This window comes from Variovorax sp. V15 (genome assembly GCF_041154425.1).
Lineage (GTDB): Bacteria > Pseudomonadota > Gammaproteobacteria > Burkholderiales > Burkholderiaceae_C > Variovorax > Variovorax guangxiensis.
This window is the reverse complement of record NZ_AP028659.1, coordinates 785,198-1,681,956: the sequence shown is the minus strand read 5'-3', so window position 1 is coordinate 1,681,956 and position 896,759 is coordinate 785,198. Positions and strand designations below refer to the sequence as shown.

The window sequence follows — 896,759 nt, the reverse complement described above, 5'->3', positions numbered from 1 at the left end:
AGGACGGACGGCAGGGCTGCTGCCTGCCGATCGTCGGCTCAGGAGCCGGATCTGAGCTCGAGCACGTAGCCCTTGCCTCGCACCGTGTGCAGCAGCTTCACGTCGAAGGGCGCATCGACCTTGTTGCGCAGGCGCAGTATGGCCACATTGATCGCATTGGTGGCGGGATCGAACTCCGTGCCCCAGACTTCGCGGGCGAGCGTTTCGCGCGACATCACGCGCCCTTGATTGCGAAGCAGCGCAAGCAACAGCACGAACTCCATCCTGGTCAGTCCGAGGTCCTTGCCGTCGCGGGAGCACGTCGCATCTCGCTCGTTGATTTCCAGATCATCCAGCCAAAGTATCGGCTGAGGACGTGCAACGCTGTTGCGCGCCAATGCCCTGATGCGCGCCAGCAGCTGGGGCATCGTGAAAGGCTTGACCAGATAGTCGCTCGCGCCAAGTTCCAGCCCCGCCAGGCGCAAGGCGACGCTGTCGCGCTCGGTAAGAACAAGCAGCGGCGCATTCGTCTTTCGCCGGATCGATCGCACGGCGCTGAGTCCTGCGGCGCCGAGCTGCATGGAGTTCAGCAGAACCAGTGAATAGTCCCGTGCGAGCGCGGGAGTCTCCATCGCATTGGTGCCACGTGCCGTATCGATCAGCAGCCCCCGCTGCTGCAACGCTTCATTCATCGAATCGCAAAAGCTGGAGCGATGATCGACGAGCAATATCCGGGTGGCATCGATATCTTCGGCGAGCCCCTTAACTCGACCTTTCGAAGCCCCGAGGAATGAACCACCCGATTCGTTCTCGAGCGAAAGTTGGGAATCCAGCAGCCGCACAGTTTCTCCTTCCAAGGCGCCAAGATGGAACTACCGTGCCGTTATATGTTTGCTGCAAATCATTGATCTAATTCATTACTTAGGGAGATGGCTGGTCTTTTCATCTTCCTGCTTGTGGAGCGTTCGATTTCTTCCTCGTCGAGGGGATCCAGGCTGAGCGCAGCCTGACACGGATCGACTTGACAGTGGAAATATCGTTACCGCATGAAATTCATTCCGGCGCTGTCATCGGCGGTTCTCGAGAGCCCGTTGGGTCGTTCCCTGTGCCACGTGCACATCACCGGGAATATCGAATGAGAAAAGCATCTTCTCTGCCCGCCTTTCAACTCGCCGGAATTCTGATGGTGAGCCTGATCGCAGGCTGTGTCGTTCAACCACCGGCCACGGCAGTCCGCACCGTCGTGCAACCCGCGCATGTCGCCGTCGCCGCGCCACCGGTCGTGAGCGTGTACGTCGATCCGCCGCTGTATCAGCCTCCTGCCATCGCGGTGGCATGGGCTCCGCCGCCGATGCTCGTGGAAGTGCCGCCACCCTCGCCATTCGTGGGCGCCGTGTGGACCGGCGGCTACTGGACATGGCACGGCAACTGGGTGTGGGCCGCGGGCCGCTGGTCCGCGCCTCCACAGCCGGGCTATGCATGGGTGCAACCCTATTACGAGCATCGCGACAACGTGGTGGTCTTCGTCGCCGGCCATTGGTCGCCGCCGGGCGTTGCATTCGTGCCGCCGCCATTGGGCCTGAGCCTCGCGGTGTCGATCGCGGCGGCAGGCGTGGTGGCGGGGATCGCTCCGATCGGGCCGCCTGGCGTGTTCGTTCCCGCGCCTCCCGGTTCGCGGCCCGGCCTGATCGTGCCCGCGCCGATCGGTACGCCGCCGGCGGTGGTCGTCAGTGCGCCGCCCGTCACCAACGTCGGCATGCGCGTGCAGAACACCACGATCAACAACGTGACGAACAACACGACCTTCAACAACATCACCAACGTCACGAACATCACCAACAACAACCAGACAGTGAAAGTGGTGGCGCCAGCCAGCGCGACTGCGAGTGGACGGCCGTTCGAAGCTGCGATACCGGCAAGCGCCCACCTTGCCGCCGCGCTCCCGCCCGTCGTGCATTCGATGGCGCCCGTTCCGGCGAGCCCGAAGCCGATCGCCGCGCTGCCGGCCGACCGCCAGCCGCCACCCGCGGCACGGCCGGCAGAGGCTGTGCGCCCTACGGCTCCCGGCACTCCTGCCGCACAGCAGACTGCCGCGGCTCGCCCGCCTTCGCAGCCGCCCTCCGCGCCTCGGGCACGCCCCGAGCCGCTCGTGTCCGAAGCGCCCGCCAGGAGGCCCGAGGCAGCGATGGCCTCGCCGACACCGGCGCAGGCTCACGCGGAGATGTCCCAGCAACCGAAGCCGGCCGCCGTGGAGCCGCAGGCCCGTATCGCGCCCGGCGAAGATCCTCGAATGGCGCATGAAGGGCGTCCGGCAATCGCCGCGCGCGAGGGAGCCGAGCAGAAGATCCAGCGTCCGCCAAGACCCGCGCCAGCTCCTGTACCGAGGCCGCGCCCGCCCGCGCCGCCACATGGGCACCCCGAGCATCCCCCGGCTCCCCATGAACGCGGCGCTCCCCCGCACAAGAAAGAGCACGGCCAGTAAGGTCGTCGCACGCCTCACGCCGCCGCGTCGGGCGATACCGGCCGCGTAGCGGTGCACCTCACGGGTGCACCGCTACGCGGCCGCGCCCCATCCCGAGGCATCCGGCCCGGTCCGCACCCGACGCCAACGCAAGACCTCAGGGATTACACCGATATATGAGTTCTCCAATGAGCTTGATTGCGCCCATTTTTTGTATACAAATAACGCATCCGAAAAACCGGCGCGAAATTTGCGTCAAAACAGGTCCTGATCCACCCACTCGCACGAGGAAGAAGACCATGAGCACAGTCGTCAGCCAGGCCCCCGCGGGGGCGAGCGAAGCCGGCATTGCGCCGCACGCGGAATCCAACGCCATCATCAAGCCCGGCTACCACCCGCGCCTGACCAACGAAGACCTCGCTCCGCTGAAGAAGCAGACCTGGGGCCAATACAACATCTTTGCCTTCTGGATGTCCGACGTGCACAGCGTGGGCGGCTACATCACCGCGGGCAGCCTGTTCGCGCTGGGCCTGTCGAGCTGGCAGGTGCTGGTGTCCCTGCTGGTGGGCATCGTGATCGTGCAGATCTTCTGCAACCTCGTGGCCAAGCCCAGCCAGGTGACGGGCGTGCCTTACCCCGTGGTGTGCCGCGCGCCCTTCGGCGTGCTGGGCGCGAACATCCCGGCCATCATCCGCGGACTGATCGCGGTGGCCTGGTACGGCGTGCAGACCTATCTCGCCTCGGCGGCCTTCATGGTGCTCGCATTGCACATGGCGCCGGGCCTGGCGCCTTACGCCGAGGTCACCAGGTACGGCTTCGCGGGCCTGTCCGCCCTGGGCTGGGTCGCCTTCATGGTCATGTGGGTCCTGCAGGCCTTCGTGTTCTGGCACGGCATGGACGCGATCCGCAAGTTCATCGACTGGGCCGGTCCCGCCGTGTACGTGGTCATGGCCATCCTGTGCGGCTGGCTGGTGTGGAAGGCCGGCTGGAGCAAGATCGACCTGAACCTGGGCGGCATCAAGTTCCAGGGCTGGGACGCGCTGCCCGTGATGCTCTCGGCCATTGCACTCGTGGTGAGCTACTTCAGCGGCCCGATGCTCAACTTCGGCGACTTCTCGCGCTACGGCAAGAGCTTCGAGGCGGTGAAGAAGGGCAACTTCTGGGGCCTGCCGGTGAACTTCGTGTTCTTCTCGCTGCTGACGGTCATCACCACCGCGGCCACGCTGCCGGTGTTCGGCGAGCTCATCACCGACCCCGTGCACACCGTGGGCAAGATCGACAGCACCACCGCCGTGGTGCTGGGCGCGCTGACCTTCATGATCGCCACCATCGGCATCAACATCGTCGCCAACTTCGTCTCGCCGGCCTTCGACTTCTCCAACGTGGCGCCGCAGCACATCAGCTGGCGCACGGGCGGCATGATCGCCGCGGTGGGCTCGGTGTTCCTCACGCCGTGGAACCTCTACAACAGCCCCGAAGTCATCCACTACACGCTCGACGTCCTCGGCTCTTTCATCGGCCCGCTGTTCGGCATCCTCATTGCCGATTACTACATCGTGCGCAGGCAGCGCATCGACGTGGACGCGCTCTACAGCATGAGCCCCAAGGGCGAGTACTGGTACAGCGGCGGCTACAACCCGAAGGCGATCCAGGCGCTGGTGCCGGCGGCCATCGTGCCCATTCTTTGCGTGATGGTGCCGACGCTGCGCGGCGCCGCCAACTATGCGTGGTTCATCGGCATGGGCCTGGGCTTCATCATCTATGCCGTGCTGAACCGCAGCGACAAGACTTGAATCATCGGTTAGTCAGTTAGACAGAAAGAAAGGGACCGCGCCGTGCGCATCAAGATCATCAATCCGAACACCACCTGGAGCATGACCGAGAAGATCGGTGCCTGCGCCCGGGCCGTGGCGCAGGCCGGCACCGAGATCGTCGCAGTGAGCCCGGCCATGGGGCCGGTGTCCATCGAAAGCCACTACGACGAGGCTCTGGCCGTTCCGGGCCTGTTGCAGGAAATCGCGGCGGGCGAGCGCGACAGCATCGACGGCTACGTGATCGCCTGCTTCGGCGACCCCGGCCTGAAGGCCGCGCGCGAGCTGGCGCGCGGTCCCGTGGTGGGCATCGCCGAGGCGGCGATGCACCTGGCCAGCATGATCGGCAGCCGCTTCAGCGTGGTGACCACGCTGGGCCGCACCATCGGGCAGGCCTGGCACCTGGCCGAGATCTACGGCATGGAGCGCTTCTGCGCCAACGTGCGCGCCTGCGAGCTGCCGGTGCTCGAACTGGAGGAGCCCGGCTCGCGGGCCCGCGAGCGCATCGTCGACGAGTGCCGCCGCGCGCTGGAAGAAGACGGCACCGACTGCATCGTGCTCGGCTGCGCCGGCATGACCGATCTGTGCGAGCACGTCGAGGGCGTGCTGGGCGTGCCGGTGATCGACGGCGTGGCCGCCGGCACCAAGCTCATCGAGTCTCTCGTGACGCTGAAGCTGCGCACCAGCAAGCGCGGAGAGCTCGCAAAGCCCCTGCCGAAGCCCATCATCGGTGCGCTCGAAAGCTTCACTCTCTCGCGCTAGGCCACAATCCGCGCATGCCCCGCGCCAGTTCCAAACCTTCCGTTCCCCCCGCTGCCGCCGTTCCGGACGAGAACGGCTCAGCCGTGACCGACAAGAACAGCTCCATCGAGAGCATCGCGAACGACATCGCCACCGCGATCGTCGAGAAGCGGCTGCCGCCCGGCACCTGGCTGCGCGAGGAAGCGCTGGGCCGCGTGTATTCGGTGAGCCGCACCAAGGTGCGCGCCGCCCTGCTGATGCTGTCGAAGGACAAGCTCATCGAGATGATTCCCGACAAGGGCGCCTTCGTGAGCCAGCCCTCGGTGGAGGAGGCTCGCGAGGTCTTCGCCGTGCGGCGCATCCTCGAGAGCGAGGTGGTGCGCCTCTTCATCGCATGTGCCAAGGCGCGTGACTACCAGGCGCTGGAGCAGCACATCAAGTTCGAGCGCACCGCCCTGCGCCAGACAACCACCATGGGCACCGTGCGCGAGAAACTGCTGGGCGATTTCCACGTGGCGCTGGCCGAAGCCACCGGCAACCGCACGCTGGCCGAGCTGGTGCGCGAACTGGTGGCGCGCAGCTCGCTGATCGCGATGCTGTACCACTCGTCGAACGACCCGCATTGCTCATCGGACGAGCACGCCGAGTTCCTGCGGCTGTGCCGCAAGGGCGGCGTGGAAGCCGCCGTGAAGAGCATGACCGAGCACCTGGAGCGCATCGAGGCCAGCCTCGAGCTCGGCACCGAAAAGCCCGACCGGCAGCTCGACCTGGTCAAGGCCCTGCTGGCCTGACCCGGCATGCGGAAGAACCTCGGCCTCGCGCTGCGACAGATGCGGCTGCTGCGTGGCATCAAGCAGACGCACTTCGCGCAGTTGATGGGCGTGAACCAGGCGACGGTGTCGCGCTGGGAGCGCGGGCAGCTCGCGCTCTCGCCGGCACAGCAAGCCATGGCGCACAGGCTGCTCGCGGCGTCCTGCGACTCGGCGCAGGACGCGGCGCTGAAGCGGCTGGTCGAATCGTCCACGCGCAAGGTGCACCTGGTCTGCGACCGCACGCACCGGCTGCTGGCCGCATCGCCTTCGCGGCAGGCCGAATGGCGCGCCGACGCCAGCGAGTTCATGGGCCGTTCGCTGATCGGCTTTGCCTCCAAAGAGATACTGGAAGCCGAAGCCACGCTCGAAGAGCTGGGCTGGCATGCGGGCGAGCTGTCGTCGCTCGAAGTCGCGACCGGGGCGAACACCGACCGGATCGTTCCGATCCTGCCTGGGCGCGTGCTGTGGGAGCGCATCGCGCTTTCCGACGGACGCGCGGGGCGCATCGTCACCACCATCGCCTGACCACGTCGCCGGCGGGGCGGCCCGTGCTCCTGTCATATAAATGCGGCATGCTGTAGCCCAAAAGGGCTACTCGCTGTTCTTCTGCGCGAGGGCCGCCGACGAACAATCTCCACAGCATGCTCCGGCCATCCCTGTCCAGCGCCAAGCCGCATCCTGCGATCACTGCGTTCTTCCAGCCGATCGTGGATCTGCGCCAGGGAACGATCTTCGGCCACGAGGCCCTGATACGCGGCGGTGCCGGCATCGCGCTACCCAGCCCCGAGGCAATGCTCGCGCTGGCCGCGGCGGAGTCGAGGCTGACCGGCTTCGAGCTTCACTGCGTGGAAGCGGTGCTCGCGCAATGGGGCCGCCTGAGCAAGCCGGGCCGGCTCTTCGTGAACATGAGCGCCGATACGCTGATCGAGGCCATGAACGCCGCGGGGGGCACATGCTGGCTAGAGCGCATGCTGGCGAACTACAACATCGCGGTGCGCGACGTGACGGTGGAGCTCACCGAGCAATGCGCCGCGGGCGATGCCGAGGCGCTGCGCCAGGCAGTCAAGGCGCTGCATGCGCTGGGCGCGCGCATCGCGCTCGACGACTTCGGCGAGGGCCATTCCAACCTGCGGCGCTGGAAGGAACTACAGCCCGACTTCGTCAAGATCGACAAGCTGCTTGCCCAGGACATCGCCAACTGCCCGCAAAACGTGGCGCTGGTGCGCGCCATCGCCGGCCTGGGCAATGCGATGGGAAGCGAACTCATCGCCGAGGGCGTGGAGAACGCCAAGGACCTGCGCGTACTGCGCGACCTGGGCATCGCGCTCGGCCAGGGCTACCTTTTGGGCCCGCCTGCGCCGGAGCTGCTGCCGGCGCTGCCCGAGGCCGTGGCGGCCACCATCGGCGATTCCCGCATCGCGGTGATGCCGCATGCGGCGCAAGCCTCGCAACCCAGCGTGCTGCGCGGCCTCTCGGTGATCCAGGCGCCCGCGCTGAGCCCGCAGACGCCGGTCGACGAGGTCGCGGCGGCCTTCCAGAAGCATCCGGCGCTGCATGCACTGGCCGTGGTCGACGATGAAACGCCCGTGGCGCTGATCAACCGCCAGTCGTTCATGAACGACTACGCGCGGCTGTACTTCCGCGAGGTGCACGGCCGCCGCCCCTGCCTGGCCTATGGCAGCAATACGCCGCTGGTCGTGGAACGCGAGGAGAACGTCGAGAGCCTGCTCGGCATCCTGATGTCGGAAGACCAGCGCTACCTGAGCGAAGGCTTCATCGTGACGGAGCAGAAGCGCTATGCGGGGCTGGGCACGGGCGACCAGCTGGTGCGCGCGGTCACCGAGGCGCGCATCGAGGCGGCGCGGCACGCCAACCCACTGACCTCGCTGCCGGGCAACATCCCCATCAACATCCACATCGCGCGGCTGCTCGACAGCGGCGCCGACTTCGCGGCCTGCTATGCCGATCTGAACAGCTTCAAGGTGTTCAACGACCACTACGGCTACTGGCGCGGCGACGAGATGATCCTGCTGCTCGCGCGGCTGGCGACGCAGCATGCGGATGCGCATCGCGACTTCGTCGGCCACATCGGCGGCGACGATTTCCTGGTGCTGTTCCAGAGCCCCGACTGGCACCGGCGCTGCGCCGGGCTGATCGCCGAGTTCAACCGGCAGGCACCCGGCCTCTACGACGAAGCCGATCGGCAGTCCGGCGGCATCGAGGGCGAGGACCGGCATGGCGTGGTCCGCTTCACGCCATTCGCCACGCTGGCGATAGGCGCGGTGCGCATTCCGCCGGGCATGTTCCGGCACGCCGAGGACGTGGCGAGCGAAGCGGCCATCGCGAAGCACGACGCCAAGCAGGCAGCCTCCGGGCTCACGGTGCGGGAAGCAAGGCCACGCGCCTGAATCGCGCATAACTTATGCGTGGACGGTCCATGCGGCCGCGGCTAGTCTTGCGGCCATGACCATCCTCATCACCGGCAGCGCCGGCCACCTCGGCGAGGCCCTGATGCGCACGCTGCGCGCAAGCTCGCAGGCCGCGCGCGGCATCGACATCGCTTCCTCCGGGTTCACCGACCGCACCGGCTCCATCGTCGACCGCGCCTTCGTGCGCGGCTGCATGAAGGGCGTGCGCACCGTCATCCACGCGGCCACGCTGCACAAGCCGCATGTGGCAACGCACAGCCTGCAGGAGTTCGTCGACACCAACATCACGGGCACGCTGGTGCTGCTCGAGGAGGCTATGGCGGCGGGCGTCGGATCCTTCGTGTTCACGAGCACGACCAGCACCTTCGGCTACGCGCTCACGCCTGCAGAGGGCATGCCGGCTGCGTGGATCACCGAGGACGTGACGCCTGTTCCGAAGAACATCTACGGCGTGACCAAGACATCGGCCGAGAGCCTGTGCGAGCTGTTTCATCGCAAGCAACAGCTGCCAGTGGTGGTGCTCAAGACTTCGCGCTTCTTCCCCGAGGAAGACGACGATGCCGCGGCGCGCAGCCTGCACTCGCTGGACAACGCGCAGGCCAACGAGCTGCTGCATCGCCGCGCCGATATCGAGGACGTGGTGCAGGCGCATCTTCTTGCGGCCCGGCACGCACCGCGCATCGGCTTCGGCCGCTACATCATCTCGGCCACCACGCCCTTCGCGCGCGACGACCTGCAGATGCTGCGGGAGAACGCGGCCGCCGTACTGCGCCGACTCTTCCCCGAGGCGGAGGCGCTCTACGCGAAGCAGGGATGGACGCTGCCAAGGCAGCTCGATCGCGTCTACGTGAACGAACTCGCGCGGCGCGACCTCGGATGGCAGCCGCGCCACGACTTCGCTCATGTGCTGCGCAGCCTGCGCGAGGGCCGCGATTTCCGCAGCCAGCTCGCGCGCAAAGTGGGCAGCAAGGGCTATCACGCCGAGGCTTTCGACGACGGCCCCTACCCCGTCGCATAGAGAAAAACGACCGGGGCAAGGCCCCGGACCGGATACGGGTTTTCCTGAATCCGGATTGTTGCATAAGTTGTATACAGTTTGGCGTACACAAACAGGTGTGCGCATGCCGAGCCGTGTCGCCCGCCTCTCCTCGATCAATCCCTCTCTCGCCGCAGCAGGAGACACACGATGACGGCCGACAGCACCCCCTCAACAGTCCATCCCGTGGATCAGCGGCTGCCCACCGGCAAGCTCGCCGCCCTCGGCCTTCAGCACGTGCTGGTGATGTATGCGGGCGCCGTCGCGGTGCCGCTGATCGTCGGCCGCGCGCTCAAGCTCAGCCCCGACGAGGTTGCACTGCTGATCTCCGCCGACCTGTTCTGCTGCGGCATCGCCACGCTGATCCAGGCGCTGGGCGCCACGCAGTTCTTCGGCATCAAGCTGCCGGTGATGATGGGCGTGACCTTCGCCTCCGTCGCGCCCATGGTGGCCATCGCCAACGCCAACCCCGGCCAGAACGGCGCGCAGCTGCTGTTCGGCGCCATCATCGGCGCGGGCGTGGTGTCGATACTGATCGCGCCGCTGGTCAGCCGCATGCTGCGCTTCTTTCCGCCGGTGGTCACCGGCACCATCATCGCGGTCATCGGCATCAGCCTGATGCGCGTGGGCATCAACTGGATCTTCGGCAACCCCGTGGGCCCGACCGCGCCCGCGCTGGTCGACCCGGTCTATGCGAAGTGGCTCGCCGAGGTGACCTCGCCCGGCAGTTCCATTCCCGCCGTGCCCAAGGGCTTCGCGATCCTGCCGACGGTGCCCAATCCCAAGTACGCGGACCTCTCGGGCTTCGGCGTGGCCGCGCTGGTGCTGGTGTCGATCCTGCTGATCGTGAAGTACGCCAAGGGTTTCGTCGCCAACATCTCGGTGCTGCTGGGCATCGTGATCGGCGCCGTCGTGGCCTCGCTCACCGGCCTCATGACCTACGAGAAGGTGGGCAAGGCCGCGTGGGTCGACATCGTGCTGCCCTTCCACTTCGGCATGCCGCAGTTCGATCCGATCCTGATCCTCACCATGACACTGATCATGATCGTCGTGATGATCGAATCGACAGGCATGTTCCTCGCACTCGGCGAAATGACCGAGCGCAAGATCAGCCAGAAGGATCTGGCGCGCGGCCTGCGCACCGACGGCCTGGGCACGCTGATCGGCGGCGTCTTCAACACCTTCCCCTACACCAGCTTCTCGCAGAACGTGGGCCTGGTTGCCGTCACCGGCATCAAGAGCCGTTATGTGTGCGTGGCCGGCGGCATCATCCTGATCGTGCTGGGCCTGCTGCCGAAGATGGCGGCGCTGGTCGAATCGCTGCCCACCGTGGTACTCGGCGGCGCGGGCCTCGTGATGTTCGGCATGGTGGCCGCCACCGGCATCCGCATCCTCTCGGGCGTGGACTTCAGGAACAACCGCCACAACGCGATGATCGTCGCGGTCTCGCTGGGCATCGGCATGATTCCGCTGATCGCGCCCAACTTCAAGCAATGGATGCCGCACGCCATCCACTCGCTGATCGAGTCGGGCATTTTGCTGGCGTCGATCGCGGCGGTGCTGCTGAACCTGTTCCTCAACGGCGCGAAGCACGATGAGAGCGCCGTGATCGCCGCGGCGAAGCAGGCCGAAGCCCACTGATCGCCGCCAGCGCTCAGATCATCGCCAGGGGCATCTTGCGCTTCGGCGGCGGATGCAGGCGATCCAGTTCGGCCAGGGTCGCCGCATCGAGCTTCAATTCGGCAGCGGCCAGGTTCTCCTTCAGGTGGGTGCTGCGTACCGCCTTCGGAATCGCAGCCACACCGGGCCGAGCGATCACGGCGGCCAATGCGAGTTGCGCTGCCGTCACGCCCAGTCGCTCGGCCAGTTCCACCAGCCCATCGTCCTCGGCCAGCGCGCCCTGGTCGATGGGGCTGTAGGCCATCAAGGGCATGCCGCGCTCGCGCTGCCAAGGCAGCAGGCCGAACTCGGGCCCTCGTTCGCCCAGCGACAGGTAGACCTGGTTGGCCGCACAAGCCGGGCCGTCGCCACCGGCTGCCTCCTCCAGTTCCTCCATGTCGTCGATGTCGAAATTGCTCACGCCCCAGTGCGCGATGCGGCCATCGTCGACCAGCGAATGCATCGCCGCCACCGTCTCGCGCAGCGGATGGTTGCCTCGCCAGTGCAGCAGGTAGAGATCGAGGGCGTCGAGCCCGAGCCGCTTCAGGCTGCGTTCGCAGGCATCTCGCGTGCCGCGTCGGCTGGCGTTGTGCGGATAGACCTTGCTGACGATGAAGAGCTCTTCGCGCCGCACGTCGTTCGCACGCAGGGCCTCGGCGATGGCCTGACCCAGCACGGTCTCGGCGCCGCCCTCGCCGTACATCTCGGCGGTGTCGATCAGGCGATAGCCGAGCACGATGGCTTCGCGCACGGCCTTGACCTCGTCGGCACGGCGTTTCGCGTCTTCGCCCATGCGCCATGTGCCCAGGCCCAGGACCGGCATCTCGCCGCCGGTGGGGAGTTGAAGTGTTCGCATCGGCCCATCCTAAGAGGGATGCGCCCGCTTGTCAGCCAGCCGACAGCGGCAGCCACACGGTCGCGCGCAGGCCACGACCGCCCTCCCCGTCGGACAGCTCGATGCGCCCGCCATGCTTCTCAAGCACCGACCTGACGATGGCCAGCCCCAGTCCGCTGCCCGACTGCGTCTGGTCCGGATTGCGGAAGAAGCGGTCGAACACGCGCTCGCGCAGCGCGGGCGGAATGCCCGGGCCCTGGTCCGTCACGCGCAGCACCGCATCCGATGACTCGCGCCCGACGCGCACCGTGACAGCGCCGCCATCGGGGCTGTACTTGATGGCGTTCTCCACCAGGTTGCTCACCATCGAGATCAGGCTCTCCCTCTCGCCGTGCACCGGCACCGGTTCGGGTACTTCAGAGGCGAACTCCAGCGCGATGCCGCGCGCCCGCGCCAGTGCCTCGACGAGCGGAATGCGGTCGCGCACCAGCGCATCGAAGGCCAGCGTCGCGGGCAAGGCGTCCAGCGGCATCTCGTCGCTTCGCATCAGTTGCCGCAGCTGGCCCACCAGCCGTGCCGCGCGGTCGTTGCTTCGCAGCAGGTTGGCCATGAGCTCGCGTTGCCCGGGGTCGGAGGTCCGGGCCTTCAGCGCCTCGACGTTCACGCGCATCGCATCGAGCGGGGTGCGCAGCTCGTTGGCCGCGTCGGCGATCAGGCCGCGCTCGCGCGATGCGCGGTCGCGCACGCTGCGCAGCAGTCCGTTGATGCCGCTCACCAGTGGCTGCAGTTCCTTGTGCGGCGGCTCGAAGGTCAGCGGCGAAAGATCGGCCGGGCCGCGCTCGGCCGTCTCCTTCGTCACCTGCCGCCACGGCCGCAGCGCAAGCATCACCGAGAGCCAGGCCGGGAAGACGACGAACGGCAGGCTGATGGCCAGCGGCAGCAGGTAGTAGCTGCGGTGTTCGATGGTGAAGTTCAGGCGCAGCACGTCGGGCTCCGCCAGCAGTACGCGCGTGTCCAGCAGCGGCGAAGTCATCGAGCGGGCGCGCCACACGCGATCGCCGGCGCGCACCTGCTCCACCCGCCCGGGCATCTGCGTGTGCATGAGCGGCGCACTCGGCGCGGAGTTGTAGATGAGCCGACCCTGCTGCCACACCTGCAGCACGGGCGCCCGATCCTGATCGGATTTGAAGTCGCTCGAAGTCTCCTGCAGCGCCATGTCGAAGGCCTTGAGGGTCTGCTGCTGACGCGCGGGATCGAAGGCCAGGTTCTGCGCGCAGGCCATGATGCTTTCGAAGACCTTGTCGTAGCGCACCAGCTCGGGCAGGCGGTTCGAGTCATACAGGAAGAGCGCCAGCGTGGCGCACCACAGCAGCCCCGCCACCGTGATCTGCGCGAACAGCAGGCGCCGCACCAGCGAGGGCTGGAGCCACCGTCGGATGCGGCGTGCGACCGCCTTCGCGGTAACGGACAAGAAATTCATGGGTCTCCTGGCGAGCGGTCTCTGCGGAGCGCCTCGCGAGCGCGCGGAGTATCGGGCAGGGCCGCGCGGGCTGCTTCAGAAAGCCTTCATGTAGGAGGCTCGAGGGCTTTCATGCGAGAGTCATCGGGAGCTTTCGCCTTCTAATTATTCGAATTCGAAGTCGGTTCCGTGACACACGATTTCTTCATTGTCATAGGGAAACGCATCGACGCAGCCTTCTTATTTTGTCAAGGCGAACTGGGTGCGAACCCCCTGCGCAGGCCCGTTTCTCGCTTCTAGAATTTTTTCGAAAGCCCGCGTCACGAGCGCCGGTGCCCCCGAACGAAACGAACTTTGAACAGGTTGAGTCAATGCAGAAAAAGCACAGGATTGCAGTCATTCCCGGAGACGGCATCGGCGTCGAGGTCATGCCCGAAGGGCTGCGCGTTCTCGACGCGGTCGGTCGCCGCTTCGGCATCGATTTCTCCTACGACCATTTCGACTGGGGTTCCGACCACTACGTGCGCACCGGCCTGATGATGCCGGCCGACTGGGCCGACAAGATCCAGGGCCACGACGCCATCTACTTCGGCGCCGTGGGCGCGCCCGACAAGGTGCCCGACCACATCGCCGTGTGGGGCCTGCTCATCAAGATCCGCCGCGACTTCGACCAGTACGTCAACCTGCGTCCGGTGCGCCTGATGCCCGGCGTGCCCGGCCCGCTGGCGCACCGCAAGCCCGGCGACATCGACTTCCTGGTGGTGCGCGAGAACACCGAGGGCGAATACACCTCCGTGGGCGGCCGCCTGTTCGAGGGCACGCCTCGCGAAATGGCAATCCAGGAAGCCGTGTTCACCCGCACCGGCGTGGACCGCATCATCGACTACGCATTCACGCTCGCCAACCGCCGCAAGCGCAAGAGCCTGACGGCCGCCACCAAGTCGAACGGCATCTCCATCACCATGCCCTACTGGGACGAGCGCCTGGCCGAGATCGCCAAGCGCTACCCCGACGTGGCGACGAACAAGTTCCACATCGACATCCTGTGCGCGCACTTCGTGCAGCACCCCGACTGGTTCGACGTGGTCGTGGCCTCCAACCTCTTCGGCGACATCCTGTCCGACCTGGGCCCGGCCTGCACCGGCACCATCGGCATCGCGCCGTCGGCCAACCTCAACCCCGAACGCAAGTTCCCGTCGCTCTTCGAACCGGTGCACGGCTCCGCACCCGACATCGCGGGCAAGGGCATCGCCAACCCGATCGGCCAGATCTGGTCGGCCGCGCTGATGCTCGATCACCTCGGCGGCGACGATCCCGTCTATGCACAGGCTTCGGCCGCCGTGCTCTCCGCCATCGAGACCGTGCTCAGCGAAGGCCCCCGCACCCGCGACATGGGCGGCACCGCGAACACCGTGGACGTGGGCCGCGCCATCGCCAAATGCATCTCGGCAGCATGACGCCCTGCCTCCCCAGTAGCGACCTGAGAGGCTGAGATGGGCCTGTTCCTGCTGAAGCGCACGCTGACGCTGATCGGCACCCTGATCGGCGCCTCGGTCATCGTCTTCCTCGTGCTCGAGATCCTGCCCGGCAACGCCGCGCAGATGCTCATGGGCCCCGACGCCTCGCCCGAGGCCGTGGCCGCCCTGGCCACCAAGCTCGGCCTCGATCAGCCCGCCTGGACGCGCTACTGGCACTGGATCGGCGGCCTACTCACCGGCAACCTCGGCGACAGCTACGCCTACAGCTCGCCCGTGCTCGACCTCATCCTCGAACGCCTCGCGCTGACGGTACCCCTGGCCGTGCTCGCCATGGCGCTCACCGTCGTGATCGCCCTGCTCGTGGGCGTCACCGCCGCGGCCCGCCACAACAAGCTCGGCGACGTCGGCCTCATGGGCATGGCCCAGGTCGGCATCGCCATTCCGAACTTCTGGTTCGCCATCCTGCTGATCCTGGTGTTCTCGGTGCAGCTGCAGTGGTTCTCCGCTGGCGGCTTCGAAGGATGGGGCGAAGGCATCTTTGCGGGCATCAAGTCGCTGCTGCTGCCAGCCCTTTCGCTGGCTGTGGTGCAAGCGGCGATCCTCGCACGCATCACGCGCTCGGCAGTGCTGGAAGTGATGCGCGAAGACTTCGTTCGCACCGCACGCGCCAAGGGCGTCTCTCAGCGCATGGTGCTTTGGACCCACGTGCTGCGCAACGCGATGATCCCCGTCATCACGGTCATGGGCATGCAGTTCTCGGAGCTCTTGGCCGGCACCATCGTGGTGGAGAACGTGTTCTATCTTCCCGGCCTGGGCCGGCTGATCTTCCAGGCCATCAGCAACCGCGACCTGATCGTGGTGCGCAACTGCGTGATGCTGCTGGCGGCCATGGTGGTCATCGTGAACTTCGTGGTCGACGTGCTCTATGCCGTCATCGACCCGCGCATCAAGGCCAGCGACATATGAGCGCCGTCAATCCAACCTCCGCCGCGCTGCCCGCCGCCCCCTCCGGCGTGGCACTGAAGGCCCCCGGCTTCTGGCGCCGCGCACTGCGGCATCGCAGCTTCTGCATCGGGGGTGTGCTGGCCGCACTGCTGGTGCTCGCCGCGTTGATCTCCTATGTGTGGACGCCCTACTCGCCCTACGGCATGGACATGGCGAACAAGCTGCAGGCGCCGTCCGGTTCGCACTGGCTCGGCACCGATGCGTTCGGCCGCGACGTGGCCTCGCTGCTACTCGTCGGCGCGCGCGCATCCATCCTGGTCGGTGTGATCGCGGTGGGCATCGGCCTCGTAGTCGGCACGGCACTCGGCCTGCTCGCGGCCGCCAAGCGCGGTTGGGTCGAAGAGGCGGTGATGCGGCTGTCCGACTTCACGCTGGCGTTTCCCGCCATTCTCTCGGCCATCATGATGACGGCCGTGTTCGGCGCAGGCATCGTGAATGCCATCGTGGCCATCGGCATCTACAACATCCCGACCTTCGCGCGCATCACGCGTGCATCGGCCAACGCGATCTGGTCGCGCGAGTACGTCGCCGCCGCGCGCGCCTGCGGCAAGGGCAGCTTCGCGATCACGATGCAGCACGTGCTGCCGAACATCTCGGCCGTGCTGATCGTCCAGATCACCATTCGCTTCGCCATCGCCATCCTCGCGGAAGCCGCCCTCTCCTACCTGGGCCTGGGCACGCAGCCGCCGCAACCCTCGTGGGGCCGCATGCTCAGCGAAGCCCAGACCCTCATGTTCCAGCAGCCGCTGCTGGCCGTCTTCCCGGGCATGGCGATCGCGCTCGCGGTGCTCGGCCTGAACATGCTCGGCGACGGCCTGCGCGACCTGCTCGATCCTCGTCTTGCGCGTGCACGGTGAAGAGGTGGTCGATGAACGAGCACTTCAAATGCGGGTACCAGTACGCAGAGGGCGCGAAGGTTTCGCGAAGGTCGCAAAAGAAATCCATAAACAATTTTCCCGATTCCCTTCTGCGACTTCTGCGTAGCTTTTGTCTTCCTTCTGCGTTCGGCCGCCCGATCCCGATCCACTGACCATGCCACTCCTCGAAGTCAACAACCTCCAGATCGGCCTGCAGACCCAACGCGGGCCGGCGCAGGCCGTGCGCGGCATTTCCTTCTCGCTGGAGCGCGGCGAAACGCTGGGCATCGTCGGCGAATCCGGTTGCGGCAAGTCGATCACCGTGATGTCGCTGATGGGCCTGCTGCCCTCCACCGCCAAGGTGTCGGGCAGCATCAAGCTCGACGGGCAGGAGCTCGTCGGGCTGCCCGAAAAGAAGATGTGCGAGATCCGCGGCAACCGCATCGGCATGATCTTCCAGGAGCCGATGACGGCGCTGAACCCGGTGCACACCATCGCACGCCAGGTCGGCGAGCCGCTGCGGCTGCATCGCGGCCTGACCAAGGAGCAGGCCCGCAAGGAAGCGCTGAACCTGCTCGACCGCGTGGGCATTCCTGACGCGGCCTCGCGGCTCGATGCGTACCCGCATCAGTTCTCCGGCGGCCAGCGCCAGCGCATCGGCATCGCAATGGCGCTCGCCTGCGGCCCCGACCTGCTGGTTGCCGACGAACCGACGACCGCGCTCGACGTGACCATCCAGAAGCAGGTGCTCGACCTGATCCAGGGCCTGGTCAAGGAAATGGGCATGGCGCTGATCCTGATCTCGCACGACCTCGGCGTGATCTCCAACAGCGTGAAGCGCATGCTCGTGATGTACGGCGGCAGCGCGGTGGAAAGCGGCCCGACCGACGCGGTGTTCGCCGGACGCGCCCATCCCTACACCCGCGGCCTGTTCGCGGCGCGCCCCGCCCTCGGCGCGGTGCGCGCGGGCCGGCTGCCGACCATCCGCGGCAGCGTGCCGGAGCTGGTCGACATGCCGCGCGGCTGCGCCTTCGCCGGCCGCTGCGCCCACACCATCGACCTGTGCCAGAGCACGCGCCCGCGCGAGACGCTGCTGCCCAACAACCACGTGGTGCGCTGCCTGCGGCTCGGAGAAATCGCCGCATCCACCGCCAGGACCGCCATCGCATGAGCCAGCCCGCTGCTAACGCCCGCCAGCCCCTGCTGGCAGTGAACAACCTCTATCGCCACTACGCGCTCCCGCGCGAAAAGCTCTTCGGCCCACCGCCGAGCGTGAAGGCGCTCAACGGCGTGAGCTTCGAAGTGCAGGCCGGCCAGAGCGTGGGCATCGTCGGCGAATCGGGCTCGGGCAAGTCGACCATCGCGCGTCTCGTGATGGCGCTCGATACGCCCACTTCCGGCACCGTTTCCCTCGAAGGCCGCAATCTGCACGCGCTCTCGAAGGAAGAGCTGCGCGTCGCACGCCGCGACTTCCAGATGGTGTTCCAGGACCCGTACGGCTCGCTCGATCCGCGCCAGACGGTCGCGCGCATCGTCGCAGAGCCGCTCGAAGCGCTCGCTGCCACCACGCGTGCAGAGCAGCGCGAACGCGCCGCCGAAACACTCGCCGCCGTGGGCCTGCGCACCACCGACATGGACAAGTACCCGCACGAGTTCTCGGGCGGACAGCGCCAGCGCATCGCCATCGCACGCGCCCTCATCACGCGCCCCAAGCTCATCGTGGCCGACGAACCCGTGAGCGCGCTCGACGTGTCGGTGCAGGCCCAGGTGCTCAACCTCATGCAGGACCTGCAGCAGCAGTTCGGCATCAGCTACCTGCTCATCAGCCACGACCTCGCGGTGGTCAACCACCTTTGCGATGAGGTCTGCGTGGTCTTCAAGGGCCGGATCGTCGAACGCGGCCGCCCGGCCGACCTGTTCGAGCACGCGCAGCACGAGTACACGCGCACCCTGCTTTCCGCCGTCCTGCACACGCCGTCGCGCTAGCCGGGACGAGCCCTCTTTCCCCTCCCTTTCACCCTCACCTCCAGGAACTATCGAATGTTGAAGCGACGCACACTCATGACTTCCGCCATGGCCGCGGCGATCCCGGGTGTCTTCCTGCCCCAGGCCCGCGCGCAGGCCGGCAAGAACACGCTGACGATCGGCATGCCACTCGAACCGCCGGGCCTGGACCCGACCAGCGGAGCCGCATCGGCCATCGCGGAGATCACGCAGTACAACATCTTCGAGACGCTCACCAAGGTGAATGCCGACGGCAGCGTCACGCCGATGCTGTCGGAGAGCTGGTCGTCGTCGCCCGACATGAAGACCTTCGTCTTCAAGCTGCGCAAGGGCGTGCGCTTCGAGAACGGCCAGCCCTTCAACGCGCACACGGTGAAGTTCTCCTTCGACCGCGCGGGCAGTGCCAAGAGCACCAACAAGGACAAGCGCTTCTTCAGCGAGATCGGCACCGTGGTGCTCGACGAGTACACGGTGGGCGTCAACAGCACGCTGTCGAACCCCGACCTGCCCTTCATGCTCGGCCAGTCGACCGCCTGCATCGTGGAGCCCAAGAGCGCCGAGACCAACGCCACCGCCCCCGTGGGCACCGGCCCCTACAAGCTGAGCGTCTGGCAGCGCGGCGCCTCGTGCACGCTGGTGAAGTCGCCCACCTATCGCGACCCGAACCTCGCGAAGACCGAGAAGTTCGTCTTCCGCTTCATGTCGGACACGGCCGCGCAGACCGCCGCGCTGCTGTCGAACGACATCGATATCTTCCCGCGCGCGGGCACGCGCTCGGTGAGCCAGTTCAAGGGTAACTCGCGTTTCCAGGTGATCGAGGTGGGCACGCGCGGCAAGGTGATCCTGACCATCAACAACCGCAAGAAACCGCTGGACGACGTGCGCGTGCGCCGTGCGATCCTGGCGGCCATCGACCGCAACGCGATCATCCAGGGCGCGGCCGACGGCTTCGGCAGGCCCATCGGCAGCCACTACGCGCTGGGCGCGCCGGGCTTCATCGACACCACCGCGATGAACCCGTTCGACGTGGAGAAGGCGAAGAAGCTGCTGGCCGAGGCTGGCGTGAAGACGCCGCTGGAACTGCGCCTGCAGCTGCCCCCGCCCTCCTACGCCCGCCAGGGCGGCGAGGTGATCGCCGCGCAGCTCGCGCAGATCGGCATCAACGTGAAGATCCAGAACGTCGAATGGGCGCAGTGGCTCAGCGGCACCTTCGGCGGCGCGCACGACTTCGACCTGACCATGGTCGCGCACGTGGAGCCCTTCGACCTGGTGAAGTACACCGAGCCCGACTACTACTGGGGCTACGACTCGAAGAAGTTCCGCGACCTGTTCGTCACCATCCAGAACGAAGAGAACAAGAAGCGCCGCGCCGACCTGCTGGCCGACGCCCAGCGCATGCTTGCGACCGATGCGGTCAACGGCTTCCTCTACCAGGCGGTGTTTCCGACCATCGCGCGCAAGGAAGTGAAGGGCCTGTGGCCGAGCATGCCGATCGTGGTGAACGACCTGGCCGCGATCTCGTGGGGCTGATGCGATGAGCACATCGACATCGAAGCCGCTTTATGCCCTGGGCGTGCAGGAGCTGCATGCCGCCTACGCGGCCAAGGAACTCTCGCCGGTGGAAGTGGCGCGCTCGGTGAACGAGCGCATCGCGGCCTACGAGCCCGAGCTGCACGCCACCTGGCTCTTCCGCCCCGAGCTGGCGCTGGAGCAGGCCCGCGCCTCCGAAGCCCGCTGGCTGGCCGGCAAGCCGCTGGGCACGCTCGACGGCGTGCCCGTGACCATCAAGGACAACCTCGCGACCAAGGGCGATGCGATGCCGCTGGGCACCGCCGCCTACGAGCTGGTGCCGATGACGTACGACTCGCCGCCCGCCGCGCGCCTGAAGGAAGATGGCGCCGTGCTGGTCGCCAAGACCACCATGCCCGACCTGGGCATGCTGTCGTCGGGACTGTCGAGCTTTCATGAACTCTCGCGCAACCCGTGGGACCTGTCGCGCACGCCCGGCGGCTCGAGCGCGGGCGCCGGCGCCGCAGCCGCTGCAGGTTATGGCCCGCTGCACGTGGGCACCGACATCGGTGGCTCGCTGCGCCTGCCGGCGAGCTGGTGCGGCATCTACACGCTCAAGCCCAGCTTCGGCCGCATTCCGCTGAGCTCGCCCTACATGGGCCGCTGCGCCGGCCCGATGACGCGCACCGTGGCCGACTCGGCGCTGATGATGGCCTCGGTCGCGCAGCCCGACGACCGCGACTACTCCGAGCTGCCGCCCCCCGTCATCGACTGGACGGCCTTCGAGGTCGACCCGTCGTTCATCAAGGGCAAGCGCGTGGCGCTGCACATGGACGCGGGCTGCGGCCTGCCGCTCGATCCGCAGATCGCCGAGGCCGTGCGCCGCGCGGCGAAGCGCATCGAGGCGGCTGGTGCGGTGGTGGAAGAAATCCCGCCCTTCATGACACCGAAGATGCTGCAGGGCATGGACCACTTCTGGCGCATGCGCTCGTGCATCGACATCCAGGCGATGGCGCCCGAAGTGCGCGCGAAGATCCTGCCGTACATCCGCGAATGGGCCGAGAGCGCGGCCGGCTTCTCGGGGGCGCACATCTTCGACGCCTACAGCCAATTCATCGCCGCGCGGGCGGCGGCCATTGCGGCCACCAAGGCCTACGACTTCGTGATCTCGCCGGTGTCGCCCAACATGCCCGCGCCGGCCGACCACGCATCGCCCACCAACGACCCGATGCTGCCGCTGGAGCACATCGGCTTCACGGTGCCCTACAACATGTCGGAGCAGCCCGCTGCCTCGATCAACTGCGGCTACTCGGCCGAGGGCCTGCCGATTGGCCTGCAGATTGCCGGCCGCCGCTTCGACGACCTCGGCGTGCTGCAGTTCAGCTGCGCCTTCGAGCAGATCCGCGAACCGCAGAAACCCTGGCCGGAACCCAACACGTCCCGCTGACCGGTCTTCAGGAGACAAGACATCATGAACGCAGCAGCCCACTACATCGACGGACGCCACGTGCAGTCCGAAGGCAACGCCACCATCGACGTGATCGACCCGAGCGATGGCAGCAAGTTCGGCGAGATCGCGCGCGGCACCGCCGCCGACGTGGACACCGCCGTGCGCGCCGCACGCCAGGCCATGGGCGAGAACTTCGACGGCCCCTGGGGCGGCATGACCGCGCTGCAGCGCGGCCGCCTGCTCGCCAAGCTCGGCGCCGCCGTCCTGGAGCATCACGAGGAACTGGCCCAGCTCGAGGCGCGCGACACCGGCAAGGCGCTGCGCGTGGCGCGCAACGACGCCACCGCGCTGGCCCGCTACATGGAGTACTACGCCGGCGCCTGCGACAAGCTGCACGGCGACACCCTGCCCTACGAGCGCGGCTACACCGTGCTGACCGTGCGCGTGCCGCACGGCGTGACGGGCCACATCATTCCCTGGAACTACCCGATGCAGATCGCGGGCCGCAGCGTGGGCGCCTCGCTCGCGGCGGGCAACGCCTGCGTGGTGAAGCCGGCGGAGGACGCGAGCCTGTCGCTGCTGCGCCTGGCCGAGATCGCGACCGACGTGGGCTTTCCGGCCGGCGCGCTCAACGTGGTGACCGGCTACGGCAAGGAAGCCGGCGCTGCGCTGTGCGCACACCCCGGCATCGACCACATCTCGTTCACCGGCTCGACCATGACCGGCCGCAGCGTGGGCCTGGCCGCTGCCGAGCGCCATTGCCCGGTGACGCTGGAGCTGGGCGGCAAGTCGCCGCAGATCGTGTTCGCGGATGCCGACCTCGACGCGGCGGAGCCGGTGCTGCTCAACGCCATCATCCAGAACGCCGGCCAGACCTGCTCGGCGGGCAGCCGTGTGCTGGTGGAACAGTCGGTCTACGAAGAAGTGGTGCAGCGCCTCGCCAGGCGCTTCTCAGCAGTGCGCGCGGGCACGCCCGCCGAAGACCTGGACATGGGCCCGCTCATCAACGAAAAGCAGTTCCGCCAGGTGCGAGACATGGTCGCGACCGCCGAGGCCGCCGGCCTGAAGGTGGCGGCGCGCGGCACCGTGTCGCCCAACGCATCTTCCACCGGCTACTACCAGGAAGCTGTGCTCTTCCGCGACGTGCCGCACGAGAGCGACATCGCGCAGCGCGAGATCTTCGGCCCGGTGCTGGCCCTGACGCCTTTCGCCGACGAGGCCGAGGCGGTGCGCCTGGCCAACGGCACGGACTTCGGGCTGGTGGCCGGCGTGTGGACCCGCGACGGCGCGCGCCAGCTGCGCATGGCGCACAAGCTGCACTGCGGCCAGGTCTTCGTCAACAATTACGGTGCGGCGGGTGGTGTAGAACTGCCATTCGGCGGCGTGAAATCAAGCGGCTTCGGCCGCGAGAAGGGCTTCGAGGCCCTGCTCGGTTTCACGACCCTCAAGACCATCGCCATCAAGCACGGATGAAGACAACACATGACAAGCACTGAACAGCAGCAAGCGCCGCGCAAGGTCGGCCTCGTCGGCGTGGGCCTGATGGGCCACGGCATCGCCAGTAACATCGTCAAGCACGGCCATCAGCTGACCGTGCTGGAGCACGCGGGCAACCAGCCCATCGACGGCCTGCTGAAGGCCGGCGCCACTTCGGTGAAGGACGTGGCCACGCTGGCCGCGCAGGTCGACGTGCTGATCCTGTGCGTGACCGGCACGCCGCAGGTCGAGGCCGTGATGCTGGGCGACAACGGCGCGCTCACCACGCTGCGCCCCGGCACCGTGGTCATCGACTGCTCCACCGCAGTGCCCGCCTCCACCGCCAAGGTGGCTGAAGCCGTGAGCGCCAAGGGCGGCAAGTTCATCGACGCGCCCATGACCCGCACCGCGAAGGAAGCCGCCGAAGGCCGGCTGAACCTGCTGGTGGGCGGCGACGAGCAAGTGCTGGCCTCGTGCCTGCCGGTTTTGCGCTGCTTCGCCGAGAACATCACACACGTGGGCGGCATCGGTGCCGGCCACGCGATGAAGCTGCTGCACAACTTCGTGTCGCTGGGCACAGTGGCGCTGCTGTGCGAGGCCGCGGCCTGCGCCGAACGCGCCGGCGTGAAGCCCGACGTGTTCGTCGACGTGCTCGCCAAGGGTGGCGGCAACGGCGTGGCACTGGAACGCGTCAAGCCCAAGCTGCTGACCGGCAGCACCGATTCGCTGAAGTTCTCGATGGCGAATGCGAAGAAGGACCTGGGGTACTACAACGACATGGCCCAGCAGTCGTCTTCGAGCCATGGCATTGCGCAGGCTGTGGATGCGCTGCTGACGCATGGGGTCGAGAAGTTCGGTGGGGACCGGATGGTGCTTGATCTGGTCGAGGCGCTGCGCTGAATATTTGATCGTTCCTGCCCTGTGCGATGCCGATTCATTCGGGGTTCATGCACAGGGCACCGGACAGGCATTGCTCCGAAGGATCGATCTCGGCCACGGTCGACATGGGCATGACTGCGTTCAATGCCCGCTCCAGACTGGTTTCAGCCAGTCGACACGGCCCGCTGAATGACTGCCATGCGCCGCGATCGAGCCATCCGGCGGCGCGTCGAGCCGCTTCACTGCCGTAGCGTGGAAGACGGATCTGCGCCTCTCAATCGGCACTCGCTCAGATTTCCGTCTGCTCCGAGATCTCCAGGGCGTCATCCACATCGATGCCCAGGTATCTGACGGTCGACTCGAGCTTGGAGTGGCCGAGCAGCAGCTGCACCGCGCGGAGGTTCCTCGTTCGCCGGTAGATCAGCGCCGCCTTCGTCCGTCGCATCGAGTGCGTTCCGTAGTCGGCAGGATCTAACCCAAGTTCTCTGACCCAGCCCCCAAGAATCCGGGCGTACTGCCGGGTGCCGAGGTGCGGCGAGTCGTGCATTCGGCTCGGGAACAGGAAGTCGTCCGATCGCAGTCCGGTGCGCCGGATCCAGGCCTGCACGGCCTCGCGGGTTCCAGGCGTCAGCTCGAACTGCACCGGACGCTGCGTCTTGTGCTGCATCACCGTTGCCCGTGGGGCAACTTGCTCTCCGTGGCAGACGTCCCTGACTTTCAGGCTGACAAGGTCGCAGCCTCGCAGCTTACTGTCCAAGCCCAAATTGAAGAGAGCGAGTTCGCGCACTCGACCCTGCAGTTGCAGCCGCACCCGCAGCGCCCAAATGTCCTTGAGCTTGAAAGGCGCCTTCTGGCCGACGATCTTGCCCTTGTTCCAGGGCCCACGACAGGTTCCAGTGTCTGCTGATCCCATGATGGTCTCCCATCGAGTTGAGGGAATGTGAGCATGCGCGCGCCGTGTGCAGTTGTCCTTGATGCAGCACTTGCGTTCCATGGGTTAGGCATCAGCTTTCGCGGCTATGCCTGAACTGCGGCAAGGGGCACAATTGGCCATGACCAGTCGTTGGTACCGCAAGGGAAAATCAATCAGACAGCGGACGTTCAAGCCCTGCGACTACGGTTATCAAATGAGTTCCGACAGCAAACGCAACGTTGCCAACATAATCATTCTTCTGGGCCTGGTCCCCGCCGTGTTGTGGCTAGGGCTTTTCGCGATCAGTAGAGCACTGACCCCGTGGGCGGCCGGCGGCATCATTTGGCTCGGGGTTCCTCTGTGTTTTCTGAGCCTCCTGATTGCCGGCAGTGCGTGGGTATGGGCGCGCGATCTTGCAAAATCCAATCCTGAAGAATGGCGAGGTGCCCACCGTATCCCTGGATGGATCGCGACCGGTGTCGGTGGCCTTGCAGTCGGCGCGGTGTTCGCCATCAACATCCAAAGTTCTAGGACGCCAGACGAACCTCCGTCTCGATCAGTCCAGTTGTCGGCGGAGGAAAGTGCAGAGATCGAACGGCAGGCGAAATCAATGATTGAACAGCTGACCGGCAAACCTCAATCGCCGGCCTCACCCGCTCGCTAGTGGCGAATGCGGCCAAGTGCGGACTTCCGACTATTAACGCAATTGCGATGCCTCGATCACTTTCTGCAGCACGCGAGCGCGAGTTTCAAGAACTCTATGCTTTCGTCGACTTCTACTCCACGCAGGTCATGAAGCCTCTCGCAAATTCGCCGAAGATGGCAGACGTTTGCGTCAACATCATCGAGCAGCATGGAAGGTCGAAAGCGCTTGAAGGCTTGCGCATGGCGATCAATGACATTCTCGAGGAACTAAGCTGCATTCCTTCGGCGCAAGTCGAGTCTCTCGACGAAGCCTTTCTTAGAGCGGGGTTGGCCTCTTTGTCAGAGCTTCGGCGTAGGTACTCTTCTTCATTCAAACGAATCGTCAAGCGCGGCCGCATCCAAGATGACACCGAGTACTACTTGTTGAAGGGCGTGGTAGTTGACCAGAGCAACGACATAGACGCTACCGAGCGGGCTTTGCTTCAGCGGTTGCTAGATGCCTACGAGCATGCGGTCGCTCCAAAGTCTTAGCGGTTCAACGTCGGCAATGGAGGACCCCCAGGGTCCAGAACCAGACATTCCCATGCAGCAGACCAACGCAGTTGTCGAACTCGATGCTCTTTTGACGAAGTCCGATCCGGACTCAATGGATTGGTGTGAGTACGCCTATGAAGACGGCGAAGAGCTTCTCTCTAGGCTGAACGCAGAAGACCGCGCAGTCTTGTTCCACTCTGCAAAGACGAAGCCAGCTAGCTGGCGCGGATGCTTGGTCAGCATCCTTCATCCATCTAAGGCCGACGAGGGTGAAGTGCTGATCGGCGCTCTTTCGGACGTGGACGACAACGTTGTTGGCGAAGCGCTAGACAGGATCTATTTTTTCTGTGGCTTTAACTGCTCCGCCAAGAAGGGCGTGTTTGAAGACGCGCGAATTCGAGTCGCGCTTTTTTGGGATAGGGTCAGATTGGACCAGAGCGTCGTGGAGCGGATTGAGCAGATCTCTCAAAAGAACTCCTACCTTGCTGCCTATTGGAATGTGTTCTCGAAGGCCACAGGCGCACGTGAACCGCGTCCGTAGATGCCAGCGGCGAATGACTGCTCTGGAGCAGGGCGAGAGACGGCAGTGGGCCCGAACGAGACATTCGCTGACTCCCAAAGAGGTCAGTCCTGTTTCCCCCTAAGGTCTGAGGCCCGTGGTCGCTGGATGATCGTTTTCGGCGCGGCCATCCGTTGCAGGATGAAGCACGGCTGCTCCTGCAGCGCATAGAACTCTTCGGTCCATGGCGCGGCCCCGAGCCTTCCGAGAAGATTCGCCATCAGTGATTCGTTGAGACGGTCGCTTTTGCGCCGAGCCAAATATGAGCTGGCATCTTCTGCAGGCAACGGGGAGCCGATTTCTCCAAAGAGCCACTTGCGGTCATTCTGAACTGCATAAACCGACCGTTCGACCACGGTTGCTTCTTCCAAGCTTCGATATGTGAATGTTGCGCCGGGCTGCGTTGTCGTTATCGAATCGTGCGCGTTCCAATGGACAGTGGTCAGGCCATGATTGGCAGTGATGCAATAGCAAAGCGAGTCGTAGCCGTCGCAAAGGAGGCTGTTATTCCAGAGGACGGTCCAATCGGAATGTGTCGGCAAGAGCAGGAAGTAAGTCGGCACATTTGCAAATTCTGTGGCCGCTCCAAATGCCGCATCCAAATTGGCATATCGGGACCAGGACTTCGACAAGGCCTCAGCACCAACGAAGCGAGTTACCTCGGCCTCGACTGCTACTGCCACTTGAGGAACTGTCCCTCGCACCAGGTCCAATGATTGAGTGGTCGGCCACCATCGTTCAAGAGATTCACTACGCAGCATAGTCTCTAATGCAGATATCAAGGGCCGTTATCGGCAGAACACCGCCGTTTTCGGGTGCCGAAACTTTGTTCACGCAGTGTTGAACGCGTACTGCTCAGCAACTGAAACGGGCCGCCTCGAACTGGTCTGTGTCGAACCTTCCTTGGTGCTCAAGAACGGGTAGAAGTTGAAGCATTGGTCCCCTGGCAGTCGCCGTACGTCTTCCTCCCAGCCGGTCCAGCGCATTCCATCGTAGAAAGTGCGCAACCGATCCGTGAATGCCCATTGTGTGAAAGCAGAGTGACTGAACCCAAGACTTTCCCATGTCAGCGTGTCTGGAGCGAGATAGTGCACGGCGCCTCTATCGTCGCCGAGCGCACCCCCATTGATAGCGAAGAAGCCGCCAACCGCATCGTCGGCCACAAGGCAGAACCCGTTCGACCGCCCGGCATTCCATGCGCCGATGTTGCGGGTCAACTTGGGATGCCCGGACCCGAGCATTCTGAGCCAGCCACCGTCCACCAGAACGCCACCGGTTCCATAGGCCAGCGCTCCAAGGACCGATCGAGTCGTCACTTGCAGTTCGATGAGGACGTCGCCCCGGCTGGAAGACGGAGGCAATATTTCAACCGAGAGGGCGGCTGCTCTCGCCCAATGCTCAACCTGCGGCAGGGCTGGTTCCTGGGTGTCCAGCAATTCGTCTAGTGAACGCAAGGCTCCTCCTCAAAGTCCGGTTTTGGCCGGATTTTGCCCGTCACGTGGATGCTTCAGGCATCGACCTTCATTTAGATGCAAGTTTCCGAATGGCTGACAAGCAGGCCTCGTATGTAACAGCCCGACAGTCGACAGCCTGCTGAACTATCCATGTGATGAAATCATCATTGACCTGATCGATGCCGTCGGGGAGGCGTTCCCCGGCTCTTCTATAGGCCATCCAAGCGATGTAGCAAACCGAGCCGCCGACGGCCTCAATCGCAGTGTTCGTACCGCTAAGCTCGTGATCAAGATAGGCGTACAGACCTTCATCGTTAGCGTTCATGAGCTGTTCGTTCAGGTGATCGCCCGTAATTGGACTACCCGCTTCCCAAGCCTGAAGCGTCGCGACAGCCTGGCTAATCTCAACACGCTGAGCCTCTTCAGGTGCAAGGACATCTCGGACCTGAATTGCAATCCAGATGCAAAACGAAGCCTTGCTACTTTCGTCCAGAGCAGCAAATGACTGTGCCAGTTGTTCAATGTGTGGCGATTGCATGCTGCACGTCGCTCTCCGGGAGAAGTTGTAGAGGGTCCGTGAAAGTCCGGCTCCGGCCGACTGTAGCCGAGGCGAGGCTGACGCCCCGGGCCCCTTGCGGCAATCAATTGCAGCCACCGTAAATGACCGCTACATCGGATAGGAAGATGCCGTCTTCGCGGGAGACTTGCCTTCATTGAGTCGCCCAGGGAAGACCTCGACCACCCAGTCGATGAAGACCCGCAGTCGATGGGTGACATGCCGGGTCTGCGGGTAGACGACGTGGAAAGGATATGGCGCCGGTCGCCAGGGCTTCAGGATCTCCACCAGCGATTCGTCGCGCAGCGACGAGTCGGCCGCATAGGTGAATGTCTGCACGATCCCCAGGCCTGCGACGCACGCGGCCAGATGTGCGTTGCTTTCGTTGACGCCCATGCGATGCTCGACCTTGATCTCAATCTTCTCGCCGTCGCGCTCGAATCGAAACGGCATGGCCCGGCCCGTCTGGCTGGACACGTAGCTCACCAGCCGGTGGCCGTTTTTCAGCTCGTCGGGGTATGCCGGCGTGCCGAACTGCTTGAGATAGTTTCGCGTGGCGCAGGTGATGAGCGCCGCGTTGCCCAGGTGCCGGGCCACGAGCGATGAACTGTCCAGCGGACCGCCGCGTATCACGCAGTCGACGTTGTCGCCGATCAGGTCCACCGGGCGGTCGGACACGCCCAGGTCGATGCGGATGTCCGGGTAGTGCGCCATGAAGTCCGGCAGCAGCGGAATGAGCACGTCACGCGCGGTGGAGCCGCCGACGTCGATGCGCAGATGTCCGCGCGGCCTGCCGCGTGCGAGATTGAACGAGGCATCGATGTCTTCAAGATCGCGCAGGATGCGCGTGCACTTGGCGTGGTAGTCCTGGCCTTCCGGCGTCACCGTCACGCGCCGGGTCGTGCGCTGCAGGAGCGACACCCCAAGATGGGCTTCCAGCTCTCGCACCAGCTTGCTCACCGTGGCGATGGGCATGTCGAGCGAATCGGCCGCGCGGGTGAACCCGCCGGCTTCCACCACGCGGGCGAAGGCGCGCATCGCCAGCAGTTGGTCCATGGGCATTCCTTGCTGCAGAACAAGCCCTTGATTATCCATATGCGTGGATAGTCATTCCATTCATCTCTCTTTTTCGTTCAATAAGCGAGACCTACATTTGCTCCATGCCTCCAACAAGGCGTCGCTGCATAAGTGCAGCGGACTGCCGCGAGGCATCGATCCATCCTCATCCATTCACGAAACGGAGCACACCATGAACAAGCAACTCGAAGGCAAGATCGCCCTGGTCACCGGCGGCAGCAGCGGCATCGGCCTCGGTGCCGCGAAGGAACTCGCGGCGCAGGGCGCGCGCGTCTTCATCACAGGCCGTCGCCAGCAGGAGCTGGACGCGGCGGTCGCGCAGATCGGCTCTTCCGCCACGGCGCTGCGCGCCGACGCATCGGTGCTGTCGGACCTCGATGCCGTCTACGCTCACATCGCGAAGACGGCCGGCCGGCTGGACATCCTGTTCGCCAACGCTGGCGGCGGCGACATGATGCCGCTGGGCGCCATCACCGAAGAGCACTTCGACCGCATCTTCGGCACCAACGTGCGCGGCGTGCTGTTCACGGTGCAGAAGGCGCTGCCCCTGCTGAGCAACGGGGCCTCGGTGATCCTCACCTCGTCCACCACCTCCATCCAGGGCACGGCCAGTTTCAGCGTCTACAGCGCGAGCAAGGCGGCGGTGCGCAACTTCGCGCGCTCCTGGGCCCTGGACCTCAAGGACCGCGGCATCCGCGTGAACGCCGTGAGCCCCGGCCCGATCCGCACGCCCGGCCTGGGCGACCTCGTGCCCGAGGAAGCGCGCCAGGGGCTCTTCGACCACCTGGCATCGCAGGTACCTCTGGGCCGGCTGGGCGAGCCCGGCGAGATCGGCAAGGCCGTGGCCTTCCTCGCGTCCGACGCCGCCAGCTTCGTCAATGGCATCGAGCTCTTCGTCGACGGCGGCATGGCCCAAGTCTGAACTTCCCACGCATCCAGAGGAAATTGCAAATGACCAAACTGACCACCGCGACCGATCTGCTCAACGCCTATCTGGACAGCGTCTCGAATCCCACGGCAGCCGGTGCACTCTTTGCGGAAGATGGCATCCTGGAACTTCCAACCATCAATGCGCGAGCCCAGGGGCCGGCCGCTGTTGCCAATTTGCTGACGGGGTTGCTGAAGAAAGTTCCGGACTTCGCTTTTCAAAAGCCTACGTTCTGGATCCAGACGCCCGATCGAGTGTTTGCCGAGTACAGGGTCGAGGCACTGGTTCCGGACACCGGCAAGATCTACCGGCAAGTCTACGCGGGAGTTCTGATCGCAGAGGACGGTCGAATCAAGCTGTTGCGGGAGGCTCTTGATACGGCCGAGGCGACTCGCGCGTTCAAGAAGGACTGAGTTCGACCTGCCCCTTCCGACGTACCAATGTTGAGTTGGCGAGTCCAAGGTTGTGGAGACTACTTGATCTCCGGTGATTGCCTTGCATCGCCAGCGCGCTGGCGATGCAAGGCGGCGAACCTGCAGCCCGCAGACCAGCTCCTACCCGCCAGCCTCAGGCGCCCCACGCCGCGCCTTCTCGTTCACCTGAAACAACTCCCCAGCCTTGCGAGCCATCTCGGCCGCAAGCCAGAGCAGGTTGTTCAATTGCCGAGGCCCATCACCGCTGCACCAGTCGATCTCTTCACCGTGGCAGACCCACAGCAGGGCTTCGAGTTGAGTGAGGGTGTTTTCAAGAAGATCCGCCGGGTCTTGGGCGGCTTCTACGGAAGCGACCGGCGTAGTTGGCCGGGCTATAGTCTTGGTAGCCATTTTTGTGCGTTTCCTTCCAAGGTGGTTGCACGAACTTGGTTAGACGGCTGGGGTGCTGGTAACACCCTGGCCGTCGCCTTTTGATACCTCGCATCTGCATCGCTGCTTTCGCACCGACGACCTGCCGCGAGGCAAGCAGCCTTCGAACATCTGGTGGTAGCTTGGTGTGTTGCGCCTTTCTTCTCCCCTTGGCGGGGTATCGAGTGACAGGGGCATTCACTCTAGAGAAGAACACGGCAAGCGGCCGTTCCGCACAGCACGAAGTCGCAGAGACTGCCAACAAATGCAGCTTCCGCAATGCGCTGTGCGCAGACCCCGCGGGCCTCTCACCGAGTCAACCCCGTCGGCGTGAGGGTCGCCCTGAACAAGCAGCGCATCGATTGGTTCGAGCTTGCTTGAACCGTTTTCGGCCGGATCGAGGCGTTGCGCTGAACGCCCCTTCCCGATCTCTTTGCTGCATGCGGCGCGCCCTTGTACGGGCGCCCCGCAGCGTTCAGTTCACCGTGTGCGAGCCCAGGCCCGCGGAGGTGTCGATGGGAAAACTGTCCCATTGCGTCGCCGTATCGAAAGCAATGCCCGGGTTGGGATCGCCCGATTTGATGGTGGGCTTGCGGCGCAACGTCTGGTTCAGCGTGCTGGCGCCGTTGGCGCTCTTCCACTCGGTTCCGGGGTCGAACCCGACCTGGCCGATGCGGTCGATGACCGTACCCGATTTCTCCAGCGTCAGGGCATCGTCGCCGTTGAAGTTGGCGACGCCGCTGTCGAACGTGCCGGCTGGCTTGAAGGCGGCGGTAGCACCGGAGTTCGCCAGCACGATCGTGCCGCCAGGCGGCAGGGAGCCGCTCAGCGCCTGCGTGCTCGTAGCCGCAGTCGCGCCGTTCGAATACAGCTTGACGGCATAGAGGCTCAGGTCGATCGCCGAAGCCGTCGGGTTGTAGAGCTCGATCGCCTTGTTGTTCGACGAACCTTCCACGTACTCGCTGAAGAACAGATCGGGCGGGCCGGGCGGCAGCACCACGACAGTGGTGGTGACATTCACATTGCCCGTCTTCGTCGCGGTCTGGCTGGCGGAGTTGGTGAGCGTGACCATCACGCTGAAGGTGCCGGGGGCCGCGTAGGTGTGCGTGACGGCGCCGGTGCCCGCTGCCGTGGTGGCGGCGGTGCCGTCACCCCAGTCGACCGTCAGCGACGTCAGGGTGGTCGCACCACCAGGCGTGGCTTCGGTGATGTCCATGCTGTAGGTCTCGCCGGTCTTCGCCGAAGCCGGAATCGACGCGCTGACGATGGGCTCGACCACGGCGGCATCGGCCGCGAGGTTCAAGCCCACCAGCACCGGGTCATGGTCCGACGCGCGGAACGGCGTGGGCGCGTAGCGGTCGTCGGTGGTGAAGTCGGTGTTGTAGTCGAGCGCGGTCGGTTCGTCGGAGTTGATGTGCCACACGTTCACGCCGTTGACCTGCGTCGCCAGCGAGGCCGATACGTAGGCATGGTCGAGCGCGCCGGTCTCGCCGCCGAACACGTAGGTGTAGCGGTCGGCCGCGGGCATGCGCTTGAGCAGGCTCTCGTTGCCCGCGGCCTCGAGTTGCTTGGTCGGGTCTTCGAGCAGGTAGCTGTTGAAGTCGCCCATCATCAGCACATCGGTCTCGCCGGTCGTGCCCATGGCCTTGAGCTTGCCGACAAAGCTGTTCAGTGCCTGCGCCTGTTTGACGCGCGCGAGGTTCCAGCAGCCCTGGCCCTGGTCGACGTCGCCCGTGGTCGGGCAGCTGCCCTTGCTCTTCAGGTGATTGACCACGAACCAGAAGCCGCCGTTGTTGCCGACCACGCTGAAGCGCTGGGCCAGCGGCGGGCGGCCGCTGGCGGCGGTGTAGTCGGCCAGGTCGGCGCCGGTCGGCAGCACGGCGTTGCCGACGCGCTGCACCTTCGCGGGCTTGTAGAGGATGTCGACCTTGATGGCGTCGGTGCCGAACACACCGCTGTTGACCGCCGCATAGGTGTTCGCGCCGACCTTGGCGTTGAGGGCGGCCAGCAGGTCGTTCGTCGCGACGTCGGTGTTCTGGATCTCCATCAGGCCGATCACGTCGGCGTCGAGCCCCGCGATGGCCGCCACGATCTTGGCCTGCTGCCGCTTGAACTCGTTCAGGTTGTTCGCGCCGCGGCAGTCCGTCGCTACGCCTGTGCCGAGCAGGCAGACCTGGCCGGTCTGGCCTGCAGAGTTCGTGCCGTCCTGGAAGGTGGTGAAGTAGTTGAGCACGTTGAGGCTGGCCACCTTCAGCGAACCGCCGACCACCGGCGCCGTGGGCTGGCGCGGGTTGGCCTGCGCGAACACCGGCGCCACCGTCGGCTGGATGCGGTAGGCGCCGAAGTTGTGGCTCAGGATGCCGGTGATCTTCTGCGTGGTGTCGCCCATGCGGCGGGTGCCCTCGGTGCCGGCCGCGCTCAGGTACGGAATGGGGTTCGGGTTGGACACCGACGAGCCGTCGTCCAGCATGATGCGCGAGAGCAGGTTCTGCGCATGCGTCGCCGTCGCGTTGCCGTTGGTCGGGTTGAACTGGCGCCCGTTCAGCGACAGCACCATCTGGCCGTAGCGGCCCAGCTCGAAGAGCTCTGTCACCGCCAGGGGCTGCGCGATCTCGACCAGCATGCCCTCGTAGCGCTCCAGCGTGGATTCGTCGGCCACCGGCAGCGTGATCTGCGTGGGCTTGACGACCACGCCGCTGCCGCAGACGCTGATGGCCAGCGCAGTGGCGCCAGTTCCGACGATCTCGGTGATGCTGTCAGGCTTCGCGCCGGCACCGGCTGTCTGGCCGAACTCGGTCACCTCGCCGGTGACCTGCACGAAGTCGCCGACGGCCACGCGGGTGCTGCCGCTCGGCGCGTAGACGAAGACGCCTTCGGAGGTCAGCGGATCGGCATCGGGCACGAGTTGCTGTACGAAGAATCCGTTCAGCTTCACCGAGGCGGAGCCGGTGTTCTGGAAATCGCCCACCACCACGCCGCGCACGGTCACGGCCTGGTTCGCCATGGGGCTGATGTGACCCGTGCCTTGCACGGACGAGATGGCCGTCAGCGGTGCGCCGGCCGGAACGGCTGCCGCGCATGTGGGCGGCGGCACCTCGGGTGTGGCGTTGTCAGGCTGCGTGGCTGGTGGCTGCGTCGCCGGAGGCGGCGTGTTGCCGGAGGGCGAGCCGCCGGACGATGGGGGAATCAGTGGAAAGGAAGCGCCGCCACCACCGCCACCGCCGCCGCCGCCGCAGGCGGTCAGCGCGATGGCAAGAGCAGTCAGCGCCAGTGTCCTGAATGGCCACGCGGGCCTCGATCCTCGTCCTCGATGCGTCATTTGGGGTCTCTCTTGTTGTGGGGGCCGGCAAGCGAACCGCGGCCGTTTTTATGGTTCTTGTGTGTAACCCCCGAGACACCCCCAGGCAGCCCTGGGTGATGGGGCGCCGGGCTGGCCGCCAGCGCCAAGCCGAATCCCGCCTGTGTCCTGTCCTGCTTGTGTCAAGCATGAATATCGCAAGCCTCGCGGCATGTTTCCCAGGAGGAGATGGCGCGAGGTCCCGCCGGAACATGCACCGAGGTCGAGCGCCTCTGCGCGTCTCTTGTGAAGTCGCCTGTGCGGATATCAGCCGGCGGCAATGGCTTTTGCCAATGGCGCCCATTGCGCCGCAAAGGCCTCCGCGCGCAGCGCCGGCTCGAAACTTTGCACCGAGACGGTGACCACGCGCTCGATCACGAAGGCGTCCTTCTCCATCATGGCTTCGAGTTCATCGGAGCCGGCGCAATGGGCCAGCATCACCCCACCCGTGCCGTCCGCGAGTGGTCCTGCGGCGAGGATGTGTCCCGACTTGGTGAACCTGCCCAGCCATTGCTTGTGGGCGTCCAGATGCCCGTTGACTTCCTCGATGGGGCGCGCGTAGTTCAGCGTTACGACGTAAAGCATGGTTTTCCTCGGATGTTGAATGAAACGTGTGTTTGGGGCGACGCGCCTTCAGTCGCGCAGAGCCGCGTCGACCACCCGCAGCACGCCGGCCCGTGCGTCTTCCATGGCACGCGCCCGGATATCCGGGCCCCTGGACATGCTCTCGGCCCGCAGGTAATGCACGTCGGTGATGCCGATGAATCCGAAGGCCGCCTTGAGATAGGTCTCCTGGAAGTCGAGCGCGGCCATGGGCCCCGCGGTGTAGACGCCGCCGCGCGTGGAAGCGACGATCACGCGCTTGCCGCCGGCCAGGCCGACGGGACCGGCGGGCGTGTACTTGAAGGTCTTGCCGGGTTGCATGACGCGATCGATCCAGGCCTTCAACTGGGTCGCAACGGAGAAGTTGTACATGGGCGCGCCGACGACGATGACGTCGCTGCCCTGGAGTTCTTGAACCAGTGCGTTGGAGCGGGCATGTTCACGCGCCACGTGGGCGTCGTCCGAAGCGATGGACAGGTCGCGGAATCCGGAAGCGATGGGGCCGTCGAGATGAGGAATGGCGTCCAGCACGAGGTCGCGGTAGACGACGTTGGCGTCCGGGTTGTGCGTGCGGATCGCCGACACGATGGAAGCACTGAGGGCGCGTGAACCGGAGGCATCGCCGAGGATGCTGGAATCGAGATGAAGGACTTGCATGATGTGGGAGTGTCGAGAGGAGCCATGAAGATAGGCGCAGCCTCCTCGCGGCACCAGACGGCACAATCGCAACTCTTCGTTCTGGCCCTCAGGACAATCAATGCAGCAGCCCGCACCCGCACAGTCCCCAGACCTCGCCATGCGCGGGAACTCGCCCGTGGACCTGAATGATTTCGCCCTCTTCGTGGCGGTCGTGTCGCACGGCAGCTTCTCGGCCGCCGGGCGTGCAATGAGCATGCCGAAGTCGCGCATCAGCCGACGCATCGCCGATCTCGAGAAGCGGCTCGGCGTTCGGCTTCTGCAGCGCTCCACGCGTGCGATGCATGTGACCGAGGTCGGCGCTGCGTTCCTTCAGCACTGCGAGGCCATGACCCATGCCGCCCGTGCCGCCATGGAAGTGGCCGAGCATGCGAACGCCCGGCCGGCCGGGCGGTTGCGCGTTAGCTGCCCAGTGGGGATCGCGCATCTCTTTCTCGCCCCTGTGATCCCCAAGTTCCTTGACCGGTACCCCGACGTTCGCCTCGATCTGGAGCTGACCAACCGAAGGGTCGACGTCGTCGCTGAAGGATTCGATGTGGCGGTGCGAGTGCGGACCGTCGTCGACGATTCCCAACTGATCGTGCGCAACTTCGGCCTGAGTCAGCAGGTGCTGGTGGCCAGCCCAGGCTTCGTCGCGGCGCACGGCCCGTTCGGAACCGTGGCCTCGCTACAGGGCCAGGTCGGCATCGGGCTCGGCGTGACCCTGGGCGAGCGTCCGGCTTGGCGGGTCACCGGTCCGCAAGGCGTCGATGAGGCCATCGAGTACGTGCCGATGCTCGCGACCGACGATGTCCACCTGATCTGGCAGACCGTGCTCGCGGGCGTAGGCATCGCGAAGCTTCCCTTCAACCTGTGTGCGGAGTCGATCGAGAAGGGGGAACTGAAAATCCTGCTGCCCGACCACACGCTCGCGCCGCACCAACTGCATGCCGTGTTTCCATCACGGCGCGGCCTGGTGCCTGCGGTTCGGGCACTGATCGACGTGTTGAGCCTGGAGCTCACTCAGGCGATGACGGAGGCCAACCGCCGCTTTTCAGTGCTGCTCGAAGCCGCCCAGCGCGATTGACGCTGCGCAATCGGCGCGCGGCTGCTAGGGTGTCGTGGCCGCCGCTTCGGCTGCGCGTTCGATGAACGCGGCAACTTCCTTCGGGTGAGAAACGAGCGACATGTGGCTCGAGCGAAGCGCGATGCTCTTCGCGCCGATGTTCTGCACGGTCCAGCGCTGCACGCGCGGTGCCAGTGCGTTGTCGTTCTCGGTGACGAGGTACCAGCTGGGCTTGTCGTGCCAGGCTGCGTGGGTCACTTTTTCTTCGAACGCGCGCGCCGCCATCGGCTGTTGCGCCGCGGCCAGCAGTTGCACCTTCGCCAGCGGCACGTCGCCGGCCATCACCTTGCCGAAGGCACCCGCATCGTCGAGCCACACGAGGCCGTTGGCGTCGGGCTGCATGCCGTCCATAGGCGCCTTCTGTCGGGTCAAAAGCTCGGCCACGGACTCGTTGGAGTCGGGCACGAGCGCGGAGAGGTAGACCAAGCCCTTCACATTGGGTGCATTGCCGGCTTCGGTGATGACGGCGCCCGCCCAGGAGTGCCCCACCAGCAGCACCGAATCTCCCTTGCGTTCCAGCACGCGGCGAGTGGCAGCCACATCGTCGGCCAGGCCCGTCAGCGGGTTCTGCACGGCTGTGACGTTGTAGCCCTTGCGCTGCAGGAGTGCGGTGACCTCGGACCACGAGGAGCCATCGGCGAAGGCGCCGTGGACCAGCACGATGTCTTTCACGACGCGCGGCCCGGCTGGGCCGGCCGTGGCGAGGGCTGCGAACAGCGACAACGCAGCAAAGGCGACAGACAGTTTCATCAAGCGCTTCATACCTTGAATCCTCGAAGAGGAACGGGAAATCGAAAAGGCTCCTTGCGGAAGCGGACGGTGCCATCGGGTTACCCCTATCCAGCGGCACGCCGGATGCAAATACATTTTACTGAAAATACGTAATGTAAATACATGCACAGACCTTCCGTACCCCGTCGCACGCATGCCGAACGCAGCGCCGCCACAAGAAAACACCTGATCGCCACGGCCATCGATGTGATCCAGACCCGAAGCCTGGAGGACATGTCGATCCACGAACTGGCCAGGACCGCCGGCATGACTTCCGGTGCGGTCCAGCATCACTTCGAATCGAAGGCGGTGCTGATGATGCAGGTGCTCGGCGAGCTCATCCAGTCGGGTGTGGATGCGGGCGAACTCTGGCCTGCGGAAACCTTGCCGCTGCACGAGCGCGCGTCGGCTTTCGTCAACGCGGCCTGGCAGTTGATCTACGCGCAGCCTCGCTTCGTCGCAGCCTGGAACATCTACCTCGGCACGCGCAATCAACCCGAAGTCCTCGCGCAAATTGCCAGTCTTCGGATCGAACTCGGCGAACAAATGGAAGCGGGATTCTTCGGCGCCTTCCCGGAACTCGAGAACGCCGCCGATCGGCACGCAGTCGTAGGGCTTGTCTTCTCCGCGCTGCGGGGCCTGGGCCTCCTGCAGCTCTTTCCCTCTACCGCCGAGGAAGTGCGCTCGGAGCGATCGCAAGCGCAACTCGCGTGCCTTGCGGATCTGATCGTCGCGCACTGCGAAGCGGCCGCGGCGCCTCGCAAGCCCAGGAAGCCTTCGCGCGCCCCGTCGGCACGCAGCTAGGCCCGGGCGAACACCTATTTTCCAGGAGACAAGATGAACCCTATCCACACGCCCAGGCTGCTGCTCGCGATCCTCATCTCTTCATGCGCCGCAGCCAGTTGGGCGGATGCTGCGGTGTACCCAGCCAAGCCAATTCAACTGATCGCGCAACAACCGCCGGGCAGCGCATCGGACTCGATGACGCGCGTCTGGGCCGACTGCATCGCACGCGAACTCGCGCACCCGGTGATCGTGCAGAACAAGCCAGGTGCCAATGGCTTGCTGGCCATCAACAACCTCAAGGGGCAGTCGCCCGACGGCTACACGCTGATGAGCATCGGCATGTCCCAGATGAGCATCACGCCCTACACCTACAAGCAGCGCCCCTACGATCCGGCGACCGACTTCGAGGGCATCGCGATCCTGGGCACCTCGCCGCTCGTGCTCACGGTGCCCGCGGGCGAAGGCATCGCGCGGCTGGCTGACCTGGAGAAGCTGGCGAAGACCACGCCCGGCGGCATCAACTTCGGGTCTCCCGGCAAGGGAAGCCCGGCACACTTGCTGACCACGGCGCTGCTGGACAAGGTTGGCGTGCCAGGCACGCACGTGCCCTTCGTCGGCGAGGGCGCGGGGCTCACCGGGCTGATCGGCAAGCAGATCCAGGCCATGACGCTCGTGATCGGCACGGCGGCGCAGCAGGTGAAGGCCGGCAAGCTCGTGGCACTGGCGGTCTTCGACAGCCAGCGATCGAAGCTGCTGCCTGACGTGCCCACGATTGCCGAATTGGTTCCGGCCGCGGCAGATCTTGCGAGGCCTTCCTGGATTGCGGTGGTGGGCAAGGCGGGGCTGCCACAGCCGGTCGCGGCCAAGCTCAACGTAGCAACGGAGCAATGCCGCACCAACGAACAGTACAAGGCACGCATGGAAGCCATGAACGTCACGCTCATTGCTTCCGCGCCCGCGGATGTGCGCAGCTGGGCCGCTCGCGATGCCGCGGTGTGGCGCCCATTGATCGACAGGCTGGGCCTGGCCACCGAATGAACGCGAAGCACGCACCCGAGGTGCGCCTGGCCCATGGCGGCGGGCTCAGGGGTGCATGGCTCGACGGCGTGCGTGTCTTCAAAGGCGTGCGCTATGCGCAGCCGCCCTTCGGCGCGCTGCGATTCGAGGCCCCGGTGCCCGTGCCTGCGTGGGCAGGCGTGCGCGATGCCTCCTCGTTCGGCCCGGTCGCCTTCCAATGGCCGCGCGACCCGCAGGCGCAGGACGACCCGCGCGGCGGCGAAGACGCGCTGCGGCTGAACATCTGGGCGCCGGATGCGCCGCCCGGCGCCCATCTGCCGGTGATGGTCTGGGTCCATGGCGGTGGGTTCTTCCGCGGCGGCGCGAGCGATCCGCTGTACGACGGCGCCTCGTTCGCAAGGCAGGGCGTGGTGTTCGTCTCCATCCAGTACCGGCTTGGCGTGGACGGCTTCGCACACCTTCCTTCGGCGCCGGACAACCGCGGGTTGCTCGACCAGCTCGCGGCGCTGCAGTGGGTCCAGGCCTTCATCTCCGCTTGGGGCGGCGACCCCGAAAGGGTCACCGTGTTCGGCCAATCCGCGGGGGCCGGTGCCCTGGCTTGCCTGATGGGCATGCCCGCTTCGCGCGGCCTCTTTCACCGCGCAATCCTTCAGAGCCCGAGCATCGCTTGTCAGAGCGTGGACGAAGCCATCGTGGCTTTCCGGGCGATCGCGTCGGTGGCCGGCATCGAGCCGACGCGATTGGCCATGGCCGCGGCGCCCATCACCGTTCTTCTGCAAGCGGTGCATGCACTGGCGAGCGACCCGCGCCTGCGAAAAGCGCACGGCATGAGCGCCCGCAACCTCTTCCCGTTGCGCCCTGTCGTCGACGGGCGGATCCTGCGGACAGAGCCCCTGCAGGCGATGGCGGATGAATGGACGGCCGCACCGAGGCGCTTGCAGATCCTGGTGGGCAGCAATGCGCAAGAGATGCGCCTGTACTACGTGCCGACGGACGCGCTCTCCCGCCTGACCGCCACGGACCTCGAGGACTTCGTTCGCGAAGCCGGCCTGCCGATGCCCGCCGGCCAGGAAAGCCCCGGCGCCGCGCTGTGCGCGTTGCAGTCCGAGTACTTCTACAGCACCCCTGCCCGGCGGATCGCCGAGCTGGCCGACGCGCACCTCGGACCGGCGTACCGGTATCTCTTTTCCTGGCGCTCGCCGCAATGCGGCGGCCGGTTGGGCGCCGCGCATGGTGTCGAATTGCCATTCGTCTTCGCAAACCTGCATACCCCCATGGGCCGCGAGTTTGCGGGAGCCGCGGCGCCCGGTGAGCTGGCGCGCGAGATGCACGAAGCCTGGGCGCGGTTCGCAAAAGAAGGTGATCCGGGCTGGCCCGCGCACACATCCGCGCGCCCCTGGACCAGGACCTTCGACGGACCTTCGAGAAAGCTCGCTTCGGCGCATTCGCAGCCAATGTCTCCCATCGAAAGTCGAGAAGCAGTTTTCATGTCCAGGCAAAACACAGCACTGTCAGTTGAAGAAGTCCGCGAGGCGCTGGTCGGGGTTCTGGGCGAATCCCGGGTCCTGCAGGACCCGGGTCGCCTGGAGGCGCATTCAGGCGATTGGAGCGAGGCCAAGCGCGTGCGCCCATCGCTCGTCATCTGTCCACGGACGCCGCAGGAAGTGGCCAGTGCGCTCGCTGTCTGCTCGCGCCTGGGGCAGCAGGTGGTGGTGCAGGGTGGCCTCACCGGCCTGGCCGGAGGCGCGACGCCGTGCAACGGCGAGATAGCGCTCTCGCTGGCCAGGCTCAACGCCGTGGAGGACCTCGACGAGGTCGCTGGGACCGTGCGGGTGCAGGCCGGCGTGGTGCTCGAAGAACTCCAGCAGTGGGTCGAAAAGCGGGACTGGACTTTTCCGCTGGACCTCGGTGCCCGTGGCTCCTGCCATGTCGGCGGCAACGCAGCCACGAACGCGGGCGGCAACCGCGTCATCCGCTTCGGCACGATGCGTGAACGGGTCCTCGGCCTGGAGGTCGCGCTGCCCGACGGCCGGCTTCTGTCGATGCTCAACCGGGTGACGAAGAACACGACTGGCATCGACCTGAAGCATCTTTTCATCGGGTCTGAAGGCACGCTGGGGGTCATCACCCGGTTGGACCTGAAGCTGTCGCCCAAGCCGACATCGTCGAGCACCGCCCTTTGCGCGCTGCCGTCATTCGAGGCAGCAACGCAGCTCGTGAGAGACCTGCAGCGGGCCTTGCCGGCGCTGTCGGCGTTCGAGGTGATGTGGAGCGACTATCTGGCTGCCGCGACGCAGATCACTTCGCTGCGGCGTCCGTTCGAGGAAGACCATCCGGTGTACGTGCTGATCGAGACCCTCGGGGCCGACGACCTTGCCGATCGGGAGGCGCTTGAGCGAGCCTTGGGGCAGGCACTCGATTCAGGCCTGGTCGCCGACGTGATCGTGGCCCAGTCCGTGGAGGATTCAAGGCGCCTCTGGACGTACCGTGAAGCCGTTGGTGAACTCCTCGGTGCATTGAAACCCTTTGCCGCCTTCGACGTGGGCATTCCGATGTCTCGCATGCAGGAGTTCGTCGAGCAGGTCGGACGGGATCTCAGGCAGCTCTTTCCGGACCAGAAGCATCTCTTCTTCGGTCACATCGGCGATGGCAACCTGCACGTGCTGTCCGGTCCGCACAGTGCCAACGGCAGCCTGCACGAGATCGAGAAGATGGTGTATCTCGCCACGGAACGGGCGGGCGGCTGCATCTCGGCGGAACACGGCATCGGCGTGGTCAAGAAGGAGTTCCTGCCCCACAGCCGTACCGGCGAGGAGCTCGACGCGATGCGCAGCCTCAAGCTGCTTTTTGACCCGGCGAACATACTCAACGCAGGGCGCGTCTTCGATGCCGCCTGAGGCCCCATGAAACCCGACCCGAGACACATATGACGAGAGAAAATCATCCAAACCGCTGGCTCGGCGTAGCTGGCCTTGTTGCCTGCTCTGCGCTGCTTGCTGCGTGCGGCGCAGGCCGCTGGAGCGGCAAGGCCGTCAACCTGGCCGTACCGGACAAGACCTCGCTCGCTCGGGCTTGCGCCGGCATGGCCGGCAAAACGGTGTCGCCGGGGCAGATCGCGCTGACGAGCGGCAAGGCAACTGTGTCTTCGGCCATGCTCGTACCCGCCGTCACTACCGCGCCAGCTTTCGCCGAATATTGCAGGGTGCAGGGCACGATCGCTCCCCTTACGCCGGGTGCTGATCCGATACGCTTCCAGCTCAACCTGCCGACCACATGGAACGAAAAGGCCGTCATGGTGGGAGGTGGCGGTTTCAACGGCACGGTCATCGATGCCGTCGCCGCGCTTCGCGACGCGGCACCGGGTCAAGCGCAGCCGATCACCCAGGGTTTCGCGACCTTCGGCACCGACTCTGGCCACGACGGAACGACTTACAACGCTACCGATCCAGCCAGGTTTGCGTTGAACGACGAGATGTTCCTGAACTTCGCGCATCAGTCATACAAGAAGGTCAAGGACGTCGCGCACGTGTTGATGCAGCAGTACTACCTGCGCACGCCGTCCAAACAGTACTTCTACGGCGGCTCCGAGGGCGGGCGCGAGGGCCTCACCATGGCGCAGCGCTACCCGCAAGATTTCGACGGCATCGTTTCCGTCGTGCCCGTGATCAGCTGGACGGGACTCTTCAACGGATTCATCAGCTACCAGTTGCCGCAGTTCTCCGGCGGGGCAATCAACGCCAGCAAGGTGCGCCTGCTCGCCAACTATGTGAACACCACATGCGACGCGCTGGACAACAGCGCAGATGGCGTGGTGAGCAACTATCTCGCCTGTCCGTCTCGCATCGACCTGCAGCGCCTGCGCTGCCCTGGCGGCGGCGACACGGGCGACACCTGCCTGTCCGACGCGCAACTCGCTGTACTCAAGGCGTCGTACGGACCGACAGTCCTGCCTTTCCCGCTCGCCAACGGTCTCACTACCTACCCGGGCCGCCTGTACGGCGGCGAGATCCAACTCGGCGGGGAAGGCGTGGGTCGATGGGTGACGACAGGCCTCGTTCCCAATCTGCCGCCGACTTCGGCAGACGCTCGCGGTGTGATCTACGGCAGCAGCTACGCTCGCTATGTGATCGCGAAGAACGCCGCCTTCGACATCCGCACATGGAACGCCTCGAACTTCCAGGCGCGCATCCAGAAGGTGTCGGCGCTGATGGACTCGACCGATCCCGATCTTTCGGCCTTCCGCGCGCGGGGCGGCAAGCTCATCATCCGCGAGAACTCGGGCGACTGGGCGCAGAGCCCGATGGCCGGCATCCAGTACTACCAGAGCGTCGTCGACAAGCTCACGCAGCCGGTCGTCGACGAGTTCGTGCGCCTCTACGTTTCACCCGCATCGAATCATGGCGGTACGGCGGCAAGCCTCACGACAGGCGCCGAAATTCCCACCAATCACGATTTGCTCACGACGCTGGATAAATGGGTGACGAGTGGCAGCGCGCCGGCCGATGCACTCGTGCAGGTGCGCAACTCGCCCTCCGCCCCCTTCAGCACTCTCGCGACGCGCCCCATGTGCCGCTATCCGAACTACCCGGCGTACGTGTCGGGCGACGTGACGAAGGCTGAAAGCTATCGTTGTGTTGCGTCGTTGCCCTGACTTGCCGGGCGTCTGCGCAATCACATCTATCGCAGGCTGCCGAAGAGTGCGATTCAACCGAACCGCCCTCCATCACAAAGGCCGAAGACCGGGGGACATTCGCGCAGCAAGGCACCCCGTCGGCGTGAGCCTCGCCCTGAACGAACCCGGACCCGAGCCTCAGGACATCCCGCGCGCCAGCAGATGGTCGACAAGCCTGCGCTGCGGAAAGCTCAGCGCCTCCTGCCGGGTGCACAGGTACATCCGCCGGGAGGCCCACGCGTCGGTGAGATTGATGAAGCGCAGCTTCATCTCCTTGCGATAGGCCACCGCAGCGCCTTCGGGCAGGATGCCGACGCCCATGCCCGCTTCGATCATCCGGCACACGGCCTCGAAGCTCTTCACCCGCACGCGCAGGCGCAGCACCTTGCGCGCGCTCATCGCGGCGTCTTCCATGGTGCGGGAGATGGCGGAGTCGTCTTCCAGGCCGACGAAGTCGTAGTCGAGCAGCTCCTCGAACGACACCTCGCGCCCGCGCCACGGGTGCTTCTGCCGCACGATGGCCACGAGCCTGTCCGTGCGGTACGGAATGAAGTGCAGCGCCGGGTCTGCGGCCTCGCTGGTGATGACGCCGACGTCGGCCTGCCGGTCGCGAATCGCCTGCACGATGTAGACGCTGCGGTGCTCTTCCACGCTCACGCGGATCTCGGGGTAGCGCTGGCGGAAGCTCGCCACGTCGTCGGGCAGGAACTGGCCCATGGCCGATGCGTTGGCATGCAGCCGCACGCGGCCGGTGGCGCCCTGCGCGTAGTCCGACAGGTCGGCGCGCATGCGGTCGACGTCGCGCAATATCTGCCGCGCATGCATGGCGAGCGACTCGCCGGCGCCGGTGGGCGTCACGCCCTTCGAGGTGCGGTTGAGCAGCACCACGCCCAGCTGCTCTTCGAGGATGGCAAGCCGGCGGCTGGCGGCCGACAGCACCATGTGGCTCTCGGCGGCGGCCTTCGACAGGCTGCCGTGCTCAATGGCGCGAAGGAAGAGCGCCAGCGAATCGAGGTCGGGTCTCATGGTGTGTGGGTCGGGTCTGCGAGGCCGACATTGTCGGGCCGGCGGGGTCCGGGGCTCCGGCCGAAATACTTTCGGCGGATTGCGCCCGCAAAAGACAGATCTTCCGGAATTGGTTGCTCTTTGCTAAAACGAAGAAGCACTTTCCGTGGACAAGGCGGAAGAATCGTTGCTGCCCCGGCGTCTACCCCGCCGGGGCGTTCCGCGAGCCGGCCCTCTACCGGGGCCATGCCCGCATTCCGACGAGTCCTACCCGGAGTCTTTTTCAGTCATGGCATCCCACGAACTGGCCAGCGTTGCGCTGGACGACAAATACACGGCCACCGAAGGCCGGATCTACCTCAGCGGCATCCAGGCACTGGTGCGCCTCATGCTCGTGCAGAAATGGCGCGACCAGAAGGCCGGGCTGAACACGGCGGGCTTCGTCTCGGGCTACCGCGGCTCGCCGCTCGGCGGCCTGGACGAGGCGCTGTGGAAGGCGCAGCCCCAACTCGAAGCCAGCGCGGTGAAGTTCCTGCCCGGCGTGAACGAGGAACTCGCCGCCACCGCCGTGTGGGGCACCCAGCAGGTGCACCTGACGGGCGAGTCCGCCGTCGATGGCGTCTTCGCGATGTGGTACGGCAAGGCCCCGGGCGTGGACCGCTGCGGCGACGTGTTCAAGCACATGAGCCACGCGGGCACCTCGCCCCATGGCGGCGTGCTGCTGGTGGCGGGCGACGACCATGGCGCGTCTTCGTCCACGCTGCCCAACCAGAGCGACCACCTGTTCGCCGCGTCGATGATCCCGATGCTCTACCCGCAGAGCGTGGAGGAGTACATCGAGCTCGGCCTGCATGGCTTCGCGATGTCGCGCTTCGCGGGGCTGCCGGTGGGCTTCAAGGCGCTGGCCGACACGGTGGAGTCTTCAGGCTCCATTCCGGCCGGCGTGCTCGACGTGCACACCCAGCTGCCTTCGGACTTCGTCTTCCCGCCCGGCGGCGTGCATGCGCGCCTGTCGACCGACACGCTCGGCGTGCAGGCGCGCAAGCAGGAAGCGCTGATGCAGGACTACAAGATCTACGCCGCCATCGCCTATGCGCGCGCCAACCGGCTCAACCGCGTGACCATCGATTCGCCCAAGGCACGCCTGGGCATCGTAGCCTCGGGCAAGTCGTACCGCGACGTGCTCGAGGCGCTGGAAGAACTGGGCATCGATGCCGACGAGGCTGCGCGTATCGGCATCCGGCTCTTCAAGGTGTCGATGCCGTGGCCGCTGGAGCCCGATTCGATCCGCGAGTTCGCCGATGGCCTCGAAGAAATTCTTGTGGTCGAGGAGAAGCGCCAGATCGTCGAATACCAGCTCAAGGAGCATCTCTACAACTGGCGCGAGGACGTGCGCCCGCGCGTCATCGGCAAGTTCGACGAGCAGGGCGAATGGGGCGCGCATCCGCGCGGCAAGTGGCTGTTGCCGGCCACGGCCGATTTCTCGGTGGCGCAGATCGCGCGCGTCGTCGCGGGGCGCGTGGCGCGCTTTCACACCAGCGACCGCATCCGCATGCGGCTGGCGATCCTCGACGCGAAGGACGTGGTGCTGGGCAAGGCCGTGGCCACGCCCTCGCGGCCGGCCTGGTACTGCTCGGGCTGCCCGCACAACACCTCGACCAAGGTGCCCGAAGGCAGCCTCGCGCTCGCGGGCATCGGCTGCCACGTGATGGCCACCGCCATCTACCCCGAGCACAACCGCACGACCACGCACATGGGCGGCGAAGGCGCGCCGTGGCTGGGGCAGGCGTGGTTCTCCAGGCGCAGGCACGTGTTCGCGAACCTGGGCGACGGCACCTACTACCACTCGGGCTCGCTCGCCATCCGCGCGGCCGTGGCGGCGGGCGTGAACATCACCTACAAGATCCTCTACAACGACGCGGTGGCGATGACCGGCGGCCAGCCGGTGGACGGGCCCATCACCGTGCCGCGCATCGCGCACCAGATGGCGGCCGAGGGCGTGAAGCGCCTTGCGCTCGTGGCCGAAGACCCGTCGCGCTGGTCCGACCGCAGCGTGCTGCCGCCGGAGCGCGAGGGCTTCATGCTCACCGTGCACCACCGCGACAGCATGGACGCGGTGCAGCGCGAGCTGCGCGAGTTCGAGGGCGTCTCGGTGCTGATCTACGACCAGGTATGCGCCGCCGAGAAGCGCCGCCGCCGCAAGAAGGGCGAGTTCCCGCAGGCCGCGCGCCGGGTGTTCATCAACGACGCGGTCTGCGAGGGCTGCGGCGACTGCGGCGAGCAGTCGAACTGCACCGCCCTGCTGCCGAAGCAGACCGAGCTGGGCCTGAAGCGCGCGGTGGACCAGAGCGCCTGCAACGCCGACGAGTCGTGCATCAAGGGCTTCTGCCCCAGCTTCGTGACGGTCGAAGGCGTGAAGCCGCGCAAGCAGGCACCGATCGCCGCGAAGGCTGCAGCCGAAGAGGCGCCGCTGCCCGAGCCGAAGCAGCCCGCGCTCGAAGGCATGCACAACATCCTGATCACCGGCATCGGCGGCACGGGCGTCATCACCATAGGCGCGCTGATCGGCATGGCCGCGCACCTCGAAGGCAAGGGCGTGAGCGTGCTCGACATGACGGGCATGTCTCAGAAGAACGGCTCGGTCACCTCGCACGTGCGCATCGCGCGCGACGCGGCGCAGCTGAAGGCGCAGCGCATTCCCACCGGCGAGGCCGACCTGATCCTGGGATGCGACATGCTCACGGCCGGCGCGCCCGACGCCATCGCGCGCATGCGGCCGGGGCGTACCTATGCGCTGGTCAACACCTTCGAGCAGCCGACCGGGCATTTCGCGCAGCAGCCCGACTGGCAGTTCCCGGCGGCGCAGGTGCGCGCGCTCATCGAGGAATCGGTGGAGAGCCGCGCCGACTTCATCGACGCGACGCAACTGGCCACGCGGCTCATGGGCGACGCGATCGCGGCCAACCTGTTCCTGCTGGGCTTCGCCTTCCAGAAGGGCCATGTGCCGCTGTCGGCCGCGGCGCTGGACAAGGCCATCGAGATCAACGGCGTGGCGGTGAAGGCGAACCAGGCCGCATTCCGCTGGGGCCGCAAGGCTGCGCTCGACCTCGCGGCGGTGACGCGAGAAGCTTCGCCGCAGAAGGTCGTCGCGCTGCAGCGGCCGCAGAGCCTGGAGGCGCTGGTCAGGAGCCGCGCCGAGTTCCTCGTGTCGTACCAGAACGCCGCGTACGCGCAGCGCTACGCGGAGCTGGTGGAACGCGTGCGTGCGCTCGAAGAGCGCGAGCGCGGCAGCAACCAGCTGGCGAAGGCTGTCGCATCGGGCCTCTTCAAGCTCATGGCCTACAAGGACGAGTACGAGGTCGCGCGCCTCTACACCGACCGGCGCTTCATGGAAAAGCTGGGCGAGCAGTTCGAGGGCAAGCCGGTGCTGCGCTTCCATCTCGCGCCGCCGGTGCTCGGCCGCCGCGATGCCGAGGGCCGCGCGATGAAGACCAGCTTCGGGCCTTGGGTGATGGGTGCCTTCCGCGTCCTCGCGAGCCTTCGCGGCCTGCGCGGCACGGCCTTCGACCTGTTCGGCCGCACCGCCGAGCGGCGCATGGAGCGGCAGCTCATCGAGGACTACCGTGCAATGGTCGAGGACGTGCTCGCGCGCTTCGATGCCATCGACTTCGATACCGCCCTGTCGCTCGCACGGCTGCCCGAGCAGATCCGCGGTTTCGGGCATGTGAAGGAGGAAAGCGTGGTGTCGGCGCGAGTGCGGTGGGATGCGCTCGCAAGGCAGCTCGACGCGCGCCCGGCCGGGCAGGCCACGCAGCGGGCCGGCACGCGGGAGCAGCCGGTGGCGGCATGACGGAAGGCGGGCGGCAGAGCCTGCCCGGGAGGATCAGGGCAAAATCCTCCCGCCGCCGGTCGGCCCCGCCCCCATGCCGCCCACCATGTCCACCCCCGCCCCCGATCCGACGCATACGGCGTCGGCGACCGCCCAGGCCCGCCCTCGCCGGCGGCATCGCAGCACGATCGCCTGGATGGCCGCGTGCACGCTGGCCCTGCTGCTGATCGGCCTCGCGGGCCAATGGGCGGCGAACCGCGAAGCGAGCTTCCAGGCCGACTCGATCCGCCGCGCCATGGAAGTGCACGTGCTCGGCCTGCGCGACGCCGCCGGCAAGTACAGCTACCTGCCCTTCACCGCGGGCCTGCATCCCGACGTGCTGGCCGCGCTGGCCCGCCCCAACGACATTGCCGCCAAGCAGCGCGCCAATCTCTACATCGAGCGGGTGAACCGGCAGGCCGGTTCCGACGTGCTCTACCTGATCGACATGCAGGGCCTCACGCTGGCGGCCAGCAACTGGAACACGCCTCAGAGCTTCGTCGGCCAGTCGTATGCCAACCGCCCCTACTTCATCGACGCCCGCGCGGGGCGCAACGGCCTTTTCTATGGCGTGGGCCAGACCACCGGCGAGCCGGGGCTCTTCATCTCCTCGCCGGTGCGCGGCGAAGGCGGAGAGATCCGGGGCGTGGTGACGGTCAAGGTCAGCCTGCGCCAGGTGCAGGAAACCTGGACCTTCGTGCGCGACCCCATCCTGCTGACCGACGCTCGCGGCGTCGTGTTCCTGAGCTCGGTACCGTCGTGGATGTACCGGTCATCGCGCCCGCTGCAGGCCACCGAGCTTGAAGGCATGCGTCGCGACCAGCAGTACGGCACGCGCACCAGCTTCACGGCACTGCCGTGGAGGGTGGAACGCGAGGAAGGCCAGCTCGGCTACCTGGTGCGCACCGATATCGGTGGCCGGCCGCGCGAGTACCTCGCGGTGGACGAGCGCCTGCCCGACCTCGGCTGGACGCTGACAGTGATGACCGACCACGCGGAAGTCTCCAATGCCCGCGAGCGCGCCTGGATGCTGGGCCTGCTGTGCGCCGTCGTGCTGCTGCTGGCCGGCCTCTACTGGCAGCTGCGCGAACGCCGCTTCGCCGAGCAGCGCGACGCGCGCCGCGTGCTGGAGCTGCGCGTGCGCGAGCGCACCCACGACCTCGACGAGGCCCATGCCTTCCGCAAGGCGATGGAAGACTCTCTGCTGGTGGGCATGCGCGCCCGCGACCTCGAAGGCCGCATCATCTACGTGAACCCGGCCTTCTGCGAAATGACCGGCTATGGCGCCGACGAGCTGCTGGGCAAGCTGCCGCCCTACCCCTACTGGCACCCGAACGACGTGACGCAGCACTGGCGCCACTACGACGCGATGATGAGCGGCCAGCCCGTGCGCTCCGGCTTCGAGTCGCGCCTGCGGCACCGCGACGGGCACGAGGTCATCACCATGGTCTACACCGCCGCGCTGATCGATGCCGACGGCAAGCACGCCGGCTGGATGAGTTCGGTGGTGGACATCACCGAACAGAAGCGCGCCGAGCTGCGCCAGCGCCAGAACGACGAGCAGTTGCAGCACGCCCAGCGCCTGGCGAGCCTGGGCGAGATGGCCTCCACGCTGGCCCACGAACTCAACCAGCCGCTGATGGCGCTGAGCAACTTCGCCAGCGCCGCCAAGGCCTTCGCCGAGCAGGGCAACCAGCAATTGCTGGTGAGCAGCCTGGACGAGGCCGTGATGCAGGCGCAGCGCAGCGCCGAGATCGTGCGGCGCATCCGCGGCTTCGTGCGCCAGCGCACCGTGGGCACGGAAGACTGCTCGGTGGCAGCGCTGGCCGGCAACGCCATCGCGCTACTGCAGGGCGAGATCCGCATGCGCCAGGCGCGCGCCGAGCTTCGCATTCCGCCCGGACTGCCCGAGGTGCGCGGCGACCGCGTGCTGCTCGAGCAGGTGCTGCTCAACCTGCTGTCGAACAGCCTGCACGCCATGCAGGCCGTACCGCCCGAGCAGCGGCTGGTGGAGATCGAGGCGGGGCTCAAGGAAGGACGCATGCACATCCACGTGGCCGACCGCGGCCCGGGCATCGACGCCGCCGTGGCCGAGCAGGTGTTCTCGCCCTTCTTCACCACCAAGACCGGCGGGCTGGGGCTGGGCCTGAACATCTGCCGCACCATCGTCGAGGCGCACAGGGGCCGCCTCACCTTTGCCGACCGTCCGGGCGGTGGCACAGTCTTCACCCTCGAGCTGGAAATATCGCCACCGACATGACCCACAACAGCGCCGCTCCCGCCAACAACCTGTGCATCGTGGACGACGACGAGGCCGTGCGCCGCTCGCTCGGCCTGCTGCTGCTGTCGCGCGGCTACGCGGTGCAGACCTTCGCCTCGGGCGAAGCCTTCCTCGAAGGCACCGACCTGCAGCGCGCCGGCTGCGTGATCATGGACCTGCGCATGGAAGGCATGAGCGGCCTGCAGGTGTTCGACACGCTGCGCACGCAGGACAGCCCGCTCGTGGTCATCTTCCTCTCGGGCCACGGCGACATTCCCATGGCCGTGGAGGCCGTTCAGAACGGCGCCTTCGGCTGGCTCGAGAAACCCTGCAACGACGAGCGCCTGCTCGACACCATCGCCCGCGCCCTGCAACAGGCCGGCGAGATCGCCACCCGCCGCCAGGCCCGCCAGGCCGCGCAGGCGCTGTGGGACAAGCTCACCCCGCGCGAGATGCAGGTCGCCCGGCTGGTCGCCGAGGGCAAGCCCAACAAGCAGATCGCGCAGGAACTCGCCCCGCTGGAGCAGCGCACGGTGGAAACGCACCGGGCGCACGTGTTCGCGAAGCTGGGGCTGGCGAACAGCCATCAGCTGGATCGGTTCCTGCGGGAACACTCGCTGTAGCTCGCCGGGCACCGGCCACCGCCGACGGCGCACGCCCGTCGCGGCCCCAATCTAGGTATTTACCCTTGCGTACCGATACGTAGACGGCCAACGGCCGGTTACGGACGACAGCGCTGCCGCGGCCGGACAGACTCGCCGCAACGGCCCCCGCGTGCCTTTTCTTCTTAACGCCGCGGGCCGCAGCCAGAGACAAGGACCCCTTTCATGACCGCCATCGCAAGCGCGGCCGCCGGCGCTTCCAGCCCCGACGCGGCACCCGCCACCGCCAACAACCACACGCCCTACACCTTCGAGGAAAAGCGCAAGCGCATCTTCGCCATCTTCGCCGCCTCGTCCGGCAACCTGGTGGAGTGGTTCGACTTCTACGTCTACGCCTTCTGCGCCATCTATTTCGCGCCAGCTTTCTTCCCCAAGTCCGACCCCACGGTGCAGCTGCTGAACACCGCCGGCGTGTTCGCCGCCGGCTTCCTGATGCGCCCGATCGGCGGCTGGCTGTTCGGCCGCATCGCCGACCGCAAGGGCCGCAAGACTTCGATGGTGACCTCTGTGGTCATGATGTGCGTGGGTTCGCTGGTCATCGCCTGCCTGCCCACCTATGCGCAGATCGGCGCGGCCGCTCCGGCGCTGCTGCTGCTCGCGCGGCTGCTGCAGGGCCTGTCGGTGGGTGGCGAATACGGCACCACCGCCACCTACATGAGCGAAGTGGCGATGCGCGGCCAGCGCGGTTTCTTCTCCTCGTTCCAGTACGTCACGCTGATCGGCGGCCAGCTGCTCGCGGTGGTGGTCGTGGTGGTGCTGCAGCAGGTGCTCGACGAAGCCGAGCTCAAGGCCTGGGGCTGGCGGATTCCCTTCGTGCTCGGCGCCGTGGCGGCCGTTGTGGCGCTCATGCTGCGCCGCACGCTGACCGAGACGGCCAGCAACAAGACCCGCGCCGCCAAGGGCGCGGGCACGATGCGCGAGCTCTTCACCCATCACAAGCGCGCCTTCTTCGTGGTGCTCGGCTACACGGCCGGCGGCTCGCTGATCTTCTACACCTTCACCACGTACATGCAGAAGTACCTGGTGAACTCCGCCGGCATGTCGATCAAGACCGCCAGCAACGTGATGACGGCCTGCCTGTTCATCTACATGTGCATGCAGCCGCTGTTCGGCGCACTGTCGGACCGCATCGGCCGCCGCAGCAACATGCTGCTGTTCGGCGCCCTGGGCGCGCTGATGACGGTGCCCGTGCTGAGCAACCTGCAGAACGTCGGCAGCCCGCTGGTGGCAGGTGCGCTCATCACCCTCGCGCTGGCGGTGGTGAGCTTCTACACCTCGATCAGCGGCATCGTGAAGGCGGAGATGTTCCCGCCCGAGATCCGCGCGCTGGGCGTTGGCCTCTCCTACGCGGTGGGCAACGCGATCTTCGGCGGCAGCGCCGAGTACGTGGCGCTGGGCCTGAAGTCGATCGGGCACGAGTCCTACTTCTACTGGTACGTGACGGCAATGATGGTCGTGGCCTTCACCGTGAGCCTTCTGCTGCCGAAGCAGGCGAGCTACCTGCATCACGACAAGTAAGCAGGCGCTACCGCAATGAAGTTCCGGGAGGCCCGCGCCTCCCTCAAAAAAACGCGGGCCCCTGGGAAAGCTTTTCGAGTCAGCGAGCCGCAAGAAAGCATGAGGGTACGAACATGGCGAGACGGATGGTCCACAACGCAAGCATCACCTTGAAGCTGCCGCGCGACATGGAAACCGGCGCAAGGGTCACGGCCCTTCGGGCCGCCGGTGTCCCGGTCGACGCGGAAGGCAACGCACAGCAGGGATTTCTCTTCGTGCGCTCGGGTGATGGCTACAAGAGTCAGGTCAGCATCTTCAGATGGTTTCCCGACGAGGTGAGCCCCATCACCCGCGGTGCTTCCGGCGCCGCGGAGCCCTCGGCCCGCGAGCATCGCCCCGCAGCACCGCCGGACGACACGCTCGACCACTGGCTGGCCCAGATCCTCACCGCGCCCATCCCCGGCACCGACAGCGCGCTGCAGTGCGAGCCCGAGGCCTTGCCGGCCACCGCGGCTGCGATTGCATCTGCACCTGCACCTGCACCTGCACCTGCGACCGCAACTGCGGCAACGGCAGGCTGAAGCTCGCGGCCGGCGCCGGCCGGCTGCCTCAACCCGCGCCCCGCTGCGCCAGCGCGACCGCGTCGGCGCCCGCCGGAAATCGCAGTTGCCCCGTCGCATCGTTCGCCGCGCGCCAGACCGCCTCGGCGACATCCAACTCCTTCGTCAGTTGCGTGGCCTGCGCCAGCGTACCGAAGATCGACCGAGCAAGGGGCGCATACGGCTCGGTGATCAGGCCCTGCATCCGCTCGCCACCGTTCTCGGTGAATCGCGTCGTGGGCGCGTAGCCGGGTTCGACGAGCTTCGCGGCGACATCGAATGCCCTCAGTTCGTGAGCGAGCGAGGCCGTGAAGCCCTCGATCGCCGTCTTGCTGGCGGTGTAGACCGCAACCAGGGGCATGGGCGCAAGGGTCGCGCTCGAAGTCACGTTGACGATCATGCCCCCGCGGCGCTCGCGGAACGCGGGCAGCACGGCCTGCGTCATGGCCATCACGCCGAAGGTGTTGGTCTCGAAGAGCTCGCGCGTCGTCGCCATCGGTGTGGCCTCGAAGGCACCGAACAGGCCGATGCCGGCGTTGTTGACGAGCACGTCGACAGGGCCTGCCGCGTCCAGCGCGGCGACGATGCTCTCGGGCCGCGTCACGTCGAGCGCAAGCACGCGCATGCGCGGGGAGTCTTCGAAAAGTCCGTCTTGCGGCTTGCGCATGGTCGCGACGACGCTCCAGCCTTGAGCATGGAAATGGCGCGCAGTGGCAAGGCCGTAGCCAGACGAACAGCCGGTGATCAGAACAGTCTTCATGGTGGTCCTCTGAGTGGGTAAGTGAACGAGCGGTTGGAAGGAACTCGTACGATAGGCTCGACCTACCGGACTATCTACAATCATCAGTCCATCATTTGTTTGCGAAAGTCCATCCATGGCCGTCGACCCGCTGTCGCAGGTGATCGCGCTGCTCAAGCCCCGGGCAGTGTTCTCGAAGGTGATCAGCGGCGCCGGACGCTGGGGCGTGCGCTACACACAGTTCGGCCTGCCGAGCTTCTGCGCACTGCTCGAAGGCAGTTGCCTGCTGTCGGTCGATGGAGCGGAAACGCTGACGCTCACCGCGGGAGACTTCGTGCTGCTGCCCACCACGCCCGGCTTCACGATGACGAGCCTGGAGCCCGGCACGCCGGTGCCCATCGACGCGCGCAAGGCGGCCATGGACACGAGCGGCAGCGAAATACGCCACGGCGCGCGCGGCGGCCGGCCCGAGGTGCGGATGCTGGGCGGCTACTTCGAGTTCGACTCGCCCGATTCGGCGATGCTGGTGTCGCTGCTTCCCGCCGTGCTGCATGTGCGGGGCTCGCAGAAGCTGCCGCTGCTGACCCAGATGGTGCGCGAGGAATCGCTGGACCGTCGGCCGGGCCGCGAGCTGGTGCTCACCCGGCTCGTGGAAGTGCTGCTGGTGGAATCCCTGCGCACCACCTCCGGCGAAGAGGCACCGCCCGGCCTGCTGCGAGGCCTGGCGGACAAGCGGCTCGCGGCCGCGTTCCGCCACATGCATGGCGACCCCGCCCGCGGCTGGACGGTGGAACAGTTGGCGCGCAAGAGCGCGCTATCGCGCTCCGCCTTCTTCGACCGCTTCAGCCGCGCGGTCGGCATGCCGCCGATGGAATACCTGCTCTCATGGCGCATGGCCCTCGCCAAGCAGCTTCTGCGCCGCGAAGAGCTGGCGATCGCGGAAGTGGCCGAGCGGGTGGGCTACGGTTCGGCCAGCACCTTCAGCACGGCGTTCAGCCGGCATGTGGGGCAGCCGCCGGGGAAGTTCGCGCGCATGCACTGACGGTGCGCGCGAACGGGGCCGCCTCAAAGCAGTTCGCCGCGTTACCCAGGCGGGCAACGCGGCGAACAGGTCTCTCATTGCTTGCCGCCGAAGCGGCCGGCAGGCGTGTCTATTCCTCCATCGCCGACACGGGTTGCGGCGGCAGGGCCGCGCCCTTGTTCTTGCGCACCTTGATCAGGAACGAAGCCACCTGCCACACGATGAACACGCCGACCAGGCTCAGCAGCGTGGCGCTGATCGGGCGCGTGGCGAAGATGCCGAAGCTGCCGCGGCTCAGCAGCATGGCGCGGCGGAAGTTCTCCTCCAGCATCGGCCCGAGGATGAAGCCCAGCATCAGCGGCGCGGCGTCGAGCTCCAGCCGCATGAACATGTAGCCCATGAAGCCGAAGGCGGCGGTGATGAAGATGTCCTCCAGGCTGTTGTTCACGCTGTAGGTGCCGATGCAGCAGAAGAACAGGATCGACGGGAACAGCACCGCGTACGGGATCTTGAACACCGACAGCCAGTAGCGCACCAGCGGCACGTTCAGCACCAGCAGGAACACGTTGCCGATCCACATGCTGGCCACCAGGCCCCAGAAGAGTTCGGGGTGGCTGCCGATCATGTTCGGGCCGGGCTGGATGCCCTTGATGATGAAGGCGGCCAGCATCAGCGCCATGACGGCGTTCTCGGGAATGCCTATGCTCATCAGCGGAATGAAGCTGGTGCGCGCGGCGGCTTCGTCGGCAGCGGCCTGGCCGGCCACGCCTTCGATGCAGCCGGTGCCGATCTCGTGCTTGTACTTGCTGACCTTCTTGTCGATCGCGTAGGCGGCGAACTGGGCGATGGTCGGGCCGCCGCCGGGCAGGATGCCCAGGAAGGAGCCGACCGCGCTGCCGCGCAGGGCGCTCGGAATGATCCGCTTGAACTCGGCCCAGGTCGGGATCAGGTTGATCTTGCCGTTGAAGGGCGAGCGTTCCTCGCGCGAGTCGAGGTTCTTGGTGATCTCGGCAATGCCGAAGCAGCCCAGCGCGATGCTCACGATGCCGACGCCGTCGACCAGGAACGGCAGGTCGAGCGTGAAGCGCTGCATGCCGCTGTTCACGTCGGTGCCGATGGTGCCGAGCAGCACGCCGATCATGCACATCGCCAGGCCGTTCAGCAGGCTGCCGGTGGTCACGAAGCTCACGCACACGAAGCCCACGAGCATCATCGCGACGTAGTCGGCGGGCCCGAACAGGAAGGCCACTTCACCGAGCACGGGCGCGAGGAACGACAGCACCAGGATGGCGACCGTGCCGCCGATGAAGCTGGAGAAGCCCGCGGTGAAGAGCGCGAGGCCCGTCTGGCCCTTGAGCGTCATCGCATAGCCGTCGATGCAGGCCACGATGCTGCTCGCATGCGGGATCTTCATCGTGATGGCGCTGACGCTGTCGCCGTACTGCGCGCCGTAGTAGATGCCGGCCAGCATGATGAGCGCGCCGGTGGTGGGAATGGAATACGTCAGCGGCAGCAGCAGGCTGATGGTGGCCAGCGGGCCAAGGCCTGGCAGCAGGCCGACGAGCGTGCCCACCGTGCAGCCGATGGCGCAGAACAGCAGGTTCTGCATGGTCAGGGCATGCGAGAACCCGAACGCGAGGTTGTTGAGGACTTCCATGATGCTCGTTCCTTCCTCAGTACAGCGGAAGGTTCAGGCCGAGCAGCTTCTGCAGGGCCAGCGCCATGACGACCAGCCCGGCGGAGATCTTCACGTTGCGCACGACCGAGTAGGACGACGCGGCGAAGCCCGAGCAGAAGACCATGAAGATGATCCCGGCGATCATGTTCACGTACATGGAGATCACCGCCAGGCCGCAGAGGCTGCCCAGGATCAGCGAGATGTTCTTGAAGTTGAACTCCAGCGCCACGCGCTCCACGAAGAACGACCGGATCACAGTGGAAACCGCGATCACCAGCAGCATCGCGCTGATCATGGCGGGGAACAAACCGGGGCCGGCACGGCTCAAGTCTCCGATGGGGTAGCGAAGCGAGGTCAGGCCGAAGGCCAGCGCTATCGCCATGAGGAACAAGCCTCTGACAAGGGTTCTGTTTTTCATCTCTTCTTGTGCGATGGGTTTCGAAATCACCGGCACCGGCAAACCGGGGCTGATCGTCTCCATCCGGGCGGAAGTCCGGACCCCTGCATGCTCTGGCGCCAAACTGATTGCAATCTGACCGGACCGTAAGGGGAATTACGTACGGGCCATGCGGCCAGTACTGCCCAGATGCCGCCCGGAGACCGCCCACCTATACTCGCCGCGCCCCAAACAGCACGGCTGGCGCCCTGCCCCGCCCCGCCACACAGACCATGCAGACAGTTCCTTCCCTGACCGACCGCCTCCCCCGCTTCACCGCCGCCCTCGACCGCCACGAAGCCAGGGTCGAGGAACTCGCCCGGCAGGTCGCCCGGATCGAGGACGAAGACGCGGCCGAGGATTTCGGATATGCCTTCTCGGCGGTCCGCCAGGCCCCCGAGACCCCTGACGCCATCGAGCGCCTGGAGGCCCGCATCGGGATGCGCCTGCCCGAGCCGCTGAGGGCGCTCTATGAATCGCTGGGCGCCTTCTCGCTGCTGCCCGAGAACCGCATGCGCCATCTCGACCTGCTCTCCATCGACAGATTGCTCTCCTGGGCCGAGAGCCCGGACGTCGACGACGCCTGGCCCAGCCTCATGGGAGCGCTGTGCACCTTCGGCAGCCGGCGGGAGTTCGGCGGGCTGAAGCCGGCCTCGCAGGAAGCGCTGACGGAGCACTACGTGGTGTTCGGCTGGGCGCACCACCGCTATGAAGACCGCACGCTGCTGGCCTTCGACCGGAACGGCGCCTTCCACAACGTCGTCTACGAGCACGACGCGGGCGAAGAGGACTGGGTGGCGCGCTACCAGCCGCTGTGCCGGAAGGCGCTGGCCGGCATCGACCTGGACGAGATGCTCGCCGCCCATGTCGCGCTGGCGACGCGGCGCATGGAGCACCAGTTCGACGAGGGCGAGTTCCTGGGCTGAAGCGGCCCGCCCGGCGGCCTCAGGTCGGCTCGGTCGCTGTTTCGCCGGCTGCCGCCACCGCAGGCCGCGTGCGTCGCCATGCGACCCGCATGCCCACGCACAGGAACAGTGCGGCAATGAAGAACGGCGCGCCCGGCAGCTGCACCGGTGCGTCCACGCCGATGAAATAGCCGAAGCTGCCGGCGAAGGCCGCGGGCCCGACGATGCCCGCCACCGACACCAGGCTCGTCAGCGCACCCTGGATGCGCCCCTGCTGCGCCGCGTCGACCTGCTGCGTGACCAGCGCCTGCGCTGCTGGCCCCGCGAAGGCCAGCAAGGTGCACAACGGCAGCGCGAGCATGAAGACCGCCACGGCATCGGCCACGCCGCAGATCGCGAAGCCCAGCACGCCGCAACCCAGCCCGAACAGCAGCGCCGCGCGCTCGCCGAAACGCTTCACGCCCGGCCCGATCAGCAGCGCGTTGACCACCACGCTCAGCACGCCCACCAGGCCGAGCACCCACCCCACGGTGTCTTCCTTCCACTGGAAGCGGTAGTCGGCGAAGAGCACGAACACGCTCGGGTACACGTACTGCGCGAGGTTGACCAGGAAGATCACCGCCGCCAGGCCGAACACCTGCGGATAGCGCTTCAGCAGCATCAGCGAGCCGACCGGGTTGGCATGCGACCAGTCGAACTTCAGGCTGCGCCGCTCTGGCGGCAGCGATTCGGGCAGCACGAACCACCCGTAGCAGAAGTTGAGCATCGTGAGGCCGGCCGCGAACCAGAACGGCAGGCGGGCATCGATGTGGCTCAACTGGCCGCCGAGCACCGGACCGAGCACCAGGCCCACGCCGAAGGCCGCGCCCACGATGCCGTAGCTCCTGGCTCTTTCTTCCGGCGCCGTCACGTCGGCGATGTAGGCATTGGCGGTGGTGAGGCTGGCCGAGAACACGCCCGACACCACGCGGCCGATGAAGAGCCACGGTAGGCTGTCGGCAAGGGCCATGAACACGAAGTCGACGGCAAGGCCCAGGCATGACAGCAGGATCACAGGCCGCCGCCCGAAGCGATCGGACAGCGCGCCCAGCACCGGTGAGCACACGAACTGGATCGCCGCGAACGCCGTGCCGAACACCGCGATCCAGTACGCCGCGGTCGCGGCGCTGCCGCCGGCCAGCCGCTCCACCAGATGCGGCAGGCCTGGAAGGATCAGGCCGAACGCGAGGAAGTCGATCAGCACCGTGATGAAAATGAAGGCGAGCGCGGCGCGGCGCACGCGCGGTGCCTGGAGGGTCGGACTCATCGCTGCAACCTCAACCGCTGCGGCTCAGGTACTTGCCCACGCGCGGGCGAACCTCGCGGATGCCACCGAGCCTGCCGAGCAGGCCGTCGATGCAGCCGACCAGCAGCGCGACGCTCTTTCTCAAGCGGTCGCGCTCGAAGATCAGCATGGGCAGGATCTGCTTGAGCGTGTAGACGTTGATGAACAGGATCGCCGGAAAGGCACGCATGTGCGCCAGCGAGAGGTCGAGTGCATTGCGCGAGATGTAGTAGCGCCGCACGGCCGGATAGTTGATGACGTAGATCTTCCAGCCGAACAGCGACTTCGCCTCGAGGTCGCCGATCTGGTGCCGCAGCACCACCTGCGTGTTGAGATAGAGCGGCACCTCGCTGCGCAGGGCGCGCATGCAGTAGTCGGTGTCGACGTGGTCAATCACGTAGCGCTCGTCGAAGCGCCCGACCTTGGCCCAGGCCCCGCGCGAGATCAGAGAGCCCGACGAGATCATGAAGGCGCAGCGCGCCAGCGGCTCGGTGAAGGGCTTGCGCAGGTCGAGCTGGTAGACGCGCCTGCCCTGCAGGCCGAATTGCGGGATCAGCGCGTCGAGGTTGGTGTCGTGGACGAGCGGGCCGATCAGGAAGGCAGCGTCTTGCTTGCCTTCACCGGAAGCCTTTCTCTGTGCCGTCTCCGCCGCCTGGCACATTGCGTCGAAGTAGCCAGCGGGCAGCACCGAATCCTGGTCGAGCAGGAAGAAGAGTTCGACGCGTTGCGCTTCGAGCTCGGTGATGCCGCAGTTGAATGCGCCCGCGATGCCGCCACGGTTGCCGTTGTGGAGCACGGTGATCCCCGCGTCGACGACCAACCGGTGCCACTCGCCCGGCTCCGGCGTGTTGTCGACCACGCACAGACGCGGACACGAGCGCGAAAGCGTATGGAGATTCGTCAGTTGCCCGTCGGTGGGGAAGTACGTGACGACGACGGCACCGAACGAAAAGGACATCGCGGCTTCTCCGGTTGATGGAGCCGGGCGGACGCCCGGACCGGCGCGATTCTAGGTATGGGAATGCGTGCCGACGCCTCATCCGACACGGCGGAATGCGGGTATTGCGAAAGAACAACGCGAGCGGGACTGCGAAAGTTCTAGTCCGCACAAACGACGCGGACTCAGCTGCTTTCCAGGCTCCAGTGCACGCGCGAGAAGTCGCCCAGGGCCAGGTCCTTCTCGTGGATGCTGAAGGTGAAAGTGCCGGCATCCCAGAAGCAGAAGCCGGGCTTGTTGTCCGAATCGAGCGTGAGCAGGTTGATCCACTCCTGCGGCAGGCCGCCCCTTTCGCGCGAGGCCTGCTCCTGCGGGTTCTCGTGCTGTGTGAAGACGTGTGCGTTCATCAGGTGTGCGCCGTTCCTGCGCTCGCCATCGCCGGCGAGTTCGGCTTCGAGCGCCCAATACGCTTCCTGCAGCTTGTCGTCCCTGTCGATCTCGAGCAGCGAGGCGTCTTCACCGCTCAGGCGACCTCCTCCGGCGTTGTAGAGGTTCGGCAGCGACACGGTGGCGTCGATGCGGACCTTGTAGCCTTCATGAGCGTCGCTCACGTCGAAGCCATCGGCGAACTCCGCGCCCTCCGGCCATGCATAGGGCTGCAGCTCGGCGGCAGAAGCATTCGAATGCAGCACGCGCACACCGTCGCCCTCCTCCTGGCCCTCGCCGAAGAAGTAGAGGCGGCCGGTGCGCGGCAGCCACGACTGAAGCCCGGCGATTTCTGCAAGATCGATCTGCGCGTAGAAGCGCCAGAGCTTTCCGTCGGTGGCCGGGTAGTCGATGCCGGGCGGCAGGTCCGGCCTGCCGCCGATGCGCGTGCCGCCCGGGATCGCATAGTTCTCACGCTCCGTGGTGCACAGGCGCAGCGCCTGGCGCGCGTGGCGCCGAAGCGGCCCTTCGTAGGCCTTGAGATCGTGACGTGCCAGCGCATCGCTCAACAGCGCCACATGCCGCGGGCTGTTGCGTGCCATGAAAGCCTCGCGGTCGATCGCGACCTCCACGTCGGGGCGATAGCGGATGTCGCGGAAGAGCGCTTCGTTCTTCCTCTCGATATTGACCTTCGCGATGTTCCGCAGCGAAGCCGGCAGCGACTCGAAGGGATTGCGGTTGATGCTCAGCAGCTGGAGGGCCGGCAGGTGGCCTACCGATTCAGGCAATGTCTTGAGCAGGTTCCCGTCCAGCAGCAGTCGTTGCAGATGCACGAGCTCGCCGATGCTGTCGGGCAATGTCTCGATCTGGCAGTACTGGAGCGAAAGCACTTCCAGCGATTCGAGCGTCCCGAGGTTCTCGGGAAGACGGGCGATATGGCGGCTGCGCAGATGCAGCTCGCGCAGGCGCGTCAGCGTGCAAAGGGATTCGGGCAAGGCCGTGACGGCCTTCTCGGGGTTGCCTGTCCATAGGTCTTCCATCGACAGGAACTCGAGCTGCGTGAAGCGCAGCAGTTCCTCGCGCCACACGGCATCCCAATGGCTGATGATCAACCGCCGCACGCGCTCTGGCGGAGCAGCCATCGCCTCATCGAAGCTGCCGTAGGTGTGCGCGCGCAGTTCCACCTCTCCCGGCGTGCAGTGCCACACCACGTCGACCGCAACGCCCTCTTCGTCCGTCTCGTAGTCGTGCCGCAGCAGGCCGTGCATTTCGATGCGGTCGGGCCGCAGGTCGATCTCGCCGAAGAAGCGCGTGCCGAAGTCGAAGCCCTTCTCCCAGAGATAGAAGCCGTGCGTCGGCTGATCCTTCATGTAGCGCACGCGCCGGTGCGGCGTGTCGTGGTTGTCATGGAAGTGAAAGGTCGAGGAGCGGAACGAAGGAGCAACCTGCCCCGGCGCCGGGTTGTCGGAGCCCTCGGGGTCGAAGGGCGGCGCGTGCAGCGCCTTGTCGAAGGCGACGGGCCGCGCCTTCAGTTCGAAGGACATGCCGCCGTCCTCGAAGACGACCTGGGTATCCGGCGCGAACTCGAATGCGCACTTGCCGATCTGGAACTTGTTGCTGGACATGGGTGAGAGACTTCTTCCGGGGGATGAGCAAGCGAGCCTGGCTGCCGATGGATGGGCGGGCTCAGGGTTCGCCGTAGAACAGCGCCGTCCAATGCTCGCCGTCGAACTCCAGCGCCCCGTGCCAACCGGCAACCAGCATCCTGCGGCCATCCGGCGACACATCGAGCCGCCGCGATGCCAGCGAGCAGCCCTTGGGCATCGGTTGCCGGCGTGCATCCATGGCCAGCACCATCCTGCCGCCCTGGAGCACGTAGCAGCCGCCCGTGCTGCCGGTGCACCAGAGCCGGCCGGCGAACCAGGCGCTGTCGAGAAAGCTTTCGCTGTGCGGCTTCGGAGTCAGGCAACGCCAGCTGTCGTCGCGCCCTTGCCATACGTGGCCGCGCTCGTCGGTGACGTAGGCCGTGCCGTCGGGCGCAACGGCCACAGTCTTCAGATCCAGCGTCGAGGGAAAGGGCAGCTGCCTCCAGCGCCCTTCATGCCGTCGCCAGGCGGCGCCGCGCGAGCCGACCACGTACAGGTCCTGCGCGGACAGGCCGGCAAGATCGTTGAAATCCGAGTTCGACAGGGCCTCGTCAGCAACATCCGGCTCCGTGCTGGCCAGCCCCTCGGGCAGCGGAATCTCCGTGTGCTCGCGCCATTGCCCGGGGCCCAGTCGCTCGTACACCCGGAACGGCGCACCGACCGAGAACACCGTGGTGCCGGCGCGCGCGGTGCGCAGCACGATGCTGTCGTACCTGAGTCCAGAAACGGGATGCGGCTCGCCCGCGCCATGAAACGGAATGCGCGCCTCCTGCCCCTTGTGGACTTTCGGCTTGTAGGCCAGCGTCTCCCGCCCGATGCCCACCGAGACGAACTCCGAATGGTCCGGCGCCCAGGCGCTGGACAGATCGCAGCCCAGCCCCAGCGCATGGGTGGTCAGCGTGAAGAACCGCGTCTCGGCCGGATTCGCCAGCTTGACGGCGAGCAGCCGGACCTTGAACGGCTCGTCATGGTCCTTGTCCTCCTGCTCCTCGAACAGCAGGAAGCCAAGGCGGCCATCCTCGAAGCCGATGGTGCAGTCGCGGATGAAGTAGCCGTCGAAGAAGCGGCGGTAGGTGTCGCGGTCGAAGATCATCGGGCGGAAAAGACCTGGCCTTGCAATACCTTCAACCGCGCCCGCCGCTGCGCACACGCAGCAGGTTGTCGTGTTCGTGCAGTTCGATGAATTCGCCGCTTGCCGCGGCTTCGGGGTAGATGGGCGCTTCGCCCGGCATGAGTGCGGTCATGCGGGCAATGTAGTTGAAGAAGATTGCTTCACGCCGAGAGCCGGCCGGGCTCCTTCATTTTCGGTGGCGGGCTTTCTCTTCCGGCTCGAAGCCCGTCGGAAGCCCCAGCCGCATCGCCAGGTGCGCCGCGTCGTAGGGCGCGCGCACCTTGGTGTCGTTGTCGAAGTAGCAGTACACATCGTGCCGGCCCCGCCGTGCACCGACATCCGAAGCAAGCCTGGCGTCGCCGACCTGGCGGCCCTGGCTCCATGCTTCGATGCGCTCGGCCCAGCGGTCGAGTGCGGCGTCGCCGTAGCCGCTGGCGTAGAGCTCCTTGTCTCCGTGCAGCCGGATGTAGACGAAGTCCGCCGTCATGTCTTCGAGCATCGGCCAGCGGCCCGCGGTGTCGGCCACCACCAGGGCCACGCCGTGCCGGCGCAGCGTGGCGATGAAATCGGGGTCGGCAAAGCTGCGGTTGCGCACTTCGATGGCATGGCGGATGCGAAGGCCGCGCGGGGCCTTCATCGAGGACCGCCCGTTCATGCGCTCGTCGTGCTCGCGCGCCAGCGCCGACGCGGCCTTGGCATCGTGCGGCAGCAGCGAGAGAAAGGCTTCGACGCGCTCGGCGTCGTAGCGCATGCGCGGAGGAAGCTGCCAGAGGATGGGGCCGAGCTTGCGGCCCAGTGCGAGCACGCCCGAGGCGAAGAAGTTGGCGAGCGCCGGGCGCACGTCCTTGAGCTGCAGCATGTGCGTGATGTAGCGCGAGCCCTTGACCGCGAACACGAAGCCGTCGGGCGTCTGGTCGCGCCATGTCTCGTACGACTCGGGGCGCTGCAGCGAATAGAACGATCCGTTGAGTTCGATGCTGGGCAGCATGCGCGAGGCGAAGGCAAGCTCGTTGCGCTGTGCCAGCCCGGCCGGATAGAAGCGGCCCCGCCACGGCGCGTACCGCCAGCCGGAGATTCCGATGCGGATGTCTCCATGCGGCTTTTTCGCCGCTCGCGTGCGCGTTCTTCGGGTGGACGGGGTTGCCAAGTCTGTGCTCCGGTGCCGGTACTCGATCCGGAGTCGATGCTTTTGCGCCGCGATGCGGGCGAATGTGGGAACGGCCGGGCAACCCGTGTAGGTGCGCAGGCATCGCCTGCCTGAATCCGCCCCGCCCTGCCCCGCCGGCCTGGCTTCAGTGCGCGGCGCCAGGCTTCATCTGCATCAGCGGCAGTTGACGTCGTAACCGACGACGTTCGGGAGGCTCTTCTCGCCCGCCGTGGTCACGGTCAGCCGGCCGGCCGGGCCGGAATAGCCGAAGTCGCAATAGGCAAGGCCGGTGCCCGCGCAGGACTCGGCTTCGGCGATGCCGCGCTTGACAAACCCGGCCTGCCGGGACTCGCTGCTGGCCCCGCCACGCACCGGATTCCATCCGCTGGCAGCCAGAACCTTGCGCGCCTTGTCGATCGGCATGCCGTAGACGTTCGGCACCTTGGCGCGGCCCTTGCAGACCGACTCCTCATCGGCCAGCTTGCCCAGGCGCAGGGTGCCGTCGGCCTCGACGCGCAGGTCGCCCACCGGCGAGCCGATGAGGTCGCCGTCCCACACGCGCGCGGAGCCGCCTTCCAGCGCGGTCAGGTTGCCGATGGCGGGGTCTTCGGGCGACTTGCCGTAGGCCAGCGCGACCAGCCTGTCGCCATCGAACACCGCCACGTTGCCCTGGGTGATCGTGCAGGTGCCGCTGGTTCCGGCTTCCATCTGGCCAGCGAAGCTGACGGCGCGATAGGAACCCATCGGCACATCGGCGGTCACCGCCCAGCCCTGCGCAGCCACCAATTTGGCCGCTGGCGACTTCGGCTGGATCACGCGCCATGAGCAGCTATTGCGGTCGTCGGCGCTGCCGCCCGCCTTGGGCAGGCTGGTGATCGCCCGCATGCGGATGTCCTTCAGGTCGGACTGCACGCGCGGCGGCGGTGCGCCCGTTTGGGCCACGGCCGGCAAGCTCGGCGCGAAGCCGAGTGCGAGGGCGGCGGATGCAGCAATGGCGGGGAAGCAGAAGCGGGAAGACATGACGGGGATGGAGAGAAGTGGTGGGAAGGCTTCGAAGCGGCGTTGCCACTCGGGACCGGCCGGGATTATCACGACGAGTCGCGGCATTCGCGCTGCCCCGGACACCGCGTCCGCATGGAAATATCAAATTCAATAAAAAATCAAATTGATTTTCAAGCGTGATCCATATCAAAAATGTGATTACAACTTATATCTAAACGGCTGATTTTTTAAAAATACAACAAAATAATTCAAAGAGTATCTTTGTATTACTATTTTGACATTTGGCTTGATTTAAAATTCAAATCAATTCGACAATTTGACTCCAAAATGAGACATTAAAAGGCGCCTCCTTCAATTCATTCAATAAGATTTGTTTGCAAAAAATAATTTGAAAATTGCACAGGGAGCCCGAACGGTTTTGGCCGTTCAACGACCTTTTGAATGGATGGGACGGGGCTCATGAACAAGACTTATCGTTCGTTGTGGAACGAATCCCTCGGCGCCTGGGTAGCGGCGTCTGAAATCACTTCCGCTGGAGGAAAACGCGGCGGGAGCCGCGTGGATGCAGCGCCCCGCGCGCTCACATTGCTCCGGTCAGGACACTGGCGCGCGGGCGTCGTGAGTGCACTGTTGACCATGGGAGGACTCGGAGGGGCCTCGATGGCGCATGCGCAGTCGGCAATTTGCACCACGGCGCCTTATAACTACTACAGCGGCAGCGCAACCTGCGTGGGGCAGCAGTCTCAAGCAACTGCCGGCGGAGCCACTGCCATAGGTTATGGCGCCAGCAGTACGGGCCTGAATGCCGTGACTCTCGGCTTCGGTGCCATTGCCTCTGCGATCAATTCCCTTTACCTGGGCGCACGTACCGCTGCGGGAACAGGCGCCCTGAGCGAGAGTTCGATCGCAATCGGCACGGACGTGACCGCAAGCGGCAACGCTGCCGTTGCCATCGGCGTGCAGTCTGCCGCAACCGCCCAGACGGCAACAGCCCTCGGTTCCACGGCAAAGGCAAGCGACGAGGCAGCCACTGCCGTAGGGAACGCCGCCCGGGCGCTGGGGAACAGTTCGCTTGCGCTCGGGGCGCAGGCGGTCGCGAGCGGGGCCAGTTCGGTCGCGGTCGGCCAGGGCGCGGGCGCGGGCTCGACGAGCGCCAATACGGGTTCGGCCGCAGTGGGCATTGCCGCGGGAACACTGGTCAGCGGCGCGCAGAACACCGCCATGGGGGGAGGCATCGCGAGCGCGATGCGGGGTGCGGGTTCGGGCGTCACGGGAACGCGCAACATCGCCTTCGGCGCAGGCGACGGTACGGTCGCCTACGATGCCACCTTGAAGGCCTCCGCAGGCAACCTGGTCAGCGGCAACGACAACATCGCCATCGGCACCAATGCGGGGATCGGCGTCGCGGCCAACGCGACGACGTCGATCGGCCTGAACGCGACTGCTTCCGCACAGGACGCCATCGCGCAAGGCACCAGCGCCGGCGCAAGCGGCCGCAACGCCATCGCGATCGGCTTCCAGGCTGTGGCTTCCCAGATAAATTCCATCAACCTTGGCGCACGCACAGTGGCGGGAACGGGTGCCACGGCGGATGCCGCCATCGCCGTCGGCACGGACGTGGAGGCGTCCCAGACACGCGCTGTCGCGATGGGTATCGCAAATCACGCGACCGGCGTCGACTCGGTTTCGATCGGTACCCGAACCAATGCGGGCGCCGACAACGCCACCGCGCTCGGCTCGGGCGGGACCACCGCCGCCACCGCAGTGCGCGCCACTGGCACCGGTTCCGTGGCGGTTGGCGGCAACACGACCGCCGGCGCCAATGCAGCAGGAACCAATGCCATTGCCGTCGGCGGAGAGTCGTCCGCGACCCAGACGGAAGCGATCGCCATCGGCCGCCTGTCCAGCGCCTCGGCCCTTAACACCATCGCGGTCGGCAGCAACACCCGGGCGGATTCGGCCGAAGCGGTTGCAATCGGCACCAACGCCACCGCCACCGGCGGCAAGGCCGTGTCCATCGGCTCCGGCAACACGGCCTATGGCAACGGCGCTGTCGCCATCGGCGATCCGAGTTTTGCGAGCGGCACAGGCGCGTTCGTCGGCGGTGCGGACAACATCGCCAACAGCGACGGCACGGCCTCGGCCACCGCGGCCAACCAGGCCAATGGCGCAGTGGCCATCGGCAACGGCAACAAGGCGATCGGCCAGGGGTCGGTGGCCCTGGGCAACGGCTCCACGGCAGGTGCCGTCGGCAAGGCGGGCAGCGTGGCCATCGGCGATGCGGCGACGGCGGCGGCCAATGCGGGCGACGTCGCACTGGGCTCCGGCTCGGTCACCGCCACGGCGGTGGGAACGCCCAGCGCGACCATCGGCGGCACGGTCTACAACTTCAAAGGCACCACGCCGACGAGCACCGTGAGCGTGGGCAGCGTGGGCGCGGAGCGCACGATCACGAATGTGGCCGCCGGCCGCATCTCCGACACCTCCACCGACGCCATCAACGGCTCGCAGCTGAACGCCACGAACCTGCAGGTCACGAAGAACACGGCCGACATCACCAACATCAACGCCGGCGGGGGCATCAAGTATTTCCACGCCAATTCGACCCAGCCCGACTCGCAGGCGGTGGGAGCGGAATCCGTCGCCATCGGCCCGAACGCCGTGGCCAACAATGCCGGTGCCGTGGCGCTGGGCTCGGGCTCGGTGACCGACGTGGCCGTCGGCACGGCCAACGCGGTGATCGGTGGCACAACCTACAAGTTCGCCGGCACGACGCCGACCAGCACGGTCAGCATCGGTGCCGTCGGCGCGGAGCGCACGATCACCAACGTGGCCGCCGGCCGGCTCTCCGACACCTCGACCGACGCCGTCAACGGCTCCCAGTTGAACGCCACGAACCTGCAGGTCACGAAGAACACGACCGACATCACCAACATCAACGCTGGTGCGGGCATCAAGTACTTCCACGCCAACTCGGTCCTGCCCGACTCCCAGGCGCTGGCGACGGATTCCGTCGCCATCGGGCCGAACGCCGTGGCCAGCAACGCCGGCGCCGTAGCGCTGGGCGCCGGGTCCACCACGGCCGCGGCCGTCGGCACGGCCAGCACGGTGATCAACGGCACGACCTACAACTTCGCCGGCGCCGCGCCGACGAGCACAGTCAGCGTCGGTTCGGTCGGAGCCGAGCGCACGATCACCAACGTGGCAGCCGGCAGGCTCTCGGGCTCGTCGACCGATGCCGTCAACGGTTCGCAGCTTTTCTTCACCAACCAGTCGATCGAGAACCTGAGCAGCACGGTCACGGCCAACAAGATCAGGTACTTCAGCGTCCAGTCCACCGGCGGCGGCAACGAAAACAACAACGGCGCCACGGGTGCCGACGCTGTCGCCGTGGGCAAGGATGCGAGCGCCACCGTCGACAACGGGGTCGCACTAGGCTCGGGCTCCGTTTCCGACCGCACGGTCGCGGGCAGCACCGGCAACATCCCGGCGGGCAGTTCCCTGATCCCGTTCAACACGACCGACCGCACGCTGCTGGGCGCCCTCTCCGTCGGCAGCGCGACCACCTACCGCCAGATCACCAACGTCGCCGACGGCACGCAGGCGCAGGACGCGGTCACGGTGCGCCAGCTCAGCGGCGCGCTGCAGTCCTTCGCGGTCACGCCGATCCAGTACTTCCACGCCAACTCCACGGCGGCCGACTCGCTGGCCATCGGCGCGGAATCCGTCGCGGTCGGCCCGCAGACGGTGGTCAACGGCAACAACGGCGTGGGCATCGGCAACGGTGCCGTGGTGCAGCAGAGCGCGCCCGGCGGCATCGCGATCGGCCAGGGCTCGACCTCGCACCTGGCCGACTCGATCGCGCTGGGCACGCAGTCTTCGGCCGCCGCGGTGCAGGGCGTGGCGCTGGGCGCCGGCACCAGCGTGACGCAGGCCGGCGGCGTGGCGCTGGGCGCGGGCTCGGTGGCTTCGACGGCGGCGGGCGTGGCCGGCTATGTGCCGCCCACCGCGACCGACGCGCAGCGCATCGCCATCGGTGCGACCACGAGCACGCTGGCGGCCGTGTCGGTGGGCAATGCCGCCAGCGGCCAGTTCCGCCAGATCACCGGCGTGGCCGCGGGCACGGCCGACAGCGATGCGGTCAACGTGTCGCAGCTGCGGGGCGTGCAGGGCCAGGTGGCGGTGATCGATCAGTCGACGGTCAAGTACGACACCAACGCCGACGGCACGACCAACTACAACAACGTGACCATGGGCGGCAGCAACGCCACCGGCCCGGTCACGGTGCACAACGTGGCCCCGGGCGTGGCGGGCACCGACGCGGTCAACGTCAATCAGCTCAATGCGACCAGCGCCGGCCTGAACAACCGCATCAACGCCCTGGGCGACCGCCTCGACGGTGTCGAGAAGAACGCCTATGCCGGCGTCGCCGCCGCCATGGCGCTGCAGATGCCCGGCAGCTACGTGCCGGGCAAGACGGTCATGCGCATCGGCGCGGGCTCGTTCAAGGGCCAGAGCGCGGTGGGCGTGAGCTTCCGCCGCACCGCGGAGAACAACGCCTGGAGCATCACCGGCGGCGTGGCCACCAGCCGCGCCGGCGTGGGCGCCACCGTCGGCGCGGAATGGGTCTTCAACTGAAGGGAAAGCGATACAGATGAACCGGACGAACCCCATCATGAACAAGCTCTCCCGCTTCAGGACCCCTTGCGCTGTTTCCGCGCTCTGCATGGCGGCATTGCTGGCCGGCGGCTGCGCCAGCCCGAGCTACACCGTCACGCCCGAGATGCAGGCCCGCGCCGCTTCGGAAAACCCGGCGCCACCGAAGGACGACGAGTTCCCCTCCCCGGACTCGGCCAAGTGGAAGCAGGGTGCGTTCCCCAGCCTCGATGCCCTGCGCACCATGCGCACCGGCATGGGCAAGGACCAGGTCCGCGAACTGCTGGGCTTCCCGCACTTCAGCGAAGGGCTGGGCGGCGTGCGCGAGTGGAACTACATCTTCCACTTCCGCACCGGTGCGGGGCCGGAGTACATCAGCTGCCAGTACATGGTGCGCTTCAACGCGGACGTGCTGACCAACGGCATGTACTGGAAGGGCCCGGGCTGCGCCGACCTGCTGCGTCCGACGCGCGCGGCGGCCACGCCCGTAGCCGCCCGGCCGGCCGCTGCCGCCACGAGGACCACGCTCGGCGCCGACGGCCTGTTCCGCTTCGACGGCCGCTCGCTGTCCGACCTGCTGCCCGAAGGACGGCGCAGGCTCGACGCACTGGCGGGCGACATCAGGGGCAGCGCCGGCCCCGTGGAGTCGATCAGGATCACCGGTCACACCGACCGGCTCGGCACCACCGCATACAACCAGGCACTCTCGCTGGCCCGCGCCGAGACCGTGCGCGACTACCTGGTGCGCTCGGGCGTGCCGGCGCAGGCCATCCAGGTGCAGGGCAAGGGCGAGTCGGAGCCGAAGGTGCAATGCGCGCAGACGGCGAAGCGGGCCGAGCTGATCGACTGCCTCGCGCCGAACCGGCGCGTGGAGATCGAGGTGTTCGTGCGGTGATGACGAGAGCCGGGAACAGCTGGCGCCTCCTCAGGCGCTCCCCCAGCCACCCCCGAGCGCCTTGTAGAGGTTCACGAGGTTCACCGCATCCTTGAGCTGCAGCTCGATCAGCTGCTGCTGCTCGGCGTACAGCTCGCGCTGCGCATCCTGGCTGGAGAAATAGTCCTCCAGGCCGCTGCGGAAGCGGGTGCGCGAGATGCTGGCGACTTTCTCGAGCGACTGCACGCGCAACTGCTGCGCTTCCAGCTGCGGGCGCAGGTGGTCGCCGGCGATCAGGGCGTTGGCGGTCTCGCGGAAGGCCACCTGCGCGGCCGATTCGTACGAGGCCATCGCGGCCGCGAGCTTCTCTTCGTTGCTCGTGACGTTGGCCGAGCGGCGCCCCCAGTCGAACAGCGGCAGCGACACGCCCAGCACGCCGGCCCAGCTCCTGTTGCCGCTGCTCAGCAGCGTCGAGAACTCGTTGCTGACGCCGCCCGCCAGCGCGGTCAGCGAGATGGTCGGCAGCATGGCCGCCTTGGCGGCGCCGATGCCCGAGTTGGCGGCCTCGACGCGGGCGCGGGCGGCCAGCAGGTCGGGCCGGCGCTGCAGCAGGCTGGAGGGCAGCCCCGCCGCCACCGACTGGGTGGAGCGCTCGGGCCAGGGCCGCGCGGAGCCGGTGTCCGGCGGCACGGGCTGGCCCACCAGCACGTTCAGCCCCTGCAGGTCCTGCGCGACGCGCATGCGGTATTCCTCCTGCCGCACGCGGGCGTTCTGCAGCAGCGACTGCGCGCGGTACACGTCGAGCTGCGCGGCGCCGCCCACGGCCTTGGCGCGGCCGATCATGTCCGCGTTGGCCGAGAGCGAAGCCGCGTTGGTGTCGGCCAGCGCGAGCAGCGCACGATCGGCCCGCAGCGTGAGGTACGCGTTGGCCACCTCGCCCACCAGGTTCATGCGGGCCGCCGCGTAGTCCTTGTCGCCGGCCTCGGCCAGGGAGCCGCTTTGCTGCGCCGTGCTCTGCTGGCGGCCGAAGAAGTCGAGCTCGTAAGACATCACGCCGGCCTGGACATCGAAGCTGTTCGACACCCGCCCGTCCGACGGAATGTTGCCCACCGGGCTGAGCGAGCCCTGCGGCGTGGTCTTCGCGCGCTGCGCGTTGCCGGACAGCCCCAGCTCCGGAAACAGCGAGGCGCGGCTTCCCGCGTAGACCGCTCGCGCTTCGCGCGCACGCGCCGCATACACGCGCAGGTCGCGGTTCTGGCGCAGGGCGGTGTCGATCAGGCCTCGCAGCTCGTCGTCCTGCACGAAGCCGCGCCAGTCGGCGGGCTCCGCCGAGGGCACGGTGGCGCCGGCGGGCCAGCTCGACGGCACCGTCAGGTCGGGCTGCTTGAGCGGCGGCGTGAGGTTGCAGCCGCTCGTCACCAGCAGCACGCACACCGCCAGCACGAGGAGCGAAAGCCGCAGGAACATGCGCACGACGCCGGCTCCCGGCGAGCCGAAGCCCGCGCTCGCAAGCAGCGCCGAGGCCGCGCCCCAGGGCCGCACCTGCACCGCGACGTGGCTCGGCGGCACGTTGAAGACATGGCTCACCAGCTGCTCGCGCTGCGCCTCGGTGGCGGCGAAGCGCAACTCCGCGCTGGCGCGCTTGCGGCGGTCGATGAAGGCCGGCAGCCAGCCCACCGGGTCGACAAAGACCTCCAGCGGCTGGCCCACGCGCAGGCGCTTGAGCAGCGCGCCGCCTTCGATCAGGGCGCCGTCCGCGGCGATGTTGACGAAGCGCGACTCGCCCTCGCCCGCCGCCGTTCGCACCCGCGTCGCGACGCGCCACGGGAATCGCTCCTCGCCATCGGGCCTCGGCAGGTCCACGCAGGCGATGAGCGCGCCGAGGCACAGGACGAGCGCGATGCCGGTCCACACCAGGTTGAGCTGGTCGCCCGGCGCGAGCGCCGGCCCGGTCATGATGGCCGTCGCACCGCCCAGCTGCAGCGCGACGAGCAGCCCGCCGAACACGGCGACCAGTTTCCAGTGCACCACCGTCTTCGATCGGTCCAGCCCCTTGGCAGTCACCTTGAACGGATGGCCGAAGGGCTTGAGCATCGCGGCGAGCAGCGTGCCCGTGACGGCCATGGCCGCGACGAGCTGGCTCACCTCGCTGAACACCGGCAGGCAGCGCCGCTGGCTGATCCAGTAGCTGTACGCCCAGAACATCATGAGCGGCGGCAGCCCGTAGGCGGCGAAGGCCTGCGGCGTCGCATGGAAGGCCGACACGTCGGCATACCAGTACAGCGCGGGCGCCAGCATGATCAGCGCCATGAAGGGCTTGCCCAGCCAGTGCAGCAGCCCGTGCAGGAAGTGCAGCCGCGCCGAGAGGCTGTATCCCTTGCCGCGCAGCGGCCCGTTCGGCAGCAGCGCGAGCTGCACCGTGCCCAGGCACCAGCGGCTGCGCTGGTTGATGTAGTCGACGATGCTCTCGGCGGACAGCCCGTTCGACAGCCGCTCGCCCAGCCAGCGCGTGACGTGGCCGCGGCGCAGCAGCAGGTAGGTGGTGTGGATGTCCTCGCACACGCTGCCCACCGGGAAGCCGCCCGCGGCCGTGATCAGGTCGCGGCGCACGATGAACGAAGTACCCACGCAGAAGGCGGAGTCGACCGCATCCTTCGCGGGCTGCAGCACGTCGAAGAAGACGCGCTGCTCGTCGACCCAGCTGTCGGTGGCGCGCAGGTTGTGCTGGATGGGGTCGGCGTTGTAATAGAACTGCGGCGTCTGCACCAGCCCGACCTTCGGGTCGTCGAAGAGCCCGAGCATGCGCCAGGCGATCTGGCGGCGAGGCGCGAAGTCGGCGTCGAGCACCAGGATGAAGGGCGCGTTGGTCGTCTGCGCAGACAGCCGCAGGCCGTTGTTGAGGTTGCCCGCCTTGGCGTGGCTGTTGTCGGGCCGGCGCGCGTAGTTCACGCCCCTGCGCGCGCAGTAGTCGCGCAGCCAGTCGCGCCGGGTGTCGTCGAGCACCCAGACCTGCAGGCGCGGGTAGTCGATGGCCTGCGCGGCGATGATGGTCTTCTCGAGCACGGCCAGTTCCTCGTTGTACGTGCAGATGAACACGTCCAGCGCCGGCACATCCGCGCCGCGCGCGCGCAGCGCGGCCTCGCCCAGATCGGCGAGCCGCCGGTTGTCGCGGCGCCGCACCAGCATGTGGATGGACATCAGCGTGTAGACCACGGCCGTCATCTCGAAGAACAGGAACACCCAGGCAAACAGGGTCTCGAAGCCGAGGTCCGAGGGCGGCATGGTGGCCGTCACGCGCCATACGGCATAGCGCATGAGCAGCAGCGCGGTCAGCGCCCCGAACACGGCGCGGTGGCCCGTGCGCTCGACACGGCCCCACGTCATCAGGAGCAGCGCGAGCCCCGCCACGAGGGCGTTGAGCTGGAACTCCGGCGTGGCGATCAGGTGGGACATGATGGAATGGCTCCTGCTGCGGCGGTCTTGCCGGTGAATGGGTTGAAGCCGTTGGCGGCCAGCGCGATCCACGCGGTGGCGCCCAGGTGCGGCCAGTGGTAGTAGAAGAAGTCGGCGCCTGGCGAATCGGGCCCGATGGCCAGCCCCGTGGAGATGCGCGCGCTGGGCGTGGCGTAGTACAGGCCGTTGTCCGCGCGCTGCGATGCGAGCAGCCGCCACAGCGCCTCGGGCGCCGAGCCCTTGCGGGCCACCAGCGTCGCGGCGAACTGCGCGCTGCCTTCGGTCCAGATGCCGTCGGGATCGCGCGAGAAACCGTAGCCCTCGCCGGAGCTGTGGTGCTTCTGCGCCCAGTCGAGCGCGCCCGTCCAGGCGCAGGAGCGGTCGGTCGCCGCCAGCAGCGGCCAGAGCTGCGCGTCCAGGCCCGAGCTTTCGGTGGAGATGGTCGCGCCGTCTTCCTTGGTCCCGATGTTGAAGCGCTGCTCCGACGGGTTCCACATGCGGCCGACGAAATCGAGCGCGGTGCGCGCCTGGCGGCGCATGGCCTCGCCCTGCCCACCCGCCTCACCCGATCGCGCAGCCCACGCGGCGGCCACCGCGATGTCGATGTTGTGCTCGGTCGACTTCCAGGTCTGCGCACGCTGCGCGTTGTCCCAGCCGTACCAGCCGCCGTTGTAGCCGTCGGGGTCGTTCTTCGCGCGCGTGCGCTGCTCGATCCAGCCGAGCAGCCTGCGCGCGCCCGCCGAATAGGCCGGCGTCGGCTCGGCCTGCGACAGGTTCAGCAGCAGCAGCGCGGCCCAGGCCACGTTGCCGGTGGCGGTGCTCACCTGGTAGGCGTCGGCGATCCACTGCTTGCGGCCCTCGTCCCAGCGGCCGGGCAGCGCGGCCTTGTCCTCGGTCATCGGGCCTGCGCGGTAGGCGTTGCGCACGCGGCCGTCGGCGGCGTTGGGGTCGCGTTCGATGGCGCGCACGACGGCGTCGCCGATGCGCCTGGCGGAAGCCGCGTCGCCGCATGCGAGCAGCGCGATGCCGGCCAGTGCGTTGTCGTAGGTGTAGGCCGCGTTCGCCAGCGCCGGCTCCAGCGGCGCAGAGCCGCGGTCGTTGCCGGCAACGCGGTAGCTCGCAAGGAAGAGCGGGCCGCTGGTGGTGCTCTTCTGTGCGTCCTTGACCGCCTGGCGCAGGCCCTCGCAGCTTTGCTGCGCGAGGCGCTGCTGAGTCGATGTCGCTGCGGGCTGCTGGGCAAAGGCTGCCGCGGGCAAGGCAACCATGCAAAGCGCCAGGGCACGCAGCATCGGGATCGCTCGCATGGCTCGTCCCCTCGATCCCGGCTCAGGAGCGCAGGCTCGCCGCGACCACCTTGCCAGGAGCGCACAGGCTGCTTCCCTCGGTGGCCTTCTGCGCCGCGTTGCCCTCGAAGTCCGCGACGGCGTAGATGGAGCCCTGTTCGGCGAAGGGGAAGGGCACGCTGTAGGTGCTCTGCAGCGCATCGGACGCCACCGGCAGCAGCTGCTGCACGCGCGCCGGCATTGCTGGGCCGTTCTGGTCGAGCTTCACGTCGAGCATCGAGCCGATGCTCAGCCGCTTCGCCACCCGCGCGGGAAACACCGCCACCACGCCCAGACGCCGGCAGTCGGTGACGCGCACCAGCGAAGCCCCGGCGGTGACGTAGGCGCCTTCGGGCGCCAGCACGGTATGGACCTGGCCCGGCTGGCTCGCCTTGACTTCATAGGCCGAGAGCTTCTCCACCCGCTGGCGCTCCTCGTTCTCCAATGCCGTCACCTGCTTGAGCTGCGAGAGGATGGCCGTGCCGTCCTGCTTTGCGCGATTCACGCTGTTGCGCAGCACCTCGCGCCGGCTCTCCAGCGTCTGGAAGATGCTGTTGCCGCCGGTGCCCACGAAGGCGCCCTGCCCCGCGCTGGCCACCGTCTGCGCCTGGCCGGCGAAGGCCTGCTCGGCCACCGACGCATTGGCGCGCGCCGTGTTCAGCTGCGCCTCGGCCGCGTTCATCACCTGCTCGCTGATCGCGCCCTGTTCGAGCAGCGCCTTGTTGACCCGGACCTTGTTCTCCTGCTCCTCGACCACGCTGTGCGCGACGTCGCGCTGGCGCTGCGCGATCTGCCATGAGTCCCAAGCCTGCGCCAGCGAAGCCTCGCGGTGCACGTTGGCCTCGTGCCCGACGAACTTCAGCTCCTGGCTGTCGGCCTTGAAGTGGTTGCCCAGCTGCGCGAGCTGGCTCTGCAGCGCGAGGCGCTGCGAACTCAGCGTGGTGAGGATCTCCTGGTTGATGGTCGGGTTGCGCACCGTTGCCACCACGGTGCCCGGCTCGACCGTGTCGCGCGCATGCACCACCATCTGCGTGACCACGCCGTTGATCGGCGAGGTGATGAGCCCCACGGGCGCCTGCAGCACCGCCCGGGTGGCCTGGGAGGACAGCAACGGCTGCACCAGCGTCGAGACCATCAGCCAAAGCACGAACGCCAGCAGGCCATAAGCCGCGAGCTTGGGCACGAAGGCGCCGCGCTGCCGGAACCGGCCGCGCGGACCGGAAGGCGGACGCACCGCCGCACGGGCCGCGCCCCTCGGGCGCCGGGAAGGAAGAACTGAACGGAGTTTCGAAACACGCATGACCACCCCTTGGCGACGAACGTGCGCAAGGGTCGGAACTCCGGCGCGCGTCCACTGGTTGAAGAGACTCAGGCACCGCGTTCGCGAACATCCCGGGTATTTCCGCCGTCCGCGTGCTTGCTGCAGTGCAATATCAAGGTAAGGCGGAACCCCCGTTTTTGGCTGCATCGGAGCGAAACAGAGTGTGCAAAGTTCACATTTGGGCCACAGCACGGTCGGGCGAAAGTCCTACATCGCCACGGCATGAGGGTCACGCGGCGACGAGGTGGCGCAGCCGTTAGGCAAGGCCGAAGCCGGCACTGGGCGTCAGAGGGAAGCGCGGAAATCGCGACGCCGATGCACCGCGATGCGGGCGCGAAGGGCGAGGTCGCGGCGGCCGGATATTCGGTAACGTTACTGACGGATCCGTCCAAACATGAACGGCTCCTGACGCACTCGCTGCTCCCGAATCGCTCGGCGCGAAGTGAATTCGTCCGACATGAGTGCACACGCCAGAGGCACAGATTGGTTTTCTTTCTGGAGGCCGCCATGTCCGGACCAGACCTGAAGAAACTCATCGTCCTCGCCGCAGCCTGCCTGGCTGCGGTTCACGCAACGGCGCAGCAGGCGCCGCTTCCAGTGCCGGCGGAAATCGATGCGACCAAGCCCAAGGGCGACGGCAACGCGAACAAGCCTGCCGAGGCAGCAAGGCAGGAGGCCATCCGCCGGGCGGCCATCAAGAAGTGCGACGACCTCAGGAGCGCGGCAGAGCGATCCGCCTGCGCGGCGCAGGCCGACGCTGACAAGGCCAGGGGCGGCGCGAACAGCGATGCGTCCCTTCCCGACAAACCCGCCGCGCCGGTCGTCGCGCCGAACGGCCAGGCACCAGACAGGAACAGCAAATGAGCAAATCCCCCGGTCACCGGAAACATCCCGGCCACCAGGTCCGTGAAACGCGGCTGCAGCAACCCGTGGAAGTCGAGGCCGAAGGCGTTGTCATCGCCACGTCCAACAATGTCGTGAGGGTCGACGAAGACCACGCTCCCGCCCGCTACTACTTCCCGCGCTCCGACGTGCGGATGGAGAAGCTGGCGCGTTCGCAGACCACCACCGAGTGCCCGTTCAAGGGAACGGCGCACTACTACAGCCTGAATCTCGGCGAGAGACGGCTGGAGGACGCGGTATGGAGCTACGAAGACCCGTACGACGAGCATCAGGGCCTGAAGGCGCGGCTCGCGTTCTACGACGACAAGTTCCCCGAGATCCACGTGCGGGTCGGGTCCGGCGCATGAGCGCCCCCTGCACGTCCAGAACTAGAACTTCGTCGCAGCTCTCGGCCGCTGCTCCTCGTCGGCGCTGCTTTCGTCGTCGGCTGTCACGATCCGCAGCCGCGCCTGCTCGTGCCGCAGCGAGAGTTCGCTGCGCCGCTCCTGCGACGGCTCGTCGTCCGCTGCCCCATCGTCGTCGTCGAAGTCGATCAGGAACTGCGATTCCTCGAAGGTGAGGCCGTGGAGCACTTCCTGGCTCCTGGCGTTGATGGCCAGGAGGCCATCCGCCAGCAGGCGGGCGCGCCGCTCGCTCGAAATCCGGAGCATCTGCATGGGGGTCCTTTCCTGGTCCCGGGTTTTTCCCCTGTCCGGATGTTGAACGGCGCACGAGCGCAGCCGGTCGGAAGGCGCAGCGCATCGGCGTGAGAACAGTCCGTCACCGCATCGCGCGTCAGCATGCACTGACGGGCGCATCGCCCAGCGTCCTATCGACGCATCCTCGGTGCTTTCTAGTCTGGATTTCATGCGCCGGACAACCCGAACCGGGTGAACCAGCTATCCGATCCTTTTCCGATCCTTTTCCCGGTTCCATCCTGTGTGCAACGAGCGCCGGCGTTCCAAGGAGATGGACATGACCAAACTCATCTACAGCTGCATTGCCGCATCCTGCCTCACGGCGCTTTCGGCCCATGCGCAGATGAACGCACCCACGGCACCCGCGCCCGATCCGGCAGTCGCCGAACTCAAGGCCGGCCGCGACAAGATCGCAGCCGACTACAAGGCCGACCGCGCAGCCTGCGATGCCATGAAGGACAACGCAAAGGACGTCTGCGTGGAAGAAGCCAAGGGCAAGGAAAAGATCGCCAAGGCCGAACTCGACCAGAAGGTCAGGCCCAGCGACAGCGGCGCCCGCAAGGTGGCCGAGGCCAAGGTCGAGGTGGCCTACAGCATCGCCAAGGAAAAGTGCGACGACCAGAAGGGCGACGCCAAGTCCGCGTGCATGAAGCAGGCCAAGGCCGACGAGGACAAGGGCAAGGCCGAAGTCAAGGCCATGAAGAAGTAGGCCCGCAGCGCAGCGACAGCAGTTCCGCCGGGCATGAAGGAAGAACAGCGGCCGCAGGGTGCCGAACGCGAAGAGCGCCGCGTCTTCGCGTGGGGCATCGTGGCGGCGGTGATCGCGCTGTTGGGCGCGCTTGCCTACTTCCACGTGCTCCAGAAGCGCTTCGAGGTTCCGGTGGAACTGCCGGCCACGCCCACTGCGCCGACCGCGCCGGGCGAACCGGCTCCCGGAACTCCCCGGAGCAGATAGCCCGGTTTCTCCAGCAGCCAGCTTGCCGGCGGCGAGCCATGGCTGCCCATTTCAGAAAAGGATTTCCAGATGCGAAAGATCAACGATGTGATGACCCGCGACGTCGAGGTCATCAGCCCCGATGCGACCATCGCCGAAGCAGCGAAGCGCATGCGCGACGGCGACTTCGGGATGATGCCGGTGGGCGAGAACGACCGCATGGTCGGCGCGATCTCCGACCGCGACATCGCCATCCGCGGCGTGGCCGAGGGCCATGACGGCAACACCAAGGTGCGCGACGTGATGTCCGACGGCATCCGCTGGGCCTACGAGGACGACGCGGTCGACCACGCGGCGCAGATCATGGCCGAGCACCAGATCAGACGCCTTCCGATCGTCGACCGGGACAAGCGGCTCGTCGGCATCCTCGCGCTCGCCGACGTGGCGGTGAAGGAGCGCAAGACCAAGCCGGCCACCGAAGCGCTCTGCGGCATTTCGCAGCCGGTGCCGGCCTGAGTGCCGCGGTCCGGTTCCAGGCTGGCTTCGATGACTTCCCTGACAACGAAGTCCATGCTGGTGGCCGGCGCCCTGATGCTGTGCGCCGGACCGGCCGCCGCGCAGCCCGCGGCAGGGCAGCGGCCGCCGGCCGGCACCGGCGAAGCTCAGCCCGGCGCAGACCCGGCAATCATCGTGAAGCCGCCCGGCAATGGCGATCCGCGGCTGGTGAAGCCCGCTCCGCCGCACAGAGACCGGGGCCTGATCGAGAAGCCGCCCGCGGATGCCGTGCCGGGCGAGCGCGATCGCACCAAGCCCCGCGCCGGCCCTCCCCCGCGGTCACGCGCGGACCGCCCATGCAAGGGGTCCACCGAGGATTGCAGGCGGTGAAGCAAGTCACGTCCACAGGAGCTCCCGCAGATGAAGTTCAAGATTCTCAACAAGCAGCCCGAGCGGACCATCGCCCTCGTGTTCGAAAAGGGCGACGACGTCATCCCCATCCTCGAAAGATTCGCGAAAGAGCACGCACTGACCGCCAGCCGCTTCAGCGCCATCGGCGCGCTGCGGTCCGCCGAGCTCGGGTATTTCGACTGGGAGCGCAAGGACTACGAGCGCATTCCGGTCGATGAACAGGTCGAGGTGCTTTCGCTCAACGGCGACATCGCGCTGGATGGCGACCGGCCCAAGGTGCACGCGCATGCGGTGCTGGGGCGGCGCGGCGGCAGCACCATCGGCGGCCACGTGCTGCAGGCCACGGTGCAGCCCACGCTGGAGGTGCTGCTTGTCGAATCGCCAGGCTACCTGCGCAAGACCTGCGACCGCGAAACGGGGCTGGCGCTGATCGACGTCGACGCCTGAGCGGCGTCATTCGCCCCCGTCCTTCGCCTCGTCCTTCGCCTCGTCTTTCGGTTTCTTCGCCCGGATGTCCTCGGTCCACGCCGCCACGTCCTCCTGCGTCATGCCGCTGGCCGGGGTGAGGCGCATGTCTACATAGCCCATCTGGCGCACGTCGGGCAGGTACTGCTCGCGCGAGAGCAAGGTGCCGGCGCAGACGTGGTCTTCCGGATGCGGCGCCTCGCGCATCTCGTCGGCGAGGCGGCCGATCAGGCGGGCGACCAGCCATGCGGGAATGCGGTGGCGCTCGCCGGGATAGATGTAGCCGAACAGCGTCACGTGGGCCATCAGCACCCGCCAGTGCACGCCGAAGCGCTCCAGCAGGCCGGCCCAGTCGAGACGCTCCGCGCACGCGAGCATCAGGTGGGCGATGTCGCCTCCGTCGAAGCGCTCGCGCTCCATGATGAAAGCCTTGGACAGCACGCAGTCCTCGGCATTGGCCACGAGCACCGGCACGCCCAGGACCTCGGCACTGCAGTTGCCCCTGAACCAGCGCTCGTCCACCGGGAACAGGCCGTTGCCCGAATTGAAGATCAGGTCGATGAACTCGCGGCCGTCGTGCACCTTGGCCAGCCAGTGCGGGTGGCGCATCTCGGCGCGCCAGCCGTACTTCTGCAGCAATAGCTGCGCGATGCGCTCATAGTCCTCGCGCCGGATGAAGAGGTCCAGATCCTTGGTCGGGCGGCGGATGCCCGTGTAGCAGGCCTGGGCGAAAGTGCCGCCCACCAGAAAGGGAATTCCGGCGCTGGCAAGCGCGCGCAAGGTCCGCCGGTAGAAGTCGGCCACGCGGGGATCGACCTCGTCCTCGAGCGAAGGTGCGAGAGCGGGAGCAGCAACTGCTGCCGCGGCAACTGCAACGGCCGGATGATCCATGTCGGGCAGCGTAGGTACCGCGAGCGAACCCGGGCCCGGCGCGAACGGCCCCATCGAACGTCGGCGGGCACCTACAGGCGCAGCGGGATGGGGCCGATGAGCATCCATCGCGTGCTGGCGCAGGCTGGCATCGCCATGGCTCATCCCAAGTCTTCTTCTCACGTCCGCTTCGCCGCGGTGGGCGATCTCCATGTTCATCGCGACTCTGCAGGCTCGCTGCACGGCTTCTTCGCGCAGGCCGCCGACGAGGCCGACGCGCTGCTTCTGTGCGGTGACCTCACCGACTATGGCACCGCGGAGGAAGCCAGGATCCTCGCCGCGGAACTGAGCGGCGTGTCCGTTCCCATCGTCGCCGTGCTGGGCAACCACGATTTCGAATCCGGTACACCCGGGCAGGTGGTGGAGGTGCTGGCCCAGGCCGGCGTGCGCGTGCTCGACGGTTCCATCTGCGAGATCGAGGGAGTGGGCATCGCCGGAGTCAAGGGCTTCGGCGGCGGCTTCGGGCGCGGCTCGCTCGGCGCCTGGGGCGAGCCGGCGATCAAGCTCTTCGTGCAGGAAGCGCTGAACGAAGCGATGAAGCTCGAGTCGGCGCTCGCCAAGTTGCGCACCCGGCGCCGCATCGCGCTGCTGCATTACTCGCCCATCGTCGGCACGGTGCAGGGCGAGCCGGCGGAGATCTTTCCTTTTCTCGGCAGCAGCCGGCTCGAGGAGCCGCTGCTGCGCTATCCGATGGATGCCGTGTTCCACGGCCACGCGCACCGCGGCACGCTGCAGGCGCTCACCATCAACGACGTGCCGGTCTACAACGTGGCGAGGCCGCTGTTGCTGCGCAGCCGGCCGGGCGAGCCGCCATATTTTCTGTACGAGCTGCCGCGCGAGGCAGCCGAAGAAGCGGCACCGCCCCCCGCCGCCTGACCTGGCGTTCAACAACGGGCGCGGCTGCCGGCCATGTCCCCGCCGGCCAGCCTGTCCCGTGCCCGGGAATACCCTCTGACGCCCTCCTTGCCACCTTGCCTACATTTCTTGCATGCAAGAAATGGCATTGCTTGCATGCAAAAACCAGGCAAGACAAACAGCAGGTAGACAGACAGGAGACACCCCATGCCCCGCTTCGCCAAGTCGCTTTTCGGTCAGGTGGTCATCGCGCTGGTGCTCGGCGTGCTCGCGGGGCTGCTGGCTCCCGAGTACGCCGTCAAGCTCAAGCCGCTCGGTGACGGTTTCATCAAGCTGATCAAGATGATCATCCCGGTGCTGGTGTTCTGCGTGGTGGTGCATGGCATCGCCGGCGCGGGAGATCTCAAGCGCGTGGGCCGGGTGGGCGTGAAGTCGCTCATCTACTTCGAGGTGCTGACGACCATCGCGCTGGCCATGGGCCTGGTGCTGGCCTTCGTGTTCCAGCCGGGCACGGGCATGAACGTCGACCCGTCGAAGCTCGACCCGGCCGCGATGAGCGCCTATGCCTCGAACGCCGACAAGCTCACGAGCGGCGGCACGGTCGAGTTCCTGATGAAGCTCATCCCGACGACGGTGGTGAACGCCTTCGCCACCGGCGACGTGCTGCAGGTGCTGCTGTTCGCGGTGCTCTTCGGCTGCGCGCTCACGCTGCTGGGCGATCGCGGCAAGCCGGTGGCGGCGGTGATCGACGCAACGTCGCTGGTGCTCTTCAAGATCATGGGCATCATCATCAAGCTGGCGCCGCTGGGCGTGCTGGGCGCCATCGCGTTCACGGTGGGCCAATACGGCATCGGCTCGCTCAAGCAGCTGGGCATGCTGGTGGCGCTCTTCTACGGCGCGGTGCTGGTCTTCGTGTTCGTGGTGCTCGGGCTGGTGATGCGCATGTCGGGCTTCAGCCTGATCAAGCTGCTGCGCTACCTGCGCGAGGAACTCACCATCGTCTTCGCCACCACCTCTTCCGACAGCGTGCTGCCGCAGGTCATGGCCAAGCTGCGCCGCATGGGCATCCGCGATTCGACGGTGGGCCTGGTGATTCCCACGGGCTACTCGTTCAACCTCGACGCCTTCTCGATCTACATCACGCTGGCGGCCGTGTTCATCGCACAGGCCACCAACACGCCGATCTCGATGGCCGACCTGCTGACCATTTTGGCAATCGCGCTGGTCACCTCCAAGGGCGCCCACGGCGTGCCCGGCTCGGCCATCGTGGTGCTCGCGGCCACGCTACACGCGATTCCGGCGATTCCCGCCATCGGGCTGGTGCTGGTGCTGTCGGTCGACTGGTTCATGGGCATCGCCCGCGCGCTGGGCAACCTGATCGGCAACTGCGTGGCGACCGTCGCCATCGCCGCCTGGGAAGGCGACATCGACCGCGAACGCGCCCATGCGGTGCTCGACGGCAACTATTCGCCCGACGACGAGCCGCTGGCCGAAGCCGAATCCGGGGCCAGGCCCGTGGTAAACACCGCAGCACACTAATTGATAGAGAAAGAAGCCGGACCATCAACATGCCCGCCCCCGACGTCAGCCCCACCGTCATCGCCGAGCGCGTCGTCGAGGCCATCCTCGCGCAGAAGCTCGCGCCGGGCGAACGGCTGGGCGAGCAGGCGCTGGCGGAGAACTTCTCGGTAAGCCGCACCATGGTGCGCGAGGCGCTGATGCAGCTGCAGGCACGCGGTTTCGTCGAAGTGCAGTCGCGCCGCGGCTGGTATGTGGTGGAGCCCTCGGCCGAGGAAGCGCGCGACGCCTTCTCGGCCCGGCGCATCGTCGAGGCCGGCATCCTCGAGGCCAGCGAAGGCCGGCCGCTAGCGAAGGTGATCCGCAAGCTGCGCGACCACATCGCCGACGAACAGCGCGCCATCGAGGGCGCCGACGCCGCCACCCGCGCTTTCCTGCTGGCCGACTTCCACGTCTGCCTGGCCGAGCAGATGGGGCATCAGTTGCTGGTGGATGTGCTGCGCGACCTGACGGCACGCACCACGCTGGCGGCCACGCTCTATCAGTCGAAACATGAGGCCGGGCAATCTTGCGCGGAGCATGGCGCGATCGTCGCGGCGCTGGAGGCCGGGGACACGGCCGGGGCGCGGAGGCTGATGCTGGAGCACATCGGGAATGTCGAGCGGGCGCTGGAGGTGGATGCGGCGGCGGAGCCGGATGCGACGAGCAGGTTGAGGGCTACGCTGGCGCCGGTGGCGTTGCCGCGGGCGCGGCGGTGAGTGCCCAGGGGCACGTGCACTGGGACCGCGAGTGCGGCCGGCAACATCACTGTTCCGAGGTCGACCGAGCAATGCGCCCGGAGTGATCCGTCAGTTCCCGGGAGTGGACCACCCAGAGCTCGCCTCAAACCTCACTTCGCGACTCGTCTTACCTAAAGCCCCGAATTTCCCCGAACAGGCCACGCGTCGCCAGGATCCGAGAGCTTTTGCGGTGCACCCTTAGTTGTTACTGCACTGGGAGACACGGATCTCTTCCTTACGCAATCACGCGAACGCTCGGCTCTTCGTCGCGGATTTGCTTGTGTCGTAGCTGGATGCATACCTCACTGATCGCCAGCTTTTTACACCTTAATTCGAAAAGCCTCCTTCAAACTTACTTCATCATGTAAATCCCCATCCTCGTAGCACCTTGCCACTCCACCTTTTAGGGAATTCATCATTAGGTCATGCAGGCCTAAAGCTTTGGAATTCACCTCCATCCACATGGACAAATCGCCCTCCAAAATCAATCTAGCATCATATTCAGCATGGGACTGTAGCAGTTGGTCTTTTAAAAAAAATTTCCTGCTCATTGCCCTCAACAAAAGAGCCGCTTGATTTCAATGACCCTATAACGCTTTGCATCAGAGACGGATCATCAAACACCAACCTATATTCATAGCTCATGATCCAAACACCCTTCCGCAAACAAATGAAAAATCAATGAAATTAAAAATTCCGATATGCATTTCCCTGAGGTCCGGTGAAAAAATTCCTCTATCATTTAATTGATTTCCTACCAGAGATCAAACTCATCTAGATCATCATCACTCATGGCCAGAAGAAAGTAATCCAGTTCACGGATGTAGCGAGGGAAGACTTTCTTTTTCATCAGGGGTCGAGTTCCGGGTACGCAGTGATTATTCTTTGAGAGCCTCTAACCACAGTTGCGTATCTGGTGGTTTCTGGGCACCCGCTCATGAGCGGCCCGTTCTCAATCACTTACGAAACAACTTAACCCTTTCTTGATTGATCGCGATCACATCAACGTGGTTTTCGTACGAGAAGTTCGCTATCGAATCCTGAAGGTGCACGTGCTCAATGTCATTGACATCCATCTCGTAAGCGGAATTGATCAGAAAAACCCCAAGCGCCCGGATAACTTCCGCTCTCGCAAGAATTGATATCTCGTCTAGCTTCTGCGATTTATCGCTCCCCTCAAGCGTTCCAAAAATCTTCAGATCGCCAAGTTCGGTCATAGGTCAAATCCTTTGTCACGCAAATAGTCTCTCTCTGTCCGCGTAAGCCCGGAAACATCCCCGCGTGAACCGTGACTTTGAGTGCCGTCTTTATTCACGACAACCTCTTGTTTTCGGGACTTACATTGGCAATGAGCGTGAACTTGCTGGTTGGTGTTTTCCACATGGGGTGGGTCGATTCTTATCCGGCCATTGCCAACAGTAGCCCACTGTCCCGACCGAGCCAAGCCAAGCGGGTCAGTCCACTCGATCGCGTTAGGCGCGTATTGGTAGACGTTGATGCCACCAGCTAGCCTGATCGGGTCTTTCGATACGAATCGCCCGATGGTCGGATCGTAGTACCGATACCGGGTGTAATGCAGCCCCGTCTCTTCATCCCAATACTGCCCCTGGAACCGAATCGGATTCCGAAACCCCGCGTTCCTCCCCGCCTCACTGATCGCCTGCCTCGCCTCCCCCCAAGCCTTGTAGCTCGCCGACCACGCCACGCGCCCCTCATGATCCGTCAGCTCCTGCGGCGTGCCCAGATGGTCGCACTGGTAGAAGGCGATTTCCTCTTTGCTGAACGGCGCAGGTGTTCGGCTCTGCTCCCCGTTCCATAGCGGGTCCAGCTCGATGTCGTAGCGCCCGCCGTTGTCGGCCATCAGTGCCTTCACATCCGTAGTCCGGCTCAACACGACGGCCTGGGTCTGCCGGATCTGCACCAGCGGCACGAACGAGCCGGGTTCATGTATGTAGTGAACGCTGTCGCCAAGCCAGCCACCCTCCTGCCAGCCCTCGATGCTCTGCGTGCTCTCGAACGCCAGCGTGTCCCCGTCCCATCCGAACAAGGTACAGGCATGCCTCGTGCGCTTGGCGATGCGCCGGCCCAGGGGGTCGTAGCTGAAGCTCGTGGTTTCGCCGAAAGTCTCGGCGCTGCGCATGCGGTTGTAGCCGTCCCAGGTGAACACCGTTTTTTCGCCGTTGCGGCTGCGCTCGATGAGGTTGCCGCGCTCGTCCCACTTGTAGCGGGTGCCGGCGTAATCCTTGAGCAGGTTGTCCATCAGCTTGCCGGCCAAGCTGAGGCCGTCCCCGCCCGCGCGAACGGCGGCTCGATTGGTGATGCGGCCTGTCGGCTGCACCGTGCCTTCCGCTTCTGAAGAAGGGTTGCCGATGTTCCCCGCCGGATCGAACGCGAAGGTCTCCCGTCCCAGTCGGCTGTTGGCTTCGAGCAGGCGGCCTACCGGGTCATAGCGATAGCTGAGGTTGCCGCGCCGGCTGTCGCCGATGGCGGTCAGCTGGCCGGCCTTGTCGTATTGGTAGCTGCGGCGAATGCCGGTGGCTCCGAGGGCGCCGCGCCTGGTCTGGGAGATCTGCTGCTCCAGCAATCGACCGGCCGGGTCGTAGTTCTGTTTCTGTATGAGCCCGTTGCCCTGCTCGCGCGCAATCTCTCGGTGCAGGTCGTCGCGCTCGAAGCCCAGAATGTCTTGCCCGTCGATGAGCAATCCGTGCACGTGGCCCGAGCCATAGGTGAGCCATCGGGTCACGTGACCATCGGGGCGAATGGTCGCAACGCGCTGGTTGAGTTCGTCGTAGCCGTGCTGCCAGACTGCGGTGAGAGCGCCCTCCACATAGTGCTGATGCTCGCGCGTCAGGTTACCCGCGGGGTCGTAGAACCATTGCAGCCTGGCGTCGCTGTTGCCGGCTTCGACCAACCGGCCGTTCCGGTCGTAGGCGAAGCTCTCGGCAACACCGCCGGCCCTGCGCTCGGTCAGGCGGCCGATGGCGTCGAATTGCAGCATCGTGGTGCGATCGCCCTCGACCGCTTCCGCCAGCACTCCCGTGGAGTCTTCATAACGGTACCGTGTGGTCTTGCGGTCGAAGCCCACTTCTTCCAGCAGACGGCCCACGGGGTCATACCGGAAGTCGTAACGGCTGCCGTTCTCGTTGTGCAGTTCGCTCAAGCGTCCGAGCAGGTCCCAGCGGTACTTGAGCGTATGCCCCGCCGCGTCGATGCGCCGGGACACGAGGCCGGAGCGCGTGTAGCCATAGCTCGTCCTGCGCCCCAGCGCATCGGTGTGCGCCAGCAGGCGCCCTTCTGCGTCATGGACGAAGTACTCGCTGGTGTTGTCCGGCAGGATGATCTCCTCGAGCCGGCCCGTTCTGTTGGCGTTCGCTGCGGCGGCAGCCTTCCCTCGTTCGTTCGCGCCCGTGTAGCGATACCGCGTGCTCTGCCCCATGGCATCGGTCGCCTTGACCAGGCGTCCCTGCTCGTCGTATTCCCACCGCGTGGTCTTGCCCGAGCAATCGGTGTGGCTGGCAAGCTGGCCCGCCGGCGTGTAGGTCAGCGTCTTGACGCCGCCCTTCGCATCGGTGATTCGCACGGGCCGGCCGGCCTGGTCGTAGGCGTATGCGGTCTTGTGCCCCAGCGGGTCGATCTCTTCGACGAGGTTGCCGTCGGCGTCGTAGTCGCGCTTCCAGACACCGCCCTCGGCGTCGCGCAGGCCCGTCACGCGTCCGCGCTTGTCGTGCGCGAAGTGCACCTGGCTGCCGTCGGCCCGCGTGTGGGTCCGCAGGTTGCCGTCGGCGTCGTAGCTGAAGTCGTCGGTGCTGCCGTCGGTGTGGACATGGCGCGTGATGTTCTTCGCCTCATCGCGAAAGAACCACTCCTGGCGCTTGTCGGGATGGATGATCCGGTAGGTGTAGCCGAGGATGTCGTAGTAGTACCAGGTCTCACCGCCGAGCGCATCGGTTGCATAGGTCAGGCGGATGTTCCTGTCCCACTCAAGCCTGAGGGCGAAGCTCCCGTCATCGCTCCACTCGCGAACCGCCCTGGCATCGACGCCGGTGCCGTCGTACTCGAGGTTGATGCCCCGGCCCGTGCGGTCGGTGTACCGGGTCACGAGATGGCGGCTGTAGCTGTAGTTCCATGTTTCACCGTTTTCGTCCTGGGCCGCGACGAGGTCGCCTTCGGCGCCGTGCACATAGCCCGCGAGTTGTCGCACGACCTGGCCGCCCTTGATCTCCCACAGGCTGGCGATCAATCCGCTTTTCGCATCGGGGCGAGTGCCCACATGGGCCACGGTGACGTCACCCTGCTTGCTGACGATGTCGCTCAAGACCTGTTCGCCGGTGGCTGCGATCACATGGTCGTAGCGCAGGCCGATGCTGGCCTCCTTGCCGGCGTGCAGCGCGACAAGCCGGAAGTGCTGTCTGCCTTGCGTAGCGACCTTGCGGGCGGCGGTCTCCACCAGCTCGTAGACCTCGCGCCAGTCGCCGGATTCGCCGCTCGATACGGGCTTGCCGAAATCCAGGGCCAACAGCCTCTCGCTCAGCCGCGTGAGCGTCACTTCTTCGATGGCATCGCGGTAGCTCCGGCCCACGGCCAGCAGCGGATAGGCATGGCTGCGGCCGTCCGCGCCGTGATAGACCAGGCTGGGCTCGCCGGCCCGCGGGCCCTGCGTCGGTGTGGCGATGTCCACGCGCGTGCTGTAGGGCGTGAGCCATCTCGCGCCAAGGGTGCCCTCGTCGAAAGCGCCAAGGTTGCTGCGATAGGTGCGCGCCCAGGTGATGGGCAACGGCGCAACCAGTGTGAAGTCGACGTGGGTGAAGCTTTCGCAGCCGGTAGCCAGGCTGATGGCGAACCTGCTTGCCGAAGGGACCGTTGCGCCCGAAAGGGGGCAGTTCTTGCAGCCGGGGTCGCCGTGGGCCGGCGCCTGTACACGCACGTGCTCGACCCGGGTACCGGGCCTGCTCTTGGTTGCTTCGGCACCTGCACCTGGCGACACGATGGCCGCGCGCAGGCTCTTCTTCTGCGCCATGGCCGACAGCAGCTGGCGCAGCAGCCACATGATGCTGCCCTGCAGTTCCTGGTTGGCGAGGTCGGTCAGTTGCCTGCGGAAGTCCGCCTTCAAGGCAACCAGGCTCTCGATCACCTCGTTGACCCTGGCCCTGACGCTTTCGGGCAGGTAGGCTGCGGCCTTCCTTGCGGCGTAGTTGGCGGCGCGCCTGGCCGTGCCCTCGGAGTACTTCACCGCGCGGCGCCACATGCCGCTCCACGTGCTTTGGGTCCTGGGGTCGTAGTCGTTGGTTTCGGGGGCACCCGGCCTGGCGACGGTGAAGAGGTCCTGCCCGCCGAGCACGCGCTGAAGGATGCCGATCAGGTTGTCCAGGATGCTGTCGGAGAGCCTCGCGCAATCTTCCAGAATGCCCGAGAGCCTTGCGATGGCGCCGTCGATGAAGGTCTCCAGCTCACCGACGATGGATGCATTCAGGTGCCCCACCAGCATGGTGACGATGGTCTGGCCGAGATTCCTGGCCCCGTGCAGGAGTTCCTGCCTGACGAGGTGCAGCGTGGGCCGCAGGCTCATGCGCGCCGCGGCCATGGTGGGCGGCGCTGGAATCAGGCCGATGAGATTGATGCCGAGGCTCGCCCAGTTCAGGAACCTCGTGACGGCATCGGTGGACTTCTTGTCGAGGATGGTGACGATGTCGAGAAACACATCCACCAGCGCCATGATGTTGCCCACGATGGGGATGCTGCCCAGCACCGTGGTCAGCCGGTCGAGCGTGACATAGCCGCCGGTGAAGGACCGCAGCCATTCGTCCACCGCCTTGCTCGCGGCGGCGATGTCTTCCTTGGCGATGGTGTTCAGCGGGGCGACGGCCGTCTGGGGCTCGCGCTCGGCGATAGATGTCGGTGCGGGCTGGCCTTGATGTGTGCCCGATGGTGGCCGCTGCGGCGTGCCTGGTCCCATAGTCCAGTCTCCCTGACTGCGTCTGTTTGTTTCGTGAAGATCAATTGGGAAAGAAAAGAGGCTCGGCCGCGCAATCGGGCTGCCGGCTTGCAGAGTTACGGCGCCTCTGCCGACGGGTTCTGAATCCGGACGTGCAGGACCATTGCCGAACCAATGCCTGCAGACACGACAGGAATCCCGGAGCAATTCGTGACGCACGAATTGCAATTGCAAATTGAGCTCACGCTCACCTCCCTCTTTTATTTCTTGCAGAAAATCCTAGGACGCAAGCCGATGCGAATGCGGGCATCTGAAATAAACGAGCGGGCTTTGGTGCGATTTGTCTCGATATTCCCAAGGCAGGAAAGCAGATCCTCGATCGCTCGAGCGAGCCGAAGCCGGCAAATGGGTTCTGCTGTCGCTGCGCTCGGCTACAGTCCGAGACACTTATGAACTCACCCCAACTCCAGCGCGGCGTGTTCCTCGCCCTTCTCGCCGCCGTGACCGTCGCCTTCCTCTGGGTGCTGATGCCGTTCTTCGGCGCGGTGCTGTGGGGCGTGGCGCTGGCGATCCTGTTCACGCCGCTCTACAAGCGGCTGCTGAAGACGATGCGCGGCAAACCCAATGCGGCGGCGCTGTCGACGCTGGCGATCTGCCTGTTCATCGTGATCCTGCCGCTGGCCATGGTGGGGGTGTCGCTGGTGCAGGAGATCGCGCTGGTCACACAGAGCATCCGCTCGGGCCAGATCAACTTCGCGGCCTACTTCCAGCAGATCCTCGACGCCTCGCCGCAGTGGCTGCTGAACCTGGTGGAGCGCTTCAACCTGGGCGACATGGCGGCATGGCAGGCACGCATCTCGGCGGCCGCCGGGCAGGCCAGCCAGATCATCGCGAGCCAGGCACTGGCCATCGGCCAGAACACTTTCGACTTCATCGTCAGCTTCTTCGTGATGCTGTACCTGCTGTACTTCCTGGTGCGCGACGGCTCCGACCTTTCCAAGCGGATGCGCGACGCGCTGCCGCTGGCCAAGCCCCACACGCACTACCTGCTGAACAAGTTCACCACCGTGATCCGCGCCACGGTCAAGGGCAACGTGGCCGTGGCGGTCGCCCAGGGCGCGCTGGGCGGGCTGGCCTTCTGGTTCCTCGGCGTGCAGGGCGCACTGCTGTGGGCGGTGCTGATGGCATTTCTCTCGCTGCTGCCGGCCGTGGGCGCGGCGCTGATCTGGGGGCCGGTGGCCATCTACTTCCTGGCCACGGGGCATTTCTGGCAAGGCGGCGTGCTGATCTTCGTGGGCGTGTTCGTCATCGGCCTGGTCGACAACATCCTGCGTCCCGTGCTGGTGGGCAAGGACACGCAGATGCCCGACTACATCGTGCTGATGTCGACCATCGGCGGCATGGCGATCTTCGGCATCAACGGCTTCGTGATCGGGCCGGTGATCGCGGCGCTGTTCATGGCGGCATGGAGCCTCTTTGCCGACTCCGGCCATGTGGGCCCAGGGCACGAGCAGGCCGAGGACGCACAGCCCAGACAAGTCGCCAAGGACGAAAAAGCCGGCTGAAGCCGGCGCCGTCCGCTCCCCGCCGCGCGCATTTCGCGCGCGCAATCCCGCATTCCGTCGCATGAGGCTGGGCGCCGCGCCCGGCCTGCGGGATCGTCGGGCCTCCAACAACCAACGAGGCCCGTCATGCAACTCCGCCCTCCCCCGTTCCGCCCCGCCGTGCGCGCCCTGTGCGCGGCCGCGATCCTCGCGCCCCTGGGCGCCCTCGCCGCCGACCTGAGCCTGAGCGTCGCCGACGGCCCGGCCGCGGACGCCACGCTCTACGTCGCGGTGTACGGCGACGCCGCCAGCTACACCGACGGCAAGCCCGTGGCCTCGCAGACCGCGCCGATGCGCGAGGGCAAGGCCCGCCTGCTGTTCACCGGCCTGGCGCCCGGGCGCTACGCGCTGCGCGTGTTCGCCGACGAGAACGGCAACGGCAAGCTCGACACCAACCTCATGGGCATGCCCATCGAGCGCTACGGCTTCTCGAACGACGCCAAGGGCAACCGCGCGGCGCCCGGCTTCGACGCGGCGGCGATCAGCGTCGACGCCGACATGCAGACCGTCATCCACCTGCACTGAGAAGAAAAGGAGAGCCGCCATGGAACGACGCGAACTCCTTCGCCTGCTGGCTTCGGCCGGCGCCCTGCCCTTGCTGGCACCGCTGGCGCGCGCGGCCGGCACCACCGACGACTGGCAGGCCCAGTTCGAAGCCTCCAGCGCCCCCTGGAAGACCGGCTTCGCCACGCCGCCGAACGACTTCCCGCTCACCCGCGCCACGGTGCGCGGCCGCTTTCCCGACGCCGTCGCCGGCACGCTGTTCCGCATCGGCCCGGCCGGCCATGACCTGGGCGGCGAGCGCTACCACCACTGGTTCGACGGCGACGGCATGGTGCACCGCTTCGTGATCGAGGGCACCGACGTGCGGCACCAGGGCCGCTACGTCGCCACGCCCAAGCGCGTGGCCGAGACGAAAGCGGGCCGCCGCCTGTTCGAGGCCTTCGGCACCACGCCGCCGGGCGTCGAGCCGCCGACCTCGGCCGACAGCATCAACGTCGCCAACACCAGCGTGCTGCCGATGGGCGGCGAGGTGCTGGCGCTGTGGGAAGGCGGCTCGGCCACGCGCATCGACGCGAGCACGCTCGACACGCTGGGCGTGAAGACCTGGCGCGCCGACCTCGCGGGCATGCCGTTCTCGGCCCATCCCAAGATCGATCCGGACGGCACTGTGTGGAATTTCGGCGTGAGCTCCGGCCAGGGCCTGCTGGCGCTGTACGAGATCGCGCCCGAAGGCACGCTGCGTCGCGCTGCTGTGGTGCCGGTGGCCGACATGCCGATGGTCCACGACTTCGCCGTGACAGAGCGGCACCTGGTGTTCCTGCTGCCGCCGCTGGTCTACGAAGGCAAGCGCAAGGAAGCCGGCGCCACCTTCCTGGATGCGCACGTCTGGCGGCCCGAGCTCGGCATGCGCGCGCTGGTGGTCGACAAGCAGAACTGGGAGCGCCGCCAGATGCTCGCGCTGCCGGCCGGCTTCCTGTTCCACGTCGGCAACGCCTGGGAGGAAGACACGCCGCGCGGCACGCAAATCCACATCGACTACGTGCGCTCGGACAACGCCGACTCGGTGTTCATCAGCAACCGCGAAGTGATGCGTGCCCGCCGCGTGAAGACCACCGAGCCGCACCTGACGGTCGCCACGCTGAACCTCGCTTCCGGCCGGGCCACGCAGACTGCGCTCGCCCAGGAGGCGGAGTTTCCGCGCATCGATCCGCGCCGCGTGGGCATGCGTCATCGGCAGGTGGTGCACGCCACGCAGATCCGGCGCGACCTGCCGGGCTTCGGCGCGGTCGCACGCACCGACGTCGAGACCGGCCGCAGCCAGCGCTTCGTCTACGGCCAGCAGACGATGGTGGAGGAGCACGTCTTCGTGCCCGACGGCGCGAAGCCCGGATGGGTGCTGGGCACGGTGCTGGACTTCGGGCGGCAGCAAACGCTGCTCTCGTGCTTCCCGGCCGACAACCTCGCGGCGGGGCCGGTCGCGCAGGCCACGCTGCCCTACGCCCTGCCGCTGGGCCTTCACGGCGCCTTCGTGCCGGCCTGAGGCCGCGGTGGGAGGACTGTGCTCAGGCCTCCCACCAGCCTTCGTCGAAGCGCCCCTGCAAGAAGGCCACGAAGCCCGACACCTTGCCCGGCACCAGCTTGGGCGACGGAAAGACGGCGTGGATCTCCTGCTCGGGCAGTGCGTGGTCGCCCAGCACCTCGCGCACCTTGCCGGCCGACAGCGAATCGCTGGCCACGTAGCGCGGCATGAGCGCGATGCCTAGGCCGTCGCGCGCCGCCGCCAGCACGGCAGAGAGATTGTTCGAGCGGAACCGGCCCGACACTGGCACCGTGACCGGCTCGCCGCGCGGCGTGTGCATGCGCCAGAACTCGTCGCCCACCACGCTGCTGTAGATCAGCGCCACGTGCGCGCTCAGGTCCTGCGCGCGTTTCGGCGTGCCGTGCTTCTTCAGGTAGGCGGGCGAGGCGACCATGACCCACGGATTGGCACCCAGGTAGCGCGCGCCCAGTGACGAATCGGCCAGCTTGCCCATGCGGATGGCCACGTCGATGCCCTGCGCGATGAGGTCGACGTAGCGATCCTCGAAGCTCAGGTCGAGCTGCACCTGCGGATGCCGGCTCATGTATTCGAGCGCCAGTGGCACCACCACGCGCCGCCCGAAGGCCACCGATGTGCCCACGCGCAGCAGGCCCTGCGCCTGGGTCTGCCGCAGCTGCACGATGCTGTCGGCCTCCTCGGCCTCGCGCACGATGGTCTTGCACTTCTCGTAGTAGAGCGCGCCCGGCTCGGTGAGGCTCACGCCGCGCGTGTTGCGGTTGAGAAGGCGCACCTTCAGCCGCTCCTCGGTGGCGGCGATCTGCTTGGTTACCGTGGGCTGCGTGGTGTTGAACTCGCGCGCGGCCTTCGAGAAGCTGCCCGTCTCGACCACGCGCACGAACATTTCCATTGCCAGCAATCTGTCCATGGGCCGGATGGTAGTCACTTATTCCAGCCTGGAATAGGTTTTATGGTCCGCAGCCGTCTTCTTGGAATCCGCCCGGATTTCTACAGTGAGCCCATCCCAAAGGAGACTCAGATGGCAAAGATGACAGCGGTCCAGGCCGCGGTTCTGGTGATGGAAAAGGAAGGCGTGACGCAGGCCTTCGGTGTGCCGGGCGCGGCGATCAACCCGATGTATTCGGCGCTGCGCCAGCGCGGCAGCATCGCGCACATCCTGGCGCGCCACGTGGAAGGCGCCTCGCACATGGCCGAGGGCTACACCCGCGCTGTGGCCGGCAACATCGGCGTGTGCATCGGCACCTCGGGCCCGGCGGGCACCGACATGATCACGGGCCTGTACTCGGCCTGGGCCGATTCGATTCCCATCCTGTGCATCACCGGCCAGGCGCCGCGCGCGCGGCTCTACAAGGAAGACTTCCAGGCGGTGGACATCGAGTCGATCTCCAAGCCCGTCACCAAGTGGTCGGTCACGGTGCGCGAGCCGGGCCAGGTGCCGCAGGTGTTCCAGCAGGCCTTCCACCTGATGCGCTCGGGCCGCCCGGGCCCGGTGCTGATCGACCTGCCCTTCGACGTGCAGATGGCGCAGATCGAGTTCGACATCGACAGCTACGAGCCCCTGAAGCCCTACAAGCCGGCCGCCACGCGCGCCCAGATCGAGAAGGCCATCGGCATGCTCAACGCGGCCGAGCGCCCGCTGATCGTGGCCGGCGGCGGCGTCATCAACGCCGACGCATCCGACCTGCTGGTGCGCTTTGCCGAAGCCACCGGCGTGCCGGTGATCCCCACGCTCATGGGCTGGGGCTCCATTCCGGACAACCACCCGCTCATGGCCGGCATGTGCGGCCTGCAGACCAGCCACCGCTACGGCAACGCCACGATGCTGGCCAGCGACTTCGTGCTGGGCATCGGCAACCGCTGGGCGAACCGCCACACCGGCTCCGTCGACGTCTACACCAAGGGCCGCACCTTCGTGCACGTGGACATCGAGCCCACCCAGATCGGCCGCGTGTTCACGCCCGACTTCGGCATCGTGTCCGACGCCAGGGCCGCGCTGGAGCTCTTCGTCGAGGTGGCCGAAGAGATGAAGGCCGCGGGCCGCCTCACCGATCGCCGCGACTGGGCCAAGGCATGCATCGAGCGCAAGAAGACGATGCTGCGCAAGACCAACTTCGACGAAGTGCCGATGAAGCCGCAGCGCGTGTACCAGTGCATGAACAACAACTTCAGCACCGATACCTGCTACGTGAGCACCATCGGTCTCTCGCAGATCGCAGCCGCGCAGTTCCTGCACGTGTACAACCCGCGCCACTGGATCAACTGCGGACAGGCCGGTCCGCTGGGCTGGACCATTCCCGCCGCGCTGGGCGTGCGTGCCGCCGATCCCACGCGCAAGATCGTCGCGCTGTCGGGCGACTACGACTTCCAGTTCATGATCGAGGAGCTGGCCGTGGGCGCGCAGTTCAAGCTGCCGTACATCCACATCGTGGTCAACAACTCCTACCTCGGCCTGATCCGCCAGGCGCAGCGCGGCTTCGAGATGGACTACTGCGTGCAGCTCGCGTTCGACAACATCAACGCGGCGCCCGACGCGGGCATCGAGAGCAGCTACGGCGTCGACCACATGAAGGTGGTCGAGGGCCTGGGCTGCAAGGCGATCCGCGTGAACCGGCAGGAAGAGATCGCGCCGGCCATCCGCCGCGCCGAGGCCCTGATGGCCGAGTTCAGCGTGCCGGTGGTGATCGAGGTGATGCTGGAGCGCGTGACCAACATCGCGATGGGCACCGAGATCGACAACATCACCGAGTTCGAGCCGCTGGCCGAGACCCCGGCCGACGCGCCGACGGCTGTTGCGGCGCTGCTGGACTGATCAAGGACCGCTGAATACGGGCAGCCGAACGCAGAAGGAATACAAAAAACTACGCAGAAGTCGCAGAAGAAAACTTCTTTGGTTCTCCTTCTGCGACCTCTGCGAAACCTTCGCGACTTCTGCGTTCGGTTCCCGATCCCTCATGAACGACTGAAAGACCCGACATGCCCAAGTTCGCAGCCAACCTCACGATGCTCTTCACCGAGCTGCCCTTCATGCAGCGCTTCGAGGCCGCCGCCAAGGCCGGCTTCAAGGGGGTGGAGTACCTCTTCCCCTATCCCTTCGAGAAGAAGGAACTCGCCGCCGCCCTGCGCGCCAACGGCCTGGAGCAGGTGCTGCACAACCTGCCGGCCGGCGACTGGGACAAGAGCGAGCGCGGCATCGCCTGCCATCCCGACCGCACGGGCGAGTTCGCCGAAGGCATCGGCGTGGCGATCGACTACGCGACCGCCCTGGGTTGCCCGCAGGTCAACTGCCTCGTGGGCAAGGTGCCTGCCGGCGTCGACAGGGATGCGGCGCACAAGACCGTGGTCGCCAACCTGCGCCTCGCCGCGCGCGAGCTCGAAGCGGCGGGCCTGCGCCTGCTGATCGAGCCCATCAACACCTTCGACATCCCGGGCTTCTTCCTCACGCGCACCGACCAGGCGCTGGCGCTGATCGACGAGGTCGGCTCGGCCAACCTGCGGGTGCAGTACGACATCTACCACGCGCAGCGCATGGAAGGCGAGCTGGGCAACACGCTCTCGAAGAACCTGGCGCGCATCGGCCACATCCAGCTGGCCGACAACCCGGGGCGCGGCGAGCCGGGCACGGGCGAGATCAACTACCCGTGGCTGTTCGGGCACATCGACGCGCTGGGCTACGACGGCTGGATCGGCTGCGAGTACAAGCCCCGCGCCACTACGGTCGAGGGCCTCGGATGGTGCCACGCGCTCACGCAGCAGCAATGAAATGAATGACTGACATCGGACAAGGAACAAGAGACATGACGACCCAGCAACAGAAGATCGGATTCATCGGCCTCGGCATCATGGGCGCGCCCATGGCGGGCCACCTGCTCGAGGCGGGCTACCAGCTCTTCGTGAACACGCACGGCAACACGCCCGAGCCCTTCGTGTCGAAGGCCACCATCTGCGCCTCGGCGGCCGAGGTGACGCGCCAGTCCGACGTGGTCTTCATCATGGTGCCGGACACGCCCGACGTGGAGAAGGTGCTCTTCGGCGCACCCGGCGCCGAGGGCGTGGCCGACGGCCTGAAGGGCTCCAGCGGCAAGATCGTGGTGGACTGCAGCTCCATCGACCCGATCGCCACCAAGGACTTCGCGCGCCGCATCACCGCGCTGGGCGCCGGCTACATCGACGCACCGGTCTCCGGCGGCGAGGTGGGCGCCAAGGCCGCGAGCCTCACGATCATGTGCGGCGGCGACGAAGGCACCTTCGGGCGCGTGAAGCCGCTGCTCGACAAGATGGGCAAGAACGTCACGCTCGTGGGCGGCGCCGGCGACGGCCAGGTCTGCAAGGTGGCCAACCAGATCATCGTGGCGCTGAACATCGCGGCCGTGGGCGAGGCGTTGGTGTTCGCATCGAAGGCGGGCGCCGATCCGGCCAAGGTGCGCCAGGCGCTGATGGGCGGCTTCGCGAGCTCGCGCATCCTCGAAGTGCACGGCGAACGCATGATCAAGCGCACCTTCGCGCCGGGCTTTCGCATCGGGCTGCACCAGAAGGACCTGAACCTCGCGATGCAGAGCGCCCGTTCATTGGGCGTCTCGCTGCCGCAGACGGCCGGCGCGGCGCAGCTCATGAATGCCTGCGCGGCACTGGGCTACGGCCAGCTCGACCACTCGGCGCTGGTGCGCGCGCTGGAGGCGCTGGCGCAGCACACAGTCACGCCTGATTGAGGTTCTTCGAAAGCAGACTTCCGAACGCAGAAGAAATACAAAAGCTACGCAGAAGTCGCAGAAGTCGCAGAAGTCGCAGAAGTCGCAGAAGTCGCAGAAGAAACCATGAAAACCTTTTTTGGTTTTCCTTCTGCGACTTTCGCGAAACCTTCGCGACCTCTGCGTTCGGCTGTCCGCTTTACTTCAACGCTTCCAGCGATTCCTTCAGGTTGCGGCGGCGCCAGGCCCAGGTCTTCACGGCCTGCGGCAGGATGCCCAGGCACGACGCGTAATAAGTCACCTTGAAGCCCCAGAAGCGCGGGCCGATGGGCGTGTTGCGGAACAGGTCGCCCGCCAGGATGGACAGCAGCGCCTCCTGCATGCGCCAGATGTTGCGTGGGGCCATGAACAGGCGCCGGATGGCCGGCGAGGTGATGCGGTAGATGAACCACGAGAACATCTTCGGTCCGTGCTTCATCACCTTCTCGTAGTGCCTGAAGGCCTTCTCGGCTTCCTTCGCCTCGCCCTTGAGCCAGAGGTCGGCGCAGGTGGCGGCCTCGAAGCCGCTGTTCATCGCCAGGTACACGCCCGAGGAGAACATCGGGTCGACGAAGGCATAGGCGTCGCCCACCATCATGAAGCGGTCGCCGCGGCAGAACTTGGAGTCGTAGGCGTAGTTGCCGGTGGAGGTGGCGCCTTCCATCAACGTGGCGTTCTTCAGCCGCGCGGCCAGCTTGGGCGCGAGCGCGATGGTTTCCATCAGGAACTCCTCGAGCGAGCCCTTGCGGCGCTTGAAGTAGGCGGGAGAAGCCACCGCGCCGACGCTCACCGTGCCGTCCTTCAGCGGGATGTACCAGAACCAGCCGTGGTCGAACCAGAACAGCGTGATGTTGCCCTCGAAGCGGCCCGGCCGCCGCTCGGCATTGGCGAAGTGGCCGAACAGCGCCGCGCTGGCGTGCTTGCGGTTGCGCCGCTTGGCGTCGAACTGGTTCGACAGCAGGGTGTCGCGCCCGCTGGCGTCGATCACGAAGCGCGGGCGCCAGGTGGTCTCGGTGCCATCGTCGGCCTTGACCTTCACCAGCGGCCTGTTGTCGGGCGTCCCTTTGCCGGCATCCATGTCCACGCCGGTGACGCGCTGTCCCTCGAAAGTGCGCGCGCCGCGGCTGCCGGCGTGGCGGAACAGCAGTTCGTCGAACTCGGAGCGGCGCACGTGCACCGCATAGGGAAAGCTCTTGTCCATCGCCTCGGCGAAGTGGAACTGGCTGGAGTGGTCGTGCCAGGGCGAGACGAACTCGGCACCGTGCTTGCGGATGCCGATGGCCTCGACCTCGGTGCGCACGCCGAGGCGGTCGAACAGCGGCATGTTCATCGGCAGCAGCGATTCGCCGATGTGGAAGCGCGGATGCTGCGCCTTCTCGATCAGCACCACGTCGTGCCCTTTGTCCGCGAGCAGCGCGGCCACCGTGGAGCCCGATGGGCCGCCTCCGATGACGACGACGTCGGGATCGTTGCTGTTGAAAGGTCCGGATGCCATGCGAGTTGCCCCTCTTTTCGCGGTGTTTTCGTTGTCGGCGATACCCCCGGCTCGATGTCCGGCTGGACGGCCGGTCTGTTAACCAGTTGGTAACGATCGGCAGTTTAGCGAACCCCAGAGCCCCCTCCCATCCGCCGGAACCCCGCCTTATCGAGCGGAAGCTATGGGTCCAGGCGTTTTCGGCATTTCCCCAGTAATAGGAGGCCCTGCTTTTGCGGTAGCCTCATTGCCCGTCAGAAACAAGGAGACTTTCATGGCTGCACCCCTTTCCCCCGCAGAAGAAGCACTTCGCGAGGCAGCGCGCGAATACCACCGCTCGCCCGTCAAGGGCAAGATCTCGATCACCCCGACCAAGCCCCTGCTGAACCAGCGCGACCTGTCGCTGGCCTATTCGCCCGGCGTGGCCTATCCCTGTCTCGACATCGCTGCCGACCCGGCAACCGCCTCCGAATACACCGCCCGCGGCAACCTCGTGGGCGTGGTCACCAATGGCACCGCCGTGCTGGGCCTGGGCGACATCGGCCCGCTGGCCGCCAAGCCCGTGATGGAAGGCAAGGGCTGCCTGTTCAAGAAATTCGCCGGCATCGACGTGTTCGACATCGAGCTGGCAGAGCGCGACCCCGACAAGCTGGTCGACATCATCGCGGCGCTGGAGCCGACGCTGGGCGGCATCAACCTGGAAGACATCAAGGCGCCCGAGTGCTTCTACATCGAGAAGAAGCTGCGCGAGCGCATGAACATCCCGGTGTTCCACGACGACCAGCACGGCACGGCCATCATCTCGGCCGCCGCCCTGCTCAACGGCCTGGAGCTGGTGGGCAAGAAGATCGAGGAAGTGAAGATCGCCGTCTCGGGCGCGGGCGCAGCCGCCATCGCCTGCCTGGACGTGATGGTCGGCCTGGGCGCCAAGCCCGCCAACATCCACGCCTGCGACTCCAAGGGCCTGATCTACATGGGCCGCGCGGGCGGCTTCGACGAATCCAAGGCACGCTACGCCCAGAAAGACACCGGCGCCCGCACCCTGGCCGACGTGGTGAAGGACGCCGATGTGTTCCTGGGCTGCTCGGCCCCGGGCGTGATGACCGCCGAGATGGTCAAGACCATGGCCAGCCAGCCCATCATCCTGGCGCTGGCCAACCCCGAGCCCGAGATCCGCCCCGAGCTCGCCAAGGCCGTGCGGCCGGACTGCATCATCGCCACCGGCCGTTCGGACTACCCGAACCAGGTCAACAACGTGCTGTGCTTCCCGTACATCTTCCGCGGCGCGCTCGACTGCGGCGCCAGCAAGATCACCGAAGAGATGAAGCTGGCCTGCGTGCGCGAGATCGCCGAGCTCACCAAGGCCGACATCAGCGAAGAGGTGGCCACCGCCTACGCCGGCCAGGAACTCTCCTTCGGCCCCGACTACATCATTCCCAAGCCCTTCGACTCGCGCCTGATCCTGCGCATCGCGCCGGCCGTGGCCAAGGCAGCGGCCGCCTCGGGCGTGGCCACGCGCCCGATCGAGGACATGGACGCCTACCGCCAGCACCTGACGCGCTTCGTCTACCAGACGGGCATGTTCATGCGCCCGGTGTTCAGCGCCGCGAAGATCGCCAGCGCCAAGCGCGTGGCGTACGCCGAGGGCGAGGACGAGCGCGTGCTGCGCGCCGCGCAGTGGGCCGTCGACGAAGGCCTGGCCAAGCCGATCCTGGTGGGCCGCCCCGCCGTGATCGACGCGCGCATCAAGAAGGCCGGCCTGCACATCCGCGCGGGCGTCGACTTCGAGATCGTCAATCCCGAGGACGATCCGCGCTTCCGCACCTACTGGGAGAGCTTCCACAAGATCATGGGCCGCCGCGGCGTGACGCCGGAGGCCGCCAAGACCATGGTGCGCCGCTCGAACACCACCATTGCCGCGCTCATGATGCACCTGGGCGACGCCGATGCCATGATCTGCGGCCTGGTCGGGCGCTTCGACGTGCACCTGGAGCACATCCGCAACCTGATCGGCCTGAAGCGCGGCGCGCCGGGCTTCGCGACGCTGAACGCGCTCACGCTCGACAAGCGCACGGTGTTCATCACCGACACCAACGTGAACGAAGACCCCAGCGCCGAGCTGCTCGCCAGCATCGCGGTGATGGCCGCCGAGGAAGTGCGCCGCTTCGGCCTGCCGCCGAAGGTGGCCTTCCTGTCGCACTCGAACTACGGCACCTCCAGCCGCTCGTCGGCCCGCAAGATGCGGCTGGCGCGAGACCTGTTCGCGCAGATGGCGCCCGACATCGAATGCGACGGCGAGATGCACGGCGACGCGGCGCTGTCGGAGGAAATCCGCCGCACCGCGCTGCCCGAGACCACGCTCAGCGGCGAGGCCAACCTGCTGGTGTGCCCGAACCTCGACTCGGCCCACATCCTCTACAACGTGCTGAAGATGACCGGCGCCAACGGCATCACCGTGGGCCCGGTGCTGCTGGGCGCCGCGAGTTCGGCGCACGTGCTCACGCCTTCGTCGACGGTGCGCCGCATCATCAACATGACTGCGCTGGCGGTGGCGAAGGTCACGGTCGACAAGTAAGAAGCGGGAAAGAAGCGGGCCTGGCGCCCGCTTTGAGTGCTCGAAACGCGGCCTCGGCCGCGTTTTTGCATTGACGGGGTGCAGATCACGCCCTCGGCGCACTACTTCGATTCGCGAGGAAGGGTTCGCACCAATCACGTGCGGGCACCGTTTTTGCTTGAATGCAGAAGCATTCAATCCCCTTTCATCCAACGGATCGATCTCCGCATGAACAAGCGCCAACTGCTCCAGTCCTTCCTCGCCGCCTCGGCCATCAGCTTCGGCCTCGCACCGGCCTTTGCGCAGAGCCCGACGCCGATCAAGTTCCAGCTCGACTGGCGCTTCGAGGGACCGGCGGCGCTGTTCCTCCACCCGGCCGCCAAGGGCTACTTCAAGGCCGCGGGCCTCGACGTGACCATCGACGCGGGCAACGGCTCCGGCGGCACGGTCACGCGCGTGGCCTCGGGCGCCTACGACATGGGCTTCGCCGACCTTGCGGCGCTGATGGAGTTCCACGCCAACAATCCCGACAGCCCCAACAAGCCGGTCGCGGTGATGATGGTCTACAACAACACGCCGGCCTCGGTCATGACGCTCAAGAAGAGCGGCATCACCAAGCCTTCGGACCTCACGGGCAAGAAGCTCGGCGCGCCGGTGTTCGACGCGGGCCGCCGCGCCTTCCCGATCTTCGCCAAGGCCAACAACATCGGCACGGTCAACTGGACCGCCATGGACCCGACGCTGCGCGAGACCATGCTGATGCGCGGCGACATCGACGCCATCACCGGCTTCACCTTCACCTCGCTGCTCAACCTGGAAGCGCGCGGCGCCAAGACGGCCGACGTGGTGATCCTTCCCTACCCCGACTACGGCGTGAAGCTGTACGGCAACGTCATCATCGCCTCGCCCAAGCTCATCAAGGAGAACCCGGCGGCGGTGAAGAAATTCCTCTCGGCCTTCGCCAAGGGCGCGAAGGAAGTGATCGCCAATCCGGCCGTGGCCATCGAGTCGGTGAAGGCGCGCGACGGCATCATCGACAGCAAGCTCGAGACGCGCCGCCTGCAGCTGGCCATCGACACCGTCATCAACAGCGCCGATGCGCGCGCCGAGGGCTTCGGCGCGGTCAACGCGGGCCGCATGTCGCTGATGGCCTCGCAGGTTTCGGACGCCTTCAACACCAAGACGCGCGTGAGCCCCGACGCGGTGTGGACCGCAGCACTGCTGCCGCCCGCGGCCGAACTGAACATCCTGAAGAAGTGATGGCAGCCGCATCGCAGGACGCGGCCGCAGCCCCCTTCGTCGCTCCCTTCGTCGACTTCCAGGACGTCTGGCTCGCCTACAACGAGGAGCTGCTGCGCGCCAACCACTTCGCGGTCGAGGCCATCGACCTGAAGGTGAAGCGCGGCGAGTTCATCGCCATCGTCGGGCCCTCGGGCTGCGGCAAGTCGACCTTCATGAAGCTCACCACGGGGCTGAAGATGCCGTCGATGGGCAAGATCCGCATCGACGGCCAGCCGGTGACCGGGCCGCTGAAGATCTCGGGCATGGCCTTCCAGGCGCCCTCGCTGCTGCCCTGGCGCACCACGGTCGACAACGTGCTGCTGCCGCTGGAGATCGTCGAGCCCTACCGCTCCAGCTTCAAGGCGAAGCGCAAGGAATACGAGGAACGCGCCCGCCGCCTGCTGCAGAAGGTGGGCCTCGGCGGCTATGAGGACAAGTTCCCGTGGCAGCTCTCGGGCGGCATGCAGCAGCGCGCGAGCATCTGCCGCGCGCTCATCCACGAGCCCAAGATGCTGCTGCTCGACGAGCCCTTCGGCGCGCTCGACGCGTTCACGCGCGAGGAGCTGTGGTGCATCCTGCGCGACCTCTGGACCGAGCAGCAGTTCAACGTGATCCTGGTGACGCACGACCTGCGCGAATCGGTGTTCCTCGCCGACACGGTATACGTGATGAGCAAGAGCCCTGGCCGCTTCGTCGTGAAGCGCGAGATCGACCTGCCGCGTCCGCGCGAGCTCGAACTCACCTACACCAAGGAGTTCACCGACATCGTGCTGGAGCTGCGCGGCCACATCGGCGCCATCCGCAACACCGGCGCGAGCGCAGCACAGTCCGCCGCGGCGGTGTCTCACTGAGGGCGCGCACATGAAGAACACCAAGCAAATCGAACGCTGGTCGCCCTGGCTGCTGCTCGTGGCGGTGATCCTGCTGTGGCAGGTGATCTGCTCGGCCTTCGAGGTTTCGGACTTCATCTTCCCGAGCCCGTGGCGCATCTGGAACCAGTTCTGGGAATTCAAGGAAGTCATCGCGGGCCACGCGTGGCGCACCTTCTGGGTCACGATGGCGGGCTTCGGCCTCGCAATCGTGGTGGGCGTGCTGCTGGGCTTCGTCATCGGCAGTTCGCGCATCGCGTACGCGGCGATCTACCCGCTCATGACGGCCTTCAACGCGCTGCCCAAGGCGGCCTTCGTGCCGATTTTGGTGGTGTGGTTCGGCATCGGCATCGGGCCGGCGATCCTCACGGCATTCCTGATCAGCTTCTTCCCGATCATGGTCAACATCGCGACCGGCCTCGCCACGCTCGAACCCGAGCTCGAAGACGTGCTGCGCGTGCTCGGCGCCAGGCGCTGGGACGTGCTCATGAAGATCGGCCTGCCGCGCTCCATGCCCTACTTCTTCGGCTCGCTCAAGGTGGCGATCACGCTGGCGTTCGTGGGCACCACGGTCAGCGAGATGACGGCTGCCAACGAAGGCATCGGCTACCTGCTGATCTCTGCAGGCTCTGCCATGCAGATGGGGCTGGCGTTCGCGGGGCTGATGGTGGTGGGGGCGATGGCGATGCTGATGTACGAACTCTTCAGCGTGGTCGAGAAGCACACGACGGGGTGGGCGCATCGGGGGTCGCAGAACCAGTAGGCCTGTCGTCGTTGCCGCTGCGGCAGAATCCAGCCCTCAGCGGAGCTCTTCTTCCGCGAGAGCTCCAAGAGCAATGGATCACGCCCTCAGCTCACCCCTTCTGACCAACGAAGACCTGCGCCAGATCGCACGCTGGGCCGCCGATTGCGCAGAGCGGGCGCTGCCGGTGTTCGAGGCGAGATCACCCGACGATGCAAGGCCGCGCGAGGCCATCGTGGCCGCGCGCGCCTTCGCAGCCAGCGGAACACGCACTGCGAATCTTCGCAAAGTCGCTTGGGCTGCCTTGAAAGCTGCAGGGGAAGTGGACGATCCGGCAGCAGTGGCCGCGGCTCGGGCGGCATCAGCCGCCGCCGCATCCGCCTACACCCATCCGATCGCGACGCCTCACCAGGTCAATCACATCCTGAGCCCTGCTGCCTACAGTGCATGCGCGATTGCGCTTGGTGCGGCTGACGAGACTGCCGCCGCCGAAGCGGAAATCCGATGGGCGCTCGAACGGGCATCGCCCACGGTTCGTCAGGTGGTGCAGCGAATGCCCGCGCGCGTTGCAGGCAAGAGCCGGATGAGCGCGCTGCTCCATCGGCTCGATATGAGCCTGCGAGGCTGACGGGCGCTCGGCGCCTCAGCCGAGCAGCAACGAGGCCTCGTCCCGCCAGTAAGCCACCGCGGCGAGCCACCCTTCCCACACACAACCGTTGCAGCCCCGCCCGCAGCAGGTAGTCGGCTCCGGCGGTGGCGCGCGCATCGCGAGCCCTTCCGCATCGAGCTGCGCGCGGACGCGATCGATCAGCGCCTGTGCGCTGGCGAGGTCGATCGGGGGAAGAAGGTCTTGGTCGGCAAGAGGCATGGCGGCAGGCCCCATTGTCAGTGCTTCAGAAGCCCTTCAGCCGTCATGCCGCAGGCGATCACAGAATCGCGCGATGGCTTCTTCCGCCCCCCTTCCTCGCATGACGCATGTGGACCTGCTGCGCGGATTGCTCGCGATCTTCGTGGTGCTGCTGCACGCCAACCTGCGCATTCCCTTCGCCCCCCCGGAGCTGAGCCAGTGGATGGGCTCCAGGGCCGGCGGCATCCTGTTTCGCAGCGGCTACTACGCGGTGATCGTGTTCTTCGTGGTCTCGGGCTACCTGATCACGAGCGCATCGATACGGCGCTGGGGCGATCTGTCACGCGTGCGGCCCGCGGCGTTCTGCCACCTTCGCGCGGCGCGCATCCTGCCGCCGCTGTTGCTGTTGCTCGCGGTGCTGTCGGTGCTGCACATCGCGAGCAGCGCATGGTTCGCGCTCGACACATCCAAGGTCTCGCTGTGGCGGGCACTGCTGGCGGCGCTGGGGCTGCACATCAACTGGCTGGAGGCGCAGGTCGGCTACCTGCCGGGGCCGTGGGGCGTGCTGTGGTCGCTGTCGGTGGAGGAGGTCTTCTATCTCTGCTTTCCGCTGGTGTGCGTGCTGTGCGGCAGCGAGCGGCGGCTGGCACTGCTGCTGATCGTGCCCATCGTGCTCGGGCCGCTGGCGCGCAGCGTCTTCAGCGACAACGAGCTTTGGCAGGACCATTCGTACCTCTCGGGCATGGACGGCATCGCCTTCGGCTGCCTCGCCGCCCTGCTCGCGCATCGCGTGCCGCGCGTACCGACCGCGGCTGCGCGGCGTGCAGTGCTGCTTGTGGGCATGACGCTGGGCGTGACGGTCTTCTGCTTCCGCAAAGAGGTCTACCAGCTGGGCTTCACGCGCTTCGGGCTGCAGGTGACGCTGCTCGAGCTGGGCGTCGCGCTGATGCTGGCCGCGGCGCACTGGCGTCCCTGGGCATGGTGCGCCAGTGCCGCTGTTGCTCCGCTGAGTTGGTTCGGGCGCAACAGCTACGAGGTCTATCTGAGCCACATGTTCGTGGTGATTCCCGGCGCATGGCTCTTCCAGTGGCTGGGTGCGTCGCCCTCGTGGATTCCGGTGTGGTTCGTCGCGGTGGTCGCAGCCTCGGGCCTGCTGGGACATCTCGTCGCCCGGTGCTTCTCGGAACCCTGCAACCGCGCGCTCAGAGGTCGAGGTTCAGCTCCAGCCGCATCTTCGCTCCACCCGATTCGCTGGACCCGATCGTGAGCTGCCCGCCGTGCAGGCGCGCGACCTCGGCCACCAGATGCAGGCCCAGCCCCGCGCCACGCCCGCGCGGCACCAGCCGGTGAAATGGCGCCACCACGCGCTCGCGATCGGCCTCGGGAATGCCGGGGCCGGAGTCGAGCACCTCGAAGCCCGAGGGCTCCCACAGCCGTACCTGGATGTCGCAGCCCTGTCCGCCATGCTCGATGGCGTTCTGGATCAGGTTGCTCAGCGCGCGCTCCAGCGAGGGCGCGTCGCCGCGCACCCACAGTGGCTTCGGCGCTTCCACCGACAGCGTGCAGCGGTTCATGATGGCCAGCGGCGCGATGTCGCCCGCCACGCGTTCGCACAGCGCCTTCAGGTCGACCTGCTGGCGGTCTTGCACCGCGACGTGGTCCAGTCGCTGCAGGTCGAGCAACTGCTCGGCCAGCGTCGCGAGCCGCGCCGAGGCCTGCAGGAGCTTAACCTTGAGCGGGCCGTCCTGCAGGCCTTCGAGATGGATCTGCAGCGTGGTGATGGGCGTGCGCAGCTCGTGCGCGGCGTCGGCCAGGAAGCGCTCCTGCCGGTCGTAGCCTTCGTTGAGCCGGTCGAAGGCGCGGTTCACGGCGTTGACCAGCGGGCGGATCTCGCTCGCCACATTGGCCAGCGGCAGCCGCGTGGTGCGTTCGTGCACGTCGATGCTCTCGGCATGCTCGGCCGTGGCCACCACGCCCTTGAGGCCGCGCTTCACGACGAAGGGCGTGGCCAGGATCACGCCGAGGCAGGTCACCAGCGCCATCGGCGCCACCAGGAAAAGGAAGGCGATGGCGGTGCCCTTGAGCGTGTTCTTCACGGTCAGGGGGCTGCCCGTCTGCGTCATCACAGCCACCAGGCCCGCGCGCGTTTCCACGCGATCGAAACGAGCCTTGGGCCGGGTGTTGTCGCTCTCGGGGTTGATGGCCATGCGCTCCATGCCGTCGAGCGAATCGAAGAGCCTGGCGTAGCTGGGCGGCACGTCGCCGTTGCGCAACTCCGCGCCATGGCTGTCACGCGCGATGAACCAGAAAGGAGGATCGGCCTCCCGCAGGCGCTGAACCTCCGGCGTGGGCTCGATCGCCAGTTTTCCGTCGGAGCCGCGCACCAGCGCGCGCTGGATGGCCGTGATGGTCTCCTGCCCGGTCTCGTCGACCACGCGGCCCAGCACCCAGGCCAGGCCGAGAAAGCCGCCCATCACCAGCGTGCCGACCACCACCTGCAGCAGGATCAGGCTCCAGATGAGCTGCCAGCGCAGCGAGAGCAGGCCTTGTCTCATGCGACCGTCATGCCGCCGGGCGGGCCGCGCAGATCAGGTAGCCCACGCCGCGGATGGCATGGATCTCGACCTGCGCGCCGGCCTTGTCGAGCTTGGAGCGCAGGCGAGACACGTGCGTGTCGAGCGCGTTCGACTGGATGTCGTCCGCATGGCCGTACACGCGGTCCTGCATGGCCTCGCGCAGCACGGTACGGCCACGGTGCTCCAGCAGCGCTTCCAGCACCAGCAGCTCACGGCGCGGCAGGGTGAGGCACTCTTCGCCGACATGGGCCTGCCGCGTGTGATGGTCGAAGCGCAGCTGCCCCAGCGTCATGACGAGGTTCGCACGCACCGCAGGGCGCCGCGCCAGCGCACGCACGCGCGCCATGAGCTCGTCCATGGAGAAGGGCTTGGCGAGATAGTCGTCCGCGCCGCCGTCGAGGCTCAGCACGCGCTCCGCCACATCGGTCATGGCTGTGAGTACCAGCACGGCGGCGGGAATGTCGTTCTGGCGCAGGAAGGCCACCAGCGAGAGGCCGTCGCCGTCGGGCAGGCCGCGGTCGAGCACGATCACGTCGTGCTGCGCTGACAGCGCCGCGTCTTCGGCTTCGCGCAGCGAGCCCGCCACGTCGACCACCGCCTGGTTCTGCCGCAGCGCCGAGGCCAGGGCTTGAGCCAGATCGACTTCGTCTTCGACGAGCAGGATTCGCATGGGAGTACGTAGAAAAGGGAGACCAGTGAGAGGCCTGGCAGAGGCCAGGGCCGGCCATTCTAGGAGAGGCCTTTTCTGCAACCGGCGCAATGTTCACGCAATGCAGTTGCATAAGCTGCAACGCCGATGACCCGTCGCGCCGCGCCCTCCTCACCCTTCCCCTCCTCGTGTCCGACACCCTGGTACGGGGCAGTGGGCCGTCGCATCGCCACGCACTGGGTGGCGAAGATGATCGGCACCACGGCGGGCATCACGGGCTTCTTCGCCCTCTACTTCTGGGTGATGCACAACCCGCCGACGCCGCCCACCGTGATGCCGCTCACCGCGCTCGACCACTGGGTGGGCGTGAGCGACGAGGCGATGCTCCTGTACGGCTCGCTGTGGTTCTACATCTCGCTGCCGTCCGCCTTCGCCAAGGACTGGGCCGAGTTGCGCGCCTGTGCGCGCGATGCCGCACTGATGGCGGGCATGGGCCTGGTGGTCTTCTGGTTCTTTCCGACGACGGTGCCGGCATTCGCGGTCGACTGGGCTCAATACCCGTCGCTGATGTTCCTCAAGAACGCCGACGCGGGCGGCAATGCCTTCCCGTCGTTGCACGTGGCCTTCGCCGTGTTCACCGCGGTGCTGCTGCAGCGTCAGCTTCGCGAGGTGCGCGCGCCGGCCTGGGTGCGCGTGCTCAATGTGCTGTGGGCCCTGGGAATCGTCTATTCGACACTGGCGACGCGCCAGCATGTGCTGCTCGACGTGCTCGGCGGCACGCTGCTGGCGGCCGTCGTGAGCCGGGCAGGCACCGCGCGCGCCCGGCTGGCATGGAACGAGGCCTGAGCCCTTACCAGAAGATCCAGAGCGCCAGGCCGCCGAAGATGGCCCACTTCACGAGGTAGTACACCCGCTTGTCCCAGGCCTTCAGGCGCTTGCCGACCACGCGGATCTGGTAGATGTACTTGAACGCGCGGTTGATGCCGCCGGTCTTGTCGCCGGCATCGTTGGGCGATGCGGCCGCGGCCAGGAGGTTCTTCGCGAACCAGCGGTTCACCGCGCTGGCCCAGCGGTACTTCAGCGGGCGCTCGATGTCGCAGAACAGGATCACGCGGTCGTGGTCGGTCGTGTTCTCGGCGTAGTGGATGTAGGTCTCGTCGAACACCACGGCCTCGCCGTCGCGCCAGTGGTAGCGCTGGCCGTCCACGTCGATGTAGCAGCCCTCGACGCCCGGCGTCCAGAGGCCCAGGTGGTAGCGCAGCGAACCGGCGAAGGGATCGCGGTGGCGCACGAGGCGGCTGCCCGGGGGCAGCTCGGCGAACATGGCGGCCTTGATGGTGCCGATGCCCTTCAGCAGCTCGGTGGTGCGCGGGCACAGCACGGCGGCCGAGGGGTGCGCATCGTCGTACCACTTCAGGTAGAAGCGCTTCCAGCCGCTCTTGAAGAAGGAGTTGAAGCCCACGTCGTTGAACTGGCTCGACGCCTTGATGCTGCCGCCGTTGCGCATGGCCAGCGCCTCCTCGCGGATCACTTCCCAGTTTTCCTCGAGCACGCGCATCTCGGGGAACTCGGCAGGCGACAGGTAGGGCGTACCCGGCACCTTCGAGAAAAGGTACATGAAGACGTTCAGCGGCGCCAGGAAGGTCGAGTGATCAGAGAGCTGCCTGAAGAAACGATGCCGTACCTGGCCGCGGAAATGAACGTAGAGCGCGCTGAGCGCGAAGATGGCAAGAATGACCCACTTCATGGGAAAGTGTCCTGTAAACAGCGCCGGGTAGTGTAATTCCTCGCCCCAATTCGGGGCTGACCACGCCCTTTATGCCCTTCGGCCCCTTTCGGCCATGCACCGGGGAAGGTTTCAGCTGCACAGCATGGGTTGCGGCGCATCGGCGGTAGCCAGCGGCAGGCGCACGGTGGCCAGCAGGCCGCCGCTCGCGGTTTCGCCCAGCGCCACCTCGCCGCCGTGCCGGTCGACCACCGACTTGACGATGGCCAGCCCCAGCCCGCTGCCGCTCTGGCTCTGGTCGGGGTTGCGGAAGAAACGGTCGAACACCCGCTCGCGCAGCGCGGCCGGCACGCCGGGGCCCTGGTCCGCCACCGTCAGCAGGGCCTGCTCGCCATCGCGCGACACATGCACGACCACCGTACCGTCGGGCGGGCTGTACTTGATGGCGTTGTTGATGAGGTTGTCGATCATCGAAACCAGGCTTTCGCGCTCGCCGAGCACCGGCACGCGGTCTTCGCAGACCAGCTCGAGCTCGATGTTGCGCGAGCTGGCCAGGCTCTCGATCATGGCCAGCCGGTCCTGCACCAGCGCGTCGAGCGACAGCATCACGGGCAGGGTGTTGTCCGAGACCGCGTCGCTGCGCATCAGCTGCAGCAGCTGCCCCACAAGGCGCGCCGCGCGGTCGTTGCTGCGCAGCAGGTTGCCCATGAGCTCGCGCTGGTGCTCGTCGGTGCTCTGCTCCTTCAGTGCCTCCACGTTCACGCGCATCGCGGCCAGCGGCGTCCGCAGCTCGTGCGCGGCGTCTGCGATCAGGCTGCGCTCGCGCGATGTGCTGTCGCGCACCCGCTGCAGCAGGCTGTTGATGCTCTGCACCAGCGGCTGCAGTTCCTTGTGCGGTGGGGTGTACGACAGCGGCGTGAGGTCGGCCGGCCCGCGCTCGGCGGTCTCCTGGCTCACGCGGCGCCAGGGCCGCAGCGCGAGGCGCACCGAAAGCCACGCGGGAAACACCAGGAAAGGCAGGCTGATGACCAGCGGCAGCAGGTAGTAGCCGCGATACATCACGGTGACGGTGAGCCGCCAGACGCTGGGCTCCGCCAGCATCACGCGGATGTCGGAGTCGGGCGAGGCGATCGTGCGCGCGCGCCATTCGCGGTTGCCCGCCTTCACGGTCTCGATGAGGTTCGGCGCGGTGTTGAGGATGACGGGCACGGCCGCCGTCGAGCGGTAGACCAGCCTGTCGCCCTGCCACACCTGCATGACTGGCGAGGTGTCGGAGGCCGCGTCGCCGTCGCCGATGGTTTCGAGCAGCGCGGCGTCGAAGGCGGCGAGCGTCTCCTGCTGCTTGTCGGGCCGGTCGGCGGTGTTCTTCGCGATGGAAATCACCGTCTGGAAGATCTTCTCGAACTTCAGCAGCTCGGGGTCTTCGTAGGAGTCGTACAGCAGAAGCGCGATGGCCATGGTCCACAGCAGGGCGACCACGCCCATCTGCGCAAGCAGCAGGCGCCGCATCAGGGAAGGTTGTTTCCAGTTCTTCCAGCGCTGCGCCAGCGCCTGAATCATTTCTGCGTGCTCCGCGCCAGCGATTGCACGTCGATCACGTAGCCGATGCCACGCACCGTGCGGATGTAGCCCTGGCCGATCTTCTTGCGCAGGTTGGAGATGTGCACCTCGAGCGAATTGCTGCCGTTGGCCTGGCCACCGGGCAGCACCTGCTCTTCCATCACGCGGCGCGTGACCACGCGGCCGGTGCGCTTGAGCAAGAGCGCCAGCAGGTCGAACTCGCAGCGCGAGAGCTCGACCGGCTCCCCATCGACGATCACGCCGCGCGTGGGCTCGTGCAGCGCCAGGCCGCGCATGCGGATGGTCTCGTCGTTGAAGCCGTAGCTGCGGCGCGCGAGCGCACGAACGCGCGACAGCAGCTCTGCCAGCGCGAAGGGCTTGACCAGGTAGTCGTCGGCGCCGTCGTCCAGGCTGCGCAGCCGGTCGTTGAGCGCGTCGCGCGCGCTGAGCACCAGCACCGGCAATATCTGGCGGTCGCGGCGCAGGCGGAACAGCAGGTCGAGCCCGTCGCCGTCGGGCAGGCCGAGGTCGAGCAGCACCATGTCGAAAGTGCCGCCCTCGAGCGTGCGCAGGGCGTCGTCGAGCCTGCGGACCCACACCACATCCATGCCTTGATTGGCCAGCGCGATGCGCACGCCATTGCCGAGGTCAAGGTCGTCCTCAACAAGCAAGAGATTCATGAGCCTCCACGTGAACTGAACACTCCGCTTCCGGAATGTGGCGGAAGTATCTGCCAGGCGCCAAGGCGGTACTTCAGGAAATCTTCATGAATGCCGAAGCAGGTCTTCAGGTGCGGCCGGGACACTGGAGCCATCCCCTGCACACGGAAACGGAACACCCAAGTGAATCGATTGCCCTCCCTGCCGGCACGTACTGTCCGAGCGGACCGCTACCGCCCACGGCGCCGTGACGTGCTCCATGCCATTGGCCTGACCGGCCTTGCGAGTCTCGCGGCCTGCGGTGGCGGCGGGCATGGTCATGGCGGCATCGGGGTTGGCGGCGTCGGCACCGGCGGTGGCGGCAAGCCCACGGTCATCGACCGCCGGGTAAAGGTGTCGGCCACACCCGAAGTTTCGCTGCAGGTGCGCGACTGGCAGCCGCCCGGCAGCAGCACAGGGCCTGTCATCGTGCTGCTGGCAGGACTCGGCGGCAATGCGCGCTACTTCGACAGTCTCGCTCCCGCGCTGGCCGCCAGGTCGCGCGTGATCGCGATCAGCCGGCGCGGCTACGGTCTTTCGAACAAGCCGATGCCGGTGAAGACCGCCACGCAGTTCTATGAGGTGGATACGCTGGTTGCCGACCTGAAGGCAGTGCTGGATGCTCTGGGCGTGCAGCGCGTGGTACTGGGAGGCCACTCGATTGCGGGCAACGAACTCACCCGCTTCGCGGGCCTTTACCCCGGCCGGACGCAGGGCCTGATCTATCTCGACACAACCTTCGACTACACCGTCGAAGGCGACAGCGGCGGAGAAAAGATTCCAGAGAACCCGCTGCTCGACGAGCCCAGGCCGACGCTGAAAGACGGCCGCTCGCTGCAGGCTGCCATTGCCTTCTTCCGGCGCAACTCGAAGAACTGGTGGCCTCCGCTGGAGGCGAACCTGCGCGATGCGGTCGACATCCATGGCGATGGCAGCGTGAGCCTCAACACCCCTGATGAAGTGGAGACCGCCATGCACGCTGCTTCCCGTTCCTATTCGCCCGACTACAAGGCCGTACGCGCGCCCTCGCTTGTCGTGACTGCCCTGCCTTCCGACAACCGCGACATGTTCCCATGGCTGGAATTGCCGCTGGATGCGAAGACGCAGAAAGACGCTGCCGACCACCTGCGCATCTTTCGCCGCGCGTCCATCACGAATTCGAACCAGCTCGTGGCAGCGCTCGACACGCCCAATCGCCTGACCCTGGACCACGCCAACCACGGCGACTTCATCATGGAGCGCGAAGCCGAAGTGCTGCGTGCGATCCAGTTCATGACATGGGCCTGAGCTATGCCTGCACGCCCTTCACGCGCAGCAGCTTGATCAGCGCCGCGAGTTCCTCGCCACCCAGGCCTGCCTCGTCCGCTCGCCGGAAGATGCCCGCCGCGAAGGCCGGAAACTCGGTATCGATGCCCGAGGTTTGCGCCGTTTCCAATATGCGTTTCGTCGCCTCGACCGAGATGCGTATCGGGCTCTGCGAGATGGCGAAGTCGCCCGACTGGATGACGGAGCCTTCGTGCTGAAGAAAGCCGGCGAAGGTCGGCATGATGCCCGCGACGATGCGGCCGTATTCGGCCACGTCGAAGCCTTCGTGCTCGGCGATGCGCGCACCGTGGATGAAGCCGAGCATCGTGCCGTAGATGGTGGAGAGCGTGGCGAGGTCCATGGCGGCCGCCGCGCTCGCGGCCTCGCCGAGGTAGACGATGCCGCCGGCCAGCGCCTCCAGCCACGGCCGCGCCTCGTCGTACGCGGAGCGCGCGCCCGATACCAGCAACGGCGTGTCGGGCTGGCCCATCTGGTCGGGCGCGGCCTGGATGGCGCCTTCGACGTACGCGGCACCGTGCGTGTGCGCCCAGGCTTGCGCGTCGCGCGCGTCCTGCGGGCTGCCGGTGGTCAGCTGCACAAGCAGGCGGCCGTCCATGGCGGCGGCCACGCCGTCCATCGCGAGGATGGCCTCGGCGGCGCGGTAGTCGTAGACGCACATCACGACCACACGCGCAGCGCGCACGGCCTCGCTCGCGCTGCGCGCCAGCACCGCGCCCTTGGCGACCAGCGCGCCGGCCTTGTCGGCGCTTCGGTTCCACACCGTGACCTTGTAGCCCTGGTCCAGGTAGATCTGCGCGATGGCTGCGCCCATGGCGCCCAGGCCCAGGACGCTGACTTCCTTGATGTCGCTGCTCTTGCTGCTCATGACGATTCGCTTGATGGTTGTGAAGATGGACGCATCGTAGAAATTGAGCTCCGATATGGTCAAGTACCTACAATTAAGTGAGGTACTTACCAAAATGTATGTATTACCTACTGATGGGGATGAAGATGAAATCCAGGAAACCCTACAACTGCGGCATCGGCCCGGCCTTCGACGTCATCGGCGGCAAGTGGAAGGCGGTGATCCTGTGGGAGTTGCATGTGCAGCCCCTGCGCTTCGGCGAGCTGAAGCGGGCGCTGCCCGACATCAGCGAGAAGATGCTGATCCAGCAGCTGCGCGAGATGGAGACCGACGGCATCGTCCACCGCGAGGTATTTCACGAAGTGCCGCCGCGCGTGGAGTACTCGGAAACGAAGCTGGGCGCCACGCTCAATGCCGCGCTCGCCCCGCTGGCCGACTGGGGTGACCGCTATGCCAAGCGCGTGGAAGCCGCGCGCACGCGGGCCGAGGCGGCAAAGTGACGACGACACGGGCGAAGACCGCGGCCGCGCTGCTTTCGCTTTGCGCGGCCCTGCTTGCTTCGCCGGGCATGGCACAGACGGCGTGCGCGCCCTCGCCCTCCTGGCTGGGTCGCCGATGCGCTCCGCGCCCGAAGCGGCCACAGCGGCGGCATCGAGGGCTTCACGAGCATCGTGGCCTGTGGGCGCGCTGCTGCGCGCGGTGCGCACCTATCGCGCGCTGCAGTGACCGGAAGGAGCGGTTTCAGTCCGCCCAGCCGGTCTCGATCTCGGTCTTCACCTCGGTCATGAGCTTGTGCACCGGGCACTTGCCGGCCACGCGCAGCAGTTCGTCGCGCTGCGCCTCGCTGAGGTTGCCGCTCAGGCGCAGGCCCGACTTGAGGCGGTAGACGCCCTTGCGCTCCTCGCTGTCGTCGCGATCGACCACCACTTCGATGTCTTCCACCGGAATGCCCTTGCGGCGCGCGTAGATCAGCACGGTGAGCGCCTTGCAGGCCGCAAGCGATGCGTCGTACAGGTCGTGCGGCTCCGGGCCGGCGTCGCTGCCGCCGCCTGCGGGCGAAGCATCGACCGGGATCTCGTGGTTGCGGATCTTCAGGATGTGGCGCGTGCCGGTGATGCCATCGCGGCGGATCGAGATGCTCATGGGTGTGTCCTCGGGGAGTGTGTTGGGGTAAGGGGAGAAAGCGTCTTCACGTACAGGATGGTCGTGAAACCGCTGTGCCATTCGAGATCGGGGTAACGGTCGGCTTCGCGGTAGCCGAGCGCGAGATAGAAGCCCTGGCTCTGCGTGTTGAAGGTGTCGGTCTCCAGGCGCGCCAGCGCCACGCCTTCGGTGCGCATGCCGTCCTCGGCGAAGGCCATCAGGGCCCGGGCGATGCCCTTGCGCTGGTGTGCGGCCGGCACATGCAGGGCATGCACGAAATCGTGCTCCCAGTGCACCATGCCCACCACCTCGCCGTCGATCTCGGCCACGAAGAAGGCCGGGCCCTTCTCGTCGATGTAGCCCACGGGCGCGCCGCTGTCGCGGTAGGCCTTCGCGGCCTCGGGCGTGAGCTGCGGCAGCCAGGTGCCGGCGAAGGTGTCGTCGAGGATGGCCTTCACCGCGTCGAAGTCGTCGAGGCGCCAGGGCCGGATGGTGACGTCCGGAACGTCGTTGTTCGTGCTCATTGGTTCGGCGATTCAGCGGTTATCAGCGGTCCACGGCCAGCATCAGCGTTTCCTTGATTTCCTCCATCACCACGTAGCTGTGCGACTCTGCAGCCACCGGCAGCTTCTTGAGGATGTCGCCCAGCAGGTGCCGGTATTCGCTCATGCCGCTCAGCCGCGCCTTCACGAGGTAGTCGAAGCTGCCCGACACCAGGTGGCATTCGAGCACCTCGGGCATGTGCAGCAGCTCCTTGCGGACCTTGTCGAACACGTCGCCCGACTTGGCCGAGAGCTTGATTTCCACGAACACAAGCAGCGTGCGGCCCAGCGCCTCGGGCGACACGTGGGCGTGATAGCCGGTGATGACGCCGTCGCGCTCCATGCGCTTCACGCGCTCGGCGCAGGGCGAGGCCGACAGGCCGATGCGCTCGGCCAGTTCGGTCATCGACATGCGCCCCTGGCGCTGCAGGACGTCGAGGATCTTGCGGTCTATGCGGTCGAGTTCGGGCATTTCACTCCGGGGGCGGCCTTGGAAGGTTCGCGGCAGTGTATTCCACTGCCGAATCGAGTAAATCAGTGGAATCCACTGCCTTGAGGACTTTAGATTCCATTCATTCCATTTGAATCGGCGAATACACCATGAAAGTCATCGTTCTCGGCGGCGGCGTGATCGGCACCACCACGGCCTACTACCTCGCCCGCTCGGGTGCCGAAGTCACCCTGCTCGACCGGCAGGCCGGCCCCGCCGAGGAAACCAGCTTCGGCAACGCCGGCCAGGTGTCTCCCGGCTACTCCACGCCGTGGGCCGCACCGGGCATTCCGCTGAAGGCGATCAAGTGGATGTTCAAGAAGCACGCGCCGCTGTCGATCCGCCCCGACGGCACGCTGTTTCAGCTGCGCTGGATGGCCGCCATGCTGCGCAACTGCTCGCCCGAGGCCTACGCGGTGAACAAGGAGCGCATGATGCGCGTGGCCGAATACAGCCGCGGCTGCCTGCAGCAGCTGCGCGCCGACACCGGCCTGCAGTACGAGCAGCGCACCGGCGGCACGCTGCAACTCTTCCGCACGCAGGCCCAGCTCGACGCGGTGCAGCGCGACATCGCGGTGCTCGAGGAATGCGGCGTTCCCTATGAACTGCTCGACCGCGACGCGCTCGCCCGTGTCGAGCCCGCGCTGGCCGGTGCGCGCGACCGGCTCACCGGCGGCCTGCGGCTGCCCAACGACGAAACCGGCGACTGCCACCTCTTCACCCGCGGCCTTGCCGAGATCGCACGCGGCCTGGGCGTGGACTTCCGCTTCGGCCAGACCATCGCCGCGCTCGAAACCGACGGCGGCCGCATCACCGGCGTGCGCACCACCGCCGGCAAGATCCTCACGGCCGACCGCTATGTGATGGCCTTCGGCAGCTACTCGCGCGCCGCCATCGCCTCGCTGGGCCTGGACATTCCGGTGTACCCGGTCAAGGGCTACTCGCTCACGGTACCGCTCGTCGACGAATCGCTCGCGCCGCAATCGACCGTGCTCGACGAGACCTACAAGGTGGCCGTCACGCGCTTCGACAACCGCATCCGCGTGGGCGGCATGGCCGAACTCGGCGGCTTCGACCTGCGCCTGAACCCTGCCCGCCGCGCCACGCTGGAGAAGGTCGTCACCGACCTGTTCCCGGGCGGCGACGTGCCGAACGCCACCTTCTGGACTGGCCTGCGCCCGATGACGCCCGACAGCACGCCCATCGTCGGCGGCACGCGCTACGCGAACCTGTTCCTCAACACCGGCCACGGCACCCTGGGCTGGACCATGGCCTGCGGCTCGGGCAAGCTCATCTCCGACATGGTGATGGGCCAGCGCCCCGAGATCCGCACCGATGGCCTGGCGATGGATCGCTACGAATCGGGCTCGTCGCGCGTCCAGCAACCGCGCCCTGCTTCAGTCACTGCCTGAGGAGGCGGGGCCAGAACGCAGAAGTCGCGAAAACCACGCAGAAATCGCAGAAGGAAAGCAATAATTCTTTTGATCCCTTCTGCGACTTCTGCGTAACTTTTGTCTTTCTTCTGCGTTCGGATCCCGAATTCAAGCAGCCTTCGCAATGGGAATCACGGCGTTCTCGTCCATCCCGCGATAGACCTCCGCCTCCCCGTGCTTCGCAAGCAGCTGCATCAGGTGCTTGCGGATCAGCATCCCGGGCCGGTCCGACTCCATCGAATACTCCACGCCGCGCCGGCGCGTGTCGACCAGCGCGTCGGGATCGGTCGATTCGAGGATGTCCTTGTCCTCGCGCGTGATCACCTCGTCGAAGTCGATCAGCATCTGCGCGGTGCAATCGGCCTCCGTGTCGTTGCGGAACAGCCACTGGCACAGCTGCATGCGGCCGTCGTCGATGGGCGTGAAGCAGTTGATGATGATGTGGCGCACGCCGCTCGGGTACTCGATGTCGAGCCGGCGCGAGAACGGCAGGAAGTACGCGTTGCGCATGTGGCGCGTGGTGATGGAGTCGGTCACGCCGCTGATCGCATGGAACTTCACCGGGTTGGTCGCCTCGATGATCGTCTCGGCGTAGAAGCCCGAGTCGTTCTCCACCAGCTCGTACTTGCTCGGCTTCGGGCTCGCGGCCACGCCGAAGGTGGCGCGGTGCACGAAGCTGAAGTGCGAATTGTCGAAGGAGTTCTCCAGCGCGCGCATCGGGCTGGTCTGCCACTCTTCGTAGAACTGGAAGATGGTGCGGTAGCCCGGGTCGTCGAACTCCGGAATCGAGGGGATGTCGGCGATGGGCTCTTCAAGAGCTACCCACGCGTAGCCGTAGCGGGCTGAGCAGCGGTAGGCCGTGGTGCGGTACTCGGGCGAGATCCTGCGGTCGGCCTCGTACTGCGGAATGCGGATGACCTGGCCGCTGCGGTCGTAAGTCCAGCCGTGGTAGCCGCACTGGATCGCGCCGGTGCCGCAGGCCTGGCCTTCGCCGTCCACGCACCAGCCCTTGGAGAGCCTCGCGGTGCGGTGGCAGCAGCGGTCGCGCAAGGCGGCGGGCTGGCCGTCGGCATCGATGAAGAGGACGATGTCTTCGCCCAGCAGCCTGAAGGGCTTCGGGCCGTTGGCGAGTTCGGTGAGCGGCATGACGGCATGCCAGAACTTGCGGAAGACGGGTTGACGGGTGACGAGCATGCGCGGACTCCTTCTGTGGTCGTGTGGGGACGAACTGAAAGAGCAATTTCCTGCCTGGACCCGGCGATGCCGGCGGCTGAACGCTTCTACTCTGCGCAAGCTGCCTTGCAAGTTGCGCGCCCGGATTGTGCGCGCGGCCGGCCACGCCACCAAGCCCCGGGCCCAATCCCGAGCAAAAGCCCTTGGCATGCCTCGTGCATCACCGCCCGCAAGAGTAGAAGCGTTCAGCAGCGCACGCACCACGACTGTGCGCCCGCCCGGAAATTGCTCTTGAAACGCCCGCCGCCTTTCTTCCTTCACCGGGAAAGGGCGACCGGATTCAAGACACGAAGCTTCCGAGGCCCCACATGCAACGTCGATCCTTCCTCGCGGCCACTACCGCAACCATCGCAGCCATCGCCGCCCCCGCCGTGCTTGCGCAGAACGGCAAGCTCACCCCGCTCAAGTTCACGCTCGACTTCCGCATCAACGGGCAGACCGCGCCCTTCTTCCTCGCGCTGGCCAAGGGCTACTACAAGGACGAAGGGCTGGACGTGAGCATCGACACCGGCGCCGGTTCGGTCGCCTCCATCACGCGCATCGCCAGCGGCGTCTACCAGCTGGGGCTGGGCGACATCAGCTCGCTGGTCGAGTTCAACGCGCAGAACCCCGGCACGCCGATGGTGCAGGCCGTCTACCAGTACTACAACCGCGCACCGTTCGCGATCATCGGCCGCAAGGACCGCGGCGTGACCGGCGACTTCAGGAGCCTCGCGGGCAAGAAGGTCGCGGCCGCCGCCGTCGAATCGACCCGCCGCGCCTGGCCGCTGGTGGCGCGCAGGCAGGGCATGCGCGCCGACGCCTTCCAGTGGCAGACCACCGACTTCAGCGCGCGCGACAACGTCATGGTGCGCGGCGACGTCGATGCCGCCACCTACTTCCACGACTCGGCCGTCTCGCTCTTCGCGCGCATGAAGCCCGAGGAACTCTCGGTGCTCAAGTACGCCGACGCGGGCGTGAACCTGTACGGCAACGCCATCCTCGCGGGCAGCAACCTCATCGCGCAGAACCCGAAGGTGGTGGCCGCCTTCCTGCGCGCGAGCAATCGCGCCATCGTCGAGACCTTCGCCAACCCGGCGCCCAGCATCGCCGCGATGCGGCAGCGCGAGCCCATCCTCGATGAGAAAATCGAACTCGAGCGCTGGGGCATCACCGCGCAGTACGTCGGCGCACCCGACACGCAGGGCCATGGCCTCGGCGACATCAGGAAGCTCACGCTGGAACAGCAGGTCGACGAGGTGGCCGAAGTCTTCGGCCTGAAGGTCAAGCCCGCGTCCGACGCCATCTTCAACACTTCGATGCTCCCATCGCGCAGCGAACGCACTCTTCCGAAATCCTCCAAGGCATGAACGATTCCATCGACAGCAACAGCATCGGCACCTTCTATCCGCCAGAGACCGCCCTCGACGAACGCGACGGCCGCTACCTGCGCAAGGCCATCGTGTGGTCGCACGCGGCGCGCCGCAGGGGCAACCGGCCCTTCGGCTGCGTGATCGTCTCGGCCGCCGGCGAAGTGCTCTCCGAGGCCGGCAACAGCAACACCGAGACCGGCGACTGCACCGCCCACGCCGAGGTCAACGCGCTGCGCGCGCTGGCCGGGCGCGGGCTCTCTCGCGAGGAACTGGCCGGCGCCACGCTCTACGCCTCGGGCGAGCCCTGCGTGATGTGCGCGGGCGCGATCTTCTGGTCGAACATCGGCCGCGTGGTGTTCGGCATCGACGCCGAGCGGCTGCGCGTGTTCCGCGGCGAGCGGCAGGACCAGCGCGACGCGGAGCTGTCGTGCCGCGATGTGTTCCGCGCCTCGCCGCATCCCATCGAGTGCATAGGCCCGGCTCTCATCGATGAAGCCAGCGCCGCGCACGACGGCGCCTGGAAATAGGACTCGCCCCCAGGCTGCGCGCACTTCGTGTCGCTTCGCCAACCCCCTTCCGGGGGCAACACCTGCGGCCCGGCAAAGCCGGTTCCGCGGTGTTCCACGAAAAATCCGCTCGGCTGGCACGCTCTAGACTCTCTCAATGCCCTGGCACGCCCGTCTCCATCTCTCCTACCAGCAGGAATCCGCCCGCACCGTCGCCCGCTTCCGCCATGACGGCCCGCTGCGCATCCTGCAGAGCCTTTATCCCGAGGGCGATGCCGTCTGCCACAACGTGCTGGTGCATCCGCCGGGCGGGCTGGTGGGCGGTGACACGCTCGACATCGACATCGAGGTCGCCGACGGCAGCCACGGGCTCATCACCACGCCCGGCGCCTCGCGCTTCTACCGCTCCGAGGGCGAGCTCGCGCTGCAGCGCACCCGCATCCGCCTTGCGGCAGGCGCGCGGCTCGAATGGCTGCCGCTCGAAGCCATCTGCTACAGCGGCTGCCAGGCCGAGAACCGGCTCGGCATAGAGGTCGAGCCCGGCGCCGAGCTGATCGGCTGGGACGTGACCGCGCTGGGCCTGCCCAACGCCGGCCAGCCCTTCGAGCGAGGCACCTATCTGCAGCACATCGAGGTGCCCGGCATCTGGCTGGAGCGCGGACGCATCGACGCGGCCGACCACCGGCTGCTGCAGAGCCCCATCGGCCTGGGCGGCCACCGCTGCATGGCGTCGCTCTTCTTCGTGGCGGGCTCGCCGGTGGCGCGCGTCCGGCGCGATGCCCTGCTCGCGCATGCGCGCACGCTGCTCGAGGCGAGCCCCCTGGCCGAGAGCGCCGGTGCCACCAGTCCGCATGCCGAGGTGGTGGTGCTGCGCGTGCTGGCGCCCGTGGTCGAGCCTGCGATGCAGCTGCTGCGGCAGGTCTGGCAGGCCTGGCGTGGCGAGCTGTGGCAGCTGCCTGCGGCCACGCCGCGCATCTGGTCGACCTGAAGCGGTTTCTCTGCGCGCACTGGCCACCAGGGCCGAATCTGTAGGCGCCGTCTGACGGACAGCCGCCGCGCAAAGGCGCACTCTGCCCCTTTGCCCAGCGGATGACGAGGATCGGCCATGTCCACTGACGACACCCCGGACGCCAGCGCAGACACCAGCACGCAGCTTCACCGCCGCCTGGCGCGGTTCAACGCCGTGCGGCTGAGGCCCGGCATTCCTTCGCCGTGGTGGAAGGACGAGCTCGCCGACGAGCACGCCTGCCGCCTGCTGGAAGGCGAGCACCTCGAAGCGCTGCGTGCCACCGTGCAGACGGCGGCATCGGCTTCCACCGGCAACGCGGCCCACTTCGTCGCCTGGTTCGAGTCGCTGGAGCAGAACGGGCCGGGCCAGCACCATCCGCTCTTCGACTGGCTGGCCGGCGAAGCCACGCTGGCGCAGATGCGATGGTTCCTCACGCAGGAGGCCGCGGGCGAAGCGGGCTTCGAGGACCTGCTGGCCTGCACGCAGGTCAAGCTGCCGCCGCAGCCCAAGCTGGAGTGCGCGCGCAATTTCTGGGACGAGATGGGGCACGGCAAGCAAAGCGCCATGCACAGCCAGATGCTGGAGCAGATGGTGCGCGAACTCGACCTGCATCCGGCCATCGACACCACCGTGTGGGAGTCGCTGGCGCTCGCCAACACCATGGTCGCGCTGGCGACCACCCGGCGCTACGCCTACCACTCCATCGGCGCGCTCGGCGTCATCGAGCTCACGGCCCCGGGGCGCGTGAAGCTGGTGGCCGCCGGCATGCGCCGCCTGGGCCTGAGCGGCCGCGCACGCGCCTATTTCGACCTGCACGCGGCGCTCGACGTGTCGCACTCGCGCGCATGGCTGCGCGAGGTGATCCGGCCGCTGGTCGAGGCCGATCCGTACTGCGGGCAGTTCATCGCCGAAGGCGCGCTGATGCGGCTGGCCTGCGGGGAGCGCTGCTTCGAGCGCTACAGCGCCGAACTGCGAGTGGCCGAGGAGCTGGCCGCATGATGAACGCGGCCGATGTGCTGCGGCAGGTGGCTGGCACAGGCTATCGCTTCACCACCGTCACGCCGCTCACCCACCAGCGCGTGCTCGCCCGGCGCGGGCGCGAGCCGGGCGCCACGCTGCGCGACATCTTCGGCTGGAACCTGTCGTTCGAGCCCCGCACGGTGCCGCCGGAACTGCTGGCCGCCATGGAGCATGCCGGCATCGTGCGTCGCACCGGTTCGCTGCTGCGCAGCACGGTGCGCATCGCCAGCCTGGGGGACGACCTGTTCCTTCACTCGGCCTACCCCACGGTCGAGGAAAACGCCGTGTTCTTCGGCCCCGACACCAGCCGCTTCGCGCGCTTCATCCGGCATGCGCTGGACCGGCATCAGGCGCAACGCAAGCCGCTGCGCGTGCTCGACGTGGGCTGCGGCAGCGGCGCGGGCGGCATCGCGGTGGCGCGCGCGCTGGCGGCCACGGGCACGCCCGCGACGATCGTGATGAACGACATCAACCCGCTCGCGCTGCAGTACACGGCCGTCAACGCGGAGGCGGCGGGCGTCGAGGTCGCGCTCGCGCAGGGCGATGCACTCTCGGCCGTCAAGGGCGACTTCGACCTCATCGTGTCGAACCCGCCCTACCTCGACGACGCCGCCCAGCGCGCCTACCGCCACGGCGGCGCGCGGCTCGGGCGGGCATTGAGCGCGCGCATCGCGGCCGAGTCGCTGAAGCGGCTGGCACCGGGCGGGCAGCTGCTGCTCTACACCGGCGTGGCGATGGTCGACGGCGAAGACCCCTTCCTCGCCGAGATACAGCCGCTGCTGGCGGCGCCCGCCTTCGAGTGGTCGTACGCCGAGATCGACCCCGACGTGTTCGGCGAGGAGCTGGAGCGGCCGGTGTACGCGCACATCGACCGCATCGCCGCCGTGGGCCTCGTCGCCACGCGCAGGCCGGAGGCCGGGTGATGGCCGCGGAACTGGAGCTTGGCGGCGCCGAAGCCTCGCGGCTGGCCGTGGTGCGCGAATGCAGCGTGCTGGAGCGCATGCCCAAGTGGCTCATCTGCGTGCCGCTGGTGGTGCAGTGGCTGTGGCTCTCGCTGCGCCATGGCGGCGCCACCGTGCCCTGCGCGGCGAATCCGCACATCACTTCGGGCGGCATGGCGGGCGAAGGCAAGCTCGAATACTTCCGGGGCATGGGGCCGCTGGCGCGCTCGGTCACGGCCGACTACTGCGCGGTGTTCAACGACGACACGGCGACGGAGGATTCGCTGCGGCAAACCATCGCCGCGGAGGGCCTTTGCTTCCCGCTTGTCGCCAAGCCCGACCTCGGCCTGTGCGGCTACGGCGTGCGCCTGCTGCCGGACATGGCTGCCCTGCTGGCGTACCTGGCGGTCTTTCCTCATGGCGAGACGGTCGTGCTGCAGCGCTACCTGCCGCAGGAGGGCGAGGCCGGCATCTTCTACGCGCGCGATCCGGTCACCGGCGAAGGCCGCATCGTCGGGCTGGCGCTGCGCTACTTTCCTCGCGTGACGGGCGACGGCCGCAGCACGGTGGCCCAGCTCGTGGCGGCCGACGTGCGGGCGCGCCGCATCGCGCGCTCGCCGCGACACGAATGCAGCGTACCGTTCGGCAGCGTGCCGGCAGCCGGGCAGCAGGTGCGGCTCGCCACCATCGGCTCCACCCGCGTCGGAGGGCTCTACCGCGACGCCGCGGCGCTCATCACCGCCGAACTGGTGCGCGCCGTCGACGCCGTCGCGCGCGACATGCCCGACTTCCGCTTCGGCCGCTTCGACGTGCGCTACGAGAGCCTGCGCGAACTCGCCGCCGGGCGCGGCTTCACGATCATGGAAGTCAACGGCGCGGGCTCCGAGGCCATCGAGGCCTGGGACCCGGACATCGGCGTGATCCAGGGCTTGCGCATGGTCTTCGCCAAGCAGCGGCTGCTGTTCGCCATTGGCGCGGCGCAGCGCAAGGCCGGCGTGCGGCCCATCGGCCTGCTCGCGCTCGCACGGCTCAACCGGCGGCAGAACCGCCTGGTCGGCCGCTATCCACCCTCCAACTGAGTGGCCACACGCACATGGACATCGCCTCTTCGCAAGCCCGGCCCGACCGTTCGTTCACTTCGCCCGCCGCCATGCCCGCGCTGGAAACCCGCTGGGCCGACTGCGAGGACGATGTGCGCGACGCCCAGCGCCTGCGCTTCCGGGTGTTCGCACTGGAGATGGGCGCGCACCTCACGCCGCCTGAAGGCACCCCGCCCGGCCTCGACGCCGACCGCTTCGACAGCTACTGCGACCACCTGCTGGTGCGCTCGGTCGACCCGGTGAACGGGCCCGGCCCGCTCATCGGCACCTACCGCGTGCTCACACCGGAAGCCGCGCGCCGGGCCGGCGGCTTCTACACCGACACCGAGTTCGACCTCTCCCCGCTCGCCCCGCTGCGCGGCAACGCGCTGGAGCTGGGCCGCTCCTGCGTGGACGCCGACTGGCGCTCGGGCAGCGTCATCATGGCGCTGTGGGCCGCGCTGGGGCAGTACATGGTCGACCACGCGCTCGACACCATGATCGGCTGCGCCAGCATCGGCCTGGACGACCAGGGCGCGAGCGCCGCGCGGCTGTGGCACCGGCTGTGCCGTACCCACCTGGTGGAAGAGCGCTGGCGCGTGGAGCCGCGCATCGCGCTGCCGCTGGACGCCGAGCCCGACAGCGATGCCGACAGCGACACGCCGCCGCCGGCCGCTCCGCCGCTCATCAAGGGCTACCTGCGCTGCGGCGCGCGCCTGCTCGGGCCACCCGCGCTCGACGTCGCCTTCAACACGGCCGACTTGCCGCTGATGCTGCGGGTGGACGACGTGGCACCGCGCTACCGGCAGCATTTCTTCGGCATGGCGAGCTGAATCCGGCCGACGGACAAAGGCGGAAGGAGGCCCAAAGAAGGGCCTGGGCAGCGCTTCGGATACAGTCCCGCACCTACCCGCCTCCAGACCCGACGCCAGAGTGAATCTCCGAAAATCCGCAAACAGCCTGGTTTTCCGTCTGCTCGTCATGGGTCTGGTGATGGCGGTCGTGGGCACCGCCGCCAGCTACATCCAGCTCACCCGCTTCCTGCGCGAGGACCTCACCAGGTCGGTGGCGACGCAGCAGACGGCGCTGGCCACCTACGTGGCCCGCGACGTCGACAACTACCTGGGCGAGCGGCTGTCGTTTCTGGAGCGGCTGGCGGGCGCCGTGCCGCCCGAACTCCTGGCGCAGCCCGGGCAGCTGCGGGCATGGCTCGCCGAACGCAGCACGCTGAGCGCCCTCGTCCCCCTCGGACTGACAGTCGCCGACACCGGCGGCAAGCGGCTCGACGATGCCGGACAGCTGGTCACGGACAGTCCGGAATTCACCGCCGCGCTCGCCGGGCAGCGCGCGGTGGGCCGTCCTCACGCCACGCCCTCGGGGCACTCGGCGCTGCCCATGGCCGTGCCCCTGCGCAACGGCGCCGGCCAGGTTGTCGCGGTGCTGCAGGGCACCGCCGACCTCACGGCCGACGGCCTGCTCGACCATCTGCAGGATGGGCGGGTGGGCCAGTCCGGCGGCATTCTCGTGATCTCGCCACGCGACCGGCTCTTCGTCGCTTCCACGGACGTATCGATGTCCCTCAAGCCCACGCCGCCGGATGGCGTGAACCTGCTGCACGATCGCGCCATGGCGGGCTTTCGCGGCAGCGGGACGACGCGCAACGCCAAGGGCATCGACGAAATCTCCGCCATCGCCTCGGTGCCGACGAGCGGCTGGTTCGTGGTGGCGCGGCTGCCCGTCGCGGAGGCGCTGGCGCCGGTGGGGCGGATGCAGTCCTTCATCCTGGCGCAGCGCGGGCCCGCGGTGTCGGCGGTGCTCATCGTGCTGGGCCTGGTCATGGCCTGGCTGCTGCGACCGCTGTTCCGCGCCGCCGACCAGGCCGACCGCATGACCCGCGGCGAACTCCCGCTCGCGCCGCTGAAGGTGGTGCGCGACGACGAGATCGGCCATCTCACGCAGGCCTTCAACCGCCTGCTGGCCAAGCTGCTCGACAACCAGGAGGCGCTGGAGCGCCTAGCCCACCACGACACGCTCACCGGCCTGCCCAACCGCAAGCTGCTGGACGACCGGCTGCAGCAGGCGCTGGCCCACGCCGGGCGGCAGGGGCACATGGTGGCGGTGCTGTATCTCGACCTCGACGGCTTCAAGAGCCTCAACGACACCTTCGGCCACGAGGCCGGCGACAGGGCCTTGCAGGAAATCGCGCGCCGGCTGCAGGAACTGGTGCGGCAGACGGACACGGTGGCCCGCATCGGCGGCGACGAATTCGTGCTGCTCGCCACCGGCCTCAAGGAGCCCGCCGAACAGGGCGCGCTGGCGCTGGCGCAGCGGTGCATCGACGCGATCACCGAGCCGCTGCCGCAGGAGCAGGCCGGCATGGCGATCGGCGTGTCGATAGGCATCGCGCTGGGCAACGGGAGCGAGGCGCCGCGCGACCTGCTCGCCGCGGCCGACAAGGCCATGTACCGTGCCAAGCAGGGCGGGCGCGGCAGCTATGCGATGACGAGCGCGGCCACCGAGGGTTGATCGAGCTACGCCGGCATGTCCGTGCGCGGCAGCCGCAGCTGCTTCTTCAGCGTCTCGAACACCTGCCGCGTGACCGGGTTCACCACGTGGCTGCGCACGTAGAGGTAGTAGGCCAGGTCGGGCAGCCTCGGCATGCCGTCGCCGGCGCCGAGAACGCGCAAGCCGGCGTCGAGTTGCTCCACGCCGCGCGCCGTCACGCCCAGCCCGGCGCGCAGCGCGGCCTTGATGCCGATCAGGCTCGACGATGTGTAGCGCGGCGTCCAGGCCACGCCCGCGGTGTCGAGCGCCTCGTGGCCGATGCGGCGGAAGATGCTGGGCCCGTCGGCCATGATGAGCGGCACCGGCTTGGCCGGGTCGTGCACGTAGCTTGCGGCGCACAGCCACACGGTGGGCGAGTTGCGCAGCACCACGCCTTCGAACTGCGACTGCGCGTCGGCGCGGTTGGAGATGATCATGTCGACCTCGCCGCTCTTGAGCGAAGTCATCAGGTAGGGGCTGCGGCCGATGTGGATGTCTAGCTGCAGCAGCGGCGATGTGCGCGCCACCTCGGCCAGCAGCAGCGGCAGCATGGTCTCGGCAACGTCGTGCGGCGCGCCGATGCGCAGGTTGCCTTCGAGCTGCCCCTGCCGCAGGCTGCGCAGCGCCTCGTCGTTCAGCGCCAGCATGTGGTGCGCGTAGGTCAGCAGCTTCTCGCCGTGCTCCGTCAGCCGCTTCTGCCGCCCCTGCTTGGCGAAGAGCGGGTGGCCGATCTGCTCCTCTAGCCGCTGCATCTGCTGCGTGATCGCCGACTGCGTGCGCCCCAGGTGCACCGCCGCCGCCGCGAAGCTGTGATGGCTGACGACGGCCGCGAAGGAGCGCAGCAGTTCGAGATCGAGCGTGGGCATGTATTAATTTTATTGAAGTGTTTCCTGCGCCAGCTGGATTGTTGCGTCACGCCCCCGTCACTACAGTGGACGCACATCGAACAGGTAACCCCACTGGAGAAAGACCGAATGAGCAGCACCCCGTCCGAGCAACGCAGCCAGGCCGTCGAGGCGTCCATCGCCACCATGAAGAAGGCCATCGGCGGCGGCGAGCCCACCCGCGAGAAGCTCGCCGTGGTGCTCGACGCGCTGCAGGGCCTGGCCGCGCGCACCGCGTACTGGGGCGCCGCCGACTTTCCGCCGCCCGAGGCCGGCGAGCACCAGGCCCGCTACCTGATCGCCGAAGACGCCGACCAGAGCTACGCGCTCTACCTGAACGTGATGCGCCCGGGCAAGAAGATCGTGCCGCACAACCACACCACCTGGGCCTGCATCGCGGCGGTGGAAGGCACCGAGCACAACCGCGTCTACGAGCGCACCGACGACGGCAGCGTGCCGGGCGTGGGCAAACTCGAGCAGACGGAGCTGGTCGTCGTCGCGCCCGGCAAGGGCATCGCGCTGATGCCCGAGGACATCCACTCGGTGGAGATCCAGGGCGAGCAGGTGATCCGCCACCTGCACATGTACGGCCGCGCACTCGAAACGCTGAACAGCCGCACCGCCTACGACCTGGAAGCGGGCACGTACCAGACCATGGGCATCGGCGTGAAGACGCGCCGTTAGCCGCTCTTCCTTTCACCCTTTCCCGTTCTTCATGCGGGCCGCACTGGCGGCCTCGCAGGACTTCATTCGTCCCAACGACTCGCTCTCATGACTCTCTTCATCGACCCGAAGACCCTCAAATCCTGGCTGCACGACGGCGGCGAGATCGCGCTGCTCGACGTGCGCGAGCACGGCCAGTACGGCGAGGCACACCTGTTCTACGGCATTCCCCTGCCCTTCAGCCGGCTGGAGATCGACGCGCCGCGCCTCGTGCCGCGACGCGGCGTGCGCACGGTGGTCTACGACGAGGGCGACGGCGGCGAGGTCGCCGAGCGCGCCGCGGCACGGCTCGCCGCGCTGGGCTACACCGACGTGCACGTGCTGCAGGGCGGCGCCCGCGCATGGAAGGCCGCGGGCTACGTGCTCTTCGCGGGCGTCAACCTGCCTTCGAAGACCTTCGGCGAACTGGCCGAGGAGGTCTATCACACGCCGCGCGTCAGCGCCGACCAGCTGGCCGACATGCTGGCGCGCAAGGACAAGGTGGTGGTGCTCGACGGCCGCCCCACCGGCGAGTTCCGCAAGATGAACATCCCCGGCGCCACCTGCTGCCCCAACGGCGAGCTCGCCTACCGCGTGCGCCGGCTGGTGCCCGACACCACCACGCCCATCGTCATCAACTGCGCGGGCCGCACGCGCAGCATCATCGGCGCGCAGACGCTCATCAACCTCGGGCTGCCCAACCCGGTGTATGCACTGGAGAACGGCACGCAGGGCTGGTACCTCAACGACCACAAGCTGGAGCACGGCGGCACGCAGCGCTATGCCGACGACAGCGGCAACACCGACCTGCGCCCCGCCGCCAAGGCGCTCGCAGCGCGCTTCGACGTTCCCAGCGTGAACGCGCAGACCGTGCGCCAATGGGCCGACGACGCCAGCCGCAGCCTCTTCCTCTGCGACGTGCGCACGCCGGAGGAATTCGCCGCCGGCACCCTGCCCGGCGCGCAGCACACGCCCGGCGGCCAGCTGATGCAGGCCGGCGACCAGTATTTCGGCGTGCGCGGCGCGCGGCTGGTGCTGTTCGACAGCGACGGCGTTCGCGCGCCCACCATCGCGAGCTGGCTGCGGCAGATGGGGCACGACGCGAGCGTGCTCGAAGGCGGGCTGGCGAGCGGGCTGGCTCTCACGCCGGCTGAGGCGCCTGCCGCACCCGCGCTCGACACCATCGACGCGAAGACGCTCGCAGCGCGCATCGAGCGCAACGACGTGGCCGTGATCGACCTGCGCGGCAGCATGCAGTTTCGCGCCGGCCACATCGCGCAGGCGCGCTGGTCGATCCGCCCGCGCCTCGCCGCCGACCTCAAAGGCGAGCCCCGCCAGCTCGTGCTGGTTGCCGGCGACGCGGCGCTCGCCGCATGGGCAGCCTCCTGCGAACTCGCCGGCGTCTCGCCCGCCCCGCTGCTGCTGTCCGGCGGCATGGCTGCCTGGAGCGCCGCAGGCCTGCCCGTGAAGGCCACGCCCGCGCTGCCCGCCGACGCGGACTGCATCGACTACCTGTTCTTCGTGCACGACCGCCACGACGGCAACAAGGAGGCCGCGCGCCGCTATCTCGCATGGGAGACCGGCCTCGTCGCGCAGCTCGACGCGCAGGAGCGCGCGGCCTTCCGGCTGCCGGGCACCGCATCGCACGCCTGAGCCCTCATTGGTCCCGCTTTCTGTTCGTCCTTGTCAGTTCCTATTCCAGGAGTTCCGTCATGTCGTTCGCCAGCCGCATCCCGCACATCGCCCATATCGCCAGACTTGCCGCCGCAGCCGCCTGGCTCGCGGCGCTCGCACTCCAGCCAGCCACCGCCGAGCCGATGGCGCCGCGCAACGGCTTCCCGTCGCAGCCGGTGAAGTTCATCTCGCCCTTCCCGCCGGGCGGCGGCAACGACGCGACGGCGCGACTGGTCACCACCAAGCTGCCGGAGATCATGGGACAGGCCGCCCTGGTCGACAACCGCGGCGGCGCGGGCGGCAACATCGGCGCCAAGGCAGTGGCCGACGCCAAGCCCGACGGCTACACCGTGCTCACTTCGCAGGTGTCGATCATGGCCGTGAACCCCTCGCTGTATGCCTCGCCGGGCTTCGACCCGATCAAGAACTTCGTGCCCATCACGCAGATCAACGCCGCGCCGCTCGCGCTGGTGGTGGAGGCCAACTCGCCCCTCAAGAGCTTCGCCGACCTCGCCGCCAAGGCCAAGGCAAGCCCCGGCAAAGTGACTTACGCGACGCCGGGCAACGGCACGCTGTCGCACCTGGTGGGCGTGGTGCTCGCCAAGGACAACGGCGTGGAAATGACGCACGTGCCCTACAAGGGCGCCGGGCCGGCACTGACCGACCTGATCGGCGGACAGGTGGACGTGATGGTGACATCCACCGCGTCGGTGGCGGGCATGGTGCAAGGCGGCAAGCTGCGCGTGCTGGCCGTGACCAGCCCGCGCCGCATCGGCGTGTTCGCCAAGGTGCCCACGCTGGAAGAGCTGGGCTATGCCGGCGCGCGCTTCGAGGACTGGTATGGCTTCTTCGCCCCCGCCGGCACGCCGCCGGAGCGCGTGGCCTTCCTCAACGAAGCCATCGTGCGCACCCTGCGCCTGCCCGAGGTGACAAAGCTCGTCACCGACGGCGGCAGCGAAGTGGTGGCCAGCACGCCCGATGCTTTTGCTGCGCAGCTGAAGCAGGACATCGAGCGCTGGTCGCGCATCGTCAAGCTTTCGGGTGCGCGCGCCGACTGATTGAAGCAACATAGCGGCCCCTGCCCCCCTCCCCGCAGAACAAGATGCCCGACTCGCACCACGCTTCCTCCGGCCAGACGCTGGACACCCGCCTCACCCGCACCGGCAAGGCCCCGTCCCATGCCGGAGGCGTGCCCGTCAACACGCCGCTGGTGCGCGCCAGCACCGTGCTCTTCGACAGCGTGGGCGCCATGCGCGACGCTCGCGCTCGGCGCGACGAGGAGCGCATCTTCAGCTACGGCGCGCGCGGCACGCCCACCACCTTCGCGCTGGAAGACGCGGTGAGCGAGCTCGAAGGCGCCTGGCGCACGCGGCTTTTCCCGACCGGCCTCGCGGCCATCGGCATGGTGCTGCTGTCGTACCTGAAGCCGGGCGACCACGTGCTGATGTCCGACAGCGTGTACGAGCCCACGCGCAACCTCGTGCATTCCTTCCTGGAGCCCTACGGCATCCGCAGCACCTTCTTCGCGGCGGACGGCAGCGGCATCGAGGAGCTGTTCGAGCCGAACACGCGGCTGGTGTACGCCGAATGCCCCGGCTCGCTGGTCTACGAGATGTGCGACCTGCCGAAGCTGGCCGAGCTGGCGCATGCACGCGGTGCGCTGCTCGCGGCCGACAACACCTGGGGCTCCGGCGTCCAGTACCGCCCGCTCGCGCTGGGCGCCGACATCTCGACGATGGCCGCAACCAAGTACCTCTCGGGCCACTCCGACGTGATGATGGGCACCGTCGCCACCACGGAGGCCGCATGGCGCCCGCTCAACGAACGCTGCGACGCCTTCGGCATGACCGTGAGCCCCGACGATGCATGGCTGGTGCTGCGCGGCATGCGCACGCTCTCGGCGCGGCTGCAGATGCACGAGCGGCATGCGCTGGAAGTGGCGCACTGGCTGCAGGAGCGGCCCGAAGTGGCGACCGTGTTCTGCCCCGCGCTGCCGCAGCATCCGGGGCACGAGATCTGGAAGCGCGATTGCAGCGGCACGAACGGGCTGCTGTCGATCGAGCTGCAGCCGGGCGTCGGGAACGCGGCAGTCGAGCGTTTCGTCGATGCGCTCAGGCTCTTCGGCCGCGGCTCCTCATGGGGCGGCTACGAGAGCCTCGTCGCCTGGACCAACATGCGTGCCGCGCGCAGCGTGACCGACTGGAGCGGGCGCGGCGCGGTGGTGCGGCTGCACGTCGGGCTGGAGTCACCGCGGGACCTGACGGCGGACCTGGCGAGCGGCTTCGAGGCGATGGCCTCTGCCCGCGGCGCCTGAATGGCTACTGCTTCGCGGCGCCGGCCCGTTCCTCGGGCCAGCGCTGCGGCACGCGGCGCAGGTTCTCGACCGAATACCCCAGCCCTTTGAGGCGCGCCACCGCCGCCTCGTAGGCCGGCTCGGAAATGCTCGGCGTGCGCGCCATGATCCACGCATAGTCGCGCTTGCTGCGGCCGATGATCGTCAGGCCGTAGTCCTTGTCGACGTCGACGATCACGTACTCCGCCTTCACCGGCCACACGAACTGCATGCCCCACACCGCGTTGCCGGTGCCGGGCACCACGCGGCCCACCGGGTTCATGGTCTTGAGCGGGCCGTCGAAGCCGCCTTCGCGGTAGCGGAAGCGGGTGTCGATGCGGCCGTCAGGCTGCAGCGTGTACGACTCCACCGCGTTGAAGGCATCGCGTTCCGGCCGTGTCGGGATGTTGCCGATCACGTACCAGTCGCCCATGAAGCGCTGCAGGTCGACCTGCTTCGCCGTCGGGATGGTGGGCGGCGACACCGCGCACCCGGTAACCAGGAGAATCGCCGCCACGCCTGCCGCGATGAGAAGAGCCGGGCCGGCCAATGGGTGTGTCGGGTATCGCTTCATCTTGCTCGTGCCTCCGATGGAAGAGGCCCAGCCTAGCGACCTCCCCGGCAGGCCTGCGTCGGACGGCGCCTTCGCCCATGATCGGGCGCCCGGCCCTTCAGCCGCAGGCGCGGCGCCCGTCGGGCGAACTGCGCAGGCGGTTCAGGAAGGTCAGCTGCACCTTCGCCGTCTCGCTGCCCTGCACCGCCGCGCGGCGCATCCATTCGCCGGCCTCGCAGCGGTCGGCCTTCACGGCGGTGCCGTAGAGCGCGGGGCCGGTCATCAGCACCATCCCGAGCATCTCCTGCGCCTCGGCGTGGCCGTCCGTGGCGGCATCGCGCAGGTGCTGGAGCATGGCGCGGTAGTCGCGAGCGGCCTGGGCCTCCAGCGCAAGCTGAAAGCGCTGCTCGGCCTGCAGGTCGATGTCCGCGCCCGAAGGACGCGCCGCGCTGATCGCGGCCGCCAGCATCAGCACGCCCGAGAGCACCACACGCAGGCGCAGCGAGAGGCCGGTCATCCGGCCGAGGTCGAGTTGTTCGGTTGGCATCGATGGGCTCCACGGACGTTGTTGTCGTGGAGGCATCGTCGCGCCGCGGCGCCGAACGGAAAAGCAGGAATTCGCGCAGGCGGGCTCAGCCGCAGACTGAGCCCGCAACCGCATCCGGGATCAGAACTTCGCGGTCAGCATCACCTGCAGTTCGCGCCCCGGGCCCGGCATGATCAGGTTGTCCACGCTGCCGTGCGCCGACACGTAGTACTTGCGGTTGGTGATGTTCTTCAGGTTCGCCGAGATCTCGTAGCGCCCGGTCTTGTAGCTCGCGGCCAGGTCGGCCGTGACGTACGAGGGCAGCGTGACGAGGTTACTCAGCGACGCGTAGCGCGAGGCCACGTAGTTGACGCCGCCGCCGGCGCTCAGGCCGTTGCCCAGGTCTTTCATGAGCCACACGAAGGCCGAGTGCCGCGGCGTGAGCGGCGCGATCTTGCCCTGCATCGGCATCGCCGGGCCGATCGGCAACTGCAGCGAGCTCACCGTGGCCAGCGACCTGGTCATGCGCCCGTCGAGATACGCGTAGCCCGCGCTGACGTCCCAGCGGCCCGGCAGCTTGCCGGCCAGCGCCAGCTCCATGCCGTTGGTGCGCTGCGTGCCGACGTTGATCTGCCGCGCGGGGTTGGCCGGGTCGGTGTTCTTGATGCCCGAGCGCTCCAGGTTGAACAGCGCCGCGGTGACATTGAGCGCGCCGTCGAGGAAGTCGAGCTTGGCGCCGATCTCCTTGTTCACCGTGATCTCGGGGTCGTTGGCGGTGTTGCTGGCCGACAGCGCGAAGGTCTCGGCCGAAGGCTGGAACGAGCGGCTGTACGACACGTAGTACGACTGGGTTTCGCTCGGCTGCCAGACCACGCCCGCGCGCGGGCTGAACTTGCGGTCGGTGCGCGACAGCGGCGCGAGCGTGCGCTCGAAGGAGGTGTCCTGCCCGAACACGTCGTAGCGGCCACCCACCAGCGCCTTCCATTGCGGTGCCAGCGTGATCTGGTTCTGCGCATAGAGCGCGGCCGTCTTGAACGTGGAGTTGCTCGGAATCGCGCTGGCGGCCGTGTAGCTCGAAAGCGGCAGCGGCGCCGGCACGGCCACCGGGTTCAGGATGCTCACGCGCTCGTAGCCGGTGGCCGAACTCACCGAGTACAGGCGCTTGTCCTGCTGGCCGAACTCGGCGCCGACCAGCCATTCCTGCCTGAAGCCGCCGAGCTCGTTGCGCCAGGTCAGGTCGGTCTGGTTGAACCAGCCGCTCTCGTCGCGGTCGACGAAGCCGCGCGTGCGGCCGACCGTGAGGCGCACCGGGTCGGTGGTGCCGCTGGGCAGGGTGTTGAAGCGGTCCAGCTTGTAGCTGTAGTAGCGCGTGGTGTTGCGCAGGGTCAGCGCATCGCTGAAGCGGTGGTTGAGCGTGGCGGTGAACGACTGCACCTTGGTCGTGGTGGTGTCGTCGCGCTTCGCGAACGCCGAGCCGTAGTAGGTGCCGATGGGCACGTTCACGGGGCGGCCGTTGAGCGCCGGGATGCCGAAGTCGGTGAGGCGCTGGTCGTGGGCGTTGGTGTACTGCAGCAGCAGGTCTGTCTGCGGGCTGAACTTGATGGCCAGCGAAGGCGCGATGTTGTAGCGGTCGATGAACTGCTGGTCGCGGTAGCTGCCCGACTTCTCTCGCGCCACGTTGAGGCGGAAGGCCATGTTCTCGCCGATGGGCGTGTTGAGGTCTGCGGTGGCGCGCTTGAAGTCGTGCGAGCCCAGGCCGAGCGACACCTCGCCGAAGGGGCGCTCGAAGATCGGCTTCTTGGTCACGCGGTTGACGAGGCCGCCCGACGAGCCGCGGCCGTACAGCACGGCCGCCGGCCCCTTGAGCACTTCGATGCGCTCGGTGTCCGACAGGTCGCGGAAGTACAGCGCGTCGTCGCGCACGCCGTCGACGAACCAGTCGGCAATGGCGGTGAAGCCGCGGATCACCACCTGGTCGCGCTGGCCGTCGCCTGCGTTGAACGACACGCCGGGCGCGTTGCGCAGCGCGTCCTGCATCGAGGTCGCGCCCTGGTCGCGCAGCAGCTGCGCCGGCAGCACGTTGACGGCCTGCGGAATGTCGCGCAGCGGCGCGCTGCCCTTGGTGGCCGTGCTGCCGACGGAAGGCGCGTAGCCGACATCCTGTTCGGAAGTGACGGTCACCTCCTTGAGCGTGGCGTCGGTGCCCTGGGCCTGGGCCGCGCAGTGGGCAGCGGCCAGGGCGGCGACGATCAGGGACGGATTGCGCAGGCGAAGCTGAAGGCGCGGCGCGCGAGAACGGACGGACATGGCAGGAATTCCCTCAAGGCGATTTGTTTTTTGAAATCGCGAAGCGCCACGCCGGCGCCTCCATCGCTTCGACGGAGAAACCGTGTGTGCCCTGCCTTGAACGAATCTGGGTTGGGTGCCCTCGCCGGCCCGCACCGGCGCGGTGGCCGGGGCTTCGGACGAGAGATCGCGTCGCGCGACCCGCGAATTCTAAATAAATGCAACCGCGTTCCGGGCCGGCTCTCCGGCCGCCGCTGCGGCGCTCAGCGCGCGCGGGCCCGCGTCAGCAGGTAGCTCTGGTGCACCACGTTGTCGACGTAGTAAGGCTCGGCGAGCGCATCGAACTCGGCCCGCAGCGCCGCCAGCTTCTGCGGGTCTTCGGCAAGGCCTTCGACCAGCTTGCGCATCGGGCCGACCGAACGCTCCAGGAACAGGCGGAAGTGCCCCAGGCTCAGGGCCGGAAAGTGCATGGTGCCGCGGCCGAAGAACGGCGCGTCGAAGTGCTGGCCCAGGCGCTCCGTGACGATGGCCGGGTTGCCCCATTGAGGTGGCGGCGACGCGCCGGCCGGTGGCGGCGGCGAGTTGCGCCCGATGAAGGCGAACATGCGCCCCACGAAGTGCTCGGGCGGCCAGGTGGCGAAGGCGATGCGCCCGCCGGGCTTCAGCACGCGGCGCATCTCGGCCACGGCCACTTCGGGGCGCGGCGCGAACATGTGGCCGAACTGGCTGAGCACGACGTCGAAGGAGGCGTCGGCATACGGCAGGTTCTCGGCGTCGCCTTCGGTCCAGGCGATGTCGCCGTGCCCGGAGATGCCGGCGTTCTCGCGCGCGGCCTCGATCAGTTCGGGCGTCAGGTCGAGCCCCGTGACGCGTGCGCCGCGGCGCGCCGCCGTGACGGCCACCACGCCGGTGCCGGTGCCCACGTCCAGCACGGTCTCGCCTTGCGCAACCTGCGCGAACCTGACGAGATGCCCGGCCACCGGCGTCGTGAACATGGCGGTCGGCGCGAAGGTCGACCACATCTCGCGCTGCCGGCTCTTGAACTCTGCAAAGGGATCCTGCGACATATCACCCTCCATTCCAGCCACGGGGCTGCGGACATGGAGGGGACTCTAGGCCCGGGGAATGGGCCCGTCCATCCCGCGGGACAGGGCTTCGATCGGAAAGAGCTGTAACGCAATCCCGCGCCAGGCTCAGCAGCAGCGCCCCTTGCCCGCCCCGTAGCGCGCCTCCAGCCGCTCGCGGAAGAAGGCCTCGTAGCTCATCGGCGGCTGGTCGGGATGGGTGGCCGCCATGTGCGTGAGGTAGGCGTCGTAGTCGGGCAGCCCGACCATGAGCCGCAGCGACTGCTTGAGCGAGCGCGCGAAATAGCGCCCGGCTTCCGGCAATGCGAGGCCCATGGCTTCAGTGGGCCGCCGTCGCGGCGGCGGTACCCATCGGCTCGAACGGGGTTTCCTGCGCGGTCGGCCGGTTGGCCGCGCGCGCAGCGATGCAGGCCTTGATGCTGTAGACCAGCACGCTCAGCACCACGAAGATGAAGAGCGCGCACAGCGCGGCGTCGAGGCGGTCGTTGAAGACGATGCGCGACATGGCCTCCGGCGTCTTGGCCGGCGCCACCAGCACGCCGTTGGCGATGCCCTCGGTGTACTTGGCCGCGTGCGAGAGGAATCCGATCTTCGGGTCGGCCGAGAAGATCTTCTGCCAGCCCGCGGTGAGTGTGCACGCCAGCAGCCACGCGGCCGGCGCGATGGCCACCCAGGCATAGCGCTCGCGCTTCATGCGGAAGAGCACCACCACGCCCAGCATCAGCGCGACGGCGGCGAGCATCTGATTGGAGATGCCGAACAGCGGCCACAGCGTGTTGATGCCGCCCAGCGGATCGACCACGCCCTGGTACAGGAAGTAGCCCCAGGCCGCCACGCACAGCGCGGTGGCGACGAGGTTGGCCGGCAGCGAGTCGGTGCGCTTGAGCGCGGGCACGAAGCTGCCCAGCAGGTCCTGCAGCATGAAGCGGCCGGCGCGGGTGCCGGCGTCCACGGCCGTGAGGATGAAGAGCGCCTCGAACAGGATCGCGAAGTGGTACCAGAAGGCCATCATGGCCTGCCCACCGATCGCCTGGTGAAGGATGTGGGCCATGCCCACGGCCAGCGTCGGCGCGCCGCCGGTGCGACCGAGGATGGTGGTCTCGCCCACGTCCCTGGCGGTCTGCAGCAGCATCTCGGGCGTGATCACGAAGCCCCAGCCCGACACCGTGGCCGCCACCTGCTGCGCGGTGGTGCCGACCAGCGCGCCGGGGCTGTTCATCGCGAAGTAGATGCCGGGTTCGATGCACGAGGCTGCCACCAGCGCCATCACCGCGACGAAGGACTCGGCCAGCATGCCGCCGTAGCCGATGAAGCGCGCGTGGCGTTCGTTGTCGAGCATCTTGGGCGTGGTGCCCGAGGAGATGAGCGCGTGGAAGCCGGAGACGGCGCCGCAGGCGATGGTGATGAACAGGAACGGGAACAGGCTGCCCGACCACACCGGGCCGTTGCCCTGCGCGAACTGCGTGACGGCCGGCATCTGCAGCGTGGGCATCACGAACACGATGCCGATGGCCAGCGCGATGATGGTGCCGATCTTCAGAAAGGTCGAGAGGTAGTCGCGCGGCGCGAGCAGCAGCCACACGGGCAGGCTCGCTGCGACGAAGCCGTAGCCCACCAGCATCCAGGTGAGCGCCTTGCCGTCGAAGGTGAAGAGCGGCGCCCAATCGGGGCTCTGGCTCACGGCCTGGCCGCCGAAGATGGCGAGCATCAGCAGCACGAAGCCGATCAGCGACACCTCGCCGATGCGCCCCGGGCGGATGTAGCGCAGGTACACGCCCATGAAGAGCGCCACGGGAATGGTCGCGGCCACCGTGAAGGTGCCCCACGGCGATTCGGCCAGCGCCTTCACCACGATCAGCGCCAGCACCGCCAGGATGATGATCATGATCATGAAGGTGCCGAACAGCGCGATCATGCCGGGCACCGGCCCCATCTCCTGCTTGACGAGGTCGCCCAGCGAGCGGCCGTCGCGCCGCGTGGAGATGAACAGCACGATGAAGTCCTGCACCGCGCCGGCGAACACCACGCCGGCCAGCACCCACAGCAGGCCGGGCAGGTAGCCCATCTGCGCCGCCAGCACCGGCCCCACCAGCGGGCCCGCGCCCGCGATGGCCGCGAAGTGGTGGCCGAACAGCACGTTCTTGTCGGTCGGCACGTAGTCCAGGCCGTCGTTGTGGCGGTGCGCCGGCGTCTTGCGGTTGCCGTCCAGGCCCAGCACCTTGTCGGCGATGAAGAGGCTGTAGTAGCGGTAGGCGATCAGGTAGGTGCAGATCGCGGCGGCCACCACCCAGAGGGCGTTGACGCTTTCGCCGCGGGTCAGGGCCACGGTGGCGAGCGCGAACGCGCCGACCACGGCCACGACCAGCCACACCAGATGGCGGCGGATGCTGTGCATGCGGATGTCTCCTTGAGATTGAACCCGGGGAGTTTTGCCGGGCCCAGGCGCCGACGCATCCGTCGCACCGCGCGGAGCATGCGCGTGGCTTTGCGTAATGGAAAACCCTGGATTCCGCCGTGGCGGACACCGCACACCGGAGCTTCCAGGCCCTTGCATTTCCCTCAGATGTGATAAATTCACATAATTAACAATGTGAAACATTCCTTCCGAGCCACGATGAACCAGCATTCGCAGGCACGCAGACGCAGCAGCGGCTTCACATTGATCGAGGTCATGATCACGGTCGCGATCGTGGCCATCCTGGCTTCGATCGCCCTGCCGAGCTATCAGCAGTACATCATTCGCTCGAAGCGCTCGGCGGCCCAGGCGCAGATGATGGACATCGCCAACCGGCAGCAGCAGTACCTCATCGCCAACCGCATCTACGCCGACAAGGCGGCGCTCACCGCCAGCGGCTACAGCCTGCCGTCGGAGGTTTCGGCGAACTACAGCTACGACGTCACCCTCTCGACCTCCGGCGCGCCGGGCTACACGCTCACCTTCAGACCGACGGGCGCGCAACAGGGCGACGGCGATCTCACCCTCACCAGCGAAGGCGTGAAGTCGCCGTCCGGCAAATGGTGAAAAACCGCCCCCTGCGCCGCCAGCGCGGCACGACGCTGATCGAAGTGCTGGTCACGCTGCTCGTCGTGGCTTTCGGGCTGTTCGGCCTCGTCGGCCTCCAGGCCCGCATGCAGGCCTCCGAGATGGAGTCGTACCAGCGCTCGCAGGCGCTGATCCTGCTGAACGACATGGCCAGCCGCATCGCCATCAACCGCCGCACCGCGGCCAGCTACGTCACCAGCGCACCGCTGGGCGCCGACGCCGCCTGCCCCACCGCCACCGGCACGCGGCAGCAGGTGGACGCCAAGGAGTGGTGCGACGCACTGCAGGGCGCCGCGGAGGTCTCCGGCAGCAGCAAGCTCGGCACCGTGATCGGCGGGCGCGGCTGCGTGGAGGACATGGGCAACAACGAGTACCTGGTCACCGTCGCCTGGCAGGGGCTGGGGCCGATCTCGGCGCCGCCGGCCGGCGTGGCCTGCGGCAAGGGCCAGTACGACAGCGGCACCACGTGTACCGACGACAAGTGCCGCCGCGCCGTGACCACGCTGGTGCGCATCGGATCGCTCTCATGAGCCGCCCGCGCGCCTTGCAGCACGTCCGGCACGCCCAGCGCGGCCTGACGCTGATCGAGCTGATGGTGGCCATCACCATCACGCTCATCGTGGTGGCCGCGCTGCTCGCGCTCTTCCTCAACGTGAACAACTCCCAGCGCGAGCTGGAGCGGGTCAACCGGCAGATAGAAAGCGGCCGCCTCAGCGTCTTCGTGCTCGAGAACGAGCTCTCCCATGCCGGATTCTGGGAGAACTACATGCCCGAGTTCGACGACCTCACCGTCACCGGCGCTCCCACGCACGTGCCCACCGGCGCCCTGCCCGACCCGTGCCTGCCCTACTCCGTCGCGAACTGGACCGACGACTACAAGCGCCAGCTGCTCGACCTGCCGGTGCAGACCTACGACAGCGTCCCCGCCAGCTGTACCGACCTGCTGAAGAACAAGAAGGCCGGCACCGACATCGTCGTGGTGCGCCACGCCGAGACCTGCCTGCCCGGCACGCCCAACTGCGAGGCGGACACCAGCGGCGCGATGTATTTCCAGTCGTCGCTGTGCGGCACGCAGAAGCCCTCCTCGTTCGACCTGTCGACCGCCGGCTTCGGCAACATGTTCCAGAAGGACTGCACCACCCCCTCGCCCAAGCGCAAGCTCGTCGCCGACATCTACTACGTGCGCGACTACGCCGACACCGTGGGCGACGGCATTCCCACGCTGGCGCGCTCGCGCTTCGACTTCGTGGGCGGCACGCTGGCGCAGCAGCCGCCCACGCCGCTGATCGAAGGCGTCGAGGGCTTCCGCGTCGAACTCGGCCTCGACACGCTGAGCAAGACCGGCGCCGCGGTCGACTACACCGCGGCCATCGCCTGGGCCGACCCGGCGAACAAGTCCACGCCGGCCAACCGGGGCGACGGCAGCCCCGACGGCAACTTCGTGCACTGCACCACCAGCCCCGCCTGCACCGCCGACCAGCTCGTCAACGTAGTGGCCGTCAAGCTCTTCGTGCTGGCGCGCAGCTCCGAGGCCTCGCCCGGCCACACCGACACGCGCACCTACCAGCTCGGCGGCGCCACGCTCGGGCCTTTCAACGACCACTACAAGCGCCACGCGTTCTCCACTTCCGTGCGCCTGAGCAACGTCACCGGCCGAAGGGAGACGCCATGAACACCAGCGTGCCGTTCGCCCGCGGCGCCGGCCAGCGCGGCGCGGCCCTGCTCATCGGAATGATCATGCTGCTGCTGATCACCCTGGTGGTCACCGCGGCCTTCAACCTGAGCAACGCCAACCTCAAGGCAGTGGGCAACCTGCAGACGCGCAACGAGGCGGTGGCCGCCGCCAATCGCGCGATCGAGGAAGTCGCCTCCAGCCTGCTCGTGCCCGGCAGCGACGGCAGCCCCACGCTCGCGCCGCCGCAGCAGACCGTGAGCATGGTCGACATCGACAACGACGGCATCACCGACTACAGGGTGGACGTCGCTCCCCCCGTTTGCGTGCGCGCCACCAAGGCACTCGACACCGGCAGCGGCGGCAGCACCGGCCCGGGCGGCGTCACCGGCGGCGCATCGAGCAGCGGCTCGGGGCTCTCGACGCTGCCCGACCAATACAACTCCGTGTGGGACATCAGCACCACGGTCACCGACGCCCGCAACGGCAACGGCGCCACCACCTCCGTGCGCCAGGGCGTGCGCGCCCTGCTCAACAAGGCGCAGTTCGAAGCGTTCTGCGCCTCCTAGGCATGCCAATTCAAGACAACCCGACGACGAACAGGCCCGCACCATGATCCGGAAACTTCTCGCTTCGCTGTGGACGGCCGCCGCGCTCACCGCGTTGACGGCGCTGCCGGCGGGCCCGGCCCACGCCGAGGACATTGACCTCTTCGTGGGCTACAACCCCAGCGCGGCGCAGGCGCCGAACGTGCTGTTCGTGCTGGACAACACGGCCAACTGGAACCAGCCCTTCACCGCCGAGATGACCGCGCTCGCCTCGGCCTTCGAAAGCCTGAAGGCCAACAAGTTCAAGGTCGGCCTGATGATGTTCACCGAGACCGGCCAGGGCAACTCCAACTCCGACGGCGGCTACGTGCGCGCAGCGGTGCGCACGCTGGACGACGGCACCAAGATCAAGTACGGCGCGCTCATCCGCAGCCTCGACAAGCTCGGCGACAAGTCCAACGGCGGCAAGGCCGGCAAGACCATGGCCGAGGTCTACCGCTACCTGGCCAGCGGCACGCCGATCGCGGGCAACGGCAAGGTCAAGGCCGACTACAGCGGCAACACGAGCGGCACGACGGCCTCGAAAGCCATCTACGCGCTCACGCGCAACGCGCTCAGCGGCTTCTCCGCCACCACCTACGTCGGCCCGAGCACCGAGAACTGCACCGGCACCTACGTCATCTACATCAGCAACGGCGCGGCGCAGGACAACACCAGCGACAGCCAGACCTCCAACGCCGCCCTGCGCGCCGCGGGCGGCGACACCACGCAGATCGCCCTGAGCCCCAGCGGCTCGCAGGACAACACGGCCGACGAATGGTCGCGCTTCCTGCAGACCAGCATGGGCGTGAAGGTCTACACCATCGAGGCCGCCAAGGCGACCGGCGGCCAGGGCCCGGGCTGGACCTCGCTGCTCCAGAGCATGGCCACCCAGAGCAAGGGCGAGTACTACGACATCTCGGCCAAGCCCGACCTGGGCAGCGCGCTCGGCGCGGCGCTGGACGACATCTTCAGCAAGATCCAGTCGGTCAACAGCGTGTTCTCCTCGGTCAGCCTGCCGGTGAGCGTGAACACCCAGGGCACCTACCTGAACCAGGTGTTCGTGGGCATGTTCCGCCCCGACCAGGATGCCTTCCCGCGCTGGAACGGCAACCTCAAGCAATACAAGCTCGGGCTGGACAGCAGCAACCAGCTGATCCTGCAGGACGCGGCGGACAACAACGCAGTGAACAACCAGACCGGCTTCGTGGCGCCCTGCGCGCGCAGCTTCTGGACGCCCGCGCCCAGCGATACCGACCTGTACTGGAGCTTCAGGCCCTCCGGCGACTGCCTGGGCAAGGAAGCCGCCGACAGCCCCGACGGCAACGTGGTGGAAAAAGGCGCGCAGGGCTACATGCTGCGGCGCATGGTCGTCGCCAACCGGAACATGAAGACCTGCACGCCGGGCAGCTGCACGGCCCTCACCGCCTTCGCCGACGGCAACTCCGCCATCACCAAGGCCGCGCTGGGCGTCACCGCCGACACCGACCGCACCACGCTCATCAACTGGGCGCGCGGCCTCGACAACAAGGGCGACGAGCGGCCCGACGCGCAGGGCAATCCCGTCACCTCCAACTCGATGCGCCCCTCGGTGCACGGCGACGTGGTGCACTCGCGGCCGGTGGCCATCAACTACGGCACCGACGCCGCGCCGCAGGTGGTGGTGTTCTACGGCGGCAACGACGGCGTGCTGCGCGCCGTCAACGGCAATCGCACCGACGCCATCGGCTCGGCCGCCGCGGGCGACGAGCTCTGGTCCTTCATGCCGCCGGAGTTCTACGGGAGCATCAAGCGGCTGTACGACGACACCACGCGCATCAACTTCCCCGGCCTGCCGGTCACCATCGGTGCGGTGGCGCCCAAGCCCTACGGCATGGACGGCCCCGTCTCGGCCTATCGCCAGGGCAGCACCGCCTGGCTCTACGCGAGCATGCGTCGCGGCGGCCGGCTGATCTACGCCTTCGACGTCTCCTCCGCCACCGCGCCCACGCTGAAGTGGCGCAAGGGCTGCCCCAACCAGGGCGACGACACCGGCTGCGACAGCGGCTTCGAGGGCATCGGCCAGACCTGGTCGGCTCCCAAGGTGATGCGCGCCAGCGGCTACGGCGGCGGCAACAGCCCGCTGCTGATCTTCGGCGGCGGCTACGACAAGTGCGAGGACGTCGACACCAACAGCGCAGTCCAGGCCTGCGGCACCGCCGCCAAGGGCAGCGGCATCTACGTGCTCGACGCCGACACCGGCGCGCGCCTGCAGATGTTCCCTACCGCGCGGCCGGTGGCCGGCGAGGTCACCGTCGTCACCGATTCCCTGGGCATCGCCCGCATCGCCTACGCGGCCGACCTGGGCGGCAACGTCTATCGCATCGCGCTCGGCAGCGGCGCACCTTCGGCCTGGACGATGACGCAGACCGCCTCTCTGGGCTGCGACACGGTGACCACCTGCACGCCCAACCGCAAGTTCATGTTCGCCCCCGACGTGGTGGAGGACAACGGCGCCTTCGTCATCCTGCTCGGCTCGGGCGACCGCGAGAAGCCGCTGCGCTACTACAACGTCGCGCTCGGCGTGGCCAACCGCTTCTACATGCTGGTCGACAAGCCCACCGACAGCACCTGGCTGAGCAGCGAAACCAGCAACTGCGGCGCCGGCAACGGGCTGCTGTGCCAGGCTTCGCTGCTGCCGATCACCGACACCTCCACGCCGACCTCCTCCGACCTTGCCACCAAGAAGGGCTGGTATCTCGCCCTTGCCGCCGGCGAGCAGGTGGTGACCAGTTCGGTCACCGCCTACGGCGTCACCACCTTCAACACCCACACGCCGAGCAACCCGAACACGCAGACTTGCCGCGCCGACCTCGGCACCGCGCGCGTCTACAACGTGTCGTACGTCAATGCCGCGCCCCAGGGGCCCGGCGGCCGCTTCCAGAACGTGGTGGGCGGCGGCCTCGCGCCCTCGCCCGTGGTGGGCCGCGTCCAGCTCGACAACGGCACCATGCGCGACGTGGTGATCGGCGCCAACCCCGACTCATTCCTGAGCCCCAAGGGCACCTCGCCCAAGGCCGCGTTCAAGCAGCCCAAGGGCCGGGTCTACTGGTTCATCCAGAAGTGAGCCCCTGGAGCACCGGCAGCATGCGCAACCGCCCCCGCACCGCCCGCGCGCGTGGCTTCACGCTGATCGAGCTGATGGTCACCGTGGCCGTGCTGGTGGTGCTCGTCGCCATCGCCGTGCCTTCGTTCGATGGCATCCGGCTTTCCATGCGCCTGAGCAACTACGCCACCTCGCTGGTGGCGGGCAGCCAGCTCGCCCGCAGCGAGGCCATCAAGCGCAACGCGCCGGTCACCCTCTGTGCCTCGGCCAACGGCAGCAGCTGCAGCACCAACGGCCAGTGGGAAGCCGGCTGGATCGTGCTCAGCGGCACGCAGGTGCTGCGCGCGGAAAGCGCCGCGGCCACGGGCTACCTGCTGCGGGAAGCGGGCGGCGCGAGCGCCATCGTGTTCCAGGCGACCGGCGTGGGCGCCAGCCAGAGCCGGATCACCATCTGCCGCAGCACCCCGAGCGCCAACCAGTCGCGCGCCGTGAGCATCAGCGCCACCGGGCGCACCAACATCACGAGGTCGAACGACGGTACCTGCACCGCGACCTAGCCGCCCTCCGCATACCCCGGAAAGGCCATCTTCGCGGACGAACGACAATAGCCAGCTGCGAAGGAGCCCGGACGGCGGCCCGGCCCCCTTCTCCATCCTTCCTCTTGTCCCGCACGCACAGAACCAGGAGCAACGACCGCATTCATGGAACACCGGCTGGATTGGGCCCTTGCCGCCTGCGCTCGCATCCTTCGTCCGGTGGTCCGGCTGGCGCTCGCCATGGGCGTCAAGCACCCCCACCTCGAAGAGCTGCTGCGCGACCTGCTCATCGAGGAGGCGCAGCGCTCCTGGCGCCAGCAGGGCGTGAAGCGGCCCAACCTCAGCCAGATCTCGGTCACCACCGGCCTGAACCGCAAGGCCGTCACCGCCAAGGTCCGAGCCACCGTCGATCCCCTGCCCCACACCGAACTCTCGGCCGCCGCCAAGACCTTCACGCTCTGGCTGCAGATGACGGTCGACAACGAGGACCTGCGCCGCATTCCGGTCACCACCGAGGACGAGGCGCCCTCCTTCGAGCGCGTGGCCCGGCTGGCCAGCCGCGGCAACATCCACCATCGCACCATCCTGGATGAGCTGGTGCGCCTGAACATGGTCGCGGAAGGCAACGGCACCGCCGAGCTCATGGCCGACGGCTTCGTGCCGGTCGAAGACCTGCAGTCGATGCTCGCCTTCCTGGGCGACAACGGCCGCGACCACCTGCTGGCCGCCGTCTCCAACACCCTGGGCGAAACGCCCCGAATGTTGGAGCGCTCGGTGTACGCGCGCGGCCTCACGCTGGAAAATTGCGAGAAAATCCAGCTTCTCGCGCGCGAGCGCTGGACCGCCCTGCACCACGAACTGGCCCGCGAGATGACCGAGGCCGTCGATCGCGCGCCCGCCGACAGCAAGGCCCGCATCCGCGTCGGCATCTATACCTATTACGAAGACGACGAAGCCGCGCAGAAGAAGAGCGGGCCGCCCTCACGATGAACACGATCCTGACCCTCCCGCGTTCCTTCCGGCTCGCGCAGCGCCTCCTTCGCGGCCTGCTGCTTGCGGGCGGCATGGCCATGCTTCTTTCTTGCGGAGGCGGAGGCGGCGGCGGTGGCGCAGGCAGCGCGTCCGGCCTGGGCGTTGCAGGCGTATCCGGCTCCGGCACCACCACGGAAACGGGCGGCGGCGGCGGCGGCGGTGGCGGCGACAGCGGCGCCTCCGGCGGGTCCAGCGGCAATGCAGGCAGCGGCGGCGACGGCACCAGCACCGCGGGCAACACCAACGGCGACGGCTCCGGCGTGGGTTCCGGCGGCACCGGCGTGAGCGCGGACGCGGCCGGCATCGGCGCGGCGGACGGCCTGGGCAGCATCATCCTCAACGGCCTGCGCTACAACACCGACAGCGCCGCCTTCAGCCTCGAAGACACCAGCGAACTGCAGATCGGCATGAGCGCGCGCGTCGCCGGCAAGGTCGACACCGACTTCACCAGCGGCGTCGCCACGCAGGTCGTCTCGGCCGCCGAGCTGCGCGGCGCCGTCTCCGCCATCAACCTCGCGGACGGCAGCTTCACCGTCATGGGCAGCCGCGTGACCACCGACACCGCCACCGTCTGGGGCGACGCCGGCGGCCCGGCCGACCTGCGCGACGGCGCGGTGATCCAGGTCTGGGGCCTGCCCGCTTCGCCGGGTATGCTGCGCGCCACGCGCGTGCACATCACGCCCGCCTCCGCCGAGCCGCTGGCGACCGGCACCGTGCAGAACCTCGACCTCGTCGGCCGGCAGTTCACGCTCGGCCTGCTCACCGTCGACTTCGGCCCCGGCGTCGACACCGCCAGCCTGGCCGAAGGCGCCATCGTCCGCGTGCGCGGCACCGTGGCGCCGGTGGCAGGCCGCTTCACCGCCACCACGGTGAAGGGCTGGTACGCCATCCCCACCGCCGACGGCATCGCGCTGCAGCTCGCGGGCGTCGCCACCGACTTCGCCTCGCTCGGCGACTTCCGCGTGCTCGGCAACAAGGTCGACGCGCGCAACGCGCAGATCACCGGCGGCCCGGCCGGTTCCATCGGCAACGGCGTCAAGGTCGAGGTCGACGGTTTCCTCTCGGGGCAGGTGCTGGTGGCCAAGAAGCTGCGCATCCGCTACGTGCCCGGCACGGGCGGGCCGGCGTCCTTCACCGTGATCGGCCCCGTCGCCGGCTACCAGTCGGTTTCCGACTTCATCGTGCGCGGCCAGCACGTGAACGCCGGTGACTCCGCTACCATCTTCGAAAACGGCACCCCCGCGGACCTGGGCAACGGCAAGCGCGTGACAGTCGTCGGAGACCGCGTGGTCGACGGCGTGCTCATCGCCCAGCGCGTCACCTTCGCGCAGCCCTGAGCCGGGCTGGGCCCGGTACACCGGGCGGCGCCGCGCAACACAGGCCACGTCGTCCGCGGCGCGACCGGATCGATCGATCGGAGCCATGGAAACGCCAACCGCCCAAGCGAGCGCATCCCCGACGCCACGCTGCTGCATCGCAGGTGGTGGCCCTGCCGGCATGGTTCTGGGCCTGCTGCTGGCCCGTGCCGGCGTGCCGGTGGTCGTGCTGGAGAAGCATCTCGACTTCCTGCGCGACTTCCGCGGCGACACGGTGCACCCGTCCACGCTCGAAATCCTGCACGAGCTGGGACTGCTCGACGCCTTCCTGCAGCGCCCCCACGACCGCGTGGACGAGCTGCGCGCCAGCTACGAGGGCCGCGCCGTGCCGGTGGCCGACTTCACCCACCTGCCCTCGCACAGCAAGTTTCTCGTGCTGATGCCGCAGTGGGAGTTCCTGGACTTCATGTACGACGAGGCCCGGCGCTACCCGGGCTTCGAGCTGTGGACCGACGCCGAGGCCATCGGCCTGCTGCAGGAAAAAGGCCGCGTCAACGGCGTGAAGGTGCGTCGCGACCGCCGCGCCGGCCAGCCGCGCGAGGTCGAGCTGCATGCCTCGCTCGTGGTGGCCGCCGACGGCCGGCATTCCGCGCTGCGCGACGCGGCGGCGCTGCCGCACATCAGCTACGGCGCCCCCATCGACGTGCTGTGGATGGCCGTTCCGAGGCTGGCCAGCGACCCCGACGCCACCGCGGGCCACATCGCAGGCGGCCACATCCTGGTGACGCTGAACCGTGGCGACTACTGGCAATGCGCCTTCGTCATACCCAAGGGCGGCCACGATGCGCTGCAGGCGCGGGGCATGGCCGCCTTCCACGAAGAAATCGGCCGCATCGCGCCCTTCCTCGCCGAAAGGCTGCCTTCGGCGCTGCCCGACTGGGATTCGGTGAAGCTGCTCGAAGTGACGGTCGACCGGCTCGAAAGCTGGTCGTGCCGTGGCCTGCTGTGCATCGGCGACGCCGCGCATGCGATGTCGCCCGTGGGCGGCGTCGGCATCAACCTCGCCGTGCAGGACGCGGTGGCTGCCGCCAACCTGCTGGCCCCCGCCCTGGCCGGCGAAGCGACCGACAAGGAAATCGACGCCCTGCTGCCCCAGCTGCAGCGCCGCAGGGAGTGGCCGGTGCAAGTCACCCAGGCCGTGCAGCGCTTCATACAGGACCGCGTGCTCATGGCCGTGCTCGACGGCGCGGCTACGGCCAGGCCGGGGCGTCGTCTGCCCTTGCCGCTGCGGCTGCTGGCGCGCTGGCCGCTGCTGCGCCGGCTGCCTGCAAGGGCCGTGGGGCTGGGCGTGCGGCCGGAGCATGTCCGGTCGCCGAATTCGCCGCGCGCGCCTCAATGAAACCGGCAATGAAAAACTGGCATTTCGTTACACAGCCGGCGTCCTGAGCTGCCGTCCGGAGGGGCCCGGACAAAGGGCGCTGTTGTAGACTGCCGGGTTTTTCGAAGAGGCGCGTTCAGGCGGATCCAGGAGGTTATGGGGCAAGTTTTCAAGCGCTCAGGTTTCAACGGCTCGGCGCTCATTCGCTTGCTTTCCCGACTGGCCGAGGCTGACGTCCGCGAACCCGCAAACCCCACCGCCGACCGGCTGAGCCAGTGGTTCGGCTGGACCGACGCCATCTCGCTTTCAGCCGCGCTCGACGGCACGCCCGCAACGGCGCAGACCAGCATTCGCGCTCCCCGCAACACCGAAGAAAGCGAATGCAACCGCGTGAAAAGCGCGCTGGCCAACGCCATCGTCGAAGACAACACCTTCGGCGCCGGCAAGGACGCCACTTCGGACTTCGCCCCCTACCGCCGCCGCTACCTCGCCCGGCAGCAGGCCATGGAAGCCGGCGTGGGCTCGCTGCGCAGCAGGCTGCGCTCGGCCATGGCTGCCAGGTCTCCTGCCATGGCGCGGCTGGCCTCGGTCGACGTGGTGATGGCGCAGGTGCTGGAAGCGCGCGAGCACAGCCTGCTTTCGGCCGTGCCGGGTCTGCTGGAGCGGCATTTCGAGCGACTGCGCAAGGCGAGCGAAGCGCCGGCAGCGGAAGAAGCGCAAACGCCGGACACTGCCGCCCCGCCCTCCGACGCATGGCTGGACGTGTTCCGCAAGGACGCGCAGGACGTGCTGCTCGCCGAACTTGATTTTCGATTCCAACCGGTCGAAGGGCTGCTCGATGCCCTTCGCACCCAGGCCACCAGGACCCCATGACCCGATTCCTTCAATACGCTGTGTTTGCCGCCGGCCTGGCCGTCGTCGGCTGGGTGGGCGCCGGATACATCGGCACCAACACGCTGGCGCTGGCCGTCACCTTGATCGTCGGCGCCTTCTACATCATGGGCGCGCTGGAGCTGCACCGCTTCCAGCAGGCGACCTCCTCGCTGACCGGGGCCGTCTCCGGCCTGTCCGCCCCGCCCGACAACCTGGGCGCGTGGCTCGACCGCCTGCATCCCTCGCTGCGCAACGCTGTGCGCCTGCGCATCGAGGGCGAGCGCGTGGGCCTGCCCGGCCCGGCGCTGACGCCCTACCTCGCCGGCTTCCTGGTGCTGCTGGGCATGCTGGGCACCTTCGTCGGCATGGTGGTCACGCTCCGGGGCACCGGCATCGCGCTCGAAAGCTCGACCGACCTGCAGACCATCCGCGATTCGCTCTCGGCCCCCGTCAAGGGCCTCGGCCTGGCCTTCGGCACCTCGGTGGCCGGCGTGGCCGCATCGGCCATGCTGGGCCTGGCCTCGGCCCTGAGCCGCCGCGAAAGACTGCAGGCCGCGCAACTGCTCGACACGAAGATCGCCACCGTGCTGCGCGTCTTCTCGCAGACGCACCAGCGCGACGAATCCTTCAAGCTGCTGCAGCAGCAGGCCCACGCCATGCCCGAGCTGGTCGGCCAGCTGCAGGCCATGATGCTGACGATGGAACGGCAGAGCCAAGCGCTGAACGAGCGCCTCGTCGCCGGCCAGGACAGCTTCCACAGCAAGGCCGAAGCCGTCTACGGCAACCTCGCCGCTTCCGTCGACCAGTCGCTGAAGCACAGCCTGACCGAGAGCGCGCGCGTCGCGGGCGCGGCGATCCAGCCCGTGGTCGAAGCCACCATGGCCGGCATCGCACGCGAAACCGTCGCGCTGCACGACACCATTTCAAAGACGGTCCAGCAGCAACTCGACGGCCTCTCCGGCCGCTTCGAGGCCACCACCACCCACGTGGCCGACACCTGGAAGAGCGCGCTCGCCGAGCACCAGCGCACCAGCGAAGCGCTGGCCGGCGACATGCGCGGCTCGCACGACCAGTTCGCCCAGAGCTTCGAGCAGCGCTCGACCGCGCTGGTGGACGCCGTGTCCGCCCGCCTCGAAAGCGCCGTCGGCAAGGTCTCCAGCACCTGGGACAGCGCCCTGGCCCGGCATCAGCAGGTCAGCGAGAAGCTCTCCGGCGATGCGCACCAGGCCCTGTCGACCGCTGCGGCCGCCTTCGAACGGCACTCCGCATCGCTGCTTCAATCCGTCGATCAATCGCACGCGAAGTTGCAGGCCGAACTGGCATCGCGCGACGAACAGCGCCTTGCCGCCTGGACCCAATCGCTCACCGCCATGGCCGCATCGCTGCAGCAGGAATGGCAGCAGGCCGGCACGCACAGCGCAGGCCAGCAGCAGCAGCTTCTCGACGCCATGACGCAGACCGCGCGCGACATGACGGCGCAGACCGAAGCGCACGCCAAGAACACCATCGCCGAGATCGCGAAGCTGCTGCATGCCGCATCGGAAGCGCCGCGCGCCGCAGCCGAGATCGTGTCGCAGATGACGCTGCGCGACGAACAGCGCCTCTCGGCCTGGACGCAGTCGCTCGCGGACATGACCGCGTCGCTGCGCCAGGAGTGGCAACAGACCGGCGAGCACAACGCGAGCCAGCAGCAACAGCTGCTCGACACCATGGCGCAGACCGCTCGCGAGATGTCGGCCCAGCACGAAGCGCACGCGAAGAACACCATCGTCGAGATCGCGAAACTGCTGCAGTCCGCGTCGGAAGCGCCGCGCGCCGCGGCCGAGATCGTGTCGCAGATGACTTCACGAGACGAACAGCGCCTCTCGGCCTGGACGCAGTCGCTCACCGACATGGCAACCTCGCTGCGCCAGGAATGGCAACAGGCCGGCGAGCACAGCGCGAGCCAGCAGAAGCAGATGGTCGACACCATGGCGCAGACCGCGCGCGAGATGTCGGCCCAGTCCGAGGCGCATGCGAAGAGCACCGTCGCCGAAATCGCCCAGCTGCTTCAGGCCGCAGCGGAAGCACCGCGCGCCGCGGCCGAAGTGATCACTGAGCTGCGCCAGAAGCTCGCCGACGGCATGGCACGCGACAACGCGATGCTGGAAGAGCGCAGCCGCATCCTCGAAACGCTCTCCACCCTGCTCGACGCGGTGAACCACGCCTCCACCGAACAGCGCACCGCCATCGACACGCTGGTGTCGGCGTCGGCCGAGATGCTGGAGCGCGTGGGCAGCCGCTTCACCGAGCGGGCCGATGCCGAGTCCGAGAAGATGGCCTCCGTTGCCGCGCAGATCACCGGCAGCGCCGTCGAGGTGGCCAGCCTGGGCGAAGCCTTCGGCCTTGCGGTGCAGCTTTTCAGCCAGTCGAACGACAAGCTCGCGGGCCACCTGCAGCGCATCGAAGGCGCGCTGGGCAAGTCCATCGCGCGCAGCGACGAGCAGCTGGCCTACTACGTCGCGCAGGCGCGCGAGGTGATCGACCTGAGCATCATGTCGCAGAAGCAGATCGTCGAAGACATGCAGCAGATCGCCAACCGGCAGCAGCAACTGCAGCATCAGCAAGCGCCCGCGGACAGCGAAGCATGATCCGCGACGACATCGAGGCCGGCTTCGACGAACCGGGCGTGCCCGTGTGGGCCGTGTTCGGCGACCTCATGGCCGGCCTGCTCGGCGCCTTCGTGCTGATACTGGTGTGCGCGATCGGCATGCAGCTCGAACTCGCTTCGAAGCTGGAAACCGAAGTCAAGCAACGGCAGGCCGAAGCCAAGCGCCTGCAGACGCTCGAGCAGGCCCTGGCCGCGCCGCTCGCGGCGGGCCGAGTGACCCTGAACAACGGCCGCATCGGTATCAGCGGCAACGTGCTCTTCGCCTTCAACTCCGCCGAGCTGCAGCCCGAAGGCCGTCAACTGCTCAAGAGCCTTGCGTCCCCGCTGACCAGCTACCTCAAGTCGCGCGACGAGATCCTGATGGTGAGCGGCTTCACCGACGACCGGCAGATGCGCGACAACGCGCGCCAGTTCGCCGACAACTGGGAGCTCTCGGCCCAGCGCGCGCTGACCGTGACGCGCGCGCTGATCGAATCCGGCGTTCCGTCGTCGTCGATCTTCGCGGCTGCGTTCGGCTCCGAGCAGCCCGTTGCGTCGAATGCCGACGCCGACGGCCGGTCGAAGAACCGGCGCGTGGAGATGGCGCCCACGCCGCGCCCCTCCAGCAGCGCGAACGCGAAGCCCCGTGACTGAGGCCGAAGGCAGCGAAGCCGCACGCGACATCGGCGCGATGGTCGCTGCCGCCCTCGCGCGAGGCGAGCAGCGCTTCGACCCCGTGCGCTTCCGCTTCATCGAAGCGATGGCGAAGCGTGCCACCGCTCATGGCGGCGACGCGCGGCGCATGCTGGACGACAAGGTGGCGACGCTTCTTGCGGCCTATGACGAAGATAGGACGAAGGCGCAGCCCACAAGCACCGTGGAGCAGGAAGCCGCTGCAGAACCGAGTCCGTTCGCGGAACTCGCCGAACACATCGCGCGCCATGCACCGATGCCCGGCAATGCCCCGGCTGCACCTGCTGCTGCAGCAAAGGCCGGAGCCGCCACCAAGGCCTCTGCTGCGCCTCCCGCGCCCGAACTCAAATCGATCCGATACTTCCAGAGCACCTGGTCCAAGCTCAGCGCCGACCGGCGCCTGACGCAGTCGCTGTCGAAGGTGCCCGAGAACGCGGGCCCGCTCAACTCGCACCACCTCGTGCACCGTTCGCTCACGCTGATGCACAACCTGTCGCCGGAATACCTCAACCGGTTCATGGCGTATGTCGATGCACTGTCGTGGGTCGATCAGCTGAACGCCGGCAGTGGCGCTGCTGCAGCCGCACCAGCGAGCGCGACAGGCTCACGCGGCGAGCCTGCGAAGAAGAGCAGCAGAAGCAAATCGAGCTAAGGCCTGCGCGCCTGCACCGTCTGGCGCGACCAGTACACGCCGTCGAGCCGATCCAGCCGCACCACGCCGCCCGTCGAAGGCGCATGCACGAAGCGGCCACCGCCCACATAGATGCCCGCATGCGAGGGCGTGGACGAGCCGAAGAGCACGAGATCGCCAGTGCGAAGCTCCGACACCGGCACCGGGCTGCCGAAGCCCGTCATGCGCGCCACGGTTCTGGGCGGCGATTCGCCCACGCTGTTGAGATACACGTAGCCGATGAGGCCGCTGCAGTCGAAGCCGCCGTCTGGCGTGTTGCCGCCATAGCGGTACGGCGTGCCGACAAGGCCCAGTGCGTGGATCGCGATGCTGTTCGATTGCTCGGGCGTCAGCGAGCTGCTGACCGCGGGCCCTGTCGCACCGCCCTGACGTGGCCCCGATGGCCCGGCGCAGCCCACGATGAGAAGACAGAACCCGATGGAAGAGAGAAGACGCAGCAGCCAGCGCTGCAATGCGGAGGAGGAAGAAGAAAAAGAAGTCGGCGTTGTCGGCACAGCAGGCGCGTTGTCGTGCATGTCGGAGGGCTGGGCTTGTGAACGTGCACAAACTCTAGCGCGGAATGCCGCTGCTTTCCTGAAGATGCCGGCCCTCCGCGGCCCGCACTGCTGCGCGGGCGCCACGGAGGGAATGGGGGAAGGAAGACGGAAGGCTTACTCGGCCGCGGGCGCGTTGACAGCGTCCTTCAGCGCCTTGCCGGCGGTGAACTTGGGAGCCTTGCTGGCCTTGATGGTCATCTTCTCGCCCGTCGAGGGGTTGCGCCCTTCACGCTCGGGGCGGCTGGCAACGGCGAAGGTGCCGAAGCCGATCAGTTGCACCGTGTCGCCCTTTGCCAGGGCACGCGACAGGTTGTCGATGGCGGAGTCGAGCGCGCGAGCGGCATCGGCCTTGCTGAGGTTGGTGTCCGTGGCGATGGCGGCGATGAGGTCGGTCTTGTTCAAAACGGATGGTCTTTCTTGCTTGGATCAAACGGTGGAAAAAAACGGTGGCGCGAATGCGCACCGGGCTTGAATGTAATCGCGCTCGCGGGAAGCGATGGAGCGCCGGTGCGTTTCAAAAGTGAAACATCGTGATCGATGCACGGGGGTGGGCGAAACTTCGGCAGCTGCTGGCAAAGCAGACAGCCACCAATTGCCCGTCAGATCTCGCTGCTCTTCTTGCTGCTCTTCTTGCTGCTCTTCTTGCTGCTCTTCTTGCTGCGTCTCCGCCGATACAGCCAGTTGCCGATGAGTCCACCGACGACAACACAAAGGGCCTGCACGAGCAGCGCAATCATGAAGGCATCGGAGAGGTCGTACTCGCTGCGCGCCATGTTCATCTCGTACCAACGGCCCATCGCGACGAGCATGAAATTGGAGACGAGCCCAAGCAGCAATCCACCGCCGGCAATGAAAAGAAATCGAAGCCCTGCGTGCATGGCACGCGCTTGCGTAAACGTCGACACTGAGTTCTCCCTGAAATTGTTGGGGCATTGTTCACTCTTCTGAGGCCTCAATCACAGATCAAGCAGGCTACCCGACTCCCAGGAATTGCCAGTGAAGCATTCAAGGCCGACCGAACACCAGCAGCAGATTGTTCGCAGGCATCACGTACCTCTCCCGCAACACAAGCCCCACCCGCTGCGCCTGCGCAGCCACGTCCTCGATACGCCGTATCCCCCACGCAGCATTGCGCCCACGCAAGTCCTCATCGAACGCCAGATTGCTCGGCGCCGTAGCCACTCCATCCTCGAAGTAAGGCCCATACGTGACCAGCACCCCACCAGGACGCAGATGCCGCGCAGCCCCTTGCATCAGGCCGACGCACGCGGCCCAGGGCGCGATGTGGATCATGTTCGCGCAGTAGATCGCATCGAACTTCTCCCCTCCTTCAGCGAAGGCGAAGCCCTGCGACGGCCATCGGGGTGCAGTCACGTCGAGCAGAAGCGGCGCGCGAAGATTGGGCAACGCGGCTTGCTCGATTCGGGCGGCAATTCCAGGCAATGCGCGCGCATCGGCGTCAGTAGGCTGCCAGGTCCATTTGCTCAACGCCGTGGCGAACCAGACGGCATGCTGGCCGGTGCCGGACGCGATCTCCAGCATGGCGCCCTGCTCGCCGAGGATGCCGCTCAGTGCATCGAGGATGGGCTGCTTGTTGCGTTCGGCGGCGGGGCTGTGGGGAAGGTCTGGCATTTGGGAAGGCACCTGAACGAGGTGGATGGGAGCGAGTACGCCGGAGCGAGCAAGAATATTCGAATGACTGGGGAAGATGCCCGGAAATTCGATGCGGCATATAACAATGCACTCCAGCCGCCCCGCTCCATCGCATCGACGGGCCCCTGCCCGGCGGGCCGTCCATCATCAGCCCGCGCCCATCTTTCACAAGGACCCGACAGACATGACCATCGAAACACAAGACGACGTCATCGCCCTCAAGCGCATCGGCCGCATCGTTTCGCTGACGCTGCAGCGCATGCTCGACGCGGCGGAGCCCGGCATGACCACGCGCGAGCTCGACCTGATCGGCCAGCGGCTGCTGGAGGAGCACTGTGCGCGGTCGGCGCCGAAGCTCACGTACAACTTTCCGGGCTCGACCTGCATCAGCATCAACGAAGAGGCCGCGCACGGCATTCCCGGTGACCGCGTCATTCGCGCCGGCGACGTGCTGAACGTCGACGTGTCGGCCGAGCTCGGCGGCTACTTCGCCGACACCGGCGGAACCACCGTGGTGCCGCCCACCACCCCGCAGAAAACCCGCCTGTGCCACGCCACCCGCACTGCGCTGGCCGAAGCGATGAAGACCGCCAGGGCCGGGCAGCCGATCAACCGTATCGGCGCCGCCATCGAGCGCACCGCAAAGGCCTACGGCTTCAAGATCATCGAGAACCTCGCGAGCCACGGCGTCGGCCGCGCGCTGCACGAGGAGCCCGAGCACATTCCCGGCTACTTCGATCCTTCGGACACGCGCACGCTGCACGAAGGCATGGTCATCACCATCGAGCCCTTCCTGTCGACCAAGAGCCGCATCGTCACCGAGGCTTCCGACGGTTGGACGCTTGCAGGCGTGAACGGCAACCTGTCGGCGCAGTACGAGCACACGATGATCATCACCAAGGGCGCACCCATCGTCGTCACGACGCATTGATTGATCGAAGGGGTGATCGATGGCTCGATCGGCCAGCTCCGAGCTGAAGCCGGCCGAGCCTCTTCAACCGGGCGCTGAAGACAGCGCCCTCGCCTTCCGCCCTGCCCCGCTACCCCGCCGCCACGATCACATGCGCCTGGATCTTGCCGGCCACCGGGCCTTCGCCATGGCGGCTGGCGATGACCTGCGCCGCCCGGTCCGTCGCCGCCTGGAGCGCACTGGCATCGCGCGCCTCGATCTCGTTGCGCAGCGGCGTTCCCTGGCAATAGGCGGTGGCAACGTCGCGCGCCGAGGGTGAGCGGCTCGTCTTCTCGCGCGTCTCGATCTCGATGCTGGTGAAGCCCGCGCGGCTCACGTCGCTGCGGATCAGCGCGATGTCGTGGTAGCCGTGCGGCGTGCGGGCCAGGAAGCGCGGAGGGTCTTGCGGAAAGATCTCCGCGACGGCGCTGGTGACCTCGTCGGCAAAGGCGTTGTCCTCGATGCGGTCCCACACGGTGAACACAAAGCGCCCACCCGGCCTCAGCACGCGGCGCGCCTCGGCATAGCCGGCGGTGCGGTCGGGGAAGAACATCGCGCCGAACTGGCAGAAGACGACATCGAACGAGGCGTCTTCGAACGGCAGCTTGAGCGCGTCGGCCTGCTGCCATTCGATGTCGATGCCGCTGCTGTCGCCCTGACGAGTGGCGGCGTAGTCGAGCATCGGCTGGTTGAGGTCGGTCACCACGTAGCGCGTGCCGGTGCGCAGCCTGGGCGCCAGCGCTCGCGTGACCACGCCGCTGCCGGCAGCTGTCTCGAGCACCGCGCCTGGAGAGAACCCCGCGACCAACTCGGCCGTATCGGCGGCATAGGCCTCGAAGATCAACGGGACCATGAGCGTGTCGTAGAGCTTGGGGATCGAGCCTGCGAATAGCTTGTCGCTTTCGGTCATGGGGTGGCTCCTTGAAAGCTGGGGCTGGACACTGCCCTCGAACGCCCTTGGGTGCCCTGTTCGAGTTACCCCCACAGCTCAGGTGCGAGCCGCACGGCCTCGAAAGGCGCGCCGCCGTATCGGGCATTGGCGGCGCTGCGCCATGGTGGCCCTGTTCGCAGGCCCAGTCAACGCCGCGGCCTGGAGCGCACGCGACGGTGCCCGGCCGCGTGCGCAAGGGCCTCCGTCACTCTTCGATGTTCAGGATCTTGCCCAGGCCGAGGAAGTAGTTTGCAAGGGCCAGCACGGTGGCCGTGACCGCGATGTAGACCACCGACAGCGCCGCCAGCGTCGGGTCGGCGAACTCGCGAACGTAGTTGTACATGGCCACGGGCAGTGTCTGCGTGTCCTGCGTCGTCACGAACAGCGACGCCGTGAACTCGCTGAACGACATGATGGCCGCGAACAGCCAGCCGCCGAAAAGCCCCGGCGCCAGCAGCGGCACCGTCACGGTCAGCAGCACCTTGAGCGGCGATGCGCCCAGGCTGGCCGCGGCCTGCTCCAGGCGCTCGTCCAGGTTCTCCATCGACACGTAGACGCTGCGCATCACGAAGGGCAGAACCAGCATCACATGGCACAGGATGGCAATACCCCAGCCGCGCTGCACCGAGGCCTGCGACACCAGGATCAGCAGCCCCAGCCCCAGCGTGAAGTGCGGCACCACCAGCGGCGAATGCAGGATGGCCAGCAGGGTCTGCTTGCCCTTGAACTCCATCCGCTTCGCTGCGATGGCCAGGCAGGTGCCGATCACCAGCGCCAGGAACGACGACCAGCCGGTGACGACCAGGCTCGCCTTGAAGCCATGCTGGAAGTCCGGGTAGCTGAACACCCGCGCGAACCATTGGAGCGAGTACGACTCGGGCGGGAAGCTGAGGATGGCCTTCTCGTTGAACGCGGCGATGGTGACCACCACCACCGGCAGCAGCACGAAGCCCAGCAGGATGGCGATCAGCAAGGGGCCCGCGATGCGCAGCGGAAGCGGCAGGGCGCTCTTGATCTTCATGATGTCAGTGCCCTCCGACGGCCTTCAGCCGCTTGGTCAGCTGGCCCAGCGCGAGCAGCGCGGCAGCGGTCAGCAGCAGGCCGACCACGCTCAGGCTCGCGGCCAGCGGGAAATTCATCGACGAGAAGCCGAGCTGGTAGACCAGCGTGGACACCGTCGGCACGCGGCCGCCGCCGATCATCTGCGGCGTGGCGAAGGCGCTGAAGGTCCACGCAAAGGCCGTGGTGATGCTCGCCAGGATGCCGGGCATCGACAGCGGCAGCGTGACCGTGAGGAAGGTCTTGACCGGGCCTGCGCCCAGGCTCTGCGCGGCCTTCTCGTAGTCTCGGTCGATGTGGGAGATGGCCGTGGCCAGCATCAGCACCACCACCGGAATGGTCACGTGCACCAGCGCCACGAGCACGCCCAGGTGCGTGAACATGAGCTCCAGCGGCCACTCGATCAGCCCCAGACGGCGCAGCACGCCGTTGATGAAGCCGTTGCTGCCGAGCACCGCGATCCAGGAGTAGGTGCGCACGATCTCGCCCAGGAACAGCGGCGTGATCGACACCACGAGGATGAAGGACTTGAGCGCCCGGTTGCGCACCCGCACCAGCGCATAGGCCAGCGGATAGGCGGCCAGCAGCGAGAACACCGTCGTCTCCACGCTCAGCAGCAGCGTGTTGGCGAAAGCGGAGAGATAGATCGACTTGGTCAGTCCGCTGAAGTTCTCCAGCGTGAGACCGCCCACGTCCAGCGAGCCGGGCACGAAGGCGCGGAAGCTGAACTGCAGCACGGCCAGCAGCGACACGGCAATACCCGCCGCAACAATGACGGCCGGAGACACCAGCCAGGCCCGTAGATCGGAACGCATTCCTGCCCTTCCCAACAACATCAACAACTTCTTCTTCAGATGCTCGACCGTCGCGGGGAGACCGGCGCGGCACTGGCCGCGCGGGTCTCCCCGGCTTGCATGACCCCGCGGGGATCAGTTCATGATGTTCTCGGTGAACCACTTGCGCCATTCGGCGGTCTTCTCGGCGCGCAGCTTGTTGTCGATCACGATGGCCTGGGTGTCCCACTGCTCCTTGGTGGTGAACACGCCGGGCAGCTTGGCGTCCTCGGCCGAGACCTTCGCGTTGGTGACGACCGGGCTGGCCTTCTTGGAGGCGACGATCTTCGACTGCACGTCGGCCGACAGCGCGATGTTCAGGAACTTGTAGGCCAGGTCGGCCTTGGTCGTGCCTTTCATGATGGCCATGGTGTCCACGCCGAGCACGGCACCTTCCTTGGGCATGACGACCTTGATCGGCACGCCCTGGCTGGCCATGTGGTACGCGTTCATCGACAGGATCACCTCCACGGGCGTCTCGCCGGTGGCGATCAGCTGCTGTGCGTTGGCGTCGTTGGTGTAGAAGGCCTTGAAGTTGGGCTTGAGCGCCTTGAGCTTGTCCTGGCCTTTCTCCCAGCTGGCGGCGTCGCCGCCCGAGAGCATGGCCGACACCGCGATGATGTGGCTCGGGTCGAAGTCGGGCGCGCTGAGCTTGCCCTTGAGCGCCGGGTTCCACAGGTCGTTCCAGCTTTCGAGCTTGATGCTGGCGGGCACCAGGTCGGGGCGGTAGCCGATGGAGTAGACGTACGCCCAGCTGCCGATGTGGTACGGGCTGATTTTGGCGCGGTCCACCAGGTTGGCGTAGTTCGGGATCTTGGCGGTGTCGATCTGCTCGAACAGGTTGCTGTTCACATACAGCCAGCCCACGTGCGAGGTCGTGAAGGTGATGTCGCTCTCGGGCTTGGCGGCCAGCTTGGCCTTGTTCAGGCGGTCGATGGTGCCGCCCGTCACGTACTTCACGGGCACACCGGTCTGGCGGGTGAATTCCTTGCCGATGTTGTCGTCGATGAGGTCACGGAAGCTGCCGCCCCAGGTGCTCACCACGAGCGCGTTGTCCTGTGCCCAGGCAGTGGTGCCGCCCAGCACGGCGGAGAGCGCGCACAAAGTCAGAAGCTTGCGAATCATTGATTGAACCTCGATCGTAAAAGTTGAACATCTGCCGGTACTGCGGCTGCAGGTGCCCTGAAACACCTGCAACACCTTCTGCGTGTGCAGCACCTGCATCACGGGGCCGGATCATAGGAATGGCTTACGCCGCGGCCTAATCGCCTTTTACGTACAGGTGGCTCAAATTTTCCGAGGGCCCCGGCGCGCGTGCCGCTCGGAAATTCCTAAACGGTCGCACGGAAAAAACAAATGGCGCCAGCGGCCGGCGCGAACGACCATGCCGGTCCCGGCGCCATCGGCGTCTCTTGCCCCCAGCCCCCTGCAGCGACCATGAAGCACACCCGCATCCGTCCTTTCAACACCAAGGTCACCTACCCGGAACAGAAGCTGGACAACGACCTCTGCCAGGCCGTCGTCGCGCGCGGCCGCACCGTGTTCCTGCGCGGGCAGATCGGCCAGAACCTGGAAACCTCCGAGAGCGTGTGCATCGGTGACGTCGCCGGGCAGGCCGAACAGGCCATGTCCAACATCGCCATGCTGCTGGAGGAAGCCGGCGGCGAGCTGCAGGACATCTGCAAGATCACCATCTACATCATCGACCCGCGCTACCGCGAGGCCGTCTACCTCGTGGTCGGCCGCTGGCTCAAGGGCGTGTTCCCGGTGTCCACGGGCATCGTGGTCTCGGCCCTGGCCCGGCCGGAGTGGCTGGTGGAGATCGACGCCACCGCCGTCATTCCCGACTGAACGCCATGACCTTCTCCATCGTTGCGCGCTGTCCCGCCACCGGCCAGTTCGGTGCGGCCGTGGCCTCTTCTTCGCCTGCCGTGGCGTCGCGCTGCGTGCGCGGCCGCCGGGGCGTGGGCGCCGCCGCCAGCCAGAACATCACCGACCCCGACCTGGGCCCGCTGCTGCTCGACCTGATGGCCGCCGGCAACACGCCCGCGCAGGCCGTGGCGCAGCTGCAGCAGCAACGCCCCTTCATCGACTACCGCCAGCTCATGGCCATCGACGCGCACAACCCGCCGGTGGTGTTCACCGGCGCCAACGCGCTGGGTACCCTGGCAAGCGTGGTGGGCACGCACGCGGCCTGCGCCGGCAACATGCTGCACAGCCGCGAGGTGCCGTCGGCCATGCTGGCGGCCTTCGAGAAAGCCGAGGGCGCGCTGGCGGAGCGACTGATGCAGGCCATGCTCGCCGGCCAGGCGGCCGGCGGCGAGGAAGGCCCCGTGCATTCAGCAGGATTGCTGGTCTACGGCACGCAGAACTGGCCCGTGGTCGACCTGCGGCTGGACTGGGTCGAATCCGACCCCGTGCAGGCGCTGTACGCCACCTGGCAGGTCTACGCGCCGCAGCAGGAGGCCTACATCACGCGGGCGCTGGACCCGCGCGCAGCCCCCAGCTTCGGTGTGCCCGGCAATCTCTGACGCAGGGGTGTCGCTAAACTGGCGCGCTCGCTTTCGCGCCGCGCGTGGCGCGCCTTCCTGTACCGACATGCTCAACCGCGTCTCCCTGCGCCAGATGGAGTACTTCGTCGCGACGGCCAAGCACGGCAGCATCGCCGCGGCCTCCGCGCAGATCCACATCTCCTCCCCTTCGATCTCCGCGGCCATCGCCCACATCGAGAGCGAACTCAACGTCCAGCTGTTCGTGCGCCACCCTTCCAAGGGGCTGGGGCTCACGGCCATCGGCACGCTGGTGCTGAACCAGTGCCAGGACGTGCTCGAACGCTCCTCGCGCCTGTACGAGATCGCCTCCGACACCGGCGACGTGATGCAGGGCCCGCTGCGCGTGGGCAGCTTCCAGTCGCTCACGGCCATGATCGCGCCGGAGGTCATCTTCCGCTTCGCGCGTGCCTTCGAGCGCGTCGAGATGCAGATGGTGGAGGGCGACCAGGAAGTGCTCATGAACAAGCTGCGGTCGCTCGAGATCGACGTGGCCCTCACCTACGACCTGCGCCTGGACGACGACATCGAGTTCGAAAGCCTCGCCACGCTGCCGCCCTACGTGCTGGTGAGCGAACTGCACCCGCTCGCGCAGCAGAAGGCGGTCACCTTCGAGGAGCTCGCCCCGCAGCCCTTCGTGCTGCTCGATCTGCCCATGAGCCGCGACTACTTCACATCGCTGTTCGCCAGCGTCGGCCTCGCGCCCAACATCGTGGCGCGTTCGCGTTCGGAAGAGGTGGTGCGTTCCATGGCCGCCAACGGCATCGGCTATGCGCTGTTCAACGTGCGGCCCAAGTCCAACCTGTCGCTGGACGGCAAGCGCATGGTGCGCGTGCGCCTGGCCGGCAAGAACCGCCCCATGCTCCTGGGGCTGGCCACCTACAAGCCCATGAAGCAGTCGCGGCTGACCCAGGCCTTCATGGACCGATGCCGCGCCTACATCTCCGACCAGTACATCCCGGGCATGAGCGCGGCCAGCTTCTTCGATCCCCATCCCGTGGCGCCGGAAGCGTCCGAGGCGCCACCTGCGCAAAAACCATGACCCCTGAACCTTCCGCCAGCGTCCGTCTGCTGGAGACGCTGATCGCCTTTCCCTCCGTTTCGCTCCACCCCAACGACGGGCTCATCGCCGCGGTGCAGGAAATTTTGTCGGCCGCTGGCATCGCCTCCACGCGCGCGCCGGACCCCGAGGACCCGCGCCGCACCAACCTCTTCGCCTCGGTCGGCCCCGAGGGTGTGCGCGGCGTGCTGCTGTCGGGCCACACCGACGTGGTGCCCGTGGAAGGGCAGCCCTGGACCTCGCCGCCCTTCGAGGCCACGCACAGGGACGGCCGCATCTACGGGCGCGGCGCGGCCGACATGAAGGGCTTCGTCGCCTGCGCGGTCACCGCCATGGTGGCTGCCGCCGAACGGCCGCTGAAAAGGCCGCTGCAGCTGGCGTTGTCCTTCGACGAGGAGATCGGCTGCGTCGGCGTGCGCCACCTGCTGCGCCGGCTCGAAGGCCATCTTCCGGCGCCGTACCTTTGCATCGTCGGCGAGCCCACGCTGATGCGCATCGGCACCGGCCACAAGGGCAAGGCCGCCTACCGCGCGGTCTGCTGCGGCCAGGCCGGGCACTCGGGCCTGGCGCCGCAGTTCGTCAATGCCATCCACATGGCCAGCGACCTCGTGGCCTCGGCGCGCGAGGTGCAGCGCGAGCTGGCCGAGAGCGGCCCACGCGAAGAAGGCTACGGCGTGCCCTACTCCACCGTGCACGTCGGCACCATCCAGGGCGGGCGCGCGCTCAACATCGTGCCCAGCGAGTGCACGCTGAACTTCGAGATCCGCAACGTCGCGCAGGACGAGCCGGCGCAGATCCTCGAACGCATCCTGCAGAACCTGGCCGCACGCGTGAAGCGCGAGGCCCAGCATGCCGACGCACCGCTGCCCGAGGTCACGCTGCAGAACAGCTACCCCAGCCTTTCAACGCCGGAAGACGCGCCCGCCATCGGCCTGCTGCGCGCTCTGCTGCCCGAGGGCACGCCCACCACCAAGGTCGACTACGGCAGCGAGGGCGGCCTGTTCAAGCAGAGCTGGCAGCAGACGCCCGTGCTGGTGTGCGGACCCGGCAGCATCACCGTGGCGCACAAGGCCGACGAATACGTGGAGCTGTCGCAGCTGCAGGCCTGCGACCGCATGCTGGCCGGGCTCGTCGACTTCCTCTGCCACTGACTGGATAGATCAGCCACGCCGCACGATGCTGCGGCCCACGACGCGCTGAATGACAGAGGCCGCCGGATCGCAGGATCCGGCGGCCTTCTCATTGATGCAACATTTGTGCAGCCCGCGCGCTCAGCTCTTTTCGTAGGACATGTAGCCCTGCTGCAAAAGGATGTGGTCGGCGATGTACTTGGCGTCGTGCCACACGCCATAGATGAACGACGAGGCGCGGTTCACCAGGTTCGGCAGCCCCAGGAAGTAGATGCCGCTCTCGGCCGAGATGCCACGCTTGTGATACGGCTCGCCGTTCTCGTGGAAGGCATTGACCTGCAGCCAGCTGTAGTCGAACTTGAAGCCCGTGGCCCACAGCACGGTGGTGATGCCGGCCTCGCGCAGGTCCAGGCTCAGCGTGGGCTCGGTCAGGCATGCGGGGTCGGGCAGCAGCTCCCAGGCCTCGGGCTCGGGCGGAAACGGCAGGCCGTTCTGCTCGATGTACGCGTCGGCTTCGCGCAGCACGTCGAAGTAGGCCTGGTCGCCCTCCGCCACGTTGCGGGCCAGGCCTTCGGCGAAGCGCATCACGCCGTTCTCGTAGGAGTCGGTCAGGCCCACCAGTTCGATGCCCGCATGCGCAAGGCGCCGGAAGTCCACCGTGCGGCCGCCCTCGTAGCCGCTCACGGCAAAGGCCACGTGCTTCTTCTTGGGCTTGATGCGCACCTCGTCCCACAGGCCGAGCGCGCCCAGCCACCAGCAGTAGTCGCGCCCGCGGTAGGAGCGCGGCGGACGGTAATGCTCGCCCACCGAGAGATACACCTTGCGGCCGGCCTGTCGCAGCTCTTCGGCGATCTGCGAGCCCGAAGCGCCCGCCCCCACCACCAGCACCGCACCATCGGCCAGCTGGCCCGGGTTCTTGTATGCCGACGAGTGCAGCTGCGCGACCGGCGCATCGGCCGGCACGATGGCGGGATAGGCCGGTATCTGGAACGGCCCCGTGGCCGCGACCACGTTCATCGCCTCGATCACGCCTTGAGAAGTCGTCACCTTGAAGCCCGGGCGGCCGACATGTCGCTCCACGCGCTCGACCTCCACGCCTGTGCGCACGGGTGCCTTCAGCATGGCCGCATAGTCCTCGAAGTACTGGGCCATGCGCTCCTTGGGCGGAAAGGCTTCGGGCGAGATGCCCTCGAACTTCAGCCCCGGAAAGCGGTCGTGCCAGGCCGGGCCGTTGGCGACCAGCGAATCCCAGCGCTCCGAACGCCAGCGCTCCGCGATGCGATTGCGTTCGAGCACGAGGTGCGAAACACCCATGGTCGCCAGATGCTCGCTCATCGCGATGCCGGCCTGGCCTGCGCCGACCACGAGGGTGTTGATTTTCTCCACTGACTCCACTGACATTTGATGTTCCTCAGGATGATCGCCGCCGGCGCTTTCGGCCGGGCGGGCCGGCACTGCCAAGCACCGATTGGGGGGCGAGTCTGATGAAGGGCACCGCGTTTGAAAATCATGTTTTTCAGACGCAAGGCTTAGGAAAAAGCGAAGCGCGGCCGCCACGCTGCGAAGGCGCTGCGCTCACGCTGTAGAAATCGCCTGTTTCGTTTTTTCCGAGGGGCAGCCTCAATATCTGCAAAGGCCCGATGGCAGCCGATGGGCTTATCGTTTCGGCCATGAATCCTGTCCCTTCCGAGCACGGCCCTGCTGCGGCCAATGCGGCCAACATGGCCAATGTGTCCGACGTGGCCGTCAGCATCGAAGGCGTGGTCAAGAAGTACCACGACCAGACCGTGCTGCGCGATGTCTCGCTGAAGATCCGGCGCGGCGAGTTCCTCACTTTGCTGGGGCCCTCGGGCTGCGGCAAGACCACGCTGCTAAACCTCATCGCAGGCTTTGCCGAAGCCGACAGCGGCGAGGTCTTCATCGAAGGCCGACCCGTCACCAGCGACCCGCCGCACCTGCGCAAGATCGGCCTGGTGTTCCAGAACTACGCGCTGTTCCCGCACATGACGGTGGAGCGCAACATCGGCTACGGCCTGCACATGCAGGGCGTGCCCACGGACGAAGCGGCCAGGCGCATCCGCGAGGCCATGGCCATGGTCAAGCTCGACGGCCTGGGCCACCGCAAGCCGCGCGAACTCTCTGGCGGCCAGCAGCAGCGCGTGGCACTGGCGCGCGCGCTCGTCATCCAGCCCAAGGTGCTGTTGCTCGACGAACCCTTCTCCGCCCTCGACAAGAGCCTGCGCGGCTCCATGCAGGTGGAGATCCGCGAGATCCAGCGCCGCCTGGGCCTGACCACCGTGTTCGTCACGCACGACCAGGGCGAGGCGCTGGCCATGTCCGACCGCATCGCGGTGATGTCGGCGGGCGTGATCCGCCAGATCGCGCCTCCGGCCGAGCTCTACCAGAGCCCGCAGGACCCTTTCGTCGCGTCCTTCCTGGGCGACGTGAACATCCTGCCGGCCCACTACCACGGCAAGGGCGCGGGCGACGTGCAGCTGCGCCTGGGCTCGGGGCTCATCAGCCTCTCGCAGGACCGGCTCGTGCATGCCTCGCACGAGGGCGAGCGGCTCGACGTCTATGTGCGGCCCGAGCACCTGCGACTGGAGAACCTGCACCCGGCCTCGACGCTGAGCGGCACCGTGGTCAACCACGTATTCCAGGGCGACCACATCAACACCTTCGTCGACGTGGACCTGCCGATGACGGCACGCCAGATCGTCACCGTGCGCAGCCCCGGCCTCACGGCCATGCGGCAATGGCCGGTCGGCTCGGTCGCAGGACTGGCGCTGGCTCCTGAAGGCGTGAGCGTCTTCAGCCCGCAGCCATGAGTGCCGTGAGCCCCATGACTGAAGCGGTGACCGAAGCCCTGCCCTCCTCCATGCAGGCCATCATGGCCCGAGAACCGGGCGATGCCGGCGTGCTCGTGTTCGCCGAGCGGCCCGTGCCGCAACCCGGCCCCGGCGAGGTGCTGCTGCGCGTGCTGGCCGCCGGCATCAACCGGCCCGACATCATGCAGCGCCAGGGCATCGCCAGGCCCGCGCCCGGCGTCACCGACGTGCTGGGCCTGGAGGTCTGCGGCGAGGTCGTCGCCTGCGGCCCGGGCGTCGACACCGCGCTGCGCGGCACGCGGCGCATGGCGCTCGTGCCCGGCGGCGGCTATGCGCCCTGGTGCGTGGCCGCGGTGGACCATTCGTTCGCAGTGCCGACGCGGCTGTCCGACGCCGAGGCCGCGGCTCTGCCGGAGGGGCTCTTCACCGTCTGGCACAACCTCTTCGAGCTGGGCCGGCTGGCGATGGGCGAGACCGTGCTGATCCACGGCGCCACGGGCGGCATCGGCTCGCTGGCAGTGCAGATGGCGCATGCGGCCGGCTGCACCGTCATTGCGACCGCGAGCGACGAGGCCCGCTTCGCAGAACTCAAAGCCATGGGCGCCAACCTAGCAGTCTCCTGGCCCACCACCGACTTCGTGCAGGCCTGCCTCGACTTCACCGGCGGGCGCGGCGTGAACGTGGTGCTCGACATCGTCGGCGGCGACTACGTGCGCCGCAACCTGCAGGCCATGGCCTTCGGCGGCCGGCACGTGAGCCTTTCATTCATGCAGGGCTCCGCCGTCACGGTCGAACTGCTCACGCTGATGCAGCGACAGCTGAGCCTGCATTCGTCCACCATGCGCCCGCAGACGCATGCCGAGAAGGCACGCATGGCGCAGGCCATTGCGCGCCATGTGCTGCCGCTGCTCGCCAGCGGACGCATCGCGCCGCGCCTGCACGCGCGGCTGCCGCTGGCACAAGCCGCACAGGCTCATGCACTGCTGGAAAGCGGCCAGGTGTTCGGCAAACTCGTCCTGGAGCCTTGAGCATCATGCGACTGCTCTACGCCCCCACCTCGCCCTTCGTGCGCAAGGTCATGGTCTGCGCCCACCTGAGCGGCCAGGCCGAACGCATCGAGTGGCTCGACAGCGCCGCGCATCCGGTGCGCCGCGACAGCCGCATCGCGGCACACAACCCGCTGGCCAAGGTGCCGACGCTGATCCTGGACGACGGAGAGTCGCTCTACGACAGCCGCGTGATCTGCGAGTACATCGACAGCCTGGGCAGCGCCGGCATCTTTCCGCCAGCCGGACCCTCGCGCTGGAAGGCGCTCACGCGACAGTCCATGGGCGACGGCCTGCTCGACGCCGCGCTGCTTGCGCGCTACGAACTCACCGCACGGCCCACCGAAATGCAGTGGCCCGTCTGGCGCCAGGCGCTGCTGACCAAAGTCACGGCCTGCCTGGGCACCATCGAGACCATCGCGCCGGAGCTGGCAACGGCCGACCCCACCATTGGCGAAGTCGCCGTCGGCTGCGGCCTGGGCTACCTCGACTTCCGTTTTCCTGAACTGGACTGGCGCGCCGGCCATCCCGCCGCAACTCGCTGGTATGCCGAGTTCGCGCAGCTGCCCGCCATGCAGGCCACCCTTCCCCACGAAGCCTGAGAGCAAATCCATGATGAGCAACACCACCACGCTCCCTCCCCTTACGGTCTGGTTCCTCAACGGGCCCAACGCCAACCTCTATGGCCTGGATGCCAACAAGACCTACGGCAGCGACAGCTTTCCGGTGCTGCAGTCGCGCTGCGAGCAGAAGGCCGCGTCGCTGGGCGTGAGCTTGCGCTTTCTGCAGAGCAACCACGAAGGCCGGTTGATCGACTGGATCCAGGAGGCGCGCGGCGTGGCCGACGGCATCGTCATCAACGCGGCCGGCCTCACCTACACCTCCATCGCCATCCTCGATGCACTGCTGGCCTTCCCCGGCAAGATCATCGAAGCCCACATGAGCAACATCTGGAAGCGCGAGCCCTTCCGCCACCACTCCTTCATCTCCAAGGCGGCCCATGGCGTGATCGCGGGCCTGGGCGGCGACGGCTACGAGTTCGCGATCGAGGCCGTGGCCCGGCTGGTTCGCAGCGCCAACGAACAGCAGCAGAAGAGCGCCTGAAGATGGCACAGCAACGCCTCGGCACCCTGGTCTTCTACAGCGACTTCGACGATTTCGGCGCCTGGCAGAAGGCACTGCAGGCGCAGCTGCCCGACCTGCAGGTGGTCCATTCCAGCGCCCTAGAGCGGCCCGAGGACGTGCACTACGCGATGGTCTGGAAGCCGCCCGAGGGCTTCTTCCAGCAGATGCCGAACCTGCGGCTCATCGTCAACCTCGGCGCCGGCGTCGACGCGCTGGTCTCGCGCAGCGACCTGCCGGCGGGCATCCCCATCACGCGCATCACCGATCCGAACATGTCTCGCATGATGGCCGGCTACGTGCTCTTCGCCGTGCTGCGCCATGCGCGCGACATTCCCCACTTCGAGCAGGCCCAACGGCGCGGCGAATGGGCCTACCGCCACCCGCGCTCGCCCGAGGAAATCTCGGTGGCCGTGCTCGGCCTGGGCCACCTCGGCGCCATGGCCGCGACCGAAGTGCAGCGCCAGGGCTTCAGAACGCTGGGCTGGTCACGCAGCCAGCGGTTGATCGAAGGCGTGGAATGCTTCTCGGGTATGGAGACGCTGGACACCGTGCTCGGCCAGGCCGACATCGTCGTGCTGATGCTGCCGCTCACGCCGCAGACCAAAGGCCTTTTCGACCGCGCACGGCTGGAGCGCCTGCGGCCAGGCGCCGCCTTCGTGAACGTGGCCCGCGGGGCGCTGGTCGATCAGGCTGCGCTGACTGCGCTGCTGCAGAGCGGGCATATCGGCAGCGCGACGCTGGATGTGTTCGAGCGTGAGCCGCTGCCTTCCGATGATCCGCTGTGGGGAATGCCTCAGGTGCTGATCACGCCGCATCTGGCTTCGGTTGCGATTCCCTCTTCGTCTGCGCGGCAGATCGCGGCGAATATCTTGCGTGTGGCGGAGGGGGAAGAGCCGATGGATGTGGTTGATCCGGGGCGGGGGTATTGAGGGTTGGGTTGAGAGGGCCGGCGGAGTTGGCGTGCCCTGTTGAACTACGCCGGTCCTTTGCGTCGGGCTGCTGAGTTGCTCGGCTTGGCCAACCTCCAAGCTTTCGCCGTGATGGTTCGCAATCGCCTGTGCCGCGCGGTCTGTGCCAGTGCGAGCGCGTTGGCGTCGCGCAACTCGATCTCAATTGCGCAGCGGCGTTCCTTGGCAACACGCGATAGCGACCTTGCGCACCGAGCGTGAGGAATCGAGCTTCTAGCGCGCTTCGATCTGATTGCTGGCAAACCCAGCGGTCCAAGTCTTCACGGATCAGCACAACGTCGTGATCGCCGTTCGGCGCGCGCACCAAGAAGCGCGGAGGGCCTTGCGGGAAAAGCTTAATCTAGGGTAAGCCGGACAGCTTCAACAGGAACTTAGCCTGAAGATCAGAGACCGCCCACTAGAGCCATGCCCACCCCATACAAGCCCGGCTTATCGACCAGACGACTGGCCCACGGCTCTCCTGTGGCTCCTAGCAGACAGAAGTTCAGCTTAAGCGCCTGCGCCGCCAATGACAGGTAACCCTGCAAGATGCCTGCGTCACGCCAGACTAGGCTGGCCGCATCTTCGTACTTAGCACTAGTCATGGCAGGCTCAGCAACCAGCATGATGAGCGTGCCCTGTTGGCAAGGAACAGCAACGTCAACGTGCTGCCGGACCTCGGCGGGATCGACTGATGAGACGATCCCTACTAGGGCGTGCTGAAAGGGATCATATCGATGCCAACCAGCCAAATCAGGGCTGGAAACAATCAGGTGGACAGGATGAATGGCTCCTGCCGAAGGCGCGGCACGAAACGATATGGGAAAGCCCAGCTCACTGGAACCAACCTCCGTCACGATCTGCACAGCGTAAAGTAGCGACGCCAGGGACTCGCGAGGAAGTGGGCCGAAGGCGCGCTTGGTGCGTCGAGAAGCCAAGACTGTCTTCATATCTACGTCTCCTCCCACGATCGCCCAAGGAAGGGCGACCACACTCGTTTGAGGCCAAACGATGGGCGAGTATGGTCGATAGACATCCTTCGGACGTGGTCGTCCAAGAGCAGGCCAATGTGTTTTAGGCTCGGAGTGCATGGAGCACATCGAGATACTTGTTGCAGCCGCGGCAGCTACCGCAAGCAACATTCGCTACATGACAGCTATGCGCCCAAGCGAGAAAGTGATCCGGAACCTTAGCAACGCGCACTAGTTCCTCCGTGCTATACGTAATTGCTGGTGCCTCGATGCGCAGGCCACCTTCTTGCATCGATACAAGGCGGTCGATGGCTTCAACGAAATTCGGAGTGCCATCCAAGTGAGAAGAGTCAGAGCGAACGGTCCCGATGTAGAGCACCTGTGCGTTCAGCGACATAGCCTTCATGGCTGCAAAAGTAAGCAGCATCTGGTTGCGATAAGGCCACCAGTCGCTCGCAGGTGCGTGCTCGCTAGCCATCTGTCCCGCCATATCGCCGGACCCCAAGCTGCGGCAGTCGATGCGGACCACATGGTGCTCGATATTCAGGCGCTTACAGACTGCAATGGCTGCAGCCACCTCCGCGTCCGCAGGAAGCTGGCCATAATCAATCGTGATTGCGAGGTCCGGACGCTTCCACCAAGCAATACTGAGTGAGTCCATGCCACCCGATAGCAAGAGGGCCGTCCTCATTTCCGAACAGCTTCCCAAACAGTTTCGTAGATTGCGGTCGCGTAATCATTTCGGATGATGCATCCCGATCCCACCATCATGGTGAGGTTGTCGTCCGTCTCATTCTCCGAATACACCACGACCGGCTTATTTAGAGCCTTTGCGTACCCGATCTCATAAACGGTACCGGGGTCCATCCCGTCTACGATGGCAAAGACAACGTCAGCAGCCTTGATGGCTTCCAAGTCGGGCTCAACGACCTCCTCGGCCGTTCCGTGGCCTACATCGTGGACAGGCGAAAAAACTTCCAGACCAAGGCCGCGCAGATCCGCACGTGCCTGTTTGACCATCCAAAGCTGGTTGAGCGTAAAGAAGGGCCCGGCAAGGTAGATATTGGGTTGGTGGCGCCCCTTGATAATAGATTCCTTCACGTTGATTTCCTCAGGCTTGAACTTGGCGAGGATGCTAGGTGAAACGAATTCTTGCGCCTGACAATAGTATGCAGTGGCCCGGGCGGCAAGCTCCACGCATTTAGCCGCAGGTTCTCGCTGGACCAGCCACTGGTATCCAAAGTGGGCGACGAAGTTGTCCCCTGAGCCGATCTTCCACACTTTGCGAGACCGATAAGCAGGTATGCGCATGTCTGTCTTATCCGCTAACACATAAGCTCCAAGAGGTCCCTCTTTGATGACCACTACCCGTGCACCAGTGTCTTGGAGAAGCTTTTTGGCCATTTCATCAGCCGTAGCGGACACGGTCATTCCACTAAGTTGTCTTGCCTCTCGACGATTAAGGATCAGAGCCAATTCTCTAGCTTGGGAACCGTTTGCGACAAAGTGCTGCGTTTCTTCGGCATTCTGAGGGTCGTACACGACCCGGTCTGCTTTAACCACTGCATCGCCTTCGATCATTCCAAACTGCACTACTGCTTCAGCTTCGACATGCAATGACGATTGCTTTGGATAGGCGCCCTCTATACGCGGCGTCTCAAGAGGATGGTGATACTCGAATCGGACTGGATCTTCCATATGCTCCGCATGGAACGTGAAGTTCTCAAGCGCAGCTCGCTCCTCGAGTTCCTGTCTGCCCGCCGGGTCCAAACGGGTATACAGCTTTACCTGCGCGCCCATCTTTGCAATCGCGGACGCGGCACGCCCTCCAGAACCGTAGTACTGCTGCCAGCTCGGATGGAGGCAACGCTCTTCGTAAACCCCGCCGACCACTACAAGTGGGTCAGTCATATATATGCCTCAGCGAATCGGGTTACGCGCCACTTACGCGAAGGCGAACTTGACCGTCATTTTTTGATATGACCAATGCCTTGAATTTGTAGCCCTCAGTCATGCATTGGCGCAAACGTTGAACCGCAGGAGACGCAATACCTCCCGCAATCTGGTCCTTGTACAACACGGCGACAACAGAGGTTGTCCCTATGGATAGCATTTCGATAGGAAGGATGTCTTGCTCTTGGAGCAGAGCAACGACAGCTTCTTTCGGAGAGCTGAGTTGAGCATCAAAAATCAATCTCTCGCAAGGCGTGCTATTGCCGTCAAAGAAGCCGCCACCCCCACCCCCACCGGATCCAGACATGTAACCCTCACTCGATTGCTCGCGTTCATACGCGGATTCGTTATAGTCCGCCATTAGTTATATTCAGTCAAGATCGTTAACGAGGTGCGATTCATTCGTAGCCTGGGAGAAAGTCAGGGCAGAGTCCATCGGCGCTAGGCGCGTAAGAGCAAACGGAGGGGGAATTGTCAGACTTGATATCTCAGTTCGTCGGACGCTACAGGCGCGAGTACGACTATTTCGAATTCGCGGCCAAATTGGTCCATGCGCAATTGGAAAGCGCACTGTCTTCTAGTGGGATCCGCGCGATGGTGACCTATCGGGCCAAGCGACCTGAGCGTTTGGAGGCGAAGCTTCGTCAGCGCAATCAAGCAAAGTCGCCGTACGCGAACGACGAACAGATCTACGACGATATTGTCGATTTGGCTGGTGTTCGCGTCGCGTTGTACTTTCCAGGAAGTGTCGAAGAGGTGGACAAGGCCATTCGTGCGAACTTCGATATGTCCAGCGAAGTCAGGAAGTTCCCGCTCAACGAGGGAAGCAGTCCACGCCCCTTCAACAAGCGGTTTGATGGCTATCGAGCTCAGCACTACCGCATTCGTCTCAGAGAAAGTGATCTTCAAGAGCCTCAGAAGCGGTATGCAAAGGCACTAGTCGAGATTCAAGTTGCATCCGTTTTGATGCACGCTTGGTCTGAAGTCGAACATGACCTGATCTACAAGCCGCTCCAAGGCACATTGTCTGAGGACGAATACGCGATTCTTGATGAACTCAACGGGCTAGTAATGGCAGGCGAGATCGCATTGGAACGCCTGCAGCGAGCGAGTGAAACACGCGTAACTCAGGCAGGAGCCGCTTTCGAGAGTCACTATGACCTTGCCGCCTACCTGCTGAAATCCATGGGGCCCGTTCTCAAGACGGCGGATAACCAATCGGCATTGGGCCACGTAGATTTGCTCTACGAACTCCTAGTTCGATTGAGTCTGAACTCGCAAGACTACATTCAAAGTCTCATAACAAGCCTGCACGCTGACGTCGAGAAGCGCTCCATCGCCGATCAGATCGTCGATTTGGTGCTAGCTGCCGACGAAAATCGATACTCTGTATATGCGGAGATTCGAGGCAAGCGCATCACGGAACTCTCAAATGCTACCGATCGCTCCAAGGAGGTGCTAGCGAGCGGCGTCCTCCACGCCTTCTTGCAGGAATGGATCGAGTTCGAAAAGGTTGCCATTGAACGTGCAGGCTCGTCGGGCACGGGGAAGGAGTCCGGTAGGGTGGCCATCAAACGCTTCCTAAGCGACCAAAACAATAGAGAAATTGAACGCATTTCGGCTTTGCGAAACAAGACAGTACACGGCAGAGGAATGCCAGACTGGGGCGATATCAGGGAGGCCACCAAGTCACTTAAACGCATCGTCCAAGAGTTGCGCTCCAAGGAGCAGCAGCAACCCACTCACGAATCCGATCCCGAGCCGGGAAAATAGCCGCTGCTATGCAGCGAGTTCAATTGCCCCAGCCTTGTTCTCTAGAAGACCGAACGGGACCAAGTCATGGTCCCGTCCGCAACTGCTTTGAGGCCCCTCAGAGCCGTTGATCGCTCGCAATAGTCAGAAGACAAGTCCTCGCCCAGTCTGCGTGATCGGGGTCTGGTGTCATCTCGGGATTGAAGTACCACTCATAGAAGTCAGCGGCTATGGCCGGAAATCGGTCGTAGTCCCATGCCGAGTCGTCCGAATAGATGATTCCGTCAGTCAATTCAGCCAGCGAGGCGGCGATGATTCCGTAGGCGAGATTGATGATTGCAGGCTGGCCAACGCTGCGTCGAAAGGACCAGTAGTGCCCTTTGGCCAAGCAAGATTCGATGCGAGATCGTTCGGTCCTTGCTCGCTCATTCGTTTCGAGCAATTCGCGCCACATCGTCCAGTCAATCTCTTCGACTTTCCTGTAGCTGACGTCGGTCCCACCCAGCACCCCTGGAACATGAAACCAGCCGTACTGGCCTCTTTGCCAGGTCATCTCGTCGTCGGGCGTGATTGGTACCTCCTCGTGGCTTCTGTGATGTCTCACCTCGACTCTCAGTTCAGGACGTACATCAATGCCATGACGGCGGAGTCGCTCCGCAAGTCGCGTCGAAGCCAGTTCGATCAGCTCGCCAAATTTCGGAGTTTCCGCAGTTCCGGAATAGACATCAAACGTGGTCGACATAGATGCCCTCGCGCAGTTGTCTTCCTATCTTCCCCAAGTCCAATTTCATCTCGCTCCTCCGTTCTCCTGAAACAACTCCACAGCCTCCCGCGCCAAATCCGAAGCAATCCAAAGCAGATTCTCCCGATGCGCCTCCCCCGCATCCTGGAACCATCCGTCCCCGGCGCCGTAGAAGCACCAGAGCAGCGAGTTCAGCTGCTCCAGCTTGTTCTCCAGTAGACCGGCCGGGTCCCGTGTCGTGGTGGTCGCGTCCGCAGATGCCGGCTTTCCTGCGCCGGCCATAATTCGTTTAGCCATTTGGTGTGCTCGCTTTCCAAAGTTTGTGCACGTCATGTGGTTAGACGGTCAAGGTGTTCGCGCACCTTGGCCGTCGCCTTTTGCGCCTCACGTTCGCGTCGATGCAAGTCGCACCGACAGCCCGCCGCAAGGCAATGCGGTTTCACTCAAGAGAGGTCTTCGTGTGCTCTGCCCTCCATGCCCACTTGGTGGGTCGTTCAACCACAGGGGCATTCACTGTATAGAAGACCAGGCTGCGCAGAAGTGACTTTCTGCCCAGAACCTGTCGATTCCTTCGCTTGATCGCGAGGCGGCGGCGCCAGTCCACAAAGCGCTGACAGTCGCGGGGTCGATCAGCGAAAAAGAGGCTGCAGAAGCGGCTGCATCAGCTCAGGAATCGCGTCCGAATTCGCGCGCGTGCTCCACCGCGTACTTGATGAGCTCGGCCTGCCCCTCGATGCCCAGGCGGCGCTTGATGCTCTGCCGGTGCGCCTCCACCGTACGCACGCTCAGGCCCAGATCGCGCGCGATCTGCTTGCTCGATTCGCCTCGGCCCAGCGCCGAAAGAATCTCGCTCTCGCGCGGGGTGAGCAGGGGCCTGGGCTCCTGCGTGCGGAAGAGTTTCTTCGACACGGCCGGGCTCAGGAATGTGCCACCGGCCGACACGGCCTCGATGGCCGCGACGATCTCGGCCGCGGGCGCGTCTTTCAGCACGTAGCCGCGCGCGCCCACCTGCAGGGCCTTCTGCACGTACTCGGGGTTGTCGTACATGCTGAGCATCACGATGTGCGGCGCGCCCTGGCGTTGCAGCAGCAGTGCCGCGAGCTCGATGCCGTTCATGTCCTTCATGCCGACGTCCATCAGCATGAGGTCGGGCCTCACGCTTTCCACCAACTCGAGCGCTTCGGCGGCGCTGCCGGCCTCGCCGACGATCTCCAGGTTGGGCATGGAGCCGAGCCTTGCGCGCAGGCCGTCACGCACCAGCGGGTGGTCGTCCACCAGGAAGAGGCGGACCGTTGTCGTTGCGGGTGCCGAAGGGGGCGTCGTGGGCTTGGGTGCGGTCGTCATGCTGCTGCTGTCTGCGCCTTCGCGCTGCGGGCTGGCACTTCGGCTTCGATGGATGTGCGCCCGGCGTTGCTGCACATGGTGAGCCGCCCGCCGATGGCCTCCATGCGCTCGCGCATGTTGCGCAGGCCGATGCCGCGCCGGGGGTCGAGCTGCACGGCCTGAATGTCGAAGCCGGTGCCGTCGTCGCTCACTTCGAGGCGCACGCCTTCTTCTTCGTCGAAGCTCAGCGCAATGTGCACGTGTTGCGCCTTGGCATGCTTGCGCACGTTGGTCAGTGCCTCCTGCGTGAGGCGGAAGAGCGCGGTCTTCACCTCGGGCTGCAGCTCGAAGGACTCGCCGCCCACCATCATCGACGCATCGACGCCGCCGCCCTCTTCCCTGAACTCGTCGACCAACCGCTCCAGCGCGGCGGGCAGGCCCAGGGTGTCGAGCAATGCGGGGCGCAGACGGTGCGATATGCGGCGCACTTCTATCAGCGAATCGTTGAGCCGCTGCAGCGCCTTCGCGAGCGCGGGCGGCGCGGGTTGCTGCTGGCGGTCGAGCGATTCGACGGCCGATTCGATCAGCAGCTTGGCCGACACCAGCGTCTGGCTGGTGCCGTCGTGCAGCTCACGCGCGAGGTGGCCGCGCTCTTCTTCCTGCGACTGCACCACGCGGCGCGCGAGCAGCCGCAGCTTGGCTTCGGCGGTGCGGTGCTCGCTCAAGTTCAACAGGAGGCCCGCGGCACTGACCACGCCCAGGCACAGCGCGGCGATGCCGGCAATCCACAGCAGCGTGGCCGTGACGTTGGCGTTCATCTGCCGGTCGAGGGTGTCCATGGTCGACTGGATGTCGTCGAGGTACAGGCCGGTGCCGACCATCCAGTTCCATCGCGGCAGCGCGGTCACGTAGCCGAGCTTGGGCGCCATCTGCGCGCTCGAAGGCTTGCGCCATTCGTACTCGACGAAGCCGCCGCCTTTTTCCTTCGCGCCCTTGATGAGTTCCTGAATGGTGTAGCGGCCGTGCGAATCGCGCAGCTCCCAGAGGTTCTGCCCCACCAGCTCGGGCTGGCGCGAATGCATGAGGGAGTTGCCCTCCAGGTCGTAGACGAAGAAGTAGCCATCGTCGCCGTAGTTGAGCGCGGCCAGCCGGCGCAGCGCCTCGGCGCGGGTGGCCTCGTCGTCCTGGCCCGACTCGTACAGCGGCAGCAGGTTGCTCACGGCCAGGTCGACGTAGCTGCGCAGCTCGCTGCGGCGCTGGGCCATGTAGCTGTTCTCGATGAGGGCACGCTCGCGCTGGGCGAGGTCATGCTCCTGGTGGCGCACCGCAAGGGCCACCAGCACCAGCGCGATGAGCAGCGGTGCGACGGCGAGCGCAACGATCTTGGTGCGGAGGTTCATCGGGTGGCAAGGCTACCACCGGCGCCTGTGGGGGCAACCAGCAGGCGGCTCGCTGTTCAGAGCTCGGGGTTGGTCAGCGGCAGCAGGCCTCGGTCGGCCAGGGCGTCGAGCAGCGCTTCCTGGTCTGCGCCGCCTTCGAGCAACAGGTCGAGGCGCTTGCCCTGCGGCGGCCGGATGGCGATGAAGCTGAAGTCGTAGCCGATGCCCTTTGCACGGCGGCGGCTGACGCTGGCGTGCTGAAGATCGGCCTGCCAGCTGCCGTCAGTGCTGCGCAGTTGCGTGCCGACGAGTTCGAAGGCGCGCACGCGCGATGGCGCGAAGGTGCTGATCTGCCCCAAGGGAATGAACCACACGAGCCACGCGGCCAGCGGCACGATCACGCACAGCCCCACCAGGGTTTTCAGGAAACCGGCGTCGGAGGCATTGAACAGCAGCGCAATGGCCGCCGCGCCACCCAGCAGGTAGCCCGCCGCGATCCAGGCCAGGAAGCAGCGCCAGCAGAAGACCAGCGCGCGGCTTTGCAGAGCGCCTGTGGCCGGCTGCGTGGGCGCGGCCCGCAGCGAGAGGTAGTGGTTGAGCACGGGCGCCACGTCATCGACGGGGACCGTGAGCAAGAGCTTGCCGAAGGGCCGGGTGTGGACGACGAGGTAGTTGTCGCTGTCGGGAATGCCTTCCAGCGAGAGCACGTCGATCCAGTCGACGTGGCCTAGTCCTTGCACCGAGAGGCCAGCCTCATCGATGTCGACCTGCGCGTTCTCGTTGAAGAGCTTGGGCCGGCGCTTGCCGGGTCTGCGCCAGAGCGTCTCGAGCCAGAGCCACGCGCGCACCACGACCACCAGGCCCACCAGCCACAGCGCGAAAAGCGCGAACCAGGCCAGCAGGTTCAGCGCGCTACTCCAGCCCGTCGCATCGAGGTCGATGAGCCACACGCTCGCCGCGACCAACACCAGCGTGTACGCCAGGCACAGCAGCAGGATGGGCCAGATGCCGGCGGCGTCGGGCTGCGTGACCTGGATACGCCGCGAAAAAACCGGTGGGCTGCTCATCGACCGCGAAGGCTACCTTCCGAGGGCGACGCCTTCCGCGCGCGGGCGGAACTCGGTCGCGTAGTACAGCAGCGCCACCAGCACATACGCGCCGCCCAGCAGGCACAGCCCACTCCATCCGTGGAAGGCATACACCGCGGCTGCAATGCCCGAAGCCACGGCCGCACAGATGAAGATAAAGGTCATGAACAGGCCGTTGAGCCTGCCGCGCAACTCAGGGGCGAGCATGAAGAGGCTGCGGAAGTTGAGCACCTGGCAAAGCTGCACCGCGCCGTCGAGCAGGATGCCCGCCGCGACCAGGCCGGTCAGCGAGTGGTAGTGCATGGCCACCGCGCCCAGCACGAACGAGAACAGCGCCACTGCGATGGCGACGCCGGTGGCCGGGCGAGTCAGCCCGCGGTCGGCCAACCGGCCGGCGATGGGCGCCATCAGCGCACCGGCGGCACCGGCCAGCGCAAAGGCCGCGATGCCGCCCTGCCCCATGCCGAACTCGTGTGCGAGCGCCAGCGGCACGGCCGTCCAGAAGGCCTGGAAACCGGAGAACATCATCCCCTGGTACAGCCCGCGCCGGCGCAGCACGGGCGTGGTCCACACGATGCCCGGCAGCGAGGCCATGGTGCGCGCATACCCCATGGAGGCATGCGGGTGGCGCTGCGGCAGCGCGCGCCACAGCACGGCGATGAGCGTGGCCATGAGCACGGCCGATACCCAGAACACCGCGCGCCAGCCCAGCGCGGAAGCCACCATGCTGGCGAAGGGCCGCGCCAGCATGATCCCGCCCAGCAGGCCGGCCATGATGTTGCCGACCACCTTGCCGCGCGTGGCCTCGGGCGCAAGGTGCGAGGCAAAAGGCAGCAGCACCTGGGCCGCGACCGCGCAGGTGCCAACCACGAAGGAAGCCGCCAGGAAGGTGACGGCCGAGTTCGACAGCGCAATGCCCACCAACCCGATCACCGCGCCGAAGAGCGCGCCCACGATGAGCCGGCGGTTCTCGACCACGTCGGCCAGCGGCACCAGCAGCAGCAGGCCGGCGCCGTAGCCGAGCTGGGTGAGCGTCATGATGAGCCCGGCCAGGCCGGCGTGCAGCTGCAGCGTGTTGGAGATGGGGCCGATGAGCGGCTGGGCGTAGTAGATGTTGGCCACGCACAGGCCGCAGGCGACGGCGAAGACCAGCGTGAGGGCCGGGCTGAGGCCCGGTGCGGCGGGGTGTGCGGAACGAGCGGCGGGCGCCGCGGAGGATGGAGAGGACACGGAGGGATCCCGGTTTGCGAGAGGTCTGCCCTCGGGTTAACCCGAGGGCCGGGCACCATAGCACGCGGGGCGGGTTTCTGCAGGCGCGGGCCTTGGGCCGTAGGCGCGCGGTGATCCCGTCTTGAGCCGGCCCCAGAGTCCATGACGGTGGTGTCCGCCAAGAGTCAGGATTGCATGGAACTCAACGACCCGCGGCCACTGTGCAGCCGCAGTCCCTTGTGCGTTCAGCGCGGGTGGTCCATGGAGCCCGATGAATCCTCGTGGGTGGAGGGCTCGAGCGCAGGCAGCAGGGGCGTCACTATCTCGGTAACCCGCTGGGCGTTGCCGATGCCGATCTCGCGCATCGGGCCGGACAGCCGCGTGTCTGCGGCGGCTGACAACCAGAAGGCGTGCGAGGCACGGAACGCCTGCTCCCACACGTCGGACCTGGCTCCCAGGGATTGGAACGACGGGGTGACCAGCCTCAACTCCGGCTCGATGCCGCCGCCGACGGGCGCATACATCATCGGGAGCATGTCATAGGCCGGAGACACGTCACGGGGCTGGCCGTGCGCATCGGTCATGAGGGAGAGATTTTCGAAATGGCGATCGCCGTTGCCAATCAGCTCCGAGAAGGCTGTCAGGACGAGGACCTTGCGTACGGAATCCGCCCCGAGAATCGCCGCCTCTTCGCATCGCTGAGCGAATGCTGGCCAGTTGTCCCGCATGCCGAACAGCTCGTCGTCGATCGCGCCGGCGGAAATCATGCCGCGTCGTCCAAAGCGGCCCACTCGATCAAAACGCTCGACTTCGAGAAACCCATACCCGTCGCTCTCGAAATAGTGCGCTGACGCGGCCTCGATGCCGGCCTCTTGCAGCGCACGCAACGCCAGCTCCTCCAGGACAAGCATCTCCGATGATCTGGTCCCGACGCGGGCGAACTTCACAATGAGATGGCCGCGCGTTTCGGTTTCGCATGTGAACTTGGGTTGCTCGCCGCCTGCGCTGCTGCCAGCGCCTGTTTGGGTCGTGGAAGTCGCAAGTTGTGGATAGACCCGGGCAATGTCTGCGCTCGCGATCGGCGCGACCTGTCGGGATGCCATGTGCGTGGCGAACGAATTGGCTCCCCACATGAGGGATCCCGGTACGTCCGAGCCCATGGAGCAAAGAAACTTCACGCGGTGATCGTCGGACCAGTCCCGCAAGGATGCAGGCACCCTCAGCTCCGCGGCAACCACCTTTGCGATCCGTGCGCCCAGGTAGCCCGATGGCGCCGCGAACGCCATGGCAGGCGGCAGTCCTTGGTGGAGGCGACTGTCCGGGCCATCCAGGTCAACCCAGGTACCGCCTCCAGAAAGAAAATTGACCTTTCCCAATTCCGTCACCCGGCCCTCTTCGTCCACCCGAAACACCGGTTGAGGCGAAGGAACCGGGTCACTGCGGACAAGCGCGTAGCGTGGGGTTCGCACACCCGGTTCTCTGAAACGGATGACTTCGCGTCCTAATTCCTGAATAGTTCGAGACAGGGTGGGCTGGCTTGTACCGAGAAGCGCCAAAAGATCGTTAGTTGGCCTCGCCCCCTGAGCCAAGGCCTGTCGAACAATGGAGGTACGGTTCATCTAGTTGCCTGCTTCCAGGTTGGTGTGGCGTTGAATGAATTATTGGTTGAATAGTTCAAAGAATTGATGAAATTATGCCTGGATGCGCGTCTTTCAGCTAGGAAACGATGTGTCGTGCGCGTCATCGTCGGCGGGCGCCGAGGAGGAAGGCGCGCGGTGATCCCGTCTTGACGACGGTCCTTCGATCAGCGCACTGCGGTTGGCTGGCAGCGATGCGGCAGTAACTCTCCGACGCGACTGGCCGACCGCAGGGCCTGGCGCCAACGTGAGCGAGACGAACTCGGCTTGCGGATGGCCGGCCTTCGAGGTGATGCCTCTCGCGTCGACCATGCGGCGCCACCTGAGAACGAGGTCGGCGTTGAGGCCATGGGCCAGCGCCACTTGGAGACGTTCAGTCGACCGTGGTCGGCCGGCCCGAGGCCACCCAGGCGTCGAGCCCGCCCGTGAGCGGCAGGGCCCGCCGCGCACCGCGCGCCAGCAGCACGCGCGCGGCCTGCGCGGCCGACACCTCGTTGGGGCAGCTGCAGTACAGCACCACGTCGCGCCCCGCCGCGTGCGACAGGTCGAGGCTGCGCTGTTGCAGCGCCTTGAGGGTGTACGACTGCGCCCCCGGAATGCGGCGCGGGTCGACCTGCACGCCGGCCTTGCCGCGCACGTCGATCACCAGCGGAGGCTCTTCGCCGCTGAGCAGCTCGTGCAGCTCTTCCACCGAGATGCGCGGCATACCCGTGAGCCGCATGAAGGCGCGGCGGCGCCAGTAGCGCACCGCGAGAATCACCGCCAGCAGCACGGCCACCGCCGCCGTGGCGATGCCGCCAGCCTGCGCGAGGATGGCCAGCACTTCCTGGATCTGGTTGCGGAACACCCAGCCCAGCCCGAGGAAGAGCCCCGTCCAGACCAGTGCGGCCCCGACGTCGAAGCCGATGAAGCGCCGCACCGACATGCCCAGCGCCCCTGCCATCGGCGGCGCCACCACCGACACGCCCGGCACGAACTTGGCGGCGACCAGCGAAAGGCCGCCCCAGTCGGAGATGAGGGATTCGCCGCGCCGCACGCACGAATCCGGCGACAGCGAGATGCGGCACAGCAGGCGCATGAAGCGGTAGCCGAAGCGTCGCCCCGCATAGAACCACGCCCCGTCGCCCAGCAGGTTGGCGATGACTGCAGCCACCACCACGCCGGCCACCGAGACGTCGCCCGCGGCCAGCAGCGCGCCCGTGAGCACCAGCACCGCCGCAGCCGGCACGGGCAGCCCGAGGCGCGCGGCAAAACTGGCGGCGAACACCACCAGGATCGCGTTCTGCACGAGCAGGGACATCAGCTGCGCCATGGCTGCCCTTGTGGTCCCGGTGCGGGTGGAAATTGCGGTGGTTGCGTGCTGTTCATGCCGGCAGCGATTCTCCGGCATGGCCCAAGAACGTACCGGGCGCAGGCCAATGGCTGGCGCCTTCAGCCATCGTCAGCCTGCGGCTTTCTCGGGGGAGCGCGCGACGCTGAAGCCGAAGGTATTCCACCCGCCTTCGCTCGATGCGCTGACCTGCCCCCCATGCATGCTCGCCACCGCCTTCACGATGGCCAGCCCCAGCCCATGGCCGTGGTGCTCGCCGCCGTCGTTGCGGGCCTCGTCGACGCGGTAGAACCGGTCGAACAGGTGCTGCAGGTGCTGCGCGTCGATGGGCTCGCCGGGGTTCGACACGGTGATCCAGGTGGCAGCGGTTTCCTCGCGCAGCCTCACGGCGATCTGCGCACCGGGCTTCGAGTGCTCGATGGCGTTCTGCAGCAGGTTCGACATCGCGCGGCGGAAAAGCGCGCTCTCCAGCCGCGCCTCGGCCTGCACGTCGCCCTCGATGACGACCTGCGCACGCGTCTCGTCGAGCACGAACTCGAAGAACTCGATGGTCTTGCGCACTTCCTGCGCCACCGGCGTGAGCACCAGCCCGGTGGCCACCTCGCCGCGATCGGCACGCGCGAGAAAGAGCATGTCGTTGACGATGGAGCGCACCCGCTCCAGGTCTTCGAGGTTGGCCTGCAGCACCTCCTGGAACTCGCCCGCGCTGCGCTGGCGCGAGAGCGCCACCTGCGTGCTGCCGATGAGGTTGGCCAGCGGCGTGCGCAGCTCGTGCGCCACGTCGGCGTTGAAGGCTTCGAGCTGGCCGTAGGCCTCTTCGAGCCGGCTCAGCGCGCCGTTGAATGCTTCGGCCAGCGCCGAGAGTTCGACCGGCAGACGCTCCACCTGCAGCCGCTGCGACAGCGTCTTGGGCCGCAGCGCCTGCGCCTCCCTCGACAGCCGCTCCAGCGGCCGCAGCCCCAGCTGCGCGATCCAGTAGCCTGCCGCGGCCACCACCAGCACCGCGCAAAGCCCGAGCCCGACCAGCGCAGTCAGGAAGTTCTGGCGCGTGCGGGCATAGGGCTCGGTATTGCGCCCGACGATCAGCCGCACGGCGGGACGCTGCTCGAACGGGTCGATGTGCACAGACAGCGTACGGAAGGGCCGCTCCTGCCCCGGCAGCTCGATCACGCTGGTGTGGCCGTTGGCCTGTCGGGTGAGCCCGTCGATCTCGGCCAGGCCCTTGCCGTACTGGAAGCGCGGATCGTCGCTGAGCACCCAGAAGCGCACGCTGCCGTCCTCGGGGGTGAGCGCGTCCATGCGCGCCTGCACGCGCGGCCAGCGCTCGGGGCTGCCGATGGCCTTGATCCAGAACTGCAGGCTCTTGAGGGTGGTGTCGAGCTCCTCGTACTGGTGTCGCTCCAGCTCGCGCGCCAGCACGTTGTGCAGCGCGAAGCCGGCCAGCGCGAAGGTCGCGAGCGCCACCGCCGCGAACATCAGCACCAGCCGCGCGGTGATGGATCGCTTCACGAGGCGGCGCCCTCCCCTGCTCCCTCGCGCAGTTCCATCACGTAGCCCATGCCGCGGATGGTGTGCAGCAGCTTCGGGCTGAAGGGCACGTCGATCTTGTCGCGCAGCCGCTTGATGGCCACCTCGACCACGTTGGTGTTGCTGTCGAAGTTCATGTCCCACACCAGCTCGGCGATGGCGGTCTTCGAAAGGATCTCGCCCTGGCGGCGCGCCAGCACGGCCAGCAGCGCGAACTCCTTGGCGGTGAGGTCGATGCGGGTGCTGCCACGGAATGCCTTGCGCGCCAGCAGATCGATCTGCAGGTCGGCGATGCGCAGCTGCATCGGCTCCTGCTTGCGGCCGCGGCGGTTGAGCGCCTGCAGCCGCGCCAGCAGTTCGAGAAAGGAGAAGGGCTTGACGAGGTAGTCGTCGGCCCCTTCGTGCAGGCCCTTGATGCGGTCTTCCACGCGGTCGCGCGCGGTGAGCATGATGACCGGCGTCTGCTTCACGGCGCGCAGGGCGCGCAACACCGAGAAGCCGTCCTGGCCCGGCAGCATCACGTCGAGCACGATCACGTCGTACTCGTGGGTGAGCGCGAGGTGCTGGCCGTCGATGCCGTTGTGCGCCATGTCGACCGCGCAGCCCTGCTCGGTCAGCCCCTTGGAGAGGTAGTCCGCGGTTCTCAGTTCGTCTTCGACAATCAGGATCTTCATGGCATGGGCTTGCGCTGCGTCAACCGGTGGCGCTCATCCGTGCTGCACCTCGGCGGCTACCTCGGCCTTGCCGGCCTTCCTGGCCTTGCGCGCTTCCTTGCGGCGCATGTACCAGTAGTGAGCGCGGTCGAGGTACAGGTAGACCACCGGGGTCGTGAACAGCGTGAGCGCCTGCGAGAGTATCAGCCCGCCGACCATCGCGTAGCCCAGCGGCCGCCGCAGCTCCGAACCCGAGCCGTGGCCCAGCATCAACGGCAGGCCCGAGAGCAGCGCGCACATGGTGGTCATCATGATCGGGCGGAAGCGCAGCAGGCAGGCCTGGTAGATGGCCTCCTGCGGCGCCATGCCCTGCTCGCGCTCGGCCTTGAGCGCGAAGTCGATCATCATGATGCCGTTCTTCTTCACGATGCCGATGAGCAGGATGATGCCGATCAGCGCGATCACGCTCAGGTCGTAGCCGCCCGCCATCAATATCAGCAGCGCGCCCACGCCGGCCGAGGGCAGCGTCGAGAGAATGGTCAGCGGGTGGATGTAGCTCTCGTAGAGCAGGCCCAGCACGATGTACACCGCCACCAGCGCCGCGGCGATCAGGTAGGGCTGCGAGGCCAGCGAATCCTGGAAGGCCTGCGCCGTGCCCTGGAACGAGCCGGTGAGCGACTGCGGCAGCCCCATGTCGGCCTGCGCCTTGTTGATGGCGTTCACCGCGTCGCCCAGCGCATGGCCCGGCGCGAGGTTGAACGAGATGGTCACGGCCGGGAACTGGCCCTGGTGGCTGATCGAGAGGTAGGCCGTCTTGCTGGTGTCCACCTTCACGAAGGTCGACAGCGGCACCTGCTGGCCGGTGATGGGCGAGTTGAGGTACAGCTTGCTGAAGAGCGCCGGGTCCTGCTGCAGCGCGGGCGTCACCTCCAGCACCACGTGGTAGCTGTTGAGCTGGGTGAAGTATTGCGCGACCTGCCGCTGGCCGATGGCGTCGTACAGCGTGGCGTCGATGGTGGCCGGAGAGATGCCGAAGCTCGACGCGCGGTCGCGGTCGATGGTGAGCACGGCCGAGGCGGCGGCGTTCTGCTGGTCGGTGGCCAGGTCGGTGATCTCGGGCAGCTGCTTGAAGCGCTCCAGCAGCTTGGGCGCCCAGGTGTTGAGCTCGTCGAGGTTGGCGTCGGTCACCGTGTACTGGTACTGCGTGCGCGAGGCCCGGCCGCCCACGCGGATGTCCTGCCCGGCCTGCAGGAACAGGTTCACGCCCTGCACCTTGGCCAGCTGCGGGCGCAGCCGCGCGATGATCTCGTCGGCGCTGGCCGTGCGGCCTTCGTCCTTGGGCTTCAGGCTGATGTAGAAGTTGCCGGTGTTGTAGGTCGACGAACTGCCGTTCATGCCGAAGCCGGTGACGTCCGGGTCCTTGCGCACCACGTCGGCCAGCTCGACCATGCGGGCGTTCATCGACGCGAAGGATGCGTCCTGCGCCGACTCGGCAAAGCCCGAGATGAAGCCCGTGTCCTGCTGCGGGAAGAAGCCCTTGGGAATGAACACGAACAGCACGCCCGTGGCCGCCACCGTGGCGATGAAGGTCATGAGCGTGATGAACTGGTGGTCGAGCACCACGTGCAGCCCGCGCTTGTAGGCGCCGAGCATGGCGTCGAAGCCGCGCTCGAAGAGCTGGTAGAGCCGCCCGTGCTTGCTGCCGTGCTCGTTCTTCAGAAAGCGCGAGCACAGCATGGGCGTGAGCGTGAGCGAGATCACCACGCTCACCACGATGGTGAGCGTGACCGTCACCGCGAACTCGCGGAACAGCCGGCCCACGATGCCGCCCATGAGCAGCAGCGGAATGAACACCGCCACCAGCGACACCGAGATCGAGATGATGGTGAAGCCGATCTCGCCCGCGCCCTTGTACGCGGCCTCGACCGCCGACATGCCTTCTTCGACGTAGCGGTAGATGTTTTCCAGCATGACGATGGCGTCGTCCACCACGAAGCCGACCGCGATGGTCAGCGCCATGAGCGAGAGGTTGTCGAGGCTGTAGCCCAGCAGGTACATCACCGCCACCGTGCCCAGCAGCGCCAGCGGCACCGTCACGCTGGGGATGAGCGTGGCCGGCACGTTGCGCAGGAACACGAAGATCACGGCCACCACCAGCGCGATGGTCAGCAGCAGGGTGAACTCCACGTCCTTCACCGAGGCGCGGATGGTCTGCGTGCGGTCGATGATGGCGTTGACTTCCACCGTCGGCGGAATCGACGCCTTCAGCCTCGGCAACGCGGCGTTGATGCGGTCAACCGTCTCGATGACGTTGGCGCCCGGCTGCTTGGTGATGGCCAGCACGATGGAGCGGCCGTTCTGCACGTTGCTGCCCTCGGGCGCGGCGGCGCCCGCGTAGGCCCAGCCGGCGATCTTGGCGTTCTCGGGGCCGTCCACCGCCACGCCCAGGTCGCTCACGCGGATGGGCGCGCCGTTGCGGTAGGCCAGCACCACGTCGTTCCAGGGCTTGGCCTTCAGCAGCTGGTCGTTCGTGTAGACGGTGAAGCTCTGGTTGGGCCCGTCGATAGTGCCCTTGGGCGCGTTGACGGTGGCCGATGCGAGCACGGTGCGCACGTCTTCCAGGCTCAGGCCCAGCGCGGCGAGCTTGGCGGGGTCGACCTGCACCCGCACCGCCGGCTTCTGCACGCCGCCGATGTTGACCAGGCCCACGCCCGATATCTGCGATATCTGCTGCGCGAGGATGTTGTCGGCGTAGTCGTTCACCTCGGTCAGCGGCAGCGTCTTCGACTGCACCGAAAGAATGAGGATGGGCGCGTCGGCCGGGTTCACCTTGCGGAAGGTGGGCGGGCTCGGCAGGTTGGCGGGCAGCTGGCCGGTCGATGCATTGATGGCCGCCTGCACGTCGAGCGCGGCGGCGTCGATGCTGCGGTCGAGGTCGAACTGCAGCGTGATCTGGGTGGAGCCCAGGCCGCTGGTCGAGGTCATCTGCGAGAGCCCCGCGATCAGCGAGAACTGCCGCTCCAGCGGCTGCGCCACGTTCGACGCCATGGTCTCCGGGCTGGCGCCCGGCAGGTTGGCCGAGACCTGGATGGTCGGAAAGTCGACCTGCGGCAGCGGCGCCACCGGCAGCAGCGGAAACACCGCCGCGCCGACCAGCAGGATGGCCAGTGCCAGCAGCGTGGTGCCGATGGGGCGCTTGATGAATGCGGCGGAGATGCTCAATTGCTGCTCCCGCTGCTGCTGGCGACCTTGGCCGCGTCCTTCACGGCGTCCTTCACTGCATTCTTTGCGGCGGGCGGCGGCTCGACGATGGTGGCGCCGGGCTTGAGCTTGTACTGGCCGTCGACCACCACGCGCTGGCCGGCCTCCAGGCCCTTGTCGATCACGGCCGTGCCGTCGGCGATCTGCACCACGTGCACCGGTACGTTGGCGACCTTGTTCTCTGCATCGACGGCCCAGACGTAGGTGCTGTCCTGGCCGCGCTGCACCGCGGCGGCGGGCAGCGTGAGCGAGTCGGCCCGGCGGTCGAGCTGCAGCCGCACGTTGACGAACTGGCCCGGCCACAGCGTGTGCTGCGGATTGGCGAAGCTGCCCTTGAGCTGCACCGTGCCGCTGGTGGTGTCGATCTGGTTGTTCAGCAATATCAGCTTGCCGGTGCCCAGCATCTGCGTGCCGCTGCGGTCATAGGCCACCACCGAGAGAGGCTGGCTGCTCTGCTGCTGCACGCGGTTGATGTCCTGCACGGCCTCTTCCGGCAGCGTGAACTGCACGGCGATCGGGTCGATCTGGTTGATGACGACCAGGCCGTTGGCATCCGCCGCATGGACGATGTTGCCCGGGTCCACCAGCCGCGCGCCCACCCGACCATTCATGGGCGAGGAAATGCGCGTGAAGCTCAGTTGCACCTCGGCGTACTGCACCTGGGCCGCGTCGTTCTGCACGGCGGCCTCGAGCTGGTTGACGAGGGCCTTCTGCGTGTCGACCTGCTGCTGCGTGGCGGCGTCCTGTGAGAGCAGTGTGGTGTAGCGCTTGAGGTCGGCACGGGCGTTGGCCAGCGTGGCCTGGTCCTTGGCCTTGGCGGCCTGCGCCTGCGCGAGCTGGGCCTGCAGCGTGCGCGGGTCAAGCTGGGCCAGCAGCTGGCCGGCCTTCACGTCCTGCCCCTCCACGAAGCCCACCTTGTCGAGCTGGCCGTCGATGCGCGCCTTGACCGTCACTGTGGCCATCGAGGCGACGGTGCCGATGCCCGAGCGGTAGACCTGCACGGTCTGGGTCGCGACGCGCGCGGTGGTCACCTGCACGGGCGGGCTCTTCGGCGCATCGGGCTTGGCGGCGTTGGCCGCGTGATGGGTGAGCGCCCAGGCGCCGCCGCCGAGCACGAGCACCAGGGTGGCGGTCGCGAGCCAGGTGGAGCGGCGCTGGAACAGGGGGAGCGTGGTGGTTTCTGCGGTCGTCGTCATGGCATCAATTCCCGGAAGTCGTTTCAGCGGCGTTCCAGCCGCCGCCCGTGGCTGCGATCAGCGAGACGCTGGCGGCCAGCTGGCGGCCGAGCACCTGCGCGGCCGTGCGCTGGTTGGTGAGCGAAAGGGTCTGCGCCGTCACCACGCTGAGGTAGGTGGCGGTGCCCGCGCGGTACTGGCTCAGCGCCATGCGCTCGGCGAGCTGGGCGGCGCGCACCGCGTCAGCCTGCAGTGCCGATTCGTTGTCGAGCACGCGCAGGGTGGCGAGGTTGTCTTCCACCTGCTGGAAGCCCGCGAGCACGGTCTGCTTGTATTGCGCGACGGAGGCGTCGTAGGCGGCCACGGCCTGGTCGGTGTGAGCCTTGCGCAGGCCGCCGTCGAACACGGTCTGCGCCAGCGCCGCACCCAGCGACCACACGCGGCTCGGCGTGTTGAACAGATTGCTCAGCGTGGCGGCACTGAAGCCGCCGCTGGCGCTGAGCACGATCTGCGGGTAGTAGGCGGCCTTGGCGACGCCAATGTTGGCGTTGGCGGCCTGCACGCGGCGCTCTGCGCCGGCGATGTCGGGTCGGCGCTCCAGCAGTTCCGAGGGCAGGCCGGCAGGCGTCACGGGCAACTGCAGGCGCAGCGCGGCGGCTGACGAAAGCGATTCGGCGGTCGCCGGGTTCGAAGAGGTCTCGAGCGGCGGCAGCGAGAACGACGCAGGCGCCTGACCGGTCAGCACCGCGATGGCGTGTTCGAGCTGGCTGCGCTGGGCTTCGAGATCGACGGCCTGCGCCTGCGCGGTCTTGAGTTGGCTCTCGGCCAGCGCCACGTCGGAGCGCAGCACGGTGCCGGCCGCGTACTGGTGCTGCGTGAGCTCGAGCGCCTTGGCGTAGGCGGCGGTGGTGCTCGCGTAGAGGTTGCGCTGCAGGTCGATCACGCGCACCTGCAGGTAGTCCTGAGCCAGCGTGGTCTGGATGCTGAGCCGCGCGCCGGCCAGGTCGTCGGCGCTGGCCTGCGCGCCGGCATTGCCGGCCTCGACCGAGCGGCGCACGGCGCCCCAGATGTCGGGCTCCCAGCTCGCGCCGAGGCCCAGGGTGTCGGTGGTGCCGAGCTTGACGGTGCCGGTGCTGTTGGTCTGGGCGCGCGTGGCGCCGGCGTTGAGGCCCACTGTGGGGAAGAAGCCCGCACGCGCCGCGGCGGCCAGCGCCTGCGCCTGGCGGTACTGCGCCTCGGCCACGCGGATGTTCTGGTTGGCCGCGTTGGCCTGCACGATCAGCGCGCTGAGCGTGCTGTCGCCGAATGCGTCCCACCAGGGATGGTCGGCGTCGATGGTCTGCGGGGCGGCGGTCTTCCAGGGGCCGCCGGTTTCCTTGAAGGCGGCGGGCACGTCCAGCTGCGGGCGGACGTAGTCGGGGCCGACGGCGCAGCCCGCGAGGAGCAAGGCGGCCAGCGCGAGGGCTGCGCGCGGGAGATGAGGGGCGTCGGAGAAAACCATGATGAGGGCACTCTAGGCACCCCCATCAAACCCCTCGCTGTCGCTTAACTGACAGTTCTGACAGAAATGGCTCGCCCCCAGGCTGCGCGCACTTCGTGTCGCTACGCCAGCCCCCTTCCGGGGGCAACACCTGCGGCCCGGCAAAGCCGGTTCCGCGGTGTTCCTGGGCTTCCCCCCTCCCCCGCTGGGGGAGGGTCGGCGTGGGGGCACGGCAGCGCTCAAGAAAGCGCGACGATTGTTCGGAGGCCTGCCCCCATCCCGACCATCCCCCAGAGGGGGAAGGAGAAAAACCGCTCAGCGCGGTGCGTCGCCCTTGCGGTACTCGGCGGTCAACTCGTCCAGCTTTTGCTTGAGGGCCGGGTCGAGCTTGTATTCCGCCGCCGCGATGGTCGCGTCGAGCTGATCGGGGCGGCTCGCACCGAGCAGCGGCGCGGTGATGAGCGGGTTGGCCATCACCCAGGCCACGGCCAGCGTGGCCAGCGGCACGCCGGCTTCGTCGGCGAGCTTGTGCAGTTGCGTGACGGTGTTGAAGCTGCGTTCGTTCCAGTAGCGGTCCTGGTACATGCCGCCGGCGGTGCCGAGCGTGAAGCGGGTGTTTTCCTCGGGCTTGCCGCCGGGCTTGTACTTGCCGGTGAGCAGGCCGCCGGCCAGCGGGTTGTAGGGAATCACGCCCAGGCCCTCTTCGCTTGCCAGCGGGAGCAGTTCACGTTCGATCTCGCGGAACAGCAGGCTGTAGCGCGGCTGCACCGACACATAGCGCGTGAGCCGCAGCAGGTCGGACTTGCCCAGCGCTCGGGCCAGGCGGTAGGCCAGGAAGTTGGACACGCCGATGTAGCGCGCGCGGCCCGACTTCACGATGGTGTCGAGCGCCTCCAGGCTCTCTTCGAGCGGCGTCTCGCGGTCGTCCATGTGCAGCTGGTAGAGGTCGACGTGGTCGGTCTTAAGCCGCTTGAGCGAGGCATCGATGGCGTCGAGCAGGTGCTTGCGCGATGCGCCCTGGTCCCAGCTGTTGGGGCCGACCTTGTTGACCGCCTTGGTCGCCAGCACGAAGCGGCGGCGGCCCGCGGGGCCCTGCTTCTCGAGCCAGTTGCCGATGATTTCCTCGGTGCGGCCGGCCGTCTCGATGGTGCCGCCGAGCGGGTAGACGTCGGCGGTGTCGAGGAAGTTGATGCCGCCTTCGGCCGCCTTGTCGAGGATCTGGTGCGACACGGCCTCGTCGGTCTGCAGGCCGAAGGTCATGGTGCCGAGGGCGAGGCGGGAGACGGTGAGGCCGGTGCGGCCGAGACGGGTGGAGGGAATGCTCATGGTGTTCGGTTCTCGCTCTGGAGGGAAGGAGATGAGATGGAAGGAAGGGAGCGGCGGCCATCATAGGCACGGCCGCGCGACCCTGCAGGCGGGCGGGCGTTTCAGCTGGCTCCGGCGTGCACGCCGGGCGCGCCGTGCTCGACTGAGAAGCGCGCCATGGTGCCGACCGGCGAATCGGCCGTCTTCTCGTCTTCCACCGCGCGGAACTCAACCGTGGCGCCGCGCGCATCGAGCGTGGCGAGCGCATAGCCGCGCCTGTCGGCCCGGCCATAGCGCAGCTGCGGATTCTTCGCGAGCATGTTCGCCACGCCGGCGGCGCTCGGCCCTTCGGAGGTGATGGCGCCGCCGACGAACTCGGTCGCGACCAGCGGCCCCTGCTGCGCATCGCCGCGGCGCAGGTCGGCGGCCCAGAAGGCGTGCACGTCGCCGCTGGCGACCAGCGCATTGCCGCCGCGCGCCTTGTGTTCGGCCAGCGCGTCGAGCAGGCGCGCGCGGGCGGCGGCATAGCCGTCCCAGCCGTCCATCCAGTAGCCGTGTTCTGCGCCGCGCTTGCGGTCGGCCTCGGCCAGCAGCGTGGGCTGGGCGAGCACGGTCCAGCGCGCGGGCGGCGCGGCGAGTTCGCGGGCCAGCCAGGCCTCCTGCTGCGCGCCGAAGAAGCTGCGCCCGGGCGCGAGCCGGTCGGCGCAATCGGCCAGCGGCGAGGCGCTGCGACCCGAAAGGCAGGCTTGGTGCGAGCGGTACTGGCGCCCGTCGGTCAGCAGCAGGTCGAGCATGCGGCCGAAACGGTGGCGGCCGTAGATGAGCGCATCGGGGCCGCGCGGGCGCATGCTGGCGGGCACGGGCATGTGCTCGTACCACGCCTGGTAGGCGGCGGCGCGGATCGCGAGGAACTGCGCTGGGTCCGCCGTGCGCGGCGACTCGTCGTTCGTGTAGTCGTTGGCCACTTCGTGGTCGTCCCAGGTCACGAGCCACGGGAAGGCGGCGTGTGCGGCCTGGAGTTGCGCATCGGCCTTGTAGAGCGCGTAGCGGTCGCGGAACTCGCCGAGCTGCGTGGGGATGCCGCCCTCGTGCCGGCGCACCTGGTGCGACTTGCGGGAGCTTTCGTAGATGTAATCGCCCAGGTGCACCACGAAGTCGAGCGGCTGCGCGGCCATATCGCGGTAGGCGGCGTAGTAGCCATGCTCGTAGTGCTGGCAGGAGGCGAAGGCGAAGCGCAGCTGTTGCAGGGCTTCGTCGTTGTCGGCCGGCGTGGTGCGCGTGCGGCCGGCGGGGCTGCGCGCGCCGCCAGCGGTGAAGCGATACCAGTACCAGCGCGCCGGCGGCAGGCCTTGCACCTCGACGTGCACCGAATGCGCGAGCTCCGCTGTCGCGACGGCCCTGCCCTTGGCGACGACGCGCCTGAAGCTCTCGTCGTCGGCGACCTCCCAGTTCACTTCGACAGGCGCATCGCCCATGCCGCCGCCGTGCAGCGGCTGCGGCGCGAGCCGCGTCCAGAGCACGAAGCCGTCGGCACGGGGAGCGCCCGAGGCGACGCCCAGCGTGAACGGATAGTCTGGTGTGGCGCCTGCCGGCTGTGCATGCAGCCTCGGCAAGGGATGGCCGACGAATGCGGCCGCAAGGCCGGCGCCCAGCAGACGCCGGCGCGAGAACGAGGGCAGGAAAGGCCGCGAGCTCATTCTTCGCATGCCAGGGTGATCGGCGAGGTCATCCACGGCAATGTCGTCCGCTTCGCTCGCCCCTGTCAACCGCGGTCCTGCGAAACGGCCGCGGCCCGAAGATCAGCAGGCGACGGCTGCAGGCCGGCGCGCCGCGGCACGCGCGCTCGCCACCGCCCAGCCGAAGATGCCGAGCCCCGCCAGGGCCAGAAGCGCGCCGACCCAGCCGGTGGAGGTCCAGCCCAGGCCTGCCGCGATCGCGACGCCGCCGAGCCATGCGCCCAGCGCGTTGGCCATGTTGAAGGCCGAGTGGTTGAGCGCTGCGGCGAGCGTCTGGGCGTCGCCCGACACGTCCATCAGGCGGATCTGCAACGCCGGGCCGATGGCCACGGTCGAGCCGATGAGGAACACGTTGACGGCGGCCGCGACGACGTTGTGCGCCGCGAAGGTGAACACCGCGAGCACCAGCGCCGCGTAGACCATCACGCCGCCGATGGTGCGCATCACCGACTTGTCGGCCAGCCGCGAGCCCACGAGGTTGCCCACCACCATGCCGAGGCCGAAGAGCGCGAGCACGATGGGCACGCCGCCCACCGGCATGCCGGCCACCTCGATCAGCGTGGGCTTGATGTAGCTGAACACCGAGAACATGCCGCCGAAGCCGATGGCGGCGATGCCGAGCGTGAACCACACCTGCTTGCGCTTGAGTGCGCCGAGTTCGCGCCAGGGGCTGGCGCCGGCGGCGGGCGCCATGTCGGGGATGTCGCGGCGAAGCAGCGCGATGGCCACCAGCGCGATGAGGCCCACGAACACGAAGGCCGCGCGCCAGCCGAAGAACTGGCCCAGCCACGCCGCGATGGGCACGCCCACCAGCGTGGCGCCGGTGAGCCCCAGCATCACGAGCCCCACGGCCCGCGCGCGGCGCCCCGGCGGCGCGAGCGTGGCGGCCACCAGCGCAGCCACGCCGAAGTAGGTGCCGTGCGGCAGCCCCGCCGCGAAGCGCAGCAGGTTCAGCAGCAGGTAGTTGGGAGCGGCGGCGCTGGCGAAGTTGCCCGCCGCGAACACGGCCATGAGCGCGATCAGCAGCGCGCGGCGGCGCCAGCCGGCGGCCAGCACCGCGAGCACCGGCGCGCCGATGACCACGCCGAGCGCATAGGCGCTGATGACGTGGCCGGCCTGCGGGATGCTCACGCCGATGTCGCGTGCGACCTCGGGCAGCAGGCCCATGATGACGAACTCGCCGGTGCCGATGGCGAAGCCGCCGACTCCGAGCGCGAGCACCGCGCGCAGGAAGTTGGCGGGTGCGCCCGAAGGCAGTGTGAATGAAGAAATGTCGGTGGCCGCGCTGTCCTGCGCGGGTGGGGAGGCGTTCAAGGCCAGGCTCCTGGGAGGGGTGCCCGGCGGCAGCGGGCAAGGCGCGATTTTAGGGTAAACCCTGAAACCGCACCGATACGCAGATGCCGAAGACCTTGTACTGGCAGGGCCGCGAGGGCCTCGCTTGTGGACTCAGATGGCCACCAGCTGCCGCACGCCCTGCGCTTCCATGTCCTTGCCGAGGCCGCGCGCAATGACTTCGCCGCGTTCCATCACGAGGTAGTCGTCGGCCAGTTCCTGGGCGAAGTCGTAGTACTGCTCGCACAGCACGATGGCCATGTCGCCCCGGTCGGCCAACATGCGGATGACGCGGCCGATGTCCTTGATGATGCTGGGCTGGATGCCCTCGGTGGGCTCGTCGAGGATCAGCAGGCGCGGCTTGGGCGCCAGCGCCCGGGCGATGGCCAGCTGCTGCTGCTGGCCGCCGGAGAGGTCGCCGCCCCTTCTGTTCATCATCTGCCTGAGCACGGGGAAAAGCTCGTACAGCTCCGCCGGGATGGGCGTGCCGCCGCTCTTGTAGGCCAGGCCCATGCGCAGGTTCTCCTCGACCGTGAGCCGCGCGAAGATCTCGCGGCCCTGCGGCACGAAGCCGATGCCGGCCCTGGCCCGCTCATAGGGCGTGGCCTTGTGGATCGGCTTGCCTTCGAGCTCGATGCTGCCGCTCTTGACGGGCACCAGGCCCATGAGCGACTTCAGCAGCGTGGTCTTGCCCACGCCATTGCGGCCCAGCAGCACGGTGACCTTGCCGAGCTTCGCCTCGAAGCTCACGTCGCGCAGGATGTGGGAGCCGCCGTAGTACTGATGGATGTTCTTGACTGTCAGCATGGTTCGTTCCCCCTCAGCGGCCCAGGTAGACCTCGATCACCCGCTCGTCGGCCTGCACTTCGTCCAGCGTGCCCTGCGCGAGCACGGAGCCGTCGCACAGCACGGTGACGATCTCGGAGATGGTGCGGATGAAGCTCATGTCGTGCTCCACCACCATCAGCGAGTGCTTGCCCTTGAGCGAAAGGAAGAGCTCGGCAGTGCGGGCCGTTTCCTCGTCGGTCATGCCGGCCACGGGCTCGTCGAGCAGCAGCAGCTTCGGGTCCTGCATGAGCAGCATGCCGATTTCCAGCCACTGCTTCTGCCCATGGCTCAGGTTGCCGGCCAGGCGCGAGACGCTGTCGGCGAGGTGGATGGTCTCCAGCACCTCGGCGAGCCGGTCGCTCTGCGCAGAGTCGAGCCTGAAGAGCATCGACGAGCGCACGCCCTTGTCGGTCTTCAGCGCCAGTTCCAGGTTCTCGAACACGGTCAGGTGCTCGAACACCGTCGGCTTCTGGAACTTGCGCCCGATGCCCAGCTGCGCGATTTCCGCCTCGCGGTGGCGCAGCAGGTCGATGGTGCTGCCGAAGAACACGGTGCCCTCGTCGGGCCGGGTCTTGCCGGTGATGATGTCCATCATCGTCGTCTTGCCGGCGCCGTTCGGTCCGATGATGCAGCGCAGCTCGCCCGGCGCGATGTCCAGCGAGAGCTTGTTGATGGCCTTGAAGCCGTCGAAGCTGACGCTGACGTCTTCCAGGTAGAGGATGCGGCCGTGCGTGACGTCGACCTCGCCCGGCGTGACGTGGCGGCCGAAGTCGGCGGCGCGGCCACCCGATTCGGTGCTGCCGCTCACGTAGTGGATGCCGCTTGCTCGCGCGGCGCGCTCGGCGCCTGCTTCCATGAGGTCGGGTGTCATGCGCGCGCTCCCTTCGCATCCACCGGCAGCGAGGCCAGCGCATCGGGCTCGACGCCCTGCTCCGCCGCGACGGCGCGGCGTGCCTCCTGCACCGGTTCGGGCTGCGGCTTCTCTTCTTCCTTCTTCTCCCTGGAAAGCCACTTGCGAACCAGCCCCACGATGCCGTTCGGCAGGAACAGCGTGACAGCAATGAACAACGCCCCCAGGAAGTACAGCCAGTATTCCGGATAGGCCACCGTGAGCCAGCTCTTCGCGCCGTTGACGATGAAAGCGCCGATGATCGGCCCGATCAGCGTGGCGCGACCGCCCACCGCCGCCCAGATGGCGATCTCGATGGAGTTGGCAGCGCTCATCTCGCCCGGGTTGATGATGCCGACCTGCGGCACGTACAGCGCGCCGGCCACGCCGCACATGACGGCCGAGATCACCCAGATCGTGAGCTTGTAGGGCAGCGGGTTGTAGCCCGAGAACATCACGCGCGTCTCGGCGTCGCGGATGGCCTGCAGCACGCGGCCGAACTTGCTGCCGATGAGCCACTTCGCGAACAGGAAGAAGCCCAGCAGCGTGGCGCCGGTGAGCGCGAAGAGCGTCATGCGCATTTCCTGCGTGGCGATCGGGATGCCCAGGATGCGCTTGAAGTCGGTGAAGCCGTTGTTGCCGCCGAAGCCCGTCTCGTTGCGGAAGAACAGCAGCATGGCCGCGAAAGTCATGGCCTGCGTGATGATCGAGAAGTACACGCCCTTGATGCGCGAGCGGAACGCGAAGAAGCCGAACACGAAGGCGATGAGGCCCGGCACCGCGACGATCAGCACCAGCGTGGCGATGAAGCTGTCGCTGAAGGTCCAGTGCCAGGGCAGCGTCTTCCAGTCGAGGAACACCATGAAGTCCGGCAGGTCGCTCTTGTAGTTGCCGTCGCGGCCGATCTGGCGCATGAGGTACATGCCCATCATGTAGCCGCCCAGCGCGAAGAAGAGGCCGTGGCCGAGCGAGAGGATGCCGGTGTAGCCCCAGATCAGGTCCATGGCCAGCGCGCAGATCGCATAGCACATGATCTTGCCGACCAGCGCCACCGCGTAGTCGCTCATGTGCAGCGGGCTATCGGCAGGCACCCACATGTTGAGAACCGGTGCCACCGCGCACACCACGATGAGCGCGACGAAGAAGGCCGTCCAGCCCTTGCCGCTCAAGAGCGGCCCCTTGGTTGGAAGTACGACCTTGCTCATGCCTCTGCGCTCCGGCCTTTCATCGCGAAGATGCCTTGAGGCCGCTTCTGGATGAAGATGATGATGAAAACGAGCACCGCGATCTTCGCGAGCACCGCGCCCGCCCAGCCCTCGATGAACTTGTTGAGAATGCCCAGCCCCAGTGCCGCGTACACGGTGCCCGCGAGCTGGCCCACGCCGCCCATCACGACCACCATGAAGCTGTCGACGATGTAGCTCTGGCCCAGGTCGGGGCCGACGTTGCCGATCTGGCTCAAGGCGCAGCCGGCAAGCCCGGCGATGCCGGAGCCGAGCGCGAAGGCGTAGGTGTCGATGCGCGCGGTGTTCACGCCCATGCACGAGGCGATCGGCCGGTTCTGCGTGACGCCGCGCACGAACAGGCCCAGCCGCGTGCGGCCGATGAGCCAGCCCATGGCCAGCAGCACCAACGCGGCGAAGACGATGATGCAGATGCGGTTCCACGGCAGCGTGACGTTGCTCAGCATGGTGAAGCCGCCGCTCATCCAGCCGGGGTTTTCCACGCCGACGTTCTGCGCGCCGAAGATGGAGCGCACCAGCTGCTGCAGCATCAGGCTGATGCCCCAGGTGGCCAGCAGCGTCTCGAGCGGGCGGCCGTAGAGGAAGCGGATCACGCCGCGCTCGAGCACCGCGCCCACCAGCGCCGATGCCATGAAGGAAACGGGAATGGCGGCCACCAGGTACCAGCCGAACGCGGCCTCGGGCATGTACTTCTGGAAGATGCCCTGCATCACGTAGGTGGCGTAGGCGCCGATCATCATCAGCTCGCCATGAGCCATGTTGATGACGCCCATCAGCCCGTAGGTGATGGCCAGGCCCAGCGCGGCCAGCAGCAGCACCGAGCCCAGGCTGACGCCGCTGAACACGGCGTTGATGCGGTCGCCCCAGACCAGCGCGCCGTCGATGCTGGCGATGGACGCGACGATGGCGGCCTTGACGTCGGCCTCGGTCTCGTCGGCCAGGCGCTGGTTGAGCAGCAGCTTGGTGTCTGGGTTGCGGTTGTTGCCAAGCTCCTTCGCCGCGGCGAGGCGCTTGGCCTTGTCGGCGCTGCCGAGCATGCTGGCGGCGCGCACCAGCTCCAGCTGGGACTTGATCTTGGGGTTGGTCTCGGCGGCCAGCGCCTTCTCGACCATCGGCAGGCGCGACTCGTCGGGCTCCTTGAAGAGCGCCTGCGCGGCCTCGGCGCGCACCGCGTCGTCCTTGCTCGTGAGCTTGAGCGCGGCCTGGGCGGCATCGAGCGCGCCGCGCATGAGGTTGTTGTTGACGACGTCCTCGGCGGTGTCGGGCACCTTCAGCTCGGTGCCGGTGACGGGGTCGTAGCCCTTGTCATCCTTCATCACGAAGACCTTGTCTTCGGTGTACTTGACCGCGTCGTCGGACATGGCCTGGATGAAGGCTGCCGTCTTGTCGTCTGCCGTGAGCACGGCCTTGTTGAGCGCGGCGATGCGGGCTTCGGAATCGCCGGAGGCGATGGCCCGGGCTTCGTCGGCGGTCAGCGCGTGGGCGGCCGATGCCAAGAGGAGCATGGCGGCGAAGGCGCAGTGAAGGGATCGTCGAAGCATCATGAAATTCGTGTTGCTCCCTCTCCCCTGGGGGAGAGGGTTGGGGTGAGGGCCGGAGGCCTTCAAACAAACGCGGCGGCCCAATCGACCGCCGTTGCCCCCACCCCGCCCTCTCCCCGAGGGGAGAGGGAGCGAGGCAAGGGGCTTGTCGATCAATTACATCGACTTGCCAGCGGGGTAATCCGGCTTCTTGTCGTTGCCTTCGATGTACGGGCTCCACGGCTTGGCCTTGACCGGACCCGGCGTCTTCCACACCACGTTGAACTGGCCGTCGGCCTTGATCTCGCCGATGAACACGCTCTTGTGCAGGTGGTGGTTCTTCTCGTCCATCTTCGAGACGATGCCCGAGGGAGCGGTGAAGGTCTGGCCGGCCATGGCGGCGATCACCTTGTCGGTGTCCGTCGACTTGGCCTTCTCGACCGCCTGCTTCCACATGTGGATGCCGATCCAGGTGGCTTCCATCGGGTCGTTGGTGAGCGGCTTGTCCTTGTGGCCGGCGATGTTCTTGGCCTTGGCGTACTCGCTCCACTGCTTGATGAAGGCGGTGTTGGTCGGGTTCTTGATCGACATGAAGTAGTTCCATGCGGCCAGGTGGCCCACCAGCGGCTTGGTATCGACGCCGCGCAGTTCTTCCTCGCCCACCGAGAAGGCGACCACCGGCACGTCCTTGGCCTTCAGGCCGGCGTTGCCCAGTTCCTTGTAGAAGGGCACGTTGGAGTCGCCGTTGATGGTCGAGACCACCGCCGTCTTGCCGCCGGCCGAGAACTTCTTGATGTCGGCCACGATGGTCTGGTAGTCGCTGTGGCCGAAGGGGGTGTACTTCTCGTCGATGTCGGATTCCTTCACGCCCTTGCTCTTCAGGTAGGCGCGCAGGATCTTGTTGGTGGTGCGGGGGTACACGTAGTCGGTGCCCAGCAGCACCCAGCGCTTGGCGCCGCCGCCTTCCTTGCTCATCAGGTAGTCGACGGCCGGAATGGCCTGCTGGTTGGGCGCGGCGCCCGTGTAGAACACGTTCTTGGAGAGCTCTTCACCCTCGTACTGCACGGGGTAGAACAGCAGGCCGTTCATTTCCTCGACCACCGGCAGCACCGACTTGCGCGACACCGAGGTCCAGCAGCCGAAGATGACCGAGACCTTGTCCTGGCCGAGCAGCTGCTTGGTCTTCTCGGCGAACAGCGGCCAGTTGGAGGCCGGGTCGACCACCACGGGCTCGAGCTGCTTGCCCAGCACGCCGCCCTTCTTGTTGATGTCGTCGATCGCCATCAGCACCGTGTCTTTCAGCACGGTCTCCGAGATGGCCATCGTGCCCGACAGCGAGTGCAGCACGCCGACCTTGATGGTGTCGGCGGCGAATGCGGGCGCAGCAGAAATGCTGGCCAGCGCGACGGCGGCGGTGAGCGCCTTGAGGGTGAAACGACGTTGCATGTGGACTCCTGCTCCGGGGTTGGTTGAACCTTTTCGACAGCCTTGGCTGGCGTGGGAGGGAGTCTGCGGAATGCACCACAAAGGGGAAATACGCCGGGTGGCGTACACGGACGTACTCAGGCCGGCGGCGCAGGGTACTTGCGGGCGTTGAGGAGCATCTTGCTGCGCGCCGCCTCAATCACGTCGATGCCGAGCTTGTCGGCGAGCTGCAGCAGGTAGAGGAAGACGTCGGCGACCTCGGTGCCGATCTCTGCGCGCTTGTCGGCCGGCAGGTCGCGGCTCTGGGCCTCGGTGAGCCACTGGAAGTGTTCGAGCAGCTCGGCTGCCTCCACCGAAAGTGCGCAGGCAAGGTTCTTGGGGGAATGGAACTGCTCCCAGTTGCGGGCCTGGGCGAAGTCGCGAAGGGCTTGGATGAGCGATTGCAGATCGGATTCCATGGCACACCTGTCGTTGTGCGGCGAGTGTGGCATGGGCTTCGGGAACAAACCCAATCTGGGCATGCGAATGCCCGGATTGGGCAGGCACTCACGATCGGGCCGGCATTGCCCGGCTTCCGCGCCGATGCAGCACAGCCACCAGCAGCGCCGACACCGTCAGATACAGCAGCGCCACCCCGAAGGCGCTCGCATACGCCCCCGCATCCGGCGCATCGCCGAGCCGCCCGTAGAAAAGAATGCCGATCAGCGCCACGCCCAGCGCGTTGCTCGCCTGCTGCACCATCGAGATCACGCCCGAGGCCACGCCCGCATGCTGCGGCGGCAGGCCGGCCAGCACGGTGGAGACCAGCGGCGCCATCACCATGCCGAGCCCCGCGCCCTCCACCAGAAGCAACGGCACCATGCACGCCACGAGGTGCGAGTGCCCGGGCCAGACGGCCACGTTGACGAACTGCAGCGCATGCCCCGCGGCGAGCACAAGGGCACCGAGCGCGATGGGCGGCTTGCCGCCGAAGCGGCGCGCGAGGCGCGCACCCATCATCGACGTCGCGAAGAAGCCGGCCGCCAGCGCCGTGAAGACGATGCCCGAGCTGAGCGGGTCGAGGGCCAGGCCCTGCTGCAGGTAGAGCGCGAGCACGAAGTAGAGCGAGGCATTGCCCACGTAGAAGGCCAGCGTCGTGAGCAGGCCCATGCCGAAGCGGCCGTTGGCGAGCAGCACCGGAGCTACGAGCGGCGCACCGCCACGCACTGCGAGCCGGCGCTGCTGGTGTGCAAAGGCTGCGAGCAGCGGCAGCGCCGCAGCAAGGCACAGCCAGCTCCAGAGCGGCCAGCCCTGTTCGCGGCCTTCCACCAGCGGCAGCACCACTGCCGCCGAGCCCGCGGCCACGAGCAGCATGCCGGCGAGGTCGAGGCGGCTGTTGCCGCTGTTCGCCAGCGGCGCAATGACGCGCGGTGCAAGCGTCAGCGCCAGCAGGCCGATCGGCACGTTGATGAGAAAGCAGCTGCGCCAGCCAAGACCCGCCAGGTCGGCATGGATCAACAGGCCGCCGACCAGTTGCCCGAGCGTGGCGCCCAGCCCCAGCGTGAGTCCATAGGCCGCGAAGGCGCGCGCCCGGTCTTCCCCGGTGTAGGCCAGGCCGATCATCGCCAGCACCTGCGGCTGCAGCAGCGCGCCGGCCAGTCCCTGCAGCACGCGTGCCGCCACCAGCAGTTCGGCGTTCGGCGCCAGGCCGCAGGCGGCCGAAGCGAGCGTGAACAGCAGCAGGCCCAGCATGAACATGCGACGGCGCCCGAACAGGTCGCCGAGCCGGCCACCGGTGATCAGGCCCGCGGCGGTAGCGAGGCCGTAGCCGGCCACCACCAGCTGCAGGGTGCCCGCGCTTGCCCGCAGTTCGCGCTGCATCGAGGGCAGCGCGACGTTGACGATGAAGAAGTCCAGCACCACGAGGAAGGTGCCGCTGAGCATGACCCACAGGCCCAGCCGGCCGGGACGTGTCGCGTCCGGACTCTGGCTGCCGGTGGAAGAAAGCGATGCTGCCGAAGCGATGTTTGACTGCGTCATGATGGATTCGAGTGTTGGAAGGAAGCGGCGTGAAGGCAATGACCTCGGAGGTCATCGGCCGGGCTCAGGCGGCGGGTGTGGGCAGGATGAACTGGTAGTCCGTGGCGATGCGGCCGTCTTCGGCCAGCACCAGGAACTCCAGCCCGAGCGCGGCCACCGGGCCGCCCGCGGCCGGGACCATGTGCCAATGGAACATCACCGCGTCGTGCAGGAACTGGGCGTCGCCCGCGCGGACGAAGCGAAAGCCGGCGTCGCGCACGTTCTTCTCATGCGAGCCGGTGACGCGCTGCTGCAGCGCCTCGTGGCCCCTGGCCTGCAGCGTGCGCACGTAGTGCTCGCCGTCGGGCACCCAGAGGCCGGCGATGGCGGCGCGCCTCGCCTCGGCATCGGGTTCGTTCCAGACGGCGACGTAGCGGTCGGCGAGTCGGGTGAAGTCGGTGGGATCTGTCCTGGTGTTCATGGCCCTGCTCCTGCTGGTTCCTGAATGAGTGAGGCCGCAGTTTCCGCCGCTACCGATGGACAGTGAATGCCCGGAAGGCCGAAAATCTTGTCCATTCGTCCACCACTGGAGGAGCCTTCGATGGACCCGCTCGACGACATCTTTGCCGCCATGAGAGTGCGCAGCGCCCTGTATGCCCGCCTCGAGGCCGGGGCGCCCTGGGGCGTGAGCCTGGCCGGGGGCGAGAGCGCTCGCTTCGGACTCGTGGTGCGCGGCGGCTGCCTGCTGGAGGTCGAGGGCATGGCGCAGCCGGTGGCACTGGCGGCGGGCGACTGCTATGTGCTGGCGCACGGCACGCCTTACATCCTGCGCGACCATCCGAACACGCCGACCGTGAGCTGCGCTTCCGTCGTGCGCGACCGCATCGGCGGGCTGGTGGAGCTCGGCGGCACGGGCACGGCGGCGTCGGTGATCTGCGGCTGGTTCCACTTCGACCAGCGCGCCGCGCGGCCGCTGCTCGATCTGCTGCCGGTGCTGCTCCACGTGAAGATGGAACAGGCCCGCGCCCTTGCGCTGCAAGGCACGCTGCAACTGCTGGCCATGGAAACCGGCGAGCCGGGCCTGGGGTCGAGCCTGCTCGTGAGCCGGCTGGCCGACATCGTGTTCGTCCAGGCGGTGCGCGCGCACGTCGCGGCCAACGCCGAATCGCAGACGGGGTGGCTGGCCGCTCTGGCCGATGCCCGCATCGGCCCCGCGCTGCGCGCGATGCACAAGGAGATTGCGCACGACTGGACGGTGGAGGCTCTCGCCGCCGTCGCGAACCTCTCGCGCTCGGCCTTCGCACAGCGTTTTCGCGAGCGGGTGGGACAGGCGCCTCTGGAGTACCTCACGCAATGGCGCATGTTCAAGGCCGGCAACATGCTGGGACAAGGCAATGCGGCCCTGGGGGCGATCGCCGCGGCGGTGGGCTACGAGTCGGAGGCGGCGTTCAGCAAGGCCTTCAAGCGCAGCAAGGGGATGGCGCCCAGCGCGTGGCGGGCTGCTGCGCGCGAAGGAGCGGTCGCCGCATAGCCGCCCCTTCCGCTAGACCTTCTTCGGGCCTCCAGCGGCCTTGAACTGCGCGGCGGCAAACGCCCAGGCCATGCGCGTGGCATCGGGCCCCTCGGGGTCGCTGAACAGCAGCTTCGGCGCTCCGCCGCTCCACGAATGGCCGAGCCCCGCGATCTCGCACAGCGTGACGAGCGTGCGCCCCTTGCGCCTGAAGTCGGTCACCCGCATCGCACGGCGCTTGCCGCGCTGCACCTCGCGCGTCAACCCTGGCCGCGCGCCCACGGCGGTCGCCCATACAGCAGCGCTGCTGGCGGCATTGCTCGGCGCGACCACCGCGTCGGCATCGCCGTGCAACACGAGCATCGGCGGCAGGGTGGTGAAGACCGCCGCCGCGCCCATCGCCTTGCCGACGGCCGTGGTGGGCATGGGCGGCACGTGCTCGCCGCGCATCGCGCCCAGGGCGGTGGCAGGCGACTTCGCCGCGCCGGGCGCCACGCCCGAGTGCATGACGACGGCGCGGAAGCGGTTCGGGTAGCGCGTCGCGAGCAGCGCCGCCATGCTCGCGCCGGCGGAAAGGCCGGCCAGCGCCACGCGGTCGCGGTCGACGGAATAGAGCAGGCAGGCCTGGTCGATGGCGGCCATCAGCGTGGCGGCCTCGGCATCGGCCTTGCCGGAGCGGCGCTCGTACCAGTTCCAGCAGCCCTGCGGATGGGCGATCCGGTCCTGTTCGGGGTAGAGCACCAGGAAGCGCTGGCGCACGGCCAGTGCGTTCATGCGGGTACTCGCGGCGAAGTCACGGCCGGTCTGGCCACAGCCGTGCAGCATGACCATGAGCGGCAGGCGCTCGCCCGGCTTCAGTTCGAGACCGGCCGGCCGAAACAGGTGATAGCCGCGCGCGCCGCCCGGCCCGACAGCCACCCCGCTGAGCCAGTCGCCCCTGCCGGGCGGCGGCTTGAGCCGTTTGGCGGTCGCGCGCTGGACCTGTCCCGCAATGCGCTTGCTGTTGCTCAGGGTGGCCTTGGTGAGCGCACGCAGGTTGCGCTCGTAGGCGCGGGCAAAGACTGAAGCTGTGGAACGACGAGCCATGGCGCGCAGTGTGACCGCAAAGCGCCGGCCGGCCTACCCTTGGCCGGCCGCAAGGACCGCGCGTGCCTCAGTAGATTTCAGGAACGATCATGTTCGCCGGCACAGGCTGGCGCAGGTAGTCGGCATGGCGCACGCGCTCGGGCAGCTCGACCGGGGGATGCGGCACTTCCTGGTAAGGCAGCTGGCCCAGTAGATGGCTGATGCAGTTCAGGCGCGCCTTCTTCTTGTCGACCGCCTGCACCACCCACCACGGCGCCTCCGGAATATGCGTGCGCTCCAGCATGATTTCCTTCGCCTTGGTGTATTCCTCCCAGCGGCGGCGGCTCTCGAGGTCCATGGGGCTCAGCTTCCATTGCTTGAGCGGGTCGTGGATGCGGCCCAGGAAGCGCATGTGCTGCTCGTCGTCGGTGATGGAGAACCAGTACTTGATGAGCTTGATGCCCGAGCGCACGAGCATCTTCTCGAACTCGGGCACGGTGCGGAAGAACTCCTCGTACTCGTCGTCGGAGCAGAAGCCCATGACGCGCTCGACGCCGGCGCGGTTGTACCAGCTGCGGTCGAAAAGCACCATCTCGCCGGCCGCCGGCAGGTGCGCCACGTAGCGCTGGAAATACCACTGGGTGCGTTCGCGGTCGTTGGGCGCCGGCAGCGCGGCCACGCGGGCCACGCGCGGGTTCAGCCGCTGGGTGATGCGCTTGATGACGCCGCCCTTGCCCGCCGCGTCGCGGCCTTCGAACAGGATGACGACCTTCTGCTTGCTGTGCTGCACCCAGTCCTGCAGCTTGACCAGCTCGCCCTGCAGGCGGAACAGCTCCTTGAAGTAGGCCTGGCGGGCGGCCTTGTCGGCGGAGGATGCCGCGGTGACCGAAGCGGGGTCGAGGCCGTCGATGTTGCGGTCCTCGATCTCCAGCTCGAGCTCTTCGTCGTAGCTGTCGATCAGGTCGCGGGCGATGCGTTGCATCAGGTCTTCATGGTCGGGAAGTGCGCTCGTCAGCATGGTGGGGCGGCAGGAGAAAGGATTGAAGAGGGAGACGAAAAAGCATGCTGCTCGCCCCAAATGACGACTACGTGACAGTTTTGACGCCGTTGACATGTAGTTGTCATACGCGGCGAACACCATCTGGAGCCATTCCAACATCCCAGAATCCCATGAACACGCTCGCTGCTCCGCATGCCGAGTTGCCGTCGGCGTCCGCCGCGCAACGGCCCAAGCTCGACGCCAAGCCCGGTCCGCTCACGCTGATCACCTTCGTGGGCCTGCTGGCCGCCGGCCTGCTCTTCACGGCCTGGAGCCTGGTCGGCGACGTCACCGCCTCCGGCGCGCCCGTCACCACCTGGGTGCCCTACATACTTCTTGGCGTGGCACTGCTGATCGCACTGGGCTTCGAGTTCGTCAACGGCTTCCACGACACCGCCAACGCGGTCGCGACCGTCATCTACACCCACTCGCTGCCGCCGAACTTCGCGGTGGTCTGGTCGGGCTTCTTCAACTTCCTGGGCGTGATGGTGTCCAGCGGCGCGGTGGCCTTCGGCATCATCGCGCTGCTGCCGGTGGAGCTCATCCTGCAGGTGGGCTCGGGCGCCGGCTTCGCGATGGTGTTCGCGCTGCTGATCGCCGCCATCATCTGGAACCTGGGCACTTGGTGGCTGGGCCTGCCGGCATCGTCGTCGCACACGCTGATCGGCTCGATCATCGGCGTGGGCGTGGCCAACGCACTGATGCATGGGCGCGACGGCACCAGCGGGGTCGACTGGGCGCAGGCCACCAAGGTGGGCTATTCGCTGCTGCTGTCGCCGATGGTCGGCTTCGGCTGCGCCGCCCTGCTGCTGCTGGCGCTGCGCGCCTTCGTGAAGAACCGCGCCCTGTATGAAGAGCCCAAGGGAACCGAGCCGCCGCCGTGGTGGATCCGCGGCCTGCTGATCCTCACCTGCACGGGTGTGTCCTTCGCGCACGGCTCGAACGACGGCCAGAAGGGCATGGGCCTGATCATGCTAATCCTGGTGGGCACGGTGCCGATGGCCTATGCGCTGAACCGCGCGATGCCCGCCGACGAGAACGTCAAGTTCGTGGCCGTGGCCGAGATGGCGCAGAACGCGCTGAACCGCAGCGTGCCGACTTCGCTGCCGGCCATGGCACCCGCTGCCGCGCGCGACACGCTCTCCACCTACGTGCGCACCCGCGAGTTCACGCCGGTCGTGGTGCCGGCCCTGGCCGCGACGGCCGGCAGCATCGGCACCCAGGTGCGCCAGCACGGCTCGCTGGCCGGTGTTCCGGCGGAGGCCGTCGCCAACGTGCGCAACGACATGTACCTGGCCTCGGAGGCCATCCGCCACCTCGACAAGAGCGGCGCGGCCAGGTTCGATGAGGAGACGAAGCTGCGCGTGAACACCTTCCGCCAGGAGCTCGACAGCGCCACGCGCTTCATTCCGCTGTGGGTCAAGGTGGCGGTGGCCATCGCGCTGGGCCTGGGCACGATGATCGGCTGGAAGCGCATCGTGGTCACGGTGGGCGAGAAGATCGGCAAGACGCACCTGAGCTACGCCCAGGGCGCCTCGGCCGAGGTGGTGGCCATGGTCACCATCGGCGCGGCCGACATGTACGGGCTGCCGGTGTCGACCACGCACGTGCTGTCTTCCGGCGTGGCCGGCACCATGACGGCCAGCGGCTCGGGCCTGCAGTTGTCGACGCTGCGCAACCTCGCGCTGGCCTGGGTGCTGACGCTGCCGGTGGCGATGCTGCTGTCGGGCTCGCTCTACTGGCTGTTCACCCGCATCTTCTGAACTCGCGTACTTACCATCTTGTCGGCATTCCATGATCTCGCGGCCCAGTCGTACGGGGGCGACGAAGCCGGGCTGATCTGCGGCTACCTCTTCGACGCCCGCGCGCCCGAACCCGCGCGGGCCATCGACTCCGCGCAGGCCGCCGCGTGGCTGGCCGGGCAGCGCAATATCGAAGCCAGCGAAGCCCGAGCCGGCTGCGAAGGCGAAGACGGGCAGGAAAACCCCGCCTATGTCTGGCTGCATTTCAACCTGAGCCATGCGCACGCCGAGCGCTGGCTGGTGCGGCACGCGAACCTCTCCGACACCTTCTACGAGACGCTGCACGAGGGCCTGCCCTCCACGCGCATCGAGCGCGACGACGATTCGCTGATCGCCGTCATCAACGACGTGCACTTCGAGTTCAGCTTCGAGCCATCGGACATCTCCACGCTGTGGATCAGCGTCGGCCCGCGCCTCGTGGTCACGGCCCGGACCAAGCCGCTGCGCTCGGTCGATGCGCTGCGCACCGCGGTGAAGGCGGGCGACGCGCCGCGCTCGAGCACCGAGCTGCTCGAACACCTGCTGCGCGCGCAGGCCGATGTGCTGGTGAAGATCGTGCGCGGCGTCACCTCGCGCATCGACCGCATCGAGGACGAACTGCTCGCCGGCCGCCTCGACCACAAGCGCGCGCGCCTGGGCGTGCTGCGCCGGCTGCTGGTGCGGCTGCAGCGGCTGCTGGCGCCCGAGCCGGCGGCGCTGTTCCGGCTGCTGCAGGGGCCGCCGGGCTGGATGTCGGAGCCCGACGCGCAGGCGCTGCGCGGCTCGACCGAGGAGTTCTCGGTGGTGCTGCGCGACATGCAGGCGCTGCAGGAGCGCATCAAGCTGCTGCAGGAAGAGATCGCCGCCAACGTCAACGAGGACAACAACCGCAGCCTGTTCGTTCTGACGGTGGTCACGGTGCTTGCGCTGCCGATCAACATCCTGGCCGGCCTGTTCGGCATGAACGTTGGCGGCATCCCGCTGGCGGACCACAAGCACGGCTTCTGGATCGTGGTGGCGATCGTGGCCACCTTCACCGCGGTGGCGGCCTGGGCGGCTTTCCGCAAGCAGCGCTGAGGCGCATGCAGCGGCGCATTAATGCTATTTATTTAATAGCATCTTTTGCAGTATCCACGCGCCCGCAACAGGGTTCCAGACCCCATAGAATGCGGGGGTGTCCTCCATTCTCAATGCCGATCTTCATTGCCACTCCGTGGTCTCCGACGGCACGCTGACGCCCGAAGAACTGGCGGCGCGCGCCGCAGCCAACGGGGTGGAACTCTGGGCCCTCACCGACCATGACGAGATCGGCGGGCAGCACCGCGCAGCGGCCGCGGCCCGTGCCAACGGCATGCGCTACCTCACCGGCACCGAGATTTCCGTGACCTTCGCGGGCGAGACGGTGCACATCGTCGGCCTGGGCTTCGACCCCGACGACGCGGCCATCTCGCAGGGCCTGTACGACACGCGCGGCGGCCGCGGCAAGCGGGCGCAGGAAATGTCCGAGGGGCTGGCCAAGGTCGGCATCCACGGCGCCTATGAAGGCGCGCTCAAGTTCGTCGGCAATCCCGAACTCATCTCGCGCACGCACTTCGCGCGCTTTCTCGTCGAACAGGGCCATTGCCGCGACACGCCCGAGGTGTTCCGCAAGTTCCTCACCGAAGGCAAGCCCGGCTACGTGCCGCACCGCTGGGCCACGCTGAAAGATGCCGTGCACTGGATCACTGCCGCCAAGGGCCTGGCCGTGATCGCCCACCCGGGCCGCTACAAGTTCACGGCCAACGAGGAATACGCGCTGTTCCTCGAATTCAAGGCACATGGCGGCAAGGCGATCGAGGTCGTCACCGGCAGCCACACGCCGGCCGAGTTCGTCGAGTACGCCGACAAGGCGCTCGAGTTCGATTTCGCCGCCTCGCGCGGCAGCGATTTCCACAGCCCCGACGAGAGCCACTGCGATCTCGGCAAGCTGCCGCCCCTGCCCGGCGCGCTCACTCCCGTGTGGGAACTGCTCGGCGACCGTATCCAGCAGTGAGCCCAAGCCCCGGGACCAGCAACGACAACGCGGCGACCGTTGCGCTGGCAGCCGCTCGCGTGGCGCAGCAGCGAAGCCTCGGCAAGGAATCGGAACGCATCCTCGCCGGCATCGGCCTCGTGATACTGGCCGTGGCCTGCTTCGCCACGCTCGACACCGCCACCAAGTACTCCACGCTGGGCGTGCCCATCCTGATGGGCGTGTGGTTCCGCTATGCCTTCCAGGCGGTGGCGACCACGCTGGTGCTGCTGCCGCTGCGCGGCACGGCGCTGTTGCACACGAAGCATCCCCGCTACCAGGCGCTGCGCGGTGCGCTGCTGCTGGCATCGAGCATCTTCGCCTTCCTGAGCCTGCGCTACATGCCGCTGGCGGAGTTCACCTCGATCATGCTGATCGCGCCGCTGGTCATCACGCTGCTGGCGGCCACCACGCTCAAGGAGCACGTCTCGCCGCTGCGCTGGACGCTGGTGGCGGGCGGTTTCATCGGCACGCTGGTCATCCTGCGGCCAGGCGGCGGCGCGTTCAGCTGGGCCGTTCTGCTGCCGCTGGGGCTGGTGCTGAGCAACGCCTGGTTCCAGGTGCTCACGAGCAAGCTGGCGCAGACCGAGAACCCGCTGACCATGCACTTCTACACCGGCTGGGTGGGCACGCTGATCGTCTCGCTCGTCGTGCCCTTCGTGTGGACCTCGCTGCCTTCCTGGGAATGGTGGGCGCTGCTGTGCCTCATGGGCTTCATGGGCACGGTGGGGCACTTCATGCTGATCCTGGCCTACCAGCGCGCGCCGGCGTCCACGCTCACGCCTTATCTCTATGCGCAGATCGCGTTCGCCATGCTTGGCGGCTGGATCGTCTTTTCCCATGTGCCGGACCGCTTCTCGCTCATCGGCATGGCGATGATCGCGGTCTGCGGCGCGGCCGGCGCGTGGCTCACGGTGCGTGAGCGCCGCGTGCCCATCGAACCCGCCGAATCCTGACCAGGAACCTTTCTTCATCATGGCCCAGTACTTCGAAGTCCACCCAGAGAACCCGCAGCAGCGGCTGCTGAAGCAGGCCGTCACGCTGCTGGAGCGCGGCGATATCGTGGCCGTGCCCACCGACTCCAGCTACGCGCTGGCCTGCCACCTCGACGACAAGGACGCGGTCGACCAGCTTCGCCGCATCCGCCAGGTCGACGAGAAGCACCACCTCACGCTGCTGTGCCGAGACCTCAGCGAGCTCGCCAACTACGCGCGCGTCGACAACAAGCAATACCGCCTGCTGAAGGCGGCCACGCCCGGCCCCTACACCTTCCTGCTCGAAGCCACCAAGGAAGTGCCGCGCCGCGTGAGCCACCCGCAGCGCAAGACCATCGGCCTGCGCGTGCCCGACCACAAGGTGCTGCTGGAGCTCCTGTCGCTGCATGGCGCGCCGCTGCTGGCCACCACGCTGATCGCCCCGGGCGAGACCGAGGCGCTGAACGACGCGCAGACCATCCGCGAGCGCTTCGAGAAGCAGATCGCCGCCGTCATCGATGCCGGAGCCTGCCCTTCGCAGCCGACCACGGTGGTCGACCTGACGCCCATGGGCAGCGGCGACGACCCTGTCGTGGTGCGGCAAGGGCGCGGCCAGCTGGCCGTTCTGGGCCTCTGAAATCGGGGCTGACGATATGCCATGTCTGACACAATCCGGCGGTGGATATTTCAAGTCAGATTCAAACCGTCCTGATCCTGGCGCTGCCAGTATTGTTTGCCATCACGGTGCCAGCTGTTGTCCGGGGCCGCGTGGCAAGCCACTTCGGCGATCAGACAGCGGCCATGATGGGCAGGCTCACGCTCAATCCGATCAAGCACATCGATCTCATCGGCACCATCCTGATTCCGCTGGTCCTGTACTTCGCGACCTCGGGTGCATTGCTGTTCGGCTACGCGAAGCCGATTCCGTTCGATCCACGCAATCTGCGCAATCCGAAGAGAGACCTGTTGTGGGTTTCGCTGTCAGCTCCGGCCGCCAACTTTGCGATGGCGTTGGCATGGGCGCTGGCGTTCGTCCTGCTTCGTGCCGCAGGCATCGACGAACCTTTCTTCGTACAGATGGCGCAGGGCGGCGTACTGGTCAACCTCGTGATGTGGGCCTTCAATCTGTTCCCCCTGCCGCCGCTCGATGGCGGTCGCATCCTGATGGGTTTGCTGCCGAATGGACAAATCACGACCTTCCTTGCGCGCATCGAACCCTACGGCTTCTTCATCGTGATGGCACTTGTGCTGGCTGGCGTTCTTGGCAAGCTTTGGCTGCAACCGCTGATGGCCGCAGGCTACGCGATCATCAACACGATCCTTTTCCCGCTCGTAGCTTTGCTGCGTTAAGTTCCCTCTTCGTCCCATGGCTTCGTCTTCCAAAGCTCCCCTGCGCGTCCTGACCGGCATCACGCCGTCGGGCACGCCGCACCTCGGCAACTATGTCGGCTCGATCCGCCACTCGGTGCGGCAAAGCGTCGCGCCCGGCGTGCAGAGCTTCTTCTTCCTGGCCGACTACCACGCGCTCATCAAGGTGCAGGAGCCGGCCCTGATCCAGCGCTCCACCCTCGAGATCGCCGCCAGCTGGCTGGCCTGCGGGCTCGACCCCGAGCGCGTCACCTTCTACCGCCAGTCGGACATCGTCGAGATTCCCGAGCTGACCTGGTTCCTCACCTGCGTGACCGGCAAGGGCGTGCTCAACCGCGCGCATGCCTACAAGGCGCAGCTCGACAAGAACGTGGCCAAGGGCGAGGACCCCGACGCCGACGTGACGGCCGGCCTCTTCATGTACCCGGTGCTCATGGGCGCCGACATCCTGATGTTCAACGCCCACAAGGTGCCCGTGGGCCGCGACCAGGTGCAGCACATCGAGATGGCGCGCGACATGGCGCAGCGCTTCAACCACCTCTACGGCGAGCATTTCACGCTGCCCGAGGCCGAGATCGACGACGCGGTCGCCACCCTGCCCGGCCTCGACGGCCGCAAGATGAGCAAGAGCTACGGCAACACGATCCCGCTGTTCGCGCCGCGCGCGCAGCTGCAAAAGCAGATCTCCAGCATCGTGACCGACTCGCGCGCCCCCGGCGAGCCCAAGGAAACCGAAGGCTCGGCGCTCTTCCAGATCTACCAGGCCTTCGCCAGCGCCGAGGAAACCGAGACGCTGCGCAAGGCGTACGCCGATGGCATCGGCTGGGGCGACGCCAAGCAGATGCTGTTCGAGCGCATCGACCTCGAAGTGGCGCCGCTGCGTGAGCGCTACGAGGCGCTGATGAACGACCCGGCCCAGATCGAGCGCACCCTGCTGCTGGGCGCCGAGAAGGCGCAGGCGCTGTCGAAGCCTTTCATGGCCAGCCTGCGCCACGCGGTCGGCCTGCGCAACCTGGCGGCCGGCAAGGACAAGGGCGTCGCCAAGGCGGCCAAGGTCGCCAAACCCAGTTTCAAGCAGTACCGCGAGAAGGCGGACGGACTTTTCTATTTCAAGCTGTTGGATGCGCGCGGCGAAACCCTGCTGCAAAGCCGTGGATTCGCCTCGCCGCAGGAAGCGGGCCGTACCATCGCAATCCTGCAGGCGCAGCGCGGCGAAGCATTGCCCGCGCTGGCCAGCCAGATGGAGCCCATCGGTACAGAAGGAATACGCGCCGTCGAAGAGGCGCTGGAGGCACTGACGGAAGCGACACCCGGCACAACCAGCGGGAGTTGATCCGGCAACGCCCATCGGCTTATCGGCCGGTGAGCACGACGAGAGAAGACGGTGCGATCACAAAGGAAGAAAACATGAGCATTTATGTCATCGACGACCACCCCCTGATGCGCGACGCGATCGTGATGGTCCTGCGGCGCTTGCGCCCGGCCGAGAACATCGTCGAGCTCGAACGCCTCGACAAGCTCGCAGGCTCCGTGCAGCAGCGTGGTGCGCCTACGCTTTTCTGCCTGGACCTGAAGCTGCCGGACACCAACGGCGTGTCGGGCGTGATCGCGGTCAAGCAGGTCTATCCGAACGTGCCGATCGCCGTGTACTCGGCCGCGCCGTCCGCCGACATGGAAGACGCCTGCATCGAGGCCGGCGCCGACACCTACATCGAGAAGTCGGCCAGCTCCAACGAGCTGGCGGCCGCCCTTCGCGGCCTCCTGATGGCCGGCTCGGAAGACGAAGCCGACGAGATGCCGGCCGCCAACAGCGGCAAGCTCTCCAAGCGCCAGACGCAGCTGATCGCCATGCTCGACAAGGGCATGAGCAACCGCGACATCGCGACCGACCTGGAGATCAGCGAACACACGGTGAAGGTTCACCTGTGGCGCCTGTTCCGCAGGCTGGGCGTGAAGAGCCGCACCCAGGCGCTGCACTACGCGCGCACCAACGGCTTGTTGTCCGGCTAACCCCCAGGCTTCGCGCACTTCGTGTCGCTGCGCCAACCCCCTTGCAGGGGGCAACACCTGAGGACCGGCAAAGCCGGCTCCTCGGTGTTCCCGAATTGAAAAAACCGCGCCTTGCGCGGTTTTTTCTTTGGGGCGGGTCGGCGTGCGTCTCAACCGCCGGAGGCTGTCACCCGCGCCTGCGCCACCGCCTCGTCTGCATCGTGCAGCGCCACGCGGAACACGCTGCCGCTGCCCAGGCGCGAACGCACGCTCACCGGGTGCCCCAGCACATGCGAGAGGCGCGCGACGATGGCGAGGCCCAGGCCGAAGCCGTCCGAAGTGCCGGCGTGGTCGGCGACCTTGTAGAACTCCAGGAATACGTCGCGCAGATGCTCGGGCGCGATGCCGATGCCGGTGTCCCACACCTCCACGCGCAGGCCGTCGCGGGTCTGGCGGGCGGCCAGCAGCACGCCGCCTTCGGTCGTGTACTTGATCGCGTTGGCCAGCAGGTTGCCGATCATGCGGCGCACGCGGATCGGGTCGGTGAGGAAGGAGCCCTCGCACATGTGCACGCGGAAGTCGAGGCCGCGGCTCTCGGCCACGGGGCGGTATTGCAGCTCCAGGTCGTGCAGCAGCTCGGGCACGTCGACCCGCTCGACGTGCAGGCGCACCTGGCCCGAATCGATGCGCGCCAGGTCGAACATCGAATCGAAGAGCGCATTCACCGCGTGCGTGGCGCGCACGATCTTCGGCGCGAGTTCCAGAACCAGTTCGGGCTCATTGCGCAACCAGTCGGCGTACAACGAAAGTGCCAGCACGGGTTGGCGCATGTCGTGCGCGGCGCTGGCGAGGAAGCGGTTCTTCATGGCCACGGCCGATACCGCCGCCTGCCGCTGCTGGGTCAGCGACTTGATGAGGATGTGGTTGTGGAACAGCAGCTCCAGGCTGTTGCGCGCCGTCTCGTGGATGTGCCGCCCGGCCCGCAGCAGCAGGAACCAGTGGAGGATCGGCAAGATCGGCATCAGGTAGCCGTACTGGAACTGCGGATGCTGCAGCGTGATGGACACCAGCCGTATCAGCACCGCGCCCAGCATCGTGATGAACAGCGTGTTGACGTAGCGCTTGAGCAGCGGCGGATGCAGCGCCAGCCCGTTGAGCGGAAAGGTGCCCACGCCGGCCACGATGAGCCAGCTCATGAACTGGTTGACCTGCGGCGTGCGCTCGAAGAAGAGCAGCACCGACAGGCCCCACACCACCGCGCTGGTGCTCCAGACGAAGCCGTAGCGCTCGGTGAACTGCTGCTGGGCGGCCGCGCTGCGCCCGGCATAGCGCAGCGCATAGACACGCGCCCCCCAGGCGCGGCAGGCGGTGGCGATGACGCCGGCCAGGAGCCAGATCAGCAGTTCCCAGCGCGGCACATAGGCCCAGTTCAGGCCGACCATCGCCGGCATCAGCGCGGCGGAGACAAAGTACGAGCCCTTCGCCGAGCGCATCAGGCTGCGGATGAGCTCGCCGCGTACCCACGATTCGGCTTCATCGGCCGAAGCCGGGGCGGGGGTCATGCTGGCGATCGACGCATTGGCCATAAGCCGGCGATCTTAACGGCCCATCCGGCAATGTTTCACCGGGTAACAATCGATCGCCGCCCCCAAAATGCGGGCGATAACCCGGAAGAATTAACCGATGCTCGACAACCTGACTCCCTTCCTCGTCCACTGGGCCATCACCGGCATCTCGCTGTGGGTGGCCAGCCATCTTTTCCGCGGGCTCAAGTTCGACAGCACCGGCGCGCTGGTGGTCTCGGCGCTGCTGCTGGGCCTGGCCAATGCCATCGTCAAGCCGCTGCTGATCGTGCTCACGCTGCCGCTGACGCTGGTGACCTTCGGGCTCTTCCTGCTGGTCATCAACGCGCTGATGATCCTGCTGGTGGCCGCGCTGGTGAAGGGCTTCAGGGTGTCGGGCTTCTGGACCGCGCTCTTCGCGAGCATCTTCATCTCGCTGCTGAGCGTGGTCATAGGATCGTTCGTGACCGGCAGCGACCCCGCCGAGAAGGTGCAGATGCCGCAGAGCGGCAACTGGCTGTGAACGGCCAGGGGCCTGCTCGCAGGCCCTAGGCCAGCACGGCGCCGCCGCGCAGCAGCGCCTCGCGCAGGGCCGGCACGTCGACCGACCGCACCTGCGCGCCCATGGCATCACCGGCAGACCGTGCCGCCATGGCCGCCGCTATGCCCGCGGCATGCCCCACTGCCATCGAGATCGTCATGACCCGGATCGCCGCCAGCGCCTCGTGGCTGGCCGAAATGCCCCGCCCCACGCCCAGCGCGTTGTCGAGCGCGGTCGGAATCAGGCTGCGGTACGGGATCTGGTAGGCGTGGTCGTCGCCCATGGGCACGTAGTGCAGCGAGCCGCCCTTCGCCGGGTGGATGTCGATCGGGTACGCGCCCGCCGCGATGGCGTCGGCGAACTGCACCGGCTCCAGCAGCTCTGCGGCTGTGAGCACATGGTCGCCTTCCACCCGGCGCGTCTCGCGCACGCCCACCTGCGTGGCGAAGGCGCGCAGCCGCCCGTCGCCGCAGCCGGGCACGTGGGCCGCAATGAACTCCGCCGCCTTCCATGCCTGGCGCCGGCCTTCGATCTCGGCGCCGCCGAGCGCCATCGGATCGGTGGCATCGATGGCCAGGCGGCTGATGTTGAACCAGGCATCGTCCGAATGCGGCACGCGGCTCGAATGCAGTGCCGCCCGCGCGAGCCCGCCCTGCGCATAGCCCCTGGCGGCCAGTTCGGCAAGCTCGGCTTTCGAAATCGCGCCGAAGCGCCCGAAATCGATCGGACCGAAGCGGAACATCATCGTGGCCGGCTGCAGCGCCTCGCCGCCGCCCAGTTCGAGGAAGCGCGCGCCCGCCTGCTTCAGCGCATCCATGTCACCCGATGCATCGACCAGCACGCCGGGGCGCAACGACAGCACGCCGCCCTTGGTCAGCACGCGCAGGCCCGTGACGCGACGCGCTTCGCACTGCACGTCGAGCAGGCTCGCGTGCAGCAGCGGCCGCACGCCGGCCTCGGCCACCATGTCGTCGAGCACCAGCTTGAGCACCTCGGGCTCGTACTCGACACGGTCCATGTGATGGCCGGTGGACATCACGAAGCGGTCGTGCTCGCGTGCGCCACCGTAGGCGCGCAGCCGCCGGACCACCTCGTCGGCCAGCCCCGCAACCACCGTTCGGCCGTTGCCGGTCTGCCAGCTGTTGAACTGCGCCACCGCCCCGGCCGTGGCGTTGCCGCCCAGGAAGCCATAGCGCTCGACCAGCACGACCGAAGCGCCCTGCCGCGCCGCCGCCACCGCGGCCATGGTGCCCGCGACGCCGCCGCCGCAAACCACCACGTCGGCCTCGACCGCATGGCTCGTTCCGATGTTCTCGTTGCTCATCCTAGTTCTCGACCTGGATGCCGCGGCTCTTCACAACCTGCCCCCATCGGCTGCCTTCGGCCTTGAGGTACTGCGCGGTGGCCTCGCGGCCACGGATGAAGGTCTCGAGGCTCAGCGCGTCGAAGCGCTTCTTCACCGCATCGGACTGCAGCGCCGAGGCCAGCAGCTTCTCGAGCCTCGCCAGTCCTTCGGCCGGAATGCTGCCCTTGGGCGCCACCAGCGTGGCCCAGCCCTCGACCTCCAGGCTCTGCAGCTTCAGGCTGCGCAGCGTGGGCACGTCGGCCAGTTCCGCCACCGGCTGCGCCGACGACACGGCCAGCGCGCGCAGCCGGCCCGAGCGGATGTGCACGATCACGCTCGGCAAATTCAGGAAGCCCATCGACACCAGCCCCGAGATCAGGTCGGGCATCAGTGCGCTCTCGCCCTTGTAGGGCACGCTGACCAGCGAGGTACCGGTCTCCTGCGCGAAGAGTTCCGCCGTCAGGTGCGCCAGCGTGCCGGTACCGCTGTTGCCCGCGCTGAGCTTGCCCGGCTGCGCCTTGGCAAGCGCCACGAGCTCGGCCAGCGTTTTCGCCTTCGAGTCGGCCGGCACCACCAGCACCAGCGGCTGCCGCGAGACCATGCCGACGGCGTCGAAGTCGCGCGCCACGTCGTAGCTCAGCTTCGGGTTGAGCGAAGGGTTGATCACCATGCTGTTGCTGCCCATCAGCAGCGTATGGCCGTCGCGGCTTTGCAGCGCCGCCATCACGCCGATGGCGCTGCCCGCGCCGGGCTTGTTCTCCACGATCACCGGCTGCCCGAGCTGCGGCGCCAGCACCTCGGCCAGCACGCGCGCCGAGCCGTCGGCACCGCCACCGGGTGCGAAGGGCACGATGATGCGCACCGGCTTCGTGGGCCAGGCGTCGGCGGCATGCGCGCGGCGGCCGAGGGCCGCGGCAAGCGTCGCTGCCGAGATTAGGGAGATCGCATGCCTGCGCGAGATGCCGCGCGCCGCGGCGGTGGCTGTAGCCATGTCCTGTTTGCCTCTTGATCTGGTTGTTCTGGAAAAGAAGCCCGATGCTAGGAAGCGGCCACCCGTCCGGCAAATACCAACATATGGCAACGCCATAACATCGCGTTATCGAATCACGCCGATGGAACGGGCGATGTCATGAACCTCCGACAGATCGAAGTCTTCCGCGCCGTCATGCTGGCCGGCTCCGTCACAGATGCCGCGCGCTCGCTGCACGTCTCGCAGCCGGGCATCAGCCGCATGCTCTCGCACATCGAACTGCAGCTGGGGCTTCGCCTCTTCGAGCGGCGCAAGGGCAGGCTGCTGGCCACGCCCGAGGCGCAGGCGCTCTTCGCCGAGGTCGAGCAGGTGTACCGGGGCGTGGCCCGCATCGACGACTGCGCGCAGGCTTTGAAGGACGGCAAGATGCTCACGTTGCGCGTGCTGTGCAGCCCGAGCACGGGCCTGGACATGGTGCCGCGCGCGCTCACCGCGCTGGGCGAGGAGTTTCCGTCGGCGCGCATCTACTTCGAGGTGCTGCTCGCGAGGGAGATGGTGAAGCGCCTCGCCGCGCACGAGGCCGACGTAGCGATCTCCACGCTGGCCATCGACGACCCGCTGCTCAGCTCACGCCCCATCGGCCAGTGGACGCTGGCCGGCGTGTTTCCGCGCGGCCATGCGCTGGAGGCGCGGCGCACGCTCTCGCCGGCCGACATCCTGAAGGAACGCATGATCTCCTTCAGCCCCGATACGCCGCAGGGCCGCATCATTGCCGACTGGTGCGTGCAGCACCGGCTGGAGCCCGACGCCCGCATCGAGGTGCGTGCCGGCCAGAGCGCATGCGCCATGGCGGCGGCGGGCGCGGGCGTGGCCATCGTCGACGACCTCACCGCGCGCGGCTGCATGACCGACAGGCTCAGCTTCCGGCCGATCCGCAACGCGCCTTCCTTCGACATCTTCGCCGTGACCAACGAGAACTTCGCGGCCTCGCTGCTGGCGAACCGCTTCGTCGCCCACGCCCAGACCGCGCTGCGCCAGCTGAAGAAAGAGCGGGCCTGAGCCCGGGCGCCATCCCATATTTTGCGGAGGGACAGCGCGCGGCCGCTGCCTATGATCCGCCTCACCCCGGCGCCCAGACCGGCGGAACGAGGAGCCCCCATGAAGATCGCCTTCACGTCGTGCATGAACTTCAAGCCCGGCCCCGACGGCTACCAGCGCGTGTGGAACCGCATCGCGCAGGAGCAGCCCGACTACCTGTTCCTCCTGGGCGACCAGATCTACATGGACTTCTTTCCCAAGCTGGGCGAGCCGTCCGGATGGGATGCGGCGAAGTTCGCCGACGTGATGCAGGGCAAGTACGAAGCGCAGTGGAACGTGCCGAACTTCAAGGCCCTGCGCGACGCGCTGCGCCAGAAGCAGGGCAACGGCGGCGGTGTGTACGGCACCTGGGACGACCACGACTTTGCCTGGAACAACGCGCAGGGCTCGGACGTCAGCGCGCCGGTGAAGCAGCAGACCCGCAGGCTCTTCACCCAGTACATGCAGATCGAGCAACTGAAGAACCCGGCGCATCTCGACCCGGCCGTCGACGGCATCTACTACTCGATTCCGCTGATGCACCAGCAGCAGCGCATCGGCAAGGCCATCTTCCTCGACACCCGCTGGTACAGCACCGCCCCCGGCGACTCCAAGCCCCTGCTCGGCCAGAAGCAGCTCGACTACCTGAAGCAGGAACTGGCCGACGAGCAGGGCTACGTGCTGATCTGCGCAGGCATGCCCATTCGCGCGACCGGCAACGGATGGATGCGCTACCGCGACGACTACGCCAGGTTCCGCGCGATCATCCAGGGGCGCAAGTCGATCTTCCTGACCGGCGACATCCACGAGAACGCATTCCTGCCGCCGGCCGGAGAGACGAAGATGTTCGAGGTGGTCTCCTCCGGCGCCTTCGTCACCAAGTACTACCTCACGGGCGAGCGCGAGAACTTCGGCATCCTCGAATACACGCCCGGGAGCACCGACATCAAGCTGTTCGACAAGCGGGGGCTGGAGATGCACAACGTCATCGACAACGCCACCTTCATGCACCAGGAGATCCGCTGAAGGCCTTCCCGCGGGCTGCGGCCTACTTGCCCCAGATCGCCTTGTACTGGTTGCGGTAGCCGTTGTCCGGGTCAAACACGTTCCTCGGCCCGCCGTCCTTGCCGACGTTGCCCACGGTCACCAGGTGCACCTTGGGCACGTAGCCCGACCACTTCTCCTTGGCGAAGGCGCGGTTGAGCTCGTCGACGATCTGCCAGCCCTGCATGTTCAATGGCTCCGGTACCGTGCCGGCCTGGAAGCGCTGCGTGCGGATGCGCTGGTAGGCTGCCTCGGAGCCGTCGCCGGCCGACACAGCCTTGGGCGCGCCGTCGCCCTTCTTGCCCGCGGCCGTGAGCGAGGGGCCCATGAAGTCGAAGTACAGGTCGTTGATGGCCAGCGAGTGCGTCCACTTGTCGCCGAAGCGCTGCAGCAGCGCGGTGGTGAGCTGCGGCATGCGGGTGGAGCTTTCGGCGATGGGGCTGTCCTCGAAGCTCAGCACGGTGCAGCCGCCGCACTTCTTGATGACGGCCTCCATCGCGCGCGCCTTGTACAGCGCGATGGCGTACTGCGAGTCGGTGAAGATCACCACGCCGGCCTTGCCGTTGGAGTCGGCCACCACCCATGAGGCGGCGACGTCGGCCACGTCGTCGGTCACCGTGGTCACGTTGGCGAAGAGGCCCGCCTTGTCGTTCGGGCCGGGCTGCTCGCCCGAGTGCCAGCCGACGAGCGGAATGCCCGACTTGGCGGCACCCGCGAACGCGGCCTTCTGCTCGGTGGTGTCGAAACCGCCGACCACGATGCCCGCCGGCTTCACCGCCAGCGCCTGGTTGAGCGCGGCCGTGCGCCCACTGACCGTGCCCTGCCCGTCGATGACGCGCACCGTCCAGCCGATGGCCCGGCCCGCTTCCTCCACGCCCTTGCTGACGCCGACGATGCCGCCGTTCTTCATGTCGCCCGCGACGAAGACGATGGTCTTGCCTGCCGCCGCCTTCGGGCCGGTGGAGGGACCGTCCCACTTCTCCTTGGTCATGGTCGCGAGCTCGACCTTCTTCTTCGCGGCGTCCAGAAAGTCGTCGGCCATGGCCTTCGGCGCCAGTGCGGCTGCGCACAGCGCCAGCACCGCGGCGGCGACGGTGCGCGCGGGAACGTTCTTCTTCATGCTTGTCTCCAGTCGTCGTAGTGGGCCGTCATTCCGACGGCGTTGAGGGAACCGGTTGCGCGTGATCGAGCTGCCGCTCGGCGATGCGCCGCTTGATCGAGCGGTTGCGCCGCTGCTGCGCCCAGCCCGCGATGCCGATGGACACCAGCAGCGTCAGGCCGTTGAAGAGCGGCTCCACATAAAAGGCACCGCCGAACTGCTGGATGCCCGAGATGCCGATGGCGAGAATCGCCACGCCCACCAGCGTGCCCCACACGTTCACGCGGCCGGGCCGGATGGTGGTGGAGCCGAGAAAGGCGCCCACCAGCGCCGGCAACAAAAACTCGAGCCCCACGCTCGCCTGCCCGATCTGCAGCCGCGAGGCCAGCAGCACGCCAGCAAAGCCCGACAGCAGACCCGAGGCGACGAAGGCGCCCATCACATGCCTGCGCACCGAAATGCCGTTGAGCTGCGCCGCCTTCGGGTTCGCGCCGATCACGTAGAGCGCCCGGCCCAGCGGCGTGAACTCGGTGACCACCCACAGCGTGACACTCACCGCGAGCACGTAGAACGCGCCCACCGGCAGCCCCAGCAGGCTGCCGCCCGCGATGCCCACGAAGCCGTCGGGCAGCTCGCCCACCACCTGCCGCCCGCCGCTGTGCCACATGGCCACCGCGTAGATCACCGTGCCCGTGCCCAGCGTGGCGATGAACGAGTCGATCTGCGCGAGCTCGACCAGCAGCCCGTTGAGCACGCCGAACAGCGCCGCGCACAGCAGCACCACCAGCACCGCCGCCGGCCAAGGCAGGCCCAGCTGCGTCTGCAGGCTGATCGCGAGGATGTGCCACAGCACGATGCCGTAACCCACGGTGAGGTCGATCTTGCCGGTGATCATCGGGATGGTCGCGGCCAGCGCCAGCAGCGCGATCACCGACTTGTCGGCCAGGATCGCGCGCAGGTTGAACAGCGTCGGAAAGGTCTCGGGCAGCAGCACCGAGAACAGCAGCGCGAGCGCCACCGTGAGCACGACGAGGCCGTACACCGGCATCGCGCGCCCGAGGCCCTGCGCGAGGGAGACAGCCTCGCCATCGAGAGACTTGTCAGGCTCCAGCGCCGTGGACTTGATAGAGCTGCTCATGCTGAAACTTCCTCGCGCGTCGCCGCGCCTGCTGCCAATGCCAGGAGTCTTTCGACGGTGATCGCCTCGCCCGTGAGCTCGGCCGCGATCAGCCCGTCGCGGAAGACGAGCACGCGGGTGCACACGGTCGCGATCTCCTCGAAGTCGGTGGAGACGACGACCAGCGCGGTGCCGGCCTCGGCGCGCTCGCGCAGCACGCCGTAGATCTGCCGCTTGGCGCCCACGTCGACGCCCGCGGTGGGCTCCTCGAGCACCACCAGCGGCTTGTCGAGATGGAACCAGCGCGCCAGCACCACCTTCTGCTGGTTGCCGCCCGAGAGCTGCTGCACTTCGGCCGACGGCGCGGGCGGGTTGATGTCGAAGCGGCGGATGAGCGCGAGCGCGCCCTCGGTCTCGCGGCGTGGCCGGTCGAAGGCCAGGCCGCGGTCGCCGTGCAGCGTCGAATTGGGAAACAGGTTCTCCAGCACGCTCATCGAGCCGGCCAGGTTTTCCTCGAGCCGCTCGCCAGCCACATAGGCCACGCCGGCGCGAATCGCATCGGCCGGGCAGGTGAAGTCGCAGGCCTTGCCCAGCAGCTGCATGCGCCCGGCCGAAAGCGGCTCGCGCCCGAAGATCGCGCGGCTGATGGCCTCGTGCCCCGCGCCGCGCAGGCCCACGAGGCCCAGCACCTCGCCGCGATGCACGGCCAGGCTCAGCGGGCCGGCGTTGCCGCTGGCCGCGCCGTCGAGCTTCAGCACGGGCTCGCTTCGCGCAGGCGCCTTCGCCTTCTGCACCGAGGCCGAGAGCGCCTTGCCCACGATCAGCCCCACCAGTTCGCTCTCGCTGGTCTGCGCCGTGGTCTTCACCGCCACCAGCCGGCCGTCGCGCATCACGGCTGCACGGTCGGAAATGGCCATCACCTCGTCGAGCCGGTGCGACACGTACATCATCGCCATGCCCTGGCGGCGCAGTTCGCGCAGCACGCCGAACATGCGCTCCACGTCGCTCATCGGCAGGCTGGCCGAGGGCTCGTCGAGCACCAGCAGCCGCGCCTTCACCTCGAGCGCGCGGCCGATGGCGAGCAGCGACTTCTCGGCGCGCGTGAGCGAGAAGACGCGGCGGCCGGGGTCGATGTCGCAGCCCACGCGCGCCATCACGCGGCGCGCCGTGTCGTTCGCCGCCTTCCAGTCGATGAGGCCAAAGCGGCGCGGGTAGCCGGTGCCCAGGCCCACGTTCTCGGCAACGGTCATCCATTCGACGAGGCCAAGGTCCTGGTGGATGAATGCCACCGGCTGCTCGCGCCGGTCGGCGCGCCGCCACTCGGACTGCGGCCGGCCGTCGAAAAGAATCTCCCCGTCGTCCTCCGTGTGGATGCCCGCGAGCAGCTTGATGAGCGTGGACTTGCCCGCGCCGTTCTCGCCCAGCAGCGCGAGGACTTCTCCGGCACGCACGTCCAGCGTGACCTTGTCGACCGCCTGCGTGCCGCCGAAGCGCTTGCTCACGGCCTGGAACTGCAGCAGCGGCGTGCTCATGCGCGCACCGCCCCGCTCGTGTTCAGCCGGATGCGGTAGAGCGAGGTCGACGCGCACACGAAGAGCTCGTCGCCGTCGGTCCCGCCGAAGCTGAGGTTGCCCACCTTCTCCGGCACCGCGATGCGCGCGAGGCGCGTGCCGTCGGGGTGGTAGACCTGCACGCTGTCGGCGCTGCTGGTGTAGACGAAGCCGTGCACATCGACGCGGAATCCGTCGGCCAGCCCCGGGTTCACCACCGCGAACACGCGAGGGTTCGCGAGGTCCTGCCCGCCGATCACGTCGAACGCCACGATGTGGTGATGCCCCGAGCCGTCGGTGCGCAGCGCGGCCGAGGTGTCGCTCACGTACAGGATGCGCTCGTCGGGTGAGAACGCCAGCCCGTTGGGCTCCTCCACGAAGTCGCTCACCGAGCGAAGTGCGCCGCTCGCCGGGTCGAATCGGAACACGTGGTTGCGGCCCAACTCGCTCTGAGCCCTGTGCCCCTCGCGGTCGGAGACGATGCCGTAGGGCGGATCGGTGAACCAGATGCTGCCGTCGCGCTTCACGACGATGTCGTTGGGCGAGTTGAGCCGGCGGCCCTGGTAGCGGTCGACCACCACCTCGTCGGGCAGCGCCTGCAGGCCTTCGCCGGAACCCGCGAAGCGCGTGCGCACGATGGCGCGCAGCCCGTGCGAGCAATGCAGCAGCGATCCGTCGGCCTCGCGCGTGTGGCCGTTGGTGAACTCCACGCCTTCACGCCACACGCTCATGCCTTCTTCGGCGTGCCAGTGCAGCATGCGGTTGTTGGGAATGTCGCTCCACAGCACCGAGCCGTCCTCGCGCATCCACACCGGCCCTTCGCTCCAGACGGCGCCGGTGCACAGGCGTTCGAGCGGGCCGGCCCCTTGGGCGACGGGAGCGAAACGGGAGTCGAAGACTTCGATGGTCATGGCCACGGCGCTGGTTTCCCTGAACTTGGGATCGCAGTGTGGCACCAAAAAGATACCGGTAACTTAGGCTTTTCCCGTAGGCGCAGAGGCCACAATTTCATTCTGCTTTCACGGGTACGCGCTGTATTCTTTGCGCATCGATTCACGCACTCATACAGTTATCGGTATCTCGCGCCGCACGGCCCTCGTCGCATATCCTCGAACCCGCCTTCCGAGAGAGAAAGAAAGAAGCTCCTTGCCTCCGACCAAAGCCTCCGCCGCCCCTGCTCCCGCCCTCACCCGCCCCGCGACGATGGCCGACGTGGCCGCGCGCGTCGGCGTGTCGAAGATGACGGTTTCGCGCGCGCTCAACCGCAGTGCGAGCAGCGACCGCGTGACCTCCGAGGCGCTGCGCCAGCGCATCCTTCAGGCGTGCGAGGAGATGGGCTACGTCATCGACCAGACGGCGCGCACCTTCTCCAGCAAGCGATCGGGCTTCGTCGCGGTGCTGATCCCGTCGCTCAACAACTCCAACTTCTCGGAAACCGCGCAGGGCATCACAGCCGCCGTGGAAGCGCGCGGGCTGCAGGTGCTGCTGGGCTACACCGACTACCGCGTGGAGACCGAGGAGCGCCTGCTGCGCGCCATGCTCGCGCGCCGGCCCGAGGGCGTGATCCTCACCGGCGGCTCGCACACGCCGGCCGCGCGCGCCATGCTGCAGGCAGCGGGCGTGCCGGTGGTCGAGACCTGGGACCTGCCGGCCACGCCCATCGAGCACACCGTAGGCTTCTCGAACGCCGAGGCCGCCGCCGCGATGGTGCGCCACCTGCACGGCAAGGGCTACCGGCGCATCGCCTTCATCGGCGGCACCTCCAACCGCGACACGCGCGGCGCCGACCGCCAGCGCGGCTACGCCAACGCGATCCGCGAACTGGGCCTGCCCGACGGCCGCGTCATCAGCTTCGGCCAGCCGCCGATCTCGATGGCGCAGGGCGGCGAGGCCGTGGCGCAGCTGATCCGCCAGTGGCCCGACGTCGACGCCGTGATCTGCGTGTCCGACCTCTCTGCCTTCGGCGCACTGATGGAATGCCAGCGCCGCGGCTGGGAAGTGCCCGGCCGCATCGCGATCGCGGGCTTCGGCGACTTCGAGGTCGCACGCGCCTGCCATCCGCGCATCACCACCGTGGCGGTGGATTGCGTGGGCATCGGCAAGGCGGCGGGAGAACTGCTGCTGCGCGTGATCGACGGCACGCGCGAGGGGCATCGGCCGCCGGCGGAGACGGTGCTGATCCCGTTCCGCATCGAGCAGCGCGAGAGTTCCTGAGCCCTCCCCTTCAGGGGTGCCAGGTCGAGACCACCGCAGGCGTCTGCGCCGTGGGCCGGCCCGCGAGCGCATAGGAGAGCTCGTTCGCGGCCTTCATGATCGTCTTCGCATGCCCGATCAGCTTGGCCTTGGGCAACCGGTCCGCGGGGCCGGAGATGCACACCGAGCCCAGCAGCGCCCAGCGCAGCCCGAAGACCGGCGCCGACACCGTCGCCACGTTCTTCTCGCGCTCGCCAATGGAGTAGTGGTAGCCCTTCTTGCGGATGTCCTCGTAGAGCTTTCCGGGCTCGCCCGAGAACGCGAGGATCACGCGGCCCGGTGAGCCAAGGTCCAGGGGCAGCATCGCGCCCATGCGTGCGTGGTGCCGGATGGGCTGCGGTCCTTCCACGCGGGCCAGGCAGGTTCTGGAGTTTCCTTCGCGAACGTAGAACGCGGCGCTCTCGCCCGTTGCCTGCGACAGTGCGAGCAGCATCGGCTCGACCACGCCGTTGGCATCGAAGCTGGCCTGGTAGCGCGCGCCGAGCCAGCCGGCCGCGGGGCCCAGCCGCCAGCCGCCGTCCTCGCGCTGCACCACGTAGCCGGCAAGCGCCAGCGTGCGCAGCAGGCGCAGAGCGGTCGTCTTGTGCATCTGGCTGCGGCGCGTGAGCTCCGCGAGCGAGAGATGCTCGTCCTGCATGCCGAAGGCGTCGAGCAGCTGCAGCGCGCGGGTGACGGCGGTGACACCGCCCGAGGCCTCGGCATCCGCCTCGCGGGGCATCTGGATCACTTCCTTGAGCGCGGATCCAGTCTTCGAATTTCGTTTCACACAGTGGTCCAAGGTCCGTTCAGTGGACCACCATTGTATGGAATGGAACGCAAACCTAAAGTCGCTCCACGCCTCGCAGCACGGCCTGCAGGTGCCCAACGAACGATTCGGAGACAGATCAATGCGTACCTCGAGCCTCGGCTCCACCCCTCGCCGCGCGGCCCTCGGCCTCGCCCTTCTTCTCGCCTCGGGCATGGCGCTGGCGCAGGCCTATCCGGCGCGCCCGATCAAGCTCGTCGTGCCCTTCCCGCCGGGCGGCGGCACGGACATCATTGCCCGCGAAGTGGCGAACAAGGTCGCTACTTCCGAAGGCTGGACCATCGTCATCGACAACAAGCCCGGCTCCGGCGGCAACATCGGCGTCGACGCGGCAGCCAAGGCCAGCCCCGACGGCTACACGCTGGTGCTGGGCCAGACCAGCAACCTCGCGATCAACCCCTCGCTGTACGCCAAGCTGCCCTACGACCCGGTGAAGGATCTCGCGGCGGTGGGCCTCGTCGCATCGGCACCGCTGGTGGTGGTCGTGTCCTCCGCCTCGCCCTACAGGAAGCTCGCCGACGTGGTCGCCGCCGCCAAGGCCAAGCCCACCGCGCTCAACTACGCGAGCTCGGGCAACGGCACCGTGGCGCACCTCGCGACCGAGCAGTTCCAGAAGGTCGCCGGCATCCAGCTCACGCACGTGCCCTACAAGGGCGCATCGCAGGGCCTGACCGATCTCGTCGGCGGGCAGATCCAGATCTACGTGTCGTCGGTGCCGACGCTCATCGCGCAGATCAAGAGCGGACAGCTGCGCGCGCTGGCAGTGACCTCGCTGCAGCGCAACCGCGACCTGCCCGACGTGCCGACCATGGGCGAGGCGGGCTACAAGGACTTCGAGGCCGTCACCTGGTTCGGCGTGGCGGGTCCCGCGGCGATGCCGAAGGACGCGATCGCGAAGCTCAACACCGCGTTCAACAAGGCTCTCGCGACGCCCGACGTGCAGAAGAAGCTCGCGGCGCAGGGCGCAGAGGTGCTGTCCGGCCCGCCCGAGAAGCTCGCCTCGCTGATCCGCACCGACGGCCTGCGCTGGGGCGCGATCGTGAAGGCCTCGGGCATCAGGCTCGACTGACGGCGCGGCGTTTCCCTTTTCTCCTTTTCCTCCCTCCCCGAAAGCACTTTCATGTCATCTCCCCTCCCCGACGTCATCCGCAACTTCGAACGCGTGCCCGCGCACATCGTGGCGCAGGCGGCCGAGTTCCAGCCGGCCATCCTTGCCGATGTGGCCGGCCGTCGCGGCGCGCTGGACGGCCGCATCAAGGCCCTGCGGCCCCGCATGAAGCTGGCGGGCACCGCGCTCACCGTGGAAGTGCGCCCCGGCGACAACCTGATGATCCACGCCGCCATCGCCATGGCGAAGCCCGGCGACGTGCTCGTCATCGACGGCAAGGGCGACCTCAGCTCCGCGCTCATGGGCACGATCATGATGACCGCCTGCAAGAAGGTCGGCATCGCCGGCGTGGTCATCGACGGCGCCTGCCGCGACAGCCTGGAGATCGACGAGATGGACTTTCCGGTCTTCTGCGTGGGCACCAATCCGAACGGGCCGACCAAGAACATCGGCGGGCGCATCGGCCATCCGGTGTCGATCGGCGGCGTGACGGTGCATGCGGGCGACTTCATCGTGGGCGACGCAGACGGCGTGGTCGTGGTGGAGCGCGACAAGATCGAGTCGCTGCTGCCCCACGCGGCGAAGAAGGTGAAGGACGAGGCCGCGCGCATCGCCGCCATCAAGGAAGGCAACACCGCCGCCAAGTGGCTCGACTCCGCACTGCGCGCAGCGGGCGTGCTGAAGGAAGGCGAGACGCTGTGACAGCCATTCTGGTGACGGGCGCCGACCTGGCGCCGCAGGCGGTCGGCCTGCTCGAGGGCTACGAAATCGTCTATGCGGGCAAGACGCCGACCGAAGACGACCTCGTCGCGCTGTGCCGCGCGCACGCCCCTGTGGCCATCATCGTGCGCTACGGCAAGGTGGGTGCGGCCGTCATGGACGCCGCGCCGTCGCTGAAGGTGATCTCCAAGCACGGCAGCGGCACCGACACCATCGACAAGGCGGCGGCGCAGGCACGCGGCATCGAGGTGGTCGCAGCCGTGGGCGCGAACGCGGCGGCAGTGGCCGAGCAGGCGCTCGCGCTGCTGCTGGCCTGCGCGAAGTCGGTGGTGGCGCTGGATGCGCGCATGCACGCCGGCCACTGGGACAAGGCGACGCACAAGAGCCTCGAACTCGGCGGCCGCACCATCGGCCTCGTCGGGCTCGGCGCCATCGGGCTGCGCTTCGCGCGCATGGCCGATGCGCTGGGCATGCGCGTGCTCGGCTTCGACCCTTACGCGAAGAACCTGCCGGCCCATGTGCAGGCCGCCGACCTCGCGACCCTCTGGGCCGAGTCCGACGTCATCTCGCTGCACTGCCCGTTGACCGACGAGAACCGGGGCCTGCTCAATGCGGACACGCTGGCGCGCTGCAAGCGCGGCGTGATCGTCGTCAACACCGCGCGCGGCGGCCTGATCGACGAAGAGGCGCTGCTGGCAGCCTTGCGCTCGGGCCAGGTTTCCATGGCCGGGCTGGACAGCTTCGCCATCGAGCCGATGACCGCCGGCCATCCATTCCAGGGCGAGAAGAACATCGTGCTGAGCCCGCACATCGGCGGCGTGACCAGTGACGCCTACGTGAACATGGGCGTCGGCGCAGCAAAGAACCTGCTGCAGGTTCTCGCGCGCCAGACGGCGGCGAGTTGCTGAGGCAGCATCGCCGCTACCCCGATCCAGACAAGGAGACAAGAGAATGAAGAGCGGCAAGAAGGCCCGCTGGACCGCGCTCGCAATCGGCCTGCCGGTCGCGCTGGCAGTTCAAATGCAGGCGCAGGCCCAGAGCTGGCCTACCAAGCCGGTGCGCGTGCTCGTCGGCTTCTCGGCGGGGGGCCCCACCGACGTGGTGGCGCGCGCCTTCGCCGACTACGCAACGCGCGCGCTGGGCCAGCCATTCGTCGTGGACAACAAACCCGGCGCCAACACCATCCTCGCGGCCGAGGCGGTCGCCGCCGCGCCGGCGGACGGCTACACCCTGCTGCTGGGCGCGACGAACCACACGATGATCCCGGCGCTCTACAGCCAGCGCGTCAAGTTCGACGCCGTGCGCTCCTTCGCGCCGGTGTGTTCGCTGGCCGTGAGCCCCACGGTGCTCGTGGTGGGGCCGTCGATGCCGGCGAAGTCGCTCGGCGCCTTCCTGCAGGCCGTGAAGGCCGAGCCGGGCAAGCGCACATACGCCACGCCGGGCTCCGGCAGCTCCGGCCACTTCGCGAGCGCGCAGTTCACGCAGCTCACGGGCACGTCGATGAACCACACTCCGTACAAGGGCGCGGCGCAGGCCGTCACCGATCTCATCGGAGGGCAGGTCGACAGCTCCTTCGCCACGCTGGGCTCGGTGCTCGCGCAGGTGCACAGCGGCAAGCTGACCGCACTGGCGGTGGCCGCTCCGAAGCGCTCCGCGCTGCTGCCCGGTGTGCCGACCTTCGAGGAGGCTGGCGTCAAGGGCTACACGGCCGACGCCTGGTACGGCCTGCTGGCGCCGGCGAAGACGCCGCCCGAGGTGCTGGCCACGCTGCGCCGCGTGGCGACCGAATTCGCGCAGGCGCCGGCCACGCAGGAAAAGTTGCGCTCGCTGGGCATGGAGGCCCGCAACACCTGCGGCGACGCATTCGCTGCGCAGCTCGCGGGCGAGGTCAGGCTCTATGGCGATCTGGCCCGATCGCTCGACCTCAAGACCGAATGAACGCATACCCGAGGAACACAGAATGAAAACCATCCGACGCATGCTCGCCGCGTGCCTTCTTGTCGCTGGAGCCTCCGCGCAGGCGGCCTTTCCGGAGCGCCCGATCACGCTCGTCGTGCCCTATGCGCCCGGCGGCTCGGCCGACGCGCTCGCGCGCGTGCTGGCCGTGCGCGTGGGCATGAAGCTGGGCACCAGCGTGATCGTCGACAACCGACCCGGCGCCAGCGGCACCATCGGCGCGGGCTTCGCCGCCAAGGCCGCGCCCGACGGCTACACCGTGCTCTACGACGCCACGCCATACTCAATCAACCCGCACCTGTTCGCGCGCATGCCCTATGCCGCCACTGCGCTGCAGCCGCTGGCGCTGGTCGCCCTGGCGCCCAACATCGTGATCGTGCGCGCCGATTCGCCCTTGAAGAGCATCAAGGACCTTGCCGACAAGGCCAAGGCCGAGCCCGGAAAGATCAACTTCGCGTCGGGCGGTAGCGGCACCGTGCAGCGGCTCGCGGCGGAGCTGCTGCGCCAGCGGCTCGGGCTGGACATGGTGCACGTGGGCTACAAGAGCGGCGGCCCCGCCATCACCGACGTGATGGGCGGGCAGGTCGACTTCATGTTCAGCACCATCGCCGCGTCGTATCCGCTCGTGTCCTCCGGCAAGCTGCGTGCGCTGGCGGTGTCCTCGCCACAGCGCTCCGCGCGCCTTCCCGACGTGCCCACCATCGCCGAGACCGTGGCGCCCGGCTATGAGGCCTACGAGTGGAACGGCCTGCTGCTGCCGGCCGGCACGCCGGCGCCCATTGCAGAGAAGCTGCACAAGGCGGTGGTCGAGGCGCTGAAGGAAGACGAAGTGAAAAAGCGCTTCGTGGACGTGGGCGTGCAGCCGGTCGGCTCGACGCCTGCAGAGTTCGCAGACTTCCTGAAGAAGGAAGATGCGAAATGGGCGGACGTGATCCGCAAGGGCAACATCAAGCTCGATTGACCACAGCGCACGAATGAACGCCACCTCCATCGCGCAGCCGGTTCCCCACTCGGTGGGCCTGGATCGCCCCGCGCCCGCGCTGCCCGCGGGCGCGTGCGACAGCCACATGCACATCTTCGATGCGCGCTTCGCCGCGTCGCCGCACTGGAAGCGCCAGCCGCCTCGCGCCGAGGTGGCGGCCTACCGCCTGCTGCAGCAGCGGCTGGGCATCTCGCGCACCGTGGTCGTCAACCCGTCGACCTACGGCACCGACAACGCCTGCACGCTCGATGCGCTCGCGCAGCTGGGCGAACAGGCGCGCGGCGTCGCGGTCGTCGCCGAGGACGTGGCCGACAGCGAACTCGACCGCCTTGCGGCGCAGCGCGTCTGCGGCCTGCGCGTGAATTTCGTGACGCCGCAGTCCTGGGGCACCACCACGCCGCGGATGCTGACGACGCTTGCGCGCAAGGTGGCGCGGCTGGGCTGGCACATCCAGGTCTTCGTGCATCCGGAGCAGCTGGTGGAACTCGAACCCGTGCTGGCTGCCCTGCCGGTGCCGCTGGTCATCGACCACATGGCGCGCATCGATCCGGCCGAAGGTGCCGATGCGGCGGCGTTCACCGTGGCGCGACGGCTGCTCGACGGCGGCAACACATGGATGAAGCTTTCCGGCGTCTACATGCGTTCACGCGACGGCGCACCCGCCTACCGCGATGCCTTCGCGCTGGGCCGCGCGCTGGTCGAGGCCGCGCCCGAGCGGCTGGTGTGGGGCAGCGACTGGCCGCACACGACCGAGACGCCGGGAACGGTGGACGACGCAGCCCTCGCGAACGTGCTCGCCGCATGGTGCGGCGACGAAGCCGTGCGCACGCGCATCCTCGTCGACAACCCGGCGAAGCTCTATGGATTCGCGGCCGCCTGATCCGCGCCGCAAAGGAGACCGACTTGTACTTCCTGCAAGCGCCCCAGGTGCTGGAGCTCCAGACCTTCACCAGCATGCCCGAGCATTTCCGGCGCCGCGAGCCGAGCATCTGGGCCGACGCCAACCGCGGCGGCCAGCCGACCGACTCCTTCCTCGAAGGGCCGGTGTTCGACGACGCCGGCAACCTCTACGTCTCGGACATTCCCTTCGGCCGCATCTTCCGCATCGACGCCTCGGGCGAGTGGACGCTGGTGGCCGAGTACGACGGCGAGCCGAACGGCATGAAGTTCATCGACGCGAACACGCTGCTCGTCACCGACTACAGGAGCGGCCTGATGCGCGTGGACGTGCAAACCGGCAGCGTCACGCCGCACCTGCAGCGGCGCAACACCGAGAGCTTCAAGGGCATGAACGACCTGGTGCTGGACGCCCGGGGCAACGTCTACTTCACCGACCAGGGCCAGAGCGGTCTGCACGACCCGTCGGGGCGCCTGTATCGCCTGCGGCCCGACGGGCAGCTCGACCTGCTGCTGTCGAACGTGCCCAGCCCCAACGGCGTGGCGCTCTCGCCCGACGGCAAGGTGCTCTATCTCGCCGTGACGCGTGGCAACTGCATCTGGCGCGTACCGCTGCTCGCGGACGGCAGCGTCGCCAAGGTGGGGCAGTTCTTCACGTCCCATGGTCCGAGCGGCCCCGACGGGCTCGCCGTCGACGCGCAGGGGCGGCTGCTGGTCGCGAACCCGGGCCTGGGCATCGTGTGGGTGCTCGATGCGCGTGCCGAGCCGGTCATGGTGCTGCGCGGCCCCGTCGGCGCGTCCACCACGAACATCGCCTTCGGCGGGCCGGACAGGTGCACGCTGTTCGTCACCGATTCGACGCACGGCAATGTGTTGAAGGCAGAGCTCGACGCGCCGGGCGTGGAGCTGCATCGATTGGACGACTGAGGGACTGAGCTTCGCTGGGGGCTCGTGCGTGGCGCGAGCACTCGCGAAGGCAGTTGCCGAGTCAGTTTTTCGTCGCGCACCCGCAGGTCATTGCCTTCGGCCCGTCGCGGGTGACGCGGTCCGGGCATGGAACTGGAGCAATACCTCCACGGGATGCCGGAGATGCCAGCCCTCCATTCGCTTGGCCTGGCTGCGACAGGAGTAGCCCGTCGCCAGGAACTCCGTCTTCTGCGTCTCCCCATCCTTCAGTATCGGCTCCCAGGACAGGGAGTAGATCTGGCGGGACATCGCGACGTTCACGCTCTCATGGCCATAGGTCCCCGACATGCCGCAGCAGCCGCTGGCTTGCTGCTGGAGCTTCAAACCGGCGCGGGCGAACACATCGGGCCACAAGGCCGCGGCCGCAGGCGCGTTCGTCCTTTCGGTGCAATGGCCCAGAAGCCGGAAGTCTCCCGCTGCGGGTTGCGGATTCATCCGGGGCAGAACATCGAGCAGCCACTCCTGCGGAAGCTGCACGGCGGGAGGCTTTTCCAGGGCTGGGAGCTTCGCGTATTCCTGTCGATACACGAGCGTCATCGCAGGGTCGAGGCCGACGAGCGGCACGCCGCACGAAGCCAGTTCGTCGAGCATCGCCGCGTTCCTGCGCACTGCACGGCCGAACCCCTTCAAAAAGCCGAGGACGTGAAGCGGCTTGCCGTTCGGCATGAAAGGCGCCAGCCACACCGTGTACCCGAGCCGTGAAGCGAGTTCGATGAATGCCGAGAAAACGTGCGTATCGAAATAGCGCGTAAAGGCATCCTGAACGAGGACGACGGACCGGGCCCGCTGCGCATGCGTCAGAGCCATCAGCGACCGCTCAGTGGCAGTGCGTACGCCCCAGCGACGCAGCGTGGCCCGGAAGTCGAAACGGCTCAGCAGCGGACTGTCGACCATGCCCGCATGGCGTTCGAGCATGCGGCGCAGCAGGCTGGAGGACATCGCCGCGTTGTAGAGCCACGGAACCCGCGCGAAGAACGGCACGCTGAATTCGAGCGAACCGATCAGGTAGTCCTTCATCGGCCGCGGGTAACGGGAGTGATAGAGCTCCAGGAAGCGCGAGCGGAAATCCGGGACGTTGACCTTGACAGGGCACTGCCCCGCGCACGACTTGCAGGCCAGGCAACCGCTCATCGCTTCGTAGACCTCGTGGGAGAAGTCATCGGAAGCACCGTTGCCGGCCACCGCGCGCCCACGGCCGCTCTTCCAGCGCCTGACGAATCCGGCGACGAACGAAGGCTGCTGCGCAGCCACCCCGAGTACATCGACCCCCGCATTGCCCTGCAAACGCAGCCACTCCCGCATCAGGGCCGCACGGCCCTTGGGCGAATGCCTGCGTTCACGCGTGGCCTTCCATGAGGGGCACATCGCATCGTCAGGGTCGAAGTTGTAGCAGGCGCCGTTGCCGTTGCAGCGAAGCGCATTTGCGTGGCTTTGCCAGACGCGTTCGTCGATCTGGCGATCGGCGTCGGCGCGCAAAGGGACCTCGTCGATACGCAGCAACTCTGCAAGCTGGCCCGCGGGAGTGGCGATCTTTCCCGGGTTCAGCTGGTTGTATGGGTCGAACGCAGCCTTGAGTTGCTGCAGTGCCGGATACAACGGACCGAAGAACTTCGGCGCGTACTCGGAACGAACGCCCTTCCCGTGCTCGCCCCACAACACGCCGCCGTATTTCAGCGTCAACTCCGCGACCTCATCGGAGATCGTGCGGATCAACGCCGCGTGGGCCGGGTTTCTCAGATCCAGCGCCGGCCGGACATGAAGCACGCCCGCATCCACATGGCCGAACATGCCATAGCTCAGCCCATGGCCGTCGAGCAGCGCCCTGAACTCTTCGATGTAGTCGGCAAGCTTCTCCGGCGGCACCGCAGTGTCTTCGACGAAAGGCTGAGGCCGGGCCTCGCCCGGCACGTTGCCCAGCAATCCGACGGCGCGCTTGCGCATGGCGTAGACCTTCTCCACGCAAGCCTTCCCCCAAGCGACCGTGTGGCCGATGCGCGCCGCAGTGGCATCGTCCGCAAGATGGCCGACGAAGGCCGCCACGCGCTCGCGCAGTTCCTCCTGCGAGTCTGCGCAGAATTCGACCAGGTTGATGCCACGGGTCGGAAGCCTGTCGCCGTCGACAGGGAAGTACTCCGCCACGTCCTGCCAGACGATGTCGCCCATCGCCAGGCTCAACACCTGTGAATCGACCGTCTCGATCGACAGCGGGCGATGCTGCATCAGGAATCTTGCGTCCCGCAGAGCATCCATGAAGCTGGCGTACCGCACATTGACCAGCACCGAATACCGGGGAATGGGGAGCAGCCCGATCTCGGCCTCGACCACGAATCCCAGCGAACCTTCTGCGCCGCACAGGACGCTGTTGAGGTTGAAGCGATCGCCGGGTTCCCCGAGGTGTGCCAGGTCATAGCCGGTGAGGCAGCGATTCAGCGGAGGAAAGCGCGCGGCGATCAGGTCGGCATGCCGGGTGGCGATCTGGTGTGCGCAGCGCCACACGGCGCCCACTGGCCCGTCTTTCTGCAACTGCACCTCCAGTTCGCCGGCATCGACGGATCTGCTCGAAAAGCGAATGCCGCCCAGCATGACCATGTCGAGTTCCAGTACATGGTCGCGAGTCTTGCCGTAGGTGCAGCTTCCCTGGCCGCTCGCGTCCGTGTTGATCATCCCGCCTATCGTGGCGCGGTTGGAGGTCGACAGCTCCGGGGCGAAGAAGAGTCCATGCTCCTGCAGCGCCGCGTTGAGCTGGTCCTTGACCACGCCCGCCTGCACCCTTGCCACTCGCCGGACGGGATCGATCCAGAGAATCCGGTTGAGATGCCGGGAGAGGTCGACCACGATGCCGTCCGTCAGCGACTGCCCGTTGGTGCCCGTCCCGCCGCCACGCGCGGAAACGACCACCTGCCGATGCTCCGGCGCGGCGAGCAGCTTCGCGAGCGTTTCGACGTCCGCCCCGTCCAGCGGGAAGACCACGGCCTGGGGCAGGCGCTGGTAGATCGAGTTGTCCGTGGCGAGGACGGTGCGGTCGGCGTATCGCGGCGAGATCTCGCCACGGAAGCCTGCCGCGCCCAATGCATGAAGAAAGCGCCGGTAGCCGCCTTGCAGTGCGACGGGGGCTGGAATGATCTCGATCAATTTCGGGGTTCCACGGTTGCGAGGGGCAGTCGGCCGGCCTGCCTGCGCTTGCAAGGCCGCGGCCGGCAAAGCCGCAAGAGCCTGCGCGCACCTGCAGCGCCCGCACGGCCGCTTTCCTTCCAGTAAGTCATGCGCCTTGCGATCCTCGCGCCAGGCGATCCGGTGCCGATCAGTCGGACTTCAGGCGTCCCTGCTTGACCATCTGCGCAGCCAGGGCCGACTCGGCGCTGACCAGCTTCTGCAGCGCAGCGCCTGTGCCTCCGACGGGCTCGCTGCCCAGGTCCTTGATCACGTTGGAAAACTCCGGCTGGGCCACGGCCTTGGTGGCCCAATCCTGCAGGCTGGCGACGCTGGCGGCGGGCGCGCCACGAGGCACGAACAATCCGACGAAGGTGGTTGCGTCGAACACCGGCAGGCCCAGCTGAGCCAGTGTCGGGACATTGGCGAGAAGCCCGCCGCCCTGCGGGCCCAGCACGATGAGGGCACGCAGCGCGCCGCTCTTGATGTGCGGGGTGGAACTCGTGATCTGGTCGACCACGGCGTCGATCTGGCCGCCCATCAGATCGACCAGGGCCGGGCCCGAACCCTTGTAGGGCACGGCATTGACCTGCGCCTTGGCGGAGTCCTCGAACTGGAGCAGCGCCAGGTGGTTGGGAGAGCCGGGGCCTGCGTGGCCGACCGTCACGCTCTGGCTGGCAGCCTTGGCGACCTTGAGGAAGTCCGCAGCGGTCTTGAACCGCGGGTCGTTGGCGCGCACGACCACGACAACGGGCGTGCGGCTGAGCAGAGCGACCGGCGTCAGGCTGTCCGCCTTGTAGGGCACCTTGATGATCTCCGGAAGGGTTCCCAGTTGACCGGGTGTCGCCACCAGCAGCGTGTGCCCGTCGGGCTCGGCTCTCGCAACTGCGCCCGTTCCCACGGCGCCGCCGCCGCCGGCACGGTTGTCGATGATCACGGACTGGCCGACCAGCCTGGTCAGCGGCACGCTCAGCGAGCGCGCGACGATGTCCACGTTCCCTCCCGGTGCGAAGGGAACCACCAGGGTGATCGGCTTCGAAGGAAAGCGATTCTGCGCAATGGCGGGGTGGAGTGCGGCGCAGGCAGCGAGCGATGCGGCACCTTGCAGGAAAGCTCTGCGGCTGCTTTTTTGATTGAACATGAATGTCTCCTTCTTGAAAAATCAGTCGTTCCAATAAAGCCGGGTCGGGTTCTCGACCAGGGCCTTGCGCCTGATTTCCTCGGGAAACCAGTGGGTGACCATGTTTGCCAGCTCGATGCTGGCGATCGACTTCGCGCTGATGCCGGGATGGGGCCAGTCAGAGCCCCAGACGATGCGATCGGGATTCGCGTGCGCCAGGCTGTGCGCTAGCGGCAGCACGGCGGGGTCGACGCCTGAGCCTGTCGCGGATATCCGGTATGCGCCCGAGAACTTGACCCAGGCACATCCCTCCTGAAGTAGGCTTCGAAGGCCCTTGACGCCCCTGCTGTCGATGTCGCCGCAGTTCGATGGATGGCCGAAGTGGTCCACCACGACGCTCATGCCCTTTTCGGTCAGGCGCTGGACGAGGCTGAAATCCGCATCGATGTTCACGAGCAGCTGGATGTGCCACCCAAGCCCCTTCACCCGATCCGCAATGGATTGCAGGCCGGCGGCGGAAACGCCTCCGCTGAACAGCGCATTGCATCTGGCGCCCCTCACTCCGAGTCGATGCAGTTCCTCGATCTCGGCATCCGGCGTGTCTTCGAAGATGACGGCCACGCCGCGCATGCTGCCGGGATCTGCGTCGCCGAGTGTCCGCTTCAGGAGCGAGTGATCGCGGCCGTACACGCTCGGCTGGACAAGAACGCAGCGATCCATGCCCAAGGGCCTATAGGCAGACCAGTACTGTTCGATCGTGGCCGGCGGCGGGGTGTACGAGCGCTCGGCGATGAACGGGAATGCCTCCGGAGATCCGAAAACATGCAAGTGCGTGTCGCATGCCCCCTCAGGAAAGATTCTTTGTTTTTCACCAGGAAGCGCCTGGTGGGCTGCGTCGTGGCGGCCTGTGATTGCCATGGATTCCGAACTGTCTGGTTAAGTGCAGGCCAGATTGTTTTGGCTCGGCCCACAGTCAGTCAAATTCATTACCATCATCATTCAAATGAATGAAATTCAGCTTTCCCCGGACCAGGATCGCGCAGCGATCAACCTTCGCAGGATCGACCTCAACCTCCTGGTGATGTTCGAAGCGCTCGTCGAAGAGCGAAGCGTGAGCAAGGCGGCGGCCAGGCTCAACCTGACCTCTTCAGCCGTGAGCCACGCGTTGCGCCGTCTCAGGGAGCAGTTCAAGGACCCCCTGATGCTGCGAACCGCGCAAGGCATGGTTCCGACCCCCGAGGCCGTTCGCCTCGCGAAGAGTTTCAGAAAGGCCTTCAGCGAAATCGAGAACGCCATCGGGGTTGCCGGGGAGTTCGACCCCGCCACTGCGAGAAGGACTTTTCTGCTGCGCGTGTCCGACTATGTCGGCATCCTCCTGCTGCCGCGCCTGTGCGTCGAACTGCGCACCGTGGCGCCGGGTGTCAGCCTCTCGGTGCAGTCTTTCGAGATGCGCCAGCCGTCGGACCGCGTCGAATACGAAGGCGTGGAGATCAGGCTCTCCGTTTCCCGGGGGCACTCCGTTCTTTCCGCCTCCCGGCGAATACTGGACGACCGATGGATGGTGTTGATGAGGAAAGGCCACCCCGCCGCATCCGCACCGCTGACCCTGGACAAATACCTGGAACTCGGGCACCTGAAGGTCTCGGGGGTCGGCAGCAGCATCCTCGACGAACTGCTCGCCGAGCGCGGGCTGGCACGCCGGGTCATGATCCAGGTGCCCACATGGCAAGGCATGGTGCCGGTGATCGAATCCACCGACCTGATTGCCGCCATGCCGGCTCACTGGATGGGCAGCGTGCTCTCAGGCTCGAACTGCGTCGCCTTTCCGTTCCCGCTGCCCGAGCTCGCGCTTTCCATCGATGCCGTCTGGCATCCCCGCAACGATCACGATCCCGGCCACAAATGGTTCAGGGAGCTGATCCACCAGATCTTTCAGGACGCGCACAAGAAATCGCACGTGCAAGACTGACGGCGATTCGATGAGCCGGGCGACGCCGCTTCAACCGGCGTGATCGAGGCCTTTCCCTCGATGAATCAGGCGGCGACGCCCTCCGCCTGCGCTGCATCCTCCGCGAAGTCGATCAGCACCTTCATCGCCTGCCGCCTGTCGCTCGCCAGCTCGAAGGCCTGGCGCGCCTGCAGCATCGGGAAGGTGTGCGACACCACCGGGGAAAGATCGACGCGCCCTTCGTTGATGAGCTTCACCGCCAGCGCGAACTCGGCATGGAAGCGGAACGAGCCGCAGATGCTGAGCTCCTTCGCCACCACCATGTTCTGCGGAATGCTCACGTCGCCGCCCAGGCCCAGCTGCACGACCACGCCGCGCGGGCGCATCACCTCCAGGCCGTCGCGCAGCGCGCGCTCGTTGCCGGAGCATTCGAGCATCACGTCGAAGGTGCCCTTGTCGGCGGAGTAGCGCGAGACCCAGGTCTTGTCCTGCGCGACGTTGATGGCGTTGTCGGCCCCCATGGCGCGCGCGATGGCCAGCGGCTCGTCGACCACGTCGGTGGCGGTGATCTCGGCCGCGCCGTGCGCGCGCGCCGCCGCGATGGCGAGCACGCCGATGGGCCCGCAGCCGGACACCAGCACGCGCTTGCCCAACAAGGGGCCGGCGCGCGACACGCCGTGCAGCCCCACCGAGAACGGCTCGGCCAGCGCCGCCAGCCGCAGCGGCACGTGGTCGGCCACCTTCACGCATTGCGTGGCCTCGCACAGCAGCATGTTGCGGAATGCGCCCTGCACGTGCGGCGTGCGCATCGCGCTGCCGTAGAAGCGCATGTCCAGGCACTGGTTGGGCAGGCCTTCGAGGCAGAACTTGCAGGCGCCGCAGGGGCGGCTCGGGTTGACGGCGACCTTGTCGCCGATGCGCACGCTCTCGACGCCGGGCGCCACCGCCACCACGGTGCCGGCAACTTCGTGGCCCAGCACCATTGGCTCCTTGATGCGCACGGTGCCGAAGCCGCCGTTGTGGAAGTAGTGCAGGTCGGAGCCGCAGATGCCGCCCATTCCGACCTTCACCAGCACCTGGCCGGGGCCGATCTCGCCGGCGTCCTGCTCGTCCAGGCGCAGGTCGTCGGGGGCGTGGATCACGAGGCACATGCAACGCAGGCGCATGGTTCTTCTTCCTTCTGTCTTTGTCAGGTGTCAGGCAACGGGGGTGATCAGGGGTCGGCCCGCGAAGTGGGCCTCGAGGTTGCGGCGCACCAGCTCGCCCATGGCGCGGCGCGTCGCTTCGGTGCCGCTGCCATGGTGCGGGGTGAGCACCACGTTGTCGAGCGCGGCGAAGCGCGGGTCGATGCGCGGTTCGTTGAGGAACACGTCGAGCGCCGCGCCCGCGATGGCGCGCGTCTCCAGCGCCTGCAGCAGCGCGGCTTCGTCGACGGTGGTGCCGCGCGACACGTTCACCAGCCAGCCCCTGGGGCCCAGCGCCTGCAGCACTTCGCCGTTGACGATGCCGCGCGTGGCCTCGCCGCCGGGGAGGATGACGATGAGCACGTCGCACCACTCGGCCATCGCGCTCAGGCTGGCGAAGTGGCGGTGCGGGCTCTCCGCCTTCGGCGCGCGGCTGAAGTAACCCACCTCCACGTCGAAGCCCGAGAGCCGCCGCGCGATGGTGCCGCCGATGCGGCCGAGGCCCGCGATGCCGATGCGCTGGCCGAAGACGCGCGTGGCCAGCGGCATGCCGCCGTGGGCCCAGGCGCCGCTGCGCACGAACTGGTCGCCTGCCGGAATGCGCCGCTGCACAGCCAGCAGGAGGCCCACGGCAAGATCGGCCACGTCGCCGTTGAGCACGTCGGGCGTGTTGGTCACACGGATGCCGCGCGCGCGGCATGCGGCGAGGTCGATGCCGTCGGTGCCCACGCCGTAGCAGGCAACCAGCTCCAGCTTCGGCAGCGCCGCGATGAGCTCGGTGCTCGCGCCCAGTTCGCCGCGCGTGGCGATCGCGCGGATCTGCGGTGCGTGCTCGGCGATGAAGGCCTGCCGGTCAGGCGCCTCCCAAAGGCGGTGCAGCGTGTAGGCCTCCCGCATCGGCGCCATGTCCCATTCGGGGTAGGTGCCAGGCATCAGCACATGCGGAAGAGCGGCGGTGGTGGTCAAGCTGGTGTCCTTTTGGCTGGCGCACAATGATACCGGTAACTTTAATAGTTTCAGCGGACCGCGCGAACTCAGGGTTTACCCATTGACTGCATCAAAAGATACCGGTAACTTATTTGCCTGTCACGCACCAGGAAACTCCCTTGAAACTGTTCGACCTCTCCGGGCGCACCGCCCTCGTCACCGGCTCCAGCAAGGGCATCGGCTTCGCGCTGGCCGGCGCGCTCGGCAATGCGGGCGCCCGCGTCGTGCTCAATGCGCGCGACCCCGCCCTGCTCGCCGCCGCCCGCGACGCCCTGCGCGCCAGGGGCATCGCGGCCGAAGCAAAGGCTTTCGACGTGACCGACGCCGATGCCGTGGAAGCCGGCGTGGCCGCCATCGAGGCCGAGGTCGGGCCCATCGACATCCTCGTCAACAACGCCGGCATGCAGCATCGCGGGGCCTTCGCCGAGTTCCCGGTGGATGCGTGGCACAAGATCACCACCACCAACATCGACAGCGTGTTCCTGGTGGGCCGCTCGGTCGCGCAGCGCATGATCGAGCGCAAGCGCGGCAAGATCATCAACGTGTGCTCGGTGCAGAGCGAGCTGGGCCGCCCGGGCATCGCGCCCTACGCCGCCACCAAGGGCGCGGTGAAGATGCTCACCAAGGGCATGGCGATCGACCTCGGCAAGCACGGCATCCAGGTCAACGGCCTCGGGCCGGGCTACTTCAAGACCGAGCTCACGCAGGCCCTGGTGGCCGACGAGGCCTTTACCGCGTGGCTCTCGGGCCGCACGCCCGCGGGCCGCTGGGGCGACGTGGAGGAACTCGGCGGCGCGGCCATCTTCCTGGCCTCGGACGCATCGAGCTTCGTCAACGGCCACATCCTGTATGTGGACGGCGGCATCACCGCGAGCCTGTAGCACCGTGCCGCGAACCCACATCGGCCATCCATGAAGGCCTTCGCATGACGAAGACGACCGCCCCGACGACGCGCGTGGCCGTGATCGGCGTCGGCATCATGGGCTCGGCCATCGCGCGCCGTCTGCTCGAATGCGGCCACCGCGTGAGCGTGTTCGACCTCGATGCCGCCAAGGTCGCGGCGCTGGCAGAACACGGCGCGATCGCTGCCGCCACGGCGCGCGAGGCAGCCGGTGCCAGCGACTTCGTCATCACCAGCCTCAACTCGGCCGCGGTGGTGGAGCGCGCCGTCTTCGGCGAGGACGGCATCGCGGCCGCCGTGCCGGCGGATGCGCAGCGGCTGCTGATCGACATGTCGTCCATCGACCCTCCTTCCACGCGCCGGCTCGCGCAGTCGCTGCGCGAGCGCACGGGCATGGGCTTCGTCGATGCGCCGCTCTCGGGCGGCGCGCCCAAGGCGCTGCTCGGCCAGCTCACGGTGATGGCCGGCGGCAGCGCCGAAGACGTGCAGCGCGCACGCGCCGTGATGGACAGCCTGTGCGCCAACTACACCCACATGGGCGAAAGCGGCGCGGGCCAGACCACCAAGCTGGTCAACCAGCTGCTGTGCGCCATCGGCTTCCAGGCTGTTGCCGAAGCGGTGCGGCTGGCCGAGGCCGGCGGCGTCGATGCCTCGAAGCTGCCCGCGGCGCTCTCCGGCGGACGTGCCGACAGCCAGATCCTGCGCGAGTTCGGCCCCAAGATGGCCGCGCGCGACTACTCGCCCACCGGCCGCATCGACAACATGCTCAAGGACCTCGAGGCGGTGCAGGCCTTCTCGCAGGGCCAGCGGCTTCCGCTGCCGCTGGCGGGCGCCGTCTCGGAGCTGCATCGCGCCTTCGTCGCGGCCGGGCTGGGCCCGCACGACACGGCCGAGATGATGCGGCAGTTCAGCGGCTACGAACGCGGCTGAACGGTCCGCCGCCGTCATCGCACAGATTCGACACAGGAAAGAGAGAAGCCATGTTCATCCGCTGCGCGTTCTTCAGGGGCCGGGTCAAGCCCGGCATGGAAGAAGCCTTCGACCGCCACGTGCACGAGAAGCTCGTGCCGCTGTGGACCCGCTTTCCCGGCGCACTCGAGGTGCGCGTGCTGCGCCAGCTGGAAAGCGACGTGAGCGATCCCGAACTGGCGATGGTGCTGTCGATCCGCTACGCGAGCCGCGAGGACATCGCCCGCGCGCTCGAATCGCCCGTGCGCTACGAAAGCCGCGAAGTGTCGAAGAAGCTGTTCGAGATGTTCGACGGCACGGTCTTCCACACCGTGTTCAGCGCCGAGGAGTTCGCGCTCGCGAACGCTTCCTGACGGGCGGCTTCTTAGCTTCCTTCTTCGCTTCCTTGCCCTCTTCCTTTTTCTTCTGCGGCGCCTTGCCATCGAGGTCCGCCAGCTCCCACACGCCGCCGGCCGCCGACACCAGCGCATGCGCGCTGTTGATCAGCCCGATGTGCGAGAAGGCCTGCGGAAAATTGCCCAGCTGCCGCTGAGCCACCGGGTCGTATTCCTCGGCGAAGAGGCCCAGGTCGTTGCCCAGTGCCAGCAGCCGCCTGAAGAGAGCGCGCGCCTTGCGCACCTTGCCCATGGCCACGTACACGTTCGCCAGCCAGAAGCTGCACGCCATGAACGCGCCCTCGCCGCCGCCGAGCCCGTCCACGCCTTTCTCGGTGCGGTAGCGGTACACCAGCCCGTTGAAGACCAGCTCCTTCTCGATGCGCGCGACCGTGCCCTGAACGCGCTCGTCATGGATCGGCAGGAAGCCGATCAGCGGCATCCACAGCAGCGCCGCGTCCACCGTGTCGGCGCCGTAGTACTGCACGAACGAGTTGCTCGACGCGTCGTAGCCACGCGCGCAGACCTCGGCGTGGATCTGGTCGCGCGCCTCGCGCCAGCGTTCGATGGGGCCTTCGAGCCCGTATTCCGTGGCGCTCGCGATCACGCGGTCGAAGGCCAGCCAGCACATGATCTTGGAATGCACGAAGTGGCGGGGCTCGCCGCGCACCTCCCACAGGCTGCAGTCGGGCTCCCGCCAGAGTTCCGTCAGCTGCTTCGCGATGGCGCGCTCCAGCGGCCACAGCTTGTCCATGTCCGACAGGCCGGCCTTGCGCGCCGCATGGAAGGCCGCGATGACCGAGCCGTACACGTCGAGCTGGCGCTGCCCGTGCGCGCCGTTGCCGATGCGCACCGGGCGGCTGTCCTCGTAGCCGCGAAGCCAGCCCAGCTCGAGTTCGGTGAGCGAGCGTTCGCCGTGCAGGCCGTACATCACCTGCAGTTCCTCGGGCGACCCGCCGACCGCACGCATCAGCCACCAGCGCCATGCGCTGGCCTCCTCGACATAGCCCGAGCCGATCAACGCGTAGAGCGTGAGCGCCGCATCGCGCAGCCAGCAGAAGCGGTAGTCCCAGTTGCGCTCGCCGCCGGGCAGCTCGGGCAGCGAGGTGCTCGGCGCGGCGACGATGCCACCGGTCGGCTCGTAGGTCAGCGCCTTGAGCGTGAGCAGCGAGCGCATCATCGGTTCGCGGAATTCGCCGTGGTAGCCGCAGCGATCGGTCCACGCACTCCATTCGGCGACTGTGCGCGCCAGCAGCGCGTTGGCATCGCGCGTCACCGGCGGCTTCAGGTGCGAGGGAAACCAGTCGAGGCTGAACGCGATGGACTGCCCCGCCGACACGGTGAAGTCGGCGAAGCTCGCGAAGTTCTCGTTGACCAGCGGCACGCCGGAGCTGATGCGCACCGAATCCGGCCCAGCCGTGGCGAACACCGCGCCATCGCGCCGCTCCATCCACGGGCACCACTCGCCGTAGTTGAAGCGGATGCGGAACTCGGTGTGCATGCTCACCGTGCCGCGCACGCCCCGCACGATGCGCACCACCTCGTGCGTGCCGTCGAGCGCGGGGCGAGGCATGAAGTCGGTGACGACGGCCACGCCCGTGCCTGTACGAATCGTGGTCTCCAGCACGACGGTGCCGGGAAGGTAGCGCCGCGAGACGCGCGCCTTGCGGTCGCGCGCGCACATGGTCCAGTGGCCGTTGCGCTCGTCGCCCAGCAGACTGGCGAACATCGCGGCCGAGTCGAAGCGCGGCAGGCACAGCCACTCGATGTCGCCGCCCAGATGCACCAGCGCCGCGCTGTGGGTCGAGCCGATGAGCGCGTATTCGCCGATGGGGCGGCTGGCCTGCAGCCTTGAAGAGGGTTGCTTGTTGCGAGTCTTTGGCAAGACTCCGAGTTTTCGTGCCCTGGCGAGCGCCCTGCGCCGGAGGCGAGCGCGCCTGGCTGACGGACAACGCCTATTCAGCGCCTCTTCTAGAGCACATCCTTCAGCTTCGCCCGCAGCCTGCTGATCGCCTGGCTGTGCAGCTGGCACACCCGCGACTGGCTCACTTCGAGGATGGCGCCGATCTCGCGCAGGTTCAGCTCCTCCTCGTAGTAGAGGTTCAGCAGCAGCTGGTCGCGCTCGGGCAGCGCCGAGATGGCGTCCACCAGCTGGTGGCGGAAGCCGCTTTCCAGCAGCTGCTCCAGCGGATCGTCGCTGCTGCGCCGGTCCTTGCGGGCGTCCTGCGAGTGGCTGTCGAGAAAACCGTTGTCGGCGTCGTCCTTGGAGAAGTCTTCCACATACAGCAGCTGGCAGCCCTGGATCTCCTGCAGCAGCGACTGGTAGGCCTCGATGTCCATCTTCAGTTCCCGGGCGATCTCCCCTTCGGTGGGAGCGCGCCCGAGCCTGTGGCCCAGCGCCTGCATCGCCTTCTCGATGCCGCGCGCCGACTGGCGCAGGCCGCGCGAGCCCCAGTCGGCGGCACGCAACTCGTCGAGCATGGCGCCGCGGATGCGCTGGCTCACGAAAGTCTCGAACTGCGCGCCGCGGTTGTCCTGGTAGCGCGCGGATGCGTCAAGCAGGCCGAGCATGCCGGCCTGGATCAGGTCGTCCAGCTCCACGCTGGCCGGCAGCTTCGCCATCATCTGCAGCGCGATGCGGCGCACCAGCGGCTGGTGCTGCGCGAGCAGGTGCGATTTCTCGATGGTTCCTTGTGCGGTGTACATGGCCGTCGTGCGTCCTTCCTTCCTCGGTGCGGAGCCGGCGGCTCAGGCCACGGCCTGCAGCGGGGCTGCCTCGGGCCATGGCCACTGGTCCATCTCGCCCGCGGCGCGGCGGAAGTCGACCGCCGCATGGCTCGCGGGAAAGGCCTCGGCGATGGTCTTCTTCAGCCGCCATGCGTCGGAGACGAGCGGATCGAAGCGCACCCATCCCGCGGCCTGCAGCGACAGCGCGAGGTAGCGGCTGCCGGCGTGGGCGAGGTTGTTCATGATCTGGCGCGCGGCCTGCACGTCGACCACGCCGTTGAGCAGGAAGCGCATCTGCTTCAGGCCGTGGGCGTGATGCAGGCGCTTGATGCCCGCATAGGCCGAGGTGACCGAGGCCGGATGCGGCTGCAGCACCAGCAGCAGGTCGTCCGCGCACTGCGCGAGCGGCGACAGCCGGCCCTCGCCGTCGAAGGCCGCGTCGATGACGACGACGCCGTCGTGCCAGAACCTGCGCGGGTCGGCCGCGCCTTGCGATGTTCCCCTTGCAGCCGCGGGCGGCGCCGGCAGCACATGCACCCCGCAGGCCATGCGCACCTCGGCGCCATCCAGCGTGAGGCGCCCGGCCGCGACGTCGACAAGGCCGCCCAGCGGGTCGATGTCCCAGACCTCGCAGGCCGAGCCCTCGGCGCGGCAATGCTCGTCCAGCAGCAGCACGTTGCGGCCCTGCCCTACCAGCGCCACGGCGAAGTTCATCGCGGCGGTGGTGCCGCCCGCGCCGCGCCCCATGCCGGCCACCGCGAGCACGCGCGCCTGCGTCGGCGCGAGCAGGCGCCGGAGGCCGTCCGCCTGATCCGCAACCAGCTTGTTCATCGCAGCGCCCTCAATCCTGCCGCTCCAGCTTCTGCGGCTTCTCCAGCGCGCGGGGCGACTGCACCGGCGCGGTCGATTCGGTGCCGAGCGCGTCCAGCAGCAGGAAGAGCTTGCCAAAGCCCGCGTACAGCGCGCTGCCGCTCATGGCGCGGCCGTTGCGTGCGGGGCGGCCGGTGAGCTGGCCCATCAGCGCGCGGGCACGGCCGGCCCATTCGCCTTCGGCCTGCAGCAGGCGCCACACGGTGGTGGTCATCTGCCCGGCGATCAGCAGCCGCTTCATGATGTCCGGGTCGCCCAATTCGCCGATGCCGCCCACCAGTTGCACGCCGTCGCGCAGCAGGCGGAAGCAGGGCTCGGCATCCACGGCCCAGCCCAGCCACTGCGCGAGCTGGCGCGCCGAAACCTCTGTACCGACGTTCGACAGCGCATGGCTCAGCGCCAGTACGTTGCCGCTGCGCGCATCGACCACGCGCGTGGCGATGCAGCGCAGCGCCGGCATCTCGTCGCGTGCGATGCCCGCCGCCATCGCGGCGGCATTGAAGCGCAGCACCACGTCGACATGCGCCACGGCGAGCAGCGCCGCCTTGCCGCGGAAGCGCACGGGGCGCTCCTCGGCGAACTCGAAATCCATGCGCGCGAGCGTGTCGGGAGAACCGGTGCGCGAATCGATCACTGCCGTGGAACCCGGCGCGCGCGCCAGCCAGCGCTGGCCCGCGGCCTGCCACTGCACCATGGCCTCGATGCCGGGCAGCCGCGTCAGCAGATGGACCATCGGGCGATGGCCGAAATCCTGCTGGCGCAGCCATGGCACCTGGCGTGCACCGGGCTTGCGCGCGGCGTCCTTGGCGCCGCGCGTGGCCGCCGTCGAAAGCCACTGGTTGGGCGCCGCCATCGGCAGGCCCGTGCGGTCCGACAGCAGCAGGCTGCCATGGCATTCGTAGGCATCGCCGCCTTCGTTCGAGCGCAGGCCGACCTGTCCGCACAGCGCGAGCACGTAGCTCTCGCAGCCTGTGGCCACTTCGCTGCGCGCATGCACCAGCAAGTCCTGCAGCACGGCTTTCTGGCCCGCCTCCTCGTCCGTGGCCTGGCGCCACAGCGTACGTGCGCGCTCGAAGCCGATCTGCGAGCCGGCCAGCGCGCTCGCCGTGGTGGCGAGCTCCTGCGCATCGTGCGCCATCGCGCGGATCAGGTTCTGGTACTTCAGGCGCAGCAGGTCGGTCTCGCCCTGCGCCTTCTGCACCGCCTGCTGCGAGGCGGCGCCCGAAGCGGCGTCTTCCTGCAGGTCGCTCTCGGCAGGCACGAACAGCGGGCTGTGCTGGCGCGGCTGGAACACGCTGTCCACCAGCTGCGCGCGGTCGGCCTGCATCAGGTTCTCGGGCACCTTCTGGCCGCTGGAGATGTAGTGCACCGGCAGGCGGTGGCGGATCACGGTGTCGATCAGCGCGCCCGGGTGCGTGGCCTCGTCCACCTTGGTGAAGATGCAGCCGGCAAGCTCGTTGCCGTGGCGATAGGCGTGCACCACCTCGTTGAGCGTGTCGCCGTGGCTGGTGGCGTTGAGCAGCAGCAGCTTCTTCACCGGCCTCGGGCTCTGGCCCAGCATGGCGATCTGCTCGGGCACGGCGCGGTCGCGCTGGCTCATGCCGACGGTGTCGATCAGCACCATGTGCTTCTCGCGCAGGTCGCGCAGCACCAGGTGCAGGTCGGCGGCGTCCTTCACCGCGTACACCGGCACGTTGAGGATCTGGCCGTAGATGCGCAGCTGCTCGTAGGCGCCGATGCGGTAGCTGTCGGTGGTCACCAGCGCGAGCTTGTCGGCGCCGAAGCGCATCACGCAGCGCGCGGCCAGCTTGGCGGTGGTGGTGGTCTTGCCCACGCCGGTCGGGCCCATCAGCGCGTAGACGCCGCCCTGGGCGAACAGGGCGTCCTCATCTTCGTGCACGGGCACAGCGCGGATGAGCTCCGAGCGCACGTAGGCCATGCCTTCTGCGTAAGTGCGCCCGGTGGGCAGCTTCTCGAGCATGGCCTTGGAAAGCCGCGCGCTGAAGCCCGCGCCCAGCAGCGTGCGCAGCAGGCGGCCGCGCACGGGGTCGCGGCGCTGCCTGTCGTTCCATACCACGCTGGCGAGCTGTTCCTCGATCATGCCGCGCATGGAATGCAGCTCTTCGAGCACCGTGTCGGCGGGGGCCGGGACGGGTGTTGCAATCGGTGCAGCGGCTGCGACGGGCGCAACGGGAGCAGGCACCGGCGGCATCGGCATCGCATGCGCGACCGGCGCCGGCGCAGCAACCGGTGCCGCCACGATCGGTGCAGCCACGGGCTTCGCAGGCGCACTGCCCTGCTGCACCACGCCCTGCACTTCGCCCTCGACCATGGCGACGATCTCCACGCCTTCGGCGGTGACGCGATGCGAGAGCACGATGGCGTCGGCGCCCAGCGCCTCCCTGACCAGTCGCAGGGTTTCGCGGCTGGTGGCCGCGACGAATTTGCGCGCGGTGGCGCGCACGTCTGTCTGTTGGGGGGAATTCAACCTCGTCCTCCGATGGCGGTGGTGACCTTGATGGTTCGGGAATCAGGAATCTCTGCGTGCGACAGCACCTTGAGCTGCGGCAGGCTGCGCCGCAGGAAGCGCGACAGCAGCACGCGCAGCGCGTGCTGCACCACCAGCACGGGCGCGAGGCCCATCTGCTCCTGGCGGGTGATGGCGGCCTGCGCCTGCCGCAGCAGGTTGTCGGCGATGCCGGGCTCGATGCCGCTGCTGTTGGTCAGCGCCTGCTGCAGCACGCCGTCGAGCGAGCCGTCCAGGCCGATGACCTGCATCTCGCTGTCGCCCGGGAACAGCTGCTGCGTGATCGCGCGGCCCAGCGCCAGGCGCGTGAGCGTGGTGAGCTCGGTCGGGTCCTTCACGGTCGGCGCGTGCTCGGCCATCACGTCGAGGATGGTGCGCATGTCCCGGATCGGCACTTCCTCGTCGAGCAGGTTCTGCAGCACCTTGTGCAGCGTGCTGAGCGACAGCACCTTGGGCACCAGGTCTTCCGTGAGCTTGGGCGCGGTCTTGGCGATCTGGTCGAGCAGCTGCTGCACTTCCTGGCGGCCCAGCAACTCGGCGGCATGCGTCTGTATGAGGTGGTTCAGGTGCGTGGCCATCACCGTGCAGGCGTCGACCACCGTGTAGCCGTACACCTGCGCCTGCTGGCGCAGGCTCGCGTCGATCCATGTCGCGGCGAGGCCGAAGGCCGGGTCGCGCGTGGGCGTGCCGGGCAGCGTGCCGCTGACCTGCCCCGGGTTGATGGCCATCCACTGGTTGGGGAAGGCTTCGCCGCGGCCGATCTCCACGTCCTTCAGCGTGATGACGTAAGTGTTGGGCTTGATCTCCAGGTTGTCGCGGATGTGCACCACCGGCACCAGGAAGCCGACTTCCTGCGCGATCTTCTTGCGGATGCTCTTGATGCGGCCCAGCAGCTCGCCCTGCTGCGACTGGTCCACCAGCGGAATGAGCCGGTAGCCGACCTGCATGCCCAGCGGGTCGACCATGGCCACGTCGTCCCAGGTGGCCTCCGCCGTCTCTGCGGAAGACGCGGCGAGGTTCGCGGCCTGCGCGGCGGCCGCCTCCTGCGCGGCCTGCTGCTTCGGCTTGCGCTGCAGCAGCCCGCGGCCCAGCCACACCAGGCCGCCCGCGATCAGCAGGAAGGCCAGGTTCGGCATGCCCGGGATCATGCCCAGCAGCCCGACGATGCCGGCCGTGAGAAACAGCACCTGCGGGTTGGAGAAGAGCTGGCCCGTGAGTTGGCTGCCCACGTCCTCGTCGGTGGTCACGCGCGAGACGATCACGCCCGCGGCGGTGGAGATCACCAGCGCCGGGATCTGCGCCACCAGGCCGTCGCCGATGGCCAGCAGCGTGTAGGTCTTGCCGGCGGTGGAGAAGTCCAGCCCGTGCTGCACCATGCCCACCACCAGGCCGCCGATGATGTTGATGACCATGATGAGCAGGCCCGCGATCGCGTCGCCGCGCACGAACTTGCTGGCACCGTCCATCGAGCCGTAGAAGTCGGCTTCCTGCGCCACCTCGGTGCGGCGCTTGCGGGCCACGTCCTCGCCGATCAGGCCGGCGTTGAGGTCGGCGTCGATGGCCATCTGCTTGCCGGGCATCGCGTCGAGCATGAAGCGCGCGCCCACCTCGGCGATGCGGCCCGCGCCCTTGGTGATCACCATGAAGTTGATGAGCACGAGGATGATGAAGACCATCACGCCCACGGCGAAGTTGCCGCCCACGAGGAAGTGCCCGAAGGCCTCGATCACCTTGCCCGCCGCGTCGGCGCCGGTGTGGCCGTTCATCAGCACCACGCGCGTGGAGGCCACGTTCAGCGACAGGCGCAGCAGCGTGGAGAACAGCAGCACCGCCGGGAAGGCCGCGAAGTCCAGCGCCTTCATTGTGTACATGCTCACCAGCAGCACCATCACCGACATGGCGATGTTGAAGGTGAACAGCAGGTCGAGCAGGAATGGCGGCAGCGGCAGCACCATCATGCTCAGGATCATGATGATGAGGATCGGCCCGGCCAGCCCCTTGAGCTGCGAGCCCGGGAAGAAGCGCGCGGGCAAGCGCATCAGGTTTGTCATCGCGTTCATGCGGCAAGCTCAGCCGCATCGGCGGCGGTGTATTGAAGATCTGCGGGAACCGGCAGGTCGGTGGGCGTGCGCGGCGCTTCGCCGCCTTCGGCCCTCCAGCGCCGAAGCTGGTAGACCCAGGCGAGCACCTCGGCCACGGCGGTGTAGAGGCCTGCCGGAATCTCGTCGCCCAGCTTCGTGTGCCTGTAGAGGGAGCGCGCGAGCGGCGCCGCTTCGAGGATCGCCACCTTGTGCTCCTTCGCCAGTTCGCGGATGCGCGCGGCCACGAGCTCGGTGCCCTTGGCCACCACGCGGGGGGCGCGCATGCCGCCCTCCTGGTACTTGAGCGCCACGGCGAAGTGCGTGGGGTTGGTCAGCACGATGTCTGCCTTGGGCACCTCGGACATCATCCGGCGGCGCGCCATCTGCTGCTGCTGGCGGCGGATCGCGGCCTTGATGTGCGGATCGCCTTCGCTTTCCTTGTGCTCCTGGCGCACGTCCTCGCGCGACATGCGCAGCTTGCGGTAGTAGCTCCAGAGCTGGAAGGGCACGTCGATCAGCGCCACCAGGAACAGCGTCGCGGCGATCAGCACGCAGTGCCTGGCCACCAGCACGACCGCATGCGGCAGCGCGTACTGCGCGGGCTGCGCCATCAGGGCCATCAGGGTGCCGATGTCCCTCGACACCACCCACCAGGCCACGCCGCCGATGAGCGCCGACTTGGCCAGCGCCTTGAGCAGCTCGGCGAGCGACTGCGAGGAGAACATGCGGCCGATGCCGGCCAACGGGTTGAGCTTGCCGAAGTTCGGCGCCACCGACTTGGTGGAGAAGAGCCAGCCGCCGAGCATCATCGGCGCGACCACGGCTGCGACGATCATCATCGCGAACATCGGGCCGATGGCGCCCAGCGCCTGCATCGACATCAGCCCGGTGCGGGCCAGCATGTAGGAAGGGTCGAAGGCTGCCGCGCGGTCGAACTGCAGTCCCATGCGCAGCGCGCCGTTCATGCTGGAGCCGAGCGACTCCGACGCGAGCCACAGGCCGGCACAGGCCGTGCCCAGCATGACGAAGGTGGTGAGCTCGCGGGAACGGGCTACGTTGCCTTCCTCGCGGGCCTTTTCAAGGCGCCGCTCGGAGGCGGGTTCCGTTTTCTCGAGATCGCTTTCCTCAGCCATTCATGCTCCGAACCAGCAGTGGCGAAGTACGCCTTGCTCATGGCCAAATTATTGAATTCGACCCTCCGGAACAATCTGTCGATCAGGGCCCAGATAGCCCTGCAATTCGGACAATAGAAAGGGGCCGGCAGGCCCCCTTGAGATCAGAAGCCGAGGCTCTCCAGCAGGTCGTCGACCTGCGCCTGGTCGGTGACTGCATCGGGGTTGCCGGGCTTGACCTGCGGGCCGTTCTGCAGGCTCTGCACGGCCTCGTGGCGCTTCTCGGGCGCGGAGTTGTCGATCAGCACCTGCAGCAGCTGCGTTTCGACGTCGTTGACCACTTCCATCATCTTCTTGATGACCTGGCCCGTGAGGTCCTGGAAATCCTGCGCCATGAGGATTTCCATGAGCTGCGAGTTGATCGCGCTCGCTCGCTCGGGCACGCCGTCGAGGTAGCCGCGCGTGTCCAGCACGAGTTCGCGCGCGTGGTCGAGCTCGATGGGATTCTTGAACCACTCGTCCCAGCGCTTGCTCAGGCCCTTGGCATCGGTGGACAGCGCTTCCTGCAGCGGCTGGGCCACGTCGATGGCGTTGAGCGCGCGGTGCGCCGCGCGCTCGGTGGTGGCGGCCACGTAGCTCAGGCGGTCGCGCGCATCCGGAATGGCCTGCGCGGCCCTGGCCACCTGCTTGTCGAGGCCCAGCTCGCGCAGGCCTTCGCGCAGCTGGCGCGTGAGCTGGCCGATGCGGCCCAGCAGTTCTTCGGTGGTGTTGGCGGGTTCCGCGACGGCGGCGGCGGCGGTGTTCTGGCTCATGTCAGGCCGCTTCCTTCGCGAGTTTCTCGAAGATCTTGGTGAGCTTTTCTTCGAGCGTTGCGGCGGTGAAGGGCTTCACCACGTAGCCGTTGGCGCCGGCCTGGGCCGCCGCCACGATGTTCTCCTTCTTCGCCTCGGCCGTGACCATCAGCACCGGCAGCTTCTTGAGCTCGGGGTCGGCGCGGATGGTCTGCAGCATGGTCAAGCCGTCCATGTTGGGCATGTTCCAGTCCGACACCACGAAGCCGAAGTTGCCGCCGCGCAGCTTCTCGATGCCGGCGGCGCCGTCCTCGGCTTCGTCCACGTTGTGGAACTCCAGCTCCTTCAGCAGGTTGCGCACGATGCGGCGCATGGTCGGGAAGTCGTCCACAACCAGGATTTTGATGCTCTTGTCGATCACGATATTTCCAACTCCAAGGTCGTTTTCTTTTCTCTCAAACTCGGTTCGTACGTTCACCGAACGTGCGAAGGTGCGCCAGCACGCGGCGGCTGACTTCGGCCAGGGGTGACACGTCGTCCACCGCGCCCAGAGCGATGGCCTCGCGCGGCATGCCGAAGACCACGCAGCTGGCCTCGTCCTGCGCCAGCGTGTGGGCGCCGGCGCGCCGCATGCGCAGCAGGCCCTCGGCACCGTCCTTGCCCATGCCGGTCAGGATGATTCCGATGGCGTTCTTGCCGGCGTGCTTGGCGGCCGAATCGAACAGCACGTCGATGGACGGCCGGTGGCGGTTCACCGGCGGCTCCTGGTCGAGGTGCGCCACGTAGTTGGCGCCGCTGCGCGCGAGCGACAGGTGGTAGCCGCCGGGCGCGATGTAGGCATAGCCCGGCAGCACGCGCTCGCCGTGCTCGGCTTCCTTCACGTTGATGCGGCACAGGCCGTCCAGGCGCTGCGCGAACGAGCGCGTGAAGCCCGCGGGCATGTGCTGCGCGATCATCACGGCCGGCGAGTCGGGCGGCAGCGGCTGCAGCACTTCTCGGATGGCCTCGGTGCCGCCGGTGGAGGCGCCGATGATGATGAGCTTCTCGGTACTCAGCAGCGGGCTGCGCAGCAGCGATTCCTGCGGCGCCTCGCCGCCGGGGCGCGCCGCGGCGGCGTGTCGGGCGGGCAGCAGGCGTGCGCTTGCCGCGGTGCGGATCTTGCCGGCGATCAGTTCGGTGTAGTTGAGAAGGCCGTCGCGCACACCGAGGCGCGGCTTGGTCACGAAGTCGATGGCGCCCAGCTCGAGCGCGCGCAGCGCGATCTCCGAGCCGCGCTCGGTGAGCGAGGAAACCATGACCACCGGCATGGGCCGAAGCCGCATGAGCTTCTCGAGGAATTCGAGCCCGTCCATGCGCGGCATTTCCACATCGAGCGTGAGCACGTCGGGGTTGGTGACCTTGATGAGGTCGCGCGCCACCAGCGGGTCGGCCGCCGTGCCCACCACCGTCATGTCGGGCTGGCTGTTGATGATCTCCGTCATCACGCTGCGGATGAGCGCCGAGTCGTCGACGCACAGCACCTTGATCTTCTTCACGCTCACAGGTTTCCTTTGTTATCGGCAGCCGATGCAGCGCGCGAGCCGGACAGTCTGCGCAGCAGCTCGCCCTCCTCGTGCTGCACCTGGCGCACTTCTGTCTGCGCGCGCAGCTTGCGCACGATGGCCTTTCCCGTCGCCGGCACGAAGCACACGCGGCGCGCATGCGGTCCGCGCAGGTCCTGCGCGGCGACCTCGATGCGCTCGTTGCCCAGGTAGCGCAGCACGAAGTCGGCGTTGCGGTCGCCGATGTTGAGCGTGGTCATGTTCGCCAGCACCGCGCCGCCGCCGAAGACCTTGGCCTTGAGCCGGTCGCGGCGCGCGCCCGCGCGCACCAGCTCACGGATCAGCACGTCCATGGCGTAGGTGCCGTAGCGCATCGATTCGGTGGCGTCGCGCGTGCCGGCCGAGGCGCCGGCTTCGCCGTCGTCGGGCAGCATGAAATGGTTCATGCCGGCCACGCCCGCCTCGCGGTCGTGCAGGCAGGCGGCCACGCAGGAGCCCAGCACCGTGCTGAGCGCGGTGTTGCTCGATGTCACGTAGTACTCGGAGGGCAGCAGCTTCACGGCCATCATCCCGACGTCGCGGTCGAAATAATGATGGCTCGCCACCGAGCCCGGGGCGGCCGCATTCGAGGCCGCGCTCATGAGGAAGCACCCGCGGCACGCGAGCGCGCGAGCTCGTACACGGTCTGGCCCAGCGGGCGGAAGGCCTGGTTGACCAGCGAGGCGTTCTCCGAATGCCCGGCGAACAGCAGGCCGTCGGCCTTGAGCAGCGGCGCGAAGCGGTCGAGCACCTTCTTCTGCGTCGGCTTGTCGAAATAGATCATCACGTTGCGGCAGAAGATCGCGTCCACCGGCTCCTTCACCGCCCAGGCGCTGTCGAGCAGGTTGAGCCGCGAGAACTTCACCATCGCCGCCACCTCGGGCCGCACGCGCACCTTGCCCGCGTTGGAGCCGGTGCCCTTGTTGAAGAAGCGCCGCAGCCGCTCGGGCGCGAGCCTGCGCACCTGCTCCGCGGTGAAGACGCCGGCGGAGGCCTTGGCCAGCACCGCCGTGTCGATGTCGGTGGCGATCACGCGAGAGGCCGCGGCCTTGTCGCCCAGCGCCTCCATCAGCGTGATGGCGATGGAATAGGGCTCCTCGCCCGTCGATGCCGCCGCGCACCACACGGTGACGGGCTGCTTCGCCTTGCGCACGTGCTCGGCCAGCGTCGGGAAGTGATGCGCCTCGCGGAAGAACGAGGTGAGGTTGGTGGTCAGCGAGTTGATGAAGAGCTGCCACTCCTCGCCGTCCTGGCGCTGTTCGAGCCAGTCGAGGTACGAGGCGAAGTCGGGCAGCTGCAGCTCCCTCAGCCGGCGCGAGAGGCGGCTGTAGACCATCTGCCGCTTCTGCTCGCCCAGGGCGATGCCGGCGCGGCGATGGATGAGGGTGCGCACGCGCGAGAAGTCGCTGTCGGTGAAAAGGAACTCGGTGGTCACGGCCAGCCTGGAAGGTTGGCTTTCAATGTACATAGCGGCCACCGTTTCCAATGGACCGATCAGACGCGCAAATGCCCCGCACTTTCGGCACTCCGGCCGCGGCTTGCTTCATTGCTCGCTCGCCGCAGGGCTGGCGCCCTGCGCCCACACCAGCGCGGAGAGCTGGGCGGCATTGACCTGCGCCGGGCTCAGGAACAGCGCCTCCGACAGGCGCGCCGCCTGCCCGTCGTCGAGCTCGCAGCTCTCGGCCAGCGCCACGAAGGGGCCGTAGAGGCCGCCGCGCGAAAGAATGGCCTGCTGCACCGCCTCGGTGAGCTGCACCTTGCGCAGCACGCCTTCCATCGACACGCCCAGCAGTTGGTCGAGCAGCGAGAACATGCCCGCCACGAAAAGGTTGTCGGCCTCGCTGGCAGGCAGCATGCCCTGCCCCACCAGTTCGACGAAGCGCCCGCGCAGGATGGCCTTCTTCATCATGTAGGGCGAGCCCGCCTTGTTGCTGGTGGCCAGCAGCAGCGAGAGCCAGCGGTAAAGCGGCGAGTAGCCGAGCATGGCGACCGCGTGGCGCAGCGAGTGGATCTCCACCGCCATGCCCACCGCGGGCGAGTTGATGTAGCGCAGCAGGCGGTAGGTGAGCGCGGCATCGTGCTTGAGCGCGGCCTCGATGACGCGCAGGTCTTCGTTGCGCTGGAGCATCTGCATCAGCTGCACGATCAGCAGCGACTCGGGCTGCAGCGCGTCTTCGGTCTCGAGCACCGGCGGGTTGCGGAAGGCGCCGTCGATGAACACGTTCACGCGCCGCGACGCACAGGCATCGAACTCGGTCCAGTCTTCCACGCGCGAGGCCACCGGCTCCACCGGCGGGTGGCCCAGCTGGGCGTCCTGGCGCAGGCGCGCGACGGTGTCCACGTCGTTCGCGCCGACTTCGAGGTGGGTGACGATGGAGCGCAGCTCCGGGTCTTCAGGCAGTACGGCGCCTGCGCACTGCATGAAGCCGAAGCCCTGCTCGCGCAGGAACAGCAGGATGGAGCGCAGGTCGGCGTCCATCAGTTCGTCCGCGCGCATGCACAGCACCACCTGCTGCGGCGGCAGCGACTGGAGCTCGCTCTGGAAGAGCGCGTCGACCGTCACGTCGACGAACAGCAGCTGCGATCCCAGCAGCCAGCCTTCGTCGCCAGGGTTGAGGTGCATGGCGAGCGTGTCCATGAGCGCCTTGACGCCCGCTGCGCCGGACGCATCGGAAGCCGCGCCGGCGGCGCGCCAGGCCATGCGATAGCCGATCACGCGCCTCTGCGCGTCGAGCAGCATCGCGTAGGCCAGGTGGCCTTCGCAGCCGGCCTCGGGCTGGGTGGAGGCGCCGGTTTCGGCGCCGGCGCCTTCGGAAGCGCGACGGAAGAAATCAAACCGCATTCAGCTGTCTCCGTCGGATGTCAGAGTGCAATGGCGTCGGTCCTCCGGGCCGCGCCCGCGAGCGCGGCCGCACTCGCGGCCTGCGCGCGCTGGATGCGCGGCATGGCGCCCACGTCGATGATGAAGGCCACGCTGCCGTCGCCGAGGATGGTCGCGGCGGAGATGCCGGGCACCTTGCGGTAGTTGGTCTCGAGGTTCTTCACCACCACCTGGTGCTGTCCGAGCAGCTCGTCCACCAGCAGCGCGAAGCGGCTGTCGTCGGCCTGCACGATCACCAGGATGCCCTGCGTGGGGTGCGTCTGCGCGCCGGCCACGTCGAACACGCGGTGCAGCTCGATGAGCGGCAGGTACTCGCCGCGCACGCGGATCACGTGGCCGTCGGCGGTGATGGAATGCAGGTGCTCCGGCAGCGGCTGCAGCGACTCGATGACGTAGCTCAGCGGCAGGATGTAGGCCTCGCTGCCCACCTTGACCGACATGCCGTTGAGGATGGCCAGCGTCAGCGGCAGCACGATGCGCGTGGTGGTGCCCTGCCCGCCGCGCGAGTGGATCTCGACGTGGCCGCCCATTTCCTGGATGTTGCGCTTGACCACGTCCATGCCCACGCCGCGGCCCGAGATGTCGGTGACCTGCTCGGCGGTGGAGAAACCGGGCGCGAAGATGAGCTGCCACACCTCGTCGTCGGGCATGGTTTCGCTCACCGGAAGGCCCTGCTGCATGGCCTTGGCAAGGATGCGCTCGCGGTTGAGGCCCGCGCCGTCGTCGCTCACCTCGATCACGATGTTGCCGCCGTGGTGCTGCGCCGACAGCAGCAGCTGGCCGGTGGCGTCCTTGCCCTTGGCCAGGCGCACCTCGGGCGTCTCGATGCCGTGGTCGAGGCTGTTGCGCACCAGGTGCGTGAGCGGGTCGACGATGCGCTCGATCAGGCCCTTGTCGAGCTCGGTTTCCTTGCCGTAGGTGTCCAGGCGGACCTGCTTGCCCAGCTTGGCGCTCACGTCGCGGATGACGCGCGGGAAGCGGCTGAACACGTAGTCCATCGGCATCATGCGGATGGACATGACCGATTCCTGCAGGTCGCGTGCGTTGCGCTCCAGGTGGCCCAGGCCGCTGAGGAAGCGCTCGTAGGCCACCGGATCGAGCATGGTCGCGGCCTGCGTGAGCATCGACTGGGTGATGACGAGCTCGCCCACGAGGTTGATGAGCTGGTCGACCTTCTCGACGTCGACGCGGATGGAGCTGGATTCCCTGGCGGCGGCGGACGAAGCGGCTGCCGTGGCGGGCGCCGAGGGTGCGGGAGAAGGCGCGGGCTGCGGTTTCGCGGCTTCCACGATCGCGGCGGGCTCGGGCTCGGGCGCGCGCGCGGGTGCGGCCACCGCTGCCGGAGCTTCGGCAACCGCTTCGTGCGTGATGTCGATCTGCGATTCGTCGATGACGAAGCAGCAGACGGCGACGATGTCGTCTGGCGAGCAGGTGGTTTCGAGCAGCACTGTGAGCTGGTCGTTGCTGCGCGTGCTCGAGAGCACCTTGCCGAGATTGGCCAGCTCGCCGGTCAGCAGCTCGCATTCGCTTTCCGACAGGCGGGCGAAGCGGACGCGCAGCGCGCCGCCGCCCTTGCCGGCGGCGGCATCTGCCGGCGCAGCCACGGGCTCGGAAGCCACCACAGGCGCGGGAGCCGGCGCAGGAGCCGGCGCAGGGGCCGGAGCGGGCGCGGGTGCCGCCGCACTTGCGTCACCGCTTTCGAGCGCGAGTTGCTGAAGCACGCCACAGATGTGCGCGACCATGTCCGGGTCCGGCTCGTTGCCTGCCTGGTAGGCGGTGAGTTGTTCTTGCAAGGCGTCCTTCGTTTCCAGGAATGCATCGATCATCCGGCCGGTCAGACGCAGCTGCCCATGGCGGGCGCGGTCCAAAAGCGACTCGAGAACGTGCGTGGTGTTGGTAAGGGCAGTGAAACCGAAAGTCGCTGCGCCGCCCTTGATGGAGTGCGCCGCGCGGAATATGGCGTTGAGCTGTTCGCTGTCGGGGGCGTCGACATCGAGTTCCAGCAGGAGCTGCTCCATCTCGGCGAGCAGTTCGATGGCTTCGACGAAGAAGGCTTGGGTGAATTGACTGAGGTCCATCTCGTGTCTTTGTGTGTTTCTTGTTGTTGTGCCGTCTGCTGTCGTGCGTCCGTTCAGTCCGCCTTCGCGGCCGCCTTGCCGATGCGCAGCCCGCCGACGGGCTCCGCGCTGTTCTCGCGCTCGATGCGTTCCTGGGTCCGGTGGTTGAGCAGGATGATGCTGATGCGCCGGTTGATCGGGTTGCGCGGATCGGCCTTGTCCAGGTGCATGCTGTCGGCCAGGCCGATCACGCGCAGCACCTTGCCCTCGGCCATGCCGCCGGCCACGAGTTCGCGCCTCGAGGCGTTGGCGCGGTCTGACGACAGCTCCCAGTTGCCGTACGACCGGTCGTTGGTGTAGACGATGGCGTCGGTGTGCCCCGACAGGGTGATCTTGTTGGGCAGGCCGTTGAGCGCCGGCGCAAGCTCGCGCAGGATGGCGCGCATGTGCGGCACCACGCGCGCGCTGGCCAGCTCGAACATCGGGCGGTTCTCGGTGTCGACGATCTGCAGGCGCAGGCCCTCGGTGGTGATGTCGATGAGGATCTGGGAGCGGAACTGCTGGAACACAGGGCTCTTCTCGATCAGCGCGTCGAGATTTCTCTTCATCTCGGCGAGGCGGCTGGCGTCGGCCTCGTCCTCGCTCGCGGTCTCGGTGAGCTTGACCTCGCCCTCCACGTGCACCGGGTCGGCGCCTCCGCCGGGGATCATGCTGGTGCTGAGGCTGGACTTGTCGCCGCCGGTGAGCGCCACGCGCAACGGCATGCGGAAGTGCTCCGCGATGCCTTCGCGCTGCTTGGTGCTGGAGATGGAGAGCAGCCACATCACGAGGAAGAAGGCCATCATGGCCGTCATGAAGTCGGCATAGGCGATCTTCCAGCCGCCGCCGTGCGCGCCCCCGTGCTTGCCCTTGTGGACGTGCTTGAAGATGACTCTTGGCTTGTCGTCGCTCATGATCGCTGGCTGCTCTGTGCTGGCTCGTGCGATGGGCGCGTCAGCGCGCCTTGACTTCGCGGACGCGGTCGTCCAGCTCGGTGAACGAGGGGCGCTCGGTCGAGAACAGCACCTTGCGGCCGAACTCCACCGCGAGCTGAGGCGCGTAGCCGTTGAGGTTGGCCAGCAGCGTGACCTTGGCGCACTGGTAGATCTTCATGCCCTCTTCCACCTTCTGCTCGATCAGCGAGGCCAGCGGCGAGACGAAGCCGTAGGCCAGCAGCACGCCGAGGAAGGTGCCCACCATCGCGTGAGCGATCAGCGCGCCCATTTCGGAGGGCGGCAGGTTGGCGGAGCCCAGTGCGTGCACCACGCCCATCACTGCCGCGACGATGCCCAGCGCGGGCAGCGCGTCGCCCACGCGCGAGAGGCTGTGGCCGGGCACCGCGGCCTCGTGACGGATGGTCTCGATCTCGTGGTCCATCAGCGCCTCGATCTCGTGCGCATCGGTGTTGCCGCTGATGACCAAGCGCAGGTAGTCGCACAGGAAGACGGTGATGCCCTCGTGCGCCATGATGTTCGGATAGCGCGTGAAGATCTCGCTCTGGGACGGGTCTTCCACGTCGGTCTCCAGCTTCATCATTCCTTCCTTGCGGGCCTTGGCGAGCAGCTCGTACAGCAGCGCGAGCAGGTCCATGTAGAGCTGGCGGTTGTGCTTGGAGGTGCGCAGCAGCAGGGGCAGTTCCTTGATGGTGGCCCTGATGGTCTTGCCGTTGTTGCCGGCGATGAAGGCGCCCAGCGCCGAGCCGCCGATCATGAGCAGTTCGACCGGCTGGAACAGGACGCCGAAGTGCCCGCCCATGAGGCCGTAGCCACCGAAGACGGCACCGATCACCACGATGTATCCAACCAGAACCAGCACGCGCTTCCCCTATCGCCCAGCGGGCGTCGAATCAACAAACCCCTGGCGGCCATGGCCGCCGGCGGGGCACTTTTCCTAGACGGCGCCGCCGATGTCCATCACCGGCGCCACCGCGACGAGCCCGCCGCGGCGGCGCTCTGGCGCCTTGGGCTTGCGTGCCTTGCCCGCGCGCGAAGGCGGACGGCACAGCACGCACACGTATCCGTTCTTGTTGTCGTGCGCATGCGCCACGAAATGGCCGCCGCAGCGACAGCAGGTGCTCAGCTGCAGCATGTCGCTGTCGAAGAAGCGGACCATGGTCTCGGCGCGGGTGAAGTCGAGCACCACCTCGCCACCGTTGGCCTCGACCTGCTGCGTGTAGAGGCGGTAGGCCTTGATGAGCGCGGGCAGCTCGTTCTCGTCCGCCTCGTCGAGCATGAACCGGTAGATGTTGTAGAACATCGACGAGTGGATGTTGGCCAGCCACGTCATGTACCAATCGGTGGAGAACGGCAGCAGGCCCTTGGGCGGAGAGACGCCCTTGAGTTCCTTGTAGAGGCGGATCAGGCGCTCGCGGCTCAGCGTGACCGCGGCTTCCAGGAACTGCAGGCGCGCGCCGAGGCCGATCAGCTCGATCGCGAGCTGGACCTGCCGCACCTCGCCCAGGACGCTCTTGCTGGTCACGCCGCGCTCGCTCCGCGCATCTGCGCCTGCGACTGTGCCTGCGCCTGGCGCGCGGCCATCAGGATCGACATATGCGCCTGCTGCAGCGCAGGCTCCTTGCCCTCGCCGACCACCGCGAACATGGGGCGGTCGTCCAGCCGGAAGCTGCACAGCAGGAAGTTGGACGCGGCCAGCTTCACGATCTGGCTGAGCGACATGTTCGCCAGCAGATCGGCCAGCTCACGGCCCACGCCGAGGCGGAACATGGCCTCGGCCCTGTCCTGCTTCACCAGCTTCTGCGCCAGCAGCATATAGGCCAGATTTATCTCGCCGATTTCCCTCGAAATCACGCCGTTGGCGGTGATGTTGACGTTTTCCATGTCTGATCCCATTTCCGATTCAAAGCTCACTTCGTGCTCCTAACAATCGTGTATACATTATATACACAAAGTTTTACATGTTGAAGTGTTTTGTATGACATGAGGGTAAAAAAGGTAGGAGGCATCTGACAAGGCACTCCTCATCTCCCAATGGAGGCCCCGCGTTTACAGGTGTCAGCCGTTTGGGTAACAAATGTTTCAGACGCCACCCAAAAAAGCGCGAATTTATTCGTCAGCAACATCGAATTGATAAACGCTATGGGTTTATTTAGCCTCGATGAAAGACCATTTGAACGAATTTCTCGATTCATGATTTCACATTGGTCCATCTGGTCAATTAGTCGCCTGCGCGACCCTCGAGGCGGCAGATCCACGCCATCACCTCCGCCACGGCGAGGTACAGCTGCGGCGGGACCTGCCTGTCCAGGTCGACCTGCATCAGGAGCTTCACGAGGTCGGCCGACGAGTGCACGTAAAGCCCGTGCTCGCGCGCCTCGCGCATGATCGATTCGGCGACCACGCCATAACCCTTGGCCACGACGACAGGCGCCCGCGTCTTGTCCGCATAGGACAGCGCGACGGCGCTGTTGCGGTTGTCGAGCACCTCGTTCATTGGAATACCTTCGTGCTTCGCACTGCGGTGCGAGCTTGCCTGGGACGGCCCGGCGCGGCGCTCATAGGGCAACCTCCTTTGCGGCGACCAGCACCTGCTGCAGCTGCAGGCCCGCGGCGTCGAAACGCTTCGCGAGCCGGCCGGTGTCGCCGCGCAGGCGCACCATGGTCGAAGCCTCGCGCGCGAACAGATGCGCCTGGACGGCCTGGCCGTCGAGGCTCAGCCGCAAGTCGACCTCGCCAAGCTTCGGCAGCTCCAGCGAGACCGTGGTCGACCAGCGGCGCGCACCCTCTTCCTCGGCTACCGCGCCCTCGCGCGCCTCGGACCGGGCCTGTTGTTCTTCCTCCACAGTCCAGCTCATCGGCACGTCGGGCCAGGCATGGCCGTTCCAGCGGAAGACCGAGCTGGCCAGCAGATCGAGCTGCTGGTGCACCAGCGTGACGGCCTGGGGATGGATCACTTCGCCGCCGCGCGATGCCGGCAGGGCCGTGGCGCTGTCGGCCTGGCGCGCGGATTCGCTGGCGCGGTGCGCGGGCATCGAATCGAAGCCGCCGCCGGGCGATGCGCTCTCGGGTTGCCGATAGGCGGCCTGCACCCGCGCCGCGTCGTTCGCCGCGGCTTGCTGTTCCAGAGTCTGCGGTTTGCCTTGCGAGGAGGAGACACCGGCGTCCTGTGGCTGCCCTGCTGTGGCCGGCGCCTGTGGCGCGGCAACGCCCACCGCGCGGGCGCCGTCGCCCTGCACCGCGGGCACCTGAGCTTGCGCCACGGGCGAAGGCAGCGCATCCGGCGAATCGACGATCGCCGCCGTCGATGCGGCAGCCACCACCTGCGACGCGACCGATGCACCCGCCTGCGTTTTCGCGATCACCGGCACGGCCCACTGCGCCTGGGGCTCCTGCTTCATCTGCGCGAGCGTGCGGCCGCCGGCCGTGAACGACGCCAGGTGCGATTCATAGAAGAGCCCGCTGTCCGACACAGCCTGCGCCAGCGTGCCCGCCAGCGCCGCGGCGTTCACCGGCTGCGCGCGCGAAGGCATCAGCGGCACGGCGCCACGCACCGGCCCCGGTTGCGCCTGCAGGTCGGCCAGCACCGCGCCGATGACGCGCGCCGCCACCGACAGCCGCGTCTCCATCGAAGGCTGGGCGCCGGAGCCGGCATGGGGAGTACCGCCGGCAGCGGCACCCGGGATCTGCCTGTCGAGCGCCGCATTGGAAGGCAGCCTGACATCGTTCTCGACCTTGCCGATCGCCACCGCCGGCCCGGGCGCGCCGATGGTGGTCTCGGGCTTGATGCCGAGCACGTCCAGCCGCGGCGCGAGCCTTGCGGCCAGCAGCGCGTCGAGCAGTCCGGCGAGTCCAGTCATGGTGCGGTTTCTTCAGGTCGTCCGGCAGCCGCGCTCAGTGCGGCGGCCCGTAGGCCCTGCCGAGGTTCTTCTGCTGCGTGAGATATCCCATGCGGCTGATCAGGCTCTCGAGCTGCGGCTTGATGAGCCCCGACACCTCGGCCTGGTCGGAACGTATGCGCTCCAGCAGATCGAGCACATGCTCGACCTGCGTCGCGTCCAGCAGCTCGTGGGGCTCGATGGCCTTCAGGCGCTCCACCATCGCCGAGCAGCGGGCTTCGAGCGCGGGGAGCTGGCCCCACTCCTTGGCGCGCGCCAGCACCAGCATCGATGCGATGCCGGTGGCCAGCTCTTCGTAGCAATGAACGACCTCACTCCGGAATGCCATGTTTTTCTGTTTCTCTTGCGGTTGCATTTCAGCCACGGGCCCGGTCGTCGATCTCCCGCCAGGCGGAAGCGATGTTCTCGAGCAGCCGGTCGGCCTCGTCCAGGGCCAGCACGTCGTTGTGCAGGTTGGCGCGGAACAGCCGCTGCACGATGTAGTCGTACAGCGCCGAAAGGTTGGCCACCAGCTCGGCGCCGGCCTCGCCGGCCGCCTGGGCGTCGAGCCCGGCCTTCAGGCCGTTGTCGACGATGCCGATGGCCTTGGAGATCGCGTTGCCCTTGGCTTCGGTGTCGCCGGCGGCCATGTGGTGGCGCGCCATGCCGATGGCGGTCTTGGCGCCATCGAACAGCATCGTGATGAGCTGGTGCGGCGACGCGCTCATCACGCTGGTCTCGACACCGAGGCGCGCGTAGGCACCGGCACCTGTGCGCATGTTGTGGGGGGTGTACATCGGCTGGTGCTCCAGGTTCCGCGTGCCTTGCGTCCTACTTGGACTGCTTCGACATCGCGTCGAACTGCTGCGTGAGGTAGTTCTTGGTGTTGTTCAGGTTGTTGATCAGCACGTCGAGCTGGTTGAACTGCTTGCGATAGCGGTCGACCGTGGCGTCCACGCGCAGCTGCATCGCGTCGTACTGGGTGTCGAGTTCCTTGATGGTCGCCGTCACGCCGTCGCTGGCCACCTTCAGCGCGCCCTTGGTCACGTCGTCCACCAGCGCGTCGATCTGCTTGCCGTAGCCGGCCTTGCTGCCGGTAGCGCTGGAGAACAGGTTCGCCACGCCCTTGAGGTTGTTGGCCAGCGCCTTGTCCAGCTTGTCGGAGTCGACCGCCAGGGTGCCGTCCTTCTGGAAGGACACGCCGATCTCGGTCAGCACCTTCATGTCGTTCGTGCCGCCGGACTGCGGCGCCACGAGCGCCTGGCGGATGCGCGTCTGCAGGTTGCGCAGCGTGCTGTCGCCCACCAGCGCCGCGGCGGTCTTGGTGTCGGCGTCGTACGCGGTCAGCGTCTTGGCCGTGCTCTGCAGGCTGTTGTAGGCCTTCACGAAGTCGTTGATGGCCGTCTTCACGCCGGCCGTGTTCTCCTTCATGGACAGGCCGGTCTTGCCGGTGCCCACCAGCGTCAGCGTGGCGCCCTGGATGGCTTCCTTCACCGTGTTGGTCGGGCTGGTGACGTCGATGCCGTTGACGTTGAGCTTCGCGTTCTGCGCCGCCGAGGTCTGCTTCAGGCTCTGCGCGCCGGCGGGGTCGTTGTTCAGCAGGCCCTGCAGCGCCGCGTCGCCGTCGACCGCGATGCGCATGCTCGACTTCTCGCCGGTCTGCGTCGAGGTCAGCACCAGGCGGTTGGGCGTGCCGCTGCCGTCGTTCACGATGCTGGCCGTGACGCCCGCGTTCGCGCCGTTGATGGCGTTGCGGATGCCTTCCAGCGTATTGTTGGTCGAGTCGATGGTGATCGACTTGGCGGGCCGGCTCGCGTCGGCGGTGAAGGTGGCGCCGCTGTACTGGCCGGTCGCCGGGTCGAGCGTGCCGCCGGTGATGGCGCCGAAGTCGATGGTGATCTTGCCGGTGCCGATGGCGGCCTTGGCGTCGGCCTGGCCCGCGCTCACCAGCGTCTGCGACTGCGCGATCTGCGACACGTCGATGGTGTAGTTGCCCGCCGCGCTCGTGTCGGTGGCGGTTGCCGACAGGATGCCGCTGACGGTGGGCGTGCCCGTCACGCTCTGGAAGAACGTCGGGTCGCCGAGCTTCTTGGCCGCCGCCTGCAGCGTGGAGAGCGCGCTCTGGATCGTGCCGTAGGCCGACAGCTTGCTCGTGTAGCTCTTGGCCTTGGCCTGCAGCGCCACCATGGGCTGCTTCTCGGCGGTCTCCAGCTGCGTGAGCAGGGAGGCGAGGTCGAGGTTGGCGCCGACGCCGAGACTGCTGATGGTTGCCATGTGGATGCTTTCCTGTTTGTCCTTGATTGAGATTGCCGGTGCCCGCGTGCCGGCCTCAGGCCGCGTGGTCCACCAGCAGTCCGTTGCCGTCGTTCATCAGCTTCGCGATGCGCACGACTTCCTCGTTGGGAATCTGGCGGATGACCTCGCCGCTGGCGCGGTCCACCACCTTGACGATGACCATGTCGGTCTCCTTGTCGACCTCGAACTGCAGGCCGACCTCGCGCAGCGCGAGCGACTCGTTCACCTGGCGCACCGCCTGCTCCACCTGGACCGGCGTCGCGCCCTCCTTCGCGTCGTCCTTCTCGGCCGTGGCGGCGGCGGCAGAGGCCGCGCCCGCGGCGCCGCCGACGAGCAGCTGCGTCCACTGGTTGTCCTTCACGGAGTTCGCCGACACGGGGTTCAACATCATTTCCACCTTGCTGTGCTGGGTTCGCTGTTCTCTGCGGCCTCGCCTGGACCGGCATGGCCGCAGGGAACAGCGCAGGCACTCCCGGATTGCGCCGGGGGCCTGCGTCGGCCGGGTCCCACCCCAGGGGAGGGGCCCGGCTTTCCTCTGACTTCTCAGTACCTTTCGATCAACGCAGGAGCGACAGCACGCCTTGCGTGGTCTGGTTGGCCTGCGACAGCACCGAGGTACCGGCTTGCTGCAGGATCTGGGCGCGCGTCATGTTCGACACTTCGACCGCATAGTCGGCGTCCTGGATGCGCGAGCGCGACGAGGACAGGTTGACGACCGTGGTGCCGAGGTTGGCGATCACCGAGTCGAAACGGTTCTGCACAGCACCCAGGCTGCCGCGCAGCGTATCGACCTTGGCCAGGGCTGCGTCGAGCGCGGCCAGCGGGTTGCTCGTCTTGGTGCCCTTGCTGGTCGTGTCCGTGGTCAGCTTGCCGGCGGAGTTGACGTAGGCCACTGCGCCCACGTCGGCTGCGTACTTGCCCGTGCCGGTCGTCGAGGCAACGGTCACTTCGCCGTTGACTGCGTTGACGTTGTAGCTCGTGGTGTACGACGCGGTCTTGGTCATCTCCTTGTCGTTGTCCATGTACGTGTCGCTGGACTGGCCACCGGCAGCGGCGAAGGTCACGGTCGAGGCGAAGATGCCCGAGCCCAGGTTCACCGTCGAGGCGGCGCCGGCGACGGCGGTCTTCACGTCGTCCTTCGAAACGGTCTTCGTGTAGGTGAAGCCCGAGTTCGCGGCAGCGCCGAAGTCGTAGCTCGTGCCGTTGAGCTTGATGCTCGAGGCGCTGGCGGTGGTGTCGCCGCTGGCGAACAGGCCCGACAGCGTGGCGGCCGGAGGAGCGCCGACGTTGTTGGTCGTCAGGTTGCCGCCCGAGAGGTAGGCTGCCTGGCCGCCGATGGTGATCGCGCCGGCGCTGTCGACTTCGAAGTTGGTGGTGCCGCTGACGCCCGTGAAGGTGCCCGAGAACTTGTTGCCCGCGGTCGGCAGCAGCGTGCCGGCGAAAGCCGTGGTGGGAGCACCGGTGGCGACGGCGACGGTGGTCGTGAAGTTGCCGGCGGCGGCGTCGTACTTGTAGGTGGTCGCACCCACGACAGCCGTGTTGCCGTCCTGCATCGCGTCGACGGCCTGCTCGGCGGTCACCTTGGCGAAGCTGGTGGTCACAACGTAGGGGCCCGTGCCGGTGGCGCCGGCCTTGGTCAGGTCGTTGACGTTGGCCTTGGCGTTGGCCGACACGCCCTTGCCGTTGACGTTGAAGCCGTCCAGGCCCAGGGTCTTGGCGCTGATTTCCTGCAGGTCGATGTCGATGGTCTCGCCATCGTTCGCGCCGACTTGCACGGTCAGCTTGCCGGCGTCTGCCGACAGGACCTTCACGCCGTTGAACTGGGTCTGCTGCGAAACGCGGTTGATTTCGTCCATGCGCTGGCCGATTTCAGCCTGGATGGAGTCCAGGTCGCTGGCCGAGTTCGTGCCCGTGCCGGCCTGCACAGCCAGTTCGCGGATGCGCTGCAGGTTGTTGTTGACTTCGGTCAGGGCGCCTTCCGTCGTCTGGGCGATCGAGATGCCGTCGTTCGCGTTGCGGGTGGCTTGCGTCAGGCCCTTGATGTTGGCCGTGAAGCGGTTGGCGATGGCCTGGCCGGCGGCATCGTCCTTGGCGCTGTTGATGCGCATGCCCGAAGACAGGCGCTCGATGGCGCTGTTCAGCGCCGACTGCGACTTGTTCAGGTTGTTCTGCGTGAGCAGGGAGAGGCTGTTCGTGTTGATGACTTGCGCCATGTTCGACTCCTGATTGATGAAAAAAGGTTGTGGACTCCGGCTTTTGGCCGTAACGCTGGACCCGCTTCCACTTAGAGACTCAAGCCATCGTTGACTTGGTTATCGGCGGGGCCCTGCGAACCTTTAGGGGGCATGCACGAAAAAGTTGCGCGCCCCTCTCCACATCACCCGTTCACCCTTCAAGCCTGCAGGTTCATCACTTCCTGGTAGGCGGTCACGAGCCGGTTTCGAACCTGCAGCCCGGTCTGGAACGCGACGTTCGCCTTCTGCATGTCGACCATCACGTCGTTGAGCGCGACGCCGGGCTTGCCCAGCTCGAAGGACTCGGCCTGCGCATAGGCCTGCTGCTGGGCGCCGCTGATGTTGGCGAGCGAGCGCTTGAGTTCGGCGGCGAAGCCGCCGGCTTCGGCCGGGGCTGCCGTCTGCGGCGCGATGCCCGTCTGGACCGCGGTGGCCCGCATCTGCTGCAGGATCGATTCGATGGCGCTGATGGACATGGTGATCCTCTTCCTCTTGTTTGTCTGAACACTTCTGCGTGACTTGATACGGAGGGACCAGGGCCCTCCGGCTGGCTTGCAGCGTATCAAGGGAAGACCCCGATTCAAGCGCGCAACTAAGGGCGAAAACCCCGGCTGTTCGGCCATTCGAATTCCGGGTGACTGCTGACAATCGTCCGCGAAACGAACAGGCCGCGGACGACATCACCGGCCATCCGGAATGAAATCTCTAAACCGAAATTCCTCTCCCACCATGGCCATGGCCGCGACGAGGGCGCACCCATGAGCACGGCTGCGCCCGCGGACGCGCTGCCCCAGTCCGGCGACGGCCAGCCGGCCCTGCTCGACCGCCTCCGCGCGCAGCCGAGGCTGCCGCTGATCATCGGCGGCGCGGCCCTGGTGGCCGCCGCGGCGGCATTCATGCTGTGGAGCCGCGGCCCCGAATACAAGGTGCTCTACACCAATGTGTCGGACCGCGACGGCGGCGCGATCATCGCGTCGCTGCAGCAGATGAACGTGCCCTACAAGTTCGCCGACGGCGGCGGCGCGATCCTGATCGCGGGCGACAAGGTGGCCGAGACCCGCCTCAAGCTCGCGGCGCAGGGCCTGCCCAAGGCCGGCGGGGTGGGCTTCGAACTGATGGACAACCAGAAGTTCGGCACCAGCCAGTTCGCCGAGCAGGTCAACTACCAGCGCGGGCTCGAAGGCGAGCTCGCGCGCTCCATCGAATCCATCGGCGCCATCGAGTCGGCCCGGGTGCACCTGGCGCTGCCCAAGCCCTCGCTCTTCGTGCGCGAGCAGAAGAAGCCCTCGGCCTCGGTGGTGCTCGCACTGGCGCGCGGACGCAGCATCGACGAAGGCCAGGTCAGCGCCATCGTGCACATGGTGTCCAGCAGCGTGCCCGACCTCGACGCCAAGAGCGTGACCGTGGTCGACCAGCGCGGCAACCTTCTTTCTTCCGCGCGCGGCGCAGACCGCGGGCTGGACGTGAGCCAGCTCAAGTACGCGCAGGAAATCGAGCAGGGCTACATCCGCCGCATCGAGGCGATCCTGCAGCCCATCGTGGGCGCGAACAACGTGCGCGCGCAGGTGGCAGCGGACATCGACTTCTCTGTGGTCGAGCACACCGACGAGAAATACAAGCCCAACCAGGACCCTTCCCAGGCCGCCGTGCGCAGCCAGCAGAGCAGCGAGTCGGCACAGCACGGCGGCGGACAGCCCGGCGGCGTGCCGGGCGCGCTGTCGAACCAGCCGCCGGTGAACCCCGTTGCGCCGATCACCGGCCCGAGGGCACCGAACGCACCCGGAACCCCGCCCGCCCCCGGAACGCCCGGCGCACCGGGTGCCCCCGGCACCGCCACCGCATCGACGACCGCGGCGCCCACCGGCCCGAGCAGCTCGCGCAAGGACACCACCACCAACTACGAGCTCGACCGCACCATCCGCCACGTGCAGCAGGCCGCCGGCGGCGTGAAGCGCCTGTCGGTCGCCGTCGTCGTGAACAACCGCGACGCGGTGGATGCCGCGGGCAAGACCGCCAGCCGCGCGCTGACGCCGGCCGAGCTGGAGCAGATCCGCAACCTCGCGAGGGAAGCCATGGGCTTCAGCCAGGAACGAGGAGACTCGCTCAACGTGGTGAACAGCGCCTTCGCCCGTGACACCGACAACGCTCCCGCGCCCGAGGTGCCGTTCTGGCGCGACCGCGAGAACCTCGACCTCGCCAGGATCGCCGGCCAGTACCTGCTGTACGCGCTGCTCGCGCTCTTCGCCTGGTTCGCCGTGCTGCGCCCGCTGATGCGCAAGCACCTGGCGCCCCCGCCCGCTCCGGCCGCTGCGGAAGCCCCGGCCGTGGTGGCCGCCGCCGCACCGGATGAGAACACGCCCTCCGCCGAGGAAAGCCTGCGCGAACGCGAGGCCAACCGCCGCAAGGCCGACATGGAATACGCCCACCAGACCGCCGACAAGGACCCGAAGGTGGTGGCGGCGCTGATCCAGCACTGGATGAACAACGATGAGTAGCGAACAGGGAACACGCAAGAGCGCCATCCTGCTGATGGCACTGGGCGAAGACCGCGCGGCAGCCGCGCTGCACCAGCTGCCCACCTCCGAGGTGCAGGCGCTGGGGCTCGCGATGTCGAAGCTCACCTCCGTCTCGAAGGAAGAGCTGGCCGAGGTGCTGGCCGAGTTCCGCAACGAGACCGAGCAGCTCTCGGCCCTGCACCTGGGCTCGACCAGCTACATCCGCGCCGTGCTGCGCAAGGCGCTGGGCGAGGACCGCGCCAGCAACCTGCTGGAAGACATCCTGCAGCCCGACGAGCCGCACGGCGGCATCGAGCGGCTCAACGAGCTCGAGGCCGGCGAAGTGGCCGAGCTCATCCGCGACGAGCACCCGCAGATCCTCGCGACGCTGCTCGTGCACCTGGACCGCATGAAGGCCTCTGAGGTGCTCGAGAAGCTGCCCGCGCGCCTGCGCCACGACGTGATCATGCGCGTGGCCACCTTCGGCGGCGTGCAGCCTTCGGCCCTGAACGAACTGACCGACGTGCTCACCGAGATGCTCGCGGGCCAGGGCCTGCGCCGCAGCCGCCTGGGCGGCGTGCGCACCGCGGCCGAGATCGTCAACCTCATGAGCACCAGCGTGGAGGAAGAAGCCATCGCCCACGTGCGCGAGCAGGACGAGGCTCTGGCGCAGCGCATCGTCGACGAAATGTTCGTGTTCGAGAACCTGCTGGGCCTGGAAGACCGCAGCATCCAGCGCCTGCTCAAGGACATCGAGAGCGACTCGCTCATCATCGCCCTCAAGGGCGCGCCGATGGAGCTGCGCGACAAGTTCCTCAACAACATGTCGCAGCGCGCCGCCGAGACGCTGCGCGAGGACATGGAGCTGCGCGGACCTGTGCGCGTGTCGCAGGTCGAAACCGAGCAGAAGGCCATCCTGCAGGTCGCCCGCCGCCTGGCGGAGGCCGGCGAAATCGTGATCGCGACGCCTGGCACCGATGAGTTCGTCTGATTCCAACGGCAACTTCGGCGGCTTCGGCGAATCGCGCGAGCGGCTCGCAGCCATCCACGCCGCCGCACGCCACGCGGCAGGCGGGCCAAGAACCGAGCGCCCCATCGTTCCCGCGCCCGCGCTGTCCGCATGGGAACGCTGGGAGATGGGCACCATCGACGGCAGTCCTCGCACGCCCGCGGCCCGCAAGACGACGGGCGAGCGCAGGAACACCGCGCCGCCAGCGCCGCCGCCTCCTTCCGCACCCAAGATCGACCTCGCCGATCTCGCGCGCATCCGCAAGGAAGCCCGCACCGACGGCGAAGCCGAGGGCCGCGCCGCCGGCCTTGCCGAAGGCCGCAAGGTGGGCCACACCGAGGGCCTGGCCACCGGCCTCGCGGCCGCCAGCGCACACGCCGAACGCCTGCGCGCGCTGGCCCGGTCGCTGCCCGATGCATTGCGCCGCGCCGAGGAAGAGCTATCGCAGGCCGTGATCGCGCTCGCGCTCGACGTGGCCCGCCAGGTGGTGCACCGCACGCTGAAGGCCGAGCCCGAATGGGTGCTGCCCGTGGTGCGCGACCTGCTCAACACCGAACCAGCCTTGCGCGGTGAGCCGCGCCTGCTGCTGCACCCCGACGACGTGGCGCTGGTGCGAAGCAGCCTTGGCGAAGAGATCGAAGCCGCAGGCTGGCAGATGCGCGCCGACGACACCATCACCCGAGGCGGTTGCCGCGTGCAATCAGCCACCGGCGAACTCGACGGCACGCTGGAAACGCGCTGGAAGCGCGTGACGGGCGCCCTCAACGGCGACGCCGACGGCAGGCCCGAAGCCCGGTGACAACCGCCATGCAGGCCACCGCCCCCAACCCCCATCTGCAGTCGGTGCTCGCCGCGCTCGAAAAAGCGCGCGCCAATGTGGCGGGCTGCGAAACCACCATCGCCTCGGGCCGGCTCACGCGCGCCGTGGGACTGGTTCTCGAAGCCGTGGGCCTGCAGCTGCCCGTGGGCAGCGACTGCCTGATCGAGCTGCCGCCGGGCCATGCGCAACGGCACGCCGAGGCCGAAGTGGTCGGCTTCGCGGGCGACCGGCTCTTCCTGATGTCGCAGACCGAAGTGGCGGGCCTGCTGCCCGGCGCGCGCGTGTATGCGCGGCCCGGCGCGCCCGAGCCCGATGCTGCGGGAACCATCGGCGGCGGCAATGCGCACACCAAGCGCCTGCCGGTCGGCGAAGGCATGCTCGGCCGCGTGGTCGACGCGGCCGGTCGTCCGCTCGACGGGCTCGGCCCGCTCGACATGGCCCGCAAGGTGCCGCTGAGCTCGCCGCCCATGAACCCGCTGACGCGCGCGCCCATCGACTCGGTGCTCGACGTGGGCGTGCGCGCCATCAACGGCATGCTCACCGTGGGCCGCGGCCAGCGCATGGGCCTGTTCGCCGGTTCCGGCGTGGGCAAGAGCGTGCTGCTGGGCATGATGGCGCGCTACACCAGCGCCGAGGTCATCGTGGTCGGCCTGATCGGCGAGCGCGGCCGCGAGGTGAAGGACTTCATCGAGAACACGCTGGGCGAAGAGGGCCTGGCACGCGCGGTGGTGGTGGCGGCGCCGGCCGACAACTCGCCGCTGCTGCGCCTGCAGGGCGCGGCCTACGCGACCTGCCTGGCCGAATACTTCCGCGACCGCGGCAAGGACGTGCTGCTCATCATGGACTCGCTCACCCGCTACGCGATGGCGCAGCGCGAGATCGCGCTGGCCGTGGGCGAGCCGCCGGCCACCAAGGGCTATCCGCCATCAGTGTTCGCGAAGCTGCCGGCGCTGGTGGAGCGCGCCGGCAACGGCGAGCGCGACGCCAACGGGCGCGGCGGCTCCATCACCGCCTTCTACACCGTGCTCTCGGAAGGCGACGACCAGCAGGACCCCATCGCCGACTCGGCGCGCGCAATTCTCGACGGCCACGTGGTGCTCTCGCGCACGCTGGCCGAGGCCGGGCACTACCCGGCCATCGACATCGAGGCTTCCATCAGCCGCGCCATGACCGCGCTGATCCCGTCCTCGCAGTTCGACACCGTGCGCCGCTTCAAGCAGATGCTCTCGCGCTACCAGCGCAACCGCGACCTGATCAGCGTGGGCGCCTACGCGCCCGGCCACGACCTGCAGCTGGACCAGGCGATCGCGATGTACCCGCGCATCGAGGGCTTCCTGCAGCAGTCGATGGACGAGCGCACGGACTATGCCGAATCCATCGCCCGCCTGGAAAACCTGTTCGAAGGCGAGCCGCGCACACCCACTCCGCAAAGAAGCAAAAGATGACACGCAAGCTCCCTCTCGGCATGCTGATCGACCTGGCGCACACGCAGACCGACGACGCCGCGCGGCGCCTGGGCGCGCTGCAGAACGCGCACCTGGACGCCAGCCAGAAGCTCGACCTGCTGCTGCAGTACCGGCAGGACTACCACGAGCAACTCGACGCCCTGATGCGCGACGGCCTGCCCTCCTCGCAGTGGCGCAACTACCGCAACTTCCTCGGCACGCTGGACAACGCCATCGAGCAGCAGCGCGCCATTGCCGCGCAGACCGGCACCCGGCTGGACCACGGCCGCAACGACTGGCAGCAGCAGCGCCGACGCCTGAGCTCCTTCGACACGCTGGCCGAGCGCGTGCGCATGCAGGAACTGATGGCCGAGGCCAAGCGCGAGCAGCGCGACAGCGACGAGCGCGCGGCGCGCAAGTTCTTCGACCGCGCCTCGCATCCGACCCTTTGAGAAACAGAAACATCCGCACGCAGGACCCGACATGCCTTCCATGATCATGCCCCCCGTCACGACGAATGCCGCAGCACAGCCCGCGGCCGCGCAGGCCGCCTCGCGCGGGCGCGGCGCGGACGAGGCGCAGGGCCCAAGCTTCGGCGCGGCGCTGGAGCGCTCGCGCGCCAATGGCGGCGGCCAGGCCGGTACGGCGGAGAAGGACGGCAGCACGTCGGACGTGGCCGCCATCGACCGCAAGGCCGCGCGCAAGCCCGGCGCGGATGAGGACACGAAGAAGGAAGACGCTCCGCTCGCCGACCCGAACCTCGCATTCCTCGCGCAGGCGAACTCGCCGCTGCACGCGCTGACGCTCGCGGGCCGGTCGGCGGCGCAGGCGGCGGGCGAAGGCACTGCCGACGGGCTTGCGAAGACGACGCCGGCAGACGCCGCCGCCGACGTGGCTCTCGATCCGGCCCTGCAGGCGCTTTCGGCGAAGACAGCCACCGGCACGGCCGCTGTCGCCGCCGATGCAGCGGACACGGCCGAGGCCGCGAAGGAGGCCGTCGCGCAGAAGCCCGCCGCAGCCGCCGCGCAAGCCGCGCCCCTGCAAGCGGATGCCGCGCCCGCCGGCTCGCTGCACGATGCAGCCCGCGCCGCCATCGCGGCGCAGACCATGGCCGTGGGCTTCGCGAAGCCGGTGTCCGCCCCCGCGAGCCCATCCGTGGGCACCGCAGCGACCGGCCGCGGCCCCGCATCGCGCGCGCCCATCGGCACCACCACCGCCGAGCAGCTCGCGAGCGCGGCGCAACCGGCGGCAACAAACGATGCGCAGGCCGCCAAGGCCGCCGTGGCTGCAAGCCCTGTCGCCGCCACGACCGATGGCGCGGACAGCCAGCCCGCCATCGACCCCGTCGCGCTGCAGCAGCCAGCCGCGGTGACGGCGTCGTCCCCGGAGCGCGCGGGCGACACCGCGGCCGCCGCGCGCGCCCCGGCCCACACCATCGCGCCCGAAGTCGGCAGCGACAAATGGGCGCCGGCCCTGGGCCAGCAACTGCTGCGCATGAGTGCCAGCGGGCACCACACGGCCGAGCTCAGCCTGAACCCGGCCGGCCTCGGCCCGCTGAAGGTCACGCTGTCGATGGGCGACAACCAGGCGCAGGCGATGTTCGTCTCGGCGCACGAGAGCGTGCGCAAGGCCGTCGAGGCCGCGCTGCCGCAGTTGCGCAACTCGCTGTCGGAACAAGGCATCACGCTGGGCCAGACTTCGGTCGGCGCGGAAACGCGCCAGCCCAACGGCAACGACGCCGCCTTCGCGCAGCAACAACAGGGCCAGCAGCAGGGCGCGGCGCGGCAGCAGGCCACGGCCTCCTACCCCGGCGCCGGACGCACGGCGGCCGGTGCACCGGCGGCCGCCGTCGCCGCCACGCGCCCCGCCGCCGCCAACTCGCGCTCCGGCATCGACACCTTCGCCTGAGGCAGCGAAGCACGCAGCAACCCATCTTCACCCCCCGCCCCGCGACGGCGCCCCATGGAAGGCGCCGCGCAATGAACGGATATGAAACGCCTTTGTGCGCTTGTTCGGCCGTTCGTCCGCGAGGGACTTCGAAAAGAATAGACCGGACAAGAAAAACCGCTTCAACATGGCTCCCCCAACATCTGTCGCAAACGCCGCACCGGCCTCCGCCTCGCTGCCCGCCCCGCGCCGCTCATCGAAGCTGCTGATCGGGGTCGTGCTGGCCGTCGGCCTTCTCGCAGCGGCCGGCGCCGCCGCGTACGTCTTCCTGCCGCGCTTCACGGGCGCCGCCTCCACGGAAGCGGCCAAGCCGCCGGTTCCCGAAAAGCCCATCTTCGTGATGCTCGACCCGCTGACGGTGAACCTGCAGGCGGAGGGCCGCAGCCGCTTCCTGCAGATCGGCATGGCGCTGCGCGTGCGCGACGAGCATGCCAAGGCGCAGATCGTCGAGTTCATGCCCGAGCTGCGCAGCCGGCTGCTGGTGCAGCTGTCGAACCGCGCGCCCGAGTCGCTGGTCACGCCGGAGGACAAGGCCAGGCTGGCCGAGGAAATCCGCACCGCGCTGAACGCACCGCTGACGCCGCAGACGCCCGAGCTGGGCATCTCCAGCGTCTCGTTCAACATCTTCGTCGTGCAGTGAGCACCACGTCACCATCCTCCGGACGACAAGCGATCCATGGCGTATGAACAGGTGCTCTCGCAGGACGAGGTCGATGCGCTGCTGCAAGGCGTCACCGGCGACGTCGACCAGGCGCCCCCTCCCCCACCGCCGAAGGACGGGCTGCCCGCCTACGACCTCGGCGCGCCCGACCGCGTGGTGCGCAACCGCATGCACACGCTGGAGGTCATCAACGACCGCTTCGCGCGCGGCCTGCGCAGCGCGCTGCTGAACTTCATGCGGCGCAGCCCCGACATCTCGGTGGGGCCGGTGCAGATCCAGCAGTTCGGCGAGTTCGTGCGGCACCTGCCGGTGCCCGCGAACATCAACATGATCCACATGAAGCCGCTGCGCGGCACCGCCCTCTTCGTGTTCGATCCGAAGCTGGTGTTCCTCGTGGTGGACAACCTCTTCGGCAGCGACGGGCGCTACCACGTGCGCGTGGAAGGCCGCGACTTCACCCGCACCGAGCAGCGCATCATCAAGCGCCTGCTCGACCTGTCGCTGCAGTGCTACGGCGAGGCGTGGCAGCCGGTGTTCCCGCTGGACTTCGACTACGTGCGCGCAGAGATGCACGGCAAGCTCGCCAACATCGTCGCGCCCAACGAGGTGGTGATCAACACCACGCTGCAGATCGAGTTCGGCCCCATCGGCGGCTTCCTGCACGTGTGCCTGCCCTACTCGATGATCGAGCCGATCCGCGACCTGCTGTCCAACCCGATCCAGGACGAGGTCGAGGTCGACAAGCGCTGGGTCACGCAGATGTCGCGCCAGATGCAGTCCGCCGACGTGGAGCTGGTGGCCGACTTCGTGACCATGCCCTCGACCATCGGCGAAGTGATGAAGCTGCGCGCCGGCGACGTGATTCCCATCGAGCTGCCGGAAACGGTCGTCGCCAAGGTGGGCGGCGTGCCGGTGATGGAGTGCGGCTACGGCATCTCCAACGAACGCTATGCACTGCGCGTGCAGAACATGATCACCCATCAAGACAGCGACCTGAAGAACGAACATGACTGACAACACATCCTCCGCCGGCAGCGAAGCGGACGACTGGGCCAGCGCGCTGGCCGAGCAGACCGCCGCCACCTCGGCGGCAGCCGCGCCGGCTCCGGCCGTGGCGCCCGCCACCGCGCAGGTCTTCCAGCAGATCCAGGACGCGCCTGCCGCGTCGCCACTGCCGGCCGGCAGCAACGCCACGGCGGTGGACATCGCGCGCGTGCTCGACGTGCCGGTGCAGCTCACCGCCGAGATCGGCCGCACGCGCATCACCATCAAGAACCTGCTGCAGCTGTCGCAGGGTTCGGTGGTGGAGCTCGACGGACTGGCCGGCCAGCCGCTGGACGTGCTGATCAACGGCTACCTGATCGCGCAGGGCGAGGTGGTGGTGGTGAACGAGAAGTACGGCATCCGCCTGACCGACATCGTCACCCCCTCCGAGCGCATGCAGAAGCTCGCGCGGGCATGAGCCTCCCCACCGTGCCCACGCCCGTCCACGAAGTGGCGCCGGCCGCCGTCGGAGCCTCGGGCCTGCTGCAGGCGGGCTTCGGCATGGCGATGGTGGTGGGCCTGATCTTCCTTTGCGCTTGGCTGGCGCGCCGCTTCGGCCTGCAGCGGCTGGGCGGTGGCCACCTGGTGAAGGTGGTTTCGAGCGCCGCAGTCGGTCAGCGCGAGCGCGTTGTGGTGGTCGAAGTGGCCGACACCTGGCTGGTGCTGGGGGTCACGCCCAGCCAGGTCAATACGCTGCACACGCTGCCGGCGCAGGCCCAGACGCAGACCCAGCAGGCCAGCGCGGCATCGGCATCTACGCCCGCGACTCCCGTCGAACTCTTCGCCCGCAAGCTGCGCGAATCGCTCACCGGCAAGACGCAGCAGCCGCGGCAACACCCCCCCGCCCCATGACCCGCCCCGCATTGCGCCGCGGCCTGCGCGCCGCGCTGCTGCTGCTCGCCGCCGCCCTGGTGCCCGCAGCCGCATGGACCCAGGGCCTGCCCGGCATCACCAGCACGCCCGGCCCCGGCGGCAGCCAGACCTGGTCGCTGAGCGTGCAGACCATGGTGCTGCTGACTTCGCTCACCTTCCTGCCCGCGCTGCTGCTGTCGATGACCAGCTTCACGCGCATCCTCATCGTGCTGGGCCTGCTGCGCACCGCCATCGGCACGCAGACCTCGCCGCCCAACCAGATCCTGGTGGGGCTGTCGCTGTTCCTCACCTTCTTCGTGATGGCGCCGGTACTCGACAAGGCCTACGACGAGGCCTACAAGCCCTTCTCCGAGAACAGGATCAGCGCCGAGAAGGCCATGGAGCGCGGCATCGCCCCCTTCAAGACCTTCATGCTCAAGCAGACCCGCGAGAGCGACCTCGCTCTCTTCGCACGGCTGGCCAAGGTGCCCGAGATGCAGGGCCCCGAAGACGTGCCGCTGCGCATCCTGCTGCCTTCCTTCGTCATCAGCGAGCTGAAGACGGCCTTCCAGATCGGCTTCACCATCTTCATTCCCTTCCTCATCATCGACCTCGTGGTGGCGAGCGTGCTGATGTCCATGGGCATGATGATGGTGCCGCCGGCTTCCATCGCGCTGCCCTTCAAGCTGATGCTCTTCGTGCTGGCCGACGGCTGGCAGTTGCTCATCGGCGCGCTGGCGCAGAGCTTCTACCTCTAGGGCACGACCGGAGATGACACCCGAATCCGTCATGACCATGGGCCACCGGGCCATGGAGATCTCGCTGCTGATCGGCGCGCCGCTGCTGCTGGTGGCGCTGATCATCGGCCTGGTGGTGAGCATCTTCCAGGCCGCCACGCAGATCAACGAGGCCACGCTCTCCTTCATCCCGAAGCTGCTCGCGGTGTTCGCGACGCTGGTGGTCGCGGGCCCGTGGATGCTCGACCGCATGCTGGACTACATGCGCGCGCTGTTCTCGGGCATACCGCAGCTGCTGGCCTGACGGCCCGCCTTCGACGTGACGCCGTCGATCGTCTCCGTCACCTCGGCCCAGCTCGAGGGCTGGATCGTCGCCTTCCTCTGGCCCTTCGTGCGCATGCTGGCGCTCGTGAGCACCGCGCCCGTCTTCGGCGAGCCTTGGGTGCCGCGCCAGGTGAAGGTGGCCATGGCCGCCATGCTGGCCTTCGTGGTCTCGCCCACCATCGGACCGATGCCCGCCGTGCCGGCGGTGTCGGCGGGAGGCATCTGGATCATCCTGCAGCAGGTGCTGATCGGCGCGGCCATGGGCTTCAGCATGCGGCTGGTGTTCGCGGCAGTGCTGGCGGCAGGCGAATACATCGGCCTGCAGATGGGCCTGTCCTTCGCGTCCTTCTTCGATCCGATGAGCCATGGCAGCACCATGGTGGTGGCACGGCTGCTGAACATGTTGGCGATGCTGATCTTCCTGGCGCTCGACGGGCACCTGCTGATGCTCAACGCCCTGGCCGAGAGCTTCCACACCCTGCCCGTGGCCGAGGCGCCGCTGGCTTCCGGTGGCTGGATGTTCCTGGTGCTGGGCGGGGGCGAGATCTTTTCCAGCGGGCTGATGCTGTCGCTGCCGCTCATCACCGCGCTGCTCACGCTGAACCTGGCCATGGGCATTCTGAACCGCGCCTCGCCGCAGTTCAGCATCTTCGCGGTGGGCTTTCCGCTGACGCTGCTGGCGGGCATCTTCATGCTGCAGCTGCTGATGCCGAACCTGGGCGCCTTCCTGGAGCCGCGCTTCGCGCAGGGCATCGCGGGCATGCTGTGGTTCACGCAGGGGCTGCGGCCCTGATCCAAGGCTCCCCCGAATCCCCGGCTTGCAGCGTCGCCTAGGCTTCGTCCGGTCTGTCGACCATGGAACGGATCTCGCGCCTGCGCCACTGCTCCAGGCGCTGGGTATAGCGCGGCGCAATCCGGTCGAAGTTCTCCCAGCCGTCCTGCGTCATTGCTTCGCCCGGCTTGCGCCAGCTGTTGCTGTCGCCGAACACTTCCTCCGTGTCGAACAGCGCCGACGCCTTCTCGGGCTCCATCAGGCGGTTCATGTAGGCGTGGCAGAAGGCCTCATGCTCAGGGCGCACGTCGTTTCGCCACAGCAATCCGCCCAGGCTGGAAGACAGGAAGGCCAGCGGAGACAGCTCCCGCTGGCGCAGCGCATCGAGCTGGCCGGCGGCCAGCCGGTCTTCCCGCAGGATGCCGTTGAGCGCGCACCAGCTCGCGAAGAAGCCTTCTTCCACGGAATGCTCCGGCTTGCTGCCGGGATAGATGGTGGCGTAGGTCTCCTCCTCGTCCACGCCCAGCAGCATGTGCTTGGGCAGGCCATCGGAGTTCATGGAGACCTTCGCCCGCAGGCCCTCCCCGGGAGCCGGCAGCGTGAAGCGCACTTCCTCCACCGCGCCTTCGACCCGCCGCCTGAAGCGCTCGCCCAGCGCCGCGTCGTCCATCTTCCAGTCGAAGCCCGCGGGCAGCGAACCGCGGTAATTCGGATAGATGAAGGCGGCCGACACCCAGGTGACCCACTTGCGGCCGTCCTTGCGCGGCGGGAAATGCGAGCGCGTGGCCAGGTTCATCTCTGCAATGACTTCGATGCCGAGCCTGCGATTGCCGATGTCGCAGCGGTTGCCCGGCGTCGCGTTCTTGAAGGGCTTCTTGCCGAGGGCTTCCGCAAGCCGGATGGCGGCGGGGTCGTCGATGCGTTTGCCGAGGGCGTCGAGCAGCAGAGGGGTCAGGTCTTGCGAAGTGGTCATGCTGGATGGAGTTTCGGCTTCGAATTGGATTGAAGGCGACGCATTATGGAGGCCGCGGCGTGCCTGCCCCGCACCACCGTCGGGGAGTTCAACCCGCGCCGTGCAAGGCGAACCTGTCCTTGCCCATTCGCTTCGCCTCGTACAGCGCAACATCGGCCTCCCGCATCAGCTCCGCCGGAATGCGATGGCCGGCCACGCCGGAGATGCCCACGCTTACAGTGACGAGACGGCCTTCGATGCGGATGCCGCGCACCTGCTCGATGATGCGCGCGGCCATCGACTGCGCATGCGCCGTGCCGCCGCCCGTCAGCACGACGCCGAACTCCTCGCCGCCGAGCCTGCCCAAGGCATGGCCGAGCGCGGCCTCCCTGAGCACGGCCGCGACGCGCTGCAGCGCCAGGTCGCCGGCCGCATGGCCGAAGTCGTCGTTGATCTTCTTGAAGTCGTCCACGTCGATCATCAGGAAGCATCCGTCGCCGAGCCGCCCCTGCTCGTGAAGATGCTGGACGTCGGCCAGGAGCTTGCGGCGGTTGGGCATGCCCGTGAGCACGTCCTTGTAGGCGAGCGCTTCGAGCTCCTGCCGCAGCCTCAGGCTCTCCCGGTGCAGCGTCGCGAAGATGACATTCATCAGCAGCCCCATCGTGATGGTCCCGCAAGGCATCAGCAAGGTCCAGCCGGAATCCAGGCCATGGGGCGTGCCCACCCATTCGCCCCCTCCCATGATCAGCCATGCCCCCGAGCTCGCGAGCGCCGCCAGGCTCAACCGTGAGAAGAGCGGCGCCCCCACCACCGAGACGATCACGCTCATGGAAACCGCCCACACCTCGCGATCGGGGCTGCGGGCCATGAGCATGGAGAAACCCAGGCACAGCAGCCAGACGGAGATGATCGAGAAGAACGAAAGGAACCGGGTCGCGCAGCTGCCGGCGATGGACAGGGCCACGCAGCACGCGAGCAGCGCCAGGTGCCAGCTCACGTACTCGTAGCCCGGGTCCGCGAGCCACCAGGCCGCACCCCAGAACACGAATCCGGTCACCTGGGTGCCCACGGAGATCGGCTTGATGAGCCGGAGAAAGTCTTCCAGCCGGGCCCGCTCGTCGATGGATGGATAGCGAACGATCATGATCGGAGACCTGCAACCTGTGGGTTCACGCCGCTCGAGCGGTCGGTGGGCTGTGGGAGGGCGACTTCCCTCTTTCTTCTCAGACCTGCATGGGCCTCGGGCTCCTGAGCGTTCCGTCCGCGCAGAACGCGCCCTTGCGGCGGGCCATCTGGATCAGTTCGTCCATCGGAACCGCCCTCGAGAAAAGGTAGCCCTGCCCGAAGAGCACCCCCATTTCCAGCAGCAGCGCCGACTGGGCCTCCGTCTCCACGCCCTCGGCGACCAGCGTGGCGTTGTAGCGCGTCGCGCTTTCGAGCGCGAGCGACACGGCCTCGCGCATGCGCGGCTGGTCGATGCGCGAGATCATGCTGTGGTCGATCTTCACCTCCGAGAACGGAATGGTCGCCAGCGTCGTCAGGGCGGAATAGCCGGTTCCGAAGTCGTCCAGGGAAAGGCCCACGCCCGCGCGCTGCAGCACGATGATGTTGGTGCGCACCGTCTCCACGTCGGGCACATGGCCGCTTTCCGTGATCTCGATGGAAAGCAGCCGGGGCGGAACGCTCAGCAGGTCGAGAAACGCCAGCACGCGGTCGCCGAAGCGCGGAAGCGTCAGCGTGGTCGCGGAGATGTTGACCGCCAGGGGTATGGGATAGCCGGCGGCAAGGCATCGCTTGATATCGCGCGCCACCACTTCCAGGGTGCACCACTCGAACTGCGACAGCAGCTGGTGGCGGGTCGCGATCTCTATCACGTAGGGCGGCGGCAGAGGCTGGTTCTTCATCGAATGCGCCCGCAGCAGGGCCTCCGCGCCGCAGACGTGGCGGGTCATCAAATGGAACTTCGGCTGGTACTGCATCGGCGGGTTGGCCGTGCGTATCCAGTCGATCAGCAGGCGCCGCACATCCTCGTCCCGGTCGGACTGCTCCGCGAACGAGGAATGGAAGTAGCGGACCATCTGCTCGTTGCTCTGCAGCGCGAGGCTCAGGTCGCGCAGGATCGCCGAGACATCCACATGCGAGCCCATCCGGACGTTCGAGATGCCGATGCGCAGCTGCAGCTGCATGTAGGCGATGTGGGTGGTGCGAAGCGTCGCCACCACCTCGGCCTGCACCCGTGGCGCCATCTGCTCCTGCTCCATCCATTCGAGCGAGGCGCCCTGCAGCACCACGGTCAGCGAGAGGTCGCTCAACTGGAAGCTCCGCGGATTGAAGGCTTCTAGATTCTGGCCGGCCTGCCCCCGGGTCAGGTTGCTGGAGAGCTGCCCCCAGAAATGATCCGTCCAGTCGTGGCCGAGGGCGCGGACCATGTCCTTGAGATTCGCGACCTGGAAAGTCATCAGCACATGCTGCCGGGAGTCCACCGCGAGCAGCCTGTCGAGGAACTCGCCGAGGGCACGCCGGTTGGGAAGCCCGGTCAGAAGGTTGGTGCGCGACATGGCGAGCTCGCGGGCGCGCGACTCCCGCTCCCTCGCGTCCCTGCGCAGCAGGACCAGCATGCAGCCGATGATCACCAGCGACAGCGCGCACCCGAGGATTCGAAGCGCGAAGACCCGCGCGTTGATCATGGTCGGCACCAGCTCCAGGAGCTGGATCAGTCCCGAGGAGAGCACCGAGAACAGCACCCGCACCAGCCACGCGTTGCGGATGTCGCGCCAGCCGAAGGACGCGATCGGCTTGCGGCCCAGCCGGTGGTGCATCACGATCCCGCCGAGCACCAGCAAGGACATGTCGAGCAGGAAGGCCGGCGCCTGGTGCGTCCCTCCGAAGAGGAGCCTGGCGCCCACGATCAATGTCCAGCCGATCGCGCCTCCGCGCCACCCGCCCAGCAGGCCCGCCATGAAGAGCAGGTCGGAGCCGATGTAAGGCTTGGACGGCAGGTCCAGCAGCTGGAACGCCATCGCGATCAGGACGAACCCGGTGAGGCCCATCGTCCAGCCGTGGAAGCTTGCGCGCGAATGCAGCACCGCGTCGGACGGCTTCGACAGCATCAGCACCAGGCTGAAGATGCCCAGCAGTGCCGCCGACTGCATCAGAAGGATGGGGTAGTTGACCAGCTCAGCCTTCCACGCGGAAAGAACGAATTCCCACACGCTCGTGCTCCCCAGGTTCTCGTATCACGCCGCCCGTGCGCCCACGCGGGCATCCACGGACTCCTTGCGCCTGCGCAGGCAGGCCTGCGAGGCGACTGTCCTTTCTCGCTGTCGACCCTGACGCTCCGGGAGTTCTTGTCTCGTCGGCTCCCGGGCTGATGCCGGCGGCACCGGCCACAGGTTCGGGCTGCGGATTCCGGTTACAGGTAATTGAACAACGAGATGCTGTTCAGCTTGGCGAAGGTCATCTGTGTCGCCTGCAGCGAGGACTGGCGCTGATAGAACTCCGCGATCGCGCTGTACGGGTCGAGGTCCTCGATGGAGGACAGGTACGCCTCCTCCTGCAGCTTGCGCGCCGCGCCGCCCGAATCCAGCGCGTCGATCTCGCTCTGGCGCGAACCCACCGACGACAGCACCGTGAGCACGTTGTCGTGCGCGTTCGTCACCTTCACGTTGGCAGTGGCAAGCGCGTTCTGCAGTTTGGCCTGCGCGGCCGCGCCGCCGCCGGCCAGCGGGGTGCGCAGCGCGGTCACCAGTTCGCCGATGGCGGCGAACACGTCGGTGCCGGCGTTCTGCGCGGTGGATACGTCGAAGCTGTCGCCCGCCGCCGGCGTGCCGGTGAACTTGATCTGCACGCCGCCGAAGGAGATGGGCGTGTCCGGCGTGATCGGGCCGGTGGCCGCGACCACGGGCGGCGTGTCCTTGGTCATCACCGTGTAGTCGGTGGCGCTGAAGGTGATGGTGAAGTCCTTGCCGTAGTTGGGCGCGGTGGCGTTGGTCACGCTCACCGGGCCGAACACGCCGGTGCCGGTGTTGCTCGCGGCGGCCGAGGCCACGTAGCCCGCGCTGCCCTGCACCGACTGGAAGATGGCGCGGCCGTCGTCCGAGGTCGGCATCTGGCGCGCCACGTCGACCTGCATCAGCCGCTGGCCCTGGTCGCCCACGTATTGCACGCCGCCGCCGGCCGCGGTCACGAAGGGCGGCGAGCCGCTCTTGAAGCCCGCGAACAGGTACTGGCCGTTGCCGTCGTCGGTGTTGGCCACGCCCACGAGCTGGTCGTAGGCGCTCTGGATGGCGGTGGCGAGCGATGCGCGGTCGGCATCCGAGATCGTGCCGTTGCCGGCCGCCACGGTGAGCGTCTTGATGTTCTGCAGGATCGAGGTGACCGAGTCGAGCGCGTTCTCCTCGGTCGACAGCGCCAGCGACGCGCGCTGGCGGCTGGTGGCGTACTGCGAGATCTCCGACAGCGACTGGCTGGTGCCCAGCGCGCGCGCCGCGCCCACCGGGTCGTCGCCGGCCGAGAGAAACCTGGAGTTGGTCGCCAGCTGCTGCTGGACCCTGAACAGCTTCTGCTGCTGCTGGCCCATGGCCAGGACGTTCTGCTCGTAGAAGGATTGGGTGCTGATGCGCATCGCTTTGCCTGCCTTGCCTTGAATCTTTGCCTTTGGGGAAGCCGCGGGAATCCGCTATCGGGCTCAGCCCCGGATACCGAGGATGGCGTCGAAGATGGTCGACGCGGTCTGGATCACCTTCGCGTTGGCCTGGTACATCTGCTGGAACATCAGCAGGTTGGCGGTTTCCTCGTCCTGGTTCACGCCAGAGATCGCCTGCTGGCTGGCCTTGATCTGGCTCGTGACGCTGTCCTGCGTGGTGGCCGCCACCTTGATGGCCATCGCGCGGTTGCCCACCTCGCTCACGATCTGCGAGTACGCGCCGTTGAAGGTCGCGGTGCCGTTGGCCATGGTGGTCTTGCGCTGCAGCGCGCCCAGCAGCAGCGCGTTGCTGCCGTCGGACACGCCGCCCGTGTTCTTGCCGATGGTGAAGGTGTCGCCCTGCGAGGGCGCGCCGGTCATGCTGACGGTGACGCCGTCGAAGCTCATCTTCGCGCCGGCGGTGTAGGGCACGGGCGCGCCGGCCGCATAGGTGGTGGTGGAGCCATTGGCCAGCGTGACCGTCACGGCGGAGGTCGCGGGAAAGCCGGTGAGGTTGCCGGTGGTGGCGTCGAAGCTCAGCGTGACCGTGCCGGCCAGCGGCGTGGCGGGATAGCCCGCGTTCACCGTGGCCGCGCCCAGTGCACCGCTGCCCTTGTTGCCGGCGGTGTTGCCGGTGACGATGGGCGAGGCGGCGGCCACCTTGGCGGGGTCGCGTGTCAGCACGTCGAGATCGCGCGCGCCGGTGCGCGTGGGCTGGATCAGGAACGAGTCGCCCGCCTGCGCCGTACCGGTGCCGGCCGAGAGGCTCACGCCGTCGAAGCTGATGGGGAAGGTGGTGAAGCTGCCCATCGAGGTCTTGTCCGAAAGCCGGGTGACCGTGTAGGTGAGCGTGCCCGCCACGTCGGTGACGCTCACGCTGTAGTCGCTGGCCGTGAGCTGCGAGGCATTCGTCAGCGTGGCGTCGAGTTCGAGATTGCCCGCGTTGTTCGCGTTGGAGATCGCGCCCGGCACGGACTGCGTGAAGAAGTCCTTGCCCAGCGCGCCGTTGAGGTCCACGCCCAGCTTGTGCTGCGCGTTCACCGCGTCGGACACCGACATGGCCAGCCGGCCGATCGCGTTCTGCGTGGGAATGAGGGTATCGCTGCGGAAGGACAGCAGGCCGCCGAGCGAACCGCCGGTGATGGCGCCGTCGGGCAGTTCGGCGGTGTTGCCGGCGAAGCCCTGCAGGGCGATGGCCTTGCGCGTCGGGTCGGCGGCGGAGTTCACCGCCGCCATGCTGGCGGCATAGTCGCCGACCACCAGCGACTGGCCGGTGGCGATGAACACGTTGTACTTGCCGTTGTCCTGCTGCAGCACCTTCACGTCCACGATCTGGCTCAGCTGGCTCACCAGCTGGTCGCGCTGGTCGAGCAGGTCGTTGGGCGGCTGGCCGCCGGCCATTGCGCTGATCTGGCTGATCTGCTGGTTGAGGCCGGCGATCTTGCTGGCGTAGGTGTTGATCTGGTCGACGCTGCCCACGATCTGGTCGTTGACCGAGGAGTTCAGGTCCGACAGGTACTGGTCGGTCGCGCGGAACTTGCTGGCCAGCGCCTGCGCCGAGCTGATCATCTGCTGGCGCGCGGCCGGGTCGGCCGGCGTGTTGGCCACGCCCTGGACGCTGGTGAAGAAGCTCTGCATCAGCGGTGCGATGCCCGAGGTCTTGTCGGCCAGCAAGGTGTCGATGCGGTTGATCTGCGTGCTGTTGGCGGCGAGCGCGGCCGAGGCCGACTGCGCCGAGGAGAGCTGCGCCGTGAGGTAGCGGTCGTAGCTGCGCGAGATGGTCGAGACGTTGGCGCCCGAGCCGATGAAGCCAGAGCCGCTGGAGATGGCGCTGCCGGTGGCGATCTCCGCCACTTGGCGGCTGTAGCCCGCGGTGTACACGTTGGCTGTGTTGTGGGCCGTGGTCATCAGCGCGGTTCGGGCGACGCCCAGACCGCTCAGACCCGTGTAGAACAAACTTCCGGACATATGGCTTTACCTGTCGATGAGGTGTGTGTGAGTTGGATTGGCACCGATCGCGTCGGTGCCTCAGCGTCTATATCGGCAACCGCCGCCGAAAGTTGAGGGCCCTGCCGCTCAGAACTCGGTCCAGTCGCCCTTGCCGTCGCCAGCCATGGCCAGCTGCGGCGCACCCGCGGGCTCCTTGCGCGTCGGCAGGGCCTTGGCGGGACGCTTCGGTGCCGGCCTGGCCGGCTTGGGAATCGGCGTGATGCGCGTGAAGCCGGGCCGCACGGTGGCGACGGCGTTGGCGTCGAGCTTGAAGATGCTGACGGCTTGCACGAGACTGCTGGCCTGCTCCTGCAGCGATTGACCCGCTGCGGAGGCTTCTTCCACCAGTGCCGCGTTCTGCTGCGTCACCTGGTCCATCTGCGTGATGGCCTGGTTGATCTGCTCGATGCCCGAGGTCTGCTCCTGGCTCGCTGCAGTGATCTCTCCCATGATGTCGGTCACGCGCTTGACGCTGCCCACGATCTCTTCCATCGTGCGGCCGGCCTCTTCCACCTGCTTGCTGCCTTCCTCGACCTTCTCGACGGAATCGCCGATGAGGGTCTTGATTTCCTTGGCTGCCGCGGCAGAACGTTGTGCAAGGCTGCGAACCTCGGAAGCGACGACAGCGAAGCCACGCCCTTGCTCGCCCGCACGTGCGGCTTCAACGGCAGCGTTCAGCGCCAGGATGTTGGTCTGGAACGCGATGCCGTCGATCACGCCGATGATGTCCACGATCTTCTTGGACGATGCATTGATCGAACCCATGGTGTCGACGACCTGTGAAACGACACTGCCGCCCTTGACCGCGACTTCGGAGGCCGACACAGCGAGCTGGTTCGCCTGACGGGCGTTGTCCGCGTTCTGCTTGACCGTCGAGGTCAGCTCTTCCATCGACGCCGCCGTCTGTTCCAGCGAACTCGCCTGCTGCTCGGTGCGCGAAGACAGGTCCTGGTTGCCCGAAGCGATCTCGCTCGAAGCCGTCGCGATGGTCTCGGTGCCTGTGCGCACCTCGCCCACCACCTTCGCAAGGCTCGCATTCATCTCGCGCAGCGCATGCATCAGCTTGCCCGTCTCATCGCGGCTTTCCACAGTGATGTTCGAGCTCAGGTCGCCCGCGGCGACCGTCTGCGCGACCTCCACGGCGTGTCCCAGCGGGCGCACGATGCCCACCGTCAGGCGCCATGCGAACAGCGCGCCCAGCGCCAGCGCGATCACCGACAGCACCAGCAGCGTCTGCTCGCCGGTCGTGTGATCGGCTTCGATGCCCTTTGCCAACTCGTCGATGCGATCGCGCTGGTAGGCGGCGAGCTTGCCCACGGCCTCCTCGTAGACGGCGAGCGCGGACGCGAACTGCGTGTCCGCCATCACCATGGCCTCCTCGTCCTTGCCTTCGGCCTTGAGCTTGTTGATGTTCCCGATCACCGTCAGCACCACGCTGCGCGGATCGGCGATGGCGGAGTACAGCTTCTTCTCCTCGGGCGAGGTCAGCAGCTCCTCGAGCTTCTTCTGCACCGGGTTGATCTGCGCCGACTTGTCGGCCCGCGCCTTCTCGAAATAGGCGATCGACTTGGGGTCGGTCGCCTTGACCATCGCGAAGGAGTTCGCGACCGCGGGCCCGAGCAGCACGGCCCACTGGTTGGCCAGCCGCTCCTTGACCAGCGCGCGCTGCATCATGTCTTCCGTGGCCTTGCCCACGCTCGCCAGCCGCAGCATGCCAGTGGCCGCGATGACCGCCATCAGGAGCAGAACGGCTGCAAAGCCGAGGCCCAGGCGGGTTCCGATTCTCAGATCCTTCAGGTTCATTTGACTTCCTCTTGCTCTATTCAGAATTCGGTCCAGTCGCCCTTGGCATCGCCGGCCATGGCGAGCTGCGGGGCTGCTGCGGGTTGTTGACGGGTGGGCAGGCCCTTGGCGGGGCGCTTCGATGCAGGCTTGGCGGGTTTGGGAATCGGTGTGATGCGCGTGAAGCCGGGGCGCGCGGTGGCCACCGCGTTCGCGTCGAGCTTGAAGATGCTCACGGACTGGACGAGGCTGCCGGCCTGCTCCTGCAGCGACTGCGCCGCTGCGGAGGCCTCTTCCACCAGTGCCGCGTTCTGCTGCGTGACCTGGTCCATCTGCGTGATCGCCTGGTTGACCTGCTCGATGCCCGAGGTCTGCTCCTGGCTCGCTGCGGTGATCTCGCCCATGATGTCGGTCACGCGCTTGACGCTGCCCACGATCTCTTCCATCGTGCGGCCGGCCTCTTCGACCTGCTTGCTGCCTTCTTCGACCTTCTCGACGGAATCGCCGATGAGGGTTTTGATTTCCTTGGCTGCAGCGGCAGAACGTTGCGCAAGGCTGCGAACCTCCGACGCCACGACGGCGAAGCCGCGGCCCTGCTCACCTGCCCGGGCTGCCTCGACGGCCGCATTGAGCGCCAGGATGTTCGTCTGGAACGCGATGCCGTCGATCACACCGATGATGTCGACGATCTTCCTGGACGAGGCATTGATCGAGCCCATAGTGTCGACCACCTGGGACACGACACTGCCGCCCTTCACCGCCACTTCCGAGGCCGACACAGCCAGCTGATTGGCCTGCCGCGCGTTGTCGGCGTTCTGCTTGACCGTCGAGGTCAGCTCTTCCATCGAGGCTGCCGTCTGTTCGAGCGAACTCGCCTGCTCTTCCGTACGCGACGAAAGATCCTGGTTGCCCGAGGCGATCTGGCTGGATGCCGTCGCGATCGTGTCGGTGCCTGTGCGAACCTCACTCACGATCTTCACGAGGCTGTCGTTCATGCCCTTCAGCGCTTCGAGCAGCTGCCCGGTCTCGTCGGTCGTCCGCGCCTCGATGCGGCTGGTGAGGTCCCCGCCGGCCACCGACTGCGCGACCTTCACCGCCTCCTCCAGCGGACGGGCGACGATGCGCGCGATCCACAGCGCCAGCCCGAGGCCCAGAACCACGGCGCCCAGCAGCAGGCCCAGCACCCAAAGCCTGGCCTGCTGGTGCACGGCGTTGGCGGTCTCGCCAGCGCGGACCGCGCCCGCGAGATTCACCTGCGTCAGCCTGTCGAGCGCGGCATTCATCTCGCGGCTGAGCTGCTGCGACTTGCCGCGGATCATCGCGCTGGCCTGGTCGGTGTCCTGCGTGTGCGAGACGGCGACGATCTTCCGGTGCTCCAGCTCGTATTGCGCAAGAAGCTTCTCGAATGCCGGGAAGATCTCGCGCTCCTCGGGTTCCGATATGAAGCCCGCGTACTCGGCACGCGTCTTCTGCAGCGCGGCCCACGATTCGTCCATCGCCTTCTCGTACGCGGCCATCTCGTTGAACGAACCCGACAGGGCATGCGCCATTTCCTGCGAACGGTAGTTCGCCACCATGCCCTTGAGCTCGAGCAGGGCGCGCGTGGCGGGCAGCCAGTTGGTCGAGAGCTCCGTGGAGGTCTCGTGCACCTTGGAAAGCTGCAGCATCGAGATCACGCCCAGGCAGGCCGTGAGCACGAGGACTGCGACGAACGACACGAGCAGCTTGGTCGCGATCTTGAGGTTGTAGAAAGCTTTGATGATCTTTTCCTTGGAGGCCTGAAGGGCCGATTCGGTGTTCCGGTTCTCTTTGCGGTCCAGGCCCGCGTTCAGAACTCTCGCCAGTCGCCGTCGCCAGCCACGGCCAGCTGCTGCGGGGTCGGCAGCGACGGTTCGACATGGGCCAAGGGTGGCGTTCCGGCTTGCGCCCGGGGCGCGGCATGGCTGCCGCTTGCGTCGAGCTTGAAGATGCTTACCGAGCGCACGAGGTTTCCGGCCTGCTCCTGCAGCGACTGCGCGGCGGCGGAGGCTTCCTCGACCAGCGCGGCGTTCTGCTGAGTGACCTGGTCCATCTGCGTGATGGCCTGGTTGATCTGCTCGATGCCCGAGGTCTGTTCCTGGCTCGCCGCGGTGATCTCGCCCATGATGTCGGTCACGCGCTTGACGCTGCCCACGATCTCTTCCATCGTGCGGCCGGCCTCTTCCACCTGCTTGCTGCCCTCCTCGACCTTCTCCACGGAATCGCCGATGAGGGTCTTGATTTCCTTGGCTGCAGCGGCAGAACGTTGTGCAAGGCTGCGAACCTCGGAAGCGACGACGGCGAAGCCACGGCCTTGCTCGCCCGCACGTGCGGCTTCAACGGCAGCGTTCAGCGCGAGGATGTTGGTCTGGAAGGCGATGCCGTCGATCACGCCGATGATGTCGACGATCTTCTTGGACGAGGCATTGATCGAACCCATGGTGTCGACGACCTGTGAAACGACACTGCCGCCCTTCACCGCCACTTCGGAGGCCGACACCGCGAGCTGGTTCGCCTGCCGCGCGTTGTCCGCGTTCTGCTTGACCGTCGAGGTCAGCTCCTCCATCGACGCCGCCGTCTGCTCCAGCGAACTCGCCTGCTGCTCCGTGCGGGAAGACAGGTCCTGGTTTCCTGCCGCAATCTGCTCCGAAGCCCTGGCGATGGTGTCGCTCGAATCCTTGATCTCCACGACGATCGACGTCAGCTGCGACTGCATCTTGCGGATGGAGTGCAGCAGGCTGCCGTCGTGCGCGGCGTCGGCGCTGACAGCCAGCGACAGGTCGCCGTCGGCGATGCGGCCGACCACGTCGGCGGCGTATTGCGGCTCGCCACCGAGCTGCCGCCCCATCAGGCGCGCCACCAGCACACCCAGCCCGACGCTGGCCACGATGCCGGCCAGCGCCAGACCCAGCATCGTCAGCCTGGAGGCCTTGTAGGTTCCGTCGGCCTGCTCGGCGCGCTCGCGTGCATGGTCCTTGCTGTAGGCGACCATGCGCTGGAGCACCTCTTCCAGGCCGCGCGATTCCTTCAGCAGGCGCGTGCTGTCCTCGCTCACCTGGCTGTCGAACTGGGTGCTGTCCAGCGGCTGCTTCTTCAGCAGCGTCACGAAGTCATTCATGCGCGTCGTCAGCGGCCCGATCAGTCCTTCGAACTGGCCGAACAGCTTCGCGCCTTCTTCGGTCTCGCTGAAGAAGGATTTCACCTCGGCCGCGCGCGCCGTGAGATTCTCGATGGACGCCTTGATCTCGTTCGCGCCCGCATTGCGCTCGCCGAGCGTGCCGGCCGACAGCAGCGTCATCTGCGCGCGGCTGGCATACAGCAGGCGGATGTTGGCTTCCTGTACGCCCTGCAGGGCGCGAAGCTCGTTGGCGTAGAGCGCTTCGGTCGATGCGCTGATGCGCCCCATGTGGAAGATGCCGAGCGCACTCACGGCGGCACCGATTGCCGCGACCACGAGGAAGCTCAGGATCAGCCGGACCGTGACGCGAAGGTTCTGGAACCACTGCATTGTCTTGTTTGCCATCTTCTTCTGCCTCATGCCGCCGGTGCCGAGAACGCCAGCCGATGGGCCGGACCGGCAGCGTTGCTGCCACCAAGGCGGAACACGCCCACCACCTGCGACAGGCTGCCGGCCTGCTCACGCAGCGACTGGGCCGCCGCCGAAGCCTCCTCGACCAGTGCGGCGTTCTGCTGCGTCACCTGGTCCATCTGCGTGATGGCCTGGTTGATCTGCTCGATGCCCGAGGTCTGCTCCTGGCTCGCCGCGGTGATCTCGCCCATGATGTCGGTCACGCGCTTGACGCTGCTCACGATCTCTTCCATCGTGCGGCCGGCCTCTTCCACCTGCTTGCTGCCCTCCTCGACCTTCTCGACGGAATCGCCGATCAGGGTCTTGATTTCCTTGGCTGCTGCGGCGGAGCGCTGGGCCAGGCTGCGCACTTCCGAGGCCACGACTGCGAAGCCTCGGCCTTGCTCGCCGGCGCGCGCAGCCTCGACAGCGGCATTCAGCGCCAGGATGTTGGTCTGGAACGCGATGCCGTCGATCACACCGATGATGTCCACGATCTTCTTGGACGATGCATTGATCGACCCCATCGTGTCGACCACCTGCGAGACAACGCCACCACCCTTGACCGCGACTTCGGAGGCCGACACGGCCAGCTGGTTCGCCTGTCGCGCGTTGTCCGCGTTCTGCTTGACCGTCGAGGTCAGCTCTTCCATCGACGCCGCCGTCTGCTCCAGCGAACTCGCCTGCTGCTCGGTGCGCGAAGACAGGTCCTGGTTGCCCGAAGCGATCTGGCCCGAAGCCGTCGCGATGGTTTCCGTGCCCGAGCGCACCTCGCCCACCACCTTCGCCAGGTTCGTGTTCATCTTCCGAAGCGCTTCCATCAGCTGCCCCGCCTCGTCGCGGCTTCGCACTTCGATGTTCGCGCTCAGGTCGCCCGCGGCCACCGTCTCGGCCACCTGCACGGCCTGCGCCAGCGGGCGCACGATGCTGCGCGAGATGAAGAACGCGAAGACGCCGCCGCTGATCACGACCAGCACGGTCAGCAGCAGCTGCAGGTTGAAGCTGCGGGTGTTGGCCGCGTCGATGGCCTCGCTCATGTCGTCGATGGCCTTGCGCTCCAGCGACAGCAGATCCAGCACGCGGGTCTCATAGGCCTTGGCGGCCGGCTGGAAGATTTCCTTGAAGACGCGCGCTGTCGCCACCGTGTCGCCGCCGGCCTTGGCCTTGCCCACGTCGTCCTTCGCCGTCTGGTACTTCGCCCGCAGTTCGAGGATGGACTTGAGGATCGCTTTTTCCTCCTCCGTCACCAGCAGCTTCTCGACCTTGGCGATGGTCTCGCTGCCCTTCTTCACGCTGTCGGAGATGACGTCGGCGAAGACCACCGGCAGGCTCTCGTCGGTGGTGCGGGCGATCATCGAGGTGCGCGCGATGGCCGAGTAGGTCAGTACGTACCAGTCGGAGATGAGCCGCTCCTTCGCGAGCGGACTGCGCATCATGATCCGCGTGGCTTCCGCGTTGTTGCGCGACGAGACCAGCGCGATGGCGGTCGAGACCACGGTCAGGCCCAGGACGATGGCGAAAGCCAGCGCCAGCCGGTTGCCGATGCGAAGGTTGGAGAGGAAGTTCATGATGCGGACATTCAAGAGTGGAAGGTTGAAAACCGGGCTGACCCTGCAGTGCTCCGGCCGTGGTCCTGGCTCAGGCAGTGGCGGCTGCTTCGACCAGTCCCATCTCCTCACTGGACATGAGCCGGTCGATGTCCACCAGGATCAGCATCCGCTCTTCCAGCGTGCCCAGCCCGATCAGGTAGTCCGCGTCCAGCACCGATCCCATCTCCGGCGCCGGCTTGATCTGCTCTCCCGTCAGCGTGATCACGTCCGACACGCTGTCCACCACCATCCCCACCACACGACCTCCGATGTTCAGCACGATCACCACCGTGAACTGGTCGTACGTCGGCTCGCCCAGCTTGAACTTGATGCGCATGTCGATGATCGGAACGATGATCCCCCGCAGGTTCACCACCCCCTTGATGTACTCCGGCGCGTTCGCGATCCGCGTCACCGCGTCGTACCCGCGCAGCTCCTGCACCTTCTGGATGTCTATGCCGTATTCCTCTTCGCCAAGCTTGAAGGTCACCACCTCCAGGCGGCTCACGCCGTTGGCGGAAGAGCCCGAGGCGGCTTGTTGCATGGGATCTCTTGCCTTGTTCAGCATCTTTTCTTCTCCGGTTTGATTGGGGTTGCGTGGTTCTTCAGGCGGGTTCCGCGACGGCCTCTGCGGCCTCGGCCCTGAAGACGCGCACGGCTTTCACGAGTCCATCGGCCTGTTCCTGCAATGACTGGGCTGCGGCCGAGGCCTCCTCGACCAATGCGGCGTTCTGCTGCGTCACCTGGTCCATCTGCGTGATGGCCTGGTTGATCTGCTCGATGCCCGAGGTCTGCTCCTGGCTCGCCGCGGTGATCTCGCCCATGATGTCGGTCACGCGCTTGACGCTGCCCACGATCTCTTCCATCGTGCGGCCGGCCTCTTCGACCTGCTTGCTGCCTTCCTCGACCTTCTCGACCGAGTCGCCGATCAGGGTCTTGATCTCCTTGGCTGCTGTTGCGGATCTTTGGGCCAGGCTGCGGACTTCCGAAGCGACGACGGCAAAGCCGCGGCCCTGCTCACCGGCTCGGGCCGCTTCAACGGCCGCGTTCAGCGCGAGGATGTTGGTCTGGAACGCGATGCCGTCGATCACACCGATGATGTCCACGATCTTCCTGGACGACGCATTGATCGAACCCATGGTGTCGACGACTTGGGAGACCACACTGCCGCCCTTCACTGCCACTTCAGAGGCCGACACAGCCAGCTGATTGGCCTGCCGTGCGTTGTCCGCGTTCTGCTTGACCGTCGAGGTCAGTTCTTCCATCGAGGCTGCTGTCTGCTCCAGCGAACTCGCCTGCTGCTCCGTACGCGAAGACAGGTCCTGGTTGCCCGAAGCGATCTGGCTCGACGCCGACATCACGCCCGTCACGTTGGCGCCCACGTCCGCGACGATGGCGAACAGGTTCGCGCTCATCTGGTTGAGCGCGCGCAGCAGGCCGGTGATTTCGTCTCCGCGCCGCACGTCGAAGCGCACGAGATCGCCGCCCGCGATGGCACGCGCCACGTGCACCGCCTCGTCGAGCGGCCGGAACACAGTGCGCACCAGGAACTGGCCCAGGCCCAGCCATGCCAGCGCGAAGCCCGCGCCTGCGGCGGCCATGGCGCCCGGCAACCAGCTCTGCGCACCGGCGAAGGCAACCAGTCGCGACGCTTCCATCCAGCCGAAGACGCCCAGCCCCAGCGACAGCAGCGCCCCCATGCCGGTCGCGCCGAAGACGCGCTGGCGCACGGGAATGCGGCGCAGCCGGGCCAGCGGGTCCTTCCAGCCGCGCGAGACCACTTCGCCCTGCAGCAGTTCGATGTCCTTCGCCCGGCCCTCGCGGATGCGCGCATACAGCGCTTCGGCCTCGTCCACTTCGGCGCGCCCCGGCTTGCTGCGCACGGACATGTAGCCCTGCGTACGGCCGTCGCGCCGGATGGGCGTGACGTTGGCGAGCACCCAGTAGAAGTCGCCGTTCTTGCGGCGGTTCTTGATGAGGCCGGTCCAGGGAAGTCCCTGCCCCAGCGTCTGCCACAGGTCGGCAAATGCTTCGGGAGGCACGTCGGGGTGGCGCACGATGTTGTGCGCCTTGCCCATGAGCTCGGCCGCGGTGAAGCCGCTGGCCTCGACGAAAGCGGGGTTGACGTAGGTGATGCGACCCTTCATGTCGGTGCGGGACACCAGGGCGGCGTCCGGCGACAGTTCGTACTCGATGCCGGTGACGGGAAGATTGACGCGCATGGTCCGTTCGTCCTCGCTCAGGCCAAGGCCGGGCGCTGCTGCTGCGCGACCAGGTTCATCTGCACGATCGCCTGATCGATCCACCCGGAGTCCATGGTCAGGGCCATCGGCGTCGGTGCCGCCGCGAAACCCGGGCCGGGCCGAGTGCCGTTTGTCAGATCCTTCAAGCTCATACCTCTTTCTTCCTTCTAGCGTGAGACCGGGCCGCCGCATTCGATGGATGCACCAGCACCGTCGTCCTGTTATCGGCACATGCGCGCCAGAGTTGAGCCCTTTGTTATCAGAAAGTGGTCCATTCGTTAGCGTCGGCGCCGGCCATGGCCAGCTGGCGCACGGGCTCGCAGCCTTTCTCGCTGCCTTCCGGTCCGCGCGCGTAAAGAGCATTCACCGGCTTCGCTACGGGGGTGATGCGGCTGGGACCCGGACGCTGCGCGGCACTGATGCCCGCGCCCTGATCCAGCTTGAAGATGCCCACGGTCTGCACGAGGCTTCCGGCCTGCTCCTGCAGCGACTGCGCGGCGGCGGAGGCTTCCTCGACCAGCGCGGCGTTCTGCTGCGTCACCTGGTCCATCTGCGTGATCGCCTGGTTGATCTGCTCGATGCCCGAGGTCTGCTCCTGGCTCGCCGCCGTGATCTCGCCCATGATGTCCGTCACACGCTTCACGCTGCCGACGATCTCGTCCATCGTGCGGCCGGCTTCTTCCACCTGCCTGCTGCCCTCTTCGACTTTCTCCACCGAGTCGCCGATCAGGGTCTTGATTTCCTTGGCTGCTGCTGCAGAGCGTTGAGCCAGGCTGCGAACCTCCGACGCCACGACGGCGAAGCCGCGGCCCTGCTCACCTGCCCGGGCTGCCTCGACGGCCGCATTGAGCGCCAGGATGTTCGTCTGGAACGCGATGCCGTCGATCACGCCGATGATGTCGACCACCTTCCGGGACGACGCATTGATGGACTCCATGGTGTCCACCACCTGCGACACCACCATGCCGCCCCTGGTCGCGACTTCGGACGCCGAGACCGCCAGCTGGTTTGCCTGCCGCGCGTTGTCCGCGTTCTGCTTGACGGTGGAGGTCAACTGTTCCATCGACGCGGCCGTCTGCTCCAGCGAGCTCGCCTGCTCTTCGGTGCGGGAAGAAAGATCCTGGTTGCCGGACGCGATCTGGCTCGATGCCGTGGCGATCGTGTCCGTGCCGAGGCGGACTTCGCCGACCACCTTGGCAAGGCTCATGTTCATGTGCTTCAGCGCCTGCATCAGCTGGCCGGCCTCGTCGCGGCTTTCAACGCGGATGTCCACGCGCAGGTCGCCGGCAGCCACGGTCTCTGCCACTTCGACTGCATGGCCCAGCGGCCGCACGATGCCCGAGCTCAGGCGCCACGCGAACAGCGCACCCAGCACGACGGCAACGGCAGCCAGCGACAGCAGCATGATCCGGCCTGCGGCATGGTCTTCCGCGATGTCGCGGGCGGCCGCGTCGATCTCGTCATGCTGGTGCTGGTCAAGCCTGTCGACTGCGATGCCATAAGCTGCCAGCGCCTCGGAGAAGGTGGTGTCGACCATCTTCTGCGCTTCTTCGATCCGCCCCCGGTCCTTGAGCGTTGTCAGGTTCGTCACAATCTCGCGCACCCTGGTTCGCGCGACCATGATCTTTTCGTAGAGCTCTTTCTCCTCCGGCGTGCTCAGCCTCGACTGGAACTCTTTCTGGACCGAGGAGATACGCTCCATGCCGGTCGACTGGAGCTTGGCGAAATAGGCTTCGAGCGTGGCATCCGGCGCCTTGATCATGGCAATGGTGGCGACCGAGGTCGACCTGAGATTGCTCTGCCATTCGCCGGCCAGGCGTTCCTTTGCCAGCGCCTGGGTCATCATCTTCTCCGTGGCCTGGCTCACGTTGGCCAGCCTCCATAGCCCGATGCCGGCCATGCAGGCCACAAGCAACAGCATCACCGCAAAGCCCAGCCCCAGGCGTGTGCTGATTCTCAGGTCCTTGAATCTCATACTTCCTCCTCCGATGACAGGGGACGGCACCCATGCTTGCGCGACATGCGCAACACCGTCACCCCGCTATCGGCATCGGAATCTCGGACCTTCAATTTGTTAACTCAGAACTCGGTCCAGTCACCCTTGGCGTCGCCGGTCATGGCGAGTTGCGGGGCGGCCGAGGGCTCCTTGCGCGAGGGCAAGGCCTTGGCGAGACGCTTCGGCGCCGGCCTGGCGGGCTTGGGGATCGGGACGATGTGCGTGAACCCGGGACGCACGGTGGCCACGGCGTTCGCGTCGAGCTTGAAGATGCTCACGGACTTGACGAGGTTGCCCGCCTGCTCCTGCAGCGATTGAGCCGCTGCGGAGGCTTCTTCCACCAGTGCCGCGTTCTGCTGCGTCACCTGGTCCATCTGCGTGATGGCCTGGTTGATCTGCTCGATGCCCGAGGTCTGTTCCTGGCTGGCTGCAGTGATCTCTCCCATGATGTCGGTCACACGCTTCACGCTGCCCACGATCTCTTCCATCGTGCGGCCGGCTTCTTCCACCTGCTTGCTGCCCTCCTCGACCTTCTCCACCGAGTCGCCGATCAGGGTCTTGATTTCCTTGGCTGCCGCGGCAGAACGTTGTGCAAGGCTGCGAACCTCGGAAGCGACGACAGCGAAGCCACGCCCTTGCTCGCCCGCACGTGCGGCTTCAACGGCAGCGTTCAGCGCCAGGATGTTGGTCTGGAAGGCGATGCCGTCGATCACACCGATGATGTCCACGATCTTCTTGGACGATGCATTGATCGAGCCCATGGTGTCGACGACTTGGGAGACCACACTGCCGCCCTTGACCGCGACTTCGGACGCAGACACAGCGAGCTGGTTCGCCTGCCGTGCGTTGTCCGCGTTCTGCTTGACCGTCGAGGTCAGCTCTTCCATCGAGGCTGCCGTCTGTTCGAGCGAACTCGCCTGCTCTTCCGTACGCGACGAAAGATCCTGGTTGCCCGAAGCGATCTGCGCCGAAGCCGTCGCGATCGTGTCGGTGCCCGTGCGGACCTCGCTGACGATCCTGGCGAGGCTTTCGTTCATTTCCCTGAGGGCATGCATCAGCCGGCCGGTCTCGTCCTTCGACGCCACCTCGATGCGCGAGCTGATGTCGCCTGCGGCGACCTTCTCGGCCACCTGCACGGCCTGGCCGATGGGCCGGGTGATGGAACGCGTGATGAGCCATGCGATGCCTGCGCCGATGAGCACGGCGAAGCTGGCCAGCGCCAGCATCAGGTTGCGCGACCACGCATAGCCTTCGCCTGCTTCCTGGTTGGCCTCCATGGAGCGCCGCTCCTGGTGCTCGGCCATCGCCTCGAGTTCCGCGAGCGCGGCCCTCACGGCGGGCTGGAACCTGGAGATGAAGAGCGCTGTCGCCTCTTCGTTCCTGTTCTGCAGCGCCGCCTCGCTGATCTGCGCATTCAGGGGCACGAGCACCGCCACCTTCTCGTCGATGCGCGCGAGCAGCGCCTTGCCCTCCGGCGTGGCGAGCAGCTTGGCCAGCGCGCCCCGGCTTTCGGTGAAGCGCTCGCGCGCAGCGGCGACCTTCTTCGACTCCGCCCGCATGGCCGCGTCGTCGGTCAGGAGAATCATGTTGCCGTCGAGGATCGCAATGTCGCGGATCGCGTCCAGCATCCTGTTCACCAGGACCACCTTGACGTTGTTGCCGGTGACGATGCCGTTGAGCCGCGCCTGGATGTCGGTCATTGCGCTGAGGCCGAGGCCGGCAATGCCTGCCAGCAGCAGAAGGACGGCGGCAAAGCCCGCGCCGAGGCGGGTGCCGATCTTTAGATTGAGAAGCGAATTCATGGGGAAAGGTTTTTTTCGGAAATCTTCGTGTTGACGTGCTCGAGCAGCCGATCCAGCCGGTCGGACACCTTGGCTGCGTCATGGGTGGAACGCGTGACCGATCGCATGACGAGCCAGACGATGGCGACGGCGGTCAACAAGGCCGCCACGCCGAGCACGAACACTGTCTGCTGCGCCCACTCGTAGCCCGCACCGGCCTGGAAGCCGAGACTCAGGGCGATCGCGAGCAGGAGCAGCAGGATGGCGAAGCGCGCGCCGATGCGCAGGGCTCGCCTGGGACTGATACGCGTGCGCATGGGTCTTCAGGCCGGCAGGGCTTCCTCTTGCGCGTCGAGCTTGAAAGTGCTGACCGCGCGCACGAGGCTGTCGGCCTGCTCCTGCAGCGATTGAGCCGCTGCGGAGGCTTCTTCACCAGTGCCGCGTTCTGCTGCGTCACCTGGTCCATCTGCGTGATCGCCTGGTTGATCTGCTCGATGCCCGAGGTCTGCTCCTGGCTCGCCGCGGTGATCTCGCCCATGATGTCGGTCACGCGCTTGACGCTGCCCACGATCTCTTCCATCGTGCGGCCCGCTTCTTCCACTTGCTTGCTGCCTTCTTCGACCTTCTCCACGGAGTCGCCGATGAGGGTCTTGATTTCCTTGGCTGCTGCAGCAGAACGTTGTGCAAGGCTGCGAACCTCGGAAGCCACGACAGCGAAACCCCGGCCTTGCTCACCTGCACGTGCGGCTTCAACGGCAGCGTTCAGCGCCAGGATGTTCGTCTGGAACGCGATGCCGTCGATCACACCGATGATGTCCACGATCTTCCTGGACGAGGCATTGATCGAGCCCATGGTGTCGACGACCTGGGAGACGACACTGCCGCCCTTGACCGCGACTTCGGATGCAGACACGGCCAGCTGGTTCGCCTGCCGCGCGTTGTCCGCGTTCTGCTTGACCGTCGAGGTCAGTTCTTCCATCGACGCCGCCGTCTGCTCCAGCGAGCTCGCCTGCTCTTCCGTACGCGACGAAAGATCCTGATTCCCCGCCGCGATCTGCCGCGAAGCGACCGCGATAGAGTCCGTGGATGCCTTGATGCGCGTCACCAGGTCGGTCAGCGTGTCTTCCATCTCGCCCATGCCGCGCAGCAGCCGGCCGAAGTCGCCGCCACGCTCTGTTTCGAATTCCTGGCTCAGGTCGCCCGAAGCCACGGTCTCGGCGATCAGCAGCGCTTCGCCGATGGGTTGCACGATGCTTCGCGTCAGCAGCCATGCGGTCGCCGTGCCGGCAACCAGTGCCAGACAGGCGAGCACCACGATCCAGCTGCGGCCCGAACGGTACTTCGCGTCGATGGCGGCGGCGGTCCTGTCGATCTCCTGCTGCTGGAGACTCACCATGGCCCGGATGCTCGCGTCGTAGGCGTCCAGCGCGGGCATGAGCTGCGCGTCGGTCAGCCTGGCCGCGTCTTCCTTGCGGCCGTCGGCCTTGAGCTTGAGGATCTGGTTGCGCAGTTCCACGTATTCGCCGCGCTTCTTCTTGATGTCGGCGCTCAGCGCCAGTTCTTCGGGCGAGGCCAGCACGGCTTCGAGCTTCTTCTGCGTCTCGGTGATGACGGCGCTGGTGGCCGAGATGTTCTTCTGCAGATAGGCCTGCACGGCCGGGTCTTCGCTCTTGAGCAGCGAGAAGGTGCGCACGCTGTTGGTGTTGGTGGCCAGCTGCCATGCGGCCGCAAGCCGCTCCTTGGCCAGCGAGGCGCCGGCCATCGCCTGGGTCGCATCACCCACGGCCTGCAGCCGGAGCACGCCGATGCCCGCGATGAGCACCACCAGCGCCAGCACGCATGCGAAGACGACGCCCATGCGCCGTCCGACCGTCCAGTTCTTCATCATGTCCGTGTCTCCTGTCGGAACCTCTGTCTCGTGGTTGTGTGGGTTCGGGCCCGGATCGGACGCTCAGGCGGCCATCTTCTCGACCAGGCCCATCTCCTCGCTGGACATGAGCCGGTCGATGTCCACCAGGATCAGCATCCGCTCCTCCAGCGTGCCCAGCCCGATCAGGTAGTCCGCGTCCAGCACCGATCCCATCTCCGGCGCCGGCTTGATCTGCTCTCCCGTCAGCGTGATCACGTCCGACACGCTGTCCACCACCATCCCCACCACACGACCTCCGATGTTCAGCACGATCACCACCGTGAACTGGTCGTACGTCGGCTCGCCCAGCTTGAACTTGATGCGCATGTCGATGATCGGAACGATGATCCCCCGCAGGTTCACCACCCCCTTGATGTACTCCGGCGCGTTCGCGATCCGCGTCACCGCGTCGTACCCGCGCAGCTCCTGCACCTTCTGGATGTCTATGCCGTATTCCTCTTCGCCAAGCTTGAAGGTCACCACCTCCAGGCGCGTGCCCGCGCCCTGAGGTTGCGGCGCCTGTGCGTGCCGGATTGCGGTTGCTGCTGCGGTCTCTGCCATGGCTTTTCCTTGGTGCGGCGAGCGCTGTGGCGGCTCAGCCGAATTTCTGCATGATGCGAACCAGCTTCTCGCCGTAGCGCGGGTCGGTCGCGTAGCCCGCGCGCTGCAGGCCGTGGGCCGCCTCGTTCGGGTCGTCGGTCGCCAGCACGTTCGCGTAGCGCGGGTTGCGGGTGATGAAGCGTGCGTAGTCGGTGAAGGCTTCCTCGTACGAGCCGTAGGCGCGGAACTTCGCGCGCACCTTCTGCGGCTCGCCGTCGACGTACTCGGTGGTCGTGGTCTCGACCGTCGCGCCTTTCCAGCCGCGGTCTGCCTTGATGCCGAACAGGTTGAAGCTCTGCGTGCCATCGTCGGCGCGGATCTCGCGCTTGCCCCAGCCCGACTCGAGCGCGGCCTGCGCGAGGATCAGCGGCGCGGGCACGCCGCTGGCCGTGCTCGCGGCCTGCGCCGATGCGCCCATGCGGCCCACGAACTCGTCGACCTGCCCCTGCAGCGAACCGGCGCTCGTGCCCTGCGCGCGCCGGTCGCCATTGAACTGGTAGATGCCGAGGTCCGCGGTGCGCGCGGTCGAGGCGACGGGCGCCGAACCGATCGGAATGCCCGCGCGCGCACCCAGGGGAAAACCGGGCGCGAGCGGCTCCAGCTGCATCGGCCTCACGCCGATCTCCGCATCGGCCTGCGCGTCGGGCGGGCCCGACGGCATGCTGCGGCGCAGCTGCGCAAGCATCGCCTCGGCCAGCCCCACGCCGCGCCCCGAGAGGTTCTGCGTGAGCTGCTGGTCGAACATCGACAGGTATACCTTCTGGTCCTGGCTGTCGAAGAGGCCGCTCGACGGCGTCGCCTCGCGCATGCTCTTGAGCACCATGTTCATGAACAGCGCCTCGAACTGCCGCGAGACCTGCTGCAGCCCTTCTTCAGGCGAGCTGCGCACCGTGCGCCGCAAGGCATCGACGCCCTGCACGTCGAGCGCGAAACGCTGATCGAGCGCGCCACTGCGATCGGAAGCCGATACCGTCATCGCCGCTGCCCCGTCAGATGATTTCGAGCTCGGCGCTCAGGGCGCCGGCCGTCTTCATGGCCTGGAGAATGGACACCAGGTCCTGCGGATTCGCGCCCAGGCTGTTGAGCCCCTTGACCACGTCCGACAGCGAGGCTCCGCCGCGCACCATCTGGATCGCGCCGCCGCCCTGGTTGACCGAGATCTGCGAGGTCTGGGCCGCCACGGTGCTGCCGCCGGAGAACGCGCCCGGCTGGCTGATGACCGGCTCGGTGTTGATGACCACCGACAGGTTGCCGTGCGCGATGGCGCAGTCCTTCACGCGGACGGCCTGGTTCATCACCACGGAGCCCGTGCGGGCGTTCACCACCACGCGGGCACCGGCCTGCGTCGGCGTCACCTCGAGATCTTCGAGCCGCGCGAGGAAACCCACACGCTGCTGCGGCTCCGGCGCGCGCACGCGGATGGAGCGCGCATCGATGGCCTCGGCCGTGCCCGAGCCGAACTGCCGGTTGATCGCATCCACCGCGCGCTGCGTGGTGCCGAAGTCGGAGCGGTTCAGCTCGATCGAGAACGTGCCCTCCGCGCCCACGGGCGACTCCACCGTGCGCTCCACCAGCGCTCCGCCGGGAATGCGCCCCGAGCTGAGCTGGTTGACCTGCACCTTGCTGCCGTTGGCCGACGCACCCGCGCCGCCCACCACCATGTTCCCCTGCGCCACGGCATACGTCATGCCGTCCACGCCCTTCAGCGGCGTCATCAGCAGCGTTCCCCCGCGCAGGCTCTTCGCATTGCCCATGGAAGACACCGTCACGTCGATGTTCTGCCCCGGCCGCGCGAACGAAGGCAGCGTGGCCGTGACCATCACCGCCGCCACGTTCTTCAGCTGCATGTTCACGCCCTGCGGAATCGTGATGCCCAGCTGCTGCAGCATGTTGTTCAGGCTCTGCGTGGTGAACGGCGTCTGCATCGTCTGGTCGCCCGTGCCGTCGAGACCCACCATCAGCCCATAGCCGATCAGCGGGTTGTCGCGCACGCCCTGAATGCTCGCCAGCTCCTTGAGCCGCTCCGCATGAGCAGGAACAAACAACAAGCAACCGAGCACCGCCAGCGCCGCGATGCGCAAGCGAGCCCGAAAATTCGCGGGATGCCACGGAACCGGCTTTGCCGGGCCGTAGGCATCGCCCCCTGCAAGGGGGTGGGCGCAGCGACACGGAGTGCGCGAAGCCTGGGGGTGAATCCAGGACCACCGCGGAACCGGCTTTGCCGGGCCGCAGGCATCGCCCCCTGCAAGGGGGTTGGAGAAGCGACACGAAGTGCGCGAAGCCTGGGGGTTTTCCATGTTCAGAACGGCATGACGTTGAGGAAGAAGCGCTGCATCCAGCCCATGTGCTGCGCCTCGTCGATATAGCCCTTGGCCGAGTACTCGATGCGTGCATCGGCCACCAGTGTGGAGGGCACGGTGTTGTTGCCCGAGACGGTGCGCGGGTTCACCACGCCCGAGAAGCGGATGAACTCCGTGCCCTGGTTGATGCCCATCTGCTTCTCGCCGCTGACCAACAGGTTGCCGTTGCTCATCACGTCCGTCACCGTGACCGTGATCACGCCGTTGAAGGTGTTGTTGGCGTTGGCGCCGCCCTTGGCGTTGAGCGAGTTGGTGCCCGAGAGCTTGGCGTCCTGCCCGTCGAGCAGGCCGCCGATGAGCTTGGGAATGACTGCGAACACGCTGGCGGCGCTGCCGGTGCGGCTCGCGTTGGCGCCCGAGTTCTTGGTGGCGTTGACCTTCTCGCTGATGACGATGGTGAGGATGTCGCCGACGTTGCGCGGGCGGCGGTCTTCGAAGAGCGCATTCGCGCCGGGGCCGTCCTGGAAGATCGCGCCGGGCGATCGCCGCGTCTGCACCGCCGCGTAGTTGTCGGAGCGCGCCGTCATCGGCTGGTGCACCAGCGGCTCGCGCGGAACCTGCGCGCAGCCGGTGGCCAGCACGGCGGCGGCGAGCAGCGGCAGCAGCCGCGTCCTCGCGTGGGCCGCACTGCGGCGAAGAAGACGCAACGCCTGCAACATCGTCACCACCATCACGCTCACAGCTGGGCCAGGCGCTGCAGCATCTGGTCCGAGGTCTGGACCGCCTTGCTGTTGATCTCGTACGAGCGCTGGGTGGCGATCATGTTGACCAGCTCTTCCACCACGTTCACGTTGGAGGCCTCGACATAGCCCTGGCTCAGCGTGCCGGCGCCGTCGACGCCGGGGTTCACCTGGTTGGGAGCGCCCGATGCGTCGGTCTCGGCATACAGGTTCTCGCCCAGGCTCTGCAGGCCGGTGGGGTTGACGAAGGTGGCGAGCTGCAGCTGGCCGATCTGAACGGTGTTGGTGCTGCCCGCCTGCACCACCGAGACGATGCCGTCGCGGCCCACGGTGATGCTGGTGGCATTGGCCGGCACGGTGATGGCCGGCTGCACGGGAAAGCCGCTGGCAGTGACCAGCTGGCCGTCGCGGTCGGTCTGGAACGAACCGTCGCGGGTGTACGAGGTGGTGCCGTCGGGCATCAGCACCTGGAAGAAGCCGCCGCCGCTGATGGCCACGTCGGTGGGCTTGTCGGTCTTGGTGAGGTTGCCCTGCGAGTGGATGCGCTCGGTGGCGACCACGTGCACGCCGGTGCCGACCTGCAGGCCCGAGGGCAGGCGCGTCTGGTCCGACGACTGGCCCCCGACCTGGCGCAGGTTCTGGTAGACGAGGTCCTCGAACACGGCGCGGCTGCGCTTGAAGCCGGTGGTGCCGACGTTGGCGAGGTTGTTGGAGACCACGTCGAGCTGCGTCTGCTGCGCGTCGAGGCCGGTCTTGGCGATGTAGAGGGAGCGGATCATTTTTCTGGGAGTCCTGCGGAAGAGGTTGCGAGAAGGAGAGCGCCCGTCAGCCGTAGGCCAGCAGCTTGTTGGCGGACTGCGCGTTGGTGTCGGCCGTCTGCAGCGACTTCATCTGCATCTCGAAGCTGCGTGCGTTGGCGATCATGGCCACCATGGTCTCGACCGGGTTGACGTTGCTGCCTTCCACCACGCCGCTGACCAGCGTGACGGCCTCGTCGGCCTCGGCCGGCGGCTGGCCGGCGCGCATGCGGAACAGGCCGTCCTCGCCGCGCTCCAGTTCGGCGACCGGCGGATTGACCAGCTTCAGGCGGCCGACTTCGGCAATGCCCGTGAGCGTGGTGGAGGCCGCGTCGCGCGCGCCCACCAGGCCGTTGGCGGCGATGCTCACCGTGGAGCCCGGCGGCACTGTCAGCGCGCCGTTGTCGCCCACCACCGGGCGCCCGCCCATGGTGGTGAGCTGGCCGTCGGCGCCGATCTGCAGGTTGCCCACGCGGGTGTAGGCCTCGCCGCCGTCGGGCGTCTGCACCACCAGCCAGCCCTGGCCGCTCACGGCCACGTCGAGCGCACGGCCGGTCTCGGTGAGCGGGCCGTGGGTGAAGTCGGCGCCGGGCGTGGTGGCCGCCACGAAGGCGCGCGTGGGCGCCTCATCGCCGACCACGGGCACCGCGCGGAAGTTGGCGATCTGCGCGCGGAAGCCCGGCGTCGACACGTTCGCCATGTTGTTGGCGACGGCGGCCTGCTGTTCCATGACCTGCTTGGCGCCGCTCATGGCGACGTACAACATGCGATCCACTGGGTGCTCCTGATGTCGGTCTTGCTGAAGCGCCGCCTCAGCGGATGTTCATGAGCGTCTGCATGACCTGGTCCTGCGTCTTCACCGTCTGCGCATTGGCCTGGTAGTTGCGCTGCGCGACGATGAGGTTGACCAGCTCGGAGGTGAGGTCGACGTTGGATGCCTCCAGCGCGCCCGACTGCAGCGAGCCCAGCTTGGTGCCCTCGCCCGGCGTGCCGGTCAGCGGGTTGCCCGAGGCCTGCGTCTCGGCCCACACGTTGTTGCCCTTGGGCTCCAGGCCGTTCGGGTTGGCGAAGGAGGACAGCACGACCTGGCCCAGCAGCTTGGTCTGCTCGTTGGAGAACTTGCCGGTGATGGTGCCGTCGGCGTTGATCGAGAAAGAGGTGAGCTCGCCCGAGCGGTAGCCGTCCTGCGCGAGCTTGCTCATCGCGTTGGCGGCGCCGAACTGCGTGGTGCCCGTGATGTCGAGCGTAGGAGTGAGTGCCGCGGCGCCGTTGGTGAGGTTGAGCGTGCCCAGGCTCAGCTGGCCGCTGGCCGGCGCGGTCATCTTGCCGGCGGAGTCGAAGGTCAGGGTGCCGAGCGCGGCGCCGGCGTTCAGCGCCGCACCGTCGGCCGTGCCGTACACGCTCCAGGTGTTGGCGGGCGTCGCGTTCTTCACGAAGTAGACGGACACGTCATGCGGGTTGCCCAGCGAGTCGTAGATGGGGCCGACGGCGTTCGAGTAGTTGAAGGTGTCGGAATCGGCCGCGTTGAAGGGCGTCTTGGTGGGCGCGGTCTTGCGCGCGTCGAGGTTGAACTCGGCGTCGATCCCGGTCGTGGCCTTGGGCGTCATGGGCGTGGTCGGAATCTGGATGGCCGCCGGCGTGCCGCCGCTGATGCCGCCGTTGGCGTTCGCGCCGAAGCCGGTGAGGCGCAGGCCCGAGGCGTTGACGATGTAGCCGTCCTTGTCGCGCGTGAACTGGCCGTTGCGCGAGTACATGACTTCGCCGGTGGCGCTGGTCAGGCGGAAGAAGCCGTCGCCATTGAGGATGGCCACGTCCAGCGGGCGGCTGCTCGACTGGGTCACGCCCTGCGAGAAGTTCTGCGTCACGCCGGAGACCGAAGCGCCCAGGCCGACGCGCGAGCCGGCGTACACGTCCTGGAAGGTTGCGGCGGCCGACTTGAAGCCGACGGTGCCCGAGTTGGCGATGTTGTTGCCGATGACGTCGAGGTTGGCCGCGGCCACGCCGAGTCCGCTGATGCCCTGGGAAAAAGCCATGATGGTTCCTTGTCTGCCGTTGGATGCGGCGCGTTTGCGTTGGATGCGAAGAGGAAGGGAAAGAAGACGCTCAGAGGAACAGGCGCACGTCGGACAGGCTGATGTTGTTGCCCGTCATCAGTTCGAGCGTGACGCCGGCAGCGCCCTGCTTGACCGCCGCCACCTGCGAGAAAGTGAGCGCCGTGGCCTTCACGGTGGTCCCGCTGTTGCTTGCGTCCACGGTGAAGCGGTAGGCGCCCGCGGGCACCACGGCGCCCGTGTCGTCCTTGCCATCCCAGGTGACGGCGTTGACGCCTTCGGTCATGGAGCCGGCGTTGATGGTGCGCACGACCTTGCCGGTGGAATCGACGATCTTGATGTCGACGTCGGAGGCCGTGCCCGGCAGTTCGACGGCGAAGGCCTGCGACGCGGGCTCCTTGCCTGCCTCGGGCTCCTTGGTGGTGAGCGAATCGCCCGGCGACAGCACGTTGTAGCCGATCAGCGAAGTGGCCTGCAGCAGCTGGTTGGAGCTGGTCTGGTTCACCAGGCCCGAGAGCGTGCTGTTGAGCTTCTCGATGCCGCTGACGGTACTCATCTGCGCCAGCTGCGAGGTGAGCTCGGCGTTCTGCATCGGGTTGAGCGGGTCCTGGTTGTTCAGCTGCGTGACCAGCAGCTTCAGGAAGCGCTGCTCGCTGTCGACGTTGGAGGTGCTGCTGTTGCCGCCAACCGCGGAGGCGGCGTTCTGTCCGGTGATGGACGAGGTATCGGAAATGGCCATGGCGCGTTCGTGCCTGTTCTTTCTTGTGCGTCTTGCGGGACTTGGGGAGTTACTGGCCGAGGGTCAGCGTCTTGACCATCAGCGTCTTGGCGGTGTTGAGCACTTCGACGTTGGCCTGGTAGCTGCGCGAGGCGGAGATCATGTTGGTCATCTCCTCGACCACGTTGACGTTGGGCATCGCCACGTAGCCTTCGGCGTTGGCGTGCGGGCTCTTGGGGTCGAACACGAGCTTCGGCGGGGACGGGTCTTCCACCACGCCGGCCACCTTGACGCCGCCGATATCCCCGGCGCCGTGCGACGAGGGAGCGACCTGGAACACGACCTGCTTCGCGCGGTAGGGCATGCCGTCGGGGCCGGCCACGCTCTCGGCGTTGGCCATGTTGCTCGCGGTCACGTTCATGCGCTGCGACTGCGCGGTCAGGGCCGAGCCGGCCACGTTGAAGATGTTCATGGAGGTGCTGTTGAAGGGCATGGAACGGGCTCTGGCTGCTTACTGCTGCACCGCAGAGAGCAGCGACTTGATCTTCGCGTTGATGACGGTGAGGTTCGATTCGTAGCGCAGCGCGTTGTCGGCGAAGGCGATGCGCTCGACGTCCATCTCGACGGTGTTGCCGTCGAGGCTGGACTGGTTGGGCACGCGGTAGAGCAGGTCCTTGTCGGGCATGGCCTGCGCCTGTCCCGCGAGATGGCGCGACGAGGTGGTGGCCAGCGACATCGACTGCGATGCGCGGCCGCGCTCCACGGCTTCACTCAGGCGTGCGCTGAAGTCGAAGTCGCGCGCCTTGTAGTTGGGCGTGTCCGCATGGGCGATGTTGGCCGCGAGAACCTCCTGGCGTTCCGCGCGGAGGTTGAGGGCTTCGCGGTTGAAGCGAAGCGCCGCATCCAGCTTGTCGAGCATGTTTGTTCCATCCGTTGAGGCGTCGCCAGTGCGCGGGGCGCAGCGACAGATGGAAAGCGAGTCTATGCACGAGCCGCTTTTGCAATCGCCCGAACAAAGGGGGTTTTCGCCTGCTGCTCGCAACTTCGATAGCCGCGCGGATTTCTAGAATTTCCGTGCGGCGGCATGCGTTGCTCCTGTGTGACGCACCGCCGCCGAAGCCACCACCCACACATATCCGATGACCCTTCCAACGCTTGCCGAGCTTCGCGACCACGCACTGCGCACCGTGCTGCCCGCAGCGGCATTGGCGCTGTCGTGCTGCTGCGCGGCCAGCGCAGCAGGCGCAGCCGAAGGCGCTGCTTCCGCCGACGCGGTCATCGAGAAATACCTGCAGGCGCAATCGGCCGGGCTGCCGGGCAAGGTGACGATCAGCCTGGAAGGCCGCGGCACCTCGGCCCTGCCCGCATGCGACGCGCCCGAGGCCTTCCTGCCGCCGGGCGCGAAGCCGTGGGGCCGCGTCTCGGTGGGCGTTCGCTGCCAGGCGCAGCGGCCCTGGACGCGCTTCGTGCAGGCGCACGTGTCGGTGGAAGGCAGCTATTTCGTGGCCGCGCGCGCGATCGACGCGGGCCGGCCGCTGGGCGCGGGCGACGTCGCGGAGCGCACCGGCGACCTCACGCGACTGCCGCGCTCCATCGTCACCAGCGCGGCCGAGCTCGCCGGCGTGGTCACGGCCAACCGCGTGGCGCCCGGCGCGCCGCTGCGCAAGGAGCTGCTGCGCGGCGTCACCGTCATCCAGCAGGGGCAGGCGGTGAAGGTGGTGGCGCAGGGCCAGGGCTTCGTCATCAGCACCGAGGCCAAGGCCATGACCGGAGCGGCTGCAGGCGCCGCGGTACAGGCCAGGACGCTGGACGGCCGGCTGGTCAGCGGCGTGGCGGACGAAGAGGGGCAGATCCGGCTGGCGCAATGACGCGCCGCACAAAAGCCGCCATGCACGCCATTCCTAAAGTTCTTGCGCGGGCTGCCGATATACGGGTCAGCCCCTGAGGAATCACCTTGAAAATCGATCAACCCGCCCCCTCGGCCACGCCCCTTCACCGAACGACGCCAGCCACCGCCGGTACGGCAGGCACGACCGCTTCGGCCGGCGCCGACGCCGCCCAGCGCACCGCGAAGGCGGCGGCACCTGCCCCGTCGGCGCACGTCCACTCGCTGCCCAGCGCCACGGGCGCCGCCAGCGATTTCGACGCGGCCCGCGTGGCGGCGATCCGCGAGGACATCCGCGCGGGGCGCTACCAGATCCGCCCCGAACGCATCGCCGACGGCCTGCTGGCCAGCGTGCGCGACCTGCTCACGCCCGGCGCGCCCGATGCGCCCGCGGGCAACGGTCAGGACGTGAAGAAGGGCGAAGGCGAATGAGAAAGCAGCAGTCCGACCTGCTGGCCCACCTGCGCACCGAGGCCGCCTGCATCGAGGAATTCGTATCGGTGCTCGACCGCGAGGCCGAGGCCATGTCGGGCGGCAGCTTCACCGACCTGGCGGCCATCGCCGCGGAAAAGACCGTGCTGCTGGACCGCATGGCCGAACTCGACGCGCAGCGCGAGGCGCTGCAGGCGGCACTGGGCTTCGGGCCCGGCCGCGAGGGCGCCGATGCGGCCGCCGCCGCTGCCGGCCCGCAGGCGCGGCAGGCCTGGGAGGAACTGCTGGAACTGGCCGGGCAGGCGCGCGGCCACAACCTGCGCAACGGCTCGATGGTCTACGCGCATCTCGATTTCACCCAACAGGCACTGCACTTCCTGCAGGCCAGTGCGCAGCTGTTCTACGGACCGGACGGCGTGCGCAAGACGCAGGCGGGCTCGGGCAACCGCCTCGCGGCGGGCTGAGCGCGTGCGGGCGGCGCTGCTGGTCGCGCTGTGGCTGTGCGCCGCCGCCGGGCACGGCACGGCGGGCGCTGCCGGGGGCGCGGCGATCTCCAACCTGGCGCCGGGCGTGCAGCCGGCAGACGCGGTCAACGTCGGCCAGCTGAGCCGGACGGGCGCGGTGCTGCGCGACGTTGAGCGCGTCGCTTATTCGGGCACCGCCATGGCCGTGGCGATGACGGCCGCCTACGTGCCCGCTCTCCAGCCTGGCGAGAAGACCGTGGGCCTCGCCTTCGGCAGCTACAGGGGCTACACGGCGGTGAGCCTGGGCTTCAGGACTCTTTCGGATGACGGGCGGACTGCCTGGGGCATGACCCTCGCCAGCGCGGGGCGGGACTGGGGATTCAACGCCGGCATCGGCTGGAAGCTGCCACGCGCCGGCGAGCGCTGAACGCGGGCAACCCTCATCACCCACCGCCGCCACCAACACATGGAAGCTTTCGACATGAACAACGATGCTCGCGGCGACGCGCGGCAGGTGGCCATGGTGGGTTGCGACGAAGCCCAGACGCGCGCGTGGGGCCAGAAGCTGCGCCTGATGGGCTGCACGCCGGTTTCATTCGACAACAGCGCCGACTTCCTGCATGCGGCGACGCACGGCACCAACCACTTCGACCTGTTGCTGGTGGTGCTGAAGGACGAAGGCGCGTGGCCGGTGCTGACCTCGATGTGCCAGGCGCTGCGGGTGCCGATCTTCCTGGTCGCCAATGCGCTGCAGCGCGAGCTGCTGGCCGAGGTGCTGTCGGCCGCCGAGCCCGAGTCGAAGGGTCCGGGCATCGATTTCGCGGTGCTGCCGGTCGACGATTTCGAGGTGGAATTGCGCGTTCGCGAGGCGCTGCGGCGCAACGACACGCTGCTGCATCCGCAGGCGACGAGCGCGCTGTTCGGCGACTACCGCTTCATCGGCAACCGCAAGGTGGTGGTGCGCAAGGGCGAGGAAATCCGACTGAAGCCGCGCGAGTTCGAACTGGCGCTGCTGCTGTTCCGCAACGCCGGACAGCTGCTGGAGCGCGATTGGCTGCTGGGTTCGCTGTGGCCGGATTCGCGCGTCGAGCGCAAGAGCCGGGTGCTCGACTGCTGCGTGGCGAACATCCGCCGCAAGCTCTCGCTGCACAAGGCGAACGAGTTCGTGCTGCACTCGGTGTACGGCCGGGGCTACGAGCTGCGGCACGCGGCCGTGCAGCCGATGGCTGGCACCGGGACCGTGGACGACTCGGGCTTTCCGGATACGTCCAACGAGCCGAACTGGCTGGGGGAAGCCGCCCGCGCTTAGCGCAGGCGGCAAGGAAGACGTGACGATCGCCGGCCTCGAGGAACCGCCCGCATCAAGCGGCGCGGGTGCCAGTGGCAACCTCTACCAACGCCAGCGGACCGTCGACTCCAGTATGGACCGGCAAACTTAAGCCGGGCTGAATCGGGCGAGGGCCGGACGCCGCCGGGGCAGGCCAGAATCCTGCGCATGCAATTGCAGATCGATGCGCACCAGGTCCACCTCTGGCACCTGTACGTGCCTGAACAGGACGACCCCGCCGGCGACGCGGCCATCATGGCCCTCCTGACGACCGAGGAGCGGGAGAAGCACGGGCGTTTTCATTTCGCCCGGGACAGGCGCCGCCATCTGATGACACGAGGGCTGATCCGCTCGCTGCTCTCGCGCTACGTTCCCCAGGTCGCTCCAGCGGACTGGCGCTTCGAGAACAACGAATATGGTCGCCCGCGGATCGCCAATGCGCTGCCGCAGGCGCAGCGCATCCGCTTCAACATTTCGCACAGCGCGTCGCTCGTGGTGGCAGCGCTGGCGGTGGAGCGCGAAGTGGGCGTGGACGTCGAGCACACGGCAAGGAACGCGCCGCTGGAGGTCGCCGGGCATTTCTTCTCGGCGAAGGAGGCGCAGGCGCTGCAGCAGCTTCCGGCCGCGCAGCAGCCGTCGCGCTTCTGGGATCTGTGGACGCTCAAGGAAAGCTACATCAAGGCGCGCGGCATGGGCCTTTCGATTCCGCTGGACCGCTTTTCCTTCGACCTGGACGGAAGCGGCAGCCAGGCCATCGGATTCGGGCACGCCCTGGAGGACGACGACGCCACCGGCTGGCAGTTCTGGCGGCTGCAGCCCGACGACGCCCATGCTGTCGCGCTCTGCCTCGAGCGGGCACGCGATGGCCGCGAGGCGCGGATCCTGTGCCTGAAGGCGACGCCGCTGCTCGCGTCGGTGGAGGAATTCCCGGGGACGGTGACGCGCCGATCCGCGGCCGCCTGAAGCCTGCCCGCCGGCTGCTACTGCCGATCCTTGCTCGCCTCGAATTCGGCGCGGTTCCACAAACCGAAATAAAGCACGTCCGACCATTGAAGGCCGGGCGGATGCTTCGTCGCGCCGTTGCGGTGCCGTCGCAGGCATTCCAGGCAGGAGGCCGCTTTCCGAGGTACCCAGGAGCGGTCTTTTGACCCGGGTCAAAAGCTTTGGCGCCAAACAAATTTAATCCTTAAGAATTAACAATTAAGAACTCCTTACCCAACATTACAGAATTACGAGTGAATTGTTCCCAATTGAAACCGTTGCGTCCGCTCCCGTGCCACACTGTGGGGCACTCGGAGCCATCCGGCTTGCACTAGCGACAGGATCGAACCATGTCTTTGTCCATCTGGGCCAGGATTCGCCTGCCGGTTGTGATCTTCATACTCGGCACGGCGCTGTCGATCGCCCTCGGAATTTATGCCCATCAGGAAATCGGGCGCAGCGCGCGGACGCGCTTCGACGCTACCGCCCTCGATCTGGCGCGGAAGGTCGAAAGCCGGTTCGACGACTACATCGCCGTCCTGATCGGCCTGCGCGCGCGCTTCAATACCTCGGAGGGAGTGACCCGCAGCGACTTCCGGGACTACGTCTCGGGCCTGAACCTGCCGAGCGCCTACCCCGGCTTCCAGGCAGTCAACTACGCGCCTCGCGTCATGCCGGAGGACAAGCAGCTCTTCGAGGAGCAGGTTCGCGGCGACGACAGCCTCGACGCGGCCGTCAGCTCCGGCTTCGCCATCAAGCCGGGCGGCACGCGGGATATCTATTACCCGCTGGCCTTCATCGAGCCTCTGGCGGGCAACGAGAAACTGCTGGGCAACGACCTGGGCGCCATGCCCGACCGCGGCGACGCACTCGAACAGGGGCGCGACACCGGCGGGCTCGTCACCTCCGGCCGCAAGATCCGCATCGCGGGCCGCGGCTCGGACGTCGGGCTGGCGATGCGGCTGCCGGTGTACCGCCCGAAGATGCCGGTCGATACGCTGGAGCAGCGGCGCCAGGCCTACATGGGCTCGGTGGGCGCGGGCTTCAGCATCACGGGCATGCTGCGCGACGTGATCAGCATCGAGGCCGCGAAGACGCTGCGCCTGCGCCTGGCCGACGCCGGTCCGGGCCGGGGACCGATCGGAACGCGCATCGAGACCAGGTTCGTGACGCCGATCGCGTTCGGCGACCGGCAGTTGCTGTTCGACAGCGCCGCCCTCGCCAAGCCCGTTGCCGAACCCGCGAACAGCCTGGAGCGCACGCTCGGCTTCGAGCTGGGCGGCCGCTCCTGGGTGGTCGAGGTGAAGCAGGACGAGAGCCAGATCCTCGGCCCGCTGGACAAGACCATACCGTGGCTCGTGTTCGTGGGCGGCCTCGCCACCAGCACGCTGCTGGCCGGCATCATGCTGTCGCTGGCCACCACGGGCAGCCGGGCCCAGGTCCTGGCGGACGAGATGACCAGCCACCTGCGCGCGAGCGAGCGGCAGCTCGAGGACGCGCAGCACCTGGCCAGCCTGGGCAGCTGGACGCTCGACCCCGAAACCGGCGCGCTGCAATGCTCCGAGGAGGCGCGGCGCATCCTGGGCTTTGCCGACGACCCTTTGCCGCTGGACCTGCACGCCCTGCTCTCGCGCGTGCCGAACATGGAGCGCGGCACGGTCGAGCGGCAGATCGCGCTGGCGTCCCAGTCCACCGAGCGCAGCGAGTTCGAGCACAGGCTCTGCCTGCCCGACGGAACCGAACGCTGGCTGCATGTCATCGCGCAATCGGGCGAAGACGCGGGCAGGAGGCTGGTGCGCGGCACGGTGCGCGATGCCACGCGGCCGCGCAAGGATGCGCTGCGCCAGAAGCTCGAATACAAGATCGCGCGCCTGCTGGCCGGTGACGGCAGGACCGAGACGGTGATCGCGCTGGCCCTTGAAGCGATATGCACCGACCTGCGCTGGGACTGCGGCGCGCTGTGGAGCGTCGGCGAGGACGGCCTGGCCCATTGCGCCGTGGCCTGGCATGTGGACAACGACCCGGCGGTGCGGGGCTTCGTCGAGGCCAGCCGCCTGCTCACCTACCGCTCCGGCGAAGGCTCGCTGGGCCGCGCGTGGGGAATCGGCAGCGTCGTGCGCATCGACACGCAGGCATCGCCGAGCCACTTCACCCGCGACGCGATGGCGCGCGAGGCGGGGCTGACCACCGGCCTGGTGGTACCCATGGTCGCGCCCGAGGCGACCACGGCGCTGGAACTCTTCGGCGCCAGTCCGTACGTCGCGGACGCCGAGACGCTGGAGTCGCTGCGCGTCATCGCACTGCAGATCGTCCAGTACCGGCAGCGCAAGCAGGCCGAGAAGACCCTGCGCTTCATGGCCAGCCACGACGAGCTGACGGGGCTGCTCAACCGCTCGGCGCTGCAGCACGAGCTGGCCCGGGCCATCAGGCGCAGCAACCGCCAGCAGAAGCAGTTCGCCGTGATGTTCGTCGACCTGGACCGCTTCAAGCACATCAACGACACGCTCGGCCACGGCGTGGGCGACGAGATGATCAAGACCTGCGGCAAGCGCCTGAGGAAGCTGCTGCACGACAGCGACGTGGTGGCGCGCTTCGGCGGCGACGAATTCGTGCTGCTGATGGAAAACCTCGACAGCGCGAACGACGCCGCGGTCCTGGCCGAGAAGGTGCTGGACCGCTGCGCCGAGCCCTTCATCATCGAGGGCCGCGAGCTGCATGTGAGCGCCAGCGTGGGCGTGAGCATCTACCCGGAGAACGGCGGCGATGCCGAGACACTGCTGAAGAACGCCGACACCGCCATGTACCGCGCCAAGGAAAAGGGCCGCAACACCTACCGCTTCTACGCGGCGAAGATGAACGCACAGAGCACCGAGCAGCTCATGCTGGAAAGCGCCCTGCGCCACGCCCTGGAGCGCGGCGAACTGGAAATGCACTACCAGCCGAAGATGAACCTGCAGACGCAGCGCATCGTCGGCGTGGAGGCGCTGATGCGCTGGCGCCATCCGGTGCTGGGCATGATCCCGCCGGTGCAGTTCATTCCGATCGCCGAGGAGCTCGGCCTGATCGTGTCGATGGGCAAGTGGGCGCTGGAAAGAGCCTGTGCCGACGCGCTCGCATGGCAGAAGCACGGCTTGCCGGAGGTGCTGACCAGCGTCAACCTGTCGCCGCGCCAGTTCGAGAGCCGCACGCTGGTGGCCGACGTCAAGGCCATCCTGGAGTCGTCGGGCCTCGATCCTTCGCTGCTCGAGCTGGAGATCACCGAGAGCGCGATGATGGCGAACCCCGAGCACGCGGCAAAACTGCTGCGGACCATCCGCGACATGGGCGTGGGCCTGGCCATCGACGACTTCGGCACGGGGTACTCGTCGCTGTCGTACCTGAAGCACTTTCCGCTCTCCACGGTCAAGATCGACCGCTCCTTCATCAACGACCTTTCGCAGGACGCGGACGCGCGCGCTCTCATCGACGGAATCATCACGCTGGCCCACGGGCTGCGGATGAAGGTGGTGGCCGAAGGGGTGGAGACGCCCGTCCAGTTCAACTACCTGCACAGCCACGGATGCGACGAAGCCCAGGGCTACTGGCTGTGCAAGCCTGTGCCGGCCGACGAGGCACGCGATTTCATGGCGCGTCACCTGCGCACCCAATTTGCCCCGTCGGCGCTGGCCTGAAGGCCGCGCCTTCGCGGCAATCGTTACCGGGCACGTTCGCTCGGGCTTCCCCGAAACTTCACAGGAGCATTCATGACCGATTCAACCCAGAACAAGCCGCTGGAACAGACGATCGCGGCGATCCACGCGCTCGACCTGACCCCGATCAAGTTCAAGGCCACCCGCAAGGAGGACGGCTACGGCTGGTCGGCAAGCTACGCGGACCAGATGGAAGTGGCCTACAAGCGCTACCTGATCCTGCACGCGAAGCACCCCGAGCTGACCCTCGCGCCCGAACAGGACGTCGACCGCTTCTGGCACATGCACATCCTCGACACGAGGAAATACGCCGCCGATTGCGAAGCCACCTTCGGATATTTCCTGCATCACTTCCCATACCTCGGCCTGCGCGGCGAGGACGACGCGAAGGCGCTGGAGGCGGCCTTCCAGCAGATGCAGCGACTGCTTGCCGAGGAGTTCGGCGAGCCGATGCCGGCGGCTGCGAAGGATTCGGCTGCATGGTGCTCGGCGGAGGGCACCAGGACCTCGGCCGCATGGTGTTCGGCGGAGGCCACCAAGACCTCGGCCGCATGGTGCTCGGCGGAGGGCGCCAAGACATCGGCTGCATGGTGCTCGGCGGAGGGCGCCAAGACCTCGGCTGCATGGTGCTCGGCGGAGGCCGCCAAGACCTCGGCTGCATGGTGCTCGCTCGAAGCGGGCAAGGCTCAGCCTCAGGCCGCGTGGTGCTCGCTCGACAAGGAAGGCGCGGTCGCCACTGCCGCCACCGCCCGCCCTTCGGCGCAGGCCGGCACCGGCGCTGCGGCGAACGGCTGAGACCGGCAGGAGCCGGACTAGCCGCAGTAGGCGCGGACGATCTTGCCGCTGGCCGCGTCCGTCTCGATGGTCACGCGCTCGCGGCGATAGTCCATCGTCACGGGCTGTCCCGGCTGGATCTGGCGCACGATGGACGCGCCTGTCGCCTGCCGGGCATCGGCGTCGCTGATGCGGCTCTTGCCCGTCAGGGCGGCTGCGGCGTCCTGGCGACACGCTGCGGGCGCTGTGGGTGCCGCGGCGGCATCCTTCGCCTGCGGCACCGAGCAGGCGGCGATCGACAGGATCGCCAACGCCGCAGCGGCGCTGGAAATCAACCTGGGATGGAGCTTCATGGCGGATCCTTTCCTGGGAGTACGCAGAGTCTTGCAGGCAGACCGTCGATCCAAAAGAAAACGGCCTGATCCACGTTCTACATGGATCAGGCCGTCATTTTTGGAGGAGAGGGAGGGATTCGAACCCTCGGTACTATCGCTAGTACGCCTGATTTCGAGTCAGGTACATTCGACCACTCTGCCACCTCTCCGGTGCTGTCGAGCCTGCGATTCTAGCAGACAAAAACGGGGCTTTTGAAGCCCTCGCCATCAAGCCTTCAAAACTTCGAGCCCGCCGAGGTACGGACGCAGCGCCGTGGGCACGTTGATCGAGCCGTCTTCGTTCTGGTGGTTCTCGAGCACGGCCACGAGCGTGCGGCCCACTGCCAGGCCCGAGCCGTTGAGGGTGTGCACGAGTTCGTTCTTGCCCTGCGCGTTCTTGAAGCGGGCCTGCAGGCGGCGCGCCTGGAAGGCTTCGCAGTTGGAGACGGAGCTGATCTCACGGTAGGTGTCCTGCGCGGGCAGCCAGACTTCGAGGTCGTAGGTCTTGGTGGAGCCGAAGCCCATGTCGCCGGTGCACAGCAGCACGACGCGATACGGCAGCTCCAGGGCCTGCAGCACGGCTTCGGCGTGGCCGGTCATCTGCTCGAGCGCGTCGTAGCTCTTCTCGGGGTGCACGATCTGCACCATCTCGACCTTGTCGAACTGGTGCTGGCGGATCATGCCGCGCGTGTCGCGGCCTGCGCTGCCCGCTTCGGAGCGGAAGCACGGCGTGTGGGCGGTGAGCTTGATCGGCAACTGCGACTCGGGCACCACCTCGTCGCGCACGAAATTGGTCAGCGGCACTTCGCTGGTCGGGATGAGGTACAGCGCCGAGTGGTCGGGCGCGGGCTCGCCGTCCTGGCCGCCCTTCTTCGCGGCGAACAGGTCGCCCTCGAACTTGGGCAGCTGGCCGGTGCCGCTCAGGGTGGCGGCGTTGACGATGTAGGGCACGTAGCACTCGCTGTAGCCGTGCTTCTCGGTCTGGATGTCGAGCATGAACTGCGCGAGCGCGCGATGCAGGCGGGCGATCGGGCCCTTCATGACAGTGAAGCGCGAGCCAGCGAGCTTGGCGCCCGTCTCGAAATCCAGGCCCAGCGGCGCGCCGAGGTCGACGTGGTCCTTGGGCGCGAAGCCCAGCGGCGTGGCGTTGGCGCCCGCACCGCCCTTCGGAGCCCAGCGGCGCATCTCGACGTTGCCGGTCTCGTCCTCGCCCACCGGCACGCTGGCGTGCGGCAGGTTGGGCACGGCCAGCAGCAGCGCGTGCAGTTCGGGCTGGATCTCGTCGAGGCGCTTGGATTGCGATTCCTGCTCGGCCTTCAGCGCATTCACTTCGGCCATCAGCGCGTCGGTCGATTCGCCCTTGGCCTTGAGCGGGCCGATCTGCTTGTTCAGCGCGTTGCGGCGGGCCTGGATTTCCTCGGTGCGGGTCTGCAGCGTCTTGCGTTCGGCTTCGAGCGCGGTGAATGCCGAAACGTCGAGGTACGGCTGGTTCTTCTTGCGTTTTTCGAGGCCGGCCACTGCGGAGGCCAGGTCTTTGCGGAGCAGGGTGATGTCGAGCATGGGGGGATTTTAGGTGGGCGTACGCTGGCCGAAGGCGGCAGGCTGACGATGCCCGCCGACAGGGTCGGCGTGGCCCGGAGGGTGAACCGCGAGAAGCCGGAAGCCGTCAGGCGACCGTAGCGGGATCGACATTCGCCCCGCAGACGATCAGGCAGACCTTCTCGCCCGCGCGCGGCTTGTAGGCACCGGTCTGCAGCGCCGCCAGCGGCAGCGCGGCGGCGGGTTCCACGGCCAGCTTCAGTTCCTTCCACAGCCACTGCTGGGCAGCGCGGATGGACTCGTCTGACAGCAGCAGCGCATCCTGCACCTGCTGCTGCGTGATTTCCCAGGCGATGGCGCCGATGCGGCGCGCGCCCAGCGAATCGGCCGCGATGCCGCCCACCTCCACGTCGACCGGCTCGCCGGCCTCGCGGGCACGGAACAGCGTAGGCGCCTTCTCGGGCTCGAGCGCGACCACGCGGGAGCGCTTCTCGAACCAGCCGGCCAGGCCGCCGATCAGGCCGCCGCCGCCCACGCTCACGAGCACCGCATCGGGCAGGCCGCCCTGCTGCTCGATCTCGCGGCCCAGCGTGCCGGCGCCGGCCACCACTTCGGGCTGGTCGTAGGCGTGGGTGAGCAAGGCGCCCGATTCCTTCTGGCGTGTCAGGCAGGCGGCCAGCGCGTCGGGGTACAGCTCGCCGACCACCACGACCTCGGCGCCCAGCGCACGCAGCCGCGCGCGCTTGGCTTCGGGCGACACGCCCGGCAGGAACACCTGGCAGGGCACGCCCAGCGCGCGCGCCGCCGCAGCCGTGGCGATGCCCGCATTGCCGCCCGAGGCCACGATCACGCCGCCTGGCGGAATCTCGTTGGCCAGCAGCCGGTTCATCATGCCGCGCGCCTTGAAGCTGCCGCTGACCTGCATGTGCTCCAGCTTGAGCCAGATTTCCGCGCCGCTCGCGTCGATGCCGAAGGCCGAAGCCGGCAGCTTCCACAGCGGGGTCTGGCGCAGGAAGTGGCCGGCACGCTCGGCCAGGCGTTGCGATGCGCTATCTATTTCGGAGCGCCAACCGGCGGTCTGCGTGGTGTTCAAGAGATGTGTCCAGGGGGAGGAATGTCGTCGAGCTTGAGGCCCTTGGGCAGCGGAAACTTGATGGTTTCCTCGATGCCGTCCATCTTGCGCACCGACACCGCGCCGAGGGCGCGCACGCGGTCGATCACCTCGCGCACCAGGACTTCGGGCGCCGAGGCGCCGGCGGTGATGCCGATGCGCGCCTTGCCCTCGAACCACTCGGGCTTGAGCTCGGCGGCCGAATCGACCATGTAGCTCTGGGTGCCCAGGCGCTGCGCCAGTTCGCGCAGCCGGTTGCTGTTGGAACTGGTGGGGCTGCCGACCACGATCACGAGCTCGACCTGCGGGCTCATGATCTTTACCGCGTCCTGGCGGTTCTGCGTGGCGTAGCAGATGTCCTGCTGCTTGGGTTCGCGCACCTTGGGAAAGCGCTCGCGCACGGCGGCGGCGATGTCGGCGGCGTCGTCCACGCTCAGCGTGGTCTGCGTGACCACGGCGAGCCTGTCGGTCTGCGACGGCGAGACCCTGGCGACGTCTTCCACGTCTTCAACCAGATGGATGCCGCTGGAGAGCTGGCCCATCGTGCCCTCGACCTCGGGGTGCCCCTTGTGGCCGATCATGATGAACTCGTAGCCTTCCTTCGCGAGCTTGGCGACCTCGACGTGCACCTTGGTGACCAGCGGGCAGGTGGCGTCGAAGATCGAGAAGCCGCGGTCGCGCGCCTCCTGCTCCACCGCCTTGCTCACGCCGTGCGCGCTGAATACCAGCGTGGCGCCGGGCGGCACGTCGGATAGCTCCTCGATGAAAATCGCGCCCTTGGCCTTGAGCTCGTTCACCACGTAGGTGTTGTGCACGATCTCGTGGCGCACGTAGATCGGCGCTCCGAACTTCGCGATGGCGCGCTCGACGATCTCGATGGCACGGTCCACGCCCGCGCAGAAGCCGCGCGGCTCGGCCAGGATGACTTCGGAGATTCCGGGGTTCATAGCACGCCGATGAGCTTCACTTCGAAGGTCACGGGCTGGCCTGCGAGCGGATGGTTGAAGTCGAAGCGCACCGCGGTGTCGTTCGATTCGATGACCGCGCCCGCGTAGCTGCCCGTGCCGTCGGGCGTGGGGAACTGCACCACGTCGCCCACGGCGTACTGCTCGTCGGGGTCGCCCATCTGTGCGAGCAGCTTCCTGGCCACCCACTGCTGCATGTCGGGATTGCGCTCGCCGAAGGCCTCGCCCGCGGGCAGCTCGAAGGTGGCGTGCGTGCCCTCTTCCAGGCCCATCAGGCGCTGCTCCATGGCGGGAGAAAGCTCGCCGGTGCCCAGCGAAAGCGTGGCGGGCTTGTCGGCGAAGGTGTTGATGATGTCGCCCGCAGGACCGGCCAGCCGGTAGTGCAGGGTGAGAAAGGAGCCGGAATTCACGACTTGGGACATGGTGCAGCGGAGGTGTGCGGAGACAGGGAGGTGTCCCGATAAACTGGCCTCATTTTAAGGACCGGGGCTTCCACCCGGCTCCGCCAAGGTTTCACCCGGGGTTTCATGTCTTTCAAGGATCTCCCTCTCGATGCCCGTCCGCGCGAAAAGCTCATCGCGCGCGGCGCGGCCGCGCTGGCCGACGCCGAACTGCTGGCCCTGCTGCTGCGCACCGGCGTGGCGGGCAAGAACGTGCTGCAACTCGCGCAGCAGCTGCTCGAGCGCTTCGGCGGGCTCTCGGGACTGCTGCACACCGGCGCCGACGACCTCAAATCGGTCAAGGGACTGGGCGGCAGCGCCAAGCGCTCCGAGCTGATCGCGGTGCTCGAGCTGGCGCGCCGCGCCATGGGCGAGAAGCTGCGCGAGCGCGCAGTGTTCGACTCGCCCGACGCGGTCAAGCAGTATCTGCAGCTGCACATCGGCCCGCGCCCCTACGAAGTGTTCGCGGTGGTGTTCCTCGACGTGCAGCACCGCATGCTCGCGCTGGAGGAAATGTTCCGCGGCACGCTCACCCAGACCAGCGTCTACCCGCGCGAAGTGGTCACGCGCGCCATCCACCATCACGCCGCTGCAGTGGTGCTGGCGCACAACCACCCGAGCGGCAGCATCGAGCCCTCGCGCGCCGACGAATCGCTCACGCAGACGCTGCGCGCCGCGCTGGCGCTGGTGGACGTGCGGGTGCTCGACCACATCATCGTGAGCCCCGGGCAGAGTTTCTCCATGGCCGAGAAAGGACTGCTCTGATGCCCGCGCGCGCGCCCTCGATCAAGAACCTCGCCGACCTCAAGCAGGTGCAGCGCGTACTCGCCGAAACCCGCGAGCGCGAAGCCGCCGAGGCCGCGGCCAAGGCGCAGGCCGAGCGCAAGCGCGCGGCCGAGAAAGACCTGTTCACCCGCGCCATCGGCGCCACCGAGCCGCTGCGCCGCAAGGCCGTGGTGCCGCTCGCGCCGGAGCCGCCCGCGCCCATCCCGGTGCAGCACCAGCTCGACGAGCAGCGCGTGCTGCGCGAATCGCTCTCGGACGAGTTCGACGTGACCACGCTGCTCGACGTGGACGACGCCATGAGCTTCCGCCGCCCCGGCATCGGCACCGACGTCACCGCGCGGCTGCGCAAGGGCGACTGGGCCATCCAGGCGCAGGTCGACCTGCACGGCCTGCGCAGCGACGAGGCGCGCGAGACCCTGGGCGGCTTCATCCGCAACGCCTACAAGCAGGGCCTGCGCTGCGTGCGCGTGGTGCACGGCAAGGGCCTGGGCTCGCCGGGCAAGCAGCCGGTGCTCAAGACCAAGACGCAGCGCTGGCTGATCCAGAAGAACGAGGTGATCGCCTTCGTGCAGGCCAAGCCGGCCGAAGGCGGGGCCGGCGCGCTGGTGGTGCTGCTGGCGCCTGCTCGGCGCTGAGCACCTTCTTCAGCTCAGGCCAGCAGGTTCTTCAGCGGCACCGAGGCATCCGCCACCGCCGCCGCATCGGGATTGCGGCCCGCTTCGAGCAGCTTGCGGCTCATCATGTGGTCGACCGGCGCGTTCACCGATTCCACGCACACGAGCTGGCCGTCGACATAGTGGAACAGCGAGAACGCATCGGGCTTCGGGCCCGCGCGGCGCACGCTGCTCAGGCCGGGAGTTCCTTCGGCGGGCATCAGGCCCACCATCTGCAGGCGCATGCCGCCCTGGTCGGACCAGAACCACGCGACCGCGTCGTGCGCGCGTGCCTCGCCGGTGAGCGTGGCAACGGCCGTGCGCGCCTGGTCGTTGGCGTTCTGCACCGATTCGAGCCGCAGCGCGCGGCCCGCGCGGCGATCGGGGAAGCGCGTGCAGTCGCCCACCGCGAGCACGTCGGCCGCGCTGGTCTGCATGTGGCCGTCGACCACGATGCCGTCCGCGCACTCGATGCCGGCTGCCTGCGCGAGCGCGGTCTCCGGCACCGCGCCGATGCCCAGCAGCAGCAGGTCGACAGGCTGCTTCACGCCATTGACCTGCAGCGAAACCAGCCGGTCGCCCTCGACCTCGAAGGCACCGGTCTGCGCGCCGAGCACGATGTCGATGCCCGCCGCGCGATGCGTGGCCAGCACGTGCGCCGAGAGTTCGGGCGACACGGCGCGGCCCAGCAGGCGCGGCGCGCTCTCGATGACCTGCACCGTCTTGCCCAGCGCCTTGGCGGTGGCCGCCACTTCGAGCCCGATGAAGCCGCCGCCGAGCACCGTCACCTTCTCTGCCGCCGCGAGGCGCGTGCGCAGGCGATGCGCCTCGTCGGCCGCGCGCAGGCTGGCGACGTTCTCGAGGCCCGGCTTCAGGTCGGGCATCTGGCGAGCGCGCGTGCCGGTGGCCAGCACCAGCTGTTGCCACGGCAGCACCGCGCCCGAACGCAGCGTGACGGTGTGCGCCTCGCGGTCGATGGCCACGGCCGCATCGCCCAGGTGCAGCGTGATGCCGGCTTCGCGATACCAGTCGGCGGCCTTGTGCGGCTGCGTGGTTTCTTCCGCGCTCTTCAGGAAGGTCTTGGACAGCGGCGGGCGGTGATAGGGCTCGCAGGCCTCCTCGCAGACCAGGTGCACGCGCGCGCCCTGCCCGGCTTCCGCAAGCCCCGCACAGAGCTGGGCCGCGGCGTGGCCGCCGCCGATGATGACGATGGAATTCATGATGGAAGAAGCGTCTTTCGGAAATCGTTGCTCGTGTGTCTGGCCGGCGATCATTCGCCTCTATTGCGCATCCAGTCAGCGGTCTTGAAGAAGGAGTCGCGAAGGCGCGCGCGCAAGTCCTCGGGCACGCCCGTCTCGCCCATCGCCTGGTCCATGCACGCCAGCCACTGGTCGCGTTCCTTGATGCCGATGGTGTGGCCGCCGATGCTTTGCGGCAGGTGGCGCGCGCGCAGCATCGGGTGGCCGAAGCGGTCGGTGTAGTACGAAGGCCCGCCCAGCCAGCCGCAGAGGAACCAGAACAGGCGCTGGCGCGCGTTGTCGAGGCTGGTGCCATGCACCGCGCGCAGCTGCGCGTAGGCGGGCTCGAGGTCCATCAGGTCGTAGAAGCGCTCGACCAGCGCCTCCACTTTCGGTTCGCCGCCGATCCAGTCGAAGGGCGTGCCGGCGGGCGGCTTTTCTTGTATCTGCATGGGCGGGAGTATCCCTTGAGGGGCCTGCTAGAGCTGCACGATGCCCGGAATGCCCACATCGGGGTTCACGTCGGCCTCGTAGTCCACGCCCTCCACCGCGAAGCCGAAGAGCCGCAAAAACTCGGTCTTGTAGCCCGCGAAATCGGTCAGCTCGTAGAGGTTCTCCTTGGTCACCTGCGGCCACAGCTCGAGCACGCGCGACTGCACCTGCGGCGCCAGTTCCTTGTAGTCGGCGCGCAGGCGGCCTTCGGCATCGATGTGCGGCGCGCTGCCGTAGAGGCTCTCGGCGTAGAGCCCTTGCACTTGCTCGATGCAGCCCTCGTGCACGCCCTGCTCCTTCATCACCTTGAACAGCAGCGACAGATACAGCGGCATCATCGGAATGGCCGAGCTGGCCTGCGTGACCACCGCCTTCAGCACCGACACGCGCGCGTCGCCGCCCTTGGCCGCGAGCTGCGCGCGGATGCCCAGCACCTTCTGGTCGAGGTCCTTCTTGGCTTCGCCGATGGAGCCGTTCCAGTAGATGTCGTGCGTGATCTGCTCGCCCAGGTAGGTGAAGGCCGTGGTCTTGGCGCCGTCGGCCAGCACGCCGGCCTGCTGCAGCGCGTCGATCCACATCTGCCAGTCCTCGCCGCCCATCACGGCCACGGTGTTGTCGATTTCCTCCTGCGTGGCGGGCTCGAGCACCGATTCCTTCACGGTCTCGTTGTCGGTGTCGAGGCCGCGCAGGTTCACCGCCTTGCCCACGGGCTTGAGCACCGAGTTGAAGACCTGGCCGGTCTTCGGATGCGTGCGCCGCGGTGCGGCCAGGCTGTAGACGACGAGGTCGACCTGCCCCAGGTCGGCGCGAATGGTATCGATGACCTGCTGCTTCATCGCGTCGGAAAAACCGTCGCCGTTGATGCTCTTCGCATAGAGGCCCTCGGCGTGCGCGGCGCGCTCGAAGGCGGCGGTGTTGTACCAGCCGGGCGAACCGGGCTTGGTCTCGCTACCCGGGCGTTCGAAGAAGACGCCCAGCGTGCCGGCGCCGCAGCCGAAGGCGGCGGTGATGCGCGCGGCGAGGCCGTAGCCGGTCGATGCGCCGATCACCAGCACCTTCTTCGGGCCGTCGATGGCGGGCCTGGCCTTGACGTATTCGATCTGTTGGCGGACGTTGGCTTCGCAGCCGGCGGGATGGGTGGTGACGCAGATGAAGCCGCGCACGCGGGGTTTGATGATCATGAGGATCTCGCTCGAAGAGATGCGGAGGGAGGCGGAGGGAGGCGGAGGAAAGACGCCGGAAGCGCGTTTTTGCGCCGCGAATTTAACCCAGCCCGCAAAAGCGGCCTTCAGCCCGACCATATGCATATGTCGATTGACGATTTAATAATCAGCGGTTTTATTGATATGGTCCTGCCCCTTCCGTTTCCACCAAGGAGAAGAACATGCGCATGAAACTGATTGCAGCCGCGGCCCTCGCCGCCTCCACCTTCCTGTTCGGCACCGTCGCCCATGCCGACCAGCTGGCCGACATCAAGAAAAAGGGCGAGCTGGTCGTCGGCGTGCTCGGCACGGACGAGCCCGCGACCTTCGTCGACCCCAAGACCCGCCAGATCGTCGGTTACGAGGTGGACCTGGTGAACGCCATCGCGAAGAAGATCGGCGTGAAGCCGGTGCTCAAGCAGATCGCGGTGGCCGCGCGCATTCCGGAGCTGCAGCAGGGCCACGTCGACCTGGTGGCCGCCGGCCTCACGCACAACAAGGAGCGCGAGGCGCAGATCGACTTCTCGCTCACCACCTTCGTCACCGGCCAGAAGGCCATCGTGAAGAAGGACAGCGGCATCACCGAGGTGCCGCAGCTCGCCGGCAAGAAGGTGCTAACCATCCGTGGCGGCACGCAGGAGCCCAACATCCGCAAGGCCGTGCCCAACGTCGAGGTCGTGACCTTCGACACCAGCCAGCAGGCCTTCCAGGCCCTGCAGCAGGGCAAGGGCGTGGGCTACGTGGACGACGAGGCCGCGCTGCTGCGCAGCTACGCCAAGCTGGGCCCGCAGAAGGCGCAGTACGTGGTGCTCAAGCAGAACCTGAGCACCGAGGCGCTGGCCATCGGCATCAAGAAGGGCGAGAGCGGCCTGAAGGCGGTGGTGGACGACACGCTGCGCGAGCTCGAGAAGTCGGGCGACGCCGAGAAGATCTTCATCAAGTGGTACGGCCCGAACACGGCTTCGGGCTTCCAGTCGCGCGACTTCAAGCTCGAGAGCGACAAGATCGACTGAGCCTGAATCCCCGGCCTTCGCCCTCGGGGAAGGCCGGAGAGACGACAGGATGAGGCCGGACGACGGGCTCCCGGCTCTTCTTTCCCCGCGGCGGTGATACTGTCGCCCCCCATGCCCCTGTTCGACTATTCCTTGCTGCTGACCGGCAAGTACCACGACATGCTTGTCGCGGGCCTGCTGCTGTCGCTGCAGCTGCTCGCGGCCTCGCTGGCGCTGGCGCTGCCCATCGCGCTGGTGGTGGCGCTGCTGCGGCTGTCGCCCTTCGCGCCGCTGCGCTGGCTCGGCTTCGCGTACGTGGAGTCGATCCGCAACATTCCGCTGCTGGCGCACATGCTCTTCTGGTACTTCGGCGCGCCCGAACTGCTGCCGGAAGACATCAAGCAATGGCTCTACGCAGGGCACATCGAGGCCTACAGCGCCATCATCGCGCTCGCGCTGTACACGGCGGCCTTCATGGCGGAGGACATCCGAAGCGGCATCCGCGCCATTCCCACAGTGCAGTTCGAGGCCGGCCGAGCGATGGGCTTCAGCTACCTCGCCACCATGCGCCGCGTGGTGCTGCCGCAGGCGCTGCGCGTGACCATTCCGCCGCTCATCTCGCAGACGCTGAGCCTGTGGAAGAACACCTCCATCGCCACCGTGATCGGCGTGGCCGAGCTGATGTACCAGGCCGGCCAGGTCGAGAGCGCGACCTTCCGCAGCTTCGAGTCCTTCGCGTTCGCGAGCGCGGCCTACCTGACGGTGTCGCTGGCCATCACCGGACTTGCCACCTGGTACCACCACCGTTACCCGGTGCGGACGATCTGAGGAAAGCGACGGCGCGATGCTTCAGATCATCAACGACTACTGGGTCTACTTTCTCATCGGGCAGTACCCGAACGGCCCGCTCGGCGGGCTGGTGCTCACGCTGCTGCTGGCCTCCTGCGGCCTGGTGCTGGCGCTGCCGCTGGGCATCGTGCTGGGGCTGGCACGGGTGAGCCCGTGGCGCTGGCTGCGCTGGCCGGTCACGGGCTTCGTGTTCGTGGTGCGTGGGCTGCCCCTGCTGATGGTGATCTTCTGGGCCTACTTCTTCCTGCCCAGCGTCACCGGCGTGAAGACCGACCAGTTCACCACCATGCTGATCGCGCTGGTGGTGTTCGACGCCGCCTACCTCGCCGAGATCGTGCGCGCCGGCATCCAGGGCCTGCCGCGCGGGCAGATGGAAACCGCCCGTGCGCTGGGCCTGAGTTATGGCAGCGCGATGCGCCTCGTGGTGCTGCCGCAGGCGCTGCGCAGCATGCTGCCCTCGCTGGTGAACCAGTTCGTCTCGACCATCAAGGAAACCTCGCTGGGCTACATCATCGGGCTGGCCGAGGTGTCGTTCATCGCGACGCAGATCAACACGCAGGTGTTCACCAAGCCCGCGCAGATCTACCTGATCCTGGGCGGGACGTACTTCATTCTCTGCTTCGGCCTCTCGCGCTTCGCCTACTGGCTCGAACGCCGGCTCGCGCGCCGCGGCATCTCCACCGCCGCCACCAAGGTGTCCGCATGATCGAACTCGAAAAAGTCAACAAGTGGTACGGCAGCTACCACGCGCTGGTCGACGTGACCGAAACCATCCACAAGGGCGAGGTGGTCGTGGTGTGCGGGCCCTCGGGCTCGGGCAAGTCGACGCTGATCCGCACCTTCAACCGGCTGGAGCCGATCCAGTCGGGCCGCATCGTGGTGGACGGGCAGGACATCCACGCGCCGGGCCTGGACGTGAACGAATTCCGCTCGCGCATCGGCTTCGTGTTCCAGCAGTTCAACCTGTTCCCGCACCTCACGGTGCTGCAGAACTGCACGATGGCGCCGATGCAGCTGCGCGGCCTCACGCGCAAGCAGGCCGACGAGCGCGCGATGGCGCTGCTGAGCCGCGTCGGCCTGTCGAACAAGGCCAACGCCTGGCCCGGCGAGCTCTCGGGTGGCCAGCAGCAGCGCGTGGCGATCGCCCGCGCGCTCGCGATGCAGCCACCGCTGATGCTGTTCGACGAGCCCACCAGCGCGCTCGACCCCGAGATGGTCGGCGAGGTGCTGCTGGTGATGCGCGACCTCACGCGCGACGGGATGACCATGGTCTGCGTGACGCACGAGATGGGCTTCGCGCGCGAGGTGGCCGACCGCGTGCTCTTCATGGACGAAGGCAAGGTGCTGGAGCGCGCCACACCCGACGACTTCTTCAACCGGCCGCAGCATCCGCGCGCCCAGCAGTTCCTGGCCGACATCCGCTCCCCCTTCGCGAGAGACGCATGACCGACGCAGCCCTTCCCCTCATCGATGTTTCCGCGCTCGTTGCCGGCACCGCCGGGCGCGACGCCGTCGCCGCACAGATCGGCGCCGCCTGCCGCGCCCACGGTTTCTTCTACGTAACCGGCCATGGCGTCGACCCGGCGCTGGTGAAGCGGCTCGAAGAACTCAGCCACCGCTTCTTCGAGCTGCCCGAGGAAACCAAGATGCGCTGGCGCATGGCCCTGGGCGGGCGCGCCTGGCGCGGCTACTTTCCGCTGGGCGGCGAGCTGACCTCGGGCCGGCCCGACTGGAAGGAAGGCCTGTACCTGGGCACGGAGCTGCCCGCCACGCATCCGCTGGTGCAGGCGAAGACGCCGGTGCACGGGCCAAACCTGTTCCCCGAAGTGCCGGGCTTTCGCGAGACCATCCTCGAATACATGGACGCCGTCACGCAGCTGGGCCACCGGCTGATGGAAGGCATCGCGCTGAGCCTGGGCCTCGAGGCGGGCTACTTCGCGAAGCGCTACACGGCCGACCCGCTGATCCTGTTCCGGCTCTTCAACTACCCCTCGCAGCCAGTGCCCGAGGGCCTCGACGTGCAATGGGGCGTGGGCGAGCACACCGACTACGGGCTGCTGACGATCCTGCACCAGGACCACATCGGCGGCCTGGCGGTGCACACGCCCGGCGGCTGGATCGACGCGCCGCCGGTTGCGGGCTCCTTCGTCTGCAACATCGGCGACATGCTCGACCGCATGACCGGCGGGCTCTACAAGTCGACGCCGCACCGGGTGAAGCGCAACACCTCGGGGCATGACCGGCTGTCGTTTCCGCTCTTCTTCGATCCGAACTTCGAGGCCCGGGTGCAGCGCATAGAGGGCCTCGCGGGCGCCGAAGCGCGCGACGACAGCGCCGAGCGCTGGGACCGCGCCAACGTGCACGCCTTCAGCGGGCGCTACGGCGACTACCTGCTGGCAAAGGTGTCGAAGGTTTTTCCGCAGCTGCGCGACGAGGTGCTCTGAGGGGCGGGCGCCGGCAGGAGGCCGGGCTCCTCGAGGAAAACGTCCTCCCAGCGCTCGACCTCGGCATCGGGGTCGGAAATGGGCACGAGCTTGTCGCTGCGGCAGTAGAAGGTCCAGCCCTCGAACAGCACGTCGTAGTAAGTGCCGGGCAGGTAGCGCTCGCTGGGCGCCTCATAGGGCGCGGACACCACCTCCACGATCCGGCCCACGGCACGCTCCGTGAAGGGCGACGCCAGGCAGCTGTCGACCACGTGGCAGAGGGTGCCGATCTTGATCATGCCGTTACATCTTCTGCATGGCCTGTTGCGGAAACCAGCGCGGCAGGTGCGCCAGTGCGTCGTGCAGCGAATCGAGCACGTGGAAGGCCCGCTCGACGATCGATGCGGGCGGATGCTTGAGGTCGGGCACCACCACCACCCGCAGGCCCGCCGCCAGCGCCGCCTTGGCGCCGTTCTCGCTGTCCTCGAAGGCGATGCAGTCGGCGGGGTCCACGCCCAGCCGTTCGGCCGCGAGCAGGTAGAGCGCCGGATCGGGCTTGGCGCGCGCCACTTCGTCGCCGCCCGCGAAGGCCGAGAAGTGGTGCAGCACGTCGAGGCTGCCGAGGCAGGCCTGGATCTGCACGCTGGTCGATGAAGAGGCCACGGCGCAGCGCGTGCCGCGTTCGCGCAGCGCCGCCAGGAATTCAGCCGCGCCGGGCTTGATCGGGAACAGTGGCGTACCGTCGGAGCGCTCCAGCTGCAGGCGCTGTCGCACGAGGCCCACCGCGTGGGTGTAGGCGGCCGGCCCGCCCAGCAGCGAAGCGAGGACGACTTCGGACTCCACCGTGGACAGCCCCACCACCTGCAGGTACTGGCTGTGTGAAAGCTCGATGCCGAGCGTGCGGGCGACGTCGATCCAGGCGGCCATGATGGGGCGCTCCGAATCGATCAGCAGCCCGTCCATGTCGAAGATTGCAGCGGCGAACATCGAGGCATCGTAATGAAAAACGAAAAGGGGCCCGTAAGGCCCCTTTTCGTTGCTGCGCGGAAAGTCTCAGTCCCGCGCCAGCGCCCGGTTCAGGCCCAGCGCCGCCAGCGTGGCGATGGCGCCCGACAGCAGGTAGACGCTGACATAGGCAAGGCCGAAGTGGGCCGAGAGGCCCAGGGCCACCAGCGGAGCGAAGGCCGCGCCGATGAGCCAGGCCACGTCTGCCGTGAGCGCCGCGCCGACGTAGCGGTACTTGGGCGCGAAGTTGGAGGTCACGGCGCCGGCCGCCTGGCCGTACGACAGGCCCAGGATCACGAAGCCCAGCAGGATGAAGATGTCCTGGCCGATGCGGCCGCCGTCGAGCAGCGTGGGGGCGAAGCCGCTGAAGGCGGCGATCACCGCGGCCAGGCCGCCCAGCGTGAAGCGGCGGCCGATGCGGTCGGCCAGCAGGCCCGAGGCCACGATGCCGGCGGCGCCGAAGCCCGCGCCGATCATCTGGATCACCAGGAATTCGGTGACCGACTGGTCGGAATACAGCGTGATCCACGACAGCGGGAACACCGTGATCAGGTGGAAAAGCGCGTAGCTGGCCAGCGCGGCGAAGGCGCCGATCAGGATGTTGCTGCCCTGCGAGCTGACCAGCTCGGTGACGCTGGTGGGTTCGAGCTCGCGCTCTTCGAGCAGGCGCGAGTATTCGTCGGTGGCCACCAGGCGCAGGCGGGCGAAGAGCGCCACCACGTTGATCGCGAAGGCCACGTAGAAGCTGTAGCGCCAGCCCCAGTCGAGGAAGTCTTCCGACGGCAGGCTGGAATACAGGTAGGCGAACAGAGCGCTGGCGATGAAGAAGCCGATGGGCGCGCCCAGCTGGCCCAGCATGGCGTACCAGCCGCGGCGGTTGGCCGGCGCGTTCAGCGCCAGCAGCGACGGCAGGCCGTCCCAGGAGCCGCCCAGCGCCAGGCCCTGGCCGAAGCGGAACACCGACAGCAGCACGATGGCCGTGAAGCCCAGGCTCGCATAGCCCGGCAGGAAGGCGATGCCGGCGGTGGAGGTGCCGAGCACGAAGAGCGCCAGCGTGAGCTTGGCTTCCCGCCCGAAACGTCGCTGGATCATCATCGAGATGACAGTTCCGAACGGACGCGCGATGAAGGCGAAGGAGAAGACCAGGAACGAATAGAGAACACCCTCGAGGTGCTGCTCGAACGGGAAGAAGACCGCCGGGAACACCAGCACCGAGGCGATGCCGTAGACGAAGAAGTCGAAATATTCGGAGGCGCGGCCGATGACCACACCGACCGCGATCTCGCCGGGGGCGATGTGCGAGTGGTCGTCGCCCTGCCGGGCGCCGCCGTGATCGGCCGGGTTCGGCAGCGGCTGTGCGCCTTGCGAAATGATGCTGGACGTCGTCATTGCTTGCTGTAATTCAGGTGTAACGCCGCGGCGCGACACCATAAGACCATGGGAGACCCCAGAGCGTCGCACCGAATCACATTTACCGCCATAGGACAAAACGTCCAATAGGCGAAACCCGTCTTCGGGCGTAGATTGTGGGGTCTTTTTGCGTCGCCCCTGCACCTCTTTTCCCCCGGCATGCACATCCTCAAGAACCTTCGCCGAGCACTCCTGCTGCTCTCCGCCATGCTCCTGGCGGGCTGCAACACGGTGCTGATGAACCCATCCGGCGACATCGCCCACCAGCAGGGACGACTGATCGTCGTCTCCACCGTGCTGATGCTGATCATCATCATTCCGGTGATCGCCCTGACCATCTTCTTTGCCTGGCGCTATCGCCAGTCCAATAAAGAGGCCACCTACAGCCCCGACTGGGACCACTCCACCCAGCTCGAGCTGGCCATCTGGGCAGCACCGCTGCTCATCATCATCGCCCTGGGCGCCATCACCTGGATCAGCACCCACACGCTCGACCCCTACCAGCCGCTGCGCCGCCTCGACGCCCAGCGCGCGATTCCGGCCGAAACCAAGCCGCTGACGGTGGAAGTGGTCGCCCTCGACTGGAAGTGGCTGTTCATCTACCCCGAACAGGGCATCGCCACGGTGAACGAGCTGGCCGCCCCGGTGGACCGCCCGATCAGCTTCAAGATCACGGCCTCCTCGGTCATGAACTCCTTCTTCATCCCCGCGCTGGCCGGCCAGATCTATGCCATGCCGGGCATGGAGACCAAGCTGCACGCCGTCATCAACAAGCCCGGCGAGTTCGAAGGCTTCTCCGCCAACTACAGCGGCGCCGGCTTCTCCGGCATGCGCTTCAAGTTCCACGGGCTGAGCAACGAAGGCTTCGACCAGTGGGTGCAGAAGGTCAAGTCCGGCAAGGACGGCGAACTCTCCCGCGAGCTCTACAAGAAGCTCGAAGTACCCAGCGAGCGCGAGCCCGTGCGCCACTACCCCACCGTTGCATCCGACCTGTACGACGCGATCCTCAACCAGTGCGTGGACCGCAACAAGATGTGCATGAAGGAAATGATGGCCATCGACGCCAGCGGCGGCATGGGCAAGCCCGGCGCCTTCAACGTTGCCACCAAGCAGGCCTGGGACATCGAATCCCTCGATACGCCCAAGCGCAAGTACGTCACCGCGATGTGCACCACCGAAGAATAAGATGTTGCAGAACCTTGACCTGACGAAGCTCGTCTTCGGCCGCCTCTCCTGGGAGGCGATTCCCTTCCACGAGCCCATCCTGCTCGTGACCTTTGCCGGCGTGGTGCTGGGCGGCCTGGCCGTCCTGGGCGCACTGACCTACTTCAAGCTGTGGGGCATGCTGTGGCGCGACTGGATCACCAGCATCGACCACAAGAAGATCGGCATCATGTACATCATCCTGGGCCTGGTGATGCTGCTTCGCGGCTTCGCCGATGCGCTCATGATGCGCGCCCAGCAGGCCATCGCCTTCGGCGACAACGCGGGCTTCCTGCCGCCGCACCACTACGACCAGGTCTTCACCGCCCACGGCGTGATCATGATCTTCTTCGTGGCGATGCCGCTGGTCACGGGCCTCATGAACTTCGTGGTGCCGCTGCAGATCGGCGCGCGCGACGTGGCCTTCCCGTTCCTGAACAACTTCAGCTTCTGGATGACCACCTTCGGCGCCGGCCTGGTGATGGCGTCGCTGTTCGTCGGCGAGTTCGCCAAGACCGGCTGGCTGGCCTATCCGCCGCTGTCGGGCATCCTGTTCAGCCCCGACGTGGGGGTCGATTACTACATATGGTCATTGCAGATAGCGGGGGTGGGCACATTGCTGTCCGGCGTGAACCTGCTGGCCACCATCGTGAAGATGCGCGCGCCCGGCATGACCATGATGAAGATGCCCGTCTTCACCTGGACCGCCCTGTGCACCAACGTGCTGATCGTCGCCGCCTTCCCGGTGCTGACCGCCGTGCTGGCCCTGCTGTCGCTCGACCGCTACGCAGGCACCAACTTCTTCACGAACGACCTCGGCGGCAACGCCATGATGTACGTGAACCTGATCTGGATCTGGGGCCACCCCGAGGTGTACATCCTGATCCTGCCGGCCTTCGGCATCTTCTCGGAAGTGGTCTCCACCTTCTCGGGCAAGCGCCTCTTCGGCTACGCCTCGATGGTGTACGCCACGGTCGTGATCACCATCCTGTCGTACCTCGTCTGGCTGCACCACTTCTTCACCATGGGCTCCGGCGCCAGCGTGAACTCGTTCTTCGGCATCACGACGATGATCATCTCGATCCCGACGGGCGCGAAGATCTTCAACTGGCTCTTCACCATGTACCGCGGCCGCATCCGCTTCGAGCTGCCCATGATGTGGACCATCGGCTTCATGATCACCTTCGTGATCGGCGGCATGACCGGCGTGCTGCTGGCCGTTCCCCCGGCCGACTTCGTGCTGCACAACAGCCTGTTCCTGATCGCCCACTTCCACAACGTGATCATCGGCGGCGTGCTGTTCGGCATGCTGGCGGGCATCACCTACTGGTTCCCGAAGGCCTTCGGCTACAAGCTCGACCCGTTCTGGGGCAAGTGCTCGTTCTGGTTCTGGATCGTCGGCTTCTGGTTCGCCTTCATGCCGCTGTACATCCTGGGCCTGATGGGCGTCACCCGCCGCATGAGCCACTTCCAGGACATGTCGCTGCAGATCTGGTTCCAGGTCGCCGCCTTCGGCGCGGTGCTGATCGCGCTGGGCATCGCCTCGTTCCTGATCCAGCTGGTGGTGAGCTTCATCCGCCGCGACCAGTTGCGCGACACCACGGGCGACCCGTGGAACGGCCGCACGCTGGAATGGGCGACCTCGTCGCCGCCGCCGGCCTACAACTTCGCGTTCACGCCGCGCGTGCACGACAACGACGCCTGGTCCGACATGAAGGCCCGCGGCTACCAGCGTCCGCTGGAAGGCTTCAGCCCGATCCACATGCCCAAGAACACGGCCGCCGGCTTCATCATCGCGGCGCTGAGCGCGGTGTGCGGCTTCGCGCTGATCTGGCAGATGTGGCTGCTGGCCGGCATCGGCTTCGTCGCCATGCTCGCCGCCGTGATCATCCACACCTTCAACTACAAGCGCGACTACTACATCCCCGCGGAAGAAGTCGTCCGTACCGAAGAAGCGCGCACGCGCCTGCTGGCTGCCAATGTCTAACAGTACCGCCCTCCACTCCAGCCACACGAACACCGTGGGCAACGCCGCGAGCGTGCCCACCTTCGAGGTGTTCAACGTCCGCAACGAAGACCACCATCCCGAGAACGGCACGCTGCTGGGCTTCTGGCTCTACCTGATGAGCGACTGCCTCATCTTCGCCTGCCTGTTCGCGGTGTACGGCGTGCTGGGCCGCAGCTACGCGGCCGGCCCTTCGGGCGCCGACCTGTTCGACCTGCCGCTGGTGGCGATCAACACCTCGCTGCTGCTGCTGTCGTCCATCACCTACGGCTTCGCCATGCTGCAGATGCAGCAGCGCCGCATGGGTGGCGTGCTGGTCTGGCTGGCCATCACCGGCCTGCTGGGCGCGGGCTTCATCGGCCTGGAGCTCTACGAGTTCGCGCACCTGATCCACGAAGGCGCGGGCCCGCAGCGCAGCGCCTTCCTGTCCTCGTTCTTCGCGCTGGTGGGCACCCACGGCCTGCACGTGACCTTCGGCATCGTCTGGCTCATCGTGCTGATGATCCAGTTGCCCAAGCACGGCTTCACCGCCGCCAACCGCCGCCGCCTGATGTGCCTGTCGATGTTCTGGCACTTCCTGGACGTGGTCTGGATCGGCGTCTTCACCTTCGTGTATCTGATGGGATCGCTGCAATGAGCGCGCACACCGAAACCGCCGGCCACGGCGCACATGGCCACAACGACCATGGTCATGACCACGGGCACGGCCACGACGACGGCCCGGTGAGCCACAGCACCTTCAAGGGCTACATGACCGGCTTCGTGCTGGCCGTGATCCTCACCGCCATCCCGTTCTGGCTCGTCATGGGCAAGGTCTTCGACAAGCCGGGCACCACCGCCCTCGTCATCCTGGCCTTCGCCGTGGTGCAGATCGTGGTGCACATGGTGTACTTCCTGCACATGGACGCGAAGTCCGAAGGCGGCTGGAACATGCTGGCGCTGATCTTCACGCTCGTGCTCGTGGTCATCACGCTGGCCGGTTCGTTGTGGGTCATGTACCACATGAACACCAACATGATGCCGCACTCGGTGCACGACATGAAGAACATGCCCTGATGGCGGAACAGGCCGTCCGCCAGCGCTCCACCGCCGCACGGGTGGCACTGGCGGTCTGCGCCGTCCTCGCCTTCGCCGGCTTCGTCGCGCTCGGCACCTGGCAGGTCGAGCGCAGGGCCTGGAAGCTGGATCTCATCGCACGCGTCGACCAGCGCGTGCACGCCCCGGCCACCGCGGCCCCCGGGCGGACCGAATGGCCCACGGTCAACGCGGCCAACGACGAATACCGGCATGTCCGCCTTGCCGGCACCTTTCTCCACGACAAAGAGACGCTGGTGCAGGCAAGCACCAGGCTGGGCGCCGGCTTCTGGGTGCTGACCCCGCTGCGCAACAGCGCCGACGGCACCGTGGTGCTGGTCAACCGCGGCTTCGTGCCGCCCGAAGCGCAGAAACGCGAGGCGCGCGCCGCCACCGAGCCCCAGGGCGAAACCACCGTGGCCGGCCTGCTGCGCCTGACCGAACCCAAGGGCGGCTTCCTGCGCAAGAACGATCCGGCCGGCGAGCGCTGGTTCTCGCGCGACGTGCAGGCCATCGCCGCCGCGCGCGGCCTGAACGTGAACGACGTCGCGCCCTACTTCGTCGATGCCGACGCCACGCAAGCACCCGCGACCGCCACCGACACCCCCGCCTGGCCGGCAGCCGGCCTGACGATCATCTCCTTTCCCAACAGCCACCTCGTCTACGCCCTGACCTGGTATGGCCTCGCCCTCATGGTGCTGATCGCGGCCTGGTTCGTGCGGCGCAGCGAAAATGCGGCCCATGCCGACGCCCGCCCCGCCGACCAAGATGCCCGCCGCGACGGCTGAATCCGCCGCTGTGGCGGGCGAGCTGCACCCGCCCCGCGCCGGCGTCGCGAGCCTCGACAACGCCATCGGCCACCAGAACATGCAGCAGCTGATACAGCTGCGCTGGTTCGCGGTGGTCGGACAGGTCGCCACCATCCTCGTGGTGCACTACGGCTTCGAGATCCGGCTGCCGCTGGACCACATGCTGCAGGTGCTGGCCTGCCTCGCGCTCTTCAACATGGTGAGCCTGCTGCGCTCGCGCAGCCACCGGCGCGTGACCAACGGCGAACTGTTCGTCGCGCTGCTGGTCGACGTGGCCACCCTCACCGCGCAGCTCTACCTGAGCGGCGGCGCGACCAACCCCTTCGTCTTCCTCTTCCTGCTCCAGGTGACGCTGGGCGCGGTGCTGCTGAAGGCCTGGTCGACCTGGACCATGGTGGTCATCACCAGCATCTGCTTCGCCGGACTTGCGCTGTTCTCGCGCCCGCTGGCACTGCCGCTGGACCACGACCGGGGCCTGTGGAGCCCCTACATCCAGGGCATGCTGGTGTGCTTCGCGCTGAACGCGGCGCTGCTCGTCATCTTCATCACCCGCATCAGCCGCAACCTGCGCGCGCGCGACGCCCGGCTGGCCGACCTGCGACAGCGCGCGTCCGAAGAGGAGCACATCGTGCGCATGGGCCTGCTGGCCTCGGGCGCGGCGCATGAGCTGGGCACGCCGCTTGCCACGCTCGCGGTGATCCTCGGCGACTGGCGCCGGCTGCCGCACTTCAGCTCCGACCCCGAACTGCTGACCGAGGTGGCCGAGATGGAACTGCAGATCCAGCGCTGCAAGAGCATCGTCAGCGGCATCCTGCTGTCGGCCGGCGAGGCGCGCGGCGAGTCTTCGGAGGAAACCACCGTCAGCACCTTCCTCGATGACCTGGTCGAGGAATGGCGCACCACCCGCCCGGTGGAAGACTTCGAGTACGACAACCACTTCGGCCGCGACCTGCCCATGGTCTCCGACTCGGCCCTCAAGCAGATGATCTGCAACGTGCTCGACAATGCGCTCGAAGCGTCGCCGCACTGGCTGCGCCTCGAGGCGGCGCACGACGCCGACGCGCTGACGATCACCGTCACCGACGCAGGGCCCGGCTTCCTGCCGGCCATCCTCAAGGAGTTCGGCAAGCCCTACCAGTCGAGCAAGGGCCGCGCTGGCGGCGGGCTGGGGCTGTTCCTGGTGGTGAACGTGGCGCGCACCGTGGGCGGCCGCGTCGCGGCGGCCAACCGGCCCGAGGGCGGCGCCGTCGTGAAGATCACGCTGCCGCTCGCGGCCATCGTGCTCGAGGAAGAAGAGACGGAAGTGGACGACGACGCGGACGACGAGGAAGCCCTCGCCGCCAGCAGGACCATCGGAATGGAAGGCAATGAGCGAAACCGGAGCTGAAGCGCAGCGCCAGCTGCTGATCGTCGAGGACGACGGCGCCTTCGCGCGCGCGCTCGGCCGCTCCTTCGAGCGCCGCGGCTACGCCGTGACGCACGCGAGCAACCTCGCCGAGGTCGAGGCACTGCTGGTCGGCTCCTCGCCCGGCTACGCGGTGGTCGACCTCAAGCTCAACGGCGAGGCCTCGGGCCTGGCCTGCGTGCAGATGCTGCACCGGCACAACCCGAAGATGCTGATCGTGGTGCTCACGGGCTTCGCGAGCATCGCCACCGCGGTGGAAGCCATCAAGCTCGGCGCCTGCCACTACCTGGCCAAGCCCTCGAACACCGACGACATCGAGGCCGCCTTCGGCCGCGCCACCGGCACCACCGAGGTGGAGCTGACCAACCGTTCCACATCCATCAAGACGCTCGAATGGGAGCGCATCCACGAGACGCTGGCCGAGACCGGCTTCAACATCTCCGAGACCGCGCGCAGGCTCGGCATGCACCGGCGCACGCTGGCACGCAAGCTGGGCAAGCAGCAGGTCAAGTAGACCGATCTTCAAACCACACGCACTTGCGCACGGACAGACGATGACCTTTTCGCCACCCTCTCCCCCGCCCACGCAACGCAGCAAGACCGCCGTCCTCGCCGCACGCGACCAGACGGCCATGGAAGAACTCTTCAACGCCCTGAGCCACGGCCTGGGCCTTGCGCTGGCGATCGCCTCGCTGCCGATCCTGGTCTACAGCGCCGCACAGAAGGGCCAGGCCGCGGCCGTGGTCGGCGCCAGCCTGTTCGCGGGCACGGCCATCGTGCTGTACCTGATCTCCACGCTCTACCACGCGCTGCCCATCGGCCGGGCGAAGGCCTGGTTCAACCGGCTGGACCACGCGGCCATCTACCTCTTCATCGCGGGCAGCTACATGCCCTTTCTGTTCGGCGTGCTGCGCGGCCCGCTGGGCTGGACGCTGTTCGGCGCCATCTGCGCGGCGGCGGCGCTGGGCGTGGGCGCCAAGCTGTTCAACCGGCTGAAGCATCCGCTGTGGTCCACCGGCCTGTACGTGGCGATGGGCTGGATGGCGCTGATGGCGGCCGTGCCGCTGTACGAGCGCATGTCGGCGGCGGGCCTGGGCTGGCTGGTGGCCGGCGGGTTGTTCTACACGGCCGGCGCCGTGGTTTTCCTGTTCGACAACAAGGTGCGCTTCGCGCACTCGGTGTGGCACCTGTTCGTGCTGGCCGGCAGCACCTGCCATTTCTTCGCCGTGCTCTGGCATTCACATGGGTAACTCCCCCAGGCTTCGCGCACTTCGTGTCGCTTCGCCAACCCCCTCGCCGGGGGCAGCACCTGCGGCCCGGCAAAGCCGGTTCCGCGGTGCTCCGCGAAAAGTCGTCGATCAATAGTGCGGGGGTAACTCGTCACGTGGGTTGCGCGCGGCGCCGTCCTGGCCGGAGCTCTGCATCTGCTCCTTCAACTGCGTGACCTGCAGGATCAGCCGATCGATCTGCTGCTGTTGGCGGTAGATCGTCATGTTCAGCTGGTCGAGCAGGTCCTCGGCGTAGCTGGACTTGATCTCGAGTTCGGTCACGCGCTCGGCAATGAGATGGTCGTGGGGTGGGTTTTCCATGCCGCTATTGGACAGGAATACCGCCCCGCTCTTTGTGACGCCCCGCTTAGCGACGCACCTTCGCCTCGAGCAGGTCCGCCATGCCAATTCGCTTGGCGAACTCGATGCGCACCCGCTCCGACACCTCGAACACCTCCTGAGCACCGTCGCCCACGAAGTCGATCAGCGAGCGCATCGGCCGCGTGCCCGCGGGCAGGCCCACGATGCGCACGATCTCGTCGGCCACGGCCTGCGGGTCGGCGTTGTCGGGCGTCAGCGCCGAGAGGCGCGCGCCGATCTGGTCCATGAGGCCGTCGTAGCGGGCGTAGGCGGCGGCGGTGGTGGCATCGGCCGGCTTGCCGGCGCTCGGGAAGTGGTCGGTGCCCTTGGTGAAGGCGCCCGGCACGACGATGGAGGTCTCGATGCCGAAGCGGGCGATCTCATACGCCAGCGTGACGGCCAGCGAATCCATCGCCGCCTTGGCCGCGCCGTACGGGCCCATGAACGGCGGAAAGCCGCCCTTGGTGGTGGTGCTGCTGATCCACAGCATCAGCCCCGACTCCTGCGCCCGCAGGTACGGCAGCACCGCGCGGTTCACACGCTGCGCGCCGAGCACATTGGTGTCGAACACCTTGACGATCTCATCCGGCGTGAAGGCCTCCGTGGGGCCGACCACCAGGTGGCCGGCGTTCTGCATCACCACGTCTAGATGACCCTGCTCCCGCACGATGGTCGCGGCGGCCGCATCGGCCGACTCCTGAGAGAGCACGTCGAGCTCGAGCGGGTGCAGCTGGACGTTCTTCGCCGCGGCCAGGGCACGCAGCTCGGCGGCGCGGCCGTTGTTGCGCCCTGCGATGTCGCGCATCGATGCGTAGACGACGTGGCCCGTTTCGGCGAGCGACAGGGCCGTGAGCTTTCCGATGCCGCTGCCGGCGCCGGTGACGAGGACGATCTGCTTCTTCATGGCGTGTCTCCTCCTTCAGGCGACACCGCCGTTGGCCCGCAGGATCTGGCCGTTGACCCAGCCCGCATCGGGCCCGGCGAGGAAGGACACCACCGATGCGATGTCCTCGGGCTGGCCCAGGCGCTGCAGCGGCGGCATCTTCGCGAAGGCCTGGACCTGCTCCTCGGTCTTGCCGTCGAGGAAGAGCGAGGTGGCGATCGGGCCCGGCGCCACGGCGTTCACCGTGATGCTGCGGCCGCGCAGTTCCTTGGCGAAGACGTGCGTGAAAGCCTCGACCGCCGCCTTGGTGGCGTTGTAGATCGCGTAGCCGGGCATGTTCAGCGCGAGCGTGGTGCTCGAGAAGTTGACGATGCGGCCACCCTCGTTCAGGCGCGTGGCGGCCTCGCGCAGCGTGTTGAAGGTGCCGCGCACGTTGATGTCGAAGGTCTGGTCGTACTGCGCGTCGCTGTGCTCGGCCAGCGGCAGCGTCCGGAGCACGCCGGCGTTGTTGACCAGGACGTCGACCTTGCCGAGTTGCGCCTCGACGGCGTCGAACATGGCGCGCACTTCCTCGGCGCTGGCCACGTCGGCCTTGACGGCGAAGGCACGGCCGCCGGCGGCCTTCAGCTCGGCGACGAGGGCATCGGCCTGCTCCGGGCTCGATGCGTAGTTGACGGCGACGGAGAAGCCGTCCCTGGCGAGACGCTGCGCGACGGCGGCGCCGATGCCCCGCGATGCACCGGTGACGATGGCGACCTTGGGAGTGGATGACTGGTTCATGGCTGGCTGTTCCTTTGCAGGGGTGGGGGTGGGTGAGACGAATCTTCGATCGTTCCATCCAAAAGATAATCAGCCTCCAATCGACATTACTATTCCATTTGCATCAACAATAGATCGGCAAACCGGCCATGGACCGCTTCCAGGAAATGCAGGCCTTCGTGCGCATCGCCGAGCGCCAGAGCTTCACGCAGGCCTCCGAGGACCTGCGCATACCGCGCGCAACAGTCACCAATCTCATCAAGCGCGTGGAGCAGCGCGTCGGCACCCGGCTGCTGGAGCGCACCACCCGCACCGTGCGCCTGACACAGGACGGCGAGGCCTACTACCGCCGTTGCGTGCGGCTCTTGGCCGACGTGGAGGAAGCCGAGGGCCTCTTTCGCGACGAGGCGCCCAAGGGACTGCTGCGCGTGAACCTGCAGGGCACGCTGGCACGGCATTTCGTGGTGCCGGCGCTGCCGGGCTTCCTGGCGCGCTACCCTGAACTGGAGCTGCACATCGGCGAGGACGATCGGCTCGTCGACCTTGTCCGGGAAGGCATCGACTGCGTGTTGCGCGCGGGCACGCTGCAGGACTCGTCGATGGTCGGGCGGCGCGTGGCGCTGCTGCCGCAGGTCACGGTCGCGAGCCCGGCCTACATCGCGGCGCGCGGCGAGCCCAAAAGCATGGAGGAACTGGCATCGCACCGCGCCATCCACTACATCTCCAGCGCCACGGGAAAGCCGGTGCCGCTCGAATTCACGGTCGACGGGCAGGTGACGAACGTGCAGCTCGGCGGCATCGTCTCGGTGACCGGTGCCGACCTCTACACCGGCTCGGCCGTCGCGGGCCTCGGGCTGGTGCAAGTGCCGCGCTACCGCGTGGCCGGCGAGCTGGCGGACGGGCGGCTCAAGGTGCTGCTGCCGGAGTTCGCACCGCCGCCGATGCCGGTCTCGGTGCTCTATGCGCAGAACCGGCAGCTGTCGTCGCGCGTGCGCGTGTTCACGCATTGGCTGCGCGACATCTTCGAGGCCGCCAGGGCAGCCTGAATCAGCAGGCCGTCGACTCCAGCGCCACGGCGCCGGCCTCGGCATGCGTCTCGCCGCGCAGGAAGGCGAACACCACAAGCGCCGTCGCCACGGTCACGCCCGCGAGCACCCACAGCAGAGTGCCGAACGCTGCGCCGTAGGCGTGCAGCACCGCCGCGCGGTCCATGCCGGGCAGCAGGGCCAGCGCCTGCGAGATGTCTCCGGTGGTGACGCGCTGCGCAGCGCGCGATGCCGCCTCCGCATGGCCCAGCCGCGCAGCCACCAGCGCCGTCAGCCCCGCGCCCACAAGCGCCAGCGCGATGCCCTCCCCCGCCACCCGCACCGTGTTGAAGATGCCCGATGCCATGCCCGCGCGCTCGCGCGGCACCACGCTCACGGCCAGCCCGTCCATCAGCCCCCAAGGCAGCCCGATGCCCGCGCCGATCAGCAGCAGCGGCCACACCATCGCGCCCAGCGGCATGCCCGGCGCGCAACGGCTGAGCCAGAAGAGTCCCACGGCGCACACCAGCAGCCCCACGGCCGAGATCGCGCCGGCCGAGAGCCGGTGCGCCAGCGACGCAGCCAGCGTCGGCACCACGAGGATCGGCCCCGAGAGCGCGAACATGAAAGCCCCCGCCTCGATCGCGCCGCGCCCTTCGAGCCCGATGAAGCGGATCGGCAGCAGCACCAGCAGCACGACGAAACCATAGGCCGGCGCGGCCGCCAGCAGCTGCACGCCGACGAAGCGCGGAAAGCGGAAGAGCGACAGGTCGAGCATCGGGTGCGCCGCCCGCCGCTCGATGGCAACGAAGACCGCGCCCATCACCGCTGCGCCCGCCAACGCCCCGAGCACCCACGGGCTGCCCCAGCCACTGTCGGGCGCCTGCAGCACGCCCAGAGTCAGCAGACTCAGCGCGGCGGTGAAGCTCAGCGTGCCCGGCACGTCCAGCCCCATGGCCTGCGGGTTGCGCGACTCACGCATCGCGAGCGACGCGATGCCGAGCGCCAGCAGGCTGACGGCACCGGGGCTCAGCATCACTGCCTGCCAGCCGAAGCTCTGCGCGAGCCAGCCCGAGAGCATCGAGCCGCAGGACAGCCCCGCGCCGAACGAAGTGCCGATCAGGCTGAAGGCCCGCGTGCGCGCCGCGCCGTCGAACACCTGTGCCAGCGCGGCCGTGCCCGCCGCGAAGGCCGCCGCCGAACCCAGCCCCTGCAGCGCGCGCGCCAGGTCGAAGGCCACGATCCCCGGCGCCAGGGTCAGCAGCGAGGCGCTGAGCGCCACCACCGCGAGCCCCAGCAGGAAGACGCGCTTGCGCCCATAGGCATCGGCCAACGCGCCGGCCGCCATCAGCGTGGCGCCGAAGCTCAGCATGAAGGCATTGGTCACCCAGTTGAGCTGCACCGGGCTGCCGCCGAGCGCGTCGCGCACGGCGGGCAGCACCACCGCCGGGCCGGTGAAGCTCAGCGGCATGCCCAGCGCCGCGAGGCAGACGGCGGCCAGGAGCCAGTTTCTGGAGGAAGAAGCGGGCATCGGGAATGTGCTTTCGCGGAAGGTGAAAAGGAAGGCACGAAGATAAAAAGGAATCAATGCGCCGAGAATTGCTGCATTGCTCCTCACACTCCCAACCAAAGGTTGCCAATCCATGGACAGCTTCAGCGGACTCGAATCCTTCGTGCGGGCGGCCGACCTGTCGAGCTTTGCCAAGGCCGGCCGGCTGCTGGGCATCTCGGCCTCGGCCGTGGGAAAGAACGTCGCCCGGCTCGAAGAGCAGCTCGGCGTGCGCCTCTTCAACCGCACCACGCGCCACATGCGGCTCACGCAGGAAGGCGCCCTCTTCCACGAGCGCTGCCGCCGCATCCTCGACGATCTCGACGACACCCGGGCCATGATGCAGGACGCCATCGCCGCGCCGCGCGGCCGCCTGCGCGTGAGCCTGCCGACCATCGGCTACCGCTTCCTGCTGCCGATGCTGCCGGCCTTCAGGGAGCGCTACCCCGAGATCGAGCTGGACCTGGATTTCAACGACCGGCTGGTCGACGTCATCGCCGAGGGCGTCGACGTGGCGATCCGCAGCGGCGACCTGGTCGATTCGCAGCTGGTCGCCCGCCGCCTCGGCCCGTTCCAGTTCGTGCTCGTGGCCTCGCCCGCCTACCTGGAGCGCCACGGCGTACCGCAGACCCCGGCCGACCTCGCGCGGCACACCTGCCTGCGCTACAAGTTCGTCACCGGCGGAAAGATCGAGGACTGGGACCTGCCCGGCCTGCCCACCCACCTCCCGCCGGGCCTGCTGTGCAACAACATGGAAGCCATGCTCGGCGCCGCGGTCGCCGGCCTCGGCGTGGCCTACATGCCCGACTTCCTCGCGCGCGACTCGCTGTGCCGCGGCGAACTGCAGCGCGTGCTGGCCACGCACCTCGTGCGACAGGGCCAGTTCTCGGCTCTGTGGCCGTCGAGCCGGCAGCTGTCGCCGAAGGTGCGGGCGTTCGTGGACTTTGCGGGGGAACATATGTTCAGGGAGGACGGCGTCGCGCCGTAGCCCGCCTCAGGTCGAGTCGGGCCGAGTTCAGACCACAATGAATTCGACCGGCCACGACACCAGGGATGAGCGCCATGAATTTCTCGACCCACGTCAAACCCATCAGCTAGTTCAAGAGCCATGCCGCGGACATCGTGAAGACCTTGTCCGATACCCGCGAGCCCATGCTTATCACCCAGAACGGCGAAGCCAGGCTCGTCGTGATGGATGTTGGCTCCTACGAGGAGCGCGAAGCCACGCTCGCGCTTCTCAAGATCCTGGTGCCAGGTAACCACGCAATCGAGCAGGGCCAGTTCCGCCCGGCGGAAGACGTGTTCGCAGATCTGGGCCGGCAGGCCGTAGAAGAAGAAAAGGACGCGAAATGAAGATCGTGTTCCCGCGGTCCGCGGACCACGATCTGAAGACCCTGCTAATGCGGCGCATGGTCGGCGCCGCATGAGTTCAAGCAGGCGCTGAGAGCGCCGTCCGTCAGGCGACTTCTGCCGGCTGCTCTGCTTGAGGGCTCACAACGGCCGTCTGCTCTTCGACGCGTTGCATCACCGGTGCCTCGGCGGGCACGGCAGCCACGGCGACCGGGGTCTCGGCCACAGGCTCGGCAGACTTGATGCTCTCACCGGCCACCGGCTTCGCCGGTTCAGCCGTCACTGGTGCCGGCACTTCCGCAGGCGGAACGACCGGCGCGGCGACTGCAACAGGCGCTGCTTCTGCCGGTTTGACGCTTTCCACGACGACGGGCTTCGCAACCTCGGTCTTGACTGCCTCGATCTTTGCAGGAGCAGCAACCTTCGCCGGCTCAGGCATCGCGGGTGCAGGCAAGACTGCAGGTGCGGCCACTGCAACAGGTGGAGCTTCCACTGGCTTGGCGCTTTCCGCGACGACGGGCTTCGCAGGTTCTGGCTTCACAGGCTCGGGCTTGACTGCCTCGGCGGACTTTGCCGACTTCGCAGGCTTCGCGCCCTCCGACGCGTTCTGCTTTGCGGGCGCCGGCTTCACCGATTCCTGCGTCGCAGCCACAGGCTTCGCAGCCTCCTGCTTCACCGGCTCACTGGCCATCCGCGCGAACGCCAGCGCCGCCTTCAACGGGAACAGCGTGCGCTCATCCCCCTGCGCGGTGTTGCTCACAGTCGTACCCGCGGTTTCGTCCAGGCTCGCCGTACGCACCGCGTCGAGCCGGTGCGTGGGCACCATGAAGGGCGAGTGCGTGGTGTAGATCACCTGGTTGCCGGCGAAGTCCTTTTCCAGGTGCGCCAGCAGGTCGGCCTGCGAATGGGCGTGCAGGTGCAGGCCGGGTTCGTCCAGCAGCAGCACGGCGTCTTCGGCCTGGCCGCCCTGGGTTTCGGCGAAGAAGGCGACGTAGAACGAGAAGAACCACTGGAAACCGCGGCTGCGCTCCTCCAGGTTCACCTCGACCTCGTAGGCGGCGTTGGGGTCGGACACCAGCGTGTCGAGGTACTGGCCGTCGAGGTTGAAGCGCACCTTCAGCGCGCGGTCTTTCCAGAGGCGGCGAATCTCGGCGGTCACCACCGAGCCTGCGCGGTTGACGAGCTGGTTGCGCGTGGCCTGGTCGTTCTTCTCGAGCAGGGCCTGCAGCTGCCGCAGGTCGAGCCCCGCGGCCTTGCACAGCCTGCCGAAGCTCTGCTGCTCGGGCGTGAGCTGGCCCCAGCCCTCGCGCCCCAGGAATTCGGCGATGTTCTGGCGGCCGGGCAGCGCCGGGTATTCGTCGACGTAGACGAAGCGCGGCAGCTTGCCGATCACCCATTGCTGCGCGCGCTCCAGCGCAGGCGCGTCGTTGGCGATGGAAAGCGCGGTTTCCTCCAGCTCGGCGAGCATCTGGTCCTGCTTGTCGCTGAGCTCGGCGCCGGCCACGGCCAGCGCCTTGCGCAGGGCCTGGGCCGCCTTGATGGCGCCCGCCGACCACTTGATGTAGTCGGGACTCATGATCATCGCGGCGTCGAAGACGTCGGCTTCTTGCTCGAGCGCGGCCTTCGCGGCTTCATCGGCAACCTTCTCCGCCACCGCCTTGACGGCCGGCACGATCTTGCGGACCTTGGCCTTGGTGTCGCTCACGTCGAGCGACAGGGCGCCGAGTCCTTCGAACCCGGCCGAGCGCGCGGCGGCATAGCCGCGGCTCGCAGTGACGTGGCGCACGCCGGCCGCGCGCGGCAGGATCGCGGCCAGTTCGGCCTGTTCGCTCTCGTCGAGGCTCCAGCGCGTGAACACGACCGGCGTGTCGCCCGTGCACTCTTCCAGGCGGCGATGGCGCGGGAAGTCCTTGATGGGGCTGAGTTCGGCGACGCCTTCCGCCGGGTTCAGGCTGTGCAGCGCGCGCAGCAGGTTCGATTTGCCGCTGTCATTCCGGCCGAGGATCGCCGTGATCTGCGTGGAGTCGATGAGGCCGCTGTCGTTGATCGAGCGAAAGTTGGTGATCTGGAAAGACGCCAGGCGCATGCGGGAATTTCTCTCTTCTGAAATGGATACGGGGCCGGGGAATGTATTGCATCCCCGGCCCCGTCTTGCCTCGAAGAAAAGAAAAATTACTCGGCAGCGCGACGCAATGTATCGACCACCGGCCGGCGCAGCACTTCGCGCAGGCCCCACCACCCCGCGCCCAGCGCCAGCACCGCGCCCGCCAGCGCGCCGGCGACCGGCACCAGCGGCGAGGCGGTCCAGGTGAACTCGAACACGTAGCGCGCAAGCCCCCAGCCGATCAGCGCGGCCACGATGCTCGCGAGGAAGCCCGCGAGCAGGCCCACGCCCGCGAGTTCGGCGCGCTGCACCTGCCGCAGCAGGCTGGCACGGGCGCCCACCGCGCGCATCACCGCGAACTCGCGCGCGCGCTCCTCGCGCGTGGCCGTCACCGCGGCGAACAGCACGACGAGCCCGGCCGCGAGCGTGAAGCCGAACAGGAACTCGACCGCGCGGATCACCTGGTCGAGCACGCGCTGCACCTGGTTGATGGTGGCGCTCATGTCGACGTTGGTCACGTTCGGATAGCTGCGCACCAGTGCGTTGTCGAAGCCGCGCGTCTCGGGCGCGCGGAAGGCGCCCATGTAGGTGGTGGGCACGTCGGCCAGCGAGGCCACCGTGTACATCACGAAGAAGTTGGCGTGCATCGAACCCCAGTCGACCTTGCGCAGCGAGGTGATGCGCGCGTCGTTCTGCATGCCACCGATGTCGAAGCGCAGCACGTCGCCCATCTTCAGGCCCAGCGTCTCGGCCAGGCCCTCTTCCACGCTCACCTCGCCGGCCGCGCCGGGCGTCCACTTGCCGGCGGCGATGCTGTTGTGCGGGGGCGCCTCCAGGCTGTTGCTGAGGTTGAACTCGCGGTCCACCAGTCGCTTGGCGCGGTCCTCGGTGTAGTCGTCGGGCGAGACCGGCTTGTCGTTGATGGCCACGAGGCGGCCGCGGATCATCGGGTACCAGTCGAACTTGCTCACGCCCGCGTCGCGCAGCGACTTCTGGAAGGCCTCGCTCTGGTCGGGCATGACGTTGATGACGAAGCGGTTCGGCGCGTCCGGCGGCGTGGCCTGGCGCCAGCTCGCCACGAGGTCGGTGCGCAGCAGCACCAGCAGCACCAGCGCCAGCAGCCCCACCGAGAGAGCGCTGACCTGCACCACCGCGTAGGCCGGCCGCGCCGAGATCTGCCGCGTGGCCAGCACCAGCCAGCGCGGCGCGGTGGTTTCGTTGACGCTGCGGCGCAGCACCTTCACCGCGAGCCAGCTCAGCAGCGCGAACACCGCCACCGCGCCCGCGAAACCGCCTACGGCGATGAGCCCGAGCTTGATGTCGCTGCTCGCCGCCATCAGCAAGGCCGCGAAGCCCGCCACGCCCACGCCCAGCACCGCGAGCGACGCGGGCTTGAGGCCACCCACGTCGCGCCGGATCACGCGCAGCGGCGGCACGCGCGCCAGTTGCAGCACCGGCGGCAGCCCGAAGGCGAACAGCAGCGTCAGCCCCATGCCGAGCCCGAAGGCCACGGGCCACAGTGTCGCGGCGGGCAGCGCGGTCTCGACCAGCCCGGCCAGCAGCAGCACGAACACGTAGTGCACCGCGAAGCCGATGGCCACGCCCAGCGCGCTGGCCACGATGCCGATCACCGCGAACTCGAAGGCATAGGCGATGGCGATGGTGCGCTGGCTCTGGCCGAGCACGCGCAGCATCGCGCAGTCGTCGAGGTGGCTGGCCGCGAAGCCGCGCGCGGCCAGCGCCACCGCCACCGCCGACAGCAGCGCCGCGAGCAGCGCGACCAGGCTCAGGAATTTCTCGGCACGGTCGAGCGTCTGGCGCATCTCGGGCCGGCCGCTCTCGAAGGAATCGAGCCGCACGCCGCGCAGCTCGCCCTTCTTGATGGTGGCATCGGCCCAGTCGGTGAAGCGCTTGACCGCGGCATCGCTGCCCGCCACCGCATAGCGATAGCCGACGCGGCTGGCCGGCTGCACGAGCCCGGTGCGGGCCACGTCGGCCTGGTTGAGCATCACGCGCGGCGAGAAACTCATGAAGCCGGCGCCGCGGTCGGGCTCCAGCGTGATGACACGGCCCACGCGCAGGCCGGTGTCGCCCAGCAGCAGCGTGTCGCCGACCTTCAGGCCGAGCGAGTCGAGCAGCGAGGCGTCGACCCAGGTCTCGCCCGGCGGCGGGATGTCGCGCGTGGCGGCGCCTGCGCCATCGATGGTGGTGGAGGTCTGCAGGCTGCCTCGCAGCGGATAGCCGGCCGTCACGGCCTTCAGCGCCACCAGCTTGCTGGCGCCGCCCTGCGCGTCCTCGGCGCGGGCCATGGTCGGGAAGCCGTAGGTGGAAGTGCCCGCCAGCCCCAGCGACTTCGCCTGCGCCATGAAGGCCTCGGGCGTGGGGTTGTCGCTGACGATCACCGCGTCGCCGCCCAGGAGCTGGCGCGCGTCGCGCTTGAGGCCGCCCTGCAATCGGTCGGCGAAGAAGCCGACGGCCGTCAGCGCGGCCACGGCCAGCAGCACGGCGACGATCAACAGGCGCAGCTCGCCGGCGCGCAGGTCGCGCCAGAGCGTGCGCCAACCCAGGCGGAGGGAGGCGTTCATGGCGCGAACGATAGCCGACGCCCGGCCTCACGGCGGGATTCGAGGGTTATTGCGCGCCTGCGGGCCTTGATCCGGACATGATGCTGTCGCATGATGCGTTAAACGTATCCCGTTTGTCGCAAACCGGGCACACCGGCAAGCGGAAAACGAGGCCATAAAAACAGCCCGTTGTCGGACCCGTCCTTCCCACAAGGAGTGTCGATGCCACGATGTCAGCAGCGCCTGCAGATCATAGGCCTGTGCCTTGCCGCCGGCCTGATGGCGAGTGCATGCGATCCCAAGCCTCCCGCGCCGAAGGCCTCCGCCACCGCCGGCGCCACCGGAGCAAGCCCCACGGGCGTCACCCCGGCCGCCTCCGGTGACAAGGTCGAATCCTCCGCTTCCCATCAAGGCCCGTCCGAAGGCGGCGCGGCCGTGGGCGGCATGAGCGGCCCGGGCGGCGCCAGCGGCACCTCCGGCGCGGCGCCTGCGCCCAGCGGAGGCGACGGCACGGCGCCCAAGTAGCGCCGCCAGATTCATTCGAATTCGAGTTACCCGCCAGAAGAAAAGAAGACCACGATGAAAAACTCCATCACTTCACCGCCGCAGGGGGTTCCGTCATGGACATGAACCGCCGGCAATTCTTTCGCGTGAGCAGCGCGGGGCTGGTCGGCTCCAGCATCGTCGCGCTCGGCTTCTCGCCGACCGCCGCGCTGGCCGAGGCCCGGAACTTCAAGCTCGCGCGCACAACCGAGACGCGCAACACCTGCCCGTACTGCTCGGTGGGCTGCGGGCTCATCATGTACAGCCTGGGCGACAAGGCGAAGAACGTGGTGTCCGACATCCTCCACATCGAGGGCGATGCCGACCACCCCGTCAACCGCGGCACGCTGTGCCCCAAGGGCGCCGGCCTGCTCGACTTCGTGCACAGCCCCATGCGCCTGAAGTACCCCGAGGTGCGCGAACCCGGGGCCACGGAGTGGAAGCGCATCGGCTGGGACGAGGCGCTCGACCGCATCGCCAAGCTGCTGAAGGCCGACCGCGACGCGAACTTCCAGACCACCAACGCCGACGGCAAGACCGTGAACCGCTGGACCAGCTCCGGCATGCTCTGCGCCTCGGCCTCGTCCAACGAAACCGGATACATCACGCACAAGGCATTCCGCTCGACCGGGATGCTGGTGTTCGACAACCAGGCACGCGTCTGACACGGACCCACGGTGGCCAGTCTGGCCCCGACGTTCGGCAGAGGCGCGATGACCAACCACTGGCAGGACATCCAGAACGCGGATGTCGTGCTGATCATGGGCGGCAATGCCGCGGAGGCGCATCCGTGCGGCTTCAAGTGGGTCATCGAAGCCAAGAAACAGAACAAGGCCCGCCTGGTGGTGGTCGACCCGCGCTTCACGCGCTCGGCCGCCATGGCCGACTACTACGCGCCGATCCGCGCGGGGTCGGACATCGCCTTCCTCGGCGGGGTCATCAACTTCCTGCTGACCAACGACAAGATCCAGACCGAGTACGTCCGCAACTACACCAACGCGACCTTCATCGTCGGCCCCGACTACAAGTTCGAGGACGGCCTGTTCAGCGGCTACAACCCCGAGAAGCGCAACTACGACCCCAAGTCGTGGGGCTACGCGCTCGACGAGCAGGGCATGGCCAGGGTCGACATGAGCATGCAGGACCCGAACTGCGTGCTGCAGGTGATGAAGCGGCACTACGCGCGCTACACGCCCGAGATGGTGAGTCGCATCACCGGCACGCCGCAGGACAAGTTCCTGAAGGTGTGCGAGTACATCGCGAGCACCAGCACCTCCCAGCGCACCATGACCATCATGTACGCGCTGGGCTGGACGCAGCACAGCCAGGGCTCGCAGATGATCCGCACCGGCGCCATCGTGCAGCTGCTGCTGGGCAACATCGGCGTGCCCGGCGGCGGCATGAACGCGCTGCGCGGCCACAGCAACATCCAGGGCCTGACCGACCTGGGGCTGCTGTCGAACTCGCTGACCGGCTACATGTCGCTGGCGCGTGACAACGAGCAGACGCTGGAGGACTACTACAAGACCCGCGCGCTCAAGCCGCTGCGGCCCAACCAGATGAGCTACTGGCAGAACTATCCGAAGTTCTTCGTCAGCATGCAGAAGTCGTGGTGGGGCGACGCGGCCACGGCGGAGAACGACTGGGCCTTCCACTACCTGCCCAAGATCGACAGGCTCTACGACGTGCTGCAGGCCTTCGAGCTCATGAACCAGGGCAAGCTCAACGGCTACATCTGCCAGGGCTTCAACCCGGTGGGCTCGTTCCCCGACAAGAAGAAGATCGTCGACGGGCTCTCCAAGCTCAAGTTCCTGGTCACCATCGATCCGCTGCAGACCGAGACCAGCGAGTTCTGGCGCAACTTCGGCGAGTTCAACGACGTCAAGACCGCCGACATCCAGACCACGGTGTTCCGCCTGCCCTCCACCTGCTTCGCGGAGGAGGACGGCTCGCTCACCAACTCCAGCCGCTGGCTGCAGTGGCACTGGAAGGGCGCGGAGCCGCCGGGCGAGGCCAAGGGCGACATCGAGATCGTGGCGGGCATCTTCAACCGGTTGCGCGCGGCCTACGCGAAGGACGGCGGCGCCTTCCCCGATCCGATCGTCAAGCTCACCTGGCCCTACAAGATTCCGCACTCGCCCTCCGCGCAGGAACTGGCGATGGAATACAACGGCCGCGCGCTCGTCGACCTGACCGACCCGAAGGACCCGACCAAGCCGCCGCTGGCCAAGGCCGGCGAGCAGCTCTCGGGCTTCGGCCTGCTGCGCGACGACGGCAGCACCGCCAGCGGCTGCTGGATCTACGCAGGCGCATGGACGCAGGCCGGCAACCAGATGGCGCGGCGCGACAACGCCGACCCGTACGGCATCGGCATGGTGCAGAACTGGGCATGGGCCTGGCCCGCGAACCGGCGCATTCTCTACAACGGTGCCTCGACAGACCCGGCCACCGGCAAGCCGTGGATCGCGAAGCGCGGCCTGGTCTCGTGGAACGGCAAGCAATGGACAGGCGCCGACGTGCCCGACATCCGCCCCGACGCGAACCCGACCGACGCGGAGGCGGTGCGCCCCTTCATCATGACCGCCGAGGGCGTGGCGCGCCTGTTCGCCCCCACCGGCATGGCCGAGGGGCCGCTGCCCGAGCACTACGAGCCCTTCGAGTCGCCGCTGGTGAACAACCTGATGCACCCGAACAACGAGAAGGCGCGCGCCAACCCCGCGGCGCGCATCTTCAAGGGCGACCTGGAACGGCTCGGGGTGCCGAAGGACTTCCCGTACGTGGCGACCAGCTACCGCCTCACCGAGCACTTCCACTACTGGACCAAGAACGTGCGCACCTCGGCCATCATCCAGCCGCAGCAGTTCGTCGAGATCGGCGAAGAGCTCGCGAAGGAGAAGGGCATCGGCCACGGCGACATGGTCAAGGTGTCGAGCAAGCGCGGCTACATCAAGGCCGTGGCAGTGGTCACCAAGCGCATCGTGGGGCTGCAGGTGGACGGGCGCACGGTCCATACCGTGGGCCTGCCGAACCACTGGGGCTTCGTGGGCATCGCCAAGCCCGGCTACCTGGTGAACACGCTGACGCCGTTCGTGGGCGACGCGAACACGCAGACGCCGGAGTACAAGTCGTTCACGGTGAACATCGAGAAGGCGTGACATGAAGCACAGCACCATGCACGACCACAGCGCCCGGACCTGCTCCCTCTCCCGCTTGCGGGAGAGGGTTGGGGTGAGGGCCTACAGCGATGGAATCGCCGACGACGCCTGCAAGGCCGCCTCCCTCACCCTAGCCCTCTCCCCGCAAGGGGAGAGGGAACAAGAAAAAGCCCGGAGCCGCTGAGATGTCCTCCCTCCAGACCCTCGACATCGCCGCCCGCTCGGCCACGACCACGCCGTCGCCGGAGATCCGTCACCGCCCGCAGGTGCAGCCGGTCGCGAAGCTGATCGACGTGTCGGCCTGCATCGGCTGCAAGGCCTGCCAGGTCGCGTGCATGCAGTGGAACGACCTGCGCGACGAGGTCGGCACCACGCATGGCACCTACGACAACCCGGTCGACCTCACGCCCGCCTCCTGGACGGTGATGAAGTTCTCCGAGGTGGAGCCCGAGGCCGGCAAGCTCGAATGGCTGATCCGCAAGGACGGCTGCATGCACTGCGACGACCCGGGCTGCCTGAAGTCGTGCCCGGCGCCAGGCGCGATCGTCAAGTACGCCAACGGCATCGTCGACTTCATCAGCGAGCATTGCGTGGGCTGCGGCAACTGCGTCACCGGCTGCCCCTTCGACGTGCCGCGCATCAGCAAGGCCGACAACAAGGCCTACAAGTGCTCGCTGTGCTCCGACCGCGTGGGCGTGGGCCTGGAGCCGGCCTGCGTGAAGGCTTGCCCCACCGGCGCGCTGCACTTCGGCACCAAGGAAGACATGCACGAGTACGCCTCGGAGCGCATCGTCGACCTGAAGGAGCGCGGTTTCGCCAACGCCGGCGTGTACGACCCGGCGGGCGTGGGCGGCACGCACGTGATGTACGTCCTGCAGCACGCCGACCGGCCGCAGCTCTACGCCGACCTGCCGAAGGACCCGCACATCAGCCCGCTGGTGTCGCTGTGGAAGGGCGTGGCAAAGCCGCTCGCCATGGTCGCCATGATCGGCGCCGTGGTGGGCAGCTTCTTCCACTACATGAAGACCGGCCCCATCGAGCCCAAGGAAGACCACCCCGACGCCGACCGCGACGGCAGGGCCGACGACGTGGTGGTGATCGAGGAGCCGCCGGCCTCCACCTCTTCGACGCCCCCCACCGCACCCCGCGTATGAGGAGAAGAACGCGATGACACGCTACTACCTTCGCCGCTACCGCGACGCCACGCGCATGAACCACTGGTTCGTCGCGATCATGTTCTTCGCGGCGGCGCTCTCGGGCCTGGCCTTCTTCCACCCGAGCCTCTTCTTTTTGAGCGCGCTCTTCGGCGGCGGGCCATGGACGCGCATCCTGCATCCCTTCATGGGCCTGCTGATGGTGCTGGGCTTCGTGTTCCTGTTTTTCACGATGTGGCGCGAGAACACCCTCGACCGAAGCGACCGCGAGTGGCTCGCCAACGCGCCGAAGATGCTCAAGGGAGACAAGTCGGGCATGCCGGCCGTGGGCAAGTACAACGCCGGCCAGAAACTGGTGTTCTGGGCCTTCGGCATCAGCCTGCTGCTGTTGCTGGTGACGGGCTTCATGTTCTGGAGCCCGTGGTTTGTCGGCTTCTTCCCGATCCTTGTGCGGCGCATCGCAGTGGTGGTGCACGCGGCCTCGGCCGTGGTGCTGATCCTCTCGGTCATCACGCATATCTACGCCGCCATCTGGGTCAAGGGCACGCTGCGCGCGATGACGCGAGGCACGGTTACGGAGGGATGGGCCAAGCTGAATCACCCCCTGTGGCATCGCAAAATGACGCGAGGTGAGTGATACTGCGCCGATGACGAGTTCCACCGGCAGCCCACCGCCGATCCGGACCACCCGCGTCCTCGAACCGGAGCAGATCGCGATGCAGGCCGGACGGCAGATGCCGTTCCTGCGCCTGCCGGTGCGCTCCCTCGCCTTTTCCGACCGTCAGCTCCGGCTGCGGCAGCTCGCGGCATCGCATCCGATGCGCGAGTACCTGATCTTCATCGCCGACCTCGCGCAGGCGCAGCACCAGGTGCTGCAGGACTACGCGCCAGTCGAGCTGCCCGAGACCGAAGCGCTCGAAGCCGCCGCGAAGGTGCTCAAGCCGCCGATGCCCGCCTTCGGCTGGACGCGCGATGCGGTGTGGCTGAAGGAATTGCGCCGGCTGCTAGCTGTCTTCCGCGCGCGGCTGCCCGAAGGCCCGGCGCGCGACACGCTCGACCGCGTGGCCACCGCCGACGACGCATGGATCGACGCGCAGGCCGACCGGCTTTCGCGCCGCATCATGTTCGGCCTCGACCTCGCGGCCGCCCCGCTCATCGCCGCCGGGCTGCAGGCCTACTGGACGCATCTGGTGCTGCAGGTGGCCGAGAGCGCGGGCGAGAACATCTACGGCCGCACCGACCCCGGCAACGAATGCCCCTGCTGCGGCAGCGCGCCCACCGTGAGCATCACGCGCATCGGCGCCGACGAGGCGGGCTTCCGCTACCTGCACTGCTCGCTGTGCGGCACCGAGTGGCACTACGTTCGCATCAAGTGCACGCACTGCGAAAGCACCAAGGGCATCCACTTCGAGTCGCTGGCGCCGCAGCCCGGCGTGGAACTGCCCGCCACCGGCGCGCGCGAGGGCGCAGTGAAGGCCGAATGCTGCGACAGCTGCGGCCACTACCTCAAGCAGGTCGTGATGGAGAAAGACCCCGAGGTCGAGCCCGTCGCGGACGATCTGGCGAGCGTCACGCTCGACCTGCTCGTCTCCGAAGCCGGCCACCAGCGCAGCGGCCATAACCTGATGCTCCTTTTCGGCGAGCCCGAAATCCCCGACGACGGCGGAGGCGGCTGATGGCGATGCCCGAAGAGTCCGTGGTCCACGGCTCGACGGCAAGGCCCCAGGATCTGCCTTCTGTCGATCAATTGCTGCGCCTCGCCGTGCCGGGCGCATTGCTGGCCGAGCATGGCCATACGCTCGTGGTGAAAGAGGCGCGCGCGCTGCTCGATGGCCTGCGCGCGAAAGCCGTTGCGGGCAAGCTCGCCGCTGCCGACGTGCAGCCCGACGCACTGGGCGGCGCGCTCACCGCCCGCGTCCAGTCGCGCCTCGCGCCGCGCATGAAGGCGGTGCTGAACCTCACGGGTACCGTCATCCACACCAACCTGGGCCGTGCACTGCTGGCCGATGCGGCGCTGCAGCGGCTGCTGGCGGTGATGACATCGCCCAACAACCTCGAGTACGACCTCGCCACCGGCAGCCGCGGCGACCGCGACTCGCTGGTCGAAGAGCTGCTGTGCACCATCACCGGCGCCGAGGCCGCCACGGTGGTCAACAACAACGCGGCCGCCGTGCTGCTCACCATCGCGGCGCTGGCGCGCGAACGCGAGGTGATCGTCTCGCGCGGGGAGCTGGTGGAGATCGGCGGCGCCTTCCGCATGCCCGACGTGATGGCCAGCGCGGGCGCGCGCATGGTCGAGATCGGCACCACCAACCGCACGCATCCGCAGGACTACGAGCGCGCCATCAACGAACGCACTGCCCTCGTGATGAAGGTGCACACCAGCAACTACGCGGTGCAGGGCTTCACCTCGGCCGTCGACGAGGCCACGCTCGCCGGCATCGCGCACGCGCGCGGCGTGCCGCTGGCCACCGACCTGGGCAGCGGCTCGCTCATCGACCTCGCGCGCTACGGCCTGCCGCGCGAACCGCTGCCGCAGGAGATGCTCGCCGCCGGCTGCGACGTGGTCACCTTCTCGGGCGACAAGCTGCTGGGCGGCCCGCAGGCCGGCCTCATCGTCGGCAGCAGGGAGGCCGTCGGCCGCATCCGCAAGTTCCCGATGAAGCGCGCGCTGCGCATGAGCAAGCTGCCGCTGGCGGCGCTCGAAGCCACCCTGTCGCTGTACCTGCGGCCCGAGCGCCTCGCGCAGGACCTGCCGACGCTGCGGCTGCTCACCCGCCCCGCCGATGCGATCCGGGAGATGGCCCAGGCACTGCGCGAGCCGGTGCAGGCGGCCGTGTCGCCGCGCTTCACGGTCGAAGTGGTGCCGCTGCTCGGGCAGATCGGCTCCGGCTCGCTGCCGGTCGAGCGGCTGCCATCGGCGGGCCTTGCGATCGCACCGGCCGGCACTTCGAAGAAGGGCATCGGCACCGCGCTCGATGCCCTCGCCACCGCGCTGCGCGGCCTGCCGCTGCCGGTGATCGGCCGCGTCGCCGAAGACCGGCTGCTGCTCGACCTGCGCTGCCTGGAAGACAGCGCCCCGTTCACGGACCAGCTCGCCACCCTGCGCGAGCGCCTCCTGTAGATCGATTCCCTCAACCGCCTCCCTGGAGAAAGCGATGAACCCCCTCGACGTGCTCGCCGGTATCGAAACGCAAACGCTGAAGCCCCTGGCCCAGCGCACCGACGCCGAGGGACGCTTTCCACGAGAGACGATCTCGGCGCTGGGCGAGGCCGGCCTGCTCGGGCTGGTCTCGGCCGCGTCGGTCGGCGGCCAGGGCCTGGGCCTGAAGGAGGCCGCGCAGGTGGTCTCGCGCATCGCGCAGACCTGCCCCTCCACCGCGATGATCGTGTGCATGCACTACTGCGCCTCGGCCGTGCTCGAACAGTTCGGCCCCGAGGAAACGCGCCGCGCGGTCGCCAAGGGCACGCACCTGAGCACGCTGGCCTTTTCCGAGGCCGATTCGCGCAGCCATTTCTGGGCGCCCACCGGCACCGCGCGCGCGGACGGCGGCAACGTGGTGCTCGATGCGCGCAAGAGCTGGGTCACATCCGCCTTCGAGGCCGACAGCTACGTGTGGTCGAGCAAGCCGCTCGCCGCCGAAGGCGCCAGCACGCTGTGGCTGGTCGATGCCAAGTCCGACGGCCTGGGCCAGCCCGGCCGCTTCGACGGGCTGGGCCTGCGCGGCAACGCCTCCACGCCGATCACCGCGAGCAACGTGCGCATTCCCGCGAGCGCTCGGCTCGGCGAGGACGGCAAGGGCTTCGACGCCATGATGGGCGTGGTGCTGCCGTGGTTCTCGGTGCTCAGCGCTGCCTGCTCCACCGGCCTGATGGAAGGTGCACTGCAGGGCGCCATCGGCCACGTGGGCCAGACGCGGCACGTGCACCTCGACTCGTCGCTGGCCGACCTGCCCACCATCCGCGCCTACCTGGCGAAGGCGCGCATCAAGGCCGATATGGCGCAGGCACTGTTGGAGGACACCATCGCCGCCATTGGCGCGGGCCGTGCCGACACCATGCTGCGCGTGCTCGAGGTGAAGGCAGCCGCGGCCGAGACGGCGCTCGAAGTCACCGACATCGCGATGCGCGTGTGCGGCGGCGCGGCCTTCCGCAAGGAGGCGGGCATCGAGCGCCTCTTCCGCGACGCCCGCGCATCGAGCGTGATGGCGCCGACCTCCGACGTGCTCTACGACTTCATCGGCAAGGCCATCACCGGCCTGCCGCTGTTCTGAGGAAAGGATCGACTCCATGCCCGACCCCACGCTGATCATGGGCGCCGTGGCCTACGCGCCCAAGGTCGTCACCATCTGGGAAGGCTTCAAGGCCTTCTTCGCGAAGAATGGCCTGGCCTTCGACTACGTGCTGTATTCGAACTACGAAAGCCAGGTCGAGGCGCAGTTCGACGGCACGCTGCACCTCGCATGGAACTCGCCGCTGGCCTGGGTGCGCGCCGAGCGCATCGCGCGCAGCCGGGGCCTGAAGGTGCAGGCCGTGGCCATGCGCGACACCGACTGCGACCTTCGCTCGGCCATCGTCGTGCGGGCCGACAGCCCCGTGCAGTCGCTGACAGACCTGCGCGGCAAGACCGTCGGCCTCGGCGCGCTCGATTCGCCGCAGGCCACGCTGATCCCGCTCGACCACCTGCGCAGCGAAGGCCTGGTGAAGCAGCGCGACTTCGAGGCTCGCTACTTCGACGTGCTCGGCGGCAAGCACGGCGATCACATCGGCGGCGAGCGCGACGCGGCGCTGGCGCTGATGGCGGGCGAGATCGACGCCTGCTGCCTGATCGACGGCAACCACCTGGCCTTCGGCCTCGACGGCACGCTGCCGCCGGGCAGCACCCGCGTGGTGGCGCGCACCGGCGCCTACGACCACTGCAACTTCACCACCAGCCCCGGCGCGCCGGCGGCGCTGGTCGACCGCTTCGTCTCGCTGCTGATGGCGATGCGCTGGGACGACCCGCAGGTGCGCCCGCTGCTCGAGCTCGAAGGACTGCGCGAATGGCGCACCGGCCGCACCAGCGGCTATGCGCTGCTCGAACGCGCGGTGGACGACGAAGGTTTCTACGACGGCGATGGCCGCATCACCAATCCCGACTATCGATATTGAGTCGCTGGGCCTCGACCAGGGCGCCCTGCTGCTCATCCGCCGCGCACTGGCCGAACGGCCGGTGCGCGGCGAGCTGCGCGTGCGCGGACGCTCGCCGGACTGGCGCATGCACCTGGAGGCCTGGTGCCGGAGCCAGGGGCATGCGCTGCGCTTCGATGCAGAAGATGCAGTGGTCACACGCGGCCCGCATGCCGAGGGCCGCTGGCTCGGCGCGCAAACGACCGGCAGCGCCGACGATGTTCCCGCCGAAGACGCCGCTTCCGGTTGGGGCCTGGCCGCGCGCGGCGCCACGGTGGAAGCCGGCAGCCCGCCCTTCTTCTTCGCGCTGCACCGCCGCGACGAACTCTGGGCCGCGACGGCCGGCGAGCTCTACAGGCAGGCGGCCGCAGCCCAGTGGGACCCGGCCACCGCCATCGACTGGGACGCGCCCTTCGAGCTGCCGGACGCCGTCGAGGCTGCAGTCGTGCAGGTGATGACGTACCTCATCGAGAACGAGAACGCCGCGCTGCTGGTGCCGGCACGCCACCTGGGGCAGATCCATCCGCATTTCCGCGAGGTGCTGCAGCTGCTGGCGCTGCAGTGCGCCGACGAGGCGCGGCATGTCGAAGTCTTCACCCGGCGCGCCACGCTGCGCGGCCACCGGCCCGCGCTCTCGACCGCGGGCGGGCAGGCCTCGCTGCGCACGCTGTTCGACGCGCCCGATTTCTCCATTGCCACCTTCCTGCTGGCCGTGCTCGGCGAAGGCAGCTTCGTGAACCTGCTCAACTTCCTGCATGCACACGCACCCGACCCGGTGACCCGGCAGATCGCGCGGCTCGCGGCACGCGACGAGGCGCGCCACGTTGCATTCGGCATGGCGCACCTGGAATACCGACTCTCGGTGCAGCCCGACTACCAGGTGCGGCTGCGCAACGCCATCGAGCTGCGCTACGACACGCTGGCCGGCACGGCGGGCCTCAACGAGGAGGTGTTCGATTCGCTGGTGCTGCTGGCTGCGGGCGAACTCTCGCCCGCAGCCGTCGCGCGCGGCCACGCAGCGGTGCAGCAATTGCAGCGCGACATGGCGGCCGGGCGACGGGCGCGGCTCTCGCGGCTGGGCTTCGGGCCCGACGAGGCGCAGCGCCTCGCCGAGCTGCACACCCGCAACTTCATGTGACGGCGCACCCACGATGATCATCGGCACCGCAGGCCACATCGACCACGGCAAGACCACGCTGGTGCGCGCGCTCACCGGCGTGGACACCGACCGCCTGCCCGAGGAGAAGCGGCGCGGCATTTCCATCGAACTCGGCTATGCGTACCTGCACGCGCCCGACGGCGTGTCGCTGGGCTTCGTCGACGTGCCGGGCCACGAGCGCCTGCTGCACACCATGCTGGCCGGCGCGACCGGCATCGACCACGCACTGCTGGTGGTGGCGGCCGACGACGGCGTGATGCCGCAGACGCGCGAGCATTTCGCGGTGGTGGCGCTGCTCGGCGTACGCGAGGCGACGGTGGCCATCACCAAGATCGACCGCATCGATGCCGGCGTGCGCGAGGCGCGGCTCGCGGAGGTGCGGGCCGGCATCGCTGCCCTGCTAGCGCCCACGCCGCTGGCCGGTGCCCCGATGCTGGCGGTATCTGCGACGACGGGCGAAGGCATCGATGCGCTGCGCGAACGGCTGCTCGACGTGGCGCGGCAGGAGCGCGCGCGAGAAGACGACCTGGCCTTCCGGCTCGCGGTGGACCGGTCGTTCAGCCTCTCGGGCGTGGGCACCGTCGTCACCGGCACGGTCTTCAGCGGCACGGTGCGAATCGGCGACGAGCTGCGCATTGCGCCGGGCAACCGCACGGTGCGCGTGCGCGGCATCCATGCGCAGAACCAGCAGGCCGAATCGGCGCATGCCGGGCAGCGCTGCGCGCTCGCACTGGCCGGCATCGGCAAGGACGAGGTGCATCGCGGCGAGTGGATCTGCGCGCAGTCCGTCGCGCTCGCTTCGGCGCGCATCGACGTGCTGCTCACGCTGTGGCCCGACGAGGCGAGGTCGCTGCGCTCGGGTGCGACGGTGCATGCGCACCTGGGCGCGAGCGACGTGATGGCATCGGTCGCGCTGCTCGACCGCGACGCGCTCGCGCCCGGCGAGACCGCGCTGGCCCAGCTGGTGCTGCGCGAGCCTGTAGGCACATGGCACGGCGACCGCGGGGTGCTGCGCGATGCCTCGGCCACGCGCACGGTGGCGGGCGTGCGCGTGCTCGATCCCTTCGCGCCGGTGCGTTATCGCCGCACGCCCGAGCGGCTGCGCACCCTGGCGGCATGGGCCATCGACGACCGCGCTGCCCGCGTGACCGCGCTGCTGCACAATGCGCCGATGGGCATCGAGACCGCACAGGCGGCGCGTGCGCTCTCGCTGGCCGACGAAGAAGCGCTGCCGCTGCCTGCCGACGCGGTGCGCATCGGCCACACGGCCATCGCCCGGTCGCACCTGGGGGTGCTCGAAGAACAGATCGCCGAGCGTCTCGCGGATTTCCATCGCACCGCGCCCGACGAAGTCGGCCCCGACGCCCGCCGCCTCAAGCGCCTGGCCGGGCCGCGCACCGACGACGCGCTCTGGCGCCATGCGCTCGACGAGCTGGTCGCGCGCGGCACGCTGGTGCGCAGCGGCACATGGCTGCATCTGCCGGACCACGCCGCACGCCTCAACGAAGCCGAGCAGAAGCTCGCGCAGAAGCTGCTGCCCAGGCTTGCCGATGGCGGCTTCGATCCGCCATGGATGCGCGACCTGGCGAAGGACTGCGCGGCGAGCGAGGCGATGGTGCGGCAGACGCTCGCAAGCCTCGCACGGCGCGGCGAGACCTTCCAGGTGGTGAAGGACCTGTACTATCCACTGGCGACCGTGGAGCGCCTTGCGGCGATCGCGCGCGATTGCCTCGACGGGCCGGCGGGCCTGGAGGCCGCGAGCTTCAGGGACGCGACCGGGCTGGGGCGCAAGCGCGCGATCCAGCTGCTGGAATTCTTCGATCGTGTGGGTTACACGCGGCGCGTGAAGGACACGCACCTGCTGCGGCCGGATACGTCGCTGTTCGGGGCGAAGCCTTGAACGACGAAGCAGATCATGGGAGGGGATCGTCCCTGGTGGGGCGGCCGGGCTTCAAACCCGGTTGGTGGCGCCAGTCGTCGCCGGGAAGGTTCGACTCCTTCCCCCTTCCGCCGTCGAGCGGGCATTCGCCTGCTGCGCGATCCGAGCTTGCGACGGCGACTGCCCACTCGACGAGTCGGCGTAGAACCGCCTCTTCAGGGCACCACGTGCAGCGAGGGCTCGCCGGCTTCCACACGGCCGATGACGGCCGCGCGCGAGAAGCCCTCGTCATGGAAGACCTTCAGCACCGCATCGACCGCATCGGGCGCGCAGCTCACGAGCAGGCCGCCCGAGGTCTGCGGGTCGCTCAGCAGGTTCTGCGTGGTGGCGTGCAGTCCGGGCGCGAGGCTCACCTCGGCGCCGTAGCCGGCCCAGTTGCGGCCCGACGCGCCGGTGACGAAGCCTTCGGCGGCCATGGCCAGCACGTTCTCCAGCAGCGGCACCTTCGACCATTCGACGACGGCCCTGAGCTTCGCGCCGCGCGCCAGTTCGAGCGTGTGGCCGGCCAGGCCGAAACCGGTGACGTCGGTCAGCGCGTGCACGCCGTCGAGCGCCGAAAGCGCGATGCCGGGCGTGTTGAGCTTCGTCGTGCTTTCGATGAGCTGGCGGTAGCCGGTCTCGGAGAGCTGTTCCTTCTTGAGCGCGGCGGAGAGCACGCCCACGCCCAGCGGCTTGCCCAGCACGAGCACGTCGCCGGCCTTCGCGTCGGCGTTGCGGCGCACGCGCTCGGGGTGCACCAGGCCCATGGCGACGAGGCCGTAGATCGGCTCGACCGAATCGATGGTGTGGCCGCCCGCGATCGGGATGCCGGCCGCGCGGCACACGTCCTGCCCGCCGCGCACGATCTCGGCGATGACCTCCACCGGCAGCTGGTTGATCGGCATGGCCACGAGCGCCAGCGCCATGATCGGGCGCCCGCCCATCGCGTACACGTCGCTGATCGCGTTGGTCGCGGCGATGCGGCCGAACTCGTACGGGTCGTCGACGATGGGCATGAAGAAGTCGGTGGTCGCGATCAGCGCCTGCTGGTCGTTGAGCCGGTAGACGGCCGCGTCGTCGGCGGTCTCGATGCCCACCATGAGCTCGGGCGGAATCAGCCCGCCGGCCTGGTTCTTCAGGATCTGCGACAGCACGCCTGGCGCGATCTTGCAGCCGCAGCCGCCACCATGCGAAAAGCTCGTGAGGCGCAGGGGCGCGAGCGGGTTCATGAGAGTCGGGTTCATGGCGCGATTATCGAATCGGGCCCGCTTTCTACAATCCCGTCCTTTCCAAAACCGCAAGCCTCCGAGGCGCATCCATGAAAAAGACACTCACCCGACTGGCCCTTGCCCTGAGCTTCTGCGCCGCAGGCGCCGGCGCCTTCGCGCAGGGCGTGCTGCGCGTCTCGGCCATTCCCGACGAGGCGCCCACCGAGCTTCAGCGCAAGTTCACGCCGCTGGGCGACTATCTCAAGAAGGAAACCGGCATGGACGTGCAGTTCACGCCCGTGACCGACTACGCCGCCGTGGTCGAGGGCCTGGCCACCAACAAGATCGACCTGGCCTGGCTCGGCGGATTCACCTTCGTGCAGGCGCGCATCCGCACCAACGGCGGCGCGGTGCCCATCGTGCAGCGCGCGGAGGACGAGGTGTTCACCAGCAAGTTCATCGTGCCGGTGGACAGCACCGCCAAGACGCTGGCCGACCTGAAGGGCAAGACCTTCGCCTTCGGCGCGCCCTCCTCCACCTCGGGCAGCCTGATGCCGCGCTACTTCCTGCTGCAGGCGGGCATCAACCCCGAGAAGGACTTCAAGACCGTCGCGTTCTCGGGCGCGCACGACGCCACCGTGGCCTTCGTGGCCGCCTCGCGCGCCGAAGCCGGCGTGCTCAACGCGTCGGTGTGGGACAAGCTGGTGGAGGCAAAGAACCCCAACGCCGCCAAGGTGCGCGTGCTGGCCACCACGCCGACCTACTACGACTACAACTGGACGGTGCGCCCCGGCCTCGACCCCGCGGTCACGAAGAAGCTGACCGACGCCTTCCTCAAGCTCGACCCGGCCAACCCGGCGCACAAGGAAATCATGGCGCTGCAGCGTGCGAGCAAGTTCATCCCGACCAAGTCGTCGAACTACGACGGGATCGAGACGGCGGGCAAGTCGGCCGGCCTCATCAAGTGATTTGTCCGGAGGCGGGGGCACTCTCACCCCGGCCCTCTCCCGCGAGCGGGAGAGCGAGAGGGAGCCAACAGCCGAGCTCCGCCTTGCCCCCTCTCCCGCGCGCGGGAGAGGGCTGGGGTGAGGGTTCGGCCCTCGAAAGCCAGCCGGCATGAGCTTCGCCCTGGACGCCGTCGGCGTGATCCACCCCAACGGCCAGCGCGCCCTGGCCGGCGTGACGCTGTCCGCGCGCGATGGCGAACGCATCGCCGTCATCGGGCCCTCGGGCGCCGGCAAGACCACGCTGCTGCGCGTGCTCGGCGCGGCGCTGCGGCCCACCGAGGGCGAGGTACAGGCGCTGGGCACCAGGCCCTGGCAGCTGCCTGCCGCGGCGCTGAAGAAGCTGCGCGCCAGCATCGGCACCGTGCACCAGTCGCCGCCCATTGCGCCGAGGCTGCGCGTGGTCACCGCCGTGCTCGCGGGGCGGCTCGGCGAGTGGTCGACGCTGCGCGCGCTGGGCTCGCTGCTTCACCCATCGGACATCACCGGCGCGCATGAAGCGCTCGCGCGGCTGGGCATGGAGGAGCGGCTCTTCGAGCGCTGCGACCGGCTCTCCGGCGGCCAACTGCAGCGCGTGGGCATCGCGCGCGTGCTGTACCAGCGGCCGGCGCTGCTGCTGGCGGACGAGCCGGTGTCCGCGCTCGACCCCACGCTGGCCGACGCGGCCATCGGCCAGCTCGTCGCGCAGAGCGAATCGACAGGCGCCACGCTGATGGCCTCGCTGCACGCGGTGGACCTGGCGCTGCGCTGGTTTCCGCGCATCGTCGGCATGCGCGGCGGCGCGGTGATGTTCGACCTGCCGGCCGCACAGGTCACGCCCGGGATGCTCGACGCGCTCTACGCGAGCGAAGGCGGGATCGCGACGCAACGACCGCTGCCGGCGGGTGCCGCAACAGCCGCGGTAGTGGAGGCGGCCTTCCACCGGCCGGACTGCCCTTGAGCACGGCCGCAGCTTTGCGCGATCCGCACGCCGCGCGCCGGCTGGCTGCATGGACCGCCGCGCTGGTCATCGCATGGCCGATGCTGGCGCTGTCCGAGTTCAAGCCGTGGGCGTTGTTCGGCAGCGGCAATCTCGCGGTCATCGGCGGCTTCCTGGCGGGTTTCTTCCCGCCTGACGGCTCGCCGGCCTTTCTCGCCCTGCTCTTCAAGGCCACGCTGGAGACGCTGGCCATGGCCACGGCCGGCACTGCCCTCGCATTGCTGATCGGCGCGCCGCTGGGTTTCGTGACGACGCGCGCGCTTTCCATCTCGCGCATCGGACCGGGGCCGGGCCGGGTGCAGGCCGGCGTCGTGCGGCAGGCCGCGCGCTGGCTGCTGATGGTGCTGCGGGCGATTCCGGAGATCGTCTGGGCGCTGCTCTTCGTGCGCGCGCTCGGGCTCGGGCCGGCCTCGGGTGTGCTGGCGCTGGCCATCACCTACGGCGGAATGCTGGGCAAGGTCTACGCGGAGATCCTCGAATCGGCCGACACGCGCCCGGCCCGCGCCCTGCTCGAAGGCGGCAGCGGCCGGCTCGCGGCGCTGTGCTACGGCCTGCTGCCGAACACTGCGCAGGAGCTGGCCTCGTACACCGTCTACCGCTGGGAATGCGCGGTGCGCGCCTCGGTGGTGATGGGCTTCGTGGGCGCGGGCGGGCTGGGGCAGCTGATGGACCAGTCAATGAAGATGCTCAACGGCGGCGAAGCCAGCAGCATCCTGCTGGTGTTCCTGGCGCTGGTGCTGCTGGCCGACCTGCTGAGCAGCGCGCTGCGGAGGCTCTTGGCATGACGACGAAGACGCTGCCTCCGCGCCCGGCGCCGTGCTGGCGCTGTCGCATCGCCCTGCTGCTGATCGGCACGGCGGTGGTCGCGAGCTTCGCCTACCTGGGCATCGACTACCGCGCGCTCGGTTCGATGGAGTCGCTGCGGCTCATGGGCAAGTTCATCGTGGAGTTCTTCCCGCCGGACCTCTCCCCCGACTTCCTCGCCAAGACGGGCACCGGCGCCCTGCAGACGCTGGCGGTATCGGCCCTCGGCACCGTGCTGGCCGCGCTCGCGGGCGCGGTGCTGGCCTTGCCCGCATCGGGCCGCGCAGGCTGGCTGCCACGCCATGCCGCACGCTTTGCGCTCAACTTCCTGCGCAGCGTGCCCGAGCTGGTGTGGGCTGCGCTGATGGTGCTGGCCGCCGGCATCGGCCCCTTCGCGGGTGCGCTGGCGCTGTCGCTGCACACCACGGGCGTGCTTGGGCGCCTGTTCGCCGAAGCGCTGGAGAACGCGCCGCGCGAGCCCGAGCAGGCGCTGACGCTGTCGGGCGCGAATGCAGTCACTGCCTTCAGCTACGCCAGCCTGCCGCTGGTGCTGCCGCAGTGGGTGGCCTACACGCTCTACCGCTGGGAAATGAACATCCGCATGGCCGCCGTGCTGGGCTTCGTTGGCGGCGGCGGGCTGGGGCAGCTGCTGTACTTCCACCTGTCGATCTTCCAGCAGCAGCAGGCGATGACGGTGCTGATCGCGATGTTCGTGCTGGTCACGCTGGTGGACTTTGCCAGCGCTCGCTTGCGCAAGGGGCTCGGGCCAGCCTACGCCTGATCGCCCCTGTCACCGACAATCGGGGGCATGAGGTTCCTTTTGCCATGAGTCATCGCCAGCCCGTGCGGGTGGCCGACCGCCACGCCTTCGACACGCTGATCGACGCCCGCTCGCCGGCCGAGTTCGCGCTCGACCACATCCCGGGCGCCATCAACTGCCCGGTGCTGAACGACGAGGAGCGCCACATCGTCGGCACCGTCTACGTCCAGACCGGCGCCTTCGAGGCGCGGCGCATCGGCGGCGCGATGGTGGCGGCCAACATCGCCAGGCACCTGCGCGAGACGCTGGCCGACCGGCCCGAGAACTGGAAGCCGCTGGTCTACTGCTGGCGCGGCGGCATGCGCAGCGGCTCGATGGTCACCTGGCTGCGCCTTGTCGGCTGGGACGCCCAGCAGCTCGCGGGCGGCTACAAGAGCTTTCGCCGGCACGTCATCTCGCAGATCGATACGCTGACCCCGAAGCTCGACCTGCGCGTGATCTGCGGCGCCACCGGGAGCGCCAAGACCCGGGTGCTGCACGCGCTGGCCGCGCGCGGCGCACAGGTACTCGACCTGGAAGATTTCGCCCGCCACAAGGGCTCGCTGCTCGGTTCGCTGCCAGGCGTGGCGCAGCCTTCACAGAAGCACTTCGAGACGCGCATCGCGGCGGTGCTCGAAACCCTCGACCTCTCGCGTCCGCTGTACGTGGAGGGCGAGAGCATCCGCATCGGGCGGCTTTCGCTGCCCCTGCCGCTGGTGGCGCAAATGCGCGCCGCGCCATGTATCGAGGTGGCAGCCCCGCCCGAGGCACGGCTGGCTTATCTGCTGCGCGACTACGCCTATCTGGGTGATGACCGGGACGCGCTGGCCGACAGGCTGGGCGCGCTCAAGGAATTGCAGGGCAAGGAGACCGTCTCGCGCTGGCAGCAGTGGGCGCATGAAGCCGATCTGCCGCACTTGTTCGCAGAGCTGATGTCGCTGCACTACGACCCGCATTACCAGAAGTCGCAGGAGCTGCATTTCCGTGCCTGGGCGGGGCGGCAGCGCGTGGCGGCCGGCGATCTTTCGGATCAGGGGATCGAAGTGGTAGCCGATGCGGTGCTGGCGCTCGAAAGAACCGCCCCGCCGAGCCCATCGGCATAAAGCACACCCCGCGGCGCGCGGCACAGCCCCCAGAACCGCAGGCCGCACAGCTCGGCCATGCGCACGCCCATGGCGGTCGGCGCGGAGATGGTCGCCATCGCCGCGATGCCCACGCGCGCGCACTTGCGCACGAGTTCGTGGCTGCCGCGGCTGGACATCAGCACGAAGCCCGGCTCCTGCAGGCGGTTCGCGCGTGCGAGGCTGCCGATGAGCTTGTCGAGCGCGTTGTGGCGGCCCACGTCTTCCATCAGGTCGGTGAGTTCGCCGTCGACGGTGGCCCATGCGGCCGCGTGGATCGCACCTGCCTCGGCGTTGAACACCTGGCGCGGCGGCATGCCCGCGAAGGCGCGCAGCACGGTCGGAAGGTCGACGCGTTCGATCCAGTCGCGTGCAGGCACCGGCTGCGGAGACAGGTCGAGCCCCGCGAAGCTCTCGACGCCGCACACGCCGCATCCGGTGCGGCCCGCGAGGCTGCGGCGGCGGTCCTTCAAGCGCTCGAAGCTGCGCGTGGAAATTTCGAGCTGCGCCTCGATGCCGGGCATGCCGGCGGGCAGGCCGGCTTCGGAAGCATCGACGGTGCGCACGTCGATGCCGCGGCAGTCGGCGGCGGTGTCGAGGATGCCCTCGCTCAGCGCGAAGCCGAGCGCGAAGGCTTCCACGTCCTGCGGGGTGGCCATCATCACCGCGTGCGAGACGCCGTTGAACACCAGTGCCACCGGCACCTCGGCAGCAAGGGTGTCGTCGCGCAGCTCGCCTTCGGGCGCGACGCCTCGCTCGCCGAACACGCGCACGGCGTGCCGCGACAGCGGCGGCAGGGTGTCTTCGGAATCGTCGGTTTCTGGCTTCGACATGGGGGCTCCAGCTGGTCGAGCCATTGTCGGCTCAGTCGCGGTTCTCGTCTTCGGGAGGAAGTGTTCCCACCTGCGCCCGCCCGGCTTCGAGCAGGTGCGCGACCCAGCGGTCGTCTTGCTGCACCACGCGCACCCAGCCCGGGCCGCGCACGCCGCCGATGGCGGCATCGCCCATCATCGTGAGCCGGCGCATCAGCACGCTGGCACCCTGGCCTAGCCGCTTGCCCAGGCGCGGCAGCGAGACGCCCGTGCCGTCGGGCTCCTGCGCGAGCATGCGCAGGATGGCCACCGACAGGCTGTCCTGCAGCAACGCACTCATGCCGCCGCCACCATGCCGTCTGCCTCGTCCTCCGCCAGTTTCTGGATCGGCAGCTCGTGCGGCACCAGCACCACGGGAATGGACTTGGAAGTCGGCGTGCCGGCGTTCTCGGCCACGGCCGACAGCGGCACCAGCGGATTGGTCTCGGGGTAGTAGGCCGCGATGTTGCCGCGCGGGATGTCGTAGGCCACCAGCTTGAAACGGTCGGCGCGGCGCTCCTGGCCGTCGTTCCACACGGTCTGGATATCGACCCAGTCGCCGTCCTTCAGGCCGAGCGCGCGGATGTCTTCCTTGTTGATGAAGACCACGCGGCGCTGGCCGAACACGCCGCGGTAGCGGTCGTCCATGCCGTAGATGGTGGTGTTGTACTGGTCGTGCGAGCGCGTGGTCAGCAACGTGAAGACGATGGTGTCGCCCTTTTTCGCGAATCGTGCCCGGGCACGGTGCGAAGGCGTGTCCAGCGGCACGGCATGCGTGAAGAACACGGCCTTCTTCGAAGTCGTGTTCCACACGCGCTCGCTCGCGGTGTTGCGCAGGCGGAAGCCGCCGGGGTGCGCCACGCGGGCGTTGAAGTCCTTGAAGTCGTCGAACACGGCTTCGATCTTGTCGCGGATGCGCGCGTAGTCCTCGATGAGCCACAGCCACGGGGTGTTGCTGCGCGCGCCCAGCGTGGCCGCGGCGAGCCGCGCGACGATGGCCGGCTCCGACAGCAGGTGCTCCGACGCGGGCGGGTTGATGCCCATGGAGATGTGCACCATGCTCATCGAGTCTTCCACCGTCACGCCCTGCTGGCCGCCGGCCTGCATGTCGATCTCAGTGCGGCCCAGGCACGGCAGGATCAGCGCCTCGCGCCCGTGGATCACGTGGCTGCGGTTGAGCTTGGTCGTCACGTGCACCGTGAGCTCGCATTGCCTGAGCGCCTTCCAGGTCTGGTAGGTGTCGGGCGTGGCGGCCGCGAAGTTGCCGCCGAGCGCGAAGAACACCTTGCCCTTGCCGTCGAGCATCGACTGGATGGCCTCGACCGTGTCCACGCCGTTGCGGCGCGGCGGCTCGAATCCGAACACCTGCTGCAGGCGGTCGAGCAGCGCCGCGGGCGGCTTTTCCCAGATGCCCATGGTGCGGTCGCCCTGCACGTTGCTGTGGCCGCGCACCGGGCACGCGCCCGCGCCTTCGCGGCCCATGTTGCCGCGCATCATGAGCAGGTTGCCGATCATCTGGATCGTGGCCACCGAATGCTGGTGCTGGGTGATGCCCATGCCCCAGCAGGCGATGACGCGCTCGGCGCCCAGGTACACGTCGGCCGCAGCGCGGATCTGTTCCTCGCTCAGGCCCGATTCGCGCACCAGGATGTCCCACTGCTCGGCGCGCAGGTCGGCCGCCAGTGCATCGAAGCCGGTGGTGTGCTCGGCGATGAATGCATGGTCGAGCACCGAAGGCTCGCCGCGAGCCACGGCCTCGTCCTCGCGCTCGATGACGTGCTTCATCATTCCCTTGACGGCGGCGAAGTCGCCGCCCACGCGCAGCTGGAAGTAGTGCGTGCTGATGGGCGTGGAACCCAGGGTCGCCATCTCCAGCTTGTCCTGCGGGTCGGCGAAGCGCTCAAGGCCGCGCTCGCGCAGCGGGTTGAAGCTCACGATGCGCGCGCCGCGCTTCGACGCCGCGCGCAGTTCGCCGAGCATGCGCGGGTGGTTGGTGCCGGGGTTCTGGCCGAAGATGAAGATCGCGTCGGCCTTCTCGAAGTCGTCGAGCGTGACCGTGCCCTTGCCCACGCCGAGCTGCGGGCGCATGCCGCTGCCGCTGGGCTCGTGGCACATGTTCGAGCAGTCGGGAAAATTGTTGGTGCCGTACTCGCGCACGAAGAGCTGGTACAGGAAGGCCGCTTCGTTGCTGGCCCGGCCCGAGGTGTAGAAGATGGCCTGGTCAGGATCGGGCAGCGCGTTCAGGTGCCGGGCGATGCGCGCGAAGGCGTCGTCCCATTCGATAGGCACGTACTTGTCGCTCGCCGCGTCGTAGGCCATCGGGTGGGTCAGCCGGCCCTGGTCTTCGAGCCAGAAGTCGCTCTGCCCGGCCAGTTCGGCCACGGTGTGCTTCGCGAACAGCTCGGGGCCTGCGCGGCGCGCGGTGGCCTCGGCGGCCACGGCCTTCACGCCGTTCTCGCAGAACTCGAAGGTGGAGGCGTGGTTGCGGTCGGGCCAGGCGCAGCCCGGGCAATCGAAACCGTCAGGCTGGTTGGCCGAGAGCAGCGTCTTCGCGCCCTTGATGGGAATGTCCTGCCGCAGCAGCGCGTTCGTCACGCTGCGCAATGCGCCCCAGCCGCCCGCGGGGCCCTTGTAAAACTCGATCTTCTGCTCGCTGCTCATGCGAGCGAGTGTTCGCCGCGGGCCGCTGGAGCGTCAAATTGAATCGGGACATGCGGCGATTCAAAAAGGAAATGAAGCCAGCCGCCTCAGACTCCGCGGGTGTCCCTCATCAGCAGCCCCCTCAGCTTGCGCCGCAGCGGCGTGTCTTCCGCGAGGCGAGCACCGGCCGCCTCGTGCAGCGCGACATCGCGGCTCTCGGCGTTGTGCAGGTCGATCTCGCGGACCACCCGGCCTTCGCTGTAGACGAAGGCCACGTCGGCCAGGGCGAGCACGTCCTCGATGTCGTGCGTGATCATCAGCACCGGAATGCCCCACTGCCTGCGCACCTGGGCGAGTTCCTCGCGCAGTTCGGCGCGCAGCATGGGGTTGAGGGCGGCGAAGGGCTCGTCGAGCAACAGCACCTGCGGCTCGCAGGCCAGGGCGCGGGCCAGCGCGACGCGCTGGCGCTGGCCGCCCGAGAGGTTCTGGGGGCGGCTGTCGGCCAGCGCGGCGAGGCCGAAGCTTTCGAGCAGGGCATGGACGCGCTCGGCGTCCTTCGCGGCGGGCCTGCGGCGATGCCATGCGGTCAAGCCGAAGGAGACGTTCTCGCGCACGCTGAGATGCGGGAACAGTGCGTAGTCCTGGAAGAGATAGCCGATGCGCCGCGCCGGCGCGGGCACGTCGATGCCCTGGGCCGAGTCATACAGCGTGCGGCCGTCGAGCCGCACGTGGCCCGAGCTGGGATGCAGCAGGCCGGCGATGGCCTGCAGCGTGAGCGACTTGCCCGCACCCGACGGGCCGTAGAGCGCGGCAAAGGGTACGTCCGTCGCGAAACGCACTGCGAGATCGAAGCGCCGGCGGCCGTCGGCCACCGTGAGCCTCAGATCGACATCGATCATGGCTTGCCGAATCCGTAGCGCGCGAGCACTTCCTGGGCGGCGGGCGTCGAGAGGAAGGCGATGAAGTCGCCGGCCAGCGCCTTCTGCCTGCTTTCGGCGACCACGGCGATCGGGTAGGTCACGGGCGTGTGGCCGGTGGGCGTGAAGGCGATCTTCACCTTGTCGCCGGCGATGGCCGCGTCGGTGCGGTAGACGAAGCCGGCCTCAGCCTCGCCGCGGCTCACGTAGTCGAGCACCTGGCGCACGCTGTCGGCCTGCACGAACTTGGGCTCCAGCGCGGTCCAGAGGTTGGCGTTGTCGAGCACCTGCCTGGTGTAGCGGCCGACCGGCACGGTCGCGACCTTGCCGACGGCGATCTTCTTGACATTGGCCCCGCTCAGGTCCTGCAGCGACTTCAGGCCCACGCCTTCCTTGGCGGGCTCGATGAGCACCAGGCTGTTGGTGACGAAGTCCTTGCGCGTGGCGGCATCGATGGCCTTCTGCTCGACGCCGCGGTTCATGGTTTCCTGGTCGGCACTGGCGAACACGTCCACCGGCGCGCCCTGGCCGATCTGCTGCAGCAGCACGCCCGAGGCGGCGAAGTTGAAGCGCACCGAGGCGCCGGCCTTGGCGGCTTCGAACTTGGGTCCGATCTCCTTGAACGCATCCGTCAGGCTCGCGGCAGCGGACACTGTGATCTGCTGGGCCGAGGCGGCCAGCGGCAATGCGAGCGCGACGACGAGGGACAAGAGACGGAACGGACGCATTGCAACTCCTTGTGGGTATGGATGGAACACGAGATCAGCGAAGCGAGAAGAAGCGGTTCGACAGCACCAGCACGGTGATTGACAGCAGCGAAGTGACGATGACCAGCAGCAGCGCGAGGTCGTCGTGCCCGGCCTGCACCGCGTCGTAGATGGCCATCGACAGCGTCTGGGTCTGCTTGGGAATGGAGCCGGCCACCATCAGCGAGGCGCCGAATTCGCCCATGGCGCGCGCGAAAGCCAGCAGCGTGCCGGCCAGGATGCCCGGCCAGGCCAGCGGCAGCGTGACACGCAGGAACACCGAGAACGGCGACTGCCGCAGCGTGCTGGCGGCTGCTTCGAGCGAGCGGTCCACACCCGCGAACGCCGCGCTGGCCGACTTGAGCACCAGCGGCAGCGCCACCACGGCCGAGGCCACCACCGCGCCGTGCCAGCTGAAGATGATGGTGTAGTCCAGGTGCTCGCGCAGCCAGCCGCCCAGCGGGCTGCGGCGCCCCGCGGCCACGAGGATGGCGTAGCCGATCACCGTGGGCGGCAGCACCAGCGGCAGCATGAAGACGGCTTCGAGCACGTTGCTGCCGAAGAATTTCTTGCGCGCGAACACCCAGCCCAGCGCCACGCCGACGATCAGCGCCATCAAGGTCGCCACGGCGGCGACCTTGAGCGACAGCACCAGGGGGAACCAGTCGGTCGAGGCGATGAGCGAGTTCGTCATGTTCATGAAAATACGGCGCGATTGTTACACGTTCAGCCCGATGTTCTTTCAGGAGTGCGCAAATCGGTCATCCTCCATATACTGACGGATATAGCGTAGGAGACACCCGCCATGCGCGCATCCGCCCACGACGCCGTCGTCCGTTCGATCTCGGGCCGGCCGGAGCTTCGCCATCGCGTGACACGGGTACAGGAATGGCGCATCGAACGCACCATGGATGCCGCTGGCTTCGTGCTGTCCATCGTCGGCGCGGACGGCGCAAGCCAATCGTTCTTCGTGGGCGCCACCGACGCGGGCGACATCGGCGAGGTGCTGCGCCGCGAGGCGGCGTGGGCCGTACCGCCGGCCGGAAGAGGCATTCAGGGAGCTATCAAGGAGCAATGAACCGCGCGTCCGGCAGCTCAATGGTCGCTTGCGGACCTACTGCGCCAGCAGCCGTGTCAGCGCACGGATGTCGGCCGCGGCGGCAAGGCGCGCAGCATTTTCGATGGCCCGGTAGTGCTTGACGATCTCCTCGCCCACCGGAGTGAGCGCCGTGCCGCCGCCGCGCGAGCCGCCTGCCGCCGTGTTCACGGCCGGAGAGGCCAGCGACTGGTTCATCTCGTCGATCAGCATCCAGGCCCGCCGGTAAGACATGCCCAGCAGCCGGGCCGCCGCCGAGATCGAGCCGGTCTCGGCCACGGCTTCGAGCACCGCGATCTTGCCGGGACCGATGGCGATGGCGTCGTCCCGGTAGACGCGCAGACGGAACTGGACTTTGGATTTCATGTGGGCGCCAAGCGTAAACCAATGCTGGGCGCCATTGTCGGCCTGCAACGGCCGGCAGCCGGGGTGCCGACTGCCGCGGCCGACCGTCTTCAGTGGAAGAACTTGGCGGCGCTCATCAGCGTCTTGTAGACGCCCCAGGCCAGCGGAATGCCCACCGCCAGCCAGGCCAGCGCGACGACCGCCGGGCTCACCGTGTCGGCGCGGCCCGAGCCGGCCCCCACCTCGGCGGCAGATGCCTTCTCGTGCGCCAGCTTCTTCTCGACGGCAAGTTCCTCGTCGCTCATGAAGTGCCTGTCGGCCACGGGCGCACCAGCAGGTTGGCGATGAAGCCGATCACCAGCATGCCCACGAGGATGTACATGGTCTGGTTGTAGACCTGCTCGCGCGGCAGGCCCAGGCCCAGCTGGTATTCGCGCATGTAGTTCACCACCACCGGGCCCAGGATGCCGGCCGTGGCCCATGCGGTCAGCAGGCGGCCATGGATGGCGCCCACGAACTGCGTGCCGAACAGGTCGGCCAGGTAGGCCGGCACGGTGGCGAAGCCGCCGCCATACATCGACACGATCACGCAGCACGCGCCCACGAAAAGCAGCTTGCTGCCCGCGCCGGCAGAAGAGGGAATGCTCGCGTACAGGATGCCGCCGAGCACGAAGAACACCGTATAGGTGAGCTTTCGGCCCAGCTTGTCCGACATGCTCGCCCACACGAAGCGCCCGCCGATGTTGAAGAGCGAGAGCAGCGCGGTGAAGCCGCCCGCCACCACGGCGATGGCCGCGAGCTGCGTCTTGTCGAGCTCGCCGTACTTCGCGGGCAGGTCGATCAGCGCGCCGCCGAACACTTCCTGCAGCATGGGCGACGCCATGCCGATCACGCCGATGCCCGCGCTCACGTTCATGCACAGCACCAGCCACACGAGCCAGAACTGCGGAATGCCCCAGACCTTGCGCACGTGCACGTGGCGCTGCGTGATCATGGTGTTGCTGACCTGCGCCGGAGGCGGCGTCCAGCCTTCGGGCTTCCAGCCCGAGGGCGGCACGCGGTACCCCAGCGCGCCGGCCATCATGAAGACGAAGTAGCCCAGCGCCATGACCACGAAGGTCTGCATCACGCCCACGTCGGTGGCGGTGGAGAAGCGCTTCATCAGGTCGACCGCCAGCGGCGAGCCGATCATCGCGCCGCCGCCGAAGCCCATGATGGCCATGCCGGTGGCCATGCCGCGGCGGTCGGGAAACCACTTGATCAGCGTGCTCACCGGCGAGATGTAGCCCAGGCCGAGGCCGATGCCGCCGATCACGCCGGAGCCGAGGATCATCAGCCAGAACTGGTGCAGGTGGATGCCCAGTGCCGACAGCAGCATGCCGCCGCACCAGCACAGCGCCGACACCACGCCGGCCTTGCGCGGGCCCGCGCGTTCGAGCCAGCCGCCCCACAGGGCTGCCGAGCAGCCGAGGAAGACGAAGAACAGGGTGTACATCCAGCCGAGGGTGGCCACGCGCCAGTCGCAGTTGGTGGCGAAGAGCTCGGCGAAGAAGCTCATGTCCTTGGCGCAGGCCTGGGCGCCGGTGCCGGCGGTGCCCAGCGCCTTCGACAGCGGCAGCCAGAACACCGAGAAGCCGTAGGCCATGCCGATGCACAGGTGGATGGCCAGTGCGGCCGGTGGAACGAGCCAGCGGTTGAAGCCGGGGCCCGCGATGATGCGTTCCTTTTCCAGGAAGCCGGGCTGCGGTTGCGCCCCTGCTCCAACGATGCGCTCTCCTTCGAGAACGCCTGCAGATGAACCTGCCATATTTCTCCTTGTTCGCCGGATGTGTAAGTTTTTGCTAATCCGGGGCGCGGAGTGTCTGCGAACGGTTTAAGCGCCGTCAAATTCGATCAGGGCATGGCCTGATTCAATAACTAAATGAGAAGGCCCCTTGGCCCTGAATGCGCCGCCGCGGTCAATCGCCCAGCGAGCCCTCGTGCGCCTGCAGATGCGCTTGCCACTCGGCCGCCTGCATGAACGCCAGCGCGGCTTCGAGGGCCCGCGAGGCACGCACGCCGTCCTGCGTCATGAAGCCGATGGGCGTGCGCACGTCCGGCCCCACCAGCGGCAGCGCCTCCAGCTCGCGGTGGGTGCGCACGGCATCCACCATGCTGCCGGGCAGCACGCTGCAGACCTTGCCCGCGCTCACCGCGAGCGCGAGCGCCAGCACCGAGTTGGTCTCGATCGCCGGATTCACCGGCGCGCCCGCTTCGCGCAGCGCCTGGTCGACGATGGCGCGGTTGTGCATGTCGGAGGTCAGCAGGCACAGCGGCAGCTTGCCCGCGTCGGCCCACGACATCGGCTGGCCGATGCGAAGCTGGTCGGCCGAAGGCTTCTTTGCGCGGCGCAGGAGAAAGTAGTGCTCCACGCTCTGCGGCCACGCCGCGAGCTTGATGCCCGGCAGGTGCATGCGCTCGGTGTAGCCCAGCGCGAGGTCGACGGAGAGGTTCTCCAGCCCCGTCTCCAGGTCCTGCGAGCTCATCGAGAGCACGGCCGGCACGATGCCCGGGTGCCGCTCCTGCAGCATGGCCGCGAAGCGCGAGAGCATCGGGATCGCGGTGGGTACGGCCGCCATGCGCAGGCTGCCGTGCGGGTTGTCCACGTCGCTGCGCAGTTCCTGCAGCAGCACCTCGTTGTCGCGCAGCATGCGCTGCGCCGTGGCCAGCACGCGCTCGCCCTCGTGCGTGAGGCCCACGTACACGCGGGCCCGCTTGACGATGACGACGCCGAACTCGGTCTCCAGCGCGCGCAGCGCATTCGACAGGGCCGGCTGCGTGATGTGGCAGGCCTGGGCCGCGCGGCCGAAGTGCTTGTGCTCGTTCAGCGCCACCAGGTAGCGCATCGAGGCGAGCAGGTTCATCGGGAAAGGCCGTTCTTCAGGTGTTCTTGCTGATCGAGATCGTCGGGAACTTCGCGGAAAAGTCCTTCGCCTTCTCTGCGATGCCCACGGCCACGCGGCGGGCGACCGCCTTGTAGATGCCGGCGGCCTCGCTGTCGGGCTGCGACACCACCGTGGGCGCCCCGCTGTCGGCCTGCAGCCGGATATTGATGTCCAGCGGCAGCGCGCCCAGGTACTCCATCTGGTACTCGGCCGCCATCTTCTTTCCGCCGTCGGCGCCGAAGATGTGCTCGGCATGGCCGCAGTTCGAGCACACGTGCACCGCCATGTTCTCGACGATGCCCAGGATCGGCACGCCGACCTTCTCGAACATCTTGATGCCCTTCTTGGCGTCGAGCAGTGCGATGTCCTGCGGCGTGGTGACGATCACCGAGCCCGTCATCGGCACGCGCTGGCTCAGCGTGAGCTGGATGTCGCCGGTGCCCGGGGGCATGTCGACGACGAGGTAGTCGAGGTCTTTCCAGTTGGTCTGGCGCAGCAGTTGCTCCAGCGCCTGGGTGGCCATGGGGCCGCGCCAGATCATGGCCTGGTCCTGGTCGACCAGGAAGCCGATGGACATGACCTGCACGCCGTGGCGCTCCATCGGCTCCATGGTCTTGCCGTCGGCGCTGTCGGGACGGCCTTCGATGCCCATCATCATGGGCTGGCTGGGGCCGTAGATGTCGGCGTCGAGCAGGCCGACCGTGGCGCCTTCGGAGGCCAGCGCCAGCGCCAGGTTGGCCGCCGTGGTGCTCTTGCCCACGCCGCCCTTGCCGGAGGCCACCGCGATGATGTTCCTGACGTTCGGCATCAGTTGCACGCCGCGCTGCACCGCGTGGCTGATGACCTTGGTGACGATGTTCACCGACACGTTCTCCACGCCCGGCAGCGCCTTGGCGGCCGCCACCAGTTCCCTGCGGATGGCAGCGTGCTGGCTCCTGGCCGGGTAGCCAAGTTCGAGGTCGAACGAGACGTCGCCCTCCGAGACCTGGAGGTTCTTGAGCGAGCGGGTCGCCGCGAAAGGCTTGCCGGTGTTAGGGTCCTGGACGGCCTTGAGCGCCTCCATGAGCCCTTCTGGGGTGAGTGCCATTGATCAAACTCCTGAATGGCCGGTAGTCTAAGGCGCTCGCCAGGCCGGCACCCCGAGCCCTTCCAATAGCCCGACAACGAACAAAAATGCCCGACACAAGCCCCGTCACCGGCCTTCTGCTCACCGGGGGCGGCGCGCGGGCCGCCTACCAGGTCGGCGTGCTCGAAGCCATCGCCGAGATCCGCCGGGCGGCCGGCACGGCGATCACCGGCGCGGCCAACCCCTTCCAGGTCATCACCGGCACCTCGGCCGGCGCCATCAACGCGGCGGCGCTGGCCTGCGGCTGCGACGACTTCGACTACGTGGTGGGCCACATCGCCGACGTCTGGGGCAAGTTCCGCGCCGAGCAGGTGTACCGCGCCGATTCGCTCTCGGTGATCGGCAGCGGCACGCGCTGGCGCATGCTGCTGGGCTTCGGGCGCTTCGCGGCCAACTGGATGCGCATCAAGCCGAAGTCGCTGCTGGACAACACGCCGCTGTCGCAGCTGCTGCGGCGCATGGTGCCGCTCGACCGCCTGCCGCAGCTGATGAAGGACGGCCACCTGCAGGCGCTGGCTGTGACCGCGTCGAGCTACAGCTCGGGCGAGCACGTCACCTTCTTCGAGGCGGCCGTGCCGATGGAGCCGTGGGTACGCTCGCAGCGCCTGTCGGTGCGCGACAGCATCACGCACGAGCACCTGCTGGCCTCGTCGGCCATTCCCTTCGTGTTCCCGGCCACGGCATTGCCGATGCAGGGCCACACCGAGTACTTCGGCGACGGCTCGATGCGGCAGTCGGCCCCCATCGCAGCGGCCATCCACCTTGGCGCGCAGCGCATCGTGGTGATAGGCGCGGGCCGCATGCACGAGCCGCGCGACGCCACCGCGCCCAACACCCACAGCGGCTATCCGACCATGGCGCAGATCGCGGGCCACGCGCTGTCCAGCATCTTCCTCGACGCGCTGGCAGTGGACATCGAGCGCCTGCGCCGCATCAACCACACGCTGGGACTGATCCCGGAGGAGGCGCGCGCGGCGAGCACGCTGCGCCCGCTCGACCTGCTGGTGATCTCGCCCTCGGAGCGCCTGGACGTGATCGCGGCGCGCCACGTCGACGCCCTGCCCGGCGCGGTGCGGCACCTGCTGGGCGGCTCGAAGGTCGCGGCCGACGTGAAGGGCGGCGCACTGGCCAGCTACCTGCTTTTCGAGTCGGCCTACACGCGCGAGCTGATGGCGCTGGGGCGCGCCGACACGATGAAGCAGCGCGACGAGGTGCTGCGCTTCTTCGGCTGGACGCCAGCGGCGGCCTGAGGCTCCCGCCGTTCAGGTTGTTCAGGCGGTTGGCGGCTCGTCCGCCAGCGCCAGCATCACGTCCAGCAGCACGCTCGCGCCGTTGGCAAGCTCGGCCGGCGCCGTGTGCTCCCTCGGGTTGTGGCTGATGCCGCGCTCGCTGGGCACGAAGATCATGGCGGCGGGGCAGATGCGGGCCATCATCTGCGCGTCGTGCCCGGCGCCCGAGGTCATGCGCCGGCTCGGCAGTCCTCGCGCGCGGGCCGAGGCCTCGATGCGGCGGACCAGCCCCGCGTCGAACACCACGGGCTCGAAGCGGGCCAGACGGCGCGCCTCGATGGTGACGCCCTCCTCCTTCTCCAGCTCGCGCAGAAGGGCTTCCAGTTCGGCTTCGGCGCGCCGCAGCATCGCCTCGTCGGTGTTGCGCAGGTCGACCGTCAGCGTCGCGCGCGCGGCGATGACGTTGATGAGGTTCGGATGCAAATCAAGCACGCCCACCGTGCCGACCTGGCTGCCGCCGTAGCGCCGCGCCAGGTCGCGCACGAAGACCGCGATGGCCGCCGCGCAGTAGCCCGCGTCGTGGCGCAGCCTCATGGGCGTGGTGCCGGCGTGGTTCGACTGGCCGACGATGGAAATCTCCTGCCACGAGATGCCCTGCAGGTCCTGCACCGCCCCGATGGCCAGGCCCTCGGCTTCGAGCACCGGCCCCTGCTCGATGTGCAACTCGACGAAGGCATGCGGCACGATGGCGCCGCATGCCATGTCGCCCGCGTAGCCGATGCGCGCGAGCTCGTCGCCCAGCCGCGCGCCGTCGGTGCCGAGCGTGTCGAGGGCGGCGTCGGGCGAGAGGCCGCCCGCGTGCACCAGCGAGCCCATCATGTCGGGCATGAAGCGCACGCCCTCCTCGTTGGTGAAGGCCGCCACCACGATGGGCCGCAGCGTGCGGCGCCCCCGCGCGTCGAGCCAGCGCACCACCTCCAGCCCAGCCATCACGCCGTAGTTGCCGTCATAGCGGCCGCCGGTGGCGACGGTGTCGATGTGCGAGCCCGTCATCACCGGCGCTGCATCGGTGATGCCCGCGCGGATGCCGAAGATGTTGCCGATGCGGTCGATGCGCACCTCCAGGTCCAGCTCCTTCATCCAGCGCACCAGCTGGTCGCGGCCCTGGCGGTCGGCGTCGGTCAGCGCGATGCGGCAGACTCCGCCGCCGTCGATCGCGCCGATGGCGGCATGCGCCTCGATGCGCGCCATGAGCGCGTCTTCCGCAATGCCCTCGCGCCGCAGCCACTGCGCCTGCGCGGCGACGACCTCCTCGCCGCAGCGGCCGGTGATGCCCCGGTAGACGCCGGGCGCCGTCGCGCCCTCGGTGCTGATGAGCAGCACGCGCGCATCGGGGTCCAGCCCTGCGGCATCGCGCGCGACGGGGTCGGCCGCCAGCGCCTGCAATGCGGCGAGGCCGGCAGCCCCCGATTCGCCGCTGAGCACGGGCACATCGCCAGCATCGCCGCTCGCGAGCGTGCGCATCGCCTGCTCGGCCTGCGCGTCGGTCACCGTCATGAAGACGTCGACGGCGGGCTGAAGAAAGCGCCATGCGAGCGGCGAAGTCTCTCCGCACGCCAACCCGGCCATCACCGAATCGACCGAACCCGTCGCGCGGCTCGGATGGCCGTTGCGCGCGCTCTGCAGCAGGCAGTCCGCCTGCTCGGGCTCGACGACGATGAAGTTGGGACGGGCCGCCCCGTAGCGCTCCCAGAAATGGCTGACGACGCCCGCGGCCAGCCCGCCCACGCCGCCCTGCACGACGACGTGGGTGAAAGGGCACGGCGCATTCGCGGCGCTGCTCTCGAGCAGCTCATCGGCCAGGATGCCGTAGCCCTGCATCACGTCGCGCGGCACTTCCTCGTAGCCTTCGTAGGAGGTGTCGGAAACCACCTCCCAGCCGTTGGCGCGGGCCAGCCGGGCCGCCTCCTCGACCGACTCGTCGTAGTTGCCAGCGATGCGCACGATCTCCGCGCCCAGCGCCGCAATCGGCGCCTCGCGCTCCTCGCTGACCTGCGCGTGCAGCACGATCACGCAGCGGCAGCCGATGCTCTGCGCGGCCGCCGCCAGCGCGCGGCCGTGGTTGCCGTCGGTGGCGCTGACGACCACGAAGTCGCGCAGCGCATCCGCATGCCTGCCGGCGAGAAGATCGGCAGGCGCCCACCCGCGGTCGGGCCAGCGGCGCAGCACCAGCCTCAGCAGCGCCACCGGCGCGCCGAGCACCTTGAAGCTGCCGAGCGCCGAGCGCGCCGACTCGTCCTTCACCGTCAGCGCGCCGATGCCGAGCTGCCGCGCGAGCCCCGGCAGCGACCATGCCGGCGTGGGCGCGGGCTGCAGCCGCTTCCATGTCGACAGCCACTGCCGGCTCTCCTTGCCGCGCGCGATGCTCATCACCTCGCGCAGCGATTCGTCGTATGCGCGGCGCCGCGCCTGGGGATTCCTGAAAAGCATGTCGTTCGCTCAATCAATCAATCAGTTGGTGGTGTGGCCCTGCGCGGGCAGGCGCATGCGGACGATCTCCGCGAAATAGCGGGCGCCCGTGGCGAGCACCTCATCGTTGAAGTCGTAGCTGCCGTTGTGCAGCGGCGTGCCGCCGGGCTCGCCCTCTGCGCCATTGCCCAGGAACACGAAGGCGCCGGGCACGGCCTGCAGGAAGGCGCCGAAGTCCTCCGAGATCATCATCGGCGCCACGTCGGCGTTCACGTTCTCCGCGCCTACCACGGCCGTGGCGGCGGCCACCGCCGTGGGCACGCACCCGGCCCAGTTCACCGTGGGCGCGAACTCGTGCGTGTAGCTGAACTCGCAGCCGGCACCGTGCATGCGGCAGATGCCCTCGCTGATCTCGCGCATGCGCGCGGCCAGCATGCGCTGCACCTCGGGGTCGTAGCTGCGCGTGTCGCCCTTGATGACGACGTTCGACGGAATCGCGTTGCGGATGCCGTCGGTGATGAACTCGGTGCACGAGACCACCGCCTGCGCGCCCGGGTCGAGCGTGCGCGAGACGATGGTCTGAAGCGCCAGCACGATCTGCGCGCCGATCACGATGGGGTCGATGCCCATGTGCGGCCGCGCGGCGTGCGTGCCCCGGCCCTTCACGTGGATCACGAAGTTGTCTTCGCTGGCCATCAGGCCGCCCGCGCGCGTGGCGAAGGTGCCGGCGCGCATGCCGGGCATGTTGTGCAGGCCGTAGATCTCGTCGACCGGGAAGCGCTGGAACAGGCCGTCTTCCATCATCGCCTTCGCGCCGCGGCCGTGCTCCTCGGCTGGCTGGAAGATGAAGCGCACGGTACCGTCGAAGTCGCGCCGCTCGCTCAGCAGCTGCGCCGCGCCGAGGATGATCGACATGTGGCCGTCGTGGCCGCAGGCGTGCATCTTGCCGGGCGTGGTGGAGGCGTAGGCGCGGTCGGCGGGCAGCTCGGTGATGTTGAGCGCGTCCATCTCGGCGCGCAGGCCGATCATGCCCTTGCCGCTGCCCACCCTCAGGTTGGCCACGAGGCCAGTGCCGCCGATGCCGGTGTGCACCTCCAGGCCCAGCGCCTTCAGCACGCGGATGACGAATGCGGATGTCTTCGCCTCCTCGAAGCCGGTCTCGGGAATGGCGTGCAGCGCGCGGCGCCAGCCGGTGAGCGTGTCGCGCAGGGGTGCGTCGTGGAGGTTCATGGCGGGATGCTATTGACAATGGTGCGAGACAGGTACGCAAAATCGAGGCTTCCGACGCAACGTTTTTGCGCGCACCCAGCATCCGACCGGCACCCATGACCCCGTTAGACGCCCTCGACCTTCGCCTGCTGGAGCTGATCCAGGCCGACAGCCGCATGCCCCAGAGCGAACTGGGCGAGCGCGTGCACCTGTCGACGGCGGCGGTGAACCGAAGGCTCAAGCGCATGCGCGACGAGGGGGTCATCCAGCGCTACGGCGCGGTGTTGTCGCCCGCCGCGCTGGGCCATCCGCTGACCATCGTGGCCGAGGTCGAAGCCGAAAGCGAGCAGATCGAGCGGCTGGACGCGATGAAGAAGAGCTTCAAAGACTGTCCGCAGGTGCAGCAGTGCTACTACGTGACCGGCGAGTGGGACTTCATCCTGGTCTTCGTGGTGCGCGACATGGCGCAGTACACGGCGCTCACGCGGCAGCTTTTCTTTCAGAGCAACAACGTCAAGCGCTTCCGAACGCTGGTCACGATGGACCCGGTGAAGCTCAGCCTGGACGTACCGGTGTCCGGGAGCTGAATTCCACGCGGCGCGCGTCGGCGGATGGCATCAGCATCGAGCGCAGCAGCAGGGTCACCGCGCAGACGATGGGCAGCAGCGCCAGCAGTCGTCCCGGCTCGAAGGCCAGTCCGGCGGCCACGCCGACGGCGCAGCCGGTTTTGATCCACGGCGCCACCGCATCCCACCCGCGCCGATGCGTCGCGGCAAAGCCGACGAGCGCGATCCAGCCATAGAAGCCGCCGAAGACGGAAAAGACCCAGCTCAGCAGGTAGTAGACCGTGTCCATGTCGCGGAACACGACCGCCGTGCCCAGGCTCCGCCAGGTGTGGCGATAGCCGTCGAAAAGAAAGAAACCGGTGGCCGAGGCGGCCCACCAGAAGAAGGCATACAGGCTCGCGATGCCGGCCAGTGCCGCGAGCCACGCGAGCGCGCGGCGCGTGATGTCGTCGAAGGGCATGTGGTCGCGCCACGCGACGATGTGTCCGTTGTCCATGCAGGGCTCCAGGTGTATTCGCAATGGAGGCCGAAGTTAGACACCGGGTGTGCGGGCTGCGTGAAGCCCGTGTGAAATGGCGCGATCAGAGGGCGCTCATGAGGCGCTCAGGGGCCCGTCACCCCGCCTCCGAAATCCCCAGCTCCGAGCACACCCGCCCCAGCAGCGCCTTCAGCGACGCCACCTCGGCTTCCAGCCGCGCCACGTTGGCCTTGAGTGCCGCGACTTCGCCCAGCGACACGTCGTGCGACGCCTGCCCCGAATCGGACGACACACCGGCGGGCCGCATGCTTTCCTCGGGCGGCGGGCCGCTCAGCAGATGCGCCCAGCGGCTCTCGCGCGCGCCGGGCAGGCGCGGCAGCTTCACCACCAGCGCGCCGGCCGGGCGCTCGGCGAGTTCGTCGAGGAAGCCCTCCACCGACGAGATGTCCGCGAAGTTGTGCATGCGGTCGCAGGCGATGCGCAGCTCGCCCGCCGTCTGCGGGCCGCGCAGCATCAGCACGGTCAGCAGGATCACCGACTGCGACGGGATCCGCAGCACGCGGTCGACGTTGTGCTCGTAGCGGAAGGCCCGCCCGCCGCTGGTCTCGGCCACGAGGCTGTAGCCCCGGAGGCTGTCTACGGCGGCCTGCACCTGCGACTCGGTGAGTTCGAGCACCGGGTTGCGGCTGGTCTTCTGGTTGCAGCCCGACACCAGCGAGTTGAGCGTGAGCGGGTAGCTGTCGGGCACGGTGCGCTGCTTTTCGGCGAGCACGCCAAGCACGCGGGTTTCGACCAGGGAGAGGACTGGAAGGGTTGTCGATGACATGGGGGCTCGGAAAAGAAAACGCGGCCGCAGCGGGGCTCAAGCGCCGTTGATGCGGCTGACCAGCGCCTTCGTGAACGCCTCGGTGCCGGCCGTGCCGCCCAGGTCGCCGGTGCGCACCTTGTCGATGTTCAGCGTCTCGTCGATGGCGGTGCGCAGGCGCGCGGCCAGTTCGGGCAGCTTCACGTGGTCGAGCATCAGCGCGGCAGCCAGCAGCAAGGCCGTGGGGTTGGCGATGCCCTTGCCGGCGATGTCGGGGGCGGAGCCGTGCACGGCCTCGAAGATGGCCGCGTCGGTGCCGATGTTGGCGCCCGGCGCCATGCCCAGGCCGCCGACCAGCCCGGCCACGAGGTCGGAAAGGATGTCGCCGAACAGGTTGGTCGTGACCAGCATGTCGAACTGCCAGGGGTTGAGCACCAGCTTCATCGCGCAGGCGTCGATGATGACCGTGTCGAGCTCGAACTTGCCCTTGTACTTCTTCTCGTAGAGGTCCAGGCCGGTCTCCAGGAAGATGCCCGTGAGCGCCTTCATGATGTTGGCCTTGTGCACGAGCGTGACCTTTTTGCGGCCGGTGGCGATGGCGGTTTCGAAGGCGTATTCGAGCAGGCGGCGGCTGCCCTGGCGGGTGTTGATGCCGGTGGCCATGGCCACGGCATGCGGGTCGCCGTCGATGGGCACGTAGTGCTCGTGGCCGATGTAGAGGCCCTCGAGGTTCTCGCGCACCACCGTCAGGTCGATCTTGTCGAAGCGGCCGCCGGGAATGATGGTGCGCGCGGGGCGCAGGTTGGCGTACAGCTGGAATTCCTCGCGCAGCCGCACGTTCGACGAGCGGTAGCCGCCGCCCGAGGGGGTCTCCAGCGGCCCCTTCAGGGCCAGCCGGGTCTTGCGGATGCTGTCGAGCGTGGCCTGCGGCAGCGGGTCGCCCGAAGCCTTGACGCCGCCCAGGCCGGCGATCTGCGTGTCCCAGGCGAAGGGCGCCTTCAGCGCGTCGAGCGCGGCCAGCGTGGCGTCGACGATCTCGGGGCCGATGCCGTCGCCGGGGATGAGGGTTGCGGGAATGGAGGTGGTGGTCATCGGCTTCGTCTCGCTTTCTGTCTGCGCTTTCTGGGTCGGGGGCTGGAGCATACGTCGCCCGCGCGACAGCGGCTCGACGAGTGCCCCCACGTTGAGGCCACCTTTGAGGCCCTTCGCCGTTGCTGCCTCGCCGGCAGGCGCCCACGGCCACGAAGCGTCCGGCCCGACGCTCGGCGCTCCTTCGCTGGAAGGCAACTGCCAAGGCGCCAGGGGCGAGCTCGCCGAACCTGCCAAGAGAGCGGCGATACAGGCGGTGAAGTCGATGGCGTGCGGCGTGGGGTCGATGGCGCCATCGGACGCCCCCGGCAGCCATGCAACCTAAAATGCCCGGTTCCCCGTCAGCCACTCCCGAAAGCGCCCTCCCCGATGTCCGCCCCGCGCAAGCTCTTCGTCACCACCGCCCTGCCATACGCCAACGGCAAGTTCCACATCGGCCACATGATGGAGTACATCCAGGCCGACATCTGGGTGCGGAACCAGCGAATGAACGGCGCCGACGTCAACTTCGTGTGCGCCGACGACGCCCACGGCGCAGCCATCACCATCGCGGCCGACAAGGCCGGCGTGACGCCGCAGGCCTTCGTGGCCGAGATCGCCGCGGGCCGCAAGCCGTACCTCGACGGCTACTACATCTCCTTCGACAACTGGCACTCGACCGACGCGCCCGAGAACCACCAGCTCGCGCAGGACATCTACCGCGACCTGCGCGCCAACGGCCTGATCAGTACCAAAAGCGTCGAGCAGTTCTACGACCCCGAAAAGGGCATGTTCCTGGCCGACCGCTTCATCAAGGGCGAGTGCCCCAACTGCCATTCGAAGGACCAGTACGGCGACAACTGCGAGGTGTGCGGCGCGGTGTACGCGCCCACCGAGCTGATCAACCCCTACTCGGCCCTCTCGGGCGCCAAGCCGGAGCTGCGCAGCTCCGAGCATTTCTTCTTCAAGCTGTCGGACCCGCGCTGCGAGGCCTACCTGAAGGAATGGACCGCCGCCGCCGGCCACGTGCAGCCCGAGGTGCAGAACAAGATCCGCGAGTGGCTCTACAAGGACGACGAGGGCAAGGGCGGCCTCGGCGACTGGGACATCAGCCGCGACGCGCCGTACTTCGGCATCGAGATCCCCGATGCGCCCGGCAAGTACTTCTACGTGTGGCTCGACGCCCCCGTGGGCTACCTCGCCTCGCTGAAGAACCTGCTGGACAAGCGCTGCATCGAGCTGGGCGGCGACGGCATCTCGTACACCGAGTACATGGCCGACCCCGAGCTGGAGCAGGTGCACTTCATCGGCAAGGACATCATCACCTTCCATACGCTCTTCTGGCCGGCGATGCTGCACTTCAGCGGCCGCAAGGCGCCCGACGCGGTGTACGTGCACGGCCATCTCACCGTGAGCGGCGAGAAGATGAGCAAGAGCCGCGGCACCGGCATCGACCCGATGAAGTACCTGGCCATCGGCCTGGACCCCGAATGGCTGCGCTACTACATCGCCGCCAAGCTCAACGGCCGCAACGAGGACATCGACTTCAACCCCGAGGACTTCGTCGCGCGCGTCAACAGCGACCTCGTGGGCAAGTACATCAACATCGCCAGCCGCGCGGCGGGCTTCATCGGCAAGCGCTTCGGCGGCAAGCTGGGCGAGGTCTCGGCCGACGGCGACGCGCTGCTGTTCACGCTGCGCGACGCGGCGGCGCAGCTGCATTCGCTCTACGACGGCCGCGACTACGCCCGGGCGCTGCGCGAGGTGATGGCGCTGGCCGACAAGGTCAACGAGTACGTCGACCAGAACAAGCCCTGGGAGCTGGCCAAGAAGGAAGGCGCCGAGGCGCGCCTGCACGACGTGTGCACCGTGTGCATCGAGGCCTTCCGCCTGCTCACGCTGTACCTGAAGCCGGTGCTGCCGGCGCTGGCGCTGAACGTCGAGGCCTTCCTGAAGATCTCGCCGCTGACCTGGGCCGACGCCGCGCAGCCGCTGCCCGCGGGCCACGCCATCGGCGAGTACAAGCACCTGATGCAGCGCGCCGACGCCAAGCTGGTCGACAAGCTCTTCGACGCGCCCGAACCGGCCGCCTCGGCAACTCCGGCCGCAGCCGAGGCGACGGAGCTGCCGGGCGGCGAAGCCATCGCGCCCACCATCGCCATCGACGACTTCGCGAAGATCGACCTGCGCATCGCGAAGATCGTGGCCTGCGAGAAGGTCGAAGGCTCGACCAAGCTGCTGCGCCTGACGCTGGACGCCGGCGAGGGCACCGACCCGCAGGGGAGTCCAATTCTTCGCAACGTGTTCAGCGGCATCGCCTCGTCCTACCAGCCCGAGCAGCTGGTGGGCAAGCTCACCGTGCTGGTCGCCAACCTCGCGCCGCGCAAGATGAAGTTCGGCGTGAGCGAAGGCATGGTGCTGGCCGCCAGCCATGGCGACGAGAAGGCCCACCCCGGCATCCACGTGCTCGAACCCTGGCCGGGCGCGACGCCAGGCATGCGGGTTCGCTGACCGGCTTCATTCAGGAAAAGGAACCACCATGACAGCACTGCTGCGCCGAGCCCTTCTGCTTGCATCGCTTTCGTCCCTGCTGGGCGGCTGCGCGGTGGTGACGGTGGCCAGCACGGCGGTGAGCGTGGGCGCCGGCGCTGTCGGGCTGGCTGCCGACGCGGCCATCGGCACGGCGCGCATCACGGGCAAGGCCGTGGGCGCGGCAGCCGATGCGGTGATTCCCGACAGCCAGTGAACAGGCCCGGCAGACTCAGTCCGCCAGGCCCAGCCGCGCCACGTGCGGCGGCGTGTGCAACGCCTTTTCCTTGCGCACGAATGCCGACCTGAGACCCGCATGCGGCTCTCGCGCGTCGAAGAAGTTGCGGCGCATGTGGGTCAACTCCTCGTCGCGGTAGCGCTGCAGCGGCTTGATCGACTCGTCCTGCTCGCGCATCGCTTTCTTCCGCGCGATGCGATCGGCCAGCTCCTGCGAAGCGGCCAGTTCCGCAGCCAGCCGGGCCACTTCGGCGCCCAGCTCCTCGGGCGCGGCCTGCAGCACGCGCTGCGCCATGCCGAGTTCGACCGCGCGCTTCGCGCTCACCGGCAATGCCGACTGCGTGAGCCGCTGCGCCTCGCTCTCGCCCACGCGGCGCGGGAGGATGTAGGTCCAGTATTCCGAGCCGTGCAGGCCCATCAGCCTGTAGTGCGGGTTGAGCACGGCGCCGTCGCGGCACCAGACCTCGTCGGCCGCCAGCGCGAGCATCACGCCGCCGGCCGCCGCGTTGCCGCCGAGCGCCGACACGGTGAGCCGGTCGGTGGTGGTGAGCACCGCCTCGACGAGGTCGTTCATCGCGTGGATGTTGGCCCAAGACTCCTCGGCCGGGTCCTCTGCAGCCTCGATCACGTTGAGGTGGATACCGTTGGAAAAGAAGTCGCGCACGCCGCCCAGCACCAGCACGGAGGTCGGCCGGGTGCAGGCGAAGCGGTAGGCCTCCAGCAGCCGGCGGCATTGCGCGGTGCTCATCGCGCCGCCCGGAAAGCTGAAATTCAGAACGCCGACCGCGCCCTGCTCGCTGTAGCGAATGTCTGAGAAGGTACGACGGCCCGCCGGCAACTGCAGCGGCGCCGGCACCTCGGGCACTTCGGAGGACAGCAGGTCGCCCAGCGCCTCGACGGCCGGCAGCTTGTAGCTGGGCAGGCGCGAGCCGGGTTCGCGCCAGGGACGCAGCTGCTGGATCCACGCCGCGCCGTCGACGGTGGCGCGGCAGATGGCGCCGGCGCGGGTGGCGATCAGCTCGCCGGGGCGGCTGCCGCGCAACTCGTCCTCGGGATGGCCGCCGTGCAGGTACCAGCGCGCACCCAGCAGTTCGTCGAGCACGCCAGGCTGCGAATCGGCCGCGCGCAGCTTGCGCAGCACCGTTTCGGTCGGGTCGGAGGTCCAGTCGATGCGCCGCTCTTCCTGTTTCATGAAGGGCCGCCAGCCGGCGGCCAGCGCGGCGGCTTCCTGCTTCTGCGGCTTGTGCCTGCCCGAAGCAAAGCGCTCGACGGCGAGCAGCACGGCGTCGAGCGCCGCGTCGGCCACCTCGCCGCGGTACAGGTCGCTCTTGCCGGCCAGCGGCGGCAGCTTCAGCGGCGACCAGGCCCAGACGTCGCCCGCATCCATCTCGGCCACGGCCTCGAGCACGGTGACGCCCCAGCTTTCGGCGGCGCCCTGCAGTGTCCAGTCGAGCGACGAGGGGCCCCGGTCGCCGGGCGGGCCGGGGTGCACAATCAGGCAGGTGTGGGCGGTCCAGATGTCTTGCGGGATCGCCGTGGTCAGCATCGGCGCCACGATGAGCTGCGGCGCATGCACCCGCACCGCCTCGCGCAGTGCGTCGTCATTGCCGAGGGCCAGCGCCACGCCGACGGTGTGGCCCTGGTCCTGGAGTTCGGCGAGAACCCGTTGCGTCAGGCTGTTGAACGCGCTCGCGACAAGCAGGATGTGCATCGGACGGCCCCGGTAATGTCGGTGACTAAATGTCAATGAGTGTCAAAAATGTATCTGCAACCTTTCTTCCGGATAAGTTGACTGAAAGTTCGCACGGCGGCCTCGCCGCTGTTTTCATTCGACGTAGGAAAGCGGCAGCGCGGTGGTGAACTTGATTTCCTCCATCGCGAAGCTGGAGCTCACGTCCGACAGGTCGGTGTCGGCGATGAGGCGCTTGTAGACCTTGTCGTAGGCCGCGATGTCGGGAACGACCACGCGCAGCAGGTAGTCGATGTCGCCGCTCATCCGGTAGAACTCGACGACCTCGGGAATCACGTCGACCACTGCCTTGAAGTGCTCGAACCAGGCCTGCGAGTGCGTGCGGGTGCGCACGGCGACGAACACGGTGACGCCCACGTTCACCTTCTGCGGGTCGACCAGCGTCACGCTGCGGGTGATGACGCCGGCCTCCTTCAGGCGCTGGATGCGGCGCCAGCACGGTGTCTGCGAAAGGCCGACCCGCGCGGCCAGCTCGGCGACCTGCCATTCGGCGTTCTGCTGCAGCAGTTCGAGGATCTTTCGATCCATGGAATCAATTTTTATCTTCTTCATATTTTTGAGAATTTGATTCTCAAATTCTGAAGAATCGGAGCCTGGAACGCAAGCCTTTTCCCAGTGCGGCTTTGCAGAATCCTGTCCATGGAAATCTATCTGGACGCCAACGCCACCACCCCCGTCCTTGCCCAGGCCCGCGCCGCGGCGCTCGCCGCCATGGCCGGCGATTTCGGGAACCCCAGCAGCATCCACACCACCGGCCTGAAGGCCCGGGCGCTGATGGACGCCGTGCGCGCCCGCGCCCGCCGGGTGATCGGCGCGCCCTCGGGGCGGCTGCTGTTCCTCAGCGGCGCGACCGAAGGCATCCAGACCGCCGTGCTCTCGGCCCTGAGCGCGCTGCGTGCCCGGCGCCAGGCCGGCGACACCACCGCCGATCTGCTGCTCTACGGCGCGACCGAGCACAAGGCCGTGCCCGAGGCGCTCAAGCACTGGAACGCGCTGCTGGGCCTGAACCTGGAGGTGCTCGCCATTCCCGTGGGCCGCGACGGCCGCCACGATCTCGGCTGGCTGCGCGCCCATGCGCCGCGCGCCGGCATGGTTTGCACGATGGCGGCCAACAACGAGACCGGCGTGGTGAGCGATCTCGACGGCATTGCCGCCGCGCTCGCAAGCAGCCCGGCACTGTGGATGGTCGACAGCGTGCAGGCCCTGGGCAAGCTGCCGCTGTGGCTGGGCGAGCGGCCCATCGACTACGCGCCTTTCTCCGGCCACAAGCTCTATGCGCCCAAGGGCATCGGCATGCTGTACGTGCGCCAGGGCGCGCCCTTCACGCCGCTGATGGCCGGCGGCGGCCAGGAAGACTCGCTTCGCTCCGGCACCGAGAACATGTCGGGCATCGCGGCGCTGGGCGCCGTGCTGGAGGCGCTGGAGGAAGGCGGGACCTTCCAGGACCACGGCACGCTCGCCGCCTGCCGCGATCGCCTCGCCGCCGCGCTGCGCGACGCCTTCCCAGGGCTGGTGTTCAACGCGCCGCCCGAGCTGTCCCTGCCGACCACGCTGAACTTCTCGGTGCCCGGCCTGAGCTCCAAGCTGCTGCTGGACCTGTTCGACGCCGCCGACATGCGCGTCAGCGGCGGCTCCGCCTGCGGCGCATCGAAGGCCCGGCCGAGCTACGTGCTGGAGGCGATGGGGCTGCCCGCGTGGCGCACCGCATCGGCGGTGCGGCTGTCCTTCGGCCCGGCCGCCGACGATGCCTTCATCGACGAGGCATGCGCCCGCATCCGCGCATGCGGCGAATCGTTGCGCGACAGCTGCCTGAGCACCACGCCGCAGAGCCACGCGCTGCCGCCCGAGCGGCTGACCCGCTTCGTGGTCGATGGCGCCTGCTGCTACCTGCTGGCCGATGCCGCCAGCCGCCGCTGCGTGGTCATCGACCCGCTGCCCGAGCTGACCGGCCAGCTCACGCAATGGCTGGGCTGCCACGGGTACACGCTGGCCGCCGCGCTCGACACGCACAGCCATGGCGACCACGCCTCCTCCGGCCCCGAGCTGCTCGCCGCCGTGCCCGAATCGCAACGCGAGGCCGGCCCCGTGGACGCGCTCGGATGGCCGCAGGGCGCGCAGCAGATCGGGCTCGGCGCGCAGCGGCTCACCAGGCTGGCGCTGCCCGGCCACACCGCAGACTCCACCGCCTACCTGCTGCACGATGCCGGCGGCCTGCGCCTGGCCTTCGTCGGCGACACCCTGATGCCCGGCGCGCTGGGGCGCAGCGACTTCGCTCAGAGCGAGCCGCTGGCCTACGGCCCCTCGCTGCTCAAGCTGCAGCAGGCGCTGCAGCCGGGCACGCTGATGCTTCCGGGCCACGACTACGACGACCGCTTCGCCGCCACGCTGGACACCGAATGCGCGGCCCAGCCGCTGCTGAGGCAGGTGCTCTCCGGCGCCCTGGACGCGGCCGGCTTCGCGAGCGCCAAGGAGGCGCTGGAACGCGGCCTCGCGCTCACCGAATACCAGACCATGGCCTGCGGCGCCCGTGTCGACACCTGCACCGCCGGCCCGGCCTTCGACCTGAGCCCCGAGGCCCTGTCCGCCCTGCAGCAGGCGCACCCCGGCCTCGTGCTGGTCGACGTGCGCGAGCCCTACGAGCAGCGTGTCGGCCACGCGCCCGTGCTGGACGCGGCGACCCGGCTGCAGGCCGTGCCGCTGTCGAGGCTGCCCAACGCCCTGCCCGACTGGCTGGCGCTGCCCGAAGAGACGCCGGTGGTGTTCTTCTGCCGCAGCGGCAACCGCAGCGCGCAGGCCGCCAAGGCTCTGCGCCGGCTGGGCCATGAGCAGGCCTGGAGCCTGGCCGGAGGGCTCGCGCTGTGGCCGCGAGAATCATCCGCCGAAGCGCTGCATGCTCAGGCCGCCTGACCTCTTGAAAGCCCCAGTGAATCTACGCCGCGAACTTCTCCTCACCGCTTGCGCACTCGGCATGCTGCCGTCCGCCTTCGCCCAGCGCCGCACCGACTCCGTCGAAGGGCGCTTCGGCAAGCTCGACGGCATGCGCTTCGAGCAGTTGCCCTTCCAGGACGCGATCAAGGTCGTGCACGGCGACGGCAAGCGGCAGATCGCGGTGTTCTCCGACCCGAATTGCGGCCATTGCAAGCGCGTCGACAAGGACCTGAAGGCGCTCGGCAACGTCACGGTGCACGTGTTTCTCTATCCGGTGCTGGGCGAGGATTCGTCGGCCAAGGCGCGCAATCTGTGGTGCGGCGGCAGGGACAGGGCCGCAGCGTGGGAAGCCTGGATCGAGAAAGGCGTCGAACCCGCATCATCCGCCGGCGGCTGCGACACGTCGGCGCTGCAGCGCAATGCCGCGCTCGGGCGCAAGCTGGGCATCCGGGGCACGCCCGCGCTGGTCTTCGGCGACGGCACCTTCGTGCCTGGTGCGATTCCCGTGCGCTGGATCGAGCAATTGCTCGCGACCGGCCGGAGCTAGGGGGCTTCGGTGCCGCGATCGGGCGAAGAGCCGCTGCGCACCACGCGCTGGTCGTCGGCGAGCGTGGCGGTGAAGACCATGGCCGAGTTCGGCGGCTGCACCCAGCGCCATTCCCATTCGGTCTCGCGCCTGAGCGCGTAAGGCGTGACCTTGGCGGGCTTGCCCAGCATCTTGCGCAGGTCTTCCATCATCATGCCGGGCTGCACCTTGGCGAAGTTCTCGGGCGTGAGCACCTGCCGCAGGGCGCTCATCTTCCCGTCGATGCCGATGGTGATCATGTAGTTCTTCTGGCCCGCGGGCTGGCGGTTGTACTCGAACACGCGGGCGCCGCCCGCGCCGTCCCAGATGTTCTCGGGCTGGCCGAAGCGGGCTCGCACGTCGGCCTCGGTGGAGACGCCTTCCTCCAGCTCGCCGATGTTCTTCGAGTCGCATGCGGCGAGCCCGACCGCAGCCGCCAGACACCCGATTGCCATGCCGATCCGCCACCCTTGAAGTTGCTTCATGCCGTCCCCGGTAAAATTCGCGTCGATTAAAGGTCCAGTCTATGTCCATCTTCCGCCGCCCCCACTACACCTCCGAGATCACGAACTTCATCGAGGAGATGAAGGAAAAGAAGCCGACGCTGGAGGCCGAGCAGCGCGCCGGCCGCGCCCTGCTGTGGGACAAGCACCTCGACCGCGGCCTGCTGGAGGAATACAGCGAAGCCCGCGTGCCCCAGCAGCCCTACGTCTACCAGACCCAGACCAAGTAAGCCATTCGCCGATGCCGAATTGGCAGCAAATCCCCGTCCGCATTGCGTCGGCCGCTATTGAAACGGTAGCACCGGCACGATGAACAGCGACGAGGACAACGGCACGCTGGTGGTCGACATGCCCGAGGTGGTCGACCAGGTCGCGCTCGCGAGGCTCTATGGAGAGCCGCTGTTCGCGATGCCGAAGGACCTGTACATCCCGCCCGAGGCGCTGCAGGTGTTCCTGGAGGCCTTCGAGGGCCCGCTCGACCTGCTGCTCTACCTGATCCGCAAGCAGAACTTCAACATCCTCGACATCCCGATGGCGGGGCTCACGCGGCAGTACCTGAGCTACGTCGACGAGATCCGCCAGAGCAACCTCGAGCTCGCGGCCGAGTATTTGCTGATGGCCGCGATGCTGATCGAGATCAAGTCGCGCATGCTGCTGCCGCCCAAGAAGGTGGCCGACGGCGAAGAGGCCGAAGACCCGCGCGCCGAACTCGTGCGCCGCCTGCTCGAGTACGAGCAGACCAAGCTGCAGGCCGCCGCCATCAGCGCCATGCCGCAGTACGGCCGCGACTTCTGGAAGGCGCAGGTCTACATCGAGCAGTCGCTGAAGCCGCGCTTTCCCGACGTGGACGTGATCGAGCTGCGCGACGCGTGGGCCGACATCATGAAGCGCGCCAAGCTCGTGCAGCACCACAAGATCTCGCGCGAGGAACTCAACGTGCGCGAGCACATGAGCATCGTGCTGCGCCACCTGCAGGGCCAGCGCTTCGTGGAGTTCGAGAAGCTCTTCGACGTGTCGCGCGGCGTGCCGGTGCTGATCGTCACCTTCATCGCGATGCTGGAGCTCGCGAAGGAGACGCTGATCGAGATCACGCAGGCGGAAGCCTTCGCTCCCATCTACGTGCGGCTGGCGTACTCCCCTTCCTGATTCATACCTCGTGCGCGACTTCGACGTCCTCATCGTCGGCAGCGGATTGGCCGGCCTCTCGGCGGCGCTGCACCTAGCGCCCACGCACCGCGTGGCCGTGCTGACCAAGCGCGCGCTGAACGACGGCTCCAGCGCCTGGGCGCAGGGCGGCATCGCGGCGGTGCTGGCCGCGGGCGACAGCTTCGACGCGCACGTCGAGGACACGCTGGTCGCCGGCGCCGGCCTGTGCGACCCCGAGGCCACGCGCTTCGTGGTCGAGCACGCGCCCGAGGCCATCGGCTGGCTGCGCGAGCTGGGCGTGCCCTTTTCCGAAGAAGATGGCGGCCTGCACCTGACGCGCGAAGGCGGCCACAGCCAGCGCCGCATCGTGCACGTGACCGACGCCACCGGCGCGGCGGTGCAGCAGGTGCTGATCGAACGGGTGCGCCGCACGCCGAACATCGCGCTGTTCGAGAACCACACGCTGGTCGACCTCATCACCGGTCCGAAGATCGGACTCGACGACCCTGCCTGCCTGGGCCTCTACGCACTCGACGGCGAAACCGATGAGGTGCTGGCCTTCCGCGCGCCGCACACCATCCTGGCCACCGGCGGCGCGGGCAAGGTGTATCTCTACACGACCAATCCGGACACGGCCACCGGCGACGGCATCGCCGCCGCGTGGCGCGCGGGCTGCCGGGTGTCGAACATGGAGTTCATCCAGTTCCACCCGACCTGCCTGTATCACCCGCACGCGAAGTCCTTCCTGATCAGCGAGGCGGTGCGCGGCGAAGGCGGCCTGCTGAAGCTGCCCGATGGAACCCGCTTCATGCCGAAGCACGACGAGCGCGCCGAACTGGCCCCGCGCGACGTGGTGGCCCGCGCCATCGACTTCGAGATGAAGAAGCACGGCCTGGACTGCGTGTACCTCGACATCTCGCACCAGCCGGCCGCGTTCCTGAAGGAGCACTTCCCCAACATCCTGGCGCGCTGCCTGGAGCTGGGCATCGACATCACGCGCGAACCCATCCCGGTGGTGCCCGCCGCGCACTACACCTGCGGCGGCGTGCTCAGCGACCTGAGCGGGCGCACCGACATCCCGGGCCTCTACGCCATCGGCGAGACCGCATGCACCGGCCTGCACGGCGCGAACCGGCTTGCGAGCAACTCCCTGGTGGAGTGCATGGTGTTCGCGCGCGCGGCGGCCGGCGCCATCGCCTCGGCGCCGGCACGCGAGCTCGCCGGGCTGCCCGCCTGGGACGACAGCCGCGTCACCGACGCCGACGAGGCCGTGGTCATCTCCCACAACTGGGACGAGTTGCGCCGTTTCATGTGGGACTACGTCGGCATCGTGCGCACCAACAAGCGCCTGGAGCGCGCGAGCCACCGCATCGCGCTGCTGCAGGCCGAGATCCAGGAGTTCTACGCGAACTTCCACGTCACGCGCGACCTGCTCGAGCTGCGCAACCTGGTGCAGGTGGCCGAGCTGATCGTGCGTTCCGCGCAGGCCCGCCACGAGAGCCGTGGCCTGCATTTCAGCCGCGACTACCCCTCGCTCGCCGAGCCCACCGCACCCACGGTGCTGGCGCCTCCGGCAGACCGATAACCCCCACCCGTTCGTTTTTCTTCACTCAAGGATGCCCGGCCACCGACGCCCGCAGGGAGAAACCCAACCATGTCGAACACCACACCCGCCACCACATCCGTTACCACCCCCGTTACCACCCCCGTCACGGAGGCACCGCCGGCCTCGCCCTACGGCACGCTGCCGCCGGCCTCCCCGCCCGCGTCGCGCAAGCCGGTGAGCCTGCCGAGGCTGGCCGACATGCACGCGCGCGGCGAGAAGATCGCGATGCTCACCGCCTACGACGCCACCTTCGCCGCCATGGCCGACGCGGCCGGCGTCGACTGCCTGCTTGTCGGCGACTCGCTCGGCATGGTCTGCCAGGGCCTGAACAGCACCGTGGGCGTGAGCCTGGACACCATGCGCTATCACACCGACAGCGTCTCTCGCGGCCTGCGCCGCGTGCAGGGAACGGCCTGGCTGATCGCCGACCTGCCCTTCGGCAGCTATCAGGAATCGCGCGAGCAGGCGCTGCGCAGCGCCACCGTGCTGATGCAGGCCGGCGCGCACATGGTCAAGCTCGAAGGCGGCGGCTGGACCACCGACACGGTGCGCTTCCTGGTCGAGCGCGGCATTCCCGTGTGCGCCCACCTCGGCCTGACGCCGCAGACGGTGCATGCGCTGGGCGGCTACCGCGTCCAGGGCAAGGGCGACACGGCCGGCGCGCTGCTGAAGCAGCAGGCCCACGAACTGCAGGACGCGGGCGCCGCAATGCTCGTGCTCGAGATGGTGCCGGCCGCGCTGGCCGCCGAACTCACAGCCGAGCTGAAGCACTGCGCCACCATCGGCATCGGCGCGGGCAAGGCCACCGCCGGACAGGTGCTCGTGCTGCACGACATGCTGGGCATCAACCTCGGGAAGATGCCGAAGTTCGTGCGCAACTTCATGGCCGACGCGCCGGGCGTGCTGCCCGCGCTCAAGGCTTACGTGCAGGCCGTCAAGGACGGCAGCTTCCCCGACGACCGACTCCACGCCTGGTAGGCAGACAAGGAAAAAGGAAACCCCTCATGCACATCGCACACACCATCGCCGAACTGCGCGATCACCTGGACGCCTTCAGGCGCCCCGCCTTCGTCCCGACCATGGGCAACCTGCACGACGGCCACCTGGCCCTGGTGAAGCAGGCGAAGCCGCTGGGCGACGTGACGGTCGCCAGCATCTTCGTGAACCGCCTGCAGTTCCTGCCGCACGAGGACTTCGACACCTACCCGCGCACCTGGGAGAGCGACTGCGAGAAGCTGCGCTCGGCCGGCTGCGACGTGCTGTTCGCGCCCGACGAGAAGACGCTCTACCCCGAGCCCCAGACCTGCAAGGTGCACCCCGACCCGGCGCTGGCCGACATCCTCGAAGGCCACTTCCGCCCGGGCTTCTTCGTCGGCGTGTGCACGGTGGTGATGAAGCTCTTCCAGTGCGTGCAGCCGCGCGTGGCCGTGTTCGGCAAGAAGGACTACCAGCAGCTGATGATGATCCGGCACATGGTCCGGCAGTTCGCGCTGCCCGTCGAGATCGTGGGCGGCGAGACTTTCCGAGCCGAAGACGGCCTGGCGCTCTCGTCGCGCAACGGCTACCTCAGCGAGAGCGAACGTGCCGAGGCGGTGCAGCTTTCGAAGGCGCTGAAGGCGATGGCCGAGGCGGTGCGCTCGGGCGAACGCGACCTCGGCGCGATCGAGGCCCGCGCCATGCAGGCGCTCGCGCAGCGCGGCTGGCAGCCCGACTACCTGGTGCTGCGCCGCCGCTCCGACCTGCAGGCGCCGGCTGCCGGCGAGCCGCTGGTGGCGCTGGCCGCCGCGCGGCTGGGCAGCACGCGGCTGATCGACAACCTCGAGATCGAGACGGCTGCCCCATGACCTACAGCGTCAAGGAAATCTTCTACACGCTGCAGGGCGAAGGCGGACAGGCCGGCATGCCGGCCGTGTTCTGCCGCTTCGCGGGCTGCAACCTCTGGACAGGCCGCGAGGAAGACCGCGCCTCGGCCATCTGCCGCTTCTGCGACACCGATTTCGTAGGCACCGACGGCACGCTGGGCGGCAAGTTCAAGACCGCCGACCTGCTGGCGGACACCATCGCCGCGCAATGGCCTGCCACCGATGCCGACCACCGGCTGGTGGTGCTGACCGGCGGCGAGCCGCTGCTGCAGGTCGACAAGGCGCTGGTCGACGCGCTGCACGCGCGGCGCTTCCGCATCGCGGTGGAGAGCAACGGCACGGTCGAAGCGCCCGAGGGCATCGACTGGCTGTGCATCAGCCCCAAGGCCGGCGCGCCCTGGGTGCAGCAGCGCGGCCAGGAGCTGAAGCTGGTGTGGCCTCAGCCAGGCATCGACCTCGACGCCATGGCACGCACCGGCGAGTTCACCCACCGCTTCCTGCAGCCCATGGATGGGCCCGACCGCGTCGCGAACACCGAGCTCTGCATTGCCGAATGCATGAAGCAGCCCGTGTGGCGCCTGAGCGTGCAGACCCACAAGATCACCGGCATCCGCTGAGGCGGAACCCTTTTCCCCGAGTTTTTGTTTTTGACGATGCGATTCACCATCAGCCAACGCTTTTTCTTCGATGCCGCCCACACGCTCAAGCGCGAGATCGAGGCCGAAGGCAGCCGCCGTATCCACGGCCATACCTACCACGCGGAGGTGTGGCTCACGGGCGAGCGCGACCCGGTGACGGGAATGGTGATCGACCTGGGCCTGCTGCGCCGCCGGCTGGAGGATGTGCGCGAGCAGCTCGACCACCACCTGCTGGACGACGTGCCGGGGCTGCATCCGCCGACGCTGGAGAACCTGTGCGTGTTCATTGCGGATGCGCTGCCGGACCTGCGGCCCTCGCTGGCGCGCGTGCGGGTGTGGCGCGAGGCGATGGGCGATTCCTGCACCGTGGATTTCTAGGGGCTTGCTCCCTCTCCCCTCGGGGAGAGGGTTGGGGTGAGGGCTGACGGCGTCGAAGGCCACGCGATGTTGTGAGGCCCAAGACCCTCACCCTGACCCTCTCCCGCACGCGGGAGAGGGAACGACACCTCAGGCGGCGCCGATGCCCGCCACCAGGCTCCCCGGCGCCAGCCCGTTCTTCAACCCGGCGGTGAACGCCAGCATCCGATCGATCGGCACCCGCGCCCGCAGCCCCAGCGCCGGATCGACGTGGATCTCACCCGCGCCCGTCTCCAGCGCATTCGCCAGCTCCACCAGCCCGTTCATCGCCATCCACGGGCAATGCGCGCAGCTCTTGCAGGTGCCGCCGTTGCCGGCCGTGGGCGCCTCGATGAAGACCTTGCCGGGGTTCAGCGTGCGCAGCTTGTGCAGCATGCCGCTGTCGGTGGCGACGATGAACTCCCTGGCGTCCATGCGCTGCGCGGCGTTGAGGATGGCCGAGGTGGAGCCGACCGCATCGGCCAGCGCGATCACGTCCGAGGGCGACTCGGGGTGCACCAGCACCTTGGCCTTCGGGTGCTCCTTCATGAGGAGTTCGAGCTCCAGCGCCTTGAACTCGTCGTGCACGATGCAGGCGCCGTTCCAGCTGACCATGTCGGCGCCGGTCTGGCGGCGGATGTAGTCGCCCAGGTGGCGGTCGGGGCCCCACAGGATCTTCTGCCCCGCCGCATGCAGCGCGTTCACCACGTCGAGCGCGCAGCTGGAGGTGACCAGCCAGTCGGCGCGCGCCTTCACGGCCGCGCTGGTGTTGGCATAGACGACCACGGTGCGGTCGGGATGCTGGTCGCAGAAGGCGCTGAACTGGTCGACCGGGCAACCCAGGTCGAGCGAGCAGTTCGCGTCGAGGTCGGGCATCAGCACGCGCTTCTCGGGCGAGAGGATCTTCGAAGTCTCGCCCATGAAGCGCACGCCCGACACCACCAGCGTCTGCGCGGCGTGGTCGCGGCCGAAGCGCGCCATCTCGAGCGAGTCGCTCACGATGCCGCCGGTTTCCTCGGCGAGGTCCTGCAGGTCGGGGTGCACGTAGAAGTGCGACACCATCACCGCATTGCGCTCGCGCAGCAGGCGGCGGATGCGCTCCTTCAGCGCGATGCGCTCGTCGGGCGATGGCTCGGGCGGCACGCGCGCCCAGGCGTGGCGGGTGTCGCAGACGGCGCCGGCCCTGGTTCCGGCGGGCTGCTCGTAGTCGACGTCGATGACCGTGGACGGCATGGGCGGATCAGCCTTCCTGGAAACGCATCGAGTAGTCGATCGCCTTGACGTCCTTGGTCAGGGCACCGACGGAGATGCGGTCGACGCCGGTTTCGGCCAGGGCGCGCAGGCCCTCCAGGGTGACACCGCCGGAGATCTCGAGCACGGCCTTGCGGCCTTCGCCAGCCCTGTCGTTGATGCGCACGGCCTCGCGCAGCGTGGGCAGGTCCATGTTGTCGAGCAGCACCATGCGCGCGCCGGCATCGAGCGCCTCGCGCAGTTGGGCCAGCGTCTCGACCTCGACCTCGACGAATTCCGCCTTCACGGCCGCGGGGGCCACGGCGCGCAGGGCCGCGGCCACGCCACCGGCCGCGGCGATGTGGTTTTCCTTGATGAGCACAGCGTCGTACAGGCCGATGCGGTGGTTGAGGCCGCCGCCGGTGCGCACCGCGTACTTCTGCGCGAGGCGCAGGCCGGGAATGGTCTTGCGGGTGTCGACGATGCGCGCGCGGGTGCCGCGCACGGCGTCGGCATAGAGCGCGGTCTTGGTGGCGACGGCGCTCAGCAGCTGCAGGAAGTTGAGCGAGGTGCGCTCGGCCGTCAGCAGCGCGCGGGCCGAGCCTTCGATCTCGAGCACCGTCTGGCCGGCCTCGCAGCGCTCGCCCTCGGCGCAGAGCCACCGGATGCGCACCTGCGGATCGAGCTGCCGCAGCGTGGCCTCCACCCAGGGCGCGCCGCAAACCACGGCCTCTTCGCGGGCAAGCACGCGAGCTCGGGCGCTGCGGGCGGGGTCGACCAGCGAAGCTGTGAGGTCGCCGTCGGCGACGTCTTCCCGCAATGCACGGGTGGCATCGGACAGGGCCAGCGCGGCCACGGCCGACGCTGAAAAATCAAAGCGAAGGCTCATGGCTCTCTTTGTCTCTGCGTTTTTCTCAGGGGGATTGACGAGGGGAAGCGGTGGCGCCCGGCTGGGGCTGCTGCACCGATTCCGGCACCGGCTCGCGGCCGACGAGGGCCGCCACGGCGTCCTGGGGGCTCATGCGGCCATCGAGCAGCGCGACCACGCCCTCGGCGATGGGCATCTCGATGCCGAGGCCGCGCGCGCGCTGCACCACGGTGCGGGCGCAATACACGCCCTCGGCCACGTGGCCCAGCGAATCGACGGCCTGCGCCAGCGTGCGGCCCTGCGCGAGCAGCAGGCCGACCTTGCGGTTGCGCGACAGGTCGCCGGTGGAGGTCAGCACCAGGTCGCCCAGGCCAGAAAGGCCCATGAAGGTTTCCGCGCGAGCGCCCAGCGCGAGGCCGAAGCGCGTCATTTCGGCAAGGCCGCGGGTGATGAGCGCCGCGCGGGCGTTGAGCCCCAGCGCGAGGCCGTCGCACAGCCCGGTGGCGATGGCCAGCACGTTCTTGACCGCGCCGCCCACCTCCACGCCCACGATGTCCTCGTTGGCATAGACGCGCAGCGCGGGGCCGTGGAAGGCGTCGACCAGCATGTCGCGCACGGCGGCGTGCGGACTGGCGGCCACCAGCGCGGTCGGCCGGCCTTCGGCGACTTCCTGCGCGAAGCTGGGGCCGCTGAGCACGCCCGCTCTCAATTCAGGAGCAACCTGCGCCCAGATCTCGTGGGCCAGCAGGCCGAAGGATGCGGGCGAAGACGCGTCGAGCGCGGGCTCGACGCCCTTGCACAGCCAGGCCACGGCGGCGGCGGTGCCGCGCAGTGCGATGAGCTGCTCGCGCAGGGCGGCCATCGGGGTGGCCACGATGACGAGGTCGGCGCCGGCCTGCGCCTGGGCGATGTCGCCGGCGCGCACGGCCAGCGAGGCCGGCAGGGCCAGCCCGGGCAGGTAGCGGGAGTTTTCGCGCGCGGCCGACATGGCGTCGGCCTGGGCGGCGTCGCGCGCCCAGAGCGTGACTTCGTGGCGGGCCGCCGCGTTGACGGCGACCGCCGTGCCCCAGGCGCCGGCGCCATGAACGCAGATCTTCATCGGCGTCGGTGGCTGCTGCGGCTGTACGGCTTCAAGCCGTGATTACTGCGCCAGCGAGGGCGCAGCCTGGCCGGCGGCCTGGGCCTGCTGCTGCTCGTACATGGCCTGGAAGTTGATTTCGGCCAGGTGCACGGGCGGGAAGCCGCCGCGCTGGATCACGTCGGCCACGTTGCCGCGCAGGTAGGGGTAGACGATCTGCGGGCAGGCGATGCCGAGGATGGCGCCCATCTGCTCTTCGGGCAGATGGCGGATCTCGAAGATGCCGGCCTGCTTGGCTTCGACCAGGAACACGGTCTTGTCGCCGATCTTGGTCTGCACGGTGGCGGCCACGGTGATCTCGAAGATGCCTTCAGCCACGGGCTGTGCGTCCACGCCGAGCTGGATGTCGACGGTGGGCTGCTCCTGCTCCAGCAGGATCGCGGGCGAATTGGGCTGCTCGAGCGACAGGTCCTTGAGGTAGACGCGCTGGATCTGGAAGACGGGATCTTGGGCTTGCTGGTCGGCCATGGCTGAACTTTCGAGGATCAAAACAATGCCCGCCGGGGAGGGGGTCCCGCAGCGGGCTGCAGATGAGTGAACTGGCGATTATGGCCCCGTCACAGGACGGTTCCGGGGCAGGGCCGGTTTCAGGCGCCCTGCAGCAGCGGAACCAGGCCGCCGCGGCTGTCGAGCGCCATCAGGTCGTCGCAGCCGCCCACGTGGGTGTCGCCGATGAAGATCTGGGGCACCGTGCGGCGCTGGGTGATCTCCATCATGGTGTTGCGGGCCTGGGGGTCGGTGTCGATGCGGATCTCCTCGATCTGCTCGACGCCCTTGGACTTCAGGATCTGCTTCGCGCGTATGCAATAGGGGCAAACGGCGGTGGTGTACATCTTGACTGCTTGCATACGCTCCATCTCGGGGGGATTTCAGGCTTTTTCAACCGGCAGGTTAGCCTCTTTCCACGCCTTCAGCCCGCCGGACACCGCTTGGGCCTGCTCGTAACCGAGCTTCTTGGCCACCGCCACGGCGCGCTGGGCGCGGGCGCCGGTGGCGCAGACCAGCAGCAGCGGCACGTTCTTGTTCTTGACCGCGCCGGCGAGCTTTTCCTCGAGCTGGTTCAGGGGAACGTTCCTGGCGCCGATCATGTGGCCGGTGGCGAACTCCTCGGGCTCGCGCACGTCGACCAGCACGGCGCGCTCGCGGTTGATGAGCTGCACGGCGCCCTGCGCGGTGAGCGTTCCGCCGCCCGCCCCCCGCACCAGCGGCCAGGCCAGCATGGCGCCCGAGCTGAGCGCGATCAGGATCAGCATCCAGTTCGCGGTGACGAATTCGATCAATTTCACGGGGGTTCCTTGAATGGCAAACCGGGGATTTTAGAATGCGGGGTTTCGCAAGCGCAGCCAAAGGCCTCCCACATGCACAAACTGGTATTGATCCGTCACGGTGAATCGACCTGGAATCTCGAAAACCGCTTCACCGGATGGACCGACGTCGACCTGACCGAAACCGGCGTCGAACAGGCCAAGCAGGCCGGCCGGCTGCTCAAGGCCGAAGGCTACGACTTCGACGTCGCCTACACGAGCGTGCTCAAGCGCGCCACCCGCACCCTTTGGCACACGCTCGACGAACTCGACCGCACCTGGCTGCCCGTGGTGCATTCCTGGCGCCTCAACGAGCGCCACTACGGCGGCCTGCAGGGCCTGAACAAGGCCGAAACCGCCAAGAAATACGGCGACGAGCAGGTGCTGGTCTGGCGCCGCAGCTACGGCACCCCGCCCCCGCCGCTGGAAGCCGACGACCCGCGCAGCGAACGCGGCGACGTGCGCTACGCCAAGCTGTCGCCCGAGCAGATCCCGCTGACCGAGTGCCTGAAGGACACCGTGGCGCGCGTTCTGCCCTTCTGGAACGAATCGATGGCGCCGGCCATCCGCACCGGCCGCCGGCTGGTGGTGGCGGCCCACGGCAACTCGATCCGCGCCCTGGTGAAGTACCTCGACGGCATCTCCGACGACGACATCGTCGGGCTGAACATCCCCAACGGCATCCCGCTGGTGTACGAGCTCGACGACGACCTCAAGCCCCTGCGCCACTACTACCTAGGCGATGCCGCGGCCGCCGAAAAGGCCGCCGCCGCGGTGGCATCGCAGGGCAAGGGCTGAGAAGGCCCGCCAGGAGCGCCCTGAAAAGCCCCCGTCCGGCGCTCCACCCGTGGAACCCCGGCAAACAATTTGCTTCCAAGCTGTGTATATTGGACTGACAGCCGCCGACAAGGACAACCACTCATGATGGGCCAGAAACTCAAGATCACCGGCTGGGTCGCCGCCGGCGCCGTTGCAGGCGTCCTGACCACCGTCTCGCTGCAGACAGTCGCGCGCGGCTCGCTCGCGCCCCTGCCGCTCGAGGAATTGCAGCAGCTCGCCGCCGTCTTCGGAATGGTCAAGAGCGACTACGTGGAGCCGGTCGACGAGAAGAAGCTCATCTCCGACGCCATCTCCGGCATGGTCGCCGGGCTCGACCCCCACTCCCAGTACTTCGACAAGAAGTCCTTCAAGGAATTCAGGGAAGGCACCACCGGCCGCTTCGTCGGCGTGGGCATCGAGATTTCGCAGGAAGACGGCCTCATCAAGGTCGTCTCGCCCATCGAGGGCTCCCCCGCCTTCCGCGCGGGCCTCAAGCCCAATGACCTGATCACCAAGATCGACGACACCGCCGTGCGCGGCCTGTCGCTGAACGAGGCGGTCAAGCGCATGCGCGGCGAAGCCAACACCAAGGTGCTGCTGACCATCTTCCGCAAGGACGAGAGCCGCACCTTCCCCGTGACCATCACGCGTGAAGAGATCCGCACGCAGTCGGTCCGCGGCAAGATGATCGAGCCGGGCTACGGCTGGATCCGCCTCTCGCAGTTCCAGGAGCGCACCGTCGACGACTTCGTCAAGAAGATCGACGAGCTCTACAAGGAAGACCCGAACCTCAAGGGCCTGGTGCTCGACCTGCGCAACGACCCGGGCGGCCTGCTCGACGCGGCCGTGGCGGTGTCGTCGGCCTTCCTGCCCGAGAACGTCACGGTGGTCACCACCGACGGCCAGCTGGCCGAGAGCAAGTCGGTCTACAAGGCAGCGCCGGAGTTCTACCAGCGCCGTTCGGGCAGCGACCCGCTGCGCAGCCTGCCGGCCGCGCTCAAGACCGTGCCGCTGGTGGTGCTGGTGAACGAAGGCTCGGCTTCCGCCAGCGAGATCGTCGCCGGCGCGCTGCAGGACCACAAGCGCGCCACCATCATGGGCAGCCAGACCTTCGGCAAGGGCTCGGTGCAGACGGTGCGCCCACTCGGCCCCGACACCGGCCTGAAGATCACCACCGCGCGCTACTACACGCCTAGCGGCACCTCGATCCAGGCCAAGGGCATCGTGCCGAACGTGCTGGTCGACGAAAGCGCCGAGGGCAGCCCCTTCGCCGCCCTGCGCATGCGCGAGGCCGACCTCGAGAAGCACCTGGCCAGCGGCCAGGGCCCAGAAGTCAAGGACCCGGAACGCGAAAAGGCCCGCGACGAGGCCCGCAAGCGCCTCGAGGAAGAAGCCAAGAAGCCGCCGCAGGACCGCAAGGTGCCCGAGTTCGGCACCGACAAGGACTTCCCGCTCGTGCAGGCGCTCAACCGCCTGAAGGGCCAGCCGGTGCTCGTGAGCAAGACGCAGGTCATCGTCGACAACAAGGAAGAGAAGAAAGAGAACTGAGCCGGGCAAGTCGGTTCTTTTCAGGAGTACCGCGGAACCGGCCTTGCCGGGCCGCCGGTATTGCCCCCGGTAGGGGGTGGGCGGCCACACGAAGTGTGGCAAGCCCTGGGGACGAGCATGAATGATCACCAGCTGCTGCGCTATTCGCGCCACATCCTTCTGGAAGAATTCGGCATCGACGGGCAGGCCCGTGTCAGTGCCGGACGGGTTCTGGTCATAGGCGCCGGCGGGCTGGGCTCGCCGGTGGCCCTGTACCTTGCGGCAGCGGGCGTCGGCCACATCGTGCTGGTCGACGACGACGAAGTCGATCTCACCAATCTCCAGCGCCAAGTGGCCCACACCCATGCGCGCGTCGGCCTGCCGAAGGTCGAATCAGCCGCGCAGGCCATGCGCGACATCAACTCCGACATCGCCATCGAAACCCACGCACTGCGCGCCGACGAGGCGCTGCTGTCGCGCCTCGTGGCCGAGGCCGACGTGGTGGTCGACTGCTGCGACAACTTCGCCACCCGGCAGGCCGTCAACCGCGCCTGCGTGGCGCATGCGAAGCCGCTGGTGGCGGGCGCGGCGATCCGTTTCGACGGGCAATTGAGCGTCTACGACACCCGCGACGCCGCCTCGCCCTGCTATGCCTGCCTGTTCCCGCCCGATGCGAGCTTCGAGGAAACGCGCTGCGCGGTGCTCGGCGTGTTCGGCCCGGTGGTGGGCACCATCGGCACGCTGCAGGCCAGCGAGGCGCTGAAGCTTCTGGCCGGCATCGGCCCGTCCCTGGCGGGCAAGCTGCTGATGTTCGACGGGCGCAGCACCTCGTTCGACACGCTGCGCGTGGCGCGCGACCCGCACTGCAGCGTCTGCGCGCAACGCGCGACCTTCCCCTCCACTCCGGTCTAGTTGGGCTGCTTCGCGCCCTTCGCCCGGGCGGCGCCCTTGGCTGCCGCCCCCGCCGTGGGCTTGTTCGCCTGCGCCACCACGCCCTGGCAGTTCGAATCCTCGCCCGGGCCCGGCTCGATGGTCGCGGCGAGTGCCAGCAGCGGATTGACCGCACCCAGCGCCAGCGCAGCCAGCCCGCGCCCGGCCAGCGGGCCGATCTCCAGGCCGCCCTTGGGATCGCCGAATGTGCCGCCCACCACCAGCGGCGTGCGGATCGAGAGGATGTTCTTGCTCTTGGGCTCGGGGCGGATCACGAAATCCAGCCCCTCGGTCGCCAGGTTGGCCTGGCCGGTGGCGATGAAGACGGCGTTGGTGGTGTCCACCACCAGCGTGCGCCCGGTCATCAGGCCCTTGTTGACGTCGAAGGCCAGGGCCGCGCAGCGCAGCTCCACGTTGCGGTCGCCGCGCAGGATGAACTTGATGATGTCGCCGCCCACCAGCGTCGCGAACACCGGCAGCAGGTTGCCGAACTGCCCGCGTCCGGAGATGACCGCCACATCGCCCGACGCGCCGCCGAGCCAGTTGGCGACGGTGCTGCCGGAGCCCGAGAGATTGATGCGCCCGTCCAGCCTGCCGACGCTGTTTCCGGTGGTTTCGAGCTTCGGGAACAGCCGCGCCAGCTGCATGGCCCGGGCGTCGAGCGAGGCGCGGATGTCCGCGGGCTTCTTCGAGCCGTCGATGCGGATCGCGCCGCTGAGCCTGCCGCCGGCCACGCCCAGGTCGAGCGGATCGAGCGTGAGCACGCCTTCGGCCAGCTTCACCTGCACGCTGCCACGCTCCAGCGGCACCTCGCGCACGTTGCGGATGCGATCGGCCGTGTACTTCACGTCGGCGTTCATGGCGCGCAGGCGATCGAAGTCCAGCGGCGCCGTGGGCAGCACCTTGCCGCCGGGCCGCTTGACCTGGGTGACTGTGGGCGGCGGCGCGACCCCTTCCACCGTGGCGGCGGTGCGCGCCGTGGGCGGCAGGCCGATCAGCGGGCCCAGGTCGTCCATGTCCATCACGTTCGAGCGCAGGTCGCCCGCCAGGTGCGGCAGCTTGCCGGACTGGTCGAAGCGCATGTCGCCCGCGATGTCGGACAGGCCCAGGCGCCCCTTCAGGCCCGAGGCCTCCCACAGCTTGCCGCGCTTGTCGAGCTTGCCGCTCAGGGTGTAGGGCGAGGTCTGCGGCAGCGCGATGCCCAGCAGCGGGAACAGCGCACCCAGCGTCTGGCCCTTGATGTCGAACCTGGCGTCGATGCCGTCCAGGTCCGACAGGCGCGCGACCGTGCCGGCCGCCCTCAGCTGCGTCTGGCCCGCGGCGGCGCGGATCTCGATCGGGAAAGGCGGCGCGTTCGTGGCCTCGATCTGCAGCACATTGCCCGTGCGCCCGCTGGCGGTCAGCGGCTGGCCCTTGTAGCGGCCCTTGATGCGGTAGTCCAGCGGCATCTCGCCGCGGCCGCTGTCATAGCTCAGATCGGCATGCAGGTCCACGCCGAGGTGCTTGGCCAGGAAGTCGACCGCGCCGCTGTCGATCTGCACCTGGCCGATGGTGGGCACGGTGCCGCCTTCGGAGCTGTCCTTGCCTTCCTTGCCCAGCGACCATGTGCGGCGGCCGTCGGCTTCCATCTGCAGTCCCACCGTGGGGGAGGAAAGCGCCAGCCTGGGAATGACGATGCTGCTCGAGATCAGCGGCCAGAGGCGTATGTCGAAGTCGGCACGCTCCGCCTTCACCAGATAGGGATCGCGCGCCCATGAGGGGTTGGCGAACTCCACGCCGTCCAGCCTCACCCTGGCCTGCCGCCAGCCCAGGCCCACGTCGAGCCGCCGGGTGATCTCGAACTTGCGCCCGGTCTTCTCGCTGACGTAGCGGTTGACCGGTTCGCGCAGCACGTCCCAAGGGAAGAAGGCGAGCCCGATCGCCAGCAACGCAACCAGCAGCACGAGGCCCGCCAGCAGCTTCTGCCAGAGCGGCCGGCCGCGCAGGACGCCGGCCTTCTTCGGTACGTTCGTCGTTGCCATGGACTCCTTGTAACTCAGTCGATCGCCCCGCCGCGGTCGGCCACGAACCGCAGAGATCGTGAGGGATTGCCTACTGGAGGCGCCTTCGCAGGCCGCGTCGGAACCCGCCTACAGCCACCAGCCGCCGAAGCTTGCATGATGCGCGCAGGGGACGAAGCAAAGTCGAGCGGCAGGCAGTTCCTGCCAACGGGCGCACGCTGAAGGCGTCCGCAAAAGCTCAGAGGAAGAGTGGTTCGGCATGGATTCCAGATTGCAGACTTATGTTGTCGAAGACAACCTCACGATCCGTGAAAACCTCATCGGCACGCTGGAAGAGCTCACCTGTACCACCGTGGTCGGCTTCGCCGACACAGAGAGCGGCGCGCGCGCATGGCTGCTCGGCCACGACGGCGATTGGGACCTCATGATCGTCGACCTCTTCCTCAAGCAGGGCAGCGGCCTGGGCGTGCTGCAGGCCTGCCAGGCCCGCAAGCCGGTGCAGAAGGTGGTGGTGCTCAGCAACTACGCGACGCCCGACATCCGGCGGCGCTGCGCGGAATTCGGGGTCGATGCGGTTTTCGACAAGTCGAACGAGATCGACGCGCTGGTCGAGTTCTGCCTCGTGCAGGCCCGAGACCGGGCCTCGCGCTCCTCGCCCGGTGCCACCGGCTGAGCAATGAAAAAAAGAAGCGAGAAGAAGCCCCCTTGGACCCCTTCGCCGCCCATCAGCCGATCTCAGTCGATCAGCTTGTTCTTCAGCGCGTAGTACGTGAGGTCGCTGTTGGAGGAGAGATTCATCTTCTCCATCAGGCGCGTGCGGTAGGTGCTCACGGTCTTCACCGACAGCGACAGCGTCTTGGCGATGTCACCGGCGGTCTCGCCCTTGGCGAGCTTGAGGAACACTTGGAATTCACGCTCCGAGAGTTGCTCATGCGGCGCGGCGTCGTCCTTGCGGTCGAGCTGGCGGGCCAGCAGTTCGGCCACGGCGGGCGTGATGTAGCGCCGGCCCAGCGCGATGGTGCGGATGGCGTTGACGATCTCGATGGGATCGCATTCCTTGTTGAGGTAGCCGCTCGCTCCCTGACGGATCAGGTTCATCGCGTAGTGCTCCTCGGGGTAGCCGCTCAGGATGAGGATGCCCACGTCCGGCGCCTTGGCGCGGATCATGGCGAGTGCGTCGATACCGCTTTGCCCGGGCATCGAAAGGTCCATGACCAGCACGTCCAGCTCCGTGGTGCGCACCAGTTCGATGGCCTCGCGGCCGCTGGCAGCTTCACCCGCCACGCGCAGGTCCACGTGCTCGGAGAAGAACTGCCGGAGGCCCGATCGCACGATGGCGTGGTCGTCCACAATTCCGATTTTGATCATTTGTTACTTTCGTCGTTGTGTTGCGCACCCGAGGGTCGCAACATGCCAGGTCCCTGATTGTTGTCAATTATTCACGAACTTGCGCCGCAAGCAGCCTTGAAAGTTTCATGCACTGGTTAGCCCCACCAAGAATGGCCGTGAGCCTGCTGCTCGCGGCACTGGCCGCGCTGGCCCTCGTCGGCATCAACGAGGCCGGGTACCGGCAGTCCAGCCGCGCCCTCGCCGACATCGACGAGGCGCAGCAGGTGCGCGGCACGCTCAACCAGCTGCTGCAGAACATGCTGGACGCCGAGACCGGCCAGAGAGGCTACCTGCTGACCGGCGAGGCCGGCTACCGAAAGCCCTACGACGACGCGGTCAAGCAGGTCGACGGCCACCTCGCCACCTTGCGCCGCCTGTACGCCGGCCGGCCGGCCGAGCTCGCCCAGCTGACCGAGCTGTCGAAGCACGTGCTGCGCAAGATCGCCGAGATGGACATGAGCGTGCGCCTGCGCCAGGACGGCAAGGAGGACGCCTGGAAGTTCGTCATCACCACCGACGTCGGCAAGGAGGAGATGGAGGCCATCCGCACCACCGCCGGCGAGCTAGTGAAGATCAGCAACGGCACCCTGCACCAGAGCCAGGCGCAGGTGCTGCGCTCGCTGCAGCTGGCGCGCATCGGCACCTCCATCGTGGCGGTGGCCGCGCTGATCGCCTTCTTCCTGTATCTGCGGCAGACCCATGCGCTGCGCTCCATCGGCGAGCGCCAGCAGGAGGCCCTGCAGCGCGAGCGCAACGCCCTGGAAGACGAGGTGCGCGAGCGCACAGCCTCGCTGGCCGAACTGGCGACCCACCTCCAGGACGTGCGCGAGACCGAGCGCGGCTTCCTTGCGCGCGAACTGCACGACGAACTGGGCTCGCTGCTCACCGCCGCCAAGCTCGACGTGGCGCGGCTGAAGTCGCGGCTGGCGGACGCGCCCGACGCGATCCAGCGGCTGCAGCATCTGACCGAGCTGCTCAACAGCGGCATCGCGCTGAAGCGCCGGATCATCGAGGACCTGCGGCCCTCCTCGCTGGCCAACCTCGGGCTGGTCGCTTCGCTGGAGATCCTGGGGCGCGAGTTCGGCGAGCGCTCGGGCCTGCAGGTGGAGATGGTGCTGGAGCCGGTGACCATGGATGAATCGCGCCAGCTCACCATCTACCGGATGGTGCAGGAGAGCCTCACCAACATCGGCAAGTACGCCGAGGCCACCGAGGCCACCATCGTCCTGAAGAACTACGACAACCACGTGGTGGTGGAAGTGGCGGACAACGGCAAGGGCTTCGACACGCTTCGCGTGCGGCCCTCTACCCACGGCCTCGCGGGGATGCGGCACCGCGTGGAAGCCGCGCGCGGCAGGCTCACGGTGGCGTCGGTGCCGGGCAAGGGCACGCGGCTGAGCGCCATGCTGCCGATCGTCAAGCCGGCCTGAGCCCGGGCCGGGACGGTCGAGGCCGGCACTTCTGCACACGCCGCCGCAAGGCCACTCGGCCATCTCCTACGCACCCCAGCCACGGCCGCTGACAGGTCAGGGACGGCCCTCCACTTAAGGTTGCATCCATGGCGCCGGAGCCTTCCTTTCTGGGGAGTCCGGTGCGATGTTTTCAAGACAACGAGCCAAGCCTCGAAGGAGTTCCACATGCTGCATTACGCCGTGGTGTTTCTGGTCATCGCCCTGATCGCCGCCCTCTTCGGGTTCGGTGGCATCGCCGCCAGCGCGGTGGGCATCGCCAAGATCCTCTTCGTGATCTTCGTGATCCTCGCGATCGCGAGCTTCCTTGCCGGCTTGCTACGACGCAAGTAGCGTCGTTACGATCAACAGGCTTGCGCATTTCACTTTTCCGGAAAGGACTTTCAAATGAACACGACGACCAAGACTCCCTCGCAACTCGCCGAAGAAGCGCGCCAGACCGCCCGTGACGCGGTCGAAACGACCCGCGCCTATGCACAGAACGCGGTGAATGCGGCGGGCGAAAAGGTCCGCGACCTGCAGCGCGATTCCGAGCCGGCCGTCGAGCAGCTGGCCGCCCGCGTGCAGCAAGCCGTTCAGCGCGGCCTGGATGCCGCGTCCACCACCAGTGCGCGCGCGCAGCGCCGCCTCGAACAGGCAGCCGACGTCACGGGCCGCTACATCTCCGACCAGCCCGTGCGCTCGGTGCTGCTGGCAGCGGCGGCCGGCGCCGCCATCACGGCGCTCATCGTGCTGGCCAGCCGCCGCAGCCGCGACGACTACTAATTGACACGACAACAGGCGTTCATCGTCGATCGACCCCGGCACCATGCTCCATCCGATTTTTTCCACGGTGCTTGGGCATCCGGAACTCGTCGCTGAACACCTCGCCAACTACGCCGCCCTCATCCGGCAGGAATCCGCCCAGGCGGGACGCGGCATCGCCACGCGCATCGTCGCGGCCGTGCTGGCGGTGGCCACCATCACCCTGGCGCTCGGGCTGATAGGCGTTGCGATCCTGCTGGGCGTGATGCACGGCAGCTTCCACTGGGTGCTTGTGGCCGTTCCGGGCGTGGCCGTGGTGATCGCGGCCATCTGCACCTGGTACGCGGCGCGGCCCGCACCCCACTACGCCTTCGAGGATCTGCGCTCGCAGCTCGATGCCGACCTGCAGGCCCTGCACGAAGCCGGAGCACGCCATGACCGGTACTGAGCGCCGCCATTCGCATTCCGAGCAACTCTCGCCTCAGCAGCGCCTGGCCCTTTCGCGCCGCGCGCTGGTGCGGCAGCTGAACGGCGGCGTGGACGACGACAGCCATCAAGGCCGCGGCCACGCCGGCTCCGATCCCCGGTTGGACGACCTGGAATACGCACACTATGAAGCGCAGGCCACAGGCCGGCGCCAAGGCCACCCGCACGAAAGAGGAGAAGGAGATCCCACAGGGCAAGGGGAACGCGGAGGCAGCCGAAGAAGAAACGAGAACGTATGGCTCGCCGTGGGGCGCAGCGTGCTGGAACGCTGGTGGCGCAGGCATCCCGCGCATGCGGTCGGCCAGCTGGCGCGGCCGATGCTGGAGCACTACGCCCGCAAGGAGCCGGCCAAGCTGATGGCAGCCGCGGCCGCCACCGGCGCGCTGCTGGTGCTGGCCAAGCCCTGGCGACTGCTGTCGGCGACGGCGGTGCTCGCGGCCGTACTGAAGACATCCGACGTGGCCGACCTCGTCAACACCCTGATGAGCAAGACCCCGAATTCAACTCGCCCCCCACGAAAGGACTCTCCATGAAAAACGACGTTTCCTCCACGGCAGCCTCCTCCAAGGCCTCCGGCCACCAGCACCTGGCGCTCGACCAGAGCGGCCTCGACGCAGCCCGCAACAGCCTGGACGACGGTGCCGTCACGCCGAGCTACGGCCCCTGGCGCGACGACGTCGTGAAGCTCCTGAACGATGCGCTGGCCACCGAGCTGGTCTGCATCCTGCGCTACAAGCGCCACTACTTCACCGCCAACGGCGTGGAGTCGCCGGCCATCGCCGACGAGTTCCTGGTGCACGCCAACGAAGAGTCGGCCCATGCCGACCTCATCGCCGAACGCATCGTGCAGCTGGGCGGCGAACCCGACTTCGCGCCCACGCACCTGCTCGAACGCAGCCATGCCTCCTACGACGAATCGACCGACCTGCAGTCGATGGTGCGCGCCAACCTGATCGCCGAGCGCATCGCGGTGGAGTCGTACCGCCAGATGATCTCGCTCATCGGCGACAAGGACCCGACCACGCGCCGCATGCTCGAAGGCATCCTCGCCGACGAAGAGGAGCATGCCGACGAGCTGAAGGACTGGCTCGGCCACTGAGCGACAAAGGCCCCGCCCATGAGAAAGCCCGGCAGCGCCGGGCTTTTTCGTTGCCGGGGGTCGAAGGGGATCTTCAGCCCTTCACCTCGAGCTGGTTGTTCACCGAGGTCACGCCCTGCACGCCCTTGGCGATCTCCTCGGCCCGCGCCTTCGCGGCGGCCGAGGGTGCCGGCCCCTTCAGGCTCACGGCGCCGGCCTTGGTGTCGACGTCGATCTTGATGGCGCTCAGGTCCGGGTCCCTGGCAAGGCCGGCGGAGACCGAAGCCGTGATGGCAGCATCGTCCATCTTCGCGCTCACTGCCGCGCCTGCCTCCTTGAGCGCTTCCTTGGCATTGGCGGCGCCTTCCTTCACCTCTGCGGTGGTGTTGGACGACTCGACCTTGGCCTTGGCGTCCTTCAGGGCCTCGCCCGTCTTTGCCGCGGCCGTGTCGGCCGCCTGCTCGGTCTTCGCCACGGCGCTGTCGAGCTTCTCGCCGGCAGTGCGGTTGTCGCCCTTGTCGCAGCCGGCCAGGGCCAGCGCGGCGCCGGCCAGCAGCATGGCAAGACAGACGTGCGCGTACGGCATGCCGGCGACGCGTTGTCGAATGTTCGATCCGTTGTTCATGGCAGTCCTCCTGTCGCTTCTTGGAAATTGGAAATGGGGAAGAAAAAAGAGAGTGTGTGAACGGGGCGGCCGGGCTGGATGCATGCCCCCGCCCCGACCGGTCACAGCTTGTCGGCGCCCGACTTGATCGCGTCCTTGGCCTTTTCCTTCACGTCGCCGTAGGTCTTCTGCACCTTGCCGGCGGCCTGATCGGCAATGCCCTCGCCTTCGAGCTTCTCGTTGCCGACAACCTTGCCGGCGACTTCCTTCAGCTTGCCCTTGGCTTCCTCGACGCGGCCTGCCACTTGATCCTTGTTCATGTCGCTTCCTTCCTGATGGATTGATGTTGAAACAGGTGGGCCGGGGTGGCCCACCGCAGTCAATCTAGGCGCCGCCGCATGGCGGCGAACGCCGACGGAAGCCCGAAGCGGTGTAGGACAACGAGGCTCAGGCGCTGACGATCCATCCTTCAAGCGGATCGAAGTCTTCCGGCAGGCCATGGCCCGGGCCGGGGCTTGCGGCGCGCTGCAGGCCCCAGGCGGCCTGCAGCAGGCACAGCACGGCGTCGATGTCGTCGCCGCGTGCGTCCGCGAGCAACTCCGCGCGCTGCGGCGCGGTGACGGCCAGCCTCAACCCGAGGCGGGACGAGCCGGCTTCGAGCGCCGCCAGCAGGTCGGCGCGCGCGGCTCGTCGCTCGGGTGTCTGCTTCGCCAGGTCGTCGCTCTTGTAGCTGCGCCGTCCGATCAGCTCGCGCGCCAGCAGACCGGGATAAGCCTCCAGCGCGATGCGATCGGCCCCCCTGCCGGCATGCAGCCCCGGAATGCGCGCACCCGCCGCGAGCAGGCGCGGCACGCCGGCATGGAGCATGTAGGCCACCGGCGGGTTGACCCACTTCATCGAGGGGCTGGAGCCTGCGGGCCCGTCAGCCTTGCGGTGCGCGAACTTGCCGCCCACCGGGCGCGCCGCGCAGAAGGCGGCGAAGGTCTGGCGGATCTCGGCGCGGCTCAGGCCGGCGTAGTGGGCCATCAGCGGCTCCCACTGCAGCGGCCATCGCAGCTGCTCGACGAGTTCCCGCGGCAGGCTGAACGGAAAGTCGAAACCGCCGGTCCAGGACGGCGTGGCGCACAGCCATTCGCCCCAGGCGTCGAGCGTGGAAAAGCGCTGCAGGCCACGCAGCACGACCCTGTCGGTGCCGCTCTGTTCGCCTGTCGCGACGACGATGGGCTTGCGTGCCGTCGGCGCGCTGGAGAAGTCGCAGCCGAACAGCAGCACTGGCTCAGCCCAGGGCGAGCGCCACCACGCCGGCGGCGATGAACATCGCGCCCATCAGCCTCAGCAGCCGGTCGCCCTCGCGCAGCAGATGGCCCCCGATGAGCGCCGCGAAGAGCATCGACACCTCGCGCGCCGGTGCAACGTGCGAGATCGGCGCCTGCTGCACCGCGTAGAGCACGAGCACGTACGAGACGGGGCTGATCGCCGCCACCAGCAGCGCGTATTTCCACTGGTCGCGCCACATGCGCACGGTGGTCGCGCGGTCCTGCAGCGCCGCGGGCAGCAGCAGCACGATGCGCACGAGGTTGCCCATGTAGTCGAGCAGGATCGGCGACATCGCGAGGAACTTGACCGCGTAGCTGTCGGCCACCGTGTAGGCCGCGATGAAGGCGCCGGTCAGCACGCCGTAGCGCATGCCCTTGTGCACCCGCGCGCGCTGCGCCGGGTCGTGCGCCTTCTGCCACAGGCGCGGGCCGCCGGCGATGAGGAACACGCCGGCCACCACGCCAAGGATGCCGGCCACGCCGACGAGGCTGATCTTCTCGCCGAGGAAGAGCACGGCCACCAGCGAGGACAGCAGCGGCCCCGAGCCGCGCGCCAGCGGATAGACCACCGTCAGGTCCGACTTGCGGTAGCCGCGCAGCAGCACGATGAAATAGAAGACGTGCAGCACGCCGCTGAGCACGACGAAGCTCCACTCGGCCCGGCCCCAGTTCGGCACCACATTCCAGCCGAGCACGATGCCCAGCGGCGCCCAGATGACCATGTTGAACACGCTGGTCTGGAAGCTGAAGCGCGCATCGCCGTTCGCCTTCTTGGCGGCGATGTTCCAGCTGGCGTGGATGATCCCGGCGAGCAGGATCAGGGCGAACGCGGAGAGCGGCACCTCGAGCTACGCGAGACCGAGCGCCGCCGGGCCGTCCCAAGGCGCGGGCTGCCCCCCCGGGGGGCAGCGAGGACACGAAGTGCCGAGCGTGGGGGCCACGTTCTAGTGGCGGCCGACGATGGCGGCAGTTGCCATCAGTTCCTCGAGCAGCGCCAACGAGACCTTGCCCGACACCGCGTACGGGTTGAGCTCGGGCTTCTCGGAATACTTCAGCAGCGTCGATGCGTTGAGCTTCGACAGGTTGACCTGGCCCATCGTCCAGCCGCCGAAGCGGCGCTCGGAGATCTCTTCGTAGTGCAGCAGCACCACGTCCTTGTGGCGCGCATCGCGCTGGATGTGGCCGTAGAGCTCGGAGATGGCCATGCGGCCGCCTTCGATGGCCTGCAGGAAGGTGCCCGCGCCGTAGCAGAGGATGCCGGTGATGCCGCACGCGGTGTTGTGGGTGCGCGATTGCGCCAGGATCGACTCGATGGCCTCGGGGCTGGTGTCGACGGCGCGGCTGGCGTAGAGGAGTCGGACCAGCATGGCTCAGTCCTTTCTGGGCAGGAGGGAGAGGAATTCGCGGCGCAGGCTCGGATCTTTCAGGAACACGCCGCGCATCACGGAATTGATCATCTTGCTGTCCATTTCCTTCACGCCGCGCCAGGCCATGCAGAAGTGCTCGGCCTCCATGACGAGGGCCAGGCCGTCGGGCTGGGTCTTTTCCTGGATCAGGTCGGCCAGCTGCACCACGGCTTCTTCCTGGATCTGCGGACGGCCCATGACCCATTCGGCCAGGCGCGCGTACTTCGACAGGCCGATCACGTTGGTGTGCTCGTTGGGCATCACGCCGATCCAGAGCTTGCCGATGATCGGGCAGAAGTGGTGCGAGCAGGCGCTGCGCACGGTGATCGGGCCGACGATCATCAGTTCGTTCAGGTGCTCGGCGTTCGGAAACTCGGTGAGCGAAGGCGCCGCCACATAGCGGCCCCTGAACACCTCGTTGAGGTACATCTTGGCGACCCGGCGCGCGGTGTTGTCGGTGTTGTGGTCGTTCTCGACGTCGATCACCAGGCTCTGGAGCACGTCCTTCATCTTGACCTCGACCTCGTCGAGCAGGGCCTCCAGCTCGCCGGGCTGGATGAACTCGGAGATGTTGTCGTTGGCATTGAAGCGCTTGCGCGCCGCGGTGATGCGCTCGCGGATCTTCACGGAGACGGGCGTGCCCTCGTCATCGTCATTTCGATCGGGGCGCGGTTCGACGTCGGTTTTCCTCAGCATGGCAAAGATCGTACCAGTGAATGGCTCCAGACATTCGGGGCCGCAACGCCCGTCCCTTCTCGGAGCAATGCTATCAATTAAGGAGTGAAAAATCAGCCACCAGCGGCAGGTGGTCGGACATGCGGGCCCAGATCGGACCGCGCGGCACCACGCAGGACAGCGGCTCCAGCCCGCGCCCGTAGACGAAGTCGAGTTGCGCCACCGGCAGGCGCGAGGGATAAGTGAGCGTGCGCGGACCGCGCAGATCGCTGGTGTCGCGCAGGCCCATGGCGTTCATGGCGTAGCGCATGCGCGCGCCCCAGTCGTTGAAGTCGCCCGCCACCACCACGGCCTCGCCGGGCGGCACCTCGCGGTCGATGAACTCGCGCAGCCGCGCGATCTGCCGCACCCGGCTGCCCTTGATGAGCCCCAGGTGCACCACGATGGCGTGCACCCGCCGGCCTTCCACGTCGATCACCACGTGCAGCAGCCCGCGCTGCTCGAAGCGGTGGTCGGAAATGTCCTGGTGGGTAGTGCCCAGCACCGGCCAGCGCGTGAGCAGCGCATTGCCGTGCTCGCCATGGCGCGTGACGGCGTTGGTCTCGTAGACGGCGGTGTAGCCCTCGGGCGCGAGGAAGTCGGCCTGCGGCAGCTCGGGCCAGCGCGCGAAACGCGCCGCCGCCTGCCGGTTCATCTTGCGCACTTCCTGCAGGCAGACGATGTCGGCGTCGAGCTGCTCGATGGCGTGGCCGAGGTTGTGGATCTCGAGCCGCCGCGCGGGGCCGATGCCCTGCACACCCTTGTGGATGTTGTAGGTCGCGACGCGGAGGTTCTGCACCGCTGCTGCTGCCGGCTGGTTCATCGCGCAAATTCTGGCAGCAACAGAATGGCTTCGGCATTCGATGGGGAAAAGCAGGCGTCAGCCGCCTCCCGGTAGGGCAGCCAGCGCCAGTCGGTGTGCTCGCGGGGGTCGAGCGTGGGCACGACGCGTTCGGGCACGCGCAGGCCGAAAAGGTGCTCGGTGTTGTGGGTGACGCCCGGTGCATAGCGGGCGCGCCAGCGCGGATAGATCTCGTAGACGTTGCGCAGCTGCCAGTCGACCAGTTGCGAGGCCAGCGACGTGCCTTCGCCGCACAGGATGCCGGTTTCCTCGGCCACCTCGCGCGCCGCGGTGAGCACCAGGGGCTCGTCGGCCACGTCCTTGCTGCCGGTGACCGATTGCCAGAAGTCGGTCTCGGCATCCGCACGCCGGATCAGCAGCACATCGAGCGCCGGCGTGTGGATCACGACCAGCACCGACTCCGGGATCTTCCAGGGCCGAGAACCAGTCGTCATCGGGGGCGCTCAGTTTTCTTCGCGGAACACCGAGGAACCGGCTTTGCCGGGCCTCAGGTGTTGCCCCCGGTAGGGGGTTGGCGAAGCGACACGAAGTGCGCGCAGCCTGGGGGCGAGCATCATGCTTGCGCGTTGCGCAGCTTGATGTGGAGTTCGCGCAGCTGCTTCTCGTCGACCGGGCTCGGCGCCTGCGTCAGCAGGTCCTGCGCGCGCTGGGTCTTGGGGAAGGCGATCACGTCGCGGATCGACTCGGCGCCGGTCATGAGCATGACCAGGCGGTCCAGGCCGATGGCGATGCCGCCGTGCGGGGGCGCGCCGTACTGCAGCGCATCCAGCAGGAAGCCGAACTTGAGCTGCGCGTCCTCGGCGCTGATCTTCAGCGCGCGGAACACCTTGCTCTGCACTTCCTCGCGGTGGATACGCACCGAGCCGCCGCCCATCTCGATGCCGTTGAGCACCATGTCGTAGGCCTTGGCGATGCACTTCTCGGGCGCGGTGTCCATGAGGTCTTCGTGGCCGTCCTTCGGCGCGGTGAACGGGTGGTGCACGGCGCTCCAGCGCTGGCCTTCCTCGTCGAACTCGAACATCGGGAAGTCCACCACCCACAGCGGCGCCCAGCGGTCGTCGAACAGGCCGCTCTTCTTGCCGAAGGCGCTGTGGCCGATCTTGATGCGCAGCGCGCCGATGGCGTCGTTGACGATTTTTTCCTTGTCGGCGCCGAAGAACAGGATGTCGCCGTTGCGCGCACCCGTGCGCGCGATGATCTCGGCCAGCGCGTTGTCGTCGAGGTTCTTCACGATCGGGCTCTGCAGGCCATCGCGGCCGGCAGCAGCGTCGTTGACCTTGATGTAGGCCAGGCCCTTGGCGCCGTAGATCTTGACGAACTCCTGGTACGCGTCGATCTCGCCGCGCGAGAGACCGCCCTCGGCACCGCCGCCGGGCACGCGCAGCGCCACGACGCGGCCGCCGGCCATGGTGGCGGCGTTGGAGAACACCTTGAACTCGACACGCTTCATCAGCTCGGTGAGTTCGGTGAACTCGAGCTTCACGCGCAGGTCGGGCTTGTCCGAGCCGTACTTGAACATCGCGTCCGCGTACGTCATGGTCGGGAACACCGGCAGGTCGATGCCCGCGGCGTTGCGGAACACGTTGCGGATCATGCCTTCGAACATCTCGCGGATCTCTTCCTCGGCGAGGAACGAGGTCTCGATGTCGATCTGCGTGAATTCGGGCTGGCGGTCGGCGCGCAGGTCTTCGTCACGGAAGCACTTCACGATCTGGTAGTAGCGGTCGTAGCCGGCCACCATCAGCAGCTGCTTGAAGAGCTGGGGCGACTGCGGCAGCGCGAAGAAGCTGCCGTCGTGCACGCGGCTGGGCACGAGGTAGTCGCGCGCGCCTTCGGGCGTGGACTTGCCGAGCATCGGCGTCTCGATGTCGATGAAGCCGTTGGCGTCGAGGAACTTGCGCGTTTCCATCGTCACCTTGTAGCGCAGCAGCATGTTGCGCTGCATGGCCGGGCGGCGCAGGTCGAGCACGCGGTGCGTGAGGCGGGTGGTTTCCGACAGGTTGTCGTCGTCCAGCAGGAACGGGGGCGTGACCGAGGGGTTCAGCACCTTCAGCTCATGGCACAGCACTTCGATCTTGCCGCTCTTGAGCTGGTCGTTGGTCGTGCCTTCGGGCCGCGCGCGCACCAGACCGGTGATCTGCACGCAGTATTCGTTGCGCAGGCTCTCGGCCACGGCGAAGGTCGAGGCGCGGTCGGGGTCGCACACCACCTGCACGTAGCCTTCGCGGTCACGCACGTCGATGAAGATCACGCCGCCGTGGTCGCGGCGACGGTTGACCCAGCCGCAAAGGGTGACGGTCTGGCCCAGCAGGGCTTCGGTCACGAGACCGCAATATTGAGTACGCATGGCCATAGGAATCCATTCCGGCGCCTCGAGGGCGCGTTCGTTCTTTTATGAGTTGGAAGACTTCACCGCCACCGTGGCGGGGCCGCCTGGAACGACCACCCCCATCGAGACGATGTACTTGAGCGCTTCGTCCACGCTCATCTTCAGTTCGATGCAGTCGCTGCGCTTGAGCATCACGAAGTAGCCGCCCGTGGGATTGGGCGTGGTCGGCACATAGACGCTGAGGAACTCGCCCTCGCCGAGATGCGCGGCGACCTCGTTGCCGGGCGCGCCGGTCACGAAGGCGATGGTCCATACGCCTTCGCGCGGCCATTGCACCAGCACCGCGGTGCGGAAGGCATTGCCGTTCTCGGAGAACAGCGTGTCCGACACCTGCTTGACGCTGGAGTAGATCGAGCGCACCACGGGGATGCGCCGGACCACGGCGTCACCCCAGCCGAGCAGGCGCTTGCCGACGAAGTTGCTGGCCGTGGCCCCCACCACCAGCAGGATCGCCAGCGTGAGCAGCACGCCCAGGCCGCGCACCTTGTGGTCGCTCAGCCAGGTCTGCCACTGCTCGGGCAGCAGCCACAGCGTCTGGTCGAGCGTGCCGATGATCCAGTTCAGCACGCCGAGCGTGATGACCAGCGGCACGATGACCAGCAGGCCGGACAGCAACCATTTGCGCAGGGCGAGCATGGCGGTCGGGGGGCGTTTCAGTCGCCGCTCGTCGCGGCCGGCGCGGGAGCCGGTGCGGCGGGCGCCGGAGCGGGGCTCGGCGCGGCTGACGTGGTGGAAGAAGAGGAGGAAGACGAAGATTCGCCGGAGGCGGGCGACGTGGCCGGCTCGGACTTCTTGCCGCCGCCGTCACGGAAATCGGTCACGTACCAGCCCGAGCCCTTGAGTTGGAAGCCGGCGGCCGTGACCTGTTTTTCGAACGCACTCGCGCCGCACGCCGGACACACCGTGAGGGGTGCGTCGGACATCTTCTGCAAAGCGTCCTTGGCGAAGCCGCAGGCGCTGCACTTGTAGGCGTAGATGGGCATGGGAAATGAGGTCAAAAAAGCGGCGCAGCGGCCGCTCGCAAAGCCCTCGATTATAGGGGCGCCCCCGTGAAAGGACGCCCGGCCCAGCCGGCGGGCCCCGGCTTCAGGCCGGCTCCGTGGCCAGCGGGCGGTGCGGCGTGTGAGTGTTCGCCAACCATTGCGGCAGCAGCGAGCCGGCCACCATGCCCGCGAAAGAGCACAGAACACCCGCCAGCTGGGCCGGGAACACGGCTCCCCAGGACGGCACCTGCAGGAACAGCAGCCACACGCCGATGCCCAGGACGATCGAGGCGACCGCGCCCTGCGTGGTGGCCCGGCGCCAGTACAGGCCGCACACCAGTGGCACGAAGGCGCCCACCAGCGGCACCTGGTAGGCGCCCGAAACCAGTTCGTAGATCGGCGTGCCCTGCATGCGAATGGCGTAGGCCAGCACGGCGGCGCTGAACAGCAGCACCGTGATGCGCATGGTCATGAGGTTCTGGCGGTCGGTGCCGGCCGGTCGGAACTGGCGCCAGATGTTCTCGGTGAAGGTGACGCTCGGGGCCAGCAGCGTGGCCGAGGCAGTCGACTTGATGGCCGACAGCAGCGCGCCGAAGAACAGCACCTGCATCACGAAGGGCATTTTCTCCAGCACCAGCGTGGGCAGCACCTTCTGCGGATCTTCCTTCAGCAGCGCGCCGGTCTGCTCCGGCATGATGAGCAGCGCACTGGCCACGAGGAACATCGGCACGAAGGCGAAGAGGATGTACGCCAGGCCGCCGATCACCGGGCCACGGCGGGCCGCCTGGACGCTGTTGGCCGACATCACGCGCTGGAACACGTCCTGCTGCGGGATGGAGCCCAGCATCATCGTGATGGCCGCGGCGAAGAAGAACACCATGTCGTGCCAGCTCGGCTCGGGCCAGAACTTGAAGAGGTCCTTGCTGACCGCGAAGGCCACCACCTTGTCGGCGCCGCCGGCCATGTTGCCCGCGAACATCGCGATCACGGCCAGGCCCGCCACGAGGATGATCATCTGGATGAAGTCGGTGACCGCCACCGACCACATGCCGCCGAAGAGCGTGTAGGCCAGGATCGAGATCACCCCGATCACCATGCCCACCGGGATGCTGACCACGCCGCCCGACAGCAGGTTGAACACCAGCCCCAGCGCCGTGACCTGCGCCGACACCCAGCCCAGGTAGCTCAGCATGATGATCAGCGAGCAGGCCACCTCCACGCCGCGGCCGTAGCGCTCGCGGTAGTAGTCGCTGATGGTCAGCAGCGTCATGCGGTAGAGCTTGCCGGCGAAGAACAGGCCCACCAGGATCAGGCAGGTGCCGGCGCCGAACGGGTCTTCGACCACGCCGCTGAGCCCGCCCTCGATGAACTTGGCCGGGATGCCGAGCACCGTTTCGGAGCCGAACCAGGTCGCGAAGGTGGTCGTGACGATCATGTAGAGCGGCAGGTGCCGCCCGGCGATGGCGAAGTCGGTGGTGTTCTTCACCCGCTTGGCGGCGTACAGGCCGATCGCGATGGTGACAAGCAGATAGACGATGACCAGCGTCAACAACACGGCACAGACTCCTCTAGAACAGACGCACGCGCACCAGCAATTGCATGGCGAGCAACCCCAATACAAAACCTATGCCACCGTAGACGATGGTCTGCAGCAACCGGTTGGTGCGCTTCTGTTCGGCCAGCAGCTCGAGCAGCTCGCGGCGGTTGTCGACCGGGCGATTCTCCAGGAAATCGTGCAGTAATCGAGGCAATTGGGGCAGCAATTTGGCGTACCTGGGCGCCTCGGCCTTGAGCTGCTGCAGCAGCTTCTTGGGGCCGATCTGGTCGACCATCCACTTCTCGAGGAAGGGCTTGGCCGTGGCCCAGAGGTCGAGTTCGGGGTCGATGTTGCGCCCCAGGCCCTCGATGTTGAGCAGCGTCTTCTGCAGCAGCACCAGCTGCGGCTGGATCTCGACGTGGAAGCGCCGCGAGGTCTGGAACAGGCGCATCAGCACCATGCCCAGTGAGATTTCCTTCAGCGGCCGGTCGAAGTACGGCTCGCACACGGTGCGGATGGCCGCCTCCAGTTCATCGATCCGGGTGCCCACCGGCACCCAGCCGCTTTCGAGGTGCAGCTCGGCCACGCGCTTGTAGTCGCGCCGGAAGAAGGCCACGAAGTTCTGCGCGAGGTATTCCTTGTCCGACTCGGTCAGCGTGCCGATGATCCCGAAGTCCAGCGAGATGTAGCGCCCGAAGGTCTCCGGCTCCAGGCTCACCTGGATGTTGCCCGGGTGCATGTCGGCGTGGAAGAAGCCGTCGCGGAACACCTGCGTGAAGAAGATGGTCACGCCGTCGCGCGCCAGCTTCGGAATGTCGACGCCGGCCGCACGCAGGCGGTCCATCTGCGCGATGGGCACGCCCTTCATGCGCTCCATCACGATGACCTCGGGGTGGCAGAAGTCCCAGAACATCTCGGGAATCAGCACCAGGTCGAGCGCGGCCATGTTGCGGCGCAGCTGGGCCGCGTTGGCGGCCTCGCGCACCAGGTCGAGCTCGTCGTGCAGGTACTTGTCGAACTCGGCCACCACCTCGCGCGGCTTCAGGCGCTTGCCGTCGGCCGAGAGGTTCTCGAGCCAGCCGGCCATCATGGCCATCAGCGCCAGGTCCTTCTCGATCACGCCGCGCATGCTGGGGCGCAGCACCTTCACCGCCACCTCGCGCTCTTCGCCCTCGTTGGTGCGGATGGTCGCGAAGTGCACCTGCGCGATCGATGCGCTGGCGATGGGCGTCTCGTCGAACTGCACGAACACATCGCTCACCGGGCGGCGGAACGCGCGCTCGATGGTGGCGATCGCCACGGAAGAGGGAAACGGCGGCACCCGGTCCTGCAGGAAGGCCAGCTCGTCGGCGATGTCGGGCGGCAGCAGGTCGCGCCGGGTCGACAGAACCTGGCCGAACTTCACGAAGATGGGGCCGAGGCTTTCGAGCGCCTCGCGCAAGCGCTGGCCGCGCGGCGCATCGAGGTTGCGCCCGAAGGAAAGAACGCGCGTGACCCCGCGCACCCAGGGCTTCTGGAAGCTCGAGAGCACCAGCTCGTCGAGGCCGTAGCGCAGCGCGACCCAGACGATGAAAAGTCCGCGGTAGAAGCGCCTCATTCGGCGTTGCCTGCGGGGCCGACAGCCGAACCGCCGGCCTTGCCGGCCGTGCGGTTGCCGACGAACTGGCGCAGCGCACCGACAACACGGCGCACGGCGTTGCCCAGCGTATGCGCGGGCACGTCGCCGATCACGCGGGCCAGATCGTCCTCGACGTCCCAGCGCACATGGTCGACCAGCCAGTTGACCTCGGCCGCCAGCTGCACGTCGCCGATGATCTGCACGGCGGGCTTGTCGCCTCGAAGCGCGGCGCGGGCAATGTCGAAGGGAGAGTCGTCGGTGACGGTGAGCGTCAGCTCGGGCACCGAGCCGGCCGGGGCAAGGTCGAGAAGGCCGGCCGGCGTTGCCACCAGCTCCATGGTCACGAAGCGCCACTGGAAGCGCACCACCCGCCCCTGCTGGCGCAGCAGCCGCTGCTGGGCCTCGGGCTCCTGCTGGAGCACATGGTTGAGGAACAGGACCGCGCGGTTCTGGATCTCGTGGACCGCCCAGTCCGGGGGCTGCAGGCGCTCGCCAATGGTGTTGAAGAGATCGCCTAGAAAGGAAAATGGGGACGATGGTGTGGCCATGTCCCCATTATCCCGCCTGCGTTGCGGCCCCGTGAGGGCCGCTTTTCAGCTTTTTATTACTGCAGTGCCTGTACGCCTGCAACCAGCCAGCCACTGTTGCCGCTGACCGGCTTGGTCATGTTCCACACTTCGCGGAACGGGCCCGGGCCGGCCGAGGCGTCTTCGCGGATCATGCCGGAGAACTCCACGCTGGCCATGTAGGCGTCTGGCAGCTCCTCGATGCCGAGCAGCTTGGCGTCGAGCATCACGACTTCGGTCTTGTTGGAGGCACCACCGGTGTGGCTGGCGCGGTCGGCCAGCTGGGAACGGATTTCGTCGACCATGCCGTCGGTCATCATCGAACGCAGCGTCGACACGTCGGCGCGGTCCCACGCGTCCTGCAGGGTCACGAAGTTGCGCTTTGCAGCGCCGAGGAAGCCGTCGACGTCGAAGCCGGCGGGAATGCCCCACGACTGCGAACCGCCGAGTGCCGAGCCGATCATGCTGCCGCCTGCCGCTGCGCCAGCCGCCGAAAGGCTGCTGCCGTGCGGCGTGGCATCGAAGGCAGCGTTGTTGCGCTCCCAGGGACGCGCCGATGCGTCGTTGCCCACGTTGTTGGGGCTGTACTGCGCCGGAGCGCTCGCGTTGCTCGGGCTGGCACCGGCGCCCTGGAAGGCGAAGCCGCCCTGGCGATTGGCAACGGGCTGCGAGCGCGACTTGATCATGCGCCACACCACCACGCCTGCCAGCACCAGCAGGCCGATCAGCAGGATGTTGGCGAAGCCGGCGCCGAGGCCCAGCGAATTGGCGAGCCATGCGAGGCCCAGGCCGGCGGCCAGGCCGCCGAGCATCGCGCCCCAGGGACGCTTCGGTGCAGCTGCCGCGGGCGCGGGCGTTGCGGGCTTGGCCGCTGCCGCGTTGGTCGCGTTCTGCTGCGCGGGTGCCGAAGGCGCTGCGGACTCGCGCTGCGTCACGTTGGACGACTGGCGACCCATCGACTTGCCGCCACCGATGCGCGCAGCCTCGGCCTGGACACTGACCAGGACCAGCGCGGCTGCCAGGAACAAAGAACCCAAACTCTTCATATCGTCGTCTCCTCTCGAGCGAAAGATCCGCTTTTCAACACTTGATTCCAACATGGAGGGCAGCGATTCCCCCAGTCATGTTGTGATAGTCCACATGTCCGAAACCGCCCTCTTTCATGAGGGTCTTGAGCTCCTCCTGCGAGGGGTGCATCCGGATGGATTCGGCGAGATAGCGATAGCTCGCATCGTCGCCAGCCACGAGCTTGCCGAGCCTCGGCAGCACGTTGAAGGAGTACCAGTCGTAGGCCTTCGCGAGCGGCTTCGCGACCTTCGAGAACTCGAGCACCAGCAGCTTGCCGCGCGGCTTGAGCACGCGGTTCATCTCCTTGAGCGCGATGTCCTTGTGCGTCATGTTGCGCAGGCCGAAGGCCACGGTGACCACGTCGAAGTGGTTGTCGGGAAAGGGCAGCTTCTCCGCGTCGCAGACCATGGTGGGCAGCACCACGCCGGCGTCGAGCAGCCGGTCGCGGCCGGTGCGCAGCATGGCTTCGTTGATGTCGGTGTGGACCACCTGGCCGCTGGCACCGACCTTCTTCGCGAAGGCCAGCGCGAGGTCGCCGGTGCCGCCCGCGATGTCGAGGACGCGCGAGCCTTCGCCCACGTTCGCGACCATGACGGTGTACGCCTTCCAGGCGCGGTGCAGGCCTGCCGACATCAGGTCGTTCATGATGTCGTAGCGCGATGCGACCGAATCGAAGACACCGCGAACGCGGCGGGCCTTCTCGCTTTCGTCGACCGTTTCGAAGCCGAAGTGTGTGGTACTCATGCGACCGATGTTAGGCCGGAAGCCTTCACATCAAGTCGACGACCCCGCGACCACGGCGGACATTTGTTGCTTTTTCAGCCCCGCCCTTTCTGGGCGTAGGGCTATCTTTTCAATAGCAGCGGCGGATTCTTGCGCTGCCTCGAAGGCCTCAGTGGCTGCCGCAGGCGTGGCCGCCCTTCTCGATCATCGGCGCGTCGCGGTCGACACCCGCCTCGGCCAGCCGGCGCTCATAGGCAGACCACAGTTCGGCCTGCTTCTCGCCCAGTTCGTAGAGCAGGTCCCAGGAGTAGATGCCCGTGTTGTGGCCGTCGCTGAAGGTCGGCTGCACCGCGTAGTTGCCCACCGCCTCGAGCTCGACGAGCTCGACATCGCGCTTGCCCGTCTGCAGCACTTCCTGCCCGGGGCCATGGCCCTGCACCTCGGCCGAGGGCGAGTAGATGCGCATCAGCTCGAAGGGAATGCGGAAGGTCGCGCCATCCGAGAAGCCCACTTCGAGCACGCGCGACTGGCCATGCACGGTGATCGACTGCGGCGTCGGTGCGCCCGGTTTCAAGCCTGCCATCAGAAGCTCCTGTTGCCCAATCGCTCGATCATCGCAGCCTCGATGGCGGGCAGGAGCGCGGCAATGTCAGCTTCGAGCGCCGCATCGCGCTCGCGCTGCACCGGCGCCCACACCGAGCCGGGGAAGTGGCTGTCGTTCGGGAAGCGCGCGATCACGTGCCAGTGCAGGTGCGCGACCATGTTGCCGAGCGCGGCGAGATTGATCTTCGCCGGCTTCAGATGCTCGCGCAGGCACTGCTCGACCACTGTCACCGCTTCCATGCACAGGGCACGGTCGGCCGCGTCGAGATCGGAGAACTCCGGCGCGTGCTCGCGCCACACCACGCGATAGAAGGCCGGGAAGCCCGCCTCCTCGGCATGGATCACGCGCAGCTTCGCGCCCTCGAACACGAGGCGCCCGCCCGGGCCCTCGCACAGCACGCAGCCCTGCACCTTCGACGTCACACCAGCACCCGCTCGATGCCGCCCTGATTGGCGGCTTCCACGTAGTTCGGCATCCAGTCTTCGCCGAGGATCTTGTTGGCCATCTCGACCACGATGTAGTCGGCTTCGAGCAGTCCATTGTTCAGGTCGTTGCCGTAGCGCGAGAGGCCCTGCAGGCAGCTCGGGCAGCTGGTGAGGATCTTCACGTTCTCCTTCTCGCCGACCTTGCCGGCTTCGCGCAGCGCGGCTTCGCCCTTCTTCAGCTCCTGTTCCTTGCGGAAGCGGATCTGCGTGGAGATGTCGGGCCGCGACACGCCCAGCGTGCCCGACTCGCCGCAGCAGCGGTCGTTCTTGAGCACGTTGTCGCCCACCAGCGCCTTCACCGTCTTCATCGGGTCCTGCTGCTTCATCGGCGAGTGGCAGGGGTCGTGGTAGAGGTAGCCGCCGCCTGCCGCATCGGCGAGCGTGATGCCCTTTTCGAGCAGGTACTCGTGGATGTCGACGATGCGGCAGCCCGGGAAGATCTTGTCGAACTGGTAGCCCTGCAACTGGTCGTAGCAGGTGCCGCAGCTCACCACCACCGTCTTGATGTCGAGGTAGTTGAGCGTGTTGGCCACACGGTGGAAGAGCACGCGGTTGTCCGTGATCATCTTCTCGGCCTTGTCGAACTGGCCGCTGCCGCGCTGCGGATAGCCGCAGCACAGGTAGCCCGGCGGCAGCACGGTCTGCACGCCCGCATGCCAGAGCATGGCCTGCGTGGCCAGACCGACCTGCGAGAACAGCCGCTCCGATCCGCAGCCCGGGAAGTAGAAGACCGCCTCGGTCTCGGAGGTGGTCGCCTTCGGGTTGCGGATGATCGGCACGTAGTCCGCATCCTCGATGTCGAGCAGCGCGCGCGCCGTCTTCTTCGGCAGGTTGCCCGGCATCTTCTTGTTGATGAAGTGGATCACCTGCTCCTTGACCGGGGCCGGCCCGAGCGACGCCGGCGGCGCGGAGGTCTGCTTCTTCGCGAGGCCGCGCAGCAGGTCGTTGGCCAGGCGCTGCGCCTTGAAACCCACGCCCACCATGCCCGCGCGCACCGCCTTGATGGTCTGCGGATTGGTCGCGTTCAGGAAGAACATCGCGGCCGCATTGCCGGGGCGGAAGCTCTTCTGGCCCATCTTGCGCAGCAGGTTGCGCATGTTCATCGACACGTCGCCGAAGTCGATCTTCACCGGGCAGGGCGTGAGGCACTTGTGGCACACGGTGCAGTGGTCGGCCACGTCCTCGAATTCCTCCCAGTGCTTGATGCTCACGCCGCGCCGGGTCTGCTCTTCGTAGAGGAAGGCCTCCACCAGCAGCGAGGTCGCGAGGATCTTGTTGCGCGGGCTGTACAGCAGGTTGGCGCGCGGCACGTGCGTGGCGCACACGGGCTTGCACTTGCCGCAGCGCAGGCAGTCCTTCACGCTGTTGGCGATGTCGCCGATGTCGCTCTGCTGCATGATGAGCGACTCGTGCCCCATGAGGCCGAAACTCGGCGTGTAGGCGTTGGTCAGGTCGGCGTGCAGCGTCTCGGGCTTGCCCGCGGGCGCGCGCAGCAGCTTGCCCTTGTTGAAGCGGCCTTCGGGGTCGACCTTGGCCTTGTACTCGGTGAAGGGGCGCAGCTCGTCGTCGCTCAGGAATTCGAGCTTGGTGATGCCGATGCCGTGCTCGCCCGAGATCACGCCGTCGAGGCTGCGCGCCAGCGCCATGATGCGCACCACCGCGGCATGCGCGGTCTGCAGCATGTCGTAGTTGTCGCTGTTGACGGGGATGTTGGTGTGCACGTTGCCGTCGCCCGCGTGCATGTGCAGCGCGACCCACACGCGCCCCTTGAGCACGCGCTTGTGGATGGCGGTGCACTCCGCCAGGATCGGCGCGAACTCCGCGCCCGTGAAGACGGCCTGCAGCGGCTGGCGCAGCTGGGTCTTCCAGCTCGCGCGCAGCGAGTGGTCCTGCAGCTGCGGGAAGAGCGCGTCGACGTCCTTCAGCCAGCCGGCCCACAGCGCGCGCGTTTCCTGCACCAGCGCCACCGCCTGCGCGACGCGGTCTTCCAGCAGCTCGGCCGCGGGAATCTCGTGCGCGTCGTCGGTCTTGCCCAGCGGCAGGTTGCCGCGCGTGAGGAAGGCTTCGAGCTCGTCGGTGAGCGCGAGCTTGTTCTGCAGCGACAGCTCGATGTTGATGCGCTCGATGCCGTCGCTGTACTCGGCCATGCGCGGCAGCGGGATCACCACGTCTTCGTTGATCTTGAAGGCGTTGGTGTGGCGGCTGATGGCCGCCGTGCGCTTGCGGTCGAGCCAGAACTTCTTGCGCGCCTCGGGGCTGATGGCGATGAAGCCTTCGCCGCTGCGCGAGTTGGCAATGCGCACAACCTCGGAGGTGACGCGCGCCACCGCGTCGGCGTCGTCGCCCGCGATGTCGCCGAACAGCACCATCTTGGGCAGCCCGCCGTGCGTCTTCGACTTGGTGGCGTAGCCCACGGCCTTGAGGTAGCGGTCGTCCAGGTGTTCGAGGCCGGCCAGCAGCACGCCCGAGCGCTTCTGCTCGGCGAACATGAAGTCCTTGATCTCGACGATGCTGGGCACCGCGTCCTTGGCGTTGCCGAAGAACTCCAGGCACACGGTGCGCGTGTGAGCCGGCATGCGGTGCACCACCCAGCGGCAGCTGGTGATGAGGCCGTCGCAGCCCTCCTTCTGGATGCCGGGCAGGCCCGAGAGGAACTTGTCGGTCACGTCCTTGCCCAGGCCCTCTTTGCGGAAGGTGCGGCCCGGAATTTCGAGGCGTTCGTTGCGCAGCTTCGTCCTGCCGTCGGCGGCGTAGTACTGCAGCTCGAACACGGCGCTGTCGACGTCGTGGATCTTGCCCAGGTTGTGGCCGATGCGCGTGACCTCGAGCCACTCGGCCTGCGGCGTGACCATGCGCCACGAAGCCAGGTTGTCGAGCGCCGTGCCCCAGAGCACGGCTTTCTTGCCGCCCGCGTTCATGGCGACGTTGCCGCCCACGCACGAGGCCTCGGCCGAGGTCGGGTCGACCGCGAAGACGAAGCCCGCGCGCTCGGCCGCATCGGCCACGCGCTGGGTGACCACGCCGGCCTCGGTCCAGATGGTGGGCACCGGGTCGGCCAGTCCGGGCAGCGCGACGTGCTCGACCTCGGTCATCGCCTCGAGCTTCTCGGTGTTGATGACGACGCTGTTCCAGGTCAGCGGAATGGCGCCGCCGGTGTAGCCGGTGCCGCCTCCGCGCGGGATGATGGTCAGGCCCAGCTCGATGCAGCCCTTCACCAGCAGCGCCATCTCGGCCTCGGTGTCGGGGCACAGCACCACGAAGGGGTACTCCACGCGCCAGTCGGTGGCGTCGGTGACGTGGGCGACGCGCGAAAGGCCGTCGAACTTGATGTTGTCCTTGGCGGTGAGCCGGCCCAGCACGCGCGTGGCCTTGCGGCGCAGGGCGGCGACGTCGCGGAACTTGGTGTCGAAGGCGGCCACCGCATCGCCCACGAGGGCCGTGAGCTCGCCCACCAGCTGGTCGCGCGGCAGGTCGCTGTCGGGGGTGCGGCGCTTCTGGACCTCGGCCAGGCGGTGCCTCAGGGCATCTACCAGCTGGCCGCGGCGGCGCGGGTTGTCGAGCAGGTCGTCGACCAGGTAGGGGTTGCGCTGCACCACCCAGATGTCGCCCAGAACCTCGTAGAGCATGCGCGCCGATCGGCCGGTGCGGCGCTCGGCGCGCAGGGTCTGCAGCAGTTCCCAGCCGCGTTCGCCCAGCAGGCGAATCACGATCTCGCGATCGGAGAAGCTGGTGTAGTTGTACGGGATCTCGCGCAGTCGGACAGGCTCTGCGGCCTGTGCCAATAGCGTATTCAACGCGGTCGGAGCATTCATCGGGTGGGGCGCCTCGGCCGGGCGCTGCGCGCCCATAGCCGGGCTGGGGATTTTATTGCAGCGCTCGGGGTCTTGCCTCGTGACCGTGCTTGCGGCCTTGTGGTAGGCGCTGCTTCCGGGGGAATCACCTCCCCCCGGGAGGCCGGGTCAGAACAGCACGCGGCTGCGGATCGTCCCGCCCACCTTCGCCAGCTTCTCCAGCGCCAGGTCGGAGGAGGCGGCGTCGATGTCCATCACCACGTAGCCGATCTTCTCGTTGGTCTGCAGGAACTGCGAGGAGATGTTGATGTGGTTGTCCGAGAAGATCTTGTTGATCTCCGACAGCACGCCCGGCACGTTGCGGTGCACGTGCAGCAGCCGGTGCTTGCCCGGGTGCGCCGGCAGCGCCACCTCGGGGAAGTTGACCGACGAGGTCGAGGTGCCGTTGTCGCTGTACTTGACCAGCTTTTCCGCCACTTCCAGGCCGATGTTGGCCTGCGCCTCCATGGTCGAGCCGCCGATGTGGGGCGTAAGGATCACGTTGTCCAGGCCGCGCAGGGGCGACTGGAACTCGTCCTTGTTGCTGCGCGGCTCCACCGGGAACACGTCGATGGCGGCGCCCAGCAGCTTGCGCGCCTTCAGCGCCTCGGCCAGCGGCTCGATCTCGACCACGGTGCCGCGCGAGGCGTTGATGAGGATCGCGCCGGGCTTCATCGCGGCGATCTCGGCCGCGCCGATCATCCATTGGGTGGCCTGGGTCTCGGGCACGTGCAGCGTGACGATGTCGCTCTGGGCCAGAAGCTGGTGCAGGTCGCGCACCTGGCGCGCATTGCCCAGCGGCAGCTTGGTGACCACGTCGTAGAAGGCCACGTGCATGCCCAGCGCCTCGGCCAGCACCGACAGCTGCGCGCCGATCGAGCCATAGCCCACGATGCCCAGCGTCTTGCCGCGGATCTCGTAGGCGTTCTCGGCCGACTTGAGCCAGCCGCCGCGGTGCGCCACCGCGCTCTTCTCGGGCACGCCGCGCAGCAGCAGGATGGCTTCGGCCAGCACCAGCTCGGCCACCGAGCGGGTGTTGGAGTACGGTGCGTTGAACACCGCCACGCCATGCTCGCGGGCAGCTTCCAGGTCGACCTGGTTGGTGCCGATGCAGAAGCAGCCTGCCGCCACCAGCTTGTGCGCCGCAGCGAACACCTCGGCCGTGAGCTGGGTGCGCGAGCGGATGCCCAGGAAGTGCACGTCGGCGATCTTCTCTTTCAGCTCGGCATCGGGCAGCGCGCCCGGCAGCGACTCGACGTTGGTGTAGCCGGCGGCGCGCAGCACCTCCACGGCCGAGGGGTGGATGCCTTCGAGCAAGAGGAACTTGATCCTGCTTTTGTCGAGGGAGGTTTTGCTGCTCATGGAGGTCTCTTGGAAGCCCCGGCCACGGCGACAGGCTAGGCCGAAAAAAGGGAGGGCGATGCTAGCATGGTGCGGCGCAGCAAGAGGGGCCTCGCCCCCTGCCGGGCCTGCTGCGAACAGGGCCAAATCCGGCCGAAAAGGCAAGGGAAGGCCGAAGGGTCCAAAGGGGTTTCCCCGATTGGAGGAAACCCGTGCTCCGTGCGCCAATGTGACGCGGCTGTGTCATCCACATGCCCTAGCATCCGCGCTTTCCATTTTTCCCTTCAGGAGTCTTCATGCGATTCAAGACGCTCGCGCTGGCATCGGCGTTGGCCGCCACCACGCTGTTCAACGTGGCGCAGGCCCAGACCGAGATCCAGTGGTGGCATTCCATGACCGCCGTCAACAACGAGTGGGTCAACGACCTGGCCAGGCAGTTCAACGAGAGCCAGAAGGAATACAAGGTCGTCCCCACCTTCAAGGGCACCTACGACGAATCGATGACGGCCTCCATCGCCGCCTTCCGTGCCGGCAACGCCCCGCACATCCTGCAGGTGTTCGAAGTGGGCACCGCCACCATGATGGCCAGCAAGGGCGCCATCGTGCCGGTCGGCCAGGTCATGAAGGACGCGGGCGAGAAGTTCGACCCGGCAGCCTACATCCCCGCCGTGGCCGGCTACTACACCGCCCCCAACGGCCAGATGCTGAGCTTCCCGTTCAACAGCTCGACCACCATCTTCTATTTCAACAAGGACGCCTTCAAGGCCGCCGGCCTGCCCACCGACAAGGCTCCCGCCACCTGGCCCGAGGTGGTGGCCGCCGCCGCCAAGCTCAAGGCCAGCGGCCACAAGTGCCCGTTCACCACGGCCTGGCAGAACTGGACGCAGGTCGAGAGCTTCTCGGCCTGGCACAACGTCGAGTTCGCGAGCAAGGCCAACGGCCTGCAGGGCCTGGACGCGCGCCTGAAGGTCAATTCGCCGCTGCACCAGCGCCACATCGAGAACCTGGCCAGCATGGCCAAGCAGGGCCTGTTCATCTACAAGGGCCGCGGCAACGTGCCCGAGGCCTCGTTCGTGTCGGGCGAGTGCGCCATGATCAACACGTCCTCGGGCTTCTACGGCAACGTGGCGAAGAACGCCAAGTTCGCCTACGGCCTGGCTCCCCTGCCCTACTACCCGGACGTGCCCGGCGCGCCCCAGAACACCGTGATCGGCGGCGCCAGCCTGTGGGTCATGTCGGGCAAGAAACCGGCCGAGTACAAGGGCGTGGCCAAGTTCTTCAGCTTCATCTCGACACCTGAAGTGCAGTCCGCCAGCCACAAGCGCACCGGCTACCTGCCCGTGACCATGGCCTCGTACAAGCTCACCGAGGACTCGGGCTTCTACAAGCAGAACCCCGGCACCGACGTGGCCGTGACGCAGATGATCCGCAAGGTCACCGACAAGAGCCGCGGCATCCGCCTGGGCAACTACGTGCAGATCCGCGCCATCGAGGACGAAGAGCTCGAACAGGTCTGGAACGGCAAGAAGACCGCCAAGGAAGCCCTCGACGCCATCGTGACCCGCGGCAACGAGCAGCTGGAACGCTTCCAGAAGGCCAACAAGAGCTGACGATCGACAACCGGACCCCGCGCGTGTCCGGCTAATATCGCCCGCCCCCGTCCGCTCTTGCGCAAGAGCGGGCCGGGCGGGATTTTTATATGTAGAGGGTTCATGGAAAAACGCGTCTTCTTTCGCTCGGGCTGGCTGCCCTGGCTGCTGCTGGCACCGCAGATGGCGGTGATATTCGTGTTTTTCTTCTGGCCGGCCGCACAGGCCCTGCTGCAGTCGCTGCAGCAGCAGGACGCCTTCGGCACCTCGGTCGATTTCGTCGGGCTGCAGAACTTCAGGGAACTCTTCGAGGACCCGGCCTACGCCGAGTCGTTCAAGACCACCGCCATCTTCTCGGTGCTGGTGGCCAGCATCGGCCTGACGCTGTCGCTGACGCTGGCCGTGTTCGCCGACCGCATCGTGCGCGGCGGCATGTTCTACAAGACCATGCTGATCCTGCCGTACGCCGTGGCGCCCGCCGTGGCCGCCGTGCTGTGGGTGTTCATGTTCTCCCCCTCGCTGGGCGTGGTGGCCTATGCGCTGGGCAAGATCGGCATCGACTGGAACCACCTGCTCAACTCGAAGCACGCGATGACGCTGATCGTGATGGCCGCCGTGTGGAAGCAGATTTCCTACAACTTCCTGTTCTTCCTGGCGGGGCTGCAGTCCATCCCGAAGTCGCTGATCGAGGCGGCCGCCATCGACGGCGCGCGCCCGTGGCGCCGCTTCTGGACGGTGCAGTTCCCGCTGTTGTCGCCCACCACCTTCTTCCTGCTGGTGATGAACGTGGTCTACGCGTTCTTCGACACCTTCGCCATCGTGCACGCCGCCACCGAGGGCGGCCCGGGCAAGGACACGGAAATCCTCGTCTACAAGGTCTATCACGACGGCTTCAAGGCGCTCGACCTGGGCGGCTCGGCTGCGCAGTCGGTGGTGCTCATGGTGATCGTGATCGCGCTGACCATCGTGCAATTCCGCTACGTCGAAAAGAAGGTGCAGTACTGACATGGTTGAAAGAAGAAGCACCCAGGGCATCCTGGCCCACGTGGTGATGATCCTCGGCGTCCTGATCGTCGCCTTCCCCATCTACCTCGCCTTCGTGGCGTCCACGCATACCGCGCAGGAAATCGTGCAGCGGCCGATGCCGCTGCTGCCGGGCTCGCACATGCTGGAGAGCTACAAGGGCGCGCTCTTCGGCCGCGCGAGCAGCGCCGGCTCCAACGCGCCGGTGGCGCACATGATGTGGGTGAGCCTGGTGACGGCGCTGGTCATCGCCGTCGGCAAGATCGCCATTTCGCTGCTGTCGGCCTTCGCCATCGTCTACTTCCGCTTCCCGTTCAAGAAGATCTGCTTCTGGGCGATCTTCGTCACGCTGATGCTGCCGGTGGAAGTGCGTATCCTGCCCACCTACAAGGTGCTGTCGGACCTGAGCATGCTCAACAGCTACGCGGGCCTGACGGTGCCGCTGATCGCCTCGGCCACTGCCACATTCCTGTTCCGGCAGTTCTTCCTGACGGTGCCCGAGGAACTCACCGAGGCCTCGCGCATGGACGGCGCGAGCCCGATGCGCTTCTTCTTCGACGTGCTGCTGCCGCTGTCGAAGACCAGCATCGCGGCGCTCTTCGTGATCCAGTTCATCTACGGCTGGAACCAGTACCTCTGGCCGCTGCTGGCGGTCACCAACGAGGACATGTACCCGATCGTGGTCGGCATCAAGCGGCTGATCGCCGGCGGCGACGGCCAGAACGAATGGAACGTGGTGATGGCGACCGCCATCCTCGCGATGCTGCCGCCGGCGCTGGTGGTGGTCCTCATGCAGAAGTGGTTCGTCAAAGGCCTCGTGGACACTGAAAAATAAGTTATGGCTTCCCTCTCCCTACGCAACGTCATCAAGCGCTACGGCCACGGGCCCAAGGCGAACCAGGTCATCCACGGCGTGAGCGCCGAGATCGCCGACCACGAGTTCATCGTCATCGTCGGGCCCTCGGGCTGCGGCAAGTCCACGCTGCTGCGCATGGTGGCCGGCCTGGAGGAAATCTCCGCCGGCGAGATCGCCATCGGCAACAAGGTGGTGAACAACCTGGAGCCCGCCGAGCGCGACATCGCCATGGTGTTCCAGAACTACGCGCTGTATCCGCACATGAGCGTGTTCGCGAACATGGCCTACGGCCTGAAGATCGCGAAGGTCCCGCCGGCCGAGATCAAGACGCGCGTCGACAAGGCCGCGAAGATCCTCGAGCTGGGCCACCTGCTGGAGCGCAAGCCGCGCGAACTGTCCGGCGGCCAGCGCCAGCGCGTGGCCATGGGCCGCGCCATCGTGCGCCAGCCGCAGGTGTTCCTGTTCGACGAGCCGCTGTCGAACCTCGACGCCAAGCTGCGGGCGCAGACCCGCCTCGAGATCCAGAAGCTGCACCGCGAGCTCGGCATCACCTCGCTGTTCGTCACGCACGACCAGGTCGAGGCCATGACGCTGGCCCAACGCATCATCGTGATGAACGGCGGCGTGATGGACCAGTTCGCCACCCCCGAGGAGGTGTACTCGCGCCCCGCCACCACCTTCGTCGCGAGCTTCATCGGCTCGCCGCCGATGAACCTGCTGAAGCACGCGCCCGGCGTGCGCCCGGGCCAGATCCTGGGCATCCGCCCCGAGCACCTGAAGCTCGACGAGAGCGGCTGGTCGGTGCAGGTCGAGCAGGTCGAACTGCTGGGCGCCGAGCGGCTGGTGTACGGCCGCATCGGCGACGAGCAGATCATCATGCGCACCGACGAGGCCGACCATCCGCCAGTTGCAGGCGACACGGTGAAGATCGCGGCGCGCGAAGACAAGCTGCACTGGTTCGACGCCGGCTCCGGCAAACGCGCGGACTGATCGATGGCCGAGCTGAATCCTTGGCCCTACCCCCGCTGGGTCGCCCACCGCGGCGCCGGCAAGCTCGCTCCCGAGAACACGCTGGCCGCGTTCCGCCTCGGCGCCTCGCACGGCTATCGCATGTTCGAGTGCGACGCCAAACTCAGCGCCGATGGCGTGGTGTTCCTGATGCACGATGCCACGCTCGATCGCACCACCAGCGGCCACGGCACCGGCGGCGCGCAGCCCTGGAGCGCGCTGGCGCAGCTCGACGCGGGCGGCTGGCATTCGCGCGCCTACGCGGGCGAGCCGCTGCCCACGCTGGAGAACCTGGCGCGCTTCTGCCTGGCCAACGGCCATCTGCTCAACATCGAGATCAAGCCCACGCCCGGCACCGAGCGCGAGACAGGCGAAGTGGTCGCCCGTGAGGCCGCCCGCCTCTGGAAGGGAGCCGCCGTGCCGCCGCTGCTCACCTCCTTCCAGGTCGAATCGCTCAAGGGCGCCCAGGCGGTGCAGCCCGGGCTGCCGCGCGGCCTGCTGCTCGACAAGCTCTGGGATGGCTGGCTCGAGGCGGCCAGGCAGCTCGGCTGTGTCGCCATCGTCTGCAACCACGCGCTGTGGGACGCCACCGTGGTGGCGCTGGTGCACGAGGCGGGCATGCGCGCGCTGAGCTACACGGTGAACGACGACTGGGCCGCGCAGCGGCTGATCGAGCTCGGCACCGACGGCATCATCACCGACAGGGTCGATCTCTTTCCTCCAGCCGCCTGACGCGGAGATTCTTACCAGTCCTTACGAAATGGCGGCTTCTATGATGCGGCCATGAGTTGGACCCAACGCTTCGCGAGCTTCTGCCTCGCGGCCCTGTTCATCTGCGGCGGTGCGCAGGCGCAACCGGACGCCGGCAACGGAAACAACGCCAACAGCGCCGCCGCGGCCGCCGCAGCCCCTGCCCCCACGATCGCCGAACTGCGCGCGCAGTTCACCAAGCTCAGCAACGCCGCCGAGACGGACGACGACGCGCGCAAGCTGCTCGCCCAGATCAACGACATCGGCGTGCAGGCCGACAAGTTCGTCGCCGCGCGCACCGGCGATCTGGCCGATCTGAACGCCAAGCTCGGCGAGCTCGGCAATCCGCCCGCCGCCGGCACCACCGAAGACCCCGACATCACCCGCCAGCGTGCGAGCCTGACGAAGGAGCGCAACGCACTGGATGCCGACATCCGCCTCGCGCGCCTGCTGTCGGTCGACGTGCGGCAGCGCGGCACCGAGCTGGTCACGCAGCGGCGGGCGCTGTTCGAGGCGCAGCTCACCGAGCGCGCGGCTTCGCCGCTGACCACCGAGTTCTGGAGCGACCTGCGCGAGGCCTGGCCCGACGACCTGGTGCGCCTGAAGGCGATGGTCTCCTCGGTGAACGACGGCCTGGTGGCTGCCACCCAGCCCGGGACCCGCCTTCCGGTGATCGCCGCGCTGGTCGGCGCGCTGCTGCTCACGCTGTTCGGCATCTGGGGCGCCGAGGTGCTGCTCGCCTGGCTGGCGGCGCGCTACCTGCCGGCGGGGCGGCTGCGGCGCTCGGTGCTGGTGATCGGCATCGTCGCCAGCCACGTGCTGCTGGTGGCGGTGGCGGCGCACGGCTTCGTCGAGGTGCTGAAGGAGTTCGCCACCTGGGAGCCGCAGGCGCGCAAGGTGCTGCAGTCGGCCGCGCAGCTGCTGGTGTTCATGGCCTTCGTGATCGGGCTGGGCCGCGGGCTGCTGGCCACGCGCCGGCCCTCGTGGCGGCTGCCGCCCATTCCCGACGAGATGGCCAGCCGGCTCGCGCCCCTGCCCTGGATGGTGGCGCTGGTGGCGGTGCTGGCCTGGACGCCGGCCGAGGTCAACGCGCTCATCGACGCCAGCTTCGCCGCCGTGGTGGCCACGCACGTGCTCACCGCGCTGGTGCTGACGGCGCTGGTCGCCTCGGTGCTCTACCTCGTGAAGCCGCTGCGCGCCGACGCGGCCGAAGCCGGCCTGCCCGAACGGCCGATGTGGGTCGGCCTGCTGGTGGCGCTGATCGGCATGCTGATGATCGCGATCTGGGTGCTGGTGGCGCTGGGCTACGTGGCGCTCGCGAGCTTCCTGGCCTCGCAGCTGGCCTGGAGCGGCATCGTCGCGGCCGCGTTCTACGTGCTCTTCAAGTTCGCGGACGACGTTTTCATGGCCACGGTGTCGTCTCGCGCCGGCTTCGGCCAGCGGCTGCAGAAGAGCTTCAACCTCGCGCCGCAGACGCTGGACCAGGCCGCCACGGTGCTGTCGGCGCTCAGCCGCGTGGCGCTCTTCTTCTACATGCTGGTGGCGCTGGCCGCGCCGCTGGGCACGGGGCCGGGCGAGGTGTTCCAGCGCAGCGGCAAGTTCGGCACCGGCGTGAAGGTGGGCGAGTTCCAGCTGGTGCCGGGCGCGATCCTCAGCGCGGTCGCGGTGGCCGTGGTGGGCTTCGTGGTGCTGCGCATCTTCAAGCGCTGGCTCGCGCGCAGCTACCTGCCCAACACCAAGTTCGAGCCGGGCATGCAGAGCTCCATCACCACGCTGCTGGGCTACGTGGGCGGCATCCTGGTGATCGCCTTCTCGCTGTCGGCGCTGGGCATCGGCATCGAGCGCATCGCGTGGGTGGCCAGCGCGCTGTCGGTGGGCATCGGCTTCGGCCTGCAGGCCATCGTGCAGAACTTCATCTCGGGGCTGATCCTGCTGGCCGAGCAGCCGGTGAAGGTGGGCGACTGGGTGGTGCTGGGCACGGCCGAGGGCGACGTGCGGCGCATCAACGTGCGCGCCACCGAGATCCAGCTGGGCGACCGCTCGACGCTGATCGTGCCGAACTCGGAGTTCATCACGAAGACCGTGCGCAACATGACGCTGGCCAACGCCGAGGGCCGGGTGCTGATCCGCCTGCCGATGCCGCTGACCACCGACGCGCAGCGCGTGCGCGAGCTGATCCTCGCGGCCTGCAAGGCGCACGAGGGCGTGCTGGAGACGCCGGCGCCCTCGCTCACGCTGGAGGGCATCGAAAACGGGCTCCTGATCTTCCAGGCCATCGCCTACGTGGCGAGCCCGCGGCTGGCGGGGGGCGTGCGCAGCGACCTGCTGTTCACCATCCTCGACGAACTGAAGAAGGCCTCGCTGCCGCTGGCGGTGCCGACGATGGTGATGACGGCGCCGCCGCCGGCGCCTGGCGGGGCGGGTTGAAAGCGGGATCGGGAGCGGACAGCCGAACGCAGAAGTCGCGAAGGTTTCGCAGAAGTCGCAGAAGAAAACTTTTTTGGTTCTCCTTCTGCGACCTCTGCGTAGTTTTTGTATTCCTTCTGCGTTCGGCTGTCCGCTCCCGCCTCCTTCACTCCAGCGGCAGCGCCGTGGTGAACTTGATCTCGTTGAGGCACACGCTGGAGCGCACCGCCGACACGCCGGGCATGTGCATCAGCGTGTGCATCAGGAACTGCGAGAGCGACTCGAGGTCGTGCGCGACGACCTTGAGCACGTAGTCGAAGTCGCCCGTCACCGAGTAGCACTCCAGGATCTGCTTCATGTCCGCGATCAGGTCCTGGAACTTGGGCAGTTCGTCGACATGGCCGCGCGCCATGGTCACGTGGATAAAGGCGGTCACGCCCAGCCCGATGTGGCGCGCGTTCAGCCGCGCCGCGTAGCCGTGGATCAGCCCCAGCTCCTCCAGCCGCCGGTGGCGCCGCAGGCACTGGGCGGGCGAGAGATTGGCCGCCTCCGCCAGTTCCAGGTTGGTGGCCCGGCCGTGGGCTTGCAGGTGCTCGAGAATCTTCCGGTCGATCCGGTCGAGTGCGATGTCATGCAATTTCTTCTCCCAATGCACCAGATCGATGCAATTTTATGGCGCAAAGCGGGGTAAGCCCGAGGCTTTCATGCACCTTAATTGTGCAAAGTACGATCTAGACTCCGTGGCGCCCGGACCGCACGACGCGATGTCCAGCCGTTGAATCCCTCGCCGTCGGCACCCGCCGGCGGCTTCAGACGCATCCCAATCCCCACCCGGAGACCCTTTCCCGTGAAAAACGCTTTGCTTCGCACCCCCTTCAGCGCAGTGGCCCTGGCCCTCGGCATGCTGGCCGCCGCGCCTTCGTTCGCGGCCGACACCAAGTCGGTGGCCGTGACCGCCATCGTCGAGCACCCGGCGCTGGACGCGGTGCGCGACGGCGTGAAGGCCGAGCTGAAGGCTTCGGGCTACGAGGAAGGCAAGAACCTCAAGTTCACCTACCAGAGCGCGCAGGGCAACGTGGGCACCGCCGCCCAGATCGCCCGCAAGTACGTGGGCGACCAGCCCGACGCGATCGTCGCCATCGCCACGCCGTCGGCGCAGGCCATGGTGGCGGCCACCAAGAGCATTCCGGTGGTGTACTCGGCGGTCACCGACCCGGTGGCGGCCAAGCTGGTGAAGAGCTGGGAGCCCACGGGCACCAACGTGACGGGCGTGTCCGACCTGTCGCCGCTGGAAAAGCACATCGCCCTCATCAAGCAGGTGGTGCCCGCCGCCAAGCGCATCGGCGTGATCTACAGCCCCGGCGAAGCCAACTCGGTGGCCATCGTCGACTCGCTCAAGAAGGCCGCCTCCGCCGCCGGCATGACCGTGGTCGAAGCCGCCGCCGCCCGCACGGTGGACGTGCCGACCGCCGCGCAGAGCCTGGTCGGCAAGGCCGACGTGATCTACACGCCCACCGACAACAACGTGGTCTCGGCCTTCGAGGGCATCGTGAAGGTGGCGCAGCAGGGCAAGCTGCCGGTGGTGGCAGCCGACACCGCCACCGTCGAGCGCGGCGCCGTGGCCGCCCTGGGCCTGAACTACACCGACATCGGCCGCCAGACCGGCAAGGTCGTGGTGCGCATCCTGAAGGGCGAGAAGCCCGGCGCCATCGCCTCGCAGACCAGCGCCAACTTCGAGCTGGTGGTGAACCCCGGCGCGGCCAAGCTGCAGGGCGTGACGCTGTCCGACGAGCTGCTGAAGACCGCCAAGGTCGTGAGCACGAAGTAAGAAGAAGCCGCCGGCTTTCCGCTTTTCCCCATGTCGCTCATCGCTTCGCTGGGCGCCATCGAGATCGGCCTGATATTCGGGCTGGTCGCGCTGGGCGTCTTCCTGTCGTTTCGCATCATCAACTTCCCCGACCTCACGGTGGACGGCAGCTTCCCGCTGGGCGCCGCCGTGGCCGCGACGCTGATCGTCGCAGGCTGGAACCCGGTCGCCGCCACGGCGGTGGCCTGCGTGGCCGGCGCGGCCTCGGGCTGGGTCACGGCCTGGCTCAACGTGAAGCTGAAGATCATGCAGCTGCTCGCGAGCATCCTGGTGATGATCGCGCTGTACTCCATCAACCTGCGCGTGATGGGCAAGCCCAACGTGGCGCTCATCACGGAACCCACGGTGTTCAGCATGGCCAGCTTCGGCGGCATGCCCGAGCAGTGGGCCAAGCCGCTCTTGCTTCTGCTGATCGTGATCGTCGCGAAGATCGTGGTCGACATGTTCTTCGCCTCCGAGGCAGGCCTGGCGATGCGCGCCACCGGCGGCAACGCGCGCATGGCGCGAGCCCAGGGCATCTCGACCGACTTCCACACCATGGCGGGCCTGGCGCTGTCGAACGCGCTGGTGGCGCTGGCCGGCGCGCTGTTCGCGCAGAGCCAGGGCACGGCCGACATCTCGATGGGCGTGGGCACGATCGTGATCGGCCTGGCGGCGGTGATCATCGGCGAGACGCTGATTCCGGCGCGCAGCATGGTCATCACGACGCTGGCCTGCATCATCGGCGCGCTGCTCTACCGTTTCTTCATCGCGATGGCGCTGAACACCGACTTCATGGGCCTGCAGGCGCAGGACCTGAACCTGGTGACCGCCGTGCTGGTGGCCTTCGCGCTGCTGGTGCCTGCCTACAAGCGCAGGCTGGGTGGCCTGTTCAAGGGGAAGAACTGATGCTGCGCGCCCAACAACTCGAAATGACCTTCAACCCGGGCACGCCGATCGAGAACCGCGTGCTGCGCGGCCTTAGCCTGGAGATTCCCACCGGCCAGTTCGTCACCGTGATCGGCTCGAACGGCGCGGGCAAGTCGACCTTTTTGAACGCGGTGAGCGGCGACCTGATCGTCGACAAGGGCCGCATCGAGATCGACGGCAAGGACGTGACGCGCATGAACGCCTGGCAGCGCTCGGGCATGGTGGCGCGCGTGTTCCAGGACCCGATGGCCGGCACCTGCGAGGCGCTGACCATCGAGGAGAACATGGCGCTGGCCTGGAAGCGCGGCGAGCGCCGGGCCTTCGGCTTCGCGCTCAATCGCAACCTGCGCGAGATGTTCCGCGAGAAGCTGTCGATCCTGAAGCTGGGGCTGGAGAACCGCCTGGCCGACCGCATCGGCCTGCTCTCGGGCGGGCAGCGGCAGGCGGTGAGCCTGCTGATGGCGTCGCTCAGGCCCTCGCGCATCCTGCTGCTCGACGAACACACGGCCGCGCTCGACCCCAAGACCGCCGCCTTCGTGCTGGAGCTGACCGCCAAGATCGTCGAGGCCGGCCAGCTCACCGCGATGATGGTGACGCACAGCATGCGCCAGGCGCTGGACTACGGCTCGCGCACGGTGATGCTGCACGAGGGCCAGGTGATCCTCGACGTGGCCGGACCGCAGCGCTCGGGCCTCGACGTGCCCGACCTGCTGCGCATGTTCGAGCAGACCCGCGGCGAGAAGCTGGACGACGACAAGCTGCTGCTGGCCTGATGGCGCCCGACACCGTCATCGTGCGCGGCATGCGCGCCGACGACCTCGATGCGGTGCTGGCGATCCAGCTTGCCTGCTATGGCGCTGGCTTCGTGGAAGACGGCGCGCTCATCGCCAGGCGGCTCGCCGCCGCGCCGCACACGGGCTGGGTGGTGGAACATGAAGGCGGCGTGCGGGCCTATCTGGCGGGCTATCCGTCGGTGGCCGGCAAGCTGACGCCGCTGCACGGCGAGTTCGAGGTGGCGGCGCAGGCCGATTCGCTCTACCTGCACGACCTGGCGGTGCATCCGGACGCGTCGGGCCTGGGGCTGGGGCCCCGGTTGGTGCGCCATGCCTGGGCCCATGCGCTGGATGCCGGCTGGCGGCATTCGACGCTGGTGTCGGTGCAATCGTCGGTGGGGTTCTGGGAGCGCCAAGGTTATGCGGCCACGCTGCCTCATGGCCCGCAGCAGCAGGCCCGGCTTGCCACCTACCCGGGCGAGTCGGTCTACATGATCCGGCGGCTGCCTGGCTGAGCGGGCGGAAATTTCAGCGGCGCCAGCCGCGCATCGCCAGCCACTGGACCGTGCCGCAGACCACGACCAGCGCGGCGTAGGTCGCCATCGCCCCATCGCGCCCGAACACCACCAGCCCGGCAACCAGCACCCCGACGCCGGCCGCGAAGGTCAGCGCGAACTGCAGCCACCAGCGCGGGACGCCGGCGCGCCCGCCGCCCAGGAAGCGCCCGGCAAAGGCCAGCACCAGCGCCAGGAAAGCCGCGGGTGCTACGAAATTAAGCAGGTGGTTCAGGAGGGCCGGCAGGTCCATCGGAGAAGGTTGCGCACGGGCTGGAACATGTGTCCAGGGTTATGGCTGTCATAGGGAAAGCCATTTGTCCCTCGTCAAGCCCCGTGGGGCTGCTGATTTTATAATCACGGGCATGTCAGTCTGGGCCCTCGGCTTGAACCACACGACCGCGCCGCTCGATCTGCGCGGTCGTTTCGCGTTCGCGCTCGACCAGATCGCCCCCACGCTGCAGAGCCTGCGCAGCTCCTTCGCCTCCGGCCGCCATCCCCAGGTGGAGGCCGCGATCATCTCCACCTGCAACCGCACCGAGATCTACTGCGCCTCGGAACACGCCGCGCTCGACCACACCTTCGGCTGGCTCGCCCAGAGCGGCGGCGTGGCCCCCGCCCTGCTGCGCTCGCACGCCTACACCCTGCACGACGGCGAAGCCGCCCGCCACGCCTTCCGCGTGGCCAGCGGGCTCGATTCGATGGTGCTGGGCGAGGCCCAGATCCTCGGCCAGATGAAGGACGCCGTGCGCGCCGCCGAGACGGCCGGTGCCCTCGGCAGCACGCTCAACCAGCTGTTCCAGCGCTCCTTCGCGGTGGCCAAGGAAGTGCGCACCGCCACCGAGATCGGCGCCCACTCCATCAGCATGGCCGCCGCCGCGGTGCGACTGGCCGGCCAGCTCTTCGAGGACCTGCGCAAGACGCGCGTGCTCTTCGTCGGCGCGGGCGAGATGATCGACCTCGCGGCCACGCACTTCGCGGCCAAGGAGCCGAAGGCCATCGCCATCGCCAACCGCACGCTGGAGCGCGGCGAGAAGCTGGCCTCGCGCTTCGGCGGCGAGGCGATGCGCCTTGCCGACCTGCCCTCGCGGCTGGCCGAGTTTGACATCATCGTGAGCTGCACCGCCAGCACGCTGCCGATCATCGGCCTGGGCGCCGTCGAACGCGCGCTCAAGGCACGCAAGCACCGCCCGATGTTCATGGTCGACCTGGCCGTGCCGCGCGACATCGAGCCCGAGGTGAAGGCGCTGGAAGACATCTATCTCTACACCGTCGACGACCTCGCACAGGTCGTGCAGCAGGGCCAGGCCAACCGCCAGGCCGCCGTGGCGCAGGCCGAGGTGATCATCGACGCCGGCGTGCAGAGCTTCATGCACTGGCTGGGCCAGCGCGGCACGGTGCCGCTGATCCAGCAGCTCAATGCGCAGGCCGACGAGTGGCGCGCCGCCGAGATGGCGCGGGCGCGCAAGCTGCTGGCCAAGGGCGAATCGGTGGAGGCCGTGCTCGAGGCCATGTCTCGCGGCCTCACGCAGAAGATGATGCACGGCGCGATGGCCGAGCTGCACGCGGGCGATGCCGCCTCGCGCGAGCAGACGGCGCAGACGATCTCGCGCCTGTTCCTGCGCAAAGAGCGTTAGCGACGCTCATCGGCGGCCCGGCCTGCATGGCTGCGGCTTTCATGCGCCCTGCCTTCGCACGGCAGCACATCCCCATTTTTTCGAGCCTCCTTCCTCCGTGAAATCCTTTCTCCGCCACCAACTCGAACGCTACGCCCAGCGCCTGGGCGAGCTCGACTTCCTGCTCTCGCGCGAAGACATCATGAGCGACATGGCCCAGTACCGCACCATCTCGCGCGAGCACGCCGAGGTGACGCAGGTCGCGGGCCGCTACGAGCGCTACAGGCAACGCGAGGCCGACATCGCCGGCGCGAAGGAGATGCTGGACGACCCCGACATGGCCGAGATGGCGAAGGAGGAAATCGCCAGCGGCGAGGCCGAGCTGGTGCAACTGGAGGACGAGCTGCAGCGCCTGCTGCTGCCCAAGGACCCGGACGACGCGCGCAATGCCTTCCTCGAAATCCGTGCGGGCACGGGCGGCGACGAATCGGCCCTCTTCGCGGGCGACCTGCTGCGCATGTACACGCGCTACTGCGACCGCGCCGGCTGGCGCTGCGAGATCGTCAGCGAGAGCGAGAGCGAGCTCGGCGGCTACAAGGAAGTGGTGGTGCGCATCGTGGGCGACGACGTGTTCGGCCACCTGCGCTTCGAATCGGGCGGCCACCGCGTTCAGCGCGTGCCGGCCACAGAGACGCAGGGCCGCATCCACACCAGCGCCTGCACGGTCGCGGTGCTGGCCGAGCCCGACGAGACGGTCGCGGTGCAGATCAACCCGGCCGACCTGCGCATCGACACCTACCGCGCGAGCGGCGCTGGCGGGCAGCACATCAACAAGACCGACTCGGCCGTGCGCATCACGCACATCCCGACCGGCATCGTGGCGGAGTGCCAGGACGACCGCAGCCAGCACCGCAACAAGGCGAAGGCGCTGCAGGTGCTGTCGGCGCGCATCCAGGAGAAGGAGCGCAGCGAGCGCGCCGCCAAGGACGCCGCCATGCGCAAGGGCCTGATCGGCAGCGGCGACCGCTCGGACCGCATCCGCACCTACAACTTCCCGCAGGGCCGGCTCACCGACCATCGCATCAACCTCACGCTCTACAAGCTGCTCGCCATCATGGAAGGCGACCTGGGCGACGTGCTGGGCGCGCTGCGCGCCGCGCGCGAGGCCGAGCAGCTGGCCGAGCTGGAATCGAGCCTGCCGGCATGAGCACCGTCGAGAACCCGAAGCCGGCCACCGTGGCGCAGGCGCTGGCCGCGTCCATCGCGCTGGGCGTCGACCGACTCGACGCCCAGCTGCTGCTGCTGCATGCGCTGGGCCGTGCGCCGCACGACCGTGCCTGGCTGCTGGCGCACGACACCGACGCCATGCCCGATGCGGCGTGGTCCGCGCTGGCCGCGCAGCTCTCGCGCCGCCGGGCCGGGGAGCCGGTCGCCTACCTGCTGGGCGAAAAAGAATTTCATGGCCTCGCCCTGCAGGTCGATGCCCGCGTGCTGGTGCCCCGCCCCGACACGGAAACGCTGGTCGAATGGGCGCTGGAGTGCCTCGAAGGCCAGGCCGCGCCTCGTGTGCTCGATCTCGGCACCGGCAGTGGAGCGATCGCGCTGGCGCTGCAGCATGCCCGGCCCGACGCGCAGGTCGATGCGGTCGATGCCAGCGCCGATGCGCTGGCCGTCGCCCAGGCCAACGCCTCGCGGCTGGGCCTGCCCGTGCGCTTCGCCCAGGCCGACTGGCTGGACGGCGCTGGCGCCGGCTACACGGTCATCGCCAGCAATCCGCCGTACATCGCCGCCGGCGACCCGCACCTGCCCGCCCTGCGCCACGAGCCCTCTTCGGCGCTGGTTTCGGGCACGGACGGCCTCGACGACATCCGCCGCATCGTGCAGGACGCCCCCGCCCACCTCGCCGAGGGCGGCTGGCTGCTGCTCGAACACGGCCACGACCAGGCCCCGGCCGTGCGCGAACTGCTTGCGGCGCGCGGTTTCGCCGAAGTGCAAAGCCGCGACGACCTCGCCGGCATCCAGCGTTGCTCCGGCGGAATCTGGCGCACGGTGAAATAATCCCCCCAGCCTATTTTTCAGGAGTTCCCATGTCCGACGCCCAGCAACGCATCGACGATCTCGTCAAGACCAACGACCTCGTGCTCTTCATGAAGGGCAACGCCAGCTTTCCGATGTGCGGCTTCTCGGGCCGCGCGATCCAGATCCTGAAGGCGGTCGGCGTCGACACCAGGACGCTCAAGACCGTCAACGTCCTCGACGACGACAGCATCCGCCAGGGCATCAAGGAGTACAGCAACTGGCCCACGATCCCGCAGCTGTACGTGAAGGGCGAGTTCATCGGCGGCTCGGACATCATGATGGAGATGTACGAGTCGGGCGAGCTGCAGCAGGTGGTGAACGGGGCCGCAGCCTCCTGAGCCCCCGGGGAACGGTCATGAGCCACGATCACGCGGACCACGGCCATTCCCACGATGACGGCGGCAACGATGCCGCGCCGGCCTGGAAGCACGACGGCGTGCGCGTGATCCCGGCCGACCGGCTCGACGCCAACACCGCCCAGACGCCCGGCATGAACCGGGCAGCGGCCATCAACTTCGCCCGCGTGGGCGCGCAGAAGCTCTGGGCCGGCACGGTGACCATCCATGCCGACGCCAGGACCGGCGCCCACCATCACGGGCATCTCGAATCGGTGATCTACGTGGTGCGCGGCCGGGCCCGCATGCGCTGGGGCGAGAAGCTGGAATTCACGGCCGAGGCCGGGCCGGGCGACTTCATCTACGTGCCGCCGTACGTGCCGCACCAGGAAATCAACGCCAGCGCGACCGAGACGCTCGAATGCGTGCTGTGCCGCAGCGACGGCGAAGCGGTGGCGGTGAACCTCGACATCGAGCCCGTGGAGAAGCCCGAATCGGTGCTGTGGGTCGACCCGACCCACCCCCACGGCGGCGTCTGAGCGATTTCCGGTGCCGAGTCATGGCACCATGTTGGCCGTCTTCGACGTGCCACCATGACCCTCACCCAAAGCCTGCTCATCATCGCGCTGCTGATTGCGCTGAGCGCCTTCTTCTCCCTCGCCGAAATCACCCTGGCCGCATCGCGCCGGCTGCGTCTGCGCCAGATGGCCGACGAGGGCGACCCCCGGGCCGAGAAGGTATTGCGGGTGCAGGAGCAGCCGGGCCACTACTTCACGGTGGTGCAGATCGGGCTCAACGCGGTGGCCATCCTCGGCGGCGTGGTGGGCGAAGGCTCGCTGAGCCCGTACTTCGCGGTCCTCTTCGAGAAGTGGCTCAGCCCCGAGGCTTCGGCCAGCGCGGCCTTCCTGTGCTCCTTCGTGATCATCATCGCGGTGTTCCTGGTGTTCGCCGACCTGTTCCCCAAGCGGCTGGGCATGAGCAACCCCGAGCGGCTGGCGGTGCGCATGGTCGGGCCGATGCTGCTGCTGATCACCACCTTCAAGCCTCTGGTGTGGTTCTTCACGCGCTGCACCGACCTGCTGTTCAAGCTGCTGGGCATGCCGATGGCACGCGACGACAAGATCACCTCGGCCGACATCCTCGCGATGACCGAGGCCGGCGCGCAGGCGGGCGTGCTCGCGGCGCGCGAGCAGCAGGTGATCGCCAACGTGTTCGAGCTCGACACGCGGCTGGTCAGCAGCGTGATGACTGTGCGCGACAACATCACCTGGTTCCTGCACGACGACCCCGAGACAGTGCTGCGCGCGCGCATCATCGCCGAGCCCTTCTCGGCGTACCCGGTGTGCGACGGCGACATCGACCACGTGCTGGGCTACGTGGACGCCAAGGACATGTTCCAGCGCGTGCTCAGCGGCCAGCCGCTGGCTTTCGACCAGGGGCTGCCGCTGCACAAGGCGCTGGTCATTCCCGACCGGCTCTCGCTCACCGAGGTGCTCGAGCAGTTCCAGCAGGCGCACGAGGACTTCGCGATCATCGTCAACGAATACAGCCTGGTGGTGGGCGTGATCACGCTCAACGACGTGATGAGCACGGTGATGGGCGACCTGGTGTCCACGCCCGACGAGGAGCAGATCGTGCAGCGCGACGAGAACTCGTGGCTGATCGATGGCGTGACGCCCATCCAGGACGTGCAGCGCGCGCTGCAGATCGACGAGATGCCGCACGCCGAGGAGTACGAGACGCTGGCCGGCTTCCTGATGGTGATGCTGCGCCGGGTTCCGAAGCGCACGGACAACGTGAGCTGGGGCGGCTACACCTTCGAGGTGATGGACGTCGACAGCTACCGCATCGACCAGGTGATGGTCACCAAGGGCTCGGGCACCGCGAAGGCACCTGCGAACTGAGCAGACGGAAGAGGAAGGCGCCAGTCGGAAGGCGTCAGGCCGCCGAGCGGTCCTTGTCCTTTTCCTTCTCGCGTTCCCTGTCGTTGAACACCCAGAACCGCTGGTTGGCAAACACGGCGTTCGGATACGGCGACTTGCCGCGGCTGCCGTTGTAGCGGCCCAGCGTCATGAACAGGTCGCCGTTCTCCCGGTCGAGGTAGTGGCGAAGAATGACGCAGCCGAAGCGCAGGTTGGTCTGCATGTGGAAGAGCTTGGCCGGGTCGCTGTCGCCGATCACGCGCGTCCAGAACGGCATGACCTGCATGTAGCCGCGCGCCCCCGCGCTCGACACCGCGAACTTGCGGAAATTGCTCTCGACCTGGACCAGCCCCAGCACCAGGCTCACCTCCAGCCCCGAGCGCTTGGCTTCGTACCAGACGGTCTGCAGGAACTCGATGCGCGAGGGCGCGTCGGCGATCTTCTTCTTGAGCCGCTCGCTCATCTCTCCGAGCCAGCGCAGATAGGCCAGCCGGGCCTCGGTGCTCGCGAACTGCGGCACCGGCGGCGCCTTGTTGTGGATGGCCGAACTCAGCGCGGTGCGCACCGAGTCGATCAGCGGCTCCTCGATCTGCGCGCCGGCCATGGCAGCCCGCGGCAGCGACAGCACGGTGAGGGCGCCTGCGGTCACGGCGCCGCCCAGGCACTGGCGTCGCGAGAGGCCGCCCTCCAGGCTCATTGGGCGAGCTTGCCGGCGATGAAGTCGGCGATGCCGGCCGCGGGCACCTTGGTAGCCGCCGTGTCGCGGCGGTTCTGGTATTCGAGCTGGCCTTCCTTGAGACCGCGGTCCGAGATGACCACGCGGTGCGGCACGCCGATCAGTTCCCAGTCGGCGAACATCGCGCCGGGGCGTTCGCCACGGTCGTCGAGCAGCACGTCGACGCCCTTGGCGAGCAGCTCCTCGTAGAGCGCCTCAGCTGCCGCCTTGACCTCGGGGCTGCGGTCCATGCCGATCGGGCAGACCACCACGGTGAAGGGGGCGATGGCGTCGGGCCAGATGATGCCGCGCTCATCGTGGTTCTGCTCGATGGCGGCGGCCGGCAGGCGGGTGATGCCGATGCCGTAGCAGCCCATCTCGAGGAACTGCGGCTTGCCGCCTTCGTCGAGGTAGGTGGCGTTCATGTCCTTGCTGTACTTGGTGCCGAGCACGAACACGTGGCCCACTTCGATGCCGCGCTCGATGGCCAGCACGCCCTTGCCGTCGGGCGAGGCGTCGCCGGCGACCACGTTGCGGATGTCGGCGACAAGGTCGGGCTCGGGCAGGTCGCGGCCCCAGTTGACGCCGGTCATGTGGAAATCGACTTCGTTGGCGCCCGTGATCCAGTCGGCCAGGACGGCGGCTTCGCGGTCGGCCACGAGCTTCACGGGCTTCTTGAGGTTCAGCGGGCCCAGGTAGCCGGGCTTGCAGCCGAAGTGGTCCTCGATTTCGGCCAGGGTCGCGAAGCGGAAGCCCTGGTTCAGGCCGGGCAGCTTGCCGACCTTGATCTCGTTCATGTCGTGGTCGCCGCGCAGCAGCAGCAGCCAGACCTGCGAGCTCTTGATGTCGCCAGCCTCGTCGAGGACGTCGGTGGCCAGCACCAGCGACTTGATGGTGGTGGAGAGCGGCACGCCGAGCAACTCGGCCACGTCGGCGCAGGTGCTCTTGCCGGGGGTCGGGGTCTTCTCGAGCGCCTTGGCGGGCGCCGGGCGCGGGCCGGCCGGGGCCAGCGCCTCGGCCTTTTCCATGTTGGCGGCGTAATCGCTGTCGGGGCAGTAGACGATGGCGTCCTCGCCGGTGGCGGCGATCACCTGGAATTCCTCGCTCAGGTCGCCGCCGATAGCGCCGCTGTCGGCCGCGACGGCGCGGTAGCGCAGGCCGAAGCGGTCGAAGATGTTGCGATAGGCCTGCGCCATGACCTGGTAGCTCGCCTTGGCGGCGTCGAGGTCGCGGTCGAAGCTGTAGGCGTCCTTCATGATGAACTCGCGCCCGCGCATGAGGCCGAAGCGCGGACGTCGTTCGTCGCGGAACTTGGTCTGGATCTGGTAGAAGTTCTTCGGCAGCTGCTTGTAGCTGCGGATCTCCTGGCGGGCGATGTCGGTCACCACCTCTTCGCTGGTCGGCTGGATCACGAAGTCGCGGTCGTGGCGGTCCTTGATGCGCAGCAGCTCGGGGCCCATCTTGTCGAAGCGGCCGGTCTCCTGCCAGAGCTCGGCGGGCTGCACCACGGGCATGGTCATCTCGACGGCACCGGCGCGGTTCATCTCCTCGCGGACGATGGCTTCCACCTTGCGGATCACGCGCAGGCCCATGGGCATGTAGGTGTAGATGCCCGTGCCGAGCTTTTTGATCATGCCGGCCCGCATCATGAGACGGTGGCTCGCCACTTCGGCGTCAGCGGGCGCTTCCTTGAGGGTGGAGACGAAAAAACGGGAAGCTTTCATCGGAATGGTGGCGCTGGATTCGAGTTCGGAAGTGGGGAACTGCTCCCCCGGAGAGACCCTGAGAGCCTGGCATCGGCAGCTTGCCGAGGGCAACCCGGCATGCATAATCGACTCAGTTCAAAAATTGGGGTTTGATTATGCTCGACCGGGACGGCTTCAGGCCCAACGTCGGCATCATCCTGCTCAACCAGAGAAACCAGGTTTTCTGGGGCAAACGCATACGCACGCACTCCTGGCAGTTTCCGCAGGGCGGCATCGACCGCGGCGAAAGTCCCGAGCAGGCCATGTACCGGGAACTGCACGAGGAAGTGGGGCTCCACCCGGAGCATGTGCGCATCGTGGCCCGTACCCGCGACTGGTTGCGCTACGAGGTGCCGGATCGGTTCATTCGCCGTGACGCACGGGGCCACTACAAGGGCCAGAAACAAATCTGGTACTTGCTGCAACTCATCGGCCACGATTGGGATCTCAACCTGCGTGCAACCGACCATCCCGAATTCGACGCCTGGCGCTGGCATGACTACTGGGTGCCGCTCGACGTGGTCGTCGAGTTCAAGCGCGGCGTCTACGAGATGGCGCTCACCGAGCTCGCTCGCTACCTGCCCAGGCAGGATTTCCGCAACCGCTTCCTGCGCAGCAACGTGCGCGCCCGAGAATTCGAGCGCCACTCGCCGGACGCCGGGGCGCCGCCCGGACTCGATCTGCCGCCCGGCGGCAGCTTCGATCCGCATCCCGACATTCCTTCCGCGAGCAATGAACCTCCTGTCCAAGACAACAAGGCACCCCCGCCCCTTCCGACGCAACGCTGAGCGCGTCCTCCTGCTAGCCTGCTTCGGCATCCTCGCCGGATGCGCCTCGGGCCCCCACGACACCGACAACCCCGACTGGGCACAGGCCGGCCTGCCGCCCCCGCCCAAGCGGTACGAGACGGACAAGGAGTGGGAAGAAACGGCCACCCCGCCCCCGCCGGCCTTCAGCGAAAGCCGCCTGCTGCCGATCGAAATGCCGCCCTACATGAGCCTGAAGTTCGGCGTCGACCCGCAGACGATCACGATCACGGGCGACGGCATCGTCCGCTATGTGGTGGTGGCCCAGAACCGCAGCGGCGGCGCGACCAACGCCTTCTACGAGGGCATCCGCTGCTCCACGGCCGAGATGAAGAGCTACGCGCGCTACAACAACGGCAGCTGGCAGGACGTCGCGAAGCCCGAATGGAAGAAGCTCGGCGACATGAACTCCAGCTACACGCGCAAGCTGGCCACGCAGGCCCTGTGCCGCGGCAACGCCCCGCGGCCGTCGGTGGGCGACATGGTCCAGAACATCCGCAATCCGGTACGGGAAGTGCAGTAGGCGATCCGTACCGAGGATAAAAAAACGGGGCCCGCGGGCCCCGTTTTGTTTCTCGCGGCCTCTCAGCCCGGCATCAACACCATGTTGTCGCGGTGAACCATCTCCGGCTCCGCCACATAGCCCAGCAGGCGTTCGAACTCCGACGAGGGCTTGCGGCACAGCAGGCGCGCCTCCACGCTCGAGTAGTTGGCAAGGCCGCGGGCCAGCTCGACACCGTCGGCGTCGCGCACCGCGATCACGTCGCCGCGCGAGAACTCGCCCGAGACCCCGGTCATGCCGATCGGCAGCAGGCTCTTGCCCTCGGCCCGCACCTTGGCGGCCGCGCCCGCGTCGACCACGACGGAGCCGCGCAGTTGCAGGTGGTCGGCCATCCAGCGCTTGCGGGCCTGGTGCTTGGCGGTCTGCGCCACCAGCAGCGTGCCGATGGATTCGCCCTTCGCCAGCCGCAGCAGCGCGTCGGCCTCGCGGCCCCAGGCGATGACCGTGGAGGCGCCCGAGCCGGCCGCGCGCTTGGCCGCGAGGATCTTGGTGATCATGCCGCCCTTGCCGATGCTCGAACCCGCGCCGCCGGCCATCGCCTCGAGCGCCGGGTCGCCGGCGGCGGCCTCGTGCACGAACTTCGCATCGGGGTCCTTGCGCGGGTCGGCCGTGTACAGGCCCTTCTGGTCGGTGAGGATGACCAGCGCATCGGCCTCGACCAGGTTGGCCACGAGGGCGCCGAGCGTGTCGTTGTCGCCGAACTTGATCTCGTCGTTGACGACCGTGTCGTTCTCGTTGATGACCGGCACCACGCCCAGCTTGAGCAGCGTGACCAGCGTCGATCGGGCATTGAGATAGCGCTCGCGGTCGGCCAGGTCGGCGTGCGTCAGCAGCACCTGGGCGCTGCCGATCTCGTTCTCGCGCAGCTTGGTCTCGTACATCTGGGCCAGGCCCATCTGGCCGACCGCGGCAGCGGCCTGGAGCTCGTTGATCTCGTGCGGCCGGGTGCGCCAGCCAAGGCGCTTCATGCCTTCTGCGATCGCGCCGCTCGACACCATCACCACCTCGCGCCCGTCGCGCACCAGCGCGGCCAGTTGCCGGCACCACTCGCCGATGGCGGCCTCGTCGAGACCGCGCCCCTCGTTGGTCACGAGGCTGGAGCCCACCTTCACGACGATACGGCGGGCATCCCGCAAGGCAGTGGATCCGGAGTTCGACGAGGTCATTTGGGGTGTTACGGTCTTTGGATGCTGCTCGGGTTGCTGTCTTCGGCCCGTCTCGGGCCGGCCGTCGATGCTGCTGCGGCAGGTGCCGCTCAGGAGCCTTCGGGGGGCAGAGGCACGAAGCGCGGATCGACCTCGACCGTCTGGTGCTCGGCCACCTGCTCGGCCTTGACCTGCTGGTAGATGGCCTGCACCAGGTGCTCGCAGCCTTCGCGCGTGAGCGCCGAGATTTCGAACACCGGACCCTTGAAGCGCAGGCGCTTCACGAAGTCCTTGATGCGCGCGGCGCGCTCGTCGGCGGGCACCATGTCCAGCTTGTTCAGCACGAGCCAGCGCGGCTTTTCGTACAGGTCGGCGTCGTATTTCTTGAGTTCGCCCACGATGGCCTTGGCCTGCGCCACGGGGTCGACGCTGTCGTCGAACGGGGCCATGTCGACCACATGCAGCAGCAGGCGCGTGCGCTGCAGGTGCCGCAGGAAGAGATGACCGAGGCCGGCGCCTTCAGATGCGCCTTCGATCAGGCCGGGCAGGTCCGCCACGACGAAGCTCTGCTCGGGACCGACGCGCACCACTCCCAGGTTCGGGTGCAGCGTGGTGAAGGGGTAGTCCGCGATGCGCGGGCGGGCGTTCGAGATGGCGCTGATCAGCGTCGACTTGCCCGCATTCGGCATGCCGAGCAGGCCCACATCGGCCAACACCTTGAGTTCGAGCTTGAGGCTGCGCTTCTCGCCAGGCCAGCCGGGGGTTTTCTGGCGCGGGGCACGGTTGATCGCGCTCTTGAAGCGCATGTTGCCGAAGCCGCCGTCGCCGCCCTTGGCGATGGTGATGACCTCGCCGTCCTTCAGCAGTTCGAACAGCACTTCGCCGGTCTCGGCGTCGGAAATGATCGTTCCGACCGGCATCTTGAGCGTGATGTCGTCGCCGGCGGCGCCGAACATGTCGGAGCCCATGCCGTGCTCGCCGCGCTTGGCCTCGTGGCGGCGCGAATAGCGGAAGTCGACCAGGGTGTTGAGGTTGGAATCGGCCACCGCGTACACGTGGCCGCCGCGGCCGCCGTCTCCGCCGTTGGGGCCGCCGAATTCCTTGTACTTCTCATGACGGAACGACACGCAGCCGTTCCCGCCATCGCCCGCGGCGATGTCGATGAAGGCTTCGTCGACGAACTTCATGGGATGTCTAGTTTACAAATGAAGAGGCCCCGGCAATGCGGGGCCTCGGATGGTCGGGGCTGACTCGGGGCTTAAGCCGCGGGAGTCACGTTGACCGTGTGCTTGTTCAGCGCACCCTTGGTACCGAACGACACGTGGCCGTCGACCAGGGCGAACAGCGTGTGGTCCTTGCCCACGCCGACATTCACGCCGGGGTGGAACTGGGTACCACGCTGGCGCACGATGATCGAGCCTGCGCTGATCAGTTCGCCGCCGAAAGCCTTCACGCCGAGCATCTTGGGCTTGGAATCGCGCCCGTTTCGCGTTGAGCCGCCGCCTTTTTTCTGTGCCATGGAATCTGCTCCTGTGCCGTGTTAAGCGGCGATCGCGCCGATTTGCAGTTCGGTGAACTGCTGGCGATGGCCTTGACGTTTCTGATAGTGCTTGCGACGGCGCATCTTGAAGATGCGAACCTTGTCGTGCTTGCCGTGCGACAGTACCGTGACCGTCACCGTTGCACCGGACACCAGGGGCGTGCCAACCTTGATCTCAGCGCCGTTGCCGACTGCCAGAACCTGGTCGATCACGATTTCCTGGCCTACGTCCGCAGCAATCTGTTCTACTTTGATTTTCTCGCCGGAAGCAACGCGATACTGCTTGCCACCGGTTTTTATGACCGCGTACATGTAAACCTCTTAGAAATGAGTCTCCACGGCGAATTCCGCAGAGCCCAAGATTATAGCGCGGTTTGCGCCCACTAGCTACTCTTGGGCCGGAGCCCCATCGGCAAGCCGCTTCGGCTCCATATAATTTGCGCCTTCCGGCCCTGCACCTGCCTGGGTCCCCCACATACAACACTCAGCAGCGCCCCGCGCCTTCGCTTTGCCAGTTCCAGCCGCCGACACCTCCCCCACCGCCACCGTGCTGGACCTGATTGCCGGCGACATGGTCGAAGTCGACCGCGTGATCGCCCGCCGCCTCGACACCGGCGTGCCGCTGGTCAGCCAGGTTTCCCGGTACATCATCTCCGCTGGCGGCAAGCGCCTGCGACCGGCGCTCCTGCTGCTGATGTCGGGCGCGCTGGGCTACACCGGGGACCAGCGATTCAATCTGGCGGCCGTGGTGGAGTTCATCCATACGGCAACCCTGCTGCACGACGACGTGGTCGACGAGTCGACCCTGCGGCGCGGACGCGCAACGGCCAACGAATCGTTCGGCAACCCGGCCAGCGTACTGGTCGGTGACTTCCTCTATTCGCGCGCGTTCCAGATGATGTTGGACGCCAACAACATGCGCGTGATGCAGATCCTGGCCGAAGCCACCAACATCATCGCCGAGGGCGAGGTGCTTCAGCTGATGAACATGCACGATGCATCGCTGGACGAAGCGGCCTATCTGCGCGTGATCCGCTCGAAGACGGCGAAGCTCTTCGAGGCGAGCACCCGCCTCGCGGCCGTGCTGGCGAATGCCACCCCAGAAATGGAAGAGGCCTGCGCAACCTACGGCCAGGCCTTGGGCACCGCCTTCCAGGTGATCGATGACGTCCTGGACTACACCGGCGACGCCAACGAAACCGGCAAGAATGTCGGCGACGACCTGCGTGAAGGCAAGACCACTCTGCCGCTCATCTTCGCGATGCAGCGAGGCACTCCGGCACAGAGCGCGCTCGTGCGCGCCGCCATCGAGGCCGGCGACACCACCCAGCTGGGCAAGGTCATCGAGATCGTTCAGGAAACCGGGGCCCTGGATGCCTCGCGCGCAGCGGCAGCAGCCGAGGCGCAGCGTGCGATTCATGCATTAAAAGATTTCCCGGCCAATTTGCACGCTTCAGGTTTGCTACAATTAGCGGCTCAGTTGCTTGAGCGACGTGCCTGAACACCTCTCCTGAGTTGGCATCTAGGACGACTTCTTCTTTCTTGCAACCATCGGGGTGTAGCTTAGCCTGGTAGAGCGCTACGTTCGGGACGTAGAGGCCGGAGGTTCGAATCCTCTCACCCCGACCAGCCTTTGGCTGGCAATAATGGACAAATGGCCAGCCTGTTGCTGTGTAGCGATTTACAGCACAGGACTGTTCAGCGATGATCGTGAAGCAAATTTTCACATCTTTTTCACTCGCTGAATGGCTGCAGCCGAACTTCCTGTTAAAGAACCTTCGCAAATTGCCCTACCCGGGCTTGCGCGCGCCCTGGTTTCGGCCGGCAAGCTGCCTGCCAGGGCAGCCGAGGACATCTATCAGAAGTCCATCAGCGCTCGCACGAGCTTCATTGCTGAATTGACCGGCTCCGGCGCCGTTTCCGCCGCAGACCTCGCCCACACCCTTTCCACCGCGTTCGGCGCACCGCTGCTCGATCTCGACGCCATCGATCCCCAGCGCCTGCCCAAGGACCTGCTCGACCAGAAGCTGTGCCATGCGTACCGCATCGTCGTGCTCAGCAAGCGCAACAACCGTCTGATTGTTGCAACAGCCGATCCTTCCGATCAGCAGGCCGCGGAAAAGATCAAGTTCGCCTCCCAGATGGGCGTCGACTGGGTCATCGCCGAATACGACAAGCTGTCGCGGATGATCGAAGCCGCCGCCGTCAGCGCGGCCGAGACCATCAACAGCATCGTCGGCAGCGAGTTCGAGTTCGACGACGTCGCGGCCGAGACCGCGAACGAGGGCAATGACCAGGCCATCGCCGAAGTCGAAGATGCGCCGGTCGTGCGCTTCCTGCACAAGATGCTGCTCGACGCCGTCAGCATGCGGGCATCCGACATCCACTTCGAGCCCTACGAGCACAACTACCGCGTCCGCTTCCGGGTCGACGGCGAGTTGCGCGAAGTCGCCAGCCCGCCCACGGTCATCAAGGACAAGCTGGCCTCGCGCATCAAGGTCATTTCCCGGCTCGACATCTCCGAGAAGCGCGTGCCGCAGGACGGCCGCATGAAGCTCAAGATCGGTCCCGACCGCGTGATCGACTTCCGCGTGAGCACGCTGCCCACGCTCTTCGGCGAGAAGATCGTCGTGCGTATCCTCGACCCGAGCAGCGCGCGCCTGGGCATCGACGCCCTGGGTTACGACGCTGACGAGAAGGCGCGGCTGCTGCATGCCATCGGCCGCCCGTACGGGATGGTGCTCGTCACCGGCCCCACCGGCTCGGGCAAGACGGTGTCGCTCTACACCTGCCTGAACCTCCTGAACCAGCCGGGCGTGAACATCGCGACGGCGGAAGACCCGTCGGAAATCAACCTGCCCGGCGTCAACCAGGTCAACGTCAACGAACGCGCGGGCCTGACCTTCGCAGCCGCGCTGCGCGCCTTCCTGCGCCAGGATCCCGACATCATCATGGTCGGCGAAATCCGCGACCTCGAAACCGCCGACATCTCGATCAAGGCAGCCCAGACCGGCCACCTGGTGCTCTCCACGCTGCACACCAACGATGCGCCGACCACGCTCACGCGGATGCGCAACATGGGCATCGCGCCGTTCAACATCGCGTCGAGCGTGATCCTGATCACTGCCCAGCGCCTCGCGCGGCGCCTGTGCACCGTCTGCAAGCTGCCGGCCGACATCCCGCGCGAAACGCTGCTCGAAGCAGGTTTCAAGGAAGAAGAACTGGACGGCTCCTGGAAGCCCTACCGCCCCGTCGGCTGCTCCGCCTGCAGCAGCGGCTACAAGGGCCGCGTGGGCATCTACCAGGTGATGCCGATCTCGGAAGCCATCCAGGAAATCATCCTGCGCGACGGCAGTGCGCTCGACATCGCCGCGCAGTCGGAAGCCGAGGGCGTGCGTTCGCTGCGCCAGTCGGGCCTGCGCAAGGTCATGCAGGGCCTCACTTCGCTCGAAGAAGTGGTGGCCTGCACCAACGAATAACGAACACACCGAATACCGGAGATCGAATGGCTACAGTGGCATCCTCCCGCACCCAGCCCACACACAAGGAATTTGTCTTCGAATGGGAAGGCAAGGACCGCAACGGCAAGCTGGTACGCGGCGAACTTCGTGCTGCCGGCGAAAACCAGGTGCAGGCCGCGCTGCGCCGCCAGGGCGTGCTCGCCTCCAAGATCAAGAAGCGCCGCATGCGCTCGGGCAAGGCGATCAAGCCGAAGGACATCGCGATCTTCACGCGCCAGCTGGCGACCATGATGAAGGCCGGCGTGCCGCTGATGCAGTCCTTCGATATCGTCGGGCGCGGCAATGCGAATGCGAGCGTGGCCAAGCTGCTCAACGACATCCGCAGCGACGTGGAAACCGGCACCTCGCTGTCGGCCGCATTCCGCAAGTTCCCGAAGTACTTCGACAACCTCTACTGCAACCTGGTGGAGGCTGGCGAAGCGGCCGGTATTCTGGAAGAACTGCTGGACCGGCTGGCCACCTACATGGAGAAGACCGAGGCGATCAAGTCGAAGATCAAGTCGGCGCTGATGTATCCCATCTCGGTGATCGTGGTGGCATTCATCGTGATCGCCATCATCATGATCTTCGTGATTCCTGCGTTCAAGGAGGTGTTCACGTCTTTTGGCGCCGACCTGCCTGCACCAACGCTGATCGTGATTGGTATCAGCGAATTCTTCGTTTCGTACTGGTGGCTTATTTTCGGCGGCATCGGCGGGGGACTCTATTTCTTCATCCAGGCCTGGAAACGCAACGAGCGAGTGCAAAGAACGATGGACCGTCTTCTGCTGCGGATCCCGGTCTTCGGCGTCCTCATCGAAAAATCCTGCGTCGCCCGCTGGACCCGCACCCTGGCCACCATGTTCGCCGCCGGCGTCCCGCTGGTCGAAGCCCTCGACTCCGTGGGCGGCGCCTCCGGCAACACCGTCTACGGCGACGCCACCGCGAAGATCCAGCAGGAAGTCTCCACCGGCACCAGCCTCACGGCCGCCATGACCAACGTCAACCTGTTCCCGTCCATGGTGATCCAGATGACCGCCATCGGCGAGGAATCCGGCTCCATCGACCACATGCTGGGCAAGGCCGCAGACTTCTACGAATCCGAGGTGGACGACATGGTCGCGGGCCTCTCCAGCCTGATGGAGCCGATCATCATCGTGTTCCTCGGCACCATCATCGGCGGCATCGTGGTGTCGATGTACCTGCCCATCTTCAAGCTCGGCCAGGTCGTTTGATGCTGGTTTCGCGGGAATTCGACACCGTCTTCGCCGGTGTCCTGGGGCTATTGATCGGCAGCTTCATGAACGTCGTCATCTACCGCGTGCCGGTGATGATGTATCGCGAGTGGCTTGCCGACGCCGTCGCCAATCTCATGTCGTCGAAGGATGCGCCCTCGCTGTGGTCGCTGGCCTTCGGGCCGAAGGTCGCGGCGCCCGCCGGGCTGGAGGCCTCCGCCGACAAGGCGGCCGAGGTCGTCGAGAAGCAGCCCCCCTTCGACCTGATGCGCCCCGCGTCGCGCTGCGGCGCCTGCGGCCACGAGATCCGCTGGTACGAGAACATCCCCGTGCTGAGCTATGCCGCGCTGCGCGGACGCTGCTCGTCGTGCAAGACCTCGATCAGCCTTCGCTACCCGTTGGTCGAGCTGATCACCGGAGGCCTGTTCGCCCTGTGCGCCTGGCGTTTCGGCATCACGCCGGCCGGGGCGCTTTGGGCGGCGTTCGGGGCCTTCCTGATCTGCCAGTTCCTGATCGACTTCGACACCCAGTTCCTGCCCGACTCGCTCAACTATCCGCTGCTCTGGCTCGGCCTGATCGGCGCGGCCATGGGCTGGACCGGCGTTTCGTTGAGCTCGGCCGTCTGGGGCGCGGTGTTCGGCTACCTGAGCCTCTGGCTTGTGTACCATGCCTTTCGCCTGGTCACGGGCAAGGAAGGCATGGGCTATGGAGACTTCAAACTGCTGGCCGCGCTGGGTGCATGGCTCGGAGCGGACTACCTCATCGCGATCATCCTCGTCTCTTCGCTGGTGGGTGCGGTGATCGGCATCTCTTTGCGCATCGCCGGCAAGCTGGCGCACAAGGACATTCCCATCGCCTTCGGCCCCTTCCTGGCCGGCGCGGGCCTCGTCTGCCTCGTGGCGGGCCCCGAAGTCGTGAGGCAGTGGATTCCGTTCGCCTTCCCCCTGGACGCGCTGATGCGCTGACCTCCGCATGGCAGTGCGGCGCATCGGCCTGACGGGCGGCATCGGCAGCGGCAAGAGCACTGTCGCGGGCCTCCTGGTGGCCCAGGGGGCGGTTCTGGTGGACACCGACGCCATCGCGCGCTCCATCGCGCTGCCGGGCGGCATCGCGATGCCGGCCCTGGAAGCCGCCTTCGGCCCGGGCGTCATCGACCCGGCCGGCGGCCTGGACCGTGCCGCGATGCGCCAGATCGTGTTCGCGGACGCCGGCGCCAAGGCCCGGCTCGAATCCATTCTCCACCCCCTGATCGGCGCCGAAACCCAGCGCCAGGCCGCGGCGGCAGGCGAGGATGCCGTCGTCGTGTTCGACGTTCCCCTGCTGGTCGAATCCGGCCGCTGGCGCGCGATCGTCGACCGGGTGCTGGTGGTCGACGTCACCGAGGAAACGCAGCTGAAACGCGTCGTCGCACGCTCGGGCTGGGCGCCCGAAGCGGTAAAGGCGGTGATCGCCCAGCAGGCTCCGCGCCGGGCCCGGCGGGCCGCCGCGGACGCGGTCATTTACAACGAGTCCCTGACCCTGGAGGAACTCGCTCAGCAGGTCCGGGGTTTCTGGGAACGGTGGGCTAAGTCAAGCACGCGATAATTTGGGGTTGACGCCGCGACGGCAAAAAGACGGTCACGTCAAACGGCGCATGCCCAAGCGCCCCTCACGATGCTTTTCAATTCGTACCCCTTCATCTTCGTTTTCTTCCCGCTGGTCCTGATCGGCTTCTTCCTGATCGGTGCGCGCAGCCCCCGGTCGGCGGCGGGGTTCCTGGCACTGGCTTCCCTCTTCTTCTACGGGTGGTGGAGCGTCAAGGCGCTGCCGCTCCTGCTGGGGTCGATCTGCGTCAACTACTGGTTCGGGCTGCGGCTCACGCCCTCCCCCAGCCGGGAGGACAAGTACCGCAAGACGCTGCTGATCATCGCCCTGGTGGTCAACCTGGGGGTGCTGGCGGTCTTCAAGTACGCCAACTTCTTCCTCGAGAACGTCGATGCCGGCCTGGCCGCCGCAGGGCTTCCGCAGATCGACCTGGTCCACATCGTCCTGCCGATCGGCATCTCGTTCTACACCTTCACCCAGATCGCCTTCCTGGTCGACTGCTGGCAGGGCAAGGTGCACGAGCGCAGCTTCATCCATTACGTGCTGTTCGTGACCTACTTCCCGCACCTGATCGCGGGCCCCGTGCTGCATCACGCGCAGATGATGCCGCAGTTCAACAGCCCGGCCACCTACAGGATCAACGCCAACAACATCGCGCTGGGCCTGGGCATCTTCGTCTTCGGCCTGGCCAAGAAGATGCTCATCGCCGACCCGCTGGGCCAGTACGCCGACATGATGTTCAAGGGCGTGCACGAAGGCGTGCTGCCCTCGCTGTACACGGCCTGGTTCGGGGTGCTGGCGTACACGCTGCAGATCTACTTCGACTTCTCGGGCTATTCCGACATGGCCGTGGGCCTCTCGCTGTGCGTGGGTGTGCAACTGCCGCTCAACTTCAGGTCGCCGTACAAGTCGACCAACATGATCGAGTTCTGGCGCCGCTGGCACATCTCGCTGTCGACCTTCCTGCGCGACTACCTCTACGTGCCACTGGGCGGCAACCGAAAGGGTCCGACGCGGCGCTACATCAACCTGTTCCTGACGATGCTGCTGGGCGGCCTGTGGCACGGCGCCGCCTGGACCTTCGTGCTCTGGGGCGCGCTGCACGGCTTCTACCTGATGGTCAACCACTTCTGGAACGCCAAGGTGCGTCGCGGCAAGACCGAAACCACCTGGTACGGCCGCGTGGCCGGCTGGTTCCTCACCTTCCTGTGCGTGATGATCGCCTGGGTGGTCTTCCGCGCCGACAGCATGTCGGCCGCCATCGAGATCTACAAGGGCATGCTGGGCATGCACGGCGCGCCAGTGTCGGCCTTCAGCGAGTTCCGCGTGCCGTTCCGCAAGCCGGAATTCTTCCAGACGATCCTGGTCGGCCTCGTGATCTGCCTGGCGCTGCCGCCCACCATCACGCTCGACCGCTGGATTCCCGCCGTCGCCGGCCTGGCCGGGCGCCCGCGCCTGCAGCGCCTGGCGACCTGGGCCACCGGCCTGGGCTGCGTCTACCTCTTTGGCCTGTGCGTGTCGAAGTTCGGCAGCTACAGCCCCTTCCTCTATTTCCAGTTCTGACGACATGGAAGACACGAAATCTGCCAGGACCTGGCTTCGCATCTTCGCCGCGGGCTACCTGGTGTGCTGCGCCCTGCTGCTGGTCAGCCTCTTCACGCCCATCCCCTACGGCGACCTGACCCGCATCGGGCGCATCTCCGAGCGCGAATTCGGCTGGCACGAGCCGCCGCCGCCCATCCCGGACGCCGACGTCAAGACCTGGCCCATCAACGAATCCGACATCCTGGTGATCGGCGACAGCTTCTCGGTGCGCTACGCGTGGCAGTCGAAACTGGTGGGCGCGGGCTACAAGGTCACGACCACGCACTGGGACAACCTGGGCGGCGTGCTCTGCGACGACTTCTCGGGCTGGCTCCAGAAGTCGGGTTTCAAGGGCAAGGTCGTGATCGTCGAGAGCATCGAACGGCTGCTGTACGACCGCATCGAGAAGTCCGAGTCGTGCAAGACCATGAAGCACAGCTTCAAGCCGACGCCGCCTCCCTTCGAGAACCCGTCCAGGCCGGCCCCTGGCTTCCAGCTCAACTGGGATGCCCAGTTGCTCAGCGGCTGGTTGACATACCAAAACACCAAGGAGATCCTGGCCTCCGACAGCTGGACCAACACGCCCGACCGCTGGGGCCCGCTGATCGACGCCCGCGTGGTGCCCGAGGGCTGCAAGCAGTTCAGCCACCGCGCCTGCAACAAGCTCCTGATGACCGCCGAGGACCGCGTCAATCCGGCGCTGACAGCCGAGTCCGCGAGCTTCATGAAGCGCTTCGAGAGCACTGCAGCGCCCTACAAGGTGGTGTGGATGGTCGTGCCGAACAAGACCAGCGTGTATTTGCAACAAAACCATGCCGATGCGTTCCGGGCCGCGTTCAACCCGCAAAATATCGGACCGGACCTGTTCGCGCTGGCCGAGCAGAACCGCTTCAAGATGAAGGATCTTTTCCCTGCCAACGAGACCCACGTGTCGACCCGGGGTTACATTCTTTTCGGGCAGCGTATGCTGGAGGCTGTGCGCGAGGTGTTCCCGCCACCGGCCGCCAAGACGCAATGAGCCCGAACCCGACGTGAAAAACCGATACGCGTGATCCTCTACGAGTACCCCTTCAACGAGCGCATCCGCACGTACCTGCGGCTAGAGCACCTGTTTCGCCGCCTCGGCGAGTTGGTGCCGGCCGAATCCCCCCTGTCCCACCACTACGCCCTGGTCACGATCTTCGAGATCATGGACGTCGCCGCGCGCGCCGACCTCAAGGCCGACGTGCTGCGCGACCTGGACAAGCACAAGAACGTCTTCAACAGCTACCGGGGCAATCCGGCCATCGCCGAGACCGTGCTGGATCAGGTCATCGGCCAGCTCGAAGGCAATTTCGCCACCCTCAACGGCGTGGCCGGCAAGGCGGGCCAGGCGCTGACCGAGAACGAGTGGCTCATGAGCATCCGCAGCCGCGCCGGCATTCCGGGCGGCACCTGCGAGTTCGACCTGCCCGCCTACTACGCCTGGCAGCACCGCCCGGCCACCAGCCGCCGCGCCGACCTCGAGCGCTGGTCGAACACGCTGTCGCCCCTGGCCTCGTCGATCTACCTGCTGCTCAAGCTGCTGCGCGACGCCGACGTGCCCTACAAGGTGATCGCGGTCAACGGCCAGTTCCAGCAGAACCTGCCCCAGGGCCGCAGCTTCCAGCTGCTGCGCCTGCGCATCGACCCCAAGCTGGGCCTGATCCCTGAAATCAGCGGCAACCGCCTCATGGTCTCGGTGCGCCTGATGCGCCACGACAAGGACGACCGCCTGCACCAGAGCTCGGAAGACGCCCCCTTCGAGCTCACCCTTTGCGCATGACGACCGAGGTGAACAGCAAGGGCGAGCGCATCGTGCGCTGCCCCACCTGCGGCGGCGAGAGCGTCTATGCGCCGAGCAACGCCTACCGGCCTTTCTGCAGCGCGCGCTGCAAAGGCATCGACCTGGGCGCCTGGGCCAGCGAGGAATTCCGCATGCCCGCCGAAGCGCCGCCGGACGACGAGCCTTTCGGCGATCCCAAGATCCAGTAGGTCGGCAGGAAAAGCCGCTTACTTGCCGACGGCGCCTTCATCCAGCAGCGCCGGATCGATGTACGTCGCGAAGCTTCGCGCATAGCGCGGCCGAAGATGGCCGATGTCCTTGTAGGCTGGCGAACCGTCGTCCGGCATGCTGCGGATGCACTCGCCATCCGCGCACAGGCTGGCGAAAGGCTCGATGACCTTGGCGCCATTGGCCTGCGCCACCTGCTTCAGCCGCGCGTTGAACTGCGCCTGGTCCTGCGGCATCGGCGCCTTGAGCTGACCCGACTCCGCCGTCATGCGCCCCAGGCGGCTGCCCTCGATCTGCCGCAACGGATCGAAATCCATGCCCACCGGATTGCCGAGCACCAGGTAGACCGGCTTGTGCGCCGACAGCCGCTTCAGCACCTCGCCCAGCGACTTGAGCGACTGATCGATGCCGTCGCCGCCGATGAACGGATGCACGGCCTTCCGGTCGTCGACGAAGTAGTTCACCGTCGGGCCGGCACCGGTGAAGTAGCAGCTCCAGCACGCTCCCAGCACGACCGAATCGATCTCGGGCTTGAGCGCCAGGTCGAGCACTGCGGTGCGCCGCTCGTCGCAGCCGGTGTCGGGGCCGCTGAACAGGCCCGGCACCGGCGGGCACGAGCCCTTGGTCGCGAAGTAGATGGTGCGTGCCTTGTCGGGCTGCGTGCGCATCAGCTCGAGCGCGCGCGGCGCGTACTGCTCGACGTGGCTGTCGCCGATCAGCAGCACGTTGTGCTTGCCGTTGCCGACGCGGTAGACGAACTGGTTGCCCAGCGCGGCCTCCTCGAAGCCGTCGTAGTAGTTGTCCTCGCGGGTCGCATCGGCCACCGCCTGCAGGGCCGGGCTGTCGTGGCGAGGCATGGGCGTGCCCAGGAAAACAAGAACACCGGCCAGCGCCAGCGCCGCGCCCGCACCCGCCAGCCCGCGCAGGACGGCCTGCGAGAGGTGCAGCTTGACGAAGCGCTCGAGGAAGCGATACGTGGCCCAGGCCAGCACGACCGATGCCGCCACCAGCACGATGCGCAGCCGCAGCGGCGGCTCGCCGCCGGTCACGATGCGCGCGTAGGACAGCAGCGGCCAGTGCCAGAGGTACAGCGGGTAGCTGATGAGGCCGATCCACACCATCACCCGGTTCGACAGCAGATACCGGTTGAGCACCCCGCCCGGCCCTGCCGCGATGCAGCTCGCCGCGCCCAGCACCGGCAGCAGCGCCCACCAGCCCGGAAACGCCTTGGTGCTGCGCGTCATGAAGAGGCCGAGCACGATCAGCGCGATGCCGACGATCGACTGCAGGTGCTTCTTCCACGCGCGGGCGGTAGCGGCGCCTTGTGCAACTGACTGCAATTGCATGACCGCCAGCAACCCGCCCGCCATCAGCTCCCACGCGCGCGACAGCGGCGAATAGAAAGCCGCCGCCCGGTGCGCCTGCACCGTCAGCACATTGACCAGGAACGAGATCACGGCCACCGCCAGCACCACGCGCAGCATCGGCCAGCGCCTGCGCCAGGCCAGCCCCAGCATCAGCGGCCAGAAGATGTAGAACTGCTCCTCGATGCCCAGCGACCACAGGTGCAGCAGCGGCTTGGTCTCGGCCGAGGCGTCGAAATAACCGGCCTCGCCCAGGAAGACGAGGTTGGCGAAGAAGGCGGCGCCGCCCGTGGTCTGCTTGCCCAGCTGCGAGAACTCGCCCGGCAGCAGCACATACCAGCCGAAAGCCAGCGTCGCGAGCAGCACCAGCACCAGCGCCGGGAAGATCCGCCGGATGCGCCGCGCATAGAAGTCGCGGTAGCTGAAGTCGCCCGCCGCCAGGCTCTGCAGCAGGATGGTCGTGATCAGGAAGCCCGAGATCACGAAGAAGATGTCGACCCCGATGAAGCCGCCCGGCAGCAGGCTCGGGAAGGCGTGGTACGCCAGCACCGAGCCGACCGCGATGGCACGCAGGCCGTCGATGTCCGGGCGGTACTTGGGATGCATGGGCGCTTGCTCTTCTTCGATCGGTCGGTCGGTCGGCTGGCGAACGGCCGCTCAGCGCGACGGCTGCTGCGCCGGGGCGCTGCGCACGGTGCGGTCGAAGTAGCTCGCCTCTTCGCGTGTGTAGCGCGGGCGCAGGTGGTCGGCATCCTTGTACGCGGGCGCGCCGTCGGGGAGCGTGACCAGGCAATGGGCGCCGTCCTTGCACAGCACCGCCATCGCGTCGATCGGCTCCGCGCCACTCGCCGCGGCGATGGCGCGCAGCCTGTCGTTGAGCGCCTTCTGGTCGGCCGGCAGCAGCACCGTCGGCGAGGAGGTCATCGCCTCCATGTGCGTGAGGCGGCTGCCTTCGATCAGGCGCTTGGGCGTGAACTCGGGGCCGCCGGGGTTGTCAAGCAGCAGGAAGACCTTCTTGTGCCGCGCCAGCTCGCGCAGCGTGGCTTCCAGCGAGGCCAGCGAACGCTCGATGCCGTCGCCGCCCTGGAACGGATGGACCTTGTTGTCGGGGCCGCGGAAGTAGTACTCCAGCGCCCCGTGGCCGACGAAGTAGCAGTTCCAGCAGCCACCGATGACCACCGAGTCGACCTCCGGGCCCATCGCATAGGCCAGCATCGCGTCGCGGCGCTCGGCGCATCCGATGTTCTTGTCGACCTGCACGCCCGGAACCGCCGGGCATGCGCCCTGGGTCACGAACCAGGCCGACTTGTCGGGCATCGACAGCGTGCGCGACAGCTCCATGATGCGCGGCGCGTACTGCTGCACGTGGCTGTCGCCCACGAAGAGCACGCGCTTGGGGCCGCTTCCGGTCTTGTAGACCAGCTGCTCGCCGATCTGGTCGAGCTTGAAGCCGGCGTAGTAGTCGGCGTCCAGCGTGGCGTTGGCGACGACCTGCAGCCGGTCGCTGTCGTTGCGGGGGCCGGGCACGCCGAAGAAGATCGCGGTGCCCAGCGCGGCGACCAGCACCATGCCACCGCCCAGCGCCTTGAGGATCCCCGTGCCGGGACGGCTTCTCGTGTAGCGTTCGACGAAGCGGTACGTGGCCCATGCCAGCAGTACGGCGGCCACCATCGCGCCGGCGCGGTAGACCGGCGATGGATGCAGAGGATCGGCCTCCACGATGCGCACGAAGGCCAGCAGCGGCCAGTGCCACAGGTACAGCGGATAGCTGATGAGCCCGATCCACACCATCACCCGGTTCGACAGCAGGTACTTGTTGAGCACGCCGTTCGGCCCCGCGGCGATGCAGCTGACGGCGCCCAGCGTGGGCAGCAGCGCCCACCAGCCCGGGAAGGCCTTGTTGCTGCGGATCATCACCAGCCCGAGCACGATCAGCCCCACGCCCACCACCGACTGCAAATGGCTGCGCCAGGCGCTCGGCGCCGGCGGCTTCAGCCGCATGCAGGCCAGGATGCCGCCCACCATCAGCTCCCAGAAACGGGAAGCCGGCGAATAGAACGACGCCGCCGGCAGCGGATGCACCGTGGCCACGTTCACGACGAACGAGACCGCCGCCACCGCCAGCACTACGCGCACGATCGGCCAGCCCTTGCGCCAGGCGAGCCCCAGCAGCAGCGGCCAGAAGATGTAGAACTGCTCCTCGATGCCCAGCGACCACAGGTGCAGCAGCGGCTTGGTCTCGGCGGCCGTGTCGAAGTAGCCCGACTCGCCCCAGAACACGAAGTTGGCGACGAAGGCCGCGCCGCCCACGGTCTGCTTGCCGAGCTCGCTGAACTCGTCGGACAGCAGCAAGTACCAGCCCGCGCAGAGCGTGGCGAACAGCACCACGATCAGCGCCGGGAAGATCCGCCGGATGCGCCGCGCGTAGAAGTCGCGGTAGCTGAAGTCGCCCGCCGCGAGGCTCTGGAGAATGATGGTCGTGATCAGGAAGCCCGAGATCACGAAGAAGATGTCGACGCCGACGAAGCCGCCCATCAGCGCCGTCGGGAACGCGTGGTAGACCAGTACCGAGCCCACGGCGATTGCCCGCAGGCCGTCGATGTCCGGACGGTACTTGGGATGCATCAAGCGATCAGCTGGCCTGCTGCGCGTCGGCAGGCGCGACCACCGGCGGCGCCACGAACGGCAGGCCGCGCTCTTGCGACAGCCACTGCAGCACCGGGAACGCGCCCGGCAGCACCGGCGCCACGTCCAGCGGCAGCTGCTGCCAGGCCATGCGCTGGCCTTCGCGCATCTCGAATTCGCCGCTCCAGGCCGTGACCTTGCACCAGTGCAGGCGCACCAGCGCGTGCGGGTAGTCGTGCTCCGTGACCTTCCAGACCTCGGCGCCGTCGATGGTGATGCCGAGTTCTTCCTGAAGCTCGCGCCGCAGCGCCTGTTCGACCGTCTCGCCCGCCTCGATCTTGCCGCCGGGAAACTCCCAGAAGCCCGCGTAGGCCTTGCCCTCGGGCCGCGTCGAAAGCAGCAGCGCGCCGTCGGCCATGCGGATCAGCACGCCGACCGCGACTTCCGTGTGCTTGCGGGTCTGTTCGCTCACGCCTTGCTCCGCCCCGCGTAGTCGCGCGCGAACTGGTAGGCCACGCGGCCGCTGCGCGAGCCGCGCTCCAGCGCCCACACGAGCGCCTCGGGCCGCGCCGCCGCGATGGTGGCCTCGTCCATGCCGAACGACGAGAGCCACTGGCCCACGATCGTCAGGTATTCGTTCTGGCTGAAGGGATAGAAGCTCACCCAGAGGCCGAAGCGCTCCGACAGCGAGATCTTTTCCTCGATCACCTCGCCGGGGTGGACTTCGCCGTCCTCGGTGTGGGTGTACGAGAGGTTGTCCTTCATGTACTCGGGCAGCAGGTGGCGCCGGTTGCTGGTCGCGTAGATCAGCACATTGGGCGTCGATGCCGCGATGGAGCCGTCGAGGATCGACTTCAGCGCCTTGTAGCCCGGCTCGCCCTCGTCGAAGCTCAGGTCGTCGCTGAACACGATGAATTTCTCGGGCCGCTGCGACACCACCTCGACGATGTCGGGCAGGTCGGTGAGCTCGGCCTTGTCCACCTCGATCAGGCGCAGCCCTTGCGGCGCGTAGGTCTGCAGGCAGGCGCGAATGAGCGACGACTTGCCCGTGCCGCGCGCGCCCGTCAGCAGCACGTTGTTGGCTGGCTTGCCCTCGACGAACTGCTGCGTGTTGCGCGCGATCTTTTCCTTCTGGACGTCGATTTCCTTCAGCGAATCGAGCGACATCGCCGCCACGTGCTTCACCGGCTCCAGCACGCCGTGGCCCGAGCTGCGGCGGCGGTAGCGCCAGGCGATGGACGCGTTCCAGTCGGCCGGCTCGGCCAGCGGCTGCGGAAGGATCGATTCGATGCGCCCGATGAGCTGTTCGGCTCGCTCGATCAGCCTCTGGAACTGCTCATTCATGACCGGTAATCGGCGTTGATCGTCACGTATTCGTGGCTGAAGTCGCAGGTCCACACCGTCTCGCTGGCATTGCCGCGGCCCAGGCCGATGCGCACGGTGATCTCGCTGCGCTTCATCACGCGCTGGCCGTCTTCCTCGCGGTACGACGGATTGCGCCCGCCCTTGACCGCCACATGGACGTCGTCGAGGAACAGGTCGATGCCGGTCTGGTCGAGGTCGGCGATGCCCGCATAGCCCACGGCCGCGAGGATGCGGCCCAGGTTCGGGTCGCTGGCGTAGAAGGCCGTCTTGACCAGCGGCGAGTGCGCCACGGCGTACGCCACCTGCTTGCACTCGGCAGCGTCGCGGCCGCCTTCGACCTGGACGGTGATGAACTTGGTCGCCCCCTCCCCGTCGCGCACGATGGCCTGCGCCAGCTGGCGCGCCACCTCCTGCATCGCGGCCACCAGCGCCTTGCCCTCGGCCGAGTCGAGCGAGGTGATGGTCGCGTGCGCGGCCTTCTGTGTGGCGATGACCACGAACGAGTCGTTCGTCGAGGTGTCGCCGTCGATGGTCACGCGGTTGAACGAGGCGTCGGCCAACTGCTTCGCCAGCGGCTGGATCAGCGAGGGATCGATCTTCGCGTCCGTCGCCAGGAAGCCCAGCATGGTCGCCATGTTCGGGCGGATCATGCCGGCGCCCTTGCTGATGCCAGTGATGGTGACGGTGGCGCCGCCGACCTGCACCCGCTGGCTGAACGCCTTGGGAATCGTGTCGGTGGTCATGATGCCCTCGGCCGCGCGCGCCCAGTTGTCCTCCCTGGCGTCGGCCAGGGCGGCGGGAAGGCCGGCCTCGATGCGGTCGACGGGCAGCGGCTCCATGATCACGCCGGTGGAGAACGGCAGGATCTGCTCGGGCGAGATCTCCAGCTTGCGCGCCAGCGCGATGCAGGTGGAGCGCGTGCGCATCAGCCCGTCTTCGCCGGTGCCCGCATTGGCATTGCCGGTGTTGATGACCATCGCCCGGATGCCGTGGTTAGCGGCAAGGTGCTCGCGGCAGACCTGCACCGGCGCGGCGCAGAAGCGGTTCTGCGTGAACACGCCGCCGACGGCCGAACCTTCGTCGATCAGCACGACCGTCAAGTCCTTGCGATTGGCCTTGCGCACACCCGCCTCGGCCACGCCGATGCGGACGCCGGGCACCGCGAACAAGGCGGCAGGATCAGGGGCAGACAGGTTCACGGGCATGGCACTTATTCCTTCTTGCGTATCAATTTTTCATCGGCACCGACAAGACACACTTTTCGTCGCCAGGGATACCGCGGAACCGGCTTTGCCGGGCCGCCGGTATCGCCCCCGGCGAGGGGCTGGCGGCCACACGAAGTGCGGCAAGCCTAGGGAGCATGTCTACTTCAGGTCAGCTTGCCGTGGCACTGCTTGTACTTCTTGCCGCTGCCGCAGGGGCACGGGTCGTTGCGGCCGACGCGGGCGAAGGCGGCAGCCTCCGCGCCGAGCGCGCCCAGCCCGGCGGCCGCGATGCGGCGCTGGTTTTCCTCATCGACGCGCACCTCGACTTCGCCCGTCTCGGTCGGTGCCGAGTAGGTGATGTTCGAGACGTTCTCGCCGCGGCTTTCCATCGCTTCGGCGGCCTGTTCGAGTTGCTCGCTCGACTGCACGCGCACCGTCATGAGCTGGCGCGTGACTTCGTTCTTGACCGAATCGAGCAACTGGCCGAAGAGCTCGAAGGCTTCGCGCTTGTATTCCTGCTTGGGCTGCTTCTGCGCGTAGCCGCGCAGGTGGATGCCCTGGCGCAGGTAGTCGAGCGAGGCCAGGTGTTCGCGCCAGTGGGTGTCGATGCTCTGCAGCAGCACCATGCGCTCGAACTGGGTGAAGTTCTCCTGGCCGATCAGCGCGACCTTGGCGTCGAAGGTCTCGTTGGCGTTCTTGAGCACCTTCTCGACGATGTCCTCGTCGGCGATGGCCTCGGAAGCCTCGACTTCCTTCTTGAGCGGCATGTCGATGCCCCACTCGTTGAAGAGGCTCTTCTCCAGGCCGTCCAGGTCCCATTGCTCTTCCACCGACTCGGCCGGTACGTACTGGCGCACGAGGTCGGTGAAGCAGCCTTCGCGCAGCGCCGCGATCTGCGCCGTCAGGTCGGCCGCGTCGAGGATGTCGTTGCGCTGCTGGTAGATCACCTTGCGCTGGTCGTTCGACACGTCGTCGTACTCGAGCAGTTGCTTGCGGATGTCGAAGTTGCGCGCCTCGACCTTGCGCTGCGCGCTCTCGATGCTGCGCGTGACGATGCCGGCCTCGATGGCCTCGCCGTCGGGCATCTTCAGGCGATCCATGATCGCCTTCACGCGGTCGCCCGCGAAGATGCGCATCAGCGGATCGTCCAGGCTCAGGTAGAAGCGCGAGGAGCCGGGGTCGCCCTGGCGGCCCGAGCGGCCGCGCAGCTGGTTGTCGATGCGGCGCGACTCGTGGCGTTCGGTGGCGATGATGCGCAGGCCGCCGAGCGACTTCACGAACTCGTGGTCCTTGGTCCACTCGGCGCGGATGTGGGCGATGTCGGCCTGCCTGGCCGCCTCGTCGCGGCCTTCGTCGTTCTCGATGGCCTCGATCATCTTCTCGATGTTGCCGCCAAGCACGATGTCGGTGCCGCGGCCCGCCATGTTCGTCGCGATGGTGATCATCTTCGTGCGGCCGGCCTGCGCCACGATGTCGGCCTCGCGCGCATGCTGCTTGGCGTTGAGCACCTGGTGCGGCAGGCCCGCCTGGGTGAGCAGGCCGTCGATGATCTCGGAGTTCTCGATGGACGAGGTGCCCACCAGCACCGGCTGGCCGCGCTCGTAGCACTCGCGGATGTCCTGGATGGCCGCCTCGTACTTCTCGCGCGTGGTCTTGTAGACGCGGTCGAGCTGGTCCTCGCGCTTGCTCGTGCGGTTCGGCGGGATGATGACGGTCTCGAGGCCGTAGATTTCCTGGAACTCGTAGGCCTCGGTGTCGGCCGTGCCGGTCATGCCGGCGAGCTTGGAATACAGGCGGAAGTAGTTCTGGAAGGTGATGGAGGCCAGCGTCTGGTTCTCGGCCTGGATCTCCACGCCTTCCTTGGCTTCCACGGCCTGGTGCAGGCCGTCGCTCCAGCGGCGCCCGCTCATCAGGCGGCCGGTGAACTCGTCGACGATCACCACCTCGCCCTGCTGCACCACGTAGTGCTGGTCGCGGTGGTAGAGGTGACGGGCGCGCAGCGCCGCGTTCAGGTGGTGCATCAGCGTGATGTTGGCCGGGTCGTAGAGCGACGCGCCCTCGGGCAGCAGCTTGAATTCGCTCAGCAGGCGCTCGGCGTTCTCGTGGCCGTCCTCGGTGAGGAACACCTGGTGCGTCTTCTCGTCGACCGTGAAGTCGCCGGGCACCGTGACGCCTTCGCCGGTGCGCGGGTCGGCTTCGCCTTCCTGCTTCTTGAGCAGCGGCACCACCTTGTTGATGGCCAGATACAGGTCGGTGTGATCTTCGGCCTGGCCGCTGATGATCAGCGGCGTGCGGGCCTCGTCGATCAGGATGGAGTCCACCTCGTCGACGATTGCGTAGTTCAGCCCGCGCTGGACCCGGTCGCCCGGCTCGTAGACCATGTTGTCGCGCAGGTAGTCGAAGCCGTACTCGTTGTTCGTGCCGTAAGTGATGTCGCTGCGGTAGGCGGCCTGCTTTTCCTCGCGCGGCATCTGCGGCAGGTTGATGCCCACCGTCAGGCCGAGGAAGTTGTAGAGGCGGCCCATCCAGGTCGCGTCGCGGTTGGCGAGGTAGTCGTTCACCGTGACCACGTGCACGCCCTTGCCGGACAGCGCGTTCAGGTACACCGGCAGCGTGGCGGTCAGCGTCTTGCCTTCGCCGGTGCGCATTTCGGAGATCTTGCCGTTGTGCAGCGCCATGCCGCCGAGCAGCTGGACGTCGAAGTGGCGCATCTTCATGACGCGCTTGGAACCCTCGCGCACCGTGGCAAAGGCTTCGGGCAGCAGGGCGTCGAGGGTTTCGCCCTTGGCGATGCGGTCCTTGAATTCCTGGGTCTTGGCGCGCAGTGCGTCGTCGCTGAGCTTCTCGAACTCGGGTTCGAGCGCATTGATGCGTTCCACCGTCTTGCGATACTGCTTGAGCAGCCGGTCGTTGCGACTGCCGAAAATCTGGGTCAGGAAGTTGGTTGCCATGGGTGGAGATGGGCGGGCGCCTGATGAGATACGGCAGGCACTTCGACCGGATTCCCTAAGATATGGTGAAAGCAGTTGGGCGCGCTTTCCATGAAAGCAAGCAGCCTTTTTCCGGCGCAATCGCCGGCAAACCGGGCATTTTAGCTGTCTTGTTTCTAACCCCTGGATTACCGATGTATCGCCGACTTCCCCCCGCCATTTCGCTGCAGCAGGCTGCGGAAGGCGCCCCGACGCTGGGCAGCCTGATGGCGCGCGCGCGCGACACCACGGAGCGGCTCAAGGCGGTGGAAGGGCTGATCCCGCCGGCCATGCGCGCGGCCGTGCAGGCCGGTCCGGCCGAGGGCGACGTCTGGTGCCTGCTGGTCAAGGGCAGCGCCGCGGCAGCCAAGCTGCGCCAGCTCTCGCCGATGCTCGTGACCCGGCTCAAGAACCGGGGCTGGGACGTGGCGACGATACGGATCAAGGTGCACACGGGGCGCTGACTACCTCGGCCCTGCCGGTTGTTTTGATTTTTTGTCTGGAAATAGATAATATTTCCAGATGACATTCTTCGCCGCGGCCGCCGACGCCCAACTCCTGCTTCTAGACAAGAACCAGGTCGACGCCCTCCTCTCCCCCGATGAAGTGCTCGGGGCCGTGCGCGAAGCCTTCATGCTGCACAGCGAACGCGAGGGCCGCGTGTTCCCGGTGGTGCGCGAACCTCTCGGCACCGGCGGCGTGTTCGGCATCAAGTCCGGCGACGTGCAGGCCCAGGGGCTGCTCGGCTTCAAGGCCGCCGGCTTCTGGCCGGCCAACCGGCAGCGCGGCGGCGAGCCCCATCAGGCCACCATCATGCTGATCGACCCGGCGACAGGGCGGCCGCTGTGCGTCATCGACGGCAACACGGTGACCACCGCGCGCACCGGCGCGGCCGGCGGGCTGGGCCTGCAGCTGCTCGCACGGCCCGGCAGTGAGCGGCTGTGCATCTTCGGCACCGGCGTACAAGCGCGGATCCAGCTCGACTTCGCGCTTCGGCTCATCCCCTCGCTGCGCGAGGCTCTCTATATAAGTGCGAGCGGCGAGCGCAATGCCGCCTTCGAAGCGCACTTCAGCGGCCGCTGCGACATTGCACCAGCCACGGACCGCAACGCCGCCGTGGCCGGCAGCGACATCGTGATCACCGCCACGCCGGGCGGCGGCGCGCTGTTCGATCTCGATGCCGTGCAGCCCGGCACGCACCTGAACTGCGTAGGCGCCGACACCCGCGGCAAGCGGGAGCTGCCGGAAGGCCTGCTGGCACGCGCGCGCCTGTTCGTCGACGACCGCACGCAGGCCCGGCAGATCGGCGAAACGCAGTGGGCGCCCGACACCGAATGCATGGAGCTGGGCGACCTGCTCAGCGGCAAGACCGCCTTCGGGCGCGCCCCGAAAGACATCACCGTCTTCGACATGACGGGCCTCGCGCTGCAGGACCTGACCGTCGCACGCCTTCTCCATGCGCGCGCTGCCGAGACCCGAACAGGCACGCGCATCGCTTGGCCCTGGTAGCGCTGCTCGAAAGGCAGGGCGCAATGCCACGCCGCTTGCCTCCCATCTGAAAAGCGTGATTTTTTGTTGCGGACGGAGGAACATTTCGGCCCTTGGGCGCCGACTGCCTCCTAGCATTTTTCGTCATCAATGCGCCGCATGACTGTTTTGGCCGCGAGATTCTTCTGAAGAGAAAAATCGAAATCGCGGACTTCTTCTCGCCCAAAAAACAAAAGTCGCAATCCGGAAATAATTCAATCCCGGAGGAATGCCATTAATTGACATCAGTGGTCATTGTCTGAGTCGATTTCCAATCGATACATTCCGCAACCTTGAAGTCTTGGCGGAGCTTGCAACGCACCTCTGCGCGACTTTCATCGTCGAATAAACACAGAGAGGTTGGAATGATTTCACCCGAGCCCTGCGGCTAGCTCGCGCACCGCCACTTGCCTGCCTGAACCGCGCCCGCGCGCAGCCCATTGGCAAGGCCGATTTCCCGAAATTGGGAAATCCATCTTTCACCCCCGCGAACCGAACGACGCCCGATCCCGGCAAGGGAATCAGGCCGTCTCGTCACGCGCATCGAATCCGCATTTCTTTTTCAGAAGATCGATTTCAAAGAAAAATCCATGAGCAATTCCTACAGAAACACCCGCCGCGGCCACATCGGCTTCAGGCTGTCAGCCGTGACCGCAGTTCTCGCGAGCGGGCTCCAGCTCTCGCCGCTCACAGCAAGTGCATCGACCTACGCTCCGGCCAACTGCAACAGCTCGAGCACGGCAACCATCGGCCGAGTGACCGTCACCGGAACGAACAGCATGCCGGTCGACGGGACCGGTCCCTGGTCCAACATCACCGGCTGCAACTCGAGCGGCAGCAACCTGGACGGCGTGACGGTGTACGGCAGCTACTCGCAGGGCACGGGTGACGGGGCCACCGCCGTCGGGTTCTCCAGCACCGCCGGCAAATGGGCCTCCGCGGCCGGGCTTTCGAGCAGCGCCTCGGGAACCGGGAGTGCCGCCTTCGGCTACGACGCACAGGCGCAGGGGCTGAACTCGGCCGCGATCGGCGCGGCGTCCAGTGCAGCCGGCCAGGGTGCCGTGGCCCTTGGCAGCGGCGCCTCCGCGAAGTACGACAACTCCGCCGCCATCGGCGCCGGCAGCACCACCGCCGACTCGCTGGCAAACCTGCAGGGTGCGCCCGCCTACACGCCGGCCGCGGGAACTGCGGTCGCAGCTGCAGCGGCGGCTGGCGAAGTGTCGGTGGGCAGCGGCGGCAGTGAGCGCAGGCTCACCAATGTCGCCGCCGGCGGCTCTGCGACCGACGCGGTCAACGTCAGCCAGCTCTCGACCGCCACCGCTTCGCTGTCCACCAGCCTGGACACGGCCAACGGAACCATCGCCAGCCTGTCCACCTCCACCGCCGCCGGCATCGGCAGCCTGTCGACCGGCCTCAATACGGCCAATGGCGCCCTCGCCAGCCTGTCCACGTCCACCGCGGCAAGCATCGGAAGCCTCTCCACCGGCCTGTCCACCGCCAACGGCAACCTTCGCAGCCTGAGCACGTCGGTCAGCACCATCTACAACACGGGTACCAAGTACTTCCACACCAGGTCGACGGCGGGCGACTCGATGGCCAGCGGCGACAGTTCCGTTGCGATCGGCCCGCAATCGGAGGCCAGCGGCTCCAGCTCCCTTGCGGCCGGCACAGGCGCCAAGGCAGCAGCCAACAACGCATTGGCCGTGGGCTCCTACGCCCTCGCGACAGGCGCGAACGCGATCGCCATCGGCACCGGCGCGCTGGCCACGGGCTCGCAGGCCATCGGCGCGAGTTCGCGCGCAGGCGGAGGCGGCACCGCTCTCGGCGACAACGCCGATGCCGGTGGAACGTCGCTGAGCCAGTCGCCGCGGATCGCCAAGGGCACCGCCATCGGCTTCGGCGCGGTGGTGCAGCAGAGCGAGGGCGTGGCGCTGGGCGCCGGCTCGGTGGCCGCCACCGCTGCCGGCGTGGCCGGATACGTGCCTCGCAACACATCGGCGCAGCAACAGGCCGCCGTCAAGGCCACCGCCAGCACACAGGCAGCCGCTTCGGTCGGCGACGCAGCCAGCGGCCGCTTCCGCCAGATCACCGGCGTGGCGGCCGGCACGGCGGACAGCGACGCGGCGAACGTGGCGCAGCTCAAGGCATCCGAAGCCGCCTCCCGGGCCAGCAGTGCGCAATACACGACCCGCGCCGATGGCTCCGTCGACTACAGCCAGATCGTGCTGGGCAACGGCCAGGCGCCGGGAGGCACGCGCATCTCCAACGTGGCGCCAGGCGTGCAGCCCACGGACGCCGTCAACGTGAACCAGCTCAACCAGGTGCGCAGCCAGGTCGCCGACGTGGCGCGCATCGCCTACACGGGCACGGCGATGGCCATGGCCATGTCGGGCACCTACCTGCCCACGCTCGCCCCGGGCGAGAAGACCGTGGGCGTCGGGGTGGGCAGCTACAAGGGCTACAGCGCCGTGGCGCTGACCTTCAAGGCGCTTGCCGGCGACGGAGGAATGTCGTGGGGCGCGGGCATTTCGACCAACGGCAGGGAATGGGGCGTGAACGCCGGCGTGGGCTGGAAGTGGAAATAAGGGAAATAAGGGCTCAGGGGAAATAGAGCCGATCAGGGAGCGAGCCGGCAACGAATCGGCAAGCAAGAGGATGGCCCCCATGCCTCGCGGCGTGGGGGCCATTTTTTTTGAGCAGGCCCGCTATGCGGCAGCCACGTCCGCGAAGAGCCCGGTCATGAACTGCGTCGACTTCAGCCCGGTACCCGTCAGCAGCGCCACGGTCGTCTCCGTGCTCCTGATGTCGCCGCGCTGCGCCAGCACGTCGATGGCCGCGGCGGCCGACGCGGAAGTCGGCTCGGTGTAAAGGCCGCAGGCCGCGAGCCGGCGCACCGCCGCCGCGATCTGCTCCTCGGTCAGCGCCACGGTCCTGCCATTCGTCTCGCGCAGGGCCTGGATGATTTCCGCCAGCCGCACCGGCCGCTTGATCGCCGTGCCCTCGGCGATGGTCGGCTGCACGGCGCGCTCCACGAGCGTGTCGACGCCAGCGGTGAAGCTCGCGTCGATCGGCGAACAGTTCAGCGGCTGCGCAACGAAGATGCGCGGCAACTTCCTGATCTGCCCCGCCGCCAGCAGCTCCTTGAAGCCGATCCAGCAGCCGAGCACGTTGCTGCCCGCGCCGGTCGGAATCACGACGTTGTCCGGCGCCACGAAGCCCAGGTCCTCCCACAGCTCGTAGGCCAGCGTCTTCGTGCCCTGCAGGAAGAACGGATGCCAGTTGTGGCTCGCGTAGAAGATCGATTCCGACTGCCGCACCGCCTCGTGTTCCGACTCCTCGCGCGGCCCCGGCACCAGTTGCACCTCGGCGCCGAAGGCGCGGATCTGCGCCACCTTCGGCGCGGGCGTGTAGCTCGGCGCGAGCACCTTCACGCGCATGCCGGCCGCAGCGCCCGCGGCGGCGATGGCCGCGCCGCCGTTGCCCGAGCTGTCTTCCAGCACCGCATCGACGCCGATCTGGCGCAGGAAGGACATCATCACCGCCGCGCCACGGTCCTTGAAGCTGCAGGTCGGGTTGAACCACTCCAGCTTGAAGTGCGGCTCGAAGTCGCCCCAGCGCTTCTGCACCAGCGGCGTGCAGCCTTCGCCCATGCTCGCGGGCCTGTCGATGGCCACGGGCAGCGCCGCGCGGTAACGCCACAGCGAGCGCGTACGCGAATCGATGTCGTCGCGCCCGATGCCCGGCAGCCGCGTGACCAGCATCGGGTTGCCGTCGTCCGAGCGCCAGCGGCGTTCGGACAGCTCGTGGCGCCGGCCGGTGCGGGGATCGACGTAGCGTGCGCGTTCTGTCATTCGTGGCTCCTGGATCAACAATCTGAACAAGACTGGATAATACATCCAATACTGTACTTTTTGTATAAATCAGATTGTTCGTCCAGAGCTGGATACATTCCCCGGTATGAAGAAGAAGCCGAACAAGCAGCTGCTCGACATGCTCAGCAACATCGCCGAGGGCCTGGGCCAGACCTTCGCGCCCTTCTGCGAGGTGGTGGTGCACGACCTGAGCAACCCCAGGAACGCGATCCACGCGATCGAGAACGGCCTGAGCGGCCGAGACGTCGGCGATTCGGTCACCGAACTGGGCCTCGCGCGCATCCGCGACCCGGAGTTCCCGGCGGTGATCGCGAACTACGCCAACACCTTTCCCGACGGGCGCAAGGTCAAGAGCACCTCCATCGGCATCAAGGACGAGAGCGGCGAGTACGTGGCCGCGCTGTGCCTGAACGTCGACCTCACGCTGTTCCAGAGCTTCCAGGGCGCGATCTCGCAGTTCACGCGCATCGACGACAGGGAAGTGCACGAGCACCTCGAAGCCGGCGGCGGCAGCCATTCGGACCGCATCCACGCGCGCATCGACGAGTTCGCGGCCGCGCGCGCGACCACGCCGCGCTCGCTGAAGCCGGCCGACCGCAAGCAGCTGGTGCAGGAGCTGAAGAAGGCCGGCATGCTCGAAGTCCGCCGCGGCGCCGAGATCGCGGCGGCGCACATGGGCGTGTCGCGCGCCACCGTCTACAGCGACGCGAAGTAGCCCTGCCGGGGCTTACTGCGGCTGCAGCCCGATCTCGTGCGCGGCCTTCTGCCAGCGCTCCGCCTCCGAGCGCAGGAAGGCGCGCAGCTCGGCCGGCGTCGACCCCTTCATCTGCACGCCGAGCACCGAAAGCCGCTCCTTCACCGACGGATGCTCCAGCGCGGCAATGGCCTCGCGGCGCAGCTTCTCGATCACGTCCAGCGGCGTGGTGGCCGGCGCCACCAGGGCCCACCACTGGTCGATCTCCAGGCCCCTGAGGCCGTTCTCGGCGAGCGCCGGCACGTTCTGCAGGCCGGGCAGGTTCACCCGCTGCGCGCTCGTCACCAGCAGCGGCCGGATGCGGTTGGCGCCCAGCAGGCTGGAGCCGCTGGCCAACGTCGCGAAATGCCCCGCCACCGTGCCCGCCGCCACGTCGGTGAGCGCAGGCGCCGAACCGCGATACGGAACCATGTTGAACGGGATCTTCGTGCGGCTCGCGAGCAGCTCTCCCGCGAGGTGGCTCACCGTGCCCGCGCCGCTGTGCGCGATGGCAGGCGGCGAGCCCTTGGCGGCAGCAGCCGCAGCGGTCTTCAGGAAGGTCTTGAAGTCCTTGCTGTCGTCGCCCATGCCCGCGAAGAACACCAGCGCAGAGGTGCCGATCATGGTCACCGGCGTGAAGTCGCGCAGCAGGTCGTAGGGCAGCTTCGCCGTCACCGCTGGCGCGATGGCGTGCGGGAGCTCGACGATGGCAAGCGTGTAGCCGTCGGGCGCGGCCTTGGCCACCGCGTCGGTGCCGATCATGCCGGCGGCGCCGGGCCGGTTGTCCACGATCACCGGGCTGCCGATGGTCTGGCTCATGCGCTGCGCCATGGCACGGGCGATGGCGTCGGTGCTGCCGCCGGCCGCCCACGGCACGACGAGCTTCACGGGCTTGTCGGGGTAGGCCGCCCACGCGGGGCTGACAAAAGAGGCGAGCAGGGCTGCAGAGCCGGAGGCCGCGAAGGCCCGGCGATTCATCGTCGGCATGTTGGATTCCTGGAAAGTTAAACCGGGCGGTCGGGCCAGCTCGGATCGCCGGTCGCGTTGGCCGTCAGCATCAGCACCACGTGCGCGTCCGCAGCGATGGAGTTGCTTTCTCGCAGTTGGCGCAGCGCGGCCAGGCCGCCCGCGGCGCACAGCTCGGCACTCACGCCGGCTGCGGTGAGCACGCGGCGTGCGGCTCGGGCTTCGTCGTCGTTCACCACCACGGCGCCGCCGCCGGTGGCGGTGGCCGCCTGCCACTGCAGGTAGGTGACGGTGGCACCCGCGGTGGAGAACTGCGCCGTGTGGCCCGGGTAGCTGCCGTTGATGGCGCCACCCGCGAACACGCGGGCAAGGCGCGGGAACGGCTCCACCAGCCAGAGCTTCGGCAGGCGCGCGATGCGCCCGGCTGCCAGCAGGTCGCGAAAGCCCGCGTAGATGCCCCACGCGAGGTCGCCGCGCGCCGTGGGGATCACGACGTGGTCGGGCAGGCCGCCCTCGTTCACGCACTCCAGCGCGATCGGCTTGTAGCCCTCGATCGCCAGCGGCGCGCTGCCCAGCGCGGGCAGGCGGTAGTTGGTGAGCGCGAAATAGCCGGGATGCTGCGAGCGCTCGCGCACGAAGGCCCAGCGGCCGGCGTTGTCGGAGAACACGTAGCGCCGCGCGCCCAGCGCGTCGAGCTGCCGCGCGTAGGTGGCCGGCATGCCCTCGTAGGTCGCGACCTCGCAGCCCAGGCCCGCGGCCCATGCGTAGTGCGCCGCCGAGACGGCCGCGTTGCCGGAAGAGGCCAGCACCAGCGTGTGGGCGTCGAAGTCGAGCGCCTGCGCCACGCCGACCGCGGTCATGCGGTCCTTGTGCGAGCCGGTGGGGTTGCACGACTCGTCCTTGATCGACAGGCGCGACACGCCGAACTGCTGCGCCAGCCCAGGCATGTCCTGCAGCGGCGTCTGCCCCTCGCCCAGCGCGAAGCTGGAGGTGTAGGGCATGGGCATCAGCTCGGCACTGTCGGGCAGGTAGCTCGCGCGCAACGCCACGTGGATGCCCTCGCGCCGGCACGCCGGGCAGCCGTCGTGCGCCAGCGTGACCGGGTAGAGCGCGTCGCAGCGCAGGCACTGCAGGCCGCGCAGGTTCGGGTTGCGCACGGGCTTGGGCGTGCGGTCGCGGACCAGCCCGGGGGGATGGCCCGGGGACGAAGGATGGCTCAGCGGATCCATCGGGGGAGCGGCGAACTTGAAATCCAGAACGGGCGATGTCGTCACGGGGGTCTGCGCTTGATGAAGTTGTGACTAAATCTTATGCAATCGGAAATAAAATTACGCAGCCTCAGATACTCAACCGATAACAGAACTTATCGATGCGATTCGGCGAAATCGAAACGTTCCGGGCACTCATGCGCAGCAGTTCCACGCGCAAGGCCGCCGCGCTGCTGCACGTGACGCAGCCCGCCATCAGCCAGTCGCTCAAGCGCCTGGAGACCCAGGCCGGCATGCTGCTGTTCCAGCGCATCGGCGGGCGGCTGGTGCCCACGCCCGAGGCGCGCGCGCTGTGGGTGGAGGTGGAACGGGTCTTCATCGGCATGGACGCCATCGAGCACCGGGTGCGCAGCCTGCGCGACTTCGGTGTGAGCCAGCTCGAGCTCAGCTGCTTTCCGGCCTACGGCCTGGGCTTCATGCCGCGCGCGCTGGCGCGGCTGAAGGCGCACCGCGGCGCGAGCCCCTGGCCGCAGGTGTCGCTGCAGGTGCTGAGCTCGAAGGACGTGCGCGACCGCGTGGCCATGGGCATCTCCGACTTCGGGCTGATGGCCGACGAGCTCTCGCTCGAAGGCATCGACCACTCCACCTTCTCGCGCTTTCCCGGCGTCGTGGTGATGCCGCCCAACCATGCGCTGGCCCGCTTCAAGACCATCAAGCCCGAGCAGCTCGCAGAGGCGCCGTTTCTCTCGCTCAACCCCGAAGACCCCTCGCACCAGCGGCTCGAGGCTGCGCTGGCGCCGCACGGCGTGGCGCTGCGCGTGCTGGTTCAGACACCCTACGCCGCCAGCGTGTGCGAGATGGCGCTGCGCGGCCTGGGCGTGGGGCTGGTCAACCCGATCACCGCGCTCGACTACGCGGAGCGCGGGCTGGTGGTGCGCAAGTTCTCGGTCGACGTGTACTTCACCTGCCTGCTGGCGCTGCCGGCGGGCAAGGTGCTCTCGGCCACCGCGCGCGACTTCATTTCGCTCATGCGCCAGCAGCTGGCGGAAGACGAGAAGCGCATCCAGCGCCACCTGCGCTAGGGCCGGCTCACTTCCAGCTGAACTCGTGGTTCAGCCCGATCACGAAGCCGCGCACGCCCTGCGGCCCGGTGCGCGATGCGCTCACGTCCACGCTGATCAGCGGCGTGATGCTGAAGCGCCCGCCCACGCGCGATGTCCAGGCGTTCGAGGCGCGGTTGCGCTCGGCGATGAGCGACACCGTGTCGTTCAGAGCCCACTCCACGCCGACGCCGCCGCGCGGCGTGCGCGCCCCGGTTCCGGTCGCCCAGTCGGCGCCGACGTTCGCGTGGATCTGCAGGCTGTCCAGCGGCCGCCAGGTGACGGGAACGACGAACTGCCCGCCCGCGCGGCCGCCGCGCTTGAAGTCGAACACCGCCCCCGCCGACACCGCCGCGCTGAAGGGCGCGTCGGCCGCCTGTCCGTAGAAATTCCACTTGAGCTGCGGCCCGCCGGTGACCGAATGGACGCCGCCCACCGAGGTTCGGTCGAGGTTCAGGCCCAGTTCCACAGGCCCGACGCGGCAGGCCGGCCCGAAGTGGAAGCCCGTGACGGGCTCGACGCCGGTGCGGCCCCACCAGGTCTCGTACTGGCACTGGCCCGGGTCGAGCGTGCTGGCGTCGTCCACATCGAAATGCCCCGCAGCCTGTGCAACGGGAGCTGCGAGCAGCCCCGCTCCAAGGCAGGAGGCGGCGAACATCCAGCCGCGCGATGGCGGTCGGGTCGTTGTTCTGCTGTGGCTGGTGTTCTTCATCGCTCGCGTCCCCGGGGGCCTCGAACCATTCTAGGGACGCGGAAAGCAGGCGCCATGACACGGCGCCACGCGGTGGGTACCCTTCAGATCTCGAACTGGGGCTGCAGCTCGCGAATGCGCTTGATGGCCACGCCCGCCGCCGCGGTGCGCGTCTCCACGCCCAGCTTCACGTACACCCGCTCCAGGTGCTTCTTTGCCGTGGCGGGGCTGCTGCCGAGGATCTCGCCGATGTCCTTGTTGGTCTTGCCCTTGACCACCCAGTACAGCACCTCAGCCTCGCGCGCCGTGAGCTTGAGGCTCAGGCTCATGGCCTCGATGACCGCCGTGTCGGACACCTCGCGCATGATGATCATCCACTCGTCGCCGTCGTCGTCGCCGCCGGTCTGCTGGTGCAGCCGCAGCGTGAGGCTGCCGGCGCCCTGCACGATCGACAGCGCCGGCGGCTCGATGCCGCGCTCGCGCGCATCGGGCGTGTGGCTGCGCAGCCATTCGAGCACCGCCGGCGGCGTCTCCGGCGCGCGGGTGTCGCAGTAGCGCAGCAGCAGGTCGCGCGCGAGCGCCGTCTGCCAGATGAGCTTGCCTTCGGGCAGGCGCACCGTGATGCTGGCGTAGCCGAAGGCGTCGAGCGCGTTGCGCGCCTGGCCGGCCTGCCGCGCGTCCTGCCTCGCGCGGCGCGCGCCCTGCAGGTGCACGTTCATGCGCGCCAGCACTTCCTTCGGCTTGATGGGCTTGGTGACGTAGTCGACGCCGCCGGCCTCCAGCGCGGCCACCAGGTGCTCGGTCTCGGTGAGCCCCGTCATGAACACGATGGGAATGTGCGCCGTCGCCGCATCGGCCTTGAGCCGGCGCGCGACCTCGAAGCCGTCGATGCCCGGCATCATCGCGTCGAGCAGCACGATGTCGGGCTTGGCCTGCACCGCGCGCTGCAGCGCCTGCTCCCCGTTGGTGGCGATGAGCACGGTGTAGCCCGATTCGTCGAGCGCATCGTGCAGCACCGCGAGGTTGTCGGGCACGTCGTCGACGATCAGCACGAGGTCGCTGTTGGCTCCCTGCTGTTCGCGCAGGGTCCTGGCGAGCGATGAGGTTTCCATGGCGGGAATTGGCGTCGTGGTCACGCTGCGCTCTCCACGGCCTCGGCCAGCGCGCGGCTCATGGCCTCGAACTGGAACTGCCGGGCCAGCACGCGCTGGGCTTCGGTCCATGCCGCGCACTCGGGCTGCGCGGCGTCGATGTCGTCGAGCTGGTTCATGATGCCCCGGAAGTAGCCCAGGCCGACGGCCTCCTCCAGCGCGCGCAGGCGGGCCAGCGAAGGCGCCAGCATCGCGCGCGGCGCGGCGACGGCGGCGGGCTTCGCGGCGGTCTCGGTCCAGCGCAGCCCGAGCCGGCGTTCGAGCCAGTCGAGCAGCTCGGTGTGGCGAACGGGCTTGACGAAGAAATCTTCCGACGCGATGCCCACGTCGTTGTCCAGCCCCTTGTCGAAGGCGTTGGCCGAGACGATGGCCACGGCAGCCTCGGTCAGGCCCAGCTTGTGCGCGCGGCGGATGGTCTCCCAGCCGTCGATGCCGGGCATCGCCAGGTCGACGAACATCGCATCCGGCCGGTAGCCGGCGGCAACGAGGTCGAGCGCGTCGTGCCCGCTGGCTGCGCTGCGCAACTCGAAGCCCAGCGGCGCGAGCAGGTGGCCGAGCAGGTCGCGGTCGGCCTCTTCGTTGTCGACCACCAGCAGGCGCCGGCGCGGCCCCTCGTAGCCGCGCCGCGCGCGCGGAACGGGTAGCGCGCGTCCCGCGCCGGCCGCCGCGTCATGCACGCGCGGCAGAAACAGCCGCACGCAGAAGAGCGATCCCACGCCCGGCGTGCTGCTCACCTTCATCTCGCCGCCCATCAGGTCGGTGAGCATCTTGGCGATGGTGAGCCCCAGCCCCGCGCCCGGCGCGGCCGCCGCCCCCGCGGCGTTGCCGCGCGCGAAGGGTTCGAAGATGCGCTCGATGTCCCCGGCCGGCATGCCCGGGCCCGTGTCCTCGATCTCGATGGAGGCGAACTCGCGCGCATAGGCCAGCCGCAGCGTGACCTGCCCCGCGGCCGTGAACTTGATCGCGTTGCCCAGCAGGTTGATGAGGATCTGGCACACGCGCTTCTCGTCGGCGCGCACCACCTCGGGCAACTGCCCCGCCGCCTCGAAGCGGAACTGCAGGCCCTTCTCGGCCGCCTGCAGCTCGAACATGTCGGCCAGCTCGCGCAGCGTGTCGGCGAAGCGCATCGGCCGCGCGTGCAGCGTGAGCTTGCCGGCCTCGATGTGCGCGATGGCCAGCGTGCCCTCGATGAGCGACAGCAGGTGCTCCCCGCCGCGCTTGATGACCGCCACCGCCTGTTGCCGGTGTGGCGGCACGGAATGGTCTTCGCCCATCAGCTGCGCGTAGCCCAGGATGCTGTTGAGCGGCGTGCGCAGCTCGTGGCTGATGGCGCTGATGTAGCGGCTCTTGGCCTGGTTGGCCTGGTCGGCAGCCTGCTTGGCCTGCTCTGCGATCTCGCGCGCCTCGTCGGCAGCCTGCTTTGCAGCCTGCAGCGCGCGGTCGGTCTCGCGATGCAGTTCGATCTCGCGCATCAGCAGGTGGGTCTGGCGGTTCGATTCCTCCTGCGCCACCTTGCGGCTCTGGTGCGCCAGCACCAGCCACCACGCGACGATGCCCGCGATGACCAGCAGCGCCATGTATGCCTTCAGGAAGCCCGAGCGCAGCGACAGCTTCTGCAGCCCCGCCAGCGCGGCCGTCACTTCCGATTCGGCAGCCAGCTCCAGCGCGCCCTCGGCGAGAGCGCGCAGCTCCTGCTGGTAGAGCACGCCGAACACCACCGCCAGCAGCGGCACGATCACCAGCATCAGCAGCAGGAAGTGCCCCAGCCCCGTGTCGAGGTAGCGCCAGCTGCGCCGCGGCAGCAGCCAGCGCAGCACCGCCGACCACTGCGACGACAGGCTCGCGTGCGGCTTGCACAGGTCGCCGCAGCGCGCGTCCAGCGTGCAGCACAGCGAGCAGATCGGGCCCTGGTAGGCGGGGCAGTGAGCCATGTCCGGCCCCTCGTACTCGCGCTCGCAGATCACGCAGTGCTGCACCTTCAGGCGCTGGTAGCTGCCCTCGTGCTCGACCCTGGCCCAGCGCACCACGCCGGCCCCGGAGGACGCCGCGCCACGCGCCAGGTAGTACTTGCCGCCGGTCGCCCAGGCCAGCAGCGGCGAGGCCACCAGCGCGGTGCCCAGCGCGATCAGCGCCGAAAAAGCCTGCGCCAGCGGCCCGAACACGCCCAGGTGAGCGGTGATCGACAGCCCCGAGGCCAGCGCCATCGCGCCCACGCCCACCGGGTTGATGTCCCACAGGTGCGCGCGCTTGAACTCGATGCCCGGCGGCGACAGGCCCAGCGGCTTGTTGATGACCAGGTCTGCCACCACCGCCATCATCCAGGCGATGGCAATGTTGGCGAACAGGCCCAGCACGTCGCCCAGCGCCTCGAACACGTTCATCTCCATCAGCATGAAGGCGATGAGCGCGTTGAACACCACCCACACCACCCGCCCCGGGTGGCTGTGCGCCACGCGCGAGAAGAAGTTGCTCCAGGCCAGCGAGCCCGCATAGGCGTTGGTCACGTTGATCTTGAGCTGCGAGATCACCACGAACAGCGCCGTGGCCGCCACCGCCCAGCCGTAGTGCGGGAACACGTACTCGTAGGCCGCCAGGTACATCTGATTGGGGTCGACCGCCCGGTCGGCCGGCACCATGTGCGTGAGCGCCAGGTAGGCCAGCAGCGCGCCGCCCAGCATCTTGAGCACGCCCAGCACCACCCAGCCCGGGCCGCCGGCCAGCACCCCGGCCCACCAGCGCCGCGCGGTGGCCGCCGTGCGCGCGGGCATGAAGCGCAGGTAGTCGGCCTGCTCACCCATCTGGGTGATGAGCGCGATGCCCACCGTGAGGGCTGCGCCAAATAGGTGCAGATCGAAGCCCTTCGTGCCCGAGCGCACGCCGTTGTAGTGCACGATGCCCGCGAACGCACCAGGATCGCGCACGAGCACATACGCGAAGGGCACCACCAGCATCAGCAGCCACAGCGGCTGGGTCCACAGCTGCAGCCGGCTGATGGCCGACACCCCGTGCGTGACCAGCGGAATCACCACCAGCGCGCACACCAGGTAGCCCCAGACCGGCGGAATGCCCAGCGCCAGCTCCAGCGCATAGGCCATCACCGCCGCCTCCAGCGCGAAGAAGATGAAGGTGAAGCTCGCGTAGATCAGCGAGGTGAGCGTGGAGCCGATGTAGCCGAAGCCGGCGCCGCGCGTGAGCAGGTCCATGTCCACGCCGTAGCGCGCCGCGTACACGCTGATCGGCACGCCCGCCAGGAAGATGATGAGCCCGGTCGCCAGGATCGCCCAGAAGGCATTGGCGAAGCCGTACTGCACCAGCAGCGTGGCGCCCACCGCCTCCAGGATCAGGAACGAGGCCGCCCCGAAGGCTGTGTTGGCCACCCGCCATTCGGACCATTTGCGAAAGCGCTGCGGCGTGTAGCGCAGGGCGTAGTCCTCCAGCGTCTCGCTGGCCACCCAGCTGTTGTAGTCGCGCCGCACCTTGACGATGCGCTGCGGGGCATCGTCGGGGGTGGCGGTCGTGGCTTCAGGGTTCACACCGTTTCGGTGCATCTTCCGTGCCATCCATACGGCTTTTGGCGGACAAGGCACGACTGTTGCAAAGAAGCCGGCTTGCCCATAATGGCCGCCTCCTCCCGCCACCCGATGCCGATCCTATGGAACTGACCCCGCGCGAAAAAGACAAGCTGCTGATCTTCACCGCGGCACTCCTGGCCGAACGCCGCAAGGCCCGCGGCCTCAAGCTCAACTACCCCGAAGCCGTCGCCCTGATTTCCGCCGCCGTCATGGAAGGCGCGCGCGACGGCAAGAGCGTCGCCGAACTCATGAGCGAGGGGCGCAGCGTGCTCACCCGCGCCGACGTGATGGACGGCATCGCCGAGATGATTCCCGACATCCAGGTCGAAGCCACCTTCCCGGACGGCACCAAGCTGGTCACCGTCCATCAGCCCATCGTCTGACATTCGAAGAACAAGAGAAAGAACAGAAGGACTTTTCCATGCGCCACAGCACCTCCAAGACCCTTGCCCTGATCGCCCTCCTGCTGCCCTTGGCCGCCAGCGCCCACACCGGTGTCGACGGCGGCCTGCACCACGGCTTCGTCACCGGCTTCATGCATCCGCTGACCGGCGCAGACCACCTCGCGGCGATGGTCGCGGTCGGCCTGTGGAGCGCGCTGGCCGCGCGCCGTGCCTGGCCCGACCTGCTCTGGGCGCCGCTGGCCTTCGCCGGCATGCTGCTCGCGGGCGCGCTGGCGGGGCTGGCGGGCGTGCAGCTGCCGGCGGTCGAGCCGATGATCGCGGCCTCGCTGCTGGTGCTGGGCCTGCTGGTGGTCACGCGCGTGCGCCTGCCGGCCGTGGCGGCGATGGTGGTGGTGGGCGTGTTCGCCGTCTTCCACGGCGTGGCGCACGGCTACGAACTGGCGAGCGAGCAAGGCGCCGCCCTCACGCTGGCCGGCATGGTCTGCGCGACCGTGCTGCTGCACGCCATCGGCATCGCATTCGGCTGGGCGCTGCGCAATGCCAACGCATGGCTGCCGCGCGTGGCCGGCGCCGCGGTCGTCGGCCTGGGCGCAATGCTGCTGGCGCAGGCCATCTGAGGCGGCCGGCATGATCCCCGGAGAACTCTTCACCGACGAGGGCGAGCACACGCTCAACCCCGGCCGCCGCACCCTCACGCTGGTGGTGCAGAACACCGCCGACCGGCCGATCCAGGTCGGCTCGCACTATCACTTCGCCGAGACCAACGGCGCGCTCGGCTTCGACCGCGAGGCCGCGCGCGGCATGCGGCTGAACATCGCCTCGGGCGCCGCTGTGCGCTTCGAGCCGGGCCAGCAGCGCACGGTCGAGCTGGTCGACTTTTCGGGCGATCGCATCGTCTACGGCTTTCGCGGCCTCATCCAAGGAAAACTCTGATGGCGACCATCGGCAGACGCGCCTACGCAGAAATCTTCGGCCCCACCGTGGGCGACCGCGTTCGTCTTGCAGACACCGAGCTCGTCATCGAGGTCGAGGCCGACTACACCCTTCGCGCCGGCGGCTACGGCGAAGAGGTGAAGTTCGGCGGCGGCAAGACCATCCGCGACGGCATGGCGCAATCGCAGCGCACCCGGGCGCAGGGCGCTGTCGACACGGTGCTGACCAACGCGCTCATCCTCGACCACTGGGGCATCGTGAAGGCCGACATCGGCCTGAAGGACGGCCGCATCGCCGCCATCGGCAAGGCCGGCAACCCCGACGTGCAACCGGGCGTGGACATCGTCATCGGCCCGGGCACCGAGATCATCAGCTGCGAGGGCAACATCGTCACCGCCGGCGGCATCGACAGCCACATCCACTTCATCTGCCCGCAGCAGATCGAGGAGGCGCTCTCCTCCGGCGTGACAACCATGCTCGGCGGCGGCACCGGCCCCGCCACCGGCACCTTCGCCACCACCTCCACGCCCGGCCCCTGGCACATCGAGCGCATGCTGCAGGCGGCCGACGCCTTCCCGATGAACCTGGGCTTCCTGGGCAAGGGCAACGCCAGCCTGCCGCACGCGCTGCACGAGCAGATCGAGGCCGGCGTCATCGGCCTGAAGCTGCATGAAGACTGGGGCACCACGCCCGCGGCCATCAGCAACTGCATGGACGTGGCCGACGCCACCGACACGCAGGTGGCCATCCACAGCGACACGCTCAACGAATCGGGCTTCGTCGAGAACACCATCGCCGCCGTGGGCGGGCGCGGCATCTGCGCCTTCCACACCGAAGGCGCGGGCGGCGGCCATGCGCCCGACATCCTGCGCGTGGTGGGCGAGGGCAACTTCCTGCCGTCCTCCACCAACCCCACGATGCCCTACACCGTGAACACGCTCGACGAGCACGTCGACATGCTCATGGTGTGCCACCACCTCGACGCCGGCATCGCCGAGGACCTGGCCTTCGCCGAGTCGCGCATCCGCAAGGAAACCATCGCGGCCGAGGACGTGCTGCACGACCTGGGCGCGATCAGCATGTTCAGCTCCGACAGCCAGGCCATGGGCCGCGTGGGCGAGGTGGTCATCCGCACCTGGCAGACCGCGCACAAGATGAAGCTGCAGCGCGGCACCCTGCCCGAGGACAGCGCGCGCAACGACAACTTCCGCGCGAAGCGCTACGTCGCCAAGTACACGATCAACCCGGCCATCGCGCACGGCATCGCACACGAGGTGGGCTCGCTCGAAGTCGGCAAGTGGGCCGACATCGTGATCTGGAAGCCGGCCTTCTTCGGCGTGAAGCCCTTCACCATCATCAAGGGCGGCAGCATCGCGCTGGCGGCCATGGGCGACCCCAACGCATCGATCCCCACGCCGCAGCCGGTGCACTACCGCCAGATGTTCGGCGCCTATGGCGGCTCACTGGCGAAGAGTTCGCTCACCTTCGTCTCGCAGGCCGGCCTGGCCGCTGGCATCGGCGAGCGCTACGGCCTGAAGAAGCAGCTGAGCGCGGTGAAGAACATCCGCAACGTGCGCAAGAAGGACCTGGTCCACAACGGCTACACGCCGAAGATGGAGATCGACGCGCAGACCTACGCGGTGCGCGCCGACGGCAACCTGCTGACCTGCGAGCCGGCGAAGCTGCTGCCGATGGCGCAGCGGTATTTCCTGTTCTGAAGCCCTGGGGAACGCGGCTGCTTGACAGGCTGCGTATCCTCGAAGGTATTCATCCAGCCAGCGGGCGCCCTCCGGAGCGCTCCATTTGCACCATGCTCACCGCCAACAAACTCATGCCCCAGGGCCGCGGCCTCGCGCCCGTGCTGCTCAAGCGTGCCGCCACCATCGAACTCGACTGGGACATCCGCCAGAAGAGCCGCTTCGACGCCACCGACTCGCAGGGCCGCCAGATCGGCGTGTTCCTGCCGCGCGGCACGCTCGTGCGTGGCGGCGACGTGCTGGTGGCCGAGGACGGCTCGCTGGTGCGCGTGATCGCGGCGCCGCAGCCGGTGCTTCGCATCACGCACTGCACCGCCCACGGCACGCCCTTCGACCTGACGCGCGCGGCCTACCACCTGGGCAACCGGCACGTGCCCATCGAGCTGAAGCCCGACCATCTGAAGATCGAGCCCGACCACGTGCTGGCCGACATGCTGCGCTCCATGCACCTGATCGTCGTGGCGGTGGAAGAAGCCTTCGAGCCCGAGGGCGGCGCGTATGGGTCGCATGAGCATTCGCATGGCCATGGCCACAGCCACGACCACGGGCATTCGCACGATCACGGTCACCCGCATGCCCACGGCAGCGGCCCGAAGCCGCTGGTGCTCGCGCCGGAGCTGCTGGACGACCACGATGGCCACGGCCACGGGCATCACGGTCACTCCCACTGACGACGTGTCCGCCCAAAGCCTCCTGCCGCTGATCTGGCTCGCCTCGCCCGCGCTGCCGGTCGGCGGCTTCTCGTACTCCGAGGGCGTCGAAGCCGCCGTCGAATGGGCCGGCATCGATTCGGAGCCGTGCGCGGCCGAGTGGATCTCCGACCAGCTGCACCTGAGCTTCGCGCGCGGCGACCTCGCCGTCTGCGCGCAGGCCCTCGCGGCCTGGAGCGCCGGCGACATGCCGCGCATCCGTGCGCTCAACGATTGGGTGATGACCACCCGCGAGTCGGCCGAGTTCCTGCTGCAGACAGAGCAGATGGGCCGCTCCTTCGTCGAATGGCTGAAGCTGCACCACGCCGATACGGCGGAAGTCTTCGCCGACCTGGGTGCGAGCTACCCCGTCGCATTCGCCTTCGCCGCCAGCCGCGCGGGCGCCACGGCGCACGACGGCTGCCTGGCCTTCGCCTTCGGCTGGGCCGAGAACATGGTCGCCGCCGCGGTCAAGGCCGTGCCGCTGGGCCAGAGCGCGGGCCAGCGCATCCTGGGCCGGCTGGCGCAGGAGATTCCCGATGCCGTGACCCGCGCGATGGCCTTGGGCGACAACGAGCGCCAGGCCTTCGCGCCCCTGCTGGCGGTGCTGTCGGCTCGCCACGAAACACAATATTCCCGCCTCTTCCGAAGCTGAACCGAGCACCATCCTCATGACCTCCGCCCTGCACCACATTCCCAAACGCACCAAGAGACTTCCGCCCCTGCGCGTGGGCATCGGCGGCCCGGTCGGCTCCGGCAAGACCACCCTGCTCGAGATGCTCTGCAAGGCGATGCGCGACAAGTACGACCTGATCGCGATCACCAACGACATCTACACCAAGGAAGACCAGCGCCTGCTGACGGTGGCCGGCGCGCTGCCGGCCGAGCGCATCATGGGCGTGGAGACGGGCGGCTGCCCGCACACGGCGATCCGCGAAGACGCCTCGATCAACCTCGAGGCCATCGACCGCATGCTGGAAGACTTTCCGGACGCCGACGTGGTGTTCGTCGAATCGGGCGGCGACAACCTCGCGGCCACCTTCAGCCCCGAGCTGTCGGACCTCACCATCTACGTGATTGACGTGGCGGCCGGCGAGAAGATCCCGCGCAAGGGCGGCCCCGGCATCACCAAGAGCGACCTCTTCGTGATCAACAAGACCGACCTCGCGCCCTACGTGGGCGCCAATCTCGACGTGATGGAGCAGGACACGCAGCGCATGCGCCGCCAGCGGCCCTACGTGATGACGAACCTCAAGACGCTCTCGGGCGTGGCCGACGTGGTCGCGTTCATCGAGCAGAAGGGCATGCTGGCCGCAGCGGCCTGAGGTCCAAGGTCCCGAGGCATGGCGCCCGCCGCCTCGGCAGCGGTCAGGGCAGCCCGAGATAGATCCGCAGGTCGTCCCTGTGCGTGCCGGCCGATGCCACGGCGGTGCGCAGCCTGGCCTCGCTCACGCCGAACCAGCGGGTCCAGTAGTCGACCTCCTTCAGGTCGGTGACGTCGATGCGTTCGTCGTCTTGCGGAATGCGGATCTCGCTGTCATCGGGCATCGTCGTCTCCTGGGCAATGAGTGAAATGTCTGGGGCTGAACGAAAGAAAGAAGGAAGCAGAAGCCGCAGTCTCTTTGCCGCGCACCGCGCGCCAACCGGACAGTTCCGACACGGCGTGCAGGACAACGCCTCTGCCTCGCACCACCCATACCGCAATGTGCAAAGGGATCGCCGCCGACATGGGCTTGGCCTCCCGGCTGGCGCGGCGCGCATGCATTTTCAAACGCTCCATGATGGAATGAGTGTCCGCATGTTTCATGGAGAACGACGATGGAGCCGAACGCCAGCGGCCCCCTCAGCACCGGCGTACTAGGCCTGAACGATGTGCTGGGAGGAGGCCTGGAACCCAACCGCCTCTACCTGCTGGAAGGCATGCCCGGCGCGGGCAAGACCACCATTGCCCTGCAGTTCCTGCTGGAGGGCGTGAGCGCGGGCGAGTCGGTGCTCTACGTCACGCTGTCGGAAACCGAAACCGAACTGCGCGGCGTGGCCGCCTCGCACGGATGGGATCTCTCGGCGATCCACATCCGCGAGATGCTGCCCACCCAGGATGCACTGCAGCCCGAAGAGCAATACACCATGTTTCACCCGTCCGAGATGGAGCTCAGCGAGACCACGCTGCGCATCCTCGGCGACGTGGAAACCCTCAAGCCTTCGCGCGTGGTGTTCGATTCGCTGTCCGAACTGCGCCTGCTCTCGGGCAACTCGCTGCGCTACCGGCGCCAGATCCTGGCGCTCAAGCAGTTCTTCGCGGGACGCCAGTGCACCGTGGTGCTTCTCGACGACATGACGGCCACCGAGCACGACCTGCAGGTGCAGAGCATCGCGCACGCGGTGCTGCGGCTGGAGCAGTCCAATTCCGACTACGGCGCGGCTCGCCGTCGCCTGCTGGTTGTGAAGTACCGCGGCCAGTCGTTCCGCGGGGGCTACCACGACTACAAGATCGAGCGCGGCGGCCTGCATGTATTTCCGCGGCTGGTGGCGGCCGAGCATTCGCGCGAAATGGTGCTGACCAAGCTGCCCAGCGGCATCGACAAGCTCGACGCACTGCTCGGCGGCGGCCTCGAGAAAGGCACGAGCACGCTCTTCGTCGGCGCTCCGGGCACCGGCAAGTCGTCGCTGGCGGTGCAGTTCGCCATCGCGGCAGCCCAGCGGGGCGAGAGCTCCGCGCTCTTCATCTTCGACGAAAGCATCAATACGCTGCGCACGCGGTGCATGGGGCTGGGCATGGAGATCGAGCCGCACCTTGCATCGGGCCTGATCCGCATCAAGCAGATCGACCCGGCCGAACTCTCGCCCGGCGAGCTGGTGCACGAGATCAGGCTCGCGGTCACGCGGCATTCGGCGGCGGTGGTGGTGATCGACAGCCTCAACGGCTACCTCAACGCGATGCCCGACGAGCGCTTCCTGATCGTGCACCTGCATGAGCTGCTCACCTACCTCGGCCAGTCCGGCGTAGCGACGCTGCTGGTGGGCGCCCAGCACGGGCTCGTCGGCATGCAGATGCAGACACCGGTGGACGCCAGCTACCTCGCCGACGCGGTCGTGCTGCTGCGCTACTTCGAATCCGATGGCGAGGTGCACCAGGCGATCTCGGTGCTCAAGAAGCGCGGGGGCGTGCACGAGCGTTCGATCCGCGCCTTCTCGATGGACCACAACGGGCTCAACGTGGGCGAGCCGTTGCGCCGCTTCAGGGGCATCCTGACGGGGGTGCCCGTACCGATCGACGGCGTGTCGGCCGTTCCACCGTGACGAACACCGACGCCCCCGACGCCTCTCCCGTGCACACGCAACTGCGCGTGCTGCTGCGCACAGCCACGTCGAAGGATGCGGCAATGACCACCGCCGTGCTGAAGCACGCCGGCATCGAATCGCTTGCGTGCCCCTCGCTGCGCGACCTGCTGCAGGAAATTCCGCATGGCGCGGGCGCGCTGCTGGTGTCGGAGGAAATGCTCTCTGGGACCGGCGCAGCGGAACTGGCCGATGCGGTCTCGGCTCAGCCGCCATGGTCCGACCTGCCTGTGCTGATACTTGCCCGGCAGGGGGCCGACTCGCGTGCAATCGGCGTCGCCATGGACGGCATGGCCAACGTCACCGTGCTGGAGCGGCCCATGCGCGTGGCCTCGCTGGTGAGCGCCTTGCGCAGCGCACTGCGCGCGCGCCGCCGGCAGTACGAACTGCGCCGGATCCTCGACGACCTGGGCGAAGCCGACAAGCGCAAGACCGAGTTCCTCGCCACCCTGGCGCACGAACTGCGCAACCCGCTCGCGCCATTGAGCACCGCGCTGGCCATCCTCAAGCGCAAGGCCCCCACGCCCGAGGCGGCACTGCCCTACTACGAGCTCATGGGCCGCCAGGTGGAGCACATGGTGCGCCTGGTGAACGACCTGATGGAGGTCTCGCGCATCACCCGCGGCAAGATCGAACTGCAGCTCGCCGAGCTGACGCTGGCGCAGGTGATCCGCGACGCTGTGGAACTGAGCCGGCCGTTGATGGAAGCCCGCAAGCACACCCTCGCGCTGAACATGCCCGATGCCTCGCTGGCGGTCGAAGGCGACAGCGTGCGGCTCACACAGGTGTTCGCCAACCTGCTGAACAACGCCGCCAAGTACACGCCCGAGGGCGGAACCGTCGAGGTGTTCCTCGAGCAGGGGGACCACGGCGATGCCGTGGTGCGCGTGAAGGACAGCGGCACGGGCATTCCCTCAGCCATGCTCGACGCGATCTTCGACATGTTCGTGCAGGTGAGCGACACGGCGCGCGCCGCGCAGGGCGGGCTCGGAATCGGCCTCACGCTGGTGAAGAGCCTGGTGGAGCTGCACGGCGGCTCGGTCGACGCGAGGAGCGCAGGCATCGGCCACGGCAGCGAGTTCGTCGTGTCGCTGCCGCTGCTAGGCCGAGGCGTGAAGGCCGGTACGCGGCCCGGCGTTGACGCGGAGGCCGCCGCCGCGCGGCAGCGCATCCTGGTGGTCGACGACAACCGCGACGCGGCGGAATCGCTCGCGGCGCTGCTGGACCTGCTGGGCGCCCAGACGGCCATCGCCTTCGGCGGCATGGAGGCGCTGCGCGCGGCGGAAGACTTCGGCCCGACGCTCGGCATCCTGGACATCGGCATGCCAGGCATGGACGGTTGCGAACTGGCGCGCCGGCTTCGCGCGCACCCGCGTCACCGGCACATGGGGCTGATCGCGCTCACCGGCTGGGGCCAGCCCGGCGACCGGGCCCGCATCGCGCAGGCCGGCTTCGATCATCATCTGCTGAAGCCTGTGAACGAGGATGCGCTCTCGGCCGCGCTGCGCGACCTGGGGCAGCGCCGGCGCAGCTGACGAAACAGCGGCACAGGCGAAGCTGCGCGAAAGCCGCGCTCAGAGCTCGCTGCCGTCGCGCAGCTGCCGCGCCTTGTAGACCAGCCGCACGCTCGCCCTGCGCGGATCGCCGGCCTGCTGCTGCACGTAGATGTCGGTGTCGTTGCTCGCCCATGCGGCGTACGCGCTGCCGGGATCGCGCGACGCCAGCTCGTTGCCGAAAACGCCCCGGCCCCACTGCACCAGCGCCGCGAAGGCCGCCGAGCCGCCGTCGGGCGTGGACTGGGCCGAGGCCACGTACTCGACGCGCCGCAGTTCCGAGGCCGCGAAGAAGAAGGTCGGCTCGAACAGCAGGCCGGCCATCTCCACAGGCGCCGCGCGCCACGAGCCGATGAGGCCGCCGCCCAGTCGCTGCGGCCTCGGCACGCGCTCGGCGGCGGGCAGCGCGGCCTGCAGTTCCTCGGCCGACATGCCCAGCCGCACGCCGGGCGGCAGGGCCTGCGCGTGCAGGGCGCCTGCGGCGAGAAGGGTCGCGCTCAGGGCGAGCGAGCGAAGAAGGATCGAGAAGGAAGGAAGTCGCACGTCGGGCATCGGACAGAGGAAAGGCGGCGGCAGCGTGGGACCGCAAGTATCGCGCGGAGTTCCGACCAGCCACCCTCTCCCTGCCCGTCAGTCCTCGACGAAGGCCTCTTCGCGCTTGGCCTTCACCGAAGGCAGCAGCACCACGATCAGCAGCAGCGCGGCGGCGACCAGCAGGCCCGCCGACAGCGGCCGCATCACGAACACGCTCCAGTCACCGCGCGACAGCAGCAGCGCCCGGCGCAGGTTCTCTTCCATCATCGGCCCGAGGATGAAGCCCAGCAGCAGCGGCGCGGGCTCGCACTTCAGCTTGAGGAACAGGTAGCCCACGATGCCGAAGATCGCCACCATCCACACGTCGAAGGTGTTGTTGTTCTCCGAGTAGACGCCCACCGCGCAGAACAGCACGATCGACGGGAAGAGCCACTTGTAGGGAATGGTCAGCAGCTTGATCCAGATACCGATCATCGGCAGGTTCAGCACGATCAGCATCAGGTTGCCGATCCACATCGAGGCGATCAGGCCCCAGAACAGCTCGGGGTTGCTGGTCATCACCTGCGGGCCCGGCTGGATGTTGTGGATGGTCATGGCCCCGACCATCAGCGCCATCACGGCATTGGGCGGAATGCCCAGCGTCAGCAGCGGAATGAAGGAAGTCTGCGCACCGGCGTTGTTGGCCGACTCGGGGCCCGCCACGCCGCGGATGTTCCCCTTGCCGAAGGCCATCTCGCCCTGCTTGAGCTTGATCTTCTTCTCGATGGTGTAGGCCGCGAAGGCCGACAGCAGCGCGCCGCCGCCGGGCAGGATGCCCAATGCCGAACCCAGCGCCGTGCCGCGCAGCACCGCTGGCGTCATGTCCTTGAAGTCCTGCCTGGTGGGCCACAGGCCCTTCACCTTGGCGGTGAACACTTCGCGCTCATGCTCGGGCACCGCCAGGTTGGCGATGATCTCGCCGTAGCCGAACACGCCCATCGCGATGGCGATGAAGCCGATACCGTCGGTGAGTTCCGGGATGTCGAAGCTGTAGCGCGCCACGCCCGAGTTCACGTCGGTGCCGACGAGGCCGAGCGCGAGGCCCAGCAGGATCATCGTGATGGCCTTCAGCAGCGAACCCGAGGCCAGCACCACGGCGCCGATCAGGCCCAGGATCATCAGCGAGAAGTACTCGGCGGGGCCGAACTTGAAGGCCAGCTCGGTCAGCGGCGGCGCAAAAGCGGCCAGGATCAGCGTACCGACGCAGCCCGCGAAGAACGAGCCCAGGCCGGCAGCGGCGAGCGCCGGGCCGGCCCTCCCCTTGCGCGCCATCTGGTAGCCGTCGATCACTGTCACCACCGACGAGGATTCGCCAGGCAGGTTGACCAGAATGGCCGTGGTGGAGCCACCGTACTGCGCACCGTAGTAGATGCCGGCCAGCATGATGAGAGCCGACACCGGCGGCAGCGCATACGTGGCAGGCAGCAGCATCGCAATGGTCGCCACGGGGCCGATGCCCGGGAGTACGCCGATCAGCGTGCCCAGCAAACAGCCCACGAAGGCATAGACGAGGTTCTGCGCCGTGAAGGCGACGCCGAAGCCGATCGAGAGATTGGTGATCAGGTCCATTTTTCTTGTCTTGTTCTTGTGTCTTGTTCTTGTGTCTTGTTCTTGTGTCTTCTTTGCCGCGGATCAGCCCGAGATGAAGGTCGGCCACACCTGGAACTGCAGCTTCAGCGCGACCACGAAGGCCAGGTAGCTGCCGAGCGCGAGGATGGTGGCGAGGATGGTCACGCCCTTCCAGCCGAAGTTGTCGCCCGCGAGGCTGGCGATGAAGGTGAGCGCGTAGATGGCGACGATGAGTCCCATCGACGGCAGCCCGATGCCCGGCAGGCCGCCCAGCAGCACGCCGAACATCAGGTTCGCGCCGATGATGAAGACCAGAGGCTTCCATGCGATGCGCCCGATGGGCTCGCCGTCTTCCGTCTCCACGGCCAGTGCCTTGAGCGTGATGAGCACGCCCATGAGCGCGATGAGGATGCCCACGATCAGGGGAAAGTAGCCCGGCCCCATGCGGGCGCCGGTGCCGACGTTGTATGTGGTGGCGCCCCATGCGAAGGCCACGCCGAAGGCGCTGAAGAGCACGCCCGAGCAGAAGTCTCTCTGACTCTTGATTCTCACCGTTGATGTCTCCTGGAAGGAACTGCGTTGATCCGCACGGTATGTGCGCTCGTTCGATCCTAGGAATTCACGGCCCCGCTGTGCATGAACAGAACATTGCCATTCGGCAATGTCGGGAACGAAGGCGCCCGCTCAGCCGTCCGCCATCGGCAGGTCGATGCATGCGCGCAGGCCCGGTTTCGCGTCCGCGAAATCGAGCCGCCCGCCATGCAGCGCCACCACCGCCAGCACGCTCGCAAGGCCCAGCCCGTGGCCCGGCACGCTGCGGTCGAGCCGGTGGAAGCGCACGCCGATGCGTTCGTGCTCGGCCTGCGGAATGCCCGGCCCGTCGTCCTGCACGAAGAGCTGCGCCCTGCCGTCCACCGTGTGCGTGCCTATGCGTACGGTGGCGCCGGTGCCGGCGTACTTCAGCGCGTTGTCGAGCAGGTTGGCGGCCGCGCCAGCCAGCAGGTCGCGGTCGCCCAGCGCCACGGCCATGTCGGCGGGCTCGCGCAGCAGCACGATGCCGCGCAGCTCGGCCACGGCTTCGTAGAGCTCCGCCACGTCGTCGGCGATGACGTGCAGCGCCACCGGGGCGAACTGCTGCCGCCGCGCGCCGGCTTCCACCTCGGCGATCTGCAGCAGCTTCTCGAACACCACGGCCAGCTCCTCCAGTTCGCGGATGGCGGTGCTCACGGCCTCGCGCTGCGGGTCGCCCGCATCGAGCCCTGCTTCCACCGCGCGCAGCCGCACCAGCACGCGCGTGAGCGGAGTGCGCAGGTTGTGCGCGATGGTGTTGGAGACGTGGCGAACGCCGTCCATCAGCGACTGGATGCGGTCGAGCATCGCGTTGATGTCGTGCTCCAGCAGCGCGAACTCGTCTTCCTCGCCCGAAGGCTCCACGCGCTCCTGCAGCTCGCCCTCGGCGATGCGCGCGGCAGTGCGACGCACCGCACCCACGCTGCGCTCCAGCTCCTGGCGGAAGACGAAGGTGCCGCCGATCAGCAGCAGCACCGCCACGATGCCCGCCGCCGCGCTGGCGCTGGCCACCAGCGATTCGATGGACTCCTGGTCGCGCAGGTCGTGCCCCACCACCAGCATGCCGCCATCGGCCAGCGGGCGCATCACCAGATACGCGATGACGGTCTGGCCCGTGCGCACCACGCGGCGGTGCACGCCGTCGCCCGCATCGGGGGCCTGCGATGGCATCTGGTCGAGGTTGCCCGCGAGCTTGCGGCCTTCGCGGTCGGTCAGCAGGTAGATCTCGTTGTCGGAGTTGCGGCCGTCGGAGAGCGCATTCGCGATCTCCCCGGCCACGCCGTCGGCGCCGCGCGCGTCGTAGCGCACCATCAGCTGCTGCATGCTCGCGGCCACCTGCCGCACCATGCGCTGCTGCAGCACGCCCACCGTCTGCATGTAGACGATGGCCAGCGCCGCCAGCATGGTGATCGCCACCAGCAGCCCGTAGTAGAAGGCGAGCCGGAAGCCGACCGAGCGCCATAGCCGGCGCAGAGCCGCGGTCATTGCGGCGCTGCCAGCGTGTAGCCCACGCCGCGCACGGTGTGGATCAGCGTGGGGGCGCCGCCCGCGTCGAGCTTGCCGCGCAGCCGGCTGACCTGCACGTCGATCACGTTGGTCTGCGGATCGAACTGGTAGTCCCACACCGCCTCCAGCAGCATGGTGCGCGTGACCACCTGGCCCGGATGCATCATGAGATAGGCCAGCAGCCTGAACTCGCGCGGCTGCAGCGCGATGGCCCGGCCGCCGCGCTCGACATGGCGGCGCGCGAGGTCGAGCGTGAGGTCGGCGATCTGCAGCATGCGTATCTCGGGCCCGGTGCGGGAGCGCCGTACCAGCGCCTCGGCGCGCGCTGCAAGCTCCGAGAAAGCGAAGGGCTTGGCCAGGTAGTCGTCGCCGCCGGCCTTGAGCCCGCGCACGCGCTCGTCGAGCGCATTCAGCGCGCTGAGCACCAGCACCGGCGTCTTCTTGCCGAGCGCGCGCATGGTCGAGAGGATCGAGAGGCCGTCCACCTCGTTGGGCAGCATGCGGTCGAGGATGACGATGTCCCACTGCTCGCCGGTGGCGCGAGCGAGCGCGTCGGCGCCGTCGCGGCTGATCACCGCCACGTGGCCGAGCGAGCGAAAGCCGTCGGCGATGTAGCGCGCGTTGTCGGCGTCGTCCTCGACGATGAGGCAGCGCCACATGGCGGTGGGGCCTAGCACCCCTGCGCGGCGCTCCGGCAGGGAGCGGCGATGGAGGCTGGCGACGGAGGATGAAGACGGGGAAGAAGCTGCGTTCTGATGATGCTCATGGCGACGGGGTCGGCCGGCGCCCATCGTCACGTTCGCGCGGGCGCCGCCGGGGCCATCCTAGCCGCCATTGGATCAGAGAAAGCGCTGCCCCATCATTACCGTTTGTCCATGTTCGAAAGCCGCGCTCAGGCCCGCAGCAGCGGCAGGCGCAGCGTGAGCCCCAGCACGCCGCCGCCATGCGGCGCCGAGTAGATGCGCCCTCCATGGTGGCCGGCGATGCGCTCGCAGGCCTTGGCGCTGGCCGCCATTGCGGCCGGGAGCCTGCCGTCGAAGAACCTCGCGAGCGGCGGATGGGCATCGACCGCATCGAGGTCTCGCCAGTGGACTACCGCCTGCTCGCCATCGGCATGCGCGGACACCTGCAGCGTCGCGCCGGCGCGCATCACGCTGGCCGCGTAGGCCGTGACCTTCGCGAGCAGTTCGCGCAGCTCGGCCTCGATCGCGAAAACGCGCACCGCTTCCTGCGGCAGCTGGATGTCGAGGCGGATGGCCTTGCCGTCGGCCTGGGCCGAGGCGGCGTCGAGCAGCGCACCGATGTCCTGCGCGCGGCTCGCGCTCATGCGCTGCCGCGCTTCCCCGCGGGCCTGCGCGGCGAGTTCGCGCGCCTTGGCGCTCTGCCGCAGGTTGGCGACGAACAGCGAGAACATCATGCCGGCCACGCCGCCGAGCCCCAGCAGGATCGCGGCGGCGATGATGAATCCGAGGTTGCCCGATTGCAGCTGCCCTCCGCCCGTCATCAGCGCGCTCCCGGCGGCTGCGGCGCGGGTTCGCCCGGCAGGTCGCGCGCGCAACGCTCCTGCGCCGGTGCGCGGCCGGCCTCGCATGCGCCCCAGCCCGGAGGCGGGCGGCGCGCATCGCCGAAGAGCATTGGAAGCGGCGGTCCCTCGCCGCGGAAGCCGTGCGGCGGCGGACGATAGGGCATGGGCGGCGGGGGCAGCATGATGCAGCCGGCCAGCCCGGAGGCCGCCAGCACGCCCGCGAGAAGTCGGACTCGGTTCATCGGTCGAAGCTCACTGCTGGTTGTGTGGAATGAGGAATACAGGCGCAAACGAAAAAGCCGCGCGGAAGAAAAAAGGGCAGCGCGTGCATGCCCCTTCCCTTCCGCGCGGCGCGCGTTCGATATCAGAACGCGTGGCGGATGCCGAAGTCGTAGCCGGTGGAAGAACGCGGCAGGCCGGTGTAGCTGGTGCCCGTGCTGCCATAGCCGGTGGTGCTGGCCGACACCAGGCTGCCCGTGTAGTTCACGTCGTTGCGGTTGTTCACGCGCGCCACCGTCGCATACAGCGCCGTGCGCTTGGACAGGTTGTGCACGTAGCCGATCGCGAACTTGCGCGCCAGCGGGTCCTCGCCCGTGATGCCGGCCGCGCCTTCGTTGTAGCGCACCTGCGAGTACGCCACGCGGATCAGGCCCGCGCCCACCGGCACCGTCGCGCCGATCAGGTAGCCGTTGTAGCTGTCGTGCGTGTCGGCCACTGCCGCGTAGTCGAACTTGTTCTTCACGTTCGACAGCTCCCCGAACAGCTTCACCGGACCGAAGTCGTACGAGGCGCCCAGGTTGATGGTCTGCACGCTGCGCTGCAGCGCGGTCGTGTCCACGACGGTGCTGCGGCCCACGCCCAGGGCGACGTCCAGCGGGCCGTTGGCGTAGCCGAAGCGGCCACCCACGTAGCGGCCAGCGCTGCTGCTCGAGGCGGCCGTGGTGCTGGTGGCGTCCGTGCTGGCGTTCTCGTGCAGCGCGTACTGGAACTGGCCGTAGAAGCCGCCCAGGTTCGGCGGCAGGAAGTAGCCGATCGAGTTGCTGGCGCGCACGTAGTTGGCGTTGTTGAGGGTGGTGTTGCCGCTGACGGTGCTGATGACGTTGGTGCCCGAGCCGTTGGTGCCGAACGGGTCGAAGACGGTGTCGTTCCAGAAGGTGGGCGTGTAGTCGCGGCCCAGGCGCAGTTCGCCGAAGCCACCCGACAGGCTCACGGTGGAGCGGCGCGCGAAGGTGGAGATGCCGGTGGCGCCGTCGTCGTTGGTGATGGGCGCTTCGAGCCAGAAGCTCGCTGCCAGCCCGCCGCCGAGGTCTTCGGTGCCGCGGAAGCCGATGCGGCTGGAGTTGTAGCCGGAGTTGCCCAGGCTGGTCTTGCTTTGCTTGACCGATGCGCCGGTGGTGGTGTCGCGCGAGGTCGTCGACTGGTAGGTCAGGCCGGCGTCCACGACACCGAACAACGTGACGGACGATTGGGCACAAGCCAGGCCGCAGACGGCCAGGGCAGCGAATGCCGTGAGGGTTTTCTTCATTCAGGTTCTCCAGTTGCAGCGGCTCTACATCGAGCAGCAGACACGCATGGTCCCGTTCAAATTCGGAGGAATCTTGTGATTGACCATTGCTTTGGGAGAACTGTTGTTTGCACGCAAACCATGGCGCTCCACCGAAGGAAACACCTCGTTCAAGAAGTCTCCCAAAAGCGGCGCGATGCTCCCTCGATCGAAGGAGCCCTCCATGACCATCGCCTTGCCGCCGAGCACGACCGCCACCTCGCTGGGCGTGCAGCAGCTCGCCAGCGCATTCAGCCCCACCTTTTCGTACCTGCGCATTCTTCGCAACCTCATCATCCCGATGCCGGAGGGCCACACGGTGCCCACCGCGCGCGTCGACGCGGTGCTGGTGTGCGAGACCGGCGTGTATCTCTTCGAGATCAAGGCCTGGCGCAACGCGTTCGTCTACCGCAAGAAATCGGACCAGTCGCCGCCGCGCTGGTTTCTGCGCCTGCACGGCGGCAAGAACGCGCGCGAGGTGAAAGACCCCGCATGGCAAGGGGGGCGCAAGACCACGCAGCTGCGCAGCCTGTTGTCCGACGAGCTGCGGCTGCAGTACTTCGTGCTGCTGCCCTGCGAGGGGATCGAGCTCGAAGGCGTGATGCCGGCGGCCGTCATCACGCAGCAGGACCTACCCTACATCGCGCGCCTGGTGCGCAACAACGGCCGCCTCGCGCGCAACTATCCGCTGCTCGACGATCAGGCCATCGACCGAACCGTGGAGCGCCTGCTCGAGATTCAAGGCGGCCTGACGATCGAGGACCACCTGCGCAACTGCCGCGAAAGAAGCGTGCAGATGCCGGAAGCCGCCGCCGCGCCGGCATGGGCGGCATCGAACGCAATGGGGTTGCAGTAAGCCGCAGGTAAAGACCCCGGCCGGTCCGGGGCAGCCCGGAGAAAGTCCCAAATTTCTCCGACATTGGCGGGAACCATGCGGCGATGCAGTTTCCCAAGTCACTCGCAGCTGCCGCCGCGCTGCTTGCATCCGTCGCCACATCTTCCGCCTGGGCGGTCGAGCCCTTCACCGTCAGGGACATCAGGCTCGAAGGCCTGCAGCGCGTCGAGCCCGGCACCGTCTTCGCCACCATGGGCCTGCGAGCCGGCGACACCTACAGCGACGAACGCGGCAGCGCGGCCATCCGCAAGCTGTTCGAACTCGGTCTCTTCAAGGACGTGCGCATCGACGTGAATGGCAACGTGCTGGTGGTGGTTGTGGAAGAACGCCCCTCCATCGCCGACGTGGATTTCGTGGGCACCAAGGAATTCGACAAGGCGGCGCTGCAGAAAGCGCTGCGCGAGGTGGGGCTGTCCGAAGGGCAGGCCTACGACAAGGCGCTGACCGACCGCGCCGAGCAGGAGCTCAAGCGGCAGTACATCAGCCGCAGCCTCTACAACGCGCAGGTCATCACCACCGTCACGCCGCTGGAGAGGAACCGGGTGAACATCACCTTCACCGTGACCGAAGGCGAGCCCGCTCGCATCAAGGAAGTGCACGTGGTCGGCAACAAGGCCTTCAGCGAGAGCACGCTGCTCGACCTCTTCGACCAGGACACGGGCGGCTGGCTCGACTGGTACACCAAGTCCAACCAGTACTCGCGCACCAAGTTCAACGGCGACCTGGAGACGCTGCGCTCCTACTACATCACGCGCGGGTATCTGGAGTTCCGCATCGACTCCACGCAGGTCGCCATCTCGCCCGACCGGCAGACGCTGACCCTCACGATCAACATCACCGAGGGCGAGAAGTTCGTGGTGGCCGGCGTGAAGCTCGCTGGCGACTACATGGGCCACGAGGACGAGTTCAAGACGCTGGTGACCATCCGCCCGGGCAAGCCCTACAACGGCGAGGACGTGGCCGCCACCACCAAGGCCTTCACCGACTACTTCGGCACCTTCGGCTATGCCTTCGCGCGCGTGAAGGCCGAGCCGGAGATCGACCGGCAGAACAACCGCGTGACGCTGGTGCTCAAGGCGGAAGCCTCGCGCCGCGCCTACGTGCGCCGAATCAACATCGGCGGCAACGCCAGGACGCGCGACGAGGTGATCCGCCGCGAGTTCCGCCAGTACGAGGGCGCCTGGTACGACGGCAACAAGATCCGCGCCTCGCGCGACCGCATCGACCGCCTGGGTTTCTTCACCGACGTGAACGTCGACACCGTCGACGTGCCTGGCTCGCCCGACCAGGTCGACCTGGCGGTGAACGTGACCGAGAAGCCCACCGGATCGCTGCAGCTGGGCGCGGGCTATTCGTCGACCGACAAGGTCTCGCTGACCTTCGGCATCACGCAGGAGAACGTGTTCGGCAGCGGCAACTACCTGGGACTGAACGTGAACACCAGCTCGTACAACCGCACCATCTCGCTCACGGCCACCGATCCGTACTTCACCAAGGACGGCATCTCGCGCACGATCAACGTGTTCCACACCACCACGCGGCCCTACTACGAGGCCGACGGCAACTACAAGCTCGCGAGCGACGGCGGCTCCATCCGATTCGGCTTCCCGGTGGGCGAGCAGGACACGGTGTTCCTCGGCATCGGCCTGGAGCGCTGGTCGTTCACGCCGGGCACCAACGGCACCTACACGCTGGTCGACGGCTCGTACGTGTACACCGCCACACCGCAGGCCTACCTCGACTACTTCAAGTGCACGGGCACCGCGCCGAGCGTGAGCTGCGCCAAGTCGAGCATGATCGCCATCCCGGCCACGCTGGGCTGGTCGCGCGACGACCGCGACAGCGCACTGGTTCCCACGCGCGGACGCCTGCAGAGCGCAAACCTCGAGATGGGCGTCGGCAGCGAGCTGCGCTACCTCAAGACCAACTACCAGTACCAGCAGTATTTCCCGCTGTCCAAGCAGTACACGCTGGCCATCAACGGGCAGCTGGGCTATGCGCGCGCGCTGGGCGACAGCACCTACCCGATCTTCAAGAACTTCTACGCCGGCGGCCTGGGCTCGATCCGCGGCTTCGAGCAGAACTCGCTCGGCCCGGCCGACTCGGTCACGGGCGGCGCGCTGGGCGGCACGCGCAAGGCGATCTTCAACATGGAGTTCAGCACGCCCTTCCCCGGCGCGGGCAACGACAAGACGCTGCGCCTGTACACCTTCCTCGACGCGGGCAACGTGTTCGCCGACCGCACCGCGAGCATGACCGACGCGCAGTGGAAGGCGCAGAACCGCATCCGCGCCTCCACCGGCATCGGCATCAGCTGGATCTCGCCGCTGGGCCCGCTGCGGCTGGCCTACGCGGTGCCGCTGATCTACCAGAAGGCCGACACCGCGAACAACATCGCGGCCGACCGCACGCAGCGCTTCCAGTTCCAGATCGGAACCTCGTTCTGAGCACAGGGGGTCCTGGCCATGGGTCGCATCCTGCTGGTGGAGGACAAGAGGCACGACAGCGCCTCGCTGCTGCTGGGCCACCTGCACGGCGCGGGCCATGAGATCGAGCAGGTCGGCGACGGAGAGGCCGCGCTCGAGCGCATCCTGGGCGAGCCGCCCGCGCTCACCCTGCTCGACGTGGTGCTGCCGCGCATCGACGGCATCCAGGTGCTGGAGAAGGTGCGTTCCTGCGGCAAGCACCCGATCATCATGCTGACCGGGCGCACGCACGAGGCCGACCGGCTGCTGGCGCTGGACATGGGCGCGGACGACTATGTCTGCAAGCCCTTCTCGCCGCGCGAGGTGGTGGCGCGCATCCAGACGGTTTTGCGCCGGCATGCACAGTGGCGCGACAGCGTGGCGCGGCCCTCGACCGCCGTGCGCTTCGACGACCCTCGCGGCAACGCCTGCCTCGAAGGCCGCGCGCTGACGCTCACGCGCCGCGAGCTGCTGCTGTTGCAAGCACTGTCACGCGACCCCGGACGGGTGTTCACCCGCTCCAAGCTGCTGGAGGCAGCCTTTCCCGAGGCCTTCGACGTGAACGAGCGCGCCGTGGACGGGCACATCAAGAACCTGCGCAGGAAGCTCGCGGCGGCCGTGCCTTCGCACGACTGGATCCGCTCGGTCTACGGCGTGGGCTTCAGCTTCGCGGAGCGGCCGATCGTCAGCTCGTGGTGCGCGGCGGCACCAGCGCCTTGAGGCGCGCGGCGCCGGCCAGCGCGCGCGGATGCATGGGCCTGCCACCGCCCGCGCCGCCCGCACCGCCCATCGGGGGCATGCCCTGGGGACGCGGCGGCATGTCGCCCGCGGGAGGCGGCGGCCGGTCGATCGCCGGGCTCGCAGCCGGGTCGACCACCAGCGCGAGCGTGGCCACGTAGCGCTGGCGCTCCTCGCGCACCGCGCCGAGCACCGTGTCGCCGGCCTTCAGCGCGATGCCGTCGACGCTGTTGAGCGTGTCGCGCACCCGCGTGCGCTGGTAGAGCGGAACCTGCGTGTACAGGAACTCGCTGAGCGCATCGGGCAGGAAGAACTGCGAGGTGAGCACCGCACGCGTTCCGTCGAGCACCTTCATGTGGATGTGCGTGGTGCGCCCCGCGTACCAGCCCGGGTAGATGGTGGTGAAGGCGGCGACGCCCTCGCGGTCGGTGAGCTGGCTGCCCCGCAGGAAGGTCTTGCCCTCGAAGGCGAGCGAGCGGTCGTCGCCCTGCTCGCCGAAGCCGGAATAGCGCCCCTGCATGTCGCAATGCCAGATGTCCACGCGCAGCCCAGGCAGCGGCTTTCCGGTGGCGTCGCAGACGTTGAAGCGCACTTCCAGCGGCACGCCCTCGAGCCCCTCGGTGATGTCCCGGCGCATCCGGTCCAGGTCGAGGTAGTAGGGGCCTTCGGTGGTCTGCGCGGTCAGCGGCAGCTTCTTCAGCGCGGTGGCGGCCCCGGCGGGCCGGGCGGAGGCTGCAGCCAGCGTGGCGGCGCCCAAGGTGGCCAGCAGGCCGCGGCGGCCGATGGCGGTGTCGTCGTGACTTGTCACTCTTCTTCCCTGTGAACGTTGGAGCCTGTGAGTTGCGTACCGGCCGGCCGCGTGACCCGGACCTCGGCCCAGAGCACCAGCAGCACCCACGCCTGGGCAAGAAGGCAGAAAGACACGACGATCGCCCCCTGCAGCGCAAGGCTCGGTTCCGGATTCATGGCCTCATGCTGGGGCCGCATGGTGGAGAAAAGATGGAGATCCCCGAGCGGATTTCCTCCCAGATTCCTCCACATTCGGCCGCGATGATCGGTGGCCGTCCCCTCCAGCCGTCCTCAGCCCGCCTCCCCTCGCCCGCCATGCATGCCGCAGAATGCGGCACTGCCCCTCCGAGCCCATGCCTCACCTGACCCTTTCCAGAAAGATCTTCCTGGCGCTGGCCGCCTTGTTGATCGTGCTGCTGATCAGCTTCGCGGGCCTTTCGATCATCGCGCTGCAGCGCGGGCTGGGCTCCTACGTGGCCGAGATCGAGATCCGGCGCATGGACTGGCTCTCGCAGATCCTCCTGAAGTACTACGTGGCCAACGGCGACTGGAAGGGCCTGCACGACAACGAAGACGCATGGCGCCGCCTGCAGATGGGCCGGCTGGCCGCCGCGCTCGACAACGGCACCGGCGGCGCCGACGAAAGGCGCCTGCCGCCCTGGTACGAGCACCGCGCCATGCGCGGCAACCCGCCGCCGGAGGGCAATCGCGGCAACCGCGGCAATGCCGGCGACGGCAACAACGAGGACGAGGGCCGCCCGCCTCCACCCCCGCCACCGCCGGAATCCGGCCTGCCGTCGCAGCAGCTCGACCTGGTGCCGCGCCGGCTGCCGACGATGCCGCCGCCGTGGTTCTTCCGCGATCCGCGCGAGATGCCGGACTCCATCTTCCAGCGGCTGGCCCTGCTCGACGCGCATGGCGCGCGCGTGGTGGGCGCCGAGGGCGACCTGGCGAACGCGGCGCGCATACCGATACGGCGCGACCGCAGCGTCATCGGCTACCTGGCGCTGACGCCGGTGCAGGGCCTGGAGAGCGAGGCCGACCGGGCCTTCGTCGCGCGGCAGTCGGGCGTGATCGTGCTCACCGGCCTGTGCGGGCTCGGCTTCGCGCTGGTGCTGTCGTGGCTCCTGGCGCGCCGCTGGTTCAGGCCCATCGACGAACTCACGCAGGCCGCGCAGGACGTGGCGCGCGGCCGGCTCTCCACCCGCGTCGCGGTGCAGGGCTCCGACGAACTGGCGCTGCTGGGCCGCACCTTCAACGACATGGCGCAGCGCCTGGACACGATGGAGGCCTCGCGCCGCGCCTGGCTGGCCGACGCGGCCCACGAACTGCGCACGCCGCTGGCCGCCATGCGCGCGGAAATCGAGGCGCTGCAGGACGGCGTGCGCACCTTCGACGAGCGCACCGCGCTGCGGCTGCACCGGCAGGTGATCCGCCTGGGCCAGCTGGTCGACGACCTGCGCAGCAGCATGCGCGAGCCGCAGAGCGACCTGCTCGCGACCACCGTGTTCCCGCTCTCGCTGCTGAAGGAAGCGCTCGACCACACCCGCGACCGCTTCGACGCGCGCAACATCACGGTGGACCGCCGCGCGGTCGACCGCATCGGCGCCTCCGCGCAGCCCGTGATCGAGGGCGACGCGCACCGGCTGCACCAGGTCTTCATGAACCTGCTGGAGAACGCGCTGGCCTACACCGACGAGGGCGGCGAGCTGCGCATCGACGTCATCGTCGAAGGCGCGTGGACGGGCAACCGCCTCACGCTGGTGTTCGACGACAGCGCGCCGGGCGTGCCCGAGTCCGAGCTGCCGCGCCTGTTCGACCGCCTCTTCCGCGGCGAGAGCTCTCGCAGCCGCGAACACGGCGGCTCCGGGCTCGGCCTTTCCATCTGCCGCGCGACCGTCGAGGCGCACGGCGGCACCATCGACGCGTCGGCGTCGCCACTGGGCGGCCTGCGCCTGACCATCACCCTTCCACTGGCAGCAACGTCATGACACGCATCGTCATCGTCGAAGACGAAACCGACATCGCCTCGGTGGTGCAGGACTACCTGCGCCACGCGGGCTACGACACCGAACTCTTCACCGACGGGCAGAGCGCGCTCGAGAGCATCGTCGCCTCGCCGCCCGGCCTCACGCTGCTGGACATCATGCTGCCGCGGCTCGACGGCATCGAGGTGCTGCGCCGCGCGCGCGAGCACACGGCGCACCCGATCATCATGCTGACCGCGCGCATCGAGGAAGTCGACCGGCTGCTGGGCCTGGAACTGGGTGCCGACGACTACGTGTGCAAGCCCTTCTCGCCGCGCGAGCTGGTGGCGCGGGTGCGCGCCGTGCTGCGCCGCACCGCGCCGGGCCTCGCACAGGGAGCGTCCCCGCAGGGCGACGCGCCGGGACTGGTGCTGGACGACGTGCACTGGCGTGCCTCGCTCGAAGGCACGCCGCTGAACCTCACGCGGCGCGAATTCGGGCTGCTGCAGGTGCTCTCGCGGCACCCGGGGCGCATCTTCTCGCGCGCCCGCCTGCTCGAACTGGCCTACGACGACACGGTGGACGTGACCGAACGCGCCATCGACAGCCACGTGAAGAACCTGCGCCGCAAGCTCGGCGTGGTGACGCCGGAGCACGACTGGATACGGTCGGTGTACGGCGTCGGTTTCGCCTGGGAAGCGCCGGCGGGCTAGCTCCCGTTGTCGACGAGGCTCGAGGCGCGGATCTGCGTCGCGCTCTTCGCCCAGGTCTTCTCCAGCATCCGGGACAGGTACGAGCCCGACTCCCAGCCCACCTGCAGCGCAATGGAAAGCACCGAATCCCGCGTGTTCCTCAGCAGATATTCCGCGCGCTCCAGCCGCCTGCGCTGCAGGTAGGCCAGCGGCGATACGCCGTACTTCGCGCGGAAGACGCGCTCCACCTGGCGACGCGAAAGGCGGTGCTGCTGCGCGAAGGCTTCGAGCGAGAGCGGCTGCGACAGGTCGGCATCGATGGCCTCCGCCAGCAGCTCGGCCACCAGCAGCGCCGATGAAGGATCGCCGTCGGACAGCGGATTGCCGCCGAGACGCGCAGCCTCCATGACGAGCGCGCCGCACAGCGCGTAGTTCTCGGCGGTGCCTGCTTTCGCCGACTCGAACATCCGCTGCGACAGCGCACGCAGCGCCGTGCTGCCCGCGCGCATGCCCTGCGGCGGCGCCGAGACGCCCTGTGCCTGCAGCGCGGTCGCCCACAGCGCAGGGTCCACATAGACCGCGATGTGCGTCTGCCCCGCAGTGAGCGTGGTCGTCGAATGCGCGCTGCCGGCAGCGAACCAGAGGAAGTGCCCGGGGCCCAGGGTCTGCGCGCCGCCCTGCGCATCGCCCACGCTGAAGCGTCCCGCCAGGGGCACGAAGAGCATGTCGCAATCGTGCACGTGGGTGTCGGTGGCGTAGCGCTCGCGGGCGTTCGCGACCATGGTGGCGTGGTGCGACAGCCGCTCGACGAACAGCGACTGGCGCGGCGCCGGTATCCGGGTGTTCGTCAGGTGCATGGGCACTCCTTGTCGCAATTGAACTCGTGCATGTCGCAATCGGCCGCGCGCGTTCGCGCACGCTCAACAGAATCGGGAAACACCACTTCCGCAAGCAAGAAACATGAAACCCCAAGCACTGCGCCGCCGCGCGCTCCTCGGGCTGGCAGCCGCCGGCATCCTGTACGGCCCCGCCGCCTCGTGGTCTGCCCCCGAGGCGGGTTATCCGGCCAAGCCGGTCACGATCATCGTACCCTTCCCCGCCGGCGGCGGCACGGACGTGATCTTCCGCTCTGTGCAGCAGCGGCTGCAGGCTGCCCTCGGCGTGTCGGTGATCATCGACAACCGCTCGGGCGCGGGCGGCACCGTGGGCACGGGCTTCGGCGCCAAGGCGAACCCCGACGGCTACACGCTGGTGGCCGCCACCACCTCGACCATCGCCTCCGCCGACGCGGTGTACCCCAAGCTGCCCTACGACCCGGTCAAGGACCTGGTGCCGATCGGCACCATCGGCACCACGCCCTTCGTGCTGGTGGTGACGCCTTCGCTGGCGGCGCGCGACGTGAAGGGCTTCATCGACTACGCCAAGGCCCATCCGCAGGCGCTCAACTACGGCAGCATCGGCAACGGCAGCCTGAGCCATCTCGCGGGCGAACTCTTCAAGCAGCGCACTGGCATCGAGATGACCCACGTGCCCTACCGCGGCGCGGCGCCCGCGCAGGCCGACCTGATGGCCGGGCAGATCCAGGCACTGTTCGACAACCCGCCTTCGCTGCTGGCGCAGGTGCGCGGCGGCCGCATGCGGGCACTGGCGATCAGCGAATCCTCGTCCGGCTTCGAGGGGCTGCCGACCTTCGAGCAGGCCGGCATCAAGGGCTTCAAGCCGCAGCTCTGGTATGGACTGATGGCGCCGGCGGCCACGCCACAGCCGGTAGTACAGCGCCTGCGCACAGCCCTCGAGGCCGCCATGCGCGACTCTGCCCTGCGCGCCGACATGCAGTCCAAGGGCGTGACGCCGTGGACCGTGCCGCCCGACGCATTCCAGGCGCAGATCCGCAGCGACATCCAGCTCTGGGGCGGCATCGCGCGCTCGGTGAACGCGAAGGCGGAGTGACGATGGCGACGATTCCTTTCCCCAGCGTTCACGACATCCGCGTCTTCGTGGGGGCCGACCCGAAGGCCGGTGGCAATCCCGCGCCGGTCTGGCTCGATGCCGATGTGCTTTCCGCCGCGCAGATGCAGGAATACACACGGCGCAGCGGGCACGAATCGGTCTTCGTACTCAAGCCGGAAACGCCCGCGCACGCCCTGCGCATGCGCTACTTCGTGCCGAACCACGAGATGGAGATGTGCGGCCACGCCACCGTCGGTGCGCTGTGGTTGCTGCACCGGCGCGGCGAATGGGACGGCTCGCCGGTCGCCATCCAGACGCGGAGCGGCACCGTGACGGGCCGGCGCGTCGACGGCACGGTGCAGATCAGCCAGCCGCGCGCGGTGGTGGAGGAAGTGACGCAGCAGGCTCTGCTCGACGAGATCGCGCAGTGCCTGGGCATCGATGCGGCGCGCATCGTGGGGCCGGTGCTCAATGCCGCGACCAGTCGCGTGAAGACGCTGGTGCGGCTGGCGGACATGGAGCAGCTGCATGGCCTGCGCGTGGACTTCGCGCGCGTCGAGTCGCTGTGCGAGCGGCTGGGCTCCACGGGGCTCTATCCGTACGCGATGTCGGCGCATGAGGCCGGCACGGTCAGCGCGCGGCAGTTTCCGAAGTCGTCCGGCTACCCGGAAGATGCGGCCACCGGCATCGCCGCGGCGGCACTCGCGTGGGGCCTGCGCCGCCTGGGCCTGGTCGGCAACGGGGCTTTGACGGTGACGGTGCGACAGGGCGAGGCCATGGGCTCGCCATCCGCCATCCATGTCGGCCTGCCTTCGGAAGCGGCCGCGCGGGAAGGCTGTCGCGTCGGCGGCGAGTGCGTCGGGGAGCCGTCGGAGGATCTGCGTCTGGACGTGCTCTGTCCGCCGGAAGCGGCACGCGCCAGCCCCTCGGGCTCCTATGCCACCTTCTCGAAGGTAGGCAATCTGTGGCATTCCAGCGGAGTGGTCGGACGCGAGAACGGCGAGGTCATCGCCGGGCCGCTGCGGAGCGCGGACGACATGGCGCATGGGCAGCGTGCGGCAGTGGCCGCAGTTGGCGCGCTGCTGCGCGCGGCGCGCGAGGAACTGGGCAGCCTCGCGCGCGTCGCTCGCATCGTCGCACTGACCGGATATCTCCAGACCGGCAGCGATTTCGCGGAACACGCGAAGGTGATGGACGCTGCCTCGGAGCTGCTGCGGCAGGTCTTTCCGGAGGCGCCGCTGCCGGCCCGCACCACGGTCGGCGTCGCGTCGCTGCCGCGCGGTGGCGCCTCCGAGGTGTCGATGACGCTGGAAGTGCGCGGCTGAGCGGCGCGGCCGCCTCCCTGCTTCCGCTCCTTCCTACTGGTACGCCGCCAGTTCCTGCTTCGCAATCGCGTTGCGATGCACCTCGTCGGGGCCGTCGGCCACGCGCAGGTGCCGCTCATACGCGTAGAAGTGCGTGAGCAGCGTGTCCTGGCTCAGGCCCATGGCGCCGAAGGCCTGCATGGCCCAGTCGACCACCTTCACGCAGTTGTTGGGCGTGAGCACCTTGATCATCGCGATCTCCTTGGCGGCGACCTTGTTGCCCACGGTGTCCATGCGGTAGGCGGCGTTGAGCACCATCCAGCGCGACTGCTCGATGAGCATGCGCGACTCGGCGATGCGCTCGCGCCACACGCCCTGCTCCGACAGCGGCTTGTGGAAGGCGGTGCGCGACACGAGGCGCTGGCACATCATCTCCAGCGCGGCCTCGGCCATGCCGATGGCGCGCATGCAGTGGTGGATGCGGCCGGGGCCAAGGCGGCCTTGCGCGATCTCGAAGCCGCGGCCCTCGCCGAGCAGGATGTTCTCGACCGGCACGCGCACGTTCTCGAACACGATCTCGGGGTGGCCGAAGGGCGGGTCGTACACGCCGAGCAGCGCCATGTCGCGCACGATGGTCACGCCGGGCGTGTTCTTCGGCACGAGGATCATCGACTGCTGCCTGTGGCGGTCGGCGTTGTCGGGGTCGGTCTTGCCCATGAGCACGAAGATCTCGCAGCGCTCGTTCATCGCGCCGGTGATGTACCACTTGCGGCCGTTGATGACGTACTCGTCGCCCTCGCGGCGGATGCTGCAGCGGATGTTGGTGGCGTCGCTGGAGGCCACCTCGGGCTCGGTCATCGCAAAGGAGGAGCGGATCTCGCCGGCCAGCAGCGGCTTGAGCCAGCGCTCCTGCTGCGCCTTGGTGCCGTAGCGCGCCAGCACTTCCATGTTGCCGGTGTCGGGGGCGGAGCAGTTGAAGATCTCGGAGGACCAGTAGCGCCGGCCCATGATCTCGCACAGCGGCGCGTACTCGACGTTGCTCAGGCCGGGGCCGTGCTCCGACTCGGGCAGGAAGAGGTTCCACAGTCCGCGCTCGCGCGCCTTGGCCTTGAGGCCGGCCATCATCGGCAGCTCGGCGTACGGCCGGCCGGCGCGGGCGTTGGCGGCGAGTTCCTCCTCGTGGCGCTTCTCGTTGGGATAGACGTACTCGTCCATGAACCTGAGCAGTTCCTCGCGCAGCGCGATCACCCGGGGCGTGAATTCGAAATGCATGGTGCGTCCTTCAGCAAGAGTCGGTGTTGTGCATGTGCGCCTTGAAGGTACGTTGCGCGCGGCGTTTCGCACGGTCTTCCGGGTGACAGCGCGGGGCCGGTGCTGTCACCTTGGCAGCACCGGCCGGCGCGACAATGGGTGCATGACAGCCAGCCCCACGCACGACACGCCCCCCTCCGCACAGCCACGCCCCGTGCGCATGGCGGCCACCCTCATCGTGCTGCGCGACGCAAGTGCCGGCCTGGAAGTGCTGATGCTGCGGCGTGCCGAGAAGGCCAACGACCAGAACAGCGGCGCGAGCGTGTTCCCGGGCGGTGTGATCGACGCGCACGACCGCGGCCTGCACGGCTGCTGCAGCGGCCTCGACGACCGGGCCGCGAGCGAACGGCTCGAAGTGCCCGAAGGCGGCCTCGACTACTACGCAGCGGCGATCCGCGAATGCTTCGAGGAAGCCGGGCTTCTGTTCGCGACCGATTCCACCGGACAACTGGTGACGCTCGACGGCCTGCCTCCAAGCCAGCTCGCCGAGATGCGCCATGCGGCGGAGCAAGGCACCGACGCGCTGCTGTCACTGTGCGCGCGGCACGGCTGGCAGCTCGCAGCCGACCGGCTCGCGTACTTCTCGCACTGGCTCACGCCGCCGGGCATGCCGCGCCGCTTCGACACCCGCTTCTTTCTCGCGGCCATGCCCGAGGCGCAGAGCGTGCAGCCCGACGGACGCGAGACGGTCGAGCACATGTGGCTGCGTCCCGCCGATGCCGTGGACCCGGCGCGCGGGCTCAAGCTGATGAACGTGACGCGCCGCATCCTGCTGGAACTCGCGCGGTTCAAAAGCGTGGGCGAGCTCATGGCGCATGCGCGCGGCCTGAAGCACATTCCTCGCGCGATGCCGCGGCTGGCGGACGGTCCGAAGGGACGGCGGCCGGTGAACATGGAGGAGCCTTCGTACGAGGAAGTCGGCTTTGTCGATCCCGATGGCGAAGGCGGCGGCCGCTACGCGCACGAGGCCGGACTGGCGATGCGGCTTTCTGCGCGGGTGCTGCGGGTGACAGGAGAAGCCGGCGACGGATCGGGCACGCTGGTGCACAGCTACTTCGTGGGAACGGCGGGCGGCGATTGCGCCTTGATCGACGCATCGCCCGCGGGCCCCGCGCATGCCGAGGCGCTTGCCTCCGCCGCGCCGGGACGCGTGCGATGGCTCCTGTCGACGCGGGCGGCTTCCGATGCAGGCACCGTGGTACTGGCGCCGGGCGAGCAGATCAGCGTCGGCGATGCGACGCTGCGCGTGCTGCCGGACGATGGCGATGCGCAGTCGCGCCGGTTCCTGCTGGTCGAGGAAGGCATGCTGTTCGCGGGCACTTCCGATGCGCCCACGGCCGACGACGAACAAGTGCGGTGGATCGCGCCGCGCCACGGATTCCTGCGCAGCCGGCGCTGACCACCCCGCAGCGCCTCATCCCGCCACATGGCCGTGGCATGCATCGTGCAAGATCGGCCCATCATGCTTCCCCTGTCTCCCGACGCGCTGCGCCAGCGGCTGCGGTCTTTCGCCTCTCGCGCGCAGCCCGTGCGCATCCTTCTCACCCTCGGCAGCCTCATGGCGGGCTGCGCCTGGAGCGGCCACGCCGATGCGGTGATCCCCCTCTTCCTCGGTGCCATCGCCAGCGCGCTCGCCGAGACCGACGACAGCTGGCGCGGCAGGCTGCGTGCGCAGGTGGTCACGCTGGCCTGCTTCGCGGCCATCGCGTTCGCGGTGGAGGCCGCCTTCGGCATGCCGCTGCTGTTCATCGCCGGGCTCGCGCTCGCGGCCTTCTGGCTCACCATGCTCGGCGCCGTGGAGGCGCGCTACAAGGCGATCGCGTACGCGACGCTGATCCTCGCGATGTACGCCACGCTGGGCATCGAGAACATGGGCGCGCACGGCGTGGCGCATCACGGCCGCGAGCCCCTGCTGCTGGTGGCGGGCGCCGCCTGGTACGGCGTGTTCTCGGTACTGTGGTGCGCGGCCTTTCCGGCGCAGCCGGTGCAGGCGCGACTGGTGACGCTGTTCACGGTGCTGGGCAACTACGTGCGCTACAAGGCGTCGCTCTTCGAGCCGCTGCGCGGCATCGACATCGAGCGCAAGCGGCTCGCGCTCGCGCAGCTCAATGCCGAGGTGGTGACGGAGCTCAACGCGGCCAAGGAAAGCATCTTCCGCCGCATCGGCGCGCGGGCGCCGACCGGACGCATCTCGCGCTACCGGGGGCTGTACCTGATCGCGCAGGACGTGCACGAGCGCGCCAGCTCGTCGCACGACGACTACAACGCACTGGCCGATGCCTTCTTCCACAGCGACCTGCTCTACCGCTGCCAGCGCGTGCTGGGCCTGCAGGGGCTGGCCTGCCAGCGGCTGGCCGATTCGATCGCGCGGCGCGAGCCCTTCGAGGTGGGAACGGAAACCGTGCAGGCTCTGGCCGATCTGCGCAGCGCCATCGAGCACGAACGCGCGCGGGCCGGCACACCCGAGCGGCTGGTGCTGCTGGCCTCGGTGGAGGCGCTGGCGCGCAATCTCGCGCTGCTCGACGGCCAGCTCGCGGGGGCCAGCCAGCCTTCGGCGCGCGCGGGCCGCACGGAGATGGGTTTGTTCGACCGCTCGCCACGCTCCTGGCGCGACGCGGTGGAGCGGGTGCGGCGGCAGCTCACGGTGCGCTCGCCGCTCTTCAGGCACGCGCTGCGGCTGTCTATCGCGCTGGTGGCGGGCTACGGGGTGATGCATGCCATCCATCCGGCGCAGGGCTACTGGATCCTGCTGACCACGCTCTTCGTCTGCCAGCAGACGTATGGCGACACCATCGCGCGCATGGGGCAGCGCATTGCCGGCACCGCCCTCGGCGTGGTGGCGGGCTGGGCGCTGCTGCAGCTCTTTCCGCAGCCGCTGGTGCAGTCGGTGCTCGCGGTGATCGCCGGCGTGCTGTTCTTTGCGACCCGCGCCACGCGCTACCTGCTGGCCACCGCATCGATGACGCTGCTGGTGCTGATGTGCTTCAACCAGGTCGGCGACAGCGGCGTGCTGCTGGTGCCGCGGCTGGTCGACACGGCCATCGGCAGCGCCATCGCCGGGCTGGCGGTGCTGCTGGTGCTGCCTCACTGGCAGGCCCGCCGCATCAACGAGCTCGCGGCGGCCGCCATGCGCGGCCACGCGGGCTACCTGCGGCAGATCGTCGGCCAGTACCGCACCGGCGCGCGCGACCACCTCGACTACCGGCTGGCGCGGCGCAACGACCACAACGCGGATGCGGCGCTGTCCACCGCCGTGTCGGACATGTTCCGCGAGCCGGGCTACGTGAGGCCGCGCGCGGGGGTGGCGCTGCGCTTCCTGATCCGCTCGCACACGCTGCTGAGCTACCTGTCGGCGCTGGGCGCCCACCGCTCGGCGCTGCCCGATTCGGCCCAGATGGCGGTGCTGCATGCCTCGGCCGAGGGGGCGATCGCGGCGCTGGAGGCGCTGGCGACCGGGCTGGAAAAGGGCGTGGTGGATGCAACAGGCGGCACGGAAGATGAAGCCGCAGCGCGGGCCGCGCTGGCACAGGCCGCAGCCGAAGGCGGGGAAAGCGGCGACCCGCAGGCGCGAACTTTCCATACCGAACTCGGTCTGATCTGGCTGCAGATAGACGCCCTGCGCACCCACGCAAGCGAATGGCTGCAGCCCGAAGGCGGTGATACGACGACCGCGCCAGCCTGAGGAACATCCATGCGATCCGGTCGGTTGAAACCGCCGCTGCGAAGAAAGGCCCGGCGCGGCAGGTAAAATACCCCTACATGTCCCGCTGGTTTGCCGCTACCGTTCTTGCCATCATGTTGTCCTGCTACGGCTTCGCCGTGCTTGCGCACAACATGCTCGGTGCCGGCCATTCGCATGCCGAACCACAGGCGGCACAGGCGACCCAGACGCTGATCGTCAGCGTCGCCTTCTCAGACATCTCCGATCTCTCCGAAGCCAGGAAGCCGGCAGGCGATGCCGACAAGGCATCGGACGACGCCCTCTCCATCGATGAAGCCGGCTCTGAACACGCCGAGCTGGTCGATGCACGCAACGGCGCGCCCGCGCTGCTGCGCTTCACGGAACAGCCGCCGAAACTCGGCCTGACCACCATCGTCTCGCCGTTCCTGGCGCGACCCAAGCGGCCACCCCGCGCCGCGTCCCTCGTCGCCTAGGCCCAAAAGCCTTCGCGACCGGGAGCCGCCATGGCTCCCGCTCCCCTGTTGTGACCAGGGCCGGCCGCCATCGGGCGGCACCCGCATCGCAACCGCCGCTACCTGATCTCTCTCATTCACGGCCCTGTGCCCCTTTGCGCGCGCCATCCATTGCGCGCACCCGGCGCCGGTCCAGCTTCAAGGAATCAACACAGAATGAACAACAGCCCTACCACCTATCACGACGGCATCGAGCTGCCGATCGCCTCGCCGCAGGAGCGCAACCGCGTCCTGCGCAACACCTACTGGCTGCTCGCGCTGTCGATGCTGCCGACCGTGCTCGGCGCCTGGATCGGCGTCTCCACCGGCTTCTCGCGCGCCATGTCGCCGGGCATCGGCCTGATGGTCTTCCTCGGCGGCGCCTTCGGCTTCATGTACGCCATCGAGAAGACGAAGGAGTCGGCCGCCGGCGTGCCGGTGCTGCTGGCCTTCACCTTCTTCATGGGCCTGATGCTGTCGCGCCTGGTCGGCACCGTGCTCGGCCTGGCCAATGGCGCCAGCCTGGTGATGACGGCCTTCGCCGGCACCGGCGCGATCTTCTTCGGCATGGCCACGCTGTCGTCGGTCATCAAGCGCGACCTGTCGGCCATGGGCAAGTGGCTCTTCATCGGCGCCATCCTGCTGCTGGTGGCGGGCATCGCCAACTTCTTCATCAAGTCGAGCGCTCTGATGATGACGCTGTCGGTCCTGGCCATCGGCATCTTCTCGGCCTTCATCCTGCACGACCTCAAGCGCGTGAAGGACGGCCTGGAGACCAACTACATCTCCGCCACGCTGGGTGTGTATCTCAGCATCTACAACGTCTTCCAGTCGCTGCTGGCCCTGCTGGGCATCGCCGGCGGCCGGGACGAGTGATTCCCCACGAAGGAAGAAAAGGAAGGAACATCCCATGCGTCTCACCACCAAAGGCCGCTTCGCGGTCACCGCGATGATCGACATCGCCCTTCATGGGCGTTCGGGCCCCGTCACGCTGGCTTCGATCAGCCTGCGCCAGCGCGTGTCGCTGTCGTACCTGGAGCTGCTGTTCGGCAAGCTGCGCCGCGCCAGCCTGGTCGAATCGACCCGCGGCCCGGGCGGCGGGTACTCGCTCAGCCGCAAGGCGGCCGAGATTTCCGTGGCCGACATCGTCCTCTCGATCGAGGACCACGACGCCGAAACCACCCGCCAGCGCGATGTCGACGCGCCGGGCGAGGCCGGCCGCTGCGAGATCGACGAACTCTGGGCCACCGTGAATCTGCGGGCGGTCGAGTTCCTCAAGTCGATCTCGCTGCAGAGCCTGGTCGACGAGCAGAAGGCCAAGGGTGTGCAGGCGGCGGTTCGCAGCGAAGTGCGGCGTTCGCCCAGCGGCCAGCCCGCCACGCGCAAGCCCTTCGTCGTCGACGCGCCGAACTCGGTGTTCGCGCTGGGACGGCGACAGCAAAGCGCCAGCTAGCTCCGAGCCAGCCAGCCCGCCCGGCCCATGCGGCAGGGCCTGCCGCCACGGATCGACGTGGCGGCGGGCTCTCGCCCGCATGGGCTTTTTTCGTTGGCTTCCCCAAGGAAGCCTCAGGAACCCTTCATGTTGCGACGCAACACGGCAGGCAGAATGCACCACAACAGTGCAAATCAACACAGACGCGCGACCCGGGCGATCCCGGCTCGCGCCGCAGCGCGTTTCCGGACGGCCATGACTTTCAATCTTCTGCTTCTACCCCTCTCCCTGCTCGTGCTCGCCGCGTGCGGCGCCCGGCAGGCCCCTCAAACCGAGACCGCGCCGCCCGAAGTCGGCGTGATGGCGATGCACGCGGGCGATGTGCCCGTGCACACCGAGCTTTCGGGCCGCACGGCCGCGTTCCGCGTGTCCGAGGTGCGCCCGCAGGTCAACGGCATCGTGCGCAAGCGCCTGTTCGAGGAAGGCAGCATGGTCCGCGCGGGCCAGGTGCTGTACGAGATCGAGCCCGGCCCCTTCGAAGCGGCGCACGAGCAGGCGCAGGCCGCGCTCGCGACCGCGCAGGCCGGTATCGCGAGCCTGCGCGGCAAGGCCGAGCGATTCGGCGAACTGGTGAAGGCCAATGCCGTGAGCAGGCAGGAGCACGAGGAGGCGCAGGCCGCGCTCGTGCAGGCGCAGGCCGGCGTGAAGGCCGCGCAGGCTGCCCTGAAGGCGGCGCGCATCAACCTCGAATTCACGCGCATCGAGGCGCCCATCTCGGGCCGCATCGGCCGCTCCAGCGTGACCGAGGGCGCGCTGGTGGCGCCGGGCCAGGCCACGGCGCTGGCGACGATCCAGCGCATCGACCCGATCTATGTCGACGTGGTGCAGTCCAGCCTCGAACTCACGCGGCTCAAGCGCCGCTTCATCTCGGGCGACATGGCGCCTGCGAGCACGCGCGTGAGCCTGCGCATGGAAGACGGCCTGCCCTACCCGCACGCCGGCACCCTGAAGTTCACGGAAGTGGCGGTCGACGCCGCGACCGGCTCGGTCACGCTGCGCGCGGAGTTTCCGAACCCGCAGGGGCTGCTGCTGCCCGGCATGTACGTGCGCGCGCAGGTCGAGGCCGGCGTCGAACGGCAGGCCGTGCTCGCGCCGCAGCGCGGCGTGGCGCGCAGCGACAAGGGCGAGCCGACCGCACTGGTGGTGGGCAAGGACGACAAGGTCGAACTGCGCGCGCTCGAAGTGCGCGGCGCCTCGGGCGACCAGTGGATCGTGACCGGCGGCCTGCGCGAAGGCGACCGGCTCGTGGTCGACGGCCTGCAGCGCGCGCACCCGGGCGACAAGGTGAAGCCGGTGCCGGTATCGGCGGCGCCGACGCCCGCCTCGGCCGACTGAAGAAAAGACGACACCCGTGATAGCCAACTTCTTCATCCAGCGGCCCGTGTTCGCATGGGTCATCGCCATCCTGATCATGCTGGCCGGCGGCGTGGCCATCCGCACGCTGCCGGTCTCGCAGTACCCGGACATCGCGCCGCCCACCGTCGTGGTCTCGGCCAACTACCCCGGCGCCTCGGCGCAGGCGGTGGAAAGCAGTGTCACGCAGGTGCTGGAGCAGCAGCTCAAGGGCATCGACGGCCTGCTGTACTTCAAGTCGACGAGCAGCTCGGCCGGCTGGGCCGAGATCGCCGTCACCTTCCGCCAGGGCATCGACCCCGACACCGCCCAGGTGCAGGTGCAGAACAAGGTCAGCCAGGCCACCAGCCGCCTGCCGCAGGCGGTGCAGCAGCAGGGTGTGACGGTTGCGAAGTCGCAGAACAACTTCCTGCTGATCGTCGCGCTCTACGACCAGACCGACCGCCGCACCGACACCGACGTGGCCGACTGGATGGCGAGCAACCTGCGCGATCCCATCAGCCGCGTCGACGGCGTGGGCTCGGTGCAGGCCTTCGGCGCTTCGTACGCGATGCGCATCTGGCTCGATCCGCACCGGCTCGCGAGCTACCAGCTGATGCCCTCTGACGTGACCGCCGCCATCACCGCGCAGAACACGCAGGTGTCGGTCGGCGAGATCGGCGCGCGGCCCTCGCCCGCGAAGCAGCAGCTCACCGCCACCGTGACGGCCCTGTCACGGCTGCAGACGCCGGAGCAGTTCCGCGACATCGTGCTGAAGACGCAGGCCGACGGCGCGGTGGTGCGCCTGGGCGACGTGGCGCGCGTGGAGATGGGCAGCGAGTCGTATGCCGAGACCACGCGCCTGAACGGCCACCCCGCCGCCGGCGCCGCGGTCATGCTGGCGCCCGGCGCCAACGCGCTGACCACCGCCAGCGCGGTGAAGGCTCGCATCGCCGAGATGGAGCCCTCGCTGCCCGCCGGCCTGCGCGTGGCCTACGCCGAGGACACGACGCGCTTCGTGAAGATTTCGATCAGGTCGGTCATCAAGACGCTGCTGGAGGCCATCGCGCTGGTGGTGGTCGTCATGTACCTGTTCCTGCAGAACTGGCGCGCCACGGTCATCCCGGCCATCACCGTGCCGGTGGTGCTGCTGGGCACCTTCGGCGTGCTCGCGGCCTTCGGCTATTCGATCAACGTGCTCACCCTCTTCGGCATGGTGCTCGCCATCGGCCTGCTGGTGGACGACGCCATCGTGGTGGTGGAGAACGTCGAGCGCGTGATGCACGAGGAAGGGCTGGACCCGAAGGCCGCCACCATCAAGTCGATGCAGGAAATCACCGGCGCGCTGGTGGGTATCGCGGTGGTGGTTTCGGCGGTGTTCCTGCCGATGGCCTTCTTCGGCGGCTCCGTGGGCGTGATCTACCGGCAGTTCTCGGTGACCATCATCGCGTCGATGGCGCTGTCGGTGGTGGTGGCCATCGTGCTGATCCCTGCGCTGTGCGCGCGCTTCCTGCGTGCGAGCGATGCGCCGCGCACGCGCGGTTTTCTGGGCGCCTTCAACCGCCGCTTCGACGCCGCGCAGGGCCGCTACATGGGCCTGCTGGGCCGCATCCTGCGCAAGCCGCTGCGCTTCGCGGCCGTGTACGCGGCCATCGTGGCCGGCATGGGCCTGCTGTACCTCGGCCTGCCCAGCGGCTTCCTGCCCGAGGAAGACCAGGGCAGCGTGATGGTGCAGCTCACGCTGCCGGCGGGCTCCACCATTGGCCGCACCGATGCGGTGAACCGCATGGTCGAGAAGCACTTCCTCGAAACCGAGAAGGACACGACCGACACCATCTTCACGCTCTCGGGCTGGAGCTATGGCGGCTCGGGGCAGAACATGGGCATGGCCTTCGTTTCGCTCAAGGACTGGTCCGAGCGCGGCCATGCCGACCAGCGCGCCCAGGCCATCGTCGAGCGTGCCGGCACGGCGCTGGGCAGGCAGCAGCGCGACGCCGAGGTCTACGGCATGGTGCCGCCGCCCATCGAGGGGCTGGGGCAGTCGAACGGCTTCGAGTTCTGGCTGCAGGACACCTCCGGCATGGGCGCGCAGAAGCTGGTGCAGGCGCGCGAGTCATTGCTGCGCGACGCGGGCAAGGACACGCGGCTGCAATCGGTGCGCGCCAACAGCGTGGCCGGCACGCCGCAGTTGCAGATCGACATCGACCAGCTCAAGGCCTCGGCCCTGCGGCTGTCGCTGGACGACGTGAACACCACGCTGGGCATCGCCTGGGGCGGCAGCTACGTCAACGACTTCATCGACCGCGGCCGCGTCAAGCGCGTGTACGTGCAGGCCGACGCCCCCTACCGCTCCGACCCGGACGACATCCGGCAGTGGTTCGTGCGCGGCGCCACCGGCGCGATGACGCCGTTCTCGGCCTTCGCGACCACGCGCTGGTCGCAGGGCGCGCCGCAGCTGGAACGCTACAACGGCCTGCCGGCGGTGCAGATCCAGGGCGCGGCCGCGCACGGCACGAGCTCGGGCACGGCGATGGCCGCGGTGGAAAGCATCGCGAAGAAGCAGCGCGGCACCGGCCATGCGTGGAGCGGGCTCTCGTACCAGGAGCGGCTCTCGGGCGGACAGGCGCCGCTGCTGTTCGCGCTGTCGATCCTCGTGGTGTTCCTGTGCCTGGCGGCGCTGTACGAGAGCTGGTCGGTGCCGTTCTCGGTGATGCTGGTGATTCCGCTGGGCGTACTCGGCGCGGTGATCGCGGCGGCGCTGCGAGGCCTGTCGAACGACATCTACTTCCAGGTCGGCTTGCTCGCGACCATCGGGCTGTCGGCGAAGAACGCGATCCTCATCATCGAGTTCGCCGAAGCCGCGCTGCGCCGGGGCATACCGCTGCTCGACGCGGTGGCCGAAGGCGCGCGCCTGCGGCTGCGGCCGATCCTGATGACCTCGCTGGCCTTCCTGGCCGGCGTGGTGCCGCTGGCGCTGGCCTCCGGCGCGGGCTCGGCCAGCCAGATCGCCATCGGCACCGGCGTGTTCGGCGGTGTGCTGGCCGCGACGGCGCTCGGGATCTTCTTCGTGCCGCTGTTCTATCTGCTGGTGAAGCGGGCTGCGGGCAGGTTCTTCAGGCGCAGCAGCGGGGTCGCGGCAACGCCTTGAGCGAAGCCAGGAGGCTTCTCAGCTCTTTCCGGTGGCCGGCGCCTGCCTCGGCAGCCCCGGCAAAGTCCATCCGAAGGTCATGCCCGCCGCCGAGACCAGGATGGCTGCCGCGCCCACCAGTTGCAGCATGCCCAGCCGCTGGCCGAAGACGACATGGTCGACGCCGATCGCGACCAGCGGATAGATGAACGACAGCGCCCCCGCCACCGGCGTCGACAGCTTCTGCAGCGCGCCGTACAGCAGCACGAACACCAGCCCCGTGTAGACAACGCCCATCGTCAGGTGCACGCCCCAGGTGGCCGCGTCGGTGGGCAGCGCCTTCAGGTTCGCGAAGGGGGCGAGCATCACGATGCCCACGCACACCTGTATCAGCGCGATGAGGTGCGGCGCGATGCCGTCGAGCTTCTTCGCGACGAAGGCGGCCACCGCGTAGCAGAAGGCCGCACCCAGCGCCATGAGCACCCCGATGAAATACGTGGAACCATCGGCGCCGCCGCCCGGCTTGGCCTGCGCCACCAGCACCACGCCGGCGAACGCGATGCACAGCCAGATCGCCTTCATCGCGGTGAGCCGCTCCGACAGCAGCAACGCACCCAGCGCCACCAGCATGAAGGGCTGCGTGTTGTAGACCGCGGTGGCGATCGAGATCGATGCGCGCGAGAAGGACGCGAAGATCAGCACCCAGTTGACCACCAGGGCCACGCCACCGAATGCGGCCAGCGCGAACTTGCGCGGCGCGAGGCCCCCCTGGAGCAGACCCAGCGCAAGGCACACGACCAGCAGCGTCACCGCGCCGAACACGCAGCGCCAGAACAGCAGGTCGAACAGGGGCTGGTCGAAGCGCACCACGAACCAGCCGATGGTTCCCGAGATCGCCATGGCCGCGCTCATCTCGAGCGCGCCGCGAAGCTGGGTCTGCATGTCCGTCCGTTGTCGCGGCTGTTCAGGGGAAACAAGAGTGCCATGGATCGTGCCGCATGGATATGCTGCGAAGAAGGCGAAATCCACTGACGGCCTTCGAAAAGAAGGCATCCATGCCATTACACCGGAGAACAGAAAAATGCTCGACGCAACCGACGAAGCCATCGTGCTGGCCCTCTCGGGCAATGCGCGCATGTCGCTGAAGGAACTGGCCCGTCACGTGGGGCTGTCGTCGCCCAGCGTGTCGGAGCGGCTGCGCCGGCTCGAGGAGCGCGACGTGATCCGCGGCTACACGCTCGAGCTGAACCCGAAGGCGCTGGGCTACCAGTTCCAGGCCATCGTGCGCATCCGGCCGCTGCCGGGGCAGCTGAAGGCAGTGCAGGAGCTGATCGCGGGCACGCCCGAGTTCTGCGAGTGCGACAAGGTCACGGGAGAAGACTGCTTCGTCGCGCGGCTCCATCTGCAGTCGCTCGAGCAGCTAGACGGCATCCTCGACCGCATCGCGGCCAGGGCGGAGACCAACACCTCCATCGTGAAGGCCCAGACGATCCCGAGGCGGCTGCCTCCCTTCGCGGCACGGTGAGGCGCCGCAGCCGATCGGCGGCGCCTTCCGATGGGTTATGTCCTGTTTTTGCATAGATGCGCACCATCGCCACGCGATGCGCCCTTCCAGAATCGATCGGCCGTGAGAGGCACGGCGCACGACGTCCATCCACAAGACCAAGGAGACACATGCCCATGATCACTTCCCGCCGCGGCCTGCTGGCCGGCTCCGCCGCCATGGCCACCGGTGCCATCGCCGGCTGTGCACTGCCCGCCGGGGCCGGCCGCTCGGCCGCCACGCCGTTCGACGTCGCATCATCGACCATTCCGATCGTCGGCAGCGACCAGGTCTTCCCGGTGCGGCGCATCTACTGCATCGGCCGAAACTACGAGGCGCACGCGCGCGAGATGGGCTCGGACCCGAGCCGCGAGCCGCCCTTCTTCTTCCAGAAGCCGGCCGATGCGATCCAGGTGGTGACGCCGGGCGTGGTGGCCGACCATCCCTACCCCACGCTCACGAAGAACTACCACTACGAGGTCGAGCTGGTGGTGGCGCTGGGCAAGGGCGGACGCAACATCGCGACGAGCGAGGCGCTCGACCACGTGTACGGCTACTCGCTGGGCCTGGACATGACACGCCGCGACCTGCAGCGCGAGATGGGCGACCAGAAGAAGCCCTGGGAGATCGGCAAGAGCTTCGACCACTCGGCGCCCGTCGGGCCGATCCACCCGGTGGCGAAGGTCGGGCACTTCAGCGACGGCGCGATCTGGCTCAAGGTGAACGGACAGACGAAGCAGAACGCCACGCTCAGGCACATGATCTGGTCGGTGGCCGAGCAGATCAGCCGGCTGTCGCAGGCCTTCGAGCTGAAGCCGGGCGACATCATCTACTCGGGCACGCCGGAGAACGTCGGGCCGGTGGTGCGCGGCGACCTGATCCAGATCCACATCGACCGGCTGCCGGAGCTGTCGGTGAGGATCGTCTGAGGAAGACGCCAAGGGTGCCGGGGGCTGGGCCGGGGCACCATTTTTTCTACGAGATTGGTGTCGATCATCGGGGCTCACGCAAACACCGAGCCACCATGTCCCAGCAACAGCAGCAGACCCCGCAAGCCACCTACATCGACGACCTGCACGCCCCGCAGGTGTTCGCGGACGAAGTCTCGGGCTACTGGGTCAACGCGGGCTGCGTGCACATCACCTTCGACGCCAGCCGCGTGGACCACAGCTCCGACCGGTGCCCGGTACACCGGGCCGCGGTGCTGCGCGTGACGCTGCCGATACCCATCGCGCAGGTGCTGGCGGTCAGCCTCTACGACTTCCTGAAGCAGCGCGGGCTGGCGCCCTCGCCGGGCAACGGGCACTGAGCGGCGGACAACGGACAGGAGGTCAAACCGTACTCGCCGAAGGGGCAAGATCCAATATTCCTGCCAGATTCATCGCGAAAATGAGATTCATTCTTATCTACAGAGTGAGTCAACGTTGAACCCCGGACGCAAGAAATCCGCCGCCGCAGCCTCGGTCCTTTCCTTTCCCTCCTCCCTATCTCCTTCTTCTCCCTCCCCGGTTTCATTCCGGCGCAGCCCGTTCGGCCCGCCCGCGCGCGCCACGCTGCTGGTGCTGTGGGCCGCCACAATGGTCGGGCGCACGCACGCGCAGGAGGCGGCTGCCTCCGCCTCGCTGCCGACGGTGACCGTCACGGCCGAATCGCAGGACGGCACGCAGCAGCATCTGGGTGCCAAGGTGAGCAGCGGCGCGCTCGGTGCGCGCTCGCAGCTGGAAACGCCTTTCTCCACCAGCGTGGTCCGAGGCGAGGACATGGCCGAGCGCCAGGTGTCGAAGCTCGGTGACGTGTTCGCGCTCGACGCGTCAGTATCGGACAACAGCGGCGCCTACAGCGCCTGGGCCAGCTACATCACGGTGCGCGGCCTGCCGCTGGACTGGCAGAACGGCTACCGCATCAACGGCCAGCCTTTCCTCAGCTACGCCATCACCTTGCCCTACGAACACTTCGAGCAGATCGAGTTGCTCAAGGGCTCGTCGGGCTTCATGTACGGCTTCGGCGCGCCGGGCGGCATCGTCAACTACGTGACGAAGAAGCCGACAGACCAGCCGGTGCGCAGCATCGAGGTCGGCTACAAGACCGCGGGCATCTGGAGCGAGCACGTCGACCTGGGCGGGCGCTTCGGCACCGACAACCGCTTCGGGTACCGGCTCAACGCCACGCACGAGGAAGGCAAGACCTACAACGACGGCAACGTGCGCCGCAACTCGGTGTCGCTCGGCCTCGACGCGAAGCTCACCGACAAGCTCACCTGGACCTTCGACTCGCTCTACCAGAAGCGCAACACCTCCGGCCAGACGCCCTCGATCTACCTCGGCAGCTACACCGGCACGCAGCTGCCCTCCACCATCAGCGCCAGCGACCAACGCCTGGTGGGCCCGGGCCAGCACCTGAATACCGACTTCAGGCTCTATTCGACCGGCCTGCAGTACCAGCTCGCGCCCGACTGGACATTGAGCACCAGCTACAGCCACAGCAGCGCCACCCGCAGCCGCAACGAAGGCATCGCCTACCTGCAGGACGCCGGCGGCGGCTATGACGACTACCGCTCCGACAGCGCCGAGGGCCACCGCTTCAACCAGTGGCAGGCGACGGTCAACGGCAAGCTGCGCACCGGCGACTTCGAGCACCGGATCACGCTGGGCACCTCGTGGCAGAAGCAGGCCAACTACTACAGCAGCAACGCCGTCTACCAACTGATCGGCACCGGCAGCATCTTCGGCCAGAACACCAACAGCTACGCCACCTCCACCGACTTCAGGACCTACCGCAACAGCGACATCACGCAACGCGCGCTGTTCGCGAGCGACACGCTGAAGCTGTCCGACAGGTGGTCGGTGCTGGCCGGCCTGCGCAGCACCACCTACGAGCAGATCGGCTACGACACCACCGGCGCGCAGAACTCCAGCTACCGCAAGAGCGGCGTGATCACGCCCACGCTCGCGCTGATGTACAAGCCCGCGCCCGACACCACGCTCTACACCAGCTATGTCGAATCGCTGGAGCCCGGCAGCACGGTAAGCACCATGTACGCCAACAACGGCCAGCTGCTCAATCCGCTGAAGAGCAAGCAGTACGAACTGGGCGTGAAGACCGAGCACGACCGCTGGAGCGCCACGGCCGCGCTGTTCCGCATCGAGCGCGGCGCCGAGTACGCCAACAGCTCCAACGTGCTGGTGCAGGACGGCCAGTCGATCTACCAGGGCCTGGAAGTCGGCGCCTCCACCTGGCTGGGTTCGCAGTGGCAGATCGGCGGCAACCTGATGCTGCTCGACAGCTCGTACGAGCGCGGCAGCAGCTACATCGGCAACCGCGTGGCGGGCGCGCCCAAGCTGGTGGCGACCGCGCAGGTGTCGTACCTCGTGCCGCAGGTGCCGGGCCTGAAGCTCTCGGCCGACATGAAGTACACGGGCAACACCATGCTCAACGCATCGAACCAGCTGAACCTGCCGGGCTATACCGTCGCCAACATCGGCGCGAGCTACACGACGCGCATCGCGGGCCACAGCACGACCTTCCGCGCCGCGATCAACAACGTGACGAACCGCCGCTACTGGGAATACCAGTACGACAACTACATCAAGCCCGGCGATCCGCGCACCTTCAGCCTGAGCGCCAAGCTCGACTTCTAGTGCGCAGGATGGCCGCAGCGCAGCGCGGCGCGGCGCGGCGCGGCGCGGCGCGGCGCGGCGCGGCCATCCAATTTTTCTCCCCCTTTGAAATTCACGATACGGGTCATGAATAGTCCCCGGTATCGCAACCCACACAGCGCCTCGCGCGAGTCCCTCGCGGCACTGCGCGCCTTCCGCCTCGACGGCCTGCCGGCATTGGCGCATGCGCAGGGCTTCCCTCCGGAGTTCACCATGCGGGCCCGATGGGACGGCAGGACGCAGTCTTCCTCCATTGCCACGGCGCGTTCCCGCAGGTCCTCCTGGCTGCCGCGCATCGCGGGCCTGCTGGCCTTCGGTGCGCTGGCCTTCGGCATCTTCTTGGCCGGCAGCGACACCTGCACGCGGCGCGAACCTGCCGCGGGCGGCAGCTACAGCCGATCGACCCTCGCACCGATCACCGCGAGCGACACCGCAAGCACGAGCCCGCGCGCCGGCAGCTGCAAGCGCAGCCCAGGCGGCTTCGGGCAATCGAAGACGGCCCCCTGAGGCACATCGGCCGCGGCGACGCAGCGCCGGGCCAGGAACGCGATGCGCGGGCCGCCCGAGAACTGGAACATCGCGAGCGGCGCGGGGCCGCAGACGGCAAGCGCGATCCGGGTGCGCCAGCCCTACAGCCTCAAGGACAGCAGTTTCATTTTCATCGATCACTTCCCCTGAACAGCGGCTCATCCGGCACAGCAGGAATGCTCGGCCACAAAGTCGGAGAAACCTCGGATCGCATGCGCGCTCGCGCGCACACAAACCCCAACGCATCAGCCAGATTTCTCCCAATTTGCGTGTTCGACTCGGCGTCCAGGAAGTTTCCGAATGCTTCCGGAACACGAGGAGAAGAACCACCATGACGCGGCTGCAGAAGAAGCCTCGAGAGGAGCGCCGTGCGCGGGCGCGCGGCTTCACATTGATCGAGGTGATGGTCACCGTGGCGATCGTGGCGATCCTGGCGGCCATCGCCCTGCCCTCCTACACGGACTACGTCCGGCGTGGTCGCATCCCGGAGGCGACTTCCAATCTCTCCGCCGGCAACGCAAAGATGGAGCAATGGTTCCAGGATGCCAAGAGCTACTACGCCACCAGTTCCACCAGCGCATGCGGCGTGACCATCCCGAACACCAACCTGAAGTACTTCACGCTCACCTGCACGCCAAGTTCGTCCACGAGCTACACCATCACCGCCACCGGCACGTCTTCCATGGCCGGATTCGTCTACACCATCGACCAGGACGGCACGCGCACGTCCACCATCACCGGCGTATCGGGATGGACCGCGTCCTCGTCGAGCTGCTGGATCACCAACAAGGGCGGGAGCTGCTGATGCGCAGGCGGTCGCCTTCGACGCCAGGATTCGGTTTGATCGAGTTGATGGTGGGCATCACGATCCTGGCAGTGCTGACCATGCTGGCCGCGCCCTGGTTCGGCGACTGGACGCGCAACACCCGCCTGCGCAGCGCGGCCGAGTCGCTGCGCTCCGATCTGCAGATGGCCAGGGCGGAAGCCATTCGCCGCAACACCGGCACGCGCCTGCAGTTCGTCAGCTCGCTGGACGCCGGCTGTGCGCTGAGCACCAGTGTCGCGCTCTGGGTGACGAACGCCGGCCTCTCGCAGACGCCCGCCGGCGCTTGCGGCAACGCGCCGAGCGCGACGACGGCGCCCTACCTGATCGGAAAGAGCCCGGTCGAGCCCAGCAAGAGTTCGGACCTCGTGCTCACCGCAACCCGCAGCACAGTGGGCTTCGACGCGCTGGGCCGCCAGTCCGCCACGACCAACCCGACCACATCCGTCATCGCGCTGACGGTGCAGCTGACCAGCGCCAGCGGCACCTGCGTCGCCTCCGGTGGCTCGGTGCGCTGCCTGAACGTGATCGTCTCGCCCGGTGGCGATGCCCGCATCTGCGACCCCTCGCGCAGCAGCAGCACCGACCCCATGACCTGCTGACCATGCCCCGCCAACACTCTTCCTCATCCGCCACCGGCGGCTTCACCCTCATCGAGGCAATGGCCGCATTGCTCATCTTCGCGATCGGCCTGCTCGGCATCACGGGCCTCTATGCCAGCACGGCACGCACCGCGACGGGTGCCGAGTTCCGCACGACCGCCGCGATGCTCGCCAGCGACCTGATCGGCCGCATGTGGATGAGCGACCGCACTGCCGCCACCCTCCAGGCCAGCTACGGGAGCACGGCTGCCGGTACGGGCTACACGAGCTGGAAGGCGGCCGTCGACAAGTCGAACCTGCCGGGCGTCAGCAGCCTGCCGCCGACCGTCACCTTCAGCACGGTCGCCGGCGGCGGCAGTTCCGCCGTCAGCAGCAGCCTGGCCACCATCACCATCTACTGGAAGGGCCCGGGCGACAGCAGCGCGCACCAGTACGTGGCCATGGCCCAGATGAAGCCGTGAGAAGCTCCGTGCCCACCCCGCGCCCTTCACGCCCCGCTCGCGGGCAGCACGGCTTCAGCATCATCGAGCTCATGGTCGGCCTGCTGGTCGGCATGCTCGCGGTGCTGATCGTCGTGCAGCTGCTGTACTCCGCGAGCATGCAGCAGCGGCTGACCAGCACCAGCGGCGACGCCGAGATCAACGCCGCCACGGTCACCCACATGCTGGCACGCGAACTGAACCAGGCCGGACTGGGCATCAGCGCGTACACGCTGCTGGGCTGCAGCCTCACGTACACCACGACCTCCGACAGCAAGAGCGTCACGCTGTCGGCGCTGGCCCCGGTCACGGTGAACCCTGCCACCTCGCTGGTGCCCGCGGGCGACACCAGCACCGACACGCTGCTCGTCGTCAGCGGCAATTCCGCCAGCCCCACCGAGGGAGACGCACTCGCCGGTACCAGCACCGCGACCAGCTACACCGTGTCGACCCCTGCGTCCTTCGCCACGGGCGACTGGGTGACGGCCGCGGCGACCACGCGCGACAGCTCCACCTCATGCGCCCTGACCCTGGGCAAGGTGAGCGCCATCGCAAGCTATGTGCTGACCGTTTCCAGCGGCACCGCCGGCCTGACGGCGGCGGAGGCGGCCGTCTACAACCTGGGGGCCGCCCCCGTCATCCATGCCTATGCGGTCCGCAACGGCAACCTCACCGTGTGCGACTACGCGGCCTACAACTGCGGCGACTCCAGCTACACCACCACGCTCAACAGCAGCGTCTGGGTTCCCATCGCCAGCCACATCGCGAGCCTGCGGGCCCAGTACGGCCGCGACACCAGCGACCTGGTCACGCCGAAGATGGACGGCGTGGTCGACAGCTACGACCAGGCCACGCCCGGAAGCACGAGCGATACCTCGGGCCTGTCCAGCTACTGCGGCTGGCTGCGGGTGGTCGGCCTGCGGCTCGCGGTGGTCGCGCGCAGCCAGCAGTACGACAAGGACGAGGTCACGACCACCGCGCCCACCTGGTCCGGCAGCAGCGCCAACACCAGCACCACCAGCACGCTGACCACCGTGACGCCTTCCGCCCTGGCGATCGATCTCAGCGCCAACTCGGAGTGGAAGCACTACCGCTACAAGACCATCGAGACCACGGTGCCGCTGCGCGACGTCATCTGGAACGGCAACCAGGTCACCTACCAGAGCGGAGACGTCGCATGCTGAGCACCCGGCGCCCCCGGCGCGGGCAACGCGGCTTCGTGATGATCATCGCCCTGATCGCGCTGGCGATCATGAGCATTGCCGCGATCGGCCTCATGCGCACCACCTCCAGCTCGGCGAGCATCGCGGGCAACCTGGCCTTCGAGCAGGCGGCCGTCACCTCCGCCGACCAGGCGGTGGAGGCAGCGGTGACCTGGCTGGAGAACAACAGCGGGCAAACAAGTTCCAGCACCGCCGGCACCTGTTCGACAGGAAGCTCCGTGCTGGCCTGCGACCAGGCGAGCCACGGCTACGCCGCCACGCGCACCGACCCGGGCAGCACGCAGTCGTGGTCGCAGCTGTGGACCCAATTGGTCAGCGCGGGCTACACCGCCGTCTCGCAGAGCCAGGACAGCTCGGGCAACACCGCGTCCTACCTGATCCAGCGCATGTGCGCCAGCGCGGGCGATGCGTCGTCGAGCAACGGCTGCGGAAGTTCTCCCATGGCCGTGAATACCGGCGGCAGCAAGAAGTCCGGCAGCACCCCATCGTCCAGCAGCCAGGTCTATTACCGCATCACCGTCAAGGTGAGCGGGCCTCGCAACACCGTCTCCTTCACGCAAGCCATGGTGGCCCTATGAACAAGCTCCTCTCCGGCCGCTGGCGCTCCTGCATGGGCGTCCTGGCGCTGATCCTCGCGGCTCCCGCCTTCGGCGCCCTCACCGACCTTGCCACGGCCCCGCTGGAAACATCCTCGGCCACGCTGGTCAAGCCCAACATCATGTTCATCCTGGACAACTCCGGGAGCATGAGTTCCGCCTACCTCCCGGACTGGGCGGACGACTACAGCGCCAGCAGCTATCCATACCTCTACCGCAACAGCCGCTTCAACGGCATCTACTACGACCCGTCGGTCACCTACACGCCGCCCGTCAACTACGCCGGCACCAGCTACACCAGCATGACCTCGGCCAATACCTCGGCATGGACCAAGGTACCCACCGACGGCTTCGGCATCATCTCCACGGGCACGACGGACCTGACGGGAACGAGCACCCCCGCCACGTACTACACCTTCGTTCCTGGCGAGTACTGCTCCTCGGCCAACCTGCGCACATGCAACAAGCAGAGCGCGGCCACCACCGCCTATGCCTACCCGGCGTACCTGCGCTGGTGCACCACGTCCGCACTGAGCACATGCCAGGCCGTCTACATCGACAGCACCTCCGCGCCCGCCACCTACAAGTACCCACGGTATGCAGGCATGAGCTCCACCGCGACGATCGTCGTCAGCGGATCGAGCAGCACAAGCATCGGCGGCATCACGGTCAACGGCGTGCAGATTCTCTCGGCCACGACCTCGGCCAGCACCTCGTCCACCACGGTGGCCGCCAGCATCGTCACCGCCATCAACAACTGCACCAGCAGCAAGACAGGCAACTGCGGCATTGCAGGCTACAGCGCCAGCCGCAGCGGCAGCACGGTGACAATCACCTCGCCCAAGGGCACCGATGCCTACGGCTACTCGCCCGTGGTCACGCAGTCCGGCAGCATGACGGCCACCGTCACCGCCTTCAGCGGCGGCACGCCGGGCAGCTGGATACAGACCACCATCAGCAGCAGCACGTCGACCTATGCCTACCCCGGCACCGGCGCCCGCTCAACAACCCGCACCGACTGCACCACCAACGGCACCACCTGCACCTACGCGGAGGAGATGACCAACTTCGCCAACTGGTGGGCGTACTACCACACCCGCATGCAAGCGATGAAGAGCGCCACCACCCTCGCCTTCAGCGGGCTGACCTCCAGCTACCGGGTGGGCTACATGACCATCAACAAGGTCAGCAGCTCGACGGACTTCCTGAACATCGCCGACAACACCACCACCAGCGGCGGGCAGAAGTCGCTGTGGTACGGCAAGCTGCTGGCGGCCCAGGCCAGCGGCACCACGCCGCTTCGCACCGCGCTGTCGAATGCCGGGCGCTACTACGCGGCCAAGATCTCCTCCATCAATGGCGTCGCGACCACCGATCCGATGCAGTACGCCTGCCAGCGCAACTACACGCTGCTGTCGACCGACGGCTACTGGAACGAGACCGCGACGCCCTACAAGGTCGACGGCACAACCGCCATCGGCGACCAGGACAGCAGCGAGTCCCGCCCCTATCTCGACGGCAATGCGGTGTCCAACACGCTGGCCGACACGGCGCAGTACTACTACGCCACCGACCTGCGCTCGTCCTCCCTGAGCAACGCGACGAATTCGAGCGGCACGGATGTCTCCAGCAACAGCTATTCCAACAAGCGCCAGAACATGGTGACCTCCACCATCGGCCTGGGTGCCTCGGGCTACATGCTGTTCGATGCGGACTATGCGAACGCCACGAGCGGTGACTACTACGACATCGCCAACGGCACCCCTACCAGCAGCACGACGCAGGCTTCCGGTGTGTGCATCTGGCAGAGCTCCGGCAGTTGCAACTGGCCCACGCCGGTCAGCAACACGCAAACCGCCATCGACGACCTGTGGCATACCGCCGTCAACGGCCGGGGCAGCTACTACAGCGCTTCCAACGCGGCCGACATCAAGACCAGCCTGACCAACTTCCTCAACACCGTGGACGCCACGACCAGCAGCTCCGCGGCAGTCACGCAAAGCGCCGCCGTGCTGACCTCCACCACGGCCGGCTACACCTTCTCGACCACCTATTGCTCGGGCAAGTGGTTCGGCGAACTGGCGCGCTATGCGGTAAATTCCAGCACCGGGGTCACCTCCAGCACCGCGGACTGGGCCGAGTCGGGCGCGGGCTCCGACTGTTCGAGCACTTCGGGCAGCCTCACCACCACGGCGCTGCTGGACAACATCGGCTATGCCTCGCGCACCATCTTCACCTACGACGCCAGCACCGCCACGAAGCTGAGCTTCGCCTGGGACTCGCTCACGACGACGATGCAGGGCTACTTCAAGATCGCATCGATCAGCTCGCTGTCGCAGCTGTGCAGCTCTGGCACCAGCTGCCTGGCGACGGCGTCACAGGTCGACAGCTCCACCGCCGGCACCACCACCGGCGCGGGTGCGGTGAACCTGGTGAACTACCTGCGCGGCGACCGCAGCAACGAAGGCTCCACCAACACCAGGTACTACCGTTCGCGCACCCACGTGCTGGGCGACGTCGTCAACTCCACGCCGGTGTACATCAAGGCTCCCTCGCGCAGCTACAGCGACTCGGGCTATGCCAGCTTCAAGTCCGCCAACGCCTCGCGCCAGGGCATGGTCTATGTCGGCGCCAACGACGGCATGCTGCATGCCTTCAATGCCGACACGGGCGCCGAGGCCTGGGCGTACATCCCCTCGGTACTGCTGCCCAACATGTACAAGCTGGCGGACAAGAACTACGCCTCCAACCACGTCTACTTCGTCGACGGCCAGATCACGCAGGCCGACGTCTACTACAACAGCGCCTGGCACACCATCATCATCGGCGGCCTGGGCGACGGCGGCCGCGCGTACTTCGCGCTGGACGTCACGGACCCGAGCTCTCCGACCGTGCTGTGGGAGTTCAGCTCGAGCAGCACGCTCACGCCCAATCTGTACGACACGGACCTGGGCTACACCTACGGCGCCCCCATCATCACCAAGCTGTCGGACGGAACCTGGGCGGTCGTCCTCAGCTCCGGCTACAACAACGTCTCCGACGGCGACGGCAAGGGCCACCTGTGGATCAGGAACGCCATGACCGGCGCGCTGATCAAGAAGATCGACAACGGCATGGGCAGCAACGCCAGCGGCAGCACCGTGACCGGCTGTTCCGTCGTGCCCTGCCCCAGCGGCCTGGCGAAGATCAGCGGCTGGACCAACAGCTCCACCGACAACACCACCACACAGGTCTATGGCGGCGACCTGTACGGCAACCTCTGGCGCTTCGACATCAGCGCCCTCGCCGCCAGCAGCGGCAGCGCCACGGTGCAGCTGCTGGCCACGCTGTCGGACAGCTCGGGCACCCGCCAGCCCATCACCACCGCGCCGGAGCTGGGTCTCGTGAACGGCCAGCACGTGGTCTTCGTCGGCACCGGCGCCTACCTGGGCGTGACCGACATCACCACATCGCAGGTGCAGTCGATGTACGCCATCAAGGACACGCTGAACGGCAGCTCCAGCACCACCGCCATCTACAGCAACCCGCGCAGCAACGCGTGCAGCTCGAGCACCGTGGCCAACTGCTTCATCAGGCTGACGCTCACCGACACCTCCGGCGTACGAACGGCCTCCAGTTCGGTGAGCTACTCCACCAATTTCAGCACCATGTACGGCTGGTTCGTCGACATGCCCGAATCGGGCGAACGCGTCGACGAAGACCCGGTGCTCTCCTCCGGCACGCTGGTCTACGTCTCCAACACACCCAGCACCTCGGGCGCCTGCAGCACCGGCGGCTCCAGCTACATCAACTACGTCAACTACGCCACCGGCCTGACGGTGTCGGGCGCCGAGAATGCGGGCGTGCTGCTGTCGAGCGCGGGCCTGTCGAGCTCGGCAGCGCTCGCCGTCACCACCAGCGGCAAGACCGTCGCCACCACCAAGGACTCCACCGGCGCGGTGACGACAACCACCATCCCGACTTCCTCTTCGAGCAGCACGCGACGCATCTCCTGGCGCCGGCTGACCGACGGCAAGTAGAGAGGGCCGTTGCCGGCCTGCTCGGGATCGATCCGCCTCCTGCCCAGGCGGCGAGCCCTCAAGATATCTCCCACATCGCCGCGCAGACTCGTCGGCATGTGCACTCCCTCAGCCTCGCGCCCGTGGATCCGCCTGCGCTGGCGGCTGCCGTGCGCGGGCTTGGGCGGATACATCGTCGAAGGGCATTGGCTGTGGGAGCCCGGCACGCCTGCGGTACGCGCCGCGTTCCAGGCGGCCGTGGATGCAGGCGACAGGGCTTACGGCGCGGGAACGCATTGGGTGGAGCAGGAGGAAGCCGAAGCGCCTGCCGGCACCCAGATATCGGATGGACACCGAAGAACCATCGCGAAGACCTGCCGCTGATGTCCTGACTCTTCTTCGCGCCCCGGACCCGGCCCTTGTGCGAGACGCCGGGCACGACGCGGCAGATACCATACAACCATGAAGCCTGCTGCAAGCCGCGGGAAGTTCGTTGTCCGATACCTGGGCCCACTGATACCCTTGGGCCTTGCAGCCAATGGCATCTGGATACTGCTCTCCGGCTACTACACCTATAGACCGGGAAAGGGCAACTGGACCCTCACGCTGCTGCCGCCCGACTCCCATCTGGCCGGCCTTTTCTTCATCTTCCTCGGCGTGCTGGTCGCATCGCTCGGTGTCTCCGGGCGGAAGGAGCGATGGCTTTTCTGGAGCGGGCTCGCTGGCGCCCTGCTGTCCCTGATCATCGAAGGGCTGCGCCAGATCCTGCGCCTGGCCGTCCACGGCTAGCCGACGGCAGCCGATGAGCCGGGCGCTTCCCGTTCGATCGCGGGCAGCCTGAAGAAGCCGCGCAAGGCTCCCACATGGTCAGGTACATGGACCGGGCCGACCCGGCTCACCGCGCCGCGTTCCGATCCGAAATCATCTTCGGGCTGATGAAGATCAGCATCTCGGTCTTGTTGTTGACCCGGCTGCGGGTTCGGAACAGCGCGCCGACCATCGGAAGTTCGCCCAGCACCGGCACGCGCGATTCCGAGTTGGTGTCGGTCAGCTCGAAGACGCCGCCGATGACGACGGTGCCACCGTTCTCCACCAGCACTTCGGTCTGGATGTGCTTGGTGTTGATGGCATAGCCCGCGGTGGTCGACTGGCCCACGGTGTCCTTGTTCACGTCCAGCGCCAGGATGATGTTGCCCTCGGGCGTGATCTGCGGCGTCACTTCCAGCTTGAGGTTGGCCTTGCGGAAGGCGATGGAAGTCGCGCCGCTCGATGTCGCGACCTGGTAGGGCAGCTCGGTACCCTGCTCGATCAGTGCCTTGGTCTGGTCGGCCGTCACCACGCGCGGACTCGACACCACCTTGCCCTTGCCGTCCGCTTCCAGCGCCGAGATCTCGAGGTTGAGCATCTTCGTCAGGCCCGAGTTGAAGAGCGACAGCGCGAAGGTGCCGACCGCGTCGCCCGTCGTGCTGGTCGCCGGCAGGTTGACGAAGCTGGTGCTCGAATAGGTGTTGGTGCTCGTGGTGGTGGTCACGCCGCTCGTGGTACTTGAACTCACGGAAGGCGTCACGCCTACCGACGAGTTCGCGTTAACGAAACCGCCGCCCAGCTTCGCGCCCAGGGACTTGCTGAAGGTGTCGGTCGCCTCGACGAAGCGCGCCTCGATCAGCACCTGCCGTATCGGCACGTCCAGTTTCTGGATGAGCTCGGCCACCTGCGCGAGGCGCGATGGAATGTCGGTCACGAAGAGCTGGTTGGTGCGCACCTCGGCCAGCACGCTGCCGCGCGAACTCAATATGCGCGTCGCACCGCCCGAGCTGCCGCTGCCTCCGCCGGCGCTCGTGCCGGTGCCGGAGAGCCCCTGCGCCACCGTGGCCGCCTTCGCATAGTTGAGCTGGAACGACTGCGTGCGCAGTTGCTCGAGCCCCTGCAAGGTGGCCTGGGCCTCGGCCTTTATCTTGTCCTTGGCGTTGAGCTCGTCCTCGGGCGCGATGCGCAGCACGCTGCCGTTCTTGCGCATGCCGAGGTTCTTCGCCTCCAGGATGATGTCCAGCGCCTGGTCCCACGGCACGTCCTTCAGCCGCAGCGTGAGCGAGCCGGTGACCGAGTCGGAGGTGACGATGTTGAAGCTGGTGAAGTCCGCGATCACCTGCAGCAGCGAGCGGATCTCGATGTTCTGGAAATTCAGCGACAGCTTCTCGCCGTTGTAGCCCACGCCCTGCGTCAGCTTGGTCGGATCGACCTTGCGCGGGCGCACCTCCACCACGAACTGGCTGTTGCTCTGGTAGGCGCTGTGGTCCCAGTCGCCGCGCGGCTCGATCAGCATGCGCACGCGGTCACCGGCCTGCTGCATGCTCACCGTCTGCACGGGCGTGCCGAAGTCGGCCACGTCGAGCTTGCGGTTCAGGCCCTCGGGCAGCTGCGACTTGGTGAATTCGACTAGGAGGTTCTTGCCCTGCTGGCGGATGTCCACGCCGACCTGGTCGTTGGGCAGGCTCACGATCACGCGGCCCGCGCCTTCAGTGCCCAGGCGGAAGTCGACGTCGCGCAGCGGCAGCACGTCGCGGTTGCGGTTCTCCGCGAATTCGAAGGGCGTGGCGGCCACCAGCGCCGGGCCCGCCGCGGATTGCAGCGACACCAGCAGCGACTTGCCGCGCACCTCGGTCTTGTAGGCGGTGGCCTCTTTCAGGTTGAGCACGAGGCGCGTGCGTTCACCCGCCTGCACCACGTTCACGGAACGCAGGTTGCCCTGGTTCATCTCGATGGCCTCGCGGCCCAGGCTGCTGCGCATGCCCGGAAAATCGAGCGCGATGCGCGCGGGCGACTGGATGGCGAAGCCGTTGGGCGCTGCGGCCAGCGGCTCGGAGAAATCGACACGCAGCACTTCGCTGCCTGCCTGCAAGGAGCCCGTGACCGACTCGATCCTGTTCTGCGCCTGCGCCGCCGTGAGCGACCCGAAGGCAACGAGCAGGAACACGGACGCGCGCAACCGGCGCGCGATCGCGAATATCTGTTTGTTCATTTGACTGCCTTGAAACTGCGGCACCTTCTCCTCGCTGCCCTGAGCTTCCCTCCCGAGTGCAGCGTGTTCCGGAGACCGCGCAAGCCGTTGCGCGCGGCCGGAACGGGCAGCGCGGCGCCTCTGTGGCGGCCGCGCTGCCCCGTCACATCCTCACGCGATCAGAACGCGTGGCGGATGCCGAAGTCGTAGCCGGTGGAAGAACGCGGCAGGCCGGTGTAGCTGGTGCCCGTGCTGCCGTAGCCGGTGGTGCTGGCCGACACCAGGCTGCCCGTGTAGTTCACGTCGTTGCGGTTGTTCACGCGCGCCACCGTCGCATACAGCGCCGTGCGCTTGGACAGGTTGTGCACGTAGCCGATCGCGAACTTGCGCGCCAGCGGGTCCTCGCCCGTGATGCCGGCCGCGCCTTCGTTGTAGCGCACCTGCGAGTACGCCACGCGGATCAGGCCCGCGCCCACCGGCACCGTCGCGCCGATCAGGTAGCCGTTGTAGCTGTCGTGCGTGTCGGCCACTGCCGCGTAGTCGAACTTGTTCTTCACGTTCGACAGCTCGCCGAACAGCTTCACGGGACCGAAGTCGTACGAGGCGCCCAGGTTGATGGTCTGCACGCTGCGCTGCAGCGCGGTCGTGTCCACGACGGTGCTGCGGCCCACGCCCAGGGCGACGTCCAGCGGACCGTTGGCGTAGCCGAAGCGGCCACCCACGTAGCGGCCAGCGCTGCTGCTCGAGGCGGCGGTGGTGCTGGTGGCGTCCGTGCTGGCGTTCTCGTGCAGCGCGTACTGGAACTGGCCGTAGAAGCCACCCAGGTTCGGCGGCAGGAAGTAGCCGATCGAGTTGCTGGCGCGCACGTAGTTGGCGTTGTTGAGGGTGGTGTTGCCGCTGACGGTGCTGATGACGTTGGTGCCCGAGCCGTTGGTGCCGAACGGGTCGAAGACGGTGTCGTTCCAGAAGGTGGGCGTGTAGTCGCGGCCCAGGCGCAGTTCGCCGAAGCCACCCGACAGGCTCACGGTGGAGCGGCGCGCGAAGGTGGAGATGCCGGTGGCGCCGTCGTCGTTGGTGATGGGCGCTTCGAGCCAGAAGCTCGCGGCCAGCCCGCCGCCGAGGTCTTCGGTGCCGCGGAAGCCGATGCGGCTGGAGTTGTAGCCGGAGTTGCCCAGGCTGGTCTTGCTTTGCTTGACCGATGCGCCGGTGGTGGTGTCGCGCGAGGTCGTCGACTGGTAGGTCAGGCCGGCGTCCACGACGCCGAACAACGTGACGGACGATTGGGCACAAGCCAGGCCGCAGACGGCCAGGGCAGCGAATGCCGTGAGGGTTTTCTTCATTCAGGGTTCTCCAGTTTCAGGTCTGTTGCGGCCGCTCGGTATCGACCGGCTGTACGCATCGTTTCGTCCAATTCGGGAGGAATTTGGTGGTTTGGTTTTCCTGCGCGCGGAGTGTTGTTCGCGCACATCAGACCTCTTCGCGTGAGCGTTACACCGCCCTTCAAATTTCTCCCAGATCACCTGAAAAGATCCGTGCATGACGAAGCTGGAGACCCGAAGGTGATGCGTTCACGAACCCTGCTGGCGGCCGTGTGCGGCGCAGTCGCCATCGCCTGCGCCAGCACGAGCATCGCGATGGTCCATCGCACTTCGCAGCAGCTTGCCGCGCACGTGCTCGCCGGCCATGCCGCGCAAGGAGCATCCGCTGCGCCACGCGCGCAGGCGGACACGCGCTCCTGGTGGTCCGCCTTCGAAGACCCCGCGCTGGACAGGTTGATGGCCGCGTCGCGCGACGGCAATGCCGAAGCCGGCATCGCCGCGACCTACATCGCGCTCAAGGTGAAGACGCTGGAGTCGAGCTACCTGGAGAACACGCGCGCGGCCATCGCGCGGCAGACGATGCTGATCAAGGGCGCGAAGCTGCCGTACGACGACTTTGCGAAACAGCTCGCGCAGCGCCAGTCGGGCGCGCAGGCCACCATCGAGAAACTGCAGGCACAGCGCGCGAGCTACATCGCCTACCTCGCGAAACAGTGCCACATGAGCGAAGCGGCGCTCGGCGAGATGCTCGCCGATGCATTGCAGGACAAATCGCTTCCCCGCTTCGCGGCCGAGGTGCCGCGCGAGCTGCCGATGACGGTGCTCGCCAACAGGAACGACATCAACCTGGCTGCCGCGCTCTACGACGCCGACCCGGCGGCGATGCCCGCGGGCACCATCGATGCGGCGGCAACCGACGAAGCGCAGGACATCGAAGTGCCCGGCAAGCCGCTCTATGCACGCGCGGTCGCGCAGGCGCGCGAGCAGGTCGCCGAGGCGCTGCGCCGCCTGCAGATGCAGAGCGACATCGCAAACACCGCCTACGCGCGCGTGGTGAATGCGCGCGCGGGCTTCGAGGTGTCGAAGCGGCGGCGCGACCGTGGAGAGATTTCAGAAGTGCAGCTCATGGAGGACTTCCAGGGCCTGCTGCTCGACCTGCATGTGCTGGCCGCGGCCAACGGCGAGCTCGCGCTCGCATGGGTCGTTCTCATGGGAAGCATCGGAAGCGGTGCATCCATCGACACCGTCGCCGACCCGCGCTCCGCACAAGCCGAGCGCACAGGACAGAACGAGCAAATGCCGTTTCTGCACAAAGTCTCCCGAAAGTTGCGCAATCCTTGAGTTCCGAAGGAGCACCGATTGACCACAGCCCTGCACAAAGTTCCGGCCCGCCCCGTGCTGACACTGGCCGGCCACGGACACAAGAAGCCGGACCCCGCCGCGCTCGCGCGCCGCGCCTGCTCCCCCGACAGCGAACCCGCGACCAGCGCCGCCACCACGCTGGCCATCCAGCAGCTCGCCGCCGCGTTCCAGCCTGCGTTCGGACGCATGCACGTGCTGCGCGACCTCGTCATTCCCATGTACGAAGGCAGCGCCGTTCCCACGGCCCGCTTCGACGTCGCGCTGGTTTGCGAGGCCGGCGTGTACCTGTTCGAGGTGAAGGGCTGGCGCAACGCGGTGGTGTATCGCAAGACCTCCACGCAAACGGTGCCGCGCTGGTTCCTGCGCCAGCACGGGCACTCTCTGGCCCGCGAGGTGAAGGACCCGGCCTGGCAGTGCGGCCGCAAGACCACACACCTGCGCAGCCTGATGCCTTCCGACCTGCGCGTGCAGTACTTCGTGATGCTGCCCTTCGACGGCGTGGAGCTCGAAGGCGTGATGCCCACCGTCGTTATCACGCCGCAAGACCTTCCCTACATCGCGCGCGTGGCGCGCAACAACGGCCGCAGCGAGCAGGGCTACCCCATGCTCGACAACGCCGCCATCGACCGCACGCTGCAGCTGCTGACCGACCTGCAGGGCGATCTGACGGTGGACGACCACATGCGCAACTGCCGCGAGCGCACCGCGCAGCCCGGGGCCCTGAAGCTGCAATGACGCGATGAGCCGCATCCTGCTGGTGGAGGAAGGCCACGACGCCGCCTCGGTGCTGCTCGACGAACTGCGCCGCGCGGGGCACGAGACCGAGCACATCGAGGACGGCGCGGTCGCGCTGCACCGCATCCTGACCTCGCCGCCCGCGCTCACCCTGCTCGACGTGGAGCTGCCGCGCGTCAGCGGCCTGCAGATACTGGAGAAGATCCGCGCGCGCAGCGACCACCCGATCATCATGCTGACCGCGCTCGCGCAGGAGGCCGACCGGCTGCGCGGCTTCGAGCTCGGCGCCGACGACTACGTGTGCAAGCCCTTCTCCCCGCGCGAGGTGGCGGTGCGCATCGGCACGGTGCTGCGCCGCTACGCGCAGCGCCAGCGCGTCGCACGCCCGGGCATGCCGATCACCTTCGGCGCGGTACGCGGCTGCGCGATCCTCGACGGCCACTACCTGCCGCTGACGCGCCGCGAATCGCTGCTGCTGCGCGCGCTCTCCAGGGAGCCGGGCAAGGTGCTGACGCGCTCCAAGCTGCTGGAGGCCGCCTTCCCGGAAGCGCTGGACGTCAACGAGCGCGTGGTCGATACGCACATCAAGAACCTTAGGAAGAAGCTGGCCACCGTCTCGGCCGCGCACGACTGGATCCGCTCGGTCTACGGCGTCGGCTTCGCATGGGAATCGCAGGCCAGGCAGGACGCCTGAGCGGATACCGGCCTCTCTCGCACACTCTTCTCTTCACATGAAACTACGCTGGCGCGGCTTGTTTCCGCTGCCGCCGATGGTGCTGCTTTCGCTGCTCATGCTGCGCGCGCAGACGGCCACGGCACAGGAAGACACATGGACCGAGGCGCCGCTCGCGCTGCACCGAACGCCCGAGCTGGCAGAGACCATCCCGCCGGCCGAGCGCGGTCTGCGCCCCAGCATCGTCGATGGCGACAGGCTCCGCGGCCGGCCCGACCTCGAAGTGACGGTGGAGGGAAATGCCACGCTGCGGCGCGGCGACACGCGCATCACCGCCGACCGGCTCGAATACCAGCCGCCGGGCGACCTCGCCACGGCCACCGGCAACGTGCACCTGAACCAGGCCGGCAACGTGTACGAAGGCCCCGAGCTGCATCTGAAGGTCGAGAGTTTCGAGGGCTTCTTCGACCACGTGCGCTACACGCTGCTGGCCAACGGCGCGCACGGCGAGGCCGAGCGCATCGACTTCGTCGATCCGAAGGTGTCTGTGGCGCGGCATGTCACCTACACCACCTGCCTGCGCGAGAACTACCCGGGCTGGATGCCCGCGTGGATGCTCACGGCGGTCACGATGGCCACCGACTCCGAGACCAACCTCGCGACCGCCACCGACGCGCAGATCACCTTCCTCGGCATCACCACCCCGCCCATACCGTCGGTGAGCTTCCCGCTGAGCAACGCGCGCCAGAGCGGCCTGCTGCCGCCGGTGATCGGCTTCGACACCACCAACGGCTTCGAGTATCTGCAGCCCTACTACTGGAACATCGCGCCGAACCGCGACCTCACGCTGTACCCGGAACTCATGAGCAACCGGGGCGTGAACTTGGGCACCGAGTTCCGCTACCTGGAGAAGACCTACAGCGGCCAGATCCGCATCGACGAGATGCCCAGCGACAGCCTGCGCGACCGCAACCGCTGGGGCCTGTGGGCCAGGCACAGCCAGCAGTTCGACCCCAAGCCCTTCGGGCTGGATTCGCTGAGCACCTCGTTCAACATCAACCGCGTGAGCGACGACGACTACTGGCGCGACTTCACGCACTCGCCCACGCTGACCTCGCGCACGCTCACCAACGAAGTGGACCTCAACTGGAGCAAGGGCGACTGGAGCGGCCAGGCGCGCACCCTCTCCTACCAGACGCTGCAATACGCGGCCTCGCCGATCACGCCCTCGTACAACCGCGTGCCGCAGATCACGGCCAACTACAACAAGTACGACTGGCACGGCTTCGACGTATCGGGCACGCTGGACTACTCGCGTTTCGAGGTCGATTCGGCCTACTCGCCCACGCTCAACGGCATCAAGCAGCCCAATGGCGAGCGCATGGTGGGCAACCTGCAGATCAGCCGGCCGTGGATCACGCCGGGCGGCTACGTCATTCCGAAGCTGCTGCTGCACACGGCCTCCTACCAGCTCGACTCGGCGCTGGCCAGCGGTGCGACCTCCATCAGCAGCGTGGTGCCCACCGTGAGCCTCGACAGCGGCCTGGTGTTCGAGCGCGACACCAATCTCTTCGGCCGCGCATGGCGCCAGACGCTGGAACCGCGAGCTTTCTACGTGCGCACGCCCTACCGCGACCAGAGCCAGCTGCCGGTGTACGACACGGCCGCCAACGACATCAGCTTCGCCACCCTCTACACGGAGAACGCGTTCTCGGGCAACGACCGCATCTCCGACACCAACACGCTGACCACGGGCGTGACCACGCGGCTGATCGACCCCACCACCGGCGCCGAGTCGGCGCGCTTCGGCATCGCGCAGCGCTTGCGCTTCAGCGACCAGAACGTCACGCTGCCGGGCGGCACCGCAGTGACCGACCGCTCGGGCGACTTCATCCTCGGCGGGCAGGTGCACTGGAACCCCAAGTGGAGCATCGACGGCCTGGCCCAGTACAACATGGACACCGGCAAGAGCACGCGCGACGCGCTCACCCTGCGCTACACGCCCGCGCCGTATCACACGCTCACCGCGGCCTTCCGCTACCAGGCCGACAGCACCACCACCGCGAACGACGGCACGAAGACGGTGGACTTCAACTGGCAGTGGCCGCTGAGCGAGCTGACCAGGGGGCTCTTCGGCGAAAGAAAACCCGGCGATCCGGGCCGCTGGTACGCGGTGGGCCGGCTGAGCTACAGCCTGCACGACCGCGCGATGTCCGACAGCCTGATCGGCGCCGAGTACAACGCCTGCTGCTGGGTCGGCCGCGTGGTGCTGGAGCGGCTGGTGTCGGGCCGCACGACGCCCGACACGCGGCTGATGTTCCAGATCCAGTTCAACGGCTTCGGCAACATCGGCTCGAACCCGACGAGCACGCTGCTGCAGAACATCCAGGGTTATCAGCCGCTGAATCCGCAGACGCAGGAACCGAGCCGCTTCACCAACTACGATTGAGGCTCAGCTCAGGGCAGCATCTCGAACTTGAGCTCGGCCAGCGGCGTGACCTTCTCTTCGCGCACCATCTTGTATTCGGTGTTCGGGCCCAGCCACTTGGCCCAGAGGCGGTCGAGTTCGCCCGACTTCTCCAGCGCATAGAGGGCCGCGTTCACCTTCGACAGCAGTACGGGCTCATCCTTCTTCATGCCGATGCCCACGGGCTGCAGCACCATCGGCTCGCTGATCATCTTCAGCGCCACGCCGCCGGTCTTCGACTGGTTGACCAGCTTGGTGATGGTCATGGTGTTGGCGACCATGCCCACCGACTTGTTCTGCTGCACAGCCATGAAGGCCGAGCCGGTGTCCTGGAAGGTGACCGGCTCGGAGCCGTTCATCTTGATCGACAGCTCGGAGGTGGAACCCTTGGTCGAGCTAAGGCGCTTGCCCTTGAAGTCGGCCTTGGTGGTGCCGGGGTCGGAGGCCTTCACGGCCAGCATCTCCTTGGCCACGTAGTACGGGTCGCTGAACTGGATCTGCTCGCCGCGGCTCCTGGTGTAGGCCAGGTTCGCGATGGTCACGTCGACGCGGCCGAGCTTCACCTCGGGCACGCGCGCTTCCACCGACAGCGGCGTGACCTTGGCGGTGAGGCCCAGTTCCTTGGCCAGCGCGTTGCACAGGTCGACGTCGTGGCCCACCATCTCGCGCGTCTTGGGGTCGGGCGCGGCGAAGGGCGGAACGTCGGCGAAAGTGCCGCACCTGAGTTCCTTGCGCTGGCTGATGTCGCTCCATTGGTCGGCGTGCGCGAGCAGCGAGGCCGCGCCAAGACATGCACCGACGGCGCAGAGACGAAAGACGGTCTGGTTCGACATGAGGAACTCCTTGTGTGGGATTCGAGGCGAGAAAGCAAGGGGAAATCGGTGCGGCTCAGTGCGCGCGCAGGTCCGACAGGAAGCGCTGCGCGCGCGGATGCTGCGGGCTGCCGAAGAAGGTGGCGGGGTCGGCCTTCTCGAGGATGCGCCCCGCGTCCATGAACCAGACACGGTCGGCCACCTCGCGGGCGAAGTTCATCTCGTGGGTGACGCACATCATGGTCATGCCGTCGTGCGCCAGCGCGCGCATCACCGACAACACCTCGCCCACCATCTCGGGGTCGAGCGCGCTGGTGGGCTCGTCGAACAGCATGGCCGGCGGCTCCATCGCCAGCGCGCGGGCAATGGCCACGCGCTGCTGCTGGCCGCCGGAGAGCTGTGCCGGGTATGCGCCCGCCTTGTTCGACAGGCCCACGCGCTCCAGCAGCTGCCCGGCCTTGGCCTTCGCGTCGGCGCGCTTCACACCCAGCACGCGCATCGGCGACAGCATGATGTTCTCCATCACCGACAGGTGCGGAAACAGGTTGAAGCTCTGGAACACGAAGCCGATGCGGCTGCGCAGTTTGTTCAGCGCCGCGCTGCCCATGGGTGCGTGGATGTCGTGGCCGTCGAAGAGCAGTTGTCCCGACTTCACTTCCTCCAGCCGGTTCACGGTGCGGATCAGCGTGGACTTGCCCGAGCCCGAAGGGCCGCAGACCACCACCACCTCGCCCTTCTTAACCTCGGCGTTGATGTCAGCCAGCGCCTGGTAGTCGCCGTACCACTTGTTGATGTTCGAGAACAGGATCATGGTGTCGTCCCTGGCGGGCGATGTGCGGGGAGCGGGCGTCGTCATGGTCATGGCTGTGGCGCCGCCACCGGCGAAGGAAGCGGCGTGCTGTCTCCGGCCGCGGGTTGGACCTGCACCGCGCCGAGCCGCTTGTGCGCGATGCGCCGTTCCAGCCACTGGGTGAGCTGGGTCAGGCTGAAGCAGACCACGTAGTAGGTCATCGCCAGGATGAAGAACACCTGGAAGGGCTTGGTCAGCAGCTGGTTGTTGATCTGGTTGGCAGCGAAGGTGAGTTCCTGCACGTTGATCACGTAGCCCAGCGTGGTCTCCTTGATGGTGGAGATGAACTGGCTCAGCATGCTCGGCAGCATGTTGTAGAGCGCCTGCGGCAGGATCACGAACCACATGGTTCCCAGGTGGCTGTGGCCCAGCGCGCGCGCCGCCTCCGTCTGGCCCTTGGGCAGGGCCTGGATGCCCGCGCGCACCACCTCGGAGAGATACGCGCCCTCATAGATCACCAGCGTGCACAGCATGGTGGTGAAGCCCGACACCTCGCGCCCGATGAGAAGCGGCACCAGGAAGTAGACCCACAGGATCACCATCAGCAGCGGCACGCCGCGCACCACGTACACCAGCACGGTGGCGGGCCAGCGCAGCACGCGCCAGGGCGACAGCCGCGCCAGCGCGAGCAGCACCGACAGCGGAAAGGCCAGCACGATGCCCAGCACCGAGAGGATCAGCGTGGCGACGATGCCGCCGAGCGGTCCGTTGGGGTATTGGCCGACCAGCAGCAGCAGCCAGTTGTCGCGAAGGATTTCGTAGACGCTGTACATGCGATGCCCCGCTTACCTTGTTCCCGCAATGCGATAGCGCCGCGACAGCCATCCGCCCACGGCCATGATGAGCAGCGAGCACACCAGGTACAGCACGGTGGCCACGCTGTAGGCCTCGAAGGTGCGGAAGCTCTGGCTTTCGATCTCCTTCACCGCGTGCGTCAGCTCGGCCACGCCGATGGCCATGGCCAGGCTGCTGTTCTTGAATAGCGACACGCTGTGGTTGACCAGCGCCGGCACCGCGTTGCGGATCGCCTGCGGCAGCATCACGTGGCGCATCGAGCCGATGTAGCCGTGGCCGAGCGCGCGAGCGGCTTCGGCCTGCCCCGCCGGCACCGCGCGCAGCCCCGAGCGCATGTCCTCGCTGAAGTAGGCGGCCTGGCACAGGCCGAGCGCGACGATGGACAGCAGCCGCTCCGCGTTGTTGGCCGACAGCCAGCCCTGCAGCGCGTCGGGCAGCAGGCTGAAGATGCCGAAGTACCAGAACATGAGCTGCACCAGCGTGGGCACGTTGCGGTGATAGGAGACATAACCGGCCACCGCGCGTTCGGCGATGCGGTTCGGCGTGAGCCGCACCACCAGCAGCACAACAGCCATGGTCATCGCCAGCAGCCAGGAGCCGGCCGCGATCCTCAGCGTCTCCAGCATGCCGTGCAGCAGCATGTCGCCGAACTCCGGTTTCAGCAGGATCGCCAACAGGTCGAAGTCCTTCATGCGCTGTTCCTTTGGCTGGCGTGCATGGACCTGGGGGAATCAGCCGCGCGGAGTTTCGGGCCGGGTGGTCGAGAGGCCGCCGGGCACCTGCAGCGTGGGCGTGATCTCCATGTGCCCCACGTTCACCGCAATGGGCGCCGCGATGGCGAAGGCGATGGCGCTGGCGATGTCCTCGGCCTGCGGCAGCTCGAATCCCTCGACGAAGCGCTTGTAGGTGTCCTCGGAGTCGCCGTGCACGTGGGCGAAGATGTCCGTGGCCACGCGCCCCGGACAGATCTCGGTGACGCGCACGCGCTTGCCGAAGCAGTCGATGCGCAGCTGGCGCGACAGCATGCTCACCGCGGCCTTGGTCGCGTGGTAGGTGCTGTTGCCGCCGAAGTTGTAGGCCCCCGCGATGGAGCTGATGTTGACCACGTGCCCGCGGTCGCGCGCGACCATGCCCGGCACCACGAGCCGGCACAGGTGCAGCACGGCGCGCAGGTTCACGTCCACCAGCAGGTCGATGCCCTCGGCGTCGGCCTTGAGGATGGAGCCGGGGCGATCGACGCCGGCGTTGTTGACCAGCACGTCGAACTCGACTTCCTGCGCGAGCCGGGTGATCCCCGCGATGTCGCTCACGTCGACGGCGTGCGGAACGCAGCCGGTGCGCGCGGCCAGGTCGGCCAGCTTGCTGGCGCTGCGCGCCAGCGCATGCACCTTCAGGCCTTCCTTGCTCAGGCGCTCGACGACGGCGGCGCCGATGCCCGAGGAGGCTCCGGTCACCAGTGCGGTCTTGTAGTCGGAAAACGGCATGTTCGGTTCTTTCGTTGGGGGCAGATGACTGCCTGGATTTCACTGTAGCCAGCGCCCGCGGGCGGCGCCAAGACGGATTGGCTGTGGAGAGATAAGCCGCCCTTATGTCGCCCGCGATCCGTGCATATGGGTAAGGGTTAGCACCATGTTCGTGCCCCGACGCCCCACCGGTCAGGTGCGGTCAGGTGGATTGCCTGGAGATGGGCACCACGCGTCCCGCCTGCTCCACCATGCCGCGCACGGCACGCGCCAGCTCCACAGCGCCGGGGGTGTCGCCGTGCAGCAGGATGGAATGCACGCGCATCGGGATCTTCCGGCCGGTGACGCTGGTGACGGTGCCGTCTTCCAATAGCTGGCGCACGCGCGCCAGTACGGCGTCGCGCTCGTGGATGACGGCGCCGGGCAGCTTGCGCGGCACCAGCAGGCCGTCGTCTCCACAGGCGCGGTCGGCCAGGAAGGTCCGGCGCACGTGAAGGCCGCAGCGCTCGGCCGCGTCCTCGATGGCTCGGCTGGCGGAGGTGCTGACGGTGAGCGTGGGGTCGAAGTCGGCCACAGCCCGCACCAGCGGCTCGGCCAGCGCGGCATCGGCCGCGGCCATGTTGCCCAGTGCGCCATGAAAGCTCATGTGCGTCATGCGGTGGCCGGCGGTGCGGGCCATGCCGTCGAGCGCGCTCAACTGGTAGAGCACATAGGCCACCAGTTCCTTCGTCTCGATCTGCATCTGGCGGCGCCCGAACCCCATCAGGTCGGGAAAGCCCACGTGCGCGCCCACGTCCACGCCGCGCTGGCGCGCCATGCGCACGGTGCGGTCCATGATGACCGGGTCGCCCGCGTGGAAACCGCAGGCCACGTTGGCGGAGGAGACGATGTCCAGCAGGGCTTCGTCCTCGCCCATGCGCCAGGGGCCGAAGCCTTCGCCGAGGTCTGCGTTCAGGTCGATGTCCATGATGGGGAGTCCTTCTCTTTCTCGTTCTGTCAGAAAGGATGCAGATCGATCAGCGGGCTGCCGTAGCCGACGGCGACACCGTCGGCCGCACGGATGCCGTCGACGATGCCCGCCTGCGGCGCCGTCACCGGCAGCAGCAGCGGGCCGATCTTCAGCAGGCCGACGGCCTGGCCGGCCGCCACGCGCGCGCCGATGCGTGCCAGCGGCACGGCGGCCATCGGATGGCCGTGCAGGAAGACGCCGAGCGAAGGGGCGCGGATCGATACGAGTTCGATCTCTTCTTCCTCCTCTTCTTCCGGCAGCTCGACGATGTAGTCGCCCTTCCGTCCGAGGCGCAGCGTGCCCTGCGGCGTGCGCAGTTCGAGCAAGCCGATGTCGGTGCCGACCAGCCAGGCGGCGAGTCGGGAAACGTCCTGCATGCCGGTCATTTCGTGGCGGCGGGCGCGCCGCGGTGCAGTTCGACCATCCGCGCCACCTTGTCGAGCCAGGCGCGCACCTCGTCCAGCGCGTCGAGCGCCTCGTCCCAGCTGGTCTCGATGAAGCGGATGCGGCTGCCGATGGGCGCCTGCCCCAGGCGCCACATGTCGGCCTCGATCACGGTGCCGAACTTGGGGTAGCCGCCCGAGGGCTGGGCGTCGCGCATCTGGATGATGGGCTGCCCGCTGTGCGGCACCTGGATCACGCCGGGCACGATGCCGTGCGAGCGCAGCTCCATCGGCGCGATGGGCCGCAGCGCCTCGCCTTCGAGGCGGTAGCCGTAGCGGTCGCTGTGCGGCGTGATCTTCCATTCGCCGCCCCAGAAGGCCTCGCGCGAGGCTGGCTCGAAGGCCATGTACTCGGCGGCGGGCAGCACGCGCACGGCCGCGACGCCGCCGCGCTCCAGCGGCAGCGCGAGCGACGGAGGAACCAGACCGAACCCGGTGCGGCACACAGCCCCGGCTCCAGCCGCGCGCAGCAGATCGCCCTTGCGCAGCGCGCGCCCCTCATGGCCGCCGAAGGCGCCGCGCAGCTGGGTGCTGCGCGAGCCCAGCACCTCGGGCACGTCGATGCCGCCGGCCACGCACAGCATGGCACGGCTGCCGCGCTGGGCGCCGCCCCGCGGCAGGCCCAGCGTGAGCACCTGGCCTGCGCGCGCCTGGTGCACCCACCAGGGCAGCAGAAGCTGCTCGTCGAGCCGGGCGGCGCAGTCGGCGCCGGTGAGTGCGAAGGCGCAGTCGTCGTCGAAGAGCACCTTGAACGGGAACACCGGCACCTCGACGGCGGCCGCGCCGAGCGCATTGCCCAACAGCAGGTTGCCGGCGGCCAGCGCGAGGTTGTCCATGGCGCCCGAAGTGCCCACGCCCCAGCGCAGGCTGCCGGTGCGGCCCAGGTCCTGCACGGTGGCGAGCGCGGCGGAGGAAAGTATCTCGATCATCGGACGATGCCCTCCACGCGGAAGCGGATCATGTCGCCCGGCTGCAGCATCGCGGGCGGGTCCTGCGCGGGGTCGAAGAACACCATCGAGGTGGTGCCGATGGTGTTCCAGCCGCTGGGGCCGGCCGATGCCGACACGCCCGTCTGCGCGCCGCCGATGGACACGGCGCCGCCGGGAATGCTCAGCACCGGCACCTTGCGCCGGGGCGTGGCGATGCGCGGGTCCATGCCGCCCAGGTAGCAGTAGCCCGGATGGCTGCCGAGCGCGTACACCGGATAGAGCGGCGTGCTGTGCAGCTCGACGATGGCGTCGATGCCAAGCCCCGTGTGCGCCATCACGTCGGCCATGTGCGGACCGCCCTCGCCGCCGTAGACCACCGGCAGTTCGACGATGCGGCCCTCGCGCGGCAAGGCGGTGGCCGCGTCCCAGGCTTCGCACAGGCGCGTGCGCAGCGCGTCGAGCTGGCGCGGCGCGCGCGTGAAGCTGAGCATCAGGTTGTTCATGCCCGGCACGGCCTCGCGCACCTCGGGCCAGCGCTCGGCCTCGCGCGCCAGCGCCCAGATTCGCTGCTGCGACGGCAGGTTCATGCCGCCGGGCGCCTCGAAGAGCAGCGCGGTGGTGCCCAGGAGGCTGATGGATGGTGCCATATTCACGCCGCGCTCCTTTGCTGCAGCCAGCGTTCCAGATGATGGATGTCGACGCCGCCGGCCGCGAAGCCCTCGTCGCGCAGCAGCGCGCGGTGCAGCGGCACGTTGGTGGCGATGCCTTCCACGCGCGTCTCGGCCAGCGCCAAGCGCATGCGCTCGAGCGCGTCGGCGCGGCTCGCCCCGTGCACGATGAGCTTGGCGATCATCGAGTCGTAGTACGGCGGCACGCGGTAGCCCGTGCCCGCGTGCGAATCGACGCGCACGCCGAAGCCGCCGGGCATCTGCCAGCCGGCGATGCGCCCCGGCGAGGGCGCGAAAGTGTCGGGGTTCTCGGCATTGATGCGGCACTCGATGGCGTGGCCCCGGCAGTGCACGTCGGCCTGCGCGATCGACAGGCACTCGCCGCGCGCCATGCGAAGCTGCTGCTGCACGATGTCGATGCCGGCGGTCATCTCCGTCACCGGGTGCTCGACCTGCAGGCGGGTGTTCATTTCGATGAAGTAGAAGGCGCCCTTTTCGTACAGGAATTCGAAGGTGCCGACGCCGCAGTAGCCGATCTGCCGGCACGCGGCCGCGCAGCGCTCGCCCACCTCGGCCAAGAGCGCCTCGTCGATGCCGGGCGCGGGCGCTTCCTCGATCACCTTCTGGTGGCGCCGCTGCAGCGAGCAGTCTCGGCTGCCCAGCCACACGGCGTTGCCGTGGCTGTCGGCCAGCACCTGGATCTCGACGTGACGCGGGTGCAGCAGGAACTTCTCGATGTAGACCTCGGGGTTTCCGAAGGCCTGTCGGGCCTCCTCGCGCGTGAGCGCCATCGCCCCGGGCAGCGCCGCTTCGTCGTGCACCACGCGCATGCCGCGTCCGCCGCCGCCGCCCGCGGCCTTGACGATGACGGGGTAGCCGATCTCGCGCGCCAGCGCCTGCACGGCGGCGGCATCGTCGGGCAGCGCCTCGTCGGGGCCGGGCACGCAGGGCACGCCGGCCTTGCGCATCGCACGCTTGGCCGAGACCTTGTCGCCCATGGTGCGGATGCAGGCGGCGCTGGGGCCGATGAAGACCAGACCGGCCTGTTCGACGCGCTGCGCGAAGTCCGCGTTCTCCGACAGGAAGCCGTAGCCGGGATGGATCGCCTGCGCGCCGCTCACTTCGGCGGCGAAAAGAATGGCGGACTGGTTGAGATAGCTCTGGCTCGGCGCGGCGGGGCCCAGGCACAGGGCCTGGTCTGCCTGCGCAACGTACACCGCGTTGCGGTCGGCCTCGGAGTGCACGACCACGGTACGCAGCCCGAGCCCACGGCAGGCGCGCTGGATGCGCAGGGCGATCTCGCCCCGGTTGGCGATGAGGACGGTGTCGAAGGACATCGCGCGTGCCTCCTCAGGCGAAGCGGAACAGGGACTGCCCCGCTTCCACTTCCTGGCCCGACTGCACGAGCACCTGCTGCACGGTGCCGCCCGCGTCGGCACGGACCTCGTTGAACATCTTCATCGCCTCGATCACGCACAGCAGCTGGCCGGCTTCCACGGCCTGGCCCTGTCGCACGAAAGGCGGTTCGCCCGGTGCGGGCTGCAGGTGCACCACGCCGTGCAGCGGCGCGAGGCATTCGGTTCCGGCAGCCGTCGGATCGGCACTTGCTTCCAGGGCCTGTCGCGGAGCCCTTCGTGCGGCGGAAGGCGCCCGTGCAGCGGGCGCAACGCCCAGCGCCGCGAGCTTCACCAGCCGCAGCGTGCTGCCGTTCTCGCTGAATTCCAGTTCCGCCAGGTCCGATGCGGCCAAAGCGTCGATGAGCGTCTTGATCTGTTCCTGCTTCATGCCGGGGCTTCGATGGCCGACGCGTTCCGCGAACGCGTGACGGCATGCATGAAAGGTAGCGGGCAGCGGGCACAAAGCCCAAGACGGATTGGCTGTGCCGGGATAAGGGCGGCTTATGACGCCCGGCTCAGGACAGGGCGGCGATCTCGGGCTCGGGCGTGGACGCGACGGTGCCCGCGAGGTCGGCCACCAGTTCGAGCAGGATGTCCTTCACCGCCTGCGCGGGCTCCGACAGCGGCAGGTGGTCGGACTGGCACAGCGCCAGCGGCGCCTCGATGACCGGATCGACGATGGGGAACTGCCATGCGCCGCAGCTCGCCACCACCTCGCGCGCCATCGACGCCGGCAGGATGGTGGCGCCCAGCCCGTCGGCAACGGCCGCCGTGAGGGTGAAGGCCGATTCGATCTCCGCCACCACGCGCGGCACCATGCCCGCGCGCACGAAGGCCGCGTCCACCAGCTTGCGCACCACGTTGTAGGGGCGCGGCAGGAAGAGTTCGATGTCGCGCAGGTCGGCCAGCTTCACCGGCTGCGAGGGCGCGGGCATCGAGGCCGGCCCGACCAGGAAGAGCGGTTCCTTCAGCAGCGGCAGGAAGCTCAAGCCGTGGATGGCCTTGTCGCCGTAGAGCACGGCCAGGTCCATGCGGCCGTTCATGATGAGTTCGCTGAGCGTGGTGCCGTAGTTCTCGTTCAGGTAGAGCAGGATGCCCGGGTGCCGCGCGCGCACGGTGCGCAAGAGCGGCAGCGAGAGCGCCGATGCCGCCGTACCCGGCGCCAGGCCCACCGACACCTGGCCCGACAGTCCTTCGCCGGCGGCTTCCATGTCTACACGGGCCTGCTCGCACTGGCGCAGGATGATCTGCGCGTGGCGGTACAGCACCTTGCCGGCCTCGGTGGGCGTCACGCCGCGCTTGGTGCGCACCAGCAGTTGCTGGCGCACTTCGCCTTCGAGCGTGGCCAGCTGCTGGCTCAGCGCGGGCTGGGCGATGAAAAGAACCTCGGCCGCCTGAGTGAGGCTTCCGATGTCCACGATCTTCACGAAGTATTTGAGGCGTCGCAGGTTCACGCCTTGTCCCCAAGCAAAAGCCAAGCCTAGCACCGGCCCCGCGCGGCGGATATGGGTGCTCACCATGAGTCATAAGCTGCGCCTATACGACCAGTGCAATCTCGTCTTGGCCTCGCGGGATCGATGTGCGTACCGTTCGGTCCATGCAAGCCACTACTTCCAGCGCTGACTCCCGCATTGCCGCCCGCGTGCGGCGCATCAAGCCCTCGCCCAGCACCTCGGCGGCCGACCGCGCCAACGAGCTGCGCAGGCAGGGCAAGTCGATCGTGAACCTCGTGGTGGGCGAGCCCGACTTCGACACGCCCGCGCACATTCGCCAGGCCGCGGCGGCCGCCATCGAGCGCGGCGCCACGCGCTACACGCTGATGGCGGGCACGGTGGAGCTGCGCGAAGCCATCGTCGCCAAGCTGCAGCGCGAGAACGGCCTGAGCTACGCGATAAACGAGATCATCGCCACCAGCGGCGCGAAGAGCGCGATCTACAACGCCTTCGCGGTCACGCTGGAGCCGGGCGACGAGGTGATCATCCCGGCGCCCTACTGGGTGTCGTATCCCGACATGGTTCTGGCCTGCGAGGGCACGCCCGTCACCGTGGCCTGCCCCGAGGCCAACGGCTTCAAGCTGACGCCCGCGCAGCTCGAGGCGGCCATCACGCCGCGCACGCGCTGGCTGCTGATCAACTCGCCGAGCAACCCGACCGGCGCGAGCTACACGGCCGCCGAATACCGCGCGCTGGCCGAAGTGCTGGAACGCCATCCGCAGGTGATGGTGATGACCGACGAGATCTACGAGCACATCCGCTTCGACGGCGAACCGCTGCCGCACATCCTCGGCGTGGCGCCTTCGCTGCGCGAGCGCACGCTGATCGTGAACGGCGTGTCCAAGACCTACGCGATGACGGGCTGGCGCATCGGCTACGCGGCCGGCCCGGCGGACCTGATCAAGGCGCTGGACACGCTGCTTTCGCAGTCCACCGGCAACTGCTGCTCGGTGAGCCAGGCGGCGGCGGCGGCGGCGCTCAACGGCGACCAGGCCTTCGTGGCCGAGAGCGTGGCCGTCTACCGGCAGCGGCGCGACCGCACGCTGGCGCTGGTCAACGACATTCCCGGCCTGAGCTGCGCGACGCCGCCCGGCGCCTTCTACCTGTACATCAACTGCGGCGGCCTCATCGGCAAGACCACGCCCGAGGGCAGGCAGCTGCGCGAAGACGGCGACGTGGTGATGTACCTGCTCGAAAGCGAGGGCGTGGCGGTGGTGGCGGGCACGGCCTACGGGCTCTCGCCCTACTTCCGGCTTTCCATCGCCACGTCGCTCGAGACGCTGGAAGAGGGCTGCAAGCGCGTCGCGCGCGCCGTGGCCGCATTGCGCTGAAGACTTCAAGACGAGGACGCTCCCCATGCCCTACAAAGCCATTCGCAAGAACCCGTCGGCACCGCAGGTGGCGCCGCACATCATTGCCGCGCTGCGCGACATCCCGGTGGCCGCGCTCAGCGACAACATGCACCGCAACATCGGCAGCGTGGGCCTGCAGCCCTATCACCGCCCCGGCCACAAGACCATGGCGGGTACGGCCGTGACCGTGAAGACGCGCGGCGGCGACAACCTCACGCCGATGCGCGCCTTCGAGTTCTGCAGGGCCGGCGACGTGCTGGTGATCGACGCGGGCGGCGACCTCAACAACGCGGTGATCGGCGGCATCCTGTCGTTCTACACCGCGACCATCGGCACCGCCGGCCTGGTGCTCGACGGCGCCATCCGCGACGTGGCCGAGATCCGCGAGCGCGACTACCCGGTGTACGCGCGCGGGGTGAACCACCGCGGCCCGTACAAGGACGGCCCTGGCGAGATCAACGTTCCGGTGTCGGTCGGCGGAATGATCGTGAACCCCGGCGACATCGTGGTGGGCGACCAGGACGGCCTGATGGCCTTCCCGCCCGACGAGGCGGAGCTGCTGATCGAGAAGGCGCGCGCGCACCTGGAGACCGAGGCGCGCACCATCGCGGCGATGAAGGAAGGCCGCTGGGACCGCAGCTTCCTCGATGCCCTCGAAGCGCGCTGCGCCAACTGAAACGAAGTGCTGATCAGCCAGTTTCGCTGACCAGCCCCCACAACGCCTCCGCCACCGGCGCCATCTGCGCCTGCTGGCGGTACAGGCGTATGTCCACCGGCACGCGCCAGCCGCCCGCGCCGGCATCGACCAGCGCGCCGCCGCGCAGGTCGTCCGACACCAAACTCATCGGCAGCCACGCGAGACCGCGGCCTTCGAGTGCCATGGTGCGCAGCAGCGCGGCATGGTGGGCGGTGAACACGATGGACAGCGACGCGGCGAAGTCCTTGCCGAACTCGATGTCCTGGATGGCACGCATGATGCGGCCCAGGCCCGAGGCCTCGCTGTAGGCCAGCACGGAGGGCGACTGGCCCTTGCCCAGCGCATGCAGCGGGGCGCCGCCGGTATCGGGCGCGCTCACTGGCACGAGCACGTCTTCGCTCAGCCGCCGCACGGGGTACTGCGCCTCGTCGAGCCGGCCCGGCGCATCGGCATGGCCGTGGCACAGCACGAACTGCACGCGGCGCTGCAGCATCAGGTCTTCGCAGGCGTAGGAGCTGTCGGAAATGGTCTGGATCGGGCCCATGCTCAGCCGCGATTCCACGCTCGCGAGCCAGCGCGGAAAAAAGGTGAGCGAGAGCACATGCGTGGCGGCGAAGCTCAGGCTGGCGGCTGCCAGGTCGTGCGCGGCGCGGGCCTTGATGCGCGCGGCCTCCAGGCCCGCCAGCACTTCCTGCAGCAGCGGCTGGAAGCGCTTGCCCGCAGCGGTGAGCGCGGTGGGGTGCGCGCTGCGGTCGAACAGATCGACGCCCACCCATTCCTCCAGCGAGCGGATGTGGCGGCTGAAGGCGGGCTGCGCGATGGAGCGCGCCTGCGCCGCGCGCGAGAAATTGCCGGTCTCGGCCAGGGCCAGGAAGTCTTCCAGCCATTCGAGGTCGAGGGGTCGGTTGCCGGGGCCCATGCGCTGCGCGGTCGGTCGGGTTGAATAGTTGTATGCGATTCGAGTATTGGACGGTCCGCACCCCGCCGGCAAAAGATGCACCCATTCCTGCACCTTGAACCACCACGGAGACACAGCATGCCTTCCATCGCGAATTATCGCGGGATCATTCCCGCCATTTCCTGCCCCTTCACGGCCGACCACCGCATCGACGAACCCGCGCTGCGCAAGCTGGCTTCCTGGCTCGCCGGCCATGACGGCGTGGTGGCGGTCATGACCAACGGCCACACCGGCGAGGTGTTCTCGCTCACGCCTTCGGAGCGCGCCGAGGTCACGCGCATCGTTGCCGACGAGTTGCGCGGCCGCATGCCAGTGATCTCGTCGATCGTCTGCGAGGGCCTGGCCGAAGCCGCCGAGCACGCCCGCGCCGCCCAGGCCGCCGGCGCGGTGGCGCTGGACGTGATGCCGCCGCACCACTGGCTGCGCTTCGGCTTCACGCCCGGCCACGCGCTGCAGTACTTCGAGGCCATCCACCGCGCCGCGCCCGAACTGGACCTGGTCTGCCACGTGTACCCGGCCTGGACGCGCGCCTCGTATTCGTCGCAGTTGCTGGCCGAACTGGCACGCCTGCCCTACCTGCAGGCCTTCAAGGTGGGCCAGCGCGACATGAACAAGTACGCCCGCGACATCCAGGCGATCCGCGAGGCCGATGCCTCCAAGGCCATCCTCACCTGCCACGACGAGTACCTGCTGGCGTCGATGGTGCAGGGCGTGGACGGCGCGCTGGTCGGCTTCGCGACCTTCATCCCGCAACTCATCATCGACCTGTGGAACGCGGTGAAGGCCGGCGACCTGAAGAAGGCGATGGCGGTGCAGGCGCTCATCACGCCGCTGAAGGACGCGGTGTACGGCGGCGGCGAGCCCACCGGCGAGGCCCACGCCCGCATGAAGGGCGGCATGTACCTGGCCGGCGTGCTGGAGAACGCCACGGTGCGCCCGCCCACGGAGGCGCCCAACGCGCGCGAGATGGACGCGCTGCGCGCCGCCGTCGAGCAGGCGGGCCTGTCGAAGCGCTGACAGGAGGGGGCCGCCGCGCCCCTCGGTGAAAAGAAAACCAGGAGACAAGAGACATGCAACGCAAGCACTTCCTGCGCGCCACGCTGGCCGCGCTCGCGCTGGCCGCCGTATCGACCGCCGGCCTCGCCCAGAACTGGCCCGCCCGCCCGGTGCGCATGGTGATTCCCTTCCCGCCCGGCGGCACGCTCGACACGGTCGGCCGCCTGCTGGCGCAGAAACTGGGCGAGCAGACGGGCCAGACCTTCATCGTGGAGAACCGCCCCGGCGGCAACGGCGTGATCGGTGCCGACGTGGTGTCGAAGGCGCCGGCCGACGGTTACACGCTGCTGTTCAACGCATCGACCTTCACCACCGCGCCGATGACCATGAAGTCGGTGCCCTACGAGGTGGTGCGCGACTTCACCCCGGTGGCGCTGGTGGCCAAGGCGCCGCTGTCGGTGGCGGTCAACAAGAACCTGCCGGTGAACGACGTGAAGTCGCTCATCGCCTACGCCAAGGCGCACCCCGGCAAGATGACCTTCGCGGTGGGCTCGATCGGCTCGGCGGGGCACCTGTCGACCGAGCTGCTCAAGCGCGCGGGCGGCGGGCTCGACTACCTGATCGTGCCGTACAAGGGCACGGCGCCTGCCTTCCAGGACCTGATCGGCGGGCAGATCGACGGCTTCATCGACCCCATCCTCGGCTCGCTGCAGTACCACAAGAGCGGCATGCTGAAGGTGATTGCCGTTACCTCGGCCACGCGCGCCACCAGCCTGCCGAACGTGCCCACGGTGGGCGAGAGCATTCCGGGCTACGAGTTCTACAGCTGGTACGGCCTGTGGGGCCCGGCGAAATTGCCGCCGGCCATCACGCAGCGGCTGAACGCCGAGGTCAACAAGGCGCTGGGCACCGACATGCGCGAGACGCTGAACGCGCAGGGCCTGCTGCTGACGCCGGGCAGCGTCGAGGACTTCGCGAAGTTCCAGGCCGAGGACATGGCGCGCTCGAAGAAGATCATCACCGAGGGCAACATCCATGTCGAATAAGGGAGCCCAGCTTCCGCATGCCGTGGTGACGGGCAGCAGCGGCGGCATCGGCCGCGCCATCGCCTCGCACCTGCTGCAGTCGGGCTGGCGCGTGAGCGGGCTGGACCTGGCCGCGCCCACGCTGTCGTCCCACGCCGGCTTCACGCACATGGCGGTGGACCTCAGCGACGCCGCCGCCATTGCGCGCACCGCCTCGGCGCTGCAGGACGCGGGCGCGCTGGTGCACGCGGCCGGCGTGCTGCGCGTCGGCCCGCTGGGCGAACTCGACCATGCGGGCGGCGAACTGATGTGGCGCCTGCACGTGGACGCTGCCACGCGCCTGGCCGACGCGCTCGTGCCCGCGATGGCGGCGCGTGGCAACGGCCGCGTGGTGTTCGTCGGCAGCCGCGTCGCGCAGGGCCTGCCCGGGCGCGGCCAGTACGCCGCGACCAAGGCCGCGCTGATCGCGCTCGCGCGAAGCTGGGCGGCGGAAGTCGCCTCGCACGGCGTGACCGTCAACGTGGTGTCGCCCGGCGCCACGCAGACATCGATGCTTCAGGACCCGGCCCGCGCGGGCAGCGCACCGCGCCTGCCGCCCATCGGCCGGCTGATCCAGCCCGAGGAGATCGCGGCGCTCACCGGCTTTCTTCTTTCGCCGCAGGCGGCGGCCATCACGGGGCAGGACATCCCGATCTGCGGCGGCTCGTCGCTGCATCTCTGAACCTCTTTCGCTTTCCCTCTCTTCCACCCGGAACCCGACCATGAAAATCGTCAACATCCTCGAATCCACCCGCCCCATCAAGTCGGACATCCGCAACGCCTACATCGATTTCTCGAAGATGACCCTGAGCCTCGTGGCGGTGGTCACCGACGTGATCCGCGATGGCAGGCCCGTCGTCGGCTACGGTTTCAATTCCAACGGCCGCTACGGCCAGGGCGGGCTGATCCGCGAGCGCTTCCTGCCGCGCCTGCTGGAGGCCGACCCGGCCTCGCTGCTGGACGAGACCGGCGACAACCTCGATCCGCACAAGATCTGGGCCCGCATGATGATCAACGAGAAGCCCGGCGGCCATGGCGAGCGCTCGGTGGCCGTGGGCACCATCGACATGGCCGTGTGGGACGCCACCGCCAAGATCGCCGGCAAGCCGCTCCATCAGCTGCTGGCCGAGCGCTACGGCACCGGCAAGCCCGACCCGCGCGTGTTCGTCTACGCGGCAGGCGGCTACTACTACCCCGGCAAAGGCCTCGAAGGCCTGCAGCGCGAGATGACCAGCTACCTGGAGCGCGGCTACTCGGTGGTGAAGATGAAGATCGGCGGCGCCACGCTGGCCGAGGACTGCGAGCGCATCGAGTCGGTGCTGAAGATCCTCGGCCCCGGCCAGCAGCTCGCGGTGGACGCCAACGGCCGCTTCGACCTGCCCACCGCCATCGACTACGGCCGCGCGCTCTCGCAGTACCCGCTCTTCTGGTACGAGGAAGCCGGCGACCCGCTCGACTACGAACTGCAGGCCAAGCTGGGCGAGGTGTATGCCGGCCCGATGGCCACGGGCGAGAACCTGTTCTCGATGCAGGACGCGCGCAACCTCATCCGCCACGGCGGCATGTGCCCCGACCGCGACTGGCTGCAGTTCGACTGCGCGCTGAGCTACGGCCTCGTCGAATACCTGCGCACGCTCGACATGCTGAAGGAAAACGGCTGGTCGCCCTCGCGCTGCATTCCGCACGGCGGCCACCAGATGTCGCTGGCCATTGCCGCCGGCCTCGGCCTGGGCGGCAACGAGAGCTACCCCGACCTGTTCCAGCCCTACGGCGGCTTCCCCGACGGCGTGAAGGTGGACAACGGCTACGTCACCCTGCCGCCGCTGCCGGGCATCGGCTTCGAGGGCAAGGCCGATCTGATCTCCGAGATGCGGGCGCTCGCCAGCTGATGAACTGACGAGCTACCGGGCCGACGGTGCGAGGCTCAGGGATGGAACCCCGAGCGGCGCACCACGGGTTCCCACTGCGCGCGGTAGGCCTTCAACATCTGCGTCGTTTCCGCCGCGTTGCTGGACACGGGCGTGATGAAGAGCGCGTCGGCCGCCTTGTGCAGGCCCGGGTCCTTCATCACGTCGCGGATCGAATTGGCCAGCAGCTGCACCTTGGCGGGCGGCATGGCCGCTGGCGCGAAGAAGGTGTTCCAGCCGTCGGCGTCGATCTTCATGCCGGCCTCGCTGAAGGTCGGGATGTTGGGCGCGAAGCTCGCGCGCTTCTTGCCCGAGGTGGCCAGGATGCGGATCTTGCCGGCCACGTGCTGCGGATAGAGCGAGTCGAGCGTGTCGATGGCAATCGGCAGGCTGCCGTTGACCAGGTCGGCCGCCAGCGGCGCCGAGCCGCCATAACCCTTGATCTGCGGCTGCACGCTCAGCGCGTCGCCCACCATCAGGCCGAAGAAGTGCGGCAGGCTGCCGGTGGCGGGCACGCCGAAGATGGCTTCCTCGGGGTGCGCCCACAGCCGGCCCACGAGGAACATCGCGCGGTCGAGCTGCAGCTTGCTGCCGACGGCCAGCGCGAAGTCGTAGCTGCTGACCTGCGAAACGGGCACGAAGTCCTTGTCGGGGTCGTAGCCCGCGTCCTTGATGACCAGCGGCGCAACCACCATCACGGCGGGGTTGCCCAGCATCAGCACGTTCTGCGTGGCGGGCGCGCGCTTCACTTCCTTGGCCGCGAGACGGCCGCCTTCACCCGGACGGTTTTCCACGCTCACCTGCACGCCGAGCTTCGGCGTGAGTCGCTCGGCGATCAGCCGCGCGATGCGGTCGGTGCTGCCGCCCGGGGCATAGCCGACCACGAGGGTGAGCGGCCCACCGTCCAGCGCGGCGGGCGCCTGAGCCTGGGCCAGGGGAGCGCAGGCGGCCAGGGCGACGCCCCATGCCATGATGAGCTTGCGCCGGGAAAGGAATGCGGGCATCGGATCGGGTCTCCTGCGGAGGTGGGCACGAACGGAAGGACGGGCAGGCGCGGTTTCGCGGCGAAAATCGCGCACCAAGACTGTTTCCGGTCGTTCAAATTTGTTACTGGTTTATACGTACAGGGAAACAGTTGATCTAATCAATCAAGTGCCTGCCGAGGCGGGCGAACCACACTTCAACCGCTCGCGCCCTTCACGTTCCGTCACCTGTATGCAACAAGCTTTCCCCGATGCAGGAGCGTTGCGCGCGCCCCATTCACTGGACGACCTGCTGCTCTACCGCATGGCGCGCGCCGTGCGCGCGGGCAGCGGCATGGCGACGCGGCTGGTCGAGGGCGGCTTCGGCATCACGCGCCGCGAGTGGGGAATGATCGCCACGCTCGCCCAGGAGGGCGAGATGACCTCCTCGGCGCTGGCCACCCAGCTGCACCTGGACCGCGTGCGCACCTCGCGCGGACTGCGCAGCCTGGTCGAGAAGAAGCTGGTGCAGCGCCGGCAGAACGCGGAAGACCGGCGCGAAGTGCATGTGCGGCTGAGCGCCTCGGGCCAGCAGCTCTTCGGCAGGCTCTTTCCGCGCATCGCGGGGCTGAACACGGAACTGCTGGAAGGCGTGGCACCCGCGGACCTGGACGCCCTCCTGCGCTGCCTTCACCACCTGGAGCAGCGCGGCGAGGAACTGCTCGCGCAGGGCGTGGTGGCGGAAAAGGCGGACCGGCGCTCGGGCGGAACGCGGCACCGCTGGCCCGAGCGCGGCGGCTGACCCCGCGGGCGATCGAGCGGGCGGTCAGGCCTGCACGTCCACCACGCTGCCGAGCGTGCCCGACGCACCGCGGCTGGCGCGCTGCGTACCCGCTGCACCTTCCTCCAGCGAGGCCATCGCGCTCTGCTGGACGCCGGCGTTGCGCAGCGCATTCATCTGCTGCTGCAGCATCGCGAGCTTCGCCGCGAGCGCCTCGAGCTGCATCCGGATCGCATCGCGGGCCTCCTCGGGCGCGGCGAGCAGCTGGGCCTGTGTCTCGCCGATCTGTTTCTGCGTGGCGGTGATCTGCCGCTGGATCTTCGCGATCTCGGCGTTCACGTTGACCCCGCTCCCTGTTGCGCCGCCGCTCGCGCCAATGGCATTGAGCATTTCTGTCCTCCTCTGGTTGTCCGCAAGGGAAAGAAGCTATATCGGCAGCCGGCGCGAAAAATAGAGGGCCGCCTCTGATCGCGCCTCCATCGCCCGCGACCGCTTGCACCGCCACCATGGCCGACTAGACTGGAATCCGAGGGCACCCGCGGTGCCGGGGGCCAAGGAGCCTGCCATGTACAAGCGTGTTCTCGTGGCAACCGACGGCTCTGCGCTGTCGGAGCAGGCGGTCAATGCCGCCATCGATCTGGCCCTGCTCTGCAATGCCGAACTGGTGAGCGTCACCGTCGCGCACATCGAGCCCGTCGGCTACTTCGAAGGATCGCTGATGCTGAGCCAGCGCGACATCGAGGCCGCGCAGGAGCAGTCGGACCATGCCGCGCGCCGGCTGGTCGACAAGTCGGTCGCCGCCGCCACCGCCAGGGGCGTGCGCAATCCGAGGGCGGTGGTCATGAAGTCGAACCAGGTGGCCGAGGCCATCATCGCGGCCGCGAAGAACCAGCAGTGCGACCTGATCGTGATGGCCTCTCACGGCCGGCGCAGCCTGGCGCGCCTGCTGATGGGCAGCGAGACGCTGCATGTGCTGACGCACTCTCACATCCCGGTGCTGGTGCTGCGCTAGCGGCGCCAGCCCTTCTCCTGCTTTCTCCCGCCTTCTCCTGCTCAGCTCGCGTACCGCTTCTCCAGCGCGTCGAGTTCGGGCTTGCCCACCAGCCGCTGGCGTTCCGCGAAGGGCACGACCAGCGCCGGGTCTTCGTCCACGCGCTTCGTGTCGCGCAGCACCGTCAGCGCCTTCTGCATGCCGGCGACTGCCCCCTGCAGCGCCGCGTTGGCATACAGCACGATGCCGTAGCCCAGCCCGGCGAGTTCCTCGGCGCCGAAGATCGGCGTCCTGCCGCCGATCACCATGTTCATGAGCTGCGGCTTCTTCAGCCGCTGCGGCAGCGCGCGGATCTCGTCGGCCGTGGTCACAGCCTCCACGAAGAGGATGTCTGCACCCGCCTCGGTGAACTTCTGCGCGCGCTCGATGGCGGCCTCGAAGCCCAGCGTGGCGGCGGCGTCGGTGCGGGCCATCACGAGCAGATCGGGGTCGGTGCGCGCATCGACGGCAGCCTTGATCTTGTTGACTGCCTCCTCGGTGGAGATCACGTCCTTGCCCGAGAAGTGGCCGCAGCGCTTGGGTGCGACCTGGTCCTCGAACTGGATGCAGTCGGCGCCCGCGCGCTCCAGCACGCGCACCGTGTGGCGCACGTTGAGCGCATTGCCGAAGCCGGTGTCGGCATCCACGATCAGCGGCAGGCCCACCGCGTCGCGGATGCGCGCCGTGTGGTCGGCGATCTCGTGCAGGCCCATGAAGCCCTGGTCGGGCAGGCCGAACCACATGTTGGTGACGCCCGCGCCGGTGACGTAGATGGCCTCGAAGCCCAGGTCCTCGATCACGCGCGCCGACAGCGCGTTGAAGGCACCCGGCACCAGCACGCCCCGGCGCGCTTCGGCCAGGGCTCGGAGGGTCTTGCGAGTCGACATCGGTTCTTCCTTGTTGTGTTGCGTTGTCTTGTTGATTCCGGAGGTCAGAGCGTATCGCCGGGCATGCGCACCCAGCCTTCCATCAGCACGCGGGCGCTGCGGCTCATCACGGCCTTGGTCACGCGCCATTCGCCATCGACCCGGCTGGCTTGCGCGCCGACGCGCAGCGTGCCCGAGGGATGGCCGAAGCGCACCGCCGAGCGCTCGCCGCCGCCGGCCGCGAGGTTGACCAGCGTGCCCGGAATGGCCGCCGCCGTGCCGATGGCCACCGCCGCCGTGCCCATCATGGCGTGGTGCAGCTTGCCCATGGACAGCGCGCGCACCAGCAGGTCGACATCGCCCGCCGCGACCGGCTTGCCGCTGGAAGCCGTGTAGCTCGCTGGCCTCGCGACGAACGCGACCTTGGGCGTGTGCTGGCGCCCTGCCGCTTCGCCGACGTTCTTGATGAGCCCCATGCGCACCGCGCCGTGCGCGCGGATGGCTTCGAACTTCGCGAGCGCGGCGGCGTCGCCGTTGATCGCGTCCTGCAACTCGGTGCCCGTGTAGCCGATGGCTTCGGCCTCCACGAAGATGGTCGGGATGCCGGCGTTGATCATCGTCGCGCGCAGCGTGCCGACGCCCGGCACCTCGAGCTCGTCGACCAGATTGCCGGTCGGAAACATCGCGCCGCCCGCGCCCTCTTCTTCCGCAGCCGGGTCCATGAATTCGAGCTGCACCTCGGCGGCCGGGAAGGTCACGCCGTCGAGCTCGAAATCGCCGGTCTCCTGCACCGCGCCGTCGCTGATGGGCACGTGCGCGACGATGGTCTTGCCGATGTTGGCCTGCCAGATGCGCACCACCGCCACGCCGTCGCGCGGCACGCTGCTGCCGTCGACCAGGCCGTTGGCGATGGCGAAGGGGCCGACCGCCGCCGAGAGGTTGCCGCAGTTGCCGCTCCAGTCGACGAAGGGCTGGTCGATCGACACCTGGCCGAAGAGGTAGTCCACGTCGTGGCCGGGCCTGTCGCTCTTCGAAAGAATCACCGCCTTGCTGGTGCTCGAGGTGGCGGCGCCCATGCCGTCGATCTGCTTGCCGTAGGGGTCGGGGCTGCCGATGACGCGCAGCAGCAGCGCATCGCGCGCCTTGCCGGGCACCTGCGCGGCCTTGGGCAGGTCCTGCAGGCGGAAGAACACGCCCTTGCTGGTGCCGCCGCGCATGTAGGTGGCGGGAATCCTGATCTGTGGTGCGAAGGAAGCCATGGGCTGCGATTCTCGGTTCATGCGGCCACGGGCGCGGCCGAGGCGAGGAAGTCCTGTGCGAAGCGCTGCAGCACGCCGCCGGCTTCGTAGATCGAAACTTCCTCGGCGGTGTCGAGGCGGCAGGTCATCGGCACTTCGAGCCGCTCACCATTGCGGCGGCGGACCACCAGCGTGAGGTCGGCGCGCGGCTCGCGCGCGCCGGTCACGTCGTAGATCTCGGTGCCGTCCAGGCCCAGCGTGAGGCGGCTGGTGCCGGGCTTGAATTCGAGCGGCAGCACGCCCATGCCGATCAGGTTGGTGCGGTGGATGCGCTCGAAGCCCTCGGCCGCGATGGCCTCCACGCCCGCGAGGCGCACGCCCTTGGCGGCCCAGTCGCGCGAGGAGCCCTGGCCGTAGTCGGCGCCCGCCACGATGATCAGCGGCTGCCTGCGCAGCATGTAGGTCTCGATGGCCTCCCACATGCGCATGACCTGCCCTTCGGGCTCCACGCGCGCCAGCGAGCCGGCGCGCACGCTGCCGTCTTCCTTGCGCACCATCTCGTTCCTGAGGGTCGGGTTGGCGAAGGTGGCGCGCTGCGCAGTGAGGTGGTCGCCGCGATGGGTGGCGTAGGAATTGAAGTCCTCCTCGGGCAGGCCCATTTTGTGGAGGTACTCGCCGGCGGCGCTGTCCAGCAGGATCGCGTTGGAGGGCGAGAGGTGGTCGGTGGTGATGTTGTCCGGCAGGATCGCCAGCGGCCGCATGCCCCTGAGCTTGCGCTCGCCGGCCAGCGCGCCTTCCCAGTAGGGCGGGCGGCGGATGTAGGTGGAGGCGGGGCGCCAGTCGTACAGCGGCGCCACCTTGTCGCCCGCATCGGGCCGGATCGCGAACATCGGCTCGTACACCTCGCGGAAGTGCGCGGGCTTCACGCTGGACTTCACGATGGCGTCGATCTCCGCGTCGTCGGGCCAGATGTCCTTCAGCCGCACTTCCCTGCCCTCGACCACGGCGAGCACGTCGCGCTCGATGTCGAAGCGCACGGTGCCGGCGATGGCGTAGGCCACCACCAGCGGCGGCGAGGCCAGGAAGGCCTGCCGCGCATACGGATGGATGCGGCCGTCGAAGTTGCGGTTGCCCGAGAGCACCGCCGTCGCGTAGAGGTCGCGTTCGACGATCTCCTGCTGTATCGCCGGATCGAGCGCGCCCGACATGCCGTTGCACGAGGTGCAGGCATAGGCCACCACGCCGAAGCCGAGCTTTTCGAGCTCGCCCATCAGGCCTGCTTCCTGCAGGTACAGCGTCACGGCCTTGGAGCCCGGCGCCAGCGAAGACTTGACCCAGGGCTTGCGCACGAGCCCCAGCCGGTTGGCATTGCGCGCAAGCAGGCCGGCGGCGATCACGTTGCGCGGGTTGCTGGTGTTGGTGCAGCTGGTGATGGCCGCGATGATCACCGCTCCGTCGGGCATGCGGCCCGGCTCGTCGCGCCAGGGCGCCGCGATGCCGCGCGCCGCGAGATCGGCGGTGGCCACGCGCGCATGCGGATTCGACGGGCCCGCCATGTTGCGCACCACCGTCGAGAGGTCGAAGTGCAGCACGCGCTCGTACACCGCGTCCTTCAGCGCATCGGCCCACAGGCCGGTGTGCTTCGCATAGGTTTCCACCAGCCGCACCTGCTCGTCGCTGCGGCCGGTCAGGCGCAGGTAGTCGATGGTCTGCTGGTCGATCGCGAACATCGCGGCAGTGGCGCCGTACTCGGGTGCCATGTTGGAGACGGTCGCGCGGTCGCCCAGCGTGAGACTCGCGGCACCCTCGCCATGGAACTCCAGGTAGGCGCCCACCACCTTCGACTGGCGCAGGAACTCGGTGAGCGCCAACACCACGTCGGTGGCGGTGATGCCCGGCTGCGGCCGGCCCGAGAGCTTCACGCCGACGATGACGGGCAGGCGCATCCACGAGGCCCGGCCCAGCATCACGTTCTCGGCCTCCAGCCCACCCACGCCGATGGCCACGACGCCCAGCGCGTCGACGTGCGGCGTGTGGCTGTCGGTGCCGACCAGCGTGTCGGGGTAGGCCACGCCGTTTTGCGCGTGCACCACCGGCGACATCCGCTCCAGGTTGATCTGATGCATGATCCCGTTGCCCGGCGGTATCACCTCCACATTCCTGAAGGCCCGCTTCGTCCAGTCGATGAAGTGGAAGCGGTCTTCGTTGCGCCGGTCCTCGATGGCGCGGTTCTTCGCGAAGGCATCGGGGTCGAAGCCGCCGCACTCCACCGCCAGCGAATGGTCGACGATGAGCTGCACCGGCACCACCGGGTTCACCTGCGCCGGGTCGCCGCCCCGCTCGGCAATGGCGTCGCGCAGGCCGGCCAGGTCGACCAGCGCGGTCTGGCCCAGGATGTCGTGGCACACCACGCGCGCCGGAAACCACGGAAAGTCGTGCTCGCGCTTGCCTTCGACGATCTGCCGCAGGCTCTGTTCGAGGATGGCCGGATCGCAGCGGCGCACAAGATTCTCGGCGTGCACGCGCGAGGTGTAGGGTAGCGTGGCCCATGCGCCTGGACGCAGGGACTCGACGGCCTCGCGCGCGTCGAAATGGTCCAGCGAAGTGCCGGGAAGGTTCTTGCGGTACTGGGTGTTCATGGGGCGGCGCTCGGGCCTCTTGCCTTCTTGTCTTTTACTTCCGATCCTGGATCGGCGCGAACTCCAGGTCTTCCGGCCCGGTGTAGTTGGCGCTGGGCCGGATGATCTTGTTGTCGACGCGCTGCTCGATGATGTGCGCCGCCCAGCCCGAGGTGCGCGCGATGACGAAGAGCGGCGTGAACATGGCCGTGGGCACGCCCATCATGTGATAGCTCACGGCGCTGAACCAGTCGAGGTTGGGAAACATCTTCTTGACTTCCCACATCACGCCTTCGAGCCGCTCGGCGATGTCGAACATCTTGGTCGAGCCCGCCTCCTGCGACAGCGACCTCGCCACGCCCTTGATGACCACGTTGCGTGGATCGCTCACCGTGTAGACCGGGTGGCCGAAGCCGATCACCACCTCCTTGGCCTCCACCCGGCGGCGGATGTCGGCCTCGGCTTCGCCGGGCGAGTCGTAGCGCTTCTGGATCTCGAAGGCCACCTCATTGGCGCCGCCGTGCTTGGGCCCGCGCAGCGCGCCGATGGCGCCGGTGATGGCCGAGTACACGTCGGAGCCGGTGCCCGCCACCACGCGCGCAGTGAAGGTCGACGCGTTGAACTCGTGCTCGGCGTACAGATTGAGCGAGGTGTGCATCGCGCGCACCCAGGCCTCGGAGGGCTTGCGGCCATGCAGCAGGTGGAGGAAGTGGCCGCCGATGGAGTCGTCGTCGGTTTCCACGTCGATGCGCTTGCCCTGCGTGGACCAGTGGTACCAGTACAGCAGCATCGAACCGAGCGAAGCCATCAGCCGGTCGGCAATGTCGCGCGCGCCGGGCAGGTTGTGGTCTTCCTTCTCGGGAAGCATGCAGCCCAGCGACGACACGCCGGTGCGCATCACGTCCATCGGATGCGCGCCGGCGGGCAGTTGCTCCAGCGCCTCTTTCAGGCTCGCGGGCAGGCCGCGCATCGACCTGAGCTTCGCCTTGTAGGCGCGCAACTCCGACGCCGTGGGCAGCTTGCCGTGCACCAGCAGGTGCGCGATTTCCTCGAACTCGCAGACCTCAGCGATGTCGAGGATGTCGTAGCCGCGGTAGTGCAGGTCGTTGCCGGTGCGCCCGACGGTGCACAGCGCAGTGTTGCCGGCCGTCACGCCGGACAGGGCCACGGACTTCTTCGGCTTGAAGCCGGTGGGGGCTTCGGCAGGGGAGGCGATGTCGTTCATGCTGCTTCCTTTTCTGGATTCGGTTGTGCGTTGGGGATGCGCCTGGGCCGCCCGCTCTTGTCGACGGCGACCATCTCGAAGAAGGAGCGCAGCGCCTCGCGCGGCGCCTGCCCCAGTTGCTCGAAGCTGCCGGTGACGCTGACGGTGAGCGAGCTGCGGCCCCGCCGGCTGATCCATGCGCGCAGCCGCAGCACGCTGCCGACCGGCACGGGCGCGAGGAACTGCGCGTCGCCGCAACCGGCCATGACCACGTCGGCCTGCGCGAAGTCGCGCGCCGCGAGGAAGGCCGCCTTGGACATCAGCATCAGCGCGTTGCCGCCGAACAGCGTGCCGTAGTGGTTCGCATGCTCCGGAAACACGATTTCCGTGAATTCGAGCGCCGTGTTCCGGTTTGTCATGATTCGCAATTTACGCAAATGCGTACCCATAATGAAGGACTGAATTTGCCAATCATTGCGAATAGAAAACGCCTGATTTGCAAATATTGCGAACACTACAGATGCAGCAAGGAGCCGCACGATGAGCAAGACCTTCATGGGCGTGCGCCTGCGCAAGCTGCGCGCCGAGCGCGGCATGACGCAGGTGGCGCTGGCGCAGGCGCTAGGCCTGTCGCCCAGCTACCTGAACCAGCTTGAGCAGAACCAGCGGCCGCTCACCGTGGCCGTGCTGCTCAGGATCAGCCGCACGCTCGGCGTCGACGTGCAGCAGTTCTCGGAAGACGAGGAAGCCCGCCTGGTCTCTGGCATGCGCGACGCTCTGGCCGACAACCCCGGCGGTGAACCCGTCGCCCTGCCCGAGCTGCGCGAGGTGGCCTCGCAGATGCCGGCCGTTGCGCGCGCGCTGCTCGCGCTGCACCGCCGCCACCAGGAAGCGATGGAGCGGCTGGAGATCATGGCCGCCGAGCTGGGCGACGGACGCGGCGAACTCACCAACGCGCGGCCCATGCCCTTCGAGGCGGTGCGCGACTTCTTCTTCGCCCACCAGAACCATTTCGAGGAGCTCGACCTGCAGGCGGAAAAGCTCGCCGACGAAGCGCGCGCCCGCGGTGGTCCGCTGTCGGAATGGCTGCAGCAGCGCCTTTCGAAGCAGCACGGCGTGCATGTGGTGCCCATCGATGACGACGCCATCGACAGCCAGCGCCGCTACGACCCCGCCAGCCGCGTGCTGCACCTGTCGGCCGGCCTGGAGCCCGGCCAGCAGGCCTTCCAGCTCGCGACCCAGCTGGCGCTGCTGGAGCAGGCGCGGCTGATCGAGTCGCTGCTGCAGGGCGCCGACTTCAACGACGACGCGCCCACGCATGCGCTGGCCCGCATCGGCCTGGCGAACTATTTCGCCAGCGCCATGCTGCTGCCCTACGGCCTGTTCCTGAAGACGGCGGAAGCCCTGCGCTACGACATCGACCTGCTGGCGCGCCGTTTCGGCGTGGGCTTCGAAACCGTCTGCCACCGCCTGAGCTCGATGCAGCGGCCCGGCGCGCCGGGCGTGCCCTTCTTCTTCATCCGCGTGGACCGCGCGGGCAACATCTCGAAGCGGCAGTCGGCCACGCACTTCCACTTCTCGAAGACCGGCGGCACCTGCCCGCTTTGGAACGTGTACGAAGCCTTCGCGCAGCCCGGGCGGGTGCTGCGGCAACTCGCGCGCATGCCCGACGGGCGCACCTACCTGTGGGTGGCGCGCACCGTGTCGCACGGACAGCGCGGCTTCGGCTCACCGAGCAAGACCTTCGCGATCGGCCTGGGCTGCGACATCCGGCATGCGCCGAGGCTGGTCTATTCCAAGGGCCTCGACCTTGCGGACCAGGAAGCGCCCACGCCCATCGGCATGGGCTGCAAGGTGTGCGAGCGCACGGCCTGCCCGCAGCGGGCGTTCCCGTTCATCGGGCGGGCGCTGGACGTGAACGAGAACGAAAGCAGGTTCACGCCCTACGCGGTGGCGGATTCCTAGACGGCCGACATGGCGGCCGGGGCCTAGACCGCCGATACGGTGGCCGATGCCGCAGCGCGGCCGTCGCCGTAGACCGGCGGCGCCTTGACGATCGAAGTCAGCGCCGGCTCGGCCGCGCGCAAAGCGGTGAGGTCGGGACGCGGCCTGCGCAGCTGCGCGCTGGACGAGAACGCCGCCTCCATCGCATGGGCTGCGCCCAGAACCTGGTGGTCGGCCCTGAAGCCGCCCACCACCTGCAGCCCGAAGGGCATGCCCGCATGGTCGAGGCCGCAGGGCAGCGTGATCGCGGGGTGCGTGGTCAGCGTGACCACGTAGGTCAGCGCCAGCCAGCGGTAGTAGTTGGCCTGCGGCTCGCCGTTGATGGCGGCTGCGTACAGTTGCGTCCACGGGAAGGGCGAGACCGGCGTGGTCGGCGACAGCACGAGGTCGTAGTCGGCGAAGGTGGCCTGGAAGCGCTTCAGCAGCCGGGTCTGCTCGGCCTGCGCCCAGGCGCTGTCGAGCAGGCTCATCTTCGCGCCCATCTCGTAGTTGGCGCGCGGGTTGGGGCCGAGGCTGTCCGGGTCGCGCTCGTAGGCCGCCTGCATGCCGGCCACGAAGGCCTCGGCGCGCAGCACGTCGAAGCAGCGGTGCGCCTCGCCCATGTCGAACTCGACCCTGTCGCAGCGGCCGAACAGGTGCCGCATCGCTTCGATCTTGCGGCGGAAGGTGGCGCGGATGCCGTCGTCCACGGCGCAAGTGCCGAAGTCTTCGGTCCACGCCACGCGCAACCGGCCCAGGTCGACCGGCGGCGGCGTGAGGAACGACATCGGGTCGAGCGGATAGCTCAGCGGATCGCCCGCGCACATGCCGGCCGATGCCGCCAGCTGCAGGCAGGCTTCTTCCACGGTGCGGCCCATGGGGCCGACGACAGAGATCGGCGTCCAGCCCAGCGGCTTGCGCACGCTGGGCACCACGCCGGGCGATGGCCTGAAGCCGACCACGCCGCACTTCGCGGCGGGAATGCGCAGCGAGCCACCGGTGTCGGAGCCAGTGCACACGGGCAGCATGTCGCAGGCCAGCGCGGCCGCCGAGCCGCCCGAGGAGCCGCCCGCGTTGAGGTTCGGATTGAAAGGGTTGCCGGTGGCGCCCCACACGTCGTTGCGCGAGTTGGCGCCCGCGCCCATCTCGGGCACGTTGGTCTTGCCCGCGACGACGGCGCCCGCGCGGCGCAGTCGCGCCACCAGCTCGATGTCTTCCGTCGGCACATGGTCGCGGTAGATCGGCGAGCCCCAGGTGGTGAGCAGGCCCTCGGTGGGCTCCAGGTCCTTCACGCCCATCGGCAGGCCGTGCAGCAGGCCCAGCGCGTCGCCGCGCATGACGGCGCCTTCGGCCGCCTTCGCTTCAGCGCGCGCGCGCTCGAAGCAGGTGGCTGTGACTGCATTGACGAAAGGGTTCACGCGCTCGATGCGCGCGATGCATGCCTCCAGCAGCTCGACGGGCGAGACCTGCTTGCTGCCGATGAGGCGGCGCAGTTCGACGGCGGATTTTTCGACGAGTTCGCTGGCGGAATCGTGGGTTGTCTTGGCAGAGGTCATCGATGTCTCTTGTTCTGGGCATGGCGCTGCGAATTCGCGGGACACCACGGAATCGGCTTCGCCGGGCCGTGGGTGTCGCCCCCGGGCGAGGGGGTTGGCGCAGCGACACGAAGTGCGCGAAGCCTGGGGGAGTGCCAAGTCAATCTGCAGTGATGTTGGCTCTTGCGGCGACGGCCCGCATGATGGGCAGTTCGCGGTTGATGAGCTCCACGCCCGCCGCGGCGCTGCTGTAGCTCGGCTCGAGCCCCGCGGCCAGCAGCTTGCTCTTCGTTTCCGGGTCGGCGATGGTCGCGGCCAGGGCCTTCTCCAGCTTCGCCTTCACGTCGGCGGGCACGCCCTTCGGCGCGGCCAGCATGAGCCAGGAATCCATCTCGACCTCGGGGTATCCGCTCTCGGCGAAGGTGGGCACATCGGGCAGCAGCGCCGAGCGCTTCGCGGTGGTCAGCGCGATGGCCTTGATCTTTCCGCTCTTGAGCTGCGGGACGGCCGCGCTCACGGTGTCGATGCTGAACGGGATCTGGCCGCCCATCAGGTCGGTCATGGCCGGTGCGCTGCCCTTGTAGGGCACATGCGTCATCTTCAGGCCGGTGGCATGCAGCACGGTTTCGCCCGCGAACTGCGCGGTGGTGCCGGTGCCGAAGGAGCCGTACGAGTATTTGCCCGGCGCGGCTTTCACGTAGTCGACGAACTGCTTCACCGTCTGCACCGGCACTTCGCTGTTCGCCAGAAGGATCAGCGCGACGCGCCCGGCGATGCCGATGGGCTCGAAGCTCTTCACCGGGTCGTAGGGCAGGTTGCTGCGGATCGCGGGGTTGACGGTGAAGGTGGAGCCCGAGCTCAGCAGCAGCGTGTAGCCGTCGGGCGCGGACTTGGCCACGTAGCTCGCGCCGACCACCGTGCCGGCGCCGCCGCGGTTCTCGATCACCACCGGCTGGCCCAGTTCCTTGCCCAGGCGCTGCGCGATCACGCGGCCGTTGACGTCGGTGGCTCCGCCGGGCGGGAAGGGAATCACCAGCGTGACTGGCCGTGCGGGAAACCCCGTCTCGGCGGCGAGCGACGCCAGCGGTACGGCGCCAAGTCCAAGGCTGCAGCAAAGCAATGCGATGCGCGCCACGAGCGGGAGACGGTTCATCGGGACTCCTGGAATATCGACTGGAAGACGAGGTTCAGCGGGGTTCAGGGTGCAGACGGGCCGATCCTAGGAGCGTCATGACGGTGTCACAAGCGCAATGTTTAGAATTCTTCGTTGCCGAATCGGCAATCCACAGCCTTCATCCAGATCACTTGCAGGAGCAATTCATGGCGCCTCGTGCCTTGCAGGAAACCGCCGTGCGCTACTTTCTCGAGGTCGTGAAGACCGGTTCGGTGAAGGAAGCCGCGGTCAAGCTCAACGTCGCGCCCTCGGCCGTGAGCCGGCAGGTGGCGCGGCTCGAACGCGAGCTCGACACCCTGCTCTTCGAGCGCCATGCGCGCGGCATGGTGCCCAACGCTGCGGGCGAGCTGCTGGCGGCGCACGCCAAGCGCGCGCAGCAGGACATCGAGCGCGTCGCCAACGAGATCGCCGGCCTGCGCGGACTGCGCAGCGGCCATGTGCGCGTGGCGAGCACCGAGGGCTTCGCCTTCGACTTCATTCCCCGGCTGATCGCGCAGTTCCGCCTCAAGCACGCGGGCATCCGCTTTCACCTGGAGGTGTGTGCGCCCGCCGACATCTCACGCCTGGTGCGCGATGGCGAAACCGACGTGGGTATCACCCTCAGCGCCCTGCCCGAGCCAGGCATCGAGGTCGAGCTGCGGCACCCGAGCCCCATCCTTGCGGTGATGGCGATGGACCATCCGCTCGCGCAGCAGCGGCAGCTGTCGCTTCGCCAGGTGGTGGCCTATCCGCTGGGGCTGCCGCAGGAAGACAGCTCCATTCGCCGGCTGCTCGATGCCAGCTGCTCGCGGCAGGAGTTGCGCTACGAGCTGGCCATGTCCAGCAACCATGCGAACTCGCTGCTGAGCTTCGCGGCTGCGGGCGGCGGCAGCATCGCCTTCTACGGGCCGCTGTCGATCCGCACGCTGCTGCAGAGCAAGGCGCTGGTCGCCATTGCGCTGAAGGACCGCGAGATGCACGAGCGGCATCTCGCCATCGAGACCATGGCGGGCCGCTCGCTGCCCGATGCAGCGAAGGCCTTCGTGCGCTTCCTGGTGGACGCGGTTAAGGCCTCGGACTGAGTTTTCAGCGCTGCATCAGCGTATTCGACGGCAGCGTCTCGTCGAGCAGCTTGCGCGCCGTCTCGATGCCGGCCACCGGCAGCAGCTTCGGGTCGAGCAAGCCCACCTGCACCAGCACGCTGGCCTGGTCCCAGTAGATGTGCTCGTGATAGAGCTTGTCGCCGCGGAACTTGATGACCGCGAGCAGCGGGATCTCCACGCGCTTGCCGGTGGGCGCCACGCCCGGCAGCATCCACGGGATCTCGGTGGTGTGGGTGAAGCAGAACAGCATCTCGTCGACCACCTGCGTGGCGCCGATGGTGCGCGAGATCGGCACCAGCGAGGTGTCGGGCGGGTTGCTGTTGACGAAGTGGTTCGAATAGAAGGCGTGCAGGTTCCTGTAGCCCACGCCGCCGGTCATGGTCGGGATGTGGTTGACGTAGGGCTCGGCCACCATGGTCGACATGGTGTCGTCGACGTTGCGCGTGCCGAACTCGTACTCGCAGTGCTTGTCCCACAACGCCGAGAGGTCGTAGTGCGGTCCGATGGCGTCCTTCAGCGTGGCGATGCTGCGCTCGTGCGCCATCAGCGCTGAGGGCTTGTGGTAGTGCTCGCCGCCCAGGCGAGCGAAGGCGTGGTCCATGCCCGGGTACACGTGCAGCGAGACGCCGGGGCGGCCCTTGAGCGCCGCGACGATGCGGTCGCGCGCCTCGGGCGGGCAGAACTTGTCGAGCTCTGCGATGTGCAGCGTGAGCGGGCGCTTGATCTTGTCGGCCTCGTCGAGCGCGGCGTCGATGCCCACACCGTAGTAGCCCACGGCCACGTCCGCGTCGGTGCGGCAGGCCGCGAGGTAGGCCAGCTTGCCGCCGAGGCAGAAGCCGAGCACGCCGACTTTGCCGCCCTGCACTTCGGGGCGCTGGCGCAGGGCGGTGATGGCGGCCTGCATGTCCTCCATGCCCTTGGCCTCGTCGAAGCCCTGGTAGAAGCCGAAGGCGCGCTGCCAGTCTTCGGGCGAATAGCCCAGCTCCACGTCGGGCTGCTGGCGCCAGAACAGGTCGGGCACGAGCACCACGTAGCCTTCCTCGGCGTAGTAGTCGGCCACCTCGCGCATCGTGGAGTTCACGCCGAAGATTTCCTGCGCGATGACCAGGCCAGGGCCGGTACCCGAGGCCGGCAGTGCGAGGTAGCCGCTGAAACTGCCGCTCGCGTCGGTGGCCTCGATGCGGATGCGTTGTGGTGTCGCTGCTTGAGGTGCTTTCTGCTGCATGTGTTTTGCTCCGTTCATGGGGTGGTGGTTGATGCGGGCCGCGCGCTCATTGCATGCATTCCGGATGTCGTGTCGTCACCTGGTAGTAGCCCGAATGAAAGACCAGCGGCTCGCCGTCGAAGCGGTCGTAGCGCTCGACCTCGCCGATGAAGATGAGGTGGTCGCCGCCATCGTACTGCCTGACGTTGCGGCACACGAATCGCGCGATCACGCCGTTGAGCAGCGGCACGCCGGACGTGCCCTCGCAGCACTCCACGCCGCCGAACTTGTCCGCCTGCGGCGTCGAGAACTGCCGCGACAGGTGATGCTGGTTTGCCGCCAGCACGTTGATCGCGAAATGGCTCGCACCGGTGAAGTCGGCCAGGCTCGGCGCCTGCCGCGCGAGGCTCCAGAGCACCAGCGGCGGATCGAGCGAGACCGAGGAGAACGAGTTGGCGGTCATGCCCACTCGGCGGCCGTCCATCGCGCGGGTGGTGATCACAGTGACGCCGGTGCTGAATTGCCCCAGCGCCTTGCGGAAGTCGCGCCGGTCGAATCGGTCCACGACGGCCTCGCGCGCCCGATCTTCGAGAAAGCGATCCGCCTCGGCGGCATCGAACCACCAGGGCGCGAAGGCGCGCGGATCGTCGAAGCCGTTGACCACGATGCTCGCGACCGCGGGCATGCTGGCGGCGCTCTGCAGCAGCTTCTGCAGATGAGGTTGGGGCGGCGCGAGCAGGCTGTTGGTCCAGCCGGTGGCCCAGCGGGCATAGCCTTCCCAGTAGCGGTCGAAGGTCTGCTGCATCCACGCGGCGTCGAAGGGCGCGTCGCCGTGTTCGAGGATGCGCTTGAGGTAGATGTCGGCGCACTTGGCCGCGTTGTTGGAGCCCTGACCGGTGATCGGGTCGTTGAGCACCACCGCGTCGGCCAGGCCCAGGACCTTGCGGCCCGACGGCAGCCGCGCCACCGGCTTGCGCACCGTGGGCGTGAAGCGGCCCGAGAGGATGCCGTTGTCGTCGGTCAGCTCGATGTCGCGGCAACGCTCGGCCTCCCAGGGCAGGAAGGTTTCCAGGATCCACTTGCTGCGGGCAAGGTGCTGCTGCGGTGTCTTCACGTCGGCCCAGCAGTCCATCGGGCCGCCCGGCACGCCTTCGAACACCATGATCTCGCACGGCCCCGTGGTCGTCAGCGCCGGAAACACGAAGTACTCGCCGACGCCGGGAATCAGGTTGAAGCACACCGCCGAGTGCGACGCGCGCGGCTTCATGCCCTTCACGTAGGTCAGCGCCAATGCGCGCTGCGGCTGCTCGTACGGGGAGCGCTCGTCGTCGCGCTCGAAGAGCCTGGAGATCTCGCCCTTGCCGCTCGCGACGACCACGAGGTCGTTCATCCGCGCGCAGGTCTCCAGGTCGTCGATGCCCATGTCCTGCAGCACCAGCCGGCCGCCGCGCCTCTCGAACTCGGCCATCCACGCGGGAATCTTGAGCCGCTGGTCGACCGACTGCGCGGGGCCGTCGAGCTTCGCGCTCCATTCGATGGCCTTGCCGCCCTCCGGATTGCGCACCGCGATGCCGATGCCCTCCACCGGCGGACACTCGTCCGCCCACCAGTCCAGTCCCAACTCGCGCTCGGTCTGCAGCGCGGTCTCGAACATGCACTGGCTGGACATCACCGGCCCTTCGCCGATCTCCTGCGCGCTGCGGTTGGAGAAGACCGTCACCTCGAGCCCCGAGCGCTGCAGGCCCAGGGCGAGCTGCATGCCGGACTGGCCGGCGCCGACGATGGCCACGCGTCGCTTCATGATGGGCTTCGCTCCAGGCTATGCGACGGCGGCGCAGGTGTCGATGAAGCGCTGCGCCTCGGTCGGGTCCGCGAACCAAGGGAAGTAGGTGCGCGGATCGTCGAAGCCGTTGGCGAATGCGCTGGCCAGCGGCGGCATTGCACCGGCCGCGCCGAGCAGGTTGAGCACGTGCGGCGGCGGCGGTGCCAGCAGCATGTTGGTCCACTGCGAGACCCATTGCGCGTAGCCGAACCAGTAGCGGTCGAAGGTCTGCTGCATCCAGGCCGCGTCGGCCGGGCCGTCGCCGCGCGCGAGGATGCTCTTGAGATAGGTGTCGGCGCACTTGGCCGCGTTGTTCGAGCCCTGCCCCGTGATCGGATCGTTGAGCACCACCACGTCGGCCAGGCCCAGGATCTTGCGCCCCGATGGCAGCGTTGCCACCGGCTTGCGCACCGTGGGCGCGAAGCGGCCCGCGAGGATGCCGTTGTCGTCGGTCAGCTCGATGTCGTGGCAGCGCTCGGCCTCCCACGGCGTGAAGGTGTCGACGATCCACTTGCTGCGCGCGAGGTGCTCCTGCGGCGTCTTCACGTCGGCCCAGCAGTCCATCGGGCCGCCGGGCACGCCTTCGAACACCATGATCTCGCACGGCCCCGTGGTGGTGAGCGCGGGGAACACGAAGTACTCGCCCACGCCGGGAATCAGGTTGAAGCACACGGCCGAGTGCGGTTCGCGCGGCTTCATGCCCTTCACATAGGTCAGCGCGAGCGAGCGCTGCGGCTTGTCGTAGGTGGATTTGTGGGCGTCGCGCTCGAAGAGCTTGGAGATTTCTCCCTTGCCGCTGGCCACCAGCGTGAGGTCGTGCGTCTGCGTGCAGGTCTCGAGCTCGTCGATGCCCGCATCCTTGAAGACGAGCTCACCGCCCTTCTTCCGGAATTCGTCCATCCACGCCGGAATCTTCACGCGCTGGTCGACCGACTGCGCGCTCGAATTCAGCCGCGCCACCCAGTCGATGGCCTTGGCGCCCTTCTGCTCGGGATGCGGCACGGCCAGGCCGATGCCGTCCACCGTGGGGCACACGCTGCCCCAGTGGTCGAGCCCCAGGTCTCGCTCGATCTGCAGCGAGGTGTGGAACATGCACTGGCTCGACATGACCTTGCCCTGGCGGATGTCCTCGCCCGTGCGGTTGCTGAACATCGTGACCTCGTAGCCTGCAGCAAGCAGGCCCAGCCCCAGTTGCAGGCCCGACTGGCCCGCGCCGACGATTGCGATTCGCTTCATTGCCTTGCTCCTTGCTTGGTTGCTTGCTAGTCCATCAACTTGGGAATGGCCGGCACGGCCTGCTCGGGGCCCATGGCGGAGTAACCGCCGTCCACCGCATAGTCGGCACCGGTCACGAAGCTCGCATGGTCGGAGCACAGGAACAGCACCACCTGCGCCACCTCGTCCGGGTCGCCGACGCGGCCCAGCAGGTGGAAGGGCGCGGCCACGCGGTCGGTCTTGGCGCGGTCGCCATTCGTGAGCTGGTTCATCACGGCCGACCAGGTCCAGCCCGGCGACACGCTGTTCACGCGGATGCGGTCGGGCGCGAGGTCCATCGCCATGTTGCGCGTGAGCTGCGCCATCGCGGCCTTGCTCACCGGATAGAGCCAGCGGCCCGTCTGCGCCACGCTCGACGAAATGCTCGTGAAATTGACCACCGCCCCGCCGCCGGCCGCCACCATGTGCGGATGCACGGCCTGCAGCATCGCCACCGCGCTGGCCACGTTCACGTTGAACGAGGTGAGCCAGTCGGCGCGGGGCGACTTGAAGCCGTCGTCCACATAGGAGCACGCCAGGTTGACGAGAAAGTGCACGCCGCCGTGCCGCTCGGCTGCCTCAGCCACGCAGGCCTTCACCTGCGCGTCGTCCGTGATGTCGGTGCGCACGAAGCGCACGCCGGTGCCCAGCGAATCGGCCAGGGCCTGGCCGTTGCCGGCGTCGATGTCGGCGATGACGACCTTCACGCCCGCCGCATGCAGGGCGCGCACCACGCCCGCGCCTATCAGTGTGGAGCCACCGGTGACGATGGCGCTCTTGCCTTCGAGTCCCTTGAACATGACGCTTGCTCTCCTCGGTTGATCGGGCAGGCCCGGCTGGTGCCTGTGGAGCGAACGTTAGGGGCAAGGGTTGCCAGGACGAGTCCCGCAAACGCAGGCGCTGTCCCTGGCGCGCAGATTTCTTGGCGGGGTCCGCGTGAACTTAAAGGAAAGGCCCGAGGGGAGGCCCGAATTGTGGGCGGGGATGGTTTTTGCTACGGTGCCCACGCCCTTTTCTCGCCCCATGGAAACCCTCACGACCCCACCGTTGCCGTTGCAGCGCTACCGGCTTTTCGAGAGCCACGACGTGGACGAGGCTCGTGAAAGCGTGGCCCGCATCTTCTGTCCGCACGGCCTCGTCATGCTCAGGCCGCGCACCACGCTGGACGCCTGCCACCACAGCGCGCGGCTGCACCGGGACGTGAGCCTCAACTACGTGCAGTACGGCCCCGGCGTGCAGATCGACCCGGGCTACCTGCAGGATTTCTTCCTGTTGCAGATTCCGTTGCGCGGCGGCGCCGAAATCCGCTGCGGCGCGCAGCAGATCGACGCCACGCCCCGCCTCGCATCGCTGCCCTCGCCCACCGAGCCGCTGTCGATGCGCTGGGCCGACGGCAGCCCGCACCTCATCGTGCGGCTGGCCCGTTCGGCGCTGCATTCGCGGCTGGAGTCGCTGCTGCAGGCGCCCCTCGGACGGCCGCTGGTGTTCGACCTCGGCGTGCCGCTGGACAGCCCCACGCTCGCGCCGCTGGTGCATTTCATCGACTACCTGCGGCTCACGCTCGACGCCGGCAACGGGCTGGAGGCCGGCGGCCCGCTGGCCGAGCATGCGGAGGCGTACCTGATCTCCAGCCTGCTGATGTCTGCCGGGCACAACCACTCGAAGGCCCTCGCCGGGGACAACCAGCGGCGCCTGCTGCCGCGCGTGGTCAGAAAGGCGCAGGAATACATGTCGGCGCATGCGGACCAGCCCCTGTCGCTGGCCGACGTCTGCCGCGAGGTCGGCTGCAGCGCACGCGCCCTGCAGCTGGCGTTTCGCCAGCATGCGGGTCAGGGGCCGATGGAGTTCCTGCGCGAGACGAGGCTCGACAGGGTGCGCACCGAGTTGCAGCGCACATCGGGCGGCGCCGCCGGAGCCGGCGTGCGCGAGGTGGCGCAGAAGTACGGCTTTCTCCACCTGGGGCACTTCGCGGCGCAGTACCGCTCGCGCTTCGGAGAGCGGCCCTCGGAGACGCGGGCTCCGCGCCCCTGCTGACCGCGCGCCCCCTGGGGGTGGATCAGACCGCCAGCGTCTGCTCCACGTCCTGCGTCTTGCGGCGCGCGAGCGCGAGGTTCGACTTCGACTTGTCGAGCACCAGGTAGATGAACAGGCCTTCGTGCTTCTGCAGCGGGCGGATGATGTGGTACTGGCGCCCGAGGGTGATCAGGATGTCCTCGATCACGTCGTTCAGGCCCAGTGCACGCATCGTCTTGTGCTTGGCGCGCACCACTTCGGTATTGCCGGCGGCGGCGACTTCCAGGTCGACGCCCGAACCGATCTGCCCAAGGATCATGCCGCTGCCCGAATCGACCAGTGCCGCGCACAGCGCACCGTCGATCGTCATGAGTTCGTCCATGGATTGCTTGATGTTTGCCATCGGAGTCTTTCGTAGGTAGTCCATCGCCCTGATGATCGGCCGCCGCCCGGGCGAATGATGAGCGGCAGCCGCTTGTAAAAAGGCTGGGTGCTCAGGCTCGCTGCAGCGCGAGCGTGGCCTGCTTGGAGAAGTACAGCGCCTGGCCGATGACGGCGTCCTTGCCCGTCACCACGCTCACGATCAACCCCGCTTCCTCGTGGCGGGCCTGCAGCATCAGGATGTGGCCCAGCGCGGTTTCGATGGCGACGTTCTCGCACTGGCCGAGGCCGCTCTCCTCGCCCGCCACCGCGCCGAGCGCGGCCAGCGAGCTCGCGATGGCCGACATGCGCGCGACCTGCGCGGTGTTCTCGGCGCGCGCGGCGAGCTCCATGCCGTCCTCGGTGGCGATCACCACGGCCTTCACGCCCTTGATCTCGCGCATGAGCGTGTCCACGACGGTCTCGGCGGCGTCCTTGATGCGGGGTGCGATGTTCATGTGGGTGGGGTCCGGCGTTGCGGCAGGAAGAGAAGAAAAGGGAAGAACAGGAAAAAAGAAAGCAGTCCGGTGCTCGCTCAGGCTTCGAGCTGGATCAGCAGCAGATCTAGCAACTGCACCACCTGCTGCGGATCGGTCACGTTGGCGGGCAGCACGGGGCACAGCACGCCCTTGTCCTGCATGCGCTGGGAGTAGGCCTCCAGCCCGGGCTGGGGGTGCGTCTCCATGCGGCCCACCGCGACCACGCAGGCGGTCTTCTCGATGAGTTCGGCGAAGCCATCGAGATACACCTCGAGATCGGCCAGCGGATCGGGACGGCTGTTGTCGACCAGGACCACGAGCCCCAGCGCGCCGCGCGCGAGGATGCGCCACATGAAGTCGAAGCGCATCTGCCCGGGCGTGCCGTACAGGCGCAGCTTCTCGCCGTTGTCGAGCGTGAGCTCGCCGTAGTCCAGGCCGACGGTGGTGGTGGCCTTGGCGACCGAGGCGTCGTTGTTGCGCACCTCGGTGCGCACCGGTGGAATCTCGCTCACCGCGGAGATGGCGGTGGTCTTGCCCGCACCCATGGTGCCGGTGAAAAGAATCTTGTGCTCCACGCTGTTCAGGCCCTCGGTCCGGATGACAGCAGCCCCAGGCGGCTGCGGATGCGCGCGAGCAGTCCCGGCTCCACGGTGGCTCGCGGCGCGGAAGGTGCGGCGTGAGGCGCCTCGTTGCCGGTCGCGATGTGCGAATCGGGCCAGATCGACTCGGGCGCGCGGCTATTGGCGAAGCCGGTGGCCCCATGACCACCACCACTGCTCGCGACGAAGCCCGCGCGCTCGAGCGCGGAAATGAAATCCGCGCACTCCTGCGCGCTGGCGTTCGAGCGCTGCTGCAGCGCCTGCAGCGAGGCCGGACGACTCGCGAGCAGCGTGGCGAGCTTCAGGCGCATGGTGGTGTCGAGCAGCGTCGACGAGGGCCAGCGCAGCAGCCGGTATTCCTCGCTGAGCGCGGCCTGCTCGTTGCGGCTGCGCGAAGCCGCGGCCAGCCCGAGTTCGCGGGCATGGACCACCATCGCGCCGAGGCGGTTGAGCATGGCCTCGAGTGCATCTGCATGCAGCGGCAGGCGCAGGAACGGGCCGCGCGAGGGTGGTGTGTCGCCGATGGTCAGCAACGGCACCGGGCGGTCGGCCGGGTCTTCTTCAGGCGGCGCCGCAGCGAGCTTGTCGCCCACCACGCGGAGGTCGGCGTCCTCGACCTGCCAGGCCCAGTGCTGATGGGTGCGATGGTCCAGCAGCCGGACCAAGGACTTGAAGAGCAGTTCGTCGCGGGCCGGCAGGCCCTCGACGCTGAAGCTCAACAGCGGCCGGCGGGCACGCGAGGCGGCGACCGGCGTGTTCATGGACAGCTCCGAAACGGGCATGCGACGGCCGAAGCTGGCCGCACCAAATTGGGGCTTTCTTGCGGCTTGAACTGCAATTCCGGAGCTCCCCATGATGAACATTCACAGGGAGACGCGACGTCTGCCCTGGACTGAATGCCTAAGTGTTATGAGAATGTTTCTGGGAAAATATAACATTCGTTGCAAATAAAAACACTAGATTACAGAACCCGACTGCGGCCTACGGGAATCGGTGGGGGAGAGAGGGTGTGATGAGAGGGCGACGGGATGCTCCCTCCGCGCGCAAGAGTCAGGACGCCGCATCGATGCGGGAGCCTCGAAGCCAGCGACCGAGGGCGTTCGCATTGAGGAGCGCGAAGACAGATGCCTCTTGCGGTGAAAAGACATCTGCCAATGAAAAAAGTCCCGTCGCAGGGACTGCGCGGGACTTTCAAAAACTGCCAGAGATTCATTCTGGCGGAGAGTGTGAGATTCGAACTCACGGACGCTTTCACGTCGGCAGTTTTCAAGACTGCTGGTTTAAACCACTCACCCAACTCTCCGGAGCCGGCGATTTTATGCCGACCGTGGCGCCCTACTCCTCGTCGGGCAGGAACATGGCCTGCAGGTCGCTCAGGAAGTCGAGGCCGCGCTCGGTCGGCCATACGCGGAACAGGTCTCGGGCAATGAGGCCCTTGCGCTCGGCCTCTTCGAGGCCGCGCTGGATCGACGTCATCGCCAGCCCGGTGCGTTCGCTGAACTGCGGCAGCGTGAAGCCCTGCTTCAGCCGCAGCGCATTCAGCATGAATTCGAACGGCAGGTCTGCCAGCGCCACTTCGTCGCTCTGCGACACGGCGGCGCCGGCGCGTGCGTTATCCATATACAGGCGCGGTTCGCGAAAACGCACCTGCCGCACTATGCGGTGCGCGAAGCTCAGCTTGCTGTGCGCGCCGGCGCCGATGCCGAGATAGTCGCCGAACTGCCAGTAGTTGAGGTTGTGCGCGCACTGGTGCCCCTCGCGCGCATAGGCCGAGATCTCGTAGCGCGACATGCCGCTGGCACTGGTGCGCTCGGTGATGCGGTCGAGCATGGCGTAGGCGATGTCGTCCTCGGGCAGGGCCGGCGGGAACTTGGCGAACCAGGTGTTGGGCTCGATGGTCAGGTGGTAGACCGAGATGTGCGGCGGAGCGAGCGCCAGCGCCTGCGAGAGGTCGGCCTCGAGGCCTTCCAGGGTCTGGCCCGGCAGGGCGTACATCAGGTCGAGGTTGAAGGTGTCGAAGGTGCTCGCTGCCTCTTCGAGGGCGGCAATGGCCTGCGCGCGGTCGTGCACGCGGCCCAGCGCCTTCAGGTGCTCGTCGTTGAAGCTCTGCACGCCCACCGACAGGCGCGTGATGCCGGCCGAGCGGTACGCACGGAAGCGGTTGCGCTCGAAGGTGCCGGGGTTGGCCTCGAGCGTGATCTCGGAATCGGGCGTGAGCTTCAGGCGTGCGCGCACTTCGCTCAGCAGGCGGTCGATGGCCTGCGGCGAGAACAGGCTGGGCGTGCCACCGCCGATGAAGATGGTATGGACGCTGCGGCCCCAGATGAGCGGCAAGGCGGCATCGAGGTCCGCCACCAGCGCGTCGATGTAGGCGGCTTCGGGAATGCCGTCGATGTCGGCCTCGCTGGCGGCGCGCCATTCGTGCGAATTGAAGTCGCAGTACGGGCACTTGCGCAGGCACCACGGCAGGTGGATGTACAGCGACAGCGGCGGCAGCGCGCTAAGCTGCAGCGGGCCGGGGCGCATCCAGTGCAGGACGTCGTTGGCGTGCTGCGCGCCGGCGGGCTGCGCCGGCTGAATCGGGAAGGTGGTAGCCATCTATCGACCGCCGGTCAGAACCAGCGCTCGCGCATCAGCACCAGCATGGCCTGTGCCGCGCGGCCGCGGTGGCTGTTGGCGTTCTTCACCTCGGGCGTCAGCTGCGCGAAGGTCTTGCCGAAGGACGGCAGGTACATGACGGGGTCGAAGCCGAAGCCGTTGTCGCCGATGGGCGCGGGCGCGATCTCGCCGACCACGCGGCCCACGGCGATGAGCGGCTCGGGGTCGTCGTGGCTGCGCAGCGCGACCAGCGTGCTGACGAGCGCGGCGCGGCGGTTGGCGACGCCGTCGAGCTGCTCGAGCAGGGCCTTCACGTTGTTGGCGTCGCCCTTGGCGTAGCCGAACTGCGTGGCGTAGTAGGCGGTGTCGACGCCCGGCAGGCCGCCGAAGGCATCGACGCACAGGCCGGCGTCGTCGGCGATGGCCGGCAGGCCGGTGGCGGCGCTGGCATGGCGCGCCTTGGTCAGCGCGTTCTCGACGAAGGTACGGAAGGGTTCTTCAGCCTCGCTCACCCCCAGCGCCGACTGCGGCACGAGGGTGACGGCGAGCTCCGCGAACAGTTGCTGGAGTTCGGCGAGCTTGCCCGCGTTGTTGGAAGCCAGAACCAGTTTCATGAATTCGCCAGTGGATGCGTCAGTTGGAGAGCAGTGCCTGCTTCTGCAGTTCCACGAGTTCGCCGATGCCCTTCTCGGCCAGGCCGAGCAGGATGTTCATTTCTTCGCGCGTGAAGGCCACGCCTTCGGCCGTGCCCTGCACTTCGACGAAATGGCCGGCGCCCGTCATGACGACGTTCATGTCGGTGTCGCAGGCCGAGTCTTCGGTGTATTCCAGGTCGAGCAGCGGCGTACCGCCGACGATGCCGACCGAGATGGCCGCCACGTGCCCCTTGATGGGCGATGCGGCAATGGCGCCCGAGGCGAGCAGCTTGTTGACGGCGTCCTGCGCGGCGACGAAGGCGCCGGTGATGGCCGCGGTGCGCGTGCCGCCGTCGGCCTGCAGCACGTCGCAGTCGAGGTGGATGGTGCGTTCGCCGAGCGCGGCGAGATCGAACACGGCGCGCATCGAGCGGCCGATGAGGCGCTGGATTTCCTGCGTGCGGCCGGTCTGCTTGCCCTTGGCGGCCTCGCGGCTGCTGCGGGTGTGGGTGGCGCGCGGCAGCATGCCGTATTCGGCCGTGACCCAGCCTTCGCCGCTGCCCTTCTTGTGCGGCGGCACTTTTTCCTCGACGGAGGCGGTGCACAGCACGCGGGTCTGGCCGAACTCGATGAGCACGGAGCCTTCGGCGTGGATGGTGAAACCGCGGGTGATGCGCACCGGGCGCAGCTGGTCGGCGGCGCGGCCGCCGCTTCGTGTGAAAGCAGTCATTGTTCGGGAACCGGAAAAGAAAAAAGAAAGAAGGCCGCGCTCAGGTCTTGCGCGCCGCCGATCTGCGGATGGCTTCGTTGATCTCGGCGATGGAGCGCTCGATGGCGTCCTCGTCGAGGTCGTCGATCTCGTTGTCCGAGGGCATGCCGGCCTGGATGGTCGAGGCGAAGACGCCGTCCTCGATGGTCTCGGTGGAAACGCCGCTGCGGTCGTCCGCGCTGTCGGGCATTTCCCATTCGAGCGCGATGAGCGTGACGTTGTCGCTGTGGGAGCCGCCCTTGCGCAGGGCCATCTCGGCGAGGTCGGGGGCAGCGTCGGACACGGGCTTGCCGGAGGAAAGCGTGTGCACGATGAGTTCGTCGTCGAGCACGCCCCAGACGCCGTCCGAGCACAGCATGATGCGGTCGCCGCGCTGCAGCTGCAGCGGCGCCGAAACGTCGAAGAGCGGCGTGGTCGGCGAGCCCAGGCAGGTCAGCAGCAGGTTGCGGTTGACGGGCATGTCGGAGCCATGCGGCTTCGGGCGTTCGGCGTGCGAATGGTCGCGCGTGCGCACCAGCAGGCGGCCGTCGCGCACGACGTACAGGCGCGAATCGCCGCAATGCATCCAGGTGGCGGCGTTGTTCTGGAGCACGGCCGCCACGACGGTGGTGCGCGGCGTGTCGAGCATGGCCTTGTGGCTCGCGTAGCGCATGATCTGCTGATGCGCAGCCATGGCCGATTCGGCAAGGAAGGATTTCACGTCCTTCACCATCGGGCGCGCCTCGCGCTGGTAGAGCGCGGCAATGGTCTGCAGCGCGAGCTGCGCCGCCACTTCGCCTTCCGGGTGGCCTCCCATGCCGTCGGCCAGCACGAACAACCCCGATTCCCGCGTGTAGCAATAGCCCATGCGGTCTTCGTTCTTGAGACGCCCGCCCTTGCGGCTGACCTGGAAGACGGAGAATTTCATGATGTCATGCAGGGCGCGTGGTCGGCGCGGCAGCCTTGGGCAGGGCCTTCTTGTCGAAGGAGCGAATGTTGTCGATCGACAGGCGCACTTTCTCGCCCACCGTGAGCTTGGTGTAGCGGCGCTCGCCCTCGCGGCTGAGTTCCTTCTGCAGCGCGAAGACCGACTGCGGGCGCGACAGCGGATCGAGCGACATGCACCACTCGACCACTTCGATCAGGTTGTCGGAGTAGACGCCGCGCAGCCGCGAGAGCGACAGGCTGAGGCGGTCTTTTTCGATGCGCCGCGGCGCGTCGTTGGGCGGATAGCCTTGCATGCAGGCGTAGATGCAGGCGCCGATGGCGTAGATGTCTGTCCAGGGGCCCATGGACGAATCGCGCCGGTACATCTCGGGGGCGGCGAAGCCTGGGGTGTACATCGGGCGGATGAAGATGCCTTCCTTGCTGAGCACTTCGCGCGCGGCGCCGAAGTCGATGAGCACGGCGCGGTCGTCGTCGGTGACGAAGATGTTGGCCGGCTTGATGTCCAGGTGCAGCATCTTGTACTGGTGGACGATGCGCAGGCCGCGCAGGATCTCGTCGAAGAGCGAACGGATGGTCGACTCGCGGAACACCTTCTGCTTCTTCAGGTCACGCGCCGTGACCACGAAATCCTGCAGGGTCGCGCCCTCCAGGTAATTCATGACCATGTAGACGGTCTCGTTCTCGCGGAAGAAATTGAGCACGCTGACCACCGACGCGTGCGAGATCTGCGCCAGCGAGCGCCCTTCCTCGAAGAAGCTCTTCAGGCCCAGCCGGTACAGCGACAGTTTCTCCGGCGGCACCTGTGGCGCAAGCTCGCCCGGACCCCGCGTGGCCAGCGACGACGGCAGATATTCCTTGATGGCCACCTGCTGGCCGCTGGAATCGATGGCGAGGTAGACGACCCCGAAACCGCCCGCGGAAAGCCGGCGTACAACGCGGTAACCACCAATGACCGTATCGGGCGGCAGGGGCGTAGGCTTGACCTTTGACATAATCCGGGAGTTTCGCCCGAAGGCGATGGTGCGGCAAGCGAACGCCGTGCCGGCGCCTCGGAGCATGCAAGCAAAACCACAGTGAGGCGCAATGCCAGTTTACAGCATGACCGGCTACGCCAGCGGCCAGAACGGGCCCGCAGGCAGCCACTCCGAAGCCGAAGCACGGCCTTCCGCCGCGGGCCGGCTCGGGGTTGAAATCCGCTCGGTCAACAGCCGCTTCCTCGATCTCACCTTCAAGCTGCCGGAAGAACTCCGCCAGCACGAAACCGCCCTGCGCGAACTGCTCACGGCCAAGCTCAAGCGCGGCAAGGTCGAAGTGCGAGCCGCCATCGAAAGCACCTCTTCCTCGGGCGTGGTCGAGCCCTCCGTCAAGCTGCTGCAGCGGCTCAATGGCGTGCAGGACAGCATCAAGGCATGGCTGCCGGGCGCACGCGAACTCAGCGTGGCCGACGTGCTGCGCCTGGCCGGCGGCGACAGCGCCACGCGCGGCGATTGGGGCCCCGACCTGCTCGACGTGACAGGCAAGGCGCTCGAAGGCCTGATCTCGGCCCGCCAGCGCGAAGGCGCCCGGCTGGCCAAGATGCTTGAAGCCCACCTCGCGCAACTGCGCACCCTGGTGCAGCAGGCCGGTCCGCTGGTTCCGCAGCTGGTCGAACAGCAACGCACCCGGTTCCTGGAGCGCTGGCAGGAAGCCATGGGCCTGAGCGCCGGAACGGGCGGCACGCCGCCCGAGGCTGCTCAAGACCGTGCACTGACCGAAGCGACCGCGTTCGCCATCCGCATCGACGTGGCGGAAGAGCTCACCCGGCTGAACTCGCATCTCGACGAGATCGAGCGCCTGCTCAAGAAGGGCGGCGAGATCGGCAAGCGCCTCGACTTCCTGATCCAGGAGCTGCACCGCGAGGCCAACACCCTGGGCTCGAAGTCTGCGGCGCTGGAACTCACGCGCATCGGCGTGGACATGAAGGTCCTGATCGAGCAGATGCGCGAGCAGGTCCAGAACATCGAATGACGACGAAGACGAGCGAGAGAATGGACTACCCCGGCAATATCTTCGTGGTGGCGGCGCCCAGCGGCGCGGGCAAGTCGAGCCTGGTGAAGGCGCTGATGGAACTCGATTCGGCGGTGCAGCCTTCGGTGTCGCACACGACCCGGTCGCCGCGCGGACAGGAAAAGCACGGCCGCGAATACTTTTTTGCCTCGCCGACGGAGTTCGACGCCATGATCGCGGCCGACGGCTTCGTGGAATGGGCCCATGTGCACGGCCACCGCTACGGCACGTCGAAGAAGGCCGTCGAGGACCGCATCGCCCAGGGGGCCGACGTGATCCTGGAAATCGACTTCCAGGGCGCGTTGCAGATCCGCAAGACCTTCGCCAATGCGGTCATGATCTTCATCCTGCCGCCCAGCTGGGAAGAACTGCGCTCCCGGCTCGAACGGCGCGGGGAAGACAGCGCCTCGGTCATCGAATTGCGCCTGAAGAACGCCGCCGAAGAGATGGCCCAGGCCGGGCAATTCGACTTCGTTATAATCAACGAGTTATTTGAGCGGGCACTTTTCGATCTCAAGGCGATCGTCCACGCTCAGCGGCTTCGGTATTCCGCACAACGCCGAGCGCGTGCCGACACCTTCGCCGCACTGAACATCCCCTGATTTCCGAGCCCGCCGCTCACCAGACCGACCGAAAGATCCTCATCATGGCCCGCATCACCGTCGAAGATTGTCTCGTCAACATTCCGAACCGCTTCCAGCTCGTTCTGGCCGCCACCTACCGTGCGCGCATGCTGAGCCAGGGCCACGCACCCAAGATCGAGAGCAAGAACAAGCCGGCAGTGACCGCCCTGCGCGAGATCGCCGAAGGCAAGATCGGCCTCGAAATGCTCAAGAAGGTGCCGGGCTGATCTGACGCAGCCCTGCAACGAAAAGGCACCGCAAAGCGGTGCTTTTTTTATGTCCGGACGCGTGCACACATCGGTCACGCTAAAGTGGTAGGCATGAGCGCGGTCGCCAAATCTCAGTCCCATGCCCCCAAAGGCACGCCGAAGCCGAGCCCGGCGGCGCTGAATGCGGCCGCAGCGAGCTTCGCCGCGCTCACCGCTCGCCTGGACTACCTGAGCCCCGAAGACACCGAACTGGTTCGCCGCGCCTACCGCTTCGCGGACGAGGCGCACCTGGGGCAGCTGCGCAACAGTGGCGAGCCGTACATCACCCACCCGATCGCCGTGGCGGCGCAGTGCGCCGAATGGAAGCTCGACGCCCAGGCACTGATGGCCGCCCTGCTGCACGACGCCATCGAAGACTGCGGCGTCACCAAGCCCGAGCTCATCGAGCGCTTCGGCGCCCCGGTCGCCGAACTGGTCGACGGGCTCACCAAGCTCGACAAGCTGCAGTTCAACACCCGCGAGGAAAACCAGGCCGAGTCCTTCCGCAAGATGCTTCTGGCTATGGCGCGCGACGTGCGCGTCATCCTGGTCAAGCTGGCGGACCGCACGCACAACATGCGCACGCTGGCCGATGCGCCGCGTGAGAAGTGGGGCCGGATCTCGCGCGAAACGCTCGACATCTACGCGCCCATCGCGCACCGACTGGGGCTGAACCAGACCTACCGCGAGCTGCAGGAGCTGTCGTTCCGGCATCTGAAACCGTGGCGTTATGCGACGCTGTCCAAGGCCGTCGCCAAGGCCCGCGGGCGCCGGCGAGACCTGATCCAGAAAGTGCAGAAGGAGGTCGAGGCCGCCTTTTCCGCCGCCGGGATGACGCTGCGGATCGCCGGCCGCGAGAAGACGCTCTATTCCATCTACCGCAAGATGGAAGAAAAGCACCTGAGCTTCGCCCAGGTGACCGACATCTACGGCTTCCGCCTGATCGTGCCGAACGTGATCGCCTGCTACACCGGGCTCGGCATCCTGCACCAGATGTACAAGCCCCTGCCGGGCAAGTTCAAGGACCACATCGCGATCGCCAAGCTCAACGGCTACCAGTCGCTGCACACCACACTCGTGGGGCCGGCCGGCGTGAGCGTCGAGTTCCAGCTGCGCACCGAGGCCATGCACGTGGTCGCCGAATCGGGCGTGGCCGCCCACTGGCTCTACAAGGCGGCCGAGCCGAATGCGGCCAGCAACGACCGGCTGGGCACCAAGTGGCTGCAGTCGCTGCTCGACATCCAGGACGAGACGCGCGACGCAGCCGAGTTCTGGGACCATGTCAAGGTCGACCTGTTTCCCGACGCGGTCTACGTGTTCACGCCCAAGAGCCAGATCATGGCGCTGCCGCGCGGGGCGACGGTGGTCGACTTCGCCTACGCCATCCACAGCAACATCGGCGACCACACCTCGGCCGCGCGCATCAACGGCGACCAGGTGCCCCTGCGCACCGAGCTCAAGAACGGCGACGTGGTCGAAGTGATCACCGCGCCGGTTTCCACGCCCAATCCGGCCTGGCTGGGCTTCGTGCGCACCGGCCGCGCGCGCTCGAAGATCCGCCACTACCTGAAGACGCTGGCGCATGCCGAGTCCGAAGGGCTGGGTGAAAAGCTGCTCGCTCAGGCGCTGCGCGCCGAGGGGCTGAGCAAGCTGCCCGAGGAAGACGAAGAGCACCAGGCGCTGTGGGAGAAGCTGCTGCGCTTCACCGGCAACCGCACGCGCTCCGAGTTGCTGACCGATATCGGCCTGGGCAAGCGCATCGCAAGCATCGTCGCCAAGCGGCTGGTAGCGATGCTGACCGAACTGGGCGAGCGGCCCGACGCGCTGCTGCTGAGCCGCGAGCGCTTCATCTCGCACGAAACGGTGTCGCAGGGCGCGGTCACGCTGGACGGCAGCGAGAACTCGTCGGTGCGCTTTGCGCTGTGCTGCAGGCCGATTCCCGGCGACTCGATCGTCGGGTATCTCGGCCATGGCGAAGGCCTGGTGGTGCACACGGAAGAATGCGGCGTCGGCCAGCGGCTGCGCCACAAGGACAGCGAACGCTTCTTCGCCGTCGAGTGGGCGGACGAGCCCACGCGTGCGTTCGAGACCGGGGTTGTCATCACCGTGCGCAACGACAAGGGCGTGCTGGCGCGCGTCGCGGCGACGCTGGCCGATGCGGAAGCCGACATCACGCACGTGGAAATGGCCGACGAGACTCCGCAGGATTCGACGGATCTGCGCTTCGTGATCGCGGTGCGCGACCGTGCGCATCTGGATGCGGTGCTGCGGGCGGCGCGGCGCACGGCATCGGTGCTGACCGCATCCAGGACGATTCCCGCGCCCTGACCCGATGGCCCTGCCGGGCTACGAAGCTCCGGCCGGGCGCGGCGCCGGGTAGCTCACGGACAGGATCTCGACATCGTGCGCCCCGCCGGGCGTCACCAGCTTCACGACATCGCCTTCGCGCGACTTCAGCAGGGCCCGGGCGATCGGCGAGATCCAGCTGACCTGCGACTTCGCGCTTTCCGCTTCGTCGATGCCGAGGATCGTCACGCTGCGTTCATCACCGGTCTCGTCGGCATAGAGGACGGTGGCGCCGAAGAAGACCTGATCGCGGCCATGGTGCACCGACGGATCGGTGACCTCCGCGATTTCGAGGCGCTTGGTGAGGAAGCGGATGCGCCGGTCGATCTCGCGCAGGCGCTTCTTGCCGTAGAGGTAGTCGCCGTTCTCCGAGCGGTCGCCGTTCTTGGCGGCCCAATGGACGGTCTCGACGATCTTCGGGCGCTCCTCGTCCATCAGCTGCAGCAGCTCGTCGCGCAGGCGCGCGTAGCCTTCGGGGGTGATGTAGTTCTTGCCGCCCGCAGGAAGCGGAGGCGAGGCACCGTCGGCGCCGTCGTCGTCTGCGTCGGAATCCGTTTCCTTGGTGAATGCCTTGTTCACGCCAAACCTCCAAAAGAAAAAAGCCCGCAACTCGCGTTGCGGGCTTTCTTTATAGTGGTGCGGCTGGCAGGAATCGAACCCACGACCCCTTGGTTCGTAGCCAAGTACTCTATCCAGCTGAGCTACAGCCGCACAGCTTGCAATTATAGCCCGCTTTAATGGCCATTCCCGAACTATTCGGGTTAATTGGAGCGAAAGACTGAAAAGAAAAATGCCCGGAAGACGAATCTTCCGGGCATTTTCAAGATGGTGCGGCTGGCAGGAATCGAACCCACGACCCCTTGGTTCGTAGCCAAGTACTCTATCCAGCTGAGCTACAGCCGCGAAGCTTTCGATTATAGCCTGATTTTTGGCTGCTCCCCGAAAGCATGGCAAGACGTTGCAATATCGAATCGCCGAAGGGAGGGTGGTAGGCCGTGCTGGGCTTGAACCAGCGACCAACGGATTATGAGTCCGCTGCTCTAACCAACTGAGCTAACGGCCCACGCGGCACGATTCTATTCGCGCAACCGGGCCTACTTGCGATGGCTCAGCGCATTGGTCACCAGGCGCGACGTGATGTCGACGATCTGGATCATGCGCTCATACGGCATGCGAGTCGGTCCGATCACGCCGAGCGTACCCACGACTTCCCCGTCGACCTCGTAGTTGGCGCTGACGATGGAGAGCTCCTCGAACGGCACCACCTGGCTCTCGCCGCCGATGAAGATGCGCACGCCCTCGGCCTTGCTGGATACGTCGAGCAGCCGCATCAACTGGGCCTTCTGCTCGAAGAGTTCGAAGGCGCGGCGCAGTTGCCCCATGTCGCTGGAGAAATCGCTCACCGCCAGCAGGTTGCGCTCACCGGAAATGACGACGTCGTCCTCCTGCGCCTCGGTCAGCACTTCCGAGCTGACCTGCACTGCCGCCTGCATCAGGGTGGCGATCTCGCCGCGCAGCTTTTCTATCTCGGACTGCAGCCGGTCGCGCACCTGCTCGATGGTCAGCCCCGCATAGTTCGCGTTGATGTAGTTCGAGGCCTCGACCAGCTGCGACTGCGAGTAGTCGGCCTCCGGAAAGATCACCCTGTTCTGCACGTCGCCATCGGGCGAGACGATGATCACCAGCAAGCGCCGCTCCGACAGCCGCAGGAACTCGATCTGCTTGAACACCGACGCGCGCCGCGGCGCCATCACCACGCCCACGAACTGCGACATGTTCGACAGCAGGTGCGCCGCATTGGCGATCACCTTCTGCGGCTGGTCGGGCGCGAGGCTGGGCGCGGTCATCTGCTCGCGCTGTGCCGTCAGCATGGTGTCGACGAAGAGGCGATAGCCGCGGTGCGTGGGAATGCGTCCGGCCGAGGTGTGCGGGCTGGCGATCAGCCCCAGCGCCTCCAGGTCGGACATGACGTTGCGGATGGTCGCCGGCGACAGATCGAGCCCCGAGGAGCGCGACAGCGTACGCGACCCGACGGGCTGCCCATCGGCTATGTAGCGCTCGACGAGCGTCTTGAGCAGCAACTTGGCACGGTCGTCCAGCATTGCAAGATTTTAGTGTTGTAATTTGTGAGATATGACCTCACGCTTTCGTCACGTCGCCCTGATCGGCAAATACCAGGCTTCCGGCGCCCGGGCGCAGGCGGATGCGCGCGACAGCGTCATGGAAGGCATCGGAGCCTTTCTTGAATCGCAGGGTTGCACGGTCTATGTCGAGCGGCCGACGTGCGAGGAAGCCGATGCCGGCGCCCCCGCCCATCCGCGCTACGCCGCCCTCACCGTCGAGGAAATCGGCCAGCGCTGCGACCTCGGCCTGGTGGTCGGCGGCGACGGCACCATGCTGGGCATCGGCCGGCAGCTCGCGAGCTACGGCATTCCGCTGATCGGTATCAACCGGGGCCGGCTGGGCTTCATCACCGACATCCCGCTCGACAACTACCAGGCCACGCTGATTCCGATGCTGGCCGGCGAGTACGAGGAAGACCACCGCAGCCTGATGCAGGCCAAGGTCGTGCGCGACGGCGCCTCGGTGTTCGATGCCTTCGCCATGAACGACGTGGTCGTCAACCGCGGCGCCACCTCCGGAATGGTCGAGCTGCGCGTGTCGGTAGGCCGCCATTTCGTGGCCAACCAGCGCGCCGACGGCCTGATCATCGCCACGCCGACGGGCTCGACCGCCTACGCGCTATCGGCCGGCGGCCCGCTGCTGCACCCCGCGGTGCCGGGCTGGGTGCTGGTACCGATCGCGCCGCACACGCTTTCCAACCGGCCCGTGCTGCTGCCCGATGCCGACGAGATCGTCATCGAGCTGGTCGGCGGGCGCGACGCCAGCGCCAATTTCGATATGCAGTCGCTCGCCTCGCTCGCCATCGGCGACCGCGTGGTGGTGCGCCGCTCCGATTTCCGCGTGCGCTTCCTGCACCCGCGCGGCTGGAGCTATTTCGACACGCTGCGCAAGAAACTTCATTGGAACGAGGGAGGCTCCTGAATGAAGCACACCCCCAGGCTGCGCGCACTTCGTGTCGCTTCGCCAACCCTCTTGCAGGGGGCAACACCGGCGGCCCGGCAAAGCCGGTTCCGCGGTGTTTCACAGCTCGAACCCTACAAATTCGCACAACGCCCCCTGCCCGGAACCTGGAGGAACAACTGAGATGGCATTGCGACGCATCGCACTGCGCGACTTCGTGATCGTGCGATCACTCGAACTCGACCTGTCCGGCGGCTTCACCGTGCTGACCGGTGAAACAGGCGCGGGCAAATCCATCCTGATCGACGCGCTGCAACTGGCGCTGGGCAACCGGGCCGATGCCGGCGCGGTGCGTGAAGGCGCCGAGCGCCTGGACGTGAGCGCCGAATTCGACGCCGACCCGGCCCTGGACAGCTGGCTCGACGAAGGCGGCTTCGAGCGCGGTGACGCACTGCTGCTGCGCCGCACCGTCGACCTGCAGGGCCGCAGCCGAGGCTGGATCAACGGCAGCCCCGCCACCGCCACGCAACTGCGCGAACTGGGTGATCGCCTGCTCGACATCCACGGCCAGCACGCCTGGCAGAGCCTGACACGGCCCGAGGCGGTGCGCGGCCTGCTCGACGCCTACGCGGGCGCGCGCACCGATGCGCTGGACGCCGCATGGCAGGCCTGGCGGCAGGCGCTCTCCACGCTCGAACACGCCCGCTCGGCGCAGGACTCGCTGCAGCGCGAACGCGAGCGGCTGCAATGGCAGATTTCCGAAGTCGCCAAGCTCGCACCGGGCGTCGACGAGTGGGAAGAACTGTCGACCAACCACTCGCGCATCTCCAACGCGCAGGCGCTGATCGACGCGGCCCAGGGCGCCAGCCAGGCGCTGGAAGACGACGACAACGGCGCCCTCTCCGCGCTGCAGCGCGCGGCCACGCTGCTGCAGAACTGCGAGCACATCGAGCCCGAGTTCCGCGCGCTGGGCGAAGTGCTCGCCTCGTGCGTGGCCCAGGCCTCCGACGCCGCTCACACGCTGCACGGCTACCTGCGCGATGCCGACACCGATCCGCAGAGCCTCGCCGAGCTCGACGAGCGCATGGGCCTGTGGATGTCGCTCGCGCGCCGCTACAAGCGCCCGCCGGGCGAGCTGCCGGCGCTGCTGGCCGGCTGGCAGGCCGAGCTGCAGGCGCTCGACGCCCAAAGCGATCTCGAAGGCCTGGAGCGTGCCGAAGAGGCCGCGCAGCAGGCCTACATGAAGGAAGCCAAGGCGCTGGGCAAGATCCGCAAGCAGGCGGCGCCCCGTCTCTCGCAGGCCGTCACCGACGCGATGCAGGGCCTGGGCATGCAGGGCGGGCGCTTCGAGGTCGAGCTGCAGCCGCTCGCGCAGCCGGGCCGCGCCGGCCTCGAAGAGGTGGCCTTCCTCGTGGCGGGCCACACCGGCAGCACGCCGCGCGCCATCGGCAAGGTGGCTTCGGGCGGCGAGCTTTCGCGCATCGCGCTGGCCATTGCGGTCACCACCAGCCAGCTCGGCGCGGCGCAGACGCTGATCTTCGACGAGGTCGATTCCGGCGTGGGCGGCGCGGTCGCCGAGACCGTCGGCCGACTGATGAAGCAACTCGGCCGCGACCGCCAGGTGCTCGCCGTGACCCACCTGCCGCAGGTGGCAGCCTGCGCCGACCATCACCTGGTGGTGGCCAAGCGCCAGACAGCGGCCACCGGCGGCGACGGACCGCGCACCGAGAGCGGCGTATCTCGCCTCGACGACGACAACCGCGCCAGGGAAATCGCCCGCATGCTGGGCGGCGAGAAGGTCTCGCAGACCTCGCTGGCGCACGCGCGCGAGATGCTCGGCCACAAGACCTCGGCGACGGTGCAATGAGCCTCGACCTCGTGCTCATCACGGGCATGTCGGGCTCCGGCAAGTCGGTGGCCCTGCATGCGCTGGAAGACGCGGGCTACTACTGCGTCGACAACCTGCCGCCCGAGCTGCTGACCTCGTTCATCGCGCTGCAGCACGAGCAGCAGGCCACGCGGGTGGCCATTGCCATGGACGTGCGCAGCGGCGTCTCGCTGCCCATCGTTCCACAGCAGCTCGAGGCGCTGCGCCGCGACGGCGGCATCTCGCTGCGCTCGCTGTTCCTCGACGCGACCACCGACGCGCTGCTGCGCCGCTATTCCGAAACCCGCCGCCGCCATCCGCTCTCGCGCCAGGAAGGCCGCACCGACGTGCCCGAGCAGCACCGCGTGCTGACCCAGGCCATCGAGCTCGAACGCGAACTGCTGGCCGACCTGCGCGACGGCGCCGACGTGATCGACACCAGCCTGATCCGGCCGGCGCAGCTGCAGAGCTACATCAAGTCGCTGATCTCCGCGCCGCAGACGCCGCTCACGCTGGTGTTCGAATCCTTCGCCTTCAAGCGCGGCGTGCCGCTGGATGCCGACTACGTATTCGACGTGCGCATGCTGCCTAACCCGCACTACGTGCCCGCGCTGCGCCCGCTCACCGGCCGCGACGAGCCGGTGATCGAATGGCTGCGCGAGCACGACGACGTGGCGCGCATGTACGACGACATCGAGCAGTTCCTGGCGCACTGGCTCGACGCGCTGGCGCGCGACCATCGCAGCTACGTGACGGTGGCCATCGGGTGCACCGGCGGGCAGCACCGCTCGGTGTTCCTGGTCGAGCAACTGGCGCGTTCGTTCGGCGCGCGCTGGGGTGCGCTGAAGCGGCACCGCGAACTCGACGCGGGCTGACAGCCAGGGGCGGGTTGGCTGGCTGGCTAAGCCTCGCTGCCTTCCAGCAGCTTGCGCATCGGAGCCGGCAGGCCCAGCCGGCTCCATTCATCCGCTTCGAACCAGCGCGCGGCCTCGCCCTGTGGCTGGCCGCCGTCGATCCGCACAGGGTGCAGGTGCAGGTCCTTGTGGGTCAGCACGTGCACGAAGGCCGGCAAGTCATGCACTCCGCGCCTTGCGGCCGGCAAGGCAGCAAGAAGTTCTTCGCGGCTGTCGAACACCGGCAGGCAGTAGAGCCCAGCCCAGATGCCCTTCGCCGGCCGCTTCTCCAGCCAGACGCGCCCTTGCTCATCGCGCGCCAGCAGCACCCACAGCGACTGCGCGCTGCGCTTGAGCTTGCGCGTCTTGACCGGGTAGCGCTCGGGCGCGCCTTCACGAAGGGCGACGCAGTTCTGCTGCACCGGGCAGATCATGCAGCTTGGCTTGCGCGGCAGGCAGACCGTGGCGCCCATGTCCATCACGCCCTGCGTGTAGGACGCGATGGCTTCCCTGTCATTCGCAGGCGGGAGCAGTTGCGTCGCCAGATCCCACAGCGCGCGCTCCTGCGCCGCCGAGGACATGTCGCCCGCGAAGCCGAGCACGCGCGTGAGCACGCGCTTGACGTTGCCGTCGAGGATCGCCACTCGCTCGCCGAAGCAGAAGGCCGCGATGGCCGCCGAGGTGGAGCGCCCGATGCCCGGCAGCGTGACGAGTTCTGCAGCGGTGCGCGGAAACTCCCCGCCGAATCGCGCGACGACTTCCTGCGCGCAGCGGTGCATGTTGCGCGCGCGGCTGTAGTAGCCCAGCCCGCTCCACAGGCCGAACACCTCGTCCTCGGTGCCCGCGGCGAGAGCCTTCACGTCGGGAAAGCGTTCGAGAAAGCGCGCGAAATAACCGAGCACCGTCGACACCTGCGTCTGCTGCAGCATCACTTCCGACAGCCACACGCGATACGGGTCGCGCGTGTTCTGCCACGGCAACTGACTGCGCCCGTGGCTGCGCTGCCAGCTCACGATCTGCGCGGCGAAATCCGGAGGCAATGGCTGGGTCGCGGTCGCCGCCGTGGAGGCGGTTTTCTCAGGCCGCACGCAGCTCGCCGATGGTGGCCGCGGGCTGCGGCTTTCCGTGCTGCGCGATCAGCGAAGTGAACTCGCGCAGCTGCACATGGAGTTCGGTGAGGTTGCTCTCCTGCGCGGCCAGCTCGACCAGCCGCTCGTCGAGGCTGCCCGCCGCGCTCTGGATGCGCTCGATCGCCTCGATGCGCTTGCTGAAGTTGCGGCGGCGCTCCTTGAGCTGCGCATCGATCTGCGCGCTCGCGCCCTTGCTCCAGCGCTCGACCTCGGTCATGGCCGCCTCGTTCACCAGCCGCAGCCGGCTGGCGAGCGCGCGCACCAGCTTGTCGCAGAAATCGGCCTGCGCGAGCTTCAGCAGGTTGCCCACGCCCAGGTAGTGGATGTGGCTGCGCTCGATCTGCGCGAGCTCCTGCTCGAAGCCGGTGAGGTCGGGCTCGGCCGGCGCCTGCAGGGTGAAGCCCTGCTCGGCGTTGAGCTGGCGGAAGGTGGCGTGCAGCATCGACTGGATCTCGGCCGTGGTCGCCTGCACCTCGCGCAGGTTGTTGCGCAGCGAGTCGAAGGTCTCGGCGTACACCTTGCGCACGTTGAACTTGACGCCGGGGCGCTTGAGCGCGGCCGACAGCTTCACCATGTCGGCCTTCAGCGCGGTGCGCCCCAGCACGGCATACACCTCGCGCAGCAGCTTGCCCTGCACCGAACGCAGCGCCAGGATGCGCGTGTTGCTGCCCTCGAACTCGGCGTGTTCCTGGTCGATGCGCGCGCGCATGTGGCGGATCACCGAAACGTTCTTGCCGCGCAGGCCCTGCAGCTCGAGCGCCTGCTCGGCCAGGTCGCGCTGGCGCACCTTCAGGATGCGCTCGGCCTCGGCGCGCAGCGCGGTCATGCCCGCATCGACCGCGAGCCGCAGCATGGTTTCGCGCTTGCCCAGCACGCCTTCGGCCAGCAGCGTTTCGAGCGCCGGCAGGCGGCTGGCCTGCAGCAGCTGGCCGTCGTGCTGGATCTTGGCCTGCAGGCCCTTCTGCGCCGACACGGGCAGCACCTGCGCCAGCGGCACCTCGAGCAGTCGGGCCGCGCCTTCGCGCTGGCGCTCGATCTGCTGCTCGATCTGCGCGGGCGTGCTGAGCGTGTCCCACATGGTGTCGATCTTGTTGAGCACCACGAAGCGCGTGTCGTTGCTTTCGTCCTCGGTGATCAGGTGCTCGCGCCAGATGGAAAGGTCGGAGCGGGTCACGCCGGTTTCGGCGCCAAGGATGAAGACCACCGCGTGCGCCTGCGGGATCAGGCTCACTGTCAGTTCGGGTTCGGCGCCGATCGCGTTCAGGCCCGGCGTGTCCAGAATTACCAGCCCCTGCTCCAGCAGCGGATGCGGCATGTTCAACACCGCATGGCGCCAGCGCGGAATCTCGACGCGGCCTTCGGCGTCCTGCACCGGGTTGTCGTCGGGCGTCTCGTCGTTCCAGAAGCCCAGCGTGCGGGCTTCGTCCTTGCTTACCCAGCGCACCTCGGCCACCTTGCCCATGGCCTGCGCCAGGTGCTCGGCGTTGCCCACGTCGATGGCGATCTCTGTCCAGCGCGTGGGCTTGTCGCGCCAGTGGGCCAGCGAATGGGGCTCCAGCCGGGTCTCGATGGGCAGCAGCCGCAGCTTGGGCGCGATCGCGGCGTCGTAGCCCAGCTCGGTCGGGCACATCGTGGTGCGGCCGGCGCTGGCGGGCATGATGCGCCGCCCGTAGCCGGCGAAGAAGATGGCGTTGATCAGCTCCGACTTGCCGCGCGAGAACTCGGCGACGAAGGCGACCATGACCTTGCTGGTGCGAATCTGCGTTTCCAGCCCGCGCAGGCGCTCCGCCACCGCCTGGTCGAGCAGCTCGTTCTCGGTCAGCCAGCGGGACAGCCACTGCAGCCGGTGGGCGAAGTTGCTCCGCCATGCACCGTGCTGATCGAGTTGTTGATTGAAGGAGCGGCTCAAGGGGAATGTGTAAGAAACAATTTACAAATATACATCGGCGGACATGCCACCGTCGTTTCTGGATTGTTTCTATTTTTTCTGTTCCATCGCGCGAGCCCGCGCCTACTTCTGGCAATTGGGGCAGTAATAGGTGGAGCGCTGCCCCTGCCGCAGCAGCCGAATCGGCGTTGCACAAACCCGACAGGGCTCGCCCGCGCGGCCATAGACGGTCGCCTCGAGCTGGAAGTAGCCGTTCTGCCCGTCGATGTTGGAGAAATCTCGCAGCGTGCTGCCGCCCTTCTCCACCGCCCGCGCCAGGATCTCGCGCACCGCCGCGTGCAGCCTTGCCGCCCGCGGGCGGCTGATGCGAGCCGCCGACAGCGTCGGCCGGATGCCCGCCTGGAACAGCGCCTCCGACGCGTAGATGTTGCCGACGCCCACGACCACGTCGCCCGCCAGCAGCACCTGCTTGACCGCCGTCTTCCGCTTTTTCAGGCCGGCATGGAAGGCGTCGAGGTCGAAGCCTTCGTCGAGCGGCTCCATGCCCAGTCCACCCAACAGCTTGATGGCCCATGGAGCGGATTCGTCTTCCACGTAAACAACTGCACCGAAGCGGCGCGGGTCGTTGAGCCTCAGCGTGCCCCGGTCGGTAACAAGATCGAAGTGATCGTGCGGTCCGGGCGGCGGCAGCGCGGCATCGAAGCGCAGGCTGCCCGACATGCCCAGATGCAGCAGCAGGATGCCGCGATCGAGATCGATCAGCAGGTACTTGCCGCGCCGGCGCACCTGGCGCACCTGCCGGCCGACCAGCGCTTCGGGCAGCACCATCAGCGCCCATCGCAGCGGCTTGCCGATGCGCACCGACTCGATGCGGCCGCCCGCGATGCGGTCCGCAAACCCTCGGCGGGTGACTTCGACTTCGGGTAGCTCGGGCATGAAAGGTAAATCTTCGGCAAACGCCCGCGGCGGCGAAGCCCCACGGCGATGCTCGTACAAAAGGCTGGATTATTATGGTTGCATGAACCTTTCGCCCCGCCGACACCGCCTTGCGGCGGCCGCGTCTCTCGCCTTGATGGCTTGCGCTGTCAATGCGCAATCTTCCGATCCCGCAGCCCCTTTCAGCCCCACACCTGTCATCGAACGGCCGGCGCAGACGAGGCCCATAGTCAGGCCGCGACCGGCCGCAGCCAAGGAAGCAGCCGAACCCGCGCCGCTGCAGTCCGCGCTGACGGCCGACCTGTTCTACGAGATCCTGATGGGCGAAATGACCGCCCGTTCCGGCGACCCCGGCTCCGGCTATGCGCTCGTGCTCGATGCGGCCCGCCGACTGCGCGACGGCAAGCTGTTCCAGCGTGCGGTCGAGATCGCGCTGCAGTCGCGCTCCGGCGACGCAGCGCTCGCCGCGGCACGCGCCTGGCAGGAAACCTTGCCGAATTCGCGCGACGCGCGCCGCATCGAGTTGCAGATCCTGATCGCGCTGAACCGCATCAGCGAAACCGTCGAGCCGCTGCGCGCCGAGGTGGCGGCCACCTCGCAGATCGAGCGCCCGCTGCTGATGGCCGTGATCGCGCGCAACTACTCGCGCGCATCGGACAAGAAGCTGGCCGCCTCGGTGGTCGAGCAGGCGCTGGTCGACGAGCTGAAGAGCCCCACCACCGGCGGGCTTGCCTGGGCCACGGTCGGCCGGCTGCGCCTGAACGCGGGCGATGCCTCGGGCGCGCTGGAAGCCGCGCGCAAGGGCCAGGAGATCGACCCGGCCTCCGAAGCCCCCGCCGCGCTGGCGCTCGAGATGATCGACCCGGGCCAGCCGCTGGCCGAGCCGATCGTCACGCGCTTCCTGAACAGCAACCCGAAGGCCTCGGCCGAGCTGCGCGTGGCCTACGCCCGCGTGCTGGTCGAGAACCGCCGCTACAGCGACGCCTCCGCGCAGCTGCAGACGCTGACCACCTCGCGCCCCGAACTCGCCGAGCCCTGGCTGCTGCTGGGCAGCCTGCAGATGCAGGCGCGGCAGGACGCCGCGGCCGAAGCCTCGATCAAGCGCTTCATCGAGCTGTCGGGCAATCCGAAGAGCGGCGCCGGCAACAAGGATGCCGACGACGCCACCGACCGCAAGCGCGGCATCTCGCAGGCCTACTTCGCGCTGTCGCAGCTGGCCGAGCGGCGCAAGGACTATGCGGCCGCCGAACGCTGGCTCTCGCGCATCGACGGCGCCGACGAGCTGGTGGCCGCGCAGACCCGCCGCGCGACGCTGCTGGCGCGCCAGGGAAAGCTGCCGCAGGCACGCGAGATCATCCGGGGCCTGCCCGAGCGCACGGCCGACGACAAGAAGCAGAAGTTCCTCGCCGAAGTGCAACTGCTGCGCGACGCGAAGCAGTACCAGGCGGCCTACGACATGCTCGCCCAGGCTTCGGCGGCATCGCCGGACGACGGCGACCTCGTCTACGACCAGGCCATGGTCGCCGAGAAGCTCAACCGTCTCGACGACATGGAGCGCCTGCTGCGCCGCCTCATCGAGCTCAAGCCCGAGAACCAGAACGCATACAACGCGCTGGGCTACTCGCTGGCCGATCGCAAGATTAGGCTCGAGGAGGCACGCACGCTGATCCAGAAGGCGGTGCAGCTGGCGCCGGAAGACCCCTTCATCGCCGACAGCCTGGGCTGGGTCGAATTCCGGCTCGGCAACACGGCGGAGGCCATCCGTATCCTCGAGGCGGCCTACAAGACGCGGCCCGACCCCGAGATCGGCGCGCACTTCGGCGAAGTCCTGTGGACCTCCGGCCAGAAGGACCGCGCGGTCACGATCTGGAAGGAAGCCCTGCTGAGCGACGCCGAGAACGAAACGCTGCAGGAAACGCTCAAGCGCCTGCGAGTGAAGCCCTGACATGGCGCAGGCAGAGGCATTCGCGCCGGTGCAGGGCGGCCGTCGCGCTTTTCTGGCGGTAGGCGGGGCTGCAGCCTTGCTGGCAACCGGGTGCGCGCAGCTGTCCGGCGGTTCGTCGGCACCGAAGCCGACGGACAGCTGGAGCGGACGCATGTCGTTGCGCATCGAGAGCGAGCCGGTGCAGACCTTCGCGGCACTGTTCGAACTTCGCGGCTCGGCCGAGGCGGGCGACCTGACGCTCACGACACCCATCGGCAGCACCCTGGCCCAGTTGCATTGGGCGCCGGGCGAAGCGTTGCTGAAGGACGGCAACCGGACACGCCGGTTCGACTCGGTCGATGAGCTCATCGAGGCGGCTACCGGCGCGGCCATTCCGGTCGGAGCTCTTTTCGGCTGGCTGGCGGGCCGCAACGAACCCGTGCCCGGCTGGAAGCCCGATCTCGCGCAGCTCGGCAGCGGACGGCTGCAGGCGGTGCGCGAGTCGCCGAGTCCGAGGGCCGATCTGCGCATCGTGTTCGAGCGGTCATGAAGGCGATCTACGACCTCCCCGCGCCGGCCAAGCTCAATCTCTTTCTCCACATCACCGGCAGGCGCGACGACGGGTATCACCTGCTGCAGTCGGTGTTCATGCTGATCGACTGGTGCGACACGCTGCACGTCGAACTGCGGCGCGATGGCCAGCTCAGCCGGGAGGATCTGACGACGGAGCTGCCGGCGGACGACCTGATCCTGCGTGCCGCGCGTGCGTTGCAGCCCTTCGCCGCGCCAGGCCAGGGTGCGCACATCGGCGTCGCCAAGCATGTGCCGGCGCAGGCGGGGATGGGTGGAGGCTCGTCGGATGCCGCCTCCTGCCTGCTCGCGCTGAACCGCCTGTGGGGCCTGAACCTGCCGTTGTCGCGGCTGGCCCACATTGGCCTGACGCTGGGCGCCGACGTGCCTTTCTTCCTCGGCGGACGCAACGCGTGGGTGGAAGGCATCGGGGAGGAAATCACACCGGTTACACTCCCTTCCGCACGCTTCGTGGTGGTCAAACCACCCGAAGGACTCGATACCCGATTAATTTTTTCGGATTCGAACCTTCAACGTGCCACGCCTGTTGCTATAATCTCAGGCTTTGCTGCAGACAGCGAATCGTCGGAAGCGACAAACTTGGGAAACCGGGTTTTCGAGTTCGGCCACAACGACCTGCAGCCGGTTGCCCAGCGACTTTGTCCCGCGGTCACCGACGCCATCGAATGGCTCGGTACCCAAGGATTGAAGGCACGGATGACCGGCTCCGGAAGCTCGGTGTTCGCGAAGCTGCCGCAATCGCCGCAAGAAGCGGAACTGCTCGAGGCCCCCGAAGGCTGGCAGGTTCGTCAATGCAGCAATCTGGAAGTTCATCCACTCTGGGGATGGGCAACCTGAAGATAATCGGATCGTTCGTTCGGTTCGATGCGACATATATCGGTTGATGGCGAAAGCCGTCGACCCGTGTAGGGGAGTCGCCAAGCTGGTTAAGGCACTGGATTTTGATTCCAGCATGCAAAGGTTCGAATCCTTTCTCCCCTGCCAAATCTTCACGACTGCGGCCCGAGGGCCGCAGTCTTCATTTGCAGCCCACCCGCTGCAATAATCGGCGGCTCACCGGCCGCCATGCATACGAACCTTTTGGCGGCTTCCTAAGCCCACTTGCACTGCCGGGACGCGCTCATGCAGGCTAATCACCCTGATTTCATGGTTTTCACCGGCAATGCCAATCCGGGCCTTGCCGCAGAAATCGCGCACAACCTCGGCACCTCGCTGGGCGCTGCCCGCGTGGGCCGCTTCTCCGACGGCGAAGTCACCGTCGAGATCAACCAGAACGTCCGCGCACGCGACGTGTTCGTGGTGCAGTCGACCTGCGCTCCGACGAACGAAAACCTGATGGAACTGCTGATCATGGTCGACGCGCTCAAGCGCGCTTCGGCCGAACGCATCAGCGCCGTGATCCCCTACTTCGGCTATGCCCGCCAGGACCGCCGCCCGCGCTCGAGCCGCGTGCCGATCTCGGCCAAGGTGGTGGCCAACCTGCTGGAAACCGTCGGTGTCGAGCGCGTGCTCACCATGGACCTGCACGCCGACCAGATTCAGGGCTTCTTCGACATTCCCGTCGACAACATCTATGCCTCGCCGGTGCTGCTGGGCGACCTGCGCGCCAAGAACTACGAAGACCTGATCGTGGTCTCGCCCGACGTCGGCGGCGTGGTTCGCGCCCGCGCGCTGGCCAAGCAGTTGAACTGCGACCTCGCCATCATCGACAAGCGCCGCCCGAAGGCCAACGTCAGCGAAGTCATGAACGTGATCGGCGAGATCGACGGCCGCAACTGCGTGATCATGGACGACATGATCGACACCGCCGGCACGCTGGTCAAAGCTGCGGAGGTGCTCAAGGAGCGCGGCGCCAAGAGCGTGTACGCCTACTGCACGCACCCGATCTTCTCGGGCCCGGCCATCGAGCGCATCACCAAGGGCTCGGCCCTCGACGAAGTGGTCGTGACCAACACCATCCCCCTCTCCGACGGCGCCAATGCCTGCGGAAAGATCCGCCAGCTCTCCGTGGCGCCGCTGATCGCCGAAACGATCCAGCGCATTGCCAAGGGCGAGTCGGTGATGAGTTTGTTCTCGGATCAGGACAACCTGTTCTGACCTGGGCAAAGAGCGGGCTTCACCCCTGAAGCCTTTTTGAACCGGAGTCGCACTGGTCGCGGTGGACTCTTACAGGAGCTAGTTATGAAATTCGTCGCTTTTGAGCGCGCAAAGCAGGGCACGGGTGCGAGCCGCCGTCTCCGCATCACGGGCAAGACCCCCGGCATCGTCTACGGCGGTGGCGCCGAGCCCCAACTGATCGAGCTCGATCACAACGCGCTGTGGCACGCCCTGAAGAAGGAAGCCTTCCACTCCAGCGTTCTCGAGATGGAACTGGGCGGCAACGTCAGCAAGGTTCTGCTGCGTGACGTGCAATACCACCCCTTCCGCCAGCTGGTGCAGCACATCGACTTCCAGCGCGTGGACGCCAAGACCCGCATGACCCTGAAGGTGCCCGTGCACTTCAAGGGCGAGGAAGAGTCCGACGCCGTCAAGCTCGACCACAACCTGGTCAACCACGTCACGACCGAACTGGAAGTGAACTGCCTGCCGACCGACCTGCCCGAGTTCATCGAAGTCGACTTGTCGGGCCTGAAGAAGAACGGCACCGTCACGCTGAAGGACATCAAGCTGCCCCGCGGCGTGAAGTGGGTCAGCCACGGCAAGGCCAACCCGGTGCTGGCTTCGGCCGTGACCCCGGCTGCCGAAGAAGAAGCTCCCGCCGAAGGCGCAGCAGCTGCCGACGCAGCAGCCGCTCCGGCAGGCAAGGGTGGCAAGGCCGCGGCCAAGACGCCCGCTGCCAAGGCACCTGCCAAGAAGTAATCCGCTTCTTCGCACTCGTTGCTTCCCGATGAAGGCCCGCCTCGTGCGGGCCTTTTTGCTTTTACGGCGACCGGATAATCCACGACCATGATCAAGCTGTTTGTCGGCCTCGGAAACCCGGGCCCCGAGTACGAAGCCACGCGGCACAACGCCGGCTTCTGGTGGATCGACGCCCTCGCGCGCGAATGGAAGCTCAACCTCGTGCCCGAGCGCAGCTACCACGGCCTCGCCGCGCGCACGAGCATCGGCGGCCAGAGCATCTGGCTGCTGGAGCCGCAGACCTTCATGAACCTGTCGGGCAAGTCGGTGGCCGCCTTGGCGCGCTTCTTCAAGATCGCGCCGGAAGAAATCCTCGTGGTACACGACGAGCTCGACGTGGTCCCTGGCCAGGTCAAGCTCAAGTTCGGCGGCAGCCATGCCGGCCACAACGGACTGCGCGACATCCACGCGCAACTGGGCACCGGCGACTACTGGCGGCTGCGCCTGGGCATTGGCCACCCCGGCGTGAAGTCGGAGGTCGTCAACTGGGTGCTCAAGAAGCCACTCAAGGAACAGCGCGAAGCGATCGAGGACGCCATCACCCGCACGCTGCACGCGATTCCCGCGCTGGTGGCAGGCGAGATGGAAAAGGCGACCCTGGTCATTCACACGAGCAAACCGCCCCGGCCCAAGCCGCCGCGGAGGGAGCCCGGCGAAGGGGGCACGCCTGCCGCCACCTAGCCGGCCATTGAAGTGCAGGAGGGAGAGAAATAAAAATGAGCGAAAAAAAAGAGAAGAACGGAAAGACGGTTTCGAAAACCGCAATCGCTATCTTTTCAATAGCAATCGGCATCTGCTCCGCAGGCGCTGCCGCCCAAGGGGCGAACACCTGGCGCTGCGGCAACACCTATTCCGATCAACCCTGTGAAGGCGGCAGGACGGTGAAGGTGGACGACCGCCGCAGCGACGAAGACCGCCGCGCCGCCGATGCCGGCACCCGCAGCGCCCAGACCCAGGCCGACCGCATGGAGCGCAACCGCCTGTCGCTGGAAAAGGCCGCTCATGACCGCGACCAGCGCGCCGCGCGGGAGGCAAGAAGCGCGGCCCTGGCGGAAAGGCGGCTCGCCATGGTCGAGCAGAGGGAGCGCGACCGCGCTCGCAAGGAAGCCAATGCGCCCCGCAAATCGAGCCTGAGCTTCAGCAGCAGCCCAGGCGCTGACGCACCGGAGCGCAAGAAAAAGAAACGGAAATCGGCCGATTAAGCGCCGGACGAAGCTGCCGCTGCAGTCACCTTGATCGCCGTGAGACGCTGGTATTTCTGCATCAGCGTCTCGCGGCTTTCCACATGCTCGGGGTTCACGGGAATACAGGCCACGGGGCAGATCTGCACGCACTGCGGTTCATCGAAATGGCCCACGCACTCGGTGCACTTGCGCGGATCGATCTCGTAGAACGCCTCGCCCATGTAGATCGCGTCGTTCGGGCACTCGGGCTCGCAGACATCGCAATTGATGCATTCGTCGGTGATCATGAGGGCCATGGCCCCGATTATCGCGGCTCGGGCCGGGCCGGCAGCCGCTGAATGACAAAGGCCACATTCGCGGCACATTTGTTGCGGGAGTCAGTTATGCTGCGCCCCGCCCCATGAGTCTGTTCCTAGTCAAGCGCCTCGCCACGCTGATCGGCACCCTGATCGGCGCCTCGGTCATCGTCTTCCTCGTGCTCGAGATCCTGCCCGGCAACGCCGCGCAGATGCTCATGGGCCCCGACGCCTCGCCCGAGGCCGTGGCCGCCCTGGCCACCAAGCTCGGCCTCGACCAGCCCGCCTGGACGCGCTACTGGCACTGGATCGGCGGCCTGCTCACCGGCAACCTCGGCGACAGCTACGCCTACAGCTCGCCCGTGCTCGACCTCATCCTCGAACGCTTGGCGCTGACGGTACCCCTGGCCGTGCTCGCCATGGCGCTCACCGTCGTGATCGCCCTGCTGGTGGGCGTGACCGCCGCGGCCCGCCACAACAAGCTCGGCGACGTCGGCCTCATGGGCATGGCCCAGGTCGGCATCGCCATTCCGAACTTCTGGTTCGCCATCCTGCTGATCCTGGTGTTCTCGGTGCAGCTGCAGTGGTTCTCCGCCGGCGGCTTCGAGGGATGGGGTGAAGGTATCTTTGCCGGCCTCAAGTCGCTGCTGCTGCCTGCCCTTTCGCTGGCCGTGGTGCAAGCGGCGATCCTGGCGCGCATCACGCGCTCGGCCGTGCTCGAAGTGATGCGCGAGGACTTCGTTCGCACCGCGCGCGCCAAGGGCGTGTCGCAGCGCATGGTGCTTTGGACGCACGTGCTGCGCAACGCGATGATCCCCGTCATCACGGTCATGGGCATGCAGTTCTCCGAACTGCTGGCCGGCACCATCGTGGTGGAGAACGTGTTCTATCTTCCCGGCCTGGGCCGGCTGATCTTCCAGGCCATCAGCAACCGCGACCTGATCGTGGTGCGCAACTGCGTGATGCTGCTGGCGGCCATGGTGGTCATCGTGAACTTCGTGGTCGACGTGCTGTATGCCGTGATCGACCCGCGCATCAAGGCCAGCGACATATGAGCACAGCAGCAGTTCCCAACGCCGCCGCGCTCAAGGTGCCGGGCTTCTGGCGCCGCGCATTGCATCACCGCAGCTTCGTCATCGGCGGCACGCTCACGCTGCTCCTGCTGCTGGCCGCGGCCGTCTCGCTGGTGTGGACGCCATGGTCGCCCTACGAGATGGACATGGCCAGCAAGCTGAAGCCGCCGACGGGTTCGCACTGGCTGGGCACCGACACCTACGGACGCGACGTGGCCTCGTTGCTGCTCGTGGGCGCGCGCGCGTCCATCCTCGTGGGCGTGATCGCGGTCGGCATCGGCCTCGTGGTCGGCACCGCGCTGGGCCTGCTCGCAGCAGCGAAGCGCGGCTGGGTGGAAGAAGCCATCATGCGGCTCACCGACTTCTCACTGGCTTTCCCCGCGATCCTCTCGGCCATCATGATGACGGCCGTGTTCGGCGCGGGCATCGTCAACGCGATCATCGCGATCGGCATCTACAACATCCCGACCTTCGCGCGCATCACGCGCGCATCGGCCAACGCCATCTGGTCGCGCGAATACGTGGCCGCCGCACGCGCCTGCGGCAAGGGCAGCTTCGCGATCACGATGCAGCACGTGCTGCCGAACATCTCGGCGGTGCTGATCGTGCAGATCACCATCCGCTTCGCCATCGCGATCCTCGCCGAGGCCGCCCTCTCCTACCTCGGCCTGGGCACGCAGCCGCCGCAGCCTTCTTGGGGCCGCATGCTCAGCGAAGCGCAGACGATGATGTTCCAGGCGCCTCTGCTCGCGGTGTTCCCCGGCATGGCCATCGCCTTCGCGGTGCTGGGCCTGAACCTGCTCGGCGACGGTCTGCGCGACCTGCTCGATCCGCGCCTGGCGAGAGCAAGGTAAGCAAGATGCCCCTGCTCGAAGTCAAGGACCTCCACATCGGCCTGCAGACGCAACGCGGCCCCGCGGACGCGGTGCGCGGCATCGGTTTCTCGCTGGAACGCGGCGAAACGCTGGGCATCGTCGGCGAATCGGGCTGCGGCAAGTCGATCACCGTGATGTCGCTCATGGGCCTGCTGCCCTCCACCGCGACGGTCGGCGGCAGCATCCGCTTCGACGGCACCGAGCTCGTCGGGTTGCCCGAGAAGCGGATGTGCGAGATCCGCGGCAACCGCATCGGCATGATCTTCCAGGAGCCGATGACGGCGCTGAACCCAGTACACACCATCGCGCGCCAGGTCGGCGAGCCGCTGCGGCTGCATCGCGGGCTCTCGAAGGCCGACGCGCGCAAGGAGGTGCTCGCGCTGCTGGAGCGCGTGGGCATTCCGGATGCGGCTTCGCGCCTCGACGCGTATCCGCACCAGTTCTCCGGCGGGCAGCGGCAGCGCATCGGTATCGCCATGGCGCTCGCGTGCGGGCCCGACATGCTGATCGCGGACGAGCCCACCACCGCGCTCGACGTGACCATCCAGAAGCAGATCCTCGAGTTGATCAAGAGCCTCGTGGCCGAGCGCGGCATGGCGCTGATCCTGATCTCGCACGACCTCGGCGTGATCGCGCAGACGGTCTCGAAGATGCTCGTGATGTATGGCGGCAGCGTGGTCGAGAGCGGGCCGACCGAAGCCGTGTTCGCCCGGCGCGCCCACCCGTACACGCAAGGCCTGTTCGCCGCGCGCCCCGTCATCGGCGCGCCGCGCGGCGTGCGGCTGGCCACCATCAAGGGCAGCGTGCCCGAGCTGGTCGACCTGCCCAAGGGCTGCCCCTTCGCGGGACGGTGCAGCTACACCGTCGACGCCTGCATGACCACGCGGCCGCCGGCCACGATGCTGCCGCAGGACCATGCGGTGCGCTGCATCCGCCTCGAAGAGATCGCCGCTGAAGGAGCCATCGCACCATGAGCGCGACCACCGCCGCTTCTTCGCCGCTGCTGCGGGTCACCGACCTCGTCCGCCACTACGCGCTGCCGCGCGAGAAGCTCTTCGGCCCGCCGCCGACCGTGAAGGCGCTCAACGGCGTGAGCTTCGAAGTGCAGGCCGGCCAAAGCGTGGGTATCGTCGGCGAATCGGGCTCGGGCAAGTCGACCATCGCGCGTCTCGTGATGGCGCTCGATACACCCACTTCCGGCACTGTTTCCCTCGAAGGCCGCAATCTGCACGCGCTCTCGAAGGAAGAGCTGCGCGTGGCGCGCCGCGACTTCCAGATGGTGTTCCAGGACCCGTACGGCTCGCTCGATCCGCGCCAGACGGTCGCGCGCATCGTCGCCGAGCCGCTCGAAGCGCTCGCGGCCACCACTCGCGCCGAGCAGCGCGAACGCGCCGCCGAAACACTCGCCGCCGTGGGCCTGCGCACCACCGACCTCGACAAGTACCCGCACGAGTTCTCGGGTGGGCAGCGCCAGCGCATCGCCATCGCACGCGCCCTCATCACGCGCCCCAAGCTCATCGTGGCCGACGAACCCGTGAGCGCGCTCGACGTGTCGGTGCAGGCGCAGGTGCTCAACCTCATGCAGGACCTTCAGCAGCAGTTCGGCATCAGCTACCTGCTCATCAGCCATGACCTCGCGGTGGTCAACCACCTCTGCGACAACGTGTGCGTGGTCTTCAAGGGCCGCATCGTGGAGCAGGGAGCGCCTGCCGAACTCTTCCAGCACGCGCAGCACGAATACACGCGCACGCTGCTCGACGCCGTGCCGCGTACGCCTGCCGGCGGCACGCTGCTGCCCGGCTGACATCGAAGCGTCGTCCCGCCTCCCTAGGATGAGTGGGTCATAAGCATCTGGTTGCGCACGCGCGCGCCGTCGCGGATGATGCCTGCCCCTGTTTCGAGGACACCGCTCCATGCTCAAACGACGCACCCTGCTCGCCACCGGCGCCGCAGCCCTGACCCCGCTGGCCCTGCCGACCCTCGCGCTGGCACAGAAAAAGAAGGATGCGCTGGTCATCGGCCTCACGCTGGAGCCCACGGGGTTGGACCCCACGGCCAAGGCCGGCGCGGAGATTGCAGAAGTGGTGCTCTACACCGTCTTTGAAACCCTCACCAAGATCAACTCCGACGGCAGCGTCACGCCGCTCCTGGCCGAGAGCTGGGAAGTCTCGCCCGACCTGAAGACGCTCACCTTCAAGCTGCGGCGCGGCGTGAAGTTCCAGAACGGCGAGCCCTTCAACGCGCAAAGCGTGAAGTTCTCGTTCGACCGCGCTGCTGCCGCCAACAGCACCAACAAGGACAAGCGCACCTTCACCAACATCGCGACGCAGGTAGTCGACGATCACACGGTGGTGCTGATCACCAAGGAGATCGAGCCCGACCTGCTGTTCCTTCTCGGGCAGGCCTCGGCCATCATCGTCGAGCCCAAGACAGTGGAGACCAACGCCACCAAACCCGTCGGCACCGGCCCCTACAGGCTCGACAACTGGGCCAAGGGTTCGAGCATCGTGCTCGCCAAGTGGGACGGCTGGCGCGGCGCCGACACGGTGCAGATCCGCAAGGCCAGCTTCCGCTTCATCTCCGAACCGGCCGCGCAGACCACGGCGCTGCTCTCGGGCGACGTCGACCTGTTCCCGCATGCCTCGGTGTCGCGCAGCCTGCCGCAGTTCCAGAACGACAAGCGCTTCCAGGTGGTGTTCAACGCCTCGCTCGGCAAGACCATCCTGGCCATCAACAACAAGCGCAAGCCGCTGGACGACGTGCGCGTGCGCCGCGCCATCTCGGCGGCCATCGACCGCAAGGCCGTGATTGACGCCGCGGTGGACGGCCGTGGCGTGCCCATCGGCAGCCACTACGTGCCAGGCCTGCCAGGCTATGTCGACACCACGGGCGTCAACCCGTACAACGTCGAGAAGGCCAAGAAGCTGCTGGCCGAGGCCGGCGTGAAGACGCCGCTGGAGCTCGAACTGGTACTGCCGCCCCCGCCCTACGCGCGCCAGGGCGGCGAGCTCATCGCCGCGCAGCTCGCCAAGATCGGCATCGTCGCGAAGATCCAGAACGTCGAGTGGGCGCAGTGGATCAGCGGCACCTACGGCAACAAGAACTACGACCTCTCGCTGATCCTGCACGTCGAGCCCTTCGACCTGGTGAACTACACCAAGCCGGAGTACTACTGGGGCTACCAGTCGGCGAAGTTCAACGAGGTCTTCGACAAGGCGCGCAACGCCGCGCGCCCCGCCGACCGCCTGCGCTACCTGGGCGACGCCCAGCGGCTGCTGGCGGAAGACGCGGCCAACGTCTTCCTGTATCAGCAGCAGTTCATCACCGTGGCGGCGCGCAACCTGCGCGGGCTGTGGAAGGACACGCCGATCTTCGTGAACGACATCGCGGCACTGTCCTGGGCCTGAGTCACCGGGTCCGAGCCCGGCCGGGCCCCCCGCATACGGGAACGTCCCAAGGAAAAACCGGCCCGCGGGCCGCGCACCGGCGTGCCCTGTGCATCAAAATGACCGCTCGCGCAGGTGGCATCCTTCGTGCTGCTTGCCGTGTCTTTCGCGGCGCCGCGCCTCCCTTCGGGGCACGGCGTGCGCCGCAGCAGTCATCCGCCGTTCGAACCTGGCATGTTTTTCCGGAGATCACACGTATGTTGAACCGTCGCACCCTCCTTACCACCGCCGGCGCCACCGTGGCGCTGGCCAGCCCCCTCGCCGGCATGGCGCAGGGCAGGAAGGACGCCATCGTGATCGGCATGGCGCTCGAGCCGCCGGGGCTCGACCCGACCACGGGCGCGGCAGCCGCCATCGCCGAAGTGGTGCAGTACAACATCCTGGAGACGCTCACCAAGATCAACTCCGACGGCAGCGTCACCCCGCTGCTGGCCGAGAGCTGGGAGATCTCCCCCGACCTCAAGACCTACACCTTCAAGCTGAAGCGCGGCGTGAAGTACCAGAACGGCGAGCCCTTCAACGCGGCGGCCGTCAAGTTCTCGTTCGACCGCGCCGGCAGCGAGAAGAGCACCAACAAGGACAAGCGCACCTTCGCCAACCTGAGCACGCAGGTGGTCGACGACTACACGGTGGTCATCATCAACAAGGAGATCGACCCCGACCTGCCCTTCGTGCTGGGCCAGGCCACGGCCGTGATCGTCGAGCCCAAGAGCGCCGAGGGCAACGCCACCAAGCCGGTGGGCACCGGCCCCTACAAGCTCGACAACTGGGCCAAGGGCTCGTCGATCACGCTGAGCAAGTGGGAAGGCTTTCGCAGCCCCGCCACCGCGAAGATCAACAAGGTCACTTTCCGCTTCATCTCCGACACGGCCGCGCAGGCCGCGGCCATGCTCTCGGGCGACATCGACGTGTTCCCGCGCATCGGCACGCGCGTGGTGCAGCAGTTCAAGATGAATCCGCAGTTCCAGGTGATCCTGGCCGGTTCTCGCGCCAAGACCATCCTGTCGATCAACAACAGGAAGAAGCCGCTGGACGACGTGCGCGTGCGCCGCGCCATCCTCGCGGCCATCGACCGCAAGGCCTTCATCGAAGGCGCGGCCGACGGCTTCGGCGTGCCCATCGGCAGCCACTACGTGCCGGGCGCGGCGGGCTATGTGGACACCACCGGCATCAACCCCTTCGACGTCGAGAAGGCCAAGAAGCTGCTGGCCGAGGCCGGCGTGAAGACGCCGCTCGAGCTGAAGATGACGCTGCCGCCGCCGCCCTACGCACGCCAGGGCGGCGAGGTGATCGTGGCGCAGCTGGCCAAGATCGGCATCGTGGTGAAGGTTCAGAACGTCGAGTGGGCGCAATGGCTCAGCGGCACCTACGGCAACAAGGACTACGACCTGTCGATCGTGTCGCACGTGGAGCCCTTCGACCTCGGCAACTACGCCAAGCCCGACTACTACTGGGGCTACCAGTCGAAGGCCTTCGACACGCTGTTCGACAAGATCAAGACCACCGCCAACGCCACCGAGCGCAACAAGCTGCTGGGCGACGCGCAGAAGATGCTGGCCACCGACGCGGCCAACGGCTTCCTGTACCAGCCGCAGTTCCCGACCGTCGCGAAGAAGAACGTGAAGGGCATCTGGAAAGAGAACCCCATCTTCGTGAACGATCTCTCCGCGCTCTCGTGGGGGTGATGAGGCTCGCCCCCAGGCTTCGCGCGCTTCGTGTCGCTTCGCCAACCCCCTGCCGGGGGCAACACCAGTGGCCCGGCAAAGCCGGTTCCACGGTGTTCCCCGACGGGGCCGTGGGCGTCTCGTGCGCTGTGAATCATGATGAATGCGGAGCTTGAGTGAGTGACGCAATGTCCGATGTCGCCTTGCTGAGCAGTCTTTCCGCGCAGGAGCTTGCCGCCGCCTACCGCGACCGCAAGCTCTCGCCGGTCGAGGTCACGCAGGCCGTGATCGCGCAGGTGGAGCGCTGGGAGCCCCACCTGCAGGCCACCTGGCTCTTCAGGCCCGAGGCTGCGCTCGAACAGGCGCGGGCCTCGGAGGCGCGCTGGCTGCGCGGCGACGCGCGCGGGCCGCTGGATGGCGTGCCGGCCACCATCAAGGAAAACATCGCGACGCGCGGCGACCCGATGCCCGCAGGCACCGCCGCCGTCGACCTGAAGCCCGCGGCTGCGGATGCACCGCCTGCCGCGCGCCTGAAGGAAGCCGGCGCGGTGATCGTGAGCAAGACCACGATGCCGGACTACGGCATGTTGTCTTCGGGGCTGTCGAGCTTCCACACGCTGGCGCGCAATCCGTGGGACCTGAGCCTGACACCGGGCGGCTCCAGCGCGGGTGCCGCAGCTGCCACGGCGGCGGGCTACGGCCCCTTGCACCTGGGCACAGACATCGGCGGCTCGCTGCGCCTGCCCGCGAGCTGGTGCGGCATCTTCACGCTCAAGCCCAGCCTGGGGCGCGTTCCCATCGACCCGCCCTACATGGGCCGCGTCGCAGGGCCGATGACCCGCGCCGTGGGCGACGCCGCGCTGCTGATGCAGGTGCTGTCCAAACCCGACGCTCGAGACAGCATGAACCTGCCGCCGCAGGACATGGCCTGGGCGGGCTTCGACGTTGCGCCCGACCATCTGCGCGGCCTGCGCTTCGGGCTGCTGCTCGATGCGGGCTGCGGCCTGGCGGTGGAGCCCGAGATTCAGGCGGCGGTCGAGCAGGCCGCGCGCCTGCTGGAGAAGGCCGGCGCCGTCATCGAGCCGATGCGGCCCTTCATGTCGCAGGCCATGCTCGACGGCATGGACCACTTCTGGCGCATGCGCTCGCTGGTGGACATGAAGAGCCTGCGCGCCGACCAGCGCTCGAAGGTGCTGCCCTACATCCGCGAATGGGCCGAGAGCGCGGCGGAGTTCAGCGGCGAGCATGTGTTCCGCGGCTTCAGCCAGTTCCATGCGACGCGCGTGGCCGCCGTGAGCGCCTGCGCGCGCTTCGACTACGTGATCTCGCCCGTGTCGCCCAACATGCCGGCGGCGGCCGAGGCGCCCTCGCCCACCAACGACCCGCTGCGGCCGCTGGAGCACATCGGGTTCACCGTGCCGTTCAACATGTCGGAGCAGCCTGCGGCCTCGGTGAACTGCGGGTACTCGGCTGCGGGCCTGCCGATCGGGCTGCAGATCGCCGGCCAGCGCTTCGACGATCTCGGCGTACTGCGCGTGTCGCGCGCCTTCGAGCAGATCCGCGAACCGCAGCGCCCCTGGCCCTCGCCGCCCGGCCGCTAGCGAGGCACCTCAGGTCGCGGCATAGCGCCCGGGCTTGTGGTTGATCCAGAGGAAGAGTCCCATCACCACCGCGGCCAGCACCGACCAACCCACCCGCTGCGGCGGGATCACGAACAACGCCAGCAGCACTACGGTGCAGTCGATGCCGATCTGCACCTTGCCGGCGGGCCAGCCGCGCTTTTCCTGCAGGTAGAGCGTGAGCACCGTCGCGCCGCCCAGGCTGGCGCGATGGCGGGCGAGGAACAGGCAGCCGGTGCCCAGCATCAGGCCGCCGAGCACGGCCGCGAAGGCCGGGTGCAGCGAACCGATCGACAGGTAGCGCGGCGCCAGGTCGGTCATCACCGAGAGCAGCGCGATGGCCGAGAAGGTCTTGAGCGTGAACGCCCGGCCCATGTGATGCCAGGCGAACCAGTAGAACGGCAGGTTGACCAGGAAGAACAGCTTGCCGAAGCTCGCGCCGGTGGCGTAATGCAGCAGGAACGCGATGCCGGCCGTGCCGCCGGTGAGCAGGCCCGCCTGGCCGAACAGCATCATCGCGATGGCGACGAAGAGCGTGCCCGAGAAGATGGCCTGCGCGTCGTCGAAGCGGGTGTGGCGCAGCAGGCTGGGCGAGGAGGTCGTGGGAGGTGGCGCATCCATGGCCGGGGCTGACGCAAATCCCGCGCCACCCCTGGCGAGATCCGTCACATCAGGTGAGTGGCCAGCATCTCCCTCGCCCGGGTCACGAACGCGGTCTCGCCCTTGCGCCCCGCCAGGAACTGGAAGGCAACGCGCGGCAGCGCCGGCAGGCCGTGAGGCGGCGCCAGCCGTGTCACGCCGTCGCTGATCGAGGACTCGTTGAGGCAGGCAACGCCCAGGCCCGCCGCCAGCGCCGACTGCAGCCCCGCCACGCCCGACGCGACGTGCGCCAGCGCATACGGTATGCGCCGGCGCCGCAGCAGCGAAACGGTGAACTGGTGCAGCGAGCAGGTGTCCGGCAGGGCCAGCAGCCGCAGCGGCTCCCCGCGCACGAGCCGCATGCCCTCCGCGCCGAGCCACACCAGCGACTCGCGCCGCAGCACCGAGCCCCGGGCCTCGGGCGCGGAAGCTCCGGCGATGTTCATCGCGATGCCCACGTCGAAATCGCCTTGGGCATAGGCCGAACGCAGCGCGTCGCTCTTCAGGATGGTGACGTGCAGCCGCACCTGCGGATAGCTCTCGCCGAGCCGCCCCAGCAGCCGCGTCAGGTCGCCCGGGCGGAAGTAGTCGGTGACCGCGAGACGCAGTTCCCCCTGCAGCGTCTCGCCGTGCAGGTCGCGGAATGCCTCGTCGCTCAGCGCGAGGATGCGCCGCGCATAGCCCAGCAGCCGCACCCCCGCCTCGGTGGGCGCGACGCCAGCCTTGCTGCGCGTGAGCAGCGACTGCCCTGCCCGCTCCTCCAGCTTGCGGATCTGCTCGCTCACCGACGACTGCGAGAGAAAAACGCGCGGCGCGGCCGCCGTGAGGCTGCCCGCGTCGACGACGGCGGCCAGCGTGCGCAGTTGCTCCAGGTCGAACCCTTGCATGGTCAATCCATCCGTTTATCCGATGGAACGCATCATATATTCCCGCTTTTCCGATGACCAGCAGGCTCCCACAATCACCCCATCGACAACCCATTCATCCAAGGAGCCAGCCATGCCCCACATCGTCGTCCACCTCTCCGGCCAACCCGATGCCGACCTCACCCGCAAGACCGTCGACGCCGTCGCCGAGCTCACGCAGAGCGTGCTCGGCAAGCAGCTGCCGGTCATCGCCGTCACCGTGCAGTACATCGCCGCCGACGCCTGGTTCATCGGCGGGCAGTCGCTCGCCTCGCTGGGCAAGTCGGCCTTCCACCTCGACATCAGCATCACCGACGAGACCAACACCAAGGCCGAGAAGGCGCGCTACCTGCGCGAGGTGCATGCGGCCATGGCGAAGATCAGGCCGGACCTGCACGAGGTGTCGTACATCCATGTGATCGACGCGCGCGGCGCAGCCTACGGCTATGGCGGCAAGACGCAGGAGTACCGGCACCAGCAGGCCGGGGTATAGGTTCACCCCCAGGCTGCGCGCACTTCGTGTCGCGGCGCCAACCCCCTTCCGGGGGAAACACCTGCGGCCCGGCAAAGCCGGTTCCGCGGTGTTCCTGGCCTTGGCAGTTGCAATCCGGCGTTGCGCGCCCGGCAATGGCACGGCAGAAAAACTATGCGACGCTGAAGCATTCCTGCCGTGGCACCATGCCGCCATGCCTTCCGCAAATCCCCTCGCCGACAGCCTCGGCAACCCGCTCACCCTCGACGATGCCGCAAGCCTGCCGCTGGTCGACGACTTCGTCATGGGCTTCATCTCCAGCGAGGCGCGCGCGGTCAACCTGCTAGCTGCCGCCGGCAACGACGCGAGCCCGGTCGTCCAGGCCTACTGCGCCACACTGCACCTGTTCGCCGAATCGCGGGAAGCCGTGGCCAATGCACGGCCGTTCCTCGCGAAGGCTCGCGCCGGCGCCTCGCGCGCCACGCCGCGCGAGCAGCGCTACATAGCGGCCATCGAGGCCTGGGCCGAGGGCGACATCGCCCGCGCCATCGCGCTGCACGCCGAGCAGGCGCGCGAGCATCCGCGCGACCTGGTGTCGGTCAAGCTCGGCCAGTACCACTGCTTCAACACCGGCGACTGCCCCGGCATGCTGAAGCTCGCGCTGGCGGTGCTGCCGCACGCGGCAGACGTGCCCTACGTGCACGGCATGGCGGCCTTCGGCTACGAGCAATGCCATCTGATGCGCGAAGCCGAGGCAAGCGCGCGCTGCGCCATCGCGATGTGCCGCAAGGAGCCTTGGGCGCACCATGCGCTGGCGCACGTGATGCTCACCGAGGGCCGGCTCGCCGAGGGGCTGGCGTTCATGGAGAGCGTGAGCGACACCTGGATCGGCCTCAACTCGTTCATGGTCACGCACAACTGGTGGCACATGGCGCTGTTCCTCATCGACCTCGGGCGCGATGCCGAGGCGCTCGCGGTGTACGACGAGCACGCCTGGGGCGTGGTGAAGGACTACTCGCAGGACCAGATCGGTGCGGTCTCGCTGCTCGCGCGGCTTGAGCTTGCCGGCATCGACGTGGGCAGGCGCTGGGACGACGTGGCCGACCACCTGCGGCAGCGGCAGGCCGACCACGTGCTGCCCTTTCTCGACCTGCAGTACCTCTACGGCCTGGCGCGCGCCGGCCGCCCCGAGGCGGGGGTTCTGCTGCGCAACATCCTGGCCTTCGCACCGGATGCGCCGGCGTCGACGCGCGCGGCATGGCAGCGCGTCTGCGTCCCCGCCGCGCACGGGCTGGTGGCCTACGCGCAGGGCAATCTTCCGGCAGCCATCGAAGGCCTGGGCACGGCGCTGCCGCGCATGATCGAGATCGGCGGTAGCCACGCGCAGCGCGACCTGTTCGAGCAGGTGTATCTCGATGCGCTGGTGCGCAGCGGCACGGCGTCTTCGCTGGGGGTTGCCCAGGGCATCCTGCAGCAGCAGCTCAACGGCCAGCCCGAGTCGCTGCGCCTGCGCAGGCAGGCGGCCGCGGTGTATGCCCGGCTCGGCCTCGGGCAGTTGACCGGTGGAACCGCGGCGCACGCCTGAGCAGGTCCGGCCCGAGCGTTGAGGCAGACCAAAACTCCATGCCTTCAGGTCATGGGGCATGGTGCAAAAGGAATTGGCGACAGCATGCGAGCGGCTCCTAGACTGGCCGCTCCCTCAGACACCACGCCCTCGCGGGCAGGCCTTCCATGCACAAGTCGCTCGTCACGCTGGCCGTTCTCTCGGCACTCGCGCCCTTCTCACCCGCTCTCCATGCCGCCGATGGCACCCCGGTCGCCCTCGACCTGCTGCTGCGCGGCGGCACCGTGTACACGGGCGACTCCGACATGCCAGTGGTGGGCGACGTCGGCATCGCGGGCGACCGCATCGTGTTCGCGGGCAAGGCGGCGCCGGCGCAGTTCACGGCAAGGCGCGTCATCGACGCCATGGGCATGGTGGTGGCGCCGGGCTTCATCGACGCCCATACGCACGCGGATGCCGACCTGCATTCGAACGACCCGAAGAGGCGGCTGAACATCCCGTTCATCACGCAGGGCGTGACCACCGCGGTGATCGGCAACGACGGCTTCGGCGGCTTCGACATCGCGGCACAGGCGCAGAAACTGCGCGCCGCGCCGGTGGGCACCAACGTGGCCATGTACGTGGGTTTCGGCCCGGTGCGCATGAGCGAGCTGGGCGAGGCCAATCGGGCGCCCACGCCCGAACAGCTGGAGGCGATGAAGAAGCGCGTGAGCCAGGGCATGTGCGAGGGCGCGCTGGGCCTTTCCACCGGCCTCTTCTACACGCCGCAGAACTTCTCGAAGACCGAGGAGGTCATCGAGCTCGCGAAGGTGGCGGCACGGCACGGCGGCCTGTACGACAGCCACATCCGCGACGAGTCCATGTACAACATCGGCCTGAAGGGCTCCATCGACGAGGTGATCCGCATCGGCCACGAGGCGAAGCTGCCGGTGCACGTGGCGCACATCAAGGCGCTGGGCGTCGACGTGCAGGGCCAGAGCGGCGACATCATCGGGCGCATCGAGAAGGAGCGCGCGGGCGGGCTGGACATCACGGCCGACCACTATCCGTGGACCGCGTCGAGCACGCGTTTCTCGGCCGCGCTGCTGCCGCCCTGGGCCAACGAGGGCGGCCGTGCCGCGACGCTGCAGCGCTTCGACGACGCCTCGCAGCAGGAGCGCCTGCACAAGGACATGCGCGAGAACTTGCGGCTGCGCGGCGGCCCCGAGGCCATCCTGTTCTCGGCCGGCAGCACGAAGTACGTGGGCAAGACGCTGGCCGACGTGGCCAAGGCGTCGAACGCCGATCCGGTGGACGCCGCCATCGCGGTGCTGCGCGACGGCGACCTGATGATCGCCTCGTTCAACCAGAGCGACGACGACGTGCGCGCCTTCATGAAGCGGCCGTGGGTCATGACCTCGTCGGACTCCTCGCTCGGCCATCCGCGCGCCTACGGCACCTTCGCGCGCAAGTACGACCAGTACGTGGTGAAGGAGCACACGATCTCGCTGGCGCAGTTCATCCGCAGCAGCTCCTCGCTCACGGCCGACACGCTGGGGCTGAAGCAGCGCGGCCATCTGCGCCCGGGCTACTACGCCGACGTTGTGGTCTTCGACCCGGCACGCTATGTGGCGAAGGCCACCTACACGCAGCCGACGCTGCTGTCGGAGGGCGTAAGCACGGTGCTGGTGAACGGCCAGTTGGCGGTCGACGGCGGCAAGCCCACGGGTGTGGGCGCGGGCCAGCCGCTGCTGCGCACGCCGAAGGCCGGCAGCTGCGTCTGAGCGTGCCCGCTCAGTCCTTGTTCTTCAGGTGCCGCGTCTGGTCGTAGGTCGGCTGCGGCGGCAGGTCGGCCAGGTGGCGCGTGTCGGCCCATTCGACGATCTCGATGTCGTCGGGCCGCGAGGGATCGGCGATGCGGATGCGGTTGAAGCCTGCGTTGGGAATGTCGCTGCGGCGCGGCCCGCTCAGGCTCAGGCCCCTGGCGGTGCGCCACACCATGTCGAGCACGCCGCCATGCGTGACGACGATCAGGTGCCGGCCCCGGTGCTCCGAGGCGATGCCGCCCAGCGCCGCGATGATGCGCGCATGGAACTCGCGCGCCGTCTCACCCTCGGGCATGGCGTGGTCTTCACGGAACTCCAGCCACTCTTCCCAGGCACGCGGATGCAGGCTCTGGATCTCGTCGGAGCGCATGCCCTCGACCACGCCGAAGAACTGCTCGCGCAGCGCCGCCGAGGTGACCACCGGCAGCGACAGCTGCTGCGCCCCGGGCGCCGCGGTCTGCTGTGCGCGCATGAGGTCGCTGCTGATGATGTGCCGCACCGCCGTCTCGCTGGCCAGCCTCAGTCCGATGCGGCGGGCCTGCTCGTGGCCGATGTCGTTGAGCGGGACGTCTGCATGCCCCTGGAAGCGGAGCTCGCGGTTCCAGGCGGTCTCGCCGTGGCGGATCAGGATCAGGTCGGTGGTGGTTTCGGGCTTGGGCGTTGGCATTGCCGCCCATTTTCCACTGTGGGCATGACGCTCAGGTATTCGCCCGCACCGCCTGTTGCAGCACCGCCACCACGGCGTCGGCCGCGGGCGCTGCGCCCAGTCGCATCGGCGACGGCGTGAGCAGCGCCAGCACCCACGCGATCACCACGCCGCCGACGATGGCGCAGACCACCACCACGGCGGTGTACGCGATGGCCTTGTCGGGCGGGCATTTCATGAGCACCGGCAGGCCGGTGTAGAGCAGGTAGATTCCGTAGAGCGCCGCCAGCGCCCCCAGCACCGAAAGCGAGGGCAGCAGGCTGAACACGCCGCCGACGAAGGCTGCAGTGCTCGCATGGGACGAAAGCTTGAGCGCGCCGATCTGGCTCCTGGTGCCCTCGAAAGTGGGCGCCATCGCGTCGATGATCAGCGCGAGCACGAACACCATCACCAGCGACAGCACGTAGCCCACGATCATGTTCGCGAGCCCCGAGGCCAGCGGCACGCGGAAGCTCACGCCAAAGGCACCTACGCCGATCAGCGACAGGCCGATGAAGCTGGCGAGCGCCGGGATCAGCGCGAGGATCATCACGTAGTTCCTGTAGAGCGATGCGGCGTCGGCCGGCTCGGCGTCGATCTCGGGCCAGGTGGCCTTCGGCTTGAGAAGGATGGCCTGGACGCGTTCTACAAGATTCATTGCGGGATTCCTCTGCACGGGCTGTCGAGTATGTCGGCGCCGCCGCGCGACGGCTGCTGGCCATGAGGCCTATGCCGCGACCTATGCCGCTGCGCCGCGGGCCGCAATCGCGCAGAATCCCTGCCCATGCCCAATCTGATCCTGCTGCCCGGCCTCGCCTGCGACGAGCGCATCTGGGAAGCCCAGCTGCCCGCTCTTCCCTCCGCCTTCGGCGCCCGCGTGAGCGACGTCCAGCGGCACAACGACACCATCGAGGGCATGGCCGCAGCCGTGCTGCGCGACAACGAGGGGCCGCTGGTGCTGTGCGGCGCCTCGATGGGCGGCATGGTCGCCATGGAGGCTGCCCGCCAGGCGCCCGAACGCATCGCGGGGCTCGCGCTGCTCGGCACCAGCGCACGGCCCGAGACGCCGGAGATGTTCACGCTGCGCGAAGGCGCCATCGAGTACTTCGAGCGCGGCGAGCTGCGCGACGTGATCGAACCGAACGTCTACTTCGCTTTCCACCCCATGCAGGCCGCCGACGAGGCGCTGGTGCAGCGCTACCTCGACATCGTGCTGGGCGCGGGCGCGCAGCAGCTCATCACGCAGAACCGCGCCGTGATGCGCCGGCCCGACGCGCGCCTGCACCTCGCGTCGGTGCGCGCGCCCGTGCTGCTGATGTGCGGCAACGAGGACAAGCTCGCGCCCCCCGAGTGCACCACCGAGATGGCGGCACTGCTGCCGCAGGCCGAGGTGGTGTGGGTGCCCGACTGCGGCCACATGCTGACGATGGAGAAGCCCGACCTCGTCAACGCCGCGCTCAACCGCTGGCTGGCCAAGAACTTTCCCGCCTGAGCCCGGACTCCCGCGGCCGCTCAGTGCAGCTGGCCGCCTGTCTCGGCGATGTCGTGCTCCACGGCCAGCGATGTGCTCACCGCGATGCGCAGCGCCTTGACCATGGTTTCCAGCGACATGCTCGGCGCCCCCGGAAAGCGCGCCGCCTGCTCAGGCAGGTACGGAATGTGGATGAAGCCGCCGCGCAGCCCCGGCACCGGATGCGTCGCGATGTGGTGCATCAGCCCGTAGAAGATGTGGTTGCACACGAAGGTGCCCGCGCTGTTCGACACCGAGGCCGGCACGCCGGCCGCGCGCAGTTCGCGCACCATGGCCTTGATCGGCAGCGTAGAGAAGTACGCGGCGGGCCCGCCCGGCACCACCGGCACGTCGATGGGCTCCTGCCCCTTGTTGTCGGCCGTGCGCGCGTCGTCGATGTTGATGGCGATGCGCTCCGGCGTGAACTCCGTGCGGCCGCCGGCCTGGCCGATGCACAGCACCAGTTGGGGCTGCAGCTCGTCCATGGCCGCCAGCAAGGCGTCGATGGCATCGCCGAAGACGCAGGGCACCAGTCGCGCATGGACCGTCGCTCGGCCCACCTTCCAGCCGTCGAGCGCGCGCACGGCATCCCACGAGGGGTTGAGCACCTCCTGCTCGAAGGGCTCGAAGCCGGTGAGCAGGACCTTGATGGGCTTGGCTGCCACGGTCTGCCTTGCTCGTTCAGGCGTTCCGGCGGTCAGGCCGTCGCCCGGACGGCGATGCCCTCGGCCTCCAGCCGCTCGCGGATGCGGCGCGCAAAGGCCAGCGCATGGGCGCCGTCGCCATGCAGGCAGACGGTCTGCGCATTGACCGGCACGACACTGCCGTCGATGGCGGTCACGCGGCGGTCGCGCACCAGCGAGAGGGTCTGCGCGAGCGACTGCTCCTCGCTCTCGATCAGCGCGCCGGGCTGGCTGCGCGGCACGAGGCTGCCGTCGGGCATGTAGCCGCGGTCGGCGAACACTTCCTCCACGGGCTCGAGGCCGGCGCGGCGGGCCGCGTCGATCATGTTGCTGCCCGCCAGGCCGAAGAACCTGAGCGAGGGATCGAAGCGGCGCACGGCCTCGCACAGCGTGTCGGCGAGTTCGGGCTCCTTCACGGCCTGGTTGTAGAGCTGGCCGTGGGCCTTCACGTGCGAGAGCTTGCCGCCCTCGGCCTTCACGATGGCCGCCAGCGCGCCCACCTGGTAGAGCACGTTGGCCACGATCTCCCCGGGCGGCAGGTGCATGGTGCTGCGGCCGAAGTTCTCGCGGTCGGGAAAGCTGGGATGCGCGCCGATGGCCACGCCGTTGCGCATGGCCCAGCGCACGCACTGCTGCATGGTCTTCGCGTCGCCGGCGTGCCAGCCGCAGGCGATGTTGGCGGAACTCACCAGCGCGAGCAGCGCTTCGTCGTTGCCGGCGCCTTCGCCGAGGTCGGCATTCAGATCGATTTGCATCGTGGGCTTCCTTTTTCTCTCTCGCGCTTTCTCGCGATTTCCGGGCAGTCTATGCCGCGCCCGGCCAGCCCGCAGCCGCAAGGCCTTGAGCCACCTGCGCGAGGTAGCGCTGCTGGTCGGCCCACGCGGCCAGCGCCTGCGGCTGGTCGACCTGCACGAGGCGCAGCCTGCCGTTGAGCGGCGCCTGCGCGAGCTTCCAGAGGTCGGCGCGGATGACCACGCCGATGCGCGGATAGCCGCCGGTGGTCTGCGCGTCGCCCATCAGGATGATCGGCTGGCCCGAGGGCGGCACCTGGATCGTGCCGGGGATCACGCCAGAGGAAAGCATGTCGCCGCTGCGCTTGCGCCTGAGCTCGGCGCCTTCGAGGCGGCTGCCCATGCGGTTGCTCTGCGGCGTGATGCGCCAGCGCTCGCCCCAGAGTTGCTCGCGCGCGGCCAGCGTGAACAGTTCGAACTCGGGGCCTGGCAGCACGCGCAGCGCGATGGTGCCGTCGCCTTCGGACCGGCCCCAGTCGGGGCTTCGAACGCCGAAGGGGCGGCGCTCGCGTTGCGCGGCATCGAGCGTCGAGGCGCCCACCGGCAAGCGGTCGCCCTTGCGCAACGGCCGGCCTTCGAGACCGCCGAAGCCCGCCTTGAGGTCGGTGCTGCGCGAGCCGAGGACCGGCGGCACGTCGATGCCGCCCGCCACCGCGAGCCAGCTGCGCACGCCGGGCTTGTTCGTGCCGCCAGCGTTGGCGCCTGCGAGCCTGAGCGTCTGGCCGGCAGCGACCGGCACGCTCCAGCAGGGCCACAGCGGCACGCCGTCGAGGCTGGCGCCGAAGTCGTCGCCCGCGAGCGCGATGCGCGTGTCGGCCTCGAACTGCAGTTCGCAGCCGCCCATGGTGAGCTCCAGCCCCGCCGCGCGATCGGCATTGCCCACCAGCCGGTTGGCCAGCGTGAGGGCCAGCACGTCGAGCGCGCCGCCCGGACAGATGCCGAGCTGGCGATGGCCATGGCGGCCCAGGTCCTGCACCGAGGCGAGCACGCCGGGCTTGCGCACGACGATCATGTCTGCACGCTCTCGGCCACGAAGCGCACGCGGTCGCCGGGTCGCAGCAGCGTAGGCGGCTCGGCGGCAGGGTCGAACATCTCCAGCGGCGTGCGGCCGATCAGCTGCCAGCCGCCCGGCGAAACCAGCGGATAGATGCCGGTCTGCTCGCCGCCGATGCCGACCGAGCGTGCGGGCACCGCGAGGCGCGGCTCCGCCCGGCGTGGCGTGGCGAGTTCGGGCGGCAGTCCGCCCATGAAACTGAAGCCGGGCAGGAAGCCCAGCAGGTAGACGACGTACTCGGCGGCGGTGTGGCGCCGCACCACCTCGGCCGGCGTGAAGCCGGTGTGGGCCGCGACGTCGGCCAGATCGGGCCCGTGCTCGCCGCCATAGGCCACCGGGATCTCGACCAGTCGGCCGCTGACGGCGCCGGCGGACAGCTTCGGCCAGGCTTCGAGCACCCGCGCGGTGAGCGTGTCGAGGTCGATCGCGGTCGGATCGAAGGTGAGCGTGAGGTTGTTCATGCCCGGCAACGTCTCGCCGACGCCGGGCCACTCCCGCGCATGCTCGGCCAGCGCCCAGATGCGCTGCTGCTGCGCCAGCGTGGCGGGTGCGGGCAGGTCGCACAGCAGTGCTGCGTCGCCCAGCAGATGCAAACGCGGCAGGGGCACGTCGTTCACTTCACGCCGGCCCGTGGTCAAGGCTGGGCTCTTCGCGCGACACCGTGGAACCGGGGTTGCCGGGCCACCGGTGTCGCCCCCGGAGGGGGGTTGGCGAAGCGACACGTAGTGCGCGCAGCCTGGGGGAGAACTTACTCACGTCCGAGGCTGCGGACTTTTGCAGCCAGCTGCTGCTCCACGTTCGGGGAGACGAACTTGTGGACTTCGCCGCCGAGCATCGCGATCTCGCGCACGAAGGTGCTGGAGATGAACTGGTACTTGTCGCTCGGGGTCAGGAAGACGGTCTCGACGTCGGGCATCAGCGAGCGGTTCATGCCCGCGAGCTGGAACTCGTAGTCGAAGTCGGTCACGGCGCGCAGGCCGCGCACCATGGCCTTGCCGCCGCGCGCGACGACGAAGTCGCGCAGCAGGCCCGAGAAGCTTTCGACGGAGACCTGGTCGCTGTAGGGCTTGACGGCCTCGCGGGCCATGTCCATGCGTTCGGAGAGGGTGAACAGCGCCTTCTTGTGATGGCCCGCCGCGACCGCGACGATCACCTTGGAAAAGAGCTGGGTGGCACGGCGCACCACGTCCTCGTGACCGAGGGTGATGGGGTCGAAAGTGCCGGGATAAACCGCGATGACGTTGCTGGCCATGGTTGCTTCTTCCTCATGCTGCCGGTGCGGCTTGTCCGGCGGATTATGCAGTCCCCTGCGCGGCGGGCCTCAGCAGATGTGCATGCACGGCGCCGGCCTTCAGGTAGCGGAACTCGGCGAGGCCCAGGGCCGCGAGTTCTTCGCCGCTCCAGCGGCGCGGGGCCTCGAGGTACACCGAGCCTTCGGCGCGCAGCGAACGTGCGGCGGCACGAAGCGCGGGCTCGTAGAGCGCGGCGTTGTCGAAGGGCGGATCGAGGAAGACGACGTCGAGGCTGCCCGCGGGCGCTCGTTCGAGCGCGGTGACGCCGTTGCCGCGCTCGATGCGAACGGCCTCGGCTTCGAGCTTGGTCTTGACGGCCTGCAGCTGGGCGACGAGCGCGGCGTCCTGCTCGCACAGCAGCACGCTGGCCGCGCCGCGCGAAGCGGCCTCGAGGCCGAGCGCGCCGGTGCCCGCGAAGGCATCCACGCACCGCCAGCCGGGAAGCTCCCCGCCACCGGCGCCGGCCAGGCTGGCGAGCCAGTTGAAGAGGGTCTCGCGCACGCGGTCGGGTGTGGGGCGCAGGCCGGGCTTGTCGGCCACGGCGAGGCGGGTGCGCTTCCATTCGCCGCCGATGATGCGCACCTCGCTGGGCTTCGAGGGGCGCTTGACCGCCGGCTTGGACCTGTTGCCGGCAGGTGCGGATCGGGAGGGTGAGGCGGCTTTCTTCTGGTGCTGGGGCATGCGACGAGCTTAACGCCGCCGAATCCGCCGGACTCTCAAGCCCCTGCCAACGCGCGGCGCAGAAGCATTGCCGCGAGCACGAGCATGGTGCCGCCGATCAGCGCGTCGAGCATCTGCCAGGCGCGGGGCTTGGCGAAAACAGGCGCGAGCAGCCGCGCTCCGAAGCCCAGCGAGGTGAACCAAAGCGCGCTCGCCGTGGCGGCGCCCGCCACGAACCAGACCTTCAGCAGTCCCGCCTGCTGCGCACCCGCGCTGCCCACGAGCAGCACCGTGTCGAGGTAGACGTGCGGATTCAGCAGCGTGAAGCCGGCCGCCTGCGCCACCACCGCCGCGCGCGACAGCGACGAGGCGCCCTGCGCCGTGGCCTGCAGTGCCGCCGGCTGCCGCGAGCGCCACAGCGCCCTGAGCCCGTAGGCGCACAGGAAGGCGGCGCCCAGCCCCGCGAGCGCGGTGGCCAGCATCGGCCGCCCCTTCAGCGCCTGCGCCATGCCGGCCACGCCGGCGCCGATCAGCACCGCATCGCTGGCGGCGCAGAACAGCACCACCGCGCCGACGTGCTCGCGCCGCAGGCCCTGGCGCAGCACATAGGCGTTCTGAGCACCGATGGCGACGATGAGGACCAGGCTCATGAAGAGCCCGTTGGCGAAGGCGGTGGTGACTTGTACGGCTTGCATCCGTCGGAGGATGCCGGCCGCCGCGCATTAACTCAAACTAAACTTTCTTAAGCAGATTCAGTTTTTCTTCATTACTCGAGGACCGCCCATGCTCGACTATGCCGCCCTGAACGCCCTTGCTGCCGTGGTGCGCGAAGGCAGCTTCGAACGCGCCGCGCGCGCGTTGCACGTCACGCCTTCGGCGGTGTCGCAGCGCATCCGTCAGCTGGAGGAGAAAACCGGCGGGGCGCTGCTGGTGCGCGGCCAGCCCTGCGTGGCGACCGAAGCCGGCCAGCAACTGTGCCGGCACGTCGAGCGCGTGGGCATGCTGGAGCACGAGCTGCGCGACGCCCTGCCCGCCCTGGGCATGGGCAGCGGCGAAGCGGGGGACGAGCGCGTCACGATCCGCGTGGCGGTCAATGCCGACACGCTCGCGACCTGGTTCATCGCAGCCGCGTCGGCCTTCACCGCGCAGGAACCGGGCGCACTGCTCGACCTGACGGTGGACGACCAGGACCACACGGCCGAGCGCCTGCGCAGCGGCGCGGTGCTCGCGGCGGTCACCGCGCTGGCCCAGCCGGTGGCGGGCTGCAACAGCGAGGCCCTGGGCACGACGCACTACGTGGCGGCGGCCAGCCCCGGTTTCGTGCGGGAGCATTTCGCAAAAGGCGTGGGCGCCCGCACGCTGGCGAGCGCGCCCAGCCTGGTGTTCGACCGCAAGGACAGGCTGCAGGCGCGCTGGGTGCGGCGCATCTGCCACCGCAATGTCGAGACGCCGAGGCACTGGATTCCGTCGCCCAGCGCTTTCGTCGAAGCTGCGTGCTCGGGGATGGGCTGGGGCATGCACCCGGTCAGCATGGTGGCCGGGGCACTCAAGGAGGGAAGGCTGGTCGAGCTGGTGCCCGATTCGATGCTGCCGGTGCCGCTCTACTGGCAGCACGCGCGCGCGGCGCCGAAACTGCTCGAACGGCTGGGCGTCGCGGTGCGCGCGGCCGCCACCAGCGGGCCGCACGCATTGGCCCAGTAGCTATTGCTGCGCCTTGGCAGTACTGGCGTCCTTGCCGCCCACCACCACCGTCACCATGCGTTCGGGCTGCAGCTTGCGCTGGAACGCGGCCTTCACGTCGGCGGCGGTGACCGCGTTCATGCGCGCGGTCCAGGTGTCGAGGTAGTCCAGCGGCAGGTCGTGCCAGGCGATGTTGGCGACGTTGCCGATCAGCTTGCGGTTGCTGTCCAGCAGCAGCGGGAAGCCGCCGATCAGGTTGTCCTTGGCCGCCTTCAGCTCGGCGGCGGTCGGGCCCTCAGCCACGAACTTCGCGAGCACTTCGCGCGACACCTTGACGGCCTCTTCGGCCTGGTCGGGACGGGTCTGGAAGCCGATGCGGAACGCGCCTGCCTCGAGCCCAGGCGCGAAGCCGCTGTAGATGCTGTAGGTGAGGCCGCGCTTCTCGCGCACCTCGTTCATCAGGCGAGAGACGAAACCGCCGCCGCCCAGCACATAGTTGCCCAGCGTGAGCGCGAAGTGGTCCGGGTCCTTGCGCGGATAGCCGGGCTGGCCGATGAGCACATGGGCCTGCGCCGAGTCGAAGGCGATGCGCTCGTTCTTCGGCGCGGTCAGCGCAGCAACCGGGGCGACGGCCGGCAGCGGCGTGCAGGCCTCGGGGCCGGGCAGGCGCGACAGCAGCGTGGTAGCGATGGTCTCGGCCTCCGCGCGCGTGACGGCACCGACGATGCTGAGCTTGGCGCGGCACGGCACGATGAGCTGCTGGTAGCGCTGGCGCATGGCGGCGGTGTCGATGCGCGCGAGCGTCTCTTCCGTCACTTCCTGGCCGTAGGGGTGCGTGCCGTACACGTCTGCAGCGAAGGCGCGGCCAGTAACGGTGGCGGGCTTGGTGTTGGCCTCCTTGATGGCGGCGTTGATGCGCTCGCGCTCGCGCTGCCACACGTCGTCGGGGAAGGAGGGTTCGCCGATCTCGCGCGCGGCCAGCGCCACCGCCTTGTTCAGCAGCGCCGGATCGGACAGCGAGCGCAGCGAATAGCTGGTGCGATCGGTGCCGGCGCTCACGTCGAAGCTTGCGCCCAGATCGGCCCAGGCTTCGCCCAGCGCGTTCTGGTCGAGCGCGGGCTCGCCGCTCTTGCCTGCACGCACGCCCTTCTCGACCATGGTCGCGGTCACGCTGGCCAGGCCGGCCTGCGCGGCGGGGTCACGGCGGCTGCCGGCGTCGAAATCGATCTGCGCGTCGACGATCGGCAGCGCGTTGGTCGACACGAGATAGATCTTCGCGCCGTTGGCCAGCGTCCAGTGCTGGATGGGCAGCGCGGCCTGCGCGGCGGTGATGCCCGCCACGGCGACGGCACCCGCGATCAGGGCGCGCCGCGCGGTCTTCATGAAAGTCTTCTGCATGGGAATCGTCACCTTTCAGCGCATCTCGCCCGCGGGCGCGGCGAAGCCACGGCCACGCGGCTTGGCCTCGGGTGGCAGGGGGCGCAGCGTGGCGACGGTGAGCTGGTCGTCGCCGAAGTACTTTGCGGCCACGGCCTGCACCTGGGCGGCCGTGACGGATTGCAGCCGCGCGACGATGCGCTCGCTGGCATCCAGCGGCAGGCCCTGGATCCAGTTGCTGCCGAGCTCGCGTGCCTGCGCCATCACGGAGTCGCGCTTGTAGGTCTCGCTCGCCACCCACTGGGTCTTGACGCGGGCCAGTTCGGCCTCGCCCACGCCCTCCTTGGCGATGCGCGCGACCTGGGCACGCAAAGCGGCCTCGACCACCTCCGCGCTTTTGCCGGCGGCCGGAACGCCGTCGAGCACGAAAAGCTGCGGGCCGCGGCCGACGAAGCCCGAGTACGCGCCCGCGGAATCGGCAACACGATCGGGTCCCTGGGTCAGCGCGCGGTCGAGCCGGGCGCCGGAATAGCCGTCGAGCACGGCCGAGAGCACCACCAGCGCCCAGGCGTCGCTGTTCACGTCGTCGATATTGGCGAGCTGCGGCACGCGGTACGCGAGCGACACGTAGGCCTGTTCAGCCGGGGCCTTCAGCTCGATGCGGCGGATGCCGCGCTGCGGCGGCTCGATGCGCGGCTTGCGCGCGGGCACGGCGCGCGAGGGGATGCGGCCGTAGTACTTCTCGGCCATGGCGCGCACCTGCGCCACGTCGACGTCGCCGGCCACCACGAGCACGGCGTTGGCGGGCACGTACCACTGCTTGAAGAAGGCGCGCGCATCCTCGGGCGTCATGGCGTCGAGGTCGCTCATCCAGCCGACCACGGGGCGATGGTAGGGAGAGGCGGTGAAGACGGCCGCGTTCTGCTGCTCGCCAAGCAGGGCGCGCGGCTGGTCTTCGGTGCGCAGGCGGCGCTCTTCCTTGACCACCTCGATCTCGCGCTTGAACTCGTCGTCGGGCCACTGGTTGTTGGCGAAGCGGTCCGATTCGAGCTTCATCACCTGCTCCAGGCTGCCGACAGGGATCTGCTGGTAGTAGCCGGTGTAGTCGCGGGTGGTGAAGGCGTTCTCCTGGCCGCCGAGGGCGGCCACGCGGCGGGAGAACTCGCCGGGCTTGATGTCCTTGGTGCCCTTGAACATCATGTGTTCGAGCGCATGGGCCACGCCGGATGTGCCGTCGACCTCGTCGATGGAGCCGACGCGGACCCACACCATCTGCACCGCCGTCGGCGAGCGCCGGTCGGGCTGCACGATCAGCGTCATGCCGTTGGCGAGCGTGAATTGCTGGGGACCGGGAGCCGCGGCGGCGGCTGCGGCGGAAGGCGAAGCGGATTGAGCCTGGGCAGGCACGGCCCATGGCGCCAGGAGCGCCATCGCCAGCACCGCACCAGACGCAGCGCGGCGTGGCGGGAGGTGTTTCATAGAATGGCTCGGATTGTAAAAAGCTCCCGATGTTCAGTTTCTTCAAGAAAAAACCGCCTGCCGAGGCCCCCGACGCGCCGGCGCCCACCCCGCCGGCCCCGGCGGCGCCTGCCCCGGAGCCCGCGCCCGCACGCTCGGTGTTTTCGCCTTCGAGCTGGTTCGGCTCGAAGCCGGCGGCGGAAGAAACGCCGGCGCCCGCACCGGTCGCCGCGCCAGCGTCCGTACCGGTTCCCTCCCCCGCTCCCGCACCGGCCACTGCCCCGGTCGTGCCACCCTCCCCGGCCGCCGCTCCTTCCGCCACGCCTGCGCCCGCGCCGACTCCGGTGACCGCCGCGCCGGTTGCCGAACCCGTGATCGCCACCGAGCGCAAGGGCTGGTTCGACAAGCTCAAGACCGGCCTGCGCAAGACCGGCACCGGCATCCAGGCCGTGTTCGTCAATGCGAAGATCGACGAAGAGCTCTACGAGGAGCTCGAATCCGCCCTGCTGATGGCCGACACCGGCGTCAAGGCGACCGAATACCTGCTCGACGACCTGCGCGGCCGCGTGAAGCGCCAGATGGCCACCGATGCTTCGCAGGTCAAGGCACTGCTGGCCGAGACAGTGGCCGACCTGCTGAAGCCGCTCGAGAAGCCGCTGGTGATCGGCCAGTTCACGCCCACCGTGATCATGGTGGCCGGCGTCAACGGCGCGGGCAAGACCACCTCCATCGGCAAGCTCACCAAGCACCTGGCTGACGAAGGCGCCTCGGTGCTGCTGGCCGCCGCCGACACCTTCCGGGCGGCGGCGCGCGAGCAGCTGCTGGTCTGGGCCGACCGCAATACCGTCGAGATCGTGAGCCAGGAAGGCGGCGACCCGTCGGCCGTGAGCTTCGATGCGGTGAACGCCGGCCGGGCCCGCGGCAAGGACGTGGTGCTGGTCGACACGGCCGGGCGCCTGCCGACGCAGCTGCACCTGATGGACGAGCTCAAGAAGATCAAGCGCGTCGTCACCAAGGCCGACGACACCGCGCCGCACGAGGTACTGCTGGTGATCGACGGCAACACCGGCCAGAACGCGCTGGCGCAGGTCAAGGCTTTCGACGAGACGCTGGGCCTCACGGGCCTGGTCGTGACCAAGCTCGACGGCACGGCCAAGGGCGGCGTGCTGTGCGCCATCGCGCGGGAAAGGCCGATCCCGGTCTACTTCATCGGCGTGGGCGAGAAGCTGGAAGACCTGGAAACCTTCAACGCCCGCGAGTTCGCGCAGGCGCTGCTCGGATAAAAAAACGGCCCCGGCTTGCGCCGGGGCCGCTCACTTTTCTCTCTCCCCTACCTACTACTCCATCGCGAGCGACGCGATGCAGTGAAGATAGGTCACGGCGCCGACACCCGCCAGTGTCGAAAGTCATGGGCGCAGCCGAACACAACGTCTACGCGCCGCATCAGGCATTAAAACTAATACAAATGAATTCAAATGCAGGCTGACCCGTTGCAGCCGGCTGGCGCTATCTGGCAACGGCAACCTCGGCCATCGCCTGCAGCAGCAGGTCGGCCACCACCGGCTTGAAAAGCACCGGTACCTGCGACTCGCGCACGCGCTGCAGCCGGTCGGGCGAGGTTTCGCCGGTGATGAGCAGCAGCGGCGTCGCCGCGCCATCGGCCTGGCTCAGCCGCAAGCCCGCATCGAGCCCGTCCGCGCCATCGGCCAGACGGTAGTCGCACAGCAGCAGATCGAAGGGCCTGCCCTCGCGCGTCGCCTGGCGCAAGGCTGCCGCGGCGCCGGCTTCGTCCGACACGGCGTGAGCGTCGATGGCGTGGGAGCGCAGCAGGCCGGTCATGGCCTCGCGGATTTCCAGTTCGTCGTCGAGCAGCAGCACGCGGCCGGGCAACGCCAGCGTCGACACCTTGCGCTCCCCGGCGGAGGCTACCTCGTTCATGGAAGCGGGCGCCAGCCCGGCCTGCGCCCGCTCGGGCGCACTCGCGACGGGCACCACCACGCGGAAATGCGTGCCGCGCCCCGGCCGCGAATGCATCTGCACCGGGTGGCCCAGCAGCCGCGACAGCCGCTGCACGATCGACAGCCCGATGCCCAGCCCCCGCGAGCGGTCGCGGCCCGGATTGTTGATCTGATAGAACTCTTCGAAGATCCGCCCCGACTGCTCGGGCGGGATGCCGATGCCGGTGTCGCGCACCTCGATCCATACCGCCTCGCCGCGCTCGCGCGCGGTGACGGTCACGCCGCCGCGCGTCGTGTACTTGAGCGCGTTGTCCATCAGGTTCGACAGCATGCGGTGCAGCAGCTGCGGGTCGCTGTGCACCCACAGGCCGCTGGCGCGCACGCGCAGCTGAAGCTCCTTCTGTTCGGCGCGCGCCGCGAAGGTGTGGTTCAGCGGCAGGAACAGCGCGTCGAGCTGCACCGGCTGCGGCGCGGGCGTGATCACGCCGGCGTCCAGTCGCGACACATCGAGCATGGTGTCGAGCGAGGCGCCCAGCGCGTTCACGGCGCGCATCAGGCGCTCGGCGTTGCGGCCTTCGGGGCGGTCGCGCAGTTCGTTCTCCAGCGCGGCGCCGAACAGCGCGATGGCGTGCAGCGGCTGGCGCAGGTCGTGGCTGGCGGTGCCGAGGAAGCGCGTTTTCTCTTCGCTCGCGCGCTCGGTGGCGGCGATCTGCTCGCCGAGCCGGGCGGCCAGCGCCTCGTTCTCGAATCGCAGCATCAGCGATTCGGTCAGCAGCTTATGCTGGCCGATGCCCGCATACAGCGTGAGCAGCAGGTAGGCCGCGCCGGCCGCCGCCAGGAACAGGTGCAGCCCGTCTCCCTGCCAGGCCAGCGCGGTGATCATGCCCAGCGACATCGGCATGGTGTAGCCGAAGAGCGCCGGCTTCAGCGGCCACAGCGACTGCGCCGCCCGCGCGCAGCTGCCGACGATCACCGCCATCAGCAGCGAGGTCATCGGCAGGTTGTTGTGCGGCACGATGAGCCAGGGCACCACCGCCGTGACCATGCTCACCAGCGTGACCACGCGCGAGATCTTGCGTGCCCAGTAGGCGCTCTCGCGCACCGGACGCGACGGGGTCCAGCGCGGCGTGAAGAAGACGTAGATGTCGGCCATCAGCAGGCCGGCAAGCCAAAACAGCAGGCTCGGGTCCTTCAGCTGCGAATAGATGATGCTGCCGAACACGACCACGAAGGCCATGTGCGTGAGCGTCGAGATGCCGTAAGTGCTGTAGACAGAGGCGACGTGCTCGCGCAGCACCCGCTGGCCGAGCGCGTGGTCGGCGGTCGGGGCGTTCGGCGCGGCGGGCTGCACGCTCAATGCAGGGTGCTGATCAGCTGGGCACGCGAGCGCATGCCGAAGAGCAGCAGGATCGTCGAGACATGGTTCTTCACCGTGCCTTCGCTCAGGTTCGCGAGCTGGGCGATTTCCTTGTTGGCCTTGCCTTCGAGCACCCACTGCAGCACCTGCATCTGCCGGGGCGTGAGTTCCTGCCAGGCGCTGGCGTGGGCGAACTCGGCATATCCGCTGAGCGCCTTGCCGGGCATGGCCGGGGCCGCCGGTTGCTGCTGCTGTTGCGTGGCGTCGGGGCCGCCGTCGAGCAGGCCGCAGGCGCGGATGAAGCTCACGACCTCCTTGAGATCGGCCGACTTCGGCAGGAAGGCGGCGGCGCCCAGCGCGAGCACGCCTTGCGCCAGGGTGCTGTTGCCGGTGCCCGAGAGCACGACGATCCGCGCCTCGGGAAAGCGCATCCGGAACTCGGCCAGGCCGCTCAGGCCGTGGGTGTCGGGCAGAGCCAGGTCGAGCAGCACAAGGCCGATGGAAGCCCGGTGGGCTTCGTAGAGCCTGAGCGCATCGGCGACGTTGCTGGCCTCGAAGACCTCGATGCGCGCGTCGGAGGGACCGGCCTGGGCCTGCACCAGGGCGCAGACACCCAGGCGCAGCAGATCGTGATCGTCCACGACGAGGATCGCCCGGGGCGTGCGGGTGGCCGTACCGGTCTCCGCGGCCGGCGACTGGGATGCGGGTGGAGAGTCGAAGGGAGGCACATGCCGATCTTAGCGATGTAACCTTCTTGTGACAGTGTAGAAAGTCACGGCAACAACCGTGGCTGTAGTACCTTATGCTACTTATTTGATAGCATTTTCACATGGCGGCCGCCCTTGCCATCGGGCTTCTCTGTGGGCACCATCGAAAGTCTCGCCGCATCGCACGGCGCCCACGGAGACTTGCCATGACGCACACCGCTGCCGCCCCCCTCGAGTCGAGTGATCGCAAGGTCGACCGGCTGCTCGCCCACTACGAGGAGAGCCACCGCAATCCGACAAACGAGCTGATCCACTTCGCGGCCATCCCGGCCATCATGCTGAGCATCGTGGGACTGCTGTTCGCGATCCATCCCTGGGTGGCCTACGCCTTCGTGGCGGCCAGCCTCGTCTACTACATCCTGCTGCGGTCCCCCGCTTTCCTGGTGGCCATGCTCGTGCTGACCGCCCTGGCCCTGGTGCTGGTGCATGCGATGGGGGGACTTGTATTGCCGGTTTCCGCCGCTATCTTTGTAGTGGCCTGGGTCTTCCAGTTCGTGGGCCACAAGATCGAAGGCAAGAAGCCCTCGTTCTTCGAAGACATCCAATATCTCTGGGTCGGTCCCCTTTTCGTCTTGTCCAAGCTCTTCCTAAGATTGGGCATCCGCTGGTAGCCATTGACTATTCCGGCGATAGAAATTCAAGGGAACCCTTGGATTAGCACTCCCTCTAATCGAGTGCTAATATGGCCAACACAAAGGAGTTCCCCCTGATGACAACGCTGTCTGGAGTCTCTGCCAACCAGCTGGCCGTCGCCAACCCGTGGTCGATGGTTCCCCCGCTGGGCAACCTGGACGCCTATATTTCGGCCGCCAACCGCCTGCCCATGCTCACGCTCGAAGAAGAGCAAGGCTACGCACGCAAGCTGCGCGACCACAACGATCTCGAAGCCGCCGGCGCGCTCGTGCTGTCGCACCTGCGCCTCGTGGTCTCCATTTCCCGCCAGTACCTGGGCTACGGGCTGCCGCACGGCGACCTGATCCAGGAAGGCAACGTCGGTCTCATGAAGGCCGTGAAGCGCTTCGACCCCGACCAGGGCGTGCGGCTCGTGAGCTACGCCATGCACTGGATCAAGGCCGAAATTCACGAGTACATCCTGAAGAACTGGCGCATGGTCAAGGTCGCGACGACCAAGGCCCAGCGCAAGCTGTTCTTCAACCTGCGTTCGATGAAGCAGGGCTTCAAGGCCGACTCTGCCGCTGCCGACAACGGCACGCATCGCGAAACGCTGAGCTCCGACGAGGTTTCGCAGATGGCTACCCGCCTGAACGTGAAGCCCGAGGAAGTGCTCGAGATGGAAACCCGCCTCTCCGGCGGCGACGTGATGCTCGATCCGGGCCCGACGGACGACGGCGACGAAGCCTTCGGCCCGATCGCCTACCTGGCCGACGCCTCGCAGGAACCGACCGCCCTGCTCGAATCGCAGCAGCGCGACCGCCTCTCGAGCGACGGCATCGCGACTGCGCTCGAAGCGCTGGACGACCGCAGCCGCCGCATCGTCGAAGAGCGCTGGCTCAAGGTCAACGACGACGGTTCGGGCGGCATGACGCTGCACGATCTGGCGGCCGTGTACGGCGTGAGCGCCGAGCGTATCCGCCAGATCGAAGTGGCGGCAATGAAGAAGATGAAGAAGGCCCTCGCGGACTACGCGTAAGTCCTTCCTCCTTCCACAAAGACAAAGCCCGGCAGTGCCGGGCTTTTTTCATTGTCTGGACAGCGTTCGCAGCGCCCGCTTCGCGATGTAGCGGGTCTCGGCTGCATCCAACTCCGCCAGCCAACGCGCGCAGAGCTTGTCGACCCACTCGGGCTGGCTCTTGCTCGCGTCGTTGAGCCAGTTCGCCACCGAGTTCTGCACATAGCGGCTGGTGTCGGCGCGCAGCGGTTCGATCAGCGGCAGCGCGCGCCAGGGCTCGGCCTTGAGCACCTCGATCTGCGCGCACCACACGCCGCGCGGCCGCGTGAGTTCGCTGGCGAAGCGGCGGATGTTGGGGTCGGCGTCGAGCACCCAGGGCTGCAGCAGCACGAGCGCCTCGTCGAGCGATGCATTCACAGCGTCGCGCACCGCCATCCACGCGATCTCGCGCACGCCGAAATGCGGGTCGGCGGCGAAGCGGCGCACCGACTCCAGTTGCGCCGCCAGCGGCAGGCCCGAGAGCGTGACCCACTGCGCAGCCCAGCAACGGGCCACGTCGCTGGCGTGCGTGGCCAGCCGGTGCGCGACGGCATCGCGCTCGTCGTGCAGCGCGGCCAGGTCGTAGAGCGCACGCGCGATGTGCCCGTGCCGCTGCATCGGCTTGAAGGCGCCCAGCATCGCGATCGTGTCGGCCAGCCGCTCGCTCTGCGCGTCCAGCCCGATGTGCCCCGCCACGCTGCGCGCCAGCCGGGGCAGTTCCAGCGCAAGGAATTCGTTGAGATTGACGGTTTCGATCAACCCGTCGTTGAGGGCATCGAGCACCTCGGGCGGAATCAGCGCGATGCGGAACGCGCCCTTGCGCCCCTTCAGGTGCCCGAGGGGATCGATGGCGGACATCGGGTGGCGGCCCCTTTCAGGAAGCCAGCAGGGTTTTCAGGTCGGACACCATCGGCGCCACGCCCGCGCCGTAGCGCGCATAGAGCCGCAGCCGGCCCTGCGTGTCATAGACGTAGCTGGCGGCCGAGTGGTCCATCGAGTAGCTGGTCGGCGTCTTGCCGTCGACCTTCTTGTAGTAGACCTTGTAGTCCTTCGCGACCGCAGCCAGCTGGTCGGCCGTGGGAATCAGCGCGACGAAGCTCGGGTCGAACGCGCCCATGTAGGCCTTGAGCACCTCCGCGGTGTCGCGGGCCGGGTCGACCGTGATGAACAGCACCTGCAGCTTGTCGCCGTCCTTGCCGAGCTGCTGCTTGACCTGTGCCATCTCGGTCATGGTGGTCGGGCAGACGTCCGGGCACTGCGCGTAGCCGAAGAACAGCACGACCACCTTGCCCTTGAAGTCGGCGAGCGTGCGGACCTTGCCGTCGGCGTCCTTCAGCGAGAAGTCCTTGGCGTAGTCGGCGCCGGTGATGTCGACGGCATTGAAGCTCTGCCTGGTCTCGCTGCACGCCGAGAGACCCAGGCCGAGCGCGGCGCTGACGCCCACCCAGCCGGCGCCGGCAGCCATCAGTCGAAGAGCGTTGCGCTTGTTCATTGAAACTTGATGCTCACTGGATGTAGTGATCCACCAGCAGCGCCAGGAACAGCACGCTCAGGTGGATCAGCGAGAAGCGGAAGGTCTTGCGCGCCAGCGCGTCGGAGTAGTTGCGCCACAGCGCGAAGGCATAGCCGGTGAAGCCGATGCTCACTGCGACCGCCACCGCCAGGTACAGCCAGCCGCTCATGCCGTGGATGAACGGCATCAGGCAGGCCGCGAAAAGGATGAAGGTGTAGAGCAGCACCTGCAGCCGCGTGAACTCGTTGCCGTGCGTCACGGGCAGCATCGGAAGGCCGGCCTTGCGGTAGTCCTCCACGCGGTAGAGCGCCAACGCCCAGAAGTGCGGCGGCGTCCACAGGAAGATGATGAGAAAGAGAATCCAAGCGCCCGGATCGAGGCTGCCCGTCATCGCGGCCCAGCCCAGCACAGGCGGCATAGCACCCGAGGCGCCGCCGATCACGATGTTCTGCGGCGTGAGCGGCTTGAGGATCACGGTGTAGATCACCGCATAGCCCACGAAGGTGGCGAAGGTCAGCCACATGGTGAGCGGGTTGACCATGAACCACAGCAGCGCCGAACCCGCCGCGCACAGCAGCGCCGAGAACACCAGCGCCTGCCGGTCGCTGAGCTCGCCGCGCGCCGTCGGGCGCCAGGCCGTGCGCTTCATCTTCGCGTCGATGCCCTTCTCGACCAGGCAGTTGAAGGCCGCGGCCGCGCCGGCCACCAGCCAGATGCCGATGCAGGCGACCACCGCGCGCTTCACCTCGGCCCACGAAGGCAGCCCCGGAACGGCCAGCACCATGCCGATCAGCGCGCAGAACACGATCAGCTGCACCACGCGCGGCTTGGTCAGCGCGTAGTACTGGCGCAGCACGTTGGCGCTGGCGGTTTGCTGAACGGAAATCGGGGTGCTCACGCGGCGGCCTTCCTTTGACTGTTGTTGTTGCGACCGGCCGTATTTTCACTGGCATGGGCGATCTGCGCCGCCGGAGCGCGCCGGCTCTCGCACAGCGCCCAGGTGAGCACCACGGCGAGCGCCGCGGCGCCGCCGGTATGGAGCACCGCAGCGGCCAGCGGCCAGCCGAGCAGCACGTTGCCCAGGCCGGTGGCCAGTTGCAGCAGCGCGAGGCCCGCGAGCCACCGCGCCTGCGGGCGCAGCGCGCCGATGCGGCGCATGCGCCAGGCCAGCACGCCGAGCGCGACGAAGACCGCATAGGCCATCAGCCGGTGCGCGTAGTGGATGGCGGTAAGGGCGGAAAAATCGAGCGGCTGGCCGTCACCGGTCACGCCCAGGTGGCGCCAGATCTCGAAGCCCTGCGCGAAATTCATGGTCGGCCACCAGCTGTCCTGGCAGGTCGGGAACTGCGTGCAGGCCAGCACCGCGTAGTTGGTGCTGACCCAGCCGCCCAGCGCGATCTGCAGCACGAGCAGCACGGTGGTCGCGATGAGGCCGTTGCGCAGCGCGGGCGACACGGGAGTGGGCAGCCGGTCGGCGGCCGCCTGCCGGTAGTGCACGGCCTGGATGCACAGCAGCGCCAGCAGCACCACGGCGCCGAGCAGGTGCAGCGTGACGATCGCGGGAAACAGCTTCCACGTCACCGTGAGCGCGCCGAAGGCTCCCTGCAGGCACACCCAGACCAGCGTGAAGGCCGGCCACCAGGCGCTCAGCGTGGCGTGGTGCTCTCCGCCCTTCTCAGGCGGGATGCGGCTCTGGCGCCGGCGCACGATCCAGGTGGCCGCCGCGAGCGTGAGGATCAGGACCCCCACTCCAGTGGCCAGGTAGCGGTGGACCATCTCGACCCACGCCTTGCTGTGCGTGACCGGGCCGGTCGGCTGCGCCGACTGCGCCATCGCGATCTCGTGGCGTGCGCCGTGCGGACTGGCGTTGCCGTAGCAACCCGGCCAGTCGGGGCAGCCCAGGCCCGAATCGGTGAGCCGCGTGAAGGCGCCGAACAGCGTCAGGTCGAAGGTGAGGAAGAGCGTGAGCACCGTCAGCGCATGCAGCCGCCGCGCTGGTCCACTGCCTGCATTGCGGCGCCACACCCACACCAGCGGCCCGAGCGCGATCAGCACGCCGACCGCCATGAGCCAGGCGATGGGCGTCAGGTCGTAGAGCGAGCTCGTGGTGTCCATGCGGCGTCCGTCGTGCCGTCAGCGGCCGGGTTCGTCCCACGACGCCGAGGCGCGCAGCAGGCGGTCGAGGTCGCGCTTGGCGCGGCTCGCGCCGGCGACGTCCATGCGGGCCGGAAAACGCATCATCCAGTTGCCCATGGGGTCGACCACGTACAGGTGTTCGGCCAGCGAGTGGCCTTGCGCGGGCGCTAGCCATTTCGAGAGCTGGTCGGCCGGCACGCGCAGCACGGTCGCGCCGTGCAGGCCGTTGTTCAGGCGCTCGGGCACGGGAGCGGCGTCGCTCACCAGCCAGACGCGGTCCATGCGATCTTTCTCGCGGCCCAGGCTCTCGCGCAGCTGCCGCGCCAGATAGAGCTGCTGCTCGCACAGCGTGTCGCATGCGGCATCGGCCACCGTCACCAGCAGCCACTGGCCCTTGAGCGTAGCGAGATCGACCGGCGCACCGCTGCGGTCGGTGGCGACGAGCTTCGGCAGCTCGCGCTGCGGGTCGATCAGCTCGCCGTAGACGCTGCGCCCCTCGGGCCGGATCACGTAGTACGTGAAGTACGAGGCGATGACGGGCGATGCGCACATCAGCATCACCGCGATCATCTTCCAGCGTCCCATGGCCGTGCGCCGGCCCTCCGCGCCGTCGAGCGCCTGGTTGGGCGACGGCATCGAATGCACCGTCAGGCCCAGCGGCTCGTCAGAAGCGGCCATCGCGTGCGCGGCGCCTTGAGCGGCGGATGGGCGTGATGAATTGGAACCAGACATAGAGGATGACGACGAGGGCCGACAGGCCGAACCACTGGAATGCGTAACCGTAGTGCCTCTCGAGGCCCAGTGCCGGCGCCGGCCAGTCGCGCTGCAAGCCCTCGGAAGCCGGGCCGCCCTGCTGCAGCGACACGTCGGTGCGCAGGGGCAGCCTGGTTTCGGCACGGAAGGCCTCAAGGTCGAGATTCTGCCGGATGGGCGAATACCCTTCGGCGACCGGTGCCGCAGCGGCCGTGGAAGCCGGGGCCGAGGCCGCCGCGGCAGGCGCGGAGGCTGCGGGCACGGGCGCCGGCGCGGCGGAGCCCAGTTCCAGCAGGTGGCTCGGCGGCGGCTCGATCAGGCCGGTGACTTCGACGATGCCGGCCGGCGTCTCGACCGCGCCCAGCTTCGTTCGGTCGACGAAATTGCGCTGGATCCAGCCGCGCTGCACCATCACCGTCTGCTCGGTGCCCTCGAGGGCGAAGGGCGTCAGCACGTAGAAGCCGGGCGTGCCGTGCATCTGGCGGTTGTCGAGATACACGGTCTGCGGCGTGAGCCAGAGGCCGCGCAGGCGCACTGCGCGGTGCATCGCGTCGGAGGCCTTGCCGAGGGCAAGGAACTCTGCCTGCGTCAGCGGCGGCTTCAGCTTCTCGGCATCGATGCTGGCCTGAAGCGCTTCCTTCTGGGCGGCGCGCGAGAGCTGCCAGCGGCCCAGCGAAATGGTGGCCGACACGGTCAGGGCGGCGGCAATGGTCATCACCCAGAAGCGGCCCCGGCGCAGGCGAGGTTCGTCGGGATATAGGGATACGGGAGTCACTGGAGGGGGCGGGGCGTGCGGCCGATAATGCGGGTCATGAAATACTTCGTCGCCCTGGTGTTCGTGGGCATCTTCGCGAGCCTCGCGTTTGCCCTGTACTTCATGCTGAAGGACGGGCGCAACGGGCGCGCCAAGAGCGGCGGCATGGCGCGCGCGCTCACCGTTCGGATCGGCCTCTCGGTGTTTTTGTTCCTCTGCATGCTGCTCGCCTGGAAGTTCGGATACATCCAGCCAACCGGGCTCCCGCTCGGCAAGTAGATGATGCTCGTGCCAGGAGAACCAAGAAAAAGGCGCCTTCCGGCGCCTTTTTTTTGGAATGCCGCGAGGTTCTTCGCTCAAAGCCAATAGACCAGCAGATAGAGGCCGAGCCAGACCACGTCCACGAAGTGCCAGTACCAGGCCGCGCCCTCGAAGCCGAAGTGGCGCTCGGGCGTGAAGTGGCCCTTGCGCAGGCGCAGCGTGATGAACAGCAGCATCAGCATGCCGATGAACACGTGCAGGCCGTGGAAGCCGGTCAGCATGAAGAAGGTCGAGCCGTAGGTGCCGGAGCTGAGCTTGAGGTTCAGTTCGGTGTACAGGTGGTGGTACTCGTAACCCTGCACGCCCAGGAAGATCACGCCCAGCAGCACGGTGAGCCACATGAATCGGATCGTCTGCGCGCGATGGCCGGCGCGCAGCGCGTGGTGGGCGATGGTGAGCGTCACGCCCGAGCTCAGCAGCAGCGCGGTATTGATCGTGGGCAGCCAGAACGGGCCGACGGTCTGGAAGGGCTCGACGATGCCTGCCGGCGAGGCGGTGGCGCCGGCGGCGACGCTGGGCCACACGGCCTTGAAGTCGGGCCACAGCAGCGCGTTGTCAAGGCTGCCGAGCGATGGCAGCGCGTGAGTGCGTGCCCACCACAGCGCGGTGAAGAACGCGCCGAAGAACATCACTTCCGAGAAGATGAACCAGCTCATGCTCCAGCGGAACGAGAGGTCGATCTTGTGGCCGTACTGGCCGCTCTCGCTCTCGCCGATGGCGGCGCGGAACCAGACGAAGAGCGTGCCGAGCCAGATCACCATGCCGGCCAGCAGGGACCATGCGCCCCACTGGTGGCCGTTGATCCATTGCGCGGCGCCAAGGATCACGAAGAACAAACCGATCGCGGCCGAGACCGGATAGGCCGAGGGGCCCGGCACGAAATAGTAGGGCGTGGTGCCGTGGGTGGTTGAACTCATATCAGCTCCTGGCTCTCTTTCTTCTCTTCTCGGTTCAATGGATTCTGCTTGCCGTGGAAGGCTTCTTTTCCGTCAGGCCCCGGCCGACGCGACCACATGGCGCACCACCAGCACGAGGGCGACCACGAAGACCACCACCGCCACGAACGCCACCGCGATGATGTGCAGCGGGTTGAGCTTGCGCAGGTCTTCCTGGTAGGCGCTGTTCTTGCGCACGCCGAAGAACGACCAGCCCACCGCCTTCACCGTGTCCCACAGCGAAGCCTTCGGCCGGTTCGAGGGATCGGTCACGAGCGGGGCTCATTCGTGGTGCCGGAAACTGCGGCCACCGGGGCCGCGGGCGTCTTGCCGCCCACCTCGAAGAAGGTGTACGACAGCGTGATGGTCTTCACGTCCTTGGAGATCTTCGGGTCGATCACGAACGCGACCGGCCACTGCTTCTTCTCGCCCGGATCGAGCGTGTACTGGTTGAAGCAGAAGCACTCGAGCTTGTTGAAGTACGGCGCGGCCTGCTGCGGCGCGTAGCTCGGGATGGCCTGCGCGGCCATGCGGCGGTTCTGCACGTTCTGGAACTCATACATCACCGTGTTGAGTTCGCCCGGGTGCACCTGGATGGTCCGCTCCGCGGGCTTGAAGTCCCACAGGCCGCCGCGCACGTTGGAATCGAACTCGACCGTGATGGTGCGGCTCTTGTCGACCTGCGTGTTGTCGGGCACGCGCACGTTCTTGCCGCCGCTCGCGCCGCCCGGCACCTCGAGTTCGGAGAGTGCGAGGATGTTGATGCCGGTCATCTCGCAGATCGCGCGATACATCGGCACCAGCGCATAGCCGAAGGCGAACATGCCGCAGGCCACGACGGCCAGCTTGCCGACCATGCGGACGTTGGCGCGGCGGATGCGAGGACCGAGGCTCATGCGCGTGTGCTCCCGTTCGTTGCCTGCTCGAATGCCCGGTTCAGCGGCCGCTGAACCAGACCATGCGGACGATGAAGCCGATGAAGAACACCACGGCGATGGAGGCCAGCGTGAGCCCCATGCGGCGGTTGTTCCTTTTCTGCTCGGGCGTCATCGTGCTGCGTAGGCTGACAGTGCGTTCAACCGATCACCTTGGTGGCGGTCGCGTCGAGCTTGGGCGGGTTCTCGAAGGTGTGGAACGGTGCCGGCGACGGCACTTCCCACTCGAGGCCCTCGGCAGCTTCCCACGGCTTCTGGGCAGCCTTCTCGCCCTTGCCGCGCATCGTGGGCAGCACGATGAACAGGAAGAAATACAACTGGGCAAAACCGAAGAAGAAGGCACCGACAGACGCGACGGCGTTGAAGTCGGCGAACTGCATCGGGTAGTCGGCGTAGCGTCGCGGCATGCCGGCCAGGCCCAGGAAGTGCATCGGGAAGAAGGTCACGTTGAACGAGATCAGCGACCACCAGAAGTGCACCTTGCCGCGCGTCTCGTTGTACATCACGCCGGTCCACTTCGGAGCCCAGTAGTAGAAGCCCGAGAACATGGCGAACAGCGAGCCGGCCACCAGCACGTAGTGGAAGTGGGCCACCACGTAGTAGGTGTCCTGCAGCTGCGTGTCGATGGGCGCGACGGCCAGGATCAGGCCGGTGAAGCCGCCCATGGTGAACACGAAGATGAAGCCCACCGCGAACAGCATGGGCGTCTCGAAGGTCATCGAGCCCTGCCACATCGTCGCGATCCAGTTGAAGATCTTCACGGCCGTGGGCACCGCGATCAGCATGGTCGCGTACATGAAGAACAGCTGGCCGGTCAGCGGCATGCCGGTCGTGAACATGTGGTGAGCCCACACGATGAACGACAGGATGGCGATCGACGAGGTGGCGTAAACCATCGAGGCGTAGCCGAAGAGCTTCTTGCGGGCGAAAGCCGGCACCACCTGGCTGATGATGCCGAAGGCCGGCAGGATCATGATGTAGACCTCGGGGTGGCCGAAGAACCAGAAGATGTGCTGGTACATCACCGGGTCGCCGCCGCCGGCGGGGTTGAAGAAGCTGGTGCCGAAGTGGCGGTCGGTCAGCGTCATCGTGATGGCGCCCGCGAGCACGGGCATCACGGCGATCAGCAGGTAGGCGGTGATGAGCCAGGTCCAGCAGAACATCGGCATCTTCATCAGCGTCATGCCGGGGGCGCGCATGTTGAGGATGGTCACGATGATGTTGATCGAGCCCATGATCGACGAGGCGCCCATGATGTGCATCGCGAAGATGCCGGCGTCCATCGAGGGGCCCATCTGCAGCGTGAGCGGCGCGTACAGCGTCCAGCCCGCGGCGGGCGCGCCGCCGGGCATAAAGAAGGAGCCCACCAGCATCAGCGCCGCCGGGATCAGCAGCCAGAAGCTGAAATTGTTCATGCGCGCGAACGCCATGTCGGAGGCGCCCACCTGCAGCGGGATCATCCAGTTCGCGAAGCCCACGAAGGCCGGCATGATCGCGCCGAACACCATGATCAGGCCGTGCATGGTGGTGAACTGGTTGAAGAGCTCCGGGTTCACCAGCTGCAGCCCGGGCTGGAACAGCTCGGCGCGGATCAGCAGCGCGAGCACGCCGCCCACCATCAGCATCGTGAAGCTGAACAGCAGGTACAGCGTGCCGATGTCCTTGTGGTTGGTGGCGAACACCCAGCGGCGCCAGCCGGTGGGCGCGTGGTGGTCGTGATGATCGTCGTGTGCGTGGTCGCCGTGGCCTGCTGCGTGACCGTGGGGGTCGAGAACTGCGCTCATTTCGTTGTTCCTTGCAATTTCTTCGTCGCGGGGCGCTCGCGCATCACTTGGCGCGCAGGGCCAGCACTTCGGCCGGCTGCACCAGCTGGCCCGTCTTGTTCGACCAGCTGTTCTTGGTGTACGTGGCCACGGCCGCGAGGTCGGTATCGCTCAGTTGCTTCCAGGAGGGCATTGCACCGTTGTTCTGGCCGTTCAGCAGCACCGTCAGCTGGACCTTGTGGTCGGCGTCGGTCACCTTGGCCGAGCCGTCCAGCGGCTTGATCGGGCCGGCGCCCTTGCCGTTGGCCTGGTGGCAGGCCGCGCAGTTGGCGGCATAGACCTTCTCGCCGCGCGCAAGCATGTCGGGCAGGGTCCAGACCTTGGTCGGGTCGTCGAGCTTGGCGGCAGCTTCCTTGCGCTTGGCGGCCACCCAGGTCGTGTAGTCGGCGGCCGAGACCACCTTCACGTGGATCGGCATGTAGGCATGTTCCTTGCCGCACAGTTCCTGGCACTGGCCGTAGTAGTCGCCCACGGTCTCGGCGCGGAACCAGGTGTCGCGCACGAAGCCGGGGATGGCGTCCTGCTTGAGGCCCAGTTGCGGCACGGCGAAGGCGTGGATCACGTCGTTCGCGGTGGTGATGATGCGGACCTTCTTGTTGACCGGCACGACCAGCGGGTTGTCGACCTTGAGCAGGTAGTCGTCGGGCATCTGGCCCCTGGCGCCCGCGTCGGACATGGCGCGCTGCGAGCTGTCGAGCGTGGAGATGAAGGCCAGGCCCTCGCCTTCGCCGTTCAGGTAGTCGTAGCCCCACTTCCACTGATAGCCAGTGGTCTTGATCGTGAGGTCGGCGTTGGTGGTGTCCTTCTGGGCCACCAGCACCTTGGTGGCGGGCAGCGCCATGATGATGACGATGAGGAAGGGCACGATGGTCCAGATGACCTCGACCACCACCGATTCATGGAAGTTGGCGGCCTTGTGACCCACCGACTTGCGGTGCTTCCAGATGGAATAGAACATCACCGCGAACACGCCGACGAAGATGACCGTGCACAGGATCATCATGATCGTGTGGAGCAGATGCTGCTCCTGCGCGATCTTGGTCACGCCGACCGGAAGATTCAACTGGCGCACCGAAGGGCCGCCGGGCAGATCGTTGACTGCGTGCGCCGCGCTGCTGAAAGCCGCGCCGGCCGCCAGCAACAGATTCGCCGGCCTGTACTTATTGCGCCAAATGCTCTTCATCGTGTTCACGTTTCTTCAATTTTTCGACAAACCCAACCGTGCAGCACTGCGCGAGCCCCCTCAGGCGCCACGCAACGCCATTCGAATCTCGCGGGCCAAGGCCGCACGCAACTCCGGGCGTACATAGCGCCCCACCCTGACCGATCGACCCTGCCCCGAGACCTCGATCAGCGAGCGATCGCCGGTCTGGGGTTCGATCCGCACCTGGTGCGGAAGAAATTCCGTGCGCTCGTAGTGCCCGCCGTTTTCGAGCTCCACGACGAGCCGTCCTTCCTGCAATGCGATCTTCTCGCCGTCTGTCGCATGCCGTGCGTAGACCATGAACGCAAACCCGACAGCGGCCAGTTCGAGCCAGGCAAAAGGCAGCACCATGGGCGCACCGTGCAGCCAGAACAGGGTGCCGATGCCGAGAGATACCACGCACAGCGAAGCGTAGAGCCAGCCCAGCTGGCTCGGCGTCACCGAGCAGTTGCGCTTCAGGAACCAGTGGATGCTCTGGCCTGAAACGGTGGCAAATCGAAACACGGAATTCGACACGGGCGAGTTCAGCAAATCGGTGCGTCGACGGTCGCCAAACCCTCTCGTACGAACAGGATCCGACACCCCTCGATCGCGGGACAATACCCGCGAGTTTCACGCAACGGCGGATTGTAGCGGGTAGATACCTGCGCCCGAGTGCCCTGTGGGACGCCTACGGGTCACTACTAGTAGGCAAGAAACGCCCTGTACGACTAGCGTTTCCGGCACGCGTTTTCCACACGCGCCCGCCGCGCCCGCCGGGATCGCTCAGGCGCCCGGACGCCCGCGCTGGAGCATCGATCGCATCTCGCGCAACGACACCGCGCTCTCGGCCGCGAGCGACACGCGCGGCACCGGCTTGAACGCGTGGCCGTAGACGACCTCGAAGGTCAGCGCGATGCGCCCGTCGCCGCCCTCGGCCGGCGCGAGTTCGGGCAGCGCCTTCTTCAACGACTGGAGCCAGCCCTTGCCCCGCAGCGCCGGAAAGCGCGCCGGATGCAGGTTGCGGCCCAGCGTGCGCAGCTCGGCCAGCGCCGCCTCGGGCGTGGCCCAGGTCAGCACGATGCGCTCCATGTCCATCACCGGCTCGGCGAAGCCGGCATGCACCAGCATGTCGCCCCAGTCGTGCATGTCGGTGTACTCGTGGCCCGCGGCCGGCCAGCCGAGGCGGGCATGCAGCGCGCGCAGCTCGCGCACGGTGTCGGGGCCGAGGCAGGAGAACATGAGGAAGCCGTCGGTCGCCACCAGCCTGTGCCAGTGCGAGATCAGCGCCTCGGGGTCGGCCGCCATGTGCAGCGACATGTTGGCCCAGAGCAGGTCGACACCGTCTTCGGGCGGCGCCTCGAAGCGCGCCTTGCCGGCCTGCCAGCGCCGCGCGCTCCACCACGGCGCGGCGAGCGCCTGGCCGGTGGCCGCGGCGAGCGCGGGCTCGGGCTCGATCACGTAGGAGGCCGCGTCCTTGTAGCGGCGTGCGACAAGTTCATGGGCCTCGAGGCCGCTGCGCAGCGGCGCCCAGTCGGCCCAGTGGCGGGGCTGGGCCTTGATCCATTGCAGCCGGTCTTCCATTCGGCGGCCGATTTCCTCGTGCAGCCAGGGAGAGGCGCCATCGGCGGGCGCGAGCCGGCGCCAGCGGGCGGCCGCCGTGGCATCGATGGTCGGCGGGCGTCTTGTGGGGTCGGTGGCCATGGGGCCGTGAGTATATTGAGGCGATGTCCAGCCTCCGGGCCATGTGGCCTTTCGCTCCTCTGTCCCCTTTCGCGTCCTTCGGCTCGCTGCTGGCGCGGCTGCCCAGCCAGTGCGCGGTCTGCCGCGCCTGGCCCTCGCGCCCCGTGTGCGACGCCTGCGTGGCCCGCTTCGCACCGCCAGCCGCGCGCTGCGGGGGCTGCGCCCTGCCCGTGCCCGATGGCGTTAGCCGCTGCGGCGAGTGCGTGAAGAACCCGCCGCCGCTGGATGCCTGCCTCGCCGCCTGCACCTACGCCTGGCCCTGGCCGGACGCCATCGCCGCCTTCAAGTTCCGTGGCGAGGCCGGCTGGGCCGGTCCCTTCGCTACGCTCCTGCGCAGCGCGCCCTGGGTGGAGCCCGCGCTGGAAGCCGGCGACATCGTGCTGCCGATGCCGCTTGCGCGCGGCCGATTGCGCGAACGCGGCTTCAACCAGGCGCACGAACTGGCACGCCGACTGGCGCCAACGAAGACCGACGCCACCTTGCTCCTTCGCACGCGCGAAACGCCGGCGCAGAGCGGCCTGTCGCGCGCCGATCGGCTGCGCAACCTGCGCGGGGCCTTCGTGGTGGAGCCGCTGCGCGCCCACAAGCTGCGCGGCCGGCGCGTCGTGCTGGTGGACGACGTGATGACCAGCGGCGCATCGATCTTCACCGCCGCAGAGGTGCTGCGGCAGGCCGGCGCGGCCCACGTCACCGCCATCGTGCTCGCCCGGACCGATCCGCCGCGCTGAGCCTCGTGCCGCCCCGCCGACAATCGCCGCATGTTCAATATCGTCCTGGTCCACCCCGAAATCCCGCCGAACACCGGCAACGTGATCCGGCTCGCAGCCAACACCGGCTGCAAGCTGCACCTCGTGGAGCCGCTGGGTTTCTCGATGGACGACCGCCTGCTGCGCCGTGCCGGTCTCGACTATCACGAGTACGCCGAAGTCAGGCGCCACGCCGACTGGCAGGCCCTGCTCTCGGCCGAGCAGCCGGCCACCGATCGCATGTTCGCGCTCACCACGCGCGGCTCGCGTCCGGTGCACGACATACGCTTCCAGTCCGGCGACTGGCTGGTGTTCGGCTCGGAAACCAGCGGCCTGCCGTCCGCGCTGCGTGACGGCTTCCCCGAGGCCCAGCGCCTGCGGCTGCCGATGCGCGAGGGCCAGCGCAGCCTGAATCTCTCGAACGCGGTGGCGGTGACGGTGTTCGAAGCCTGGCGGCAAAACGGCTTCGGCTGAACCATCGGCCGCCCCTACGGGCAACAGGGGCGGACACATCCGACCGGCGAGGTGCGCCGTAAGGAAGACATGCCGGCCATCAGCCGACCGGCATTTGCTCCATCCACCACCTTGCTCCAAGGAGTCCCGCCATGAACGCCAAGCCGATTGCCCTCGCCGCCTTCGCCACGCTCGTTTTCGCCAGCGGCGCGCAAGCCTTCCAGGGAGAGCAGAACCCGCTGCCGCCCGCGCCGTTCCAGTCGACGCTGTCGCGCGCGCAAGTGCAGGCCGATGCGCGCCAGCCGCTGCAGATCGGCAACGGCGGCACCGGCACGATGCAGGCCAGGAACGGCAATACCGACCGTGACGCAGTGCGCGCCAGCGCCCGCAGCATCACCCGCCAGGGCGCAGCCACTTATGGCGAAGTGACCGACCGCCGGATGTAAGAAGAAAGAAAAAGAGAAAAGAAAGCCGCCGCGCCTTCAGCGGTAGCGGCGCACCACCGACTCGGCCACGCAGGCCGGCTTGGCGGCACCCTCGAGCTCGATGGTGGTTTCCCAGGTCATCTGGAAACCATCGTCAGCAATGGGCTCCGCCGTCAGCAGCTTCATGCGCGCCCGCAGGCGCTTGCCCACCGGCACCGGCGACATGAAGCGCACCTTGTTCAGGCCGTAGTTCACGCCCATGCGCGACTCGACCACGTCCAGCGCCGTCTCGTAGAAGCGCGGCAGCAGCGACAGTGTGAGAAAACCATGCGCGATCGGCCCGCCGAAGGGGCCGGCCTTGGCCCGCTCGATGTCGACGTGGATCCACTGGTGGTCGCCCGTCGCCTCGGCGAACTGGTTGACCTGCTCCTGCGTGATGGCGATCCAGTCGCTCACGGCGACCTCCTGGCCGACGCAGGCGGCGAGATCCTGAAGGGTCTGGAATGTCTTCTTGGTCATGCGGGGCATTCTGGCGTCTGGGGTCGCCGCGCGGCTGTCGGCCTCGCGACAACCGGGATCAGGGTAAACCGGGAGCAGGCAGCACGCCGTTCAGGCGTCGAGCCATTCGCAGATCGGCTGCCACTGCTCCAGGTCGCGCTGCACGCGCCCGGGTGCGATGTCGAACAGCGTGAGCCCGCGCGCGGCCAGCTGCACGTAGTTCTGCGTGTCGCGCAGCTCGCCGATCACCGGCACGCCAAGCCCCGCGATGAACTCGTGGAGCCGGTCGGCCGCCAGCGTGCGGGCGTTCACCCGCATGCCGACGAGGCCGATCTTCGTCTTCTCGGCGCGGCGGTTCTCCAGCAGCCGGTCAAGGAAATCGCGCGTCGCGTAGATGTCGAAGATGCTGGGCTGCAGCGGCACGATCACCCGGTCGGCCAGCGCCAGCACTTCCTTGAAGCGCCAGCCGTGCAGGCCGGCAGGGGTGTCGAGCACCGCGTGCGTGGTGCCGCGCGGCGGGCGCACCACGGTGCTTTCGCCGGTGGCTTCCCAGGTGGAGATCGGCCGGGCCATCGGCGGGCGCAGGCCCAGCCACAGGCGTGAGGATTGCTGGCGGTCCACGTCGCCCAGCATCACGGCATGGCCGCGGCTTGCGAAGTAGCCCGCGACGTTCGTCGCGATCGTCGACTTGCCCACGCCCCCCTTGGGATTGGCGACCAGAACCACCGGCATAAAAGCACTCCTCCAGAACGGCAACAGCGCAAATGGTAGTCGCTGAGCGTTTTTGCCCGGCGAAACGCCTTGCAGCGTGCTCTTGAGATATGTTCGCGGGATGACGACAACAACACCGACGGGAACTCCCGCCGAGGGCACCGAAACCGGCTCCGGCGGCATCTATGTGCTGGCCGCGCACCCCCACTGGCGCGACTCGCGCGTCAACCGCCGCATGCTCGCAGCCGCGCGCGGCGTGCCGGGGGTCGACGTCAACGACCTCTACGGCAGCTACCCCGATTTCGCCATCGACGTCGAGGCCGAGCAGGCCCGGCTCGCCAGGGCCAGCCTGGTGGTGCTGGTGCATCCGATCCAGTGGTACTCGATGCCCGCGCTGCAGAAGCTCTGGCTCGACGACGTGCTCGCCTACGGCTGGGCCTACGGCCCCGGAGGCACCGCCCTGCAGGGCAAGGACCTGTGGCTGGTCGCCACCACCGGCAGCCCCGAGGCCAGCTACCACCCGCAGAACTACCACCGCTACTTCTTCGACGCCTTCCTGCCACCCTACGAGCAGACCGCCGCGCTGTGCGGCATGCGCTTTCTGCCGCCGATGATCTTCTACGGCGCGCGCAGCGCCGGCGAGGCGGCGGTGAAGGCCCATGTCGACACCTTCGCCCAGCGGCTGGACAGCTATCCCGACTGGCCGGAGATCGAGGAGATCGACGCCTGCATCGCCTGCCCCGTGCCCGAGAGCGACCGGCCTGCCGACAACGACGAGGTCGGCAAGGTGGTCTCCGACGCATTCCGCGCGGCAATGACCCATGGGCTGGCCACCACCACAGCCTCCACTGGCGGAAACGGGAAGGCGGCCTGAATGGAACACGCACCCGCCTGGCTGACCAACAGCCTGATCTACCTGAGCGCCGCCGTGCTGGTGGTGCCGCTGTCGAAGGCCCTCGGACTGGGCTCGATCATCGGCTACCTCGTGGCCGGCATCGCCATCGGGCCCTGGGGGCTGGGGCTGGTTTCCAGCGTCGAGGACGTGCTGCATTTCGCCGAGTTCGGCGTGGTGCTGATGCTCTTCCTGGTGGGCCTGGAGCTCGAACCCAAGCGCCTGTGGAACCTGCGCCGGCCCATCTTCGGCTGGGGCACGGCGCAGGTGCTGAGCTGCGCCGCCGTACTGTTCGCGGTCGGCTGCGCCGTGGGTGCCAGCTGGCGCGTGGCGCTGGTGGCGGCGCTGGGCCTGGCGCTCTCTTCCACCGCCATCGCGCTGCAGGTGTTCGGCGAGCGCAACCTGCTGAAGACGCCCAGCGGGCAGGCCGGCTTCTCGATCCTGCTGTTCCAGGACGTGGCGGCCATTCCGATCCTCGCGCTGCTGCCGCTGCTGGCCGGCGCCACCGCGGCAGAGCAGTCGATGACCGGGCTGGAGCGCGCGCTGGAGGCAGCGAAGATCATCGGCGTGATCGGCGGCATCATCCTCGGCGGCCGGCTGCTGCTGCGGCCCATCCTGCGCTGGATCGCGCGCAGCGACACGCCCGAGATCTTCACCGCCGCCGCCCTGCTGCTGGTGGTGGCCATCGCGGCGCTGATGCAGCTGGTGGGCCTGTCGATGGCGCTGGGCGCCTTCCTCGCCGGCGTGCTGCTGGCCGAGAGCGAATACCGGCGCGAGCTGGAGACCGACATCGAGCCCTTCAAGGGCCTGCTGCTGGGCCTCTTCTTCATCGCAGTGGGCATGTCGATCAACTTCGGCGTGCTGATCGCGAACCCGTGGATCATGGCGATGCTGGTGGTCGGCTTCATGGTCGTCAAGCTGGCGGTGATCTACGCGCTCGCCAAGGCCATGGGCATCGCCTACCAGGAGCGACCGGTGTTCACGCTGCTGCTCGCGCAGGGCGGCGAATTCGCCTTCGTGGTGTTCCAGGCGGCGGGCCCCGACGTGCTGCCGCCCGAGGTCACCTCGCTGCTGATCGGCGCGGTGGCGCTGTCGATGCTGCTGTCGCCGCTTCTGCTGGTGCTGCTCGACCGGTTCGTGCTGCCGCGCTACAGCCGCAACGGCGGCACCAAGCTCGAGGAGATTTCGGAGCAGCAGGACGCCAAGGTGCTGATCTGCGGCTTCGGCCGCTACGGCCAGATCGTCGGGCGCATGCTGATGTCGCAGGGCCTGCGCGTGACGGTGCTCGACCACGACGCCGACACCGTCGAAGGCCTGCGGCAGTTCGGCTTCCGCGTGTTCTACGGCGACGCGACACGGCTCGACCTGCTGCGCACCGCGGGCGCGGGCACGGCCAAGGTGATCGTGGTGGCGGTGGACGATATCGAGCAGTCGCTCGAAATCGTCGACCTCGTGAAGGAGAACTTCCCGCAGGCGCGCATCATCGCGCGAGCCCGCAACGTGACGCACCTGTTCCAGCTGCGCGACCGCGGCGTGACGGAGGTGGAGCGAGAGGTGTTCGAGTCCTCGCTGCGCAGCGCGCGCTCGACGCTGGAGGCGCTGGGCTGGCCGGCGCACGAGGCGCGCGAATCGGCGATGCGCTTCCGCCGCCGCAACATCGAGCTCAGCAACGAGATCTACCCGCACTACAAGGACCGCGCCAAGCTGATCGCCGCCAACAAGGCCGGCCGCCAGCAGTTCGAGGAGCAGATGGCGCGCGAGCGCGAGGAGCGCCAGCGGCGGCTGGGGCGCGACTGGGGCAAGCTCGACGACGAGGAAGCGCCGGCGCCGGAAGCCGAGCCGGAATCGCAGTCCGCGCCCTGAGCGGGCGCAGGCCGGTCAGACCGGCACCGTCAGGTATACGCCCTCGCGCCCCACCAGCGGCGCGCGCGTGGGCATGAAGATCGTGCAGTCGTCGCAGGGCGAGCGGATCTCCTGGCCCGCGTCGGTCGCGATCAGCTCGCCCTTGCGGAAGACTTCGAAGCCCAGCACCGGTCGAGCGAAGGCGAAGCTCTCGGTCTTCACCATGTGCACTTCGAGCAGCCGGAAGCGCCGCGCCGGCGCCTTCCGTTCGGCGCCCGGCGGCGGCTCGACCAGCCCCAGGTGCGCGAGGAAGCGCAGCGTCACGTCGGTCGCCAGCTCGGCCGCCGCCCGGCTGAAATGCTGGCCGCACTCCACGACCACCGCGCCGCCGTCGACGCCCTCCTCGCCATGGCGGCCGTAGGCCGTCACGCCCGTGCCCGGAGCGCCACCCACCGGCATCACCAGGTGCACCAGCGGATTGCCGATGGCCAGCGCCAGCCCGGCGTTGCGCTCGAACTCCGGGTATACCCAGAAGGGCTGCACCGGTGCGCGGGTCGAATGGATGTCGAGCACGTAGTCGGCCGCGTCCAGCACCGGCCGCAGCTCGCGCGCGCGGCGCAGTTCGGGGCTGTCCTCGCTGCCGTCGAGCATGGCCTTCGACCAGATGCGGTTGAGGTTGTGCACCAGCTGGCGGTTCTCGTAAGGCAGCGTGATGTCGAAGGCGTTGTAGGCCTCCACGTTCGCGAAGCTCACGGTGAGCGTGCCGGTCTTCGGCCGCACGCCGGTGTCCAGCAGGTGCGTGGCGGCGACCATGCCGCAGATCTCGTTGCCGTGGGTCAGCGCGTTGACCAGCACGTGCGGCCCCGGCCGTCCCGACTCGAAGCGGTGCACGTAGTCGATGCCTGTGTTTCCCTGCCGGTAGGCTGAGATGTCGCGCGGCAGCACTTCCAGCGGCGCCGTGTCGGGCGCGAAAGATGGCTCTGTCATGCGGCGCTCACTCGCCGCGGATACCGGCGCGCTTGACCAGGTCGCCGTAGACCGCGAGCCGCTCCGACATCATGGCGGTGAACTGCGCGGGCGACTGAGCCTCGGGCGGCAGCGAGCCGCGCGACTGCAGCGCCTCGACCATCGAGGGCTGGTCGGCCACCGAGCGCACGGCCTTGTGCAGCGCCTCGACGATCTCGGGTGGCGTCTTCGCGGGCGCGGCCAGGCCGATCCACGAAGTGGTGTTGAGCACCGGATAGCCCAGCTCCGCGAAGGTCGGGATGTCGGGTAGCGCCGCCACGCGCGTGGGCGCGGCCACGGCGAGTGCGCGCAGCTTGCCCGACTGGATCAGCGGCAGGAAGGGCGCGAGGTTGTCGAGGCCGAACTGCACTTCGTTCGAGATCAGCGCGGTGACCAGGGGGCCGCCGCCGCGATACGGCACGTGCGTGGCGTTGAGCTGCAGCTGCGACTTCATCAGCTCCACGTTGAGCTGCCCCATGCTGCCCGGGCCGGCGCTGCAGAAGTTGAGCTCGCCGGGGCGCGACTTCACCAGCGCGATGAATTCCTTGAAGTTCTTCGCGGGTACCGCCGGGTTGACCAGCAGCACGTTGATCGAACGCGCGAGCTGGCTGATCGAGGCGAAGTCCTTGATCGGGTCGTAGCCCGGGTTGGGCTGGGTCAGCGGATTGGCCAGGTGCGAGCTCTGCGACGAAGCGACCAGCGTGTAGCCGTCGGGCTTGGCGCGCGCCACCTGCGCGCTGGCGATGGAGCCGCCTGCACCGGCGCGGTTGTCGATGACCACCGGCGTACCCAGCGCCTTCGCCAGCGGATCGGCGTACAGCCGCGCGATCAGGTCCACCGAACCGCCCGCCGGGAACGGCACCACCAGCGTGACCGGCCGCGAGGGCCAGGCCTGCGCGTGCGCCGCCAGAGGCAGCACCGATGCGAGGCCGGCGGCGAGGAGCTCGCGGCGGCGCAGTGCCGCGGCGGTGAAGAGGGATTCCATGGGGCGTCCTGTCGTGCAATAGAAAGTGCGCGCATTGTTGCAAGATGATTTCATTTTTGCAATGACCATTGCAAAATCGGGTGTAACAGCGCTGCGCGTGCAGAATGCCCCCGACCATGAATCTGAACCAACGCATTGCGGGCTACGGCAGGAAGCTCACCCGGAGCGAGCAGCGCCTGATCGACGAACTGCAGACGCGCTACCCGCAGGGCCTCCTCGAATCTGCAACGAGCCTTGCAAAGAAGGTGGGCACCAGCGCCTCGACCGTGGTGCGGCTGCTGGCCAAGCTGGGCTATCCCAGCTACGCCGACGCACAGATCGAGGCGCGCTCGGAGGTGACCGCGCGGCTGTCGTCGCCGGCCACGCGTGCGGACGCCGTCATCGCCGACGACGCCTCGGTGCGCAGCTGCCTGGACAACGCGCTGCTGCACGACCAGCACAACCTGGCCTCGACCTTCGCGGCGCTCGACGTCGCGGCCTTCGAGGGCGCGGTGCGGCTGCTCACGCAGCGCAGGACGCGGGTGCACGTGACCGGCCAGCGGCATGCCGCCGCGCTGGCCGGCCATCTATCGCTGCACCTGAACATGTGCCTGCCCGACGTTCGTCCGATGAACGGCGGCGGCCCGCTGCTGCTGGAAGACCAGCTGCTGTGGATCGGCGAGAACGACGTGCTGCTGGCCCTCACCTTCAGGCGCCACGGGCTCGCCACCGCGCGCGCGGTCAGGTACTTCAGGGAGAAGGGGGCGAAAGTCATCGTCATCACAGACGGGCCGTCGGTCGCTGCGGCCTCTGCGGCCGACCATGTGATGCTGGTGCGCACGTCGAGCGCGTCGCCCTTCGATTCGTACACGGCGGCGCTGTCGCTGTGCAACGCGCTGGTCACCGCCGTCGTGCAGCGGCGCAAGAAGGAACTGGGCGCAGCGCTCGAACGTGGCGACGCCCTGTGGGAGCAGCACTGGAACGACACGGCCGCGCCGGCCGGCCGTTCGCACAAGGCGGCTTCAGCCGGCTGACGGCGCGGGAGCGGCCGGCGCGGCATCGAGCCGCAGCAGCCGCATCGCGTTGCCCTTGAGGATGCCGGGCATCACCTCGGGCTTGAAGCCCGCGTTCTCGAAGTCGCGCATCCAGCGGTCCGGCGTGATCAGCGGGTAGTCGCTGCCGAAGAGCACGCGGTCCTTCAGCAGGGTGTTGGCGTACTGCACCAGCTGCTTCGGAAAGTACTTGGGGCTCCAGCCCGACAGGTCGATCCACACGTTGGGCTTGTGCGTGGCCACGCTCAGCGCCTCGTCCTGCCAGGGGAAGCTGGGGTGCGCCATGACGATCTGCATGTCGGGGAAGTCGATGGCCACGTCGTCCAGGTGCATCGGGTTGCTGTACTCCAGCCGCAGGCCGCCGCCGCAGCGCATGCCAGAACCGATGCCGCTGTGGCCGGTGTGGAAGATGGCCGGCAGGCCGTATTCGGCGATGACCTCGTAGATGGGCCAGGCCATGCGGTCGTAGGGGTGGTAGCCCTGCACCGTGGGATGGAACTTGAAGCCCTTCACGCCGTGCTCCTCGATGAGCCGGCGCGCCTCGCGCGCGCCCATCTTTCCCTTGTGCGGATCGACGCTGCCGAAGGCGATCATGATGTCGCTGTTGTTCCTCGCGGCCTCGGCGATCTCCTCGTTCGGGATGCGGCGGCGGCCCATGTTCGATTCGGCGTCGACCATGAACATCACCAGGCCGATCTTCCTTTCGCGGTAGTACGCCACGCTCTCGGCAATGGTGGGCCGGCCGCTGGAGCCGAAGTACTTGTCGGCCGCGCGGTCGTATTCCTCGCCATAGTTGTCGAACGGGTTCCAGCAGCTGACTTCTGCGTGGGTGTGGATGTCGATCGCGATCAGGTTCTGATGGTCCATGCGCTGTCTCCTGTACGGGTAAATCCCTAGTCTCTGGGGGCTCCAAATTCCTTGAATTGATTATTTCCCATAACCATAATTCGACGCAACCCCGGACCCCATCATGACCAATCCAGACCTCCAACTCGACATCCGCGACGAAGTCGCCATCGTCCGCCTGACGCGCGGCTCCAAGCGCAACGCGCTGTCCGACGGACTGATCCTCGCGCTGCGCGACACCTTCGAGAAGCTGCCTTCCACCGTGCGCGCCGCGGTGATCGACGGCGAGGGTCCGCACTTCTGCGCCGGCCTCGACCTGAGCGAGCTGAAGGAGCGCGACGCCGGCCAGGGCATGCAGCACTCGCGCATGTGGCACGCCGCGCTCGACCTGATCCAGCACGGCCCGGTGCCGGTGATCGCCGCGCTGCACGGCGCGGTGGTCGGCGGCGGGCTCGAATTGGCAAGCGCCTGCCACATCCGCGTGGCCGACCGTACCACCTTCTACGCGCTGCCCGAGGGCTCGCGCGGCATCTTCGTGGGCGGCGGCGGCTCGGTGCGCATCCCCAAGCTGATCGGCGTGGCCCGCATGACCGACATGATGATGACCGGCCGCGTCTACAACGCCGAGGACGGCGAGCGCGCCAACTTCGCGCAGTACCTCGTCGACGAAGGCCAGGCCTTCGACAAGGCTTTCGAGCTCGCCAGGCGCGTGGCCACCAACGCGCCGCTCACCAACTACGCGCTGATGCACGCGCTGCCGCGCATCGCCGAGCAGTCGGCCGATCACGGCTTCTTCACCGAGGCGCTGATCTCCGGCATCACGCAGGCCGCGCCCGAGGCCAAGCAGCGCGTTCGCGACTTCCTCGAAGGACGCGGCGCGAAAGTGAGCAAGGGATGAGCGCCCCCGCCGTCCGCTACCGCCCGCTGGTCTTCGGCGTCACCCGCGCGGTGCTGTGCGACGGCGCGCCGGGCACGCAGTACCTGAGCGCCGAAACGCCGCTCGCCCCCTACCGCGAGCGCATGACCGACCGCCTCGCCCACTGGGCAGAGCGCACGCCCGACCGCACCTTCATCGCCCGCCGCGAACGGCTGGCCGACGGCAGCACCGGCGACTGGCTGCGCGTGAGCTACGCGCAGGCGCTGGAGGAAGCACGCGGTATCGGACAGGCACTGCTGGAGCGCGGCCTGAGCGCCGAGCGACCGGTCGCGATCCTCAGCGAGAACGGCATCGAGCACGCGCTGATGGCGCTGGGCTGCCTCTACGCCGGGGTACCCTATTGCCCCGTCTCGCCCCCCTACTCGGTGGTGAGCCAGGACTTCGAGAAGCTGCGCCACGTCTTCGACACCCTCACGCCCGGCCTCGTCTTCGCGAGCGACGCGGCGCGCTTCGCCAAGGCCATCGCCGCCGTCGTGCCCACCGGCACAGAGGTCGTGCTGGCCGAGGGCAGCCTCGAGGACCGGCCCGTCACCGCGTTCAGCGCCCTCGCCTCCACGCCGGCCACGAGCGCCATCGACGAGGCGATGCGCGCCACCGGCCCCGACACCATCACCAAGTTCCTCTTCACCTCGGGCTCGACCAAGATGCCCAAGGCCGTGATCAACACGCACCGCATGTGGTGCGCCAACCAGCAGCAGCTGCGCCAGTCGATACCCGCCCTGGGCGACGAGCCGCCCGTGCTGGTCGACTGGCTGCCCTGGAACCACACCTTCGGCGGCAACCACAACGTGGGCATCGTGCTGGACAACGGCGGCACGCTCTACATAGACGACGGCAAGCCCACGCCCGCCGGCATGGCCGAGACGCTGCGCAACCTGCGCGAGATCGCGCCCACCATCTACTTCAACGTGCCCACCGGCTTCGAGGCCATCGCGCAGGCGATGGAAACCGACGAGGTGCTGCGCCGCAACCTGCTGTCGCGCGTGAAGATGTTCTTCTACTCGGGCGCGGCGCTCTCGCAGCCGGTGTGGGACAGCCTGCACCGCACGCAGGAGTCGGAAGTCGGCGAGCGCATCGTGATGGGCACGGGCCTGGGCATGACCGAATCGGGCCCCTTCGCGCTCTACGTGACCGGCCCCGACGTGAAGTCGGGCGACGTGGGCCTGCCTGCGCCGGGCATCGAGCTCAAGCTGATCGAGGTCGACGGCAAGACCGAGGTGCGCTACCGCGGCCCCAACATCACGCCCGGCTACTGGCGCGCGCCCGAGGCCACGGCCGAGGCCTTCGACGAGGAAGGCTTCTTTTCCACTGGCGACGCGGTGAAGTGGATCGACGAGGGCAACATCCATCGCGGCCTGCGCTTCGATGGCCGCATCGCCGAAGACTTCAAGCTCGCCACCGGCACCTTCGTGAGCGTGGGCCCGATGCGCGCGAAGATCATCGCGGCCGGCGCGCCCTACGTGCAGGACGCGGTGCTGACCGGCATCAACCTGAAGGAAGTGGGCGCGCTCGTCTTCCCGACGCAGAAGGTGCGCGAGCTCGCCGGCCTGCCGGCCGGCGCCACCATGCGCGAGGTGCTGGAGAGCGCCCCCGTGCAGGCGCACTTCCAGCAGGTGGTCGACACGCTGGCCGCCGCCGCCACCGGCAGCGCCAACCGCATCGCGCGGCTGCACCTGATGGCCGAGCCGCCGTCCATCGACAGGGGCGAGGTCACCGACAAGGGCTCCATCAACCAGCGCTCCGTGCTCAAGCACCGCGCCGCGCTGGCCGATGCGATGCACGACGGCAGCCTGCCGTTCACCCTGAAGCCCCGCTAACCCCCGCTAACTCTTTACTGGAGACGAGACAAATGAAGATCGAAGGACAAGCTGCACTGGTCACCGGCGGCGCATCGGGCCTGGGGGAAGCCACCGCGCGCGAGCTCGCGCGGCTGGGCGCGAAGGTCGCGGTGCTCGACCGCAACGGCGAACTGGCCGAGAAGGTCGCAGCCGAGATCGGCGGCATCGCCTGCGCCTGCGACATCACCGACACCGACAGCGTGGTCGCCGCGCTCGACAAGGCAGAGGCCGCGCACGGCCCCGCGCGCATCCTGATGAACGTGGCCGGCATCGGCAGCGCCAAGCGCATCGTCGGCAAGGACGGCAGCCCCGCGCCGCTGGAAGACTTCGTGCGCGTGGTCAACATCAACCTGATCGGCGGCTACAACATGGCGCGCCTGTTCGCCGCGCGCTGCGCGAAGCTGGACGCGCTCGACAACGGCGAGAAAGGTGTGATGCTCTTCACCGCCTCGGTCGCCGCCTTCGACGGACAGGTGGGCCAGCAGGCCTACAGCGCCTCCAAGGGCGGGCTGGTCGGCATGACGCTGCCGATGGCGCGCGACCTCGCGCAGCACGCCATCCGCGTGTGCACGGTGGCGCCGGGCATCTTCGCCACGCCGCTGCTGCTGGAGCTGCCCGAGCCGGTGCAGCAGTCGCTGGCCGCCTCCATCCCCTTCCCGCCGCGTCTGGGCAAGCCCTCGGAGTTCGCCGAGCTGGCCTGCCACATCGTCACCAACGGCCACCTCAACGGCGAGGTGATCCGCATCGACGGCGCGCTGCGCATGGCGCCGCGCTGAGGCCCTTCCTTCTTTTTCGCGTTCGTTCCGCCCGCTTCACAACGTACCCAGGAGACACCGATGACTTTCAAGAAGACCACCCTCGCCGCCGTGCTGGCGCTCATGGCCATGGGCCTCGCCCATGCCGACATCACCGTGGGCGTGGTGCAGCCGCTCACCGGCCCGGCCTCGGGCCTGGGCATTCCGGTGAAGAACGGCATCGCCATCTGGCCGAAGACCATCGCGGGCGAGACGCTCAAGGTGGTGGTGCTCGACGACGCCACCGACCCGACCACCGGCGTGAAGGACGCGCAGCGCCTGGTCACCGAGGACAAGGCAGACATCATCATCGGCTCCAGCGCCACGCCCGTCGCAATCCCGATGGCCGACGTCACGGCCGAGTCGGGCACGCCGCAGCTGTCGACCGCGCCGGCCGGCCTGCCGCCGGGCAAGGACAAGTGGTTCTTCCGCCTGCCGCAGTCGAACGACGTGATGGCCTACGCGGTGGTCGCGCACATGAAGAAGCAGAACGTGAAGACGGTCGGCTTCCTCGGCTACACCGACGCCTACGGCGAGCTGTGGCTCAAGGCGCTGACGGCCGAGGCCGCCAAGAACGGCATCAAGATCGTCGCCACCGAGCGCTTCGCGCGCGCCGACACCAGCGTGACCGGCCAGGTGCTCAAGCTCACCTCGGCCAACCCCGACGCGATCCTGATCGTCGCTTCGGGCAGCGGCGCCGGCATGCCGCAGAAGGCGGTGATGGAGCGCGGCTACAAGGGCAAGGTCTACCAGACGCACGCCGCCGCCACGCAGGACCTGATGCGCACCGCGGGCAAGGACGCCGAGGGCACCTTCGTGGTCTCGGGCCCCGCCACCGTGGCCGAGCAGCTGCCCGACAGCCATCCCTCGAAGGCCGCCGCCGTCGCCTTCGTGCAGGGCTACGAGAAGGCCTACGGCCCCGGCTCGCGCAACCAGTTCGCCGGCCACGCGGCCGACGCGCTCACGGTGCTCGAGAAGGCCGTGCCGGTCGCGCTCAAGAAGGCCAAGCCCGGCACGCCGGAGTTCCGCGCCGCGCTGCGCGACGCGCTCGAGGGCATGGGCCGCACGGTGCTCGCGCACGGCGTGCTGAACTGGACGGCGCAGGACCACTGGGGCTACACGACCGAGACCGGCGTGATGCTCAAGGTGGTGAACGGCGCGTTCAAGGTCGAGCAGTAATCCCCTTCTTCAGCCGCATCGAACACACGCCATGGATCTCTCGATCGCCAGCATCCTGACGCTGGACGGCCTCACCAATGGCGCGATCTACGCCCTGCTGGGCATGGGCATCGTGCTCGTCTTCACGGTGACCCGCGTCATCTTCATTCCGCAGGGCGAATTCGTGGCGTACGGCGCGCTGACGCTGGCGATCTTCCAGACCGGCAAGACGCCGGGCACGGTGTGGCTGCTGCTCATCCTGGCCGGCGTCGCGGCGCTGATGGACCTGGTCACCACCTGGCGCCACAACGGCAGCGCGGCGGCCGGGCTGAAGGCTGCGTTGCGCACGCTCGCGGCACCCGCCGTCATCTGCGCGATCTCGGCCTGGGCCGGCCCGCGCAACCTGCCGATCGGCGTGCAGGCGCTGCTCACTGTGTTCATCGTCACGGCGTTCGGGCCACTGGTTTACCGCGTGGCCTACCAGTCGCTGGCGGGGGCGAGCTCGCTGGTGCTGCTGATCGTCTCGGTGGGCGTGCACTTCGCGATGACCGGGCTGGGCCTGCTCTTCTTCGGCGCGGAGGGTTTCCGCAACCCGCCGTTCTGGGACGAGCGCATGGCGCTCGGGCCTCTCAACGTGAGCGGGCAGGCGCTCATCATCTTCGGCATGTCGGCCGCGCTGATCGTGCTGCTGTACCTGTTCTTCGAGCGCAGCCTGTACGGCAAGGCGCTGCGCGCCACCGCCGTGAACCGGCTGGGCGCGCGGCTCATGGGCATCTCCACCCAGGCGGCCGGGCAGCTCACCTTCGCGATGGCGGCGCTGATCGGCGCGCTCTCGGGCCTGCTGATCGGTCCGACCACCACGGTGTTCTACGACTCGGGCTTCCTCATCGGCCTGAAGGGCTTCGTGGCCGGCGTGATCGCAGGCCTGGCGAGCTACCCCGGCGCGCTCGTCGGCGCGCTGGCCGTGGGCGTGATCGAGTCCTTCGGCTCCTTCTGGGCCAGTTCGTTCAAGGAAGTGATCGTGTTCACCATCATCCTGCCGGTGCTGCTGTGGCGCTCGCTGAAGAGCGGCCATTCGGACGAGGAACATTGACATGGAAGCGCTCCTGAATCCCTCGACGGCCCATGCGCCCGACAAGAGCGCGCTGCGCACCTGGGGCCCGCTCGCGCTGGTGCTGGTGCTCATCGCGCTGCCGCTGCTGCCGCTGCCCGACTTCTGGATCATCCAGCTCAACTACGTCGGCATCTACACGCTGCCGGTGCTGGGCCTGGTGCTGCTCACCGGCGTGGGGGGGCTCACCTCCTTCGGGCAGGCGGCCTTCGTGGGCATCGGCGCGTACACCACCGCCTACCTCACGGTGAACACCGGCCTGTCGCCATGGGTCACGCTCTTCATCGGCATGGCGCTCACGGGCATCAGCGCGGCGATCATCGGCGCGATCACGCTGCGCATGTCGGGGCACTACCTGCCGCTGGCCACCATCGCGTGGGCGCTGTCGCTCTACTACCTCATGGGCAACCTGGAGGCGCTGGGCAAGTACGACGGCATCCTCGGCGTGAAGGGCCTCACGGTGTTCGGCTTCGAGATCGGCCAGCAGCGCATGTTCTATGCGGTGGTGTGGATCTTCGCGCTGCTCGCGGCCTTCGCGGTGATCCGCCTGCTCGACTCGCGAAGCGGCCGCGCCATCCGCGCGCTGGCCGGCGGCTCGCAGATGGCCGAGGCCATGGGCGTGAACACGCTGCGCTTCAAGATCGGCATCTTCGTACTCGCCGCCCTCTTCGCATCGGTCTCGGGCTGGCTCTTCGCGCACTTCCAGCGCACGGTGAACCCGTCGCCCTTCGGGCTGAAGATGGGCATCGAGTACCTGTTCATGGCAGTGCTCGGCGGCGCGGCCCATGTGTGGGGCGCGATTGCCGGCGCGGGCGTGGTCAAGCAGCTCGAAGACCAGCTGCAGGTGCTGCTGCCCAAGCTGATCGGCACGGCCGGCAGCTACGAGCTGATCGTCTTCGGCATCATGATCGTGCTGGTGCTCAAGTACCTGCCCGACGGGCTCTGGGCCTTCGTCGACCGCCGCCTGCCGCGTCCGCGCCGCGCGGTCGACTGGCGCGATGCCGGCGACCTGCCCGCGCGCGCCAGGCCGGCAGCCGGCGAGGTGGTGCTCGACGTGCGCGCCATCCGCAAGACCTTCGGCGGGCTGGTGGCGGTGAACGACATCAGCTTCCAGACACGCGCCGGCCAGATCGTCGGCCTGATCGGTCCGAACGGCGCGGGCAAGTCGACCACCTTCAACCTGATCACCGGCGTGCTCGGGCTCTCGGGCGGCGCGGTGAGCTTCCGCGGCGAAGCCATCGGCGGGCTGGGCGCGCGGCAGATCGCGCAGCGCGGCGTGTCGCGCACCTTCCAGCACGTGAAGATGGTGGCTGACATGACGGTGCTGGAGAACGTGGCGCTCGGCGCGCACCTGCGCGGCCGCAAGGGCGCCGTCGCCGCCATGCTGCGCATCGACCGCGCCGAGGAGCGCGCGCTGTTCCGCGAGGCCGAGCGCCAGCTGCAGCGCGTGGGCATGGGCGACTACCTGCACGAGCTCGCGGGCAATCTCGCGATGGGCCAGCAGCGCCTGCTGGAAATCGCGCGCGCCCTGTGCGCCGATCCGGCCCTGCTGCTGCTCGACGAACCCGCCGCCGGCCTGCGGCACAAGGAGAAGGAAGCGCTCGGCAAGGTGCTGCGCCAGCTGCGCGGCGAGGGCATGAGCATCCTGCTGGTCGAGCACGACATGGGACTGGTGATGGACATCTGCGACCACATCGTGGTGATGGAATTCGGCACGCACCTGATGGAGGGCACGCCCGCCGAGGTGCAGGCGAGCGACAAGGTGCGCGCTGCGTATCTGGGAACGGAGCACTGACATGACATCTCCATTGCTCCGCATCCGCGGCCTGCACGCCGGCTACGGCCGCGCCGAGGTGCTGCACGGCATCGACCTGCAGGCCGGCCAGGGCAGCGTGGTCACGGTGATCGGACCGAACGGCGCCGGCAAGTCCACGCTGCTGAATTCGCTGATGGGCGTGCTGCCCTCCAAAGGCATCATCGAATTCAAGGGCCAGCCGGTCAACGGGCTGTCGCTGGAGGAGCGCGTGATGCTCGGCATCGCGCTCGTGCCCGAGAAGCGCGAGCTGTTCGGCACCATGCCGGTGGAAGACAACCTCGTGCTCGGCGCCTTCCGCCAGGTGCGGCTGCGCAACCGCCAGTGGCGCGACCGCATCGACGAGGTCTACACGCTGTTCCCGCGCCTGAAGGAGCGCCGCGCCCAGCTGGCCGGCACGCTCTCGGGCGGCGAGCGGCAGATGCTGGCGGTGGGCCGCGCGCTGATGTCGCGCCCCACGCTGCTGATGCTCGACGAGCCCAGCCTCGGGCTCGCGCCGCTGGTGGTGCAGGAGATCTTCCGCACCGTGGAGGCGCTGCGCGCCACCGGCGTGACCATCCTGCTGGTGGAGCAGAACGCGCGCGCCGCGCTCGAAGTGGCGGACCACGGCTACGTGCTCGAGATGGGCAGCGTCAGCCTGGAGGGCGAGGCGAAGAAGCTGGCCGTCGACTCGCGCGTGATCGACACCTACCTGGGCGCCGCGAGAAAAGCCGCCTGAGCCAACGACAACGCCGCGACCCGCGCGGCCGCAAGGAGACCACAGCATGAAGAAGCCACAGCGCCGCTTCCATCCAGCCCTGTGCGCGACCGCGCTCGGCGCCGCCGCGCTGCTCGCGGCCTGCGCGAGCTGGTCCACCGCGCCTGCGGCTCCCCATGCGGCGCTGGCCGCCGCGCGCCCCGGCACGCTGCAGGCCTGCACCGACCTCGCCGCCCGCGCGGTGCTGCCGGGCACTGTCTACACATCGGCCACCGAAGTGGCGGCCGGCACCGTCACGGTCGGCGGCGTCGCGATGGCGGCGCCCGCGCACTGCCTGGTGCAGGGCCGCATGAACGAGCGCACCAGCCCCGTCGATGGCCAGCGCTATGCCATCGGCTTCGAGATGCGGCTGCCGGTCGCCTGGAACGGCCGCTTCTTCTACCAGGCCAACGGCGGGCTCGACGGTGTAGTGGTGCCCGCGCTTGGCGGCATCGGCGGCGGCGGGCCGCGCAGCAGTGCGCTGCAGATGGGCTTCGCCGTCATCAGCTCCGACGCCGGCCACGCAGGCTCGATGGGCCCGCGCTTCGGGCTCGACCCGCAGGCGCGGCTCGACTACGGCTACAACGCCGTCGCGCAGCTCACGCCGATGGCCAAGAACCTGATCGCCAAGGCCTACGGCCGCGGGCCCGACCGCTCGTACATCGGCGGCTGCTCCAACGGCGGGCGGCATGCGATGGTGGCGGCCGTGCGTTCGGCCGGCCAGTACGACGGCGTGCTCGCGGGCGACCCCGGCTTCAACCTGCCGAAGGCGGCGGTGGCGCAGCTCTACGGCGCGCAGCAGTACGCGGCGGTGGCCAGCGCGAAGACGCCCGCCGGCCAGCCCGACCTGCAGAGCGCCTTCACGCCTGCCGAGCTGAAGCTGGTGGCCGACAAGGTGCTGCAGCGCTGCGATGCACTCGACGGCATTGCCGACGGCATCGTGTCGGACGTCAACGCCTGCCGCACGCGCTTCGACATCCAGCGCGACGTGCCGACCTGCGCCGCCGGCACGCGCGACGCCATGTGCCTGAGCGCGCCGCAGAAGAACGCGCTCGCCAACGTGTTCAAGGGCGCGCGCAACAGCGCGGGGCAGCCGATCTACAGCGGCTTTCCCTTCGATGCGGGCGTGAGCGGCGCCAACTGGCGCGAGTGGAAGTTCGCGAGCCCGCCGACGCGCGACGCGGGCGCCGTGGGCTTCATCTTCAGCACGCCGCCGCTGGCCGACCGGCCGCAGGGCCTGCCCTTCGCGCTGGGCTTCGACATGGACCGCGACGCGCCGCGCATCGCTGCCACCGACGGCGTGTTTCGCGAATCGGCGCTGTCGTTCATGACGCCGCCCGACGCGGCCAACCTGAGCGCGCTGCGCGAGCGCGGCGGCCGCATGATCGTCTACCACGGCACCAGCGACCCGGTGTTCTCCTCCGACGACACGCAGGCCTGGTACGAGCGCGTTCGCGCCGCGAACGGCGGCGATGCCTCCTCGTTCGCGCGCTACTTCCCGGTGCCCGGCATGAACCACTGCGCGGGCGGTCCGGCCACCGACCAGTTCGACATGCTCAGCGCGCTGGTCGACTGGGTCGAGCAGGGCAAGGCGCCCGCATCCGTTACCGCCTCGGCACGCGGCGCGGGCACGCCGGTGCTGAATGCCGAAGTGCCTGCCGGCTGGGCCGCGCAACGCACGCGGCCGCTGTGCCCCTATCCGCAGGTCGCCACCTACACCGGCGGCGATGCCGAGCGCGCAGGCAGCTTCGCTTGCAAGCTGCCCACGCCCTGATACCTAGCCAGTTACCGAGCCTCCGATGGATTACCAGCCCCGCCCCGATGACGTCCGCTTCCTGCTGAACGCGGTGCTCGATGCGCCCGCGCGCCTTGCCGCGCTCGCGCCCTTTGCCGAAGTCGACGAGGCGCTGCACTCGCAGGTGCTCGAGGAGGCCGGGCGCTTCGTTGGCGAAGTGGTCGCGCCGATCAACCGGGCCGGCGATGAAACGGGCTGCAGTTTTTCCAATGGCGAAGTCACCTCGCCGCCTGGCTTTCGCGAGGCGTACCAGGCCTTCGTCGACGGCGGCTGGCCCGCGCTCTCGGCCGCGCCGGAAGACGGCGGCCAGGGCCTGCCGGCGGTGCTCGAAGCGGTGCTCTACGAGTGGCTGGCCGCCGCCAATCACGGCCTCACGATGGCGCCCGGGCTGCTGCACGGCGCGTACGCCTGCCTCAAGCACCACGGCAGCGACGAGCTGAAGCAGCGCTACCTGCAGAAGATCGCCACCGGCGAATGGCTCGCCACCATGTGCCTCACCGAGGCGCACGCGGGCAGCGACCTGGGACAGGTGCGCACACGAGCCGTGCCGCAGGCCGACGGAAGCCTGCGGGTGAGCGGCAGCAAGATCTTCATCTCCGGCGGCGAGCACGACCTGACGCCGAACATCGTCCACCTCGTGCTGTGCCGCCTGCCCGATGCGCCGGCCGGCCCCAAGGGCCTGTCGCTGGCGCTGGTACCCCGGCTGCTGCCCGACGGCACGCGCAACGCGGTGCACTGCGAGCGCATCGAGGAAAAGATGGGCCTGCACGGCAGCCCCACCTGCAGCATGCGCTTCGACGACGCCACCGGCTGGCTGGTCGGCGAGCCCGGCCGCGGGCTGGCCGCCATGTTCGTGATGATGAATTCGGCGCGCCTGCACGTGGCCCTGCAGGGCATCGGCCTGCTCGACGCGGCCTGGCAGAAAGCCGACGCCTACGCGGCGGAGCGCCGCCAGATGCGCGCGCCGGGCCCGGTGCCCGCGAGCCGCGGCGGCGAGAGTGCCGACCTGATCGCCGAGCACCCGGCGGTGCGCCGCATCCTCGACACGCAGCGCGCCTGGATCGACGGGGCGCGCACCATCGCCTACCGCAGCGCGCTGATGCTCGACGTGGCCGCGCACGACGCCGACCCCAAGGCCCGCGAGCGCGCGCAGCGCTGGTGCTCGCTGGTCACGCCGGTGCTCAAGGCCGCGTGCACGCACCAGGCCTTCCACGGCGCGAGCGAATGCCTGCAGGTGTTCGGCGGCCACGGCTACGTGCGCGAATGGGGCATCGAGCAGATCGTGCGCGACTCGCGCGTGACGATGATCTACGAGGGCACCAACGAGATCCAGGCCATCGACCTGCTCGTGCGCAAGGTGCTGCCCGACGGCGGCGCCGCCATGTCGGCCGTGCTGCTGGAGCTGCGCGACACGCTGGACGCCTCCCGCGAGGCCGATGCCGACGTGCAGCGCCGGCTGGCGCAGCTGCGCTACCTGGGCACCACCGTGGCCATGGCTGCGCATGCCGACCCGGCGCTGCCGTACGAGGTGGCCGACGACTACCTGCGCTCGACCATGCTCGCGATGCTGGCGTGGGCCTGGGCACGCATCGAGACGGCCTCGCCCGGCGACGCGGAGAAGGCGCGCGTGGCGGCCGCCTTCAGGCGCTGGGTGCTGCCTGAATTCGAGATGCGGATGGGCATCGTCAAGAAGGCCTGCGAAACGGTGGCGCTGACCCATGCGGCCGCGCCCGGTGGCGGTGTCTCCAACTAGCCACTCCGGGCGTTCGCGGGCGTCCGGGCGGGGTTACGCTCGGGCCATGGCCTCCACCCCGAAATCCGCTCCCGCCAAAGGCGAGCAGGCCGCGGCGCCGCAAGGCAAGCCGGACCGGCTCGATGCGCGCATGCTCGAAACCCTGGTCGGCTACAACGCCCGCCGGGCCTGGCTGATCGTCAGCGCCTTTTTCGCGGAGCGCATGGCGCCCTACGGGCTCAAGCAGATCGATTTCTCGGTGCTGTCGCTGCTGGCGCACAACCCCGGTGCCACTTCGCGGCAGCTGTGCAATGCGCTGGACATCCTGCCGCCGAACCTCGTGAGCCTGGTGGCGACGCTCGACAGCCGCGGATTGATAGAACGCCGGCCTCATCCGCATGATGGCCGCGCGGTCGGGCTGCATCTCACGGCGGCCGGGGAGGCGCTGATCCGCGAGGCGGAGCAGACCGTGATCCAGCTGGAGGCCGATGCCAGCGCCAAGCTCACGGCGCGGGAGCGCGAGACGCTGATAAGGCTGCTGCAGAAGATCTATCTGTAGCGGCGGTCTGCAGCGGCACCGGTCTCAGAGGCCCCGCTCGACCATGTCGATGAGCTGCTGGCCCAGCTTGTAGGCCGCATCGGGCGGCATCTCGCGCAGCGGCCCGTCGATGATGAGCAGCGCCAGCCCGTGCACCGCGCTCCAGGCGCAGTACTCGGCATTGGGGCGCCGCGCCGGGTCGAGCACCCCGGCATCCACCAGCCGGTCGATGGCCTTGCCCAGCAGCTGGAACGGATCGAGCCCGCTCTCGCCGGCCTTGCCTGGGCCGAGTTCGCCGCGGCCCTCGTCGGAGATCACGAAGGCCGTGCGGAACAGGCCCGGCTCGGCCTGGGCGAAGCGCAGGTAGGCGGTGCCGATGGCGCGCACCTGCCCGCGCGCGAAGTCGGCGGGGGGCTGGTCGCAGGGCTGGGCCGCCAGTTCTTTTTCCATCGCCTGCGCCGCCGCGGCCAGCGCTGCCTCGCGCACCGCGAGCAGCAACTCCTGCCGGCTTTCGAAGTGCCGGTAGGCCGCGTTGGGCACCACGCCGACGCGCCGGGTGGCCTCGCGCAACACGACCGCGTCGGGACCGCCGTCGCGGGCCAGTTCGATGCCTGCTTCCAGCAGCGCCCGGCGCAGATCGCCGTGGCGATACGTGCTGCGGGCGGGCGGCAGGCTCTCGGGGACGTTGTTGAGCTTCATCGCTTCTCCATGTGGACACTGTCCATTATCTCTGCTATTCTTTGTGGACGGTGTACACAAAGTAATCCGATTGTTTGCGGCCCGAGACACCGGGGGCCTCCGAGTCACCTCTTCAGTCCAAAGGAATTGTCATGAAAGTCCAGTCGTATCTCTCATTCGAAGGCCGCTGCGACGAAGCGCTCGGCTTCTACAGGAAGGCGCTCGGCGCCGAAGTCACCCAGCTCATGCGCTACAAGGAAGCACCCGCGGGCGCCCCTTCGGAGAACGCCGAAGCCGGCTGCGCCGGCGGCACGCCCGATGCCGAGAAAGTGATGCACGCGGTGTTCCGCATCGGCGAGACCGAGCTGATGGCCTCCGACGGCCGCTGCTCGGGCCAGCCGAAGTTCGAGGGCGTCATGCTCGCGCTCACCGCCAGCACCGACGCCGAAGCCGTCAAGTGGTTCGACGCGCTGGCCGAAGGCGGACAGGTCATGCAGCCGCTGATCCCGACCTTCTTCACCTCCAAGTTCGGCATGCTGACCGACCGCTTCGGCGTGGGCTGGCTGCTGGTCGTCGCACACCCTGCCTGATCGCACCCGCCCGCGCCGCCAATCTCCCGGAAGCCCCGCCATGCTCAAGAAAATCGCCCTCGTCATCGTGCTCGCGATCGCCGCGCTGCTGATCTTCGCGGCCACCCGGCCCGACACTTTCCGCGTCGAGCGCACCGCGCGCATCGAGGCGCCGGCCGAGAAGATCTTTCCGCTGATCGACGACTTCCACCGCTGGGGCGCCTGGTCGCCCTACGAGAAGCTCGACCCCGCCATGAAGCGCAGCTTCGGCGGCAGCGCGAGCGGCAAGGGCGCGACCTATGCCTGGGAAGGCAACGACAAGGCCGGCGCGGGCCGCATGGAGATCGTCGAGTCGGCGCCTTCGTCGAAGGTCGCGATCAAGCTCGACTTCATCAAGCCCTTCGAAGGCCACAACACGGCCGAATTCACGCTGCAGCCCCAGGGCAATGCGACGCAGGTCACCTGGGCCATGTACGGCCCGAGCCCCTACGTCGCCAAGCTCATGGGCATCTTCTTCAACATGGACCACATGATCGGCAAGGACTTCGAGACGGGCCTTGCCAACCTGAAGGCCGCCACCGAAAAGTAATTCCCGAAAGGAAAAATCATGCCCCACATCCACGCCTACCTCACCTTCGACGGCAACGCAGCCGAGGCCATGCGCTTCTACGAGAAGACGCTGGGCGGCACCATGCAGATGATGATGACCGTCGGCGAAACGCCCGACACCGAGCAGTTCCCGCCCGAGGCGAAGAAGCGCATCATGCATGCCTCGCTCGCCTACGGCCAGGGCATCCTCATGGCCTCCGACTCCATGCCCGGCCAGCCGTACGAAGGCATGAAGGGCTTCGGCGTCGCGCTGACCATCGAGACCGTGGCCGAGGCCCGCCGCGTGTTCGACGCCTTCGCCGAGGGCGGCCATGTCGGCATGCCCTTCGAGAAGACCTTCTGGGTCGAAGGCTTCGGCATGGTGACCGACCGCTTCGGCACTCCGTGGCTCATCAACGGCGGCAAGCCGCTGGTCTGAGCCGCTTCCTGTCCACTCCAAGAAGCCCGCTTCCCATGACCAACCAACTCGACAGCCGCAAGCGCTGGCTCGCATTGATGGTGCTGTGCCTCGGCGTACTGATGATCGTGCTCGACACCACCATCGTGAACGTGGCGCTGCCCTCGATCCGTACCGACCTTGGCTTCACCGAGACCTCGCTGGTCTGGGTGGTGAACGCCTACATGCTGACCTTCGGCGGCTTCCTGCTGCTGGGCGGCCGGCTGGGCGACCTGTACGGCCACCGCCGCGTGTTCCTCGCGGGCCTGGTGCTGTTCACGCTGGCATCGCTGGCCTGCGGGGTCTCGACCTCGCAGGGCCTGCTGGTGGCGGCGCGCGCGGTGCAGGGCCTGGGCGGCGCGGTGGTGTCGGCCGTGTCGCTCTCGCTCATCATGAATCTCTTCACCGAGCCGGCCGACCGCGCAAAGGCGATGGGCGTGTACGGCTTCGTGTGCGCCGGCGGCGGCAGCATCGGCGTGCTGCTCGGCGGCCTGCTCACCAGCACGCTGAGCTGGCACTGGATCTTCCTGGTCAACCTGCCCATCGGCATCGCGGTGTATGCGCTGTGCGTGGCGCTGCTACCCAGCGCGCGCGGCCATGCGCACGGCGAGAAGCTCGACGTGGCCGGCGCCATCACCGTCACGCTGTCGCTGATGCTCGCGGTGTACGGCGTGGTCAACGGCAACGAGGCCGGCTGGGGCTCCACGCAGACGCTCGGCCTGCTGGGCGCGGCCGTGGTGCTGCTGGCGATCTTCATCGCCATCGAATCGCGGGTGCAGCATCCGCTGATGCCGCTGGGCCTGTTCAAGCTGCGCAGCGTGTCGGTGGCCAACGTGGTCGGCGTGCTGTGGGCCGCGGCCATGTTCGCGTGGTTCTTCATCTCGGCGCTCTACATGCAGCTGGTGCTGAACTACACGCCAATGCAGATCGGCCTGGCCTTCCTGCCGGCCAACATCATCATGGCGGTGTTCTCGCTGGGCCTCTCGGCGAAGATCGTGATGCGCTTCGGCATCCGCAAGCCGCTGGCCGCCGGATTGTGGCTCGCGGCCATCGGGCTGGCGCTGTTCGCGCGCGCGCCGGTCAACGGCAGCTTCGTGCTCGACGTGCTGCCCGGCATGATGCTGCTGGGCCTGGGCGCGGGCATGGCCTTCAACCCGGTGCTGCTGGCCGCGATGAGCGAGGTGAGCCCTGCCGACTCGGGCCTGGCCTCGGGCGTGGTCAACACCTCCTTCATGATGGGCGGCGCGCTGGGCCTGGCCGTGCTGGCGAGCGCCGCAGCGGCGCGCACCGCGTCGATGGAAGCCGCCGGCGCGCAGATGCCGCTGGCGCTCACCGGCGGCTACAACCTCGCGTTCCTCGTCGGCGCCGTGTTCGCGGCGGTGGCGGGTCTGCTCGGTGCCTTGCTGCTTCGCTCCGCCATGCCGGGGCAGATGCAGAACAACGAAGAAACAGCGGCACCCCAGGGAACGGCGGCATCGCAATGAGCGGCAACGTGCCATGCAGCCGCCGGTCTTCTTTCTTCAACGGTTCCACAGACTCTTCAGGAGAACAAACATGGCTCGCTATGTAGACGGCTTCATCATCGCCATCCCCACGGCCAACGTCGAGGCCTACCGCAAGCTGGCGCGCAAGGCCGGCAAGGTATGGATGGAGTACGGCGCGCTCGAATACGTGGAGTGCATCGCCGACGACGTGAAGCCGGGCAAGCTCACTTCATTTCCGCAGAGCGTGAAGCAAAAGCCCGACGAGACCGTCGCTTTCTCGTGGATCGTCTACAAGTCGCGCAAGCACCGCGACACGGTCAACGCGAAGGTGATGGCAGACCCGCGCATCGCCGGGATGGACCCCAAGTCCATGCCCTTCGACGGCAAGCGCATGATCTTCGGCGGCTTCAAATCCATCGTCGAGTTCTAGGCTCGCCCCCAGGCTTCGCGCACTTCGTGTCGCTACGCCACCCCCTACCGGGGGCAACACCTGCGGCCCGGCAAAGCCGGTTCCGCGGTGTTCGCGAAAAGGCCTCGCTTCGCCGGCCTCAGGCCAGGAAGCCGTCATAGACGAGCTTGAGGCCGGTCAGAAACATCCCGAGATAGACGAAGCGATAGAACCACGTCGCATCGATGCGCCGCGCGATGCGGATGCCGACCCACACGCCGAAGGGCGCGATCGGCATCAGCACCAGCGAGGTGGCCAGCGTGCGGAAGTCGAGCAGGCCGAGCCACGCGTAGGGAATCCACTTACTGAGATTCACCACGAAGAAGAAGTAGGCCATGGTGGCCGTGAAGATCACCGGCGAGAGCCGCAGCGGAATCACGTAGGCGTTGATCGGCGGCCCGCCCGCGTGCGCGATGAAGCTGGTGAAGCCCGACACCGTGGTCAGCACCGCGCCGACGCCGCGCGAGGGCAGCGGATCGTCGGGCTTCGGCGGAAACAGCAGGCGCTGCGCCAGAAAGAGCAGCGTGAAAACGCCGACGATGCCCGCCACAGTGTGTGCCGAGAGCATGCGAAACAGCAGCGTGCCGATCACCGTGCCCAGCAGCCCGAAGGGAATCAGGAACTTCAGCAGCGAGCGGTCGAAGTCGCGCCGGAACGCGGCAAGGCCCAGCACGTCCATCAGCAGCAACAGCGGCATCAGGATCGCCGCCGCCTGCGGCACGGTGACGGCCAGCGCCATCATCGGCACCGCCAGCGAGCCGAAGCCCGCGCCGAAGCCGCTCTTGCTGATGCCGAGCAGGAGCACGGCGGGAATGGCGACCGCGTAGAAGTACGGGTCGGTGATCAGGGGAAAAGCCATGGAGGGAGGAAGCAGCCGCACAAGCCCCGCCATCGCGGCGGGCCTGCCGAGCGTAGCAGGACGGTGCCGGCCGCGCCCGCCAGGGGACTACTCCGTCCGCTGCAGAACAGCCGCTATCCCTGCTTCAGCGGATTGAGCACGAAGTCGAAGTCGAGCCGCCAGCGGCCGTTGTCCTGCTTCGTCCAAGGCGCGACCAGCGACTGGCGCACCGCGAACACGGCATCCGAGTCGAGGTACTCGTCGCCCTCGCGGAACACGTGCGTGATGAGCCGCTCGTAGCCCGGCGCCTCGATCTTGAAATGCAGGTGCGCGGGCCGCCACGGATGGCGCTTCGTCGCGCGCAGCAGGTCGCCCACCGGCCCGTCGACCGGGATCGGGTACGCCACCGCCACCACGCTGCGGAAGTGCAGCGAGCCGTCGGGCCCCGTGCGCAGCGTGCCCCGGTTCTCCGCGTGGTCGAGTCCCGCGTGCTGCACGTCGTAGTGCCCGCCCGCATCGGCCTGCCAAACATCGACGACCGCATTCGCCACCGGCTCGCCGCCGAGACCGCGCACCGTGGCGAACACGTCGCAGGGCTCGCCCTCGGCGCCGTTGGCCACGTCGTCGCCATGCTCGTACTCGGGCGCGCCATCGAAATAGAAGGGGCCGAACACGGTGGCCTCCGTGCAGCCGGCCGGCTTGTCGTTGTTCATCGCGATGGTGAGCATCGAGAGCCCCAGCACGTCCGACAGCAGGATGAACTCCTGCCGCTTGTCGTCGCACTTCCGGCCCGTGGCCGTGAGGTACTGGATGCCCTGGAACCACTCGTCCTCGGTGAGCTTCACCTCGCGCGCGAAGGCGTGCAGGTGCTGCACCAGGCTGGTCAAGATCTCGCGCAGGCGCGGATCGGGCGTGTCGGCGAAGCGCGCGAGCACGGCCTGCGTGATGTTGTCCTGGTTGAGGTTGCGCATCGTGGCTGTCTCCAAGTTGTCCGGTCGAACTTCGACTTCGCCAGACTGTAGGCCGCTCGCCGCGCCGGTTGAAGCACCCCGGGCGCAAATGATTTTTCCGTGCAGCGGAAAGGTCGTTCGCCCTGTGGCGGCGTTCCGTCTGCGGCTGGCTGGCTATCGGGGAGACGCGCTCACCGCTTCCGGCCGCTGTCACCACAGGCCGGGGAGCAACCTCCAGCGCACGCGACCGGCATAGTCCGCGTACCCGGAAAGCTCTGCCTGCAACAGGCGATCTTCCCAGGAGGTTCGCAGTACCAGCAACGCCGAAGCGAGCGCGGCGGGCAGGAGCGCCCACAGCGAGCCCAGCGCGAGCGCCATGCCGAAGAACAGTGCGAGCGCCGCGGCATACCCCGGATGCCGGATGAACCGGTAAGGCCCCACATCGATCACGCACTGATGGCGCTCCGACTGGATTCGAACGCCGGGCTCGAAGAAAGGATTCACGGCCTGTGCCCAAGCGGTCATTGCGATCCCGGCGAGCAACGCGACGTGCCCCACCACCATGACCCAGGCCGGCACTGGTGACCACTGATAGCGCCCGGCATCGAGCGCCGCGACGGGAAGAATCGCCACCATCGCGGGCAGGATGACCGCAAGCAGCGCCTTGTCCCAGTCTTTCGTCCCCGGCTGGAAGCGACTGCGTGCACGATAGATCATCGGGTTGACTCGCGCGAGCACCAGCGCCGAGACACCGAACCCAAGAAGCAGCACTGCAAGGAACACCCACCCAGGTCGCCAGCCGATGGAGCCTGCGGGCAGGAAGATCAGGACGAGCAAGGCCAGCGGCAGGCCGATCGCATAGGCGATCGCTGCAGGCGGTGAGATCGATGGCGGTTGCCTGGGGGCTTCCATGACTGGTGCTCCTTCCGGGGTCATCCGATCTGGCGCGCTTCTTCGTCATTGCGCTGCCGCGCGCGAGCCGATGACGTGCGTTGCGGGTCTCGATGATGTGGTCATCATGCCGGATCAGGCATGTCAATTTTCTTCAAGACAGGCGTTTCCTGCGCTGCAAGAATGGCTTCATGCGAGAAGACGGACACCGTGAAGAAGCACTCGGGCCTGATGGCCTCCGATCCCGCAACGCGCTGCGGGACGACGCACGCTTCTTCACCTCGGGGTGCATGACAGGCGAGGAACGGGTGGACTGCCTGACCGCAACCTTCAGGAAGCACCGCTATGCCCTGCATGCGCACGAGACTTTCGTGATCGGAGCGATCACCTCGGGCTGTGGCACCTTGTGGCTTCAAGGTACGCGGCATCGCGCCAGCCCGGGAGACCTGACGCTGCTCAACCCGGAAGACGTGCACGACGGGACGCCCCATGACGACACGGGCTACAGCTACCGGGTGACCTACCCTTCCGCGTCGCTCGTTCAGCGCCTGGCGGCCGAGATCACCGGCCATGAAGTCCAGCCGCATTTCCGGTGCCGGGTGATCCGGGACCCCGCCGCGGCCACTCGCCTGGTGGCCGCGCACCTGGCACTGGAGACCTATGGCTGGTCGCTGGGCACGGAGGAAGCGCTGCTGCTGGCCTATGCCTGCTGCCTCGAGCGACACGCCGAGCGCTTCCGCCCCGAGGCCCCGCGAGGCCGGGAGCAGCAGCGAGTGTCCAGGGTCAAGTCGATGCTGGAAGATCAAGCCACGTCGAGCGACGTGTGCCTGGCCGACCTCGCCGGCGAAGTCGGCGTGAGCCGGTTTCACCTGATCCGCATGTTCCGCAATGAAGCGGGGACCACACCGCACGCCTATCTGGTCGGCCGCCGCATCGAGGCGGCAAAGCGCCGCCTGCGCCGGGGAGAAGCGCCGATCGCCGTGGCGTCGGCAACCGGCTTTGCAGACCAGGCCCACCTGACACGCGTCTTCAAGGCCAGGGTCGGCGTGACGCCCGGTGCCTACAGGGACGGGGTGTCGAAATGAGGCCGCGCGAAGGCCCCGCCTCATCCGCGGCTCCGCCGGATCGCCGACCCTCCTCGCTCGCCACAGCCGCCGAAGGCGCAAGGGACATCCTGCCTGCAGTGATGGTCGCGGTTCCGATCGGCCTGCTGCTCGGAGCCCTGTGCAGGTCCAAGGGCATCCACGCCGCGGAGGCCGGATGGATGTCACTGCTCGTCAACGCGGGCGCATCGCAGTTCGCGGCGGTCCAGCTGTGGGCGAACGACGGGCCGAGGCTCGGGCCGATCCTGCTGTCCACCTTGCTGATCAATGTGCGCCACGCGCTGATGAGCCTGACCCTCGTTCCGAAGCTCGCGAAGGCCGGCATGACGCGCCTGCGCATGTGCGTGGCGCTGGCCTTGCTAACCGATCCGACATGGGGATTCGCAGAGCAGCGTGCGCGCGCGGGCCTGCCGGTCACCTGGTCCTACTGGATGGGCCTGGCGCTCGTCTTCACGGCCGCGTGGGCTGGTGCGACCATGGCCGGCGCGTGGCTGGGCGCCTATCTCGGCGATCCCCGGCAGATCGGCGCGGACTTCGCGCTGGCGGCCTTGTTCATCGGCATGACGGCCAGGTTCTGGATGGGGTGGCGGCGCACCGGTTTTGCCATCGCCGCCAGCGGCCTGTCGTCGGCGGCCGTGTTCCACACCCTGGGTGCGCCGTGGCACGTGATGGCCGGCGCCATGGCCGGCATCGCGGTGGCCTACTTCGCGGCGCGGCCCGAGCAAGCACAGGAGCCGCAGCCCGCATGACGTTCCACGCGACAACCCTCGAGGCGATCGCGGCGATGGCCATCGTCACCTATCTCACCCGGGTCGCCGGCATGCTGTTGGTGCGCGGCGATCGGTTCGCCGTCCGCGGCCGCGCGAAAGCAGCCCTGGATGCCATACCGCCCGTCATGTTCGTCACGATCATCGCGCCGACCCTGCTGGTCACCGGCTGGCCGGAAACGCTGGCGGGCCTGCTGGCGGCGGTGGCCTCGGTCCGCCTTCCGCTTCTCGGAACGATCCTGGTGGGCGTCGTTGCGGTGGCCGTGCTGCGTCTTGGCCTCGGCATGGCAGGTGCGCCATGAGTGTCCGCGAGTACGGCAGCAACGGCTCGGATCGGCTTCCCGGTTCCTCGATACCCTGGATGCGATGAGCCCGGCCATACATTCCTTCCTGACGTCGAGCGATGCGATCTTCGAAGTGCACGACCACGACGCCGTGGTGAGCTTCGCTGAAGCGCAGCGCCTGCTTCCCTTCGATCCCGATGCGATGGTCAAGAGCCTGGCCTTCCGCCTGCCGGGCGATCGCTACGCGATCGCCGCCATGCGGGCGGCCGAGCGCGCGGACTACAAGAAGATCGCCGATGCACTTGGCGTGAGGAGAGCGGATCTCCACATGGCAACGGACATGGAACTGGCACAGTTCCTCGCGATGGTCCCGGGAGGCGTCGTACCCTTGCCGATCAACGGGGCACGGGTAGTCGTCGATTCGGGAGTGACGGCAATGGAAACGATCTATTGCGGCACGGGGCGGAATGATTCGACCCTGCAGATTCGCAGTGCCGAACTTGTCCGGGTAAGTCGCTGTGCGCTGCACGACCTCGTCAAGCGGTGATCGCCCGCATTTGCCGGACTGAGTCCAGCATTGCCGGTCGCGGCTCTTCGTTTGATCGCCAGAGTCAACGGGTCGGCCGCGTCTGAGTCCAAGAGATTCCTCGCAGCCATCAGGGCGCAGCCGCCGGCAGGCAGCCCCGCAGCTCTTCCTGCACATCGCTGCCCGGCAGGATGCCCCAGCGCACCCGCACACTGCGCGCATCGTCCTCGCCCGCCCAGGGCAGGCGCAGGCTGCCGGAGCAGCTGGCGGTGGCCAGCAGCGGCTCCAGCAGCGCGCCCTCGGAGCGGAACTCCGGCGTGTCGAGGATCAGCACCATGCCGCCCTCGCGCGCCAGCGCATCGGGCGGCAGCCATGGCGAGGTGCGGGGATCGCCGTCGATCAGCAGCTGTACGTCCGGGTCCATGTGCAGCATCACCGCGCCAGTGAACCAGGTGTCGCCCACCATCAGCCGCAGCGGACGGTCGCCGGCGCGCACATGCCACACGGTCTGAACGGCTTCGGCGATCTGCCCCGATGGCAGGTTGGCGCGGGTGATGTAGCCATGGCGCGCGCTCCAGACGCCATCGACCCAGGCCTGGCCGAACGATCCGGCGATGTGGAGGATGGCAGCCACAGTCAGCGTGCCGACCCATCGGCGGCGCGTCCAGCGGTCGGCTTCGAGGCCCGGCACCACCATCACGGCCCACACGGCGACCGGCAGGAAGAAGGTGCTGAGCCACGAGGCCACCAGCCGCATGTGGAGCAGCACCGACATCGCCAGCACCAGGCACAGCGGCCCGAAGGTGGCCCAGGCGAGGAAGCGGCGGTCGAAGCCGCCTTGCGGCGTCTTCTCCTGCGCCGTGCCGCGCTCGCGCGTGAACCACGCCCACGCGACGAACAGCAGCATCGGTGACAGGCGAGCGACCTGCACCAGCAGGATGCGAAGCGGCCGCGGGTGCACATGCTTCAGCAGCGGACCCGACGGATGCACCGAGTGCCGCGCGTAGCCGATGGTCTGGTCGCCATGCTGCACCAGCCATGCGAGATGCGGCGCCATGAGCAGCAGCGCCACGCCGCTCGCGCGCAGCAGGTCGCGACGCACGCGCGCGTCGCGCCACGAGCCTTCGCGGAGGATGAAGCCCGCGCCCACCGCGAACTGCACCAGCGCGCTGTACTTGGTGAGCATCGACAGCGCCGCGAACACGCCGAGCCAGAGCCAATCGAAGCGGCCGCCTGCCGAAGGCCTGCGCAGCACGCGCCACAGCATCCACCAGTAGCCCGCCATCGGCAGCAGCTGCACGGTGTTGTGGTTGAAGATGGTGGCGCGCTGCACGTGGTAGGTCACCAGCGAGCCGAGCAGCACCGCGAGCGCCGCCCGCATCGGCGGCATCATGCCCAGCGACCAGCGCCACATGATGTAGAGAGCGCCCACGCCGCAGCCCACGCCGGCGGCATAGGTCAGCCAGGGCTGGCGGCCGGCCAGCAAGACAGGCAGGCCCATCAGCCAGCTCGGCAGCGGCGGGTGTTTGTAGTAGCCCCATTGCATGCTGCCGCCCCAGAAGAGCTCCTCGACGTTGTCCCAGGGCGGCGTCTCGTAGAACGTTGCCATGGGCAGCGTCCACAGCACCACCAGCGCCAGCAACGCGACGACGACCGCGCCATTCAGGGAAAGATGCCGCGCGAACGCGGGCGCCGGACGGGCGCCGGGAGGGATCAGCCAGGAATTCATTGCCTCCCTTTGTAAAGCTGCAGTCCTAACGGCACCTGACCAACCCGCCATCCCCTGCACTCCCCGGCACATAGAATCGCCAGCCTGCCTGCAGGCGTCCGGGCCCCGGTTCAGCCCAGGATCGGCCCGCAAGTCTCGGAGACACACAACCCATGGACCGCTGGACCGAAATCGCCCTGCTCGTGCAGATCGCCGATGCCGGCAGCCTGAGCCGCGCCGCCGAGGCGCTGGGCCTCTCGAACGCCGCCGCCAGCCGCCACCTGAGCGCGCTCGAGGCACGGCTGGGCGCGCGGCTGGTCGAGCGCAACACGCGCCGGCTGTACCTCACCGACACCGGCCGCGAGTTCTGCGGCCGCGCCCGCACCATCCTGGCCGACCTGTCGGACGCCGAATCGGCGGTGAACGCCACCGCGCTCAACCCGACGGGCACGCTGCGCGTCACGGCATCGCTGTCGTTCTCCATCCACCACATCGCGCCCCTGCTGCGCGAGTACACCGACCGCTACCCGGGCGTGACGGTGCACGTGGAGGCGGCCAACCGCTACTTCGACCTGATCGACAACAACATCGACGTGGCGATCCGCACCCGCGAGTTCGAGCCCGACTCCAACGTCACCATCCGCCGGCTCGGCGAGACGCGGCGCATCCTCGCGGCCTCGCCGCGCTACTTCGCGCAGCACGGCTTTCCGAAGACGCTGGACGAGCTGAAGCGGCACAAGCTGCTGATCTACACCCATGCCAACAACCCGAACGAGCTGCGCTTTCGCCGCGGGAAGGAGACGCACACGGTGTCGGTCACGGGCCTGCTGGAGTCGAACGACGGCCAGGTGCTGCGCGCGGCCGCGCTCGACGGCCTAGGCATCCTGGTGCAGCCCACCTACATCGTCTACGACGACATCGTGGCCGGCCGGCTGGTACCCACGCTGGACGACTGGGACCTGCCGCACCTGACCATCAACCTGGCCTACCCGAGCCGCAAGCACCTGTCGGCCAAGGTGCGCAGCTTCATCGACTTCATGGCAGCCCACTTCCGCAAGATGGACTACGAGCGCAAGTGGACAGGCAGGTTCTAGGCTCGCCCCCAGGCTTCGCGCACTTCGTGTCGCTGCGCCAACCCCCTACCGGGGGCAACACCTGCGGCCCGGCAAAGCCGGTTCCGCGGTGTTCCACGAAAGGGACTGCACCGCAGCCAATGCTTGAAACATGTGCGTAAACGCACATTCCGCATTTCCGCAGCCCCGCACACTGGAACCGCAACCGTCGCATTCCGCGGCGGACCCACCGTTTCCACCCTGCAAGGATCTGCCATGAACACCCAGGCCACCGCCGCCAATACCCCGCGTGCGCCGATCGCGTCGCCGCTGTCCGCCCTCTCCCCCTCCACGCTGGACGATTCCGGCAAGCTGCTGATCCGCGTGACGGTCGGCTTCCTGGTGCTGCTGCACGGCATCTTCAAGATCTCGGCCGGCGTGGGCTTCATCGCCGGCATGCTGGCCAAGGCCGGCCTGCCGGGCGGCATCGCCTACCTGGTGTACGTCGGCGAGATCGTCGCGCCGCTGCTGATGATCGCGGGCCTCTACACCCGCGCCGCCGCCGGCGTGGTGGTCATCAACATGCTGGTGGCCTTCGGCCTCGTGCACATGGCCGATTTCTTCGCGCTGACCAAGCAGGGCGGCTGGGCGCTGGAACTGCAGGGCCTGTACCTGTTCGGCGCGCTGACCGTGGTGCTGCTGGGCGCTGGCCGCTTCTCTCTCGGCGGCATCAAGGGCCGCTGGAACTGATCGCCTCCCGGCTCAGCCGGCGTCGCCGCGTACCTGCGAGACCATCGCCTCCAGGCGGGCCACGTCGGCGACCAGAAGGGCCTTGTCGTCCTTGCGCAGCACGCCGCTGCGCGCCAGCACGTTGAGTTCGCGGGTCACCTGCTCGCGGTTGGTGCTGATCTGGCTGGCCAGCGCCGCGTGCTTGGGCGCCGGGTCGAGCCGGGCCTGGTTGCCCTCCACGCCGGCGGCGCGGGCCAGGCGCAGCAGCTCGGCATGCAGCCGGTTCTGCACGCCCAGGGTGCTCAGGTCGATCACCCGCTCCGAGAGCTGCCGCACCAGCGTCGCCAGCCGCAGCATCACCCGGCCGGCCACCAGGGGCTCGTCGCGCAGCAGGGCCATGAAGGAAGCGCGGTCGAGGCTGGCGACCACGCTGGGCTCCAGCGTGACCACGTCGGCGGAGCGCGGGCCGCCGTCGATGGCGGAGATATCGCCGAAGTGCTCGCCCGCTTCGGAGTCGCGGAAGGTCACCTGGCGGCCGTTGGCCGAGTAGGTCGTCACCCGCACACGGCCCGAGACCAGCAGGAACACCTCGCCCTGCTGCTCGGCGCGCAGCAGCAGGGGCTTGCCGGCCTCCACGCTGTGCCACAGGCATTGCTGGGCCAGCAGGTCCAGCCGCTGGTCGGAAAGGCCTTCGAGCAGCGCGATCTGGCGCAGCGCGAGGCTGGAGCGGGGGGTAGGTTCGGGTTTGGCCATGCCGGGGGACGGTAGGGGCGCGCGCATTATGCTCGGGTGCCGCTTCGAACCCGTTCATGGACAGACGTTCCCCCAAAGCCGTTGCTGCCGACACCTTTTCGCTGAGACCGCCCACACGGCGCAATCTCCGCTGGGCGAGCGGGCTGGTGCTGATGGCCTACGTCACGGCGCACCTGCTGAACCATTCGCTGGGCATCTATTCCTTTGCCGCCGCCGAGACCGTGCTGCGCGGCGTGCAGGCCTTCTGGCACACCCTGGCGGGCACTGCGCTGCTGTATGGCGCGGCCGCCACGCACCTGGCGCTGGCGGTGGTCGCCCTGTGGGAGCGGCGCACGCTGCGCATGCCCCCGCTCGAAGGCCTGCGCGTGGCGCTGGGCTTCGCACTGCCGCTGCTGCTGGCCACGCACCTCACGGCCATGCGCGGCGCCTACCTGGCCTACGGCATCGAGGGCTCGTATGCCCGCGTGGTCTGGGGCCTCTGGGACTGGCAGGGCGCGGCAGCACAGCTGCTGATGATGCTGGCCGCCTGGACGCACGGCTGCCTGGGCCTGCACTTCGCGCTGCGGGCCAAGCCGGTGTGGAGGCGCTTCTCGCACCTGCTGCTGGCCGTCGCGGTGGTACTTCCGCTGACCGCCGCGATGGGCTTCGTCTCGATGGGGCGCGAGTTCCAGTGGACCGGCGTGCCGCCGACCGCCCTCCCCACGGCCGAACAGGGCAAGGCGCTGGGCGCGGCCGAGAACGCGATCAAGTGGGGCTACGGGCTGGCGCTGGTCGCGCTGCTGGCAGCGCGCTGGGGCCGCAACGGCCTCGCGCGCTGGTCGCGCCAGCCGCAGGTGGCGCTGCGCTACCCGGGCCGCACGGTGCATGTTCCGCATGGCTGGAGCGTGCTGGAGGCGAGCCGCTCCCACGGCATCGACCATGTGTCGATCTGCGGCGGACGGGCGCGCTGCTCCACCTGCCGCGTGCGCGTGGCCGGCCCTGCCGACCACATCGGCGAGCCGGGCCGCGACGAGCGGCGCACGCTCGAGCGGGTGCGCGCGCCGGCCGACGTGCGGCTGGCCTGCCAGCTGCGCCCGCGCGGCGACATCGAGGTCACTCCGCTGTTCGCGCCGCTGCCCAACGAGGGCCGGCCCGCACCGGTCGGCAGCTTCGGGCGCGAGCGCGACGTGGCCATCCTCTTCGTCGACCTGCGGCGCTGGTCGGGCCTGTCGGAGCGGCAGTGGCCCTTCGACCTCGCCTACGTGCTCGACCGCTACTTCGCCACCGTGGGCGCGGCCGTGCGCGAAAGCGGCGGCGTGCCCAACCAGTTCATCGGCGACAGCGTGATGGCGATCTTCGGCCTCGACTGCGACCTGCCCACCGCGTGCAGGCAGGCATTGCGCGCCACCGAGCTGATCGGGCAGCGCATGGACGCATGGAGCGAAGGCTTCGAGGCGCAGTTCGGCCAGCGGCTGGAGTTCGGCATGGGCCTGCACGCGGGCCGCGCGGCTGTCGGCGAAGTGGGCTACCTGGAGACCACAACCTTCACCGCCATCGGCGAAGTGGTCAACACCGCGAGCCGGTTGCAGGATCATTCGAAGACCGCGGCGTCACGCCTCGTTGTGTCGCTGTTCGCGGCCGAGAAGGCCGGTGTCGCGCACGCCATGGGCGCGGCCGAGACGCTTACGGTGCGCGGCCGCTCCGAGCCGCTGGCGGTGCTCTACGGACAGCACGCGGCAGCCTCCGCCCTCTGACCAATCGCCGAAAGCGGTGCGCAAACGCACAGCGCCGGCCGCGATGCGGTTTCACACTGCATCCCGTGGCAACGACGAATGTCCGCCGCCCACACCAGTCAGCAAAGGGACTCGCATCATGAACACCAAGCAACGCATCGCCGCTCTCTCCGCCATCGCATTCGCCATGCTCGGCGCAGCGGGCGCGGTCCACGCCGAAACCTATGAAGGCGTGCATCCGATCACCTCGTCCGTCAGCCGTGCAGACGTACGTGCCGAAGCCGTGGCTGCCGCGCGCGCCGACAACCCCTACGCCGATGGCGCCAGCGCCGGTCCCGCTCCGGTGATCGCCTCGTCGGCCAGCCGCGCCGCGGTGCGCGCCGAAGCTGTCGCCGCCGCGCACAACGACAACCCGTACGCCGAAGCCGCTTCGTCGGGCGTGGCCCCGATGGTGGCCAGCACGGTCAACCGTGCCACCGTGCGTGCGGCAGCACGCGCTGCAGCCCGCGGCGACGCACTGCCGCTCTGATCGGCCCAAATCGCTCGAAAGGAATCTCGCAATGAACAACAAGCAACGCATCGCCGCATCCGCCCTCGCCGCAGCCTTCGCCATGCTGGGCGCCGCCGGCGCGCACGCCGAAGCCTATGAAGGCGTGCAGCCCCTGACCTCCTCCGCCAGCCGCACCGACGTGAAGGCCGAAGCCGTGGCCGCGGCGCGCGAAGGCAACCCCTATTCGGACACCGTCGCCGAAGGCGCCGTGGCCTTCAAGTCCACGCTCGACCGCAGCACCGTGCGCGAGCAGGCCGTGGCCGCCGCCAACAACCCGCTGCAAAGCCTGGACCGCCGCGCCTTCTACCGCGACGAAGTGCCCGCCGCCTACAAGAAGCCCAGCGTCTCGTTCACGCAGCAGGCTGGCCTGCCGGTCACGGCACGCCCCTGACGCATTGGCATTGCCTCAGGGCCGCACGCCTTCCCAGGCGTTCTGCAGCAGCGCGCGGATCGCCGCGCGCTCCAGCGGACGCGGGTTGGGATACTGGTTCTTGAGCGCGTGCTCGCAGGCCAGGTCCAGATCGGCTTCCTTCATGCCGATGTCGCGCAATGCGACCGGCGCGCCGTTGTCGCGCGCCAGGTCGTACACGGCCTGCGCGGCGCCACCGCTTCCCCCAAGTGCCTTCGCGATCTTCGCCATGGCTTCGGGCGCAGCCCCGGCGTTGTAGGCCAGCGCGTGCGGCAGCACGATGGTGTGGGTCTCGGCATGCGGCAGGTTGAAGCTGCCGCCCAGCGTGTGGCACAGCTTGTGGTGCAGCGCCATGCCCACATTGCCCAGCACCGTGCCGCACAGCCATGCGCCGTAGAGCGCGTCGCCGCGGGCGGCCGGGTCCTTCGGCGTGGCGCGGATGGCCGGCAGCGCGCGGCCCAGCGCGGCGATGCCTTCCTGCGCCATCAGGTCCATGATCGGGTTCGAATCGACCGCATAGAGCCCCTCGGCCGCATGCGCGATGGCGTTGATGCCGCTGGTCACGCTCATGCCCACGGGAAGGCCGAGCGACAGCTCGGGGTCGTAGATCACGGTGCGGGGCAGCACGCGGAAGTCCTTGCCGGTCTTCTTCATGCCGGCTTCGGTGATGCCGTAGATCGGCGTCATCTCGGAGCCCGCGTAGGTCGTCGGAATCGCCAGGATCGGCAGGCCCGAGTCGAGCGCGATCGCCTTGCCCAGGCCGGTGGTGGAGCCGCCGCCGATGGCCACGGCGCAATCGGCGCCGAGCCTGGTGGCCACTTCCCTCGCCTCGCGCGCGGTCTCGATAGGCACATGCATCACGGCGCGGTCGAACACGCCGGCCGCATGGGCGCCGAGCATGTCGGCCACGCGCTCGGCCTGCGGGCGCTGCTCGGGCGTGGAAAGCACCAGGGCCCGGCGCGCGCCCAGCGCATCGATTTCGCGGGCCAGGTGCTGCAGCGAGCCGGCGCCGAAAACCACCCGCTGGGGGGCGCTGGTGTAGATGAACGAGGGTGTGGTCATGGCTTTGGCCTGTGTCTCGGGTCTTTGCTCGAACGGATCTGTCTGCCGCCCGGCTCGCGCCGGGACATCCACGATACGCCGGCTCGCCCCTCGCTCAATGGCGAAAAACGGAAAGGAGTTTTCCGCTCACCCCCTGGAGCCGGCCCAGCGCTCGACCGTCGAGACGTAGGCGATGAGCACCAGGAAGCCGCCGACCATTGCCACGTTCTTCAGGAAGTTGTTGAGCTGGCCGGCGAACTGGGCCGCGTCTGCCGTCCAGAAGGCATGAGCGGCGAAGGCCGTGGCCAGCGTGAAGAGCGCCAGCGCCGAGGCCACCCAGCGCACCCGCCACCCCGCGATCAGCAGCAGCCCGCCACCCACTTCGAGCGCGATGGTCAGCGGCAGCACCACGTCGGCCAGCGGAATGCCGAGCTTGGCGAAGTAGCCCAGCGTGGCGCCGTAGGTGAGCAGCTTTCGCACGCCCGCGACCAGGAAGATCACCGCCATCAGCACGCGCGCGGCCAGGACCAGGCCGCTGCGAGCCTGGGCGTTGTTCATCGTGTTCGTCATTTCGTTGCTCCGGAAGATGCCTGGCGCGCGGTAGCGCCGGTGAATTTCAATCGCCCCATGCACAGCACCATGGCGCAGGACAGCAGCGCCGGCACGGCCGCCGCGAAGAAGAGCGCGCTGTTGCTCCAGTGCAGGCCGATGAGCCAGCCCGCCAGCACCGGCCCCACGATGGAACCCGCGCGGCCGATGCCCAGGCTCCAGCCCATGCCCGTGGCGCGCACCGTCGTCGGGTAGACGCCCGAGGCCAGCGCGATGAGCGCCGGCTGCGCGCCGACCACGCAGAAGCCGCTGACCGCAACCACCGCGAGCAACAGCAGCAAGGGCAGCGCCGGCTGGCCGATGACCGCGATGGCCACCGCCGCCACCGCGAACACCGGCACCAGCACGCGGTAGAAGCCCACGCGGTCGATCAGCGGCCCCATCGCCACCGTGCCGACCACGCCGCCCACCTGCAGCAGCGTGCCCACCAGCACGGCGGTGCTCGCGCTGTAGCCTGCTCCGGCCGCGATGGTGGGCAGCCAGTTCGCCAGGAAGAACAGGTTGAGCAGGTTCATGAAGTTGATGCCCCACAGCAGCAGCGTGGCCGGCCCGCGTCCGGCGCGGAAAAGCTCGACCACCGGCGTGCCGTCCTGCTTCGCCTCGTGCACCACGTAGCGCGTGCCGGGCCCGGCGGGCACGCCGGGCGCGATGCGGCCCAGCCACTGCTGCACGCGGTCGAGCTTGCGCCCGCGCAGCACCAGGAACTGCATCGACTCGGGCATGTAGCGCCACATGAGCGCGGCGATCAGCAACGGCACCACGCCGCCGAAGACGAACACCGACCGCCAGCCGCCCCAGGGGATGAGCACCGCCGAAATCAACCCGCCCAGCACCGCGCCGCCGGTGAAGCCGCAGGACACCCACATCATCAGCGTGACGCGCCGGCGCTGCGGGCTGTACTCGCTGGCCAGCGCGCTCGCGTTGGCCATGATGCCGCCCAGCCCGATGCCGGTGATGAAACGCATCGCGAGCAACTGGTCGAGCGTGTGCGCGAAGGCCGTGGCCAGCATGCACAGCGCGAAGAACACCGTGGCGCCCAGCAGCACCGGGCGCCGGCCGATGCGGTCGGCGCAGACGCTCAGCACCAGCGAGCCGACCAGCATGCCGAGCAGGCCGGCGCCGAACACCGGGCCCAGCGCGGCCTTCTCGATGCCCCAGGCCTGCACGATGGCGGGCGCGACGAAGCCCATGGCCTGCACATCGAAGCCGTCCATGACGACCGCGCAGCCGACCAGCAGAAGAATCCATTTCTGGAAGGCGCTGACGGGGTGGCTGTCGATCAGGGCCGGTATGTCGATCGTCGCAGCGGCCGCGCCGCCGCCGCCCGCCTCGATGGATGCCGAGTCGATCTTCACGCGCCAGCCCCGTCGCTGTCGGCGAGGCAGCTCGCGGCGGTCCATCCGTAGAGCCATTCGAGCGCGTCGTAGAAGCGCTCCTGCGGCCTGCCGGTCCACATGCTGTTGCGCACCAGCCGCTCCACGCCCTTGGCGTGGTAGATGCGGCCCATCTCCCGCGCCGACAGCACCACCCGCGCGGTGCGGGCGACGCGGGAGCGCTCGTACAGCGCGAGCGCTCGTGTCCAGTCACCGCCTTCGCGCCGCAGGGCCAGGCCCAGCGTCACCGCGTCCTCGCAGGCCATGCACGCGCCCTGGGCCAGGTACTGCACCATCGGGTGTGCCGCATCGCCCAGCAGCGTGGCGCGTCCGAAGGTCCATTGCTCGATGGGGTCGCGGTCGGCCGTGGAGTAGCGCTTCCAGGCCTTCGGGATGCGCAGCAGTTGCTGCACCCGCTCGCAGGTCGAGCGGAAGTAGCGCTGCACTTCGGCCGGGTCGCCGTCCATCGAGCCCCATTCCTCGGGCTGGTCGCTGTGGAAGGTGACGGCGATGTTGAACTTGTCGCCGCCCTTCAGCGGGTAATGCACCAGATGGCAGTTGGGGCCGACCCAGATGCAGGGCGCTGTGAAGCGCAACGCTTCGGGAAAGTCAGCCGTGTCGACCACAGCGCGGAACACCACATGGCCCGAGACGCGGATGCTGTCGCCCACGTACTGCTGGCGCACCGCCGAGCGCACGCCGTCGCAGCCGATCACGGCCTGGCCCTCGTGGCGGCCGCCCTGGGCATCGATGAGCGTCACGCCGCCTTCGTCCTGCTCGATGTGCACCACCTTGGTCGAGGTGAGGAACTCGATGCCCTCAGTGGTCGCCTTCACGCCTTCGAGCAACGCGCCGTGGATGTCGGCACGGTGGATCACCGCATAGGGGTTGCCGAAGCGCTCGCGGAAGCGCTCCGACAGCGAGATGCCCGCCACGCGCTTCGCGTCGATGGCGTCGAACATCACCATCTCTTCGGTGTAGACCGCCTTGGCGCGCAGGTTCGCGCCAACGCCCAGCGCATCGCAGGCCGCGAAGGCATTGGGGCTGAGCTGGATGCCCGCGCCGATCTCGCCGATCTGGCCGGCCTGCTCGATCACCTTCACGCGGTAGCCCTCGCGCACCAGCGCCAGCGCCGCGGCGAGCCCGCCGATGCCGCCGCCGGACACGAGCACGGGGCGGTTGTCTTTGTGCCGGCTCATGTCACTTCAGCCCGAAGAGCTTGACCGCGTTGTCGCGGCCGATCTTGCGGCGGTCGTTCTCGCTGATCTCGCACCTGTCGAACCAGCGCGCCGCGTCCTCGTGCTTCTCGAACGGGTAGTCGACCGAATACATGATGCGGTCCGCGCCCACCTCGAGCATGGTCGACAGCAGCGTGGGCGTGCGGAAGTTGCCGCTGGTCGTGATGTGGACGTTGCTTCGCAGGTAGTCGCCGATCTCCCTGTCGCAGGGCATGCCGCGGCGGCCCTTGCGCAGGATGTGGTCCACGCGCCAGATGTTGAACGGGATGCCTTCGCCGAAGTGGCCGAGGATCATCTGCAGCTCCGGATGGCGGTCGAAGAGGCCGCTCGAGAGCAGTCGCAGCGCGTGGATGCCCGTTTCCACCGCGAAGGCCCAGGTCGGTCCGGTGAGCCAGTGCGCGCCTTCGTAGATGGGCTCGCGGCCGAGCAGCGGATCGCGCGGGTGCATGTAGAAGGGCTTCTTCAGCGCCGCGGCCACGGCCCAGAAATCGGCGAAGCGTGGATCGTCGTAGTAGACGACGGTGTTCTCGTCTCCCACCTGCGAGAAGCCGTTGACCAGGAAGCCGTGAAAGCCCAGTTGCGTGACGCAGCGTTCCAACTCGCGCGCGGCAGCCTGCGGGTCCTGCATGGGCAGCGCGGCAAAACCGCCGAAGCGCGTCGGGTGGCGGGCGATCTGCTCGGCAAGCACGTCGTTGGCGCGGCGGGCCACGTCGATGGCGCGCTGTGCGTCGGGAATGCCCTGCACCGCCGGCGAGTTGAGCGAGAGGATGGACAGCTCGGTGCCCCACTCGTCCATCTGCTCGATGCGCTGCTGCTCGAAATCGAGCAGGTTGCTCTTCAGCGTCTGCCACACCTCGGGGCGGGCGTAGACCTGCGAGTCGCCGATGGTCAGGTCGATCGCGAAATGCTCTTCGAGCGCAATCTTGTTCTTCATTGGGGAAATCACTCCGGTTTGATGTTGAGCTTGTCCAGCACGTCCTGCCAGGTCTTGCGGTCCTCGGCGATGTAGCGCGCCAGCTGTTCGGGGGTGCCGGGCCTCGGGTAGGTGCCGAGCTCGCGCGACTTGGCCACCACGTCGGGCAAGAGCAGGGCTTCGTTCATGTCCTTGTTGAGCCTGGCGAGCACCTGCGGATCGACGCCTTTCTTCGCGATGACGGCGAACCAGCCGTGCGCGACGGCGCCGGGTACTGTCTTGCTCGCTAGCGGGAACTGCTCCAGCCCGGCTTCCACGCGGTCGCCCATGCTGGCCAGCACGCGCATTCGGCCGCCCTGCACGTTGCCGGCGACCACGTTGTAGGTCTCGACCATCATCTGGGTCTGGCCGCCCAGCGTGGCCTGCATGGCCTGCGCACCGCCCGGGTAGTGCACTTCGAGGAACTGCGCGCCCGACTGCAGGCCCAGCAGCGCCGACGCGAGGTGCGGTGCCGTGCCGCGTCCGTTGTCGGCCACCTCGATGCCCTGCGGCCTGGCACGCGCGGCGGCGATGAAGTCGGCCAGTGTCTTGTACGGCGAATTGGCGGGCACCGCGAGCATGAAAGGCGCGACGGCCGCGAGCGTGACGGGCACGAAGTCGCGGTTGAAGTCGTAGCTCACGCCCCTGATGGTGCTGGGCGCCACCGAGATCGCCGAGCCCTGCACGAAGCCGAAGGTGTAGCCGTCGGTCGGCGCCGCGAGGATCGCGTTCATGCCGATCACGCCGCTGCCGCCGGGCTTGTTGTCGACGATCACGCCCTGCCCCCACTTCTCGCCGAGCCTGGCGCCGACGTGGCGGATCAGCACGTCGGGCGCGGAGCCCGCCGGAAACGGCACCACGAAGCGCACGGCCTGCGACGGCCATTTCGCCGCGCCCTGCGCATGAGCCGGCGGCAGCGCCGACAGCAGGGAAAGTGAAACGGCCCATGCGATGGCACCGCGGCGGGAAGGCGTCCGGCTCATCTTCATCTCCATATTTGCTTGATTATTCAAGTAATTGCGGCGGACTATATACTTGATTGTTCAAGCATGTCTAGATGAAAACCCTCCCCCAAGACCACGACCTCGAGAAGGCCATCCCCTTCCTCCTCGCACGCGCCGGCGCTCGCATGGGCAACGCCTTCGCGAAGGCGCTCAAGCCCTACGGACTGAGCCTGAGCGAATGGCGTGTTTGCGCCTCGCTGCAGCACACGCCGCGGCAGACGCTGTCGGAACTGGCCACGCACGCATCGACCGACCTGTCGGCGCTGTCGCGCATCGTCGACCGGCTGGCTTCGCATGAACTGGTGGCGCGCGAGAAGTGCGACACCGACAAGCGCGCGGTGCGCATCGCGCTCACCGAGCGCGGCCTTGCTTTGACGCTGGAGCTGATTCCGCTCGCGCAGCACTACGAGGCCGTTGCGACCTCGGACTTCACTGCAGCCGAAGTGAAGACACTGCGCGCGATGCTGCTGCGCCTGTACGCGAACGCCACGCCGCTCGCCTGAGCGGGTGGCGCCCGTTTGCCTGCGTCAGGCAGGCGAGACCTGCACCGTGCAGGCCTGGCGGCTCTCGGCGATCGCGAAGCGCACCGGCAGGAAGCGCTCGATCACCGCGCAGTTGGTACGCGTGTGCTCCGTCACCTCGCTGCAGGTGAAGGCGCCGGCCTTCCTGCTTTGCCACGCGGCGAGCGCCAGCAGCAGCGCCAGCTGGTCCGCCAGGTGCGGACCGACAGCCGCCTCGCTCTTCTGGAAAGAGCGCAGTTCCTTCACCAGCCCATGCGCGACCTGCTCTGCGCTCAGCGACTTCTCGCCGAAGGCGGTGAACACCTCCGTCACATGCTCGTAGGCCAGCGTGGCCAGCAGCGCGTTGCCAGGGCCTTCGTTCTGGCGCACCGAGCCGAAGCGCAATTGCTCGCCCGACCAGCCCATTGCGCCACCCAGCGTGTCGAGCTCGCGTGTCGGCACATGGCGCGGGATGCCCGGCGCCAGGCACTCCGCATAGCTCGACAGATGCGAGCCGCGCGCCATCAGGTCGAAGGGCTGCAGCGCACCAGCCGCAGGCACGATGGCCGCCTCGACCTCGCCGCCGCCGGCCGGATAGAAACCGCAGCGGCGCAGCGTCAGCTCCAGGTCGGCGCCGAGCCGGCGCACCAGCGGCGCGAACGCGCGCTCCAGGAAATGGAACGGCGGCGCCATCGGGTTGTGCGTGCCGCCGCTCAGATGCACGCGGCTCTGCGCGCCGGCCAGCAGCAGCGGCGGCAGCACGGTCTGCAGCACCAGCATGCAGCTGCCGGCGCCCGAGATCGCGAAGCGATACTCGCCCGCGCGCACTGCGCCGGGCACGAAACGCAGCGACTGCGAACCGAGCTCGGCGCCATCGACTTCCGCGCCGCTGATCGCGGCCGCCGCGTTCACGCACGCGAGGTGCTGGCGCATCAGGCCCGGCTTGGCGCGGCCTGCGCGGATCTTCTCGATGGACATGGGCTGGCCCGTGACCATCGACAGCGCGAGGCTGGTGCGCAGGATCTGGCCGCCGCCCTCGCCTTGGGACCCGTCGAGTTCAACCATGCGCGGCCTCCTTCTCGCTCTTCTTCGCTTCGAAACGCAGGACCGTTTCGTACAGGAAGGCATCGAGGCCGGCCTGCTCGGACTGCGGCAGCGGCGTCACCGGCTGCGCGGCATTGGCTGCCAGCTCCGATTCGATGAACGCGTGGATGCCGGGCCAGCGCGGGCTGGTCGCGGCCTCGCCGGCGCGCATCTTCACTTCGAGCAGCGCGTTGATCTCGCCGATCAGCGCGGCGTCGCGCACCGGGTCGAGCGTGCGCTGCGCAAGGTCGGCGAAGCGCATAGGCGGCACACCGGGCTGCGAGCGGATCCAGCGCGCGGCCAGCAGCGGGCGAAGCACGTAGAGGTATTTCTTGTAGCGCACCTCGTCGGCCTGCAGGTGCTCGCGGAAGTTCTTCTTCGCCATCGAGCTGTAGTGGTGCCAGCCGCGCGCGTTGGAGAACACCGCCTCCGACAGTTCGCGAAAGCGCGGCATCGCCGTCGCGTCGTCGCGGTACACGACGGGCGAGCGCAGCCATTCGAGCAGCGTCGGGTTCGACTCGCGCATCAGGCCCAGGGCCTTGCGCAGGTCCCATCCGTTGATGTCGAGGTCGCCGCTGATCGGCACCTCGATCACGTCGCGGCGCGGCGCCACCGTGAGATACCACGGCAGGCGGTTGACGTAGATGAAGCGCACGTCGTAGTCGCTGTCGGGCGAGGCGAAGCCCCAGCCTCGGCTGCCGGATTCGCAGGCGAACAGCACACTCACGTCGTGCTTCGCCTCGATGTCGCGCAGGGCCTCCATGATCTGCGCGCGCATGGCAGGCTCGATCGGATGGGCGGAGCGCAGGAATTCTTCTTCGGTACTCATCTTCAATTCTTCTTTCTTCTTCTTTCTCTCGTCAGGCCCGCGTTACGGTCACCTTGCCGGCACTGTCGAGCTCGTAAACATCAAGGTCGTTGGCCAGGAACGCATGGCCGCGGTAGTGCGCCTGCGTCTCGGCCATCAGCGCCGCCATGCCTTCCCCGTTCTGGTGGCGCGCGCTGAAGTGCGTGAGGATCAGATTCGGCACTTCGACGGACTGCGCGAACTCGGCCAGCAGGCGCGCCGAGCTGTGCATCGGCCCGGGGCCGACCTTGTCGAGCGCGTCCTGCGTGAACGTGGCTTCATGCACCAGCAGCTGCGCGCCCTGGCAGGCTTCATGGAGCATCGCCGGCTCGGCGTTGTCTCCGCCGAGCACGGCGACGGCCGTGTCGACCTGCGTATCCACGAAATCAGCGCTGTGCAGCGTCTCGCCGTTGAATGACACATCCTCGCCGTTCTGAAGCGCACGCCATGCCGGTCCGGGCGGCAGTCCGACAGCTCGCAGCGCCTCGGCCTTGAGCCGCACGCGCCGCGTCTCGACCTGCACGCGATAGGCGTGGCTCGGCACGCGATGCCGCAGCACGTGGCGCTCGATGCGCAAACCGGGCATGTCGTACACCAGCGCTTCGTTCTCCAGATCGACATGCTCCACCTCGTAGGGCAGATGCAAGTCGGTCAGCCGTCGCGTGGCCTCGAACCATTCCCACACCGGCAGCGGCGCGATCAGCTTCAGCGGCTTCGTGCGCTTGCCCATGCCGGCACTCGCGAGCAATCCCGGCAGGCCATAGCAATGGTCGCCATGCACATGCGTGATGCAGACGGCGGCCAGGTCGTTCAGCGACAGCGGGGTCTGCAGCACGCGGTGCTGCGTACCCTCGCCGCAATCGACCAGGAACCAGTCGGCGCCAAGCACCGTCTGCACCGCAAGCCCGGAGACGTTGCGGTGGCGCGTGGCGGTGCCGGAAGAGGTCCCCAGGAAAGTCAGTTTCATCATCGTCGTCAAGGCCATCGCTCCCTGTTCAGCAGCGCGCTCCTTGCCGTATCGGCGGCAACGCGCTCCCAGGCAAAGTATCGGCGACCTCCCTCGGGACGAGCCGCCATCAGTTCATGCAGCTTCGCTAGGTTCGCTTCGCCTCCCCAGCGAGCCATGGTCTGGATCGCCACGACGCGCAGGCTCCACCATTTGCTTTCAAGCGCGGCCTCGATTTCGGCGACGGCGCTCGCGGTCGGTTTTGCATCGCCCAGCGCACGAAGGCGATCCGTCTGTTCGCGCAGGAGGCTCGCACCCGGCGGCGCGTTGCGCAGACGCTCGCGCCGTGCGCGCCGACATGCGAGGCATCGCACGGCGCGGCTATCGATATGCCCGTGCACGACCTCGTACCACCACTTCTGCTGCTTGGCCGTCCACACTTCTTCGGCGCCGCAATCGCGGCAGGTGAAGGGGCGGGCTGCATAGAACGCAGGCAGCACACCATAGGTGTTGTTGTATTGCTCCAGGACGAACCGATCAGCCGGCTCGCAGCCGGGCGCAAACCCGAAATCGGGCTGCGGCAGGCGGACATCTTTCTCGCGCAGATGTGCGGCCGACGCTGCTGCGGCTCGCTCGAGGCGCCGCGCCTTGATCTCGGCACGGCGCTGCTTGTTGCTCTTCTTCATCTCTCGGACCTTTCCCAAACGCGAGGTGCCGCGAAGGAGGGCCCGAGCCCTCCTCCCTACGTCACCCCAGCCATGAGGCCGTGCACCGGCCTCGAATTCATCCCTTCACGCATACGACCTGCTTGAGCGTGTAGACCACCTCCACCAGGTCCTTCTGCGCATCCATCACCGCGTCGATGTCCTTGTAGGCCATCGGGATCTCGTCGATCACGTCGGCGTCCTTTCGGCATTCCACGCCTTCGGTCGCGGCGATCTGGTCGGCCACCGTGTAGAGCTTCTTGGCCTTGGTACGGCTCATCTTTCGACCGGCGCCGTGGCTGCAGCTCATGAAGCTCTCGGGGTTGCCCTTTCCGCGCACGATGTAGCTCTTGGCGCCCATGCTGCCGGGGATGATTCCCAGCTCGCCGGCCTTGGCACTCACCGCGCCCTTGCGGGTCACGAGCACGTCTTCGCCGAAGTGCGTTTCGCGGCTCACGTAGTTGTGGTGGCAGTTCACCGCTTCCACGTGCGCTTCGAACGGCTTGGTGATGACCTTGCGCGCGGCCGCGACCACGCGCCGCATCATCACTTCGCGGTTCGCTCGCGCGAACTTCTGGGCCCAGCCCACCGCGCGCACGTAGTCGCCGAAGTACTTGGCGCCTTCCTCGAAGTACGCCAGGTCCTGGTCGGGCAGGTTGCGCTGGTGCTGCTCGGCGTCCTTCTTCGCGAGTTCGATGAAGTGCGTGCCGATGGCGTTGCCCACGCCGCGTGAACCCGAGTGCAGCATGAACCACACGGAACCCGCCTCGTCCAGGCATACCTCGATGAAGTGGTTGCCGGTACCCAGCGTTCCCAGGTGCTTGTGGTTGTTGGTGTTCTTCAGGCGCGGGTAGTCCTCGCAGATCGCGTCGAACTCGTCCACCAGTCCGGCCCAGGCCACGTCGGTCTCGTTGGGAGGCGTCTCCCACGAGCCCTTGTCGCGGCCCATGCGCTTGGGGTTCGAGCCGTGCGGCACGGCCTTCTCGATCGCCGAGCGCAGCGGCGCCAGGTTGTCGGGCAGGTCGTTGGCGTGCAGCGTGGTCTTGCACGCCATCATTCCGCAGCCGATGTCCACACCCACCGCGGCCGGGATGATGGCCTTGAAGGTCGGGATCACCGAACCCACGGTCGCACCGATGCCGTAGTGCACGTCGGGCATGGCCGCGATGTGCTTGAACACGATGGGCAGGCGCGCCGCGTTCTCGAGCTGCTTCTGCGCTTCGTCCTCCACGGGCACGCCGCGGGTCCACATCTTCACGGGAACGCCGTTGGCGACTTCGTGCAGGTTGTAGTTTTTGGTCTGTTCCATTTTTCTCTTTCTTTCTCTCTCTCTATACCTGTCTATCCATTCTTCACGAATGACTGGTGGACACGGCGGGATTCGAACCCGCATCAATACGGCGACCGTGGTGTTTCAATCCAGCGGCCCAGTCGACGATTGGAAACGCGCGCCAGTGACAGACCCGTCATCGGAGCCAGCACCTGCATCCTCAACCTTGCTCGTCGACCGACTTGCCCGCCGCATCCGGTGCTACCCGGACTGCCGGCAATATCAACATTTTTGGCAGTGGCGCTCCCTTCTGTGCCTGCGTGCCCGTATCCCTTTTTTCCTTTAGAACTCAGGAACCGTTCGGCCGAAGCGTCACCAGTCCGTTGAGCACCTGGTCCAGACCGCCGACCACCGAGATCTTGTCGATCCGTTCGGCCACGCGTTCCAGCGTTTCAAGTTCCTTCATCCGCAACGCGACGGGGTTGCCCTCCATCACCTTGGCGGTGTTCAGCAGCGAGCGCGTGGCCGCGGTTTCCTCGCGGCGACGGATCACGTTGGCCTGGGCCGACTTCTCGGCCTCCACCACCTGCGCAAGGATGGTCTTCATCTCGCCCGGCAGGATGATGTCCTTCACGCCCACGCTTTCCAGCACGACTCCCGAGCCTTCCAGCCGCTCGCGCACCTGCGCCAGCACGGTCTGGTCGATGGCTGCCTTGTTCTCCAGCAGCGCGTCGAGCGTCTGCTCGCCGACCGCGGCACGCAGACCGAACTGCAGCTCGCGGTACACGTGCTCCGCCGGCTTGGGCATCTGCGCCATGGCCTGCCGCACGTCGAGGAAACGCCATACCGCCGACAGGTTCAGCCGCAGCCCCACCTTGTCGCGGGTCAGGATCTCCTGGCCGCTCACTTCGGCGATCTGCGAACGCAGGTCCACGGAGGTCACCGACACCTGACGGTTGAAGCGCCAGAAACCGTGGTTTCCAGGCGGCAGCAAGGCCTGCATCTGCCCTTCGAGCGTCAGCACACCGGCATGGAACTCTGGCACCTGCACCAGCAGTACGCCCTCGAGCCCCTGCACCGCGCGCGGACGCAGGGCCACGCTCTGCAGCTTTGCCAGCAACTCGGCCGGCAGACGCGCATCGGCGGAAACATCGATCACGTCGATGCGCTGCTCGCGCAGCCCACGCCAGTAGAGCTTGCGGGTAGAGGGCGGCAGGATCTGCACAAGCACGCCCTCCTCATGACGCAGGCCGACCTGGGTTTCGCCCAGCGACACCTGCACGAACTCGCGTTCGACCAGCTCCGGCTCGCGTGCCAGGAAGTAGTCGGCCAGTTCGTGCTCGAACACCGGCTCGGCGAGCGAGAAGCGTTGCAGCTGGACGGTGTCGAAGCCCGCGAACACGCGGTGCTTTCCCGGTCCGAGCAGTCGCTCGAAGTCGCCGTTGCGCAGCAGCAGTGCGCGTTCGTTCTTCTTGATGGTGTATTGGTTGAAGCCCAGCATTCTTTTTCTCCTCTTTGTTCGGTTCGACTGTTCGTTTCGTTCTCGTCGGCCAGTCGTCATTCATCCATTCATTCAATCCAGGCCCTCGAAAGGGCAGGCGGCGGACACTGCGGCGGTCAAGGCCTGTCATGCGGCGGTCGCGCGGTTCGGTAGGTGCCTCCCGTCGTTGCATCGCAACGTCCTCACCCCCCTTGCCGTCGATGGCCACACGCAGTTCCTTGCCACGCACGCGGTGCGCAAGCCGCCTGCGCTTGGCACTGTGTCGCGCGCCGCAAGGCTTTGAGGGCCTTGCGCCGTCGCTCCGGTGTGCCGGGGCGGGGGGCTTTCGCCCCATCAGATGGCGGTGCGAGCACCGCCAGGGTTTTTCGCGGGAATCGAACCCACAACGCCGTGCGGTTGGCACGGTGCTCAACCATGAGCAGAACTGAAACAAGTTCAGTTGCCAGCCAGTTCAACAGCGGCATACCGCGAGCCCAAGACAGGATCTGGCCTGCGGCACCGGGCCGCTTTCACGCGGCACCTGCGAGCGGATGAACTGCATCCGACGGGTTGTCTATTGCACCCAGCGTGCCAGGCGACGGCGAGAGAGGCAAAAAAGCGTTCGAAACTCACGCAAGCCGTTGATATGAATAGACAAATTCTTCTTTATCGACCGGTGCACGTCATATTCGATCTGCTAGCATTCAACCGATTTCTATAAATTTAGCTAGACCTTTATTCATGAAGCCAATCGTCGTCATCGGCTTCCTCGGCACCCAGCTCGATGCCGGCCAGGGCGCGGGCCGCTGGAACAAGTGGCGCCCCACCGTCTCGCTCGCTCAGCACGAGGACATGGTCGTCTCGCGCATGGAGTTGCTCTACACGCTGCGGCACAAGGCGCTGGCCGAGGTGGTGAAGGCCGACATCGCCACCGTGTCGCCCGAGACCACGGTCAACCTCGTGCCGCTCGACCTGGCGGACCCCTGGGACTTCGGCGAGGTCTACACGCGCCTTTACGACTGGGCGCGCGGCTACAGCTTCGACACCGAGCGCGAGCAGTACTGGACGCACATCACCACCGGCACGCACGTCGCGCAGATCTGCATGTTCCTGCTGTCCGAATCGCGCGTGGTTCCAGGCGTGCTGGCGCAGACATCGCCGCCGAAGAAGCAGCGCGAGGGCGAAGCCGGCAAGTGCACGCTGATCGACCTCGACCTGTCTCGCTATGACGTGATCGCGCGGCGCTTCGACGCGGAGCAGCGCGACGCGGTCGCCTTCCTGAAGAGCGGCATCGCCACGCGCAACGCGCGCTTCAACGCGCTGATCGACGAAATCGAGCGCGTGGCGGTGCGCTCGCGCGCGCCCATCCTGCTGGTGGGGCCGACGGGCGCGGGCAAGTCGTTCCTGGCGCGGCGCATGTTCGAGCTGAAGCAGTCGCGCCACCAGATGACGGGGCCTTTCGTCGAAGTGAACTGCGCGACGCTGCGCGGCGACGGCGCGGCGTCCACGCTCTTCGGCCATAAGAAGGGCTCCTTCACGGGCGCCGCCGCCGACCGCGCGGGCCTGCTGCGCACCGCGCACCAGGGCGCCCTTTTCCTCGACGAGATCGGCGAGCTCGGCCTCGACGAGCAGGCGATGCTGCTGAAGGCCATCGAGGAGAAGCGCTTCTTCCCCGTGGGTGCCGACAAGGAAGTGGAAAGCGACTTCCAGCTGATCGCCGGCACCAACCGCGACCTGCGCAGCGACGTGGCCGAGGGACGCTTTCGCGAAGACCTGTTCGCGCGCATCAACCTCTGGACCTACGACCTGCCCGGCCTCGCGCAGCGGCCGGAGGACATCGAGCCCAACGTCGACCATCTGCTGGCCCTCCACGCCGCCGAGAACAACCGCGTGGTGCGCTTCAACGCCGAGGCGCGCGCCGCCTACCTGCGCTTCGCGCAAAGCGGCGAGGCGATCTGGAGCGGCAACTTCCGCGACCTGTCTGCCAGCGTGACGCGGCTGGCCACGCTGGCCGACGGCGGACGCATTCCGGTCGCGCTGGTGGAAGCCGAGATCGCGCGGCTGCGCTGGCTGTGGAAGCACGCAGGCGCAATGCCGGCCGCTGGCGAAGGCGTGGACCTCGACGCCCTGCTCGGCGAGGAACGCAGCGCCGCACTCGATCTCTTCGACCGCCTGCAGCTCGAAGCAGTGGTGCGCGTCTGCCGTCAGTCGCGCAGCCTGTCGGATGCGGGGCGACAGCTCTTCCAGGCTTCGCGCGCGCAGCGCAGCGTGGTGAACGACGCCGACCGGCTGCGCAAGTACCTCGCCAAGCACGGCCTGGAATGGAGCCGGATCGCGAACGCCTGAGCTATCCTCCGCCGCCATGGCCATCTCCGCATTCGCCGTGAAGGTTCCCGCCGCCGAGCCCATGGTGGGCGATCTGCGCCGCCTCTACGACGCCACCGTGGCCCTCGGAGTGCCTGCACACATCACGGTGCTCGTTCCTTTCATGGACCCGGCGCGGATCACGCCCGAAGTCCTGGAGCGTGCGAGGCTGGCCTTGAATCGGACGACTTCGTTCTCCTTCACGCTGAACAGGGTCGGGCGTTTTCCGGAAACCGCGTACCTCGCGCCGGAGCCTGCGGCACCTTTCATCGAAATGACGCGAGCGCTCGTGGAAGCGTTTCCCGACTTTCCTCCGTATGGCGGCGAGCACGACAGCATCGTTGCGCATCTGTCGGTTGCGCATGGCAGTGCATCCGATGCGGATGCTGCGGCGGTCGAACTGCAGGCCCGGCTTGCCGCGTCGGGAGCCGTGCATGCGAGTTGCACGGAAGTCGCGCTGATCGAGAACTCGACGGGCAACTGGCGGGACATGCACGTCTTTCATCTGCAGCGTGCAATCCAGCCAATACCCTCCATCCGATAAGAACAACACATGTCAGAAATCTACATAAGCACAGACGTCGAATCCGATGGCCCCATCCCCGGCCCGAACTCGATGCTCAGCTTCGGCTCGGCCGCCTACACGGCCGACAAGCAACTCGTTTCCACATTCAGCGCCAACCTTCACACGCTGCCCGGCGCGCAAGCCGATCCGAAGACCGCCGCATGGTGGAAGACCCAGCCCGAGGCATGGGCCGCCTGCCGCACCGATCTGCAGGACCCGGCCCACGCGATGAAGAACTACGTGAACTGGCTCAAGGGCCTGAAAGCGCGGCCGGTGTTCGTCGCCTATCCGGCGGGCTTCGACTTCCTCTTCGTCTACTGGTACCTGATGCGATTCGCGGGCGAGAGCCCGTTCAGCCATTCGGCGCTCGACGTCAAGTCGTTCGCAATGGCGATGCTCAAGCTCGACTACCGCGACAGCACCAAGCGCGCCATGCCGCGCCGCTGGTTCGACGCCGGCCTGCCGCACACGCACGTGGCGCTCGACGACGCCATCGAGCAGGGCGCGCTCTTCTGCAACATGCTCGCGGAGAACCGCGCGGCATCCGCCGGCGGACGGCTTTCATGAAGGGCGGCGCGCTGCGTCGGTGGTTCGCAAGGCTGGCGCTGTGCACGCTGCCGCTCATGCTGGGCGGCTGCGTGCAGTCGATGTTCTATTACCCGGACAGCGTGCGCTACGAGACCCCCGAGGCTCTCGGCATGCGCTACGAGAACGTGCAGTTCGCCAGCGCCGACGGCACACGCCTGAGCGGCTGGTTCCTGCCCGCCGAGAACCGGCAGAACCCGAAGGAGGCCAAGGGCACGGTGGTGCACTTCCACGGCAACGCGCAGAACATGAGCACGCACTGGCGCTTCGTGGCCTGGCTGCCGAAGCGGGACTACAACGTGTTCGTGTTCGACTACCGCGGCTACGGCCAGTCGGAAGGCGAGCCCGAGCCCAAGGGCGTCTTCGAGGATTCGAACGCCGCGCTGAACTACGTGCGCTCGCGCAAGGACGTGGACCCCGAGCGGCTCTTCGTCTTCGGCCAGAGCCTGGGCGGCACCAACGCGATCGCGGTGGTGGGCTCGGGCAACCGCGCGGGCGTGAAGGCCGCGGCCATCGAGTCGACCTTCTATTCCTACTCGTCGATCGCCAACGAGAAGCTCAGCGGCGCCGGCCTGCTGGTGAGCGACGAGTACGCTGCCTCGAAATACGTGGCAGCCATATCGCCCATTCCGCTGCTGCTGATCCACGGCACGGCCGACCAGGTGATTCCGCCCTCGCACTCCAAGCGGCTGCTGGCCGACGCGCGCGAGCCCAAGCGGCTGATCGAGGCGCCGGGCGCCGCGCATCTCGAACCGATGACGGCCCTGCGCTATGGCGCGGCCTACCGCAAGGCGCTGACCGAATTCTTCGAGTCGGCACTGCACCCACTCCAGCAATGACGACTGCCATGAAGCATTTCGACGAAGCCGCCACCCGTGCGCCGCTGGCCTTCGACCGGCTGGTACCCGCGCTGCGCGCGGCCTTCGCGGCGGGCGCCCAGGTGCCGCCGCGCCACGTGCACGCCATCGACACCACAGCCGGCGCCAGCGGCAAGGGCACCGTGCTCATCATGCCGGCATGGAGCGACGCGGGCTTCCTCGGCATCAAGACGATCAACATCTTCCCCGGCAACAGCGAGCGCGGACTGCCCGGCCTGCATGCGACCTACGTGCTGTACGATGCGCGCACCGGCGTGCCGCTGGCGATGATGGACGGCAACGAGATCACCGCGCGCCGCACGGCCGCGGCCTCGGCGCTGGGCGCGTCGTTCCTGGCGCGCGCCGATGCGCGCCGGCTGCTGGTGCTGGGCACCGGCCGCATCGCACGCATGCTGCCCGCCGCGCATGCGAGCGTGCGGCCCATCGACGAATTGTGGGTGTGGAACCACCGGCCGGAAGGCGCGCAAGCGCTGGCCGCGCAATGGCGCGCCGAGGGCTGGAACGCGCGGGCGGCAACGGATCTGGAAGCCGCCGTGCGTCAGGCCGACATCGTGAGCTGCGCCACGCTGGCCACCTCGCCGCTGGTGCGCGGCGAGTGGCTGGCACCGGGCTCGCACCTGGACCTGATCGGCAGCTTCACGCCCGCGATGCGCGAAGCCGACGCCCGGTGCTTCGATGGCTCCCTGACCTGGGTCGACACCGAGGAGGCGCTGCAGAAATCCGGTGACCTGCTCGACGCGATGGCCGCCGGCACGCTGCGCGCGGAGGAGGTGCAGGGCACGCTGGCGATGCTGTGCCGCGGGGAGCACCCTGGCCGCACGAACGATGCCGGGCGCACCGTGTTCAAGGCCGTCGGCAGCGCGCTGGAAGACCTGGCCGCTGCCACGCTCGTGTGGCAATCAGGCGACGCCATCTAATACTTATGGCTTGTTTTCCGCTGTGTTTTCCTACATCCGGATACGTCTTGTAGCCAATAGCGCACGCAGCGCATCGCGAGTACCGTGCTCCTCACGCCATCGAATCGGGGGGCACGACATGCTGAGCACCGAACACAAAGCCAACATCCTGCGCAAGGCCGGATACACCGTGCCCGCAGGTCCGGGAAACCCCAACAGCCCCTACCAGACGGCCCAGTGCTGGGCGAAAGCGATCGACACGCTCTACGTGACGTACGCCGCCAGCCGCGCAGCCAAGAGCCTGCGTGACGCGGAAGAGGCCCGGATGCTGGCGCTGCTGCAGCTGCGCTCGGCCAAGGCCTGGGCCTGACGGCCCGTGCGGCCTCAGGGCTTCTTCTGCTTTTCGGGCGCGTCGCCGCTGCCGCCGCGCGAGAGCTGGCCCGCCTTCATGGCCTCGCGGTTCGCCGCACGGCGCTTGGCCGCGGCGGCCCGGCGCTCTTCCCTCGACATCTTCGGTGCGGTCGTCGCGCGCACCTCGCCCTCCTGCATCTGCGGCCCACGGGCGGCGGCTGCGCCATCCGCGCGGCGCTCCTTGCGAGCCTCGGCGCGCTCCGCCCTGGTGGTGGGCGCCGTGGGCCGCGCCTTGCCCTGCGCAGGATCGGCTTCGCCGGAAGACTGGGCGGACGCCACCTGCACGACCATCATCTGAGCCAGGGCCAGGCAAGCCGGCACGAGCATTTTTTTCATTGCGATGACCTTTCAGCACCCGCGACGGCACGGGGCCGGGGCATTGTGGTCAGGGTCCGGGGGCGGTGTCCACACCGGCAACCCGCATGCCGATGGAGCTTCAGTCCGTGCGCTGGCGGTCGCCCAGATAGGCCAACACCAGCCTGAGGAGTTCGGTCCTCATCGCCCGAGCATCCAGGTCGCCGCGGCGCGCCGCCGCGTGGACCGCGCCTTCGACCGCGGACGAGAGCATGCGGGCCGCGATGTCGGCATCGGCGCCGTCTCCCGGCCCACCGCTTTCAACGACGAGTGCCCGGTAGCGGCGCTGGTATTCGGCCTCGAACTCGGGGTAGGTCGAGCGCGCGGCGAGCGGCACCTCGTCGACGAGCACGCGGTGCAGCGCCTGGTCGACCGAATGGGCGGCGATGACCCCGTCGACGAAGCGCTCCACGCGGCGCGAAAGCGGAGCCGAAGCGTCGACATCCGCATCGGAACCGTTCAACGCCGCCAGCACCTCGTCGAGGTGACGCTGCCGTATCGCCTCGGCGATGGCCAGCTTGTCCGGGAAGTACTGGTAGAGCGAGCCGACGCTGACGCCAGCCACCGCCGCGATCTCGTTGGTGGTGAACCGCGCCCATCCGCGGCGCGCCAGAACGCGAGTTGCGGCCTCGACGATGGCGTCCACCGTGACGCGCGAACGCTGCTGCCGGGGCGCTTTGCGCATGGTCCTGCGCTGTGGGGGAATGCGAGTACCCAAGTTCGAGGCTCCACTCAAGAATGGGAGCGCACGCCAGGCGTGCGTTCAACTGTCCGAAGGGAGATTGTGATGAGTACGCAGACGCTTCTGGCCTCGCTGTTCCGCTACAAGGCCTGGGCCGACGAGGGCCTGCTGGTGGCCCTGGCCGATCTGGCGGCCAACGGCCCGGCCGACGAGTACCGCACGGCCGCGCGCGTGTTCAACCACGGCTTCATCGTCGACCGCATCTTCGTCGCCAACGTGCAGCGCAAGGCACACGGCCACACCGCGACCGGCGCGCCCGAGCCGCCGCCGCTGGAAACGCTGGCCGAGGCGGTGCAGGAAACCGATCGCTGGTACATCGACTACGTCGCGCGCCTGAACCCGCGCGAGCTGGAGGAAGGCATCGAGTTCACCTTCACCGACGGCGCGCCGGGCCGGATGTCGCGCGAGGAAATGCTGGCCCACGTGGCGACTCACGCGGGCTATCACCGTGGAGAAGTCGGCCGGATACTGACCCGGCTCACGGGCTCGTCGCCGCCGGACACCTTCACCGGCTTCCTTCATCGGGCCGAACCCGCTCGTCGCGAGCGCAACGCATAGCGGCGGCGTCTCCCGTCCTCGGGGGCCACGGCCCGCCGGCTTACTTGCCTTGTGCCGATTGCAGCACCGGGTTCTGCATGGTCGAGATGACCTTGCTGTTGACGCGCGAGCCGCTGGTCACGTTCTGGTCGGGCGCCGCGGCGGTGGCCATGGCTTCCTGGTAGACCTGCGCCGGGTCGCGGCTGGAGGTGAACGGGTCCGCGCCGCGCGAGCCGCGCGTCACGTTCTGGTTGGGCGCGTGGGCGGTCTCGACGGCCTGCCTGTACATGGCTTCGGCATCGGCCGTGGACGTGAACGGATCGGCGCCGCGCGAACCGCGCGTGACGTTCTGGTCCTTGGCGTGGGCGGCGGCGACGGCTTCGGCTTCGACGGCTTCGCGCGTGCGCTGCTGGGCCTGGGCGGGCACGGAAGCGATGGCGAGCAGGGCGAGCGCGGCAGCGAGGGCGATCTGGGAGGTCTTCATGGTTCGGTCTTTTCTGTGAGTTGTCTGTCGGTCCGTAAGAGGCTTGCCCGGGGATACGGGAAAACCCTGAACGAGGCTATTCAGCGCAAAAGGCAGATCCGTGACGCCCCCGCCCCGAGCACCAGCTCTCGCGCGCGCCCTGCAGCCTCTGCGAACTTCTGTTAACTGACGCGGCCCGGTCCGCCCGTTTCCTGCGCCGCGAATGCACTTCGGGCTTGCGCGCGGGCCATCGCTTCTGAGACAGTCGCCCGGGCCACACCCGGACCGCCCCCTGTCTCCATCGGAAAGAACGAAGGGAAAACCGCAACCATGGGAATGTTCGACTTCCTGAAGAAGAAACCCGCCATGCCCGCGACGCTGGAGGAAGGCATGGCCTCGCAGGCCAAGGACTTCGTCGGCGCCTTCTCGCAGCCCGGCGCGCCCATCGACGGCTCCCGGCTCGACTACACGGCCCCCTCGCTGGCGCTTGTCGACCGCGTGCTCGACGACTTCTTCAAGCAGCAGGCGCCGCTGCCGGACGATCTGCACTTCCTCGCATCGGCCTACGTCTTCGAGGTCGCGCGCCGCGAGTTCGGCGGGCGCTACCTGCGCGGCGACGAGGACAACCCCTTCGTGCTCGTCATCGGCGAGGGCGAATCGCAGGTCGGCGTGTGCGTGATGGGCAAGGTGCGCGGACGGGCCACCAACGGCCCCGAGGACGACCTGGGCTTCTTCTACGCCGGCATCGCGCCCACGGTGGCACGCGGCGTGCGCGCGACCATCATCTGAAGCCACGGCGCCGGCCGCGGTCACAGCCGGCTGCTACCCACCGCGCCCTGCTCCTTCGAATAATCCGGAAACGGCCCGCGCCCGGTGCGCCGGGCCGCATTCCAACCTCATCCGAAGGAGACAAGAGACATGGCGCGCAAGATCCTGATGCTCTGCGGCGACTACGCCGAAGACTACGAAACCATGGTGCCTTTCCAGGCCCTGCTGGCCGTGGGCCACACGGTGCATGCGGTGGCGCCGGACAAGAAGGCCGGCGACTGGGTCCACACCGCCATCCACGACTTCGAGGGCGCCCAGACCTACAGCGAAAAGCCCGGCCACCGCTTCACGCTGAACGCCAACTTCGCCGACGTCCGCCCCGAGGCCTACGACGCGCTGGTCATTCCGGGCGGCCGCGCGCCGGAGTACCTGCGCATGAACACCCGCGTGGTCGAGATCGCTCGGCACTTCCTGGCCGCCGACAAGCCGCTGGCGGCGGTGTGCCACGGCGCCCAGCTGCTCGCGGCCACGGGCCTGCTCAAGGGCCGCAAGGTGTCGGCCTATCCGGCCTGCCAGGTGGAGGTGGAACTTGCGGGCGCCGAGTACATGGGCATCCCGGTCGACCAGGCCGTGACCGACCGCAACCTGGTCACCGCGCCCGCATGGCCGGCGCACCCGGCATGGCTCTCGCAGTTCCTCGTGGTGCTGGGCACGCGCATCGAGCATTGAACTCCCGGCGGGCGGCGCGGCGCGGCGCTACAGTGCGGCGTCGCCCACCTTCCTTCAAGCAAAGGAGACAGCCACCATGTGCGAAGTCTTCATCAGTGCCGATCCGCAGAGCTATGACGCGCGCACGCGCTCGGTGCGGCTGCACGGCGTCGTCACCAGCATCCGGCTGGAGAACCTGTTCTGGCAGGTGCTGGAAGAAATCGCGCGGCGCGACGGCATGGTCGTGGTGCAGCTCATCGAGCGGCTCTACGACGAGCTGGTGGCCGCGCGCGGCGAAGTCGGCAACTTCGCCTCGTTCCTTCGGGTGAGCGCCCTGCGCTATGAGGCGCTGCTGGCGCAGGGGCGCATTCCCGCCGACAACTCGGTGGCGATCCGTTCGCTCGACGCGAAGGCGGTGCTGCACGAGCTGCCCGAGGGCTGGGGCAGCCCTCTGCCTGACCAGGCGCGCGTGCACACGCTGCACGTGGCAGCGCGGCGCCAGGCCTAGCGATCAGTCCAGCGAGACGTTCGCCTTGCGGATCACGTCGGTGAAGCGCTTCGTCTCGCTCGCCACGAACTCGTCGAACTGCGGGCGCGTGGTCGGGAAGGGCTCGTAGCCGAAGCTCTTGAACTTCTCCAGCACGTCGGGCTCTGCCAGCCCCTTCTCGATGTCGCGCTTGATCTTCTCGGTGACCGATGCGGGCAGGCCCTTCGGCACGGCGATGGCGTTCCAGCCGATGACCTCGAAGCCCTTCGGGCCACCCGATTCGCCGACCGTCGGCACGTCGGGGAAGGCCGCCACGCGCTGCGGTGCGGCAGCGGCCAGGAAGCGCAGCTTGTTCGCGCGCTGCAGCGGGCCGGCGGTGGCGCTGCTGCCCAGCGCGAAGGCCAGCTCGCCGGTGGCGACCGAGGTGTAGAGCTGCGTGGTCTCCTTGTAGACGATGTGCTCCATCTGCGTGCCGGTGGCCGACTCGAAGAGCTCCGAGCCCAGGTGCACCGGGTTGCCGACCGACCAGGAGCCGTAGTCGAGCTTGCCGGGGTTGGCCTTGGCGTCGGCGATCAGGTCGCCGATGGTCTTGTACTTGCTGTTGGTGGCGACGGTGAAGAAGAAGTAGGTCTTGAACAGCGGCAGCAGCGCGTCGAAGTCCTTGGCGGTGTCGTAGGGCAGCTTCTTGAAGAGCGCCGGGTACGCGGCAAGGTGAACGTTGTCGAGCACGATGATGTCGTGGCCGTCCTTCGCGCCGCGTTTGAAGGCGTCGATGGCGATGAAGCCGTTTCCACCGGGGCGGTTCTCGACCACTACCGGCTGGCCCCACGCGCGCGAGAGCTTGTCGGCCACCAGGCGCGCCACGCCGTCGGGTCCGCCGCCCACCGGGAACGGCGTGATGATGCGCACCGGCTTGGTGGGAAAGGCCTGCTGTGCGAGGGCCGTTGTGGGCAGCAGCGCCGCTGCGGCCAGTGCGAGCGTTGCAAGGCCAGCGCCGCGGCGCGTTGCCTTCCTGGTCGACGTGTCGTTCATCCTCTGATCCTTCTCTTTCATCCTCTTCGGTTAAAAAAATGCCATCGGGCCGCTGTTGCCGCGGCGGCCGATGGCCTTGTCTTCTTGCTTCTCTGGTTTTTTCGTTGCGTGGCCGCCCGATCGGCGGCGCTGTTGTCGTCAGACGCGCTCGAGGATCACCGCGATGCCCTGACCCACGCCGATGCACATGGTGCAAAGCGCATAGCGGCCGCCGCCCTTGTGCAGCTGGTTGACCGCGGTGGTGGCAAGGCGCGCGCCGCTGGCGCCCAGCGGGTGACCCAGCGCGATGGCGCCGCCGTTGATGTTGACGCGCGCGTCGTCGTCCTTCAGGCCCAGCAGGCGCAGCACGGCCAGGCCCTGCGCGGCGAAGGCTTCGTTGAGTTCGATCACGTCGATCTGCTCGAGCTTCAGGCCGGTGAGCGCCAGCACCTTCTGCGTGGCGGGCGCGGGGCCGATGCCCATTACACGCGGCGCGACGCCGGCGGTGGCCATGCCGACCACGCGGGCGCGCGGCGTGAGGCCGTGCTTCGCGGCGCTGGCTTCGTCGGCCAGCAGCAGCGCGCAGGCGCCGTCGTTCACGCCGCTGGCATTGCCGGCTGTGACGGTGCCGTCGGGACGCACCACGCCCTTGAGCTTGGCCAGCGACTCGAGGCTGGTTTCGCGCGGATGCTCGTCCTTGTTGACGATGATCGCGTCGCCCTTCTTCTGCGGCACGGTCACGGGCACGATCTCGGCGTCGAAGAAGCCCGACTTCTGCGAGGCCACGGCGCGCAGCTGCGAGTTCAGCGCCATCAGGTCCTGCGCCTCGCGCTCGATCTTGTAGTCGGTGGCCACGTTCTCCGCCGTCTCGGGCATGGAGTCGACGCCGTACTGCGCCTTCATGAGCTTGTTGACGAAGCGCCAGCCGATGGTGGTGTCGTACACCGCGTTGTTGCGGCTGAAGGCGCTCTCGGCCTTGGGCATGACGAAGGGCGCGCGGCTCATGCTCTCGACGCCGCCGGCGATCATGAGGCCCGCTTCACCGGCGCGGATGGCGCGTGCCGCGGTGCCCACGGCGTCGAGGCCCGAGCCGCACAGGCGGTTGATGGTGGCGCCGCCGAGTTCGATCGGCAGGCCCGCCAGCAGCGCCGACATGCGCGCGACGTTGCGGTTGTCCTCGCCGGCCTGGTTGGCGCAGCCATAGAGCACGTCGCTCACGGCCTGCCAGTCGACGTTCTTGTTGCGCTCCATCAGCGCCTTCAGCGGCACGGCGCCGAGGTCGTCGGTGCGCACGCTGCTGAGCGAGCCGCCGTAGCGGCCGAAGGGGGTGCGAACGGCGTCGCAGATGAAGGCTTGGTTGGTCATGGATGTCTCTGTTTGAGGAAAGTTGAATTCGGGTACCGAACGCAGAGGGCGCGAAGGTTACGCGAAGGTCGCAGAAGGAAAACCATAAAAGGCTTTCATGGTCTTCTCTGCGACTTCTGCGTAGTTTTTGTCTTCCTTCTGCGTTCGGCTGTCCGCCTTAAGCGGCGATGGGCAGACCCACGAGCTTCTCGAGCTCCTCGCGGCTCAGGCCGTCGACCAGGTCGACGAGCTTCAGGCCCTGCGGGGTGCATTCGAGCGTGGCGAGGTCGGAGTACACGCGCTTGACGCAGCCGATGCCGGTCAGCGGATAGGTGCATTCCTTGACCAGCTTGCTCACGCCCTGCTTGGTGAGCAGGTCCATCATGACCCAGGTCTGCTTGGCGCCGATGGCGAGGTCCATCGCGCCGCCGACGGCGGGAATGGCGTCCTTCTCGCCGGTGTGCCAGTTGGCGAGATCGCCGGTGGCCGACACCTGGAACGCGCCGAGCACGCAGATGTCGAGGTGGCCGCCGCGCATCATCGCGAAGCTGTCGGAGTGGTGGAAGAAGGAGCCGCCCGGCAGCAGCGTGACGGGCTGCTTGCCGGCGTTGATGAGGTCGTAGTCTTCCTCGCCGGCCTCGGGCGCGGGGCCCATGCCGAGGATGCCGTTCTCGCTCTGCAGGATGACTTCGCGGCCCTTGGGCAGGTGGTTGGCCACCAGCGTGGGCTGGCCGATGCCCAGGTTGACGACGGCGCCGTCGAAGATGTCCTGCGCCACGCGGGCGGCGAGCTGGTCCTTGGTGCGGCGGGTGTAGTTCGTGCTCATGGTCATGCTGCCTTCTTGAAGCCGCCGGCCTGGGTGGCGACGCGTTCGATGCGCACCACCTGGTGCACGAAGATTCCCGGGGTGACGATGGTCTCGGGGTCGAGGGTGCCGAGCTCGGCGATGTCGTGCACGGTGGCGATGGTCTTCTTCGCGGCCATGGCCATCACCGGGCCGAAGTTGCGCGCCGCCTTGCGGTAGACCAGGTTGCCCCAGCGGTCGCCGCGCTCGGCCTTGATGAGCGCCACGTCGCCGTGGATGGGGTACTCGAGCACGTACTGCTTGCCGTCGATCTCGCGGGTCTCGCGGTTGCCCGCCAGCTGCGTGCCGTAGCCAGTGGGGCAGAAGAAGGCGCCGATGCCGGCGCCGGCGGCGCGGATGCGCTCGGCAAGGTTGCCCTGGGGCACGAGTTCGAGCTCGATCTTGCCGCTGCGGTAGAGCCCGTCGAACACCTGGCTGTCGGCCTGGCGCGGGAAGCTGCAGATGATCTTGCGCACCCGGCCGGCCTTGAGCAGCGCCGCGAGGCCGGTCTCGCCGTTGCCAGCGTTGTTGTTGACGACGGTGAGGTCCTTGGCGCCCTGCTCGACGAGGCCCTCGATGAGTTCGTTGGGAATGCCGGCGGTGCCGAAACCGCCGATGAGAACCGTGGCGCCGTCGGGGATGCCAGCCAGGGCATCGGCGACCGAGCGCGCGATCTTGTTGATCATGAAGCCTGTCTCCGGGAGTGAAGAAAGAGAACGAAGAAAAGAACCTGCCTGAACGCTCCGGCCGATTCTGCGAATTGCCGATTTGTTCGTCTAAAGAACATTTGTTCGTATAATGAATTCTAGAGAGGAAGACGAACCATGGCAACCCACCCGTCACAACCCGAAACACCGGCCCCCGGCGACAGCTACGTGCAGTCCTTCGCGCGGGGCCTGCAGGTGATCCGCTCGTTCAGCGCCAATGCACCGCACCAGACGCTCAGCGAGGTGGCCGCCGGCAGCGGGCTGACGCGCGCGGGCGCGCGGCGCATCCTGCTCACGCTGCAGACGCTGGGCTACGTGGTGACCGACGGCAAGCTCTTCACGCTCACTCCGCGCATCCTCGACCTGGGCTTCGCGTATCTGTCCTCGATGCCGATCTGGAACCGCGCCGAGCCGGTGATGGAAGCGCTGGTGCAGCAGGTGCAGGAGTCCTGCTCGGCCGCCGTGCTCGACGCGACGGACATCGTCTACGTGCTGCGCGTGCCGACCAAGAAGATCATGCACATCAACCTGGGCGTGGGCTCGCGCCTGCCGGCCTACTGCACCTCGCTGGGCCGGCTGCTGCTGGCCGACCTCGACGACGACGAGGTGCGCGCGCGGCTCGAGGCCTCGAACATCGAGGCGCTGACCAAGCACACGCTGACCGACATCGACGCGCTCATGGCCAAGGTCGCGCAGGCGCGCAAGCAGCAGTGGTGCCTGGTGAACCAGGAACTCGAGGAAGGCCTCATCTCGGTGGCCGCACCCGTGGTCGACAGGCAGGGCCGCATGGTGGCCGCACTCAACATCAGCGGCCAGGCGAACCGCACCAGCGCGAAGGCGATGCAGGAGACCATGCTTCCCGCGCTGCGCGAAGCGGCGGACCGGGTCTCGCGGATGCTCTGAGCGAGGCAGATCCGCACTGGCAGGACCGAACGACGGAAAAGCCGAAAGGACATTCACGGACAGGTCACATCGGCTTCCTAGATTGCACCCCTCACAACAACACCGGAGGGTCCCGATCGTGTCCAGTCGCTTCATCTCGCTCAGCCTGCCGCGCCATATCGCAATCGCGGCCATCGCATCCGCAGTCCTCGCCGCATGCGGGGGTGGCGGCAGCGGAAGCGGCATCGTCCTTCCGCCCGTGGCGGGGACACCCGCTCCTTCGCCTGCTCCGGCGCCCGCCCCGGCCCCTGCTCCCCAGCCGTCGCCGGATACTTCCGCGGGACTGCCGCACAAGCTCACCGGCTGGGCCTCGCTGCCCGCGTCGTTCCGCCAGCCCGGCCCGACCACCGGCCAGTTCATCACCGCCGCGCTCGGCGTAACGCCGCCCTTCGTCGACGGCCAGCCGCTTCCAGGTTTCTCGGCACTGCTGAGGAACGACGACGGCACCTGGACCGCCATGCCCGACAACGGCTACGGCAGCAAGAGCAACTCCGGCGACTTCGTGGTCGGCTTCTACAACGTCAGCATCGACTTCCGCACCGCATCCAACGGCACGACGGTGCCCGGCACCGTGAAGGTCAACAGCCACGTCGCCTTCAACGATTCCAAGGGCTTCCTGAAGGACGGCAAGGGCGTCGACCTGAAGATCACCGCCGACTTCGCCAACTACCAGACGGTCTCGGGCAACAACCTCGTCGACAGCGGCAAGCCGGTGGATCCGCGCATCGTCAGCGGCCGCCTGCTGACGGGCTTCGATCTCGACGTGGAGTCGATCGCCCGCGCGAAGGACGGCACATACTTCGTGGGCGAGGAATTCGGCCCCTACATCCTTCACTTCGACAAGGACGGCACGCTGATGGGCGACCCGGTGCCGCATCCCTTCCTGCGCAGCCCGTCCAACCCGCTGGTGATGAACGAAGGCGCCACGGTGACTTCGCTTTCGAGCCGCGGCTTCGAAAGCCTCGCCTTCAACGGCGACAAGACCCGCCTCTATGCGGTGCCCGAAGCGGCGCCTTCGCTGGCCTCGCTGCGCCCGGTGGCCGATGACGAGCGTTACCTGAACTTCTTCGAGTTCGACCCCGCCTCGATGCTCTACACCGGCAAGAACCCGGTCTACAGGAAGGACGGCCCCGCCAAGGACAACCAGATCGTCATCGGCGACATGGCCAACATCGGCGGCAACAGGTTCGTGCTGATCGAACGCGACAGCCTCTACGGCTCGAAGGCCGTGGTCAAGCGCCTCTACATGGTCGACCTGGACGTGAAGGACGCCGACGGCGTGCTGAAGAAGACGCTGCTGGTCGACCTGCTGAACATCTCCGACCCGGACGACATCGGCGGCCCGCTGGCCAACGTCGCGAACGGCAAGTTCAGCATGCCCTTCGACTCGGTCGAGAGCGTCGAGGTGGTGGACGACTACACGCTCGCCGTCGCCATCGACACCAACTTCCCGACCGAGGACGGCCGCGTGCCCGGCAAGCCGGACGACACCGAGATCATCACGATCCGCTTCGAGCAGCCGCTGTTCAAGCGCGCCGCGTCGAAGACCTGAAGACGAGCCCTGTGCGGAATCCGGAGGGCATCAGCCCTCCGAGTGGATGCCCTTCATGATGATCACGCCGCCCAGGCGCGTGGTGTCGGCGCGCATGCGCTTGGCCAGCGTGTCGGGCGAACCGGGCTGGGCCTGCCAGCCGGTCTTCAGCAGCGCCTGGCTCACGTCGGGCGAGCTGATGACTTCGACCAGCGCTGCGTTGAGCTTGGCGACGGCCGCGGGCTTCATGCTCGCGGGCGCGGCCAGCGCGGTCCAGATTTCCAGGTCGGCGCCGCGCACGTCGGCGTCGCGGATGGTGGGCAGCTCGCCCGCCAGCGGGCTGCGCTCGGGCGAGGTCACGCCGATGGCCTTGATCTTTCCCGATTTGATGTGCGGCAGCGCGAGGCCCGGCGGCAGCAGCGCCAGCTGGATCTCGTTGGCCAGCAGCCCCGCGATGACCTGCGGATTGCCGGTGTAGGGCTTGTGCTGCGCGGTGATGGCCGCGCGGCTCTTGATGAGCTCCATGCCCAGGTGGCCCACCGTGCCCACGCCCGGCGTGCCGTACTTGCCGCCGCTGCCGAGGTTGCGCACCCACAGCAGTTGCTCGGCCGATGTCTTGCCCGTGGCGCTGCCCGACACCGCCAGCACCAGCGGCGCGGTGCCGATCAGGCCGACCGGCGCGAAGTCTTTCTCGGGGTCGAAGGTCAGCGCGGGGTTGAGCAGCTTCGCGATGGTCAGGTTGCCGTTGATGAGCGCTCCGACGGTGTGATCGTCGGTGGCCTTCGCCACCTGGTCGGCCACGGTGTTGCCGCTGGCGCCGGGCTTGTTCTCGACGATCACCGGCTGGCGCAGGATCTTCGACAGCGGCTCCGCGATGGCGCGCGCCGCGAGGTCGGGCGATGCGCCAGCGGGAAAGCCCACGAGGATGTGAAGGGGCTTGGTCGGCCAGGAAGCCTCGCCGGCGCTGTTGTTGCGTTGCTGCTGAGCCCACGAAGTCTTCGCAAGCAGCGAAGCGGCAATGGCTGCCGCGCCGCCTTCGAGCAGGCGGCGTTTGGTGATCGTCAAGATGACTCCAGGAGAGTGAGAAGAACGGGAACGTGCTTACATTGTGTTTACACAACGTTACAGGACGACGATGTTTTTCGCAAGTCCGAAGTGCCTTCCCGTCAGGGTCTCTCGTGTAGGAAAGTACTAGCGCACCGCCGATGTGCCAAGCAGTTTTCGCTGCGTGGGGAACAGCGACCAGCCCCAGCGCTGCTGCGCATATCCCCACAGCCCCTGCTTGAAGAACAGCGTGACGAGGATCGCGAGCAGCCCGAGCCCCAGCAGGTACCAGGTGCCGTAGTCGCTCAGGAACTTGTTCAGCGCCCAGAAGATGAGCGCCCCCACCAGCGGCCCCTCGATGCGCCCGATGCCGCCGATCACCACCATGAAGATGGCGAAGGCCGTCCAGTTGACGCTGAATGCCGCATCAGGGCTGATGCGCAGGTTGCCCACGAAGTACAGCGCGCCCGCGAGCCCCGCGCCGAAGGCCGCGACCACGTACACCGCGAGCTTCATGCGCGCCACAGGTATGCCCTGCGACTCCGCGGCCACTTCGTTGTCGCGTATCGCCAGCAGCGCCAGCCCGCGCTTGCTGCGCAGGAACAGGTACACCAGCGCAACCGCCGCGACCACGCAGGCCAGCGCCATCCAGTAGGTCGTGCTCTCGCGCATCGCCTTGTCGATGCCGCGCAGCGCGGTCAGCGTGGTGCCCGAGCCGCCGCCCACCGCCGACGCGTTGGCGAAGCTCAGCCTGAACACCTCCGCGATGACCCAGGTGCCGATGGCGAAGTAGCCGCCCGAGAGCCGGAACGCGACGAAGGACACCGGCACCGCCACCAACCCCGCCGCCAGCGCCCCCAGCGGGATCGCCACGAAGGGATTCACGCCCGCGAAATTGCCCAGCATCAGCATCACGTAGCCGCCGAAGCCGAAGAAGGCCTGCTGCCCGATGCTCACCATGCCGCCGTAGCCGGCGAGCAGGTTCCACATCATCGCGAAGATGAAGTAGCAGGCGATCTCGACGAACTCGCGCATCCAGCTCGACTCGCCCCACAACGGCAGGCTCGCCGCGACGAGAACGATGGCGATGCCCGCGATCAGCGCCGCGCGGCTCGCGGCCGTCGCACGTTCGACCGCGACGATGGGAGGAGGCATGTTCGTCATCCGCGCGTCCTTGGAAAGAGTCCCTGCGGCCGCAGCACCAGCACGACGAGGAACACGATGTGCCCGAACCAGATGCCCCAGCCCGGGTCGAGCCTGAAGCCGATCTGCTGCGTGATGCCCAGGATCATCGCGCCCGCCAGCGTGCCCCAGAAGGAGCCCATGCCGCCGATGATCACCGCCTCGAAGGCGAAGAGCAGCAGCAGCGGCCCGTCCGAAGGCGACACCGTCGTGCGCATGCCCTGCAGTGCTCCGGCGATGGCGATGAGCACGAAGGCGATGGCGGTCGCGAGCGCGTAGACCTTCTTCGCGTTCAGCCCCATGAGCTCCGCGATCTCGCGGTCGTCCGACACCGCGCGGAACGAACGCCCCAGCGCCGTGCGCGCGAAGAGCCATTGCAGCGCGCCCGTCGCGGTCAGCGCCACGGCCAGCACGACGAGCGGCAGCACGCCCACCGACATCGCCTCGCCCAGCGCGACGCCCTGCGTGCTGAGGCCGCCGGTCTCGATCGCGCGCGGGTCGGCCGAGAACAGCTCCAGCAGCAGGTTCTGGATCACGATCGACAGGCCGAAGGTGACGACCAGCGAGGGAAGCGGATCTTTTCCGAGCGTGCCGTTGAGTACGTAGCGCTGCAGCAGGTAGCCGAAGCCGAAGGCAACCGGCAGCACCGCGAGCGCGACCAGCCATGGCGCCTCGCCGCCCGTCAGCGACATGCCCGCGATCACCGCGAACGCGCCGAGGATGATGAAGTCGCCCTGCGCCGTGTTGGTGAGCCGCATCACGCCGAACATCAGCGACTGCCCCAGCGCGAAGAGCGTGTAGAGGCCGCCGAGCAGCGCGCCCTGGACGAGGGTCTCAAGCATGGGCCGCCTCCGCGATGCCGAAGTAGGCCTGCGAGATCTGCTCGCGCGTGAGGTCGGCGGAACGGCCTTCGAGCGATACGCGGCCTTCCTGGAAGCAGTAGACGCGCTGCGAGACCTGCCGCGCCATGGTCACGTCCTGCTCGACGATGACGACGGTCATGCCTTCCGCGGTGATGGCCGGCATCGCTGCATAGATCTCGCGGATGACGATGGGCGCGAGGCCCAGCGAGAGTTCGTCGCACAGCAGCACCTCGGGGTTGCTCATCAGCGCGCGGCCGAGCGCGACCATCTGCTGCTGCCCGCCCGAAAGCGAAGTGCCCGGCTGGTTGCGCTTCTCGGCGAGGATGGGAAAGAGCGCGTACAGCCGCTGCAGGTTCCACGGCCCCTTGCGCGATGGCGTGGCACCCATCAGCAGGTTCTCCTCGACGCTGAGGCTCGGAAAGAGCCTGCGGCCCTCGGGAACCATGGCGAGCCCGCGGCGCACGATGTCGCCCGGCGGCAGGCCGCCGATGGGCTCGCCCTTGAAGCGGATCGCATCACGCGGCGCACGCACTAGGCCCGTGAGGCTCTTGAGGAAGGTCGACTTGCCCGCGCCGTTGGCGCCGATGATGGCGACGAGCTCGCCGCGCTCCAGGGAGAAGTCGATGCCGAAGAGGGCCTGGGCGTCGCCGTAGAAGGCCTTGAGGGCGTGGGTCGTGAGCAGCGTGTTCATGGTCTTTGCTCCCGCGGTGTTTGCTCCCTCTCCCGCTGGCGGGAGAGGGTTGGGGTGAGGGCCGGCGGCAATGGCAAGGCACGCGATGCATCGAACGCCGCCACCCTCACCCTAACCCTCTCCCGCATGCGGGAGAGGGAACAAGTCCGAAGACAGGCGATTGCGCTCATGCCTCCATCCCCATGTACACGCGCCGCACCTCGGGGTCGTTCATCACCGCGCGCGGCAGGCCTTCGGCGAGCTTCTGCCCGAAGTTGATGACGAACAACCGGTCCGCCAGCGACAGCAGCGCATGCACGACATGCTCGATCCAGATCATCGTCACGCCGCGCGCCTTGATGCGCTTGAGCTCACCGACCAGCACCGCGGCCTCGGGCTCCGTGAGGCCGCCCGCGATCTCGTCGAGCAGCAGCAGCTTGGGCCGCGTCGCCAGCGCGCGCGCCAGCTCCAGCCGCTTGCGGTCGAGCAGGGTCAGGCCGCCCGCCGGTTTATTCGCATGCGCCATCAGGCCCGTCTGCTCCAGCACCTCGTGCGCAGTGCCCCAGGCCTCGCGCTCCGCCTGCTGCCCGCCGAAGCAGGCGGCGGTCACGAGGTTCTCGAACACGCTCATGTTGCCGAAGGGCTGCGGCACCTGGTAGCTGCGGCCGATGCCGGCATGGCAGCGCTGGTGCGGCTTCAGCCGCGTCACGTCGCGGCCGGCGTATTCCACGCGCCCGGCGTCCACGCGCACGTCGCCCGAGATCAGGTTGAACAGCGTGGTCTTGCCCGCGCCGTTCGGCCCGAGGATGCCCAGCGTCTCGCCCTCGGCCACCGCGAGCGTGATGTCGTCGGTGACCTTGAGCGCGCCGTAGGACTTGCTCACGGCATGCAGTGCCAGCAGCGTCATGGCGTTCCCGGGTTCACAGCGGCCGCAGCTTGCCGCCGGTGGGAATGCTGGTCGCCGCCTCGTTGTTCACGATGGTCAGCTCCACCTTGTACTTGCTGCCCCTGCCCCACTGGCCGAGCACCAGCGGCGTCTTGCTGACATTCTTGAACGGCCCCTGCCCGCCCCACTTCACCGGCCCGACCACCGAGTTGATCGCGGTCGATGCCACCGCGTCGCGCACGTCCGAAGCCTTCAGCGACTTCGCACGGCCCAGCGCATTCGCCGCGACTTCGAAGAGCGCGTGCGCGAAGCCGATGGGCTGGGTCCACTGCTTCTTCGTGCCGGCCTCGTAGGCCTCGGCCAGCGCTTTCGCGCTCTGCTGCGTGAGGCTCGAGGTGAATGGGTGCGAAGGGCTCCACCACACCTCGGTCGAGAGGCCGTCGCCCAGGTCGCCCAGCGCCTCGATCGCGCCGGGGAACAGCAGCGCCTTGCCCAGCGTGATGACCTTGGGCTTGAAGCCCTGCTGCCGCGCCTGCGTGAGGAAGGTCTTGGCGTCGGGCGGGATCACCACGCCCGTGACGATCTCCACGCCCGCGCTCTTGAAGGCCGCGATCTGCGCGCTGAAGTCCTGCGTGCCGTTCTGGAAGCGGCCCGGGTCGGTGAGCGTGAAACCCATCTGCGAGAGCGGCTTGGGAAAGCCCAGCTCCTTGTCGCCCCAGGCGTTGCCGTCGCCGTCGTTCGGGAACAGGCCACCCACCTTCTTGTTGGTGGCGAGCGTCTTCCAGCCGTTGGTGAAATTGGCGATGACGTCCTCCAGGCCCCAGAACATGTGGTACGTCCAGTTGAAGCCTTTCGCCGGGTCGCCCTTGCGGCCGAAGAACCACGGCTGCCACGGCACCACGCTGGAGATGCAGGGCACCTCGTTGAGTTCGCAGGCGTCGCCCACCGGATTGGCGGTCTCGGGCGTGCCGGCCGTGAGCACCAGCACGACCTTGTCCTTCAGGATCAGGTCGTTCGCCACCTCGCCCGCGCGGTTGGGGTTCGACTGGCTGTCCTTCAGCACGATCTGCACCGCGTACTTCTTTCCGCCGACGCTGATGCCGTCCTTGAACGCCGCCTTCATCTGGTCGATGACCCACTTGTCGGCCTCGCCGAAGGGCGCGAGCGGGCCGGTCTGCGGCGACACGTAGCCGATCTTCAGCGTGTCGGCCGCGAACACCAGCGGTGCCGCGCCCGATGCCACCAGCGCGGCCGTGGCCTGCGTGAACTGTCTGCGATTGAATGTCATGGCTGTCTCCGTTTCTTCTGTCGTGTTCTTCTTGCCGCCGGTTCAGGGGGTCAGCGCGCGAAGTGCGGCGGTATCTGCGCGTCGACGTTCACCCACACGCTCTTGACCTGCGTGTATTCGCGCATCGCGTCGAACCCCATCTCGCGGCCGTAGCCGCTCTGGCCGACGCCGCCGAAGGGCGAGCCGGGGTTCACGCGCTTGTAGCTGTTGATCCAGACCATGCCGGCGTGCAGGTCGCGCGCCACCTTATGGGCGCGCTGCAGGTCGCGAGTCCACAGGCCGCTGCCCAGGCCGTAGTCGGTGCCGTTGGCGATCTGCATCGCCTCCTCGTCCGACTTGAAAGTGAGCACGGTGACGAAGGGGCCGAAGACTTCTTCCTGCGCAACGCGGTCCTTGTACGACTTCGCTCGCATCACGGTGGGTTCCACGTAGCAGCCTTTGGCCAGGTCGCCTCCGGGCGACCTGCCGCCCGCCAGCAACTCACCGCCTTCGCCCAGCGCCACGTCGACATAACCCAGCACGCGCTCGCGGTGCTGCGCGCTGGTGAGCGGGCCCATCTCGGTCGCGTCGTCCAGCGGGTTGCCCAGGCGGATCGACTTGGCGAGCGGAACGAACTGCTCCAGGAAGGCATCGGCGATCTTCTCGTGCAGCATCAGCCGCGAGCCCGCGATGCAGGCCTGCCCCTGGTTGTGGAAGATGGCCCATGCGCTGCCGTTGACGGCCGCCTGCAGGTTCGCGTCCTCGAAGACGATGTTCGGCCCCTTGCCGCCGAGCTCCAGCTGCACCTTCTTCAGGTTGCCCGCACTGGCCTGCACGATGCGCCGGCCGGTGGCTGTGCTGCCGGTGAAGGCGATCTTGGCGATCTCCGGATGCTCGGCGATGTACTGGCCCGCCACGCTGCCGAGCCCCGGCAGCATGTTGACCACGCCGGGCGGCAGGCCGGCCTCGGCCATCAGCTCGGCGATGCGCAGCGAACTCAGCGGCGTGATCTCCGCCGGCTTCATCACGATGCAGTTGCCAGCCGCGAGCGCGGGCGCCATCTTCCAGCTGGTGAACATCAGCGGAAAGTTCCACGGCACCACCTGGCCGACGATGCCGACGGGCTCGCGCAGCGTGTAGTTGAGGAAACCCTCTTCCACCGGGATGGTCTCGCCCTGGAACTTGTCGGCCATGCCGCCGAAGTAGCGGAAGCACGCGGCGGTGCGCGGCACGTCGAGGCGGCGCGAATCGCGGATCGGGTGGCCGGTGTCCAGCGATTCCAGGCGCGCGAGTTCCTCGGCATTGGCCTCGATGAGGTCGGCCAGCTTCAGCAGGATGCGGCCGCGATCGGCGGCGGCCATGCGGCTCCACTTGGGAAAGGCGCGCTTTGCGGCGGCCACGGCCTTGTCGACGTCGGCCTTGCCGGCGAGTGCCACCTCGACGATGGGCGTGTTGTCGTGCGGGTTCAGCGTGGCAAGGGTCTCGCCGGACTCGGCGTCGACGAAGCGGCCGTCGATGAAGAGCTGGCGGCGAATGGGCGTGCGCAGGCCTGCCGAAGCGGCGATGTCATTGGGGTTCATGTCTTTGCATTCCTCCCTCTCCCCTTGGGGAGAGGGTCGGGGTGAGGGGGCGTTCAGGGCGCAGCGGCGACCCTCACCCCAGCCCTCTCCCGCTCGCGGGAGAGGGGGCCATTCAGAACTGGACCGGAATCTCCGGCGACTCGCCCTTCTGGATCTCGTAGACCAGGCTGGGCGAGCCGTTCTCCCACACCAGCAGCATCGAGCGCTTGGGGCTGAAGCCCTGGTGGCGGCAGTAGGCGGGCATGGCGGCCATGTCGCCGGCCTTCATGATCACGCGGGCCATGGGCCTGCCGGTGTTCTTGTCGCCGCAGTCCCAGTGGATCTCGTCGGTCATCTGGAAGAACCACTCGACGCGGTCATTGCCATGGATGATCGGCAGGATGTGTTCCTCGGTGGTCGGGCACATGTAGCTGTGCTTCACCACCGAGGTGAAGCTCGGGTTCCAGGTGACCTGCGAGCGGCTCAGGAAGCCGAAGAGATTGAAGGCGTGCACCTCGTTCTCGAAGCCGGGCTCGGGGTGCAGCTCGGGCTGGCCCTGCGGCACGTCGGCAAAAGCGCGGTTGACCGGCGCGCCGCGCTCGTCGCTGCGCAGGTCGAGGTCGCCCTTCAGGCCCACGCAACGCTTGGCGAGCTCGCGCGCCCTGGTGATCTTGGCGGTGTTGTTGCCGTTCTTGCGGCCATAGGGCGAGCCGGTTTCCTGCGGCGCGGCGAAGGGGTCGAAGCTCTCGTTGGTCCAGTCGTCGAGCATGGCCTCGAAGGTGGCGCGGATCTGCGCGGTCGGGAAGTTCTCCAGCAGGTCGATGCCCGCTTCCTTCATGGTGCCGTTGAAGCTGCCGGCGTACAGGTCGACCGACTCGTAGTGGTTGACGGTGCCGAACACGTCATCGAAGTTGACCCAGCCGTAGAAGAAGCCCCACGCCACGTCGCGCATCAGCGCGCGCAGGTAGCTGCCGGCGTCCATGGTGTGGCTCATGGGTCGGCCGTCGCGGGTCTTCCAGCCGATGTGCACGAAATACTCGTCGCGGCGGAAGCTGAAGCTGCCGAGCGAGAAGTCCTTGTAGCCGAGCGTGGCGTCGGGCTGCGACGCGATCACCTTGGCGAGTTCTGCGGGTGCGTTCATGGTGTTTTCCTTGTCTGGTCTGAACAGGTGGCCTGCATCCTTCGTGGAACACCGCGGAACCGGCTTTGCCGGGCCGCAGGTGTTGCCCCCGGTAGGGGGTTGGCGTAGCGACACGAAGTGCGCTAAGCCTGGGGTCGAGTCAATGTGCTTGGCAGATGTCGGCCCACTTCTCGATCGAGAGATCGCCCTTGCAGCTCTGCAGCACGATCACGCCCGGCTCGCCGGCATTGCGGAACTGGTAGGCGGTGTTCTTCGGCAGCAGCCCCTGGTGGCCGCGCGAGAGCTTCATCCAGCCCATCTTCTTTCCCCTGGGCTCGCCCTTCACGAGCACGGCGCCGTTCTTGTCCTTGTCGGCCACCGCCTGGCTCTCGTCGAGCTGCACCAGGTGCACCTCGACGTCGCCGTCCATCACCAGCGCGAACTCGTCGTGCGCGCAGGTGTACCAGGGCGAGGCGCCTTCGGCGCGCAGCGTCTCCAGCACGTAGATCTGGTTCTGGCCGAACACGACCTTCTCGTACGGCTTGCTGAGGCTCGCGATCTCGAAGCAGTTGGAAAAGGCGTAGTGACGCACGTCGTCGTCGATGGGTTCGACGTGGCCCTTCTCGAAGTGCTTGAGGGATCCGAAGCGGGTCTTGTAGGTGGCGGTGGATTTGGCGGCTGTCATGGCTTGTCTCCTTGGGTGAGCGAACTCTAGGAGCCATGCGGCGGCACCGGTAGGGACCAGTTTGGAAGAGGATTATTCGGAGTTTCCGAATAATCGCTGGGGTTTACCCCGGTTCGGCCTGCTCACCAAGAGCGAGTCATAGGACTTGTTCGCGAGACGCCGCGGAACCGGCTTCGCCGGGCCGCTGGCGTCGCCCCCGGCGAGGGGGTTGGCGCAGCGACACGAAGTGCGCGAAGCCTGGGGGAGTACCTAGGTCATCCGCTGGTGCGGCTGAACTCGATGAGCTCCGACGGGATGAGGCCACGCTCGATCAACGTCGCATCCCACGGAGGAACGCGCGTGAACCGGGTGGCGATGTGCTCGATGAAAAGGCGCAGCTTCAGCGCATTGCGCGAGGTGCCGGCATACACCGCGCTCAGCGAGAACGACGACAGCTGGTGCTCGGCCAGCACCACGCTGAGTTCGCCGCGCGCGATGGCGTCACCCGCCACCAGCGTGGGCAGGCAGACGATGCCCGCATGCTCCAGCGCATATTCGCGCAGCAGGTGCACGCTGTTGGTCAGAAGCGCCGCGGCGAGGTAGATGGTGGTCTGCTCGCCGCCGTGGTGGAAGGTCCAGCGGTCGCGCGTGGGGTAGCCCGAATAGAGGCCCAGCTTGTGCCGGTGCAGTTCGCGCGGCGTGGCCGGCGTGCCGTGTGCCTTCAGGTACGCCGGCGTGGCGCACAGCACCCGCCGCACAGGGAAGAGCGGCCTGGCCACCAACTCCTGCGAGGCCGCGGGAAAGATCTGCAGCGCGCAGTCGACACCCGCCTTTACCGGGTCGGCCACCGCGTCGCTCACGATCAGTTCCAGGTGGATGTCGGGGTAGGTCGACTGGAACTCGCGCAGCAGCGAGGCGAAGCGTCCCAGCACCATGCCGGTCAGCGCATGCACGCGCAACGTGCCAGAGGGCGTACCGCGCGCATCGCGCATCTGGTCGACGATGCTGTCGGCGCGGGCCACCAGCTCGGTGCAGTCGCGCAGGAAGGCCTGGCCCATGTCGCTGAGCCGCACCACGCGCGTGCTGCGATGGAAGAGCGGCACGCCGAGGAACTCCTCGAGCTGCTTGACCCGCGTGGTGACGACCGAATTGGCCACCCGCAGCTGCCTTGCGGCTTCGGCGAAGCTCTGGGTCTGCGCGACACGAACGAAAGTTTCAATGCTTTGGAGGCGGTCCACGGCGGCACTGTACTGCGGGGCCGCCCGGCGCGGGGGCTTCGGGCGGCGTTGCGGGCAAGCCTAAAGGCCGCGAAAGCCCCGTCATCCCTGTATCGGGGGGTTACCCGCCCCACTTACAATCCCTGCCGCATCACCCACCCCTACGAGGTCTTGTCCGCAATGCCCAAGAGCCCCAGGCCACGCGCCCGTTTCAGCTTCTCCCCCACCGTGCGCGCCCTGCTCCTGGCCGCGGCCACCTGTGGCGCCGCCCTTCCGGCGCTGGCCGCCATCGAGCATGAGGAAGTCGACAAGCTCATGCAGGCCGGCAAGCTCGACGAGGCCATGGCGAAGGCCGAGGCCTTCCTGAAGGACAAGCCGCGCGATCCGCAGATGCGCTTCCTCAAGGGCGTGATCCAGCTCGACACCGGCAAGCGCAACGATGCCATCGCAGCCTTCACGCAACTCACGCTCGATGCGCCCGAGCTGCCCGAGCCCTACAACAACCTCGCGGTGATCTACGCGAGCCAGAACCAGTTCGACAAGGCCCGCGCCGCGCTCGAGAGCGCGATACGCACCAACCCCAGCTACGCCACCGCCCAGGAGAACCTTGGCGACGTGTACGCCCGGCTCGCGAGCCAGGCCTACAGCAAGGCGCTGCAGCTCGACCAGAACAACACGGCCGTGCAGCCCAAGCTGGCAGTGATCCGCACGCTCTTCACGCCGACGCCGCCCGGCGCCAAGCCGACCGCGCTGATTGCCGCCGCGCCCGCGCCGGCCCCGGTTGCAAAGGCAGCGCCTGCGCCGGCTCCGGCACCTGTCGCTCCGCCGCCGCCCGCCAAGGTCGCGGCCGCTCCCGCACCGGTGGCCGCCGCACCCAAGGCACCGGAAGCTGCACCGGCTCCCGCGCCCGCCCCGGCACCGGCTGCCAGCGCGACCGCCAATGCCGAAGTCGAATCGGCCGTGCGCGCCTGGGCCTCGGCCTGGGCCAGCCAGGACATGGACCGCTACCTTGCGGCATATGGCCCCGACTTCACGCCCGCCGGCGGCCAGAGCCGCAAGAACTGGGAAGAAGACCGCCGCGCGCGCATCGTCGGCAAGTCGAGCATCAGCGTGAACATCGAGAACCTCGCGATCAAGGTCGACGGCCAGAACGCGACGGCCAGGTTCCGCCAGATCTACCGCGCGGACAACCTCAATGTTTCGAGCCGCAAGACGCTGGAGATGCAGCGCTCGGGCAATCAATGGCACATTCGCAAGGAAAGCGTCGGCGGCTAGTGGCAGACATCGTCCGGCAGGGCCGGCTTCAGCATCCCCCTTTTCGTCTGCGCAGCGGGCAGCAACTGCTCGCGGCGCTTGCCGCCGTTTCCGCACTGATGTTCGCGGCGCCCGGTGCCGCGCTGGCTTCGAACGCCGCCGGCAAGACGGCCAAGACAAGCGGCAGCGTCCACAAGGAAAAAACCAGGGCGAAGGGCCCGGCTGCCAATGCACGGTCCACGGCGCGTGCCGGTGCGGCCGGACGCCCCTCTTCCGCCAAGGAAGCGAAGGAAGCCCGCAGCGCCAAAAGCAGGAAGGCCGGTACCGCCGTTGTTGCAGCGGCCGCGACTTCGGCGACCGCCGCCAGGACCACGCGCAAGCCTGCACCCGCAGGCGCCATCCAGGAAGCCAGCAACGCCGAAGCCCGCCTGATCGCGGTCTACGAAATGTTCGGCCGCGGCCAGACCCGCCCCGCGCTGGCCAAGGCGCGCGACCTGGTGCGCGACTATCCGAACTTCCAGCTCGCGCAGCTCGTCTACGGCGACCTGCTCGCGGCGCAGCTGCCGCCGTCGAACTCGCTGCCCGACACCGCCAGCATCGCGAAGATGCGCGGCAACCCGGCCATGGCCGAACTGCACGAGGAATCGAAGCGCCGCCTGCAGGCCCTGCGCGACCGCCCGCCGGCCAACACTGTGCCCTCGCAGTTCCTGGCGCTGTCCACCCGCAGCCGCTACGCCATCGCCGTGGACGCATCGCGCTCGCGGCTGTACCTGTTCGAGAACTCGGACAAGGGCCTGAAGCTCACGGCCGACTACTACATCTCGGTCGGCAAGGCCGGCACCGACAAGGTCACCGAAGGCGATGCGCGCACGCCGCTGGGCGTGTACTACATCACCAGCAGCCTCGATCCGAAGTCGCTGAAGGACTTCTACGGCGCGGGTGCCCTGCCCATCAACTACCCCAACCCGTACGACGTGCGGCGCGGCAAGACCGGCGGCGGCATCTGGCTGCACGGCACGCCGCCGCAGCAGTTCGCCCGGGCGCCGCTGGCGAGCGACGGCTGCGTGGTCATGGCAAACCCCGACCTCAGGCAGCTATTGCGAAAAGTGCAAATCGGCGCCACCCCGGTGGTGACCGCACGCAGCCTGCAATGGATTTCGCAACCGCAGGCAGAAAAAGAATCCCAGTCAATTACAAGTGCTATCAACGGCTGGAAAGACGCCCGCGCCAGCGGAAATGAAGCGCAATTGAAGAAATTCTATTTGCCCGATTTCCAGCGCAGCAGCAAGAAATCCAATGAGGGAATTTCAGTCGTCGACGACGAAGTGAAATATGCGCAGGGCAAGCGCGTCCAGCTCAAGGACATGTCGTACCTTCACTGGAAGGACGGCGACGACACCATGGTCGTTACCTTCGGCGAAGTGTTCGAAGGCGAGAAGAGCGGACGTTCCCGTCGCCAGTACTGGTTACGCCAGGGTACCGACTGGAAGCTCTTCCACGAAGAAATCCTGGGCTGAAGCCCGGCCCGAAACCCTCCCGCCGAAGGGGCGACCCCCTCAAACTCGTGACTTTTTGCTCACGAGTTGGGCCTTTTTTGACCGTTACATCTGGGACTTCGGACCCCATGCTACGTAACGCGTAACGGGTTTGTTCCCGTAACACCCCCGCTCCGAGCGTTCCCCGAGGCGTTACGCCACATCCCCCCTTCATGGGAGGCGCCATGTGGCCTACAGAGGGAAAAATTCGTTTCCTAATCGTTAACCAGCTGACCAGGCCACTCCTGGCTCGGGCTGGCGAGAGGCTGGCCGCTATCCTGCTTTACCCCTTTCGGCTAGCACACTCTGACGAAAGTCTTGCGGGTTTGCCTTGTTGATACACGGAGTTACGCTGTATAACATCCACCTCGCAAGCCTTTGTTAACACTTCCTGAAAGGGGAAATCATGCTTAGCTCAATAAAGCGCTTTTTGCAGGATGAGGAAGGCGCGACCGCAATTGAATATGGAATTATTGCGGGCCTAATTTCTATTGCGATCGTGGGTGTGCTTTCCGGAAGCGATGGCCTCGGCACCAAGCTTTCGAACGTCTTCACCACGATAACGACCAAGCTGGCTGCAATTACGGCTTAGCCAGCAAGTTCGTTCCCCCGCCGTTTCCGTTGAATTTCGAGATCCTGTTTCGAAACTTCTCACTCTTGTTCTTCCCTACCTGAAAGGTCGCATCATGCTTAACTCCATCACCCGTTTCCTCCGCGACGAAGAAGGCGCGACAGCCATCGAATACGGGATCATTGCAGGGCTCATCTCTATCGCCATCGTGGGCGTGCTCTCGGGCGATTCGGGCCTGGGCAAGAAGCTCTCGACAGTCTTCAGCACCATCGCCGGCAAGCTCTGAGTCACATCAACCAGTGATGCGCTTGGCGTGTTTGCTGTGGTTGCTGTTCGTCGTCGTATATGACCTGCGTCAGCGCCGCGTCCCCAACTGGCTCGTGCTTGCCGGCGCCGTACTGGCACTGGCCGCACTGGGCCTCGGGATGCAGCCCTTCGGCCTCGAATGGACCACAGCACTCACGGGCGCAGCCGTCGGCTTCGGCTGCTTGCTGCTCATCTACGCCGCCGGCTACATGGGAGCCGGAGACGTGAAATTCGCAGGCGCGCTCGGACTCTGGGTCGGCCTTTTCGCGTTGCTGCCGATCTGGGTCGGCGCCAGCCTGTTGGCCGGACTCCACAGCGCCGCATGGCTCGCGCTGCAACGCTGGCCTTTCTCTCCCCGCCTCGCTTTGATGCTGCAGGGCCCGGCATCGCCGGTTTCTTCTTCCGCCATCGACAGCGACGGCAGCGCGCCGCCGAAGCGCAGGCGCATCGTTCCTTACGCGGCTTATCTCGCGATGGCCACAGCGGTCTGGATGGTCTGGGGGCGACAGAGCTAGCAGTCATCTGCCTCTGTCACTGCGGGTCATCCATCTCTCTCTTCCCATGATCGCTTGCCCCCACTCTTTCATCCGCCGCCCATGATCAACATCACGAAAATCATCGCCGCCGTCCTCGTGCTCCTGGCCATCGCGCTGGGGGGCTATGCGTGGATGCTGAGCCGGCAGGCCCCCGCTCCCGCCGTCGCGGCGGCAGGTCCGGCCGCCGAACCGGTCAAGGCCAAGGAAGTGCTGGTCTATCCGGTGGTGGTGGCGGCCAAGCCGCTGCCCGCGGGCGAGGCGATTCCCGCCGATGCGCTGCGCGTGGAGCGCCTCACGATCAACCCGACCGGCGCCTTCCAGGACGTGAATGTCGCCGTCGGCCGCGTGCCGGTGCTGGACCTCGCCGAAGGCACGCCCGTGATGGAGAACCAGCTCGTGTCCGGCTTGGCGATGCGCATCGGCGAAGGCGAGCGCGCCGTCGCGATCAAGGCGGACGAAGTCATGGGCGTCGGCAACAAGATCCAGCCGGGCGATTTCGTCGACGTGTTCATCACGCTGAAATCCGACGGCAAGGACGTGGACCGCAGCCAGGCGCGCCTGCTGCTCGCGCGCAAGCGCGTCCTCGCCTTCGGCAATGCATCGGTCGACGGCATGGCCTCGAAGTCGCCGGACAAGGCTGCGCAGCAGGCACAGCGCACCGACAACGCCCGCACCGCGGTGCTCGCAGTGCCGATCGACGAAGTGAACCGGCTGACCATCGGCGACGCCAGCGGCCGCCTGATGCTCGCGCTGCGCAATCCGGCGGACAAGTCGGAGCCCGATCCCAGGCTCTTCGCGGAACTGCCGACGGCGCTGCAGCCGACGCAGCCCAAGGCCGGCGATACGCGTCGCGGACCACTGGAAGGACTGGACCTCGCACAGGCCGGCCTGACCACCGCCGACCTCGTCACCGGCGGCAAGGGCCCCACCGTCCGTCCGCTGGCCACGGAGGCCCGCGCCGTCGCCAGCACTCCGCGTGCGGCACGTACGACGCGCAGCGGCGGACTCCAGGTCGAGGTCATCCGCGGCGATCGCAGCGAAACCGTGAACTACTGAGCCGATACCGGCCAGCCGCCACCAGACACAGGTCACCCAGGAAAATCAAATGCATCACATGCCCCGCGAGTCGTCGACCCGTGCAGCTCGCAGTCACAGGGAGTCCCGCAATGCCGCGCCGAGGCTGCTGCGCTCGTCGCTGATCGCCGCGCTCGCGATGTCGCAGGCCGCCTGGCCGTTCACAGCGACTGCCGCCGATGCGCAAGGAACAGGAACGCGGCCGGAATTCCAGCCGCAGCGCTCGCTGGCATTGCCCGTCGGCACGCAGCGCGAACTGCTGGTCGCCAAGGGCATCGACCGCATGGCCATCGGCGACGAGGCCGTCGCGGCCGTCACCATCACCCGCCAGTCGCAGAACTCGCCGGCCGCGCGGCTGATCGTCACGGGCAAGGGCGTCGGGCGCACCACGCTGATGGTCTGGGAAAAGGGCAGCACCGCCGCGACCACCTACGCGATCGAAGTGCGCCGCGCCGTGGCCACGGTCACGGGCACCACGGACAACATGGCCTCGCACCAGGCGCAGCGCACCAACGCTCTCGCCAGCCTGCCGCCGGGCGCAGAGAAGACCGACCTCGTCGACCGCTCCGTGGTCAACGTACGCAGCAGCACGGTGCAGGTCGAGGTGAAGGTGGTGGAGTTCAACCGCAGCGTGCTCAAGCAGGCGGGCCTGAACATCTTCAGCACCCGCACGAACTCGCACGGCTTCAGCTTCGGCGTCTTCGCCCCGTCGTCGCTCAACAAGAGCACTTACGCCAGCGACGGAAGCATCACGACCGAATTCACCAATCCTCTGACGCAGGCCTTCGATCTTCTTTTCAATTTCAGCAAGGCCGGCATCGGCGCCAACGTCGGCTTCCTCGAAGGCAACGGCATGGCCCGCGTGCTCGCCGAGCCCACGCTGGTGGCGCTGTCGGGCCAGAGCGCGAGCTTCCTGGCCGGCGGCGAACTGCCCGTGCCCGTGCCGCAGGGCCTGGGCACCACGAGCATCGAATACAAGCCCTTCGGCATCGGCCTCACGCTGACGCCCACGGTGCTGTCGAACGAGCGCATCGTGCTCAAGGTGGCGCCGGAGGCCAGCGACCTCGACTACACCAACTCGCTGAGCATCAACGGCGTGGCCGTGCCCGCCATCACCACCCGCCGCGCCGATACCACGGTGGAGCTGGGCGACGGCGAGAGCTTCATCATCGGCGGCCTCGTCAGCCGCACCACCACCTCAAACGCGGACAAGGTCCCACTGCTGGGCGACCTGCCGATCCTGGGCACCTTCTTCAGCAAGAACAACTACCAGATGAAGGAGAAGGAGCTGGTGATCCTGGTCACTCCGCACCTGGTGAAGCCCATCGCGCGAGGCACCGACCTGACGCCGTACATGCCCGGCACCGCCGAGCAGCGCGACGGCGCGGTGTGGCGCTCGTACTTCCTGGGCGGCGCGATCGACACGCCCGTGCCCGGCTTCTCCCGCTGACCGACCCGACATCGATGACCCGGAACATGCATCGCAGGCTGGCACCATGAACGCACCACGCGACAGCATCCCAGAAACAGGCAGCGAGACCTATCTCTTCGCGTCGAGCAATGGCGGCCACATCACCTGGCTGACCGACGCGCTCGGCACCCTCGGCTCCGTGGTGGTCCTGCCGCCGGACACGAAGTCGATCGACGAACGCATCGCCCTGCTGGGGCCGGTGGCGGTCTTCATCGATTTCTCGCCCGACCAAGGCGCCACCGCGAGCCAGCTCCACCAGCGCCTGAAGCGCGACTGGCCCACTCTGCCGGTGCTGGCCACCGGTGTCTCCGCCGAGCCCGCCGCCATGCTCTCGGCGCTGCGCGCGGGCGTGGACGACTTCATCGACATGGCCGCGCCGCCTACCGACGCCGTGGTCACGCTGCGCACATTGCTCGAGCGGCGCAGCACGCTCCAGGGCGGCACGCGCGGCAGCACGCTCGCGCTGCTGGGCGCGCGCGCCGGCCTCGGCGTGACCACGCTGGCCACCAGCCTGTCTCTCGCGCTGAACGACCAGCTCACGCAGGCGCCGCAGCGCCCGCCGGGCCGCAGTTCGCGTCACGGCGTGGCCCTGCTCGACCTGGGCCTGCCCGCGCGCGACGGCCTGCTCTACCTCGACACGCAAAGCGGCTTCAGCTTCGTCGACGGCGTGCGCAACCTGCGCCGGCTCGACCAGACGCTGCTGCACACCGCGCTCGCGCACCACACCAGCGGGGTGGCCATCCTGCCGCTGCCCGCGAGCCTGGCGCAGGTGCGCGAGATCTCGCACGCCGACTCGGTCTCGCTGATCAAGCGCCTGGCCGACTTCTTCGACTTCCAGATCGCCGACCTCGGCGGCTTCTCGACCATCGACTTCATGGCCCAGACCGTGCGCGAGGCGCAGCAGGCGTGGGTGGTGTGCGACCAGAGCATCGGCGGCATCGTTTCCACGGCCAACATGCTCAAGGAGCTGCGCGCGCGCGGCGTCGAAACCGAGCGCCTGTCGCTGGTGGTGAACAAGTTCGACAGCCACGTCGGCCTGTCGGCCAAGGACATCGCCGAGCGGCTCGAGCTGCCGCTGCGGCATGTGCTGCCCGCGCGCAGCGCCCAGCTGCTCGCTGCCGCCAGCCGCGGCGAGATGCTGGTGCGCACCGCGCGCAACGACCCCTATTCGCAGGCCGTGACGGGACTCGCCCGCAGCCTGCACCAGGAATACATGTCTGCCTCGGGCCAACCCCCGGCCAAGGATCCACGCTGGGTTGCGCTCATGTCGCAGGTCACCGGCCTCTGGAAGAGTTCACACGAAGGTTGAGCCCATGTCCACCGATATCGAATTCGCCGACGACGACCAGGCGTTCATCAACTCCCAGCAGTTCCAGGACATCAAGAGCTGGACGCACGACCACCTGCTCAGCCGCATCGAGGAACTGGGCGCGGAGTTCGGCCGCTGGTCGCGCGCATCGATCCAGCAGTTCGTCGAACTGGAGGTCGACAGCTTCGTGCGCCTGCGCCGCGTGCCGATCAACGACCGCGAGATGCAGCTCATCTCCGATGCACTCACCAAGGAGCTCGCCGGCTTCGGTCCGCTGGAAGACCTGCTCAACGACCCGGCCGTGGAAGACATCCTGATCAACGGCTACCAGAACGTGTACGTGTCGCGCCACGGCGTGCTGGAACGCGAGACGGTGCGCTTCGCCGATTCGGAGCACGTGATGCGCATCGTGCGGCGCATCCTCGCGCCGCTGGGTCGCCGGCTCGACGAGTCGAACCCGATGGTCGACGCGCGCCTGCCCGACGGCGGGCGCATCAACATCATCATCGAGCCGCTGGCCATCGACGGCCTGTCGGTGTCGATCCGCAAGTTCCGCAAGGAGCCGCTCACGCCGGCCGACCTGGTGAAGCTGGGCACCTTCGACGCGGGCATGGCGCAGCTGCTGGAGATCGCGGTGCGCGCGCGCTGCAACGTCCTCGTGAGCGGCGGCACCAGCTCGGGCAAAACATCGCTGCTCAACGCGCTCGCCAGCTTCATTCCTGCGCGCGAGCGCGTGATCACCATCGAGGACACGGCCGAACTTTCGCTGGGCACCAGCCACGTGGTGCGGCTGGAGAGCCGCCCCGGCGGCTTCGACGGCCAGGGCGTGGTGTCCATCCGCGACCTGCTGCGCAACAGCCTGCGCATGCGGCCCGACCGCATCATCGTGGGCGAGGTGCGCGGCGCCGAAGTCATCGAGATGATGCAGGCCATGAACACCGGCCACGAAGGCTCGATGGGCACCATCCACGCAAGCTCGCCGCGCGAATGCCTGTACCGCCTGGAAATGCTCGCGGGCTTCGCCGGCTACCAGGGCAGCGAGGTGAGCCTGCGCCGCCAGATCGCCAACGCCATCGACTTCATCGTGCAGATCGGGCGGCTGTCGAACGGGCAGCGCCGCATCATCTCGCTGAGCGAGGTCACGGGCGTGAACGACAACGTGGTGGCGATGCAGGAGCTGTACCGCTACGAACCGATCGTCTCGCCCGACGGCGAGGAGCGCGACCGCTGGGTGTCGCTGGGCATCGCGCCGCACTCGCCGAAGATCACGCGCTTCCGCCAGTCGCTGCAGCGCGCGGCGCAGCATGGAGGAGACAACCGTGCGTGAAGGCCTGCTCGTCGCGTTCTGCATCGCGCTGCTGCTCGCGGCCGCTGGCCTGCTGCTGTGGCAGTGGGCGAAGAACCGGCAGGAGCGGCAGGCGACGGGGCGGCACCTGAGCCAGCAGATCCAGGCGAGCGCCGCGGCGGCCGATGCGGCGCCGATACCGATGCCGCTGCGCGACATGCCCACCGACGGGCTCGTGTCCGGTTTGACCACCGACCCGTGGCTCGACGCCGGCACGGCACCCGCAGCGCCGGTGCGCACCAGCCTGCTCGAACGCGCGATCCCCGGCTGGATGATGGGCGTTGTCGAGCCGCGTACCATCGTCTTCGCGCTGGCCGTGATCGCCGGCATCTGCCTGCTGATCGGCGTGCTGGTCGGGGGTCTCGCGGCACTGGGCGTGCTGTTCCTGCTGGTGCTGATCGCGAGCTTCGCGCTGTGGCTGCAGCTGCAGAAATTTCGCCGCAAGCTCATCCACCAGCTGCCCGGCTACATCGACGCCATGGTGCGGCTGATCACCATCGGCAACTCCACTCAGGCGGCCTTCCAGCTCGCGATCGCCACCACGCAGGCGCCCCTGCGCGGCCACCTGGAGCGCGCCGCGGCGCTGGTGCGCGCAGGCGTCGATCTCGACCGCGCGCTGCACCAGACGGCGGAGAACGTGCGCATCGAGGAGATGTATCTGCTGGCCTCCATCCTCGGGCTGGGCGTGCGCTACGGCGGACGCGCCGACCTGCTGCTGGAGCGCGTGGCCAACTTCATGCGCGACCGCGAACAGGCGGAACAGGAACTCATCGCGCTGTCTTCCGAGACGCGCCTGTCGGCCTGGATCCTCGGCCTGCTGCCGGTGGGCGTGGGCGCCTTCCTGATCTTCACCAATCCCGGCTACTTCATGGGGATGTGGAACGACGAGACGGGGCGCATCCTGATCTTCTCGGCGGCGGGGCTGCAGCTGACGGGCGCAGTGCTTCTGTACAGGCTCGCGAGACTGGCATGACGATGACGCCGAACCAGCTGCTCATCCTCAGCCTCGTACTGCTCGCGGTGGGGCTGATGGTCGGCGCCGGCGCGCTGGTCGCGGCGGAGATCCGCCGCACGCGCAGCGGCCAGGTCATCGGCCGGGCAATCCGGCAGGCCGTGGTGGCACCCGACCTGAAGTCGGCCGTCGACGCTCCCGCCGACCCCGATGCGCCGATCAAGCCCGAACTCGAACTCCCTTTCCACTGGCTCGATTCGCGTATCGGTCGAGCCCTGGTCGCGGACGAAGACCGCAACCTCATCGACCAGTGCGGGCTGCCGTCGAAGCGGGCGCAGTTGGTGTTCCTCGTCACGCGCATCTTGCTGGCCTTCATGCTCCCGCTGCTGGCCTATGTGTTCTGGAGCAGCGGGCACAAGCAGAACACCGTCACCTTCGTGCTGGCCGCGTCCATCGCCATCGGCTTCATGGCACCCAAGTGGGTGCTCGGGCGCATCGCCGCAGGCCGCCGCGAACGCGCGGCGCAGGAGCTGCCGCTGTTCATCGACCTGCTGCGGCTGCTGCAGGGCGTGGGCCTGAGCCTGGACCAGAGCCTGCAGATCATGGCGACCGACTTCCGCCACGTGCTGCGCGTGCTGGGCTTCGAACTGGCCATCGCCAATGCGCAGTACAGCCAGGGCCGCACGCGCGAACACTCGCTGCATCGCCTCGCAACGCTGCACAGGAACGAGAACATGCGCGGCCTCGTCTCGCTGCTGGTGCAGGTTGACCGGCACGGCGGTGCGGTGCAGGAGCCGCTGCGCATCTTCAGCGACCGGCTGCGCGAAAGCCGCCGCTCCGAGCTGAAGGAGCGCATCGGCAAGATCACCGTGAAGATGACCGGCGTGATGGTGACCACGCTGCTGCCGGCGCTGGTCATCGTCACCGCGGGGCCGGGCTTCATCGCGATATTCCGTTCACTGGGAGCCATCATCAAGTGACAACCGAAGACTTCTCCCGCATGAGTTCACCTCGCGCCGGCCGCCTGCTGGCATGCGCCGTCGCCGCCGCGGCAACGTTCGCGCTCGCGGGATGCGGCGCGCTCAAGGACCAGTACGCCGCTGCCGCCGACGCGCAGCAGCGAGCATCGGCAGAGGCCACGGCCGACACCAAGGCCGGCGCCGCAGTCGACAGCAAGGCCACCTACCTCAAGCTGGTCGAGCAGATGCAGAAGGAAGGGCTGTGGTTCGCCTCGCTGGCGCACATCGATGCACTGGAGCAGCGCTGGGGCGTCTCGCCCGAGTCGACCCGCATGCGCGCCGATGCGCTGCGCCAGACCGGGCAGGCCGCGGCGAGCGAGCAGGCCTACAGGCGGCTCGTGGGCACGCCGCTGGAAAGCGCCGGCTATCGCGGCCTCGGCCTGCTGGCGGGTGCACGCGGCAGTTTTCCCGAAGCCGTGCAACTGCTGAAGCAGGCACAGCGCCTCACGCCCACCGATGCCGCGCTGCTCAGCGACCTCGGCTATGCCAGCCTGCGCGCGGGGCAGATCGAGGAAGCCCGGCTGCCGCTGATGCAGGCGCTGCAACTGCGGCCCGACAGCGCGCAGGCCCAATCCAACCTCGCGCTGTACCTCGAAGCGACCGGGCAGGACGAACAGGCGAACAGGCTGATGGAAGCCAACCGCATGTCTCCCGCGGCACGCGCCGCGGTGCGCGATGCCGCCCAGCAGCTGCGTGCCGGCGGATCGAGGCCGCTCGCGTCCGCCGGCTCACTGCAACCGGCCACAGGCGTGACCGTTGTGCGCCGGCTGCCGGACACGGCTGCCGCCGCCACACGCGAAGACCAGGCACAGCAGCAACAACCGCTGATGCTCAAGGCATCGCGCTGGTCGGGCGGTGCAGGCGTGCGCACCGCCAGCCAGCTCAACCCTGCCACCGCGGACGCGGCGGCTTCCCTGTCGCCGAATTCGACCTCACGAGGCACCCCATGAGAAAGACGACCATCGCCCGCATCGCCTCGCTGCCGGCATTCGGACTTGCGGCCACGCTGCTGTTCGCGACGCCCGCGGCATTCGCGCAACAACAGCAGCAACAGCAACCGCAGGCCGCACAGCCTCCCGCCGCCAAGGCACAGGAGCCCGCAACGCCCGCTCCTGCCACCGCCGCTCCACAGGCATCGGCACAACCGCAGGGCCAGGAAGAGATGGACCAGGCCGAGGACTTCAGCTACGAGCCGCTGCAGGTCGGCGACGCCACCCAGAGCCTGCTCGCCTGGCAGCGCGGCGGGGAGATCGCATCCAGGACGCCGAGAACCATCGCCGGCGACATCGCCAGCCGCAGCTACCAGCGCTATCTGAAGAGCTTCGAATACCCCATTCCCGAGCGCATGACCTCGAGCCTGAAGTCCAACGCCGGCAATGGCAGCTCGGGCGCCGGCGCCGACACCGGTGCGCCGAAGTAGCCAAGGCGCACTCACGCAGATCCGGCAGCGCCATGACCGCACCACGCCTTCACAACCGCACCGCCGCGCACGCCCAGCGCGGCGCGTACGCGGTCGAGTTCGCCCTGGTGTTCCTGATCTTCTTCGCGCTGCTGTACGGGATCATCAGCTACGGGATGCTGTTCGCATTCCGCATGGGGTTGCAGAACGCGGCGGAAGACGGCGCGCGTGCCGCGTTACGTTACCAGTCGACCTTCACAGCGCGGGCCACGCAGGCACAGACGACCGCGATGGCCAGCAGCAGTTGGATGCCGCCGGTGGTCACGCGCAGCGTCAGTGCGACCGTGTGCGGCGTGGTCAGCAACAATTGCACGGCTCCCGCCTGCGGCGCCACCTGGGACACACGTTGCCAGATGGTGGTGACCGTGACGGCAAGCAATCTCCAGGGGCTGCTGCCGCCGTTCCCCAGTTTCGCGATGCCCAGCACCATCGTCGGCCAGGCCAGCATGCTCCTTGACGGTAGGGCACCATGAGCGGCAACGGAAGCAGGCACGTTCGCAACCCGGCTCGCCAACGAGGCGTGGCCGCCATCGAATTCGCGTTGGTCTTCGTCGTGCTGTTCAGCGTGCTCTACGCGCTTGCGACCTTCGGCGCAGTGCTCTACACGCAGCAGTCGGTCACTCGCGCTTCGGAAGAAGGCGCCCGGGCCGTTGGCCTGCTGACGCCGGCGCCGACTGCGGCCGATCCTCGGGTGAAGGACGCGGTGTACGACTCGCTGGCCAATTCGCTCGTCGTACCCGTTTCAGCCAACACCAGCGTGACCACGCGGCGCAGCTGGATCGTCTCCAACGTCACGGTGGACGTGACGCGCAGCGATCCGAGCGCGCCGGGCGCCTACATCCGCTACGTCGTGACCGTGACCTATCCGTACAGCGCCAACCGCCTCTTGCCGACGATGCCCCTGCTGGACACCAGCCAGTGGATGCCCGACCAGCTCCGCAGCCGCACGACCGCCGCGCTGCGGTCTTCCTGAGAGCGCCAGCCGCATGAACGCCGCACTCCGGAGCCCTTCTTCCTCGAGTCGCTCGCGATCGCGTGGCTCGGTGCTCATCAACACCGCCATCGCGCTGAGCCTGATCGTCACCACGCTGATCGGCACCGAGATCGGTTTCATGTACTTCATGAAGCGCGAGTTCCAAAAGGCAGCCGACCTTGCCGCGCTGGCCGGCGCACAGCAGATCCGTGCCGGCTGTGCAGCCGCTACCACGGCTGCGCAACTCAATGCCAACGGCGCAGCCGGCGGGGTGCCGGGCAACATGCCGACCGGCCTCACGCTGCTGCCGGGGGAAGTCCAGTGCGGCTACTGGGACAAGGACACCAGCTTCCAGTCACCCGCCGTCACCGGCACGGCAAATGCGGTGCGCGTGGCCTTCCAGAAGGCGTCACCCACGCTGCTGTCGTTCTTCACGGGCAACCGACTTATCGGCGTTAGTGCTGTGGCCGCACTGAGTGCGCCGCTGGCCGAGTTCTCCGTAGGCAGCAAGCTCGTCGTCGTGAGTGGCGATTCGACGCTCGGGCGATTGCTGAAGGGTATCGGGCTGGACCTGTCGGGCACTTCTCTCGTGGCCTACGATGGTTTGGCGCAAGCCAAGATCACGCCCGGAGGGCTGCTGGCGGCACTGGGCATTCCGGTGGCTGCGGACATCGGCGTGGGTGAGCTGAACACTCTGCTCGCGGGGCGCCAAGTGGCGCTCGGCGACCTACTTAACGCCATCGTGACGCTAGCGGGGCAGAACAGCCTCTTGGCGAGCAACATCGCGCTGCTTCAGGCCATCCAGACCAAGCTCGGGCTGACCAATCTGATGGTGCAGCTAGGCTCGCTGGCGGATGGTCCGCGCGGGCTGTTCGCGCAGATCATCTCGCCGGGCGGCACTGGAAGCAGTGCGTTGAACGTGGGAGTGAGTGCGTTGGACCTGCTCTATACGTCAATCGGCGTGGCGACTGCGAACCATGCAATCGATGTCAGCCCACTCAACATCAACTTGCTGTCATTGGCAAAAGTCTCGGTCCAGGCAGGGGTGATCCAGCCGCCTTCCATCGGCATTGGTGGCATCGGGGCCAAAGCCTACAACGCGCAGGTTCGCACCTTCATCCATGTGACCACCGACGCAGGGCTGCTCGGTTCGCTGCTGGGCCCACTCGTCAAGCTCGACCTTCCAATTGTGCTCGATGCAGTCCAAGGCACTGGCACTATCACAGACATGTGCACTCCCGCGCTGCAGGATCCGGCAAGTGGCAAGGACAGAGTGAAGTTCTCGGTGGAAAGCAAGATCGCGAATGTGTGCGTGGGCCAGATCGCGTCGACGGACCTGTTCTCCAAGACGGCTGCGTGCAGCTATCCGACCACGCTGAAGGACATGGAACTCATCAACGTACTGGGTCTGCTCAAGGTGAACAATCATCTAGACCTGGGTGTGCTGAAAGCAACGCCGGATGCCCAGTTGATCCTTGCCGAGGGCGAGACCGGTACCACCCCGGTCAACAACCTGCAGCTGGGCACGACGGTGTCCGATCTGCTGGCGCAGTTAACCACCCTGCTATTCGGCGGTACGACGCCATCGGGCACCCCTACCGGCACCCAGCTTGACAACCTTACTACCCAACTCTGGAACAACACCGCGACCATCTGCACTGCAAGCACCACGGTGTGTTGGGGCCAGCGGTACAACAGCGTCATCAACACCATTCGCCAGAACTCGGGACAGAGCGGTCTGCTGACCGGCCTGCTGAACGGCATCACCGATCTCCTGTCGGGCGTGCTCAATCAATGCACCGGGCTGCTCGGCATCGGCGGCAGCGAGCAGGGCTGCAAGAACATGATCAAGGACACGCTGCAGACCAACAGCACCGGTGCCGGAGGCGCGGTCTCCAACGCGGTGTCGGTACTCGCAGGTTTGCTCAAGCCGCTGCTCGACGCTATCGGCTCATCCATCCTCACCCCGCTCCTGACCAACGTACTCGGCATCAACCTCGGCCAGATCGACGTGAACCTGAAATCGCTCGACTGCAAGGGCCTGCCCATGCTCGTGTATTGACGCTGCGCTCCTCCCGATGAATTCACCCGCCGCCAATTTCGACGAACTCGACCTCTTTGTCTGGGAAGGCAAGGCAGACATCCTCGACCGCATCGCGCGGTGCATGGCGAGCTTCGACGTGGAGGTCATCCGGGCCGACGGCATGCCGACGCCGCATCCGGAGCAGGGGGCTGCGCTGCGGCCTTCGGTGGCGATCATCAGCGTGACGGTCATCGACGGCGGAGGGCTGGCGCATGCGACGGAGCTGCTGCAGGGCATGCCGGTGATCTGGGTGGCGGCCGGCTCGCGCGAGCGCGACTCGCGCACCTATCCGCCCGAGTACCTGCACGTGCTGCCCTACGACTTCACCTGCGCCGAGTTGCGCACGATGGTCGCGAAGCTGGTGCGCCAGCTGCGCGCGCGCGAGGTGGCGCCACAGGCGCCCGACGTGCTGGTGGCGCATTCCGATGCGATGAAGGCGCTGCTGGCCGAGGTGAACGCGTTCGCCGACTGCGACCACAGCGTGCTGGTGCGCGGCGAGACGGGCGTGGGCAAGGAGCGCATCGCGCAGCAGCTGCACCTGGGCCACCAGCGCTACGGCAAGGGCGCGTTCGTGGCGGTGAACTGCGGCGCGATTCCCGACGGTCTTTTCGAGTCGCTCTTCTTCGGCCATACCAAGGGTTCTTTCACGGGCGCGGTGCATGCGCATCGCGGCTACTTCGAGCAGGCCACGGGCGGCACGCTGTTCCTCGACGAGATCGGCGACCTGCCGCGCTACCAGCAGGTGAAGCTGCTGCGCGTGCTGGAAGACAACGCGGTCACGCGGCTGGGCGCGACGGCGCCGGTGCGGGTGGACTTCCGGCTGGTGGCGGCCACCAACCGCAACCTGCGCGAGATGGTGGCCAGCGGCGAGTTCCGCGCCGACCTGTTCTACCGGCTCGCGGTGATCGAGCTTCACGTGCCCAGCCTCGAGGAGCGCGGCGAGATTGACAAGATCGCGATCTTCAAGGCGCTGCTGAGCAACGTGCTCGGCGACGAACTCGAAGCGCTTGGCGAGACGCCGCACTGGCTCAGCGACGCGGTGGCGGAGACTTATTTCCCCGGCAACGTGCGGCAGCTGCGTAATCTCGCGGAGCGCGTGGGCGTGATCGCTCGGCAGCTGCACGGCTGGGACCAGAACCTGATCCAGCGCGCCATCGCGCTCACGCGCGGAACGCCGGCACCGGCTGCATCGGCCGGCAACGGCATGAACGGCAATGGCGGCGGCCTCGGCGCGATCGACGGCAGCGCCGACCGCAAGGGCTGGAACAGCAGCGAGCGCAACCGCATCATCGCGGCGCTGGAGATCAACGACTGGAAGCGCCAGGACACCGCGCAACACCTGGGCATCAGCCGCAAGGTGCTGTGGGAAAAAATGCGCAAGTACCAGATCCTCGACGGCGAGCCGGGCATTCCGGAAGAACAATAGGCTCTCCCCCAGGGCTGCGCGGCACTTCGTGTCCGCTTCGCCACCCCCCTTCCGGGGGCAACACCTGCGGCCCGGCAGAGCCGGTTCCGCGGTGTTCCCGAATTGGCTTCGCTTCGCTTGCCTCGTGTTTATGGGATCGAGAGACGTTGTGCTCTGCGTAGCGCAGGCGGCGCGCCGGCTGCTCCCGTCGCGCGTTCGGCCACCACCGGCTCGCTCGCGCAGGCCGTGTTGCTCGATATGCACAGCTTCGCGAGCAGGCCGTCCTCGGTGAGCACTTGGCGGCTGGGGGCGCCGAAGAGGCGGTCGATCCAGTTGTTGGGGCCGTTGGGGTCGATGCGCAGTTCGCCGGTGGTGCGCGCCAGGCGCAGCTCGGAGATGCGCAGGTCGAAGACGCCGTCGACGTAGTCGAACAGCAGCGTGTAGTAGTCGAGCTGGGCGTCGAGCACCTTGGGCAGGGTCTCGCGGCCGAACTCCATCAGGCGGCGGCGGCCGCGGAAGGCCTGGCCGGCGGTGCTGACGGCTTCCATCAGCTGCTTCTCGCGCTCGCGGCCGGAGACGGTGCGCGACCACGATGCCGACGTGAGCTCGAACAGGTTGAGCTTCACGCCCTCGAGCTTGGCTTCCTGGTTGGCGACTTCGGCCAGCGCCGACTTCATGCGCAACTGGCGGTCGAAGCCGTTGCCGAAGTTCCAGTTGAGTTCGAAGGCGGCGCGCGTCGGGTCCTGCGGAGAAACGCCGCGCGGGTCGCGGCTCTTCACGAGCACGGCGTCGAGCGTGGGGTAGAGGCTCGCATCCTGCTGGTCGGCAAGCGCCCTCGCCCGCTCGATGCGGCCCAGCGCCTCGGCGATCTCGGTGCTGCGCGACTCGGCACGGCGCAGCGCCTCTTCCTGCGAGCCGATGCGCCACTGCACCGGCGCCGCGAGCACCGGCAGCGATTCGGCGTTCGGCGAGAACTTGAAGTAGTTGCGGAACTTGGCCATCGCCTCGTCGCGCTGCGCCTCGAAGTCGGACTCGCGCGCGGCCACCAGCGCTCGGCGCGAGGCCGCCATGTTCAGGTCGTTGTCGCCGCTCACGCCCAGCGCCACGCGGCGGGCCTCGGCCTTCGAGAGTTCGGCCACCACCTCGGTGGCCTTGTGCGCGATCTGCTTCTTGAGGTCGAAGCGCTGCACCTGCAGGTAGGCGGTGAGCGCGTCCAGCACCACCTTCTGCGAGGTGGTGACGACGGCCTCGTCGTCGGCCTGGTTGCCGGCTTCGGCGGCGCGCTGGGCGGCGCTCATGGCGCCGCCGTCGATCAGGCTCACGCGGGCTTCGGCTGTCAGCACCGTGTAGCTCTGCGTCTTGGCGTTGGCCGCGCCGCTGTTGTAGTTGCCCGATGAGGTGCCGACCTTGAACTTCGGATAGCGCGCCTGCTTGGCGGCGTCCACGCCGTAGCTGCTGGTGTTGGCGGCCGCCTGCATGGTCTGCACTTCGGGGTAGTCCTGCGACAGCGCGATCAGCGCCTGCTTCACCTGCTGCGCGTAGCTGGCGGCGCCGAGCGAAGGCGGCGACAGCCTGCGCGCGACCGTGAGCCTGGCGGCGCTTTCCATCTCCTGCTGCTGCAGCAGGTGCTCCGGCAGCGGCTGTTGCTGCTCCTGGGCGTACGCAGGCGGCAGCGCGAAGCCCGCGCACAGCGCCGCGCAGACGGCGCCGGTGCCAACGCGGCGCAGATCGACCGGTTTGCGGTACTTCATGGTTCGCGGAAAGCTTCGCGGCGAAGCTTGAGCACAGGTCGCAGGATGTACCAGATGAACGGGTCGGTGCCCACGCGCAGGTCCACTTCGGACTCCATGCCGGCGGTGATGCGGTTCTCGACGCGGCCCACGTGCGACTGCGACATGCTGATGAGCAGCCGGTAGTAGGGCGCGCCGTTGGAGATGGCGGGGTCGCGGTCGGCGTCGGCCGCCACCAGCCTGACCTTGCCTTCGACCGCGCCGTAGCGCAGGTAGTCGTAGGCGGTGATCTTCACGCGCGCCTCCTGGCCCACTTCGATGAAGCCGCGGTCGTTGGGGTTGAGCCGCGCCTCGACCATGATCTCGTCCTCGTCGGGCACCACTTCGAGAATCGATTCGCCCGGCTTCACCACCCACCCCGGGCTGGAGTTGCGCAGCCCCTTCACGATGCCGTCGGAAGGCGCCTTCACCACGGTGCGCGAGCGCTGCGTGCGCGCACGCGCCAGGTCTTCGCTCAGGCTCGCGAACTGGCGCTCGACGGTGGCCAGCTCGTCCGACGCGCGGCGGCGGAAGCGCCCCTCGGCCTCCGCCATCTTGGCCTGCGCCTCGGTGATGGAGGCGTTGGCGGAAACCACGCCCTGGCGCGCCACCGCGAGTTCGCTGCGCACGCTCTCGGCCTGGCGGCGCTTCTCCAGCACTTCGACCTGGCCCACCAGCTTCTCGCTGAGCAGCTGTTCGGAAATTTCCAGTTCCTTCTGCATCAGCGCGAGCCGGTCGCTCAGGCCCTTGACCTTGGCCTCCTGCTCCAGCTTCTTGCTGCGCGCCTGCTCCAGGCCCGAGACCGCGCCGGCCATCACGCCGCGCTGCTCGAGCGCGCGCGCCTGGTAGGCGCCGGTCTCGCCTTCGAACACGCCCTCGTCGATGTCGGTCGCGAAAGACTGCCGCGTGAGCGGCTGGCCACGGCTCTCGGCCATGAGCCGCACGCGCGTGGCCTGCGTGGCAGCGTAGCGGGCGGTGAGCTCCTCGAGGTTGAGGCCGCTGCCGCCCAGGTCGATCTCGACCAGCGACTGGCCCTGCTTGACCTTCTCGCCCTCCTTCACCAGCACGTTGCTGACGATGCCGCCTTCCAGATGCTGGATGGATTTGACGCGGTCCGAGGGGATCACGCGGCCCGGCGCGACCACCACGGTCTCCATCGGAAAGCCGAGGCCGACCAGCGCGAGCACGGCGATGGCGCCGCCGATGATCCACTGTCGCCGCCTTCCCTGCGGCGAGGTCTGGGCCGCGCGCTTCTCGTTCTCGTCCTGAAGAATCTGCGGCAGGTCTGATTTCAAGTCGCGTCCCCGGATCACTCTTCGTTCGTCACTCATCACATCGCCAGTCGATCACGCCATCGAGCGGGAAGCCGGGGAGGCTCCCGCCGCGCCGTCCTCCGCGTCGCCCAGCGCCACCAGCGGCTTCTTCACGCCGAACAGCTTCGGCACCATCACCGCCGCCGTGCCCTGTTCCACGTTGCCCATGCCGGTGACGTGGTAGACCACGTTGGCGGCCGAGACGATGCGCAGCGAGTGCGTGACCACCACCACGGTGCGAACCTTGGCCACCGCAAGCAGCGTGGCGAGCAGGTTGCGCTCGCTCTGGAAATCGAGGTCGTTGCTGGGCTCGTCGAGCACCAGCACCGAAGGCTTGCGCAGGAAGCTCATGGCCAGCGCGAGCTTGCGACGCTCGCCCACCGACACGCCGGTGCCGCCTTCGCCGATCATGGTGCGGTAGCCGTCGGGCAGCCGCGAGATGAAGTCGTGCGCGCCCGAGAGCTTGCAGGCTGCGACGATCTGCTCGTCGCTCTGGCCCGGCGCGTTGCGGCGCATCACGTCGATCATCGAGCCGCCGAACCAGTAGACCTCCTGCGAGAGATAGCTGATCCAGCGCGAGAGCTCTTCGCGGCCGAACTGCGAGAGGTCGTACTCGCCGATGCTCACGATGCCGCGCGTGGGCGTGTACAGGCCCGACAGCAGCTTCACCAGCGTGGACTTGCCCGCGCCGTTGCGCCCGACGATCACGTGCAGGCCGCCCGGGCCGATGTCTAGGTCGACGTTCTCCAGCACCGGCTGCTGCGCGGTCTCGGTGAAGCTGAAGCTCACGTCCTTCAGCGTGATGCGGCCCAGCGGCTGGGGCAGCGTCATGCCCGTGGGCGGCTTCTCGACCGGCTCGCGCAGCACGGTCTCCAGCCGCTTGGCGGCTTCCTTCGCGGTGGCCAGCGAGCGCCAGTTCGACACCAGCCCCGCCACCGGCTGCAGCGCCTTCAGGGCCAGCATGTTCGATGCGACGAGGCCACCTACCGTCATCCACTGTTCCATCACCGAAACGGCGCCGACGGTCACGACGACGACCGAGAACACGGTGAGCAGCACGGTGGTGCCGTCGCGCGCGGTCTCGATCTGGCCGTTCTTGCTGAAGCTCTCGGCGAGCCAGGCGTTGTAGGTCTGGCGCCACATCTCGATGGTGGGGCCGTCGTTGGCCTGGGCCTTGAGCGTCTCGCGCGCGTTGCAGATCTCGGCGGTCACGCGTTCCAGGCCGCGCCCGCGCTGTACTTCTTCCACGCGGCCGGAACGCACCTCGTCGGCCCACCACCACGCCAGGAAGGACATGATGCCGAGGAACAGCACCACCACCGGCAGCACCGGCAGCGCGACGATGCCGATGACCACCAGCGCGAAGACGGCCATGGGCAGGTCGAAGATGGATTGCGCCAGCCCGCCGGTGATGGTGCCGCGCACCGAGGCCACGTCGCGGAAGTACAGGTGCCACACCGACGCCGGCCGCGCTTCCAGCGCGCGCAGCGGGCGGCCCAGCATCGAGTTCAGCAGCGCGCCCGAGACGCCGTGGTCGACGATGGCGCCCGCGTTGCGCAGCAGGCGCGAGCGGCGCGTGCGCAGCCAGAATTCGATGCACAGGAAGAACAGGATCCCGCTGACCAGCGCGGCGAGCGTGGAAGTGCCGCTGCGCGAGAGCACGCGGTCATAAACCTGCAGCAGGAAGATGGAAGGCAGCAGCCCGAACAGGCTGATGGGCAGCGAGCGCCATGCCGCGCTCTTCACCAGCGGGTAGGCCGCGCGGAACGCGGCGTTCAACGCACCCGCGTAGGGACTGGCGCCGGGCTCGTCCGGGGTCTCGGCAACCAGTTGGCTTGGCAGGAGGAACTTGATCATGGGAAAGAGCCGGTTCGTCGTGCAATGACGCCTGCGTCATTATCAACTGTTACCCGACTGTTACAAGGCAAATATTCACTCACCGTGTGCTTCAAACACACATCAGCACGGCAGCCTTTGCCCCCTCGCCACATCGGCCCTGATCCCATGAACCGGAACCGGTTGCGCGGCGCTTCCCGTTACCGCGCAACCGGCCGGCCTCCCTGCCCTTGCCTCCCCCGTTCGCCCTGACAAATCCTGCGCGAACACCAGCGCGATGTTGGCGCACAGCAGCATGCAAAGCACCCATGCGCACAGCAGTTGCAGCCAGCCCAGCCACCAGTGGCGCGCGACCGGCTGTCGCTTGACCGGAGCCTCGTATCCGAAGGCCGAGTGCAGAAGTGCGTTCAATCTCATGGCAGTGCTTTCAAAACCCGGGCGAGGCGCGAAAGGCCCACGCCCGCGGAACTCTTCGCCAGCACCCAGTCGCCGGGCTGCAGCAGCCCGCCAAGCGCTGTCGACAGATCGGATACATCGACGAACCAGTGCGAGCGGACCTTGGTGCGGATGCGCGCATGCAGCGCGCGCATCAGCGGGCCGCACAGCAGCACGCGGTCGGGCTGCGATGCGAGCAGCTCGGCCTCGAGGTCGAGGTGGTGGCGTTGCGCGGCGGGGCCGAGCTCCTGCATGTCGCCGAGGATCGCCACGCGCCGCGCCGGCTCGCAGGGTGCCTGCGACAGCAGCTCCAGCGCCGCGCGCATCGAGCTCGGGTTGGCGTCGTAGGTCTCGTCGATCAGCTTGAAGCTGCCGCCGCCGATGTGGATGGTGTGCAGCGCGCCGCGTCCGCCCGGCGGCTCGAAATGCGCGAAGGGCTCGACCGCGGCGGCCAGCGGCAGGCGCATGGCCTGCAGCGCGGCGAGCGCGGCGATGGCGCTCGCGCCCATGTGCCGGCCCGGCGCGTTCAGCCGCAGCTGGAAGGGCTCGCCCGCCACCAGCGCCTGCACCTCGCCGTGGTCGAAGGCCAGCAGGCGCACGTCGGCGTCGCGGTGCTCGCCGCAGGTCACGATCTGCAGCTGCTGCGCCATCGCCGCTTCGGCGAAGGTGGCGAACTCGGGCATGTCGCGGTTGAGCACCACCGAATCGCCCGGCGCCATGGCCTGGAAGATCCGGCTGTCCATGCGCGCGGCGGCCTCGCTCGGGCCGCGGTGCTTCTGCGACGCGGCGGAAAGCCCCGTCACCACGACGAGCGAAGGCCGCACCAACTGGGCCGACGCCGGCATGTGCGAGGTGCCCATCTCCAGCACCCAGTAGGCGGCGTGCCTGGGCATGCAGGTCATGTTCCACGCGATGCCCGAAGGCAGGCTCACGTTGCCCTCGGGCTGGCCGACCTCGCCCCACACTGTGAGCGCGCCGGCCAGCATCGCGGCCACGGTACTGCTGCCCGCGCCACTGCCGAGCACGCCGCACACGCGGCCGGTGAACTCGGCGCGCGCATGGTCGCCGAGCTCCAGCACCGCCTGCAGCACGTTCTGCACCTTGAGCACGGGCACGCGCTTGTCGAGGTGCGGCTTGGGGTCGGAGCACAGCACCGCGGCAGCCGGCTGCAGCACGCCCTTGAGCGTGACGGCGGCCAGCGGCGTCCTGGAAGGCCGCGTCTGGTGGTCGAACACCACGCGGCCCTTGCGCATGAAGGAGCGCTGCGCCACGCCCGCGGCGCGCCAGCCGTCCTCGGGCTTGACGACCCACTCGCCGCCGGTCACGCGCGCCATCTCGCTGGCGGTCCACACGGCGCCGTCGTCGCGCCCGCCGCCGGAGCCCGTGCCCGCCGCACCGGGCGCCGCGCGACGCTCCACCAGGTAGCGGTGGTAGGCGGCGAAGCCCGAGAGGTACTGCTCCACGTCGTCGATGCGCACGCGGAACGAGTGATGGCGGATGAAGAACGAGCCCACCACCGCCGAGGGCCGGCGGAAGTACATCGCCATCTCGGGCCAGAAGAAGCCGTTGAGCAGGTAGTGCGCGCGGTAGTCGAGCGCGCGGTAGAACTTCTCGGTGTCGAGTTCGTCCAGAAGGTGCCGCATCGCGGGCATGCCTTCGAGCCGCTGGAGCATCTGCTGCGCGGCCAGCATGAGTTCGAGCAGCGTCGGGAAGGTGGTCTTCCGGTCGAGCACGAAGTCGAGATACCCCGCCACGTTCTGCAGGCCGAAGCGGAAATACTTCTCCTGCGGGCTCCAGTGCGTGAGTTCGCACACGCAGCAGCTGAGCCAGTGATCGTGCGCCTGCCAGTGCTGGCTGGCGATGAAATGGTCGAAGGCCTTCTCCACCACCGCCAGCCACTGCGGCTCGCGCGTGAGCGAGTAAAGGCGCATGAGCGCGAAGGCGGCCTCGCCGTCGTAGTAGATGATGCGCGAGGCCTGCTTGACCGTGAGGTCGGCCGCGTGCAGAACGTGGTTGAAGCGGCCGGTGGCCGCATCCTGCATCGAGGCGATGCCCAGCGCGAGCTTCTCCAGCAGCGGCAGCCAGCGGCGCGTGTCCATCAGCTCGCAGTACTTCACCAGCGCGAGCACGCAGGCCGCGTTGCCGCCGAGCTTGATCTCGCCGCCGGTGTCGACCAGGAAGGCCACCGCGCGCCCGTCGAGCAGCGTGTACTCGCGGATCAGCGAGATGGTGAGATGGTCCAGCGCCCGGTCGATGGCCGCGCGCAGCGTCTCGTCGCGCGTGAGCTCCCACGACTCGAGCATGGCGTAGACCGCGCTCGCGTGGCGCATCGCGTCGTAGGTGGGAATGCGGCGGTCGAAGCACGGGAAGTAGCCGTACACGAAGAGGCCGTCGCTCTGCACCTGGCGCGCCAGGTACGACGAGCCGCTGCGCACCAAATCCATCACCGACTGCGGATTGAGCGCCGGCAGCTGCCTGCGGCCCGCGTCGAGCCCCGTGCCCACGAGCTTGTGCACCACGCCGTCGGGCTGGCAGAACACGCCCACCGTCGCCAGCAGGTAGACGGGCTGGTCCGAGGGCATGTCCAGCGGCGGCGAGCACTCGAAGCGCGCCTGCCCGTAGACCTCGAAGTTGCGTGCGTTGACCACCGAGTGCGCGATGGTCGAGTCGCCGCACAGCATGGCGTTGGCATTGAGTTCCTGCTCGGTGAAGGCGAGCGTGAAATCCTTGTCGAAGGCCAGGCCGAGGCGGAAGTAGTTGCGCTTGACGGCCGTGAGCTGCGTCTTGAACTGGGCCCAGTCCATAGGGCTCGCGCCCTCGACCCAGTCGATGCGCAGCCACGGCGAGACGATGCCGCGCTCGCGCACCCAGCGCTCGACGTGGCCGGCGCCTTCGCGCCACGCGGTCTCGAAGTCGGCGGCCCGCGCGTGCACCACGTGCGCGCGCTGCGCGCCGTCGCTGACCGAGAAGAACAGCGTGAACGCCGGGTAAGGGGCAGGCAGCGCCGCGCACACCGACGCGAGGCGTTCGTGGCAGGCGTGGAGCTGGTCTGAGAAGGACATCATTCGGCCCCGTTCGGATGCGGGAAACCGGCCACGCCCGTCATCTGCTTTCGCTCTGGTGACGTGTGCGTGGTCCGGGGACTGCCACCACCGAGGTCATCGCGGTGACCCGGCTTCAGCGATAGCTGAATTCGGCTCGGCGATTGAGCTGATAGCCCTCCTCGGTGGTATCGAGCGATGCCGGTTTCTCCAGGCCCCAGCTGATGGCCTCGATGCGCTCGGCGGGCACGCCCAGCTGCGTGAGCGCGCGCTGCACCGCGTCGGCGCGGCGCTGGCCCAGAGCCAGGTTGTATTCGCGGCCGCCGCGCTGGTCGGTGTGGCCTTCGATCACGACCCTGCTCTGCGGCCGGTTGCGCATGAAGCTGGCGTGAGCTTCCACGACGTTCCGGTCGGCAGGCCTGATGTTGTATTTGTCGAAGTCGAAATAGACGATCTTCGGCACGCCGGCCGGTCCGTTCTGCACCGGTGGCGGCGGTGCCGGCTCCACCTTCGGCACCGCGGTCGCAGCCTTGTTCGAGTAGTAGTAGGTCGCATCGTCACGGCCGGTCTTGGGGGCCGCGCAGCCCACCAGGACTGCGCCGAGCGCGACGATGGCCACTGTCTGGAAATTCTTCTTCATATCGGTCCTTTCGCGGGACAGGCCGGTGGCGGCCTGTCCCTGGTGCTGCGGCAAGCTCCCTCGCCCCTCTTCCTTCTTGTGTTCTTGCTTCCGGTGTCCGCCGATCAGCCCAGCAGGCCGTGGAGGATGTTCGTCACCGGCGAAACCGTGTGCTCCACCAGGCTGGTGATCGGCGTCACGACTTCCGTCACCAGCGGGGTGATGGCATGTTCGACGCCGCTCGTCACGTTGCTGACGGCATCCGTCACCGGGGCAGCCGCCGTCGTGGCGCCAGCCAGGATGTCGGTCACCGGCGCCGTCACGTCGTGCGCCGCGCTGGTCGCATTCGAGACGATCGGCGAGACGGCATCGGTCACGCCGCCAGCGACTTCGCTCACCGGCTGCAGGATGTTCGCCACCGGGCTGTCGCCACCGGTCAGGCCGCCGAGCAGGCTGCCCACCAGGCCGTCCTGGCCCAGGAGGCTGCCGACGAGGCCGTCGTTGCCGAGCACGCCATCCAGCAGGCCGCCCGTGTCGCCACCGGTCACGGTGCCGAGCAGGCCACCGACCAGGCCGTCGCTGCCGAGCACGCCATCCAGCAAACCGCCAGCGTCGCCGCCGGTCACGGTGCCGAGCAGGCCACCGACAAGGCCGTCGCTGCCGAGCACGCCGTCCAGCAGACCGCCAGCGTCGCCGCCGGTCACGGTGCCGAGCAGGCCACCGACCAGGCCGTCGCTGCCGAGTACGCCATCCAGCAAGCCGCCAGCGTCGCCACCGGTCACGGAACCGAGCAGGCCGCCGACCAAGCCGTCGCTGCCGAGCACGCCATCCAGCAGGCCGCCAGCGTCGCCGCCGGTCACGGAACCGAGCAGGCCACCGACCAGGCCGTCGCTGCCGAGCACGCCATCCAGCAGGCCGCCAGCGTCGCCACCGGTCACGGTGCCGAGCAGGCCACCGACGAGGCCGTCGCTGCCGAGCACGCCGTCCAGCAGGCCGCCAGCGTCGCCGCCGGTCAGACCACCCAGCAGACCGCCGACAAGGCCGTCGTCACCAAGCACACCGTCGAGCAGGCCGCCGGCGTCGCCACCGGTCAGGCCACCCAGCAGGCCACCGACCACGCCGTTGTCGCCGAGGATGCCGTCGAGCAGACCGCCAGCATCGCCGCCGGTCAGGCCACCCAGCAGGCCGCCGACCAGGCCGTCGTCGCCGAGGACGCCACCGAGCAGACCGCCGTCCCCACCGAGCACACCGCCCAGCAGGCCGTCGTCACCCAGCACACCACCGAGCAGGCCGCCGTCGCCACCGAGCACGCCGCCCAGCAGGCCGTCGTCACCCAGCACACCGCCGAGCAGGCCACCGTCCCCGCCGAGCACGCCGCCCAGCAGGCCGTCGTCACCCAGCACACCGCCGAGCAGGCCACCGTCGCCGCCGAGCACGCCGCCCAGCAGGCCGTCGTCACCCAGCACACCGCCGAGCAGACCACCGTCGCCGCCCAGCACGCCACCCAGCAGGCCGTCGCCGGACAGGACGTTGGCCACGCCGTCGGTCAGGTAGTCGACTTGCGTCGTGACGCCGTTCAGCAGCGCGGCCGTCGTGTTCGTGCCGAGCAGCTGGTCGGTCAGCGGGCTCAGCAGGCCGGAGGCACCGCTCGCCACCTGGCCGACGAGGCCGTCGACCGGGTCGAGCACGTTGGGATCGTTTTCCGAGAAGCTGGTGCCGAGCACCGGGCCCAGCAGGCCGTCGACCGTGTCGGTCAGGCCGTCGGCGACGCCGACCACCGGTCCGAGCACATTGGTCAGGCCGAGCCCGCCCAGCGCACCTTGGCCCAGGCCGTCGACCAGGTTGCCGAGCACGCCGTCGGCCGGGTCGAGCAGCGCCGCGCCGGTACCGGGGGTGCCGCCACCGCCGACGCCGTCCAGCAGACCGCCGAGCAGGCCGCCGACGATGCCGTCTTCACCGAGCAGGCCACCGACCGGGCCCTCTTCGCCCAGCACGCCGCCGACCAGGCCGCCAGGCCCGAACAGGCCGCCGGCGATGCCGCCGTCGCCGAGCACGCCGCCCAGCAGGCCGTCGTCACCGAGCAGGCCGCCGACAAGACCGTCGTCGCCGAGCAGGCCACCCACGAGGCCGTCGCCGCCCAGCAGACCGCCGACCAGGCCGTCATCGCCCAGCACGCCGCCCAGCAGGCCATCGCCACCGAGCAGGCCACCGGCGAGGCCGTCATCACCCAGCACGCCGCCGAGCAGGCCGTCATTGCCGAGCACGCCGCCCAGCAGGCCGTCGCTGCCCACCACGCCGCCAAGGAGACCGTCGTTGCCGAGCAGGCCACCCACGAGGCCCTCGTCACCCAGCAGGCCGCCGACCAGGCCGTCGTCGCCAAGCACGCCGTCGAGCGCGCCACCGAGCAGGCCGCCTTCGCCACCGAGCAGGCCGCCCAGCGGGCTGTCGGCGAGGATGCCGGAGATGGCGCCGTCCTGGCCCAGCAGGCTGTCGACCAGGCCGCCGTGGCCCAGCAGTTCGCCGGTGAGGCCACCGCTGCCCAGCACGTTGGCCAGGGTGCCTTCGCCGCCCACCAGGCCGCCGACGAGGCCGTCGTTGCCGAGCAGGCCGCCCACCGCGCTGCCGTCGCCGAGCAGGCCGCCCAGCAGGCCGTCGTCGCCCAGAAGGCCGCCGGTCAGGCTGCCCACGGCGCCGTCGCCGAGCAGGCCGCCCACGACGCCGTCGCTGCCCAGCACGTTGCCGAGCACGCCGCCCAGGGCGCTGTCTTCACCGAGCAGGCCGCCGACGACGCCGTCTTCGCCGAGCAGGCCGCCGACCAGGCCGTCTTCGGCCAGCAGGCCGTTCACCAGGCTGCCTTCGCCCAGCACGTTGTCGAGCGTGCCGCCCAGCAGGCCGTCGTTGCCCACGAGCTGGTCGGTGAGGCCGCCGAGGCCGAGCGCGTCGGTCAGGCCGCTGATGATGCCGTGGTCGCCGATGAGGTTGGTCAGGCCGTTGTCCAGCGCGTCGGTCAGGTAGTCGACCTGGCCCGCCACCGTGCCGAGGATGGCGCCGGTCGCGCCCTGGCCCAGCAGGTTGTCGAGCGTGGGGCTCAGCGAGTCGCCCAGCAGGTCGGTGACGCCGCTCACGGTGTTGTCGATCGGGTCGAACTGGTTGGGGTCGTTCGGCGTGAACTCGCTGCCCAGCAGCGGAGCCAGCACGTCGTCGAGCGTGTCGGTCACGCCATCGACCGCGTTGGTGACCGGGGTGAGCGAGTCGCCCAGGCCGAGTGCGCCGCCAAGGCTGTCGGTGACGTGGTTGACGAGGCTGTCGCCGGGGTTGAGGAGGGCGTCTGCGTCGGCATCGGCGTCCGCATCAGCGTCGGCATCCGCATCCGCATCCGCATCCGCATCGGCATCCGCATCGGCATCCGCATCGGCATCCGCATCGGCATCGGCATCGGCATCGGCATCGGCGTCGGCATCCGCATCCGCATCCGCATCGGCGTCCGCGTCAGCGTCGGCATCCGCATCCGCATCCGCATCCGCATCCGCATCCGCATCGGCATCGGCATCGGCATCGGCGTCAGCGTCAGCGTCGGCATCGGCATCGGCATCGGCATCGGCGTCAGCGTCGGCGTCGGCGTCGGCGTCGGCGTCAGCGTCGGCGTCGGCATCGGCATCGGCGTCCGCATCGGCGTCACCGTCCGCATCCGCATCGGCATCGGCGTCCGCATCCGAGTCGGCGTCCGCGTCGGATTCACCGGGGTTGTTCGGGTTGCCCGAGCCGACGAGCAGCGGAACGACGCTGTCGCTGCCGCCGCCACCGCCGCTCAGGGCAGCGCCCAGCGCCGCGGCGCCCAGGGCGCCGAGTGCGAATTCGCCCAGCCCGATGCCACTGCCGGCAGCGAGCTTCTTGGTGACGGCCAGTGCAGCGGCGTCGGCGTCGCTGTCGGGCGGGGTCACCTGCAGGTCGCCCGAGGCGACATCCACGTTCACCTGTTCGAGGCCGCCGGGCAGCTTGGTCGAGCCGATGGTGGCGTCGGTGCCGCCGGTGAACACACCTGCGAGCGGGGCCTTGTTGGTGGCCGATCCGGGGAAGAGGACATTGGCGTGGCCGTCCTGCGGGACGAGCACGCGGTCGCCGGCCATCAGTGTCTGATTGCCATCGACGGGAATGCTGACACCGTCGCGCATGACGGTGACGCCGGGCGTGGCGTTCGATAATGTGCCGATGCTGGCCGGGGCGGCAGCTGCGGCAGGAGCGGCCGGGCTCACCACGCCGGGAGTACCCAGCGGAGTGACGGTGGCCTGGGCGAGAACCACAGGGGCAGCGCCAGCGGCGGCAAGTCCCTCGGTCGAGTTGGTCGATGCTTGTTGAGCGGTCATTGGGCAGCCTCTGTGACAAAAGATGCCTACTCAGGGGCAACTAGCGTGCCGCTTTTGCGAGGCGCCATGCCAAAGCCGCCTCGAACACCGCAACTCGTTGATTCGTATGGAAAATTTTCTTTTTGCAGGGCCTCAGGCGGGGTGTGGAAACAGCTCGTAAGGAGGTCAATCGGCGATTCGTTACGTTACGAAGTAACGCCGCGTACCCGGAACGTCCGACACATCCGAGGCACCGCGAAGCCGCCGAAAAAGCAGTTCGCGCCGGCCCCTCCCTCTCATCTTTTCGCCACCTCTATATAGATATATGTTCAACCCTTCCCAGGAAGACGTGCGCCGCTTCTTCTGCGACGTCTACGCCAAGCACCGCCAGGGCCTGCCGATGGAAGCGCTCGAGACCATCGCCGCCGGCTGGATCGACCAGCACCCCGAGTACCACGAAGACCTGGCCGACGCCGACGCGGCGGTGGCGCGCGTTTACGACGGCGCCAACGGTCGCGAGAACCCGTTCCTTCATCTGTCGATGCACCTGTCGATCAGCGAGCAGTGCTCCATCGACCAGCCGCGCGGCATCCGCCAGGCGGTCGAGCTGCTGGCGGCGCGGCGCGGCTCGCTGCTGCATGCGCATCACGAGGCGATGGAGTGCCTCGGGCAGATGATGTGGGAGAGCCAGCGCGCCGGCCGGCCGCCGGATGGCGAGGGTTATGTGGCCTGCGTGCAGCGCCGGGCGACGAAGGACTAGCCGCCACGCTTGCGCTTTGCCGCGGGAGGTACGCCCCCCTGCTGCTTCGCCGCCTCGCGCAGCAGCGCGGCCATGGCGGCTCGCAGGGCCGAGGGCTCGGCATCGCTGCGCTGCAGCAGTCCGACCGGCTCTTCCGTGCCGGCCGTCTCTATGCGCAGCCGCACGAGGCGCCCATCGTCCAGTTCGCCGCGCGCGGCGCCCAGCGGCGTGATCCACACCGCATCGGACACCGCCACCAGGGCGCGCGCCACCGCCACGTCGAGCGTCTGCAGCGCGTTGGCCGGCAGCACGAGGCCACGCGCCGACAGGAAGCTCTCGGTGTTGTGGCGCGGGATCGTGCCCTCGCCGTACACCACCAGCGGGTAGGCCAGCACCGCCTGCACCGACACCGCCTTGTGCGCCAGCGGATGGCCCGCGCGCACCGCGAACACCAGCGCCTCGGTGTGCAGCAGCTCGAAGCTCAGGCCGCCCATCAGGCGCGGATCGCTCATGCGGCCCACCACCAGGTCGAGCTCGCCGGCGCGCAGCTCGTCGAGCAGCGCGGCGTTGGCAGCGCTCTTCACCACGATCTGCACAGAGGGGCGGCTGTCGCGCAGCCGCGCCAGCGCCTGCGGCAGCAGGGCCGGCGCCACGCTGGGCAGCGCGCCGATGCGCAGCCGCTCGATGCGCTCGCCCGCCGCGGGCGCCACGGCCTGCGCGCTGGCGTCGAGCGCCTCCAGCACGCGCAGCGCATGCGCCAGCAGCTGCTCGCCGGCGGCCGTGAGGCCCTGCACACCGCGCCGGCCGGCGTTGCTGCGCTCGACCAGCCGCGTGCCGGCGATGGCCTCGAGCTCGGAGAGCGTCTTCGACACCGCCGGCTGGCTCAGCGCCAGCCGCCCGGCGGCGCGCGCGAGATGGCGCTCCTGCGCCACCGTGACGAAGCAGCGCAGGTGCCGCAGCTGCACGTTGCGCACGAAGTCCTGGCGGAGATCGGTGAGGGGGTCTTTCAAGTGTGGGCTTTCAATTCCTGCTGGTTATTGAAAACGTAGCAATCTTCAATTTACATCATCGGATGCCGCTTCTACAGTGGCGGCTTCCGGATTCGTCCCACGACAGGAGACAACGTTGACCAAGATCCAGGGCCCCTCGCCCATCCTCACGCCGCGCGACTGGGATGCCCACCCCAGCTACATCTACCCCGGCTACAAGTCCACCGTGAAGCGCGGCCCGCAGAAGCCGCTGATTCCGCTGAAGGCCTCGCTCGGCGAACTGCAGCAGCCGGTGTACGGCCACGACAGCATCGGCGAGTTCGACCACGACCTCACGCGCAATGCGCGCAAGAACGGCGAGCCGCTGGGCGAACGCATGATCCTCACCGGCCAGGTGCTCGACGAGCGCCGCCGCCCGGTGGCCAACACGCTGGTCGAGCTGTGGCAGGCCAACGCCGCCGGCCGCTACGTGCACAAGGTCGACCAGCACGACGCGCCGCTGGACCCCAACTTCCTCGGCGCCGGCCGCTGCCTCACCGACAGCGAAGGCCGCTACCGCTTCCTCACCATCAAGCCCGGCGCCTACCCCTGGGGCAACCACCCCAACGCCTGGCGTCCGCAGCACATCCACCTGTCGCTGTTCGGCCAGAGCTTCGCGAGCCGCCTGGTCACGCAGATGTACTTCCCCGGAGACCCGCTGCACCAGTACGACCCGATGATCACCGGCACCCCCGAGCGTTATCGCAACCGCCTGATCGCCGACTTCAGCCTCGACATCACCGAGGACGGCTACGCACTGGGCTACCAGTTCGACATCGTGCTGCGCGGCGCCGACGAGACGCCTTTCGAGAACCGCTGAGCCAGGAGACACACACCATGCTGATGACCGCACTGGAAGCCGACTTCGGCCAGACCCCCTCGCAGACCGTGGGCCCCTACTTCGCCTACGGCCTCACCGCCACGCAATACGGCTACGACTTCGACCAGCCCTTCGACGCCGTCCTCGCGCTCGACAGCGCCAAGGGCCAGCGCATCCGCCTCGAAGGCCGCGTGCTCGATGGCGACGGCAACCCGATCAACGACGCGATGGTCGAGATCAGCCAGCCCGACGGCGAAGGCCGCTATCCGCAGACGCCCGAAGAGGCGCGCGCCATGGGCTTCCGCGCATTCGGCCGCGTGGGCACCGGCACGCACGAGGGCAACCGCTTCGTGTTCCACACCGTCAAGCCCGGCGCCGAGTCGCCCGGCGAGGCACCGCACATCAACGCGATCGTGCTGATGCGCGGCCTGCTGCTGCATGCCTTCACGCGCATCTACTTCAGCGACGAGGCCGAAGCCAACGCGAAGGACGCGGTGCTGCAGAGCGTGCCCGCCGAGCGCCGCCACACGCTGATCGCCGAGCGCGTGGAGCAAGGCGGCGCCGTCACCTACCGCTTCGACATCCGCATGCAGGGTGCGGACGAGACGGCGTTCTTCGACGTCTGATCCACCTGATCTCTCAGGGAAATCCCGGACACAAAAAAGCCCGCTGACGCGGGCTTTTTGTTTCTTGAAGCGCTCGGCCTGCTTATTCGGCGCCGTGGTGGATGCGCGACTCGGGCACCGTCTTCAGCTCGCCCGGCAGCGAGCTGATGTAGCTGGCCAGCGTCTTCAGTTCGGCGTTGGTGAACTTCTTCTCCTCGACCTGCTGGCCCATCACAGCGTTCGAACGGCCCAGGTGCGAGTTGTTCTTCACGCGGTACGACTTGAGCGCGACGAAGAGGTAGTCGGCATGCTGGCCGGCCAGCTTGGGCACGGTGCCGTCGTTGGGCGTGTTGAAGTTGGCGCCGTGGCACTTGGTGCAGCTGTTGTCGGCGTTGCGGGTGATGAGGGCCTCCACGTTGGCCGGCGTGGGCTTGGCCAGCGTGGCGGGAGGTGCGCTGCCGTCCTTCACGCCGAGCTGGCTGTAGTAGGCGGCGACGTCGGCGATGTCCTGGTCGGTGAGCGTGTCCGCGATGGCGCGCATGGTGGGATGCTTGCGGTCGCCGCCCTTGTACGCGGTGAGCGCTGCCGTGATGTACGTGGCGCTCTGGCCAGCGATCATCGGCACCTTGTGAATCTCCGGGAAGCTGGCCTGGTAGCCGATGATGCCGTGGCAGCCCACGCACATCTGTACCTTCTTTGCTCCGTCCTGGGCCTTGCCAGTGACTTGTTGGGCTTCAGCCGAGACCGTCACGGAAGCGACAGCAAGGGCAAACATCGTGGTCAACAACTTGTTCATTTTGCGCGCACAATCTCGTGGAGAGTACAGTTTTTCGGATCAACATTCGATTATATGCAGGGGTCCCCTGGAACCCTGTGCAGGCCAACCCTGAGGCTGCACGACGCACATCGGGTGTGTTCTTTTCTCCACCCAGCCTTCGCTCCACCCATCGCACTCATGAAATTCCAGGGCTCAGACAACTACGTCGCCACTCAGGACCTGATGCTCGCCGTCAACGCGGCCATCACGCTCAAGCGCCCGCTGCTCGTCAAGGGCGAGCCCGGCACCGGCAAGACAATGCTGGCAGAGGAAGTGGCCCAGTCGCTCGGACTGCCGCTTCTGCAGTGGCACATCAAGTCGACCACCAAGGCGCAGCAGGGCCTCTATGAATACGACGCCGTGAGCCGCCTGCGCGACTCGCAGCTCAAGGACCTCGACGGCGGCGAGCGCGTGAGCGACATCAACAACTACATCGTCAAGGGCGTGCTCTGGCAGGCCTTCACGGCCGACCAGCCAGTGGCGCTCTTGATCGACGAGATCGACAAGGCCGACATCGAATTCCCGAACGACTTGCTGCGCGAGATCGACCGCATGGAGTTCTACTGCTACGAGACGCGCGAACTCATCCGCGCCAAGCACCGGCCGGTGGTGTTCATCACCTCCAACAACGAGAAGGAACTGCCCGACGCCTTCCTGCGCCGCTGCTTCTTCCACTACATCAAGTTCCCCGACGCCGAGACGATGAAGCACATCGTCGCCGTGCACTTCCCCGGCCTCAAGCAGGAGCTGCTCGCGGCCGCGATGAAGACTTTCTACGACGTGCGCAACCTGCCCGGCCTGAAGAAGAAGCCCTCCACCTCCGAGCTGCTCGACTGGCTCAAGCTGCTGGTGGCCGAGGACATCCCTCTCGAAGCGCTGCAGAGCAAGGACGACAAGGTCGCCGTGCCGCCGCTGGTGGGCGCGCTGCTCAAGAACGAACAGGACGTGACGCTCTTCGAGAAGCTCGTCTTCATGCAGCGCAACAACCGCTGAACCCATGAGCGGCCAGAAACACTCCACCAGACAGCTGATGAAGCTGGGCATCGCTCAGGCGGTGCTCTTCATGGTGGGCGCGATGCTGGGCCGCGGGCTCGGGCTGCTGCTGGGTTTCGACGCTTTCGGCAGCGGCGAATACAACAAGCGGGAGCTCATCGGCATCGCGCTGATCGGCCTGGGCGGCGGTGCCGGCGCACAGGCCGCGCGTGTCTGGTACACAGGCAAGTACGGCGACCCGCGCGGCTGAAGAAGGACACGACCGGAGAGTGGGAGAAGAAGAGATGGCTTTCGTCGAACCTGTCACGCTGAAGGCACGCGGCATCGCGCTGGTGCCGCTGTCGCTTGACCACGAAGAGGGCCTTCGCACCGCGGCCGCCGACGGCGAGCTGTGGAAGCTGCGCGTCACCTCCGTGCCCGAGCCGGAGAACACCCGCGCCTACATCGAGACCGCGCTCAAGACCGCCGACCGCTTCGCCTTCGCCGTGACCAACGAGGCCACCGGCACCGTGCTCGGCTCCACCAGCTACCACGACATCCTGAGCGCGGTGAAGCGCGTGGAGATCGGCTACACGTGGTACGCCGCGCGCTGCCAGCGCACGCACGTCAACACCACCTGCAAGCTGCTGCTGCTCGCCCATGCCTTCGACGCACTGGGCTGCAACGTGGTGGGCTGGCGCACCGACAACTTCAACTTCGCATCGCAGCGTGCCATCGAGCGGCTGGGCGCCAGGAAAGACGGCGTGATCCGCGGCAACGCGATGCGCCGCGACGGCACCATCCGCGACACCGTCATGTACAGCCTGCGCGCGGGCGAGTGGCCCGAGGTGAAGGCGCAGCTGCTGTACCTGCTCGACAAGCCGCGCGGCTGAAAGAAACACAAGGAGCACCCCATGCTCATCGACTTCTTCTACACCCTGCGCTCGGCCAAGCTGCCGGTGTCGGTCAAGGAATACCTCACGCTGCTGGAGGCCCTGCAGGCCGACGTGGTGGGCCCGAACTCCGACGGCGCCTACGGCATCGACGACTTCTACTACCTCTCGCGCACCGCGCTGGTGAAGGACGAGAAGCACTACGACAAGTTCGACCGCGCCTTCGCCGCCTACTTCAAGGGCGTGGAGATGCTGACCGACTTCACCAAGGAAGTGCCGCTCGACTGGCTGCGCAAGACGCTGGAGCGCGAGTTCACGGCGGAAGAGAAGGCCAAGATCGAGAAGATGGGCTGGGACGAGCTCATGGAAACGCTCAAGAAGCGCTTCGAGGAGCAGAAGGAGCGCCACGAGGGCGGCAGCAAGTGGATCGGCACCGGCGGCACCTCGCCCTTCGGCAACGGCGGCTACAACCCGCAAGGCATCCGCATCGGCGGGGCGGGCAAGAACCGCAGCGCCGTGAAGGTGTGGGACCAGCGCGCCTACAAGGACTACGACGACACGCAGGAACTCGGCACGCGCAACATCAAGGTCGCGCTGCGCCGGCTGCGCAAGTTCGCGCGCGAGGGCCATGAGGAGGAACTGGACCTCGACGACACCATCCACTCGACCGCCGCCAACGCCGGCTTCCTCGACATCAAGATGCGGCCGGAGCGCCACAACAACGTCAAGGTGCTGCTGTTGATGGACGTGGGCGGCACGATGGACGAGCACATCCAGCGCGTGGAGGAGCTGTTCTCGGCCGTGAAGACCGAGTTCAAGCACCTGGAGTTCTTCTACTTCCACAACTGCGTGTACGACTTCATGTGGAAGAACAACAAGCGCCGCTTCTCCGAGAAGTTCGCCACCTGGGACATCCTGCGCAAGTACAACAAGGACTACAAGCTCATCTTCGTCGGCGACGCGACCATGAGCCCCTACGAGATCCTGCAGCCCGGCGGCAGCGTCGAATACAACAACGAGGAAGCCGGCGCCGAGTGGATCCAGCGCCTGACGCACGCCTTTCCGAAGTTCGCGTGGATCAACCCCGAGCCGCAGGGCGTGTGGCAGTACCGCCAGAGCATCGCGGTGATGCAGCAGCTGATGTCCAACCGCATGTACCCCCTCACGCTGCGCGGGCTCGAGGAGGCGATGCGCATGCTGTCCAAGTAGGACGATGCCGCCGATCCGGCGGGGCCTTCAGGAACCGGCCGGGCTTGCTGTCAGAATCCGCCCATGGTCAGGGCGGTTCCTGTTTCTTCGCCGGCGTGGTGGCCGGCTTTGTTTTTGTGCGGCGTCCTGCTCTTGCAAGGCTGCAGCCTGCTGCCGAAAAAGGAATCCGCCGAAGAAAACAAACCCGTGGCCGGCCTCGTGCGCAGCGGCGCGGCGGGTGCCGGCACTACTGGTGCCGACAAGGACGAGAAGGAAGACGGCGGCAGGAAGGCCGGTGACAAGCGCGACGCCTTCACCGTCGACGTACGCGGCCCCGAGGCCGTGCGCGACTACCTCAAGCTGCATCTCGAAATCCAGCGTTACCGCGAGCTCGACGACCTCGGCGCCACCGAGATCTCCCGCCTCATGGTGGCCGCAGAGGCCAACGCCCGCGAACTGCTCGCCACGCTCGGCTACTTCACGCCCACGCTGACGCTCGAACTCAACGAGACGCCGCAGGGCGAAAAGGCCCCGCGCGAGATCGTCATCAACGTCTCGCCCGGCGAGCTCACCAGGGTGAGCAACGTGCAGATCAGCTATGCCGGCCCCATCGCCGACGACCCGGCCGCCGAGTCGCAGCGCGACACCATCCGCACCGCCTGGGCCCTGCGCGCCGGCCAGCCCTTCACCCAGCAGGCCTGGGACGACGCGAAGACCACCGCGCTGCGCAGCCTCACGGCGAAGCGCTTTCCCACGGGCAGCATCGCGATCAGCCGCGCCGAGGTCGATGCCGACCGCAGCGAGGCCCGCCTGAGCGTCACCTACCAGTCGGGCCCGGCCTACAAGTTCGGGCCGCTGGTGCTGCGCGGCATCCAGCGCTACGACCCCGACGGCGCGCGCCGCATCGCGCGCCTGCCCAGCGGCCAGGACTACGACCAGCAGAAGCTGCTCGACGCCCAGCAGCGCCTGGCCAGCAGCGGCTACTACGACTCTGTGTTCCTCACGCTCGACACCGACGGCGGCAACCCGCTGGCCGCGCCCGTCATCGCGCAGCTGCGCGAGGCGCCGCTGCAGAAGGTGGTGCTGGGCGTGGGCTTCACCACCGACAACGGCCCGCGCCTGTCGATCGACCACATCCACAACCAGGTGCCGCTGCTGGGCTGGCGCGCCGTCTCGCGGCTGTCGGTGGACAACGACATCAAGTCGCTGTCCACCGAGCTCAAGGCCATTCCCGACGACCGCGGCTGGCGCTGGTTCGCGGGCGCGGAGCTCAAGAGCGAGCAGTCGGGCAGCTACGTGGTCGACAGCGGCCGGCTGCGCGGCGGGCGCAGCAAGTCGGGTGACCACATCGACCGCAGCTATTTCCTGCAGTACGACTACGCGCAGAACCGCGGCACCAACGCGCCGCCCTCGGCCTCGGCCGTGACGGCCAACTGGGGCTGGACCGGGCGCTACTTCGACGACAACTCCGCCCCCTCGCGCGGCTTCGGCCTCGCGCTGGAGGTGGCTGCCGGCTACACGCTCACCGGCGAGCAGGTGCCCTTCACGCGCACCTACGCGCGCTGGCTCGGCGTGCTGCCGCTGGGCTCGGCCGAGGACAAGGAGCTGCGCGCGCGCCGCAGCCGCCTGCAGCTGCGCGTGGAGGCCGGCGCGGTATCGGCGAAAGACAGCGCGCAGATCCCCTCCACGCTGATGTTCCTGACCGGCGGCGACACCACCGTGCGCGGCTACAGCTACAAGCAGATCGGCACCGTGCGCCCCGACGGCACCACGGTGGCCGGCCGCTACCTCGGCGTGGCCAGCGTGGAGTGGCAGCGCCCCTTCGTCTACAACAACAAGCTCACCGAATGGGAGAGCGTGGTGTTCGTCGATGCCGGCGCCGTGGCCGACAAGCCCGGCGAGCTCAAGCCCAAGGTGGGCGTGGGCGTGGGCGCGCGCTGGCGCAGCCCGGTCGGGCCGGTGCAGGCCGACTTGGCCTACGGCGTCGACTCGAAGAAGTTCCGCCTGCACTTCCGGCTCGGCTTCACCTTCTGATGCACCGACAGATGCAGACCGAAGACGAATCCACCTCAACGCCAGCACTGCCTGCACCGCCAGCGCTGCCCCGCCGCTCGCGCGCGCGGCGCGCGGTGCGCGCCCTGGCCTGGACCGTCGCGGGCCTGCTGCTCGCGGTGGCGCTGCTGCTCGCCGGCGCATGGTGGTGGCTGGGCTCGGACACCTCGCTCGCCTTCGCGCTCGCGCAGGCGGCGCAGCGCCTGCCAGCCGGCCAGACGCTCGAAAGCCGCGACGTGAGCGGCTCGCTGCGCACCGGCGGCCACATCGGCTGGCTCAGGTACCAGAGCGACAGCATCGCCGTGGAGGTCAACGACGCCACCATCGGCTGGCAGTTCGCGCCGCTGTTCCAGCGCAAGGTGCAACTCGGCGAAGTGCACGCGAAGCAGGTGCTGATCGAGAAGCGCGGTGCGCCCAGTGACAAGCCCACCGAGCCGCTCGAGCAGCTCGCGCTGCCTGTGGAGGTCGAGCTGCCCTTCCGCATCGACGAACTCCGCTGGGCCGGCCCGCCGGTGCTGCAGGCGCTCAATCTCTCGGGCAGCTACAGCTACAAGGCCGCCGAACACGCGCTGGAGGTCAAGGGCGTGGACATCGCCGACGGCCACTACAGCGCCCGCGTGAAGCTGCAGGGCCCCGCGCCGATGGCCATCGACGCCGCGCTCGACGGCCGCGTGAAGGCGCCGCTGGCCGAGGACCACGACATCGACGTGCTGGCCGCCGCCACCGTCAAGGGCACGCTCGCCGGCACCGGCGCGCGGCTGCAGGTGGCGGCCGAGCTTAAGCCGGCGGAGGAGAACGCCGACGCCCCCATGGAGGCCAGCCTGCAGGCGCAGATCGCGCCCTGGCTGCCCCAGCCGGTGATCGACGCGAAGGCCGACCTGCGCAACGTCGACGCATCGAGCCTGTGGCCCGGCGCGCCCGAAACGCGGCTCACCGGCACCGTCGAACTGCAGCCGGATGCCGACACCGGCCCCGCAGCCTGGAAGGCCTCGGCCGACATCCGCAACGCCCTGCCCGGCCCGTGGGACAAGGAGAAGCTGCCGCTCGAACAGCTGCTGGCCAGGGTCGGCTTCAACGGCACCAGCTGGACAATTTCCGAAGCCACCGTGCGCGCGGGCGGCGGGCGCATCGACGCGGCCGGCAAGTGGAGCCCGGCGCCCTCGCCCTGGCAGGCGCAGGCCACCGTGCGCGGCGTGAGGCCCGCGGCGCTGCACAGCGAGCTTTCTGGCGCACCGGTCAGCGGACAGATCAAGGCCGAGCAGAAGGACAGCACCATCGCCTTCGACGCCAGCCTGCGCGCCGAGGGCGGCGGCGCGGGCAGCAAGGCCCTGCCCGGCTTCGCGCTCGACCGCGCGCTGGCACAGGGCCAGTGGAAGGACCAGGTGCTCGACCTGCGCACGCTGCGCATCGATGCGCAGCGCGCCAGCGTCGACGGCCGCCTGCAGGTGCGCGTGGCCGAGCAGGCCGCCAGCGGCAAGCTGGCCCTCGCCCTGCCCGGCGGCAGCGCGCAGGTCGAAGGCCGCATCGCGCCCGATTCGGGCAGCGGCGAGATCAAGGCCGCCATCGACGACGCCGACACCGTGCAGCGCTGGGTGCAGGGCCTGCCAGGCATGTCCGGCGTTTTCGGCAACGCCGGCGCCAAGGGATCGGCAAAGCTCGACGCCAGCTGGCAGGGTGGCTGGCGCACCATCCAGCGCCGGCTGGAAAACCCCAACGCCCCCGCCCCACGCGGCGTCGCCGAACCGAGCCTGAAGGCCGCACTCTCGGTGCCGCGCCTCGACCTCACACTGCCCTCCGAGCAGCCCGGCGCAACGAACACCGACATCCAGCTGCGCAACCTGCAGGCCGATCTGGCCGGCAGCCTCGCGCAGGCCACGCTCGCGCTGAAGGGCGAGGCCGCCACCGGCACGCAGAAGTTCGACATCGACACCCGCGCCAGCGGCGGCATCGCCGGTGCCGGCCAGTGGCGCGCGGCGTTGGCCAGCCTGAAGCTGCAGGCGCAGGACAGCGCCCGACCCGGCGCGCCCTGGGTGCTGGAGCTGGGCCGCGAAGTCACCGCGACCATCCGCACCGCGAGCGGCAATGCGCCGCGCCTCGACGTGGAAGCTTCCGCCGCCTCGGCCACGCTGCGAGGCCCCGTACCGGGCACGGTGCGCATCGACTGGCAGCCGCTGCGCTTCAGCCAGAGCGGCGTGGCGCCCAACCGCGTGTTCCGCGTGCAGTCCAAGGGCCAGCTGCAGGGCCTGCCGATGGCCTGGGCCAGCGCACTCGGCGCCAATACCGCGCTCGGCGAATACGGCATCAGCGGCGACCTGATGTTCAACGGCGACTGGGACATCGACGCGGGCGACACGCTGCACGCCAAGGCCCGCCTCGCACGCCAGAGCGGCGACATCCGCGTGCAGGCCGGCGAGGCCGCGCTGGTCACGCGCATCACCAGCACCGGCACGGGCACCGCGAGCGAGCGCACGATGAATTCCGCCTCGGCCAGCGGCGACGCGCCCAGCACGCCGGCCGGCCTGCGCCAGGCCGAGCTGCGCCTGGATGCCGACGGCGACGCCGTGCACGCCGTTCTCGCGTGGGACAGCGAACGCGCCGGCAAGATCGACGCGCAGCTCGACACCCGCGTGCAGCAGCGCGCCGGCGGCTGGCAGTGGGCGCCCGACGCGCCGCTGGGCGGCACCATCAAGGCCATGCTGCCGAACCTGGGCGTGTGGTCGATGCTTGCGCCGCCGGGCTGGCGCATCGCCGGCACGCTGGACGCCAACGCCACGCTCTCGGGCAACCGCGCCGCGCCGCGCTGGAACGGCACGCTGGGCGCCGACAAGCTCGCGCTGCGCGCGCCGGTCGAAGGGCTGGACCTGCGCGACGGCCGGCTGCGCGCCACGCTCACCGGCGAGCGCATCGAGATCACCGAATTCACGCTCAAGGGCGGCGCCGGCAGTTCGGCGCGCATCGGCGGCCAGAGCGGCAACCGCAGCACCGCCGCCAGCGAGGCCCGCACCGACGGCGGCACCCTTTCAGCCAGCGGCGAGCTCGCCTGGGGCCCGGCCAGCGGCTCGGCCTCCGGCATCCGCATGGCGCTGCAGGGCCAGCTGCGCGCACTGCGCGTGCTGGTGCGCACCGACCGGCAGGTCACGCTCTCGGGCGACCTGCAGGCGCGGCTGGACAACGGCCAGTTCACCGTGCGCGGCAAGCTCAGGACCGACCGCGCCGTCATCATCCTGCCCGACGAGACCGCGCCCAGCCTGGGCAGCGACGTCGTCGTGCGCTCCGCCGCCAAGGACCGCGAGGCCGCCGAGGCGGCGAAGCGCGAGGCCGCCCGCGCCGACGCACAGGCCGCGAAGCCGCAGACCGCCAAGCCGCCGGACATCACCGTCGAGTTCGACCTGGGCGACGACTTCGCGGTGCAGGGCCGCGGCATCACCACGCGCCTCGAAGGCAACCTCGAGATCCGCAGCACCCGGCTCGATGCGCCGCCCCGCATCACCGGCGAGGTGAAGACGGTGAAGGGCCAGTACCGCGCCTACGGCCAGCAGCTCGACGTGGAGACCGGCATCGCGCGCTTCAACGGCCCCTTCGACAACCCGGCGCTCGACATCCTCGCGATCCGCCCCAATCTCTCGCAGCGCGCGGGCGTGCAGATCACCGGCACCGCGCAGTCGCCGCGCGTGAAGCTGTATTCGGAGCCGGCGCTGTCCGATGCCGAGACGCTCTCGTGGGTCGTGCTGGGCCGCGCCTCGGCCACCAGCGGCGGCGAATCGGCGCTGCTGCAGCAGGCCGCGCTGTCGCTGCTCGGCAAGATCGGCGGCGCCTCCACCGGCGGCAGCCTCGCGAGCCGCTTCGGCCTCGACGAACTCGGCTTCAAGGGCCCGGGCGACGGCGGCGACCTGCGCGAATCGGCAGTGACGCTGGGCAAGCGCCTGTCGAAGGACTTCTACATCACCTACGAGCGCAGCATCGGCGGCACCTTCGGCACCCTCTTCATCTTCTACGACCTGACGACGCGCCTCACCCTGCGCGGCCAGGCCGGACAGACGAGCGGCCTCGACCTGATCTACACGGTCAAGTACGACTGAAGCGGGATCGGGACCGGGCAGCCGAACGCAGAGGTCGCGAAGGTTGCGCGAAAGTCGCAAAAGGAAAACCAGAAAATGGTTTTCTGTCTCTTCTGCGACCTCTGCGTAGCTTTTGTATTTCTTCTGCGTTCGGCTGTCCGATCCCTTCCCCCGGCCCGCTCCCGACTTCGGCCTTGACCCGCGTCTTGCGCGCGTGATAAGAACCGTGCCTCGCCTTCACCGAGGAGCGACCACGATGAAAAGAGTTGGAGACAAGGGCGAGAGCCTTCGGAACTTTCCAGATGGCTCTCGGACATCCGCCCCGCCGGGGCTCTCGCGCATCGCCCTCACGCGAGGCGCATTGCGCGGCACGATCGCGCTGATCGCGGGCCTCGCGCTCGTGGCGTCCGTCCCCTACTGGGGCGGCATGCACTTTCCCGTCACCAGCCTCGTGATCTACGTCGCGGGCATGGTGTTCATCGCGATGCCGCTGTGCCTCTACTACGAGTCCCTGCTCATGGCGCAGGCAGCAGCGTCGCCCGATGGCTGCGAAGCGCCGATGCCACGATAGGCATCAGCTGCGGCGTCTTGCCCGCATCGAAATCGCGCAGCAGCTGGATGCGCATGCTCGGTGCCCAGAACGACTTCAGGTGCGCGGCAATGGCCTGCGTGGCCGCGCCCGCGTCGCTGGGCGACTGCGCCTGGAAGAAGCTGCCGATCTGGTTGGCCATCTTCACGAGTTGCGCCGATTGATCGTGCTCCATTTGGTTTCCGGAAAGTTGTAGCGTTGAAAAGGGAACGGCTCAGCGCAGCCGCTGGGGGTGGCTGTACACGCCAAGATCTTCCTGCCGCACGAAGCCCACCAGCGTGAGCCCCGCGCGCTGCGCCGTGGTCACCGCGAACGAGGTCGGTGCCGACACGGCGGCCAGCAGCGGCGCGCCGGCCATCGCGGCCTTCTGCACCATCTCGAAGCTCGCGCGGCTGGTGACGGCGATGAAGCCGCCGGACGCATCGACGTCGTTGGCCGCGAGCGCGCCCACCAGCTTGTCGAGCGCGTTGTGGCGGCCCACGTCCTCGCGCAGCCACATCACCTCGCCGTCGGGCGAACACCACGCCGCCGCGTGCACCGCGCCGGTGGCTTCCTGCAAGGTCTGCTGCGAAGGCAGCTGCGACATCGCCCGGCCGATGGCCTCGCGCTCGAAGCGCACGGCGGCATCGTCGCGCAGCACGGGAATCTCGCGCGACACTTGCGTGAGGCTTTCGGTGCCGCACAGGCCGCAGCCGGTGCGCCCGGCCATCGAGCGGCGGCGCTGCCTGAGGCGCGCGAAGGCCGCGCTCGACACCTGCATGTGCACCGTGAAGCCCAGCGCCGACTGCTCGGCCTCCACCGAATAGAGCTCGTGCGCCTCGTCGAGGATGCCCTCGCTCAGCGAGAAGCCGAGCGCGAAGTCTTCCAGGTCGAGCGGCGTAGCCAGCATCACCGCATGCGAGATGCCGTTGTATTCGAGCGCGACCGGCACCTCCTCGGCAACCCAGTCCTGCACGTCGAAGGGCCGGCCGCCGCGCACGCCGTGCACGGGCAGCAGCTGCGCGCCTTCGCAGAAGCGGACCGTGTCTGCGGCCTGCATGGTCATGCGCGATGCATCCTCACTTGGCCGGCACCGTCTCGTTGCTCTGGTGCGAGGCGGCGGCGAGCAGGTCGTGCTGCGTCCGGTTGAAGCGGCTGTACTCCTGCTGCCAGGCCGAAGGCTGCATCACCGGCGCCACCTGCACCGCCGTGACCTTGTATTCGGGGCAGTTGGTGGCCCAGTCGGAGTTGTCGGTGGTGATCACGTTCGCCCCCGACTCGGGGAAGTGGAAGGTGGTGTAGACCACGCCCGGCTGCACGCGCTCCGACACCGTGGCGCGCAGCACCGTCTCGCCCGCGCGGCTCTGGATGCCGACCCAGTCGCCTTCCTTCACGCCGCGTTCCTCGGCGTCGTGCGGATGGATCTCCAGCCGGTCCTCGCTGTGCCACTGGTTGTTCTCGGTGCGCCGCGTCTGCGCGCCCACGTTGTACTGCGAGAGGATGCGCCCGGTGGTCAGCAGCAGCGGGAACCTGCGCGTGACCTTCTCGTCGGTCGCCACGTACTGCGTGACGATGAACTTGCCCTTGCCGCGCACGAAGCGGTCGATGTGCATGGTGGGCGTACCGTCGGGCGCGTTCTCGTTGCAGGGCCACTGGATGCTGCCGAGCTCGTCGAGGCGCTTGTAGCTCACGCCGTGGAAGGTGGGCGTGAGCGCGGCGATCTCGTCCATGATCTCCTCCGGGCTCTGGTAGTCCATCGGATAACCAAGGGCCTGCGCGAGCTTCACCGTCACTTCCCAGTCGGCATAGCCCGCCTTCGGCGGCATCACCTTGCGCACGCGCGAGATCCGGCGCTCGGCGTTGGTGAAGGTGCCGTCCTTCTCCAGGAAGGAGGAGCCCGGCAGGAACACGTGCGCGTACTTGGCGGTCTCGTTGAGGAAGATGTCCTGCACCACCACGCATTCCATGGCCATCATCGCGGCGGCCACGTGCTGGGTGTTCGGGTCGGACTGCACGATGTCCTCGCCCTCGCAGTAGAGGCCCTTGAAGCTGCCGCCGATGGCGGCGTCGAACATGTTGGGAATGCGCAGGCCCGGCTCGGGGTCGATCGGCACGCCCCAGGCGGCCTCGAACGCGGAGCGCGTGGTGCTGTCCGACACGTGGCGGTAGCCCGGCAGCTCGTGCGGGAAGGAGCCCATGTCGCAGGAGCCCTGCACGTTGTTCTGGCCGCGCAGCGGGTTCACGCCCACGCCTTCTCTGCCCACGTTGCCGGTGACCATCGCGAGGTTGGCGATGCCCATCACGGTCGTCGAGCCCTGGCTGTGCTCGGTCACGCCCAGGCCGTAGTAGATGGCGGCGTTGCCGCCCGTCGCGAAGAGCCGCGCGGCCGCGCGCATCTCGGCGGCAGGCACGCCGGTGACCGCCTCGGTGGCCTCGGGCGACTGCTCGGGGCGCTCGACGTACGACTTCCATTCCTTGAACGAGGCCGTGTCGCAGCGCTCGGCCACGAACTCGTCGGCCATCAGCCCTTCGGTCACGATGACGTGCGCCAGCGCGGTGACCACCGCCACGTTGGTGCCGGGGCGCAGCTGCAGGTGATGCGCAGCCTGGATGTGCGGCGACTTCACGATGTCGATGCGGCGCGGGTCGACCACGATCAGCTTCGCGCCCTGGCGCAGCCGCTTCTTCATGCGCGAGGCGAACACCGGATGCCCGTCGGTCGGGTTGGCGCCGATCACCATGATCACGTCGGCCTTGTCCACAGAGGCGAAGGTCTGCGTGCCCGCCGACTCGCCCAGCGTCTGCTTCAGGCCGTAGCCCGTGGGCGAATGGCACACGCGCGCGCAGGTGTCGACGTTGTTGTTGCCGAAGGCGGCGCGCACCAGCTTCTGCACGAGGTAGGTCTCCTCGTTGGTGCAGCGCGAGGAAGTGATGCCGCCGATGGAGTCGCGGCCGTACTTGGCCTGCAGGCGCTTGAACTCGCTGGCCGCATAGCCGAGCGCGGTCTCCCAGCTCACCTCCTGCCACGGGTCGCTGATGTTCTTGCGGATCATCGGCTTGAGCATGCGGTCCTGGTGCGTGGCATAGCCCCAGGCGAAGCGGCCCTTCACGCAGGAGTGGCCCTCGTTGGCCTTGCCGTCCTTCCACGGCACCATGCGCACCACCTCGTTGCCCTTCATCTCGGCCTTGAACGAGCAGCCTACGCCGCAGTAGGCGCATGTGGTGATCACGCTGTGCTCGGGCTGGCCGAGCCAGATCACCGACTTCTCCTGCAGCGTGGCGGTGGGGCAGGCCTCGACGCAGGCGCCGCAGCTCACGCACTCCGAGTCCATGAAGGCCTCGTCCTGGCCCGGCGACACGCGCGATTCGAAGCCGCGGCCGCTGATGGTCAGCGCGAAGGTGCCCTGCGTTTCCTCGCAGGCGCGCACGCAGCGGTTGCACACGATGCACTTGGAAGGGTCGTAGCTGAAGTACGGGTTCGACTCGTCCTTCTCGCTCTTGAGGTGGTTGGCGCCGTCGAAGCCGTAGCGCACGTTGCGCAGGCCGGTCACGCCCGCCATGTCCTGCAGCTCGCAGTTGCCGTTGGCCGAGCAGGTGAGGCAGTCCAGCGGATGGTCGGAGATGTAGAGCTCCATCACGCCCTTGCGCAGCTCCTGCAGCCTGGGCGTCTGCGTGCGCACCTTCATGCCGGCTTCGGCGGGCGTGGTGCACGAGGCCGGGAAGCCCCGGCGGCCCTCGATCTCGACCAGGCACAACCGGCACGAGCCGAAGGGCTCCAGGCTGTCGGTGGCGCAGAGCTTTGGCACCTGGATGCCCGCATCCACCGCCGCGCGCATCAGCGAGGTGCCCGCGGGCACCGTGACTTCGTTGCCGTCGATCTCCAGCGTCACCTCACGCTCCGATTCGCGCTTGGGGGTGCCGTAGTCGATGTCCTTGAGATGATTCAACATGTTGGGGGCTTTCACTGAGGCCTGAGGCAAATGCGGGGGCGGACATCCGAACGCAGAAGTCGCGAAGATTTCGCAGAAGTCGCAAAAGGAAAACCAAAAATGGTGTTTGTCTCTTCTGCGATTTCTGCGTAGTTTTTGTATTCCTTCTGCGTTCGGCTGTCCGTATCCGGATGCGTCATGTCAGGCGGCCTTTCTATCGGGAGCTTCGATGCCGAAGTCCTGCGGGAAATGGTCGAGCGCCGAGAGCACCGGGAACGGCGTCATGCCGCCCATGGCGCACAACGAGCCGTGGACCATCGTGTCGCACAGGTCGCGCAGCAGCATCACCTGCTGCGGGCGGTTCTGGTTGCCGCGGATCTTGTCGATCACTTCCACGCCGCGCGTCGAGCCGATGCGGCAGGGCGTGCACTTGCCGCAGGATTCGAGCGCGCAGAACTCCATGGCGTAGCGCGCGAGCTTCGAGAGGTCGACCGTGTCGTCGTGCACCACGATGCCGCCATGGCCCACGGTGCCGCCGACGGCCGCGTAGGCCTCGTAGTCCAGCGGCAGGTCCCACTTCGATTCGGGCAGGTAGGCGCCCAGCGGACCGCCGACCTGCACCGCCTTGATGGGCCGGCCCGAGGCCGAGCCGCCGCCGTAGTCGTACAGCAGCTCGCGCAACGTGACGCCGAAGGCCTTCTCGACCAGGCCGCCGTACTTGATGTTGCCCGCCAGCTGCATCGGCAGCGTGCCGCGCGAGCGGCCCACGCCGTAGTCGCGGTAGAAGGCCGCGCCGCGCGCCAGGATCAGCGGCACGCTGGCCAGCGTGATGACGTTGTTGATGAGCGTGGGCTTGCCGAACAGCCCCTCGATGGCCGGCAGCGGCGGCTTGGCGCGCACGATGCCGCGCTTGCCTTCCAGGCTTTCGAGCAGCGCCGTCTCCTCGCCGCACACGTACGAGCCCGCGCCCTTGCGCACCGCGAGCGAGAAGCGCTTGCCCGAACGCAGGATGTTGTCGCCGAGGAAGCCCGCCGCCTCCGCGATGCGGATCGCCTCGTTCAGCGTCGCGATCGCGTGCGGGTACTCCGAGCGCACGTAGATGTAGCCCTGCGTCGCGCCGGTGGCGAGGCCCGCGATGGTCATGCCCTCGATGAGCATGAAGGGGTCGCCCTCCATCGTCATGCGGTCGGAGTACGTGCCCGAGTCGCCTTCGTCGGCATTGCAGACGATGTACTTCTGCGCGGCAGCCGTGCCCAGCACCGTCTTCCACTTGATGCCGGCCGGAAAGGCCGCGCCGCCGCGCCCGCGCAGGCCCGAGTCGAGCACCTGCTGCACGATCTCCTCCGGCGCGAGCGCCAGCGCGCGGCGCAGGCCGGCGAAACCCTCGTAGGCCTGGTAGTCGGTGAGCGACACCGGGTCCGTGATGCCCATGCGCGAGAAGGTCAGGCGCTCCTGCTTCTTCAGGTAAGGAATCTCCTCGGTCGGGCCGAGCGCCAGCGGATGCCTGCCGCCGGTGATGAAGCCCGCGTCGAACAGCCCCGCCACGTCGTCGGGCGTCACCGGGCCGTAGGCGATGCGGCCGGCGGGCGTGTTCACCTCCACCAGCGGCTCGAGCCAGAACATGCCGCGCGAGCCGTTGCGCACGATCTCCAGCATCAGGCCGCGCGCCGCTGCCTCCTTCGCGATGCAGCGGGCCACGCGGTCTGCGCCGACGGCGAGCGCGGCCGAGTCGCGCGGGACGTATACGGTGATGGTGCTCATGGGTTGACCTGCGCGACCAGCGCGTCGAACGTGCGGGGCGTCATGCGCGCATGCGGCTGGTCGTCCAGCGTCATCGCGGGCGAGGAGGCGCACAGGCCGAGGCAGAAGGCCGGCTCCAGCGTGAACGCGCCGTCCTTCGTGGTGCCGTGCGCGCTGCAGCCCAGACGCAGTTCCGCATGGGCCAGCAGCGCATCGGCGCCCATCGACTGGCAAGCCTCGGCGCGGCAGATCTGGATCACATGGCGGCCCGCGGGCGCGCTGCGGAAGTGGTGGTAGTAGGTGACGACGCCGTGCACCTCGGCGCGCGAGAGGTTCTGCGCCTCGGCGATCACCGGCACCGCGTGGGCGGGGATGTAGCCGAGCGCGTCCTGCACGTCGTGCAGTATCGGCAGCAGCGCGCCGGGTTCGTTCTCGTGCGCCTGCAGGATGCGCTGCACGGCGGCGAGTTCGCTCGCCTCGTGCCCCTGCTGCGCCTGCTGAACCTGTTCTTGTCTCATGGTCCGTCCGATCTGCTCCGCTGCGTGAAGCCTTCGAGGCCTTGCAGGCGGAGCTGTTTTCATCGTGGTTCGTCACGGGTTCGACGTCGCGAATTCGACGCGAATCCCGTGGTCGTCCGCTTGGGGATCAATGTCGATGAATCGGGCGTCGGGGGCCTTGACACAAGTCAATTTCCGCCGAAACAAGCACGGTGCCAATGCGCACAAACCCTGCGGGCGCGCAGGGTTTCGCAAGGACCGGGAGAACTGCCTGAAAGACCCTATCGGGCGGAGGCTTCGCGCGCCCTGCGCAGCTGCGCTTCGGCTTCTTCGTCGCCCACCTCGCCGGTGACCTTCGCGGGGCGGCCCACGATGCGCGAACGGTCGGGAAAGACCTTGCCTTCGGTGAGCAGCGAACCGGGCTCGACGATGCATCCGCGGCCCACCACCGAGCCGTTGAGCGCGACGGTGTTCTCGCCGACGACGGCGCCGTCGCCCACGGTGCAACCGTGCAGCATCACGTGCGGGCCGACCATCACCTCGGCGCCGATGGTGAGCGGGAAGCCGGGGTCGGCGTGCAGCATCACGCCCGCCTCCACCTGGCTGCCGCGGCCGACGGTGATGGGCTCGTTGTCGCCGCGCAGCACCGAGTGCGCGCCGATGCTGCAGCCGGCCGCCAGCACGACCTGGCCGATCACGCTGGCGCTCTCGGCCACTCGGGCGCTGGCGTCGATGACCGGTTCATGCGCGTCAAGTCGGTAGATCGTCACTGCAAAGGCTCCTGTTCATCGGCAAAAGGCCCCGCCATCTTCATGGCGGGGCCGCGGGGGAAAGGCGGATGCCCGGATGGTACCGGCGCTGCCGCCTTCGGTGGTGTGCAGGTGTTCTATTCGGTGCTATTCGGTACGGCTGGCCTCGATGTGCTTGCGGCGCATCGGGCGCAGCACGAACCAGGCCATCAGCGCCGCGAGCGCATTGACCGCGCTGGCCGCGATGAAGACGGCCTGCCAGCTGCCTGTGGAGGCGGCCAGCACGCTCGACAGGGGCACCAGCAGCGAGGCCGTGCCCTTGGCGGTATAGAGCATGCCGGCGTTCGAGGCCGCGTACTTGGAGCCGAAGGTGTCGGCGCAGGTCGAAGGGAACAGGCTGTAGATCTCGCCCCATGCGAAGAACACGATACCCGTGAGGATCACGAACAGCAGCGGGTTCTGGCCGTAGTGGTAGAGCATCAGGATGCCGACCGACTCGATCGCGAAGGCGATGAACATGGTCTGCTCGCGGCCGATCTTGTCCGACACCCATCCGAAGAAGGGCCGCGTGAGGCCGTTGAGCACGCGGTCGATGGCCAGTGCGAAGGTCAGCGCGGGCAGCACCAGGCCCATGATGTTGACCGGCACGTCGATGATCTTGAAGTCCTTGGCGATGGGCGCGAGCTGCGCGGTGGCCATCAGGCCGCCGGCCGCCACCATCACGAACATCGCGTACATCACCCAGAACACCGGCGAGCGCAGCACCTCGGAGGGCGCGTAGTCGCGGCGCGACTGCTGCACGGCGCGGTTGTTGGAAGCCTTGGCGTGGTCGGGCGCGCGGGTCAGGAGCCATGCGAGCAGGAACACGATGAGCCCCTGCCCGATCCCAAAATAGAGAAAGGCTGCCTCATAGCCGCTCGACTTGATCATCGCGGAGATCGGGATGATCGTGAGCGCAGAGCCCGCACCGAAGCCCGCGGCGGTCATGCCCGCCGCGAGGCCGCGCCGGTCGGGGAACCACTTGAGCGCATTGCCCACGCAGGTGCCGTAGACCGCGCCCGCGCCGATGCCGCCGATGGCCGCCGCCACGTACAGCAGCGCCAGCGAGTCGGCGAACGAGTTGAGCACCCAGCCCACGCCGCAGAGCACGCCGCCCACCAGCACCACGGGACGTGGTCCGAAGCGGTCGACGAGGTAGCCCTCGATGGGCACCAGCCAGGTTTCGGTGAGCACGAAGATGGTGAAGGCGACCTGGATCGCGGCGCGGCTCCAGCCGTGCTTGTCGGCGATCGGATTGACGAAGAGCGTCCAGCCGTACTGCAGGTTGGCGATCATCGCCATGCAGACGATGCCTATGAGCAATTGGCCCCATCGGTACGCCTCGGATCGGGTCGCGTTGGCGCCATAGGTTTCGGACGGGGGGTACATCGCGGCGTTGGAACCTGCGATCGTGGAGGTGGGCCGAGTCATGGAGTTGTCCTTGGTGTTTTCGTTGAAATCCGACGGGCTGCCAGAGCAGAGCAATCAGTCGAGCGAACTGTGCGCATCGACGGGCGACGAGGCTTCGTTGACATCGATACACGGCATTGGAATCACCAGTTTTCTGCGCGTGAATGACTGTCGGACCGAGCGACTCAAAAACTCTTGACCTCAGTCAAGTTCACACGAATCGCGCCCTCGGCGACCCCCCGAGGTATCCCTAGCACGAGGCACTGATTCCTCTCTGGAAATCGCACTGCGCGCGATGCGGATGAGAGGCCGCTGCGATGCATGTCGAGCGGGCTTCGCGCATCGCATCAAGGAAGAGAAATGGATGGCGGAATTTCGATGATTCGCGCGTGATGGTTGCGCGCCATTTTTCGATGCACGCATCGGCTCTTGCGATGTCCCTCGATGGCTTCGCGATGCGCGTCGCGCGCGGCCGATGCTCTTCCGATCGGCTCTGGCAGGGGGAACTTTCACCCCATGACGGGACCCTGTCCGACAGGGAAAAAATTGACCCAGGTCAAGAAACGCAAAAATCGCGTTTGCCCTCGTCTAGGGTAAACCCTAAAATTCAGGGTAATCCCTTCGGTCTTTCCGATTCAGTTTCAGATTCTTTTTTTGGAGCCATCAAATGAGCCACACGACCCTGAATTCCAACGCACTGCGTGCCCCCTCTTCTTCCTCGGCCGCCGGCAACGTCATGCGCGAGCTGTTCGCGGTGATGCCCATCGTGATCTTCTACAAGGCCGCTCGCGCCGCGCTGATGCAGCGCCGCTCGTCGTTCGTGCAACGCTGATCCGCCGCACGCAGCAGCCAGGCAATCCCCGCAAGGAGCGCGCGCGAGTCACTCGCCGCGCTCTTTTTCCTTGGGGCCTTCGAACGGGACGATCTGCGCGATCAGCGCGGGCCCGTCGCTCAGCAGGAACTCCTTGAAGGCCTGCGCCACCGGCGGCAGCCGCTTGCTGCGGCGATGCACCACGTACCAGTTGAGCATCAGCGGAAATCCCTGCACGTCGAGCACGCAGAGGCTGCCGGCGCGCAGTTCCTGGCTCACGGTGTGGGCCGACACGAAACTCACGCCCATGCCCGCGATCACCGCCTGCTTGATGGTCTCGGTGCTGCGTATCTCCATCGCGACGTTGATGCCGCTCAGGTCGCCGCCGAAGCCGTCCTCCATCGAGTGCCAGGTGTCGGACGCCTTCTCGCGTACCACGAAGGGCTCGCGCATCAGCCGCGCCCGCGGGATGTTTCTCTCTCGCGCCAGCGGATGGCCGGGCGCCGCGACGATCACGTAAGGGTGCGGCGCAAAGGGCTGGTTGACGGTGTCCAGGTCGGTGGGTGGGCGCACCATGATCGCGAGATCCGTAAGGTTCTCCGCGATGTGGGTCAGCAGCTCCGCGCGGTTGTGGACCGTGAAGTTCAGCGTCACGCCCTGGTGGCGGCTCGCGAACTCGACCAGCAGGCGCGGAAAGAAGTAGTCGCCCGCGCTGATCACGCCCACGTTGAGCTTGCCGCCCGAGACGCCCTTGAACTGCATCATCGCGTGCTCGGCCGCCTCGAACTGCTGGATGATCGCGCGGCTGATCTGCAGCAGTTCGGTGCCCGCGGGCGTGAGGTAGATCTTCTTGCCGAACTGCTCGAAGAGCGCGTTGTCCGCATGCTCCTCGAGCTTGCGCACCTGCGTGGAGACGGCGGGCTGCGTGAGGTGCAGTTCCTCGGCCGCGCGAGAGAAGCTCAGCAGCCGCGCCACCGCCTCGAAGACCTTCATCTGGCGCAGGGTCGCGTGTTTCATCGCAGGGCCTTCGAAGCTGGGGGGCGCTCAGCGCGGTATTCGGGCGACGTGCAGCAGGTTGGTGGTGCCCGACTGCCCGAAGGGCAGGCCCGCCACCACCACCACGTCGTCCCCCTCCTTCGCGAAGCCCTCGCTGCGAGCCGTGCGGCAGGCGCAGTCGATCATCTCCGCCACGTCGTGCACGTCGTCGACCAGCACCGCGTGCACGCCCCAGACCATCGCCATGCGACGCGCGGCGGCCACGTCGGGCGTGAGGCTCAGGATGGGCACCGCCGGGCGCTCGCGCGCCGCGCGCAGGCTCGTGAAGCCCGACGACGTGTAGGTCACGGTGGCGGCCGGCGCGAGCAGCGAGGCCACCTGGCGCATCGAGGCGCACACCGCGTCGGCCGTGGTGGAAAGCGCAGCATCGTGCGTGGCGTCGATGCCCGTGCGGTACGACGGATCGGCCTCCACGCGCGCGATGATGCGGTCCATCATCGCGACCGCCTCCAATGGATATTTGCCCGAGGCCGATTCGGCCGAGAGCATCACCGCGTCGACGCCGTCGTACACAGCGGTCGCAACGTCCGACACTTCGGCGCGCGTGGGCACCGGCGAGACGATCATCGATTCGAGCATCTGCGTCGCCACCACCACGGGCTTTCCGCGCTTGCGGCACGAACGCACGATCAGCCGCTGAAGCTCCGGCACCTGCTCGGGCGGCAGCTCCACGCCGAGGTCGCCGCGCGCGACCATGATGCCGTCGCACAGTGCGACGATGGCATCCAGGTGCTCGATGGCAGCGGGCTTCTCCAGCTTGGCCATGATCCAGGCGCGCGAGCCGATGATGGCGCGCGCCTCCTCGATGTCCTCGGGCCGCTGCACGAAGGAGAGCGCGACCCAGTCCACGCCCATCGAGAGGCCGAAGGCCAGGTCGTCGCGGTCCTTGGGCGTGAGCGGCGAGATCGGCAGCAGCACGCTGGGCACGTTGACGCCCTTGCGGTCGGAGATGTCCCCGCCGACCAGCACCGTGGTCTCGGCGAAGTCGGGGCCATGGCTGTCCACGCGCAGGCGCAGCTTGCCGTCGTCGAGCAGCAGCTCGGTGCCGTTGTGCAGCGCGGCGAAGATTTCGGGATGAGGCAGCGGCGCGCGGCGTGCATTGCCGCTGGCCTGGCTCATGTCGAGGCGGAAGCGCGCGCCCGCGTCGAGATACGCCCGCCCGCCCTCGAAGGTGCCCAGGCGCAGCTTGGGCCCCTGCAGGTCGAGCAGGATGCCGATGGGCCGGCCGTACTCCTTCTCGAGCCGGCGGATGGTCTCGATGCGGCGCGCATGGTCGTGCTGCGTGCCGTGGCTCAGGTTGAGCCGGAAAACGTCCACGCCGCGCCCGAACAGCGCGCGGATGGCCTGCTCGTCGGTGGTGGCCGGGCCGAGGGTTGCGACGATCTTGGCGCTGCGCGTGCGTCTCATCGAACGCCTCCGGTACCGAGGGCATGGCTTCCTCTCCCCTCGGGGAGAGGGTTGGGGTGAGGGCTGGCGGCGCTGGTCGAGGCAGGGCTTGTGCGAGGGCCGTCACCCTCACCCCTGCCCTCTCCCCGAGGGGAGAGGGAGAAACACCGTCCGCTCATGCCGCGATCTCGTCGAGCTTCACCCGGCCACGCTGGTCTTCCATGGTGCGCGCGAGCAGCTTCACAAGGCTGTAGACGGTGTCGATGTGCGGCGTCGGCGTCTCGGTGAGCCGTGCCAGCTCGACCACGGCGCCGACCAGCGCGTCGATCTCGGGCGCGCGGCCCGCTTCCACGTCCTGCAGCATCGAGGTCTTGTGCTTGCCGACCTTCTCCGCGCCCGCGATGCGCTTCTCCAGCGTCACGCGGAACTCGATGCCGAGCTTGTGCGCGACGGCCTGGGCCTCGCGCATCATTGCCGCGGCGAGCTCGCGCGAAGGCGGGTACTGGCAGATGTCCACGAGCGTGGAATGCGCGAGGCTGCTGATCGGGTTGAAGGTGAGGTTGCCCCACAGCTTGAGCCAGATCTCGGCGCGGATGTTGTCGAGCACCGGAGCCTTGAAACCCGCGCCGGTGAAGCAGGCCGACACGCGCTCGACGCGCTCGCTGGCCGAGCCGTCGAGCTCGCCCACCGGAAAGCGGTCGCCCTCGATGTGCCTGACCACGCCGGGCGCGATGAGCTCCGAGGCCGGATACACCACGCAGCCGATCACCCGCTGCGCCGGGATCTTCGCCGCGAGCGTTCCCGATGGGTCGACGCTGCGCACCGGCGTGCCTTCGAGCGTGCCGCCATGCTTGTGGAAATACCAGTACGGGATGCCGTTCTGCATGGTCACGACCACCGTGTCCGGCCCGAAGAGCTTCGGCACGTCGTTGGCCACGGCCTCGACCTGGTGGGCCTTCATCGCGAGCACCACGATGTCCTGCGGGCCCGCCTCGTCGTAGCGGTCGGTGGCCTTCACGTTGCGCGCCACCTGTTCCTCGCCTTCGGCCGAGACCAGCCTGATGCCGTTGCGGCCTATGGCTTCGAGGTTGGCGCCCCGCACGATGAACGTGACGTCCTCGCTGGCCAGCGCGAGTTTCGCGCCGACCAGTCCGCCGATGGCGCCTGCGCCGATGATTGCAATCTTCATGTCGTCGATCCCCAAGAGTTGAATTCCTTGCGCGACCCTTCGGCTGCGTTCAGCCGAAGCGGTTGCTGAGCTTTCCGATGCCGCCGATCTCGATCTCGACGAGGCTGCCGGGCTTCATGGAGCCGACGCCGATCGAGGTGCCGCAGAGGATCACGTCGCCGCGATGCAGCGTCATGTCCTGCGAGATGAGGCTCACGAGCTGCTGCACCGAAAAGCGCATGTCGCTGATCGGGTAGTTCTGGCGCTGCTCGCCGTTGAGCGTGGTGGTCACGGTGAGCGTGGCGGGATCGAGGCCGGTGGCCACCACCGGGCCCATGGGGCAGAAGGTGTCGAAGCCCTTGGCGCGCACCCACTGCGCGAAGGACGCGTCGCGGTTGAGGATGTCGGCCACGGTGACGTCGTTGGCGCAGGTGTAACCGAACACGTGGTCGAGCGCGTCGGCTTCGGAGACGGCGGTGGCGGTCTTGCCGATGACAATGCCGAGCTCGCCCTCGAACACCACCTTGCCGTCGCACAGCGGCTTGCGGATGGGCGCGCCGGGCGCGAGGTACGAGTTGGGCGTCTTCAGCAGGTACAGCGGCTCGGCCGGCACCGGCAGGCTCAGCTTGGCGCCCAGCGCGTGGAAGTTGTTCCACAGCGCGATCACCTTGGTCGGCTCGGTGGGCGTGAGCAGCTGCAGCCCTGCGAGCGCGAACACGCGGCCCGTGGGCTCGGAGCTGCCGAACATGTCGCCCTGCCGCTCGTGCACCGCGTCGCCCTCGAGCGTGCCGAAGCCGATGCCACCCGCGTGCTCGAAGCGGACCCATTTCTTCATCTGCTGCTGTTCCATGTTGTTGTCGTCTTTCTGGATGTTGAGGATTCGGGTCCGCCGCCGTTCGATCGATCAGTCGAACGGGAGGTAGTCGGGCACCACGAGCGAGGCGAGCAGCTTTCCCATGTCCGCCGGATTGCGCGTGACGTGGATGCCGCACTCCTTCATCACCGCGAGCTTTTCCTGCGCCGTGCCGCGGCCTCCGGAGACGATGGCGCCCGCATGGCCCATGCGCTTGCCGGGCGGTGCGCTGGCGCCGGCGATGAAGCCGACCACGGGCTTGGTCATGTGGTCGCGTATCCAGCGCGCGCATTGCTCCTCGGCGTCGCCGCCGATCTCGCCGACCATGATCACGGCGTCGGTGCGCGGGTCGTCGTTGAACATCTTCAGCACGTCGATGTGCCGCAGCCCGCCGACCGGGTCGGCGCCGATGCCCACCACCGTCGACTGCCCGATGCCGAAGCTCGCCAGCTGGCTCGCGGCCTCGTAGGTCAGCGTGCCGGAGCGCGAGACGACGCCGATGCGCCCGCGCTGGTGGATGTGGCCGGGCATGATGCCGATCTTGATCTCGCCGGGCGTGATGAGCCCCGGGCAGTTGGGCCCCAGCAGCAGCGTCTTGCGGCCCTGCATGCGGTGGCGCGTGCGGATCATGTCGCGCACCGGAATGCCCTCGGTGATGCAGATGACGAGGTCGAGCTCGGCATCGACGGCCTCATCGATGGCGGCGGCCGCGAAGGCCGGCGGCACGTAGATCACCGAGACCGTCGCGCCGGTCTCGGCCTTGGCTTCCTTCACCGTGCCGAAGATCGGGATGCCCGCCATCGACTGGCCGCCCTTCATCGGATTCACGCCCGCCACGAAGCAGTGCCTGCCGTTGCCGTATTCGAGGCAGGCCTGGGTGTGGAACTGGCCCGTCCTGCCGGTGATGCCCTGCGTGATGACGCGGGTGTGCTTGTCGATCAGGATGGACATGCGGCAATCTCCATCGGCTGTTGCTGGAAACAGGAGCGGTTCATCGCGGGCGCTCCCAGTTGCTGGCCGCGCCGATGGCGCGCTGCGCGGCCTCGGCCATGTCGTCGGCGTTGATGATCGACAGGCCCGACTGCGCGAGGATGGTCCGGCCCAGGTCCTCGTTGGTGCCTTTCATGCGCACGATCAGCGGCACCTTGAGGCCGGTCTCGCGCACCGCGTCGACCACGCCGTGCGCGATCACGTCGCACTTCATGATCCCGCCGAAGATGTTGACCAGCACGGCCTTGAGCCTCGGGTTGCGCAGCATCAGCCGCACGGCCTCGGCCACCTTGTCGGCCGTCGCGCCGCCGCCCACGTCGAGGAAGTTGGCGGGCTCGCCGCCGTAGAGCTTGATGGCGTCCATCGTCGCCATCGCGAGGCCCGCACCGTTGACCAGGCAGCCGATGTCGCCGTCGAGCGCGATGTACGAGAGCCCGGCGTCCGAGGCCTCGATCTCCACCGGGTCTTCCTCGTCGAGGTCGCGCATCGCGACGATGTCGGGCTGGCGGAAGAGCGCGTTGTCGTCGAAGTCGAACTTGGCGTCGAGTGCGATCACGCGGCCGTCGCGGGTGAGCACCAGCGGGTTGATCTCGGCCAGCGAGGCGTCGCTGCCGTCGAAGGCCTGCCAGAGGTTCTGCATCAGCACGCGCGCCTGCACCACCGCGCGGTCGGCAATGCCGATGCGTCGCGCGATGCCGTCCGCCTCGGCCACGCCGAGGCCGTTGACGGGGTCGATGAAGAGCCGGTGGATCTTCTCGGGCGTGCGCGCGGCCACTTCCTCGATGTCCATGCCGCCTTCGCTCGAAGCCATCAGCGCCACGCGCTGCGAGTTGCGGTCGACCACGAAGCCCAGGTAGAGCTCCTTGTCGATCTCCACGCTTTCTTCCACCAGCAGTTGCTTCACCACGCGGCCCTCGGGGCCGGTCTGCGGCGTCTGCAGCGTCATGCCGAGCATCTGGCCGGCGTGGCGCCGCACCTCGTCCACCGACCAGGCCGGCTTCACGCCGCCGCCCTTGCCGCGGCCGCCCGCGTGGATCTGCGCCTTGACCACCCAGGCGCGCCCACCGATGCGGCTGGCGGCTTCGGCGGCCTCGTCGGGCGAGCGGCAGACGAAGCCGCGAGGCGTTGCCACGCCGTATTGGCGCAGCACTTCCTTGCCCTGGTATTCGTGGATGTTCATGGCCGCAATTGCACGGAATCGTTAATTGAAATTCAGGCGCCCAGCTCGACGCCGTGGCTTTCAGCCCAATTGAAATAGCTCGACGAAGCCATTTCGCGCTTGCGGTGGATTTCCTTCTTCTGCTCGATGGCCACGGCGAGGAATTCGGCGTCGTAGGCCTTCAGCAAATGCGGCTGCTCGGTCTTCAGGTAATGGCCGATGCGCGTATTGGCGTCCTCGCCCAGGCCCATCAGGCGGTCATAGGTCTCGCCGTCCCAGTGCCAGCGCAGCCCCAGCTCGAAGAAGGCGGCGTTGTAGGCATTGCGCTCGATCTCGTCGCGCCAGTATTGGATGGGTGACTGGTTTTCCATGATCTTCTCCTTGAATGAATGCCGGATCGATGAATAAGACGGGCAATTCCGGCGAGTTCAAAATGTAGAAGCGATGGACGATAAATAAAAATCAAATGAATTTATAAAAACCATTCATTGCAGGTTATGGATCGAAATTCCGAAATTCCAGCCAGATCGACAACCGGCAATTGATTCGAATCCGGGCGCGCAGGCGCCCTCCGCGCTGCCCGCGAACAGGCAGCGCGCCAGGAAAAAAGGAAAACGGCAAGAGGCGGCGGCCCGCGCCGCCGGGCCTCAGATCACGCGTTCGGCCCGCAGGGTCGCCAGGGCGTCCGCGTCGTAACCGAGCTGCCTGAGCACTTCCTCGGTGTGTTCGCCGAGCAGCGGCGAGCGCGTCACCACCGTCGGGCTGTCGGACATCTTGATGGGGTTGCCCACCGTCAGGTACTTGCCGCGCACCGGATGGTCGACCTCGACGATGGTGCCGGTCTCGCGCAGCGACTCGTCCGCGGCGATCTCCTTCATCGAGAGGATCGGTCCGCACGGAATGTCGTACTCGTTGAGGATGTCCATGGCCTCGAACTTGGTCTTGGTCATGGTCCACTGCTCGATGCGCGCGAAGATCGGCTTCAGGTGCAGCAATCGCGCCGCCGGCGTGGCGTAGGCCTCGTCGGTGATCCAGCCTTCCTCGCCGATCACCTTGCACACCGCCGGCCACACCGCCGCCTGCGTGATGAAGTAGATGTAGGCGTTGGGGTCGGTCTCCCAGCCCTTGCACTTGAGGATGGAGCCGGGCTGGCCGCCGCCCGATGCGTTGCCCGCGCGCGGCACTGCGTCGCCGAACTTGCCGTCGGGGTACTGCGGGTACTCGTGCATGGTGCCGGTGCGCTCCAGCCGCTGCTGGTCGCGCATCTTCACGCGGCACAGGTTGAGCACCGCGTCCTGCATCGGCGCGAGCACCTGCTGGCCACGCCCGGTGCTGTTGCGCTGGAAGAGCGCCGCGAGGATGCCCAGCGCGAGGTGCAGCCCGGTGCCGCTGTCGCCGATCTGCGCGCCGGTCACCAGCGGCGGGCCGTCCTCGAAGCCGGTGGTGGAGGCCGCGCCGCCCGCGCACTGGGCCACGTTCTCGTAGACCTTGCAGTGCTCGTACTTGCCGGGGCCGAAGCCCTTGACCGAAGCGACGATCATGCGCGGGTTGAGCTTCTGGATGTGGGCCCAGGTGATGCCCATGCGGTCGAGCGCGCCGGGCGCGAAGTTCTCGACCAGCACGTCGCAGGTCTTGATGAGGCTGTCGAGAACCTCCTTGCCCTTGGGGTTCTTGGTATCCAGCGTGATCGAGCGCTTGTTGTGGTTCAGCATCGTGAAGTAGAGGCTGTCCGCGCCGGGAATGTCGCGCAGCTGGCCGCGCGTGGCGTCGCCTTCGCCGGCGCGCTCGACCTTGATCACGTCGGCGCCGAACCAGGCCAGAAGCTGGGTGCAGGTGGGGCCCGACTGCACGTGGGTGAAGTCGAGGATGCGCACGCCCTCGAGTGCTTGGCTCATTGACTGTCTCCTTCTCTGATCATCGTGGCTTCGACTTCTACCAGACGGGCGCGGAGTTTGCGCTCCTCGGCGAAGCGGGCTGTCTCGTCGCGCACGATGGCGACGATGCCCGTGACTTGGTGATCGGCGGAGAACAGCATCGAAACCGTGAAGGCGATCGAAAGGGTGCGACCGTCCTTGTGCAGCGCGGGAACGCGCAGCAGGTCGGCGCCGTACTTGGTGACGCCGGTTTCCATGGTCTTGTGGTAGCCGTCCCAGTGCCGCTGGCGCTGCCTCTGCGGAATGATCAGGTCGAGAGACTGGCCGAGTGCCTCGGCCTCGCTGAAGCCGAAGATGCGTTCGGCGGCGCGGTTCCACAGCGTGATCGCGCCCTGCGCGTCGCACACCATGATCGCATCGCCGGCGCCTTCGACGAGCTGCTTGAAATCGACATTCGCTTGCATGTGAACCTCCGGCGCTTCGTTCAATCCAGGCCAGGCTCCCGCAGCAGCCTCCCCCAGTTCCAGGGACACCGCGGAACCGGCTCCGCCGGGCCGCAGGTGTCGCCCCCTGGAGGGGGTTGGCGCTGCCACACGAAGTGGGCAAGCCTGGGGGTGGGCTTCTACACCGCCTTGGCGGCGTGCAGGCCGGCGATCTGATCCTGGCTGTAGCCGAGCTCCGCCAGCACTTCGTCGGTGTGCTCGCCCAGCAGGGGCGACGCGGTGACTTCGGGCTTGAGGTCAGAGAACTTGATCGGGCTGCCGATGGTCCAGTAGCTGCCGCGCTCCTTGTGCGGGACTTCGACGATCGAGCCGCTCTTGCGCAGCGACTCGTCGTGCAGCAGTTCCTTCATCGAGAGCACCGGGGCGCACGGAATGTCGTACTTGCGGAAGATGTCCACCGCCTCGAACTTGGTCTTGTCCTTGATGAAGTCCTCGATGGTGGCGAAGATCTGCTCGATGTGCGGCTGGCGGGCCTTGGCCGTCATGTAGTCGGGGTCGGTCTTCCACTCGGGCTTGCCCAGCGCCTCGCAGATCGGCTCCCAGGCGTGGCCCTGCACCGTGAAGTAGATGTAGGCGTTGGGGTCGGTCTGCCAGCCCTTGCACTTCAGGATCCAGCCGGGCTGGCCGCCGCCGCCGGCGTTGCCGCCGCGCGGCACGACCTTGTCGGCGAACGCACCCATCTCGTGCGGGTACTGCGGGTATTCCTCGAGGTAGCCCACGCTGTCCAGGCGCTGCTGGTCGCGCATCTTCACGCGGCACAGGTTGAGCACGGCGTCCTGCATCGAGCAGGCCACCTTCTGGCCCTTGCCGGTCTGCTGGCGGCCGATGATGGCCGTCAGGATGCCGATGGCCAGGTGCATGCCGGTGTTGGAGTCGCCCAGCGCGGCCGCCGAGATCGTCGGCACGGAATTGCCGCCCTTCCACCAGCCGGTGGTGGATGCCGCGCCGCCGGCGCACTGCGCCACGTTCTCGTACACCTTCAGGTCCTCGTAGTGGTGGCCTTCGCTGAAGCCCTTGACCGAAGCGACGATCATCTTGGGGTTCAGCTCCTGGATGCGCTCCCAGGTGAAGCCCATGCGGTCGAGCGCGCCAGGGCCGAAGTTTTCCACCAGCACGTCGGATTCGCGGATCAGCTTCTCCAGCACGGCCTTGCCCTCGGGCTTCTTCGTGTCCAGCGTGATCGAACGCTTGTTGCTGTTGAGCATGGTGAAGTAGAGCGCGTCGACGTCGGGGATGTCGCGCAGCTGCGAGCGCGTCACGTCGCCCGCGCCGGGACGCTCCACCTTGATCACGTCGGCGCCGAACCAGGCCAGCATCTGCGTGCATGCGGGACCGGCCTGCACGTGCGTGAAGTCGATGATCTTGATGCCGTTGAGGGGCTTGTTGCTCATTGGGATATCTCCTTGAATGAAACGGAACGCGGGTTACTTCTTCTTCGCCGTGGCGGGGTTCAGGCTCGTGATGCGGCCGCTCTCGGTGCCCGCCGTCTCGTCGATGACGGCGTTGATGAGGGTCGGGCGGCCCGAGGCGACGGCCTCGGCCAGGGCCTTCTGCAGCTCGTCGGCGGTGGTGGCGTTCACGCCCACGCCGCCGAAGGCTTCCATCAGCTTGTCGTAGCGTGCGTTCTTGACGAACACGGTGGGCGCCACGTCGCTCGTGCCGCTGGGGTTCACGTCGGTGCCGCGGTAGACGCCGTTGTTGTTGAAGACGATCACGCAGACCGGCAGGTTGTAGCGGCAGATGGTTTCCACCTCCATGCCGCTGAAGCCGAAGGCGCTGTCGCCCTCGATGGCGATCACCGGCTTGCCCGTGACCACGGCCGCGGCCACGGAGAAGCCCATGCCGATGCCCATGATTCCCCACGTGCCCACGTCCAGGCGCTTGCGCGGCTCGTACATGTCGACGATGCTGCGCGCGAAGTCCAGCGTGTTGGCGCCCTCGTTGACGACGATGGCGTCGGGCCGCGCCTTCACCTGGTCGCGGATCACGCTCAGCGCGCTGTGGAAGTTCATCGGCGAGGGCCGCGCGGCCAGCGTGGCGGCCATCTTCGACAGGTTCTTGTCCTTGCGCTCGGCGATCGCGCCGGTCCACTCGGCCGGCGGCCTGGCCCACTTCGCGTCGATGCCGGCCAGCAGTGCCGCCACGCAGGAGCCGATGTCGCCGATCACCGGCGCCTCGATGGCGACGTTGCTGTCGATCTCGGTCGGGGCGATGTCGATCTGGATGAATCGCTTGGCGCCCTTCTCCTGCGCCCAGGTCTTGCCCTTGCCGTGCGAGAGCAGCCAGTTCAGGCGCGCGCCGATCAGCACCACCACGTCGGCTTCCTGCAGCACGTAGGAGCGCGCGGCCGATGCCGACTGCGCGTGCGTGTCAGGCAGCAGGCCCTTGGCCATGGACATCGGCAGGTAGGGAATACCCGTCTTCTCGACCAGCGCGCGGATGTCGGCGTCGGCCTGCGCGTAGGCGGCACCCTTGCCGAGCAGAATCAGCGGACGCTTGGCGCCCTTGAGCAGCTCGAGGGCGCGGTTCACCGCGTCGGCAGCGGGGATCTGGCGCGGCGCGGCGTCCACCACCTTGATGAGCGAGGCCTTGCCGGCGGCCGCTTCCATGGTCTGCGCGAAGAGCTTGGCCGGCAGGTCGAGGTAGACGCCGCCCGGACGGCCCGAGAGCGCGGCGCGGATGGCGCGCGCGATGCCCACGCCGATGTCCTGCGCGTGCAGCACGCGGAAGGCGGCCTTGCACAGCGGCTTGGCGATGGCCAGCTGGTCCATCTCCTCGTAGTCGCCCTGCTGCAGGTCGACGATCTCGCGCTCGCTGGAGCCGCTGATGAGGATCATCGGGAAGCAGTTGGTGGTGGCGTTGGCAAGCGCGGTCAGGCCGTTGAGGAAGCCCGGCGCCGACACAGTCAGGCAGATGCCGGGCTTCTGCGTGAGGAAACCGGCGGCCGCCGCCGCGTTGCCGGCGTGCTGCTCGTGGCGGAAGGAGATCACGCGCAGCCCTTCGGCCTGGGCCATGCGCGTGAGGTCGGTGATCGGGATGCCGGGCAGGCCGAAGATGGTGTCGATGCCATTGAGCTTGAGGGCATCGATGACGAGGTGGAAGCCGTCGATGGTCTCGCCCTCGGGCGCGTTGTCTTCCGTCACGCTCTTGAGCGCGCGCACCACCGCGTCGCCGTCGGCGTCACGGGTTTTCGCGGACTTGAGGGCTTCGCTCAGCGTGGTGGTCGCCTCTTTCTCTGTTCTGACTGAAGACATGTCTCTCCTTCTGCATGGGTGAATGGCCGAGGCCCGAGCCGCGACTATGATTCGGGCCAAACTTTCGGCCGTTGACCTCGGTCAACTTTCCCGAAAACGGCGACGGCCCCGATGACCGGCGCCGGCAGCGAAATCGAGCAAGACGGTGACCATGACGACGTTGGAAAACCATCCGGAGAAGAACATCATTCGCGCCCAGCTGCGGCAGAACGTGCTTCTCAAGGACCTGAGCGAAGCCGACCGCGCGGAGCTCGAGGCACACCTGGTCATCGTGGACGGCAACAAGGGCGAGTTCCTGCTGCACCAGGGCGTGCGGGAGATGGAGCAGTACTTCATCCTCGACGGCATCCTCAAGCGGGTGGTGAGCAACCCGGAGGGCAAGGAAATGATCCTTCGCTTCGCCGACGAGAACGACATGGAGACGAGCTACGCTGCGCTGCGGCTGGGCACGCCCACGCCCTACGGCATCGTCTGCGTGACCAAGGCGCGGGTGGCGAGCCTGCCGCTGAAGGAGTGGATCGCCTTTCTGAACAGGCATCCCGAGACCAAGGAACTGTTCGAGTTCCTCGTGATGCGCGGCATGAGCGAGATCATGGCGCACACGATCACGCTGCACCTGCTCGACGCCGCCGGGCGCGTGCACCGCTTCATGCGCAAGCACCCGGAGCTGGAAGACCGGATTCCGAGCAAGGAACTGGCTTCGTATCTGAATCTCTCGGCGGAAACCCTTAGCCGGTTGAGGAAGCGCGGAAAGATCTGAGTCTGTCTTGGCATTGGTCCCTCTCCCGCACACGGGAGAGGGAGCAAGACCGAATACAGAGCCCGGCGCTCAGGTCTGCTTCGCCGAAGCAAAGCGCCGCGTGCTGGCCATCAGCCTCAGCTGGTTGTGCACGCCGCTCACGCCCGAGACCTCAGCCGCGACAGCCTCGGCCTGCGCCCGCTCGTCGGAATTCAGCACGATTCCGCGCAGCAGCAGTTCGCCATGATTCGCGGTGATCGTCACGTTGATGTCCCGCGTCGCCTCGTGCTCCTTCAGCGCCGCGCGCACGCGCGCCTCCAGCGCCATGTTGGCGAGCAGCGCACGCGAGGCCGGTGTTTCGGCGAACTCGGGGCGGTTCACCATCAGCCGGATCTGCTCGACGCAACTCTCGACAGAAAGGCGGTCGGTGTTGAGCACCAGGTCGTAGAGCACCGGGTCGCCCCAGGTCACGCCGAACTGCGCGTGCATGCGGGCGGCGTGCGCCTGGTCGCTGCGGCGGATCTCGGCTTCGGCGAACTCGGCGTCGTCGGTCTCGAGGTCGCCCATCAGCCATTCGACGCGCTTCTTCATCGAGCGCGTGATGCGCACGCACACCACGTGCGGCACCGGCCGCAGCAGGCAGGTGGCGCCCCAGCCGCGCAGCACCACGTTGCCGCGGTCGGCCAGCGCGAAGAGTTCTTCGGCGGTGTAGAGCGCCACGCTGCGCCGGTCGGTGGTGAGGCGCTCCACCAGGCCTGCCTTGCCGCTGCGCAGCCGGCCGATGAGGCTGGTAGAGACCTGCATGCGGTCCGCGACGTGCTCGATGACCTCGTGGCGCATCACGGCGAGGCCCAGCGTCTCGGCGAGTTTCAGCGAAACATCCTTCGCGAGGGAACCCATCTCCTGGGTCAGTGCGATCACTGGCATGTGCTGGCCTCCTTCGTCAATCCACCGGCCGTTCGACGGCGAACTCGTCGGCCTTCTTCGGCTTCCTGACGAAGGCCAGCGCCTTGGAGATCAGCGGCCAGAACAGCAGCACCAGCGCCAGCGTGGTGATGGTGCCCACCAGCGGGTTGGAGAACATCACCATCACGTCGCCCTGCGACACCAGCATGGCCTGGCGGAAGGAGTCTTCCGCCTTGTCGCCGAGCACCAGCGCCAGCACCAGCGGCGCGAGCGGGAAGTCCAGCTTCTTGAAGAGATAGCCCAGCACGCCGAAGCCGAGCATGAACCAGATGTCGAGCATCGCGTTGTGCACGGTGTAGGCGCCGATGGCGCAGATCACGATGATCACCGGCGCGATGATCGAGAACGGAATGCGCAGGATCGATGCGAAGAGCGGCACGGTGCTCAGCACCACGATCAGCCCGACGATGTTGCCGAGGTACATGCTGGCGATGAGGCCCCAGACGAAGTCCTTCTGCTCCACGAAGAGCAGCGGCCCGGGCTGCAGGCCCCAGATCAGCAGGCCGCCCAGCAGCACCGCGGCGGTGGGCGAGCCGGGAATGCCCAGCGCCAGCATCGGCAGCAGCGCGCTGGTGCCGGCGGCGTGCGCGGCGGTCTCGGGCGCGACCACGCCCTCGGTCTCGCCGGTGCCGAACTTCGCGCCCTTCTTCGACATCTTCTTGGCGAGGCCGTAGGCCATGAAGGAAGCCGGCGTGGCACCGCCGGGCGTGATGCCCATCCAGATGCCGATGAGCGAGCTGCGGATGGAGGTCATCCAGTACCTGGGCAGCTGCTTCCACGTCTGCCACACCACCTTCGGATCGATCTTGGCGCTCTTGCCGGAGAACTTCAGGCCCTCTTCCATCGACAGCAGGATCTCGCCGATACCGAACAGGCCGATCACCGCGATCAGGAAGTCGAAGCCGCGCATCAGCTCGGGCTGGCCGAAGGTCAGGCGCAGCTGGCCGGTGACGGTGTCCATGCCCACGCTGGCGAGCGCGAAGCCCAGCGCCATCGACGCGAGGATCTTGAAGGGCGAGCCCTTGCCCATGCCCACGAAACTGCAGAAGGTCAGCAGGTACACCGCGAAGAACTCGGGCGAGCCGAACTTGAGCGCGAACTTGGCGACCAGCGGCGCGAGGAAGGTGATCATCACCACCGCGAGGAACGCGCCCACGAAGGAGGACGTGAACGCGGTGGTGAGCGCCGCGCCCGCCTGCCCGTTCTGCGCCATCGGGTAGCCGTCGAAGGTGGTGGCCACCGACCATGGCTCGCCCGGTATGTTGAACAGGATCGAGGTGATGGCCCCGCCGAAGAGCGCTCCCCAGTAGATGCACGACAGCATGATGATGGCCGAGGTCGGCGACATCGTGAAGGTGAGCGGCAGCAGGATCGCCACGCCGTTCGCGCCGCCGAGCCCCGGCAGCACGCCGATCAGCACACCGAGGATGATGCCGAGAAACATCAGGCCGATGTTCATCGGCGAGAGGATCACGTAGAAGCCCTGCATCAGGGCACTGATTTCTTCCATTTCGCTTGTGCTCCGTGAGTGTGGGGTTCAGTCAGTAGCCGAGGAACCGAAGCGGATCGAGCGCGCCCTTGAACAGCGGCACCTTGAACCAGACCTCGAACATGCAGAAGAAGAGCGCGTTCACGGCCAGCGCGGCGAACACGCTCTTGAACCACGCGTACTTGCCCAGCACCATCATGAAGAGCGCGATGTAGATCGCCGACGCCACGTAGATGCCGAGGAAGGAAATCGCCAGCACGTAGACCGTGGCCGGCACGAGCACCGACAGCACGCGCCTGAGCTGCACCGAGTCGACGAAGACCGCGGTGTTGCGGTTCTTGCCCAGCAGCGACTGGTAGAGGATGCCGGCGCCCGAGATCGTGATGATCACGCCGATGAAGAACGGGAAGTAGCCCGCGCCGGGGCCGTCGGTGGTCCAGCCGGCGCCGAGCTTGCGCGCCTCGAAGACCACCACCAGGCCGATGACCAGCAGCGCCACGGCCACCGCCGCTTCTACGAGGTGGGTGGAGATGCCCGTGCGCGCCGGGCCCCCGGATGATTCGTCGTGCTCCATGGAGCCCCCATCGTGGTTGTTTGAAAAAAGAAGGAATGCGGCGTGCGCTCGCGGCGCACGCGCCCGCTGCCGCGGGGCGCGGCAGTCGGTCGTCGGCGGTCTGCCCGCCTACTTGTTGCTCGCGAGGAAGCCCGCGTCGGACATCAGCGTGCGGTGCGTGGTCTCGGCCTCGGCGAGCCACTTCGCGAAGGCGTCGCCGGTCATGAAGGTCGGGTTGAAGGCGCCCTTCTCCATGTACTCCTTCCACTCCGGCGTGGCCGCCACCTTGGTCAGCAGGTCCTTGTAGAAGGCGAGCTGGTCGGGGGTGACGCCCGGCGGCATGAAGATGCCGCGCAGCATCGTGTACCTGGTCGGCACGCCCGCTTCCTTGCAGGTGGGGATGTCGTTCCACGACTGTGTGTCGGTGACCTTGGCCTTGAAGGGCATGCGCTCGTCGTCGAACACGCACAGCGCGCGCAGCTTGCCCGCGCGCCATTGCGCCACCGCCTCGATCGGGTTGTTCACCGTCGACTGCACGTGCCCGCCCACCAGCTGCACCGCCACCTCGCCGCCGCCCTTGAACGGCACGTAGATGAATTTGGTGCCGGTGGCCTTCTCGAGCGCGACCGTGATGATCTGGTCTTCCTGCTTCGAGCCGGTGCCGGCCATCTTGAACTTGTTCGGCCCCGCGGTCTTCACCGCCGCGACGTACTCGCCCGCGCTCTTGTAGGGCTCGGAGGCGTTGGTCCACAGCACGAACTGGTCGAGCGCCAGCATCGCGACCGGCGTCATGTCCTTCCAGTTGAAGGGCACGCCCGTGGCCATCGGCGTGGTGAACAGGTTCGACAGCGAGATGACGATCTTGTGCGGATCGCCCTTTGCCTCCTTCACCGCCAGGAAGCCCTCGGCGCCCGCGCCGCCGGACTTGTTGACGACGATCAGCGGCTCCTTCATCAGCTTGTATTTGATGACGATGCCCTGCAGCAGCCGTCCCATCTGGTCGGCGCCCCCGCCGGTGCCGGCGGGAATCACGAACTCCACCGGCTTGGTGGGTTCCCATGCGAAGGCAGGCGCGGCACCGGTCGCCAGCGCCATCGCGGCGGTGGTCGTGGCAAGAACGGCGGTCGCGCGGCTCAGAACATTCAAGGCGATCTTCTTCATCAGGTTGTCTCCTGTGTAGTGATTTCGCTCTTTTTTGTTCTTGAATCTGAGCAGAGATGCGAACGGGCACGATGGTGCGCGCCAGAGATTCGAGGCGGCTTGATCGCGGTCAACTTTTTGCAGATTTCGTATCGGGGTAAGCCCGCGCTGGCGATGCGCGAGGGGCCGGGCGCAGCCCCGGCCGGGACTGTCATCGCGAACCCTATAAAATCGCGGGCGCACCGCGGCTCGCCGCTTCGTGCATCCCCATCCGGTCTTCGTAGTTCAATGGATAGAACGGGGTCCTCCTAAGACTCAGATACAGGTTCGATTCCTGTCGAAGGCACCACCAGATCGCCAAGTCGTTGAATCGCAACGGCTTTTCAACACCCCAGGCAGGCCCGGCGCAAGCCCCGCCCACACGCGGGTCCGGGTCAACGACCAGTCACACGCCCTCGGTCTAATCCGCGCGTGACATCAGACGCCCACCTTCTCCTCCCCTCCTCCGGCTCCCGCAACATCCTCGGTCGCCGCCTCCTGTTCACCTTCTCGGCCGTCCTGCTGCTGACCCTCGCGGGCTCCGGCATCGGCATCCGTTCGCTCGCCAAGGTCGACGAGGCCACGCGCGAGGCCATCCAGCAGCGCGGCGTGTCGGAGCGCATCGTGGCCGACGCCTACCGCCTGCAGGCGATCAATGCCGAGCGCTACAAGGCGATGGCGCTGAGCTCCGAACCCGAGGTCGGCGAGATTCTTGCGGCGGACATCCGCGCAACCGCCGCCAGTTACGACGAACTGATCAAACAGCTCGACCAGCGACTGCACGACGAGGCCGACCGCGCATTGCTCGCGCAGGCCGACGCCGCCGCCAGGGACTTCGCGGGCGCCGTCAAGGAACTGATCGCCGCGCGCGACTCGGGCCTCACCGAGCGCATCCGCAACGTGTACGCGCAGCGCTTCCAGCCCAGTTCGGCCGCGCTGCTGGCCGCCGTTTCCAGGCTCGCGCAATCGCAGCGGCTGGCCATCGACGTGGCAGGCGAGCACGTCGCCGAGCTGAGCGCCTCGGCGCGCATTGCGCTGGTGCTGTTCAGCGTGGCCGCGCTGCTGCTGGGCGGTGTGCTGGCGCTGGGGCTGATGCGCAGCATCGGCAGGCCGATCAGGCTCGCGAGCGACACAGCCGGACGCGTGGCCACCCTCGACCTGCGCCAGGACATCGAGGGCCACTCCCGCGACGAGGCGGGCCAGATGCTGCAGGCGCTGGGCGCCATGCAGGGCGCGCTGCGCGAACTGGTGCAGCGCGTGCGCGAGTCGGTGCAGAACGTGCGCATAGCGGCCGCCGAGATCGCGCACGGCAACTCGGAACTCTCGGCACGCACCGAAGGCGCCGCGGCCAGCCTGCAGCAGACGGCGGCGGCGCTCGGGCAGGTCATGCACAACGCGCAGCAATCGAGCACGGCCGCCGGCGAGGCCGAACGCATGGCCGGGGCCGCCGCCACGGTCGCAGCGCAGGGCGGCGAGGCGGTGTCCCAGGTGGTGAGCACCATGCAGGACATCCGGCGCGAGTCGCACAGGGTGGCCGACATAACCGGCGTGATCGACGCCATCGCCTTCCAGACGAACATCCTGGCGCTCAATGCCGCGGTCGAGGCTGCGCGGGCCGGCGACGCGGGACGCGGCTTCGCGGTGGTCGCGTCTGAGGTGCGGCAGCTGGCCACGCGATCGGCCGCGGCTGCCCGCGAGATCAAGAGCCTGATCGAGAACTCGGTGCAGCGCATCGAGTCGGGCACCGCGCTCGCCGACGACGCTGGCCGCACGATGGGGCGCATCGTCGCTTCCATCGGCCAGGTCGCCGACACGGTCGGCGCCATCACGATGGCGACGCAGTCGCAGGTGCAGGACATCGCCCAGATCGACGCCGCCGTCGCCCGGCTGGACGAAATGACGCAGAAGAACGCGGCCATGGTCGAGGAGTCGGCCGCCGTATCGGAAAGCCTGCGCGACCAGGCCCGCAACCTGGACACGCTCATCAGCCAGTTCGTGCTGCCCGGCGACGTACCGCGCGACGCACTGCCCTCGGCACCGCGCCGCGACTTCTCCCGCGACATCCCGGTGTCGCCGCGGCTGCGGCCCGCGGCCTGATCAGCGGCAGGGCAGCTGCTTGCGCCCCGGCCTTCGTTACGTACTGACAAGGTAACAGCGCTACGTAACAAGTGCCGAAGTGCGTCCGCCCGGCGCTTTCATCGCGACGTGGCTCCGGCAAAAATCTCCATGTAAATCAACAGTTTGCGCGCACCTTGCCCCACGCCGGCGCCTGCGCAAAAAAGCGGCACACAAGTTGCCCCGTCAGCCACTCCCACTACCGAGGAGGCTGCCATGGCGGATGCCAACACAACGATTTCTTCGATCGCCGGAGGCGCCGACAGCAGTGCCGCCACGCCGGTGATCCTCGCGCAGGCGACGGTCCGGCCGGTCGCTCCCATGGGGGCGGCCGCCGCCGCCTCGGCAACACCGGCTGCGGCGCCGGCCGGCATCGGGTCGCTGTCGAATGCGACGCCCGGCACGGTCGTCATGCGCGACGGCGTGGCGATCCCGGTGTCCGGCAACCAGACGCTGATGGCCGGCGACCGCGTGATCGTTCCGCAGGACGGCCATGCCAACGTTCTATTTCCCGGATCGGCCACCAACAAGGCACCCCTGGCCGGCGTGTTCACGGGCGGCACGGACGCCACCATCAGCTCGACCAAGCTCGCGAGCGGCCTGGAGCAGGTGAACGTGGACGTGGCCTCCGGCGACCTGGAAGTGACCGCGCCCGACAGCGACGCCGAAGCCGCCGCGCTCGCGGTGAGCAAGAAGACCGCTGCCGGCAGCGGCATCGGGCTGGGCGAATTCGCGCTCGGCGCGCTGGGCGCCGCCGGGCTCGCGGCGGCACTGGGCGGCGGCGGGGGCAGCGACGGCGCGGTCCCCTTCTTCGTTCCGGGCATCGGCGAAAGCGATGCGGATGCAGACGCGGACGCCGATGCCGACGCGGATGCGGACGGCGACTCGGATGCGGACGCCGATGCGGATGCCGACGCTGACGCCGACGCCGATTCGGACGCCGATGCCGATTCGGACGCCGATGCCGATTCGGACGCGGACTCCGATGCAGACGCCGACTCGGATGCCGACGCCGACGCCGACGCCGACGCCGACGCCGACGCCGACCACCTGCTCGACCCAGGCGACGGCGCCGCCGACCATCTTGTCGGAGCCCTCGACAACCTGCTCGGCCTCGGCGGAGGCGGCGGTACGGCCGCCGCCGCGCGCAGTGCCGCGGTCACGAGCTCCGCGCCCACGCTCTCGTCGCTGATGCCCACGGTCGACGGCCTCACCGACCTCGTGGACGACGTGCTCTCGCCCATCGCGGGCAACGAATTCAGGCCCGACGATCCGAACGCCTTCGACCCGCTGGACGACACTGTCGACGGCATCACCGCCGACCTCGGCGGCGTGCTCACACCCGTGGTCGACGGCCTGCTGGGCGCCGGCCTCACCGGCGCGCTCATCGGCTCGCTGAACGGCCAGGTCGACTACCTGACCGACGCGCTCGGCAACATCCTCGACAACGTGCTCGGTGGCGACGGACTGCTCGGCGGCGTAACCACCGGCCTGGGCATCGACGGCCTCGTCGACCAGATCGTCGGCGACGAAGGCGTGGTCAGCCAGGTGCTCGACGGCCTGCTCGGCGAAGGCAGCCTCGTGGGCAGCGTGCTCGGCGAAGACGGATTGGTCGGGCAGCTGCTTGGCGATGGCGGCTTGCTTGGCGGGCTGCTGGGCGGCGTACTCGGTGGCGATGGCGGCCTGCTCGGTGGCGTGCTGGGCGACGACGGCCTGCTGGGCGGTGTGCTCGGTGGCGATGGCGGCCTGCTCGGTGGCGTGCTGGGTGACGACGGCCTGCTGGGCGGCGTACTCGGTGGCGATGGCGGCCTGCTCGGTGGCGTGCTGGGTGACGACGGCCTGCTGGGCGGCGTACTCGGTGGCGATGGCGGCCTGCTCGGTGGCGTGCTGGGTGACGACGGCCTGCTGGGCGGCGTGCTCGGTGGCGATGGCGGCCTGCTCGGCGGCGTGCTGGGTGACGACGGCCTTCTGGGTGGCCTGCTGAGCGGCGACGACGGCCTGCTCGGAGGCGTACTCGGCGGCGACGGCTCGCTCGCCGGCCTGCTCGGCAGCGAGGGCCTCACCGGCGGCTTGCTGGGCGGCGACGGGCTGGTCGACAGCCTGCTCGGTCCCGACGGCGTGGCCGGCGGACTGCTTGGCGCAACACCCCTCGGCGGCTTGCTCGGCGGCGAAGACGGCCTGCTCAGCGGCGTGCTGGGCGACAACGGCCTGATCGGCGGCCTCCTCGGTGGAGACGGCCTGCTGGGCGGGGTTCTTGGCGACGACGGCCTCCTCGGTGCCGATGGCCCGCTGGGCGGTCTGCTCGGTGGCGATGGTGGCCTGCTCGGCGGCGTGCTGGGTGATGGCGGCCTGCTGGGCGGCGTGCTCGGTAGCGACGGCGGCCTCCTCGGCGGCGTGCTGGGCGACGACGGCCTGCTGGGCGGCGTACTCGGTGGCGATGGCGGCCTCCTCGGCGGCGTGCTGGGCGACGGCGGCCTGCTGGGCGGCGTACTCGGCGGCGACGGTGGCCTGCTCGGCGGCGTGCTGGGCGACGGCGGCCTGCTGGGCGGCGTGCTCAGCGAAGACGGTCTCGTCGGCGGCCTGCTCGGCGGCGTCACCAACGGCGATGCCGGTGGCCTGGTCGGTGGCCTCCTCGGTGAAGACGGCCTCGTCGGCGGCCTGCTCGGCGGCGTCACCAACGGCGATGCCGGTGGCTTGGTCGGTGGTCTCCTCGGTGAAGACGGCCTCGTCGGCGGCCTGCTCGGCGGCGTCACCAACGGCGATGCCGGCGGCCTGGTCGGAGGTCTCCTCGGTGAAGATGGCCTCGTCGGCGGCCTGCTCGGCGGAGTGACCGGCGGCGGCGGCACCGGCGGCCTGCTGGGTGGCGTGCTCGGCGAAGACGGCATCGTGAACAACCTGCTCGGCGACGAAGGCCTGGTCGGCAGCGTGCTGGGCGCAGACGGCCTGGTCGGCCGCCTGCTCGGCTCGCTCGGCGGCGACGACGGCCCGGTGGCCAACGTGCTGCAGTCGGCGACCAGCGAAGCGGCTGCTCCGGCGGCGCATGCGGCCTCCAGCGCGGCGGCGCCGGCGACCGACATCCTGGCCGGCACTTCCGGCACCGTGGCGCCGGTGGCCGAGACAGTGGCCCACGTGGCCGAAGGCGCGGCCGGTGCAGCGGCCTCCGGCGTGGGCGAAGTCGTCGCGCCGATCACCAGCCAGGTCGAGCAGACGGTGAGTCACGTGGTGAACCCGGTCACCAACATCCTGCACGGCCTGCTGGGCTGAGCCTGCCACCCGCTCGCCCGCTGCCGGCCCCGGGGTGCCGATGTAGGCAGGCGCTCACGCACTTGCCTTGCAATGTCCCGCATGGGCGGGCGCTGCGCAGAGTCAATGTGGAGGTTCCGTGGATCCCGGTTCCTCCTCACGACGCATCCGTGCGTCGTTAAGCGCTCCCTCGAGGGGCGCTTTTTTTTGGGGGGGCGTGCGTGAACGCCGCTGCTCCTCAGCGGATCAGGCTCATCGGCGCGACCTGCGGCGTCACCTTCTGCTCGGTCGCCGTCAGCAGCTGGCCGTTCGACTCCTTCCAGCACATGAGGTTGGTGGTGCCCGAGCCCGCCGGTCCCGGCGCCTGTATCGATACCGCCTTCCATCCCTTGCAGGCGCCGCCGACGGTGGTGGGGCGGTCGAGAAACACGTAGTCGGTGCCGGCGTCGATGCGCATCACGCCCGCCACGCCGGGCGGAAGCGGCTTGCGCGTCTGGGCGGACGCCGCGCATGCGGCCGTGGCAATGGCGATGCCCAGGAAGAAGATGCGAGTGCGCCCCATGTGTGTGCCGCTCCGGTTTGACGAACGCCGATGTTATGGCCGGCGACGCCGTGCGGCGAGCGCATCCATGCCCGGCCCGCCCTCATTGGCCTCACACCACGCGGTGCTCCTCCACCACGAAGGCCGTGATCTCCGCAAGGAAGGTGAGCGCATGCGCCATCGTCACCTGCCCTTGCGGCGATGCGAAGGCCGCATCGAGCGTGCCGGGGTTCTCGAACCACAGCTCGACGATGCCGTCGATCGGCAGCTCCGCGTAGCCGCAGGGCGTGCCCTTCACGAACTCGCGCGCGGTCACCACGTTCTGGCGGTAGCCGCTCACGCCGGGCATGCGGCGCACGTGGTCGGCGTGCACCTTCCATTCGCGGCGGAAGTCTTCTTCCGACTGCTCGACGGGCCGGCGCAGCAGCGAGATGCGCTTGAGCAGCCCCTCGGGCTTCGGCGGCGGCGCGATCACCTCGGTCTGCGCGACGGTCACGATGTGCAGGCCGCCCAGAAAGCGTTCCTCGTCGGCGCGGATGGCAGCGGCCAGCTCGCCCGTGTTGAAGGCCGTGTCGGCCTGCTTCGCTTCGTCGAAACCCAGCTGCGAGAAACCGTCGAAGTCCCATGGCCCGCGTGCGAAGTCGATACCGCGCTGCAGCCGGTCGAGCACGAGGTTCTGGCGGTAGCCACGCAACGTGGGCAGTTGCGCCACCAGCGGGCCGTGCCTGTCGCGCCAGTGGCTGCGGAAGGCCTCGTCGGTCCATTCGGGTTTCTTGCGGATCAGGCCCATGCGCAGGGGCGTCGGTTCGGTCATCTGCTTGTCTCCTTATCGTTGATTTGCAAGGCGGCTTCTGCCTCGGCGCGCGCTCGCGCGAGGCCGGGCGCGCGCTTGGCCAGCCACACGCCGTGGCGCACCGGCCAGCGCCGGAAGCCGGGGTCCGCACCGAGCGCCGCGGCCGCGTGGTGCGCCCAGTAGGGGTCGAGCAAGGCCTCGCGGCCCAGGGCGACGAGATCGGCCTGCCCGGCGGCGAGCACGGCCTCGGCCTGATGCGCGTCGACGATCATCCCGACCGCCTGCGTGGGCACCTGCGCCTCGCGCCGGATGCGCGCGGAGAACGGCACCTGGAAGCCCAGCCCGCGCGGCACCGGCAGCGCGCGCGTCTCCTCGGTGAGGCCGCCCGAGGAACAGTCGATCACGTCGACGCCGCAGCGCTTGAGCTCGCGCGCGAGCACCACCGAGTCGTCCAGGTTCCAGCCATCGGGCGTGCCGTCGACCGCCGAGAGGCGGCAGAACAGCGGCTTCTCCGCCGGCCACGCGGCACGCACGCGCTGCGCGATCTCCAGCGCGAGCCACATGCGGTTGTCGCGGCTGCCGCCGAGTGCATCGTCGCGATGGTTGGCGTTGGGTGAAAGGAAGCTGGCGACGAGGTAGCCGTGCCCGAAGTGCAGCTCGACCACGTCGAAGCCCGCCTTGTCTGCGCGCACCGTGGCATCGACGAAGCGCTGCACCACCGCCGCGATGCCATCGGCATCGAGCGCGCCCGGTGCCGACCAGCCAGGCCCTGCCGCGAGTGCGCTCGGCCCCAGACGCTCCCACGGCTCCTCGTCTGCGGCCATGCGCGCATCGCCGAGTGCGGCGCCACCCTCCCACAGCGGCTCGCTGCCCGCCTTGCGGCCTGCATGCGCGAGCTGCACGCCGATGGCGCTGCCCTGCGCGTGCACGAAGTCGACCACGGCCTTCAGCGGCGCGATCTGGCTGTCGTTCCACAGGCCGAGGTCGGCGGTGCCGATGCGACCGCGCGGATCGACCGCTGTGCTCTCGGTGAAGATCAGCCCGGCGCCGCCGAGCGCGAACTTGCCCAGGTGCACCATGTGCCACGGCGTGGCATGGCCGCGCTCGGCGGCGTGCTGGCACATCGGCGAGATCACGACGCGGTTGGCCAATGCGAGGCCGCGCAGTTGCAGGGGCTGGAACAGCAGGGGGAGAGAGTCGGTGGACATGGATGGAAGAAATCAGGGTGCAGGCTTGGGCACGGCGGCGGCTGCCGGCCGCGTGCCCAGCCACGTGCCGCTCATCACCGCGGCGAAGCCGAACAGGTGCCACCAGCTCAGCACCTCGCCCAGCAGCAGCGCCGCGACCGCGACGCCGAACACCGGCACCCAATAGAGAAAGACAGCGGTGCGCGCCACGCCGATGACGGAGATGGCGCGGTTCCAGATCAGGTTGCCGGCGGCGGTGGCGGCCACGCCCGAGAACAGCACCAGCGCCCACGGCCACGCACCCGGGAACAGCTGCGCCGCGCCCAGCGGCGACGGCCCGAGCAGCGTGTGCAGCACCAGCATCGCGGTGCCCATCACGTAGATGCCCCAGCTCATCGACAGCGGATCGATCTGCCGCGCCAGGCGCTGCACGCCTACGCCGCCGACCGCGAAGCTCACCACCGACAGCGCCAGCAGCAAATCGCCCAACCCCGCGTGCGACAGGCTCGCGCCCGGATGGCTGAGCACGACCGCGGCCACGCCCGCGAAGCCCAGCGCCACGCCGACCAGCCGCCGCGCCGTCAGCGCCTCGCGGAACACCAGCGCCGCCATCAGCGCCGACACCAGCGGACTCAGCGCCATGATCAGCGCCCCGTTGGTGGCCGTCGAACGCTGCAGCCCCAGCGCGAACAGGATCTGGTTGGCATACACCATCAGGAAGCCGCAGCCGGCAAGTGCCGCAAGACGCCGCATGCCGAACGCCGGCACCCCGTCGCGCCGCCACAGCAAGATCGCGCTCAGCGCCACGCACGCCACCGCCATGCGCAAAGCCGCCAGCGGCAGCGCCTCGAAGAAGCCCGTCAGCACCTTCACCGCCGACACGTTCACGCCCCACACGAGCATTCCCAGCAGCAGCCAGGCCTGCACGGCGGCCGGTGTGGCGCCCGCAGAGGACGATGAAGATGACGACGGCGCAGGCTGGTTCATTTCAATCGTTCGGCAAGAGACGACCGTACGCCACGGCCCGCGCAGCGAGGCCCCTTCGCAGGCTCCCGCGGAACCGGCTCTGCCGGGCCGCAGGGTGCGCCCCCGCGGGGGGGTGTCCGAGCCACCCGAAGTGGGCGAGGCTGGGAGTGATCAACAGTCCTGGGGTGGTCAACCTTCCAGCTCGTTCCACATTTCGATGTCGCGCTCGGCGGTCCAGATGCGCGGGTGGACGTGACCGGTGGCCTCGTCGTAGGCGCGCGTCACGTCGAACGGCATGCAGTGATCGAAGATCACCCAGTGGCCGTACGTGGGGCGCAGCGCCGCCACGGTTTCCTTGTAGATCGCGTTCAGCGTCTTGCCCTGCGCCACGCCGTTGTTGACCAGCGTGTACACGTCGGAGATGAAGGCGCGCGTGGAGGCGATGGCCTTGCGCACGTCGGCGGCGTTCTCCAGCGCGGCGCCGCGCCCGGGCACCAGCTTCTCGAAGCCGAAGCCCGCGAGGCGGTCGAGCGTGGCGGGCCAGTCGCGGAAGTAGCAGTCGCCGGCGTAGGCGGTGCTCTGGTACTCGACGAGGTCGCCCGCGAAGCAGATCTTCTGGTCTTCGAGGTAGGCGATGGTGTCGCCCTTGGTGTGGCCGCGGCCCACCTGCGCGATCTTCACTTCGAGCTTCTTGCCCAGCCACACGCTCATGGTGCCGTCGAAGGTCATGGTGGGCCAGGTCAGGCCCGGCGGCACCGACTCGACGTTGCGGAACAGGCGTGGGAAGCGGCCGATCTCGCTGGCCTTGTCCTGCTCGCCGCGCTCCACGATCAGGTCGTAGGTGTCGCGGCTGGCGATGATCTGCTCGGCGCCCTCCTTGAAGTAGGCCGAGGCGCCCAGAACGCGCACCGCGTGGTAGTGGCTCAGCAGCACGTACTTGATGGGCAGCGGCGTCACTTCGCGGATGCGGCGGATCACGTCCTGCGCCATCGCCGGCGTGGCCTGCGTGTCCACCACCATCACGGCCTCGTCGCCGATGAAGATGCCGGTGTTCGGGTCGCCCTCGGCGGTGTAGGCATAGGCGTTCTCCGAAAGCCGGGTGAACGAGACCTTCTTTTCCTCGAGGTCGGCGTGGCTGGCGAATTTCTTGGTGGTCATGGGAGTTCCTTTGAAATGAGCGATGCGAGTCAATGCGTGCCGAGGTACGCGGACTTCACCTTGGGGTTGTCGAGCAGCTCGCGGCCGGAGCCTTCGAGCGTGATGCAGCCGGTTTCGAGCACGTAGGCGCGGTCGGCCACGCCCAGCGCCTGCTTGGCCATCTGCTCGACGAGCAGGATGGTCAGGCCCGAGCTGCGCAGCTGGCGGATGGCGTCGAAGATGTCCTTGATGATGAGCGGCGCCAGGCCCAGCGAGGGCTCGTCCAGCAGCAGCAGGCGCGGCTCGCTCATGAGCGCTCGGGCAATGGCCAGCATCTGCTGCTCGCCGCCCGACAGCGTGCCCGAGGGCTGGTGCTGGCGCTCCTTCAGGCGCGGGAAGCGCGCGAACTCGCGCTCGATGCCGCGCTCCACGAAGGCCTTGTCGCCGCGGCGCGAGTAGGCGCCGAGCATCAGGTTCTCGCGCACCGTCTGGTCCGGGAACACGCCGCGCCCCTCGGGCGACAGCGCGACGCCCAGGCCCACGCGCCTGTGCGAGGGCACGTGCGTGCAGTCGTTGCCGTCGATCAGCACGCGGCCCTCGGCCACGGGCTCCAGGCCGACGATGCTCTTGAGCAGCGTGCTCTTGCCGGCGCCGTTGGCGCCGATGATGGTGACGACCTCGCCCGCGCGCACTTCCAGGCTCACGCCCTTGACGGCCTCGATGGCGCCGTACGAGACCTTCACCGATTCGATTTTCAGCATGATGGTTTCGGTCTTTCTGCTCAGGCGGGCATGGCCGTGGCCAGTGCCTCTTCTTCTTCGTCGTCCACGCCCAGGTAGGCCTCGACCACGCGCGGGTTGGCCTGAACCTCGGCGGGCCTGCCCTCGGCGATCTTGATGCCGTAGTCGAGCACGATCACGTGGTCCGAGATCGACATCACCAGGTCCATGTGGTGCTCCACCATCAGGATCGACACGCCGCACTTGCCGATGCGCAGCAGCAGCTCGCCGAGCTCGGCGGTCTCCTGCGGGTTGAGGCCCGCGGCCGGTTCGTCGAGCAGCAGCAACTGCGGCTCGGTGGCCAGCGCGCGCGCCAGCTCCACGCGGCGCTGCAGGCCGTAGGGCAGGCTGCCCGCGGGCCAGTGCGCGAGGTGGCCGAGGTCGACCAGGTCGAGCAGCTGCAGCGCGCGCTCGCGCGTCGCCTTCTCCTGCCGGTTCGCGGTGGGCCAGGCCACCAGCGACGACAGGAAGCCGTTGCTCATGCGGCTGTGGCGGCCGAGCATGACGTTGTCGAGCACCGAGAGATCCGCGAACAGGCGCAGGTTCTGGAAGGTGCGGCCCATGCCCATGCAGCAGATGGCATGAGCCGGCTCGCCCACGATGTTGCGGCCCAGGAAGCGGATCGAGCCCGCGTCGGGTTCGATCACGCCGGTGAGCATGTTGATCATGGTGCTCTTGCCCGCGCCGTTCGGCCCGATCAGCGCATGGATGTGGCCGCGCTGCAGGCGGAAGGACACGTCCTGCGCCGGCTTCACGCCGCCGTACGACTTGGTCACGCCCTGCACCACCAGCAGCTCGCCTTCGCCGCCGGGGCCGATCTGGCCCGGAATGCCGCTGCCGCCAGCGCCCTCGCCGCGATGGCGCGACTTCATGAACCACTTGTTGAACAGGCCCACCACGCCGCCCGGCATCACGTACAGCGCGAACAGCAGCAGGAAGCCGTAGAGGAAGTGCTGCGCCGAAGGCCAGCGCGCGAGCAGCGCGTCGGTCAGCGTGAGCAGCACCGCACCCACCAGCGGCCCGTACATCGAGCCCGCGCCGCCGAACAGCACCAGCAGCAGGATGAAGATCGACAGGTGGAAGGTGATGAAGTCGGAGTTGATGTACTGGTTCTGCTGCGCCACCAGCGCGCCCGCGATGCCGCAGGTGACGGCCGCGACCACGAAGGCCATGACCTTGGCGCGGTACACGCGCACGCCCACGGAAGACGAAGCGATCTCGTCCGCCTGCAGCGACAGCAGCGCGCGCCCGAAGCGACCATTGAGCAGGTTGCGCAGCAGCAGGTGCAGCGCCGCGCACAGCACGATGCCCAGGATGACCCACTGCGTGGTGTCCAGCGGTGCGCCCTTCCAGGTGAGCGGGCGGATGCCGTAGATGCCCTGGGCGCCGCCGAACACGTCGGTCCATTCGCCCACGAGCTTCTCCACCACGATGCCGAAGGCCAGCGTGACCATGGCGAGGTACGGCCCCTTCACGCGCAGCGAGGGCAGCGCGATCAGCACGCCGCACAGGCCCGAAATGACGGCGGCCAGCGCGAGCGCGAGCCACGGGTCCATGTCGGTGCGCGAGGTCAGCAGCGCCACGCCGTAGGCGCCGGCCGCGAACAGCCCGGCCTGGCCCAGCGATTTCTGCCCCGCGTAGCCCACCAGCACGTTCATGCCGGCGGCGCAGAGGTAGTAGACGCACATCATGAAGGCGATGCGCAGGTAGTAGTCGTTGCCCGACATCGATACGATGCCGCAGAGCACCGCCGCGACCAGTACCACGGCGAGGGGATGGGCGAGGCGCTTCATACCTTCTCCACCGTCGAGCGGCCGAACAGGCCCGTGGGACGGAAGGCCAGCACCAGGATGACGAGCGCGAACACCGCCACCTCGCGCCACTGCGCCTGCCACAGGTTGACCATCGACTCGAGCACGCCGAGCAGGAAGCCGCCGATCACGCAACCGCGCGGGTTGCTCAGGCCGCCGATCATCGCGCCCGAAAAGCCCTTCAGGCCCACGGTCAGCCCCATGAAGAGCGAGGCCTGCGCGATGGGCGCGAGCAGGAAGCCCGAGAGCCCCGCCAGCGCCGAGCTGACGACGAAGGCGCCGATCATCATCGCGTTGGTGTTGATGCCCATGAGGCTGGCGACGTTGCCGTTCTGCGCCACCGCGCGCATGGCCTTGCCGATCATGGTGCGGTTCATCACGCGGTCGAAGCCGAACATCACGACCACCGCCACGCCCAGCGTGAGCAGCTCCTGTGGGCGCACGCCCACGCCGAACATGCGGATCACTGTGTCGCCCACCGGCGCGGGCACCACCACCGGCTTCGGGCCCCAGATGGCAAGCCCCACGCTCTGCAGGATCACGCCGAAGCCCAGCGTGCTCATCACCCACGCCATGCCGGGGCGGCCCGCGAAGGGGCGCACGCCCAGCACGTAGAGCAGCCAGCCCAGCAGGCCCATCACGCCGAGCGCGGCCAGCAGCGCGAAGAGCTGCGCGCCCGCGCCGGGCACGGCGTCGCCGAAGGTGGTGGAGCTCAGCGGCTTGCCCAGTACCAGGAACAGGGCGCTCATGCCGATGAAGGCGCCGGCCGAGACGAACTCGCCGTGCGAGAAGTTCAGCGTCTTGGTGGTCGTGAACGTGATGCTGAATCCCAGCGCCACCAGCGCATAGGCACCGCCGACGGCGAGCCCGCTGATGAGCGCCTGCAGGAGCGCTTCAACCATGGTGTGTATCTCCGTTGCGAGACGGCGCCGGCTGCCGCGCGGGCAGGCCGGTCGCTTCGCCTCTTCTTTTCTGTCTTGCTTACTGCTTGAAGTCGGCCGGCTTGAGGCCCTGGATCAGCGCGTCGGTGTAGGGCATCAGCTTGCCGTCCTTCCAGCGGATCCAGACCAGGTCCTTGGCGGTTAGCGCTTCGTGATTGGTCTTGCTGAAGGGCTTGTCGTAGGTCTTGAGCACGCCCTGCACCGGCGTCTTCAGGTCTTCGAGCGCCGCGCGCACCGCTGCGCCGTCGGTGCTGTTGGCCTGCTTCATGGCTTGCGCCAGCAGCTGCATGGAGTCGTAGCCGTGCAGCGCGAAGGAGAACGAGCCCGGCGCCTTCAGCTTGGCACCGATGCGGTCGAAGAGCTTCTGCTGCGCGGGCGTGCGGGTCTCGCTCACGGTGCGCATGAAGATCGGCTTCTCGGCGAGCTGCTTGCCGGCCGCGTCGTAGAAGGTGATGTTGTCGGCGGCCCAGGAGGTCAGCGTCAGCGGGAAGTAGTTGATCTTCTCCATGCTGCGCACCAGCTGCGCGATGGGCGTGCCCTGCGCCCACACCACCACGGTGTCGACGTTGGCGGCCTTCATCTTGCTCAGCTGCGAGGTCATGTCGGTGTCGCCGACGCCGAAGCGCTCGGTGGCGGCGATCTTGATGTCCTGCAGCTTGGCGATCTCCTCCATGTCCTTCAGGCCGCCCTGGCCGTAGCCGGTGGTCTCGGCCATCAGGCCTACCACCTTGGAGCCTGCGGTGTTCTTCTTCACGTAGGCCATCAGCGCGGCGACCTGCTCGCGGTCGACCATCGAGACGCGGAACATGTAGTTGTCGGCGCCGGGGCTCATCGGCTTGGTGATGTCGGTGCCCGAGCCCACGTTGCCCAGCACGGGGATCTTCTTCTGGTTGGCGATGTGCTTCCACGCCATCGCGTTGCCCGAGTTGGTGGGGCCGAAGACGGCGACCACCTTCTCGTTGTCGATCAGGTCGCTCATGTTCTGGATCGACTTCGGCGGCGCCGAGACGTCGTCGCGCGTGACCAGCGCCAGCTTCTTGCCGAGCACGCCGCCTGCGGCGTTGATGTCGGCGATGGCCGCCTCCATGCCCAGCACCGCGGCCTGGCCGCTCTGGGCCGAGGGCGACGCGGAGAGGTCGCCGTTGTAGCCGACCTTGATGTCCTGCGCCATGGCACCGGTAGCGCCGGCCGTGAAGGCGGCGAACGCGGCCGCGGCGAGCAGCGTCTTGTACAGACGGATGGTTTTCATTTTTTGTCTCCTGAGGTTGACGGACGGGGAAGCGGAAAAAAACAAAAGGGGGCTCAGACGGCGAGGAAGCCGCCGTCCACCGGCAGCACGATGCCGGTGACGTAGCGCGACATGTCGCTGGCCAGGAAGATCACCGGGCCCACCAGGTCTTCGGTCTGGCCGACGCGGCCCATGGGGATGCGCGTCATGAACGACTCCAGGCGCTGCGGGTTCTCGCGGGTGGCGGCGGTCATGGGTGTCTCGATCACGCCGGGGGCCAGCGCGTTGACGCGCACGCCAGCGGGCGCCAGCTCCTGCGCGAGCGACTGCGTGAGCATCTTGATCGCGCCCTTCGACGGCGAGTAGCCCAGGCTCGCGCCCTGCCCCGCGTACGCGGCGATGGAGGCGATGTTGATGATCGAGCCCTTCGTCTGCTTGAGCACCGGGATGAAGGCCAGCGTGGTGTTGAAGGTGCCGTGCACGTTCACGTCGATGGTCTTCTTCCAGTTGGCCGCTGCGTTCGGACTGCTGGTGTTCTCGCGGATGATGATGCCGGCGTTGTTGACCAGCAGGTCGACGTTGCCGATCTCCTTGCCGACACGCTCGGCCAGCGCCTGGCAGGCCTCGGGCGCGGTCACGTCGAGCACGAAGGACCAGGCCTCGCCGCCCGCGTCGCGCACCAGCTGCGCGGTCTCGCGCACGGTGGCGTCGTTCATGTCGGTGACGACCACGCGCGCACCGGCCTGCGCCAGGCCCAGCGCGAGCGCGCGGCCGTTGCCCTGGCCCGCGCCGGTAATGAAGGCCAGGCGGCCTTCGAGCAGGCGGGGTGCGACTGTGGATGGAAAGGCCATCGGTGTCTCCTTCTCTCTATATATGTGTGGGTGTATGACGCTCAGGCGGCGCGGCTGACCGGCACGACCTCGCGCTGCTCCACCTTCAGCTGCGCCGTGGCCTTGGCTTCGGCCTGCGCGACCTGCAGGCCGGCGACATAGCCGAAGGTCAGCGCCGGGCCGAGGGTGATGCCGGCGCCGGGGTAGTTGCCGCCCATGACGCTGGCGGCGTCGTTGCCTACCGCGTAGAGACCCTTGATCGGCTGGCGGTTGGCGTCGAGCACGCGGGTCTTCTCGTCGGTGACGAGGCCGGCGAAAGTGCCGATGTCGCCGATCACCAGCTTGATGGCGTAGTACGGGCCGTTCTCCAGCGGCGCGACGCAGGGGTTGGGCGTGATGTTGGCGTCACCCTGGTAGCGGTTGTAGGCCTTGCTGCCCTTGCCGAAGGCGGGGTCGTCGCCGGTGCGCGCGCCCTTGTTGAACTCCTGCACGGTGGCTTCGAGCGTGGCGGGCGCGATGCCGAGTTCCTTGGCCAGTTCGCCGACGGTGGCGCCGCGCTTGAGGTAGCCGCTCTTCAGGTGCCGCCCGATGGGCAGCGGCGCGGGCGCGACGCAGCCCAGGCCGTAGTCGCGCAGCGCCTTGTGGTCGCACAACAGCCAGGCCGTTACCTCGGGCTCACCCTCGCAGGCCTTGACCATCGCCTGCACGAAGTCGTGGTACGAGTTGCCCTCGTTGGTGAAGCGGCGGCCCTTGGTGGTGACCGCGATCACCCCGGGCTTGGCGCGGTCGATGAAGTGCGGCATCACGCCCTTGCTGCCGTCGGGGCGCGTGGTGACCGACGCGGGCACCCACGCCGCGGCATGCGGGATGGTGCCGTCGACGCGGCCGCCCACGGCCTCGGCCAGACGCAGGCCGTCGCCGGTGTTGGTGGAAGGCGATGGCGAGTAGTGCTCGCGGCCGGTGGGCGCATGCGGAAAGAGCTGCTTGCGGCGTTCCACGTCGTAGGGGAAGCCGCCGCAGGCCAGCACCACGCCGCGCTTCGCGACCACGCGCACGTTCTGGCCTTCGTGCTGCACCACCGCGCCGGAGACGCCGTCGTACTCGACCACCAGCTTCTTCACCGGCGACGAGAGCCACACGGGAATGTTCTTGTCCATCGCGGCCTTGGCCAGGCGGCCGGCCAGTGCATTGCCGTTGGTCAGCGTCATGCCGCGGCCGTGGCGCAGCACGTCGAGGAAGTGGCGGCTCAGGCGCTTGGTCACGTACCAGAACGAGGTCGGCGACTTGAAGGCCCGCATGAAGTGTTTGATCTCGGGGCCCGAGCCCAACATCATCCCGAACACGGTGAGTTCGGGCAGCGGCGGCGCCAGCTGCTTGATGCGCTTGCCGAGCTCGCGGCCGTCGAACGGGCGCGTGACCATCGAGCGGCCGCCCTGCTGGCCGCCCGGCGCCTCGGCGTGGTAGTCGGGGAAGACGGCCGGCATGTCGAACTGCACGCAAGTGTTGCGCGTGAAGAAGTCGATGGCCTTGGGCCCCATCTCCAGGAAGGCGCCGACGCGCGCGGCGTCGAAGTGTGTGGTGGCCTCGTGCTTCATGTATTCGAGCGCGGCGCCCTCGGGCTCGTGGATGCCCTGCTCCGTGGCCAGGCGCGTGCCCGGAATCCACAGCCAGCCGCCCGAGCGCGCGGTGGTGCCGCCGAAGCGCGGCTCCTTCTCGACCACCAGCACCTTCAAGCCCTGCGAAGCCGCCGTGACCGCGGTGGCCATGCCCGATGCGCCGCTGCCGACTACGAGCACGTCGCATTCGAAAGTGTTCTGTTCCATGTCTCTGCCTGTTCGCGTGTTTGTGTAAGACCTAAGTTGCGGCGCAGTTTAGGCAGCGACGTTGATATGGTCAAGTCTCTTCGTTACTATCAGATGTTCAATCATCATCGATTGAACACGACAATATCAGTAGAAACCCTGATGGCTATACTCGCCCCCACTCTCACTCCCCACGCCGGGCGCCCCATGGAAAAGCCAAGACGTGGCATTCAGTCCGTCGAAATCGGAACGCAACTGCTGGTGGCGCTCGGGCGCCACGTCGCGCCCATGGCGCTGCGCGACCTGGGCAAGGCCGCGGGCGTTCCCGTCGGCAAGGCGCACCCCTATCTCGTCAGCTTTTTGAAGGTCGGCTTCGTGGTGCAGGACAGCGCGGGCCGCTACGAGCTGGGCCCGCTGGCGCTGCAGCTGGGGCTGGCAAAGCTGCAGCGGCTCGACCCGATCAAGGAGGCGTCGCCACTCATCGAGCAGCTCGCCTCGGAGACCGAGCAGAGCATCGCGGTGGCTGTGTGGGGCAACTTCGGGCCGACGGTGGTGCGGCTGGAGGAGCCGATCCACCCGCTGCACGTGAACCTGCGCACCGGCACCGTCATGTCGCTGGCCTACACCGCGACGGGCCGGCTCTTCGCGGCCTACCTGCCGCCCAAGGTGGTCGAGAAGATGATGCTGGAGGACCTGGCGCGCACCCGCCCCGCGGACGGCCGCGGCGCCACCGCCGAGCTGTCGCGCGCCGAGATCGAGGCCCTGCTGGTCGAGACGCGCCTGCACGGCATGTCGCGCACGCTGGGCCAGCCGATCCCGGGCATCGACGCCTTCTGCGCGCCGGTGTTCGACTCGACCAACAACCTGGTGCTGGGCATCACCGCCATGGGCCCCGAGGCTACCTTCGACCGCGAATGGGACGGCCGCGTGGCCGTGCCGCTGAGGGCCTGCGCGCTGGAGATCTCGCGCCGGCTGGGCTTCGTGCCTACGGGCGAGCAGGCCTGATCGCGGGTCTTCACCGGCTTCCCGGCAAAAGAAAAAGGCGCTTCGTCGAAGCGCCTTTTTCTTTTGGTTCCGGCCGGTCAGTGCGTCTCGCGGCGCAGCTGCTGCACGTCTTCATGCAGCGAATGCGCCCATTCGCGCCGGTCGCGGCCATGCGGGTCCTGCGGCTCGCCGAAGCGCACGATGGCCAGCAGCGGCGGCGCGCGCAGCGTGTTCCACAGCGAGACGACGAGGTTGTCGTCGTCGATATAGCGCGGCGCCTGGCTGGTCTCGCCGGTGGCGGCGTCGGCGAAGCGCAGCGCGGCGGGCAGCACCGGCGCGCCCGAGGAGATCGACGCCTGCAGCAGGTTCGCGTGGAAGGGCAGCAGGCCCCGGCCGTCGCTGGTCGTGCCTTCAGGGAACACGCCGATCAGGTCGCCGTTGCGCAGCGCGTCGGTCATGTGGTGCACCACGCGCAGCGCGTCGCGGCGGCGTTCGCGCTCGATGTAGAGCGTGCCCGAGCCGTTGGACAGCGTGCCGATCAGCGGCCAGCCCTTCACGTCCGACTTCGACACGAAGCGCACGTGCCGCGCGGCATGGATGGTCGTGATGTCCAGCCACGAAAGGTGATTGCAGATCAGCAGCACCGGCCCCGTAGGCGGCGGCGTGCCCTGCACCACCAGCGTGATGCCCATGAGCTCCAGCATGCGCCGCGACCACGCCTGCACGCGCGCGTTGCGCTCGGCCTGCGTGAGCTTCGGGAAGGTGAAGCGGATCGTCCACCAGCCCGAGGCCGCGTGCGCCACCGCGCGCGCCAGGCGCCAGCAGGCTTTCAGCGAATGAAGCATCGGCGCCCGGGCCCCTCTCAACCGTGGACGATGCGGCCGGCCACCAGCGTGTGGCGCGCGCGGCCCTGCAGCGGGTAGCCGGCAAAGGGCGTGTGCTTGCCCTGGCTCCTGAGCGCGCCGGGCTCCACCTGCCATTCGAGCGCGGGATCGACGATGCACAGGTCGGCCACGCCGCCTTGCTGCAGGCGGCCGATGCCGGCGCCCGCGTCGGTGACGCCAAGCAGGCGCGCGGGCGCAGCGGTGACGACCTCGATGGCGCGCGCGATGCCCGCGCCACTGCGCTCGCCCCAGCGCAGCGCCAGCGGCAGCAGCAGCTCGAGCCCGGTGGCGCCCGCCTCGCTCTCGGCGAAGGGCAACGTCTTGGCGTCGGCCTCGACCGGCGTGTGGTCGGACACCAGCGCGTCGATGGTGCCGTCGGCCAGCGCGGCCGAGAGCGCGTCGCGGTCGCCCTGCTGGCGCAGCGGCGGGTTCAGGCGGGCGCGGCTGTCGAAGTAGCCGATGTCGGTGTCGGCCAGGTGCAGCGAGTTGATGCTGACGTCGCAGGTGATCGGCAGCCCCTGCGCCTTGGCCTGGCGCACCAGTTCCACGCCGCGGGCGCTGGAGATGCGGCACAGGTGCACGCGTGCGCCGGTGCTCTTCATGAGCTCGACGATGGTGAAGATGGCGATGGTCTCGGCCGACACGGGCACGCCCGCCAGGCCCAGCCGCGTGGCCAGCGGGCCGCTGGCGGCGACGCCCTTGCCGAGGTCGCGGTCCTGCGGGCGCAGCCACACGGTGTAGCCGAAGGTGCTGGCGTAGGAGAGCGCGCGCTGCAGCACCTGCGTGTCGCCCAGCGGCACGTCGGCCTGGCCGAAGCCGATGCAGCCGGCCTCGGTGAGCTCGGCCATCTCGGTCAGCACGCCACCGGCCAGGCCGCGCGTGAGCGCCCCCAGCGGGAACAGACGCGCGGCCTGCAGCTTCTCGGCGCGGAACTTGAGCATCTCGACCAGGCCGGGCTCGTCGAGCACCGGGTCGGTGTCGGGCGGGCACACGAGGCTGGTCACGCCGCCCGCGATGGCCGCGGCCATTTCGCTTTCGAGCATGCCTTCATGCTCATAGCCGGGCTCGCGCAGCCGAGCGGCGAGGTCGACGAGGCCCGGCGCGACGATGCAGCCCGTGGCGTCGATGGTGCGTTCGGCCTTGAAGCCTGCCGGAATGCTGCCGCCGATGCCGGCGATCTTTCCGTCGGCGATGGCGATGTCGGCCTGCTTGTCGATGCCCGACGCGGGGTCGACGACGCGGCCGTTGGCGATGTGGATGTTCATGCGTCTGTACTTCCAGTGACAGTCATGGCCTTTTCGGGAAACACCGTGGAACCGGCTTCGCCGGGCCACTGGTGTTGCCCCCGGCAGGGGGTTGGCGAAGCGACACGAAGTGCGCGAAGACTGGGGGCGAGCAACATTTCTATGCTTCGTTACCTGCGACGATGCTCATTACCGCCATCCGGACCGCGATGCCGAAAGTGACTTGCGGAAGGATCACGCTCTGCTTGCCGTCGACCACGGCGGAGTCGATCTCCACGCCGCGGTTGATGGGCCCCGGGTGCATCACGATGGCGTCGGGCTTGGCCAGCTGCAGCTTTTCCTGCGTGAGGCCGAAGGTCTTGAAGAACTCCTGCGACGAGGGCAGCAGCGCGCCACTCATGCGTTCGTTCTGCAGGCGCAGCATGATGACCACGTCGCAGTCCTTGATGCCCTCTTCGAGCGTGTGGCACACGCGCACGCCCATGCCGGCCATGTCGCCGGGCACCAGCGTCTTGGGGCCGACCACGCGCACTTCGGCGCAGCCCAGCGTGGTGAGCGCGTGGATGTCGGAGCGCGCCACGCGCGAATGCAGCACGTCGCCGACGATGGCGACCGTGAGGTTCGAGAAGTCTTTCTTGTAGTGGCGGATCGTGTACATGTCGAGCAGCCCCTGCGTCGGGTGCGCGTGGCGGCCGTCGCCGGCGTTCACCACGTGCACGTGCGGCGCGACGTGCTGCGCGATCAGGTAGGGCGCGCCCGACTCGCTGTGGCGCACGACGAACAGGTCGGCCGCCATGGCGCTCAGGTTGGCGATGGTGTCCAGCAGCGACTCGCCCTTGGTGGCCGAGGAGCGCGCGATGTCGAGGTTGATGACGTCGGCGGAGAGGCGCTTGGCCGCGATCTCGAAGGTGGTGCGCGTGCGGGTGCTGTTCTCGAAGAACAGGTTGAACACGCTCTTGCCGCGCAAGAGCGGCACCTTCTTCACCTCGCGGTCGCTCACGCTCGTGAAGTTGGCGGCCGTGTCGAGGATGTGCGTGACGATGTCCTTGGGCAGGCCCTCGATCGACAGCAGGTGGATCAGCTCGCCGTTCTTGTTGAGCTGGGGATTTCGCTTGTAGAGCATTTACTTGTTCTCCTCCACCTTGAGGCTGAAGGCACCGTCGTTGGCGCGTGCGAGGGCGAGCAGTTGCGTGTCGGGCAGCGCCAGCGTCGTGGCGGCGAAGTCGGCGGCCACGGGCAGCTCGCGGCCGCCGCGATCCACCAGCACCGCGAGGCGCACGCTGGCCGGACGGCCGAAGTCGAACAGCTCGTTGAGCACCGCGCGGATGGTGCGGCCGGTGTAGAGCACGTCGTCGAGCAGCAGCACGTCGGCGCCGTTCACGTCGAAGGGCAGCGCGGTCTGCACGCTGGCCGAGAGGCCGCGGCGCGAGAAGTCGTCGCGATGCATCGCCGACGAAATGATGCCGGGCGCGCCGGGCAGGCCCAGGTCCTTCTGCAGCCGCTCGACCAGCCAGGCGCCGCCGGAGGTGATGCCGACCAGCTTCGTTTCGGGGCGCATCAGCGGCTTCACGCCGGCCAGCAGGTCGAGATACAACGCCTCGGCGTCAGGAACGACAGAACTCACGATGATTGCTCCACGGCAAGGCAAGGGAAAGGGAAAGTTCGGGGAACACCGTGGAACCGGCTTTGCCCGGCCACCGGTGTCGCCCCCGGCGAGGGGGTTGGCGAAGCGACACGAAGTGCGCGAAGCCTGGGGGAGAGCCTCATTCCTGGAGACTCCTGAGGAATTGCTCCAGGATGATGCAGGCCGATGCCGCGTCGGCATCGCGGGCGCCTGACGACAAGGCCTCGGTGGTGCTGTAGCGCTCGTCGACCTCGAACACCTGGAGATTGAAACGGCCGCGCAGCTGTCGCGCGAACTTCTGCGCGCGGCGGGTGTTCTCGTGCGCGGCGCCGTCGGGGTGCCAGGGCACGCCGATCACCAGCGCGTCGGGCTGCCATTCCTTGATGCGCGCCTCGACCTGCGCGAAGCGCGCGTCGCCCTCGGCCTTGATGGTCGGCTGGGGCGTGGCGGTGCGCAGCAGCCGGTTGCCGCTGGCCACGCCCGTGCGCTTCAGGCCGAAATCGAAGGCCAGGAAGCTCTGGAAATGGGCGGGAACAACTGCAGGTGCCGGGGGCCGGGCACTGTCAGACATCGCCGGTCCAGTCACAGGGACAGGGGGCCGCCGCGCACGGCCGCCCGAAGCGGCGGCCCGCCCCCGGAAGGGGGTTGGCGAAGCGACACGAAGTGCGCGCAGCCTGGGGGTGAGCCGAGTTCATCATGCGTGTCCGGCGTCGGGAGAGAGCTTCCAGGCCTCCAGGCCCAGCAGCATCAGCGCCTTGTCGTAGCGCTGCTCGATCGGGGTGTCGAAGATCACGGCCGGGTCGGCGCCCACGGTGAGCCAGCTGTTCTCGGCCAGCTCGGATTCGAGCTGCCCTTCGCCCCAGGCCGCATAGCCCAGGGAAACCAGCACCTTGCGCGGGCCCGCGCCGGTGGCCAGGGCCTCCAGCACGTCCTTGGAAGTGGTCATCTCGAGCCCGCCGGGGATGGTCATGGTCGAGGCGTAGACGGATTCCTCGGGCTTCTCGGCCTGGGCGAAGACCGGCTCGTGCAGCACGAAGCCGCGCTCGGTCTGCACCGGGCCGCCCTGGAAGACGGGGGCTTCGCCCAGTTCGGGGCGGGCCAGGTGCAGCTCGATCTTCTCGAACAGCACCTTGAGGTTGATGTCGCTGGGCTTGTTGATCACCAGGCCGAGCGCGCCGCGCTCGCTGTGTTCGCAGAGGTAAACGACGCTGCGGTTGAAAGTTTTGTCTTCCATCCCGGGCATCGCTATCAAAAAGTGATGCGTGAGGTTCATCGGGGCAGAATCGGCGGCCATATGCCTCCGATTTTACTGGCCGTCGACAAGACCTATCCCAAAGGGCTCATGTGGTTCCGCCGCGACCTCCGCGTGGACGACAACGCCGCCCTCTACCGGGCGCTGCGGGCCTGCCGTCAGGTGCTGTGCGTCTTCGTGTTCGACAAGGCGATCCTGGACGCCCTTCCCACGGCCGACCGCCGGGTCGAATTCATCCGCGAATCGCTGGTGGAGCTCGAGGCCGAATTGCGCGCGCTGGGCGGCGGGCTGATCGTGCGGCACGCGGTGGCGGCGCAGGAGATCCCGGCACTGGCCCGCGAGCTGGGCGTGCAGGCCGTCTTCGCCAACCGCGACGACGAGCCCGACGCGCTGGAGCGTGACGCCAAGGTCTTCGGCGCGCTGGCCAATGCCGGCGTGACCTTCCACACCTACAAGGACTCGACCGTCTTCGACCGCGACGAGGTCATGACCAAGACCGGCCAGCCCTACACGGTGTTCACGCCCTACAAGCGGGCCTGGCTGGCCAAGCTCGACGCCTTCTTCCTGAAGTCGTACCCGGTGCGCAACCACGCCGATGCGCTCGCCCCCTCGCCCCAGGGCTGGGGCGATCCGGTGCCGACGCTGCGCGAGATCGGCTTCGAGAAGACCAACCTGTCGACGCTGGAGATTCCCACCGGCACCCGAGGCGCCGGCCAGCTCTTCGAGGACTTCTTCGAGCGCATCGACCGCTACGACGAGGCGCGCAACTTCCCCGCCGCGCGCGGGCCCAGCTACATGGGCGTGCACCTGCGCTTCGGCACGGTGTCGATCCGGCAGATGGCGAGCCTGTCGCACCAGCTTTCGCTGCAGGGCAACACGGGCGCGGCGACATGGCTGAGCGAGCTGATCTGGCGGGAGTTCTATTTCCAGATCCTGGCGCACTTCCCGCACGTGCACAAAGGCGGCGAGTCGAAGAGCTTCCGCCCCGAGTACGACAAGATCCAGTGGCACCACGGCAAGCACGCCGACCAGCTCTTCGACGCCTGGTGCAACGGCCGCACCGGCTATCCGCTGGTGGACGCCGCCATGCTGCAGATCAACCAGAGCGGCTACATGCACAACCGCCTGCGCATGGTGGCCGCGAGCTTCCTGTGCAAGGACCTGGGGCTGGACTGGCGCCGCGGCGAGGCCTACTTCGCGCTGCACCTGAACGACTTCGAGCTGGCCTCGAACAACGGCGGCTGGCAGTGGGCCAGCTCCAGCGGCTGCGACGCCCAGCCCTACTTCCGCATCTTCAACCCGGTGACGCAGAGCGAGTGCTTCGACCCCGAGGGCAAGTTCATCCGCCGCTACCTGCCGCAGCTGGCGGGGCTGTCGAACACGGCGATCCATGCGCCGTGGCTGGCCTCGCCGGTGGAGCTGGAGGCCGCCGGCATCAAGCTCGGCGAGACCTACCCGAAGCCGGTGGTCGACCACGCCGAGGCGCGCGAGAAGACGCTGCAGCGCTACGGGGTGGCGCGGGCGAAGGCGCTGCAGAAGTAGAAATAGAAATAGAAAGAACCGGAAAAAGAAAAGGGCCTTCGAGAAGGCCCTTTTCTTTGATGGAGCGCGGCGCGTCAGGCGGCAGCCGCCAGCGCCGGTTCGCTCGTGTACGCCCGCACCAGGCGCAGCAGCTCCTCTTCCGAGTACGGCTTGCCGAGGTAGTGGTTCACGCCCAGCGTGCGCGCGTAGTCGCGGTGCTTCTCGGCGATGCGCGAGGTGATCATGATGATCGGCAGCTCGGCCAGGGCCGCGTCGGCGCGGATGTTGCGGGCAAGGTCGAAGCCGTCCATGCGCGGCATTTCGATGTCCGACAGCACCACCGCCGGGCGTTCCTGCTGAAGCCGTTCGAGCGCCTGCAGGCCGTCGGCCGCGAGGGACACGCGATAGCCTTCGCGCTGCAGCAGGCGCTGCGTGACGCGGCGCACGGTGATGGAGTCGTCCACCACCAGCACCAGCGGGATCTGCGGCACCACCGGCGCCAGCGCCTGCGACGGCTCCTGCGGTGCGCCGTGCTCGACCGCAGCGGTCGCGGCCTGCGCCGCCGAGGTTGCCGCGATCGCGGCTGCGGCCTGGCGCTCGCGCGCCTGCTCGCCATGCACCGCGGCCAGTGCCACCGGGTTGTAGATCAGCGCCACCGCGCCCGAGGCCAGCACCGAGATACCGGCCAGGCCAGGCAGCCGCGCCAGCTGCGGGCCGAGGTTCTTCACCACGACTTCCTGGTTGCCCAGCACTTCGTCCACGTGCAGGGCGACGCGCTGCGCCGCGCTTCGCACGACCACGATGGTGTTGTTCTTGGCCAGGCCGTGCTCGCTGCGGGTGGACGCCTGCAGCAGCGCGCCGGTCCAGTAGAACGGCACGTGCTCGCTGCCGAAGGGATGGCTGTTGTTCAGGTAGGCGGCCTCGAGGTCGGTCGAGCCCACGCGCTGCACCAGTTCCACCAGGTTCGACGGCACGCCGATGGACACCTCGCCCGCGCGCAGCATCACCACGTGCGTCACGGCGGTGGTCAGCGGCAGCACCAGCTTGAAGGTTGTGCCCTGGCCCTGGGTGCTGTGCGTCTCGATGCGGCCGCCGAGCGCCGCGATCTGCGCGCGCACCACGTCCATGCCGATGCCGCGGCCGGCGAGTTCGGAAACCTGCCCCGCCGTCGAGAAACCGGGCTTGAAGATCAGCTCGGTGGCCTCTTCGGCCGTGAGTTCCTGGTCGGCGCCCAGCAGGCCCAGCGTGCGGGCACGCTCGGCGATGCGCTTGTGGTCGAGGCCGGCGCCGTCGTCGCGGAAGCTCACCGACACGTCGTTGCCTTCGTGGTGCAGGTCGATGACGATCAGGCCGCTGGCGTCCTTACCGGCCTTCTCGCGCACGGCCGAATCCTCGATGCCGTGGGCCACGCAGTTGCGCAGCAGGTGCTCGAAGGCGGGCGTCATCCGGTCGAGCACGCCGCGGTCCATTTCGATGGAACCGCCGACGATGTCCAGGCGCACCTGCTTGCCGGTGTCCTTCGAGGCCTGGCGCACCACGCGGTAGAGGCGGTCGGAGATGCCTTCGAACTCCACCATTCGCGTGCGCAGCAGGCCGCGCTGCAGTTCGCGCGTCTGGCGCGCCTGCACGCTGAGGTCGTCTTCCGTCGCCTGCACCGTCTTCTGCAGGGTGCGCTGCACGGTGGCCACGTCGTTCACCGACTCGGCCATCATGCGCGTGAGCTCCTGCACGCGGGTGAATCGGTCGAACTCCAGCGGGTCGAAGCTCTGCTGCGAGTCCTTGGCCTGCGCGAGGCGCGACTGCATCTGGCTTTCGGCCTGCACTTCGATGTCGCGCAGCTGCTGGCGCAGGCGGTCGAGGTTGCCGGTGAGGTCGGACAGCGAGCCGCGCAGCTGGCCGAGTTCGGCCTCCAGGCGCGAACGCGTGATGATGACCTCGCCGGTCTGCGCGACCAGGCGGTCGAGCAGCTGGGTGCGGATGCGCACCGCCTGGCCGGTCGCGGCGCGCAGCGGTGCCACCAGGGCGGCCGGCGCGGGGCGCGGCTGCAGCGTGGCGGGGGCGTCGGCCGCTGCCGCTTCGGGAGCCGCAGCGGCTTCGGCGGCGGGCTGGTCGTCCAGGCTCGCCACGGAGGCGGCGGTCTCGTCGTTCGCCGGCACGCCGGCTTCGGGCGCCTGGGATGCGACGGTGACGGGCGCCGCCGAGGTGGCCGCGGCCACGATCTGGGCCAGCTCGACCTGCGTGGCGTCGTCGGCCGCGCGCAGCGCGTCGAAGGTGGCCTGCAGCGTGTCGAGGCGCATCAGCAGCTTCTCGATGTCGGCCCGCTCGGCGCCCTGGGAACCCAGGACCTCGATCTCGGACTCCATGCGGTGCGCGCGCTCGCCCAGGCGCATGGCGCCGGCCAGCCGCGCGCTGCCCTTGAGCGTGTGCAGCGTGCGCAGCACCGAGGCACGCGGCGCGCTGTCGTCGGGGTGGTGCGCCCACTGGCGCAGCGCTTCGCCGAGCTGGGGCAGCAGTTCGGCCGCCTCTTCCTCGAAGATGGGGAACAGGTCGACGTCGACCGCGTCGGCCAGGTCGATGGCGTCTTCGGAATCGTCCAGCGCCACGTCGGCGACCGGCTCGCTGACCACCACCTGCGGCAGCGGACGGGCTTCGGCGCGCATGGCCACTTCGGTGGGCATCGGCGAGTTGGCGATGTCGCGCAGCGCCTGCAGCGTGCCTTCCGCCGGATCGCGCAGCAGGCCGACGGCGAACTGGTGCAGCAGGCGGCGCAGTTCGTCGGCCGCGGCCACCAGCACCGTGCCCTGCTCGCGCGTGCCGCTGCCCTGCATCTGCAGGTGCTGCAGCGCGGCCTCGAACAGGCGGGCCATGCCCGAGAGGCTGTGGAAGCCGACGGTGGCCGAGCTGCCGGCCAGCGAATGGGCCAGCGCGATGGTCGAGTCGGGCATGCGCTCATGCGACTCGAGCGCCCACTCACCGACATCGGTGGCGAGCTGGCGGGACCATTCGTCGGCCTCGTTGAGGTAGACGTTGTAGAGCTGGATGCCGATGCGCAGCGGGCCGATGACCTTGACCTGGTCGTCGGCGCTTTCCTGCGGCACTGCAGGAGCGGCGGCTTCGATGGCTTCGACGGGCTGAGCCGCCTCGACGCTCGTCACGGGTTCCGGCGCCGGGGCCTCGACCGCATCGGCGACGAGGATCTGCGCCTCGGCGGGAGCGGCCGGTGCCTCGAAGATGGGCACGAGGGCTTCCTCGGCCGCAGCCACCGGGGCAGGCTGGGGTTCGGCTTCGGGCTCGACCGCCAGTTGCGGCTCGGGCACGGCGACCGGCTCTTCCACCGGCAGCGGAGCTTCCACCGCCTCGACCACTTCGGGAACGGAAACGGAAACGGGCTCCGGCTCGACGACGGGTTCCGCAGCCTGCACGGGCAGCGGCTCGGGCTCCCATTGCAGATCTGGCAGGCCGGCGGTGGTGGGCACGGTGGCGGCGATGGGTTCGGCCGCGGGAGCCGGCGGAGTCGCCAGTTCGGCGGGTTCCTGCTTGAGTTCGACGGTCGCGGGCGTCCTGGCGGGCGGCGCGAGGAAGTCGAACATCTCGCCGCTGGGCAGGACCAGCGGCGCGGGTTCTTCGGCCTGCGGCTTGGCATCGAAGTCGATGAAGTCGGTCGACGTGAAATCGTCGTCGGCCTCGGGCGTGCCGGCCTTCGCGGGCTCCGGCACCTGCCAGTCCAGGGTCTGGAGCGGCGGGATCTCGGGGGCCGCGGCCGGTGCAGGTGCCTGCACGGGCGCCGGAGCCTGCGTGGTGAACGACAGGTCCGGCAGGTCGGGCAGGCGCAGGGGCGGCAGTTCCGCCGCGACCGGTGCGGGCGCCACTGGCGCGGGAACTTCGAGCGGCGCGGGCGCGGACATCGGCGCCTCGGCGGCGATGTGGCGCGCGGCGACCGCCAGGGCCTCCGCGTCGGCCACGCGCACCGGCGGGGGCACGGGCTCGCCGGCCAGCAATGCATTGGCCACGCGGCTGAACGGCGCGGACTTCCAGCCCTGCGCGGAGCCCGCGGCGATGGCTTCGACCCATTGGCCGAAGTCCTTCATCGTGCGTTCGGTGCCTTCCAGCAGCGCCGGCGTGGCGGGGCGCTGGTCGGCCAGCCAGGTGTTGAGCACCTGTTCGAGCGACCATGCGGCATCGCCGAACTCGGTGAGGCCGACCATGCGCGAGCTTCCCTTGAGCGTGTGGAAGGCACGCCGCAGGATCGTGAGCTCCTCGGTGTCGTCCGGGTAGCTGCCGAGTTCCTCGATGGCGGCCAGGCCGTTCTGCACGACCTCGCGCGCCTCTTCGAGGAAGATGTTCTGCAGGTCGTCTTCTTCGAGCTCGGTGACTTCGGTGTCGGGCAGCTCGGCCGGGCCGGTGATCTTGTGGGTCCAGCTGTCGGCCTTCTTGCTGAATTCCTCGATCGGCGAAGGCTTGGCCTTGGGCGCGGCGAGCGCCGCGAGCTTGGAGGCGATCTGCGCGTCGACTTCCTCGATGCTGAGCACGGCCTCGGCGGCGGGCGCCTGGCCCGCGGCGGCGCCCTCGCCGCTCTCGGCCTCGGCAGCCTGGCGGCCCATCAGCGGCTTGAGTTCGCCCGCGTCGGCGTCGAACACGAACAGGCGCTTGGCCAGCGCGGGCTGGTAGCCCAGCATGTCGATCAGGAAGCCCAGCGCGCCGAGGTTGTTGCCCAGCGCGTCGAAGCCGGCCATTTCCTCGGCCGGCGAGGTGCTGACGAGCATCGCCTCGACGTCCTCGCGCATGCGCTGGACGGTGAGCGCGGCCTGGTCGAGGCCGAGCACGGAGAACACGCCGCGCATCTGCATGAGCTGCGTCGGCACGGTGCGCAGCAGGCCCTTCTCGGCCGGGCGGCGGAAATACTGGTCGAGCGACTTCTCGAGTTCGCTCAGGTGGCTGCGCAGCTCGTCGACCACGGTGCCCATGGTCTGGCGGTCGCTCACGCGGCGGTAGAGGTCCTCCATCCACGGCTCGAGCGGCTCGGAGTGGCCGCCGGCGCGCACGCGCTCGATGCGGCCCGCGAGCTGCAGCGTGCGGGCGGTGAGCTGGGGATCGCTCGGGTCGAGGTCTTCGAGCGCGGCTTCGAGATAGAGCACCGAGGTGGCGACTTCCATCGCGAGCTCGGTACCCGGCGCCTGGCCGGAACGCACGGAGGCCTCGACCGCGTGGGTCAGGGCCTGCACCATCGGCAGGCTCGGCGGATGCAGCTTCTGCAGCGATTCGCCCAGCTGCGCGAAGGTGTCCGCCACCTGGCGGGTGCGGGTGATGTCGCCGCCCGAGAGCGCCGACCACATTTCCTTGGCGGTCTCGATACGCTTGCGCGCTTGCTGCAGCACGAGCGGATCGAAGCGGCCGAACTGCTCGACGTTGTAGTCGACGCGCTGTTCGCCCGAGATGCCCCAGGCGGTGCGCACGGTGCGCAGCGTGGCGGCATCGTCGCCCGCGGCGGGCACGGCCTGCGCGCAGAAGAAGAGCAGGTCCTGGCCCAGCCGGTCGGACACGAGGCTGTCGCCGCGCGCGAGCGTGGCGTATTGCAGCAGCACACGGGAAGCGGCGCGCTTGACGTAGGCGTCGGGCTGGATCAGCCCCGCTGCCAGGGCCTCGAAAAAGCCCGCGGCCAGGGTCCAGAAGCTGGAGACGCGAGGCAGCAGCGCGCCGCGGCCGAGGCCCAGGCACAGCGCATGCAGCCGGCGCGCGGCCTGCGTGTCGCCGCTCTTGACGAGCTGCAGCACCTCGCGGTCGAGGCGCGAGCGCACGGCCGGGTCGTAGGCGACGGCAGCCTGCGTGACCGCGGGCTTGATCTCGACCCAGCGCCAGGCGGTGCTCCACAGGTCGGCCGGGTGCACGCGCTCGTTGCCGACCAGTTCGAGGACGTCGCGGTACTGCGGAAACAGCGCGACCGACGACACCGGCTTGCCGGCCAGCAGCGCGCCGAGGAAGTCGGTGACGGCGAAGCCCGCACGCTCGATCTTGAGCACCGCGGCTTCGGTGCAGCGCTGCGGCTCGGCGATGAAGCCCTGCACCGCGAACTCGATGGCGCCGAGCACCAGTGCGGGCGAGGAATGCCCCACCATCTGGAGCGCGCCGACGGCCTGGTGCAACTGCTGGCGGGCCATCTGCAGCGGACCGGCCTCGGGCTCGGACGCGGCGGCATCCACTTCGCGAACGAAGCGCCGCAACGACTTGCCTACACCGTCAAGGGATTTCTGGATTTCTCCCAGCACCCAGGCCAGCGGCCCGAGGTCTTCGGTGACCGGCGTGTTGCCGGCGTGAGGGGCCGTGGCAGGGGTTTGAATCGACACGTTGGGTGCTCGCCGTTCTTTTATCTGTCTTCGTGTTGTGGGTCAGGCAATCTTGAAACGAGCCACGGAACGACGGAGTTCCTCGGCCATCTGCGACAGCTCGCGCACCTGCTGTGCCGTGGTGCGCGTGCCCTCGCCGGTCTGTTCCGTCACGGCAAAAATGTGCTGGATGTTCGCGGCCACCACGTTGGCCGAATCGGCTTCGCGGGAGGCGGATTGCGAAATCTGTTCAATCAGGTCGGCGAGTCGGCGCGACACGCGGTCGATCTCGGACAGCGCGGTACCCGCGTTGTCGGACAGCTTGGCCCCTTCGACCACACCCTGCGTGGAACGCTCCATGGCGCCCACCGCGTCCTGCGTGTCGGTCTGAATCGCCTTCACCAGCGCCGAGATCTGGCGCGTGGCGTCCGCGGAGCGTTCGGCCAGCCGCTGAACTTCTTCCGCCACCACCGAGAAGCCCCGGCCGGCTTCACCGGCGGACGCTGCCTGAATGGCGGCGTTCAGGGCCAGCACGTTCGTCTGTTCGGTAATGTCCGAGATCAGCTCCGTGATTTCACCGATCTCCTGCGAGGATTCGCCCAGGCGCTTGATCCGCTTGGAGGTTTCCTGGATCTGGTCGCGGATGGAGTTCATACCGCCGATGGCGTTCTGCACGGCCTGCAGACCCGACGACGCAGCCTGCAGCGACTGGCGCGCCACGGTGGCGGACTCCTGCGCCTGGGTGGACACGCCGTTGATTCGCTCGGCCATGGTCAGCACCGACTGGCCGGTTTCGCGAATCTCGCGCAGCTGTTCGGTCGATGCCGCCAGCAGTTCGGTCGAGGTGTTTTCCACCTGCGACGTGGTCTGCGCCACGCGGGTTGCCGTGTTCTGCACGTTGCCCACCAGCAGTCGCAGTTCTTCCACCGTGTAGTTCACCGAGTCGGCGATGGCGCCGGTGATGTCCTCGGTCACGGTCGCTTCCTGCGTCAGGTCGCCTTCGGCCACTGTCTGCAGTTCGTTCATCAGCCGAAGAATGGCGGCCTGGTTGGCGTTGTTCACGCGGCTGGCTTCGTCGGAAGCCTGTTCGGCGGCCAGACGCTCGCGTTCGGCGACGGCGGCGCGTTCGCGGCCTTCGCGCACCTGCACGAAACCGATGGCGCCCGCGAGTGCCAGGGCGGCCAGCGACAGCACGAACAGCAGCACGATGGTGCCGGCGCCCAGGCCGGTGCGGGCGGAGAGCTTTTCCTGCAGGTCGCCCAGCGACTTACGCAGCGGCTCGCTGTCGGTCAGGATCGATGCCTGCGCTTCGCGCGCGGCCACCAGGCCCTGCAGGTTGCCCAGAATGGCCGATGCCTGCGTGCGCATCTGTTCGTAGGTCTTCAGGATGGCTTCGAGCTGCTGGCGCGTCTGCGGGTCCTTCGAGCCGGGGAAGCGCTGCTGCGCATTGCCGTCGAGCAGGCCGCGAGTGGTTTCCTGGAAGGTGTTCAGGTCCTTGCCCAGCAGGAACACGGCGTCCGGGTTCACACCCTCGACCGTGAAGAACTCGTTGGTCGACTTGCCGATGCGCTGCGTCAGCATCACGAGCTGGCCGGCGGCCGAGATCTCGGGCAGCGTGGCGTTCTGCTGCATCTTCAGCGAGGCGACGGTTTCCGTCATCTCGAGCAGCGTGGACGACTGCTGGTTGATGTCGCGCAGAGCGGCACCCACCTGCGTCAGGATCTGGCGCTGGGCCAGCACGACCTTGGCGCTGGCGTCGGCACGGGTGACGAGGGGATTGATCTTGTTCATCTCCTCGTCGTACTGGTTGCCCACGCGCTCCAGGCGCAGCGAGTCGTCGCCGTTGGTCAGGCCCTGCACGCGGCGCGTGAGGTCGTCCGCGGCGTCCTTCACTTCGACGAAGGCCGAGGCGCTGCCCACGAGGGCCTGCGAGATCGACTTGGCGAGACGCTGCGACTGCATCAGCGACTGGCCGGTGGCCGCCACCTGCTGCGCGAGGCGTTCGGCGCGAAGAATTGCGGAGCCTGCGACCAGCAGCAGCAGCAGCACCACGACCGCCAGCATGATGGCCAGGATACGCTGCTGCTTCGCGGGGTTGGAGCCCGCGCGGCCGCCGGTGGCGTCGGGCGCGACTTCGGCAGGCGCGGCGCCGGGCTCGTTGGCTGCGTCGCCGCCGCCGGGCAGGTCGACGTCGCCGAAGCTGGTGTCGGGGGCCGCGGAGCCCTTCCTGGCGAGGCGCACGGTTTTCTCGTCCGGAACCTGGACGGTATCGACATCGTCGAGCGATATCGAACCGGAGCCATCGACGCGGGCCTTGTCGTTCCCGTTGTTCACGGGCAGTAATTTCTTGAACTTGTCGGCGATCGAGCTCACGGTCGGTCCTTCAGGTGGTTTCCGGTACGGCGTGCGGCGGCACTACGCACCAATGCTCAAAAACTGGGGTTGCTGCGAAAGCGCCTGCAGGTTGACTTCCTGCCAGCGCTCCCCCGCTGCATCGGTAAACAGATGCCCGTGCCAGGCAGGTGCTTCTGCGCCAGGAGGCTCGGATGCCGTGAAGGCCTCCGCCCCCCGCAACCCCGCCAGTCGATCGACCAGCAAAGCGCAGTTGACTTCGAGCAGCTCGTTGAAAGCAACGAGCCGCGACTGGATGCGCGCCGCCTCGGTGGCGGCCAGCGCGACAGGAACGCCGGTGGCGAACGCCGCAAGCTGCACGACGCCGTAGAGGCCGCCGCGCAGGTTGGCAACGCCGAGGAACCACGGCTGCGTGTAGGGCACGGGCTGCGGCGGCGTCCAGGGAAAGATCTCGCCGGCGTGTCCCAGCGGAAAGAGGTATTTGCCCTCGCCGGCCTCGACCGCCAGCCAGGTGGCAGCCACCCCCGTCGTGCGAGCGGCCTGCAGGCGGCTCGCCAGCCGGGACTGGAAGGCTCTCAGAGCATCGCGATTCGCCATGGACTCGGCAGGCTTTCGCTCAGTTCAGGGCGCTGATCTTGGACATCAGGTCGGCGGCGTTGACCGGCTTCACGATGTAGTCGCGCGCGCCCTGGCGCATGCCCCAGACGCGGTCGGTCTCCTGGTTCTTGCTGGTGCACAGGATGATCGGGATCGCGGCGTACTTCGGGTCGCGGGCGATGGCGCGCGTGAGCTGGAAGCCGTTCTGGCCGGGCATGACCACGTCCATGAGGATCAGGTCGGGGTGCTCTTCCTCGAGGCGGCGCATGGCGTCGTCGGCGTTTTCAGCCGTCTTGACGGCGAAGCCGTTCTTCTGGAGGAGGTCGGACAGGAACACCAGTTCCGTCTTGGAGTCGTCGACGACGAGGATTTTTCGAATGGGCATTACTGCACTTCCTGTTGAACGGTGCCAAACTGCTGCACGGCCTGCAGCAACTGGTCTTTGGTGAAAGGCTTGGTCAGGTAGTCCTGGGAACCGACCATGCGGCCGCGTGCCTTGTCGAATACACCGTCTTTCGACGACAGCATGACGACCGGGACGTTGGAAAAGTGGGCGTTGCGCTTGATGATGGCGCAGGTCTGGTAGCCGTCCAGGCGCGGCATCAGGATGTCGCAGAAAATCAGATGCGGCTTGTGGTCGTTAACCTTGGAGAGCGCGTCGAAGCCGTCTTCGGCGAGAAGAACCTCGTGCCCACCCTGCTTCAGAAAAATCTCGGCACTGCGCCGGATGGTGTTGCTGTCGTCAATGACAAGCACCTTGTAACCAGATCCATTCGGGCCCATTGCAAACGCTCCTGCTCATGAGACTTGGAAGCCCGCCGCGCCGAACATCGACGCAGACCGCGTAGCTCTATCTATGCCATGCTTTCAGATTTCAACCATTTCGAAGTCTTCCTTGCGCGCACCGCACTCAGGACAGGTCCAGTTCATCGGAACATCGGCCCAGGCCGTGCCTGCCGCGATGCCATCTTCCGGTACACCAACCGCTTCGTCATAGATCCACCCACAAATCAGGCACATCCAAGTTTTCGTGTTCATCGGAGCTTAAAGTCCTTGTTCATTAAATGCAACGAGTGTATCTATGCGTATCTCTCTGGCAGACTGTAAACGTAGCGCCTATGCCACCATCCAGAGGATTCCGCACGGCGTATGACCATCTACTTACTTCCAGCAGACGACGCCCGCAAACCGGGCGATCTTAACGACCCCTCGCAGGATGCCGGCGAGCCGGCCGAGCACGACCTGAATCCCCCCTGCGTGCTGGTGTTCAATGCCAGCGATCCCAGCGGCGCGGGCGGGCTGGGCGCCGATGCCCTGGCCATGGGGTCGGTAGGCGCACACATCCTGCCCGTCGTCACGGGCGCCTACGCCCGGGACACAGCCGAGATTTTCGATCACTTCCCCTTCGACGAGGAGGCCATCGCCGAGCAGGCGCGCGCCATCCTGGAGGACGTGGAGGTACAGCTGATCAAGGTCGGCTTCGCCGGCACCACCGAGGCGCTGAGCACCATCGCGGAAACCGCCGCCGACTATCCGGAGGTGCCCGTGGTGGCCTACATGCCCAACCTTTCCTGGTGGGACGAGAACCTGATCGAGCCCTATCTGGACGCTTTTCGCGAGCTCGTCCTGCCTCAGACGACAGTGTTGGTTGGAAACCACAGTACCCTGTGGCGCTGGCTGCTTCCGGACTGGAACGGCGACCGTCCGCCCGGCGCGCGCGACATCGCCAAGGCCGCCGGCGAGTTCGGCGTGCCCTACACGCTGGTCACCGGCCTGATGCTGCCCGACCAGTTCATAGACAACGTGCTGGCCTCGCCGCAGTCGGTGCTCGCCAGCGAGAAGTACGAGCGGCTAGAGGCCGTCTTCGCGGGCGCGGGCGACACCCTGTCGGCCGCGCTGGCCGCCCTGCTCGCCAGCGGCACCGACCTCGTGGCCGCGACCACGGAAGCGCTGGCCTACATGGACCGCTGCCTCGACGCGGGCTTCCGGCCGGGCATGGGCCACGTGCTGCCCGACCGCCTCTTCTGGGCCGAGCCCGAGCCGGAGGAAGGCGACGACGATCCCGACGCCCCGCCGGACTTCGCCCTGCCCCCGCACGACACCCGGCACTGAAAATGTTGCTCGCCCCCCAGGCTGCGCGCACTCCGTGTCGCTTCGCCCCCTACCGGGGCGGCCGTGCGCGGCGGCCCCACTGAAAACCTCTGCTGAGTCCCGATGCCAAGTACTGATCGCAACGACATTCTTTTCGAGCGCGCCCGCGCCGTGATTCCCGGCGGCGTGAACTCGCCCGTGCGCGCCTTCAAGGCCGTGGGCGGCACGCCCCGCTTCGTCCAGCGCGCGCAGGGCGCCTATTTCTGGGACGCCAACGACAAGTGCTACATCGACTACATCGGCTCCTGGGGCCCGATGATCCTGGGCCATGGCCACCCCGCCGTGGTCGAGGCCGTGCAGAAGGCCGTGCTCGAAGGCTTCTCGTACGGCGCGCCGACCGAGCGCGAAGTCGAACTCGCCGAGGCCATCCTCGCGCTGGTGCCGTCGATGGAGATGGTGCGGCTGGTCAGCTCCGGCACCGAGGCCGCCATGAGCGCCCTGCGCCTGGCGCGCGGCGCCACCGGCCGCAAGAGCATCGTCAAGTTCGAAGGCTGCTACCACGGCCATGCCGATGCGCTGCTGGTGAAGGCCGGCTCCGGCCTCGCCACCTTCGGCAACCCCACCTCCGCCGGCGTGCCGCCCGAGGTGGTGCAGCACACCATCGTGCTCGAATACAACAACCTGCAGCAGCTGGAAGAAGCCTTCGCGCTGCACGGCAAGGACATCGCCTGCCTGATGATCGAGGCCATCGCCGGCAACATGAACTTCGTGCGTGCCACGCCCGAGTTCGCGAAGCGCTGCCGCGAGCTCTGCACCCAGCACGGCGCCCTCCTGGTCTTCGACGAGGTGATGACGGGCTTTCGCGTGGGCCTGCACGGCGCGCAGGGCGTGCTGGGCATCAAGCCCGATCTCACGGTGCTCGGCAAGGTCATCGGCGGCGGCATGCCGCTCGCGGCCTTCGGCGGCCCGCGCGCGATCATGGAACAGCTCGCGCCGCTGGGGCCGGTCTACCAGGCCGGCACGCTGTCGGGCAACCCGGTGGCCACGGCCTGCGGTCTGGCCACGCTGAAGGAGATCGCGAAGCCCGGTTTCTACGAAGCGCTCGGCAAGAAGACGCGCTCGCTGGTCGACGGGCTCAAGGCCGCCGCGGCAGCCGAAGGCCAGCCCTTCAGCGCCGACAGCGAAGGCGGCATGTTCGGCTTCTTCCTGATGAAGGACCTGCCGCAGAACTATGCCACCGTGATGACAACCGACAACGCGAAGTTCAATGCGCTGTTTCACGGCCTGCTGGATCGCGGCGTGTATATTGCGCCCGCGCTTTACGAAGCAGGTTTCGTGAGCGCAGCACACAGCGACGACGACATCGCCGCCACCATCGAAGCCGCACGACAAATCTTCAGGACACCCTAGCCATCATGAACTTCCTGCGCACGCTGCCGGCCTTGAGCATCGCTCTTCTCATTCCCGGCTTCGCAGCGGCGCAGGAGTCGTCCTTCGATCCGAAGAACATCTGGATCAACCCCGGCTTCTATTCGGCCCACTTCGACAGTGGCAAGGGCCTGGAGAACGTCAACCAGGGGCTGGGCTTCGAGTACCCGCTGAACGACACCTTCCGCGTCACGGCGGGCACCTTCCGCAACAGCGACCGCAGGCAGTCGAACTACGTCGGGCTGTATGCGCTGCCCTTCGAGTTCTACGGCGTGAAGTTCGGTGCGGTGGTGGGCGGCTTCGACGGCTACCCGAACTACCGCAACGGCAACTGGTTCCCGGCCATCCTTCCGGTGGCGGCCATCGAAGGCAAGAACTGGGGCCTGAACATCGCATACGTGCCGACGATCAAGAACCGGTTGTACGGCGCGGTAACTTTCCAGCTTAAGTACCGCTTCGGCAACCACGAGTAGCGGCAACCGCAACCGTCGCCGCCATTGAAAAAGCCGGCATCGCTGCCGGCTTTTCTCGTGGAGGCCGCGCCTTCCCCGTCAGTGACGGAAGTGGCGCACGCCCGACAGCACCATCACCACGCCGCGCTCGTCGGCGGCGTCGATGACTTCCTGGTCGCGCATCGAGCCGCCCGGCTGGATCACGCAGCTCGCGCCCGCGTCGACCACCACGTCGAGGCCGTCGCGGAACGGGAAGAAGGCATCGCTGGCCACTGCGGTGTCCTTCAGCGAAAGGCCGGCATGCTCGGCCTTGATGCTGGCGATGCGCGCCGAATCGAGGCGGCTCATCTGGCCCGCGCCCACGCCCATGGTCATGCCGTTGGCGCAGAACACGATCGCGTTGCTCTTCACGTACTTGGCGACCTTCCATGCGAACAGCAGGTCCTGCAGCTGCTGCGGCGTGGGCTGCTTCTTGCTGACCACCTTGAGGTCGCTGGCGGCGAGCTCGTGGTTGTCGGCCGTCTGGATCAGCAGGCCCGAGCCGACGCGCTTGACGTCCATGGCGTTGCGGCCGTTGTCCCAGTCGGTCGTGCCGCCCTTGGGCAGTGCGATTTCCAGCACACGCACGTTGAGCTTGGCCTTGGTGGCCTGGAACACCTCGAGCGCATCGGGCGTGTAGCCCGGCGCCATCAGCACTTCGACGAACTGCTTGGCGATCTCCTGCGCGGTCGCACCATCCACCGGGCGGTTGAAGGCGATGATGCCGCCGAAGGCCGAGGTCGGGTCGGTCTTGAAGGCCTTGGAATAGGCCTCGGCTGCGTCCTTGCCGATGGCGACGCCGCAGGGGTTGGCGTGCTTCACGATCACGCAGGCGGGCACGTCGAAGCTCTTCACGCATTCCCATGCCGCGTCGGCATCGGCGATGTTGTTGTAGCTCAGCTCCTTGCCCTGCAGCTGCTTCGCCGACACCAGCGAGCCGGGCGCCGGATGCAGGTCGCGATAGAACGCGGCCTGCTGGTGCGGGTTCTCGCCGTAGCGCAGGTCCTGCACCTTCACGAAGCGGCCGTTGCTCTGCGCCGGGAAGAGCGAGCGCTTCGGCGCGGGCTGGCCGATGCTGGCGTCGAAGTCGATGGCCGAGAGGTAATCGCTGATCGCGCCGTCGTAGTCGGCGATGCGGTTGAACGCGGCCACCGAGAACGCGAACTTGGTCTTGTCGCTGAGCTTGCCGTTCGCCTTCAGCTCGGCCAGCGCCACGGCGTACTGCGAGGAGTCGGTCAGCACGCCCACGTCCTTCCAGTTCTTGGCCGCGCTGCGCACCATGGCCGGACCGCCGATGTCGATGTTCTCGATCGCGTCCTCCAGCGTGCAGCCGGGCTTGGCCACCGTGGCCTCGAACGGGTACAGGTTGACCACCAGCAGGTCGATGGTGTCGATGCCGTGCTGCTGGATGGCGGCCACGTGCGCGGGCAGGTCGCGGCGCGCCAGCAGGCCGCCATGGATCTTCGGGTGCAGCGTCTTCACGCGGCCGTCGAGCATTTCGGGAAAGCCGGTGTGGTCGGCCACCTCGGTGACGGGCAGGCCCGCGTCGGCGAGCAGCTTGGCGGTGCCGCCGGTGGACAGCAGCTTGATGCCCAGTGCATGCAGCGCCTGTGCGAATTCGAGAATGCCGGTCTTGTCGGAAACGGAGATGAGTGCTGTCTGGGCCATTGGATATGCCGTGGGGTTATTTCAAGAGTTTGTGTTCGACCAGCTTCTTGCGAAGCGTGTTTCGGTTCAGGCCCAGCCATTGCGCGGCCTTCGACTGATTGCCCTCGGCGCGCGTCATCACGACATCGAGCAGGGGTTTTTCGACCACGCGCACGAGCATCTCGTACATGCCGTCGGGTTCGGTGCCGCGCAGATCGCGAAAGTAGCTGTCCAGACTGGTGCGCACGCAGTCCTCGATGTGTTTCTTGCTCATTGCTTCTTCTTTTCCTCTCTCAATGGACGGCGCAGGCCGCCTCCTCTTCTTCGCCCGGCGCGTCTGCGTCCGCCGGGCGTTGCACGGGCATGCGGTCCATGTGGTCCGCCAGCCCGTCGAAATAGTCGCCGACCGCGCGCAGCTGCTCGGCACAGTCCTCGATGGTGTTCATGCGCGCGCGAAACGCCTCGCCGTCGGGCAGCGTGCGCACGTACCAGCCGATGTGCTTGCGCGCCGTGCGCACACCGCTGTAGTCGCCGTAGAGCGCATAGTGCTCCACCAGATGGTCGAGCAGCAAGCGGCGCACTTCCACCACCAGCGGCGGCGCGCGGTGCGTGCCGGTTTCGAGGAAGTGCGCGATCTCGCGGAAGATCCACGGCCGGCCCTGCGCGGCCCGGCCGACCATCACCGCGTCGGCGCCGGTGACCGCGAGCACGTCGCGTGCCTTCTCGGGTGAATTGATGTCGCCGTTGGCCACCACCGGCACGCGCACCGCGGCCTTCACGGCGGCGATGGTGTCGTACTCGGCGAAGCCCTTGTAGCCCTGCTCGCGCGTGCGCCCGTGCACGGTGAGCATCTGCACGCCGGCGGATTCGAAGTCTCGCGCCAGCTTCACCGCGTTGCGGTGCTCCAGGCTCCAGCCGGTGCGCATCTTGAGCGTGACAGGCACGCCGAAGGGCTGCGCGGCGTCGACCACGGCCTGCACGATCTCCAGCGCCAGCGGCTCGTCGCGCATCAGCGCAGAGCCCGCCCACTTGTTGCAGACCTTCTTGGCCGGGCAGCCCATGTTGATGTCGATGATCTGCGCGCCGCGCTCGATGTTGTAGACCGTGGCCTCCGCCATCATGGCCGCGTCGGTGCCGGCGATCTGCACCGCGATGGGGCCCGGCTCGCCGTCGTGGTTGGCGCGCCGAGAGGTCTTGAGCGAACCCCAGAGTTCCTTGCGCGAGGTGACCATCTCGCTGACCGCGTAGCCCGCGCCGAGCTCGCGGCACAGCATGCGGAAGGGCCGGTCCGTCACGCCGGCCATGGGCGCGACGAACAGGCGGTTTTCCAGCGTGTGGTTGCCGATCTGCAAGGTCATTTGGAAGGGGAGCGTGCGCGTTCGGCTGCTGAAAAATGAGGCACGATTGTAGCCACGCCGCATTTCAGCGACTGAAACGATTTGCGCCTCGGTACCCCGTACAAATACCGGTGCGCGCCGGGGCTTTCTCCCACGCGGTTGCGGCGCGGGCGCTGCCTATACTGCGCCGACCCTATGCAAGCCTGGCTCGACTCCCTCCTTGCCCTGCTGGCGCTGCCGCAGGTCGGCCTCTCCACGCTGTTCGTTGCGGCCTTCGTCTCGGCGACGCTTCTGCCGGTGGGCTCCGAGCCATTTCTCTTCGGCCTGCTCAAGCTCAACCCCGACATGTTCTGGCCCGCCATCGCGGTCGCGACAGTGGGCAACACGCTGGGTGGCGCGGTCGACTGGTGGATGGGCTACGGCGCGCACAAGGTGGCCGACAAATACTCGCACTCGAAACATCATGTGCGCGTTCTGGGCTGGCTCGAGAAGCTCGGCCCGAAGGCCTGCCTGCTGAGCTGGCTGCCGCTGGTGGGCGATCCGCTGTGCGCGGTGGCGGGCTGGCTCAAGCTGCCGTTCTGGCCATGCGTGGCATATATGGCGATCGGGAAATTCCTGCGCTACGTCACGATGACGGTCGCGCTGCTGTACGTCTTTCCATCCTGAAGCCGCCTCGGCTCAGTTCAGCAGCTCGTAGGGCCCGCCGCGCTCCAGCGCGCGCTTGTACGCAGGACGCGAGTGGATGCGCTCAAGGTACGCCATCAGCTTCGGCCGCTTCGCATCGAGCCCCCCACGCGCCTGCGCGGCCTCGACCACGAAGCTCATCTGGATGTCCGCGCCCGTGAACGCATCGCCGGCGAACCACTCGCTCTTGCCGAGCTCGGCTTCCATGTAGTTCAGATGGTTGGCGATGTTCGGATGGATGAACGCCGACTTCGTCTTCGCCGCAATCGCCTTGGCCACCGGCCGCGCGAAGAAAGGCATCCTGCTCGTCTCGATGCGGTCGAAGATCAGCTTCATCAGCAGCGGCGACATCGCCGTGCCCTCCGCGAAATGCAGCCAGTAGCGATAGCGCACCGCCTCCAGCGAACCCGCGGCGGGCGCAAGGCGACCGTTGCCGTAGCGCTCGATCACCGTCTCGATGATCGCGCCCGACTCCGCGAGCGTCAGTCCGTCATCCGTCGTGACAACCGGTGACTTCCCCAGCGGATGAACGGCCCGCAGCGAAGCGGGCGCCAACATGGTCCGCGGATCGCGCTGGTAATGCACGATCTCGTAGGGCAGCTCCAGCTCTTCGAGCAGCCAGAGCACGCGCTGCGAGCGGGAGTTGTTGAGGTGGTGGACGGTGAGCATGGGGCGGGGCCTGGAAGAAGACAGGGCGCGCGGAGTCTATCCAACAACCCCGCGCCGTCGATTCACTTCACGCCGGCTTTGCGCAACTCGTCGGCCGTGACACGGACCGGCTTCTGGTCTCGCTGCACCACGATGGCGGTGTTGGTGCGCACTGCGGCTTCCCGCGCCGCCCGCGCGGCGCGCCGGATCGCAATCAGCGAAGCCGCAAGATCCTTGTCCTTAGCTTGTGCCAGTTGCTCATTGGTCATGGTGCTTCTCCCCATTCGATGAGTGCCGGCTCTTCACCGGCGTTGTCGTACAGAGCCCAGGCATCGACCGCTCCGCGGTAGCTGTCGTCGAAATTCCTGCGCCCCGACACGAAGCGACGGCGAATCACGTCTTCAGGAATGTGATGACCACCCTGGCGAACACGCTCCGCCACACGCGCAATCGCAGCATCAGCCGACCGGCCTTGATGGCTTCCGCTTCCGGAGCGAAGGGAGACAGTCCGGCTGCGATCAGATCCGCATTGATGAAACGCGAAAGCTGCGCCTCCTGCGGAAGGAAGGCGCGGGCGAAGGTGGTCTTGCCCGCGCCGTTGGGGCCCGCAATGATGACGATCTTGGGACGGCTCATCAGAGGGGCATTTCACCCGGCGGGAATCAGGAACTGAACAGGAAGTTCATCACGTCGCCATCCTTGACGACGTATTCCTTGCCTTCCGAGCGCATCTTCCCCGCGTCCTTCGCGCCCTGCTCGCCCTTGTAGGCGATGTAGTCCTCGAAGGCGATGGTCTGGGCGCGGATGTAGCCCTTCTCGAAGTCGCCGTGGATCACGCCTGCCGCCTGCGGACCGGTGTCGCCGATGTGGATGGTCCAGGCGCGCACTTCCTTCACGCCGGCGGTGAAGTAAGTCTGCAGGCCCAGCAGCTTGAAGGCCGCGCGGATCAGGCGGTTCAGGCCCGGCTCTTCCTGGCCGATCTCGGCGAGGAACATCTTCTTGTCCTCGTCGTCCATCTCGGCCAGGTCGGCTTCGATCTTGGCGCAGATGGCGACCACGGGCGCGCCCTGCTTGGCGGCGTACTCGCGCAGGCGGTCGAGGTACGGGTTGTTCTCGAAGCCGTCTTCCGACACGTTGCCCACGAACATCGCGGGCTTGGCGGTGATCAGCGTGAAGCTCTTGACCAGCGGGCGCTCTTCCTTGGTGAACTCGAGCGCGCGCACCGGCGTGTTCTCGTTCAGCGCGGCCTGGCAGCGCTCGAGCAGGCCGACCAGCTTCTGCGCGTCCTTGTCGCCCGAGCGGGCCACCTTGGTGTGGCGGGCCAGCGCCTTCTCGACGGTGGCGAGGTCGGCCAGGCACAGCTCGGTCTGGATGACTTCGATGTCGGAGATCGGGTCGACCTTGCCGGCCACGTGGACGACGTTGTCGTCATCGAAGCAGCGCACCACATTGACGGTGGCATCGGTCTCGCGGATGTGGGCCAGGAACTTGTTGCCCAGGCCTTCGCCGGTGCTGGCGCCGGCCACCAGGCCGGCGATGTCGACGAATTCGACGATGGCGGGCACCACGCGCTCGGGCTTGACGATCTCGGCGAGCTGGTCGAGGCGCGGATCGGGCACTTCCACCACGCCCACGTTGGGTTCGATGGTGCAGAAGGGATAGTTCTCCGCCGCGATGCCGGCCTTGGTCAGCGCATTGAAAAGAGTGGATTTACCGACGTTGGGCAGGCCGACGATGCCGCATTGCAAACTCATGGGAGGTCCTCTTGGATAACCGCGAATTTTAGGCGAGCATGGTTTGGCGCCCGCCGGACAGGTCTTCGAACAGCATTCGAGCCCACGGATGCATCAGGGTAAGACCCAATCGGCAAACGTTTGCGCAAACGTTTCCCTCAGTTAACATCGGCGCCCCGGCAAAGACCGGCGCACCCGTTCCGATCAACCTATCCCAGGAGACATCCACCATGAAGTTCACCCGCCGTACCCTGCAAAGCGCTGCCGCACTGACGCTGCTGGGCGCCATGGCCGGAACGCCCGCCTTCGCGCAGGACAAGCCCAAGGTCGCGCTGGTCATGAAGTCGCTCGCCAATGAGTTCTTCCGCACCATGGAAGACGGCGCCAAGGCGCACCAGAAGGCCAACGCCTCGAAGTACACGCTGGTGGCCAACGGCATCAAGGACGAAACCGACACCGCCGCGCAGATCAAGATGGTCGAGCAGATGGTGGCGCAGAAGATCAACGCGCTGGTCATCGCGCCGGCCGATTCGAAGGCGCTGGTGCCCGCGGTGAAGGCCGCCATCGACAAGGGCATCCTGGTGGTCAACATCGACAACCAGTTCGACGCCGCCGCGCTCAAGGAAAAGGGCATCCAGGTGCCCTTCGTCGGCCCCGACAACCGCGCCGGCGCCAAGCTGGTGGGCGACGCGCTCGCCAAAGAACTGAAGGCGGGCGACAAGGTCGGCATCATCGAAGGCGTGTCGACCACCTTCAATGCGCAGCAGCGCACGCTGGGCTACCAGGACGCGATGAAGGCCGCCGGCGTGACGGTGGTGGGCGTGCAGTCGGGCCAGTGGGAAATCGACAAGGGCAATACCGTGGCCGCCGGCATGATGCGCGAGCACCCCGACCTGAAGGCGCTGCTCGCGGGCAACGACAGCATGGCGCTGGGCGCCGTGGCCGCCGTCAAGGCCGCCGGCAAGACCGGCAAGGTGCTGGTGGTCGGCTACGACAACATCGGCGCAATCAAGCCGATGCTGAAGGACGGCCGCGTGCTCGCCACCGCCGACCAGTTCGCCGCCAAGCAGGCGGTGTTCGGCATCGAGACCGCACTGAAGGCCCTCGCAGAGAACAAGAAGCAGTCGGAAATGCCCGCCGAGGTGAAGACCGACGTGGTGCTGGTCACCAAGGACTCCAAGTAAGAAACCGGAAAGAGCAGACGTTGACAGCATCCGCCGCCATGAATCTCACAACGGCCCTGCCCGTGCTCTCCCTGAGCGCCATGGGCAAGGACTACGCGGCGCCGGTGCTGGACGACGTCTCGCTCGTGCTCAACCCCGGCGAAGTGCTGGCCCTCACGGGCGAGAACGGCGCGGGCAAGAGCACGCTGTCGAAGATCGTCTGCGGCCTGGTGCAGCCCACGCGCGGCCGGATGCTGCTCGACGGCAAGCCCTTCGCGCCCACCTCGCGCCGCGACGCGGAGCGCCTGGGCGTGCGCATGGTCATGCAGGAGCTCGGCCTCGTCACCACGCTGTCGGTGGCCGAGAACCTGCTGCTCGACCGCCTGCCCAACAAGACCGGCTGGATACGCAAGGCCAGGCTGCACGAGCTGGCCGCGCGCCAGCTCGCCAAGATCGGCATGCAGAACATCGACCCGGCCACGCCCGTGGCGCGGCTGGGCATCGGCCAGCAGCAGATGGTGGAGATCGCGCGCAACCTGCAGGACGACACGCGCGTGCTGGTGCTCGACGAGCCCACCGCCATGCTCACGCCGCGCGAGACCTCGCACCTCTTCGAGCAGATCGACCTGCTGAAGGCGCGCGGCGTGGCGATCGTCTACGTCTCGCACCGCCTGGAAGAACTGCAGCGCATCGCCGACCGCGTCGCCGTGCTGCGCGACGGCCGGCTGGTGGACGTGCGCGCCATGGCCGGCGTGCGCGAATCCGAGCTGGTGCAACGCATGGTGGGCCGCGCGGTGCACGAACACGAAGGCCGCGACCGCCGCGTGGCAGGGCCCGTGCTGCTGGGCGCACGCGGCATCGGCCGCGCGCAGGTCGTTCGCGACGTGGACATCGACCTGCGCGCGGGCGAAGTCATGGGCCTGGCGGGCCTCGTCGGCTCCGGCCGGACCGAACTGGTGCGCCTGCTGTTCGGCGCAGACCGCGCCGACCGCGGCGAAATCACCCTCTACGAAAACAACCAGCCCGTGCAGCAGGCGCGCAAGGGCTGGCGCTCGCCGATGCAGGCCATCCGCGCCGGCATCGGCCTGGTCACCGAAGACCGCAAGTCGCAGGGCCTGCTGCTGCCGCAGTCGATCCGCGTCAACGCGACGCTGAGCGACCTGGGTGCGATCTCGCACGCCGGCTGGCTGCAGCGCGCCAGGGAGCGCGGCATCGCGCGCAAGCTGGTGGAACTGCTGCGCATCCGCTCGCGCAGCATCGAGCAGCCGGTGGCCACGCTCAGCGGCGGCAACCAGCAGAAGGTGGTGTTCGCGCGCTGGCTGCACCGCGAATGCAAGGTGCTGCTGCTGGACGAACCCACGCGCGGCGTGGACGTGGGCGCGCGCGCCGACCTCTACGCCGAGCTCGACCGCATGACCGACGCAGGCAAGGCCCTGCTGATGGTCTCGAGCGACCTGCGCGAACTCATGGCCATGTGCGACCGCATCGGCGTGATGAGCGCCGGCCGACTCGTCGCCGTGTTCGAGCGCGGCGAGTGGACCGAACAATCGCTGCTGGCCGCAGCATTCAGCGACGCGACAGGACGCGCCGCCAACCCGCCGACGGTATCCGCCATTTCCGCCGTTCCCGCCCAGTCCCCGGTCAACGCCGACACACCATGAACGCAGCCGCCTCCCCAACCACCACTTCGAAGCCCGCGCCTTCCGCGCTCAAGGGCCAGCTCGGCACCTACCTGGGCCTGACCGTCGTGCTCGTGGGCATGATCGCCCTCTTCGGCTCGCTCAGCGAATACTTCCTGACGCGCGAGACCTTCGTCTCCATTGCCAACGAGATCCCGGCGCTGGCCGTGATGGCGGTCGGCATGACCTTCGTGCTGATCATCGCGGGCATCGACCTGTCGGTGGGCTCGGTGCTGGCGCTCAGCGCCGCCGTCACCGCCGCCGCCATCCTCGAATGGAAGCTCTCGGTGCCGCTGGCCGCCGCGCTCGGCCTGGCCACGGGCCTGGTCTGCGGCACGGTCACCGGCGCGGTGTCGGTGGCCTGGCGGCTGCCGAGCTTCATCGTGTCGCTGGGCATGCTCGAAGCGGTGCGCGGCGGCGCCTACCTCGTGACCGATTCGCGCACCCAGTACGTGGGCGACGCCATCTCGGGCCTGGCCGCGCCGTGGATCGGCGGTATTTCAGCCGCCTTCGTGCTGGCCGTGGTGCTGGTGGTCGTCGGGCAGCTGGTGCTCACGCGCACCGTTTTCGGCCGCCACGTGGTGGGCATCGGCACCAACGAAGAGGCGATGCGCCTGGCGGGCGTCGATCCGCGGCCCATCCGCATCATCGTGTTCGCCGTCACCGGGCTGCTGGCCGGCCTCGCGGGCCTGATGCAGTCGGCCCGCCTCGAAGCCGCCGACCCGAACGCGGGCGTGGGCATCGAGCTGCAGGTGATCGCGGCCGTGGTCATCGGCGGCACCAGCCTGATGGGCGGGCGCGGCTCGGTCGTCAACACCTTCTTCGGCGTGCTGATCATCGCGGTGCTCGAAGCCGGCCTCGCGCAGGTGGGTGCCAGCGAGCCGAGCAAGCGGATCATCACCGGCGCGGTGATCGTGGTAGCGGTGATCATTGACACGCTGCGCCAGCGCCGCGCGGAACGCCGGCTGGCCTGATCGCCCCCGTCCATCCAGCAAGAGGAATAGAACCATGGCCACCATCAAGGACGTCGCGCTGAAGGCGGAGGTGTCGGTCACCACCGTCTCGCATGTGGTCAACGACACGCGCCACGTGAGCGCCAAGGTGCGCGAGCGGGTGGAGCTCGCCATCCGCGAGCTGGGCTACGTGCCCAACGCGATGGCGCGCAGCCTCAAGAGCAACACCACCTCGACGCTGGGCATGCTGATTCCCAACAGCTCCAACCCCTACTTCGCGGAGATCGTGCGCATCGTGGAAGACCGCTGCTTCGGCGCCGGCTACACGCTGGTGCTGTGCAACACCGACGACGAGCCCCGCCGCCAGAGCGTCTACCTGCAGGTGCTGGCCGAGCGCCGCATCGACGGGCTGATCGTGGTGTCGACCGGCGAGAGCGGCGACAACGACCTGGCGAAGCAACTCAATGGCCTGCGCGTGCCGACCGTGCTGGTCGACCGCGAGATCGCCAACCCCGTGTGCGACCTGGTCGAGACTGCCCACATGCAGGGCGGCCTGCTCGCCGTGCGGCACCTGCTGTCGCTGGGCCACAAGCGCATCGCCTGCATCGGCGGGCCGGTGGGCGTGATGCCCAGCGAGCAGCGCATCGAGGGATGGCGCATGGCGCTGGCCGAAGCCGGCGCCGCGCCCGGCATCGCCAGCACCGATTCGCTGCTGTGGCGCGGCGGCTTCACCAGCCAGGGCGGCTACGAGGCGATGCACGCCATCCTGCGCACCGAGCAGAAGCCCTCGGCCGTGTTCGTCTGCAACGACCTGATGGCCATCGGCGCATTGCGCGCGGCGCACGAGAGCGGCGTGCGCGTGCCCGACGAGCTCTCGATCGTCGGCTTCGACGACATCGAACTCTCGGCCTACACCAGCCCCGCGCTCACCACCGTGGCTCAGCCCAAGGAGCGCATCGGCGCGCTGGCGGTCGACATGCTGCTGGAGCGCGTGGGCGGCAAGCGCCGCGACGCGCGCAAGGTGGTGCTGCAGCCCGAGCTGTGCGTGCGCGCCTCCACTGCGCGCCACGCGAGCTTCCGCGAAGCCCCCGCTCCCGCGCCGGCTGCCGCCGAAACGCCCTCCCAGCAACCCCGAAAGTCCCGCACCTCGTGAGCCTGAAGCCTTCTTCCAGCAGCAGCACCGATGGCCGTGCCGCGGCACCGCGCATCGTGGTGTTCGGCAGCCTCAACATGGACCTGGTCGTGCGCGTACCGCACGCGCCGGCCGCGGGCGAGACCCTGCTGGGCCATTCGATCGCCGACATTCCCGGCGGCAAGGGCGCCAATCAGGCTGTGAGCTGCGCGCGCCAGGGCGGCAGCGTGCGCATGATCGGCTGCGTCGGCGACGACGCGCACGGCAAGGCGCTGCGCGATTCGCTGGAACGCGACGGCATCGACACCGCTTCCCTGCGCACCGTTGCGGGCGAGCCCACCGGCACCGCGCTGATCCTGGTGGAAGACAGCGGGCAGAACCGCATCGTGATGATCCCCGGCGCCAACGCCCGGCTGGAGGCCGACGAGGCCGCGCTGAAGCAGCAGGTGCAGGGCGCCGCCTTCCTGGTGGCGCAATTCGAGACGCCGCTCGATCAGGTCGCGCGCGCCATCGCGGTGGCGTACGAGGCGGGCTGCAAGGTACTGCTGAACCCCTCGCCCATGCAGGCCATCGCCGAGCCTCTGTGGCCGAAGATCGACACGCTGGTGGTCAACGAGATCGAGGCGCAGACGCTTTGCGGCCAATCCGCCGACAGCCCCGAGGAGGCCGCGCATGCGGGCCAGGCACTGCGTGCCAAGGGCATCGCGCGCGTGGTCGTCACGCTGGGCTCGCGCGGCGCGGTGGCCGTCGATGCCGACGGCGCGCGCCACCATCCCGCGCCGCAGGTGCAGGCGGTCGACACGACGGCGGCCGGCGACACATTCCTGGGCGCGCTCGCCGTCGCGCTGGGCGAAGGCCAAGGCTTCGACGAGGCCGTACGCCTCGGAATCCGCGCAGCGGCGCTGTGCATCCAGCAGCCGGGCGCCCAGCCTTCCATTCCGCAGCGCGACGCCGTGCTGCGCAGCCCCATGCCCCCCGACTGGATCAAGCTTTGAAACGCACCACCCTGCTGCACGCCGAACTCTCCCACGTGATCGCCTCGCTGGGCCATGGCGACATGCTCGTGCTCGGCGATGCCGGCCTGCCCATTCCCGACGGCCCGCGCCGCATCGACCTTGCGGTGGCGCGCGGCGTGCCGACGCTCGACGAGGTGCTGCAGGCGGTGCTGTCGGAGATGCAAGTGGAAGCCATCGTGATTGCCGACGAAGCTCTCGGCGATGCGAAGAAGCTGCCCGGCTGGTATCCGCGATCGCTGGGCATCGAGCCCCAGACGGTGTCGCACGAGGAATTCAAGCGCCGCACTGCGAAGGCCCGCGCCATGGTGCGCACGGGCGAATGCACGCCCTACGCCAACATCATCCTGATCGCAGGGGTGAAGTTCTGAGGCGCCAACCGGGCGCCGACTTTCATTCGAACTTGTAGTTCGCGCCCACTGGCTGCCCGACCTTGAGCGTGTGCTCCACGCCCTGGATCACGATGCAGTTCATGCCGAAGGTGATGCCGCCGTCCACGCGCGCGTCGGCGCGGTAGGTGCGCAGCGTGTTGCCGACTTCCGGGCTGCTCAGCGCGGTCGCCGGGTCGATGTCGGGAATCGGGCAGCGCGTGCAGGGCTTGACGGGGCGCAGCTCGGCCTCGCCCTCGCCGGTCGTGATGTGCAGCGCGTCGACGCGGTCCTCGTCGTGCGACTCGATGCCGGCGAGCACGATGTTGGGGCGGAAGCGCTCGATGCCCACGGCGCCATGGCCCTGCGCCGCGAGACGGTCGTTGAGCTCCGCGAGCGAGCCTTCGCTCGCCACCAGCAGCGCGTAGCCGTCGGCGAACTGCGTCTGCGCCTCCACGCCGTCGGTCCACTTCATGCTCGACAGGCGCCTGTGCTCGGGGTCGAAGCGCACCAAGCGCAAGGTCTGCGGCTTGCCGGGCTCCGAGAGGAAGTCGCTGAACCATTGCGCGGCGATGTCGCCCATGTCGTAGGCGGCGACTTCGTCCTTCCACACGCGAACCCGCACCGGCTTCTCGACCCGGTCGAAGGCCAGGTGCAGCGCCAGCATGCCGGGCGCGCGCAGCACCACTTCGGTGTGCTTCATCTGCGGCTTGATCAGCGCCATGCGCGGCAGCTGCCGCTGGGTGACGAACTCGCCCTCGGCGTCGACCACCATCCAGGCGCGGTCGAACTCCAGCCCCGTCTCGGTCAGCAGCATTTCGGGAAGCTCGACGCCGGCGCAGGATTTCACTGGGTAGACGAACAGGCGCGAGATGGTGGCCTGGAGATCGAAGGCGGGCTTGGAAGCGGACACTGTGGTGTTTCCTTGGAATTCGGCCGCGATTGTCCCGTATCGCAGCGGCGGCAAGACCTTGGGCCACCGGGAAAAGACCCCGGGTCCGCGCCGGACGGGCAACTCCTACAATCCTTCGATGGCCCTCCCTCCAGAAGTTTGCATTCGCGGCGCCGGCATCGTCGGCCGTACGCTGGCCCTGCTGCTCGCACGCGAGCGCGTGCGCGTCGCGCTGGTGGTGCCTCCGGCCGCGCAGGGCAAGGAAGACATCCGCGCCTACGCGCTCAATACCGCCTCCCGCGCGCTGCTCGAATCGCTGCGCGCCTGGCCCGACGCGGCCCACGCTACGGCCGTGCGCGAAATGCTGGTGCATGGCGACGAAGGCGGCCGGGTGCAGTTCAGCGCCGCGCGCCAGAAGGTCGATGCACTGGCCTGGATCGTCGACGTGCCCGCGCTCGAAAAGCAGCTGGCCGACGCTGTGCGCTTCCAGCCCCAGATCGAAGTCGTGGCCGAGCCCGTGGCCACGCCGCTGACCGTGGTGTGCGAGGGCAAGGCCAGCACCACGCGGGAGGCCCTCGGCGTGAGCTACGAGGTCACTCGCTATCCGCAGCACGCCATCGCGGCCCGGCTGGAAGCAGCGCAGTCGCACGACGGCATCGCTCGCCAGTGGTTCAACGACAAGGGCGAGGTGCTCGCGCTGCTGCCGCTGGACGGCACGCACGGCAGGACGGTCGCGCTGGTGTGGTCGGCCGACCAGCTGCGCGCGCCGGGCCTGCTCGCGCAGGGCGACGAAGAGTTCGCCGCCGCGGTCACCGAGGCCAGCCACAACGCGCTGGGCGCGCTCCGGCTCACCAGCGAGCGCTCCGCCTGGCCGCTGGCCCGCGCCATCGCCGACCGCTGGACCGGTGCCATGCCCGGCCAGCCGAACCGCTCGTGGGCGCTGGCGGGCGACGCCGCGCACACGGTGCACCCGCTCGCCGGCCAAGGCCTGAACCTGGGACTGGCCGACGCCGCCGAGCTGGCCTGCGTGATCAAGAACCGCGACTACTGGCGCAGCGTGGGCGATGCTCGGCTGCTGCGCCGCTACGAGCGCGCCCGCCGCACCGACGTGCTGCAGATGAGCCTCGCGACCGACGGGCTGCAGCAGCTCTTCGCGCACGACCTGGGCCCGCTGCAGGCCTTGCGCAACTGGGGCATGCGCGGTTTCGACCGCACGCGCCTCGTCAAGCACTGGATCACCGCGCAGGCCATGGGCCTGAAGGCCTGAGGCCCTACACCTTCGACTGAATCCCGACCGAACAAACGGACTTCCGATGACACTCGTACGCAACCTTCTTCTCGCCGCCTGCACGCTCGGCGCGGTCGTGGCCGCCACCGCGGGCGAAGCCGAGATCCGCAAGAACCTGCCCTCGCGCATTCCGCAGTTCCCGGCCATCGACGAGGTGTCGAAGTCGCCGGTCCCGGGCGTGTACGAAGTGCGCGTGAACGGCTCGCATATCTTCTACACCGACGAGCAGGGCAACTACCTCTTCCAGGGCAACCTGATCGACGTGAAGGCACGCAAGAACCTCACCGAGGAGCGCGTCGAGAAGCTCAGCGCCGTCGCCTTCGACCAGTTGCCGCTGAAGGACTCGATCAAGATCGTGCGCGGCAACGGCAAGCGCAAGCTGGCCGTGTTTGAAGACCCGAACTGCGGTTACTGCAAGCGCTTCGAGAAGGACATGAAGACGGTCGACAACGTCACCGTGTACCTGTTCCTGTACCCGGTGCTCGGCCCCGATTCGAACGTCAAGTCGCGCGACATCTGGTGCAGCAAGGACAAGGGCAAGGCCTGGAGCGACTGGATGGAATCGAGCACCCGCCCGGCCACCGCGCCCTCGAGCTGCGACGTGACCGCGCTGCAGCGCAACGTCGACTTCGGCCGCAAGTACAACATCACCGGCACGCCCACGCTGATCTTCAGCGACGGCACGCGCACGCCGGGTGCCATTCCCGCGGAGCAGGTCGAGAAGCAACTCGCCGCGTCGTCCAGCTGATGGCGACGAAGGCCCCAGCGCGGCACGCGGCAGGCGTGCACTACCGCGTCGAATGCGCCGACCCGCACGCGCATCTGTTCGGCGTCACCCTCACCATCGACGCGCCCGCCGCGCAGCAGCGCGTGTCGCTGCCGGTATGGATTCCTGGCAGCTACCTGGTGCGCGAATTCGCGAAGAACCTGCAGGGCCTGCGCGCCACGCAGGGCCGCCGCAAGCCGGTGCTGACGCAGCTCGACAAATGCAGCTGGCTGGTCGAATGCACACCCGGGCAGCCGCTGGTGCTGAACTACCAGGTCTGCGCGTACGACAACTCGGTGCGCACCGCCTCGCTCGACGCCGAGCGCGGCTTCTTCAACGGCACCAGCGTGTGCCTGCGCGTCGAGGGACAGACCGAATCGCCGCACGCGATGGAGATCGTCGCGCCCGCGCATGTCGATGGCGACAGCCCGCGCTGGTCGTGCGCCACCGCGCTCGTGCCGCTGAAGGCCGACAGGCACGGCTTCGGCAGCTACATCGCGTCGGGCTACGACGAGCTGGCCGACAGCCCGGTGGAAATGGGCGCCTTCTGGAGCGCCGACTTCGAAGCCTGCGGCGTGCCGCACCGCTTCGTGGTGGCCGGCGCGGCCGCCTCGTTCGACGGCGACAGGCTCATCGCCGACACCAAGGCCATCTGCGAGGCCGAGATGCGCTTCTGGCACGGCGACAAGGTCGGCAAGCGCGGCGGTGCGAAGCCGCCGATCGACCGCTACGTGTTCATGCTCAACGTGGTCGACGACGGCTATGGCGGGCTCGAGCATCGCCATTCCACCGCGCTGATCTGCAACCGGCGCGACCTGCCGCAACTGGGCGAGAAGAAGAAGCAGCCCGATGGCTACACCACGCTGCTGGGGCTCATCAGCCACGAGTACTTCCACACCTGGAACGTCAAGCGCATGCGGCCGGCTGAGTTCGCGCGCTACGACTACGGCCAGGAGAACTACACGCAGCTGCTGTGGTTCTTCGAGGGCTTCACCAGCTACTACGACGACCTGCTGCTGCGGCGCGCCGGCCGCATCGACGACGCGGGGTACCTGCGCCTGCTCAACAAGACCATCAACCAGGTCATGCAGACGCCGGGCCGGCTGGTGCAGCCGGTGGCCGACGCGAGCTTCGACGCCTGGGTCAAGTACTACCGCCAGGACGAGCAGACGCCCAACAGCACGGTGAGCTACTACACCAAGGGCGCGCTGGTGGCGTTGTGCCTCGATCTCACGCTGCGCCACGAAGGCAAGGGCACGCTCGACGATGTGATGCGCCATCTGTGGAAGCACAGCGAGGGCGGGCCGATCAGCGAGGAAGACATCGCAGCCGCGCTCGAAGCGGTGGGCGGCCGCTCGTACGGGCCGGAACTGGCGCGCTGGGTGCATTCGACGGAAGAGCTCCCGCTCTCGCTGCTGCTGCGCTCGCACGGCGTGGCCACGCTCGAAGACCCGTCTCAGCCGGCGCAGGCGCTGGGCCTGCGCGTGGCCGAAGCCAACGGCGGCGTGCAGGTGAAGGTGGTGCTGCGCGGCGGCGCCGCCGAGAAGGCCGGCTTCTCTGCCAACGACGAGTGGATCGGCATCGAGCTGCCCGCATCCGGCAGGAAGAGCCAGCAGCGACCGGCGCAGGCCTGGCGCATCGCCAAGCTCGACGACCTGGCGCTCTACCTGGGCGATGCGACGAAGTGCACCGCCATCGTGGCGCGCGACCGCAAGCTGATCAGGCTGCCGCTGGCGCTGCCGACCGGGGTGACCACCTGGCGGCTGTTCTCGCACGATGCCGGCAAAGTGACGGGCTGGCTGGGCGGATAGGGCCTGTTCACACTATTTCCGGGGTCGCGTTGGCGCTCCAAGGGGCTGGCTGCAAGGCGCCCGTGCGCAGCAAGGCTTTCGCCTCGCAAGCGCGGGCAACGCCGCAGACGGCCCCTTGTAACGCCAACCCTGCGGGAAGGGCAGCCAGGGCGGGCCACTCGGCGTTGCACTCCTAGCGTGTGCTCATGCACACGCGTCGTCGCGCGCCTTGATTGGCCCGCCCTGTCTGCCCTTCGCGACCCCGGAAATAGTGTGAACAGGCCCTAACCGTTTTCTCCTGCCACCACGGGGTGGCGCACGAACATCATCGGCTGGGGTTCGCCCACCAGCACGCAGGGCTTGCCAGTGCGCCGGCAGTGGTCCTGCACGCGCCAGTAGGCGCCGTGGCTCACGCACCCGGTCTGGCAGATCACGAGATCGGCCGCGCGCAGGCTGGCTTCGAGCGCGGGGCCGTCCGCATCGTCGCCGCCGTCGTGATGCAGGTAGCGGCCACCGGCGATCTCCACCAGCTGGCGCGCGAGCGAGGTCGGCGCCTCGTCGCCCTGCCCCACGCACAGCACCGCCTTCTCGCGCAGATCGGCCGGCGCAGCCGCCTCCGACGGCTTCAGGTGGCGCTTGCTGCCCGGCATCAGCAGCGCATGCAGCCGCTTCGGCAGCGCGCCGCCCGCGGAGGCTCGCGCCGCGAGCTCCTCGCGCACGATGGCGATGGCCGAATCCCGCGCCACCAGCGCGCCGCGCAGCCGCACGATCTGCGCTTCGAGCTTTTCGACCAGGGCTGCCTGCTCGACCAGCAGGCGCGAGCAGCGCTCCTGAACGCGGGCATAGGCCCGCAGCAACACGGCATGTTCTTGCATCGGGAACTCCATGGCGGGCATTCTAGATGAGAGCAATTCTCAATTGAAGCAATCCGCAGCGGATCACCCCGCCGGCCATGCTGGGTATAGTGAAGCGCGTTTTTCTTCCCCTTTCCCGTTCCCCCCGGAGACACCATGAGCTACGAAAACATCGAAGTGCGGACCGAAGCAGGCAAGGTCGGCATCATCACCCTCAACCGCCCCAAGGCCCTGAACGCGCTGAACGACGCGCTCATGACCGAGCTGGGCCAGGCCCTGAAGGCCTTCGATGCCGACGACGCCATCGGCTGCATCATCCTCACTGGCAGCGAGCGCGCCTTCGCCGCCGGCGCCGACATCGCGGCGATGGCAAAGTACAGCTTCATCGACACCTACAAGGGCGACTACATCACCCGCAACTGGGAAACCATCCGCTCCATCCGCAAGCCGGTGATCGGCGCGGTGGCCGGCTTCGCGCTCGGCGGCGGCTGCGAGTTGGCGATGATGTGCGACTTCATCATCGCGGCCGACAACGCCAGGTTCGGCCAGCCCGAGATCAAGATCGGCGTGATCCCCGGCGCCGGCGGCACGCAGCGCCTGCCGCGCGCGGTGGGCAAGAGCAAGGCCATGGACATGGTGCTCACCGCCCGCATGATGGACGCGGCCGAAGCCGAGCGCGCCGGCCTCGTCAGCCGCGTGGTGCCTTACGAGAAGCTCGCCGACGAGGCGCTGGGCGCGGCGCTGGTGATCTGCGGCTTCTCGCAGATCTCGGTGATGGCGGCCAAGGAATCGGTCAACCGCGCCTTCGAGAGCGGCCTGAGCGACGGCGTGATGTTCGAGCGCCGCCTGTTCCACGCGCTGTTCGCCACGCAGGACCAGAAGGAAGGCATGGACGCCTTCCTGACCAAGCGCCAGCCCGACTTCAAGAACGCCTGACGGCGGAATTGCTCAGTCAGCGCTGCAGCAGCGAACGCAGCGCGTCGAGCGCCTGGGCCGGCGGCGTGCCGACCAGCGCCGCACCGCCGGGCTGCGGCGTCCAGCGCACCTGGTCGCCGGCGATCTCCAGCACCGCGACCAGCGACTTGCCCCGATAGAGCTCGAGCCGCGCCTCCACCGGCGCGGCCAGCGGCTCGTCGGCCGCCGTGGCCGATCGCGCCACGGTGCCCACCAGCGCCGCCAAGCCTTCGATGTCGCCGCGCTCGCGGCGCACGCTCTCGCCGTTGCGCGTGAAGCCCAGGGAAGTCCAACGATCCAGCGCCGAGAAAGGCGCCGCGCTTCGCGGCGCGATGGCCTTGGCCGCCGAAGGAGCCGGTGCGGATGGACGCACCTCTCCGGAGGCACCCGCGCGGGCGTTGTCCTGCTGCGCGAGCACGGGCGCGGAATCCTGAAGCGGTTCGCGATACGCCGGCGCGGCGCCAGGTGCTGGCGCAGGAACCGCGGCCGCCGGCGGCACAGCAGGTGCGGCCGCCGCAGGCGCACCCGCCGCGTAGGCACGGCGCCGCTGTTCCCCCTCCGTTTGCGCTTCACGACGCTCATCGCGGGCGACGGGAGCGGGAAGCGGTGCCGGCGCAGCCTGCTCGGCGACGACCGGAGGCGGCGGAGCCGGTGCGATCGATGCAGACGGCGAGACGGGAGCCGGAGCAGCTGGAGCAGCCGGAGCAACAGGTGCGGCAGGCGCCGCCTGCAGGAGCGGGGGCGCCGGCTCGGCTTTCCGTGCGGCATCAGCGCTCGCCGTGTTGGCGGCCTCCTTGGGCGCCCGTTTGGCTGAAGAGTCTGCCGACTCGCGCGCGATCCTGGCGCGCTGTTCCGATTCAGGTGCAGGTGCAGGTGCTGCGGGCGCTCTGGCGGGAGCAGGCGCCGCTGCTGCGGGCGCTGCCTGCGTCTCCGCCTGTGCAGTGGCTGCCTCTGCTGGAGGCGCGGCTGGCTTCGGTGCAGCCGGTGCGGCAGGCGCGGCAGGCGCGGCCGGGGCGGTTGGTGCTGGTGCAGGCAGCGCTGCAGGTGCTTGTGCCGGCGCCGGCGCAGTCGCTTCGCCCACCCGCGCCTCGCCATCGAGCCGCGCATCCGGCACGGGCTCCTTGTGCCAGAGCACCGTCACGAAGGCGGCAACCAGCACGGTGGCGAAGGCGGCATTCCACGGCATGCGCGCATGCGACCCGCCGCCACCGAAGAGACGGCGCCACCAGGGCGCTGCGCTCGCGTTGTTGGCCGCGGGGCCTGCGTTGGCAGGCGCGGCGGCGAGGTTGTGCGCCATCTTCAGGATCGCCTCGCGCGTGCGCGGATGGGGCGTGGCCTCGCTGTCTGGCGCATGGTCGAGCGCGCGGCGCAACGCCGGGTCGCGCAGGTCGTCGAACCCGGAGTTGTCGTTGTTGCCGCCGCTCATGCCCGCTTCTCCAGCACCGACAGGTAGCGCTCCATGCAGCCGCGCAGTTTCTGCAGGCCGTAGCGCAGCCTGCTGCGCACGGTCTCGAAGCCGATCTCCAGGCTCGCGGCCAGCGCCTCGACGGTCAGGCCATCTTCGTGATGCAGCAGGAACGCGGCGCGCTGCTCGGCCGGGAGTTCGTCCAGGCAGGCGAGCAGGCGGCGGCCCGCGGCGCGCCAGAACGCGAGCTCCTCCGCCGAGGGATGCGACGCCGCATCGGCCGCCGCGCCGCGCACGCCGTGTTCGAGCGTGGGCACGGGGCTGTCGTCATCGTCCGCATGCGCTTGGAGCGTCACTTCGCGCCCGCTCACGCGCAGGCGGTCCATGGCCAGGTTGTGCGCGATGGTGAAGGCCCAGGTGCGCCATGTCGCGCCCTGCGGCGAGAAGCTCTCGCGCGCCGAGATGATCCGCACCCAGGTGTCCTGGAACACTTCGTCGGCCTGCGCCGCGAGCCGCGCACCCAGCAGACGCTTGACGAAGCGGAACAGCCCGCCCTCGTGGCGCGCATAGAGCACGTCGAACGCGGCAGCGTCGCCCTGCGCGTAGGCCAGCATCAACTGATCGTCGGGCATGGCCTGGCGCTCGGGGGCGTTCTTGGCTGAAGGGGCGCGGGGAAGCGCGGACATCGGAGGATTTTCACCCGAGCTTGTACGGGCGAAGAGGCACACCGGGGTTCGAGGCGGCAAAAAATTCGCGGCCGGCTAACCCCGACGGCGCAAGCAGGCCGTATCAGCCAGCACCCAACCACCCGGAGTGCTTCCATGACCCAGCCTTTCGTTTACCGGTTCAGCCGCCCGCTCGTCGTGCTGCTGTGCGCCCAGCTGCTGCTGGGCGCCAGCGGCGCCACCGAAATGCCCGCCATCGGAAGCTCCGTGCGCTGGCCGACACCCGCGCCCGACAGCCGCACGCTGCCGACGCAGACGGTGCCGAACTTCGATGCCCCTTCCGCCACGCACTGCGCACAGCCGGTGCGGACCTACGAGACGCCGGGCATGCCGCGCGTGTCGGGTGCGCGGGAAGAGCGCAGGTACGCCGAGCTGTCGAAGAAATACAGGGCGAGCCCTGCGGTCGTGCCTTCGCCCACGACGCCAAAGCCGATGGCGACGCCAGCGGCCAAGTCGGCACCGGCTGGAGCGGCTCTCGCGGATGCCATCGCGGAGGCGCCGCCGGCCCCGGTAGCACCCGTCGCGCCCGCCCCCGCGGCTCGCGCGGCCGGCGAGCTTCAAGCGCCTGTGCAAGCCCAGCGCCCGGCCAACGAACCCGTCACCGCCGGCATGGTCGACGACAACGCCGACTTCAGCGAATACCTGGCCTTCCACGGCCGCACGCAGGTCCCCCATCGGGAGCGCGACATCAGCGTGCGCTATCTGCTGCAGGTGCGCGACGCGCGCGGCGCGGTCGTGCCCGATGCCGAAGTGGCCGTGCAAGCCGCCAACGGCGCCGCCATGTGGGCCCGCACCGATGCGGGCGGGCGCGCGTGGCTGCATCCGAACGCCTTCGACAAGGCGCAGAGCGCGGTCTATGAAGTCACCGTGCGCAAGAACGGCCGCCAGAGCACCGTTTTTCTGCAGCGCGGCCAGAAGAACGCGGTCGACGTGGTGCTGGGCGGCAAGCCGGGCGCCGTGCCCGCGCGCGCGAGGCTCGACCTGGTCTTCCTGATCGACGCCACCGGCTCGATGGACGACGAGATCGCCAAGCTCAAGGCCACCCTGCGCACCATCGCCGACCAGGTCGCCAGGCTGCCCAGCCGCCCCGACACCTGCTTCGGTCTCGTGGCGTATCGCGACCGCGGCGACGAGTTCCTCGTGCGCCGCCACGACTTCACCAACGACCTCGACGGCTTCCAGGGCGTGCTCGACGCGCTGCGCGCCGCGGGCGGCGGCGACTACCCCGAGGCGATGAACGAGGCGCTCAACGAAACCGTCCACAAGCTGAGCTGGCGCGGCAACGACACCACGCGCCTCGTGGTGCTTCTGGCCGACGCGCCGCCGCACCTCGACTACGGCGGCCCGCAATACGACGACGACATGGTCGCCGCGCTGGGCAAGGGCATCAAGGTGTTCAGCGTGGGCGCATCGGGCCTGGACAAGCAGGGCGAATACATCCAGCGCCAGATTGCGCAGTACACCGGCGGGCGCTTCGTGTTCCTCACCTACAAGGACGCGGCCAACCCGGCGAGCGGCCCGGGAACGCAGACCGTGCACGACGTCGGCAACTATTCTGTGCAGACGCTGGACAAGCTGATCGTGCGGCTGGTTTCCGAAGAATTGGGCAGGTTGCCGTCGGGTGGTTGAGCGGCCGCAAAAGTCTGGGCTATAATCGCGGGCTCGGTGAGCAACACACCGAACGGCTCTTTAGCTCAGTCGGTTAGAGCGATGGAATCATAATCCACAGGTCCGCGGTTCGAGTCCGTGAAGAGCCACCAAAACAACCGAAAAAGCCTTGCAGGTCAACGACTTGCAAGGCTTTTTTCTTTGCCGCGCGAGGCTGGCCGATAATCCGGACGATGCCTGCGCCACCCCTTCGACCCACGCCTGACCGCCTCGGCAAGGGATTGCGGCGCCCGGCCGCCGGCCTGATCCGGTGGGTGCTGCTGTGGTTCGCGCTGTCGCTCGGCGCGGCCGTCGCCTCCCCACTGGTGCATCCGCAGGCGGTGGAACTGGTCTGCTCGAACGCCGGATCGCTCAAGGCCATCGTGCACACCGACGACGGCGCGCAGGAGCTGGGCGCGGGCCACATGGACTGCCCGCTGTGCGTGCTCACCGGCGCCCCGCCGGCGACCACGCCCATCGTCGAGCTGCCGGTGCTCCCGCCAGCGGCCCGCGTGCCACGGCCGACTCCGTCCGCGCACATCGCAGCAGCCACCGCGGCGCCGCTGCCGGCACGCGGGCCTCCCTCGCTCCTCTGAGGCTTCTTCCCCAGTTCCCGCACGCGTGATGCCGCGGCGGGCCTCCATACGAGGCCTGTCGCTCATCCATCGCATGCGCTTGTGCAACGAATCCATCGGCGCCCCGACAGGCGCCGGAGCGAGTCCATTCAATGACCAGAAAAGAATCCATCCAGCCGACGCGTCGCCGCCTGCTGCTCTCAGGCGGCAGCCTCGCCGTGCTCACGACCCTCGCGGCCTGCGACAAGGTGCTGCCCACCCGCTTCAACGGCGTCGACATCACCGGCGCCAGCTACGCGACAGACTTCCGCCTGACCGACGCCGACGGCCGCGAGCGCACGCTGGCCGACTTCAAGGGCAAGGCCGTGATGATGTTCTTCGGCTTCACCCAATGCCCCGACGTCTGCCCCACCGCCCTCGTGCGCGCGGCCGAGATCAGGAAGCTGCTCGGCAGCGACGGCGAGCGCCTGCAGGTGATCTTCGTCACCGTCGATCCCGAGCGCGACTCGCCCGTCGTGCTCAAGGCCTACACGCAGGCCTTCGACCCGAGCTTCATCGGCCTGTACGGCGACATGCAGCGAACCAGCGAGACCGCGAAGGACTTCAAGGTGTTCTACCGGAAGGTGCCCACCGGCTCCTCGTACACCATGGACCATTCGGCCTTCAGCTATGTGTTCGACCCCAAGGGCAAGATCCGCATCGTGCTGCGCCACGAGCAGAGCGCGCAGGAGTGCGCCGAAGACCTGCGCAAGATCCTGCGGTCCGCCTGAGGGCCTGCGCCATCCCACACAGATTCAAACCAAGGAGATCAAGATCATGAAGAACCGTATCGCACACATCCTCGCCATCACCAGCGCCGCGCTGCTCACCGCGCATGCGGCGAACGCGCAGGTCACCGTCAAGGACGCATGGGTGCGCGCCACCGTGCCGCAGCAGAAGGCCACCGGCGCGTTCATGCAGCTCAGCGCCGCGAAAGACACGAAGCTGGTCTCGGCCAGCTCGCCCGTCACGCCGGTCGTCGAAGTGCACGAGATGGCCATGCAGGACAACGTGATGCGCATGCGCCAGATCACCGAGCTCGAGCTGCCGGCCGGCAAGACCGTCGAGCTCAAGCCCGGCGGCTATCACGTGATGCTGCTCGACCTCAAGCAGCAGGTGAAGGAAGGCGACACCGTACCGCTCACGCTCACTTTCGAGGGCAAGGACGGCAAGCGCGAAACGCTGGAGGTGAAGGCGCCGGTGCGGGCGCTGAATGCCTCGGCGCAGCCGGCGGGGCATGGCGGGCACAAGCACTGAATCCGCCCCGCGCGGCCGGCCACCCTTGCGCCTGGACAGGCCAGAGGGAATACCCTTTTTCGGTGATGGCGCTCACCCCCGGAGATCAGAAGAATTGTTGACAAATATTCACAATCCATCCCCTCGCCGGCCGACTCCTTCGTGAGCCGGGGTTCCCCGGGGCGCATGAGTTGTCCAGGGTGCCGGGAGGCGATCTCGCCGTCCCGGCTCCGGCTGGTCGGCACGGCGCGGCATTTAAGGCCGAGGGAGGTGATCACAGGGGTCCTTCAGTGCCGCTCAGATACCTTCTCCATCTGGAGCATGCCAACCTGCCGATGCACGTGACCGACGCGCAGGACGTGCGGCGCGTGTCCGTCCTGAAGGCCACCGGCCTCATCGAAGCCGCCATCGATCCGGCCTTCGACACCGACCACGGCAGCTACAGGCTGGCGCAGGCGGCGCTGGTGGTCTGCATCACGGAGGAAGGGCATGCCGAGATCGAAAAGCTGCGCGACCACCGCGGCGGCACCGACCCGGCATCGAGAAGAAAGAAGGCGAAGACGCGCCTGGAGCCACTGGACTACCTGCGCGCCATAGAACGTTCGGCCTTCCCCCTGCGGGTGGAGGACCCTCAGGAGATCAGCTGCGTCGGCGTACTTAAGCAGGCCGGGTTCGTCGATGCGGCCATCAGCCCCGGGCTCGCCTGGAAGGACGCCGGCGGATCGCCGCAGGAGCTCGCCGTGATCCGGCGCATCACACCGTTCGGACGGGCGCAACTCGCGCGTGGCGCCGCCAAGTAGTTTCGCGGCATCCGGAAGATCGCGAACGGGCCGGCATGCGCCGAGCCCTCCGGTTTGCATACATTCGCGCGAGCCCTGGGCCTTTGGTCTACACGCGGCGAGCACACCGATCCGGGTGCCTATTCAAGAGGCAACGTGGTGGGAAGCCACGCCAGTTCTCGCTCCGCCTCCCAGCCTCCACCCACAACTCACAGAGTTGTCCACAGAAAAATCTAACAAATCACTGAACTGTCAAACGGATGTCGTCGCAACGTAACCTTTGAACTGTTCGCGCAGCCTTGTCTTCAGCAATTTGCCGGTGGCCGTATGCGGCAGGCTGTCGACGAAGACCACGTCTTCCGGTAGCCACCATTTCACGACGCGCTCGGCGAGGAATGTGAGCAGTTCCTCGCGAGTGGCCTCCATGCCCGCACGCTTCACCACGATGAGCAGCGGACGCTCCTGCCACTTCGGATGCGCGATGCCGATCACCGCCGCCTCGGCCACCGCGGGGTGCAGGCTCGCCGCGTTCTCGAGGTCGATGGACGAGATCCACTCGCCGCCCGACTTGATGACGTCCTTCGCGCGATCGACCAGCTGCACATAGCCGTCCTCGTCGATGTTGGCCACGTCGCCCGTCGGAAAGAAGCCTTCGGCGTCGAGCACCGATCCGCCCTCGCCCTTGAAGTAACCGCTCGCGATCCACGGACCGCGCACGTGCAGATGGCCGAAGGCCTTGCCGTCGTGCGGCAGGCGCTGGCCGTCCTCTCCCACGATCTTCAGCTCCACGCCCCACACACCGCGGCCCTGGCGCATCTTCACGCGCGTCTGCTCTTCTTTGGGCATCGAGAGGTGCTTGGGCAGCAGGTTGCCGATCACGCCGATGGGGCTGGTCTCGGTCATGCCCCAGCCCTGCACGAAGTCGGCGCCGAAGTCGCGCTCGAAGCGCTCGATCATGCTGCGCGGCGTGGCGGCGCCGCCCACGCCGATGCGCTTGAGGCCGATGGCGCGCGTGTCGATCTCGGGGTGCGCATCGAAGTACTGGAACAGCATCAGCCAGATGGTGGGCACGGCCTGCGAGAAGCCGACCTTCTCGTCGCGCATGAGCTCGTACAGGCTCTGGCCGTCCATGTGCGGGCCGGGCATGACCAGCTTCATGCCGGTCATCGCCGCCGCATACGGCATGCCCCATGCGTTGGCGTGGAACATCGGCACCGCGAGCAGCAGCGTCATCTGCGAGTTGACACCGAAGGTGTCGGGCGCGCACTCCATCAGCGAGTGCAGCACGGTGGAGCGATGCGAATACAGCACGCCCTTCGGATTGCCCGTGGTGCCCGAGGTGTAGCAAAGCGACGATGCGGTGCGCTCGTCGAACTCGGGCCACTCGTACTGCTCGCTCTGCGAACCGACGAGCTCGTCGAAGCACAGCAGGTTGGGCACGCCGATGGCCGGCATGTGCGCGCGGTCGGTCATCGCGATGAAGGCGCGCACCGACTTCAGCGCGGGCGCGAGCTTCTCCACCAGCGGCGCGAAGGTGGTGTCGAAGAACAGCACCTTGTCTTCCGCGTGATTGACGATGTAGTCGATCTGCTCCGGAAAGAGCCGCGGGTTCACCGTGTGGAGCACAGCGCCGGAACCCGACACGCCGAAGTACAGCGCCAGATGTCGCCAGGTGTTCCACGCGAGCGTGCCCACGCGGTCGCCGCTCTCGATGCCCAACGTCTTCAGCGCATTGGCCACCTGCTTGGCGCTGCGCTGGATCTGCGCGTAGTCGGTGCGGTGCACCGGCCCCTCGACGGTGCGGCCCACGATCTCCGCATGCGGATGAAAGGTGGCCGCGTAGTCGATGAGCGACGAGATCAGCAGCGGGCGGTCTTGCATCAATCCGAACATGTCTTGTCTCCTGTACGCTGGCCGGATGCTAGGCAGCGGCCATGCCGTGCGGCATCGTCGGAAGAGACGATTGAGGCCATCCGAGGGTTGCCCCTAGCATCGACCCCCAAGAGGACTTTGGAATGAACGTTCAGGACGCCATCGCCACCCGCCGCTCGGTGCGCGAGTTTCTCGACACGCCCGTCTCCGGCGAAGTCATCCGCCGCGTGATCGAACAGGCGCTGCGCGCGCCTTCGGGCGGCAACCTGCAGCCCTGGCACCTGCACATGGTGGGTGGCGAGAAGCTCGCAGAGCTCAAGGCCATCATGCGCACGCGCGTGAAGGAAGCGCCCGCCGGCGAAGGCAGCGAGTACGACATCTACCCGCGCGAGCTGGTCGCGCCCTACCGCGACCGCCGCTTCGCAGTGGGCGAGGCGATGTACGCGCGCCTGGGCATTCCGCGCGAGGACAAGGCCGCGCGCCGCGAATGGTTCGCTCGCAACTACCAGTTCTTCGGCGCGCCGCTCGCGCTCTTCTGCACCGTCGACCGCCGCATGGGCCCGCCGCAGTGGTCCGACCTGGGCATGCTGCTGCAGAACGTGATGCTGCTTCTGCGCGCCGAAGGCCTGGACAGCTGCCCGCAGGAATGCTGGGCGATCTACCCGCAGACCATCGGCAGCTTCATCGGCCTGCCGCCCGAGCGCATGCTCTTCACCGGCATGGCCATCGGTTACGCGGACCGCAGCCGGCCGCTCGATGCGCTGGTCACCGAGCGCGCACCGCTGTCGGAGGTGGCGGAGTTCGTCGGCATCTGAGCGCGATGCTCGCAGCGGAACGGATCGTGCTAGCCCTCGTGGCACAACGAACAGCACGAGACGCCGCATGCTCATCGCACAGATCTCCGACCCGCACATCCGCCCCGCAGGCCAGCTCTACCAGGGCGTGGCCGACTCGAACCGCATGTTCGGGGAAGCCATCGACCACCTGCACGCGCTGGACCGCCGGCCCGACCTCGTGCTGCTGACGGGCGACCTCGTCGACGAGGGCCGCCCCGAGGAATACGCGCAGGCGCGGCGCCTGCTCGCGAAGCTGGAGATCCCGTACCTCGTGATCCCGGGCAACCACGACCGCCGCGAGAACTTCCGCACCGCCTTCGCCGACCACGCCTACCTGCCGGCCGAGGGCGCGCTGCACTACTGCATCGACGAGCACCCCGTGCGCATCGTGGCACTGGACTCGTGCGTTCCCGGCCACCACCACGGCGGCGTCGACGCGCAGGGCCTCGCATGGCTTCAGCGCACGCTGGAGGCCCACCGCGCCAAACCCACGCTGCTGATGCTGCACCACCCGCCCTTCGTCAGCGGCATCCCCTACATGGACACGTACCGCTACATGGACACGCCGCCGCTCGAAGCCATCGTGCGCGGCGCCCCCAACATCGAGCTGGTGCTGTGCGGCCACGTGCATCGCACGATGCTGCGGCGCTGGGCGGGCACTGTCGTGTGCGCCTGCCCGAGCAGCACGACCGAGATCGCGCTGCAACTGGCCGAAGGCGCGGCGCCGGCCTCGTACATGGGACGGCCGGGCTGCATGCTGCACCTGTGGAGCGACAACCACGGCATGGTGAGCCATGTCAGCCACATCGGTGCGATGGAAGGACCATTTCCATTCGCCTGAGCGAGCCGGCGTTCGCGCGCTCAGGATCTCTTCAGGCAAGGCGGACAGAATCCACCCGGGTTCCGCAAGGAACGACGCAGCCACCCAAACAACGCAGGGGCAGCCCCGGTCGACCAGGAGAGATTCGATGCAGAAACAACAACAGCCCTACTGGTTTCCCGCCAAGCGCTACGGCTGGGGCTGGGGGCTTCCCAATCGCTGGCAAGGCTGGGTGGTGGTCGCCGTCTACGCCGCGCTGGTGCTGACGGCGGTGTATTCGCTTCATCCCGAACAGGAGCCGCTGCGCTTCTTCCTCGGCCTCGCGATTCCGACCCTCGCGCTGGTGGCGGTCTGCTGGCTCAAGGGCGAGCCCCCGCGCTGGCGCTGGGGCGACGAAGACAGCGGGAAATAAGCCGCCGGTGCCCCTCGGCGCGCAGAATGTTGCCGGGGATCGTGCTGGCGAGCGGGGCGGTGGGGTGGGGAGCGACGCAGGCGGCACGCTCTTCGACATGGCAGCCTCGGGTGACGCGGGCAGAATGCGGCCGATCATCGCGACCGAAACCCGCACGACATTCGTCCCATGCCCCGAACCCTCTACTGCTGGCGCTGCCAGACCGACATGCCGATGCTCACGGAGGAAGAGTGGCAGGTCGCCCATCCGATGGGCTACATCGCGCAGATGATGCAGTACCGCGAAGAAACCGGCTGCAGCCTTGCCGAAGCCCGTGAGCGCGGGCTCGGCTACCTGACGGTGGCGGCTTACGAGCGCATCACCGGCTACAGGGAGACCAACCCAAATGCGATCCTGCATCACCGCCTGAGCCTTTATGGCCCACCGTGCCATGTGTGCGGTAAGCCGCTTCGCACGCCCACAGCGCGCCACTGCGCAGCCTGTAGCGCTGCGCGCATCGACAGCGGCCTTTCTGCAGAACGACAAGAATGAAGGCGATCGAACGCGCCCACGAGGCTCATCCTCCGTTGCCGAGGGCCTCTTGGTTGTTTTGCCATTGCAACCAGTGAATATCCGAAGCGAATCGAGACAGGGGAGTAAACGAATGCCCATTCATGCACAACTCGACGAACTAATCCATGCCATGGTTCCGTTCGTGCAACAGTTTCACGCGAAAGGCCAACTAGCCCCTCACGCTGCATCTACAAACAATGCAGGAGTCATGGAAGGGGCAGCACTGGTGGCGGAGGGTGACAAACGCCTCAGCGTCACCGAAGCACTCGCCCATTTCGAATCGAATTTCCGTGCTGCAGCCGAAGCTAATGGCATCGTGGCATCCGCCGTCTTCTTTCATGGCACGGCAATGTCCATTCCGCCCAAACCAGCACAGACCGAAGAGGAGGCCAGCACACTTGTCGCACTGCTGGAGCACAAGGCGGGAGACTCGGTTTATCTGGTGATCCCTTACTCCCGAGTCAATGGCAGCATCGAGTACGAGACGGGAAAACTCTTCGCAAAACCAGTTGCTGTTTTCCTTGCTCCGCTGACAGAAGTTCCCCACAAACCAACGCCGAAGCCGTGGTGGAAAGTGTGGTGACAGCCCTCGAATGAATTCGGTCGCATCCGGCTTCAGGCCGCCGCGATGACGCGATCCCGCCCCATCGCCTTCGCGCGATACAGCGCCGCATCGGCCAGCGCCAGCACGTCGTCGATGCCGGTGCCGCCGGAACTGCTCTCCCCGGCCGCCACGCCGATGCTCACCGCCATCGAGCCGACGACGGCCATGGACGAATCCGCCGGGAAGGGCTCGCCTACGGCCTGCCTGAGGCGCGCCGCAATTTCCATCGCCTCGGCCTTGCCGGACTCTGGCAGCAGCACGACGAATTCCTCGCCGCCGTAGCGGCCGAGCACGCCCTTGTCGCCGATGGCGCGCTGCATGCGGTGCACCGCCTCGCGCAGCACGGCGTCGCCCATCTGGTGGCCGAAGCGGTCGTTGATGTCCTTGAAGTGGTCCAGGTCCACCATCAGCAGCGCGCCGCGGCGCTCGCCCGAGGTGAAGGCGCCCTCGCAGGCGTCGAGCACCGCGCGGCGGTTGAGCGCACCGGTCAGCGGGTCGCGCGTGGCCAGGTATTCGAACTCGGTGTGCACGCGGTCGGTGGCCATCAGGATGGCGGCGATGGTCAGCAGCAGCACGGTGAACGAGTACATGCTGATGTAGAGCGACTGGATCCAGGAGCCCTCCATGAGACCGCTGCCCGCCATGCCCGCCACCACCGACACGAAGCGCAGGGCCGCCACCAGCGCCTGCGCCAGCAGCAGCCCGGTCATCAGCCGCTTGCCGAACACGCGGCCGGTGTGCCGCATGTACAGCAGCGCATGCCGGAAGAACAGCGCCGACACCGCCAGGGTGACGAAGAGCAGCCGCATCTCGAAGTCGGGCTTCACGATGCCGAACCAGAAAAGCGCCACTGCCAGGACGCAGTTCAGCACCGTCCAGCCCCGGGTGTCGCTGCGGCCGAACAGGAACTTCTGGCTACCGGCGTAGTAGAGGATGCAGGCCTGGTACAGGACGAAGTTGGCGACGACGATGGTGAGGAAGTCGGGGAAGTAGCCGCGCGCCGCGAACAGCATGGTGCTCACGAACGCCACCAGCGGCGCCCGCGCCCATTCGGCCAGGCCCTGGATGCTGCGCGGGTAGCTGCGCTGCATGAAGAAGACCACGAGCGCCATCACGACGCCCATGACGCCGGCCAGCAGGATGACGGAGCGAGGATCGAGGATGGATGGCGATGCGCCCATGGAGCCCGATTATGTTGGCATCGGCCAACCCCTATCCCGCGGCCCGGTTCCGCAGGCCCGGGCGGGGCCGCTGCTCAGGCCTTTCGGAACACCGGCTCGCGCTTCTCCAGGAAGGCTCTCACGCCCTCCGCGAACTCGGGCCGGTCGAGCAGCTCGCGCTGGCGCTGCGCCTCGTGGCGCATTTGCGCCACCAACGGCTGGCCGGCGGCAGACTCGTACACCGCGCGGATCTCGCGCGCCGCATGCGCGGGCAGCCGCGCGAGCC

842 protein-coding genes, 10 tRNA genes and 6 pseudogenes (2 of these 858 running past the window's edge) are annotated in these 896,759 nt (G+C 67.9%); 420 read left to right on the top strand and 438 right to left on the bottom strand.

Annotated features, from left to right (window positions below; genetic code table 11):
• Positions 1-2 carry a 2-nt sliver of a type II secretion system secretin GspD gene (gene gspD / locus ACAM57_RS08120; protein ID WP_369661279.1) on the top strand. It extends 2,665 nt beyond the left edge of the window, so only 2 of the gene's 2,667 nt are visible here; its start codon lies off the left edge, out of view; its stop codon straddles the left edge of the window (only 2 of its three bases are visible, at positions 1-2).
• Positions 3-38: 36 nt separating this feature from the next.
• On the opposite strand, the gene ACAM57_RS08115 is transcribed toward gspD, so the two are convergent.
• Positions 39-821 (bottom strand): winged helix-turn-helix domain-containing protein, encoded by a 783-nt coding sequence (locus ACAM57_RS08115; RefSeq protein ID WP_369661278.1) that lies wholly within the window; start codon positions 819-821, stop codon positions 39-41.
• 341 nt (positions 822-1,162) lie between these two features.
• Between ACAM57_RS08115 and ACAM57_RS08110 the strand changes: the two genes are divergently transcribed.
• From ACAM57_RS08110 to ACAM57_RS08075, 8 genes are all read left to right on the top strand, one after another.
• On the top strand, positions 1,163-2,461 hold the full coding sequence (locus ACAM57_RS08110; protein WP_369661277.1) for a hypothetical protein: 1,299 nt from the start codon (positions 1,163-1,165) through the stop codon (positions 2,459-2,461).
• A gap of 278 nt (positions 2,462-2,739) precedes the next feature.
• Positions 2,740-4,233 carry an NCS1 family nucleobase:cation symporter-1 gene (locus ACAM57_RS08105; protein WP_126024288.1) on the top strand — a complete coding sequence of 498 codons (1,494 nt, stop codon included), beginning with the start codon at positions 2,740-2,742 and terminating at the stop codon, positions 4,231-4,233.
• A 42-nt stretch (positions 4,234-4,275) separates the two neighbouring features.
• Positions 4,276-5,013 carry an aspartate/glutamate racemase family protein gene (locus tag ACAM57_RS08100; protein ID WP_369661276.1) on the top strand — a complete coding sequence of 246 codons (738 nt, stop codon included), beginning with the start codon at positions 4,276-4,278 and terminating at the stop codon, positions 5,011-5,013.
• A 14-nt stretch (positions 5,014-5,027) separates the two neighbouring features.
• Complete coding sequence (locus ACAM57_RS08095; protein ID WP_369661275.1) at positions 5,028-5,783, top strand: GntR family transcriptional regulator; 756 nt, start codon at positions 5,028-5,030, stop codon at positions 5,781-5,783.
• A 6-nt stretch (positions 5,784-5,789) separates the two neighbouring features.
• Positions 5,790-6,329 carry a helix-turn-helix transcriptional regulator gene (locus ACAM57_RS08090; protein ID WP_369661274.1) on the top strand — a complete coding sequence of 180 codons (540 nt, stop codon included), beginning with the start codon at positions 5,790-5,792 and terminating at the stop codon, positions 6,327-6,329.
• 116 nt (positions 6,330-6,445) lie between these two features.
• Positions 6,446-8,212 carry an EAL domain-containing protein gene (locus ACAM57_RS08085; RefSeq protein ID WP_369661273.1) on the top strand — a complete coding sequence of 589 codons (1,767 nt, stop codon included), beginning with the start codon at positions 6,446-6,448 and terminating at the stop codon, positions 8,210-8,212.
• Positions 8,213-8,267: 55 nt separating this feature from the next.
• On the top strand, positions 8,268-9,251 hold the full coding sequence (locus ACAM57_RS08080; RefSeq protein WP_369661272.1) for an NAD-dependent epimerase/dehydratase family protein: 984 nt from the start codon (positions 8,268-8,270) through the stop codon (positions 9,249-9,251).
• Between the two features lie 168 nt (positions 9,252-9,419).
• The gene (locus ACAM57_RS08075) at positions 9,420-10,910 is read left to right on the top strand and encodes a nucleobase:cation symporter-2 family protein (RefSeq protein ID WP_126024282.1); all 1,491 of its coding nucleotides are present in this window, start codon (positions 9,420-9,422) and stop codon (positions 10,908-10,910) included.
• A gap of 13 nt (positions 10,911-10,923) precedes the next feature.
• Here the strand turns inward: ACAM57_RS08075 and ACAM57_RS08070 are convergent, their stop codons facing one another.
• Positions 10,924-11,784 (bottom strand): aldo/keto reductase, encoded by an 861-nt coding sequence (locus ACAM57_RS08070; protein ID WP_369661271.1) that lies wholly within the window; start codon positions 11,782-11,784, stop codon positions 10,924-10,926.
• Between the two features lie 31 nt (positions 11,785-11,815).
• Positions 11,816-13,243 (bottom strand): sensor histidine kinase, encoded by a 1,428-nt coding sequence (locus tag ACAM57_RS08065; protein WP_369661270.1) that lies wholly within the window; start codon positions 13,241-13,243, stop codon positions 11,816-11,818.
• A gap of 350 nt (positions 13,244-13,593) precedes the next feature.
• Here ACAM57_RS08065 and ACAM57_RS08060 point away from each other — a divergent pair, with 350 nt between their 5' ends.
• The 9 genes from ACAM57_RS08060 to ACAM57_RS08020 all read left to right on the top strand — a co-directional run bounded on the left by ACAM57_RS08060 (position 13,594) and on the right by ACAM57_RS08020 (position 23,901).
• A complete protein-coding gene (locus ACAM57_RS08060) occupies positions 13,594-14,679 on the top strand; it encodes a tartrate dehydrogenase (RefSeq protein ID WP_369661269.1) in 1,086 nt (361 codons plus the stop codon).
• 36 nt (positions 14,680-14,715) lie between these two features.
• Entirely contained in the window at positions 14,716-15,666 is a 951-nt protein-coding gene (locus ACAM57_RS08055; protein WP_369661268.1) for an ABC transporter permease, read from the top strand.
• A complete protein-coding gene (locus ACAM57_RS08050) occupies positions 15,663-16,562 on the top strand; it encodes an ABC transporter permease (protein WP_126023518.1) in 900 nt (299 codons plus the stop codon). Before ACAM57_RS08055 ends, ACAM57_RS08050 begins: the two co-directional genes overlap by 4 nt.
• Before the next feature lie 175 nt (positions 16,563-16,737).
• A complete protein-coding gene (locus ACAM57_RS08045) occupies positions 16,738-17,733 on the top strand; it encodes an ABC transporter ATP-binding protein (protein ID WP_369661267.1) in 996 nt (331 codons plus the stop codon).
• Complete coding sequence (locus ACAM57_RS08040; protein ID WP_184641490.1) at positions 17,730-18,548, top strand: ATP-binding cassette domain-containing protein; 819 nt, start codon at positions 17,730-17,732, stop codon at positions 18,546-18,548. Before ACAM57_RS08045 ends, ACAM57_RS08040 begins: the two co-directional genes overlap by 4 nt.
• Positions 18,549-18,602: 54 nt before the next feature.
• Positions 18,603-20,096: an ABC transporter substrate-binding protein gene (locus tag ACAM57_RS08035; RefSeq protein WP_369661266.1), complete on the top strand. Its 1,494-nt coding sequence runs from the start codon at positions 18,603-18,605 to the stop codon at positions 20,094-20,096.
• A 4-nt stretch (positions 20,097-20,100) separates the two neighbouring features.
• The gene (locus ACAM57_RS08030) at positions 20,101-21,522 is read left to right on the top strand and encodes an amidase (protein ID WP_369661265.1); all 1,422 of its coding nucleotides are present in this window, start codon (positions 20,101-20,103) and stop codon (positions 21,520-21,522) included.
• Positions 21,523-21,546: 24 nt separating this feature from the next.
• Positions 21,547-22,998, top strand: coding sequence for an aldehyde dehydrogenase family protein (locus ACAM57_RS08025; protein ID WP_369661264.1), 1,452 nt, complete (start codon positions 21,547-21,549; stop codon positions 22,996-22,998).
• 9 nt (positions 22,999-23,007) lie between these two features.
• The gene (locus tag ACAM57_RS08020; RefSeq protein WP_369661263.1) at positions 23,008-23,901 is read left to right on the top strand and encodes an NAD(P)-dependent oxidoreductase; all 894 of its coding nucleotides are present in this window, start codon (positions 23,008-23,010) and stop codon (positions 23,899-23,901) included.
• 268 nt (positions 23,902-24,169) lie between these two features.
• Here ACAM57_RS08020 and ACAM57_RS08015 read toward each other — a convergent pair whose 3' ends face one another.
• Entirely contained in the window at positions 24,170-24,793 is a 624-nt protein-coding gene (locus ACAM57_RS08015) for a tyrosine-type recombinase/integrase (RefSeq protein ID WP_369661262.1), read from the bottom strand.
• 214 nt (positions 24,794-25,007) lie between these two features.
• Between ACAM57_RS08015 and ACAM57_RS08010 the strand changes: the two genes are divergently transcribed.
• The 3 genes from ACAM57_RS08010 to ACAM57_RS08000 are packed head-to-tail and all read left to right on the top strand — an operon-like array spanning position 25,008 to position 26,513.
• Positions 25,008-25,457, top strand: a complete 450-nt coding sequence (locus ACAM57_RS08010) for a hypothetical protein (protein ID WP_369661261.1) — start codon at positions 25,008-25,010, stop codon at positions 25,455-25,457.
• Between the two features lie 47 nt (positions 25,458-25,504).
• Positions 25,505-25,969 (top strand): hypothetical protein, encoded by a 465-nt coding sequence (locus ACAM57_RS08005; RefSeq protein WP_369661260.1) that lies wholly within the window; start codon positions 25,505-25,507, stop codon positions 25,967-25,969.
• Between the two features lie 52 nt (positions 25,970-26,021).
• A complete protein-coding gene (locus ACAM57_RS08000; protein ID WP_369661259.1) occupies positions 26,022-26,513 on the top strand; it encodes a hypothetical protein in 492 nt (163 codons plus the stop codon).
• Between the two features lie 83 nt (positions 26,514-26,596).
• Here the strand turns inward: ACAM57_RS08000 and ACAM57_RS07995 are convergent, their stop codons facing one another.
• The 4 genes from ACAM57_RS07995 to ACAM57_RS07980 all read right to left on the bottom strand — a co-directional run bounded on the left by ACAM57_RS07995 (position 26,597) and on the right by ACAM57_RS07980 (position 29,597).
• The gene (locus ACAM57_RS07995) at positions 26,597-27,214 is read right to left on the bottom strand and encodes a hypothetical protein (RefSeq protein ID WP_369661258.1); all 618 of its coding nucleotides are present in this window, start codon (positions 27,212-27,214) and stop codon (positions 26,597-26,599) included.
• Positions 27,215-27,361: 147 nt separating this feature from the next.
• Positions 27,362-27,985, bottom strand: coding sequence for a DUF2625 domain-containing protein (locus ACAM57_RS07990; RefSeq protein ID WP_369661257.1), 624 nt, complete (start codon positions 27,983-27,985; stop codon positions 27,362-27,364).
• 67 nt (positions 27,986-28,052) lie between these two features.
• On the bottom strand, positions 28,053-28,523 hold the full coding sequence (locus ACAM57_RS07985; RefSeq protein WP_369661256.1) for an Imm6 family immunity protein: 471 nt from the start codon (positions 28,521-28,523) through the stop codon (positions 28,053-28,055).
• Between the two features lie 129 nt (positions 28,524-28,652).
• Complete coding sequence (locus ACAM57_RS07980; protein ID WP_369661255.1) at positions 28,653-29,597, bottom strand: LysR family transcriptional regulator; 945 nt, start codon at positions 29,595-29,597, stop codon at positions 28,653-28,655.
• Between the two features lie 193 nt (positions 29,598-29,790).
• Between ACAM57_RS07980 and ACAM57_RS07975 the strand changes: the two genes are divergently transcribed.
• Positions 29,791-30,540: a glucose 1-dehydrogenase gene (locus ACAM57_RS07975; protein ID WP_184642738.1), complete on the top strand. Its 750-nt coding sequence runs from the start codon at positions 29,791-29,793 to the stop codon at positions 30,538-30,540.
• Between the two features lie 29 nt (positions 30,541-30,569).
• A complete protein-coding gene (locus ACAM57_RS07970; RefSeq protein ID WP_369661254.1) occupies positions 30,570-30,959 on the top strand; it encodes a nuclear transport factor 2 family protein in 390 nt (129 codons plus the stop codon).
• A gap of 141 nt (positions 30,960-31,100) precedes the next feature.
• Here ACAM57_RS07970 and ACAM57_RS07965 read toward each other — a convergent pair whose 3' ends face one another.
• The 4 genes from ACAM57_RS07965 to ACAM57_RS07950 all read right to left on the bottom strand — a co-directional run bounded on the left by ACAM57_RS07965 (position 31,101) and on the right by ACAM57_RS07950 (position 35,985).
• Complete coding sequence (locus tag ACAM57_RS07965) at positions 31,101-31,370, bottom strand: hypothetical protein (RefSeq protein WP_369661253.1); 270 nt, start codon at positions 31,368-31,370, stop codon at positions 31,101-31,103.
• A gap of 493 nt (positions 31,371-31,863) precedes the next feature.
• Positions 31,864-34,707 carry an ExeM/NucH family extracellular endonuclease gene (locus tag ACAM57_RS07960; protein ID WP_369661252.1) on the bottom strand — a complete coding sequence of 948 codons (2,844 nt, stop codon included), beginning with the start codon at positions 34,705-34,707 and terminating at the stop codon, positions 31,864-31,866.
• Positions 34,708-34,992: 285 nt separating this feature from the next.
• Positions 34,993-35,310, bottom strand: a complete 318-nt coding sequence (locus ACAM57_RS07955) for a YciI family protein (protein WP_369661251.1) — start codon at positions 35,308-35,310, stop codon at positions 34,993-34,995.
• Positions 35,311-35,358: 48 nt separating this feature from the next.
• The gene (locus ACAM57_RS07950; RefSeq protein ID WP_369661250.1) at positions 35,359-35,985 is read right to left on the bottom strand and encodes an FMN-dependent NADH-azoreductase; all 627 of its coding nucleotides are present in this window, start codon (positions 35,983-35,985) and stop codon (positions 35,359-35,361) included.
• A 157-nt stretch (positions 35,986-36,142) separates the two neighbouring features.
• Between ACAM57_RS07950 and ACAM57_RS07945 the strand changes: the two genes are divergently transcribed.
• Positions 36,143-37,090: a LysR substrate-binding domain-containing protein gene (locus ACAM57_RS07945; RefSeq protein WP_369661249.1), complete on the top strand. Its 948-nt coding sequence runs from the start codon at positions 36,143-36,145 to the stop codon at positions 37,088-37,090.
• Between the two features lie 24 nt (positions 37,091-37,114).
• Here the strand turns inward: ACAM57_RS07945 and ACAM57_RS07940 are convergent, their stop codons facing one another.
• Positions 37,115-37,879 (bottom strand): alpha/beta hydrolase, encoded by a 765-nt coding sequence (locus tag ACAM57_RS07940; RefSeq protein WP_369661248.1) that lies wholly within the window; start codon positions 37,877-37,879, stop codon positions 37,115-37,117.
• Between the two features lie 144 nt (positions 37,880-38,023).
• On the opposite strand from ACAM57_RS07940, the gene ACAM57_RS07935 reads away from it, so the two are divergent.
• Genes ACAM57_RS07935 through ACAM57_RS07920 form a run of 4 tightly spaced genes read left to right on the top strand, consistent with a single transcriptional unit; the run spans position 38,024 to position 44,354 of the window.
• Positions 38,024-38,704 carry a TetR/AcrR family transcriptional regulator gene (locus ACAM57_RS07935; RefSeq protein WP_369661247.1) on the top strand — a complete coding sequence of 227 codons (681 nt, stop codon included), beginning with the start codon at positions 38,024-38,026 and terminating at the stop codon, positions 38,702-38,704.
• A gap of 33 nt (positions 38,705-38,737) precedes the next feature.
• Positions 38,738-39,724, top strand: a complete 987-nt coding sequence (locus ACAM57_RS07930; RefSeq protein WP_369661246.1) for a Bug family tripartite tricarboxylate transporter substrate binding protein — start codon at positions 38,738-38,740, stop codon at positions 39,722-39,724.
• On the top strand, positions 39,721-42,600 hold the full coding sequence (locus tag ACAM57_RS07925; protein ID WP_369661245.1) for a carboxylesterase family protein: 2,880 nt from the start codon (positions 39,721-39,723) through the stop codon (positions 42,598-42,600). The genes ACAM57_RS07930 and ACAM57_RS07925 overlap by 4 nt, the downstream gene beginning before the upstream one ends.
• A gap of 29 nt (positions 42,601-42,629) precedes the next feature.
• Positions 42,630-44,354, top strand: coding sequence for a tannase/feruloyl esterase family alpha/beta hydrolase (locus tag ACAM57_RS07920; RefSeq protein WP_369661244.1), 1,725 nt, complete (start codon positions 42,630-42,632; stop codon positions 44,352-44,354).
• 159 nt (positions 44,355-44,513) lie between these two features.
• On the opposite strand, the gene ACAM57_RS07915 is transcribed toward ACAM57_RS07920, so the two are convergent.
• Positions 44,514-45,401, bottom strand: a complete 888-nt coding sequence (locus ACAM57_RS07915) for a LysR family transcriptional regulator (protein WP_126023502.1) — start codon at positions 45,399-45,401, stop codon at positions 44,514-44,516.
• Between the two features lie 268 nt (positions 45,402-45,669).
• Between ACAM57_RS07915 and ACAM57_RS07910 the strand changes: the two genes are divergently transcribed.
• From ACAM57_RS07910 to ACAM57_RS07890, 5 genes are all read left to right on the top strand, one after another.
• Positions 45,670-49,230 (top strand): indolepyruvate ferredoxin oxidoreductase family protein, encoded by a 3,561-nt coding sequence (locus ACAM57_RS07910; protein ID WP_369661243.1) that lies wholly within the window; start codon positions 45,670-45,672, stop codon positions 49,228-49,230.
• An 85-nt stretch (positions 49,231-49,315) separates the two neighbouring features.
• Positions 49,316-51,508, top strand: a complete 2,193-nt coding sequence (locus ACAM57_RS07905) for an ATP-binding protein (RefSeq protein ID WP_184642729.1) — start codon at positions 49,316-49,318, stop codon at positions 51,506-51,508.
• A complete protein-coding gene (locus ACAM57_RS07900) occupies positions 51,505-52,131 on the top strand; it encodes a response regulator transcription factor (protein ID WP_184642728.1) in 627 nt (208 codons plus the stop codon). The genes ACAM57_RS07905 and ACAM57_RS07900 overlap by 4 nt, the downstream gene beginning before the upstream one ends.
• Positions 52,132-52,335: 204 nt before the next feature.
• Positions 52,336-53,688 carry an MFS family transporter gene (locus ACAM57_RS07895; RefSeq protein WP_369661242.1) on the top strand — a complete coding sequence of 451 codons (1,353 nt, stop codon included), beginning with the start codon at positions 52,336-52,338 and terminating at the stop codon, positions 53,686-53,688.
• Between the two features lie 125 nt (positions 53,689-53,813).
• On the top strand, positions 53,814-54,248 hold the full coding sequence (locus ACAM57_RS07890) for a hypothetical protein (protein WP_369661241.1): 435 nt from the start codon (positions 53,814-53,816) through the stop codon (positions 54,246-54,248).
• 28 nt (positions 54,249-54,276) lie between these two features.
• Here the strand turns inward: ACAM57_RS07890 and ACAM57_RS07885 are convergent, their stop codons facing one another.
• A complete protein-coding gene (locus tag ACAM57_RS07885) occupies positions 54,277-55,026 on the bottom strand; it encodes an SDR family oxidoreductase (protein ID WP_369661240.1) in 750 nt (249 codons plus the stop codon).
• Between the two features lie 115 nt (positions 55,027-55,141).
• Between ACAM57_RS07885 and ACAM57_RS07880 the strand changes: the two genes are divergently transcribed.
• Entirely contained in the window at positions 55,142-56,047 is a 906-nt protein-coding gene (locus tag ACAM57_RS07880) for an AraC family transcriptional regulator (RefSeq protein ID WP_369661239.1), read from the top strand.
• Between the two features lie 109 nt (positions 56,048-56,156).
• On the opposite strand, the gene ACAM57_RS07875 is transcribed toward ACAM57_RS07880, so the two are convergent.
• Both ACAM57_RS07875 and ACAM57_RS07870 read right to left on the bottom strand, forming a co-directional pair.
• Complete coding sequence (locus ACAM57_RS07875; RefSeq protein WP_369661238.1) at positions 56,157-57,683, bottom strand: tripartite tricarboxylate transporter permease; 1,527 nt, start codon at positions 57,681-57,683, stop codon at positions 56,157-56,159.
• A gap of 16 nt (positions 57,684-57,699) precedes the next feature.
• Positions 57,700-58,122 carry a tripartite tricarboxylate transporter TctB family protein gene (locus tag ACAM57_RS07870; RefSeq protein ID WP_260319668.1) on the bottom strand — a complete coding sequence of 141 codons (423 nt, stop codon included), beginning with the start codon at positions 58,120-58,122 and terminating at the stop codon, positions 57,700-57,702.
• Positions 58,123-58,373: 251 nt separating this feature from the next.
• On the opposite strand from ACAM57_RS07870, the gene ACAM57_RS07865 reads away from it, so the two are divergent.
• Complete coding sequence (locus ACAM57_RS07865; RefSeq protein WP_369661237.1) at positions 58,374-59,066, top strand: SMI1/KNR4 family protein; 693 nt, start codon at positions 58,374-58,376, stop codon at positions 59,064-59,066.
• Positions 59,067-59,085: 19 nt separating this feature from the next.
• On the opposite strand, the gene ACAM57_RS07860 is transcribed toward ACAM57_RS07865, so the two are convergent.
• The 6 genes from ACAM57_RS07860 to ACAM57_RS07835 form a co-directional block, all read right to left on the bottom strand.
• A complete protein-coding gene (locus tag ACAM57_RS07860; protein ID WP_369661236.1) occupies positions 59,086-60,351 on the bottom strand; it encodes a TCR/Tet family MFS transporter in 1,266 nt (421 codons plus the stop codon).
• A 10-nt stretch (positions 60,352-60,361) separates the two neighbouring features.
• Entirely contained in the window at positions 60,362-61,327 is a 966-nt protein-coding gene (locus ACAM57_RS07855; protein WP_369661235.1) for a glycosyltransferase family 2 protein, read from the bottom strand.
• A 164-nt stretch (positions 61,328-61,491) separates the two neighbouring features.
• Positions 61,492-63,357 carry a DUF1963 domain-containing protein gene (locus tag ACAM57_RS07850; protein WP_369661234.1) on the bottom strand — a complete coding sequence of 622 codons (1,866 nt, stop codon included), beginning with the start codon at positions 63,355-63,357 and terminating at the stop codon, positions 61,492-61,494.
• 61 nt (positions 63,358-63,418) lie between these two features.
• Positions 63,419-64,471 carry a hypothetical protein gene (locus ACAM57_RS07845; protein WP_369661233.1) on the bottom strand — a complete coding sequence of 351 codons (1,053 nt, stop codon included), beginning with the start codon at positions 64,469-64,471 and terminating at the stop codon, positions 63,419-63,421.
• Positions 64,472-64,676: 205 nt separating this feature from the next.
• Positions 64,677-65,636 carry a DUF72 domain-containing protein gene (locus ACAM57_RS07840; protein WP_369661232.1) on the bottom strand — a complete coding sequence of 320 codons (960 nt, stop codon included), beginning with the start codon at positions 65,634-65,636 and terminating at the stop codon, positions 64,677-64,679.
• Positions 65,637-65,810: 174 nt separating this feature from the next.
• Positions 65,811-66,656, bottom strand: coding sequence for a PASTA domain-containing protein (locus ACAM57_RS07835; RefSeq protein WP_369661231.1), 846 nt, complete (start codon positions 66,654-66,656; stop codon positions 65,811-65,813).
• A gap of 423 nt (positions 66,657-67,079) precedes the next feature.
• On the opposite strand from ACAM57_RS07835, the gene ACAM57_RS07830 reads away from it, so the two are divergent.
• Positions 67,080-71,276: an ESPR-type extended signal peptide-containing protein gene (locus ACAM57_RS07830; RefSeq protein ID WP_369661230.1), complete on the top strand. Its 4,197-nt coding sequence runs from the start codon at positions 67,080-67,082 to the stop codon at positions 71,274-71,276.
• Between the two features lie 37 nt (positions 71,277-71,313).
• Positions 71,314-72,189 carry an OmpA family protein gene (locus tag ACAM57_RS07825; RefSeq protein ID WP_369661229.1) on the top strand — a complete coding sequence of 292 codons (876 nt, stop codon included), beginning with the start codon at positions 71,314-71,316 and terminating at the stop codon, positions 72,187-72,189.
• A gap of 30 nt (positions 72,190-72,219) precedes the next feature.
• On the opposite strand, the gene ACAM57_RS07820 is transcribed toward ACAM57_RS07825, so the two are convergent.
• The 3 genes from ACAM57_RS07820 to ACAM57_RS07810 are packed head-to-tail and all read right to left on the bottom strand — an operon-like array spanning position 72,220 to position 78,126.
• Positions 72,220-75,621: an efflux transporter outer membrane subunit gene (locus tag ACAM57_RS07820; protein WP_126023488.1), complete on the bottom strand. Its 3,402-nt coding sequence runs from the start codon at positions 75,619-75,621 to the stop codon at positions 72,220-72,222.
• On the bottom strand, positions 75,609-76,925 hold the full coding sequence (locus ACAM57_RS07815) for a hypothetical protein (RefSeq protein ID WP_240650720.1): 1,317 nt from the start codon (positions 76,923-76,925) through the stop codon (positions 75,609-75,611). The genes ACAM57_RS07820 and ACAM57_RS07815 overlap by 13 nt, the downstream gene beginning before the upstream one ends.
• Before the next feature lie 22 nt (positions 76,926-76,947).
• Positions 76,948-78,126 (bottom strand): HlyD family secretion protein, encoded by a 1,179-nt coding sequence (locus ACAM57_RS07810; RefSeq protein ID WP_240650719.1) that lies wholly within the window; start codon positions 78,124-78,126, stop codon positions 76,948-76,950.
• A gap of 621 nt (positions 78,127-78,747) precedes the next feature.
• Between ACAM57_RS07810 and ACAM57_RS07805 the strand changes: the two genes are divergently transcribed.
• Both ACAM57_RS07805 and ACAM57_RS07800 read left to right on the top strand, forming a co-directional pair.
• Positions 78,748-79,128 (top strand): hypothetical protein, encoded by a 381-nt coding sequence (locus tag ACAM57_RS07805; RefSeq protein ID WP_369661228.1) that lies wholly within the window; start codon positions 78,748-78,750, stop codon positions 79,126-79,128.
• Positions 79,125-79,514, top strand: coding sequence for a DUF427 domain-containing protein (locus ACAM57_RS07800; protein WP_126023485.1), 390 nt, complete (start codon positions 79,125-79,127; stop codon positions 79,512-79,514). Before ACAM57_RS07805 ends, ACAM57_RS07800 begins: the two co-directional genes overlap by 4 nt.
• A gap of 21 nt (positions 79,515-79,535) precedes the next feature.
• Here the strand turns inward: ACAM57_RS07800 and ACAM57_RS07795 are convergent, their stop codons facing one another.
• On the bottom strand, positions 79,536-79,823 hold the full coding sequence (locus tag ACAM57_RS07795; RefSeq protein ID WP_369661227.1) for a hypothetical protein: 288 nt from the start codon (positions 79,821-79,823) through the stop codon (positions 79,536-79,538).
• 298 nt (positions 79,824-80,121) lie between these two features.
• Between ACAM57_RS07795 and ACAM57_RS07790 the strand changes: the two genes are divergently transcribed.
• The 5 genes from ACAM57_RS07790 to ACAM57_RS07770 all read left to right on the top strand — a co-directional run bounded on the left by ACAM57_RS07790 (position 80,122) and on the right by ACAM57_RS07770 (position 82,131).
• Positions 80,122-80,553 carry a hypothetical protein gene (locus tag ACAM57_RS07790; protein WP_369661226.1) on the top strand — a complete coding sequence of 144 codons (432 nt, stop codon included), beginning with the start codon at positions 80,122-80,124 and terminating at the stop codon, positions 80,551-80,553.
• Positions 80,554-80,586: 33 nt separating this feature from the next.
• Positions 80,587-80,799 carry a hypothetical protein gene (locus tag ACAM57_RS07785; protein ID WP_369661225.1) on the top strand — a complete coding sequence of 71 codons (213 nt, stop codon included), beginning with the start codon at positions 80,587-80,589 and terminating at the stop codon, positions 80,797-80,799.
• Positions 80,800-80,868: 69 nt separating this feature from the next.
• Positions 80,869-81,294, top strand: coding sequence for a CBS domain-containing protein (locus ACAM57_RS07780; protein ID WP_126023481.1), 426 nt, complete (start codon positions 80,869-80,871; stop codon positions 81,292-81,294).
• Between the two features lie 30 nt (positions 81,295-81,324).
• On the top strand, positions 81,325-81,663 hold the full coding sequence (locus tag ACAM57_RS07775; RefSeq protein ID WP_369661224.1) for a hypothetical protein: 339 nt from the start codon (positions 81,325-81,327) through the stop codon (positions 81,661-81,663).
• Between the two features lie 30 nt (positions 81,664-81,693).
• A complete protein-coding gene (locus ACAM57_RS07770) occupies positions 81,694-82,131 on the top strand; it encodes a PPC domain-containing DNA-binding protein (protein ID WP_126023479.1) in 438 nt (145 codons plus the stop codon).
• A gap of 6 nt (positions 82,132-82,137) precedes the next feature.
• Here ACAM57_RS07770 and ACAM57_RS07765 read toward each other — a convergent pair whose 3' ends face one another.
• Positions 82,138-83,040, bottom strand: a complete 903-nt coding sequence (locus ACAM57_RS07765) for a nucleotidyltransferase (RefSeq protein ID WP_369661223.1) — start codon at positions 83,038-83,040, stop codon at positions 82,138-82,140.
• A gap of 96 nt (positions 83,041-83,136) precedes the next feature.
• Here ACAM57_RS07765 and ACAM57_RS07760 point away from each other — a divergent pair, with 96 nt between their 5' ends.
• The 3 genes from ACAM57_RS07760 to ACAM57_RS07750 all read left to right on the top strand — a co-directional run bounded on the left by ACAM57_RS07760 (position 83,137) and on the right by ACAM57_RS07750 (position 86,210).
• The gene (locus ACAM57_RS07760; protein ID WP_369661222.1) at positions 83,137-83,955 is read left to right on the top strand and encodes a metallophosphoesterase; all 819 of its coding nucleotides are present in this window, start codon (positions 83,137-83,139) and stop codon (positions 83,953-83,955) included.
• Positions 83,956-84,141: 186 nt separating this feature from the next.
• A complete protein-coding gene (locus ACAM57_RS07755; RefSeq protein WP_184641195.1) occupies positions 84,142-85,473 on the top strand; it encodes a C4-dicarboxylate transporter DctA in 1,332 nt (443 codons plus the stop codon).
• A gap of 29 nt (positions 85,474-85,502) precedes the next feature.
• Positions 85,503-86,210 (top strand): GntR family transcriptional regulator, encoded by a 708-nt coding sequence (locus tag ACAM57_RS07750; protein WP_019657009.1) that lies wholly within the window; start codon positions 85,503-85,505, stop codon positions 86,208-86,210.
• A gap of 977 nt (positions 86,211-87,187) precedes the next feature.
• Here the strand turns inward: ACAM57_RS07750 and ACAM57_RS07745 are convergent.
• Positions 87,188-87,448 (bottom strand): hypothetical protein, encoded by a 261-nt coding sequence (locus ACAM57_RS07745; RefSeq protein WP_369661221.1) that lies wholly within the window; start codon positions 87,446-87,448, stop codon positions 87,188-87,190.
• On the bottom strand, positions 87,445-92,184 hold the full coding sequence (locus tag ACAM57_RS07740; protein ID WP_369661220.1) for an RHS repeat-associated core domain-containing protein: 4,740 nt from the start codon (positions 92,182-92,184) through the stop codon (positions 87,445-87,447). The genes ACAM57_RS07745 and ACAM57_RS07740 overlap by 4 nt, the downstream gene beginning before the upstream one ends.
• Before the next feature lie 428 nt (positions 92,185-92,612).
• Here ACAM57_RS07740 and ACAM57_RS07735 point away from each other — a divergent pair, with 428 nt between their 5' ends.
• From ACAM57_RS07735 to ACAM57_RS07725, 3 genes are all read left to right on the top strand, one after another.
• Positions 92,613-93,728 (top strand): AI-2E family transporter, encoded by a 1,116-nt coding sequence (locus tag ACAM57_RS07735; protein ID WP_184641193.1) that lies wholly within the window; start codon positions 92,613-92,615, stop codon positions 93,726-93,728.
• A gap of 126 nt (positions 93,729-93,854) precedes the next feature.
• Positions 93,855-94,292 carry a DUF2141 domain-containing protein gene (locus ACAM57_RS07730; RefSeq protein ID WP_369661219.1) on the top strand — a complete coding sequence of 146 codons (438 nt, stop codon included), beginning with the start codon at positions 93,855-93,857 and terminating at the stop codon, positions 94,290-94,292.
• A 19-nt stretch (positions 94,293-94,311) separates the two neighbouring features.
• Positions 94,312-95,811, top strand: a complete 1,500-nt coding sequence (locus ACAM57_RS07725; protein ID WP_369661218.1) for a carotenoid oxygenase family protein — start codon at positions 94,312-94,314, stop codon at positions 95,809-95,811.
• 22 nt (positions 95,812-95,833) lie between these two features.
• On the opposite strand, the gene ACAM57_RS07720 is transcribed toward ACAM57_RS07725, so the two are convergent.
• The gene (locus ACAM57_RS07720; RefSeq protein ID WP_369661217.1) at positions 95,834-96,736 is read right to left on the bottom strand and encodes a LysR family transcriptional regulator; all 903 of its coding nucleotides are present in this window, start codon (positions 96,734-96,736) and stop codon (positions 95,834-95,836) included.
• Positions 96,737-96,847: 111 nt separating this feature from the next.
• On the opposite strand from ACAM57_RS07720, the gene gcl reads away from it, so the two are divergent.
• From gcl to ACAM57_RS07705, 3 genes are all read left to right on the top strand, one after another.
• Positions 96,848-98,638 (top strand): glyoxylate carboligase, encoded by a 1,791-nt coding sequence (gene gcl / locus ACAM57_RS07715; protein WP_369661216.1) that lies wholly within the window; start codon positions 96,848-96,850, stop codon positions 98,636-98,638.
• Positions 98,639-98,802: 164 nt separating this feature from the next.
• Positions 98,803-99,588, top strand: coding sequence for a hydroxypyruvate isomerase (hyi, locus tag ACAM57_RS07710; RefSeq protein ID WP_369661215.1), 786 nt, complete (start codon positions 98,803-98,805; stop codon positions 99,586-99,588).
• Between the two features lie 35 nt (positions 99,589-99,623).
• Positions 99,624-100,535, top strand: coding sequence for a 2-hydroxy-3-oxopropionate reductase (locus tag ACAM57_RS07705; RefSeq protein WP_126023465.1), 912 nt, complete (start codon positions 99,624-99,626; stop codon positions 100,533-100,535).
• Between the two features lie 178 nt (positions 100,536-100,713).
• Here the strand turns inward: ACAM57_RS07705 and ACAM57_RS07700 are convergent, their stop codons facing one another.
• A complete protein-coding gene (locus ACAM57_RS07700; protein WP_369661214.1) occupies positions 100,714-102,048 on the bottom strand; it encodes an NAD(P)/FAD-dependent oxidoreductase in 1,335 nt (444 codons plus the stop codon).
• Between the two features lie 253 nt (positions 102,049-102,301).
• On the opposite strand from ACAM57_RS07700, the gene ACAM57_RS07695 reads away from it, so the two are divergent.
• The 5 genes from ACAM57_RS07695 (at position 102,302) to ACAM57_RS07675 (ending at position 108,101) form a co-directional block, all read left to right on the top strand.
• Positions 102,302-104,602, top strand: a complete 2,301-nt coding sequence (locus ACAM57_RS07695; protein ID WP_369661213.1) for an NADP-dependent malic enzyme — start codon at positions 102,302-102,304, stop codon at positions 104,600-104,602.
• Positions 104,603-104,809: 207 nt separating this feature from the next.
• On the top strand, positions 104,810-105,841 hold the full coding sequence (locus ACAM57_RS07690; protein ID WP_184641186.1) for an ABC transporter substrate-binding protein: 1,032 nt from the start codon (positions 104,810-104,812) through the stop codon (positions 105,839-105,841).
• Positions 105,841-106,713, top strand: coding sequence for an ABC transporter ATP-binding protein (locus ACAM57_RS07685; protein WP_126471663.1), 873 nt, complete (start codon positions 105,841-105,843; stop codon positions 106,711-106,713). Before ACAM57_RS07690 ends, ACAM57_RS07685 begins: the two co-directional genes overlap by 1 nt.
• A 10-nt stretch (positions 106,714-106,723) precedes the next feature.
• Positions 106,724-107,494 carry an ABC transporter permease gene (locus ACAM57_RS07680; RefSeq protein WP_369661212.1) on the top strand — a complete coding sequence of 257 codons (771 nt, stop codon included), beginning with the start codon at positions 106,724-106,726 and terminating at the stop codon, positions 107,492-107,494.
• Positions 107,495-107,567: 73 nt separating this feature from the next.
• Positions 107,568-108,101, top strand: coding sequence for a putative immunity protein (locus tag ACAM57_RS07675; protein ID WP_369661211.1), 534 nt, complete (start codon positions 107,568-107,570; stop codon positions 108,099-108,101).
• A 15-nt stretch (positions 108,102-108,116) separates the two neighbouring features.
• On the opposite strand, the gene ACAM57_RS07670 is transcribed toward ACAM57_RS07675, so the two are convergent.
• A complete protein-coding gene (locus tag ACAM57_RS07670; RefSeq protein ID WP_369661210.1) occupies positions 108,117-108,341 on the bottom strand; it encodes an oxidoreductase-like domain-containing protein in 225 nt (74 codons plus the stop codon).
• A gap of 73 nt (positions 108,342-108,414) precedes the next feature.
• Here ACAM57_RS07670 and ACAM57_RS07665 point away from each other — a divergent pair, with 73 nt between their 5' ends.
• Entirely contained in the window at positions 108,415-109,587 is a 1,173-nt protein-coding gene (locus ACAM57_RS07665; RefSeq protein WP_369661209.1) for an acyltransferase family protein, read from the top strand.
• Here ACAM57_RS07665 and ACAM57_RS07660 read toward each other — a convergent pair.
• Positions 109,523-110,875: a sensor histidine kinase gene (locus tag ACAM57_RS07660; protein WP_369661208.1), complete on the bottom strand. Its 1,353-nt coding sequence runs from the start codon at positions 110,873-110,875 to the stop codon at positions 109,523-109,525. The two genes, ACAM57_RS07665 and ACAM57_RS07660, sit on opposite strands and share 65 nt — an antisense overlap.
• Positions 110,876-110,882: 7 nt before the next feature.
• Positions 110,883-111,566: a response regulator gene (locus tag ACAM57_RS07655; RefSeq protein ID WP_369661207.1), complete on the bottom strand. Its 684-nt coding sequence runs from the start codon at positions 111,564-111,566 to the stop codon at positions 110,883-110,885.
• Positions 111,567-111,758: 192 nt separating this feature from the next.
• Between ACAM57_RS07655 and ACAM57_RS07650 the strand changes: the two genes are divergently transcribed.
• Entirely contained in the window at positions 111,759-112,391 is a 633-nt protein-coding gene (locus ACAM57_RS07650) for a phosphatase PAP2 family protein (RefSeq protein WP_369661206.1), read from the top strand.
• A gap of 4 nt (positions 112,392-112,395) precedes the next feature.
• Here ACAM57_RS07650 and lpxO read toward each other — a convergent pair whose 3' ends face one another.
• From lpxO to ACAM57_RS07635, 3 genes are all read right to left on the bottom strand, one after another.
• Positions 112,396-113,292 (bottom strand): lipid A hydroxylase LpxO, encoded by an 897-nt coding sequence (gene lpxO, locus ACAM57_RS07645; RefSeq protein WP_126023442.1) that lies wholly within the window; start codon positions 113,290-113,292, stop codon positions 112,396-112,398.
• Positions 113,293-113,403: 111 nt separating this feature from the next.
• The gene (locus ACAM57_RS07640) at positions 113,404-114,831 is read right to left on the bottom strand and encodes a HAMP domain-containing sensor histidine kinase (protein WP_126023441.1); all 1,428 of its coding nucleotides are present in this window, start codon (positions 114,829-114,831) and stop codon (positions 113,404-113,406) included.
• Complete coding sequence (locus ACAM57_RS07635) at positions 114,828-115,511, bottom strand: response regulator (RefSeq protein WP_184641178.1); 684 nt, start codon at positions 115,509-115,511, stop codon at positions 114,828-114,830. The genes ACAM57_RS07640 and ACAM57_RS07635 overlap by 4 nt, the downstream gene beginning before the upstream one ends.
• A 231-nt stretch (positions 115,512-115,742) precedes the next feature.
• Here ACAM57_RS07635 and ACAM57_RS07630 point away from each other — a divergent pair, with 231 nt between their 5' ends.
• A complete protein-coding gene (locus ACAM57_RS07630) occupies positions 115,743-116,816 on the top strand; it encodes an alpha/beta fold hydrolase (protein WP_369661205.1) in 1,074 nt (357 codons plus the stop codon).
• A 1-nt stretch (position 116,817) separates the two neighbouring features.
• Here ACAM57_RS07630 and ACAM57_RS07625 read toward each other — a convergent pair whose 3' ends face one another.
• Positions 116,818-117,720 (bottom strand): NAD(P)-dependent oxidoreductase, encoded by a 903-nt coding sequence (locus ACAM57_RS07625; RefSeq protein WP_369661204.1) that lies wholly within the window; start codon positions 117,718-117,720, stop codon positions 116,818-116,820.
• Positions 117,721-117,845: 125 nt separating this feature from the next.
• On the opposite strand from ACAM57_RS07625, the gene ACAM57_RS07620 reads away from it, so the two are divergent.
• Positions 117,846-118,199, top strand: coding sequence for a helix-turn-helix domain-containing protein (locus ACAM57_RS07620; RefSeq protein ID WP_176662848.1), 354 nt, complete (start codon positions 117,846-117,848; stop codon positions 118,197-118,199).
• A gap of 241 nt (positions 118,200-118,440) precedes the next feature.
• Here ACAM57_RS07620 and ACAM57_RS07615 read toward each other — a convergent pair whose 3' ends face one another.
• From ACAM57_RS07615 to ACAM57_RS07605, 3 genes are read right to left on the bottom strand one after another with little or no spacing between them, the layout of a single operon-like run.
• Positions 118,441-118,842 (bottom strand): OsmC family protein, encoded by a 402-nt coding sequence (locus tag ACAM57_RS07615; RefSeq protein WP_369661203.1) that lies wholly within the window; start codon positions 118,840-118,842, stop codon positions 118,441-118,443.
• Positions 118,839-119,366 carry an N-acetyltransferase family protein gene (locus tag ACAM57_RS07610; protein WP_369661202.1) on the bottom strand — a complete coding sequence of 176 codons (528 nt, stop codon included), beginning with the start codon at positions 119,364-119,366 and terminating at the stop codon, positions 118,839-118,841. Before ACAM57_RS07610 ends, ACAM57_RS07615 begins: the two co-directional genes overlap by 4 nt.
• Positions 119,367-119,388: 22 nt before the next feature.
• Positions 119,389-119,856 (bottom strand): winged helix-turn-helix transcriptional regulator, encoded by a 468-nt coding sequence (locus ACAM57_RS07605; protein ID WP_126023436.1) that lies wholly within the window; start codon positions 119,854-119,856, stop codon positions 119,389-119,391.
• A 128-nt stretch (positions 119,857-119,984) separates the two neighbouring features.
• On the opposite strand from ACAM57_RS07605, the gene ACAM57_RS07600 reads away from it, so the two are divergent.
• Complete coding sequence (locus ACAM57_RS07600; protein WP_369661201.1) at positions 119,985-121,286, top strand: D-amino acid dehydrogenase; 1,302 nt, start codon at positions 119,985-119,987, stop codon at positions 121,284-121,286.
• Between the two features lie 129 nt (positions 121,287-121,415).
• Here the strand turns inward: ACAM57_RS07600 and ACAM57_RS07595 are convergent, their stop codons facing one another.
• The gene (locus ACAM57_RS07595) at positions 121,416-122,501 is read right to left on the bottom strand and encodes a Rieske 2Fe-2S domain-containing protein (RefSeq protein ID WP_369661200.1); all 1,086 of its coding nucleotides are present in this window, start codon (positions 122,499-122,501) and stop codon (positions 121,416-121,418) included.
• 347 nt (positions 122,502-122,848) lie between these two features.
• On the opposite strand from ACAM57_RS07595, the gene ACAM57_RS07590 reads away from it, so the two are divergent.
• The 8 genes from ACAM57_RS07590 (at position 122,849) to ACAM57_RS07555 (ending at position 130,973) form a co-directional block, all read left to right on the top strand.
• On the top strand, positions 122,849-123,889 hold the full coding sequence (locus ACAM57_RS07590; protein WP_369661199.1) for an ABC transporter substrate-binding protein: 1,041 nt from the start codon (positions 122,849-122,851) through the stop codon (positions 123,887-123,889).
• The gene (locus ACAM57_RS07585; protein WP_184641168.1) at positions 123,886-124,419 is read left to right on the top strand and encodes a nucleoside deaminase; all 534 of its coding nucleotides are present in this window, start codon (positions 123,886-123,888) and stop codon (positions 124,417-124,419) included. Before ACAM57_RS07590 ends, ACAM57_RS07585 begins: the two co-directional genes overlap by 4 nt.
• Positions 124,420-124,555: 136 nt before the next feature.
• Complete coding sequence (locus ACAM57_RS07580) at positions 124,556-125,386, top strand: urease accessory protein UreD (protein ID WP_369661198.1); 831 nt, start codon at positions 124,556-124,558, stop codon at positions 125,384-125,386.
• Positions 125,387-125,503: 117 nt separating this feature from the next.
• A complete protein-coding gene (locus tag ACAM57_RS07575; protein WP_369661197.1) occupies positions 125,504-126,406 on the top strand; it encodes an iron-containing redox enzyme family protein in 903 nt (300 codons plus the stop codon).
• Complete coding sequence (locus ACAM57_RS07570) at positions 126,403-127,350, top strand: methyltransferase (RefSeq protein ID WP_369661196.1); 948 nt, start codon at positions 126,403-126,405, stop codon at positions 127,348-127,350. The genes ACAM57_RS07575 and ACAM57_RS07570 overlap by 4 nt, the downstream gene beginning before the upstream one ends.
• Positions 127,350-128,447 carry a hypothetical protein gene (locus ACAM57_RS07565; RefSeq protein WP_369661195.1) on the top strand — a complete coding sequence of 366 codons (1,098 nt, stop codon included), beginning with the start codon at positions 127,350-127,352 and terminating at the stop codon, positions 128,445-128,447. The genes ACAM57_RS07570 and ACAM57_RS07565 overlap by 1 nt, the downstream gene beginning before the upstream one ends.
• Before the next feature lie 14 nt (positions 128,448-128,461).
• Positions 128,462-129,280 (top strand): GNAT family N-acetyltransferase, encoded by an 819-nt coding sequence (locus ACAM57_RS07560; protein WP_369661194.1) that lies wholly within the window; start codon positions 128,462-128,464, stop codon positions 129,278-129,280.
• 148 nt (positions 129,281-129,428) lie between these two features.
• Positions 129,429-130,973 carry a diguanylate cyclase gene (locus ACAM57_RS07555; protein WP_369661193.1) on the top strand — a complete coding sequence of 515 codons (1,545 nt, stop codon included), beginning with the start codon at positions 129,429-129,431 and terminating at the stop codon, positions 130,971-130,973.
• A 5-nt stretch (positions 130,974-130,978) separates the two neighbouring features.
• Here ACAM57_RS07555 and ACAM57_RS07550 read toward each other — a convergent pair whose 3' ends face one another.
• The gene (locus ACAM57_RS07550) at positions 130,979-131,857 is read right to left on the bottom strand and encodes a LysR substrate-binding domain-containing protein (protein WP_369661192.1); all 879 of its coding nucleotides are present in this window, start codon (positions 131,855-131,857) and stop codon (positions 130,979-130,981) included.
• A 108-nt stretch (positions 131,858-131,965) separates the two neighbouring features.
• Between ACAM57_RS07550 and ACAM57_RS07545 the strand changes: the two genes are divergently transcribed.
• The 4 genes from ACAM57_RS07545 to metC all read left to right on the top strand — a co-directional run bounded on the left by ACAM57_RS07545 (position 131,966) and on the right by metC (position 136,565).
• Positions 131,966-132,559 (top strand): hypothetical protein, encoded by a 594-nt coding sequence (locus ACAM57_RS07545; protein WP_369661191.1) that lies wholly within the window; start codon positions 131,966-131,968, stop codon positions 132,557-132,559.
• Positions 132,560-132,646: 87 nt separating this feature from the next.
• A complete protein-coding gene (locus tag ACAM57_RS07540; RefSeq protein ID WP_369661190.1) occupies positions 132,647-134,230 on the top strand; it encodes a rhodanese-like domain-containing protein in 1,584 nt (527 codons plus the stop codon).
• Between the two features lie 59 nt (positions 134,231-134,289).
• Positions 134,290-135,309 (top strand): tripartite tricarboxylate transporter substrate binding protein, encoded by a 1,020-nt coding sequence (locus tag ACAM57_RS07535; protein ID WP_126023422.1) that lies wholly within the window; start codon positions 134,290-134,292, stop codon positions 135,307-135,309.
• A gap of 44 nt (positions 135,310-135,353) precedes the next feature.
• A complete protein-coding gene (gene metC / locus ACAM57_RS07530) occupies positions 135,354-136,565 on the top strand; it encodes a cystathionine beta-lyase (protein ID WP_369661189.1) in 1,212 nt (403 codons plus the stop codon).
• Between the two features lie 4 nt (positions 136,566-136,569).
• On the opposite strand, the gene ACAM57_RS07525 is transcribed toward metC, so the two are convergent.
• From ACAM57_RS07525 to ACAM57_RS07500, 6 genes are all read right to left on the bottom strand, one after another.
• A complete protein-coding gene (locus ACAM57_RS07525; protein ID WP_369661188.1) occupies positions 136,570-137,157 on the bottom strand; it encodes a lipocalin family protein in 588 nt (195 codons plus the stop codon).
• A 97-nt stretch (positions 137,158-137,254) separates the two neighbouring features.
• A complete protein-coding gene (locus tag ACAM57_RS07520) occupies positions 137,255-137,683 on the bottom strand; it encodes a sel1 repeat family protein (RefSeq protein ID WP_260319407.1) in 429 nt (142 codons plus the stop codon).
• 120 nt (positions 137,684-137,803) lie between these two features.
• Positions 137,804-139,969 carry a TonB-dependent receptor gene (locus ACAM57_RS07515; protein WP_369661187.1) on the bottom strand — a complete coding sequence of 722 codons (2,166 nt, stop codon included), beginning with the start codon at positions 139,967-139,969 and terminating at the stop codon, positions 137,804-137,806.
• A gap of 242 nt (positions 139,970-140,211) precedes the next feature.
• A complete protein-coding gene (locus ACAM57_RS07510) occupies positions 140,212-141,015 on the bottom strand; it encodes a class I SAM-dependent methyltransferase (RefSeq protein WP_369661186.1) in 804 nt (267 codons plus the stop codon).
• Between the two features lie 126 nt (positions 141,016-141,141).
• A complete protein-coding gene (locus tag ACAM57_RS07505) occupies positions 141,142-141,348 on the bottom strand; it encodes a YbdD/YjiX family protein (RefSeq protein WP_124462312.1) in 207 nt (68 codons plus the stop codon).
• A gap of 4 nt (positions 141,349-141,352) precedes the next feature.
• Positions 141,353-143,428: a carbon starvation CstA family protein gene (locus ACAM57_RS07500; RefSeq protein ID WP_369661185.1), complete on the bottom strand. Its 2,076-nt coding sequence runs from the start codon at positions 143,426-143,428 to the stop codon at positions 141,353-141,355.
• 219 nt (positions 143,429-143,647) lie between these two features.
• Between ACAM57_RS07500 and ACAM57_RS07495 the strand changes: the two genes are divergently transcribed.
• From ACAM57_RS07495 to ACAM57_RS07435, 13 genes are all read left to right on the top strand, one after another.
• Positions 143,648-144,055, top strand: a complete 408-nt coding sequence (locus ACAM57_RS07495; protein WP_369661184.1) for a type IV pilin protein — start codon at positions 143,648-143,650, stop codon at positions 144,053-144,055.
• Positions 144,049-144,606, top strand: coding sequence for a prepilin-type N-terminal cleavage/methylation domain-containing protein (locus tag ACAM57_RS07490; protein ID WP_369661183.1), 558 nt, complete (start codon positions 144,049-144,051; stop codon positions 144,604-144,606). The genes ACAM57_RS07495 and ACAM57_RS07490 overlap by 7 nt, the downstream gene beginning before the upstream one ends.
• On the top strand, positions 144,603-145,748 hold the full coding sequence (locus tag ACAM57_RS07485) for a PilW family protein (RefSeq protein WP_369661182.1): 1,146 nt from the start codon (positions 144,603-144,605) through the stop codon (positions 145,746-145,748). The genes ACAM57_RS07490 and ACAM57_RS07485 overlap by 4 nt, the downstream gene beginning before the upstream one ends.
• A complete protein-coding gene (locus tag ACAM57_RS07480; protein ID WP_126023412.1) occupies positions 145,745-146,317 on the top strand; it encodes a hypothetical protein in 573 nt (190 codons plus the stop codon). The genes ACAM57_RS07485 and ACAM57_RS07480 overlap by 4 nt, the downstream gene beginning before the upstream one ends.
• Positions 146,318-146,360: 43 nt before the next feature.
• Entirely contained in the window at positions 146,361-149,441 is a 3,081-nt protein-coding gene (locus ACAM57_RS07475) for a pilus assembly protein (RefSeq protein WP_369661181.1), read from the top strand.
• A 20-nt stretch (positions 149,442-149,461) separates the two neighbouring features.
• Positions 149,462-149,977, top strand: coding sequence for a GspH/FimT family pseudopilin (locus ACAM57_RS07470; RefSeq protein WP_126023410.1), 516 nt, complete (start codon positions 149,462-149,464; stop codon positions 149,975-149,977).
• 144 nt (positions 149,978-150,121) lie between these two features.
• Positions 150,122-150,946 carry a DUF6502 family protein gene (locus tag ACAM57_RS07465; RefSeq protein ID WP_369661180.1) on the top strand — a complete coding sequence of 275 codons (825 nt, stop codon included), beginning with the start codon at positions 150,122-150,124 and terminating at the stop codon, positions 150,944-150,946.
• Positions 150,943-152,325 carry a DUF5666 domain-containing protein gene (locus ACAM57_RS07460; RefSeq protein WP_369661179.1) on the top strand — a complete coding sequence of 461 codons (1,383 nt, stop codon included), beginning with the start codon at positions 150,943-150,945 and terminating at the stop codon, positions 152,323-152,325. The genes ACAM57_RS07465 and ACAM57_RS07460 overlap by 4 nt, the downstream gene beginning before the upstream one ends.
• An 85-nt stretch (positions 152,326-152,410) precedes the next feature.
• The gene (locus ACAM57_RS07455; protein ID WP_184641150.1) at positions 152,411-153,703 is read left to right on the top strand and encodes an FAD-dependent oxidoreductase; all 1,293 of its coding nucleotides are present in this window, start codon (positions 152,411-152,413) and stop codon (positions 153,701-153,703) included.
• Positions 153,704-153,838: 135 nt separating this feature from the next.
• Positions 153,839-154,555, top strand: a complete 717-nt coding sequence (locus tag ACAM57_RS07450) for a DUF3348 domain-containing protein (RefSeq protein ID WP_369661178.1) — start codon at positions 153,839-153,841, stop codon at positions 154,553-154,555.
• Positions 154,552-157,185 carry a DUF802 domain-containing protein gene (locus ACAM57_RS07445; RefSeq protein ID WP_369661177.1) on the top strand — a complete coding sequence of 878 codons (2,634 nt, stop codon included), beginning with the start codon at positions 154,552-154,554 and terminating at the stop codon, positions 157,183-157,185. Before ACAM57_RS07450 ends, ACAM57_RS07445 begins: the two co-directional genes overlap by 4 nt.
• Positions 157,185-157,838 (top strand): OmpA family protein, encoded by a 654-nt coding sequence (locus ACAM57_RS07440; protein ID WP_184641222.1) that lies wholly within the window; start codon positions 157,185-157,187, stop codon positions 157,836-157,838. Before ACAM57_RS07445 ends, ACAM57_RS07440 begins: the two co-directional genes overlap by 1 nt.
• Positions 157,831-158,529 (top strand): DUF2894 domain-containing protein, encoded by a 699-nt coding sequence (locus tag ACAM57_RS07435; protein ID WP_369661176.1) that lies wholly within the window; start codon positions 157,831-157,833, stop codon positions 158,527-158,529. Before ACAM57_RS07440 ends, ACAM57_RS07435 begins: the two co-directional genes overlap by 8 nt.
• On the opposite strand, the gene ACAM57_RS07430 is transcribed toward ACAM57_RS07435, so the two are convergent.
• The 4 genes from ACAM57_RS07430 to ACAM57_RS07415 all read right to left on the bottom strand — a co-directional run bounded on the left by ACAM57_RS07430 (position 158,526) and on the right by ACAM57_RS07415 (position 160,736).
• Entirely contained in the window at positions 158,526-159,083 is a 558-nt protein-coding gene (locus ACAM57_RS07430) for a C40 family peptidase (protein WP_369661175.1), read from the bottom strand. The two genes, ACAM57_RS07435 and ACAM57_RS07430, sit on opposite strands and share 4 nt — an antisense overlap.
• A 135-nt stretch (positions 159,084-159,218) precedes the next feature.
• A complete protein-coding gene (locus ACAM57_RS07425; RefSeq protein WP_125946996.1) occupies positions 159,219-159,506 on the bottom strand; it encodes an HU family DNA-binding protein in 288 nt (95 codons plus the stop codon).
• Between the two features lie 197 nt (positions 159,507-159,703).
• Positions 159,704-160,009, bottom strand: coding sequence for a hypothetical protein (locus tag ACAM57_RS07420; protein ID WP_369661174.1), 306 nt, complete (start codon positions 160,007-160,009; stop codon positions 159,704-159,706).
• 100 nt (positions 160,010-160,109) lie between these two features.
• Positions 160,110-160,736 (bottom strand): DUF938 domain-containing protein, encoded by a 627-nt coding sequence (locus ACAM57_RS07415; protein ID WP_369661173.1) that lies wholly within the window; start codon positions 160,734-160,736, stop codon positions 160,110-160,112.
• Between the two features lie 205 nt (positions 160,737-160,941).
• Here ACAM57_RS07415 and map point away from each other — a divergent pair, with 205 nt between their 5' ends.
• Positions 160,942-161,688 (top strand): type I methionyl aminopeptidase, encoded by a 747-nt coding sequence (map, locus tag ACAM57_RS07410; RefSeq protein WP_369661172.1) that lies wholly within the window; start codon positions 160,942-160,944, stop codon positions 161,686-161,688.
• Positions 161,689-161,797: 109 nt separating this feature from the next.
• Here the strand turns inward: map and ACAM57_RS07405 are convergent, their stop codons facing one another.
• From ACAM57_RS07405 to ACAM57_RS07390, 4 genes are all read right to left on the bottom strand, one after another.
• Positions 161,798-162,616: a class I SAM-dependent methyltransferase gene (locus ACAM57_RS07405; RefSeq protein ID WP_369661171.1), complete on the bottom strand. Its 819-nt coding sequence runs from the start codon at positions 162,614-162,616 to the stop codon at positions 161,798-161,800.
• 226 nt (positions 162,617-162,842) lie between these two features.
• On the bottom strand, positions 162,843-163,658 hold the full coding sequence (locus ACAM57_RS07400; protein ID WP_369661170.1) for an ABC transporter permease: 816 nt from the start codon (positions 163,656-163,658) through the stop codon (positions 162,843-162,845).
• A 4-nt stretch (positions 163,659-163,662) separates the two neighbouring features.
• The gene (locus ACAM57_RS07395) at positions 163,663-164,511 is read right to left on the bottom strand and encodes an ABC transporter permease (RefSeq protein ID WP_126023399.1); all 849 of its coding nucleotides are present in this window, start codon (positions 164,509-164,511) and stop codon (positions 163,663-163,665) included.
• Positions 164,512-164,625: 114 nt separating this feature from the next.
• Positions 164,626-165,654 (bottom strand): PotD/PotF family extracellular solute-binding protein, encoded by a 1,029-nt coding sequence (locus ACAM57_RS07390; protein ID WP_369661169.1) that lies wholly within the window; start codon positions 165,652-165,654, stop codon positions 164,626-164,628.
• Between the two features lie 312 nt (positions 165,655-165,966).
• On the opposite strand from ACAM57_RS07390, the gene ACAM57_RS07385 reads away from it, so the two are divergent.
• From ACAM57_RS07385 to argE, 4 genes are all read left to right on the top strand, one after another.
• Entirely contained in the window at positions 165,967-166,380 is a 414-nt protein-coding gene (locus ACAM57_RS07385; RefSeq protein ID WP_019656931.1) for a RidA family protein, read from the top strand.
• Between the two features lie 5 nt (positions 166,381-166,385).
• Positions 166,386-167,060, top strand: coding sequence for a DUF1028 domain-containing protein (locus ACAM57_RS07380; RefSeq protein WP_369661168.1), 675 nt, complete (start codon positions 166,386-166,388; stop codon positions 167,058-167,060).
• Positions 167,061-167,127: 67 nt separating this feature from the next.
• Positions 167,128-168,120 carry a LysR family transcriptional regulator gene (locus tag ACAM57_RS07375; protein WP_369661167.1) on the top strand — a complete coding sequence of 331 codons (993 nt, stop codon included), beginning with the start codon at positions 167,128-167,130 and terminating at the stop codon, positions 168,118-168,120.
• Positions 168,117-169,289 carry an acetylornithine deacetylase gene (gene argE, locus ACAM57_RS07370; protein ID WP_369661166.1) on the top strand — a complete coding sequence of 391 codons (1,173 nt, stop codon included), beginning with the start codon at positions 168,117-168,119 and terminating at the stop codon, positions 169,287-169,289. The genes ACAM57_RS07375 and argE overlap by 4 nt, the downstream gene beginning before the upstream one ends.
• Before the next feature lie 120 nt (positions 169,290-169,409).
• Here argE and ACAM57_RS07365 read toward each other — a convergent pair whose 3' ends face one another.
• Positions 169,410-170,669, bottom strand: coding sequence for a flavin-containing monooxygenase (locus ACAM57_RS07365; protein ID WP_369661165.1), 1,260 nt, complete (start codon positions 170,667-170,669; stop codon positions 169,410-169,412).
• Between the two features lie 269 nt (positions 170,670-170,938).
• Between ACAM57_RS07365 and ACAM57_RS07360 the strand changes: the two genes are divergently transcribed.
• From ACAM57_RS07360 to ACAM57_RS07340, 5 genes are read left to right on the top strand one after another with little or no spacing between them, the layout of a single operon-like run.
• Positions 170,939-172,096 (top strand): ABC transporter ATP-binding protein, encoded by a 1,158-nt coding sequence (locus ACAM57_RS07360; protein WP_369661164.1) that lies wholly within the window; start codon positions 170,939-170,941, stop codon positions 172,094-172,096.
• Positions 172,097-172,110: 14 nt separating this feature from the next.
• Positions 172,111-173,124, top strand: coding sequence for an NAD(P)H-quinone oxidoreductase (locus ACAM57_RS07355; RefSeq protein ID WP_369662413.1), 1,014 nt, complete (start codon positions 172,111-172,113; stop codon positions 173,122-173,124).
• Between the two features lie 5 nt (positions 173,125-173,129).
• A complete protein-coding gene (locus ACAM57_RS07350) occupies positions 173,130-173,744 on the top strand; it encodes a glutathione S-transferase (protein ID WP_369661163.1) in 615 nt (204 codons plus the stop codon).
• Between the two features lie 13 nt (positions 173,745-173,757).
• Positions 173,758-174,246, top strand: a complete 489-nt coding sequence (locus ACAM57_RS07345; RefSeq protein WP_369662412.1) for a type II 3-dehydroquinate dehydratase — start codon at positions 173,758-173,760, stop codon at positions 174,244-174,246.
• A gap of 2 nt (positions 174,247-174,248) precedes the next feature.
• On the top strand, positions 174,249-175,196 hold the full coding sequence (locus ACAM57_RS07340) for a 2-hydroxyacid dehydrogenase (RefSeq protein ID WP_369661162.1): 948 nt from the start codon (positions 174,249-174,251) through the stop codon (positions 175,194-175,196).
• A gap of 422 nt (positions 175,197-175,618) precedes the next feature.
• Here ACAM57_RS07340 and ACAM57_RS07335 read toward each other — a convergent pair whose 3' ends face one another.
• The 4 genes from ACAM57_RS07335 to ACAM57_RS07320 all read right to left on the bottom strand — a co-directional run bounded on the left by ACAM57_RS07335 (position 175,619) and on the right by ACAM57_RS07320 (position 178,499).
• Positions 175,619-176,164, bottom strand: a complete 546-nt coding sequence (locus tag ACAM57_RS07335) for a nitroreductase family protein (RefSeq protein ID WP_369661161.1) — start codon at positions 176,162-176,164, stop codon at positions 175,619-175,621.
• Between the two features lie 124 nt (positions 176,165-176,288).
• Positions 176,289-176,876 carry a 7-cyano-7-deazaguanine synthase gene (locus tag ACAM57_RS07330; protein ID WP_369661160.1) on the bottom strand — a complete coding sequence of 196 codons (588 nt, stop codon included), beginning with the start codon at positions 176,874-176,876 and terminating at the stop codon, positions 176,289-176,291.
• Positions 176,873-178,096 (bottom strand): PfkB family carbohydrate kinase, encoded by a 1,224-nt coding sequence (locus tag ACAM57_RS07325; protein WP_369661159.1) that lies wholly within the window; start codon positions 178,094-178,096, stop codon positions 176,873-176,875. The genes ACAM57_RS07330 and ACAM57_RS07325 overlap by 4 nt, the downstream gene beginning before the upstream one ends.
• 22 nt (positions 178,097-178,118) lie before the next feature.
• Positions 178,119-178,499 (bottom strand): hypothetical protein, encoded by a 381-nt coding sequence (locus tag ACAM57_RS07320; protein ID WP_369661158.1) that lies wholly within the window; start codon positions 178,497-178,499, stop codon positions 178,119-178,121.
• A gap of 110 nt (positions 178,500-178,609) precedes the next feature.
• Between ACAM57_RS07320 and ACAM57_RS07315 the strand changes: the two genes are divergently transcribed.
• Positions 178,610-179,911, top strand: coding sequence for a GTP pyrophosphokinase family protein (locus ACAM57_RS07315; RefSeq protein WP_369661157.1), 1,302 nt, complete (start codon positions 178,610-178,612; stop codon positions 179,909-179,911).
• Between the two features lie 97 nt (positions 179,912-180,008).
• Here the strand turns inward: ACAM57_RS07315 and ACAM57_RS07310 are convergent, their stop codons facing one another.
• From ACAM57_RS07310 to ACAM57_RS07195, 24 genes are all read right to left on the bottom strand, one after another.
• Complete coding sequence (locus tag ACAM57_RS07310; RefSeq protein ID WP_369661156.1) at positions 180,009-180,632, bottom strand: hypothetical protein; 624 nt, start codon at positions 180,630-180,632, stop codon at positions 180,009-180,011.
• 45 nt (positions 180,633-180,677) lie between these two features.
• Complete coding sequence (locus ACAM57_RS07305; protein ID WP_369661155.1) at positions 180,678-180,929, bottom strand: hypothetical protein; 252 nt, start codon at positions 180,927-180,929, stop codon at positions 180,678-180,680.
• A 369-nt stretch (positions 180,930-181,298) separates the two neighbouring features.
• Positions 181,299-181,976 carry a response regulator gene (locus ACAM57_RS07300; protein WP_369661154.1) on the bottom strand — a complete coding sequence of 226 codons (678 nt, stop codon included), beginning with the start codon at positions 181,974-181,976 and terminating at the stop codon, positions 181,299-181,301.
• Positions 181,973-183,355, bottom strand: a complete 1,383-nt coding sequence (locus ACAM57_RS07295) for a cache domain-containing protein (RefSeq protein WP_369661153.1) — start codon at positions 183,353-183,355, stop codon at positions 181,973-181,975. The genes ACAM57_RS07300 and ACAM57_RS07295 overlap by 4 nt, the downstream gene beginning before the upstream one ends.
• Before the next feature lie 56 nt (positions 183,356-183,411).
• Positions 183,412-184,401: a hypothetical protein gene (locus ACAM57_RS07290; RefSeq protein ID WP_369661152.1), complete on the bottom strand. Its 990-nt coding sequence runs from the start codon at positions 184,399-184,401 to the stop codon at positions 183,412-183,414.
• Between the two features lie 12 nt (positions 184,402-184,413).
• Entirely contained in the window at positions 184,414-185,652 is a 1,239-nt protein-coding gene (locus tag ACAM57_RS07285; protein ID WP_369661151.1) for an MFS transporter, read from the bottom strand.
• Between the two features lie 224 nt (positions 185,653-185,876).
• Positions 185,877-187,250 carry a HipA domain-containing protein gene (locus ACAM57_RS07280; RefSeq protein ID WP_369661150.1) on the bottom strand — a complete coding sequence of 458 codons (1,374 nt, stop codon included), beginning with the start codon at positions 187,248-187,250 and terminating at the stop codon, positions 185,877-185,879.
• A gap of 391 nt (positions 187,251-187,641) precedes the next feature.
• A complete protein-coding gene (locus tag ACAM57_RS07275; protein WP_369661149.1) occupies positions 187,642-188,580 on the bottom strand; it encodes a DedA family protein/thiosulfate sulfurtransferase GlpE in 939 nt (312 codons plus the stop codon).
• A gap of 129 nt (positions 188,581-188,709) precedes the next feature.
• A complete protein-coding gene (locus ACAM57_RS07270; protein ID WP_369661148.1) occupies positions 188,710-190,107 on the bottom strand; it encodes a heavy metal sensor histidine kinase in 1,398 nt (465 codons plus the stop codon).
• Positions 190,104-190,799, bottom strand: a complete 696-nt coding sequence (locus ACAM57_RS07265; RefSeq protein WP_369661147.1) for a heavy metal response regulator transcription factor — start codon at positions 190,797-190,799, stop codon at positions 190,104-190,106. The genes ACAM57_RS07270 and ACAM57_RS07265 overlap by 4 nt, the downstream gene beginning before the upstream one ends.
• 33 nt (positions 190,800-190,832) lie before the next feature.
• Positions 190,833-194,000 carry an efflux RND transporter permease subunit gene (locus ACAM57_RS07260; RefSeq protein ID WP_369661146.1) on the bottom strand — a complete coding sequence of 1,056 codons (3,168 nt, stop codon included), beginning with the start codon at positions 193,998-194,000 and terminating at the stop codon, positions 190,833-190,835.
• Positions 193,997-195,235 (bottom strand): efflux RND transporter periplasmic adaptor subunit, encoded by a 1,239-nt coding sequence (locus ACAM57_RS07255; RefSeq protein WP_369661145.1) that lies wholly within the window; start codon positions 195,233-195,235, stop codon positions 193,997-193,999. Before ACAM57_RS07255 ends, ACAM57_RS07260 begins: the two co-directional genes overlap by 4 nt.
• A 4-nt stretch (positions 195,236-195,239) precedes the next feature.
• A complete protein-coding gene (locus ACAM57_RS07250; protein WP_369661144.1) occupies positions 195,240-196,715 on the bottom strand; it encodes an efflux transporter outer membrane subunit in 1,476 nt (491 codons plus the stop codon).
• Between the two features lie 294 nt (positions 196,716-197,009).
• Positions 197,010-198,020, bottom strand: a complete 1,011-nt coding sequence (locus tag ACAM57_RS07245; RefSeq protein ID WP_369661143.1) for an aldo/keto reductase — start codon at positions 198,018-198,020, stop codon at positions 197,010-197,012.
• A gap of 101 nt (positions 198,021-198,121) precedes the next feature.
• Positions 198,122-199,696: an alkaline phosphatase gene (locus tag ACAM57_RS07240; protein ID WP_369661142.1), complete on the bottom strand. Its 1,575-nt coding sequence runs from the start codon at positions 199,694-199,696 to the stop codon at positions 198,122-198,124.
• Between the two features lie 102 nt (positions 199,697-199,798).
• On the bottom strand, positions 199,799-201,049 hold the full coding sequence (locus ACAM57_RS07235) for an MFS transporter (RefSeq protein ID WP_184641128.1): 1,251 nt from the start codon (positions 201,047-201,049) through the stop codon (positions 199,799-199,801).
• 132 nt (positions 201,050-201,181) lie between these two features.
• Positions 201,182-201,874 (bottom strand): urea ABC transporter ATP-binding subunit UrtE, encoded by a 693-nt coding sequence (urtE, locus tag ACAM57_RS07230; protein ID WP_369661141.1) that lies wholly within the window; start codon positions 201,872-201,874, stop codon positions 201,182-201,184.
• 13 nt (positions 201,875-201,887) lie between these two features.
• Positions 201,888-202,766, bottom strand: a complete 879-nt coding sequence (gene urtD / locus ACAM57_RS07225) for an urea ABC transporter ATP-binding protein UrtD (RefSeq protein WP_093301977.1) — start codon at positions 202,764-202,766, stop codon at positions 201,888-201,890.
• Positions 202,763-203,989: an urea ABC transporter permease subunit UrtC gene (gene urtC, locus ACAM57_RS07220; RefSeq protein WP_132800936.1), complete on the bottom strand. Its 1,227-nt coding sequence runs from the start codon at positions 203,987-203,989 to the stop codon at positions 202,763-202,765. Before urtC ends, urtD begins: the two co-directional genes overlap by 4 nt.
• The gene (urtB, locus tag ACAM57_RS07215) at positions 203,986-205,533 is read right to left on the bottom strand and encodes an urea ABC transporter permease subunit UrtB (protein ID WP_369661140.1); all 1,548 of its coding nucleotides are present in this window, start codon (positions 205,531-205,533) and stop codon (positions 203,986-203,988) included. Before urtB ends, urtC begins: the two co-directional genes overlap by 4 nt.
• Before the next feature lie 192 nt (positions 205,534-205,725).
• Positions 205,726-206,994 (bottom strand): urea ABC transporter substrate-binding protein, encoded by a 1,269-nt coding sequence (gene urtA, locus ACAM57_RS07210; RefSeq protein WP_019657838.1) that lies wholly within the window; start codon positions 206,992-206,994, stop codon positions 205,726-205,728.
• Between the two features lie 116 nt (positions 206,995-207,110).
• Positions 207,111-207,431: a nucleotide pyrophosphohydrolase gene (locus ACAM57_RS07205; protein WP_369661139.1), complete on the bottom strand. Its 321-nt coding sequence runs from the start codon at positions 207,429-207,431 to the stop codon at positions 207,111-207,113.
• A gap of 88 nt (positions 207,432-207,519) precedes the next feature.
• On the bottom strand, positions 207,520-208,992 hold the full coding sequence (locus tag ACAM57_RS07200; RefSeq protein WP_369661138.1) for an MFS transporter: 1,473 nt from the start codon (positions 208,990-208,992) through the stop codon (positions 207,520-207,522).
• Between the two features lie 64 nt (positions 208,993-209,056).
• Positions 209,057-209,452, bottom strand: a complete 396-nt coding sequence (locus tag ACAM57_RS07195) for a nuclear transport factor 2 family protein (RefSeq protein WP_369661137.1) — start codon at positions 209,450-209,452, stop codon at positions 209,057-209,059.
• Positions 209,453-209,572: 120 nt separating this feature from the next.
• On the opposite strand from ACAM57_RS07195, the gene ACAM57_RS07190 reads away from it, so the two are divergent.
• Positions 209,573-210,502 carry an AraC family transcriptional regulator gene (locus ACAM57_RS07190; protein ID WP_126023367.1) on the top strand — a complete coding sequence of 310 codons (930 nt, stop codon included), beginning with the start codon at positions 209,573-209,575 and terminating at the stop codon, positions 210,500-210,502.
• 12 nt (positions 210,503-210,514) lie between these two features.
• Here ACAM57_RS07190 and ACAM57_RS07185 read toward each other — a convergent pair whose 3' ends face one another.
• Together ACAM57_RS07185 and ppk2 are read right to left on the bottom strand one after the other, a co-directional pair.
• Positions 210,515-211,567: a PHB depolymerase family esterase gene (locus ACAM57_RS07185; protein WP_369661136.1), complete on the bottom strand. Its 1,053-nt coding sequence runs from the start codon at positions 211,565-211,567 to the stop codon at positions 210,515-210,517.
• A gap of 67 nt (positions 211,568-211,634) precedes the next feature.
• A complete protein-coding gene (gene ppk2, locus ACAM57_RS07180) occupies positions 211,635-212,564 on the bottom strand; it encodes a polyphosphate kinase 2 (protein ID WP_126023365.1) in 930 nt (309 codons plus the stop codon).
• A 152-nt stretch (positions 212,565-212,716) separates the two neighbouring features.
• Between ppk2 and ACAM57_RS07175 the strand changes: the two genes are divergently transcribed.
• The 8 genes from ACAM57_RS07175 to ACAM57_RS07140 all read left to right on the top strand — a co-directional run bounded on the left by ACAM57_RS07175 (position 212,717) and on the right by ACAM57_RS07140 (position 220,768).
• On the top strand, positions 212,717-214,348 hold the full coding sequence (locus ACAM57_RS07175; RefSeq protein ID WP_369661135.1) for an inorganic phosphate transporter: 1,632 nt from the start codon (positions 212,717-212,719) through the stop codon (positions 214,346-214,348).
• Between the two features lie 18 nt (positions 214,349-214,366).
• A complete protein-coding gene (locus tag ACAM57_RS07170; protein ID WP_369661134.1) occupies positions 214,367-215,443 on the top strand; it encodes a transporter in 1,077 nt (358 codons plus the stop codon).
• A 97-nt stretch (positions 215,444-215,540) separates the two neighbouring features.
• Entirely contained in the window at positions 215,541-216,398 is an 858-nt protein-coding gene (locus tag ACAM57_RS07165) for a 3',5'-nucleoside bisphosphate phosphatase (protein ID WP_019657848.1), read from the top strand.
• Positions 216,395-217,372, top strand: coding sequence for a DMT family transporter (locus tag ACAM57_RS07160; protein WP_369661133.1), 978 nt, complete (start codon positions 216,395-216,397; stop codon positions 217,370-217,372). Before ACAM57_RS07165 ends, ACAM57_RS07160 begins: the two co-directional genes overlap by 4 nt.
• A gap of 19 nt (positions 217,373-217,391) precedes the next feature.
• A complete protein-coding gene (locus tag ACAM57_RS07155) occupies positions 217,392-218,027 on the top strand; it encodes an L-threonylcarbamoyladenylate synthase (protein WP_126023361.1) in 636 nt (211 codons plus the stop codon).
• Positions 218,028-218,068: 41 nt separating this feature from the next.
• Positions 218,069-218,740 (top strand): site-2 protease family protein, encoded by a 672-nt coding sequence (locus tag ACAM57_RS07150; protein WP_369661132.1) that lies wholly within the window; start codon positions 218,069-218,071, stop codon positions 218,738-218,740.
• Positions 218,741-218,756: 16 nt separating this feature from the next.
• Positions 218,757-220,091 carry a tryptophan--tRNA ligase gene (locus tag ACAM57_RS07145; protein ID WP_369661131.1) on the top strand — a complete coding sequence of 445 codons (1,335 nt, stop codon included), beginning with the start codon at positions 218,757-218,759 and terminating at the stop codon, positions 220,089-220,091.
• A gap of 74 nt (positions 220,092-220,165) precedes the next feature.
• The gene (locus ACAM57_RS07140) at positions 220,166-220,768 is read left to right on the top strand and encodes a response regulator transcription factor (RefSeq protein ID WP_007837193.1); all 603 of its coding nucleotides are present in this window, start codon (positions 220,166-220,168) and stop codon (positions 220,766-220,768) included.
• A 149-nt stretch (positions 220,769-220,917) separates the two neighbouring features.
• Here ACAM57_RS07140 and ACAM57_RS07135 read toward each other — a convergent pair whose 3' ends face one another.
• Positions 220,918-222,309 (bottom strand): HAMP domain-containing sensor histidine kinase, encoded by a 1,392-nt coding sequence (locus ACAM57_RS07135; RefSeq protein WP_240650706.1) that lies wholly within the window; start codon positions 222,307-222,309, stop codon positions 220,918-220,920.
• Positions 222,310-222,430: 121 nt separating this feature from the next.
• Here ACAM57_RS07135 and ACAM57_RS07130 point away from each other — a divergent pair, with 121 nt between their 5' ends.
• Complete coding sequence (locus ACAM57_RS07130) at positions 222,431-222,832, top strand: phage holin family protein (RefSeq protein ID WP_184641111.1); 402 nt, start codon at positions 222,431-222,433, stop codon at positions 222,830-222,832.
• 25 nt (positions 222,833-222,857) lie between these two features.
• Here the strand turns inward: ACAM57_RS07130 and ACAM57_RS07125 are convergent, their stop codons facing one another.
• Positions 222,858-224,174 carry an FAD-dependent oxidoreductase gene (locus tag ACAM57_RS07125; protein ID WP_369661130.1) on the bottom strand — a complete coding sequence of 439 codons (1,317 nt, stop codon included), beginning with the start codon at positions 224,172-224,174 and terminating at the stop codon, positions 222,858-222,860.
• Position 224,175: 1 nt separating this feature from the next.
• Positions 224,176-225,186: a Bug family tripartite tricarboxylate transporter substrate binding protein gene (locus ACAM57_RS07120; RefSeq protein ID WP_369661129.1), complete on the bottom strand. Its 1,011-nt coding sequence runs from the start codon at positions 225,184-225,186 to the stop codon at positions 224,176-224,178.
• A 138-nt stretch (positions 225,187-225,324) separates the two neighbouring features.
• On the opposite strand from ACAM57_RS07120, the gene ACAM57_RS07115 reads away from it, so the two are divergent.
• Together ACAM57_RS07115 and ACAM57_RS07110 are read left to right on the top strand one after the other, a co-directional pair.
• Positions 225,325-226,224 carry a LysR family transcriptional regulator gene (locus tag ACAM57_RS07115; protein WP_369661128.1) on the top strand — a complete coding sequence of 300 codons (900 nt, stop codon included), beginning with the start codon at positions 225,325-225,327 and terminating at the stop codon, positions 226,222-226,224.
• 99 nt (positions 226,225-226,323) lie between these two features.
• Positions 226,324-227,268, top strand: coding sequence for an alkaline phosphatase D family protein (locus tag ACAM57_RS07110; protein ID WP_369661127.1), 945 nt, complete (start codon positions 226,324-226,326; stop codon positions 227,266-227,268).
• Positions 227,269-227,290: 22 nt separating this feature from the next.
• On the opposite strand, the gene ACAM57_RS07105 is transcribed toward ACAM57_RS07110, so the two are convergent.
• From ACAM57_RS07105 to ACAM57_RS07090, 4 genes are read right to left on the bottom strand one after another with little or no spacing between them, the layout of a single operon-like run.
• Entirely contained in the window at positions 227,291-228,406 is a 1,116-nt protein-coding gene (locus tag ACAM57_RS07105) for a substrate-binding domain-containing protein (protein ID WP_369661126.1), read from the bottom strand.
• 28 nt (positions 228,407-228,434) lie between these two features.
• Positions 228,435-229,523, bottom strand: coding sequence for an ABC transporter permease (locus ACAM57_RS07100; RefSeq protein WP_369661125.1), 1,089 nt, complete (start codon positions 229,521-229,523; stop codon positions 228,435-228,437).
• Entirely contained in the window at positions 229,520-231,034 is a 1,515-nt protein-coding gene (locus tag ACAM57_RS07095) for a sugar ABC transporter ATP-binding protein (RefSeq protein WP_369661124.1), read from the bottom strand. Before ACAM57_RS07095 ends, ACAM57_RS07100 begins: the two co-directional genes overlap by 4 nt.
• A complete protein-coding gene (locus ACAM57_RS07090) occupies positions 231,031-231,963 on the bottom strand; it encodes an SMP-30/gluconolactonase/LRE family protein (protein WP_369661123.1) in 933 nt (310 codons plus the stop codon). Before ACAM57_RS07090 ends, ACAM57_RS07095 begins: the two co-directional genes overlap by 4 nt.
• Before the next feature lie 292 nt (positions 231,964-232,255).
• Here ACAM57_RS07090 and ACAM57_RS07085 point away from each other — a divergent pair, with 292 nt between their 5' ends.
• Entirely contained in the window at positions 232,256-233,266 is a 1,011-nt protein-coding gene (locus ACAM57_RS07085) for a LacI family DNA-binding transcriptional regulator (protein ID WP_369662411.1), read from the top strand.
• Between the two features lie 10 nt (positions 233,267-233,276).
• Here the strand turns inward: ACAM57_RS07085 and ACAM57_RS07080 are convergent, their stop codons facing one another.
• Positions 233,277-234,023 (bottom strand): IclR family transcriptional regulator, encoded by a 747-nt coding sequence (locus ACAM57_RS07080; protein ID WP_369661122.1) that lies wholly within the window; start codon positions 234,021-234,023, stop codon positions 233,277-233,279.
• 169 nt (positions 234,024-234,192) lie between these two features.
• Here ACAM57_RS07080 and ACAM57_RS07075 point away from each other — a divergent pair, with 169 nt between their 5' ends.
• The 7 genes from ACAM57_RS07075 to ACAM57_RS07045 are packed head-to-tail and all read left to right on the top strand — an operon-like array spanning position 234,193 to position 240,700.
• Positions 234,193-235,179 carry a Bug family tripartite tricarboxylate transporter substrate binding protein gene (locus ACAM57_RS07075; RefSeq protein WP_369661121.1) on the top strand — a complete coding sequence of 329 codons (987 nt, stop codon included), beginning with the start codon at positions 234,193-234,195 and terminating at the stop codon, positions 235,177-235,179.
• 51 nt (positions 235,180-235,230) lie between these two features.
• A complete protein-coding gene (locus ACAM57_RS07070; protein WP_369661120.1) occupies positions 235,231-235,920 on the top strand; it encodes an RraA family protein in 690 nt (229 codons plus the stop codon).
• A complete protein-coding gene (locus ACAM57_RS07065; protein WP_369661119.1) occupies positions 235,917-236,846 on the top strand; it encodes an NAD(P)-dependent oxidoreductase in 930 nt (309 codons plus the stop codon). The genes ACAM57_RS07070 and ACAM57_RS07065 overlap by 4 nt, the downstream gene beginning before the upstream one ends.
• Positions 236,847-236,889: 43 nt before the next feature.
• Entirely contained in the window at positions 236,890-237,876 is a 987-nt protein-coding gene (locus ACAM57_RS07060) for a Bug family tripartite tricarboxylate transporter substrate binding protein (RefSeq protein WP_369661118.1), read from the top strand.
• Between the two features lie 22 nt (positions 237,877-237,898).
• A complete protein-coding gene (locus ACAM57_RS07055; RefSeq protein ID WP_369661117.1) occupies positions 237,899-238,855 on the top strand; it encodes a Bug family tripartite tricarboxylate transporter substrate binding protein in 957 nt (318 codons plus the stop codon).
• A gap of 13 nt (positions 238,856-238,868) precedes the next feature.
• Positions 238,869-239,756 carry an amidohydrolase gene (locus ACAM57_RS07050; protein WP_369661116.1) on the top strand — a complete coding sequence of 296 codons (888 nt, stop codon included), beginning with the start codon at positions 238,869-238,871 and terminating at the stop codon, positions 239,754-239,756.
• A gap of 23 nt (positions 239,757-239,779) precedes the next feature.
• Complete coding sequence (locus ACAM57_RS07045; protein WP_369661115.1) at positions 239,780-240,700, top strand: SMP-30/gluconolactonase/LRE family protein; 921 nt, start codon at positions 239,780-239,782, stop codon at positions 240,698-240,700.
• 87 nt (positions 240,701-240,787) lie between these two features.
• Here ACAM57_RS07045 and ACAM57_RS07040 read toward each other — a convergent pair whose 3' ends face one another.
• The 3 genes from ACAM57_RS07040 to ACAM57_RS07030 all read right to left on the bottom strand — a co-directional run bounded on the left by ACAM57_RS07040 (position 240,788) and on the right by ACAM57_RS07030 (position 245,927).
• Positions 240,788-243,868 (bottom strand): FAD-binding and (Fe-S)-binding domain-containing protein, encoded by a 3,081-nt coding sequence (locus ACAM57_RS07040; RefSeq protein WP_369662410.1) that lies wholly within the window; start codon positions 243,866-243,868, stop codon positions 240,788-240,790.
• Between the two features lie 172 nt (positions 243,869-244,040).
• On the bottom strand, positions 244,041-245,030 hold the full coding sequence (locus ACAM57_RS07035; RefSeq protein WP_369661114.1) for a Bug family tripartite tricarboxylate transporter substrate binding protein: 990 nt from the start codon (positions 245,028-245,030) through the stop codon (positions 244,041-244,043).
• A 21-nt stretch (positions 245,031-245,051) separates the two neighbouring features.
• Positions 245,052-245,927: an amidohydrolase family protein gene (locus ACAM57_RS07030; RefSeq protein ID WP_369661113.1), complete on the bottom strand. Its 876-nt coding sequence runs from the start codon at positions 245,925-245,927 to the stop codon at positions 245,052-245,054.
• Between the two features lie 85 nt (positions 245,928-246,012).
• Here ACAM57_RS07030 and ACAM57_RS07025 point away from each other — a divergent pair, with 85 nt between their 5' ends.
• Positions 246,013-246,978: a LysR family transcriptional regulator gene (locus tag ACAM57_RS07025; RefSeq protein WP_369661112.1), complete on the top strand. Its 966-nt coding sequence runs from the start codon at positions 246,013-246,015 to the stop codon at positions 246,976-246,978.
• A 65-nt stretch (positions 246,979-247,043) separates the two neighbouring features.
• Here the strand turns inward: ACAM57_RS07025 and ACAM57_RS07020 are convergent, their stop codons facing one another.
• Positions 247,044-248,123, bottom strand: coding sequence for an L-idonate 5-dehydrogenase (locus ACAM57_RS07020; RefSeq protein WP_369661111.1), 1,080 nt, complete (start codon positions 248,121-248,123; stop codon positions 247,044-247,046).
• A 30-nt stretch (positions 248,124-248,153) separates the two neighbouring features.
• The gene (locus tag ACAM57_RS07015; RefSeq protein ID WP_369661110.1) at positions 248,154-249,107 is read right to left on the bottom strand and encodes a 2-hydroxyacid dehydrogenase; all 954 of its coding nucleotides are present in this window, start codon (positions 249,105-249,107) and stop codon (positions 248,154-248,156) included.
• A 140-nt stretch (positions 249,108-249,247) separates the two neighbouring features.
• On the opposite strand from ACAM57_RS07015, the gene ACAM57_RS07010 reads away from it, so the two are divergent.
• Genes ACAM57_RS07010 through ACAM57_RS07000 form a run of 3 tightly spaced genes read left to right on the top strand, consistent with a single transcriptional unit; the run spans position 249,248 to position 251,351 of the window.
• The gene (locus tag ACAM57_RS07010) at positions 249,248-250,009 is read left to right on the top strand and encodes an SDR family oxidoreductase (protein WP_126023337.1); all 762 of its coding nucleotides are present in this window, start codon (positions 249,248-249,250) and stop codon (positions 250,007-250,009) included.
• A gap of 44 nt (positions 250,010-250,053) precedes the next feature.
• Positions 250,054-250,959, top strand: coding sequence for an NAD(P)-dependent oxidoreductase (locus ACAM57_RS07005; protein WP_369661109.1), 906 nt, complete (start codon positions 250,054-250,056; stop codon positions 250,957-250,959).
• A 50-nt stretch (positions 250,960-251,009) separates the two neighbouring features.
• A complete protein-coding gene (locus tag ACAM57_RS07000) occupies positions 251,010-251,351 on the top strand; it encodes a hypothetical protein (protein ID WP_126023335.1) in 342 nt (113 codons plus the stop codon).
• On the opposite strand, the gene ACAM57_RS06995 is transcribed toward ACAM57_RS07000, so the two are convergent.
• The 25 genes from ACAM57_RS06995 to fliE all read right to left on the bottom strand — a co-directional run bounded on the left by ACAM57_RS06995 (position 251,314) and on the right by fliE (position 277,873).
• On the bottom strand, positions 251,314-253,257 hold the full coding sequence (locus tag ACAM57_RS06995) for a glycoside hydrolase family 15 protein (protein ID WP_369661108.1): 1,944 nt from the start codon (positions 253,255-253,257) through the stop codon (positions 251,314-251,316). The genes ACAM57_RS07000 and ACAM57_RS06995 overlap by 38 nt on opposite strands.
• Before the next feature lie 86 nt (positions 253,258-253,343).
• Positions 253,344-254,078, bottom strand: a complete 735-nt coding sequence (locus ACAM57_RS06990) for an RNA polymerase sigma factor FliA (RefSeq protein WP_126023334.1) — start codon at positions 254,076-254,078, stop codon at positions 253,344-253,346.
• Positions 254,079-254,120: 42 nt separating this feature from the next.
• Positions 254,121-254,930 (bottom strand): MinD/ParA family protein, encoded by an 810-nt coding sequence (locus tag ACAM57_RS06985; RefSeq protein WP_369661107.1) that lies wholly within the window; start codon positions 254,928-254,930, stop codon positions 254,121-254,123.
• Between the two features lie 10 nt (positions 254,931-254,940).
• Complete coding sequence (gene flhF, locus ACAM57_RS06980) at positions 254,941-257,457, bottom strand: flagellar biosynthesis protein FlhF (protein WP_369661106.1); 2,517 nt, start codon at positions 257,455-257,457, stop codon at positions 254,941-254,943.
• The gene (gene flhA, locus ACAM57_RS06975) at positions 257,454-259,556 is read right to left on the bottom strand and encodes a flagellar biosynthesis protein FlhA (RefSeq protein ID WP_184641085.1); all 2,103 of its coding nucleotides are present in this window, start codon (positions 259,554-259,556) and stop codon (positions 257,454-257,456) included. Before flhA ends, flhF begins: the two co-directional genes overlap by 4 nt.
• Positions 259,553-260,710 (bottom strand): flagellar biosynthesis protein FlhB, encoded by a 1,158-nt coding sequence (flhB, locus tag ACAM57_RS06970; protein ID WP_369661105.1) that lies wholly within the window; start codon positions 260,708-260,710, stop codon positions 259,553-259,555. Before flhB ends, flhA begins: the two co-directional genes overlap by 4 nt.
• Positions 260,711-260,853: 143 nt before the next feature.
• Positions 260,854-261,501, bottom strand: coding sequence for a protein phosphatase CheZ (gene cheZ, locus ACAM57_RS06965; RefSeq protein ID WP_369661104.1), 648 nt, complete (start codon positions 261,499-261,501; stop codon positions 260,854-260,856).
• 1 nt (position 261,502) lies between these two features.
• The gene (gene cheY, locus ACAM57_RS06960; protein WP_126023328.1) at positions 261,503-261,901 is read right to left on the bottom strand and encodes a chemotaxis response regulator CheY; all 399 of its coding nucleotides are present in this window, start codon (positions 261,899-261,901) and stop codon (positions 261,503-261,505) included.
• A 34-nt stretch (positions 261,902-261,935) separates the two neighbouring features.
• Entirely contained in the window at positions 261,936-263,015 is a 1,080-nt protein-coding gene (locus tag ACAM57_RS06955; protein ID WP_184641083.1) for a chemotaxis response regulator protein-glutamate methylesterase, read from the bottom strand.
• Between the two features lie 2 nt (positions 263,016-263,017).
• Positions 263,018-263,662, bottom strand: a complete 645-nt coding sequence (cheD, locus tag ACAM57_RS06950; protein ID WP_126023326.1) for a chemoreceptor glutamine deamidase CheD — start codon at positions 263,660-263,662, stop codon at positions 263,018-263,020.
• On the bottom strand, positions 263,659-264,495 hold the full coding sequence (locus ACAM57_RS06945; RefSeq protein ID WP_126023325.1) for a CheR family methyltransferase: 837 nt from the start codon (positions 264,493-264,495) through the stop codon (positions 263,659-263,661). The genes cheD and ACAM57_RS06945 overlap by 4 nt, the downstream gene beginning before the upstream one ends.
• Before the next feature lie 108 nt (positions 264,496-264,603).
• Positions 264,604-265,902: an EAL and HDOD domain-containing protein gene (locus tag ACAM57_RS06940; protein ID WP_369661103.1), complete on the bottom strand. Its 1,299-nt coding sequence runs from the start codon at positions 265,900-265,902 to the stop codon at positions 264,604-264,606.
• A 20-nt stretch (positions 265,903-265,922) separates the two neighbouring features.
• Complete coding sequence (gene cheA, locus ACAM57_RS06935; protein WP_369661102.1) at positions 265,923-268,019, bottom strand: chemotaxis protein CheA; 2,097 nt, start codon at positions 268,017-268,019, stop codon at positions 265,923-265,925.
• A 53-nt stretch (positions 268,020-268,072) separates the two neighbouring features.
• Positions 268,073-268,951, bottom strand: a complete 879-nt coding sequence (gene motB / locus ACAM57_RS06930) for a flagellar motor protein MotB (protein ID WP_126023322.1) — start codon at positions 268,949-268,951, stop codon at positions 268,073-268,075.
• 40 nt (positions 268,952-268,991) lie between these two features.
• Positions 268,992-269,852, bottom strand: coding sequence for a flagellar motor stator protein MotA (motA, locus tag ACAM57_RS06925; RefSeq protein WP_369661101.1), 861 nt, complete (start codon positions 269,850-269,852; stop codon positions 268,992-268,994).
• A gap of 75 nt (positions 269,853-269,927) precedes the next feature.
• Positions 269,928-270,515 (bottom strand): flagellar transcriptional regulator FlhC, encoded by a 588-nt coding sequence (flhC, locus tag ACAM57_RS06920; protein ID WP_369661100.1) that lies wholly within the window; start codon positions 270,513-270,515, stop codon positions 269,928-269,930.
• A complete protein-coding gene (gene flhD, locus ACAM57_RS06915) occupies positions 270,512-270,874 on the bottom strand; it encodes a flagellar transcriptional regulator FlhD (RefSeq protein WP_184641079.1) in 363 nt (120 codons plus the stop codon). Before flhD ends, flhC begins: the two co-directional genes overlap by 4 nt.
• Positions 270,875-271,211: 337 nt before the next feature.
• Positions 271,212-271,487 (bottom strand): EscU/YscU/HrcU family type III secretion system export apparatus switch protein, encoded by a 276-nt coding sequence (locus tag ACAM57_RS06910; RefSeq protein ID WP_369661099.1) that lies wholly within the window; start codon positions 271,485-271,487, stop codon positions 271,212-271,214.
• 61 nt (positions 271,488-271,548) lie between these two features.
• Positions 271,549-272,850 (bottom strand): flagellar hook-length control protein FliK, encoded by a 1,302-nt coding sequence (locus tag ACAM57_RS06905; protein WP_369661098.1) that lies wholly within the window; start codon positions 272,848-272,850, stop codon positions 271,549-271,551.
• Positions 272,851-272,884: 34 nt separating this feature from the next.
• Positions 272,885-273,217, bottom strand: coding sequence for a flagellar protein FliT (locus tag ACAM57_RS06900; protein WP_221297679.1), 333 nt, complete (start codon positions 273,215-273,217; stop codon positions 272,885-272,887).
• 28 nt (positions 273,218-273,245) lie between these two features.
• Positions 273,246-273,665, bottom strand: coding sequence for a flagellar export chaperone FliS (gene fliS, locus ACAM57_RS06895; protein WP_184641077.1), 420 nt, complete (start codon positions 273,663-273,665; stop codon positions 273,246-273,248).
• Positions 273,666-273,699: 34 nt separating this feature from the next.
• On the bottom strand, positions 273,700-275,142 hold the full coding sequence (fliD, locus tag ACAM57_RS06890; RefSeq protein ID WP_369661097.1) for a flagellar filament capping protein FliD: 1,443 nt from the start codon (positions 275,140-275,142) through the stop codon (positions 273,700-273,702).
• Between the two features lie 55 nt (positions 275,143-275,197).
• The gene (locus tag ACAM57_RS06885) at positions 275,198-275,554 is read right to left on the bottom strand and encodes a flagellar protein FlaG (protein WP_184641075.1); all 357 of its coding nucleotides are present in this window, start codon (positions 275,552-275,554) and stop codon (positions 275,198-275,200) included.
• A 166-nt stretch (positions 275,555-275,720) separates the two neighbouring features.
• Positions 275,721-277,376, bottom strand: coding sequence for a FliC/FljB family flagellin (locus ACAM57_RS06880; RefSeq protein WP_176662971.1), 1,656 nt, complete (start codon positions 277,374-277,376; stop codon positions 275,721-275,723).
• Between the two features lie 179 nt (positions 277,377-277,555).
• Positions 277,556-277,873 carry a flagellar hook-basal body complex protein FliE gene (gene fliE / locus ACAM57_RS06875; protein WP_369661096.1) on the bottom strand — a complete coding sequence of 106 codons (318 nt, stop codon included), beginning with the start codon at positions 277,871-277,873 and terminating at the stop codon, positions 277,556-277,558.
• 282 nt (positions 277,874-278,155) lie between these two features.
• On the opposite strand from fliE, the gene fliF reads away from it, so the two are divergent.
• The 13 genes from fliF to fliR all read left to right on the top strand — a co-directional run bounded on the left by fliF (position 278,156) and on the right by fliR (position 289,524).
• Positions 278,156-279,892 (top strand): flagellar basal-body MS-ring/collar protein FliF, encoded by a 1,737-nt coding sequence (fliF, locus tag ACAM57_RS06870; RefSeq protein WP_369661095.1) that lies wholly within the window; start codon positions 278,156-278,158, stop codon positions 279,890-279,892.
• Entirely contained in the window at positions 279,885-280,883 is a 999-nt protein-coding gene (fliG, locus tag ACAM57_RS06865) for a flagellar motor switch protein FliG (protein WP_126023311.1), read from the top strand. Before fliF ends, fliG begins: the two co-directional genes overlap by 8 nt.
• A complete protein-coding gene (gene fliH / locus ACAM57_RS06860) occupies positions 280,870-281,700 on the top strand; it encodes a flagellar assembly protein FliH (protein WP_369661094.1) in 831 nt (276 codons plus the stop codon). Before fliG ends, fliH begins: the two co-directional genes overlap by 14 nt.
• 8 nt (positions 281,701-281,708) lie before the next feature.
• Positions 281,709-283,166 (top strand): flagellar protein export ATPase FliI, encoded by a 1,458-nt coding sequence (gene fliI / locus ACAM57_RS06855; protein WP_184641071.1) that lies wholly within the window; start codon positions 281,709-281,711, stop codon positions 283,164-283,166.
• Positions 283,163-283,618 carry a flagellar export protein FliJ gene (gene fliJ / locus ACAM57_RS06850; RefSeq protein WP_369661093.1) on the top strand — a complete coding sequence of 152 codons (456 nt, stop codon included), beginning with the start codon at positions 283,163-283,165 and terminating at the stop codon, positions 283,616-283,618. Before fliI ends, fliJ begins: the two co-directional genes overlap by 4 nt.
• A gap of 31 nt (positions 283,619-283,649) precedes the next feature.
• On the top strand, positions 283,650-285,074 hold the full coding sequence (locus tag ACAM57_RS06845) for a flagellar hook-length control protein FliK (RefSeq protein WP_369661092.1): 1,425 nt from the start codon (positions 283,650-283,652) through the stop codon (positions 285,072-285,074).
• 166 nt (positions 285,075-285,240) lie between these two features.
• Positions 285,241-285,753, top strand: a complete 513-nt coding sequence (gene fliL, locus ACAM57_RS06840; RefSeq protein WP_126023308.1) for a flagellar basal body-associated protein FliL — start codon at positions 285,241-285,243, stop codon at positions 285,751-285,753.
• A 36-nt stretch (positions 285,754-285,789) separates the two neighbouring features.
• Positions 285,790-286,788, top strand: coding sequence for a flagellar motor switch protein FliM (gene fliM / locus ACAM57_RS06835; RefSeq protein ID WP_126023307.1), 999 nt, complete (start codon positions 285,790-285,792; stop codon positions 286,786-286,788).
• Positions 286,781-287,236 carry a flagellar motor switch protein FliN gene (gene fliN, locus ACAM57_RS06830; RefSeq protein ID WP_126023306.1) on the top strand — a complete coding sequence of 152 codons (456 nt, stop codon included), beginning with the start codon at positions 286,781-286,783 and terminating at the stop codon, positions 287,234-287,236. Before fliM ends, fliN begins: the two co-directional genes overlap by 8 nt.
• Complete coding sequence (fliO, locus tag ACAM57_RS06825) at positions 287,233-287,670, top strand: flagellar biosynthetic protein FliO (protein WP_369661091.1); 438 nt, start codon at positions 287,233-287,235, stop codon at positions 287,668-287,670. The genes fliN and fliO overlap by 4 nt, the downstream gene beginning before the upstream one ends.
• Positions 287,667-288,428 (top strand): flagellar type III secretion system pore protein FliP, encoded by a 762-nt coding sequence (fliP, locus tag ACAM57_RS06820; RefSeq protein WP_260319401.1) that lies wholly within the window; start codon positions 287,667-287,669, stop codon positions 288,426-288,428. The genes fliO and fliP overlap by 4 nt, the downstream gene beginning before the upstream one ends.
• A gap of 13 nt (positions 288,429-288,441) precedes the next feature.
• Complete coding sequence (fliQ, locus tag ACAM57_RS06815; RefSeq protein ID WP_369661090.1) at positions 288,442-288,711, top strand: flagellar biosynthesis protein FliQ; 270 nt, start codon at positions 288,442-288,444, stop codon at positions 288,709-288,711.
• A 27-nt stretch (positions 288,712-288,738) separates the two neighbouring features.
• Positions 288,739-289,524 carry a flagellar biosynthetic protein FliR gene (gene fliR / locus ACAM57_RS06810; RefSeq protein WP_369662409.1) on the top strand — a complete coding sequence of 262 codons (786 nt, stop codon included), beginning with the start codon at positions 288,739-288,741 and terminating at the stop codon, positions 289,522-289,524.
• A 37-nt stretch (positions 289,525-289,561) separates the two neighbouring features.
• Here fliR and ACAM57_RS06805 read toward each other — a convergent pair whose 3' ends face one another.
• The 26 genes and pseudogenes from ACAM57_RS06805 to flgB form a co-directional block, all read right to left on the bottom strand.
• Positions 289,562-290,476 (bottom strand): hypothetical protein, encoded by a 915-nt coding sequence (locus ACAM57_RS06805; RefSeq protein ID WP_126023302.1) that lies wholly within the window; start codon positions 290,474-290,476, stop codon positions 289,562-289,564.
• Between the two features lie 88 nt (positions 290,477-290,564).
• On the bottom strand, positions 290,565-291,599 hold the full coding sequence (locus tag ACAM57_RS06800) for a diguanylate cyclase (RefSeq protein ID WP_369661089.1): 1,035 nt from the start codon (positions 291,597-291,599) through the stop codon (positions 290,565-290,567).
• 79 nt (positions 291,600-291,678) lie between these two features.
• Positions 291,679-293,667: an EAL domain-containing protein gene (locus ACAM57_RS06795; protein ID WP_126023300.1), complete on the bottom strand. Its 1,989-nt coding sequence runs from the start codon at positions 293,665-293,667 to the stop codon at positions 291,679-291,681.
• A 200-nt stretch (positions 293,668-293,867) separates the two neighbouring features.
• Entirely contained in the window at positions 293,868-295,079 is a 1,212-nt protein-coding gene (flgL, locus tag ACAM57_RS06790; protein ID WP_369661088.1) for a flagellar hook-associated protein FlgL, read from the bottom strand.
• Positions 295,080-295,142: 63 nt separating this feature from the next.
• Positions 295,143-297,107 carry a flagellar hook-associated protein FlgK gene (gene flgK, locus ACAM57_RS06785; protein ID WP_184641066.1) on the bottom strand — a complete coding sequence of 655 codons (1,965 nt, stop codon included), beginning with the start codon at positions 297,105-297,107 and terminating at the stop codon, positions 295,143-295,145.
• A 108-nt stretch (positions 297,108-297,215) separates the two neighbouring features.
• Positions 297,216-298,931, bottom strand: a complete 1,716-nt coding sequence (locus ACAM57_RS06780) for a methyl-accepting chemotaxis protein (RefSeq protein WP_369661087.1) — start codon at positions 298,929-298,931, stop codon at positions 297,216-297,218.
• Positions 298,932-298,951: 20 nt separating this feature from the next.
• The gene (locus ACAM57_RS06775; RefSeq protein WP_369662408.1) at positions 298,952-300,670 is read right to left on the bottom strand and encodes a methyl-accepting chemotaxis protein; all 1,719 of its coding nucleotides are present in this window, start codon (positions 300,668-300,670) and stop codon (positions 298,952-298,954) included.
• Positions 300,671-300,738: 68 nt separating this feature from the next.
• Positions 300,739-302,436, bottom strand: coding sequence for a methyl-accepting chemotaxis protein (locus ACAM57_RS06770; RefSeq protein ID WP_369662407.1), 1,698 nt, complete (start codon positions 302,434-302,436; stop codon positions 300,739-300,741).
• Positions 302,437-302,462: 26 nt separating this feature from the next.
• Positions 302,463-304,064, bottom strand: a complete 1,602-nt coding sequence (locus ACAM57_RS06765; protein ID WP_369661086.1) for a methyl-accepting chemotaxis protein — start codon at positions 304,062-304,064, stop codon at positions 302,463-302,465.
• A 70-nt stretch (positions 304,065-304,134) separates the two neighbouring features.
• On the bottom strand, positions 304,135-304,629 hold the full coding sequence (locus ACAM57_RS06760; RefSeq protein ID WP_369661085.1) for a chemotaxis protein CheW: 495 nt from the start codon (positions 304,627-304,629) through the stop codon (positions 304,135-304,137).
• Between the two features lie 61 nt (positions 304,630-304,690).
• Positions 304,691-306,307, bottom strand: a complete 1,617-nt coding sequence (locus tag ACAM57_RS06755) for a methyl-accepting chemotaxis protein (RefSeq protein WP_369661084.1) — start codon at positions 306,305-306,307, stop codon at positions 304,691-304,693.
• Positions 306,308-306,324: 17 nt separating this feature from the next.
• On the bottom strand, positions 306,325-306,480 hold the full coding sequence (locus ACAM57_RS06750; RefSeq protein ID WP_369661083.1) for a hypothetical protein: 156 nt from the start codon (positions 306,478-306,480) through the stop codon (positions 306,325-306,327).
• Between the two features lie 107 nt (positions 306,481-306,587).
• Complete coding sequence (locus tag ACAM57_RS06745) at positions 306,588-308,303, bottom strand: methyl-accepting chemotaxis protein (protein WP_369661082.1); 1,716 nt, start codon at positions 308,301-308,303, stop codon at positions 306,588-306,590.
• 104 nt (positions 308,304-308,407) lie between these two features.
• Positions 308,408-310,126, bottom strand: a complete 1,719-nt coding sequence (locus ACAM57_RS06740; protein WP_369661081.1) for a methyl-accepting chemotaxis protein — start codon at positions 310,124-310,126, stop codon at positions 308,408-308,410.
• Positions 310,123-310,422 carry a hypothetical protein gene (locus ACAM57_RS06735; RefSeq protein WP_369661080.1) on the bottom strand — a complete coding sequence of 100 codons (300 nt, stop codon included), beginning with the start codon at positions 310,420-310,422 and terminating at the stop codon, positions 310,123-310,125. Before ACAM57_RS06735 ends, ACAM57_RS06740 begins: the two co-directional genes overlap by 4 nt.
• Positions 310,423-310,428: 6 nt before the next feature.
• A pseudogene (locus ACAM57_RS06730) lies at positions 310,429-311,993 on the bottom strand (methyl-accepting chemotaxis protein).
• 63 nt (positions 311,994-312,056) lie between these two features.
• Positions 312,057-312,575 (bottom strand): chemotaxis protein CheW, encoded by a 519-nt coding sequence (locus ACAM57_RS06725; protein ID WP_126023289.1) that lies wholly within the window; start codon positions 312,573-312,575, stop codon positions 312,057-312,059.
• Between the two features lie 34 nt (positions 312,576-312,609).
• Entirely contained in the window at positions 312,610-313,590 is a 981-nt protein-coding gene (gene flgJ, locus ACAM57_RS06720; RefSeq protein WP_369661079.1) for a flagellar assembly peptidoglycan hydrolase FlgJ, read from the bottom strand.
• Between the two features lie 13 nt (positions 313,591-313,603).
• A complete protein-coding gene (locus ACAM57_RS06715) occupies positions 313,604-314,695 on the bottom strand; it encodes a flagellar basal body P-ring protein FlgI (RefSeq protein ID WP_184641057.1) in 1,092 nt (363 codons plus the stop codon).
• 218 nt (positions 314,696-314,913) lie between these two features.
• Positions 314,914-315,645 carry a flagellar basal body L-ring protein FlgH gene (locus ACAM57_RS06710; RefSeq protein WP_369662406.1) on the bottom strand — a complete coding sequence of 244 codons (732 nt, stop codon included), beginning with the start codon at positions 315,643-315,645 and terminating at the stop codon, positions 314,914-314,916.
• Between the two features lie 5 nt (positions 315,646-315,650).
• Positions 315,651-316,433: a flagellar basal-body rod protein FlgG gene (gene flgG, locus ACAM57_RS06705; RefSeq protein WP_093197930.1), complete on the bottom strand. Its 783-nt coding sequence runs from the start codon at positions 316,431-316,433 to the stop codon at positions 315,651-315,653.
• A 46-nt stretch (positions 316,434-316,479) separates the two neighbouring features.
• Complete coding sequence (gene flgF, locus ACAM57_RS06700) at positions 316,480-317,226, bottom strand: flagellar basal-body rod protein FlgF (protein WP_184641056.1); 747 nt, start codon at positions 317,224-317,226, stop codon at positions 316,480-316,482.
• 37 nt (positions 317,227-317,263) lie between these two features.
• Positions 317,264-318,484, bottom strand: coding sequence for a flagellar hook protein FlgE (gene flgE, locus ACAM57_RS06695; protein WP_369661078.1), 1,221 nt, complete (start codon positions 318,482-318,484; stop codon positions 317,264-317,266).
• A 70-nt stretch (positions 318,485-318,554) separates the two neighbouring features.
• Complete coding sequence (locus ACAM57_RS06690; protein ID WP_184641055.1) at positions 318,555-319,241, bottom strand: flagellar hook assembly protein FlgD; 687 nt, start codon at positions 319,239-319,241, stop codon at positions 318,555-318,557.
• Between the two features lie 49 nt (positions 319,242-319,290).
• A complete protein-coding gene (gene flgC, locus ACAM57_RS06685) occupies positions 319,291-319,713 on the bottom strand; it encodes a flagellar basal body rod protein FlgC (RefSeq protein WP_369661077.1) in 423 nt (140 codons plus the stop codon).
• An 18-nt stretch (positions 319,714-319,731) separates the two neighbouring features.
• Positions 319,732-320,139, bottom strand: a complete 408-nt coding sequence (flgB, locus tag ACAM57_RS06680) for a flagellar basal body rod protein FlgB (RefSeq protein ID WP_184641054.1) — start codon at positions 320,137-320,139, stop codon at positions 319,732-319,734.
• 220 nt (positions 320,140-320,359) lie between these two features.
• On the opposite strand from flgB, the gene flgA reads away from it, so the two are divergent.
• The 8 genes from flgA to ACAM57_RS06640 all read left to right on the top strand — a co-directional run bounded on the left by flgA (position 320,360) and on the right by ACAM57_RS06640 (position 328,793).
• Positions 320,360-321,088, top strand: a complete 729-nt coding sequence (gene flgA / locus ACAM57_RS06675) for a flagellar basal body P-ring formation chaperone FlgA (RefSeq protein WP_369661076.1) — start codon at positions 320,360-320,362, stop codon at positions 321,086-321,088.
• A gap of 86 nt (positions 321,089-321,174) precedes the next feature.
• Positions 321,175-321,537 (top strand): flagellar biosynthesis anti-sigma factor FlgM, encoded by a 363-nt coding sequence (flgM, locus tag ACAM57_RS06670; RefSeq protein ID WP_184641052.1) that lies wholly within the window; start codon positions 321,175-321,177, stop codon positions 321,535-321,537.
• Positions 321,534-322,001 (top strand): flagella synthesis protein FlgN, encoded by a 468-nt coding sequence (locus ACAM57_RS06665; RefSeq protein WP_184641051.1) that lies wholly within the window; start codon positions 321,534-321,536, stop codon positions 321,999-322,001. Before flgM ends, ACAM57_RS06665 begins: the two co-directional genes overlap by 4 nt.
• Positions 322,002-322,005: 4 nt before the next feature.
• Positions 322,006-322,428, top strand: a complete 423-nt coding sequence (locus ACAM57_RS06660) for a YadA-like family protein (protein ID WP_369661075.1) — start codon at positions 322,006-322,008, stop codon at positions 322,426-322,428.
• Positions 322,429-322,482: 54 nt separating this feature from the next.
• Entirely contained in the window at positions 322,483-323,310 is an 828-nt protein-coding gene (locus ACAM57_RS06655) for a winged helix-turn-helix domain-containing protein (RefSeq protein ID WP_126023277.1), read from the top strand.
• A 186-nt stretch (positions 323,311-323,496) separates the two neighbouring features.
• The gene (locus tag ACAM57_RS06650; RefSeq protein WP_126023276.1) at positions 323,497-324,291 is read left to right on the top strand and encodes a 4'-phosphopantetheinyl transferase superfamily protein; all 795 of its coding nucleotides are present in this window, start codon (positions 323,497-323,499) and stop codon (positions 324,289-324,291) included.
• Between the two features lie 368 nt (positions 324,292-324,659).
• Positions 324,660-327,980 (top strand): EAL domain-containing protein, encoded by a 3,321-nt coding sequence (locus ACAM57_RS06645; RefSeq protein WP_369661074.1) that lies wholly within the window; start codon positions 324,660-324,662, stop codon positions 327,978-327,980.
• A 72-nt stretch (positions 327,981-328,052) separates the two neighbouring features.
• Positions 328,053-328,793, top strand: a complete 741-nt coding sequence (locus tag ACAM57_RS06640; protein WP_369661073.1) for a hypothetical protein — start codon at positions 328,053-328,055, stop codon at positions 328,791-328,793.
• Between the two features lie 17 nt (positions 328,794-328,810).
• On the opposite strand, the gene ACAM57_RS06635 is transcribed toward ACAM57_RS06640, so the two are convergent.
• The 6 genes from ACAM57_RS06635 to ACAM57_RS06610 form a co-directional block, all read right to left on the bottom strand.
• Positions 328,811-329,125 (bottom strand): I78 family peptidase inhibitor, encoded by a 315-nt coding sequence (locus ACAM57_RS06635; RefSeq protein ID WP_369661072.1) that lies wholly within the window; start codon positions 329,123-329,125, stop codon positions 328,811-328,813.
• Positions 329,126-329,226: 101 nt separating this feature from the next.
• A tRNA-Ser gene (locus ACAM57_RS06630) sits at positions 329,227-329,316 on the bottom strand.
• Positions 329,317-329,374: 58 nt separating this feature from the next.
• Entirely contained in the window at positions 329,375-330,706 is a 1,332-nt protein-coding gene (serS, locus tag ACAM57_RS06625) for a serine--tRNA ligase (RefSeq protein ID WP_369661071.1), read from the bottom strand.
• 106 nt (positions 330,707-330,812) lie between these two features.
• Positions 330,813-331,778 (bottom strand): threonine/serine dehydratase, encoded by a 966-nt coding sequence (locus ACAM57_RS06620; RefSeq protein ID WP_369661070.1) that lies wholly within the window; start codon positions 331,776-331,778, stop codon positions 330,813-330,815.
• Entirely contained in the window at positions 331,775-332,743 is a 969-nt protein-coding gene (gene ispH, locus ACAM57_RS06615) for a 4-hydroxy-3-methylbut-2-enyl diphosphate reductase (RefSeq protein WP_369661069.1), read from the bottom strand. Before ispH ends, ACAM57_RS06620 begins: the two co-directional genes overlap by 4 nt.
• A complete protein-coding gene (locus ACAM57_RS06610; protein WP_019656687.1) occupies positions 332,740-333,183 on the bottom strand; it encodes a peptidylprolyl isomerase in 444 nt (147 codons plus the stop codon). The genes ispH and ACAM57_RS06610 overlap by 4 nt, the downstream gene beginning before the upstream one ends.
• Before the next feature lie 105 nt (positions 333,184-333,288).
• Between ACAM57_RS06610 and radC the strand changes: the two genes are divergently transcribed.
• Entirely contained in the window at positions 333,289-333,966 is a 678-nt protein-coding gene (gene radC / locus ACAM57_RS06605) for a DNA repair protein RadC (protein ID WP_126023269.1), read from the top strand.
• Positions 333,966-334,622: a Smr/MutS family protein gene (locus tag ACAM57_RS06600; protein WP_126023268.1), complete on the top strand. Its 657-nt coding sequence runs from the start codon at positions 333,966-333,968 to the stop codon at positions 334,620-334,622. The genes radC and ACAM57_RS06600 overlap by 1 nt, the downstream gene beginning before the upstream one ends.
• Before the next feature lie 14 nt (positions 334,623-334,636).
• On the opposite strand, the gene ACAM57_RS06595 is transcribed toward ACAM57_RS06600, so the two are convergent.
• Genes ACAM57_RS06595 through fabV form a run of 3 tightly spaced genes read right to left on the bottom strand, consistent with a single transcriptional unit; the run spans position 334,637 to position 337,551 of the window.
• Entirely contained in the window at positions 334,637-335,860 is a 1,224-nt protein-coding gene (locus tag ACAM57_RS06595; RefSeq protein ID WP_369661068.1) for an NAD(P)/FAD-dependent oxidoreductase, read from the bottom strand.
• Between the two features lie 50 nt (positions 335,861-335,910).
• Positions 335,911-336,330: a group II truncated hemoglobin gene (locus ACAM57_RS06590; protein WP_369661067.1), complete on the bottom strand. Its 420-nt coding sequence runs from the start codon at positions 336,328-336,330 to the stop codon at positions 335,911-335,913.
• 27 nt (positions 336,331-336,357) lie between these two features.
• Positions 336,358-337,551 carry an enoyl-ACP reductase FabV gene (fabV, locus tag ACAM57_RS06585; protein ID WP_369661066.1) on the bottom strand — a complete coding sequence of 398 codons (1,194 nt, stop codon included), beginning with the start codon at positions 337,549-337,551 and terminating at the stop codon, positions 336,358-336,360.
• A gap of 203 nt (positions 337,552-337,754) precedes the next feature.
• On the opposite strand from fabV, the gene ACAM57_RS06580 reads away from it, so the two are divergent.
• The 5 genes from ACAM57_RS06580 (at position 337,755) to ACAM57_RS06560 (ending at position 341,857) form a co-directional block, all read left to right on the top strand.
• Entirely contained in the window at positions 337,755-338,585 is an 831-nt protein-coding gene (locus ACAM57_RS06580; protein WP_369661065.1) for an ABC transporter substrate-binding protein, read from the top strand.
• Positions 338,586-338,696: 111 nt separating this feature from the next.
• Positions 338,697-339,392: an amino acid ABC transporter permease gene (locus ACAM57_RS06575; protein WP_184640997.1), complete on the top strand. Its 696-nt coding sequence runs from the start codon at positions 338,697-338,699 to the stop codon at positions 339,390-339,392.
• A gap of 16 nt (positions 339,393-339,408) precedes the next feature.
• Entirely contained in the window at positions 339,409-340,119 is a 711-nt protein-coding gene (locus ACAM57_RS06570) for an amino acid ABC transporter permease (protein ID WP_126023262.1), read from the top strand.
• Complete coding sequence (locus ACAM57_RS06565) at positions 340,116-340,859, top strand: amino acid ABC transporter ATP-binding protein (protein WP_126023261.1); 744 nt, start codon at positions 340,116-340,118, stop codon at positions 340,857-340,859. Before ACAM57_RS06570 ends, ACAM57_RS06565 begins: the two co-directional genes overlap by 4 nt.
• Positions 340,856-341,857 (top strand): isopenicillin N synthase family dioxygenase, encoded by a 1,002-nt coding sequence (locus tag ACAM57_RS06560; RefSeq protein ID WP_369661064.1) that lies wholly within the window; start codon positions 340,856-340,858, stop codon positions 341,855-341,857. Before ACAM57_RS06565 ends, ACAM57_RS06560 begins: the two co-directional genes overlap by 4 nt.
• Here the strand turns inward: ACAM57_RS06560 and ACAM57_RS06555 are convergent.
• The 3 genes from ACAM57_RS06555 to ACAM57_RS06545 form a co-directional block, all read right to left on the bottom strand.
• Positions 341,800-342,135 (bottom strand): hypothetical protein, encoded by a 336-nt coding sequence (locus tag ACAM57_RS06555; protein ID WP_056593793.1) that lies wholly within the window; start codon positions 342,133-342,135, stop codon positions 341,800-341,802. The two genes, ACAM57_RS06560 and ACAM57_RS06555, sit on opposite strands and share 58 nt — an antisense overlap.
• Before the next feature lie 4 nt (positions 342,136-342,139).
• Positions 342,140-342,823 (bottom strand): HAD family hydrolase, encoded by a 684-nt coding sequence (locus tag ACAM57_RS06550; RefSeq protein ID WP_369661063.1) that lies wholly within the window; start codon positions 342,821-342,823, stop codon positions 342,140-342,142.
• A gap of 66 nt (positions 342,824-342,889) precedes the next feature.
• On the bottom strand, positions 342,890-344,230 hold the full coding sequence (locus ACAM57_RS06545; protein ID WP_369661062.1) for an MFS transporter: 1,341 nt from the start codon (positions 344,228-344,230) through the stop codon (positions 342,890-342,892).
• Positions 344,231-344,410: 180 nt separating this feature from the next.
• Between ACAM57_RS06545 and cyoA the strand changes: the two genes are divergently transcribed.
• The 8 genes from cyoA to ACAM57_RS06505 all read left to right on the top strand — a co-directional run bounded on the left by cyoA (position 344,411) and on the right by ACAM57_RS06505 (position 351,997).
• Positions 344,411-345,436: a ubiquinol oxidase subunit II gene (cyoA, locus tag ACAM57_RS06540; protein ID WP_126024788.1), complete on the top strand. Its 1,026-nt coding sequence runs from the start codon at positions 344,411-344,413 to the stop codon at positions 345,434-345,436.
• Position 345,437: 1 nt separating this feature from the next.
• On the top strand, positions 345,438-347,441 hold the full coding sequence (gene cyoB, locus ACAM57_RS06535; protein ID WP_184640991.1) for a cytochrome o ubiquinol oxidase subunit I: 2,004 nt from the start codon (positions 345,438-345,440) through the stop codon (positions 347,439-347,441).
• Positions 347,434-348,096, top strand: a complete 663-nt coding sequence (gene cyoC / locus ACAM57_RS06530; RefSeq protein ID WP_184640990.1) for a cytochrome o ubiquinol oxidase subunit III — start codon at positions 347,434-347,436, stop codon at positions 348,094-348,096. The genes cyoB and cyoC overlap by 8 nt, the downstream gene beginning before the upstream one ends.
• Positions 348,093-348,515 (top strand): cytochrome o ubiquinol oxidase subunit IV, encoded by a 423-nt coding sequence (cyoD, locus tag ACAM57_RS06525; RefSeq protein ID WP_369661061.1) that lies wholly within the window; start codon positions 348,093-348,095, stop codon positions 348,513-348,515. Before cyoC ends, cyoD begins: the two co-directional genes overlap by 4 nt.
• Positions 348,515-349,321, top strand: a complete 807-nt coding sequence (locus ACAM57_RS06520) for an SURF1 family protein (RefSeq protein WP_369661060.1) — start codon at positions 348,515-348,517, stop codon at positions 349,319-349,321. Before cyoD ends, ACAM57_RS06520 begins: the two co-directional genes overlap by 1 nt.
• Positions 349,275-350,729 (top strand): ATP-binding protein, encoded by a 1,455-nt coding sequence (locus ACAM57_RS06515; RefSeq protein ID WP_369661059.1) that lies wholly within the window; start codon positions 349,275-349,277, stop codon positions 350,727-350,729. The genes ACAM57_RS06520 and ACAM57_RS06515 overlap by 47 nt, the downstream gene beginning before the upstream one ends.
• Positions 350,710-351,261, top strand: coding sequence for a response regulator transcription factor (locus tag ACAM57_RS06510; protein ID WP_369661058.1), 552 nt, complete (start codon positions 350,710-350,712; stop codon positions 351,259-351,261). Before ACAM57_RS06515 ends, ACAM57_RS06510 begins: the two co-directional genes overlap by 20 nt.
• A gap of 118 nt (positions 351,262-351,379) precedes the next feature.
• Positions 351,380-351,997 carry a hemolysin III family protein gene (locus ACAM57_RS06505; protein ID WP_369662405.1) on the top strand — a complete coding sequence of 206 codons (618 nt, stop codon included), beginning with the start codon at positions 351,380-351,382 and terminating at the stop codon, positions 351,995-351,997.
• 108 nt (positions 351,998-352,105) lie between these two features.
• On the opposite strand, the gene ACAM57_RS06500 is transcribed toward ACAM57_RS06505, so the two are convergent.
• The 3 genes from ACAM57_RS06500 to ACAM57_RS06490 are packed head-to-tail and all read right to left on the bottom strand — an operon-like array spanning position 352,106 to position 354,038.
• Positions 352,106-352,336, bottom strand: a complete 231-nt coding sequence (locus ACAM57_RS06500; RefSeq protein ID WP_126024783.1) for a SlyX family protein — start codon at positions 352,334-352,336, stop codon at positions 352,106-352,108.
• Between the two features lie 46 nt (positions 352,337-352,382).
• On the bottom strand, positions 352,383-353,279 hold the full coding sequence (locus ACAM57_RS06495) for an SDR family NAD(P)-dependent oxidoreductase (RefSeq protein WP_184640986.1): 897 nt from the start codon (positions 353,277-353,279) through the stop codon (positions 352,383-352,385).
• 15 nt (positions 353,280-353,294) lie between these two features.
• Positions 353,295-354,038 (bottom strand): SDR family oxidoreductase, encoded by a 744-nt coding sequence (locus ACAM57_RS06490; protein WP_369661057.1) that lies wholly within the window; start codon positions 354,036-354,038, stop codon positions 353,295-353,297.
• Between the two features lie 128 nt (positions 354,039-354,166).
• Here ACAM57_RS06490 and ACAM57_RS06485 point away from each other — a divergent pair, with 128 nt between their 5' ends.
• Positions 354,167-355,063: a LysR family transcriptional regulator gene (locus tag ACAM57_RS06485; protein ID WP_369661056.1), complete on the top strand. Its 897-nt coding sequence runs from the start codon at positions 354,167-354,169 to the stop codon at positions 355,061-355,063.
• 1 nt (position 355,064) lies between these two features.
• Here the strand turns inward: ACAM57_RS06485 and ACAM57_RS06480 are convergent, their stop codons facing one another.
• Positions 355,065-356,573, bottom strand: coding sequence for an MFS transporter (locus ACAM57_RS06480; RefSeq protein ID WP_369661055.1), 1,509 nt, complete (start codon positions 356,571-356,573; stop codon positions 355,065-355,067).
• A gap of 112 nt (positions 356,574-356,685) precedes the next feature.
• On the opposite strand from ACAM57_RS06480, the gene ACAM57_RS06475 reads away from it, so the two are divergent.
• Positions 356,686-357,579: a LysR family transcriptional regulator gene (locus ACAM57_RS06475; protein ID WP_369661054.1), complete on the top strand. Its 894-nt coding sequence runs from the start codon at positions 356,686-356,688 to the stop codon at positions 357,577-357,579.
• A gap of 74 nt (positions 357,580-357,653) precedes the next feature.
• A pseudogene (locus ACAM57_RS06470) lies at positions 357,654-357,944 on the top strand (type II toxin-antitoxin system Phd/YefM family antitoxin).
• A gap of 103 nt (positions 357,945-358,047) precedes the next feature.
• On the opposite strand, the gene ACAM57_RS06465 reads toward ACAM57_RS06470, so the two are convergent.
• Entirely contained in the window at positions 358,048-360,027 is a 1,980-nt protein-coding gene (locus ACAM57_RS06465) for an AAA family ATPase (RefSeq protein ID WP_369661053.1), read from the bottom strand.
• An 86-nt stretch (positions 360,028-360,113) separates the two neighbouring features.
• Positions 360,114-362,630, bottom strand: a complete 2,517-nt coding sequence (locus tag ACAM57_RS06460) for an ABC transporter permease (protein ID WP_369661052.1) — start codon at positions 362,628-362,630, stop codon at positions 360,114-360,116.
• A gap of 201 nt (positions 362,631-362,831) precedes the next feature.
• On the opposite strand from ACAM57_RS06460, the gene ACAM57_RS06455 reads away from it, so the two are divergent.
• The 11 genes from ACAM57_RS06455 (at position 362,832) to ACAM57_RS06405 (ending at position 375,799) form a co-directional block, all read left to right on the top strand.
• Positions 362,832-363,134: a hypothetical protein gene (locus tag ACAM57_RS06455; RefSeq protein WP_369661051.1), complete on the top strand. Its 303-nt coding sequence runs from the start codon at positions 362,832-362,834 to the stop codon at positions 363,132-363,134.
• Between the two features lie 95 nt (positions 363,135-363,229).
• Entirely contained in the window at positions 363,230-366,307 is a 3,078-nt protein-coding gene (gene fdnG / locus ACAM57_RS06450; protein WP_369661050.1) for a formate dehydrogenase-N subunit alpha, read from the top strand.
• A gap of 185 nt (positions 366,308-366,492) precedes the next feature.
• The gene (fdxH, locus tag ACAM57_RS06445) at positions 366,493-367,461 is read left to right on the top strand and encodes a formate dehydrogenase subunit beta (RefSeq protein ID WP_369661049.1); all 969 of its coding nucleotides are present in this window, start codon (positions 366,493-366,495) and stop codon (positions 367,459-367,461) included.
• Between the two features lie 13 nt (positions 367,462-367,474).
• Positions 367,475-368,098, top strand: a complete 624-nt coding sequence (locus ACAM57_RS06440) for a formate dehydrogenase subunit gamma (RefSeq protein WP_369661048.1) — start codon at positions 367,475-367,477, stop codon at positions 368,096-368,098.
• A 10-nt stretch (positions 368,099-368,108) separates the two neighbouring features.
• Entirely contained in the window at positions 368,109-369,137 is a 1,029-nt protein-coding gene (gene fdhE, locus ACAM57_RS06435) for a formate dehydrogenase accessory protein FdhE (RefSeq protein ID WP_369661047.1), read from the top strand.
• On the top strand, positions 369,137-370,585 hold the full coding sequence (selA, locus tag ACAM57_RS06430; RefSeq protein WP_369661046.1) for an L-seryl-tRNA(Sec) selenium transferase: 1,449 nt from the start codon (positions 369,137-369,139) through the stop codon (positions 370,583-370,585). The genes fdhE and selA overlap by 1 nt, the downstream gene beginning before the upstream one ends.
• 34 nt (positions 370,586-370,619) lie before the next feature.
• Positions 370,620-371,735, top strand: a complete 1,116-nt coding sequence (locus ACAM57_RS06425) for an acyl-CoA dehydrogenase family protein (protein WP_369661045.1) — start codon at positions 370,620-370,622, stop codon at positions 371,733-371,735.
• A gap of 16 nt (positions 371,736-371,751) precedes the next feature.
• The gene (locus ACAM57_RS06420) at positions 371,752-372,612 is read left to right on the top strand and encodes a phosphate/phosphite/phosphonate ABC transporter substrate-binding protein (protein WP_369661044.1); all 861 of its coding nucleotides are present in this window, start codon (positions 371,752-371,754) and stop codon (positions 372,610-372,612) included.
• A complete protein-coding gene (locus ACAM57_RS06415) occupies positions 372,578-373,768 on the top strand; it encodes a ferritin-like domain-containing protein (RefSeq protein ID WP_369661043.1) in 1,191 nt (396 codons plus the stop codon). The genes ACAM57_RS06420 and ACAM57_RS06415 overlap by 35 nt, the downstream gene beginning before the upstream one ends.
• A gap of 13 nt (positions 373,769-373,781) precedes the next feature.
• A complete protein-coding gene (gene selB / locus ACAM57_RS06410; protein WP_369661042.1) occupies positions 373,782-375,689 on the top strand; it encodes a selenocysteine-specific translation elongation factor in 1,908 nt (635 codons plus the stop codon).
• Between the two features lie 17 nt (positions 375,690-375,706).
• Positions 375,707-375,799 (top strand) — tRNA-Sec (locus tag ACAM57_RS06405).
• Between the two features lie 84 nt (positions 375,800-375,883).
• Here the strand turns inward: ACAM57_RS06405 and selD are convergent.
• The gene (selD, locus tag ACAM57_RS06400) at positions 375,884-376,951 is read right to left on the bottom strand and encodes a selenide, water dikinase SelD (RefSeq protein ID WP_369661041.1); all 1,068 of its coding nucleotides are present in this window, start codon (positions 376,949-376,951) and stop codon (positions 375,884-375,886) included.
• A gap of 74 nt (positions 376,952-377,025) precedes the next feature.
• Here selD and ACAM57_RS06395 point away from each other — a divergent pair, with 74 nt between their 5' ends.
• The 5 genes from ACAM57_RS06395 (at position 377,026) to mnmH (ending at position 381,604) form a co-directional block, all read left to right on the top strand.
• Complete coding sequence (locus ACAM57_RS06395; protein ID WP_369661040.1) at positions 377,026-377,883, top strand: putative selenate ABC transporter substrate-binding protein; 858 nt, start codon at positions 377,026-377,028, stop codon at positions 377,881-377,883.
• Positions 377,884-378,031: 148 nt separating this feature from the next.
• A complete protein-coding gene (locus ACAM57_RS06390) occupies positions 378,032-378,859 on the top strand; it encodes a phosphonate ABC transporter ATP-binding protein (RefSeq protein ID WP_369661039.1) in 828 nt (275 codons plus the stop codon).
• Entirely contained in the window at positions 378,856-379,683 is an 828-nt protein-coding gene (locus ACAM57_RS06385) for an ABC transporter permease (protein ID WP_184640970.1), read from the top strand. Before ACAM57_RS06390 ends, ACAM57_RS06385 begins: the two co-directional genes overlap by 4 nt.
• Positions 379,680-380,483 (top strand): phosphonate ABC transporter, permease protein PhnE, encoded by an 804-nt coding sequence (gene phnE, locus ACAM57_RS06380; RefSeq protein ID WP_369661038.1) that lies wholly within the window; start codon positions 379,680-379,682, stop codon positions 380,481-380,483. Before ACAM57_RS06385 ends, phnE begins: the two co-directional genes overlap by 4 nt.
• Positions 380,484-380,527: 44 nt before the next feature.
• Positions 380,528-381,604: a tRNA 2-selenouridine(34) synthase MnmH gene (gene mnmH / locus ACAM57_RS06375; protein ID WP_369661037.1), complete on the top strand. Its 1,077-nt coding sequence runs from the start codon at positions 380,528-380,530 to the stop codon at positions 381,602-381,604.
• Here the strand turns inward: mnmH and fdhD (ACAM57_RS06370) are convergent.
• From fdhD (ACAM57_RS06370) to modB, 6 genes are all read right to left on the bottom strand, one after another.
• Positions 381,532-382,455: a formate dehydrogenase accessory sulfurtransferase FdhD gene (gene fdhD, locus ACAM57_RS06370; RefSeq protein WP_369661036.1), complete on the bottom strand. Its 924-nt coding sequence runs from the start codon at positions 382,453-382,455 to the stop codon at positions 381,532-381,534. The two genes, mnmH and fdhD (ACAM57_RS06370), sit on opposite strands and share 73 nt — an antisense overlap.
• Positions 382,456-382,486: 31 nt before the next feature.
• Positions 382,487-382,774, bottom strand: a complete 288-nt coding sequence (locus ACAM57_RS06365) for a hypothetical protein (RefSeq protein WP_126024758.1) — start codon at positions 382,772-382,774, stop codon at positions 382,487-382,489.
• Complete coding sequence (locus ACAM57_RS06360; protein WP_369661035.1) at positions 382,771-385,134, bottom strand: FdhF/YdeP family oxidoreductase; 2,364 nt, start codon at positions 385,132-385,134, stop codon at positions 382,771-382,773. The genes ACAM57_RS06365 and ACAM57_RS06360 overlap by 4 nt, the downstream gene beginning before the upstream one ends.
• A gap of 86 nt (positions 385,135-385,220) precedes the next feature.
• Positions 385,221-386,012, bottom strand: a complete 792-nt coding sequence (locus ACAM57_RS06355; RefSeq protein ID WP_369661034.1) for an ABC transporter ATP-binding protein — start codon at positions 386,010-386,012, stop codon at positions 385,221-385,223.
• On the bottom strand, positions 386,009-386,758 hold the full coding sequence (gene modA / locus ACAM57_RS06350) for a molybdate ABC transporter substrate-binding protein (RefSeq protein WP_369661033.1): 750 nt from the start codon (positions 386,756-386,758) through the stop codon (positions 386,009-386,011). The genes ACAM57_RS06355 and modA overlap by 4 nt, the downstream gene beginning before the upstream one ends.
• Before the next feature lie 34 nt (positions 386,759-386,792).
• Positions 386,793-387,476 (bottom strand): molybdate ABC transporter permease subunit, encoded by a 684-nt coding sequence (gene modB / locus ACAM57_RS06345; RefSeq protein ID WP_369661032.1) that lies wholly within the window; start codon positions 387,474-387,476, stop codon positions 386,793-386,795.
• A gap of 105 nt (positions 387,477-387,581) precedes the next feature.
• Here modB and ACAM57_RS06340 point away from each other — a divergent pair, with 105 nt between their 5' ends.
• Positions 387,582-387,854, top strand: a complete 273-nt coding sequence (locus ACAM57_RS06340; RefSeq protein ID WP_184642512.1) for a hypothetical protein — start codon at positions 387,582-387,584, stop codon at positions 387,852-387,854.
• A gap of 36 nt (positions 387,855-387,890) precedes the next feature.
• Here the strand turns inward: ACAM57_RS06340 and ACAM57_RS06335 are convergent, their stop codons facing one another.
• From ACAM57_RS06335 to apbC, 4 genes and pseudogenes are all read right to left on the bottom strand, one after another.
• Complete coding sequence (locus tag ACAM57_RS06335; protein WP_126024752.1) at positions 387,891-388,238, bottom strand: winged helix-turn-helix domain-containing protein; 348 nt, start codon at positions 388,236-388,238, stop codon at positions 387,891-387,893.
• A gap of 89 nt (positions 388,239-388,327) precedes the next feature.
• Positions 388,328-390,024, bottom strand: a pseudogene (locus ACAM57_RS06330) (OFA family MFS transporter).
• A gap of 151 nt (positions 390,025-390,175) precedes the next feature.
• Positions 390,176-391,120, bottom strand: coding sequence for a LysR family transcriptional regulator (locus ACAM57_RS06325; protein ID WP_369661031.1), 945 nt, complete (start codon positions 391,118-391,120; stop codon positions 390,176-390,178).
• Positions 391,121-391,136: 16 nt separating this feature from the next.
• Positions 391,137-392,228: an iron-sulfur cluster carrier protein ApbC gene (apbC, locus tag ACAM57_RS06320; RefSeq protein ID WP_369661030.1), complete on the bottom strand. Its 1,092-nt coding sequence runs from the start codon at positions 392,226-392,228 to the stop codon at positions 391,137-391,139.
• A gap of 86 nt (positions 392,229-392,314) precedes the next feature.
• On the opposite strand from apbC, the gene ACAM57_RS06315 reads away from it, so the two are divergent.
• Entirely contained in the window at positions 392,315-393,517 is a 1,203-nt protein-coding gene (locus ACAM57_RS06315) for a patatin-like phospholipase family protein (protein ID WP_184642515.1), read from the top strand.
• A 21-nt stretch (positions 393,518-393,538) separates the two neighbouring features.
• On the opposite strand, the gene ACAM57_RS06310 is transcribed toward ACAM57_RS06315, so the two are convergent.
• From ACAM57_RS06310 to ACAM57_RS06300, 3 genes and pseudogenes are all read right to left on the bottom strand, one after another.
• Positions 393,539-394,747 carry a M20 family metallo-hydrolase gene (locus ACAM57_RS06310; RefSeq protein ID WP_369662404.1) on the bottom strand — a complete coding sequence of 403 codons (1,209 nt, stop codon included), beginning with the start codon at positions 394,745-394,747 and terminating at the stop codon, positions 393,539-393,541.
• Positions 394,748-394,786: 39 nt separating this feature from the next.
• A pseudogene (locus ACAM57_RS06305) lies at positions 394,787-395,986 on the bottom strand (diaminopropionate ammonia-lyase); the annotation flags it as partial.
• A gap of 21 nt (positions 395,987-396,007) precedes the next feature.
• On the bottom strand, positions 396,008-397,195 hold the full coding sequence (locus ACAM57_RS06300; RefSeq protein WP_369661029.1) for a M20 aminoacylase family protein: 1,188 nt from the start codon (positions 397,193-397,195) through the stop codon (positions 396,008-396,010).
• A 95-nt stretch (positions 397,196-397,290) separates the two neighbouring features.
• Between ACAM57_RS06300 and ACAM57_RS06295 the strand changes: the two genes are divergently transcribed.
• A complete protein-coding gene (locus ACAM57_RS06295; RefSeq protein WP_126024745.1) occupies positions 397,291-397,761 on the top strand; it encodes an Lrp/AsnC family transcriptional regulator in 471 nt (156 codons plus the stop codon).
• On the opposite strand, the gene ACAM57_RS06290 is transcribed toward ACAM57_RS06295, so the two are convergent.
• From ACAM57_RS06290 to ACAM57_RS06280, 3 genes are all read right to left on the bottom strand, one after another.
• The gene (locus ACAM57_RS06290; protein WP_369661028.1) at positions 397,730-398,236 is read right to left on the bottom strand and encodes a hypothetical protein; all 507 of its coding nucleotides are present in this window, start codon (positions 398,234-398,236) and stop codon (positions 397,730-397,732) included. The two genes, ACAM57_RS06295 and ACAM57_RS06290, sit on opposite strands and share 32 nt — an antisense overlap.
• A gap of 118 nt (positions 398,237-398,354) precedes the next feature.
• Positions 398,355-399,044 carry a YceH family protein gene (locus tag ACAM57_RS06285; RefSeq protein ID WP_126024743.1) on the bottom strand — a complete coding sequence of 230 codons (690 nt, stop codon included), beginning with the start codon at positions 399,042-399,044 and terminating at the stop codon, positions 398,355-398,357.
• Between the two features lie 36 nt (positions 399,045-399,080).
• The gene (locus ACAM57_RS06280) at positions 399,081-400,115 is read right to left on the bottom strand and encodes an isocitrate/isopropylmalate dehydrogenase family protein (protein WP_369661027.1); all 1,035 of its coding nucleotides are present in this window, start codon (positions 400,113-400,115) and stop codon (positions 399,081-399,083) included.
• Between the two features lie 366 nt (positions 400,116-400,481).
• On the opposite strand from ACAM57_RS06280, the gene metG reads away from it, so the two are divergent.
• Both metG and ACAM57_RS06270 read left to right on the top strand, forming a co-directional pair.
• On the top strand, positions 400,482-402,602 hold the full coding sequence (metG, locus tag ACAM57_RS06275; protein WP_369661026.1) for a methionine--tRNA ligase: 2,121 nt from the start codon (positions 400,482-400,484) through the stop codon (positions 402,600-402,602).
• Between the two features lie 28 nt (positions 402,603-402,630).
• Positions 402,631-402,837: a hypothetical protein gene (locus tag ACAM57_RS06270; protein WP_184642525.1), complete on the top strand. Its 207-nt coding sequence runs from the start codon at positions 402,631-402,633 to the stop codon at positions 402,835-402,837.
• A gap of 15 nt (positions 402,838-402,852) precedes the next feature.
• On the opposite strand, the gene ACAM57_RS06265 is transcribed toward ACAM57_RS06270, so the two are convergent.
• The gene (locus tag ACAM57_RS06265; protein WP_369661025.1) at positions 402,853-404,568 is read right to left on the bottom strand and encodes an enoyl-CoA hydratase-related protein; all 1,716 of its coding nucleotides are present in this window, start codon (positions 404,566-404,568) and stop codon (positions 402,853-402,855) included.
• Positions 404,569-404,682: 114 nt separating this feature from the next.
• Positions 404,683-405,144 (bottom strand): Lrp/AsnC family transcriptional regulator, encoded by a 462-nt coding sequence (locus ACAM57_RS06260; protein WP_311737092.1) that lies wholly within the window; start codon positions 405,142-405,144, stop codon positions 404,683-404,685.
• A 102-nt stretch (positions 405,145-405,246) separates the two neighbouring features.
• Between ACAM57_RS06260 and ACAM57_RS06255 the strand changes: the two genes are divergently transcribed.
• Entirely contained in the window at positions 405,247-407,514 is a 2,268-nt protein-coding gene (locus ACAM57_RS06255) for an aminotransferase class V-fold PLP-dependent enzyme (RefSeq protein ID WP_369661024.1), read from the top strand.
• Positions 407,515-407,575: 61 nt separating this feature from the next.
• A complete protein-coding gene (locus ACAM57_RS06250) occupies positions 407,576-408,082 on the top strand; it encodes a DsbC family protein (RefSeq protein WP_369661023.1) in 507 nt (168 codons plus the stop codon).
• Here ACAM57_RS06250 and ACAM57_RS06245 read toward each other — a convergent pair.
• A complete protein-coding gene (locus ACAM57_RS06245; protein WP_369661022.1) occupies positions 408,079-408,555 on the bottom strand; it encodes an outer membrane protein assembly factor BamE in 477 nt (158 codons plus the stop codon). The two genes, ACAM57_RS06250 and ACAM57_RS06245, sit on opposite strands and share 4 nt — an antisense overlap.
• Positions 408,556-408,626: 71 nt before the next feature.
• Here ACAM57_RS06245 and ACAM57_RS06240 point away from each other — a divergent pair, with 71 nt between their 5' ends.
• The 7 genes from ACAM57_RS06240 to ACAM57_RS06210 all read left to right on the top strand — a co-directional run bounded on the left by ACAM57_RS06240 (position 408,627) and on the right by ACAM57_RS06210 (position 414,233).
• Entirely contained in the window at positions 408,627-408,833 is a 207-nt protein-coding gene (locus ACAM57_RS06240) for a DUF3460 family protein (protein ID WP_126024735.1), read from the top strand.
• 79 nt (positions 408,834-408,912) lie between these two features.
• Positions 408,913-409,749 carry a ScpA family protein gene (locus tag ACAM57_RS06235; RefSeq protein ID WP_019656612.1) on the top strand — a complete coding sequence of 279 codons (837 nt, stop codon included), beginning with the start codon at positions 408,913-408,915 and terminating at the stop codon, positions 409,747-409,749.
• Positions 409,750-409,759: 10 nt separating this feature from the next.
• Positions 409,760-411,334 (top strand): L-aspartate oxidase, encoded by a 1,575-nt coding sequence (gene nadB, locus ACAM57_RS06230; RefSeq protein ID WP_369661021.1) that lies wholly within the window; start codon positions 409,760-409,762, stop codon positions 411,332-411,334.
• Between the two features lie 69 nt (positions 411,335-411,403).
• Positions 411,404-412,333: a 3-methyl-2-oxobutanoate hydroxymethyltransferase gene (gene panB / locus ACAM57_RS06225; RefSeq protein ID WP_369661020.1), complete on the top strand. Its 930-nt coding sequence runs from the start codon at positions 411,404-411,406 to the stop codon at positions 412,331-412,333.
• A 26-nt stretch (positions 412,334-412,359) separates the two neighbouring features.
• A complete protein-coding gene (gene panC, locus ACAM57_RS06220; RefSeq protein ID WP_369661019.1) occupies positions 412,360-413,199 on the top strand; it encodes a pantoate--beta-alanine ligase in 840 nt (279 codons plus the stop codon).
• Positions 413,196-413,834 carry a 7-carboxy-7-deazaguanine synthase gene (gene queE / locus ACAM57_RS06215; protein WP_369661018.1) on the top strand — a complete coding sequence of 213 codons (639 nt, stop codon included), beginning with the start codon at positions 413,196-413,198 and terminating at the stop codon, positions 413,832-413,834. Before panC ends, queE begins: the two co-directional genes overlap by 4 nt.
• A gap of 36 nt (positions 413,835-413,870) precedes the next feature.
• Positions 413,871-414,233: a 6-pyruvoyl tetrahydropterin synthase family protein gene (locus tag ACAM57_RS06210; RefSeq protein ID WP_369661017.1), complete on the top strand. Its 363-nt coding sequence runs from the start codon at positions 413,871-413,873 to the stop codon at positions 414,231-414,233.
• 129 nt (positions 414,234-414,362) lie between these two features.
• On the opposite strand, the gene nadA is transcribed toward ACAM57_RS06210, so the two are convergent.
• The 6 genes from nadA to ACAM57_RS06180 form a co-directional block, all read right to left on the bottom strand.
• On the bottom strand, positions 414,363-415,484 hold the full coding sequence (nadA, locus tag ACAM57_RS06205; RefSeq protein WP_369661016.1) for a quinolinate synthase NadA: 1,122 nt from the start codon (positions 415,482-415,484) through the stop codon (positions 414,363-414,365).
• 7 nt (positions 415,485-415,491) lie between these two features.
• Positions 415,492-416,370 (bottom strand): carboxylating nicotinate-nucleotide diphosphorylase, encoded by an 879-nt coding sequence (gene nadC / locus ACAM57_RS06200; RefSeq protein ID WP_369661015.1) that lies wholly within the window; start codon positions 416,368-416,370, stop codon positions 415,492-415,494.
• Between the two features lie 25 nt (positions 416,371-416,395).
• On the bottom strand, positions 416,396-417,448 hold the full coding sequence (locus ACAM57_RS06195; protein ID WP_126024727.1) for an NAD(P)H-dependent glycerol-3-phosphate dehydrogenase: 1,053 nt from the start codon (positions 417,446-417,448) through the stop codon (positions 416,396-416,398).
• A gap of 42 nt (positions 417,449-417,490) precedes the next feature.
• Positions 417,491-417,955, bottom strand: coding sequence for a protein-export chaperone SecB (gene secB / locus ACAM57_RS06190; protein ID WP_093198195.1), 465 nt, complete (start codon positions 417,953-417,955; stop codon positions 417,491-417,493).
• Positions 417,956-418,074: 119 nt separating this feature from the next.
• Positions 418,075-418,335, bottom strand: coding sequence for a glutaredoxin 3 (grxC, locus tag ACAM57_RS06185; RefSeq protein WP_126024726.1), 261 nt, complete (start codon positions 418,333-418,335; stop codon positions 418,075-418,077).
• Between the two features lie 21 nt (positions 418,336-418,356).
• Positions 418,357-418,764 (bottom strand): rhodanese-like domain-containing protein, encoded by a 408-nt coding sequence (locus tag ACAM57_RS06180; protein ID WP_369662403.1) that lies wholly within the window; start codon positions 418,762-418,764, stop codon positions 418,357-418,359.
• A gap of 81 nt (positions 418,765-418,845) precedes the next feature.
• Between ACAM57_RS06180 and gpmA the strand changes: the two genes are divergently transcribed.
• From gpmA to ACAM57_RS06165, 3 genes are all read left to right on the top strand, one after another.
• A complete protein-coding gene (gene gpmA, locus ACAM57_RS06175) occupies positions 418,846-419,589 on the top strand; it encodes a 2,3-diphosphoglycerate-dependent phosphoglycerate mutase (RefSeq protein WP_126024724.1) in 744 nt (247 codons plus the stop codon).
• Positions 419,590-419,715: 126 nt separating this feature from the next.
• Positions 419,716-421,158, top strand: a complete 1,443-nt coding sequence (locus ACAM57_RS06170; protein ID WP_126024802.1) for a S41 family peptidase — start codon at positions 419,716-419,718, stop codon at positions 421,156-421,158.
• Positions 421,159-421,275: 117 nt separating this feature from the next.
• A complete protein-coding gene (locus tag ACAM57_RS06165; protein WP_126024723.1) occupies positions 421,276-422,049 on the top strand; it encodes a molybdopterin-synthase adenylyltransferase MoeB in 774 nt (257 codons plus the stop codon).
• Here ACAM57_RS06165 and ACAM57_RS06160 read toward each other — a convergent pair.
• The gene (locus tag ACAM57_RS06160; RefSeq protein ID WP_369661014.1) at positions 422,046-424,088 is read right to left on the bottom strand and encodes an AsmA family protein; all 2,043 of its coding nucleotides are present in this window, start codon (positions 424,086-424,088) and stop codon (positions 422,046-422,048) included. The genes ACAM57_RS06165 and ACAM57_RS06160 overlap by 4 nt on opposite strands.
• Positions 424,089-424,326: 238 nt before the next feature.
• Here ACAM57_RS06160 and ACAM57_RS06155 point away from each other — a divergent pair, with 238 nt between their 5' ends.
• Positions 424,327-424,740: a response regulator transcription factor gene (locus ACAM57_RS06155; protein ID WP_184642541.1), complete on the top strand. Its 414-nt coding sequence runs from the start codon at positions 424,327-424,329 to the stop codon at positions 424,738-424,740.
• A gap of 62 nt (positions 424,741-424,802) precedes the next feature.
• Here ACAM57_RS06155 and ACAM57_RS06150 read toward each other — a convergent pair whose 3' ends face one another.
• Entirely contained in the window at positions 424,803-425,435 is a 633-nt protein-coding gene (locus tag ACAM57_RS06150) for a response regulator transcription factor (RefSeq protein WP_019656595.1), read from the bottom strand.
• A 131-nt stretch (positions 425,436-425,566) separates the two neighbouring features.
• Here ACAM57_RS06150 and ACAM57_RS06145 point away from each other — a divergent pair, with 131 nt between their 5' ends.
• The 6 genes from ACAM57_RS06145 to ACAM57_RS06120 all read left to right on the top strand — a co-directional run bounded on the left by ACAM57_RS06145 (position 425,567) and on the right by ACAM57_RS06120 (position 429,254).
• On the top strand, positions 425,567-426,886 hold the full coding sequence (locus ACAM57_RS06145; RefSeq protein WP_126024801.1) for a CHASE3 domain-containing protein: 1,320 nt from the start codon (positions 425,567-425,569) through the stop codon (positions 426,884-426,886).
• Between the two features lie 207 nt (positions 426,887-427,093).
• A complete protein-coding gene (locus ACAM57_RS06140; RefSeq protein ID WP_093198217.1) occupies positions 427,094-427,258 on the top strand; it encodes a DUF1328 domain-containing protein in 165 nt (54 codons plus the stop codon).
• A 54-nt stretch (positions 427,259-427,312) separates the two neighbouring features.
• Positions 427,313-427,690 (top strand): hypothetical protein, encoded by a 378-nt coding sequence (locus ACAM57_RS06135; RefSeq protein ID WP_369661013.1) that lies wholly within the window; start codon positions 427,313-427,315, stop codon positions 427,688-427,690.
• A 43-nt stretch (positions 427,691-427,733) separates the two neighbouring features.
• Entirely contained in the window at positions 427,734-428,117 is a 384-nt protein-coding gene (locus ACAM57_RS06130) for a phage holin family protein (protein ID WP_126024719.1), read from the top strand.
• Positions 428,104-428,688, top strand: a complete 585-nt coding sequence (locus ACAM57_RS06125) for a hypothetical protein (protein WP_369661012.1) — start codon at positions 428,104-428,106, stop codon at positions 428,686-428,688. The genes ACAM57_RS06130 and ACAM57_RS06125 overlap by 14 nt, the downstream gene beginning before the upstream one ends.
• A complete protein-coding gene (locus tag ACAM57_RS06120; protein ID WP_126024717.1) occupies positions 428,685-429,254 on the top strand; it encodes a bacterioferritin in 570 nt (189 codons plus the stop codon). The genes ACAM57_RS06125 and ACAM57_RS06120 overlap by 4 nt, the downstream gene beginning before the upstream one ends.
• 73 nt (positions 429,255-429,327) lie before the next feature.
• On the opposite strand, the gene ACAM57_RS06115 is transcribed toward ACAM57_RS06120, so the two are convergent.
• The 20 genes from ACAM57_RS06115 to serA form a co-directional block, all read right to left on the bottom strand.
• On the bottom strand, positions 429,328-429,819 hold the full coding sequence (locus tag ACAM57_RS06115) for a BON domain-containing protein (protein WP_369662402.1): 492 nt from the start codon (positions 429,817-429,819) through the stop codon (positions 429,328-429,330).
• 140 nt (positions 429,820-429,959) lie between these two features.
• Positions 429,960-430,157 carry a CsbD family protein gene (locus ACAM57_RS06110; RefSeq protein ID WP_093198234.1) on the bottom strand — a complete coding sequence of 66 codons (198 nt, stop codon included), beginning with the start codon at positions 430,155-430,157 and terminating at the stop codon, positions 429,960-429,962.
• 127 nt (positions 430,158-430,284) lie between these two features.
• Positions 430,285-431,109, bottom strand: a complete 825-nt coding sequence (locus ACAM57_RS06105; RefSeq protein WP_126024716.1) for a DUF429 domain-containing protein — start codon at positions 431,107-431,109, stop codon at positions 430,285-430,287.
• Between the two features lie 4 nt (positions 431,110-431,113).
• Complete coding sequence (locus ACAM57_RS06100; RefSeq protein WP_184642545.1) at positions 431,114-431,995, bottom strand: DMT family transporter; 882 nt, start codon at positions 431,993-431,995, stop codon at positions 431,114-431,116.
• 102 nt (positions 431,996-432,097) lie between these two features.
• Positions 432,098-432,520, bottom strand: a complete 423-nt coding sequence (locus ACAM57_RS06095; protein ID WP_126024714.1) for a BLUF domain-containing protein — start codon at positions 432,518-432,520, stop codon at positions 432,098-432,100.
• Positions 432,521-432,523: 3 nt separating this feature from the next.
• Positions 432,524-433,255 (bottom strand): GTP cyclohydrolase I, encoded by a 732-nt coding sequence (folE, locus tag ACAM57_RS06090; RefSeq protein WP_126024713.1) that lies wholly within the window; start codon positions 433,253-433,255, stop codon positions 432,524-432,526.
• Positions 433,256-433,328: 73 nt separating this feature from the next.
• Positions 433,329-434,096, bottom strand: coding sequence for an endonuclease/exonuclease/phosphatase family protein (locus ACAM57_RS06085; protein WP_126024712.1), 768 nt, complete (start codon positions 434,094-434,096; stop codon positions 433,329-433,331).
• Positions 434,093-434,569: a dihydroneopterin triphosphate diphosphatase gene (gene nudB / locus ACAM57_RS06080; RefSeq protein WP_369661011.1), complete on the bottom strand. Its 477-nt coding sequence runs from the start codon at positions 434,567-434,569 to the stop codon at positions 434,093-434,095. Before nudB ends, ACAM57_RS06085 begins: the two co-directional genes overlap by 4 nt.
• Positions 434,570-434,688: 119 nt before the next feature.
• Positions 434,689-436,488 (bottom strand): aspartate--tRNA ligase, encoded by a 1,800-nt coding sequence (aspS, locus tag ACAM57_RS06075; protein WP_126024710.1) that lies wholly within the window; start codon positions 436,486-436,488, stop codon positions 434,689-434,691.
• Between the two features lie 39 nt (positions 436,489-436,527).
• Positions 436,528-437,160 carry a DUF502 domain-containing protein gene (locus ACAM57_RS06070; protein ID WP_126024709.1) on the bottom strand — a complete coding sequence of 211 codons (633 nt, stop codon included), beginning with the start codon at positions 437,158-437,160 and terminating at the stop codon, positions 436,528-436,530.
• Positions 437,161-437,177: 17 nt separating this feature from the next.
• A complete protein-coding gene (locus tag ACAM57_RS06065) occupies positions 437,178-437,507 on the bottom strand; it encodes an FmdB family zinc ribbon protein (RefSeq protein ID WP_126024708.1) in 330 nt (109 codons plus the stop codon).
• Positions 437,508-437,610: 103 nt separating this feature from the next.
• Entirely contained in the window at positions 437,611-439,062 is a 1,452-nt protein-coding gene (locus tag ACAM57_RS06060) for a sodium:solute symporter family protein (protein ID WP_369661010.1), read from the bottom strand.
• A gap of 13 nt (positions 439,063-439,075) precedes the next feature.
• A complete protein-coding gene (gene ubiB, locus ACAM57_RS06055; RefSeq protein WP_184642549.1) occupies positions 439,076-440,641 on the bottom strand; it encodes a ubiquinone biosynthesis regulatory protein kinase UbiB in 1,566 nt (521 codons plus the stop codon).
• Positions 440,638-441,210, bottom strand: a complete 573-nt coding sequence (locus ACAM57_RS06050) for an SCP2 domain-containing protein (protein ID WP_126024705.1) — start codon at positions 441,208-441,210, stop codon at positions 440,638-440,640. The genes ubiB and ACAM57_RS06050 overlap by 4 nt, the downstream gene beginning before the upstream one ends.
• Positions 441,211-441,266: 56 nt before the next feature.
• Positions 441,267-442,274 (bottom strand): Tim44 domain-containing protein, encoded by a 1,008-nt coding sequence (locus ACAM57_RS06045; RefSeq protein ID WP_126024704.1) that lies wholly within the window; start codon positions 442,272-442,274, stop codon positions 441,267-441,269.
• A 34-nt stretch (positions 442,275-442,308) separates the two neighbouring features.
• Positions 442,309-443,040 (bottom strand): bifunctional demethylmenaquinone methyltransferase/2-methoxy-6-polyprenyl-1,4-benzoquinol methylase UbiE, encoded by a 732-nt coding sequence (gene ubiE / locus ACAM57_RS06040; RefSeq protein ID WP_369661009.1) that lies wholly within the window; start codon positions 443,038-443,040, stop codon positions 442,309-442,311.
• Positions 443,041-443,188: 148 nt separating this feature from the next.
• Positions 443,189-443,602, bottom strand: coding sequence for a gamma-butyrobetaine hydroxylase-like domain-containing protein (locus tag ACAM57_RS06035; protein ID WP_369661008.1), 414 nt, complete (start codon positions 443,600-443,602; stop codon positions 443,189-443,191).
• Positions 443,602-444,045 (bottom strand): HIT family protein, encoded by a 444-nt coding sequence (locus ACAM57_RS06030; RefSeq protein WP_369661007.1) that lies wholly within the window; start codon positions 444,043-444,045, stop codon positions 443,602-443,604. Before ACAM57_RS06030 ends, ACAM57_RS06035 begins: the two co-directional genes overlap by 1 nt.
• Positions 444,042-447,920, bottom strand: coding sequence for a DUF3683 domain-containing protein (locus ACAM57_RS06025; protein ID WP_369661006.1), 3,879 nt, complete (start codon positions 447,918-447,920; stop codon positions 444,042-444,044). Before ACAM57_RS06025 ends, ACAM57_RS06030 begins: the two co-directional genes overlap by 4 nt.
• A gap of 147 nt (positions 447,921-448,067) precedes the next feature.
• A complete protein-coding gene (gene serA / locus ACAM57_RS06020) occupies positions 448,068-449,300 on the bottom strand; it encodes a phosphoglycerate dehydrogenase (protein WP_184642555.1) in 1,233 nt (410 codons plus the stop codon).
• 275 nt (positions 449,301-449,575) lie between these two features.
• On the opposite strand from serA, the gene ugpB reads away from it, so the two are divergent.
• The 6 genes from ugpB to ACAM57_RS05990 all read left to right on the top strand — a co-directional run bounded on the left by ugpB (position 449,576) and on the right by ACAM57_RS05990 (position 456,932).
• The gene (gene ugpB / locus ACAM57_RS06015) at positions 449,576-450,889 is read left to right on the top strand and encodes a sn-glycerol-3-phosphate ABC transporter substrate-binding protein UgpB (protein ID WP_126024698.1); all 1,314 of its coding nucleotides are present in this window, start codon (positions 449,576-449,578) and stop codon (positions 450,887-450,889) included.
• A gap of 102 nt (positions 450,890-450,991) precedes the next feature.
• On the top strand, positions 450,992-451,873 hold the full coding sequence (gene ugpA / locus ACAM57_RS06010) for a sn-glycerol-3-phosphate ABC transporter permease UgpA (protein ID WP_126024697.1): 882 nt from the start codon (positions 450,992-450,994) through the stop codon (positions 451,871-451,873).
• Position 451,874: 1 nt separating this feature from the next.
• Positions 451,875-452,726 (top strand): sn-glycerol-3-phosphate ABC transporter permease UgpE, encoded by an 852-nt coding sequence (gene ugpE, locus ACAM57_RS06005; protein WP_019656566.1) that lies wholly within the window; start codon positions 451,875-451,877, stop codon positions 452,724-452,726.
• A 3-nt stretch (positions 452,727-452,729) separates the two neighbouring features.
• The gene (locus ACAM57_RS06000; protein WP_126024696.1) at positions 452,730-453,737 is read left to right on the top strand and encodes a sn-glycerol-3-phosphate import ATP-binding protein UgpC; all 1,008 of its coding nucleotides are present in this window, start codon (positions 452,730-452,732) and stop codon (positions 453,735-453,737) included.
• Between the two features lie 3 nt (positions 453,738-453,740).
• Entirely contained in the window at positions 453,741-454,487 is a 747-nt protein-coding gene (ugpQ, locus tag ACAM57_RS05995; protein WP_126024695.1) for a glycerophosphodiester phosphodiesterase, read from the top strand.
• Positions 454,488-454,538: 51 nt separating this feature from the next.
• On the top strand, positions 454,539-456,932 hold the full coding sequence (locus ACAM57_RS05990) for a DUF3772 domain-containing protein (protein WP_369661005.1): 2,394 nt from the start codon (positions 454,539-454,541) through the stop codon (positions 456,930-456,932).
• A 145-nt stretch (positions 456,933-457,077) separates the two neighbouring features.
• On the opposite strand, the gene ACAM57_RS05985 is transcribed toward ACAM57_RS05990, so the two are convergent.
• The gene (locus tag ACAM57_RS05985; RefSeq protein WP_126024693.1) at positions 457,078-457,548 is read right to left on the bottom strand and encodes an Lrp/AsnC family transcriptional regulator; all 471 of its coding nucleotides are present in this window, start codon (positions 457,546-457,548) and stop codon (positions 457,078-457,080) included.
• A gap of 264 nt (positions 457,549-457,812) precedes the next feature.
• Between ACAM57_RS05985 and ACAM57_RS05980 the strand changes: the two genes are divergently transcribed.
• Genes ACAM57_RS05980 through ACAM57_RS05965 form a run of 4 tightly spaced genes read left to right on the top strand, consistent with a single transcriptional unit; the run spans position 457,813 to position 460,975 of the window.
• A complete protein-coding gene (locus tag ACAM57_RS05980) occupies positions 457,813-458,739 on the top strand; it encodes an ABC transporter substrate-binding protein (RefSeq protein WP_184642564.1) in 927 nt (308 codons plus the stop codon).
• 30 nt (positions 458,740-458,769) lie between these two features.
• Positions 458,770-459,666, top strand: a complete 897-nt coding sequence (locus ACAM57_RS05975) for an ABC transporter permease (protein ID WP_184642558.1) — start codon at positions 458,770-458,772, stop codon at positions 459,664-459,666.
• Positions 459,666-460,460, top strand: coding sequence for an ABC transporter ATP-binding protein (locus ACAM57_RS05970; protein WP_126024692.1), 795 nt, complete (start codon positions 459,666-459,668; stop codon positions 460,458-460,460). The genes ACAM57_RS05975 and ACAM57_RS05970 overlap by 1 nt, the downstream gene beginning before the upstream one ends.
• Positions 460,460-460,975 carry a GNAT family N-acetyltransferase gene (locus tag ACAM57_RS05965; RefSeq protein ID WP_369661004.1) on the top strand — a complete coding sequence of 172 codons (516 nt, stop codon included), beginning with the start codon at positions 460,460-460,462 and terminating at the stop codon, positions 460,973-460,975. The genes ACAM57_RS05970 and ACAM57_RS05965 overlap by 1 nt, the downstream gene beginning before the upstream one ends.
• 13 nt (positions 460,976-460,988) lie before the next feature.
• Here the strand turns inward: ACAM57_RS05965 and ACAM57_RS05960 are convergent, their stop codons facing one another.
• Positions 460,989-461,267, bottom strand: coding sequence for a hypothetical protein (locus tag ACAM57_RS05960; protein WP_126024690.1), 279 nt, complete (start codon positions 461,265-461,267; stop codon positions 460,989-460,991).
• Between the two features lie 112 nt (positions 461,268-461,379).
• Here ACAM57_RS05960 and hemA point away from each other — a divergent pair, with 112 nt between their 5' ends.
• The 6 genes from hemA to ACAM57_RS05930 all read left to right on the top strand — a co-directional run bounded on the left by hemA (position 461,380) and on the right by ACAM57_RS05930 (position 466,948).
• Positions 461,380-462,651 carry a glutamyl-tRNA reductase gene (hemA, locus tag ACAM57_RS05955; RefSeq protein ID WP_093302366.1) on the top strand — a complete coding sequence of 424 codons (1,272 nt, stop codon included), beginning with the start codon at positions 461,380-461,382 and terminating at the stop codon, positions 462,649-462,651.
• Between the two features lie 97 nt (positions 462,652-462,748).
• Positions 462,749-463,837 (top strand): peptide chain release factor 1, encoded by a 1,089-nt coding sequence (gene prfA / locus ACAM57_RS05950; RefSeq protein WP_126024689.1) that lies wholly within the window; start codon positions 462,749-462,751, stop codon positions 463,835-463,837.
• Complete coding sequence (gene prmC, locus ACAM57_RS05945; protein ID WP_369661003.1) at positions 463,834-464,688, top strand: peptide chain release factor N(5)-glutamine methyltransferase; 855 nt, start codon at positions 463,834-463,836, stop codon at positions 464,686-464,688. The genes prfA and prmC overlap by 4 nt, the downstream gene beginning before the upstream one ends.
• Positions 464,689-464,717: 29 nt before the next feature.
• Positions 464,718-465,047, top strand: a complete 330-nt coding sequence (grxD, locus tag ACAM57_RS05940; RefSeq protein WP_126024687.1) for a Grx4 family monothiol glutaredoxin — start codon at positions 464,718-464,720, stop codon at positions 465,045-465,047.
• Between the two features lie 17 nt (positions 465,048-465,064).
• Complete coding sequence (locus tag ACAM57_RS05935) at positions 465,065-465,583, top strand: cupin domain-containing protein (protein WP_369661002.1); 519 nt, start codon at positions 465,065-465,067, stop codon at positions 465,581-465,583.
• 54 nt (positions 465,584-465,637) lie between these two features.
• On the top strand, positions 465,638-466,948 hold the full coding sequence (locus ACAM57_RS05930; protein ID WP_126024685.1) for a hemolysin family protein: 1,311 nt from the start codon (positions 465,638-465,640) through the stop codon (positions 466,946-466,948).
• A 34-nt stretch (positions 466,949-466,982) separates the two neighbouring features.
• On the opposite strand, the gene ACAM57_RS05925 is transcribed toward ACAM57_RS05930, so the two are convergent.
• Both ACAM57_RS05925 and ACAM57_RS05920 read right to left on the bottom strand, forming a co-directional pair.
• On the bottom strand, positions 466,983-467,663 hold the full coding sequence (locus ACAM57_RS05925) for a lytic transglycosylase domain-containing protein (protein ID WP_126024684.1): 681 nt from the start codon (positions 467,661-467,663) through the stop codon (positions 466,983-466,985).
• A complete protein-coding gene (locus ACAM57_RS05920; RefSeq protein ID WP_369661001.1) occupies positions 467,660-469,405 on the bottom strand; it encodes a proline--tRNA ligase in 1,746 nt (581 codons plus the stop codon). Before ACAM57_RS05920 ends, ACAM57_RS05925 begins: the two co-directional genes overlap by 4 nt.
• Positions 469,406-469,542: 137 nt before the next feature.
• On the opposite strand from ACAM57_RS05920, the gene ACAM57_RS05915 reads away from it, so the two are divergent.
• Complete coding sequence (locus tag ACAM57_RS05915; RefSeq protein WP_126024797.1) at positions 469,543-470,214, top strand: RNA pyrophosphohydrolase; 672 nt, start codon at positions 469,543-469,545, stop codon at positions 470,212-470,214.
• Complete coding sequence (locus ACAM57_RS05910) at positions 470,159-470,755, top strand: CNP1-like family protein (protein ID WP_184642158.1); 597 nt, start codon at positions 470,159-470,161, stop codon at positions 470,753-470,755. The genes ACAM57_RS05915 and ACAM57_RS05910 overlap by 56 nt, the downstream gene beginning before the upstream one ends.
• A gap of 62 nt (positions 470,756-470,817) precedes the next feature.
• On the opposite strand, the gene proB is transcribed toward ACAM57_RS05910, so the two are convergent.
• The 4 genes from proB to rplU form a co-directional block, all read right to left on the bottom strand.
• The gene (gene proB, locus ACAM57_RS05905; RefSeq protein WP_126024682.1) at positions 470,818-471,960 is read right to left on the bottom strand and encodes a glutamate 5-kinase; all 1,143 of its coding nucleotides are present in this window, start codon (positions 471,958-471,960) and stop codon (positions 470,818-470,820) included.
• Positions 471,961-472,049: 89 nt separating this feature from the next.
• Positions 472,050-473,126, bottom strand: a complete 1,077-nt coding sequence (cgtA, locus tag ACAM57_RS05900) for an Obg family GTPase CgtA (RefSeq protein WP_126024681.1) — start codon at positions 473,124-473,126, stop codon at positions 472,050-472,052.
• Between the two features lie 71 nt (positions 473,127-473,197).
• Positions 473,198-473,458: a 50S ribosomal protein L27 gene (rpmA, locus tag ACAM57_RS05895; protein ID WP_093057448.1), complete on the bottom strand. Its 261-nt coding sequence runs from the start codon at positions 473,456-473,458 to the stop codon at positions 473,198-473,200.
• A 21-nt stretch (positions 473,459-473,479) separates the two neighbouring features.
• On the bottom strand, positions 473,480-473,791 hold the full coding sequence (rplU, locus tag ACAM57_RS05890) for a 50S ribosomal protein L21 (RefSeq protein WP_019656543.1): 312 nt from the start codon (positions 473,789-473,791) through the stop codon (positions 473,480-473,482).
• Between the two features lie 196 nt (positions 473,792-473,987).
• On the opposite strand from rplU, the gene ACAM57_RS05885 reads away from it, so the two are divergent.
• From ACAM57_RS05885 to ACAM57_RS05840, 10 genes are all read left to right on the top strand, one after another.
• Complete coding sequence (locus ACAM57_RS05885) at positions 473,988-474,980, top strand: polyprenyl synthetase family protein (RefSeq protein ID WP_126024680.1); 993 nt, start codon at positions 473,988-473,990, stop codon at positions 474,978-474,980.
• A 51-nt stretch (positions 474,981-475,031) separates the two neighbouring features.
• A tRNA-Pro gene (locus tag ACAM57_RS05880) sits at positions 475,032-475,108 on the top strand.
• Between the two features lie 116 nt (positions 475,109-475,224).
• Positions 475,225-476,958 (top strand): type IV-A pilus assembly ATPase PilB, encoded by a 1,734-nt coding sequence (pilB, locus tag ACAM57_RS05875; RefSeq protein ID WP_126024679.1) that lies wholly within the window; start codon positions 475,225-475,227, stop codon positions 476,956-476,958.
• A 26-nt stretch (positions 476,959-476,984) separates the two neighbouring features.
• Entirely contained in the window at positions 476,985-478,214 is a 1,230-nt protein-coding gene (locus tag ACAM57_RS05870) for a type II secretion system F family protein (protein ID WP_369661000.1), read from the top strand.
• Entirely contained in the window at positions 478,214-479,179 is a 966-nt protein-coding gene (locus tag ACAM57_RS05865) for an A24 family peptidase (protein ID WP_184642162.1), read from the top strand. The genes ACAM57_RS05870 and ACAM57_RS05865 overlap by 1 nt, the downstream gene beginning before the upstream one ends.
• A gap of 7 nt (positions 479,180-479,186) precedes the next feature.
• Positions 479,187-479,798: a dephospho-CoA kinase gene (gene coaE, locus ACAM57_RS05860; protein ID WP_369660999.1), complete on the top strand. Its 612-nt coding sequence runs from the start codon at positions 479,187-479,189 to the stop codon at positions 479,796-479,798.
• A 69-nt stretch (positions 479,799-479,867) separates the two neighbouring features.
• On the top strand, positions 479,868-481,361 hold the full coding sequence (locus tag ACAM57_RS05855; RefSeq protein WP_126024676.1) for an MBOAT family protein: 1,494 nt from the start codon (positions 479,868-479,870) through the stop codon (positions 481,359-481,361).
• A 4-nt stretch (positions 481,362-481,365) separates the two neighbouring features.
• On the top strand, positions 481,366-482,400 hold the full coding sequence (locus tag ACAM57_RS05850) for a hypothetical protein (protein ID WP_369660998.1): 1,035 nt from the start codon (positions 481,366-481,368) through the stop codon (positions 482,398-482,400).
• A 30-nt stretch (positions 482,401-482,430) separates the two neighbouring features.
• On the top strand, positions 482,431-483,186 hold the full coding sequence (gene zapD / locus ACAM57_RS05845; RefSeq protein ID WP_126024674.1) for a cell division protein ZapD: 756 nt from the start codon (positions 482,431-482,433) through the stop codon (positions 483,184-483,186).
• The gene (locus tag ACAM57_RS05840) at positions 483,183-483,395 is read left to right on the top strand and encodes a DNA gyrase inhibitor YacG (protein ID WP_184642167.1); all 213 of its coding nucleotides are present in this window, start codon (positions 483,183-483,185) and stop codon (positions 483,393-483,395) included. Before zapD ends, ACAM57_RS05840 begins: the two co-directional genes overlap by 4 nt.
• A gap of 18 nt (positions 483,396-483,413) precedes the next feature.
• On the opposite strand, the gene ACAM57_RS05835 is transcribed toward ACAM57_RS05840, so the two are convergent.
• From ACAM57_RS05835 to secA, 6 genes are all read right to left on the bottom strand, one after another.
• Complete coding sequence (locus ACAM57_RS05835; protein WP_369660997.1) at positions 483,414-485,384, bottom strand: acyltransferase family protein; 1,971 nt, start codon at positions 485,382-485,384, stop codon at positions 483,414-483,416.
• 51 nt (positions 485,385-485,435) lie between these two features.
• Positions 485,436-487,403 (bottom strand): acyltransferase family protein, encoded by a 1,968-nt coding sequence (locus ACAM57_RS05830; RefSeq protein ID WP_369662401.1) that lies wholly within the window; start codon positions 487,401-487,403, stop codon positions 485,436-485,438.
• Between the two features lie 7 nt (positions 487,404-487,410).
• On the bottom strand, positions 487,411-487,875 hold the full coding sequence (locus ACAM57_RS05825) for an NUDIX domain-containing protein (protein WP_369660996.1): 465 nt from the start codon (positions 487,873-487,875) through the stop codon (positions 487,411-487,413).
• Positions 487,872-488,747 (bottom strand): ATP-binding protein, encoded by an 876-nt coding sequence (locus tag ACAM57_RS05820; RefSeq protein ID WP_369660995.1) that lies wholly within the window; start codon positions 488,745-488,747, stop codon positions 487,872-487,874. The genes ACAM57_RS05825 and ACAM57_RS05820 overlap by 4 nt, the downstream gene beginning before the upstream one ends.
• On the bottom strand, positions 488,744-489,973 hold the full coding sequence (argJ, locus tag ACAM57_RS05815) for a bifunctional glutamate N-acetyltransferase/amino-acid acetyltransferase ArgJ (RefSeq protein WP_369660994.1): 1,230 nt from the start codon (positions 489,971-489,973) through the stop codon (positions 488,744-488,746). Before argJ ends, ACAM57_RS05820 begins: the two co-directional genes overlap by 4 nt.
• 164 nt (positions 489,974-490,137) lie before the next feature.
• A complete protein-coding gene (gene secA, locus ACAM57_RS05810; protein WP_184642173.1) occupies positions 490,138-492,924 on the bottom strand; it encodes a preprotein translocase subunit SecA in 2,787 nt (928 codons plus the stop codon).
• A gap of 173 nt (positions 492,925-493,097) precedes the next feature.
• On the opposite strand from secA, the gene ACAM57_RS05805 reads away from it, so the two are divergent.
• The 3 genes from ACAM57_RS05805 (at position 493,098) to ACAM57_RS05795 (ending at position 497,054) form a co-directional block, all read left to right on the top strand.
• Positions 493,098-493,406: a hypothetical protein gene (locus tag ACAM57_RS05805; protein WP_126024667.1), complete on the top strand. Its 309-nt coding sequence runs from the start codon at positions 493,098-493,100 to the stop codon at positions 493,404-493,406.
• A gap of 58 nt (positions 493,407-493,464) precedes the next feature.
• Complete coding sequence (locus ACAM57_RS05800; protein ID WP_369660993.1) at positions 493,465-494,451, top strand: ornithine cyclodeaminase family protein; 987 nt, start codon at positions 493,465-493,467, stop codon at positions 494,449-494,451.
• A 608-nt stretch (positions 494,452-495,059) separates the two neighbouring features.
• Positions 495,060-497,054, top strand: coding sequence for a YadA family autotransporter adhesin (locus tag ACAM57_RS05795; protein ID WP_369660992.1), 1,995 nt, complete (start codon positions 495,060-495,062; stop codon positions 497,052-497,054).
• A 120-nt stretch (positions 497,055-497,174) separates the two neighbouring features.
• Here the strand turns inward: ACAM57_RS05795 and ACAM57_RS05790 are convergent, their stop codons facing one another.
• Positions 497,175-498,320 (bottom strand): pyridoxal-phosphate dependent enzyme, encoded by a 1,146-nt coding sequence (locus ACAM57_RS05790; RefSeq protein WP_369660991.1) that lies wholly within the window; start codon positions 498,318-498,320, stop codon positions 497,175-497,177.
• A 106-nt stretch (positions 498,321-498,426) separates the two neighbouring features.
• On the opposite strand from ACAM57_RS05790, the gene ACAM57_RS05785 reads away from it, so the two are divergent.
• On the top strand, positions 498,427-499,056 hold the full coding sequence (locus tag ACAM57_RS05785) for a transcriptional regulator (protein WP_126024663.1): 630 nt from the start codon (positions 498,427-498,429) through the stop codon (positions 499,054-499,056).
• Positions 499,057-499,068: 12 nt separating this feature from the next.
• On the opposite strand, the gene ACAM57_RS05780 is transcribed toward ACAM57_RS05785, so the two are convergent.
• Together ACAM57_RS05780 and ACAM57_RS05775 are read right to left on the bottom strand one after the other, a co-directional pair.
• The gene (locus tag ACAM57_RS05780) at positions 499,069-500,061 is read right to left on the bottom strand and encodes a tripartite tricarboxylate transporter substrate-binding protein (RefSeq protein ID WP_184642178.1); all 993 of its coding nucleotides are present in this window, start codon (positions 500,059-500,061) and stop codon (positions 499,069-499,071) included.
• Positions 500,062-500,078: 17 nt separating this feature from the next.
• Positions 500,079-501,269, bottom strand: coding sequence for a pyridoxal-phosphate dependent enzyme (locus ACAM57_RS05775; RefSeq protein ID WP_369662400.1), 1,191 nt, complete (start codon positions 501,267-501,269; stop codon positions 500,079-500,081).
• Positions 501,270-501,409: 140 nt separating this feature from the next.
• On the opposite strand from ACAM57_RS05775, the gene ACAM57_RS05770 reads away from it, so the two are divergent.
• Complete coding sequence (locus ACAM57_RS05770; protein ID WP_126024661.1) at positions 501,410-502,330, top strand: LysR substrate-binding domain-containing protein; 921 nt, start codon at positions 501,410-501,412, stop codon at positions 502,328-502,330.
• Between the two features lie 7 nt (positions 502,331-502,337).
• On the opposite strand, the gene ACAM57_RS05765 is transcribed toward ACAM57_RS05770, so the two are convergent.
• The 3 genes from ACAM57_RS05765 to ACAM57_RS05755 all read right to left on the bottom strand — a co-directional run bounded on the left by ACAM57_RS05765 (position 502,338) and on the right by ACAM57_RS05755 (position 507,738).
• Positions 502,338-503,060: a hypothetical protein gene (locus tag ACAM57_RS05765; RefSeq protein WP_369660990.1), complete on the bottom strand. Its 723-nt coding sequence runs from the start codon at positions 503,058-503,060 to the stop codon at positions 502,338-502,340.
• A gap of 83 nt (positions 503,061-503,143) precedes the next feature.
• Positions 503,144-504,151 (bottom strand): response regulator transcription factor, encoded by a 1,008-nt coding sequence (locus ACAM57_RS05760; RefSeq protein WP_126024792.1) that lies wholly within the window; start codon positions 504,149-504,151, stop codon positions 503,144-503,146.
• 20 nt (positions 504,152-504,171) lie between these two features.
• The gene (locus ACAM57_RS05755) at positions 504,172-507,738 is read right to left on the bottom strand and encodes an ATP-binding protein (RefSeq protein WP_369660989.1); all 3,567 of its coding nucleotides are present in this window, start codon (positions 507,736-507,738) and stop codon (positions 504,172-504,174) included.
• Between the two features lie 104 nt (positions 507,739-507,842).
• On the opposite strand from ACAM57_RS05755, the gene ACAM57_RS05750 reads away from it, so the two are divergent.
• The 7 genes from ACAM57_RS05750 (at position 507,843) to ureG (ending at position 512,870) form a co-directional block, all read left to right on the top strand.
• Complete coding sequence (locus tag ACAM57_RS05750; RefSeq protein ID WP_042578881.1) at positions 507,843-508,145, top strand: urease subunit gamma; 303 nt, start codon at positions 507,843-507,845, stop codon at positions 508,143-508,145.
• Positions 508,146-508,183: 38 nt separating this feature from the next.
• Entirely contained in the window at positions 508,184-508,783 is a 600-nt protein-coding gene (locus ACAM57_RS05745) for a HupE/UreJ family protein (protein ID WP_369660988.1), read from the top strand.
• 10 nt (positions 508,784-508,793) lie between these two features.
• The gene (locus ACAM57_RS05740; protein WP_019656515.1) at positions 508,794-509,099 is read left to right on the top strand and encodes an urease subunit beta; all 306 of its coding nucleotides are present in this window, start codon (positions 508,794-508,796) and stop codon (positions 509,097-509,099) included.
• On the top strand, positions 509,099-510,817 hold the full coding sequence (gene ureC / locus ACAM57_RS05735) for an urease subunit alpha (protein WP_369660987.1): 1,719 nt from the start codon (positions 509,099-509,101) through the stop codon (positions 510,815-510,817). The genes ACAM57_RS05740 and ureC overlap by 1 nt, the downstream gene beginning before the upstream one ends.
• A gap of 92 nt (positions 510,818-510,909) precedes the next feature.
• Positions 510,910-511,527, top strand: a complete 618-nt coding sequence (ureE, locus tag ACAM57_RS05730; protein ID WP_369660986.1) for an urease accessory protein UreE — start codon at positions 510,910-510,912, stop codon at positions 511,525-511,527.
• The gene (locus tag ACAM57_RS05725; protein WP_369660985.1) at positions 511,490-512,200 is read left to right on the top strand and encodes an urease accessory protein UreF; all 711 of its coding nucleotides are present in this window, start codon (positions 511,490-511,492) and stop codon (positions 512,198-512,200) included. The genes ureE and ACAM57_RS05725 overlap by 38 nt, the downstream gene beginning before the upstream one ends.
• A gap of 16 nt (positions 512,201-512,216) precedes the next feature.
• A complete protein-coding gene (gene ureG / locus ACAM57_RS05720) occupies positions 512,217-512,870 on the top strand; it encodes an urease accessory protein UreG (protein WP_369660984.1) in 654 nt (217 codons plus the stop codon).
• A 43-nt stretch (positions 512,871-512,913) separates the two neighbouring features.
• Here ureG and ACAM57_RS05715 read toward each other — a convergent pair whose 3' ends face one another.
• Together ACAM57_RS05715 and ACAM57_RS05710 are read right to left on the bottom strand one after the other, a co-directional pair.
• Positions 512,914-513,093, bottom strand: a complete 180-nt coding sequence (locus tag ACAM57_RS05715) for a DUF3606 domain-containing protein (RefSeq protein WP_126024654.1) — start codon at positions 513,091-513,093, stop codon at positions 512,914-512,916.
• Positions 513,083-513,352 (bottom strand): hypothetical protein, encoded by a 270-nt coding sequence (locus ACAM57_RS05710; protein WP_369660983.1) that lies wholly within the window; start codon positions 513,350-513,352, stop codon positions 513,083-513,085. The genes ACAM57_RS05715 and ACAM57_RS05710 overlap by 11 nt, the downstream gene beginning before the upstream one ends.
• 11 nt (positions 513,353-513,363) lie before the next feature.
• Here ACAM57_RS05710 and ACAM57_RS05705 point away from each other — a divergent pair, with 11 nt between their 5' ends.
• Positions 513,364-514,845, top strand: a complete 1,482-nt coding sequence (locus ACAM57_RS05705; protein WP_369660982.1) for an ATPase domain-containing protein — start codon at positions 513,364-513,366, stop codon at positions 514,843-514,845.
• Positions 514,842-516,419, top strand: coding sequence for an ATP-binding protein (locus ACAM57_RS05700; RefSeq protein ID WP_369660981.1), 1,578 nt, complete (start codon positions 514,842-514,844; stop codon positions 516,417-516,419). Before ACAM57_RS05705 ends, ACAM57_RS05700 begins: the two co-directional genes overlap by 4 nt.
• Before the next feature lie 39 nt (positions 516,420-516,458).
• Here ACAM57_RS05700 and ACAM57_RS05695 read toward each other — a convergent pair whose 3' ends face one another.
• From ACAM57_RS05695 to ACAM57_RS05660, 8 genes are all read right to left on the bottom strand, one after another.
• Positions 516,459-516,989, bottom strand: coding sequence for a hypothetical protein (locus tag ACAM57_RS05695; RefSeq protein ID WP_369660980.1), 531 nt, complete (start codon positions 516,987-516,989; stop codon positions 516,459-516,461).
• Positions 516,990-517,067: 78 nt separating this feature from the next.
• Positions 517,068-518,579, bottom strand: coding sequence for a tripartite tricarboxylate transporter permease (locus ACAM57_RS05690; protein ID WP_184642187.1), 1,512 nt, complete (start codon positions 518,577-518,579; stop codon positions 517,068-517,070).
• Between the two features lie 63 nt (positions 518,580-518,642).
• Entirely contained in the window at positions 518,643-519,131 is a 489-nt protein-coding gene (locus ACAM57_RS05685; RefSeq protein WP_369660979.1) for a tripartite tricarboxylate transporter TctB family protein, read from the bottom strand.
• 132 nt (positions 519,132-519,263) lie between these two features.
• Positions 519,264-520,634: a sensor histidine kinase gene (locus ACAM57_RS05680; RefSeq protein ID WP_369660978.1), complete on the bottom strand. Its 1,371-nt coding sequence runs from the start codon at positions 520,632-520,634 to the stop codon at positions 519,264-519,266.
• Positions 520,631-521,314 carry a response regulator transcription factor gene (locus tag ACAM57_RS05675; RefSeq protein WP_369660977.1) on the bottom strand — a complete coding sequence of 228 codons (684 nt, stop codon included), beginning with the start codon at positions 521,312-521,314 and terminating at the stop codon, positions 520,631-520,633. Before ACAM57_RS05675 ends, ACAM57_RS05680 begins: the two co-directional genes overlap by 4 nt.
• 233 nt (positions 521,315-521,547) lie before the next feature.
• Positions 521,548-522,159 (bottom strand): ATP-binding protein, encoded by a 612-nt coding sequence (locus ACAM57_RS05670; protein WP_184642191.1) that lies wholly within the window; start codon positions 522,157-522,159, stop codon positions 521,548-521,550.
• Complete coding sequence (locus tag ACAM57_RS05665; protein ID WP_369660976.1) at positions 522,159-522,422, bottom strand: hypothetical protein; 264 nt, start codon at positions 522,420-522,422, stop codon at positions 522,159-522,161. Before ACAM57_RS05665 ends, ACAM57_RS05670 begins: the two co-directional genes overlap by 1 nt.
• 122 nt (positions 522,423-522,544) lie before the next feature.
• Positions 522,545-523,705 (bottom strand): porin, encoded by a 1,161-nt coding sequence (locus tag ACAM57_RS05660; RefSeq protein ID WP_184642193.1) that lies wholly within the window; start codon positions 523,703-523,705, stop codon positions 522,545-522,547.
• A 202-nt stretch (positions 523,706-523,907) separates the two neighbouring features.
• Here ACAM57_RS05660 and ACAM57_RS05655 point away from each other — a divergent pair, with 202 nt between their 5' ends.
• The 3 genes from ACAM57_RS05655 to ACAM57_RS05645 all read left to right on the top strand — a co-directional run bounded on the left by ACAM57_RS05655 (position 523,908) and on the right by ACAM57_RS05645 (position 527,803).
• Positions 523,908-524,579: a nuclease-related domain-containing protein gene (locus ACAM57_RS05655; protein WP_369660975.1), complete on the top strand. Its 672-nt coding sequence runs from the start codon at positions 523,908-523,910 to the stop codon at positions 524,577-524,579.
• Positions 524,580-524,662: 83 nt separating this feature from the next.
• Entirely contained in the window at positions 524,663-527,065 is a 2,403-nt protein-coding gene (bamA, locus tag ACAM57_RS05650) for an outer membrane protein assembly factor BamA (RefSeq protein ID WP_369660974.1), read from the top strand.
• Positions 527,066-527,083: 18 nt separating this feature from the next.
• Entirely contained in the window at positions 527,084-527,803 is a 720-nt protein-coding gene (locus ACAM57_RS05645; protein WP_369660973.1) for a response regulator, read from the top strand.
• Here ACAM57_RS05645 and ACAM57_RS05640 read toward each other — a convergent pair.
• Both ACAM57_RS05640 and ACAM57_RS05635 read right to left on the bottom strand, forming a co-directional pair.
• Complete coding sequence (locus ACAM57_RS05640) at positions 527,769-528,629, bottom strand: intradiol ring-cleavage dioxygenase (RefSeq protein WP_369660972.1); 861 nt, start codon at positions 528,627-528,629, stop codon at positions 527,769-527,771. The two genes, ACAM57_RS05645 and ACAM57_RS05640, sit on opposite strands and share 35 nt — an antisense overlap.
• A complete protein-coding gene (locus ACAM57_RS05635) occupies positions 528,626-528,787 on the bottom strand; it encodes a hypothetical protein (RefSeq protein ID WP_369660971.1) in 162 nt (53 codons plus the stop codon). The genes ACAM57_RS05640 and ACAM57_RS05635 overlap by 4 nt, the downstream gene beginning before the upstream one ends.
• 176 nt (positions 528,788-528,963) lie before the next feature.
• On the opposite strand from ACAM57_RS05635, the gene ACAM57_RS05630 reads away from it, so the two are divergent.
• Both ACAM57_RS05630 and ACAM57_RS05625 read left to right on the top strand, forming a co-directional pair.
• Positions 528,964-530,601: an ATP-binding protein gene (locus tag ACAM57_RS05630; protein ID WP_369660970.1), complete on the top strand. Its 1,638-nt coding sequence runs from the start codon at positions 528,964-528,966 to the stop codon at positions 530,599-530,601.
• The gene (locus ACAM57_RS05625; protein ID WP_369660969.1) at positions 530,598-531,290 is read left to right on the top strand and encodes a response regulator; all 693 of its coding nucleotides are present in this window, start codon (positions 530,598-530,600) and stop codon (positions 531,288-531,290) included. The genes ACAM57_RS05630 and ACAM57_RS05625 overlap by 4 nt, the downstream gene beginning before the upstream one ends.
• On the opposite strand, the gene ACAM57_RS05620 is transcribed toward ACAM57_RS05625, so the two are convergent.
• Positions 531,287-532,126: a helix-turn-helix domain-containing protein gene (locus ACAM57_RS05620; protein ID WP_369660968.1), complete on the bottom strand. Its 840-nt coding sequence runs from the start codon at positions 532,124-532,126 to the stop codon at positions 531,287-531,289. The genes ACAM57_RS05625 and ACAM57_RS05620 overlap by 4 nt on opposite strands.
• A 103-nt stretch (positions 532,127-532,229) precedes the next feature.
• Between ACAM57_RS05620 and ACAM57_RS05615 the strand changes: the two genes are divergently transcribed.
• Positions 532,230-533,219 (top strand): Bug family tripartite tricarboxylate transporter substrate binding protein, encoded by a 990-nt coding sequence (locus tag ACAM57_RS05615; protein WP_369660967.1) that lies wholly within the window; start codon positions 532,230-532,232, stop codon positions 533,217-533,219.
• 2 nt (positions 533,220-533,221) lie between these two features.
• Positions 533,222-534,544, top strand: coding sequence for a PhzF family phenazine biosynthesis isomerase (locus ACAM57_RS05610; RefSeq protein WP_369660966.1), 1,323 nt, complete (start codon positions 533,222-533,224; stop codon positions 534,542-534,544).
• A 33-nt stretch (positions 534,545-534,577) separates the two neighbouring features.
• Here ACAM57_RS05610 and ACAM57_RS05605 read toward each other — a convergent pair whose 3' ends face one another.
• Positions 534,578-535,795 carry an acyl-CoA dehydrogenase family protein gene (locus tag ACAM57_RS05605; RefSeq protein ID WP_126024968.1) on the bottom strand — a complete coding sequence of 406 codons (1,218 nt, stop codon included), beginning with the start codon at positions 535,793-535,795 and terminating at the stop codon, positions 534,578-534,580.
• A 142-nt stretch (positions 535,796-535,937) separates the two neighbouring features.
• Here ACAM57_RS05605 and ACAM57_RS05600 point away from each other — a divergent pair, with 142 nt between their 5' ends.
• From ACAM57_RS05600 to ACAM57_RS05570, 7 genes are all read left to right on the top strand, one after another.
• Entirely contained in the window at positions 535,938-537,233 is a 1,296-nt protein-coding gene (locus ACAM57_RS05600) for an NUDIX domain-containing protein (protein ID WP_369660965.1), read from the top strand.
• Positions 537,234-537,296: 63 nt separating this feature from the next.
• Positions 537,297-539,516: a YccS family putative transporter gene (gene yccS / locus ACAM57_RS05595; RefSeq protein ID WP_369660964.1), complete on the top strand. Its 2,220-nt coding sequence runs from the start codon at positions 537,297-537,299 to the stop codon at positions 539,514-539,516.
• A gap of 77 nt (positions 539,517-539,593) precedes the next feature.
• Entirely contained in the window at positions 539,594-539,989 is a 396-nt protein-coding gene (locus ACAM57_RS05590; protein WP_240650806.1) for a hypothetical protein, read from the top strand.
• A 195-nt stretch (positions 539,990-540,184) separates the two neighbouring features.
• Positions 540,185-540,883 carry a Bax inhibitor-1/YccA family protein gene (locus tag ACAM57_RS05585; RefSeq protein ID WP_126024971.1) on the top strand — a complete coding sequence of 233 codons (699 nt, stop codon included), beginning with the start codon at positions 540,185-540,187 and terminating at the stop codon, positions 540,881-540,883.
• Positions 540,884-540,917: 34 nt separating this feature from the next.
• Entirely contained in the window at positions 540,918-541,460 is a 543-nt protein-coding gene (locus tag ACAM57_RS05580; RefSeq protein WP_369660963.1) for an Rrf2 family transcriptional regulator, read from the top strand.
• Between the two features lie 234 nt (positions 541,461-541,694).
• Positions 541,695-542,834, top strand: a complete 1,140-nt coding sequence (locus ACAM57_RS05575) for an efflux RND transporter periplasmic adaptor subunit (RefSeq protein ID WP_369660962.1) — start codon at positions 541,695-541,697, stop codon at positions 542,832-542,834.
• A 16-nt stretch (positions 542,835-542,850) separates the two neighbouring features.
• Complete coding sequence (locus ACAM57_RS05570) at positions 542,851-545,979, top strand: efflux RND transporter permease subunit (RefSeq protein ID WP_369660961.1); 3,129 nt, start codon at positions 542,851-542,853, stop codon at positions 545,977-545,979.
• An 18-nt stretch (positions 545,980-545,997) separates the two neighbouring features.
• Here ACAM57_RS05570 and ACAM57_RS05565 read toward each other — a convergent pair whose 3' ends face one another.
• Positions 545,998-546,900, bottom strand: a complete 903-nt coding sequence (locus ACAM57_RS05565) for a DMT family transporter (RefSeq protein WP_369660960.1) — start codon at positions 546,898-546,900, stop codon at positions 545,998-546,000.
• A 139-nt stretch (positions 546,901-547,039) separates the two neighbouring features.
• Here ACAM57_RS05565 and ACAM57_RS05560 point away from each other — a divergent pair, with 139 nt between their 5' ends.
• From ACAM57_RS05560 to ACAM57_RS05495, 14 genes are all read left to right on the top strand, one after another.
• On the top strand, positions 547,040-547,483 hold the full coding sequence (locus tag ACAM57_RS05560) for an Lrp/AsnC family transcriptional regulator (RefSeq protein ID WP_126024976.1): 444 nt from the start codon (positions 547,040-547,042) through the stop codon (positions 547,481-547,483).
• A 155-nt stretch (positions 547,484-547,638) separates the two neighbouring features.
• On the top strand, positions 547,639-548,430 hold the full coding sequence (locus ACAM57_RS05555; RefSeq protein ID WP_126024977.1) for a fumarylacetoacetate hydrolase family protein: 792 nt from the start codon (positions 547,639-547,641) through the stop codon (positions 548,428-548,430).
• Between the two features lie 95 nt (positions 548,431-548,525).
• Positions 548,526-548,810 carry a hypothetical protein gene (locus ACAM57_RS05550; protein WP_126024978.1) on the top strand — a complete coding sequence of 95 codons (285 nt, stop codon included), beginning with the start codon at positions 548,526-548,528 and terminating at the stop codon, positions 548,808-548,810.
• A 268-nt stretch (positions 548,811-549,078) separates the two neighbouring features.
• Positions 549,079-551,139: a TonB-dependent siderophore receptor gene (locus tag ACAM57_RS05545; protein ID WP_369662399.1), complete on the top strand. Its 2,061-nt coding sequence runs from the start codon at positions 549,079-549,081 to the stop codon at positions 551,137-551,139.
• Between the two features lie 105 nt (positions 551,140-551,244).
• The gene (locus tag ACAM57_RS05540; protein ID WP_369660959.1) at positions 551,245-551,664 is read left to right on the top strand and encodes a hypothetical protein; all 420 of its coding nucleotides are present in this window, start codon (positions 551,245-551,247) and stop codon (positions 551,662-551,664) included.
• Positions 551,665-551,706: 42 nt separating this feature from the next.
• Complete coding sequence (locus ACAM57_RS05535) at positions 551,707-551,835, top strand: hypothetical protein (RefSeq protein ID WP_369660958.1); 129 nt, start codon at positions 551,707-551,709, stop codon at positions 551,833-551,835.
• Between the two features lie 181 nt (positions 551,836-552,016).
• Positions 552,017-552,490, top strand: coding sequence for a type IV pilin protein (locus ACAM57_RS05530; RefSeq protein WP_369660957.1), 474 nt, complete (start codon positions 552,017-552,019; stop codon positions 552,488-552,490).
• Positions 552,436-553,110: a GspH/FimT family pseudopilin gene (locus ACAM57_RS05525; RefSeq protein ID WP_369660956.1), complete on the top strand. Its 675-nt coding sequence runs from the start codon at positions 552,436-552,438 to the stop codon at positions 553,108-553,110. The genes ACAM57_RS05530 and ACAM57_RS05525 overlap by 55 nt, the downstream gene beginning before the upstream one ends.
• Before the next feature lie 2 nt (positions 553,111-553,112).
• Entirely contained in the window at positions 553,113-553,571 is a 459-nt protein-coding gene (gene pilV / locus ACAM57_RS05520) for a type IV pilus modification protein PilV (protein WP_369660955.1), read from the top strand.
• An 8-nt stretch (positions 553,572-553,579) separates the two neighbouring features.
• Positions 553,580-554,773, top strand: a complete 1,194-nt coding sequence (locus ACAM57_RS05515; RefSeq protein ID WP_369660954.1) for a PilW family protein — start codon at positions 553,580-553,582, stop codon at positions 554,771-554,773.
• Complete coding sequence (locus ACAM57_RS05510; RefSeq protein ID WP_369660953.1) at positions 554,767-555,390, top strand: hypothetical protein; 624 nt, start codon at positions 554,767-554,769, stop codon at positions 555,388-555,390. The genes ACAM57_RS05515 and ACAM57_RS05510 overlap by 7 nt, the downstream gene beginning before the upstream one ends.
• The gene (locus ACAM57_RS05505) at positions 555,387-559,427 is read left to right on the top strand and encodes a pilus assembly protein (RefSeq protein WP_369660952.1); all 4,041 of its coding nucleotides are present in this window, start codon (positions 555,387-555,389) and stop codon (positions 559,425-559,427) included. Before ACAM57_RS05510 ends, ACAM57_RS05505 begins: the two co-directional genes overlap by 4 nt.
• A 96-nt stretch (positions 559,428-559,523) precedes the next feature.
• Complete coding sequence (locus ACAM57_RS05500; protein WP_369660951.1) at positions 559,524-559,790, top strand: hypothetical protein; 267 nt, start codon at positions 559,524-559,526, stop codon at positions 559,788-559,790.
• Between the two features lie 78 nt (positions 559,791-559,868).
• On the top strand, positions 559,869-560,195 hold the full coding sequence (locus ACAM57_RS05495) for a hypothetical protein (RefSeq protein ID WP_369660950.1): 327 nt from the start codon (positions 559,869-559,871) through the stop codon (positions 560,193-560,195).
• Between the two features lie 106 nt (positions 560,196-560,301).
• Here ACAM57_RS05495 and pilQ read toward each other — a convergent pair whose 3' ends face one another.
• A complete protein-coding gene (gene pilQ / locus ACAM57_RS05490) occupies positions 560,302-562,425 on the bottom strand; it encodes a type IV pilus secretin PilQ (RefSeq protein WP_369660949.1) in 2,124 nt (707 codons plus the stop codon).
• Between the two features lie 158 nt (positions 562,426-562,583).
• Positions 562,584-563,744 carry a porin gene (locus tag ACAM57_RS05485; protein WP_184642193.1) on the bottom strand — a complete coding sequence of 387 codons (1,161 nt, stop codon included), beginning with the start codon at positions 563,742-563,744 and terminating at the stop codon, positions 562,584-562,586.
• Positions 563,745-563,966: 222 nt separating this feature from the next.
• On the opposite strand from ACAM57_RS05485, the gene ACAM57_RS05480 reads away from it, so the two are divergent.
• Genes ACAM57_RS05480 through ACAM57_RS05465 form a run of 4 tightly spaced genes read left to right on the top strand, consistent with a single transcriptional unit; the run spans position 563,967 to position 568,942 of the window.
• Complete coding sequence (locus ACAM57_RS05480; protein WP_369660948.1) at positions 563,967-565,064, top strand: hypothetical protein; 1,098 nt, start codon at positions 563,967-563,969, stop codon at positions 565,062-565,064.
• An 18-nt stretch (positions 565,065-565,082) separates the two neighbouring features.
• Positions 565,083-565,820 (top strand): nuclease-related domain-containing protein, encoded by a 738-nt coding sequence (locus ACAM57_RS05475; RefSeq protein WP_126024990.1) that lies wholly within the window; start codon positions 565,083-565,085, stop codon positions 565,818-565,820.
• A gap of 4 nt (positions 565,821-565,824) precedes the next feature.
• On the top strand, positions 565,825-566,514 hold the full coding sequence (locus ACAM57_RS05470) for a response regulator (RefSeq protein ID WP_369660947.1): 690 nt from the start codon (positions 565,825-565,827) through the stop codon (positions 566,512-566,514).
• 37 nt (positions 566,515-566,551) lie between these two features.
• On the top strand, positions 566,552-568,942 hold the full coding sequence (locus tag ACAM57_RS05465) for an LPS-assembly protein LptD (RefSeq protein ID WP_369660946.1): 2,391 nt from the start codon (positions 566,552-566,554) through the stop codon (positions 568,940-568,942).
• An 8-nt stretch (positions 568,943-568,950) separates the two neighbouring features.
• Here ACAM57_RS05465 and ACAM57_RS05460 read toward each other — a convergent pair whose 3' ends face one another.
• The 12 genes from ACAM57_RS05460 to nac all read right to left on the bottom strand — a co-directional run bounded on the left by ACAM57_RS05460 (position 568,951) and on the right by nac (position 578,780).
• Positions 568,951-569,793, bottom strand: a complete 843-nt coding sequence (locus ACAM57_RS05460; protein ID WP_369660945.1) for an ABC transporter substrate-binding protein — start codon at positions 569,791-569,793, stop codon at positions 568,951-568,953.
• 55 nt (positions 569,794-569,848) lie between these two features.
• Complete coding sequence (locus tag ACAM57_RS05455; RefSeq protein WP_369662398.1) at positions 569,849-570,583, bottom strand: amino acid ABC transporter ATP-binding protein; 735 nt, start codon at positions 570,581-570,583, stop codon at positions 569,849-569,851.
• 47 nt (positions 570,584-570,630) lie between these two features.
• Entirely contained in the window at positions 570,631-571,395 is a 765-nt protein-coding gene (locus tag ACAM57_RS05450) for an amino acid ABC transporter permease (RefSeq protein WP_369660944.1), read from the bottom strand.
• A 12-nt stretch (positions 571,396-571,407) separates the two neighbouring features.
• Positions 571,408-572,109, bottom strand: a complete 702-nt coding sequence (locus ACAM57_RS05445; protein ID WP_184642220.1) for an amino acid ABC transporter permease — start codon at positions 572,107-572,109, stop codon at positions 571,408-571,410.
• A gap of 39 nt (positions 572,110-572,148) precedes the next feature.
• Complete coding sequence (locus ACAM57_RS05440; RefSeq protein WP_369660943.1) at positions 572,149-572,901, bottom strand: SDR family oxidoreductase; 753 nt, start codon at positions 572,899-572,901, stop codon at positions 572,149-572,151.
• Between the two features lie 181 nt (positions 572,902-573,082).
• Positions 573,083-573,847, bottom strand: a complete 765-nt coding sequence (locus ACAM57_RS05435; protein ID WP_369660942.1) for a LamB/YcsF family protein — start codon at positions 573,845-573,847, stop codon at positions 573,083-573,085.
• A 29-nt stretch (positions 573,848-573,876) separates the two neighbouring features.
• The gene (locus ACAM57_RS05430) at positions 573,877-574,275 is read right to left on the bottom strand and encodes a biotin/lipoyl-containing protein (RefSeq protein ID WP_369660941.1); all 399 of its coding nucleotides are present in this window, start codon (positions 574,273-574,275) and stop codon (positions 573,877-573,879) included.
• Positions 574,272-575,261, bottom strand: coding sequence for a biotin-dependent carboxyltransferase family protein (locus tag ACAM57_RS05425; RefSeq protein WP_369660940.1), 990 nt, complete (start codon positions 575,259-575,261; stop codon positions 574,272-574,274). Before ACAM57_RS05425 ends, ACAM57_RS05430 begins: the two co-directional genes overlap by 4 nt.
• Positions 575,258-575,908 carry a 5-oxoprolinase subunit PxpB gene (pxpB, locus tag ACAM57_RS05420; protein WP_369660939.1) on the bottom strand — a complete coding sequence of 217 codons (651 nt, stop codon included), beginning with the start codon at positions 575,906-575,908 and terminating at the stop codon, positions 575,258-575,260. Before pxpB (ACAM57_RS05420) ends, ACAM57_RS05425 begins: the two co-directional genes overlap by 4 nt.
• Positions 575,909-575,910: 2 nt before the next feature.
• Positions 575,911-577,266, bottom strand: coding sequence for an acetyl-CoA carboxylase biotin carboxylase subunit (gene accC, locus ACAM57_RS05415; protein WP_369660938.1), 1,356 nt, complete (start codon positions 577,264-577,266; stop codon positions 575,911-575,913).
• Positions 577,267-577,279: 13 nt separating this feature from the next.
• Complete coding sequence (locus ACAM57_RS05410) at positions 577,280-577,714, bottom strand: acetyl-CoA carboxylase biotin carboxyl carrier protein subunit (protein ID WP_369660937.1); 435 nt, start codon at positions 577,712-577,714, stop codon at positions 577,280-577,282.
• Positions 577,715-577,841: 127 nt separating this feature from the next.
• The gene (gene nac, locus ACAM57_RS05405; protein WP_369660936.1) at positions 577,842-578,780 is read right to left on the bottom strand and encodes a nitrogen assimilation transcriptional regulator NAC; all 939 of its coding nucleotides are present in this window, start codon (positions 578,778-578,780) and stop codon (positions 577,842-577,844) included.
• A 143-nt stretch (positions 578,781-578,923) separates the two neighbouring features.
• On the opposite strand from nac, the gene ACAM57_RS05400 reads away from it, so the two are divergent.
• Positions 578,924-580,150, top strand: coding sequence for an aspartate transaminase (locus ACAM57_RS05400; protein ID WP_369660935.1), 1,227 nt, complete (start codon positions 578,924-578,926; stop codon positions 580,148-580,150).
• A 25-nt stretch (positions 580,151-580,175) separates the two neighbouring features.
• A complete protein-coding gene (locus ACAM57_RS05395; RefSeq protein WP_369660934.1) occupies positions 580,176-580,847 on the top strand; it encodes an RraA family protein in 672 nt (223 codons plus the stop codon).
• 13 nt (positions 580,848-580,860) lie between these two features.
• Here the strand turns inward: ACAM57_RS05395 and ACAM57_RS05390 are convergent, their stop codons facing one another.
• Positions 580,861-581,787 (bottom strand): LysR family transcriptional regulator, encoded by a 927-nt coding sequence (locus ACAM57_RS05390; RefSeq protein WP_369660933.1) that lies wholly within the window; start codon positions 581,785-581,787, stop codon positions 580,861-580,863.
• 117 nt (positions 581,788-581,904) lie between these two features.
• Between ACAM57_RS05390 and ACAM57_RS05385 the strand changes: the two genes are divergently transcribed.
• Genes ACAM57_RS05385 through ACAM57_RS05370 form a run of 4 tightly spaced genes read left to right on the top strand, consistent with a single transcriptional unit; the run spans position 581,905 to position 585,775 of the window.
• Entirely contained in the window at positions 581,905-582,843 is a 939-nt protein-coding gene (locus tag ACAM57_RS05385; protein ID WP_126024994.1) for a dihydrodipicolinate synthase family protein, read from the top strand.
• 53 nt (positions 582,844-582,896) lie between these two features.
• Entirely contained in the window at positions 582,897-583,868 is a 972-nt protein-coding gene (locus tag ACAM57_RS05380; RefSeq protein ID WP_369660932.1) for a Bug family tripartite tricarboxylate transporter substrate binding protein, read from the top strand.
• Complete coding sequence (locus tag ACAM57_RS05375; protein ID WP_184642233.1) at positions 583,858-584,568, top strand: SDR family NAD(P)-dependent oxidoreductase; 711 nt, start codon at positions 583,858-583,860, stop codon at positions 584,566-584,568. Before ACAM57_RS05380 ends, ACAM57_RS05375 begins: the two co-directional genes overlap by 11 nt.
• Before the next feature lie 40 nt (positions 584,569-584,608).
• The gene (locus ACAM57_RS05370; protein WP_369660931.1) at positions 584,609-585,775 is read left to right on the top strand and encodes a mandelate racemase/muconate lactonizing enzyme family protein; all 1,167 of its coding nucleotides are present in this window, start codon (positions 584,609-584,611) and stop codon (positions 585,773-585,775) included.
• Between the two features lie 35 nt (positions 585,776-585,810).
• Here the strand turns inward: ACAM57_RS05370 and ACAM57_RS05365 are convergent, their stop codons facing one another.
• Positions 585,811-586,797, bottom strand: coding sequence for a tripartite tricarboxylate transporter substrate-binding protein (locus ACAM57_RS05365; protein WP_369660930.1), 987 nt, complete (start codon positions 586,795-586,797; stop codon positions 585,811-585,813).
• Between the two features lie 211 nt (positions 586,798-587,008).
• On the opposite strand from ACAM57_RS05365, the gene ACAM57_RS05360 reads away from it, so the two are divergent.
• A complete protein-coding gene (locus tag ACAM57_RS05360) occupies positions 587,009-587,557 on the top strand; it encodes a MarR family winged helix-turn-helix transcriptional regulator (protein ID WP_126024999.1) in 549 nt (182 codons plus the stop codon).
• 24 nt (positions 587,558-587,581) lie between these two features.
• On the opposite strand, the gene ACAM57_RS05355 is transcribed toward ACAM57_RS05360, so the two are convergent.
• Positions 587,582-587,926 (bottom strand): FlxA-like family protein, encoded by a 345-nt coding sequence (locus tag ACAM57_RS05355; protein WP_126025000.1) that lies wholly within the window; start codon positions 587,924-587,926, stop codon positions 587,582-587,584.
• 175 nt (positions 587,927-588,101) lie between these two features.
• Between ACAM57_RS05355 and ACAM57_RS05350 the strand changes: the two genes are divergently transcribed.
• Entirely contained in the window at positions 588,102-588,548 is a 447-nt protein-coding gene (locus ACAM57_RS05350) for a universal stress protein (protein WP_126025001.1), read from the top strand.
• A 41-nt stretch (positions 588,549-588,589) separates the two neighbouring features.
• Here the strand turns inward: ACAM57_RS05350 and ACAM57_RS05345 are convergent, their stop codons facing one another.
• The 5 genes from ACAM57_RS05345 to ACAM57_RS05325 are packed head-to-tail and all read right to left on the bottom strand — an operon-like array spanning position 588,590 to position 595,049.
• Complete coding sequence (locus ACAM57_RS05345) at positions 588,590-589,453, bottom strand: oxaloacetate decarboxylase (protein ID WP_369660929.1); 864 nt, start codon at positions 589,451-589,453, stop codon at positions 588,590-588,592.
• Between the two features lie 44 nt (positions 589,454-589,497).
• Positions 589,498-590,691, bottom strand: a complete 1,194-nt coding sequence (gene prpF / locus ACAM57_RS05340; protein ID WP_369660928.1) for a 2-methylaconitate cis-trans isomerase PrpF — start codon at positions 590,689-590,691, stop codon at positions 589,498-589,500.
• Between the two features lie 17 nt (positions 590,692-590,708).
• Entirely contained in the window at positions 590,709-593,309 is a 2,601-nt protein-coding gene (acnD, locus tag ACAM57_RS05335) for a Fe/S-dependent 2-methylisocitrate dehydratase AcnD (RefSeq protein WP_369660927.1), read from the bottom strand.
• 34 nt (positions 593,310-593,343) lie between these two features.
• Entirely contained in the window at positions 593,344-594,513 is a 1,170-nt protein-coding gene (prpC, locus tag ACAM57_RS05330; RefSeq protein ID WP_369660926.1) for a 2-methylcitrate synthase, read from the bottom strand.
• Positions 594,510-595,049: an acyl-CoA thioesterase gene (locus ACAM57_RS05325; protein ID WP_369660925.1), complete on the bottom strand. Its 540-nt coding sequence runs from the start codon at positions 595,047-595,049 to the stop codon at positions 594,510-594,512. The genes prpC and ACAM57_RS05325 overlap by 4 nt, the downstream gene beginning before the upstream one ends.
• Here ACAM57_RS05325 and ACAM57_RS05320 point away from each other — a divergent pair.
• Positions 595,033-596,457 (top strand): short-chain fatty acyl-CoA regulator family protein, encoded by a 1,425-nt coding sequence (locus tag ACAM57_RS05320; RefSeq protein WP_369660924.1) that lies wholly within the window; start codon positions 595,033-595,035, stop codon positions 596,455-596,457. The genes ACAM57_RS05325 and ACAM57_RS05320 overlap by 17 nt on opposite strands.
• A 23-nt stretch (positions 596,458-596,480) precedes the next feature.
• Here ACAM57_RS05320 and ACAM57_RS05315 read toward each other — a convergent pair whose 3' ends face one another.
• Both ACAM57_RS05315 and ACAM57_RS05310 read right to left on the bottom strand, forming a co-directional pair.
• The gene (locus tag ACAM57_RS05315; protein WP_369660923.1) at positions 596,481-598,031 is read right to left on the bottom strand and encodes an amidase; all 1,551 of its coding nucleotides are present in this window, start codon (positions 598,029-598,031) and stop codon (positions 596,481-596,483) included.
• 139 nt (positions 598,032-598,170) lie between these two features.
• Positions 598,171-599,163, bottom strand: a complete 993-nt coding sequence (locus tag ACAM57_RS05310; RefSeq protein ID WP_369660922.1) for a Bug family tripartite tricarboxylate transporter substrate binding protein — start codon at positions 599,161-599,163, stop codon at positions 598,171-598,173.
• 167 nt (positions 599,164-599,330) lie between these two features.
• Between ACAM57_RS05310 and ACAM57_RS05305 the strand changes: the two genes are divergently transcribed.
• Complete coding sequence (locus ACAM57_RS05305) at positions 599,331-600,245, top strand: LysR family transcriptional regulator (protein ID WP_369660921.1); 915 nt, start codon at positions 599,331-599,333, stop codon at positions 600,243-600,245.
• Positions 600,246-600,249: 4 nt separating this feature from the next.
• On the opposite strand, the gene ACAM57_RS05300 is transcribed toward ACAM57_RS05305, so the two are convergent.
• The 5 genes and pseudogenes from ACAM57_RS05300 to ACAM57_RS05280 form a co-directional block, all read right to left on the bottom strand.
• A complete protein-coding gene (locus ACAM57_RS05300) occupies positions 600,250-601,491 on the bottom strand; it encodes a dienelactone hydrolase family protein (protein ID WP_369660920.1) in 1,242 nt (413 codons plus the stop codon).
• A 46-nt stretch (positions 601,492-601,537) separates the two neighbouring features.
• Positions 601,538-602,035 (bottom strand): flavin reductase family protein, encoded by a 498-nt coding sequence (locus tag ACAM57_RS05295; protein ID WP_240650810.1) that lies wholly within the window; start codon positions 602,033-602,035, stop codon positions 601,538-601,540.
• 21 nt (positions 602,036-602,056) lie between these two features.
• Positions 602,057-603,271, bottom strand: a pseudogene (locus ACAM57_RS05290) (styrene monooxygenase/indole monooxygenase family protein); the annotation flags it as partial.
• An 18-nt stretch (positions 603,272-603,289) separates the two neighbouring features.
• The gene (locus ACAM57_RS05285) at positions 603,290-604,528 is read right to left on the bottom strand and encodes a styrene monooxygenase/indole monooxygenase family protein (RefSeq protein ID WP_369660919.1); all 1,239 of its coding nucleotides are present in this window, start codon (positions 604,526-604,528) and stop codon (positions 603,290-603,292) included.
• A 26-nt stretch (positions 604,529-604,554) separates the two neighbouring features.
• Positions 604,555-605,346, bottom strand: a complete 792-nt coding sequence (locus ACAM57_RS05280; RefSeq protein ID WP_184642248.1) for an SDR family oxidoreductase — start codon at positions 605,344-605,346, stop codon at positions 604,555-604,557.
• 223 nt (positions 605,347-605,569) lie between these two features.
• Between ACAM57_RS05280 and ACAM57_RS05275 the strand changes: the two genes are divergently transcribed.
• A complete protein-coding gene (locus ACAM57_RS05275) occupies positions 605,570-606,580 on the top strand; it encodes an AraC family transcriptional regulator (RefSeq protein WP_126025015.1) in 1,011 nt (336 codons plus the stop codon).
• Positions 606,581-606,602: 22 nt separating this feature from the next.
• Here ACAM57_RS05275 and ACAM57_RS05270 read toward each other — a convergent pair whose 3' ends face one another.
• The 10 genes from ACAM57_RS05270 to ACAM57_RS05225 form a co-directional block, all read right to left on the bottom strand.
• On the bottom strand, positions 606,603-606,962 hold the full coding sequence (locus ACAM57_RS05270; RefSeq protein ID WP_019656468.1) for a hypothetical protein: 360 nt from the start codon (positions 606,960-606,962) through the stop codon (positions 606,603-606,605).
• Between the two features lie 91 nt (positions 606,963-607,053).
• Positions 607,054-607,437, bottom strand: coding sequence for a roadblock/LC7 domain-containing protein (locus ACAM57_RS05265; protein WP_126025016.1), 384 nt, complete (start codon positions 607,435-607,437; stop codon positions 607,054-607,056).
• Between the two features lie 77 nt (positions 607,438-607,514).
• Entirely contained in the window at positions 607,515-608,033 is a 519-nt protein-coding gene (locus ACAM57_RS05260) for an ATP/GTP-binding protein (RefSeq protein ID WP_369660918.1), read from the bottom strand.
• A gap of 5 nt (positions 608,034-608,038) precedes the next feature.
• Positions 608,039-608,818 (bottom strand): hypothetical protein, encoded by a 780-nt coding sequence (locus ACAM57_RS05255; RefSeq protein ID WP_369660917.1) that lies wholly within the window; start codon positions 608,816-608,818, stop codon positions 608,039-608,041.
• A 454-nt stretch (positions 608,819-609,272) separates the two neighbouring features.
• Positions 609,273-609,360 (bottom strand) — tRNA-Ser (locus tag ACAM57_RS05250).
• A gap of 32 nt (positions 609,361-609,392) precedes the next feature.
• Positions 609,393-610,655, bottom strand: a complete 1,263-nt coding sequence (gene hemW, locus ACAM57_RS05245; RefSeq protein WP_369660916.1) for a radical SAM family heme chaperone HemW — start codon at positions 610,653-610,655, stop codon at positions 609,393-609,395.
• A 14-nt stretch (positions 610,656-610,669) separates the two neighbouring features.
• Positions 610,670-611,269, bottom strand: coding sequence for an RdgB/HAM1 family non-canonical purine NTP pyrophosphatase (rdgB, locus tag ACAM57_RS05240; RefSeq protein WP_126025046.1), 600 nt, complete (start codon positions 611,267-611,269; stop codon positions 610,670-610,672).
• A 19-nt stretch (positions 611,270-611,288) separates the two neighbouring features.
• Entirely contained in the window at positions 611,289-612,020 is a 732-nt protein-coding gene (gene rph / locus ACAM57_RS05235; protein WP_126025047.1) for a ribonuclease PH, read from the bottom strand.
• A 40-nt stretch (positions 612,021-612,060) separates the two neighbouring features.
• Entirely contained in the window at positions 612,061-612,966 is a 906-nt protein-coding gene (locus ACAM57_RS05230) for a PP2C family serine/threonine-protein phosphatase (protein ID WP_126025048.1), read from the bottom strand.
• Between the two features lie 4 nt (positions 612,967-612,970).
• Entirely contained in the window at positions 612,971-613,978 is a 1,008-nt protein-coding gene (locus ACAM57_RS05225) for a serine/threonine-protein kinase (RefSeq protein ID WP_126025049.1), read from the bottom strand.
• A 91-nt stretch (positions 613,979-614,069) separates the two neighbouring features.
• Between ACAM57_RS05225 and ACAM57_RS05220 the strand changes: the two genes are divergently transcribed.
• The 4 genes from ACAM57_RS05220 (at position 614,070) to ACAM57_RS05205 (ending at position 618,231) form a co-directional block, all read left to right on the top strand.
• The gene (locus ACAM57_RS05220) at positions 614,070-614,993 is read left to right on the top strand and encodes a YicC/YloC family endoribonuclease (protein ID WP_126025050.1); all 924 of its coding nucleotides are present in this window, start codon (positions 614,070-614,072) and stop codon (positions 614,991-614,993) included.
• A 20-nt stretch (positions 614,994-615,013) separates the two neighbouring features.
• On the top strand, positions 615,014-615,634 hold the full coding sequence (gene gmk / locus ACAM57_RS05215) for a guanylate kinase (protein WP_093209718.1): 621 nt from the start codon (positions 615,014-615,016) through the stop codon (positions 615,632-615,634).
• A gap of 44 nt (positions 615,635-615,678) precedes the next feature.
• Positions 615,679-615,882: a DNA-directed RNA polymerase subunit omega gene (gene rpoZ / locus ACAM57_RS05210; protein ID WP_007835875.1), complete on the top strand. Its 204-nt coding sequence runs from the start codon at positions 615,679-615,681 to the stop codon at positions 615,880-615,882.
• A gap of 93 nt (positions 615,883-615,975) precedes the next feature.
• Complete coding sequence (locus ACAM57_RS05205) at positions 615,976-618,231, top strand: bifunctional (p)ppGpp synthetase/guanosine-3',5'-bis(diphosphate) 3'-pyrophosphohydrolase (RefSeq protein ID WP_126025051.1); 2,256 nt, start codon at positions 615,976-615,978, stop codon at positions 618,229-618,231.
• 18 nt (positions 618,232-618,249) lie between these two features.
• On the opposite strand, the gene greB is transcribed toward ACAM57_RS05205, so the two are convergent.
• The 5 genes from greB to hrcA form a co-directional block, all read right to left on the bottom strand.
• The gene (gene greB, locus ACAM57_RS05200) at positions 618,250-618,828 is read right to left on the bottom strand and encodes a transcription elongation factor GreB (protein WP_369660915.1); all 579 of its coding nucleotides are present in this window, start codon (positions 618,826-618,828) and stop codon (positions 618,250-618,252) included.
• Between the two features lie 55 nt (positions 618,829-618,883).
• Positions 618,884-618,960, bottom strand: a tRNA-Arg gene (locus ACAM57_RS05195).
• A gap of 115 nt (positions 618,961-619,075) precedes the next feature.
• Positions 619,076-619,152, bottom strand: a tRNA-Arg gene (locus ACAM57_RS05190).
• A gap of 83 nt (positions 619,153-619,235) precedes the next feature.
• Positions 619,236-619,312 (bottom strand) — tRNA-Ile (locus ACAM57_RS05185).
• A gap of 31 nt (positions 619,313-619,343) precedes the next feature.
• On the bottom strand, positions 619,344-620,351 hold the full coding sequence (gene hrcA, locus ACAM57_RS05180) for a heat-inducible transcriptional repressor HrcA (protein ID WP_369660914.1): 1,008 nt from the start codon (positions 620,349-620,351) through the stop codon (positions 619,344-619,346).
• Between the two features lie 31 nt (positions 620,352-620,382).
• On the opposite strand from hrcA, the gene ACAM57_RS05175 reads away from it, so the two are divergent.
• From ACAM57_RS05175 to rapZ, 3 genes are all read left to right on the top strand, one after another.
• Positions 620,383-621,294, top strand: coding sequence for an NAD kinase (locus ACAM57_RS05175; RefSeq protein WP_126025054.1), 912 nt, complete (start codon positions 620,383-620,385; stop codon positions 621,292-621,294).
• Between the two features lie 163 nt (positions 621,295-621,457).
• Positions 621,458-623,140, top strand: coding sequence for a DNA repair protein RecN (recN, locus tag ACAM57_RS05170; RefSeq protein ID WP_369660913.1), 1,683 nt, complete (start codon positions 621,458-621,460; stop codon positions 623,138-623,140).
• A complete protein-coding gene (gene rapZ, locus ACAM57_RS05165) occupies positions 623,137-624,015 on the top strand; it encodes an RNase adapter RapZ (RefSeq protein WP_126025056.1) in 879 nt (292 codons plus the stop codon). The genes recN and rapZ overlap by 4 nt, the downstream gene beginning before the upstream one ends.
• Positions 624,016-624,041: 26 nt before the next feature.
• Here rapZ and mutY read toward each other — a convergent pair whose 3' ends face one another.
• The 3 genes from mutY to mutM form a co-directional block, all read right to left on the bottom strand.
• Complete coding sequence (gene mutY, locus ACAM57_RS05160; RefSeq protein WP_369660912.1) at positions 624,042-625,073, bottom strand: A/G-specific adenine glycosylase; 1,032 nt, start codon at positions 625,071-625,073, stop codon at positions 624,042-624,044.
• Positions 625,074-625,110: 37 nt separating this feature from the next.
• Positions 625,111-627,072: a dynamin family protein gene (locus ACAM57_RS05155; protein ID WP_126025058.1), complete on the bottom strand. Its 1,962-nt coding sequence runs from the start codon at positions 627,070-627,072 to the stop codon at positions 625,111-625,113.
• Between the two features lie 102 nt (positions 627,073-627,174).
• Positions 627,175-627,987: a bifunctional DNA-formamidopyrimidine glycosylase/DNA-(apurinic or apyrimidinic site) lyase gene (gene mutM / locus ACAM57_RS05150; protein ID WP_126025059.1), complete on the bottom strand. Its 813-nt coding sequence runs from the start codon at positions 627,985-627,987 to the stop codon at positions 627,175-627,177.
• Positions 627,988-628,069: 82 nt separating this feature from the next.
• Between mutM and ACAM57_RS05145 the strand changes: the two genes are divergently transcribed.
• From ACAM57_RS05145 to ACAM57_RS05110, 8 genes are all read left to right on the top strand, one after another.
• Positions 628,070-629,932 (top strand): tetratricopeptide repeat protein, encoded by a 1,863-nt coding sequence (locus tag ACAM57_RS05145; protein ID WP_369660911.1) that lies wholly within the window; start codon positions 628,070-628,072, stop codon positions 629,930-629,932.
• Between the two features lie 151 nt (positions 629,933-630,083).
• Positions 630,084-630,461 (top strand): lipoprotein insertase outer membrane protein LolB, encoded by a 378-nt coding sequence (locus tag ACAM57_RS05140; protein ID WP_369660910.1) that lies wholly within the window; start codon positions 630,084-630,086, stop codon positions 630,459-630,461.
• Complete coding sequence (gene ispE, locus ACAM57_RS05135) at positions 630,458-631,339, top strand: 4-(cytidine 5'-diphospho)-2-C-methyl-D-erythritol kinase (RefSeq protein ID WP_369660909.1); 882 nt, start codon at positions 630,458-630,460, stop codon at positions 631,337-631,339. The genes ACAM57_RS05140 and ispE overlap by 4 nt, the downstream gene beginning before the upstream one ends.
• Before the next feature lie 70 nt (positions 631,340-631,409).
• Positions 631,410-631,486 (top strand) — tRNA-Gln (locus tag ACAM57_RS05130).
• Positions 631,487-631,624: 138 nt separating this feature from the next.
• On the top strand, positions 631,625-632,599 hold the full coding sequence (locus tag ACAM57_RS05125; protein WP_019656422.1) for a ribose-phosphate pyrophosphokinase: 975 nt from the start codon (positions 631,625-631,627) through the stop codon (positions 632,597-632,599).
• Between the two features lie 84 nt (positions 632,600-632,683).
• Complete coding sequence (locus tag ACAM57_RS05120; protein ID WP_126025063.1) at positions 632,684-633,361, top strand: 50S ribosomal protein L25/general stress protein Ctc; 678 nt, start codon at positions 632,684-632,686, stop codon at positions 633,359-633,361.
• 87 nt (positions 633,362-633,448) lie between these two features.
• Positions 633,449-634,081 carry an aminoacyl-tRNA hydrolase gene (gene pth, locus ACAM57_RS05115; RefSeq protein ID WP_184640656.1) on the top strand — a complete coding sequence of 211 codons (633 nt, stop codon included), beginning with the start codon at positions 633,449-633,451 and terminating at the stop codon, positions 634,079-634,081.
• Between the two features lie 35 nt (positions 634,082-634,116).
• Positions 634,117-634,602: a hypothetical protein gene (locus ACAM57_RS05110; RefSeq protein WP_369660908.1), complete on the top strand. Its 486-nt coding sequence runs from the start codon at positions 634,117-634,119 to the stop codon at positions 634,600-634,602.
• Here ACAM57_RS05110 and ACAM57_RS05105 read toward each other — a convergent pair.
• Positions 634,599-634,880 carry a YfhL family 4Fe-4S dicluster ferredoxin gene (locus tag ACAM57_RS05105; RefSeq protein ID WP_369660907.1) on the bottom strand — a complete coding sequence of 94 codons (282 nt, stop codon included), beginning with the start codon at positions 634,878-634,880 and terminating at the stop codon, positions 634,599-634,601. The genes ACAM57_RS05110 and ACAM57_RS05105 overlap by 4 nt on opposite strands.
• A 104-nt stretch (positions 634,881-634,984) precedes the next feature.
• Here ACAM57_RS05105 and ACAM57_RS05100 point away from each other — a divergent pair, with 104 nt between their 5' ends.
• The 7 genes from ACAM57_RS05100 (at position 634,985) to ACAM57_RS05070 (ending at position 643,539) form a co-directional block, all read left to right on the top strand.
• Positions 634,985-635,935, top strand: coding sequence for an ABC transporter permease (locus tag ACAM57_RS05100; RefSeq protein ID WP_369660906.1), 951 nt, complete (start codon positions 634,985-634,987; stop codon positions 635,933-635,935).
• A complete protein-coding gene (locus ACAM57_RS05095; protein ID WP_126025525.1) occupies positions 635,932-636,807 on the top strand; it encodes an ABC transporter permease in 876 nt (291 codons plus the stop codon). The genes ACAM57_RS05100 and ACAM57_RS05095 overlap by 4 nt, the downstream gene beginning before the upstream one ends.
• A gap of 5 nt (positions 636,808-636,812) precedes the next feature.
• A complete protein-coding gene (locus ACAM57_RS05090; RefSeq protein WP_369660905.1) occupies positions 636,813-637,802 on the top strand; it encodes an ABC transporter ATP-binding protein in 990 nt (329 codons plus the stop codon).
• Positions 637,799-638,632, top strand: coding sequence for an ATP-binding cassette domain-containing protein (locus tag ACAM57_RS05085; RefSeq protein WP_369660904.1), 834 nt, complete (start codon positions 637,799-637,801; stop codon positions 638,630-638,632). Before ACAM57_RS05090 ends, ACAM57_RS05085 begins: the two co-directional genes overlap by 4 nt.
• Positions 638,633-638,741: 109 nt before the next feature.
• The gene (locus ACAM57_RS05080) at positions 638,742-640,235 is read left to right on the top strand and encodes an ABC transporter substrate-binding protein (RefSeq protein ID WP_369660903.1); all 1,494 of its coding nucleotides are present in this window, start codon (positions 638,742-638,744) and stop codon (positions 640,233-640,235) included.
• 236 nt (positions 640,236-640,471) lie between these two features.
• A complete protein-coding gene (locus tag ACAM57_RS05075) occupies positions 640,472-641,959 on the top strand; it encodes an ABC transporter substrate-binding protein (protein WP_369660902.1) in 1,488 nt (495 codons plus the stop codon).
• Positions 641,960-642,126: 167 nt separating this feature from the next.
• Positions 642,127-643,539: an amidase gene (locus ACAM57_RS05070; protein WP_369660901.1), complete on the top strand. Its 1,413-nt coding sequence runs from the start codon at positions 642,127-642,129 to the stop codon at positions 643,537-643,539.
• A gap of 9 nt (positions 643,540-643,548) precedes the next feature.
• On the opposite strand, the gene ACAM57_RS05065 is transcribed toward ACAM57_RS05070, so the two are convergent.
• Together ACAM57_RS05065 and ACAM57_RS05060 are read right to left on the bottom strand one after the other, a co-directional pair.
• Positions 643,549-644,178: a YitT family protein gene (locus ACAM57_RS05065; RefSeq protein ID WP_126025530.1), complete on the bottom strand. Its 630-nt coding sequence runs from the start codon at positions 644,176-644,178 to the stop codon at positions 643,549-643,551.
• Positions 644,179-644,222: 44 nt separating this feature from the next.
• Positions 644,223-645,083, bottom strand: coding sequence for a LysR family transcriptional regulator (locus tag ACAM57_RS05060; RefSeq protein WP_369660900.1), 861 nt, complete (start codon positions 645,081-645,083; stop codon positions 644,223-644,225).
• A 112-nt stretch (positions 645,084-645,195) separates the two neighbouring features.
• Here ACAM57_RS05060 and ACAM57_RS05055 point away from each other — a divergent pair, with 112 nt between their 5' ends.
• The 3 genes from ACAM57_RS05055 (at position 645,196) to ACAM57_RS05045 (ending at position 648,900) form a co-directional block, all read left to right on the top strand.
• A complete protein-coding gene (locus tag ACAM57_RS05055) occupies positions 645,196-645,594 on the top strand; it encodes a tautomerase family protein (RefSeq protein WP_126025532.1) in 399 nt (132 codons plus the stop codon).
• A gap of 193 nt (positions 645,595-645,787) precedes the next feature.
• Positions 645,788-647,158 carry a tetratricopeptide repeat protein gene (locus ACAM57_RS05050; protein WP_369660899.1) on the top strand — a complete coding sequence of 457 codons (1,371 nt, stop codon included), beginning with the start codon at positions 645,788-645,790 and terminating at the stop codon, positions 647,156-647,158.
• Positions 647,159-647,304: 146 nt separating this feature from the next.
• Complete coding sequence (locus ACAM57_RS05045; protein ID WP_369660898.1) at positions 647,305-648,900, top strand: amidohydrolase family protein; 1,596 nt, start codon at positions 647,305-647,307, stop codon at positions 648,898-648,900.
• A 10-nt stretch (positions 648,901-648,910) separates the two neighbouring features.
• On the opposite strand, the gene ACAM57_RS05040 is transcribed toward ACAM57_RS05045, so the two are convergent.
• Together ACAM57_RS05040 and ACAM57_RS05035 are read right to left on the bottom strand one after the other, a co-directional pair.
• Positions 648,911-649,609, bottom strand: coding sequence for a histidine phosphatase family protein (locus tag ACAM57_RS05040; protein ID WP_369660897.1), 699 nt, complete (start codon positions 649,607-649,609; stop codon positions 648,911-648,913).
• Between the two features lie 31 nt (positions 649,610-649,640).
• Positions 649,641-650,285, bottom strand: coding sequence for a Yip1 family protein (locus ACAM57_RS05035; RefSeq protein ID WP_369660896.1), 645 nt, complete (start codon positions 650,283-650,285; stop codon positions 649,641-649,643).
• Between the two features lie 126 nt (positions 650,286-650,411).
• On the opposite strand from ACAM57_RS05035, the gene ACAM57_RS05030 reads away from it, so the two are divergent.
• Positions 650,412-651,119 carry an alpha/beta fold hydrolase gene (locus ACAM57_RS05030; RefSeq protein ID WP_369660895.1) on the top strand — a complete coding sequence of 236 codons (708 nt, stop codon included), beginning with the start codon at positions 650,412-650,414 and terminating at the stop codon, positions 651,117-651,119.
• 20 nt (positions 651,120-651,139) lie between these two features.
• Here ACAM57_RS05030 and pcp read toward each other — a convergent pair whose 3' ends face one another.
• From pcp to ACAM57_RS04995, 7 genes are all read right to left on the bottom strand, one after another.
• Positions 651,140-651,802, bottom strand: coding sequence for a pyroglutamyl-peptidase I (gene pcp, locus ACAM57_RS05025; protein WP_369660894.1), 663 nt, complete (start codon positions 651,800-651,802; stop codon positions 651,140-651,142).
• 32 nt (positions 651,803-651,834) lie between these two features.
• Entirely contained in the window at positions 651,835-652,575 is a 741-nt protein-coding gene (pxpA, locus tag ACAM57_RS05020; protein ID WP_369660893.1) for a 5-oxoprolinase subunit PxpA, read from the bottom strand.
• Between the two features lie 49 nt (positions 652,576-652,624).
• Positions 652,625-653,623, bottom strand: a complete 999-nt coding sequence (locus ACAM57_RS05015) for a biotin-dependent carboxyltransferase family protein (RefSeq protein WP_369660892.1) — start codon at positions 653,621-653,623, stop codon at positions 652,625-652,627.
• Positions 653,620-654,267, bottom strand: a complete 648-nt coding sequence (pxpB, locus tag ACAM57_RS05010; protein ID WP_369662397.1) for a 5-oxoprolinase subunit PxpB — start codon at positions 654,265-654,267, stop codon at positions 653,620-653,622. Before pxpB (ACAM57_RS05010) ends, ACAM57_RS05015 begins: the two co-directional genes overlap by 4 nt.
• A 146-nt stretch (positions 654,268-654,413) precedes the next feature.
• Positions 654,414-654,917, bottom strand: coding sequence for a pantetheine-phosphate adenylyltransferase (gene coaD / locus ACAM57_RS05005; RefSeq protein ID WP_126025542.1), 504 nt, complete (start codon positions 654,915-654,917; stop codon positions 654,414-654,416).
• 43 nt (positions 654,918-654,960) lie between these two features.
• Positions 654,961-655,638 (bottom strand): RsmD family RNA methyltransferase, encoded by a 678-nt coding sequence (locus ACAM57_RS05000; protein ID WP_369660891.1) that lies wholly within the window; start codon positions 655,636-655,638, stop codon positions 654,961-654,963.
• A 35-nt stretch (positions 655,639-655,673) separates the two neighbouring features.
• On the bottom strand, positions 655,674-656,312 hold the full coding sequence (locus ACAM57_RS04995; protein ID WP_184640691.1) for a LysE/ArgO family amino acid transporter: 639 nt from the start codon (positions 656,310-656,312) through the stop codon (positions 655,674-655,676).
• Positions 656,313-656,400: 88 nt separating this feature from the next.
• Between ACAM57_RS04995 and ACAM57_RS04990 the strand changes: the two genes are divergently transcribed.
• Positions 656,401-657,318: a LysR family transcriptional regulator ArgP gene (locus ACAM57_RS04990; RefSeq protein ID WP_369660890.1), complete on the top strand. Its 918-nt coding sequence runs from the start codon at positions 656,401-656,403 to the stop codon at positions 657,316-657,318.
• Here ACAM57_RS04990 and ACAM57_RS04985 read toward each other — a convergent pair whose 3' ends face one another.
• Both ACAM57_RS04985 and ACAM57_RS04980 read right to left on the bottom strand, forming a co-directional pair.
• Positions 657,319-658,680, bottom strand: a complete 1,362-nt coding sequence (locus ACAM57_RS04985; RefSeq protein WP_369662396.1) for a M16 family metallopeptidase — start codon at positions 658,678-658,680, stop codon at positions 657,319-657,321.
• 30 nt (positions 658,681-658,710) lie between these two features.
• Entirely contained in the window at positions 658,711-660,105 is a 1,395-nt protein-coding gene (locus tag ACAM57_RS04980; protein WP_369662395.1) for a M16 family metallopeptidase, read from the bottom strand.
• Between the two features lie 77 nt (positions 660,106-660,182).
• Between ACAM57_RS04980 and ftsY the strand changes: the two genes are divergently transcribed.
• Positions 660,183-661,415: a signal recognition particle-docking protein FtsY gene (ftsY, locus tag ACAM57_RS04975; RefSeq protein ID WP_369660889.1), complete on the top strand. Its 1,233-nt coding sequence runs from the start codon at positions 660,183-660,185 to the stop codon at positions 661,413-661,415.
• A 223-nt stretch (positions 661,416-661,638) separates the two neighbouring features.
• Here ftsY and ACAM57_RS04970 read toward each other — a convergent pair whose 3' ends face one another.
• Both ACAM57_RS04970 and ACAM57_RS04965 read right to left on the bottom strand, forming a co-directional pair.
• Positions 661,639-663,447 carry a hybrid sensor histidine kinase/response regulator gene (locus ACAM57_RS04970; RefSeq protein WP_369660888.1) on the bottom strand — a complete coding sequence of 603 codons (1,809 nt, stop codon included), beginning with the start codon at positions 663,445-663,447 and terminating at the stop codon, positions 661,639-661,641.
• Positions 663,444-664,175: a response regulator transcription factor gene (locus ACAM57_RS04965; protein WP_126025548.1), complete on the bottom strand. Its 732-nt coding sequence runs from the start codon at positions 664,173-664,175 to the stop codon at positions 663,444-663,446. Before ACAM57_RS04965 ends, ACAM57_RS04970 begins: the two co-directional genes overlap by 4 nt.
• Positions 664,176-664,360: 185 nt before the next feature.
• Here ACAM57_RS04965 and ACAM57_RS04960 point away from each other — a divergent pair, with 185 nt between their 5' ends.
• Together ACAM57_RS04960 and rpoH are read left to right on the top strand one after the other, a co-directional pair.
• Complete coding sequence (locus ACAM57_RS04960; RefSeq protein ID WP_369660887.1) at positions 664,361-664,825, top strand: DUF962 domain-containing protein; 465 nt, start codon at positions 664,361-664,363, stop codon at positions 664,823-664,825.
• 98 nt (positions 664,826-664,923) lie between these two features.
• Positions 664,924-665,865: an RNA polymerase sigma factor RpoH gene (gene rpoH, locus ACAM57_RS04955; protein ID WP_126025550.1), complete on the top strand. Its 942-nt coding sequence runs from the start codon at positions 664,924-664,926 to the stop codon at positions 665,863-665,865.
• A 48-nt stretch (positions 665,866-665,913) separates the two neighbouring features.
• On the opposite strand, the gene ACAM57_RS04950 is transcribed toward rpoH, so the two are convergent.
• Genes ACAM57_RS04950 through ACAM57_RS04925 form a run of 6 tightly spaced genes read right to left on the bottom strand, consistent with a single transcriptional unit; the run spans position 665,914 to position 671,000 of the window.
• Complete coding sequence (locus ACAM57_RS04950) at positions 665,914-666,741, bottom strand: DNA alkylation repair protein (protein WP_369660886.1); 828 nt, start codon at positions 666,739-666,741, stop codon at positions 665,914-665,916.
• A gap of 16 nt (positions 666,742-666,757) precedes the next feature.
• Positions 666,758-667,375, bottom strand: a complete 618-nt coding sequence (locus ACAM57_RS04945; protein ID WP_126025552.1) for an SCO family protein — start codon at positions 667,373-667,375, stop codon at positions 666,758-666,760.
• Positions 667,376-667,388: 13 nt separating this feature from the next.
• Positions 667,389-668,294 carry a heme o synthase gene (gene cyoE, locus ACAM57_RS04940; RefSeq protein ID WP_369660885.1) on the bottom strand — a complete coding sequence of 302 codons (906 nt, stop codon included), beginning with the start codon at positions 668,292-668,294 and terminating at the stop codon, positions 667,389-667,391.
• A complete protein-coding gene (locus ACAM57_RS04935; protein WP_369660884.1) occupies positions 668,291-669,511 on the bottom strand; it encodes a heme A synthase in 1,221 nt (406 codons plus the stop codon). The genes cyoE and ACAM57_RS04935 overlap by 4 nt, the downstream gene beginning before the upstream one ends.
• An 18-nt stretch (positions 669,512-669,529) precedes the next feature.
• Positions 669,530-670,210, bottom strand: coding sequence for an SCO family protein (locus tag ACAM57_RS04930; RefSeq protein WP_369660883.1), 681 nt, complete (start codon positions 670,208-670,210; stop codon positions 669,530-669,532).
• Entirely contained in the window at positions 670,197-671,000 is an 804-nt protein-coding gene (locus tag ACAM57_RS04925; protein WP_221297654.1) for an SURF1 family protein, read from the bottom strand. The genes ACAM57_RS04930 and ACAM57_RS04925 overlap by 14 nt, the downstream gene beginning before the upstream one ends.
• A gap of 87 nt (positions 671,001-671,087) precedes the next feature.
• Between ACAM57_RS04925 and ACAM57_RS04920 the strand changes: the two genes are divergently transcribed.
• Complete coding sequence (locus ACAM57_RS04920) at positions 671,088-671,318, top strand: twin transmembrane helix small protein (protein WP_093206674.1); 231 nt, start codon at positions 671,088-671,090, stop codon at positions 671,316-671,318.
• 77 nt (positions 671,319-671,395) lie between these two features.
• On the opposite strand, the gene ACAM57_RS04915 is transcribed toward ACAM57_RS04920, so the two are convergent.
• The 8 genes from ACAM57_RS04915 to ACAM57_RS04880 form a co-directional block, all read right to left on the bottom strand.
• On the bottom strand, positions 671,396-672,277 hold the full coding sequence (locus ACAM57_RS04915; RefSeq protein WP_126025557.1) for a cytochrome c oxidase subunit 3: 882 nt from the start codon (positions 672,275-672,277) through the stop codon (positions 671,396-671,398).
• A gap of 72 nt (positions 672,278-672,349) precedes the next feature.
• On the bottom strand, positions 672,350-672,568 hold the full coding sequence (locus ACAM57_RS04910) for a DUF2970 domain-containing protein (protein ID WP_126025558.1): 219 nt from the start codon (positions 672,566-672,568) through the stop codon (positions 672,350-672,352).
• Positions 672,565-673,191, bottom strand: a complete 627-nt coding sequence (locus ACAM57_RS04905; protein WP_184640702.1) for a cytochrome c oxidase assembly protein — start codon at positions 673,189-673,191, stop codon at positions 672,565-672,567. Before ACAM57_RS04905 ends, ACAM57_RS04910 begins: the two co-directional genes overlap by 4 nt.
• A gap of 40 nt (positions 673,192-673,231) precedes the next feature.
• The gene (locus tag ACAM57_RS04900; RefSeq protein ID WP_019656111.1) at positions 673,232-673,345 is read right to left on the bottom strand and encodes a cytochrome oxidase small assembly protein; all 114 of its coding nucleotides are present in this window, start codon (positions 673,343-673,345) and stop codon (positions 673,232-673,234) included.
• A gap of 25 nt (positions 673,346-673,370) precedes the next feature.
• Positions 673,371-675,014: a cytochrome c oxidase subunit I gene (gene ctaD, locus ACAM57_RS04895; protein WP_126025560.1), complete on the bottom strand. Its 1,644-nt coding sequence runs from the start codon at positions 675,012-675,014 to the stop codon at positions 673,371-673,373.
• A gap of 43 nt (positions 675,015-675,057) precedes the next feature.
• Positions 675,058-676,236, bottom strand: coding sequence for a cytochrome c oxidase subunit II (gene coxB / locus ACAM57_RS04890; protein WP_126025561.1), 1,179 nt, complete (start codon positions 676,234-676,236; stop codon positions 675,058-675,060).
• A 60-nt stretch (positions 676,237-676,296) separates the two neighbouring features.
• Positions 676,297-676,773 carry a DUF2244 domain-containing protein gene (locus ACAM57_RS04885; RefSeq protein ID WP_126025562.1) on the bottom strand — a complete coding sequence of 159 codons (477 nt, stop codon included), beginning with the start codon at positions 676,771-676,773 and terminating at the stop codon, positions 676,297-676,299.
• 249 nt (positions 676,774-677,022) lie between these two features.
• Positions 677,023-677,940, bottom strand: a complete 918-nt coding sequence (locus tag ACAM57_RS04880) for a class I SAM-dependent methyltransferase (RefSeq protein WP_126025563.1) — start codon at positions 677,938-677,940, stop codon at positions 677,023-677,025.
• A 41-nt stretch (positions 677,941-677,981) separates the two neighbouring features.
• Here ACAM57_RS04880 and ACAM57_RS04875 point away from each other — a divergent pair, with 41 nt between their 5' ends.
• The 3 genes from ACAM57_RS04875 to ACAM57_RS04865 all read left to right on the top strand — a co-directional run bounded on the left by ACAM57_RS04875 (position 677,982) and on the right by ACAM57_RS04865 (position 679,624).
• Complete coding sequence (locus ACAM57_RS04875) at positions 677,982-678,707, top strand: phosphoribosyltransferase family protein (RefSeq protein ID WP_369662394.1); 726 nt, start codon at positions 677,982-677,984, stop codon at positions 678,705-678,707.
• Positions 678,708-678,737: 30 nt separating this feature from the next.
• On the top strand, positions 678,738-679,199 hold the full coding sequence (gene trmL / locus ACAM57_RS04870; protein ID WP_369660882.1) for a tRNA (uridine(34)/cytosine(34)/5-carboxymethylaminomethyluridine(34)-2'-O)-methyltransferase TrmL: 462 nt from the start codon (positions 678,738-678,740) through the stop codon (positions 679,197-679,199).
• Positions 679,200-679,330: 131 nt separating this feature from the next.
• Complete coding sequence (locus tag ACAM57_RS04865) at positions 679,331-679,624, top strand: DUF4148 domain-containing protein (protein ID WP_369660881.1); 294 nt, start codon at positions 679,331-679,333, stop codon at positions 679,622-679,624.
• A 36-nt stretch (positions 679,625-679,660) separates the two neighbouring features.
• On the opposite strand, the gene ACAM57_RS04860 is transcribed toward ACAM57_RS04865, so the two are convergent.
• Together ACAM57_RS04860 and ACAM57_RS04855 are read right to left on the bottom strand one after the other, a co-directional pair.
• A complete protein-coding gene (locus tag ACAM57_RS04860) occupies positions 679,661-680,131 on the bottom strand; it encodes a MaoC family dehydratase (RefSeq protein WP_093206665.1) in 471 nt (156 codons plus the stop codon).
• An 81-nt stretch (positions 680,132-680,212) separates the two neighbouring features.
• Positions 680,213-680,833, bottom strand: coding sequence for a ParA family protein (locus ACAM57_RS04855; RefSeq protein WP_126025567.1), 621 nt, complete (start codon positions 680,831-680,833; stop codon positions 680,213-680,215).
• Positions 680,834-680,933: 100 nt separating this feature from the next.
• Between ACAM57_RS04855 and ACAM57_RS04850 the strand changes: the two genes are divergently transcribed.
• Both ACAM57_RS04850 and kefC read left to right on the top strand, forming a co-directional pair.
• Positions 680,934-681,686, top strand: coding sequence for an NAD(P)H-dependent oxidoreductase (locus ACAM57_RS04850; RefSeq protein WP_369660880.1), 753 nt, complete (start codon positions 680,934-680,936; stop codon positions 681,684-681,686).
• Entirely contained in the window at positions 681,687-683,567 is a 1,881-nt protein-coding gene (kefC, locus tag ACAM57_RS04845) for a glutathione-regulated potassium-efflux system protein KefC (RefSeq protein WP_369660879.1), read from the top strand.
• A gap of 15 nt (positions 683,568-683,582) precedes the next feature.
• On the opposite strand, the gene ACAM57_RS04840 is transcribed toward kefC, so the two are convergent.
• Both ACAM57_RS04840 and ACAM57_RS04835 read right to left on the bottom strand, forming a co-directional pair.
• The gene (locus ACAM57_RS04840; protein ID WP_369660878.1) at positions 683,583-684,533 is read right to left on the bottom strand and encodes a succinylglutamate desuccinylase/aspartoacylase family protein; all 951 of its coding nucleotides are present in this window, start codon (positions 684,531-684,533) and stop codon (positions 683,583-683,585) included.
• Between the two features lie 7 nt (positions 684,534-684,540).
• Positions 684,541-685,536 carry a tripartite tricarboxylate transporter substrate binding protein gene (locus ACAM57_RS04835; RefSeq protein ID WP_184640709.1) on the bottom strand — a complete coding sequence of 332 codons (996 nt, stop codon included), beginning with the start codon at positions 685,534-685,536 and terminating at the stop codon, positions 684,541-684,543.
• Between the two features lie 116 nt (positions 685,537-685,652).
• Between ACAM57_RS04835 and ACAM57_RS04830 the strand changes: the two genes are divergently transcribed.
• Positions 685,653-686,549, top strand: a complete 897-nt coding sequence (locus ACAM57_RS04830; protein WP_369660877.1) for a MurR/RpiR family transcriptional regulator — start codon at positions 685,653-685,655, stop codon at positions 686,547-686,549.
• On the opposite strand, the gene ACAM57_RS04825 is transcribed toward ACAM57_RS04830, so the two are convergent.
• A complete protein-coding gene (locus ACAM57_RS04825; RefSeq protein ID WP_369660876.1) occupies positions 686,538-687,434 on the bottom strand; it encodes an amidohydrolase family protein in 897 nt (298 codons plus the stop codon). The two genes, ACAM57_RS04830 and ACAM57_RS04825, sit on opposite strands and share 12 nt — an antisense overlap.
• A gap of 103 nt (positions 687,435-687,537) precedes the next feature.
• On the opposite strand from ACAM57_RS04825, the gene ACAM57_RS04820 reads away from it, so the two are divergent.
• Genes ACAM57_RS04820 through ACAM57_RS04775 form a run of 10 tightly spaced genes read left to right on the top strand, consistent with a single transcriptional unit; the run spans position 687,538 to position 699,886 of the window.
• Positions 687,538-688,311, top strand: coding sequence for a crotonase/enoyl-CoA hydratase family protein (locus ACAM57_RS04820; protein ID WP_126025571.1), 774 nt, complete (start codon positions 687,538-687,540; stop codon positions 688,309-688,311).
• Positions 688,308-690,167, top strand: coding sequence for a feruloyl-CoA synthase (locus tag ACAM57_RS04815; RefSeq protein WP_369660875.1), 1,860 nt, complete (start codon positions 688,308-688,310; stop codon positions 690,165-690,167). Before ACAM57_RS04820 ends, ACAM57_RS04815 begins: the two co-directional genes overlap by 4 nt.
• 32 nt (positions 690,168-690,199) lie before the next feature.
• Positions 690,200-690,964, top strand: a complete 765-nt coding sequence (locus ACAM57_RS04810; protein WP_369660874.1) for an SDR family NAD(P)-dependent oxidoreductase — start codon at positions 690,200-690,202, stop codon at positions 690,962-690,964.
• A 60-nt stretch (positions 690,965-691,024) separates the two neighbouring features.
• A complete protein-coding gene (locus ACAM57_RS04805) occupies positions 691,025-692,161 on the top strand; it encodes an ABC transporter substrate-binding protein (protein WP_019656130.1) in 1,137 nt (378 codons plus the stop codon).
• 31 nt (positions 692,162-692,192) lie between these two features.
• Positions 692,193-693,233, top strand: a complete 1,041-nt coding sequence (locus ACAM57_RS04800; RefSeq protein WP_184640716.1) for a branched-chain amino acid ABC transporter permease — start codon at positions 692,193-692,195, stop codon at positions 693,231-693,233.
• A 1-nt stretch (position 693,234) separates the two neighbouring features.
• Positions 693,235-695,046, top strand: coding sequence for an ATP-binding cassette domain-containing protein (locus tag ACAM57_RS04795; protein ID WP_184640717.1), 1,812 nt, complete (start codon positions 693,235-693,237; stop codon positions 695,044-695,046).
• Position 695,047: 1 nt separating this feature from the next.
• Entirely contained in the window at positions 695,048-695,782 is a 735-nt protein-coding gene (locus ACAM57_RS04790) for an ABC transporter ATP-binding protein (RefSeq protein WP_369660873.1), read from the top strand.
• A gap of 46 nt (positions 695,783-695,828) precedes the next feature.
• Positions 695,829-697,574 carry a tannase/feruloyl esterase family alpha/beta hydrolase gene (locus ACAM57_RS04785; protein WP_369660872.1) on the top strand — a complete coding sequence of 582 codons (1,746 nt, stop codon included), beginning with the start codon at positions 695,829-695,831 and terminating at the stop codon, positions 697,572-697,574.
• A gap of 25 nt (positions 697,575-697,599) precedes the next feature.
• Positions 697,600-699,348, top strand: coding sequence for an acyl-CoA dehydrogenase family protein (locus tag ACAM57_RS04780; protein ID WP_369660871.1), 1,749 nt, complete (start codon positions 697,600-697,602; stop codon positions 699,346-699,348).
• 46 nt (positions 699,349-699,394) lie between these two features.
• Positions 699,395-699,886: a MarR family winged helix-turn-helix transcriptional regulator gene (locus ACAM57_RS04775; protein WP_369660870.1), complete on the top strand. Its 492-nt coding sequence runs from the start codon at positions 699,395-699,397 to the stop codon at positions 699,884-699,886.
• 24 nt (positions 699,887-699,910) lie between these two features.
• Here the strand turns inward: ACAM57_RS04775 and ACAM57_RS04770 are convergent, their stop codons facing one another.
• A complete protein-coding gene (locus tag ACAM57_RS04770) occupies positions 699,911-700,564 on the bottom strand; it encodes a TetR/AcrR family transcriptional regulator (protein ID WP_369660869.1) in 654 nt (217 codons plus the stop codon).
• Between the two features lie 131 nt (positions 700,565-700,695).
• Between ACAM57_RS04770 and ACAM57_RS04765 the strand changes: the two genes are divergently transcribed.
• The 5 genes from ACAM57_RS04765 (at position 700,696) to ACAM57_RS04745 (ending at position 704,071) form a co-directional block, all read left to right on the top strand.
• Positions 700,696-701,133 carry a VOC family protein gene (locus ACAM57_RS04765; RefSeq protein ID WP_369660868.1) on the top strand — a complete coding sequence of 146 codons (438 nt, stop codon included), beginning with the start codon at positions 700,696-700,698 and terminating at the stop codon, positions 701,131-701,133.
• 40 nt (positions 701,134-701,173) lie between these two features.
• On the top strand, positions 701,174-701,701 hold the full coding sequence (locus tag ACAM57_RS04760; RefSeq protein ID WP_369660867.1) for an SRPBCC family protein: 528 nt from the start codon (positions 701,174-701,176) through the stop codon (positions 701,699-701,701).
• Between the two features lie 18 nt (positions 701,702-701,719).
• Entirely contained in the window at positions 701,720-702,139 is a 420-nt protein-coding gene (locus tag ACAM57_RS04755) for a VOC family protein (protein ID WP_369660866.1), read from the top strand.
• 35 nt (positions 702,140-702,174) lie between these two features.
• A complete protein-coding gene (locus tag ACAM57_RS04750) occupies positions 702,175-703,641 on the top strand; it encodes a DHA2 family efflux MFS transporter permease subunit (RefSeq protein WP_126025585.1) in 1,467 nt (488 codons plus the stop codon).
• Between the two features lie 70 nt (positions 703,642-703,711).
• A complete protein-coding gene (locus tag ACAM57_RS04745) occupies positions 703,712-704,071 on the top strand; it encodes a DUF1428 domain-containing protein (protein WP_126025586.1) in 360 nt (119 codons plus the stop codon).
• Positions 704,072-704,189: 118 nt separating this feature from the next.
• Here the strand turns inward: ACAM57_RS04745 and ACAM57_RS04740 are convergent, their stop codons facing one another.
• The 3 genes from ACAM57_RS04740 to ACAM57_RS04730 form a co-directional block, all read right to left on the bottom strand.
• The gene (locus tag ACAM57_RS04740) at positions 704,190-704,948 is read right to left on the bottom strand and encodes a sulfite exporter TauE/SafE family protein (RefSeq protein ID WP_126025587.1); all 759 of its coding nucleotides are present in this window, start codon (positions 704,946-704,948) and stop codon (positions 704,190-704,192) included.
• Between the two features lie 113 nt (positions 704,949-705,061).
• Positions 705,062-705,898: an intradiol ring-cleavage dioxygenase gene (locus ACAM57_RS04735; RefSeq protein WP_369660865.1), complete on the bottom strand. Its 837-nt coding sequence runs from the start codon at positions 705,896-705,898 to the stop codon at positions 705,062-705,064.
• 189 nt (positions 705,899-706,087) lie between these two features.
• Positions 706,088-706,789, bottom strand: a complete 702-nt coding sequence (locus ACAM57_RS04730) for an isoprenylcysteine carboxylmethyltransferase family protein (protein WP_206169584.1) — start codon at positions 706,787-706,789, stop codon at positions 706,088-706,090.
• 170 nt (positions 706,790-706,959) lie between these two features.
• On the opposite strand from ACAM57_RS04730, the gene ACAM57_RS04725 reads away from it, so the two are divergent.
• The 4 genes from ACAM57_RS04725 (at position 706,960) to ACAM57_RS04710 (ending at position 709,469) form a co-directional block, all read left to right on the top strand.
• Complete coding sequence (locus tag ACAM57_RS04725; protein WP_369660864.1) at positions 706,960-707,853, top strand: AraC family transcriptional regulator; 894 nt, start codon at positions 706,960-706,962, stop codon at positions 707,851-707,853.
• Positions 707,854-707,954: 101 nt separating this feature from the next.
• Positions 707,955-708,620, top strand: coding sequence for an AzlC family ABC transporter permease (locus tag ACAM57_RS04720; RefSeq protein ID WP_206169585.1), 666 nt, complete (start codon positions 707,955-707,957; stop codon positions 708,618-708,620).
• Positions 708,617-708,940 (top strand): AzlD family protein, encoded by a 324-nt coding sequence (locus tag ACAM57_RS04715; protein ID WP_126025591.1) that lies wholly within the window; start codon positions 708,617-708,619, stop codon positions 708,938-708,940. Before ACAM57_RS04720 ends, ACAM57_RS04715 begins: the two co-directional genes overlap by 4 nt.
• 64 nt (positions 708,941-709,004) lie before the next feature.
• Positions 709,005-709,469, top strand: coding sequence for a YbaK/EbsC family protein (locus ACAM57_RS04710; protein WP_126025592.1), 465 nt, complete (start codon positions 709,005-709,007; stop codon positions 709,467-709,469).
• A 109-nt stretch (positions 709,470-709,578) separates the two neighbouring features.
• Here the strand turns inward: ACAM57_RS04710 and ACAM57_RS04705 are convergent, their stop codons facing one another.
• Positions 709,579-711,177, bottom strand: coding sequence for a glycosyltransferase family 39 protein (locus ACAM57_RS04705; protein ID WP_369660863.1), 1,599 nt, complete (start codon positions 711,175-711,177; stop codon positions 709,579-709,581).
• 152 nt (positions 711,178-711,329) lie between these two features.
• On the opposite strand from ACAM57_RS04705, the gene ACAM57_RS04700 reads away from it, so the two are divergent.
• Both ACAM57_RS04700 and ACAM57_RS04695 read left to right on the top strand, forming a co-directional pair.
• Positions 711,330-712,250, top strand: coding sequence for a LysR family transcriptional regulator (locus tag ACAM57_RS04700; protein ID WP_369660862.1), 921 nt, complete (start codon positions 711,330-711,332; stop codon positions 712,248-712,250).
• 234 nt (positions 712,251-712,484) lie between these two features.
• Complete coding sequence (locus tag ACAM57_RS04695) at positions 712,485-712,958, top strand: DoxX family protein (protein WP_369660861.1); 474 nt, start codon at positions 712,485-712,487, stop codon at positions 712,956-712,958.
• Between the two features lie 12 nt (positions 712,959-712,970).
• Here the strand turns inward: ACAM57_RS04695 and ACAM57_RS04690 are convergent, their stop codons facing one another.
• Positions 712,971-713,717, bottom strand: a complete 747-nt coding sequence (locus ACAM57_RS04690; RefSeq protein ID WP_126025596.1) for a Crp/Fnr family transcriptional regulator — start codon at positions 713,715-713,717, stop codon at positions 712,971-712,973.
• A gap of 29 nt (positions 713,718-713,746) precedes the next feature.
• Between ACAM57_RS04690 and ACAM57_RS04685 the strand changes: the two genes are divergently transcribed.
• The 3 genes from ACAM57_RS04685 (at position 713,747) to ACAM57_RS04675 (ending at position 716,343) form a co-directional block, all read left to right on the top strand.
• A complete protein-coding gene (locus tag ACAM57_RS04685; protein ID WP_369660860.1) occupies positions 713,747-715,423 on the top strand; it encodes an adenylate/guanylate cyclase domain-containing protein in 1,677 nt (558 codons plus the stop codon).
• A gap of 118 nt (positions 715,424-715,541) precedes the next feature.
• The gene (locus ACAM57_RS04680) at positions 715,542-715,931 is read left to right on the top strand and encodes a helicase SNF2 (RefSeq protein ID WP_369660859.1); all 390 of its coding nucleotides are present in this window, start codon (positions 715,542-715,544) and stop codon (positions 715,929-715,931) included.
• A 31-nt stretch (positions 715,932-715,962) separates the two neighbouring features.
• Complete coding sequence (locus ACAM57_RS04675; RefSeq protein WP_369660858.1) at positions 715,963-716,343, top strand: alpha/beta hydrolase; 381 nt, start codon at positions 715,963-715,965, stop codon at positions 716,341-716,343.
• 15 nt (positions 716,344-716,358) lie between these two features.
• Here ACAM57_RS04675 and ACAM57_RS04670 read toward each other — a convergent pair whose 3' ends face one another.
• From ACAM57_RS04670 to ACAM57_RS04645, 6 genes are all read right to left on the bottom strand, one after another.
• Positions 716,359-717,423: a maleylacetate reductase gene (locus tag ACAM57_RS04670; protein ID WP_126025600.1), complete on the bottom strand. Its 1,065-nt coding sequence runs from the start codon at positions 717,421-717,423 to the stop codon at positions 716,359-716,361.
• 126 nt (positions 717,424-717,549) lie between these two features.
• Entirely contained in the window at positions 717,550-717,972 is a 423-nt protein-coding gene (locus tag ACAM57_RS04665; RefSeq protein WP_369660857.1) for a DoxX family protein, read from the bottom strand.
• Positions 717,969-719,366: an MFS transporter gene (locus tag ACAM57_RS04660; RefSeq protein WP_369660856.1), complete on the bottom strand. Its 1,398-nt coding sequence runs from the start codon at positions 719,364-719,366 to the stop codon at positions 717,969-717,971. The genes ACAM57_RS04665 and ACAM57_RS04660 overlap by 4 nt, the downstream gene beginning before the upstream one ends.
• Entirely contained in the window at positions 719,363-720,583 is a 1,221-nt protein-coding gene (locus ACAM57_RS04655; protein WP_369660855.1) for a 3-hydroxybenzoate 6-monooxygenase, read from the bottom strand. The genes ACAM57_RS04660 and ACAM57_RS04655 overlap by 4 nt, the downstream gene beginning before the upstream one ends.
• A gap of 1 nt (position 720,584) precedes the next feature.
• A complete protein-coding gene (locus ACAM57_RS04650; RefSeq protein WP_369660854.1) occupies positions 720,585-721,556 on the bottom strand; it encodes an amidohydrolase family protein in 972 nt (323 codons plus the stop codon).
• A gap of 8 nt (positions 721,557-721,564) precedes the next feature.
• Positions 721,565-722,557 carry a Bug family tripartite tricarboxylate transporter substrate binding protein gene (locus ACAM57_RS04645; protein WP_369660853.1) on the bottom strand — a complete coding sequence of 331 codons (993 nt, stop codon included), beginning with the start codon at positions 722,555-722,557 and terminating at the stop codon, positions 721,565-721,567.
• 74 nt (positions 722,558-722,631) lie between these two features.
• Between ACAM57_RS04645 and ACAM57_RS04640 the strand changes: the two genes are divergently transcribed.
• Positions 722,632-723,081, top strand: a complete 450-nt coding sequence (locus tag ACAM57_RS04640; RefSeq protein ID WP_126025605.1) for a MarR family winged helix-turn-helix transcriptional regulator — start codon at positions 722,632-722,634, stop codon at positions 723,079-723,081.
• A 24-nt stretch (positions 723,082-723,105) separates the two neighbouring features.
• Here ACAM57_RS04640 and rtcA read toward each other — a convergent pair whose 3' ends face one another.
• From rtcA to ACAM57_RS04610, 6 genes are all read right to left on the bottom strand, one after another.
• Positions 723,106-724,143 (bottom strand): RNA 3'-terminal phosphate cyclase, encoded by a 1,038-nt coding sequence (gene rtcA / locus ACAM57_RS04635; protein WP_369660852.1) that lies wholly within the window; start codon positions 724,141-724,143, stop codon positions 723,106-723,108.
• Positions 724,136-724,990, bottom strand: coding sequence for a nucleotidyltransferase domain-containing protein (locus ACAM57_RS04630; protein ID WP_369660851.1), 855 nt, complete (start codon positions 724,988-724,990; stop codon positions 724,136-724,138). The genes rtcA and ACAM57_RS04630 overlap by 8 nt, the downstream gene beginning before the upstream one ends.
• Before the next feature lie 31 nt (positions 724,991-725,021).
• Positions 725,022-725,978 carry an MBL fold metallo-hydrolase gene (locus ACAM57_RS04625; protein ID WP_369660850.1) on the bottom strand — a complete coding sequence of 319 codons (957 nt, stop codon included), beginning with the start codon at positions 725,976-725,978 and terminating at the stop codon, positions 725,022-725,024.
• Between the two features lie 5 nt (positions 725,979-725,983).
• Positions 725,984-726,640 (bottom strand): zinc-ribbon domain containing protein, encoded by a 657-nt coding sequence (locus ACAM57_RS04620; protein WP_369660849.1) that lies wholly within the window; start codon positions 726,638-726,640, stop codon positions 725,984-725,986.
• A gap of 97 nt (positions 726,641-726,737) precedes the next feature.
• Positions 726,738-727,967, bottom strand: a complete 1,230-nt coding sequence (locus ACAM57_RS04615; RefSeq protein ID WP_369660848.1) for an RtcB family protein — start codon at positions 727,965-727,967, stop codon at positions 726,738-726,740.
• A gap of 310 nt (positions 727,968-728,277) precedes the next feature.
• A complete protein-coding gene (locus ACAM57_RS04610) occupies positions 728,278-729,429 on the bottom strand; it encodes a slipin family protein (protein WP_369660847.1) in 1,152 nt (383 codons plus the stop codon).
• A 720-nt stretch (positions 729,430-730,149) separates the two neighbouring features.
• Between ACAM57_RS04610 and rtcR the strand changes: the two genes are divergently transcribed.
• The 6 genes from rtcR (at position 730,150) to ACAM57_RS04580 (ending at position 735,066) form a co-directional block, all read left to right on the top strand.
• Entirely contained in the window at positions 730,150-731,754 is a 1,605-nt protein-coding gene (gene rtcR, locus ACAM57_RS04605) for an RNA repair transcriptional activator RtcR (RefSeq protein ID WP_369660846.1), read from the top strand.
• Between the two features lie 16 nt (positions 731,755-731,770).
• A complete protein-coding gene (locus ACAM57_RS04600) occupies positions 731,771-732,316 on the top strand; it encodes a 2'-5' RNA ligase family protein (protein ID WP_369660845.1) in 546 nt (181 codons plus the stop codon).
• Positions 732,317-732,325: 9 nt separating this feature from the next.
• On the top strand, positions 732,326-732,904 hold the full coding sequence (locus tag ACAM57_RS04595; protein WP_369660844.1) for an exonuclease: 579 nt from the start codon (positions 732,326-732,328) through the stop codon (positions 732,902-732,904).
• Positions 732,901-733,761: an alpha/beta hydrolase gene (locus ACAM57_RS04590; protein WP_369660843.1), complete on the top strand. Its 861-nt coding sequence runs from the start codon at positions 732,901-732,903 to the stop codon at positions 733,759-733,761. The genes ACAM57_RS04595 and ACAM57_RS04590 overlap by 4 nt, the downstream gene beginning before the upstream one ends.
• Before the next feature lie 8 nt (positions 733,762-733,769).
• Positions 733,770-734,717, top strand: coding sequence for an ornithine cyclodeaminase family protein (locus ACAM57_RS04585; protein WP_369660842.1), 948 nt, complete (start codon positions 733,770-733,772; stop codon positions 734,715-734,717).
• Positions 734,718-734,835: 118 nt separating this feature from the next.
• Positions 734,836-735,066, top strand: a complete 231-nt coding sequence (locus tag ACAM57_RS04580) for a hypothetical protein (protein WP_126025617.1) — start codon at positions 734,836-734,838, stop codon at positions 735,064-735,066.
• A 14-nt stretch (positions 735,067-735,080) separates the two neighbouring features.
• Here the strand turns inward: ACAM57_RS04580 and ACAM57_RS04575 are convergent, their stop codons facing one another.
• Entirely contained in the window at positions 735,081-735,443 is a 363-nt protein-coding gene (locus tag ACAM57_RS04575; protein ID WP_184640751.1) for a hypothetical protein, read from the bottom strand.
• A gap of 100 nt (positions 735,444-735,543) precedes the next feature.
• Positions 735,544-736,146, bottom strand: coding sequence for a TetR/AcrR family transcriptional regulator (locus ACAM57_RS04570; protein WP_369660841.1), 603 nt, complete (start codon positions 736,144-736,146; stop codon positions 735,544-735,546).
• 102 nt (positions 736,147-736,248) lie between these two features.
• Between ACAM57_RS04570 and ACAM57_RS04565 the strand changes: the two genes are divergently transcribed.
• A complete protein-coding gene (locus ACAM57_RS04565; RefSeq protein ID WP_369660840.1) occupies positions 736,249-736,761 on the top strand; it encodes a DinB family protein in 513 nt (170 codons plus the stop codon).
• A 40-nt stretch (positions 736,762-736,801) separates the two neighbouring features.
• Here the strand turns inward: ACAM57_RS04565 and ACAM57_RS04560 are convergent, their stop codons facing one another.
• Positions 736,802-737,224 (bottom strand): hypothetical protein, encoded by a 423-nt coding sequence (locus tag ACAM57_RS04560; protein ID WP_369660839.1) that lies wholly within the window; start codon positions 737,222-737,224, stop codon positions 736,802-736,804.
• 309 nt (positions 737,225-737,533) lie between these two features.
• Between ACAM57_RS04560 and ACAM57_RS04555 the strand changes: the two genes are divergently transcribed.
• From ACAM57_RS04555 to ACAM57_RS04545, 3 genes are all read left to right on the top strand, one after another.
• On the top strand, positions 737,534-737,992 hold the full coding sequence (locus tag ACAM57_RS04555; protein WP_126025622.1) for a hypothetical protein: 459 nt from the start codon (positions 737,534-737,536) through the stop codon (positions 737,990-737,992).
• Between the two features lie 129 nt (positions 737,993-738,121).
• A complete protein-coding gene (locus tag ACAM57_RS04550; RefSeq protein ID WP_126025623.1) occupies positions 738,122-738,700 on the top strand; it encodes a DJ-1/PfpI family protein in 579 nt (192 codons plus the stop codon).
• Between the two features lie 76 nt (positions 738,701-738,776).
• Positions 738,777-739,187, top strand: coding sequence for a ribbon-helix-helix domain-containing protein (locus ACAM57_RS04545; RefSeq protein WP_369660838.1), 411 nt, complete (start codon positions 738,777-738,779; stop codon positions 739,185-739,187).
• A gap of 3 nt (positions 739,188-739,190) precedes the next feature.
• Here ACAM57_RS04545 and ACAM57_RS04540 read toward each other — a convergent pair whose 3' ends face one another.
• From ACAM57_RS04540 to ACAM57_RS04525, 4 genes are all read right to left on the bottom strand, one after another.
• Positions 739,191-740,198: a Bug family tripartite tricarboxylate transporter substrate binding protein gene (locus ACAM57_RS04540; RefSeq protein WP_369660837.1), complete on the bottom strand. Its 1,008-nt coding sequence runs from the start codon at positions 740,196-740,198 to the stop codon at positions 739,191-739,193.
• A 138-nt stretch (positions 740,199-740,336) separates the two neighbouring features.
• Positions 740,337-741,542, bottom strand: coding sequence for a 3-oxoadipyl-CoA thiolase (gene pcaF / locus ACAM57_RS04535; RefSeq protein WP_126025626.1), 1,206 nt, complete (start codon positions 741,540-741,542; stop codon positions 740,337-740,339).
• Positions 741,543-741,699: 157 nt separating this feature from the next.
• Positions 741,700-742,353 (bottom strand): 3-oxoacid CoA-transferase subunit B, encoded by a 654-nt coding sequence (locus ACAM57_RS04530; RefSeq protein ID WP_126025627.1) that lies wholly within the window; start codon positions 742,351-742,353, stop codon positions 741,700-741,702.
• Positions 742,350-743,051: a 3-oxoacid CoA-transferase subunit A gene (locus ACAM57_RS04525; RefSeq protein ID WP_369660836.1), complete on the bottom strand. Its 702-nt coding sequence runs from the start codon at positions 743,049-743,051 to the stop codon at positions 742,350-742,352. The genes ACAM57_RS04530 and ACAM57_RS04525 overlap by 4 nt, the downstream gene beginning before the upstream one ends.
• Positions 743,052-743,189: 138 nt before the next feature.
• Here ACAM57_RS04525 and ACAM57_RS04520 point away from each other — a divergent pair, with 138 nt between their 5' ends.
• Both ACAM57_RS04520 and ACAM57_RS04515 read left to right on the top strand, forming a co-directional pair.
• A complete protein-coding gene (locus ACAM57_RS04520) occupies positions 743,190-743,975 on the top strand; it encodes an IclR family transcriptional regulator C-terminal domain-containing protein (protein WP_126025628.1) in 786 nt (261 codons plus the stop codon).
• 118 nt (positions 743,976-744,093) lie between these two features.
• On the top strand, positions 744,094-745,566 hold the full coding sequence (locus ACAM57_RS04515) for an esterase-like activity of phytase family protein (protein WP_369660835.1): 1,473 nt from the start codon (positions 744,094-744,096) through the stop codon (positions 745,564-745,566).
• A 30-nt stretch (positions 745,567-745,596) separates the two neighbouring features.
• Here ACAM57_RS04515 and ACAM57_RS04510 read toward each other — a convergent pair whose 3' ends face one another.
• The 10 genes from ACAM57_RS04510 to ACAM57_RS04465 form a co-directional block, all read right to left on the bottom strand.
• Positions 745,597-746,610, bottom strand: coding sequence for a tripartite tricarboxylate transporter substrate binding protein (locus ACAM57_RS04510; protein WP_126025630.1), 1,014 nt, complete (start codon positions 746,608-746,610; stop codon positions 745,597-745,599).
• A gap of 126 nt (positions 746,611-746,736) precedes the next feature.
• Complete coding sequence (locus tag ACAM57_RS04505) at positions 746,737-747,753, bottom strand: branched-chain amino acid ABC transporter permease (RefSeq protein ID WP_126025631.1); 1,017 nt, start codon at positions 747,751-747,753, stop codon at positions 746,737-746,739.
• Entirely contained in the window at positions 747,750-748,613 is an 864-nt protein-coding gene (locus tag ACAM57_RS04500) for a branched-chain amino acid ABC transporter permease (protein WP_184640760.1), read from the bottom strand. The genes ACAM57_RS04505 and ACAM57_RS04500 overlap by 4 nt, the downstream gene beginning before the upstream one ends.
• A complete protein-coding gene (locus ACAM57_RS04495; protein WP_126025633.1) occupies positions 748,606-749,325 on the bottom strand; it encodes an ABC transporter ATP-binding protein in 720 nt (239 codons plus the stop codon). The genes ACAM57_RS04500 and ACAM57_RS04495 overlap by 8 nt, the downstream gene beginning before the upstream one ends.
• Positions 749,326-749,491: 166 nt before the next feature.
• On the bottom strand, positions 749,492-750,211 hold the full coding sequence (locus ACAM57_RS04490; protein ID WP_369660834.1) for an ABC transporter ATP-binding protein: 720 nt from the start codon (positions 750,209-750,211) through the stop codon (positions 749,492-749,494).
• Between the two features lie 13 nt (positions 750,212-750,224).
• On the bottom strand, positions 750,225-751,478 hold the full coding sequence (locus ACAM57_RS04485; protein WP_369660833.1) for an ABC transporter substrate-binding protein: 1,254 nt from the start codon (positions 751,476-751,478) through the stop codon (positions 750,225-750,227).
• A 50-nt stretch (positions 751,479-751,528) separates the two neighbouring features.
• Positions 751,529-752,992 carry an aldehyde dehydrogenase family protein gene (locus ACAM57_RS04480; RefSeq protein ID WP_369662393.1) on the bottom strand — a complete coding sequence of 488 codons (1,464 nt, stop codon included), beginning with the start codon at positions 752,990-752,992 and terminating at the stop codon, positions 751,529-751,531.
• A gap of 157 nt (positions 752,993-753,149) precedes the next feature.
• The gene (locus tag ACAM57_RS04475) at positions 753,150-754,157 is read right to left on the bottom strand and encodes a hydroxyquinol 1,2-dioxygenase (protein WP_126023548.1); all 1,008 of its coding nucleotides are present in this window, start codon (positions 754,155-754,157) and stop codon (positions 753,150-753,152) included.
• Between the two features lie 139 nt (positions 754,158-754,296).
• Positions 754,297-754,821 carry a hydroxyquinol 1,2-dioxygenase gene (locus tag ACAM57_RS04470; RefSeq protein WP_369660832.1) on the bottom strand — a complete coding sequence of 175 codons (525 nt, stop codon included), beginning with the start codon at positions 754,819-754,821 and terminating at the stop codon, positions 754,297-754,299.
• 254 nt (positions 754,822-755,075) lie between these two features.
• Complete coding sequence (locus tag ACAM57_RS04465) at positions 755,076-756,038, bottom strand: LysR family transcriptional regulator (RefSeq protein ID WP_369660831.1); 963 nt, start codon at positions 756,036-756,038, stop codon at positions 755,076-755,078.
• Positions 756,039-756,197: 159 nt separating this feature from the next.
• Here ACAM57_RS04465 and ACAM57_RS04460 point away from each other — a divergent pair, with 159 nt between their 5' ends.
• The 17 genes from ACAM57_RS04460 (at position 756,198) to ACAM57_RS04380 (ending at position 773,330) form a co-directional block, all read left to right on the top strand.
• Entirely contained in the window at positions 756,198-757,292 is a 1,095-nt protein-coding gene (locus tag ACAM57_RS04460; protein WP_369660830.1) for a tetratricopeptide repeat protein, read from the top strand.
• Positions 757,292-758,788 (top strand): L,D-transpeptidase, encoded by a 1,497-nt coding sequence (locus tag ACAM57_RS04455; protein WP_311737039.1) that lies wholly within the window; start codon positions 757,292-757,294, stop codon positions 758,786-758,788. Before ACAM57_RS04460 ends, ACAM57_RS04455 begins: the two co-directional genes overlap by 1 nt.
• A gap of 424 nt (positions 758,789-759,212) precedes the next feature.
• Entirely contained in the window at positions 759,213-759,398 is a 186-nt protein-coding gene (locus ACAM57_RS04450; RefSeq protein WP_369660829.1) for a Flp family type IVb pilin, read from the top strand.
• Between the two features lie 94 nt (positions 759,399-759,492).
• On the top strand, positions 759,493-759,663 hold the full coding sequence (locus ACAM57_RS04445) for a Flp family type IVb pilin (RefSeq protein WP_369660828.1): 171 nt from the start codon (positions 759,493-759,495) through the stop codon (positions 759,661-759,663).
• A gap of 16 nt (positions 759,664-759,679) precedes the next feature.
• Positions 759,680-760,198, top strand: coding sequence for a prepilin peptidase (locus tag ACAM57_RS04440; RefSeq protein ID WP_369662392.1), 519 nt, complete (start codon positions 759,680-759,682; stop codon positions 760,196-760,198).
• 81 nt (positions 760,199-760,279) lie between these two features.
• A complete protein-coding gene (cpaB, locus tag ACAM57_RS04435; protein WP_369660827.1) occupies positions 760,280-761,275 on the top strand; it encodes a Flp pilus assembly protein CpaB in 996 nt (331 codons plus the stop codon).
• A 49-nt stretch (positions 761,276-761,324) separates the two neighbouring features.
• Positions 761,325-762,743, top strand: a complete 1,419-nt coding sequence (locus ACAM57_RS04430) for a type II and III secretion system protein family protein (RefSeq protein WP_369660826.1) — start codon at positions 761,325-761,327, stop codon at positions 762,741-762,743.
• A 46-nt stretch (positions 762,744-762,789) separates the two neighbouring features.
• The gene (locus ACAM57_RS04425) at positions 762,790-764,073 is read left to right on the top strand and encodes a histidine kinase (RefSeq protein WP_126023557.1); all 1,284 of its coding nucleotides are present in this window, start codon (positions 762,790-762,792) and stop codon (positions 764,071-764,073) included.
• Between the two features lie 4 nt (positions 764,074-764,077).
• Positions 764,078-765,400 (top strand): CpaF family protein, encoded by a 1,323-nt coding sequence (locus ACAM57_RS04420; RefSeq protein ID WP_369660825.1) that lies wholly within the window; start codon positions 764,078-764,080, stop codon positions 765,398-765,400.
• On the top strand, positions 765,393-766,391 hold the full coding sequence (locus ACAM57_RS04415) for a type II secretion system F family protein (RefSeq protein ID WP_369660824.1): 999 nt from the start codon (positions 765,393-765,395) through the stop codon (positions 766,389-766,391). The genes ACAM57_RS04420 and ACAM57_RS04415 overlap by 8 nt, the downstream gene beginning before the upstream one ends.
• On the top strand, positions 766,388-767,350 hold the full coding sequence (locus ACAM57_RS04410) for a type II secretion system F family protein (protein ID WP_184640772.1): 963 nt from the start codon (positions 766,388-766,390) through the stop codon (positions 767,348-767,350). The genes ACAM57_RS04415 and ACAM57_RS04410 overlap by 4 nt, the downstream gene beginning before the upstream one ends.
• A gap of 20 nt (positions 767,351-767,370) precedes the next feature.
• Positions 767,371-768,339 (top strand): tetratricopeptide repeat protein, encoded by a 969-nt coding sequence (locus tag ACAM57_RS04405; protein WP_369660823.1) that lies wholly within the window; start codon positions 767,371-767,373, stop codon positions 768,337-768,339.
• On the top strand, positions 768,336-768,809 hold the full coding sequence (locus ACAM57_RS04400; protein ID WP_369660822.1) for a DUF3613 domain-containing protein: 474 nt from the start codon (positions 768,336-768,338) through the stop codon (positions 768,807-768,809). Before ACAM57_RS04405 ends, ACAM57_RS04400 begins: the two co-directional genes overlap by 4 nt.
• Positions 768,810-768,841: 32 nt before the next feature.
• Positions 768,842-769,321 (top strand): TadE/TadG family type IV pilus assembly protein, encoded by a 480-nt coding sequence (locus tag ACAM57_RS04395; RefSeq protein ID WP_369660821.1) that lies wholly within the window; start codon positions 768,842-768,844, stop codon positions 769,319-769,321.
• A complete protein-coding gene (locus tag ACAM57_RS04390; RefSeq protein ID WP_369660820.1) occupies positions 769,318-769,821 on the top strand; it encodes a TadE/TadG family type IV pilus assembly protein in 504 nt (167 codons plus the stop codon). Before ACAM57_RS04395 ends, ACAM57_RS04390 begins: the two co-directional genes overlap by 4 nt.
• A 70-nt stretch (positions 769,822-769,891) precedes the next feature.
• Positions 769,892-771,883, top strand: a complete 1,992-nt coding sequence (locus tag ACAM57_RS04385) for a TadG family pilus assembly protein (RefSeq protein ID WP_369660819.1) — start codon at positions 769,892-769,894, stop codon at positions 771,881-771,883.
• Positions 771,884-771,899: 16 nt separating this feature from the next.
• Positions 771,900-773,330, top strand: a complete 1,431-nt coding sequence (locus ACAM57_RS04380) for a sigma 54-interacting transcriptional regulator (protein WP_369660818.1) — start codon at positions 771,900-771,902, stop codon at positions 773,328-773,330.
• Positions 773,331-773,458: 128 nt separating this feature from the next.
• Here ACAM57_RS04380 and ACAM57_RS04375 read toward each other — a convergent pair whose 3' ends face one another.
• The 6 genes from ACAM57_RS04375 to ACAM57_RS04350 all read right to left on the bottom strand — a co-directional run bounded on the left by ACAM57_RS04375 (position 773,459) and on the right by ACAM57_RS04350 (position 786,686).
• Positions 773,459-775,060 carry a TolC family protein gene (locus tag ACAM57_RS04375; RefSeq protein WP_184640779.1) on the bottom strand — a complete coding sequence of 534 codons (1,602 nt, stop codon included), beginning with the start codon at positions 775,058-775,060 and terminating at the stop codon, positions 773,459-773,461.
• The gene (locus ACAM57_RS04370) at positions 775,057-776,373 is read right to left on the bottom strand and encodes an HlyD family type I secretion periplasmic adaptor subunit (RefSeq protein WP_369660817.1); all 1,317 of its coding nucleotides are present in this window, start codon (positions 776,371-776,373) and stop codon (positions 775,057-775,059) included. Before ACAM57_RS04370 ends, ACAM57_RS04375 begins: the two co-directional genes overlap by 4 nt.
• A gap of 51 nt (positions 776,374-776,424) precedes the next feature.
• Complete coding sequence (locus tag ACAM57_RS04365; RefSeq protein WP_126023569.1) at positions 776,425-778,248, bottom strand: peptidase domain-containing ABC transporter; 1,824 nt, start codon at positions 778,246-778,248, stop codon at positions 776,425-776,427.
• Positions 778,249-778,640: 392 nt separating this feature from the next.
• Positions 778,641-781,727: a Mur ligase family protein gene (locus tag ACAM57_RS04360; protein ID WP_369660816.1), complete on the bottom strand. Its 3,087-nt coding sequence runs from the start codon at positions 781,725-781,727 to the stop codon at positions 778,641-778,643.
• 112 nt (positions 781,728-781,839) lie between these two features.
• Positions 781,840-782,343, bottom strand: a complete 504-nt coding sequence (gene pal, locus ACAM57_RS04355) for a peptidoglycan-associated lipoprotein Pal (protein WP_369660815.1) — start codon at positions 782,341-782,343, stop codon at positions 781,840-781,842.
• Between the two features lie 104 nt (positions 782,344-782,447).
• Positions 782,448-786,686 carry a hypothetical protein gene (locus ACAM57_RS04350; RefSeq protein ID WP_369660814.1) on the bottom strand — a complete coding sequence of 1,413 codons (4,239 nt, stop codon included), beginning with the start codon at positions 786,684-786,686 and terminating at the stop codon, positions 782,448-782,450.
• 304 nt (positions 786,687-786,990) lie between these two features.
• Between ACAM57_RS04350 and ACAM57_RS04345 the strand changes: the two genes are divergently transcribed.
• Complete coding sequence (locus tag ACAM57_RS04345) at positions 786,991-787,425, top strand: DUF1841 family protein (protein WP_184640781.1); 435 nt, start codon at positions 786,991-786,993, stop codon at positions 787,423-787,425.
• Here the strand turns inward: ACAM57_RS04345 and ACAM57_RS04340 are convergent.
• Entirely contained in the window at positions 787,422-788,414 is a 993-nt protein-coding gene (locus ACAM57_RS04340) for a LysR substrate-binding domain-containing protein (protein WP_369660813.1), read from the bottom strand. The two genes, ACAM57_RS04345 and ACAM57_RS04340, sit on opposite strands and share 4 nt — an antisense overlap.
• A 124-nt stretch (positions 788,415-788,538) precedes the next feature.
• Between ACAM57_RS04340 and pcaH the strand changes: the two genes are divergently transcribed.
• Entirely contained in the window at positions 788,539-789,252 is a 714-nt protein-coding gene (pcaH, locus tag ACAM57_RS04335; protein WP_184640953.1) for a protocatechuate 3,4-dioxygenase subunit beta, read from the top strand.
• A gap of 23 nt (positions 789,253-789,275) precedes the next feature.
• Positions 789,276-789,878 carry a protocatechuate 3,4-dioxygenase subunit alpha gene (pcaG, locus tag ACAM57_RS04330; RefSeq protein ID WP_369662391.1) on the top strand — a complete coding sequence of 201 codons (603 nt, stop codon included), beginning with the start codon at positions 789,276-789,278 and terminating at the stop codon, positions 789,876-789,878.
• Positions 789,879-789,960: 82 nt separating this feature from the next.
• Here the strand turns inward: pcaG and ACAM57_RS04325 are convergent, their stop codons facing one another.
• The gene (locus ACAM57_RS04325; protein ID WP_295987940.1) at positions 789,961-790,653 is read right to left on the bottom strand and encodes a cytochrome c; all 693 of its coding nucleotides are present in this window, start codon (positions 790,651-790,653) and stop codon (positions 789,961-789,963) included.
• A gap of 159 nt (positions 790,654-790,812) precedes the next feature.
• Between ACAM57_RS04325 and ACAM57_RS04320 the strand changes: the two genes are divergently transcribed.
• The 7 genes from ACAM57_RS04320 to ACAM57_RS04290 all read left to right on the top strand — a co-directional run bounded on the left by ACAM57_RS04320 (position 790,813) and on the right by ACAM57_RS04290 (position 800,408).
• Entirely contained in the window at positions 790,813-791,667 is an 855-nt protein-coding gene (locus tag ACAM57_RS04320; protein WP_126023576.1) for a MoxR family ATPase, read from the top strand.
• A 4-nt stretch (positions 791,668-791,671) separates the two neighbouring features.
• Positions 791,672-791,917 carry a hypothetical protein gene (locus ACAM57_RS04315; protein WP_369660812.1) on the top strand — a complete coding sequence of 82 codons (246 nt, stop codon included), beginning with the start codon at positions 791,672-791,674 and terminating at the stop codon, positions 791,915-791,917.
• A gap of 34 nt (positions 791,918-791,951) precedes the next feature.
• Positions 791,952-792,539, top strand: a complete 588-nt coding sequence (locus ACAM57_RS04310) for a GNAT family N-acetyltransferase (protein WP_369660811.1) — start codon at positions 791,952-791,954, stop codon at positions 792,537-792,539.
• A gap of 21 nt (positions 792,540-792,560) precedes the next feature.
• Entirely contained in the window at positions 792,561-793,748 is a 1,188-nt protein-coding gene (locus ACAM57_RS04305; RefSeq protein ID WP_369660810.1) for a VWA domain-containing protein, read from the top strand.
• A 63-nt stretch (positions 793,749-793,811) separates the two neighbouring features.
• Positions 793,812-795,761, top strand: a complete 1,950-nt coding sequence (locus tag ACAM57_RS04300; RefSeq protein ID WP_369660809.1) for an autotransporter assembly complex family protein — start codon at positions 793,812-793,814, stop codon at positions 795,759-795,761.
• 11 nt (positions 795,762-795,772) lie between these two features.
• Positions 795,773-799,858: a translocation/assembly module TamB domain-containing protein gene (locus ACAM57_RS04295; protein WP_369660808.1), complete on the top strand. Its 4,086-nt coding sequence runs from the start codon at positions 795,773-795,775 to the stop codon at positions 799,856-799,858.
• 235 nt (positions 799,859-800,093) lie between these two features.
• Complete coding sequence (locus ACAM57_RS04290) at positions 800,094-800,408, top strand: hypothetical protein (RefSeq protein WP_184640789.1); 315 nt, start codon at positions 800,094-800,096, stop codon at positions 800,406-800,408.
• Here the strand turns inward: ACAM57_RS04290 and ACAM57_RS04285 are convergent.
• The 7 genes from ACAM57_RS04285 to oxlT all read right to left on the bottom strand — a co-directional run bounded on the left by ACAM57_RS04285 (position 800,353) and on the right by oxlT (position 808,790).
• Complete coding sequence (locus ACAM57_RS04285; RefSeq protein ID WP_126023583.1) at positions 800,353-800,601, bottom strand: formate dehydrogenase subunit delta; 249 nt, start codon at positions 800,599-800,601, stop codon at positions 800,353-800,355. The two genes, ACAM57_RS04290 and ACAM57_RS04285, sit on opposite strands and share 56 nt — an antisense overlap.
• 39 nt (positions 800,602-800,640) lie before the next feature.
• Positions 800,641-801,471, bottom strand: coding sequence for a formate dehydrogenase accessory sulfurtransferase FdhD (gene fdhD / locus ACAM57_RS04280; protein ID WP_369660807.1), 831 nt, complete (start codon positions 801,469-801,471; stop codon positions 800,641-800,643).
• A 13-nt stretch (positions 801,472-801,484) separates the two neighbouring features.
• Complete coding sequence (gene fdhF, locus ACAM57_RS04275) at positions 801,485-804,355, bottom strand: formate dehydrogenase subunit alpha (protein ID WP_126023585.1); 2,871 nt, start codon at positions 804,353-804,355, stop codon at positions 801,485-801,487.
• Positions 804,356-804,535: 180 nt separating this feature from the next.
• Positions 804,536-806,095, bottom strand: coding sequence for a formate dehydrogenase beta subunit (locus ACAM57_RS04270; RefSeq protein WP_369660806.1), 1,560 nt, complete (start codon positions 806,093-806,095; stop codon positions 804,536-804,538).
• Positions 806,092-806,592, bottom strand: a complete 501-nt coding sequence (locus tag ACAM57_RS04265) for a formate dehydrogenase subunit gamma (RefSeq protein ID WP_126023587.1) — start codon at positions 806,590-806,592, stop codon at positions 806,092-806,094. The genes ACAM57_RS04270 and ACAM57_RS04265 overlap by 4 nt, the downstream gene beginning before the upstream one ends.
• Positions 806,593-806,852: 260 nt before the next feature.
• Complete coding sequence (locus tag ACAM57_RS04260; protein WP_369660805.1) at positions 806,853-807,341, bottom strand: gamma carbonic anhydrase family protein; 489 nt, start codon at positions 807,339-807,341, stop codon at positions 806,853-806,855.
• A gap of 126 nt (positions 807,342-807,467) precedes the next feature.
• Entirely contained in the window at positions 807,468-808,790 is a 1,323-nt protein-coding gene (oxlT, locus tag ACAM57_RS04255; RefSeq protein ID WP_369660804.1) for an oxalate/formate MFS antiporter, read from the bottom strand.
• Positions 808,791-809,436: 646 nt separating this feature from the next.
• Here oxlT and ACAM57_RS04250 point away from each other — a divergent pair.
• Positions 809,437-809,601, top strand: coding sequence for a hypothetical protein (locus ACAM57_RS04250; RefSeq protein WP_165909669.1), 165 nt, complete (start codon positions 809,437-809,439; stop codon positions 809,599-809,601).
• 48 nt (positions 809,602-809,649) lie between these two features.
• Here the strand turns inward: ACAM57_RS04250 and ACAM57_RS04245 are convergent, their stop codons facing one another.
• The 11 genes from ACAM57_RS04245 to oxc form a co-directional block, all read right to left on the bottom strand.
• Entirely contained in the window at positions 809,650-810,597 is a 948-nt protein-coding gene (locus ACAM57_RS04245) for a LysR family transcriptional regulator (RefSeq protein ID WP_126023590.1), read from the bottom strand.
• Positions 810,598-810,624: 27 nt separating this feature from the next.
• Positions 810,625-812,043, bottom strand: a complete 1,419-nt coding sequence (pyk, locus tag ACAM57_RS04240) for a pyruvate kinase (RefSeq protein ID WP_369660803.1) — start codon at positions 812,041-812,043, stop codon at positions 810,625-810,627.
• 154 nt (positions 812,044-812,197) lie between these two features.
• Positions 812,198-813,211 carry a 2-dehydropantoate 2-reductase gene (locus ACAM57_RS04235; protein ID WP_369660802.1) on the bottom strand — a complete coding sequence of 338 codons (1,014 nt, stop codon included), beginning with the start codon at positions 813,209-813,211 and terminating at the stop codon, positions 812,198-812,200.
• 49 nt (positions 813,212-813,260) lie between these two features.
• Complete coding sequence (locus tag ACAM57_RS04230; protein ID WP_369660801.1) at positions 813,261-814,040, bottom strand: fumarylacetoacetate hydrolase family protein; 780 nt, start codon at positions 814,038-814,040, stop codon at positions 813,261-813,263.
• 54 nt (positions 814,041-814,094) lie between these two features.
• Complete coding sequence (sucD, locus tag ACAM57_RS04225) at positions 814,095-814,994, bottom strand: succinate--CoA ligase subunit alpha (RefSeq protein WP_369660800.1); 900 nt, start codon at positions 814,992-814,994, stop codon at positions 814,095-814,097.
• Between the two features lie 40 nt (positions 814,995-815,034).
• Positions 815,035-816,213 (bottom strand): ADP-forming succinate--CoA ligase subunit beta, encoded by a 1,179-nt coding sequence (gene sucC / locus ACAM57_RS04220; RefSeq protein WP_369660799.1) that lies wholly within the window; start codon positions 816,211-816,213, stop codon positions 815,035-815,037.
• A gap of 32 nt (positions 816,214-816,245) precedes the next feature.
• Positions 816,246-816,563, bottom strand: coding sequence for a hypothetical protein (locus tag ACAM57_RS04215; RefSeq protein ID WP_369660798.1), 318 nt, complete (start codon positions 816,561-816,563; stop codon positions 816,246-816,248).
• 276 nt (positions 816,564-816,839) lie between these two features.
• Positions 816,840-818,087 (bottom strand): formyl-CoA transferase, encoded by a 1,248-nt coding sequence (frc, locus tag ACAM57_RS04210; protein WP_126023597.1) that lies wholly within the window; start codon positions 818,085-818,087, stop codon positions 816,840-816,842.
• Complete coding sequence (locus ACAM57_RS04205; RefSeq protein ID WP_126023598.1) at positions 818,084-818,530, bottom strand: PAS domain S-box protein; 447 nt, start codon at positions 818,528-818,530, stop codon at positions 818,084-818,086. The genes frc (ACAM57_RS04210) and ACAM57_RS04205 overlap by 4 nt, the downstream gene beginning before the upstream one ends.
• Positions 818,531-818,688: 158 nt before the next feature.
• Positions 818,689-819,960 (bottom strand): formyl-CoA transferase, encoded by a 1,272-nt coding sequence (gene frc, locus ACAM57_RS04200; RefSeq protein WP_184640800.1) that lies wholly within the window; start codon positions 819,958-819,960, stop codon positions 818,689-818,691.
• A 33-nt stretch (positions 819,961-819,993) separates the two neighbouring features.
• The gene (gene oxc / locus ACAM57_RS04195; RefSeq protein ID WP_126023600.1) at positions 819,994-821,823 is read right to left on the bottom strand and encodes an oxalyl-CoA decarboxylase; all 1,830 of its coding nucleotides are present in this window, start codon (positions 821,821-821,823) and stop codon (positions 819,994-819,996) included.
• Between the two features lie 151 nt (positions 821,824-821,974).
• Between oxc and ACAM57_RS04190 the strand changes: the two genes are divergently transcribed.
• Positions 821,975-822,583, top strand: coding sequence for a Crp/Fnr family transcriptional regulator (locus ACAM57_RS04190; protein ID WP_126023601.1), 609 nt, complete (start codon positions 821,975-821,977; stop codon positions 822,581-822,583).
• A 69-nt stretch (positions 822,584-822,652) separates the two neighbouring features.
• On the opposite strand, the gene ACAM57_RS04185 is transcribed toward ACAM57_RS04190, so the two are convergent.
• The 4 genes from ACAM57_RS04185 to ACAM57_RS04170 all read right to left on the bottom strand — a co-directional run bounded on the left by ACAM57_RS04185 (position 822,653) and on the right by ACAM57_RS04170 (position 826,731).
• Positions 822,653-823,489 carry a cytidylate kinase family protein gene (locus ACAM57_RS04185; RefSeq protein ID WP_184640801.1) on the bottom strand — a complete coding sequence of 279 codons (837 nt, stop codon included), beginning with the start codon at positions 823,487-823,489 and terminating at the stop codon, positions 822,653-822,655.
• Between the two features lie 16 nt (positions 823,490-823,505).
• Entirely contained in the window at positions 823,506-825,038 is a 1,533-nt protein-coding gene (locus ACAM57_RS04180; RefSeq protein ID WP_126023603.1) for a tripartite tricarboxylate transporter permease, read from the bottom strand.
• A gap of 31 nt (positions 825,039-825,069) precedes the next feature.
• The gene (locus ACAM57_RS04175) at positions 825,070-825,591 is read right to left on the bottom strand and encodes a tripartite tricarboxylate transporter TctB family protein (protein WP_126023604.1); all 522 of its coding nucleotides are present in this window, start codon (positions 825,589-825,591) and stop codon (positions 825,070-825,072) included.
• A 108-nt stretch (positions 825,592-825,699) separates the two neighbouring features.
• Positions 825,700-826,731: a tripartite tricarboxylate transporter substrate binding protein gene (locus ACAM57_RS04170; protein WP_126023605.1), complete on the bottom strand. Its 1,032-nt coding sequence runs from the start codon at positions 826,729-826,731 to the stop codon at positions 825,700-825,702.
• Positions 826,732-826,984: 253 nt separating this feature from the next.
• Between ACAM57_RS04170 and ACAM57_RS04165 the strand changes: the two genes are divergently transcribed.
• From ACAM57_RS04165 to ACAM57_RS04155, 3 genes are all read left to right on the top strand, one after another.
• A tRNA-Arg gene (locus tag ACAM57_RS04165) sits at positions 826,985-827,059 on the top strand.
• 122 nt (positions 827,060-827,181) lie between these two features.
• Complete coding sequence (locus tag ACAM57_RS04160; protein WP_369660797.1) at positions 827,182-828,846, top strand: methyl-accepting chemotaxis protein; 1,665 nt, start codon at positions 827,182-827,184, stop codon at positions 828,844-828,846.
• Between the two features lie 234 nt (positions 828,847-829,080).
• A complete protein-coding gene (locus tag ACAM57_RS04155) occupies positions 829,081-832,128 on the top strand; it encodes a hypothetical protein (protein ID WP_369660796.1) in 3,048 nt (1,015 codons plus the stop codon).
• Positions 832,129-832,345: 217 nt separating this feature from the next.
• Here the strand turns inward: ACAM57_RS04155 and ACAM57_RS04150 are convergent, their stop codons facing one another.
• From ACAM57_RS04150 to ACAM57_RS04100, 11 genes are all read right to left on the bottom strand, one after another.
• A complete protein-coding gene (locus ACAM57_RS04150) occupies positions 832,346-832,669 on the bottom strand; it encodes a hypothetical protein (RefSeq protein WP_369660795.1) in 324 nt (107 codons plus the stop codon).
• A 91-nt stretch (positions 832,670-832,760) separates the two neighbouring features.
• Positions 832,761-833,462, bottom strand: a complete 702-nt coding sequence (locus ACAM57_RS04145; protein ID WP_369660794.1) for an EthD domain-containing protein — start codon at positions 833,460-833,462, stop codon at positions 832,761-832,763.
• The gene (locus tag ACAM57_RS04140; RefSeq protein WP_369660793.1) at positions 833,459-834,649 is read right to left on the bottom strand and encodes an NADH:flavin oxidoreductase/NADH oxidase; all 1,191 of its coding nucleotides are present in this window, start codon (positions 834,647-834,649) and stop codon (positions 833,459-833,461) included. Before ACAM57_RS04140 ends, ACAM57_RS04145 begins: the two co-directional genes overlap by 4 nt.
• Before the next feature lie 12 nt (positions 834,650-834,661).
• Positions 834,662-835,615 carry a DMT family transporter gene (locus tag ACAM57_RS04135; protein ID WP_369660792.1) on the bottom strand — a complete coding sequence of 318 codons (954 nt, stop codon included), beginning with the start codon at positions 835,613-835,615 and terminating at the stop codon, positions 834,662-834,664.
• 168 nt (positions 835,616-835,783) lie between these two features.
• On the bottom strand, positions 835,784-836,752 hold the full coding sequence (locus tag ACAM57_RS04130; protein WP_019656255.1) for an MBL fold metallo-hydrolase: 969 nt from the start codon (positions 836,750-836,752) through the stop codon (positions 835,784-835,786).
• A 29-nt stretch (positions 836,753-836,781) separates the two neighbouring features.
• Positions 836,782-837,492, bottom strand: a complete 711-nt coding sequence (locus tag ACAM57_RS04125) for an ABC transporter ATP-binding protein (protein ID WP_126023612.1) — start codon at positions 837,490-837,492, stop codon at positions 836,782-836,784.
• A gap of 20 nt (positions 837,493-837,512) precedes the next feature.
• Complete coding sequence (locus tag ACAM57_RS04120) at positions 837,513-839,303, bottom strand: ATP-binding cassette domain-containing protein (RefSeq protein ID WP_369660791.1); 1,791 nt, start codon at positions 839,301-839,303, stop codon at positions 837,513-837,515.
• A complete protein-coding gene (locus ACAM57_RS04115) occupies positions 839,300-840,223 on the bottom strand; it encodes a branched-chain amino acid ABC transporter permease (protein ID WP_126023614.1) in 924 nt (307 codons plus the stop codon). Before ACAM57_RS04115 ends, ACAM57_RS04120 begins: the two co-directional genes overlap by 4 nt.
• Before the next feature lie 79 nt (positions 840,224-840,302).
• Positions 840,303-841,511, bottom strand: coding sequence for an ABC transporter substrate-binding protein (locus ACAM57_RS04110; RefSeq protein WP_369660790.1), 1,209 nt, complete (start codon positions 841,509-841,511; stop codon positions 840,303-840,305).
• 53 nt (positions 841,512-841,564) lie between these two features.
• Positions 841,565-842,341 carry an SDR family NAD(P)-dependent oxidoreductase gene (locus ACAM57_RS04105; RefSeq protein ID WP_126023616.1) on the bottom strand — a complete coding sequence of 259 codons (777 nt, stop codon included), beginning with the start codon at positions 842,339-842,341 and terminating at the stop codon, positions 841,565-841,567.
• 41 nt (positions 842,342-842,382) lie between these two features.
• Positions 842,383-844,143: an FAD-dependent oxidoreductase gene (locus ACAM57_RS04100; RefSeq protein WP_369660789.1), complete on the bottom strand. Its 1,761-nt coding sequence runs from the start codon at positions 844,141-844,143 to the stop codon at positions 842,383-842,385.
• 186 nt (positions 844,144-844,329) lie between these two features.
• Between ACAM57_RS04100 and ACAM57_RS04095 the strand changes: the two genes are divergently transcribed.
• On the top strand, positions 844,330-845,127 hold the full coding sequence (locus ACAM57_RS04095; RefSeq protein ID WP_126023618.1) for an IclR family transcriptional regulator: 798 nt from the start codon (positions 844,330-844,332) through the stop codon (positions 845,125-845,127).
• A gap of 77 nt (positions 845,128-845,204) precedes the next feature.
• Here ACAM57_RS04095 and ACAM57_RS04090 read toward each other — a convergent pair whose 3' ends face one another.
• The 6 genes from ACAM57_RS04090 to ACAM57_RS04065 all read right to left on the bottom strand — a co-directional run bounded on the left by ACAM57_RS04090 (position 845,205) and on the right by ACAM57_RS04065 (position 850,152).
• Positions 845,205-845,951: a 1-acyl-sn-glycerol-3-phosphate acyltransferase gene (locus ACAM57_RS04090; protein WP_126023619.1), complete on the bottom strand. Its 747-nt coding sequence runs from the start codon at positions 845,949-845,951 to the stop codon at positions 845,205-845,207.
• A 17-nt stretch (positions 845,952-845,968) separates the two neighbouring features.
• The gene (locus ACAM57_RS04085; protein ID WP_369660788.1) at positions 845,969-847,255 is read right to left on the bottom strand and encodes a dihydroorotase; all 1,287 of its coding nucleotides are present in this window, start codon (positions 847,253-847,255) and stop codon (positions 845,969-845,971) included.
• Between the two features lie 139 nt (positions 847,256-847,394).
• The gene (locus tag ACAM57_RS04080) at positions 847,395-848,357 is read right to left on the bottom strand and encodes an aspartate carbamoyltransferase catalytic subunit (protein WP_019656265.1); all 963 of its coding nucleotides are present in this window, start codon (positions 848,355-848,357) and stop codon (positions 847,395-847,397) included.
• Positions 848,358-848,858: a bifunctional pyr operon transcriptional regulator/uracil phosphoribosyltransferase PyrR gene (gene pyrR, locus ACAM57_RS04075; RefSeq protein ID WP_126023621.1), complete on the bottom strand. Its 501-nt coding sequence runs from the start codon at positions 848,856-848,858 to the stop codon at positions 848,358-848,360.
• A 139-nt stretch (positions 848,859-848,997) separates the two neighbouring features.
• Positions 848,998-849,429, bottom strand: a complete 432-nt coding sequence (gene ruvX, locus ACAM57_RS04070; protein ID WP_369660787.1) for a Holliday junction resolvase RuvX — start codon at positions 849,427-849,429, stop codon at positions 848,998-849,000.
• A 123-nt stretch (positions 849,430-849,552) separates the two neighbouring features.
• Positions 849,553-850,152 (bottom strand): YqgE/AlgH family protein, encoded by a 600-nt coding sequence (locus tag ACAM57_RS04065; RefSeq protein ID WP_301506141.1) that lies wholly within the window; start codon positions 850,150-850,152, stop codon positions 849,553-849,555.
• On the opposite strand from ACAM57_RS04065, the gene ACAM57_RS04060 reads away from it, so the two are divergent.
• Positions 850,153-851,652 carry a deoxyribodipyrimidine photo-lyase gene (locus tag ACAM57_RS04060; protein ID WP_369660786.1) on the top strand — a complete coding sequence of 500 codons (1,500 nt, stop codon included), beginning with the start codon at positions 850,153-850,155 and terminating at the stop codon, positions 851,650-851,652.
• A gap of 74 nt (positions 851,653-851,726) precedes the next feature.
• On the opposite strand, the gene ACAM57_RS04055 is transcribed toward ACAM57_RS04060, so the two are convergent.
• The 6 genes from ACAM57_RS04055 to ACAM57_RS04030 all read right to left on the bottom strand — a co-directional run bounded on the left by ACAM57_RS04055 (position 851,727) and on the right by ACAM57_RS04030 (position 861,938).
• Entirely contained in the window at positions 851,727-857,972 is a 6,246-nt protein-coding gene (locus ACAM57_RS04055) for an Hpt domain-containing protein (protein WP_369660785.1), read from the bottom strand.
• Between the two features lie 42 nt (positions 857,973-858,014).
• Entirely contained in the window at positions 858,015-860,324 is a 2,310-nt protein-coding gene (locus tag ACAM57_RS04050; protein ID WP_126023625.1) for a methyl-accepting chemotaxis protein, read from the bottom strand.
• Between the two features lie 42 nt (positions 860,325-860,366).
• On the bottom strand, positions 860,367-860,900 hold the full coding sequence (locus tag ACAM57_RS04045; protein WP_126023626.1) for a chemotaxis protein CheW: 534 nt from the start codon (positions 860,898-860,900) through the stop codon (positions 860,367-860,369).
• A gap of 19 nt (positions 860,901-860,919) precedes the next feature.
• Positions 860,920-861,285 carry a PleD family two-component system response regulator gene (locus ACAM57_RS04040; protein WP_093304503.1) on the bottom strand — a complete coding sequence of 122 codons (366 nt, stop codon included), beginning with the start codon at positions 861,283-861,285 and terminating at the stop codon, positions 860,920-860,922.
• Positions 861,285-861,683, bottom strand: a complete 399-nt coding sequence (locus ACAM57_RS04035; RefSeq protein ID WP_093205631.1) for a PleD family two-component system response regulator — start codon at positions 861,681-861,683, stop codon at positions 861,285-861,287. Before ACAM57_RS04035 ends, ACAM57_RS04040 begins: the two co-directional genes overlap by 1 nt.
• 84 nt (positions 861,684-861,767) lie before the next feature.
• Complete coding sequence (locus ACAM57_RS04030) at positions 861,768-861,938, bottom strand: rubredoxin (RefSeq protein ID WP_007838397.1); 171 nt, start codon at positions 861,936-861,938, stop codon at positions 861,768-861,770.
• Between the two features lie 111 nt (positions 861,939-862,049).
• Here ACAM57_RS04030 and ACAM57_RS04025 point away from each other — a divergent pair, with 111 nt between their 5' ends.
• The 3 genes from ACAM57_RS04025 to ACAM57_RS04015 all read left to right on the top strand — a co-directional run bounded on the left by ACAM57_RS04025 (position 862,050) and on the right by ACAM57_RS04015 (position 864,892).
• The gene (locus ACAM57_RS04025; RefSeq protein WP_126023627.1) at positions 862,050-863,012 is read left to right on the top strand and encodes a bifunctional hydroxymethylpyrimidine kinase/phosphomethylpyrimidine kinase; all 963 of its coding nucleotides are present in this window, start codon (positions 862,050-862,052) and stop codon (positions 863,010-863,012) included.
• Positions 863,013-863,114: 102 nt separating this feature from the next.
• The gene (hemL, locus tag ACAM57_RS04020) at positions 863,115-864,401 is read left to right on the top strand and encodes a glutamate-1-semialdehyde 2,1-aminomutase (protein WP_369660784.1); all 1,287 of its coding nucleotides are present in this window, start codon (positions 863,115-863,117) and stop codon (positions 864,399-864,401) included.
• A gap of 5 nt (positions 864,402-864,406) precedes the next feature.
• Positions 864,407-864,892, top strand: coding sequence for a hypothetical protein (locus tag ACAM57_RS04015; RefSeq protein WP_184640819.1), 486 nt, complete (start codon positions 864,407-864,409; stop codon positions 864,890-864,892).
• Between the two features lie 78 nt (positions 864,893-864,970).
• On the opposite strand, the gene purH is transcribed toward ACAM57_RS04015, so the two are convergent.
• From purH to dusB, 3 genes are read right to left on the bottom strand one after another with little or no spacing between them, the layout of a single operon-like run.
• On the bottom strand, positions 864,971-866,578 hold the full coding sequence (gene purH / locus ACAM57_RS04010; RefSeq protein ID WP_369660783.1) for a bifunctional phosphoribosylaminoimidazolecarboxamide formyltransferase/IMP cyclohydrolase: 1,608 nt from the start codon (positions 866,576-866,578) through the stop codon (positions 864,971-864,973).
• Between the two features lie 16 nt (positions 866,579-866,594).
• On the bottom strand, positions 866,595-866,831 hold the full coding sequence (locus tag ACAM57_RS04005; protein WP_007838304.1) for a Fis family transcriptional regulator: 237 nt from the start codon (positions 866,829-866,831) through the stop codon (positions 866,595-866,597).
• A 19-nt stretch (positions 866,832-866,850) separates the two neighbouring features.
• Positions 866,851-867,915, bottom strand: a complete 1,065-nt coding sequence (gene dusB, locus ACAM57_RS04000; protein WP_369660782.1) for a tRNA dihydrouridine synthase DusB — start codon at positions 867,913-867,915, stop codon at positions 866,851-866,853.
• 174 nt (positions 867,916-868,089) lie between these two features.
• Here dusB and ACAM57_RS03995 point away from each other — a divergent pair, with 174 nt between their 5' ends.
• The gene (locus ACAM57_RS03995) at positions 868,090-868,560 is read left to right on the top strand and encodes a YqaA family protein (protein WP_126023632.1); all 471 of its coding nucleotides are present in this window, start codon (positions 868,090-868,092) and stop codon (positions 868,558-868,560) included.
• A gap of 12 nt (positions 868,561-868,572) precedes the next feature.
• Here ACAM57_RS03995 and ACAM57_RS03990 read toward each other — a convergent pair whose 3' ends face one another.
• The 4 genes and pseudogenes from ACAM57_RS03990 to ychF all read right to left on the bottom strand — a co-directional run bounded on the left by ACAM57_RS03990 (position 868,573) and on the right by ychF (position 870,980).
• A complete protein-coding gene (locus ACAM57_RS03990; RefSeq protein ID WP_369660781.1) occupies positions 868,573-869,247 on the bottom strand; it encodes a glutathione S-transferase in 675 nt (224 codons plus the stop codon).
• Between the two features lie 62 nt (positions 869,248-869,309).
• Positions 869,310-869,495, bottom strand: coding sequence for a hypothetical protein (locus ACAM57_RS03985; protein ID WP_126023634.1), 186 nt, complete (start codon positions 869,493-869,495; stop codon positions 869,310-869,312).
• Positions 869,492-869,862 (bottom strand): annotated as a pseudogene (locus tag ACAM57_RS03980) (Zeta toxin family protein). The gene ACAM57_RS03985 and the pseudogene ACAM57_RS03980 overlap by 4 nt, the downstream one beginning before the upstream one ends.
• Positions 869,863-869,888: 26 nt before the next feature.
• Positions 869,889-870,980: a redox-regulated ATPase YchF gene (gene ychF, locus ACAM57_RS03975; RefSeq protein WP_126023635.1), complete on the bottom strand. Its 1,092-nt coding sequence runs from the start codon at positions 870,978-870,980 to the stop codon at positions 869,889-869,891.
• Positions 870,981-871,189: 209 nt separating this feature from the next.
• Between ychF and ACAM57_RS03970 the strand changes: the two genes are divergently transcribed.
• Genes ACAM57_RS03970 through rbsD form a run of 6 tightly spaced genes read left to right on the top strand, consistent with a single transcriptional unit; the run spans position 871,190 to position 877,270 of the window.
• Positions 871,190-872,143 carry a sugar ABC transporter substrate-binding protein gene (locus ACAM57_RS03970; protein ID WP_184640824.1) on the top strand — a complete coding sequence of 318 codons (954 nt, stop codon included), beginning with the start codon at positions 871,190-871,192 and terminating at the stop codon, positions 872,141-872,143.
• A 38-nt stretch (positions 872,144-872,181) separates the two neighbouring features.
• Positions 872,182-873,783, top strand: coding sequence for a sugar ABC transporter ATP-binding protein (locus ACAM57_RS03965; protein WP_369660780.1), 1,602 nt, complete (start codon positions 872,182-872,184; stop codon positions 873,781-873,783).
• Positions 873,780-874,775: an ABC transporter permease gene (locus ACAM57_RS03960; protein ID WP_369660779.1), complete on the top strand. Its 996-nt coding sequence runs from the start codon at positions 873,780-873,782 to the stop codon at positions 874,773-874,775. The genes ACAM57_RS03965 and ACAM57_RS03960 overlap by 4 nt, the downstream gene beginning before the upstream one ends.
• 34 nt (positions 874,776-874,809) lie before the next feature.
• The gene (locus ACAM57_RS03955) at positions 874,810-875,907 is read left to right on the top strand and encodes a LacI family DNA-binding transcriptional regulator (protein WP_126023639.1); all 1,098 of its coding nucleotides are present in this window, start codon (positions 874,810-874,812) and stop codon (positions 875,905-875,907) included.
• Positions 875,904-876,881 (top strand): ribokinase, encoded by a 978-nt coding sequence (gene rbsK, locus ACAM57_RS03950; RefSeq protein WP_369660778.1) that lies wholly within the window; start codon positions 875,904-875,906, stop codon positions 876,879-876,881. Before ACAM57_RS03955 ends, rbsK begins: the two co-directional genes overlap by 4 nt.
• On the top strand, positions 876,878-877,270 hold the full coding sequence (gene rbsD, locus ACAM57_RS03945; protein ID WP_369660777.1) for a D-ribose pyranase: 393 nt from the start codon (positions 876,878-876,880) through the stop codon (positions 877,268-877,270). Before rbsK ends, rbsD begins: the two co-directional genes overlap by 4 nt.
• 22 nt (positions 877,271-877,292) lie before the next feature.
• Here the strand turns inward: rbsD and ACAM57_RS03940 are convergent, their stop codons facing one another.
• Positions 877,293-878,180 (bottom strand): MOSC domain-containing protein, encoded by an 888-nt coding sequence (locus tag ACAM57_RS03940; RefSeq protein ID WP_369660776.1) that lies wholly within the window; start codon positions 878,178-878,180, stop codon positions 877,293-877,295.
• Positions 878,181-878,298: 118 nt separating this feature from the next.
• Here ACAM57_RS03940 and ACAM57_RS03935 point away from each other — a divergent pair, with 118 nt between their 5' ends.
• From ACAM57_RS03935 to ACAM57_RS03925, 3 genes are read left to right on the top strand one after another with little or no spacing between them, the layout of a single operon-like run.
• Positions 878,299-879,426: an FAD-dependent monooxygenase gene (locus ACAM57_RS03935; RefSeq protein ID WP_369660775.1), complete on the top strand. Its 1,128-nt coding sequence runs from the start codon at positions 878,299-878,301 to the stop codon at positions 879,424-879,426.
• A 46-nt stretch (positions 879,427-879,472) separates the two neighbouring features.
• Entirely contained in the window at positions 879,473-880,195 is a 723-nt protein-coding gene (locus ACAM57_RS03930) for a DsbC family protein (RefSeq protein WP_369660774.1), read from the top strand.
• Positions 880,195-882,024, top strand: coding sequence for a M61 family metallopeptidase (locus ACAM57_RS03925; protein WP_369660773.1), 1,830 nt, complete (start codon positions 880,195-880,197; stop codon positions 882,022-882,024). Before ACAM57_RS03930 ends, ACAM57_RS03925 begins: the two co-directional genes overlap by 1 nt.
• 263 nt (positions 882,025-882,287) lie before the next feature.
• Here the strand turns inward: ACAM57_RS03925 and ACAM57_RS03920 are convergent, their stop codons facing one another.
• Positions 882,288-882,878 (bottom strand): DUF2325 domain-containing protein, encoded by a 591-nt coding sequence (locus tag ACAM57_RS03920; RefSeq protein ID WP_369660772.1) that lies wholly within the window; start codon positions 882,876-882,878, stop codon positions 882,288-882,290.
• A 135-nt stretch (positions 882,879-883,013) separates the two neighbouring features.
• On the opposite strand from ACAM57_RS03920, the gene ACAM57_RS03915 reads away from it, so the two are divergent.
• Complete coding sequence (locus ACAM57_RS03915; protein WP_369660771.1) at positions 883,014-883,793, top strand: enoyl-CoA hydratase; 780 nt, start codon at positions 883,014-883,016, stop codon at positions 883,791-883,793.
• Between the two features lie 16 nt (positions 883,794-883,809).
• On the opposite strand, the gene ACAM57_RS03910 is transcribed toward ACAM57_RS03915, so the two are convergent.
• Both ACAM57_RS03910 and ACAM57_RS03905 read right to left on the bottom strand, forming a co-directional pair.
• Complete coding sequence (locus tag ACAM57_RS03910; protein WP_369660770.1) at positions 883,810-885,237, bottom strand: hypothetical protein; 1,428 nt, start codon at positions 885,235-885,237, stop codon at positions 883,810-883,812.
• Entirely contained in the window at positions 885,234-885,902 is a 669-nt protein-coding gene (locus tag ACAM57_RS03905; RefSeq protein ID WP_126023649.1) for a sigma-70 family RNA polymerase sigma factor, read from the bottom strand. Before ACAM57_RS03905 ends, ACAM57_RS03910 begins: the two co-directional genes overlap by 4 nt.
• A gap of 135 nt (positions 885,903-886,037) precedes the next feature.
• On the opposite strand from ACAM57_RS03905, the gene ACAM57_RS03900 reads away from it, so the two are divergent.
• The 6 genes from ACAM57_RS03900 (at position 886,038) to ACAM57_RS03875 (ending at position 890,238) form a co-directional block, all read left to right on the top strand.
• Positions 886,038-887,570 (top strand): VWA domain-containing protein, encoded by a 1,533-nt coding sequence (locus tag ACAM57_RS03900; RefSeq protein ID WP_369660769.1) that lies wholly within the window; start codon positions 886,038-886,040, stop codon positions 887,568-887,570.
• Positions 887,571-887,624: 54 nt separating this feature from the next.
• Positions 887,625-887,701 (top strand) — tRNA-Met (locus ACAM57_RS03895).
• A gap of 81 nt (positions 887,702-887,782) precedes the next feature.
• Entirely contained in the window at positions 887,783-888,184 is a 402-nt protein-coding gene (locus ACAM57_RS03890; protein ID WP_165909670.1) for a DUF2946 family protein, read from the top strand.
• Between the two features lie 131 nt (positions 888,185-888,315).
• Positions 888,316-888,933 carry an SCO family protein gene (locus tag ACAM57_RS03885; RefSeq protein ID WP_184640836.1) on the top strand — a complete coding sequence of 206 codons (618 nt, stop codon included), beginning with the start codon at positions 888,316-888,318 and terminating at the stop codon, positions 888,931-888,933.
• 46 nt (positions 888,934-888,979) lie between these two features.
• A complete protein-coding gene (locus tag ACAM57_RS03880) occupies positions 888,980-889,459 on the top strand; it encodes a copper chaperone PCu(A)C (RefSeq protein ID WP_369660768.1) in 480 nt (159 codons plus the stop codon).
• Between the two features lie 269 nt (positions 889,460-889,728).
• Complete coding sequence (locus ACAM57_RS03875; protein ID WP_369660767.1) at positions 889,729-890,238, top strand: hypothetical protein; 510 nt, start codon at positions 889,729-889,731, stop codon at positions 890,236-890,238.
• A gap of 231 nt (positions 890,239-890,469) precedes the next feature.
• Here ACAM57_RS03875 and ACAM57_RS03870 read toward each other — a convergent pair whose 3' ends face one another.
• The gene (locus ACAM57_RS03870; protein ID WP_369660766.1) at positions 890,470-892,110 is read right to left on the bottom strand and encodes a long-chain-fatty-acid--CoA ligase; all 1,641 of its coding nucleotides are present in this window, start codon (positions 892,108-892,110) and stop codon (positions 890,470-890,472) included.
• A 122-nt stretch (positions 892,111-892,232) separates the two neighbouring features.
• Between ACAM57_RS03870 and ACAM57_RS03865 the strand changes: the two genes are divergently transcribed.
• The 5 genes from ACAM57_RS03865 (at position 892,233) to ACAM57_RS03845 (ending at position 895,292) form a co-directional block, all read left to right on the top strand.
• The gene (locus ACAM57_RS03865) at positions 892,233-892,904 is read left to right on the top strand and encodes a nitroreductase (RefSeq protein ID WP_369660765.1); all 672 of its coding nucleotides are present in this window, start codon (positions 892,233-892,235) and stop codon (positions 892,902-892,904) included.
• 67 nt (positions 892,905-892,971) lie between these two features.
• On the top strand, positions 892,972-893,766 hold the full coding sequence (locus ACAM57_RS03860; RefSeq protein WP_184640840.1) for a phosphodiesterase: 795 nt from the start codon (positions 892,972-892,974) through the stop codon (positions 893,764-893,766).
• Between the two features lie 127 nt (positions 893,767-893,893).
• Positions 893,894-894,157 carry a hypothetical protein gene (locus ACAM57_RS03855; protein WP_369660764.1) on the top strand — a complete coding sequence of 88 codons (264 nt, stop codon included), beginning with the start codon at positions 893,894-893,896 and terminating at the stop codon, positions 894,155-894,157.
• 168 nt (positions 894,158-894,325) lie between these two features.
• On the top strand, positions 894,326-894,688 hold the full coding sequence (locus ACAM57_RS03850) for a hypothetical protein (protein WP_369660763.1): 363 nt from the start codon (positions 894,326-894,328) through the stop codon (positions 894,686-894,688).
• A 112-nt stretch (positions 894,689-894,800) separates the two neighbouring features.
• Complete coding sequence (locus ACAM57_RS03845) at positions 894,801-895,292, top strand: hypothetical protein (RefSeq protein ID WP_369660762.1); 492 nt, start codon at positions 894,801-894,803, stop codon at positions 895,290-895,292.
• A gap of 32 nt (positions 895,293-895,324) precedes the next feature.
• Here the strand turns inward: ACAM57_RS03845 and ACAM57_RS03840 are convergent, their stop codons facing one another.
• On the bottom strand, positions 895,325-896,494 hold the full coding sequence (locus tag ACAM57_RS03840; RefSeq protein ID WP_369660761.1) for a GGDEF domain-containing protein: 1,170 nt from the start codon (positions 896,492-896,494) through the stop codon (positions 895,325-895,327).
• A 74-nt stretch (positions 896,495-896,568) separates the two neighbouring features.
• Positions 896,569-896,759 carry the final stretch of an enoyl-CoA hydratase-related protein gene (locus ACAM57_RS03835; RefSeq protein WP_369660760.1) on the bottom strand. 628 nt of this gene lie beyond the right edge of the window, so the window shows 191 of its 819 coding nt (coding positions 629-819); the start codon falls outside the window, past its right edge; its stop codon occupies positions 896,569-896,571.

Coding starts and splice junctions, on each gene's coding strand:
- ACAM57_RS08110 (WP_369661277.1), top strand. CDS start 1,163: ATGGTGAGCCTGATCGCAGGCTGTGTCGTTCAACCACCGGCCACGGCA.
- ACAM57_RS08105 (WP_126024288.1), top strand. CDS start 2,740: ATGAGCACAGTCGTCAGCCAGGCCCCCGCGGGGGCGAGCGAAGCCGGC.
- ACAM57_RS08095 (WP_369661275.1), top strand. CDS start 5,028: ATGCCCCGCGCCAGTTCCAAACCTTCCGTTCCCCCCGCTGCCGCCGTT.
- ACAM57_RS08090 (WP_369661274.1), top strand. CDS start 5,790: ATGCGGAAGAACCTCGGCCTCGCGCTGCGACAGATGCGGCTGCTGCGT.
- ACAM57_RS08085 (WP_369661273.1), top strand. CDS start 6,446: ATGCTCCGGCCATCCCTGTCCAGCGCCAAGCCGCATCCTGCGATCACT.
- ACAM57_RS08080 (WP_369661272.1), top strand. CDS start 8,268: ATGACCATCCTCATCACCGGCAGCGCCGGCCACCTCGGCGAGGCCCTG.
- ACAM57_RS08075 (WP_126024282.1), top strand. CDS start 9,420: ATGACGGCCGACAGCACCCCCTCAACAGTCCATCCCGTGGATCAGCGG.
- ACAM57_RS08070 (WP_369661271.1), bottom strand. CDS start 11,784: ATGCGAACACTTCAACTCCCCACCGGCGGCGAGATGCCGGTCCTGGGC.
- ACAM57_RS08065 (WP_369661270.1), bottom strand. CDS start 13,243: ATGAATTTCTTGTCCGTTACCGCGAAGGCGGTCGCACGCCGCATCCGA.
- ACAM57_RS08060 (WP_369661269.1), top strand. CDS start 13,594: ATGCAGAAAAAGCACAGGATTGCAGTCATTCCCGGAGACGGCATCGGC.
- ACAM57_RS08055 (WP_369661268.1), top strand. CDS start 14,716: ATGGGCCTGTTCCTGCTGAAGCGCACGCTGACGCTGATCGGCACCCTG.
- ACAM57_RS08050 (WP_126023518.1), top strand. CDS start 15,663: ATGAGCGCCGTCAATCCAACCTCCGCCGCGCTGCCCGCCGCCCCCTCC.
- ACAM57_RS08045 (WP_369661267.1), top strand. CDS start 16,738: ATGCCACTCCTCGAAGTCAACAACCTCCAGATCGGCCTGCAGACCCAA.
- ACAM57_RS08040 (WP_184641490.1), top strand. CDS start 17,730: ATGAGCCAGCCCGCTGCTAACGCCCGCCAGCCCCTGCTGGCAGTGAAC.
- ACAM57_RS08035 (WP_369661266.1), top strand. CDS start 18,603: ATGTTGAAGCGACGCACACTCATGACTTCCGCCATGGCCGCGGCGATC.
- ACAM57_RS08030 (WP_369661265.1), top strand. CDS start 20,101: ATGAGCACATCGACATCGAAGCCGCTTTATGCCCTGGGCGTGCAGGAG.
- ACAM57_RS08025 (WP_369661264.1), top strand. CDS start 21,547: ATGAACGCAGCAGCCCACTACATCGACGGACGCCACGTGCAGTCCGAA.
- ACAM57_RS08020 (WP_369661263.1), top strand. CDS start 23,008: ATGACAAGCACTGAACAGCAGCAAGCGCCGCGCAAGGTCGGCCTCGTC.
- ACAM57_RS08015 (WP_369661262.1), bottom strand. CDS start 24,793: ATGGGATCAGCAGACACTGGAACCTGTCGTGGGCCCTGGAACAAGGGC.
- ACAM57_RS08010 (WP_369661261.1), top strand. CDS start 25,008: ATGAGTTCCGACAGCAAACGCAACGTTGCCAACATAATCATTCTTCTG.
- ACAM57_RS08005 (WP_369661260.1), top strand. CDS start 25,505: ATGCCTCGATCACTTTCTGCAGCACGCGAGCGCGAGTTTCAAGAACTC.
- ACAM57_RS08000 (WP_369661259.1), top strand. CDS start 26,022: ATGCAGCAGACCAACGCAGTTGTCGAACTCGATGCTCTTTTGACGAAG.
- ACAM57_RS07985 (WP_369661256.1), bottom strand. CDS start 28,523: ATGCAATCGCCACACATTGAACAACTGGCACAGTCATTTGCTGCTCTG.
- ACAM57_RS07980 (WP_369661255.1), bottom strand. CDS start 29,597: ATGGACCAACTGCTGGCGATGCGCGCCTTCGCCCGCGTGGTGGAAGCC.
- ACAM57_RS07975 (WP_184642738.1), top strand. CDS start 29,791: ATGAACAAGCAACTCGAAGGCAAGATCGCCCTGGTCACCGGCGGCAGC.
- ACAM57_RS07970 (WP_369661254.1), top strand. CDS start 30,570: ATGACCAAACTGACCACCGCGACCGATCTGCTCAACGCCTATCTGGAC.
- ACAM57_RS07965 (WP_369661253.1), bottom strand. CDS start 31,370: ATGGCTACCAAGACTATAGCCCGGCCAACTACGCCGGTCGCTTCCGTA.
- ACAM57_RS07960 (WP_369661252.1), bottom strand. CDS start 34,707: ATGACGCATCGAGGACGAGGATCGAGGCCCGCGTGGCCATTCAGGACA.
- ACAM57_RS07955 (WP_369661251.1), bottom strand. CDS start 35,310: ATGCTTTACGTCGTAACGCTGAACTACGCGCGCCCCATCGAGGAAGTC.
- ACAM57_RS07950 (WP_369661250.1), bottom strand. CDS start 35,985: ATGCAAGTCCTTCATCTCGATTCCAGCATCCTCGGCGATGCCTCCGGT.
- ACAM57_RS07940 (WP_369661248.1), bottom strand. CDS start 37,879: ATGAAACTGTCTGTCGCCTTTGCTGCGTTGTCGCTGTTCGCAGCCCTC.
- ACAM57_RS07935 (WP_369661247.1), top strand. CDS start 38,024: ATGCACAGACCTTCCGTACCCCGTCGCACGCATGCCGAACGCAGCGCC.
- ACAM57_RS07930 (WP_369661246.1), top strand. CDS start 38,738: ATGAACCCTATCCACACGCCCAGGCTGCTGCTCGCGATCCTCATCTCT.
- ACAM57_RS07925 (WP_369661245.1), top strand. CDS start 39,721: ATGAACGCGAAGCACGCACCCGAGGTGCGCCTGGCCCATGGCGGCGGG.
- ACAM57_RS07920 (WP_369661244.1), top strand. CDS start 42,630: ATGACGAGAGAAAATCATCCAAACCGCTGGCTCGGCGTAGCTGGCCTT.
- ACAM57_RS07915 (WP_126023502.1), bottom strand. CDS start 45,401: ATGAGACCCGACCTCGATTCGCTGGCGCTCTTCCTTCGCGCCATTGAG.
- ACAM57_RS07910 (WP_369661243.1), top strand. CDS start 45,670: ATGGCATCCCACGAACTGGCCAGCGTTGCGCTGGACGACAAATACACG.
- ACAM57_RS07905 (WP_184642729.1), top strand. CDS start 49,316: ATGTCCACCCCCGCCCCCGATCCGACGCATACGGCGTCGGCGACCGCC.
- ACAM57_RS07900 (WP_184642728.1), top strand. CDS start 51,505: ATGACCCACAACAGCGCCGCTCCCGCCAACAACCTGTGCATCGTGGAC.
- ACAM57_RS07895 (WP_369661242.1), top strand. CDS start 52,336: ATGACCGCCATCGCAAGCGCGGCCGCCGGCGCTTCCAGCCCCGACGCG.
- ACAM57_RS07890 (WP_369661241.1), top strand. CDS start 53,814: ATGGTCCACAACGCAAGCATCACCTTGAAGCTGCCGCGCGACATGGAA.
- ACAM57_RS07885 (WP_369661240.1), bottom strand. CDS start 55,026: ATGAAGACTGTTCTGATCACCGGCTGTTCGTCTGGCTACGGCCTTGCC.
- ACAM57_RS07880 (WP_369661239.1), top strand. CDS start 55,142: ATGGCCGTCGACCCGCTGTCGCAGGTGATCGCGCTGCTCAAGCCCCGG.
- ACAM57_RS07875 (WP_369661238.1), bottom strand. CDS start 57,683: ATGGAAGTCCTCAACAACCTCGCGTTCGGGTTCTCGCATGCCCTGACC.
- ACAM57_RS07870 (WP_260319668.1), bottom strand. CDS start 58,122: ATGAAAAACAGAACCCTTGTCAGAGGCTTGTTCCTCATGGCGATAGCG.
- ACAM57_RS07865 (WP_369661237.1), top strand. CDS start 58,374: ATGCAGACAGTTCCTTCCCTGACCGACCGCCTCCCCCGCTTCACCGCC.
- ACAM57_RS07860 (WP_369661236.1), bottom strand. CDS start 60,351: ATGAGTCCGACCCTCCAGGCACCGCGCGTGCGCCGCGCCGCGCTCGCC.
- ACAM57_RS07855 (WP_369661235.1), bottom strand. CDS start 61,327: ATGTCCTTTTCGTTCGGTGCCGTCGTCGTCACGTACTTCCCCACCGAC.
- ACAM57_RS07850 (WP_369661234.1), bottom strand. CDS start 63,357: ATGTCCAGCAACAAGTTCCAGATCGGCAAGTGCGCATTCGAGTTCGCG.
- ACAM57_RS07845 (WP_369661233.1), bottom strand. CDS start 64,471: ATGATCTTCGACCGCGACACCTACCGCCGCTTCTTCGACGGCTACTTC.
- ACAM57_RS07835 (WP_369661231.1), bottom strand. CDS start 66,656: ATGTCTTCCCGCTTCTGCTTCCCCGCCATTGCTGCATCCGCCGCCCTC.
- ACAM57_RS07830 (WP_369661230.1), top strand. CDS start 67,080: ATGGATGGGACGGGGCTCATGAACAAGACTTATCGTTCGTTGTGGAAC.
- ACAM57_RS07825 (WP_369661229.1), top strand. CDS start 71,314: ATGAACAAGCTCTCCCGCTTCAGGACCCCTTGCGCTGTTTCCGCGCTC.
- ACAM57_RS07820 (WP_126023488.1), bottom strand. CDS start 75,621: ATGTCCCACCTGATCGCCACGCCGGAGTTCCAGCTCAACGCCCTCGTG.
- ACAM57_RS07815 (WP_240650720.1), bottom strand. CDS start 76,925: ATGCGAGCGATCCCGATGCTGCGTGCCCTGGCGCTTTGCATGGTTGCC.
- ACAM57_RS07800 (WP_126023485.1), top strand. CDS start 79,125: ATGAGCAAATCCCCCGGTCACCGGAAACATCCCGGCCACCAGGTCCGT.
- ACAM57_RS07795 (WP_369661227.1), bottom strand. CDS start 79,823: ATGCAGATGCTCCGGATTTCGAGCGAGCGGCGCGCCCGCCTGCTGGCG.
- ACAM57_RS07790 (WP_369661226.1), top strand. CDS start 80,122: ATGACCAAACTCATCTACAGCTGCATTGCCGCATCCTGCCTCACGGCG.
- ACAM57_RS07785 (WP_369661225.1), top strand. CDS start 80,587: ATGAAGGAAGAACAGCGGCCGCAGGGTGCCGAACGCGAAGAGCGCCGC.
- ACAM57_RS07780 (WP_126023481.1), top strand. CDS start 80,869: ATGCGAAAGATCAACGATGTGATGACCCGCGACGTCGAGGTCATCAGC.
- ACAM57_RS07775 (WP_369661224.1), top strand. CDS start 81,325: ATGACTTCCCTGACAACGAAGTCCATGCTGGTGGCCGGCGCCCTGATG.
- ACAM57_RS07770 (WP_126023479.1), top strand. CDS start 81,694: ATGAAGTTCAAGATTCTCAACAAGCAGCCCGAGCGGACCATCGCCCTC.
- ACAM57_RS07765 (WP_369661223.1), bottom strand. CDS start 83,040: ATGGATCATCCGGCCGTTGCAGTTGCCGCGGCAGCAGTTGCTGCTCCC.
- ACAM57_RS07760 (WP_369661222.1), top strand. CDS start 83,137: ATGAGCATCCATCGCGTGCTGGCGCAGGCTGGCATCGCCATGGCTCAT.
- ACAM57_RS07755 (WP_184641195.1), top strand. CDS start 84,142: ATGCCCCGCTTCGCCAAGTCGCTTTTCGGTCAGGTGGTCATCGCGCTG.
- ACAM57_RS07750 (WP_019657009.1), top strand. CDS start 85,503: ATGCCCGCCCCCGACGTCAGCCCCACCGTCATCGCCGAGCGCGTCGTC.
- ACAM57_RS07745 (WP_369661221.1), bottom strand. CDS start 87,448: ATGACCGAACTTGGCGATCTGAAGATTTTTGGAACGCTTGAGGGGAGC.
- ACAM57_RS07740 (WP_369661220.1), bottom strand. CDS start 92,184: ATGGGACCAGGCACGCCGCAGCGGCCACCATCGGGCACACATCAAGGC.
- ACAM57_RS07735 (WP_184641193.1), top strand. CDS start 92,613: ATGAACTCACCCCAACTCCAGCGCGGCGTGTTCCTCGCCCTTCTCGCC.
- ACAM57_RS07730 (WP_369661219.1), top strand. CDS start 93,855: ATGCAACTCCGCCCTCCCCCGTTCCGCCCCGCCGTGCGCGCCCTGTGC.
- ACAM57_RS07725 (WP_369661218.1), top strand. CDS start 94,312: ATGGAACGACGCGAACTCCTTCGCCTGCTGGCTTCGGCCGGCGCCCTG.
- ACAM57_RS07720 (WP_369661217.1), bottom strand. CDS start 96,736: ATGGACAGATTGCTGGCAATGGAAATGTTCGTGCGCGTGGTCGAGACG.
- gcl (WP_369661216.1), top strand. CDS start 96,848: ATGGCAAAGATGACAGCGGTCCAGGCCGCGGTTCTGGTGATGGAAAAG.
- hyi (WP_369661215.1), top strand. CDS start 98,803: ATGCCCAAGTTCGCAGCCAACCTCACGATGCTCTTCACCGAGCTGCCC.
- ACAM57_RS07705 (WP_126023465.1), top strand. CDS start 99,624: ATGACGACCCAGCAACAGAAGATCGGATTCATCGGCCTCGGCATCATG.
- ACAM57_RS07700 (WP_369661214.1), bottom strand. CDS start 102,048: ATGGCATCCGGACCTTTCAACAGCAACGATCCCGACGTCGTCGTCATC.
- ACAM57_RS07695 (WP_369661213.1), top strand. CDS start 102,302: ATGGCTGCACCCCTTTCCCCCGCAGAAGAAGCACTTCGCGAGGCAGCG.
- ACAM57_RS07690 (WP_184641186.1), top strand. CDS start 104,810: ATGAACAAGCGCCAACTGCTCCAGTCCTTCCTCGCCGCCTCGGCCATC.
- ACAM57_RS07685 (WP_126471663.1), top strand. CDS start 105,841: ATGGCAGCCGCATCGCAGGACGCGGCCGCAGCCCCCTTCGTCGCTCCC.
- ACAM57_RS07680 (WP_369661212.1), top strand. CDS start 106,724: ATGAAGAACACCAAGCAAATCGAACGCTGGTCGCCCTGGCTGCTGCTC.
- ACAM57_RS07675 (WP_369661211.1), top strand. CDS start 107,568: ATGGATCACGCCCTCAGCTCACCCCTTCTGACCAACGAAGACCTGCGC.
- ACAM57_RS07670 (WP_369661210.1), bottom strand. CDS start 108,341: ATGCCTCTTGCCGACCAAGACCTTCTTCCCCCGATCGACCTCGCCAGC.
- ACAM57_RS07665 (WP_369661209.1), top strand. CDS start 108,415: ATGGCTTCTTCCGCCCCCCTTCCTCGCATGACGCATGTGGACCTGCTG.
- ACAM57_RS07660 (WP_369661208.1), bottom strand. CDS start 110,875: ATGAGACAAGGCCTGCTCTCGCTGCGCTGGCAGCTCATCTGGAGCCTG.
- ACAM57_RS07655 (WP_369661207.1), bottom strand. CDS start 111,566: ATGCGAATCCTGCTCGTCGAAGACGAAGTCGATCTGGCTCAAGCCCTG.
- lpxO (WP_126023442.1), bottom strand. CDS start 113,292: ATGAAGTGGGTCATTCTTGCCATCTTCGCGCTCAGCGCGCTCTACGTT.
- ACAM57_RS07640 (WP_126023441.1), bottom strand. CDS start 114,831: ATGATTCAGGCGCTGGCGCAGCGCTGGAAGAACTGGAAACAACCTTCC.
- ACAM57_RS07635 (WP_184641178.1), bottom strand. CDS start 115,511: ATGAATCTCTTGCTTGTTGAGGACGACCTTGACCTCGGCAATGGCGTG.
- ACAM57_RS07625 (WP_369661204.1), bottom strand. CDS start 117,720: ATGAGCAGCAAGAGCAGCGACATCAAGGAAGTCAGCGTCCTGGGCCTG.
- ACAM57_RS07620 (WP_176662848.1), top strand. CDS start 117,846: ATGAAATCCAGGAAACCCTACAACTGCGGCATCGGCCCGGCCTTCGAC.
- ACAM57_RS07615 (WP_369661203.1), bottom strand. CDS start 118,842: ATGAGCATCTCGATCCGCCGCGATGGCATCACCGGCACGCGCCACATC.
- ACAM57_RS07610 (WP_369661202.1), bottom strand. CDS start 119,366: ATGAGCACGAACAACGACGTTCCGGACGTCACCATCCGGCCCTGGCGC.
- ACAM57_RS07605 (WP_126023436.1), bottom strand. CDS start 119,856: ATGCCCGAACTCGACCGCATAGACCGCAAGATCCTCGACGTCCTGCAG.
- ACAM57_RS07600 (WP_369661201.1), top strand. CDS start 119,985: ATGAAAGTCATCGTTCTCGGCGGCGGCGTGATCGGCACCACCACGGCC.
- ACAM57_RS07595 (WP_369661200.1), bottom strand. CDS start 122,501: ATGCTCGTCACCCGTCAACCCGTCTTCCGCAAGTTCTGGCATGCCGTC.
- ACAM57_RS07590 (WP_369661199.1), top strand. CDS start 122,849: ATGCAACGTCGATCCTTCCTCGCGGCCACTACCGCAACCATCGCAGCC.
- ACAM57_RS07585 (WP_184641168.1), top strand. CDS start 123,886: ATGAACGATTCCATCGACAGCAACAGCATCGGCACCTTCTATCCGCCA.
- ACAM57_RS07580 (WP_369661198.1), top strand. CDS start 124,556: ATGCCCTGGCACGCCCGTCTCCATCTCTCCTACCAGCAGGAATCCGCC.
- ACAM57_RS07575 (WP_369661197.1), top strand. CDS start 125,504: ATGTCCACTGACGACACCCCGGACGCCAGCGCAGACACCAGCACGCAG.
- ACAM57_RS07570 (WP_369661196.1), top strand. CDS start 126,403: ATGATGAACGCGGCCGATGTGCTGCGGCAGGTGGCTGGCACAGGCTAT.
- ACAM57_RS07565 (WP_369661195.1), top strand. CDS start 127,350: ATGGCCGCGGAACTGGAGCTTGGCGGCGCCGAAGCCTCGCGGCTGGCC.
- ACAM57_RS07560 (WP_369661194.1), top strand. CDS start 128,462: ATGGACATCGCCTCTTCGCAAGCCCGGCCCGACCGTTCGTTCACTTCG.
- ACAM57_RS07555 (WP_369661193.1), top strand. CDS start 129,429: ATGGGTCTGGTGATGGCGGTCGTGGGCACCGCCGCCAGCTACATCCAG.
- ACAM57_RS07550 (WP_369661192.1), bottom strand. CDS start 131,857: ATGCCCACGCTCGATCTCGAACTGCTGCGCTCCTTCGCGGCCGTCGTC.
- ACAM57_RS07545 (WP_369661191.1), top strand. CDS start 131,966: ATGAGCAGCACCCCGTCCGAGCAACGCAGCCAGGCCGTCGAGGCGTCC.
- ACAM57_RS07540 (WP_369661190.1), top strand. CDS start 132,647: ATGACTCTCTTCATCGACCCGAAGACCCTCAAATCCTGGCTGCACGAC.
- ACAM57_RS07535 (WP_126023422.1), top strand. CDS start 134,290: ATGTCGTTCGCCAGCCGCATCCCGCACATCGCCCATATCGCCAGACTT.
- metC (WP_369661189.1), top strand. CDS start 135,354: ATGCCCGACTCGCACCACGCTTCCTCCGGCCAGACGCTGGACACCCGC.
- ACAM57_RS07525 (WP_369661188.1), bottom strand. CDS start 137,157: ATGAAGCGATACCCGACACACCCATTGGCCGGCCCGGCTCTTCTCATC.
- ACAM57_RS07520 (WP_260319407.1), bottom strand. CDS start 137,683: ATGCCAACCGAACAACTCGACCTCGGCCGGATGACCGGCCTCTCGCTG.
- ACAM57_RS07515 (WP_369661187.1), bottom strand. CDS start 139,969: ATGTCCGTCCGTTCTCGCGCGCCGCGCCTTCAGCTTCGCCTGCGCAAT.
- ACAM57_RS07510 (WP_369661186.1), bottom strand. CDS start 141,015: ATGTCGCAGGATCCCTTTGCAGAGTTCAAGAGCCGGCAGCGCGAGATG.
- ACAM57_RS07505 (WP_124462312.1), bottom strand. CDS start 141,348: ATGGGCCTCGCATTGCCGGAAGCCGGGCGCTATTTCGCGCGCTCGCTC.
- ACAM57_RS07500 (WP_369661185.1), bottom strand. CDS start 143,428: ATGCACAGCATCCGCCGCCATCTGGTGTGGCTGGTCGTGGCCGTGGTC.
- ACAM57_RS07495 (WP_369661184.1), top strand. CDS start 143,648: ATGAACCAGCATTCGCAGGCACGCAGACGCAGCAGCGGCTTCACATTG.
- ACAM57_RS07490 (WP_369661183.1), top strand. CDS start 144,049: ATGGTGAAAAACCGCCCCCTGCGCCGCCAGCGCGGCACGACGCTGATC.
- ACAM57_RS07485 (WP_369661182.1), top strand. CDS start 144,603: ATGAGCCGCCCGCGCGCCTTGCAGCACGTCCGGCACGCCCAGCGCGGC.
- ACAM57_RS07480 (WP_126023412.1), top strand. CDS start 145,745: ATGAACACCAGCGTGCCGTTCGCCCGCGGCGCCGGCCAGCGCGGCGCG.
- ACAM57_RS07475 (WP_369661181.1), top strand. CDS start 146,361: ATGATCCGGAAACTTCTCGCTTCGCTGTGGACGGCCGCCGCGCTCACC.
- ACAM57_RS07470 (WP_126023410.1), top strand. CDS start 149,462: ATGCGCAACCGCCCCCGCACCGCCCGCGCGCGTGGCTTCACGCTGATC.
- ACAM57_RS07465 (WP_369661180.1), top strand. CDS start 150,122: ATGGAACACCGGCTGGATTGGGCCCTTGCCGCCTGCGCTCGCATCCTT.
- ACAM57_RS07460 (WP_369661179.1), top strand. CDS start 150,943: ATGAACACGATCCTGACCCTCCCGCGTTCCTTCCGGCTCGCGCAGCGC.
- ACAM57_RS07455 (WP_184641150.1), top strand. CDS start 152,411: ATGGAAACGCCAACCGCCCAAGCGAGCGCATCCCCGACGCCACGCTGC.
- ACAM57_RS07450 (WP_369661178.1), top strand. CDS start 153,839: ATGGGGCAAGTTTTCAAGCGCTCAGGTTTCAACGGCTCGGCGCTCATT.
- ACAM57_RS07445 (WP_369661177.1), top strand. CDS start 154,552: ATGACCCGATTCCTTCAATACGCTGTGTTTGCCGCCGGCCTGGCCGTC.
- ACAM57_RS07430 (WP_369661175.1), bottom strand. CDS start 159,083: ATGCACGACAACGCGCCTGCTGTGCCGACAACGCCGACTTCTTTTTCT.
- ACAM57_RS07415 (WP_369661173.1), bottom strand. CDS start 160,736: ATGCCAGACCTTCCCCACAGCCCCGCCGCCGAACGCAACAAGCAGCCC.
- map (WP_369661172.1), top strand. CDS start 160,942: ATGACCATCGAAACACAAGACGACGTCATCGCCCTCAAGCGCATCGGC.
- ACAM57_RS07405 (WP_369661171.1), bottom strand. CDS start 162,616: ATGACCGAAAGCGACAAGCTATTCGCAGGCTCGATCCCCAAGCTCTAC.
- ACAM57_RS07400 (WP_369661170.1), bottom strand. CDS start 163,658: ATGAAGATCAAGAGCGCCCTGCCGCTTCCGCTGCGCATCGCGGGCCCC.
- ACAM57_RS07395 (WP_126023399.1), bottom strand. CDS start 164,511: ATGCGTTCCGATCTACGGGCCTGGCTGGTGTCTCCGGCCGTCATTGTT.
- ACAM57_RS07390 (WP_369661169.1), bottom strand. CDS start 165,654: ATGATTCGCAAGCTTCTGACTTTGTGCGCGCTCTCCGCCGTGCTGGGC.
- ACAM57_RS07385 (WP_019656931.1), top strand. CDS start 165,967: ATGAAGCACACCCGCATCCGTCCTTTCAACACCAAGGTCACCTACCCG.
- ACAM57_RS07380 (WP_369661168.1), top strand. CDS start 166,386: ATGACCTTCTCCATCGTTGCGCGCTGTCCCGCCACCGGCCAGTTCGGT.
- ACAM57_RS07375 (WP_369661167.1), top strand. CDS start 167,128: ATGCTCAACCGCGTCTCCCTGCGCCAGATGGAGTACTTCGTCGCGACG.
- argE (WP_369661166.1), top strand. CDS start 168,117: ATGACCCCTGAACCTTCCGCCAGCGTCCGTCTGCTGGAGACGCTGATC.
- ACAM57_RS07365 (WP_369661165.1), bottom strand. CDS start 170,669: ATGTCAGTGGAGTCAGTGGAGAAAATCAACACCCTCGTGGTCGGCGCA.
- ACAM57_RS07360 (WP_369661164.1), top strand. CDS start 170,939: ATGAATCCTGTCCCTTCCGAGCACGGCCCTGCTGCGGCCAATGCGGCC.
- ACAM57_RS07355 (WP_369662413.1), top strand. CDS start 172,111: ATGACTGAAGCGGTGACCGAAGCCCTGCCCTCCTCCATGCAGGCCATC.
- ACAM57_RS07350 (WP_369661163.1), top strand. CDS start 173,130: ATGCGACTGCTCTACGCCCCCACCTCGCCCTTCGTGCGCAAGGTCATG.
- ACAM57_RS07345 (WP_369662412.1), top strand. CDS start 173,758: ATGAGCAACACCACCACGCTCCCTCCCCTTACGGTCTGGTTCCTCAAC.
- ACAM57_RS07340 (WP_369661162.1), top strand. CDS start 174,249: ATGGCACAGCAACGCCTCGGCACCCTGGTCTTCTACAGCGACTTCGAC.
- ACAM57_RS07335 (WP_369661161.1), bottom strand. CDS start 176,164: ATGAAGACAGTCTTGGCTTCTCGACGCACCAAGCGCGCCTTCGGCCCA.
- ACAM57_RS07330 (WP_369661160.1), bottom strand. CDS start 176,876: ATGAGGACGGCCCTCTTGCTATCGGGTGGCATGGACTCACTCAGTATT.
- ACAM57_RS07325 (WP_369661159.1), bottom strand. CDS start 178,096: ATGACTGACCCACTTGTAGTGGTCGGCGGGGTTTACGAAGAGCGTTGC.
- ACAM57_RS07320 (WP_369661158.1), bottom strand. CDS start 178,499: ATGGCGGACTATAACGAATCCGCGTATGAACGCGAGCAATCGAGTGAG.
- ACAM57_RS07310 (WP_369661156.1), bottom strand. CDS start 180,632: ATGTCGACCACGTTTGATGTCTATTCCGGAACTGCGGAAACTCCGAAA.
- ACAM57_RS07305 (WP_369661155.1), bottom strand. CDS start 180,929: ATGGCTAAACGAATTATGGCCGGCGCAGGAAAGCCGGCATCTGCGGAC.
- ACAM57_RS07300 (WP_369661154.1), bottom strand. CDS start 181,976: ATGACGACCGCACCCAAGCCCACGACGCCCCCTTCGGCACCCGCAACG.
- ACAM57_RS07295 (WP_369661153.1), bottom strand. CDS start 183,355: ATGAACCTCCGCACCAAGATCGTTGCGCTCGCCGTCGCACCGCTGCTC.
- ACAM57_RS07290 (WP_369661152.1), bottom strand. CDS start 184,401: ATGAGCAGCCCACCGGTTTTTTCGCGGCGTATCCAGGTCACGCAGCCC.
- ACAM57_RS07280 (WP_369661150.1), bottom strand. CDS start 187,250: ATGAACCGTACCTCCATTGTTCGACAGGCCTTGGCTCAGGGGGCGAGG.
- ACAM57_RS07275 (WP_369661149.1), bottom strand. CDS start 188,580: ATGGCGCAGCTGATGTCCCTGCTCGTGCAGAACGCGATCCTGGTGGTG.
- ACAM57_RS07265 (WP_369661147.1), bottom strand. CDS start 190,799: ATGAAGATCCTGATTGTCGAAGACGAACTGAGAACCGCGGACTACCTC.
- ACAM57_RS07255 (WP_369661145.1), bottom strand. CDS start 195,235: ATGACGACGACCGCAGAAACCACCACGCTCCCCCTGTTCCAGCGCCGC.
- ACAM57_RS07250 (WP_369661144.1), bottom strand. CDS start 196,715: ATGGTTTTCTCCGACGCCCCTCATCTCCCGCGCGCAGCCCTCGCGCTG.
- ACAM57_RS07245 (WP_369661143.1), bottom strand. CDS start 198,020: ATGAGCATTCCCTCCACCCGTCTCGGCCGCACCGGCCTCACCGTCTCC.
- ACAM57_RS07240 (WP_369661142.1), bottom strand. CDS start 199,696: ATGAGCTCGCGGCCTTTCCTGCCCTCGTTCTCGCGCCGGCGTCTGCTG.
- urtE (WP_369661141.1), bottom strand. CDS start 201,874: ATGCTGACAGTCAAGAACATCCATCAGTACTACGGCGGCTCCCACATC.
- urtD (WP_093301977.1), bottom strand. CDS start 202,766: ATGACACCCGACCTCATGGAAGCAGGCGCCGAGCGCGCCGCGCGAGCA.
- urtC (WP_132800936.1), bottom strand. CDS start 203,989: ATGAGCAAGGTCGTACTTCCAACCAAGGGGCCGCTCTTGAGCGGCAAG.
- urtB (WP_369661140.1), bottom strand. CDS start 205,533: ATGCTCCTCTTGGCATCGGCCGCCCACGCGCTGACCGCCGACGAAGCC.
- urtA (WP_019657838.1), bottom strand. CDS start 206,994: ATGCAACGTCGTTTCACCCTCAAGGCGCTCACCGCCGCCGTCGCGCTG.
- ACAM57_RS07205 (WP_369661139.1), bottom strand. CDS start 207,431: ATGGAATCCGATCTGCAATCGCTCATCCAAGCCCTTCGCGACTTCGCC.
- ACAM57_RS07200 (WP_369661138.1), bottom strand. CDS start 208,992: ATGACGCAGTCAAACATCGCTTCGGCAGCATCGCTTTCTTCCACCGGC.
- ACAM57_RS07195 (WP_369661137.1), bottom strand. CDS start 209,452: ATGAACACCAGGACAGATCCCACCGACTTCACCCGACTCGCCGACCGC.
- ACAM57_RS07190 (WP_126023367.1), top strand. CDS start 209,573: ATGGACCCGCTCGACGACATCTTTGCCGCCATGAGAGTGCGCAGCGCC.
- ACAM57_RS07185 (WP_369661136.1), bottom strand. CDS start 211,567: ATGGCTCGTCGTTCCACAGCTTCAGTCTTTGCCCGCGCCTACGAGCGC.
- ppk2 (WP_126023365.1), bottom strand. CDS start 212,564: ATGCTGACGAGCGCACTTCCCGACCATGAAGACCTGATGCAACGCATC.
- ACAM57_RS07175 (WP_369661135.1), top strand. CDS start 212,717: ATGAACACGCTCGCTGCTCCGCATGCCGAGTTGCCGTCGGCGTCCGCC.
- ACAM57_RS07155 (WP_126023361.1), top strand. CDS start 217,392: ATGGCCCAGTACTTCGAAGTCCACCCAGAGAACCCGCAGCAGCGGCTG.
- ACAM57_RS07145 (WP_369661131.1), top strand. CDS start 218,757: ATGGCTTCGTCTTCCAAAGCTCCCCTGCGCGTCCTGACCGGCATCACG.
- ACAM57_RS07140 (WP_007837193.1), top strand. CDS start 220,166: ATGAGCATTTATGTCATCGACGACCACCCCCTGATGCGCGACGCGATC.
- ACAM57_RS07135 (WP_240650706.1), bottom strand. CDS start 222,309: ATGACCCCCGCCCCGGCTTCGGCCGATGAAGCCGAATCGTGGGTACGC.
- ACAM57_RS07130 (WP_184641111.1), top strand. CDS start 222,431: ATGCTCGACAACCTGACTCCCTTCCTCGTCCACTGGGCCATCACCGGC.
- ACAM57_RS07125 (WP_369661130.1), bottom strand. CDS start 224,174: ATGAGCAACGAGAACATCGGAACGAGCCATGCGGTCGAGGCCGACGTG.
- ACAM57_RS07120 (WP_369661129.1), bottom strand. CDS start 225,186: ATGGCTACAGCCACCGCCGCGGCGCGCGGCATCTCGCGCAGGCATGCG.
- ACAM57_RS07115 (WP_369661128.1), top strand. CDS start 225,325: ATGAACCTCCGACAGATCGAAGTCTTCCGCGCCGTCATGCTGGCCGGC.
- ACAM57_RS07110 (WP_369661127.1), top strand. CDS start 226,324: ATGAAGATCGCCTTCACGTCGTGCATGAACTTCAAGCCCGGCCCCGAC.
- ACAM57_RS07105 (WP_369661126.1), bottom strand. CDS start 228,406: ATGAAGAAGAACGTTCCCGCGCGCACCGTCGCCGCCGCGGTGCTGGCG.
- ACAM57_RS07100 (WP_369661125.1), bottom strand. CDS start 229,523: ATGAGCAGCTCTATCAAGTCCACGGCGCTGGAGCCTGACAAGTCTCTC.
- ACAM57_RS07095 (WP_369661124.1), bottom strand. CDS start 231,034: ATGAGCACGCCGCTGCTGCAGTTCCAGGCCGTGAGCAAGCGCTTCGGC.
- ACAM57_RS07090 (WP_369661123.1), bottom strand. CDS start 231,963: ATGACCATCGAAGTCTTCGACTCCCGTTTCGCTCCCGTCGCCCAAGGG.
- ACAM57_RS07085 (WP_369662411.1), top strand. CDS start 232,256: ATGGCCGACGTGGCCGCGCGCGTCGGCGTGTCGAAGATGACGGTTTCG.
- ACAM57_RS07080 (WP_369661122.1), bottom strand. CDS start 234,023: ATGCCCCGCGAGGCGGATGCCGAGGCCTCGGGCGGTGTCACCGCCGTC.
- ACAM57_RS07075 (WP_369661121.1), top strand. CDS start 234,193: ATGCGTACCTCGAGCCTCGGCTCCACCCCTCGCCGCGCGGCCCTCGGC.
- ACAM57_RS07070 (WP_369661120.1), top strand. CDS start 235,231: ATGTCATCTCCCCTCCCCGACGTCATCCGCAACTTCGAACGCGTGCCC.
- ACAM57_RS07060 (WP_369661118.1), top strand. CDS start 236,890: ATGAAGAGCGGCAAGAAGGCCCGCTGGACCGCGCTCGCAATCGGCCTG.
- ACAM57_RS07055 (WP_369661117.1), top strand. CDS start 237,899: ATGAAAACCATCCGACGCATGCTCGCCGCGTGCCTTCTTGTCGCTGGA.
- ACAM57_RS07050 (WP_369661116.1), top strand. CDS start 238,869: ATGAACGCCACCTCCATCGCGCAGCCGGTTCCCCACTCGGTGGGCCTG.
- ACAM57_RS07035 (WP_369661114.1), bottom strand. CDS start 245,030: ATGTTCAATCAAAAAAGCAGCCGCAGAGCTTTCCTGCAAGGTGCCGCA.
- ACAM57_RS07030 (WP_369661113.1), bottom strand. CDS start 245,927: ATGGCAATCACAGGCCGCCACGACGCAGCCCACCAGGCGCTTCCTGGT.
- ACAM57_RS07025 (WP_369661112.1), top strand. CDS start 246,013: ATGAATGAAATTCAGCTTTCCCCGGACCAGGATCGCGCAGCGATCAAC.
- ACAM57_RS07020 (WP_369661111.1), bottom strand. CDS start 248,123: ATGCGCCTGCGTTGCATGTGCCTCGTGATCCACGCCCCCGACGACCTG.
- ACAM57_RS07005 (WP_369661109.1), top strand. CDS start 250,054: ATGACGAAGACGACCGCCCCGACGACGCGCGTGGCCGTGATCGGCGTC.
- ACAM57_RS07000 (WP_126023335.1), top strand. CDS start 251,010: ATGTTCATCCGCTGCGCGTTCTTCAGGGGCCGGGTCAAGCCCGGCATG.
- ACAM57_RS06990 (WP_126023334.1), bottom strand. CDS start 254,078: ATGTACACCGCACAAGGAACCATCGAGAAATCGCACCTGCTCGCGCAG.
- ACAM57_RS06985 (WP_369661107.1), bottom strand. CDS start 254,930: ATGAACAAGCTGGTTGCGGATCAGGCGGACGGCCTCCGGCGCCTGCTC.
- flhA (WP_184641085.1), bottom strand. CDS start 259,556: ATGAACGCGATGACAAACCTGATGCGCTTGCCCGCGCGCTTCTTCCCG.
- flhB (WP_369661105.1), bottom strand. CDS start 260,710: ATGGCTGAGGAAAGCGATCTCGAGAAAACGGAACCCGCCTCCGAGCGG.
- cheZ (WP_369661104.1), bottom strand. CDS start 261,501: ATGAGCCAGAACACCGCCGCCGCCGCCGTCGCGGAACCCGCCAACACC.
- cheD (WP_126023326.1), bottom strand. CDS start 263,662: ATGAGCGCGGCCTCGAATGCGGCCGCCCCGGGCTCGGTGGCGAGCCAT.
- ACAM57_RS06940 (WP_369661103.1), bottom strand. CDS start 265,902: ATGCGGTTTGATTTCTTCCGTCGCGCTTCCGAAGGCGCCGGCGCCGAA.
- cheA (WP_369661102.1), bottom strand. CDS start 268,019: ATGGACCTCAGTCAATTCACCCAAGCCTTCTTCGTCGAAGCCATCGAA.
- motB (WP_126023322.1), bottom strand. CDS start 268,951: ATGAGCGACGACAAGCCAAGAGTCATCTTCAAGCACGTCCACAAGGGC.
- flhD (WP_184641079.1), bottom strand. CDS start 270,874: ATGGAAAACGTCAACATCACCGCCAACGGCGTGATTTCGAGGGAAATC.
- ACAM57_RS06910 (WP_369661099.1), bottom strand. CDS start 271,487: ATGAACGAGGTGCTCGACAACCGCAACAGCGCCGTCGCGCTGTCCTAT.
- ACAM57_RS06905 (WP_369661098.1), bottom strand. CDS start 272,850: ATGACTGGACTCGCCGGACTGCTCGACGCGCTGCTGGCCGCAAGGCTC.
- ACAM57_RS06900 (WP_221297679.1), bottom strand. CDS start 273,217: ATGGCATTCCGGAGTGAGGTCGTTCATTGCTACGAAGAGCTGGCCACC.
- fliS (WP_184641077.1), bottom strand. CDS start 273,665: ATGTACACCCCCCACAACATGCGCACAGGTGCCGGTGCCTACGCGCGC.
- fliD (WP_369661097.1), bottom strand. CDS start 275,142: ATGGCAACCATCAGCAGTCTCGGCGTCGGCGCCAACCTCGACCTCGCC.
- ACAM57_RS06885 (WP_184641075.1), bottom strand. CDS start 275,554: ATGATGTTGAACCCCGTGTCGGCGAACTCCGTGAAGGACAACCAGTGG.
- ACAM57_RS06880 (WP_176662971.1), bottom strand. CDS start 277,376: ATGGCGCAAGTCATCAACACGAACAGCCTCTCCCTGCTCACGCAGAAC.
- fliE (WP_369661096.1), bottom strand. CDS start 277,873: ATGTCCATCAGCGCCATCGAATCGATCCTGCAGCAGATGCGGGCCACC.
- fliF (WP_369661095.1), top strand. CDS start 278,156: ATGAGCACGGCTGCGCCCGCGGACGCGCTGCCCCAGTCCGGCGACGGC.
- fliG (WP_126023311.1), top strand. CDS start 279,885: ATGAGTAGCGAACAGGGAACACGCAAGAGCGCCATCCTGCTGATGGCA.
- fliH (WP_369661094.1), top strand. CDS start 280,870: ATGAGTTCGTCTGATTCCAACGGCAACTTCGGCGGCTTCGGCGAATCG.
- fliI (WP_184641071.1), top strand. CDS start 281,709: ATGCAGGCCACCGCCCCCAACCCCCATCTGCAGTCGGTGCTCGCCGCG.
- fliJ (WP_369661093.1), top strand. CDS start 283,163: ATGACACGCAAGCTCCCTCTCGGCATGCTGATCGACCTGGCGCACACG.
- ACAM57_RS06845 (WP_369661092.1), top strand. CDS start 283,650: ATGCCTTCCATGATCATGCCCCCCGTCACGACGAATGCCGCAGCACAG.
- fliL (WP_126023308.1), top strand. CDS start 285,241: ATGGCTCCCCCAACATCTGTCGCAAACGCCGCACCGGCCTCCGCCTCG.
- fliM (WP_126023307.1), top strand. CDS start 285,790: ATGGCGTATGAACAGGTGCTCTCGCAGGACGAGGTCGATGCGCTGCTG.
- fliN (WP_126023306.1), top strand. CDS start 286,781: ATGACTGACAACACATCCTCCGCCGGCAGCGAAGCGGACGACTGGGCC.
- fliO (WP_369661091.1), top strand. CDS start 287,233: ATGAGCCTCCCCACCGTGCCCACGCCCGTCCACGAAGTGGCGCCGGCC.
- fliP (WP_260319401.1), top strand. CDS start 287,667: ATGACCCGCCCCGCATTGCGCCGCGGCCTGCGCGCCGCGCTGCTGCTG.
- fliQ (WP_369661090.1), top strand. CDS start 288,442: ATGACACCCGAATCCGTCATGACCATGGGCCACCGGGCCATGGAGATC.
- ACAM57_RS06805 (WP_126023302.1), bottom strand. CDS start 290,476: ATGACCACTTCGCAAGACCTGACCCCTCTGCTGCTCGACGCCCTCGGC.
- ACAM57_RS06800 (WP_369661089.1), bottom strand. CDS start 291,599: ATGATCGTTCGCTATCCATCCATCGACGAGCGGGCCCGGCTGGAAGAC.
- flgL (WP_369661088.1), bottom strand. CDS start 295,079: ATGCGCATCAGCACCCAATCCTTCTACGAGCAGAACGTCCTGGCCATG.
- flgK (WP_184641066.1), bottom strand. CDS start 297,107: ATGTCCGGAAGTTTGTTCTACACGGGTCTGAGCGGTCTGGGCGTCGCC.
- ACAM57_RS06780 (WP_369661087.1), bottom strand. CDS start 298,931: ATGAACCTGAAGGATCTGAGAATCGGAACCCGCCTGGGCCTCGGCTTT.
- ACAM57_RS06770 (WP_369662407.1), bottom strand. CDS start 302,436: ATGCAGTGGTTCCAGAACCTTCGCGTCACGGTCCGGCTGATCCTGAGC.
- ACAM57_RS06765 (WP_369661086.1), bottom strand. CDS start 304,064: ATGAACTTCCTCTCCAACCTTCGCATCGGCAACCGGCTGGCGCTGGCT.
- ACAM57_RS06760 (WP_369661085.1), bottom strand. CDS start 304,629: ATGCAACAAGCCGCCTCGGGCTCTTCCGCCAACGGCGTGAGCCGCCTG.
- ACAM57_RS06755 (WP_369661084.1), bottom strand. CDS start 306,307: ATGCGCGTCAATCTTCCCGTCACCGGCATCGAGTACGAACTGTCGCCG.
- ACAM57_RS06750 (WP_369661083.1), bottom strand. CDS start 306,480: ATGAGCTTGAAGGATCTGACAAACGGCACTCGGCCCGGCCCGGGTTTC.
- ACAM57_RS06745 (WP_369661082.1), bottom strand. CDS start 308,303: ATGAGATTCAAGGACCTGAGAATCAGCACACGCCTGGGGCTGGGCTTT.
- ACAM57_RS06740 (WP_369661081.1), bottom strand. CDS start 310,126: ATGAATTCGCTTCTCAATCTAAAGATCGGCACCCGCCTCGGCGCGGGC.
- ACAM57_RS06735 (WP_369661080.1), bottom strand. CDS start 310,422: ATGCGCACGCGTATCAGTCCCAGGCGAGCCCTGCGCATCGGCGCGCGC.
- ACAM57_RS06725 (WP_126023289.1), bottom strand. CDS start 312,575: ATGGCAGAGACCGCAGCAGCAACCGCAATCCGGCACGCACAGGCGCCG.
- flgJ (WP_369661079.1), bottom strand. CDS start 313,590: ATGACGGTATCGGCTTCCGATCGCAGTGGCGCGCTCGATCAGCGTTTC.
- ACAM57_RS06710 (WP_369662406.1), bottom strand. CDS start 315,645: ATGGTGGTGACGATGTTGCAGGCGTTGCGTCTTCTTCGCCGCAGTGCG.
- flgG (WP_093197930.1), bottom strand. CDS start 316,433: ATGATCCGCTCCCTCTACATCGCCAAGACCGGCCTCGACGCGCAGCAG.
- flgE (WP_369661078.1), bottom strand. CDS start 318,484: ATGGCTTTTTCCCAGGGCATCAGCGGACTCGGCGTGGCCGCGGCCAAC.
- ACAM57_RS06690 (WP_184641055.1), bottom strand. CDS start 319,241: ATGGCCATTTCCGATACCTCGTCCATCACCGGACAGAACGCCGCCTCC.
- flgC (WP_369661077.1), bottom strand. CDS start 319,713: ATGCCCTTCAACAGCACCTCCATGAACATCTTCAACGTGGCCGGCTCG.
- flgB (WP_184641054.1), bottom strand. CDS start 320,139: ATGCTCGACAAGCTGGATGCGGCGCTTCGCTTCAACCGCGAAGCCCTC.
- flgA (WP_369661076.1), top strand. CDS start 320,360: ATGACCCTTCCAACGCTTGCCGAGCTTCGCGACCACGCACTGCGCACC.
- ACAM57_RS06665 (WP_184641051.1), top strand. CDS start 321,534: ATGAGAAAGCAGCAGTCCGACCTGCTGGCCCACCTGCGCACCGAGGCC.
- ACAM57_RS06655 (WP_126023277.1), top strand. CDS start 322,483: ATGAACAACGATGCTCGCGGCGACGCGCGGCAGGTGGCCATGGTGGGT.
- ACAM57_RS06650 (WP_126023276.1), top strand. CDS start 323,497: ATGCAATTGCAGATCGATGCGCACCAGGTCCACCTCTGGCACCTGTAC.
- ACAM57_RS06645 (WP_369661074.1), top strand. CDS start 324,660: ATGTCTTTGTCCATCTGGGCCAGGATTCGCCTGCCGGTTGTGATCTTC.
- ACAM57_RS06640 (WP_369661073.1), top strand. CDS start 328,053: ATGACCGATTCAACCCAGAACAAGCCGCTGGAACAGACGATCGCGGCG.
- ACAM57_RS06635 (WP_369661072.1), bottom strand. CDS start 329,125: ATGAAGCTCCATCCCAGGTTGATTTCCAGCGCCGCTGCGGCGTTGGCG.
- serS (WP_369661071.1), bottom strand. CDS start 330,706: ATGCTCGACATCACCCTGCTCCGCAAAGACCTGGCCTCCGCAGTGGCC.
- ispH (WP_369661069.1), bottom strand. CDS start 332,743: ATGAACCCCGGAATCTCCGAAGTCATCCTGGCCGAGCCGCGCGGCTTC.
- ACAM57_RS06610 (WP_019656687.1), bottom strand. CDS start 333,183: ATGTCCCAAGTCGTGAATTCCGGCTCCTTTCTCACCCTGCACTACCGG.
- radC (WP_126023269.1), top strand. CDS start 333,289: ATGTCTTTCAAGGATCTCCCTCTCGATGCCCGTCCGCGCGAAAAGCTC.
- ACAM57_RS06600 (WP_126023268.1), top strand. CDS start 333,966: ATGCCCGCGCGCGCGCCCTCGATCAAGAACCTCGCCGACCTCAAGCAG.
- ACAM57_RS06595 (WP_369661068.1), bottom strand. CDS start 335,860: ATGAATTCCATCGTCATCATCGGCGGCGGCCACGCCGCGGCCCAGCTC.
- ACAM57_RS06590 (WP_369661067.1), bottom strand. CDS start 336,330: ATGCAGATACAAGAAAAGCCGCCCGCCGGCACGCCCTTCGACTGGATC.
- fabV (WP_369661066.1), bottom strand. CDS start 337,551: ATGATCATCAAACCCCGCGTGCGCGGCTTCATCTGCGTCACCACCCAT.
- ACAM57_RS06580 (WP_369661065.1), top strand. CDS start 337,755: ATGCGCATGAAACTGATTGCAGCCGCGGCCCTCGCCGCCTCCACCTTC.
- ACAM57_RS06575 (WP_184640997.1), top strand. CDS start 338,697: ATGCCCCTGTTCGACTATTCCTTGCTGCTGACCGGCAAGTACCACGAC.
- ACAM57_RS06570 (WP_126023262.1), top strand. CDS start 339,409: ATGCTTCAGATCATCAACGACTACTGGGTCTACTTTCTCATCGGGCAG.
- ACAM57_RS06565 (WP_126023261.1), top strand. CDS start 340,116: ATGATCGAACTCGAAAAAGTCAACAAGTGGTACGGCAGCTACCACGCG.
- ACAM57_RS06560 (WP_369661064.1), top strand. CDS start 340,856: ATGACCGACGCAGCCCTTCCCCTCATCGATGTTTCCGCGCTCGTTGCC.
- ACAM57_RS06555 (WP_056593793.1), bottom strand. CDS start 342,135: ATGATCAAGATCGGCACCCTCTGCCACGTGGTCGACAGCTGCCTGGCG.
- ACAM57_RS06550 (WP_369661063.1), bottom strand. CDS start 342,823: ATGTTCGCCGCTGCAATCTTCGACATGGACGGGCTGCTGATCGATTCG.
- ACAM57_RS06545 (WP_369661062.1), bottom strand. CDS start 344,230: ATGACGACGTCCAGCATCATTTCGCAAGGCGCACAGCCGCTGCCGAAC.
- cyoA (WP_126024788.1), top strand. CDS start 344,411: ATGCACATCCTCAAGAACCTTCGCCGAGCACTCCTGCTGCTCTCCGCC.
- cyoB (WP_184640991.1), top strand. CDS start 345,438: ATGTTGCAGAACCTTGACCTGACGAAGCTCGTCTTCGGCCGCCTCTCC.
- cyoC (WP_184640990.1), top strand. CDS start 347,434: ATGTCTAACAGTACCGCCCTCCACTCCAGCCACACGAACACCGTGGGC.
- cyoD (WP_369661061.1), top strand. CDS start 348,093: ATGAGCGCGCACACCGAAACCGCCGGCCACGGCGCACATGGCCACAAC.
- ACAM57_RS06520 (WP_369661060.1), top strand. CDS start 348,515: ATGGCGGAACAGGCCGTCCGCCAGCGCTCCACCGCCGCACGGGTGGCA.
- ACAM57_RS06515 (WP_369661059.1), top strand. CDS start 349,275: ATGCCGACGCCCGCCCCGCCGACCAAGATGCCCGCCGCGACGGCTGAA.
- ACAM57_RS06510 (WP_369661058.1), top strand. CDS start 350,710: ATGAGCGAAACCGGAGCTGAAGCGCAGCGCCAGCTGCTGATCGTCGAG.
- ACAM57_RS06505 (WP_369662405.1), top strand. CDS start 351,380: ATGGAAGAACTCTTCAACGCCCTGAGCCACGGCCTGGGCCTTGCGCTG.
- ACAM57_RS06500 (WP_126024783.1), bottom strand. CDS start 352,336: ATGGAAAACCCACCCCACGACCATCTCATTGCCGAGCGCGTGACCGAA.
- ACAM57_RS06495 (WP_184640986.1), bottom strand. CDS start 353,279: ATGAAGAAGCAGATCGTCCTCGTCACCGGCGCCGGCAGCGGCATCGGA.
- ACAM57_RS06490 (WP_369661057.1), bottom strand. CDS start 354,038: ATGAACCAGTCATCCACTCCCAAGGTCGCCATCGTCACCGGTGCATCG.
- ACAM57_RS06485 (WP_369661056.1), top strand. CDS start 354,167: ATGGACCGCTTCCAGGAAATGCAGGCCTTCGTGCGCATCGCCGAGCGC.
- ACAM57_RS06480 (WP_369661055.1), bottom strand. CDS start 356,573: ATGCCCGCTTCTTCCTCCAGAAACTGGCTCCTGGCCGCCGTCTGCCTC.
- ACAM57_RS06475 (WP_369661054.1), top strand. CDS start 356,686: ATGGACAGCTTCAGCGGACTCGAATCCTTCGTGCGGGCGGCCGACCTG.
- ACAM57_RS06465 (WP_369661053.1), bottom strand. CDS start 360,027: ATGCGCCTGGCGTCTTTCCAGATCACCAACTTTCGCTCGATCAACGAC.
- ACAM57_RS06460 (WP_369661052.1), bottom strand. CDS start 362,630: ATGAACGCCTCCCTCCGCCTGGGTTGGCGCACGCTCTGGCGCGACCTG.
- ACAM57_RS06455 (WP_369661051.1), top strand. CDS start 362,832: ATGCCACGATGTCAGCAGCGCCTGCAGATCATAGGCCTGTGCCTTGCC.
- fdxH (WP_369661049.1), top strand. CDS start 366,493: ATGTCCTCCCTCCAGACCCTCGACATCGCCGCCCGCTCGGCCACGACC.
- ACAM57_RS06440 (WP_369661048.1), top strand. CDS start 367,475: ATGACACGCTACTACCTTCGCCGCTACCGCGACGCCACGCGCATGAAC.
- fdhE (WP_369661047.1), top strand. CDS start 368,109: ATGACGAGTTCCACCGGCAGCCCACCGCCGATCCGGACCACCCGCGTC.
- selA (WP_369661046.1), top strand. CDS start 369,137: ATGGCGATGCCCGAAGAGTCCGTGGTCCACGGCTCGACGGCAAGGCCC.
- ACAM57_RS06425 (WP_369661045.1), top strand. CDS start 370,620: ATGAACCCCCTCGACGTGCTCGCCGGTATCGAAACGCAAACGCTGAAG.
- ACAM57_RS06420 (WP_369661044.1), top strand. CDS start 371,752: ATGCCCGACCCCACGCTGATCATGGGCGCCGTGGCCTACGCGCCCAAG.
- ACAM57_RS06415 (WP_369661043.1), top strand. CDS start 372,578: ATGGCCGCATCACCAATCCCGACTATCGATATTGAGTCGCTGGGCCTC.
- selB (WP_369661042.1), top strand. CDS start 373,782: ATGATCATCGGCACCGCAGGCCACATCGACCACGGCAAGACCACGCTG.
- selD (WP_369661041.1), bottom strand. CDS start 376,951: ATGAACCCGACTCTCATGAACCCGCTCGCGCCCCTGCGCCTCACGAGC.
- ACAM57_RS06395 (WP_369661040.1), top strand. CDS start 377,026: ATGAAAAAGACACTCACCCGACTGGCCCTTGCCCTGAGCTTCTGCGCC.
- ACAM57_RS06390 (WP_369661039.1), top strand. CDS start 378,032: ATGAGCTTCGCCCTGGACGCCGTCGGCGTGATCCACCCCAACGGCCAG.
- phnE (WP_369661038.1), top strand. CDS start 379,680: ATGACGACGAAGACGCTGCCTCCGCGCCCGGCGCCGTGCTGGCGCTGT.
- mnmH (WP_369661037.1), top strand. CDS start 380,528: ATGAGTCATCGCCAGCCCGTGCGGGTGGCCGACCGCCACGCCTTCGAC.
- fdhD (WP_369661036.1), bottom strand. CDS start 382,455: ATGTCGAAGCCAGAAACCGACGATTCCGAAGACACCCTGCCGCCGCTG.
- ACAM57_RS06365 (WP_126024758.1), bottom strand. CDS start 382,774: ATGAGTGCGTTGCTGCAGGACAGCCTGTCGGTGGCCATCCTGCGCATG.
- ACAM57_RS06360 (WP_369661035.1), bottom strand. CDS start 385,134: ATGAGCAGCGAGCAGAAGATCGAGTTTTACAAGGGCCCCGCGGGCGGC.
- ACAM57_RS06355 (WP_369661034.1), bottom strand. CDS start 386,012: ATGATCGATGTCGATCTGAGGCTCACGGTGGCCGACGGCCGCCGGCGC.
- modA (WP_369661033.1), bottom strand. CDS start 386,758: ATGCGTCCGTTCCGTCTCTTGTCCCTCGTCGTCGCGCTCGCATTGCCG.
- modB (WP_369661032.1), bottom strand. CDS start 387,476: ATGAACATGACGAACTCGCTCATCGCCTCGACCGACTGGTTCCCCCTG.
- ACAM57_RS06340 (WP_184642512.1), top strand. CDS start 387,582: ATGCGCGCATCCGCCCACGACGCCGTCGTCCGTTCGATCTCGGGCCGG.
- ACAM57_RS06335 (WP_126024752.1), bottom strand. CDS start 388,238: ATGAAATCCAAAGTCCAGTTCCGTCTGCGCGTCTACCGGGACGACGCC.
- ACAM57_RS06325 (WP_369661031.1), bottom strand. CDS start 391,120: ATGAACCTGCTCGCCTCGATGCGCTACCTGGTGGCGCTGAACGAGCAC.
- apbC (WP_369661030.1), bottom strand. CDS start 392,228: ATGGCACTCACCCCAGAAGGGCTCATGGAGGCGCTCAAGGCCGTCCAG.
- ACAM57_RS06315 (WP_184642515.1), top strand. CDS start 392,315: ATGCCCGACACAAGCCCCGTCACCGGCCTTCTGCTCACCGGGGGCGGC.
- ACAM57_RS06310 (WP_369662404.1), bottom strand. CDS start 394,747: ATGGCGCGCATCGAGGCGCATGCCGCCATCGGCGCGATCGACGGCGGC.
- ACAM57_RS06300 (WP_369661029.1), bottom strand. CDS start 397,195: ATGAACCTCCACGACGCACCCCTGCGCGACACGCTCACCGGCTGGCGC.
- ACAM57_RS06295 (WP_126024745.1), top strand. CDS start 397,291: ATGACCCCGTTAGACGCCCTCGACCTTCGCCTGCTGGAGCTGATCCAG.
- ACAM57_RS06290 (WP_369661028.1), bottom strand. CDS start 398,236: ATGGACAACGGACACATCGTCGCGTGGCGCGACCACATGCCCTTCGAC.
- ACAM57_RS06285 (WP_126024743.1), bottom strand. CDS start 399,044: ATGTCATCGACAACCCTTCCAGTCCTCTCCCTGGTCGAAACCCGCGTG.
- ACAM57_RS06280 (WP_369661027.1), bottom strand. CDS start 400,115: ATGACCACCACCTCCATTCCCGCAACCCTCATCCCCGGCGACGGCATC.
- metG (WP_369661026.1), top strand. CDS start 400,482: ATGTCCGCCCCGCGCAAGCTCTTCGTCACCACCGCCCTGCCATACGCC.
- ACAM57_RS06270 (WP_184642525.1), top strand. CDS start 402,631: ATGACAGCACTGCTGCGCCGAGCCCTTCTGCTTGCATCGCTTTCGTCC.
- ACAM57_RS06265 (WP_369661025.1), bottom strand. CDS start 404,568: ATGCACATCCTGCTTGTCGCGAGCGCGTTCAACAGCCTGACGCAACGG.
- ACAM57_RS06255 (WP_369661024.1), top strand. CDS start 405,247: ATGGAAATCTATCTGGACGCCAACGCCACCACCCCCGTCCTTGCCCAG.
- ACAM57_RS06250 (WP_369661023.1), top strand. CDS start 407,576: ATGCTGCCGTCCGCCTTCGCCCAGCGCCGCACCGACTCCGTCGAAGGG.
- ACAM57_RS06245 (WP_369661022.1), bottom strand. CDS start 408,555: ATGGCAATCGGGTGTCTGGCGGCTGCGGTCGGGCTCGCCGCATGCGAC.
- ACAM57_RS06240 (WP_126024735.1), top strand. CDS start 408,627: ATGTCCATCTTCCGCCGCCCCCACTACACCTCCGAGATCACGAACTTC.
- ACAM57_RS06235 (WP_019656612.1), top strand. CDS start 408,913: ATGAACAGCGACGAGGACAACGGCACGCTGGTGGTCGACATGCCCGAG.
- panB (WP_369661020.1), top strand. CDS start 411,404: ATGTCGAACACCACACCCGCCACCACATCCGTTACCACCCCCGTTACC.
- panC (WP_369661019.1), top strand. CDS start 412,360: ATGCACATCGCACACACCATCGCCGAACTGCGCGATCACCTGGACGCC.
- queE (WP_369661018.1), top strand. CDS start 413,196: ATGACCTACAGCGTCAAGGAAATCTTCTACACGCTGCAGGGCGAAGGC.
- ACAM57_RS06210 (WP_369661017.1), top strand. CDS start 413,871: ATGCGATTCACCATCAGCCAACGCTTTTTCTTCGATGCCGCCCACACG.
- nadA (WP_369661016.1), bottom strand. CDS start 415,484: ATGCCGTCCACGGTCATCGACGTCGACTACGAGCAGCCCGCCGGAACC.
- nadC (WP_369661015.1), bottom strand. CDS start 416,370: ATGAGCCTTCGCTTTGATTTTTCAGCGTCGGCCGTGGCCGCGCTGGCC.
- ACAM57_RS06195 (WP_126024727.1), bottom strand. CDS start 417,448: ATGAAGATCTGCGTTCATGGCGCCGGCGCCTGGGGCACGGCGGTCGCC.
- secB (WP_093198195.1), bottom strand. CDS start 417,955: ATGGCCGACCAGCAAGCCCAAGATCCCGTCTTCCAGATCCAGCGCGTC.
- grxC (WP_126024726.1), bottom strand. CDS start 418,335: ATGCAAGCAGTCAAGATGTACACCACCGCCGTTTGCCCCTATTGCATA.
- gpmA (WP_126024724.1), top strand. CDS start 418,846: ATGCACAAACTGGTATTGATCCGTCACGGTGAATCGACCTGGAATCTC.
- ACAM57_RS06170 (WP_126024802.1), top strand. CDS start 419,716: ATGGGCCAGAAACTCAAGATCACCGGCTGGGTCGCCGCCGGCGCCGTT.
- ACAM57_RS06165 (WP_126024723.1), top strand. CDS start 421,276: ATGAATGATCACCAGCTGCTGCGCTATTCGCGCCACATCCTTCTGGAA.
- ACAM57_RS06160 (WP_369661014.1), bottom strand. CDS start 424,088: ATGGCAACGACGAACGTACCGAAGAAGGCCGGCGTCCTGCGCGGCCGG.
- ACAM57_RS06155 (WP_184642541.1), top strand. CDS start 424,327: ATGGATTCCAGATTGCAGACTTATGTTGTCGAAGACAACCTCACGATC.
- ACAM57_RS06150 (WP_019656595.1), bottom strand. CDS start 425,435: ATGATCAAAATCGGAATTGTGGACGACCACGCCATCGTGCGATCGGGC.
- ACAM57_RS06145 (WP_126024801.1), top strand. CDS start 425,567: ATGGCCGTGAGCCTGCTGCTCGCGGCACTGGCCGCGCTGGCCCTCGTC.
- ACAM57_RS06140 (WP_093198217.1), top strand. CDS start 427,094: ATGCTGCATTACGCCGTGGTGTTTCTGGTCATCGCCCTGATCGCCGCC.
- ACAM57_RS06135 (WP_369661013.1), top strand. CDS start 427,313: ATGAACACGACGACCAAGACTCCCTCGCAACTCGCCGAAGAAGCGCGC.
- ACAM57_RS06130 (WP_126024719.1), top strand. CDS start 427,734: ATGCTCCATCCGATTTTTTCCACGGTGCTTGGGCATCCGGAACTCGTC.
- ACAM57_RS06125 (WP_369661012.1), top strand. CDS start 428,104: ATGACCGGTACTGAGCGCCGCCATTCGCATTCCGAGCAACTCTCGCCT.
- ACAM57_RS06120 (WP_126024717.1), top strand. CDS start 428,685: ATGAAAAACGACGTTTCCTCCACGGCAGCCTCCTCCAAGGCCTCCGGC.
- ACAM57_RS06115 (WP_369662402.1), bottom strand. CDS start 429,819: ATGCCGTACGCGCACGTCTGTCTTGCCATGCTGCTGGCCGGCGCCGCG.
- ACAM57_RS06110 (WP_093198234.1), bottom strand. CDS start 430,157: ATGAACAAGGATCAAGTGGCAGGCCGCGTCGAGGAAGCCAAGGGCAAG.
- ACAM57_RS06095 (WP_126024714.1), bottom strand. CDS start 432,520: ATGCTGGTCCGACTCCTCTACGCCAGCCGCGCCGTCGACACCAGCCCC.
- folE (WP_126024713.1), bottom strand. CDS start 433,255: ATGCTGAGGAAAACCGACGTCGAACCGCGCCCCGATCGAAATGACGAT.
- ACAM57_RS06085 (WP_126024712.1), bottom strand. CDS start 434,096: ATGAACCAGCCGGCAGCAGCAGCGGTGCAGAACCTCCGCGTCGCGACC.
- nudB (WP_369661011.1), bottom strand. CDS start 434,569: ATGACGACTGGTTCTCGGCCCTGGAAGATCCCGGAGTCGGTGCTGGTC.
- aspS (WP_126024710.1), bottom strand. CDS start 436,488: ATGGCCATGCGTACTCAATATTGCGGTCTCGTGACCGAAGCCCTGCTG.
- ACAM57_RS06070 (WP_126024709.1), bottom strand. CDS start 437,160: ATGCTCGCCCTGCGCAAATGGTTGCTGTCCGGCCTGCTGGTCATCGTG.
- ACAM57_RS06065 (WP_126024708.1), bottom strand. CDS start 437,507: ATGCCCATCTACGCCTACAAGTGCAGCGCCTGCGGCTTCGCCAAGGAC.
- ubiB (WP_184642549.1), bottom strand. CDS start 440,641: ATGAGGCGCTTCTACCGCGGACTTTTCATCGTCTGGGTCGCGCTGCGC.
- ACAM57_RS06050 (WP_126024705.1), bottom strand. CDS start 441,210: ATGGCCACACCATCGTCCCCATTTTCCTTTCTAGGCGATCTCTTCAAC.
- ACAM57_RS06045 (WP_126024704.1), bottom strand. CDS start 442,274: ATGAAGAGTTTGGGTTCTTTGTTCCTGGCAGCCGCGCTGGTCCTGGTC.
- ubiE (WP_369661009.1), bottom strand. CDS start 443,040: ATGAGTACCACACACTTCGGCTTCGAAACGGTCGACGAAAGCGAGAAG.
- ACAM57_RS06035 (WP_369661008.1), bottom strand. CDS start 443,602: ATGGCAGGCTTGAAACCGGGCGCACCGACGCCGCAGTCGATCACCGTG.
- ACAM57_RS06025 (WP_369661006.1), bottom strand. CDS start 447,920: ATGAATGCTCCGACCGCGTTGAATACGCTATTGGCACAGGCCGCAGAG.
- serA (WP_184642555.1), bottom strand. CDS start 449,300: ATGAGCAGCAAAACCTCCCTCGACAAAAGCAGGATCAAGTTCCTCTTG.
- ugpB (WP_126024698.1), top strand. CDS start 449,576: ATGCGATTCAAGACGCTCGCGCTGGCATCGGCGTTGGCCGCCACCACG.
- ugpA (WP_126024697.1), top strand. CDS start 450,992: ATGGAAAAACGCGTCTTCTTTCGCTCGGGCTGGCTGCCCTGGCTGCTG.
- ugpE (WP_019656566.1), top strand. CDS start 451,875: ATGGTTGAAAGAAGAAGCACCCAGGGCATCCTGGCCCACGTGGTGATG.
- ACAM57_RS06000 (WP_126024696.1), top strand. CDS start 452,730: ATGGCTTCCCTCTCCCTACGCAACGTCATCAAGCGCTACGGCCACGGG.
- ugpQ (WP_126024695.1), top strand. CDS start 453,741: ATGGCCGAGCTGAATCCTTGGCCCTACCCCCGCTGGGTCGCCCACCGC.
- ACAM57_RS05990 (WP_369661005.1), top strand. CDS start 454,539: ATGAGTTGGACCCAACGCTTCGCGAGCTTCTGCCTCGCGGCCCTGTTC.
- ACAM57_RS05980 (WP_184642564.1), top strand. CDS start 457,813: ATGCTGGCCGCCGCGCCTTCGTTCGCGGCCGACACCAAGTCGGTGGCC.
- ACAM57_RS05975 (WP_184642558.1), top strand. CDS start 458,770: ATGTCGCTCATCGCTTCGCTGGGCGCCATCGAGATCGGCCTGATATTC.
- ACAM57_RS05970 (WP_126024692.1), top strand. CDS start 459,666: ATGCTGCGCGCCCAACAACTCGAAATGACCTTCAACCCGGGCACGCCG.
- ACAM57_RS05965 (WP_369661004.1), top strand. CDS start 460,460: ATGGCGCCCGACACCGTCATCGTGCGCGGCATGCGCGCCGACGACCTC.
- ACAM57_RS05960 (WP_126024690.1), bottom strand. CDS start 461,267: ATGGACCTGCCGGCCCTCCTGAACCACCTGCTTAATTTCGTAGCACCC.
- hemA (WP_093302366.1), top strand. CDS start 461,380: ATGTCAGTCTGGGCCCTCGGCTTGAACCACACGACCGCGCCGCTCGAT.
- prmC (WP_369661003.1), top strand. CDS start 463,834: ATGAGCACCGTCGAGAACCCGAAGCCGGCCACCGTGGCGCAGGCGCTG.
- grxD (WP_126024687.1), top strand. CDS start 464,718: ATGTCCGACGCCCAGCAACGCATCGACGATCTCGTCAAGACCAACGAC.
- ACAM57_RS05935 (WP_369661002.1), top strand. CDS start 465,065: ATGAGCCACGATCACGCGGACCACGGCCATTCCCACGATGACGGCGGC.
- ACAM57_RS05930 (WP_126024685.1), top strand. CDS start 465,638: ATGACCCTCACCCAAAGCCTGCTCATCATCGCGCTGCTGATTGCGCTG.
- ACAM57_RS05925 (WP_126024684.1), bottom strand. CDS start 467,663: ATGAGCCTGGAGGGCGGCCTCTCGCGACGCCAGTGCCTGGGCGGCGCC.
- ACAM57_RS05920 (WP_369661001.1), bottom strand. CDS start 469,405: ATGAAAGCTTCCCGTTTTTTCGTCTCCACCCTCAAGGAAGCGCCCGCT.
- ACAM57_RS05915 (WP_126024797.1), top strand. CDS start 469,543: ATGCTCGACCGGGACGGCTTCAGGCCCAACGTCGGCATCATCCTGCTC.
- ACAM57_RS05910 (WP_184642158.1), top strand. CDS start 470,159: ATGAACCTCCTGTCCAAGACAACAAGGCACCCCCGCCCCTTCCGACGC.
- proB (WP_126024682.1), bottom strand. CDS start 471,960: ATGACCTCGTCGAACTCCGGATCCACTGCCTTGCGGGATGCCCGCCGT.
- cgtA (WP_126024681.1), bottom strand. CDS start 473,126: ATGAAGTTCGTCGACGAAGCCTTCATCGACATCGCCGCGGGCGATGGC.
- rpmA (WP_093057448.1), bottom strand. CDS start 473,458: ATGGCACAGAAAAAAGGCGGCGGCTCAACGCGAAACGGGCGCGATTCC.
- rplU (WP_019656543.1), bottom strand. CDS start 473,791: ATGTACGCGGTCATAAAAACCGGTGGCAAGCAGTATCGCGTTGCTTCC.
- pilB (WP_126024679.1), top strand. CDS start 475,225: ATGGCTGCAGCCGAACTTCCTGTTAAAGAACCTTCGCAAATTGCCCTA.
- ACAM57_RS05870 (WP_369661000.1), top strand. CDS start 476,985: ATGGCTACAGTGGCATCCTCCCGCACCCAGCCCACACACAAGGAATTT.
- ACAM57_RS05865 (WP_184642162.1), top strand. CDS start 478,214: ATGCTGGTTTCGCGGGAATTCGACACCGTCTTCGCCGGTGTCCTGGGG.
- coaE (WP_369660999.1), top strand. CDS start 479,187: ATGGCAGTGCGGCGCATCGGCCTGACGGGCGGCATCGGCAGCGGCAAG.
- ACAM57_RS05855 (WP_126024676.1), top strand. CDS start 479,868: ATGCTTTTCAATTCGTACCCCTTCATCTTCGTTTTCTTCCCGCTGGTC.
- ACAM57_RS05850 (WP_369660998.1), top strand. CDS start 481,366: ATGGAAGACACGAAATCTGCCAGGACCTGGCTTCGCATCTTCGCCGCG.
- ACAM57_RS05840 (WP_184642167.1), top strand. CDS start 483,183: ATGACGACCGAGGTGAACAGCAAGGGCGAGCGCATCGTGCGCTGCCCC.
- ACAM57_RS05835 (WP_369660997.1), bottom strand. CDS start 485,384: ATGCATCCCAAGTACCGCCCGGACATCGACGGCCTGCGTGCCATCGCG.
- ACAM57_RS05830 (WP_369662401.1), bottom strand. CDS start 487,403: ATGCATCCCAAGTACCGTCCGGACATCGACGGCCTGCGGGCAATCGCC.
- ACAM57_RS05820 (WP_369660995.1), bottom strand. CDS start 488,747: ATGAATGAGCAGTTCCAGAGGCTGATCGAGCGAGCCGAACAGCTCATC.
- argJ (WP_369660994.1), bottom strand. CDS start 489,973: ATGCCCGTGAACCTGTCTGCCCCTGATCCTGCCGCCTTGTTCGCGGTG.
- secA (WP_184642173.1), bottom strand. CDS start 492,924: ATGGCAACCAACTTCCTGACCCAGATTTTCGGCAGTCGCAACGACCGG.
- ACAM57_RS05805 (WP_126024667.1), top strand. CDS start 493,098: ATGTATCGCCGACTTCCCCCCGCCATTTCGCTGCAGCAGGCTGCGGAA.
- ACAM57_RS05800 (WP_369660993.1), top strand. CDS start 493,465: ATGACATTCTTCGCCGCGGCCGCCGACGCCCAACTCCTGCTTCTAGAC.
- ACAM57_RS05795 (WP_369660992.1), top strand. CDS start 495,060: ATGAGCAATTCCTACAGAAACACCCGCCGCGGCCACATCGGCTTCAGG.
- ACAM57_RS05790 (WP_369660991.1), bottom strand. CDS start 498,320: ATGACAGAACGCGCACGCTACGTCGATCCCCGCACCGGCCGGCGCCAC.
- ACAM57_RS05785 (WP_126024663.1), top strand. CDS start 498,427: ATGAAGAAGAAGCCGAACAAGCAGCTGCTCGACATGCTCAGCAACATC.
- ACAM57_RS05780 (WP_184642178.1), bottom strand. CDS start 500,061: ATGCCGACGATGAATCGCCGGGCCTTCGCGGCCTCCGGCTCTGCAGCC.
- ACAM57_RS05775 (WP_369662400.1), bottom strand. CDS start 501,269: ATGGATCCGCTGAGCCATCCTTCGTCCCCGGGCCATCCCCCCGGGCTG.
- ACAM57_RS05770 (WP_126024661.1), top strand. CDS start 501,410: ATGCGATTCGGCGAAATCGAAACGTTCCGGGCACTCATGCGCAGCAGT.
- ACAM57_RS05765 (WP_369660990.1), bottom strand. CDS start 503,060: ATGAAGAACACCAGCCACAGCAGAACAACGACCCGACCGCCATCGCGC.
- ACAM57_RS05760 (WP_126024792.1), bottom strand. CDS start 504,151: ATGGAAACCTCATCGCTCGCCAGGACCCTGCGCGAACAGCAGGGAGCC.
- ACAM57_RS05755 (WP_369660989.1), bottom strand. CDS start 507,738: ATGCACCGAAACGGTGTGAACCCTGAAGCCACGACCGCCACCCCCGAC.
- ACAM57_RS05750 (WP_042578881.1), top strand. CDS start 507,843: ATGGAACTGACCCCGCGCGAAAAAGACAAGCTGCTGATCTTCACCGCG.
- ACAM57_RS05745 (WP_369660988.1), top strand. CDS start 508,184: ATGCGCCACAGCACCTCCAAGACCCTTGCCCTGATCGCCCTCCTGCTG.
- ACAM57_RS05740 (WP_019656515.1), top strand. CDS start 508,794: ATGATCCCCGGAGAACTCTTCACCGACGAGGGCGAGCACACGCTCAAC.
- ureC (WP_369660987.1), top strand. CDS start 509,099: ATGGCGACCATCGGCAGACGCGCCTACGCAGAAATCTTCGGCCCCACC.
- ureE (WP_369660986.1), top strand. CDS start 510,910: ATGCTCACCGCCAACAAACTCATGCCCCAGGGCCGCGGCCTCGCGCCC.
- ACAM57_RS05725 (WP_369660985.1), top strand. CDS start 511,490: ATGGCCACGGCCACGGGCATCACGGTCACTCCCACTGACGACGTGTCC.
- ureG (WP_369660984.1), top strand. CDS start 512,217: ATGACCTCCGCCCTGCACCACATTCCCAAACGCACCAAGAGACTTCCG.
- ACAM57_RS05715 (WP_126024654.1), bottom strand. CDS start 513,093: ATGCCCGATGACAGCGAGATCCGCATTCCGCAAGACGACGAACGCATC.
- ACAM57_RS05710 (WP_369660983.1), bottom strand. CDS start 513,352: ATGAAACATGCGGACACTCATTCCATCATGGAGCGTTTGAAAATGCAT.
- ACAM57_RS05705 (WP_369660982.1), top strand. CDS start 513,364: ATGGAGCCGAACGCCAGCGGCCCCCTCAGCACCGGCGTACTAGGCCTG.
- ACAM57_RS05695 (WP_369660980.1), bottom strand. CDS start 516,989: ATGCCCGACGTGCGACTTCCTTCCTTCTCGATCCTTCTTCGCTCGCTC.
- ACAM57_RS05690 (WP_184642187.1), bottom strand. CDS start 518,579: ATGGACCTGATCACCAATCTCTCGATCGGCTTCGGCGTCGCCTTCACG.
- ACAM57_RS05680 (WP_369660978.1), bottom strand. CDS start 520,634: ATGACCGCGGCTCTGCGCCGGCTATGGCGCTCGGTCGGCTTCCGGCTC.
- ACAM57_RS05675 (WP_369660977.1), bottom strand. CDS start 521,314: ATGTGGCGCTGCCTCATCGTCGAGGACGACGCCGACAACGCGCGCTAC.
- ACAM57_RS05670 (WP_184642191.1), bottom strand. CDS start 522,159: ATGACGGGCGGAGGGCAGCTGCAATCGGGCAACCTCGGATTCATCATC.
- ACAM57_RS05665 (WP_369660976.1), bottom strand. CDS start 522,422: ATGAACCGAGTCCGACTTCTCGCGGGCGTGCTGGCGGCCTCCGGGCTG.
- ACAM57_RS05660 (WP_184642193.1), bottom strand. CDS start 523,705: ATGAAGAAAACCCTCACGGCATTCGCTGCCCTGGCCGTCTGCGGCCTG.
- ACAM57_RS05655 (WP_369660975.1), top strand. CDS start 523,908: ATGACCATCGCCTTGCCGCCGAGCACGACCGCCACCTCGCTGGGCGTG.
- bamA (WP_369660974.1), top strand. CDS start 524,663: ATGCAGTTTCCCAAGTCACTCGCAGCTGCCGCCGCGCTGCTTGCATCC.
- ACAM57_RS05645 (WP_369660973.1), top strand. CDS start 527,084: ATGGGTCGCATCCTGCTGGTGGAGGACAAGAGGCACGACAGCGCCTCG.
- ACAM57_RS05635 (WP_369660971.1), bottom strand. CDS start 528,787: ATGAATCCGGAACCGAGCCTTGCGCTGCAGGGGGCGATCGTCGTGTCT.
- ACAM57_RS05630 (WP_369660970.1), top strand. CDS start 528,964: ATGCCTCACCTGACCCTTTCCAGAAAGATCTTCCTGGCGCTGGCCGCC.
- ACAM57_RS05625 (WP_369660969.1), top strand. CDS start 530,598: ATGACACGCATCGTCATCGTCGAAGACGAAACCGACATCGCCTCGGTG.
- ACAM57_RS05620 (WP_369660968.1), bottom strand. CDS start 532,126: ATGCACCTGACGAACACCCGGATACCGGCGCCGCGCCAGTCGCTGTTC.
- ACAM57_RS05615 (WP_369660967.1), top strand. CDS start 532,230: ATGAAACCCCAAGCACTGCGCCGCCGCGCGCTCCTCGGGCTGGCAGCC.
- ACAM57_RS05610 (WP_369660966.1), top strand. CDS start 533,222: ATGGCGACGATTCCTTTCCCCAGCGTTCACGACATCCGCGTCTTCGTG.
- ACAM57_RS05605 (WP_126024968.1), bottom strand. CDS start 535,795: ATGCATTTCGAATTCACGCCCCGGGTGATCGCGCTGCGCGAGGAACTG.
- ACAM57_RS05600 (WP_369660965.1), top strand. CDS start 535,938: ATGACAGCCAGCCCCACGCACGACACGCCCCCCTCCGCACAGCCACGC.
- yccS (WP_369660964.1), top strand. CDS start 537,297: ATGCTTCCCCTGTCTCCCGACGCGCTGCGCCAGCGGCTGCGGTCTTTC.
- ACAM57_RS05590 (WP_240650806.1), top strand. CDS start 539,594: ATGTCCCGCTGGTTTGCCGCTACCGTTCTTGCCATCATGTTGTCCTGC.
- ACAM57_RS05585 (WP_126024971.1), top strand. CDS start 540,185: ATGAACAACAGCCCTACCACCTATCACGACGGCATCGAGCTGCCGATC.
- ACAM57_RS05580 (WP_369660963.1), top strand. CDS start 540,918: ATGCGTCTCACCACCAAAGGCCGCTTCGCGGTCACCGCGATGATCGAC.
- ACAM57_RS05575 (WP_369660962.1), top strand. CDS start 541,695: ATGACTTTCAATCTTCTGCTTCTACCCCTCTCCCTGCTCGTGCTCGCC.
- ACAM57_RS05565 (WP_369660960.1), bottom strand. CDS start 546,900: ATGCAGACCCAGCTTCGCGGCGCGCTCGAGATGAGCGCGGCCATGGCG.
- ACAM57_RS05560 (WP_126024976.1), top strand. CDS start 547,040: ATGCTCGACGCAACCGACGAAGCCATCGTGCTGGCCCTCTCGGGCAAT.
- ACAM57_RS05555 (WP_126024977.1), top strand. CDS start 547,639: ATGATCACTTCCCGCCGCGGCCTGCTGGCCGGCTCCGCCGCCATGGCC.
- ACAM57_RS05550 (WP_126024978.1), top strand. CDS start 548,526: ATGTCCCAGCAACAGCAGCAGACCCCGCAAGCCACCTACATCGACGAC.
- ACAM57_RS05545 (WP_369662399.1), top strand. CDS start 549,079: ATGGTCGGGCGCACGCACGCGCAGGAGGCGGCTGCCTCCGCCTCGCTG.
- ACAM57_RS05540 (WP_369660959.1), top strand. CDS start 551,245: ATGAATAGTCCCCGGTATCGCAACCCACACAGCGCCTCGCGCGAGTCC.
- ACAM57_RS05535 (WP_369660958.1), top strand. CDS start 551,707: ATGCGCGGGCCGCCCGAGAACTGGAACATCGCGAGCGGCGCGGGGCCG.
- ACAM57_RS05530 (WP_369660957.1), top strand. CDS start 552,017: ATGACGCGGCTGCAGAAGAAGCCTCGAGAGGAGCGCCGTGCGCGGGCG.
- ACAM57_RS05525 (WP_369660956.1), top strand. CDS start 552,436: ATGGACCGCGTCCTCGTCGAGCTGCTGGATCACCAACAAGGGCGGGAG.
- pilV (WP_369660955.1), top strand. CDS start 553,113: ATGCCCCGCCAACACTCTTCCTCATCCGCCACCGGCGGCTTCACCCTC.
- ACAM57_RS05510 (WP_369660953.1), top strand. CDS start 554,767: ATGCTGAGCACCCGGCGCCCCCGGCGCGGGCAACGCGGCTTCGTGATG.
- ACAM57_RS05505 (WP_369660952.1), top strand. CDS start 555,387: ATGAACAAGCTCCTCTCCGGCCGCTGGCGCTCCTGCATGGGCGTCCTG.
- ACAM57_RS05500 (WP_369660951.1), top strand. CDS start 559,524: ATGTGCACTCCCTCAGCCTCGCGCCCGTGGATCCGCCTGCGCTGGCGG.
- ACAM57_RS05495 (WP_369660950.1), top strand. CDS start 559,869: ATGAAGCCTGCTGCAAGCCGCGGGAAGTTCGTTGTCCGATACCTGGGC.
- pilQ (WP_369660949.1), bottom strand. CDS start 562,425: ATGAACAAACAGATATTCGCGATCGCGCGCCGGTTGCGCGCGTCCGTG.
- ACAM57_RS05485 (WP_184642193.1), bottom strand. CDS start 563,744: ATGAAGAAAACCCTCACGGCATTCGCTGCCCTGGCCGTCTGCGGCCTG.
- ACAM57_RS05480 (WP_369660948.1), top strand. CDS start 563,967: ATGCGTTCACGAACCCTGCTGGCGGCCGTGTGCGGCGCAGTCGCCATC.
- ACAM57_RS05470 (WP_369660947.1), top strand. CDS start 565,825: ATGAGCCGCATCCTGCTGGTGGAGGAAGGCCACGACGCCGCCTCGGTG.
- ACAM57_RS05465 (WP_369660946.1), top strand. CDS start 566,552: ATGAAACTACGCTGGCGCGGCTTGTTTCCGCTGCCGCCGATGGTGCTG.
- ACAM57_RS05460 (WP_369660945.1), bottom strand. CDS start 569,793: ATGTCGAACCAGACCGTCTTTCGTCTCTGCGCCGTCGGTGCATGTCTT.
- ACAM57_RS05455 (WP_369662398.1), bottom strand. CDS start 570,583: ATGATCCTGTTCTCGAACATCAACAAGTGGTACGGCGACTACCAGGCG.
- ACAM57_RS05450 (WP_369660944.1), bottom strand. CDS start 571,395: ATGTACAGCGTCTACGAAATCCTTCGCGACAACTGGCTGCTGCTGCTG.
- ACAM57_RS05445 (WP_184642220.1), bottom strand. CDS start 572,109: ATGAAGGACTTCGACCTGTTGGCGATCCTGCTGAAACCGGAGTTCGGC.
- ACAM57_RS05440 (WP_369660943.1), bottom strand. CDS start 572,901: ATGCCGTTTTCCGACTACAAGACCGCACTGGTGACCGGAGCCTCCTCG.
- ACAM57_RS05435 (WP_369660942.1), bottom strand. CDS start 573,847: ATGGACATCGACCTGAACGCAGACCTCGGCGAAGGCTTCGGCCCCTGG.
- ACAM57_RS05430 (WP_369660941.1), bottom strand. CDS start 574,275: ATGACCGGCATGCAGGACGTTTCCCGACTCGCCGCCTGGCTGGTCGGC.
- ACAM57_RS05425 (WP_369660940.1), bottom strand. CDS start 575,261: ATGATCGAGATACTTTCCTCCGCCGCGCTCGCCACCGTGCAGGACCTG.
- pxpB (WP_369660939.1), bottom strand. CDS start 575,908: ATGGCACCATCCATCAGCCTCCTGGGCACCACCGCGCTGCTCTTCGAG.
- accC (WP_369660938.1), bottom strand. CDS start 577,266: ATGTCCTTCGACACCGTCCTCATCGCCAACCGGGGCGAGATCGCCCTG.
- ACAM57_RS05410 (WP_369660937.1), bottom strand. CDS start 577,714: ATGAAGCAGGAACAGATCAAGACGCTCATCGACGCTTTGGCCGCATCG.
- ACAM57_RS05400 (WP_369660935.1), top strand. CDS start 578,924: ATGCAAGCCACTACTTCCAGCGCTGACTCCCGCATTGCCGCCCGCGTG.
- ACAM57_RS05395 (WP_369660934.1), top strand. CDS start 580,176: ATGCCCTACAAAGCCATTCGCAAGAACCCGTCGGCACCGCAGGTGGCG.
- ACAM57_RS05390 (WP_369660933.1), bottom strand. CDS start 581,787: ATGGGCCCCGGCAACCGACCCCTCGACCTCGAATGGCTGGAAGACTTC.
- ACAM57_RS05385 (WP_126024994.1), top strand. CDS start 581,905: ATGCCTTCCATCGCGAATTATCGCGGGATCATTCCCGCCATTTCCTGC.
- ACAM57_RS05380 (WP_369660932.1), top strand. CDS start 582,897: ATGCAACGCAAGCACTTCCTGCGCGCCACGCTGGCCGCGCTCGCGCTG.
- ACAM57_RS05375 (WP_184642233.1), top strand. CDS start 583,858: ATGTCGAATAAGGGAGCCCAGCTTCCGCATGCCGTGGTGACGGGCAGC.
- ACAM57_RS05370 (WP_369660931.1), top strand. CDS start 584,609: ATGAAAATCGTCAACATCCTCGAATCCACCCGCCCCATCAAGTCGGAC.
- ACAM57_RS05365 (WP_369660930.1), bottom strand. CDS start 586,797: ATGCCCGCATTCCTTTCCCGGCGCAAGCTCATCATGGCATGGGGCGTC.
- ACAM57_RS05360 (WP_126024999.1), top strand. CDS start 587,009: ATGCAACAAGCTTTCCCCGATGCAGGAGCGTTGCGCGCGCCCCATTCA.
- ACAM57_RS05355 (WP_126025000.1), bottom strand. CDS start 587,926: ATGCTCAATGCCATTGGCGCGAGCGGCGGCGCAACAGGGAGCGGGGTC.
- ACAM57_RS05350 (WP_126025001.1), top strand. CDS start 588,102: ATGTACAAGCGTGTTCTCGTGGCAACCGACGGCTCTGCGCTGTCGGAG.
- ACAM57_RS05345 (WP_369660929.1), bottom strand. CDS start 589,453: ATGTCGACTCGCAAGACCCTCCGAGCCCTGGCCGAAGCGCGCCGGGGC.
- prpF (WP_369660928.1), bottom strand. CDS start 590,691: ATGGCTTCCTTCGCACCACAGATCAGGATTCCCGCCACCTACATGCGC.
- acnD (WP_369660927.1), bottom strand. CDS start 593,309: ATGAACACCCAGTACCGCAAGAACCTTCCCGGCACTTCGCTGGACCAT.
- prpC (WP_369660926.1), bottom strand. CDS start 594,513: ATGAACGACATCGCCTCCCCTGCCGAAGCCCCCACCGGCTTCAAGCCG.
- ACAM57_RS05320 (WP_369660924.1), top strand. CDS start 595,033: ATGAGCAAGACCTTCATGGGCGTGCGCCTGCGCAAGCTGCGCGCCGAG.
- ACAM57_RS05325 (WP_369660925.1), bottom strand. CDS start 595,049: ATGAAGGTCTTGCTCATCGTGCGGCTCCTTGCTGCATCTGTAGTGTTC.
- ACAM57_RS05315 (WP_369660923.1), bottom strand. CDS start 598,031: ATGACCTCTGCCAAGACAACCCACGATTCCGCCAGCGAACTCGTCGAA.
- ACAM57_RS05310 (WP_369660922.1), bottom strand. CDS start 599,163: ATGAACCGTCTCCCGCTCGTGGCGCGCATCGCATTGCTTTGCTGCAGC.
- ACAM57_RS05305 (WP_369660921.1), top strand. CDS start 599,331: ATGGCGCCTCGTGCCTTGCAGGAAACCGCCGTGCGCTACTTTCTCGAG.
- ACAM57_RS05300 (WP_369660920.1), bottom strand. CDS start 601,491: ATGCAGCAGAAAGCACCTCAAGCAGCGACACCACAACGCATCCGCATC.
- ACAM57_RS05285 (WP_369660919.1), bottom strand. CDS start 604,528: ATGAAGCGAATCGCAATCGTCGGCGCGGGCCAGTCGGGCCTGCAACTG.
- ACAM57_RS05280 (WP_184642248.1), bottom strand. CDS start 605,346: ATGTTCAAGGGACTCGAAGGCAAGAGCGCCATCGTCACCGGTGGCTCC.
- ACAM57_RS05275 (WP_126025015.1), top strand. CDS start 605,570: ATGGAAACCCTCACGACCCCACCGTTGCCGTTGCAGCGCTACCGGCTT.
- ACAM57_RS05270 (WP_019656468.1), bottom strand. CDS start 606,962: ATGGCAAACATCAAGCAATCCATGGACGAACTCATGACGATCGACGGT.
- ACAM57_RS05265 (WP_126025016.1), bottom strand. CDS start 607,437: ATGAACATCGCACCCCGCATCAAGGACGCCGCCGAGACCGTCGTGGAC.
- ACAM57_RS05255 (WP_369660917.1), bottom strand. CDS start 608,818: ATGAACACGCCGGTCGCCGCCTCGCGTGCCCGCCGGCCGCTGTTGAGC.
- hemW (WP_369660916.1), bottom strand. CDS start 610,655: ATGGCTACCACCTTCCCGATTCAGCCGGCGCAGCCCGCCGGCGCGCAG.
- rdgB (WP_126025046.1), bottom strand. CDS start 611,269: ATGAAACTGGTTCTGGCTTCCAACAACGCGGGCAAGCTCGCCGAACTC.
- rph (WP_126025047.1), bottom strand. CDS start 612,020: ATGACTGCTTTCACACGAAGCGGCGGCCGCGCCGCCGACCAGCTGCGC.
- ACAM57_RS05230 (WP_126025048.1), bottom strand. CDS start 612,966: ATGAAATTCTCCGTCTTCCAGGTCAGCCGCAAGGGCGGGCGTCTCAAG.
- ACAM57_RS05225 (WP_126025049.1), bottom strand. CDS start 613,978: ATGTCAAAGGTCAAGCCTACGCCCCTGCCGCCCGATACGGTCATTGGT.
- ACAM57_RS05220 (WP_126025050.1), top strand. CDS start 614,070: ATGCCAGTTTACAGCATGACCGGCTACGCCAGCGGCCAGAACGGGCCC.
- gmk (WP_093209718.1), top strand. CDS start 615,014: ATGGACTACCCCGGCAATATCTTCGTGGTGGCGGCGCCCAGCGGCGCG.
- rpoZ (WP_007835875.1), top strand. CDS start 615,679: ATGGCCCGCATCACCGTCGAAGATTGTCTCGTCAACATTCCGAACCGC.
- ACAM57_RS05205 (WP_126025051.1), top strand. CDS start 615,976: ATGAGCGCGGTCGCCAAATCTCAGTCCCATGCCCCCAAAGGCACGCCG.
- hrcA (WP_369660914.1), bottom strand. CDS start 620,351: ATGCTGGACGACCGTGCCAAGTTGCTGCTCAAGACGCTCGTCGAGCGC.
- ACAM57_RS05175 (WP_126025054.1), top strand. CDS start 620,383: ATGACCTCACGCTTTCGTCACGTCGCCCTGATCGGCAAATACCAGGCT.
- recN (WP_369660913.1), top strand. CDS start 621,458: ATGGCATTGCGACGCATCGCACTGCGCGACTTCGTGATCGTGCGATCA.
- rapZ (WP_126025056.1), top strand. CDS start 623,137: ATGAGCCTCGACCTCGTGCTCATCACGGGCATGTCGGGCTCCGGCAAG.
- mutM (WP_126025059.1), bottom strand. CDS start 627,987: ATGCCCGAGCTACCCGAAGTCGAAGTCACCCGCCGAGGGTTTGCGGAC.
- ACAM57_RS05145 (WP_369660911.1), top strand. CDS start 628,070: ATGAACCTTTCGCCCCGCCGACACCGCCTTGCGGCGGCCGCGTCTCTC.
- ACAM57_RS05140 (WP_369660910.1), top strand. CDS start 630,084: ATGTCGTTGCGCATCGAGAGCGAGCCGGTGCAGACCTTCGCGGCACTG.
- ispE (WP_369660909.1), top strand. CDS start 630,458: ATGAAGGCGATCTACGACCTCCCCGCGCCGGCCAAGCTCAATCTCTTT.
- ACAM57_RS05125 (WP_019656422.1), top strand. CDS start 631,625: ATGCAGGCTAATCACCCTGATTTCATGGTTTTCACCGGCAATGCCAAT.
- ACAM57_RS05120 (WP_126025063.1), top strand. CDS start 632,684: ATGAAATTCGTCGCTTTTGAGCGCGCAAAGCAGGGCACGGGTGCGAGC.
- pth (WP_184640656.1), top strand. CDS start 633,449: ATGATCAAGCTGTTTGTCGGCCTCGGAAACCCGGGCCCCGAGTACGAA.
- ACAM57_RS05110 (WP_369660908.1), top strand. CDS start 634,117: ATGAGCGAAAAAAAAGAGAAGAACGGAAAGACGGTTTCGAAAACCGCA.
- ACAM57_RS05105 (WP_369660907.1), bottom strand. CDS start 634,880: ATGGCCCTCATGATCACCGACGAATGCATCAATTGCGATGTCTGCGAG.
- ACAM57_RS05100 (WP_369660906.1), top strand. CDS start 634,985: ATGAGTCTGTTCCTAGTCAAGCGCCTCGCCACGCTGATCGGCACCCTG.
- ACAM57_RS05095 (WP_126025525.1), top strand. CDS start 635,932: ATGAGCACAGCAGCAGTTCCCAACGCCGCCGCGCTCAAGGTGCCGGGC.
- ACAM57_RS05090 (WP_369660905.1), top strand. CDS start 636,813: ATGCCCCTGCTCGAAGTCAAGGACCTCCACATCGGCCTGCAGACGCAA.
- ACAM57_RS05085 (WP_369660904.1), top strand. CDS start 637,799: ATGAGCGCGACCACCGCCGCTTCTTCGCCGCTGCTGCGGGTCACCGAC.
- ACAM57_RS05080 (WP_369660903.1), top strand. CDS start 638,742: ATGCTCAAACGACGCACCCTGCTCGCCACCGGCGCCGCAGCCCTGACC.
- ACAM57_RS05075 (WP_369660902.1), top strand. CDS start 640,472: ATGTTGAACCGTCGCACCCTCCTTACCACCGCCGGCGCCACCGTGGCG.
- ACAM57_RS05070 (WP_369660901.1), top strand. CDS start 642,127: ATGTCCGATGTCGCCTTGCTGAGCAGTCTTTCCGCGCAGGAGCTTGCC.
- ACAM57_RS05065 (WP_126025530.1), bottom strand. CDS start 644,178: ATGGATGCGCCACCTCCCACGACCTCCTCGCCCAGCCTGCTGCGCCAC.
- ACAM57_RS05060 (WP_369660900.1), bottom strand. CDS start 645,083: ATGCAAGGGTTCGACCTGGAGCAACTGCGCACGCTGGCCGCCGTCGTC.
- ACAM57_RS05055 (WP_126025532.1), top strand. CDS start 645,196: ATGCCCCACATCGTCGTCCACCTCTCCGGCCAACCCGATGCCGACCTC.
- ACAM57_RS05050 (WP_369660899.1), top strand. CDS start 645,788: ATGCCTTCCGCAAATCCCCTCGCCGACAGCCTCGGCAACCCGCTCACC.
- ACAM57_RS05045 (WP_369660898.1), top strand. CDS start 647,305: ATGCACAAGTCGCTCGTCACGCTGGCCGTTCTCTCGGCACTCGCGCCC.
- ACAM57_RS05040 (WP_369660897.1), bottom strand. CDS start 649,609: ATGCCAACGCCCAAGCCCGAAACCACCACCGACCTGATCCTGATCCGC.
- ACAM57_RS05035 (WP_369660896.1), bottom strand. CDS start 650,285: ATGAATCTTGTAGAACGCGTCCAGGCCATCCTTCTCAAGCCGAAGGCC.
- ACAM57_RS05030 (WP_369660895.1), top strand. CDS start 650,412: ATGCCCAATCTGATCCTGCTGCCCGGCCTCGCCTGCGACGAGCGCATC.
- pxpA (WP_369660893.1), bottom strand. CDS start 652,575: ATGCAAATCGATCTGAATGCCGACCTCGGCGAAGGCGCCGGCAACGAC.
- ACAM57_RS05015 (WP_369660892.1), bottom strand. CDS start 653,623: ATGATCGTCGTGCGCAAGCCCGGCGTGCTCGCCTCGGTGCAGGACCTG.
- coaD (WP_126025542.1), bottom strand. CDS start 654,917: ATGGCCAGCAACGTCATCGCGGTTTATCCCGGCACTTTCGACCCCATC.
- ACAM57_RS05000 (WP_369660891.1), bottom strand. CDS start 655,638: ATGCCCCAGCACCAGAAGAAAGCCGCCTCACCCTCCCGATCCGCACCT.
- ACAM57_RS04995 (WP_184640691.1), bottom strand. CDS start 656,312: ATGCAAGCCGTACAAGTCACCACCGCCTTCGCCAACGGGCTCTTCATG.
- ACAM57_RS04990 (WP_369660890.1), top strand. CDS start 656,401: ATGCTCGACTATGCCGCCCTGAACGCCCTTGCTGCCGTGGTGCGCGAA.
- ACAM57_RS04985 (WP_369662396.1), bottom strand. CDS start 658,680: ATGAAGACCGCGCGGCGCGCCCTGATCGCGGGTGCCGTCGCCGTGGCG.
- ACAM57_RS04980 (WP_369662395.1), bottom strand. CDS start 660,105: ATGGCGCTCCTGGCGCCATGGGCCGTGCCTGCCCAGGCTCAATCCGCT.
- ftsY (WP_369660889.1), top strand. CDS start 660,183: ATGTTCAGTTTCTTCAAGAAAAAACCGCCTGCCGAGGCCCCCGACGCG.
- ACAM57_RS04960 (WP_369660887.1), top strand. CDS start 664,361: ATGACGCACACCGCTGCCGCCCCCCTCGAGTCGAGTGATCGCAAGGTC.
- rpoH (WP_126025550.1), top strand. CDS start 664,924: ATGACAACGCTGTCTGGAGTCTCTGCCAACCAGCTGGCCGTCGCCAAC.
- ACAM57_RS04950 (WP_369660886.1), bottom strand. CDS start 666,741: ATGTCCGCCATCGATCCCCTCGGGCACCTGAAGGGGCGCAAGGGCGCG.
- ACAM57_RS04945 (WP_126025552.1), bottom strand. CDS start 667,375: ATGAACAAGCGCAACGCTCTTCGACTGATGGCTGCCGGCGCCGGCTGG.
- ACAM57_RS04935 (WP_369660884.1), bottom strand. CDS start 669,511: ATGGACACCACGAGCTCGCTCTACGACCTGACGCCCATCGCCTGGCTC.
- ACAM57_RS04930 (WP_369660883.1), bottom strand. CDS start 670,210: ATGGCCGCTTCTGACGAGCCGCTGGGCCTGACGGTGCATTCGATGCCG.
- ACAM57_RS04925 (WP_221297654.1), bottom strand. CDS start 671,000: ATGACCATTGCCGCCGCCCTGACCGTGTCGGCCACCATTTCGCTGGGC.
- ACAM57_RS04920 (WP_093206674.1), top strand. CDS start 671,088: ATGCGGGTCATGAAATACTTCGTCGCCCTGGTGTTCGTGGGCATCTTC.
- ACAM57_RS04915 (WP_126025557.1), bottom strand. CDS start 672,277: ATGAGTTCAACCACCCACGGCACCACGCCCTACTATTTCGTGCCGGGC.
- ACAM57_RS04905 (WP_184640702.1), bottom strand. CDS start 673,191: ATGAGCCTCGGTCCTCGCATCCGCCGCGCCAACGTCCGCATGGTCGGC.
- ACAM57_RS04900 (WP_019656111.1), bottom strand. CDS start 673,345: ATGACGCCCGAGCAGAAAAGGAACAACCGCCGCATGGGGCTCACGCTG.
- ctaD (WP_126025560.1), bottom strand. CDS start 675,014: ATGAGCGCAGTTCTCGACCCCCACGGTCACGCAGCAGGCCACGGCGAC.
- coxB (WP_126025561.1), bottom strand. CDS start 676,236: ATGAAGAGCATTTGGCGCAATAAGTACAGGCCGGCGAATCTGTTGCTG.
- ACAM57_RS04880 (WP_126025563.1), bottom strand. CDS start 677,940: ATGGCCACCGACCCCACAAGACGCCCGCCGACCATCGATGCCACGGCG.
- ACAM57_RS04875 (WP_369662394.1), top strand. CDS start 677,982: ATGTGGCCTTTCGCTCCTCTGTCCCCTTTCGCGTCCTTCGGCTCGCTG.
- trmL (WP_369660882.1), top strand. CDS start 678,738: ATGTTCAATATCGTCCTGGTCCACCCCGAAATCCCGCCGAACACCGGC.
- ACAM57_RS04865 (WP_369660881.1), top strand. CDS start 679,331: ATGAACGCCAAGCCGATTGCCCTCGCCGCCTTCGCCACGCTCGTTTTC.
- ACAM57_RS04860 (WP_093206665.1), bottom strand. CDS start 680,131: ATGCCCCGCATGACCAAGAAGACATTCCAGACCCTTCAGGATCTCGCC.
- ACAM57_RS04855 (WP_126025567.1), bottom strand. CDS start 680,833: ATGCCGGTGGTTCTGGTCGCCAATCCCAAGGGGGGCGTGGGCAAGTCG.
- ACAM57_RS04850 (WP_369660880.1), top strand. CDS start 680,934: ATGACGACAACAACACCGACGGGAACTCCCGCCGAGGGCACCGAAACC.
- kefC (WP_369660879.1), top strand. CDS start 681,687: ATGGAACACGCACCCGCCTGGCTGACCAACAGCCTGATCTACCTGAGC.
- ACAM57_RS04840 (WP_369660878.1), bottom strand. CDS start 684,533: ATGACAGAGCCATCTTTCGCGCCCGACACGGCGCCGCTGGAAGTGCTG.
- ACAM57_RS04835 (WP_184640709.1), bottom strand. CDS start 685,536: ATGGAATCCCTCTTCACCGCCGCGGCACTGCGCCGCCGCGAGCTCCTC.
- ACAM57_RS04830 (WP_369660877.1), top strand. CDS start 685,653: ATGAATCTGAACCAACGCATTGCGGGCTACGGCAGGAAGCTCACCCGG.
- ACAM57_RS04825 (WP_369660876.1), bottom strand. CDS start 687,434: ATGGACCATCAGAACCTGATCGCGATCGACATCCACACCCACGCAGAA.
- ACAM57_RS04820 (WP_126025571.1), top strand. CDS start 687,538: ATGACCAATCCAGACCTCCAACTCGACATCCGCGACGAAGTCGCCATC.
- ACAM57_RS04815 (WP_369660875.1), top strand. CDS start 688,308: ATGAGCGCCCCCGCCGTCCGCTACCGCCCGCTGGTCTTCGGCGTCACC.
- ACAM57_RS04810 (WP_369660874.1), top strand. CDS start 690,200: ATGAAGATCGAAGGACAAGCTGCACTGGTCACCGGCGGCGCATCGGGC.
- ACAM57_RS04805 (WP_019656130.1), top strand. CDS start 691,025: ATGACTTTCAAGAAGACCACCCTCGCCGCCGTGCTGGCGCTCATGGCC.
- ACAM57_RS04800 (WP_184640716.1), top strand. CDS start 692,193: ATGGATCTCTCGATCGCCAGCATCCTGACGCTGGACGGCCTCACCAAT.
- ACAM57_RS04795 (WP_184640717.1), top strand. CDS start 693,235: ATGGAAGCGCTCCTGAATCCCTCGACGGCCCATGCGCCCGACAAGAGC.
- ACAM57_RS04790 (WP_369660873.1), top strand. CDS start 695,048: ATGACATCTCCATTGCTCCGCATCCGCGGCCTGCACGCCGGCTACGGC.
- ACAM57_RS04785 (WP_369660872.1), top strand. CDS start 695,829: ATGAAGAAGCCACAGCGCCGCTTCCATCCAGCCCTGTGCGCGACCGCG.
- ACAM57_RS04780 (WP_369660871.1), top strand. CDS start 697,600: ATGGATTACCAGCCCCGCCCCGATGACGTCCGCTTCCTGCTGAACGCG.
- ACAM57_RS04775 (WP_369660870.1), top strand. CDS start 699,395: ATGGCCTCCACCCCGAAATCCGCTCCCGCCAAAGGCGAGCAGGCCGCG.
- ACAM57_RS04770 (WP_369660869.1), bottom strand. CDS start 700,564: ATGAAGCTCAACAACGTCCCCGAGAGCCTGCCGCCCGCCCGCAGCACG.
- ACAM57_RS04765 (WP_369660868.1), top strand. CDS start 700,696: ATGAAAGTCCAGTCGTATCTCTCATTCGAAGGCCGCTGCGACGAAGCG.
- ACAM57_RS04760 (WP_369660867.1), top strand. CDS start 701,174: ATGCTCAAGAAAATCGCCCTCGTCATCGTGCTCGCGATCGCCGCGCTG.
- ACAM57_RS04755 (WP_369660866.1), top strand. CDS start 701,720: ATGCCCCACATCCACGCCTACCTCACCTTCGACGGCAACGCAGCCGAG.
- ACAM57_RS04750 (WP_126025585.1), top strand. CDS start 702,175: ATGACCAACCAACTCGACAGCCGCAAGCGCTGGCTCGCATTGATGGTG.
- ACAM57_RS04745 (WP_126025586.1), top strand. CDS start 703,712: ATGGCTCGCTATGTAGACGGCTTCATCATCGCCATCCCCACGGCCAAC.
- ACAM57_RS04740 (WP_126025587.1), bottom strand. CDS start 704,948: ATGGCTTTTCCCCTGATCACCGACCCGTACTTCTACGCGGTCGCCATT.
- ACAM57_RS04735 (WP_369660865.1), bottom strand. CDS start 705,898: ATGCGCAACCTCAACCAGGACAACATCACGCAGGCCGTGCTCGCGCGC.
- ACAM57_RS04730 (WP_206169584.1), bottom strand. CDS start 706,789: ATGGAAGCCCCCAGGCAACCGCCATCGATCTCACCGCCTGCAGCGATC.
- ACAM57_RS04725 (WP_369660864.1), top strand. CDS start 706,960: ATGCGAGAAGACGGACACCGTGAAGAAGCACTCGGGCCTGATGGCCTC.
- ACAM57_RS04720 (WP_206169585.1), top strand. CDS start 707,955: ATGGTCGCGGTTCCGATCGGCCTGCTGCTCGGAGCCCTGTGCAGGTCC.
- ACAM57_RS04715 (WP_126025591.1), top strand. CDS start 708,617: ATGACGTTCCACGCGACAACCCTCGAGGCGATCGCGGCGATGGCCATC.
- ACAM57_RS04710 (WP_126025592.1), top strand. CDS start 709,005: ATGAGCCCGGCCATACATTCCTTCCTGACGTCGAGCGATGCGATCTTC.
- ACAM57_RS04705 (WP_369660863.1), bottom strand. CDS start 711,177: ATGAATTCCTGGCTGATCCCTCCCGGCGCCCGTCCGGCGCCCGCGTTC.
- ACAM57_RS04700 (WP_369660862.1), top strand. CDS start 711,330: ATGGACCGCTGGACCGAAATCGCCCTGCTCGTGCAGATCGCCGATGCC.
- ACAM57_RS04695 (WP_369660861.1), top strand. CDS start 712,485: ATGAACACCCAGGCCACCGCCGCCAATACCCCGCGTGCGCCGATCGCG.
- ACAM57_RS04690 (WP_126025596.1), bottom strand. CDS start 713,717: ATGCGCGCGCCCCTACCGTCCCCCGGCATGGCCAAACCCGAACCTACC.
- ACAM57_RS04685 (WP_369660860.1), top strand. CDS start 713,747: ATGGACAGACGTTCCCCCAAAGCCGTTGCTGCCGACACCTTTTCGCTG.
- ACAM57_RS04680 (WP_369660859.1), top strand. CDS start 715,542: ATGAACACCAAGCAACGCATCGCCGCTCTCTCCGCCATCGCATTCGCC.
- ACAM57_RS04675 (WP_369660858.1), top strand. CDS start 715,963: ATGAACAACAAGCAACGCATCGCCGCATCCGCCCTCGCCGCAGCCTTC.
- ACAM57_RS04670 (WP_126025600.1), bottom strand. CDS start 717,423: ATGACCACACCCTCGTTCATCTACACCAGCGCCCCCCAGCGGGTGGTT.
- ACAM57_RS04665 (WP_369660857.1), bottom strand. CDS start 717,972: ATGACGAACACGATGAACAACGCCCAGGCTCGCAGCGGCCTGGTCCTG.
- ACAM57_RS04655 (WP_369660855.1), bottom strand. CDS start 720,583: ATGAGCCGGCACAAAGACAACCGCCCCGTGCTCGTGTCCGGCGGCGGC.
- ACAM57_RS04650 (WP_369660854.1), bottom strand. CDS start 721,556: ATGAAGAACAAGATTGCGCTCGAAGAGCATTTCGCGATCGACCTGACC.
- ACAM57_RS04645 (WP_369660853.1), bottom strand. CDS start 722,557: ATGAGCCGGACGCCTTCCCGCCGCGGTGCCATCGCATGGGCCGTTTCA.
- ACAM57_RS04640 (WP_126025605.1), top strand. CDS start 722,632: ATGAAAACCCTCCCCCAAGACCACGACCTCGAGAAGGCCATCCCCTTC.
- rtcA (WP_369660852.1), bottom strand. CDS start 724,143: ATGGTTGAACTCGACGGGTCCCAAGGCGAGGGCGGCGGCCAGATCCTG.
- ACAM57_RS04630 (WP_369660851.1), bottom strand. CDS start 724,990: ATGAGTACCGAAGAAGAATTCCTGCGCTCCGCCCATCCGATCGAGCCT.
- ACAM57_RS04625 (WP_369660850.1), bottom strand. CDS start 725,978: ATGATGAAACTGACTTTCCTGGGGACCTCTTCCGGCACCGCCACGCGC.
- ACAM57_RS04620 (WP_369660849.1), bottom strand. CDS start 726,640: ATGAAGAAGAGCAACAAGCAGCGCCGTGCCGAGATCAAGGCGCGGCGC.
- ACAM57_RS04615 (WP_369660848.1), bottom strand. CDS start 727,967: ATGGAACAGACCAAAAACTACAACCTGCACGAAGTCGCCAACGGCGTT.
- ACAM57_RS04610 (WP_369660847.1), bottom strand. CDS start 729,429: ATGCTGGGCTTCAACCAATACACCATCAAGAAGAACGAACGCGCACTG.
- rtcR (WP_369660846.1), top strand. CDS start 730,150: ATGAAGCCAATCGTCGTCATCGGCTTCCTCGGCACCCAGCTCGATGCC.
- ACAM57_RS04600 (WP_369660845.1), top strand. CDS start 731,771: ATGGCCATCTCCGCATTCGCCGTGAAGGTTCCCGCCGCCGAGCCCATG.
- ACAM57_RS04595 (WP_369660844.1), top strand. CDS start 732,326: ATGTCAGAAATCTACATAAGCACAGACGTCGAATCCGATGGCCCCATC.
- ACAM57_RS04590 (WP_369660843.1), top strand. CDS start 732,901: ATGAAGGGCGGCGCGCTGCGTCGGTGGTTCGCAAGGCTGGCGCTGTGC.
- ACAM57_RS04585 (WP_369660842.1), top strand. CDS start 733,770: ATGAAGCATTTCGACGAAGCCGCCACCCGTGCGCCGCTGGCCTTCGAC.
- ACAM57_RS04580 (WP_126025617.1), top strand. CDS start 734,836: ATGCTGAGCACCGAACACAAAGCCAACATCCTGCGCAAGGCCGGATAC.
- ACAM57_RS04575 (WP_184640751.1), bottom strand. CDS start 735,443: ATGAAAAAAATGCTCGTGCCGGCTTGCCTGGCCCTGGCTCAGATGATG.
- ACAM57_RS04570 (WP_369660841.1), bottom strand. CDS start 736,146: ATGCGCAAAGCGCCCCGGCAGCAGCGTTCGCGCGTCACGGTGGACGCC.
- ACAM57_RS04565 (WP_369660840.1), top strand. CDS start 736,249: ATGAGTACGCAGACGCTTCTGGCCTCGCTGTTCCGCTACAAGGCCTGG.
- ACAM57_RS04560 (WP_369660839.1), bottom strand. CDS start 737,224: ATGAAGACCTCCCAGATCGCCCTCGCTGCCGCGCTCGCCCTGCTCGCC.
- ACAM57_RS04555 (WP_126025622.1), top strand. CDS start 737,534: ATGGGAATGTTCGACTTCCTGAAGAAGAAACCCGCCATGCCCGCGACG.
- ACAM57_RS04550 (WP_126025623.1), top strand. CDS start 738,122: ATGGCGCGCAAGATCCTGATGCTCTGCGGCGACTACGCCGAAGACTAC.
- ACAM57_RS04545 (WP_369660838.1), top strand. CDS start 738,777: ATGTGCGAAGTCTTCATCAGTGCCGATCCGCAGAGCTATGACGCGCGC.
- ACAM57_RS04540 (WP_369660837.1), bottom strand. CDS start 740,198: ATGAACGACACGTCGACCAGGAAGGCAACGCGCCGCGGCGCTGGCCTT.
- pcaF (WP_126025626.1), bottom strand. CDS start 741,542: ATGACCAACCAAGCCTTCATCTGCGACGCCGTTCGCACCCCCTTCGGC.
- ACAM57_RS04530 (WP_126025627.1), bottom strand. CDS start 742,353: ATGACCATGAGCACGAACTACACCCGCCGCACCAAGGACCAGCTCGCC.
- ACAM57_RS04525 (WP_369660836.1), bottom strand. CDS start 743,051: ATGATCAACAAGATCGCGCGCTCGGTCGCCGATGCCCTGGCTGGCATC.
- ACAM57_RS04520 (WP_126025628.1), top strand. CDS start 743,190: ATGGCAACCCACCCGTCACAACCCGAAACACCGGCCCCCGGCGACAGC.
- ACAM57_RS04505 (WP_126025631.1), bottom strand. CDS start 747,753: ATGACGAACATGCCTCCTCCCATCGTCGCGGTCGAACGTGCGACGGCC.
- ACAM57_RS04500 (WP_184640760.1), bottom strand. CDS start 748,613: ATGCTTGAGACCCTCGTCCAGGGCGCGCTGCTCGGCGGCCTCTACACG.
- ACAM57_RS04495 (WP_126025633.1), bottom strand. CDS start 749,325: ATGAACACGCTGCTCACGACCCACGCCCTCAAGGCCTTCTACGGCGAC.
- ACAM57_RS04490 (WP_369660834.1), bottom strand. CDS start 750,211: ATGACGCTGCTGGCACTGCATGCCGTGAGCAAGTCCTACGGCGCGCTC.
- ACAM57_RS04485 (WP_369660833.1), bottom strand. CDS start 751,478: ATGACATTCAATCGCAGACAGTTCACGCAGGCCACGGCCGCGCTGGTG.
- ACAM57_RS04475 (WP_126023548.1), bottom strand. CDS start 754,157: ATGAACGCACCCGCAGAACTCGCCAAGGTGATCGCGTCGCAGCCCGAC.
- ACAM57_RS04470 (WP_369660832.1), bottom strand. CDS start 754,821: ATGACAGCCGCCAAATCCACCGCCACCTACAAGACCCGCTTCGGATCC.
- ACAM57_RS04460 (WP_369660830.1), top strand. CDS start 756,198: ATGCCCAAGAGCCCCAGGCCACGCGCCCGTTTCAGCTTCTCCCCCACC.
- ACAM57_RS04450 (WP_369660829.1), top strand. CDS start 759,213: ATGCTTAGCTCAATAAAGCGCTTTTTGCAGGATGAGGAAGGCGCGACC.
- ACAM57_RS04445 (WP_369660828.1), top strand. CDS start 759,493: ATGCTTAACTCCATCACCCGTTTCCTCCGCGACGAAGAAGGCGCGACA.
- ACAM57_RS04440 (WP_369662392.1), top strand. CDS start 759,680: ATGCGCTTGGCGTGTTTGCTGTGGTTGCTGTTCGTCGTCGTATATGAC.
- cpaB (WP_369660827.1), top strand. CDS start 760,280: ATGATCAACATCACGAAAATCATCGCCGCCGTCCTCGTGCTCCTGGCC.
- ACAM57_RS04430 (WP_369660826.1), top strand. CDS start 761,325: ATGCATCACATGCCCCGCGAGTCGTCGACCCGTGCAGCTCGCAGTCAC.
- ACAM57_RS04425 (WP_126023557.1), top strand. CDS start 762,790: ATGAACGCACCACGCGACAGCATCCCAGAAACAGGCAGCGAGACCTAT.
- ACAM57_RS04420 (WP_369660825.1), top strand. CDS start 764,078: ATGTCCACCGATATCGAATTCGCCGACGACGACCAGGCGTTCATCAAC.
- ACAM57_RS04410 (WP_184640772.1), top strand. CDS start 766,388: ATGACGATGACGCCGAACCAGCTGCTCATCCTCAGCCTCGTACTGCTC.
- ACAM57_RS04405 (WP_369660823.1), top strand. CDS start 767,371: ATGAGTTCACCTCGCGCCGGCCGCCTGCTGGCATGCGCCGTCGCCGCC.
- ACAM57_RS04400 (WP_369660822.1), top strand. CDS start 768,336: ATGAGAAAGACGACCATCGCCCGCATCGCCTCGCTGCCGGCATTCGGA.
- ACAM57_RS04395 (WP_369660821.1), top strand. CDS start 768,842: ATGACCGCACCACGCCTTCACAACCGCACCGCCGCGCACGCCCAGCGC.
- ACAM57_RS04390 (WP_369660820.1), top strand. CDS start 769,318: ATGAGCGGCAACGGAAGCAGGCACGTTCGCAACCCGGCTCGCCAACGA.
- ACAM57_RS04380 (WP_369660818.1), top strand. CDS start 771,900: ATGAATTCACCCGCCGCCAATTTCGACGAACTCGACCTCTTTGTCTGG.
- ACAM57_RS04375 (WP_184640779.1), bottom strand. CDS start 775,060: ATGAAGTACCGCAAACCGGTCGATCTGCGCCGCGTTGGCACCGGCGCC.
- ACAM57_RS04365 (WP_126023569.1), bottom strand. CDS start 778,248: ATGATCAAGTTCCTCCTGCCAAGCCAACTGGTTGCCGAGACCCCGGAC.
- ACAM57_RS04360 (WP_369660816.1), bottom strand. CDS start 781,727: ATGATGTCCTTCTCAGACCAGCTCCACGCCTGCCACGAACGCCTCGCG.
- pal (WP_369660815.1), bottom strand. CDS start 782,343: ATGAAGAAGAATTTCCAGACAGTGGCCATCGTCGCGCTCGGCGCAGTC.
- ACAM57_RS04350 (WP_369660814.1), bottom strand. CDS start 786,686: ATGACCGCTCAACAAGCATCGACCAACTCGACCGAGGGACTTGCCGCC.
- ACAM57_RS04345 (WP_184640781.1), top strand. CDS start 786,991: ATGTTCAACCCTTCCCAGGAAGACGTGCGCCGCTTCTTCTGCGACGTC.
- pcaG (WP_369662391.1), top strand. CDS start 789,276: ATGACCGCACTGGAAGCCGACTTCGGCCAGACCCCCTCGCAGACCGTG.
- ACAM57_RS04325 (WP_295987940.1), bottom strand. CDS start 790,653: ATGAACAAGTTGTTGACCACGATGTTTGCCCTTGCTGTCGCTTCCGTG.
- ACAM57_RS04320 (WP_126023576.1), top strand. CDS start 790,813: ATGAAATTCCAGGGCTCAGACAACTACGTCGCCACTCAGGACCTGATG.
- ACAM57_RS04315 (WP_369660812.1), top strand. CDS start 791,672: ATGAGCGGCCAGAAACACTCCACCAGACAGCTGATGAAGCTGGGCATC.
- ACAM57_RS04310 (WP_369660811.1), top strand. CDS start 791,952: ATGGCTTTCGTCGAACCTGTCACGCTGAAGGCACGCGGCATCGCGCTG.
- ACAM57_RS04305 (WP_369660810.1), top strand. CDS start 792,561: ATGCTCATCGACTTCTTCTACACCCTGCGCTCGGCCAAGCTGCCGGTG.
- ACAM57_RS04300 (WP_369660809.1), top strand. CDS start 793,812: ATGGTCAGGGCGGTTCCTGTTTCTTCGCCGGCGTGGTGGCCGGCTTTG.
- ACAM57_RS04295 (WP_369660808.1), top strand. CDS start 795,773: ATGCAGACCGAAGACGAATCCACCTCAACGCCAGCACTGCCTGCACCG.
- ACAM57_RS04290 (WP_184640789.1), top strand. CDS start 800,094: ATGAAAAGAGTTGGAGACAAGGGCGAGAGCCTTCGGAACTTTCCAGAT.
- ACAM57_RS04285 (WP_126023583.1), bottom strand. CDS start 800,601: ATGGAGCACGATCAATCGGCGCAACTCGTGAAGATGGCCAACCAGATC.
- fdhD (WP_369660807.1), bottom strand. CDS start 801,471: ATGACCATGCAGGCCGCAGACACGGTCCGCTTCTGCGAAGGCGCGCAG.
- fdhF (WP_126023585.1), bottom strand. CDS start 804,355: ATGTTGAATCATCTCAAGGACATCGACTACGGCACCCCCAAGCGCGAA.
- ACAM57_RS04270 (WP_369660806.1), bottom strand. CDS start 806,095: ATGAGCACCATCACCGTATACGTCCCGCGCGACTCGGCCGCGCTCGCC.
- ACAM57_RS04265 (WP_126023587.1), bottom strand. CDS start 806,592: ATGAGACAAGAACAGGTTCAGCAGGCGCAGCAGGGGCACGAGGCGAGC.
- oxlT (WP_369660804.1), bottom strand. CDS start 808,790: ATGACTCGGCCCACCTCCACGATCGCAGGTTCCAACGCCGCGATGTAC.
- ACAM57_RS04250 (WP_165909669.1), top strand. CDS start 809,437: ATGAGCCACACGACCCTGAATTCCAACGCACTGCGTGCCCCCTCTTCT.
- ACAM57_RS04245 (WP_126023590.1), bottom strand. CDS start 810,597: ATGAAACACGCGACCCTGCGCCAGATGAAGGTCTTCGAGGCGGTGGCG.
- pyk (WP_369660803.1), bottom strand. CDS start 812,043: ATGAGACGCACGCGCAGCGCCAAGATCGTCGCAACCCTCGGCCCGGCC.
- ACAM57_RS04235 (WP_369660802.1), bottom strand. CDS start 813,211: ATGAAGATTGCAATCATCGGCGCAGGCGCCATCGGCGGACTGGTCGGC.
- ACAM57_RS04230 (WP_369660801.1), bottom strand. CDS start 814,040: ATGGAACAGCAGCAGATGAAGAAATGGGTCCGCTTCGAGCACGCGGGT.
- sucD (WP_369660800.1), bottom strand. CDS start 814,994: ATGTCCATCCTGATCGACAAGCACACCCGCGTCATCACGCAGGGCATC.
- sucC (WP_369660799.1), bottom strand. CDS start 816,213: ATGAACATCCACGAATACCAGGGCAAGGAAGTGCTGCGCCAATACGGC.
- ACAM57_RS04215 (WP_369660798.1), bottom strand. CDS start 816,563: ATGGAAAACCAGTCACCCATCCAATACTGGCGCGACGAGATCGAGCGC.
- frc (WP_126023597.1), bottom strand. CDS start 818,087: ATGAGCCAAGCACTCGAGGGCGTGCGCATCCTCGACTTCACCCACGTG.
- ACAM57_RS04205 (WP_126023598.1), bottom strand. CDS start 818,530: ATGCAAGCGAATGTCGATTTCAAGCAGCTCGTCGAAGGCGCCGGCGAT.
- frc (WP_184640800.1), bottom strand. CDS start 819,960: ATGAGCAACAAGCCCCTCAACGGCATCAAGATCATCGACTTCACGCAC.
- oxc (WP_126023600.1), bottom strand. CDS start 821,823: ATGTCTTCAGTCAGAACAGAGAAAGAGGCGACCACCACGCTGAGCGAA.
- ACAM57_RS04190 (WP_126023601.1), top strand. CDS start 821,975: ATGACGACGTTGGAAAACCATCCGGAGAAGAACATCATTCGCGCCCAG.
- ACAM57_RS04185 (WP_184640801.1), bottom strand. CDS start 823,489: ATGCCAGTGATCGCACTGACCCAGGAGATGGGTTCCCTCGCGAAGGAT.
- ACAM57_RS04180 (WP_126023603.1), bottom strand. CDS start 825,038: ATGGAAGAAATCAGTGCCCTGATGCAGGGCTTCTACGTGATCCTCTCG.
- ACAM57_RS04175 (WP_126023604.1), bottom strand. CDS start 825,591: ATGGAGCACGACGAATCATCCGGGGGCCCGGCGCGCACGGGCATCTCC.
- ACAM57_RS04170 (WP_126023605.1), bottom strand. CDS start 826,731: ATGAAGAAGATCGCCTTGAATGTTCTGAGCCGCGCGACCGCCGTTCTT.
- ACAM57_RS04155 (WP_369660796.1), top strand. CDS start 829,081: ATGGCGGATGCCAACACAACGATTTCTTCGATCGCCGGAGGCGCCGAC.
- ACAM57_RS04150 (WP_369660795.1), bottom strand. CDS start 832,669: ATGGGGCGCACTCGCATCTTCTTCCTGGGCATCGCCATTGCCACGGCC.
- ACAM57_RS04145 (WP_369660794.1), bottom strand. CDS start 833,462: ATGACCGAACCGACGCCCCTGCGCATGGGCCTGATCCGCAAGAAACCC.
- ACAM57_RS04140 (WP_369660793.1), bottom strand. CDS start 834,649: ATGTCCACCGACTCTCTCCCCCTGCTGTTCCAGCCCCTGCAACTGCGC.
- ACAM57_RS04135 (WP_369660792.1), bottom strand. CDS start 835,615: ATGAACCAGCCTGCGCCGTCGTCATCTTCATCGTCCTCTGCGGGCGCC.
- ACAM57_RS04130 (WP_019656255.1), bottom strand. CDS start 836,752: ATGACCACCAAGAAATTCGCCAGCCACGCCGACCTCGAGGAAAAGAAG.
- ACAM57_RS04125 (WP_126023612.1), bottom strand. CDS start 837,492: ATGCTGAAAATCGAATCGGTGAAGGTCTCGTACGGCGCCATCGAGGCC.
- ACAM57_RS04120 (WP_369660791.1), bottom strand. CDS start 839,303: ATGAAGCGCCTCGCCCATCCCCTCGCCGTGGTACTGGTCGCGGCGGTG.
- ACAM57_RS04115 (WP_126023614.1), bottom strand. CDS start 840,223: ATGGTTGAAGCGCTCCTGCAGGCGCTCATCAGCGGGCTCGCCGTCGGC.
- ACAM57_RS04110 (WP_369660790.1), bottom strand. CDS start 841,511: ATGAAAACCATCCGTCTGTACAAGACGCTGCTCGCCGCGGCCGCGTTC.
- ACAM57_RS04105 (WP_126023616.1), bottom strand. CDS start 842,341: ATGGCCTTTCCATCCACAGTCGCACCCCGCCTGCTCGAAGGCCGCCTG.
- ACAM57_RS04100 (WP_369660789.1), bottom strand. CDS start 844,143: ATGGAACAGAACACTTTCGAATGCGACGTGCTCGTAGTCGGCAGCGGC.
- ACAM57_RS04095 (WP_126023618.1), top strand. CDS start 844,330: ATGGAAAAGCCAAGACGTGGCATTCAGTCCGTCGAAATCGGAACGCAA.
- ACAM57_RS04090 (WP_126023619.1), bottom strand. CDS start 845,951: ATGCTTCATTCGCTGAAAGCCTGCTGGCGCCTGGCGCGCGCGGTGGCG.
- ACAM57_RS04085 (WP_369660788.1), bottom strand. CDS start 847,255: ATGAACATCCACATCGCCAACGGCCGCGTCGTCGACCCCGCGTCGGGC.
- ACAM57_RS04080 (WP_019656265.1), bottom strand. CDS start 848,357: ATGCTCTACAAGCGAAATCCCCAGCTCAACAAGAACGGCGAGCTGATC.
- ruvX (WP_369660787.1), bottom strand. CDS start 849,429: ATGTCTGACAGTGCCCGGCCCCCGGCACCTGCAGTTGTTCCCGCCCAT.
- ACAM57_RS04065 (WP_301506141.1), bottom strand. CDS start 850,152: ATGGCCGCCGATTCTGCCCCGATGAACCTCACGCATCACTTTTTGATA.
- ACAM57_RS04060 (WP_369660786.1), top strand. CDS start 850,153: ATGCCTCCGATTTTACTGGCCGTCGACAAGACCTATCCCAAAGGGCTC.
- ACAM57_RS04045 (WP_126023626.1), bottom strand. CDS start 860,900: ATGGCGAATCGCGATGCTCTGAGAGCCTTCCAGTCCCGGCTGGCGAGC.
- ACAM57_RS04040 (WP_093304503.1), bottom strand. CDS start 861,285: ATGCCCATTCGAAAAATCCTCGTCGTCGACGACTCCAAGACGGAACTG.
- ACAM57_RS04035 (WP_093205631.1), bottom strand. CDS start 861,683: ATGGGCCCGAATGGATCTGGTTACAAGGTGCTTGTCATTGACGACAGC.
- ACAM57_RS04030 (WP_007838397.1), bottom strand. CDS start 861,938: ATGAACACGAAAACTTGGATGTGCCTGATTTGTGGGTGGATCTATGAC.
- ACAM57_RS04025 (WP_126023627.1), top strand. CDS start 862,050: ATGACCATCTACTTACTTCCAGCAGACGACGCCCGCAAACCGGGCGAT.
- hemL (WP_369660784.1), top strand. CDS start 863,115: ATGCCAAGTACTGATCGCAACGACATTCTTTTCGAGCGCGCCCGCGCC.
- ACAM57_RS04015 (WP_184640819.1), top strand. CDS start 864,407: ATGAACTTCCTGCGCACGCTGCCGGCCTTGAGCATCGCTCTTCTCATT.
- purH (WP_369660783.1), bottom strand. CDS start 866,578: ATGGCCCAGACAGCACTCATCTCCGTTTCCGACAAGACCGGCATTCTC.
- ACAM57_RS04005 (WP_007838304.1), bottom strand. CDS start 866,831: ATGAGCAAGAAACACATCGAGGACTGCGTGCGCACCAGTCTGGACAGC.
- dusB (WP_369660782.1), bottom strand. CDS start 867,915: ATGACCTTGCAGATCGGCAACCACACGCTGGAAAACCGCCTGTTCGTC.
- ACAM57_RS03995 (WP_126023632.1), top strand. CDS start 868,090: ATGCAAGCCTGGCTCGACTCCCTCCTTGCCCTGCTGGCGCTGCCGCAG.
- ACAM57_RS03990 (WP_369660781.1), bottom strand. CDS start 869,247: ATGCTCACCGTCCACCACCTCAACAACTCCCGCTCGCAGCGCGTGCTC.
- ACAM57_RS03985 (WP_126023634.1), bottom strand. CDS start 869,495: ATGACCAATGAGCAACTGGCACAAGCTAAGGACAAGGATCTTGCGGCT.
- ychF (WP_126023635.1), bottom strand. CDS start 870,980: ATGAGTTTGCAATGCGGCATCGTCGGCCTGCCCAACGTCGGTAAATCC.
- ACAM57_RS03970 (WP_184640824.1), top strand. CDS start 871,190: ATGAAGTTCACCCGCCGTACCCTGCAAAGCGCTGCCGCACTGACGCTG.
- ACAM57_RS03965 (WP_369660780.1), top strand. CDS start 872,182: ATGAATCTCACAACGGCCCTGCCCGTGCTCTCCCTGAGCGCCATGGGC.
- ACAM57_RS03960 (WP_369660779.1), top strand. CDS start 873,780: ATGAACGCAGCCGCCTCCCCAACCACCACTTCGAAGCCCGCGCCTTCC.
- ACAM57_RS03955 (WP_126023639.1), top strand. CDS start 874,810: ATGGCCACCATCAAGGACGTCGCGCTGAAGGCGGAGGTGTCGGTCACC.
- ACAM57_RS03935 (WP_369660775.1), top strand. CDS start 878,299: ATGGCCCTCCCTCCAGAAGTTTGCATTCGCGGCGCCGGCATCGTCGGC.
- ACAM57_RS03930 (WP_369660774.1), top strand. CDS start 879,473: ATGACACTCGTACGCAACCTTCTTCTCGCCGCCTGCACGCTCGGCGCG.
- ACAM57_RS03925 (WP_369660773.1), top strand. CDS start 880,195: ATGGCGACGAAGGCCCCAGCGCGGCACGCGGCAGGCGTGCACTACCGC.
- ACAM57_RS03920 (WP_369660772.1), bottom strand. CDS start 882,878: ATGCAAGAACATGCCGTGTTGCTGCGGGCCTATGCCCGCGTTCAGGAG.
- ACAM57_RS03915 (WP_369660771.1), top strand. CDS start 883,014: ATGAGCTACGAAAACATCGAAGTGCGGACCGAAGCAGGCAAGGTCGGC.
- ACAM57_RS03910 (WP_369660770.1), bottom strand. CDS start 885,237: ATGAGCGGCGGCAACAACGACAACTCCGGGTTCGACGACCTGCGCGAC.
- ACAM57_RS03905 (WP_126023649.1), bottom strand. CDS start 885,902: ATGTCCGCGCTTCCCCGCGCCCCTTCAGCCAAGAACGCCCCCGAGCGC.
- ACAM57_RS03900 (WP_369660769.1), top strand. CDS start 886,038: ATGACCCAGCCTTTCGTTTACCGGTTCAGCCGCCCGCTCGTCGTGCTG.
- ACAM57_RS03890 (WP_165909670.1), top strand. CDS start 887,783: ATGCCTGCGCCACCCCTTCGACCCACGCCTGACCGCCTCGGCAAGGGA.
- ACAM57_RS03885 (WP_184640836.1), top strand. CDS start 888,316: ATGACCAGAAAAGAATCCATCCAGCCGACGCGTCGCCGCCTGCTGCTC.
- ACAM57_RS03880 (WP_369660768.1), top strand. CDS start 888,980: ATGAAGAACCGTATCGCACACATCCTCGCCATCACCAGCGCCGCGCTG.
- ACAM57_RS03870 (WP_369660766.1), bottom strand. CDS start 892,110: ATGTTCGGATTGATGCAAGACCGCCCGCTGCTGATCTCGTCGCTCATC.
- ACAM57_RS03865 (WP_369660765.1), top strand. CDS start 892,233: ATGAACGTTCAGGACGCCATCGCCACCCGCCGCTCGGTGCGCGAGTTT.
- ACAM57_RS03860 (WP_184640840.1), top strand. CDS start 892,972: ATGCTCATCGCACAGATCTCCGACCCGCACATCCGCCCCGCAGGCCAG.
- ACAM57_RS03855 (WP_369660764.1), top strand. CDS start 893,894: ATGCAGAAACAACAACAGCCCTACTGGTTTCCCGCCAAGCGCTACGGC.
- ACAM57_RS03850 (WP_369660763.1), top strand. CDS start 894,326: ATGCCCCGAACCCTCTACTGCTGGCGCTGCCAGACCGACATGCCGATG.
- ACAM57_RS03845 (WP_369660762.1), top strand. CDS start 894,801: ATGCCCATTCATGCACAACTCGACGAACTAATCCATGCCATGGTTCCG.
- ACAM57_RS03840 (WP_369660761.1), bottom strand. CDS start 896,494: ATGGGCGCATCGCCATCCATCCTCGATCCTCGCTCCGTCATCCTGCTG.